Below are 922,746 nucleotides of genomic sequence, written 5' to 3' on the forward strand. Positions count from 1 at the left end.
AAAAAGAAAGATGTTAAAGTAAAGGGTATTTACAATCCATACATTAATATGTTTAAAAAACAAGGTTTAGGCACTACAGCTTATAGAGATGCTTGGAGTTTATTTGATCAAATTATGGTTACAAAGCCTTTAATTGAAGAAGATTTCTCTTCTTTTAGGTATTATAAAGCTGGTATTTATAATAAAAACTACCTAACTAATAAGAGAGGTCGTTATAAAGGATATCCTTTAAGAAGTTTCGCCGATGGTGGATTTACAGATGGTTTTAGTGACCACTTTCCTGTTTATATTTACTTAATTAAAGAAGTAAATTAAAAAAAGAATATTTAAAAAAAAGAGCGATTTCTAATTAAGAAATCGCTCTTTTTTTTGATTAACGTTTAGCTAAACCACTGTTGCCATGGCAGCTTTATAATTACCAAAATTAGTGCTATTGTATAAAATATAGCTAAAGGCTTAAGTTTTCCTGCTGAAGTTAGCTTCTTTTTATGTTTAGAATAACCTATAGTAATTAATGCTACAGCAATTAACATAGTTAATGGGTGTTCTACTGCGTTAGAACGTAAGGCAGAATTTCCCATAACTTCTTTTACTGTATTTTCTCCAAAATAATCTGACACAAACCAAAGCACAATACCTATTAATAACTGAATATGAGATACTATTAGAGTGAATAAAGCGATTCTAAAATCTTTAGCTTCATACTCTTTTTTACCAAAATGTTTTATTAAGGCATTTGCGGTTGCTATAATCATCATTACAAAGACTAAATAAGCCCAGTAAGAGTGTAAGAATTTAACTGTTGACAGCATAGTTTATATTTTAATTGTTGTTTGGCAAATGTAATAATTATTGCGCATAAAAAAACCGCTTCTATATAAGAAGCGGTTTTTAATATATAATAGATTAGGGATTTATTTACTCTTCAGTATTTAATACCCATTCTCCGTCTAATTTAATTAGAGACATTTCTTCTTCTCCACTTGCACCATCGTAAATAGCATACTTTAAAACATACTTTTGCTCGTTTTCAGCATTTGGCGCTAATTCATTTGAAAGTAAATCTGCAAAAACAGTTAATAACATTTCATTACTCCAATATGCTGGTTCTGATGGGCGTCTATCGAAGTTAGAATATTGAACCATACTAGAAACTGGATCTTCAAAACCTGAAACAGTTCCAAAAGCACTTTCAATGTAACCAAATTCGGCAGCACCCAAAGTTAATCTAATAGTATTATCTGGTACCCAAACTCCATTGTCAAAACCAAATTTTAAAGAAGTTTCGATTGTAGACTCATGAGCATTCCACATACCATTTGTATATGTGTAAAGGTTACCTCTTATTTGCGCTCCTGTAGAACTAGAGTAGTAATCGTAGATTACAAATAACTCTTCTTCTTCTTGACCGTAAGGGAAGTTTAACTCTAAGAATGTTGGTAAGTAGTTGTTTGGTGAAACAGAGGTACTAAAGTTATCGTATTGACCTGGTTGTCCAGATCCTGTTCCCATAGAATCAAAATCTGCAGAACTTAAGTAGTAAATATCTTCTACTGCTTCCCAGTTACCAGCTGTATACATAAAATACTCTCCTTTAGAGTTTGTATCTCCTGTAGCTCCAAGTGTTTTAATTGCTAAATCTTGAATTCTCCAACGTCCAGCGTCACCTTCATCGTCTGGAGTTGCAGGATCGTCTCCTATAGAAGTGTACTTAAAAGCAATATTAATTTCTTGTCCGTCGTAAGCTGAAAAGTCATAATCTTCAGACGAAGCCATATTTCCTGTTGCTGGGTTAGCTAAAGTGATTTCATCCCAGGTAGCAGTTGCTACATCTCCAGTATAATCTGTAGAAACTAAAATTTTAATTAAAGATGTATCTCCAGCAAAGTCTAATTCTTGAGTTATTTGAAACTTTAAGTTGTCTTCTCCAGCTAAGTCTACTGTTGGAGAAACTAACCATTCTACATTAGAAAATTGGTCTCCAAAATATCCATTACCTTGTACATACCCAGTTTCTGAAGTCCAAACAGCATCTACTCCAGACTCTTCAACAGATGTCCATCCTTCTAAGCTTCCTGCAAAGTTATACTCTATAATATTTGCTAAACCTACTTCTGGAGTTTCTGTATATTGCTTGTATTTTGCTAAAACAATTTGTCCTTCCGTTGGCGCAGCAATTTGCGTTAATAATATATCTTGAATTTCTGGAGTTGCATTAACATCTGGATAAAAACCAAAAGCGTCACTTCCTGCAGATGCATAATCTGAATTTGTTAAACTATAGATATCTGCATTTGTATAATCGCTTACACCTTCTGCACTACCAATGTATAAATTGTAGTTTACTAAAACTGAAGATCCTTGACCATATAATGGGTATAAATCTGCTAATAAGTTTGGAATTGAATCTTTAGCTTGATCTTCTGAATCAAAACTACCAAAACCTAAATCGAAAGCATCATAATCATCTTCTGTTAGTGTATAAACAAATTCACCTACGTTAGGCTCTCCTGGCATTGCATCAATTTCATTATTGATGTCTTCTAGTGGCTCACAACCTGTAAAGATTGCTGCCGCAAGTACTAATAAATAAATTACTTTTTTCATTTTCTTTTTTTTTAAAAATTAAGTTTCATTCCAACACTAAATGTTCTTCCGAAACCGTAATATACTCTTGCTGTTCTAAAAGTAGAATCACCACCATCTTGAGCATCAGCAATATATTCTGTATCAAATACATTATTAATTCTTCCTGTTATAGTAGCATCAAAGCTTCCAAAAGAAAAACCATGTCTTATCGCTGTGTCAAAAATACCATAAGCTGGTACTTTCCATGCATCTGGACCTGCTTCTCCTCTATCACTAGGATCAAATTGAGCGTATAAGTCATCAAAATAGTTGTAATCTATTGTAAATGTAGTTTCAGGTGTTAATTTATAATTTGTACCTAAAGCTAATGTTGTTTGGGCTGCATCACCTACATGTAGATCTTCTATAATAATATCTACAGTTTGAACAACTGTATTTGTCTCATCAAGAATTTCTACTCCTTCTATATTGTTATCCCATCTCCAATCTCCAAGAGATGCCATACCTGTAATAGTTAAATTATCTGTAGCTTTATATTTTAAATCTACCTCAACACCTTTATGTAAAGCGTTTACACCTAAAATATTAGCAAATGCTCTTGTACCATCTTGTAATTGGAAACTAGCAACTTCTGTTCTATCATTCCATTTAGTGTGGTATACATTAATATTAGCAGATAATTTCTCACCTCTAAAACCGTAACCTAATTCAAAACTAGTAATTTTTTGATTTTCTGCATCTTCATTAACATCTACATTGTTTCTACTAGCGAATACAGAGTTAAAATATGGTGCTTTTTCAAAATACCCTAAATTTACAAAAACATTATGATTTTCGTTAATATTATAATTAACACCACCTTTTGCTCCATATCCAAAAAAGTTATAAGCATCTGTTTCTTGTAATGGATCGGTATCTAAATATAAGAAACGATCTACTCTTTTATAAGCAGTGTTTGAAGCTGATAAAGATACAAACGCTGATAATTTATCTTTTGAATATTCTGCTTGAGCAAATGCTCCAAACCAGTTTACTTTACCATCGTTATCATAAAAGATTTTATCACCAACTTGTGCTTGGTTATTTGGGTTATTAACATTACTGTTATCTAATGCATATTGACCTCCTAATAAATCTGTAACTTCTGTAAAGTGAATACCTTTATAGTTTCTATAATCTAAACCTCCTAATAATACAATTTCATCTGTAAGGTCTGTTTTTAATGTAGATAATACACCAAACCAGTTATGGTCGTTCCTTGAAGCTCTTAAAAAAGATTCTGAACCATTTACTCCTGCAGCTTCATTTTCTGCAACAATTCTATCAAAATCAATTGTACCTAATTCTCCAATTCTATAGTCTGAGTTTGAAAGAGCGAATTTAGTACCGTCTCCTCCAGTTCCACCACCACCACCAGAACCAAACGAAACGTAGGCTGCTGTTGATAAAGATGTTTTGTCTGAAATATCCCAATAGTGATTTAATGAGATTTGTGGTTTGTGGTAAAAGTTATCTTCTGCATGAGTAACTTGTCCATTTTTGTAACCCCAGTCTGAATTGAATTTAATTCCACTTTCACTATCTCTGTAAGTATCTATAGTGTGACTAGTTTGTCTCTGACCGTGACGTTGCTTAGCACCAAAAGCTGTAAACGATAATTTGTGGTCTTCACCTAATTGTTTAGATAAGTTTAAAAAGTAAGATACAGCACTAAACTCTGTACCATCTACATAACCGTCACCGTCTGTTTTTGCTGCTGAAACTGTTGCTGCAAAACCATTATCCATTAAGCCTGTTGAGTAAGTTACTCCATATTTTTCGTAACCATCGTTTCCTAAAGTTGCATAAACATTACCACCTTCTTCTACATCTGTAGTTTTAGAAATGATATTAATTGTACCTCCTACAGATGGAACAGCTACTTTAGAAGCTCCAAGACCTCTTTGCACTTGCATAGAACTTGTTACATCTCCTAATCCTGCCCAGTTAGACCAGTACACTCTACCATTTTCCATATCGTTAACTGGCACACCATTAATCATTACCGCAACATTTTCTGAGTCGAAACCACGTAAATTAATACGTCCATCTCCATATCCACCACCTGCTTTAGTAGCATAAACTCCTGGTGTTGACTTTAAAACTTCTGGAAATTCCTGAGTACCTAACTTTAGAGAAATTTCGTTTGCTCTAATTGTAGATACTGCTACAGGTGTTTTTCTGTCTACAGCTACAGAAGCAATAATATTAACCTCATCTAAACCAAACTCACTTGGAGCTAAAGTTATTTCACCTAAATTTGTATCTCCAGAGATTTCAAATTCTTGTGATAAGTAACCTACAAAAGAGATAGATAATTTAGTATCGCTTGACTTAGTTGTTAAGTTAAAATTTCCATCAAAATCTGTAGAAATACCATTGCTAGTTCCTACTTCGATAACATTTACACCTGGCATTGGTGCATTAGTTTCTGGATCTAGTACAGTACCTGTTACCACACTTTGAGCCAATGTAATTGCTGAACATAATAATGTTACTGCAAAAAACAAAAATTTAAAATTGTTCTTCATTTTGTTGAATTGAATTGTTTGTTTAATTTTTGACAAAATTACGCATATATGCGGGTGGTATATTAACTCAATGTTAACGTTTGATGAAGTTTTTTTAACATCTGTTTAACTTACAAGGATTTTTACATAAAAAATTGTAAGTTTATATGTACTAATTAAATTTTTTAAAGAAATTTAAAAGGTTTTGAGTTGAGTTGTCATGGTTTTTATAACTCCCTGTCTTTATATCTCCTAGGATATTACTTGCTAATTGTTTACCTAGCTCTACTCCAAATTGGTCGTAGCTATAAATATTCCATATTATACCTTGTACTAGTATTTTATGCTCATACAAAGCTATAAGTTTACCTAAGCTTTCTGGTGTAAGCTTTTTAATAAATATAGAATTAGTTGGTTTATTGCCTTTAAATACCTTATAAGGTAATAGCTCCTGAATTTCTTCTTGTGATAAGTTTGAGTTTTCTAACTCTTGAAGTACTTCTGCTTTTGTTTTACCGTTTAATAATGCTTCGGTTTGAGCAATATAATTTGCTATTAGTTTATTTTGATGGTCTTGATTGCCGTGAAGGCTTTGCGCAAAACCAATAAAATCTGCAGGAATTAATTTTGTTCCTTGATGAATTAATTGAAAAAAAGCATGTTGAGAATTTGTACCAGGTTCTCCCCAAATTAATGTACCCGTTTGGTAATTTACTCTTTTTCCATTTCTATCAATGCTTTTTCCATTGCTTTCCATAATACCTTGCTGCAAATATGTTGCAAATTGATTAAGATATTGTGAATAAGCTATTACAGCTTCACTTTCTGCATTAAAAAAGTTATTATACCAAATTGTTAGCATTGATAAAACTACAGGTATATTTGTCTCGAAGGCTTCATTTTTAAAATGAATATCCATTTTATTTGCACCTTCTAATAGTTGATTAAAATTATTATAACCAACAGCTAAACTAATAGTTAAACCTACTGCACTCCATAAAGAAAAACGACCGCCAACCCAATTCCACATTGGAAATACATTGTTTTCATCTATACCAAACTGTTTTACTTTTTCAATATTTGTAGAAACTGCAACAAAGTGTTTGGCTACATCTTTGTTATTAGTGTGTTTTAAAAACCAATTTTTAATTGTTGTTGCATTAGATAGTGTTTCTTGTGTTGTGAATGTTTTAGATACAATTACAAACAATGTTGTTTCTGGATCTAATTTTTTAAGCACTTCATTAACATGATCTCCATCTACATTACTTACAAAGTGGGTTGCTAAATGGTTTTTATAATATTGTAAAGCATCTACAACCATTGCAGGACCTAAATCACTACCGCCAATCCCAATGTTTACAATTGTTTTAAAAGCTTTACCTGTATAACCTTTTAATTCGCCATTAATTATTTGATTACTAAATTTTTCAATTTTAGCTTTTACTTCAAATACTTCTGGCATTACATTTTTACCTTCTACAAGGACTGTATCTAATTTCTTTCCGCGAAGCGCTGTATGTAAAACAGCTCTTTTCTCGGTTTTGTTTATTACTTCTCCTTCAAAATATGCAGATATTGCTTCTTTAAGTTTTACTTCTTTTGCTAAATCTAATAATAGGCTTAGTGTTTTTTCTGTAATTCTATTTTTAGAAAAATCCACATAAAAATCTTCCCAATTTAAAGACAAATTGTTAGCTCTATCTTCATTTTTTTCAAACAAATCTTTCATTTTTAAATCTTTTACAGATTCAAAATGATTTTGCAATGCTTTCCATGCTTTTGTTGTGGTTGGATTAATAGATGGTAAGGCCATTATTTTATTTGAGTTATTAGGTTATCTTGAGATATTAATAAACTATCCATTTCTATTTCATCAACAGGTTCTATTGGATAATCTATATTATCTAATTGAAGTTTTAAAGGTTTTATATATTCTAAAAACTCAGTTTTTAAGCTGTCTGAAATTGGTTTTGCTTCTGGTAATTTTTGTTTAAATGGGTCTACTTGTTTTCCATTTTTCCAAAAACGATAACAAACGTGAGGTCCTGAGGTATTACCCGTCATGCCAACATAGCCTATTACTTCGCCTTGTTTTACAAAGTCTCCAACTTTGGCTTTACGTTTAGACATATGTAAGTATTGTGTAGTATATGTTGCATTATGTTTTACTTTTACATAATTACCATTACCGCCACGTCTTGCAGACTCTATAACGGTTCCGTTTGCTGTAGACATAATTGGAGTTCCTACTTTTGCCGCAAAATCTGTACCTTTATGTGGTCTTACACGATTTCCATATAAAGCAATACGTCTTTTTAAATTATATCTAGATGAAATGCGACTAAAACTAACTGGAGATTTTAAAAATGCGCGACGTAAATTTTTTGCTTCTTCACTAAAATAATCTCTAATACCTAAAACGGTATCTGTTTCAAATTCGAAAGCATAAAAAGGCTCTTTGTTATGTTCAAAGTATGCTGCTTTTATTTCATGTATTCCTGCATAAATAGAGTCGTCTATATACTTTTCTGTATAAACAACTTTAAATTTATCGTTTTTTTGAAGTCTTGAAAAATCTATTGTCCACGCATAAATATCACTCATTCTCAAAGCTAACATAAAGGGTTTGCCTTGCTCGTCTAGTGCGTTAGATATGTTTGAATTTATAACGCCTGAAACTGTTTTTTCAACGTACTTAATTGGTTTCGTACTTGTATAAGCTTTAATAGAGTCTTGAAAATCTACAACAGCATAACGTTCTTTTGTTGGTTGATATATAAAGCATTTAGGTGTCTGTAACGAATCGTTAGCACATAATATGGTATATGGCTTCCCTACCTGAAGTTTTCTTACATCAAAGCTATCTTTTGATGCTTCTGCTATTTCAAAAATTTTTGGGTAACTTATATTATTACGCTCTAAGATTACACCAAACGTATCTCCTCTTTTAATGGTATCTCTTTTTACAACAAAGTCTTTTAAATTAAACCCAAACTCATATAATTCTTCGGGTTCAATTACAGATACAACTTCTAAATCTTGTTTGTTTTCTTCATCTTCTTTACAACTATTTATAGTTATAAAAAGTAGAAATACTATTATAAGTTTTTTCCCCAATCTTCCAGTTCTTGTGTACTCCATAGGTCTGGAAAAAATATTCGTCTTTGATATTTTGGATGCATGTATTTTACCCATTCGCTTCCTCCTGTTGCTTCTGCTGTTTTTCCACCAATGTTTAAATAGTGGTTTGCGGTGTTATAATGTGCCATTACCCATGTTATGTTTACTGTGTAATCATAATGGCGCATGGCTTTAATTAAATCTTGATCTTCTTTAACTTCTTGTGGTAACCCTTTAAAAATGGTCCACAAATTATGTGTATTATAGAACTCTGCAAATCTAATAAATTCGTCTTTGTATTTCTCTTCGAAAACTGTTAATGTATAAGATTTTTTTCCTGTTTTATAGTCTTTTCCTGCTGCTTGCCAATATAAATGCTCAAAAGCATGTTCAAAAGACGTATTACGATCTATTGTTTCTCTAAAACGGTTATCTATTAAATTTATTAGCTCTGTTGAGGCAAATTCTATTTTTCGGTATTGCGCACTTTGAAAACCGCTTGCTGGTGTTAGTGTGTTTCTAAATTTATTATACTGCTCTACATCCATACCATCTTTCATTACTGTAAAAGATGATGTTAACACATCGAAATAGCGACTTATACGCATGATTTTTGTTTCGAAAAATGCTGCGGTAATATTTTCTTTTTTTGCGACTTGGTCTATTTCCCAAAGAATCATTTTAAATAATAACTCATTGACTTGATGATACATTAAAAATACCATTTCATCTGGCAATGTTGTACGTTGCACCTGAAGGTTTAACAATGCATCGGTTTGTATATAATCCCAATAATCTATTGGTTTACTATGTAGCAAACCATCAAGATGCGTGTTTACATTTTGACCTAAGTTTTTATATTTATCTATTAATTGATCGGTTGTATTTTGGTCTATACTCATTAGTTTTCTACAATAATTTTGAATGGATGTTTTAATCCTTTCCAAGCCACTAAGTCTGCTCTTAAAGAACCTACCGCTAAATCTGCTTTTATACGTAAAGGTAATTTATTTTTATCTTTAGTTACCCATAGCGTTAAACTTTCTTCTTCTTTAAATACTCGTCCTGCCATCACATATGGTCTAAATATTAATGACTCTACTTTATTTCCGTTATTCATTTTTATAGTTTCTTCTCCTAAATATTTTAATTTGAAACCATAGCTTTCTTCATCAAAAAACATATCTAAAGAGACTTCGTCTCCTATTTTTAAAGCTGACACGTCTATATTATCTCTTAAATAATAAAACGTTGAAACCATGTCTTGTACATTTGTTTTGGTCTCAATTGTTTTTTTAGTATTGTATTTTTTATTGTGAATAAAGGCTTTCTTCTCTTCTTGATTAAATTTTATCTCTATATCTTTTGTGTGACCTCCTTCGTCTATTTTTCTAATAAATTTATAAGGTAGTATTGTGCTTTTATCGAAATAGCTTTCGTATTGATCTTCTACTTTAAAAAACCATTTAATTGCTCCTGTTGTCCAACCTTTACCAACTACATGATATACCGGTTTTCCATCTAGCGTTTTTTCTTTTACAGAGAGTGTTGCGTTACCGGCTTTTAAAAAACCACTGTAACTCATTTTAAACTTAAACCACTCACCACTTTTAAATGAGCTTTCTTGAGAAAAACCCAAATTATATATGAGTATTGCTAGTAATATAAATGTAAATTTTTTCATAGTTTTTGTCTTATTATAAACAACTTAGAAGCTATTTATTTATTGCTCTACAAGGTTAGGTTACAATTACTATTCCAAAAATATAAATAAAAAAACACCACTAAAGCATTAGTGATGTTTTTTATTTGTTATTTAAACTATAGCTTTTATAGTGTTCCGCGTTTTGCTTGTTCTCTTTCTATAGACTCGAACAAAGCTTTAAAATTTCCTGCTCCAAAACCTTTTGCTCCCATACGTTGAATGATTTCGAAAAAGAGTGTTGGCCTATCTTCTACTGGTTTTGTAAAAATTTGAAGTAAGTAACCTTCTTCATCGGCATCTATCATGATACCTAAACCTTTTAGTTTTTCGATATCTTCTTTTAACTCATGGCTAAATTCTTCTAAACGGCCAGGTACAGATTTATAATATTCGTCTGGTGGTGTTGATAAAAACTCCACACCATTTGCACGTAATTGCGATACTGTTTTTAAAATATCGTCTGTGGCTACTGCTATGTGTTGTACTCCTGCGCCTTCGTAAAAATCTAAGTATTCTTCTATTTGTGAGCGTTTTTTACCTTCGGCTGGTTCGTTGATTGGGAATTTTATTCTTCCGTTCCCGTTAGACATTACTTTACTCATTAATGCTGAGTATTCTGTATGTATTTGCTTATCGTCAAAAGATAAAAAGTTTTCAAAACCCATAACGTCTTCATACCATTTTACCCATACATCCATTTGGTTCCAGCCTACATTACCAACCATGTGATCTATGTATTTTAAGCCTGCTGTTGGTGGATTATAATCTGACTCCCATTTTTGGAATCCTGGTAAAAATGCACCGTTATAATTTTTACGTTCTACAAACATGTGTACTGTTTCGCCATAGGTGTAAATTCCTGCTCTTACTACTTCGCCATGCTCGTCTTTTTCTACTGTTGGCTCCATATAAGATTTTGCTCCTCTTGAAGTTGTTTCTTCGTAAGCTTTTCTTGCATCTTCAACCCATAGTGCTACTATTTTAACACCATCGCCATGTTTTACAATATGGTCGTTTATTGGTGATTTACTGTTTAATGGTGTTGTTAGCATTAACTTAATTTTGTCTTGTGTTAAGACGTAACTTACAGAGTCTGTTGAGCCTGTTTCTAAGCCTTTGTATGCGTGCGATTGAAAACCGAATGCTGTTTTGTAAAAGTGTGCTGCTTGTTTGGCATTACCTACATAAAACTCTACGTAGTCTGTTCCTAAAAGTGGAAGGAAATCTTGTGCGCCTTCGAATATTTTTTCTAAACCGTAGTTTACTGATTCTATTTCTTTTTTACTCATGATGTTTATATTTTTTCTTCTTGTTTTAAGAAGTACTCAATTTTATTGATTGAGCGTGTACTTTTTGATTTTACTATTACTTAGCTAATATTTTAGCCCTGATTGATGCGGCATCCTTTTTTTATTTTTCTTAAAAAAAGATATAGCGGAAAGCAGGAAATAGCTTCTAATTATTTTAATGTTCTAACCAAGATTTGTAATAATCTTCGTCTGCTATTTTCATAGCTTCTTCTGTTACCATTAATGGTTTAAAGGTGTCTACCATTACTGCGAGTTCTTCGGTTTTGATTTTGCCTATACTTTTTTCGGTTGTTCCTGGATGTGGACCATGTGGTATTCCTGCTGGATGCAGCGAAATGTGACCTTGATCTATATCGTTACGGCTCATAAAATCGCCATCTACGTAATACAACACTTCGTCACTGTCTATGTTACTGTGGTTGTATGGTGCTGGTATGCTTTGCGGATGATAGTCGTACAAACGTGGTACGAAACTACAAATAACGAAGGCGTCTGTCTCGAAGGTTTGATGTACTGGTGGCGGTTGGTGTACGCGACCAGTAATTGGCTCGAAATCGTGAATTGAAAATGCGTATGGATAATTATAACCGTCGTAACCTACAACATCGAATGGATGTGATGCGTAAACCATATCGAAAATTTCGTCTTGTTTTTTAACTTTCATTAAAAAGTCTCCAGATTCGTTATTGGTTTCTAACTCGTAAGGTCTGCGTAAATCGCGCTCGCAATATGGCGAATGTTCTAATAATTGTCCAAACCAATTACGGTAACGTTTTGGTGTGTAAATTGGCCTGCGAGACTCGACTATAAATAGTCTATTATCTTCTGTATCGAAGTCTATTTTGTAAATTACACCTCTTGGTATTATTAAATAGTCGCCGTATTTAAAGTCTAAGTTACCTAGGTGTGTACGTAATTTTCCTGAGCCTTTATGGATGAAAATCATCTCGTCTGCATCTGAGTTTTTATAAAAATAATCTGTTGTAGATTGTTTTGGTGCAGATAGTATAATTGTACAATCGCTATTTGTTAAAACGGCTTTGCGGCTTTTTAAATAATCGTTTTCTGGTTTTACTTGAAACCCTCTAAAACGATAGGATTGTATGTGGTTTTTTTTGGCAATTTTTGGTGCAACACTGTATTGTCCTTTTATTTCTTTTACTTGTGTTGGTCTTTGTTCGTGATAGGAGTTTGTACTCATACCGTCGAAACCTATGGTGCCAAAAAGTTGCTCGTAATATAAAGACCCATCTTTTTTTCTAAATTGTGTGTGTCTTTTATGTGGGATGTTTCCTAATTTATGATAGAATGGCATTTTTTTAGTTTTTATGAATTAAAAATTAAAGTAGAAAGCAGCACTTTTACTTTACTAAATGCGAAATAGGGAACAGGCAAATCACTCAGGATTTCTTTTTATAAGAAATTTTAAGAAGGTTAGTAAGTCTTGCCAATGTGATTCCATACAAAAACAAATATCGTGAATATTATGCATTTAATAAAATGTATGTTTTTTTAATTTTAAAAAAGCCTAGAACCAAAAGCCTAAATTAAAAAACCAAAAACTTTCTCTAGATTCTGGTGAGTATGAAAACCTACCTTCTAAGGGACCTAAAAAAGTTTCTATACCATAACCTAAAGCATAGCCCGAATAATCTGGTAAAGAAAACCAGTCTACAGTACTAAATAAATTATTTTTTGCATTGGCAAAATTTGCTGCAGCCAAAATATGTTGCTTTTTAAATATCTCGTAATCTAAATTTATTGTGCCTTTTAAAACACTATTAGATTGAATTGATAAATAATCGTAACCATAAAATGATTTAAAGTTATTTATAAAATTGTTTGCATAACCACCAAGTGTAAAATTAAGATATGGGTTATTTTTTGCGTTTAATTTTGCTCCTGCTTCTGCTAATATATTTACCGAAAATTTTGAAGAAAAACTATATGCATAACCCAAGTCTGCTTTTACAATTGAAAATTCTGAAAAGTTATTATTAAAATCTGAAGAATAGAAGTAGAAATTAAAATCGCCATTAAAATAAAGTCCTTCGTTAGGATAGTATTTATTATCGAATGAATCGTACTTGAAATTAGCATATCCAGAAAGGTAATCACTATTATCAAAAGTTGTTTCGGTTTGGTTTGCTGAAGATAAAACAGTTTCGGTTGTAATTTTATAATGCTTGTGCTCAAGTCCTAGAGTAAGCGCTAAATCGTTTTTATATTGTGTTTGTACAAATACTCTATTGGTTAAATCTGTTAATTTAAGTCCTAATTTATTTACTCCAACAGCAGATAACTGCGTTGGTGTTAAAAATGCAGATGCTAATACACTTTTATTAAATTCATTATATCTAGATTTAACTCCAAAACTCCAGTATATACCTTTATCTACATAATATTCAAAATTATACCTTACATTATCTCCTGCTATTAAATCTAGAGATAATACATCACTTTTAAAAAGCAGTTGTTTTCTTGTAAGGTTTGCTAATAATGCACTTTTGTACAGCCCATCATAATGTAAACCAAATTTTAATGTTGTTGTTTTTTCTGTTTCAAAAACTTCTGTATTTAAGTTATAACCTTCTACTCCATTTTTAGTTGTAGATGCCAGTTTGTATGTAAAACTATCAAAGTTATTTGTAGCCACTAAATTATTGGTACCACTTATAAACTTGCCATAGCTTACTTTTTGGTCTGGCCTTAATTTTAGTTTCCCTATTACGTAAGATCTTGTGTAGTTTTCTAGTCCTTTAATATTTATATCTAGAATTTGTAAACTATCTGGCGCCCGATGGTTTGTTATTTCTATTGGTTTTTTAATTTGATTATCTGCTAATTTTTGTAATTGTGACAGTTTTAATTTAGCTGCACTAATACCGTTTTTAATTATTTGTGGTCCATCATCAAAGGAAACAACCGTAAATTTAGAAATATCTGGTTTTATATAAATATCTGTTTTTGGCGCTTTAACTTTCATATCGTTTATTGTACGAAAATTATTTATTTGAAATAAAATTTCTGGTGCCGAAGACAAATCAGTTCTATTAGCTAACCCATCTTGAACATCTACTCCTATTATAACATCCATTCCTTTCGCTCTTAACTCGTCTATTGGATAGTTGTTTGTAACACCACCATCTATTAAAAGCTTATCACCTATTAATACTGGTTGAAATAACGATGGAAATGCTCCACTAGCTTTAATAGCTTGTGGTAAATTACCTTTATCTAATATTACTGGTTGGCCATTTTCTATATTTGTAGCTATACAGAAAAAAGGAATTGGGAGTTTACTAAAATCCTCTATATCATTTACATGCATTGTTAGCTTAGACAAAAGATTAAATGTGTTTTGCCCACGCGATAAGGCTGAAGGTAATTTAATTTCAAAATCATTAAATGGTAAAATAACAGCATATTTTTCGTTATTTTCTCTTTCATAAAATGTTTTTGCTGCTCTAGGTATATTATCGTTAATAATTTTATCGAAATCTACAGATCTAAATATTGAATCTAGTTGTTTACCAGAATATCCTGAGGCATATAGAGAACCTACAATAGCTCCCATGCTAGTTCCTGCAACATAGTCTACTCTAATTCCTAAACTGTCTATTACTTTTAATGCTCCAATGTGTGCAAGTCCCTTTGCTCCACCACCACTTAAAACCAGCCCTACTTTAGGCTCTTTAGCTTCACTGTTTTGAGCAGACAAATTAGCTTTAAAAGCTAATAATAGTAATATTACGATAATATATCTTTTCATTTAATCTATGTCGTTTTTATGAAAATAATTATATATTTTTTCTGCTCTAGAGACACCAACTACATTTTCTAGCTCGTCTAATTTTGCATTTGCAATGCGTTTTGCAGATTTAAATACTTTTAATAAATCTACAATTGTTTTTTCTCCTATTCCAGGAATCGATTGCATTTCGGTATTTAAAGCTTGTTTGCTTCTTTTATTTCTATGATGTTCTATCCCAAAACGGTGTGCTTCATTTCTTAATTGTTGTATAATTTTTAATGTTTCGCTTTTTTTATCTAAATATAATGGAATTGGATCGTTTGGGTAAAATAATTCTTCTAAACGTTTAGCGATACCTATTATTGCTATTTTTCCTCTTAAACCTAAAACGTCTAAACTTTTTAAGGCAGATGATAATTGCCCTTTTCCTCCATCTATAATTATTAATTGAGGTAAAGGCTCTTCTTCTTCCAATAAACGTTTATATCTTCTATAAACAACTTCTTCCATAGAAGCAAAATCATCTGGACCTACAACTGTTTTTATATTAAAGTGACGATAATCTTTTTTGCTTGGTTTTCCGTTTTTAAAAACTACACATGCTGCAACAGGATTTGTACCTTGTATATTAGAATTATCAAAACATTCTATATGCCTTGGCTCTTCGCTTAATCGTAAATCTTTTTGCATTTGAGCCATAATACGTTTTACATGACGATCTGGATCTGTAATTTTAACTTGCTTAAAACGCTCCATTCTATAATATTTTGCATTTCTAATAGACAAGTCTAAAATGCGCCTTTTATCTCCTAATTGTGGTAATGAAACTTTAATGTCCTGACCAACATTTACTTTAAATGGCACATAAATTTCTTTAGATTTAGAATTAAAACGCTCTCTAATTTCAATTATAGCTAACTCTAATAATTCTTTATCTGTTTCATCAAGTTTCTTTTTAATTTCTAAAGTATGAGAACGAATTATTGAACCGTAAGATATTTGAAGAAAATTTATATATCCATAGCTTTCATCACTAACTATAGAAAACACATCTACATTACTAATTTTTGGATTTATAATTGTAGATTTTGCTTGGTAGTTTTCTAAAACCTCAATTTTTTCTTTTATTTTTTGAGCGTCTTCAAACTGCATATTTTCTGCAAAAATTTGCATTTGCTCTTTAAATTGCTCTAAGGAGTCTTTAAAGTTCCCTTTTAATATCTCTCTAATTGCAGTGATGTTTTCTTGATAACTTGCTTCGGTCTCAAGGCCTTCACAAGGTCCTTTGCAATTTCCTAAATGATATTCTAGACATACTTTAAATTTTCCTGAAGCTATATTTTCATGAGATAACTTATAATTACACGTTCTTAGCTTATAAAGACCTTTAATTAAATCCAGTAGTGTTTTCACTGTTTTCATACTGGTGTAAGGCCCAAAGTATTCGCTACCATCTTTAATTACTCGTCTCGTAGGAAATACTCTAGGGAAACGTTCTTTTTTTATACAAATCCAAGGATAAGATTTATCGTCTTTTAGTAAAACATTATACCTTGGTTTATGTTTTTTTATTAAGTTATTCTCTAAAAGTAAGGCATCGGTTTCGGTTTTAACAACAATATGTTTAATGTCTGCTATTTTTTTTACTAAAACTCTTGTTTTACCATTATCATGGGTTTTTGTAAAATACGATGTTACTCTTTTTCTTAAATTTTTTGCTTTACCTACATAAATAATAGTACCTTCAGCATTATAATATTGGTACACTCCCGGAGATGTAGGTAGTGTTTTTAATAATATATCTAGTGGTGAATTTTGCATTTATCCAAAGGTAATTATTTTAATGGGTTAGTTACAATTAAGAAAGTGCTTTAATCATTAAAATAATAAAATTTTTAGATTAATTATTTATTAATTTCGGCATTAATTAAAATAGTAAAATGAATAAAAAAATAATTGGTAGAGTTGATAAAATTGACTTTCCTAAATTAAATTTATTTGGTGTGGATGCCAAGATAGATACAGGTGCTTATACCTCTGCCATACATTGCTCAAAAATTGTAGAAGAAAATAATATTTTAAAATGCACTTTTTACAGTGAAGGTCACCCTAATTTTAGCGGCAAACAAGTAGATTTTGAAGATTACACACATACTGATGTAAAAAGCAGCAACGGTTTTGTAGAAAATAGATATAAAATTAAATCTGAAGTTGTTTTTTTTGGTAAAACCTACAAGATTAATTTAACTTTAAGCACTCGAGAAGAAATGCGCTTTCCTGTTCTTATTGGCAGGCAATTTTTAAACCAAAAATTTCTTGTTGATGTCGATTTACAAAACCTTTCATATAACCAAACAAAACAATGAACATAGTTATACTTTCAAGAAATGCAAATCTTTACTCAACAGACAGATTAGTTGAAGAAGGTGAAAAACGCGGACACAAAATTGAAGTTATTGACCCGCTAAAATGCGACATTATAATAGAAAAAGAAAAACCGTCTATTTACTATAAAGATAGATATTTAGATTATGTAGATGCTGTTATCCCTAGAATTGGAGCCTCTGTAACCTTTTATGGCTGTGCTGTTGTAAGGCAGTTTGAAATGATGAATGTATTTACTACTGTTACAAGCGATGCTATACTACGCTCTCGAGATAAATTAAAAAGCTTACAACGCTTAAGTAAAGCTGGTATTGGTATGCCTAAAACAGTTTTTACAAACTATTCTAGAGATGCCCGTGAAGTAATTGCTCATGTAGGTGGCGCGCCAGTAATTATTAAACTATTAGAAGGCACTCAAGGTCTTGGTGTTGTTTTAGCCGAAACAAAAAGTGCAGCAGAATCTGTACTAGAAGCTTTTAACGGTTTACAAGCTAGAGTTATAGTACAAGAATTTATAAAAGAAGCTAAAGGCGCAGATTTAAGAGCTTTAATAGTTGATGGGCAAGTTGTTGGCGCCATGAAACGTCAAGGTAACGAAGGTGAATTTCGCTCTAATTTACATCGCGGTGGTACTGCACAAATTATTAAATTAAGTCATGAAGAATTAAAAGTTGCCCTTAACGCATCTAAAGCATTAAAACTACCTGTTTGTGGTGTAGACATGCTACAATCTGCTCGCGGACCATTGTTGTTAGAGGTAAACTCTACTCCTGGATTAGAAGGTATAGAAGGTGCAACAGGAAGAAACATAGCTAAAAGTATTATTGCTTTTATAGAAAAAAGTACAAAATAAATGCTAACAAAAAACGAAAATGACTTACATATTTTAGGCGAAGTTATTAAACTAGGTGAAAGCAAAGAAGTTAGTTTTAATTTAGCCAAGTTACACACAAGAACACCAGTAGATGTTCCTGTAATTATAGAACGCTCTAAAAAACCTGGACCGACAATTTTAATTACCGCAGGCATACATGGAGACGAAGTTAATGGCGTAGAAATTGTAAGACAAATTATAGCCAAAGAGATTAATAAACCAAAAAAAGGGACTGTAATATGTATTCCTGTTCTTAATGTATTTGGTTTTATTAATATGGAACGTGAGTTTCCAGATGGTCGTGATTTAAACCGTGTGTTTCCAGGAAGCAAAAGCGGCTCTTTGGCTAGTAGGGTTGCTTTTCAAGTTGTAAGTGAAATTTTACCTCATGCTGATTTTGTTTTAGATTTTCACACCGGTGGAGCTTTACGTTTTAATGCTCCACAAGTTAGAATTGCTAGTGGAAATGAAGATTTTAATATAGCTGCCGAAATTTTTGGAGCACCGTTTGTTTTGTATTCTAAAAACTTAAATAAATCTTTTAGAAACACCTGTAACCGTATGAACAAACCTATTTTGTTATATGAAGGTGGTAAATCATTTCATATAGATGATTCTGTTACAAATACCGGAGTAAATGGTGCCAAACGTATTTTAAACCATTATGGGATGCTTAGATCTAAATTTAAAGTTTCAGAACCTAAAAAAGCCTGTATATTTATTACAGAAAGTAGATGGATACGCGCTAACTATTCAGGTATGTTTAAAGCCTCTATAGATATTAGTACACATGTAAAAAAAGGAGATACTATAGGGAATATAACAGATCCTTATGGAAAATTCAACCATTTTGTAAAAGCTGGTAATGATGGTTTTATAATAAATGTAAACCATTCTCCAATTGTATATCAAGGTGATGCTTTATTTCATATCTCTACAAAATTAGCAGAATAAGTTAATTATGACCAAAACTCAATTAAGAGAAAAATACACTAAACTTCGTCAAGAATTAAGTACAGAAGAAACCGACAGTAAAAGTATGGACATTGCTAACAATCTATTAAAACTAGATATTTGGAATCATAACTTTTATCATCTTTTTTTAACTATTGAAAACAAAAAGGAAGTTAATACAGACTATATTTTAAATATATTATCTGGTAAAGATAAAAACATTGTTATTTCTAAAAGTAATTTTAAAAACAATACAATGGACAACTTTTTGCTTACAGACAATACATTAATTAAGGCTAATAAATATGGGATTCCAGAGCCTACGGATGGGATTCCTATAGATAATTCTAAAATACAGGTTGTATTTATTCCATTATTAGCATACGATAAAAAAGGTAATCGAGTAGGTTATGGCAAAGGCTTCTACGATACTTTTTTAAAAAGCTGTACTGTAAATACTATAAAAATTGGGCTTTCATTTTTTGAACCCGAGACAGAAATTAAAGATGTCTATATTCACGATATCGCAATGGATTACTGTATAACACCTAAGAAAATTCATATATTTAACACGCATTTAATCGATTAAACACGTATTTAAGCGTTAAATTGTTGTTTTTTTATATATTTGTTTGCAATCCCAAATCTTGCTATTATATAAAATGACAAACAATGGCCTAACAAAAAATATAATTGAAGATAGTAATATTAGCTATTGGGAATTATATAACAATACCAGTAACTGGTCTACAGCTTTTTTAAGTAAACTTGGTTATAGTGTTGAAGATGTAGAAATTAACCTAGATTTCTTTTTAAATAACCTAATACATCCAGACCAACGTGATGACTTTAGAGATAATTTTTTTAATCTCGTTAGGCATTATTTAGATTTTAAACAATTAATCGCCATAAAGTGTAAAAATGGTATTTACAAAGAATTTGTTTGTTTAACCAACGACAATCTACAAGTTAATAGTAACGTAAACTCTAAAGTAATTATCTTTAATGAAAAGAAATTTAAAACAAACGATAAACTAATAAAAGACACTTTTTACTATCGTGAAAGTGCCGAAATGACCTCAACCGGCAGTTGGTATGTAGATTTTAAAAAACAAAAAAGTTACTGGGATTACCAAACCAAGAATATTTTAGATTACCCGCAGGATTATGTACCATCTTTAAAAGAATCTGCACAATATTACCCAAAAGAGTACGTACAAAAAGCAGCTGATATTTTTTTTAATTGTGCCATATCTGGTAAACCTTTCGATTCTGAAATTAAGATGTTTACTGGTAAAGGCGAGATATTATAGATACGAGCCATTGGTAAAGCTGTTTACAATGATAATAATGAAATTATTGGAGTACGTGGCGTATTTCAAGATATTAATGATGAAAAATCTAAGGTTGAAACGCTTCAAAAAAATTCAGAGATTATTGCCTCACAAAATTCAAGACTATTCAATTTTGCACATATTGTGTCACATAATTTAAGATCACATACAAGCAACCTTTCATTAATTGTTCAATTAATTGATAATGTAGATACAGTTGAAGAAAAACTAGAAATGATTGACAACATAAAAGATATTTCTGAAAGTTTAAATTCTACAATAGAACATTTAAACGAGGTTGTAACCATACAAACACAAACCCACGACAATAAAGTAGATGTTAAGTTTAACAACATTATTGGCTTAGTAAAAAAAGCCATAAATAGAATAATTAGAGAAACAAATAGTACTATAATTACAGATTTTTCTCAAGTAAGCTCAATTCCATACATACCTGCTTATATGGAAAGTATTCTACTAAATTTAATAACTAATGCCATTAAGTATAAACATCCAGATCGAGCCCCAATAATTAACGTTAAAACGTATAGTCAAGACAATAACACCTTTTTAGAAGTTAGTGATAATGGTATTGGAATAGACTTAGATAAGTTTGGCAACAAATTATTTGGCATGTACAAAACGTTTCATTACAATAAAGATGCGGTTGGCATTGGCTTGTTTATAACAAAAAATCAAATTGAATCTCTAAATGGTCAAATATCTGTTGAAAGCACAGTAAACAAAGGCACCACATTTAAAATTCAGTTTTAAAACTAATTAATAAATCCCTCAAAATATGAATTCTCCAGTTGTAGAATTAGCTTGCATTATAGATGATGATAATGTTTATGTAAATCTTGTAAAAAAAATAATTGAAACAAAAAAGCTTTGCGAAAATCTAATTGTTTTTAGTGATGGTAAACAAAGTATAGACTACTTTGAAGCACTGCTACAAAACTTAGACCCAACTAATATTCCAGAAATTATATTTCTAGACCTAAACATGCCTATAATGGATGGTTGGGAATTTTTAGAACGTTTTACAAAAATAAAAAACAGGCTGGATAAAGCTATTACTTTATATGTTGTAAGTTCTTCTATAAATCCGTTAGATGTAAATCGAGCAAAAGCACTATCTAGCGTAAAAGATTATTTAATAAAACCAGTAAATATAGATGAGTTAGAAAATATATTTAGCGCAAAAGTATAATACACTAGGCGTTTTCTATTGTTGTTTTAGGAAACGCTTTTTTGTTAAAAAATATTAGCAATGCAAAACCTATACTAATGGCTACATCTGCAATATTAAAAACGGGTTCAAAAAAAATAAAGTTTTTACCACCAACAAAAGGAATCCATTCTGGTAAATTACCTTGCCACATTGGCAAATATAACATATCAACAACATTACCAAAAAACACTTTATCATAACCACCTTCTATAGGCATAAAAGATGCTACTTGGCTAAAGCTATCATTGAATACAACACCATATAAAACAGAGTCTATTATATTACCCATAGCACCTGCAAAAATAAATACAAGTGCTAAAACAAGTACTTTTGATACTTGCTTTTTAATTGAAATTAATAACCAATACCCTATTCCTAATATAGCTATAAGTCTAAATATTGTAAGGCTTAACTTTGCTGTACGGTCGCTTATATAAGGAATAAAGTCACTTAATTTAGTTCCCCAAGCCATACCATCATTCTCTACAAAATAAATTTTTAACCAACTAAAAACCTCGAAAGACTCATGCAATTGAAAGTGTGTTTTTATATACACTTTGCTTATTTGGTCTACTAACAAAATAAGAATAATAAATAATGTGGCTTTTTTTAAAGTCATGTTTAATATTTAGGCTATAATTTAAATACCTCAATAGCCCAAAATTGCAGTAATTTAAATACGTTTTTTGTAAACAAAAATAGAACTATTTTTTAGTTTTTGTAACGTTTATGTTACCGCTAATAGTATTTATTTGAATAGTATAAACTCCAGAAGTTAATTTCTCTCTTGTTACAACCCCATTTTTAGAGTGTGCTGTTACATTTGCAAAATTTGTATTTAAATTAATATGTCCTGTTGTTGTAAATATTTTGGCATTGCTTTTAAAATGAAATAAATTAGCATTGCCTTGCTCTAATTCTAATAAAACATCTTTAAATACTCCCGAAATATCAACAGTGGCAATTTCACTTTTTATATCTAGATTAAGATGCTCTGGCAAATATAATTCTATATCAACAGAAAAAACTTTGTGAGCACTAAGTTTATCGTTATCTAGTTTTAAAAATGGCTGCTGCGCAGTAGATATAGAAAGAGATTCTTCATTGTTTTTAATTATTACCTGAGAAAATTTACTAAGTTCTCCTTCGGTTTTAGATTTCACAACAATGGTTTTTCTGTTAGAAGCCACTACTTTTATATTAAACATTTTACTACCAGAAATCACTACGTTTTTAATTTCAGGATTATTAAATGTAGAGATATTATTAGTTTGAGCTTTTGTATTGAAAGCTACAAGTAATAAAAGTATGAGAAGTAAATGTTTCATTATAAAATAAAAAAGCACTCCAATAAAAATTGAAGCGCTTTTTAGTAAAATTATATTTTAATAATAATGCTTATTGCATATTTTTTGCTTCAATACTAAGTGTAGCATGAGGCACTAATTCTAGACGTTTGGCATTTATTAATTTTCCCGTTACACGGCAAATACCATAAGTTTTATTTTCAACTCTAATTAAAGCATTTTTAAGATCGCGAATAAATTTTTCTTGCCTTATCGCTAATTGAGAGTTAGACTCTTTACTCATTACCGCACTACCTTCATCAAAGGCTTTAAATTGTGGAGAGGTATCTTCTGTACCATTATTATGGTCGTTTACATACGCACTTTTAATAAGTTCTAAATCGTGTTTAGCATGCTCAATTTTTTCTAAAATTATAGCTTTAAATTGTGCTAATTCTTTATCTGAATATCTTACTGTATTTTCTGTTGCCATAGTATCATTTTTTTGTGATAAATAACTTTGTATTTATATTATCGAATGCAATATCTATACCATTATCTACCTGTTCTACAACATCAAGACTATCTGTTAATGTTTCTGCCTTGATGTATTCTAAATTTGTTTTTACAGCTTGCGCAATTTGTTTATCGTCTTGCAATTGTACAGAAATTCTATCTGTTACTTCAAATCCTGAATCTTTACGTAAATTTTGAATACGGTTTACGAGCTCACGTGCAATACCTTCTTCGCGTAATTCATTAGAAATTGTAACATCTAGAGCTACTGTTATTGCTCCTTCATTTGCTACAAGCCAGCCTTCTATATCTTGCGATGTAATCTCTACATCACTTAGTTCCAAATTAATGATTTTTCCATTACAATCGACATCAAGACTACCATTTTGTTCTATTTTTTTTATGTCTTCTGATGTCATTTTACGTATTTCACTGGCAATCAACTTCATATCTTTACCAAAACGTGGACCTAATGCTTTAAAATTAGGTTTAATTTGTTTTACCAAGATATCTGATGCATCTTCTAAAAGCTCAACTTCTTTAATATTTACTTCGCTTTTTATTAAATCTGCCACTGCTAAAATCTCTTCCTTTTGTTCTTGAGAATCTATAGGAATCATTATTTTTTGCAATGGTTGTCTCACTTTTATTTTTTCTTTAGCTCGTAAAGATAAAACCAAAGATGAAATGGTTTGCGCAGCTTCCATTTTACGTTCTAATGCTTTATCTATAAAGCTACTATCACTCTCTGGGAACTTTGCCAAATGTATACTTTCAAATGATTCTGTATGTGTCGCTTTTGTTAAATCTAAGTAAAGTTTATCCATAAAAAATGGTGCAATTGGAGCTCCAAGTTTAGCTATGGTTAACATACAAGTGTATAACGTTTGGTAAGCCGAAATTTTATCTTGCTGGTAATCGCCTTTCCAGAAACGTCTTCTACTTAAACGCACATACCAATTACTTAAATAATCTTGTGTAAAGTTTGAAATGGCACGCGCTGCTTTTGTAGGCTCATACTCTGCATAATACTCGTCAACTTTTTGAATTAACGTGTGTAATTCTGATAGAATCCAACGGTCTAATTCTGGTCTTTCATTTAAAGCGATATCATCTTCAGCATAAGAAAACTTATCTATGTTTGTATATAAACTAAAGAAAGAATAGGTATTGTAAAGTGTCCCAAAAAACTTACGCTTTACTTCTTCTATACCATCTAAATCAAATTTTAAATTATCCCATGGATTTGCGTTTGCAATCATGTACCAACGTGTGGCATCTGCTCCATAAGTATCTAAAGTCTCGAAAGGATCTGTAGCATTACCTAAACGTTTAGACATTTTTTGTCCGTTTTTATCTAAAACCAATCCGTTAGATACTACATTTTTATAGGCTACAGAATCAAAAACCATAGTTCCAATAGCATGAAGTGTATAAAACCAACCACGTGTTTGGTCTACACCTTCGGCAATAAAATCTGCTGGAAACGATTTATTTTCGTCTATTTTCTCTTTATTCTCAAAAGGATAATGCCATTGTGCATAAGGCATAGAACCAGAATCGAACCAAACATCTATTAAATCGGCTTCACGTTTCATTGGTTGCCCACTTGCTGAAACTAGTACAATATCATCTACAATGTTTTTGTGTAAATCTATTTTTGCATAGTTTTCTTCAGAGTTATTTCCTACTTCAAAATCTTCAAAAATATCTTTTGCTAAAACACCAGCTAAAACTGCTTTTTGCATTTCGGCTTTTAGCTCTTCAACAGAACCAATACAAATTTCTTCTTTACCATCTTCTGTTCTCCATATTGGTAATGGAATTCCCCAATAACGAGATCGCGATAAATTCCAATCGTTTGCATTTGCTATCCAGTTACCAAAACGGCCTTCTCCTGTAGATTTTGGCTTCCAATTAATACCTGTATTAAGCTCGTGCATACGACCTTTTACATCTGTAATTTTAATAAACCAAGAGTCTAATGGATAATACAATATTGGCTTATCTGTACGCCAGCAATGTGGATAGTTGTGCTTATATTTTTCAACCTTAAAGGCTTTATTTTCTTCTTTTAATTTAATGGCAAGCTCAACATCTATAGAACGTTCTGGTGCTTCACCATCTTTATAATATTCGTTTTTAACGTACTTACCACCAAACTCTGCCATTTCTGGTCTAAATTTACCTTGTAAATCTACAAGTGGTACTAAGTTATCGTTTTCATCTTTTACTAAAAGTGGCGGAATTTCTGGTGTTGCTTGTTTTGCAACCAATGCATCATCTGCTCCAAATGTTGGTGCTGTATGTACGATACCTGTTCCATCTTCGGTAGTAACAAAGTCTCCAGAGATTACTCTAAAGGCATCTTGAGGATTATCATTTGGTAAGGCATAAGGTAAAAGCTGTTCGTACTTAATACCAACTAGATCTTTTCCCTTAAATTCTTTTACAACAAAATATGGGATTTTTTTATCGCCATCTTTATAGTCTAAAAGTGCTGCTTTTTCTTCAACTCTTTTAAATTTACCATCAAATTGTTTGTTAACCAATGGTTTTGCCAAAATAACATTCATTGGTTTAAATGTATATTGGTTATATGTTTCTACTAAAACATAATCAATTTTTGGCCCAACAGTTAATGCTGTATTACTTGGTAATGTCCAAGGTGTAGTTGTCCAAGCTATAAAGTGAATATCGCCTTCGTTTTGTAAAAAGTCTGGCAGTGTATTTTCTATGGCTTTAAATTGAGCAACCACGGTAGTGTCTGTTACATCTTGATAAGCTCCTGGTTGGTTAACCTCGTGCGAACTTAAACCTGTTCCTGCTTTTGGTGAATAAGGCTGTATTGTATAGCCTTTATACATTAAGTTTTTAGAGTAAATTTCTTTTAATAACCACCAAACAGACTCCATATATTTTGGTTCGTAGGTAATGTATGGATCGTCCATATCTACCCAATACCCCATTTTTTGAGTTAGATTATTCCAAACATCTGTATAACGCATTACGGCTTTACGACAGGCAGCATTATAATCTTCTACAGATATGGTTTTACCAATATCTTCTTTTGTAATACCCAATTCTTTTTCTACACCAAGTTCTATTGGTAATCCATGCGTATCCCAACCCGCTTTACGCTTAACTTGGTAACCTTTCATGGTTTTGTATCGTGGAAAAATATCTTTAATAGCACGTGCTAAAACGTGGTGTACTCCTGGTAAACCGTTTGCACTTGGTGGACCTTCAAAAAACACATAAGGTTCTGCATTTTCTCTAGTCGTTACACTTTTTTCGAAGATGTTATTCTCTTGCCAATACGTTAAAATTTCTTTTGCTACGTTTGGTAAGTTAAGTCCTTTATATTCAGGAAATCCTGTGCTCATTTCTTATAATTTCAATATGAAAAGCGAAATTAAGGAATTTTAGTAAAAAAGTGTGATTATTCGTTGAAAAAGGAACGATAGATTTATAAATTACAGACTGTTTTAAGATTTTATTTTAAACTATAAAATTTACCAAATCTTCAATTTTTGAAATCAGTTGAATTTTTATTGAAGTATCTTTTAGAGAAATCTTATTATATTTTGAAACGAATATAGCTGAAAACCCTAGTTTTTCGGCCTCAAGAATACGTTGTTCGACACGTTGTACCGGACGTATTTCTCCAGATAAACCAACCTCTGCTGCAAAACAATAGTTTGCTTGTAATGCCTCATCTTCATTTGAAGATAATATTGCTGCTACTACAGCTAAGTCTATTGCTGGGTCGTCTACATTTATACCACCAGTAATGTTTAAAAACACATCTTTTGCACCTAAACGAAAACCTGCTCTTTTCTCTAAAACAGCTAAAAGCATGTTTAGTCTTTTTGCATTAAATCCAGTTGCGCTTCGTTGTGGTGTGCCATAAACAGCCGTACTTACCAAGGCTTGAACTTCTATCATTAAAGGTCGCATACCTTCTAAAGTTGCAGCAATTGCATTTCCAGAAAGTTCTTCGTCTTTTTTAGAGATTAAAATTTCGCTTGGGTTACTTACTTCTCGCAAACCAGAACCTTGCATTTCGTAAATGCCTAATTCGTGGGTAGAACCAAAACGGTTTTTTTGTGCTCTTAAAATTCTAAATACGTGATTGCGATCGCCTTCAAACTGCAATACTGTATCAACCATATGTTCTAGTATTTTAGGTCCAGCGATGTTTCCATCTTTTGTAATATGACCAATTAAAACAACAGGTGTATTAGTTTCTTTAGCAAATTTAATAAGCTCTGTAGTACATTCTTTTATTTGCGAAATGCTTCCGCTTGACGATTCTATATAATCGCTATGCAAAGTTTGAATAGAATCTATTATAACAATATCTGGCTCTAAGGCTTCAATTTGCTTAAATATATTTTGTGTTTTTGTTTCTGTAAGAATGTAACAACTTTCATTATCTGGATTAATACGTTCGGCGCGCATTTTTATTTGTTTCTGGCTTTCTTCTCCAGATACATATAATGTTTTATAGGGTAACTTAAGCGATATTTGAAGCAATAATGTACTTTTTCCTATTCCTGGTTCTCCTCCTAAAAGCGTTAATGAACCTGGTACAATACCACCACCTAAAACACGATTAAACTCTGCATCTAAAGTGTCTAATCTCGCTTCTTTAGATGAATCAATTTCTTTTATTGTTAAAGGCTTTGAAACACGTTTTTGAGTATTTGTTGGTGTTTTCCAATCGTTTTTTTCTGGTTTTTGAATAACCTCTTCTACAATTGTATTCCACTCTTTACAAGCTGTGCATTGTCCTTGCCATTTAGAGTACTGTGTACCGCAACTTTGACAAAAAAAAGTAGTTTTAACTTTTGCCATTAGTACCCAAAGTCTGCTTTAATTTGTTCTGAAAGTTCTAAAACGTGATCTTTTGTAATACCACCAGCTTCTTCTAAAATATATGCAGATTGATATGTTTTCATTGCTTTTTTAGGGTTTCCTGTTTCTTCATAAAAACGTCCTAAATAATAGTTTCCTAAAAGCGTATTTGGGTATTGTTTTCTTGCTAATTTCCCTAAAGACTCAAAGTACTCATACTTTTCGGTTTTTTTAATTGCTGCTGCAATTGCTCTAAAATCGTTAATAAGGATTTGTTTATCTAAACCAAAAAGATCTTCTATTGTTTCATATTTTTCTATTAAATAATCTACTGGCGACCCTTCTAATTTTAAGATTGTGTCTTTATACTCTTGTTTAGATATTGGTCTAAAAACAAAAAAGATATCTTCTAGTGCATTAGGTATAGCATGTGCAGGAAGAGAGTAATGTGTTGGGTCTTCAAAATTATCAAAACTACTTAACACATTTTTATTTTCTACTGTTTTTATGGTGTTGTTTAAGGCTTTAGTTCCTTCTTGTAGTGATTTAACATCATTGTTTGAAGTTGCCAAATAGTAAAATATTTTGCTTTCAATTTTCGAGAACTTTTCAGACAAAAAACTAGTCATGTCTGGAGCTAAATCTGGGCTTATTGCTATATAAGCATTAAACAAAGGCTCTTCTTTTAACAAATAATAGTTTATAAAATTTGCTGTTACACCATGACCAATGGCTACTTTAAATTTTTCGGTTCTATATGTTTTTTCGATGTATGGAATTAACTCCATACTAATAAATTCGAAAAAAGCAGCTCCTGTTTCTATTGGTAGTGAGTTTTGCTCTGAGTATAACATATCGTTATCTCGTTTCCCAAATTGATTAACACCAACAACAATTGCCTCTGGAATATCTTCCCAATATGAGGCATAATCTACATTTCCTGAAACAATTTCAAACATATAATCACCATCTAAAGTTAAAATTATTGGATAACTTTTTTCACCAGTACCATAGCTTTTTGGTAATAAGATTTTAATATCTCTAGCTTCTCCTAATATTTCGGAATTAAAACTCTTAAATGTAGCTTGCGCACTAATATTTTGTACTAAAAGCACAATAACGAAAAGGTAAATAAAACGTTTCATGGTAGGATTTTAAATTATACATGCAATGTACAAATTATTTCTTTCTATTTCTATTATATATAGGCAGGCAAAGTAAAGATATCCCTCCAAATAGAATTACCATTACGGTTTGAGAAGTCCACATTATCCAGCCAAATGCTATGCTTGGATCTTCTGGAATAGAAAAAATTGCAAAAGCCCCATAAACCGCAATAGGATACGAACCTAAGCCTCCATTTGTTGCAGCAACACTAAAACTAGCTGCTATAAAACCTATTAAAACGGCTCCAAAAGGAATAGGCTGCAATCCTGTTATCGCAAAACTTGTAATGTAAAACATAAGAACGTACATACTCCAAATAAAAAAGGTATGGAAAATAAAGGCCCATTTCTTTTTCATTTTAAATATACTTAATGCGCCTTCTATTAAACCAGACACAAATGATTTTACTTTTAACGCTAGTTTAGATTGACTTTTTTTTATGTAAAAAACAAAAAAAAGTCCTAATACGAGTAATAGCAAAAAACTAAAAACTACTTTTATTGGGTTAAATTTTTCGACAAAAAAGTTGAAAATAAAATCGAATTCCAGGAACAGTGTAATAACAATTATTAAGAGCATTACTATAACATCTGCTACTCGTTCAGCAACTATAGTACCAATACCTTTTTCAAACGGCACACCTTCATAATTAGTTAAAATAGAAGCTCTAGCAACTTCTCCTGCTCTGGGAATAGTATAGTTTATTAAATAAGTAGCAAATACAGCCATAAAACTATTACCATATTTTACTTTATAACCTAAAGGTTCTAACTGGAACAACCATCTATAAGCTCTAGACATGTGGCTCAATAAACCCAATACCACACCTATAATGATATATAAATAATTAGCCGATTTAAAATGTGCTATTAATTCGTTTATAGAGATTTTAGATAAAGAATACCATATTAAAAAAACTCCCAATATAATTGGGAGTAAAATTTTTAATGTTTTAATTATGGATTTGCTCAACTTTTATTTTAATAAATTTGTTGCTTCGTCTGGAAAAACCAAAGATGGTTTAAAAACTTTAGCTTCTTCAATATCCATAAAACCATAAGTTATAAGTATTAATACATCGCCAGGAGACACCAATCGTGCAGCAGCACCATTTAATGTTATTTCTCCACTGTTACGTGGTCCAGGAATCGCATAAGTTTCTAATCGAGCGCCATTATTATTATTTACAATTTGAACTTTCTCGCCTTGAATAATATTTGCAGCATCCATTAAATCTTCATCAATAGTAATACTACCAATATAATTAAGGTCTGCGCCTGTTACTTTTACTCTATGAATTTTAGATTTTACTACTTGTATTTGCATGGTGCAAAGGTAATTAATTAAGTGCTATATTGTCTATTAATCTTATGTCATCTGCATAAACAGCAATAAAAGCACGATACGTTTTAGATTTGGATTTTCTTTTAACTGGTTTTAAGGTTTTAGAATCTGCAATCACAAAATATTCTAATTTTAATAAATCATGATTGTTAAATTGCTTTTCAACCCATTCCGTTACTTCTTTAGCACTTTTTGTGCCAAACTGCTCTTTGGCAGTGTTTAATATTTTAAAAATAAAAGGCGCTGCAGCTTTATAATCAGGTTTTAACCTTTCATTTCTAGAGCTATATGCTAAACCGCTTTTCTCTCTATATATTGTACAACCTTCTACTATAACAGGAATATTATGTTTTTCTACTAATTTTTTTATAATTGCCAATTGCTGAAAGTCTTTTTCTCCAAAATAAGCTTTATTAGGTTTAACAATTTCAAACAACCTTTTAACTATAGTACCAACTCCATTAAAGTGGCCGTCGCGAAATTTACCTTCCATTTCATGTTCTAAACCATCAAAAGTAAAATGTTCTGCTACAGCTTTTTGCTCATAGATATCTTCAACAGCTGGAGCATAAACTAATATATTTGGAGATACTGTTTTTAGCAATAAAACATCTTTCTCAAGCGTTCTAGGGTACTTTTTTAAATCTTCAGGATTATCAAACTGCGTAGGATTTACAAAAATACTAACTACACATATGTCGTTTTCCTCTAAAGCTTTATTAACCAAAGATAAATGACCATCATGTAACGCTCCCATTGTAGGCACAAAACCAATAGTAAAATTATCACCTTTTTTATTAGAAATATGGTCTTGAATCTTTGATTTTTTGTTAAAAACAGTCATTATTTAATATAAAATTAACGAGTGCAAACTTAATATTTTAGTCGCAATCTGCATAAATTTTTGTACTTTTGCGTGTTTTTTATTTTCATTTTTTTAATTATTAGCGTTTTTTGTAAGCTTTTAAGTTAAAATTATATAAAAAAGAAGTCAAATAGTTATTGTTTAACTACATTATTAATAAATCGAATAAAGCTAACGTATGAAAGATAAGAGAATATTATATGTGTCGTCTGAAGTGGTACCATATTTACCAGAAACCGAGATTTCATCTATGTCATTTGAGACTCCTAGAATGGTAAACCAACAAGGTGGACAAATTAGAATATTCATGCCTAGATATGGAAATATTAACGAGAGAAGACATCAATTGCATGAAGTAATTAGGCTTTCTGGAATTAATTTAGTGATTAATGATTTAGATATGCCTCTTATAATTAAAGTTGCCTCTATACCAAAAGAGCGTATTCAAGTATATTTTATAGATAATGATGAATATTTTAAAAGAAAAGCAACATTAACAGACGAAGATGGGAAATTATTTCCAGATAATGATGAAAGAGCAATTTTCTTTGCAAAAGGAGTTATAGAAACTGTAAAAAAATTAAACTGGTCTCCAGATATTATACATATTCACGGTTGGTTAGCCTCATTATTACCGTTATACTTAAAACAGTTTTATAAAGACGAACCGTTATTTAATGAAAGTAAAATAGTTACCTCTGTATACAATCAAAGCTTTGATGAAACGTTAAATACAGACCTAATAAATAAAATTGCTTTTGATAATATTGAAAAAGAATCAATTAAAACATTAGAGAAGCCTACTTATAACAATTTAATGAAAGTAGCTATAGACAACTCTGATGCCTTAATTATTGGTTCTCAAGAAATGCCAAAAGAATTAGAAGACTATTTAGAAAATTCAAATAAGCCAGTATTACCTTTTAAAGAAAAAGACGAATTTGCAGAAGCTTATACAGAGTTTTATAATACAAGCGTACTACAATAAATTCTTTTTGAGAATTAAAAAACTATGAAAAATACATTTAATACACTTAAAGCAATAGCTTTATTTTCTATACTTTTTACAACTATTATAGCTTGTGATGAAGATTTTGCAAATATAGAAAGTGACATTCAAGGCGTTAAAAATTTTGAAGGATCAAGTAGAACATTTCCCGTATTAGCTTACACAAAATCTGTAACACCATTTACAGCTTCTGGAGCAGAAGATATGGTAGGTGTACAAACTACTAGTTTATCAAATAATTTACTTGGAGTTTACAAAGATCCAAATGATGTCTTCGGGACAACATCCGCAAACATAATCACTCAAGTTCTTCCTGATTTTTTTGACCCAGATTTTGGAACACAGCCCGAGGTTGAATCTGTAAAAATAACTATTCCTTATTTCTCAACGTTAACTGCCATCGAATCAGACGGCAGTAGTAACTATGAATTAGATTCTATTTTTGGAGATCCTGATGTAGGCTATAAATTATCTATCTATGAAAACAAATATCTACTTAGGGATTTAGATCCAAATACCGGATTTGAAGAAATACAACTTTACTATTCTAATCAAGACAATTTATTCTCTAATCAATTAGGTCAACTTTTGTACGAAAGTAACACATTAACACCCTTCAAACCTAGTAATGAGGAAGTTTTAATCTATGACGAAGGAGAAGTTGACGAACGCTTATCTCCTAGACTGCAATTAGAGCTTTTTGATACGGTAGACTCGAATAATCCAGTTAATACATTTTGGCAAGAATTATTTTTTAGTGAAGAAGGAATAGCAGCATTTAATAGTGCAAATTCTTTTACAAATCACTTTAGAGGTCTCGTTCTTAAAGTAGAAGCCATATCGCCAGAAGGAGGAAGCATGATAATGTTAAATTTCGCTTCAAGTGATACTTCTATAGAAGTCGATTTTACAAACTTCGAAGAAACAAATGCTGAAGAAGGAGAATTTATTAGCGAAACAAGTTTCTCTCTAAATTTTGAAGGAAAAAGAATTAATACTTTTAGTACTACAGAAGTTACCTCTAACTTAAATGGAGATGCTACTACTGGTAGCGAAAATCTACACCTAAAAGGTTTAGATGGCTATATGTCTGTTATAGATTTATTTGGTGATGAAGAAACAGAATTTAGAGAAAAAAAAGGCAAGTGGCTTCTTAATGAAGCAAATTTAATTTTTTATGTAAACGAAGCTTTAGTTGCAGGAGACGAACCTTCTAGAGTAATGTTATTCGATTTAAAAAACAACGTACCAATTGTAGACTACTTTTTAGATGGCACAACAAATAGCACAAGCCCAGATGAATCTAAAATTCAATATGCAGAAGCCTTATCAGACGGCAGATATAAATTCAGACTTACAAATCATATAAATAACATCTTACAAAGAGACTCCACAAATGTTAAACTAGGACTTTATGTAAGCGCAAATGTAAATTTAACTCAAAATTCACAAATACAAGATGCAGAAGTTGATGAAGATGATGAAACACAATTAACTTTAATTCCTACAGGAAGTGTTCTTCAGCCAAAAGCAACTATTTTACATGGTAATTTATCATCTACAGTAGATAAAAGACCCGTATTTGAAATTTTTTATACAGAACCAGAAAACGACTAAAATATATGTGTGGAATTGTAGGTTATATTGGAAAAAGAAAAGCATATCCAATTATACTAGAAGGTTTAAAACGCTTAGAATATCGTGGTTACGATAGTGCAGGAATAGCATTATATGACGGAAACACTATTCAATTATCTAAAACAAAAGGGAAAGTAAAGGATTTAGAAAAAAAGATTTCAAAAGAAATTGATTCTAATGGAACTTTAGGAATAGGTCATACAAGATGGGCAACACACGGTATACCTAATGATGTTAACTCTCATCCTCACTATTCAAACTCTGGAAACTTAGTTATAATACATAATGGTATTATAGAAAATTACGCTTCAATCAAAAAAGAATTAATAACTAGAGGTTATACCTTTACATCAGACACAGATACTGAAGTATTAATTAACTTAATTGAAGACGTAAAGAAAAATGAAAAAGTAAAACTTGGTAAAGCTGTTCAAATAGCACTAAATCAAGTTGTTGGAGCATATGCAATTGCTGTATTTGACAAAAACAAACCGGACGAAATTGTTGTCGCTAAACTAGGTAGCCCATTAGCAATTGGAGTTGGTGAAAATGAATTTTTTATTGCCAGTGATGCTACACCATTTTTAGAATACACAAAAAAAGCAATATATTTAGAAGATGAAGAAATGGCAATTGTTCGTCTTAAAAAAGGAGTAAAAATACGTAAAATCAAAGACGATTCACTAGTAGACCCTTATATACAAGAGCTTCAATTAAATTTAGAGCAAATAGTAAAAGGTGGTTACGATCACTTTATGCTTAAAGAAATTCACGAACAGCCAGAAGCTATTAAAGACACTTATCGCGGTAGACTTCGCGTTAAAGAAGGTTTAATAAAAATGGCAGGTATAGACGATAATTTAGAACGCATTTTAAATGCAAACAGAATAATAGTTATCGCTTGTGGTACATCTTGGCATGCAGGTTTAGTAGCAGAATATATCTTTGAAGACTTAGCACGAATCCCAGTTGAAGTTGAATATGCTTCAGAATTTAGATATAGAAATCCAGTAATAACAGAAAAAGATGTTGTTATAGCAATTTCACAGTCTGGAGAAACGGCTGATACTTTAGCAGCTATAAAATTAGCCAAATCTAAAGGCGCATTTGTTTTTGGTGTATGTAATGTTGTAGGCTCATCAATCGCTAGAGAAACCCATGCTGGTGCTTATACCCATGCTGGTCCAGAAATTGGTGTTGCATCTACAAAAGCATTTACAACTCAAATTACTGTGCTAACTTTAATAGCATTAAAATTAGCCAAAGAAAAAGGAACAATCTCTAAGTCAGATTTTCAACACCACTTACAAGAGTTAGAACTTATACCTAGTAAAGTAGAAAAAGCTTTAAAGCAAGACGAACACATTAAAACAGTTGCTGCAACATATAAAGATGCTAAAAACTGCTTGTATTTAGGTCGAGGCTTTAATTTTCCCGTAGCTCTTGAAGGTGCTTTAAAACTTAAAGAAATTTCATATATACATGCAGAAGGTTATCCTGCTGCAGAAATGAAGCACGGACCTATTGCTTTAATTGATGATCAAATGCCTGTTTTTGTAATTGCAACAAAAAAAGGTCACTACGAAAAAGTAGTGAGTAATATTCAAGAAATAAAATCTAGAAAAGGAAAAATTATTGGTATTGTTACAGAAGGCGATAAAGATGTAAAACAATTAGCAGACCATGTAATTGAAGTTCCAGAAACTTTAGAGTCTCTTACTCCATTATTAACAACCATACCTTTACAGCTATTATCTTATCATATTGCAGTAATGCTAGATAAAAATGTGGATCAACCAAGAAACTTAGCAAAATCTGTTACGGTAGAATAAATAAAAAAAAAACGTGAATTTTAGCTGATTTATCAAATATTGATAAATCAGCTTTTTTTTTACTAAAAATCTTATGCATGCATAATTTTGTTAACTTTTTTTTAAGATATGCTTAAAAAACGTATATTGGCATTTATATAATTAACTAAATCTAAAAAATGAGAACAATCTTATCTATTGTATTATTGTGTTTTTGTGCAGTGACCTTTGCACAAACTACAATAACAGGTACTGTTATGGACAATAACAGCATACCTATTCCAGGTGCAAATATTATTGTAACCGGAACTTCTTCCGGAAATGTTAGTGATTTTGATGGTAAATTCACTTTAACAGTAAGTGACAATCCACCATTTACCGTCCAAGCGAGCAGCATAGGCTACTCTACAGAAACTATGGAGGTAACTACTAACAACCAAGAATTAACTTTTGTTTTAAGTGAAGGTAGTATTCTTGATGAAGTCGTTATTTCTGCTTCTAGAACGCCAGAGAGAATTTTTGAATCTCCAGTAACTGTAGAACGACTGGGCTTAAAAGAAATAAAAAATACTGCGTCTGCAGATTTTTATGACGGTTTAGAAAATTTAAAAGGTGTTGATGTTAATACTAACAGTTTAACTTTTAAATCTGTTAACACTCGTGGTTTTGCTACTTTTGCAAACACACGATTTATGCAATTAGTTGATGGTATGGACAACTCTACTCCAGCATTAAACTTCCCTATTGGAAACCTTGTTGGTATGATAGAGACAGATGTACTTAGTGTAGAACTTTTACCAGGAGCATCATCTGCTTTATATGGAGCAAATGCTTTTAATGGTATTTTATTTATGAGAAGTAAAAATCCTTTTGATCATGAAGGTATTAGTGGTTTTATAAAAAGAGGAATTACCTCTCAAGAAGCTGCAGGAGACAATTCTTATACTGACTTAGGATTTAGAATGGCCCATAAATTTACAGATAAATTTGCAGCTAAAGTAAACTTCGGTTATTTAAAAGGAACAGATTGGGCAGCAACTAGTGAGGTAGATAAAACTACTTTAGGAGGAACTAGAGCAGATACTAACTATGATGGTATTAATGTATATGGTGATGAAGTTTCAACAAACATTAGATCTGCTTCTGGAGGACTTGGTTTTATACCAGATGTTGAAGTAAGTAGAACAGGATATAATGAAAGTGATTTAACAAATTATAATGCCGAAAGCGTAAAAGCAGATTGGGGACTATACTATCGCCCAATTACTGATAACAGTTTAGAATTATCTTATGTTGGTAAAATTGGAACAGGAACAACCATTTATCAAGGTACTAATAGATATAATATTGCTGGATTTACACAACAACAACATAAATTAGAAGTAAAACACGATAACTTTTTTGCTAGAGGTTATGTTGTAGCAGATAAGGCTGGTGATTCTTACGATATGGTTTTTACTGGAATAAATATTAACAGAGCTTGGAAAAGTGATGAAGATTGGTTTGGTGACTACATTAACACCTATGCTGGTATAGAATTATCGGGAAACCCTCAAGGTTTATCAGATCAACAAAAACATGATGCAGCAAGAGCAGCAGCAGATACCGGACGTTTTTTACCAGGTTCAGAAGGCTTTGAAAATGCTTTTAACAGAAGTATTAACGATCCAGATTTATCAACAGGATCTAAATTTCAAGATGCCTCTAAATATTACCATGCAGATGGTAACTATAACTTTAGTCATTTAACAGATTTTGCAGATATTCAAGTAGGTGGCTCTTACAGAAATTACAACTTAAATTCAGGAGGAACGATTTATACAGATAACGATGGAGAAATTAAATATTCTGAATATGGTTTTTACACACAAATTCAAAAAGATTTCGAATTAAATAACGATATGGAATTAAAAGTTACTGGTTCTGCTCGTTATGACAAATCAGAATTTTTTGATGGTTTTGTATCTCCAAGATTATCTTTAGGTCTTACTTTAAATAGAGATCATAATATTAGAGCTTCTGCGCAAACAGGTTTTAGAAACCCAACAACCCAAGATTTATTTATTGGCCTAGATGCAGGTAGAGCAATTTTAATTGGTTCTGCTCCAGACAACTTAGATAGATACTCTAGAACTTTTACAGGTAGCGACGGTAATGCTTATACTCAAACTGGTGCAGTAGCATATAATAATTCTTATACTTCATCATCTGTTCAAGCTTTTGCTCAATCAGGTAATCCTGCTTCTTTAGAAATTTCTAACCCAGATATAGTTAAACCAGAAAGAGTAACATCTGTCGAATTAGGATATAGAGGTAAATTCAATAAAGTTATTGTAGATTTTAGTACTTACTATAACAAATATCAAGATTTCATATCAGCAGAAGTAGTTGTATCTCCATACTACGGTTCTGTTAATGATGGTTCTGCTGTAGCTGCAATTGCAAACAGTGATTTCCAAGCATATAGTACTTATACAAATTCTGAAGCCGATGTAAACTCTTACGGAGCATCTATAGGGTTGTCTACAAAAGTTTTTGGTGATTTTGATTTAGGAGGTAGTTATACTTTTACTAAACAAGATTTTGATAGAGAAGAGTATCCAGATTTCATGACAAACTTTAACACACCAGAACATAAATTTAAAGCTACATTTGGTAATACAGATTTATTTGAAAACTTTGGATTTAATGTCGCTTATAGATTTAGTGATGACTACTTTTGGGAAGCTACATTTGGTAGTGGTATAGTACCAGAATTTCATACTGTTGATGCACAAATCAATTATAGAATTCCAAGTTTAAAAACAGTTATTAAAGCTGGTGGAACAAACCTTACAGGACAAGAATACTTTACTGCATTTGGTACTGGTTTTATTGGTTCTATGTACTACGTAGGATTAACTATTAATAACCTATAAAAAAATAATTATGAAAAATATTAAATATATATGGCTGTTAGCTATTGCCTTAGGTTTTACAGCTTGTAACGATGAAGAAGATTTTGAAGATCAATTAGACAATCCACCACAGGATGCAGTCGTGTTACCTGCTTTAACAGCTGGTTCTGTAGATTTTTCAACTTTTGTTTCTTTAGGCGCATCTTTTACCGCTGGATTTTCAGACAATGCATTGTTTATTTCTAGTCAGGAAAATTCATTTCCAAATACGATGGCTAAACAGTTTGCAAAAATTGGTGGCGGAACATTTTCTCAGCCATTAATGAATGATAATTTTGGAGGTTTAGCTATTGGAGCAACAAGAATTACAGAACCAAGACTTGTTTTTGGTGGTGCAGGACCTGTACCTTTAGAATCTGTAATTGGACCTGTTACCGTTACTACCGATTTATTGAGTCCACCAACTGGACCTTTTAACAATGTTGGTGTGCCAGGAGCAAAAAGTTTTCACATGATTGCACCAGGATATGGAAATTTAGCTAATTTTCCTGCAGCAGCAAATCCATACGCTGTTCGTTTAACTGGCGCTACACCTGATGCTTCAATGTTAGAATTGGCAGTAGCTCAAAACCCAACATTTTTTACACTAAGTGAAGTTGGAGGTAATGATGTATTAGGCTATGCTGTTTCTGGTGGTGACGGATCAGATGTTATAACACCTACAGCAACTTTTGATTTTTCATTAAATACAATGGTAACTGCATTAACTGCTAATGGTGCAAAAGGAGCAATTGGAAATGTACCAAACATTACAAGTTTATCATATTTCACAACAGTACCTTACAATGCATTAGAACCATCTAATCCAGATTTTGGTCCTCAAATACCAACTTTAAATACAATTTTTGGAGCTTTAAACCCTATATTTAATGCTGTTGATCCATCAAGAGCTATTGTATTTTCTGAAACTGAAGCAAGTCCAGTAATTATAAAAGATGAAAATTTAGCAGATATTTCTGCAATAATAACTCAAGCATTAAATGATAGCGATACATTTCCTGCTTTCCTAGCACAGTTTGGTTTGCCTCCACAGGCAGCTCCATTAGTAGCTTCATTATTAGGAAACACCTACGGTCAATCTAGACAAGCAACTGCTGAGGATTTATTAGTTTTACCAAGCTCTTCTATCATAGGAACAGTTAATGCGGAAAATGCACAATTTTTAATGAACCAAGGATTACCAGCAACTTTAGCAGGTCAGTTTTCTGCTGAAGGTGTAAGTTTCCCTTTAGAAGACAAATGGGTATTAACTCCAGAAGAGCAACAAGAAGTTGCAGATGCAACAGCTGCATATAATGCATCAATTTCAAGTGTAGCTACAGCAAACGGTTTAGCACTAGTAGATTTAAACTCTATTTTAGAACAAGCTTCTACAGTTGGTATTCAGTTTGATGATTACGATTTAAATACATCACTAGTATTTGGTGGATTAGTAAGTTTAGATGGTGTACATCTTACAGCTAGAGGTTATGCATTAATGGCTAATTCTTTCTTAGAGGCTATTGATACAACTTATGGTTCTAATTTTGTAGCATCAGGAAATGTTGCTAAAGCTGAAGATTTTAGCGTAACATACTCTCCTCTATTACAATAAATTACCAAAATATTATATAATAATAAAACGCCTTCTATATGAAGGCGTTTTTTATATATAAAAAGCTTGAAAACAGCTTTTATTTTAAATTAAAACTCATATCTTTGCAGCCGAAAACAAATCGTGTTTTCAAACAATTAAACAGCATAATATTAAATAGATAAGTAATGTCAAAAGTTACAGGTAAAGTTGCACAAATAGTAGGTCCAGTTATCGATGTAGAATTCGCTGCTGGTGCTGAACTTCCAAAAATTTACGATTCATTAGAAATTAAAAAAACTGATGGTTCTACATTAGTACTAGAAGTACAATCTCACATTGGTGAAGATACTGTACGTACAATTGCCATGGATTCGTCTGATGGTTTAAGTAGAGGAACAGAAGTTAATGCTACTGGAGCTCCTATTCAAATGCCTATTGGCGATGATGTTTACGGGCGTCTATTTAATGTAATTGGAGATGCAATTGATGGTTTAGGAGATTTACCTAAAGCTGGTGAAGCAGGACTTCCAATCCACAGAAATGCTCCAAAATTTGAAGATTTATCAACTTCTACAGAAGTTTTATTTACAGGTATTAAAGTAATCGATTTAATTGAGCCTTATGCAAAAGGTGGTAAAATTGGATTATTTGGTGGTGCTGGAGTAGGTAAAACTGTATTAATTCAGGAGTTAATTAACAATATTGCAAAAGGACACGGTGGACTTTCTGTATTCGCAGGAGTTGGAGAAAGAACTCGTGAAGGAAACGATTTACTTCGTGAAATGTTAGAGTCTGGAATTATCAAGTATGGTGATGACTTTATGCATTCTATGGAAGAAGGTGGATGGGATTTACAAAAAGTAGATAAATCTGCTATGAAAGATTCTAAAGCAACTTTCGTATTTGGACAAATGAATGAGCCACCTGGAGCTCGTGCTCGTGTAGCACTTTCAGGATTAACAATAGCTGAATATTTCCGTGATGGCGCTGGAGATGGACAAGGAAAAGATGTACTTTTCTTCGTAGATAATATCTTCCGTTTTACACAAGCTGGATCTGAGGTGTCTGCATTATTAGGACGTATGCCTTCTGCCGTAGGTTACCAACCAACGTTAGCAACAGAAATGGGTGCTATGCAAGAGCGTATTACATCAACTAAAAAAGGTTCTATTACATCTGTACAAGCAGTTTATGTACCTGCAGATGATTTAACAGATCCTGCACCAGCAACAACCTTTGCTCACTTAGATGCAACTACAGTATTATCTCGTAAAATTGCCGAGTTAGGTATATATCCTGCCGTAGATCCATTAGATTCTACTTCTAGAATTTTAACTGCAGATATCTTAGGTGATGAGCACTACAACTGTGCGCAAAGAGTAAAAGAATTATTACAACGTTATAAAGAATTACAAGATATTATTGCCATATTAGGTATGGAAGAATTATCTGAAGAAGATAAAATGGCTGTAGGTAGAGCTAGACGTGTTCAACGTTTCTTATCTCAACCATTCCACGTTGCAGAGCAATTTACAGGTATTCCAGGTGTATTAGTAGATATTAAAGAAACTATTAAAGGATTTAACCAAATTATGGATGGTGAATTAGATCACTTACCAGAAGCAGCGTTTAACCTTAAAGGTTCTATTGAAGAAGCTATTGAAGCTGGAGAAAAAATGTTAGCTGAAGCGTAAATTTAGTCCACAGTCCACAGTTCGCACTATGCTGTGACTGATGACTGAAGACTGCAAACTGAAGACTAAAAAATATGTATTTAGAAATTGTATCACCAGAAGCTATTTTATTTAGCGGAGAAGTAACTAGCGTTACTGTTCCTGGAATTAATGGTGATTTTGAAATGTTAAATAATCACGCTCCTGTCGTTTCTATTTTAAAAGAAGGAACAATTAAAATAACAGGAAATATAACTTTAGAAAAAGAGGTTGAAAATCAATTTTCTAAGGGTGACAAAAACACTACTCTATTAAAAATTAATTCTGGCACACTAGAAATGAATAATAATAAAGTTATTGTATTAGCAGATTAATACAAATATCTATATTCACAAAAAAAGTCTAATTATTTAATTAGACTTTTTTTTTATAAAAAAATAAAGTATATTTAAATGTCATCAAAAACAAATATAAAATGAAAAAAATATTAAAATTATTTTTATTAATCATAACTACTAATTTTGCTTATGGTCAAATGGAGTTTTCCGACAATACAGCAGGACAAAAAATAAATTGGGCTTCTTATAATAAATCTTTAGAAAAAACTCTAATTAACGTTAATTATGATGGAAATCCTTACTTATATGATTCATTCATTATAGGGAAAATAAATCCTATCGCTGGTGTTTTTCCTATCAGGTACCAAATTGTTGATGATATAATGCAGGTTCAAACATCAAAAGATAGTGTTCTTTTAATAGATAAAAAAAACACTAACTATAAAATAAATATTAACAATAAAATATTTCAATCATATCAATATAATAATGATTATTTTTATTTTAATGTACTTACAAATAATAAAAAATACAACTTATTAAAAAGAAGTTACAAAAAATTTATTGCCGAAAAAAAACCAGTTAACTCTTATTCTACTTCTAAAAAAGCATATTTTACAGAAACAAAAACTGAGTATTTTTTATATTTAAATGACGAAAAAAAGATAGTTGAATTACCTACTAAAGAAAGAAAATTACTAAAGTTATTTCCTCATCTAAAAGAAAAAATAAAATCTTTTATAGATAACAAAAAAATAGATATAACAAACAATAATGATTTAATTAAATTAATTAATTTTATAGACAAATAATAACATAATTAAAAAATAGCCAATGAAAATATATTGGCTATTTTTTAATTATTTAGTTTACACCTTTTTTATAACATTTGTTACTATTCCCCAAATTAAAAAATTATTCTCTTCGGTGATATTAATAATAGGATAATCGGGGTTTTCTGGTTTTAACCATATTTCGTCTTTAGTTACACGTAAGCGCTTAACCGTAAATTCGCCATCTAAAAAACAAACAGCAATTTTATTGTTTTCTGGTTCTAAACTCCTATCAATTACAAGTAAATCATTATCATCTAATCCTGCACCAATCATAGATTGGCCACTAACTCTTGCATAAAAAGTAGTTTCCTTATTTTTAACAAGCTCTTGATCTAAAGATAAACGCTCTTGACTAAAATCCTCTGTAGGTGAAGGAAAACCTGCTGAAATTCCAGTATCAAATAATTGTGCTGCTGCATCTTTAATTGGTTCTGGAACATACAATGTTAATCCCGTAGATTTATGTAAAATCTTCATATTTAAAACTAGATTTTGTAATTTGTTTAAAGATACGGAAGTTTTACATTTTTTATTTAAAAATAAATAGCTATTTGTACCTTTGATTTGTGATACCTAAAAAACTAAAAATAAAAATAGATAATCGTAATGAAGAAAATGCATTACGAAAGTTAGACAAACCTAGTAAATTAATAGATTTTTCTTCTAATGACTATATAGGATTTTCAAAAAATGAAACTATATTTAAAAACACTTATAACTATTTAAAAAATTATAACATTTCACAAAACGGCGCTACAGGTTCCCGTTTACTATCTGGAAATCATGAATTATATACCATAGTAGAAAAGCAACTTTGCGAAATATACAATAGCGAAGCTACATTAATATTTAACTCTGGTTATAATGCAAATCTTGGGTTCTTCTCTTGTGTACCTCAAAAAGGAGATTATATATTTTATGATGAATATAGTCATGCCTCTATACGAGATGGCATATCTATGAGTCACGCTAAAGCTTATAAGTTTAAACATAATAATTTAAACGATTTAAAAGCAAAATTACTTCGAATAAAACCATCAGATAATAACGAAATTTATATTGTTACAGAATCTGTATTTTCAATGGATGGAGATACACCAGACTTAAAATTATTATCTAAAATTAGCCAAACACATAGTGCCCATTTAATTATAGATGAAGCACATGCTATAGGTATATTAGGAGAAAAAGCTTTAGGCTTAACACAACATATTAATCCTTTTGCTAAAATTATAACCTTTGGCAAAGCAATGGGATGTCATGGAGCTGCTATACTATGCTCTGCAAGTTTAAAAGAGTTTTTAATAAATTTTTCCAGACCATTTATTTACACTACCGCAATGCCACCACATAGTTTAGCAACTATACTATCTGCTTCTACTATACTATTAAAAACAAAAGAAATAGAAAAGTTAAAGCGAAATATAACCTTTTTTAAATCAGAAATTAAAAGGTTAAACCTTAAAAGTAAATTTATAGAAAGTGAATCTGCAATCCATTGTTGTATAATTTCAGGAAATAAAAATGTAAAACTTGTAGCAAAAGCGCTTCAGGAAAAAAACTATAATGTAAAACCTATTTTATCACCTACTGTAAAAAAAGGAGAAGAAAGGCTTCGTTTTTGTATTCATAGTTATAATACTCAAGAAGAGATAACAGAAGTCTTGCAATTGTTAGCTAACTTTGCAACTTAGTTTATACTAAATTAATTCCCACAAATGTGAGAATAAAATGAGCAACAAATTTAAAACCATAGCTAGATTTCAATATTCTACAGAAGCCCAAATAATAAAAGGCAGAATAGAAGCTGAAGGTATTCCCGTTTTTTTAAGTGATAATTTTACTATAGAAACAGATCCATTGGTAAGTAACGCCATTGGTGGTATTAAAATGAAAGTACTAAGTCAAGATGCATTAAAAGCACAACATATTTTAAAGTCTATTAGTAAATACTCCTTAGATGATGAAGGTAACGCTATTAATTGCCCAAATTGCAACAGTGAGAAAATTGAGTTGTTTTCTACTATTACAAACTTCAAATCCTTTTTTGCATTTATCTTTGGCTTTATAATGGGTACTTTACCTTTTCATGCAAAACATAAATATAAGTGTGAAAACTGTAAAACCGAATTTGATTTAAAATAGTCGCTTGTTTTAAAACAATAAAATCATGAAAAATAAAATATACTTTGTAACAGGAATCTCTACCGAGGTTGGAAAAACAATAGCATCTGCAATTATAACCGAAGCATTAGAAGCAGATTACTGGAAGCCTATTCAAGCAGGAGAATTAGATAATAGTGACACAAAAAAAGTAAAAAACTATATCACAAACAAAACATCGCAATTTCACGATAACAGCTATTCTTTAAAGTCTCCAATGAGTCCACATGCAGCAGCTGAAATTGATAATACAACTATAGATTTAAAAAAAATAATTGCTCCCAAAACAAAAAATAATTTAGTAATTGAAGGTGCTGGCGGATTATTAGTACCATTAAATAATACTAGTACTATAGTAAATCTTATAAGACCTAACTATAAAGTAATTGTAGTTTCTAGACATTATTTAGGCAGCATAAACCATACTTTGCTAACCATAAACCTTTTAAAAGAAAAAGGGTTAGATGTTTCTATTTTATTTAGCGGAAACGAACATAAAACGACAGAAGATATTATTACCAAAATGACTAATGTACCAATAATAGGAAGAATAAATGAAGAACCTTATTTTGATAAAAATGTGGTTAAAGAATATGCCGAAACATTAAAACCACAACTATTAAAACTATAGTTAAAATCAACATTAGCAAATTATGAGTATCAAACAAAGAGACAAAAACCACATTTGGCATCCATTAACTCAACACAAATTACATCCAGAAACTATGGCTATTACAAAAGCTAAAGACTGCATGCTATACGATGAAGATGGAAACGAATATATAGACGCTATTGCCTCTTGGTACTCTAGTATGTATGGACATTGTAATGATTTTGTTACCAGTCGCGTTTATAAACAAATGCAGCAATTAGATCACGTTGTATTTGCTGGCTTTACACATGAACCAGCAGTAAAACTATCTGAAGAGTTAATTAAAATTCTACCAGAAAATCAAGAAAAAATATTTTTTGGAGACAATGGTTCTACTAGTGTAGAAATAGGAATTAAAATGGCATTACAATACCATTTTAATAAAGGAAACAAACGCAACACTTTAATTGCTTTTCAAGAAAGTTTTCATGGTGATACCTTTGGTGCTATGAGTGTTTCTGGGTTATCTGTATACAACGGTCCTTTTGAAGATCTCTTTTTAGATGTTAAACGCATTCCAACACCAAATGGAAACAACCACGAACAAATATTAGAAACTCTAAAAGAAATTGTAAAAAACAATGCTGTTGCTGGTTTTATATACGAACCTTTAGTACAAGGTGCTGCTGCAATGAAAATGCATGATCCTAAAGGTCTAGATCAAATTTTAAAGTTCTGTAAAGAAAATAATATTGTAACCGTAGCAGATGAAGTTATGACTGGATTTGGTAAAACAGGTAGCAACTTTGCTTCAGATTTTATGGAAACAAAACCAGATGTAATTTGTATGAGTAAAGCATTAACAGCTGGTTTAGTACCAATGTCTATTACAGCATGTACTCAAAAAATTTACGATGCTTTCTATAGCGATGATATAGGCAAAGGTTTATTTCATTGCCATACTTATTCTGCTAACCCAATTGCATGCGCAGCTGCATTAGCAGGTTTAGAGTTATTACAATCTACTCAAATTCAAAAAAAAATTTCAAGTATAACAGCAAAGCATAAAGCGTTTGGCGAGCATATAAAAAACCATAAAAAAGTAAAATCTATACGTCAACAAGGTATTATTTTTGCTTTAGATCTAAATGTAGAAATGGAACGTTATGGCGATTTACGCTATAAATTATTCAACTTTTTTATGGCAAATGGTGTGTTTTTAAGACCTCTTGGAGAAACAATTTATATTCAAGCACCATACACCATTACTAATGCACAATTAGATAAAATTTATACTGTAATAGAAAATGCTTTAGAAATCGTTTAATATAGGTTCATCATCGTCATCTAGTAAATCTATAATGTCTCTTTCACCATCAATTTTTACATAAATTTCGTAATAAGCCCATTCGTTATTTATTTTTTCGGCTTCAACAATTATTTCACCTTCGTCATTTGGTCCTTTAATTGGTATGGTTAGCTCTGCAGCACTCGTTCCGTTTTTATAACTATAACTTGTGCTTCCTAAACCATTTTTTTCAATTGGTTCGCCTAGTAAAGCAATTACTCTTTCATTGTCTATAGCTTTATTATAAGCGTAAACATAAGGCTCAGAACCTGTTACAGTATCAGAGACTTTATAAATAAGTCCTGCAATACCAATACCAAACAAAATTATTACACCTAAACAACCACCACCAAGCAACCAACCCCAATTTCTTCTTGCCCAACTTTTTTGTCTTATTGTTTCCATAGTGACTTTTAAATTAAATATTAAATTAATGTACTAAATATAGGTATTCAATTTCTATTATTTGTTACACATATTATGCTAAATCAAATAGGAGTTAAAACCGATAAGGCTTATTTTTGCAAGAAAATTAAGTTTTTGTGCTAAAACCAATTTCTATAACTGCAATTTCTTCTTATTCTCCTCTCGGAAAAACCTCTGAAGAAGTCTGGAATAATTATAAAACAAATACCCATTGTATAACTTTACAAGATGGTCATTTAGTCTCTGCTTTATCTAAAAATTTAAAAGCAGAAATATTAGAACTTCGTACTTCAGACCTAAAATACAAGTCATTAGACGATTCTGTTTTATTCGGAATCTTTTCAGCAAGAAAAGCCTCTGAAGCTGCCCAATGGGATAAAAATGATAATTTTGGTATAAACATTGGTTCATCAAGAGGAGCTACCAAATTATTTGAAAATTATCATGAAGATTTTTTAAAGAGAAATAAAACCGAAACCTTAAGTTCTCCAACTACAACCTTAGGAAACATTTCATCTTGGATTGCTCACGATTTACAAACTAAAGGTCCAGAAATATCACATTCTATAACCTGCTCTACCGCTTTACATGCCATGCTAAACGGTGTCGCTTGGTTACAATCTGACTTAACATCTAAGTTTTTAGTTGGTGGTAGCGAAGCTCCTTTAACAGCATTTACAATAGCGCAAATGCAAGCTTTAAAAATCTATGCCAGAAACAATATGGCCTATCCTTGTCAAGCATTAGACTTACAAAAAAAGCAAAACACCATGATTTTGGGCGAAGGTGCAGCAATGGCTTGTTTAGAATCTGGAATTAAAGAAAATGCACTAGCAACAGTTAAAGGTATTGGTTACGCTACAGAGGTTTTAAAACACAACGCATCACTATCTACAAATGCAGATTGTTTTCAAGACTCTATGGCAATGGCTCTAGGCGATTTAAATCCAGATGAAATAGATGTAATCGTTACACACACACCAGGAACAATTAAAGGCGATGCTGCAGAGGTTAATGCAATAAATAAAGTATTTAAAAACAAAGTACCAGCATTAACTAATAATAAATGGAAAATTGGGCATACACTTGGTGCATCTGGGCTATTAAGTCTTGAAATGGCTGTTTTAATGTTAGTAAATCAAGAATTTATTGCTGTTCCATATTTAGACACTCAAAAACCTAAAAGACTCAAAAATGTTTTGGTAAATGCCGTTGGATTTGGAGGTAATGCTGTAAGTATATTAATCTCAAAATAATTATATTTACAATTAATCCATTTTAATTATGCATTCAATTTTAAAATTTCTTTGTGTATCACTTTTCTTTATTACATATTGTAATAATGCTCAACAAGATTCTAAAATATTCGAGAAATTTGAATCTAAGTTTTATAATATTGATGGTTATAAAATTAATGTAGAAACTAAAGGTACTGGTGATCCAATATTCTTTTTACCAGGTGGACCAGGAAACTCGCATGACTATATGCAAGGCAATTTTGGGCATTATTATAAATCTAATACAGTGGTTTTTTTCGATTGGTTGGGCCGTGGAAAAAGTGATAATGCTAAAGACCCTAAAGAATACTCTGTAGAAGCAGATGTAGAATTAATAGAAAAATTAAGAATAGTATTAAAATTCGATAAAATATCTTTAGTAGGACATAGTTATGGTACTGTACCAGCACAAGCCTATGCTATTAAATATAAAGAAAATGTCGAAAAAATGGTTTTAATAAATGGTTTCCATAGCGGCGCTATGTGGCAAGCCAATTGCGACAGTTATAACCACTATGCAAAAACACATTTTCCAGAAAAATGGAAAAAAGTAGACTCTTTACGTGCATTAGGTTATGTTTCAAGTGATCCAGAGTTTATGAAAGTTTACAGTAGCTTTCCTACCAAATATATTTATTATCACAATACAAATTTAAAACAAAACACGCCTAAAACTAAACATAAAAGCTGGGATAACACTGTTTATGTTTCTATAATAGGAAAAGATGGTGATTTTGATGTGTCTGGGAGTATGATTACACAAGACTATAGAAAAGATTTAAAAACCATAAAAGCTAAAACACTAGTTATAGCAGGACGTTACGATGGTGTATCAACTCCAGAATTTGCTATTCAATACAAAAAATTTATGCCACAAGCACAATTTGAAATGTTTGAAAATAGTGGCCACAACCCATATTTAGAAGAACCAAAAAAATTTTACCGCATTTTTGATGCTTTTATAAAATAGAAATAAACTATTTTTGAAACCTGAAACAGATACGATTTTATGAGCGAGATTAAACACAACTGGACAACAGAACAAATATTAGAGATCTATAACAAACCATTAATGGAGTTACTTTACGAAGCTGCAACAGTGCATCGTTTACACCATGATCCAAATACCGTTCAAGTAAGTACTTTATTATCTATAAAAACAGGTGGTTGCCCAGAAGATTGTGGGTATTGCCCACAAGCAGCAAGATATCATACAGATATTGAAGGCAACGATTTAATGTCTGTTCAACAAGTAAAAGCACAAGCATTACGTGCAAAATCATCTGGAAGTTCTCGAGTATGTATGGGAGCTGCATGGCGTAATGTAAAAGATGGCGAAGAGTTTGACCAAGTTTTAGAAATGGTACGTACCATTAACAAACTAGATATGGAAGTTTGTTGCACACTTGGTATGATAACAGAAAACCAAGCACAACGTTTAGCAGAAGCTGGTTTATATGCTTATAACCACAACTTAGATTCGTCTGAAGATTATTATAAAGAAGTAATTTCTACTCGTGGTTTTGAAGACCGTTTAGAAACTATCGATAACGTTCGTAAAACAAATGTAACGGTTTGCTCTGGTGGTATTATTGGAATGGGAGAAGCCATAGAAGATAGAGCAGGAATGTTAGTAGCATTAGCCACGCTAAATCCACAACCAGAATCTGTACCAATTAATGCACTTGTTGCTGTAGAAGGAACGCCTTTAGCAGAAGAAAAACCAGTTTCTATTTGGGACATGATTAGAATGGTAGCAACAACAAGAATTGTTATGCCAGAAACCCAAGTACGTTTAAGTGCTGGTAGAACAGAAATGAGTCGCGAAGGTCAAGCCATGTGTTTCTTTGCTGGAGCAAATTCTATTTTTGCTGGAGACAAACTTTTAACAACTCCAAATCCAGATGTTAATGAAGACATGAAAATGTTTGAAATGTTAGGTTTAAACCCACAAAAACCGTTTATAAAAAAAATGCAGCCTGAAACTGTAGAAGCATCAGATTCTAAATTTGAAGCTTTAGGTGAAAAACCAAAATGGTCAAGACCAGAACATAAAATTGAGCGTAATGAAGAGGCGAAACAAAAAGCAAAAGTTTCAAAATAGTTAAAGTATTCACATAAGATTTTCAATTTAGATACGTTTTCTTAACTTTGACTGACTAATTATTCAGCTTTTTTTGAAACTAAATCTTCAACATATTCCTCGTGTAAAGACAATTACAAAAGAGGATTTCCTAAACCTCTACTATAAACCTCAAAAACCAGTAGTTATTGAGCGTTTTATTGAGGACTGGCCTGCGTTTTCTAAATGGAACTTGGAATACATTAAAGCAGTTGCAGGAGATAAAACTGTACCTTTATACGACGATAGACCTGTAGATTATAAAGATGGATTTAATGAGCCTCACGCAACAATGAAAATGCGTGATTATATTGATTTGCTTAAGCGTGAACCTACAAAATTTAGAATATTTTTATGGAATGTTTTAAAAGAAGTTCCCAAACTTCAAAAAGACTATAAATTTCCAGATTTTGGATTGCGTTTAATGAAAGGGTTGCCAATGCTCTTTTTTGGTGGTACGAACTCTCACACCTTTATGCATTATGATATTGATCTAGCCAATATATTTCATTTTCACTTTGAAGGGAAAAAACAATGTATTCTATTCGATCAAAAACAAAGCAAATATTTATATAAAATCCCGCATTCTTTAATAGTTAGAGAAGACATAGATTTCTCTAATCCAGATTTTAATAAATGGCCTGAACTAAAAAATGCAAAAGGCTGGGAATGTGAACTAAATCATGGAGAAATATTATATATGCCAGAAGGCTACTGGCATTACATGCGCTACATTACACCTGGTTTTTCAATGAGCTTGAGAGCAATAACTAGAAACCCTAAAAATTTAGCTAAAGCGTTATATAATATCACAATAATGCGTAGTTTTGACAACCTAATGAGACGCATAAAAGGTCAAAAATGGATTGACTGGAAAAATAACAAAGCAATTACAAATACAAACAATAAATAAAATGAAAAAAATAATACTTATAATTACTTTATTCTCGACTTTGGCTAGTTTTGGACAAGCTTTTAGTGGTAAAGGAGACCAAAAACTATCTGTAGGTGCAAATTTACAAGACAATGCAACAGGAATTAGTTTAAGTTATGACTATGGGTTAGGCGAAAACATATCTGTAGGTATCGTTACTGCTTATGCTTTAAATACAGATGTAGACTCTGCAAGTTTTGGAGATCGTTATGATATTAAAGCAAGATTTAACGCAAACCTTGGTAACGTTTTAAATATTAGTGACAACTTTGATATTTATCCAGGATTAAGTTTAGGACTTAAAAATTTTGGTGGTCATTTAGGAGCACGTTACTTTTTTACAACAGGATTTGGTGTTTTTGCAGAAGTAGGAACAACATTAGCAAAATATGAAAGTGATACACTTAGACTAGATCAAAAAATTCATAACCAATTTGTTGGAAATATTGGAGCTGTTTTCAATTTATAATTCATAAAATCACACTCTAAAAACGCCCTTAAATTTTTAAAAATTTAAGGGCGTTTTTTATACTATTTAATTAAAGCATTAGCTTTATCATAAACCAAATGTGGCTCCCAACCACGATACAACAAATAGTTTATAAACTTCTTCTTTTTCTTTAAAGTATTGGTCTCTCGAATGGAAAGTGCTGTTTTTTCGGCTAAATCATTGAAAAACTCGACATACTCATCGTCCGAAATTTCTGCAAGCGCAGCATTTATATTAAATTTGGAGATGTCTTTTTTCTTAAGTTCAAGAGTTAATCGACGTCGCCCCCATTTTTTTATATTGAACTTACCTCTAACATATGTTTTGGCAAAACGTTCTTCATTAAGATAGTTGTGCTTTAATAAATGAACAATGATTATATCTGAAGCTTCAGGAATCATATTCATGCTTTTTAGTTTTTGTCTCACTTCGTGATGACACCTTTCTTGATATGCACAGTAATGCTCCAATTTTTTGGTTGCTTCATCCACTGTAAACGTTTTGTTTTTATACATACATCAAAAATAAGCTATTAAACAAATAACCAAAATGCCCTAATATGAAAAATTTTTACTCATTATTAACTCTTTTTTTATTCTTCTTAAATTTAGGGTTTGCACAAACTATAATTTATGACGAAGATTTTACTGGCCAATTAAACAAAGGAGCAACATATAATACAACTACAAATTTAACCGAAGTAGATTTAAGTGGCGTAAACTGGACAATAGATATTTCTTCTGTCACTTTTAATACGGGAGATAGGTTTAAAGTTGTAAACGGAAATAGATTTCTTGAAGCTCGAGATTTAGACGGACAAGCAATATGGTATTCTCCATCAATAAATATTAGTTCTTTTACAGATATTCAGTTTTCTTTAGACGCTACAGAAAGCTCTCCTGCTAACGATAACCTTGAAGATGCAGATACCTTTATTACAGAATTTCGTATAGATGGTGGCGCATGGACACAAGCAGGAAATAATGGTTTTATACAAAATGATTATACTAACACCGTAGTATCTCACAACACATTATTAAATGGTAACACTTTAGAGTTAAGAGTTTTAATTACAAATGATGGAAATGGTGAGCGCATGCGTATTGACAATGTTCTAGTACAAGGTATAGCGCCAATAACTCCAACAATAACTATTAATCCAAATACTAACACTATTCCTGCATTAAGTGTTGTTGAAAACAATGTGTCATTAACCGAGGAAACATTCTCTGTTCAAGGTTCATCTTTAACAAATGATATAATTATTACTGCTCCTGCAGAATTTGTTATTTCAGAAAATGCAAATGGCCCTTATTTAAATACTATTACCTTAACACAAACTGGCGGAACAATAAATCCAACAACTATATATACAAAACTAGCCTTTGGTTTAACTCCAAATACTTATAGTAATACAATTACTGTTTCTAGTACTGGAGCTACAAACGAATTAGTTTCAGGTTCTGGAACTGTAATAGCACATACACCTGCCGCAAACTGTGGAGAATTATTAATTTCTGAATATCATGAAGCTGCAGCTGGAACAGCAAATGAACAATATATAGAATTATACAATCCTACAAATACTGCTATAGATTTATCAAACTATCAAATAGCAAGATTTATAAATGGAAGAGTTAATTATAATCCAGCAATTAGAACAATTCCTGCTGCACAAGGTTTTATTGCTCCATATTCAACATTTTTAATAGCCAGAAACAACTCTGAATTATGTAACAACGGTATTGCTGATTACTGTACAGGAAGCGGTGCATTAAATTTTGATGGAAACGATGTTATCGCGCTTCAAAATAGCAATGGTGTAAATATAGATGTTGTAGGCGTATTAAATGTAAACAACAACTTTGGCCAAAACGTAAATCTAGTAAGAAACTCTAATGTTCAAACACCAACACCAACATATAATAATGCAGACTGGTCTTCAAATCCATCAAACAGTATTACTCTTTTAGGCTCTCATGTAAGTGATTGTGAATGTTCAACAACAGTTACTTGGGATGGTACATCATGGACTCCATTTGCACCAGACAGCAGTACAGCAGTAATTTTAACTGGAGATTATAATGCCAGTATGTTAACACCAGGTTTTACAGCTTGTAGTTTATCTATTAATGCAGGTGTTACTTTAACAGTTGAGAATGATTATACCGTAGAAGTAAAAAATAACGTTACAAATAGCGGAACTATAATTGTTCAAACTAATGGATCATTTGTTCAAAACAATGATTCTGGAGTATTTCAAAACACAGGAGGAACTTCAAGCGTTTCAAAATTAAGCGCGTTTGCTAGTGATTGGTTAGAATATACATATTGGAGTTCACCTGTTTCGGGAGAAACTATTGGCAATGCGCTTTCTCCTTCAAATCCTAACAGAAGATTTAGATTTAGATCAGAAAATTTTGAAGATAATTATGCTGAAACAAACAACGCAAACCCTGTAATTAATATGCAGGACGATGAAGATGATAATGGAAATGTATGGTTATTAATGAGTGCTGCAGATGCTATGACTCCTGGTGTTGGTTATGCTTCAACATTATCTGCAACAGCTTTTTCAACTCCACCTGGTGGTGGCACTGCTCCGCCAGTAAGAGTTAACCATGAGTTTATAGGTGCATTTAATAATGGCATTATACCAGTTACTATTTATAGAAACGATGCCATTAATACAATTTCAAGTGTAAGTGGTGACAAAAACTGGAACTTAATTGGTAATCCTTATGCAAGTGCTGTTTCTATACCAGACTTCTTTGCTGAAAACATGTATAGCTCGACAAATACTTCTGGCACAATTGATGGATTAATATATTATTGGTCTCACGAAAATCCTCCATTAAACACGAATAACGGTAACTCTCAAAATAATTTTAGCCAGTCTGATTATGTTATGGTTAACGAGTTAGGAGGAACTACTGCTGGAGACCATAATGGTGACGGCACTATAGATGCTAATGATATTCCTGACGAATTTATACCTTCTGGACAAGGCTTCTTTGTAACTTATAACGATATGGCTCCAGGAGCTCCATCATCTATAACCTCATTAGATACAGGTGCTGTAATTATGGAAAATCAAGTTACGTTTAGAAACTCTATGCGTGTAAGTGGTAATAATGATTTATTTTATAGAAACGCTAACCAGCCAATTGAAACTAATAAGCTATGGCTTAATTTAACTACAGATACTGGTGTATTTAGCCAATTATTAGTTGGCTATAAACAAGGCGCTACAAATGGTTTAGATGGCGCAAGATTTGATGCTATAAGAAACAGATCTTTTGGAGATCAAACATTTTTTTATTCTATAATTGAAAATAACAACCTTAATTATGCTATTCAAGGTAAAGCGCCAGAAAGCTTAACTATAGATGAAGTTATCCCACTTGGTATCTACACATCTATTACTAATCCTGCAACTTTTACTATTTCTATATCTCAATTTGAAGGTGACTTTTTAAGTAATAATACTATTTACCTTAAAGATAATTATGCAAGTTCAATACATGATTTAAATGCTTCAGATTATAGTTTTACCACAACAAATGGTGAGTTTAGAGATCGTTTTGAAATTGTATTTAATGCAAGTAGTCTTGCTGTTGAAGCGTTTTCTACTAACGAAACTAATTTAACTATTATAGAATTACAAGATGAAAATGTTCAATTCTCTTTAAATGGAAATAATAATTTAAGAATAGAAGCGGTTAGAATTATTGATATTTTAGGTCGTGAACTTTATAATTTCCGCGGAAGCGAAAAAACAGAAATTTACAATTTATCTAAACTAAGTACCAGTACTTATATTGCTCAAGTAACACTATCTAATGGAAAAGTAATTGCTAAAAAAGCAATTAAAAAATAAACCCAGTCTTAAAAAAAGAAAAAACGTGATATTGCTCTTAATAAAGTACTATCACGTTTTTTTTTAGAAATATAAAAATAACGTTTTCATAACAAATATGTATCTTTAAAACTATATGCAATCCTTTAATTTGTAAAGTACTAACTATACTTTTTTTTACCAAAACCCTTAAAATTTTAGTCATGAAAAACGCTAAACTACTCCTAATTTTAATTATTTTTTCACTTTCATATATTGGTTATGGACAGGTTTCTGAAAATTTTGATGGTTGGACCGATAATTCATATGGAGGCATCTCTACATATTCAGGTCCATCTGGAAATTGGGAAACTAATAATTCAATCTGTGCCCCTAATAATGCAAGAACAGGAAATGCAATACGTTTTAATGATAATAGTGGAGAAAATGAATATTTACTGTATAGTGGTTTAGATGGTAATGGAAAAGATAATGGTATTGGAGACATTTCTTTTTGGTACAGACATTGGAGTGGTAATGCTAGCAATGTTCAATTTCAAGTACAATACAGTAACGATGGTACAAATTGGAATAATGCTGGAGGAATAGTTTCTGCAACCTCAACAACATATAATCAATTTACAACTACGGTAAATATAACTGGTGACGATTATTTTATTAGAGTAATTTCTATTGATGATGCAGAAAGGTTAATGATAGATGATTTTTTAATTACAGATTATACCGTTGCACCATCAGATTTAGTAATTTCAGGAACTGAAGATCATGGTTCAAGCTGCATAGGTGTTGCGGCAACAACCATACAATACACAATAACCAATAATGATACTTCTGTAGCTTTAGGTGTAGCTGTTAACTCAAATAATTCAGAATATGTTATTAGTGGTTTATCTTCTACAAATATAATTCCCTCTGGTACTGCTACTTTTAATGTTACCTATACACCTACAACAGTTGGACCAAGTACAGCAACAATTACAGTAAGTAGTTCAACTACAACAAATGCTACTATAGATTTAACTGGATCTGGTGTTTCTGTTCCTACAATAAACACACAGCCAAATAATCAATTAGTTACAGAGCCCGAAACAGCTTCATTCTCTGTTACGGCTACTAATGCTAATTCATATCAATGGCAAGTTTCAACAAATGGTGGTTCTACTTTTACAAATGTAACTACTGGAACTGGTGGAAATACAGCTAATTACACGACAGAAAACACCATTTCAACAATGGATAATTACCAATACCAGTGTGTTGTTACTAATTCTTGTGGGTCTATTACTTCTGGTACTGCTATTTTAGATGTTTTGCCAATTTCAGAAGTTATTTTAAATTCAAATAATCCTGCTACGGCTGCAAGTACAATTGTACAAGCCGAAGACAATCATGTTATATATCAGTTTGATTTAGCTGTAACAGCTGCAACATCTAATGCAGAATTAACAAGTGTAGACTTTACAACCAGCGGAAGTTATGCTGCTTCAAATATTACTAATTTTAAATTATGGTACGATACTACAAGTACCTTTAATGCTTCGACATCAATATTTTTAGAAAATTTAACTACAGGATTAGGCACAGGAACCCATACCTTTTCTGGTCTAAACCAAACAATTAATACAGGATCTACTGGTTATTTTTTTATAACAACAGACATACCATGTACTGCGACTGCTGGAAATACAATTCAAGTAGATGCTTTAACAATAGCAAATCTTACATTTATTAGTGCAAATAAATCTGGAACCGCGTACAGTAGCGAACTACATACTTTTATAAGTGCAACACCAAACAATGTTACTGGCCATTTTTTAAGTGATTGTGAGAATGGAAACACAACAGTGAATTGGACAGATCCTGCAGGATGTAGTGATAATATATTAATATTTGCCACAGACACATCATTCTCTACACTTACACCAACTGGCAACGGAAGCGCATATACAGCAAATACTATTTTTGGCAATGGTACTGCGTTCGATGGTGGTTTTTGTATTTATAAAGGTACAGGGAATACAGAAACAATAACCGGTCTAACAAACGGTACTAATTATACTTATAAAATTTTTACTAGAAACGACTTATTGTGGAGTACAGGTGTGATTATAGATTGTACTCCCAACATTACCTATTGTGATGCTGGACCAACCTCTACTACAGATTCAGAAATTGAAAATGTTATTTTGGTTGGCGAAAATAATTCTATTTCAAATGACACCTCTGGAATATGTACTGGTGCTACTGGTGGAGAGGTTAGTGATTTTACAGCAATGAGTGCAGATTTAGCCGCAGGAAGTTCATATTCTCTTTCTGTAGAGTTTGGAGATTGTAATGATGGTAGTCAATATAGTGGTGCTGGAGGCGTTTGGATAGATTGGAATAATGATGGTGATTTTAATGATACAAACGAAACTATTGGTACTTTAGATGTCGCTGTTAATACTGGAAATATAATTGAAACTTTTTCTATTAATGTTCCAAGTGGTCAAACCATTGGAAATTACAGAATGCGTATTGTTCAAGAAGAAGGCGGAGATTTAAACTCAATTTCACCATGTGGTACATTTAGTTGGGGAGCTGTAGAAGATTACACTATCGAAGTTATTAGTGCATGTATTGCAACACATAGTATAACTAGTATTTATCCATCTTCTGGGCCTGTTAATACAAATGTAACTGTAAATGGTTCAAATTTTTCAAATTTAACTACCGCTACTTTTAATGGGCTAACTGCTACTATTGTTTCTCAAACATCTACAACATTAGTTATAACAATTCCTCCAGGAGCAACCACTGGAAATTTAGAAATTTTTGATGATCTTTCATGTTCTACTGCAACGCCATTTAATATTATTGAGAGTTCTGGAAATTGCAATAGTGCTACTAATTTAATGATTACAGAAGTATTTGATAATAATGGAGGTTCATTAGGTTATATTGAAATTTATAACGGTACAAATACGACTATTGACTTAACTGAATATAGAATCTCTAGATATGGAGATTTAACTAATACAGTACCTACTTACTCTTATAACTTTCCAACTACAGGAGTTGGAAGTAGTATTGCATCAGGTGATGTTTTAGTTGGTAAAATTAGTTCGGATGCTGGTGGAGCAGAAGATTTTAATTTTGGCGGCAATGGTTTTAATGATAATGATAGGTTAGAACTTATACATATTGCAACCTCAACGGTTATTGATGATTTTCATGATTCGATAGTTCAGTCTGTTGGGTATGTATATAGAAGAAATGTAAATATTTCTAATCCAAATCCAAATTATGACTCTGCTGAATGGACAACGGCTACCTCTGGTTCTACTTCAGATTTAGGAAACTTCTCAACAACATCTACAGGTGTAACACCATCAATTACATCGCAGCCAAATGTAACCTCTACGTGTGATAATGCAACCTTTGCCATTACTGCTGCTGCTGGAAACTCTGGAACATTAACTTACCAATGGCTGTATAATGATGGTACAACTACTTCATGGTTTAATGTTACTGATGCTGCATTTTCTTCGGGAGTTGTTACAGGAGAAACAACAAACACTTTATCAATTTCAGGTTTCGATTTAACTAACTATCAATTTTATTGTTTAGTTACAGAAGATGGTGCTTGTGCAATTGCCAGTAATGCTGCAAGGTCTAACCCTATGAGCACAACATGGAATGGAACCTGGAGTAATGGCGTACCAAATATAGCTACCCAAGCAATAATAAATGCCGATTATGACACTGCTACTAATGGTAGTTTTAGTGCCTGCTCATTAATTATAAATAATTCGGGATCTGGTTTTACTGTTACAATAAGTAATAATACATACATAGAAGTAGAAAACAATGTTGTTAATAATGGTGAAATTATAGTACAACATAGTGGTTCTTTTGTACAAAACAATGATCTTTCTACCTTTACAAATACAGCTACAGGATTATCTAGAGTAACAAAATTAAGCGCATTTGCTAACGATTGGTTAGAGTATACATATTGGAGTTCTCCTGTTGTTAATGAAACTATAGGTAATGCATTATCACCTGCAGATCCAAACCGTAGATTTAGATTTAGAGCAGAAAACTTTGAAGATAATTACGCCGAAACGAACAATACAAATCCTGTAATAAATATGCAGGATGACGAAGATGACAACGGTAACGATTGGGTATTGGTTTCTGGAACAGATGTTATGAACCCAGGAACTGGTTACGCAGCAACATTATCTACTACATCTTATAATCCTCCAATGGCTGGAGCTCCTTTAAGGGTTGCACACACCTTTAGTGGTGAATTTAATAATGGAATTATTCCTGTTACTATATATAAAAATGACAATATAGTAAATGACAAAAACTGGAACTTAGTAGGTAATCCTTATGCAAGTGCTATTTCAATTCCAGACTTTTTTGCTGAAAACGTATATAGCACAACCAATACTACTGGAACTATTGATGGCGTTATTTATTATTGGTCACACCAAAACCCACCTTTAAGCACAAACAACGGTAACTCTCAAAATAATTTTAGCCAGTCTGATTATGTTATGATAAATGAAATGGGTGGCACTATTGCAGGAGATCATAATGGTGATGGTACTATTGATGCTAATGACACTCCAGATGAGTTTATACCGTCTGGGCAAGGTTTTTATATTACTTATAACCATGATGCTCCTGGAACAGCTTCAAGTATTAGCTCTCTAGACACTGGTGCTAGCATAGTTGAAAATACCATAGTTTTTAATAACGCTATGCGAGTAACTGGTAATAATAGTTTATTTTACAAAAACGCTAGTCAACCTATTGAAACTAATAAATTATGGCTTAATTTAACTACAGATACTGGTGTATTTAGCCAATTATTAGTTGGTTATAAACAAGGCGCAACAAATGGTTTAGATCCTGCTAGTTTTGATGCCATAAGAAATAGATCTACAGGAAACCAAACCTTCTTTTATTCAATTATAGAAAACAGTAACCTTAATTATGCCATACAAGGTAAAGCGCCAGAGAGTTTAACTATAGATGAAGTTATCCCACTAGGTATTTATACATCTATTACTAATTCTGCAACCTTTACTATTTCTATATCTCATTTTGAAGGTGATTTTTTAAATAATAATACTATTTATTTGAAAGATAATTATGAAGGCGTAATTCATGATTTAAGTGCTTCAAATTATAATTTTACCACAACAAATGGTGAATTTAGAGATCGTTTTGAAGTTGTATTTAATGCAAATAGTCTTGCTGTTGAAGCGTTCTCTACTAACGAAACTAATTTAACTATTGTAGAATTACAAGATGATAACGTTCAATTCTCTTTAAGCGGAAATAGTAATTTAAAAATAGAAGCGGTTAGAATTATTGATGTTTTAGGTCGCGAGCTTTATAATTTCCGCGGAAGCGAAAACACAGAGGTTTACAATTTATCTAAACTAAGTACCAGTACTTATATTGCCCAAATAACACTTTCTAATGGAAAGATAATTGCTAAAAAAGCAATTAAAAAATAACTGTTTTATAGTACAAATTTAATTGATGTGATTAAATTTCTGCCTGGCGCTGCAATACCAGATGAATATGTTTTGTAGCGTTGGTCTGTTATATTTTCTAATCCAATAGTTAGATTTGCAAAACTATTTAATTCGTATTGAGCAGTTAAATTTAGTGTGTACCAAGATGGTGAATAAGGGTTTCCGTTATTGTCTAAAGCATAAATATAGTCTTTACTAACCTCAGATGGCGCTAAATCGTAGTACGATAATTCTCCATTATAGTTTACAGAAGCATCTGCTTTAAACTTATTTTTTGTCCAGGTTAATCGTGTGTTTCCAAAGTTTGGAGCAACGTGTCTTACTGGGTATTCTACTTCATCTGTTTCGTCTGTTCCGCCAACTACATTGTATTGAGAGCTTAGTGCTAAGTTTTTAGAAACGTTTAGTTTTGCGCCAATTTCAAAACCGTAGATATAAGATTTTGATGCGTTTTGTATGGATTGTACATTACTTAATTCGCCATTATAAACAATTTCTGTTTCACCATTTAAATCGCCATCTCTTCGTACTAAGGCATTATCTAAATAAGTGTAATATGTTGCCATATCCAATATTAAGACATCATCAAAATTTAGTAACAATCCTAATTCACCACCATAAGCATATTCTGGTTTTAAATTATTATTAGGCACCACTACAGATCCTGGTTCTGAGTCAAATACTTTACCAATATCATCTATATTTGGAGCTCTAAAAGCAGTTGAAAAATTTAATTTCCATTGTAATGTTTTATTTGGAATCCAACTCATTCCTGCTGTTCCTGTTAAGGCTTCAGAGTTGTTTTTTGCTTCGTCAAAAGGTAAATTTAAATAAACGTTATTAGCCTCGAAATTTGCTTTAGATAGTACTTTATTAAAACGTAATCCACTTTGAAATACAAATTTTGAGTTTGGCTTATATTTTAAGCTTAAATATGCTGCTAAAGATTGCCAAGTTGCATTATCTGGATATCTGGTTACAATATTTGATGTTTCGGTTGTTTCTATATTTTCTTCTTTTGCCTTAGAGTTTACTTTATTATAAATATATTCTAAGCCGTAAGATATTTTTGTTTTAGGGTTCAAGGTTTTTTCTAAATCTAAATTAAAAGAAACTGCATTTACTGCTTCTTCTTTTATACTTTTAAAAACACTTTGGTAATCTCTATCAATACGACTTTCCTGAAAATTTTGATACGCAACTGTAGCTTGTATTTTATCGTACAAATTAGAACTACTACTTAGTTTAGTAATGTTTAAATTACTCATAAACCAGCGTTGTGGTCCATAATACCATTCGGCAGATCTTAACTCTTCTCCTCTGTATCTAATTAACCTATCGTATCTAGGAGTGTTTGATGTAGATGTATAAAATAAACCTAAGTTAAAACTCAAATTATCTTTTGGTTCGTAACGCACTTTTTGCATTACATTTATTTGATTGTAACCTGAGTTTTTTTGCAGCTTTGGTTCGCTGTTACTTACTATTTGATCTTGATTATTTGTAGTAACAACAAACTCTGGCCTTAAATAATCGTTTGGTCCATGACTTCCCATTTTTAAATCATTAAAATCTGAAAAGCTAGCATTAGTTATAAATGCCCATTTTTTAAAGCCATAATTTACACCTAAATGAGCTGTTTTTTCTTGATTAGCTGTTGCATAACGTAATGTTGCAGTAGTTTTATAGTAAGTAGAATCTGTATATGATAGTTGTGGCTTTTGTGTATAAAAACTCATAACGCCACCTATGGCATCGCTACCATATATTACAGAGCCTGCACCTAAAGATACTTCTGTGTTTTGTATTGTAAATGGGTCTATAGAAATTACATTTTGAAGGTTTCCGCCTCTAAATATGGCATTGTTCATTCTAACACCATCTACTGTAATTAATAATCTATTTGTTGAGAAACCTCTAATAATTGGGCTACCGCCACCTAACTGGCTTTTTTGTATAAATACTTGGCCTGTTTTTTCTAATAAATCTGCACTGGTTTGTGGGTTTGTGAATGCAATAGATTTTGCATTAAAATTTACAATCTTATTTGGAACATCTCTTTTATCTTGTTTAAATTTTGAAGCAGAGATAACTATTTCTTCTAAACCTTGCGTTAGTGGTTCAAGATAGATTACATCTCCTTTAATTCTGCTTTTTTCTACTGATAAAACATCGAAAGCAATATGTTTAAAAAACAAAATATCGTCTGGATTAAAAATGTCCAGATTAGCTTTACCATTAAATTTTGTTATAACACTTCGAGATTGGTCTTGATTGTATATAGCTGCACCAACTATTGGTTCTTGCGTTTTTTTATTAGCAATTAATATTTCTTGAGCCTGTAGGCTTAGTACTAAACAAAATGAGAATATAATGTAGAGTATTGGTTTTTTGTATTTAGTTGAAAACGTCATTAAAAACTTGTAGTGATTTTGGTTTTTTAAAGCTGCCCAAATGTAGTTCAAAATACAACAAAATAATGGCTAAAAACGATTGTCTTTGTTTTGAATTCATTTTGACTTCTTCTAACGCATCAAATGTTGTGCCCAAAAGTGTTTTTAAGAGTGTTAAATTTTCGCCCGAAATACAATATTTACTACTACTCATATCTTGAAATTCTCCTGCCTGAAGATTAAAATATGGCAAGTTTATATCTGTAATATCTGGGTAAAACCCTAAGTGTTTTGTTAGGTTTAATAGAAACAATAAATGAAAGTTTGAATAACGATCATTAGTATCTAACCATTGCAAGGTGGTTTCTAAATAATTATATAATGTAGCATTTTGTTCTTCCTCTTGTAAAGTAGTACTTAACACTTCGGCTAAAAATAAAACAATAGCGCTTTTTAATATATTGGTGTGTAAATTGGAGTAAAGGTGATTTATTTTAACTTCTTTTACATACTGCAAGCCTCTTGCCTGCTTATAATCTGTTACAAGATGTAATTGTGTTAACAATTGATAGTAAGCAACTTTAGATCCTTTTTTTTTAGATTTTAAAACACCACGTAATAAATAGCTAACAATACCAAATTCTTGCGTGTAGCATTTTACAATAAGGTCATTGTCTTTGTATTTTAATTTAGAAAGTACAATAGCATTTGTAGTCGCAATCATTACCTTACTATCATTACTTTTAATACTTTAGTTTCTATAGAATCTAAATCTGTTAACATTATTAAATACACTCCTGAAGCAACAGTAACATTTCCTAAATTTTTACCATTCCACAGTGCAGTGCCACCATCTATTTCTAAATTAAAACCTTTAAATTTTCCATTGGTTCTAGATTCTGCTTCTGTAACTAGGTTTCCTTCTATATCTGTAATTTTAATATTAACATTATCTGTAAGACCTTTTATTTTTATTTTATCGTTATTGATATTAAAGCTTGGTCTAACAGGATTAGGAAAAACGTAAGCATCTTCAAGTGTTTCTTCTGGCTTAGAACTTTCTGAGCCAAAAGCAACAAGTCCTTTTTCTGTTGCAAAATATACAAGGCCGTTTTCATCATCTATTGCGATATCTAAAATATCGTTTGATGGTAATGGTGAGTTATCTTTAGTAAAATGAAATATGGTTTCTTGACCATCTGATGATAAATAATACACACCTGTATCTAAAGTACCAATCCATTTATTATTTGAACCATCAACCTCAATATCTGTTATATATTGCTGAAAAAGTAATTCTCTAGGCGTACCATCGTCTAAAACTATAATATCTGAAACTTGAAATGTTGGGTTACTAAAAAACTCACTAGTATTATAAATCACTCTTAAGCCACGATCTGTACCAATCCATATAGTGTTTTGTAAATCTGTTTCTACAGTCCAGGTTTTTTCTGAAGGCATATTAAACTCAACATCTTCAATAAATTTTTTATCGCCGTTGGTATCTACTCCAATTATTCCATAATTTAAACTAGAGATAAATATTTTACCATCATCGGTAAATGTAATATCTGAAAACCCTAAATTACTAGTTCTTGGGTTTATAATATCTTGCATATTTATACCTGTCCATTGACCATTTTCTAATTTATTTAAACTATTATCAACACGTCCATTCATTACCCATAATGCACCATTACTATCAAAATTATTAGCTAAAACTAAATGTATGGCACCAGCAAAAGGAACTAATGAACTATTATCTTGATTAAATATAGAAATGCTTTCGGTATTAATATCTAAAAGTCCTGAGAAATAAGAGCCAACATAAACTTGGTTTGTATTAAATGGGTTAATTGATAAATATGATAAATACCATGGATTTGATACTGCACTTGCTATAGAGTCGTAGCTAATATTATTCCATTCTTCATTTTTTAAATGACTTAAACCAGAGCGCCTTAAACCTCCATTAAAATTATATGTAACAGAGTGACCGCCATGTGTTCCCCAAACCTCTCCTGCTTGTGTTTTTATTTTGAAAAACTTATTTAATAAAGGACTTTCTGGATGTATTTCTTGATATACTGAAGTATCACTTACATTGGTTTGTAATATCCCATAGCCTTCCTGTCCTATTGCAGTTGTATAAATACCTTGAGTACCAATATATATATTATTATTTTGGCTTAATGATACCGCTGTAAATAACATACTAACGTCCTCTATAGTTTGAGCGGTAGCAACAACATTTAAAGACGTCTCTGTATTGTATACGTATGCTTCTTTTTCTGTAGCGATTAAAAGGTTACCTTGCTCTTCTCTTGTATCTACAATTAAATCACTATATACTACCAACTCTGAAATAGCATCGTTTATAACGCTGTATAACCTTCGTGTTGATCGTGAGGCAAATAACTTATCGTTAACACTCGTAATGCCAACCCAGTTTGCAGATACTATTCTTGTCCATTGGTTAAAGTCTATAAGGTTTGGGTTAGAGACTAAAGCTTTGCTAATACCAACATTTGTAGCAGCATAAATTTGATCTTCAAAAATTGTAGTTTGGTTTATTTTTATTTGAGAACCGCCATCACCAATATAATAGGTGTCACCAAATTCAAGGTTATTTATATCGTAAAGTGAAATTCCAAAATCTGTAGAAATATATGCGAAATCATTGTAAATCATAAAATGATTTATACGCTTGTTATTTGGTGGTATTGTGGGTTTATCTATAATATCTACAACGGTTAAAAAATCGTTTTCAGATTCTTTATACACCTGCATTAAACCATTTTCAAAACCAATTAACAACAAACCTTTATTTTGAACATATTCTATGCTAGAAATAGTTTCTCCAGATAAACCGTTTATAGTTGATAATTTTTCTATTTCAAGTGTTTGCTTATCATAAGTAAATATTGCATTTTCTGCAGCACCATAAACTTTAGTTTCTCCTTGAGAAATATCTTTAATATCTAAGTATGAAAAATGGCCCATCCATGAGTCTGTAAAATCTTGTGCAAACACATGATTAGAATTAAAAAGCAAAATAAAAGCAACAATTAGTTTAATACTACGCATTTAGCAGGATTTACAGGTATAAATATTAAAAACCAAAAATACTATAATTTATTGTATTTTCGTTCGAGTAAATTACAAGCAATTTATGCTGTTTAGCAGTCCTATATTTTTATTTCTATTTTTACCAATTACGCTATTTATATATTATATAGCGCCTAAAAAGATAAAGAATTTTGTTTTATTAATTCTTAGTTTAGGGTTCTACACTTGGGGTGAAAAAGAACTTGTTTTATTAATAATACTATCTGCTTTTATTGATTTTACAGCAGGTATTATTATAGATAAAGGTAAGCGTAAACTTGGTTTATATTTATCTATACTATTTAATCTTTGCTTACTTTTTTATTTTAAATATTCTCATTTTATTTTTTCTAATACAACATCAGTTTTAAACCATTTTGGCTTGCCTTTAGAACATGCTAATGCTTTTGCTAATGTTATTTTACCTTTAGGTATTAGCTTCTACACATTTCAAACCATGTCGTACACAATAGATGTTTATCGTGGTCATGTAAAAGCAAATAAAAACTTTATAAACTTTGCCACCTATGTAACACTATTTCCTCAACTTATTGCTGGCCCAATTGTACGTTACTCGCATGTGGAAAGCGAATTAAAATCAAGAAAAACAAGTTTACCATTATTTGCAGAAGGTGTTGAGCGTTTTATAATTGGATTAGCAAAAAAAATGATTATTGCCAACAACTGTGCTTTTTTAGTAGATGGCATTTTTAATTTACCTACAAGTGAATCTTCTGCCTTAATTGCTTGGCTAGGTGTTATAGCCTATAGCTTTCAAATTTATTTTGATTTCTCTGGCTACTCTGATATGGCAATAGGTTTAGGAAAAATGTTTGGTTTTAATTTTCCAGAAAATTTTAATTACCCATACATTTCTAAATCTATACAAGAATTTTGGCGTCGATGGCACATGACATTATCAAGCTGGTTTAAAGATTATTTATATATTTCTTTAGGAGGAAATAGAAAAGGAAATATAAGAACTTACATTAATCTATTTATAGTCTTTTTTATAACTGGTTTATGGCATGGCGCAAGCTGGACCTTTGTAATTTGGGGTATTTGTCATGGCTTATTTATAGTTATTGAAAAGCTTGGATTTAACAAAATACTAAATAAACTTGGTAAAGGTTTTTCTCTATTTTACGCATTTTTTGCAGTAAATATTACATGGCCAATTTTTAGAAGCGACACTATTACACAGGCCTATAACTATATTATTACAATGTTTAATTTTAGTGCTAAAACCAATTTTAATTATTTAAACATTTACCTTTCAAAAGAGGTTATTTTTATCTTGATTATAGCACTAATATTTTCTCTACCATTACATAAAAAAATTAAAAATTACACCTCAACATTAAATCCAGATTCATATAAATATAAAGGAGCTAAAATTTTAAGAGTGACTTCTCTTTTTTGTTTATTAATTATTAGCTACACATACATTGCAACAGATTCTTATAACCCATTTATATATTTTAGATTCTAATGAGCGAGCAAAAAAGTATATATAAAACAACTATAACCATTGGTTTTTTACTTGCCTTAATATTACCTAATATTATTTTGTTTTCTGGAGCAGAAAAAAACCTAACTAATAATGAAAATAGAGCACAAGCTAATGTGCCAAAATTTAACACAAAACAGCCCATACAATCTATAGGAAAGTTTAAAAATTATTACCTACAAAACTTTGGTTTAAAAACAGTTTTAGTTAATAATTATATTAAGCTAAAAACAAATTATCTAAATGAAAACCCAATACCTAATCGAACTTTAAAAGGTAAAGATGGATGGCACTTTTTAGGTAATGAAAATAATAATGTTTTAAACAATAGCTTTGGTAATGATATATTTAAAACTCAAGAGCTTAATAATACTGTTAACTACCTAGTAACAATTAATAATTATTTTAAATCTCAAAACATTGCATTTTACTTTGTTATCGCTCCAGATAAAAACAATATTTATCAAGAGTTTTTGCCATATAAACTTAAACAAAATGCAACTAAACTTGATGTTTTAAAAAAAGAAATAAAAAAGAAAAGTAACCTAACAGTAATAGATCTTACACAACCATTGCTTAACAATAAAAGCTTAAAACAACTTTACTTTAAAACCGATACACATTGGAATTTTGATGGTGCATTTATTGGGTATAATTATACAATAGATGTTATAAATAAAGATTTTAATATTGAAAAAACTAAAATACAAGATTATAAAATTGAACAAGAAAATTATACTGAAGGTGATTTAATAAAAATGATAAATCAGGTTAAAGCAGAAACTTATAATAAATATGCAAAAATTAAAAAAACTCAGGTAAAAGAAATTTATTCTGAAAAAAATAAAATGAGATTTAAAAATGAAACTAAACAATATAAAATGTTACAGTTTAGAGATTCGTTTGCAAATTACTGGTATTCTTTTTTTAATGAAAGTTTTGCTGAAAGCCTATATCTAAAAAAATATACATTTACTAAAGCCGAAATTGAAAGTTTTAAACCAGATATTGTGATTTTAGAAATTGTAGAACGTAATATAAATTTACTAAGCGAATTAAAACCTTTCAAAAACTAAAAAAGCTTCCAAAAATGGAAGCTTTTTTATATAAATAAGTTGTAATTATTAAACTACACCTTGCGCTAACATAGCATCTGCAACTTTTACAAAACCTGCAATATTTGCACCTTTTACATAATCTACATTACCATCTTTATCTGTACCATACTTTACACAAGAAGCATGAATATCATTCATTATTTGGTTTAATTTAGCATCAACCTCTTCTCTCGTCCAGTTATAACGTAACGAGTTTTGACTCATTTCTAGTCCAGAAGTAGCAACACCACCAGCATTAGATGCTTTACCAGGAGAGAATAATACTTTTGCTTTTTGTAATACTTCAATAGCTTCTGGAGTTGTAGGCATATTTGCACCTTCTGCAACAGCTATAACTTTATTACTTACTAAAGCTTCAGCTTCTTCTTTATTTAATTCATTTTGAGTTGCACATGGCATAGCCACATCACAATCAACACTCCAAGGTCTTTCACCTTCATGAAAAGTAGCCGAAGAATATTCATTAACATATTCGCTAATTCTTCCTCTTTTCACATTTTTAAGCTCCATAATAAATGCTAATTTATCTGCATCTATTCCATCTTTATCATGTATATATCCAGAAGAATCAGACATTGTTACAACTTTACCACCAAGCTCTGTTGCTTTTTGGCAAGCATATTGCGCAACATTACCAGATCCAGAAATAACAACTGTTTTTCCTTCAAAAGTATCTCCAATTGTTGCTAACATATTTTTTGCAAAATATACGCAACCATATCCTGTAGCTTCTGGTCTAATTAAAGAACCTCCATAACTTAAACCTTTACCAGTTAATACACCTGTAAATTCGTTTCTAAGTCTTTTATATTGACCAAACATATAACCTATTTCACGGCCACCAACTCCTATATCTCCAGCAGGTACATCTGTATTTGCTCCTATATGGCGAAATAACTCAGACATGAAAGATTGGCAAAAACGCATCACTTCATTATCACTTTTTCCTTTTGGGTTAAAATCACTTCCACCTTTTCCACCACCCATTGGTAATGTTGTTAAAGCATTTTTAAACACTTGCTCGAACCCTAAAAACTTAAGAATACTTAAATTTACAGAAGGATGAAAACGTAAACCTCCTTTATAAGGACCAATTGCAGAGTTAAACTCTACTCTAAAGGCTCTATTAACTTGAGTATTACCTTTATCATCAATCCAAGGTACTCTAAAAATTATTGTACGCTCTGGCTCAACCATGCGCTCTAATAACATTTTATTTTGATATTGTGGATTCTCTTCTATAAATGGGATTACGGTCTCGGCAACCTCATGAACAGCTTGTAAAAATTCTGGTTCATGATTATTTTTTTCTTTTACCAGATCTAAGAATGCTTGAATTTTGCTTTCCATGTATTTAAAATTATGACATTAATATTATATAAATAATTATGAGTACAAATATACGTTATCTTTAAAAATTAAGTACATTTATTTTGAAATTCGCAAAAATAATAATTCGCCTAATCGAAAATTAATTACTGCATTTTATCTGTAATAGTTGCTAGTTTATCGGATTTTTTTATATTTGCTATCATAAAGAAGCCTCTAATATTAAATCATGAATAAGCTTAAAGTTAAACATTTAGCACAGATACTTTTTATTTTAGTTGCTTCGCAAACCGTCGCAGCTCAATTAGGTTTTTCTCATGAAATTGGTGTAATTACTGGTCCTACTGCATTTAAGTCTGATTTTGGTGAACGTTTTGACCTTGAAACCAATGCTGGAAATAGCGGTGTAGGAATAGGTTTAGTTCACTATATAAACTTCGCTTACAGAGCAGATTGTAATTGCTATACTACAGATAATTATTTTAATGACCACTTTAAATTAAGAACCGAAATTTCTTACAACACTGCTAAATTAGAGCACATTGGTGAGTATGTTCAACCTTATAGAACCTCTACTAATGCAGATAAATTAAGAGCACATACTGGAACTGCAAACAATTTAGACATTGGTATGCAAATTGAGTATTTTCCTTTAAGTATTAGATCTTTTCAAGCTTTTGGATATAAATTTGCTCCTTTTGTTAGTTTTGGTGCCCATTACGTATCGTACAACCCTAAAGTAAGTACAGGCTATGCTAATGGAGACACTACTAATATGAGCAATTTTTATGCGCCTTGGTATACTAGCAACCCAAACTTAAGTCCTAATTTTCCAGAACCTATAGATGTTACTTCTGGCACAACGTGGTCTCTAGTTAGTAGTATTGGTGTACGTTATAAACTCTCTCCTTTAGCAGATTTAATGTTAGATCTTAGAGGTCAATATTATTTTAGTGATTGGGTAGATGGTTTAAACCACACATTAGACAGCAACAAGCATAACGATTGGTTAGTTTGGTTAAACTTTGGCTACATTTATTACTTAGATTAAAAACATATTTATACATAAAAAAAAGCTCATGTTTTTAACATGAGCTTTTTTTATAAAATTACCCTAATGCTTGTTTTAAATCATTAATTAAATCTTCTTCATCTTCTATACCAACGCTCAACCTAATTAAAGAATCTACAACACCTGTTTTTTCGCGTTCTTCTTTTGGTATGCTAGCATGCGTCATGCTTGCAGGATGTCCTGCTAAAGACTCTACACCACCAAGAGACTCTGCCAAAGTGAAAATTTTAAGATTTTCTATAAGTTTTATAGACGTATTATAATCATTCCCTTTTGTTGTAAAAGATATCATGCCTCCAAAATCCTTCATTTGTTTTTTTGCTATATCATGATTAGGGTGACTTTCAAATCCTGGCCAATATACATTTTCTACTTTGGGATGTGACGCTAAATACAGTGCTATAGCTTTACCATTTTCACAATGACGTTGCATTCTAACGTGTAGTGTTTTTATTCCGCGAAGCGCTAAAAAAGCATCTTGTGGACCACAAATTGCTCCACTTGCATTTTGTATAAAATACAATCTTTCTGCAAGTGATTTTTCTTTTACTATTAATGCTCCCATAACTAAATCGCTATGTCCTCCAATATATTTTGTTACAGAATGCATAACAATATCTGCTCCAAGATCTAAAGGTTGTTGCAAATATGGTGTTGCAAAGGTATTATCTACCGCCAATAATATATTATGCTTTTTAGCTATTGTAGCTGTAGCTTCAATATCTATAATATTTAACATTGGATTTGTAGGTGTTTCTACCCAAATTAATTTTGTGTCATCGTTAATATAAGCTTCAATGGCATCTGGATTATCCATATTTACAAAATGAAATGTAATGCCAAAGTTTTTAAAAACCGAAGTAAATAGCCTATATGTGCCACCATATAAATCATTATTACAAATTACTTCGTCTCCAGATTTTAATAATTTTAATACCGCATCTATAGCAGCTAATCCAGAACCAAAAGCCAAGCCAAAATCACCATTTTCAATACTTGCAAATGCATTTTCTAAAGCGTCTCGTGTTGGATTTTTAGATCTAGAGTACTCATAACCCTTATGTCCGCCAGGTGTAGATTGTGCATAAGTTGAAGTTTGATATATTGGTGGCATTACAGCACCATATGCTAAATCTGGCTGCTGTTTTCCATGTATGGTTTTTGTATTAAATTTCATTAATGTCTATTTAAATTAATTTAAAAAACAACTTTTGGTTTTTTGATTATACCAAAAATAGCCTTTAATTCGTTGTATTCAAATTGAATTAAAACCTTTAGTTTATGCTTAACACTTCCTTTCTAAAACTAACAAAGCTTTTTGCTGTACTGTTATTTCTTAACATTTGTTTATCGTGTAAAGAAGAAGTGTCTCTAAATTTTTCAGAAATTAGTATTGTTGAAGATACAGATGCCACTATTGAAATTAATATTCCTAAAGCTGAAGGAGCTACAAATGCTGCAAAACAAATTAATAATACTTTAAATCAATTTGTAAACAATGCTTTAGATATTAATAATTTAAAAACCAATGAAACCAATACAACAAATAGCATTGCGGTATTTAAAAAAGCATATTTAGATTTTAAATCTCAAATTGGAAAAACCTTGTATACAGACTTACCTGCTTGGGAAGTTTTAGTTGATGGCGAAATTATTTACAAAAGTGAAACACTGGTTTCTATAGCCATGAACTCTAGTATAAATACGGGTGGCGCTCACAGTAATTTAATATTTAAATTTTTTAATTTTAATATTAAAACGGGAAAAACTTTACAAACTAAAGACTTAATTAATGATATTCCAGCTTTTACAGCATTAGCAAAAAAATATTACGACAAAGAAATACTTTCTGCTACAGACGATCGTATTTCGGCATTTAATAATAATGACTTTAAACTTCCAGAAAACTTAGGTTTTAATGAAGAAGGCGTAATTATTTTTTACGATACGTTTATAACAGGAAGCAATAATGTAATAGAGTTTATTGTACCATATACTCTTGCGAATGATTATTTAAACTTTTAAAGCTCTTAATAACGCCAAAATATATCCTGCATGCATACCTTCGTGTACTAAAGCAAACTGTATTGCCTGTGTAACATTTGTTAACGTGTTACCTGTAGTGGATAATGTATATTCATTAAAAGTGCTAAATACTTGAGAACCAAAATCTGCTTTTGTATGTTCTATTGTAGAAAAAGCCAGTAATTTTAATTCATCTACATCTGCTTGAGTAGCTTTACCATCTGGTTTTGTGCCTTTTTTATATTTTTCAATAAGCGCCTCACTAACATTTGGTTTTAAACCAGATAATTTATAAACTAATATTTGCTCGGTAACAATACTATGCCCAATATTCCATATAATATTATTATTAAAACCATTAGGTATAGCATTAAGTTGTGCTAATGAAAGCTCTTCTAAATAAGCTTTAAAAAAGCCTCTTGTTTTTGCAAAAACGTCAAAAGTAAAATCCATAATTCTTTTTTTTTATAAATATAATAGAATCTAACACAAATGAATTTACTTTGTAATGTTAAAAATTAGCTTTTCGTATTCACGAAAATAAATTCAAATTTTAAAATGATTGATAAAGTATATTATTTAAAATCATGTAGTACGTGTATTCGTATTTTAAAAGAACTTGATTTACCAGAATCTGTAGTGCTTCAAAACATTAAAAATGAAGCTATAACAGAATCTCAAATAGACGAAATGAAAACGCTTTCTGGAAGTTACGAATCTCTTTTTAGTAAAAGAGCAACGCTTTACAAGCAGCGGGATTTAAAAAATAAAAATTTATCAGAAACAGATTTTAGAAATCTTATTTTAGAACATTATACTTTTTTAAGTAGGCCTGTTTTTATTTTAAATAATAAAATTTTTATTGGCAACTCTAAGGGTAATGTAGAAGCTGTTAAAAAAGAATTGAATGAAAACTAGATACTGGGCGCTTATTGCCGCGTTTTTTGTACAACTTTTTTATGGCTTAAACTTTACTTTTGCTAAAGATGTACTTACTGGTGGATTTTTAAAACCATCTGGTTTTATTGTTGTAAGAGTAGCCGGAGCAACAATTTTATTTTGGTTATTTAGTTTTTTAGGTCCTAAAGAAAAAATAGAGAAAAAAGATTATTTAACTTTTTTCTACGCTGCAATATTTGGTGTAGCCCTAAATATGCTTTTGTTTTTTAAAGGCTTATCATTCACATCACCTATACACGCATCTGTGATAATGATTACTGCACCAATTATAGTATTAATACTTTCGGCTGTATATTTAAAAGAGCGCATTACTAATTTAAAGGTTTTTGGTGTAATTTTAGGGTTTCTTGGCGCTGTAGTACTTAGTGTTTACGGTCGTTCTAACTTAGATGGCGACAATATTCTTTTAGGTAATACCTTGGTTTTTATTAACGCTGTATCTTACAGTATTTACATTATTATTATAAAAAAATTAACTGGTAAATATCACCCATTTACGTTTATAAAGTGGTTGTTTTTATTTGGTTTGTTTTTAGTAATACCGTTTGGATATAACGATTTATTAGCCGTAGATATAAGTACATTTACACCATATATTTATTTTTCTATTGCTTTTGTAGTATTGGCAGCAACCTTTGGAACCTACATACTAAACCCATTAGCCCTAAGACACTTAAGAGCATCAACCGTTACAACATTTATATATTTACAACCTGTAATCGCAGGAATATTTGCTATAATTATGGGTAGTGATACTATAACACCTGTAAAACTAATAGCTTCTGCTTTAATATTTGCAGGTGTATATTTAGTAACTAAAAAACCTAAAGCTAAATTATAGCTCTAGGTTTTTTGGTACACGACCATTAGCTCGGGTATCTTCTTTTGTAAGAATCTTATAAGCTTCAGATTTTGGAAACTTATCTGCTAAATCCATTAAAACCTTTGGTAGATTGGTCATTTTTCTAGCTTTTAAATCTATCCAAGCACCAAGCATTTCACAAAAGGCAATATTTTCTCCTTTATGGTTATAAAAGTTATGGTCAAACTTAAAAAAAGTACCATCTTCACTTAAACCAGACACTTCTAAAGAGACTGTTATTGGTTGTCCCATAAACGCTTCTTTAAAATAATGCATATGCTCGTAAAAGACAACTGGCCCAATATTATGCATAGCTAATTCTTTCATGGTAAAACCATGCTCTATTAAAAAAGCCATTCTAGTATGACTCATAAAATTAGTATATGCAGAATTGGCTAAGTGTCTATTTGCATCGACATCACTCCAACGAATTTCAAACTGTTTTTTGTACATTTTCATTATTTTAGATTTCAAAAATACTATTTTATACTAATACTGTTTTTATTAATTATTATAATAAACCGTAATTTAAAACACAAAATATATAGCATAATAAGCCATAACATGGTAAGTATAAGGTTGGTTTTTATTTGCCTACTGTGTTTACAACACTTATTTTTGCTCAACTTTACAATTTAGTTATGATTCACTCAATGACAGGTTACGGTAAGTCTGTTTTACAATTACCTACAAAAAAAATTACAATAGAGTTAAAATCTCTAAATAGCAAAAACCTGGATTTAAATGCCAGGATGCCTTCAATTTATAGAGAAAAAGAGCTTTACTTACGTAAATTAATGGCAAAAGAATTAAATAGAGGTAAAATAGATTTTTCTATTTATGTTGAAGCCACTGCCGAGGATACATCGACTAAAATAAATACACCTGTTGTAAAGCAATACATGCAACAACTTAAAAATGTAGTTGCGGGAGACGAAATAGAGCTTTTAAAAATGGCCGTACGTTTTCCAGACGCTTTAAATACAGAGCGAGAAGAAATTGATGAAAATGAATGGAAACACATTGAAGCCGAAATTAAAACAGCTATTTCTGCCATAAACGACTATAGACTTAACGAAGGTCAAGTACTTGAAACCGATTTTAAAAACCGCGTTGCAACCATAGAAAACTTACTACAACAAGTAATTATTATGGATCCAGAACGTGTTGAAGGCGTTAGAGAAAGACTTAAAAAAGGTGTTGAAGAACTTCGCGAAAAATACGATGAAAATAGATTTGAACAAGAACTTGTTTACTATATAGAAAAGTTTGATATCACCGAAGAAAAAGTACGTTTACAAAACCATTTACAATACTTTATAAAAACCTTAAACTCTAAAGATTCTAATGGAAAAAAATTAGGCTTTATTGGTCAAGAAATGGGTAGAGAAATTAACACTATAGGCTCTAAAAGTAATTATGCACCAATGCAACAACTTGTTGTGCAAATGAAAGATGAGTTAGAAAAAATTAAAGAACAATTACTAAATGTTCTTTAAAAACAATACAAAAACATGCTTAACACAGTTGAAGCACAATTAAAAAAAGGAAATGAAACAAGGTAAACTAATTGTATTTTCAGCACCATCTGGCTCTGGTAAAACAACCATTGTTAGGCATTTATTAAAACAAAAAGAATTAAATCTAGCCTTTTCAATCTCTGCAACATCACGCGAAAAAAGAGGTACAGAAGTTCATGCAGAAGATTACTATTTTATGTCTGCAAAAGAATTTAAACAACACATAAAAGAAGACAATTTTTTAGAGTGGGAAGAAGTTTATAGAGATAATTTTTATGGCACTTTAAAAACCGAAGTAGAACGTCTTTGGGCGTTAGGAAAAAATGTAATTTTCGATATAGATGTTTCTGGAGGTTTGCGTATAAAACGAAAATTCCCAGAACAAACCTTAGCTGTTTTTGTAAAACCACCAAGCATAGACGAACTTAAAATAAGGTTAAAAAACAGAAAAACAGAAAGTGATGAGAAAATAAGTATGCGCGTAGCAAAAGCAAGTGCAGAATTAGCTACAGCACCACTTTTTGATACAATTATAGAAAATGATAATTTAGAAAAAGCACTACATGAAGCTGAAGCTGTAGTTGGTCATTTTTTAATTTCAGAAATAAAAAAAGAATAAGACCTATACCAGTTTAAACTTTATTAAAATATTACAAGTATGAAAATTGGTCTATATTTTGGCTCTTTCAACCCAATACATATTGGTCACTTAATTATTGCTAACCAACTAGTAGAAAATAGTGATTTAGACCAAATTTGGTTTGTAGTTACACCACATAATCCTTTTAAAAAGAAAAGCACTTTACTAGACAACCACCAACGCTTAGAAATGGTTTATCTAGCCACTAAAGATTACGACAAGCTAAAAGAAAGTAATATAGAATTTAACTTACCACAACCTAATTATACCATAAATACGCTTACCTATTTACAAGAAAAATACGAAAATCATGAATTTTCGTTAATAATGGGAGAAGACAATTTAAAAAGTTTTCATAAATGGAAAAACTACGAAGTTATCCTAGAAAACCATAATATTTATGTCTATCCAAGAATTTCGGAAGGTAAAATTGACACGCAATTTAATAATCACAAAAAAATACATCGTGTTGATGCTCCAATAATGGAAATTTCATCTACAATGATTAGAAAGGCTATAAAAGAAGCCAAAAACGTAAAACCCCTAATACCACAAAATGTATGGGAATACTTAGATGAGATGAATTTTTACAAAAAATAAATTAACATATGTTTATATTAAACTAAAATTTAATAAATTTATTTCCTTAAGTAAATTCCTACACAAAATACTATCAATAATACTAGAATGAAAAACAAAAGCCCTAAGTTTCATGTCGTTGGTATTGGAGCGTCTGCTGGTGGTTTAGATGCTATTCAAACATTGTTTGACCACATACCGCCTAATACAGGAATGGCATTTATAATTATACAGCACCTTTCTCCAGATTTTAAAAGCCTAATGCCAGAGCTACTAAGTAAGCATACAGAAATGCCTATTTATACAGCAGAAGACAAACTAAAAATAAAACCAAATTGCGTTTATTTAAACCAACGTAGCAAAAACCTACACATAAAAGGGTCTCAATTATACCTATTAGACAAAGGCCCAAAAAATAATCTAAACTTACCAATAGACATTTTTTTTCATACGCTTGGAGAAGAATTTAAAGAAAAATCTATTGGTGTAATATTATCTGGAACAGGATCTGATGGATCCAGAGGTATAAAAACAATAAAAGAAGGTCGAGGCACAATTATTGTTCAAGACCCAACATCTGCCCAATTTGATGGAATGCCAAACTCTGCAATTTCAACAAATATTGTAGACTACATTTTGAACCCAAAAAAAATAGCAGAAATCATACATAAAAATCCAACAAGCAGGTCTCTAGCTCTTAATGATTTTGAAAAAAATCCATCTAACGAATCCTTGATAAATGACATATTAACTGTTGTTTATAAACACTCTGGCATAGATTTTAGAGAATATAAAAAAAATACACTTTTAAGACGTATAGAAAAAAGAATGAATATAAAAAATATTCAACACCTATACGATTACACTACATTTGTTTCAAGTAATATAGAAGAGCAGCAAGCTCTACAAGAAGATTTTTTAATAGGTGTTACACGCTTTTTTAGAGACAGTGAAGCCTTCAAAAATTTAAAAGAAAAAGTAATTCCAGAGTTATGTAAAAATAAAGACAACTCTGAAATTATAAGGGTTTGGATAGCAGGTTGCTCTACAGGAGAAGAAGTCTATACATTAGCAATATTAATAGACAATTATATAAGATCTCACCAACTAAATCTTGATTTTAAAATATTTGCAACAGATATAGATCCTACAGCATTAAACATTGCTGGTAAAGGCATGTATCATGTAAATATTATAAATGAAATTGATAAAATATACTTAGACCAATATTTTATAAAAACAGGAAATAAAATACAAATTATTAAACGTATTAGAGAAAAAATAGTGTTCTCTTACCATAATTTAATTAAAGACCCTCCATTTATAAGAATGGATCTTATTTCTTGTAGAAATCTACTTATTTATTTTGATAGTAAGATACAGAAAAAAGTAATGATGAATTTTCAGTTTGCCTTAAATAAATATTCTTATTTATTTTTAGGTAATAGCGAATCTTTAGGCGAAGTTTCAAAGTATTTTAAAACAATAGATGTAAAATGGAAAATTTTTCAAAATATATCCTCTACAAAACAAATACCATCACAAAATTCAAGTATAGATAAAATATCGGCAATAGCATACAAGTACCCTGAACGCAAAAACACATACAGCTCTTTAAATATAAAGGAAAGTCCAGAGTTAATTTTTCATAAATATTTAAGTCAAAAATTTAGTCCTGCCTCTATTTTTATTGATAAAGATTTCAATATTCTATTTATTAATGGTGATGCAGGAAAACGCTTATCTCACAATTCAGGAATTTTTCAAAACAACTTATTGCAAATGGTAAGCCCAGACATTTCTGTAGTTATAAGAAGTGGAATAAGAAGACTTGAAGCACAAAAGCAAGATGTTATTATTAAAGGCATTCAAAACAAAACAGAAAAAGAAAATTTCTCTTTCGATTTAAAATTTCACGAACCCAAAAATTTTGATAATTTACAAGACTGTTATTTAATAGAATTTAGTAACGATAAGGTTATAAATTATAACCAACCATTAATTGTTAATAACATTGATATTGATGAGGCATCCGTACAACGCCTTGAGGATTTAGAAAGCGATCTTAAAATAGCAAAAACCGAATTACAAAATGTAGTCGAGGAATTAGAAACCAGTAACGAGGAGTTACAATCTTCTAACGAAGAACTAATGGCTTCTAATGAAGAACTTCAAAGTACAAACGAAGAGCTACAATCTGTAAACGAAGAACTGTATACCGTAAATACAGAAATGCAGGAAAAAAATAAAGAGCTCACAAACTTAAATAACGACATTACAAACCTGCTAGACAACACAGATATAGCAACATTATTTTTAGATACAGATTTAAGAATAAGAAAGTTTACACCAGCGCTTCAAGATGTATTTAATTTACAAGAAATAGATCATGGTAGACCTTTATCTAGTTTTACATCTAACTTTGAAGAGCAAACAAGAAACCTAATAATTAAAGACTCTAAAAACGTATTAGATAAATTAACGGTTATTGAAAAACAAGTAAAAGACAAGGACGATAACTTTTATTTACTACGTATAAGCCCATTTATTACTTCAGATAAGGTTATAAACGGAGTAGTTATTACACTCGATAACATTAATAAGCTTAAAGAAATTGAAAATGAATTAGCAGATACAGATTTAAAATATCACAAATTATTCGAAAATTTAAACGAAGCTTTTATTCATGCTAAAATTGTTAAAGACAAAAACGGCAATCCTACAGATTGGGAATATATAGATGTTAATCCTGCTTACGAAAAATTATTTAATTTAAAAGCTAAAGCTATAATTGGTAAAAAAGCATCTACCGTTTTACCAGTTATAAAAAATGAGTTAACAAATTGGATTAAAAAATATGGCGAAACTGCCATGACAGGCATAGACCAAACTATAGAAGGCTACATAAAATCTTTAGATAAATACTTTTTAGTAAACGTATTCTCACCTAAAAATGGTGAATTTGCAGGAACAATAACAGATTTTACTGAGCTTAAAAGTAAAGAGCAAGCTCTTAAAAAAAGTGAAGCAGAGTTAAATAGAATTCAAGAACTCACAGTTGTTGGCGGCTGGTATTTAGACCTTAAAACAGATAAAGTATACTGGACAGAGCAACTTTTTAAAATGTATGGACTAGACCCTAACTCTACGCCTCCAGACTATTCAAAACAACGAAAATTGTTTACAAAACAAAGCTGGCTAAACCTTAATAAAGCTGTAGAGAAAACCCAAAAATACGGCATACCTTACGTTATAGAATTAAACCTTATAAAAGAAGATGGCGAAAAAGGATGGCTTAGAGCACAAGGAGAAGCTGTAAAGGACGAAAAAGGAAACATTATAGCTTTAAGAGGTGCTGCTCAAGATATTACAAAACAAAAATTAATTGAAGAAGAAATAATAAATGCAAAAAAAGCAGCAGAATCTGCAAACCTGCACAAAAACTATTTCTTAGCAAATATGAGTCATGAAATTAGAACACCAATGAATGGTGTCTTAGGCTTTTCAGAATTATTAAAAAAAGATAGTCTATCTAAAACCGATAGATTAAAATATCTTGAAATTATAGATAGTAACTCCAAACAGCTATTAAATTTAATTGACGACATTATTGATATTGCCAAAATTGAGTCAAACGAATTAAAAATAAATTATACAGAATGTAATGTACCAAAGCTTATTCAAAACTTACAAATTACCTACAACCAATTAAAAATTGTAAAACTTAAAAAGAACATAACATTTACAACTTACATCCCAGAAAACTATAAAGACTTACAAATAATTACAGATGAGCAAAGACTGCAACAAGTCATATCTAACCTTTTAAACAATTCATTAAAATTTTCTGAAAAAGGTAATATCTCATTTGGCTTTACAGTAATTGGAAAATTTCTAAAGTTCTTTGTAAAAGATCAAGGTATAGGAATTAACAAAAACAAGCAACTTGAAATATTTGAAAGATTTAAACAGCTAAACTATAAAAGTAACGCAAAATATGGCGGTACAGGATTAGGGCTTTCTATAAGTAAAGGAATTGTAACACTATTAGGTGGTGATATTACAGTTACATCTCAAGAAAATAAAGGTTCTATGTTTGAGTTTACAATACCTTTAAAAGAAGCAAATACAAAACATAAAAGTATAGAAAAAAACCAAAAGCTTAAAAACAAGTTTTTGCTAAATAAAAATATACTAATTGCAGAAGACGACTCTTTAATTAGACTTTTATTTAAAATTGTACTTAAAGATACAGGTGTAAATGTGCTATTTGCAAAAAATGGAAAAGAAGCTGTAGAGCTATATAAAAGTACGCCTAATATAGATGTTGTGCTTTTAGACATTAGAATGCCAGAAATGAGTGGTATTGAAGCCATGGAAATAATATTAAAATTAAATCCTGAGGCTAAAATTATTATGCAAACAGCTTATGCTATGCAAGATGAAAAAGAAAAATGCTACCATAAAGGTTGTGTAGATTTCCTATCTAAACCTATTGTAAAAGAAGAATTGTTTACAAAGCTAAGTAAATGGATTAATTAAAGTATTACTAAAGGAATTTGTTACCATACAATGGTAATTTTAAAGTAACAAATTCCACAGTGCTACATAAAAATCTTCTACTTCTATAATTATTAAAAAACTAATAATTATTAATCGACTAAAAACGCATTAACAAGATTAAGACTTAAAAATACTGTTGTTTTTTCTTACAAATATCGGTTTTACGGTTTTTCCCGTAAGATGAAATGCACAAATGCACATTTTTTCGATGAAATACACATAAATAAAACAAAAAATTTTGCGAGGTTCTTTTTATTCCAATAATTTTGAAAACAATCAATCAGCAAAAGGAATTTTACTTCCTTTTTGATTAAAACTTTTTACTTAACTATTTCATTATTCTACAAAAATGATATTAAGTAAAATTCTAGATAATAAAGTAGGTCTTATTATACTAGATTGGGTTAATAGCGGAAAAAGCCAACTCGTAAGAGTTGGCTTTTTTATTTTAAAACAATTTTTCTCCTATATTTTTAGTTATGTTTTCTTACAAAAAAAAATTTTACGGTTTTTACCGTAAGCCAAAATGTTAATTATTGGCATTTTTCGACGAAATACATCATTTTCTAAAAAATAAAATTGTGAAACTCTTAACATTGCAATAGTTTTGAAAGAGACAAATCAAACAATAGAGTTATTAGTTCCTTTATTTGATTTAAACCTTTTACTTTAATTAATCATTATTCTACACAATGATATAAAAGTAAAGTTCTAGTTAATAAAGTAGGCCTTATTATACTAGAATTGGTTAATAGCGGAAAAAAAGCCAACTCATATGAGTTGGCTTTTTTTTATTCTATATATTAATATTTACTCTTTTGTAGGAATACGTAATACTTGACCTGGGTAAATTTTATCTGGGTGTTCAAGCATTGGTTTATTAGCTTCAAAAATGGTTGGGTATTCCATAGCATTTCCATAAAACTTCTTTGCGATTTTTCCTAAAGTGTCACCACTTACAACTGTATGAAATTGAGCTTCTGGTTCTTTATGCTCAACCGTCATTTGGTCGTCTACAGTAGCAATACCAATACTGTTTCCTACTACTAAAATTGCTTTCTCTTTTGTTGCTTGGTCTTGAGCCATACCAGAGATTGTAGCGGCATCATCATCAATATGTATGCTTAATCCATCAACTTGTAAGTCTAGATCTCTAATTGTTTCTTCTAGTTTTCTAGCAGCAGCAGCTTCTTCTTTAAGTTCTGCGGCAGCAGCTTCTGCAGCTTCTTCTTTATCTGTTTTTCCTATGCCAAATACTTTAGCGCCTGCATTTTTAATAAATGAAAATAATCCCATAATTGTATTTTATTTTTAGTTGTTAATATTTTAATGTCTTGTAAAGTTGGATAAAAACTATTTCAATTGCAACTTATCACTCTTATTATTCTCTTAAATTTCGATAAATAACATAAAAAAACTGCTCTAATTATACTTTTAAAGCAGTTTTATTATCACTTCATTGTTTTATACCTTGTCTCTAGTATTCTCTCTATTGTTTTCTACTTTTGGTGTACGCTGTACTCGTTTTTTATCACCAGAAGATTTACTTTTATTTACTGTAGTACCTTCTTTTAAATACTCTATATAACCACGTCCAGTAAACTCGTAAACTGTACCAGAATCTGGATGTAGCAACTCTACTCTTTGATCATTAATTACACTTAGTTCAAAATATTCATTATCAAAATAGTCGTAATCTAAAATAAGGTTTTTAAGGTAAAAGTTTCCGCTAATATCCTGTACAGCATAATCTCCTGTAAAATCCCAATATATATTATTAGGGTTCGTAGCTGCTGGGTCTTGTGAGCTTCTAAATGTAGAGTCGTTTCCACCGGCTAAAAACTGTAACCAATTTTCATTATCAAACTCATTTAATGCTCCAAACTCACTAGTATATGTTTTTTCCCATGCTTCGTATTCTTGCAAAAAGTATTGAATATTATCATAAAAAACATAATCGTAATCAAAATTAGAACGTTGGTACCCATTTAAAAAATATGATGTGTCATTAAACGGGTTATACAACTCTATAGTATTATAATCTACTTGGTAAACATCAAAACTATCATAACCATCTATATCATGATCTGTATCTAATATCATATTATAAGCATCATAATAACCAATTGGGATACCAAAGCCATTACCTTGACTACCAATACCAACCAAATTGTTATTAGCATATAAAGTACCATTTCTAAACGATACGGTAAAAGCAATTTGTAAAAATGGTGTTTCGCCTGTACCAATGGTTTCGTTTATATCTACGTACCACAATTCGTAAGAATTAAGTAATTGATTTACGCTTATACCTGGTGCTGGCCCGTTGTTAAAATCGTCTACAACCACTTCTGTTACACAAGAGGTAAATAATGTTGCTATTAAAGCAAAACCTGTGAGTAATTTTAATGTTTTCATAATTGTTGTTTTAAGGATTGATATTAATAAGATTTCAAAAGCTGTGCCAAAATTGGAATTTTCTTATTACAAGCCATTTATCAACTGTTATTAATTATGTATTTTTGAATTATAATTGAAACTAAAATATGTCTAAAAAATTAAAATTTGCTGTCTTTGGTTCTGGAAGTTGGGCTACAGCTATTGTAAAAATGCTGTGCGAAAACGAAGAGAAAGTAGGTTGGTATATGCGAAGCATTTATACTAAAGAGCATTTACTTAAAGAGCAACATAACCCAAGTTATTTAAGTTCGGTAGAATTTCATTTAGAGCAATTAACCATTACTAACGATATTAACGAAATGGTAGAACTTGCAGATGTTTTAATTTTTGTTATACCATCTGCCTTTATAAATGATGAATTAAAAAAACTACAATTACCATTAACCAATAAAATAGTAGTAAGTGCTGTTAAAGGTATAATACCAGAAACAGGTAAATTATTAGGAGAACATTTTCATGATAATTACAATGTCCCTTTTGAAAACATTGGTGTTATTGCCGGCCCATGTCACGCAGAGGAAGTTGCGCTTGAGCGTTTATCGTACCTTACAATATCATGTGTAGACGCTAATAAAGCGCAATTAATTGCAGATGCTTTATCAAGCGACTACATAAAAACTAAAATTAGTGACGATGTTATAGGCACAGAATATGCCGTAATGCTTAAAAACGTGTATGCTGTAGCAGCCGGAATTGCGCATGGTTTAGGTTACGGAGACAATTTCCAGAGTGTTTTAATGAGTAATGCTATACGTGAAATGAAGCGTTTTATTAAAAAAATGCATAAAATGAAACGTAACATTAACAACTCGGCTTATTTGGGAGATTTGCTAGTAACCGGTTATTCTGTATTTTCAAGAAACCGTATGTTTGGAAACATGATAGGTAAAGGTTACACCGTAAAATCTGCACAAATGGAAATGAATATGGTTGCCGAAGGATATTATGCCACAAAAAGCGCCTATTTATTAAACGAGAAAAACAAAAAGAAAACAAGATTACCTATAATAAATGCTGTTCACGCTGTACTTTACGAAGGTAAAGACGCCAAAAAGGTCTTTAAAAAACTAACCGATAAATTAGATTAAAAAAAATCCCTTTAGCTAAAGGGATTTTTTAATTTATATATTTATTTGGGCGTTACCTAAAGGTCGCGCTTTACGTTACAATCTTTTTAATCGTGCCTCATAAAAAGGATTTCTACTGCAATCGCTAACGCACACCAAGTGAGATTAGTTACTTAACCAAAATACCTTTTAATTGCATTAATGGTACACGTTGCAAAGCCTTATCGTTTATCGTATTTTTTCTAAACAAATACGTTTTATCGTACATTGTATTACCTTCAAAAAAAGTAATTTTAAAAGTATTATTTAAAGCTAGCACCTTAGTTTGCAAGTATTCTATTTTAGCATAACTTCTTGCTGGAAGTTTAGCTATTGTATGACGCATTGGTGGTGTCATTTTAGTATCATTATAACCTTGAGACACTATGATTACAGTATCTAAATCTTGATCGCTATTATTTATAATGTAAGCATTCCAATCTAAAGTTTTATATTCTATATGTTCCTCCTGTACAACAGCAACATGTATATCTTTTACCTCAGGAATAGTAATGTCTTTTTTCATGTATTCAAATCTCTTAAAATTTAATTTTGTGCAAATTTACACAATATTAAAGTCTCTTATCCTTAATTAATAATAAAGGTATAATCTATATCATCAACATTTAAAATACTATTAAAAACAGCCTCTTTTTTATTACTAATTAAAGCTTTAAGCTCTGCAACTTCTTGCCTATTAAACATTAAAACTAAATTTTCTTGTAATGTTGGAATAGGAATTTTGCGTCTAACATTAGCATTTGCATACTTTCTTTCCCAAAACTCAGACTCGATTAACAACACGTATTTTTTGAACTGTTTATACTCTACAGGCGTAAACTCAAAATAAATATTATTAAATTCTAAATGAAACTGCTGGCAATTTCTACAAAAATTTAATTCGCCTTTAGATGTTTTATTAATCGCTTCTATTCCTTTACACATAATATTGTTTTATAGGTTAATAACAGTCAGTTAATATTTGATTGTTTTGCTCAAAAACGCTTAACGGTTGTTGTAGTGTTTCAGTTGTTATAGTATTTAAAACCTCTAACACTTGGTTTTGCATAGCAATTGAACCACAAATCATTATTACACCTTTAGTTTTTAAAACTTCAGCTATAATAGTGTGTTGTTTTTCTAGAATATCCTGTACATAAATTTTATCGCTAGTGTCTTGAGATAAAGCCACATTAAAACTAGTTAATGTGTCACTTTTTAAACTACTATCTACAATGTTTTTATAAAGAGATAACGACTGCTGTGTTCTGCCTCCCCAAAACAAATGCTTTGTAATAGGTTTAGAGTGTTGCATCATACCCAAAAACGGTCCTATTCCTGTGCCATTTGCTATAAAAACTGCATTATGTATATTTTTAGGTAAATTAAAGCTTGGGTTATGATTTATAACTGCCTTTATTTGAGTATTACTTTTTAAATTATAAAAATAATTTGAGCACACACCAAATTCATGTTTTTTTACACTTATAACAATATTACCATCTATTTTACCAATAGAATAAAGCCTTTCTATTTTATCCTTTTTAGGAATTACAGATAGTAAATCTCCAGACTTAAATTTAAGTTTTTTATTAGGTTTTAAAGTAATTAAAAACGTGTTATCTATATTAACATCGGTTTTATTTACAACTGTAAAAACCTGTTCTTTTCTTGGCTTATTAGACACTTTTAAATTGGTTACATCTAAACCAGAAGCAACAATATTATTCCATTTTGTAGCCCAATTTTTAAATTCCAATTCTGATTGGTTATGGATTTTAAACAATTCCATATTGGGTTGAAATTGTGAATGCACTTGTAAATTAGCATCTACTAATTGTGCGTATTTGCAGTATTCTGGATATTGTAGCGAGCCAAAACCTACAACTGCATAACGTATTAAACGCTCTTGCTTTACACTTTGTAATAGCGTTAAAAACTTTTTAGCATTTATTGGAGCTTCACCTTCGCCATAAGTTGATGTTAACACAATAAGTTGCGTGGCACTTTTATAACTAGTATAACTGTTTAAATCTGAAATAAAAACACGATTACCTTTATCTAACAAACCTTTAAAAAAGGCTGTTGCCAAATGGTAAGTACTACCAGTTTCTGATCCTACAAGAATTATAATATCTGCATTATCCTTGTTGAATTTATTTTTTGGGATTACCGTTTTTTTACGCCTATCTATAGTCATTTTAAAACCAGAATAGATAAAAAACAAAATGTTTATACAAGCTATTAATAATATAACAGACCAAAGTATACTGCCTTTTCCTGTATGTAAAACTAAACTCCAGTTTGATAAAAAAGTGACTAGCGGGTTTTTAACTTCACTTAAAACTTTTCCAGAATATTGGTGTACAAGAAGTTCTTTATTTTTTAGTTTTAAGATGAAATAATCTTCTTCATCTTCAGAAAACGGAAACTCTAAAGTTTCAACATTATTTAAACTAATGGTTTCAAAAACAGACGTTTCAGGCTTTATTTCTGCTTCAGTTATAGTTTCAAAATTTATATTGTGCTTTTCTTTTTTTTCTTCAATTATGTCAAATTTTAATAACGATAAGTAGACACCTGTAAGCGTTATAATAATTATTGGTATTAAAGATAATCGACCTAATATAACATGCCAGTATTGGGCAAAATCTTCATTTATAACTTTTGAGAAAAACTTTTTAATGCCGCTTTGGCGCTTAATAATTAAAATGGAACCTGTAAATGCAATTAGAAATAATAAAAATGAACCTAAGCCAACAAAAAAACGACCAACGCCTTTTAAAAATAACGAGCGGTGTAAATTGGTTGTAAATTTAAAGAGGTTTGATACTTCGGGTTTTTCGCCTAAAAAAGCAGCGGTTCTAGGGTTAAAATAACCGTTTAAAGATTCGCCGTCTTTTGTTATTACAGAAGCAGATACAAATTGATTTGCATCTACTTCTATTGTAATAATTTCTGGATATTGTTTTTTAAATGTAGCAACGGTTTGCTCTACATTTAACTGCTCTATACCATCTATTTTAAAAGGTTGTATTTGCTCTGAAATTGGCTGAAAAGCGAGTACAATTCCTGTAATTGTGGCTAAAAAGACAAATACAAAAGAAGTTATAGCTAATGCTAAGTGACTATACCTCCAAATAGAAATGATCATAGATACGTGTTTAGTTAGGCATTAAACGTATATAACGAATAAATCCTGTGCCTTCCTTTTTGCTTTTCACACTCTCTGATGTTAGTAAAAACTCTACATCTTTTGTGTAATATTCTTGATCTTCTACAGCGGTTTCAAAACGTATGCTGTAACCAGAATCTATTTTAGAGTCTTCTATTTCTATAACGCTAATGGCACGTTCACCTCCAGAAATTGTTGCGCCTGTTAAAGCATCAATATCTGTACGAACTTTACCTTGAAATTTCCACCATTGTGTAATATCATGATACCATTCTTCATCATCACCTTGTACATAAAGTGTTTTTTCGTACTCACCTTCTGGATTAATTAATGAAATAGCAATGTATGCGCCTTCGCCAGTATAATTGGTCATTTGCACCATACATTTGTATTTAGTTGACGGCGCAATTGTTGAAAAAGAAAACAAGGCCAGACTTAGTATTGCCAGGCTAAAAATTAGTTTAAAATTTTTCATTTGTAATAATTATTTTAAAAAGTTTATTGAAATGTCTTTTTTAGATAAAATTTCATTTTCTGAAGCCAAATCAAAAGCAGTTTCTTCAAAAGTAGTTTTAGCTTCTTTATTGGCACCTATAGCTAATAAATGCTTTAATAATTTAACATCTGTAGCTTTCATTGCTGCTAAGTGTAATGCTGTATAACCATCTTTATTTACTGCATTTACATCTATTTCAAACTGTGCTATTTGTTTTAAAAACTTAGCGTTATTTTTATCTAAAGCTAAATGTATTAATGTGTTACCATTATCTTGAGGTTTAGTAAATTCTAAACCATTGTTTTGTAAAAGTTGTAATTTATTTTCAAAGTCATTTTCATTTCTAGGACTATAAGACTCTATTAAATAATAAGATAAATTATTTCCTTTTGCATCTTTTGCTTTTATGCTAGCTTCCTTAGATAATAATAATTCTACAACTTCTGCACTATTATTTTGTACAGCAAGCATTAAAGCTGTTTCTCCTTTTTTATTGGCTTGTTCAATATTTTCAACTTGGCTTAAAAGGCTTTCTATTACCTCAATCGAGTTACTTTTTACAGCGTTTAAAAATGGTGTGCTTCCGTTTTTATCGGCAGCATTTATATTGTTTCCGTTTTCAATAAAATAGTGAATTACCTTAAGGTCTTTGCTTCTTGAAGCAACATTGTGTAATGGTGTAAGACCTTCATTAGTTTTTACATCTGGATTTAAACCAATATTTTCTAAATATTGATATACATCAATACCGTTTGTGTTACCTCGTGTACCTTGACTTGCAAAAATAAATGCTTGGTCGTTTCCTTTTAAGCCTTTTTCATCTAAGCTTTTTAAAATTTCAATGTTTGCTTTTTTTGCGACGTAATTAAAAATACCGTTACCATTTTTATCTGTACTCTTAATATCTAAGCCTTTATCTTGAAAATACTCAACTAATTCAAAATTACTTGGCGCAGCTAATAATAATGCATTAGCTCCATCGTGATTAACATCATTTTTTAAATCAGCTCCATTTTCTAAACAAATGTTATAAACCTCTGTATTGGCTTGTCCCGCATTTGCAGCAAAATTTAATGCTGTAAAGCCATGGTCATCTAATACATCTGTTTTTGCGCCTTTGCTAATAAGGTATTTCATTATAGTATCGTTACCTGCATAAGCTGCCCAAAAGATATAAGTACGACCATCGTGTGTTAACTTATTTACATCGTTTCCTTCTTGAGATAACATAAACTTTAAAACGTCGTTTGGTGCCGACTGTAATATCGCATATACCATAGGATCAAAGCTATTATTGTTTAATTGCGATGGGTTATTACCTTTTGCAATTGCGTTTTCTACATCTTCAATAGAAACAGTTGGACTCCAAAATTTTCGGTTTAATAATGCGTTGTCTTGTGCTGTAATTTGTATACTTATAAAAAGTATAGCTACTGTGATTAAATTTTTCATTTATTTTACTATAAAGCTTTCAATTAATGGGTTTATTTGTTCTTTTGTTGCGTAATTTTCGTCATCAAATAAGTATTTAAATAATACTTTATTATCTACTTTAGCGTGTAATTCTAGGTTTTGGTTTCTTGCAAAAACCTCATCCCATTTAGTACGAACTTTAGCCCATTTTTCTTGACTATTTTTCCACCAGTCTTGAGATGCTTTACAACGACTATCATCTACTTTAACATAAGTATTGTACCCTTTTTCTTTTGCCAAAACTACATCATCTTTTCCTGTTTCTCTAATAACTTTTTCGTTATCCTGGTCATGTAACCAACCGTATTTAGTAATCTCATGTCTATTACCTCTTACTGTTACATTGTAATCGCTTCTTTTTGTGTACTCACGTCTTGGTAATGGTGCTGTTGTTGTGTTTTCCCAAAAGCTTTTTCCATCTACATGTACCCATGTTGCAGAACCTTCGTAACGCGGACTATCGTCTACTTGATATACTTTTTGTGTCCATTGATTTTTAACTTCTTTTTTAGGCTTAGATTGGTACGTCCATTTATTATCTCCATTAAACATATAAAAGTCTGTATTCTCAAATAACCAATCTTGTCTCCAGTGTTTAACAATATGTGGCGCATCTGGGCTACCAACCTGTAATAAATGCTGAATTGAAATTTTATTATCACTGTCTTCTACTAATTGAGCCCATTCTAAACCAGAAGCTATCTTAGTTTCTGATGGTTTGTATAAAGAGTCTTGGCTATAGTTAAATGTTTCGGTGAAATTAAACGTAACCTCATAACAACCACACATGCTTTTTATCGCTTCTTGGTCTTTTTTCTTTTTGCTTTGAGCTGTTACAGATAGTGAAAACACTATTAATAATAATGGTAAAATTGTTAATCTTTTCATTTTTAAATGTTTGTGATTTTTGTTTTAAAAAATATCATTCTTATTTAGACTGAATTAAAATAAGATATATATTTGCAACAAATTTAATCAAGAATGATTCTAAATAAAAACTATTTAACGGTTTATTTTTCTTTTTTTTTAATTACGAGTTTAATCGCACAAAAAGATAAGATGATTGTTAAAGATTCTACATCTGTAACAGATCTTGACGAAGTAGTTATTACAGGACAGTACAACCCTCAATCTATAAAGAAATCTGTACATAATGTAATTGTTATAGACAGAAAAAAAATTGATCAGCAAGCTGCAAATAATCTAGCAGACTTACTAAACTTTAACCTAAATTTAAACATTATTCCAAGTGCATCTACAGGTCGTTCTACAATTTCATTTTTTGGATTAGATGCTCAATATTTTAATATTTTGGTCGATAATATTCCTTTAGTTAGCGATAACGGATTAGGTAATAATATAGATTTAACACAAATAAATCTTGATGATATTGAGCGTATAGAAATAGTTGAAGGCGCTATGGGAGTAGATTATGGTGCCAATGCTGTATCTGGTGTAATTAATATAATTACCAAAAAAACTATTGACCACGATTGGCAAATACAAACTTTTGTACAAGAAGAAACAGTTAGCGATGAGTATGCCTGGTTTGACGAAGGAAGGCATATACAAGCTTTAAATATTGGTCATAATTTTAACGATAAATGGTCTGCTAAAATTGGTTTTAATCGCAATCAATTTGCTGGTTTTTTTAACGAAAGACAAGGTGAAGATTATTATTTTAATGATGGTTTACGTGGTTACGATTGGTTACCAAAAACACAACTTACAACTAAAGCAAACCTTAACTATAATACAGATAATTTTAAACTTTTTTACAAGTTTGAGTATTTTAATGAAGAGTTAAATTATTATGATGCTGCAGTAAGAGCAAATATTAATGTTTCTAACCAAACCAGTAATCCATCTGCTACAGATAGGGTTTACACTACAAATAGATTTGTAAATAATTTAAGTTTAAATGGTCGTTTAAATTCTGGAGCTAATTATAATGCTTCATTATCATACCAAACACAAAAAAGAGATTTAAACGAGTATAATTATTATATAGTTACCGAAGAAAAATCTGATGAAACCAATGAGGAGTACCAATCTAGTGATGTATTCTTCTCTAAAGGAACTATAAATAATCTTTCTAATAGTGAAAATTTTAACTACCAATTAGGTTACGAAACCAGATTTATATCCGGTTTTGATACGCAAGCATCTGGTGATGTTACACAACAAGACAAAACATTAAAACAGAATAATTTTGCAGCATTCTCTTCTTCTGAAATTAATTTAACTAAAAAATTCTCATTACGTCCAGGTATTAGATATGAGTATAATTCAAAATTCAAATCAAAACTACTAGGTTCATTAAGTGCTAGATATTTATTAAACAAAGGTTATGAGCTTCGTGCAAGTATTGGATCGTCTTACAGAACTCCAAATTTTGAAGAATTATACTACTACTTTGTAGATTCTAATCATGATGTTAGAGGAAATGAAAACTTAAATCCAGAAACAGGTTTTTCAGCATTTTTAAACCTAAAAAAACGCAGTTGGTTTAACAATACATCTATGACCAACAATATAAAATTAAGCTATATCAACTTAGAAGATAAAATTGAATTAGCCATTGTTAATCCAACACCATTACAATACCAATATATAAATATTGATGCCTATAGATTGGTTGGTTTTACTTCTGAAAACGTAATAAAGCAAAACAATTGGACCTTTAATTTAGGTGCTACAGTACAAGGTATTTCTAGAGTGATGAATGATGAAGTTAATGCCGAAAATGACTTTTTATACGCCTTTCAACTTAACACAAGCGCAACCTATTTAATTGAAAAATGGGATACCGCTTTAACTGTACTTTTTAAGCACAACGGAAAACAACAAAATTACATTGCAGAAGGCAGTGATGCTAACGGAAACAGCACCTTTAAAAAATACAATACCGATGCTTATAGCTGGATGGATGCTTCTATAAAAAAATCGTTTTTTAAAAATAAACTTCAAGCTACAGTAGGCGTTAGAAACCTTTTAGATGTTACTAGTGTAGATGTCAATGGCGCTTCTACAACTGGTGTACACAGCACAAATAACAGCAGCCTTTTATTAGGTTACGGACGATCATATTACCTAAAACTATTATATAATTTAAATTTTTAAACAACAATAACATGAAAAACAAACTTTTTACTTTAGCTCTATGTATAACTGCTTTAGTTTTTACTAATTGCAGCAGTGACGATGATAATAACACAACATCACAACCTTTAAATATAGTAATAGAAGGTGCTGCAGTAGCACCAACTGTTGGTGGACCAAATCAACAAAACCAAGTATATGTAGATTTAAGTACAAATACAATAACAAGCGTACAACGTGATTCTTGGGATTTAGCATTCTACTCTGGAACAAATTTTAGAGTTGTTATAAATGGCTCTATTTATATGGCTACAGCACAATTAACAGCTACAGATATTGATGCTGTATCTTCTACAGATCAAGAAGTACAAGATTTACAACCTCAAGTTGCTGTGGGAACATTTGATGCTGCAAACACTGCTTATGTTGATGCGCCAAATGGAGATATTACCACTACTGCAATTGCAGAAATTGATGCGACAAATGCAAACAACCACGTATACTTAGTTAACCTTGGATATGAAGTTGGAACAGAAACTCCAGAAACTGGATCTGTAGATATAACTGGAGACAGCAGAGGTTGGAAAAAAATTAAAGTAACACAAAACAATGGAGATTATGTATTACAATATGCAGATTTAGATGCTACAACACACCAAGAAGTTACTATCTCTAAAAATACAGATTACAATTTTACTTTTTTTAGCTTTGATGCTAACTCAGAAGTAAATATCGAACCAACAAAATCTGAATGGGATTTAAACTTTACTGTTTTTACAAATGAAATACCAGGTTATGGATCGTATGGTTATTCAGATTACGTAGTTAACAATGCAAAACAAGAAGCATCTGCCTATATGATTGATACAGAAGTTGAAACTGAATTAACTTACGACAACTTTACCATAGACGATATTAATAATGATAATTTTGGTACAGATCAACGCGCAATTGGAAGCAGCTGGAGAAATGGTGGCGGACCAGGCGCTTTACCGTCATTAAAAGACAATGTTTTTTATATTATTAACGATACAGATGGAAACTTATATAAATTAAAGTTTTTAGCAATAACAAACGAAGCTGGAGAACGTGGTTACCCAGAGTTTGTATATAGCTTATTACAATAAATAAAATTCTTATAGTCTAAAAAAAGCCTTAACAGTCATGTTAAGGCTTTTTTATTATAAATTTTAATTTAAATATGAATTAGTATAATTATCACTTACTATACCTTTTAAATTGTAAAGTACTAGATGCTTAAACAACTCATCTTTAGTATAAATTTCAAATAAATTATTCTCTTTAAACACAAGATTATCTATTCTAAAAAAATAGATTCTAACTATTAATTCAATATCAATTTCGGGTCTTATATCTCCTTTTAATTGTGCTTCAATAAGTAAATCTTGTATGATTTTATGCGCTAATTCTTCAGAAAAACTATCGAATAATAAACCAGCTTTTGGATAGTATTTGTGTATACCAAAAATAAAAGAGGGTTTAAAATATTTTAAATACTCAAACCCTCTACGGTAAATTAAAATAACACACAAAACAGGATCTTTACCATTGCTATTAACAATCCTATTTATATCGGTTTTATACTCGTTTAATAAACTTTCTAGACTTGATTTCACCAAGTCTTCTTTGTTTTTAAAAAAAGAATAAATTGTTTTTTTAGATATGCCAAGCTCAGTTGCTAAATCGTCTAAAGTAACGTGTTTACTACCAAATCGAGTAAACTTAGTTATAGCACATTGTAACAATTGAGCTTTGGTTATCATTTCATTTCTATTAAATTATTATCTCCATCCACCACCAAGCGCTTCATATAAATCTACAATAGAAACTAATTGTTGTAATTGACTATCTATAATATTAAGTTCGGCATTTAAAGCGCTTTCTCTTGCTGTTAATAAGTCTAAGTAATTAGCGTAACCATTTTTAAGTAACTCGTTAGAATTAGCTTCGGCTGTACGTAACGCTTCCACTTCATTTTTTCTAAATTCAAACTTTTTAGTTTCAGCTTTATATGTATATAACGCATTAGACACTTCACTTCCTGCGACTAACAAAGTCTTTTTAAACTCAAGCAAAGCTTGCTCTTGTTGTGCAAGCGCAACTTCTTTTTGTGTTTTAATTTTTCTTTGATTAAAAATTGGTTGCGTTAATCCGCCAATAATGGTAGCAAATAATGAATTTGCATTTAATAATTTATCCAATTCCAAACTCTGAAATCCGCCTGAAGCTGTTAAAGTTAACGACGGATAAAAATTACTTCTCGCAACATTTGTTAACTCAAATGAATTAATTAAACCATATTCTGCAGCCATAACATCTGGTCTGTTGCTTAATAAAGTAGCAGGAACACCCAATACGATATTTTGATCTATATTTTGAATGTCTAAACTGCTTCTTTCAAACGTTTGTGGTGTTTTACCTAATAAAATGCTTAGCGTATTTTCTGTTTTAAAAATAGCGACTTCAATATCTACCTGTAAAGCTTTAGCACTATTGTACTGTGCGATATTTTGGTCTACAGCAACTTGTGTTACTTGTCCAGCGTCTTTTAAAGCTTTTATTGTAGTAACACTACTATCTCTAGTTATAATAGTTTGTTTGGTTACTTCTAATTGCGCATCTAAAGCTAATAAATTATAGTATGTATTCGCAATGCTAGATACCAGTTGCGTTTTTACTGCTTGATGTCCTGCGACGCTTTGTAAATAAGCAGCTTGTGTTGCACGTTTGTTACTTCTAATTTTTCCCCAAATATCTGCTTCCCAAGATAAGTTTGCTGTAATATCATAGGTATCAATAGCGCCACTAAATAAAGCTCCAAATTGACTGTTTTCTGATAATTCCTGATGCGTTGCATTTGCACCAACGCTTACAGATGGTAAATAACCTGCTTTACCTTGTTTCGCATAAGCTTGTGCTGCTAAAATTTGCTGCAAAGCTATACGTACATCCATATTATTTTGCAAACCTTCTTCTATGTATTGCTGAAGGTATTGGTCTGTAAATAAATTTTTCCAAGAGACATCTGCAATAGAGACGCTATCTGTTGGTAAATTATCGGTTCTGTAAAGTGCTTCTGTTTCAGCATTTACATCTGGTCTCACATAATCTTGAGCTACAAAACAACTTTGTAGTGTTAATGCTACAACTAATATTAATGCGCCTTTACTAAGGTTTCTATGTTTTATTATTGATTTCATTGTTTTAATCTTCAATAGTTTGTACTGCTGGTTTTCCCGAAACTTTTTCTTGTAACCATTGGAATAATATAAATAAGATAGGAATAACAAAGACTCCTAAAATGGTACCAATAAGCATTCCGCCTGCTGCACCAGAACCAATAGAGTTGTTTCCTTCTGACCCAACACCTGAAGCTAATGCTAAAGGCATTAATCCCAAGATAAAGGCAAACGATGTCATTAAAATTGGACGTAAACGTGACTTAGCACCATCTATCGCTGCATCAACAATGCTCTCGCCTTGTTTTCTTCGCTGTAAAGCAAACTCAACTATAAGTATAGCATTTTTAGCCAACAGACCAATAAGCATGATTAAGGCAATCTGGAAATATATATTGTTTTCTAACCCTAAGAATTTAGTACTTATATAGGCACCAAATACACCAAATGGTAATGATAATACTACAGCAAATGGTAGCAAGTAACTTTCGTATTGTGCACTTAATAAAAAGTAAACAAATAAGATACTTAGTATAAATATAAACGTTGTTTGGTTTCCAGCGTTTACCTCTTCACGTGTTAAACCTGAGTAAGCAACTGTATAATTACTTGGTAGTTTTGCTACCTCTTCCTCAATAACTCTAATGGCATCACCTGTACTATAACCATCGTTAGTAGCACCAGAAATCATGGTAGAATTAAAAAGGTTAAAACGTGTTACCGATTGTGGTCCATAAACTCTTTCAAGCGTAACAAACTGTGTAATAGGAGTCATCTCGCCAGAATCTGTACGCACATACATGCTGTTTAAAGCATTCTCGTCTGCTCTATCTTCTGGTAATGCTTGAATATATACTCTATACTGTTTTCCGAATCTAGAAAAATCTGATGCATAAATTCCACCTATATAACCTTGTAATGTTGAAAATATACTATTTACAGAGACACCTTTTTCCTTTGCTAATGGTACATTAACTTCCATTTCATATTGCGGATAATTAGTACTAAAAGAAGATTGTGCATATTTAATTTCTGGATGACTCATTAAAGCCATAGAAAAGTCTTTATTAGCTTGATCTAAATCTGTAAACTCACCACCAAATTTATCTAATAAATTAATTTCGAAACCTGATGAGTTACCAAAACCACGAATACTAGGAGGTGAAAAGAATATAATATTGGCATCTGGTATTCCTGCTGCTACACCAAATAATTTTCCCGTAATAGCTTGCGCTGATAACGACTCGTCTTCACGTTCATCCCAGTTTTTAAGTTTTATAATTCCAAAACCATAATTACTACCTGCGCCACTTATTAAACTTCTACCTTTAATAAAGTTAACAGCTTCAATACCTTCTATGCCTTCAATTTGAGCATATAATTTTCTTGAAACAGCATCTGTTCTATCCAATGATGCTCCTGGAGGTAATTCGATGTTTGCAAAAACAATTCCTCTATCTTCATTAGGTACAAAACCTGTAGGAGTTGTCATTGAAGCCCAATAAATACCAACACCTGCAATAATTAATAGTAATACTGAAACAAATTTTCTTTTGTATAAAAACTGTAATGATTTACCGTATCTATTAATGGTTGCATTAAATCCACGATTGAATAAGGTATAAAAACGTTTTAATGGTCCTTTTCCTTTTAGCTCTTCGTCTTCTTTATGTTCTTTTAATAATAAAGCACATAATGCAGGACTTAAGGTTAATGCATTTACAGCAGAAATTAAAATGGCAATAATTAAAGTAACACCAAATTGCTCATAAAAAACACCTGTTGGTCCAGTAATAAAGGTTACTGGAATAAATACCGCTGCCATTACCAAAGTAATTGAAATTATGGCTCCAGAAATTTCGTTCATAGCGGTTAATGTTGCCTTTTTCGGGTTGTGTTCTCCTTCGTCCATTTTAGCATGAACAGCTTCTACAACAACAATAGCATCATCTACTACAATACCAATAGCAAGTACTAAGGCAAATAATGTTAGTAAGTTAATAGAATAGCCAAAAACATTTAAGAAGAAGAAGGTACCAATAATAGAAACCGGTACTGCAATTGCAGGAATTAATGTAGAACGGAAATCTTGTAAAAAGATAAATACTACTAAGAATACCAGTAAAAAGGCTTCTAATAATGTGCTAATTACTTTTTCTATTGAAGCGTTTAAGAATAAACTGGTATCGTATGGTACAAAAATGTCTAGACCTTCAGGAAGATCTGCTTTTACATCTTCTAAAGTCACTTTAATGTTTTCAATAATTTCTTGTGCGTTAGATCCTTTAGTTTGGAAAATTCCCATAAAAACTGCTGGATTACCCATACTCATGGCATTAGATGAGTATGATTGTGCATCTAACTCTATAGTTGCCACATCTTTTAAGCGTAAAAACTCTCCGTTTCCTAAAGCTTTAATTACAATATCGCTGTATTGCGCTTCGTCTTTAAAACGACCACTATAGGTTAATGTATATGAAAATGATTCACCATTATTTTCACCTAAAGAACCTGCTGCTGCTTCTAAATTTTGCTCTGCTAAAGCTGCAGTAATATCTGAAGGTATTAAGTTATAAGACGCTAATTTTTCTGGATTTAACCAAACACGCATAGCGTAATCTTGTTGTGAAAATACACTAACATCTCCAACACCACTAATACGTTGCATTGCTGGAATAACGTTAATTTTTAAGTAATTCTGAATGAATGTAGCGTCGTAATTTTCACTTTCAGAATACATGGAGATAAACATTAGCGCACTAGTTTCCTGCTTTTGTGTTACAACTCCTGTTTGCGTTACCTCTTGTGGTAATAATGGTGTGGCTCTAGCTACACGATTTTGAACATTAACAGCTGCAATATCGGCATCTGTTTCTTGATCAAAATATACCGTAATTTCAGCAGTACCATTATTTGATGCTGTAGAGGTAATGTACGTCATACCTTCTACACCATTAATTTGCTCCTCGATAGGTACAATAACGCTCTCTAAAACGGTCTCTGCATTTGCACCTGTATAATTTGCAGTTACTTTAATAGTTGGTGGTGCAATATCTGGATATTCCTCTATTGGTAAGGTAGTTATACTAATAACACCTAGCATAACTATGATAATAGAGATTACTGTTGAAAGTACTGGTCTTTCAATAAATGTTTTTAACATGATAAATATGTTTGGTGGTTATCTAATTTCTAAATAATGTTGCAACCGGCTTAATAGCTTCTTCAAATGAAGTTTCTTGAGGCGCAATTGCCATACCGCTTCTTAGTTTTCCAATACCAGATACTACAATCTTGTCGTTTGGTGCTACACCAGACTCTACAACATATAAGTTATCTACAGTACCTTTTACTTTTAAAATAGAAGTCTCTACTTTATTGTTTTCTCCTAATTTGAAAATCATAATATTACCTTGCTGCTCAAAAGTTGCAGTTTGTGGTACAACAATAGCGTCTTTATACTCTATTGGAAATTTAATTTTTCCACTGTTTCCGTTGGTTAAAATTTCGTTTGGATTATCAAAAGCTGCTCTAATTTGAATAGTACCTGTACTTTGGTTAATCTGTCCTGTACTGGTTTGAATACGTCCTTTTTCAGAATACTCCTTACCATTTGCTAAAACTAAAGTTAAGTCTGGCGAATTTTTAATACGCTCTGCTTTGTTTTGACCTTCTGCACGTTGTAAGTGATCAATGTATTGTGCTTCATTAAAACTAAAAAAAGCATAGACTTCGTCTATTTGACTTACAGTTGTGAGTGGTGTTGCATCACTTGGGCTAATTAAAGCACCTTCTCTAAAATTAATGGCTCCAACAAAACCATCAATTGGACTTTTAATGGTAGCGTAACCGATATTTGCAGTTACACCACTATAATTAGCTTTAGCTTGTGCTAAATTTGCTTTTGCAGTTTCTAACTGCACTGGACTAATAATGTTTTTTTCTACTAAAGGAATTAGTTTATCAACCTCAACTTGTGCTACATTTACTTGTGCTTTTGCTGCACCAGCATCTTGACTTAACGATTGTGTTTCTAGTTTAAATAACACTTGTCCTTTGCGTACTTTTTGACCTTCATCTACATATACTTTTTCTACATAGCCAGAAGTTTTTGCTCTAACATCACTATTTACTTTTCCCTCAATAGTTGTTGGATACTCTGTATAACCAGTAACGGTTTTTGTTTGTAATTGTGTAACAGGAAACGGTAAAGCTTGTTGCTGTTTTGCTGCGGCAGCTTGTGCATTTTTATTGTCGGCACAGCTGGCTAAAGCTAGAAAGACACTAGCTATGGTTAATATTGAAATTATTCTATTTGTTTTCATTATTTTAAAGGTTGAATTTGTTTTTTATTAGGTTTTCTTTTAGTTCTTTCATAGATGCCGAAGCACTTGCAATAAATTTGAGATAATTTATATGAAAGGTTAGATCAAATTTTTCTTCTTCATCTGTTGCCTGCTCATTAATAGCTTCTTTATAAGCTTTCATTTCAAGATGAAGCGCCTTAACAGATTCCCATTCTTCAATCATTGTATCTATATGGTTGAATACAGAATCTTTATTTACTACAAAGTATTTTTTTCGGTCACCTGTTTTAGTGAAGTATTCTATTTTTTTTAAATCTTGTAAATGATTTAAATGCGTAGAAATGGTGCTTTTACTTGCGCATAAAACTTCAACCATCTCATCGAAAGTTGTACCTCGTCTTCCTGTTAAAATTACGTAAGCCATTATACGGGCTGCAACAGGTGCTAAATTATTTCTATTTTCTAAATGGACGCCAAGCTTTTCTACAAGTGCCATTTTTTTACTGCATATTTCTTTCGTCATTATTACTTATTTTAATAATTACATGGCAAAAATAGAGTTTAGTTCGGAACAAACCGAACTAAACGAAGTTAAAGTGTTGTTAAATAAAAAAGCCAACTGTTAACAGTTGGCTTTTAATTGTATGTACCTAATATAGAGTTTTATAAAGCAGATTTAAATTGCTCTAAAAATCTAATATTATTTTCACTTAATAATCTAATATCTCCTATTTGGTGTAAAAGCATTGCAATACGATCTATTCCCATACCAAAAGCAAAACCAGAGTATTCTTTAGAATCGATACCACAGTTTTCTAATACATTAGGGTCTACCATACCACAGCCCATTATTTCTAACCAACCTGTGCCTTTAGTAATTTTATAATCTACTTCGGTTTCTAATCCCCAATAAACATCGACCTCTGCACTTGGTTCTGTAAATGGGAAATATGAAGGACGTAAACGTATTTTAGATTTCCCAAAAAGCTCGGTTGTAAAATATTGAAGTGTTTGTTTTAAATCTGCAAAACTTACGTCTTTATCTATATATAATCCTTCTACTTGGTGGAAAAAACAGTGAGAACGTGCTGATATTGCTTCGTTTCTATATACTCTACCTGGTGATATTGTTCGAATTGGTGGTTGGTTATTTTCCATATAACGCACTTGTACAGAACTTGTATGGGTACGTAATAAAATATCTGGATCGGTTTGAATAAAAAAGGTATCCTGCATATCTCTTGCCGGATGATATTCTGGTAAGTTTAGTGCTGTAAAATTATGCCAATCGTCTTCTATTTCTGGTCCTTCGCTTACGTTAAAACCTATTTGAGAAAAGATATTTATAATTTGATTTTTTACTAAAGAAATTGGGTGACGCGCTCCTATTTCTACAGGTGCTCCAGGCTTAGATAAATCGCCATAATCACTTACATCTTGAGTAGTATTCTCTAGCTCACTTTTTAGAGTATTTACTTTTTCTTGAGCTGTAGTTTTTAACTGGTTTATTGCTTGTCCAAATTCCTTTTTCTGGTCATTGGCTACATTTTTAAACTCTGCAAAAAAATCGTTTAATAAGCCTTTTTTTCCTAAATATTGAATTCTAAAAGCTTCTACTTCTTCTATTGTTTGTGCTTTAAAAGCCTCTGCTTCTGCTATGAGCTCTTTTATCTTATCTATCATAATCTTTTATGCTGAATTTATTTCAGTATCTAAATGATTGGCAAATTTATGAATTTTATCGTGATTTGCGTTAGCGATGGAGGCATTTGTTGAAGCTCTTTTATTTGCCTTAAAGCAAATTAAAAGCGACTGCCGAGAGCGCGACCTTTGGGTAACGCCCTAATTTATTGAATATATTCTGTTTCTATAAAGTAATTAACTATAGCTTCTTTCATTAAAACACTTTGTTCTCCTGCTTTTAGGCTTGGTAACTGTTCTTTTACTTTGTAGTGTGGCCAGCCGTCTTTATCTACAAAATCGAATTCATAATAGCCGTAAGGTGTTAATAGTTTGCATATTGCTATATGCATTAAGTCTAATTTATGGTCTTTTTTAAATTTACGGTCTAGTTGCCCTAGTTCTTGCACACCTATAAGATAAATTATAGCGTCTAAATCTAGAGTTTCTCCATCTGCAAATTGGTTAGAGAGTTTTTCTACTACCAGGCTCCATCGTTCTTTTAATTCTTGATCTCTTGACATGTGTAAGTTAAAAGTATAAAGTTTGAAAGTTGCAAAGTTAGTTTATATTTGTTGAAATTGTATTATTATGGCTGTTATTGATATTGTTTTAGGTGCTTTGCTTTTGTTTGGCTTAGTTCGTGGTTTTTTAAAAGGTCTTTTTGTTGAAGTTGCTTCTTTGGTTGCTTTAGTTGCTGGTGTTTATGGTGCCATTCACTTTAGTTATTTTGTTGCTGAATTTCTTGAAGAAGGTACAGAATGGACAGAAAAAACAATTAATATTACTGCTTTTGCTATTACTTTTGTAATTATAATAGTTGTTATTTCTTTAGCTGGAAAAGCCCTTACTAAACTTGCAGATTTTGCTGCTTTAGGTATTTTAAATAAGCTTTTAGGTGGTGTTTTTGGTGCGCTTAAAATTGGGCTAATTTTAAGTATTTTATTAATTGTGTTTAATAAAATGAACAATACAATTACGTTTATAGATGAAGAGCATATTGAGGATTCTATACTTTATGAGCCTGTAAAATCTATTGCTCCTATATTATTCCCTAATATTATTAAGGCTGAAACTGAAGATTCTATAAATGAAGATTTAGAAACTGAAACTGAGGCATAAAAAAACCTGCACCGTTTTTATTAAACAAATGCAGGTTATATTTTTAGTTTAATTTTATTAAAGCATTTCTACTTTTCCAGATTGTAAACTGTAAACACCTCCTACAATTTTAATTTCGCCATTATCTTCCATTTCTTTTAAGATTGGGCTTTTTTCTCTTATGCGGTTTATTGTTAATTGTACATTGTTTTCTACGGTTTTAGCTACAAATGCTTTATTTGATGAGTTTGCTTCACCTTCAACTTCTTCTGCACTTTTATGTACTGCTGGTAAAATGTTGCTTAGTAAGTGTGTAATGTTTCCTAATTCTACACCATCGCAAGCTGCTTTTACTGCTCCACAAGCTTCATGCCCTAAAACTAGTACTAATTTACTTCCTGCTACTTTACATGAGTATTCTAAGCTTCCTAAAATGTCTGTGTTTTCAAAGTTTCCGGCTACTCTAGACACAAATATATCTCCTATTGCTTGGTCTAAAACTGTTTCTACCGGAACACGAGAATCTATACAAGAAAGTACTACTGCTTTTGGGTGCTGACCTCCTGTAGTTTGTGATATTAATGCTGAGTTATCTACTGCTTGAGAATCTCCTGCTGTAAATCTCTTGTTTCCTTCTAATAAATCTTGTAATACGTTATCTGGTGTTAATGTGTCTTGTACTTGTTTTGTTATTGCTGTATTTTTCATTTTAATTAATATTTTTCTTCCGCGAAAGCGAAAAATTGATTTAACTTATTTTTTTTAATATTTATCTTCTACATTGTTTTTAACCCAATGTAAGCAAGAATCAAAATCTTTAAATATATGTTTTGCTGGTACTAAATTTGGTATTATTTCTATTCGCTCCATCATATAGCGTGGTTGTTTTAGTAAATTTACAAAGAGTACATTCATGTTTTGCTTTTTTAAATCTACTATAACATCTTCCATTGCGTATAATCCTGATTGATCCATATACTGCATTCTGCCCAAGCGTATTACTACTGTTTTTGCTGTATTAGGTATTTGTTTAGATAATGCTTGAAACTCGCTTGTTGAGCCAAAAAACAATGGTCCTTTTACGTGTTTTATAAACACTTCTTCTTTTAGCCTTACTGGAAACCCAACTTCGTCTGCCCAAGCTTCTTCTTTAAGAGACTTAACATCGCTTCTTTTAGCTGTTAAATCTCCTATTTTTTTCATAAACAATAAAGATGCAATTACTAAACCAATACCAACGGCGTAAACTAAGTTCCAAAATGTTGATAATACTAATACAACTAGCATTACTAATACTTCTGAGCTTAATTTTATAGGCCCGATTTTCATATCTTTTGGTAAAACAGGTATTGCTTTTAAGCCTTTATAATCCATAACACCAATACCAACTGTTATTAGAATTCCTGCTAATACTGCTGCTGGAATTTTTGATGCTATTGGACCTAGAGCTAATAAAATTACTAATAGCATTACGCCTGCAATCATACCAGATAGTTTTGTTTTACCTCCAGCATTAATGTTTACAACGGTTCTAATAGTTGCTCCTGCTCCTGGAATGCCTCCAAAAATTGCTCCTATACTATTACCAATTCCTTGACCTACCAATTCTTTATTTGGTTTGTGTTTGGTTTTAGTCATATTATCTGCAACTACACTTGTTAAAAGCGAATCTATAGCACCTAATAATGCTAATGTGATTGCTGTAAAAATATATGGTGTAATCGCTCCTAATGAAAAGCTTGTAAATATTTCTAAATTTGGAATTGGTAAACCTGATGGAATTTCTTCTATTGGTCTGTAATCTAATCCGAAACCAAAAGCTATACCAGATACTACAACTAATGCGACCAAAGCACTTGGTATTTTTGTTGTTATACGTTTAAAGCCATACACTATAAAAATGGTTGATAGTGCTAAAATAAGCTCTAACCAGTTAATATTTTGTATTGCTCTTGGTAACGATTTTAGTGTTCCCATAACTCCAGATGTAGCAGATTTTGCAAGTGTTTGAGACTCTTTTGCTATATCTTCTTGAGTTAAGGCTTTTGCTCTTTTTATAGTTTCTTGAAAATCTTCTAACACTAAAATACCTTCTCCAGCTTCTTCTTTAAGTATATTCTCAAGAATAAGTTCTTGGGCTTGTGGTTTGAATTGGCTTACTAGTTCTACATCTTCTTTTGGGTAGTACCCAATAGCAGGTAAAATTTGTGTTACCAATATTATTACACCAATTGCCGTCATGAAACCAGAAACTACAGGATATGGTATGTATTTTATGTATTTACCAAAGCCTAATGCGCCAAGTCCAATTTGTATTAAACCTGCTAATAAAAAAACGGTTAATATTGCTGGTAATGCTTTTTCCACACTACCGTCGTTTGCTGCAATTATTCCTGCAATTACAACCATACTTACCGCCGTCATTGGAGCAGTTGGACCAGATATTTGTGTGTTTGTACCACCAAATAAAGCGGCAAAAAAGCTAATAAAAATAGCACCGTATAAACCTGCACTTGGTCCTAACCCAGAAGAAACTCCAAAGGCTAAAGCTAAAGGCAAGGCAACAATACCTGCTGTAATTCCGCCAAAAGCATCTCCTTTGAGGTTTGAAAAAAAGTTTTTCATTTTTATTTAAGGTTAGGTTTCTAAAGTTACTTTTAATATACTTATTTTAAAAGTATTATCTATTAATATAATATTATTTATTAAAAGTTAACAAAGGCTATTAGGTTTATTTGATCTCTTCCTGATGTTTCAAAAAATTGATTCATATAACCTAATTCTAATTTTAAAGATTTTGAAAATTTATAGCCTAAACCACCATACAATCTATTTCTATCGAAAACAGAAGATTCTGTATTTAAAAAGATTTCGTTATATGCTGAAAGGTATAATGGGTTGTTGCCATCTTCTTTATATTGTAATGGAATATTTATCCCTAAAAAATACCTGAAACGCATTTTAAAATCGTCTTCTACAAAACGTTGTTCAAAACGGTAACGATGGCTTAAACCTACTTTTCCTACTTTTTGTTTGGTTGTAAATTGTTGAAAAATTCTGTGTTCATTTACAGAAACTTTCTCGTTAGTATCACCTACATAATTTTCAGATAAAATATAACCATAGCCCAATAAAATATTGTTGTTATTTTCGGTTAAATTATAACCTAATCCGGTTCTTAATAACAACTGTTCTAAGTCTCCAACAGCATCGTAATTTCTGTATTGTATTTCGTTATGGATATTCCATTTACTATTAAGCTTTTTATTTCCTATATAAATAAGCCAATTACCTAAATTACTATCTTGAGCTGTTGATAAAAATGGCACAAATAGAACAGCTAATAGTACTATGGTTAATTTGTTTTTCATCTATTTTAATTTATTTAATTTCTTGAATCTGCAAATAATAAAGGAACTTCTATTTTATCTATTAGGTTTTTTATGTCCTTTTTTGCTAATACAGTTTTTTCCTTTTTGCTAGTTTGTTCTCTATTGACACAAAATAGATTTATATTATTTTGAACAATATAGTTTGACAAGTTTTTTATAGCGTTTTCGTTTTGATTTAAAACTAATGGTGTACCGTCACTATTAACAAGAGGTTCTGGTTCTATAGAGCCATTACTGTTTTTAATAAACGTAAACGATTTTATTTTTTGTGTTGTATGTTCCTGTAAAATACTTGGGTACAACACATTTTTATTTTCGTTATTAGCATTTAAAACACCTATTGTCAACTCTTTACTAGTCTCTAAAACATTGTTTTTAGGAGCTATCATTACTAAACCTTTAAATGTATTTATAATATGGTTTGTAATTTTATCTCCAATAAAATTTACTGCTTTAGCTTTCCTTTTTCCTAAAACAATTGTGTCTGGTTTAATTTCCTCTATGTGTCTAGTAATCTCATTTTTCACATTTCCATAACTAAAATTATAATTAATAGTAATGTTGTGTTTTTTTGAAATAGACTCGATAGCATTTTTTATTTCAGATTCAACTAAAGTATAATCTTCGTTAATTCCACGAATAGCAGATAATTGGTTATCTACATTTACAACCTCGGTTGGTTTCTTTACATAAAAAAGGGTAATCTCACCTTTTATAATATTAGCTAAAGCTATAGTGCTTTTTAAGGTACTTTCGATGTTTTTTTTAACATCGATAAGTACCAAAATTTTGTTTTTGTTATTTTTCATAACATTTTAGCTTAAACTAATACTAGACTTTGGTCTTAGCTGGAAGAATTCTATAAAACTTGGTGGATTTTCTACAATACCACGTTTAGAAATTAATTTAATATCGATATTTCTTTCTTTTGCTTTAAAAGCAAAATCTTCTAATATTTCTACTATATCGTAATCTAGGTATCTTGTTTTTGTAACATCAAATTCTAAATATGTATCTCTTGGTAAGCTGTCTAATTCTTTTAAAATTGCACCTTTGTTAAAGAATGTTACTTCTTCGGCTAATTCCATTTTTATTCTATTTTTTCCATTGCTTTTGTCCTCAATATGAAGAAAGTGAGAGTTCTGGTAACTTTTTAATAAAATAACCACGATACCAACTGCTAAACCTAAACCAATACCTACTAATAAATCTGTAAAAACAATTCCTGCTACAGTAACAAAAAATGGTACAGATTGTTTCCATCCTAATTTGTACATTTTCATAAATAATGCTGGTTTTGCTAATTTATATCCTACAATTAATAAAATTGCAGCCAATACAGATAAAGGAATTTTATTTAGTAATGTTGGAATTAAGATTACTGATATTAATAATAAAAAACCATGAATAATAGTAGATAATTTACTCTTTCCTCCTGATTGGATATTAGCAGAACTTCTTACAATTACTTGTGTTATTGGAAGTCCACCAACTAATCCAGATAGTATATTACCTGCTCCTTGTGCTAATAACTCTCTATTTGTTGGTGTTACGTTTTTATCTGGATCTAACTTATCTGTCGCTTCTACACATAATAACGTTTCTAAACTTGCTACAAGTGCAATTGTGAATGCTATAACCCAAACTTCTGGATTTGTTATTGCTGAAAAATTAGGGAAGCTAAATTGCCCAATAAAAGAATCTAAACTATCTGGAACAGGTACGCTTACTAAATGAGAATCTGCAATAGCAAGAGTTTCGCTCGATTGTGTGATAACGTAAAAAACAATACCAACTACAACAGCTACTAATGGTCCTTGAATAATCTCAAAAATCTTTCCTTTTTTAACTAATACATTGCTCCATAATAGTAAAATACCTAAGGCTATAAAGCCTACTACCATTGAGCCTATAATTAGGTTATCGAAAATATTAAATAATGCAGAAAATGTATTCTCTCCTGAAGCTTCTACGAAGCTATCTGCTCCTTCTGGTTCTGCATCGTAACCAAAAAAGTGTGGAATTTGCTTTAAAATAATAATAATTCCAATACCGGTAAGCATTCCTTTAATTACTGAAGAGGGAAAATAATACCCAATAATTCCAGCTTTTAATACTCCAAAAAGCAATTGAATTGCTCCTCCTAATACTACAGCAACTAAAAAGTTTTCATAACCACCTAAAGTTCCTATGGCTGTTAATACAATAGCTGCTAAACCTGCTGCAGGTCCGCTAACTCCAATTTTAGAACCACTTAAGGCTCCAACTACAATTCCTCCAATAATTCCTGCTATTAATCCTGAAAAAAGTGGCGCTCCACTTGCTAATGCGATACCTAAACATAAAGGTAAGGCAACGAAAAATACTACGACACTTGCAGGCAAGTCGCTTTTTAATGTTTTAAACATTTTTTTAATTGATTTTTTACTATTGAAAGTATTTCAATAGTGTTTACTAAATAATAATTTTATGGGACTATAAAGTCTAACGAATTAATACTTAGATAAAATCGGGTGGTGGAAATATGAGATTTAAATGTGGTTTAGGATAGTTTTTGTAGTAATACCCTAAGTTTTCATTTTGTAAAGAGTTAAAAAAAGAACTGTTATCTTCATTTGTTTTGGTAAAGATTAACTTAATACAAGCGTGTTCTTCTTCTTCTTCAGAAAGACTATAGAAAACAGAAACATCTGCAGTGTCATCAATAATTGTAATTATTGATGGAGCTGTTATAATTGCTAAAAACAGCACTGTAAAAAATATAGATATATTTATTTTCAAACTTTCTTAAAATTGAAAAGCAAATATAAATCTTGATTCTTAAATAATAGTTAAACTATTAATAAAAAATGTCTAATAATTTTATATCGCTATTTGGAATCCAACCTGTTTTACCATCACTAAGTTTTATTTTTTTCCAATTGTTTACTGTATCAAGTACCTGCACTTTAGTTCCTTCATGCAAAACAAAAGCTTCGTCACTTCTTAAATTAGGCTCGCTTTTTACTTGTGCTTCTTGTGCAAAAACTATTGCAGGATTATTTTGTCTAGTTAAATTGTAATTATAAAAGGTAAAGGCTAATGCTATAAAGGCTAAAAATATACTTAATGTACTACTTATAAAAAGCAAACGTTTTTTTCCTGTTGTATATGTAAAATAGTATGCTAAATACAATAATACAAATAACACTACCAAACCTATAGATACTTTTGCCCAAGCATCAAAAGACATAATATTTGCAAAGTTTTTTACAAATTTAGATAAGCCAACTTCTGGTAAATTATGTATAGCATCTACACGCATGTTGTTAGCAAACGACAAATTATTTTTTATATCCTTGTCGTTTGGTTTTAAAGCTAAAGCTTTTTCATAATAATATACACTTGGTGCTATATGATTTAATTTATAATGCGCATTTGCTATATTAAAATAAAGCTCTGCCGAGTGTTCGTTAGTTTTTAAAATAGCTTGATACCTACTTAAAGCTTCGGCATATTTACCTTGATTATATAATGTATTACCTTGCTCAAAATATTTTTCATTTTGTGCAGATACGCTTCCTAAGAAGAATAAAAATATGTAGAGTAAGTATTTCATTTTTTATTTAAAACTTATCTAATTTGCTTATCTATTAAGTTTATTGTTTTTGCTGCTTTATCGTAATCTTGTTGCATGGTTACGGTTGTAATTGGCGTATATCTTGCTAATTCACAATTTTCTAGAATACTTATAAAATCGTTAATTACGGTTTGTTCTACATTTTTTTCGGTTAGTAGAACACTAATCCTGTCTTTACTTAGCTCGCTTGTTTCTATATTTAATTTTGCTTTTAAATAATTATGAAGTGCTCTTTCTAAAGCTATGTAAAAGGCTTCTTTTTGTCCTAGAGATTTTTTTGCGGCACCTAAATACTTTTTAGCCAAACGGTCTGCTTTTCTAAGTCTGTTTCCTACAACATCACTTGCGCGCTCGTCTCTTTTTCTTCTAAAAACAATAGCTAACGGTATACATAACAGTGGCGCTAATAAGCTTGTCCAGAATGCTGTTGATTTAAAAAACGGCTTTTGAGTTTTAGATATAAAATGAGGCTCGGTTTTAATAAAAGCAAATTGATCATTACTTAAAACCACACGTTGTTTTTCACTACCTTGAGTGACTAAATTATTATCTGAAGCTCCATAAACCGGACCTTCTAAAACGTTTACAATTTGTTCGTTAGTAGAAAGTCTTTTATAACTTTCTGTTTTTGGATCGAAATACGAAAATGAAATTGCCGGAATTGGATATTTGCCTTTGTATTGCGGTACAATAGTGTAACTGTCTGAAATACTACCTTGCATCCCATTAAATGTTGTACGTACGTTCTCGTTGTGTTCTGGCTCGTAAACCTCTAAAGATCCTGGTAAGTTTAACTTAGGAATTTCGAAAAGTTTTAAGTTTCCTTTTCCTTCTACCTCAACTTTAGCTTGTAGAGACTCTGATGCATTTAATGCTGTTTTAGAGGTGCTTAAATTAATAGAAAATTCGCCTACTGCTCCATTAAAATCTTCTGGCTTGTTTTCTTCTGGTAAAGGTTTTACATTTATTGTACGACTTCCTGCTGATACATTTACTAGAACTTTACTCATTAATCGTTGCCCAAAAATATCGCGTCGTCTTGTTGGAACTTCGGCAGTGACTTCTAATTGTAATGGTTCGATTTCTAATTTACCTGTTTTTTGTGGGTATAAAACTGTACGTCTTAATATTACAAACTGGTAATCTTCACCTTTATATTTACCTCGTTCGGCTTTTAAACCTTTAGGATTTATGTTTTGACTCCAAAAATCGTCGAATTCTGGATCTTTAGTTTCTCTCCAGTTACTAACTCCTGTTGATGGTGAAACATAAAGTTTATAAACTACAGTAACTGCTTCGTTTAAATAAGGGTTTGTTTTAGAGACCTCTGCTACCAAATGTATATTTTCACTTGCTACAACACTTGGGCTATTAGGGTCTTTAGGCTTATCTATAGCTTTAGTTACTTTTATAACTATTGGTGAGCTTTTATAGGTTTTGCCTTCAATTTCTATTGTTGCTTCTTCTATCATAAAATCACCCATGCGTTCTGGAGCTAAAAAATAGCTATAGGTTTTCTCGAATGAGCGTTTACCATTAATCCATGAGTTACTTACAGATTGGTTTGGACCACCAACAATATTAAAGCCACTAAACTTTGGAGCTTTAAAATTATCTCCATCTTGATTCATAGAAAAATCTACACGTAATCGTTCGTTTAAACCTAGTGTTTTTTTACTTACTCTAGCTTTAAATTCTACTTGCGCAGTTACAATACTTGTAGAAAGTATTATTAATAAAAATGATATGTATTTTATTAGTTTCATTATTTAAAATAAACATTTTGATATTTCCTGTGTTGCGAAAATAACGAATATGTTAATTACCAATCTTTTTCTGTTTGAACTTTAGCACCTTTTGCTTTTTCGGCATTTATTTTCTCTTGTACTTTTTGTTCTTGATTATTCATAGCTTCTAACAAGTTTTTAATTTGTTGAGGCGATAATTGTCCTGGTTGCTGTTGCGGCTTTTGTTGTTCTTTCTTTTCGTCATCTCCTTTTCCGTCTTTTTCTTTTTCTTCGTCTGGCTTACCTTTATCTTCTTTGTCGTCTCCTTCTTTTTTATCGTCGTCGCCCTGATCTTTTTTGTCGTCTTTATTTTCGCCTTCGTCTTCTTTCTCCTTTTTATCTTTATTTTCTTCGTTTTCTTGGTTATCGTCTTTTTTATCGTCTTCTTCTTGTGGTGGCTCTTGATTTTTAGCACATTCTTTTGCAAGACCTAAATTGTAACGTGTTTCATCATCTGTTGGATCGCTTCGTAATGCATTTTTGTATGCATCAATAGCTTCTCTACATTTTTTATTTTGCATTAATATGTTACCTATATTATGATATGCTCTGTGTTTTTCGGTTTTATTAGTTGCATTTTTTACTGCTTGTTGATTGCGGTAAAGTGCTTCGTCAAAATTTCCTTTTTTGTAATAAGAATGTCCTAAATTATATGCTCCCGCTGTATTTGTTGGTTGTGTAGAAAGTGCTTTTCTATATTCCATTTCTGCTAAAACGAAATCGTCTTCACTCACCAAATCATTAGCATTATAAATTAAATTGTTTGCTGTTTGCTTAATTTTATTAAGCTTTTTAATATTTTCTTCTTCTTGAGCGAAAGAAAATATTGAAACAAATACGAATATGTAGGTTATTAAATTTTTCATTTTTTTCAACTTCTAAATATATAAAAGTGTCTCTTTTATATGTGTTAATGATTTTATAAAAATTAACTCATTAACATTCAGATTGTTTTGCACGCTTCCGCGGAAGCGAAATTTATAGATTTTCGTTAAAGAGATTAAGTTTTTTAAGCCATGCTGTTTTTCTTTCTAATAAGAAAATATCTATAATTAAAAACAAAATGGCTAGACCTAAAAACCATTGAAATTGGTCTTTAAATTCTGCAAATTGTTTTGCTTCAAATTCGGTTTTATCCATTTTATTTAAGATGTCTCTAATCTCATCTACCACTTCACTTGTAACTCTACCGTTTATGTAGGCGCCATTGGCTTCCTCTGCGATATCAACAAGTGTTTGCTCGTTTAATCTTGTAATTACGGTTTCGCCTTGTTTGTCTTTTTTATAATTTAAAACAACACCGTTTCTTTTTATTGGAATTGGACCTCCTTTTGCATCTCCAACGCCTATTGTAAAAATACGAATACCTTCGTTACTGGCTTCTTCGGCAACATTTGCGGCTGCTTCACTATGGTCTTCTCCATCTGATATTATTACAAGTACGCGATTTGTTTGCTGGTCATCGTCATAATATGTTTTGGCTAATTCTATGGCTTCGTTTATTGCTGTACCTTGAGATGACAACATATCTGTATTCATGTTTTGTAAAAACATTTTCGCAGAAGCATAGTCTGTTGTTATTGGTAATTGTGGAAATGCTTTACCGGCGTAAGCTATTATTCCTACGCGGTCACTTGCTAGATTGTTTATAATTTGCGTAACTAACTGTTTTGATTTCTCTAAACGGTTTGGTGCAATATCTTCAGCAAGCATACTTTTTGATACGTCTATTGCAAATACAATATCTACACCTTCACGTTTAATTGTTTCTAGTTTTGAACCCACTTTTGGATTTACTAAAGCAATTGCCAAACTTGCAAATGCTAAACATAAAACGAGAATTTTTAGTATTGGCTTAAATAACGATTTGTTTGGACTTAAGCGTTTTAATATTGCTTGATTTGCAAATTTGTTTTGTGTGTGACGTTTCCAAAACTGAAGCATTAAAAACAGCACTATTATTACTGGAATAACCAATAATGCCCAAAACCATATTTTTTCTTCTAATTGAAACATCTTTTAATGTTTATTCGTTTTTTTAATTATTTTAAAATTTGCTTTTCAACAAAATTCTCTATGCTATTATTTACTTCTTGCGACACTCTTCCTGCTTCTACCCAAGTGTGTAAATGGCCTTTATATTGCATACCTAAATATTTTGCCGAATTGATGAAAGGCATTTCGAAACCATTATAAAAACGGCTATCGTTACTACTACTTACGCTTGCCATTTGCATGTTTCTTAACTGGCGACCGTAATCTTTTTCTAATTTTAAAAAATCTGAAATACGATCGAAAAAAACTTTCATTAACCCACTCATTGTATACCAATATATTGGTGTTACAAACACTATTATTTTATAATTTGTAACTATGTTTTTAAATAACGGGATAAAATCGTCATCTCTATTATTAAACTCATAGTCAAAATGACCAATGTTTTTTGTGTTTAAGTCTACTACATCATAGCCTGTTTTTGCTTTTAAAACTTGTACAATTTTACTTGTATCGCCTTCACTTCTAGAACTGCCTTGTATAATTATTCCTTTATTCAATTGCTTATATAAAACTTCTAAAAATTGTTATTCTTAATAATAATTCAAACAATAATAATATACCTGCAATCCAAACGAACATACGAAACTTCTCTTCGTAATTGTAAAACTTAAATTCTTCTATTTCGGTTTTTTCAAGCTTGTTTATTTCATCATATATTTCGGCTAACTTTTTATTGTTTGTTGCTCTAAAATATTTTCCTCCTGTTACTTGCGCTATTTCTTTTAATAGTGTTTCATCAATTTCTACTTTAACTCTACCATATTGAAATTGCCCATTTTGCTTTATTGCAATTGGCGATAACGCCATGCCATTTGTACCTAAACCAATTGTATAGGTTTTTATACCAAACTCTACTGCTAATTCGCTTGCAATTTTTGGATTAATTGAACCAGAATTGTTTACACCATCTGTTAAAAGTATAATTACTTTGCTTTTTGCCTTACTATCTTTTAACCTATTAACAGCAGTGGCTAAACCCATACCTATTGCGGTTCCTCCTTCTATTATGTTATTATATCTTATTTCTTGAAGCGAGCGTAATACAATACTTTTATCGCTTGTTATTGGTGTTTTTGTATAGCTTTCTCCTGCATATTCTACTAAACCAATACGGTCGTTTGGCCTACCTTTTATAAACTCACTTGCTACATTTTTTAACGCTTCTAAACGATTTGGTTTTAAATCTTTTGCCAACATACTGGCAGAAACATCTATTGCCATAACAATATCTATACCACGAGTTGTTTTTGTTTTTGTAGACACATCTACTGTTCGTGGTCTAGCAATTGCTGTTATTATTAGTGCTAATGCAATAAGTCTTAGTGCAAATAAAAAGTGCTTAAATTTTGGCAACCATGAGCTTGTTACTTTAAAGCCTTTTAAACTAGATATTTTTAGCTCTGCTGTTTGTTGTTTGTTTTTAAATATATACCATACAATTGCTAATGGTAGTAATAGCAACAACCAAAAGAGTTCTTTATTTAAAAATTCTATGCCTTCAAACATTATTCGGTTTTTGGTTTTAATTCTATTGATTCTAGTACTTGTTTTACAACATCGTCTAGATATACATCGTCTTCTTGTGTTATTATAATTTGCTGTAATATATTACCAACAGTAAATAATAATACGTTATATTTTCCTGTTCTTAACGCATCACTTCCTGAAGTTGGCAAGCTAATAGAACCGTAAATTCTTAGTCCTTCTGCTCCATTTGGTGTGGTGAATTTTTCGTTTAACAAAATAATATCTTTAGCACCTTTAGACTCTAAGCTTCTTACAATAGCTTCGCCTGTTTGTTCTAAATCTATATCTGGAGTATTATCTTGTTGTGATTGTTGTTGTCCAGGTTGAGATGGTTGTAAACTTGCTTGGTTTTGTATTGTAACAGTTGCTGTTGCAATGCTTAAAATATCTTCTATCGCTCCATAACTAAAACCTGAAGCTTTAACATTTGGATTTTGTGCGGTTGTTTCTGCTTTTTCTATACGCTTAAGTACTTTTGGTGTGCTAATAGTAATTGGAGGAAAACCATATTCACTTGTTACCCAATTTTCTTCTAGTAGCTGTTTACTTTCTTTTTGTACAATGGTATCTTTTACGTAGTTAAAACCATATTTATAAGCAAAGCCTGCAAAGGTTGCTATTAACAATAAACCTACAATACCTGCTGTTAACAATACTTTTTTACGTTTTTGTTGTTTTTCTATTTCTTCTTTGTATTGCTGGTCTAAAAGTTTTTCTTCTTCGGTTGGTTCTGGCAAGGCTTCTTTTACATGATCTAACTCTAAATCTATTGTGTTTCTATCGATTTCGGCTAAAGCTACATCTGGTTTACCTTTAGCAAATTTTACCAAATCGGCTCTTTTAAGTATCGTTTCAATATTATTTATATCTTCTTTACTTAATTCTATTTTATTACCTTCTTTTAGCAAGTTTAGCCTTGCTACCAACTCATCTGTTGTACTCTCTAATGCACGATCGTAGACTTTCTCGTCTAAATATTTTCTTATTATAAAAGTTAAATCTGAATAGTAATCTTTTAAATTTTCATTTTGAAGATATCCTGTTTCATCTAATTTTTTTAAAGCTAATTTTGCTCTATCGTACGGTGGCAATAATGCTATTTCTTCTTCTTCGGTTAAAGGTTTTACTCTCCATATAAACCACCATAACAGAAATGCTACTAGTGCTAAAGCTACTATTGAAAGCAGAAGATATTTCCACCAATTACCTACACTTTTATCTACTGCTATTATAGGTTTTATATCATACAAACCTTGTTTTGTTGTATCTACAGCGATTTCTCTTACTTCAATTTTAAGAGAATCTGTAAAAACATTTTTGGCTCCAATTATAATTTTTTGCCTTGGTATTGTATAAGCTCCAGAATCGAATTGTGTTAAACCGTATTTTTTAATTAGGTTATACTTAGCGTTGTTTCTTGTAGTATCTATTGTGTAATTCTCTATAACCTCTAGTGCGCCAAACGTTTTACCTTCTGGGAAAATAACAAGTGCTGCTGTGTCTGCCTCAACCTCAACTTTATAGGTAATTTGTTCTCCTATTTTAATAGAATCTACATCTATTGAAGCTTTTACTTGAGCATAAGATAAAAATGAAAAGATTGCAAAGAAAAAAGACAGAACAAGTGTTCTGTTTTGCGTTATTTTCTTTTTAAAAAGTGATTTTGTTTTTTTCATTTACTAAAGGTCTTGACTTCGCTTAACCAAATATTATATTTAATTATCTTCTTTTAAAATAACCTAATAGCTTTTTTACATAGCTTTCATCTACTCTACAATCTATTGTTCCTGCACCTGCTTTAGCAAAACTGTCTTTATAGTAAGCCACTTTTTCATGATAAAACTTACTGTAGTTTGTTCTTACTTTTTTTGATGCTGTGTTTACTAACATAAGTTCGCCAGATTCTTCATCTTGCATTTGCACCATACCTAAATTTGGTATTTCTTCTTCGCGTTTATCGTAAACTCTTATACCTGTAACATCATGCTTTCCTGCTGCTATTTTTAAAGTGTGACTATAGTCGTCTGCAATAAAATCACTCAACACAAAAACAATTGCTTTTTTCTTCATTACATTACGCATAAACTTTAGAGCTTCTGCAACGTTTGTACCTTTACTTTTAGGCTCAAATTCTATTAATTCTCTAATAATTCTAAGTACATGTGAGCGGCCTTTTTTAGGCGGAATGTATAATTCAATTTCATCTGAAAACAATATAAGTCCAATTTTATCATTGTTTTGAGTTGCTGAAAAAGCTAATGTTGCAGAAATTTCGGTTATAATTTCATTTTTAAATTGTTGGTCTGTACCAAACAACTCTGAACCTGAAATATCTACCATTAATAACATGGTTAGCTCACGTTCTTCTTCAAAAACTTTTATATGAGGTTGATTGGTTCTGGCAGTTACATTCCAGTCTATATTTCTTACATCGTCTCCAAATTGATACTGGCGAACTTCAGAAAAAGTCATACCTCGACCTTTAAAAGTCGAATGGTATTCGCCTCCAAAAACATGATCAGACAAACGACGTGTCTTAATCTCTATTTTACGTACTTTTTTTAATAATTCTTTAGTATCCATTATTTTTTAGTATACAGTTTTTAGTTTGCAGTAAGCAGTTCTAAAAATTGCGAAATCGGTATGTGAAAATTAATTTTCGATGTTAAATATTAAATGAGCAGTAAAAAAAATTAGACTACAAGTAGATTAATGCCTACTGAGAACTAATTGACTGCTTACTTTAATTATGGCACCTCAACTACATTTACAATTTTATTTATTATATCTTCACTAGTAACATTTTCTGCTTCTGCTTCGTAAGTAATACCAATTCTATGACGTAATACATCGTGTACCACAGCACGAACATCTTCTGGTATTACATAACCACGACGTTTAATAAAAGCATAACATTTTGCTGCTGTTGCTAAGTTAATACTTCCACGTGGCGAAGCACCAAAAGCAATTAAAGGTTTTAAATCTCCTAATTTATATTGTTCTGGGTAGCGTGTTGCGAAAATTATATCAAGTATATATTTCTCTATCTTCTCATCCATATAAACTTCTCTCACAACTTCTTGAGCTCTTAATATTTGCGCTACAGAAACTACAGGATTTACTTTATCCCAAGAACCTTTTAAATTAGCACGCATAATTAATTGCTCTTCATCTTGTTTAGGGTAATCTATAACCGTTTTTAGCATAAACCTATCAACTTGTGCTTCTGGCAGTGGGTAAGTACCTTCTTGCTCAACTGGGTTTTGTGTTGCCATAACTAAAAATGGCTTATCTAAAACAAAAGTTTCATCTCCAATAGTTACTTGTTTCTCCTGCATTGCTTCTAATAAAGCAGATTGTACTTTTGCTGGCGCTCTGTTAATCTCATCGGCCAAAACAAAATTTGCAAAAATTGGACCTTTTTTAATAGAAAAATCATTCTCCTTCATATTAAAAATTAAAGTACCTACAACATCTGCAGGTAATAAATCTGGAGTAAACTGTATACGGCTAAAACTACCATCAACAGCTTTAGATAAAGTATTAATAGCAAGCGTTTTTGCTAATCCAGGAACACCTTCAAGTAAAATATGACCACGTCCCAAAAGCCCAATTAATAATCGTTCAACCATATGTTTTTGGCCAACAATTACTTTATTCATTTCAAGTGTCAATAAATCGACAAAGGCACTTTCCTTTTCAATTTTTTCGTTAATTGATTTAATATCAATAGTACCTGTTTCTTCCATCTTTATATAGTTTTTATAAGTCGAATTTAATATTGGAAATTAAGAACTGCAAATTGTCACTTTTTTTACATATATCTTGTTAATAATTGGTTAAAAATTCAAGCATTTAAAGCACCTAATAGCAATTAGTTTGGTATTTTTAAAGCATCAAAAAAAAATTAACAATACTGCGTTTTTTAATTTCATCACAAAACGCAAGTTAATTAAACACAAATTGAAAAATTATAATGAATAAAAATAAATATTCAAATATCGTAGCCGGCACAATGACTTGGGGAGCTTGGGGAAACAACCTTAACAAAACCGAAATGCTTGAACGCATACATCACTGCTTAGAAAACAACATAACAACCTTTGATCACGCCGATATTTATGGAGACTACTCCACAGAAAATGATTTTGGGAACGCATTTATAGAAAGTGGCATAGATAGAAACAACGTCCAATTTATAACAAAATGCGGAATTCAATATCTTGGCAAGTCGAGACCAGAACTTAAAGTTAAACACTATAACTATACAAAGGACTATATTATCGCTTCCGCGGAACAATCCCTAAAAAACCTAAAAACAGATTATATAGATTTGTTTCTTCTACACAGACCAAGTCCATTAATGGAACCAGAAGTTATAGCTGAAGCTTTTGAAACACTTCGCAATACAGGTAAAGTAAAACACTTTGGAGTCTCTAACTTTACTGCTTCCCAAATGGAATTAGTAAAACAACATGCCGAAATTTCTACAAACCAAATAGAGTTTTCATTAACACAACATACTGCAATGCATGATGGCACATTAGATTATATGCAAACTAACAATATTGGCACTATGTCATGGTCGCCTTTAGGAAATGTATTTAAAGAAGATACAGAACAAACAAGACGCATACATAAACAGTTAGGTAATTTGATGGACAAATACAATGCCACAGAAGACCAATTACTTTTAGCATGGATTTTAAAACACCCGGCAAATATTCGTCCCGTTATTGGCACAACTAATACTAACAGAATGACTAATGCCGTAAAAGCAACTGCTATTAATCTAGATTTAGAAGATTGGTTTTTAATTTTAGTGGCCTGCCAAGGACACAAAGTGCCTTAATAGTGAATAGTAAAAAATAAATTATGAGTAGAAATAAAACAGCATTAATTACAGGAGCTACAAGTGGTATTGGTCGAGCTACAGCTCACGAATTTGCTAAACACGGCATTAAACTTATAGTTTGCGGCAGACGCCAAGAACGCTTAGAAACCATAAAAAAAGCATTAAGAAAACACACCGAAGTACATATTTTAAACTTTGATGTTCGAGATAAAAAAGCAGTTTTTACAGCAATAGAATCTTTACCAGAAAACTTTAAAAATATAGACATATTAATTAATAATGCTGGTAATGCACATGGCTTAGACCCAATTCACGAAGGCAATATAGACGATTGGGATGCCATGATGGATATTAATGTTAAAGGCTTATTATATGTAAGCAAAGCTATAATACCACAAATGACTGAGCGTAAATCTGGACACATTATAAACATTGGCTCATCAGCAGGAAAAGAAGTTTACCCAAAAGGCAATGTGTATTGCGCAAGTAAACATGCTGTAATAGCAATTACAGAAGGTATGAGAATAGACTTAAATCCATACGGTATTAAAGTTGGCGCCATAAATCCTGGTCTTGTAGAAACCGAATTTTCTCAAGTACGTTTTAAAGGCGAAACACTAGCCGATAATGTTTACAAAGGCTACAAAGCTTTACAACCAGAGGATGTTGCAGATGTAATTTATTTTGCCATTTCAAGACCGCCACATGTTAATATTGCAGATGTTTTAATGTTTTGCACTGCGCAGGCAAGTAGCACTATTGTTAAAAAAGAAATATGAACTAAAAATAAAACTCCTTTAAAACAGGAAAAAAATGATTAACAAGCGTCTTTTAATAAAGAACCTACTCGCACATAACGACGAGAACAGTTTTTATGATAAAAAACGCAAAATAGACATTGGACAAAAAGAAGGAAAAGCTAAATTTTTAAAACACGTTTGCGCTTTATCTAATAGCAACCCAAAAAATAACTCGTATATAGTAATTGGCGTAGAAGATGAGGATAACACTATTGTTGGTGTTGATTTTTTTGACGATTCTAAAATTCAAAATCTTATTAACGCCTACCTTACCAATCCGCCAATAGTACAATACGAAAATATACCTTTTCCTCATCTTCCAGATTATAAAGTTGTTGGTTTAGTAACTATTCGTGCCATAGATGGATTAACATCTTTAAAAAAAAATATTTGGAAATATTATGGCGGTTCTGTGTTTTTTAGAGACGGAAGCATGAGCATGCCGAAGGTTTTTAAAAGTGACATTAAGGATGTAAACTCTAAAATTGTTGAAGCCATAGAAAGTCACTCACACAATAATATTGAATACACTTTAAGTAGTGTTTTTGATTTTATGAACAAAAGAGAAGACTACAACCCACAATACAAAGTTTTTAAAGAATATTTTGTTGTGTGTTGGGCAGGACAAAAAAAACAGGTAAAAAATGAAATATTTTATTCTCGTGTAGATATTGAACTTATTAACGAACAAGTTCGTTTATTTTATTCTGCACTTGATGAAGTTTCTATTTCTTTTGATAATGATAGTTTTAAAATTACTGAGTATGTTTCGTTAGGCCTTCAAAGCAACTACAAATACTACCCATTAGAAGAAACTATAATCAAATTTAATAACAATGCTAATTATACTATTGATTCTACATTAATATTTCAACCTCCACAATTTGACAAAAAAGTTTTACACCATATATACAATGCAAACAATGTCCTACTTGAGAAGCTAAAAAACAATAGCAAGTTAACAACTACCCAGGCTAACGACCTTAATAATTTACCAGCTACATACCTAATTTGCTATTTAAATAATTTTCATGAAGCAATAGATAAATTACATGAAGCTAAACCGTATTTAAAACAATATAATAATACTGTTTACATACGCTACAAAGAGTCTATTAGAATATTAAGAAAGGTTAAGTACAGTTAATCTCCATTTTAACTTACCATTTACACAAAATTAACTACCATTTATACATTAGATAATATGTTGTAAACTAATAATATATAAGTTTGCTATGCTATTAATCAATTCTAAATAAGTCCTAGAATTCCCAACAAAGATTGGCATTATTCTAAGATTTTCTTACAAAAAAACCGTTTCACCTATTACTTTTAGGAGAAACGGTTTTAAAGTTTTAATAAGTGATTTTATTTTCCACCATCAAGTTTATCTTGCCAATCTTTTAATTCCTGCCATTGTCCCAAAGCTGCTAAACTTGCTTGTTTTGGCCAGGTTCCTGGTTTATGAATTTCAAAACGCTTACCACCACTTTTTAAAACTTCTAAACACTTCTCTACAGAACAATCTGCCAATGCCGACCAAGTTGTAACTCCATGATTATGAAACAATTCTTTAATTTTTGGCCCTATACCTTCTACAATAGTTAAATCGTCTTGCTTAATATTTTTTCCAAATACTGCTTTTGCAGCTACTAGATCGAAAACTACAGCTTTAGTTTCTTCTCTTTTACTTGGTTCAGATATTGAATCTCCCGCAAAACTAGATACTGCTCCTAACGAAGAGTTACCTCCGGAATAAGTAGATTTTTTACTTGACTTACAAGCTTCTAAATCTGCTTCAAGTTTAGATATTCTATTTCTATAAACATCTACATTTACTTTAGCACCATCATCACTACCATTACTAAATAAACGTCCTAAAAGATACCCTAAAATTGCGCATATAAGACCTACTAAAATTGGGATTAACCAGCAAGGAATACCACTTATTGCTAATACATTCATAATTTTTATTTTTTATATAATTAATTAATTGTTACTACTAATCTTCTATTTTTTGCTTTACCGGCTTCGGTGCTATTATCTGCAATTGGCTCATCTGGACCCTTAGAAAAAGTATTTATTTTATTAGATGTTATACCATTTTGCACTAAGTATGATTTTGCAAACTCAGCTCTATTTTTTCCTAAACCAATATTAGTTTCACGGTTTCCTGTATTATCTGTATGACCTGTTATTCTAATTTTAGCATTATCAACCTTATCTATATACCTTACAATTTTTGAAACCTTTTCCCTTTGTTGTGTTGTAAGATTTATTGATGCTGCACCAGTATCAAAATAAAGCATTAAAGAATTTGCTTTTATATCTTCTTTTAAAGCCACTAAAGCTTCTTGCTCACTTGTATCATTAGCATCTATTGTTGCTATACTATACTCTGCCGGACCAGAAAAAATAGAATTATTATCTGGCACCAAACTATCATTTAATTCTCCATAAGTATTTATTTTCTTGGTAGAAACTCCTATTGAAACAAAATAGTTTTTAATTGCATTAGCTCTTGCAAGTCCTAAATTTGGAAAAGCAGATTCATTTTTTTCTTCTGCCGTATAGTATCCAGTTACATCTATAGCTTTATCTGGATTATCTTTTAAATAAGCAGCAACTCTCTCTAATTGAGTCTTCAATCCATCCGAGACAGGTTCTAAAATAGCAAAGTTTGATACTTTAAAATTAAAATTATCACTTGCTGTAAATCTTATACTACTTTTTTCGTCTATAGCAGAAAAAGTATTAAAGGTTGGTGTTTTTACTTCGGGTTTTTCTGCTTCAATTGTTTCGGTTTCCACAATTGCATTTTGCGCTTCTAAACAAGGTTTACAACACAAATACCAATACAAAACTGTACCAATAATTATGGTTAGCAAAATACCTAGAAGATAGCTGGTTTTTTTACTCATTATATTGTTGATTTTTAAATTAGTGATTATCAAGTTATTAAAATTTTAGCTAAATTTTAACACTCCCTTAAGCAATTCGATAAAATCTTAATTAAAAATCGATAAAAACAACAAAATAAGCGATTAACTTACATAAAAAAGTAACATATATCTTTTACATAAAAAAAAGCCACATCTTTCGATGTGGCTTCCTAACTAACAAATAGTTATTTTCTTTTCTATAAATCAAACTTAATACCTTGAGCTAAAGGTAACTCGTCTGAATAATTTACTGTATTTGTTTGGCGTCTCATGTAAACTTTCCAAGCATCAGATCCAGACTCGCGTCCGCCACCTGTTTCTTTTTCACCTCCAAAAGCACCTCCAATTTCAGCACCAGATGTTCCAATATTTACATTTGCAATTCCACAATCTGATCCTGCAAACGATAAGAATTTTTCTGCTTCTTTCATTTCATTAGTCATAATAGCAGAAGATAATCCTTGCGCTACTCCATTTTGAGTACCAATTGCATTTTCAACATCTCCAGAGTATTTCATTAAATATAAAATAGGAGCAAAAGTTTCTGTCTGCACAATATCAAAATCATTTTCTGCTTCAATAATCGCTGGTTTTACATAGCAACCAGACTCGTAACCTTCACCTTCTAAAACACCACCTTCAACCAAAACAGTTCCACCTTCAGCTTTTGCTTTTTCAATTGCTGCTAAATAAGTGTCTACAGAATCCTTGTCGATTAATGGACCTATGTGATTTTTTTCATCTAAAGGATTACCAATGGTTAACTGCCCATAAGCACCAACAATAGCGTCACGTACTTTATTGTAAACACTTTCATGAATAATTAATCGTCTTGTAGATGTACAACGTTGTCCACAAGTTCCTACCGCACCAAATACTGCTCCTGGGACTACTACTTTTAAGTCTGCGGTTGGCGTTATAATAATTGCATTATTTCCACCTAATTCTAATAAAGATTTTCCAAAACGTTCTGCCACTGTTTTACCAACAATACGTCCCATTCTAGTAGAACCTGTAGCAGATATTAATGGAATTCTAGAGTCTGTAGTCATCATTTCTCCTACTTTATAGTCTCCATTAATGATACAAGAAATACCTTCTGGCAAATTATTTTCTTTTAAAATTCCTGCAATTATATTTTGGCAAGCTACTGAGCAAAGTGGTGTTTTTTCTGATGCTTTCCAAACACAAACGTCTCCACAAACCCAAGCTAAAGCTGTGTTCCAAGCCCAAACGGCTACTGGAAAGTTAAAAGCTGAAATTATACCTACAACTCCTAATGAATGCCATTGCTCACGCATTACGTGACCTGGACGTTCAGACGGAATTGTTTGCCCGTTTAATTGTCTAGATAAACCTACAGCAAAATCACAAATGTCAATCATTTCTTGCACTTCACCATAACCTTCTTGAAGCGATTTACCCATTTCGTAAGACACTAATTTTCCTAAAGGCTCTTTTAATTCTCTAAGTTTATTACCAAACTGTCTTACAATTTCACCTCTTTGCGGTGCTGGCATAGCTCTAAAAGTTGTAAAAGCAGAAGTAGCTGCCTCCATAACTTTCTCATAATCCTCTTTTGTTGTTGTAGAAACCTTTGCAATTAAAGAACCATCTGTTGGTGAATATGAAGAAATTTCCTCTCCATTTCCAAAGTTATTTGAACCTGTAGAGGTTCCATGGTTTACATCTTTTATGCCTAATTGCTCTAAGGCTTCTTTTATTCCGAAATCAGTTGAAACTGCTTGCATATATCTCTGTTTTTTACGAATTATTAAATTTTGAAGCGAATATACTAATAAATATGCGTTTTTACAGTTATAGCTTTCTTAAAAAACTGTAACTTTAATGCTAATAAAAACCACCAAAAAAATGAAAAAAATTATCTTCTACATCACACTTTGTTTATTAGCATATAGCTGTGGCGAGCTCGTACCAAACCCAGACAAAAATCCCGAAAATATTACAAGAGAAAATCCAAATCCAAAAAGCACTCTTAATAGCAAACCTAATAAGGTAAACGATTTTGCAATTGTTATTCATGGTGGAGCAGGAACAATTTTAAAAAAGAATATGACCGATGAAAAAGAAGCCGAATACAAAGCTAAATTAGAAGAAGCCATTAGAACCGGTTATACTATTTTAAAAAATGGTGGAAGCAGCCTTGATGCGGTTGAAAAAACCATTAATGTTTTAGAAAATTCTCCTCTTTTTAACGCTGGAAAAGGAGCTGTTTTTACAAATGCAGAAACCAATGAGTTAGATGCTTCTATAATGGATGGAAAAACACTAAATGCTGGTGCTTCAGCAGGTACAAAAACAGTTAAAAACCCTATAAATTTAGCAAGAGCAATCATGGAGAAATCACCTCACGTAATGATGGCTGGTGAAGGCGCCGAAACCTTTGCAAAAGAGCAGAATTTAGAACTCGTATCTCCAGAATATTTTAAAACTGAAAATAGATTAAAAACCTTAAAACGTGTTATTAAAAAAGAGCAAGAAAAATCTTTTGAAAATAAATTGGCTTTTTACGATGCAGATATAAAAGACAGCAAGTTTGGAACTGTTGGTTGTGTAGCCTTAGACAAAAACGGCAATTTAGCCGCTGGAACCTCAACCGGAGGCATGACAAATAAACGCTATGGTCGCGTTGGAGATGTGCCAATTATTGGCGCTGGAAATTACGCTAATAATGCAACGTGTGCAGTTTCTGGAACTGGTTGGGGAGAATTTTTTATTCGTGCCACAGTTGCTCATGATATTTCTGCTTTAATGGAATATAAAGGTTTAAGCTTAAAGCTAGCAGCAAAAGAAGTAATACAAAAAAAAGTTCCAGATCTAGGTGGCAATGGAGGCATTATAGCTGTTGACAAAAACGGAAATATGGTTATGGATTTTAATACTGCTGGAATGTATCGCGCCAGTATGAACGATAAAGGCGAATTAATTGTGAAAATTTACTCCAAATAAAACTTTAACAAAAATCTAACAACCAACCATAGACTAAATTTAAACAATTGAGCGTAATTATATTAACAAGAATACTCTTACCAGATTTTTCTTATCACTGTAATTCACTTTTTAAACCAACAACTATGCAAATAAAATCATTTTTTGCCTTGATCCTCTGTATCTTCTTGGCACAGTCTTGTAAGAAAAAATCAACCGAAACAGATAACCTTTTTAAGTTTAGAGATTACATAAGCTACACTACTTCTGGTCGGGTTTCTACTACAAGTAATATTCAAATTAGTTTAGCTAAAGAAGTCGAAGGATGGGAAACTGGCAACGTAATAAACGAGAATTTAATCTCGGTTTCACCAAATGTTTCTGGAAATTTAACCGTAGCGAACAAGCATGCGTTAGTATTCACTCCAAACGAACCTTTAAAAAGTGATACAGAATACTCTGTTACAGTAAAATTAAAGGAAATATACCCAGATATTTCACAGGAGTTTTCAAATTATACGTTTCAATTTAAAACCATAACACCTAATTTTAATATAGTTACTAACGCGTTACAATCGTATAACAAAGAATGGCAATATTTATTAGGCGTAGTAAAATCTGCAGATAATATTACAATAGACCAAGCAAAGCAATTGGTTGAAGCTTCGCAAGGCGGAAAAGATTTAAAAATTGAATGGAATGAAAGCAGACTTCCATCAAGACAATTTGAATTTAAAATAGATAGTATAAACCGAAAAATTGAAGACAGCGAAATTCTTATAAAATGGAACGGAAAAGCAATTAAAGCAGATAATTCTGGTGAAAACACGGTTGTAATTCCTGGAAAAAACAATTTTACTATTACAAAAATTGATGTTGTACAAAACCCAGAACAATACCTTTCTATAAATTTTTCCGATCCTATTAAAAAACAACAAAATTTTGATGGATTGGTAACCATTCAAAATAGCAAAAACCCAAAATATATTGTAGATGGCAATGTGTTAAAAGCTTATCCAGATTCCAAAATCACAGGAAACGTTCAGGTAGATGTATTTCAAGGCATTAAAAATACCGAAGGTTATAAACTTAAAAAACCTTTTTCTGAAACCATTTCTTTCGAGGAAGTAAAGCCTCAGGTTCGCTTAGTTAACAGCGGTGTTATTCTTCCTAATTCTCAAGAATTAAAATTCAATTTTGAAGCGGTAAACCTAAAAAAAGTAGACCTAAAAATTATTAAAATATACGAAGACAATGTACTTCAATTTTTACAAGACAATAATCTTCAAGGAGGCAATGATAATAGTATTAGACAAGTAGGAAGACGCATTGCAAAACAAACCATAACCTTAGTAAATGATGGTATAGAAAATGACGGAAAATGGAAAACCTACAGTGCAGATTTATCTAAATTCTTAACCGTAGATCCTGGCGCTATCTATCGTGTAGAAGTAAGTTTTAAGAAAGAGTATTCACTTTACGATTGTTCTGTAAATAGAAATATTACAAATTCTGAAAACAACGAAGACTATTACGAAGATGAATATTATGAAGACGATTATTACTACGATAATTATAACGAAAGTACCACCGAAGACGAAGACCGAAGAGAAGAAGAATATTGGGACAATGTAACGTACAGATACAGAAATTACAACTATAACTGGAGAGAACGCGACAACCCTTGTCACGATGCATATTACAATCAAGATCGTGAAATTTCACAAAACCTATTGGCTTCAAATCTTGGTGTAATTGTAAAAAAAGGCGCGAATAACAATTACTATTTTGCAGTGACAAACATATTAAATACAAATGTTGAAGCTGCTGCTAAAGTAACGCTATACAATTATCAACAACAAGAAATTTCTAGCACTAGAACAGACCAAGAAGGTTTAGCAAAAATTGAAACAAACAATCACGCTTCTTTTGCAATAGTTAGCAAAGGTAAAAGCAAAACCTATATAAAATTACGAGATGGCCAAGCTTTATCACTAAGTAAATTTGATGTTTCTGGAAACCATTTACAACGTGGTTTAAAAGGCTATATTTATGGAGAACGTGGCGTTTGGCGACCTGGAGACTCACTACATCTTACTTTTATTTTAGACGATAATGGCAATAAACTACCAAAAGGTCATCCAGTAAAAATGGAAGTTACAGATCCTAACGGAAAATTGGCTTACAAGAAAATTACAGCCAAAAACATTAATAACTTTTACTCATTTAAAGTGCCTACTTCAACCGAAAATAAAACAGGAAACTGGAATGCAAAAGTTAGTGTTGGTGGCGCCACTTTTTACAAAGGCTTAAAAATTGAAACTGTAAAACCAAACCGCTTAAAAATAAAAGTAGATTTTAAAAATGAAGTGCTTTCTGGTAGCGAAGCATTAAACGGAACACTAAACGTAAATTGGTTACATGGAGCACCAGCAAAAAATGTAAAAACTGAAATTAAAGCTAAATTTAGTAACGCATACACACCATTTAAAAAATTTAAAAACTATACGTTTAGAGATCCATCACGCTCTTTTTCTCAAGAAGAATTAAATGTTTTTGAAGGCAATGTAAACCAAGACGGTTTTACCGAAATTAAAAACAAATTAAGTGTTGGGCAAAATGCTCCTGGAATGTTAAACGTGCAATTTTTAGTACGTGCTTTCGAAAATGGTGGCGATTTTTCAATGGATGCTTTTACCAAACAATATGCACCTTACAAATCGTTTGTTGGTTTGCGTTCTCCTAAAGGAAAAGCTCATGGTTCGTTTTATACAGACGAGAATCAAACCTTTGATATTGTGGTTGTAGACGACCAAGGAAAACCTATAAAACGAAACGGATTAGAAGTAAAAGTTTATAAGGTTGAATGGCGTTGGTGGTGGAATTCATCGTACGATAATTTATCAAAATACACCTCAAGTTCTTTTCATAAACCATATATGAATAGTAAAATTAATACTAATGCTAAAGGCAAAGCCAGCTTCAATATTAATGTTCCAGAAAAAGATGGTGGACGCTATTTAATTCGTGTTTACGATCCTGAAAGTGGTCACGCCACTGGTCGCACAGCTTATTTCTACAAAAATTGGTGGAAAAAGCAACCAAGCGGAGACAAAGAAGCGGCTAAAATGTTAGTTTTTTCAGCAGATAAAGAAAATTATAATGTTGGTGAAACAGCAAAAATCACGTTTCCTTCTGGTACCGAAGGTCGTGCTTTAATTTCTATAGAAAACGGTACAGAAGTTATCGAGCATAAATGGCTAAAAACAAAAGCTGGTGAAACGGTTGTAGATGTTCCTATTACTAAAGCAATGGCTCCAAATGTGTTTGTAAATATTTCATTATTACAACCGCATGCTACAACTGCTAACGATTTACCGTTAAGACTTTATGGCGTAATTCCAATTTTGGTTGAAGATCCAAACACAAAATTAGAACCTGAAATCAGGATGCCTAGCGTTTTAAAACCTGAAGAAGAATTTACTGTTATTGTTTCAGAAAAAAACAATAAACCTATGACCTATACTGTGGCAATGGTTGAAGAAGGTTTACTAGATTTAACTCGATTTAAAACACCAAATGCCTGGTCTTCATTTTATGCTCGCGAAGCTTTAGGCGTAAAAACTTGGGATGTTTTCGACGATGTCGTTGGTGCTTACTCAGGAAGTATAGATCAAATATTTGCAATTGGTGGAGATGGAAATGCTGCCGAAGGAAAAAATAAAAAAGCAAACCGATTTAAGCCTGTTGTTAAAGTTTTAGGTCCGTTTACATTACAACCTGGCGGAAGAACAGAACATAAAATTAAAATGCCAAATTATATTGGTGCTGTGCGAACTATGGTAGTTGCAGGAAACACAGAGACTGAAGCTTATGGTAGCACAGACAAATCGGTTGAAGTTAAAAAACCACTTATGGTTCTTGCTACTTTACCAAGAAAATTAAGTCCTGGTGAAAAAGTTACACTTCCTGTTACTGTTTTTGCTATGGAACCTAAGGTTAAAAATGTAAATATTAAATTAAAATTAAGCAACGGCATTACAATTATTGGTGAGCAATCTAAAACATTAGCATTCGCAAAACCAGACGAGCAAATGGCTTATTTTGAGTTAGACGTTAGCAAAGCAAATGGTATAAATACAGTAGAAGTTATTGCAACTGGAAATGGTGAAAAATCAATCTACAAAGTAGAACTTGATGTTGAGAATGTAAACCCAATAACCTCTAAAGCGCTAGATCAAACGCTAGAAAAATCGGCTTCAGCTAGTCTCGATTTTACAACTTTTGGTGTAACAAATTCTAATAGCGCAACGGTTGAATTTTCAACAATGCCACCAATGGATTTTTCTAAAAGACTGCAATACCTTGTACAATATCCTCATGGTTGTGTAGAGCAAACGACGTCAGGAGTGTTTCCGCAGTTATATTTAAATGAAATTTTTGATATTCCGTTAAAGAAAAAACAAGAAATTCAAACCAATATAGAAAATGGCATCAAACGTCTTGGAAATTTCCAAAGACCAAACGGTGGTTTAAGTTATTGGATGGGAGAAAACACTGCTAATGATTGGGGAACTAGTTACGCAGGACATTTTATGCTTGAAGCCGAAAAACTAGGATTTGTACTTCCGCTTACATTTAAAAGTAATTGGATTAAATATCAAAAAGAAGCTGCTAGAAGTTGGAGACCAAGCTATAAAACATACAATAGTGATTTAGCACAAGCTTACAGATTGTACACTTTAGCCTTAGCAGGAAGTCCAGATTTAGGCGCTATGAATAGACTAAAAGAGTTTAGTGAAATCTCTAACGAAGCCAAATGGAGATTGGCTGCCGCTTACGCTTTAGCAGGACAAAATGAAGCTAGTAATGCCATTTCTAAAACAGCAAATATAGAATTTAAAGCACCTAAATATAACTATTACACTTATGGTTCTATAGACAGAAATCGCGCAATGGCATTAGAAACAATGGTACTTACCAAAGATTCTAGAATGCAAGAATTAGCAAAAACATTGGCTAAAGATCTATCGAGTAACCGTTGGATGAGTACACAAACAACAGCTTACAGTTTATTAGCAATGGCTAAAATGGTTAAAGCAAATGGTGGAAAATCTCTTGATTTAGAATATACAATTAATGGTAAAACCGAAACCATAAACACCAAAAGCGCCATTGCGCAACGTGAATTAAAAGTTATAGATGGAAAAAACACTTTAAACTTTAAAAACAAACAAGGCAATGTTGTTTACGTTCGTGTTTTAAATTCTGGAAAACTGCCTTTAGGTGAAGAATTAACCGAACAAAGAGGTTTAAGCACAAGTGTAGTTTATAAAGATTTAAAAGGAAATACAATCGATATTAAAAATCTAAAACAAGGTCAAGATTTTGTGGCAACTGTTACAGTGTCTAACCTAAAAAACGAACGTGTTACAGATGTTGCTTTAACACAAATATTTCCATCTGGTTGGGAAATTGTAAATACGCGTTTTACTGCCTTTGGAAGTAATACAACAAGCCAAGCACGCTTTACAGATATTAGAGATGATCGCGTAAACTTTTATTTCGATTTAAATAAAAAAGGAAAATACGGTACTAATACTTTTAATGTTATGCTTAACGCATCGTATTTAGGAACCTATTACCTACCAGGTATTCAAGCAGAAGCCATGTACGATAATGAGTTTTTAGTACGCACAAAAGGACAATGGGTAACCGTAGAAAAATAACTAATTCTTGCGCAAGTAGGAATCTAAAAAACAAAAAAAAGACCACTATGATTTGAAATTGAAGACGATAAAGGACGCTTTATTCAACACGCTTTCAGGTGATAACAAACCAACTAAAATGTTTAACTGTCATATTAATTTAAAAACAAAACATTATGAAAACGACAAAACATTTTATCACAACAATTGTATTATTAATCGTAGCATTTGGTTACAGTCAAAACTATGCTTACGTAACAGCAGATAGCGGATTAACGGTTAGAGAGCTTCCAGATATTGGCGCTTCAAAACTAGGTAAACTTATGTATAATGAAGCCGTTGAGGTTGTTGAGAAAACTGATAAAAAACTGGTAATTCTAGACCAAGGCAAAAAAGTTGAAGGCGAATGGGTGAAAATAAAAATGAATGGCTACCAAGACCTAAAAGGTTATGTTTTTAACGGCTTTTTATCTAAAAATAAAATGGCTAAAATTGTAAATATTAAACTCACCGAAGCAGATATTCATATTAAAAATTTAGCTATTTATAACGATGATGAATTACAGGATTTAACAACAAAAAATAATCTTAATATTGGAATTCATGTTAAAAACACACCTGGCAAAAAAACTATTGAAGTTAAAAACAACAATTATAAAAGTGTAAAGATTTTACAGCGTTATCAAAACACAATACATATTTTAGACGAACAAACACTTTGTGATTTAAGCGAATGGAAACAATTTCAATCGGACTGGAAACCAATTAAAAAAATAAACAAAACAAGGTTTGAAACATTAACTTATACTGATGCAGATACAAAACAATTTGTTCCTTTTGCTATTGAAGATTTAAAAACTATAGTTTCAGAAAAATGTGGAGAAAGTTGGATGAAAAACATCGAAAATATAAGTAACACGAATCAGTTTCCTATTAATGTTTCAACAAACCAAGTGTTTTTAAAATTTGTACTTACAGATTTTGAAGATAATGTTTCAGAAAAAACAATAACATTTACAGTACCGAAACACGAAAATTAATTAAAAAAGATTTCCGCTTTCTCGGAAACTAAAGATGAAAAACTTTAAACCATACTACGCAGTGATTTTTACTTCTACCAGGACCGAAGGCGACAACGGCTACCTTGAAATGGCAGAATTAATGGAAACTTTAGCTAAAAAACAAAATGGCTTTATTAGCATAGATTCTGCAAGAAACGAAGTAGGAATCACTGTTAGTTATTGGGAAAACTTAGAAGCAATACAACTTTGGAAACAGCAAACAGATCATGTAATTGCACAACAAAAAGGTATTAAAGATTGGTATTCGTGGTATAATGTAAAAATTTGTAAAGTGGAACGCGAATATACTTTTCAGCGAATGCAAGAATAAAAATGAATAAAGCATTTGCCTACATAAAAAAGCACAAAATCAAGTCGGTAAGTATCGTTATCGTTTTGCTTGCCTATTATTTTTGTTTACCAAAACAACTTTTTAAAGATCCAACAGCAACTGTAATTACAAGTAGCAACAACACATTATTAGGCGCACAAATTGCAAAAGATGGACAATGGCGATTTCCTAAAAACGATAGTGTTCCAGAAAAATTTAAAACCTGTATTATTAATTTTGAAGATGAATATTTTTATAAGCATCCTGGTTTTAATCCTATTTCAATATTTAAAGCACTAAAACAAAATATTAATTCCGGAGCAATAAAACGAGGCGGAAGCACATTAACACAGCAAGTTATTCGTTTATCGCGAAAAGGACAACCGCGAACATATTTAGAAAAAATTAAAGAAATTATTCTTGCTACGCGTTTAGAAATTCGCGAAAGCAAAGATGAGATTTTAGCATACTATTCCAGTTACGCTCCTTTTGGTGGTAATGTGGTTGGTATTGATGCTGCATCTTGGCGCTATTTTAATAGAAACCCACACGAATTATCGTGGGCAGAAAGCGCAACATTAGCTGTTTTACCCAATGCACCAAGCTTAATATATCCTGGAAAAAATCAAACTAAATTATTAAAAAAAAGAGATCGATTACTAAAAAAACTACTTCAAAATAAAATAATAGACTCACTAACTTATAATTTATCTATAGCAGAAGGTTTACCACAAAAACCGTATCCACTACCTCAAATCGCACCACATTTACTACAAAAAGTAGTTAAATCTAATCCTGGAGAACGTGTTAAAACAACAGTAAATTACAAATTACAGCAACAAGCAAACACTGTTGTTTACAACCATTATAACTTATTAAAACAGAATGAAATTCATAATATTTCAGTTCTAGTTTTAGATGTAAAAACACGTGAAGTTTTAACTTATATTGGCAACGCACCTACAAATAATAAAAACCAAAAAGATGTTGATGTCATTAATAAACCAAGAAGTACAGGTAGCATTTTAAAACCATTTCTTTATGCTGCCATGCTAGATGCAGGCGATTTATTACCAAACACGCTTGTGGCAGATGTTCCTACTCAATTTGGAAATTATGTGCCAGAAAACTATAATAAAGAATTTGATGGCGCAGTTCCTGCAAGTCGCGCATTGTCTCGCTCATTAAATGTTCCTGCCGTTAGAATGCTTAAAGATTTTGGACTAGATAGATTTCATCATTATTTAAAAGATTTAAAACTGAAAGACATAAAATACAATGCAAACCACTACGGTTTATCTTTAATTTTAGGTGGAGCTGAAAGTAATTTATGGGATTTATGTAAAAGTTATGCTAGTTTTTCTTCAACTTTAAATCATTTTAACGAAACATCAAGCGAGTATTTTTCAAATGAATTTTGCGAACCCACTTTTTTAGCTTCAGAAAAAATTGACTTCGGAAAAAAATCAACAGAAAAAACACTATTTGATGCAGCCTCAATATATCTTACCTACGAAAGTTTAAAACAAGTAAACAGACCAGAAGGTAATGAAAACTGGGAGTTTTTTGATGATTCAAAGCAAATTGCATGGAAAACCGGAACCAGTTTTGGTTTTCGTGATGCTTGGGCTATTGGCACCACAAAAGATTATGTTGTTGGTGTTTGGGTTGGTAATGCAGATGGAGAAGGTAGACCTGGCTTAGTTGGTGTAGAAGCCGCAGCTCCTATTTTATTTGATGTATTTGATTTATTACCAAATAGCGAATGGTTTGCTAAGCCTTTTGATGAAATGAGCGAAATTAATGTATGTAAAGAAAGTGGTTTTAGAGCAGGACAATATTGCAATCACAGTTTAAAAACTTTTGTTCAAAAAAGCGGACTTAAAACAAAACCTTGTCCTTACCATAAATTAGTACATTTGGATAATTCTGGAAACTTTCAAGTAAACACATCCTGCGAAGCAATAAGTAATATTAAAAATACGTCTTGGTTCGTGCTTCCCCCTTTAATGGAATACTATTACAAAAGTAAAAACCCATTTTATAAATCACTTCCTACATATAGAAATGATTGTATAGGAAATGAAGATGAAAAAATGCAATTTATCTACCCAAAAAACAATGCAAAAATTTTCCTTCCTAAAGATTTTAACGAAGAGACCAATGAGCTTATTTTAAAGATTGCACATTCGAAAAAAATGAGTGCTATTTTTTGGTATATCGACAACAAATACATAGGAAAAACCACTGAAATTCACGATTTAGCAATTAAACCACTCGAAGGCGTTCATATCCTTATAGCAGTAGACGAATTTGGCAATGAACTCAAGAAAACCATAGAAATTTCTAGATAATTTTGTTAAAATAGTTAGAATACATCTTCAATAATAAAATAATCATCCACTTCATCGAAAAAGGGTGCATTACGTCTATATGTCGCAATTTAGTAATTCAATTAACATATATTTAAGATTCAATTTTTGTAAACATAACATTCTAACACTAATCATAAAATGAAAAAGACTACTTTATTATTGGTTTTACTTCTAATAAGTTTATCCATAAGTGCACAAACTTATTTGAGTGAAAATTTCGACACAAACATACCTGCAACATGGACAGTTGATGATGCAGGAGCAGCTACTGGAGATTCATGGATTTCTGGACAAGTTGGAGGTGTTAACAATCTTGATGGCACTAATGCTGCTTTTGTAGATAGTGATGCTAACGGAAATGGAACATTACTTATTGAAACCCTTACCTCTCCTACTTTTGATACTACCGGAGCAACCGCAATATTTCTTGATTTTGATCAATACTATAGAAATATTGGAGCAGACACAGCCGTTGTTGAAGTTTGGGATGGTACTGCATGGGTTCCTGTTTTAACTCAAACAACAACAGCAGGAGCATTTAGTAATCCAGATCAACAACATATAGATCTTACAGCATATTCTAATAATGCAATGCAAATTCGCTTTGTTTACGACGATGCAGATTCTTGGGCTTGGTATTGGTTAGTAGATAATGTTATTGTTTACAATGCAACTTGTCCAAATCCAGATAGTTTCACTTTTTTAAGTGCAACATCAACAACAGCAGATATTTCATGGACAGCCGGAGGAACTGAAACAGCTTGGGAGGTTGCAATACAAACTCCTGGAACTGGAATGCCAACAGGTTCTGGTACAGCAACTACTTCTAATAATCCTTATGTTGCAACAGGATTAACACCTGCAACTAATTATGAAGCTTATGTTCGTGCAGATTGTGGTGGTGATTTTAGTATTTGGGTTGGACCAATAAATTTTGCTACAGAGTGCACAACGTTTGTAGCGCCATATACAGAAGGTTTTGAAAATGGTGGAGATATTCCATTATGTTGGACAATGGATGGTGGTGAAGATTGGCAGTTTGATAATGACCCTGGTTTTAATCACATTGGAGACAATGGTACAATTACTGGAACAACAGCAACTAACGATTACTTTGCATGGGTAGACTCTTCAGGAGATGATGGGCCAACAACTTTAACCACGCCATTAGTTGACGTATCTACATTAGCAACACCAGCTTTATCTTTTTATGAATTAAGTGATAACGAAGATAATGACAACTCTCAATTAGATGTTGAGGTTTGGGATGGTGCTGCATGGAATTTAATGGCTACTTATAACACCAATACAAATGGTTGGGAAGAAAAAACAATAAACTTAAGTACACTAACAATAACTGGAGACGTTCAAGCACGATTTATTTTCTCTGAAACATCAACAGGATTCTATGATGATATCGCAATAGACGATGTTACTTTTGATGAGTTACCATCATGTGTAAACCCAGGAAATTTAGCTGTTGATAGTGCAACAGATACTACAGCTACTTTATCTTGGATGGTAAATGGAACAGAAACAGCATGGGAAGTTGCAGTACAGGCACCAGGAACAGGAATTCCTACTGGAGCAGGAATGGCTGCAACAACTAATCCATACACAGCAACAGGTTTAACTGCTGCTACAACTTATGAATATTATGTAAGAGCAAATTGTGGTACAGAATTTAGTGATTGGATTGGTCCCTTAGTATTCGATACAGAATGTGCCGTATTTATCGCTCCTTATACTGAAGGATTTGAAAACGGAGGAATTATACCATTATGCTGGACGATGGATGGTGGAGAAGATTGGGAATTTGCTAATGATCCTGGATTTGATCACATTGGAAACAATGGTGTAATTACAGGCACAACTGCTACTAATGATTATTTTGCCTGGGTAGACTCTTCTGGAACTGATGCTCCAGCAACATTAACAACGCCTCTTATAGACGTATCTGGTTTAGCCGTACCTGCATTATCATTTTATGAATTAAGTGATAATGAAGGAAATGACAACTCACAATTAGATGTAGAAGTTTGGGATGGTGCTGCTTGGAATTTAATGGCAACTTACAATACAAACACTAATGGTTGGGAAGAAAAAACAATAAACTTAAGTACACTTACAATTACAGGAAATGTACAAGCGAGATTTATTTTTTCAGAAGTAATTACACCAGGAGACTTTTATGATGATATCGCAATAGACGATGTGACTTTCGATGAATTACCAAGTTGTGTAAACCCAGCTAATTTAGGTGTTGACAGTACAACAGACACTACTGCTACTTTATCTTGGATGGTAAATGGAACAGAAACAGCGTGGGAAGTTGTTGTTCAATCTCCAGGAACAGGAATGCCTACTGGAGCTGGAGATCCTGCAGCAACTAATCCATACACAGCAACAGGTTTAACAGCTATTACAGACTATGAATATTTTGTAAGAGCAGACTGTGGGAATGGTGATTTTAGTGATTGGGTTGGACCATTTACTTTTACAACAGAATGTTCAACATTTGCAGCTCCTTACACAGAAGGCTTTGAAAATGGCGGAACAATACCAGATTGTTGGACCATGAATGGTGGTGGAATTTGGGAATTTGCTAATGACCCTGGATTCGACCATATTGGTAACAATGGTACTATAACAGGAAACACTGCTACAAACGATTATTTTGCTTGGGTAGATTCTTCAGGAGACAATGGACCTACATCATTATTTTCTCCCTTAATAGATACAACTCCTTTAGCAGAGCCAGCACTATCATTCTACTTATTAAGTGATAATGAAGGAAATGCAAATTCTCAGTTAGACGTTGAAGTTTGGGATGGTGCGGCATGGAATCCAGTTGGAACATATAATACAAATACTGGCGGATGGGAATATATTATTATTAATATAAGTACATTAAATATAACTGGACCTGTACAAGTTCAATTTATATTCTCTGAAGTTATTGACCCAAGTGATTTCTATGACGATATTGCAATTGATGATGTTACTATAGATGAGTTACCTCCTTGTTTATTCCCTAACACAATTACAACATCGAATACCACAGAAACTTCTGTAGACATTTCATGGATACCAGGAGCATCTGAAACAGCTTGGGAATATGTTGTACAGCCAGTAGGAACTGGAACACCAACAACAAACGGAACACCAGCAACAAATACAACTGTTACAGAAACAATGTTATCTCCTGGAACAGCATACGAAATATATGTAAGGTCTGATTGTAACTCTACAGGAGACGGGTTTAGTGATTGGACAGGACCTGTAATATTTTACACATTACCAGAAAATGATGACTGCGAAGGCGCTATAAACTTCCTTGCTAATGCAGATGGTAACTGTACTAATTTTACTAGCGGATCTCTTTCTGGTGCAACACAATCACCACAAGCAAACCCTTGTAGTGGAACTCCTAACGATGATGTTTGGTTTTCATTTACTGCTGTATCTACAGATCACGCCATAAGCCTTAGTAATATTGTAGGATCTACAACATTTTTATCTCATGGATTATATGAAGGTCCAGATTGCAACAACTTAACAAATTTAACTTGTAGTACTGCAGATAATAGTACAGCAAATGGTCTTACCATAGGTAACACCTATTATATTAGAGTATTTTCAAATGGCTCAACACCAGCAACCACTACCTTTGATTTATGTGTGTTTTCTATTCCTCCACCAATTACTACAGATATAACACAATACACTGTTCCAGAATTAGTCGAAGACATTTTAGTAAACTCACCATGTTCTACTATATCTAATGTTACATCATCAACAGGAACAAATTTTGGATCTGATAATGGAATTGGATATTTTGAAGCTAATGGTTCAGGATTTCCTTTTGAAAGTGGAATAATAATGACAACAGGAAACGCTGTAAATGCACCAGGACCTGAAACCGGAACTTTAAGTGATGGTGGTGGAGCTGGATGGCCTGGAGATCCTGATTTAGAAGCGGAAATAATGGAAGGCCCAACAAACAATGCTTCAATTATTGAATTTGACTTTGTCCCTTTTATAGAAGACATGTCTTTTGAGTTCATTTTTGCTGCTGAAGAATATGGAACTTTCCAATGTGGATTCTCAGATGCTTTTGCTTTCCTTCTTACAGATACCGTTACAGGTGTAACTACTAATATTGCTGTTATTCCTGGAACAACAACTCCAGTATCTGTATTTACTATTAGGGATATGGCATTTAATGGTAGTTGCCCTTCTTCAAATGCAGCATTATTTGATGCATACTATGGTCCAGGTGGTCAACCTGCATTAACAAACCCAACAAACTTTATTGGTAGAACTGTACCTTTAACAGCATCATCAACAGTAGTTCCAAATAGAACATACCATATTAAATTAGTTATTGCCGATGATGGAGATACAGCTTATGATTCTGCCGTATTCTTAAAAGCTGGTAGTTTTGAGATTGGTGAAGTAGATTTAGGTGAAGACATTTTACTTTCAAGCGGAAATGCAAACTGTGAAGGAGATGAAGTTATATTAGATATTGGTGTTCCTGTAGGAGATAATGCTACTATTACATGGTATACTATTAATGATAACATTCAAGAAGCAATTCTTGATGAAAATGGAGCACCAGAAAGCGGCACTACTTTAGCTGTTACAGAAACAAATAATTACATAGTAGAAATTGTACTTAACGCTAACGCTTCTTGTTTTGTTATAGATGATATTTTAGTAGAGTTTTTCCCTAATCCGGTTTTACCAGATAATTTACCTGATATTCTGGGTTGTGATGTAGATAATACTAATCAAGCTATTTTTGATTTAACAGAAAATGAAAACCTTATTACAGGTACACAAACTGGTTTAATAATTACTTATTATTTAACTGAACAAGACGCTATAGACCAAACAAATGCTATAACTAATACAACAACATATAGTTCTACACCAACAACTATTTATTATAATGCTGCAGATGGAACAACAAGTTGTGATGCTGTAGGTTCTTTTAATATAGCTCTAGCTCCAAAACCACAATTAGCTCAAGCAGATAATATATTAGGTTGTGATGATGACGAAGACGGTATTTCAAATTATGATTTAACATCAAACGAAACTGTTATTGCAAATGGAAACACTGGACTTACATTTAGCTACCATAATAATTTAGCAGATGCTGAAGCGAGTACAAACGCAATAGCAGTGCCAACAGATTACGATGGAGGTACACAAACAATTTATGTAAGAGCAGAAAGTAACGATGGTTGTTTTGAAACAGCTACATTTGATTTAGACTTTGGTATTTCACCAAGTATAAGTTTCGATACAGATGTATTATATGAAGTATGTCCAAATGCTACATCCCCAATTTCGGTAACAGCAATAGGAGATAATTTTGTTGAGAGTGATGTAACAATCACTTGGTATAACGAAGGCGTATTAGTACCAGGTCAAACAAGTTTAACTATTAATAATGTATTAACATCAGGTACTTACACGATAGAGGTTATGTTTAACCAAAGTGGTTGTACATCTAGCGAAAGTATATTTGTAGATGAGTTAGAAACTTGTGTTATACCACAAGGAATCTCACCAGATGGCGATGGTTTAAATGATAATTTTGATTTAAGCAGTTTCGATGTTCAAAGTTTACAAATATTTAATAGAAATGGTCGTATGGTTTACGAGAAGACAAACTATAAAGATGAATGGCACGGTCAATCTTTAGATGGCGATGAGCTACCAGTAGGAACCTATTATTACGTAATGAACTACCAAGGCAATAAAACAAAAGCCGCATGGGTATATATTAATAGAGCAAACTAATAAAAAAACCAACAATTAAATCCAATGAAGAAATTAGTATATATCGTACTACTTATTGTAATAGGAGTACAAGCACAACAAGATCCACAGTACACACAGTACATGTATAACATGAACGTGGTCAATCCAGCTTATGCTGGGTCGACCGAGAGTGTATCTATAGGCGCACTTTACCGTAGCCAATGGGTCGGTTTAGAAGGCGCACCAAGCACAGGAACCTTATCTATACATTCACCAGTAGGTAATCGTGTAGGATTAGGGTTATCGCTTATAAGTGATGAAGTAGGACCAGTAAGCGAGACTAACGCTTATGTAGATTTCTCTTACTCATTACCAGTAGGAAATGTAACAAAGTTAGCCTTCGGTTTAAAAGCCGGAGGTACTTTTCATGACATTGGTACAGGAAGCGTAACAACATTAGATGCAGGAGATCCATTTTTCTCACAAGATGTAAATACAACAACCTTTAATGTAGGAGCGGGATTATACTTATACCAACCAAATAAGTATTACATTTCAGCCTCAATGCCAAACATATTAAATGGAACACATTTAGATTTTGATGGTAGAAAAATAGGCTCAGAAACAGAGCATATTTTTGCAGCAGCAGGTTATGTATTCGATCTTTCAGAGAACTTTAAGTTAAAGCCACACGCTTTATTAAAATTTGCTTTTGATGCACCATTGAGTTACGATTTAAACCTAAACCTATTTATGTACGATGTAGTAGAAGTAGGAGCAGGTTACCGTATAGACGATTCTTTTAGTGGTATGGTAAACTTTAGAGTTTCACCAGCATTAAGAATAGGTTATGCTTACGACGCAATACAATCAGAGTTGGATGTTGTAACCAATGCCTCACATGAGATTTTTGTTAATTTCGATATTAATCTACCAAGAAAAGTCTCACGTTCACCACGTTATTTCTAATCACATAAGCCAAAAGACACCAAAGATGAAACACATAAAACTAATAATAACACTAGTCATCCTAAGTTGCTTTAGTGTGACAGCACAAACCAAGGCAACCAAATCAGCCGACAAGCATTTTTCAAAATTAGAATTCGTAGAAGCCATAGAAGACTACGAAAAACTAATAGAAAAAGGCGAAGGTGATGCATACATTTATGGACAATTAGCCATTGCTAATTATAACATATTTAATACTGTTGAAGCCGAGAAATGGTTTGCAAAAGCATTAGAAACCAATCAGGAACCAGAAATGGTTTTCAAGTATTCTGAAATGCTAAAAGCTAACGGTAAGTACGAAGCCTCAAATGCACAAATGAAAACATTTGCCTCTATGCGTCCAGGAGACGATAGATCTGTAATGTTTATGGCTAACCCAGATTACCTTCCAAAGATTTTAGACAGAGGTAAGAAATTTAATGTTCAAAACATGGATATTAACTCTGCTGTATCAGATTTTGGAGGTACTATGCAAGACGGTAAACTATACATTACAACAGCAAGAAATGGAGCTAGAAAAAAGTATGGTTGGAACGAGCAACCATTTTTAGATATTTACGAATTTACTTTAGCCGAAGATGGTACTTACCAAGGTGAGACTATGGTAGAAGATAAAATTAACACTAAATATCACGAAGGCGTTGTTTCTTTTTCGCCAAACGGAAAAACAATGTATTTTTCAAGAGAAAGTTTCTTTGAAAACATTTACGAAAAAGACTCACTATCAAACACAAAATACAGTGTATTACACTTATTTAAAGCCACAAAAGGAAGTGATGGATTCTCTAACATAGAAGCCTTACCAATAAACAGCCGTAACTACTCAATAAAAAACCCAAGTGTAAGTCCAGACGGAAGTACAATATACTTTGCCAGCGATATGCCAGGAGGATTTGGAAAGTTTGATATCTATAAAGCAAGTATAGATGAAAACGGTCAAGTAGGAGCTCCAGTAAATATGGGACAAAAAGTAAACACAGAAGGACATGAAATGTTCCCGTTTATTAGTGATAACAACACACTTTACTTCTCTTCAATAGGACACTTAGGACTTGGAGGAATGGATGTATTTTACACCAAAGAAATAGACGGTAAAATGGCACCAGTACGTAATGTAGGTATACCAGTAAACTCAAATGGAGATGATTTTGCTTTCCACATTAACGAAGAAACAGGAGAAGGTTTTGTCTCTTCAAACAGAGAAGGCGGAAAAGGAGATGATGACATCTACCAAATTAAAAAAATACAACCATTATGTGATGTATTAATAGTAGCAACAATAGTAGACAACAAAACCAAAGCACCAATAGCAGGAGCAAGCGCAAGCTTAGTAGATAGTAAGGGCAATGTATTATCTACAAAAACTACAAATGCCGAAGGTAAAGTAGAATACATTGTAGAATGTGATACAGATACAGAGCTACAAGTAACAATGCAAGACTACGAAAGTAATAAATTAGCCATTGCTGGAGACGATGTAGAAGAAGTAGCAGTAGAATTAGCTTTAGACCCAATAGAGAAAATAATAGAAGTAGAAGAAGTAGTATTACGCCCAATTTACTTTGATTACGATAAATCTAACATCACAGCAAAAGCAGCATTTGAATTAGATAACTTAGTACAGGTAATGAATAAATATCCAGATATGGTTATTTACGCGACATCTCACACAGATATAAGAGCATCAAACAAATATAATGATGCATTATCAGACCGAAGAGCTAAAACAACAGTACAATACATTATATCAAAAGGTATAGACGCTACAAGAATCTCTGGAGCAGGAAAAGGAGAAAGAGAATTAGCAGTAGACTGTGGTACTAATTGTACAGAAGAGCAACACCAATTAAACCGTAGAAGTGAGTTTAAAATTTTAAGTGGTGGACCTAAAAAATAACAATATAAACCACTAGAAAAAACATGCAATAACTAACTAAACTTGCAATAATTACCTAGTAAAAACAAAAAAGCCGCAACTTACGTTGCGGCTTTTTTAATATATAAACTAACACATAATATAGTAACTTAGCAATATGAATTTATCGTACTGGGAAATAAAAACATGGTTAACTAACATAGATTACACAATAGTTGGAAGTGGAATTGTAGGTATAAACTGTGCTTTACAATTAAGAAACCGTTTTCCAAAAGCTAAAATTTTAATTTTAGAAAAAGGCATTTTACCACAAGGAGCAAGTACAAAAAATGCTGGATTTGCTTGTTTTGGAAGTTTAAGCGAAATTATAGACGACCTTAACTCTCATACTAAAATTGAAGTAATAAATTTAATAAAGAAAAGAATTAAAGGTCTTAATTTATTAAGGGAGACACTTAGTGACAAAGCTATTGACTATCAAAACAATGGTGGCTTTGAATTGTTTAGTAAGCAAGACAATAAATTATTACAAGATTGCTTGGATAGAAGAAATGAAATAAACACACTATTAAACCCAATATTTAATCAAGACATATTTAAAATTCAAAAAAATAGTTTTGGTTTTAAAAATATTGAAGAGCATTATATTTTCAATGCTTTTGAAGGTCAAATAGATACTGGTAAAATGATGAATGCTTTGTTAAAAAAAGCACAGATAAACGATATTAAAATTTTAAATAATATTCAAATTGAAGAATATGTGACAGCCAATTCTTCAGTTAAAATAAAAACAAACCAAGTAGACTTTAATACTTCAAAACTATTGATAGCTACAAACGGTTTTGCTTCAAGACTAATTAATGAGAAAGTTGAGCCAGCAAGAGCACAAGTTTTAATTACAAAACCAATAAAGAATTTAAAAATAAAAGGTACTTTTCATTTAGATAAAGGATATTATTATTTTAGAAATATAGAAAACAGAATACTATTTGGCGGCGGAAGAAATTTAGATTTTAAAACTGAAAACACAAGTGTATTTGGACAAACAGAAGTTATTCAAAACAAACTAGAAACACTTTTAAAAACTACTATTCTACCAAATACACCTTTCGAAATAGCACATCGCTGGAGTGGTATAATGGGTATTGGCAAACAAAAAAAACCCATTGTAAAGCAAATAGAGAATAATGTTTACTGTGGCATAAGATTAGGAGGCATGGGAGTTGCAATAGGTAGCTTGGTTGGTAAAGAATTAGCAGATTTAGTTTAAATGAAAATAAAAGAACAGCTCTATAAACAATGTAAAAGTTTTATTGAAAACCGCTTAAAAACAGTACAAGAAACTATAGCCAGTATTCAAGAATCACTACTATCTGAAACTAAAAGTAGTGCAGGAGACAAACATGAAACTGGTAGAGCAATGCTACAATTAGAGCGTGAAAAAGCGGGTCAGCAATTAGCCCAAATTCAAAAAACAAATTTAATTTTAAGTAAAATAGATTACCAAAAAAGCGCTAATAAAGTTAGCCTAGGTAGCATAATTTACACAAATAAAGTAAACTATTTTATAGCAATTAGTGCCGGTGTTATTGAGTATAATAATGAGAGCTTTTATGCCATATCTGCAAATACACCAATTGCACAACTCTTAATGTCTAAAGTTGAAGGTGACACTGTTGCTTTTAGAGATAATACTTTTACAATCACCAAAGTACTATAGTTTATTTACTCTGTTTTTAAGCAAACCTCCTTTTGAATTTCAAGTGCTGTATCATGTTCAAAAAAAATAGTTTCATCATTTAAAACAGCTTCAATTAAATAGTGATTTCCTTTAAAATAGTTTTTTAAAACCAAAGCTCTAATGTTTGAAACCTCAACAACTTTTATTTGGTGCGCATAAATAATTTTTTTATTTATAACATTAAACTCTCCAAAAAATGAAGCTATTAAAGGTGTTTTAGGGTTTTCAAATAAAGCTTTTGGTGTACTATTTTCTTCAATGCTTTTATTGTTTAACACTAGCAACCTATCTGCAAAACCAAGCACATCTTCTTTATCGTGAGTTGCCATAACACAAGCTATATTATTTTCTTTTAAATATTTAAAAACATTACGCCTAAGACTTTGCTTTTTAAAGTTATCTATATGACTAAAAGGCTCATCTAACAAAAGTATTTCTGGCTTTTTAGCTAATGCTCTAGCTAAAGCCACACGTTGTTTTTGCCCGCCACTTAATAGTTTTACTTTAGTATTTGCAAACGCATTTAACTCTACAACATTTATTAACTGGTCAACCCTTTCTTTTTTTTCCTTTTTATAAAAATTAGAAAGGTGTTTACCTATATTTTCTGCAACAGAAATAAATGGCATTAACTCAAACTCTTGAGCAACATATTTTATAAAATCGTAACCAATTACAAGATTAAATTTTGGACCTAAAATTTGAGTGTTGTTCCAAAATATTTCACCATTATTTAAATCGTATTCTCCACGAAGTGTTTTTAGTAAAGTACTTTTACCAGAACCACTTTCTCCAATAACAGCAATACACTCTCCAGCATTAACTGTGAATGAGAGATTATTTAAAACAGTGTTTTTATTATATGAAAAAGAAAGGTTTTTTACGTCTAGCATATTGTAAATATAACAAGACCTCACAGGTAATAAAACTTGTGAGGCCTAAATATAATATTAAGTGTTTTTAATCTTTAAATTCTTCTTTCATTTTACTAGGTAGTACATCAAATCCCATATTATATAATGTAAAGCCATAAATATCTGCATATTGTTCTATGGTTTTACTAACAGGAGTTCCTGCACCATGTCCTGCATCTGTTTCTATGCGAATAAGTGTTGGATTATTTCCTGCTTGTTTGCTTTGTAATTCTGCCGCAAATTTAAAACTATGTGCTGGCACTACTCTATCGTCATGATCACCTGTAGTTACAAGTGTTGCTGGATATTGAATACCTTCTTTTATGTTGTGCAACGGCGAATATCCTTTTAAATAATCAAACATTCCTTTGTTGTCTTCTGCAGTGCCATAATCGTACGCCCAACCTGCTCCAGCTGTAAATGTGTGGTAACGTAACATGTCTAACACACCAACTGCTGGCAATGCTACTTTCATTAAATCTGGACGTTGTGTCATTGTCGCTCCAACTAATAAACCACCGTTAGAACCACCACGAATTGCTAAATAATTAGATGATGTATAATTGTTATCGATTAGGTATTCCGCGGCAGCGATAAAATCATCAAATACATTTTGCTTTTTTAATTGTGTACCTGCATCATGCCATTCTTTTCCATATTCTCCACCACCACGAAGATTAGGAACAGCATAAACACCACCTTGCTCCATCCAAACAGCATTTGTAATACTAAAGCTTGGTGTTAAGCTTATGTTGAAACCTCCATAACCATATAAAATTGTTGGGTTCTTTCCGTTTAATTCTAATCCTTTTTTATGTGTTATAATCATAGGTACTTTTGTTCCATCTTTAGATGTATAAAATACTTGATTACTTTCATAATCTTCTGGATTAAAGTCTATTGTTGGTTTTCTAAACAACTCTGATGTTCCTGCTTCTATATTATATTTATATATACTTCCAGGTGTAACATAGTTTGTAAAAGAATAGTATAGTTCTTTTTCTTCTTTTTTAGCACCAAAGCCTCCTGCACTACCAACGCCTGGTAATTTTACTTCTCTTACTATTTTACCGTTATAATCGTATTGCATAACTTTTGAAACAGCATCTACCATGTATTCTGCAAAAAAGTAACCACCAGCAGTAGATGGGCTTAAAACATTTTCTGTTTCTGGAATAAAATCTTTCCAGTTTTCTGGTGTTGGGTTTGCAGCGTCTACAGTAACTATTTTTTTATTTGGTGCATTTAAATTAGTTACTAGAAACAACTTACTGCCTTCGTTTTCTATTAAATAGGTATCGCTATTTGTATTTCCTAAAATTTCCACTAATGGCTTATTTGGGTTTTCTAAATCTTTTATATAAAGTTTATTTCCAGATGTTGATGTTTTTGGACTTATTAATAAATAACGGTCGTCTTCTGTTACGCCTCCGTAAACGTATCTATGTTTTTCTTCTGGTGTATTACCAAAAACTAATTTATCTTCTTTTTGAGGCGTCCCTAACTTATGGTAATACATTTTATGTTGGTCTGTTTTTGCAGACAATTCACTACCTTTTGGTTTATCGTAACTTGAGTAATAAAACCCTTCGTTTTTATACCAAGACATACCGCTAAACTTAACATCTACTATAGTGTCTTCTATTATTTCTTTTGTTTCGGTATTCATTACCAAAATTTTTCTCCAGTCGCTTCCTCCTTCAGAAATAGCGTAAGCCAAAATTTTCCCGTTCTTAGAGAAACTTGTACCTCCTAAAGAAATAGTACCATCGTCTTTAAATGTATTTGGATCTAAAAATACAGTTGCAGTTTTTGGGTCTTCACCAGTTTTATAACGGTAAATTACATATTGGTTTTGCAGGCCGTTATTTTTATAAAAATAAGTGTAATCACCTTCTTTAAATGGTGCTCCAACTTTTTCGTAGTTCCATAGTTTTTCTAGTCGTGATTTTAATTCTTCACGAAAAGGTATATTATCTAAGTAACCAAATGTAGCTTTGTTTTGACTTTGTACCCATGATTTTGTTTCTTCACTTCTGTCGTCTTCTAGCCAGCGGTATGGATCTTTTACCTCTGTGCCAAAGTAATTATTTACAGTATCTACTGTTTTTGTTTCTGGATAGTTTACAGTAATTTCTTTTCTAGATTTTTCTTCTTCTTTACAAGACATTATTACTAATAGTATTATTAAGCTAAATGCTACTTTTTTCATAGGTATTTGTTTTTATATTCTATAAAAATAAACAAAAAAGCGTTTACTTATATAGTAAACGCTTTTTGTATGCATAAGCTTTAAGATTAAAAGCTATATAAGATTATTTTTTACTAAGTATTCTGCAATTTGTACTGTGTTTGTTGCAGCTCCTTTTCTTAAATTATCACTAACAACCCACATATTTAATGTGTTTGGCAATGATCCATCACGACGCAAACGTCCAACAAAAACATCATCTTTCCCGTTTGCATATAATGGCATTGGGTAGGTATTAACATCTACATTATCTTGTAATGTTACACCATCTGTAGCATTTAATATTTCTCTTACCTCGGTTAAATTAAAATCGTTTTCAAACTCTACATTTATAGCTTCACTATGTCCACCAGAAGTTGGAATTCTTACTGCTGTAGCTGTTACAGCTATTGATTTATCGTCAAGAATTTTTTGTGTTTCACGCACTAGTTTCATTTCTTCTTTTGTGTACCCATTTTCTTCGAAAACATCACAATGTGGAATTGCATTTTTATGAATTGGATAAGGATAGGCCATTTCACCTTTAACTCCTGCCATTTCATTTTCTAATTGTTTAACAGCTTTAACTCCTGTTCCTGAAATAGATTGGTATGTAGAAACAACAATACGTTTTATTTTATATTTTTTATGAAGCGGCGCTAATGCCATTACCATTTGTATAGTAGAGCAATTAGGGTTTGCTATAATTTTATCGGTTTCTGAAAGGTTTGTAGCATTTATTTCTGGTACTACTAATTTTTTATCTTGATCCATTCTCCATGCTGAAGAATTATCTATAACTGTTGTACCTACAGCTGCAAACTTTGGCGCCCATTCTAGAGATGTGTTTCCGCCTGCTGAAAATAAAGCTACATCTGGTTTTTTTGCTACAGCGTCTTCCATACTAATAATAGTATGTTCTTGATTTTTAAAAGTGATTTTTTTACCTACAGATCTTTCTGATGCTACAGGTATAAACTCTGTAATTTCAAAATTGCGTTCTTCCAGAACTTTACGCATCACTTCTCCTACCATTCCAGTGACTCCTACTACGGCTAATTTCATAAAAATTTAATTTTTTCAATTTCTGTTGACTCAGAAATTCTTACTTATTATTATTTACAAAGCTATTGTATTTCTTATTGTTAGTGTTGAAAATTGCATTAATTTTTTCATAAAAAAGAGCATAAAAAAAATCGATTTTGATAGTCAAAACCGATTTTTAGAATAATTTTTTTAAAAAAAGTAGATTACTTCTTTAAAGCGTCTCTAATTTCTTTTAATATATCTAACTCTGATGGTCCTGCAGGTGCAGCAGGTGCTGGAGGAGTTTTTGTTTTATTGTATGCTTTAACAATCATGAATAACACAAAACCAACTATTATTAAATTTATTATTGAGTTAATCCATTTACCATACATTATAGCGTTTTCTGGTTTTGTAACTGCTCCATCTGCTCCTACAGTAGCTGGAGATAATACATATTTTAAATCGGCAAAATCTACACCACCGGCAAAGTTACCAATTATTGGCATCATAATATCAGATACAAAGCCATTTACTACCATTCCTACTGCTCCAGCAAGAATAACTGCTACAGCTAAATCTATGACATTTCCTGTCATAATAAAATCCTTAAATTCTTTAAGCATAATTTTTCAAATTTTTAAGTTAGTTGAAATTAATTTGTTTCAAGGTAGCTAAAATTTTAACACCTTTTAACAAGAGTTGTAGGCTAAAAAACGTAATTATCGATAAAAAGCTCTTTTTATTCGTTGAGATACCGCTGTAAGTAATTCGTAAGGTATGGTATCAACTGTTTTAGTAAGGCTGTTAATTTTATGTTTTGGACCAAAAATTATGACTTCGTCACCTTCTTTACAGTCAATATCTGTAACGTCTACCATAATCATGTCCATACAAACATTTCCTACAATGTATGCTTTTTGTTCATTTACGTAAACAAATCCTTTTCCGTTTCCATATTGCCTTCCAATACCATCGGCATGACCTATTGGTAAAGTTGCTGTTTTTGTAATTTTACTTGCTTTAAACGCACGGTTATAACCTAAACTTTCTCCTACATTTAACGTGTGTATTTGAGAAATTATAGTTTTTAAGGTTGCAATAGGTATTAAATTTTTATTGTATGCATTATCATTAGCAAAACCATAGAGACCAATACCACATCTAACCATACTAAAATGTGCTTCGGGATAATTTAAAATCCCAGAGGTATTGCTTTGGTGTAATAATACTTTATAATTTAATGCTTTGGTTAAAGTATTGGCAAAGGTTTTAAAGTTATGTATTTGATTTAAAGTAAACTCTCTTTCATTAAGATCTTCGCTTGCTGCTAAATGTGAAAAAAGTGATTTTACTTTTATAGCAGCTGTTTGTTTTAATGTTTTGTTTATTGCTTCAATGTCGTTAACATTAAAACCAAGCCTGTTTAACCCACTATTGTATTTTATATGTATTGGGTAATTGTTTTGTTTTAAATTTTCCGCTACAGCGATAAAACTTTTTAATACTCTTTGAGAATAAATATTAGGTTCTAAACAACGCTCTATAATAGTTTTAAAGTTTTCTGGCTGTGGATGTAAAACTAAAATTGGCGTCTCTATTCCTGCATCTCTTAAAGCAACACCTTCATTTGTGTAAGCGACTGCAAAATAATCTACATTTAAATTTTCTAAATATTTTGCGATTTCTAAAGCATCACTACCGTATGCAAAAGCTTTTATTACAGCTAAAAATTTAGTGTCTTTAGAAAGTTTAGATTTTATATAGCCTACATTATGTTTTAATGCTTTTAAATCTATTTCTAGTGTAGTTTCGTGCGCTTTAGGCATTAGGTTTATCTTGATTTTCTTTAAGTTCTTCTGCATCATTCACCTTCAATGTTTTTATTTTTTCTCTTAATGTAGCTTTATAATAAGCTGCACGACTTAAAGGTTCGTATTCTTCTGTTTCACCAAGTAAAACAAGGTCTTCGCTTTTATTTTTTCTATAACTAAATTGCGCAAGGTTTCCTGTACGTGTACAAACAGCATGTACTTTTGTTACATACTCTGCTGTTGCCATTAGGTTAGGCATTGGTCCAAATGGGTTGCCTTTAAAATCCATATCTAAACCTGCAACAATTACTCGTATGCCTTTATTTGCAAGATCGTTACAAACACGTACAATCTCGTCATCAAAAAACTGAGCTTCGTCTATACCTACTACATCACAACCATCGGCTAAAATTGGAATATTTGCAGCTGCAGGAACTGGAGTTGAGCGTATTTCGTTAGAGTCATGAGAAACCACCATTTCATCATCATATCTTACATCTATTGCTGGTTTAAAAATTTCAACTTTTTGCTTTGCAAATTGGGCACGTTTAAGTCTGCGAATTAATTCTTCGGTTTTACCAGAGAACATAGATCCACATATAACTTCAATCCAACCAAATTGTTCTTTTTGATTTACTGTATTTTCGAGAAACATTTTGTAATTTTAACACACTAACGAAAATTATATTCGTTAACTATAAAGGTGGCGTAAATTTAATTAAAAACAAAAGCCTAAATTGCATTAAATTCAAAAAAAAATAAAAAACATTGAGTCATGAAGAAGAAGTTAGAATCAGAATTAATGAGCATTGCCCACAAGATTCTTAAACTTAAAGGTAAAGATGATGTAAATAAAATGCATGCAGAAGTTGCTGCACTTTACGAGAAACTTACAGTTTTAAAATTTGCACAAGAAAATTTTGAAGACAGTTTACCAACCATTGGAAATGACTCTTCTTTTTTTGATATGCTGGATGTGGCTTTTAACAACAGAATAAGCGATAATATAGAAGTAGATAACAAAACCTATGTTAATGTTGATGAGCGAGAAGATGATGGTATTATGGAGCCTGTAATGGAAAAAATTAAAAACATTGTTGCACAAATGCCTGAAGAAACACAGGATGTAGATGCAATTTTTAATAAAGTTAACACCCAAAATAAATACCAGAAAAACGACTTAGAAGATATTACTGCCGACTATAATAACATTCCTGTTTTTGATAAAGTTAGCGACATTAAAGCCAATGAAAAAAAATCTTTAAATGACAAACTAAAATCTGGCGGATTTAATATTGGATTAAATGATAAAATTGCTTTTATAAAACACCTTTTTAATGGTGAAGCCGAAGATTACAACCGTGTAATTTCTCAATTAAACACTATAACAAGCTATGACGAAGCAACCCTTTTAATAGAAAACCAAGTAAAACCAGATTATAATTTTTGGGTAAATAAAGAAGAGTATGCTGAAAGATTTATGCAAATAATTGAAGCTAAATACAACTAAACTACATGAGAATTCAAAAAACAATTTATTGGGTTGCAACAATTCTATTATGCATAATAATGCTCTACTCTGCATCAATGTATTTTACTAAACCCGAAATGATAAAAGGTTTTTTTGAGCATTTTAATTATCCAACATATTTAGTATACCCATTAGCTACTTTAAAAATTCTTGGTGTAATCATGGTTTTATGGCGTAAAAGCATGTGGCTTACAGAGTGGGCTTACGCCGGTTTCTTTTTTGATGTTATTTTAGCCTTTTTTGCTCATTATTTTGCAGGAGACTCTACTATTTTAACTTTAAGTGCATTAAACCTAATTTTATTATCTTATTTCTTTGGCAAAGTTGTAAGAAACGCCCAATAGCTTAATATAAAACTTCAAAACATTGTAAATTTGTAATAAATTTTACTTTAATGGGAAAACTCTATATCGTTCCAACTCCTATTGGAAATCTCGAAGACATGACGTTTAGAGCTATTTCTGTGTTAGAATCTGCAGATTATATTTTAGCTGAAGACACTAGAACTTCAGGAAAACTACTTAAACATTTTAAAATTACTACACCTATGCAAAGCCACCATATGCACAATGAGCATAAAATGGTTGACCGTTTGGTAGAACGTATTAAAAATGGAGAAACCATAGCACTTATTAGCGATGCTGGAACTCCTGCAATTAGCGACCCTGGTTTTTTATTAACCAGAGCCTGTGTAGAAAACAATATTAATGTAGACTGTTTACCAGGAGCAACAGCTTTTGTTCCTGCCTTAGTAAATTCTGGTTTACCCAACGACAAATTTATTTTTGAGGGCTTTTTACCTGTTAAGAAAGGAAGACAAACACGTTTAAAACTTTTAGCCGAAGATACCAGAACACTTATTTTTTACGAAAGTCCTCACAAGCTAATTAAAACACTTGGTCATTTTTGCGAATACTTTGGCGAAGATAGACCTGTATCTGTTTCTAGAGAGCTTACTAAACTTTACGAAGAAACCATTCGTGGTACAGCAAAACAAGTTTTAGAACACTATACTAATAAGCCTCCAAAAGGAGAAATAGTTATAGTTGTTGGTGGTAAAGCAAAATAATTTCACGACAAAACTTTAAGCTTTAATTAATAAAAAACAAGGTTTACTTTTTTAACTTCAGTTTTAAAACTAAAGCTATGAAAGTTAAACATTATAATGTTTTTATTATAGGTTCTGGAATCGCTGGACAAACCGTTGCAGAAATTTGTGCCAAAAACAAATTAAAAGTAGCAATTGCAGATAATAGAGAATATGGAGGCACTTGTGCCAATAGAGGTTGTGACCCTAAAAAAATTCTTGTTCAGTTTTCTTCTTTACTTCAACGCTGTAAACAGCTAGAACATTCTGGTATTATTAAACCGCCAAAAATTAGCTGGAGCGATGTGCAAAAATTTAAAAATAAATTTGTTCAAAGTATCCCAATCGAAACCGAAAAAGATCTTCAGAATTTAGATGTAGATTTATATCACCAATCTCCAGAATTTATTAGTGAAAATAAAGTTTTAGTAGAAGGTAAAACCATCTCTGCAGACTATTTTGTAATTGCCACAGGTAGAGTACCCAGAAAATTAAAGATAAAAGGAAACAAGCATATTGAGACTAGTGACTCAATTTTAAACTTAACTAAAATTCCTAAAACTGCAAGTTTTATTGGATCTGGATATGTAGGAATGGAGTTTGCCACTATGCTTGCTATTTTAGGCTCTAAAGTAACTGTTTTTGAACACGGCTCGACTGCCTTAAAAAATTTCGATCCATTTTTAGTTGAAGCTTTAATAAGTAAAATGAAAACCTTAGGTGTTACATTTGTTTTTAATGCTAAAATTGAAAAAATAGAAGCCTTAAATAAAAACAAACGTATAAATTATACATTAAAAGGAAAAAAGAAAAAACTCAAATCTAGAAAAGTATTTAATACTGCCGGCCGTGTACCATCTATAACAAATTTAAAACTTGAAAATGCTAATGTAGAAGCAAACTGTAGTGGTGTTTTAGTTAACGATTATCTTCAAAGTAAAACCAACTCTAAAGTTTATGCCTGTGGTGATGTTTCTAGTTTATCACTACCCTTAACACCTCTATCTGGTTTACAAGGTTATATTACTGGAGAAAATATATTAAATAATAATGCAAATAAATTTCAATTTCCTTTAGTACCATCTACAGTTTTTACACAACCTAATTTATCTATGGTAGGTTTACAAGAAGAAGAAGCAAAAAAACGATATAAACATATTAATGTGTATAAAGGAAAAATTCCTGGTTGGTTTAATGCTAAAAAAGCAAATGAAGATACTTATGCCTTTAAAATTATTTCAAATAAAAGAACAGATATAATTGTTGGTGCTCACCTTTTAAGTGAAAAGGCAAATGAAAATATTAATATCTTTACAATGGCTATAAGTAAAGGCATGACAGTTTCAGAGTTTAAAAAACTAATTTTCACTTACCCATCTTATACTAACGATTTAAAATCTATGCTTGCAGACAGCAACTAATTTTGGAATTACTTTTAAAAAACATAAAACAGTGTGACATATGTAAAAGTCATTTACCTTTAGGACCAAGACCTGTAGTAACCGCTAATAAAAGTTCTAAAATTGTAATTATTGGTCAAGCTCCAGGTACTAAAGTTCATGCTTCTGGTATTCCATGGGATGACCAAAGTGGCAAAAAACTTAGACAATGGTTAAATGTAAGTAATAAAGAGTTTTACAATACTAAAAACTTTGCTATTGTACCAATGGGTTTTTGTTATCCTGGAAAAGGTAAAACTGGAGACTTACCACCAAGACCAGAATGTGCTAAACAATGGCATGAAAAAATATTAGAGACTATGCCAAATGTAAAATTAATAATACTTATAGGTGCATATGCACAAAAATATTATTTAAAAGATAAGGCAAAAAAAACACTTACAGATACTGTAAGTGATTATAAAAATTACTTACCCAAATACTTCCCTATTCCACATCCATCACCAACAAATAGATTTTGGAGAAGTAAAAACCCATGGTTTGAAGATACAATTGTTCCAGAATTACAAGATTATATTAAAATTATTATTAAATAATAAAGCCAGTGCTGGCAGCACTGGCTTATAAGTAAAAAACCTACTAAAATTAATTACTTAGAAATATGTCTTTAAAATTATCACTCTCGTACTACTAGTTTCTCTACATCACTATAAAACTACAGCAGCAAGTGCAATTTGTTTAAAAAAATTTATTAGTGCAAAATTAAATTATTAACATCCAAATTGTGTTAATTATATTATAACCTCATCAAGGTTTTACATTATTACTCCAGTATTTTTTTTACACTTAGCCATAAGTGTCTATAAACAACTTTTATTAATTTTTTATTGATATTATGCTTTGCAAAAAAAAGTTGCAAAAGTAATAACAAATACTATAAATATTATGGATTTTTAAGAATAAATAAAATTATTTGGGCAGTACAAAAATAGAGCAGTATGTGTGTTAACAGAAAAATTTTAGATTATTTTCTGTAATAAATCGTTTAAAGGTAATTTTAAAGTTAAATAGTAATTTTAATGCGACAAAATACGTTTGTACAATTTACTAAAATCCTGAAATAAAGACTTTAAAATAAAAAAGCCTCATCTTTTCTTTTAGATGAGGCTTTTTTTATAAATGTTAAAAGTATTAAATATGTTTTCCTACTTCAAAACCATGTTTCCCTAAAAATTGATTTCCGCTTTCAATAGCATCACCTTCAAGTGTTGTACCCATAGAGTCATTCCATCGGTTTAGGTAACCAAATAAAGAAATAACACCAAGCATTTCTACAATTTCTCCTTCATTCCAATGCTCGTGCAATCTTACTTTAATAGTTTCATCAACAGCATTAGGAACCTGAGAAGCTGCTAAAGAAAAATCTAATGCTGCACGTTCAGCTTCACTAAAAGCTTCATGCGTTCTATATTCCCAAATATTATCTAACTGTTCTTGTTCTGCACCATATCTTTCGGCAGCACGAATAGCGTGAGCTTGACAATAACGGCAACCAGTAGCATTACTACTTACCCAAGCAATCATTCGTTTTAAAGCAGAAGTTACTCGACCTTCATTTGCCATTACAGCTTTATTTAAATTAATAAATGCTTTACTAATTGCTGGTCGTCTTTGCATGGTTAGTACCGAGTTTGGGCAAAACCCAAGTGTTTCATTAAAAAACTCGGCAAGTTTTTTTGTTTCTAAATCGTGTTCTGCTTCTAAAGGCGTAACTAAAGGCATATGTTTGTTTTTTTAATAGTATTTTTGATTCTAACAATTAACGAAAAAATCCTTAAAATGTCTCACAAAATAACAACTGTTTGGAAAGAAAATTTAATTTTCGAAAGTGATAATCCTAACGGCTATTCTTTTAATTTAGGTCAGTCTCAAGATAACAACAACCCTTACAAACCAATGGGACCAAAAGCGGTGATGTTATCATCTTTAGCCGCTTGTTCTGGTTTAGATGTTGTTTCAGTAGTAGAAAAAATGAAAACTTCTTTTTCCGATTTTAAAATTGAAGTTGAAGGCCAACTTACAGAAGAACACCCAAGAACATACCATACTGTAAACGTAGATTACCATTTTTACGGTAACAATTTAGACGAGAAAAAAATAAAAAAGGCTGTAGATTTATCTATTGAAAAATATTGTGGCGTTATGGAAATGTTTAGACAATTTGCAACAGTAAATACTAAAATTCATTACCATTCAATATAATAAATAGTTTATTACTAAAACACTACACTTTTAATGCGTTGGACTTTAAAACCTAAACCAAATCTAGAAACCGTACAATTTTTACAACATGCTTTACAAGTAGAAGAGCCTGTTGCAACACTTTTAGCACAACGCGGTATTGAAACCTACGAGCAAGCAAAAGACTTTTTTAGACCAAATTTAAAACATTTGCACGATCCTTTTTTAATGAAGGATATGCTAAAAGCAGTAAAACGAATTGAGGTAGCAATAGCAAACAACGAAAATATTTTAGTGTATGGCGATTACGATGTAGATGGCACAACTGCCGTATCGTTAATGTCATCGTATTTAAAAAGTGAATATCCAAACGTTGCCACTTACATTCCAGACCGTTATGGAGAAGGTTACGGCATCTCTTTTCAGGGTATTGATTTTGCCGAAGACAATAATTTTACACTAATTATTGCATTAGATTGTGGTATAAAAGCTATTGATAAAATCGCTTACGCGGAAGAAAAAAACATCGATTTTATAATTTGCGACCACCACAGACCTGGAGACAAAGTCCCAAATGCAGTAGCCGTTTTAGACCCAAAACAAAGTGATTGTAATTACCCTTATAAAGAATTATGTGGTTGTGGTGTAGGTTTTAAATTAATACAAGCTTTAGCTTCAAAAAAAGGAAAAACCGTTGAAGATTTGCAAGAATATCTAGACTTGGTGGCTACAGCAATTGGAGCAGATATTGTTCCAATAACTGGAGAAAATAGAATATTAGCTTATTTTGGTTTACAAGTAATAAATAGTGCGCCAAGAGCAGGATTTAAGGCGATAATAAATCAAATTAAAAAAGAAACACTTACCATTACAGATGTTGTGTTTGTTATTGCACCAAGAATAAATGCCGCAGGTAGAATGAAACACGGCCAATATGCCGTAGATTTATTAACCGAAACTAATGTGCAAACGGCTCAAGTTTACGCTCAAGAAATTGAAAATTTTAATACAGATAGACGTGAAGCCGATAAACAAATTACTATAGAAGCTTTACAACAAATTGAAAATAATAACGAAAAAGACCGCTTAACCTCAGTCGTTTATCAACAAGATTGGCATAAAGGCGTTATTGGCATTGTAGCAAGTAGATTAATAGAAACCTATTATAGACCAACATTAGTATTTACAAAAAGTGGAAATAAGTTAGCAGCTTCGGCACGCTCTGTAAAAGGTTTCGATGTTTATAATGCTTTAGAAGCTTGTGCTGAACACATAGAGCAATTTGGTGGCCATAAATATGCTGCTGGCTTAACACTTAAAGAAGAAAACTACGAAGCTTTTAAACAAAAGTTTGAAGAAGTAGTACAAGCTACAATAGATAAAAAACTACTAACTCCAGAAATTACAATAGATAGGCAAATAGAACTTAATGATATTTCAGATAAATTCTACAGAATATTAAGCCAATTTGCACCATTTGGTCCAGGAAATATGTCTCCTGTTTTTATGACTAACAATTTACAAGATACTGGTTATGGTAAATGCGTAGGTGAAGACGATAAACATTTACGAATAACAGTAAAACAACCTGGTAGTAATGCAATTGTTTGCATTGGTTTTGGACTTGGCGATAAGCTTAACTTAATTAAAAATAACAAGCGTTTTAAAGCCGTTTATTCTATAGATGAAAATGAATGGCAAGGCAATGTGTCTTTACAACTAAAGTTAAGAGATTTAAAAGAATAATTAATGTGTTATTTCGTTTTAACACATATGAAATTAAAAATTACAACGCTTTTATTTTTTGCCTTTGGACACAGTATTGCTCAAAACCTAGTATTAAATTCTAGTTTTGAAGCATTTAAAAACTGTCCTAAAAACAAAGGAGCTTTTCATGAAAATGTTATTAATTGGTCTTGCTCAAATTATGGTTCTACAGACTATTTTAATAATTGCAGTAAAGATTTAGGCTTTGAAAATTATGTTGGGTTTCAAGAACCAAAAACAGGTAATGCTTACTCTGGTATTTACACCTTTGCTCCTGCAAGTTACAGAGAATACATACAAACCAAATTAGTTTCACAACTTGCAAAAGGAACAAAATATTTAATTACATTTCAAATCAGTCTTTCAGACTGTTCTTCTCATAGCAATAACAATTTTGGAGTGCTATTTACTTCAGAAGAATTAGATAGTAAAAGCAAAAATTTTATTCATTTTAAATACTTAAAAAAAGATAATATAAAATACAAATATTCGAAAATTGAGAATAAAAGCTTTTATTCTAACACTCAAGAATGGACTAAAGTTACATTAGAATATACTGCAAATGGTTTTGAAAAATTTATGACTATTGGAAATTTTGAAACAAATAGAGTAATTAAAATACAGGAGGTTTGGAGTACAGCAGAAAGACAATTTACTTATTACTATATAGATGATGTAAGTGTAACAACTCTTAAACTATCAAAAAAAACGTTAAGTAAAGTTGATAAAGCAAAACCCTTAGAAACAAAAACCATTTATACTTTTAAAAATATATTATTCGAATTCGATAAAGCCATATTAGTAAACACTTCTATAGAAGAATTAGATAAATTAAACCTTCATTTAAAAGAAAATAAAAACCTTAATATTGAAATATATGGACACACAGATAATATTGGTTTAGCTAAAAGAAACCAGGAATTATCTTTACAACGTGCAAAATCTGTTTCAGAATATTTAATCTCAAAAGGCTTAAAAAAAGAAAGAATACAGTGGTTTGGTTTTGGTAGTTCTAAACCATTAGTAAAAAATTCTTCTGAAGATAACAGAGCAAAAAACAGACGCGTTGAGTTTAAACTAATTGATAAAAATTAAAATATAAACCTGCGTTACTTTACTTTTGTGTTTCTATAAAATTATAACGTTTAATGTCTAAAAACGACCCATACGCAGCACTACGGTTTAAAGAATTTAATCTTTTTTTAATCATGCGATTTTTACTGGTTTTTGCCTGGTCTATGCAATTTATTGTTATAGAATGGCAAGTTTATGCTTTAACAAAAGATCCTCTATCGCTTGGTATTATAGGCTTAATGGAAATTATACCTGCTTTTACTATGGCTTTGTTTGCGGGACATATAGTAGACCAACGCGAAAAACGAAACTTACTTGCTATATGTTTAGCAGCATTTTCTATTATTAGTTTTGCTTTATTCTGGTTAACATCAGATAGTGTTTCTCAAACTTGGTCTAAAGACAGTTTATTGTATTCTATTTACGCTTTAGTGTTTTTTGGTGGTTTTTTACGTTCCTTTTTTGGGCCAACTATTTTTTCTTTAGTAGCTTTAATAGTACCAAAAAAAATCTATCCTAATGCCGCGACATGGAATAGTTCTACTTGGCAAATGTCTCGTGTTTTAGGTGTTGCTTTCGCTGGTTTTTCTATAGGTTGGATTGGTGTTCATTTTTCATTATGTATTGTTTTTGCTTTAGTAATGGCAGCACTATTTATGGTGTTTCAAATTTCTAAAAAACCAATACTTAATCCTAAAATTGGAGAACCTGTAATGCAAAGTTTAAAAGAAGGCGTAAGTTTTGTGTTTAAAACAAAGGCCATTTTAGGCGCTATAACATTAGATATGGTTTCGGTTTTATTTGGTGGTGCTGTAGCACTTTTAGCTGTTTTTGCCGAAGATATTTTAAAAGTTGGCCCGCAAGGTTTTGGGATTTTAGTTGCAGCTCCATCGGTTGGTGCTTTTTTAACCATGTTAGTTACTGCGTATATTCCTATAAGTAAAAATGCAGGAATGAAATTACTTATTGCTATTTTTGGTTTTGGAGTTTGTATTGTCGTTTTTGGTCTATCTTCAACGTTTTGGATATCTGTAGTCGCACTCTTTTTTAGTGGTGTTACAGATGGTGTTTCTATGGTTATAAGGCAAACTATTCTTCAGCTTAAAACACCAGATAATATGCGTGGTCGTGTATCATCTGTAAATTCAATGTTTGTTGGTAGCTCTAACGAGTTAGGTGCTTTTGAAAGCGGATTAACCGCAAAACTTATGGGCACAGCAACAGCTGTTGTTTTTGGTGGAAGTATGACATTAATTACTGTTATTACAACAGCTATTGTATCTCCAAGTTTTAGAAAATTAGATTTAACTAAAGATTTTGAAGTGAATAATAACACTTAATTACTTCTAGCATTTTTAGCTAAAAAATCGAAAATAAAACCGTTTATTTTTTCGGGTTTCTCTTCTTGAAGAAAATGTTTCGCATCAATTAAATGAATATTATTATCGTATAGGTTTAAATCGTTAATAATACGTTCCTTTTGTGGTTCCCATAGTAAAAGTTCATCTTTTTCACCCCAAATAACTAAAACTGGAATATCTACAGAAAGCAGAGTGCTTTCATAATCTGGCAATGTATTGCTTGTTTTAGTAAAAAAGTAATACATACCGTTTGTTTTACCTTCTTTTAGTGGCCTTTTATAACCTTCAACATCTGCTTTATTTAAATTATTATTGTTTAAACCAGAATTAAAAAGTGTTTTTAGTATGCTGTTTGTAGCTATTCCATTTTTATATGACCACATTGTTGTTTTTGCTTTAAATCCATCCTGAAGCTCAATTATTGGCTTATAACCTTCTTGGTATACTATAGCATTTAACATTACTAAACTTGATATTCTATTGGGTTGTTTTTTTATAAGTTCCCATGTCCATAATGCTCCTGCATCATGCATTACATGTGTCCAATTTTCTACTTCTAATTCATCCATTAAACCCAAAAGCCTATCGGCATGTTTTTCTTCAGTATATAAATTTAAATCTTTAGGAGATTCGCTACTACCAAACCCAAGCATATCTGGCACAATTACACGGTAGTTTTGCGAAAGTTCATCTATCATTTTTCTATAAATCCAACCAGATGTTGGTATACCATGTAAGAGAACTATAACATCACCATAACCTTTATCTATATATTTTAAAGCTCCGTCGTTAGAAAAAAATGTTTTCTGTCTTTCTCTGTAAATATGATAAGTCATTTGGTTATCTCTAATAACCGTAGATTGGTATGGTTTACATGAATAAAAAGTAACTACTAGAAATAGAAAAATAAACAGTTTCTTCATTATAAAAAATTTTAATTAAAGGTAGCTAATTAATATGGATTAGTTAAAAGACAAATTTGATTTATATTTGCCAACAAGCTATTTACAAAATCTTTTATGAAAAAAATTCTCATTTTTATTACCATACTTATAGTATTACTTTTCTCTTATTCACAATATAAAGACTACCAAAGGTTTACACCTCTAAATGCAGATATTAAGCCAGATAATACTATAGATATAAACTACCATAATCCTGCTGTTTTATACAATTATTATGATGCTTTAGAAAAAGCAAATAGTTATATGCATTTACAATGGAGTGCAAATAATATAGATGTAAGAAATCCTGAAAATGAAGACAGAGAAACAGTTTTAGCTGTTAATAATTATGCCGAAAAATTAGCAAAAGTAAATTACTTTGAGGCGATATTAAAACAGTCTAAAAAACTAAAAAACGAAGGACTTACAAATAAAGCTATTAAAGATCTAGAAAATAAAGGCATATCTATTAAAGAACATAACAAAAGAGAAAAAACTGAAAAGCACAAACAATTATTAGTAAGCATGCTACCTCAAAAAGCGCTATATTTTGGTGAAAAAAGTGCTTTTATATTTGAAATGCAAAAATTACTATTAGCAAAAGGGTATAATATACCTGTTGATGGTGTTTACGAGAAAAAAACATCTAATGCACTACAAGCTTTTGAAACAAAAAATAATCTTTATCCAGATGGAAAAATAGATAAAATGAGTTTAAATTTATTACTCCAATAAGTTAATTTCTATTTTTGGGTTTTAAGTTGTAACTTTATAAGGCCCAATTTTATAAAAACTATTTACACTGTTAACCAAAAAAGTTTTAAACCTAGTCACACTATTTCTTGCTCTTTTTAGTGTATTTATTTCTATAACTTCTTATAGTTTTTTAGAGTTTTACACTAAACCTCTTTTTCATGCTATTATATTAATTAGCTACAGTATTTACGCTAAAAATATAAAACCGCTCTTTTATGTTTTTTATTTGAGTGCAATGGCTGTAGAGTTTATGGACAGCTCTAAAACCTATTATTTTAGCTTTATATGGGTTTTACTAGGTTATACGTCTTGTTTTGCTAGTGGTATTTTATTATTGCAGCCTTTATTAAAAAAAGGAAGAATTAAACTTATAGGTATAAATTTGTTATTTGTTTTAATTGTTATTTGTGCTTTAGGCTATATTATTTTTTCGCTTTATTTAACTTTTTTAAGCGAGTTAAATTTAAATTGGCGTTTATATTTTACAATTTCTACACTACTTTTTTCTGCTTTTATCTTTTCTTGCTTTTATGCAACCTCTGTAAATAACCATCCAAAAATTATATTTTTATTTTTAACAGCCATTGGTTATTTATTAACTTGTACAGTAGGATTAGTGGTATATTTATTTCAAATAAAAAATGTAATACTTGCTTTAACGGTAAATTTTAGTGAAACTTTAGTACAGTTTTGTTTTGCCTTTTTTATGATGCATTTTTATGAAGTTATGAATACAGAAAATAATATTGACGAGCTAGAAGTTTAATACTCTTTAAGCTCTAATGTTTCACCATTAAAAACACCGTAAGTATAATATTTAATCCAATCTCCTAGATTAATATATTTAGAATTACCATTTAAATCTATGTTTAAAGGCAAATGTCTATGCCCAAAAACAAAATAATCGCGATGTTTATCTTCAAGTTTTCGTTTGCAGTACTGCACTAGCCACTCCTCATTTTCCCCCAAAAACTTGGCGTCATCGTCTCCCGAAATTAATTTATTTTTTACTGATAGGTATTGTGCCAATCGCACACCTAAATCTGGATGTAACCATCTAAAAAACCATTTTGCAACTGGATTAGTAAATACTTTTTTCATGCGCTTATAACCTTTATCTCCTGGGCCTAAACCATCGCCATGACCAATTAAAAATGTTTTATTATTAAAAGTAAATTCTTGAGGTTTATGGTAAACCGGTATGTTAAGTTCTTCTTCAAAATAGCCATTCATCCATAAATCATGATTACCTACAAAGTAATAAACCGGAATACCAGAATCGCTAATTTCTGCTAATTTTCCTAATGTTCGAGTAAATCCCTTAGGAACAACAGTTTTATATTCTGCCCAAAAGTCGAATAAATCACCCAACAAAAATATTGCAGCAGCATCTTCTTTAATCTCATCTAGCCAGGCAACAAACTTTTTTTCTCTTGGAAAAGAGTGTTTTTGGGTTGGTGCTCCTAAATGATTATCTGAAGCAAAGTATATTTTCTTTCCTTTTGGAATTTGCATGCTTAATTATTTTCGGTTGCGTACCATTCTGCATACGAACTTTCTGTTTCCTGAAGTTTTAAAGAATGTAACTGGATATTATCTGGCAATCGTTTTTTAATTTTTTTAGCAAAATCTACTACCATCATCTCGCTTGTTGGCTGGTAATCTACCAGTAATACGTTATGACCTCTATCGCTAAGTTCTTTAGCTAACTCTACATGTGGTGTGTTTTTATTAAAAACGGTTGCATGATCAAACACATCAACAACTTCTTCTTTCACAATTTTTTTTAAATCTGAAAAATCTATAACCATTCCAAATTTTACATTTGCTGTATCTGTTATAGGTTGTCCAAAAACGGTTACAGAAAGTTTGTAACTGTGTCCATGCACGTTTTTACATTTACCATCGTAACCATAAAGTGCGTGCCCAGTTTCGAAAGAAAAAAGTTTAGTAATACGAATATTTGCCATTATCTACGGTTTCTGTATCTATTAAAGACATAGATAATAATGATTACTAAGGCTAAAATGGCAAAAAAACCACTACCGCCTAAAAAGTTTAATATTTCCATTTTTCTTAAGTTTCTGTTTAGTAATTTAAAAAGGATATTTTTTTCAAAGTTAATCCTTTTGTGATAGTGGTAAAAATTCTTGTCTAAATTTTATAATTAAAGGTATACCACGAGCTATAATCCATAGCGTAAAAGCTATAAAAACACCTGTTAATTTTAAGTTGTATTTATCTAAAATATATAAAGAAGGAATAAATATTAAAAAGGTCGCTATTAGTAATAGGTTTCTAAGGTCTTTCATTTTTCCCAACCCTTTAAACATCCCATCAAAAATAAATGCTAATGCACATAATGGCTGCATTGCTAAAACTAGCCAGAACACGTTATAAAATTCTTTTAAAACTTTTGGCTCTTTAGTAAAAATCTGACCTATTGAAAAATAAAACAAACTGCCTAAACATGCCATAATTACGCCTACAATTATTCCGTATTTAATTAATATATTGCTTAAATTTATTAGTTTTCCAAACTCTCTTCCGCCTAATAATTTTCCAGATAAAATATTTCCAGCACTTGCATAACCATCTATTAAAAAAGCACCTAAAAACCATAAATTTATTGCAATTGTATATGCTGCAATGTATTCTTTACCATAGTTTGTAGCATAACTGGTCGCTAAGTATAATGTGACATTTAAAGCTATTGTTCTAACAATTAAATTACCAATCATAATTAAAAATCTTTTAATTTCTTTATTAAAAGGAAACGTTACAAATAGCGGAATACTTGTTTTTTTTAATAAGTAAAAAGCCGATAATACTGCCATTAAAAACTGTGATGCAACGCTCGCAAAAGCAGCGCCTTTTATATGCATTGCAGGAATTAAATTTGCCATACCATAAACTAAAACATAATCTAATATAATATTTGTTATAGCACCAATAATTGCAATAACCATAGGATAATAAGTGTTTTGTAAACCTCTAAAAGCACCAAACACAGCAATAGTAAATAATGTAAACGGAAAACCAAATACTCTAATTTTATAATAGTCTATAGCATAATCTAAAATTAGATTCTTGGCATTATACAGTTTAAAAATTGATTCGGCAAAAGGGTATGTTACTATAATTATTAAAATGCTTAACGAAGTAATAATAACTATTGCTTGTGCAGGCAAGTTTTTAATTTCGTCAAGTTTATTAGCGCCCAAATATTGGGACACGATTGATGATAATGCGCTTCTAGTTTGCCCAAACACCCAAATAAGCATAGATAAAAATGTAGATACAATACCTACTGCTGCTAAAGCTTCTGTTGCATTTAAATTAACATTTCCAATTATTGCAGCATCTGTTAAAGACAAAATAGGCTCAGCAACTCCTGCTATTAATGCTGGTATAGCTAGTTTGTTTATATGTTTTAGACTAATGTTTGTAATCAAAATTTTTAATCTTTAATAAGAACAGCTAAGGTCGTTAGTTTTTATATTTAATAATATTTTTAATGCAAAAAAGTGTTTTCAAGTATATATTAATTAGCCTAAAAAACCACAAAAAGTGCTTTAAAAATAATTTTAACATACTGAAAAACAGATAAAATTATTATAAAAACCTTTTTTTACTATATTGCGTAGGTAGAATATCCAGCTATTAATCCCTCTACATATAGTTGTATTTGATTTTTTTTAAATAAAAACCCAAATCAACCAAAAAGTGCGCTACTTAATTTTATTTCTATTTTGTGTTTTACACAGTGTTTTATTTTCTCAAAATACAGCATATAACCCTATAAAAAGTAAAGGAAAACTTTATGAGTATGCCGAATTTGCAAAAGCATCAAATTCTAATTTATCTATAAATGATATCCTTAATGGAGAAAGCAACCTTGATTTTAACCCATTAACCTCTGAAAACCAAAGCTTAGGTTTTACCAGCGATAATTATTGGCTAAATTTTAAATTAGAAAACACAACAAATCAAGCCCAGACTTACTACCTACAAACCGCTAGACCAATAACAGATATTGCTAATTTATATCAAATATCTAATAACAATTACATAGAATATAATAGTGGAGATGCTATAGCTTTTAACGACAGACAGGTACAGCACCGTAAAACAGTATTTAAATTAGAATTACCTAAAAATAGTGTTCAAAAATTCTATATACATTTAAAAAGTGATGGCGAAACTTTAAACCTGCCTTTACTAATTCAAACTGAAAATGAATTTTGGAAATCTAATTATAATGAACATCTATTTTTAGGGTTCTTTTATGGCTTATTATTTTTAGCCGCTATAGTATATTTATTTTTCTTCACCAGCTTATCTAATAAAACATTCTTGTACTATAGTATTTATGTATTATCTATAGCTTTACTACAATCTGCGTTAGATGGTATAATATTTCAATACATTTTACCATCTGGTGGTTATTTAAATAATAGAACTGTTTTAATTACTGCGCTATTTTCAAATTTCTTTTTATTAAAATATTGCGAAAGATTTTTAAAAGTTTCTCAAAGAGCAAAACATATTAGTATAGCATTTAAAGTACTTTATATTACTATAATTATATTAGGTGTTTTATTATTTGTAAATGAAAAAACAAAAGAATTTGTTTATCCAATTAGCAACGTAAATGGCCTTTTAAGTTTAATATTAATTTTAGTAACATTATTTTACCTACGCTATAAAAGTTATAAAATTGATGTATTCTTTTCGGTTGGTATTTTCTTTTTAGTTATTGGTTTATTAGGTTTTGTAATGAATAATTTAAGTCTATTACCAAATAACTTTATAACACTTAATAGTGCCAAATTTGGGATTACTTTCGAGGTTATATTTCTATCGCTTTCTATGTCTAATTTAATTAGAGATTTACGTTTAGAAAAAGAAAAATCTCAAATTATAGCTTTAAATAAATCTGAAGAAATTAGTGAACTTAAAAGTTATTTTATGTCTAACATTAGCCATGAATTAAGAACACCAATAAATGCTATAATGGGTATTGCAGATGATGAGTTGAGCAAAAACCCTAAAGGTGAAATGCTAAAAAACTTTGAAGTAATAAAGCACGCCTCGTTAAATTTACTTAGTAATATTAATGATATTTTAGATTTTGAGAAAATTGAAAAAGGAGAATTAAAATTAAGAACAGAGCATTTTAACCCTAAAACGGCGGTCATTCAAATAAGTGATAATTGGAAACGAATGGCAGAAAAAAAAGATTTAAAATACAGTTTTGAAATTGATTCTACTGTTCCAGAAGTTCTAGAAGGTGATCCAGAACGTTTTACACAAATTATAAATAATGTACTTAGTAATGCAGTAAAGTTTACACACTTTGGTAAGATAGATTGCAATATAAAAAGTACTACGCTAGAAAATAATATTGCAGAAATAGCTATTATTATAAAAGATACTGGAATAGGTATAAAAGACTCTCAAATAAATAATTTATTTAATAGTTTTGGGCAAATGCGCTTAAATGATAAGCGTAGCTTTGGAGGTGTTGGTTTAGGTTTAAGTATAACTAAGCACCTTATAGATTTATTTAAAGGCTCTATAGAAATTGATAGTGAAGAAAACAGAGGAACATCTGTTACTGTAAGCTTACCTTTAAAGGTTATACAACAAAATAAAATAGAAGTAGAAAATCCAGATATTTCTAAAGCCGAAATTAAAGTTTTAGTTGTTGAGGATAATACTATGAATCAATTAATAATGAAAAAGATTCTTAAAACATTATCAATTAATAATTTTCAAATAGCTTCAAATGGTGTTGAAGCTATAAAACTATTAGAAAACAATACATTTGATGTTATTTTAATGGATTTACAAATGCCAGAAATGGATGGTTATGAAACGACCACAATAATTAGAAATGATATTACAATGCATAGTATAAAAAACATTCCTATTATTGCTGTTACTGCAGATGCTACAGATACTGCACGAGAAAAAGTAATAGATGTAGGAATGAATGATTACATAACAAAACCTGTTAATAGAGACTTACTTTATAGAAAAATATTAACTCACAGAAAAAATGAATTAAAAATAGCTTAATTACTTTTCTATAAACAAAATACTTTTTTCTACAACTATTTTTAGTGCATTAGGCATATAACTATATAGCCATGGCTGTTTTGCTCCAAACACATGATCGCTATCCTTTATTGAAATTAGTTCACTATTTTTATTCCAAAGATGAAGTGACTTTGCTTCGTTATATTTTACTGATGGATCATCTTTAGCATGAATAATTAAAAAAGGTATTTTAATTTTTTTTGCTGCTTTTTTAATATTTAACCGGTTTTCATTAGCCTTAAAATCTTCATAAAACTGAAAGTTATGAGGCATTTTTTGGTTTGTTCTTCCATTTAAAACATATTTTACACCAGTTTTTCTCCAGTTTTCTAAATCTCCTATGGTTGACGTTCTTTTTGAAAAATCGCATACGCTAGCCCAAGTAATAAGTTTTTTTATTCTTGAATCTTCTCCTGCTTTAATTATAGAAATACCTCCACCGCGAGAATGACCTATTACTATAATATTATTTGTGTTTATCTCATTTTTATATTTAAAATCTACAGCAGTTAAATGAGAAATAACTGCATCTAAATCATCAAGCTCTTTAGTATAATTATTTTCGGCAAAAGCTTCTAAATTTGGAAAATCTATTGGATTTGAAACTGTGCCTCCATTATGCGAAAAATTAAATTTCACAAAAAACATATTAGCCTCCATAAAGGCATTTGCAACTAAATTCCAGCTTCCCCAATCTTTAAAACCTTTATAGCCATGACAGAAGACAACTATTGGTTTTTGTATTGCGTTCTCTTTAAAAAAAAAATCAAATAGTATTGGTTTTTTGTTAGCTTGGTTTAAAATGTTATTTCTAGCAATCATTACACTTCCTTTTCAATAAAATTAATATCAGGATTACAAATTTCAATTATTAGTTTCTTTAGTTCTTCAAAAAAACTATTTAAGGTTTCTATTGTAATTAAAGTGTCTTTAACTTTAGCTCTTATTGTTTCTTTTTTTGCAAATTTAATAAAGCCACCATTCAAATTTTTAAAAGATATAATTCCTGCTTCTATTGGAAAATTTAAAGGCTTTTCTTTGTTCATCATATAGGCATATGCTAATATTTGAAAGCTTTTACTATATTTTTTATAATCGGTAGTTAAATCTTCCCAATCTATAACAGCAACTTGATTACTCTCTACTTTTCCTGTTTTATAATCTATTATTCTGGTTAAGCCATTATATTCATCTACACGATCTACTGTACCTCTTAACTGTACTTTAAAGTTTAATTCTGGTATGTTTAAAGCAATTTCGCTACGGTTTTCTAAAGCAAGTATTTTTATAGTATTTCCTTTCTTTAAATCTTTTATCTCAAGGCTTAAAAAATTTTCAACATAGCGTTTTGCTATTTCAAAAATAATTAAGTTTTTACCTTTAGTCATATCTCCATCTGCATAAATACGTGAAAAATTATGCGTAATAGTAACATCAACTAATGGTTTCATTCTCTCAATATCTTCAACTTTTATATATTTTTCTAAAAAAGGTTTATATAAAGTCTCTAAAGTATCATGAACTACTGTTCCCATTGTGTTTGCTGCAACAGTCTCTTCTACATCCTCTAACTCCTTAACTCCTAATAAACTTTGATAATAAAAATCTATAGGGTTACGTATATAATTTGTTAGTGATGATGGCGAAAAACCCCTATTAGCAACTGTTTTTATTTGGTTTAATACAGCTTGTGTTTTCTCAATTTCTTTTAATTTAGAATTAATTTTAGGTACTTTAGGAGCAATAATATTATGTTTTATTTGGTGTATATTTTCTAATTCTAATTGATTTATAAATCTACTTTTCTCTCCTCCAGTTAAAATATCTGCTTCTGTATTGTATAATATATATATGTTTTTAGCACGCTGTAATAAGCGATAAAAGTGGTACGTATAAACAGCATCTTTTTCTTTATAAGTTGGCAAATTGTTTTCTAATTTAACATCAAAAGGTATAAAAGAGTTATTAGTTTTACCTGATGGTAAAACACCTTCGTTAACACTAGAAATGATAACATTTTCAAAATCTAAAACTCTAGATTCTAACATTCCCATAACTTGTAAACCTTGTAAGGGTTCACCTTGAAAATCTAAAGTCTCAGAAGATAATAATTCATTATAAATGCTAAATAATGCAGAAATATCATTTACATGACTATATGTGCCATTAAGTCTATAAAGCTCATTAAACAAGCTATTAAACCTGTACAAGTACTCTAATGATATTAAGTTACTGTCTTTATTTAAAGATAGAAAGTCTTTAATTTTATTAATAATTTTAAAAACTATTTCTATAGCAATAGTTGCTTTGTTATCCCAATTAGAAAATAATAAATCAAGAACATCATGTACTTGTGTGTTATCTTTTTTTAAATCTGAAAGAGAAAGGTAAACCAGGTTGTTTTTCTTTATTTTTTCGATAAGATCTAAAGCATAATTAACCTCATTTATTACAAATAAAGAACTAATAAATTGATGTGATAATAAACTAATTACATCTTTATAATAAAATTTTTCGGTATGTTTTTTATGAATAGAAAATAACTGTTCAAAAAGGGAAGCTAAAGGAATAGACTTTAAAGGAAATCCCATTGTTACATTAAGCTTATCTACTGCTATAGGAATTGAGTTTAGTACTGGTACTAATAAGTTTTCATCACCAAGCACTACGGCAGTACTTTTAAAAGAAGGATTATTAACTGCTATTTCGCTTAAAATATTCCCTATAGCTTTAGCTTGGCCTATATTTTTTGGAACACCATAAACTTCAATGTTTTTTGGAATGGAATAAGATGTGGACACCCAATTAAATGGATTATTTGCGAAATATTTCCATGAATTTTTGTGTTGTCTAGTAAACAAACCGGCATCATGTATTTTATTTTCTATAAATACTTTATCTATATCCCAATATATAGATGCTAAATCATTTTTTAATAATTCTTGAATAATAGTTTCTTCGGCAGTGTTTAATGCATTAAAACCTAAAAAAACGTGCTTATTAGACGTTGTATTACTATAATGCTGTATATTCTCTACTGCTTCACGATATATAAGGCCTTGATATCCTATTTTTTGTTTAATTAAAGATGTTGAGTAATCTTTATAATATAGTTTTAATTTATCCCAAAATTTTAAATAGTTTTTTACAACATCTGTTTTATTATCATCTAAAGACCAATGGTCTAAAGTTTTAATAGCACTTAAATAATCGAATATTTTATCTTGTGGAATAAGGTACCTGTCAATTTCATTAAAATCTTGAAGTAAAATTTGTGCCCATTTTGAAAAACTTTCAAACTGTTCTTGTTCCTTTTTTGGTGTGAGTTGTAAATATGTATTATAAAACTCAAAAAGCAACTCTGTATTTGTTACAGATTTTAGCTGTGCTAAATCTTCAACAAACTCCTCTATACTTAATATATAGGGTGAAAATATTGTTTTGTTAACTACACGAGATAATTCTTGTCTTAAAAAAACTCCTGCTCGTTTACTTGGTAAAATAAAGTGAATATTTGATAGATCTTCTTCTTTATTTTTTAAATCAATTAATACATCGAAAATAAAACTCTTCATTGTATAAAAATAAAAAACGCTTCGGTAAACCGAAGCGTTTTTTTTAAAACTTATTTAAAAGTATTGAGAAACTTATTTTTTAAGTTTAATCTCAGTACGTCTGTTGTTTTTTCTACCGTTTCTAGTAGCATTAGAATCTACTGGGTAATCTTCACCAAATCCGTAAGCAGATAATCTTGAAGCGCTAATACCATTAGCAATTAAGTAATCTCTTACTGCGTTAGCTCTTCTTTCAGATAATTTTTGGTTAGAAGATTTAGAACCTACACTATCAGTATGACCTTCAATTGTGAAGTTAGAATCTGGGTATTCTTTTAAAATAGCTGTAATATTCTTTAATACTTCTTTAGTTTGCTCTTTGAAAGATGATTTTCCTGTATCAAATAATATTGTTCTAGCGTAGCTGTTTAATTGATCAATAACTTCTTGAGTTGGTTGAGCAACTACTTCAGGACAACCATTGTTTGCAACAGTTCCAACTTCGTTAGGACATTTATCATCTTTATCTACAACACCATCACCATCTGTATCTGGCCAAGGACATCCACTGTTAGCAGCTGGTCCAGCTTCGTTAGGACAGTTATCTTTATCATCAGCAACACCATCACCATCAGCATCTGGGCAACCGTTTAAAGCCTTAAGACCTTTTACTGTAGGACAGTCATCTTTACCATCTACAACACCATCACCATCTGTATCAGGACATCCATTGTATTCAGCTAAACCTGCAACATTTGGACAATCATCTTTAGCATCTTCGATACCATCACCATCGCTATCTGGACAACCGTTGAAAGCTTCTAAACCTGCAACTTCTGGACAAGCATCGTTTTTATCGTAGATACCATCACCATCTGTATCTTTACCACCAAACTTAACAGCAATACCTGCAGAATGTTGGAAATGTTTAGTTAAGTAATCTTCGAAAGAGTGCTTGTATTTAGACTCTACAAATAAACCTACATTTTCTGTAAACCAGTAAGTAAGACCTAAAGATCCATTTAATGTAGCAGAACCAATGTTATTGTTTCCTCCTTGGTTGTTGTTGTTATATAAACCTTCTTCGATCCATGTGTAACCACCACCAACACCAATCATTGGCTCAAATTTTTTGCTACCAATAAGGTTAGCTAAACTATATCTTACGTTTGCATCTACTGCATAGTAACTTAAATCTGCAACTCTTACACTTGGCGTAGCAGGAGCTAATTCTCCCCACTTAGTAATTCTGTTAATAGAACCTCCAAGTTGTACGTTAAAGTTTTCTCCTACATATTTAGATACAGAAACTGTAGATAAAGATGGAAGAATATTCCAGTGATCTTTAACATTAAAGTATTCATCAAAGTAATCTCCTTGTGGTGCGTTTTCTCCTACTGGATAAACGTCAACCGCGTTTACACCAAAGTTAACAGCCCATGGGTTGTCTTGGTCTTGTGCATTCGCAGTATTGAAACTTACAATAAGTACTAATGCGAATAATAATCTGCTAAGATTTTTCATATTCAAAAATTTTAATTTTTAAGTGTTAATTAGAAGCAAAAATAAGTTGTTAAATAATATTAACAAAGACAAATATATAAAAATATTGGTTATTGCTACAAAATGATAAAATTTAAAGTGTTTATTTAATGACTTCTAGCGCCTTTCCAACTTTTACAAAGCCTTTAACAGCTTTATCTAAGTGTTCTTTTTTATGAGCCGCAGAAAGCTGAACTCTTATTCTCGCTTTTTCTTTTGGCACTACTGGAAAAAAGAACCCTATAACGTATATTCCTTCTTTTAATAGCATATTTGCCATTTTTTGAGATAATTTTGCATCATATAACATTACTGGTACAATTGCAGAATCTCCATCTATAATATCGAATCCTGCTGCTTTCATCTCTTTTTTAAAGTAATTAGTATTACTTTCTAATTTATCTCTTAAAGTTGTATCGTTTTTTAACATATCGAAAACTTTAATTGAAGCACCTACAATTGCAGGTGCCAATGAGTTAGAAAATAAATAGGGTCTTGAACGCTGGCGTAAAAGATCTATAATTTCTTTTTTTGCGGTAGTATATCCTCCCATAGCACCACCCATGGCTTTACCTAATGTTCCTGTTATAATATCTATTCTTCCTAATACGCCTTTTTCTTCTAAGGTACCAATTCCTGTTTCACCAATAAAACCTGTGGCATGACACTCATCTATCATTACAAGTGCATCATATTTATCTGCTAAGTCACAAATCTCGTCTAAAGGAGCAACTAAGCCATCCATTGAAAACACGCCATCTGTTACTATAATTTTATGTCTTGCTCCGTTTTCGTTTGCTGCTATAAGTTGTTTTTCTAAATCTGCCATATCATTATTTTGGTAACGATAACGTGCGGCTTTACATAATCTCACACCATCAATTATTGAGGCATGGTTTAAAGAATCTGAAATTATAGCGTCTTCTTTTCCTAATAATGGCTCAAAAACACCTCCATTTGCATCAAATGCCGCAGCATATAATATTGTGTCTTCTGTACCGTAAAAGTCTGCTATTTTTTGTTCAAGTTCTTTGTGTATGTCTTGTGTTCCACAAATGAAACGAACAGAACTCATGCCAAATCCATGAGTATCCATAGCGTCTTTTGCTGCTTGAATTACTTCTGGATGAGATGATAAGCCTAAATAGTTGTTTGCACAAAAGTTTAATACTTTCTCTCCTGTATTTAATGTTATTTCTGCTCCCTGTGGAGAGGTTATTATACGCTCTTCTTTATAGAGTCCGTTTTCTTTTATCTCTTGTATTTCTTGTTGTAAGTGTTGTTTAATTTTACCGTACATACTTTTGTTTTGATTTATAATGCAAATTTAAAAACAATTAATTATAACTTGTAATTGTAATTTCTTTATTAATATATATTAGTATCTTTTTTAATATTTTAAAATTCATTTCTTCTAAAATATCTTGATAATCCTGGAGTTGATGTTGGTATTTGGGATTATGTAATCCTGTTTTATAATCTATAATTACAACTTCATTTTTTTCGTTAATTACTAAACGATCTGGCCTATATAGTTTTCCTGTTTTAGAAATAATATCTCGTTCATTATATATTGTATAGTTTGAGGTAAAATAATCTAAAAGCTCTTTGTGGTTAACAATTTCTAATATTGTGTTTTTTAAAACTGCGGCCTGAGTACTATTTATAATACCATTAGACTCAAAATCTTTTACTGCGAAATCTATATCACTTTCGGTTTTAATATGTTCCATTAAGTCGTGAACCAGGTTCCCTTTTTCTAAGGCGTTTTCTTGTTTTGTATCCCATAAATAGCCAGAGTTTGTTATTACTTTAATATCATGGTCTTCTTTTGCTGTTGATATAAACTCTTCTTGTTTTAGCGTTTGAATTTTTTGTTGCTTGGGTTCACTTTTTGGTTTTTCTGCTTTGCCAAAACTGTAAGTTGTTTTTTCATTATCCCAAATAGAAATACTCATTAAATAGTTAATTAATAAACCCGAATATGATTTTAAATTTACATCTCCTTTTTTATTAATATCTCTTTTTCCTATTACGTGCAACTGCTCTACTGGCCTTGTTAAAGCAACGTATAATAAATTTAAACTATCAAGCTCTAACGCTCCTTGATGCTTAATATGTATTTGATTTCCTTGTTCTCCATATGTTTCGAATGCTTTACTATAATTTAGCAATGCGTAATTAAATCCGTTAAATTGTTCTGGATTTAAATTAAACCATTCTTTAGGTTCTATGTCTTCGTATATATTTATTTCGGCATAAGGAAAAATTACAACAGGAAACTCTAAACCTTTTGATTTATGAATTGTCATTATTTGAATGGCATCTTGCTCTTGTGGTGAAACAATACTAAGCTTCTCTTTTTTTGAATTAAAATAATCTAAAAATGCAGATAAGTCTGAAATATTTTTTTGTGAATATTCTAAAACAACATCAAGATAATATTGAATATATGCGTTTGATACGTTTACCAAGTTAAATCGCCTTACTATTGTTTCGGCCAAATCAAACAAGCCTAACTGTATTAAATTATTTGGATTTACATAAATATTAAATCGCTCAAAACTTTGAAAATAGGCTTCAAGTGACAAATTCATATTGGTTATAAAATATGTGTGTTTATCTTCTATATTATACTTTTCTGCTATAAAATTTAAGATATCTACTTTACATTCTATATTATTTGGGTTGAGCAAAAGCGTGAGTATATTATTAATAAAGCGTACTTCGGGAGCACTATTAATTAACATTGTCTCACTAGATGTAATTTGTATACCTTTACTATTTAAATATTCTGCAATTGCAATACCATGTTTCTTTTTTCTTACTAAAATTGATATGTCTTTTAAATTGTACCCTTGCTCTTGACAGCTAATTATAGTATTTAAAACATGTTCTGTATAAACTTTATCTTTATCTTCTTCCTCATCAAAATCTATAAAGTTTAAACTCACAAAACCAGTTGTATTATTTGAAGGTTTTTGATGAGATTGCTGGTATAAGTTGCTATAGTCTTCATTTATAAACGCCATAGAGGCAACATGTTTAAAAAATGAATTATTAAAATTTACAATAGTTTCTAAACTTCTAAAATTTGACTCTAAGTTTTTTACTTCTTGGTCTATAAAAAACGGTGAGTTTTGTTTATTAAAAAGCGCCATAAATTGCTCTGCTTTTCCACCACGCCATCTGTATATTGCTTGTTTGGCATCACCAACAATCATTGCAGAACCTTTTTCGGCTTTCATGTTTTCACCAGATAATGTATTATCTATTAATGGTATTAAGTTTTCCCATTGCATTTGCGAGGTATCCTGAAACTCGTCTATAAAATAATGCTTAAACTTTTCTCCCATTCGTTCATAGATAAAAGGTGTTGGCTGCCCTTTTATTTCTTTACTAATTATAGCATTAAATTCACTTATTAGCATTTTACTTTCTTCTGCCTTAATTGCTAAAAGTTCTTTGTTTATTGCAGATAAAACAGATAATGGTGTGAGATTTTTATAAATTGCTTTTGGTAATAAGTAACGTTCTGGCAAAAGTTTTGAAGCATAAAAAAGTGTCTTCAATTCATCTATAATATTATCTATACTCTGCTTAGTTTCTTTAGTAGCTTTACCACCATAGTAACTTTCCTTTTCTAGGTTTTTTACCAATCTACCCTCAAAAAGCAAATCTTTAATTTTAAGATTTTTCATTTTTATAAAATGATTTGGTAAATCAGTATTATTAAAATGGTTATGAGGTATATTATTAGTTTCAATCAAATTAAGAGCTTTTTCTGCAATAGCTAAACAATTGTCTTCTACCTCTTGAATGATTTTCTTTAAGTTAAACTTTAAAGCCTTAAAATCTTCTAATGTTTTATTTTCTAAACTCTTTACAAATTCTAAGTCACTTTCTTTAATAAGAAGTTTCGCAATTTTGTTAAAATCTAATGCGACATCCCAACTTTTATCATCATCTGCCTTTTCAATCGCAAAATCAACCAATACTTTAGTAAGCGCTTTATTGGCTCCTGCTTTAGCAATTAAACGGTCTACAGCTTCACTTAAAATAGAATCTGTATCTAATTCTACTTCAAAATTTAGAGGTAATTTTAAATCATGAGCAAAGGTTCTAATTAACCTGTGATTAAAACCATCTATAGTAGAAATATCGAAAGCAGCATAATTATGCATTATGGTTTGTAAAATTATCTCTGCTTTTTTTTGAAGCGCCTTGTGCTCCATTTCTAATTCTTGTGCAATATCAAAAAACATTGCGTGCGGCTCGTTTAAATTATGTGTAGATGAAAAAACATTTAGCATCTCTAAAATTCTAGCTTTCATTTCTCCAACAGCCTTATTGGTAAAAGTAATTGCCAAAATATTTTTAAACTGATAATTGCTTGAGGTTGAGAATAAAATTTTAAGATACTCTTTAACTAATGTATAGGTTTTTCCACTACCAGCAGATGCATTATAAACTTGAAAAGAAGACTTGTAAGACATTAATTAAATTTTAGTACAAGATAAAAACAAATCACGTGACAAAAGTCTATTTTGAAATTTTTAAATCGAAAATTAAAACATTTCAATATCACGATGTTAAAGTATTATTAAAAGGAAAAACTTAGCCCGATTATAATTTTTAATTGAAATGTTAAAGTATTAAATTTACGTTCAAAGAATTATTAACCAAAAAACATAAAAAATTATGGCTTTCGAATTACCGAAATTAAAATATGCATACGACGCATTAGAACCAAATATTGATGCGCGTACAATGGAAATACATCATACTAAACACCACAATGGTTATACAACAAAATTAAATAACGCTATTGAGGGTACAGAGTTAGAAGGAAAAACTATAGAGAATATTCTTTTAAACTTGGACATGGAAAACAAAGCTGTTAGAAATAATGGTGGTGGTTTTTATAATCACTCTTTATTTTGGGATGTAATGAATCCTGAAGATAAAGGACGTTTATCTGGCGAATTAAAAGATGCTATTGAAGCAGAGTTTGAATCTGTAGATGCTTTTAAAGATGCTTTTAGTAAAGCTGCAGCAACACAGTTTGGTTCTGGTTGGGCTTGGTTGTGCGTGCACAAAGGAGGAAAAGTAGAAGTTTGTTCTACACCAAACCAAGATAACCCATTAATGCCTGGCGTAACTTGTGGAGGAACACCAATTTTAGGTTTAGATGTTTGGGAACATGCCTACTATTTAAATTACCAAAACAGAAGACCAGATTATATTGATGCTTTTTTTAAAGTAATTAACTGGAACGAAGTTGAAAGACGCTACGCAGAAGCTAAATAATTTATTTCAACAAAATCAAAAAAAGCAGATTCTAATAATTAGAATCTGCTTTTTTTATACTTATAATTCTCTTTTATACTCAGTTTATAAAATAAAAAAGCCGGACGAGAGTCCAGCTTTTTTGCCCCAAATCTACCATGAACTTAACCTACTTATGTTATGGTAAGCTCAAATATAACGAGAACAAATTTGATTTATTGTTTTTTTTAGATAAATGGTAAAAATATCTGATAAAGTGCATTTTATCGATGCTACTGAATGTATTAATTTTCAATTAGTTAAAGTGTTGCGTATATACTATCACTTATAAAAAATTAACTATAAAGCAATAAAAAAGCTGGACGAGAGTCCAGCTTTTTTGCCCCAAATCTACCATGAACTTAACCTACTTATGTTATGGTATATTTAAATGTATGGCTATTTTAGATTATGCAAAAATGTTTTAGATTAAAATCATTATTCATGGTTTAAGTGATTAACATTGGTTAATATGCACGCTCTTTATTTCCTTCAAAAAAGTTAATAAATGCTCGGTTTACAACTCTATTTCCTCCAACGGTTGGATAATTTCCTGTAAAGTACCAATCGCCTAAATTTTTAGGACAAGCTTTATGTAAATTTTCTACTGGTTGGAATATTATTTCTACTTCTGCATTTACAGTTTCATCACTTAACAATTGTGAGATTTTAGCCGAAATTTCTTCGGTTGTAAATTGATCGTAAATTTCATTTACAAAGTTCTTTACATCTTTATCTTCTAAATGTTCTTGAGCTTTACATTTATGGTATACAGTTTCTACTAAATCATATTTTCCCGCTTCTTTTAACAATTCTAAAGCAGCATTAAAAGCTACTAATGTTTCTAAATTTGCCATATCAATACCATAGCAATCAGGAAAACGAATTTGTGGAGCAGATGATACAACTACTATTTTTTTAGGATGTAGCCTATCCATCATTTTAATAATACTCTTTTTTAGTGTTGTGCCACGAACAATACTATCGTCAATAATTACTAAATTATCTGTAGGTTTAATTACACCGTATGTAACATCATAAACGTGAGCAACCAAATCATCTCGGCTACTATCTTCAGTAATAAACGTTCTTAATTTTACGTCTTTTATTGCTATTTTTTCTATACGAGGTCTTTCTTCTAAAATATCTATAACCTGTTGTTTGCTTAATTTACCGTCACCATCTAAAATAGCTTGAGTTTTACGTTCATTTAAATGCTCTTCTACAGTTTCTATCATACCATAAAAAGAGGTTTCGGCTGTATTTGGAATGTAAGAAAAAACAGAGTTTGCTGTATCGTTATTAATAGCTTTTAAAACTTTTGGCATTAAAAGTCTACCTAACATTTTACGTTCTTGATAAATTTCAGCATCACTACCTCTAGAAAAATAAATACGTTCAAACGAGCATGCTTTACGTTCTAAAGGCTCTAGAATTTCTTCAATAGATACTTCTCCAGATTTTTTAGTAATAATAGCGTGACCTGGATCTAACTCTTTAACATCGTTAAAATCTACATTAAAAACAGTTTGTATCACTGGTCTTTCTGATGCTACAACAACGACTTCATCATCTTTATAATAATATGCTGGACGAATTCCTGCCGGATCTCTTAATACAAAAGAATCTCCATGACCAAGCAATCCTGCCATTGCATAACCACCATCCCAATTTTTAGCAGCTCTACGTAATATTTTTGCTACGTTTAAACGCTCTGCTATTAATGGTGAGCATTCATTTTTTTTATATCCTTCTTTTTTTAATTTTTTGTAAATTTTACTAACAGCATCATCAAGAAAATGTCCAATTTTCTCCATTATAGTAATGGTGTCTGTATATTCTTTTGGGTGTTGACCAAGCTCTACTAGATTAGCAAATAATTCTTTAACATTAGTCATATTAAAGTTACCTGCTAAAATTAGGTTTCTATGCTGCCAATTATTTTGGCGTAAAAAAGGATGTACACTTTCTACACTATTTTTACCAAATGTACCATAACGCACATGACCTAAAAGTACTTCTCCTATATATGGTATTTTACTTTTTTGCAGTGCTACACTTTCATTATACTCTGGATGTGCAACAAGTTCATTATTTATACGCTCATTAATTTGGGCAAAAATATCTTGAATAGGTTGCTGTTGTATAGATCTAACGCGACTTATATAACGTTCTCCTGGTTTAGTGTCTAATTTTATACTAGCAAATCCTGCACCATCCTGACCTCGATTATGCTGCTTTTCCATCATTAAATACATTTTATTTACTCCGTAAAATGCACTTCCATATTTTTCTTTATAGAATTCTAATGGTTTTAAAAGTCTAATATGTGCAATACCGCACTCGTGTTTTAAAGCATCACTCATTGTTGTTGTGTTGTGAGTTGTTGTTAATTATAGCTATAAAATTTAGTCGCTAAATTTATTTATTAATTTCTAAATTATAATTCTGGTGAAATAAAAAACGCGCTCAATATCGAGCGCGTAAATTTATTTTAATTCTATTTCGAATTGTGTTAAATCCTTGAATTGTTGTAGACGCTCAAATATTTCTTCGTCTGTTAGCGTTAGCATACGCTCGGTTCCAAATTTCTCGACACAAAACGATGCTAATGCAGACCCATAAATAACTGCATTTTTCATGTTTTCAAAAGAGATATTTCTTGTTTTTGCTATATATCCGGCAAAACCTCCTGCAAATGTGTCTCCTGCTCCAGTTGGATCAAAAACTTCTGCTAATGGTAAAGCTGGTGCATAAAACATATTACCATCGTTAAAAAGTAATGCGCCATGTTCTCCTTTTTTAATTACAACGTATTGTGGTCCCATTTCATGAATTTTCTTAGCCGCATTGACTAAAGAATATTCTCCAGATAACTGGCGAGCTTCCTCATCGTTAATTGTAATAACATCTACATTTTTTAATACTGCTTTTAAATCATCCATAGCAATATCCATCCAGAAATTCATGGTGTCTAAAATTGCTAGTTTTGGTTTTTTAGACATTTGGTCTAAAACACTTTGCTGCGTAAGTGGATGTAGATTTCCAAGCATCACAATTTCTGCATCCTTATAACTTTCTGGAACTACAGGTGTAAAATGTTCTAATACGTTTAACTCTGTTGCCAAAGTGTCCCTAGAATTCATATCGTTATGATATTTTCCACTCCAAAAGAAAGTTTTTCCATCTTTTACAATTTCTACTCCTTCTATATCAATATTTCTATTTGTTAATAGATCTAAATATTCCTGCGGAAAATCGCCTCCAACTACAGATACTGCTGCTGCATCTACATTATTAAAATTTGAAGCAGATAAACCTATATAAGTTGCTGCTCCTCCAAGAATTTTATCGGTTTTACCAAAAGGTGTTTCTATAGCGTCAAAAGCTACCGTACCTACTATTACTAATTTGCTCATAAAAGCGTTTTAATTTAAGCGGCAAATATACGATTTTTATACAGTTTTAAATTATTTAATATAATTCTTATTTTCTCCCAAAATCTGCAGGTATTTCTCCCCAAGCTTTAGTCTCCCATTTTACAATGGTTGTTTTATAATCGTTTTCTTTTAGCCATTTAACTGCACGGTCTACCAAATCGTAAACTGGTTTGTTTTTTGCATTACGTTCTAACTTGCTATTACATGTTTTTTTACGCACCCAACTCATAGCTGTTCTAGAGTCTGTATATATAATACGATCACTATTATGTTTTTTTAAAAAACTTAAACCATGAACTAATGCTAAAAATTCTCCTAAATTATTTGTGCCTTGAGCAAAAGGTCCTTGTATAAAAAGTTGTTGTTTTGTTTTAGTGTCTACTCCACGATATTCCATGATTCCAGGATTTCCACTAGAAGCAGCGTCTACAGAAATAGAATTATAGTTTGGTTGTCCTATTTTTTTTAGTTGCTCTAGAGACAATTCACTTTTAAAACTTTTATTTTTTCCTATATAATCGAAATAATTTCCCTTTAGAGCTTCTTTTGCTGCATCAAACGTTGCAAAAGACTTGTACTGGGCACCTTCATAATCTTTAATTAAAGATTTACAAGTATTCCAAGAATCGAAAACTCCAGTTTTATGTCCTTTCCAAACGGTATAATATTTTTTCTTTTTTTTACTCATAGTAACTTTCCGTGCAACGGAAATCTATTTTATTTCGAATTTAAAATATTTTCTACCACTACCGGAAAATGTTTCATTTCTAATTCATGAATTTTTGCTGCAACATCTTGAGCAGAATCTGACGTTTTCACCTCACATTTTGCTTGAAAAATGATGGCTCCTTCGTCATAATTTTCATTTACATAGTGAATTGTTATACCTGTTTCGGTTTCTTTTTTGTTAATAACCGCTTCATGCACATGTATACCATACATGCCTTTTCCTCCAAATTTTGGCAATAAAGCGGGATGTACATTTATTACTTTATTAGGGAAGTGTTTTAATATGTTTTCTGGAAATTTCCATAAAAAGCCAGCCAATACTATTAGATCTGGATTATTACTTTTTAAAATATTAAGTACATGATCTGTCTCTGTAAAAGCAATTTTATTAAAAGACAAAGCACTAATCTTCAGTTTTTTACAACGATCCAACACTTTGGCATGCGGATTGTTAGTTAATACTTGAATTACAGACGCATTGTCCCTATTTTGAAAAAACCTTATTAAATTTTCAGCATTACTTCCGCTACCGGACGCAAAAATTACTACACGTTTCATTTTATAGTTTTCAGTGTTAAATCTTCAAACAAAAAAAAGAATAATTATTAACAATTACGGGCTAAAACAGAATTTCTTCAATTTAAATTATTAACTTTCGAAGTCTTTTTTAATAGAAAGATGTGTTTTAAAATAAAGTTTTTTATTTTTGCCTCTTAATTAAAACTAAAAAAATTAAAATTATGTCAGACATTGCATCAAGAGTAAAAGCGATAATCGTAGACAAATTAGGTGTTGATGAAAACGAAGTTGTAACTGAAGCTAGCTTCACAAACGACCTAGGAGCAGATTCATTAGACACTGTAGAATTAATCATGGAATTCGAAAAAGAATTCGATATCCAAATTCCAGATGACCAAGCAGAAAACATTGCAACAGTAGGTCAAGCTGTATCATACATTGAAGCTGCAAAATAAGCACTAATATTTATGGAACTTAAGCGAGTTGTAGTTACGGGTCTAGGAGCACTTACACCAATTGGAAATACCAAAGATGAATATTGGGATGCCCTAATTAACGGTAAAAGTGGTGCTGCGCCTATTACGTATTTTGATACTGAAAAGTTTAAAACAAAATTCGCGTGTGAGTTAAAAAACTTTGTCGCAACCGATTTTCTAGATAGAAAAGAGGCGCGAAAAATGGACAGGTTTACGCAGTACGCAATGGTCGCATCTGATGAGGCTATTGCGGACGCGAACCTAAATTTAGATACCGTTAACAAACTTAGAGTTGGCGTTATCTGGGGAGCAGGAATTGGAGGTCTAGAAACTTTTCAAAACGAGGTTTTAAACTTTGCGCAAGGTGATGGTTCACCTAGATTTAATCCTTTCTTTATCCCTAAAATGATTGCAGATATTGCTCCAGGAAACATATCCATTAAAAATGGTTTTATGGGTCCTAATTACACAACTGTATCTGCGTGTGCTTCTTCTGCAAATGCTATGATAGATGCATTAAACTATATTCGTTTAGGACATTGCGATGTTATTGTTACTGGTGGCAGTGAAGCCGCTGTAACCATTGCAGGAATGGGCGGATTTAATGCAATGCATGCTTTATCAACCAGAAACGAAAGTCCAGAGACAGCTTCAAGACCGTTTGATGCTTCTAGAGATGGTTTTGTTTTAGGCGAAGGCGCTGGAGCGATTATTCTTGAAGAATATGAGCACGCTAAAGCTAGAGGTGCAAAAATTTATGCTGAAGTTGTTGGTGGTGGCATGTCTAGTGACGCACACCATATGACAGCTCCACATCCAGATGGAATAGGTGTTATTGCAGTTATGAAAAATTGTCTAGAAAATGCAGGTTTAAAACCTGAAGATGTAGACCATATAAATACTCATGGTACCTCAACGCCATTAGGAGATGTTGCAGAACTTAAAGCAATATCTAAAGTTTTTGGAGACCATGCTAAAAATATTAATATAAATTCTACTAAGTCAATGACTGGTCATTTACTTGGTGCCGCAGGTGCTGTAGAATCTATTGCTTCTATATTAGCAATGGAGCATGGCGTTGTACCACCAACTATTAACCATGAAAATGTAGACGAAAACATAGATCCTAATTTAAACTTAACGCTAAACAAACCTCAAAAACGTGATATAAAGGTTGCAATGAGTAATACCTTTGGTTTTGGCGGACATAATGCTTGTGTATTATTTAAAAAGTTAGATTAGAATTTTTGATGAAAAGATTTCGAAACATATTCTCAAAATCTAAAGAAGAAAAAGGAGAATTTTTCATCACAGTTTCACAAATTATAGGTTATAAACCTAAAACTATTAAACACTTTAAAACAGCGTTTACTCACCGTTCTATGAATATTAGAAACAGTAAGGGTAATATTGTAAACTATGAGCGTTTAGAGTTTTTAGGCGATGCTATGTTGAGTGCAGTAATAGCACACCACTTATATGAAGAGGTTCCTAGTGGAGACGAAGGTTACCTAACAAAAATGCGCTCTAAAGTAGTTAGTAGAGAGCATTTAAATGAGCTTGGAAGAGACTTAAAACTAATAAATCTAGTAGAAAGTAAAATACCAAAAGGACAATTTGGTGATAATATACACGGGAATTTATTTGAGTCTTTAGTAGGTGCTATCTATTTAGATGGTGGTTTTAAAGCCTGCGAAAAATTTATTTACAAGCGTGTTATCACACCTTTTGTAGATATCGAACAATTAGAAGGTAAGGTAATTAGCTATAAGAGTTTACTTATAGAATGGTGCCAAAAAGAAAAGAAAACCTTCGATTATAATGTATATGAAGATACTGGAAATGATAATATTCGTCATTTCTCTGTAAAATTATCCATTGACAATAAAATTGTTTCAAAAGGACGAGCAACTTCCAAGAAAAAAGCCGAAGAAAAAGCATCTAAAAGAGCATTTTTTGTGTTTCAAAATCAAATTTCAAAAACTTTATCATAGAATTTCACCTTATTTTATTTAAAAAAAGGCAAATTCACTATAACGTTTTCGTGGCTAATTCTTGTTAAGATTCATCAAAAGCGAACCAAATAAACTATTTTTAATGCTATATTTACAATTAATTCTTATGTGAATATGGCAATTAAAAAACTCGTTTTAAATGATTTTTTTGAAGAAGAAAATTTCTCCTTAATTGGTATTCATTGTACAATTGAAGATTATCGCTTAGCCTTTCTACTTAACCAAGCCTTAAATCTAAAATTAACCAGACAAGATAAAGACATCGACAACAACAATCAAGAAACAAACTTTTCGTTTTTTGAATGGGTAGACGACACGCAGTATACAACCTGGAATTTAGTTTCAAATACCTGTAAAGTAACATCTAATGAAATTAACAACAAAATAGGCTCTCTCTTTTCTAACAGTGAATCGTTTACAAAAACACACCACTTAGTATCAGAGTATAGTAAGGCTAATTATTTACTTAAAATAAATAATGAGTTTCAAGCTAAAAAAGAAAAAATTATATTAGAAAAAATACTAAAAATTAAACAAGTTATTACAGCTTATAGTATTGACTCTAACACATTAAAATCTAAAGACCAACTAATATTTAACTAATGCTGAAAAGAAAAAAAACTAAAATTGTTGCAACCTTAGGTCCTGCAACTGCAAATAAAGAAACATTAAAAGCAATGCTTGACGAAGGCGCAAACGTGTTTAGAATTAACTTTTCTCACGCAGCCTATGATGATGTTAAAGAACGTGTAAAAATGATTAGAGAACTAAACGATGAGTTTGGTTATAACGCTTCTATTCTAGCAGATTTACAAGGTCCTAAACTTCGTGTTGGTGTTATGCAAGGAGAAGTATTTGTGCATCCAGGAGACGAAATTATTTTTGCTACCGGAAAACGTTTTACTGGTACAAAAGAACGCGTTTATATGACGTACGATAATTTTCCTCAAGACGCTAAAAAAGGAGAACGCATATTATTAGACGACGGTAAATTAATATTTGAAGTTGTTTCTACAGATAAAAAATCAGAAGTTAAAGCCAAAGTAATTCAAGGTGGTCCATTACGCTCTAAAAAAGGAGTAAATTTACCAAACACAAACATATCACAACCAGCGCTAACAGAAAAAGATATTGAAGATGCAAAATTTGCCTGCGAGTTAAAAGTAGACTGGATGGCATTATCATTTGTGCGTCATGCAGAAGATTTAATGGTTTTACAAGAACTTATTAAAAAACATAGCGATCACAAAATACCAATTATAGCAAAAATTGAAAAACCAGAAGGCGTAGCAAACATAGACAAAATTGTAGCCTATTGCGATGGTTTAATGGTAGCGCGTGGAGATTTAGGTGTAGAAATACCTGCCGAAGAAGTACCATTAGTACAAAAACAATTAGTACTTAGAGCTAAAAAAGCAAGAATACCAGTAATTATTGCAACGCAAATGATGGAAACTATGATAGATAGTTTAACACCAACGCGTGCAGAAGTTAACGATGTTGCCAACTCTGTAATGGATGGTGCAGATGCTGTAATGCTATCTGGAGAAACAAGTGTTGGTAAATATCCAGTGCAAGTAATCAAGCAAATGGCAAGTATAATAAAAAGCGTAGAAGACAGTGATTTAATTTCTGTACCTCACGAGCCACCAACAATACGTACAAAAAGATACATAACAAAATCTATATGTTATCATGCTGCACATATGGCAAACGAGATAGATGCAAAAGGGATTTCCACACTAACAAATAGTGGTTATACAGCCTTCCAAATATCTGCGTGGCGACCAAAAGCACACATATTAGTTTTTACCTCAAACCATCGTATTCTAACACAGCTAAACCTTCTTTGGGGAGTAAAAGCATTCTTCTACGATAAATTTGTAAGTACAGACGAGACTATAGAAGATGTAAATAAAATGGCCCAAGATATGGGTTATTTAGAAAAAGGAGATATGTTAGTAAGCCTTGCAGCCATGCCAATTCAAGAAAAAGGAATGGTAAATACACTTAGAGTTACAGAAATATAGTTGTTTTTTGGGCGTTACCTAAAGGTCGCGCTATTCACTATATCTTTTGTAAAACAAAAGGATGCCGTTACTATCGCTAACGCAAACTAAGGCAAGTAATAAACTAAAAAAACCAGCTACAAACCGTAGTTGGTTTTTTTATTTAAAAGCCAAATTTTAATTGTACAGTAACACTTTTAGGCTCAACCTTTTTTACTTTCTTTTCTGTATTTAAATTAGATAACGAGATCCCAAGTAAACGTACAGAGTTATTCATTTTTTCTTGATAAAGTAACTCTTTAGCTGTTTCTAAAACCACACTTTTATCACTTATAAAATAAGGCAAAGTTTTACTTCTTGTTTGCAATGTAAAATCGCTATACTTTATTTTTAGAGTAACAGTTTTACCAGCAACTTTACTTCTTATTAAACGTTTAGAAACCTCTTCGGCAATATGCTCAAGCTTTTCAAGCATAAATATTTCAGACGATAGGTTTTCGCTAAACGTACGTTCTGCAGCAAGGCTTTTTCTAATTCTATTTGGCTTTACTTCACTATTATGTATACCTCTAACAATATAATAATAGTAGCTACCAGATTTACCAAAATTTTGCTCTAAAAACTCTAAAGATTTAGACTTTAAATCTGTACCAGTAAAAATACCTTTTTGGTACATTTTTTCTGCAGTAACTTTACCAATGCCATAAAATTTTCTAATATCTAAAGCCTCTAAAAAGCCTAAAACCTCCTCAGGATTAACTGTTTTTTGTCCGTTAGGCTTATTATAATCACTAGCAACTTTAGCAATAAATTTATTAATTGAAATACCCGCAGAAGCTGTTAAACCAACCTCATTAAAAATTCGAGTTCTAATCTCTTCAGCAATTAACGAAGCACTAGGATTTCCTTTTTTATTTTCAGTAACATCTAAATATGCTTCATCAAGCGATAAAGGTTCAACCAAATCTGTATAATCATAAAAAATAGCTCGAATTTTAGAAGAAATTTCTTTATACCTATCAAATCTAGGCTTAACAAATATTAAATCCGGACACAAACGTCTAGCTTTAACACCACTAATAGCACTTCGCACACCAAATTTTCTAGCCTCATAACTTGCTGCACTTACAACGCCACGGTTACCGCCACCGCCAACGGCAATGGCTTTGCCTTTTAATTCTGGATTATCCATTGCCTCAACAGATGCATAAAAGGCATCCATATCAACATGAATAATTTTTCTTAACGCAAAATCTAAAGACATAGTGCAAATTTATTAATTCCTCTCCAAGCAGAAATCTCTATTTTTGTAATTTAGAACAAAATTAATAACAATATCTTGGTAAATAACCATAAACATGATTGAAATAGAACGCAAATTTCTAGTAAATTCTAATAATTTTAAAACACAATCTTACAATAGTTTTAAAATTAAACAAGGCTTTTTAAATACTCATAAAGAAAGAACTGTACGTGTAAGGTTAAAAGACGATATAGGGTATATTACTGTTAAAGGCGCATCATCAAAAAACGGATTATCTAGATTTGAATGGGAAAAAGAAATAACAACAAATGAAGCCAATTCACTATTAAAACTATGTGAAAATGGAGTTATAGATAAAACCAGATACGAAGTAAAAACCGGAAATCATATTTTTGAAATTGATGAATTCTACGGCGAAAATGCTGGTTTAATAATCGCAGAAATAGAGCTAACATCAGAAAATGAAAGTTTTGAAAAACCTAATTGGTTAGGAAAAGAAGTAACAGGAGAAATAAAATATTATAATTCGCAATTAAGTATAATACCTTTTAACAAATGGTAAACAATTTATATATGAAAAAAATACTATTATTAGCATTATTTGTATTAACGGCATGTAATCAAACAGAAAAATCTGATAATAAAAATATAGAAGTTTCTAGCAGTCTTAAAAAAAGTTTAGAACAAAAACCTTTACTAACTTCAAAACAACAATTAGAAGCCTTAAAAAATGATGGTTTTAAGGTTATGGACTATGTTGACGAGAAAACAAAAGACACTGTAATTATGCAACAGTATTTTATGGCGTTTTTAAAATCTGGTCCAATTAGAAATCAAAATGAAGAAGAAGCGACACGGTTACAAAAAGAACATTTAGCGCATTTGGGCAAAATGTACGATTTAGGTTATGCAGATATTTCTGGCCCTTTTGGAGACAATGGCGATTTAAGAGGTATTACAATTTATAATGTACCTAACCTAAAAATGGCAGATAGTTTAGCAAATGCAGACCCAATGGTTAAAGCAGGAAGATTAGAAATAGAAATACATCCTTGGTGGGCAGCCAAAGGTTACAGTTTACGTTAATAAAAAAGCCACAACAAATTGTTGTGGCTTTTTTATTTAAACTTGATTTAAAATCATTCTACAATAATCTTTTTAGTAACTACTTTAGAACCATCACTTATATTAAGTAAATACATTCCTGATTCTACATTACCAAGGCTTATTGCCTTGTTAAACTCTGCAGAAGTATTATTATAAGTTTTACTAATTATTGAGCGTCCACGAACATCAAATACATCTATACCAATATTACTTGAAGTTGTATTAAACTTTACATTAAACTCTCCATTATTAGGATTTGGATATACACTTAAATTACTTAATGAGAATTCATCAACACTTAAAGGGTTTAATACATTTACAGAATAATCTTCCACTTGCCCAAAAAATCCTGTTTCACAAGGATCATAATCATTATTAACACTATCTGTATTTTTCATACCTACTCTCATTGTAGTCGTTCCTAAAACAGCATCGTTTGGAACTGTAATTGCTAATGGAGAGTTAGAACTAGGTTGATCCACCATATTAACTATGGTTCCTAAATCGTATTCTTCTCCTGGGTCTAAGAAACTACAGTTTTGATTCCAATCTATCCATACTTTTACAACATAGAAAAAGTTTCCATTAGTATCTAAATTAACCGTCATATCATGAGTAGAGTTTCTTTCCACATCTGTAGAAATTGAAGTAAAATCTTCGTATGGCGCTGTACTAACAGTAGCATCTAAATTATTAATTGTATTATAAATAACACCAGTAATTCTATCTGAATCTGTTGCTTCAGCTGCAGATTGGCACACACTATCTGTTGTTGTAAGCGCTGCCGTTTCAGTTTTAGTTATAGATGGCGATGTAGCAGTAACTGTAATTGTATAATTACCAGGTGTACCAGTAGATAAACCTGTTATATCCATAGTAAAAGTACCATCTGTATTTAAAGATGTTGGAGAAAAAGTAATATTCGCTCCAGATCCTGCCGGTGAAATTGTGGCAGAAAATGTTGTCGTTTCAGAAAAACCATTTGAAGTTACATAAGAAAAATCATAACTAACATTATCTATATTACATACAGATTGTGCACCTGTAGTATTACTTATACTAAAATCCTGAGCACTTGATAAAGAAAAAACATCTGATATTGCATAAAAAACATTATCTGCTGCTTCGACTAAAATTCTTGAATTATTATTAGTTGCTATATTAGGAACTGTTATTGTAGCAGAACCATTATTAGGGACTCCAGAGGCTAAAGTTGTATTAAAATTTAATCCACCATCTGATGAAAATAAAATATTAACCGTCTGGCAATTTATAGTTGCATTATTAGTTTGACCAACAACCCAATTAACTACTTGAGTACTTCCTGGAGCCCAAGTTGGAGGTGTTGAAACAGTAAATGGTGTTACATTTTCTACAGTAACTACCATTTCGTCAGACTGTGTATTACCTGCAACAGGAGCATTATCTCTTACTGTTAATAAAAAACTCATAGTTCTTGCTACAGATGGCACAACCTCCCAAGTAGAAGCTAAAGAACCCGATAAAACAGTATTAAAGTCTGGAAAGTATCTAACTGGTGTTGTTTTTGGGTCTAGTGACCTAAATGTTGGTCCAGCTGTATTTGTTGATTGTGGAGGCATAGGTGCTGGAGTTGTATCGTTTTGCTCCCAAGAATAAGTTAATGAGTTACCGTCTGGATCTGTACCAACTCCTGTTAGTTTAAATGCTGTTGATGGTGGAATAGAGTAATCTACTCCTGCATTTGCAGTTGGTGCAGTATTTCCACTAGAAACAGATGTGCCACAAGTACTACTATTTCCTCCAGAGATATTTAACCACATTTCTTTAATGTTTTCACCATTAAAATAATCATCGCTATTATTTTGAATATTTGGCGCGCATATTCCAGCATATCCCATTATTGTAGAAGCACTTCCTGGTTCTACAGAAACAGAAGAACGTTGACAATTGTTATTTTGAGTATGGTTACCTCCAAACTGGTGACCTATTTCGTGTGCTACGTAATCTATATCAAAAGCATCTCCCATAGGAACTGGAGAACCAGTAACACCTTGTGCTTTAAAGCCTGTACAAGGAGAGTTTAATGAGGCTATACCTCCACCACCAGTACTAAATACATGTCCAATATCATAATTTGGTGAGCCTATATTATTATCACATGTTGTTTGGTTTTGACTAAGCATTGCTCCTCCATTATTATTTGTGTAAGGATCTGAATCTACATTTGGGCCTAAAAAAATTATACTTGTATTATCAACCATTGTCATGGTAAGACCTAAATCACGTACATATACACCATTGACGCGATTCATGGTTATAGTCATAGCGGCCATAACACTACTCATGGTTCCGCCATGAAATTGCGCATACTCTACAGTACAAGCTAAAGCTATACGATACGTTCTTAGTTGTCCATCGTCTGCATTTTTTAATGCCAAATATTCTTCATTAGAAATGCCACTTTTTTCGAATACTGACTCTGTCTCACAGACAAAATTATCTGTATTTGTATCACCTTCAGAATTAACAAAAACAATATATGTTTTTAAATCACTAGAATAAGGCTCTATAAAAACAGTTTTCTTTTCTGAAAAAATTGTTCCGCTTAATCCTTTTTCTGGAGTTATAGTTAAACGAAGCATTGCTGCTGGATTTTCTATACCAACGCCTACATATGTTTTTATATTAGGAAACTTTGCTGCCAAATCTGGTTCCATAATTGAAACTTCACTTATTCTAAAAGACTCAAATTTTCCTTCAGCATTAGGCATCTGGACGATAACGTTAGATGTTTTATCGTAACTTATACTTTTTGGAACATTATTTAAAGTTTGTGATAAATTATTTAAATCTACATTAAACAGTGTGGATTTTAAAGGAGTCGCTTTATAAAATTTATTTTCTATACTATTAGCTTTTTGTGTGCTAATTTGTGACCATATAACAGATTTCTTTTGAGCATGTATACTGATGGATAACAGTATTAACAGAAAAAGAAAAAATATATTTTTAAAGTAATTTTTTTTCATAATATATTGTTTTTTAAAAGTTTAAATATAATTTGATAATTATAGAAAGCCAAAGCTTATGTGTTAAAAAAACAACTATTAAATAAAAAAAGGAGGTAGGTTTTAAATAAAATGCAAATATGCCCTCCTTTTGCTAATAATTTTAATTGTATTCATAAAAAAAAGCGACTTATATAAGTCGCTTTTTTTTTATTCTTCAATTTCCTCTTGCATTACAAAATCTTCCATAAATTTTGTAGTATAATTTCCTGACAGATAATCTGGATGATCCATTAATTGTCTATGGAACGGGATTGTTGTTTTAATACCTTCTATAACAAACTCATCTAAGGCACGTTTCATTTTATTTATTGCTTCTTCTCTTGTTTGCGCAGTTGTAATTAACTTAGCAATCATAGAATCGTAATTTGGAGGTATTGAATAACCTGCATATACGTGAGTATCTAAACGTACTCCATGTCCTCCAGGCGCATGTAACGTTGTAATTCTACCTGGTGAAGGTCTAAAATCGTTAAATGGATCTTCCGCATTAATTCTACATTCTATAGAGTGTAATTGTGGTAAATAGTTTTTACCAGAAATAGGCACTCCTGCTGCTACAAGGATTTGTTCTCGTATTAAGTCGAAATCAATTACTTGCTCGGTAATTGGGTGCTCTACTTGAATACGTGTATTCATTTCCATAAAGTAGAAGTTTCTATGTTTATCTACTAAAAACTCTACTGTTCCAGCTCCTTCATACTTAATATATTCTGCTGCTTTTACAGCTGCTTCACCCATTTTTTTACGTAAAGCTGGAGTCATAAAAGGAGAAGGTACTTCTTCAGTTAATTTTTGGTGACGACGTTGTACAGAGCAATCTCTTTCTGATAAATGACATGCTTTACCATTAGAGTCTCCTACTATTTGAATTTCAATATGGCGAGGCTCTTCAATAAGCTTTTCCATATACATGTCATCATTTCCAAAAGCTGCTTTAGATTCTTGTCTTGCAGATTCCCATGCTTCTTGTAAGTCTTCTGGTTTCCATACAGCACGCATTCCTTTTCCTCCACCACCGGCAGAAGCTTTTAACATAACTGGGTAACCTGTTTCTTTTGCTATTTTTTTACAGTCTTCAAATGTTTCTATAACACCTTCACTTCCTGGTACACATGGTACGCCTGCAGCAATCATTGTAGATTTTGCATTGGCTTTATCTCCCATTTTATCAATCATATCTGGAGATGCTCCAATAAACTTGATATCGTGTTCTGCACAAATTTTTGAGAATTTAGCATTCTCTGATAGAAATCCGTATCCTGGGTGTATTGCATCTGCATTTGTAATTTCTGCAGCTGCAATAATATTAGACATTTTTAAGTAAGACTCACTACTTGGTGCTGGCCCAATGCAAACTGCTTCATCTGCAAATTTTACATGTAGACTTTCGGCATCTGCTGTAGAATATACTGCTACAGTTTTTATGCCCATTTCTTTACAGGTTCTAATAACACGTAGTGCTATTTCTCCTCTATTGGCAATTAATACTTTTTTAAACATAACGTTCTAAAAAATTTAAAATTCAAATTCCAAATTCCAACAAATTGGGATTTGTGTTTTGGAATTTTAAAATTGGGTTATGATGGGTCTACTAAAAATAATGGTTGATCAAATTCTACCGGAGAGGCATCATCAACTAATATTTTAACAATTTTACCTGAAACTTCAGATTCTATTTCATTAAATAGTTTCATTGCTTCAATAATACAAAGTACATCTCCTTCTGCGATTGATTGTCCTACTTCAACAAATAATGGTTTATCTGGTGATGGTTTTCTATAAAATGTTCCAATAATTGGAGATTTTACAGTTATATATTTTGAATCTTCTTTTTCTGGTGCTGCTGGAGTTGCAGGTGCTGCCGCTGCTGCTGGAGCAGGTGCCGCTTGTTGCATTTGCATTTGTGGCATTTGAGCCATTGGCATTTGCTGAACAATTGTAGTTTCAGAATCTGATCCTGTTCTTATTGTTATCTTAACGTCATCTGTTTCTAATTTAACCTCACTCGCTCCAGATTTGGCTACAAATTTGATTAAGTTTTGAATGTCTTTTAAATCCATAATTACAGTTATTAAGTTTTTTTATAGTTAGTTTATTTTCCGTTGTAGGCCCATTTAAAATAAATAGATCCCCAAGTAAAGCCACCTCCAAAAGCGGCAAAAATTAAATTATCTCCTTTTTTTAATTGTGATTCGTAATCATTTAATAATAACGGCAAAGTAGCAGATGTTGTATTACCGTACTTTTCTATATTCATCATTACTTTATCTGATTCTAAATCAATTCTATTAGCTGTTGCATCAATAATTCTTTTATTTGCTTGGTGTGCAACAAGCCAAGCGATATCATCTTTTGTAAGGTTATTTCGTTCTAATATTTTTACTGCTACATCTGCCATATTAAAAACTGCGTTTTTAAAGACTGTTTTACCGTCTTGAAACACAAAGTTTTCTCTTTTAGCAATACGCTCTGCTGTTACAGGATATGATGAGCCACTAGATTTTACTTGTAAAAATTCTCTTCCCGCTCCATTACTTCTAAGATACTCGTCTTGCAGTCCTAATCCTTCTTCATTTGGTTCAAATAAAACTGCACCTGCTCCATCTCCAAAGATTATACATGTTGCTCTGTCTTGATAATCTATCATAGAAGAGTTTTTATCTGCTCCTATTAGTAGTACTTTTTTGTATCTACCAGATTCTATATATCTAGATGCTGTAGACATACCAAATAGGAAACTAGAACAAGCGGCTTCTAAATCGAAAGAAAAGGCATTTACTGCTCCAATTTGCGTTGCAGTGTATGCAGATGTTGACGCTGCCTGCATGTCTGGTGTTGCAGTAGATACAATTACAAGATCAATTTCTTCTGGATTTATACCTGTTTTATTAATAAGGTCTTGGGCGGCTTTAATGGCCATGTAGGAAGTACCTTTGCCTTCACCTTTAAGAATGCGACGTTCTTTAATACCAGTTCTGGTAGTTATCCATTCGTCGTTTGTATCAACCATCGTTTCGAGAATCTCGTTGGTTAATATATAGTCTGGCACATATGCGCCCACAGCCGTGATTGCTGCTGAGATTTTACTCATACTTTTTAAGTTAATTTGACCAAAACGGTTCAAAAATCGTCCAAAAATGGCAAAATTTTAATGAATTTAATCATTTATTGCCAATAATAATGCAAATTAAGTTCTTTTTAACGTATAGAAAAATATATCATAAAAAAAACGCCCACAAGTGAGCGTTTTCTGTATGCATGCATAGTAAATTATGCTATATTTTCTTCTGCTACAGCGTTGTCAATTAATACTTGACCTCTGTAATAAAGTTTACCTTCAAACCAGTGTGCTCTGTGATATAAGTGAGGCTCACCTGTTGTTGGGCAAGTTGCAACTTGTGGCGCAGTTGCTTTATAATGTGTTCTTCTCTTATCTCTTCTTGTTTTAGAGATTTTTCTTTTAGGATGTGCCATTTTATTTTTTTATTTATCCGTTAATAGTTTCTTTAATGTATTCCAACGCGGGTCTATTTCCTCTTGGTCTTCTTTTATGTCCTTTTGTTTAGGGCTTAATTCTTCTAATTTTTCAAGTATGTCTGAATCTAATGTTCCATCTTCAACTCCTGGATGAACTCTTTTTCTTGGCATTGCAAGTACAATTAACTCATATACGTATTGTTGTATATTAATTTCATACTCTCCATGAGGAATGATTAAAATATCTATATTCTCATCATTATATTCCTCACCAAACTTAACTACTAAATCAAACTCATTGTTTAAAGGTTGATTATAAGGTTCATTTGTAACGTCACAGTTAATATTAACTGTTCCTGACACTTCAAAATGCAGTTCTAAAAGTGTTGTTTTCTTTTCTAATTCAACATCTACTTTTAAATTACTACTATTAAAGTCATCATACTCAAAATATTCAAAGAACTTACTGTCAATTTCGTAATCAAAATGATGTTTTCCTACTTTTAGTCCTACAAATGGTATTGTAAACTGTTTCAATGGCTTCATTATCACATCTCTTTTGAGCCCGCAAATATACAAATCTTTTTTAAACTAAAAGACTTATCAACAATTTTTTGTTGACTTCTTTTTTTTATTTTCTATTATCGAAACGCTTACGCTTACTTATAGCGAGTGGGTTTTTGTTTAATTCTGTATATTCGTTACGATTGTTAAATATTTTAATTGCTGCAAATAAGGCTTCTTTAAAAGAGCTTATGTCTGCAATTCCTTTTCCTGCGATTTCATATGCTGTACCATGATCTGGTGAAGTCCTTACTCTATTTAATCCTGCTGTATAATTAACACCTTGACCAAAAGAAAGTGTTTTAAATGGTATTAATCCTTGATCGTGATAAGATGCAATTATAGCATCAAAACTTTTATAATTATTGCTTCCAAAAAAACTATCGGCAGCATAAGGACCAAATACTAATTTTCCAGAATCTTTAATTTTTTTTATGGTTGGGCGCATTACCGCATCATCTTCACTGCCAATTACACCATTATCTCCAGTATGAGGGTTTATACCTAAAACTGCTATTTTAGGTTTGTTAATTCCAAAATCCTGTTTTAATGAATTGTAAACCGTTTCAATTTTTTTGGTAATTAGCTCAGGTGTTATATGGCTAGAAATATCTTTCACCGGAACATGATCTGTAAGCAAACCAACCCTAAGCGAGTTTGTTACCATAAACATTAAACTTTCTCCTTCAAGTTCTTTTGCCAAATAATCTGTGTGTCCAGGAAAATTAAATGTTTTTGATTGTATATTACTTTTATTAATTGGCGCAGTTACCAAAACATCAACCTCTTCGCTTTTTAAAGCTTTAGTTGCTGCCGATAAAGATTTTACTGCATATTCACCAATTTTTAAATTTTCTTCACCAAAACTAATATGAACATCTTCTTTCCAGCAATTAAATACATTTACCTTTTTATTTGAAACTTGATTTAAATGTTGAATACTATTTAAATGAACATTTAACTTAAAATGATTTTTAACAAAGTTCATGGTTTTAACTGAAGCAAATATTATAGGTGTACAAAACTCTAACATTCTTTGGTCTTCAAATGCTTTTAGTATAATTTCTGGTCCTATTCCATTTAAATCTCCTATTGAGATACCAACTTTTATATTTTCTTCTCTACTCATTAAATTTGATAACTATTGTTTGTAAATTTACAGTCACAAATTTAATTAAATAATACTCGATAAAGTATGTTTACCGGAATTATTGAAACCTTAGGTGTTGTAAAAACCTTAAATAGAGAGCAAGATAATTTACATATTACAATAAATAGTAGCCTTGCTAATGAACTTAAAATAGACCAAAGTGTCTCTCACAATGGTATTTGTTTAACTGTTGTAAATATTGGAGATGAAGAATATACTGTTACCGCAATTAAGGAAACTATAGAAAAAACCAATATTGGAGATTTAAAGGTAAATGACATTGTTAATATTGAACGTGCAATGAAACTTGGTGATAGGCTTGATGGACATATTGTGCAAGGTCATGTTGATGAAATAGCAGAATGTATTGAAGCTAAAGAAACTAATGGTAGCTGGTTATTTACTTTTAAATATAGTAACAACTCTATAAACCTTACAATAGAAAAAGGTTCTATTACTGTTAACGGTGTAAGTTTAACAGTTGTGAACTCTAAGAAAAATGAATTTAGTGTAGCAATAATTCCTTACACTTTTGAGCACACAAATTTTAATACCTTTTCTAAAGGTTCTATAGTAAATTTAGAGTTTGATGTTATTGGTAAATACGTAAGTAAATTAAATACTGTAAGAAATTAAGCTAATTTTCTAGTTTTTTTATAAGCAACAAAAGCACCATACAATATTCCTAAAATTAAGAGCACTAGTATACCTCCGTCAATTGGCGTACCTGGTGGACCAGGCGGCTGCGGTGGTGGTGGTGGATCAAATGGACCTTGAGCCGAACACACAAAACTTATTAATATAAATAAGAATGAGGCAAATGTCTTTTTATATTGTTTCATAACTTGGTGGTAAATGTATAAAAAAAACTGTCTTATCAAAACTTTTCAACAGTTTTTTCGACAAAAAAATCCTATGAACGGTATTTTTTTTCGACAAAATACCTAAAAGTCGTCAAAAATAGCATATTTGAAAATTTGATATATTTCTATTCGGCTACTAAATTGTTAATAAATAGTAAAATTCAAAATTCTATTTAATAAAGATAAATTTTTGTAAAAAATACAGCATAAAAAAAAAGACTTTAGAAAACTAAAGTCTTTTTTAATACTAGTGGTCCCACTTGGGCTCGAACCAAGGACCACCTGATTATGAGTCAGGTGCTCTAACCAACTGAGCTATGGGACCAAAATTGGTCTGCAAATCTACTATTATTTTTAAAACGCTACAAGAAATTATTTCTTTATTTCACAATTTATTTCTTGGCACAGTTCAATTAAAACTCCATTTGATGATTTTGGGTGCAAAAAAGCAACTAATTTATTATCGGCACCTTTCTTGGGTGTTTCGTTTATAACTTTAAATCCCTCAGACTTTAAGCGTTTTATTTCAGCTTCAATATCTGTTACATCAAATGCAATATGGTGGATACCTTCGCCTTTTTTTTCTATAAATTTTGCTATTGCACTATCTTCTTTTGTTGCTTCTAATAATTCAATTTTATTTTCTCCAACTTTAAAAAAGGAAGTATTTACTCCTTCAGATGCTACTTCTTCAATTTTATAATGTGGTTCTCCAAATAATTTACTAAATAATGTATTTGATTCTTTTAGGTTTTTTACTGCTATTCCAATGTGTTCAATTTTATTCATATATAATATTGTAAAATGGTATAATTTATAGTTTATAAATTAATTATTAAGGTACAAATTTTGCTTTCAAAAATAGTATAATATTTAAAAAGCGTATTTTTGCAGTCCATTCTTTACTGTTAAAGTATTGAAAGCAATAAAAATAAATGAAAACAGAAGAAAGTCAAAGACAAAAAAAAATAGGATCGGTTTTACAACGCGATCTAGTAGACATATTACAAACTGCTGCAACACAAGGTGGCATGCGCGGTGTTATAATCTCAGTATCTAAAGTTTCGGTTACTGTAGATTTATCTGTCGCTAAAGTATATTTAAGTATTTTTCCTAATGATAAAGCAAAGGAATTGGTTGAAGGTATAAAATCTAACCAACCTTTTATTCGTCATGAATTAGCTAAGCGCACAAAAAATCAACTACGAAGAATGCCACAACTTTACTTTTTTGTGGATGATTCTTTAGAGCATATAGATAAAATTGAACAATCTTTAAAAAGAGAAGATAACCCAATTAAAAATCAAGATTTATTGGGGAAACGCAAAAAATCTTAACTATTGAGTTTTTCGTATTACATTGCTAAACGTTATTTGCGCTCTAAAAGCAGTAATAATGCTATAAACTTTATCACTTACATAGCTATTGGCGGTATTATTTTAGGTGCTGCTTCTTTATTTATAGTACTTTCTGGATTTTCTGGTTTACGTGATTTTACTTTGCAATTTACCACTGTTATAGATCCAGATTTAAAGGCTGAAACTACTATTGGAAAATCATTTTTATTAACCACTTCTAATGAAGATAAATTAAACAGTATTGATGGTGTTGTTTCTTATTCTAAAATAGTAGAAGAGCGCGTAATAGGTTCTTTTGATGGTGCTAAACAAGCATTTTATATAAAAGGTGTAGATGAGAATTTTAGCACTATTAACACCTTAGACTCTATTATACCATACGGGAGTTGGTTAACACCAAAAACCAACCAAGTTGTTGTTGGTTATGGCGTGTCTAACAATTTAAATCTTGGTGTTTTAAATTATGGAAAACGCCTTTATTTAGGTGTGCCAAAACCAGGAAAAGGACAAATAAGTTCTATAAACGAAGCTTTTAATCAAGTTGAAACAGTTTGCGTAGGTATTTTTACAGTGAATGAAAAACTAGATGCTAGCCATATTTTTTCTTCTATAGAATTAGCGCAGGAACTTTTAGGTTATAAAGAAAACCAAATATCAAGTATAGAGTTTAAACTTAAAGATGATGCAGATGAAAACATTGTTAGCTCTAAAATTCAAGATGTTTTAGGAAAATCTATAACTATTAAAAATAAAGCACAGCTTAACGACTCGTTAAATAAAATGCTAAACACAGAAAATTTGGCTGTTTACTTAATTTTTACTTTAATATTAATTATTGCTTTTTTTAATGTTGTTGGGTCTTTAATTATGATGATGCTAGATAAGAAAAAAAGCTTAATAACTTTATTTAATATTGGCGCTACGGTAAAAGATATTAGAAAAATTTTCTTTTTACAAGGTACTTTAATGAGTATTGTAGGTGGTTTAATAGGCTTAATTGTAAGTACGCTTTTGATTTTATTTCAGCGTTACGGACCTGAAAATATGAAAGTAATGATTACTGAAAATTTAGCCTATCCTGTTACTTTTAATGTTGTAAACTTATTTATTGTATTTGTAACAATTACTGTTTTAGGTATAATAGCATCAAAAATTGCTTCGGTTAGAATTACAAAAGCAATGGTAAAAACCATTTAGTAATTGCTTACTCTGTAAATTGAAAATCACCAAATTTTTCTAAAACCTCATCAAAGGCAGCAAATACGTCTTTTGAGTCGTCACTTGTTACCATTTTCATGCGATATTCTTTAAAATGCGGAATACCTTTAAAATAGTTAGTATAATGTCTTCTGGTTTCAAAAACGCCAAGTACTTCACCTTTCCAATCTATAGACATTTGTAAATGTCTTCTAGCTGCTTCTACGCGTTCCTGCATAGTAATTGGTCTATAATGTTCTCCTGTTTCAAAAAAGTGTTTTACTTGCTTAAAAAACCAAGGGTTTCCAATTGTAGCTCTACCTATCATGCAACCATCTAAACCATAATCGTCACGCATTTCCATAGCACGTTCTGGAGAAGTAACATCTCCATTGCCAAATACAGGAATATGCATTCTCGGGTTATTTTTTACTTGAGCTATAGGTTTCCAATCGGCTTCACCTTTATACATTTGTGCTCTGGTTCTACCGTGAATAGCAATAGCTTTACAGCCAACATCTTGCAACCTTTCGGCAACCTCAACAATTTTTATAGAATCATGATCCCAACCTAAACGTGTTTTTACTGTAATTGGAATATTGGTACGTTTAACCATTTCGGCAGTAAGTTGCTCCATTAAACAGATATCTTTTAAAATACCAGCACCAGCGCCTTTACTTACAACTTTTTTTACTGGACAACCAAAATTAATATCTATAATATCTGGGTTAGATGCAGAAACAATATCAATAGTTTCTAGCATACTGTCCATATTGGCTCCAAAAATTTGGATACCAACTGGTCTTTCTTTTTCGTAAATATCAAGTTTCATAACGCTTTTAGCGGCATTACGTATTAAACCTTCACTACTTACAAACTCGGTATAAACAACGTCTGCACCTTGTTCTTTGCATAATGCTCGAAATGGTGGATCGCTTACATCTTCCATAGGTGCTAAAAGCAATGGAAAATCAGGTAGTTCTATGTTGTCTATTTTTACCAAAATGATTTCTTTTTTGCAAAATTAATGTTTTTTGGGTAATTATAAATGAATGCTATAAATTAGTGACTATGAAAAAAATTATAATACTCTCGTTTATTATTTTTTGTAGTTGTGCTTCAAAAAAAAACACATCCAAATTAAAAACCATTAGTAACAACCATTTTGAAATTACTTATCCAAAAAGTTGGGTGAAATTTGGAGCTATGGGATATGTATATTTAACTCCAAAAACATTAAGAAAAGCAAATCCAGAAGATGAATTAAATAACATATCTGTAAGTAGAAATGTATTAAATGTCGAAAAATTTATAGGCCTAGAAAACACTTTAAAAGAACACGCAAACACGCTAAGAAGAAACGAAAGCAATAAAGAATCTAAAATTATAAAAATGGAAGAAAATTCAAAGTTTGTTTATAAAATTGAATCTTTAGTGGAATATAAATCTGAAAAAAATAAATATAAGAGGTTAGAGTTTTTCTATATTAAAAATAACAGACTCGATTTTATTCGCTTTCAAATGAAGGAACATTATTTTGGTATGTATTATAATGAAGCTTTGGCTATTGTAAATTCATTTATACCCAAATAGCAACGTGATAATTCCTTTCGAACCTGAAGTTTTAGGGTACTACATAAACATACATCTTGTTTTAGAGTACTTAGCCTTTTTTATTGCCTTTCGATATTATGTTTATTTAAGAAAACATAGTATTGATGTTATTTCTGGAGGTAATAGATTGTCTATAATATTAGGTGCTGCTATTGGTGCTTTAATTGGTTCTCGATTAGTTGGTTTATTAGAAAACCCGTTTGTAGAATGGACTCAAGCAAATATTTTAAATATTCTAAACACTAAAACCATAATGGGTGGATTGTTTGGAGGATTACTTGGTGTAGAGTTAGCTAAAAAAAGTATTGGCGAAACACACTCTTCGGGAGATTTGTTTGTTTTCCCTATTATTTTAGGCATCTTTATTGGTCGTATTGGGTGCTTTCTTTCTGGTGTAAAGGAGTTTACTTACGGTAAAGAAACCACATCTATTTTCGGGATGGATTTAGGCGATGGTATACTTCGCCATCCAACAGCTTTATATGAGTTGTTTTTTTTACTAATCTTATTTTTTAGCTTAAATTACTTTCAAAACAAGGCAACATTAAAAAATGGAGAACTTTTTAAAATATTTATGCTTTCTTACTTTGGCTTCCGTTTTTATATTGAGTTTTTAAAACCAAATGTGTTTTATGTGTTGGGACTAAGTACCATTCAAATATTATGTGTAATTTGTTGGTTATACTATTACCGTTTCATTTTAAAAATCATAAAAAATGCCCGTTAGAAAATATACGTATTACGATTTTACATTAAGTTTATGTCCTGAATGTTTGCGACGTGTTGATGCTAAAATAGTGTTTGAAAATGATAAGGTTTATATGCTTAAACGTTGTAACGAGCATGGTAATAGTAAGGTGCTTATAGCAGATGATATTGAGTATTACAAAAACATAAGAAACTATAACAAACCTAGTGAAACACCATACAAGTTTAATACTAAAACACACTATGGTTGGCCTTATGATTGCGGGCTTTGCCCAGACCACGAACAACATTCATGCTTAACCGTTGTAGAAGTTACAGACCGTTGTAATTTAACTTGCCCAACCTGCTATGCTGGATCTTCACCAACCTATGGAAGACATAGGACTCTAGAAGAAATTAAAACAATGCTGGATACTATTGTAGCTAATGAAAAAGAACCAGATGTTGTACAAATTTCTGGAGGAGAACCAACAATACATCCACAGTTTTGGGAAATTATGGACTATGCAAAGTCACTACCTATTAGGCATTTAATGCTAAATACAAACGGAATAAAAATTGCTAAAAATCTCGCTTTCGCAGAAAGACTAAAAACCTACGCTCCAGATTTTGAAATTTATTTACAATTTGATTCGTTTGAAAACCATGTACTACGTGAATTAAGAGGAGCAGATTTAAACGATATACGTAAACAAGCAATTAAAAATTTAAACACAGTAAATCTATCAACAACTTTAGTTGTAACGCTTCAAAAAGAATTAAATGATAACGAAATTGGAAAAATTATTGATTATGCTTTAAAACAAAAGTCTGTACGTGGTGTAACCTTACAACCAACACAAATTGCAGGAAGATTAGATAATTTTAATCCCGAGACAGATAGGATGACACTTACTGAGGTTAGAAGAAAGATAATGGAACAAACTTCAATTTTTAATAGTGACGACCTTATACCTGTACCATGCAATCCCGATGCTTTAGTTATGGGTTATGCGCTTAAATTAGAAGAAGAGGTATTTCCTTTAACGCGCTATATAAACCCTACAGATTTATTAGATAATAGTAAAAACACTATTATTTATGAGCAGGATGAACAGCTTCAAGATAAGATGATTGAGCTCTTTAGTACTGGAAATTCTGTAGAAGTTGCCGAAGAAAATTTAAAATCTATTATGTGTTGTCTTCCAAATATTGATGCACCAAACTTAGGTTATGACAACTTATTTAGAGTTATTATTATGCAGTTTATAGATGCTTATAATTTTGATGTTCGAGCTATAAAAAAATCGTGTGTTCACATTGTTGATAAAGACAATAAAATTATTCCGTTTGAGACTATGAATTTATTTTATCGTGATGATAAAAAAGAACGATTAGAAGAACTTAGAAATGAAATATAAAATACAGTTACTAATCTTTATTTAATTGTAAACTATATCACTTTTAGAATATAAAATTAAAAAATATGTTTTTAGCACCAAATATGAATTTAGATGGGTTTATTGCAATCATTATACTTATAATGGTTGGTCCTGCAATCTTATTTTTTATAATAGCCTCAATTTTAACAGTAAAAAAGAAAAAGAAAGTTTCTAAAGTTTTTTGGATTTTAGGAGTGGTTTATTTAATTATAAGCTTTGGAGTTTGCGGCGCATTAATTGCTAGCAATTAAATACTTTAAAATAAACTTTGTTTTAATCTCTATTTTGAATTCTATTTCGCTCTTTATTATAACTATTTTTTTCGTTAGAACTTAATGTTCTATTTCCAAATTTATAACTAAAACCCAGTTTTATATAACGGTTATCTAAGTTAGTAATTTGAGAATTTCGTTGATTAAAATAGTTTGTAACAGTATTATAATCGGCTTTATTAAATAAATCTGAGGCTATTAAAGACACCGTTCCTTTTTTGTTCCAAATGGTTTTTGAAATTGCAATGTCTGAAAAAAGTTGCCCTTTAGAAATTATAAGTCCTTGCAAGTTTTTACTAGAATATGTTAGAGAAAATGATGTTGATAAGCTATTGTCTTTTAAAAAACTAATATCTCCTATTAAATAGGTGTAATTAGACCATTGGTCTAGCTTTATGGCTTGATTTTCAATTTGTGTTTTTTCTATAGTATTATAAACTTCTGTACCAAAATATAACGATAACTTATCGAAAACTGTAAAATAGCTTTCGTAACTAAAACCTAAAGCTGTTGTTTTTCCAATATTTGCTGGTGTATAAGTAATAATATTTGTCTCGTTATTTTGAATTGGTAACTCGTTAATATTATTTTCTGTACTCGTTAAAGTAATATATACTTGATGCCTATCATTTATTATGGTACCAACATCCCATTTGTTATTAAATGATGGTTGTAAATTTGGATTACCAGAAACTATTACATTATCATTTAAATAAAACTCAAAAGGATTTAGAGATTGATAACTAGGTCTTGATATAGTTCTTTTATATTTAGCATAAATAGAAATAGATTCTGTGGTTTGATAGTTTAATAAAACTGTTGGAAAAAGCTTTAAATAATCTTGAGAGTTTATATTCCCTAGAGATTCTCCTTCAATATTGGTTTGCTCTAAACGTAAACCCGTTGTTATATTAAAATCACCAAAACTTTGGTCTAGGCTAGCATAGGCTGCAAAAACATTTTCAGAATAATCAAATATATTAGCGCTATTTAATTCTTCTTGATTGTTTATAACATCTAATCTGGTTATGTCACTATTTGTATTTACAAACGAACCTTTTACACCAACAGATAAAGAAGTTTCTTCATTAAATGGAATACTATAATCTATTTTAGACGAAACAATATCAATATCTTGATTAGAATTTGTGTTAAAAGCTGTTACAAAATCAAGATCACCAGTATTTGTATAATATTGGCTATTTACATTTTGTGCTCTAGTATAGTCGTAATTAGTATAATGTGCATTTACTGAAAGTTTACTGCTATTTTTAAATGTACTAACATAGTCTGCATCAAAGCCTAAATTATGCTTATCATCTCTAGATAATGTATTTGCTACAAAACTTGATAATAAACTAGTATTATCATCTGTAATTCTAGTTTGGTTTTTAGTTCTATATTTAAAATATGGTGTTATTGAGATGTTAGAAGATAAACTAAAGGTGTTGTTATCATTAATAAAATAATCGAAATTTATATTAGTATTATGGTTTTCAGACCATGTATTTCTATTGAGTTTTGATTTCCATAGCTCATCAAGATTATTTTGATTGTCTAAATAATTTATCTCACCATCATTAAATCTATTAATTTTATTTTTCGAATAACTATAATTAGCAGATAAACTAACTTTATTTTTTTTAAAAAAATTAGAAACACCTCCGTTATAACTAGGAAAAACACCTTGCTTATAACTACCAAAAACACGACCTCTATATCCAGTAATTAAGTTTTTGTCCATTACAATATTTAATACCGTTCCACTTGAGGCATCGTATCTTGCTCCTGGAGAAGTAATTGCTTCTATAGACTTTACACTATTTGCAGGTGAGTTTTCTAAAAGCTGAATAATCTCTGCTCCAGATAAATTTACCTTTTTATCGTTAATATAAATTGTTGGAGACGATCGCTTTATAGTTATATTTTCTCCAGAAACCATAACAGAAGGTGTATTACGTAAAACATCAAGTAAATTCCCTTCAGTTAAAGCGGTGTCTTTTACATCAAAAATTAAACGGTCTGGTTCTATTTGTACAGTAGGTTTTTTATAATTAACAGTAATCTCACCAAGTGATTCCTGAGACATTTTTAAAACTATAGTTCCTATATTTAAATCTTTTGATACACTTATTTTTTTAGATATAGACTCGTAACCAATAAAAGAGAGTTTTAAAATAAAGTCACCAAAACTTATGTTTTCAATAATAAAATTTCCCGCTTCATTGGTGGTTGATCCTGTAATAATATCTGTCTCGTTTGCATTATAAATAACGGTGTTAACATAAGCAACGGCTTCATTATTCTCATCAACAACATTACCTGTTATATTAAATTCTTGTGCATTACCTAAAGAGGTGATTAAAAATAGCGTATAAAAAAAACCTTTCATTTGTAAGTCAATATAGTTTGCCAAGATAATAATAGTTTTTTACTTTTTAGTACGGGAAAAACCGTAAATCTCAACACTTTGTATTCCTAATAAAAACTTAAAAATCGCTAATATTTGCACTATATTTGCACTCTCTTTCATTTTTAAGAGTATTTTAGACTATGAAGAATATTAGAAATTTTTGCATTATTGCACATATTGACCACGGTAAAAGTACACTTGCAGACCGTTTACTTGACGTAACTGGATCTGTAACAGCGCGCGAGCAACAAGCGCAGCTTTTAGACAGTATGGATTTAGAACGTGAACGTGGTATTACTATTAAATCTCATGCCATACAAATGGATTATACATTAAATGGCGAACAATATGTTTTAAACTTAATTGACACTCCTGGTCACGTAGATTTTTCTTACGAAGTCTCTAGATCTATTGCGGCCTGCGAAGGCGCTTTATTAATTGTAGATGCTGCACAAAGTATACAAGCACAAACAATATCTAACTTATATTTAGCACTAGAAAATGATCTAGAAATTATTCCTGTACTTAATAAGGTAGATTTACCAAGTGCTAATCCAGAAGAAGTAACAGATGATATTGTAGACCTTTTAGGTTGTGATCCAGAAGAAGTTATTCATGCCAGTGGAAAAACTGGTTTTGGTGTAGAAAATATTTTAAAAGCGATTATTGAGCGTGTTCCTGCTCCAAAAGGAGATCCAGAAGCGCCTTTACAAGCCTTAATTTTCGACTCTGTTTATAATACTTTTAGAGGTATAGAAACTTACTTTAGAGTGTTTAATGGTGAAATTAAAAAAGGACAAAAAATTAAATTTGTCGCTACAGATAAAGAATATTTTGCAGACGAAGTTGGTACTTTAAAACTTAACCAAGTTGCAAAACAAAGTGTAAAAACTGGAGATGTTGGATACTTAATAACCGGTATTAAAGCAGCTAAAGAAGTAAAAGTAGGAGATACTATTACAGATTTTGCAAACCCAACAACAAATATAATTGAAGGTTTTGAAGATGTAAAACCAATGGTTTTTGCTGGTATTTATCCAGTAGACACAGAAGATTACGAGGAGCTAAGAAACTCTATGGAAAAGCTACAACTTAATGATGCATCATTAGTATTCGCTCCAGAAAGTTCTGCGGCTTTAGGGTTTGGTTTCCGTTGTGGATTTTTAGGAATGTTACACATGGAAATTATACAAGAACGTTTAGAACGTGAGTTTGACATGACAGTAATAACTACTGTACCAAACGTATCTTACTATGCTTATACAAACAAAGAACCAGATGTTCCTTTTATTGTAAATAACCCTAGTGATTTACCAGAACCAACCATGATAAATCGTGTTGAAGAGCCTTTTATTAAAGCTACAATAATTACAAAGTCAGATTTTGTTGGTAATGTAATGAGCTTGTGTATAGAAAAACGTGGTATGATTACTAATCAAACCTATTTAACACCAGAACGTGTTGAACTAACTTTCGATATGCCTTTAGCAGAAATTGTTTTCGATTTTTACGATAGATTAAAAACTGTTTCTAAAGGTTATGCTTCTTTCGATTATTCTCCAATAGGTATGAAAACATCAAAATTAGTACGTTTAGATGTGTTACTAAATGCACAACCTGTAGATGCGCTTTCTGCATTAATTCACGCAGATAATGCACATACAATTGGTAAAAAAATGACAGAGAAGTTGAAGGAATTAATACCTCGTCAACAATTCGATATTCCAATTCAAGCTGCTATTGGAGCAAAAATTATTGCTCGTGAAACTGTTAAAGCATTACGTAAAGATGTAACTGCAAAATGTTATGGTGGTGATATTTCACGTAAACGTAAGCTACTTGAAAAGCAGAAAAAAGGTAAAAAACGTATGCGCCAAGTTGGTAATGTAGAAATACCTCAACAAGCATTTATGGCTGTTTTAAAGCTTAATGATTAATTTGAGTTTATAGTATAAAAAAACCTTCAGTTTTCACTGAAGGTTTTTTTATTTTAAAGACATTAAATTATCTTTTAAACTTCTTCGTTTGCTACAACTTCAACATCAAATGGTTTACCTAAATAAACCAATTGCGATTCATTATCTAAATTATCTATATTTTTATTGTACGATGAGATTATACTTAATTCTCCATCTCCATTTTTAATAAATAACGGAATTATTTCTTTATCATTATTAGAAATTTCAATTAAACTATCGTAATGTTCTTTATCCTTTAATTCAATTTCTTGAATGCTTGGGTATTTTCTAGTTACATTACTAAGCGTATTATAATCGTCTGTGTGGCTAAAAAGTCCTTCTTTTGGGTTGTTAGATACATCTTTCATTTCATCTGTAGTCACTAACCTAAAAGACCCATTTTCACCAAATTGTTTACTAAATTTATTTATTGCATATTTATTAATGTCTGAGCTTCCTGTTAAAGCCATTAAATAGCCAACATCATTTAATTCAATATTATCTAATAATGTATCTGAATAAATGTTAGTAGAAATAGCTTCCAACCCTAAATCTTTAGCTTTAGCAATATTACTTTGATTGCTATCTATTAAAACAACATGTCTTCCATTAGACTCTAAATAGTGACCAAGTAATCGAGACACTTTAGAGGCTCCAACAATTAAAATACCATTAGACTGTGTTAAAAATACGCCTACAATTTTAGCAAATAATCTAGCAGTGGTTGCGTTTAACAAAACAGTTCCTAGAACAATCATAAATACTAATGGTGTAATATATTCTGCACCACTAATTCCCTCTTTAGCCAACTTTAAACCAAATAATGAAGCAATACCTGCCGCTACAATACCTCTTGGGCCAACCCAACTTATAAAAAGCTTTTCGTTAAATTTTAAACTAGAGCCATAAGTGCTTAAAAACACCCCTAACGGCCTAACAACAAATACAATTATGGCAAATAAAATAGCTGTATTCCAACTATAAATTAAGTATAATTCCTCCATATTAATATTTGCTGCTAACAGTATAAATAAAATAGAAATTAATAAAACACTTAATGATTCTTTAAAGTATAAAATATCTTTAAGGTGTGGCGATTTTGAGTTTCCTAAAACCATACCCATAACTACAACCGCTAATAATCCAGATTCGTGTGCAAAAACATCTGACAATACAAAAACACCTAATACTGTAGCCAAAGTAAATACATTCATTAAATAATGAGGAACCAATTTTTTGTTTAAAATAAAATTAAGTCCATGAGCAAATGTAAACCCAAAAGTTGCACCAAAAAGAACAATTTTGCCAAACTCTATAAATGCAGTTTTTGTAAATTCTCCACCAGCATCAACGCTAATAAACTCAAAAACTAAAACGGCAACTAAAGCACCTATTGGATCTATTAAAATACCTTCCCATTTTAATACTGCCGAGACGTCTTTTTTTAACGGGATATTTCTTAAAATTGGTGTTATTACTGTAGGACCAGTAACAATTATTAAAGCAGAAAATAAAAAAGAAATCTTCCAACTTAAATCAAAAATATAATGTGCAGAAGCTCCGGCAGCAAAGAAAGTAACTATAGAACCTATAGAGATTAATTTAGTAATTGCAGGTGCTACATTTTTTATTTCTCCCATTTTTAAAGTCAATCCACCTTCAAAAAGAATAATACTTATAGCCAGCGAAACAAAGTAAAAGAGGCTTTCTCCTGGAAATAAACCTTCTTCTCCATTCCAAATTGGTTCAATCCATTTTGTGCCATCTTCGCTTAAAAACTCTGCAGCAATAGGCCCAACTAAAAGCCCAATAAGTATTAGCGGTAAAATAGCTGGAATTTTAAATTTCCATGCAACCCATTGTGCTAATATTCCTAAAATAATTATTCCTCCTAATTCTACCATATTGTAAACTGTTGGTTTTTTTAAAAATGTTAAAGTTAAATATAATAAAACAATTTTATGGTCAATTAACATTACTACAACGTTTGTGAGATTATTTTAAAACACTATCTTCCCTTTTTTTTTTGAATTAAACCTTACGTGACTAAAAAACCATTTCAAACTATAGGAATAGGCATAGCCTTTTCTCCAAACCTTAAAGCAAATTTATATGAAGCCGCACGACTAGCACTTTATTTTGATTGTAAATTGGTTATTATTCATGTTGGAAATGAATCTGAAGATAAAATAAAAACCCTAAAAAGTATTCTAAACACGTTTAAAAACGACCATTTAGATTATGAGGTAATTTTTAAAACAGGTAATCCTGTTGAAGTTATTTTAAGAGCTTCAATAGAAAAAGAAATAGACCTTCTAGTTATTGGTGCTGCTAAAAAAGAAAAGTTTTTAACTTATTATGTAGGCTCCATAGCTAGAAAAATTACGCGTCAAGCAAAATGTTCCTTATTATTATTAATTAATCCTTCAATAGAAAGATTACCTTGTCAACACATAGTGGTTAATGGTTTAGAAGACCCAAAAACCGAACAAACTATTGCTACAGCTTTTTATGTGGGTTCAAAATTAAATTCTGAAAAAATAACGGTAGTTGAAGAAATTAAACAAAATGAAATTTCTGTAAAGGTTGATGATGATAAAACACTTAGAAAAACTCAAATTGTAAAAGAAAGACTTAGAAACCGTGAGCGATCAAGAATAAACAATATCATTGAAAATATACCAAAAGCCTTTACTAAAAATATTGTAATAAAATCACAACCAATATTTGGTACTCAAGGTTATTCTATTGGGCATTACGCACAAATTGCAAGAGCAGATTTATTGGTGATGAATGCACCAACAAAAATGACCTTTTGGGATCGTTTATTTCCTCATGATATAGAACACATTTTAACCGAATTACCAACCGATGTTTTAATTATTCAATGAGACCAAAAAAGAATAACATAAAAACATTTTTTAAAGCATTACCAAAAAATATATTTTCTGGTTTTGTAGTAAGTTTAATTGCTTTGCCTTTAGGTTTAGGTTTAGCAATGGCTAGTGATGCGCCACCAATTGCAGGTGTTATAGCAGCTGTTATTGGTGGTGTTTTGGTCTCTATTTTAGGAGGAAGCAACGTTACAATTGCTGGACCAGGAAATGGTTTAGTTGGTGTACTTTTAGTTGCTATTACAACCTTGGGTTTAGAAAGTGCTTATGCCGCAATAATTTGTTCTGGAATATTACTTTTAATACTAGGTTTTTTGCGATTAGGAAAACTAGCAGATTTCTTTCCTTCTTCTGCAATACAAGGTATGCTAGCTGCAATTGGGCTAATTATTTTAGGAAAACAGTTTCATATCATGCTTGCACATCGCATTAAACGAGAAGATACAATAGAATACTTATTAGAAATTCCTTTTACTATAAACGATGCTGTACATTATGATAATACAGGACTTATTTACGCTGCCATAGCTGGTATTATAAGCTTTATTATAATGATATTTTATTCAAAAATTAGAAATAAATACCTACAACTTATTCCTGCTCCAATGTGGATTGTTATTCTATCTATCGCCTTTAGTTATTATTTTGAGTTGGTAGCACATGAAAACAATCCTATTGCGATAGAGTATATGATTTCTGGAATTCCAGAGTTTTCTCAAATTATAGAACAATTACCTACAGTAAATTTTAGTAAAATTACAACACTGCCATTTTGGTCTAGTGTTTTAGCACTTACTCTAATTGCTAGCATAGAATCGCTTTTAAGTATAAACGCTGTAGATAAATTAGATCCCGAAAAACGTCGTAGTAACGTAAATAGAGATTTAAAAGCACTTGGCCTAGCAACAATTGGAAGTGGATTTTTAGGCGGTTTAAATGTAGTAACTGTAATTGCAAGAAGCTCTGTAAATGTAAATAATGGTGGTAGTAACCGTTCGTCAAACTTTTTTCATGCTACTTTTTTAATCATTTTTATAGTACTGTTTAGTTCGCAATTACAACGTATTCCTTTACCCGCATTAATGGCTATTTTGGTTTACACAGGTTACAAATTAGCATCTCCAGAGAATATTAGAAAAATTTTTAAAATAGGTAAAGAACAGCTTATTATTTTTTTTGTAACCTTACTTGTAACACTTAAAGTTGGTTTAATTTCTGGTATAGCTTCTGGTGTAATTGTTACGTTTATTATTCACGTAGCTATAAATAAGAGTATTTCTCTTTTTGCTAGAAACCTTATGAAACCAAATGTTTTAATGTTTCAAGAAGAAGGTAACTATTACGTAAGCGTAAAACATTTTTGCAGTTTTTTAAATTTTTATAAGCTAAAAGAAAAACTAGATGCTGTTCCAGAAACACAAGATGTAATTTTAGATTTCTCTTTATGTAAGTTTGTTGATCACACAGTAATGGAAAATTTAAATAATTACCAAGAAGTATTTAAAAAACGTGGTGGACATTTTGAAGTTCTAGGTTTAGATTTACACGATACAGACTCTAAACATCCATTTGCATTAAGGCGATTATTACCAGTACCAAATGTTATTAAAAAAAGTTTAACACGCCGCCAGACAACTATAGAAGAATTTGCTCTAGATTATAAACTAAATTATACATCAATAAAAGAAAGAGAAACGCATTTTTTAGACAACTTTTTGTTTTTTAAAACAAAAAAAATAAACTACATCTATAACCAGTTATCAAATAAAAATGAAACGCTAAATGTTTTTGATATAGAATTTTCTGAAGGTGAGTTTATTGCAAAAGAAGTGTTACGCTCTACAATGCTTCATATTAAATTAGAAAAAAACATTCCAGAATTTACATTAGATCGCGAAGGTTTTTTAGAAAAAATATATGCTTTTGCCGGTTTTAAAGATATTCCTATAGAGAATCACACAGATTTTTCTAATCGTTTTTATCTATTAGGTGAAGATACTCGAGCAATTCAAAACTTTTTTACAGATGAAATTACACATTTTTTTGAAAGTAATCCATACTACCATGTAGAATCTAATGGAAATAATTTACTAATATTTGGTCGAGAACGAATAGCAAGTATTAAAGAAATAAAAGCACTTTACGATTTTGGAAAACGCTTGCAAAAAGTGGTTTCTTAATAAAAACTTAACGTTTACCTTCAATCCTTACATTTTTCATAATTTGCAGCTATGAAATTATATCCTATAAACGCAGGTAATTTTAAACTCGATGGTGGTGCAATGTTTGGCGTTGTACCTAAGTCTTTATGGACAAGAACCAATCCTGCAGATTCCAATAACATGATAGATATTGCTGCGCGATGCCTATTAATTGAAGATGGTAATCGTCTAATATTAATAGACACAGGAATGGGCAACAAACAAAGTGAAAAGTTTTTTGGTTACTATCATCTTTGGGGAAACGATTCTATAGATAAATCTTTAGCAAAATATGGATTTCATCGTGATGATATTACAGATGTTTTTATGACTCATCTACATTTTGATCACTGTGGAGGTTCTATACAATACAATAAAGACAGAACACTTTTAGAACCTGCTTTTAAAAATGCACATTTTTGGAGTAATCAAAATCACTGGCAGTGGGCAACACAACCTAATCGCAGAGAAGTCGCATCGTTTTTAAAAGAAAATATTCTACCAATGGAAGAAAGTGGCCATTTAAAGTTTACTAAACTCCCAGAAAATCAAGAAGATATTTTAAAAAAATCGGCATTAGGATTCGATATTTTTTTTGCTAATGGACATACCGAAAAACAAATGATTCCAATGATTAATTACAAAGGAAAAACCATTTGTTTTATGGCAGATTTATTACCAACAGTTGGTCATTTACCAATACCATTTGTAATGGGTTACGATACTAGACCATTACTTACATTAGATGAAAAAGAAAAATTCCTCAATTTAGCCGCAGATAATAATTATTACTTATTTTTGGAGCACGATGCACATAATGAACTTATTACAGTGCAGCATACAGACAAAGGCGTGCGACTAAAAGAAACTTACACAAGCAACGATATTTTTAACCTATAATAAACAAACTAAATATTTTACAAATGAAATTAATAAATAAAACTGTATTATTCTCAGTATTTTCTGCTGCTATACTTTCTAGTTGTGGCGGTGGCGCTCCAATTATTTCAACGCCAATTGAAAATATAGATACAACACCAATTAAAGAAGCTGCTTTAACAGAAGCCGAAGCTCAAAATTGGGGACACTTAGATCTAGTAAAAGATACTATTCCAGGTATGAGTGTAGATAAAGCTTACGCTGAAATTATAAAAGGTAACAAAGGACAAAAAATAATAGTAGCAGTTATAGATTCTGGTATTGATATTGAGCACGAAGATTTAGATGGTGTACTTTGGACAAATAAAGGAGAAATTGCAGGAAATGGAATTGATGATGACAAAAATGGATATGTAGACGATATTCATGGATGGAACTTTTTAGGGGATGCATACGATGAGCAATTAGAATACATTCGTTTAGTAGCTAGTGGTAACACAACAGCTCCTAGATACGATGAGGCTAAAGCTAAATACGATGCAGATTATAACAATGCACTTTCAGGAAAGGAACGTTACGAAGGTATTTATAATAGAGTAAATACAGCACACCAAACTTTAGTTAAACATTTTAATAAAGAAGATTATACTTCAAAAGAAGTTAATGCTATTACTGTTGAAAATGCAGAGTCAGATTTAGGTAAAGCTGTAGAAACAGCTAAATTTATGTATGCAAACGGAATGTCTTCTTTACAAGCTGGTTTAAAACAAGTAAAAGGAGGAGTTGATTATTTTTCAGATCAAGTAAATTTTAACCTAAATAAAGATTTTAAAGGAAGAACTACAGGAGATAATCCAGACGATTTTAATGACAAACCAGGTTATGGTAATGCTAATGTAATGCCAGTAAAAAAATCTGAAAGTCATGGAACTCACGTTGCTGGAATTATTGCTGCCGAGCGTAATAATGGTTTAGGAGCAAATGGTGTTGCTAATAATGTTGAAATTATGAGTATTCGTGCAGTACCTAATGGTGATGAGTATGATAAAGATGTTGCAAAAGCAATACGCTATGCTGTAGATAATGGTGCAAAAGTAATTAATGGAAGTTTTGGTAAAAGCTTTTCTCCTCATGCTGATTGGGTAAGAGATGCTATTAAATATGCAAGTGATAATAATGTAATATTTGTTCACGCAGCAGGAAACTCAAGTGAAGATGTAGATACAGCTCCTAACTTTCCAGACGATAATGTAGATTATGTAGAAGTTGGTAACACATACATACGTGTTGGTGCATTAGCGCCTAGCTATGGTACAAAAATGGTAGCTAATTTTTCTAATTATGGTAAGAAAAACGTAGATGTTTTTGCTCCAGGTGCAAAAATATACTCTACTACACCAGAAAACGAGTACGATACTAAAGGTGGTACATCTATGGCTGCTCCTGCAGTTGCTGGCGTTGCTGCATTAGTTTGGTCTCAATCTCCAAAATTAACAGCTGCACAAGTAAAACAAATTATTTTAGATTCTGGATTAGCAGTAAATACTAAGGTAATTGTTGGTGGTAACGGTGAAGATATTAGAGATTTTGGTAGTTTAACTAAATCTGGTAAAATGGTTAATGCTTACAATGCATTAATTATGGCAGCTCAGTTGTCTAAGTAATTATACAAACCAAAAAAGCCTCAGTGATTTAAAATTACTGAGGCTTTTTTCTTTAAAATAAATAGTATGAAAAAAGGTTTTTTTTTAAGTGTTGCAACTTCTTTATTTTTAATGGGTTGTGGCACTACAAAAAGTGTTTCTAACACTGCATCCACATCGCAAAACAGTCCAATGGCTGTAACTGCATCTTCAGCAAAATCTACCTATTGGCAACAACATGTAGACTATAAAATGGAAATTGATATGGATGTTAATAATTACCAATATCAAGGTAAACAAACACTAGTATACACAAATAACTCTCCAGATGTATTAAATAAAGTATTCTACCATTTATACTTTAATGCTTTTCAACCAGGAAGTGAAATGGACGCCAGATTACAATCTATTAAAGATCCAGACGGAAGAATGATGGAAGAAGTAAATGGAGAAAAAGTAAGTAGAATAAGCAGTTTAAAACCTAACGAAATTGGTTACATAAAAGTTAATACTCTTAAACAAAACGGAAAAAATGTAAAACATGAAACCGTTGGAACAATTTTAGAAGTTACACTAAACAATCCAATTCAACCAGGAGAAAGTGTAACATTCAATATGGATTTTAACGCACAAGTACCTGTACAAATTCGTCGTTCTGGTAGAAATAATAAAGAAGGTGTTGCATTATCAATGACGCAATGGTACCCAAAACTATCTGAGTATGATTTTGAAGGTTGGCATGCCTACCCATATATAGGAAGAGAATTTCATGGTGTTTGGGGAGATTTTGATTTAAAATTAACCATAGATAAAGATTATGTTGTTGGTGGTACGGGATACCTTCAGCCAAATCCTAAAATAAAAGGAAACAAAAAAACGCTTCACTTTAAAGCTCCAAATGTTCATGATTTTACTTGGGCAGCAGATCCAGACTATATTCATGATACAATGCAAGTCCCTAATGGACCAATGCTTCATTTTTACTATAAAAAAGATTTACCTGCAGAAAACTTACAATTCTGGAAAGATCTTCAGCCTAAAACAGTAGAAATGATGCAATATTTTAGTGAGCATATTGGTAAATATCCTTACGAGCAATACTCTGTTATTCAAGGTGGTGATGGCGGTATGGAATATGCTATGTGTACTTTAATAACAGGTAAACGTAAATTTGGTAGCTTAATGGGTGTAACCGCGCATGAGTTAGCACATACTTGGTTTCAGTTTTTATTAGCTACTAACGAAGGGAAACACGAATGGATGGACGAAGGTTTTACTAGTTACATAAGTGATCATGCAATGGATTATATAAACAAAAAAAATGCAGATAATCCTGCTGCAAGTGCATATAGAGGTTATACTTATTTAGCAACAAAAGAAGGCTTAGAAAAACCACAAACAACACATGCAGATCGTTACGAAACTAACACTGCTTATGGCATTACAGCTTATAATAAAGGTTCGGTTTTCTTATCTCAATTAGGTTATGTTATTGGAGAAAATAATTTAAAACAAACTTTAAAACAGTATTTTAACGATTGGGCTTTTAAACACCCAACACCAAACGATTTTATTCGCGTTGCCGAAAAAGTTTCTGGTTTAGAATTAGAATGGTATTTAACAGACTGGACACAAACAACTAACACAATAGATTATGGTGTAAAATCTGTAAACGGAAACACTGTAACATTAGAACGTATTGGTTTAATGCCAATGCCTATAGACCTTGAAGTAACTTATATAGATGGAAGTACAGAGGCTATTTACATTCCATTAACCAGTATGCGTGGAGAAAAGCCAACAACGGCTACAACAATAAAAGATTGGGCTTGGGCATACCCAACCTATACTTTTGAAACCAAAAAAGCTGTAAAAACTGTACAAATAGATCCAAAAAATCTAATGGCAGATATAGATAAAACTAACAATAAAAACTAAAGTATAGTTTTATATTACATTTAAACGGTGGCCTTGTGCTACCGTTTTTTTTATACTACAATTTATTTTGGGCTTCCCACTACTCTGCTCTATCTTTGCAGTCTTAAACTTAAAAAAATGTCAAAACAAGTTCGTGTGCGTTTTGCACCAAGTCCAACAGGACCTTTACATATAGGTGGTGTTCGTACTGCCCTATTTAATTATCTATTTGCTAAAAAACATAACGGTACTTTTGTACTTAGAATAGAAGATACAGACCAAAACCGTTATGTTGAAGGTGCAGAACAATATATAATTGATGCCTTGAACTGGTGCAATATTCCTTTTGATGAAGGACCAGGTAAAAACGAAAAATTTGGACCTTATAGACAAAGCGAACGCAAACATTTATATAAAGATTATGCCGAGCAACTTATAGCTTCTGGTAATGCATATTATGCTTTTGATACTGCCCAAAGTTTAGATGCACACCGTAAAGATCACGAAGCTAATGGTAAAACATTTATTTACAACTGGCATAACCGTTTAAAATTAGATAATTCTTTAGCGCTTTCTCAAGAAGAAGTACAAGCAAAATTAGATAATAGTGATGATTATGTTATCCGTTTTAAGTCTCCTCAAGACCAAACATTACATTTAAAAGATATTATTCGTGGAGATATAAAAATTGATACTAATATTTTAGATGATAAAGTATTATTTAAAAGCGATGGTATGCCAACCTACCATTTAGCAAATATTGTAGACGACCATTTAATGGAAATCTCTCACGTTATTCGTGGTGAAGAATGGTTACCATCTTTAGCATTACACATGCAATTATATACTGCTTTTGGTTGGGATGCTCCAGAATTTGCGCATTTACCATTAATTTTAAAACCTACTGGTAAAGGAAAATTAAGTAAACGTGATGGCGATAAATTAGGCTTTCCAGTATTTCCTTTAGAGTACACATCGCCAAATGGTGACGTTTCTAAAGGTTATAAAGAAGAAGGATATTTTGCAGATGCTGTTATTAATTTCCTATCCTTTTTAGGTTGGAATCCTGGTACAGAACAAGAAATTTTTAGTTTACAAGAGCTTATTGAAGCTTTCGATTTAGACCGTGTGAATAAAGCAGGAGCGCGTTTTGATCCAGATAAAACAAAATGGTTTAACCACCATTACATGCAAGAACAAAATAACGATGAGTTAGCCGAAGCTTTTAAAAATAATCATGAGGCTTTAAAAGATATCGATGTTAATTACATTGCTATGGTTGTTAATTTAGTTAAAGAACGAGCAACGTTTGTAAACGACTTTTGGGACTTAAGTAGCTTCTTCTTTGTAGCGCCAGAAAGCTTTGATGAAAAAGCATCTAAAAAAGCTTTTAAAGACGAAACCAAAGAACTTATGACAAGGCTTGTTTCAATTGTATCTAATATTGAAGATTTTGAAGTAGAAACACTTCAAAAAGAAATAAAAGGTTGGATTACTAAAAATGAAATTGGTTTTGGTAAAATAATGATGCCTTTACGTTTAGCTCTTGTTGGAGCTTTAAAAGGGCCAGACGTTTTTGATATTATGTATATGATTGGAAAAGCTGAAACAGTAAAACGTATTGAAAAGGTCATTTCGGTTTTATAAAACTAATATATATTAAAACAAAAAGCGAGCTGTTTAGCTCGCTTTTTTATTCTTTATAAGCTGTTTTATTTTTTTATAAATTTTAAAACTTTATCTACTCCAGTTAATTTTATAAAATAAGTACCTGTAAACAATTTTGAAACATTTAATACATTATTAGTAGTATTAATAGTGCCTGTCATTACTTTTTGTCCTAACATATTAATTACACTCACATTATGTAATCCAGTAAGGTTTTTAAAAGATATTAAACCATTTGTAGGGTTTGGATATATTGCAACCGTATTTACATTAAACTCATCTACACTTAAATTACAGTTGTAAGCTGGCATATTATAACCTTGAGCTGTAAACCTATTTGTTATTGCTTGAATATCTTCACAAGTATAACCATGAGCTGTTCCCATATCTATAGCAGCTTGTCTTACTGCTATTGCAGCATTTTGTTGGTTTGTACCACTATTTGTCATGGCTAAACCTTCTAAAAAAGCTTTGTCTGTTTTTTCACGACCTATATCTTCCCAAATTTCCATTAAAGTCGTTGCCCACATTTGTCCGTCTGTATGAATTTGACCAATTAAACCACTTGGATATTGTGCACCATAATTAGTTACTCTACCATTCCAGCAAGTATTATGGCCATCCCAACCAAAAACATAATAGTAAGACGCGTCTGTAGTATTCCATTGCCCTAAACTTCTTTTATAAGAGTTTGCCCAATAATCTCCACAACCTTCACTTAATCCGTTTACTTGAGATAATCCACCGTTTGTTAACCAATCGTGCAAACCATGACCTAATTCGTGTAAAACCACATCTGCATCTTCTGCATCATCTACACAACCTTCTCCAAAAGACAAACTACCAGATCCACCTAAATAATGTGAATTATCACTACCGCTTAATCCAGAAGGATCAACTTTTACGCCAGTAGTATATTGGTACGGCATTAAATTAATACCTAACGTTTCATTTATGTAACGCATACTTTTATCTATGTGGTAATAAACATTTACAGCTTCAAAGCCGTCTTGCTGTCTATTAAAATTAAATGCACTTGATACTTGATTAAATAAACCTTTACTTGGCGATTCGAAATCTACAACCTCAGCATAAGGTCCTTCTAAATAATATTGGCCACCAGTTTGGGTAATATCTAATAAAGTTACATTTGTTCTTGCCGCATCTAATGCTGCATTAGTCGCATCATTATTATCTACATATTGGCCACCATAAACATTATTTGTTGCTGTTAGTGGGTCGGTTTCAAAAACAAAACCACTTCCATTTACTAACATCATCATGTTACTATTTTTTGCTTTTGGTTCTTCCTTTTTCTTGTTCTTGTCTTTATGGTTTAATGCTTTATTTTCAACATTAATAACTGTTCCTGTTTCTGCGTTTACAATTATTTCCCAACTACCTATTGGTGTTTGTTTAGGTTCTATTTTAACCACATAAGCTAGTATTGTAGTTTCTTGCTTATTGTAAATGAAAAGCTCTTCTTTTTTAAAAGCAATTTCTCCTGCATTAATTTCATTTTTAGCAATCTCAAAAGCCTCATTTTGTGTTATTTGTGGTATTGTATTTATTGTTTCTACACTAGCATCATAAGTACTAGCGTAATAAGTAACGACATTGTTATTTGATACATGAATAGTAATTTCTGCATCAAAAACCTGAATACCGTTAAGTATTTGGTAAAACCTAAAGGTTTCTCCAGAAAATCCCGCTTTACTAAAAAGCATTTCGAAAGTATGGTTTTCTTGTATCTCTAACACCTCACGGTTTTGAGTTAACCATGTTTTTGCTATAATTTCCTTATTATATTGAGCTTGTAAATTTTGCGAAATAGCTAAAAAGAATGCAATAATTATAAGCAGGTAATTTTTCATGGTATTGGTATTTAGTTAACTAGCAAAAACCAAATGTACAAATTACAATTTATTTACTGCTTTATTAAAATGTTACTTGTGCAGTAAAAACTAACATGGATTGGTTTCCTTTAAAAGATGTACGACTAATTTCATTAAACGTTTCATCGTTTAATTTATTTAAAGTATTTAAAAATCCATAAACATAATGTGCTTTTAATTTAAAGTGATTAAATCCTGCACTTATACCTACTACTCCATTTACATTAAATCTAGAAATTGGAGTAATATCTTGTGCGGTTAATGTTTCAAAATTATTTATTAAATAATTCTCTTGATTTTCATCTTTTAATTCTAAATCTGCATTGTATTGTAACATTGGTCCAAGATCAAAAGTTACATAGCTTTCAATTAATTTAATATGTAATAAAAAAGAAAGTTGTGCAGTAAGTAGCTTGTATTCTATATCTTCAGTAGTATTAAAAATATTAGATTGCCTACCTTCTACACTAAAATTATTTTCGGCTAACTGCATATTATAACTCACGCCATACCATTTGTGAGGTAATATTACAGAAGCTGTTAATCCAGCTGCCCAACCATTACCTTGTTTTGTATTAAAATTATCTGTAATAATATTGTATTGTGTTAAACCTCCAGAAATACCAATACCGTTTTTTATGTTATAATTTCTATTTTGTGCGTAAGAAAGTGTAACAAAACCAATAGTAATTACTACTAATAGTATGTGTTGAATATTTTTCATCATTAATTTGGGTCTATATGCACAAATATAACTTAAATTAGTAATCATTATCTAACCACAAAAAAATCTATTATCTATTATGGGACAATTTATTCTTATTCCGATTATATTTTTCGGACTTATTATTTTAATATCTGCTTTCTTCGTAGTAAAGCAACAAACCGCTGTTATTGTAGAGCGTTTTGGTAAATTTCATAGCATACGTCAATCTGGTTTACACTTAAAAATACCATTAGTAGACCGTATTGCAGGACGTTTAAGTTTAAAAATACAGCAATTAGATGTTATTATAGAGACAAAAACGTTAGATGATGTGTTTGTACGTTTAAAAGTTTCTGTACAGTATAAAGTAATAAAAGACAAAGTGTATGATGCATTTTATAAACTAGATTACCCACATGATCAAATAACATCTTATGTATTTGATGTTGTACGTGCCGAAGTACCAAAAATGAAATTAGACGATGTTTTTGTTAGAAAAGATGATATTGCCTTAGCTGTAAAAGCAGAATTAAATGATGCTATGATGGATTACGGATTTGATATTATTAAAACCTTAGTTACAGATATCGATCCAGATGCACAGGTAAAAGCTGCCATGAACCGCATTAACGCATCTGAACGTGAAAAAACTGCTGCACAATATGAAGGTGATGCTGCACGTATTTTAATTGTAGAAAAAGCAAAAGCCGAAGCAGAAAGTAAACGTTTACAAGGTCAAGGTATTGCAGACCAACGTCGTGAAATTGCTCGTGGTCTTGAAGAAAGTGTAGAGGTTTTAAATAAAGTTGGTATTAATTCTCAAGAAGCATCTGCTTTAATTGTTGTGACACAGCATTACGATACTTTACAATCTATAGGTCAAGAAACAAACAGTAATTTAATTTTACTACCTAATTCGCCACAAGCGGGAAGTAATATGTTAAACGATATGGTTGCTAGTTTTACTGCTAGTAATCAAATTGGAGAAGCTATGAAAAATGCAAAAAAGAAAAAGGAATTAGAATAACAAATTACTCTCAAATAAATAAAAAAGCCTCTAAAAATTAGAGGCTTTTTTTATGCTATTTTTTATAACGTTCTTTAAGTTCTACTAGCGTATTTCTATAATTCTCTAAAGACTCTTTGTCTAAAGTTGCTTCATCGCCATGAGGTAATGTGTCTCTAGTTTCTTTTAGATATTTTTGTAGTTCTGGATAATTTTCCTCAATATCTCTAGTAATTTGACTAATTTCTGTTAAAATTTGTTGTGCTTCTTTATCCATAATTTCTTGGTTTTACTCTAAAATTAATAGTAAAATTGAAGAAATTAAAATTTTTGATGCTAATTGATTGTTAAAAACCTATTTAAAAGGATGGCGCTCAACCCAATCTCGTGCAGGATTTAAGTACTTAACAATAAATCTTAATAGCATATTTGAAGGAAACGTATTAGTATGTTTCATATAAACATCCATAGCTTTTGCTTTTGCACCTATAGAACTTTTTATTTCCATTGCAGTACGTGCGTATATAATAGTATTAAAATTATTTTCTATACCAAAAACAGCCATATCATAAAGCATATTAAGATACATTTGATGCTTTTTCTGTAAACTATTATTATAGCCTAAAAAGTAAGTTTCTAATTTTCTTTCGTTTATTATTAGACTAAAAAAACCTACTAATTCTTGATTTATAAAATAGCCAAAAACTTTAAAATTATCTTTTAGAGCTGTTTTTAAATCTATAAAATGACAAGAGTTTAATATAAATGAATTTACCCTAGCATTATCTGAAACATTCTTATAAAGCTGAAATATTTGTGGTTTTAATTTAATAAGTTCGTTTAAATCAAGCTCTTTTTTTTCAATTACCTTTCCTTTTTTTAATGCCGATTTATAACGGTCACGATATTTTTTACTTAAAGCACTACTATAATCCTGTTTTGTTTTCCACACTTCTGGAATTGTAAAAACCATATTAGGTTGTACTTGCACTTTATATAGTTTTTCTCTTTTAAAAACATGCCCATATTTGTGTATAGCATCAGCTTTAAAATAATCTTTAAAAGCTATAATTCTAACGTTTTTTTTATTTGTGTTTTTTATTTGTTGTGCAATGCTTTTTAAAGCTTTAAAAACTTCATTTAAAAATTGAGTATACTCAATTTCATGTCTATTAAAATACAAACCATGTTGTCCTGTATGCATTATATTACCTACAATTAAAGCATTACCTCTTACTATTTTTGAAATTACTTGTTTAGATTTTCTAATTAAATAGTTATCGTTTGTATTTCTAAAAATATCATCAAGATACATTTCTACACGTTGAACAATAGCTATTGCTACAAGTTTTTCAGCTTTAAAAACACCAATATAATATGGCGTAACATTATTTGGGCATGAATTTTCTAAGGCTTTAAGAAACTGTTGTTTTAAAAAAATATCATTATGATTTAAACAATCCCAAGATTTTGGGAGCGCGTTTGATGTATGATAAATTTTATAAGTAATCAATGTTTGTAAAAAAAGAAAAAGACTGAAACTATTATAATTTCAGCCTTTGTAAAGTTATGTTTTTAATTAGTTAATTACAAAGCTTTTGCCTCTGTTACTAATAATTGATTTTTATCGTCTAAAGCTTTAGTGATAAATGCATTTATAGCTTCGTTTTTTTCTAATCCATTTTTTAATAAAACACCTAAACTAATCATGGTAATTATTCGCGTTCCACTTTTTTTAACCGATGTGCCAAATAATGGTTCTAGATCTTCGTAAGTGATGCTTTTTGCTAATTCTTGAATCTCTGCTTTCGCTTTTGCTTGCTTATCTTCTGGCATACGATCGTACTTTTTACCATAAGATTTTATTTGCTCTATAGTTGGACGGTTATTTTGTTGTGGTTGTTTTTGTTGGTTGTTATTACTTGCTTTGGGTTTTGCTTTTGCCCAAGAGTCGCGTAATCCAACCGTTTTATTAAAAACTAAATTAGTTGCAGTAGAATCGTTATCTACATTAAAATAACCTAAACGTTGAAACTGGAATTGTTCACCAACTTTAGCATTAGCTAAACTTGGTTCTACAAATGCTTCTATAACTTTTAAAGAATTTGGGTTTATAAACTCCATAAAATCTTTTTCTGCATGGCTATCTGGCGCTTCGTTTGTAAATAATCTATCATATTCTCTAACTTCTGCTTTTAAAGCATGTTTTATAGATACCCAATGTAATGTTCCTTTTACTTTCTTTTCGGTATCTGTAGAATACGTACAATTTATTTGTATAACATTACCATTTGCATCCTTTTCTACATTTTCTGCCTTAATAATGTATGCATTTTTAAGTCTTACTTCTCCTCCTAATTTTAACCTAAAAAACTTGTTTCCAGCTTCTTCTTTAAAATCTTCTTTTTCAATGTATAATTCACGAGAAAATGGTACTTTTCTAAATCCTGCAGTTTTATCTTCTTGGTTATTTTCGGCTTCAAGCCATTCTTCTTTATCTTCAGGATAGTTTGTAATTACAACTTTTACAGGATCTAAAACAGCCATTACTCTATCGGCTTTTTTATTTAAATCTTCACGAATACAAAATTCTAAAAGTGATACATCTATAACATTTTCACGCTTTGCAACACCAACAGTTTCTACAAATTTTCTAATAGATTGTGGTGTATAACCGCGACGACGCAAACCAGAAATAGTTGGCATTCTTGGGTCATCCCAACCGTTTACAATACCTTCTTCTACTAATTTAAGTAACTTACGTTTACTCATAATTGTGTAGCTTAAGTTTAAACGTGCGAATTCTCGCTGTTTAGGCTGCATTGGGTACTTGTCTTTAGCAAAGTTATATACTTGCTCCTTAAACCAATTATAAAGCTCTCTATGTGGTTTAAATTCTAGTGAGCATAATGAATGTGATATTTGCTCTATGTAATCACTTTCACCGTGTGTCCAGTCGTACATTGGGTATATACACCAATTACTACCGGTACGGTGATGATCTTTTTTTAAAACACGATACATAATAGGATCTCGCATAAGCATATTAGGATGCTGCATGTCTATTTTTGCACGTAAAATATGCTCTCCTTCTTTGCAATCTCCAGCTTTCATTTTTGCAAAAAGTTCAAGATTTTCGTCTACAGTTCTATTTCTAAAAGGACCATCTACTCCTGGTTGTGTTGGTGTTCCTTTTTGTTCTGCCATGGCTTCACTAGATTGAGAATCTACGTAAGCTTTACCGCCTTTTATTAGTAAAATTGCCCAATCGTAAAGTTCTTGAAAATAGTCTGATGAGTAACACTCTTCTGCCCATTTATAGCCTAACCAAGATACATCTTCTTTAATAGCGTCTACATATTCCTGCTCTTCTTTAGCAGGATTTGTATCGTCAAAACGTAAGTTAACAGGTGCGTTATATCTTTCTCCTAAACCAAAACTAATACCAATGGCTTTAGTGTGCCCAATGTGTAAATAGCCATTAGGTTCTGGCGGAAAACGAAAGCGTAACTTATTTTTTTCTAATCCGTTTGCTAAATCTTCTTCTATAATATGCTCTAAAAAATTGAGCGATTTTGTTTCTGTAGACATACTTGTATTCTTGATTTTAATTGATTATTTGCTATTAAATCAACTTAAAAATAGTTTGTAAAATTAATGAAAATACGTAACAAAATAACCGTTTATTATACATATACTTTATAACATTAATTAAAACAATAAAACTTATGAGTTATTGCTGCCCAAAATGTAATAATACTACATACGAAACAGGACAAATGCGTGCTACTGGTGGAACATTATCTAAAATTTTTGATGTACAAAACAAAAAATTTACATCTGTAACTTGCAAAAATTGTACTTATACAGAGTTTTATAAAACTAAAACTAGTGCGATAAGTAATGTTTTTGATTTTTTTACAAGCTAAAATAGCTTTGAAAATTTATTTTAAAAATAATAGCTAAACTGAAAAAACTCGCATTACATTTGCGCTATGGGAATAATTAAAGTTGAAAACATACGCGTTTATGCACATCATGGTTGTTTAAAAGAAGAAACAGCAATAGGTAGTGATTATCGTGTAGATTTAAAGGTAAAAGCCGATTTACAAAAAAGTGCAAGTTCTGATGCTTTAAAAGATACTGTAGATTATGTACTTTTAAATAAAATTGTAGTTGAAGAAATGGCTACGCCAAGTGCACTTTTAGAACATGCTGCTAAGCGTATTTTAGATAGAATTTTTGCTGAAGATAAGCTAGTTACAGTTGTAACTGTTGCAGTAAGCAAAATAAATCCTCCAATTGGTGGTGATGTTGAGATGGTTACCATAGAAATAACCGAAAAAAGAAAAACAGGAAGTAAATAGTGTAAAAAGGGAATTATTTTTATATTTGCCTTCTCGTTATAATTAATGAGTCTCCTATTTTTTTAGGAAATTAGGGTGTCGTGGCCGAGTGGCTAGGCAGTGGTCTGCAACACCATCTACAGCGGTTCGAATCCGCTCGACACCTCGAAACAAGCGTTACTTTTTAGTAGCGCTTTTTTTATTATATAGTTTAATAACCATTAATATTTAAATCAAAAGCTTTTTTAGTATCTATATTTATTTTAATGTTCCAAAAACAAGCTCCTCCATCATCTATTATTAAATAATAATTTTTCCAATCAAATAGCTCATCAAAATTATCTTTAGTAGGACTTCCAGGTATTCTACAGAAAGTATTAACTAAAATAATTCGTTCATTATCCTTATTATAATAAGGAACATACTGTTTGTAAAGCTTATTATAATTAGTGATCTTAGGATTTTTAATAAAACTAAATTTAGAGCCTCTTATAGTATTTATAATAACAGAATCTAAAATTTTTAAATCGAATTTTGTTGGTTTCCAACTTCCATTATTTTCTACAATCACTTCGATTTTAGATAAATCTTCAAATATTATAATTCTTTCTTTTTTATTCATTTTACATGAAAACAAAAAAATAAAAATTATAGAAATTATAGTAAATTTCATCTGTTCAAATTTTATAAAAAAATTATTTAATTAAACCAAACGGCGTAACGCTTTTTACGTAACTGTAAAGCTAGTGCTTTTTCCATTTTTAATGCTTCGGCTCTTGTTGCTAATGGTTTTATATGGTTATATAAACTTGGCCTTAAGTAAGATCCATATTTTTCTACAATGTTTGAAGATAACTTATAGCCTTTTGCATTTCTATATCCTGTTTTATGCTGTAGAAAACGCTCTTTTGGTGTCTTACTTGTCATACCTACATATAAACATTCTAAAACGCCGTTAAATTGTGGATTTGCAGCTCTAAACTTAGCGTTTTCTGTAAATACCTTTTTACGTAATTCTATAACGTAAATATGGTATTGTGTTTTAGCCATGTGTATTTAATTGGTTTGGTGTTCTATTTTATCAATTATTTGCTGCGGATTTAATTGATCTTTTGGTAAAAAGCCTTTTACTATTAATACAGTACCACAAACTACTAATATTAAACCTAATAATCGCTTTATTTTTATAATTCTAGTTGGTGTTAGCTTACTTTTAAGTTGCTTGGCAAGTAGTATTTTTATAACATCGGTTACAAAGTAAGCACCAATCATGGCACCAAAAAATATAAAAAACCTATTGGTATCTCCATCTAAATTTGGTCCAACAACTATTATTATTCCTAACCAGAAAACTAAAACACCAATATTTATAAAGTTTAGAAAAAAGCCTTTTGCAAAAAGTGCTAAGTAATTTGTTTTAGGAGAGGCAATTTCGGCAGTGGTTTCTAATCCTTTTTTAGATTTTTTAAAGTAGATTATAAAACCGTATATGGTTAATATTGTACCACCAAAAACATATAATCCAGGATGGTTGCTTAAGTTTTCTAATAATTGAAAACTAGAAAAATAGGCAACAGCAATAAATAAAGCATCTGCTACTATTACACCTAAATCGAAAGCTACTGCTGCACGAAAACCTTTTAAAACACTGGTTTCTAATAATACAAAAAAAACAGGACCAATCATGAAAGCTAAAAAAAAGCCTAGTGGTATCGCTGCCTGAATGTCTTCTATCATATAGTATATTGTGTTTAATACAAAAGTAAAGAAATTATACTATTAAAGTAAAGTAAATGGTTTAAGCATTTTAATAAAAAAAAGCTTTAGCGCAGTTGCTAAAGCTTTTTTAAAAAATAATTTAAAGTGGTTTTAGTTGTTATGTACTTTAATTCTACCACCAAAAGTTTGTTTTTTATTTACAGTATTTGGGTTACCATAAATATCTATATCACCACCAGCAGTAATTCTAGCGTCTACAAGTTCACTTGCATTAACTTCTGCTTCTCCAGCAGCTCTTACTTTTACATTGGTGTTTTTAGTTAAAAATGTTCTGCCGTTATAAATACCACCTGTATTTAAGGTAATATCTTGATTTTTTGCTTTTCCTTTAGTTTCTATAATGCCTCCAGATACGGCTCTAACTTCTAGTTTTTTTACATCTAAACCTATTTTTAAAATAGCACCTTCTTGAGCTCTTAATTCTATATTGTCTTGAACAATAAGTTCGTTTCCTATAATTTTTGCTCCTTCATTACCATCAATTACATCTAAATTTTTATAGTGTACTGCTACAAATGTTTTAGTACCATCAAAAATACGTTCAAATTTCATTTTCACTTTTAATGTTCCGTTTTTACTTATAACTTCTACATCTTGAGCATCTTCACCAGAAATAATAACTTTATTTTCGTTTGCTTTTACTAAGCTAATATGTATTAAATCGAAGACTTTAACGGTTGTAAAATCGTCAACTTTTTGTTCTATTGGGTTTTGAGAAAATAAAGAAATTGATATAAAAAATAAGAATACTGTTGCTAATTTTTTCATTGTAAATAGTGTTTCTTTAAAGAGTACTAAAAAATAAAAGTGTTACAGTTTTACAAATTTATTTTTCTGGAACTACATGTACTGCGGTTCCTATAGCATTTACAAAAAAAGAAGTACCGTTTACTGTTTCTAAATCTATTGATATGCCAACTACTGCATTGGCATTTAGATTTTTAGCATTTTCTTTTAATTTTTGAAAAGCGATTTCATTGGCTTCATCTAAAACATCATTTGTAATGGCTTTACTTTTTTCTACTTTAAAAGAGAATTTTGTTTTATACTCAAAACTACTGCCGGCTACAATGCCTTTATAATCTATTATTTTGAAACCTTCAATAGAGTTTGTTGTTGTTAAAATCATTAGTTATATAGTTTTTAATTGATTGTTATAACCATGAATTATAAAATTTAAGCTTCAGTTTTAGCTTTTCCTATTAATTCAAAATCTAGGTGACGTTTTACTAAATCGGCTTGTTTTACTTTTACAATAACCTCGTCTCCAAGTTGATACATTATTTTTGTTTCGCGACCTATTAATGTAAATTGGTCTTGATCAAACTCATAATAATCGCCTTTTATATCTCTGGTTCTTACCATGCCTTCACATTTATTTGAAATAATTTCTACATAAATTCCCCAATCTGTTACGCCAGAAATTACACCTCTAAATTCTTCATCTTGATGGTCTTGCATGAAACGAATTTGCATGTATTTTATAGAATCTCTTTCGGCTTTTGTTGCTAGATATTCCATAGTACTAGAATGTTTACATTTTTCTTCGTAAACTTCTTCATTTGCCGATTTTTCTCCATCTAAATACCTTTGTAATAAACGGTGTGCCATGACATCTGGATAACGACGTATTGGCGAAGTAAAATGGCTATAATAGTCGAAAGCTAAACCATAATGTCCAATATTATGTGTTGTATACTCTGCTTTAGACATGGTTCTAATTGCTAAAGTATCTACTAAATTTTGCTCTTTTTTACCTTGTACATCAACCAATAATTTATTTAATGATTGCGATACATTGCCTTTATTAAAGTTTAATTTATGACCAAATTTTGCGACAACACCTTGTAATGCTGCTAGTTTACTTTCGTCTGGTTCATCGTGTACACGATATACAAATGTTTTTTCTGGTTTTTGTTTTCCAACAAATTCTGAAACTTTTCTATTTGCTAATAACATAAATTCTTCAATTAATTTATTAGCATCTTTACTGGTTTTAAAAAATACACCTACTGGATTTGCATCTTCGTCTAAATTAAATTTTACTTCAACTTTATCAAAAGAAATAGCTCCAGAACGCATACGTTTACTACGCATAATTTTTGCAAGTTCGTCCATTTTTAAAACAGCATCTGCAATGGCTTGATCTGTTTTATATTCTTTTCCTGTTAAAGAGACATTGGCTGGAATGGTATTGTTTTTATTTTCTATAATGGCTTGTGCTTCTTCGTAAGCAAAACGGGCATCAGAGTAAGTTACTGTTCTACCAAACCATTCGTTTTTAATTTGTGCTTTATTATCTAATTCAAAAACAGCTGAGAATGTATATTTTTCTTCATGCGGACGTAATGAACATGCACCATTACTTAAAATTTCTGGTAACATTGGTACAACTCTATCTACTAAATAAACAGAGGTTGCACGCTCGTAAGCTTCATCGTCTAAAACGGTTCCTTCTTGTAAATAATGTGAAACGTCTGCAATATGTATTCCTATTTCGTAATTTCCGTTTTCTAAAACTGTAAAAGATAAAGCATCATCAAAATCTTTAGCATCTTTAGGGTCTATGGTAAAGGTTAAATCTTTACGCATATCTCGACGCTTTTTAATTTCTTCAGGTTGTATTTTTAAGTCTATATTATTTGCATAATCTTCAACTTCTTTAGGAAACTCGTATGGTAAACCATAATCTGCTAAAATGGCGTGAATTTCGGTATTATGTTCTCCAGCTTTACCTAAAACTTTTAAAACTTTTCCGTTAGGAGAATCGGCTTTTTCTGGCCAATCTTCTAGTGTTACTAATACTTTATCACCATCTTGGGCTTTTAATGTTTTGTTAATAGGTACAAAAATGTCTTTGTTCATTTTATTACCATCAACCACTACAAAAGCATAGTTATTTTTTGGGTGTATTTGTATTATACCAACGTAATCTGTTTTCGCACGCTCAATAATATTTGTTATTTCACCTTCAAGTTTACCGCGTTTTCTTCTTTTGTAAACATATAATTCTACTTCATCGCCGTTTAGCGCTTTGTTTACATTATTTGAAGCTATGTATATATCTTCATCAAAATCATCGCAAATAACGTATCCAGATCCTCTTGAAGAGGCATCAAAAATTCCTGTATGATATTCTGTATTGTTTATAATTTGAAATTTACCGCGATCTATCTCCTTTATTTCTTCTTTAGCTTTAAGTTGTGCTAATTTTTTTATTATCTGGTTACGGCTACTAGCATCGTTAACGCCTAGTTTAGCAGCAATTTGTTTATAATTAAAGGTTTTATTTCTATCTTTTTTTAAAATACTTAGAATTGTATTTGTTAGGTTGGAAATCTTGTTATGACTTGGTTTCCTTTTCTTTTTATTTTTTGTCATTTAATTTGTAATCTATTGAATTTCTAAGTTACGAAGTAAAAGTTTGAAATTCGGTTATTTTTTAACTTAATAGCGAGGAGTGAAGTAATTAAGTTTATACAAAGCTACGTTTTTATTATTAAATGTATGTGTCTTTAAGTTTAAGTTAACTAAAACAGTTATCCACATTTATATTATATACTATTATTCTTTCTTTTAAAATTTAAAAAAAAAATACTGATTATTATTGCTTGTTAATAGCGGTATAACTTTTTTAGTATTTTGTTTGGTATGTTACTTTTCTGTTTCTACTAACAGGTTATAAACAATATAAAGTGTTGGTTTTTATTATATTTATATATTCTATTAACAACTGTTTATAACCAATGTTGACAGCTTATTTTTAATAAGTATTTTTATTTTTTGTGTTGGTATATGAAAATTTAATAGTGATAAATTGGCCAAAAATAAATGCTAACTTTTTTGGTAGTGTAGTTTTAATTCTTGTTTTAAAAATTTATTTAATAATCCTAATAAAAGTTTTCAAAAACTATGAGTAGATATTAACAAGTAGTTATAATTAATTTACCTAGTTGTTAACATCGTATACATTTTTAATTAAAAACAGATTAATTTTAAGTGTAAAGTAGCTTATTAAGTATAGTAAAAATAGGAGCTAAGCTATATTTTTAAATGGGCTAAATTTTAATTTTTTAAATGTAGTTTATTTGAATAAGTTAGTACTTATTACTTATTAATAGTTGCGAGCAATTATTAACTTTACACTTTTAATATACAAACAACTATTTTTCGCTTACGCGGAAATAAAAAACTACTACTATAATGACTATCTCAATTGGAAATGACCACGCTGGAACAGATTATAAATTTGAAATTATTAAACACTTAGAAAATAAAGGTTATACAGTTATAAACCATGGTACCGATACTTTAGAAAGTGTTGATTATCCAGATTTTGTACATCCTGTTGCTAAAGATGTAGAATATAATAAAGCCACATTTGGTATTTTAATATGTGGTAGTGCAAATGGTGTTGCAATGACTGCTAATAAGCATACTCATATTAGAGCAGGAGTTTGCTGGACTAAAGAAATTACAGAGTTAACAAGACAACACAATAATGCTAACGTTATTTGTATTCCAGCACGTTACACTGCAGTACAACAAGCTATAGCGATGGTAGATACCTTTTTAGAAACTAAATTTGAAGGCGGAAGACACCAAAACCGTGTTGATAAAATACCTTGTTAATTGGCAAATGCTAGTTTACATAATCACTCCCACAAGCATAACGACTTAAAAGGCCGTAACCTTTTAATATCTATTTTTTTAAATATTTTAATTACTGCTGCACAGGTGGTTGGTGGATTATTATCTGGAAGTTTAGCTTTATTAAGTGATGCTTTACATAATTTTAGTGATGTTATTTCATTAATAATTAGTTATATAGCTAATAAATTATCTAAAAAAGAGGCATCATTACAAAGAACATTTGGATATAAACGTGCCGAAATTTTAGCTGCTTTTATTAATGCTTCTACCTTAATTATTGTTGCTGTATTATTAATTATTGAAGCTGTAAAACGATTTAAAAAACCAGAAAGTATAGAAAGTAACCTTGTAATATGGCTTTCTATAGTAGCTATATTAGGTAACGGTTTTAGTGTTTTATTATTAAAAAAAGATAGTAATTCTAATATGAATATGCGTAGTGCATATTTACACTTGTTAACAGATTTAATGGCAAGTATTGCTGTTTTAATTGGTGGTTTATTAATGTATTATTACCAGTTTTTTTGGGTTGATAGTGCACTTACTTTTATAATTGCTTTATACTTAATCTGGATGGGTTTCGATTTGTTAAAAAGTTCTACAAAAGTACTTATGCTTTTTACTCCAGATACTATTCCTGTTGAAGAGATTGTAAAAGAAATTAATACCTTTAAAAGTATTAAAAATGTACACCATATTCATGTATGGCAATTAAATGAAGATGAAACACATTTTGAAGCTCATGTAGATTTTGAGCAAAATATTACATTAACCGAATTTGATGTTATTCTTTCTAAAATAGAAAAACTTTTATTCGAAAAATTTAAAATAAATCATGTTAATATCCAGCCAGAATTTGGGAAAGATGATATAAAGGATGTGATTGTACAAGATTAGAGTATGTTAAAAATACAGGTAAAAAAATTTAGTGAACTAAACATAGAAGAATTGTACCAATTATTACAACTACGTAGTGAAGTTTTTGTTGTAGAACAAGATTGTGTATATCAAGATATAGATGGTAAAGATCAAAACGCTTTACATGTAATAGGTTATAAACAAAATAGAGTAGTGGCTTACACTCGTATTTTTAAGCCTGGCGATTATTTTAATTTTGCTAGTATTGGTAGGGTAGTAGTTGCTAAAAACGAAAGGCAATTTAAATATGGTTATGATATAATGAATGCTTCTATAAATGCTATTGAAACTAATTATAACACTACAGAAATTAAAATATCTGCACAGTGTTATTTAAAGCGTTTTTATAATAATTTACAATTTTTTGAAGTAGGAGAAGCGTATTTAGAAGATGGTATACCACATATTGGTATGCTTAGAACAGTTTAATTTTCTTTACCTACATAGGTTACTAAAATTTCTACACGTCTATCGTATTTTGGGTCACCACCAAGTGGAAATTTTCTACGCATTCCAACATATTTCATTCGTCTTTTATCTACGCCTTTTCTGGCAAGATAATCGTAAATATATTTTGCTCTAGATACAGATAAGTTTCGTTTTTTCGTTTTTTTATCTACAGCATCTCTACTGTTTTGTGTACAGCATACATGACCTTGAATAGTGAAATATAAATTATCTTTTTCTACTAGTATTTTTGCTAATTTTTCAAGTGTTTTTTTAGAATCTGATGTTACGTAACTGTAACTGGTTTTAAAATAAATTTTATCTAAACGAATTTTATCTCCTTTTTTTATGCTACCAGATTTTATGTCTTCGGTTGTTTTTTCTTTATCATCGTCTTCTTTTGCAACTATAGCTTCTTTGTCTTTTTTAGTAGTTTTTTTAGTTGCTAATTGCTCGTTTACTATAATTTCGACTTTACGGTTTAAGCCACGAATTTGGTGTACTTCTTCTTCATTTAAAACTTTTAAAAGTATTTCGCCTTTGCCGTTTACATTGGTTATTAAATTAGGATCTACACCATATCCAGAAAATAACTCTTTTATAGTATTTGCTCTGTTTTGAGATAGCTCTAAATTATATTCGTTTGTACCACGATCGTCTGTAAAGCCATAAATTGAAACTTTATTAATATTTATAGAGTCTAGACTTGAAATAAATAGTAGTAATCTATTTTCTTCGGTTAATGGTACGTTGTACTCATCGGTATCAAAATATACGTCGTGAGTAAATGTTTTTTGGGCAAAAAGACTTACAGAAAAGAGGAAAAATATTAGAAAAAATGATTTCATCTTTAGTTTAGGTATTTTCTATATCTTGAAGTATTGTTAAGTATTTCGGTAGCTTTTTTAATTTCGGCATTGTGTATTTTATAATAGTCATATAAACCTTCTCTATACACATAACGTTTAATAATCTCGTCGCTTAAGAGACTCATTAATTGCGATTTATTTTCGTCTATTGCTTTTAATTTTGAATTATTTAAATTTTCAATTAAAGCATTGTAATCTCTTTTTATATCTTCATCTAAATTTTCGGTTTTAGCAATTTCTGCAGCTTTAGCGAAAGATTTTTCGGTTTCGGTTTCAAAAGAAAAACCTGTTTTCTTTAAATAATTTTTAAAGTTTATAAAATCGGCATCGGTTAATTTCCACTTGTTTATATCTTCAATATTTGGATGCATGTAATAGTATTTTGTTGCATAATCAAACACGCTTTGGTTGTTTAAAATTGCAGTTGTAATGGCAGAATTTTTAGAATAATCTAAAGCTTCGTCTGGTACAACGCCACCACCATCAAATACTTTTCTACCATTTCTGGTTTTAAAAGCATTATAATCTTTTTGTTTTACTCGTACAGCATTTCCTTTTTCGTCTTTATTCCAGTAATCTAATGCTTGTATACAGCGTCCAGAAGGTGTATAGTATCTAGATATTGTTACTTTTAATTGTGTACCATATGTTAGTTTTTTTGGGCGTTGTACTAAGCCTTTACCAAAACTTCTTGCTCCTACAATTACACCTCGATCTAAATCTTGTAAAGTTCCAGATACAATTTCACTGGCCGATGCACTACGACCATTTATTAGCACAACAACTGGAATTTCTGTATCTATTGGATCTCTTTTTGTGTAATATGTACGGTTGTATTTTTTTACTTTAGATTTTGTAGTTACTACTAATTGACCTTTTGGTACAAATAAGTTAACAACATTTACGGCTTCACTTAATAAACCACCAGGATTACTACGTAAGTCTAAAATTATACTTTTTGCGCCTTGTGCTTTTAAGTCTTTTAAAGCATAACCAGTTTGTTGTGAGGCTTTTTCGTTAAATTTTTTTAAAACAATATAACCTGTAGTTTCGTTTACCATAGAGAAGTGTGGTACGGCATCTATTTCAATTTCACTTCTTTTTATTGTTGTGCTACTTTTTTTGCCTTGTCTAATATAAGTGACTTTAGTTGATGAGTTTGGTGTGCCTTTTAAAAGGTTTCCGGCATCATCTTTATAATCTGCTACGTTTTGTCCATCTACATTTATAATTTCGTCTCCAGCTTTTAATCCTGCTTTATCTGCAGGATAACCTTTGTAAGGTTCTATAACTAGTAATCTATCTTTAAGTGTTTTTATACTGGCTCCAATACCAGTATAATCTCCAGTACGTTTTATACGTTCTGCCTCAACATCTTGCTCATTATAAAATTGTGTATAAGGATCTAACTCATTTAGCATATTTTTAATGGCATTATCCATTAAATCTGCTGGATTAGTTTCATCTACATAATTCATATTTAACTCTTTAAAAAGCGTAGTAAATATTTCTATTTGCTTAGCAATTTCAAAAAAGTTATTGTTTGCTGTTTTAAAAGCTGTTCCTGTAAATAGTATAGCAATAGCAAATATTGGTATTAATATTTTGCGTTTTAAAATGGTCTTCATCATTCTTTTACTTTAGAATTTTGGTCATTAAATTTAGTAAAAAGCGTTTTAACTTTAGAGTTAATAAGGTTAAAATCTGGCATTTCTTTATTATTATATAATATCATAAACGAAAAACCTTCTATGTTGTTGTCTTTTAAAAACGTTTTGTTTAGCCTGTAAGCTTCACGTAATAAGCGTTTAATTCTTATTCTATCTACTGCAAGTTTAAAATTTCTTTTACTTACAGATACACCTACTTTATTAGTTTTTTCGTTTTTTAAATAGACCAATCGCAAAGGCCATGCCGAAACACTTTTTCCTTTAAGGAAAAGCGCTTCAATCTCTTTTTTACTTTTTAGTTTTTCGGTTTTATTATAAGTAAGCTTCATTAATTTTTATTAGCTTTATTAGTAACCGAAGTTTTTAATTCGTGTAATTGGTTTTCTAAATCTTCTAACCGATTGTGAATATCTACTGGTTCTTGCATTTGTTTAGAGGCATACATAGTTACGTACCAAACCTCCATTATTTCTTCTGTATTTATATTATAATCTGGGTAATTTCCGTCTTTATTATCACTTTTTAAAACCAGTTTATTATCCTGTTTTATTTGTTTTAATATGCGTTTTAAAACTATACCATCATTTTTACTAACTATAACATAAACGTGACCATCTTTAATATCGTTTAGGTTTTCTACGTATTTACCAAAAACCAAATCACCATCATAAAAAGTACGTAACATAGAGTTACCTTGAACTTCAAAACATCTAAAAGTCCCGTTTGTAAGTTGTGGCATGTAGAACGAAGGTAATTTTTCTATATACTCTGTATCGCCATAGCCGTCAAGATATCCGGCTCTTGCTTTTACAGGAACATATATTACATTTTCTTGGTCGTTATTATTAACCGCTATAACTTGTGGTACTCCAGTATATGTTTGAATTTTTGGTGTTTCACTTTTTAGCATAGTATGACTTTTACCAAATAAATAATCTGGATTTATGTCAAACTCGTCTATAATTGCTTTAAGCACATCGTACCCAGGTTTTGTTTTTTTACGTGAACCATCATTTTGCGGTCTGCCGTTAACAATACTATCTATAGTAGTTCCTGTAACACCTATGCGTTTTGAAAAAGCATAATTATTAAGATTAAAATGGTTAATTATAGCTGTTATTTTTTCAGCAATGTCAATCATAAAAATACTTTTGTAGAAAATAATAAGCTAATATATAAATTTAATTAACAATCAAACATTTGTTTTAATAAGAATAGCTTGAAATTAAACACCTTAGCTATTAATCATTATTAACATTTTGCAGTTAACTATAAATAAAATAAAACTGTATTTTAGTGAGTTATAAACGATAAGTAACAATTTATACCATTTTAAACTTTGAATAATTTTAAAACCATACAATCTAAACTCGAACAGTTTATTAGAAAATATTATACTAACGAGCTTATTAAAGGTGCTATTTTATTTTTTAGTATTGGTTTATTATACTTTTTAATAACACTTTTAATAGAACATTTTTTATGGTTAAACTCTACAGCTAGAACCATTTTATTTTGGTTATTTATTGCTGTAGAATTTGGTTTGTTTGTTAAATTTATAGTGCTACCATTAGCTAAATTATTTAAATTACAACAAGGCATTAATTATGAAAAAGCTTCAACTTTAATTGGTAATCATTTTCCAGAAGTAAGTGATAAATTACTTAATGTTTTACAGTTGAATGCGTCACAGTCTAATTCCGAATTACTTCTAGCCAGTATAAACCAAAAATCGCAAGAGCTTACACCAATACCTTTTAAACTTGCTATAAATTTTAAAAAGAATATTAAATATTTAAAATATGCAGCTATACCAATAGCCATAATTGCTTTAGTAGCTATTTCTGGAAAATTAAACTGGTTTAGTGATAGCTACGAGCGCGTTGTAAATTATAAAACAGCTTACGAACCGCCAGCACCATTTCAATTTTTTGTTTTAAACGATAATCTTCAGGCAGTAGAAAATAAAAGTTTTAGATTAATTGTAAAAACCGCTGGAGACATGACTCCAGAAAATGCGCAAATTACTTATAATAACGAAACATACTTTTTACAACAACGTGGTCCAGGAGCTTTTGAGTATGTTTTCGAACAACCAAAAAACAATATAACGTTTAATTTACTAGCAAATAACGTAAACTCTAAACCCTATACTTTAAATGTAGCTCAAGTACCATCATTATTGAGTTTTAATATGGTTTTAGACTATCCTTCTTATACAAAAAAGAAAGACGAAACTTTAAAAAGTACAGGTAATGCAGTTGTGCCAGTTGGTACAAATATTACATGGAAATTAAAAACCAAAGCAACAGAAGAAGTAAAGCTATACGCTAAAGACACTACCATTTTTACAAAACAAAATAATGATAGTTTTTATACAACAAAACGTGTATATAATACATTAGATTATAACATAAGTACCAGCAACACTAAATTGCAAGATTACGAGAATTTAGCTTTTAATATTCAGGTAGTTAGAGATCAATATCCAGAATTAAAAATCCAGAGTAAAGTAGACTCTCTCGACTTACAAACACTATACTTTTTTGGTCAAGCTACAGATGATTATGGTTTAAAAAAATTACAATTAGTATATTATCCTAGCGGAAAAGAAAGCAATAAAAAGATTAAAAATATACCAATTTCTGGAAGTAATTATACCGAGTTTATTACTGCATTCCCTAATGCGTTAGAAATAACCGAAGGTATAAGCTACGATTTGTATTTTGAAGTAATAGATAACGATGCTGTAGCAAAAAATAAAAGCACAAAAAGTAATGTGTTTACTTATAGAAAAAGAACACAAAATGAAGAAGAGCAAAAACAATTACAAGAGCAAAACGAAACCATTCAAGATTTAAACAAATCATTAGATAAGTTTGATGAGCAACAAAAAGAATTAGAAGAACTATCTAAAACCCAAAAAGAAAAATCTCAATTAAATTTTAACGATAAAAAGAAATTTGAAAGTTTTATTAAACGTCAACAGCAGCAAGAAAAAATGATGCAAAAGTTTAATAAAAAACTTCAAGATAATTTAGAAGATTTTCAAAAAGAAAACAAAGAGAAAGATCAATTTAAAGAAGATTTAAAAAAGCGATTAAAACAAAACGAAGAACAACTTAAAAAAGATGAAAAATTACTCGAAGAACTTGAAAAGTTACGAGAGAAAATGAGTAAAGAAGAATTTTCAGAGAAAATAGACAAATTAGCCAAGCAAGCAAAAAGTCAAAAAAGAAGCTTAGAACAAATGTTAGAGCTTACCAAAAGATATTACATTTTTAAAAAAATGGAAAAAATTGGTAATGAGTTAGACAAGCTTGCTAAAAAACAAGACAGCTTAGCAAATAAAAAACCACAAGAAAACACTAAAGAAAAACAAGATGCTTTAAATAAAGACTTCGAAGAAATTTTAAAAGATTTAGAAGCAATTGAAAAAGAAAACAAACAATTAAAGCAACCTTTAAAACTTCCTAGAAACGAAAATAAAGAAGAAAATGTAAAAGAGGATCAAGAAAAAGCATCTGATGAATTAAAGAAAAAAGAAGAAAGTCAATCTCAAGAAGAGAAACAATCACAAAATAGTAAAGCACAAAAAAAGCAAAAAGCTGCAGCTCAAAAAATGAAACAAATGAGCATGCAAATGCAATCACAAATGCAACAATCTGGTCAAGATGCTATGCAAGAAGACATAGAAATGTTGCGTCAAATTCTAGATAATTTAGTTTTATTTTCTTTTGATGAAGAAGCAATAATGAACAAATTTGAAAGTATAGAAGTTAACCACAACGAGTATGCTACTTATTTAAAAAAACAAAAAAACTTACGTACACATTTTGAACATGTAGACGATAGTTTATTTGCATTATCCTTACGTCAACCAAAAATATCTGAAGACGTAAATAAAGAAATCTCCAATGTTTATTTTAGTATAGATAAAGCATTAGCACAATTAGCCGAAAATAATTTATATCAAGGTACAGCCGCACAACAATATACAGTTACCTCTGCAAATAATTTAGCTAATATGTTAAGCGATACCTTAGATAATTTACAAAATGCTATGGCTATGCCATCTCCAGGATCTGGTTCTGGAGAAGGCGGAATGCCACTTCCAGATATAATCATGAGTCAACAAGAACTTAATGAAATGATGAAAAAAGGAACGCAAAAAGGAAAAGATGGTGAGCCACAAAGTGGAGAAGGTAATAAACCAGGAGAAAAGGCTGGAGAAAAACCTGGGCAAGGAAAAAAACCTGGTGAGCAAGGAGAAAACGGAAAAGAAGGAAAAAATGGAAGTAAAGGAGATAAAGGCGGAAAAGGTGGAGAAAATGGTGATAGTGGAGCCAATGGTAATAATGGTAATTCTGGAAAAGGTAGTAAAGAAGGTAAAAATGGAAAAGATGGAGAAAATGGTGATGGAAACGGAAATGGAAAAAACGGGAAAAACGAAGGCTTAAATGGATTTAGTGAAGATGTAAATGGAGAATTATTTAAAATTTACCAACAACAACAGAAATTACGTCAAGCTTTAGAAGATAAATTATTACAAGATAAAATTAGCGGAAAAGGAGAAAGTGCACAAGCAAAGCAACTTGTAAAACAAATGGAAGATGTAGAAGATAATTTAATAAATAAAGGGTTTACAAATGAAACTTTAAATAAAATGATGAATATTCAACATCAATTATTAAAGCTAGAAAAAGCAACATTACAACAAGGGCAAGATAATAAGCGTAAATCTCAAACTAATAAAAAAGAATTTACCAATACTACAAGTAACCAAATACCAACAGCAAAAGAATATTTTAATACAACCGAAATATTGAATAAGCAAGCATTACCTTTGCAACCAGTTTACAAACAAAAAGTACAAGACTATTTTAAGCAAAATAATGATTAGTTTTAATTACGAAAATAACTTTAAGCTTCCTAATGAAGCAAAAATTAGCACGTGGATTTCTTCTGTAATTTTACAAGAAAACTGTATTGAAGAAGAAATAAATTATGTTTTTTGTGATGATGAATATCTTCATAAATTAAATGTAGAATTTTTAAATCACGACACTTTAACAGACATTATTAGCTTTGATTATTCAGTAGGAAAAAACTTACAAGGAGATATATTTATTTCAACGGAAAGAGTAGAGGATAACGCGAAAGATTTTAATGTTTCTTTTGAAACAGAATTACAGCGTGTACTTGTTCATGGTATTTTACACTATTGTGGTTATAAAGATAAATCTGATAGTGAAGCAAAACTAATGCGAGAGAAAGAAAACTTCTACCTTAATCTGCTTAAATAGAATTAACTAATTCGTTGTATATTTGCAAACTGAATTTTTTAAAAGCAATTTGTTCCACGTGGAACAGTATGTTTAATATTGAATAAATTTGTTTTTTATGTGAAATGTTTTTAAATGTTTCACGTGGAACATGTAAAATAATTAATAAAAATCATTTAATCTATTAACTATATTATAGATTAAATTTAATATAAAGTATTTAAAATTATGTTTAACGAAGTATACGATGTTATAGTGGTTGGAGCAGGACATGCAGGAAGTGAAGCTGCTGCTGCTGCTGCAAATATGGGTTCTAAAACCTTGCTTATAACAATGAATTTACAAAACATTGCGCAAATGTCTTGTAATCCTGCTATGGGCGGAATTGCTAAAGGACAAATAGTTCGCGAGATTGATGCGCTTGGTGGGTACTCTGGTATTGTAAGTGATACTTCTGCTATACAATTTAAAATGCTTAACAAATCTAAAGGTCCTGCAATGTGGTCACCAAGAGTACAAAGTGACCGTATGCGTTTTGCAGAAGATTGGAGGTTGCTTTTAGAGCAAACTCAAAATCTTGATTTTTATCAGGAAATGGTATCTGGCTTGGTGGTTGAAAATGGTAAAGTTGTAGGTGTAAAAACTTCTTTAGGAATCACAGTAAAAGCTAAATCTGTAGTATTAACTAATGGTACTTTTTTAAATGGTTTAATACATATTGGAGATAAAAATTTTGGTGGAGGTAGAGCAGGAGAAAGAGCAGCTACAGGAATTACAGAACAACTTATAGAATTAGGATTTGAATCTGGTAGAATGAAAACAGGAACACCACCAAGAGTAGATGGTCGTTCTCTAGATTATTCTAAAATGATTGAACAACCTGGAGATTTAAATCCAGAAAAGTTTTCTTATTTAGATACAACAAAACCATTAGAAAATCAGCGTTCTTGTTTTATGACTTATACAAGCGAAAAAGTTCACGATTTATTACGTGAAGGTTTCGATCGCTCACCAATGTTTAATGGTAGAATTAAAAGTTTAGGACCAAGATATTGTCCTTCGATAGAAGATAAAATTAACCGTTTTGCAGATAAAGATAGACATCAATTATTTGTAGAACCAGAAGGTTGGAATACTGTAGAAATGTATATAAATGGATTTTCAACTTCATTGCCAGAAGATGTTCAATTTAATGCATTACGATCTGTAGCAGGTTTTGAGAATGTAAAATTCTTTAGACCTGGTTATGCGATTGAGTACGATTATTTTCCGCCAACACAATTAAAACATACTCTAGAAACTAAGTTAGTTGATGGCTTATATTTCGCAGGTCAAATTAATGGTACAACTGGTTATGAAGAAGCAGCTTCTCAAGGATTAATGGCTGGTATAAATGCTGCTTTAAAAGTGCAAGAAAAAGATTCATTTATATTACAACGTAATGAAGCTTATATTGGTGTTCTTATAGACGATTTAATTACCAAAGGTACAGAAGAACCTTATAGAATGTTTACTTCTCGTGCAGAATATAGAACACTTTTAAGACAAGATAATGCAGATATTAGATTAACACCAAGAGGTTACGATTTAGGTTTAGCTAGTGAAAAACGTTTAAAAAGAATGGAGGAGAAGCTTAATGCTTCAAATCAATTTGTACAGTTTTTTAAAGACACTAGTGTAACGGCTAATGATGCTAATGTGGTTTTAGAATCTAAAAATTCTGCATCAGTTAAACAGCAAGGTAAGATGTTTAAATTATTTGCAAGACCAAATATTGATATGGATGATATGCGTAAATTTGAAAAAGTTGAAACATATATTCAAGAAAATAATCTTGACAGAGAAGTTTTAGAACAAGCAGAAATTCAAGTTAAATACGCTGGTTATATTTCTAAAGAAAAAAATAATGCTGATAAATTAAACCGACTTGAGAATATTAAAATTCCAGCTAATTTTAATTACTCACAGTTAAAATCTATGAGTTTAGAAGCAAGAGAAAAATTAAATAAAATTCAACCAGTTACTATTTCCCAAGCATCAAGAATTAGTGGTGTATCACCTGCAGATATTTCTGTGCTTTTAGTTTTTATGGGAAGATAAATTTAAGTGTTCCACGTGGAACGTGTTTCAGTTTTTAAATATATTAAAGCGTAAAATCAATTCAATTTTAACTTGTGCAAAATTCAAAAAAAATAAACTTTAAAGTAAAAGATTATTCTGTTTCTGGAGAAACATTTACTTTAATACACAATAATGAATTCGATTATTTAGAAACCTTACCTAAACCGTCTTTAAACAAACTACCTGAATATTATAAAAGCGAAGATTATATTTCTCACACAAATGCTAAACGAAATTTGTTTGAAAAAGTATACCATCAAGTAAGAGTATATTCCTTAAAGAAAAAAGTAAAACTTATAAACTCATTTAATACTGAGAGCAAAAATATTTTAGATTTTGGTTGTGGTACAGGTGCTTTTTTAAATGAAGCACAAAATCAAGGTTGGAATATTACAGGAATAGAACCAGATGAAAAAGCAAGAATTCTAGCCAATACTCAAACTAATAATGCTGTTTTACCTAGTCAAGATTTTAATACTTTACCAGAAAAAAGTTTTGATGTTATTACACTTTGGCATGTATTAGAACATATACCAGATTTACAAGAAAAAATATCTCAATTAAAAAAACTATTAAAAGAAAATGGTACTTTAATTATTGCTGTACCTAATTATAATAGCTTTGATGCAAAACACTATAAATCGTTTTGGGCTGCTTTTGATGTTCCTAGACATTTATGGCATTTTTCAAAAAAATCTATAACTACACTTTTTGCTAGAGAAAAAATGAAAGTTGTAAAAATAAAACCAATGCTATTTGATGCATTTTATGTAAGCTTACTTTCAGAAAAATATAAAACATCAAAAATGAATCCTATTAAATCTTTTTATACAGGATTGCTTTCAAATTTTAAAGCTATACGCTCTGGAGAGTATTCTTCTCTAATTTATGTAATAAAAAACATGTAAAATCTATTTTAGATTATTCTTTTGTGTTTTTATTAGCTGTTATGTAAATATACCTAAGGATTTTGTAAAAGTGTCTTAAAACAGCTTATTTGAAGCTGTTTTTTATAAAAGTCATCTATTTATTCTATAGTTTCTATAAATTTTCTATATACTATGTTTTTTACCATAAAAAATATAAATGCTACATATTTCTTTTTTCTACATTTGCGCTAAATCAAAATTTAAAAAATGAAAAAATTAGTTTTAGTATTTGTAGCAATAATATTTTTATCTGCTTGTGAGCAACAAAAAATTGGATATGTTGATAACGGAAAAGTTATTAATGAAATTCAAGAGAAAAAAGATATAGAATCTAAATACACACTTTTAGATGAATCTTTCAAAAAAAGAGCAGATAGTATTGGAAATGTTTATAGAACAGAATTTCAAGCATTGCAAACTAAATATGCAAGAGCTTCTCAACAAAAGCAGCAAGAGATGATGTTGCCTTTGCAAGCTAAAGCACAACAATTTCAACAGCAAATGCAAAACGAACAAACGCAAATGCAAACTGCTTATCAAACAGAAATTGATTCTGTAATTTCAAAAATGAAATTGTATGTTAAAGATTATGCTAAAAACAACGGTTATAACTATATTTTTGGTACTAATGAGTCTGTAGGAACTGTATTATATGGAGATGAAGGATCAGATATTTCTCAAAATATTATTGATGGATTAAACGATACTTATAAAAAATAATAACTTTTAAAACATTTTTAAAAAGACGCTAAGCATTTTCTTAGCGTCTTTTTTTATTTATCTAATCAATTACTTATCAATGCAATTGAAATAAATTCCTATATTTATAGTCGAAATAATTTACCGCTATTAATTATTCTATTTTATTATGAAAAACCAACTTTTGGTACTTTTCATAGCTATTGCCATTGTTGGAAAAATAAAAGCTCAAGAAGCTATTCCTTTTAAAACTCAAAACGAGTTTTATATCTATGGTGATGCTGTTGTGATTGGTAACAACATTCTTAGCAAAAATGCTATAGAACCGTTTAACGATTTATCTTTTGTTAACGATGATATTGACATGAAATATGTTGATATAGATAACGACGAGTCTACTTTTAGCTCCAGTGCAGCTTATTTAAATCTTCCAGAAAACCACTCTAAAATTAAGTATGCAGCCTTATACTGGTCTGCAACTTATAGTTATGAGCAAGGTTATAGACAAGAGTCTAATGGGCAGTTTTTATTTCAAGGAAAACGCGTTAAAGACCGAAAACCTATAAGTAAAATTAAATTTAAATTACCTAATGACTCTTATAAGAGCATTACAGGTAATGTTATTTTTGATGGCGCTAACGAAACCGCATTTACACTTAATTCACCATACGTTTGTATGGCAGATGTTACAAAACTACTACAATCTACTAAAACGGTTAATGGTAGTTATACTGTTGCAAATATTAACGCAACTAAAGGCTTTGTTTCTGGAGGTAGTGCTGCTGGTTGGTTATTATATGTTATTTACGAAGCTCCAACAAAAAACCCAAAATATATTACTACGTATAATGGCTTTGCACATGTAAGTGGAGAGCCAGTAAAACTTAAATTTTCAAATTTTAAAGCTTTAGAGAAAGGAGATGTAAGTACATCTGTCACTTTCGCTGCTTTAGAAGGCGATATAGCCTTAAATGAAGACGAATGTATACTTGTTAATCAACAAAGCAAAAGAGTGTCTTTATTAAGCACAAATAATAGACCTAGAAACAATTTTTTTAATAGTAAAATTACTATAGATGATGAGTTATTTGCCAAAAGAACACCTAACAGTGAAAATACCTTAGGTTTTGATATTATTTCTAAAAACATATCTAAAGATTCACAACCAATAGTTGATAATAATACAACCGAAATTGAAATGGCTTTTAATACAGAGTCTGATAGATTTTATTTGTTTTTTACAGCTTTTCAAACCGAGATTAGTAAAACTAATTACAATGAAAATAAAACAATAGAAATTTTAGAAGATGAAAGTAAATTTGTTACTAAATCTAAACCTGTTAAGGACAAAAAACCTGAAAAAGAACCTATAAAAACTTCAAATAAAGAAGAAATTGCTTTTACTCCTGCAAAAAGCATTCAAGCAGTAACAAACACTAAAAAAATAAAAACCAAAGTAAGTAAACCCGAAGTTTTTACGCCTAAAAAAGAAGCGCAATTAAAAGTTACAAATACCGATAACACTTATAAACCAAATAGAGAAGAAAAACCACTGCCTTTATGGTTACAAAAAAAAGATGGTATTAATCAAACACCAGTAAATGATAATATTTATAAACCAGAAGGTATAGTACTGCAAGAAAATAGACCAGAAAATGCGTTAGTTTTAAATAGAGAAAACTACAAAAAAGTATTAACTCCAGAAGACTATGTGTATGAAACACAGTCTTTTAAACGTGTTTTAAATCAAGACCCTACTTATATACAAGGTTTAGAAAAAGGCTATTATATTATAGCGTCTTTGAGTACAGACTTAGATGAGTCTATTGCATATCAAAATGAATTAAAAAGCAAAGGTGTTAATTCTAAAATGTTTAAAGATGTACCAAATAGTAAATACTATTTATATCTTTTTAATTCTGAAAATTTTTATGATGTATTTATGCTTAGAAAAGCATTTATTAAAAGTCCTTTTTTAGAAAATGTATGGATACTAAATATAAATATTGATGCTAAAATTATTAAAAAACTATAAGTCTTAGCAGTAAAAGGTAAAAGCATTTTTAATAATTAAAACTGAAATTTTTTCAGCTTTAAAAACCTCTCCATCTGCTTGTATGTTAAGGTTTATAGAGGTTTTGGGTTCAATTACAACACTATTGCTTTTAAAAACATTAACCTTTTTAACAGTGTGTAACTTGCCATTATAAAGTTTAAATATATGCTTAATAATTTCCCATTTACTAACATCGCCAATTATTGAAATATCAAATAAACCATCGTTAGGGTTTGGTGTGTTTGTAAGCCGCATATTATTACCCGAAAACTTACATATGCCAACCAATGTCATAAGTGATTTTGTATTTATAGTTTTTTCTGGTGTAACTAATTTTAGTTTAAAGTTTTTAAAGCGAAACATACCCAATAAAGCCGAAATTAAATACGATAAAGTACCAAACCGTTTTAAATTTTGTGTGTTTTTTGCAACAAACGCATCAAAGCCAATTCCTGCAATATTCACAAAATAGACAGGCGTTTTATTAGAGCTTAAAAAACTAATTTTACCAACATCTTGAATTTTAGTATGTCCTTTTTTAATAGTTTGTATTGCTTGATTAATGTTTGTAGAGATAGCGTAGTTTTTAACCCAATCATTGCCAGTACCAATTGGTATTATACCAATAGATATAGAAGCTGGTTTTGTAATATTTTGACTCATTAAACCATTAACAACATAATGTAATGTGCCATCACCACCAATAGAAATAAACTTAGAAAATCCTTTTTTAATTGCGTTTACAATAACTGTATTATTATGCCTATTTAACTCGCTAAAACTATACTCAAAATCAAAACCTTCTTTTTTTAAAAGCCTTTGTATATCTGGCCATTTTTTTAAGGCTTTACCATTTCCAGCTTTAGGGTTTATAATTACAAACCAGGATTTTAAATCTGGCATTATAAAGATTTTTTGTGAAGTAATCTTGTTAACTTAATAGATAAGTCGGTTAAAATAATTTTAGAGTTTCCGTTTCGTTCAATATGGTAAATTGCGTCCTGTAGCTCGTTAGAAATATCTAAAATATTGTTGTTATGTACAAAAGGAGCGAAATTTTCTAATTTAAATTTTTCGGTTTTAATATCCATATATACTAAAGATTCGGCATTATAATTTAATAATAAAGCTTGTCTAAAAAAGTCTAAGCAAAAGTTTAGAAATTGTTTTTGGGTTTCTCTACCAGTTTTCGCAATTTCTTCACTCCATTTAATTAAATCGTGAATAGCAGCTTTGTTACCTTTTGCTTTAAAAGCTGATCGTACCCAAAGTATAAACCAAGTTTCAAACTGTAAATCTTCACTATCTTGATATATTAAATCGCAGGCTTTATTGTAGTTTCCATTAGCTTGATGTGCTAATTTAGTAGCTACAGCTTCATTTAAATTAAAGTTTTTTATAAGTGCATTTTTTATATCAACTTCGGCTAAAGGAGGAAAATGTAATATTTGGCAACGCGACCTTATGGTATTAATAATACTTTCTTCATCTTCGGTAACTAAAATAAAAACGGTTTTATTTGGTGGTTCTTCAATTAATTTAAGAAGTTTATTTGCAGCTTGAGTATTCATTTTCTCTGCCATCCAAATAAGCATTACCTTATAACCACCTTCGTAAGATTTTAAAGTAAGAGATTTTACTATATCATGAGCTTCATCTACACCTATTTGTCCTTGCTTGTTATCAACACCAAGTAATTTATACCAGTCAAACAAATTACCATAAGGCTGTTTATTTAATAGTTCACGCCATTCTTCTAAAAAATGATTAGAAACAGGATGTCTTTTAACCTTATCGTTTGTAGTTACAGGAAAAGCAAAATGTAAATCGGGATGAGAAAAGTTTTTAAATTTTAAGTTACAAGCTTCATTACCATTATTGTTTTCTGCATCACTATTACTACATAAAATATATTGAGCGTAAGCAATAGCCATGGGTAATGTACCGCTACCTTCTGGTCCTACAAAAAGTTGTGCATGAGGAATGCGACCATAATCTGCACTCTTTGTAAGATGGTTTTTTATATGTTGTTGTCCTATTATATCACTAAAAAGCATAAAGCAAATATAGTTTATAGCAGTTATAGTTTAAATGTAACAAGAGAGAAAAAATATATTGTTTAACTTTTAAGTTATAAAAGCCTTATTTTAATTCGTATTTTATAGATGTTATATTTAAAGGGTATCACTCAATTTGTATATCTTTGATTCTTTAAATAAAGTCGCTATTTTTATTTTTTTACTAACCAATTAATTTAATGAAACAGTTTTTTCAATTTTGTTTTTGCTTATTAGCATTAAGCAGTGTTTCCTCTCAAGAAAAATTAGCTATAAAAGATAGTTTATCTTACGATGGAGCAAATTTTAAATCTGTAAACGAATATTATATTTATGGCGATTCTAAAGCAATTGGTAATACAATTTTAAGCGAACATAAATCTCGCGATTATAACGATTTAAATAGTGTTAATGACGATATAAAAATGAAATATATCGATATTGACGATGATAAATCAACCTTTAGTTCGAGTGCCGCAAAATTAAAGCTTCCAGATAACCTAAAAAAAATAACTTATGCAGGTTTATATTGGTCTGCAACCTATAGCTTAGAAGAAGGAAAGCGCCGTAAAGTAAAAGATAGTTACGAGTATAAAGGCGATTTTAGACAAGAAACAGCTATAGATACCATAAAACTTAAAACGCCAAATGGCGAGTACCAAACTATTAGTGGAGAAATTATTTACGATGGCGCAACAAACCCAACACATGCTATAAACTCTCCATACGTTTGTTATGCAGATGTTACAAATATTTTAAAAAATGCTCCAGAGCAAAATGGGTATTATACTGTTGCAAATGTAAAAGCCTCAAGAGGTTATATTTCTGGCGGTAGTGCAGCAGGATGGATGCTTTATATAATTTACCAATCACCAACAGATAATCCTAAATACATTTCAACCTATAATGGATTTGGTTTAGTAAATAATTTACCTGTAGATATAAACTTTAAAAATTTTAAATCTATAGACCAAGGCGATGTAAAAACATCCCTAACAGTATCTGCTTTAGAGGGTGATATAACATTATTGCAGGATGAGTGCGCTATAGTCACAAAAAACGGGAAATTTCAATCATTAAGTAATGGTGCCAGGTATCAGCAAAACTTTTTTAATAGTAGTATAACATCAAACAGTATCATAAATTCCGATAGAATTCCAGCAAGTAGAAATACCTTAGGTTTTGATATTGCAGAGCTAGAAATACCAAACTATAATAACGAAATTATAGATAATAATACTAGTGAAACAACTCTAAGATTAAAAACAAAATCAGACAGGTTTTATCTTTATTTTGCAGCTTTTCAAACCGAAATAAGCCAGGATTTTTTTAAAGATATAGTAGAAGACCAGCAGCCTGTAAGTAATGTTTCTAAAATAGAGCCAGAGACTATTAGGACTACTGTTGAAGAAGTAAAAAAAACAAAACCAAAATACGTATGGAAACCACCAGGAAAATTAGGGTTTGGTTCACGCGCATATAAATATACAATATCAAAACCATCAACAATAATTACAGATGTTCCATCTGGATATTATGTAATATCAAATGTGTTTTCTGGAAAAAACAGAGCTAGAAAATGGGAACGATATCTAATTAAAAAAGGGTATACACCTTTTACGTTTACAAACCCTAAAAATAATTGGGAATATGTAGCGGTTTTGAAAACAGAAGATTCTAAAAAAGCCTTTATAAAACAACAAGAAATGGTTCAAGAATATCGTTTTAGAGATACTTGGATATTAAAAGTTAACCTAGATTAATAGTAAAAGATTATGAAAACAATTGAAAACTTCAATTTTAAAAATAAAAAAGCACTAATTAGAGTAGATTTTAATGTGCCATTAGATAGTAATTTTAATGTTACAGATGCAACAAGAATTTCTGCAGCAAAACCAACTATTATAAAAGTTTTAGAAGATGGTGGAAGTTGTATTTTAATGTCTCACTTAGGAAGACCAAAAGGAGTACAGGAAGAGTTTTCTTTAAAGCATATAGTAAATAAAGTAGAAGATATAATTGGAGTAGAAACAAAATTTGTATCTACAGCAACAGGAGAAGCAGCAGAGCAAGCAGCTAATAATTTAAAACCAGGAGAAATTTTAATATTAGAAAACTTAAGATTTAACGAAGAAGAAACAAAAGGTGAAAAAGATTTTGCTCAAGCACTTTCAAAGCTTGGCGATATTTATGTAAATGATGCTTTTGGTACAGCACATAGAGCGCACGCATCAACAACAGTAGTTGCAGATTTTTTTCCAGAAAACAAATGCTTTGGTAGCTTATTAGCACAAGAAATTAAAAGTATAGATAAAGTTTTAAAAACAGGAGAAAAGCCTGTGTTAGCAATTTTAGGAGGCGCAAAAGTATCTTCTAAAATTACTATTATAGAAAACATTTTAGACGCCGTAGATCACTTAATAGTTGGAGGAGGAATGGCTTTTACGTTTATTAAAGCACAAGGTGGAAGTATAGGAAACTCGCTTGTGGAAGACGATAAAATGGAGCTAGCATTAAGCATTTTAAAACAAGCTGAAGCTAAAAATGTAACCATTCACTTACCTACAGACTCTGTAATAGCAGACGATTTTAGTAATGATGCAAATACAAAAATTTGTGATATTAAAAACATTCCAGATGGTTGGATGGGATTAGATGCAGGACCAGAATCTAGAAAGCAATTTCATGATGTTGTAATGCAATGTAAAACCATTTTATGGAATGGACCATTAGGTGTTTTTGAAATGGAAAACTTTGCAAACGCAACAATAGCTCTAGGTAATTCTATAGCCGAAGCTACAAAAAAAGGAGCATTTTCTTTAGTTGGTGGAGGAGACTCTGTAGCAGCAGTAAAACAGTTTGGTTTCGAGAAAAAAGTAAGTTATGTAAGTACTGGTGGTGGCGCAATGCTAGAAAGTTTAGAAGGAAAAACGCTACCAGGAATTGCTGCAATACTAGAATAATAAATCGTGTTTAAATACCATACAGTAGTATTAAACGTTAGTTTTAAACACAAATTTTTTTAAATGAAAATTTATTATCAATATTCAATATTATTTGTATTATTCTCTTTCTTAAATGTGAGTAATGCTCAGGATTCTATACAATTAAATAAAAAAAGATTGTCAGAATCTCAATTAGTAGCAGGAGAAAAATATGTAATAGATACCATTATAGATGGCAAAGTATTATTTAAGCAATCTATAGAACCTGTTGAACCTGTAGACTTAACAAAAGAGTTGCAAGATCACGAATTAGCATTAGAGATTGATAAAAAATGGATGGAAGAACTGTATAGTACTTCTTTATTCGATACTATTTATCGAGAAGTAACAAACCTTAAATATGAAGCTGTTTATTACCCAGAACTTACAACAGATACTTTAAAAGCAAGATTAGAGAGGTTAAATGCAAGAACACCATTTAATGTAGAATATAATCCGCAATTAGAAAATATAATAAAACGTTGGCTAAAAACTAGGCATCAATCAATGGAGCGATTAATGGGTTTGAGTAAATATTATTTTCCAATGTTTGAGCGTGAACTAGATAATTACAACATTCCTTTAGAGATGAAATACCTCTCAATAGTAGAATCTGCACTAAAACCAAGAGCAAAATCTAGAGTTGGTGCAACAGGATTGTGGCAATTTATGTTTGCAACCGGGAAGCAATATGGTTTAGATGTTAGTAGTTATGTAGACGAGCGTAGCGACCCAATAAAATCTACAGAATCTGCTGCAAAATACTTAGCAAAATTATATGAGATTTTTGGAGATTGGGATTTAGCATTAGCAGCATATAACTCTGGCCCAGGTAATGTAAGTAAAGCAATAAGACGTTCTGGCGGTTATAAAAATTATTGGAATATCCGTTCTAATTTACCACGTGAAACAGCAGGTTATGTTCCTGCATTTTTAGCAACAATGTATATTTTTGAATACGCAAAAGAACACGGTTTTATACAGCATAAACCAAAGTTTAATTATGTCGAGACAGATACTATTAGGGTAAAGCAAATGATTACTCTAGATCAAGTATCAGAGTTTACAGGTGTAAATATTGAAACGCTTCAGTTTTTAAACCCATCATATAAATTAGATATCATTCCATATATAAAAGGAAAAAACTATACCTTAAGACTTCCTAGAACTATTGTTGGTGCTTTTGTTAATAATGAAGCTCAAATGTATGCTTTTGCAAAAGCTGAATTCGATAAAAGAGAAAAACCATTACCACAACTAATACAATCAGACACTAAAACAAGGTATCGTGTTAAACAAGGAGATTATTTGGGTAAAATAGCAAGAAAGTTTGGAGTAAGGGTAAGCCAAATTAAAAGATGGAATGGTTTAAGAAGTAATAATTTAAAAATAGGACAAAGGCTAACAATATTTCCAAGAAATCCTTCGGCAGTAACAAATAAAGCAATAAAAGCAAACACCTCAAACCTTTCAAATTATACAGGAAAAACTTACAAAGTAAAGAGTGGAGACTCATTATGGAGTATTTCTCAAAAATTTCCAGGAATTTCTGTTGAAAATATTAAAGAATGGAACGATATTAGTGGTACTAAATTAAAACCGGGTATGACCTTGAAAATTTCAAAAGGTTAATTCCAAAAAAACAAAAAATATTATGCGAAAAATTTTGATGTTGGCCTTAGTTTTAATGTCTGTATTATCATGCGACAATAAAAAAGGAGTTAGAATTTTACCAGAGTCTGCAGGACCAATTAATAATATTGCTATTGTAATAGACAATGAATATTGGGCAAATACGACAGGAGAAACTTTAAGAAACATTTTAGCAGCGCCAATAGATGGCTTGCCTCAACAAGAACCATTATTTTCTTTAAGACAAATACCACCAGAAGTTTTTACTGGCTTTGCAAAAGAAAATAGGAACGTTTTAAAAATAGAGCAAGGCGAAGCAGATTTTAAAATAACAAGAGATGTATATGCTAGACCTCAAAAAGTTATTGTAGTAAGCGGAAAGGATATTGCAGAAATTAAATCGCAAATCAATGATAATGCAGATAAAATTATTGCAGGATTTAAAGCCGAAGATATTAGAGAAAAGCAACGCCAATCTAGAAAATCGTTGTATAACGCAACAGAAATTGAAGAAAATTTAGGTTTAAAAATAGAATTTCCTTCGCCATATAAAATTAGTAACACAATAGCTAAACCAGAAGATAAATTTTATTGGATTAAAAAAGATATTCCTACAGGTTATACAAATGTACTTTTGTATGAATTACCATTAAACGCTATTAAAAAAGAAGACAGTTTAATTGCTCAAATAGTAAAAATTAGAGATTCTATTGGTAAAAAGTATATTGGTGGGCCAACAGATGGTAGCTTCATGTCTACAGAAAAAGCCTATGCGCCACACTTGTACGAAACAATTTTAGATAATAAACCAACAATAGAAGTAAAAGGTATTTGGGATGTTGCAGGAGCATTTATGTCTGGACCTTTTATAACGTATTTTATAGAAGATAAAATAAACAACAGATACATTGTAGCAGAAGGTTTTGCTTACGCACCTTCAGTTTCAAAAAGAGATCAAGTTTTTGAATTAGAATCTATTATAAAGTCTATTAAAATTAATTAAGTTTTAAGTAAAATATATAGTAACAAAAAAACCATCACAATTGTGATGGTTTTTTTTATTAATATAGAAACTTAATTTTTTTCTTCAGCTTTATTTTCATCTTCTTTACTAGCGTCTTTAAATTCCTTTATGCCGCTACCAAGACCTTTCATTAATTCAGGAATCTTTTTACCTCCAAAAAGTAATAAAATAGCCAAAACAATTAATCCTATTTGCCATGGGCCAGGCGCTAAAAATATGCTTAGTGATATCATAATAATTCAATTTAGGTTGCAAAGTTAATAATTAAACTTTAATAATAACGTTTAAAACTTAACTTTAGCATATTGTAAAACAGCTAAAGCTATAATTTTATTTACATTTGTTTTAATTAATGTTTCAATGGCAAAGAAGACAAAAAAAACCAAAAAAATATCCAAAAAGTTACTACACAAGTACCGTTTAGTAATTTTAAACGAAGATACTTTTGAAGAGAAGTTGGCATTTAAACTAACACGTTTAAACGTATTTGTATTACTATCTCTATCAACCTTCTTTTTAATTGTATTTACAATATTGTTTATTGCATTTACGCCACTAAAAGAATACATTCCTGGCTATTCTTCTACAGCATTAAAAAAGAAAGCTGTCGAGTTAAATTTTAAAACCGATTCGTTACAACAAGTTATAACACTAAATGATCAATATTACGCTTCTATAAAACAAGTTTTAAAAGGGGAAGTTAACACGTTAGAATTTAATAGAGATTCTATTATAGAGGCTGCAAGTTTAGATCCTAGTGAAGTAGATTTATCTCCTAGTGAAGCAGATTCTATACTTAGAGCAAAAGTAGATAAAGAAGATAAATACAGTTTATTCGAAACAGCAAAATCAAGAACAAATTTTGTGCTTTTTCCTCCAGTAAATGGTGAAATAAGCGAAACATATAACGCAGAAGAAAAACATTACGCAGTAGATGTGGTAGTTGCAAAAGATACACCAGTAAAAGCTACGGCCGATGGTACTGTTATTTTTTCAGAATGGACTTCACAAACAGGTTTTGTTATAATAATAGAGCACAGTTATGGTTTAATTTCTGTATATAAACATAACGCAACACTAACAAAAAGCCAAGGCGAATTAGTAAAATCGGGAGAAGTTATCGCTACCGCAGGTAATACAGGAGAATTAAGTACAGGACCTCATTTGCATTTCGAATTATGGAGTGATGGCTATCCTGTAAATCCAACTAATTTTATAGATTTCAAAAAATAAATGTCAATAAAATCAATTTTAGCAAAACCTTTTGCAGCTTTTGTAAATAGATCGGTTTCTAAATGGGCTAATAACCCTATAGAAACACAAAATAAGGTGTTTCAAAATTTAATAACTCAAGCAGAAAAAACAGAATTTGGTAAAGACCACGATTTTAAAAATATAAAAAACCATCATGATTTTGTAAAGCGTGTTCCAATAAGAGATTACGAAGCTCTAAAACCTTACGTAGAAAAGGTCGTTGCTGGAGAAGAGAATATTTTATGGACAGGCAAGCCGTTATATTTCGCTAAAACCTCTGGTACAACCTCTGGCGCTAAATATATACCAATAACGGCAGAGAGCATGCCTAATCATATAAAAGCAGCTAGAAATGCAATACTGCTTTATATACACGAAACAGGAAATTCGAAGTTTGTAGACGGTAAAATGATTTTTTTACAAGGTAGTCCAATTTTAAAAGAAGAAAACGGTGTCCAATTAGGAAGGCTTTCCGGCATTGTTGCACACTTTGTACCAAAATACCTTCAAAAAAACCGATTACCATCATGGGAAACAAATTGTATTGAAGATTGGGAAACTAAGGTAGATGCTATAGTTAAAGAAACCTTACCAGAAAACATGACTATAATATCTGGAATTCCATCTTGGGTACAAATGTATTTTGAAAAATTACAACAAAAAACAGGAAAACAAGTAGGTGACATTTTTAAAAACTTTAACCTTTTTATATTTGGAGGCGTAAATTACGAACCATATCGTGCTAAATTTGAAAGTCTAATAGGCCGAAAAGTAGATAGTATAGAATTGTATCCTGCAAGTGAAGGTTTTTTTGCATTTCAAGATAAACAAAACGAAAAAGGCATGCTTTTACAGTTAGACTCTGGTATGTTTTACGAATTTGTTTTAGCCGAAGATTTCTTTAAAGAAAACCCAAAACGTATAACCCTAAAAGAAGTAGAATTAGACAAAAATTATGTCATGATAATTTCTACAAATGCTGGATTATGGGCGTATAACTTAGGAGATACAATAATGTTTACAAGCCTAAAACCGTACCGTGTTATTGTTTCAGGAAGAATAAAACACTTTATATCTGCATTTGGTGAACATGTAATAGCAAAAGAAGTAGAACACGCTTTAAAAATGGCAACTAAAACCGAAAACATTAGTATAAACGAGTTTACTGTAGCACCTCAAATAAGTCCAGAATCTGGATTACCATACCACGAATGGTTTATAGAATTTGAGAAAGTACCAGAAAATAAATTGGCTTTAGCACAAAAAATAGATGCAGCAATGCAGCAACAAAACAGTTACTATTTAGATTTAATAGAAGGTAAAGTATTACAGCCACTTAAAATTACAATTGTTCCTAAAAATGGTTTTAAAAACTATATGAAATCTATAGGAAAATTGGGAGGACAAAATAAAATTCCACGTTTAGCAAACGATCGTAAAATAGCAGATGCTTTAAAAAACCAAATTATTGTTAAATAATAGTATCTTTGACCGTTAAAGAGAGCAAATGAGTAAGATAAAAAAACACGAAAGAACTAGAGCCCAAGAGAGTTCTAACGCCATTGAGAGAATGTACATTACCATGAGACATTTATTTAACCGTGGTTTTTATAAACCTATGGGAATATCTGGCGAAACACTTAGAGAAGCTTTATTAGTACTCAGACCAGAAATTTATGGTTCTATTGCAGATGAAAAAGCAGAGCTAGAAGGACTTTTATACGTTATAGACAGATTACCAATAGGTATCGAGCAGTGTCGTTTTATAAATCTAACAAGTGATGAAGGTTATGCAGACTCTCATTTCGAACCAATAATTCCTCCAAAAAGAAGACGTAATTGTTACCGTATTGACGAGGAGCAAATGAATATTGAAATCACACGTGGACGTAGTGAAATTTACGATATTTTAACACACCTAACATTCCTATTTATAGAATCTCACAAAATTGCTAAACGTATTATTATAGACGAAAAAGGAGCAACAACAAGAGATTGGATAAAATTAGAAAACGCTGTTGTAAGTAAAAAGAAACTAACAAAACAAGAAAGAGAAATAGCCATAACGCATACTGCAAACATTCTAGGTAGAACTTTTAAAGAACTGTCTGATGTTTACCCAATATTTGCAACAAAAAAACATCCTGAAAGATTACTGGAAATAGTATATTGGTTAGGTAAATTAGCTGTAGATGAGGTTGTTAATAATAACAAACGTACAGTAACATTTAGTCCAGTGTTACGTGAACGCTTAGGGCATCATATTCATGGTGAACGTTGGGCAAATACAATAAAGGAAACACTTGATAAACATGGCTTATTATCAAGACCAATACATATTTTAAGTGCCAACTTACATAGTGTTATGAATACGCTATATGCACCACAAGCATTAAAAAACAAAAAAGATATATTTGAAGTTTACGAAGCCTTAAGCAGTTCAGAAAATGAAGCCTTACGCAATAAAGTTACTCAAAAAGCTTTACAGCAAGGCATGATTTATATTAAAGATAGTTCTGGCACAAACATAAACGTTCAAATTTTTGATACAGCACAACTAGATTTAAAGCAAACAGATTTAGACATAAAAGAAGCTGGTAAGGATGCTGAAAAACCAGTACTATTTGTAATGGATTATGCATTTGGAGAGCAAGCATACGAGACCATAGACGAGCTTTTAAAACCTTATGGAGAAAAAGGTAATAAAACACATTTAAATATTGAGTCTATATCAGTAATGGGTAAAGCCGGAATTTTAGAAGGAGGAAAAGGAGATATAATGATTCCTTCAGCACATATTTTTGAAGGTACTGCAGATAACTATCCATTTGAAAACGAACTTACAAAAGAAGATTTAGATAATCAAGGTGTTACGGTATTTGAAGGAAGTATGATAACCGTTCTTGGCACATCACTTCAAAATAAAGACATTTTAAAGTTCTTTTACAATTCTACATGGAATGTTATTGGGCTTGAAATGGAAGGAGCACACTATCAAAAAGCAATACAAGCAGCATCAAAAGTTAGAGGCAGTATAAACCCAAACGTTAAAGTAAGATACGCGTATTACGCAAGTGATAATCCACTAGAAACAGGAAGTACTTTAGCTTCTGGAGGATTAGGAACCTCTGGCGTAAAGCCAACATACTTAATAACAAGAAAAATTTTGCAACAAATATTTAATAATACCAATAATTAATAATGAACCAAGATTCACAACCAAATAAAAACACAAACGAAGAAGTTGACTTAATTGTGTTTTTTAACCTTATCGGGAATGCTATAAATAAAGTGTTTTTATTTGTAAAATCTATTTTTATTGGAATATATAGCATATTTATTTCTGTTATAAGAGAAATATTTTTAAACATTAAAATTATAGCTGCGGTTTTAATAGTAGCAGTAATTATTGGTTATGTTCTAGATTCTCAAAAACAAAAAGTATTTTATTCAGAAATGTTTGTTGTACCAAAGTTTGAATCAAAATACGAGCTAATAAATAATATAAGTTATTATAATTCTTTAATAAAGGTTAAAGATATTGACGAGTTATCAAATCAGTTTAATATAAATGAAGTTGAAGCGAAATCACTTGTTGATTTTGAAATAGAAATAGGGCCTGAGTCAAAAAATGAACAATTAGAAAGTTTTAATGGCTTTTTAAAGACATTAGATAGCACTACAAAAACTAAAATTTCTTTTGAAGATTATATCGAAAATAGAAACATTTATACAGCAAGTATATTTTTATTAAGGGCACGTTCATCTAATTATAAGATTTTTAAGAAATTAGAACAAGGGCTTTCAAGTTCTATAAATAATGAATTTTCAGATATTGAAAAGAAAAAAAGAGATTCGGTTTTAATGCTTGAAAAAGAAAATTTAGAACAATCTTTAGTTGAAGTAAGAAAGTTAAAAGATGCATATTTAGATGTTTTACAAAAAGAATCTGAAAAAAATGTAGTGTCTTCAAATTTAGGAAGTTCTTTAGGGTTTCAAGTGGAAAAAACCGAAACAAAAGAAGACCAATTATTAACTAGAGAGATAGATATTTTAAATAAACTAAACGGCATTAAAAAAGAGCTAGTTGTAAATGATCAGGTTTTCGAAAAAATATCGTCTTTTAAAGAAAAAGGGCTTTTATACGATGTTTGGTATAAAAAATACATGTTAATATTTCCAGTATTAGGGTTAATTTTATTAATCTTAATGGGATCTTTTGTTAAATTTTACAAGCATGTGCTTAACTATAAATAAAAACGTTAGAATTATAATATGAGTAACAACAAAAAAGAATCAAATGATGCTAATGAAGAGGTAGATTTAATAGTTTTTTTCAACCTTATAGGAAGAGCTTTAAAAAAAGTTATTGAGTTTTTAATTGCAATACTCAAAGCTGCTTTTTCTGTAATAATTTATACTTTAAAAGTTATTGTTAATAGCTGGAAAATAATAGTAGCTGTAGTAATAATTGCTTTTGTATTAGGTTATGCTTTTGAAAGAACCCGACCAATAACATACAGTTCTGAAATGTTGGTGGAGCCATATTTCGATTCAAAATACCAATTAGTTACAAATATTAAGTATTTTAATGCGCTTATTGCATCGCGTGATTTTGATGCGTTAGATGGTATATTTAATTCAGATTCTTCTACTCTAGATGTAAAGGATTTAAAAGGGTTTAAAGTAGAACCAGGACCAGAAACCGAGAATGATAGGATACTACAATATCAAAATTTCTCTAGACGTTTAGACTCAGTTCGAAAAGAAGATGTGGATTTTGAGCAATACATAGAAAATAGAAGTATATATTCGGGTAATTTATTTTTAATCACAGCCTATTCTAATAAAAGAGATATTTTTAAAAAATTAGAAGGAGGTGTATTGTCTGCTTTTACAAATCAATTTTCAGAAGAAGAGTTTACTAAAAAAGAGCAGCTTCGAGAAGTGCAAAAACAAAATCTTTTAACTCAACTCCAGGAAATAGACAGTTTAAAAACATTTTATCTTAGAGTTAGAGAACAAGAATCTAAAAAAAACAGCAAACAATTATCGCTTGGAAGTATACCATTATCTAGCGATAGTAAATCAACAACTCGAGAGTTTGAGCTTTTAGAAAAAGAAAATGAAATTAGAGATGAGTTAAATGCACTCGAAGAGCAAAAAATTGAACAAGATAAAGTGTTTGATGTTATTTCAAGTTTTCAACGGGTAGGTAATCAAAACATTACAATTTTTGATCGTTATTCTCTTATATTTCCTGTAATAGGCTTTGTTTTACTATGCGCGTTTTATCTAGTAAAAAGAGTTGTTATTTATGTTAAAAACTATGAAGAATAGAACACTATTAATTACTGGTGGTGCTGGTTTTATTGGGTCTAATTTTATACCATATTATTTAGAAACTAACCCGGATGTTCATGTTTTAAATTTAGATAAGTTAACTTATGCAGGAGACATATCTAATTTAAAAGAATTAGAAAATAATGATAGATATACCTTTGTACAAGGCGATATTTGTGACAGAGCTTTAGTAGAAAAATTATTTGAAGCACATAATTTTATTGGAGTTATCCATTTTGCTGCAGAGTCTCATGTAGATAATTCAATAAAAAATCCAAGTGCTTTTATAGACACAAATATTACAGGAACATTTAATTTATTAGATGTTGCAAAAAAACATTGGATGGAAGGTCCTAACCAAGTAAAAGCAGGCTTTGAGAATGCAAGGTTTCACCACATATCAACAGACGAGGTTTATGGCACATTAGGAGTAACTGGCTTATTTACAGAGCAAACACCTTATGCACCAAACAGTCCGTATAGTGCATCAAAAGCCGCTTCAGATTTTATTATACGCAGTTATTTTCATACCTATGGTATGAACGTGGTTACAACAAACTGTTCAAATAATTATGGCCCTAAACAACACGACGAAAAATTAATACCAACAATTATTAGAAAAGCCATTTCTGGAGAAAGTATCCCAATTTATGGCGATGGTAAAAATATTCGTGATTGGTTATATGTTTTAGACCACTGTAAAGGTATTGCCTTAGCGTTTAAAAAAGGTAAAGCCGGTGAAACATATAATATTGGCGGAAGAAATGAACGAGACAATTTGTATATTGTAAATACAATTTGCAAAATTCTAGATAAAATTAAACCATCTAAAACGTCGTATAAAGAACAAATAACATTTGTAAAAGATAGACCAGGTCATGATTTTAGATACGCTATAGATGCTTCTAAAATAGAAAATGAATTAGCTTGGGAAGCTAACGAAAACTTTGAATCTGGAATACAGAAAACCATAGAGTGGTATTTAAATAAATATAAAGCATAAAAAATATGAAAGGTATAATATTGGCAGGTGGATCTGGAACACGTTTACACCCATTAACATTAGCAGTAAGCAAACAGTTAATGCCAATATATGATAAGCCAATGATTTATTATCCCTTATCAACACTAATGTGGTCTGGTATAAAAGATATTTTAATAATTTCTACGCCTAAAGATTTGCCTTTATTTAAATCTCTTTTAGGAGACGGAAAGCAATTTGGCTGTAACTTTCAATACGCTGTACAAGAAGAACCAAACGGCTTAGCCGAAGCATTTATTATAGGCGAAGAATTTATAGGAAAAGATAAAGTCGCATTAATTCTTGGTGATAATATATTTTATGGCACGGGTTTAGAAAAATTACTACAGCAAAATAACAATCCTCAAGGCGGAATAATCTATGCGTACCATGTTCATGACCCAGAACGTTACGGTGTAGCAGAGTTTGATGAGAACGGAATTGTAATTTCTATAGAAGAAAAACCAAAGCAGCCTAAATCTAATTATGCCATACCAGGTATATATTTTTATGATAATGATGTTGTAGAAATTGCTAAAAATATTAAGCCAAGCCATAGAGGAGAATTAGAAATAACCGATGTAAATAAAGCCTATTTAAAAAAAGGGAAATTACAAGTAAGCGTATTAGACAAAGGAACCGCTTGGTTAGATACAGGTACATTTAATTCACTAATGCAAGCCTCTCAATTTGTTCAAGTAATAGAAGAACGTCAAGGTTTAAAAATAGGAGCCATAGAAGAAGTTGCTTATAGAATGGGATATATAACCAAAGCCCAATTAAAAGCACTTGTTAAACCACTTATTAAAAGCGGTTATGGAAAACATTTACTTAGCATATTAGAGCACTAATTCTTAAATAATATACATAATGAAAGTTTTAGAGACTAAATTAAAAGACTGTTTTATTTTAGAACCCAATGTATTTAATGACTCAAGAGGTTATTTTTTCGAAAGTTTCAATGCAAAAACCTTTATAGAACATGTAAACTCTAAAACAGTATTTCTGCAAGATAACGAGTCGTTTTCTACAAAAGGCGTGCTAAGAGGTTTACATTACCAAACAGGAGAATATGCTCAAGCAAAGTTAGTGAGAGTTGTACAAGGTAGTGTATTAGACGTTGCAGTAGATTTGAGGCAAGATTCTAAAACATTTGGGCAACATGTAGCTGTAGAGCTTTCAGCAGAAAATAAAAAACAGTTGTTTGTACCAAGAGGATTTGCTCATGGATTTATAGTTTTAAGTGATACAGCTATTTTTTCTTATAAATGTGATAATTACTACAATAAAGCATCCGAAGCAGGTATAATTTATAATGATAAAGATTTAAAAATCGATTGGAAATTAAATGAAAGTGATTTTTTAGTTTCAGATAAAGATTTAGTGCTTCCAACGTTAAAAAACGCAAAATTATCATGATTACCAATGTATTAGTAACTGGAGCTAATGGCCAGTTAGCACAAACAATAAAAGAACTTTACCAAAAAAATAAAGATAATATTAAGTTTACTTTTGTTGCTAAAAGTGATTTAGAGCTAACAAATCATAATCAAGTTGATAAACTATTTAGCGCTCAAGTTTTTAATTACTGTATAAATTGTGCAGCATATACAAATGTAGAGCAGGCAGAAGATTCTAAAACATTAGCGTTTAATGTAAATGCCGAAGCTGTAAAAAATCTGGCAACTATTTGTAAAGCTAATAGCACAACATTAATTCACATTTCTACAGATTATGTGTTTAATGGCGAAAAAAAACAACCGTATAAAGAAACAGATAATACAAATCCACTAAATAATTACGGTGCTTCAAAACTTAAAGGAGAGGCTTACATACCGCAATTTATAGATTCTTATTTTATTATTAGAACCTCATGGCTGTATTCTAAATTTGGAAAAAACTTCTATAAAACCATAAGTAATAAAATAAAAGAACAAACCAATTTAAAAATAACAACAGCTGAAACTGGTACACCAACAAGCTGTGTAGATTTAGCTAACGCTATTTATTTTTTAATAGCATCTAAAAACAAGAACTACGGCTTGTATCATTTTAGTAATCTAGGTCAAGCAACCTGGTATGAATTTGCTAAAGAAATTGCTCTAGTAATGGGTCATTATAATTTAGATAAAATACAACCAGTAGATTTTTTTAAAACAAAAGCAAAAAGGCCACAATTTAGTGTACTAGATAAAAGTAAAATTAGCACAATATTACCGCAAGAAATTCCACATTGGAAAGAGGCTTTAAACAATTTATTTAAAATAATTTAAAGCAATAATGATCTTAAATTACATGTTTTAAAAACTAATTATTAGTTGATAAAACACATTAAAAGTATAATGTTTTTTTGTTACTCTAAAAACACTACTTTTGCCTACAGTTAATGAAATCTAATTTTATAAGTTATTAGATTTATATTTCATAAATAATGAAAAAAAATATTGCTATAATCGGTTTAGGCTATGTAGGATTACCACTAGCTGTAGAATTTGCTAAAAAATACAATGTTGTAGGTTTCGATATAAACCCAAACAGAGTAGAAGAACTAAATAACGGTCACGACAGTACTTTAGAAGTTAGCGACGAAAATTTAAATGCAGTTTTAAACCTGAAAGAAAATCAAATAGGTTTAAAATTAAGTTGCGATGTAAAAGATATTGCAAACTGTAATGTGTATATAGTTACAGTGCCTACTCCAGTAGATATTAATAACAGACCAGTATTAACACCATTAATTAAAGCCTCAGAAACCATAGGTGGTATTTTAACTAAGGATGATATAGTAATTTATGAATCTACAGTATATCCTGGTGTAACAGAAGACGAGTGTGTTCCTGTTTTAGAAAAAACAAGCGGTTTAAAATTTAATCAAGATTTTTATTGTGGCTACTCTCCAGAGCGTATTAATCCTGGAGATAAACAACATACAGTAGCTAATATTTTAAAAGTGACTTCAGGATCAACTCCAGAAATAGGTGAAGTAGTAAATAACTTATATGCTTCAATAATTACAGCAGGTACACACTTAGCACCAACTATAAAAGTTGCAGAAGCAGCTAAAGTTATAGAAAATGCACAACGTGATATTAATATTGCTTTTGTTAACGAACTAGCAAAGATTTTCAATAAATTAGATATAGACACACATTCGGTATTAGAAGCAGCAGCTACTAAATGGAATTTTTTACCATTTAAACCAGGTTTAGTTGGAGGCCATTGTATTGGTGTAGACCCATACTATTTAGCTCAAAAAGCTCAAGAAGTTGGGTATCATCCAGAAATTATTTTAGCAGGAAGACGTTTAAATGATTCTATGGGTGATTTTGTAGCTACAGAAGTTTTAAAACTTATGGTAACAAAAAATATTGCGGTAAAAAATGCGAAGGTATTAATGTTAGGTATTACGTTTAAAGAAAACTGTCCTGATATTAGAAATACTAAAGCTATAGATGTTTATACAGCACTTACCAATTTTAATATGAATGTAGATGTTTATGATCCGTGGGCAGATCAAGAAGAGGTTAAAGAAGAATATAACATTTCTACAATTCAAACATTAGGAAAAAACTATGATGCAATTGTACACGTAGTATCTCATAAAGAATTTTTAGATTTAGATTTAAATAATTTAAAATCTAATAAAGGAATTGTTTATGATGTTAAAGGAAGTTTGAATATTAATGAGGTTACAAAAAGACTATAAAAAATTATGTTTAAAAAAGTATTTATCTTATTAATTATGTTTTGTGTTTTCTCTTGTAAAGAAAAAAAGGTAAAGACTATAAAGGAAGATATAAAAACTATAGAAATCGAAAAAAAAATATCTCTAGAAACAAAGCAAGACAACAAAATAAGACTAAATTTTAAGGGTGTCTTTTCAGAAGAAGATGTTTTTTTAATATACTATTCAATTGAAGAAAACCAAAAGTATAGTAACAAACATTTTTTTAAAAGGAAAATTAATGGTTCTAATAAAATACAAAATATAGAATTTGAATTCCCTGAAAATATAAAACCATATGATTTAAGAATTGATTTTAGTGATAATAAAGCTCAAAAGCAGGTTGTTTTTGAAGAGCTCAAAATTTCAGATTCATTAAATTCTATTATAATTAATAAAAATAACATTAAAGCCAATTTTAACTTTGATAGTGAAAAAGTAAATTTTGATAAAGAAAATTCAATGTTATCAGGAAATTTATTTGTAACCAAAACAGGAGCTAAAGGTTATAATCCTTTTATTAATTCTAACTTAAATTATAGAAAAGCTCTTAAATCATTTAATGAGTTAAACTCATTAAAACAAAAAAAAGAAGTTTTATTAGATGTTGAAAATACAAACTTAACAGATGGAGAATTTAGAATAGTTGTAGAAGGTACTTTTAAGGAAGATGATGTTTTACTGTTGTTTTATACAGATGATTATGGTAAATCACTTAAGAAAAAAGAACCGCTTAAAATAAATGTAAGAGGAAGTGATTTTCCTCAAACATTAATATTTACTTTACCAAACGAGGATTTTCTCGTAGATTTTAGGTTAGATATAAGTGATAATGTAAATCAGAAAAATATAATAATTGATCGAATATTAATAGCTGAACTAAGCTCCTTAATTACTATTAATAGAGATGATATTTCGGACAGTTTTGTGGGGAATGAATATGTAGTTTTTGGTGATAATGGACATGTTATTTTAAGCGTTTTAGAAGAAGGTAATGTTAAAAAGTACAATCCTTATTTTTTGCCATCCAAAGAATTAAAAGATAAATTAGCAGCTAAATTTTAATAATTATTTTATGACGAAATATCATACAAAAAACTTATCTGATTTCACATTTTTAGTAACAGGAGGAGCTGGGTTTATAGGAAGTAATATAGTAGATTATCTATTGAAAAATGATGCAAAAAGAGTTGTTATACTAGACAATTTTTCGACTGGTCATCATAAAAATATTAATAACCTCATAAAAGATTCTCGTTGTGAATTAATTGAAGGTGATATTAGAGATTTAGAAACTTGCAAAAAAAGTACGATAGATGTAGATTATGTTTTACATCAAGCCGCTTTAGGCTCTGTACCTCGTTCTATAAACGATCCATTAACCTCAAACGAAGTTAATGTTTCTGGTTTTCTTAATATGCTTATAGCTGCTAAGGAATCGAAAAGTGTCAAAAGAATGGTTTATGCTGCATCTTCAAGTACATATGGAGACAGTGAAGGATTACCTAAAGTAGAAGATGTGATTGGAAAACCGTTATCACCTTATGCAGTTACAAAATATGTGAATGAATTATATGCTGATGTTTTTTATAAAACATACGGTTTAGAAACTATAGGTCTTAGATACTTTAATGTATTTGGACCTAAGCAAGATCCAGAAGGTGCTTATGCGGCTGTAATTCCAAAATTTGTTGGACAATTTTTAAATAAAGAAAATATTGTTATAAATGGAGATGGAGAACATTCTAGAGATTTTACTTTTATTGAAAATGTAATTCAAGCTAACATTAAAGCAGCTCTTGCAGAGAAACCTGAGGCTGTAAATCAAGTTTACAATGTAGCATTTGGTGAAAACACAAACTTGAATGAATTGGTTGATGACATAAAATCAGGATTAAAAAATCTGAATGTAGATTATAGCGCAACAATTGTAAAACATGGTCCAGATAGAGTAGGAGATGTAAAACATTCTTTAGCAGATATTACTAAAGCAAAAAAATTAATAGATTATAATCCATTATATTCTTTTAAAGAAGGAATAAAAATAACAACAGAATGGTATTATAATGAATTATAATTTGGGCATTAGATATAAAAAGTTTTTAAATATTTTATTCTTTAGTCTTTTATGTGTCCTTTTTACATACCCAATTTTACCTAATGCTATTCAAAGTTTAGTTATTGGGTTATTAATAATTGTCTCTATAATACTTTACAGAAAAGATTTTAAAAAAAAAATTAAGACTATAGGTTTAAAACCTATAGTCTTATCTTCTTTATGGGTGATACTAATAATTATAAGTCTTACTTATACTCCTAATCAAGAAAAAGGGCTAAAGTTAGTTTTAAGATTAATTAATTTTGCAATATTCCCTTTTTTATTCTTTTATTTAATTCCAAAAATATCAGATAGAAAAAAGAGCTTGTTGTATTTTTTCTATGTTTCTTCTCATTTGTTTCTTATAATTTTTTTGATCGTAAAATTAATGCAAGGTTTAAATACTATAGGTTATATAAATGAACAAGGAATAAGAATAAGAGGACCATTAAATATTGGAGTTTTAGAGCAGTTTAAAATTATATTAAAAATACCATTACATGTTTCTAGATACTACATTAATGAAAACAAAATTTCTACATTCTTTATTCATAAAGCTTATTTAAGTATGGGATTTCTTTGGAGTAGTATACTTATTATTAACAATGTTTTATTTAAGGAAAACAAAAAGATAATAAAGTGTATTGGAGTTGTTTTAATTTTGATCTTTATTTTTGGTGTAGTTTATTTTACGTCTATACCGAACTTAATAAGCTTATTAATTTTACCTCTTTTTGTAATTTGGAAACTAAATTCAAAAAAAAATAAAATCATATTGTTTTCAATTATGGTTTTAGCACCTATATTTATTATATCCCTACCAAGTATTCAAAATAGGATTTTCAATAATGTTAGGCTTAAAACAGATTTTGATGAAGCTAAAAATATGATTACTAATATGTTTTCTAAAACACCTCAAAATAATGCAAACATTAGAGTAAATGTTTGGAGTTGTGCTATACATCAATTTACTAAAAAGCCAATTTTTGGATACGGAATTGGATCTGAGAATGAAATTTTAAAAAAGTGTACTAATCTAAACTTAAATTCGCATAACTATTTTTTATCCCTTTTAATTTCTGGTGGAGTTATAGTATTATTAGCTTTTATATTTTTTTTAGTATCTAGTTTAGGATTAGCATTTATTACTAATAATAAAATCTATGTTGTATTCTTAATTTTATTATGTATAAACCTCATGGCAGAAAGTATGTTTATTAGAATACATGGTATTTTATTTAGCTCTATTTTTGGAAGTCTTCTATATAGAGAATCTTTATATTTAAAAGCTAACAAATAAGGTGGTAAAGTCAGATTTTTTAAAAGGTATAAGCGTACTAGCTGGAGGCACAATGGTTGCACAAGTTGTTACTTTTTTAGCAACAATATATCTTACACAATTATATTTACCAGATAGTTTTGGTTTATTATCACTAGGGACATCTATAATAAGTCTATGTATACCATTTGCAACATTAAGATTTGATAAAGCAATAACAATTGCAGAGAATGATAAAGAAATTTATAACCTTATTGTATTATCTTTTATAAGCAACACATTTGTTTCTGTAGCGATACTAATTATTGGACTTATTATATATTTTTTTAATTTGTTTACCGTAATTCATTACTCTTTAGTATTTATAATTCCTTTTAGTGTTTTTCTTTATGGATTAATAAATGTTTTTCAAATGTATTTTGATAAACGTACAAAATTTAATGTCACTTCCAAGAGCGTTATTATCGATGCTTTATCAAAATCGGGAATACAATTTACTTTGCATAATTTTTTCCCTTTTTTAGGTATGCTTTTAGGTTATGTGGCTGCTCTAATTATCAGTACTTCCTATTATTATTACAACACTGTTTCTTTGGTGAAAAAATGTAAAGAAAATATAAGTAAAAAAAACCTATATACAACAGCAAAAAAATACGACAAGTTTCCTAAATTTTATGCGTTAAGTAATATCTTAAAATCGGCATCTCATAATATATGTTCCTTTACATTTCCTTTACTTTTTTCACTTACTATATTAGGTAATTTTAGTATTGCATTTAAAATTGTAAAATTACCAGCTCAATTGTTATCTATGGCTATAAGGAGAGCTTACTGCCCAAAAGGAGCTAGTTTATATTTAACAGATAAAAAAGCTTTGCTAAGACTATATTTAAAATCTACTAAGGTATTAATTTTTATATCTATAATACCTTTTATAATATTTCAAGTTTTTGCCGATGACTTATTTAAGATGTTCTTTAAGGAGAGTTGGTGGGCAGCAGCAGATTATGCTAAAGTTATTTTGTTATATGTCTTGTTTAATATAATAAATTCTTTAGCTCATGAGAATATGATTATTTTTGGATTACAAAAAAAACTATTATTTATTGAAATTTTATGGTTAATATTAAGTCTAATTCTAATATTTGTTGCCTCTAATTTAAATAGTGCATATTTAGCGGTTGTATTTTATGCTTTAGTTGGTGTTTTTATGGAAATTATTGTATTTACAATTCAATACAAAAAAATAAGAAGTGAGCTTTAATAATTAAGTTATGAAAACTACATTTAAAAGTATAAATTATTTATTTGTATCATGTATTGGAGTACTGTTAACAGGTATTGCATGTTATTTTACGCAATTAAACATTACTGTATTATTTTCATTAATTACTTTAATTTGTAGTTATAATATTTTTAAAATATCTATTAAGCGCTTAAATAGTTTTACTTTTTTCTTTCTTCTTTTTTTTACTTTATATACTTATGCTCCTATAATAACTGTTTTATTTGAAATTGATAACAGAAAATTATTTTTAGATTCAACACCAGACGCCGCATGCTTATATTTATTTATTTCTACGCTTGGTTTGTTTGGTATGTCTATTCCATACATTATTAACATTAAAAATTTTGAAACTAATAGAGCGCTTTATTTAAATAAAGTAAAACAGTTTACATTGTTCACTGTTATATTTGTTTTATTAGCTGCTTTAAGCGAATTTATTAACATATATAGAGCAGGAGGATTTGGTATTTTAAAATATGGTAAAGCCGTATATCAAGCAAAAACAGGAGGACTTTTTATAACATTACCATCTGCTAGTTTATTAAAAATAGGTTTTTTCTTTTTAGGCTTACGTATGTATTTAACATATGGTAATAGTTTTTTTAGGGTGTTTAAAAACAAGTTGTTTTTATTTATAATACTGATATCTTCTCCTATTATTTTAATTTATTTAAGTGTTGGTTTTCGAGGTCATTTATTAGGAGTATTTATTGCTTATTTTGTAGGGTACTGTTATTATTTAAGTATTTATAAAATAAAGAAAAAAGTTTTGTTCTTTATTTTTTTAGGGTATTCTGCAATGGCAATATTATATGGTATTAGAGGTCAATTAAAACATTATTTTACTTCTGGAAATTGGGATAGGTTTGAATACTATGTTTTTGAACAAAAAAGTTATTTAGAATATTATAATCCTGCAAATAATGAGTTTGGTGCTCCTTATATGAATTATATAAAATTCTATAATGATGATGATAACAAATTACTTTATGGTAAAAGCTATTTTGAAGGGTTTTTAATTCCAATTCCAAGGGTGCTATTACCTTTTGAAAAACCAAAACCAATTACTTATATATTTAAAGATAGATATTTTTCTTCTTGGAATACTAGTAGAATATCAGGCTCTGGTTTTTCTTTTGTAATGGAAGCACAATGGAATTTTGGTATTTTAGGTTCGTTTTTTGTTTACTTTTTATTAGGATCATTTTTTTGGTTTTTAGAGTATTTAAGAAATAGAAATAAATTTATTTTATTTCTACCTTTATTCTATGCAATGATGCTGCCTTTAGCACAATCAATACATAGGTCTTCGTTTGGATTTTTAATGGCAAATATTATTGTTATAACTTTGTTAATTTCTGTATTGGTTTTATTAAAGAAAATTATACCAAATAAAATAAGAAAAGAATTTTGAAATTGATTTTAAAAAAAATAAAAAACCTATTTATTCTATATACTAAAGGAGGAGTTGCTTACGCTAAGCATTTAGGAGTAAATGTAGGAAAAAGATGCCGAATATACACATCTAGTTTTGGTAGTGAACCTTTTTTAATTACTATAGGTAATGATGTTACAATAACATCAGGAGTTAAATTAATTACTCATGATGGTTCGACTTGGTTGATGAGAGATGAAAAAGGTAGGAGGTACAAATTTCAAAAAATAGAAATAGGTAATAGTGTTTTTATTGGTGTAAACAGTATAATAATGCCAGGTGTTAGAATAGACAATAATGTAATTGTCGCAGCGGGTTCTGTTGTAACTAAATCTGTTCCATCAGGCTCAATTGTTGCTGGTGTTCCTGCAAAAGTTGTCGGTAATTATTTTACATTAAAAGAACAGATTTTAAATAATTGCATAAGTGATCAGGAAATGGATTATAGTAAAAACTATAAGGATAGAATTTTAGATGTAACAGGCACCACTTTTAAAAAATATTTATAAAAAAGATATATTGAAACAAAAGAAAATTACCATTATTTTACCTTCTTTAAAAGCAGGAGGAGCAGAAAGAGTTATGTCATTTGTTTCTCAAAATTTAAATAGAAACAAGTATAATGTAACGCTTCTAGTACTTGGTTATAAAGCAGATTCTGTTTACAATACCGATGGAGTTAAAACTATGTTTTTAAATAGTTCCAGGTTGTTATATTCTTTATTAGAAATTACTAAGTATATATTTAAAAAAAAACCTAATATTATTATTAGTTCTGTAACACATGTCAATTTATTTATGGCAGTTTTATCCTTTGTATTTTATAAAATAAATTTTGTTGCTAGAGAGGCTAGTGTCATTAGTACAATAAGTGAACATAGTAAATCTATTTTAGCCAATAAATATTTAATTAAGTTTTTATATCCAAGATTTAAAAAAATAATATGCCAATCAGAAGATATGAAGGAAGATTTAAATCTAACGTATAATCTTAAAAAAGAGAAGTTGGTAGTTATTAATAATCCCATAACAAAAATTTATCCTGTTAAACAAAAGAATTTATCTATAAATGATCCTGTTAAATTTATTACGGTTGGTCGCTTGAGTCAGGAAAAAGGACACGAAAGAATACTTAAAAGTTTAATAAATATAAAATATGATTTTAAGTATTGTATTATTGGTTCAGGACCTTTAAAAAACAATTTAAAAGCTTTAGTTGCAGAATTAAACTTAATAGATAAAGTAACTTTTATTGATTACACAAATAAAGTATCAGAAGAACTTAGTAAAGCAGACCTTTTTTTACAAGGTTCATATGTAGAGGGTTTTCCTAATGCGGTACTAGAAAGTTGTGTTGTTGGCACACCTGTTTTAGCATTTAATGCACCTGGCGGAACAAAAGAAATTATAAAGAATAATGTTACTGGGTATATAGTTAATTCTGAACAAGAATGGTTAGATAAAATTGAGGATATTGAACACTTAGTTAATATGGATCCATTTATTGTTAGTGAATTTGTTAAAAATAAATTTAGTGAAATTCATATTTTAAAAAAGTATGAGTTTCTTCTTGAAAACTTAAATTAAAATGAGGTTTGTATTTCTAATAAATAGATTAACCATGGGTGGAGCTGAACGTGTAGTCGTTAACCTAGCAAATAAATTAATAAAAAACAATCATGCTGTAGAAATTATTTGTTTAGAGAAAAGTGATGTAGCATATAATATAGATTCAAAATGTAAAGTACACACTCTAACTAACCACGAAGTAAATAATGGACTTTTAAAGTATTTATTTTTGATATATCAAGCATATAAACTTAAAAGATATATTTCTAAAAATAAAATTAAAGTTGTTCAAAGTCATTTATATAGAGCAAACTATGTCAATGTTTTGTCAAAAAAACTTTTTTTTTCAAAACATATATCGCAAATAATTAATCATAGCTCTTGCTCCAGGTATAAAAATAGTGGGATAAAAGGGAAATTAAATTTATTTTTAATAAAAAATCTTTATTCAAAATCAAACGTTATTGTTGCAATTTCAAAAATGATGAAATTTGAAATTGAAGAGATTACAAAAAGAAATGATGTTTTAGTAATAAATAACCCTCATGAATTAGATGTAATTAAAAAGAAAATGCATGAGGAAGTTCATGAATTTGAATTTCAAGATAATAAAAATTACATAATATGTATTGGTCGTTTGATTCCTTTAAAAAGAAATCAAGATATAATAAATGTAATTCCTAAATTGAATACAAATATAGAATTATTGTTTTTAGGAGATGGTGAAGAGAAAGAAAAGCTTATTAATTTGGCTACTGATTTAAAGGTTAAAAACAGAGTTCATTTTTTAGGTACTGTAAGTAACCCTTTTAAATATATTTGTAAATCAGATTTTGTTGTTAGTTGTTCAGAAACAGAAGGGTTTCCAAATGTTTTAATAGAAGCTATGGTGTGTAAAACAATTGTTATATCCACAGATTGTGTAAGTGGACCAAGAGAAATTATAGCACCAAATACTAATTTTTTAGACACAATAAATTATCCACTTAATTCATTTACAAAACAAGATTATGGTATACTTTATCCTGTTGGAGATTATTTTGCCTTAAAAAATGCAATTGTTGATGTTATTTCAAATAATTATAAAACGGAAATTGAAGAAAAAGCATTTAAACAAGCAAAAAAATATGATATAGAAAACATCATTTTAGATTATAAATCAAAACTATTTAATTTAAATTAAAGAGTAGTTTCTTATTTTTTTTAGCTTTACCTTTCCTTTTTAACATTTTTACTTTTGCTATCTTAAGTTTATATACCTTTTGTAGCTAGATCAAATATTTAAACATATTTAATAAATTATAAATCATGAATGGAAATTTTATTGTTTCTTTAGATTACGAGCTAATGTGGGGAGTTAGAGATAAAAAAACTATCTCTAATTATGGAGAAAATATAAATAATGTTAGTGAAATAATTCATGAGTTATTAATTCTATTTAATAAATATAATATTAATGCAACTTTTTCTACAGTTGGCTTTCTTTTCGCTAAGAATAAAGAAGAGCTAATAAATTACATACCTAAACAACTTCCAAAGTATAAAAATGATAATTTAAGTCCTTATAAGGGTTATATTGACAAAATTGGAGATGACTCTTCAGATTCTTATCATTATGCTTTAAAAGATATCTTAAAGATTAAAGATTGTGAAAATCATGAAATATCTACGCATACATTTTCACATTATTACTGTTTAGAAGAAGGTCAAGAATATAAAGATTTTAAAGAAGATATAAATAGTGCGATAAAAATTGCAGAAAAAGAAGGTATAAAAATAAATACAATTATATTCCCAAGAAATCAATATAATTCTAAATATGATAAAATTTTAATTGAAGTAGGAATAAAAGCCTATCGAGGCAATGAAAACATTTGGTTTTACAAAGAGAAAAATGGAGAAAAGGATTCAATGCTAAGAAGAATGATGAGACTAATAGATACTTACATTAATATATCTGGACATAATTGTTATAACATTCAAAGTAATGATAATAACCTATTAATAAACTTACCATCAAGTAGATTTTTAAGGCCATATAATCCAAAATTAAAATTCTTGGAGACATTTAGACTAAGACGAATTAAAAAAAGTATGACTTATGCAGCTAAAAAAGGTTTAGTTTACCATTTATGGTGGCATCCTCACAATTTTGGTTCCTATAAGGAGCTTAATTTTCAAATGCTTGAAAATATTTTAAAGCATTATAAAAAGTTGAATGAAAACTATGATTTTCAAAGTTCAACGATGTCTAGTTTTTTAAAAGTATAAGTTTATGAAAATATTATTTTTAGCAAAAGATTCTGACTCTTCTAAATATATGATTAATGCAGTTAAAAAAGATTATGCAATATCTAAAATAGTATTAGAATCTGGGGTTAGTAAAACAAAGCTATTAAAAAGAAGAATAAAAAAATTAGGAGTATTTAAAGTTTTAGGACAATTATTATTTCAATTAGTAGTTGTTAAAATACTTAAAATCTCTAGTCGTGCTAGATTAAAAGAAATCATTGAAAGAGCTAATTTTGATAATACAGAATTAGATAGCGATAAAATTATTAAAGTAAATTCAGTAAATAATAAAGAGACTATTAATCTTATAAAACTAGAAAGTCCAGATGTTATAGTAGTAAATGGTACAAGAATTCTTTCTACCAAAGTATTGGAGTCTACTAATGCTATAATATTAAATACTCATGTAGGGATCACACCAAAATATAGAGGTGTGCATGGAGGTTATTGGTCTCTGGTTAATAAGGATATAGAAAACTTTGGTGTTACTGTGCATCTTATAGACAAAGGTATTGATACAGGTGATATTATATATCAGGATAGAGCTTATATATCTTCAAAAGATAATTTTACGACTTATCCACTTATTCAGCTTGATAAAGGTATATCTTTGATGAAAAAAGCACTTTTAGATATTAAAAATAATAATCTACAAGCTTTTAAAAGAGATTTGCCAAGTAAATTGTGGTCTCACCCTACAATTGTTGAATATTTTTATAACCGTATTTTTAAAGATGTAAAATAGATGTTTCTATAACGTTAATTTAAATGTTATTGAAAAGAATATGTATGAAAAAGAAGTAGGAAAATGTAATTTTAAAAAAATTATGCTATTTAAGAGAAAAAATTTTTTAATCTTTAATTAATATTTGTATTTGGATGTTTTTATAACGTTAATAACCAATGCTTTAATAATATTTTTTGGTTATAGAAAATTAAAAAAAGTAAAATCTATTTTAGTTAAATTACTATATATTGCACTTTTTATAATGCATAATTGTGCTTTTATTTTAAACTATTTAAACAATTTAAAAGTCCAAAAAGATTCCTATAATTTTTACCTTAATGCTTTAAACGCATCAAAAATTACAGATTTAAACTTCATTGGTAGTCAGTTTATGTCTGTAATTGTTTTTCCATTTGTAAAATTAGGGATTTCCTATTTCTCAATTTCACTAATCTTTTCAACTCTTAGTCTTTATGCATTTTATAAATATTTTAATCATTTTTATAAAATGTATAAAAATGGAAACTATTACTACTTCTTTTTTCTAATGTTAATTTTTCTATTACCGTCATTGCATTATTGGACTGCAGGATTAACAAAAGAAGCTTTAATTTTTTATCTTATGAGTACTGTTTATTTTCAAATTCTAAAGGAAAACACTAATAATTTAATATTTATAATTGCACTACTTCTAATTCTATTAATTAGGCCATATATTTTTATAATTATTTTAATATCATATATAGCCTTTATTATGATAAATACGGTAAAACAAAATAAATATAAAATTATGTTATTATTATTAAGTGTCTCCTTTAGTATTATCATTTTAAAAAAGTTTTTAAAAATAGATGAATTTAATATTGCCACGATACATAATAGATTTGAACATATTATAGACTATAGTAGTCAAAATGGAGCTTCATCAATTGATTTGAAAAATTCAAATTATATAAGTCGTTTTTTTTTAGTGTTATTTAGGCCTTTGTTTTATGATGCAAAGGATGTATTTCAATTATGGATTTCTTTAGAAAATTTAATTAACTTATTATTAGCTGTAATATTTAGTTATTCTATTTTGTTAAAAAATAAAATAAAGGGTTTTTTTAAAGACAATTTATATGTAGTGTTATCAACAATATTTTTAGTGTTATTTTACTCTATATATCTATATAATCTAGGTTTAGCTTCTAGAATGAGGGTGATGTTTATTCCTTATTTTTACATATTATTTCTTACTTTATTTTTTAATAATAAAAATTATGATGAAGAAAAAATTAATTAGAGTAACAACTATACCTCTATCTCTAGAAAAGCTTTTGGGAGGTCAAATGTCTTTCATGAAAGATTTTTATAAAGTGAAAGCAGTCTCTTCAGATAAAGAAAAGCTTGAAGAAGTCGGTAAGATAGAAGGTGTTGAAACACATTGGATAGATTTAACAAGAAAAATCACACCAATAAAAGACATATTAGCTGTTTGGAAAATGTATAATTTTCTAAAAAAAGAAAAACCGCATTTTATACATTCACATACTCCTAAAGCTGGAATGGTTTCAATGTTAGCAGGTAAGTTAGCAGGCGTTCCAAATCGTCTACATACCGTAGCAGGATTACCATTATTAGAAAGTACTGGTGTAAAAAGAATAGTTTTAAATATTGTAGAAAAAATAACCTATTCTTGCGCTAGTAAAGTTTACCCAAACTCTAATGCACTTAAAAATATTATTATAGCTAATAATTTAGCTAAGCAAAATAAACTTAAAGTTATTGGTCATGGAAGTTCAAATGGTATAAACCTAGATTACTTTAATCCTGAAAATTTTACTGTTCAACAGATTGATACTCTAAAAAAACAGATAGGTATAAAAGCAGGACAATTTGTTTATATATTTGTTGGTAGAATAGTTAAAGACAAAGGTATCAATGAATTAATAGAAAGTTTTATAAAGGTAAATTTAGAGAACCCTAATACCAAACTATTGTTAGTTGGACCATTCGAATCAGATCTAGATCCAATTAAACCAGAGAACGTTATAAAAATAAAAGAAAACAAAAACATTATAGAAGTAGGCTATGTAAATGATGTTAGACCATATTTCTTAATATCTGATTTATTAGTATTTCCAAGCTATAGAGAAGGGTTTCCAAATGTCGTGATGCAAGCAGCTGCTATGGGACTTCCTTGTATTGTAAGTAATATTAATGGATGTAATGAAATAATCCAACAAAATAGCAATGGTTTAATTGTACCTGTTAAAGATGTAGAAAATTTAACTCTTAAAATGAAAGAGTTACTTTTGAATGAAGCTCTATATTTGAAACTTAAAACAAATACTAGAGAGAGTATTAAAGATAGGTATGAACAAAAATTCATTTGGCATGAAATTTTAAATGAATACAAACAATTGGACAATGTATAAAGCTTTATTAAAACCAAGTTTAGATTGTATAGCAGCATTAATAGCTTTGGTAATATTTAGTCCATTATTTATAGTAGTATTAATACTGTTAATTTTTAATAATAACGGTAAGCCATTCTTTTTTCAAAAAAGACCAGGAAAAAACGAAAAAATATTTAAAGTCATTAAGTTTAAAACAATGACAGATAAAAAAGATGCTAATGGAAATTTATTACCCGATGCAAAACGATTAACGCCAGTTGGAAAATTTGTAAGAAAAACATCTTTAGATGAGTTACCACAACTTATAAATGTTCTAAAAGGCGATATGAGTTTAGTAGGGCCAAGACCTTTACTTCCAGAATATTTACCTTTATATAACGACACTCAAAAAAAGAGACATGATGTAAAACCAGGAATAACAGGTTGGGCGCAAGTTAACGGTAGAAATGCCATTACCTGGAACAAGAAATTTGAATTAGATGTTTGGTATGTAAACAACATAAGCCTAATGTTAGATTTAAAAATAATTTTAAAAACTATTGGTAAAGTTATAAAATCTGAAGATATTAATACTGAAAATCAGGCGACTACATTTAAGTTTGATGGTAATAACTAATTTAGTATGAAAAATATAGAAAAAATAGCAATTATTGGAGCTGGCGGTTTTGGTAGAGAAGTAAAGTGTTTAATTGATGATATTAATACTAAAGAAAAACAATATGAAATTATTGGTTTTTTTGATGATAATATTAAAGTTGGAGAATTTGTTAACGGTCTAAAGAATCTAGGACCTATAGCGTCTATTAATGATATTGACTATAATTTAAACGTAGCATTAGGCATAGGTGTTCCCATAATAAAAAAGAAACTAATTTCTAGTATAAATAATAGTAACATTAAATTTCCAAATTTAATTCACCCTAATGTTATTAAATCTAACGACCACGTAGTATTAGGTGAAGGAAATATTATTTGCGCAGGTAATATTATTACTTGCAATATCAATATTCGAGATTTTGTAACACTAAATCTTTCTTGCACAGTTGGTCATGATACAACTATCAAAAATTACAGTTCATTTATGCCAAGTGTAAATATTTCTGGAGAGGTTGTAATTGAAGAAAACGTATATGTTGGCACTGGTGCTAAAATAATTAACAATTTAACAATTGGAGAAAGTACTATAGTGGGTGCTGGAGCTGTAGTTTCAAAAACCTTACCTGGAAATTGTACAGCAGTTGGTATACCAGCAAAACCAATTAAATTTCATAATTAATTATAAATATGAACTCAAAAATATGGCTATCCTCACCACATATGGGAGGCAATGAGCAAACCTATATAAAAGAAGCTTTCGATACTAACTGGATTGCACCCTTAGGTCCAAATGTAAGAGGTTTTGAAAACGATTTAGAATCCTATTTAAAGGAAGATGTAAACGTAGCCGCATTATCTTCTGGAACAGCAGCAATACATTTAGCTTTAGTACAATTAGGAGTTAGTTTAAACGATGAGGTATTATGCCAAAGCATGACATTTTCAGCATCAGCAAATCCAATTGCTTATCAAGGTGCAACACCTGTATTTATAGATAGCGAACCAGAAACATGGAACATGTGTCCTTTTCATTTAGAAACAGCAATAAAAGATAGAATTGCAAAAGGAAAAATACCTAAAGCCATTATTATAGTTCATTTATATGGCATGCCAGCTAAAATGGACGAGTTATTAGCTGTAGCTAATAAATATGAAATTCCAGTAGTAGAGGATGCCGCAGAAGCATTAGGTTCAACCTATAAAGGAAGAAAATGTGGTACGTTTGGAGATTATTCAATATTGTCTTTTAACGGTAACAAAATAATAACAACCTCTGGTGGTGGCGCAATGGTTTGTAATACTTTAAAAAAGAAACAAAATACTATATTTCTTGCCACTCAAGCAAGAGATCAAGCAGCACATTACCAACATTCTCAAATAGGTTATAATTATAGAATGAGTAATATTAGTGCAGGAATTGGTCGTGGGCAAATGGAAGTTTTAGACAAGCATATAGGTTTAAGGCGCAGCATGAATACATTTTATAAAGAGTTGTTTAAGGGTATTGATGGTGTAGTAGTGTTTACAGAACCTAACGAGCAATTGTTTTCAAATCATTGGCTAAGCTGTATTGTTATTAATAATGATGCGCCATTTACAAAAGAAGACTTATTTAATAAAATGCTTGAAGCTAATATTGAAACAAGACCACTGTGGAAACCAATGCATTTACAACCCGTATTTAAAACAGCAGCTTATTACGGAGAAAAGGTAAGTGAAACATTATTTACTAACGGTTTATGTTTGCCTAGTGGCTCTAATCTAACTCAAAAAGAAAGAGATAGAATATCTCAAGTAATCAATAGCTTAAAATAAGCTTTTTTCAAGTACACAGCGTCTAAAACTCAGTTATATTTCTATATTGTAAATATAATTAAGATATTTGTACACTAAATTAAAGCATTTTAAATGTTTAAAAAATTAAAACAAGCAGTAACTCAGGTTTTAGAATCTAGTCGAAAAAAAATAGATTTTAAAAATATAAACTACCTTCCTAGATGGGTTATTTTATGTTTTGATACACTTATACTAGCAATAGCTTTAATTAATACAAAACTTATAGTAGGCCTATTAAAAAATATAGAGTATTACTATTTTATACCTAGCGGTAAAGATTTTATTATAATAGGTATTAATGTATTGTTCTTTATTTTATTTAGAACCTATGCAGGCTTAATAAGGCACTCTACGTTTATAGATGCAGTAAAGTTCTTTCTAGCTTCAGCAGCTACATTAATAACGGCTTTAATTATAAGCTATAGCTACTTACTAATAACTGGAGTGAAAATATTTTCAGTACCAGAAATCCTAGTATATTCAATTACATCTTTTTGTGGTTTGTTTTTGTTTAGAATGCTTGTAAAACAAGTATTTGAGGTATATATAAACTATCAACATTCTGAGAACCAATTAAATGTTCTAGTCTATGGAACAAATGAAAATGCAATAGCAATAGCCAGCGCATTAAAATCTGAAAAACCATCAAGATATAAAGTTTTAGGGTTTGTAGATAAAGACGGAAAGAATAAAAGTAAAGAAATTCTAGGCTTACCAATTATCTATATTCAAAGAAAAATTGCAACAACACTTAGAGCGTATGGAGCACAAGCGTTAATAATTGCCGACAATAATTTAACTAAAGAAGAAAGTATAGCTATTGTTGATAGTTGTTTAGAATATAATTTTAAAGTCTTTCGAGCGCCGTTAATATCAGATATAGAACAAAACACAAGTCTTTCTAATCAAATTGAAAAAATTCAAATTGAAGACATTTTAGAAAGAGATCCAATTAAATTAGACAATAAACTTGTTGCTAAAGAAATTTATAACAAATGCATTTTAGTAACAGGAGGAGCAGGTTCTATAGGAAGTGAAATTGTTAGACAAGTAGCAAATTACAATCCTAAAAAACTACTTATTTTAGACAATGCCGAAACACCGTTATATCAAATTCAACACGAAATAAAATACAATTTCCCAGATATAGATTTTGAGGCAATTATTGCAGATGTTAGAAATAGAGATGTAATTGAAGAAGTCTTTAAAGAACACAAACCAAATGTTGTTTATCATGCAGCAGCCTATAAACATGTACCATTAATGGAAAGGCATCCACAAGAAGCCGTAATGGTAAACGTAATGGGTTCAAAAAACATTGCAGATTTAGCAAACGATTTTAAAGCAGAAAAGTTTGTAATGGTTTCTACAGATAAAGCTGTAAACCCAAGTAATGTTATGGGAGCATCAAAACGAATAGCAGAAATTTACGTTCAGGCGCTACAAAGGAAATTACAAAAAAAGAACAAATCTAAAACCCAATATGTAACCACTAGATTTGGTAATGTATTAGGCTCTAACGGTTCTGTAGTACCATTATTTAAAAAGCAAATTGAAGAAGGTGGACCATTAACAATAACACACCCAGATATTATAAGATATTTCATGACCATACCAGAAGCTTGCCAATTAGTAATAGAAGCAGGAGCAATGGGAAATGGAGGCGAAATATTTATTTTCGATATGGGTGAAGCAGTTAAAATAATAGATTTAGCTAAAAAAATTATTAGGTTAGCAGGCTTTACACCATACAAAGAAATAGACATTAAGGTTATAGGTTTAAGACCAGGAGAGAAACTATATGAAGAGTTACTTAACGATAAATCTGAAACGCTTCCAACTTATAACGAAAAAATAATGATAGCCAAAATAGGAAGTCATGACTACAGCGCTGTAAATAAAATGGTTATAGATTTAGCAGAAACAGCTAAAGAAGGAACCAAAAATGAAATTGTACTAAAAATGAAAGACATCGTTCCAGAATTTTTAAGTATGAACTCTTCTTTTGAAAGGTTAGACAAGAAAATAGTGTAACTTTATACGCTAATAAAAGACCCTTGTTTTAAAAAAAGTCTTATTAAAAGATTCCAAAAAAATTAAATGAAAATATCAGTAATAGGTACAGGATACGTTGGTTTAGTAACCGGAACATGTTTAGCCGAAACAGGAAACGAAGTTCTATGTATAGATATAGATAAAAGTAAAGTAGAACAAATGCAACAAGGTCATGTGCCAATTTATGAGCCACACCTTGACGTATTATTCGAAAGAAATATAAAAGCAAACCGCTTAAAATTTTCAACCAGTTTAGAAGAAGGTTTAGAGCACGGTGAAATAATTTTTCTAGCATTACCAACACCAGAAGACGAAGATGGCTCTGCAGACCTAAAATACATATTAGGAGTAGCAGATAATATAGGTAAACTAATAAAAAACTATAAAGTAATTGTAGATAAAAGTACAGTACCAGTAGGCACATCAGATAAAGTTAAACAAGCCATTGTAAAAAATGCAAAGGTAGATTTTGATGTTGTGTCTAATCCAGAATTTTTGAGAGAAGGTTTTGCTGTAGACGATTTTTTAAAACCAGAACGTATAATTATTGGCTCAAGTAGCGATAAAGCTACTGCCTTAATGGAGAAATTATACAAACCTTACGTGCGTTCAGGAAATCCAATAATTATAATGGACGAAAAATCTGCCGAGTTAACAAAATATGCTTCAAATGCTTTCTTAGCAGCTAAAATTACATTCATGAACGAGATCGCTAACTTTTGCGAAAAAGTTGGAGCAGATGTAGATAAGGTTAGAATTGGTATGGGAACAGACTCTAGAATTGGTAAACGTTTTCTTTTTCCAGGAATAGGCTATGGTGGTTCATGTTTTCCAAAAGATGTAAAAGCATTACACAAGTCTGGAAAAGACAACAACTATAATTTTCAGATTTTAGATGCTGTAATAAATGTAAATGCAAGACAAAAATTAATATTAGTTCCTAAAATTGAAAATTATTTTAATCATAATTTACAGAATAAAAATATAGCCATTTGGGGATTGGCATTTAAGCCAGAAACAGACGATATTCGTGAAGCTCCAGCTTTATATACAATAGATGCATTGCTTAAATTAGGGTGTAAAATTACAGCATTCGATCCAGAAGCAATGCCTAACGTTAAAAGAAAAATTGGAGATAAAATAAAGTATGCAGATTCTATGTACGATGCCTTAGAAAATGCCGATGCTTTAGTTATTTGTACAGAATGGAGTATTTTTAGAACACCAGATTTTGTGCAAATAAAAAGTAAAATGAAAGGTGAAATAATTTTTGATGGTCGTAATTTGTACGACATCAAAGATGTTGAAAACGAAGATTTTAAATACATATCAATAGGTAGATAAGTGAATAAAACAGTTTTAATAACAGGTGCAGCAGGTTTTTTAGGGTCCCATTTATGCGACCGCTTTCTTAAAGAAGGCTATAATGTTATTGGTATGGATAACTTTATAACTGGAGACAAAAAAAACTTAGAGCATTTAAATAGCAATTCTAAATTTAGTTTTATAAAACATGATGTAACAGAGTTTATTAAAATTGATATAGATTTAGACTATATACTTCATTTTGCGTCACCAGCAAGCCCAATAGATTATCTAAAAATTCCTATTCAAACCTTAAAAGTAGGCTCTTTAGGTACACACAACCTATTAGGCTTAGCAAAAGCAAAAAAAGCAAGACTTTTAATCGCTTCAACTTCCGAAATTTATGGAGATCCATTAGTACATCCACAAACCGAAGATTACTATGGTAATGTAAATACTATTGGACCAAGAGGCGTTTATGATGAGGCAAAACGCTTTCAAGAATCTATAACCATGGCATACCACCGTTTTCATGGCTTAGAAACGCGTATCGTTCGCATATTTAATACCTATGGACCAAGAATGAGACTCAATGACGGTCGGGTAATACCAGCGTTTATGGGTCAAGCGTTAAGAGGAGAAGACTTAACAATATTTGGAGACGGTTCACAAACAAGATCATTTTGTTATGTAGACGACCAGGTAGAAGGTATATATAGGTTACTTTTAAGCGATTATGCTTATCCTGTAAATATTGGAAACCCACATGAAATTAGTATTAAAGATTTTGCTGAAGAAATTATAAAACTAACAGGAACAACACAAAAAGTAATATATAAAGATTTACCTGTTAACGATCCAATGCAAAGACAACCAGACATTACATTGGCTAAAAAAATACTAAATTGGGAGCCAAAAGTTAATAGAGAAGAAGGCATGAAAATAACTTTTAATTATTTTAAAAATCTTAGTGAAACAGAGCTTTATAAAAGCGAGCATAAAGATTTTTCAAACTATAATTCTAAGTAGCCAATGGAGTATACAAGAGGTAGGTATTCTTGGTTGTTAAGACCATTTTTAATAATATTTGATTTAGCTGTAGTTAATATTCTTGCATTTTATTATTTCAACTTTAACGATCAAAACCTTTATTTTTTCTCTTCGGCAATATTTAATAACAAACATCTTTTATACATTCTATATTCTATATTTTTATGGATGTTAACAACATCTTTTATAAATTTTTATAGAGTTTATAGGTATACTTCAGCATTAAATATAGCATCGCTTTTAGTAAAACAATTCTTCTTATTTAGCGTTATTGTTTATGCATTTATAGGGCTTTTTAGGAGTATAAATATACAGGCATTTGTAACCTTAAAATACTTACTGTATGTTTTTGCATGTATATCATCTGTAAAACTGTTAAGTTATTATATACTAAAGTCTTATCGTTCTTATTTAAAAGGAAACTTAAGAAATGTAGTAATTATTGGTAGTAATTTTGGAGCCAAAGAATTAGAAACTATTTTTAAAAATAAAAAGCAGCTAGGCTATAATTTATTAGCCACCTTTGAAAGTAAAAAAGGAAAAGATAAAGACTTAAAACAGTGTTTTGAATTTCTTGAAGATCATAAAAACATTGATGAAATATATTGCTCTATAGACGATTTAACTGAAAATCAAGTAAATCAATTTGTAAAATATGCCAATATTAACCACTGTAATATTAAGTTTATTCCAAACACAAAAAAGCTATATACTAATAAATTAAAAACCGATTATTACAATTACCTACCTGTTTTATCTATACCTAAGGTCTCTTTAAACCAGGATGTTAATAAGTTTTTAAAACGCACTTTCGATGTGTTTTTTTCAATATTTATTATCGTATTTGTTTTATCTTGGGTATACTTAATCCTTTTTGTTTTAATAAAATTAGAATCTAAAGGACCTGTAATTTATAAGCACAAGCGTAATGGTATAAATTATAAGGAGTTTTACTGTTATAAATTTAGATCGCTAAAAACATTTAAAGAAGTTCAAGGTACTTATGTTAAGCAAAACGATTCTAGAGTTACAAGAATAGGTAAATTTATACGTAGAACAAGTATAGATGAGTTACCTCAATTTGTAAACGTTTTACTAGGAGAAATGTCTGTTGTTGGCCCAAGACCACACATGTTAAGTTATACAGAGGAATATTCTAAAAAAATAGACAAATACAATTTTATTTTTAGACATAACGTAAAGCCTGGTGTCACAGGTTTGGCTCAAGTTAAAGGCTATCGTGGAGAAATTAAAAATGACGAAGACATAGTTAACCGTGTGAAATTCGATATTTTTTACATTGAAAATTGGTCATTATTTTTAGATATAAAAATTATACTTCAAACCATATCGCATATTGTAAAAGGACAAAAAGAAGCCTATTAATTTGAAACCACTTGTTTCTATAATAACACCAATGTATAACTCTGAAGCTTTTATTTCAGAAACAATTAGCAGTGTTTTAAATCAAACCTATACTAACTGGGAGCTAATATTAATAGATGATTGCTCAACCGATAATACTATAGCCGTAGCAAGTACTTTTCAGTTAAAAAATAAAAATATACACCTTTTAAAAAACACTAAAAACGCTGGCGCTGCAATATCTCGAAACAAAGGAATTAATGTTGCAAATGGCGATTATATAGCTTTTTTAGATGCAGACGATTTGTGGAAACCAATAAAATTAGAAACCCAAATTTGTTTTATGCAAACACATAATTGCGATGTTTGCTATAGTAGCTACGAACAAATTAACGACAAGGGAAAGCCTTTAAATAAATTTGTTAAAGCCTTACCAATACTAAGTTATTCACGACTTTTAAAAAGCAACTATATTGGTAATCTTACAGGAATATACAACACTAAAGTATTAGGTAAAATTAATGCTCCAAACCTTAGAAAACGTCAAGATTGGCTTTTGTGGTTAAAAGCTGTTGAGGTTTCTAGAAAACCAGCTCAAGGCATTCAAGAGTCTTTAGCATATTATAGAGTGAGGAAAAACGCAATGTCTTCTAATAAAATAAATTTGCTAAAGCATAATTATAATGTTTATAGAAAAGGCTTAAGTTTTTCAACGCCAAAATCTATTTACTTTATGTTTCAGTTTTTATTTGAACATTTCTTAGTAAAATCTAAACAAGTTAAAACTATAAATAAGAAGTAAACTGCTTTAGTTTTCCACTTTTAGCTCGTATTAGCTTGTCTTTTTTTTCAAAAATAATAGTTAAGTTTGGTTCTAAATATTTTGAAAAAGCAGCTTTTATTTCAAGTTGTTTCTCTTCTGTAAGCAATTGTTTTGAAACATAAGTTACTTTAAAAGTGTCTTGTTTTTGTTGCTCAATAATAAATTCTTTTACAGCAGAGTTATCTTCAATAATAGTTTTGGTAACATAGTAAAAAGTTAAACCAGCAGCTTTTTTTCCGCTAGGTAAAATAGCGATATCATTGGTGCGTCCTACAAGTTTTTCTAATATAGGCTTTTGTAAGGTGCTATTTTTAGATAGCATTCCAATATCTCCCAAATCGTATCTAATAAATGGGTGTGCTTTGTTATAAAGAGATGTAACGACAACGCGACCTATTTCGCCATAAGGTAAAATATTGTCTTGTTCGTCTAATATTTCTACATACAAATCTTCATTATTTACCTGCCATTCACCATTTGGATTTTGAAAAGCAATTAATCCTAACTCGGCAGAACCATATTCGTTTACAACAGGTATTCCAAATTGGTTTTCAAGTAATTCACGGTCATCTTGAAATAACATTTCAGAAGTAACAATACACACTTTTAAACTTGGGCAAACAGTTTTTAAAACAATATTTTTTTCCTTTAAAAACTTAGCGAATTGGACAATAGAGCTAGTATAGCCATTTAAATAATCAAAAGATGTTTTACTAAATTTATTGAGGTTTTTTTCTAGCTGTTTATAACTCAAATCAAATACAGAAAACCGAAATCTATTGGCTAAAGTATCTTTAAATCGCTCTTTATAATAGCCTTTCCTGTTTAAAGGTATGCCATAAAACCGAGCTTGTTTTGAGGTGTTTAAATTTAAATTATACCAGGAAAAACGGTGTTTAAAAACAGACCAGGTTAAGGCATGAGAAAATTTATCTTTTGCAAAAATAAATGGTGTGCCAGAAGAGCCAGAGGTTTTACTTACATGGCAATTATTTTTTGTATAACCACTAGATAACCTGTTATATAATGGCTCTTGTAAATCTTTTTTTGTTAATACAGGAAGCGCATCCCATTGGTTGGTATTGTAAGTTTTAGTTAACCGTTTATAAAACGCATTATGTTCAAGATGATAACTTACTATAGCTTGTTTTTGTTGCGCTATATAATTTACAATTTCAGTTTCATTTAACTGCTTAATCTCTTTAAAAAGGTGATTAGTTTCCTTAATAGGAAACCTTTTTAATTTTAAACTGAGGTCAAATAAATTCAAAAGAAAAAATTATAAATATGTTTTTGTAAAGTAAATAATTATTTTTGCCAAAACAACTACAACCAATGAACATTTTAGTACTAGGATCTGGCGGAAGAGAACACACAATCGCATGGAAGCTTGCACAAAGCGATAACTGTAGAAATTTATACGTTGCACCAGGAAACTCTGGAACGGCATCTATAGCAACAAATGTGCCTGTAAATGTAACAGACTTTAAAGCGATTAAAGAAATAGTTTTAAACAATAACATTGCAATGGTAGTTGTTGGGCCAGAAGATCCGTTGGTTCAAGGCATTCACGATTTCTTTTTAGAAGACGAAGCGCTAAAAAATGTAGCTGTAATTGGGCCGCAAAAAGCAGCAGCAGAATTAGAAGGCAGTAAAGAGTTTGCAAAAGAATTTTTATACAAACACAATATACCAACAGCTGCTTATAAAAGTTTTAATGCAGAAACCGTGGAAGATGGTTATGCTTTTTTAGAAACTCTAAAACCGCCTTATGTTCTTAAAGCAGATGGTTTAGCAGCAGGAAAAGGAGTAGTAATACTTGAAGATATAAACGAAGCTAAAACCGAGTTAAAAGCAATGTTAGTAGATGCTAAATTTGGAAACGCAAGTACAAAAGTAGTTATCGAAGAGTTTTTAGACGGTATAGAACTAAGTTGTTTTGTTTTAACAGATGGTAAAAACTATAAAATTTTGCCAACAGCTAAAGATTATAAGAGAATTGGTGAAGGCGATACTGGTTTAAATACTGGCGGAATGGGAGCTGTTTCTCCTGTCCCTTTTGCAGATGGTACTTTTATGGCAAAAATAAAAGACCGTATTGTAGAGCCAACAATTAACGGGTTGCAAAAAGATAATCTTCCATATAAAGGGTTTGTTTTTATAGGTTTAATTAAAGTAGGAAACGATCCTTATGTTATAGAATACAATGTACGTTTAGGTGATCCTGAAACCGAAGTTGTTTTACCGCGTTTAAAAAACGATTTGGTAGAAGTATTTCAAGCAATAGCAAACCAAACGTTAGATACTATTACAATTGAAATAGACGAACGTGCAGCTACAACTATTATGTTAGTCTCTGGTGGTTATCCTGAAGCTTATGAGAAAGGAAAAGAAATTTCTGGATTAGATGCTATAGAAGGCTCAATAGTTTTTCATGCAGGAGCACAAGAAAAAGATGGTAAAATTGTAACCTCTGGAGGTCGCGTAATGGCCGTTACAAGTTATGGCGAAACGTATAAAGAGGCCATAAAAAAATCTTATCAAAATATAGAAAAACTACACTTTGATAAGATGAATTATCGAAACGATATTGGTTTCGATTTAAGCTAATTTATTATAAATAAGAGTGAGAAGAGATAGATTTGTCTTCTTCATTGTTATTGTTAAATTTTTGTAATTGTAAAATCCAATACACCATTGCTACAGCTCCAATTAGCATAAAAAACCAGTTTATACCATTAGCTAAAAACCAATTTTCTAATTCTAAAGCTCTTAATCCATCAAGTGGAGCAAAGGCAACATTTACAAAAAAGTCTTGAATGGCGTAGAATATATCTTTCATTTTAATATTTTTAAATTGTAAACCTAGTAAAAACTTGGTTTAGAGTAGTAATTTTATAAAGCAAAAATACAAAAACTGATAATGATTACAAGTATTTTTAGTAAATCTAAACCAATTAATTTTTTAATTGTTTTTTTAGTTTCTCTTTTAGCCATTTTTATTGCTATAAATAAATATGCTGCATTAGAGGTGGTTTCTAATAATTATACTGTTTTAGCAACAACATTGGTATGCTTATTTCTAACAGCATTAGTAATAGATTTTATAGTTACAAAAAACACGCTATCTCAAAAACAAAACTTAGAAACTATTGTTTTTTGTTTATTGTTATTTGCTGTGCCTCAGGTATTTTTAAATTATAAAATTGTTATCGCTAACCTTTTGTTTTTATTAGCATTAAGAAGGTTGTTAAGTCTTAGAACACAAAAAGATGTTGAAAAAAAGCTGTTTGATGCTTCTGTATTAATAGCTTTAGCAAGTATTTTTCATTTTTGGTGCATTTTGTTTTTACCATTAATTTATATCACTATGCTTTTTTATACAATTACAGATATAAAAAAATGGGCAATCCCGTTGTTAGGTGTTTTTTCAGTAGTTATAGTAGCAATTACTTATTCTTTATTAGTAAACAATAATTTCTTTTCGGCGTTATATATAAATCCCGCCGTTAGCATTAATCTTAATGCCTATAACTCAATACAATTTATAGTGGTAATAACCATGTTGTTATCGTTAGGTTTATGGTCTTCGGTTTTCTTTTTAAATACTATTAAAAAAAAGAAAAAAACTTTTAGACCATCTTATAAAGTTGTGTTTGTTAGTTGTTTAATTGCATTACTTATAGCGATTATTACACCTATTAAAACAGGAAATGAATTCTTGTTTTTATTTGCACCATTAAGTATAGTAATTTCTAATTATATTGAAATTATTGAAGAAAAATGGTTTAAAGAAATGTTTTTTATAATACTTGTAGTAGTACCAATTATATTATTGCTGTAATTTTTGGCCAAATGCTAAATCACCAGCATCACCTAAACCAGGCACTATATATCCTTTGTCGTTTAAATTCTCATCTATTGCGGCAATCCATAAATGGGTATTGTTTGGAAAATACTGTGTTGCAAAATCTACACCTTCTTGAGCACCAATTACAGCTGCTAAATGTATTTCCTTTGGAGTTCCAAAAGGTTTTAAAGCTTCAAAAGTGGCAAGTAATGATTGTCCAGTAGCAATCATTGGATCTGCTAAAATAAGTGTCTTACCCTCAAGATCTGGACAAGCCAAATATTCTACAATAATTTCAAAACTTTCTGGGTTTTGTAAATGATGGCGGTAAGCAGATATAAATGCATTTTCTGCAGTATCAAAATAATTTAATAAACCATTATGTAAAGGAACTCCAGCTCTTAAAATAGAACACAAAACAACTTCATTGTTATAAACTTCAACATTAGTTTTTGCTAAAGGTGTTTCTATAGTTTTACTCGTGTAGGTTAAGGACTTACTCATTTCGTATCCTAAAATTTCACCAATACGTTCAATATTTCTTCTAAAGCGCATACTGTCTTTTTGGATATTAACATCTCGAATCTCAGCAATAAAGGTGTTTAAAATAGAATTTTCCTTAGTTAAATTATGTATCTGCATTGTGTTTAAACTATATAATGTAAATGGTAAAGTTAAATATTTATACGTAGTTTTGCCTAAATTAAAATAAACCTTATGTTTTCAAGTAAAGCTAATGCGATTTTTCAAGAAGTAATTGAAAAATATCACGAAATAAATACAGTAAATCAACCATTTGTAAATAAGTATGATGAAAAATCTAACTTATTAGAACATCTTTTATATAGAAAATGCTGGATTGATACTGTGCAATGGCATTATGAAGATATTATACGCGACCCACAAATAGATCCTGTTGCAGCACTAAAATTAAAGCGCCAAATAGATGCTTCTAACCAAGATAGAACAGATATGGTTGAGTATATTGATAGCTATTTTTTAGAAAAATATAAAGACATTACTGCAAAAAGTGATGCAACAATTAATACCGAAAGTCCTGCTTGGGGAGTTGACAGGTTATCTATTTTAGCCTTAAAAGTTTATCATATGGAAGAAGAAGCAACTCGTGAAGATGCTACAGATGCCCATAAAAGTGCTTGCCAGGCCAAATTAAATATTTTACTTGAGCAACGTGTAGATTTATCTACGGCTATAGATACTTTATTAAATGATATTAGTAATGGCGATAAATACATGAAAGTGTATAAGCAAATGAAAATGTATAATGACGATGAACTTAATCCTGTATTAAGAGGGCAAAAATAATTTGCTTTTAGTAGCTTGATAAGTTCGTAATTTTTTTAAATGCCAAAACCTAAGCACATTCTGGTTATTAGACTCTCTGCAATGGGAGATGTAGCAATGGCTGTGCCTGTTTTACGTGCTTTTAGTAAACAATATCCAGACATAAAACTTACCGTTTTAACACGAGCATTTTTTAAACCTTTTTTTAGAGATTTAAAAAATGTAACTGTTTATGAGGCAGATTTAAAAGGAAAGCATAAAGGTGTATTAGGGCTTTATAAACTTTCAAAAGAGTTAAAGGCTTTAAATGTATCTCAAGTAGCAGATTTACACAACGTACTTAGAACACATATTTTAAAGATCTTTTTCTTCGGAAAAACATTTAAACAAATAGATAAAGGCCGAAACGATAAAAAAGCATTAGTAGAAGGGAAAGTTTTTGAACAGCTAAAAACAACTCACGAACGTTATGCAGATGTATTTAGAGGTTTGGGTTATTCATTATCATTAGAAAATCCAGACTTTCCAAAGCAATCTAACTTATCTCAAAACATTCAGGACGTTTTAGGTAGCGATAATAAAAACTGGATTGGTATTGCACCATTTGCGCAATATGAATCTAAAATGTATCCTTTAGATTTAATGGAACGTGTTATTGCTTCATTGTCTAAAAAACACAAAATAATCTTGTTTGGTGGTGGCAAAAAAGAAATTAAAGTTCTTAATGGGTTTCAAAATAAGTATAGTAATGTAGTTAACCTTGCAGGAAAGTTAAACCTTAGTCAAGAACTAGATGTTATTTCTAATCTTGATGTTATGTTGGCAATGGATTCTGGTAATGCTCATATAGCTGCAATGCTAGGTATAAAGGTAATTACAGTATGGAATGTTACACATCCTTATGCAGGTTTTATGCCATATAATCAACCAAAGGAGTATGCTATAACTGCAAATAGAGAACAATTTCCATTAATACCAACTTCTATTTATGGCAACAAGTATCCAGAAAAGTATAAGGACGCAGCAAGGACAATTGCGCCAGAAACAATAGTTAGTAAAATTGAAACAATACTATAATAAAAAAAGCCTCATTAAAAAATGAGGCTTCTGTTTTTTACAACAATTATCGTTATCCCTTAAACTAACAAAATATATATGTTATAAACTATATTCAAATATACTTTGGAGTAAAGTTGTTCATGGTTTTTAAAATTCAAAAAACGAGAAACTTCGACTAAAAGTAAATTAAATCGATTAAAAACAATGTTTGTGTTTAAACATCATCATAATCAACCACAATTTTAGAACTTGTAGGCTGTGCTTGGCAAGTTAAAATTAAACCCTCGGCAACTTCATTGTCTGTTAAAATATTGTTTTGTCTCATAGTTGCTGTACCTTCTGTAACCCTAGCAATACAACTACTGCAAATACCACCTTGACAAGAGTATGGCGCATCTAAGTCTTTTTCTAGAGCAGCTTCTAATATGGTTTGCTTTTGTGACATAACAAAAGATTCTTCTTCGTCATCAACTAAAACTGTAATATTAGTTTCACCAGTATTTATTGTACTAATAATTGGTTCTGGTGTAGCCACCTTAAAAAGTTCAAAAAATATCGAATCTTCGGTAATATTGTTTTCAGCTAAAACATCTTTTACTGTATGTATCATTGCTTCTGGACCACAAAGGTAAAAAGCATCAATAGTAGTATGTTTATATTTATTTTTTACAATAAGGTTTACAGTGCTTTTTTCAATGCGTCCAAATAAGGCATCTGGTTCTTGAGATTGGCTAAAAACAAGCTGCACATCAAAACGTGCTTTATATTCATGATGTAGTTGTAATAATTCGTCTAAAAACATGGTGTCATTAGTCGTTTTATTACCATAAACTAATACAAAAGTACTGTTTGGTTCTTCTTCTAAAACCGTTTTAGCTATACTTAAAACAGGAGTTATACCACTACCAGCTGCAAAAGCTGCAATAGTTCTGGTTTTAGTAGCATCTGGATTAAAAATAAAACGGCCTTGAGGTTCTGCAACCTCTAGTGTATCACCAATTTTTAAATCGTTATTTGCAAATTTTGAAAATGTACCGTTTTCAACCGCTTTAACAGCAACAGTTATTTCGCCACTTTTTGGAGACGAACACAAAGAGTAATCTCTTCGTACTTCGGTACTATTTATTTTCGCCTTTAATGTTATGTACTGTCCAGCAATAAAATTAAATTGTTGTTTTAAGTTCTCTGGTATAGAAAAAGTTAAACTAACAGCATCTTTAGTTAGCTGTTGTATATTTTTTATTGATAATTTATGAAATTGAGCCATCGCTTATTTTTTTTGTAAAAATAGTGAAGCTAAAAGAGTTTATAAATCAATTAAGGAAAAAATAATACATAAGCATTTTATGCATAAGAAATTTATGTATATTTGTTTTATGAGTAATTCTAAATTATATAAAGGTAGTTTAACTACAATTATTTTAAAGCTTTTAAACGAAAATGATAAAATGTATGGTTACGAAATTACCCAAAAGGTAAAAGCGTTAACTAAAGGCCAACTTAAAATTACAGAAGGCGCATTGTATCCTGCTTTGCATAAATTAGAAGCAGAAGGTTTACTAAGTGTTGAGGTGAAAAAAGTAGATAACCGTTTACGTAAATACTACAAAATAACAGAAAGCGGAGAAAAGGAAACTACCAACAAATTAGATGAATTAGCAGAGTATATAAAAACAATGCAAGCTTTGGTGAACCCAAAATTAGCCTAATTACATGCAAAAAATAAACAATGAACAAATTGAAGAATTGTATGCTTTTACAAGAAATCACTTTGTAGAGTATTACGATTTACAAACCGAATTAGTAGACCATTTGGCTAACGATATTGAAGCTATGTGGGAAAAACAACCTGAACTTAATTTTGAAGACGCCAAAAATGCAGCTTTTAAAAAATTTGGAGTGTTTGGTTTTTTAGAGCCTATAGAGCAAAAACAAAAAGCCATGGGTAGACGTTATAGAGGTTTTTTATGGAACGAGTTTAAAGCCTGGTTTACCTTACCAAAAGTGGTGTTTACGCTCTTAATTTTTGTGATTTTTTACACAGCATTTTCTTCTGTTTATGTAAAGTATTTTTCTATTACTTTTTATTTAGGTATAGCTATTTGGAGTATATACAGAACCATACAGTTAAATAGAGTTTTTAGACGCAGAAAAGAAAAGTGTAATAAAAAATGGATGATGGAAGAGATGATATTTAAACAAGCAGGAGGAACACTTTTAGTTTTTATGTCTCAAATACATACATTTTATAACCTATCAGAAAGTTTTACTCTTAATGCATATACCGTTGCTGGTTTAGCCACAGTATTTACTATTCTATTTTTGGTAAGCTATATAAGTTTTCAATTACTACCAGAAAAGGCCGAAGAACTTTTAAATAAAACGTATCCGGAATATTCTTTGTAACAAAAAGGCGTTTAAACATACTTATAGGCTAAACCAAACCAAAAACTATGTTTAAAAAATTTATTAGTCTGGAGTGGAAACAGTTTTTTCGCTCTGCAAATTTTGGAAAAAGTATAGGCATTAAAATATTTATGGGCTTCCTAGCCTTATATTTTATTGTCGTTTTTCTAGTTATGGGCTTTGCTTTGTATCCAGGACTTAAAGAACTCTATCCAGATGGCAATCCATTTATAATAGTAAATAGTTTTATTTTCTTTTGGGTTTTGGCCGATTTAATGATTAGGTTTTTCTTTCAAAAATTACCGGTAATGAGTGTAAAACCATTGTTAACCTTACCAATAAACCGTAGTAAAATTGTAAATTATGTTTTAGGAAAATCGGTAATTTCATTCATGAATTTTCTACCGTTTTTTGCAATAATTCCTTTTAGTATTGTTCTTTTATTTAATGATTATAATTCTGGAGTTGTAGTAACATGGATGTTAATAATGCTATTAATAATACTCATTAATAATTTTTTAAATTTTATTATTGAAAGTTATTCTTCTGAAACCGAACTTTCCTTTCTGCCAATAATTGTTTTAGTTGGTGGTTTATATGCTTTAAATTTTTTCGAGATTATTAATATAGCCGATGCTTTAGGAAATGGCATTTTAGCAATTACCGAAAACCCATTTTTTTTACTTGTATTATTATCTGTCTTAATAGGCTTGTATTTTTTTAATTTTAAAATTCTTAGAAAAAAATTATTTCTGGACGCTTCGTTAAAAACAAATATTAAGGAAGTAAAAACGTCTAATATGGGATGGACAAAACGCTTTGGAGACATTGCACCATTCATGCAATTAGATATTAAATTAATTTTGAGAAATAAACGTTCAAAATCATCGGTATGGATGTTAGTTATGGGACTTTTATATGGTTTATTTTTCTATCCGCAACCAATATATCAAGACATGCCAGTGGTTTTTGGTTTCGTGGGAATATTTGTAACAGGAATCTTTTTAATAAATTTTGGTCAATTTATCCCAGCTTGGGACAGTAGCTATTATAAAATGCTAATGAGCCAAAATTTAAAGTACGAGCAATATTTAAAATCTAAATACACTTTAATGGTTATGAGTGTTTTTATAATGTTTGTATTAAGTATTCCTTATGTATATTTTGGATGGAAAATTTTAGCAGCACATTTTGCAGCAGCCATTTATAATGTAGGTGTAAATTCTTATGTAATTTTAATAGGAGGCTCTTACAACCGTAAAAAAATTAATTTAAATGAGCGCGCAGCATTTAATTTTCAAGGTACAGGCGCAGTACAATGGCTAATTGGTATTCCATTAATGTTATTTCCTGTAGCTATATTTTCAATATTTTATTTCTTTATAAATTTCGAAGCAGGTTTAATTGCTTTAGCAGGATTAGGATTAACAGGTATAATATTTCATCAAAAACTAATGAAATTTATTACCAAAAAATATCTAGCCTCTAAATACGAAATGATAAGCGCTTTCGATCAAGAAAACTAACCAACACCACTAAAATTAAAGATTATGATAACGACATCAAACCTTTCAAAAACATATAATAACAATACCGTTTTAAAAATTGATAATTTAGAAATACCTAAAGGACAAAGTTTTGGTCTTGTAGGTAATAACGGAGCAGGAAAAACAACATATTTTAGTTTGCTACTAGATTTAATAAAACCTACTACAGGACATATTAAAAATAACGATGTGTTAGTAAGTGAAAGTGAAGATTGGAAACCATTTACTTCTGCCTTTATAGACGAAAGCTTTTTAATTGGCTACCTAACTGCCGAAGAGTATTTTTATTTCATAGGAGAACTTCGTGGTCAAAACAAACAAGATGTAGATAATTTGGTTGGTGAATTTAAAGATTTCTTTCATGGCGAAATTCTTCAGCAAAAAAAATACCTTAGAGATTTAAGTAAAGGAAACCAAAAGAAAGCAGGAATTGTTGCAGCTTTAATAGGTAATCCAGAAGTTATAATTCTTGATGAACCTTTTGCAAACCTAGATCCAACAACACAAATTAGGTTAAAAGCTATAATTAAAGATTTAGCCGAAAAACGAGGCGTTACCGTATTAATTTCTAGTCATGATTTATTACATGTAACAGATGTTTGCGAACGTATTGTAGTGTTAGAAAAAGGAGAAGTAGTTAAAGATTTAGCAACAAGTGAAGCGACTTTAAAGGAGTTGGAAGCGCATTTTACTGGAAGTGTTGAGGTGTAAAAAAAAAGGTTTTTGTAGCGATTTATAACGAAAATTTAAGCACCTATTTCTTGATTTTCTCTTGTTTTCTACCAAAAACTCAAAAAGATGCTTATTTTTACGTGCTTATCTAAGTATATAACAATATTCTTAATAGATTATAGTTATGTATTAGACTAAAAATCATGACGTTGAAAATAGCTAAAAAACTCATAGTACTTACAGTATTTACTGCTTTAATAGCAACAAGTTGTTCTAGGAAAAACGACAGCTTTCTAAACAGGAGCTACCACGCTATAGGTACAAAATACAATAAACTTTATAACGGTAACAATGCCTTAGCAAAAGGCCAGCAAACACTTAACGATGGTTACCAAGATAACTATTGGGAGATTTTACCAGTAGAGCGTATGCAAGTTACCGAGGAAATCACTTTACCCGGACAAACAAAAAATGCCGATTTTGAACGTGCCGAAGAAAAAGCAGTAAAAGCCATTCAAAAAAATGGTATGAATATTCAAGGTAAAGAGCGTAACCCACAAATAGATGAGGCTTATTTACTACTAGGAAAAGCACGTTATTTCGACCAACGTTTTATTCCAGCCTTAGAAGCTTTTAATTACATACTATATAAATATCCAGCAAGTAGTAATATAAATCAAGCAAAGGTTTGGCGAGAAAAAACAAACATGCGCTTAGAAAACGATGAATTAGCAATAGTTAATTTAAAACGTTTATTAGAAGAGGAAGAGTTAGAAGGTCAAGATTTGGCAGATGTAACCTCTACATTAGCACAAGCATATATAAATTTAAAATCGCTAGATAGCGCATTAACACAAATAAAAATAGCCTCTCAAGAAACAAAAAAGGCTTTCGAAAAAGGAAGATATAACTTTATAAAAGGTCAATTATATAATGCATTACAAGAAAAAGACAGTGCAAATATGGCTTTTGATGAAGTTATAGATTTAAACCGAAGCATTCCACGTAAATATCTAATTAACGCATACATTGAAAAAACAAAGAATTTTGATTACCAAAACGGTAACAAATTAGAGTTTCAAGAATTATTAACACGTTTAGAAGAAGAAAGAGAAAACAGACCATTTTTAGATAAAATTTATCATCAAATAGGGCAATATCATTTAATTACAAATAACGATTCTTTAGCCACAGTTTACTACAATAAGTCACTACGTACCAATTCGCCAGATAAAATTTTGGTAGCAAAAAACTACGAGACGCTTGGAGATATTAATTTTGATAAAAATAATTACAAAGCTGCAGGTGCTTATTTTGATAGTACTATGGCAAGTATGGTTTTAAATAGTAAACCATATAGAGTTATAAAACGAAAAAGAGAAAATTTAGACGATGTTATTTATTACGAAGACGTAGCGCAAAAAAACGATAGTATATTAAGAATCGTCGCTATGCCAAAAGCAGAACGCTTAGCTTATTTTAACGACTATATAGCAAAACTAAAAGCCGAAGCAGAAGCAGAAAAAGAACGCCTAGCAATAGAAACACAAAAAGCAGGATTAGCAACCAATAATGCTGGAAATACAACTAATAATAACTTTATAAAGCCAGCAAGTAGTTTACCACAAGCCTCATCATTCTATTTTTATAACGACCAAACAGTAGCTTATGGTAAAAACGAGTTTACACGTATTTGGGGAGATCGAGAATTAAAAGATAATTGGCGTTGGTCCAGTAAAAACACTGCAGTAGCAATAGAATCTTCTGCAAACCCATTTCAAGCAGATGTTGCCCAAGACGAAATGTTTGATGTAAAAACCTATTTAGACAAAATACCAAGTGACGATACAGAAATAAGCGATATTGTAAAAGAACGTGATTATGCATACTATCAATTAGGCTTAATTTATAAAGAAAAATTTAAAGAATACGAGCTGTCTAAAGGTAAATTTCAGGCACTTTTAAATAATAAGCCAGAAGAGCGCTTGGTGTTACCTTCTAAATATAATTTATTAAAAATGTATGAGATTTTAGGTAGAGAAGCCGAGGTTAACATACTTAAAAACGAAATAATAACTAATTATCCAGACTCTAGATATGCTAGTATTTTAGCAAATCCAGAGTTAGCTTTAGAAAAAGATAAAAACAGCCCAGAAAGTATATATGAAACAGTATACAGTAAGTTCGAAAATCAAGAATTTAGTCAAGTAATAAAAGAAACAGAAAAAAATATAAAAGCATTCGAAGGTGATGCGATAGTTCCAAAGTTTGCATTATTAAAAGCATCTGCAATAGGTCGATTATATGGTTTTGAGCAATATGAAAAAGAAATAAATAATGTAGCAATAACTTATGCTAATACGACCGAAGGTTTACAAGCACAAATGATTTTAGACAAATCAATAAAAGGACTAAGAAATCCGGAGTTTTTAGATGATACAGCAGCTACAAGTGCAAAAGTAGTATATCAATTTACAAACGCAACACCAGAGCAGCTAAATGCATATAAAGAAATAATAGATAAAGCGGCAGCAAAAATGAATTATAACCGCTTATCAACATCAATAGATATATATAGTCCAGAAAAAACGTTTGTAGTGGTTCATGGTTTGCGAAGCATTGAAAGTGCAAAAGGATTTACTTCTTTGTTTGAAGAAGAAGAACAATCAAAGTTATCTAAACCATTTTTTGGAATATCTTCAGAGAATTACAGGATTCTTCAAATTCACAAAAACTTAGAATCTTATTTAACAAACCAATAAAGAAAAGCATTATGTTTTCTGATAATAAAAAAATGAAAAACGAAAATAACAACACATCAATACAAAACTTAATCGCAAAAGGAACCAAAATAGTTGGATCCTTTGTAAGTGAAGGAGATATTAGAATAGATGGCGTTATAGAAGGTGATGTAAAAACACCAGGAAAAGTAGTAGTAGGTAAAACAGGTGAAATAAAAGGATCTTTAGAAAGTAGTAATGCTTATTTTGAAGGCAAATTCTCCGGTAATTTAAATCTATCAGGAACTTTAACCTTAAAATCTACAGCATTTATAGAAGGTGATGTAGTAACGCAAAAACTAGCTGTAGAACCAGGAGCAACTTTTAATGTTTCATGTGTTATGAAAACAACTGTAAAAGATTTAAAGAGTGGATCGAAAACCCAAAAAACAGCTTAGTCCTTATATTAGGTTTACAACTGTTGCTTTTCAAATGGGTGCCATAATATGGTTAGGCAACTTACTTGGCGAATGGCTAGATACAAAATATCAAACGACGTATTGGGAAAATACAATAACATTACTTGCTGTTTTTTCGGCAATGTATTTAGTTATTAGTCAGGTTTTGAAAATTTCTAAAGACAATGATTAAAAAAATTTTAATTTATTTTTTTTCATTTTTCATTTTATTTGGTCTAGCTTTTACAATTCAAAATCAAATAATTAATAACTTAAATGTAGTACTTGGTTTTTCTGTTTTGGCAATTTATTGCTTTCATAGTATTGTTTCTTTTTTAATTTGCATTGCTATTTTAATACTATCAAAAGCTCCAAAGTGGCAACCACAGTTGGGTTTTGTTTATATTTTTTCTTTTGTACTTAAGTTTTTATTTTTTGCAGCAGTATTTAAAGAGTCTATTTTTAAAGCAGAAAACTTATCAAAAACCGAAAGCTTAAACCTCTTAATTCCACTAGGGATTTTTCTATTTTTAGAGGTGTATTTTATAGCAAAAATTTTAAACCAGAAAGACTAGAAAAAGTTATTCTCGAAAAATTAATTTTATTTTCAAATAATTACCTACCTTTGCACGGAATTTAAAAACACGGTTTTTTTGATTTTTTTAACAATGAAGGTAGCTAAACAAACTTTTAAATTTTTCGTCATTATCACAATGCTCTTTGCAAGTGCATCTGCAATGGCTAAAACACCTGTTACAGAAGGTAATAATAATGGTGGTCAGGTAGATACAAAAACAGAGATAGATGATTATATACTGCATCACCTTCAGGATGCACATGACTTCACATTGTTTTCTTACACGAATGATAATGGAGAGCGTAAGCACTTCGGTTTTCCTTTGCCAGTAATCTTATGGACTTCAAAAGGTCTTGTTACATTTATGTCTTCAGAATTTCACCATAATGATGATGGACATGTAATTGTAGAGAAAAACGGTTTAAAGTTCGCGAAGATTCATTCAAAAATTTACGAATTAGATGGTGCTGCAACTACAGTAGCTTTCGATGAGGAGCATCATGCAACAAATGCACATAAAGTTCTAGACTTATCTATAACTAAAAGTGTACTTGGTGTATTGTTAGTTGGTTTATTAATGTTGTTTGTGTTTTCTAGATTAGGGAAACAATACAAAAACAAACAAATACCAACTGGTTTTGGTAGAGTTTTAGAGCCATTAGTAATATATGTTAGAGACGAGATTGTAAGACCTAACATTGGAGAAAAACACTATAGAAAATTTACAGGTTACTTATTAACAGTGTTCTTTTTTATATGGATATTAAACTTATTAGGTTTAACACCATTAGGATTTAACGTTACAGGACAATTAGCTGTTACAGCATGTTTAGCTATATTTACACTTATAATATATTCTGTAAGTGGAAATAAAGATTACTGGATGCACATTTTCTGGATGCCAGGAGTGCCAATTTTAATTCGTCCAGTATTAGCTGTAATTGAGTTAGCAAGTGCATTAATAATAAAGCCATTTTCATTATTAGTACGTTTATTTGCAAACATCTCTGCGGGTCACATTGTAGTGATGAGTTTAATTGCAATAATGTATAACTTAAGAGAATCGTTTGGTGTAGTTGGTTCTACATCTTTAGCAATATTATTATCGTTTTTTATAACATTAATAGAAGTATTAGTTGCATTCTTACAGGCTTATATATTTACAATGCTTTCAGCATTATTTATAGGTATGGCAGTTGCAGAGCACGACCACGATCATGAACATGATGCAGAAGGTCACGAAATCGCAGACACAGAAGATGTAAGGTCAGATTTCATTTAACAAAGAGTTTTTTTAATTTAACTATATAATTTATTTACTATGTACAATTTAATTGGAGGTGGTTTAATCGTAATCGGAGCAGGTTTAGGTCTTGGTCAAATTGGTGGAAAAGCAATGGAAGGTATTGCACGTCAACCAGAAGCAGCAGGAAAAATTCAAACAGCGATGATTATTGTTGCAGCACTATTAGAAGGTTTAGCATTTGGAGCTTTATTCTTAGCGAAATAAGAAAAAGTATCAAATCAAACTTACAAAAACACTATCCTGTAACGGTTGGTTGCAGGACGTGTTTTTAAAATTAAAACAAAACACTTAATTATTTAATAAGATGGATAAATTATTAAACGATTTTTCACCAGGACTATTTGTAGTACAAACAGTATTACTACTATTATTAATTTTCTTAATGGTGAAGTTTGCATGGAAACCAATTCTTAACTCTCTTAATGAAAGAGAAGAAGGTATTCAAGGTGCTTTAGATGCAGCAGAGAATGCTAAAAAAGAAATGGCTAACTTACAGGCAGATAATCAAAAATTATTACAAGAAGCGCGTTTAGAAAGAGAAACAATGCTTAAAGAAGCGCGTGAACTTAAAAGTAAGATGATTGCAGATGCAGAAGCAGAAGCTCAATCACAAGCTAATAAAATGATTGCACAAGCTCAAGAAGCTATCGCAAGTGAAAAGAAAGCAGCAATGGCAGAGTTAAAAAGTCACGTTGCAGGATTATCTCTTGATATTGCAGAAAAAGTAGTGCGTCAAGAATTATCTAATAAAGACAAGCAATTAGAATTAGTTGAGTCTATGTTAGGTGAAGCAAAACTTAACTAATTATTATATTTATAGTTTTAAACTTAAATATAAAGCAAGTATAATTTAAAAAGATTTCCACTGTAGTGGGCATAAATATGGCAAGAGCAGCAATACGTTACGCAAAAGCAGTATTAAGCATAGCAAATGATCAAAACACGGCAGAAGCTGTAAATAATGACATGACGCTAATTGCTAATACTATTGCCGAAAACAAAGATTTAAGCAACATGCTTTTAAGTCCTGTTATTACTCCTTCAATAAAAAAATCAGCTTTATTAGAGATTTTTAAAGGAATTAATACAGTAACTTCTAATTTAATCAATACACTTATTACAAATAAGCGAATAGATATAATTAGTAATGTGGCATCAAAATATACAGAGTTATATGATGCATCAAAAGGCATTCAAGTAGCAACAGTAACAACAGCTGTAGCTTTAACAGATGATTTAAAAGCTAAAGTATTAAACAAAGCAAAAGAATTAACTGGAAAAGACGTTACAGTAAAGAGTATTATAGATGAAAGCATTTTAGGTGGTTTCATTTTAAGAGTGGGAGATATACAGTATAACGCTAGTATCTCTAATAAACTCGACAAATTAAAAAGAGAATTCACAATAAATTAAAAATGTTAATCGGGCACTTAATTTTAAGTGTACGTTTAATATCTAATATCTAAATAAAGATGGCAGAAGTAAAACCAGCTGAAATATCAGCAATCTTAAAACAACAACTTTCAGGTTTTGAAGCAAGTGCTTCATTAGACGAAGTAGGAACAGTATTAACTGTAGGTGATGGTATTGTACGTGCTTACGGATTAGCAAATGCTCAATACGGAGAATTAGTAGAATTCGATGGTGGTGCAGAAGGAATTGTATTAAACTTAGAAGAAGATAACGTAGGTATCGTACTTTTAGGAGGATCTACAGGTGTTAAAGAAGGTTCAACTGTAAAACGTACTTCTCGTATTGCCTCTGTAAAAGTAGGTGAAGGTATTGTAGGTCGTGTTGTAGATACTTTAGGTAACCCAATAGATGGTAAAGGACCAATTGCCGGAGATACTTACGAGATGCCATTAGAGCGTAAAGCTCCTGGTGTAATTTACAGAGAACCAGTAACAGAACCATTACAAACAGGTATTAAAGCTATTGATGCTATGATTCCAGTTGGTAGAGGACAACGTGAGTTAGTTATTGGTGACCGTCAAACAGGTAAAACTACTGTTTGTATTGATGCTATCTTAAATCAAAAAGAATTTTACGATGCTGGTAATCCAGTATATTGTATATATGTTGCTGTAGGTCAAAAGGCTTCAACAGTAGCAAACATTGCTAAAACTTTAGAAGAAAAAGGAGCTTTAGCTTACACAACAATAGTAGCTGCAAATGCAAGTGATCCTGCTGCAATGCAAGTTTATGCACCAATGACTGGAGCATCTATTGGAGAGTACTTTAGAGATACTGGTAGACCAGCTTTAATTGTATTTGATGATTTATCAAAACAAGCCGTTGCATACCGTGAAGTATCTTTATTATTAAGACGTCCACCAGGACGTGAGGCATATCCTGGAGATGTATTTTACTTACACTCTAGATTATTAGAGCGTTCTGCAAAAATCATTAACGATGATTCTATTGCTAAAGAAATGAACGATTTACCAGAAAGCTTAAAACCAATAGTAAAAGGTGGAGGATCTTTAACAGCTTTACCAATTATTGAAACACAAGCAGGAGACGTTTCGGCATATATACCAACAAACGTAATTTCTATTACAGACGGACAAATTTTCTTAGATGGAGATTTATTTAACTCTGGTGTACGTCCAGCAATTAACGTAGGTATTTCTGTATCTCGTGTTGGTGGTAATGCACAAATTAAATCTATGAAAAAAGTATCTGGTACCTTAAAATTAGACCAGGCACAATTCCGTGAATTAGAAGCTTTCGCTAAGTTTGGATCAGATTTAGATGCTGTTACTTTAAACGTAATTGAAAAAGGAAAACGTAACGTAGAGATTTTAAAGCAAGGACAAAACGATCCTTATACTGTAGAAGATCAAGTTGCAATTATATACGCTGGTTCTAAAAACTTATTAAAAGATGTACCAGTAAATAAAGTAAAAGAATTTGAAAGAGACTTTATCGAATTCTTAAACGCTAAACATAGAGGTGTTTTAGATACTTTAAAAGCAGGAAAATTAACTGATGAAGTTACAGATACTTTAGTAAGTGTATCTAAAGACTTATCAGCTAAATATAGAGCATAAAACAATTAATAATTTAAAGTTATAAGCTTTTAGCTTATAACTTTAAATTTTAATAATTAAATAATTGTCACTCTAGGAGTCAAGCAAAGCGAGAACCAAGAGTCTTTATAATATAGAGAATGGCGAATCTAAAAGAAATACGTAATAGAATATCTTCAGTGTCTTCAACGATGCAGATTACCAGTGCTATGAAAATGGTATCTGCTGCAAAGTTAAAAAAGGCTCAAGACGCTATTACTGCAATGCGTCCTTATTCAGATAAATTAACAGAGCTTTTACAAAGCTTAAGTGCTACTTTAGATGAAGATGCTGGAAGCAAATTTTCAACGCAACGAGAAGTAAATAATGTTTTAATTGTAGCTATAAGTTCTAATAGAGGTCTTGCAGGTGCATTTAACTCTAACATTATTAAGCAAACACAAAATTTGGTTGATAATGTATATGCAGGTAAAAACGTATCGGTTTTAGCAATAGGAAAGAAAATTAATGATGCTTTTTCTAAACAAGGTATTGTTATAGATAACAAAAGCGATATATACGACGACTTATCTTTTAATAATGTGGCAGCTATTGCTGAAACTTTAATGGATAAATTTGTTGATGGTGAGTTTGACAAAATTGAAGTTGTATACAATAAGTTTAAAAATGCCGCTACTCAAATAGTAATGACAGAGCAGTTTTTGCCTATCATGCCTATTGAAGGAAGTGAAGCAAATGTAAATGCAGATTATATATTTGAACCGTCTAAAGTTGAAATAATAGAAGAGTTAATACCTAAATCTTTAAAAACCCAATTATATAAAGGTATTAGAGACTCTTTCGCTTCAGAGCATGGTGCACGTATGACGGCTATGCACAAAGCAACAGATAACGCTACAGAGCTTAGAGACCAGCTTAAATTAACTTATAATAAAGCACGTCAAGCTGCAATTACTAATGAGATACTTGAGATTGTTGGTGGAGCAGAAGCATTAAATAACTAAAAATAGAACTCTAAGTATTATTAAGAGTTTATATTATATATTAAACCTTATTCAATTTTGAATAAGGTTTTTTTATGCATTAAATTTTCATTTTCTATATTTAGAGAATACAATTTATTATGAAATTACTCCAAACAGTTATTATTGCTTTAATAAGTTTAACATTAGTACAGTGTAAAAATTCAAAAGCAACAACCCAAAGAGATAAAAGCGGTAAAACTATTCTAGAACCTAATGCAGAAATAACTGTAACAAAACCATACTTCCAAAAATGGACTGCAGGACAAGAATCTTCAGGTTTTGGTTATACCTTATATTTTCCTAATCTAACAAATAAAAACAATTATAAGCTTGAAAATGTTTACTTTAGAGGTTTAGTAGGTGAAATTAAAATTGGTAAAGCTTTATATTTTTCAAAGTTAAATAGTAAGAAGCCAGACGTTATAATGTCTGGTAATACTAATAAAGAGTACGGTAATACTTTACCCAATAAAACAAAAGTTTTGCCGTTTACTTTAAAAAGTAACGAATGTGTAATTAGTTATAGAGCCAACAAAGAAATAAAATATTTTAAAATAGAAAATTTAATCGAAAAGTCTGGTGAGTTCTTCCCAAGTGCACCATCAAAGCATTAATATATTTAACAATCAACGAAACCATTACCTACTTAATCATGAAAATTTTTAAACCAACATTAACACTATTACTTGCTACTTTATTAAGTTTTAGTTGTTCTTCTTCAAAAAGAGCACATAAATTACCAGTAGAAGCAGAAACAACATTAGCATTTACAAAACCTTATTTTCAAGTTTGGAATGCTGCAATTAAATACGGAAGTCGTGGCGCTAAGTTATATTTGCCAAATTTGCAGAGCAGAACAAACGCTAAAATAGATAAAGTTTATTTTAGAGGTATGTATGGCACTTTAGAAAAAGGACGCTCTTTATTTACAGCAATTGTAACAAAACCGGTTTTAAATGATGGTTCTCCAAACCCAAATGTTGAGCCAATTGAATTTCCATTCGATTTAAGACCAGACGAATGTGTAGTAAGTTATATTGAAGAAGGAAAAACTAAATATTTTTTAATTTCAGGATTAGCAGAAAGAGAAGGTATTTATTATCCAGATGGTCCACCAACTGTAGTAACTAGAGAATAATACTATTTTAGTAATAGAATAGAGTTAATAGCTTTCAAACTTTGTTGGCTGTACTAAAATCAATACATTTAGGGTTATAATAAATTAGTACATTGGGCGGATTTAAATCTCTTTTTAAACAAACATTCATTTATGGCTTAGCAACAGTGTTGCCTAGAATGTTAAGCTTTATTTTAGTACCGCTTTATACAGATCCTACAGTTTTATCTACTGCAGAATATGGTCGAGTTTCTTTTATATTCGCATACTTTGTACTATTTAATGTTATTCTGGCGTATGGTATGGAAACCGCATTTTTTAGGTTTTTTAATAAAAACGATAACCCGGAAAATGTAACAAATACATCCGCAACATCAATAATTTTAAGCTCGTTTAGCTTATTAGGTATAGCCTTTTTATTTAGAAATCAAATAGGTTCACTTGTAAACATTGAGCTTAAATATCTTAATCTAGTTTTTTTAGTCTTACTATTAGATGCTTTAGTAATTATACCGTTTGCATGGTTAAGAGCAACTGCAAAGCCTATGCGATATGCAGTTATAAAAATTTTAAATGTAGCTGTAAACTTAGGTTTAAATGTTTTTCTATTACTCTACTTAAAAGACTTAGCACAAAACAACAATGTATTTAGTAGCATTTATAAGCCCGATTTTGAAATTAGTTATATATTTATTTCTAATGTAATAGCTAGTGGTGTTACACTTTTAATTTTACTGCCATTTTATACTAAAATCAAGTTTCGTATTGATGCCGTTTTATGGAAAAAAATGATGAAATACGCCATGCCCGTTTTAATTGCTGGTATAGCTTATTCTATAAACGAAACTTTTGATCGTATTCTACTTGAACAATTATTACCAGAAAATATAGCCGATGAGCAAATTGGCATGTACTCGGCTTGTTACAAACTAGCTTTGTTTATGACGCTGTTTGCAACAGCATTTAGATTAGGAATAGAACCATACTTTTTTAGCCACTCTAAAACCAAAAACCCTCAAAAAAATTACGCTAAAATTTTAGAGTTTTTTGTAGCATTTGGATCAGTTATTTTTTTAAGCGTTGTAATATTTGCAGATGTTTTAAAACCATACATAATTAGAAGTGAAGATTATTATCAAGCCATGTGGATTGTTCCTTTTATACTTTTAGCCAACTTTTGCTTAGGTATTTATCACAACTTATCTGTTTGGTATAAAATAACAGATCGTACAAAGTATGGTGCTTACATTTCGGTGTTTGGAGCAATAGTCACACTATTATTAAATTACATATTAATTCCTATAATTGGTTATAAAGGCTCTGCTATAGCAACGCTTTCAGCTTATTTAATAATGATGCTACTATCATTTTATTATGGAAAAAAGTACTACCCAATTCCATATAATTTAAAAAAGATTGTACTTTACTTTAGTGTTTCAACATTATTTTCAATGGTTTACTTCTATAATTTTAGAGGTAATTATTTTATAGGAATTGGAGCATTAATTGTATTTTTAGGCATTGTTTTTCAGCTTGAAAAAAAAGAAGTAAAACAAATATTAAAAAGTAAATAAAAGTCTTTTAAGCTTGTAATGAGAGTACTATAAAAAATTTAAGGCTTTAGTTTAACAAACAAATTTTAGAATGCAAATTAAAATAATAAACAAATCAGCTCACGCTTTACCGCACTACGAAACTAATGCATCTGCAGGAATGGATTTAAGAGCAAACTTAAACGAAAGTATTGTTTTAAAACCTATGGAACGTACTATTGTTCCAACAGGCTTGTTTTTAGAGCTGCCAGTTGGTATTGAAGCACAAGTAAGGCCAAGAAGTGGTTTAGCAGCAAAAAAAGGCATTACAGTACTTAATGCACCAGGAACGGTTGATGCAGATTATAGAGGAGAAGTTGGTGTGATTTTAATAAACCTATCAACTCAGGATTTTACAATAGAGAATGGCGAGCGTATTGCTCAATTAGTAATAGCAAAACATGAACGAGTAGAATGGGAACAAGTTGAAATACTTTCACAAACTAAGCGTGGCGAAGGTGGTTTTGGAAGCACAGGAGTAAAATAATAAATTAAGATTTTAGTATAATAATTAAAACATACCTGCTTTAGCAGGCACAAATATGAAAATAATAGTACCAATGGCAGGACGAGGTTCTCGTTTACGCCCACATAGTTTAACAGTGCCAAAACCATTAATTCCGGTTGCAGGTCAACCTATTGTACATCGTTTAGTAAAAGATATAGCAAAGGTTTTAAACCAACCAATAGAAGAAATAGCTTTTGTATTAGGTGATCCAGCATGGTTTGGTGATGATGTTGTAGAAAGTTTAAAAGCATTAGCAGAAAGCTTAGGTGCAAAAGCCTCAATTTATCGTCAAGACCAACCATTAGGAACTGGTCACGCTATAATGTGTGCAAAAGAATCCTTATCTGGACCAGCAGTAATTGCCTATGCAGATACTTTAATTCGTGCAGATTTTAATTTAGATCCAGATGCAGATGCTGTAATTTGGGTAAAACAAGTTGAAAAGCCAGAAGCTTATGGTGTTGTTAAACTAAATGACAAAAAAGAAATTGTAGAATTAGTTGAAAAACCAGAACAATTTGTAAGCGATTTAGCAGTAATTGGCATCTATTATTTTAAAGAAGTATCTGTATTAAAAGCTGAACTTCAAAAAGTACTAGATAATAATATTATTAATGGTGGTGAATACCAAATTAACGATGGTATAAAAGGCATGATGGCTAATGGAAAAGTTTTTAAAACAGGTGAAGTTAGCGAATGGATGGACTGTGGAAATAAAACTGTAACCTTAGAAACTAACCAACGCATGCTTGGCTTTTTACAGGCAGATGGCGAAGAGCAATTAGTGTCATCTACAGTAAAAAAGGATAATGCAACTATTATAGAGCCATGTTATATTGGTGAAAATGTGGTGTTAACCAATACCACAATTGGGCCTAACGTTTCTATAGGGAATAATTGTGTTATTGAAAACTCAACCGTTAAAAATAGTTTAATTCAAAACGAAACCACAATAAAAAATGCTAATTTAGATGAAGCTATGATTGGTAACCACGTAAAATATGATGGTAAATTTACCAAAATTAGTATAGGAGATTATTCTGTTTTGGAATAACTATTGATACCTACTTAGCATGTATATAGTTCTTTATTCATTTGTAATTAAACCCGCAAAAGAACAAAAATTCTTAATTGCTTGGAAAGAATTAACTGCGTTAATTATAAAATACGAAGGCGGTTTAGGATCTAGGTTACATTTAGAAAAACCATTAAATTATATAGCTTACGCACAATGGCCAAATAAAGAAACATTTACAAACGCAGGAGATAATTTACCAGAAACAGCAGAAAAACTGCGAAACATAATGAAGGAATCTTGCGAAACAATTAAAGTTTTAAATAAACTTGAAGTAGTAGAAGATTTACTATTAAAATAACATGACTAACAAACACTTTAAAATATTACTTTTTATCCTCGGAATATATCTATTACCGCAATACAATGCTGCGCAAGTAGATTTTAATAATGTACCGCAAGACGATTTAGGTAATGTAAAGAGTGAATTTCAGGATTTGTTTTACGAAGCATTAAAGCAAAAAGGCATTGAAAATTATGATAAAGCTGTAGTTGCATTACAAAAATGTTTAGAAATCGATGACTCAGAGTCTATATTATATTTTGAATTAGGAAAAAATTACAATAAACTTAAAAATTTTGGTGCAGCAGAAGATGCTTTAAAAAAGGCAGTAAGTAAAGATCCTGATAATGAATGGTATTTAGACGAACTTTATGAAGCTTATGCACAGCAAAAAGACTATGACAAAGCAATAAAAACAGTAAAGCAACTTGTTAAATTTCATCCAGATTATAAAGAAGATTTAGCTTCAATTTATGTTAGAACAAAAGACTATAAAAGCGCTTTAAAAGTACTAGATGAATTAGATGAAGAACTAGGAATTTCAGATTCTAGAGACCGTTTAAGAAATCAAATTTATAATGCTACCGGAAGAAAAAAAGCACAAATTAGAAATCTTGAAGATCGAGTAGATAAAAATCCAGATGCCGAAAAAAACTATTTGGCATTAATTTTCCGCTACAGCGAAAACAACGATAAGGAAAAAGCTTTTGAAACAGCAAAAAAGCTTTTAGAAATAAATCCAGAATCTCAATTAGTGCATTTGGCATTGTACAAATTTTATCTTGATGATAATCAGGCAGAAAAAGCAATAGAATCTATGCGTATTGTGCTTAATAGCAGGCAAATTAATGGAGAACCAAAATTAAAGGTTTTAGCAGATTTTATTCAGTTTGTAAGTAAAAACCCTAAATACGAATCGGATTTAGTAGATATAACATCATCTGTACCAGAAATAACTACAGATGTAAAAACACTAACAGAAGTAGCACAATATTATTTACTAAAAAACGAAAGAAAAAAAGCTTTAGAATATTATAAAAAAGCTCAAAATATAGAGCCTAATAACTTTACAATATTGCGTAATATATTATTACTTCATATAGATTTAAAAGAATATAAATTAGCCGAAGAAAAAAGTGACGAAGCTTTAGAGCGTTATCCATCTCAGCCAGTTTTATATTTATTAAATGGAGTGGCGTTAAATAATTTAAAACAACCTCAAGACGCTATAAATAGTCTAGAAACAGGATTAGATTATATTATAGATAACACTAAAATGGAAGTAGATTTTTATAAGCAACTTGGTAAAGCTTATACCGCTTTAAACAATTTTACAAAAGCAAAAACGTTTAACGATAAAGCAGCAAAGCTAGAACTCGCAAACTAAATGAACATAAAAAATACCGCTTTATATATTTTAATATTAATTACAACATTGTTTTTTAGTTGTAAATCATCTAAAACAGTAACAGCAAATGGCGAATTGAACGCTAATGCTTCAGCTAAAAACATTATTAAAAATATAGATAAAAACGCTTCGTCTTTTAAAACGCTTAACGGCCGTTTAAAAATAGAAAGCATTCAGGAATCAAAATCACAATCTTACACAGTGTCATTACGTATGGAAAAAGACAAGGTGATTTGGTTAAGTAAATTAGGTATTGTTAGAGCAATTATTACTCCAAATAGAGTTGCTTTTTATAATAAATTAGATGGTACTTATTTTGATGGAGACTTTTCGTATTTAAGCAATTTATTAGGTACAGATTTAGACTTTAACAAAGTACAAAACATGATAATTGGTGAGCCAATATTTAAAGTTAATACTAAAGAATATGAAGCTTCGGTTTTTAATAAATCGTATTTATTACAACCAAAGCAACAACAAGATTTATTCGAGTTGTTTTTACTTATAAATCCATCACATTTTAAAATGGATTCTCAACAAATAGCACAACCAAAAGAAGCTCGTGTTTTAGAAATTAATTACGATAACTATCAAGAAGTCGATAAAGAAATTTTACCAGAAAACATTAAAATTATTGCAGTAGAAAATGATGAGCAACTACTTATTAACCTAGAATTGAAAAACTTATCTTTAGATGAAACACTACGTTTTCCTTTTACAATTCCTTCAGGTTATAAAGCTATAGAATTAAAATAATGTTTAAAAAAAACCTTTATATATTTTTAGGACTTTGCTTATTTAGCATCATGTTTTCTTTTGCACAAAGTAGCAAGCAAAAAGAATTAGAAAACCGTAGACTAGAATTAACAAGAGAAATTAATAAAATAAACGAACTGTTAGATTCTAATAAATCTAAGCAAAAATCTCAGATTACTGTTATAGAAGATTTAAACTATAAAGTAAGCGTACGTGAAAACCTTATAAAGGTCACAAACCAACAAGCAAATTTATTAACACGAGAGATTAATAATAACCAAAAAGAAATCTCTGCAAATAGAGAAGAGCTTAAAGTTTTAAAAGACAATTATGCGAGTATGATTAGAAAATCGTACAAAAACAAAAATAAAAGTAGTCGTGTAATGTTTTTGTTATCCTCAAGTAATTTTAAGCAGGCCTACAAACGTATACAGTATTTAAATCAATACGCAGATTACCAGAAAAAGCAAGGAGAAAATATTAGAACAAAAACAGAAGCTTTACAAAAAAGCAATCAAGAATTATTAAAGAAAAAGGAAGCGAAAAATAAACTTATTGCCGAAAATAAAATCGCTCAAAAAGCCTTAGAAAAAGAACGAAAAGAGCATGAGGTAATAATGAGTGCAATAAAAAAAGATTTAAACAAATACGCTTCTCAAATAAAAGAAAAACAACGTGAAGCTAGAAAAATAGATCGAGCAATAGATAAAATAATTAGAGATGCTATTGCAAAATCTAACAAATCTAAAAGTAAAGCAGCAGCATCGTCTAAAGGTTTTGCGCTTACTGCAGAAGCTAAGGCGCTTGCTAAAGACTTTTTAAGCAATAAAGGCAAATTGCCTTGGCCAGTTGAAAAAGGTATTGTAAAGGTGCGTTATGGGCGTCAACCATCGCCAATAGATAGAACTGTAACAATTAATAGTAACGGTGTAAGAATTTCTACCGAAAAAAATGCTAAAGTACGTGCTGTTTTTGCTGGTGAGGTAATGAGTATTATTAAGCAAAAACGAAGCAATCCAACCGTATTAATAAAACACGGTAATTACATTACAGTATATAAGAACTTAGGAAAACTATCTGTTAAACAAGGCGATAAAGTCTCTACAAAACAAGAAATTGGTGAAGTTTTTACAAATCCTGCTACTGGAGAAACGGTATTAAGATTTAGTGTTTATAAAGATAATGCCACCGAAAACCCATCGAGTTGGATTTTTAAGATGTAAAATTATTCGGCAAGACAGGAATTTTATTGTTTTATAAAGTATTCCAAATTAAAGATGGCCTTAAAAGAATATAAAACTGCTTAGATTTAAAACATAATGATGCCCATTATATCACAAATATTATTGGTATAATAGGCACTTTAATATATAAGAAATACTTTAATCTAAGTTTTGAAAGGCGATTACTCAAACAAAGCTTTTAACTCTGTGGCATCATCTGGTTTCATTTTTCCAGCTAATACTAAGCTTAATTGTTTACGTCTTAAAGCTGCTTCAAAACGTTCAATTTCTAATTTGGTTTCAGGTATTAATTCTGGTACACGTACAGGTCTTCCTGTTTCATCTACAGCAACAAAAGTATAAATAGCTTCGTTGGCTTTATCTTTTATTCCAGATTCTCTGTCTTCAATCCAAACGTCTATATAAATTTCCATAGAGCTTTTAAAAGCACGAGAAACTTTGGCATCTACCGTTACAACACTTCCTAAAGGAATAGCACGATTAAAAGCTACGTGATTTACAGATGCTGTTACAACAATTCTACGAGAATGACGACGCGCACTAATTCCTGCCGCACGATCCATTCTTGCTAACAATTCTCCACCAAATAAGTTATTAATTGGGTTGGTTTCACCAGGTAAAACCATATCTGTCATTATTGTTCTAGACTCTTTTGCTGTTTTTGCTTCCATAATAAATCCTATAAGAATAGGAACTGTTTTAATCTATTCGCATTTAAAAATGCAAAGGTAAGCCGATTTAGATTTTTCAGCAGTAAGTTTTAGGAAATATTAAGAATATATTTAGTCTAACTTCTTAACTAATAACCAAGCATCACGATTACTATTCTGGCGAATAGTGTTTAAAGCTTTCATTGCTTCATCTCTATTAGTAAAGCTATTATAAGCCACTTGATGTAAACCGTATTGGTTAACACCTATTTTTCTAGCTTTAAAACCTTCAGCAATTAATTGTTCTACTTTTTTGTCAGAATTTGCTTCAACTCTATAAGCACCAGCAACAAGGTGATAATTTCCGCTTTGCTTAGTAACATTTAATTTTATTGCAGGTAAGGGATTGCTAATAACAAAAGTAGCTTCTTGTACTTCGTTATCTAATGCTAAATTAGCTTCTTCTTGAGCAATTTCATTATGTGCAGCAACACCATCTACATAGTATTTAGAAGCACCAAAACCTGTGATAGTTAAAGCAATTAATGCAATAGCAGCATATTTAAAGTACGGTCTTGCTTTTCGTTTTTCTTGAGAAACGGTAATAGGTACAACGTTTTCAATAGTTTCTACTTCTTCTTTATAAACTTCACGCGAAATTTTTGGAGAAGTATACTGTGCTAAGCCAAAAGCATCTGTTAAATAATTTAAATGATAGCTTGGGCTAAATTCTATTTTGCCTTCAGTATTTAATTTTAAGTCACCAATGTTTTTAAAGGCAAGTGTCTCACCTTGGGTTAAACAAGACTTTAAAGACTTTACACGTTTTTCAATTTTTAACGAAGCGGTTTCAAAAGGAATTTTCTCTACATCTGCTATATAACTTACTAATAAACCATCATTAGTTTGTATCTGCTCATTAAAAGCTAAGCTCTTTTTTGGCGGATAAAACGCATTGGTAGTTTCGTGTACAGTTGCTGGTACGCGTTGCGATAAAAAGGCTCCAAAGTTAGGCACAGTAACGCATTCGTAACGGTATAGTAAATCGCTTATGTAGTGTTCTAATTGCATAAAACAAAGTTATAAATTTTTAGAAACGAACAAAAGCTTGGGTGTATTAGTTATTAACACCAATAAAATTCTTTTCTTGTAGTCTTAAAACCAGCATAATAAAAATGACAGAAAATGAATTGCTCTATGCTTTAGCCTTGCAAAATGTACCAAAAATTGGAGATACTATTGCAAAAAAACTTATTGCGCACTGTGGTTCGCCAGAAGCCGTATTAAAAGAAAAGAAGCAAAACCTATTAAAAATTGATGGTATTGGTCATGTTACAATTAAAGATTTATTTGCCAATAACCATTTAGAAGCGGCAGAAGCCGAATTGCGTTTTATTAAAACCGAAGGCATAAAAGCACATTATTTTACTTCTGAAGCATATCCTGAAAAATTAAAACATTGTATCGATAGCCCAATTTTATTATTTGAAAGCGGAAACATTAACTTAAATAATAGACATATTATTAGTATTGTTGGTGCTAGAAAAATTACAACTTCTGGCATTGCTTTTTGTGAAAAACTAGTTGAAGCTTTAGCGGTTTATAATCCTATTATAGTATCTGGTTATGCTTATGGTACAGATATTACTGCACATAAAGCTGCAATAGATAATAAGTTACAAACTATTGCATGTTTAGCACATGGATTAAACCAAATATACCCTAAAGGACACAAAAAATATATGGCTGCGGTTGAAAATAATGGTGGTTTTTACACAGATTTTTGGAGTACAGATGCTTTTGACCGCAACAATTTTTTAAAACGAAACCGTATAATCGCAGGTATTAGTGAAGCAACAATAGTTATAGAAAGTGCCGAAAAAGGAGGAAGTTTAGTTACTGCAGATATTGCTAATTCTTATAATCGTGATGTTTTTGCAGTTCCTGGCCGTACTACAGATTCTCAAAGTGTTGGTTGTAATAATTTAATAAAGCAGCAAAAAGCACATTTATTATCTACACCATTAGATGTACCATATTTGCTAAATTGGCAATTGGAAGATAAACAAAAACCTGTTGTACAAAAACAATTGTTTGTAGAGCTTGATGCTAACGAAAAAGTAATTTATAATTATTTAAAAGATAACGACAAGCAAATGCTTGACGTTATCGCTTTAAACTGTAACATGCCAATTTATAAACTTGCTGGAATATTATTAAATATGGAGTTAAAAGGTATTGTTAGGCCTTTACCAGGGAAACTGTTTGAAGTTATTTAGTAATTACATAGTGAAATACTAATAACCAACTTTTTTACGAACACGTTTTAAAACAGCATCTGCAACAACTCTAGCTTTTTCAGCACCTTTGGCTAAAGCTTCATCTATTTTATCAAGGTTGTTCATGTAATAGTTGTAACGTTCGCGCTCTGTTTCAAAAGTTTTTAAAATTAGCTCAAATAAAGCTTGTTTGGCATGACCATAACCATAATTACCATTTTCGTAATTAGCTTTCATGGTTTCAATTTCGCTTTCAGAAGCCATTAAACTATAAATTGCAAAACAATTGCAAGAAGCCCAATCTTTAGGTTCTTCTAATGGCGTACTATCTGTTTCAATAGTCATTATTTGTTTTCTTAACTTTTTCTCAGGAAGAAAAATATTAATAGTATTGCCTTTACTTTTACTCATTTTAGCACCATCGGTTCCAGGAATAAGTTTGGTTTGCTCTTGAATTTTAGCTTCAGGTATTACAAAAGTGTCACCCATTTTAGTATGAAAACGAGAAGCAACATCACGTGTCATTTCTATATGTTGCAATTGGTCTTTTCCAACAGGAATAATTTCTGCATCATATAATAATATATCTGCAGCCATTAACATTGGGTAAGTAAATAAACCGGCGTTTACATCGTCTAACCTATCTGCTTTGTCTTTAAAACTATGCGCTAAAGTTAAGCGTTGATACGGAAAAAAACAGCTTAAATACCAGGTTAACTCTGTTGTTTGTGGTATGTCGCTTTGTCTATAAAATACAGTGTTTTCAATATCTAAACCTAAGGCTAGCCAAGTTGCTGCTGTAGAATAGGTGTTATTTCGTAATGTTTCTCCATCTTTTATTTGTGTTAGCGAGTGCATATCTGCAATAAATAAATAAGATTCGTTTGAAGCGTCGTTTGCTAATGCCATTGCAGGTATTAATGCGCCTAAAATGTTTCCTAAATGTGGAGTTCCTGTACTTTGTATTCCTGTAAGTATTCTTGCCATAGTATTTCCCATGAAAATGGGAATCTGTTTAAATTAAACGTAATTTCTAATCTGGAAAAGCAAAGGTATTTTTTTTCAATTAAAATAGCTCAAAACAATTATGTATTTTTGGCCCTTATGATTATTTTTAAATATATTTTTTGGCTTTTATATCGTATTTGGTTCTACATATTAGTAGCGCTGCCAATATTAATACTATTTCCTTTTTTATTACTTTCTATTTTAAAAGAATCATGGTATCCATATTTTTTTAAACTAGCACGTATTTGGGCTAGATTTATATTAATAGGTATGGGTTTTAATACTAAGATTACCCGAGAGCAACATACAAATAAAAGTGATAGTTATATGTTTATTGCTAACCATACTTCTATGGCAGATATTATGTTAATGCTTGTGGTAACTAAAAACCCATTTGTATTTGTTGGTAAAGTCGAGTTGGCAAAAATACCTTTGTTTGGTTTTTTTTACAAGCGTACTTGTATTTTGGTAGATAGAAGTAGCCCGGAAAGTAGAAAGCGTGTGTTTTTAAGAGCTAAAAAGCGATTAAAAGATGGTTTGAGTATTTGTATTTTTCCTGAAGGTTTAGTACCTGAAGAAGATATTTTGTTAACCGATTTTAAAGATGGCGCTTTTAGATTAGCAATTAATCACCAAATACCAATTGTGCCAATTACTTTTGCCGATAATAAAAAACGTTTTTCTTACACCTTTTTTAGCGGTAGCCCAGGAAAAATGAGAGCACACATGCATCAATTTATTGAAACCAAAGGTGCTACCGTTGAAGATACTGTTAGAATTAGAACGCAAGCACGAGATGTTATTTATAATCAATTATTAGCTTTTGGAGCTAAATAAAAAAGCCACTCTTGGCACAGAGCAGCTTTTTTTAATTATTGGGTTTTTAATTTAAAAAAAATACCGGATTTAAGCATAACCAACTAAAAAACTTAAAACTTAAAATTTATAACTAAAACCAGTATAAACACCAATAATGTATGGTTTAAAATTGCCAGAAGTTTCACTAAAGGCATTCATTTGATACTTGAAAGTAGGTTCTAAATTAAATTTAAACGTATTGCTAAATTTGTAATCTATACCTAAACCTATATTTGCACTGTAACTAACATTATTAATATTGTTTGCCTCTCCTAACTTTCGTTTTTGGTTATCAATTTCTGAAACGACTTCATTTTCACTCAAGAAAAAAGCACTTGCGCCACCAATAACATTAACACCTAATTTTTTGTTTACTACGGCATATTCTAACTCTAAAGGAACCTCATAGTAGCTTATGCGTTGACTTAATGCTACATTTAAATTATCATTTACTAGATTACTAACTTGAAGTACATTTAAATTATCTGTACTTAAAACCGAAAACGTTTGGCCTTGATAATCTGGCACAAAGTTTATATTTCTTAAAGCAGTGCTATTTGGAGAGTTTGATACAGCATTATAAACTATAACATTTGCAGTGTCGTAACTTAAATTAAGTTTGTTAATACCAGAACGTACTTTAAGTTTTTGGTTAACATTATAGCCTACTTTTACACCGTAACTTGTATTTACTTCTCCGTTTTTAGGATTGTCTATAAATTGCTCATCTATATGAGAGCCTTTGCCTAAAGTATTATAATAAACAGGCGCAATATTAGCGTTAACACTCCACCTGTTTATTTGGGTTTCTTCTTCTTTTTCAATAAGATTTTCAACCTTTGCAATAGCATCTTCAATTGTATTTGTAGAGTCTTGCTTTTCTGTGGTATCTTCTATGTTGTTTTCTGAATTGTTTACAACAACATCATTTGTGTTTTTTAATGCTTCTAAAGGATTATTTATAACGTCGTTTTTCAATACTTTGTCTTTAGTTGTATAAGCATTACTAGCCTCTTTATTTATGGCGTTTCTATCTGTAATAGTATTATTAGCAACTGTTTCTTTGTTTAAATATTGATTATAAGTGTCTTGTTCTACTTTATTTCCAGATGCTATAAATTGATTAGTGAAATTCTGGTTATTATTTGAAACAACCGTATTATTAGAACTATTTTTTTTAGTATTTCTATTAAAAACAGAACTATTATGTGTTGTACTATTAGCGACTTTATTTCTAAAGTTGTTTGAAGTGTTTGTTGTATTTAAATTGTTTGTTTTTTTATTACTGTTAGTATTTAATAGTTTGTTTTGGGAAGTAGTAGTGGCAACAGTTGTATTGTTTTCTGTTTTAAGTTGCGGTGTGTTATTTGTTGTGCCGTTTTTTGTACCGTTAAGAGTGTTGTTTAAATTAGTGTTTTTTGTTGTAGCTTTATTATTTGTGGTTGTTTTGTTGTTTTCTGTATTTGTGTCTACAACGGTATTAGTTTGTGGTGAGTTGTTATAAATGGTACTTCCAATTGCAAAAAACAACAATAATAAAGCCGCAACACTTGCATAGCGTAACCATAAAGGTACCAAAGTGGTTTTACGTTTAGGTTGTTTAATTTCTCTTTCTATATTGGCCCAAACATTGGCTTTGGGTTTTACTTCAAAGTCTTTAAACTTTTCTTGAAAAAGCCTATCTATATGTTTTTTATCACTCATAATTATAAAGATTGAGACTGTTGTCCCATTTTATAGTCTGTAATTTTTGTTTTTAAAATCTGTCTAGCACGAGCTAAATTAGATTTTGATGTTCCAGTGGTTATATTTAATAATTCTGCCACATCATTATGCGAATAACCATCTAGAACATAAAGGTTAAATACTAGGCGATAACGATCTGGTAATTCTTGAATTATTTTTAACAAATAATCTAAAGAGACATCATCATTATCTTCTATTGCTACGCCTTCGTCTTCAATATTTTCTTCGTTTATAATTTCAAAAACATTTTCATGTCGATAACGCTGTAATGCAGTATTTATAGTTATTCTTTTTAACCAACCTTCAAAAGAACCTTTGTTTTTATATTGATCTATTTTTTTAAATATGGTAACAAATGCGTCTTGTAAATTATCTTCGGCTTCGGCATAGTTACGTGAATACTTTAAGCATAGAGAAAACAGTTTACCCGAAAAGAGTTTATATAGTTCACTTTGTGCTTTAGTATTATTTTTCTTACAGTTATATATGAGTTGATCTAAACTCAAATTTATATCACGTATTAGTTTATTTATTCTACAACAGGTACTTCAATTGTTAAATATTCATCTTGTGCATTTTCATCTGTTCCTTGCCAAAATTTAAAAACATAAGAGCCTAACTCTGTAGGTAAAAAATCGAACGAAACCTCTTCTTCAGTATTTAATTCGCTACAATCATTAGTATCTACAATTGCGCTAATTATTGCTACAGTTCTTTCATTACCGTTTTTTAAATAATATAGTGTTTTAAACGAATGACAAGTTGTAGGTTTTATATAAGTTAAGTTTATTTCGTAGGTTACGCTAACCTGAAATTCTTCTGGTACTATAGCACTTTCTATAGGTAACAGCTCTTGATATGTATTTGGTGTATCGTCGCTAATATCACATGAAAATGCAATTAGGGCGATAAGAAAAATTAGAATTTTTTTAATCATTTATTAAAATATATATACGTGTATTATACACCTTAGATGGTAAAAAGATAAAAAGGTTGCGTATAAAAACAAAAAAATCCCGAATAGATCGGGATTTTATATAATTATAATAAAGATTATAAATCTTCTTTAATAGCTTTTTTAATTTTTTGTTCAAGCTCATCAAACAATTCTGGATTGTCCTTTATAATGGCTTTTACAGCGTCTCTACCTTGACCTAATTTTGTGTCTTCGTAGCTAAACCAAGAACCGCTTTTTTTCACAATTTCTTTTTCTACTGCTACATCTAAAATTTCTCCTACTTTACTAACACCTTCGCCGTACATAATGTCAAACTCTGCTAATTTAAATGGTGGAGCAACTTTGTTTTTAACAACTTTAACTCTGGTTTTATTTCCTCTTACTTCACCATCTGTACTTTTTATTTGTGTAGATCTTCTAATATCTAAACGTACCGAAGCGTAAAATTTTAGAGCATTACCACCAGTTGTAGTTTCTGGGTTTCCAAACATTACGCCAATTTTTTCACGTAATTGGTTAATAAATATTACCGTACAATTAGTTTTACTAATAGAAGCTGTAAGTTTTCTTAGTGCTTGAGACATTAATCGTGCATGAAGTCCCATTTTACTGTCTCCCATTTCACCTTCAATTTCACTTTTAGGTGTTAATGCAGCAACCGAGTCAACTACAACAATATCAATAGCTCCAGAACGAATTAAATTATCTGCAATTTCTAATGCTTGCTCACCATTATCTGGTTGAGAAATAATTAAATTGTCTATATCTACGCCTAACTTTTCTGCATAAAAACGATCAAAAGCATGCTCGGCATCAATAAATGCAGCAATACCTCCAGCTTTTTGAGCTTCGGCAATAGCATGTAATGTTAATGTTGTTTTACCAGATGATTCTGGACCATATATTTCTATTACTCTACCTCTTGGATAACCACCAACACCTAAAGCAATATCTAAACCTAATGAACCAGAAGGAATCGCTTCTACATCTACAACAGCAGCATCACTCATTTTCATTACTGTTCCTTTTCCGTAAGCTTTATCTAGTTTGTCTAAGGTAAGCTTTAATGCCTTTAATTTGGCGTCTTTTTCATTGCTCATAGTCTTCTTTTTTTCTATTCGTCGTGCTAAAATACTACTTTTTTTCACTTTTTTTTATTTTCTCACGCAACCTTTTAAACAAATTGACATCTAAGTAATAAAGAGGGGAAATTTTAGCTATGAAAAAGAAAAATTAAATCCGCTTTTTTATAAATCATGTTCAAATTAAAGTGTTATTAGCATGAGATTTTTAAAAAAAATATTAACATCAAAAGCATTAGGCGTTTCAGTCTCTGTTTTAATAAACAGCAGCTGTAAAGCCGATGGAGGTTAACTCGTTTAGTTTTTTTAGAAATAAAAAAAATTAATAACGAGTTAGTCTATTAAAAGTCCTTTGTAAAGTACAAAGGACTTTTTTTTATATTTATTTTAAAGCAATAAACACTCTAAATGTCTTCAAACTTGTTAAGTTGATATAAAACAATACCTTTGCAAAAAAAAATCTTTAACTTTTTAAAATTAGTATAGCATGCAACTGTACAATAAACTAAGTGCCAAAGAAAGAGCTGCGTTAATAGAAAACGCAGGTAAAGAGCGTTTAACACTATCTTTCTATCAATATGCGAAAATTGGCAATCCGCAAATATTACGAGACCATTTATTTTTAACATGGGATGCATTAGACGTTTTAGGGCGTATTTACATTGCAACCGAAGGTATTAATGCACAATTATCCTTACCAGCCGATAGGTTTAACGAGTTTAAAACGCATTTAGATACTATTGAGTTTTTAAAAGACATTAGGTTAAATGTCGCTGTAGAGCAAGATAACATGTCTTTTTTAAAGCTTAAAATAAAAGTTAGAAACAAAATTGTTGCAGATGGCTTAGAAGATAATTCTTTTGATGTTACAAATAAAGGAACGCATGTAGCAGCACAAAAATTTAACCAACTTATAGAAGACGAAAACACCGTTTTAGTAGATATGAGAAATCACTACGAAAGCGAAATAGGTCATTTTAAAAATGCTGTAACTCCAGATGTTGATACCTTTCGTGAATCTTTAGATATTATTGAAGACGATTTAAAAGAACATAAAGAAGATAAAAACCTAGTAATGTATTGCACTGGTGGTATACGTTGCGAAAAAGCAAGTGCATATTTTAAGCATAAAGGTTTTAAAAATGTATACCAGTTAGAAGGTGGTATTATAGAATATACTAGGCAAGTAAAAGAAGAGCAACTTGAAAATAAATTTTTAGGAAAAAACTTTGTTTTCGATGAGCGTCGTGCCGAAAAAATTAGTGACCATGTTATAGCTAATTGCCACCAATGTGGCAAACCATGCGATACACACGTAAATTGTGCTAATGAAGCTTGTCACTTACTATTTATACAATGTGAAACGTGTAAAACCGAGATGGACAATTGCTGCTCTACAACTTGTAAAGAAATTAATGCCTTACCATACGAAGAGCAAAAAGCACTAAGAAAAGGACAAGGTAATAGTAACGATATATTTAAAAAAGGTAGAGCAGATCACTTACCATATAAAAAAGATTTGCGTAATATATTTGAAACCTTAAAAAAGAAATAATCACACAAAAAAAGCCTAAGAAATTATCTTAGGCTTTTTTATATTTCACAGTCTTCTAAATAATCTTATCTTTACCGTTAGATTTTATTTTTAGCCGAAGCAAAATTTCTTCAATAAAAAAGTAAAACATTATTAATCGTCTTCTGGTGTTTCTAAAGCATTATAGCTACAACATAAAACATTCAGAATCAATATATCTACATATATGGCTTGTGCAAGTTGCTCAACTAAAGACGGCCAACCTAAAGGCTGCAAAAATAACGGTACCTGTGGTACAGACAGTTGTAATAAACTCACTGTCTTCGATTGGCTATCTAACATGTCTGTTCCTAACGGAGAAAAACCTTTCGATTTTGTTGAGGTTCGTTTTAAAAACGGAAGAAAAGACTACTATAAAAACACAGAAAATTTATCGCTTACAATAGGTGAAATTGTTGCAACACAAGCACAATCTGGGCATGATATTGGTATGGTTACACTAACCGGAGAATTGGTTAGAGTGCAAATGAAAAGAAAAAAAATAGCGCCAAAACCAGACGAAGTATTAAAAATTTATAGGAAAGCATCACAAAGAGATATAGATATTTGGAGTGAAGCTCGTGATAAAGAAGAGCCAATGAAGGTTAAAGCAAGACAATTTGCTATAGACCTAAAATTACAAATGAAAATCTCCGATATTGAATTTCAAGGAGACGCAAGCAAAGCAACATTTTATTATACAGCCGAAGAACGTGTAGATTTTAGAGAACTAATTAAAGTATTTGCTCGAGAATTTAGAACAAGAATAGAAATGAAACAAGTTGGGTTTAGGCAAGAAGCCTCAAGACTTGGTGGTATAGGTTCTTGTGGTAGAGAGTTGTGTTGCTCAACTTGGTTAACAGATTTTAGATCGGTAAGTACAAGTGCAGCAAGATACCAACAGCTATCCTTAAATCCGCAAAAACTTGCAGGACAATGTGGTAAGTTAAAATGCTGTTTAAATTATGAACTTGATTCTTATATGGATGCTTTAAAAGCATTTCCAAAAAACGATACCAAGTTATATACAGAAAAAGGTACCGCAGTATGCCAAAAAACCGATATATTTAAAGGTCACATGTGGTATGCATATGAGGGCGAATGGATGAACTGGCATAAAATAACAACAGACCAAGCCAGAGAAATAATAGAGTTAAATAAGAAAAAAGAAAAAGTAGCAAGCTTAGAAGAATATGCTTCAGATTTAATTGAAGAATCTAAAGTAGCCTTCGAGAATGTTGTAGGTCAAGACAGTTTAACGCGTTTCGATAGTCCAAAAGGCAATAAAAAACGTAGAAATAATAAGAGCCGCAATAATAGAAATAAAAATAAGGCTAAAACACAGCCTCAAAATAAAAAACAACCGGCTGCAAATAAACCTCAAAAGAGAAAAAACAGAAAACCAAGACCACAAAACAAAACTAATAATGCAAAGTAAAGTTGCCGTTTTAAGTGTTTTAATAGCAGTAATGTTATTTTCTTGCGATACAAATAGTGTTTTCGATGAGTATAAAGCAGTGCCAAACGTTTGGAATAAAAACGAAGTTGTAAGCTTTAATGTAAAAGTACCAGACTCAACAAAACCTTATAATTTATTTGTAAATCTTAGAAATACAAAAGAATATAAGTACAGTAATTTATTTTTAATTGTAGAAATGAATTTTCCTAAAGGAAAAGTAATTCGTGATACTTTAGAGTATAGAATGGCAAAACCAAATGGAGAGTTGTTAGGTACAGGTTTAACCAGTGTAAAAGAAAATAAACTGTGGTACAAAGAAAACGTAGTGTTTAGTGAAACAGGTACTTATACAGTAAATATAAAACAAGCAATGCGTAATAATGGAGACATTAATGGCGTTACTAATCTAGAAGGTATAACCGATGTAGGTTTTAGAATTGAAGACGTAAAATAACTTTAAATACATTAGTACTTATTTAAATGGCAAAAGCAAAAAGCAAAACCAAACAAACACAAGAACCTCAGAGCTTCGAAAAATACATTCGTTGGTTTTGGATACTCTTTTTATCTGGAATAGCAGCAATAGCACTACTATTTCTATTAGCTTCATGGAGCGTATTTGGTGAAATGCCAGATCACACTCAATTAGAAAACCCTAAAACAAATTTAGCAACAGAAATTATTTCTAGCGATGGTAAAACATTAGCAAAATTCTATTTTAACGACAATAGAACACCTGTTGGTTATAATGAGTTATCTAAACATTTAGTAGATGCTTTAATAGCAACCGAAGATGCACGTTTTCACGAACATTCTGGTATAGACGGCCGAGGCACATTGCGTGCTATTGTAAAATTAGGCTCTGGTGGAGGAGCAAGTACAATATCGCAACAATTAGCAAAACAATTATTTCATGGCGAAGGTTCAAAAAACATAGTAGAAAGAGTTATTCAAAAAGCAAAAGAATGGATTATTGCTATACGTTTAGAACGCCAATACACAAAAGAAGAAATAATAGCACAATATTTCAATATCTACGATTTTGGAAATAATGGAGACGGCATACGTTCTGCTTCAAACATCTATTTTGATAAAGAACCAAAAGATTTAAGCATTAAAGAATCTGCTATGTTAGTAGGTATGTTTAAAAACTCTTCATTTTACAATCCAATTCCATCAAGAAATCCTGTAGGAGTAAAAAACCGAAGAAACGTAGTCTTGTACCAAATGGAAAAATATGGATTTATAGATGAAAAAGTAAAAGACTCATTACAAAAAACCGAGTTAGATTTAAAATTCACACCACAATCTCATACATCTGGAACAGCAACTTACTTTAGAGAATACTTAAGAAGTTGGATGAAAGATTGGACAAAAGATAAAGCCAATAGAAAACCAGACGGAGAAAAATACAATATAAATAGTGATGGTTTAAAAGTGTTTGTAACCTTAGATTCTCGCATGCAAAAGTATGCCGAAGAAGCTGTAGCTAGACACATGCCAAGACTTCAAGCAGAGTTTTTTAATCAAAACACACCAAAAAGAAATCCAACAGCTCCTTTTTTAGATTTAGATAAAGCCGAAATCGATAAACTCATGAAAAACGCAATGCGTCGTGGAGAACGTTGGAGAATTTTAAAAAATCAAGGAAAAAGCAATAAAGAGATAGAAGCATCATTTAATGTACCAACAAAAATGACGGTATTTAAATGGATAGATGGCAAAGCAGGAGAAGTAGATACTATCATGAAACCAATAGATTCTATGCGCTACTATAAATCCTTTTTACATCCAGGAATGATGAGTATGGATCCACAAACAGGTCACGTAAAAGCATGGGTTGGTGGCATGAATTATAGGCACTTTAAATACGATATGGTTAAACAAGGAAAACGCCAAGTAGGTTCTACCTTTAAACCATTTGTATATGCAACAGCAATAGACCAATTGCACATGTCACCGTGTGATAAATTACCATTATCTCAAATAACAATAGAAGCAAATAAATATGGTAATCCAGAACCATGGACACCAAGTAACGATGGAGGTGATTACGGTGGCGAAAAAACATTAAAAGCAGCATTAGCAGGATCTATAAATACTGTAACAGCTAGATTAATGAATAAAGTTGGACCACAACCAGTAGCAAAATTAGCTAGAAATTTAGGGATTACATCAGATATTCCAGAAGTACCATCAATAGCCTTAGGAACACCAGATATTAGTGTGTATGAAATGGTTGGAGCATATTCTGCATTTGCCAATCAAGGTGTATATACAAAACCTGTTATGATTGAGCGTATTGAAGATAAAAATGGTACCGTTTTATATCAATTTACACCAGAAACTAGAGATGTTTTAAGTGCAGAATCTGCTTACGTAACAGTAAATTTAATGGAAGGTGTAACACAATATGGATCTGGAGGAAGATTAAGAGGAAAAGGGCGTGATAAATGGCGTGCAGATTACAGAGAAGTTGTAACTGGTTATCCTTATGAATTTACAAACCCAATAGCAGGAAAAACAGGAACCACACAAAACCAAAGTGATGGTTGGTTTATGGGAATGGTGCCAAATCTAGTAACAGGTGTTTGGGTTGGTGCAGAAGATAGAGCAGCACATTTTAAACGTATTACTTATGGTCAAGGCGCAGCAATGGCATTACCTATTTGGGGAATGTACATGAAAAGTTGTTATCAAGATGAAACATTAAATGTGTCTAAAGGAAACTTTGAAAAACCTAAAGACTTATCTATAGAAGTAGATTGCGATAAATACCAGCAAGATAATCCAGATGGTGATAACGATACGCCAACCGAAGATATTCCAGATGAGTTAGATTTATAAAACTTCACTTTTTATAAAATCTAAAACAAGTAATTAAATAAACAAAAAAGCCATTCATTATTGAGTGGCTTTTTTGTTTCTCTTAATTTTGTAAAGCAAAAAACCAAGCTTTATAACTACATAAAACACTGTTTTTTATTGATTTACGGTTTTTACCGTAATAAAAAGTACACAAAATTGTCTGTTTTCGATGAAATACACAAAAACGCTTATAAAAATTTAAATAGCCCATTTGTTTTTTTTTAGGTTTACACTGTTGACATTAAAAATTTAAATCAAAGCCGATTAAAGGTTTACTAAAAACACCAAGATTAATCTTATAACTAGCGCTAGTTTTTTTAATCTCCCTACTAAGTAATTTAAAATAGTGCTTTTAAGCAATAGCGGCTTTTATTGTTTAAAATACTTCGGCTTAAAACTCGGCTTAATGTTATTAACCAACCAGTTAAAAACTAAAAGTGGTTTAAAATTATTTATTATGCGAAAATTTAAAAACACTTTATTTATTTTAATGTTAATTGGACCGTATGCTTTTGCTGGTTCTAATATTGATAATTCAAATGCTCTATTATTAGATAGTGAAATTTGTCAAAATCAAAATACAACTATACAAAGTTATATAGATAGATTAACATTTGATGAGTGTACTATTACTGTATCAATCTACCAAGACGGAGAGTTAGTAAGTTCTGCTACGTGGACAGACCATGATGGTAACTGTAAATTGGCAAAACCTGGAGTAACAATGATGGCTTATGCATTTTTGAATGAGGATTAATATTATAAATTTTATAAAAGGAGTAATATTTTATTACTCCTTATTTCGTTTTAAAAATAAAGTTATGAGAAAATTTTTATTACCATTAATTTTTTTGTTTTGTCTTTTTAGTTTTGGGCAAACAGCGGGAACTATAGAGTATATTTATACAAAAAAATTGGGTGTAGATTACCAAACCGTAGGAGTATTACAGTTCACTTCAAACTATTCAAGTTTTGTAGAATTAAGTCCAATACAACTACGAAAATTTAATAATAGTGATGAGAAATCTATTGTTGTAAGTACTATAGCTAAGGAAAGGCCAACAGTACTTATTAATAGAGATGTTGATAGCCTATACAGTAGTGTTTCATTATTTAATAAAAAGTACAAGATTAAAGAAGTGTTGCCTAGAATTAATTGGGTAATAAAAAATAAATTTAAAAACTCTAGTATCTATAAATGTCAACTAGCTACAGGAGAATTTAGAGGTAGGCAATATAGTGTATGGTTTACTCAAGATATTCCACTTCCTTATGGACCTTGGAAATTACAAGGATTACCAGGTGTGATTTTAGAAGCTCATGATAGTTTAAATCAAATTATTTTTAAAGCAAAATCCATAAAACTAGATACTAAAATCGATCTTGAAGAAATAAAATACTCTAAAGCATATGAGTTGAAAACCTTTATAGCCTTAAAAAAGAAAATTTACTTAGAAAAAGAAAGAAGTATAAGTTCTAAAATGCCACGAAATGGAAGTATGAAACTTAGTCTACCTTTAAGAAAAACTCAAAAAGAAATAACCTACGAATGGGAAGCAAAAAACACAGAAAATTAACTTTTATTACTAAAATTGTTGTTTTCTTTTTTCTTCAAAACTTTTGTTTTTCTCAAGCAATCATTTTTGGGACTGTTAAAGACAGTACAAGCAATATAGCTTCTGCAAGTGTAATATTAAAAGATAGTTTATCACAATCAATTTTAAGTTTTGCCTACACAGGTAAAAATGGAAATTATAGCTTGACAACAGATAATCTAGGGAAGTTTAATTTAGTTTTTACTTCACTTGGTTACGAAGTTAAAACGGTTCCAATAACAGTAAAAAATTTACAAGAAAATAAGGAGGTTAATGCAACTTTAAAAATTAAACCAATGAGTTTAGACGAAGTTGTTATTAAAAGCGAACGTGCAATATCTATTAAAAAAGACACTATCACATTTAAAACTAAATTTTTTGTAAACGGTACAGAGCAAACAGTAGAAGACTTATTAAAAACAATTCCTGGAATAAATATAGGTACAGATGGTGCAATAAAAATTGGTAATCAAGAAATAGAAAAATTAATGATAGATGGAGACGACCTTTTTGAAAAAGGTTATAAAATTTTATCTAAAAACATGCCTGCTTATCCCATTGAAGAGGTTGAATTATTAAAAAACTATTCAAATAATAGATTGCTAAAAAATATAGAAGAAAGTAATAAAGTTGCTTTAAATTTAAAGCTTAATGAAAAATCTAAAAGTATATGGTTTGGTAATATTAAGGCAGGCTTAGGAAATGAAAATTTCTATGAATTTAAAGGTAATTTAATGAATTTTGGTAAAAAAAATAAATACTATTTTTTCACTAATTTTAATAATATAGGTTACGATGCTACTGGAGATATAAATAACTTAATTAAACCATTTAAAGTTAATGAGCCCTCTAGTGTTGGCGATAATCAAAGCGTTAACACATTAATTAATTTAGTTCCAGATAGACTTAGTTTTAAAAAAAACAGAACTAATTTTAATAACGCAGAACTTACATCTTTAAACGCAATATTTAATCCTTCAAAAAAAATAAAAATAAAAACATTAGGCTTTTTTAATTGGGATGAGAAAGATTTTTTTAAAAACACTATAGAAGTAGTAAATACAAATGATGCCAATTTTACTAATATTGAAAATCATATGTATAGAAGTAAAAGTAAAATAGCTTTTGGTAAAGTAAATGTTATTTATAACCTATCTAAAAATAAAATGCTAGAGGGCATTACTAAATATAACACTGGGAGCTTTAATACAAATACAAATCTATTATTTAATGGTAATTCGACAATAGAGAATTTGCGAAATACAAATAGACTTTTTGATCAAAAAATAAACTTTACAAATAAATTTAAAAAGAATAAAGCGTTTCTAATTACTGGTCGTTTTATAGATGAAAAAGAACCAGAAAATTATACCGTAAATCAATTTTTTTTTCAAGATTTATTTCCAAATAATGACGGGAATAATATTGAGCAACAAAATTTAAACGAAATGCAATTTGTTGGTGTTAATGCTCACTTATTAGATAGAAAAACAAATGGAGACCTATTAGAGATACAGATTGGAAATGAATTTAGGAAAGATAAATTAATATCCAATTTCTCAATAAAACAAAACAATACTTTATTAAGTAGTCCAGTAGGTTATCAAAATAGTACTATTTACCATGTGAATGATTTATATGTAAAAAGTAAATATCTATTAAAAGTTAATAATTTTGGTTTTATAGGGAAATTAAATGCGCATCAACTTTTTAATCGGTTAGAAAATAAAATTACTTTAACTAAACAAAATCCCTTTTATATTAACCCAAGTATAGGAGTAAATTGGAAGATAAATAATAATAATAAAATAACAAGTACCTATTCATATAATACAACAAACACAGGTATTATAGATGTCTATAATAACTATGTTTTAAATGATTTTCGTTCTTTTTCAAAAGGAACTTCTAATATTAATCAATTGATATCTTCAAGTGTTTTTTTAAACTATCAATTGGGTAATTGGAGTGATCGTTTTTTTGCTAACACATTCATTTTATATAGTAAAAACCATGATTTCTTTTCTACTAATTCATTGCTTAATCAAAACGTTACTCAGTCTGAAAGAATAATTATTAAAGATCGAGAATTTTTAAATTTTAATTCAAAATTAGATTTCTATATTAAGCAAATCTCTTCTAATTTAAAGCTAGATTTAGGTTTTACCAAAAATGAATTTAAAAATATTATAAACAATTCAAATTTAAGAAAAGTTACGACTAATAATTATAATTATGGTTTAGAGTTAAGGTCTGGTTTTAAAGGTTTTTTTAATTACCATATAGGAACCAAATGGACAACTTCAAAAGTAAAAACAAATAAAAATAATTCGTTTACAAATAACATGAGTTTTTTAGACTTAACATTTGTATTAAAAAAGAAGTTTGATGCGACATTAAAAACTGAATCTTATTATTTAGGTTCATTGCAGTCAGATAAGGCTTATTATTTTTTAGATTTTAATACGCGATATAAACTTATAAAAGATAAATTAACTTTATCTTTAAATGGAAAGAATATTTTTAACACTAAGTTTTTTAGAAATTTTTCAATTAGTGATATTGGTACTTCAGCAGCAGAATATAGACTTATACCAAGGTATATTTTGTTGAAAATGGAATATAGATTTTAATTAATTTTTTTTGAGTGTTTTACTTTTTACAAAAAGTAACTCAAAATACCATTCGACTCTTTTTATTTCATAAATTTAAGCCACAAAAGAAACAAATAGTTATGATTAATAAAAAAGTAAACGCTGTTAGTGATGCTGTAAAAGGAATAAGCGATAACATGACATTTATGTTAGGTGGTTTTGGCTTATCTGGAATACCAGAAAACGCCATTGCAGCTTTAGTTAAAAGCGGAATTAAAGGCTTAACCTGTATTTCTAATAATGCAGGAGTAGACGATTTTGGCTTAGGCTTATTATTACAACAAAAACAAATAAAAAAAATGGTATCCTCTTACGTTGGTGAGAATGATGAGTTCGAGCGCCAAATGCTATCTGGAGAATTAGACGTAGAACTAATACCACAAGGTACATTAGCCGAGCGTTGTCGTGCAGCACAAGCTGGTTTTCCAGCAATTTATACGCCAGCAGGATACGGAACAGAAGTTGCCGAAGGTAAAGAAACACGTGAGTTTGATGGTAAAATGTATGTTTTAGAACATGCCTTTAAAGCAGATTTTGCTTTTGTAAAAGCTTGGAAAGGTGATGCAGCTGGAAACTTAATATTTAAAGGCACAGCAAGAAACTTTAATCCTGTAATGTGTGGAGCAGCTCAAATAACTGTAGCTGAGGTTGAAGAACTTGTTCCTGTAGGAGAATTAGATCCTAATCAAATTCATATTCCAGGCATATTTGTACAGCGTATTTTTCAAGGTGAAAAGTATGAAAAACGAATAGAGCAAAGAACAGTTCGTACACGAGAATAAATGTATTCTTTTCTTTAATAAGAAAGACATACGCACTATAAATTAATTTTTTAAAATTTCTGCTCCTGCAGAAATAACAATATAGATTATGTTAGACAAAACAGGAATAGCTAAACGTATTGCAAAAGAAGTACAAGATGGCTACTATGTAAATTTAGGAATAGGAATTCCAACCTTAGTTGCAAACTATGTGCGTGACGATATAGAAGTAGAATTTCAAAGTGAAAATGGCGTGCTTGGTATGGGACCATTTCCTTTTGATGGCGAAGAAGATGCCGACATTATTAATGCCGGAAAACAAACCATAACAACTTTGCCCGGAGCTAGTTTTTTTGATAGCGCAACAAGTTTTGCCATGATTCGTGGTCAACATGTGCATTTAACCATTTTAGGCGCTATGGAAGTTGCAGAAAATGGAGATATTGCCAACTGGAAAATACCAGGAAAAATGGTGAAAGGTATGGGTGGCGCTATGGATTTAGTTGCAAGTGCCGAAAATATTATTGTAGCAATGATGCATACAAATAGAGCAGGAGCATCAAAACTACTTAAAAAATGCTCATTACCATTAACGGGTGTTGGTTGTGTAAAAAAAATAGTAACCAATCTCGCTGTTTTAGAAGTAACAGAAAAAGGATTTAAACTTTTAGAACGCGCTCCAGGAGTTACAGTAGAAGAAATTAAACAAGCCACAGAAGGCACTTTAATTGTTGAAGGAGATATTCCAGAAATGAGTTTATAGCCTCTTTTTAAGCAGTATTTCATGCGAATAAGAACATTAACAAATAGCTATGTTAATTATCATTATTTAGAAAATAGAGATTATACAAAAATTAAAGATCGTTTTCTTAGAAACACTACAATAGCTTTAGATTTTTTAGTAAAAACAAGCACCTTAACAATACGTTTTGTAGACAATGGAGTGCCTAAAGTAATTGATATTGTTGATGTGTTAATAGCAGATACAAAGAACAATATTACTATTATTCCAGGTAATAGAAATGCATACAGTCCATCACATAACACGATATTGTTTTATGATACACATGGCGTAATATTTAGAAAAAATCATAAAAAAAAATGGTTTAGAAGTAATAAAGGCTACAATTCTCCAGTAGCCTTATTATCTCATGAGTTAATACATTGCTATAATGAAATTTATGATCCTGAAGATTACCATAAAAGAAAACAAGATTTTAAATCTAAGGGAAAAAAGATAGATGCAGATGGCCATGACCTTTCTTTTCCTAATGCAGAAGAAGTATTTGTTATAAAAATGACAAATCAAGTAGCAAAACGTTTAGGTGAAGATAAACGAAGTAATTACGGCAGAAGCTATTATGCAACAGCATCTGTTTTAAGTACAAAAAGAGCTAAAAAAGGTTAAAATTTACTTAAAATGTTAAAGTTTTGTGTATTTCGTCGAATATTAATGCTTTTAAACCGATAGATTTAAAATCAATTATATATTAGCAGTCCCAAACCTATCAAAAATAATAAACCCAAATGTACCATAGCTTTAACCACTTTGTTATGTTTATCGCACCCAATTTAGTAATAAATACCTAACCAAGTCTATCATAAACTACCTACCTATGAATTCAGATTTATTTTTACTAACCCAGTTTAAAAAAGTTAAACAAACTTTCAAGTTTATTGGAAGCCTAGTGTATTTAACTAAAAAAGTATTTATGCTATAAACCTTTTGGTATAGCATTAATTAGTTTTTTAGTATACGCTTTTTTAGGTGACTTGTAAATAACATCAGCATCATCTAACTCTTCTATTTTTCCTTTATTCATTACCAATAATTGATCACTCATATATTTAACCACAGCTAAATCATGAGAAATAAAGATATAAGTAAATCCAAATTTCTCTTTTAATTCGTTTAGTAAATTTAAAACCTGTGCTTGAACAGAAATATCTAAAGCAGATACAGATTCATCGCATATAATTAATTTGGGTTGTAAGGCAACAGTTCTTGCTATACCAACACGCTGGCGTTGTCCACCAGAAAATTCATGTGGATACCTATTAAAATGTGAATTATCTAAGCCAACCCTGTTTAATATCTCTATGGCTTTTTCTTTTCTTTTACTATATGTGGTAAATAATTTATGAACTTTCATGGGTTCCATTATAGCTTCACCAATAGTTAGTCTTGGATTTAGAGAAGAGTATGGATCTTGAAATATTATTTGTATTTCTTTTCTAAGTGTTTTTACTTCTTTAGTATTTAAAGTTGTAATATCTTTTCCTTTAAATAATATAGATCCGGCAGTTGGCCTGTCTAACAATAAAATAGCATTTCCTAATGTAGATTTTCCGCAACCAGATTCTCCTACTAAACCTAGTGTTTCACCTTCATATAAATTAAAAGTAACATTATTTACTGCCTTAAATATTTCAGCTTTAGAAAATAAACCAGATTTCCCAACATATTCTTTTTCTAGATTTTTAACCTCAAGTAAAGGCTCATTACTGTATATTTTACTATGTTGTTCTGCACGCATACCTGCAGTTATTATTTGGGAATCGACACTATTATTCATAACATCCTTAATAGTAGGTAACGTTTTTAACCTGGTATTTAAAGAAGGTCTAGAATTAATTAAAGCTTTTGTGTATTTATGTTCTGGATTATTAAAAATGTTTGAAACCGTATTCTGCTCAACAATATCTCCCTTATACATTACTAAAACCCGATTTGCAATTTGGGAGATTAATGATAAATCGTGAGTTATAAACAGAATACTCATTTTAGTTTCTTCTTGCAATTCTTTTAGTAAAGCTATTATCTCATTCTGTACAGTAACGTCTAGCGCAGTGGTAGGTTCATCTGCAATTAAAATTTGTGGTTTACAAGCAATAGCCATTGCAATCATTACACGTTGTTTTTGTCCTCCAGAAATTTCATGAGGATAAGCTTTAAACACGCGATCAGGATTTGGCAACTTTACCTTACTAAATAACAAAAGGGTTTGGTTTGTAATCTCTTTTTTTGATAAAGTTGTATGTATATTTAAAATTTCTTCAACCTGTTTGCCACAAGTCATAGAAGGATTTAAAGCACTCATTGGTTCTTGAAAAATCATACCAATTTTTTTTCCTCTTATTTCTTGAAAAGCTTTAGCTGTTATTTTGGTTAAATCTTCACCTTGAAAAATAATACTTCCAGAAGTGATTTTAGAAATCTTTTTAGGTAATAACCCTAATATTGCAGCTGTAGAAACAGATTTTCCAGAACCAGATTCTCCAACAATTCCTAAAATTTCATTAGCATTTAGTTGGTAAGTAATACCATGGATAATTTCATTCTCTTTTTTATTATTAATAAAAGAAATTGAAAGATTATTTACTGTTAGTAGAGTACTCATATTTTGTAAATGTAGGAATTATAGTCCGATATTTTACGGGTTTAACCGTAACCAGAACCGAATGTTTTTATTTTTATTGCATTTCGTCGAAAAATCGATTAAACCGAATACTTGTTCGTGTGGATTTTAATACTTTCATTGCTAATTCCCTAAAAAATTAATTAATATTTTAAACAATTCACATGAAAAAAACAATTACTTTATCATTATTGAGTTTTTTATTTGTCTTTTGTGCCTTCGCGCAAGAAGACAGAAAATGTGCTACAATGGAAAATTTGGAGTATAGAAAACAAAACGACCCTAATCTTGAACAAAGAATGCAAGATATTGAACAGTTCACAAAGCTAAAAGTACAGCAAATGGACAATTCACAAAACAAAATTGTAGGTAATGTAATAACCTTACCTGTTGTTGTACATGTATTATACCGTAATTCTACCGAAAATATAAGTGTAGCTCAAATTCAATCTCAGTTAGACGTATTAAATGAAGACTTTAGGCGTACTAATCCAGATGCAGATAATGCTTGGTCTCAAGCAGCAGATTCTGAAATAGAATTTTGCTTAGCAACTGTAGATCCAAATGGTAATGCAACCACTGGAATTACTAGAAAATCAACAACACGTCGTGATTGGGGAACTAGTGATGATATGAAGCGTTCGTCTACAGGAGGAATTGATCCTTGGAATACTAGTGAGTATTTAAACATGTGGATTGTACCACAAATGTTAAGTAACGGAGGTACAATTTTAGGTTATGCTCAGTTTCCAGGTGGTAATGCAGCAACAGATGGTGTTGTAATGGGTTATAACTATTTTGGTAGAACAGGAGCAGTAACAGCACCGTTTGATGGTGGTAGAACAACAACACACGAAGTTGGTCACTACTTAAATCTTCGTCATATTTGGGGTGATAGTAACTGTGGTAACGATTTTGTGAGTGATACACCTACGCACCAAACCTCTAATGGTGGTTGTCCAGTAGGGCAAACCTCTTGTGGATCTACAGATATGGTACAAAACTATATGGATTACACTAACGATTCTTGTATGAATCTTTTTACACTTGGTCAAAAAAACAGAATGCGAGCAGTATTAGCAGCTGGCGGAGCAAGACGAAGTTTAGCACTATCAGATAAATGTGGAGCAGTAGCACAACCAACATGTACAGATGGTATACAAAATGGAAACGAAACAGGAGTAGACTGTGGCGGTTCTTGTACACCATGTCAAACAGGAACACAATATTGCGCATCTCAAGGTAACAGTGTAAACGATGAGTATATCTCAAGAGTACAAGTAGGAAGTATTAATAATCCTTCTGGAGCACAGTTATATTCAGATTTTACAAACACATCTACAGATTTAAATAAAGGTTCAAGCTACACAATAACAGTAACACCAACTTGGACAGGAACAACGTATAGCGAAGGTTATGCAGCGTGGATAGATTATAACGACGATGGTGATTTTACAGACTCAGGAGAACAAATTTTCTCGCTTGCAGCAACACAATCATCACCAGTTAGTGGCACGTTTACAGTACCTTCAGGAACTGCAAATGGAGATAAGCGTTTACGTGTTTCTATGAAATATAATGGTATACCAACTTCTTGCGAAACATTCTCTTATGGAGAAGTAGAAGATTATACAGTAACAATAAAAACAGGAACAACAACGCCACCACCAACAGGATGTAGTGGAGCAATTTCATCTTTCCCTTATAACGAAGGTTTTGAGTCTAACTTTGGAGGATGGACACAAGGTAGCGGAGACGATTTTAACTGGACAAGGCGCTCTGGTTCTACGCCATCAAGCAACACAGGGCCATCAAGCGCAAGTGCTGGATCTCAATATGCTTATATGGAATCTTCGGCACCAAATTATTCTACAAAAAGAGCATTATTAGTATCGCCATGCTTTAATTTAGCAGGACAAAATCAAGCCACTTTTAGTTTTAAATACCACATGTACGGTGCAGCAGCAATGGGTAACCTAAAAGTAGCAGTAAGTACAAATAGCGGTTCATCATGGACTACCGTTTGGACGCAGTCTGGAAATCAAGGTAACGCTTGGCAAAATGCAAGTATAGATTTATCATCTTATGCAGGAAGCTCAGTTCAATTAAGGTTCGATGGTACAACAGGTACAACATGGCAAGGAGATATGGCAATAGATGCCATTAGTTTAACCAATGGCGCAGCAGATAAATGTGCAGGAGTAGCACCATATAATAGCGGTCAATCTTACGCTGTTGGAGATCAAGTAACCTATAATGGTTCATTATATCAAAGAACATCAAGCGGGTGGACTAATCTTGGTACTTGTGGTACAGCAAGAACAACAAACGAAGGTTTTGTACAGTACCTTGACGTACAAGTATCTGTATATCCAAATCCAGTAAGTGGTAATACACTATTTGTAAAATCTAACATAGAAAAATTACCATTTACAGTAGTAAACATGTTGGGTCAACAAGTAGCAAAAGGAACCTCGACAAATGGTGTTAACGTAGGGAATTTAGAAGCAGGAATGTACATGATTCAATTTAACGTAAACGATAAAATAGAAACCAGAAAGTTTATTAAGCAATAAGTAATTATCCCTTTAAACTAGCTTATTTGCTGAAAAGTCCCAAGTTTAACTTGGGACTTTTTTTTGTTTTAAAATTAAAAATATTTGGGCAAATTTTCGCAAAAAAAGCAAAAACCAGGCTTTTCGGCAGTCGCTCTCTGCGAGGAGCTTCAACAAAGCCTCAATCCTTTTTGCGGGCGTAAGTAATTGTAATAAGTTATAGTTTAAACGTGAATAATTTCTTCATCACTTAAAATACGCTCACCACGAAGTCTCAAGAATATTTGTGCTACAGCAATAGTATCTTTTTCGCAATAAGTTATAATACGGTCAATATCATTTTCTTCGTAATAAACACGATAAACTTCACTGCCATCAATATCATCTTTTGGAGAAGGAACACCTAAAACGTTAGTCATTAATTTAAGAGAAGTATAGGTTTTATAGTCGCCAAACTTCCATAACTCTAATGTGTCGAGATGTGGTACTTCCCAAGGTTTTTTTCCAAAAAGATTAAGCTTGTATGGCAACTCAATACCATTAATAATCATACGTCTCGCTATGTACGGAAAGTCAAATTCCTTACCGTTGTGAGCGCATAATAAATGTTTAGCTTGGCTAAAGTGAGAAATCAATAAATTTTTAAATGCTTTTAAAAGTGTTGGTTCTTCACCATAAAAAGATGTGGTTCTAAACAAACGTGTATCGCCTTGATTTGTAAAATATCCAACCGAAATACAAATTATTTTTCCAAATTCTGCCCAGATTCCTGCACGATCATAAAATTCTTCAGGTGTAAACTCTTCTTTTCTTTGGTAGCGTGATTTTGCTTCCCAAAGCGCTTGTTTGGTTTTATCTAAATCTGAGAAATTATGTGTTTCAGGTACGGTTTCAATATCTAAAAATAAAATATTTTCTAAGTTGAGTTTAGAGATCATAGCATATTATAAAAAACAAATGGTTTAAAAATTAATTTTCATTTTGGTTTAACATTTTATAAGCCTCATCTATATAAAGCGAAATATCCTTTGTATAATGGCCAATGCCTGCATCTGGTGATTTTTGGTGTCCTAAACGAACAATTATAACATTGTCCTCTGGTTGCACAATTACATATTGTCCTAAGTGACCACGCATCATTTTAAAATCTTTGCCATTATAGTTTTTAAGCCACCAACCATAACCGTAAACAGGATCGAATTTAGGAGTTAAAGATTTGGCAACAAAAGCAGAGTCTAAAACTTGTTTGCCATTCCATTTACCGTGGTCTTTATATAGTTTTCCAAAGCGTGCAAAATCTTTTGCATTACTTGCAATACAGCAATATGCTTTAACTAAATCGTGGTTATCACTATCTACTTGCCAAAGTGTTTGGTTTTCGCTACCTAAAGGTTTCCAGAAGCTTTCTTCTAAATATGTATATAATTTTTTTCCTGTAGCTTTTTCTATAACCATTGCTAACATTTGTGTATCACCACTGGCATATTTAAAGGCTTTTCCAGGTTCTTCAACAACCTTTAAGCCATTCATTACTTTTGCTAAGTCATCATCAAAATAAGCACGTGTAGTAATAGATAATGGAGAATAATAAGCTTCGTCCCAATTAGTACCAGAGCTCATTGTAGATAAATCTCCAACAGTCATTTTTGCAGCTAAGCCATCACAAAATTCTGGCAAATAATTACAAACAGGTTCGTCTAGACTTTTTATGTAACCTTCCATTAAAGCTTTGCCTAATAATCCCGAAACGTAGCTTTTTGCCATAGAAAATGAATTTGATTTTGAGTTTTCGTTATAGCCATCAAAATAATTCTCGTACCAAATACTGTCGTTTTTAATAATAACATAAGCTACAGTTCCCCAATCTTTATTTGCTTTTTGTAGGGTTTCAGTTTCTTTGGCAGTATTGTAATTTTTGTGATTTGGCCATGGTTGAGGTGTACCAACATCTATTGTACGATTATCAAATCTTTTATAATCATCTAAGAAAGCAGTTGTGTAACCACGCATATAAATGGTTCTTACCGCTTTTAATAAATAATCTGTGTCTGTAATGTAAAGTATGGCAATTAGTAAGCCAAATAGTACTACAAGTACTTTTAAAAGGTTTTTTAGAAATTTCATTTAGTTAGTTTTATAGAAAATTAAGATACTAATATTATTTTATTGTGCAGTATTTTGTTGTTGTTTTCTTTGTTTCAGTTTTTCTTTATAGTAGGTTTTTGTAGTGGCGTATATTGTTTTTTCAATTTCAGCAAACACTATATTTTCTGCGTTTTTTAAAGTTAATTTTTTGGTGATATTAACTTCGTTTTTAAGGCTTATTTCGTTTTTAATATTTTTAATTTCTTCATCTAAAAAAACAAACTCTGCATAAATAGTTTCTTTTGCAGGACGTTTATATTTTATACTTGCAGCTTTATCCCATACAACAAAATCATCGCCAAGTATTTGTATTAGTTGTATCATGTAAATTGGGTCTGTAGCACTTAGCATAGAGCCTCCAAAAATAGAACCAGCATAATTACGGTTTTTCCAACTGGGTTTTAGTTTTATTTTTACATATTGTAGATTGTCGCTAACCTGTATTAATTTTGCAGTGCTTCGCTTGTACATTGGCGACCAATTAAAGCCATATTTGTAAATAGTAGATGTTTTAAAAAAACGTTTTAAAAAATTGGTTGCAATTCTATACATTAAAATAAGCGTTGTTGTTTATATGGGCTTTCGTGTTCTAAAAGCCACTGTTTACGGTTAATACCACCAGCATAACCTGTTAAGCTTCCATCGCTACCAATAACTCTGTGACATGGAATAATAATCCATAATGGATTTTTACCATTAGCATTTGCAACGGCTCTAATAGCTTTTATATCTCCAAGCTGTTTTGATAACTCTAGATAAGAAATAGTTTTACCGTATGGAATAGTTTGTAGTGTTTTCCATACGCGTTGTTGAAAAGCTGTGCCTATTGGGTTAAGCTTTAAGCTAAATTGCTTTCGATTGCCATTAAAATATTCATTAAGTTGTAATACACAATCTTCTAAAACTTCTGGAATATTATTTGAAATTTTCTCATTAGAATTTAAAATAGAAACAGAGTTTATACCGTTTACATCGCCAATAATTTTGGCAACTCCTAAAGGAGAATTAATGTAACAGCTTTCTTCCATTACTCTGTTTTTTCTCCTTCAATAAGACCCATTTTTTTAGCTCTTGTTTCCCAGTTTCTTCTAGCTTGTAATTGCAGGTCGCTAACATTATCGCTTTCATCCATAATCTCTAAGCCAAGTAAGGTTTCAATAACATCTTCCATGGTTACAATGCCACTTACAGATCCATACTCGTCTACTACTAAAGCCATGTGGTTTCTGGTTTCAACAAGTTGCTCAAAAAGAGTAGGTATTGGTAAATTTCTTTCAACAATTATTATATCTCTTTTTAATTCTCCAAGCTTTTTGGTGCCGTTTCCAAGAGCCATTTCTTTAAAAACTTCATCTTTTAAAACGAGACCTTTAATGTTATCTTCGGTATCTGCATAAACAGGAATTCTTGAAAAACGCACATTCATGTTTCTATTAAAAAAATCTTCAACAGTAGTTGTTATGTTTTCAGATTTCATAACCGTTCGCGGTGTCATTACATTTTTAGCAAAAACTTCTTTAAAAGTTAAAAGGTTTTTAATGATTTTACTTTCGTTACTTTCAAAAACACCTTCTTCATGAGCCATATCTGCCATAACTAGAAAGCCTTCTCGGCTTAATACGCTACCGTGACCTTTACCGCCAATAAGTTTTGTTGTTAGTTGCATTAACCATAATAAACCAGTCCATTTTAATGGAAAAATTAAAATATTAAGTGCTTTGGTTGTAAAATTAGCTAGACTTTTCCAATAGGTTGCTCCAATGGTTTTTGGTATAATTTCTGAAGCGACTAAAATTAAAATAGTCATTACTGCCGAAACAATAAATACACCATAACCATCACCATTACCATAAAGTTGCTCGGCTTGCTTACCAACCAATATAGCACCAACGGTATGTGCAATTGTATTAAGTGTTAAAATAGCAATTAAAGGTCTGTCTACGTCTTTTTTTAAAGCTTCTAATGCTAAAGCATAACTCTTGCCTTCTTGCTTTTTAACATTAATAAAGGTTGGTGTTACACTTAATAGAACTGCTTCTAAAATTGAACATAAAAAAGAGAAAAAGATGGAGATAACTCCGTAAAATATTAGTAATCCCATGGATTGATTTAGTTTTATGCTAAGTTAAAAATTATTTGGTTATTCTGTATAAGAAAGGATATTAGAAATATCTTTATCGCTTAAATGTTTGAATACAAGACAAGAAGTGTTGTAGGTTTTACTTTTTAAACTGGCCTTTTTATCTTTTAAATGATTTTTAAGACTTATAAAATTATATTTTTTACCAAGGTGCCTAAGAGCTGGACCTACCATTTTTTTATCTAATTTATGGCATGCTGCGCAATTAACGTTAAATAACTTTTTGCCATCTACAGCCTGTTGTGAGTTAGTTGTAGCATAATTTATAGTGCCACAAATTAGTTTTGGTGTTGGAGTATTACAACTTGTTTGTGTTGCACTTTGTTTAAGAATAAACAAAAATAAACAAACTCCTATTATTATAATTGTTGTAAATAACAGGAGAATATTTTTCATTTTTTTACGAAATTAATTTAACTACGTCTTTAGCAAAGTAGCTTGCAATTACATCTGCGCCTGCACGTTTAATAGCTGTAACCTGTTCTAGCATAACAGCGTCATGATCTAACCAACCTTTTTCTGCGGCAGCTTTAAGCATTGCATATTCACCAGAAACTTGGTAAACAGCAACAGGAACATCGACTTCGTTTTTAATTTCACGAACAATATCTAAATAGCATAATCCTGGTTTTACCATAACAATATCTGCGCCTTCATCTATATCCATTTCGGTTTCGCGAATGGCTTCAAAGCGATTGGCATAATCCATTTGATATGTTTTTTTATCTTTTGGAATTTCTTGAGCATCAACTGGTGCAGAGTCTAGAGCATCGCGAAATGGGCCATAAAATGCTGAGGCATATTTTGCCGAATAGCTCATAATACCTGTATCTACAAATCCTTCATCTTCTAATGTTTCGCGAATGGCTAAAATACGACCATCCATCATGTCGCTTGGTGCAACAAAATTAGCTCCAGCTTGTGCGTGAGACAAACTCATTTCTGCTAAAACATCAACAGTATTGTCGTTTACAATTTTTCCATTTTCTATAATACCATCATGACCAAATGATGAATATGGGTCTAGAGCAACATCCGTCATTACTAACATGTCTGGACACACATTTTTAACTGTTTTTATAGCACGTTGCATTAATCCATCTGGATTTAAAGCTTCGGTACCTTTATTATCTTTTAAATTATCTGGTACTTTTACAAATAGTAAAACAGATTTTAAGCCCAATTTCCAAAGTTCTTTAACTTCAGCTTCTAATAAATCTAAACTATAGCGATAATAATTTGGCATAGAGGCAATTTCTTCTTTTACTCCTTTGCCTTCAACTATAAAAAGTGGCACTAAAAAATCGTTTGGAGAAATAATAGTTTCTCTAACTAAACTTCTAATGGCTTTGTTGGCTCTTAATCTTCTATTTCTTTTTAGTGGATACATATTATAAATCTTGAATAAACAGTTGTTAAACTGCAATAATTTTTATTTAATTTTTGGCATAACCTAAGTAGTACCAAGTGTTGTTTTCTTTTATAAAAGCAGATTTTTCATGGATGACATCTACTTTTCCGTTTTCAAAAAAATAAGCATTAAAGGTAACTGTACCTTCGGTATTATTTTTTAAACCTTTATTAGATTCTAAAACTTCTAATTTAATCCATTCTACAGATTTTGCCCACTTTACAATGGCTTTCTTTTCTGAAATTGGTCGGGTAGATGCATGATGCGTTTGCATTAAATAATTACCATCTGCCAAGACAAAAGCACTATAACGAGAACGCATTAACTGCTCTGCTGTTTCTGTTTTTCCATTGTTTAAATGAAAAACTTCGCAGCATGTTTTATAGGTTTTATTGTTTCCGCAGTAGCAATTCATTTTATACCCAATTTATTGGGTTTTTTAATACGTTAATGAGTTTTTCTTCGTCACTACCAGGTTCTGGATTATGATCGTAAACCCATTGTACATGCGGTGGTAAACTCATTAAAATACTTTCTATTCTTCCGTTTGTTTTTAAACCGAAAAGCGTGCCTTTATCGTGTACCAAATTAAATTCGACATAACGACCACGACGTATTTCTTGCCAATCGCGTTGTGCTTTAGTATATTCTAAATCTTTTCTTTTTTCTATAATAGGAAGATAGGCCGAGACAAAACTATCGCCAACTTCTGTTACAAAATCGTACCAATTTTGCATAGTCATTTCGTTTGATGCTTTGCAATAATCGAAAAACAAACCACCAACACCACGACCTTCATTTCTATGTGTATTGTAAAAATACTCATCGCAACGCGCTTTGTACTTTGGATAAAATTCTGAATTATGTTTATCGCAAGCTGTTTTACAGGTTTGGTGAAAATGTGTAGCATCTTCATCAAACAAGTAATACGGTGTTAGGTCTTGACCGCCGCCAAACCATTGGTCTACAATGTTTCCAGTTTTATCATACATTTCAAAATAACGCCAATTTGCATGTACAGTTGGTACCATTGGGTTTTTTGGGTGGATAACTAAACTTAGTCCGCAGGCAAAAAAATCGGCGTCTTCTACTCCAAAATAATTTTGCATAGAGTCTGGTAGTTTACCATGTACTCCAGAGATATTTACACCACCTTTTTCTATAACATTTCCGTTTTCAATTACACGTGTTCTTCCGCCGCCGCCTTCAGGACGTTTCCAGATGTCTTCTTGAAATTTAGCTTTGCCATCAATAGCTTCAAAAGCAGCTGTAATTGTGTCTTGTAGTTCGTGTATGTAATTAAAGAACTTGTCTTTTATAGTTGTGTTAAATGTTTTTTCCATAGATTTTAAACCATTGATTTGTTGCAATAAGTTGCTTTTTCAAAATCTCGAATATTTATTGCTATAAAGGTTATGTTTGGGAACAGCTCTTTTAAAACCGAAACAATATTTTTTGAGAGTTTTGCTTTTTGTTCTGTAGTTCTACCTTGCATTATATTTGCAAAAACATGAATAAAAGGTTGCTTTTTGCCGCCAACAATGTAGTTTTCTTTAAAAGGGTTTAGACGTACTTTAATATCTGCCTCGTTAAACAAACCAGAGGCAACAGCTGCATTATGAACTTTTAAAAGTGTGTTTTCTGGAGTGCTTAAGTTTAGTATATTTTCTGAGCAGTCTATTACAAAATGTGGCATAATATGTTTACACTTTTAGTTTTTGGTTTTCTATTTTTAAAAGTTCTACTGTTTTTGTGGTAGCGGCAGTGACCGAAAGTGGTAATACTATTATAATTCCAATTACTGGAATTAATAAAAATAACATAAATACAATGCCGTTACCAATGGCAATACCGCGATTTTTATTTACAAAAGCAATACTTTCTTTGTATTTAAAATGGCGTTCTAGTGTATAATCTATATTACCAAAACCTGCATAATAGGCTTGTACTAAGAAAATAAGTATTGTTGATAGAAATCCAATTATTGGTATAAATCCTAAAAGAATTAATGGGATGGTGAATAAAATTTCTTTAAAAAGGTTTCTTATGTTTATTCTAATTCCTCGCCAAAGTTGCTCTTTAAAAGATGTTATTCTATGTTCGTGTTTATGTTTGCCTGTAAGGTGTGTTTCAATTTTTTCGGACACTGGACTCATAAATGGTGCAGATAAAGCCATTACTATATGCTTGTAAAGTATAAAGCCTAATAGTATTATTACGGCACCACCAATAAAACTTGATATGGTTGTAAAGGTTTCTATGCCTTTTTCCCAAGGCCAAATTTTGGCTATAAATCTGCCAATATTATCTGATAGTTTATAGGCTGAAAGTGCAACTACAGTTGCTGTTATAATACTTATTATGATTGGTACTAAAAAGTATTTCCAAAGGTTTAATTTGGAAATTAATGCGAAAGTTCCTGTATAGGCTTTTATTCCTTTTAGTATATTTTTTATCATAGTTTTCTACGATATTAGAATTCTTTTTTAAACTGTTTATTATTTTATAATACTGTTTTTTATTTGAATCTATATGTTAGTTTGCGTAAGCGGTTGCAGCGGTATCCTTTTTTATTAAATAAACGAAGCTTGTGACGTTTATTTAGTAAAAAAGATATAGCGGAAGACGCGACCTACTTTTTTATAACTATAAGTTGAAATATTGTACTTATTGTTAGATAAAAAAGTAGGTTACGCCCAAAATATTTTACGCTTTGTATTCTTTTACAGCGTCTATAAAGGCTTTGGCATTTTCTAACGGAATGTTTGGTAAAATACCATGACCAAGATTTACTATGTATTTGTCTTTACCAAAATCATTAATCATTTGGTGAACCATTTTTTTAATTTCTGCTGGTGGTGAAAATAATCGTGTTGGGTCAAAATTACCTTGTAATGTAATGTTTCCGCCTGTTAAATAACGTGCGTTTCTTGCAGAGCAAGTCCAGTCTACACCTAATGCCGAAGCTCCAGATTTTGCCATTTCGCCAAGTGCGAACCAACAGCCTTTACCAAAGGCAATTACTGGTGTTTCGTCTTTTAATGCATCTATTATTTGTTGTATATATTTCCAAGAGAATTCTTGATAATCTACTGGTGATAACATGCCGCCCCAAGAATCGAATACTTGTACGGCATTAACACCTGCTTTTACTTTTTCTTTTAAATAAGCAATAGTTGTATCTGTAATTTTTTGTAATAATTGGTGTGCTGCTACTGGATTTTTAAAACAAAACTCTTTGGCTTTATCAAAGTTTTTACTGCCTTGACCTTGCACGCAATAACATAAAATGGTCCATGGTGAACCTGCAAAACCAATTAACGGAATGTCGTTATTTAGTTTTTCTTTAGTCATTTTTATTGCATCGTAAACGTAGCTTAAGCTTTCTTTTACGTCTGGTACTATTACATTATCTACGTCTTTTTGAGTGCGAATTGGGTTTGGTAAATAAGGACCAAAATTAGGTTTCATTTGCACTTCGATATTCATTGCTTGTGGTATTACTAAAATATCGCAAAATAGTATGGCAGCATCCATACCGTAACGACGTATTGGTTGTACGGTAATTTCACTTGCTAATTCTGGTGTTTGGCAACGTGTAAAGAAATCGTATTTAGCTTTAATCTCCATAAATTCTGGAAGATAGCGACCTGCTTGACGCATCATCCAAACTGGTGGACGCTCTACTGTTTCTCCTTTTAAAGCTCTTAAAAATAAATCGTTTTTAATCATAATTTTTGCCGTGAAAACGGTAATGTTTTAATTTAAAATTCCTTTTTTTTAAAAGAAATTATACATAGTGTTTATTCACTAATTCTATAACACTTTCTACTGTTGGTACTTTTGCAACTCTTACATCGTTAAAGTAATGTCTTGCTTCTTTTGCAGTAGTTTCGCCTATACAAAAAGCAATCATGGTATTTGTTACAGTATTTTCTTGTTTAAAACTTTTAACGGTTGATGGGCTGTAAAACATAACTCCTTCAACAGTGTTTGGTATTTCTAAGCTATCAAATTTTGTTTGGTAAGCTTCAATTTGTTTTACGTTTATATTGTTTTCTTCTAAAATGGTAGGTAGGTCGTCTAGCCTTAAGTCACTACAAAAATAAGTTACTTGATTACCATCCATATATTCTACAAGATGTTCTGCTAATTTTTTCGCGTTTTTTTCGCTATGTTTTACTTTACCTATGCGGTTTTCTACTAAACGTTTTGTTCTGCGCCCTACACAATAAATGTTTTTAAATTGTAATTCTATTGCAGAGAAGTTTGTTAGTAATGCTTCTACAGCATTTTTACTTGTAATAACAACGTTTTCAATTTCATTTTTTAGTAGTCTTGGTGCAATACGGTTAAGACTTATTTTAATAAAGTCGCTACTTTGTGCAACTACTTTTTCGTGAAATAATAAACGTTGATCTTCTGTTAGCGATTTTGTAGAGTAAACATTAGTGATTTTAGTAGACTCCTTTATACTATCCATTAGGTGTTTTCCACCTTTGTCTATTACATAATCTGCGCACCAAGTGGCGATATCTGTATGTTCTCCTAATTTTTTTACACGTTGTACGGTTATTTTTTTTGTTCCGTTTGGGCTTAATAAAACACCTTCAAAATTAACTTCTTCGTCTTTTATATAGCATAATGCACCAATTGGAGCAGTACATCCACCTTCTAATTTATTTAAAAACTCACGTTCAATTTGTGTACAAATTTGAGTTTCTTCGTGGTTTATTTCGGCTAAAATAGCTCTTGTTTCTTCGTCTTCTTCTAAAGCGGTAACCATAATTGCACCTTGTGCTGGTGCCGGAATCATCCATTCTAAATTAACTGCTGTTTCTGGACGTAAACCTAAACGGCCAATACCTGCTGCTGCAAAAATAGCAGCATTAAAACGGCTAGTGTTTTTTAGTTTTTCTAATCGTGTGTTTACATTACCACGAATATCTTCTATGGTGTGTGTTGGATAACGGTTTAACCATTGTGCTTTTCTACGTAAACTACTTGTTGCAATTACAGCTTCTCGTGCTCCTAGAAATTCTTCGGTAGTTTTGTAAACTAATGTGTCACGAACATTACCGCGCTTTAAAACTGCTGCTTGTACAATACCTTTTGGTAAAAGTGTTGGTACATCTTTTAAAGAGTGTACGGCAATATCAATATCACCATTAAGCATCGCGATATCTAATGTTCGAGTAAATATTCCTGTAATACCAAGCTCGTAAAGTGGTTTGTCTAAAACAATATCTCCTGTAGATTTTACAGGAACAAGAACAGTTTTGTGTCCTAAGTGTTCTAATTGTGATTTTACGGCATTGGCTTGGTAGAGTGCTAACTCGCTATCACGAGTACCAATTCTTATAGTTTTAGACATTTTTTACTGGTTCTAACTGAAAAACTTTTTGAATAAGTTCCAGGCTATCGTTTGTAGAAACCGCTTCGTCTTTTAAATGGTGAGCAAAGTGGTTAGTTATTTTTTGAATGAGTTTATTGGTAATAAGCTCGGCTTGTTCCTCGTTAAAATTAGCAACTTTTTTTCGCTGTGTGTCTAACTCGGCATTTTTAAAATCTTGTAATTTACTTTTTAAAGCCTTTATTGTTGGTGCAAACTTTCTTGTTTCTAACCAGCTATTAAATTCGGCTTTTACTTCTTCAATTATAGTTTCGGCCAGAGGAATATGTTGTTTTCTGTTTTCTAAAGTTTCATCTGTGATTTGAGATAAATCGTCTAAATGAATAAGCTTAACATTATCTAATTCTTGAACGTTATTATTTACGTTTTTAGGAATTGATAAATCTAGAATTAACAAGTCTTTTTTAGACTGAATAATGTGTTTGTCTATTGTTGGGTTTTGAGCACCTGTTGCAACAATTAAAATATCTGAAGCATTAATTTCTTCTTGAAGATTAGCGTATTCTTTTACAATTAAATTAAATTTTCCTGCAATAGCTTCAGCTTTATCTTTAGTTCTATTAATTAAAGTAATATGTTCGTTTTTGGTATGCTTTACTAGGTTTTCGCAAGTGTTTCTTCCTATTTTTCCTGTTCCAAAAAGTAAAATATTTTTGTTTGAAACGTTTTCTACGTGTTTCATTATATATTGAACCGATGCAAAAGACACAGATGTAGCACCTGTTGAAATATCGGTTTCATTTTTAATACGCTTGCTTGCTTGAATAACGGCATTTATTAAACGCTCTATAAAGTGATTTAATAAATTGTGTTTTTTTGAAATTCTTGCGGCTGTTTTTAATTGGCTAATAATTTCGAAATCACCTAAAATCTGGCTGTCTAATCCAGAGCCAACACGAAACATATGTGAAATAGCATCGTTGTTTTTATATACATATGCAACTTTTTGAAACTCTTCTACCGTACCTTTTGTATTGTCGCAAAGAAGTTTAATAAGTTGAAAAGGATGTTCGGCAAAACCAAAAATCTCGGTTCTGTTACATGTAGATGTTACGATTAGGCTTTCTATACCATTAGTATTAGCTTGATTTAGCAAATTTAATTTTGCTTCTTCACTTAAACTAAAATGACCACGAATTTCGGCATCGGCTTTTTTGTAGCTTAAGCCAATAGCGTAGAAAGTAGAGCCTTTTGAAATGTTATATTGTTTCATAAAAATAGTACGCAACAAAAGTAAGTTGTGTTTTATGTAAAAAGTAACGCTGTAAGAACAATTAATATCGATTCGGGTTTTTTAGCGTGGTTTTTTGACTAAATTGCTTAAAAGTACTATTTTTGTTATACTTTACAGTTGTTTTTAATTTTTAATTTAGAACAAATCTAAATAGTAAAATCATGAATTTAGAAAACAAAATTGAAAAAAGTATCGCTAAAGGTTTTTTTATAGAAACACGTGCAGACGATGGTGTTTTTATTTTAACTCACCAAAATGATACACAGGAAGTTAAGCTTATAGAGCGCGAAATTGATAGCAGTTTTATTCAATTCCATTTTTGCTTAAAAGGTGAGAGCTTATTTTTATTTAATAATGGTAATTATAAATTAAATGTAGCTTCTGAAACTTCTTTGCTACTTTACAACCCGCAAAGAGATTTGCCATTGCATTTAGAAGTACAGCCTAATACATGGTTAGTTTCGGTTTTAATTTCTATTAAAAAATTTCATGGTTTATTTTCTCAAGAAGCAGATTATATTACTTTTTTAAGTGAAGATAATAAGGATAAAAAATACTACAAAGACGGTAATATTTCGCCGTCTATGGCTATCGCTTTAAACCAATTGGTGAATTATAACTTAAATGCTTCTATTAAAAATATTTATTTTAAGGCTAAAGCTTATGAGGTGTTAAGTTTGTATTTTAATAGAAGTGAAGATGCAGATATAGAGCAATGTCCTTTTTTGGTTGATGAGACTAATGTTTTAAAAATTAGAAAAGCTAAAGATATTGTAATCTCTAGAATGGCAGAGCCACCAAGTTTACAAGAATTAGCAGATGAAATTGGCTTGACTCTTAAAAAATTAAAAGAAGGCTTTAAACAAATTTATGGTGATAGTGTTTTTAGTTTTTTGCTTGATTACAAGCTTGAGGTTGCCCGAAAACTTTTAGAATCTGGTGAGCATAACGTTAATGAGGTTGGATTAAAAGTAGGTTATAGTACTTCTAGCCACTTTATAGCGGCTTTTAAAAAGAAATACGGTACAACACCTAAAAAATATGTGCAATCTGTAGGTTAAAATTTTTGTGCGAAATACACAGTTAAAAACAACCAGCCTAAATATAAGCTTGTGTAAGCTAAAGCGTAAGAAAGCGATAAACCTATATTCCCTTTTGTTTTTGGCGCCTTACTAAAAACTAATTTTAATGCTCTAAAAAATAGCCAATATAAAAGCATAATAATTATAAATATTGAAAGCCAAAAGGCAAACTCTAGTAGTATTAAAAAAACAAAAGCTAGTATTGTCATGCCTATCCAGGCAATTATAGATATTACTAAGCCACCAATACCATCACTAGCATCTATAAAAGGTACATTTGGAGCTTCGCCAGATGAATTTATATAACGACCTATTTTAAAATTTTTGAAATCAGGAAAATTGTCTATTAACTTTATGCCATAGTATAGCCCATATGCCATAAAAAGAAATAATGCGCAGCCAATAATTGTTAATGAATAATAGAAATTGGCAGTAACAGTGCGTGCGTGATGCTCTCCATTAATATAAACAGAAATAATTGTAATAAGTATTACAATTAGCGAGACAATAAAAACCGATTTGCCTTTTAAATATGTTTTAAATGGTTTCAGTTATTTTCTATTTATTCGTTTTCTAGTTTTGTGTTTTGCTAATTCTAAAGCTTCTTTTATTAATTCATCTTCTTGCTCTCTTATAAAATTACCGGTATAACCAGATTCGTAATACGCTTTAGTTTGTATATCGTTTGGATTTTTTGGATTTAAAAAAGCGACATAATATAATTTTCTTGAGTCTCCATAATCATTTTTACGATTTAGAATATAAAAATACATTTTTCCTTTTTTTCCATTATCGGTTACAAATGGAATGGTTTCTAAAAAAGCGATAGAGTCTCTTCCTTTTTCAATTTCTACATTAGAGAATAAATATGATTTTGCAAATTGCTGCTGTGAAATTACTTTATTTGAATATTGCTTTTTTAAATTATTATAATACAATTTTGTAATTAACTGTGCTTGATTTTTGTAATCGTTTAGCGTTTTATTTTTCAAACTTTTTGGTATTGGCTCATTATTTTTTTCAAGTAAAACATAGTAAGTGGTTAAAGCTCGGGCATTATCACTATTTAATAATTTATTAAAAAAGTTTTGTGCCATTTTTTCTTTTCTAAATGGGAATATGAGTTTAACATAGTTGTATAGTTTACTTTTTCTAGAAGCATACCCAGAGGTTTCACTTAAGCTGCGTTTTATTTCGGTTTTTCCATCGTTTATAATAACTTTCTTGTATTTTTTATAAAGTTTTGGCTTTACCAAACCGCTGTCTTTTAGCTTTGCTAAAAGTGCGTAAATAGGTTCTTTGTATTCTGGAACAGTTATATATTCTAATAGCTCTGGAAATAGTGTTTTTTTAAGTTTTAGTGAGTCTCTATAGTTTAGGAATAGAGATTTTATAGCATATTTTTCTAGAGGTAAATCTATATTTAATAACTTTAAAAAGTCTTGATACGTTTGCTTTGTTTTTTTATTTAGTAAACCTTTTAAAATTGTTGTTTGAACTTCTGGATTTGAATAAGATTCTTGATATAAAGATTTTAAAAACGGAATGGTTTTAGGGTTATCTAATGCTATTAAGTCTCTAATTAAATCTAATTTTACAAATTTTTTGTTTTCAGGGAAATCGAAATTTTTAATGATACTAATAAGTTTATTAACGTGGCTATTGTTAAATTTTATTAGATCTCGATTGCTCATTACAATACTATCATTAGCTTGTAAAGCAGAAAAGAAAATATCTGTTTTATCTGTTAATACAGGTTTGCCTAATAAGGTGTCTAAAGGAGTAAATGTATTGTAAAATTGTGTAACAAAAGTTGATGGTTTAGCAATGGTATCGACTAAGGTTTTAAGCTGAAATAAAGTTCCTTTTTTTAAAATGTTTTTTACTAAAATAGCTTTAGTACTTAGTGAATCTTTTTGGGTAAAAGTATAGGTGTAAACGTCATTATTATGTTTCTTTTTTCTATTTGTTATTGTAAAAGGTTTGGTGTGGTTTTGGCTTTCTTTTCTATAATTTTCTATTTCATGCCATAAACTGTCTATGTTTTCAAACATTTGTAAATCGTGAAATTTTGTTCGGCTAACAAAAACACGTTCGTTTGCTTTAGAAAAATATGCAGTAGTTTTTGTTTGTGACTCGTAAGGTTTTTTATTTTTTATAGAATACGCTCTGTTATTGGTTACAATAGGTTTTACATTAGTTCTTACCTTAAAATGCAACGCTGTATCTACTGTTGTTTCAAAGTTTTTATAATTTATTTCTTTCAGTTTAAAAGAATTAAAAAAAGTCTTTGCTTTGTTTTTATTTAAACCAGCATAACCTAATAGAAAATAACTACCATCTTTTACTATACTTTTTAAATGTATTTTGGTTTTAGATGAAGCATCTTTTCTTGCAGATGCAACATAACTTTTATAGTTGTCATTATCAAAATAACCTTCCATAGTGTCATCTATTTCAAGTTCTTTAAATAAATTTTCAATACTATATTTTGCTTCAAAAGCATCTTCTTCAATGTAATTAATATCTTGATTTACAGCTTCTTTTAAAAAGTAAAAGTCTGTTCCTGTAGTGCCTTGAATAAGTTTGTTGCCGCTATTAATTAGGTTGTCTGTTATTCTATATTCAGGAAAGTTAACTTCGTATTTATTGTATGGCGAATTAAAAGTCTCTATTGATGTTGTTGGTTTTTTAAAACGAATAGAATTAAAAATCTCTTTTTCAAAATTTAAAACATAATTTTTTGGTCCACCAAACTTAATAATGATAACCTCTAATGGTGTTTTGTAAATATGATACTTTTGGTAGTCGCCTTTTTTTGTTTTGTTTAAAACGCTTAACCCAGGATAAGGACTTTTAATTTTTTCTTTACTTACAATGTCTCCTGGAATGTCTTCAAACAGGAAATTGTCTATGCTGTTTATTGTAATATTTTTTTCGTCATTTGGTAAATAATCAAAAATATTAAATCTACTTATGGTTAAATAAGCACCATTTGTCATATCTGGCGATACAGTAAACTTATAGTTGTTATAGAAAAAAGTTTTTAAGTTAGTAAAGCTTTTTAGTGTTATAAATCCATCTTGGGTGCTTACTTTTTTAAGTTGTGGAGTAGCTATAAAATCTTCAATTTTTTGTTTTGCAGTTTGTGCTTTTTTACTTTGGCTTGAGGTTAGTGCTTTAATTTTATATCCCTTTTTTTTAAGCAGATTTAACATCCCTTTTTCACCAGGTAAGTGTGCTGCGCCAACACCAGAAAATACAGATTTGTTTTGCATTACAGAGTCCAGCACTTTCACCATATTTTCATTACGGATAAAAAGCATATTTTCTCTAAAAAAATTAGTGTTAGATGCTTCGCTAATAGAATCTAATAACGCTAAATTACGTTCTCTGTAGGTGTTTTCTTGGAGTAAATACGGACTTTCTTTTTCGTAAATTTCTGCTAACCAAGGATCTGGTTTTTTTTTATAAGCGTTGCTACTAGCCTTAGAGGTTAAAAACTGTGCTTCATCTAAGTCTTCTAAGCTTATAATTGGTTTGTTTTTTTTCTTACCAGCTTGATAAATAAACATATCGAGGTAGGTTTCTTCTTCAAAATTATCGGTATTTAAATTTTTTCGGTATAAATAGCCATTAATCATTCGGTTGTCAGACCGTATAGCGCTTCTAATTAAAAGCTCTTCTGGCGCTTCAAAATTAAATAGTGATGTGTAAAATCCTTTTCTGTATGCGTAATAAAAATTTTGTGGAGAAATTATAGTGTTTTCATAATTGTGCTCTAACCAGGTGCTTGGATCACTTTCTAATGCGATAGTTTCACTTTTTTCTAAAGCTTCAAAAAAAACATCGTCTAACCTAAACGCTACTTTTTTACTCACATGCATTGTACCATATATGTAAGAGGCTTTTTTTAAACCGTTACCGGAAATTTCCCATAATAAACTCTGTTCTTTTTCTTGCGAAAAACTAAAAAGACTAAAAAAAGAAGCGAATATTATAAGGTACTTTAGCATAGAAAACTTTTAAATAACTATAAATATATTTATTTAGTCTAAACTTTTTAAAAATTTTGCGATTTTAACGCCTTTATAACATATGGAAAGTCAGGAACTAAAGAATAATATTAATTTGTGTTGTATTTTTGCATAAAGGATAAAAGAAGATTTTTTTTTAAAACTATATGAAAGGAGCATTACTTGTAAATTTAGGATCACCAGATAGTCCAGAACCAAAAGATGTAAAAAAATATCTTGGTGAATTTTTAATGGACGAACGTGTAATTGATATTCCATTAGTAGCCAGAACTGCGTTAGTAAAAGGAATTATTTTAAATACTAGACCAAAAGCATCTGCTGCGGCTTATAAGAAAATCTGGTGGGATGAAGGTTCGCCTTTAATTGTATTGTCTGAAAGATTAAAAGATAAAGTACAAGAAGAAACTAGTTTACCAGTAGCTCTAGCTATGCGTTATGGAAGCATGACTATAAAAAAAGGACTACAGGAGTTAAGCGATAAAGGTTGTGATGAGGTGTTTTTAATACCTTTATATCCACAATTTGCAATGGCAACAACCGAGACTATTTTGGTTTTAGCCGAAGAAATAAGACAAGCACATTTTCCTAATTTAAAAATAGAATCTTTTCCTGCATTTTATAATAATCCAGAATATATTGATGTTTTATCAAACTCTATAAAACAATCTCTAGAAGGTAAAGATTTTGAGCATTTACTATTCTCATATCATGGCGTACCAGAACGTCACATTAAAAAAAGCGATATTACAAAATCACATTGTAAAATTGATGGGTCTTGTTGTGCAACACCAAGTAAAGCACATGAGTTTTGTTATAGACACCAATGTTTAGAAGTTACAAGATTAGTAGCCCAAAAACTAAACCTAGAACCAGATACTTTTTCAACATCGTTTCAATCTCGATTAGGTTTCGATCCATGGTTGCAACCGTATACAGATAGAACTATAGAACGTTTAGGAAAAAAAGGAATTAAAACTATGGCAATTGCAACACCTGCATTTGTTAGTGATTGCTTAGAAACTCTTGAAGAAATTGCCATGGAAGGTGAAGAGATTTTTCATGAAATGGGAGGCAAAGAGTTTACTACAGTACCTTGCTTAAACACAGATAAAAATTGGGTTTCCTTATTAGCAAAATGGATTAATGAATGGTCTAATACCAACACAATTGCTTAATATTTAAAAAGCAATTAAGGTTTGTGTAAAAAATATGCAACAAAAAAATTCTGAAGCATTAGGCAAAGAGTCTATTAGTAAATTACTTGTAAAACAAGCTGTGCCAGCATCTATTGGGATATTAGTAATGTCTCTAAATATTCTTGTTGATACTATTTTTGTAGGACAATGGATTGGCTCTATTGCTATTGCGGCAATTAATGTTGTGCTTCCCGTATCCTTTTTTATTGCAGCTTTAGGTATGTCTATTGGTGTTGGTGGTTCGTCAATAATTTCAAGAGCATTAGGTGCTAATAATCATGAAAAAGCACTTAAGGTTTTTGGAAACCAAATTACTTTAACCTTAGTACTTACCATAAGTTTTGTCGCGACAGGACTTTATTTTGTAGATTATTTAATTCCTTTATTTGGAGGAAAAGGAAATATTTTCGATTCGGCTAAAATATACTACAATATTATACTTTACGGTGTTCCTTTTTTAGCCTTAAGCATGATGGGAAATAATGTAATTCGTGCCATTGGGAAACCAAAGTTTGCAATGTATGCAATGTTATTTCCTTCGGTAGGAAATATAATTTTAGACTATATTTTTATCTACATACTAGATTTGGGTATGGCTGGAGCAGCTTGGGCAACTACAGGTTCATATTTACTGTGTTTTTTATTTATTCTTTGGTTTTTCTTTTCAAAACATTCAGAATTAAAAATAGACCTATCTCATTTTGGTTTAGATTTTTTTATTGTAAAAGAAATATCAAGTTTAGGCGCTGTAACTTTAGCAAGGCAAGCCATGGCGAGTGTAAGTTTTCTTTTAATTAATAACGCATTATTTACATTAGGAGGCGAAACCTCTGTTACTGTTTATGCAATAGTTGGTAGAATGTTAATGTTTGCTTTATTTCCAGTATTTGGTATTACACAAGGTTTTTTACCAATAGCAGGTTATAATTATGGCTCAAAGCAATACCAACGTGTAAAAGAAAGTATATTAACAGCTATGAAATATGCTGTTGGTTTAGGGTTTTTGGTATTTGTAGTATTAATGGCTTTTCCAGAAACTATAGCTAAATTATTTACTTTTAACCCAGAAGTTATATCACAAACACCAATGGCAATGCGTTTGGTATTTGCGGCAACACCAATAGTAGCTATTCAATTAATAGGCTCAGCATATTTTCAAGCTATAGGCAAAGCTTTACCAGCATTACTATTAACTTTAACTAGGCAAGGTTTAATATATATTCCTTTACTTTATATATTAATGCCAATTTATGGTGAATTAGGTGTATGGTTAGCATTCCCAATTTCAGATGTGCTATCAACAATTATTACTGCGTATTTTTTAAATCGTGAAGTAAAAACTAATTTAGTTCACGAAAATCTCATTTAGTATGGAATATTATAATTACATAAAATCACTTCACTTAATATTTGTAATTACTTGGTTTGCAGGATTGTTTTATATACCAAGACTATTTGTATATCAAATTGAAGCATTTCACAAACCTTCACCAGAAAAAGAAATTTTAGGCAAACAATTAAAATTAATGGCAAAAAGATTATGGACAATAATCACTTGGCCATCTGCAATATTAGCCGTTTTTTTTGCAATTTGGTTATTAATTTTAATACCAAGTTGGTTAGAGCAATCGTGGATGCATGTAAAATTAGCGTTTGTAGTTTTATTAATTATTTATCACATAAAAACACATATTTTTTATAAACAATTACAACAAGATATAGTAAAAAAGTCTTCTAACTTTATGCGCTTATGGAATGAAGGCGCAACCTTTATTTTGTTTGCAGTAGTATTTTTGGTAATACTAAAAAATGCGTTTAACTGGGTGTTTGGTGTGGTTGGCATTCTTGTTTTAGGTGTGCTATTAATGTTAGGTTTTAAATTATATAAACGCATTCGAAACAAAAATCCAGAAGCATAAATTTTAGATACTGTTTTTGGTTTGATTATTGCTATATTTAGAACATAAAGTTCTAACATGCGATTTTTATTTTTAATTACATTCTTTTTTTTTAATACCATACTGTTTGCTCAAACTATCAACTTGCCTAAAAACCCAAAAGCAGGCGAATGCTACAGCAGAAAGTTTGACTATAATAAACCTTATGTATGGAAAAAAGTTAATTGCGACTCTATAAAACGAAACAAAACAAAACATAATGATTCTATTTTACTAAGTAAAAGAGAATTAGTAAAAAGGCAATTAAAACTAACCAAGTATCAAGAGAAATTAAAAGGTTTAGGATATAAATTAGAAGTAACAGGTATGCTAACAGATCAAACAATTAAAGCACACCATAAATATTTAAAAGCCGTAGCTCGAAAAGAAAAAAAACTAGAACGTAAAAACAGCAAGAAATAATGAAACTAAAAAAACTGTCTTTACGAACCAGGATTTTTATAGCCATGATTCTGTTAGTATTATTATCATCAATATTAATAGGTGTAGTTGTAATCTACCAGTATAACGAAGAAACCCAAGATTACCATAGAGAACGATTAATAAGAAAGGAAAAAGCAATAATTACAAGTCTTGATTATGTAATTAAACAAACATCGTTTGAAGTAATAACAGAAAAAGTACCTCTAATTTTTAAATCGAAAATTTACGAAGTAGCAGAGGTTCATAATATTCAAATAAACTTATATGATTTAGAAGGTTCTTTATTAATTTCATCTAAAAGTGATTTAAAACCCGAAGTAGCAACTAAATGTATAGATGCAGAGATTTTAAATAATTTACTAAATACAGCAGAGCATCGTGTGGTAATAAAAAGAGACGATGAAGATGCAACGTATAGATCGTCCTATAACTACATTACAGATGCGAAATTTAAGCCTTTGGCAATATTAAACCTTCCGTATCTAGAAAATGACGATTTTCTTTCAAAAGAGCTCGATGAGTTTTTAAGGCGTTTAGCATATACATCGCTATTGGTAATGCTTGCAGCAGTAACTCTAGCGTTTTTCTTATCTAAATACATTACCAAATCACTTAAAACCATAAGCGATAAAATGCAGGCGACTAGATTAGAAAAGCGAAATTCTAAAATAGACGTTACAGATAATAGTGAAGAGATAACAGCATTGGTAACCTCGTACAATAACATGATTGACGAGTTAGAAGAAAGTGCAGTAAAATTGGCAACAAGCGAAAGAGAACAAGCTTGGCGTGAAATGGCAAAACAAGTAGCACACGAAATTAAAAATCCATTAACTCCAATGCGATTAAGTGTGCAAAGTTTTCAAAGAAAGTTTGATCCTAAAGACGAGAATATTTTTCAAAAAGTTGAGGAGTATTCAAACACATTAATCCAGCAAATAGATACCATGAGCTCTATAGCTTCAGCTTTTTCAAATTTTGCTAAAATGCCAGCGCAAAAAAAAGAAACATTAAATGTTGTAAAAATTGTAGATCTAGCCTTAGATATTTTTAGCGAAGATTACATAACATTTCAGTCTGAAAAAGATGAAATTATAGCAACTTTAGATAGAACACAGTTAATAAGAGTTGTTACCAATTTAATTAAAAACAGCATTCAGGCAATGCCAGATGGTATATCACCGCAAATAATAGTAACCGTTATAGATGAAGAAAAAATTGTTAAAATTATGGTTTCAGATAACGGAATTGGTATTTCTGAAGAAAATAAATTAAAAATCTTTGAACCAAAATTTACCACAAAATCTAGCGGTATGGGATTAGGTTTAGCCATGGTAAAAAATATTGTGGAAACTTACAAAGGAACAATTACCTTTGTAACACAAAAGAACGAAGGCACTACATTTACAGTAACCTTCCCAAAAAATTAAAATAATAAACAGTATTACTGCAAGTTGAGTAATTACAAACTAAAATATTTTTAAATGACTTACGAGAACATTCTTTCTTCAAACCAAAATGGTATTGCAACAATAACAATTAATAGGCCTTCAAAATTAAATGCTTTAAACAAAGCAACAATAGAAGAGCTTCATAACGCATTTAACCAAGCAAATCAAGATAGTAACATTAAAGTTATTATAGTAACAGGTACTGGCGAAAAAGCTTTTGTAGCAGGAGCAGATATTAGCGAGTTTGCTAATTTTAGTGTAGAAAACGGTGGTAAATTAGCTGCAAAAGGGCAAGAAATGTTATTTGATTTTGTCGAAAATTTAAGCACACCTGTTATTGCAGCTGTAAACGGTTTTGCACTTGGTGGAGGATTAGAGCTAGCAATGGCAGCGCATTTTAGACTAGCAAGTAATAATGCAAAAATGGGATTACCAGAAGTGTCTTTAGGTGTAATACCAGGTTATGGAGGTACGCAACGTTTACCTCAATTAGTTGGAAAAGGTCGCGCAATGGAAATGGTAATGACTGCAGGTATGATTGATGCAAACACAGCAAAAGATTATGGTTTAATTAATCATGTTGTTTCTCAAGAAGAATTATTGCCATTAGCCGAAAAAATTGCAGGTAAAATAATGAGAAACTCATCAGTAGCAATTAGCAAGGCAATTAAAGCCGTAAATGCTAATTATAAAGATGGAGTAAATGGTTTTGAAACCGAAATTAAAGAATTTGGAAACTGTTTTGGAACCGAAGATTTTAAAGAAGGCACAACTGCCTTTCTAGAAAAAAGAAAAGCAGATTTTCCAGGAAAGTAAAATTTGATACACATAAAAAAACCTCATAATAGCTTTTATTGTGAGGTTTTTTTATATTCACACTTTACTACTAGCAAAATGAAAAAACGTGTACTTTTTATGTTATTTATGGTTTTTGTGAGCAAAACAGCTCTATCTCAAACTAAAGATACCTTGCGAAGTAAAAATTACGAAGCACTAAAAACATTAGTATATACGGCTTACGTAAAAGATAAAAACGCGAGTATAGCAGTTAGTGAGTATTATATAAATAAAGCAATAAAAGAAAATAAAGCAAAGGAGCATTTTAATGGTTTAGCCTTATTTATTGATATAAATATCTGGAATAAAAATTATAGTGTTTTTAATGAAAAAGAACAGGAATTAGTAGAATTAGCAAATGCAAATAATGATAGTGAGGCGTTAATGAAAACCTACTTCTCACTTGCAGATTCTTTTTTCTATAATGGTTTATTTGGTAAAGCAATAGAAACGTATTATAAGTCTTTAAGTATAGCAAAAGAACAAAATAATTTAATGTATGAGCATCTTAATTTAAGGCAAATAGGATATTTAAATTATTTTTCTGGTAGTCTTGAAAGTTCTGCAAAACAACAAAAGTTTGCTATAAATCTATTAGATAAACCAAATCAAGAACAAGATACATTAGCTGTTAATTCTAAACGAAGATTAAAACTTGCCGCCTTAGAGCTATTAACGCGAACATATATTTTTGCAGAAAAAACAGACTCTGCTCAAGTTTACAATAATAAAGCATTAAACTTTGGTTTAAAAGAAGCAGATAGCTGTGTTTTAATAAGGTTTAAACTGCAAAAGGCACAAATTAGTATTCAGCAAAAGTCTTATGATAAGGCAACAAAACTTTTGGAAGAATGTAAAACTATTTGTTATACACCAAAATCAATATATGACTTTATTATTGCTTCAGAATATGCTAAAATATATTTAGCACAAAAAAAATACGAAAAGGCAGTTGTAGTATTAAATCAAGGCTTAGAAGCTTTTAGTTTAGATGGGCAAGAAGCTTTTGCTTCAGACTATATTAAACTAATGGCAAAAGCCTATAAACATGCAGGAAACATAGAGATGTCTAACATTTATTTCGAAAAGTTTATAAAGGCTAATGAAGATTTCGGTAAAATAAAAGACACGATTGCAACCAGAATTAAAACCCAAGAAATAAAAGATTTTAAAAAAGAACTTAATGCAATAAATACCCAAAAAAGTGTTTTTAAATATATTGCATTAGTCGCCTGTGTTTTAGTTTTAGGACTTTTATTTTTCTTATTTAAATTTTATAAAACAAAAAAAGAAAACGAAATTAAGTTTGAAGCACTTTTAAATAAAATTGAAAAGGCCCAAAAACCAGAAGAGATTATAAATACAAAAGATAAGGATTTAGAGGAAAAAAACACACCAGATTTACCGTTGGAAACTAAGCAAAATATTTTAAAAGGTCTTAAAAAGCTGGAAGCGCAACAGTATTTTTTAAAACAAGAATGCAGCTCGTATAATGTTGCAAAAAAAATTAACACCAACACCTCTTATTTGTCTAAAGTAATTAACGCACACTACGGTAAAAACTTTAATACATATATAAACGACTTAAGAATAAATTATGCCATAGTGCGTTTAAAAAACGATGTATTTTTTAGGTCGTATTCCATACAATCAATAGCCGAAGAGTTAGGTTATAAAAGTGCAGATTCTTTTACAAAATACTTTAAAAAAGATACTGGTTTAAATCCTTCATTTTATATTAAGAATATAAAAAATATAGATTAAAAAGATGCTTTTAACCCTAAATTTATAAATTTAGGTATGTGTTATTTCTTCTCTTTAAATTTTCTTTTTAACCAGTGTAAACACCTGCTAATCATCACTTTAAATATTTGTCTTGCACCCTAATTTCCTAAAATCAGGGATGCATTTCTTGTAAAACCCTTTTTATTGAGAGTAATTTGATTTCAGAAACAATAATCAATTTAATTCTCAGTAACATGAAAAATTCAAAAACAATATTTTTTACAATCTTTATTGTAGTATTTTCTGTTGGTGTCGCTAAAGGTTTTTATAAAAGTGTTAAAAAAAGTGAGGCAATAACAAAAGAAATTCTTACAGTTTTAAAAGATAATTGCAACTGTAAAGCGGTTGTGAAAACGTCTTATTTAAAAGGTGTACAATACAGTAAAAAAAATGGAGTTACGGCAGAAACCGTTACTTACCAATTAACAGATTGTGACTTTAATAATTTTAATCAGGAAGTAAAATGTATAGATAATACTTTACGTGAAAAAATTAATGGTATCGAGCTACTAGATCTAATTACTTTAAACTTTGTAAACAATAATAAGCGCAAAACAGTTACAATTAAAAACAACTGCTTATGATACCTAACTATAAAAAATCTTCAAATAAAATCAAGCTAATAAAATTTTGTATAGGCTTGGTTGCAGGAGTATCAATATACCTAATACAAGAACTTTTTTTCTAAAAAAATTACCATGATAACCCTTTCAAAATTCTTAATAGAAATAGTAGCAACCATTTTAATTTAAAAATTAATATTCTAAAAACTTATAATTATGAAAAATTTAAAAAAAATTACATTAAGCATATTGTTAACAATAGCAGCAATAATTAGTGTTACAGCACAAAGCAATAAAAAAACAAACCTTTGGAAAATTGAAGGCGATAATATTAAAACATCATACCTTTTTGGAACAATACACATACTCCCAAAAAGTAGTTTTAAAATTAGTGAGAAAGTAAAAAAAGCATTCGATTCTTGCGATAGAGTTACTTTAGAGCTTGATATGGCAGATCCAAGTTTTATGGCAGATGCCATGAAACTCTCTATGTTAGAAAAAGACGAAGAATTATCATCATATATGGATGCAAGCGAGTATAAGTTATTAGATGATTATTTAAAAGAAAACGTAAAAGTTGGGTTAACTGCATTTAATAAACTTAAACCCATAACATTAATGTCTGTAATAATGATGGCGAAATTTAAAGACGAACCACTTGCTAGTTACGAGATGACTTTTATAGAAATGTCTAAAACAGCAAAAAAAGATATGGATGGTTTAGAGACATATCAAGATCAATTAGCAGCAATTGATTCTCAACCTTACGATGAACAAATAGACACTTATATAAAAATGATTTCGGAGGCAGAAGAAACGGATGCTATATATAATAAAATGCTAAAATTATATTTAGCAGAAGATGTAGACGGAATTTACGATTATACAGATGAGTTTATGAATGGAGACATTGAGTCTAAGAAACGCTTTTTAGACGATAGAAATATTAAATGGATTCCTAAAATTGGAGAATTTTCTAGAGAGCATTCTGTTTTTTATGGTGTAGGAGCAGCGCATTTAGGCGGCGAACAAGGTGTTATTAATTTACTTAAAAAAGCAGGTTATAAAGTAACACCGGTATTAAACTAAAAATAATTGCAATTTTTAAAAGCCTCAATTTTTGAGGCTTTTTTTAAAATTTTATTCTAGATAAGGCATATTATATTTTGTAATTTTACAAAAAAATAAAAAATATGTTTAAAAAAGAAGTGTTAAAAGGTCGTGGTGCACAACACAATCCTCACAATAAATTTTTTGAATTATCTCACGAAATTAGAAACGACTTTTTAGAGTTTTGTGAAAAAGAAGGCGAAAAAGCAGATGATAATAAAACACTTTACCTTGAAACCTTTCCAAAAACAATAGTTAATAAAGTAAAAAGCCCAGATATAGGTATGTCGTACTCAATGAATGCCTATCAAGGTTGCGAGCATGGTTGTATTTATTGTTATGCAAGAAATAGTCATGAGTTTTGGGGATTTAGTGCAGGTTTAGATTTCGAGCGGCGCATTTTAGTAAAAAAAAATGCACCAGAATTATTAGAAATACTATTAAAAAAGAAAACGTGGAAAGCACAAACCATCGTGTTATCTGGAAATACAGACTGCTATCAACCAGCAGAAAAACAGTTTGAAATCACAAAAAAATGTTTAGAGCTTTTTTTAAAATACAAACATCCTGTAGCGATAATTACTAAAAATGCACTTATTCTTAGAGATCTTGAGATTTTAAAAAACCTAAATAGATATGGCTTAATTAGTGTAAATATTTCAATTACATCACTTTCAGAACAAACAAGGCGCATTTTAGAGCCAAGAACAGCAACTATAAAAAAACGCATAGAAACTGTAAAGGTTTTGAGTGATAATGGTATTCCTGTAAATGTTATGTTAGCACCAATAATTCCATCTATAAACAGTCATGAAATATTACCATTGGCAAAAGCAGTATCTAATGCAGGCGCTTTAAGTATAGCACATACTATTGTAAGATTAAATGGTTCTATAGGAGAAATTTTTGTAAACTGGTTAAATAAAACCCTACCAGATAGAGCAGATAAAGTATTACATCAAATAGAAAATTGCCATGGAGGAAGTTTAAATGATAGTAGGTTTGGAACCCGTATGCGAGGTGAAGGTAATATTGCGAAGCAAATTAACGATATGGTAAGGCTAGCTAAAATAAAATACTTTAAAAATAAATCAATGCCTATATTAAATAATACACTACATGAGCAATGTAAAAATGGGCAATTAAAATTATTTTAAATTAAAAAAGTGAGCACAAGGCTCACTTTTTACTAACTAACTAAATTAAACTTCGTGTCAAAAGTTTAAAGTTTTATATAATTTGAAAAGGTTCTATTTTCAGTTTTAAATAAGAAAATATATTTTCCTTTTTTAGTAGCGTCTAAAGCAAATGCTTTTTGAATATCCATTGTATCCTTTATTGTTTCATTGTAAATTGTTTCTTTAGAACCAACATTGTCATAAAAAATAGTAATGTTAACAGGAGAAGCATTTAAAGATAGTGCAGTAACGTAAACAGTATTGTTTCTTGTTTCTACATGAGGTTTAAAAATTCTTGTTTTTTTGGTCTTTTTAAAATCAACAATATTATTTATTACACTAAAAGGTATAACCTCAATAACTGTTTCTTTATTAAGTTCAAAAAAGTACTCACCGTCTGGTAAAGAGGTTAAATCAAATCCTTTTTTGTAATCTCCGGATTTAGATATGTTTTCTTTGTATAAAATAATTTGGTTATTATCTTTAATTAACAATTGTTGTCCTTCCTTAACGTTCTCTAAAGTTAAAACGGTTTTCTTGCTGTCATCATCGTTATTTAATGTAGTAATGTTGGCTGCGTAGTTTACCATTGTTACTAATAAAGCAACTAATACTAAATGATTTTTTACTGCTTTTTTCATAATCTTCTTTGTTTAAAATTAACACTACAAAGGTATGTGCAAACACGCATGTATAAAACGCCTATTTTAGCATATTTATATGCTATATTAACCTTTAAACATATTCAAGGCTCTTATAAAGTTAAAATAAGCAACAAAAGGGTTAATTTAGCATAGATTTATATTTTTATATTATTTTAATTTTACAAACAAATAAAAAGCTTTGAATAATAAACCAATATTAGAGAAAATTTCACCTGGTTTCGGGAATTCTATTCTTGCAGTAAATAAACTAAAGAAAAGAAGGAGAGATCAGGCATTTTGGCATTTTCATCCAGAAATAGAATTGGTTTATGTAAACAAGGGAAAAGGAAGAAGGCATATTGGTAATCACATGTCTTACTTTAATAATAGCCAGCTTATTCTTGTAGGTTCAAACTTACCGCATAACGGTTTTGAAAATAGACTAACTGCTAAAGGAAAAGAAACACTAATACAGTTTCATCCAGATTTTTTAGGAAAAGACTTTTTTAGTTTACCTCAAATGAAAAGTATTGCTGCTCTATTAGAAAGAGGAAAAAAAGGAGTTCTTTTTCATACAGATACAAAAAAAAGAGTAGGAGAAAAAATAACCAAATTAACAAAATACGAAGGATTTAAGCGTGTTATTAAGCTACTTGAAATACTGCATATCTTAGCAGAGGCTCAAGATTACGAGTTTTTAAATGCAGATGGCTATGCATTTGAGGCACAACCACAAGACAATGCAAAAATTGATATTATATATAAATATGTATATAGCAACTTTAAAAACCATATAAGTTTAGATACTATTGCAGAGCAGGTAAGTATGACGGTTCCAGCATTTTGTCGTTACTTTAAAAGAGCAACAGGCAAAACATTTACAAAACTAGTAAATGAATATAGAGTAGTGCACGCTACAAAACTACTTGTAGAGAGCCAGTTAAGTATAACAGATGTTTGTTTTGAGTGTGGTTTTAATAACTTCTCACACTTTAATAAGTTATTTAAAGAAATAACAGGTAAAAATGCCTCAAAATATAGAGGTGAGATGAAACAAATTATACAATAAGTTTACTTTTTGCCATTCCACTCAGCATAAAACTGACCAAGAAAACCAAGCATATAATTATGGCGTTCTGTAGCAATTTTCTTGCCGGTTTTAGTGTTCATCTTATCTTTTAGCAGTAAAAGCTTTTCATAAAAATGATTAATAGTTGGCGCATTAGAAGCTTTGTATTCAGCCTTACTTAAATTTAAGTTTGGTTTAATATCTGGATTATAAAGAGACCTGTTTTTAAAACCACCGTAATTAAATGTGCGGGCAATACCAATAGCGCCAATAGCATCTAAACGGTCTGCATCTTGTACAACCTGTAACTCTATAGAATTAAAAGTACTGGTTTTTTCAATGTTAGAGCTGTAAGATATATTTTCAATAATTTTTACAACATGCTCAATTACACTGGAGTCTACGTTGTTTTTAAACAAAAATGTTCGTGCCATTTTAGGTCCAATAGTATCATCTCCATTATGAAATTTGCTATCTGCAATATCATGTAACAAAGCACCAAGAGCAACAACTAAATCATCAACAGGTTCTTGTTTAGCAATAAGTAAACTATTGTTAAATACTCTTTCTATGTGAAACCAGTCGTGGCCGCCTTCAGCATTTTTTAAAGTGTCTTTTACAAATAACTCTGTAGCCTTTATAATTGTATTATAATCCATTAATTATAGTTTTGCAGGGTTTACCCATTTAAACTCAAAAGAATTATCAGGAATAGTCATTCTATCTGCCAAGCGTAGCATTCTCGAAGGTAGTTTCATTAAATAATCTCGAGCTTTTTCTGCGTCATCGGTAAGGTTTGTAATTTTATCAATTTCCCAACGTTTAATAAGTTTTTCAAGAATATCTATATAATCTAAAGAGGTGTAAACACCAATGCGTTGTGCAGTATTAGAGAATTCTTCAAAAGCAGTACTAATTTTATCTCCAGATTCTCTTAAAAAGTGAGCAGGCATTGTTATTTTTTGCTTCATCATATATTGAAAAGCTAACATCATTTGACTTGGGTCAACTTTAAAAATACGTTCTACAAATTCACAATATGCGTGGTGGTGGCGCATCTCATCTCCAGAAATAATTTTACACATTTTTGCTAACTGTTTATTGCCTTTTTGTTTAGCAATTTTTGCAACACGGTTATGAGAAATATAAGTTGCTAATTCTTGAAAGCTAGTATATAAAAAGTTTTTATAAGGATCTCTGTCTGTACCAATATCAAAACCATCTGCAATAAGATGTTGTGTCGTTTTTTCTATTTCTTTCATATTAACACGTCCAGAAAGGTATAGGTACTTATTAAGCACATCTCCATGGCGGTTTTCTTCGGCAGTCCAATGTTTAACCCATTTAGACCATCCGTTTTGTCCTACTTGGTCTACACCTTCAATATCCATTAACCAAGACTCGTATGTTGGTAGCGCTTCTTCGGTAATCATATCACCAACTAAAACTACCCAAAAATCGTAAGGTAATTCTTTAGAGAGTTCACGTATTTCTTTTACTTCCTCAAAAAAATTATTGCCTTCAGAATTTGGTAAAAAATCCGACGGTTGCCAAATTGTTTCTGCAGGAATTAAGTATTTTTTAATTAACGAATCTATGTCTTTTTCTAAAAACGACATCACTTCCAATCTTACATTTTTTAACGACATAGTATCAATTTTTTATATTTTTTTTAATAGTAGTTTCAATATGCTCTAATAACAATTCTTTAGTTTCAAAGTCCAAAGCTTTAACAGGTTTATGTGCCTCGAAGGTTAAGTGATTTCCAATTCCCATAGGAAATTTACCATAACGTAAGTTTTTCCACGAATTATTAATTGTAACAGGAATAATTACAGCATTAGGAATATATTTTATAAGGGTTTCTAGGCCTTGAGTCCTAAAAGGTTTTGGGTTTCCGTCTCTGCTTCTGGTACCTTCTGGAAAAATAACTGCAGCACGATTTGTATTTTTAATATAATTTGCAAAGTTTCGTATAGCAGTAATAGCCTGTCTAGGATTTTTTCTATCAATTAAAGTAGATCCGCCATGGCGTAAGTTATAAGAAACGCTAGGTATACCTTTGCCTAATTCTTTTTTACTTACAAATTTAACATGATGCTTTCTAAAATACCACATTAATGGTGGTATATCTGCCATGCTTTGGTGGTTAGATACAATAATAACTGGTTGCGATGTATCCAAGTCGTGGTCATTATAAAAAGAATGCCAAGAACCTAATAAGTTAATACAGCGCATTAAGCAAAACTGTAAAGCATCAACACTTTTTTTATGCGCTTTATAACCAAAAGTATTAAAACAAACCCACTGTATTGGATGAAAAATAAGTAAAGAAGCTCCAAAAAATAGGAAGTAAATACAAGTAAGTGGATAGGCAAAAATCTTTCTCATTATAAAAATCAGTCTTCAATACCTCAAAATTAAAAAAACCACGTCTATAAAGCGTGGTTTTTTTAATAATACTTAATATTTAAAATTAAACTTCAAACTATTAAGTTGTAATGTTTTCTAACAGTGCTCGTTATAAGCATCCATAAGGTTTTCTGCAATTAACTCTGCAGGACGACCTTCAATATGGTGACGCTCTAGCATGTGTACTAATTCTCCATCTTTAAACAAAGCCATACTTGGCGAGCTTGGAGGAAAAGGTACCATGTGAGCACGAGCTCTATCTGTAGCCTCTTTATCTACACCAGCAAAAACAGTAACGATGTTGCTAGGTTTTTTATCATTATTTAAACTCATTTTAGCACCTGGACGTGCATTTGCTGCCGCACAACCACAAACCGAATTTACAACCACTAAAGTAGTTCCTTCCTTTTTAACTGCTGCATCAACCGCTTCTGCCGTATGTAATGCTTCAAAACCTGCGTTCGTTAAATCTTCGCTCATAGGTTTTACTAATTCTGCTGGATACATATATTTTAAAATTTTATATTATTATTAAGCTCATGCAAAGTTAATCAAAAATAATGCTAAACTAGTTTTGGGCGTTACCTTATGTCACTTTGGTGCCATAAGGTCAGGCTGTTCGCTATATCTTTTTTGTGCATAAGCGCACACAAAAAAAGGATGCCGCTACCATCCTTAACGCACTTGCCTACTAAGAGTCGTAAAAAAACAGCGTTCTTGACAACTAACAAAGTATTATATTTACAGTTCTAAAAAACAAAACAATTACATGAGCGGATTAAAATGGATTGGTGCTACATTAGGTTGGTCTTTTGGCGGACCAATAGGAGCAATAATTGGTTTAGCAATAGGTAGTATTGGTGATGCTTTTGCAGGAAAAGGAGATTTTTTCTTAGGTCAAGGCAATCAAGACCAGTCACAAGGCAGACCACGCCAACCTAATTATAGAACCCAACAACAACGTCGTGCACAAACAACATCGGGAGATTTTGAAGTAAGTTTACTAATACTAGCAACTGTTGTAATCAAGGCAGATGGTAAACAAGACCAACGAGAATTAGACTATGTGCGTGAACAGTTTGTAGGCATGTATGGTAAAGATAGAGCCAACAAAGCATTTCAGTTATTTAAAAAAGTAAGTCAACAATCTGTGCCATTACGTCGTGTTTGTATGCAAATACAACAAATGATGGATCATCCTTCTCGTTTACAACTCATGCACTTTCTATTTGGAATAGCAAAAGCAGATGGAATGGTAACAGAAGACGAAGAAAGTCAGATTTTTACTATAGCAGGTTACTTAGGCATTAATTCGCGAGATTATAATAGTATTAAAGCAATGTTTTATAATAGCAGTGATAATGCCTATAAAATATTAGAAATAACAAAATCTGCAACCAACGACGAGATTAAAAAAGCCTACCGTAAAATGGCTAAAAAATACCATCCAGATAAAGTAGAACACTTAGGCGAAGAACATAAAAAAGGAGCCGAAGATAAATTTAAACAAGTACAAAAAGCTTACGAGCAATTGCAGAAGGAACGTGGGTTCTAGTATTTAGTAGGCAGTCGCAGTATTCAGATTTACTTAGGTTGTTCATTCGAGCGCGTCATTGCGAGTCACTTTTTGCGACGTGGCAATCTCATGAATTTGAACTATAAATAAACAGATTGCCACGCTCTTTATCTGCGCAATGACAAATAATTCTAATAAAACTAGGAGACCTTTTAATAAAATGACCATTAATAAGTAAAGTAGTTATTTATAAACGGAACAAACTAAAAAACATTATGAAAAATTTAAGCCTAGTTATAATTGCAATTATCCTTTTTGGATGCCAAGAACAAATAGAGTTACCCGAAAAATCTTCAGAGGAATTAAAAACCATGGCAATAGAAGGAATAAGTGTTGAATTTATTTTTAATTCAAATAAACCATCATTTGGAGATCTTTATTTAATTACGGGCTCTGAAGACAAAACATTTCCTGCTAAAAACCGTCAATTTGAAAAATTTAAATCATTAGGTGTTTCATTTATTGACCAAGCATACTATGGAATAAGAAACGAAAGTAAAATTGGAGATGGAGTAACAATATGGTTATTTCCATTAAAAAATGGTAAAACAGAATTTGCTGGAATTGATGCTCCATTTGATTCTATTCTTATGGAATATACAGTGTTAACTAATAAGGAAAACTCATCAGATTTAGTAAAAAAAGTATTTTATGCTTTTAAAGATAATTTAGATGTTCAAATAATATTTGAAGGAAAAGAAGTTAACGATTACAAAACAATTGAAAAAAGAATAAAGGAGATTACTGAGCTTTGCAAAAATGAATTAAAACTTGTGCCAGGAAGCGAAGAAGCGATAAAGCGAGTATGGGGAGATACACCAGAATACTATAATCTTAATAATTAATTTTTTAGCTAAACACGTTTTAGATTTTGTCTTTATCAGGGATAGTTAATAAATTTTTTTGAATTGAAAATTGAATAAGATTATGAATGATTATAAAATCTTAAAGTATTTTATAAATGGTGAACGCGAAAAAGCTTTTAAGCAACTCTATAAATTATACCCAAAAATTGAAAGCCTTATTCTTTCAAAAGGAGGTAATAAACATGATGCATCAGATGTATTTCAGGAAGCTTTAATTATTCTGTATCGTAATTTAGAGAAAAATAACTTCACGCTTACTTCATCTTTTTACACCTATTTATATTCTGTTTCACGATTTGTTTGGAGCGACATACAAAAAAAAGAAGCCAAAATAGTTTTTAATTCATTAAATGAAAATGAAGAATCTATTTTAGAAACTATTAAAGAGGAAAAGCGATTTAAATTAGCTGAACAAGCTTTTTCTGAGTTGGGAGAGCGCTGTAGACAACTCTTATTACTGTTTTATCACAAACGCTCGTCCTTTAAAGATATAGCCAAAATGATGCAGTTTTCGTCAGATAAAATTGCTAAAAATCAGAAATATAAATGCTTATCAAAAGCACGTGCCATTTATAAAAATCAAGTAAATAACTTATCCTAAATTTGTAAAAGCATGAACAACTATATAGAAAATATCGTTCTTATAAATCAATATTTAAACAAATCGATTTCAAAAAATGAAACAGAGTTTTTTTTAAAAAAACTAGATTCAGATGTTGCATTTAAAACGTTGTTTACTGAGCAATTAGAGTTGGTCAATGGAATAAAAAGAGAAGGATTAAAAAAAGAAATAATTGTAGCGAAACAATTGTTTATTCAAGCTAAATGGTTGAAAATATTAAGAATGTTAGGATTAGGTGCTACCGTTATAGGTTTTATTTACATGACATTTTTTAAAACAATCATATTTAATAATAAAACAGCTTTAGAAAATAATCAAGTAATATATTCTGATAGTATTAACAACATAGCAGACTTGAAAACTTTACAGACTATAGATGCCATTCAAGATGAAACCATACAAAACAAAAATACTAAAATTGAATACACTGTAACCGAACGGATAGAAAAGTCTATCGTTAAAGACTCTATAAAAGTAATTGTCTCAAAAAAAGAAAAACAACTTAGTAATAACAATTATGAGTCTTATTTAGAATTGCCAGTAAAGAGTTCTCAAAAAGTAAATATAGAAAAGACAAATATAAAATTCTTAGATGATAGAAAAGTCCAAAACATTTTGGGAGATTTTGTAGATGATAATAAAAGTGGAACTTATGTTTATGATTTTAAAGGGTCTAACGGAAATTCAAGGCGCACTTTAATTTTAAGTATTGATGGAACATTTATGTTTCATACTTATGAACCTCATGATGGTGGATTGCCTTCAGAAAGGAATTTTTATGGTAAAGGCACATGGACATCAAATAAAGATTTAGTTTATTTTAGTACTAATCCAAGTGATTTATTTGGTAAGCAATCTCTTGATTTTAATAATACAAAAGCTAGATATAATACAAAGTCACTTAGAGATAGGTCAGATCGTGATATTAAAACGTCCTTACGTTTTTATGAATCAAAAGTTTTTTGGCTTAAAGGCATGCTTCTTCTAAAGCAAGAGTAATTAACCTCTAAACAAAAAGAAATCATCTTTCATATCTTCAATTTGTGCGTCTTCGTTTGTTATAATATAATCGATAGCTTTAGAGGTAAATTTATCACCTTTTTCAGTTAGAGATACAATGTTATTTTCAACAATAATCATATTATTTTTTGTTGCTAATTCTAACACCGTTTTAGCTCTAACTTTTTGCCAATTTATATGTTCGCGTAAGTGGTTAACATGTCTTTCTTCAAATTCATTATGGTTTTTTAAATGCAATAAAAAAGTAAGTAAAGAAACCTCTGTACGTTGTTGTTTTTCACGGTACATTACAGCAATAATACCTTTGTTAGGAGCAAATAGATATACTAATAAAAATATTAGACCCAACATGGTTGTTATAGATCCAGCTATAGAAGCATCTAACCAATGCGCAAACCAATAACCAGAAATTGCACTTAAAACACCAAAACTAATAGCAAGTGCAAGCATTCTTTTTAAATCTGTGGTTAGTAAATAGGCAGTTGCAGCAGGCGCAATCATTAACGCAACAACTAAAATAGCTCCAACAGCATCAAAAGCACCAACAGTTGTAACAGATGCGACACTCATTAACCCATAATGAATAATTGCAGGAGAAAAACCAAGTGATGCGGCTAAACCAGCATCAAAAGTGCTTATTTTTAATTCTTTGAAAAAAGCGATTAATAATGTTACAGTAATTAATAAAATAATGCCAATAATCCATAATGCTTTTGGCCCAACATCAACTCCAGAAATTAATAACCTATCAAAAGGTGCGAAAGCTAATTCACCTAATAAAACCGCATCGACATCTAAATGTACATCGTTTGCATTTTTAGCAATTAAAATTACACCAATACTAAATAAAGCAGGAAACACTAAACCAATGGCAGTATCTTCTTTTACTAAGCCTGTTTTTTGAATATATTCTACCAAAACCACAGTAATTATACCTGTAAAAGCAGCAAATAAAATTAATAAAGGAGAGTTGAGGTTATGTGTTATAAAAAAGCCTATTACAATACCAGGTAAAATAGAGTGGCTAATAGCATCACTTATCATCGCCATTTTTCTAAGTACTAAAAATGTACCAGGTATAGCACAAGCAATTGCTACAAGACTTGCAATAAGTTGTATTTCAATTTGAGCACTATTCATCGTCTGTAGATTGTTTAGTATATAAATTTGCTGCGGTATTAAATCCTGTTTCTGTTAATCTCCACATTTTTCCTTCTAATTTCACATAATCTTTTTCTACCAATTTTTGCAACGTAGATTTTGTATAGCCTTGAAAATTATTTAAAAGTTTAATAGCATGTGGATGTGAGATATTATCGTGCGTTTCTGCAATATGATACATAAAAGACAATGTTTTATGAAGCTCTAAATCACGACGATTTTTTATAACTCTAATTTGTTTGAATAGTAAGCCACGACTTGGTGAAAATACAAACGAGAAAAACACAAAAACCGAAGCTACTAAAACAATTACTGGTCCAGTAGATAAATTCGTTTGGCTGGCACTTATTGCTGTACCAAAAACACCGGAAAAGGCACCAAAAACAGCAGCTAAAAGCACCATAGTAGACAAGCTGTTAGTCCATTGTCTTGCAGCTGCAGCAGGAGCCAAAAGCATAGCGCTCATTAACACAACACCAACGGTTTGTAATCCTAATACAATGGCTAAAACAATAAAACTAGTAATTAAAATATCTATAATTTTAGTATTAAAGCCAAGTGTTTTTGTGTAGTCTGCATCAAAAAGTAGAATTTTAAACTCTTTCCAAAACAATAGTAAAACGAACAAACATAAGCCAGTAACAATTGCCATTAACCAAACATCGCTTTCTACTAAAGTCGCTGCTTGACCAAATAAATATTTATCTAATCCTGCTTGGTTCGCATTGGGTTGCTTTTGTATAAAGGTTAATAATAACATACCAAAACCAAAAAATAACGACAATATTAACCCTAAAGCAGTATCACTTTTTAAATGTGTTTTCTTTACAATACCACGAATCCAAAATGTTCCAATTAACCCACTAACTAAAGCGCCCAAAAGCAAAGTGTTAGAATCTTTTGCACCGGTAATTAAAAAGGCAATTGCAATACCTGGTAAGGCAGCGTGCGAAATAGCATCACCAAGTAGGCTTTGCTTTCTAAGTACAGCAAAACTACCAAGCATGCCTGTTACAGCGCCTAAAATGGCTGTTCCAAGTGTTATTGTGCGTAGTGTATAATCACTAAATACTAATGAAAAATATTCTGTTATGTCCATAATTCCTGCGAAGGCAGAATTTCATCCTGTTTTCGCAATATTTGTTATTTATAATTTCATTTTATGAGATTCCTGTCTTCACAGGAATTGATTACTCTTGTATACTTACTTTATAGTTTATACCGTAAGTTTTGGTTAAATTATCATCATTAAATATATCTTTTACTGGACCTGTGGCAATTTTTTTCACATTTAAAAAAGTTACCCAATCAAAATATTCTGGTACAGTTTGTAAATCGTGATGTACAACAATAACAGTTTTTCCTGCTTTACGTAATTCTTTTAAAATATTAATAATTGCAATTTCGGTTGTTGCATCAACACCTTGAAACGGCTCATCCATAAAATAAATTGAAGCATTTTGCACTAAAGCGCGTGCTAAAAAAATACGCTGTTGTTGTCCTCCAGAAAGCTGGCTAATTTGTCTGCCTTTAAAGGCTAGCATTCCTACTTTTTCTAAAGCTTCCAGCGCGGCTTTTTTTTCTTTTTGTCTTGGCCTTTTTATCCAACCTAAACTGCCGTAAGTTCCCATCATTACAACATCTAGGGCAGTAGTTGGGAAGTCCCAATCTACACTTCCTTTTTGCGGTACATAAGCAACTAGTCTGCGTTGTTTTTCATAAGGTTTACCATAAATAGTAACGCTTCCTGCAATAGGTTTTAATATGCCTAAAATAGACTTTATAAGTGTTGATTTTCCTGCGCCATTTGGTCCAACAATAGCCATTAAAACACCTTCTGGAATTTCTAAATCGATATCCCAAAGTACAGGTTTGTAGTTGTAAGCTACTGTAAGGTCGTCTACTTTTACGGCTATTTTTTTACTCATTATTTTAAAGCGTTAACAATTGTATTTACATTATACTCAAACATACCAATGTACGTACCTTCAACAGTTCCTGCATTTCCAAGTGCATCAGAATATAAAGTGCCTCCAATTACTACATCGTGACCTTTAGATTTCACTGCAGCTTGTAATGCTTCAATGGTACGTTTTGGCACAGAACTTTCAACAAAAATGGCTTTTACTTTATTTTCTATTATAAAAGTAGCTAATTTTTGTACGTCTTGTACACCAGCTTCTGTCGCTGTACTTAAACCTTGTAAACCTACAACATTAAAACCGTAGTTTTTTCCGAAGTAATTAAAGGCATCGTGTGCAGTTACTAATATTCTTTTTTCTTTTGGAAGTGTTTCTATTGTTGAAGAAATCTTTGTTTGTAAATCTTCTAATTGCTGAAGGTATTTTTTTTCATTTTCAGAAAAACGCACAGCATTTTCAGGATCTTTTTCAATTAATACCTGAGTTACTTTTTTAGCAAATTGTTTAAAATAAGAAATATTAAACCATACATGTGGGTCGTAATTTGAAGCAAAATAATCTGAACCAATTAAGCCAGATTTATCTAAACCATCTGCCAAAGCAATTGGTGATTGTGTTTTCATTTTTTCGAAAACTTCTACTAGTTTTCCTTCTAAATGTAAACCGTTATAAAAAATAACATCTGCATTTACTAATTTGGTAACATCACCTTCGCTTGCTTTATATAAATGCGGATCGACTCCAGAACCCATTAAGCCATTTACATTAACTAAATCGCCACCTATATTTTTAACCAAATCTGTAATCATGGTTGTAGTGGTAACAATATTTAGTTTACCATCTTCTTTTTTTGAGTCGTTTTTACAATTAAAAAAAGAGAGTGTGATTGCTAAAAGTAGTATTGTTTTTTTCATTTTTATTGTATTTAAATGCAGTTTGGTAATTTATTATGACTTTGGAATTCTAAAACTAAATCCAGCACTTATTAAAATATCTTGTCCGTCTGTTATACTAGAACCAACAGTAGCATCTAATTGAAAATTATTAGAAATTAAATAAGTTAATCCAGCATCCCAAAGGTGATTTGCTTTATTGTTTTCTGGAAAATCACCATACAATTCTACATAAGCGCCAAGTTTGCTTGTTAAGCTATAACCGTATGCAATTGTATAAAGGTAAGCGGCTTCAGGATTGTCATTTTCCCAAGCAGCTCCTAAATTATAAGATAAACTAGATTTTTCGCTTAAAGTATGTGCAAATGAAAACCTAAAGTCTACTCCAGTATTTTCTGGTCTTAATTCTTTTTTTACTAAAAAAGGCAAGTTTAAATGCCCTAAAAAACCAATTTCTGGCATCCAACCATTTTCTTGTGCAACCGTTGTTTTAAAACCTAACAGCAAAGGAGAAAAACTATTAGTTGAGGCAATTTCATTACCATTAAACTCTACTTTACTATCTGTATAATCGTAACCTAAGCGTAATTCTAAATTATTTAATAAACCATAACGTACTAACATAGTATTGTATGTAAAGTCTTCGGTTTTAATATTGTTTTCTTCAAAACTTTCGTAAAAAGCTCCTGTTTCTACTTGTAGAAATCCTTTTGGTAAAGCTGTAGGAGATTCTGTAGCGTCTGGTCTGTCTGTAATTAATGGTTCTAATGTGTTATTTTCTTGTGCAAAAGAAAATATTGAAATAGAAAACAGACATCCTGCTGTGATTGTTTTTAAGTACTTAGTTAGTATCATTTACGTAAATTATATTAGTGAAATCTTCGTTTAAAAGAATGGTGTTATTATTAATTGAAATTTGTGTCATTTTATTTTTGCTAAACTGTTTTGTAACCAAAATAGAATTACCATATTTAAGTCCATTAAGTGCACAAAAATCAAAGAACTCTTTATCATCACTCATTAATCGTGAAATAATATATTGTTTTCCTTCTTGCGTGTTAGATAAGCTTATTGAGGTGTCTATAGTTGTAATTTCTCCTTTTTCGTTTGGAATTGGATCACCATGCGGATCGAATTTTGGATTACCTAAATAGTCGCTTATTTTATTTGCTAAAAAATCTGACGTTTCATGTTCAAGAAACTCTGCTTCTCTATGTATTTCATGCAATGTCATGTCGAAGGTTTTATGAAGAAACGCTTCCCATAATCTATGTTTTCTAATAACGTTTAATGCCATTTTCTCACCTTTATTAGTGAGTTGTAAGGCTTGGTATTTTTCGTAGTTAAGTATGTCTTTTGCAGCTAATTTTTTTGCCATATCTGTTGCTGCTGCGTTAGATATGCCAAGCTTTTTTGCAATGTTACCAGGTTTAGTATCATTAACATCGTTATTGTTGTTTTTGTAAATAGCTTTTACAAAATTCTCTATTGCTACAGACATTTTTAATTACTTTAATTAATTTTTAAGCTTACTTAAATTTTTTACAAATGTAACTAAAATTTTTAATTATAGTAATTTTGGTATGATTTAAGTTATATTTATTGTCTAAGACGTTTAATGAATATGAAAAAACTACTTCTAATTTTTACACTCGTAATAACGGGTATAGTATCTGCTCAAGATTCTACAGCTGTTAAAGCAGAAACGCCAAAAATTGTATCTAAATTAATGTATGGTAATACCCTTAAAGTTGAAGATTTAGAGTTTAAATTTGTTGCAGTAGAAAGTGATTCGCGCTGTCCAAAAGGTGTGCAATGTGTTTGGGCAGGAGAAGCAATTGTTTTTGTTGATGTTTTTAAAAACGGAAAAAAAACAGAGCAAAAACGATTGGTTTTTTCTCCTACTAGCCAATTGCAAAATGCTTTAGGAAATTTATTTTCTTCGGAAAGTCTAAAGGTTTCCGGTTTAAATATTGCGCCTTATCCAGAAAGTGGTAGCAAAATAAAAATAGAAGATTATTATATACAACTTGCCGTTAAAAACTAAACTTTATGACTGTATTTTTGCGTTAAGGATAGAACGGCATGTTTGAGCTCCTCGCAGAGAGCGAGTAGTGATAGCCTGACCAAAAGAATGCCTTTTAGCATTTTTTGGTAACGCCAAGATTATTTTTTTACTGCGTTTAGTGGCAGCCGCAATCGTCTGTACCACATGCTTTTTTTGCTTTCTTTTTCCAAATGTATTTTTTGAATAAAAAACTTAAAGCAAAAGCTAAAATGGCTAAAACAATTATATTTTGGAGTATAATATGCATTATTTTAAAAATTGAAATGATAATAAAGCTACAATATATGCAATAGCTGTCATGATAACGAATTGGTATGTTGGCCATTTCCAGCTATTGGTTTCTTTTTTTACTATGGCAAGCGTACTCATACATTGCATAGCAAAGGCATAAAATAGTAATAGTGATATACCAGATGCAAAGTTAAATAGTGGACCACCAAGTATTGGGTTTACTTCTCCTGCCATTCGGTTTTTTATAGTTTCCTCGTCGTCACTACCTACGCTGTAAATTGTTGCTAAGGTACCTACAAAAACTTCTCGAGCTGCAAAACTACTTATTATGGCAATACCTATTTTCCAGTCGTAACCTAGTGGTCTAATTGCTGGTTCTATTGCGCGTCCTGTAAGCCCTATAAATGAGTGCTCGAGTTTATGAGAAGCTATTTTTTGTTGTAATTGGTCTTGGCTTAAATTTTGAGCAGCATATTGCTCTGTAATAATAGTTTCGGCATTATTAAATTGTTCTCCTGGACCGTAAGATGCTAATACCCATAGAACAATTGAGATGGCTAATATTATTTTTCCGGCACCAAAAATAAAAGCTTTTGTTTTTTCTAATACGGTAAGTGCAACGTTTTTAAATAATGGCACTTTGTAGTTTGGCATTTCTACTACAAAAAAGGTTTTGCTTTTAATATTTAAAACTTTATTTAAAATCCATGCAGAGCCTACTGCAGCACCAAAACCTATTAAATATAATAGCATTAATGTAAGTGCTTGGTAGCTTAAACCAAGTATTCTGCCTTCTGGGATTACTAAGGAGATAATAATTAAATATACTGGTAAACGCGCAGAACAGGTTGTAAATGGTGTTACTAATATGGTAATTAATCGCTCTTTCCAGCTTTCTATATTTCTGGTTGCCATAATGGCTGGAATTGCACAAGCTGTCCCGGAAATTAATGGTACAATACTTTTGCCGCTTAATCCAAAACGACGCATAATTCTATCCATTAAAAATACGACGCGGCTCATATAGCCACTTTCTTCTAGTACTGCTATAAAAAGGAATAAAAAGGCTATTTGAGGTATAAAAATAACAATACCACCTAAACCGGCAATAATACCTTCGGCAATTAAATCGGTTACTTTTCCGCCGCCAGGAAAAGTATCTTTTATCCAATTACTTAATGAGGCAAATGTAGAGTCAATCCAGTCCATTGGTATGCTAGACCAATCGTAAATGGCTTGAAAAATTAATAAAAGGATGAGAAAAAATATTAAATAGCCCCAAACTTTATGGGTAAGTATACGGTCTAATTTTGTGCGTAAATCTTTGGCTTGAGAAACATCTATGGTTTGGCCCTTTTTTAAAACGTTATTTATAAACTGGTAGCGTTTTATGGTTTCTTTTTGTTGAAGTCTTTTTAAGTCACTTTCAGATTTTGTTTTAAAACTTGCAATAGCATCAATCTCTTTTCTATTGGTTTTTCCAAAGTTTACATCTTGTGTAATTACAAGCCAAAGCTTGTATAATAATTGATTTGGAAATGCTTTACGAAGACTATTAAAATAGTTTGGGTCAATTTCTGATGCATTTAAACATGGTTTAACCGAGAGTTCTTTATAGTTGCTAATTTGTTGTTTTAAATTGGCAATACCTTCGTTTTTACGTGTGCTTATTACGGCAATTTTTGTTTCTAATTGTTGTTCTAAATAACCAACATCTAACGAGATGCCTTTTCTACGCATTCTGTCTGCCATGTTAATTACAAGCAGGCAAGGAATTTCAAGATCTTTAATTTGTGTAAAAAGAAGTAGGTTTCGTTTTAAATTTTCTACATCACTAACCACAACGGCTACGTCTGGAAAATCTTTATCGTTTTTATTTAAAAGCAGTTCTATTACAACATTCTCATCTAGAGATGATGCGTTTAAACTATATGTACCAGGTAAATCTATTATGTGAGCTTTTACGCCACGAGGTAATTTACAAATTCCTTCTTTTTTTTCAACAGTAATACCTGGGTAGTTTCCTACTTGTTGGTTTAAGCCTGTTAAAGCGTTAAAAACTGATGTTTTTCCTGTATTAGGATTTCCTATTAAGGCAACGTTAATTTGCTTACTCATTAATTTTATCTATTAAAATATGAATAGCTGTCTCTTTTCTAATAGCAAGATGGCTTCCGTTAATATTTAAATACATTGGGTCCGAGAACGGAGCGACTTGTACTAATTCAACAAAGTTTCCTGGCAAACATCCCATTTCTAGGAGTTTAAGTGGGATGGAATTTGAAGACACATCTGTTATAATGCCTTTTTCACCGCGTTTTAATTGTGCTAAAGAGTACTTCAAGCTTATTTAGATTGATTTTAAAGAAGCAAAAGTAAGAGAAAAAAATAAGGCTAAAAAATTGTAGTCTAATAAACCGCTATTTTTCCATGCGTTTTAACTTTTCTATGTCTTTAATTAATTTTGAAATGGCTTCAGGATCTGTACCATCATAAAAACCACGAATTTGACGTTTTTTATCTATAAGCATAAAGTTTTCGGTATGTATCATGTCGTATTGGTCACCATTTCCTACAGATTTTACTGCTAAGTAGCTTTTTCTAGCTAACTCATAAATTTGTTTTTTATCGCCTGTTACTAAGTTCCATTTGGCATCATTAACACCTTTTAATTTAGCATATTTTTTTAACTGTGCAACACTGTCTTTTACTGGTGTAACCGAGTGCGATAGTAACATAATATCATCATCGTTAATAATTTCTTTTTGTATGTCTCGCATATGGTCTGTCATTATTGGGCAAATAGTTTGACAGGTTGTAAAGAAAAAATCAGCAACATAAATTTTACCTTTATAATTGTTTTGAGTGATTGTTTTTCCGTTTTGGTTGGTTAAACTAAAATCTGCTATTTTATGGTATTTCTTTACGTGTTGTATTGTACTGTCTACCAAAGTAGCATCAATAGTATCAGGATTGTAAATAGGTAAGGGTTTTTCGACATTTAAAACCGAATAGATAATAGATATTATAATTACTGAAAGTATAAAAAAACCTATGGCAAATTTTTTATAACCTTTAAAAAATGAAAGCATAAAGTAAGATTTGAATCGCTATGGTACAAAAATACAACGCAAAGTATTCATAAACCATTTTTTTGGCTCACAAATTGCTATAAAACAGAAAGCAAACGAATAATAGCTTTTTAAACTAAGTCTAAATACTTACTTTTGGGCGTTATAAAAAAGAACAATTAAATTAAATGGGAATTACTATACAAATATCTCAGTTTTTACTGAGTTTGTCTTTACTAATTATACTTCACGAGCTTGGGCATTTTATACCAGCAAAATTATTTAAAACACGCGTAGAAAAATTTTATCTGTTTTTTGATATTAAATTTTCACTATTTAAAAAGAAAATTGGCGAAACAGTTTATGGTATTGGCTGGTTACCACTTGGTGGTTATGTAAAAATCTCTGGTATGATTGACGAGAGTATGGATACCGATGCTATGGCCGAAGAGCCAAAACCTTGGGAGTTTAGATCTAAACCAGCATGGCAGCGTTTAATTATTATGCTTGGTGGTGTTTTTGTAAACTTTTTATTAGCGTACGTTATATATGTGTTTTTATCTTTTGTTTATGGAGATAGGTTTATTGATGCCTCTACAATTAACGATGGCTATTTAATTGAAAACCCTTTATTAACAGATTTAGGTTTTAAAACAGGAGATAACATTATAAAAGTTGGAGATTATGATGTTGAAAACGTATCAGACATCAAAGGAAATTTTATAGGAGCAAAAACAGTTACTTTTAAACGTAATGGAGCAGAGCAAACTATTACACTTCCAGAAGACTTTTTAGGTCAATTATCTAGTAGTAAAAATAGAGATTTGTTTGAAATGCGATATCCATTTATTGTTGCCGAAGTGCCAGACTCTTCTTTAAACAAATCTGTTAACCTAAAACAAGGTGATGTTTTAACTAAAATAGGAAACGATACAGTTAAGTATTTCGACCAAACAGAATCTATTTTAAAAAGCTATAAAGGGCAACAGGTTGAAGTAGAGATTTTAAGAGAGGATAAAAAATTAACTGAAAGCATAAAAGTAAGTGACGAAGGAAAAATGGAAGTAGTGCCATTTGCTAGAATTGGTAGCATATCAATGGAAAAGTTAGGTTACTATAAAATGAAAACCAAAGAATATACTTTTGGAGAGAGTTTTGGAGCAGGTTACAACAAGTTTACAGGACAAATAGGGAAATACTTTGGGCAGCTTAAAGAAATAGGAAATGTAAAAACAGGAGCTTATAAAGGTGTTGGTGGTTTTTATGCCATATTAAATGTTTTTCCAGATTTTTGGAGCTGGCAAAACTTTTGGAGTATTACAGCATTTTTATCAATTATGTTAGGTGTACTTAATTTATTACCAATTCCTGCTTTAGATGGTGGACATGTTATGTTTTTACTTTACGAAATGATTTCTGGACGTAAGCCTAGCGATAAATTTATGGAGTATGCACAAACAGTTGGATTCTTTATTTTAATAGGTTTAGTACTCTTTGCAAACGGAAATGATATCTTCAAAGCAATTTTTAACTAAAAAAAATTAAAAAATATTTTGCAGTATCTAAAAAACATTTTATATTTGCGCTCGCAACAGCGAAAAACACTCCTCTTTAGCTCAGTTGGTTAGAGCATCTGACTGTTAATCAGAGGGTCCTTAGTTCGAGCCTAAGAAGAGGAGCAAGTTTGAATAAGCCACTAGAAATAGTGGCTTTTTTTATGCACAAAAAAAAGAACCCAAATGCATGATTTGCAATGGGTTCTCTTGGGTTTTAAGACAATAATTAACTGTTATTTATATTAATATTTAGGCTTTAATTGCTTTAGCATTTCTTCGGTTATAGCTTCTAAATCAAAACTATGTTTCCAATTCCAGTGCTTTTGCGCCATTGTATCATCTATACTTTGTGGCCAAGAATTTGCAATTTGCTGTCTAAAATCTGGAGTATAGGAAATTTTAAATTCAGGAATATGTTTTTTAATTGAAGCAGCAATTTCTTCTGGAGTAAAAGATATTCCTGCAAGGTTGTAAGAAGATCTTATTTTTATAGCATCTGCATCTGCACTCATAATATCTACAGTAGCTTTAATGGCGTCGTCCATATAAAGCATTGGTAAAGCAGTGTCTTTAGATAAAAAACAATCGTATTCTTTATTTTTTAAAGCCTCATGATATATTTCTACAGCATAATCTGTGGTACCACCACCAGGTAATGTTTTCCAGCTAATTATACCAGGATATCTAATAGAACGCACATCTACATCATATTTTTCGTTATAATATTCACACCAACGTTCACCAACTTGTTTTGTAATACCGTAAACAGTAGATGGTTCCATGGTTGTATATTGTGGTGTATCTTCCTTTGGTGTTGTTGGGCCAAAAACAGCAATGCTAGAAGGCCAAAACACTTTTTTAATAAACTTAGCCTTTGCAAGATCTAAAACGTGAAATAAAGACGTCATATTTAAGTCCCAGGCTTTCATTGGGTACTTTTCTCCAGTAGCACTTAACATTGCAGCCATTAAATAAACGGTATCTACATTGTGCTTTTCAATACAAACTTTAACAGATTTGTAATCCATAGCGTCAACAATTTCAAAAATACCAGAGTTAACAATATCTAAGTTGTTATAGCTAATATCACTGGCAATAACATTATCATCACCATGAAGTGCTCTAAGTTTATAAGTAAGTTCAGATCCGATTTGGCCACAAGCGCCAATAATTAATATTTTTGAAGACATAAATTTTGTATTAAATAAGGGAATCAAAAATAATTAAGATTTTCAAGATTTATAAGTAAATCCACTACTTTTATGATATAATTATTAAACCAAAATTATTAATACAATATATTTGTGTTTATATAGCTTACTATAACATGAAAACATTATTTCTTACCATTACATTGTTATTTTTTTTATCATCATGTAATAACAATCAAAATAAACAAACAAAAGAGACTGTAGTAAAAAAAGATACCACACTACTAACAAAAAATGATATAGATAAAATTACATATGTAGATTATGGTATAGATAGTAAAGCTAAAAATACATTAGACTCCTGGCAATCATATAACACAATAGCATTAGCTATAGATAATTTAAAAAAAGGAGATTTAAACTTTTTTAAAGAAGATAATACAGTTTTTGTATCAAGTGTAAATGATTTAGAAACAACAATACCAGAAAATATTAATACCGAACCAATTCAAGCCCGTATATTAATATTAAGAACAAAACTTTTAAAATTAGAAGAAGTACTAAATTTAGGAACTTCAAAAAAAAATGAAAAACTTTTAATAATGAAAGAAGTGTTCGAGGCACTATCAAATGTTACTTTACAAATAAATAAAAAGTTTGAAAAGGAAGCTCAAAACATTATAAAACCAAACGAAATATGAAATTAATTAAATATATTTTTCTTTTATCATTATTAGTCTCATGTCATAATTCTTCTAAAAAGGAATCTAAAAAAATAGCTGAAGCACAAATTGTTAAGCCAGAAGAAATAAAAGATTTAATTAACCAATCATTAGATAATTGGCATAAAGCAGCAGCAGAAGCAAATTTTAATGCTTATTTTGATTTAATGACTAAAAAAGGCGTTTTTTTAGGAACCGATGCGACAGAGAATTGGCAAAATGAAGCCTTTAGGACCTTTTCGAAACCCTATTTTGATAATGGTAAAGCATGGAGTTTTACAAGTGTAGAAAGAAATATTTACCTCTATAAGGATAATAAAATAGCTTGGTTTGATGAGTTGTTAGATACTCAAATGAAATTATGTCGAGGCTCTGGAGTTATGAAATTAGAAGATGGAAAATGGAAAATTGCACATTATGTATTGTCTATAGCTATACCTAATGAAAATGTAGAAACAGTTGTCGAATTAAAATCTAAATCTGATAGTCTTTATCTCAAAAAGCTTCAGTTTAAAAGATAAAGTGTTGGTTTTTAACGTTTAAATGCGTTAAAGTTTTCAAAAATTAGAGATTTTTACCTTATTTTAGCGCACCTTAAAAAATTTCCGATGAAAAAAGCACTTTTAATTTTAGGTTTTTTAACCTTTACATTTTCACAGGCACAGTATATAGAAAATGCACCTTGGATGGAAGATATAGATGTAAAATCTAGAGAAGCATCTAAAAACCCAGTTAGATTTCAAGAAGTAGTAAGTGCTTTTAATAGTTATTGGGAAACAAAAAACCCTAATGTAAAAGGTAGTGGTTATAAGCCTTTTAAAAGATGGGAGTCTTATTGGAAAAACTTTGTAAAAGAAGATGGAACGCTACCAACTCGAGAAGAGTTATGGCAATCTTACACAAGTACTAAGAATGCAGTATCTCAAAAAAACTTTTTAACAGATTTGAGTGATTGGCAACCAGTAGGTCCATTTTCACACACAAACACTGGTAGTTGGTCTTCTGGGCAAGGTAGAGTTAATATTATTGTTAAAAATACAGCTATTGCAGGCACTTACTATGCGGGTGCTCCAGCCGGAGGATTTTGGAAATCTGAAGATGATGGTGCGACATGGCAAACCTCAACAGATTTTTTACCACAAATAGGTGTTTCTGGTATTGCTGTAGATTATAACAATCCTGGTACGTTATACATTGCAACTGGAGATGATGACGCAGGAGACTCTATAAGTGTTGGAGTATTAAAATCTACAGATAATGGAGACACATGGAATTTTACAGGTTTAAATGCTAGTAACTCGCCATCATCTATGAATGATATTTATGTGCACCCTACAAACAGTAATATTATTTGGGTAGCTACCAATAATGGTGTTTATAAAACAGTAGATGCAGGAGTAAACTGGATTATATCAAGTGGAACTCAATATGAAAACATTAAGGATATTAAAATAAAACCAGGAGATCCTAATATTATATATGCTGTTTCTTCAAATAGGTTTTATAAGTCTTCAAATATGGGAGATTCATTTGTACCAATATTAACCAATACTCAAGGTTTTCCACTTTCAGATATTTCTAGATTAGTAATAGATGTTACGCCAGCCAATGCAAACGTAGTATATGTTTCTGCAGCCAATAATTCATATGGTTTTAGAGGTATTTATAAATCATCAGATTCTGGTGATAATTTTGTAGCAGTAGCAACGCCAGAAACAGTTGGAGATATTTTTGAGTCTACACAAACATGGTTCGATATGTCTCTTGCAGTATCAGATACTAACGAAAATGAAATTTTTTCAGGTGTTTTAAATGTTTGGAAAGGCGTTATAACTAATAATCAAGCTAGTTTTACTAAAATTAATAACTGGAGTTCGCCATTTAGTTCAACATATACACATGCAGATATACATTATTTACGTTTTTTTAATGGAGAATTGTTAGTAGGTTCAGATGGTGGTTTTTATAAGTCAAGTAATAACGGAGTAAGCTTTTCAGATTTAACAGCAGGAATGCAAATTAGTCAATTTTATAGAATTTCTGTTTCAAAAAAATCTTCAAATAAAATGGTTGGTGGCTTACAAGATAATGGAGGTCATGGTTACAGTAATAGCCAATGGTACAATTATTATGGAGCAGATGGTATGGATACCGCTATAGATCCAAATAATTCTAATTTATATTATGGATTTATACAAAACGGTAGCGGATTATATATTTCTAATGCTTCAGGAGCAAATTTAACAGCAAATATTTCTGGTCCAGAAACAGGAAACTGGATTACACCACTTTCTATAAACAATGAAAGCGAATTGTATGCAGGATATTCTGCCTTATACAAATTAGAAAATCAAGCATTTACTCAGGTATCACAGTCGTTTTCTAATAATATTAGTGTGGTTGAAATAGACAATCTTAATCCAGATAATATTTTTATAGTAACTAATAGTTCTTCGCAAGGTACATTAAGAAAAAGTACAGATAGAGGAGTGACATTTACAACAATGCAAGTTTTAAATTCTACAATAACATCGGTAGAAATTAACGAAGCTAATAGTGATATTATATATATTACCACATCAGGATTAAATGGTCAGGTTCTAAAATCTATTGATGGAGGAGCTACATTTACAGATATTTCTAATGGATTACCAAACGTTACTAAAAACAGTATAAAACATCAAAATTTACATTCCAAAAACCCATTATATTTAGCAACTAGTTTAGGTGTATATAGGTACGATGATGATACTTTAAATTGGGAGCTATTTAATATAGGACTGCCTAATGTTACTGTAAGAGATATAGAAATTAATATTATAGACAATAAAATTACAGCAGCAACCTATGGAAGAGGTATTTGGCAATCTATAATACCAGTAGAACTAGCACAAACAGATGTAAAACTATTATCTATAGAAGGTATAAGTGATAATATAGAATGTAATACAAATTTAGAAGCACAAGTGGTAGTAAGTAATAATGGTTTGTCGACTATTAATTCTTTAGATATCATTTATACATTAGATGGAGTAGAAACATTATACAATTGGACAGGAACCTTAAATTCTGAAGAAACCACTATTATAAGTCTACCTTCTTTAACATTATCAAGAGGTGTGCACACTTTTAAAAGTTTTGTAACCACAACAAATGATACTTATTTGGTAAATAATGAATCTGAAGAAAAAATTATAAACGCCAATACAAACGGAAGTGTAGATGTAGTAAATACCTTCGAAACAAGTGATGATGCTCTATTAGTACAAGATGCTAATGCATCAACACAATACTGGGAAAGAGGTGTGCCTAACGGTTTAGTTTTAAATGATGCCACAAACCCTACGAATCAAGCTTACGGTACAAATTTAAATGGAGAATACGCAAATAACACTAAAAGCTACCTTATAAGTGAGTGTTATGATCTAACAACAATAGTAAACCCAGAAATAAAATTTGATATGGCTTTTGATCTTGAAACAGATTGGGACATATTATATATGGAGTATTCAACAAATCAAGGCGAAAGTTGGGATGTATTAGGTGCAGCCTCTAACCCAAATTGGTATAATAGTAGTACACTACCAAATACTAATTGTTATAATTGTCCAGGAGCACAATGGACAGGTCAAAATACAACCTTAACAGAATATAGTTACGATTTATCTCCTTTATCAAGTGAGTCAAGCATTTTATTTAGGTTTGTTTTTCATACAGATCAAGCTGTAACACAAGAAGGAGTTATAATAGATAATTTTGTAGTTTCAGGAAATGTTTTAAGTGTAGATTCTTTTAATTTAGAAAAATTTAGTGTCTATCCAAACCCATCCCAAGGAATATTTAATATTAAAACAAATCTAAATAGTCCTTTTAACTTTAATGTAATTGATGTTACAGGAAAAGTAATTCTTAAAAAACAAGGCGTTAAACCTATTAATAAAGAGTATCAAATCAATATAGAAGATTATGCTACTGGAGTGTACTTTTTACAAATTGAAAGTGGTAATAATAAAGTAGTCAAAAAGTTAGTAGTTAAATAAAATCAATAAAAATTATTTAAAAATGGTGTTTTTTTATAAAAACACCATTTTTTTTACGAAATTCATACATTAGCAATGTTAATTATTTTTTAAGTAAAAAATAACTCTTTAACTTAGTCGCTTATAACCAAAATAACACCAAACAATGAAAAAAATATCTGCAATAGGTGCTTTTGCTTTATTATGTGTTTTCGCATGTAAAGAAGAAGTGAAAAAAGAAACTGCACAGTTAGATGAAACACCAGGTATAAACCTGGATTACATGGATACCAATGTAAAACCTAACGAAGATTTCTTTAAATACGTAAACGGAAAGTGGCTAGATACCAATAAAATTCCAGATGATCAATCTACTTGGGGAAGCTTTCAAGAACTAAGAAAAAATACAGATGCAGATGCTTTAAGTATTTTAGAAGCAGCCATGTCAGATAATAAAGATTTAGAAAAAATTCAGGTATTGCCAGGTTCAGACCAAGAAAAAGCAGTTCATTATTTCCAAACAATAATGGATACAATTGGTAGAGATAAACAAGGCATCGAGCCTTTAAAACCATATTTAGCAAAAATTGAAGCTATTAAAAATATACAAGACCTTCAAGCTTATATGATAGAAATGGAGCCTCAAGGTGGTGGCGGTTTATACGGTTTTGGCGTACGCCCAGATCCTAAAGACAGTAATAGAAATGTTGCATATTTAGGAGGTGGAAGTACAGGTTTACCAGATAGAGACTACTATATAAAAGACGATGAAGATTCAAAAGAAAAAAGAGCTTTATACGTAGCGCACATTACAAGAATGCTTCAAGAATTAGGAAGTACAGAAGCTGAAGCTAAAGAAGAAGCAAACAAGATTTTAGCATTCGAGACAAAACTTGAAGAGGCTAAAATGGATAAGGTAGATAGGCGAGATGCACGTAAAAGATACAATCCAAGATCAATTAAGCAAGTACAAGAAATGGTACCGGCTGTTAATTGGAAAAACTTTTTCGAAGGTATTGGTGTTAAAGAGTTAGACACAGTAATAGTAGGTGATTTAGGTTACTTTAATAGATTACAAGAAGTTCTAGCTGAAAACAATGTTGAAAACTGGAAATCTTATTTAAAATGGAATACATTTAATAGTGCAGCAGGATATTTAACAACAGATTTAGAAACAGCAAATTGGGAATTTTATGGTAGAGACTTAAACGGTGCTAAAAAACAAAGAGCTAGAGACGAAAGAGCTTTAGGGTCTTTAAATAGAACTATTGGAGAAGCATTAGGAAAACTTTATGTAGATAAAAAATTCCCGCCAGAAGCTAAAGCTAAAGCAGAAAAAATGATTCAAAATGTTATTCTGGCTTTTGAAGGCCGAATTAATAATTTGGATTGGATGAGTGAAGAAACTAAGAAAAAAGCCATCGAAAAATTAAAAGCAACAAAAATCAAGATTGCTTATCCAGACAAATGGAAAGACTATAGTGCTTTAGAAATTAAAAGTGTTGACAATGGAGGTTCTTACCTACAAAACTCTTTAAATGCAAGAGCTTGGAATTTTAAAAAAAATATAGATAAATTAGGTAAGCCAGTAGATAAAAGTGAATGGTTTATGGCGCCACAAATTGTAAACGCATACTTTAATCCAGCATATAACGAAATTGTATTTCCAGCAGCCATATTACAACCACCATTTTATAACTATACTGCAGATGATGCTGTAAATTATGGAGGAATTGGAGCTGTAATTGGTCATGAAATATCTCACAGTTTTGATGATTCTGGTTCTCGTTACGACAAAGATGGAAATTTAAACAATTGGTGGACAGACGAAGATTTAAAACAATTTGAAGATTTAGGAGAAGCTTTAGCTAACCAATACAGCGCAATAGAAGTATTACCAGAAACAAACATTAATGGTAAATTTACTTTAGGAGAAAACATTGGCGATTTAGGAGGTGTTTTAGCAGCTTATGATGCATTACAATTAAGTTATAAAGAAAACGGAAGACCAGAACCTATAGATGGTTTCACACCAGAACAACGTTTCTTTATGAGTTGGGCTACTGTATGGAGAACTAAAATGAGAGATGATGCATTAAAAACAAAAATTAAAACAGATCCTCATTCACCAGGAATGAATAGAGCTGTTCAACCTTTGCTAAATATTGATGCATTTTATAAAGCATTTGATATAAAAGAAGGAGATAAAATGTATATAGCGCCAGAAGATCGTGTAAGAATTTGGTAATAAAATAACCTTATTTATTATAAAAAGAGCAACTTAATAGTTGCTCTTTTTTTTTGTTTATTAAGATAGTATTATGATTTAACTTGCGTTTAGTCGTGTTTTTAGCGCGTTTAAACGAAATAGGTTTGCAAATAATTCAATTTTAAAGGGTTTTTGTTAAATTTTTAACAATATTCAACTTTCAAACTAATATTTCCGACTTCTAACTATTTAAACTAGATTTCATTTTAAGTTAATGCTTATGAAAAAAGTTACACTACCCAATTTTAAAAAAAGTAATCCCTTTTTATTTATAATTACTTTTATTCTATTAATTAGTTTTACAAAAGGTTATTCACAATGTGATATTACTGCTATCTCAACTTCAATGATATCAGCATGTAATAATGGAGGTACAACACCAGACCCTAGTGACGATACTTTTACAGCAGATATAACGGTGTTATTTGATGCCGCACCAGCAACAGGAACATTACAAATTTCTGGAGATAGTGGAGTAGAGTTTGTAGACGTAACAACATTTGCAGCAGGACAAACGTCCTATACTTTTTCTACAATAACAATGAGTGCAGATGGCACTTCAATAGATATTACAGCCGAATTTTTAGGAGATGCAACTTGTACATTTTCGTTTAATGAACCTTCTGCAGGATTAGCACCTGCGTCTTGTAGTCCAGATTGTATTATTTCAGATATTTCAACTTCAAATATTTCAGCCTGTAACAATAATGGAACACCTCAAGATCCATCAGATGATTTTTTTACGGCAGATATAACAGTTACTTACTCAAATCCACCAACATCTGGAACACTTGATGTAACTGGAGACGCTATTATTTCTCAAGGCTTTGGCGGTTTAAACTCAGCAACTTCTCATACATTTCCTTCTGTACAAATGGTTGCAGATGGATCTCCAATAGATTTAACTGCTAATTTCTCAGATAGTTCATGTCCTTTAAATGTTCCAGCTGCAGGAAATGCTCCAGCAAGTTGTAGTATGGATTGTAGTATAGATAATATAGAGTTGGTTGTAGATTCAAATTCAATCTGTAATAATAATGGGACAATAGGAGACGATACAGATGATTTTTTTACGTATGATATTATAGTAACATATACTAATTTACCTCCTACAGGAAATCTAACTTTAACAACTCCAACAGGTAGTATTGATGTTCCTGTTGGTGGCGTAGACTCTTCTACATCTCACACCTTTGTCGGCATTCAAAGTCCAGCAAACGGAAATGACATAGATTTAACAGCAGCTTTTTCTGCCAATGTAGCTTGTACCGTAACAATTCCTTCTGTTTTAACAGCTCCAGGACAATGTAGTACTCCTGTTGGAGATGGAGGTTTAACTTTATCAAAATCACATTGTGATTGGGGTTACACAACAACAGATACTTATATTATTAATTACACAGGTACTCTAGTAAATAATGGAGCAAACCCTGTTTATAATGTAAGTATTACAGATGATTTGGGAGCCGCTTTTGGTAGTGATAGTTATATTATAGGATTTGATTCTAGAACGGTTGGTCCAGCAATAAATGGATGGAGTTTAAACGGTGGGTTTAATGGAACCACAGATGAAGAATTATTAAATGCAGATGTTTTAAATGAATTAGATCCTGGAGAATCAATATCATATTCATTTTGTGTCGAAATTAATGCAGTAGATGCTTTAGATGGTGCAACTATAACAAATACAATTTCTGCAACAGCTAATGATACCGTTTTAGGTGATGCTTATCAAGTTAATGCAACAGATGGAGAGTTATTTCAGCAAAACCTTGCTATATTAAGTGCAGGTTTAGAAGTCAGTGATCCAACACCTACAGTAAATACTGATGGAACAGCAGATTTCTTTTATACAGTTACATTAAGAAATAATGGTTCTGGAATTGCTACAGACGTACAGTATGTAGATGCCTTTGATCATTTGTTTTCAAATGGAATACCTATTAACACGTTAAATGTAGTTACACTATCTGGATCTTTAACAGCTAATGATGATCCTACTTCTGGTTTTGATGGAGGTTCTGGATTAGCAGGAACATCTACTAATTTATTAGATCCAGGTCAAAATATGGCTCCAGGAGAAACTGCAAGTTTTAGAATAGAATTAAACGTCGGGCCTACTTCAAATCAAACAACAAGAAATACTCAAGGTGTTTTTTCTGGAACAGATGCTAGTTTGCAAACAGTTTCTGAAGCTACAAGAAGAAATACAACAGCTAACCATGATGATACTCAATGCTTCTGTGAACAAACACCTGTAAGATTAGTGTTTACTCCAATACCTATAATTACAAAAACAATTACAAACAATGATCCAGCAGGAACGCTGGGAAATAGAGATGTAACTTTTCAAATTGAAATAGAAAATGATGCAGCTTCTCCTGTAGATTTATTTAATCTTCAAATTACAGATAATATAGAAGCTATGTGTCCAGGGAATATTGTAAATGTAAGTTCGCCTGTAATAACCTCTTCAACAGCTTTAGTAGATCCAACTATAGATCCTGCATACACAGGACAAGGTTTAAACGATGTCTTTTTAAATAATACTGGTCAGTTAAGACCTGGAGATAGGGTTATAGTAGAAATAGAGGTGGAAATAACGTTACCATGTACAGGTCAAAATACAGCAACATTTAGTGCTACAGACCCTAACGGAACAGCGGTAACACCTGTGTCTTCATCTGTTCAAATTAATAATCCACCAGAAGCAGAAGATAATACATATAATACTAATGTAGATACACAAATAACAATTGATCCATTAGATAATGATTCAGATCCAGACAGTGATCCAATAATAATTTCTGAAGTAGATGGTATTCCCATAACAGAAGGTGGTGCTCCAGTAGTTTTATCAGATGATACTATTGTAGAGTATATAAATGGAGAATTAATAGTAACACCTCCTTTAGGGAGTAGTTCTCCTATTTCTTTTCCATACGTTGTTCAAGATTCTCTTGGTAATCAGGATACAGCTAACATTTTTATTACTGTTAACACTTGTACTGTAGCTGTAATATCATTAACAAATATTAGTTCATGTGATTCAAATGGTACTTCAGGTGACACATCAGATGATACATTTGTAGCAGATGTAGTTGTAGAGTATACATTTCCTCCAGGATCTGGAAATCTTGATTTAACAGGTGCTGGCATTAATACATTTGTTCCAGTTTCTGGTTTAGATTCTGCTACTCAGCATACGTTTTCAGGGTTAACTTTTTCTGCAGATGGTGCAGATGTAATTCTTACGGCAACTTTCGATAATCCAAGTGGATGTACAGACACTCAAAACGCAGGTACTGCACCAGCATCTTGTAGCGTTGCACAAGCTGATGTAGGTATAACAAAAACATTAAATGAAACAGGACCATTTGCTCCTGGTGATACAGTATCTTGGAATATTGTAGTTAGTAATTTAGGAACAGATTTAGCAACAAATGTATTTGTTACAGATACACCTACAAATGTCACAATCACTAATGTAAATGGAGGTGGTTGTGTAACTTTCCCTTGTAATGTGGGAGATATATTGCCTAATTCACCATTTAGTGATGTGACAATCGTAGTTACAGGAACAATAGATGCACCTGGTTCATTTACAAATATTGCTTCAGTTTCTGCTAATGAGGTGGATTCAAACTCAGCCAATGATACAGATGATGGTACAGACGGAAATAATGATGGCATAGCCGTTGGCGAAGCAGATTTAGTAACAGTAAAAACATTATCAAGCGCAGACACTACTCCAGCTGAAGGTGATACTGTAACATTTACAATTACCGTAACAAATAATGGGCCTGATGACGCAACTAATGTGTCATTAGCAGATACAATTCCAACAGAATTAACAGCAACAACCAATAATGGAAATACAAGTGGAGATCAATCTTCAACTTATTCGGCTCCTAACTGGACAATTCCTTTTATAGGTAGTGGGCAATTTGTAACGCTAACTATTGAAGGTACAGTCAATGCTGGTGAAGACGGAAATGTTATTACAAATACAACTACAGCAGCTACAACTGCAGATCAAACAGATCCCACAACAGCAGGAAATGATTTAACTGAAAGCGTCACTGTTGATGGATGTATAGATACTGATGGTGATGGTGATTGCGATAGTACAGATCCAGATCCTGCAAACCCATGTGTGTTTACAGCTGGTAGTGTTGCAGATACCTCGAATGCTACGTGGCAGACTGCAGACTGTGACGGTGATGGAGATCCAAACGGATCAGATCCAGATCCATTAAATCCTTGTGTTGTGAGTGGAACACCAACTATACCTGCTTCAACAGATCCAAATTATTCAATATGGGCTGCAGAAGATTGTGATGGTGATGGCGTAATTAATGACCAAGAAGTTACAGATACAACAGATCCTTTTGATCCATGTGAATATATTCAAACAAATCAAGATTATACAGTAACAACTACAGAATTCCAAAATACAGATTGTGATGGTGATGGTGTTACAAATGCAAATGAAATAGATCCAGATGGTAATGGTGAAGATGATGGAAACGGAACAGATCCATTAGATCCTTGTGATTATGAGCCTTTATTAGTTACTGAAACACAAACAGGAGCTTGGATTTTAGCAGATTGTGATGGAGATGGCGATCCAAACGGAAGTGACCCTAACCCTGAAGATCCTTGTGATTTTTCATCTGGTACAGCGACACCTTCAAACCCAGGAACACCAGGATCATCAGAGCAAGCAGCATATGATTTGTGGGCAGCAGCGGACTGTGATGGTGATGGAGATCCAAACGGAACCGATCCAGATCCACAAGATCCATGCGTATTCACAGTGGGAAGTACAGCAGATACAAGTAACCCAATATGGCAAGCAGCGGACTGTGATGGTGATGGAGAAACAAACGGAACAGAAAATGATAATGGATCAGATCCAACCGATCCTTGTAGTGTTAGTGGCGCACCAACAATACCAGCAACAAGCGATTCAAACTATTCAGTATGGGCATCTGCAGATTGTGATGGAGATGGTGAGACTAATGGAGAAGAGATCATGAATAATACAGATCCATTCGATCCATGTAGCGTAACAAATACAACAATCCCAACAAATCCTGGAACACCAGGGTCATCAGAGCAAGCTGCATATGATGTTTGGGCGGCCGCAGATTGTGATGGAGATGGTGATTCAAACGGAACCGATCCAGACCCACAAGATCCATGCGTATTCACAGCGGGAAGTACAGCAGATACAAGTAACCCAATATGGCAATCAGCGGACTGTGATGGAGATGGTGATTCAAACGGAACCGATCCAGACCCACAAGATCCATGCGTATTCACAGCGGGAAGTACAGCAGATACAAGTAACCCAATATGGCAATCAGCGGATTGTGATGGAGATGGCGATCCAAACGGAACCGATCCAGATCCACAAGATCCATGCGTATTCACAGTGGGAAGTACAGCAGATACAAGTAACCCAATATGGCAAGCAGCGGACTGTGATGGTGATGGAGAAACAAACGGAACAGAAAATGATAATGGATCAGATCCAACCGATCCTTGTAGTGTTAGTGGCGCACCAACAATACCAGCAACAAGCGATTCAAACTATTCAGTATGGGCATCTGCAGATTGTGATGGAGATGGCGAGACTAATGGAGAAGAGATCATGAATAATACAGATCCATTCGATCCATGTAGCGTAACAAATACAACAATCCCAACAAATCCTGGAACACCAGGGTCATCAGAGCAAGCTGCATATGATGTTTGGGCGGCCGCAGATTGTGATGGAGATGGTGATTCAAACGGAACCGATCCAGACCCACAAGATCCATGCGTATTCACAGCGGGAAGTACAGCAGATACAAGTAACCCAATATGGCAATCAGCGGACTGTGATGGAGATGGTGATTCAAACGGAACCGATCCAGACCCACAAGATCCATGCGTATTCACAGCGGGAAGTACAGCAGATACAAGTAACCCAATATGGCAATCAGCCGATTGTGATGGTGACGGCGATCCAAATGGAACCGATCCAGAACCATTAGATCCATGTGTATTCACAGCAGGAAGTGTAGGAGATACAAGTAACCCAGTATGGGCAGATGCAGATTGTGATGGCGATGGCGAAACAAACGAAACGGATCCAGATCCATATGATCCATGTGTAGGCGGAAACTTAGCAAACGTAGACTTATCGGATATAACTTCGGATTGGTACACAGCAGATTGTGATGGCGATGGCGTAATCAACGGAACAGAAGTAGATCCAGATATGGATGGTACCGCAGGACCTGATGGCACAGACCCAACGGACCCATGTGATTATAACGAATCGGATATAACAGTAACACAAACAGGAGACTGGACAACAGCGGATTGTGATGGTGACGGCGATCCAAACGGAACCGATCCAGAACCATTAGATCCATGTGTATTCACAGCAGGAAGTGTAGGAGATACAAGTAACCCAGTATGGGCAGATGCAGATTGTGATGGCGATGGCGAAACAAACGCAACGGATCCAGATCCATTAGATCCATGTGTAGGCGGAAACTTAGCAAACGTAGACTTATCGGATATAACTTCGGATTGGTATACAGCAGATTGTGATGGCGATGGCGTAATCAACGGAACAGAAGTAGATCCAGATATGGATGGTACCGCAGGACCTGATGGCACAGACCCAACGGACCCATGTGATTATAACGAATCGGATGTTACAGTAACTCCAAGTGGAGACTGGACAACAGCAGATTGCGATGGTGATGGAAATCCAAACGGAACGGATTCAGATCCTTTAGATCCATGTGTTGATGCAGATATTACTATGGTTGATCTTAATGATACGACTTCAGATTGGTATTTAGCAGATTGCGATGGCGATGGCGTAATTAACGGAACAGAAGTTGATCCTGATGGTGATGGTATTGTTGGACCTAATGATACAGACCCGAATGATCCATGTGATTATGATGGTTCTATTCAAGATATTAATAATACAAGTACTACTTGGTTAGGAATAGATTGTGATGGAGACGGTGTTTCAAATGGAACAGAAATTAATGATGGAACAGATCCTTTAGATACATGTAGTTATTTAGAATCTAGTCAAGATATCTCTATTGTTACGGCAGAATGGGAAGATGCAGATTGTGATGGTGATGGCGAACCAAATAGCACAGATACAGATCCATTCGATCCATGTGCAGGAGATACAGATATAACAACAAACCCACAACCAACTGATCCAAACTATGAGGTATGGGCAGCAGCCGATTGTGATGGTGATGGTTCATTAAATGAAAATGATATCTCACCATATGATCCTTGTGTAGGAGGAAATTTAGCTAATGTTGATTTATCTGATAATACTTCAGATTGGTATACAGTGGATTGTGATGGCGACGGAGTTATCAATGGAACAGAAGTAGATCCAGATATGGACGGTATAGCAGGACCAAACGGAACTGATATTAATGATCCATGTGATTACAATGCAGAAGATGTAACTGAAACTCAAACAGGAGATTGGTTATTAGAAGATTGTGATAGCGATGGTAATCCAAATGGAACAGATTCTGATCCACTAGACCCATGTGTAGATGCAGATATTACGATGGTTGACTTAAATGATACAACTAGTGATTGGTACATATCTGATTGTGATGGTGACGGCGTAATTAATGGAACAGAAGTAGATCCTGATGGAGATGGTACTGAAGGACCTAATGATACAGATCCTAATGATCCATGTGACTATGATGCATCTATTCAAGATATTACTAGCACAAGTACAACTTGGTTAGGAATGGATTGTGATGGAGATGGTGTCTCTAATGGAACAGAAATTAATGACGGAACAAATCCTTTAGATTCATGTGATTATTTAGAATCTAGTCAAGATATAACAATAGTCACTACAGAATGGCAAGATGATGATTGTGATGGCGATGGTGTTACTAATGGAACAGAAGTAATTGATGGAACTGATGTATTAGACCCATGTGATTTTAACCCATTAAGTCAAGATGTTACAACAGTTTCTTCAGAATGGGAAAACCTAGATTGTGATGGCGATGGTGTTACTAATGGAACAGAAGTAATTGATGGAACCGATGTATTAGATCCATGTGATTTTATTGTAACAAGTCAAGATACTACACCAACAACAATTTGGGAAAATGCAGATTGTGATGGAGATGGAGTTACTAACGGAGATGAAGTGATTGATGGCACAAGCCCACTAGATCCATGTGAATTTATGTTAGAAAACACAACAGTGCCACAAACACCGGAGTGGGAAGCATTAGATTGTGATGGAGATGGTGTAACAAATGGAACAGAAGTTGTTGATGGTACAGATCCATTAAATGAATGTGATTTAATAGTTTCAAGTCAAGACACTACACCAACACCAGAGTGGGAAGCATTAGATTGTGATGGAGATGGTGTAACAAATGGAGACGAAGTTAATGATGGTACAGATCCAACAGATTCATGTGATTTTGTTTTAAGTAGTCAAACTTTGCCAACCTCAGGAGAATTTATGAATGCAGATTGTGATGGTGATGGTGTTACTAATGGAGATGAAGTATTAGATGGTACAGACCCTAATGATCTTTGTGACTTCATGGTAAGTAGTCAAACCGTTACACCTTCAACAGAATGGAATAACATTGACTGTGACGGAGATGGAGTACTTAACGATCAAGAAATTCTCGATGGTACAGATCCAACAGATCCATGTGATTTTGATCCAGATAGTCAAGACATATCTATAATAACTATGGATTTTGATGATTTAGACTGTGATGGCGATGGCGTTACTAATGGCGATGAGATAGATGATGGTACGAACCCTGATGAACCATGTGATTTTGTTTTAGAAAACCAAACAGAAACACCTTCTGTAGAATGGAATGCACTAGATTGTGATGGAGATGGTGTAACAAATGAAGACGAGATCTTAGATGGTACAGACCCATTAGATAATTGTAGTTTAATTATTACAAGTCAAACAAGTATTGGAGATACAGAATTCAATAATGGAGATTGTGATGGCGATGGCGTTACTAATGGCGATGAAATTTTAGACAACACTAATCCTTTCGATTTATGTGACTTTATATTAGCTAGCCAGACAATAACACCAACATTAGAATGGAGTAATGGAGACTGTGATGGTGATGGTGTAACAAATGAAGACGAAGTATTAGATGGTACAGATCCAAACAATGCATGTGATTTTGATTTTGAAAGTCAAGATATAGATACTGTAAGTGACAATTGGTTAAATGCAGATTGTGATTGTGATGGCGCTGGAGATGGTTTTAGTAATGGCGAAGAATTGTCAGATAATAATAACAATGGCATTCCAGATTATGCTGAGTGTAATAACGGAAATCCAGATGCTGAAGATGGTCTTAATATTTTTGATATCATGACGCCAAATGGTGATGGAGATAATGATGTTTTTGTTATTAGTGGTATTGAAAACTACCCAAATAATACTTTACAAATCTATAATCGTTGGGGAGTTGAAGTGTATAATGTAGATGGATATGGTTCTGGTAACAATTTCTTTAGAGGAGTATCAGAAGGTAGGGTTACCATTAAGAAAGATGAAAACCTTCCTGTAGGAACTTACTATTATGTATTAACTTATGTAAATGATGACGGTAAAACTATTCAAAAAGCAGGACCACTTTACATTAATAGAAAATAAATATATAATACCAGCAGTTTTATAAAGCTGCTGGTTAAAACTTATAAAACAAATGAAAAATTACTTTATAGTTATTTTAGCTTCACTTACATTAGTCCTAATATCTAATAAAAGTCATAGCCAACAAGATGCTCAATACACACAATATATGTACAATACATTAAGTGTAAATCCAGCTTATGCAGGATCAAGAGATGTTTTAAGTTTTGTTGGTTTATATAGAACACAATGGGTAGGTTTAGATGGAGCACCAGACACTTTTACTGCTTCTTTGCATTCTCCAGTTGGAGAGAAAGTAGGATTGGGACTAAATATCACTCAAGATGAAATATTTATTACAAGCGAAACCTATATAGACTTATCATTTAGTTATACTTTAGACTTAAAGGATGATGCAAAATTAGCCTTTGGGATAAAAGGTGGAGGTCATTTTTTAAATATAGATACAAATAAATTAAACACGGGAGCTTTTAATCAAGGAGACTCACAAGCAGAAATTAATGTAGATAATAAATTTTCTCCACAATTAGGTTTAGGTGTGTATTATTATACTAATAAGTTTTATTTAGGACTAAGTGCTCCTAATATTTTAGAAACAGAACATTTTGATGAAAATGCAGCAAATAATAACTCATTTGCTACTGCTAAAGAAAAAATAAACCTTTATGTAATGGCAGGTAAAACATTTGATTTAACAGACGATATTAAGTTTAAACCAGCAACATTATTTAAAATAGTAGAAGGAGCTCCATTGCAATTAGACCTTTCAGCAAATTTTTTACTTAAAGAGAAATTAACCTTAGGAGTAGCATACAGATGGAGTGCTGCATTGAGTGCTATGGCAGGCTTTCAAATATCAGATAAGTTAATGTTAGGTTTAGCATACGATAGAGAAACTACAGAATTAAAACAATTTAATGATGGATCTTATGAGATCTTTTTAAGATTCGAATTGTTTAAAAGAAATAACCGAATGATCTCTCCAAGATTCTTCTAATCAAAAGAAAATTAATTATGAAAAATATAATTACAATTTATTTTAGCTTATTTTTTCTTTCAGTAAATATCTTAATGGCTCAGGAAAAAAACGCAGCCAAAGAAGGTAATAAAGAATTTGAGCAATTAGCATATATAGACGCCAGAGAGTCATATTTAAAAGCAGCTAATAACGGTTTCACATCAGATTTGTTATTAAAAAACCTTGGAGATTCTTATTATTTTAATGCAGATTATAAAAATGCAGCCAAATGGTATGGGCAACTTTTTGAATATTCAACTACTGTTGAGCCAGAATACATTTATCGTTATGCTTTATCTTTAAAAAGTGACGAAAAATATCTTGCTTCAGACCGTATAATGGAAAAATTTTACGAGACCAAAGGCGAAGATTACAGAGCGAATTTATTTATTAATGAAAGAAATTACCTTGAAGAAATAGAATTACAATCAGGAAGATTTGAATTAATAAATGTTAATTTTAATTCAGAACTTTCAGACTTTGCACCTTCTTTTTATAAAGGAAACATTATTTTTTCTTCAAACAGAAATAATAGAGGAGTTACTAAAAGAGTTCACGATTGGAATGAGCAACCTTTTTTAGATCTTTATAAGTTAAACACTTTCGACGAAAAAAACACAAATACCATTAAATTTAATTCAGATATTAATTCTATATATCATGAATCTACAGCAGTATTTACAAATGACGGTTTAACAATGTATTTTACTAGAAACAACTATACTAATGAAGATTACAAAGAAGATAAAGATGGCACAAACAAGCTAAAACTGTATAGAGCAAAAAGAGAGCATACCGAAACAACAAAATGGAATATACAAGAATTACCATTTAATAGCGACGAGTATTCTGTAGCACATCCAGCACTAAGTCCAGACGAGAAAACACTTTATTTTGCCAGTGATATGCCAGGAACAAAAGGACTCTCAGATTTATATAAAGTAGAAATAAAAGACAGCATATTTGGTAAGATAGAAAGTCTAGGTAATAAAATTAATACAGAAGGACGAGAAACATTTCCGTTTATAAGCAAAGACAATAAATTATACTTTGCATCAGATGGTCACATAGGTTTAGGAGGGTTAGATGTTTTTGTATCAAACCTTGAACAAAATAAAATAGGAGAAGTATTTAATCTAGGAAGACCTATAAACGGTCCAAATGATGATTTCACATTTATTATAAATAGTACAACAGGAATAGGCTATTTTGCATCAAACAGATCTGGAGGTATGGGAGATGATGATATTTATAGTTTTAAAAGTATAAAACCATTAATAACTAAATGCGAACAATCTATTAATGGAACTGTTTTAAATGCAATAACCGACCAGCCAATACCAAATTCAACTGTATACTTATTAGATGAAAATAACAATGTTATTAACGAAAAAACAACAGGAGTAAGTGGTAATTTTAATTTTGTTTTAGATTGTTCTAAAACCTATTCTATTAGGTCTACAAAAGAAACCTACTTGCCCGCAGAAAAAGTATTTAATACACCAAATAGAACAGGTGTAGTAGAGCGTACTTTATTCATGAAAAAAGAACAGGAACTTCCTGCTCCGTTAGGAACAGATATAGGACCTTTATTAGGAATAAATATAATATATTTTGATCTAGACAAACATTACATTAGGCAAGATGCCGAAGTAGAATTACGTAAAATAATAGATTTTATGAATGTTTATTCAAATATTAAAATAGATGTTAGGTCACATACAGACAGTCGTAATACAAGTGAATATAACTTAGATTTGTCCAACCGAAGAGCTCAAGCAACTATAGATTATTTGGTAAACGTAGGAGGCATTAATAGAGCTAGATTAACAGGTAAAGGTTACGGCGAGTTACAGTTAAGAAACAGATGCGGTGATGGTGTACCTTGTAGTGAATCTGAACACCAATTAAATAGGCGTAGTGAGTTTATAATAGTAAAATAAAGAAAAAAATTTCAAGAATAAAGCCTTTGATTTTCAAAGGCTTTTTTTGTGAAACTAACTTTATAAATCTATAAATAGATTTTCATTTTAGGATAAGTGCCTTAAAATAAGTAACTTTAGTTTAATATTAAATACTCTTATTATGGGAATAAAAAGTTTTCAAGGTGCAAGAAAAGCCACGCAACAAAACAATAATAACACACAGTCTAACTTTAAAGTAAGTGATTTTATGTCACGCGAATTAATAACATTTAAAGCAACACAATCTGTAGAAGAAGTTGTAAGCGCTTTAATTAAACACAAAATTTCTGGTGGTCCTGTAGTGAACGAACGTAATGAATTAATAGGTATAATCTCTGAAGGAGATTGTATTAAACAAATAAGCGATAGTAGATATTATAATATGCCTATGGAAAATGATTCTATAGAAAAACACATGGTAACTAATGTTGAAACGATAGATGGTAATTTAAATGTTTTTGATGCAGCAAAACAGTTTTTAGATTCTAAAAGAAGGCGTTTTCCAATAGTTGAAGATGGTAAACTGGTAGGTCAAATAAGCCAAAAAGACATATTAAAAGCTGCTATGCAATTAAAACAGCAAAACTGGAAATAGTTTATAATTTACGTTTTGGTTTATGTGCATCAGGAGTATCTGTAATAATAATTTTGCTTTTTGCACTTCCAATTATTGAGGCTATACTAGAATAATTATAATCTGCTATAGGGTTTTCTAAATCCATCCATTTAATATTTCCAGCAACTACAATTCTTTCTCCTACTTCTACAATGGCTTCAGTATATCGAAAGCTTTTTGTAAAACCAAATACGCCTTTAGATTCTATATTATAAGCATTTAAAAGCTCTATAAATTCCGGGCTCGATGTGCCAAAAGTACCAATACGTACCGTTTTATCTGTAATTAAATATTCGTGATAATTCTGTGGTGCTTTTTTAGGAAATACAACTACACGTTCACCATTTTGTTCAATAAAAAAATCTTGAATTTCTTCTTCGTAAACTAAAGTTTTCCAATGTGAAGATTTTCCTCTTTTTACCTTTTTTTCAATTTTCATTTTATAAAAAACACAAGGACGTTTGCTTAGTGGAGCATTTAAAGGAGATTCTATATTTAAAGCTTTTCCTTCAATTTTAGAAAAGCTATGCGTTCTTAAACTACCAACGCGCTGGTATGGTAGTTTTTTTAGCGTCCTTAAAATAATAGTACTAGCGCTATAATAGTAAATTAAATAAATAATTGCAGCTACAATGCTAATACCTATTCCAATCAGTATAAGTTGGTGCATTTGGTTAAGGTTTTATTTATATGTAGTATTTTTTTATAATAAGTTACGCTTACTCTTTTCCTGCTTTTAAAGCGTAAGCAGCAAATGAGGCTAACCAATGTGAGCCAGCATAAGCTCCAGAATCCATTTTATTATAACTTGCATTAAAATGTGTGTTTGCAAGAGCAATCATTTTATTATTATTTAGTGCTTTTCCTATTTCGAATAAACACCAAGCACGGCTAAAATTTAAACCATCAAGATGTGCCATTTTACCATCGGTTTTATCTACAACTTCAACAGGAAATATATGCTGCGAAGGATTTGTAGTGAATCCAGGCATAAATTTACTTAGCCAAATATTATATTCTTCTTCAGGTAAAACTTTTAGCATTAAAGCAGCTTCTTCCAAACAAGGAGATAAAAAGTCAAAACCACCAGGCTCCCAACTTAGCGGGCAATTTTCATCTGTATAATAAAAATCTTTCGCTTTCTTTTTTATAACTGTTTCTAAGGTTTTATTATATTTTTTTGCATAATCTAAAGCAAAAGACATCCCAAATGCTGTATTTGGATGTTCTCCAACTCTTATAGGGTAATTAATTTTTTCTAAAAAAATTATAAATTTATCTTCAATAAGTTTTGTTAATGGCGCTAAATCTTTCGCCATTTTTTTACCGTTTTCAGTTTCATACTCGTTTAAGCTTTCGGCAAGTTTTAATAACCATGCCCAACCATAGGTGCGTTCAAAAGTTTTGTTATGCACATCGTTAAAATAAGCGACTTCTTTTTCAATATTTTGTTTAGTGATATTGGCTGCTAATTTTTTTAATATGGCTTCTTTATGTTCAAATTCGGGAAACTCAATTAATAAGTTTACTAAGGTCCAATGTCCATGAACAGAGGAATGCCAATCAAAACAGCCATAAAAAGCAGGATGTAGCTCTTGTGGTGTTTTTAAATAAGAAGCATCTCCAATTACTTGGTTTAGTTTATTTGGGTATTCTTGGTCAATACAATTATAGGCAAAGTGATAGAGATAATTAGCTTTGTCTTGGTTAAACACTACAGTCTTAGCGAGTACTTTTGTAGTGTCTTGTTTTTTAGTTTCTTTTTTTAATGGTTCTTGTTTTTTGCTATTACAGCTAAAAATTATAAAAGGTAGAATGAAGAGTAATATAAAATTTTTCATGAGTTATTTTCGTTTTACTAAAGCAAAAAAATCGTTTTCTAATGGTAAATAACCTTGATCATAAACAAAGTAATAAACAGTACCAGCTTTGGTAGTATAAATACTTGTAAAGTAATTAAAATCGAACCCTTTTTCTATAAGTTTAGTTTTTGTGGTTTTGGTTTTTTGCTCTGGATTCAAGTTTTCTAATATTCTCCAGTTTTTTCTTAAACGGTTATTAATATTTCTTATTAAGTTTTTTCCATCTTTATTAATTTTATTATTAAATGCATTTCGACAGCCATCACTACAGAATTTTTTATCGATTCTGCCAACAATTTTGTCACCACATTCAGGGCATTTTTTTTGCATAATTGTTTTTATTTAGTTCGTACCAATTAATCATCTCGTTTTCAAAAGGAAATTGCTCAATATAATTTAAGCCTATTTTTTTTAGTATTTTATTAGATGCTATATTTCCTGTTTCTGCAGCACCTACTATGGTGTCTAAATTCATTGTGTTGAATCCATATTCTAATGAGGCGATTGCAGTTTCAAAGGCATAACCTTTGTTCCAGAAACGTTCTATTAATCTATAGCCAACATCGTAAAAGTCTCTTTTATCACCTAATGTTTCTTGCTCTCCTGTATTAAATTTTAATCCAGACCAACCAATAAATTCATTTGAAGCTTTTTCTATAACAGCAAATCTTCCAATACCACGAGTTTGATATTGATTTATAATTTTATTTATATTTTCTTGTGCCTCTGCTTTAGTTTTAATAGGTTTTTTACCTAAGTATACATGTACATTTGGGTTGGAGTCCAACTCAAACATACCATCTAAATCTGTAGCTCTTATTTCTCTTAAAATTAGCCTTTGGGTTTCTATGTGTGTACTCATTTTATTTGTGTTTGTTTAAACAGTGTTTTGAAAATCAGTAGTGTAAGATACTAATTAATCGTTTACAAACGACAACAAACGCTTACAACCGACATTAAATACGTAAATACCGAATAACTTTTTACTTCTACAAGATCTTTGCAGTGTCGAAACATAAGAACTCGATGGTATTAACTGTTTAACACGAAAAATTAAAAATTATGAACACGCTTAAAAACAAAGTACAGTTAATTGGTAACTTAGGTCAAGATCCAGAAATTATCAATTTAGAATCAGGAAAAATGTTAGCTAAATTTTCTATCGCAACAAACGATAGCTATAAGAATGCTAATGGTGAAAAAATCACCGATACGCAATGGCACAATGTTGTTGCTTGGGGAAAAACAGCACAAATTATAGAGAAGTATGTAACAAAAGGAAAAGAAGTTGCTATAGAAGGTAAACTTACAACAAGAAGTTGGGAAGATAAAGATGGTATGAAACGTTATATAACAGAGGTTGTATGTAACGAGTTATTAATGCTTGGAAATAAATAAGCATATAAAACATAACAAAAAAAGGCTCACTTAAGTGAGCCTTTTTTTATTTTTTAGAGAGTATTAAATACACAGGAAAATGGTCACTATAACCACCTTTGTAGCGTTTGCCAACATACGTTCTATAAGGAGAACCTTTATATTTGCTGTCGCGTTCTTTTAAAAAATCTTCATCAAAAATATTAGCATTCACAAATCTTAAGGCATTTTTTTTACGTTCAAAAAAATTGTGAGTAATTAAAACTTGATCAAATAAATTCCATCTTTGGTTATGGCTAGTTGTACCGCGATCTCGAGACAAAAGTGTTCGCATTGGGTTAAACAAACCATGACTAAGCTCTAGAGATTTTATACTTTTACTAGAAGGATCATCGTTAAAATCGCCCATTACAATTATTTTAGCTTCACTGTTTTTTTCTTTTAATTCTGTTATTATTTCGGTTACTTTTTGTGACGCTTTCATACGTTTATATTCAGTTTCCACATCACCAGATCGTCGAGATGGCCAATGGTTAACAAGTACATGTAACTCTAAGCCTTCAAATAAACCACTAACTAATAATATATCTCTTGTTAAATCTACTACACCCAAATCGTCTACTAAATCTAGAGTATAAGATTTAGAATAGGCAACTTTAAACACAGACTCATCGTAAAGTAAAGCAACATCAATACCTCGCTCATCTGGAGAATCATAATGTACAAAATCGTAATTATATGCCTTAAGGTGCTTAGAGTTTACTAAATCTTTTAAAACAGCTTCGTTTTCAATTTCGGCTAAACCAACAATTGCAGGATGTCTATTAACATCTTTTTTTCCAATATTAGAAATAACGTAACCAATTTTTCGTAGTTTATTATTGTAACGTTTTATACTCCATTTTTTTTCAGAATTAGGAGTCATATCACTGTCTCGTGTTAACTCATCATCATAAACATCAAAAAGGTTTTCAATATTATAAAAAGCGATACAGTGTCTTTTTCTTTTAGATTTAAAGAAGTTTAATTTCAATTTTTTAGATTTGATAGAGTTAAAAATAGCAAATTTAATCTGCTTTCAATTGATTAACTTTGTGTTTTAAAATAAATTTATGTTAGAAAAGAAAGATGTAGAATTAGAAAGTGCTGTTCTAATAGGAATTATTACTAAAGATCAGGACGAAGAACGCTCTAAAGAATATTTAGATGAGTTGGAGTTTTTAACTTACACAGCCGGTGGAGATGTAAAAAAACGTTTTACACAAAAAATGGATATGCCTAATCCTAAAACCTTTATTGGTACAGGAAAAATGGAAGATGTTCGCCAGTATATTGAAGCTAATAATATTAGTACTGCAATTTTTGATGATGAGTTGTCTGCTGCTCAAGAACGTAATATCTCTAAAATATTAAACTGTAAAGTATTAGACAGAACAAATTTAATATTAGATATTTTTGCACAACGAGCACAAACCAGTGCGGCAAGAACACAAGTAGAATTAGCACAATTTGAATATTTATTACCGCGACTAAAAGGAATGTGGACACACCTTGAAAGACAAAAAGGTGGTATAGGTATGCGTGGACCTGGAGAAACAGAAATTGAAACAGATAGACGTATAGTTCGTGACCGTATTGCACTATTAAAAGCAAAAATTAAAACAATAGACAAACAAATGTCTGTGCAACGCGGTAATCGAGGTAAAATGGTTCGTGTCGCTTTAGTTGGGTATACCAACGTAGGTAAATCTACCTTAATGAATACCATTAGTAAAAGTAAAGTATTTGCAGAAAACAAGCTTTTTGCAACTTTAGATACTACAGTTAGAAAAGTAGTAATACAAAACCTACCATTTTTATTAAGCGATACAGTAGGTTTTATACGTAAACTACCTACACAATTAGTAGAGAGTTTTAAAAGTACTTTAGATGAGGTTCGTGAGGCAGATTTATTACTACATGTGGTAGATATTTCACATCCTAATTTTGAAGATCATATTGCATCTGTAAACAAAATTCTTGGTGAAATAGATAGTAGCAATAAGCCAACAATAATGGTTTTTAATAAAATTGATGCTTATCAAGCCAAACCATACGATGAAACAGATTTAATTGCTGAAAGAACCGAAGAACATTACAGTCTTGCCGAGTGGAAAAGAACTTGGATGAATCGAGTTGGTGAGGATAATGCATTATTTATTTCCGCATTAAACAAGAAAAATTTAGAAGACTTTAAAAAACGTGTTTACGATGAGGTAAGACAAATACACATTACACGTTTCCCATATAATCATTTTCTATATCCAGATTACGATTATGAAAACATGGGAGAAGAAGAATAAATTAATAAGGGCGTTACCTAAAGGTCAGGCTATACGTTATATCTTTTTTTTGCCATATATGGCAGCAAAAAAAAGGATGCCACTACTATCCTTAACGCAAAAAAAGCACTTCTAATAAACGAAGTGCTTTTTTTAATATAATTAGAACCAACATTATATATAATACCGTATCTAAATAAAGCAAGTTATTTTCACGTTATAAATATTCATGATAAAACAAAAAATAAATTCAGTACTAAAAAATAAATGGGTAAAAAAATGCTTAGCAGCAGGTGTAATAGCCTTAATTTTAGCTATTATTTTTTACCTAAGTATCTATTTTGGAGCCTTTGGAAAATTACCAAATACTGCAGCGCTAACAAATTTAAAACAGGCCGAAGCAACCCAAGTTTTAGATAAAGACAGCACACTTATTGGTAAATATTATATTTACGATAGGCAGCCACTAACATACCAAGAATTCCCTAAACACCTTCTAAATGCCTTAATAGCAACAGAAGATGTAAGATTTTATGAGCATGATGGTGTAGATAATGTTAGTTTATTACGCGTATTTTTTAAAACAATATTATTTCAAGACCAATCCTCAGGTGGCGGTAGTACAATAACTTTACAATTAGCAAAAAATCTATTTGGAAGAGATAATCACTTTGCCTTTAGTACAGTAATTAATAAAATAAAAGAATCTATTGTTGCTAAACGAATAGAGGAAATTTACTCTAAAAAAGAAATACTTACACTGTATCTTAATACTGTTCCATTTCCAGACAACACATATGGAATAGAAAGCGCATCGCGCAAATTTTTTAATGTATCTACAAGTAATTTAACAGTGTCGCAAGCGGCAACATTAGTAGGTAGTTTAAAAGCAAACAGCTATTATAATCCCAGGCGAAATTTAGAAAATAGCCAAAAACGTCGTGATGTAGTACTACATCAAATGTTTAAATACAATTTTTTAAAAGAAGCAGAATTAAACAAAGCAAAGCAAGATTCTTTAATTTTAGACTATCAGTCTTTTAACCACGATTTAGGTTTAGCACCTTATTTTAGAGCACAATTAAAAAAAGAATTAAGCGTAATTTTGGCCAATTATAAAAAGCCAAATGGCGAACCTTACGATTTGTATAACGATGGTTTAATAGTTCACACAACATTAGATCAACAAATGCAAAAGTATGCGGAAGAAGCTATGCAATCTCACTTAACAAAACTGCAAAAAGCTTACGAAGCTTCATACGGTAATAATGCACCTTGGAAAACAAATAAAACAATAATTGAGAGCGCTTTAAAAACGTTGCCAGAATATAAAAAATATGAAGCATTAGGTTTAGAAAAAAATCAAATTATAGACTCGCTTTCTGTAAAACATGAAGTAGAATTATTTAGTTGGGATGGTGTTACAAAAAAACAAGTATCTACAATAGATAGTTTACAACATTATTTAAAATTTTTAAATACAGGTATGATTGCTTTAGATCCTAAAACTGGAGCAGTAAGAACCTATGTTGGTGGTACAGATTATAGATTTTTTAAATACGATCATGTTTCGCAAAGTGAACGTCAAGTAGGTTCAACCTTTAAGCCATTTGTATACACTGCAGCTATAGAAAACGGTATGAAACCGTGTACTTATTTTTCGCCAAAAGCCATTACTTATACAGATTATAAAAACTGGACACCAACCAATTCTGGAAGCAAAGACGAAGATCCACATATTAACTACAACTTAGAAACTGCCTTAAGCCAGTCTATGAATACCATTGCAGTTAAGGTTTTAAATGAAGTAGGAATAGATAATGTTTTGCAGCAAGCTAAAAAATTAAGTATTACAAAAGACTTACCTAAAGAACCATCTTTAGCTTTGGGTGTAGCAGAAATTAATATAAAAGAACTTGCCGGCGCTTATGCCAGTTATGTAAACAATAGTAAACCGGTTAAGCCTTATTTTATTACTAAAATTGAAGATAAAAACGGAGTAGAAATTGTGTCTTTTAAACCAGAAGAAAACACAACAAAAGCTTATAGTGATAACACAAGGCAAGTTATGTTACAAATAATGAAATCTACTGTAAACTCAGGAACAGCGGCAAGACTTCGTTCAACATATAACTTAAAAAATAATATTGCAGGTAAAACAGGAACCACTCAAGATAATAAAGATGGTTGGTTTGTAGGTGTAACACCAAATTTGGTGACTGTAAATTGGGTTGGTAACGATAATTATAATATTGGTTTTAAAACCACAGGATTAGGGCAAGGCGCAAATTCAGCATTGCCAATTTTTGCTAAATTTTATCAGAAATTAAATTTAGATTCAAATTATAATTCAATAACAAAAAGTAATTTTGAAAATCCTTCACCAGATGTTATTGATGCTTTAAACTGTGAAGATGAAAAACGTGATGGTTTCTTAAAACGCTTATTTGGTAAAAAGAAAAACGAACGAAAATTTAATAAAAAAGATTAATTTTATTATTTATAAACTTTATTTCGCTCTTTTATAATAAAAATCTACGGTTATAGGTTCTTTGTCCATTTTACCTTCAATCCAAGCATGTATAGAATCTTTTACAGGATTTGAGTAAGATATTTTTGAAGGAAAATCATGTTTTAAATTCTCGAAAGTAAAAATACCATTATTAGTAGGTTTCAGCCTAAAAGTTACAGGCTTATTATCATTTTGGTTATAAGCTACAACCGTAAAAGCTACAGTACTATCAAGCTGTTGTAATGTTACACGCTCGGCAAAAACGGTATCGTTTTCTACAATAGTATAGCTGTGCGCTTTTAAAGTACTATCGTTTGTTTTATGCCAATTTTCAAAAGATTGTTTTTCTTCAGTAATATTTGTCCAACTACCAACAAGCCATTGTAATTCTTCAATTTTTTCGTAGTTCTTTGTTGTTACTTCTGTTTGTTTTTCTTCTTTTTTACAAGAAATAAAAACTAGAACTAAATATAGTAGCAATACTTTTTTCATTTTTAAATGTCTTAAAAACAGAAAAGTACAAAAAAACGCGTTTCTAAAAAGAAACGCGTTTTATATTTAAGTATTTTGAAAGCTTATAAATTGTAGCTTAAACCAAATACATAATAAGTTTGTAATTTGTTATCAATGTTTCCAAATGTTGGAGCAGGAGTAAGTAGTTGTTCTGTTTCAGTTAAATTATTGTACTCTGAAGTAGCAAAATTTAATGCTTCCTGTTTGTTGCTTCTTAAACCAAAATCAAATCCAACTCCAATTTTATTCCATAAAGTATAAGAGAAAGAGTTTATCCATGTAAAGTTTGATAAGTCTCCGCTTTTATAGCTTTGGAAAGTAGAGAAGTTAGATTTAAAGCTTATTGCTCCAATTTGTGCTGTATAATCTGCAACAATTTTAGCTCCTAAAGAAGAATCGAATATAGTATCGTCTTTAGAAAATACAAAGTTGTAGTTTAATGGGTGAATAACTACAAATAAGTTTTTTGTAGGATTCCAAGTAGCACCAACACCAAGATCTAAATATCCAGGGTCATTAAAGTTGTTTAATATTGTAGTTCTGTATTCTGCTAAACCAGAAACAGCAAATGTTTTAGAAATGTTTCTTCCATATAAAGATGAAATATTAAAAACATCTTGAGCTTCTCTAAATTTGTCGCTATCTGTTGGGTCGTCTTTATCGTCTAGTTTTACCCAAGCAAGATTTATATTAGCAGCATTTCTCCAGAAGAATTTTTCTTGCTTTAAGTTTGCAAAACCATTTACGGTAAAACCTAAGTTAGCCGATGAGTTGTTTGGAGCATCTTGAGTATACCAATTGCTAAACTCTGAATAACTACCACCTATAGTACCAAAAGCACCTGTTCTCCATCCTGGAAGTGCATCTATTTGAGCTTGTAATGCATTTGCTTCAGCTTGAAATTTATCTGCTTCGGCTTGTTTTTCTGCTTTTTGAGCTTTAAGCTCTTCTTTTGTCTGTGCGTTAATTGTAAATGTTCCAATAGATAACGCTAGTAATAATAAAAGTTTTTTCATTTTAAATCTTAAAAATTTTATGTTGTAAAAGTAGTAGAAATAGAAATAATAGCTAAAATTACTGTAGCTATTTAGTATAAAATATAGATTAAGTGTTCTTTTTAAACGATTATTAGCGTTTATAAAGCGGTACAGAAGAACAGGCTTCACCAAATAGTATAGATTTTACTACTGGCTTTAATTTATTACTTAACATAATTAATGCACTATTTGGTACTGGCTTTTTAGAGCATCCTTTTATAATAACAGGTTTATCTTTATAAGTACTAGTATCTAAATTAGCAATTATTTCTTGATATATTTCTGTTTCTAACGCTTCTAAACTCCCTAAAACTGTTTTTTTAGTATATGGTTGAAGCTGTAACGTAATTAACATAAATGCCCAAGCTGGTACAATAGCATCGGTAGAGCAGGTAAGTGCAACGTATTGGTTTTCGTGTTGTGACCAATTGTAATTTTTTACTTGCTCTCTGAAGTCTTTTTCGCGTAAAACGAAACCTTCGTATAACCAGTCTTTAATATCAAAAACAACGCGTTTTCCTTCAGGATAAAAATCCTCAAGATCAAAAACAACTAATTTACTGTTTGCAACGCGATTTATAATTTCTTCTGCCATAATACAAATTTAAATATTTATTGGTATCCTTCTGCCTGTAGTGTAAATAATTCTGCGTACAATAATTTGTTTTGCATTAATTCTTCGTGTGTTCCTATTTCTAAAACACGACCTTCTTCTAAAACTAAAATTCTATCGGCTTGCCTAACGGTACTAAATCTATGAGAAATAATAATACTTGTTTTTCCTTGTGTTAAGCCAATAAAACGGTCAAAAACTTCACTTTCTGCTTTGGCGTCTAATGCTGAGGTTGGCTCATCTAATATCATAACCTTTGCATCTTTCATGTAAGCTCTTGCTAATGCTACTTTTTGCCATTGACCTCCAGAGAGTTCTTGTCCTTTGGCAAAACGTTTTCCTAGCTGTTGGTTATAGCCAAACTTTAAATCTTGTACGACTTCGTTAGCTAAACTTAATTGTGCTGCGTTTTCAATTTTAATTTGGTTATCTATTTCATCAATATCACCAATGGCAATGTTTTCTTTAACGGTAAATTCGTATTTAAAGAAATCTTGAAAAATAACGCCAAAATATTCTTGATAGTCTGCTTTATTAAACCTATTAATATTAATGCCATCTAGTAATATTTCACCAGATGTTGGCTCGTAAAAACGTAATATAAGTTTGGTTAAGGTTGTTTTTCCTGCTCCATTTTGTCCTACAAAAGCAAGTTTTTCGCCAGCTTTCATGGTAAAACTAATGCCTTTTAATATTTCGTTTTCAGAACCTGGATAAGCAAAACGAACGTTTTTAAATTCGAATCCTTTTTTAATGGTTTTAGGAAGTGGCGTGTCTTCCTTATGATTAGGCTTTATAGAGATGTCTAAAAAATTGAAATAATCTTTTAGATATAATGCACTTTCTGTAATTCTGGTAAATTTAGAAAAGAAGTCTTGTAAATTTTTAGTAAGCCTGTTAAACGATCCTGAGAGAAAAGTTAATTCACCTAAGGTAATGACTCCAGAAATTACTCTATAAATTATAAATACATAAGCGCCATAATAGCTTAATGTACCTAAAACATTAAATAGGAAGCCTAAAGCCGATCGTTTTACTGCTAGTTTTTTATTTAAATCATAATACTCATGAGAAAGGTTTTTAAACCTGTTAACCACAAAATCTGTTAGCCCAAAAAGTTTTATTTCTTTTGCTGTTTTATCGTTAGCACCAATAAAACGCAAATAATCGAGTTCTCTGCGCTCTGCAGTCCAACCTCTAGCTAAAGAGTATTGCTGTTGGCTAAACCAAATTTCGTTTATAAACGATGGTATAATGCTTAATACTAAAAGGATAATTAAGTAAGGTTCAAAATAAACTAAACCGGCAACTAAAGTTAGTATAGATATAAGGCTTTGTACTTCTCCTAAAGCGTTAGACATTAATCCAACGCGGCCAGTTGTTTGTGTTCTGGCGCGCTCTAATTTATCGTAAAACTCTGAGTCTTCTAACAGACTTATGTTTATTTGGTTTGTTTTTTTTATGATTCTTACTGAAGAACCTATAGAATAAGAATCGCCTAATAAACCATCTGTTAATGATATGGCTCTACTTATTAAATCTGAAAGTATTATTAACCCAAACTCTATGGCAACATAGGTCCAGAGTTGTGTTAAATCTGAAACATCTGCTTTAGTTTGTAAAATAATTTCATCTATAATTATTTTACCAATCCAAAGTATTACTACAGGTAAAACAGCACCAACAAGTCTACAAAAAGCAGAAAGTAAAAACAGTTTTTTATTGGTTTTCCAAATTTCTTTAAAAAACCTAGGAATGAAAACCAGTGCACTAAAAGACTGTTTTAAACTGGTTTTTTTATTGTCTTTAAGTGATGTTAGTTTACGTCTTGGCATTCAATAGTATTTATAACATACCAAGTTCCAGCTTAGCTTCTTCACTCATTAAGTCTTGAGTCCAAGGCGGATCGAAAGTAATTTCTACTTCGGCATCTTTAACTGCTTTAAGAGATTTTACTTTTTCTTCAACCTCTAAAGGCAATGTTTCGGCTACAGGACAATTAGGAGTTGTTAAAGTCATTAAAATTTTAACGTCGTAGTCTTCATTTACAAAAACGTCGTAAATTAATCCTAATTCATATATATCAACAGGAATTTCTGGATCGTAAATTGTTTTTAATACAGCTACTATTTTTTCGCCTAATTCTGTAGTGTCTATTGTTGTTTCGCTCATGGAAAATATATTTTGTTTTTCTTTTTAAAAAAGAAAGGTATTATTTTAATTGCGTTTGGTAGGCAATAGCATACATTTTAAGTTGCTTAATCATGCTTACTAAACCATTTGCTCTTGTTGGCGATAAATGTTCTTTTAAACCAATTTTGTCTATAAAATCTGTATTAGCATCAATTATATCTTTTGGGTGCTGGTTAGAGAATGCTCTAATTAAAATAGCAATTATGCCTTTTGTAATTATAGCATCACTATCTGCTGTAAAAGCAACTTTGTCGTCGTTCATTTCTGCATGAACCCAAACCTTACTTTGGCAGCCTTTTATAATATTATTATCGGTTTTAAATTGGTCGTCTATAAGCGGTAATTCTTTACCTAAATCTATCATGTATTGATAGCGTTCTTCCCAATCTTCAAACATTGAAAACTCGTCTATTATTTCGTCTTGTATTTCTTGAATACTTTGCATTTTTAATTTTAATTTTCTATTGCAAAATTACGCAAATCTTTAATTCTTTTCTTCACTTTGGTTTGCAATCTTTAATAGTAAAGTGACTAAAGGCTCTATTTCTTTATTTGGTTTTCCAGCATCAAAAACGGGAACATTATATGTGTCTCCATTTTTGGTTACAGAAAAATTTGCCATGGCTGCACCATCGTATTGATGTGCTTTTGTTGGTGGCTGTAAGTTTGAAAGTGCTTTTAAATTTAAATTTTCAATTAATTGTAATGCAGTTTGCCAATCTTTACTAGAATATGCTTTAGTTTTTGCTACAGTATTGTGGCCTTTTTGAATGCTTATTGTTTCATTTTTTAAAACAATAGCATTAAAACTACCTCTAGATTGCGTTTTGTATTCAATTTTTATATCCTCTTGAATTGTTTTTTCTTCTGTTTTTTTAATTGCTGAAAGTAATTCGGTTTCATTAAAATATAAGGTTAATGTATTGTTTTCAATATTAAAACTGTTAACCTTGTTTAAATGATTTAGCAATTGTCTTTCAACTAAATTATTTGCATTATCTGCACACATTTTTTTTGTTGAAGCAATCGTACTAAATTCAATAGCATTATTTATAATACTATAACTTCCTGAAAAATTATTACAACCAGAAAAGCCCGAAACCCTATTGGATTCATTATTAAAATTAATTGTAAGTTTTTGCTCAATATTATTGGCGTCAATAGATAAAACAACAAACTCACCACTTAGTATATTTTGCGGTGCCTTATTATTGTTTGTAAAGTTTGAAGCTGCTTGATTAGCGCCACAAGCGTTTAAAATAATGGTAAAAAAGAGCATTGTAATTGTTTTCATTTTGTAATAGTTGTTTGTTGTGATATAATATTACAAAAAAGAAGCCAAAGTTTTAAGATAACATCATTTTTGCTTTTTTTACGCCTTCAACTAAGGCATCAATTTCTTGTTTTGTATTATAAAATGCAAACGAAGCACGAATTGTTCCTGGAATTTTAAAGTAATCCATAATGGGTTGTGCACAGTGGTGTCCTGTTCTCACGGCAATTCCCATTTTGTCTAACAGCGTACCAACATCGTAAGGGTGTATGCCTTCTAAATTAAAAGAAATAACAGATGTTTTATTTTTGGCAGTACCATAAATTTTTAAACCTTCTATTTCTAATAGTTTTTCTGTACCGTATTTTAATAATTCGTTTTCGTAATTAGCTATAGTTTCAAAACCTACAGTATTCATATAATCTATGGCTGCACCAAAAGCAATACCGCCACAAATATTTGGTGTTCCTGCTTCAAATTTATGAGGTAATCCTGCGTAAGTTGTTTTTTCGAAAGATACTTGATCTATCATTTCGCCACCACCTTGATATGGAGGAAGTTTTTCTAACCATTCTTGTTTTCCATATAACATTCCAACGCCTGTTGGTCCACAAATTTTGTGTGCAGATGTTACATAAAAATCTACGTTTAATGCTTGAACATCTGGTTTTACATGCGGACAAGCTTGTGCGCCATCTATTAATACAGCTGCACCAACATTATGCGCTTGTTTTATAATAGATTCTATAGGGTTTATAGTCCCTAATGCATTTGATATATGGTTTACAAATACCAGTTTTGTTTTATTAGAAAGTAATTGAGCATAAACAACCATATCTAATTCACCTTCTTGGTTCATAGGTATGACTTTTAAAGTAGCTCCTGTTTTTTCACATAACATTTGCCAAGGTACAATGTTACTGTGATGCTCTAATGCAGAAACTATAACCTCATCACTTTCATTTAGTAATGCAGCAAAACCATGTGCTACAAGATTTATACTTTCTGTTGTTCCAGAAGTATATATAATCTCGTAAGCATGTTTTGCGTTAAAATGCTTTTGTATGGTTAGTCTAGCAGCCTCGTATTTATCTGTAGCTTCTTGGCTTAATGCATGAACGCCTCTATGTATATTTGCATTATAATTACTGTAGTAATCTACAATAACATCTATAACCTGTTGTGGTGTTTGCGATGTTGCTGCGTTATCAAAATACACCAAAGGTTTGCCGTTTACTTTGCGGTTAAGTATTGGGAAATCTTTTCTTATGGCTTCTACATTAAACATATATTACAAATCAAAACCAATATTAACGCCTAATTTATTGGCAATTAATTTAGTTATACGTTGTTTAAGTTCTGGAATTTTTACTGAGTCTAATACATTATTACTAAAGGCAAACATTAATAATGCTCTAGCTTCTTTTTCTGGAATACCGCGTTGTTTCATGTAAAACAATGCACTTTCATCTAATTGTCCAATAGTACAACCATGAGAACATTTAACATCGTCTGCGAAAATTTCAAGTTGTGGTTTTGTATTTATAGTAGCTTTATCACTTAATAAAATGTTGTTATTGGCTTGAAATGCATTCGTTTTTTGTGCTTCTTTCTCAACAACTACTTTTCCATTAAATACGCCCGTTGCATTATCACTAAAAATACCTTTATAATCTTGGTGACTTTCACAGTTTGGCTCAATATGGTGCACTAATGTGTTATGGTCTACGTGTTGTTTATCACCAATAATGGTAATGCCTTTCATTGTAGAATCTATACGTTCGCCATTTTGGTAAAAATTTAGATTATTACGTATTAATTTACCTCCAAAGCTAAAAGTATGTACTAAACAATGACTTTGCTCTTTTTGATCTACGTAAGTATTATCTATTAATGAGGCATTTTTATTATCGTTTTGAATTTTATAGTAATCTACTATTGCTCGTTTATTACCGTAAATTTCTGTAACACTATTGGTTAACACAGGATTCTCTGTTAAGCTTTGGTGGCGTTCTATAATTTGAACATGTGAATTCTCATCTACAACAATTAAGTTTCTAGGCTGAAGCATTAATGCTGCTTCATTGCCTGTAGAGAAATGTATAATTTGTATTGGTTTTTCTACCAATTTATTTTTTGGAATGTGTATGTAAGCACCTTCATTAGAAAACGCAGTATTTAAAGCAGATAAACTGTCTTTAGTTGCTATTTTATTAAAATAGTTTTCTATTACTGGTCTATATTTTGGTTTATTTAAAGCCGAAGACATTAAGCAAACATCAATACCATCATGCGTTACATGAGATAAGTGCGATGAATATTTACCATCTATAAAGATAATTTTATAAGTATCTATATCGTGAATAAAATACTTTTTTATGTCTTTATATTCTAGAGCATTTTCTTGTTTAGGGAAAACACTATAATCCTCTTTTAAAATATTTTTTAGCGAAGTATATTTCCAGGCTTCTTCTTTTTTTGAAGGAAATCCTGTAGTTTCAAATGTTTTTATAGCTTCTGTTCTAATATCATGAACAGGAGACTCTACATCGATTGTGTTTTCGAATGCTAAAAAAGATGATACTAATTTTTCTTTTAAATCCATTTTTATAAGTCTTCAGTACTCAGTTTTCAGTTTTTAGTAAACTTTAATGTATACTGTTTCTGTTTTCTGACTACTTTTTTTAATATGAGTAACCAAATAGGAATAACAATTACTTGCTAATTATTGGTTACAGCTTACTATTTTTAAGCGTCTACTTCTTCCTTAATCCAATCGTATCCTTTTTCTTCTAATTCGTGTGCTAATTCTTTACCACCAGATTTAACGATACGACCATTATATAAAACATGTACAAAATCTGGTACGATATAGTCTAATAAGCGTTGGTAATGCGTTATAACAACAACAGCATTATCTTTAGATTTTAATTTATTAACACCGTTTGCTACAATACGTAAGGCATCAATATCTAAACCAGAATCTGTTTCATCTAAGATTGCTAATTTTGGTTCTAACATTGCCATTTGAAAAATTTCATTACGTTTCTTTTCTCCTCCAGAAAATCCTTCGTTTAAAGAACGTGATAAAAACTTACGGTCTATTTCTAATAATTCAGATTTTTCACGAATCATTTTAAGCATGTCTTTAGCAGGCATATCTTCTAAACCTTTAGCTTTACGTGTTTCGTTAATTGCAGTTTTCATGAAATTTGTAACAGAAACACCTGGGATTTCTACAGGATACTGAAACGATAAGAAAATACCTTTATGTGCACGCTCATCGGCAGCTAAATCTTCAAGGTCTTCACCATCTAGTAAAATTTCACCTTTTTCAACTTCGTATTCTTCTTTTCCAGCAATTACTGAAGCTAATGTACTTTTTCCAGAACCATTTGGTCCCATAATAGCATGTACTTCACCTGGTTTTACTTCAAGGTTAATGCCTTTTAAAATCGATTTGTCTTCAACACTTGCGTGCAAATCTTTTATTTGTAACATAGTCTTATTTTCCTATTTTAATCACTTCTTTTTTAGCGTTTTGTTTTTTAACGCTAATAATTTCTTTAATATCTATACTATATGGCCAAGCTTCTTCGCCTTCTTTTTTTGGTATTAACTTACCTCTAACTTGTACTAAAACACCATCGGTTTCTTCCTCCTTAAAAGGTTTACTTATTTTATTTAGCTCGTACACTTTATCATTAAGTACTACACCATAAATAGAGCTATTGCCTACCTGTAATACGGCTGCATCTCCATAAAAAGAAAACTCACCACTTAAAGTTATTAAACCATCTTTTGCTTGAGTTCTATCTACACCATCTACATCTATAGTTATACGCTTGTCTTGTTTTGTTTCTTCTTTACAGTTTGTAAATACTGCAAAACATAAAAGGAGTATAAAAATTTTTTTCATGCTTATAAAATGAACTTTAGTTGTTTTAAACGTTATCCTACAGATCCTTCAAGGCTAATTTCTAAAAGCTTTTGTGCTTCTACTGCAAATTCCATTGGTAATTTATTTAATACTTCTTTACTAAAACCATTTACTATTAATGCAATGGCTTTTTCTGTATCTATACCACGTTGGTTACAGTAAAATATTTGGTCTTCACCAATTTTACTTGTAGTAGCTTCATGTTCTATCATGGCGCTTTTATTTTTTGCTTCTATATATGGAAACGTATGTGCGCCACACTCATTACCCATAAGTAAACTATCACATTGTGAAAAGTTACGTGCATTTTCTGCGCGAGAACTTACTTGTACTAATCCACGGTATGAGTTTTGCGATTTACCTGCAGAAATACCTTTTGATATAATGGTTGATTTAGTATTTTTTCCTAAATGAATCATTTTAGTACCTGTATCTGCTTGTTGGTAATTGTTTGTTACTGCTATAGAGTAAAATTCACCTACAGAGTTATCTCCTTTTAATACGCATGAAGGATATTTCCAGGTTACTGCACTTCCAGTTTCAACTTGAGTCCAAGAAATTTTTGCGTTTTTCTCACATAAACCTCTTTTTGTAACAAAGTTAAAAACACCACCTTTTCCTTCTGCATTTCCAGGATACCAGTTTTGTACTGTACTGTATTTAATTTCTGCATCGTCAAGAGCAATAAGCTCTACAACCGCTGCGTGTAATTGGTTTTCATCACGGCTTGGTGCTGTACAACCTTCTAAATATGATACATAACTACCTTCGTCTGCAACTACAAGTGTTCTTTCAAACTGTCCTGTTCCTGCTTGATTAATTCTAAAGTATGTAGATAGTTCCATTGGGCAACGTACACCTTTAGGTATGTAACAGAAAGAACCGTCACTAAATACTGCAGAGTTTAATGCTGCATAAAAGTTGTCTTTAGTTGGTACAACTGTTCCTAAATGTTTTCTTACAAGTTCTGGATGCTCTTTAATGGCTTCAGAAATACTCATAAAAATTATACCTTTTTCACCTAATGTTTTTTTAAAGGTTGTTGCTACAGAAACTGAGTCTACAACAACATCCATTGCTACATTGGCTAGCTTTTTTTGTTCGTCTATAGAAATTCCAAGCTTTTCAAAAGTTGCTAGTAATTCTGGGTCAACCTCATCTAAACTATCGTATTTAGGTTTACTGTTGGGAGCAGAGTAATAAGAAATTGCTTGAAAATCTGGTTTTTGGTAGTTTACATTAGCCCAATCTGGTTCTTCCATTTCTTTCCAAACCTTGAAGGCTTCTAACCTCCATTCTGTCATCCATTCTGGTTCTTCTTTTTTCTTAGAAATTGCTCTAACAATATCTTCGTTTAAACCAACAGGAAATGTTTCAGATTCTATATCTGTATAAAAACCGTATTCGTATTCTTTGGTTTTAAGTTCTTCTCTTAAATCGTCTTCTGTGTACTTCGACATAATTCGCTCTTTCAATTTTATAATGAGAAACTTTCTCCACAACCGCAAGTTCGGTTTGCGTTAGGGTTATTAAACACAAAACCAGTACCGTTTAATCCACCAGAGTATTCTAGTGTTGTACCAATTAGGTACAAGAAACTTTTTTTATCAACTATGATTTTTACACCATTATCTTCAAAAACTTTATCGTCTTGTTCTTGGGCTTTATCAAACTTTAAATCGTAAGATAAACCAGAGCAGCCACCACTTTTTACGCCAACGCGTACATAGTCTGTGGTTGCATTGTAGCCTTCGTCGCTCATTAGCTCAACGACTTTCTTTTTAGCTGTATCAGAAACTTTTATCATATTCGTATATAGACTTTATCTAAATAGGTTGCAAATATACAATTTAAGTCCCTTTTTACCATATAACCTAACATTATATTAGCATATGGTTTTATAGTAATTTTTTATTGCAGTTTTTTTTAAAAAAAATTAGTCTTGAAAATCTGGGTTGGTAAGAAATGATGGGTCTGAAAGAGACAGTAAAAAAGCTTTTAAATCTGCCTTATCTTGTGTGGTTAAATTTACGCCACCTTGATCAAGTTTTTTCATTAATGGATCTACTGTTGGAGAATCTTGCAAGCCTGTACTGTAAAACTCTATGACCTCATCTAATGTGTTAAATCTACCATCATGCATATAAGGTGCTGTGTAGGCTAAATTTCTTAGAGATGGACTTCTAAATTTACCATTATCATTTGGGTCTCCAGTTACTGCTCCCAAACCAAGGTCTGTAAAGTTAGTATCTAAGCCATTGTTATGGAAAATATTATCTGTCCATAATGGATTATTAGGGTTGCCATGGCAATGAAAACAATCGCCACGGGCTTCGTCCATAAACACATTTAAACCATTTTGTTCTTGAGGTGTAAGTGTTGCTTGATCTAATGAGAATTTATCAAACTTTGAATTGGCAGAAATTAATGTACGTTCAAATTGTGCAATAGCCTTTGTAACAAGTTCTTTTGTAATTGTTGAAGTTTTAAAGGCTAGACGAAAAAGCTCTGGGTAGTCTGGGTCGTTTTGAAGTTTTAAAACAACATCTTCCCAATTAGCATGCATTTCTATTGGGTTTTGTACCGGTTCTAATGCTTGTCTTTCTAAACTTAATGCTTGGCCATCCCAATTGAAACGTTCACCATAATTCCATGCTAAATTAAATAAAGGCATGGCGTTTCTGGTTCCAAAAATACCATCTATACCATCGCTAGTTGCTGTGTTGTCTGTAAATGCGTTTTGTGGTGTGTGACATGAAGCGCAAGACATGGTTTCGTCTCCAGAGAGTTTGTTGTCGAAAAATAATTTTTTACCTAAGGCAACACCTTCAACCGTTTGTGGATTATTGTTGGGTATTATTGGAGAAATAATGTTTTGCTCAAAAATTTCGGGAATATTTAAAGCTAATGGTGTTGGCTCGTAAGCTTCTGTTTCTGGTTTGTTGTCACTAGAACATGCTAACGCCAAAACTAAAACTAAAACTAAAAGCCAGTTTTTCATAGTGTTTATTGTGTTACGCTTTCTAAACTAAACACTGAAGCTCCATTTTCATACATCATTATTTGTGCTGTAGAATTTGGCATTAGCATTTGGTTGTATTGGTTTAAATCCCATAAGTTTGGGCTTTTAAACCATTCGGCAATATTCATTTGGACTTGAAAAGTGGCGTCGTTTGTAATTGTTACTGCACCTAGGTTGACTTCAAAAAAAGTGTCTTGAGGAAATGTTGGGTTCATTCCTGGATTATCTACTGCTCGAATAGCGTGGTAATTAAATCCTTGTTCTGCGTCGCTTGAGTTTATAAACTTACCATCAAATTGCATATAATGATAGCCACCACCAAGCATTTCTGGTACATTAAAATTTTCGGTATTTAAATCTATATAATTTTCGGTGTTATCTTCATTGTCTAAACCAAACGTAAATGAAACATTGGTATACACACCGGTAGGAATATTTTCATCTAAACTTAATGTCGTATTATTATTGTTTGTAACATCTACTAGATTGTGCATATCAAAAACAATATCATCTTGACCATCTCGAGAAAATGTAATGTCTGATATTACGTATCGAAGTCTTTCTATACTTAACATTTCGCCATTTTCATTTGTATATTGAATCGTGTTGAAATCTGCACTTGTAACTTCGGTATCATTCCAGGTGTGCTTAAAACTAAACGTTGTTTGTGCTTCGGTATTTAATGTGATATTATCATCGTTATCATCACTACAAGATGAGAATGTTAAAGCAGCTATTATTGCTAGTAAAGAAAAGATTTTTTTCATTATTTTATTTTAATTAATAGTAGGTCTGAAAACCCTTTGTTTTCTGTAATGTCGCCATCGTCACTTGTTGTGTCTCCAACTGCTACAATTGTTTTGTCGTTTAATTGGGCTACACCATATGAGAAATCTATGTTAGAACCTCCAACGGTTTGTTGCCATTCTATATTGCCTTCACTATCTACTTTTACAACCCAAGCATCATTTTGACCTTGGTTGATAGTAACGTCGCCATCTGAGCTTCGCGAACTTCCAGATAGTAAAAAGCCATTATCTTGAGTTTTTACTATATCTCTAGCAACATCAAAGCTTGTACCTCCTAAGGTTTTTTCCCAAAGTAATTGACCTTCTGGAGAAATTTTGATTAACCATAAATCTGCGGCTCCGTTATTGTTAGTTACATCAATATCACTACTTCTGGTGTCTCCAGCTATAATATAATTACCGTCATTAGATGTTGTTATTGCTCTAGCTTCATCTATTTCGCTGCCTCCAAAAGATTTTTCCCATATTAAATCTCCTGTATTTGAGATTTTAATAACCCAAAAATCATAAGAACCTTTGTTGTTTGAAATGTCTGTGTCATCACTATCTGAACCTCCCGCAATAATATATGCATTGTCATTAGTTTCTACGATTCCTTCTGGAGTGTCTGTAAATAGGCCTCCAAAATATTTGCTCCATTGTAATTCTCCTGAAGCGTTAAGTTTTATTGTCCAGTAATCTCCACCTGCATGTTTGTTATTGTTTCTTGATGTGTTTCCTTCGCCATTAGAGGCTGTTACGTCTAAAACACCAGAAATTAAATAACCGTTGTCGTTTGTTTGAATTAAGGTTATACCTGAGTCTGTTCCAGAAAAACCAAAAGATTTTTGCCAGATTATATTTCCAGAGTTATCAAGTTTTGCTAACCAATAATCTTCTTGACCTGCGTTTTGAGTTACATCTAAATCATTACTAAAGCTAGAGCCTAGTATAGCAAAACCACCATCTTGGGTTTGAATGATACTTTTTCCTCTATCGTCTTGTGAACCACCGTAAGTTTTGTTCCATTGTATTTGGCTTTCGCTATCAAATTTTAATACCCAAAAATCAAAATTATCGTCGGTTTTATCTATAATATCACCATCTATACTTTGTGTATAGCCTAATATTGCATAGCCACCATCTAAGGTGTTAGTAACAGATTGGGCGCTTTCATTTTTAGAACCTCCGTAATTTTTAATAAAATCTATTTCTCCAGTAACGGTATTAGTACTTGTTGAAATTGCATTGTCGTCGTCATTTTTGCAATTAAAAAAAGTGATAGTAAGTACTAATATTGAAAATGTTTTGATGAATTTAAAATTCATAATTAGTTGCTCTTTTTAATAATAAATAAACCTCTGTCAATATCACTAATAAGTATATTGCCACTTTCAAAATATGGATACACATTCCACGCACCATTAAAATTAGCGCTATCACTATCTGGATAAGTATCAAAAAAACCAATTTCTGTCATGGTGTTAGAGCCAATGTTTGTAATATCTATCATACGAACACCAGCTCGATAATTTGCCTGGTAGTAAATATTATCTTTTACATAACCGTTGTGGTCTATGGCTAAAGTTGGACCAAAATATTCCATTTGAAAAGTTGGGTTGTCTAAGTCTGAAAAATCAAATACTAAAGACCTAGTGTTTCCTCCAAAATTTTGTTCATCTAACTCATCTCCTAAAATAAAATATTGCTGATTTTCTGTAAACCAACCTTGATGCGTGTACCCTACGTTATTATAACTTATAGTAGATATTTCTACTGGGTTTGCTTTATCTGTTATATCTACTAAAACAATTTCTGTTTCATTACTGCCAATTAAAATTTCTCTACCTATGTAAGAACTAACACCTGGAATTTCGGCGTTATTATCTGGGCCATTATAAGTAACTACTTGTGCATCGTGCGAATAGCCTCCATTTGCATATCCACCAGCAGCAACTGGATTTGTTGGATTTTGAATATTTACAAAGTGTGGTCCGCCGTTAAATGTTGTTGTACCAACACCATATGCATAACCACTATCTTCGTTAATTACAATGTTGTGTGCACTACCAAAACCAGTATAATGAGCATCTGGTGTAAAAGTTTCTGGAGCGTTAGTTACATTGCGTAAGCGTGTTAAATCAAAAACTTGCATTCCATGATTTGAAGCTTCGCTAACTATAAAAGCATGGTTGTTATAAACTTTAATATCTCTCCAGCTACTATTACTTGTGGCAGTTGGTAATATGCCTACAACTGTTAATTGAGAAGTGTTTGAAATGTCTACAAAAACAGAGCCTGAAGAGGTGCCAACTAAAGCATACTCTTTTCCGTTTAATGGATCTGTCCATCCCCAAGAATCGTTTCCAGAACCTGCAGCTCCCATTTCAGCAATAGAAAGGGTTGCCATTAAATCGTAATCATTACATGGAAACTCTCCTGCCATACCATTAATACATGGAAATAATGGTTGTATATTATCTTCACAAGCGTCACCAATTCCATTATTATTACTATCTAATTGGTCTGGATTAGGCTCGTTTGGGCAATTATCTTCACTATCTATAACACCATCACCATCACGGTCATCACAAACATCACCTATACCATTATCATCACTATCTAGTTGGTTTGGATTACTTGTTTCTGGACAATTGTCTAATGTGTCACTAACTCCATCGCCGTCTTGATCACTAAATGCTTGTGTAGTATTATCATCATCACTTGAACAGCTTGATGCTATAGCTATAAAAAAAGTTATTGCAAAACATAGTATTGCAAGTTTTGAAATGTAATTTATTTGTTTTTTCATAAGTATTAATGAAAGATGATTTTAATAAAATAAATGAGGCTTATTTTACAATAAGTTTTTTTGTTATTCTACCATTTATCTTAATTAAGTAAACTCCAGAGATAAAGTTTTTTACAGGTAGAACGAATGTTTCATTATTAATATTGTTCTTATTAAATACTTTTTGGCCTAGTATATTATAAATTTCTATACTTTTTATTAAATTATCTTTAGATCCTTTAATTGTTGAATTTGAGGTTGTTGGGTTTGGAGATATTGTAAAGTTATTAGTAGGTTGAAAATTTGGAATGCTTAAAGTATTACTTTCTCTAACTACAAAAAGTCCACTTTCTATATCGCTAATAATAATATTTCCGCTTTGAAAATAAGGGTAAATACTCCAAGCGCCATTAAAAGCTGTACTGTTGCTACTTGGGTATGTGTCAAAATACCCAATCTCTGTCATTGAATTATTATTGTCTGCTGGAGTTGATGGGTTTGCATCGTTAGTGTTTGAGATGTTAGTAATATCAAAAACTCTCATGCCTGCACGATAGTTTGCTAAATAAAATTCGTTTCCTTTAACATAGCCATTATGATCTATAGCATCAAACGGAGCGACATAGGTAGAAGATAAAACAGGATTGTCTAAATCTAGCATATCAAAAACAAAAGTAGTTGTATTAGATCCTAATCCAGATTCGTCTAATTCATCTCCCATTATATAATATCTGTGGTCATCTGTAAACCAGCCTTGATGTGCATATCCAGCTTGAGGATACACTACTTCTTGTATAAATTTAGGATCATTTTTATCTGTTACATCTATTAAAACAATTTTATCTGTTCCTCCACCGGTTGCACCGTTTGCTGCAACTAATATTTCTCGACCTACATAGCTGCTTACTCCTGCAATCTCTGCATTAGTATCTTGTCCATTATAAGTAATTACTTGAGCGTCGTGAGTATAACCGCTAGCAGAATAACTTCCTGTAGTTATTGGTGATAGCGGGTTTGAAATATCTATGAAAATTGGTCCGCCATTTGCAGCGCCACAACCTACTAAATATGCAGTAGCAGCAGTTTCATTAATAACAATATTATGGCAACTACCAATGTTTAATCCACCATTATCACCTGTATAGGTTGCTACATTACCATCTAAAGGGTCTGAGGTATAGGTTAAGTCAGGGTTAGGTCCATCACGAAGAATCGTTAAATCAAAAATCTGCATACCGTGATTTCCAACACTATCTGCAACTATAAAAGCAAAATTATTATAAACCTTAACGTCTCTCCAAAAACTACTTGAATTATTTGTAGATTCTATTCTTCCTAAAAAAATTGGATTTACTGGATTTGTTACATCTATAAAGGCTGTACTATTTGTTGTAGCCATTATAGCGTATTCTTTATTTGTTAAAGGATCTGTCCAGCCCCAAATATCGCTACCTTCGGGTGTTCCGTTAGTGCTTGCTAAAACAGAAATGGGAATATTTGACATCAAATCATAATTGTCACATGGATAAATTCCTGCCATACCTGTGGATTCATCACAAGGTGTTTGTGAAAAAAGTATAGTTGAAAAACATAAAAGGAATATAATAGAGGTGTAATTTTTTAACATTCGGGCTGTTTTATTTATTCTATAAAAGCGAAATTACTACAAATAAACGATAAAATGTAGTGTTTTAATGTTAAATAGCATTGTTACTCAATGATATATGTAGCTTGTTTTTTGCGTTTTAAGTTAGTAGATAAAATGATAAATGAATTACTTTTTTATATTTTTGCAATATGATAGAAGACAAAAACCAGCAACTTACACCGTTAAGCGAATTAGGAGAATTTGGTTTAATAAACCATTTAACTAAACAGTTTGAAATAAAACAGGAATCTACAGTAAAAAGTATTGGTGATGATGCCGCTGTTTTAGACTCAAAAGAAAAGCAAATTGTAGTAACAACAGATCTTTTGGTTGAAGGTGTGCATTTTGATTTAAGCTATGTGCCTCTAAAACACTTAGGTTATAAGTCTATTGTTGTAAATTTATCTGATGTTTTTGCTATGAATGCTAAGGCAACACAGGTAACAGTTTCTATTGCGGTTTCTAATAGGTTTCCATTAGAAGCGTTAGAAGAGTTGTATGAAGGTATAGCTTTGGCTTCAAAAATATATAATGTTGATGTTGTTGGTGGAGATACTACGTCTTCAACATCTGGTTTGTTAATTTCTGTTACAGCAATAGGGGAAGTAATAGCAGAAGATGTGGTGTATAGAAGCGGAGCAAAACCAAATGATTTACTAGTGGTTTCTGGAGATTTAGGTGGTGCTTATATGGGACTTCAAATTTTAGAAAGAGAGAAAGAGGTTTTTAAAGTTAACCCAAATAATCAACCAGATTTAGATGCTTATACATATATAATGGAGCGTCAATTAAAACCTGAAGCAAGAAAAGATATTATTAAACTTTTAAAAGATTTAGAGGTTAAACCAACAGCAATGATTGATTTAAGCGATGGTTTATCTTCTGAAATTCTTCATATTTGTAAAGCTAGTAAAGTAGGTTGTGATTTGTATGAAGAAAAAATACCATTAGATCCTCAAGTAATTTCTACTTGCGAAGAATTTAATATAGATAGTACAACCGTTGCCTTAAATGGAGGTGAAGATTATGAACTGTTAATGACGATTTCTCAAGACGATTATCCAAAAATTAAAGCAAACCCTAATTTTACTGTTATTGGTTTTATTACAGAAGAAAACGCAGGTGTAAACCTAGTTACTAGAGCAGAAACTAAAATTCCAATTACAGCTCAAGGCTGGAAAAACTTCGACAGTTAAGAAGGTATTTTATAGGCCGTTAGTAGCTCTTCTCTTCTAATTCTGGCTTGACGCTTGTTGTGTATTCTTGATAAAATAAAATTAATTTCCCTGTACTTAGGTGTTAATTCTATTAAATCACCATTACAACCTGTAGTAAGTTCCTTTTTGCATTTTTTGCATTTGTATTCTTTAACATGGTAAGTAACCTGTTTTGATACTTCAAACTTGTGCCCTAATACACTACATAGAAAATGAGGAAGAATAGTGGTTTTTTTGTTTGTTTGTTTCATCATTTTGTTTTCTGATGTTTAAACTTAAATAAAAAATCCGATATATCCGATAAAAAGCTATATTTTTTCGATAAAAAACATTAATTGTGTTAAGAAATCCTCTTTATTCTCAATATGACTCATGTGTCCTTCTGAAAACACATGATATTCAATATGTTTAACTTCAGCATATTCAATAATTAATTTCACATCTATTATAGCATCTTTTTTTCCTAAAAGAATCATTTTTTTAAAACTTGCTTCAGCAAAAAACCTTGAAAAATCTTTGCGTTGTATCATACCTTCATTTGCAGCCATATAACCTTGAAGAGAAGTTTTTAATGCTACATCTAAAGCTTGGTTATATTTTTTTATGTGAAGCTCTTTGCTTTCTTTACTAAATAAGTTTGCAAAACTCATTTTAATTAAGTTTTTAAAATTCGTTTGTGCCATTTTATTAGCTCGTACTCTTAATAGCTTTCGTTCATTACTGTCACTTTTAAATGTAGAATTTAATAAACAGAGGCCTTTAATGGTATTTGGGTATAAACTAGCAAAAGCTAAAGCTACATAGCCGCCCATAGAGTGTCCAATAAGCGTATATTGTTTTAAATTTAATTTTTTTAAAACAGCATTTACACATAAAGCCATATCTTCCATAGTGTGTATATAGCCTAAGGATTCTGTTTGTCCGTGACCCAATAAATCTATAGTTATTACTCTATTATTTTGTGATAATGGCTTTAAAACCGAATCCCACATAGAGTGGTCTTCAAGAAAACCGTGTAGTAAAACAACAGTAGGACCATTACCAATATCATTATAAAAAACATTAATGCCTTTGTATTCTAATTTCATAATTAACTATATTCGACAAAAATACGTGTTAACTTTTGAATAAAACGAAAGAAATATTAGTTGTTGGTTTTGCCTTGTTCTCAATGTTTTTTGGTGCAGGCAACCTTATTTTGCCTCCTTTTTTAGGAGTGCAAGCAGGAGAGCAGTGGCTACTTGTTGCATTGGGTTTTGTTATTACAGCAGTAATAATTCCAATATTAGGTATACTTGCACATGCAAGATTGCAAGGTACAATGTATGATTTTGGGAAAAAAGTATCTCCGGTTTTTAGTACTGTATACTGTATAATAGTTTACGCAATATCAATTTCTTTGCCAGCGCCGCGTACAGCTTCTGTTGTTCATGAAATGGCGATAGCTCCTTTTTTTAATACCAGTACTTTGCTTACTAGCGGTCTTTATTTTTTGTTGGTATTCCTATTTGTAATTAATCGCTCAAAAGTTATAAATCTATTAGGTAAATTTTTAACACCATTAATAATAATAATTTTACTATCTATTATTGTTGTAGGTGTTGTTTCTGCTCCTTCAGTAGTAAATCCATCATCGTTTAAAACACCAATTATAAGCGGCTTGTTAGAAGGTTACCAAACATTCGATGCTATTGGCGCTGTAGTTATTGGGAGTGTTGTTGTTATTTCTTTAAAATTAAAAGGTTACAGTGCTTTCGAGGCGAAAAAAGAACTTATTAAAAAGTCTGGATTTGTGGCAGGATTAGGTTTATTTATAATATATACAGGACTAATTTTATGCGGCTCACTATATAATACTACATTTGTTGAGGCATCTTCAAGAACACAAATATTGTCTAGTTTAAGCACTCAAACACTGGGTCATGTAGGTACTATATTTTTAAGTGTTTTAGTCTCTTTAGCATGTTTTACTACTGCAATAGGTATTGTAACTGGAACTGCAGATTATGTTAAAAGCTTATTTAAAGAATCTCAAACAGCATATTATATTACAGCCTTTTTAGGTTGTATTCTTGGTGTTATTGTTGGTAAATTTAATGTTGGTTTTATAATTGATATTGCTCTTCCTGCATTAATGTTTATATATCCAATAACTATAATTTTAATTTTATTAAATGTACTACCAGTAAAATATACATCTAAGCTAGTATTTAGAGGTGTTGTTTTGGTAACTTTTTTATTCTCTATACCAGACTTTTTAAAGTTTATTGTATCATCTCCGCAAAAATTAGAACAAATAACAAGTCTAATACCTATGGCGAAATATAGCTTGGGTTGGGTTATGCCTGCAGTAATTATATTTTTAGTGTTAAATATTGAAAATTTTTCGACTAAGTCACTAACTAATTAAAAGTCAAGTGGCATTACAAGATATAGAAACATATACATTTAAAGATATTTTTTCATTAAGTGTGGTCCAGTTTGATAAAGCTTGTGTTGTAAATAAACCAGAACAAGTAGATGTTTATAGTATTTATTGGATAAAAAAAGGAAAAGGACTTTATAATATAGATTTTAAAAGTTTTGAGTTTAGTGAAAATGTACTGTTTTTTCTGTCTCCAGGACAAGTGTTTTCCGTAGAAAACGAAAGTATAAAAGAAGCCTATAAAATTACCTTTATAAAAGATTTTTATTGCATACAAACACATGATAAAGAAGTATCATGTAATGGTGTACTTTTTAACAATGTATATAAGGTGCCTTTTATTAAACCATGTAAAAGCGATACGCAAAAACTAAGTTTTATACTCGATAGTTTAATAGAAGAATTTAAAAACGTTAACACTGCTCAACATGATATGCTGCAAAGCTATTTAAAGCAATTCATTATCCATTCAGTTCGCATACAAAGTGAAAACTATCCAGTAGATAAAAATATAGAAACCAGGCTTTTTAAAGATTTTAGTACAATCTTAGAACAAAATTATAAAACAATACACTCTGTAACAGAATATGCAAAACGCCTAGGAATATCACCAAAATCACTCACCAAAAATTTTCAAAAAATTGGCGCTCAAACACCAAGCGATATTATAAAAAACCGAATAATAATAGAAGCAAAACGTCAATTAATATACACTAAGCAATCTGTAAAAGAAATAGCTTATAGTTTAGGTTTTAACGACTCTGCCTACTTTAGCAGGTACTTTAGTAAAGCCACATCAAAATCACCATTACAATTTAGAAAAGACTATTAATTTATTATGGCGTGTCCAAAATGAGCAGAAGCATCATTTAGGTCAGGCTGTACGTTATATCTTTTTTTGCCATATAGGCAAGCAAAAAAAGGATGCCACTGCCATCCTTCACGCAAAATTACCGATACCAAACTCTAGTAAAACGTAAATAATAATCACTGTCCAAGCATAAGGAACTTTTGTCCATTTTAACAAGCCTGTTTGTGTCGCACCTTTGTAGTGTAACAAAAAACAATGTAAAAATGAAACCACATACATCGCTATTTAGTTTAATAGCAACCTTTACAAAAGCAAAGCAAACCATGTCAAAATTTGTAACAAAAAAAGAACACTGTCAATCTCAACAATTACATGACTTTTACTGTAATACAATTACCAATAACAAATAAATAAATCAATAAAATTATGAGCACATTTAATGTACCCACAAAAAACGAAGTCTCTCAAAAAAATCAGGAGATATTTAATCAATTAGAAAAAGGATTAGGATTTGTACCAAACCTATATGCAACAATGGCGTATAGTGAAAACGCGCTAAGTAATTTCTTGAATTTTTCAAATTCAAAAACATCCTTTTCAGTTAAAGAAAAAGAGGTTATAAATCTTGCAGTTAGTCAAGTAAATCAATGCGAATATTGTCTAGCAGCACATACAGCAATAGGAAAAATGAATGGCTTTTCAGATAGTGAAGTTATAGAACTTCGTCAAGGAAAAGCAAGTTTCGATTCGAAACTAGAAAGTTTAGCAAAACTATCTAAAAACATAGCAGAAAATAGAGGAGCTACAGATACGGTAATTGTAAATTCTTTTTTTAATGCAGGATATACAAAAGAAAATTTAGTAGATGCAATAACATTAGTAGGAGAAATAACAATCACTAATTACTTACATAAAACAACAGAAGTACCAGTGGATTTTCCACAAGCAGAAGCTTTAGTATAAACAAGAAAATTATAAATTAAACCTATAAACAATGAAAAAAGTAGTAGCCATTTTAGTATTTACAATAGTAGCAGCATTTAATGTAAACGCGCAAGATACAAAGAGTAATAAACAAGCAGTAAAAACTGTAAACTTAGAAGAAACTGCGGGAGCATTTACTCAAAAAAGTTTAACCTTAAGTGAAGGAACTTATGTATTTAAAGTAACAAATAATAATGCATCTCCAGAAGTAGGACTGGTTTTAATTCAAGATGGAAAAGATGGTGCAAACCCAGAAAACCATATAAAAGAAGCATATGTATCCCAGTTAGTAAAACATGGTAAAACAGAATCTTCACAGCCAGTAACTTTAACAAAAGGTAAGTATAAATACTTTTGTCCTTATAATAAGACACCACAATATACTTTAGTAGTTGAGTAATTAAACATATATATTTAAGTAAAAAAGCGAGCTCGTAGAGTCTCGCTTTTTTTAAATTTAGGTTTCCATGCATTAATAAGTGCTTGTGTCTCTTCTGCTAATGCATTCAAATTTGCTAATATTTCTATTACACAAGTAATAATAGCTTTAATGTTGTTAATTATTTAACAAATTGTAAAAATGTAGTATATATTTTTCATTTTTATTTTTAATTCATGCTTGCACAGTAGTTTCGTAGTACAAAATAAAGAGAAATGTTAGTATTAAAATTTGGAGGAACATCTGTTGGGTCTATAGAAAACATGATTCATGTAAAAGAAATAATTAATAATAGGCATAAAAAAATAGTAGTATTATCTGCAATGTCTGGTACTACTAATTTATTAGTAAAAATTTCAGAGCATATAAAACACAAAAATATAGATGAGGCTTTAATTGTTGTTAATAATCTTAGGAATAATTACAATACAACTATTAAAAATCTTATAACAAATCAACAGTTTTATAAAACAGTTTTTGTTTATGTAAACGATGTGTTTAATACGTTAGAGGCATTGGTTAATAGTGAATTTACTAATTTGTTATATAATCAAATTGTAGCTCAAGGCGAATTATTGTCTACCTATATATTTAGTAGATATTTAATGCAAGAAGGCATAAAAACAGCATTATTGCCTGCTTTAGATTTTATGAGAATTGATAAAACCAATGAACCAGACAACTTTTATATCCAGCAAAATTTAAATAGAATAATGGGCGAAACTCCAAATGCAGATATTTATATTACGCAAGGATTTATTTGCCGAAACGCTAAAGGTGATATAAGTAACTTACAACGAGGAGGTAGTGATTATACTGCAACAATAATTGGTGCTGTAGTTAATGCAAAAGAAGTGCAAATCTGGACAGATATTGATGGGTTTCATAATAACGATCCGCGATTTGTAGAAAACACAAATGCTATTTCTAATTTATCTTTTGATGAGTCTGCAGAGTTAGCATATTTTGGAGCAAAAATATTACACCCACAAACCGTAATGCCTGTTAGAGCTTTAGATATTCCTGTACGTTTAAAAAATACAATGTCTCCTAAAGCACATGGAACATTAATTACAAATCAAATTCATGGAGAAGGCATAAAAGCAATAGCAGCAAAAGATGGCATTACAGCGATAAAAATAAAATCTGCTAGAATGTTACTAGCGCACGGTTTTTTAAAGAAAGTATTCGAGATCTTTGAGCGCTACGAAACAGCTATAGATATGATTACAACGTCTGAAATAGCTGTGTCTTTAACAGTAGATAATACTACGCATTTATCTGAAATAGTAGAAGAGTTAGACCATTTTGCAACAGTTGAGGTAGACGATTATATGAGTATTGTGTGTTTAGTAGGAAATGCTATTATTTACCATCCAGATACACCAAATTTATTTCAAGTATTACAAGATGTTAACGTGAGAATGATTTCTTATGGAGGTAGTAATAACAATATTTCACTATTAATTAAAACTAGTGATAAAATTGAAACGCTTCAAAAATTACAGCGTTACGTTTTTGAAAGTGAATGTGTTTTAGTTTAAACTCGTATTAAAATAGAAAATGGTGTATAAATTATAAAACCTCATTTACATTTGTATTTGAGGTTTTATATATTTTGTAGCTAATATAAAGCACAAAAAAAACCTCTAAAAAGAGGTTTTTTAAAATGAGTTAGACTTTATTTATTCATAAGCTCTTCAATTTCATCTGCTTCAATTGGGATATTTCTCATCAAATTAAAAGGTTCTCCGCTTTTTTGTACTACAACGTCATCTTCTAATCTAATACCAAAACCTTCATCTGGAATATAGATACCTGGTTCAACAGTAAAAACCATGTTTTCTTGCATAGGCTCTGTTAAAATGCCATAATCATGTGTGTCTAAACCAATGTGGTGACTTGTTCCGTGCATAAAGTATTTTTTATAAGCAGGCCAGTCTGGATTTTCGTTTTTAACATCAGCTTTATCAAGTAAACCTAGGCCTAATAATTCGCTAGTCATTAATTTACCAACTTCAATATGGTATTCTGCCCATAAAGTTCCAGGGACTAGCATTTTAGTTGCGTCATTTTTTACACGATTAACAGCATTATAAACAGCCTTTTGTCTGTCTGTAAATTTTCCTGAAACAGGTATGGTACGTGTCATATCACTAGCGTAATTTGCATATTCTGCGCCAGCATCAATTAAAATTAAATCACCAGCTTTACACTGTTGGTTGTTTTCTATATAATGTAAAACATTAGCGTTATTACCAGAGCCAATTATAGGTGTGTAGGCAAAACCTTTAGATCGATTGTTTAAAAACTCATGCATAAACTCAGCTTCAAGATTATACTCCCAAACATCTGGTTTTACAAAATTTAATATTCTTCTAAAGCCTTTTTCTGTGATATCACAGGCTTGTTGCATTAAATCTAATTCAATTTGATCTTTAATAGAGCGTAAACGCTGTAATATTGGGTTGCTTTTAGCTACGCGGTGTGCAGGATATTTATCTTTAAGCCATTTAGTAAAACGGGCTTCGCGAGTTTCAGTCTCTATATTAGCTCTATAATGTTCGTTTGTATTTATATATACAGTGTCTGCTTGAGACATTATTTCGGCTAAAACTTTATGTAAATCTTGTAGCCAGTAAACAGTTTTTATTCCGCTAGTAGAAAAAGCAGCATCTTTAGTTAGCTTTTCGCCTTCCCAAACAGCAATATGTTCATTTGTTTCTTTTAAAAATAAAATTTCACGATTTTTAGGATTTGGACAATCTGGAAAAATTACTAAAATACTTTCTTCTTGGTCAACGCCACTCAAATAAAAAATATCTCTATGTTGTGCAAAAGGTAAAGTACTATCTGCGCTAATTGGATAAATATCATTGGAGTTAAAAATAGCAAGACTATTAGGCTGCATTTGCTGCGCAAAGTTTTTACGATTTTTAATAAAAAGGCTACTGTCTATTTTGTGGTATTTCATGAAAAAATAGTTTTCATTCCCTTGAAAAGCGGGAATTTAATTAGTGTTTTAATTTTTCTCCGTCAAGCGGAAAAACTAAGAAGCTTGAATTAAGCTTGCCGGAGTGTCAAAAATAACATTTTATTACCGAAAAGAGTTTCGGTTTTGTTCATATTTAACAGAATGATTACCTTCAAGGTCTCAAAAAACATCAATATGAAACTTAAATTATTTTTAACTGTCTTGCTTGCTTTTATTTTAAAAGCTCAAGCGCAACAACCAGCAACAAATTCTAATACTGTAAAACAAGCGCTTGCACAAAAGAAGCTAATGGTAGAATCATCATTAGTTAAAAATGTGGCCTTTAAAAATATTGGACCAACAGTAATGAGTGGTCGTGTTGTAGATATAGATGTTAATCCAAATAATACTTCAGAGTTTTATGTAGGTTATGCTTCTGGAGGTTTGTGGTATACAAAAAATAATGGATCTTCTTTTACTCCTGTTTTAGATAATGCTCAAACTCAAAATGTAGGTGATATTGCTGTAGATTGGCAGTCTGGAACTATTTGGGTTGGTACAGGAGAAAATAATAGCTCGCGCTCATCTTACGCAGGAATAGGTATTTTAAAATCTACAAATAAAGGTGAAACTTGGGAACATGTTGGCTTGCCAGATTCTCACCATATTGGGCGTATTTTAATAAACCCAAATAATATAAATGAAGTTGTGGTTGGTGTAACAGGTCATTTATATTCGTCAAATAAAGAACGCGGCATTTATAAAACAAAAGATGGTGGTAAAACATGGCAGCAAACTTTGTTTGTAGATGAAAATAGTGGAATTATAGATGTGCAACAGTCGCCAAATAACTTTAATATTCTTTATGCTTCATCATGGACACGTGATAGAAAAGCTTGGAATTTTGATGGTAGCGGAAATAATTCAGCAATATTTAAAAGTACAGATGCTGGTGAAACTTGGCAGAAAATATCTACTAAAGAAAGTGGTTTTCCAACAGGAAATGGTGTTGGGCGAATAGGTTTGGCAGTATCAAACGATAATGTATTATATGCTTTTCATGATAGTCAATTTAGAAGAAAAGAAAATAATAAAAAAGAAGAAACTCGCGGACTTAAAAAAGAAGAGTTTAAAACCATGAGTACAGAAACCTTTTTAGCTTTAGATGATAAAAAGTTAAACGGATTTTTAAAAATGAATAATTTTCAGGAAAAATATCGCGCTGAAAATGTAAAGCAAATGGTGCGTAGTGGTAATGTAAAACCTGTAGATTTAGCCAACTATCTTGAAGATGCTAATTCTATGTTGTTTGATACGCCTGTAATTGGAGCCGAAGTTTATAAAAGTACAAATGGTGGAAAAACATGGAGTAAAACACACGACGATTATTTAGACGATGTATACTATTCGTATGGTTACTATTTTGGAGAAATTAGAGTCGATCCTCAAGATGAAAACGGTATCTATATAATGGGAGTTCCAATTTTAAAATCTAAAGATGGCGGGAAATCTTTTACATCTATTAGTAAAGAAAACGTGCATGCAGATCATCAGGCATTATGGGTAAACCCAAAAGTATCTGGGCATTTAATAAACGGTAACGATGGCGGTTTAAACATGTCTTACGATGATGGTGAAACATGGGAAAAACTAAACGTAAATAGTGTTGGGCAGTTTTATGCAATTAATGTAGACAACCAAGAGCCATATCGCGTGTACGGTGGTTTGCAAGATAACGGTGTTTGGGTTGGTGCACACAATGCGCCTCAAAATAGAGCTTGGCATCAAAACGGACAATATCCTTGGGAGTCAATAATGGGTGGCGACGGTATGCAAATAGAAATAGATAACCGTAATGCAAATATTGTTTACACAGGTTATCAATTTGGTAACTATTATAGAATTAATAGAGAAACAGGAGAACAAAAATACATACAACCAAAACATGAGTTGGGCGAAAGTCCTTATAGGTTTAACTGGCAAACACCAATACATTTATCGCGTCATAACCAAGATATATTATATTTAGGTGGTAACAAATTAATGAGGTCTCTAGATAAAGGAGAGCATTGGAAAGCAATTTCTAAAGATTTAACTAATGGTGGTAAAAAAGGAAACGTAGCTTATGGAACATTGACTTCTATTAGCGAATCGCCTTTTGAATTTGGATTAATTTATGTTGGTAGTGATGATGGTTTGGTACATGTTACTAAAAATGGAGGCGGCAGTTGGGAAAATATTTCTGCTAACCTTCCAAAAGATTTGTGGGTAAGTAGGATAGTAGCATCAAAACACAAAAAAGAACGTGTTTACTTAACGTTAAATGGTTACCGTTGGGACGACTTTACAAGCTACGTTTATAAGTCTGAAGATTATGGAAAAACATGGTCGTCTATAGCTTCAAATATTTCAGCTTCTGCAGTAAATGTTATTCGCGAAGATTTTAAAAACGAAAACATATTGTATTTAGGTACAGATAATGGTGCTTATGTATCATTTAATAAAGGAGAAAGTTGGGAAGCATTTTCAAAAAACTTACCAGCAGTAGCAGTACACGATATAGTATTACATGAAAAATCTAATGATTTGTTATTGGGAACTCACGGTAGAAGCATTTACAAAACTAATGTAGAGCCGCTTCAGGAAATGAACGCATCGGTAAAAAAACAGTCATTAGCTATTTTTAATATTGAAAAAATTAGAAGTAGTCGCCGTTGGGGAAATAGCTGGAGTAAATGGATGCAACCTTACGAACCTTCAAATACTATAACGTTTTATTCTAGTGAAGAAGCTAAAAAAACTATCGAAATTAGAAGCGATAAAAATTCAGTATTGCAAACAATAGATGTAGACGTTAATAAAGGTTTTAATTATGTAGAATACGATTTTACTTTAACCGAAAAAGGACGTAAAAAATTATTAAAAGAAAACACAACAATAGATATTGAAAAAGCAAAAAATGGTAAATATTACTTGCCTAAAGGAAAATATATAATTTCAATTGATGGTGTAACTAAAGGTTTTGAAATAGAATAGATACTATTTCTTTTAAAATTGAGTTTTATATATAAACCAATCAATAATGAGAAATTTATCAGTTTTAGTAGTAATAGTTACATTGTTTTATTCTTGTAGCAGTGACAGTAATCAAGAAATAATTAATAATACTACAGAGCCTAATCTTATAATAAAATTTAAATTTAATCCAACTCAAGAACGTTTAAATAACTTTGGAGAACCAGCTGTCATTTCAGCAGGAAATGCTGCGCAATCACCAAATTTTGAAAAAATGAGTGCTAATTATATTGAATTTGCACCAACGGTAAATACACTTTTAGGAGACGGTGAAATTATTTTTACCGGAAACGAAACAACTCAAGGCGGCGAAGTTGCTATAGATTTTAAAAATGCAATATTTGCAGGCGATAATGAGACATTTCTAAGTATTCCTTTAAGTCAAGTTAGCCAAGGTTATTATGAATGGGTTAGAGTATCTTTAGCTTATCAAGAAGGAGCTATAAATTTTTTAGCTGAAAATGGTAATGAGTACCAAGGCACGCTAGCCAGTTTTGTTGGTTATAATAATTATATCTCAAGTTTTAACTTAAACGGAAGTAATATTATAGTAAACGAAAATAAATTACAAGGTTTTTGGGCTTTTGAAACTTTAGGATTAACAATTCAAGGCCAAGCACCAGAAGGAGCAACAACAGTTCCAAACCCACTATTTAATTCTTCGCCAGTTCCTCAAGGTTCATGTGTTGTTACAGGATCTTTTGAAAATGGATTAACGATTACTGGTAGCGAAACAAGTGATATTGTAGTTACGTTTTCATTTTCAACTAACAATAGCTTTGAGTGGACGGAAGTTAATATAGATGGTAAATATGAACCTAGTGCAGGAGAGCAAGTTGTAGATATGGGACTTCGAGGAATTATACCAAGCCTTTCAATAGAGTAAAAAACGTGTATTATAAACGATTTGTTATATAATTTTAGTAATAAAACACTTGTTACTTAAACCCATTCTAAATAGTACAAAAAAGTTTTAAAATTTGTTGCGAAAGCGTTTGCGTTGTATCTTTGTAGTAACTATACTTTAACTACAAATATAATGAGCGGAATTTTAAATTCTTCAATAGGAAGAAAGTTTGCTATGGCACTTTCGGCACTCTTTCTTATGATTTTCTTATTACAACACTTTACCATCAATTTGCTTTCTGTTTTTAGTGAAGATACATTTAATAATGTTTCTCATTTTATGGGAACGTTTTGGTTAATTCAATACGTGTTGCAACCTGTTTTAATTTTAGGAGTGATTTTTCACTTTGTAATGGGTTTTGTGCTAGAAATAAGAAACAGAAATGCTAGACAAATTAGCTACGCTAAAAACAATGGTTCTGCAAATTCATCATGGATGAGTAGAAACATGATTTGGAGTGGGTTAGCAATATTAGCGTTTATAGGTCTTCATTTTTACGATTTTTGGGCTCCAGAAATTAACGTAAAATACTTTAAAGGAGATATGAGTGGACTTATAGATCCAGATAACGTAAATAGCGGTTTTAGATACTGGGAAGAGTTACACCATAAATTTGTAGATATATGGAGAGTTGTTTTATACTGTATCGCATTTATTTTCTTAGCGCTTCACCTTTTACATGGGTTTAGCTCTGCATTCCAATCTACAGGAATGAATAATAAATACACTAAAAGTTTACAAGGTTTTGGAAAAGCATATGCTATCATTATTCCATTAGGATTTGTTTTCATAGCATTATTTCATCACTTTACTCACTAAAAAACACATCTAAATATGGCTTTAGATTCTAAAATACCTCAAGGTCCAATTGCAGACAAATGGACTAATTATAAAAATCATATAGACTTAGTTAACCCTGCTAACAAACGTAACATTGATGTTATTGTTGTTGGTACAGGATTAGCAGGTGGATCTGCTGCTGCTACTTTAGCAGAGCTAGGTTATAACGTAAAAGCGTTTTGCTTCCAAGATTCTCCAAGACGTGCACACTCTATTGCGGCACAAGGAGGAATTAATGCAGCAAAAAACTATCAAGGAGATGGAGATTCAACTTACAGATTGTTTTATGATACTGTAAAAGGTGGAGATTACCGTTCTCGTGAAGCTAACGTATACCGTTTAGCAGAGGTTTCAGCAAATATTATCGACCAATGTGTGGCTCAAGGTGTTCCTTTTGCACGTGAGTATGGTGGATTATTAGATAACCGTTCGTTTGGTGGTGTATTAGTATCTCGTACTTTTTATGCAGCTGGACAAACAGGACAACAATTATTGTTAGGAGCGTATTCTGCTATGAACCGTCAAATTGGTCGTGGTAAAATTAAAATGTACAATCGTCATGAAATGCTTGACGTTGTAAAAGTTGATGGAAAGGCTCGAGGCATTATAACGCGTAACTTAATTACTGGAGAAATTGAAAGACACTCAGCACACGCTGTTGTTTTAGGAACTGGTGGTTATGGAAACGTATTCTTCTTATCAACAAACGCAATGGGAAGTAATGTTACAGCAGCTTGGAAAGCACACAAACGTGGCGCTTACTTTGCAAACCCATGTTATACACAAATTCACCCAACATGTATTCCGGTTTCTGGAGATCACCAATCTAAACTTACGTTAATGTCAGAGTCATTACGTAATGATGGACGTATCTGGGTGCCAAAACACATGAAAGATGTTGAAGCTATTAAAGCAGGAACATTAAAACCAAAAGATTTAGCAGAAGAAGATAGAGATTACTATTTAGAGCGTCGTTATCCAGCTTTTGGTAACTTAGTACCACGTGATGTTGCCTCTCGTGCAGCAAAAGAACGTTGTGATGCTGGTTATGGTGTTAATGCAACAGGTGAAGCTGTATTTTTAGATTTTGCTTCGGCAATAGAGCGTTATGGAAAAGAGCAGGCAACAGTTAGACATTTAGATGTAAATGATGCTGCTTTAGTTAAAAAATTAGGGCAAGAGGTCGTTAAAAATAAATATGGAAACTTATTCCAAATGTATGAGAAAATTGTAGATCAAGATCCATACAATACGCCAATGATGATTTATCCAGCAGTACACTACACCATGGGTGGTGTTTGGGTAGATTATAATTTAATGACAACCGTTCCTGGTTTATACTGTATTGGAGAAGCTAATTTCTCAGATCACGGTGCAAACAGACTTGGAGCTTCTGCGTTAATGCAAGGTTTAGCAGATGGTTATTTTGTGTTACCATATACTATTGGTGATTACTTATCAAACGATATCCGTACTGGCCCAATTTCAACAGACTCAAAAGAATTTGAAGAAGCAGAAAAAGAAGTGCGTGAGAAAATTGAGTTTTTTGTAACTAATAAAGGACAACATTCTGTAGATTATTTCCATAAGAGATTAGGAAAAATCATGTGGAACAAAGTAGGTATGTCTAGAAATGTACAAGGTTTAACTGAAGCTATTTCAGAAATTAAAGCTTTAAGAGCGCAATTCTGGAAAGAAGTTAGTGTACCAGGTTCTAGTGATGAGTTAAACGAAGAATTAGCGAAAGCAGGACGTGTAGCAGATTTCTTAGAATTAGGAGAGTTGTTCGCAAAAGATGCTTTACATAGAGAAGAATCTGCTGGTGGACACTTTAGAGAAGACGCCGTAGAGTTAGATGGTGAGCAAAAAGGCGAAGCAAAAAGAGACGATGAAAACTTTGCTTACGTTGCAGCTTGGGAATATAAAGGAGAGCCTAGTGATGCTATTTTGCATAAAGAGCAGTTAGAGTTCAATGATATAGAATTAAAACAAAGAAGTTATAAATAATAAGGAAGCTATGAATTTAACGTTAAAAATATGGCGTCAAAAAAACGCTAACGATAAAGGGAAAATGGTTGATTATAAAATTAGCGATATTTCTCCAGATATGTCATTCCTTGAAATGTTAGATGTTTTAAACGAACAACTAATTAATAGTGGAGACGAACCAGTAGCTTTCGATCATGATTGTCGCGAAGGTATTTGTGGTATGTGCTCATTATACATTAATGGTGAAGCGCACGGTCCAGATCGTGGTGTTACAACATGCCAGTTACACATGCGTATGTTTAACGATGGTGACACTATTTTTATAGAACCATTTAGAGCAAAAGCTTTTCCAGTAATAAAAGATTTAGTTGTAGATAGAAGTTCTTTCGATCGTATACAACATGCAGGTGGTTTTATTTCTGTAAACACATCAGGAAATACAATTGATGCTAATGCAATACCAGTTAATAAAGAAAATGCAGATGATGCTTTTAGTGCAGCAACATGTATAGGTTGTGGAGCTTGTGTAGCAAGTTGTAAAAATTCTTCTGCCATGTTATTTGTTGGAGCTAAAGTATCACAATTTGCACTATTACCACAAGGTCAGGTAGAAGCAACAGACCGTGTATTAAACATGGTTAAGCAAATGGATGAAGAAGGTTTTGGTAACTGTACAAATACAGGAGCTTGTGAGGTTGAATGTCCAAAAGGGATTTCTTTAGAGAATATTGCACGTATGAATCGTGAGTATTTAGCTGCTAGCTTAAAAGGATAATAAACACCTTATTTAAAAGGATAATTTTTATAAAAAAAACCCAAGCTAATTTGCTTGGGTTTTTTTTATTAATTTTAATTACAATATATTTTTAATGCAAGATTCTATAACATATTATAAAGCACAATTAGTTAAGTATAAAGCCGAGGTTTCTAAAATTTATAAACAATTAACAGCCTTAAGTACAGCGCGTATAGTAGTGTTTTTAGCTACAGCTTTACTTGTGTATTTTACTTTTAATAATTGGCAAATAGCAGTAATTTGCGGTTTATTTGGTGTGATTTTATTTGTTTATTTATTATCTAAACATACAAGCTTAAAGGCAGCTTATAGCTTAAAAAAAGCCATAGTAGATATAAATGAAGAAGAATTAAAAATAGCTTCAGGAGAATTTTATCATCGAAATGACGGTTTAGAATTTCAAGATCCAAACCATAATTATGCTTTAGATATAGACTTATTTGGTCGTGGTTCTTTTTTTCAGTTTATAAATAGAACAGCAACAAAAGTAGGAGCTTTAAGGCTTTCAAATAGCTTGAAAGCTAATGATATTAATAATATTGAAGATAGGCAGTATGCTATTAAAGAATTATCTTCTAAGCCAGAATGGCGCCAGAATTTTGAGGCTACTGCAGGTTTAATTGAAGTAGAAACTAAACCAGAGCAAATAATAAATTGGTTACAAAACCATAAGTCATTTCTTCCAAAAAAAATAAAACAGTTACCGCTACTATTTTCTATACTAACAATAATAATTGTAGGATTAAGTATAGCAAAAATAATTCCTGTAGCATTTGTAGGATATTGGTTGTTATTAGGTTTGGCAATAACAGGTAAGTATTTAAAAAGTATTAATAATTTAGCAGCACAAACAAGTAAAATTCGTGATACTTTTAGGCAATATTCACAATTACTTAATGCAATTGAAACAGAAACTTTTAACGCTTCTTTGCTTAAAAATAAACAACACGCAATTCAATTAGAAGGCAAAAAAGCATCAGTTATTTTAATTGAATTTTCAAAAGCAATGGATAGTTTAGATAATAGAAACAATCTTATATCTGCTATTTTTGGCAATGGCTTTTTTCTTACAGATATAAAAAATAGTTATACAATAGAGCAATGGATTGAAACCTACAAAGCTAAAGTAGGGCAATGGTTTGATGTTGTAACTTTTTTTGATGCGTATAATAGCTTAGGCAATTATGCTTTTAATCATCAAGGTTATGTGTTTCCAAAAATTTTGGAATCTAAAAATACAACAACGGTAATAGATTTAGGGCATCCGTTATTAAAAACGGAAAAACGTGTAGATAACAATTTTAATATAGAAACCGAACAATTTTTTATTATCACTGGTGCTAATATGGCTGGTAAAAGTACTTTTTTACGCACAGTTTCTTTACATATTGTAATGGCAAATTGTGGTTTGCCGGTATGTGCAAAATCTAGCGATTATGTGCCAGTAAAACTTATTACTAGTATGCGAACAAGTGATTCTCTGGCAGATGATAGTTCGTATTTTTTCTCAGAGCTAACAAGACTAAAATATATTGTGGATGCTATTAAAACAGACCGTTACTTTATAATTCTAGACGAAATATTAAAAGGAACAAATAGTACAGATAAAGCTATTGGTTCTAGAAAATTTGTAGAAAAGTTGGTAGCTAGTAATGCTACAGGAATTATAGCAACGCACGATTTAAGTCTTTGTGAAATTGAAAAAGAACTTGAAGAAGTAAAAAACTATTATTTTGATGCACAAATAATCGATGATGAATTATATTTCGATTATACCTTTAAAAAAGGTGTTTGTCAAAATATGAATGCTAGTTTTTTACTAAAGAAAATGGAAATTGTTTAAAAGCATTTTAATATAAAAGTGGTTTGTACACTTAAACACGGTTTTTGTACTCCTTTTTTGATAAATAGGGTATTTCTTCCTAATTTTCTAAAGTGAAACAATCTTTAATAAAAAAACACGGTTCTCAACTATTAGTTCATATACTTTTTTGGCTACTTTTTGTATTGGTTTCCTTGTTTGTTTTTTCTCAATATTATTGGAGAGAAAATCCTTTTTTGCAGTATTTATCTATTTTAGTTGTAATTGTATACACTAATAACTTTTTACTATTACCATATTTTGTTAAGAAAAAATGGTACATACCGTATGTATTTGTTTTTGTAATTATATCATTTTTAGCAACACAATTATATTGCAATGTATTTACAAAATGTGGGTGTTCTATAATGAAATGCCTTAGTGATTACTTATGGCAAACATTAGTTCCATTAATATTTTTCTCTTTTGTATGGGTATTATATCGTTACATAGATAAACAAACAGAAATAGAAAAAATACAAAAAGAACATGCTGAAATGGAGCTCAAATTTTTAAAATCTCAAATCAATCCGCATGTGCTTTTTAATAACCTAAATACCATTTATTCGTATGCTATTGAAAAACCTCAGGAAACACCAGAGCTCATTTTAATGTTGTCTGAAAATCTAAAACATGTTCTGTATGAAAGTAATGCTAAAACCATTTCGTTAGCCAAAGAATTACAGTTTTTAGATAATTATATTAAATTTCAACGTATAAGAACCGAAGGAGTAAAGCAAATATTTTATAGCACTACAATAGAATCCCAAAGTAAAGAGATAGCACCACTGTTGTTTATAACCATAATAGAAAACGCATTTAAACATAGTAGTTTAAATAGTGATATTAACATAACAATAGTCGAAAAAAATGGGGTTTTAGAATGTATATGTAGTAACGATTATAATAAAGAAGAAGTATCAACTATAAGCTTTAAAATAGGTTTACAAAATTTAGAGAAGCGTTTAAACTTAATATATAAAGATAATTATACATTCTCTATTAGTAAATCTCAAAAATTCACAGTCAACTTAAAACTTAATTTAACATGACTTGCATAATAATAGAAGACGAGATTCCGGCTCAAAACATTTTAAAAAACTTTTTAGGTAAGTTACCAAACCTTCAATTAAAAGGGACCTTTCAAGCAGCAATAGAGGCTAATTTGTTTTTAAAAAATGAAAAAGTAGATGTTGTTTTTTTAGATATTAATTTGCCAGATATTTCTGGTATGGACTTTATAAAAACTATAAAAAATCCTCCGGTAATTATTATAACAACAGCCTATCCAGATTATGCAGTAAGTAGTTTTGAGTTAGAAACTATTGCAGATTATCTAGTAAAACCTTTTGCATTTAGCCGCTTTTTAAAAGCTGTAAATAAAGCTGAAAAATTTATTAAAAAAATAGAAGGAACAACAGAAGAAAATAGTAGTGAAACCTTGTTTTTAAATGTAGATAAAACACATCATAAAATTATAGTAAACAAAATAGTTTATGTAGAAAGTGACCGAAACTATGTGACTATAGTAACAAATACACAAAAACTTTCGTTTATAGACTCACTTAAAAACTGGAAAGAAAAATTACCAGAAAATAATTTTATACAAATTCACAAGTCGTTTATAATCAATAAAGAATTTGTAGATAAAATTACAGGAAACGAAATTTATGTTTTGGCAAATAGATTACCTATTGGTAGAACATATAAGCAAAACCTGTTGAAAAGATTAAAGATTGGGTAGAAATAAAAACACGATACAAAACTTATTTTAGTTTTTCTTTTTCAAATAAGTATTGTATCGTGTAATAATAAGCACACTTTAATTTTATTTCTTTTTTGGGTGTACTAATTTCATTTCATCAATTAATCTTGTAGCGCCAGCAAACTTATCTACAATAAATAGTACATAACGAGCATCAACCATAATGTTTCTACAAATTTCTGGATCGTAGTTCATATCACTCATTGTGCCTTCCCAAACACGATCAAAATTTAGTCCAATTAAATTTCCATGAGCATCAATAGCAGGACTTCCAGAGTTTCCTCCTGTTGTATGGTTGGTTCCTAAAAAGCAAACCGGCACTTTTCCATTAGCATCTGCATATTGTCCATAATCTTTTGCTTCGTATAAATCAAGTAGTTTTTTGGGTACATCAAATTCGTAATCTCCAGGCACATATTTTTCTATAACACCATCTAGATAACTTACAGGTTTATAGTAAACAGCATCTCTAGGCGAGTAACCTTTTACTTGGCCATAGGTTACACGTAGTGTACTGTTGGCGTCTGGAAAATAACGCTCATCTGGTAACACTTCCATTAAAGCTGTCATGTACTTAGTTTGTAATGCAGTAATTACTTCGTTTTTTTGTTTAAACTCACTATCTATATTAGTGTAGTAATCTTCTATCATTGGCTTAGCGTATTTGTAAGCAGCATCTTTATTTAGTTTCTTTAAAACATCTTTTGGTTTACCTTCTAATAACTTTAAGGCAGTGTCTAAGTTCGTAAATGCTGTTTCTCCATAAATTAAAGCGTTTACATTTTTGGTATAGTATGGCATTACAGCTTCAAAAACACCTTTGTCTATATTTACATCGTAATTTTTGTGTATACCTTTTAATCTTGTTACTAAAGCTTTTTTTGCACGTTCAAAGTTAGCTTCGTCTGCTTCTGTAGCAGCTTCAAGTTGGTATGCTCTAAAAGTCATTTGCATTAGTTCGTTAGTAACAATAAAAACTTCTATAAAGTTTCTACGCTTAATGTTTACTGCAGAAAAATCTTTATAAAGTGCATCAAACTCTGGTAAAATGTTTCCGTATTTTCCAGTTAAAGCTTTTTGTTTTAAAGCTTCTGTAAATTGAGCTTCAAACTTTCGTCTTTCGGCTACGGCGTTACTTTTTTCGATTCCTAAATTTTCGCCAATCCATTTTTTCCATGCATTTGCAATTCTAGCTTGTTTAGAAGCATATTTTATGCGTACATCATCACTGGCTTTCATTCCTGCATCAATCACTTTTAAAGCGGCTTCACGAATAGCAATATTACTTGGGTTAAATTCTTTTGTAATATGCTCTATAGCTACAGCAGGTAAATATTCATTGGTACGACCAGGAAAACCAAAAACTAATGTAAAATCACCTTCTTCGATACCATCTAAAGAGATTGGTAAAAAATGTTTTGGTTTATATGGCTTATTATTTTTACTATATTTTGCAGGTCTGTTATTTTCATCGGCATAAATACGAAACATAGAAAAATCACCAGTATGTCTTGGGAAAACCCAGTTGTCTGTATCGCTACCAAATTTACCAATACTTGTTGGCGGAGCACCAACTAGACGAATATCTTCAAAACGTTCGGTAATAAATAAAAAGTATTGATTGCCTTTATAAAACGATTTTACTTTTGTGTCTTGCCAATCTTCTTTTACAGTAGCACTTTGTACTGCATTACTATTTTTATCTATTGTAGATTGCTTTTCTTTTTCAGACATAGTCTCTGTTACACCAGCTAAAACTTTAGATGTAACATCTTCAATACTTACAATAAACTCAATGTATAGTCCTTTATTTGGTAATTCGTCTTCTAAATTCATTGCCCAAAAACCATCTTTTAAATAGTCGTTTTCTAAAGAAGAATGTGATTGTATTTGGCTAAATCCACAGTGGTGATTTGTTAATATTAAACCTTGATCACTAATTACTTCACTGGTACAACCGCCATTAAAATGGCCAATAGCATCTTTTAGGCTGGAATTATTAACATCGTAAATGTCTTTTGCAGTTAATTTACTTCCAAGATTGGTCATTTCATCTTCATTCATACCTTCTAAAAGTGAAGGTATCCACATACCTCCTTGTTGGGCAGAAACGTTGATTGTTAGTAATACAATTAAGAGTTTTAAGAATTTCATATAGCAAATTTTTTATGATGGACTAAAATATAAAAATTAGTTAAATGAATAATGAAATTACAATATTTAACTATATTTAATTTATATGAAACACCAATCTAAACTCCCAAATGTAAGCACCACTATTTTCTCTGTAATGAGTGCTTTGGCTAATAAACATGATGCAATAAATTTATCGCAAGGCTTTCCTAATTTTAATAGCGATAATAAATTAAAAGAATTAGTAACAAAAGCAATGCATTCTGGTTATAACCAATACGCACCAATGCCTGGTAATTTAGACTTACGTGAAGCGATAGCAAATAAATTTGATTTATTGTATGGTACAAGTTACAAACCAGATACCGAAATTACAGTCACCGCAGGAGCAACACAGGCGATTTATACTATAATTTCTGCCTTTGTAAAACCAGAAGATGAAGTTATAATATTTCGTCCTGCTTATGATTGTTATGAGCCAGCAATTGAAATTAATGGAGGTAAAACAATATCAATACAACTTGAAGCACCACATTATAGTGTTAATTGGGATACGGTAGAATCTCTATTTACAAACAAAACAAAACTTATAATAATAAATACACCTCAAAATCCAAGCGGTTCTATTTTTTCTGAAAAAGATATGGCGGCATTAGAGCACATAACAAAAAATTCTAACTGTATAATTTTAAGTGACGAAGTATATGAGCATATTATTTTTGATGGTGTACAACACCAAAGTATTTGTAGGTTTCCTAATTTAAAATCTAGAAGTTTTATAACAGCATCTTTTGGTAAAACATTTCACAATACAGGTTGGAAACTTGGATATTGTTGTGGGCCTAAAGTGCTTATGGATGAGTTTAGAAAAGTACATCAATTTAATGTGTTTAGCGTAAACCACCCAATGCAAAAAGCATTAGCAGAATATTTAAAAATACCTAATCGTTATTTAGAACTCTCACAGTTTTATCAAGACAAACGCGATTTGTTTTTAAATTTAATTGCACCATCAAGATTTAAATTTGTTCCTGCAAAAGGGACGTATTTTCAAGTGTTAGATTTTTCTAATATTACTACAGCGTATGATGTAGACTTTGCTAAAAGATTAACAATTGAAAATAAAATAGCATCTATTCCATTATCTGTATTTAACGATAATAACAGAGATGATAAAGTTTTGCGTTTTTGTTTTGCTAAAACCGAAGACACACTAAAACAAGCAGCAGAAATTTTAAATAAAATATAAATTAGTATATTAGAAATAGAATTTTATAACAATTAATTAATGAGAATATTAAAAATCACAGGCTTGTTATTATGCCTTGGAGTTAGTTTTGTAACTGCTCAAGAAGTAGATTATAATAACGAAATTTATACCGTAAAAAACAATAAAGTTTATAAAGCAGGAGAAGAGCAAACCGAGCAGTTAACCAATGCTGCAAAAGAAGAAATTATTACACGTTTTAATAGGCTTAAAGAACAAGAGGAAGCTTTAAAAAAAGCAGAAAGAGAACAAGAAAAAGCTAAACGAAAGCAAAAAATTGCCGAAAAGAAACTTAAAAAGGAAAAGGCAAAAGCAAAAAAAATAGAAAAGGCAAGAACTAACTTAAAAAAAGCCGAAAGTAAATTAGAAAAAGAGCAAAAACGATTTGCTAGTTTACAAAAAAAAGGAAAAATAGAACTTGATGATTTATCTAAGTGGGATGAGAAGCTACTTAAGTTAAAAGAAAAAGTAACCAAAGCGCAAAGACGTTTAAAACGCTTATAATTTATGAGTGCAAATTTAAATGTCGCAATAATACAATCTAATTTAGTATGGGAAAACCCAGTACAAAACCGTATTAATTTTGGTGATAAAATTGAAAATATAAATCATGCCGTAGATGTAATTGTTTTACCAGAAATGTTTACAACTGGTTTTACTATGAATGCTAGTGTAGTTGCCGAGTCTATGCAAGGCGAAACAGTAAGCTGGATGAAAAATTTGGCAGCAAAAACAAACGCAGCTATAACCGGTAGTGTGGTTATTAAAGAAAATAATAATTATTATAATAGATTACTTTTTGCTAAACCTAATGGAGATATAGAATATTATAATAAACGCCATACGTTTACTTTAGCAGGTGAGCATAAAGTATATACTGCAGGACAAAAACAAAAAGTAATAGAATATAAGGGTTGGAAATTAGCCACTTTAATTTGCTATGATTTGCGTTTTCCTGTTTGGGCAAGAAACACTCAAGACTATGATGTTATATTATATGTTGCTAATTGGCCAAAACGTCGTGTAGCTGCTTGGGATGCACTTTTAAAAGCAAGAGCTATAGAAAACATGAGTTATTGTATAGGCGTAAATAGAGTAGGCTTAGACGCTAATAATTACGACTATTCTGGACATTCTGCTGTGTACGATGTTTTAGGTGAAAAAATCACAAGTTTACCTGTTGAAAAAGAAGGCATAGAAATAGTAGAAATTACTAGAAGTCACATTGAAAAAAACCGAAAACATTTAGGGTTTTTAAACGATAAAGATAGTTTTAATCTAATAATGTAAACGTAATAATTTCATCAAACCCAGCAGTACCTTTAATTACATCACTATAATAGCTTACGCGCTCTGGTTGTATACCTTTTAAGTAGTTTCCTGAATCGTAAACACCATTGCTATTAGTATCATAAACAACTCGTAAATAGTACTCCTTAGGGTCTAAAAATAAAAAGTTTAAAGGCTTAGCTTCAGTTAAATATTTAGAGTCTAAAACATCTCCTTCTTTATTTGTTAGTTCAACTATTAATGGAAATTTTCCGTTTTTAATATTTACTTGTGCGTTATAATAACTGTACTTTGTTTTTGTTCTTAGGCTAAAGTTTAAAGTATCGTTAGTGTTTTCAAAAAAGTCTACTAATGCATTTGGCAAAGCTTGAATTTTGTAATTGTTTTCTTCGGTTTTTTCAAATTTAAAACTATAGGTGTTTGAAAGACTATCATAAACAGTGGTGTAAGGAACTAAAGTAGAATCCTGTTGCATGATAGTAATTTTACTTTTATCTATAGATTTAAACGGAATGTTGCCAGAAAGTTTAAAATCTTCATTAAATTTAATACCATTACTAGGTTGCGATTTAACTAAAAGTGAATCTTTTAAATTATCTTTAATTTTTACCGTAAACGTATCTATTGTTTTGTTATTTGTAACCTTAAATATTAGAGAATCTACATCTAGTTTTGGAGAGTAGAAGTAATTTAAAGTATCGGTTTTAGCATCTTTAATAACTCGTGATTTATAATCTTCTGGAACTTGAGAAAGGACTTCGAATTTTACATCTTTATAATCGCCTTCAAAACCAAAAGCTATTTTTTCTCCGGCAACTAATTTTGGTCTTGTTGCTTTGTAGTCTAAAGTTTCTGTAAATAATTCTAATTCATAAAAAGCAGAGTCTGTTGGTACAACTATTGGCTTTTCATAAAAAGCAATTTTATCAAGACCTTGTTGAAACTTATTATCGCTATTACCATCTTTTAAAGCGCGAAGCATATAGGTGCCAGCCTTTACGTTTTCAATAGTAAAGTTTGTTGTGCTATCTAATGTATTTGTAATGTAACTTGGTGACTGTTTGTATATAGTAGAGTCGTTGTATGTAGAATCTTTTTCATATAACATTACAGATACAAATTCGTCAGTTTTTAGCTCTAACGCATTTTTAATATTTCCTTTTACAGAAAGAGAATCTATATAACTTCCAGTAGAAAAAACATAACGATAATAAATAAATGGGTTCTCTTCATTATTGTCCACGATACTGTTTCCAAAATTAAAAGCATAAGTTGTATTAGGCTTTAAAGTATCGAAAATTTTAATGGTAATATATTTACTTGCAGTACCAAGCGGCGTAATTTCTGCAGGAGTAGACATTGGTGGAGAAACAATAAGTTGTTTACTAATGTCTTTCATTTTAACATATTCATCAAAATAAATTTTAATTTCATTACCTGTAAAGTTAGTAGAGTAATTTTCTGGAATAGACTTAGTGATACTTGGTGGCGTAACATCTTTTTCGCCTCCTGTAGGATTTCCTCTATTTGCGCAATTAGCAAATACAGTTAGTATAACAATAAAAAGTAATAAATTTAAAAGTTTGTTATGCATATTTAATATCTATTAATAGGCAAATTAACAACTTATTTATAAACTAACATAAATAGATTTGTGTTAACCTTAAAGGTTTATAAAGAATTTAACGTAAACTAGGCTATTGCCATTGTAGCGATACTTATTTTTATATTGTTAGCTTTATTAAGTTCTGCTATGCAAGCCTCTAAAGTAGCGCCAGTTGTTATAATGTCGTCTACCAGTAAAATGTGTTTATTATTAAGTTTTTGTGTATTGGTAACTGCAAAAAGTTCTGTGTTGTTTTGCCAACGTGCAAAACGTTTTTTGTTAACCTGTGAGCTTGTATTTGTAATTTTTTGTAAAATTTTATCTTGATATTCTGTATTTAGAGCTAGAGCAATCTCTTTTCCAAATTTTTCTACTTGGTTATAGCCTCTACTACCTAATTTGGTTTTGTGAAGTGGTACTGGAATAACCATATCTATAGCGTTGTAATTATTTGTTTCTTTTAATTCTATACCAAGCCATTTACCTAAAAACGTTCCTATTTGTTGTTGCTCTCTATATTTTAAATCATGTAAAAGCTGTTGTACAATACCTTTTTTTTCAAAGCGGAGTAATGCTGTTGCTTGTTCTAATTTTGCTCGGCCATAAAATACTTTTTTTACAAAGTCATCATTTGTTTTATGGTAATTAGTAACAGGTAAATTGTGCCTGCAAGTGGTGCAAATATATTTTTCGTTATCATTTAACAATAGTTTACAAGCGCTACAAACTTTAGGGAAGAAAAGGTTTATAAGAGAATTTATCACAATTAGTTAAAGTTTCAACTTGTTAAAAAGCAAATACATAAGCGATTGTATTTATTATAAAGTTACTTTTTTTAAATTAAATGAAAGTATTAAGACTGTATTTGGCGAAAAATTATTGCTTTATCAATTTTTTTATCTGTTTAACGATTAAAAGAAGAATAAACAAACTTTATTAATAGTTTCGCGTATTAAATTAATAATGTAAGATGATAGTTAACCCTCAACCATTTAGCTACAGATTAATTATTGGTTCATTGATTATAGCAATAGCAGTATTAGGTTCTTTTAGTTACATAAGTTATAAAGACGTAAAAGAAAACCAGGCATTTGTTGAGCAGGAAAACAAACTTGTAGAAAACGAATTGTCTGAAATGATTTCTCAATACGATAAAATTGAAGTAGAAAACGAAGGTTTAAAAATTCAATTTGAGAAAGCAAAAACTAAAATGCAAATCATTTTAGACTCTGTTAAAAATATAAGACCAAGTGGATCTTTAATATCTAAATATAAAAACCAAATTAGAGTTTTAAAATTAGAGAAAGCTAAAATTTTGGCTGTAGTAAATACATTACAAGCCGAAAATAAAGCGCTAAAAGAAATAACCCAAGATTTTGAAACCGTTTTAGCAAACGAAAAAACAGTTGTTAAAGATATTAAACAACAAAATAAGCAGTTAATTAGTGCTAACTTTAATTTAAAAGAAGATTTAGAAAAAGCAAAGCAACTAAGTATAGTAAATTTAGAAGCTCAAGCAATAAAAAGAATAAATTCTAGAAGAAAAGTAGACACTAAATACGCTAGAAAAACAAATAAAATAGATGTTTGTTTTACAATAACAAAAAACGAGTTTATAACAGAAGGAGAAGAGGATTTATACATTCAGATTTTAGATAATAAAATGAATGTAGTAGCAGATAAAGGCTCAACAGTGTTTGGAAAACGTTCATTAATATATTCTTATAAGAAAACCATAAACTTTAAAAATAAAGCGCAAGATGTTTGTGTTTTAATAGAAAAGGAAGAAGAAGAAACATTAGAAAAAGGCCTGTACTTTGTAAATGTTTTTCACAACGGTAAAACATTAGGAAAAACAACCATTGAATTAAAATAAATATAACCCTCAATATTTTTATAAAAACCGTTCCAAATATGGAGCGGTTTTTTATTTTTGTAGCTATGGCAAATCAAGACGATCAATTTAAAAAAGTAATCTCTCACGCAAAAGAATACGGTTACGTATTTCAAAGCAGTGAAATTTACGACGGCCTAAGTGCTGTTTACGATTACGCACAAAACGGAGTAGAGTTAAAAAAGAACATTCGCGACTATTGGTGGAAAGCCATGGTACAAATGCATGATAATATTGTTGGTATAGATGCAGCAATATTTATGCATCCAACCACATGGAAAGCCTCTGGTCACGTAGATGCCTTTAGCGATCCATTAATAGATAATAAAGACTCTAAAAAACGTTACAGAGCAGATGTTTTAGTAGAAGATTATTGCCTTAAAATTGAAAACAAAATAGAAAAGGAAGTAAAAAAAGCAAGCAAACGCTTTGGTGACGCCTTTAATAAAGAAGAGTTTTTAAGCACTAATCCACGTGTTTTAGGGTACCAAGAAAAAATAGATAGTATATTATCCCGTTTAGGAAAATCTTTAGAAAAAGAAGATTTAGCAGATGTTAAGTTGCTAATTGAAGAATTAGAAATTAATTGCCCAGTTAGCGGTAGTAGAAACTGGACAGATGTTAAGCAATTTAATTTAATGTTTGGTACTAAACTTGGAGCCAGCGCAGAAAGTGCAATGGATTTGTATTTAAGACCAGAAACAGCACAAGGTATTTTTGTAAACTTTTTAAACGTACAAAAAACTGGGCGCATGAAAATTCCTTTTGGTATTGCACAAACAGGAAAAGCCTTTAGAAACGAAATTGTAGCAAGACAATTTATTTTTAGAATGCGTGAGTTTGAGCAAATGGAAATGCAATTTTTTATAAAGCCAGGAACTCAAGGCGAATGGTATGAGCACTGGAAAGAAACCAGAATGAAATGGCATTTATCTCTTGGTATGGGAGCAGAAAACTACCGTTTTCATGACCATGAAAAATTAGCACACTATGCAGATGCCGCAGCAGATATTGAGTTTAAATTTCCGTTTGGCTTTAAAGAGTTAGAAGGTATTCACTCACGAACAGATTTCGATTTAAAAGCTCACGAAGAACACTCTGGAAAAAAATTACAATATTTCGATCACGAAGATAATGCAAGTTATACACCGTACGTTTTAGAAACATCTATAGGTTTAGACCGTATGTTTTTAGCAGTATTCTCTAACGCTTTAGTAGAAGAAGAATTAGAAAATAATACAACCAGAACCGTTTTAAAATTACCAGCAGTATTAGCGCCATTTAAAGCAGCTATTTTACCATTAGTAAAAAAGGATGGATTGCCAGATGTCGCTAAAAAAATAGTTGAAGATTTAAAATGGGACTTTAATGTTACTTACGACGAGAAAGATGCCGTAGGAAGACGTTATAGAAGGCAAGATGCCAACGGAACACCGTTTTGTATTACTGTAGATCACGATACTTTAGAAGACAATACTGTAACCATAAGACATAGAGACACAATGGAACAATCTCGTGTTAAAATTGAAGATTTAAAAAGTATTATTAAAAAAGAAGTTGATGTTAAAACGTGGTTAATGAAAATGAAGTAATAAATTCCTGCGTAGGTAGGAAATCTAAGATTCAGCATAGCTAATCTCAAAAAAACAACTCTCAAACATATATTTGTTTGGGAGTTTTTTATTTTCCTAAAAATAAGCTTTCAATTGTACAGTACCAGTATGTATTGTATTACTAGTTTCGGTTTTACGTCCAAAATAATTAAGGTTTAAATCTAGATACTTTGTTATTTTTTGTTGGGCAAGTAAAGTCCAAGTAAGGTTTTTACCAGGTTGTAAACCTTCTAGCATTTGGTAGCCAACAGGTGAGTTAGCGTTACCTTCAAACGTATTAGAAAACACATTAAACTCGCCAGAAATCGCAGATTTTACATTGGCGTTTATAGAAAAAGATAACCCATATTTTTGTTGCTCCAAAGTTTCTAATCCACCAATAGTATTTGCTTTGTTACTGTATTGGTAGAACACATCAAAACGTATTTTATCGTTTAGTAAATAAGAAAGTTTTGGATTAAAGCGCTCTTCGTCTATTTTAAAATTTCTAGACACAAAGTTGTTACTAAACGTTTCATTTGTATCAAAACTACTTAAAAAATTTATTAGCCAGCTTTCAGCAAATTTATGGTTAAAATTAAATTGATGACTTTTTAAAGTATTGGCAACAAAACTTACGTCTTCAGGATTTCCTGTGTTAGAGAGAAAGCTTAAAACGTTTCTAGACTCATTGTTTAAATACGTGTAAGATGTTGTGTAATGCTGTTTTCCGCGGTTAAAAAACAAAACATTTCTAAAATTTAACTGAAGCCCAAGTTGGTTAACTTCATCGTTTTCAAATGGATTAAGATTAAAATTATTACCATCACGTTTTAATTTTCTATCTACTAAATAACTACTCTGGTTATAAAAATGAGACCAGAATTTTTTTGTTTTATTGTCGCTATTTTGCCATTCTCCTGGGTTTATGGTAATAGATTGGCTTAACCTATTTTGATGTGTTTTTATAAAAACTTGATTTGGTAAAAGCACTCTTATGTATTGACCTTGATCTTGAAATTGGGCTATTTCAAATTCTTCAATTTCTTGTATGCCATTATTATTATAATCGTTCCAGGTATAAGCACCTTGACCAGGTTCTACTTCTACGTATGTAAAATCTTGTTGCGGTAAGGTACCAGAATTGGTTTCGAAAACCGTATTCCATTGTACAAAGTTTTTAAACAGTTGTTGATTATAAACCAACCTGGAATTTAAAGATTGTTCGTTTTCTATGCTTTCATCTTTACTATTTAATTTTCTGTAGTTTACAAATAGCGATAAATTGGTTTTTGCATTTTTAATTAAACGAGAATCTAAATAATAAGTGTTTGAGTTGTTAACACGTTTAAGTTCATTATTTCTTATGCTATCGTTTACTCGATATTTATAACCAACTTCTACAAAAACATTGGTGCTATCTCCAATACCTGTAAAGGCTTCGTATGCAGTAAATTTTTGACTTAAATCTGTAAGTTGTTGGGTGGCATTATTGGTTTGTTTATTGTTTTCGGCACTAAACCTTCCACCAATCCATGGTTTGCCAAAACTGTATCTTAAAGTATTGTAAGTTCTAAAAAATGTTGAATTACTCAAAGTAGCTTCAGCTTTTAAAAAGCTTGAATTTGTATTAATCCAAAGCTTTTCATTTAAAAATAAATTAGCATTTATAGAATGTCTATTTCCTGTGAAGTCTTGTGAAAAATTAAGGTGCTCGTACAAATAATTAGCATTTCCTTTTTTGTCATGAAAAGCATTAGTACCAGCAGAGAATAATAATTGATCGCCAAAATTACTATTTAAACCAGTTGTTGTATTGGCATCAATATTCCAATCTCTATTAAATTCTACATTATATAAACCTTCAATGTTTCTAAATTCTTGTTGTATAAAATCTGTATCTACAAAAGCATTTACATTCCAAAGGCTGTCTTGTTTAATAATATTTTGTTTAATATTAAGTTTAGCAGCAAATCCGTCGTTATTATTATCATCTAAATTTGAGAATAAATTTAAATCGTTTTTACTACCGGCAAGTTCAAAATTAAGTTGAGTTTTCTCGGTAGGAGTATACGTTCCGTTTACAACGGCGACTTGTAATTTTACAGGCGCGACTAATTGTACTATAGGTTCAAAATTACCTTGTGGTACACCTAAAACTGGTGCAACATATTCATAAATGGTATTTATGGCATTAATACTACTAATAGTGTAATTACCTTGAGACTCGCCAACATTGGTAAAGCGTACACTAAATAGGGTATCGTCTGGGTTGTTAGAATATTCAAAAACCTCTTCGCCACCAATAATTATTTTTCTGTATAAAATTCGGTTTTCGTTATAAGCTTCTTCTACGCTTGATGGTGCAACCATTTGTGACCTTTCATCACCAGCTTCGCTTAATATTTCTACTTGCTCTGGAGATAGGTTCTGTTGTAATGGGTTGTTTTTAGAATCATTTTCAGAGTAAACCGAAGCTCCAATACTAAATTTCTCGCTAGTATAATTACCACCACCATAAGCCACAATTCTAGAGTAATTACGGTCGCTAAATTGGTAGTCTACAGTAATTCTCATTTCGCTAGTTATTGGAAAAGTAGAATTAAATATAATTTCTCCAGCATTATAATCTATAATATAATCTTCGCTTTCGCCACGTTTTATGGCAATACCATTAACATAAACGGTTTCGCTACCAGAAACAATAAGTACAAATAATTCACCATTGGGACCTTGTAATTTATAAGGACCTTGATTACCTTCTTGCGCAGTAAATTGGCTAGTAGTAAATTGGCCACGAACAATTGCACCAGCAGCAAATAAATTGGTTTGAGATTCTTTGCCTAAATTGGCTTTAAGAGATAGACCTTGAACACGTTTTGAAAAAGCCGAGAAATAAGAATTTGAGTTTTCTAAATCTATATCTCCTGCACGAACATTCCATCTATCGCTAAAAATCTCAACAAAAACTTGGTCAAACTCATCTAGTCTTTGTGAGTAACCACTTTCTTGTAAAGGTATATTAGCATCTTGTATAGAGGCGCGTAGCGAAACGGTTTCACTTAATTTACCAGTAATCTGTAAGTCTAACTCGCTATTTAAAACCGAGTTTTGGTTGTTGCCAATAGTAATACCACGAGAAATACTTCCGCTAGTAGTTAAGCCATCAAAAGGCGTAAACGTGTTAGTAGTATTAGGTTGAGAAATACGGTATATTTTATTTAGTTTATTGTTATTTTCAACAATAACAGCATCATCAAATTGTTTGTACGTTTTTATTAAAAAATCAGGATACTTTAAATAGCTAATATTTATAGAGTCTGCAGCAATAGGTTTTTTAAATTTTAAAAGAGCTTTAGAAAAATCTACACTATAATATGTAGTATCAATAATGGTGCTATCTTTTAAAGTAACTTTAAAATCTTTAGCATTAATACTTACAGAGTCAATTAAAATTTCTTGAGTTACAGCAACTGTTTTTTGTTTATAGTTTCCGTTTGCATTTTGAGCAAAGGCAAAACCTATAAAAAGGAAAGCAAAAAAAGTTAGCGTAAATTTCATACAATAGTTAAACTAAAAACAAGTAAATATATTTTGTTAATAGTTTTTCAATATTTCAATAACTAATAAAGCTGTAAAAGTAATGCATTATATTATTTTAGCTAAAACCTAAAAAAATAATATGAAAATCATTTCTTACAACGTAAACGGTATACGTGCAGCATTAAAAAAAGGATTTATAGAATGGCTAGAAGGAGCCAATCCAGATGTTTTATGTTTGCAAGAAATTAAAGCTATGCAAGACCAAGTAGATGTAGAAGCTTTCGAGGCACTTGGTTATAAATATCATTATTGGTTTAGTGCTAATAAAAAAGGGTATAGTGGTGTGGCAATTTTAAGTAAAATAAAACCAAACCATGTAGAATTTGGAACCGGAATAGAAACAATGGATTTCGAAGGTCGTAATATACGTGCAGATTTTGATGGAGTATCAGTCATGAGCATGTATTTACCATCAGGAACAAATATGGACCGTTTAGAATTCAAGCTAAATTACATGGACGAAATTCAAGACTATGTAAACAAACTTAGAGAAACCATACCAAACCTAGTAATATGTGGCGATTATAACATATGTCACGAAGCCATAGATATACATAACCCAAAAATGAAAAACGTTTCAGGTTTCCTGCCAGTAGAACGCGAATGGATAGGCAACTTTATAGACAGTGGTTTGGTAGATTCTTACCGCTATCTAAATCCAGAAAAAGTAGAATACAGTTGGTGGAGTTACCGTGCCAATGCCAGAGCAAACAATAAAGGCTGGCGATTAGACTATGCCATGGTAACACAACCATTAAAGCAAAAAATAAAAAGAGCAGTAATATTAACACAAGCCGTGCACAGCGATCACTGTCCAATATTATTAGAGCTAGACATGTAATTTTAGGGCGTTACCAAGCCAAGCAAAGCTATGTCTTGGTCGGGCTCTCGCAAGTCGCTCTCTGCGAGGAGCTCCAACAATTGCTCCATCCCTAACGCGGGCATATTAACAAACATTTAAACCAAATTACAAGCAATTTAATTTTTGGTAAATTACTTTAGTAAAGCCTTTTAGTAAAAAGAAATTATAAATTATGAAATACACAACACTACCATCTACAAATATAAAAGTTAGTAAAATTTGTTTAGGCTCAATGACTTGGGGAAACCAAAACACCGAAGCAGAAGGTCACAAACAATTAGATTTCGCAATAGACCAAGGTGTAAATTTTATAGACACAGCAGAACTTTATCCAGTACCAGCCGAAGCAAAAACACAAGGTAGAACAAGTGAAATTATAGGAACATGGCTAAAAAAATCAGGAAAAAGAGATAAAGTAGTAATAGGGTCAAAAATAGCAGGAACAGGAGAATACACAGCGCATATTAGAACCACGGGATTTAGCAAACAAAGTATAAAAGACGCAGTAAATAACGAGTTACAAAGATTACAAACAGATTATATAGACCTTTTTCAATTACATTGGCCAGAAAGAGAAACAAATACATTTGGCAGCAGAGACTACAAGCACAATCCAAATGATGCATGGAATGACAATTTTAAAGAAGTTTTACAAAGCTTAGATGAGGTTGTAAAATCTGGAAAAATAAGACACGTTGGTATATCAAACGAAAAAGCTTGGGGAACTATGCGTTATCTTCAAGAAGCAAAACAAAACAACCTGCCAAGACCAATAACTATACAAAATGCCTATTCATTATTAAATAGGGTATTTGAAGGAGATATGGCAGAGATAGCAATAAGAGAAAATATTGGACTTCTAGCATATTCGCCAATGGCATTTGGAGTGCTTTCTGGTAAATACATAAAAAACCAAGCAACAGAAAATTCAAGACTAAAGCTTTTTCCAAGATTTGCACGTTACAGTAGCGAACAATCAACAAAAGCAACAAAGCAATACTTAGCTTTAGCAGAAAAAAACAATATGTCTTTAGCACAAATGGCATTAGCATTTGTAAATCAACAGCCATTTATAACAAGTAATATTATAGGAGCAACTAGTATAGAGCAACTTAAAGAAAATATTAACAGTATAGAAATTAATTTATCGCCTATAATACTAGAAGAAATTAATAATATACACGCTACAATCCCTAATCCAGCACCATAATTCAAAGCCTTGAATGAGTGTTCATTCGTTGTTATAAAAGAATACTGAATACTTGAATGCTTTTTATTTTAACACAACTCATCAGGTGAAAACTGCATTTAATCTATTAAGCATTTTTTATTGATATTGCCGTAATAATTTTTTTTAGTTTAGATAACTTTAAACTAATGAAAATACCATAATGAAAAAGACTACCTTATTATTGATGTTACTTTTAATAAGTATATCAATAAGTGCACAAACTTATTTGAGTGAAAATTTCGACACAAGCATACCTGCAACATGGACAGTTGATGATGCAGGAGCAGCTACTGGAGATTCATGGATTTCTGGACAAGTTGGAGGTGTTAACAATCTTGATGGCACTAATGCTGCCTTTGTAGATAGTGATGCTAACGGAAATGGAACATTACTTATTGAAACCCTTACCTCTCCTACTTTTGATACTACAGGAGCAACCGCAATATTTCTTGATTTTGATCAATACTATAGAAATATTGGAGCAGATACAGCCGTTGTTGAAGTTTGGGATGGTACTGCATGGGTTCCTGTTTTAACTCAAACAGCAACAGCAGGAGCATTTAGTAATCCAGATCAACAACATATAGATCTTACAGCATATTCTAATAATGCAATGCAAATTCGCTTTGTTTACGACGATGCAGATTCTTGGGCTTGGTATTGGTTAGTAGATAATGTTATTGTTTACAATGCAACTTGTCCAAATCCAGATAGTTTCACTTTTTTAAGTGCAACATCAACAACAGCAGATATTTCATGGACAGCCGGAGGAACTGAAACAGCTTGGGAGGTTGCAATACAAACTCCTGGAACTGGAATGCCAACAGGTTCTGGTACAGCAACTACTTCTAATAATCCTTATGTTGCAACAGGATTAACACCTGCAACTAATTATGAAGCTTATGTTCGTGCAGATTGTGGTGGTGATTTTAGTATTTGGGTTGGACCAATAAATTTTGCTACAGAGTGCACAACGTTTGTAGCACCATATACAGAAGGTTTTGAAAATGGTGGAGATATTCCATTATGTTGGACAATGGATGGTGGAGAAGACTGGCAGTTTGATAATGATCCTGGTTTTAATCACATTGGAGACAATGGTACAATTACAGGAACAACAGCAACTAATGATTACTTTGCATGGGTAGACTCTTCAGGAGATGATGGGCCAACAACTTTAACCACACCATTAGTTGACGTATCTACATTAGCAACACCAGCTTTATCTTTTTATGAATTAAGTGATAACGAAGATAATGACAACTCTCAATTAGATGTTGAGGTTTGGGATGGTGCTGCATGGAATTTAATGGCTACTTATAACACCAATACAAATGGTTGGGAAGAAAAAACAATAAACTTAAGTACACTAACAATAACTGGAGACGTTCAAGCACGATTTATTTTCTCTGAAACATCAACAGGATTCTATGATGATATCGCAATAGACGATGTTACTTTTGATGAGTTACCATCATGTGTAAACCCAGGAAATTTAGCTGTTGATAGTGCAACAGATACTACAGCTACTTTATCTTGGATGGTAAATGGAACAGAAACAGCATGGGAAGTTGCAGTACAGGCACCAGGAACAGGAATTCCTACTGGAGCAGGAATGGCTGCAACAACTAATCCATACACAGCAACAGGTTTAACTGCTGCTACAACTTATGAATATTATGTAAGAGCAAATTGTGGTACAGAATTTAGTGATTGGATTGGTCCTTTAGAATTCGATACAGAGTGTACAACATTTATAGCACCATATACTGAAGGATTTGAAAACGGAGGAATTATACCATTATGCTGGACAATGTCTGGTGGAGAAGATTGGCAGTTTGATAACGATCCTGGTTTTAATCACATTGGAAATGACGGAACAATTACAGGTTCAACAGCTACTAACGATTATTTTGCATGGGTAGACTCATCTGGAGATGATGGTCCAGTAGTTTTAACAACACCATTAATAGATGTGTCGACATTAACAACTCCTGCATTATCGTTTTATGAATTAAGTGATAATGAAGGAAATGACAATTCACAATTAGATGTAGAAGTTTGGGATGGTGCTGCTTGGAACCCAATGGGTACATACAACACAAACACTTCTGGATGGGAATTGAAAATAATAGACATTAGTACATTAACAATAACTGGAGATGTTCAAGCACGTTTTACTTTCTCTGAAACATCAACAGGGTTCTATGATGATATTGCAATAGACGATGTTACTTTCGATGAGTTGCCAGCATGTGTTATTCCAGGAGGAATATCAATAGCAAATATAACAGGAACTACTGCCGACATTAGTTGGATGGCAGGTGGAGGAGAAACTTCATGGGAATATGTAATACAAGTTGCAAATACTGGTGAGCCAACAGGCGCAGGTACAGCCTCTACAACAACAACAGTTAATGCAACAAACTTAAATTTTCAAACAGATTACGAAGTATACGTTCGTTCAAACTGTGGAGTTGATGGATTTAGTGATTGGGCTGGACCAGTAACTTTTTCAACAACAGTACAACTTAACTTTTCAGTTGATTGTACAGTAGGACCAGAAAACTTAAATTATTGTTATGAAAATAATGATACTAATGTGTTTACGTTTACAAGTACAGATGGTTCTCCTTTAAACTTTATTATAAATTCAGGAAATGTAGAATCTTGTTGTGATGAATTAATTGTTTACGATACCGATGGTACTGAATTATTTAACGATACTAATGGTGGTAATTTAGGAGGTTTATCATTTCAGTCTACTGGAGATACAATTTCTTTCACAATAGCTTCAGATGGATCTGTTGATTGCCAAGGAAGTACTACTATAAATCCTTTAGATATTACAGTTGCTTGTGCAACTTGTATTAATCCAACAGCAAACTTTGGAGTTGTAGATGATTGTGCAAACGGAGATCAGTTTTTAGTAAATGTGGATATTACTTCTTTAGGAGATGCAACATCAGTTGAGATTGAAGACAACCAAGGTAATCCACCTGTTTCAGTTTCAGCAACAGGTATAACACAATTTGGTCCTTACCCATTTAATATTGATGTAATTTTCACAGTAAGTAATGAGCAAGATGTTAATTGTGTAATCACAAGTGAAGCAATTCAATTAAATGCTTGTCCGCCAGCGAATGATGATTGTTCTAATGCTACTGTAGCAGTTGTAAATGATAGTTTTTTATGTGAGATGAGTACACCGGGAACTTTGCAAGAAGCTTCTCCTTCAGGTGTTGCAAACCCATCTTGTGGTGGAGATCCAGATGATGATGTATGGTTTCAGTTTGAAGCAACAAGTGAATACCAACTTATAGCTTTAGCTAATATACAAGGTTCACCAACAACAAATATAGACCATGCAGTATACGAAGGGTCTTGTGGAGCATTAACAGAAATTAGTTGTACTTCTGGTTTTACTTTACTATCAAGTGTTACACCTCAATTAACAATTGGAAATACTTATTACATTAGAATATTTACTAATGGAAGTGCGCCTGCAACAACTACTTTCGATTTATGTATAACACCTTATATTGCACCTACAAATATCACTTGTGATACTACAGAAAATTTATGTCCAGGTGGAGATGACTTATATACATATAATACTATAGATGTTATACCAGGTTTAGGTCAAATAGACTGTTTAGGAAGTTCTCCAAATCCAACTTTTAGTATTGTTGAAATAGGATCTTCAGGAGATATTGATATTCAAATGGTTCAAAACACAGCTTTTGATGCAGCAGGAAACCCAATTGGTGACGAATTAGATGTCGATTTTGCACTTTGGGGACCTTTTGCTCCAGGAGATGATTACTGTAGTGGTGGTGATTATCCATCTACACCAGTAACAGCTTGTAGTTATTCTGCAGCTGCTGTAGAGAACTTTACAATTACAAATGCTGTAGCTGGAGATATTTATATTTTATTAATTACAAATTTTGAGAGAGATCCAGGAATTATTCAAATTAATCAAACAAACTTAGATCCAAATGCGCCAGATCCAAACGCAGGAACTTTAAGTGGAGAAATTGATGTAACTTTATTAAGTGATGATGCAATATTCTTAGATGAAGATAGTGATCCATCAACACCAGAGGTTGCTAACTTATGTGGATACGATTCTGTTACTTTAGAAGCAGACTCTCCTTTTGCAGATGTTTTTGAGTGGTCATTTAATAATATTTACGATCCAACTTTAACAGGGTCTACAATTACAGTTACAGAATCTGGATTATACTCTGTAGTTGCATATGATAACCAATGTATGGGTAATGCATCATACGCAGTAGAGCTTAACTTCTATCAAGAACCAGTAGTAAATACTGTTGATTCTGATGATGTTACAATTGTTACTTGTGATGACGAATCTGGAGATGGAATAGAAAGTTTTGATTTAAGTGCTTTATCTAATGTTATTTTAGATTCACCAGGTCAGGATCCTAATGATTTCTTAGTTACTTATCATGAAACGTTAAGTGATGCTCAATCTGGAGTTAATGCAATTACATTCCCTTATTCTGCAACAGACGGAACTGTAATATATGTTAGAGTTGAAGATGTAGACTCTGTAGGTTCAGGTTCTGGTTGTGCAAGTACTAATACAAACTTTACCTTAGTGGTATTAGGAGCTCTTCCAGATATAACTGGTGCTAATGATTTAGAATTATGTGATGATGATTCTGGAGATGGTGTTGAAGATTTTGATTTAGAACTAAATACAGCAGCAGTACTTAATGGTCAAGATCCTACTGTATTTAATGTTTCTTATTATGAAACACAAGCAGATGCAGATGCTGGAACAAATCCACTAACTTCTCCATATACTAATACCTCTAGTCCTCAAACTATTTATGTTAGAGTCGAAAATACAAGTGCATCAGATTGTTACAGAACAAATTCTTTTGATCTTATAGTAAGTGATTTACCAAGTATAAGTTTCGATACAGATGTATTATATGAAGTATGTCCAAATGCTACATCCCCAATTTCGGTAACAGCAATAGGAAATAATTTTGTTGAGAGTGATGTAACAATCACTTGGTATAACGAAGGCGTATTAGTACCAGGTCAAACAAGTTTAACTATTAATAATGTATTAACATCAGGTACTTACACGATAGAGGTTATGTTTAACCAAAGTGGTTGTACATCTAGCGAAAGTATATTTGTAGATGAGTTAGAAACTTGTGTTATACCACAAGGAATCTCACCAGATGGCGATGGTTTAAATGATAATTTTGATTTAAGCAGTTTCGATGTTCAAAGTTTACAAATATTTAATAGAAATGGTCGTATGGTTTACGAGAAGACAAACTATAAAGATGAATGGCACGGTCAATCTTTAGATGGCGATGAGCTACCAGTAGGAACCTATTATTACGTAATGAACTACCAAGGCAATAAAACAAAAGCCGCATGGGTATATATTAATAGAGCAAACTAATAAAAAAACCAACAATTAAATCCAATGAAGAAATTAGTATATATCGTACTACTTATTGTAATAGGAGTACAAGCACAACAAGATCCACAGTACACACAGTACATGTATAACATGAACGTGGTCAATCCAGCTTATGCTGGGTCGACCGAGAGTGTATCTATAGGCGCACTTTACCGTAGCCAATGGGTCGGTTTAGAAGGCGCACCAAGCACAGGAACCTTATCTATACATTCACCAGTAGGTAATCGTGTAGGATTAGGGTTATCGCTTATAAGTGATGAAGTAGGACCAGTAAGCGAGACTAACGCTTATGTAGATTTCTCTTACTCATTACCAGTAGGAAATGTAACAAAGTTAGCCTTCGGTTTAAAAGCCGGAGGTACCTTTCATGACATTGGTACAGGAAGCGTAACAACATTAGATGCAGGAGATCCATTTTTCTCACAAGATGTAAATACAACAACCTTTAATGTAGGAGCGGGATTATACTTATACCAACCAAATAAGTATTACATTTCAGCCTCAATGCCAAACATATTAAATGGAACACATTTAGATTTTGATGGTAGAAAAATAGGCTCAGAAACAGAGCATATTTTTGCAGCAGCAGGTTATGTATTCGATCTTTCAGAGAACTTTAAGTTAAAGCCACACGCTTTATTAAAATTTGCTTTTGATGCACCATTGAGTTACGATTTAAACCTAAACCTATTTATGTACGATGTAGTAGAAGTAGGAGCAGGTTACCGTATAGACGATTCTTTTAGTGGTATGGTAAACTTTAGAGTTTCACCAGCATTAAGAATAGGTTATGCTTACGACGCAATACAATCAGAGTTGGATGTTGTAACCAATGCCTCACATGAGATTTTTGTTAATTTCGATATTAATCTACCAAGAAAAGTCTCACGTTCACCACGTTATTTCTAATCACATAAGCCAAAAGACACCAAAGATGAAACACATAAAACTAATAATAACACTAGTCATCCTAAGTTGCTTTAGTGTGACAGCACAAACCAAGGCAACCAAATCAGCCGACAAGCATTTTTCAAAATTAGAATTCGTAGAAGCCATAGAAGACTACGAAAAACTAATAGAAAAAGGCGAAGGTGATGCATACATTTATGGACAATTAGCCATTGCTAATTATAACATATTTAATACTGTTGAAGCCGAGAAATGGTTTGCAAAAGCATTAGAAACCAATCAGGAACCAGAAATGGTTTTCAAGTATTCTGAAATGCTAAAAGCTAACGGTAAGTACGAAGCCTCAAATGCACAAATGAAAACATTTGCCTCTATGCGTCCCGGAGACGATAGATCTGTAATGTTTATGGCTAACCCAGATTACCTTCCAAAGATTTTAGACAGAGGTAAGAAATTTAATGTTCAAAACATGGATATTAACTCTGCTGTATCAGATTTTGGAGGTACTATGCAAGACGGTAAACTATACATTACAACAGCAAGAAATGGAGCTAGAAAAAAGTATGGTTGGAACGAGCAACCATTTTTAGATATTTACGAATTTACTTTAGCCGAAGATGGTACTTACCAAGGTGAGACTATGGTAGAAGATAAAATTAACACTAAATATCACGAAGGCGTTGTTTCTTTTTCACCAGACGGAAAAACAATGTATTTTTCAAGAGAAAGTTTCTTTGAAAACATTTACGAAAAAGACTCACTATCAAACACAAAATACAGTGTATTACACTTATTTAAAGCCACAAAAGGAAGTGATGGATTCTCTAACATAGAAGCCTTACCAATAAACAGCCGTAACTACTCAATAAAAAACCCAAGTGTAAGTCCAGACGGAAGTACAATATACTTTGCCAGCGATATGCCAGGAGGATTTGGAAAGTTTGATATCTATAAAGCAAGTATAGATGAAAACGGTCAAGTAGGAGCTCCAGTAAATATGGGACAAAAAGTAAACACAGAAGGACATGAAATGTTCCCGTTTATTAGTGATAACAACACACTTTACTTCTCTTCAATAGGACACTTAGGACTTGGAGGAATGGATGTATTTTACACCAAAGAAATAGACGGTAAAATGGCACCAGTACGTAATGTAGGTATACCAGTAAACTCAAATGGAGATGATTTTGCTTTCCACATTAACGAAGAAACAGGAGAAGGTTTTGTCTCTTCAAACAGAGAAGGCGGAAAAGGAGATGATGACATCTACCAAATTAAAAAAATACAACCATTATGTGATGTATTAATAGTAGCAACAATAGTAGACAACAAAACCAAAGCACCAATAGCAGGAGCAAGCGCAAGCTTAGTAGATAGTAAGGGCAATGTATTATCTACAAAAACTACAAATGCCGAAGGTAAAGTAGAATACATTGTAGAATGTGATACAGATACAGAGCTACAAGTAACAATGCAAGACTACGAAAGTAATAAATTAGCCATTGCTGGAGACGATGTAGAAGAAGTAGCAGTAGAATTAGCTTTAGACCCAATAGAGAAAATAATAGAAGTAGAAGAAGTAGTATTACGCCCAATTTACTTTGATTACGATAAATCTAACATCACAGCAAAAGCAGCATTTGAATTAGATAACTTAGTACAAGTAATGAATAAATACCCAGATATGGTTATTTACGCGACATCTCACACAGATATAAGAGCATCAAACAAATATAATGATGCATTATCAGACCGAAGAGCTAAAACAACAGTACAATACATTATATCAAAAGGTATAGACGCTACAAGAATCTCTGGAGCAGGAAAAGGAGAAAGAGAATTAGCAGTAGACTGTGGTACTAATTGTACTGAAGAGCAACACCAATTAAACCGTAGAAGTGAGTTTAAAATTTTAAGTGGTGGACCTAAAAAATAACAATATAAACCACTAGAAAAAACATGCAATAACTAACTAAACTTGCAATAATTACCTAGTAAAAACAAAAAAGCCGCAACTTACGTTGCGGCTTTTTTAATTATTTAATTTCGTTACCATTTTTATCAAAAAAATGATATTCTAAATATGTGTAAGCATCTCTAGGTTGAATTTTGACCCATTTTTTATGTTCAAAAAACCATTTTGAACGAATAGATGGAAAACCTTTTGTTAGAAAGGCTGCTATAAAAGGGTGTGTGTTTAAAGTCACCTTTTTAAAGTCTTTTTTAAATAGTTGTTCAAGTTGTTGAGTAATTTTTTGTACCAATACAATTGGTGCTTCAACCTCTTCGCCACCATTACCATTAGGGTTTTCCTCTCTGGTTTTGATGTTCATTTCTGGCCTTACTCTTTGTCTTGTAATTTGAATCAATCCAAACTTACTTGGCGGTAATATTTTGTGTTTGGCTCTATCATCTTTCATTTCATCACGAAGATGATTGTAGAGTTTTTTTCTATTTTCAGCTTTATTTAAGTCTATAAAATCTACTACTATTATACCTCCCATATCACGGAGTCTTAGTTGTCTAGCGACTTCTGTTGCAGAGATTAAATTTACTTCTAAGGCTGTGTCTTCTTGTGAGTTAGATTTATTAGATCTATTTCCACTGTTTACATCAATAACATGTAGTGCTTCAGTATGTTCTATTACTAAATAGGCACCTTTTGCCATTGAAACCGTTTTGCCAAAAGCGGTTTTTATTTGTCTTTCTACTCCAAATTTTTCAAAAATTGGAACGTTAGACTGATGTAGTTTGACTATTGATTCTTTTTTTGGTGCAATTTCTTGCACGTAATCTTTAATTTGAATGTAAAGCGCTTCGTCATCCACTACTATTCCTGTAAAAGTATCATTAAAAATATCTCTTAATATAGAAGAGGCTTTATTTAATTCTCCTAATACTTTAGTAGGGTGATGTGCTTTATTCAATTTTTTACACATTGCGGTCCAACGACCAAGCAAATTTTGTAAATCTTTGTCTAATTCGGCTACTTTTTTGCCTTCGGCTACCGTGCGTACAATAACTCCAAAACCTTTTGGAGTTATGCTTTTAACCAAACGTTTAAGTCTGTCTTTTTCTGCTCTGTCTTCTATTTTTTGAGAAATAGAAATCCGATCACTAAAAGGAACTAAAACAATATATCTACCGGCAATAGAAAGCTCAGAGCTTATTCTAGGACCTTTGGTAGATATTGGTTCTTTTACAATTTGTACTAGCATCGATTGATTTGATTTTAAGACGTTGTTTATTTTACCGTCTTTATCAATATCTTTTTCAAATGGGAATTCTTTTAAAGAAAAGTCATTTAATTTACCTGTGCTTACACTTTTTGTGAACTTTAAAAGAGAAGATATTTTTGGGCCTAAATCATGATAATGCAAAAAAGCATCTTTTTCATAACCTACATTTACAAATGCAGCATTAAGTCCAGGAACAGCTTTACGTATTTTGGCTATAAACACATCGCCAACAGCAAAGTTGTTACTATCTTCATCCTTATGTAATTCAATTAGTTTTCCATCTTTTAATAAGGCAAAATCAACACCGTCTGAATTAGATCTAATAATCAATTCTTTGTTCATACTGTTAATTTTAATCCATTATTCTATAATAGAATAACAGATGGATTATACTTTTTTTGCCTGATAGATATTACCAGGCAATAATGCCTTAAATATATTAAGGCATTCACAGGATTTTTATAAAAAAAATCCGAAGAACTTAACTAACACTCAAGGTTATAAGTGTTATTTATTAAGTTCGTTTTCAAAGAACATTGTTTTTAATAAACCAAAAAAGTAGTTATATAACTACTTTTTGGAATTATTTTTTCTTTTTGTGACGATTAGCGCGTCTTCTTTTCTTGCGCTTGTGCGTTGCAACCTTGTGTCTTTTTCTTTTTTTACCACTTGGCATAAGATCTTTGGGTTTTAAATTAATAATTCGTTTATGTTATAATTACTTTACGTCAACATTAGTTTTTACACCTTCTACAAATACTTTTGCAGGTTTAAATGCTGGTATATTGTGTGCTGGAATTTTAATAGTTGTATTTTTTGAAATATTTCTACCAGTTTTCTCAGCTCTAGTTTTTATTATGAAGCTACCAAATCCTCTTAGGTAAACATTATCGCCAGCTTCTAAAGATGTTTTTACTTCTTCCATGAATGTCTCAACAGTCGCCTGTACATCTCCTTTTTCGATTCCTAATTTCTCAGAAATTTTTGCTACTAAATCAGCTTTAGTCATTTTCTTTTCTTATTTGCGTTATTAATTCTTTTAAGGGTGCGCAAATATAGGGATTTATTATTCAATATTTCAAACCTAATTCATTAAAATTTAATGCTATAAACATTTACATTTGTAAGCGAATGTTATTATTTAAATGAATTTTACAAAAAAATTAACAGACTGGTACTTAGTTAGTAAACGAGATTTGCCTTGGAGAAATACTACAAATCCTTATTATATTTGGCTTTCAGAAATTATTCTTCAGCAAACACAAGTTAATCAAGGCCTTCCTTATTACAACGCATTTACCTCTACTTTTCCTACTGTTTTTGATTTAGCAAACGCAAATGAAACTCAAGTGTTAAAGTTATGGCAAGGACTTGGTTATTACTCACGGGCTAGAAATTTACATGCTTCTGCAAAGTACATAGTGAATGAGCTAAACGGAGAGTTTCCTAATACGTTTTCAGAAATTATTAAACTTAAAGGAGTAGGTGATTATACCGCAAGTGCAATTGCGTCTATTTGTTTTAATAAAGTTACCGCTGTTGTAGATGGTAATGTATATAGAACATTAGCCAGGCTTTATGATATAGACACACCTATTAATACAGGTAAAGGTTTTAAAGTGTTTAAAGCCTTAGCTCAAGAATTAATAGATAAAAAAAATCCTGCTACCTTTAACCAAGCAATAATGGAATTTGGAGCAAGACAGTGTAAACCTAAAAGTCCAGACTGCACGGTCTGTCCTTTTAATAATAGTTGTCTAGCTTTAAAGAAAAATAAAATTGAACAATTACCTGTAAAGGTAAAAGCCGCTAAAGTCAAGAAAAAGCATTTTAATTTTGTTGTAATTATCTCTAAAGACAATAGAACATTATTAGAGCAGCGTAAAGGGAAAGGTATTTGGCAAAACCTATACCAATTTCCATTAATTGAAACGCCAAAAGAAATAGATATAGAAGGTATAGAGATAGAACTTCAAAACTTTACTAAACTTAAGGAAAAAGTTTATAGTGTAAGTTTGTATAATGAAACGCCCATAGTACATAAATTGTCTCATCAACATTTATTTACAAAGTTCTGGATTGTAACTTTAAATGAAAACTTACCTAAAGGAATAGCAACAAAAGAGATTCACGATTTTCCTGTACCTATATTAATAGGAAATTTTATTGAAAGTTTTAATTTTTAGACTTTTAAAGTGAAATAGTTTTCTTTTTTTATTAAATTTAAGATTATCAATTGCTAAAAATGTAATTTTGTTATTACAATTAAATAAAAAATATGTCAGGAACATTAAATAAAGTTATGCTAATTGGGCATTTGGGAGATGAAGTAAAGATGCATTATTTTGAAGGTGGTGGATGTGTTGGCCGTTTTCCGTTGGCAACAAACGAAACCTATACAAATAAGTCTACTAACGAGCGTGTAACAAATACCGAATGGCATAATATTGTATTAAGAAATAAAGCGGCCGAAATTTGTGAAAAATACTTAAGCAAAGGCGATAAAGTATATATAGAAGGCCGTTTAAAAACTAGAAAGTGGCAAGATGAGTCTGGAAACGATCGTTACAGTACAGAAATTCAAGCTAACGAATTTACTTTTTTAACAACAAAAAAAGAAAGTGAAGCAGCAAGTGCAAATGCACAAGCCAAACCAGAAGTAGCCAAACCAACAACTCCAGGTAAAGCGGCAAGTGATGACGATTTACCTTTTTAATTTAAATTTTAACTAAAACACACACATTTGGATCCGGAACCCACGTCCATAATTATATTATTTACCTCATTCGATTATTCGGTTATACCTAGCTTTATAGCATTATTTGTTTTGCTTTTTTGCTCAGCATTAATCTCTGGAGCAGAAGTTGCACTGTTTTCTTTAACTAGAGCACATTTAGAAACCGAAGAAAATAACACGCCTAAAGCCTTACAAATAATAACTAAGCTTTTAGAAAAACCTAAAAAGCTATTGGCAACTATATTAGTTGCTAATAATTTTATAAATATTGCAATAGTAATTCTCTTTGCATATTTAGGTGATTTTATGTTTGGTAGCGTTACAAACGAAATTTTAAAATTTGTTCTAGAAGTTGTTGTAGTAACTTTTTTAATATTATTATTTGGTGAAATATTACCAAAGGTTTATGCAAGTAGAAATAGCTTAAAATTTGCTTCATTTATGGCATATCCATTAAGTATTTTAGACTTTGTTTTTTCGCCATTAAGTGTACCAATGAGAGCAATAACTTTAGGAATTCACAACAAATTAGGAAAACAAAAATCAAATATAAGTGTAGACCAATTATCACAAGCATTAGAGCTTACAAGTGAAGACGACACAACACAAGAAGAGCAAAAAATATTAAAAGGAATTGTTTCGTTTGGTAATACAGATACTAAACAGGTTATGCGACCACGTTTAGATATTTTTGCGCTTAATATAACGCAAACTTATGCAGAGATTTTACCAGAGTTAATTACCAATGGCTTTTCTAGAATACCAGTTTACGAAGATAATGTAGATAATATTAAAGGTATTTTATATGTAAAAGATTTGTTGCCACATATAGAAAAAGATGATTTTAAATGGACAAGCCTTTTACGAGATCCTTTTTTCGTTCCAGAAAATAAAAAGCTAGACGATTTAATGGCAGAGTTTCAAGAAAAAAAAGTGCATTTGGCAGTTGTAGTAGATGAGTATGGTGGGACTTCTGGCCTAGTATCTTTAGAAGATATTATTGAAGAAATAGTAGGAGATATAAGCGATGAGTTTGATGATGAAGATGTGCATTATTCTAAATTAGATGAAAAAAACTATGTGTTTGAAGGAAAAACAACCTTAAAGGATTTTTATAAAATTTTAAAATTAGACGAAGACACTGTTTTTGAAGATAATAAAGGTGAAGCCGAAACTATAGCAGGATTTATTTTAGAAATATCAGGAAGTTTTCCAAGACAAGGCGGAAAAATAAAATTTGAGAATTATATTTTTACAATTGAAGCACTTGACAAAAAAAGAATAAAACGCGTAAAAATAACGTTACCATAAAATATAATCACACTGAAAAAACAGCGTTCTGTTTTTAAAAATAATTATGAAATTAAACCTCTTTTATATACTATTAATATTAGGAACAATAACAGCCTGTACAGAAGACCCAACACCAAAACCAAAAGGCTTCTTAGCACTAGAGTATCCTAATGCTGTTTATAAAACCGAAGATATTACTAAAATGCCTTTTACTTTTGATCGTAATGCATTAGGTAAAAATATTAGAACAAAAACATTAAAAGGAAAAACTGCTAGTTATGGTGTAAATATAGAATACCCTAATTTAAAAGGTACAATATATTTAACCTATAAAGCTGTAGAGCAAAGCCCAGAACATTTACAAACGTTTCTTCGCGATGCACAAAATTTCACACAAGAACATACGCAAAAAGCTGATGCAATAGAAGAGTTTGTTTACGAGAATCCAGAGCGTAAAGTTTACGGTATGTTTTACGATGTTGGCGGTAATGCAGCGTCACAATCGCAGTTTTATGTGACAGATAGTGTTAATCACTTTTTAACAGGTTCATTATATTTCTATGCTAAACCTAATTACGATTCTATTTTACCTGCAGCGCATTACCTACAAAAAGATATAAGACGTATAATGGAGAGTTTGCAGTGGAAGGAAAGCAACTATTTAAGCAAACCTAAAACAGTAGAAAAAAAATATTAATTAAATAAAAAAGCTTCCTCATATTTGAAGAAGCTTTTTTGCTTTTTATGTTTAGTAAAAGCTATTATTCTTTAGAAAAAGCATCAACAGTTTTCATGTCTTTCACCTTGTAAGTATCTGCAACGTTAGTTACAGTTTCTTCTAAACTTTCTGGGTTTACTTTAGCTTCATCATACTCAACCATTGCTAATTCGCGTTCAAAATCAACTGATGCAAATTTTACACCTTCCATTTTAGCCATTTTCTTTTCAATTGTTTTAGCACAACCCATTGCGCAAGTCATACCTTCAATTTTAAATTCTGCTTTAGCATAAGTTGCATTAGGATCTAAAGCAGCTTTAGTTTCGGTTTTAGTAGTTTCTGTAGCAGTTTCAACCGTCATTACTTCTGGTTGCGCTTCATTTTTACAATTAAATGCTGTTAATGCTATAACCGCAATTAATACTAAGTGTTTTATATTTTTCATTTGGATAAATTATAATTATTAGAATATAGATTACAAAACTAATAATTATATCTATTTATTGCGTTAAAAATTCCATTTTTGCATTTTCAAACTAACTTATTTGTCTATGAAAGCATCAAAATGGACATACCTTATACTTTTGTCTATAATTTGGGGTACAAGCTTTATTTTAATTAAAAAAGCATTAATTGGTTTAACACCGTTTCAATTAGGTGCATTGCGTACTCTTATTACAGGATGTTTTTTATTTATTGTAGGATACAAACGTATTAAAACAATACAAAAAACAGATTGGAAATGGATTGCTGTTTCTGGATTTTTAGGCTCATTTATACCGGCTTTCTTTTTTGCAATTGCAGAAACCGAAATAGATAGTACAGTGGTTTCTGTATTAAATTCATTAGTGCCATTAAATACAGTTTTAATGGGAATGGCGGTTTTTAAAATAACGTCTACTAAACGTCAAATTTTAGGAGTGGTTGTTGGTTTTATAGGTACTGTACTTTTAATTTTAAAAGGTGCCGAGTTAAACCCAGATCAAAATTATTTATTTGCTGGCTTTATAATTGCTTCAACTTTAATGTATGCTGCTAATGTAAATATTATTAAACGGTATTTGCAAGATGTAAAACCGTTAACAATTGCAGTAGGAAATTATGTTGCTATAATTATACCTGCGCTAATAGTTTTAATTTTCACTAATTTTTTTACTACTGAAAATTTTAGCAACCCAACAATAGGTGTTTCGGTTTTTTATGTGAGTTTATTATCTCTTTTTGGTACGGCAATAGCTAAAGTACTATTTAACACTTTGGTTCAAATTTCTACACCTGTTTTCGCTTCTTCAGTTACGTATATTATGCCAATTGTAGCACTTATTTGGGGAACGCTTGATGGCGAAAAATTTACACTTTTACAAGGTGTCGCTACCCTAATAATTTTAGTTGGTGTGTATTTAGCAAACAGAAAAAAGAAAGTTTAAACACAAAAAAACCAACTTAAAATTTAATTTCAAGTTGGTTTAATATTATTTAATTAGTGTGTTTACTAATTAGTCAAAATCTGCATCACTAACACCTTGGTTAACTTTTATGTCTTTAACATTAAAGTCAAATTTACGAGGTCCCATTGTTTGTCCAATTTTGAAAGCAAATTTAACTCCTGCAACTTCTTTATAATCTGAATAAAAAGTAGACTGAGTTCCTGCTGGAGACGTTCTTTCTTCTTTAATTTTTAATCCTGAATCTACAGCATAAAAATTAGATTGCTCGTCTGAAACTTTTACTTTGTAGGCTTTTACACCATCAACCATTTCAATTTTCTCTAAAGTCGCACCACCATTTAACCAGTTAACTTCTGGAAAAGGAGAAGATTCAATTTGAGCTTTTTTAACTTCTTCTGGTGTCATGTCTTTACGTTGTCCAGCTGCAGATGAGTAACCTGTATCACCATCTAAAACCTGTTTTTGAGATTGACCCATAACGTTAATTACTTGAGAGAATTGATTTTTAGTAGTACGCTTCATCTCTAAGTTAATTACAACACCTGGTTGTAACTCAGCTTCAGCAGTCATAAATACCGAGTTTACTTTTGCTAATTCGGCTTTACCTCCAATGGCATCAATATACGCGTTTAGTACTTTTTCTACACTTGCATCTTTTGGCATTTCAATATTTAAAACAGGCTCTTTAGTTTCGCTTGCATAAGTATCGTAATATTTAATTGGAATGTAAGTTTTCTTTAAGTTTGGTATAACTTCACTGCCTTTACCTACAACAACAACTCTTGCTTTTTCACTAGTAAAGTATTTGTTTGCTACACGCTTAACATCTTCTGTATTTACATCGTTAATTTTTGATAGGTATGTTTTATAAAAATCTTTTGGCAAGTTGTTTAACTTAATGTTTAATGCGTAGTTAGCAATTGTTTGTGGGCGTTCTAAAGCTAATACAAAATCACCTACATATTTAGCTTTGGCATTTTTTAAATCTTCGGCAGAAACTGGTTCTGTTTTAATTCTTTTAATCTCTTTTAATGCTTGTACAACAGCACTATCTGTAACAGCGTTTCTTACAGAAGCACCAGCAGTAAAACGAGATGCTCCATAACGATCTGTACCAACACTTGAGCGTGCGCCATAAGTATAACCATGCTCTTCACGTAAATTCATGTTTAGGTACGAGTTAAAACCACCACCTAAAATTTTATTAGCAATTAATACAGCATGGTAATCTTCATCACCCATTTTTAAATCTACATTACTTGTAATAGAAATGTTAGACTGTACTGCGTTAGGCATGTCTATAAAATCAATTTCTGTAGCATTTACATTTTTGTATGGTTCAGGTATTGTTTTAGTTACATCGATACCTTTTTCCCAGTTTTTAAAGTATTTTTTTACTTGTTTTTCTACAGTTCTAAAATCTACATCACCTACTACAACTAAGTAAGCATTATTAGGGTTAAAGTTTGCTTGATAAAAAGCACGAACATTGTCTAATGTAATATTGTTTAAAGTTTCTTCTGTAACAAACTCTCCATAAGGGTGTTTTTTACCGTAAGCTAATGCGCTACCTACACGACTAGCAATAGCATCTACACTTTTAGCACTAGATTTAATGCTTTCAATTGCTTTTTCTTTTTCTTTTTGAAACTCCTCTTCTGTTAATAAAGGATTCATTGCAGCATCTGCCATAAGTTCTAAAATACGCTCTGAGTATTTTGTTAAAGAGCTTGCAAACGCACTAGATGAACCAAAGCCTAATCTAGCACCAAGAAAATCGATTTCTTCGTTAAATTCGTCTTTAGATATTGTAGTGGTTCCGTTTCCAAGCATTGCGCCTAAAATACCAGAAACACCTGCTATTTTTCCTTCTACTACAGGTTTGTTGTCTATTCTTAATGAATAAGAGACACGAGGTAACTTATGGTTTTCAACCACAAGAACTTTTAGTCCGTTTTTTAATTCAAATTCTCCAGGTACTTCCAATGTAATTTTTGGAGCAGGTCCTGGTTTTGGCTGTTTAGATCTATCAATTTGTGCAGTTACAGAAATTGATAATAAAAACAAGGCTATTATCGCTGTTATTTTTGTTTTCATTTGTATTATTTGTTTTTTAAAACTTTTCAATAAGCTTTAAAATAATTTTTTAAGAAAAATTATTTTAAAAAGATAGTGGTCTGTTTTTTATTATTTTTCTTCTTTAACTTCTGGTAAATACTCTAATACTAAACGTTGGTTAGGATTTAAGTATTTTTTAGCAACGGCTTGAATTTCTTCTCTTGTAATAGAACGGTAAATGTCAATTTCGTTGTTAATTAAGTTTACATCATCATATAACATGTAATATCTTGCTAAAGAGTTTGCGATACCAGAAACGCTAGAGTTAGAGTTTACAAAGTTATTTTCAAATTGATTTTGAAGTTTTTGGTAATCTCTTTCAGAAATTAATTCGTTTTGAACTTTTAATAATTCTTCATCAATACCAGCTAATAACTCGTCTAGAGAAACGTCTCCTAATGGTAATCCAAACAATATGTAAGTTCCATAATCTTCTTGGCTTTGGTTAAAGGCACCAACTTGTAATGCTTTTTTCTCATCGTCAACTAATTTTTTATATAGTTTAGAAGTTTTACCATCACTTAAATAACTAGAAAGCATATCTAAAACATAAGCATCTCTTTCTGTCATTGCTGGCGTTCTATAAGCAGCCATGATTGCAGGGATTTGAATGTTTGGATCGTAAGCCTTAGCTCTTATAGTTTCTGTAATAGGATCTTCTTTTGGAAAGTTACGTACAATATCTTCTCCTCTTGGGATTGGGCCAAAGTAATCTTCTACCATTTTTTTAGTAGCAGGAATATCTATATCACCAGCAACTACTAAAACAGCGTTGTTTGGTACATAGAATTTTTTGTTAAATGCTTGAAACTCTTCTAATGATGCAGCATCTAAATGTGCCATTTTTCCAATAGTTGTTCCTTTATAAGGGTGTTTTTTGAACATGTGTAATTTAACATTCTCAATAAAACGACCGTAAGGAGAATTGTCTACTCTTAAACGTTTTTCTTCCTTTACAACTTCGTTTTGAGTATCAACACCTATTTGGTTAATAATTGGGTGCATTAAACGTTCAGACTCCATCCATAAGCCTAATTCTAAGCTATTAGAAGGGAAAATTTCGTAGTAATATGTGCGATCATCTGTAGTGTTTGCATTATTACTACCACCGTTAGAAGTTACAATTTTAAACCATTCGCCACGCTCTATGTTTTTTGTGCCTTCAAATAGAAGGTGTTCAAAAAAGTGAGCCATTCCAGTACGCTCTGGATGTTCATCTTTCGCTCCTACGTGATACATAACCGAAGTTGTTACTACAGGAGCAGTGTTGTCTTGATGTAAAATAACGTGCATACCGTTACTTAAATCGTACTCTTCAAACTTAACCTCTTGTGCGTTAGCGGTTAAACCGGCTAAAAGCAAAGCAGCTAATGAGAATAAATTTTTTTTCATTGTGATGATTGTTTATGTTAATGTAGTATAAGTCTATAATATTTATAAAATGTTACAGCTTTCTAACAAAAATACTATATAGATAAGCTTTGATACTGTAATTGTGTTAAAATTTAACAATGAATTATTAAAATTAGAATGTTTTTTTACGAAATTTATGGGTAAATGAACCAAGAAAATATATTGATTATGAAAAACTTAGCACTTCCAATACGCTTTGGTATTATAATAAGCGTTTTATTAATAGCCTTTTTTTTATTACTCTCATTATTTGGCTTACACACTCATCCTGCTTTTAGTTTAGGTAATGGAATAATTGTAGGTTTTGGTATTTATGAAACGATTAGATATTATAAATTAGAACAAGGCAAGCAGTTTAGTTATAGTAGTGGTTTTACTGTTGGTATTGTTTCTGGATTTTTAGCAACGTTAATATTTACCGTTTTCTTTTTGTTTTATGCTACAGAAATAAATTCAAATTTTATTTCGAACTTATTGGAAGTTTTTAAAAACGATTATAATGTAAGTGTAGGATTAGTAACATTTGTCGTTGCTATCATGGGTTTTGCAACGTCTGTTGTTTTGACTTTAACATGTATGCAATTATTTAAAGATAGTAGAAACATAACCGAATCAACAGAAGAATCTCGATTAAAAAAAGTGTCATAAATTAAATTTAATATTATTCGGTTTTTTATAATTAATTGACTTTCAGATTTTTTTATGCTAAAATATTAGTAATCACTTGTAAAAAACGTTTGTAGATTAATAAATTAGGAGTATATTTGCATCCGCTTTCTGAGAAGAAAGTGTATTTATTTATATAACAAATTAATAAAAACGTTACGCTATGTACGCAATTGTAGAGATAGCAGGGCATCAATTTAAAGTTGAAAAAGACCAAAAAGTTTTTGTTAACCGTTTAGCAACAGAAGAAGGATCGACAGTAGATTTCGATAATGTTCTTTTAATTGGTGATGGTGACAATGTTACTTTAGGCGCCCCAGCTATAGGCGGAGCACTAGTAGGTGCAAAAGTCTTAAGACACCTTCAAGGTGAGAAAGTTATTGTTTTCAAAAAGAAAAGAAGAAAAGGTTACCGTGTTAAAAATGGACACAGACAAGCTTTATCTGAAATCGTAATTGAAAGCATCGTAGCTTCAGGAGCTAAGCCAGCTAAAAAAGCTGCTCCAAAAAAAGAAACTAAAGCTGCTGCTCCAAAAGCAGAAGCTAAACCTGCTGCTAAAAAAGCAACAGGAAAAGCAGATGATTTGAAGAAAGTTGAAGGTATTGGACCTAAAATTGCTTCAACATTAGTAGAAGCAGGAATCTCAACTTTTGCTGAATTAGCAAAAACAGATGCTGCAAAAATTTCTGAAATTATCGCAGATGTTCGTGGAAACCACGTAACAGATACTTGGCCAGCACAAGCTAAATTAGCTGCTGAAGGTAAGTGGGATGAGTTAAAGAAATGGCAAGACGAATTAGATGGTGGTAAAGCTTAATAGCAACCGCTTTAATATTAACAATATAAAACCTTAAGATCATGGCTCACAAAAAAGGAGTTGGTAGTTCGAAGAATGGTAGAGAATCAGAATCAAAACGTTTAGGCGTTAAAATTTTTGGTGGTCAAGCTGCTATTGCTGGTAACATTATCATAAGACAAAGAGGTAATACACATCACCCAGGTGAAAATGTATACCAAGGAAAAGATCATACTTTACATGCTAAAGTTGATGGTCTTGTAAAATTCACAAAGAAAAAAGACAACAAGTCTTACGTTTCTATTGAGCCTTTTGAGGCTTAAGAATTTTTTATCCTAAAAAAATAAACGCCTTTTCTTATTATTTAAGATTAGGCGTTTTTTTATTACTAATAGTCATTAACTCGTTCCATTGCGTTGTGTATCTTGGGCTGCGATGTTCTTTTATTAATGCCCATTCTTTTTCTCTATTGCCTACGGTGGCTAATTTTACTTTGTTTTTGCCGTACTTGCTATTTAAAAGATCTATAACATTAGTTATACTCTTACTTTCTATTTTTTTGTGAGAATTAAATAGGCTCATTTGTATTTCGTTTTCAGGAACAAGCCCTAATAAGTTTACGCCTACTTTTTTATATCTATAGCCTTCTTTGTAAATTTTTTTTAATCCTATTAATGCTTTTTGTGTTAAAGCTATGGTACTACTTGTAGGTTCGTTTAAGGTTAAAACAATTTTATTAGAATATTGTTTATCTGTATTACTGTGGTAATTGGTTTGTAAAAAAACTTCAATGTGTGTTGCTGCAGATTGTTGTTGCCTTAATAAATCTGCTACTTCAGATACGTAGTAACTACAGGCTTCTTCAATAAGACCATAATTAGATAGTTTAAAACCAAAAGATTTTGCTGTACCAATTCCTTTTTTTACTTGAATATTGGTGTTAATTTTCATGCATGGCATATTGTTTAATTCTCTCCATAGGCGTTCACCTATAACAGTAATTTCTTTTCTAACCCAATCTACAGGCATATTAGCAAACTCTAATGCATTTTTTTTACCAGCATTCTCTATTCTAATAGCATGCTTTTTACCGATGCCCCAAATGTCTTTTATTTTGCATTCGTTTAGTAAAAACTGTCTTTTGCTTTCTGTGTCTACAACATATACATTATTGTTTTTAGTTATTTTTTTCGCATATTTATTTGCTATTTTAGATAGTGATTTTGTTTTAGCGATGCCAACACCTACGGGAATTCCGGTGTTTTTATAAACTGTATCTTTTATTTTGTGAGCTATAATTTCTAGTTCTTCAATTTTATAATGCGATAGGTCTACAAAGCTTTCATCAATACTATATTCTTCAACTAATGGAGAAAAGTCTCTAAGTGTATCCATAACTCTTTTTGATAAATCACTATATAGAGTATAATTAGAAGAAAAGCACACAACATTATTTCGGGATAATAAATCTTTTATTTTAAAAACCGGTTGGAACATAGGTATATGTGCTAGTGCTTTAGCTTCTTTGTTGGCTGCTATTATACAGCCATCATTATTACTTAAAACCACTACTGGTTTATTTTGTAAATCTGGCCTAAATACTTGTTCGCAAGAGGCATAAAAACTATTACAATCTACCAATGCTATCATTATTTTACAGCTTTTATAATATATGTAATAACACCCCAAACTTGTAGTGTTTCATTTTGCTTGTTTTCTATTTTTAGTATGGAAAACGCATCATCTTTAATTGCTAATATAAGTTGGTTGTTATTAGGTGTTAAGGATTTGTCTATAATGAGTACGTCATTTTCTTTAATACCATAGTTTACAAATGAATTATCTGCAACTCTAACATAAAAAGTTGCCGAAGGATTACTTACTAATGCTTCATTTAAATCTATTCTTGGCTCTGTATAATGTGTCGCCGGACTTGAAAATCCTGTTTGTGATGGTCTTGTTACTCTATGGTTTTTAGACGACCTCTTTATGTAATATGTTTTATTTTCTGTCATATTTTGTAAAATTACAAAATATGAATTTTAAATTTGTCTGTAAGCAAAAAATAATTTGTTTAAAAACAAAAAATCCTAAACGTTTAAGGTTTAGGATTTTTTTTATAATGAGATTTTTAATCTTAATATCTGTAGTGCTCAGGCTTATATGGTCCTTCTACGGTTACACCAATATAATCTGCTTGGTAATCTTTAAGTTCTGTTAACTCAACACCAATTTTTTCTAAGTGTAATTTTGCTACTTTCTCATCTAAATGTTTTGGTAACATATAAACGTCATTTTCATAATTATCACTGTTTTTCCAAAGCTCAATTTGTGCTAAAGTTTGATTTGTAAAAGAGTTACTCATTACAAAACTAGGGTGACCAGTTGCACAACCTAAGTTTACTAAACGACCTTCGGCTAAAATAATAATATCTTTACCATCAATAGTATACTTATCTACTTGAGGCTTGATAGTATTTTTAGTGTTTCCGTAGTTTTCGTTTAACCAAGCCATTTGTATTTCATTGTCAAAATGTCCAATGTTACATACTATGGTTTTGTCTTTCATTGCTTTAAAGTGCTCTGCACGAACAATGTCTTTATTCCCAGTTGTAGTAATTACAATGTCACTATTTCCAACGACAGTTTCTAATTTTTTAACTTCAAAACCATCCATTGCAGCTTGTAAAGCACAAATTGGATCAATTTCTGTAACGGTAACAATACTTCCTGCTCCTTTAAAAGACGCAGCAGTACCTTTACCAACATCGCCATAACCACATACAGTTACACGCTTACCAGCAAGCATAACATCTGTTGCACGACGTATAGCATCTACAGCACTTTCTTTACAACCATATTTATTATCGAATTTAGACTTGGTTACAGAGTCGTTTACGTTAATTGCTGGCATTGGTAAAGTTCCATTTTTTACACGTTCGTAAAGTCTGTGAACACCTGTTGTCGTTTCTTCACTTAAACCTTTAATTCCTTCAGCTAATTCTGGATATTTATCTAATACCATATTTGTTAAATCTCCACCATCATCAAGAATCATGTTTAATGGTTGTCTGTCTTCACCAAAAAATAAAGTTTGTTCTATACACCAATCAAACTCTTCTTCTGTCATGTCTTTCCATGCATAAACAGCGGTTCCTGCATCTGCAATTGCAGCAGCAGCTTGATCTTGTGTAGAGAAAATGTTACAAGAACTCCAAGTAACTTCTGCGCCTAAAGCTTGTAAAGTTTCAATTAAAACAGCAGTTTGAATAGTCATGTGTAAACATCCTGCAATTCTAGCGCCTTTTAATGGTTGCTCGTTTTTATACTCTTCGCGTAAACTCATTAAACCAGGCATTTCTGCTTCGGCTAATTCTATTTCTTTTCTTCCCCAAGCGGCAAGAGACATATCTTTTACCTTATTAGGTACGTAAGGAATTGTTTTAGTGCTCATATTTTTTTCTTAATTTTTATAAAATGATTAGCCTTTGGGATTTAGGACTTAAAATGGTTAAATTCGCCATAGAAAGTGATAAAAAGCCTTAGACGCTGCAAAGATAATCAATAGAATTTAGAATATTAAATGCCTCTTTATAAAACCATTAGTGTAAACTCACAAACTACTGTTAAAATCTGGAAGATAGAAGAGTCTTTTAGTGAATTAATGGATCCAATTTCTTTAAAAGATGACAGCCTTACTCGTGTTGGTAAGATGAAAAGCGAACTACACCAGCGTGGCTTTTTAAGTGTTAGGCATCTACTTGCTGCATTTGGCTATACAGACCACGATTTATATTATGATAATAATGGAAAGCCACATTTAAAAGATGGTAAAGAAATTTCTATTACGCACTCGTTTACATTTTCGGGTGTTATAATTAGTGATACTAAAATAGGAATTGATATAGAAAAGCAAAGAGAAAAAATTGTAAAAATAGCTGGTAAGTTTGTAGATTATGAGTTTGATTATCTAGACAAAAAATGTGCAGAATACGTTAAAAAACTTACTGTAATTTGGTGTATAAAAGAATCTTTATACAAATTATATGCAACTCCAGGATTAAGTTTTTTACAAAACACTTTGGTGATTCCTTTTGAGTTACAAGATAAAAAAACAATATCTTGGATAGATTATAATAACAAAAAAACGCGTTATAATGTTGAGTTTTTAGAGTTTGAGGGATTCACATGTGCTTATGCTTTACTTTAAATGAAAGAGATTTTAAATAATATAATACTGTCATCTAAATTAAAGAAACCATTGTTGGCTATTTTAATAGATCCAGATAAATTTAATATAAATAATACATCGCAATTTATAGATAAAGCTCATAAATCTAGGGCAACACATATATTTGTTGGAGGCAGTACAGTAAAAAAAAACGAAACTCAAGAGTTAGTTTTAGTTTTAAAAAAACACACACAGTTACCAGTAGTTTTATTTCCAGGAGATGTTAGCCAGCTTGCAAAAACTGCCGATGCTCTTTTGTATTTGGTTTTAGTTTCTGGCAGAAACCCAGAATATTTAATAGAGCAACAAATAAAATCTGTTCCATTTTTAAGGAGCACAGCGTTAGAAGTTATCCCAACCGGTTATATTTTAATTGATGGAAAAAAGCATACAGCAACACAAAAAGTAACAAACACAAAACCTTTAGATAGTGTTTCAGAAATTGTAGATACAGCAAAAGCTTCAGAGTATTTAGGCTATAAGTTAATATACTTAGAGGCAGGAAGTGGTGCAAAACAAGAAGTTTCAGCTAATATTATTAAAGCAGTAAAAAAAGATGTAAACTTACCATTAATAGTTGGTGGCGGAATAAGAAATAAAAAACAACTTGAAACTGCTTATAATGCAGGAGCAGATGTTGTGGTAATTGGTACTGCTTTTGAAGAAGACGAATCGTTTTTTAATGATTTAAGTAAAAATTTAGTTTAAAAATATAAGTATGAAAATTTCGGTAGAGTTAACTTTAACGCCATTACAAGATGATTTTGAGCCAGTAATAATTAAATTTATAAAAAAACTAAGAGCTTCTAACTTGAAAGTTTTAGAAAACCCTTTAAGTACACAGGTTTATGGTGATTATGATGAAGTGATGAGGTTGTTGACAACAGAAATAAAAGAATCGTTTCAGCTTATAGAAAATGGATTGATTTATATAAAAATTGTAAAATCAGATCGTCACGACTATGAACCAAATTTCTAACTTCTTTTTTGAAACTTACCAAAATAGAGAAACCTATTTAATAATTTTAGAAGCCATAGCTTTTGTTTTTGGTATTGCCAGTGTAGTTTTTGCAAAAAGAGAGAACATTCTTGTTTATCCAACAGGTTTAGTAGCAACAATTATTACAGTTTACATATTTCTACATGATGAATTAATGGGTGATATGATGCTGAATTTCTATTACTCTGTAATGAGCATTTACGGTTGGTGGAATTGGTCCAGGAAAAAAGAAGATAAATACGTTGTTCCAATTTCAAGAACAAATAATAAGGAAAAAGCGATAGGTTTTTTAATGTTTTTAATCACAATGGTAGTTACTTATTTTGTTTATAAAGCTTATGGTACAACAATAGACTCGTCTAATTATATAGATATTTTTACATCTGGAGTGTTTTTTACAGCAATGTGGTTTATGGCAAATAAAAAACTAGAAAACTGGACACTTTGGATTTTTGCCGATTTAATAACAGTCCCATTATATGCTTATAGAGGTTGGGGAATGTTTTCTCTACAGTATTTAATATTTACCATATTAGCAATACAAGGATATTTAACATGGAAAAAAAGCTTGAACAAACAAAAAGTGACTGCTTAAAAATAGCTTTATTTGGTCCAGAATCTACTGGGAAAACCACTTTAGCGAAAGCATTAGCAGCACATTATAAAACCAATTGGGTACCTGAGTTTGCACGTGATTATTTACAAAAAAAATGGAACGAAGAAGCAAAAATATGTGAGTTAGAAGATATTTTACCAATTGGTATTGGGCAAATGGAACTTGAAAATAAATTAACAAAAGAAGCAAATAAACTATTGTTTTGTGACACTAATCTTTTAGAGACTCAAGTCTATTCAGAAGTTTATTACTCAGGAGCTTGCCCAAACGAAATTAAAAAATATGCATTTAAAAACACTTACGATTTATACTTTTTAACGTATATTGATACGCCTTGGGAAGCAGACGATTTGCGAGATAAACCCAATGAAAGAGAAAAAATGTTTGATGCATTTCAAGATGCCTTAGAAAATAATAATATACCATACATTATTTTAAAAGGAACAAAACAAAAGCGTCTTGAAACAGCAATACAATATATAGACCAATTAATTAAAAGTAAGCCGTGAAATTTACTCAACAACAAATAGAGCAAATAGAAAAAAAAGGATTAACTCTAGAGCAAGTTTTTAAACAAATAGATATTTTTAAAACAGGATTGCCTTTCGTTAATTTAGAATCTGCAGCATCACTAGAACATGGTATAAATAAGCTAAGTGAAGCTCAGGAAAACTTTTATTTAAGCTATTATCAAGAAGAGAAAGATAATTTAGAAATTGTAAAATTTGTACCAGCTTCTGGTGCAGCAACACGAATGTTTAAATTTTTATTTGAGTTTTTGTCTAATTACAATAAAAACAAACAAACAATAAACTCTTACATTAATAAAAATAAGGCGACAGAGTTATCTCTTTTTGGTGTAGGTTTAGAAAAATTTCCATTTTATAAATATGTTTTAAATGAAGTCGAAAAATATGTTCCAAAATTTAAATCTCTATCTGTAGACGATAAAGCGCTTGAGTTTATAAAAACAATTTTAAATGAAGATAGATTAAACTTTGGTTTTTCTCCAAAAGGTTTATTACCTTTTCATAAGTATAAAGATCATATTGCTACAGCATTCGAGGAACATTTATTTGAAGCAGCTTTGTATGTTAAATCCAAAGGTGTTGCTAAAATTCATTTTACTATTTCAGAAATATATAAAAATAGATTTGACAAAGAGTTTGCTCGAATTCAAAAAATTGTTGAGCAAAAAACCAATACAAAATTCGAAATTTCATTTTCTTATCAAAAAAGTGCTACAGATACTATAGCGGTAAATTTAGAAAACGAACCATTTGTAGAAAGTGATGGAAGCTTATATTTTAGACCATCTGGTCATGGTGCATTATTATCTAATTTAAACGATTTTGAAGCTGATATTATTTTTATAAAAAATATAGATAATGTAGTCGTGTATAAATATGAAAAAGAAGTTGCCAAGCATAAAAAAATATTGGCAGGTATTTTAATTGAAACTCAAAAACAAGCTTTTAAATATTTAAAAACATTAGAAAAAAACACACTTACAGAAGAAAAACTACTTGAAATAGCTAAGTTTTTAAGAAGTAAAATGAATGTAATTATCTCTTTAGAATTTGAAAAATACTCTCTAAAATATCAAAAAGAATACCTAGTAAATAAATTAAACAGGCCCATTCGTGTTTGTGGTATGGTAAAAAATGAAGGAGAACCTGGTGGCGGACCATTTTGGGTAAAAGACCAAGCAAATAACATATCCTTACAAATTGTAGAATCTGTACAAATAGATAAAAAAAATAAGCACCAAAAAAGCATATTAAAACGCGCAACACACTTTAACCCAGTAGATTTAGTTTGCGGTATAAGAAATTATAAAGGTGAAGCATTCGATTTGTCTCAATTTGTAGATGAAAAAACCGCATTTATAACCATGAAAACAAAAACAGGAAAAGAAATAAAAGCTTTAGAACTTCCTGGCTTGTGGAATGGAAGTATGGCAAATTGGAATACTATTTTTGTGGAAGTACCGTTAGTAACATTTAATCCCGTAAAAACAGTAAACGATTTGCTAAAACCTACACATCAAATTTCATAATGTTTAATGAAGAGTTACTTATAAAAGAGTTTAATTTTAAAGCAATAAGAAGTTCTGGAGCTGGAGGACAGCATGTAAATAAAGTATCAACAAAAGTTGAGTTGTCTTTTGCTATTTTAGAATCTAACGTACTCAATGAAGAGCAAAAACAAAAAATTTTAAAAAAACTCGCAAACCGAATCTCAAAAGATGGTGCTTTTATTTTACAATGCGGAGAAAGTAGAAGTCAATACCGAAACAAAAATATTGCAATTTTTAAAACAATAGAACTACTAAAATCTGCTTTACGTACTAATAAAAAAAGAATATCTACAAAAGTTCCAAAAGCAGTAAAACTAAAAAGATTAAAAAATAAACGCCTAAACTCTAATAAAAAAACAAATAGAAAAAAGCCAGATTTAAATTAAAATAATACTTTTTTAAGAATTATAAACTAATAAAAAAGTAAGTGTAATTTATATTATTTAAAAAAATGTAGATTACCTTTGCAGCGTTCTCAAAAAAGGGGTGCCAATAAACGGCTGAGATCATACCCATTGAACCTAGAACAGGTAATGCTGTTTAGGAAATTTAAACAAAACAACTTTAGCATAAGTGAGAGTTTTTTGTTGTACAATAATTATTAAACAGAATAATTGCCTCTTTTTATTCGTAATTTAAATGAATTTCGAATGAAATCGATATTAAAAAATGCCATTTTAAGTTTAGCAGTCTTGCTAGCAACAACACATTTACTTGCACAAGAGATAAAGCAAGACACAACAAAAGTCGAAGCACTTAGTGAGGTTTTATTATCATCTACTCGGGCAAAAGACAAAACACCATTAGCTTTTACAAATATAAAAAAAGAGGAGTTAGAGTCTTTAAATTTAGGTCAAGATTTACCTATACTTTTAGATCAATTACCATCTGTTGTTACCACAAGTGATGCCGGTGCAGGAGTTGGTTACACTGGTATAAGAGTTCGTGGTAGTGACGCTACAAGAGTAAATGTTACTATTAATGGAATCCCTTATAACGATGCAGAAAGTCAAGGAACGTTTTGGGTAAATATGCCAGATTTTGTGTCGTCTGTAGAAGATATTCAATTACAACGTGGTGTAGGAACATCGGCAAATGGTTCTGGTGCTTTTGGAGCAAGTTTAAATTTAAAAACCTTAAATCCTTCGCAAACAGGATATGCTTCTACAACAAACGCTGTAGGATCTTATGGTACAAGAAAACACAATATAAGCTTTGGGTCTGGTTTAAATAACAACTTTTATGCTGAAGGACGATTGTCTAAAATTAAAAGTGATGGTTATATAGATAGAGCATCATCAGACTTATCTTCTTATTATACCGAAGCTGGATTTTTAAATGAAAACACCTCTATTAAAGCCATTGTTTTTGGTGGAAAAGAAATTACTTACCAGTCATGGTATGGAACTCCTGAGGCTGTAGTAAATAACGACAGAGAAGGTATTCAAGCATTTATAGATAGAAATTTCCCGTCTGATGCAGAAGCAGAAAACCTTTTAAACTCTGGTAGAACTTATAATTTTTATACTTACGACAATCAAGTAGATAATTACGAACAAACACATTACCAATTACATGTTTCTCACCGTTTTAATCAAAATTTTTCGGCTAATCTTTCAGGTAATTTTACAAGAGGAAAAGGCTTTTTTGAGCAATTTAAAGATAATGAAGAGTTAGGTGACTATTTTCCAGAAAATCCTAATGCGGCAGAAGAAGGTGATGTAGTTAGAAGACGTTGGTTAGATAATAAGTTTACTGCAATTGTATATTCTTTAAATTATAAAAAGAACAAACTTAACCTTTATTTAGGTGGTGGTTTTAACTCTTATAATGGAGATCACTTTGGAGAGTTAATTTGGGATTCTTTTGCTACAGAGGTGCCTATTAGAAGTGAATACTATTTTTCAGTTGGTGAAAAACGTGATTTTAGTACTTACATAAAAGGCGAATATGATATTAATAGTAACCTTTTTGCTTTTGTAGATGTGCAGTATAGAAAGGTTAATTATAAGTCTTTTGGTACAAGTTCAGATTTATTAAATATTGATGTTGATAAGGATTACGATTTTTTTAATCCTAAATTGGGTTTAACCTACAAGATTAATAATTTTAATAGTGTTTATGGGTCTTTTGCAGTGGCAAATAGAGAGCCAAATCGTGATGATTTAACTAAAAACCCTATAACACCAAAAGCAGAGCGTTTAAACGATTTTGAGTTTGGTTACAGACTTAAAAAACCTAATTATTATGCTACTGCTAATTTATATTATATGAATTATAAGGATCAATTAGTTTTAACTGGGGATTTAGATGATGTTGGCGATCCAATTAGACAAAATGTTGCAGAAAGTTTTAGAGCAGGAATTGAGTTACAGGCAGGTTATAAGTTTTCTAATAAATTAAGAATTGATGCTAATGCTACTTTTAGTAAAAATGAGATTAAAGAGTTTAATTATGTTGTGTTTGATACACAATATGACCCAAATACTTTCGATACTGTTTCTTATGAGCCTATAGTTACCAATTTAACTAATACAGATATTTCGTTTTCACCCAATGTTATTGCTGGAGGAACTTTAACGTATTCACCTATTAAAAACTTAAATCTTGGTTTTATTTCTAAATATGTTGGTAAACAATTTTTAGATAATACGTCTAGCGACTCTAAGAGTATTGACTCTTACTTTGTTAATAATTTTAACGCTTCGTTTAAATTACAACCAGAATGGATTAAAGAAATTTCATTTAATTTATTAGTAAACAATGTGTTTAATAGCGAGTATGTTTCTAATGGTTATACTTATAGTTATTTTTATAGACCAGAGAATTCTAATGATGATGCTGTGACAGAGAATTTTTACTATCCGCAGGCAAAAAGAAACTTTTTACTTGGGATGACATTAAAGTTTTAATTACAAATCTACTTATATAAAAAAAAGCGGCTCGATGCCGCTTTTTTTTATTGCGAAAAGGATAGTAGTGACATCCTTTTTATGACTTTAGGAATAAAAAGATATAACGTATAGCCTGGTTTTTAATGCTTTTTTTGCATTAAAAATTTGCTCTAATTATTATAGACTCTAATTACGTTACCGTTAACTTCTACTTGATATGGTACTAGTGTATATTGTCCTGTAGTACCGCTTTCTGGTAATCCATTGGCAATAAAATAAGAGTTGTCATCGTCACAACTACAGCTCGCAACTATGCCATTTACTGTTAGTGTTGAGCAATTGCTTATTTGGTGGTTTGGGTCGCTTAATTCCCAGGCTAAGTATGATGAGCCTGTATAGTAAACAACAATGCCGTTTATACCTATGTTTCCTCCTGTTACAATAACATGTTGCGATGGTATTAAAAGGTTGTTATATTGTGGTAAACCGGTGTCTATAAGGTTTTGAGTATCGAAAACGGCATTAGGAATATTTGGATTTTGGTTTTGATTATTTATATCGTCATCTTTTTTACAAGAATTTGTAAATGTGACCAATAGTAATAGTAATGTGGCAATTTTTTTCATTTTATAATTTTCTTTTCAAGCAGTGCAATTTACAATATTTCGTAATTGCGAATTAAATATTTTGTATATTTGTTGTACAATCTCGTGTATGCGGGATTTTTTCGTTAAGTCCCGAACTTGTTTCGGGATATTTTGAATATAGAAATTAACGAGTTTAGATTTTAAACGTAAAAATTATGAGTAAAGTATCATATTATACAGCTGAAGGCTTAAAAAAACTTAGGGAAGAGCTTAAGCATTTAAAAGATGTAGAGCGTGTTAAGGCTAGTAATGCCATTGCAGAGGCACGCGATAAAGGAGATTTAAGTGAAAATGCCGAGTACGATGCCGCTAAAGAGGCACAAGGTATGCTTGAAATGCGTATTTCTAAATTAGAAGACCAATTGGCTGGTGCTAGAATTATTGATGAAAGCCAAATGGATACCTCTAAAATTTTAGTGCTTTCTAAAGTGAAAATTAAAAACCAAACTAACGGTATGGAAATGAACTATACTTTAGTGGCTGATGGTGAAGCAGATTTAGCTTCTGGAAAAATTTCTGTTAATTCTCCAATAGGAAAAGGTTTATTAGGAAAAAGCGTAGGTGATGTTGCAGAGATTAGTGTACCTAGCGGTATTATGAAATTTGATATTATCGAAATTTCTAGATAATATTTGTAAAAAAAATAAAAAAACACAGTTTTTGTGTTTATATAATATTATTCCTGTTTTTACTAAAGAAACATTTAGTAAAGCAGGAATCTTTTTTTATCTTTAATTTTATAATACCAATATATTTTATGGCATCAATATTTACAAAAATAATTAATGGAGAAATACCTAGTTATAAAGTGGCAGAAACCGATGAGTTTTTAGCTTTTTTAGACGTAAACCCAAATGCAAAAGGCCATACATTGTGCATACCTAAAAAGGAGACTGATAAAATTTTTGATTTAGATAGAGTAGAATATGCTGGTTTAATGGAGTTTTCTAGGTTGGTAGCTAAGGCTATTGAAAAAACAATACCTTGTAAACGCGTTGGTATGTCTGTAATTGGTTTAGAGGTGCCACATGTTCATGTGCATTTAATACCTTTAAACTCTATGGAAGATGCTCGTTTTATAAATAAAGTAAGTTTAGATAAAGAGGCTTTTGAAGCTTTGGCTAAAGCAATACAAGCTAATTTATAAGTAATAAAATAGTTGCAGTAATTATTATTGCAAGTACTACACTTACTATAATCCAAAATAAAGGTTTTAACTTTTTAGATGCTTTTTTTGGATTAAAAGCTTTCATTTGGTAATTAAATACACGCTCTATATCTTCTGTCCATTGTACAGGAAATATTTGTGTATTACATACATTACACTCCATTTCTGTAGTAATATTTTCTGTAATAGATTTAGCAAACTTTGTGTCTACATATTCTTGCTTAAAAGTAAGTTCTAAACCTTCTTTACTAAAGCACTCTGGGCAATTATTATTAAACGCTACTGTTTTAACAGTAATCCATTTTTGAGCCATAATTAAATAGTTTTAAAGGTTATTTGCATTGTAGTACCTTTTTCAATAATAGATTGTGCAACTTTAATTTTACCACCATGAAAATCTTCAACAATTCTTCTTGCAAGAGATAAGCCTAATCCCCAACCACGTTTTTTTGTAGTATAACCAGGTTCGAAAATAGAGTTAAATTGTTTTTTTGTTAAACCTTTACCAGTATCTGTAACCATAATAAGTACTTTATTTTCAAGGTTAGATATTTTTATAGTTAAACTGCCTTTACCTTTCATGGCATCAATAGCATTTTTAACCAAATTCTCAATTGTCCAACTATATAATTGAGGGTTCAAATTTACAAAAACAGGTTGGTTAGGCGTTATAATTTTAAAATTTATAAGCTTTGAAGATCGCGTTTTTAAGTATTCGTAAGTTTTTTGGGTTTCTATTACAATATCTGCTTTTTCTAAGGTTGGTAGTGATCCTATTTTACTAAAACGTTCTGTAATAGTTTGTAATCTATCTATATCTTTTTCAATTTCAACTATGTATTCTGGGTTTACTTCTTCGGTTTTTAAAATCTCTGTCCAACCTATTAATGAGGACAAAGGAGTGCCAATTTGGTGAGCTGTTTCTTTTGCCATACCAGACCATAATTTATTTTGTGTTGCTATTTTAGAACTACGATAAAAAAAGTAAACTACAGCAGCAAACAGTATAATTATTAATAATAAAGCTAGTGGATAGTATTTTAATTTGTTTAAAGTATTTGAGTTTCCGTAGTAAATTTTGCCATAATAGTTTTCTTTATACTTAACATCTATAGGCTTGTTTTCTTTTTCAAATTGAAGTTTTATTTTCTTTAAATAAACATTGGTGTTTGAAATATTAGAGGTATCTATATTTTTTATAATGCTAATTTTATTGTCTGCATCAACCATTATCATAGGTGTTACAGATGTTGTGTCTGTAATAATTTTTTCTACTACAGCATTTACATCACTATCTAGATCATTAAAACTGTTTGAAAAATCACTTTGTGCTGCAGACCAAATTTCCATTTTAGCGCGTTCTTCGTCTTTAAACTTTTGGAAAAAAACATAGGTGTTCCAAAGTATAAGTGAGATAATAGCAAACGACGCTATAATTATAATCCAACGTAAAATTTGTCTGTTTTTTGTAAAAAACATGAGGTCTTTTTTTTATGGTAATATACTTAAAAAGTATATAATGTAGTATTGTTAATAATATTGTACAATCGCAGGATAATCTTTTTTTAGTTCGTTTACTAATTAAGTACCTTTGTGCAAACAAAAGTAACTATGACTTCTTTTGAACCTAAAGATTTAACGACAGCAAAGCTTCATGGGTATTTACTTAGTGCAGTAGCACCAAGGCCAATTGCTTTTGCAAGTACAATAGATGCTAATGGTAATGCAAATTTATCGCCATTTAGTTTTTTTAATGTGTTTAGCGCAAATCCGCCAATAATGATATTTTCTCCAGCACGACGTGTAAGAGATAATACCACAAAACACACATTAGAAAATGCAGAGGCAACTAAAGAGGTTGTTATAAATGTTGTGAATTATAATATTGTGCAGCAAATGTCTTTAAGTAGTACAGAGTACGGAAAAGGCATAAACGAGTTTGATAAAGCTGGATTAACCATGGTTAAAAGCGATATTGTAAAACCTTTTAGAGTTGCAGAGTCACCAGTACAGTTTGAGTGTAAAGTAAACGAGATTGTAAAATTAGGAACCGAAGGTGGCGCAGGAAATTTAATTATTTGTGAAGTTGTTAAACTACACATTAATGATGCTGTGTTAAATGAAAAAGGAAGCATAGACCAAGAGAAATTAGATTTAGTATCTCGTGCTGGCGGAAGCTATTATAGTAGAGCGAAATCTGGTTTTTTTGAAATACCTAAACCTTTAACAACATTAGGAATTGGTGTAGATATGTTACCAGTAGCTATAAAAAATAGTAAAATATTAACAGGTAACGATTTAGGTTTGTTAGCAAATGTTGAAGCATTGCCAACTCAAGAAAGTATTGAGGCTTTTGTAAAAGAACATGACATAACTTCACTTACCGAAGTAGAAAAGCATAAAAAGGCACAAAATTTGCTTAGTTATGGTGATGTTGAAAAGGCATGGAAAGTATTATTATCGTAGTAATACGATTTAAATTAGACGAATATTTAATAATTATATAGACAATGGAAGTACAAGGAAAAGTAAAATTAATTGGAGAGACGCAATCTTTTGGAAGCAACGGATTTAGAAAAAGAGAATTAGTTGTAACAACAGAAGAGCAGTATCCACAACACATAATGATAGAGTTTGTTCAAGATAAAGTAGATTTATTAAACAACTATCAAGTAGGTCAAGATGTGAAAGTAAACATTAATTTACGTGGTAGAGAATGGACTAATCCTCAAGGAGAAGTAAAGTATTTTAACTCTATTCAAGGATGGAGAATAGAAGGTGTTCAAGCAAATGCACCAGCAGGAGCTCCAGAAGTACCGCCAGCGGCTGCTTTTGAGCCAGCAACTAATTTAAAAGAAGAAGATCACGACGATTTACCATTTTAAGGTAAGCTTCTATCTATTCGCACATAATGCGAAACTTATAAAAAACGGTAATAGCATTAATTGTTATTACCGTTTTTATATTTTTAATAAAATTTACAAATGCATATATTAAATCAACATATAAATTTTCCTCAAATTACAGAAGCAGACCATGAAGGTTTATTAGCTATTGGTGGTGATTTATCTGTAGAGCGTTTGGTTTTAGCTTACAAAAGCGGCATTTTTCCATGGTTTAATGAAGACGAAGTCATTTTATGGTGGTCGCCAGACCCAAGATTTGTTTTATATCCAGAGGATTTAAAAGTGTCTAAAAGCATGAGGCAGTTTTTAAGAAATTGCAATTTTGAAGTTACTATAAATAAAGACTTTAAAGCTGTGATTACTAATTGTGCTAAGGTAAAACGTGTTGGGCAAAGTGGCACTTGGATTACCAACAGTATGATTAATGCTTATTGTAAATTACACAAATTAGGTTATGCAAAATCTGTTGAGGTTTGGGATAATAATGAGCTTGTTGGCGGTTTTTATGGTGTAGATTTAAATAATGGTGTGTTTTGTGGAGAAAGTATGTTTGCAAATAAAAGTAATGCTAGTAAAGCAGCATTTATAACTTTTATTCAAAATACCAATTATAGTCTTATAGATTGTCAAGTTTATACAGCACATTTAGAGCGTTTAGGTGCAAAAGAAATATCTAGAACTAAATTTTTAAGCTATTTAAATTTTAATAACTCCAGAGGTTAATACATGTAGTTTCTGGTTTTTTTCAATATTAAAACCTTCAAATCTATATTCTAATCCAAATTGTAACTTTAAGTTTTTAGAGTATAGCCAACCTAGTTGTGTAGTAATTCTATAATCCAGCTCTGGTTTTGTTGCTCTTGCAACACTATATAAAGCTTCGTTGGTAGCAACAATATAAGCTTCTCCAATATTTAATTGTTCACCATTTAATGGAAAATCTACAGCAAATCTATATCTAAATCTATGCGTTGTTTTTGGGTTTGTTATTCTTTGTTCGGCTCTAAATCTATGCCCAAACCTTAAAGCGCGTAGTCTTGTTATTGTATTAAATTGCTGCGTGATTCTTATTTCATTATTAGGGTGTTCAAACCAATCTCTATTTCTATACTGTAAACCAAGGCTAATACTATTATCTAAACTTAAACTATAAGTTGAAAAATGTTTAAAATCTAATTGTCTTATATGTGCATTAGTTGCTTCGTTATTATAAATATAATGGCGTGTAGAAACACTAAAGTTGTATTTGTAAATACCAGAAACTTTATGATTAATACTTAAATTATGCTCGCCTAATGCCGAAAAATAATTTTGAGCCATAAGACTAGAACTATAAAACATAGCAATAAACAGCACTATTTTTAGCTTAGTATAAAACGTGACCATAAGAAGTTGTAGATACTGTTTTTGTTGAAATATGTATGCCTTCACTATTAAATAAAAACTCTTTTAAAAGGTAGTTGTTGCCTGTTTTTATTTCTGCAATTATTTCTAAGTTTGGATTTTGTTTAAAATCACCATTTAAAGTGGCTTTTATAAATTCTTCTTGGCTTTGTTTGTGTTTAAAAACATACTGCTTTTGTGTTTTTTTTAGTTTATGCTTTGAGTAATTTTTCTCTAAAAACCTATTAATTTTATTAAGTATTCGCCTATCAATTTTTTTGTTTTTAACCGTAATTTCTATGTCTTCTAATGTACCTTCTTTAGAAAACTCTATGCTGTATTTTTGTTTTTTATATTTAAATTTTGCTTCATAGCTTACTTTATTACTATCTGTTTCTTTGTAAAGTTTTATTTTTTTTTCAAACTGTTTTATTATGTTTAAAGATGGTGTTGCTGTTTTAGGAAACTGTTGTTGTTCTATTTTTTCTTCTTTTTCATTTTTAGTTTGAGCATAACAACAAGAAAAAAAACAGATAAAAAGGATTATTAAAATTTTATACTTCTTCATATCTAAAACAATTTACTTCGTGGTCATTTACTAAACCTGTGGCTTGTAAAAAAGCATACACAACTGTTGAGCCAACAAATTTATAACCTCTTTTTTTTAAAGCTTTACTAATAGTGTCGCTTAGCTTGGTGTTTGCTGGTGCATTTTTATAATTTTTAACATTGTTTTTAATTGGTGTATGGTTTACAAAACTCCATATATAATTGCTAAAACTACCAAATTCCTCTTGAGTTTTAATAAATGCCTGAGCATTTGTAACGGCTGCATTTACTTTTAATTTATTTCTAATTATACCTTCGTTATTTAATAACTCTTCAATTTTATCTTGTTTATAATTTGCGATTTTTAAGTAGTTAAAACTATCGAAAGCTTGTTTAAAATTCTCACGTTTTCGCAAAATTGTAATCCAACTTAATCCAGCTTGAAACGTTTCTAAAATTAAAAATTCAAAAAAAACATTGTCATCATGAACAGGTACAGCCCATTCTGTGTCGTGGTACTTTTCATAAAGTTCATCACCAGTACACCAGCCACATTTGTGTTTTTTCATATTTGTAAGGAATTTTAAAAATTACTACTAATGTAAGAACTGTAATTTAGAAAACTTAGAAATTACAGTATTTTTACACTATGGAAACACTACAAAATACAGATTTAAAACGCATTATAGATCAAAGTTTAAATAAAGCAATTTCTTACCAAGCTTATAGAGATTTGGTTGAAGAATTAGTGGAAACAAAATTGAATACAGGAAACGATATCACCGAAGCTTTAGTAAATTACACTATGCTTAACGATAGAAGAATGAAACGCTGGGATAAAACGGTAAAAGTATCTGAAGTTGTAAAACAAGAAGTTTCAAACTTAAAGATTAATCAAACTTGGTTAGTAATTACAGAGAGTTGGTGTGGTGATGCAGCTCATGTTATGCCCGTGATGAATAAGGTTGCAGAATTAAATAGTGGGATAGACTTTAAAGTTGTACTTCGTGATGAAAACGACGACTTGATGAATAGGTTTTTAACCAATGGAGGAAAATCTATACCTAAATTAATAATTATAGATAACGATAGTAATGAGGTTTTAGATTCTTACGGTCCAAGACCAAGTACAGCAACAAAATTAGTTACAGATTATAAGGCTAAACATGGTAGTTTAACACCGGAATTTAAAGAAGATTTACAACGTTGGTATAATAAAGATAAAGGTCAAACAGCAATTAAGGATTTGGTTAATATTTTAAAAGCCAGTTAATTAAAGCTTATTTGCCTTTAAAATAAAATGTAATAGTTCCTATTTGAGATTTTTTAGACGAAGGATTAAAATGCGCATTTTTAGCATAATCTAAGGCATAGTCTTGCAGGCAAGAATTAGTTGAGTTTGAAGCGTTATTAATAGCTGTTTTAATAACTTTTCCTGTATTAGAAACTGTTATGTTTACTACTATTTTTCCGCTAGATTCACATAAATAAACAGGTACAGGTAAAAAAGTATCTGTTCTACCTTTTAAAGAATATAGTATAGAACTGTTTTTATTAGCAGAGGCTTCAGTACTACTATTTGCAGAGGCATTAGCACGTTTTTTTAAAATAGAATTTACACCATTAAAAGAGGTTAATTCTTGTTTGTTTACCGTGTTTTTAGCTTTGGTTTTAGTAGCTTTATTTATTTTAAAATCATTATGTTCTCTATTTTCTAATCGAGGATCTATAAAGTCTTCAGGTGGAGCTATAGGTTTATAAGCTTGAGCAAAATGCTTATATTTTTTTGTCTCATTATAAGCTTTATTTGTGCTTTTGCTATTTTGTAACTCGTTTTGTTTTTGCTTTTCTGTTGTTTCAACAACTTCTACAGGTGTTATGTCTATTAGAGTTTCAGAAACCTGTACATTGTATTTAAACATATCTAAACTCAATATACCAAGTACTAAAGTTCCTGCAATTAAAAAAGTTATGGCTAATGCCTTATGTGAGTTTTTAAATTTCAAAATTAAATTTATAATAGATTGGGTTTCTTATGTTATATATACGTATAAACCGCTTTTTGAAGATGTTATTGCAAAAGTTATTCCGTTTTTTTAGGTAATGCAGTAATAAAACTTTCAATAGAAAGTGCATTTTCAACATTAAAATCTCCAATTTTCGTTCGGCGTAAAACAGAAAGGTGTCCACCAGAATTTAGTGCTTTTCCAAAATCGTTTGCTAAAGAACGTATGTAGGTACCTTTGCTGCAAACTACTCTAAAATCTACAGTGTTTTCTTTAATATTTGTGATCTCGAAAGCGTTTATAGTAATTTTTCTAGATTTTATTTCAACATCTTCACCAGCACGTGCAAATTCATACAGTCTTTTTCCATCTTTTTTTAATGCTGAAAAAACAGGTGGAAATTGGTCTATTTCACCAATAAACTGTTTGGTTGTTTGGTGTATTAAATAGTTAGTGATATGGCTTGTAGAAAATGTTTTGTTTATTTCGGTTTCTAAATCAAAAGATGGAGTTGTACTACCTAAAACAATTGTACCTGTGTATTCTTTTATTTGACCTTGAAATGTATTTATTTGCTTGGTCATTTTTCCTGTGCAAATAACTAGTAATCCTGTGGCTAAAGGATCTAGAGTACCAGCATGACCAACTTTAATTTTTTTTATTTTAAAGGCTTGTTTAATCTCCCAACGTAATTTATTTACAACTTGAAATGACGTCCAATTTAACGGCTTGTCTATTAGCAAAACTTGTCCTGCTTGGTAATCTTCAAGAGTCATAAATTAATTAGTTTAAAATTGAAAAAATTATGGCAATTATACCTACAATTACACAGTATAAAGCAAAGTAAGAAAGTTTGCTTTTTTTAACTAAAGCAATCATCCAGGTACAGGCTACTAATCCAGATATAAAAGCTGCAATAAAACCAGCAATAATGGCAACAGAATTTTGACTGTTAAAATTTAGGTCGCCACTTAAAACATCTTTAGCAATTTTACCAAATATTAAAGGAACAACCATTAAAAAAGAAAATCTTGCGGCTTTGGTTTTATCGTTACCTAATAGTACAGAGGTAGAAATTGTTGCGCCGCTTCTTGAAATACCAGGAAGCATAGCTATTGCTTGAGAAACACCAATAATTAAAGCATCTTTAAAGCCTACTTTTTTGTGTGTGTTTTTAGCTTTATCTGCTAAAAATAGTAGTGCCGCGGTAACTAATAACATACAACCTACTAACATAATATTACTACCAAATAGTTGCTCTAATTGTTCTTCAAAAAAAACACCTACAATAACTGCAGGTATCATAGAAATTATAATTTTTATAGCAAAACGATGATCACTATTAACGGCAGGTTTAAATAAACCTTTAATAATTTCAAAAATATCTTTTCTAAAAACTACAATAGTACTTAATGCTGTAGCAAAATGCAGTACTACTGTAAATAAGAGGCTTTCTTCTGGTATGGAGTTGTCGCCAAGAATGGCTTTGCCAAGTTCTAGATGGCCACTAGAGGATACAGGTAAAAATTCTGTTAAACCTTGTATAATTCCTAAAATAATTGAGTCTATAATGTCCATAGCGTAAGTAATGGAAATTAAATTTTATCGGTTAAAACTTTTGGTAAAAGTCTTTCTAAAAATGCTTTTTGATTTTTTTCTACAACTATAAAATTCCAGTTGTCTTTGCCGTTTGGCGATATAGCATATGCTTGTTTTTCGGCATAAATTTCAAAAAACTGTGTCTTTTCATCATACTTTACATTGTTTTCGCCAAAGGTTTGTTGTAAAGCCATTTTAGTTAAACTTAGTTGTAATTCTTGAGATTCTGCTTTTTCTTCTTCAGTTTCATCTTCGTTTTCATCATCTTGAGCATTTATTTTCATAAACATGACATTAGAATATTGAAGCATAGCATAAAACTTGCCTTCAATTTTTTCAGCATCGTTAACCTCGTGTATTTTAGCGTCTTCTAATTTAAATTCAATTCCTGGAGTATTAAAAGTTTGTTCCATAACCCTAACCATTTGGTCTCTTGGTATAATTTTAAACAAGTCTTCGCTTACATAATCCATAGATTTATTAAAATCCATACTTGTAATGGCATCTAAATAATCGTTGAATTGAGTTTTTATTTCGCTTTTATAATCTTGAGAATAACTTACTACACTAATACAAAGAAGACATAGTGTAACGAGTTGTTTTTTTAATAGCGTCATGTTTAGTTAGTGTCTTTAGATCGTGTAAGAATAGCATAAATTTGAACTCCAAATCCTGCCAGAATTAATGTTGGCGCTAAGTGAATGCGTCTCCAGTTAAATATGTCTTCATTAAAAACATTTGGGTCGTCGCTGCCTCCACCAGACATTAAAATAAATCCTATGACAATAAGTGCTAAACCAATAAACATAAATTTATAGTTGCGTTTTCCAAATATAAATTCGCTTTTATGCTCTTCGGTATCTTTACGTTTTTGTTCTCCCACGGTATATTACTTAAGTTCTGAAAAAATAATTTCGTCACCAACAGTTATTTGTACGATGTGCCCAGATGTTGCTAAACCGCCAAGAACTTTTGGTAAGTGCAAAGTAACGGTTTTATTTAAAACTTTTACACGTAATGAATCTAAATTTAGTCCGCGTTCTAATCCTCTACTTATATAGTATAGATCTCCATTTCTGTTTTCTAAAACAATATTATTTGTAACGTCTCTTTGAATGTCTGTAATTTTTCCAGTTTCAACGCTACAAAATTTTGCTTTTGTTCTTGGTTGTTTAATGCTTGTAAATAACTGGTAACTTAAAAAAACAAGCCAACCAATAGCAATTATAATTATTACTATTAAAGTGTTTTTCATATTTAAAAAGAATTTAGTTTTAATCGTAAATTCCTCTTAAATGATTGTTATTAGTGTCTACCTTATCTATTTTAACATATTTGGTAGAAAATTCGTTTGTTTCTTTATGTGATAAAAGTACTATTGAAGTAATCGCAACGATACCTATAAATACAAATGTTACTCGTTTCATAATTTGAAATTTTAATGATGAATAAAAAGTATTGGTATAGTCAGATATATAAATTTTGGTTAAGTAAAGATAACCGGATATGTGTTTAAATATTGTTAATAGGTAAGTTAAACATTGTTAAACTTATTAATATAACTTATCTGTATTTAAGTTTAAAAAACGCTGTGTAGCGAAAAAAGTAGAAATCCATGTAATAAAAATACCTAATAGAAAAACGACTGCAAATAAAGCTATTATAAATACAGGTTTGCTTAATAATGTTAATTCAGGAAACATTTTATCTACATAATAAAGTACAATGGCCATACCAATTAAAGCTAAAACAGCACCAACAATACCAAGTTTTACACTTCTCCATATAAAAGGTTTTCTAATAAAACGCTTAGTAGCACCAACCATTTGCATGGTTTTAATTGTAAAACGTTTAGAGTATACTGCTAACCTTATAGAGCTATTAATTAATAAAACAGCAATTAGTGTAAATAAAGCGCTTAAAAGTAATACCCAAAAACTAATTTTTTTAACGTTGTCGTTCATTAAATTAACTAAGTCATTATCATAACTAACTTCGTCTACAAAGTTTTTTGTTAAAGCTTCGTCTGCAATTGTTTGTAATTTTGCCGAGGTTACAAAATCTGCTTTCAAATTTACATCTATAGAGTTTTTTAACGGGTTACTACCTAAAAAATCCATAAAATCTTCACCGCTTTCTTCTTTCATAAACTCTGCCGCTTGATCTTTAGAAACAAAAGCAGTAGACTTAACATAATCTGCCATTGCTAAACTTTTTTCAAGCTGTTTAATTTCAACCTCTTTTGCTGTATCCTTTAAAAATATAGTAACGGTAACTTGCTCTTTAAAATGATCTGCCACTTTTTTTGCATTTAATACCAAAAGACCTAATAAACCCAGTAAAAATAAAACTAAGCCAATACTTAACACAACAGAGAAGTATGATGAAATTAAACGACGTTTTTGGAATTTATCAAAAGATGAGCTCATAAATAGAGTTTAGATTTAACGGTAAAAATAATAAAGAAAAAGAAAACTATCTTGAAAAGATAAAAGTCTTTTATTTTCAAAAAAAATTAATTTATAATTACAATAACAACGCTTAAACTTTCAACACTATTATAGAAAGTTTAAATTTGCCGTTTTATAAGCAGAAAATCAAGACAATGCAATACGATTTTAATAGAATAGAACAAGACTGGCAAAAATACTGGGCAGAAAATCAAACTTTTAAAGCCTCAAACAATAGCGATAAACCAAAATATTACGTACTAGATATGTTTCCTTATCCATCTGGAGCAGGATTACACGTTGGGCATCCTTTAGGATATATTGCTAGTGATATTTATGCACGTTACAAACGCCATAAAGGTTTTAATGTATTACATCCTCAAGGTTATGATAGCTTTGGTTTACCTGCAGAGCAATACGCTATTCAAACTGGGCAGCATCCAGCAGTAACTACAGAAACAAATATAAAAACCTACCGTAGGCAATTAGACCAAATTGGTTTTAGTTTCGATTGGAGTAGAGAAGTGCGTACAAGTAATCCAGAATATTATAAATGGACACAATGGATATTTATTCAATTATTCGAATCGTATTATTGCAATAATGATAATAAAGCCAAGGATATAAAGGAGTTGGTGTCTATTTTTTCTTCAGAAGGAAATAGTAATGTAAATGTTGCTTGTGATGATGATGTAGAAGAATTTACAGCCGAAGAATGGAATAGCTTTTCAGCAGAAAAACAACAAGAAATACTATTAAAATACAGACTAACGTATTTGGCTGAAACCGAAGTAAACTGGTGTCCTGTTTTAGGAACCGTTTTAGCTAACGATGAAATTGTAAACGGCGTTTCAGAACGTGGCGGACATCCAGTTGTTCGTAAAAAAATGACGCAATGGAGTATGCGTATTTCTGCCTATGCCGAAAGACTTTTACAAGGCTTAGAAGATATAGATTGGACAGATTCATTAAAAGAAACACAACGTAACTGGATAGGAAAATCTGTTGGAGCAAGTGTAACATTTAATGTAAAAGAGCACCAAGAAACAATTGAGGTTTTCACCACAAGACCAGATACTATTTTTGGAGTTAGTTTCATGACATTAGCGCCAGAGCACGAACTGGTATCACAAATTACAACGCCAGAACAAAAAGCAGAAGTAGAAGCCTACATAGAAAAAACAGCCAAACGCAGTGAACGTGATCGTATGGCAGATGTAAAAACAATTTCTGGAGTGTTTACAGGAGCTTATGCTCAGCATCCATTTACAAAAGAACCAATTCCAATCTGGATTGGCGATTACGTATTAGCAAGTTACGGTACAGGAGCAGTAATGGCAGTACCATGTGGAGACCAAAGAGATTACGATTTTGCTAAACATTTTAATATAAATATTCCTAATATTTTTGATGGAGTAGATATTAGCCAAGAAGCTTTTGCAGGAAAAGATGGTGTTAAAATTGCAAACAGCGATTTTTTAAATGGCATGAATTATAAAAAAGCAAGCAAGCGTGCTATTTATGAGTTAGAACAATTAGGACAAGGCGAAGGCAAAACTAACTATAGATTACGTGATGCTGTATTCTCAAGACAACGTTATTGGGGAGAACCATTTCCAGTATATTATGTAAATGGTATGCCACAAATGATTGATAAAGCACATTTGCCAGTAACACTTCCAGAGGTAGAAAAATATTTACCAACCGAAGAAGGCGAGCCACCATTAGGTCGTGCAGATGTTTGGGCTTGGGATACAAGTGCAAACCAAGTAGTTTCTAACGATAAAATAGATAATAAAACCGTTTTCCCACTAGAACTCAATACGATGCCAGGTTGGGCAGGAAGCTCGTGGTACTTTTTCCGTTATATGGAAGAAGCCGCAAATAGAGGCGATGTTTTTGCAAGTGAAAACGCACTAAAATATTGGGAAAATGTAGATTTATACATTGGCGGAGCAGAACACGCAACAGGCCATTTATTATACTCTCGTTTTTGGGTAAAATTACTTAAAGATCGTGGCTTTGTAAATGTTGAAGAACCTTTTAAAAAGCTAATAAACCAAGGTATGATTCTTGGTACTAGTGCTTTTGTTTATAAAATTGGAGCAGTCTCTTTAAGGAATCTCAAAGGGAAAACTGAAAAAAGTTATAAAATTTCTGGTTCTCCAGAGTTTTATCAAAAAACAAATTTATTAATTTCTAAGAATTTATTTTTTGAAAGTTTAGGGTATAATCAAAAAGCACCTAGCTCTAATGTTAAAGGAGATGGTTTTCATGATATTTCAATAAAAAATAAATTATTTGATTTTATCTGTAAAGAATTTAAATTTACTACAGAGCAAATTGATAAAATTGAGAGTGAAGAGCTTATAATAACTTATCATTTTTCTTTTACTAGATCTTTTGTTGGTTATGTAGATTCGTCTGATAATTTGATGATTGATGATTTTTTAAATGATAATATGAACAACGATCTTCTAGACGCAAAAATCATAAAAGAAGAAGATAGCACATTTAAAGTTGGTCGTGAAGTAGAAAAAATGTCCAAATCTAAATACAATGTTGTAAATCCAGACGATATTGTAAGAGATTATGGAGCAGACAGTTTACGTCTATACGAAATGTTTCTTGGACCTTTAGAGCAATACAAGCCTTGGAACACAGCAGGAATTACAGGAGTTCATGGGTTCTTAAAAAAACTATGGAAACTTTATGTCGATGAAAATGGTTTAAAAGTAAACAATGCAGAACCAACAAAAGACAACTTAAAAACCTTACATAAAACCATTAAAAAAGTAGAAGAAGATATAGAGAATTTTTCTTTCAATACATCGGTTTCTACGTTTATGATAGCTGTAAACGAGCTTGGAGCTCAAAAATGTACAAGTAAAGAAATATTAGAACCATTATTAGTTTTAGTATCACCTTACGCACCACACATAGCTGAAGAATTGTATAAAATGCTTGGTAATAGCGGCTCTATTTCTACTGTTACGTTTCCTAAATTTGAAGCTAGCCATTTAGTAGAAAGTAGTAAAAATTATCCAATTTCTTTTAACGGTAAAATGCGTTTTACTTTAGAGTTGCCAATGGATATGAGTAAAGATGATATTGAAAAAACAGTAATGGCTCACGAAAAAACAATTGCACAATTAGATGGTCGTACACCTAAAAAAGTAATTGTAGTTCCTGGAAAAATTGTAAATATAGTTGGATAATGAATGAGGTTTAAGTTTGGTAAAACAGATAGAATTGGGCTTATGTTGTTTACCGCTGTGGTACTAACAACAACATTAATATATCAATTTGAAGAACGTTTTACCAAAGAAAATTGGGAGCGAAATAGATCTACCCGATATAAAATGGCCGATGATATTATTGAGCGCCAAGTACTCTTAGGAAAAACCAAACAAGAAATTATTAACTTATTAGGTTATGCTGTTTTTACAACCAAAAACGGAAAAGAAATTTTACAGTATAAACTTGGCAAATCACCAAATTTTGAAACCGTAAAAAGAGAGACGCTTATTATTTATTTTGAAAATGAAAAAGTAACGCTTGTAGTTAGAGGTCAAGAATAACTGACACATTTTCTTTTAACAACATTGGCTCACTTTTTGTTATATTTATAATCAAGAAACTTAAAATTTAAAAATCAATATGATAGGAACAGGATATATGGGTTACTACATACTAATTGGGGCCATCTCAATAGTAAGCTGGTTAGTAAGTAATCAATTAAAGAGAAAATTTGAGAAATACTCAAAAGTACACTTAAGAAATGGCATGAGTGGAGCAGAAATAGCTCAAAAAATGTTAGCAGATAATGGTATTAGAGATGTTGAGGTAATATCAACTCCAGGTCGTTTAACAGACCATTATAACCCAGCAAATAAAACAGTAAACTTAAGTGAAGCTGTGTATAACCAACGTAACGCAGCAGCAGCAGCAGTTGCCGCGCATGAGGTTGGTCATGCAGTGCAGCATGCAACTGCATACCAGTGGTTAACTATGCGTTCTAAATTAGTACCTGTTGTACAAGTAACATCAAGCTTGTCTCAATGGGTTGTTTTTGGTGGTATTGCATTAATGGCATCAAATGCAATTGGTGTTGCTGGACAATATATTGCTATAGCAGGATTAGTAATGATGGCGTTTGCAACATTATTTAGTGTTATTACATTACCTGTAGAGTACGATGCTAGTAACCGTGCTTTGGCTTGGTTAAAAAATAAAAATATGGTTACTCCAGACGAATATAAAGGTTCTGAAGATGCTTTAAAATGGGCAGCAAGAACCTATTTAGTTGCCGCAATTGGTGCTATTGCATCATTATTATATTGGGCGCTTCAGGTTTTTGGTGGTAGAGATTAAACTCTTTTATAATTTATAGAAAAAAAGCTCCTAAAGTAATTTAGGAGCTTTTTTTTCTATAAAAGTATGTTCCTTTTTAAGGATTACGAATAAATACCTGTTTTATAATTCTAGTAAATTCACGCTCAAAAAGGACAGTTTATATGTGAAACTTTGTTTACGTATTAATTCATTAAAACATTAAAATTATGAAAACCACACAAGAACAAAGAAACACGATTATTGCTCACGATTTTATTACTAAAAACACTGGTGTTTTAGATCAAAATAAAATTGATAATGCAGTAAAAACAATTACAGCTAAAACACAGTCTTACCCAGCTAAAGGAAGTGTTGCAAGTTTTATTTTTTACTTGAAATTTCAAGTTAATATTACTGGTGGAAAATCTTTTAACGGTAATGCTGGAGGAGCTTCTACTCCTGGAGGAGGCGCTTTAATTGGAGATGTGTATACTAGTGATATAAATCGCTTATATAGTGACACTGTAAGTTTTCAATTTACTGCGACACCAGTTTATACAAGTATTATATTTTTTGATAAATCAAGTAATGCTTTAGGCACTTTTCAATGTGGAGCTGTTAGTACGGTTGCTGGTGTTGGTGGTGGTTCAGGTAAGTGGTAAAATTCTTATTAATTTAATTACTAAAACAAAAGTTTCTAAATAATTTTAGGAGCTTTTGTTTTTTTAATCAAACGAATCCTTTTCTAAAGAAACTAGTTTGTTTTTTAATCCATAAATAACCAAACCAGCAACATTTTTAGATTCTGTTTTTAATAAAAGATTATTACGGTGACCTTCTACGGTTCTTGGACTTATAAAAAGTTTTTCTGCTATGTCATTAGTTGTAGATTGTTGACAAATAAGTTCTAAAACTTCAATTTCTCGCTTGGTAAAATAAGAGGTATCAAAATTTGACTTTACTTTTTTATCATTAGGATTTGTAAGATTTTCGTGTATAAATTGTATTACTTCTTGACCATAATAAAAGCCTTTATTGGCAACTTCTTCTATAGTTTTAATCATTAAATTTGGAGTGCTATTTTTTGCCAAATAAGCAACAGCTCCAATAGATATCATGTTTAGTATAAAAGGTTTGCTAAAATAACTTGTTAAGGCAATGACTTTTATATCTGGAAATTCTTTTCTAATTAATTTTGTGACTTCAACACCATTTAGTTTTGGCATTTTTAGATCTGTAATTACAATTTCAGGTAATTCATTAGCTTGCCGTAAAAGCATAATTAGCTCTTCTCCATTTTCGGCATCAAAAACAACTTCTATATTTTTATTGTTTTCTAAAATGGCTTTCAATCCTTGTCTAAACAATTGCTCGTCATCTGCTAACACAATTTTTATATTATTTTTCATAATTACAACGTATAATAAATTGACTTCCACTATTAATTGTGCTATCGATTAATAATGTCCCGTTTAAAATTTTAACTCTACTTTTAATATTTTGTAATCCAATTCCTGATTTTCCTTTAATATCATTCACTGTAAAGCCTTTGCCATTATCTTGATATCTTAAAACAAAACCTATATTACTCTTTTCCATATAGACCGCTAATTCATTGGCTTTGCCATGCCTAATAGAGTTGTTTATAAGTTCTTGTACAATTCTAAAGACATGTAATTGGTTGGTTTTAGATAGTTTAGGTAATTCTTCTATGTTGCTCTCTATATCTAAATTTGTACTTGTAGAGCATTCTTCAAACAACTCTTCTAAAGCAGCTTTTAGCCCAAATTCATTTAGAATAGGAGGTAATAAATCATGAGCAATTTTACGTGAACTTTCTAATGTTGTAGAAGTTATTTCTAGTATTTGTTGTAGCGATGCTTTTTGATTTGTTGAAAGACTTATATCTGTTAATAAAACATTTGTAGATAGGCTTACAATATTAAGTTTCGAGCTAATGGCATCATGTAAATCTTGTGCAATTCTTTTGCGTTCAGCTTCTTGAATTGAGATAGAAGTTTGTAATATTTTTTGTTGGTTTTCAAGTTTAAGGGCGGCTTTTTCAAGTTCTTTTTGTATAAGTTTTTGTCTTGAATAGTGAAAAAACAAAATTATTCCAGTAGTAATTAATACTAAAAATATAATACTATAAACTAAGGCTTGTATAATTAATCTTTCGTTTTCCATAAGCTCATTTTCCACTCAAATAATATTAATAAAAGATAACCTACATAAAATACTTTATTTAAAAACCAGACATTATTTGCTAAAGATTTATCTATAGAATTAATTACGTTTCCTAGTATAAAAATAAGTGTACTAACAGATAAATAAATTAATATTGCTGAATTTATATACATGTATTTTCCAGGTTTTCCTAAAGAATTATACAAATGGGTAATTGAATAAATAACTAAAGGTAGTGAGGTAATAAGAATTTCTAATAAATTAAACTTAGTAAATAACGATGTGTCTTGATAATATTGAATAGCTAATATTACGGCTACAATACCAAAAAGAAAATTAACCCACTTTTTTTGTGTTTTGGTAAAATGTACTTTATAAAAAAGAGATAAAAAGACAAATTGAAAAATAAAGTAAAAGTGGGATAAAAATAAATTATTAGTTTTATTAAAGTATTTAATAATAACTATACTTAAGCTCAAAACTAGAAATGTAAGGACTAGGTAAATTGAAAAAGGTACAAGTGCTTTCTCCTTATTCTTTTTAAAACTGCTATAAGAATATAATATAACATTTATAAATAATAGAATTAGGCCCAAATTTTCAAATACTTCATCAAATATTTTCTTCAAAGTTTATGGGTTGTATAAAGGGCTGTTTTCATCACACTCACTTGGACATGGTGCTGTAAAATCGTAAACACCACTTCCTTTTAACTTAGAAAATGCAGTTTCTATATTTTCATCATTAAATCTTGAAGGTGCTTCTCCTTCAATAATATCTCTATGCTTACCTTCACGATCTACTTTCGTACCAACAATTAATAGTTTTTCTGTTTCTGGACTTGCAGGCGTTTCCTCAGGTCTTTTAATTGCCATATAAGCACGTACTCCAGAATTTGCTACATTCTTAAGAGAATAGTTTCCGTCACCATCATTAATCAATACTTCCATTTCTTCTAAACAAGCAATAAGATCGTTTGCAGGAATTAAAAATGCTTTGGCATGTGTGCTATTTTCGTGTTGCCATTTCCTAGCATACGTTTTTGCTTTATTAATATCAATTGATCTTGAATTCATAATATTAAGTTTTTTGTTGATTAATAGAATTTAAAGTTACTGAATTATACCTTATAAAAGTGCTGGATATAAAAATAGGGTGTTTCTACGTGCTTTTTATTTTGAGTAATTCTCCTCTGTTTTAAAGTTTTGATTATCAATACATTTGAGTTTGTTATAAATCAATAAAACTTAAAAATTATGGAACAGTACATTGGACAAATCATAATGTTTGCTGGAAATTTTGCACCTAGAGATTGGGCGCTTTGCGATGGGCAAATATTACCAATTTCTCAATATCAAGCACTATTTTCTATTCTAGGAACCAATTATGGAGGAGATGGTAGAACAACATTTGGATTACCAGATCTTAGAGGTAGAATTCCTGTCCATGCTGGAGTAGGTCCAGGTTTACCTACTTTTTCTTTAGGACAAAAAGGAGGTGCTACGACAAATAAATTGTCTGTAAATCAACTTCCAGAGCATGATCATACGGGAGCAATACAAGCTGTTAGTCCAATTCCAAGAGGAGGTACAACAGTAAAAAGTCCTATAAACACCTATATTGCCGAAGGCGGTACTTTTGCTATGGGTAAAAATGCTTCAATGGCTGTAGATAGTGTATCTATTGGAAAAACTGGAGGAAATCAAGCAGTAAATAATATGCAACCTTATCAATGCGTAAATTACATAATTGCTTTACAAGGTATGTTTCCTTCAAGATCTTAAATAATAATTATAGGCATGAGATGTTGTTTTTCTTGCCTTTAATAGTTTATAAGTGTTTAACTTTTAATAAATATATATGATGAAAAATTACTTTTTTAAAACAAAAATGTTGCTCAAATCAACATTTAGCTTTTTTTTAATAATCTCCTATATAAATAGCAATGCTCAAATTTTAAATTTTACAATTGATACTGCTATAGATAATGGTACGTCTATTACCGAAACATTAGTTGATGGTTCTGATACGTATATATTAACAGCTGATATAGCTGGTTCTGGTGCTGAAACTTTGGATGATTTAGGTGGAGGCGATTTAATTTTTTATTTTGGAAGTGGAGGTTCTAGTAATACGTTTATTATAACGCTAACTAAAAATAGTAACCCAGTAGTTTTTACATTAAACGGCATAGATTACGATACATTAGAAGATGGATTTATATCTGTTGTTAATCAAGATGATGCAGAAATTTCAGCAAATCAAGAATATTTATTTGGTGGAGGAGCAATTAATATTACCAACACAACAAATGCTACAAATATTTCTGAGTTTAAAATTTTACAACCTGATATTGGTGATAATACCGATTTTGGTTTTCATAATATTAATGTAACCGTTGAAGAAACATTGAGTGTGGATACATCTACAATGTTAGAAGATGAAATTGCTGTTTTTCCAAATCCATCTAACGGAAATATTACAATTAAAAACTCTGGAATATCTTTAGAAAAAGTAACAGTTATAGATCTTAACGGTCGTATAATTACGTCTCAAAATTTAAATGGAATAACCACTAATCTAAACTTAGATTTAAGTTCAAAATTATCTGCTGGCTTATATTTTATTGACATTTCTACGGAAAATGCCTCGACAATTAAGAAGCTAATTATTGAATAAAATTAAGATAAAAATAATTTTAAAAGAGCTTCAAAATTTTTTTGAAGCTCTTATTTATATTTTAATTTGTCTTTCAATCTGTTGGTCTAAAGAGATAAAAGTCTCTGTTCTAGAAACACCAGGTATAGATTGAATATCACTATTTAATAAATGCATTAAATGCTCATTATCTTTACAGAGTATTTTAATAAATATACTCCAGTTACCTGTAGTGTAATGGCACTCTAAAACTTCGGGTATTTTTTTTAATTGTTTAACAGCGTCTGGATTGCTAACGGCTTTATCTAAATACACACCTACAAAAGCCATTGTAGTATAACCTAAAACTTTAGGATTAATTATAAATTTTGAACCAGCAATTAAACCAGATTTTTCTAATTTTCTTAAACGTTGATGAATTGCAGCACCAGAAATACCAACTTGTCTAGCAATTTCTAAAACCGATGTTCTGGCATCTGCCATTAAAGCACGAAGTATCTTTTTATCGATACCATCAATATGTATATTTTGATTTTTAATTTTCATGTTTAAACGTGTAGCAGAAATAAATGTTTGAGATTAAAACATAAAAATACAAAATGATATTAAATTGAAAGCTTTTAGGTTCGTTTTCTAAATATTTAATGGGTTGTAACCTAAATAATCTACATCCTTTTCTTTAAATACAACTCCAAACGCTTCTAATTCTTTTAAAATAGGGTCATAAACCTCTTTGCTAATTGGTCTTAAAATTCCTGGAGTAGTAATTTTTTTATTTAGTATAGCCAATGCAGCTATTGCAACAGGAAGACCAACTGTTTTAGACATAGCTGTATAGGTTTGGTCCTCTCCAAGAGCTACCATTGTAGAGTCTATTTGGTGTTTCTTTCCGTTTAGTTCGTAGCCAAATTTATGATACATAACAATCATATCTTTATCTTGAGGATCAAGAGTCCAGCTATCCAATAGTATTTTTTGTAAAATTTGAGCAGGAGTTGCTCTATCTAGCTCAACCATTTTTGTTGCGCTAAAAATATCTAATTCAACAAATTTATCCCAGATAATATCATCTTGATCAATTTTTAAAGCATGTCTAAACTTTAATTCTACAGAGTCTGTTGGGCTATACGGTAAAAATGAGTTTACAAAATCACGATAACTCATGTTTTTACTATCATCAATAGTATAACTATCATCAGTCATGCCAAGAGCAACAAACACATTCCAGGCACGACTAAAACCAACCCGACGTATAGTGCCTCGATATAAAGTTTTAACTTCTTCTAAGCCATAAATGTTTTGATATTTTAAAGAGTCTCTATTAGCATAAGCTTCAAAACGACCAAAACCATCAACATCTAAAAACTCAGTTCTTCTAAACAGTCTGTTATAAGGTATGTATTTATAAGTGCCTTCTTGTAAAAACTTAGCAGCACTACCTTGACCAGCAACAACTACGTTTCTTGGGTTCCAAGTAAATTTATAGTTCCATAAATTAGTATCACTTTCTGGAGCGACTAATCCACCTGTAAAAGACTCAAATAAAAGCATTTTACCACCTTTATCTTCAATACGGTCTATAACTTGCATAGCACTCATGTGGTCAATACCAGGATCTACACCAATTTCATTCATAAAAATGAGGCCTTTTTCTTTAGCTTCATTATCTAAAGCTTGCATTTCATCACTAACATAAGATGCCGTAACCATATTTTTATTATAAGTAATACAATCTTTAGCCACTTCAATATGAAATCTGGCAGGCAACATAGAAATTACAATATCTGCTGCCTTTACAGCTTCAACTCTGGATTTTTCATTAAAAACATCTAACTGTATTGCTGTTGCATTATTATGGTTGTTAGTAAGTTTAGAAGCGTTTTCAATTTGTAAATCTCCAACGGTTATGTGAAGGTTTTCGGTTGTAGATTTTTCTAACAAGTATTTTATTAAGTACGATGTAGATTTTCCAGAACCAATAACTAAAATGTTTCTCATATTTAAATAGATATTACCTAATTTTGTTTCAACGAATGTACTAAAATGCAAACGTTATAAAAATTATAAGCTCTATTTATATGAATAAAAAAATGTTAATTTTAGGAGCCGTTTATGGGCTTTTAGCTGTAATAATTGGTGCCTTTGCCGCTCATGGTTTAAAACCAAAAATTTCTGCCGAAGCGATACAATCTTTCGAAACAGGAGTGCGTTATCAAATGTATCATGCACTGTTGCTGTTATTTGTTGGGAATTTAGAGATTATTTCGGCAAAGTCAAAAAAAATAATATTCTACTTAGTATTAATAGGAGTAATTTTTTTCTCAGGTTCAATATTTCTTTTAGCAACTAACACATTAACCGCTTTTAACTTTAAAGTTATTGGTTTTATTACACCTATAGGAGGTTTATTACTAATTATATCTTGGGTTGTAATGTTAATAAACTTTTTAAAAATTGGTAAGAATTAACGCATAAATATTTATAGATGTTATAATAATGTGTAGTTTTGTAGCTTAAACAACATACTAAATTATGGTAAACCATACACAATCTACGAAAACGATTTCGTTAGAAAAATACGGTATTAAAAACGCTAATGTTAGATACCAACTAGCTCCTGAAGCTTTACACGATATTACAATTGAGAAAAATCAAGGTGTAGAAACATCATCTGGAGCACTCGCTGTTAATACAGGTGAGTTTACAGGCCGTTCTCCAATGGATCGTTTTATTGTTAAAGACGATATTACAAAGGATCGCGTTTGGTGGGGAAATATAAACATCCCGTTTGAGGCCGATAAGTTTGACAAATTATACGATAAAGTAGTTGATTATTTATCTGAAAAAGAAGTGTTTGTTAGAGATAGCTATGCTTGTGCAGATGAAGATTATAAACTTAATATTCGTGTAATAAACGAATATCCTTGGAGTAACATGTTTGCTTCTAATATGTTTTTGCGTCCAACAGAAGAAGAGTTAAAAGACTTTTCTCCAGAGTGGACCATTGTTAATGCACCTGGCTTTATGGCTAATGCAGAAGAAGATGGAACACGCCAACATAATTTTGCAATCTTAAATTTTGAAAAGAAAATTGCACTTATTGGAGGAACTGGTTATACAGGTGAAATTAAAAAAGGTATTTTTTCTGCCTTAAACTTTATACTTCCAGTATTTAAAAACACATTACCAATGCACTGTAGTGCTAATGTTGGTAAAGAAGGTGATACAGCTATTTTCTTTGGATTATCTGGTACAGGAAAAACAACATTGTCTACAGACCCAGACAGAAGTTTAATTGGTGACGATGAGCACGGTTGGACTGCAGAAAACACTGTTTTTAATTTTGAAGGTGGTTGTTACGCTAAAGTAATTAACTTATCTCAAGAGCAGGAACCAGAAATTTACAATGCCATTAAAAAAGGCGCCATTCTTGAAAATGTAAAATTAAATGATAAAGGAGAAGTAAATTTTGAAGATACTTCTATTACTCAAAACACAAGAGTAAGTTACCCAATTCATCATATTGAAAATATAAAAACACCATCTATTGGTAAAAACCCAAAAAACATATTCTTTTTAACCGCAGATGCTTTTGGTGTATTACCTCCAATCTCTAAATTAACACCTGCACAAGCAGCTTACCATTTTATTTCTGGATATACTGCAAAAGTAGCAGGAACAGAAGCAGGAGTAAAAGAACCACAACCTTCTTTTTCTGCTTGTTTTGGAGCACCATTTATGCCATTACACCCAACAGAATATGCAGAGATGTTAAGCAAAAAAATGCTTGATGCTAATGTAAATGTTTGGTTAATAAACACGGGTTGGTCTGGTGGATCTTATGGTGTTGGAACTAGAATGAAATTAAAGTACACTCGTGCTATGATTAATGCAGTTTTAAACGGTGATTTAGGATTGTATAATTACGACGATTACCATATTCACTCTGTATTTGGTGTGGCACAACCAAGGTCTTGTCCTGGTGTTCCAACCGAAGTATTGAGCCCAAGAGCAACTTGGAATGATGATAAAGCATATTACGATACGGCATTTAAATTAGCCAATGCTTTTAGAAAAAACTTTGAACAATTTGAAGAACACGCTAGCGAAGAAGTTAGACGTGGTGGACCGCAACGCTACGGTTACTAAAATATAATTATCTGCTAAACTAAAAAAGGCTTCTCAAATTAATTGAGAAGCCTTTTTTTAATCTATATGTTTTCTAGATTATTACTTTTTGTTAGCCGCAGCAATATACTTTTTTAAAGCCATAGTCATAGAAGGTGTTTCTGGTGTTGGAGCAGCAATATCTACTCTTAAACCTTTAGCTTCTACAGCTTTTATTGTCGTGTTTCCAAATACAGCTATACGTGTGTCGTTTTGTTTAAAATCTGGAAAATTATGAAATAAAGATTCTATACCACTTGGGCTAAAGAATACTAAAATATCATAAGTTACATTTTCTAAATCAGATAAATCACTAATTACTGTTTTGTAAAACACAGCTTCTTTCCATTTTACGCCTAAACCATTTAATACTTCTGGTACTTCAGGCTTCAGTTTATCGGCAGCCGGAAGCAAGAAGTTTTCATCTTTATATTTTTTAATTAAAGGAGAAAGTTCTGTAAAGGTTCTTTTACCAACATAAATTTTACGCTTTCTATAGACTACATATTTTTGCAGATAATAGGCAACAGCTTCAGACTGGCAAAAATATTTCATAGCGTCTGGCACTTTAAATCGCATTTCTTCAGCAACTCGAAAAAAATGATCAACAGCATTTCTACTTGTTAAAATAATAGCAGAGAACTTACTTAAATCAATTTTTTGTTGTCTTATTTCTTTTGAAGGAACGCCTTCAACGTGAATAAATGGTCTGAAGTCGATTTTAACTTTCTGTTTTTCAGATAGATCGAAATACGGCGAATTTTCTATTTTAGGTTCTGGTTGCGAGACTAAAATTGTTTTCACTTTCATATTTAATAGCTTTGTTAATTACCTTACAATGTTGTAAATGACTTGTACAAAATCACATAAGGTGAAATTTCAAGTGTGCAAAGATACAAAATAAAATAAAACATATGTTTCTTTATTAAACTAAGATTCTTTTTAAAAAAGAAAATAATGCCTATAAACTGTATTAAAACCAATGCTAAACCTAGTATAATTAGTATTGTTTTGGTAGGAGAAATGCTATATAACAGCACTGCATTTATTGGTATAAGTAGTAAGCCTAAAAAGTTTTTATAACTTATTTTCTCGAACAGATAATTTTTTAAAATAAAATCTAAGTTAAAAATACTGCTAATTAAACGTTCAATTAAAACTTTGATTAACATAAATATACTAATGCCAAGTGCTATTTTTAATAGTAATAGCGAAACATTTTGCGTGTTTAAAATAAAAAAGGTCTTATAGCTTAATAAGCTAAATATTGATAAACCAATAATAAGATTTGCAAAAAGTAAACCTTCAAAAACATCTAAAAATTTTTGGTCTCTACCATAAACTTTTAAATATCTAAAATTAAATACTATAGCCGTAAAATCATGAAACCTTTTAGGGAAAATAAGTTTAGCAACGGCAAGTATTACCAAGCAAGCTACTAATAAAATGGTGTAAATTTCTAAAAAATTTGTAGTTCTTAACATAGTTGTAAAATTATTATAAAAATTTATAGCTATAGAGCAATTTATTAATAAATATTTACAAAAGAGTAAGTTTCAAAATATGTACATTTGTCTCAAAATTAAGAGACGTAATGAGGGACGCTATTGTCATTATCCCAACATATAATGAGATAGAAAATATTGAAACGATAATTAGAGCTGTTTTTGCTCAACAAAAAGCGTTCGATATTTTAGTAGTAGATGATAATTCACCAGATTTAACTGCCGATTGTGTAAAGGAACTTCAGCAAGAATTTCCAGACCGCTTATTTTTAAGTGTAAGAAAAGAAAAATCTGGTTTAGGTACAGCTTACATTCATGGTTTTAAATGGTGTTTAAATAAACACTACGATTATATTTTTGAAATGGATGCCGATTTCTCTCATAACCCTAAAGATCTTGAACGTTTATACCATGCCTGTGCTAATAAAGGTGCAGATTTAGCCATTGGTTCACGTTATAAAAAAGGAGTTAATGTGGTAAATTGGCCACTAGGCAGAATTATTTTATCTTATGGAGCATCATTATATGTTAAACTTATAACAGGAATGCGTATTCAAGATGCAACCGCAGGTTTTATTTGTTATAAAAGAAAAGTTTTAGAAACTATTAATTTAAACGATATTAAATTTATTGGTTACGCTTTTCAAATTGAAATGAAGTTTAAGGCCTATTTAAAGCAATTTAAAATTGTTGAAATACCTGTGATTTTTACAGACAGAACAAAAGGAAAATCTAAATTAAGTACAAGTATAATTTCCGAAGCTATATTTGGAGTAATAGCTATGAAATTTAAAAGTCTATTTAATACAAAATAATATGAACGAGAGAATTACATTAATTAAAAATGCCAAAATTGTAAATGAAGGCAAAATTTTTGAAGGTGATATTTTAATAGAAGGCGCGTTTATTACTAAAATAGCTAGCTCAATTAGTCCAAAATCTGCCGATGTAAATATCTTTGATGCCGAAGGAAAATATGTTATTCCTGGAGCAATAGACGATCAAGTGCATTTTCGCGAACCTGGTTTAACGCACAAAGCAAATATAGAAACCGAATCTCGTGCAGCTGTAGCTGGTGGTATTACCTCTTTTATAGAAATGCCAAATACAAACCCACAAACCACCACAATAGAAAAATTAAACGATAAATTTAATATAGCAAAAGAAAGCTCTTATGCTAATTACTCGTTTATGTTTGGTGGTACTAATGATAATTTAGAAGAAATTTTAAAAGTAGACCCAAAACAAGTTGCTGGTTTAAAATTATTTTTAGGTTCATCTACAGGAAATATGCTAGTAGATAACCCAGAAGTAATAGAAAAAATATTTTCAAGCACAGATTTGTTAATCTCTGTACATTGTGAAGACGAAGCTACAATTAGAAAAAACACAGAAATATACAAAGAACGATATGGCGATGATATTCCTGTAAACCTACATCCTATTATTAGAAGTGAAGAAGCTTGTTATCTATCATCATCTAAAGCAATAGAATTAGCTAAAAAAACAGGAGCACGATTACACGTTTTTCACCTATCTACAGCTAAAGAAACAGCGCTTTTTGATAATAAGACACCATTAAAAGATAAAAAAATTACAGCAGAAGTTTGTATACATCACCTTTGGTTTAGCGATAAAGATTATGATGAAAAAGGAACATTAATTAAATGGAATCCAGCAGTAAAAACCGAAAATGATAAAGAGCAACTGCTAAAAGCATTATTAGATGATAAAATAGATGTAATTGCAACAGATCATGCACCACATACTATAGAAGAAAAAAATAACGTTTATACAAAAGCACCAAGTGGTGGACCATTGGTGCAACATGCATTGCCAGCGTTATTAGAGATGCATCATCGTGGACAAATTTCTATTGAAAAAATAGTAGAAAAAATGTGCCATAATCCAGCAATTCTATTTCAGGTAGAAAAAAGAGGATACATTAAAGAAGGCTATTATGCAGATCTAGTAATTGTAGATTTAAATAATCCTTGGACAGTAAAAAAAGATAATATTTTATATAAATGTGGTTGGTCTCCTTTTGAAGGGACAACCTTTAAATCACGTATTTCTCACACTTTTATAAATGGAGGTTTAGCGTATAAAAACTTTAAGTTTTATGAAACTAAATATGGGAAACAATTAACTTTCGATAGATAATTATGAAATGTAAATTAGTCGCAATAGCACTAGGGTTTTTAATTTTCACTTCTTGTTATAATGTAGATAAGCCAGAGAAACCAGAAAATTTACTAACAGAAAGTGAAATGGTAGCTGTATTAACAGATATGGCAATCATGTCTTCGGCTAAAGGTATCAATAAAAAGAAAATTGAAGAAAATGGTATCACTCCAAATGCATTTATTTTTAAAAAACATAAAATAGACAGTACCATTTTTAGCCAAAGTAATAACTACTATGCTTTTAATATTAAAACATATAATGAAATATATGATAAAGTAAAAGATAGTTTAAAAGAGCTAAGAGAGATATACAAAAAAATAGAAGTAGAAGAAAAAAAAGAAAAAGCTAAGAAAGATTCTCTAAGAAAAACTCAAAAGGTAAAAATAGATACTGTAGTTAAATTGAAGAAAAGTGTAAAGTCACTTTCAAAATAAACTATTTATTTTTTAAAAAATATTTAGAAATATTTTTAATTGTTTTTTCAATGCTCTCAAATTCAAAATTGAGAGCATTTTTAATTTTAGCATGACTATAAAAATCTTGAGATAATGCAGAGTCTGCATTATGTTTACTTATAAGTCTTCTTTTTCCCGTAAGTTTATGCTTAAGCCAGTCTAACCTCCAGAATAATTGCAACTGCCATTTCTTAACTTCTTTTTTAGGAGGTTTTACATTTAAGTATTTAGCCACAGTTTTAGTAAATGCTTCAAAAGATAAATTTTCTGCAACTAAAATAAAACGTTCATTTTTTATGTTAGACTGCATAAGTGAAACCATAGCACTAACAACATCGTTTACACCAACATAGCCAGTAATTCCCTTTGAGTAAAAAGGAAGTCCACGATATACTTTTGTAATTAAGCTACCACTACCATACTTCCATATTCCAGGACCAATAATAATTCCAGGATTTACAATTACAGCATCTAAACCTTCTTGAGTGCCACGCCAAACTTCCATTTCTGCACCATATTTAGTAATGGCGTAAACACTATTGTCTTTTTCAGTTTGCCACTCTGTCTCTTCTGTAATTGGCTTATTGTTAATAGTAGAGCCAATAGCAGCAATAGAGCTTACATAACAAAGCTTTTTAATAGTATGTGATAAACATAAATTAACAATGTTTGCGGTACCTTCGATATTTGTTTTTTTTAATAACTTAAATTTGTCTGGCTCAAAAGAAACAAAAGCAGCACAATGGTAAACCTCGGTTATACCCTTAAAAGCATCATTAAGGGCAGGAATGTTATTTAAATTCGCTTCATGCCATTCAATACTATTAAATAAGGCTTCGGTGTTAGTTGTGTAATAAGAAAAAATACGTTTAACAGTGTCAAATTTTTTCTTGTTTCGGTAAATAGCGCGCACCTTTTTGTTTTCATTTACTAATTTATAAAGTAAATGAGCGCCAACTAAGCCTGTTCCTCCTGTAACTAAAATCATAAATTCGAAGGTAATAAATATTCATTATTGTATAGTATTTCTGCATTGATTTATATCTTTGCTACTGTAAATTAACAAAGCAATAAAAATGGCAAATAAATTTGTAGAAGAATTACGTTGGAGAGGAATGGTACATGATATCATGCCTGGAACCGAAGAGCAATTAAGTAAAGAAATGACCACAGCTTATATTGGTTTCGACCCTACTAGTGACTCTTTACACATAGGAAGTTTAGTACCTATAATTTTATTAGTGCATTTAGAAAAAGCAGGACACAAACCAGTAGCTTTAGTTGGTGGAGCAACAGGAATGATTGGTGATCCATCTGGAAAAAGCGACGAGCGTAATTTACTTGATGAAAAAGCATTAGCACACAATGTTCAAGGTATAAAAAATGTTTTGTCTCGTTTTTTAGACTTTAACTCTACCAAAAAAAATGCTCCAGTATTAGTAAATAACTACGACTGGATGAAAAACTTTAGCTTTATAGACTTTGCTCGTGATGTTGGAAAACGTTTAACCGTAAATTACATGATGGCTAAAGACTCTGTTAAAAAACGTTTGTCTGGCGAAGAAGGAAGCGTTGGTATGAGTTTTACAGAGTTTACTTACCAGTTAATTCAAGGTTACGATTTTTACTACTTGCATAAAGAAATGGACTGCAAACTCCAAATGGGAGGAAGCGACCAATGGGGAAACATTACTACAGGAACAGAGCTAGTAAGACGTATGAATGTTGGTGATGAGACTGCTAAGGCCTACGCCATGACGTGTCCATTAATAACAAAAGCAGATGGTTCTAAATTTGGAAAAAGCGAAGGTGGTAATGTTTGGTTAGATACAGATAAAACTTCGGTTTATAAATTTTACCAGTTTTGGTTAAATACTACAGATGAAGATGCCGAAAAGTATATTAAAATATTTACTTTTTTAGATAAAGAAACTATTGAAAATCTTGTAGCAGAACATAAAGAAACACCACACTTACGTTTACTACAAAAACAATTAGCTAAAGAAGTAACAACATTTGTACATAGCGAAGCAGATTTTTTAAACGCAGAAAAAGCATCGGGTATATTATTTAGCAAGACTTTTAATGAAGATATAAGAACATTAGACGAAAAATTATTTTTAGATGTTTTTGAAGGTGTACCACAAGCCGAACTGCCTAAAGCAGATTTAGATAACGGTATAGATATGATTGCTGCTCTTGCTGCTAAAACCAATTTTTTAAACAGTAATGGTGAAGCTAGACGTGCACTAAAAGAAAACGCGGTTTCTGTAAATAAAGAAAAAGTAAAAGAAGACTATTTAATTACCAATAAAGATTTAATTAATGGTAAGTATGTAGTATTAAATAAAGGAAAGAAAAACACGTATATAATTAAAGTAGTATAATTATTAAAAGCTACGTTTTATAAAATAAAAAACCGCATTACTTATTTTTAGTAATGCGGTTTTTTTATACTTTAAAATGCTTAAAAAGAAGAAGCCCGAAAGCAAAACTGCAATCGGACTTCTAAAAATTAGTTAACCAACTAAAACTAATTTTTCTTTCACATAACACTTAATTAATCTTTTTGACTAATTAATCTCCAACTTTGGTCGGCTTTTTTTATCAAACCTTTCACATCGTTTTCTAACCAAGAATCTAATGTGTTATTTCCCCAAGAATTGTAGAATAAATAGAGTTTTCCATTACGTATTTCAAACGTTTCAGGATTTATAGATACTTTCTTTCCTTTTTCTGCTATAGCATAAGCACAATAACCGCCATATTGTGGAATATATTGTTTAGGGTTAGTGTTAAATTTTTCTAAATGTGCTTTAGTGCTAAATTTATACTTAGCACCATCAAAAGTTGCAGTGTAATTTTTATTTCCTTTTTCAGCCTTATTATTAAAATAAGAAACCACATCATAGCCTTCAGCTATAAAACCTTTTTTGGTATTATAATCTGTTTGCGCTTGTGCTGCAATAATGCCAAATAAAAAAATATATACTATAACTTTCATATCTTCTTTGTCGCAATAGATACGTAAAATTTACAGTAAAGGTTTTAAAACTCTAATTTATAATACCATAAGGTTGCAACCTCTAATATCGCTGGTATCAAAACGGCCAATAATTTCAAAAGAACCATCGTGTTTTACTTTACCTAAATCTTGAGTTGCAATAAAAGAGCAGGAGTTAATATTTGCTAAGTCTATTATATTAATGCCACCAGTTTTACCTGTTTTTAATATGGTAAGTGCATCTTCTGTATCGCGTGTGTAAATTTGCATCCATGGCGGACAGTTAAATACGCCATGACCTTTAGAGTATGCTTGGCTTAAAAGCTCTGTCATACCATATTCGCTATGTATTTGCTTAACTCCAAAACCAGCTTTTAAAATATTATGTAAATCTTGACGAATAAGCTCTTTACGTCTGCCTTTCATACCACCGGTTTCCATTATAATGGTGTTTTTTAAATTGAAAGTTTCAAACTCTACAAGATCTAGTAGCGCGAAGGATACACCTAATAATAATACCTTTTTACCATTGGAATCTAGTTTTTTTAAAATAGTACTTAATGCTGAAAGATTATCTAAATAAAAACCGCTTTCGTTAAATTTAGAATCTTTTATTAAACTATCTGCCATATAAATTAGCGATGAGCCTTCACGCTCTAAATAACTAGGGAGTAAAGCTAACACCACATAATCTTCTATATTACCATAAAAGTGCTTAAAAGCTGTTTTAAAACTGTTTTCGTATACCGTTAAATCTGTAACCAAATGCTTACTAGTTAAGCTACCAGTTGTGCCGCTGCTTGTAAATGTTTTTACAACAGGATTTGTATTGCTTAATACTTGGTGCGATTTAAAAAACTGAATGGGTAAAAAAGGAATGTCTTCTACTTTTTTTACATCACTTGGGTGTTTGTAAAGTAAATCGCAAAACGAACGATAAACCAAATTATTTTCAAACTGAAATTTAAAAACAGACAAAGCCAATGCATTAAATTGGTCTTTGGTTTTAATATTAAAAAATTGGTTTTGGTCTATCATTTTACAAAGGCAAAAATAAACAGCAAAAATAAACAAAAAGAGCGTTACCATTGGCAACGCTCTTTTAAAAATGTATAAGTATAGAGATTACTTAATTACTAATTTTTTAGTAGTAGTCGCTCCATTTTGGTTTAAGTTTAAAATATAAACACCACTTTTAAGTGTAGATACATTTAAACGGTTGTTTATTGTTTGAGATAACACTTTTTTACCTAAAACATCAAAAACACTTACGTTAATAGCTTCGTTAGATGCTGTTGTAATGTTTACAAAACCGTTAGATGCTGGATTTGGATACACAGAAAATTCTGTAGTCTCAAAGTTTTCAGTTGAAAGTGTTGGATCTGTAACTAGTAAGTTGTCTACGTATATTACTGAAGAACCATCAAAGCCTGAAACATCGTAAAAACGAAGACCAACTTCTATAGTACCGCTTGTAGTAGGTGTAAATGTTGTAGTTAAAGTTTGCCAAGAATCTGTTGTTGTTGGGTCAGAGTAATTTTCGTAACCGTCAATGTATAATCTTGCTCTAGCATCGTTATCACCAGCTGGGTGGTAAATATCTACTGAATAAGTGTATTCTACACCTGCGACTACATCTATATCTTGTCTAAAATCAGTACTTCCTTGAGTTGCAGTGTTTACTGTTATTTTTAAAGACTTTGTACCTTCATTTATTATAGTTGTTTCTTCTTCTGTTGAAATTCCAGAATCAATTAGAGTCCAACCATCAGGAGTGTTTCCTGTAAAAGATTCAAATCCTCCGTTTACAGCAATACTTTGGCTAATGCCAAAGAAAGGGATTAATGTTAAAGCTAAAAAGTAAAATTTTTTCATATTGTGTTGTTTTAAATTTGAGGGATAAAAGTAAATAAAAAAAAATAGGCTAGTAAAAAATACCAGCCTATTTAACAATAACTTAATATTGGTTTTATTCTATAACTAACTTTTTAGTAGTAGTTGCTCCGTTTTGAGAGATTTTTACTAAGTAAACACCTGTGTTTAAGCTAGAAACATTTAACGTGTTGTTTGTTAATGTTTGTGTAATAACTTGTTTTCCTAAAATATCGAAAACAGCAACATTGGCTTCACCATTTGTAGTGGTTTTAATAGTTACATTACCTGTGTTTGTTGGGTTTGGATATATTGAGAAATTTGCTTCTTGCTCAAAAGTTTCTGTACTTAAAGTAACATCATCTAAATCACGAGCAGTAACTTGTGGAGCACCACCAAATTCTGCGACTAAAACAACTATGTCGCCTTCCGTTGTAGGAATTGGTTGCCCAATATAATTAGCTTCAGCAAAACTAGTTCTAAAAACCATAGACGATGGCATTACGTTAGACGCATCATTTATAGTGTAATTTGTTGAGGCTGCAAAAGTACCTGTTTCAGTAAACGTTACATCGTTTATTTGTACTAATTCAGACTGGTAATCTGCAAAGTTTGTTAATAAAGTAGCAATGGTTACAACCTCTGGTGTTACTGGAGTACTTGGTGCAACAGCAGCATCTGCATTTGGGTTAAATTGTAAAACACCATTAAAAAACGAAACACCACCAGTTAATCCACTCATACCATCACCAATAGCAAAAGTAGTTGCTATATTTCCAGGAACATCATCAATTAATATTCCGGCAGATGCATCTTGAATGTATTTTTGGTTTCTTGAAGTTCTTGTATAAGTTACCGTTGGTACACTTTGTAATTGGTATACACCATCTGTTCCGTTAGCGTCAACATCTGCACGAAGAGCTGCAATATCTGCAACAACTGTTAATGCATTTACACTAAAAGAAGTCATTTGAGTATCTATAGTTCCGCCTTGATTAACTAAATCTACAGTTACATCGTACATGCCACCATCTACAGTAGCAATAGAAAATGGACTAGTTACATTTTGAGTAGTAGTACCATTAACAGTAATGTTTACAATTTCATCAGTAGTATTTGCAGTTGTAAAAACAACATCAACATTAGTTGTTCCAGGATCAAAAACAGAAGCATTTGAAGGTGATATAATAGATACAGATGGGTTTGTAGGCGCAGCAAAAACAACAACATCGTCAAAAGATTGACCAATCATTAAATTATCTACTCTTACTGTTTCATTTTCTGATGAGTCCGACTGGCGTAAATCAAAAGAAGTAATAGTTACAGGTCCGCCATCGGCATTACCTGAAATTGAAGTATCTGCTGCAGTTGTTGGGTTTATCCAAAGTGTTGGTGTAGCTGTATCTAGGTTGTAACCAACAACAACTCTATAGGTTTGACCATAAGTTAAATCTGTAGCCCAAGTTGCATCAGCCGTACCAGCAGAAGTTGCAATACCAACTGTAAAGTCACCACCTGCAGAAGGTTCTACAATATCAACACGAGCATCAAAACCTAAGTGTGCAAAATATTCAGAGTCCGTTCCAGAAAAAGGAGCGCCTAAATCATCTACAGAAAAATCTAATGCAAAAAATAAATCTCCTGTTACTGCGTTAAAACTTATTTTAACATCTTCACTTGGCATACCGTGTTCTACAATAGCTTGTCCAGATGCAACAACAAAGTCTCCAGCTGTACCACCATTGTTAGTCCAGGCAGAGTTGCTAACCAAACTTCCATCAGGATACGAAAAATCTTCAGCAAGTATAACTTGACCGTAAGAAGCGGTAGTTAATAAAATCGTTAAAAATAAAAAGTAAATTTTCTTCATAATATTTTATATAAAATTAGAAACCAAATATACAAAGATTTAAAAATTATTTTGTGCGGTATAACTGTTGTATATTGTTTTTTAACGATATAATAACATTGAAACCCTTAAGTAATAGAGGTTTTATATAATATTTTGATTGTTAATAAGTTGTAGTGCTTAAAGACGAAATTGTGTTACTATAATGTTATTAATTATTTAAATATAGAAAATTGAGGTAATAATTTTATCTTTACGCTAACTATTAAGGAATTATATTATAATGAACAACCAAGACATTAAAATTTTACTGGTAGATGACGAACCAGATATTTTAGAAATTGTAGGCTATAATTTATCAAAAGAAGGATACCAAGTTAGTACAGCATCAAATGGCGTTGAAGGTGTTAAAAAAGCCAAAAAAGAAAAACCTCATTTAATTATTTTAGATGTAATGATGCCAGAAATGGACGGTATTGAAGCTTGCGAACAAATTAGAAAAGTCCCAGAATTAAAAAATACAATCATTACCTTTTTAACTGCTAGAGGAGAAGATTATTCTCAAGTTGCAGGATTTGATGCAGGAGCAGATGATTATATTACAAAACCTATTAAACCAAAATTACTATTAAGCAAGGTAAAAGCTTTATTGCGCCGCTTAAAAGCCGAAGAAGGAAATGCTACTATAGTTAAAGTTGGAAATCTAACCATTAATAAAGAAGAGTATAAAATTATTTTAGATGGTAAAGAAATACTTTTACCTAAAAAAGAATTTGAATTATTATCTTTATTAGCATCAAAACCAGGAAAAGTTTTTAAAAGAGAAAATATTTTAGAACGCATTTGGGGTAACGAAGTTGTTGTTGGTGGTAGAACAATAGATGTTCACATTAGAAAAATTAGAGACAAAATTGGAGATAAATCTATAAAAACAATAAAAGGTGTTGGTTATAAGTTTATAGAATAATGCAATTACGAAAAACATATAAATTTGCCTTTAAAACATCATTGTTACTAACAATAGTTTTAACACTCGTAGTGAGTGTTTTTTTATTTATATTTTATTCTATAAAGCCCTTAGCACTATTAGTATTTATAATTTTATGTTTCTCAACAGCTTTTGCTGTAATACAATACAGAGCTCAAAATTTTATTTACAAACGCGTTAAGCAAATCTATGACGACTTAACCTTACTAGAGTCTGCAACCTTTAGAAAAAAAGGAATAACCACAGATATGTCTACTTTAAAAGAAGAGATTGATAGGTATGCAAAAGACAAAAAAGTAGAAATAGAAACACTTAATATTAGAGAAGAATATAGAAAAGAGTTTTTAGGTAATGTATCTCACGAGTTAAAAACACCACTATTTACTGTGCAAGGTTATCTAGAAACCTTAATTGATGGTGCAGCAAAAGATAAAAAAATTAGAGATAAATATTTAGATCGTGCTAACAAAGGAGTAGAACGTTTAATTTACATTGTTAGAGATTTAGATATGATTACTAAATTAGAAGTTGGTGATATTAGGCTAGATTATGAAACTTTTGATATAGTAGCTCTAATAGAAAGTGTATTTGAGTTGTTTGAAATGAAAGCGGCAAAAAAAAATATTACTTTAATGTTCGATAGAACGTATGATAGTGAAATATATGTACATGCAGATAGAGAAAAAATCCAACAAGTACTTACAAACTTAGTAGTAAATTCTATTAAATATGGAAGAAAAAAAGGAACAACAGAAGTAAGTATAGAAAACTTAATAAAAAACAAAGTTATAGTTCGTGTAACAGATAATGGAGAAGGTATTAGTGAAGACCATATACCAAGATTATTTGAGCGTTTTTATAGAGTAGATAAAAGTGGTTCTAGAAAAGAAGGAGGTTCTGGTTTAGGACTATCTATTGTAAAACACATAATAGAAGGTCATGACGAAAAAATCTATATAGAAAGTGAACTTGATGTAGGTAGTGAATTTTCTTTTACTTTAGAAAAGGCCAAACAAAGCCTCTAAATCTGGATTAGTATATTCCATGTTTAATCCGCTATAAGTAGTAATAGTTTCAAGTTTGTTTAATGTAAATTGATCTTGAGAACATGTGGGAGCAAGTTTTAAAGTATTAAAATAATCTGCCAAATACTCTTGCTCAAATTGTCCAGGAGTAGGAATAAAAAAGGCCTTTTTACCTAATTTTGTTAAATCCATAACAGTAGTATAACCAGATCTGCAAATTATTACTTTACTACTATTTATAGCGTGTTCTAAAGCTTTAGATGTCATAAAATTATAAACAGTAAAGTTGCCATTAACTTCACAAGTTTGTTTTGGTTCTATTACACCTTTTATAAAAATAATTTTTCCGTTATAGTTTTTTAATTCTGTAAATAATTTTTTAATTAAAAGCGAGCGTTGAGGTTCTGGTCCAGAAATTAAAACCATAATATCATAAATTTCCTTAGTTGTAGTTTTGTTTAATCTACTTAAAGGACCTAAATAAAATAGTTTAGAATTATTAGTTTCATTAGTATGTCCAAGTTTACCACTTAAACTGGGTTCGTTTTTAAAATCTGGAACCCAAATAGCATCAAACTTTGTCATTAAACCTTGATGCAGTTTAGAGCTAAGTTGCGAAGTATTGCCACTAAGTACATTTAATTGGTGCGTAATAAATACCGAAGGTACTTTTTTGTGCCTAACACCAAATCTATTGTCAGAAATTATACCCGAAAGATTATATTTTTCTACTAAAGTAGCAGTAATCTTTTTTTCGGCTTTTTTTGCTTTTAAAACTTTGGGTGTTTGTGCAATTAATTTCCATTTAAGGTTGTTTCCTTTTTTAGTATACTCTATATCGTAACTAGGTAATGTTTCGTATTTAAGTTTGGGAAATTCTTTTTTTAATAAGTTTAAAGCATCACCATCACTGGCAATAATAGGTTCAAAATTATAATCAATTAACCAATTAATTATTGGTATGCATCTAGTAGCATGGCCAATTCCCCAATTTAAAGGAGCAACTAAAATTTTTTTCTTCATATAAATATCAAAGGTAAACATATTACTGCTCTCGTATATTTCCGTAATTTTACCAAAAATTTAAATTTACAAAGTGGGAAGTAAAAATAAACTTAAGCGATTTAACGAAAACGAAACCTTTGCTAATGTATTTCAGCCTAAGCGAGAAGACTTGGTTGATGCAGTTTATAAAATGAAAGGTAACTGGAATAAAGATTATTTTAAAAACTCTAATCCTTTAATTTTAGAATTGGGTTGTGGTAAAGGCGAATACTCTGTTAACCTTGCTAAAAAATATCCAAACAAAAATTTTATAGGTATCGATATTAAGGGTGCCCGTTTTTGGCGTGGAGCTAAAACCGCTATAGAAGAGCATTTGCCAAATGTTGCTTTTTTAAGAACGCAAATAGAATTAATAGATAAAGCTTTTGCAGAGCATGAAGTAGATGAGATTTGGATTACTTTCCCAGACCCACAAATTAAATACAAACGTACAAAACACAGAATGACAAATTCTGAATTTTTAAAGCGCTATAAAAAAGTATTAAAACCAGATGGTGTAATGAATTTAAAAACCGATAGTGAATTTATGCATGGCTATACATTAGGTTTGTTACACGGTGAAGGTCATGAAGTTTTATATGCAAACCATAATGTATATAAACAAGAAGGAAGTCCAGAAGAAGTAACAAGTATACAAACGCATTACGAAAGTATATATTTAGAACAAGACAAAGCAATTACTTATATTAGGTTCAAAATTAAGTAGTATTGGAAATTACAATCACATTTGCATTAGGTTTAATTATTGCTTTGGTAGGTGTCATTCCTCCAGGTTTGTTGAATATGACAGCTGCAAAAATTAGCATAAAAGATGGCTACACAAGAGGCTTAATGTTCTCTATTGGTGTTTGTATAGTGGTTGTAATACAAACACTTATAGCTTTGCTTTTTGCAAGTTATTTAAGCAGTCATCCAAATATTACTAATATATTACAACGTGTAGCTTTTGTAATATTTGTATTACTAACTATTTATTTTTTGGTATTAGCAAATAAAGAAGAAAAGCCTAAAATTAAACCTATAATTAAAAGTAAAAAAGGGCGCTTTTTTGAGGGTATGCTACTTTCAGCTTTAAATGTTTTTCCAATACCATATCAAGCCTATATGGGTACTACGCTGGCAACAGCAGGATTAATGACCTTAAATAAAACAAGTATAGCATCTTATGTCTCTGGTGCAGCAACAGGAACATTTGTAATGCTCTACGTTTATATATTCTTTTTTAAAAGAATAAAAAGCAAAAAAGTTAAATCGCAAAAAACAATAAACTACACAATTGGTATAATAACAGGAATAATTTCTATTGTTACTTTTATTAATATAATTAGAGAATGGTAGTGTTTTAAAACTTTGAAAATGAAACAAGAAACACTAAATTTTTTCGAAAAAGTTTACAAGGTTGCAAAACAAATCCCTTACGGTAGAGTAACCAGTTATGGTGCAATAGGTAATTATCTTGGCGCACCAAGAAGCGCAAGAATGGTTGGCTACGCCATGAATGGGTCTGTAGAAAAAGAGGTGCCAGCACATCGTGTAGTTAATAAAAAAGGCCTGTTAACAGGAAAACATCATTTTAATGGTACAAACCTCATGCAACAACTTTTAGAAAGTGAAGGTGTAGAAGTTAAAAACAATCAAATTCAAAACCTAGAAAGTGTTTATTGGGATCCATCAAAAGAACTATAAGGTTTATTAATTGTCCAATAGAAAATCTTCAAACTAACCACTTTATACTTCAATCTTTATATAGTATCTTTGCGTTTAGAAGCAATCTAGATAAGATTAAGAATTTTAATTAAGATTTAAGAAACTGTATTTCATTCTTTATTCTTTTTTATTATTAAAAATAAAATATGAAAATCACAAAACAAGATATATTAAAAGTACTGGAAACCATTACAGTACCTGGCGAAGGACAAAACATGGTAGAAAGTGGAGCTGTAAAAAATGTAGTTACTTTTGCAGATGAAGTTATTGTAGATATTACAATTACAAATCCAGCTTTACAAGCACGTAAAAAAACCGAAGTAGAAATACTAAAAGCTATTCATGAAAAAGTATATGAAAAAGCACAAGTAAAAGTAAACTTAAAAGTAGAAGCGCCAGTAAAGCCTGCAGCAAACGAGATTAAAGGCAAAAGTATACCTGGAATAAAAAATATAGTTGCAGTAGCATCAGGAAAAGGTGGTGTTGGTAAATCTACAGTTACAGCAAATTTAGCAGTAACATTAGCAAAAATGGGCTTTAAAGTAGGTGTTTTAGATGCCGATATTTATGGGCCATCAATGCCAATAATGCTAGATGTAGAAATGGAAAGACCACTATCTGTAACCGTAGATGGAAAATCTAAAATGAAGCCCGTAGAAAATTACGGCGTAAAAATACTATCAATAGGCTTTTTTACAAAGCCAGATCAAGCAGTAGTATGGCGTGGACCAATGGCAGCAAAAGCCTTAAATCAAATGATTTTTGACGCTGCTTGGGGAGAACTTGATTTCTTATTATTAGACCTGCCGCCAGGAACAGGAGACATACATTTAAGTATCATGCAATCCTTACCAATAACAGGCGCAGTAGTAGTAAGTACACCGCAAAACGTAGCATTAGCAGACGCTAAAAAAGGAGTAGCAATGTTCCAGCAAGACAGTATAAATGTACCCGTTTTAGGTATTATAGAAAACATGGCATACTTTACACCAGAAGAGTTGCCAGATAATAAATACTATATCTTTGGAAAAGAAGGCGCAAAAAATTTAGCTCAAGATTTAAGTGTACCACTTTTAGGCGAAATTCCTTTAGTACAAAGTATTCGTGAAGCAGGAGATGTTGGTAGGCCAGCAGCATTGCAAACAGCAACACCACTAGAAAAAGCATTCGAGAAATTAACGCAAAACGTAGTACAAGAAGTCGTTAATAGAAACGAGAATTTGCCAGAAACCGAAGCAATAAAAATTACAACAATGGCTGGATGTTCGGCCGTTAAATAATAGCAAATGACAACAGAAGAACTAAGACTAAATGTAGAAAAAGCACTAGAAGAAATTCGTCCTTTTTTACAAAGTGATGGTGGTGATATAACGTTACTATCAATAGAAGATGATAAGCTGGTTAAAGTCCAGTTACAAGGCGCTTGTGTTGGCTGTAGTGTAAACCAGATGACGCTAAAATCTGGAGTCGAAATGACAATAAAAAAGTATGCTCCACAAATAGAAAAAGTAATAAATATAGAGAGTTAATTTTGGGCGTGACCTAAAGGTCAGGCTTGCGGCAGTCGCTATTAAAAATGAGCTCCAACAAAGCCTTAATCCTTCACGCACATACCCAAGAGTATTTACATAAATCATATAACAGTAAGGCTTTTATAACCTTGCCAGTTTTATAATAAAAAAAGAATAGTAGAAATGTAAAATTCCTACTATCGCAAGAATAAAATGATTAAAACAGATATCCTAATAATTGGAGCAGGTCCAACAGGACTATTTGCCGTTTTCGAAGCAGGTTTATTAAAACTAAAATGCCATTTAATAGATGCATTACCACAACCTGGTGGGCAATGTTCAGAAATATACCCAAAAAAACCTATTTACGATATACCAGCCTATCCCGAAATTCTTGCGGGCGATTTAACGCACAAATTAATGGAGCAATGTAAGCAATTCGAGCCAGGTTTTACCTTAGGAGAACGTGCAGACACCATAGAAAAACAAGAAGATGGAAGTTTTATAGTAACAACAAATAAAGGCACAAAACACCAAGCACCAGTTGTTGCAATTGCAGGAGGTTTAGGAAGTTTTGAGCCTAGAAAACCATTAATTCATAACATTGCAAGTTTTGAAGATAAAGGCGTAGAATATATTATTAAAGACCCAGAAGTCTATAGAGATAAAAAGGTAGTAATTGCTGGTGGAGGAGACTCTGCTTTAGACTGGAGTATATTTTTAAGCGATGTCGCAAAAGAAGTAACTTTAATTCACAGACGTAACGAATTTCGTGGTCATTTAGATTCTGTAGAAAAAGTTCAGGAACTTAAAAACGCAGGTAAAATAAACCTAGTAACTCCAGCCGAGGTTGTAGGTATACTTGGAGCTAAAGAAGTTTCAGGAGTTGTTGTAAAACAAGCCGAACATATAGAAAAAGAATTCGAAATAGAATGCGATCATTTTATACCACTATTTGGTTTATCTCCCAAATTAGGTCCAATAGCTAATTGGGGATTAGAAATAGAGAAAAACGCAATTAAGGTAGATAACAGTTTAGATTATCAAACCAATATTCCTGGTGTGTTTGCTATAGGAGATGTAAATACATATCCAGGTAAACTAAAGTTAATACTTTGTGGTTTTCATGAAGCAACACTAATGTGCCAGTCTGCATACAAAATTATAAACCCAGGAAAACGCTATGTTATGAAGTATACAACAGTAGCAGGAGTAGATGGTTTTGATGGTACACGAAAAGAAGCACCAAAGGCTGTTGTAAAAAAAATAGAATAATACTATATTAATTAGTAGATAATATATAAAGCATTGGAACAGGATATAAACATAAAAATTACAGACCGAGAAGGAAAAACTCATAAGGTTCAAGCACCAACAGATATGGCTATGAATTTAATGGAAGTAGTACGTTCTTTCGAGCTTGCCGAAGAAGGTACAATTGGTGTTTGTGGAGGTATGGCTATGTGTGCATCATGCCAATGCTATGTGTTAAGTGATACCCAATTGCCTGAAATGCAAGATGACGAAGAAGCAATGTTATCTGAGGCATTTTATGTTAAAGATAATTCTAGACTAGGCTGTCAAATTCATATTACTCCAGAATTAGAAGGATTAGAAGTAGAATTAGCTCCAGAAAGTTAAAAATAAAAAACCAAAACACTTTTTTGTACGTAAATACCTATTGTAAGAGATTTAGTTATTTATGGCGGTTTATGAAATCTATATACCTAAACGTGGAGAGTTTAGAGTATTACTAAAAATTAATAGTGAAATTACATTTGTAAGTCAGGCATATGCTTCTAAAGTAGAAAGTTTGGAGGCAATAAGACAACTTAGAAATTATAGTGATGATGTTGCTGCTTACAAGAAGAAAAAACTAAAATGTGGTAGTTGGTGTTTTGAGGTTTTAAAACCATTTAATAAAGCTTTTTTAGGTAGAAGTTCTACTTACATAGATGAAGCTAGTGTTTCTAAAAAAATTATAGAAATGAAAACTTTAGCACCTAAAGCAAAATTAAAAAGCGAAGCATTAGTTCTTAGTTAGTTTTATATTTCTCTAGAGCAATAGGTCCTTCTAGCAATACTCTCACAATTTGTAACGTTCCATTATCTGTAGTAGAAATTTGCCATTTAATTAAAGAAATAGCTCCATTTTCAATTTCTAAACCAGTAATACTTCTTGGATGTACACAACTACCATCATTAAAAAAAGCAATATCACCAGGTTCTGGAAAACGTGGCCTGTGCGTATGGCCAACAACAGTAATTAAATTATTGTTTTCTATAATCCATTTTTTAGTACGGCGTTCTACTTTAATAAGTTCCTTGTAGTTTTTAGCAGGACTTGTTGGATCTGCAATACCCATAACGTTTAAAGGTTTCCAAAGCACTCTAACCATAAAACGGCTCCATTTCCAAAACAGAAAATTCCACCAATCGGCTTGATGACCATGCGTTAAAAAGAGTTCTTGTCCTGTTTGGCAATGCTTTAAAACAATAGCTTCTTCATATTTAATGTCGCCAAATAACTCAACATCTTGTCCTATTACCTTATCAAAATATGTAGCTAAATTTTTCTTTACATAATCAGGATTTCTATAAACCATATCGTGGTTTCCCCAAATCATATGTAAACGATTACGTTTATGAAATTCTTTTAGTAAAAGAAAAACGTTTTTATGCGCATGTAATATAGAATCGAAAGATAGGTTTTCCCAAAGTTCATCGCCATCGCCTAGCTCACAATAGGTAAAACCTTCAGCGTAATAATGCTTTAAGGCATGAAAGTAAATGTTTCTGTTGTTTGCAAAATCGTCTGCAAAACTATTATCACCACGGTGGCAATCGCTAAATAGTACTATTTTACTATCGTTGTCAAAATCAACAATTTTAGCTTTTTTATAAGCACGATCTAATCTCTTTTTAGCTGAGAACATAAAATAGACATTTAAACGAAATTAAATAAAATTCTTTACTTACACTATTTAAGCCTCAATGTTTGTTGAAGCTATTTCAGCTTCAATACTATTCCATAAATTAATTCGTACAGTTAAAGCTTCTTTAGAAATAGCAATAACTTCTTCCCATTTTTTAGAGTCTTCACCACACAGTTCTTCTATCATTTTCATAGCCATTGGTCCGTGTTCATCTTCATCTAATTCAATGTGTCTTTTAAAATAATAGATAAGTTCTTCTAAATTTGTTTCAGGAAAATTAAGTTGCAATTTGCCTAAAATTTCGGTAAACATATTTGGTATTAATTCTTCTCTCCCAAAGGTGAAAGCTGCTGCGATTTCATGAGCTTCTTTTTGGTTAATAGTTTTAAAAGTAAAACTTAAAAAGGCTTTTAATGCAGGATTTAAATTACTGTTTTTAATTGCGATATTTACGTTTTTAGATTCAATTACATCTAATAAAAAGGTGTCTATTTCTGTTGTAGCCGTGTTGCTTTCTTGCATGGCATCTAAGTACATTTCAAAATGACTTTTACGTTCGCCTTTTAAAGTAATATCGGTTTCTTCGGCTAAAACAATTTCATTTATTAAATAACGAGTTTCTGGATTACCAGTTGGCATCCACGGCGTCGTAGTACATGTTAATTTTTGCTGTAAAGCTTTTAATAATGACATAAAATCCCAAACTGCAAAAACATGAGATTTTAAAAAAAACGATAAATCTTCAGTCGTTTCAATTTTTTTATACAAACTATGGTTAATTAGCTGTTGTCTTAGTGTAGAGAGTTCTTTATTTACTTGATCTATGTTCATTAATTTCTTTTTTACAAAAATAAAAAATGCGCTTCTATATAGAAACGCACTTTAATACTTTTTGGTTTTTTAACTATTACAAATATCTATTTCGTAAAAGTAAAATAATTAAATAACCTTATTTTATTTGAAGGCATTAAGGCCTGTAACATCTAAGCCTGTGATTAGTAAATGAATATCGTGTGTGCCTTCGTAAGTAATAACACTTTCAAGATTCATAGAATGACGCATGATTGAGTACTCGCCGCTAATTCCCATACCACCAAGCATTTGCCTAGCTTCTCTAGCAATATTTATAGCCATCTCTACATTATTACGTTTGGCCATAGAAATTTGAGCAGATGTTGCAGTACCATTTTCACGCATAACGCCAAGACGCCATGCTAATAATTGTGCTTTGGTGATTTCGGTAATCATCTCGGCTAATTTTTTTTGTTGTAATTGAAACTGGCCAATAGGTTTACCAAACTGCATGCGTTCTTTGCTATAGCGTAAAGCAGTATCATAACAATCCATTGCAGCACCTATTGCTCCCCAAGCAATACCAAAACGAGCAGAATCTAAGCAGCCTAATGGCGCGCCTAAACCAGATTTGTTTGGCAATAAGTTTTCTTTAGGGACTTTTACATTATCAAAAATAAGTTCACCAGTAGCACTTGCTCTTAGTGACCATTTGTTATGTGTTTCTGGCGTTGTAAAACCTTCCATACCACGTTCTACAATAAGACCGTGAATTCTACCTTCTTCATTTTTAGCCCAAACAACGGCTACATTACAAAACGGTGCATTACTAATCCACATTTTTGCACCATTTAAAAGATAATGATCTCCCATATCTTTAAAATTAGTAACCATTCCTCCAGGATTACTTCCATGATCTGGTTCTGTTAAACCAAAACTACCAATCCATTCGCCACTAGCTAATTTTGGTAAGTACTTATTGCGTTGCTCCTCGTTACCATATTTCCAAATAGGATACATTACTAGTGAGCTTTGTACAGAGGCTGTACTTCGTACACCAGAGTCTCCACGCTCAATTTCCTGCATAATTAAACCATAAGAAATCTGGTCTAAACCAGCACCACCATATTCTTCTGGAATGTAAGGTCCAAAAGCACCAATTTCTGCCAATCCATTAATTATAGATTTTGGGAATTCTGCTTTTTGTGCAGCTTCTTCAATAATAGGAGAGACATCGCGTTTAACCCATTCTCTGGCAGCATCGCGAACTAGTTTATGTTCATCTGTTAAAAGTTCATCAAGATTGTAATAATCTGGAGCTTCAAATAAATCTGGTTTCATAAAATGAAATTTTAAATTTGGTTTACAAAAATAACGAAAACGTTTTCATGTCACAATTTAAAACTAATAAAGAAAGGTTTTTAAAATTAATTTAGAAATCTTTACTCGGATTTTTTAAATAAATAAGCATAAGGCTCCATGTTTTTGGTGTGGTCAAAAATAACTTTTAAAACTCCAATTATTGGTAAGGATATAATTGCACCTACAACTCCCCAAAGTGCTGAAAATAATATAATACCAAAAATTGTTATAAAAGGATTTAAGTTAATTTCGTCTCCTATTATCCAAGGTGTAAGCACATAGTTTTCTACAAGCTGGGTAGCAGACACAACACTAATTACAATTAATGCTGGTGTAGAACCTGCATATAAGTAGGATAAAATTACCGCTACACCACCTCCAATTACATTTCCAACATAAGGAATTATGGAAAACAATGCGGCAAATAAGGCTAAAAATAAAGCATAAGGTACAGAGCCAATAAGAAACCCAATATAATATATAACAAACAAAAACAGCATAATCTTACCTTTACCCACGAAATAGTTTCTAGTAATCTTTGCCGAATTTTTTAAAAGTGAATGTATGGCGGTTTGATTTGTAAATAGTTTTTTGAAAAAATTAATAAATTGGAGTTTTTGCATTAAAAAGAGAATAATGTAAACGAAAATAATAAGTGATTGAGAAAGCAAACTCATTAATGAAGATAAAAATGAACTGGCTAAACTTTCCGCTTTTTGGACTAATTTCTTATTATTTTCTATGTAATCTTTGTAGTCCCAATTTAAACTGTTATTTGCCCATTGTGAAAAAGCATTTAATTTTTCTGTCGCTTTTTCTTTAATAACAGACCAATCTTGAGCCATATTATTAATTTGAGAACTCAAAAGCCAAAAAAGCAGCGAGAATATCAAAACCATTAGTAAAACCGATAGTGTTATGGAAAGCCAAGAAGGTAACCCTAAATTTTTAAGTTTTTGTACCGGAATATCGAGCAATATGGCTATTATGGCAGCAACAAGCAAAGGCATGATGAGATTTTTACCAAAATATAATAAGGTAAAAACACTTCCTGTAAGTAAAAGGATTTTTGTTAAATTAAGTGCTGAAATGTCAATTTTTTCTGATGACAAGAGATTTGTTTTTAAAAATTAATCCTTATAAAAGTAAACAAAAAATGACATACTAAAGCTATTTTAAGATATAAGCTTAAAATGTAAATGGTACGAACAAAAAAATGCTTTTGGCAAGTAAAAAAATTAAAATGGGTTACATTTTTAAATAAAAACTTTTGGTTAAGTTTTTATAATCTTCTGTATAATCGTGTCGAGCATTTTCTATAATAAGTTCATTAATTTCAATAGCGCTTTCGCGGAAAGACATCTCAATTAAAGAACGTTTAATTTCAGAATTTAGTGTACCTCGAACACGAGTAATTTTGTTAGGCATTAAGTTTACGGCTGAAGCTAAGTCAATAAATTTATCTTCTTCCTTAAAAGGAATAACAGTACAAAAAGTACCGTCTTCCATTAATAATTTAGAAACACTATCTACCAAATGCTCAAAAGGCATAGCATCTTGAAAACGTGCTAAATCGCGTTGTGTGTTTTCTGTTTTATAATCTTCACTATAAAATGGAGGATTACAGATAATTAAATCGTATTTATCTTCAATCTCCTCGGTAAATTCAGCTAAATCTGCATGATAGCAAAATAATCTATCGCTCCAAGGTGAGGCTTCAAAATTTTCAACACATTGTTCGTAGGCACTTTCATCTATTTCTAATGCATCTATAACTTCTGCATGACTACGTTGTGCTAACATTAAAGATAAAACTCCTGTTCCGGCACCAATATCTAGTGTTGCAAGAGGTTGTTTGGTAAGGGTTGCCCAAGCACCAAGTAAAACACCATCGGTGCCAATTTTCATGGCGCATTGGTCTTGTTTTACTGTAAACTGTTTAAAATCAAAAGGTTTACTCATTATTCTTCAAGGTACAAATCAATTAATCCTTCGGGAGTATTAACAAAAATGGTTTTGTTTTGTTTATCTACTTTAGAAATAAATTCATCATTCATAGGTATTAGTATTTCAATACCATTTCTGTCTATTTCAAATAAAGATTGAGCAGTACTATCATTAACACCTTTAATGGTGCCTACAGTTCCAAAGTTTTTGTCTTCTACGGTAAAGCCAATAATTTCATGAAAGTAAAACTTGTCGTCGTCTAGTTCTGGTAATGTAGAAAGCGGCAAATAGCATTCACTTTTTATTAAAGCATCAGCATCTGCTTCTGTATCTACGTCTTCAAATTTTACACGAAGTAATTCGCTTTTATGCAATTGAGAACTTTCAGTAAAAAAAGGTATTAAATTACCTCTAACATCTACAAATACGGCATCTAAGTTTTCGTATAAATCAGGTTCATCTGTATCCAGTTTTATTAATAACTCACCTTTAAAACTGTATTTTTTTACAATTTTACCAAGAAAAAAACATTCGTCTTTAGTCATCGAAAAATTTTTGTTTCGTTTCCACTATTGCGGAAATATATTAATAATTACTTAGGTATTGTTTGTGTTTAACCTAATAATAAATTTTAGTTTTTTTGTAATAAAAAACTCCGATAAAAAAAAATTATCGGAGTTTAAAAGTATAAAAAATTAATTTTCTATTCTTCTTCGTTTGTTGCTTCTGCTTCTTCAGCTGGAGCTTCTTCTTCAACAACTGGAGCGTTAGCTGCAATTCTTGCTTCGTTAGCTGCTTTTTCAGCTTCAAATGCTTTGGCTTTAGCTTCAGCTTCCGCTTTAGATAAACCTTCTTTTTTAGCATCTACCTTTCCAGTTTTTTCTTCTAACCAAGCAGCGAATTTCTTCTCAGCTTGCTCTTCAGTTAAAGCACCTTTACGAACTCCACCAGCAAGGTGATTTTTCAATAAAGCACCTTTGTAAGATAATAATGCTTTGGCAGTATCAGTTGGTTGTGCACCATTCTGTAGCCATTTTACTGCTCCATCAACGTCTAATTCAATAGTTGCTGGATTAGTGTTTGGATTGTAAGCACCTATTTTTTCTAGGTATTTACCATCTCTTTTCGCGCGAGCATCTGCTGCTACGATCCAGTAATAAGGTTTTCCTTTTTTACCGTGTCTTTGTAATCTGATTTTTACAGGCATAAAAATTAATTTGTGAGGTACGCGACCTCGATTATTAATAAGTGTGCAAAGATACAATATTTATTTATATATCAAGTTTTTATATTAAAACTATTACATTGTGATTTTTTATTTTATTTTTGGTTTCTTGAAATACTAAATACTATGAAAAAAATTATCGTTTTATTCCTTATAACTTTTGCTTTTTTTAGATGTGGCGAAGAAGTTGAATTTAATACTCCTTCTTTTAGTGCGAAAAAAGATGGTAATATATGGGAAGCAGTTTCATATACTGCAAATTTAGACAACAGTGGTGTTTTAACTATTGTTGCGTTTAATAATTTTGAAACGATAACTTTAGTAGCTTTTCCTTCAGATGCTAGTTTGTGTACGGGAGTTTTTCAAGATAATGTAGGTAGTTGTTATGAAGTTGTAGAAAATGCATCTTTTGCTACTTTATTAGATGTTGATGAGGTATTCTACTCTACAAGTAATGAGCCAGACGAAACAGTGCAAGTTTACCCTCCAGCAGGAGTAATAAATCTTAGAGATATTAACTTAGAAGAAGGTGTTGTATCTGGAGAGTTTTATTTCAATGCTTTTTCTAATTCAGGTTTATCTGCTGTTAATTTTAATGAAGGTTTTTTTCATAACGTACCATTAATTGGAGCAGTTGCAGTTGGAGGAAGTACAAACATATCTTGCGACAGTGCAGAAAACTCTGTTAACGCTACATCTATTACTTATAATGCAACTCCAACAAATGATCCTCAATATGAAGACATTTGTAATGCTTATAGAACAGCTTTATTAAATAAAATCTCATCTTGTGGCGATCCAGGAGGTACTATTCAAGATATGGTTGATGCTTTAGATTGTACAGCAACAACTACTTTAACTACAAGTATAGAAGTAGAGGTAGATGGCACAGACAGAGTTTTTAATGCTAATGAGAGTGTAACATTAATTGGTACAACAAAAACGGTTATAGTTGAAGATGCAGCAAATACAGACTACGTTCAGTTTGATATAGAAGAAGGACAAACAGGAACAGACATTGTAAGTAATTTTGTAATAAATATAAACGGTGTCAACCATGAGCCTATACCGGGAAATATGACTTTAGGTGAATTTACTACCACAATTACAACAAATTCAAACACGGCTATTCAAGGTACATTTTCAGGCGCTGTTAACGATTATAATGGAGGACAAGATGTAGGATTATCTATGGGAGTTATAGATATTAACTATTAAAATAAGATTTAATACGCAATAATTAGAGCGCAGTCGTAAGGTTGCGCTTTTTTTTGGTTTTTGTTAAAGACTCTTAAAAAGGTTGAAATCACTCATAAAGTGTGTTAAACAACTTGACATCGCATCTAATATCTACTATCTTTAAATTGTTGATGTGAAACAATACGCATCATAAAAAAAAGTATTGGAATTTAAAATGATAAAAGATATTATGAAGTATACTGAAGAAATTTCAAACAAATTAAACGAACTACTTGTAAAAAACTATGATGCCGAAAAAGGATACATAGATGCCTACCAAAATGTAGAAAGTAACGATTTAAAAATGTTCTTTAAACGAAGAGCATCAGAAAGAAGTGAATTTGCAAAAGAATTAAGAACCGAAATCTTACAATACGGACAAATTCCTGAAGATTCTGGAACGTTTAAAGGCACAATGCATAGAAATTGGATGAATTTAAAAAATACGTTTTCATCTAACAATGAAGAAGCAATTTTAGAAGAAGCAATTAGAGGTGAGGAATCAAGTCTTGAAGAATACAATACTATGATTACAGAAAAAAACTTGCCGCCAACAATTGATAACTTGATTGCAAAACATAGAGACGCAATACAGTCTGCAATTAATACAGAAAAAGCCAAATTAGAATTGGTAAGCTAAAATTTTTTATGAAAAAGAAATTTGCTGAAAAAGTCAACTCGAAAGAGTTGACTTTTTGCTGTTTAAAAGCTTTTATTCTCGTAAAAATAGGGTCTTTATAACTCTTGATAACTTTAACTTTTTAAACTCTCATTTTTATGTATTTTTATAGGCCAATAATTTCTCACAGCTTTTTTAGCAAAACACCTTAATAACAGCTATTTATGTATTTAATATTTGATACAGAAACAACCGGTTTACCAAAACGTTGGGATGCACCAATTACAGATACAGATAATTGGCCAAGATGTATCCAGATTGCATGGCAGTTACATGATGCTATGGGAAACTGTATTGAGAGTGAAGATTATTTAGTAAAACCAGAAGGTTTTAATATACCTTATGATGCCGAAAAAATTCATGGTATTTCTACAGAGTTAGCCCAAGAACAAGGAGTTGAGCTAATAGAGGTTTTAGAGAAGTTTAATATAGCTTTAAATAAAACAAAATTTGTTGTAGGTCAAAATGTAAAGTTCGATCTCAATATAATGGGAGCAGAGTTTGTACGCGAAGACATTGCAAATCAATTACAAGAACTACCGGTTTTAGACACTTGTACAGAGCACACAGCAAGTTTGTGCCAAATTCCTGGTGGTCGTGGCGGTAGATTTAAGCTACCAACTTTAACAGAGTTACATCAATATTTGTTTAATCAACCATTTGCTGAAGCGCACAACGCAACTGCCGATGTTGAAGCAACAACACGTTGTTTTTTAGAATTAATAAGAAGGCAACAATACACCAAAGAACAACTTGATGTACAGCCAGATTATTTCGAGAATTTCTCTGAAGCCAATCCGCAACCTATTCAGTTAATTGGCTTAAAGCACATTAATTTAAAAAAGGAAAGTGCTAAAATTAATGCCAGACTACAAAAGGAACAATCAAGCGGTATTTCTTCTGAAGAAATAAAGGAAAATATTGCCGATTTACAAGCTGTAGATTTTGTGCATTTACACAACCACTCTCAGTTTTCGGTATTGCAGTCAACAATGAGTGTTGCAGATATTGTAGCTGTTGCAGCAGAGCATAATATGCCTGCAGTAGCACTAACAGATCATGCAAACATGATGGGAGCATTTCACTTTGTTAATGCAGTAAACAAACATAACAAAGCAGTTGAAGGTAAAACAACAGATGCAAAAAAAATAAAACCAATTGTAGGATGTGAGTTTTTTGTGTGTGAAAACCATTTAGATAAATCTAGAAAAGATAATGGTTACCAAATTGTATTAATTGCAAAAAATAAAAACGGTTACCATAACCTTGCTAAACTTTCGTCGCATGCATTTACAGATGGATTTTATTATGTGCCTAGAATAGATAAAAAACTAATTGAGCAGTATAAAGAAGACTTAATTTGTTTAACAGGGAACCTTTACGGCGAAGTGCCAAGTAAAGTTTTAAATGTAGGAGAAAATCAAGCCGAAGAAGCTTTAATTTGGTGGAAAGAAACTTTTCAGGACGACTTGTATGTAGAGCTTATGCGCCACAATCAAGAAGATGAAAATCGTGTAAATCCAACCTTAATAAGTTTAGCAAAAAAGCATGATGTAAAGCTTGTTGCAACAAATAATACCTATTACGCAAAGCAAGAAGATGCTAATGCGCACGATATTTTATTGTGTGTAAAAGATGGTGAAAAACAAGCAACACCAATAGGTCGTGGTCGTGGCTATCGTTACGGTTTACCTAACCAAGAATATTATTTCAAGTCGGCAGAAGCCATGAAAAACATCTTTAAAGATGTGCCAGACGCAATTATTAATATTCAAGAAGTAGTAGATAAAATTGAAGGATTTCAATTAGCTCGTGATGTATTATTACCAGCCTTCGATATTCCTGAGGAATTTCAGCATAAAGAAGATTTAGAAGATGGCGGCAAACGTGGAGAAAATGCATTTTTAAGGCATTTAACTTACGAAGGAGCTAAAAAAAGATATGGCGAAGAACTATCAGAAGAAGTAGTAGAGCGTTTAGATTTTGAGTTAAGCGTTATTGAAAAAACAGGATATCCTGGTTATTTCTTAATTGTAGAAGATTTTATTCGTGAAGCCCGAAATATGGATGTTTCTGTTGGTCCAGGTCGTGGATCTGCAGCAGGTTCTGTAGTGGCTTATTGCCTTTGGATTACCAATATAGACCCAATGAAGTATAATTTACTTTTTGAGCGTTTTTTAAATCCAGATCGTGTAAGTATGCCAGATATTGATATTGATTTTGACGATGAAGGTCGAAGTCGTGTCATGGATTATGTAATAGAAAAATACGGTAGTAATCAAGTAGCGCAAATTATTACTTATGGTACAATGGCAGCAAAATCTTCAATTAGAGATACTGCCAGAGTTTTAGATTTACCGTTATTTGATGCCGATAGGATAGCGAAGCTTATTCCAACAATGTCTAAATTAGGTAAGATATTTGGACTATCGGAAAAAGAATTAGGAAGCAAATTTAGAGCTGAAGATTTAGAGAAAATAAACGAGCTTTTAAATATCTCTGAAGGAGAAGATTTGCAAGCCGAAACCGTAAACATTGCAAGATCACTTGAAGGCTCTGTAAGAAATACAGGTATTCACGCTTGTGGTGTAATTATTACGCCAGACGATATTACAAAATTCGTTCCTGTTTCTGTTGCTAAAGATTCAGATTTATATGTTACCCAATTTGATAACTCTGTAGTAGAAGATGCAGGTTTATTAAAAATGGATTTCTTAGGATTAAAAACCTTAACCTTAATTAAAGATACGGTTAAGATTGTAAAAGCAAAACATGGCATCACGCTTGATCCAGAAAACTTTCCTTTAGATGATGAAGAAACTTATGCTTTATTCCAACGAGGAGAAACTGTTGGTGTATTCCAGTATGAATCTCCTGGAATGCAAAAACACCTTAAAGACTTAAAACCAACGGTTTTTGACGATTTAATTGCCATGAATGCACTATATCGACCAGGACCAATGGAATACATTCCAAGTTTTGTTCGTAGAAAACATGGTGATGAAGATATAGAGTACGATTTACCAGCAATGGAAGAGTACTTAAAAGAAACATACGGTATTACAGTTTACCAAGAGCAAGTAATGTTGCTTTCACAAAAACTAGCAGATTTTACTAAAGGTGAAGCCGATGTTTTACGTAAAGCAATGGGTAAAAAGCAGATTGCGGTACTAGATAAAATGAAACCAAAATTTATCGAGCAAGCAAGTGCTAAAGGTCACGATGCTAAAAAACTTGAGAAAATTTGGAAGGATTGGGAAGCTTTTGCAAGTTATGCTTTTAATAAATCGCACTCTACATGCTATGCTTGGATTGCTTACCAAACCGCTTATTTAAAAGCACATTATCCTGCAGAATATATGGCAGCAGTACTGTCTAATAACATGAACGATATTAAGCAGGTTACATTTTTCATGGAAGAGTGTAAACGTATGAAATTGCCTGTACTTGGTCCAGATGTTAACGAGAGTTATTATAAATTCTCTGTAAATAAAGACAATGCAGTGCGTTTTGGAATGGGAGCAATAAAAGGTGTTGGTCATGGTGCGGTAATGACTATTGTAGATAACCGTAAAAAAGATGGACCATATAAATCTATTTTTGATATTGCAAAACGAATAGATTTGCGTGCAGCCAATAAAAAAGCTTTCGAGAATTTAGCCTTAGCTGGTGGTTTTGATTGTTTTACAGATACGCATCGTGCACAGTATTTTCATAAAGAAGGTAGCGATTTAACTTTTCTGGAAAAAGCAATTAAATATGGCGCGAAACATCAAGAAAATGAAAATTCTGCACAAGTAAGTTTATTTGGTGGAGGAAGTGATGTGCAAATAGCCGAACCAGAAGTACCGCCATGTGAAACTTGGGGAACTATGGAGAAGTTAGCGCAAGAACGAGAGGTTGTTGGTGTTTATATTTCTGGTCACCCATTAGATGATTTTAGAACCGAAATGAAAAACTTCTGTACGGGAACCATTGCTTATTTTAATGATTTGCATGAACATGTTAATAAAGATATAACCTTTGGAGGTGTTGTTACAGATGTGCAACATCGTGTAAGTAAACAAGGTAAAGGTTGGGCATTATTTACTATTGAAGATTATACAGATTCTTTTGAATTTAGAATTTTTGGAGAAGACTATTTAAAACATCGTCCATTTTTACTAAAAAACACTTTTGTACACGTAAAAACTTTTGTACGTGAAGGTTGGGTGAATAGAGATACTGGTAAAAAAAGTGACCCACGATTACAATTTAATAGTTTCCAATTGTTGCATGATGTTATGGATAAATACGTACGTAAATTATCTATACAATTAAATATTAAAGAATTAGAATCAGAAAAAATTCAGAATTTAAAATCTTTAATTTCCATGCATCCAGGAAGCCATATGCTTGATTTTGTTATTTACGATAATAGGGAGCAAATAAAACTAGAAATGCCTAGTCGAAGACAAAAAGTAAAAGTTACTCAAGAGTTGTTAAATGCCTTAGAAGAAGACCAAATTTATTATAAGTTGAATTAATATGAAGTTTAAAAATGGTAGGCATAAGATTTTTTATGATTTTATAAATTCAAAAGAATTAAGAAAAGGTGTAAAGATGATTGTAGAATCTTCATATCCGATTATTTGTTAGACAGTTTTTTTTAAAATTGAAATATGGATTAAGGTTAGATAATATGAATAATAAGTTTTCACAATTTCCTTTTTTCGTGAAGTTGAAATAATACCTCAGAATGACGAGCTATAATTATAATGCATACTAAAATTAAAAATAGAACCGTCATTCAGAGCTTTTTCAATAGAAAAAAAGCGTAGGAATCTTATGTGGCCATCGCGTTGCTCTCACAAAGGATTGATGCGGCATCCTTTTTTGCCATTAAGAGCAAAAAAGATATAGCGGAAAGCCTGGTCCCGATTTTTATCGGGATGTGCCCAATAAAATAAGCCAAATCGATGCTGCCATAAGTTAAACAAATTATAAGTTTGTAAGCTTTGGAGAAAATTTTGACTAAGTTTGTATATTAACAAGAAGTAAAATTCATTTAAAAAAAAATAAATATCATGGCATTAGAAATCACAGATGCAAATTTTGAAGAAAAAGTATTAAACAGCGATAAGCCAGTAATGGTAGATTTTTGGGCTGCTTGGTGTGGACCTTGTAGAATGGTTGGGCCGATTATAGACCAAATTAGCGAAGAGTACGAAGGTAAAGCCGTAGTTGGGAAAGTAGATGTTGATGCTAATCAAGAATTTGCAGCTAAATATGGTGTAAGAAATATACCTACAGTGTTAGTGTTTCAAAACGGTGAGGTTGTTGGTAGACAAGTAGGAGTTGCACCTAAAAATGCATACTCTGAAGCTATTGATGCTTTATTATAGAAATATATTTTCATAAAGAATTGATAAAGGTTTGCTGTAATGGCAAACCTTTTTTTTATTTTAGTAAAAAAGTAAATTACAATGAGTAAGACAACAAAAGCGCAAGACGCAATAGATAGTAAATTATTAGATGAAAGAAAGGTGTTTCTTTGGGGAATGGTAGACGATAAAAGTGCTAAGCATGTTATAGATAGGCTTCTTTATTTAGATAGCTTAGAGACTAAAGATATTACATTGTATATTAACAGTCCTGGAGGTTACGTAACATCTGGTTTTGCAATGTACGATACTATAAAATCATTAAAAAGTGATGTTTCTACAGTCTGTACCGGTTTAGCTGCTTCTATGGGTTCTATTTTATTATCTGTAGGAACTAAAGGAAAACGTTTTATACAACCTCATGCACGTGTTATGATACATCAGCCTAGCGGTGGTGCACGTGGTCAAGCTAGTGATATAGAAATTACAGCTCAGGAAATTTTAAAAACAAAAGAGCTTAGTGCTAAGATTTTGGCAGAAAACTGTGGTCAGGATTTCGAGAAAGTAATGAAAGATTTTAATCGTGACCATTGGATGGGAGCAGAAGAGTCTAAAGATTATGGGATTGTGGATGGTATTTTAGATTAAAAATAATAGTAGAGAAAAGAGATTAGAGTTTTAGCTCTATTCTCTTTTTTTATGTAAAATATTTAAAAGAAATTCTTGCCTTTACAGGTGCAAAATGAATTTACAAGACGAATTAAATAAAGCTGGCGGATTTAAAAATTTAGAACACTTAGCAAAACAAGTGGTTGAAGGTTTTATTTCTGGTATGCATAAAAGTCCGTTTCATGGATTTTCGGCAGAGTTTGCCGAACATAAAATTTATAATCCTGGTGAGAGTACACGACATATAGATTGGAAACTTTTTGCAAAAACCGATAAGCTTTATACTAAGCGTTATGATGACGAAACGAATTTGCGTTGCCACATTATATTAGATAATAGTAGCTCTATGCATTATCCCGATATGTCTAATTTTGGGATAGATAATTTAAATAAAATTGCATTTTCTGCTTTGGCATCTGCTTCTTTAATACACATTTTAAAAAAACAACGAGATGCTGTGGGATTAAGTATCTATAGTGATGCTTATGATTTTTATGCAAGTGAAAAAGGAAGTGAACGTCATCACCAAATGCTTTTAGCGCAATTGAGTAATACGGTTTTAAGTAAGCCTAAAAACAAACAAACGGAAACTTACCAGTATCTGCATCAAATTGCCGAGAAAATTCATAGACGTTCGCTAATTTTTGTATTTACAGACATGTTTCAAACGTCTACAGATGAGGTTAAGCTTTTTGAAGCGCTTCGCCATTTAAAACATAATAAACATGAAGTGGTGTTGTTTCATGTATTTGATAAGAGTAAAGAATTAGCTTTTGATTTTAATAATAAGCCAAAACGATTTGTAGATGTAGAAACTGGAGAACATATTAATTTATATAGTGAACAGGTAAAAGATAATTATGAGGCTTTAGTTAGTGATTATTTTAAAGATTTGCGTGTAAAATGTGGTCAAAACCGAATAAAGTACGTTGAAGCAGATATAAATAATAATTTTGACACGATCCTAACTAGCTATATGTTAGAGCGTCAAAAATTTATTTAAAGTTTTTTTGAAAAAAAATAGCAAAAAGGTTTGCAGTATTAAAATAGCGGTGTATATTTGCCCTCGCAATATGCAACGGTCTGGTAGTTCAGTTGGTTAGAATGTCGCCCTGTCACGGCGAAGGTCGCGGGTTCGAGTCCCGTCCAGACCGCAAAATTGCTAAAAGCTTCAACTTTGTTGAAGCTTTTTTTGGCAAAAAATTTAGTTGTGTTGTTTTGATGGGTGTAGTAGTCCATCAAACTGGTAGAAAGCTAGTTGTATAGCTAAAACCAATGGAAAGCTTTCCTTTTTTCACTTGAATTTTCAAGATAGAAAATTGGGATGCTTTTTTATTTTAATCTGTATTTTTTAAATTTTAACTTCTTTTTTGGTAAAAATTAACATTAGTTAAGTCGTTTAACTCCCTAAAACCGCATTTCGTCGATTTTTTTCCGTAAATTGTTATTGTTTCCAATATATTAGCCGCTCTTACTGAGTCCCTTAGCATGTTTATGCTCTTAGTGAGAAAACTCCATTGAATAGACATTCAGTCTATGAATTATTTTATGTTTTTAGTACTACGAAAGATGGTAGCATTACCTGTATTCGTGATTTTGCATTTAAATTAAAGCAACCCTTATAAACATAAATTATGAAAACCCTTAAAATTACCTTAGTAGCAATCTTTTCAATAGGATTATTAACAGCAGTATTACCCTCTACAGAAGCAAAACCAAATCTTGTAATAGAAACACCAAATCACGAAGTCAACAAGCCAATAATAAATGCCACAGTTTTTGGTGATAAAAAGAAAAAAGTAATCCCACAAAACGGATAAACCTTTACTTATAAAATACTTCACATTATAATTATTAATAGCAAAACAACATCTCATGAAATCTCTTAAAATTACTTTAGTAGCAATCTTTTCAATAGGATTATTAACAGCAGTATTACCTTCTACAGAAGCAAAACCAAATCTTGTAATAGAAACACCAAATCACGAAGTCAACAAGCCAATAATAAATGCCACAGTTTTTGGTGATAAAAAGAAAAAAGTAATCCCGCAAAACGGATAAATTTTAAAAAAAGACTCAAATCCATATTATAATGTCTTTTTTATGTGTTGTAAGTGTGTTTTTTTTATTTTAAATTATACATTTATGAGATAATGATTTTATATTGAAATTTTTAGAAAAACTAACACCACTTTTAATTTTATTTTTTTGCTGTTTTTTACAAGCGCAAAATGATAGTTTATATAATAATATTTACAAGTATAGAACGCTTGCTAAAGATCAATCTCTTACATTTCAAGAACGCTACAATTATGCTAGCCAGGCAATAAAACTTTCTAAAAAGACACGTCAAGATACTACGCTTTTAGCTAGTAATAGAGTGTTGTCTTATATCTATTTAGTAGAAGGAGAAAGTGATTCGATTTATAAAATAAATAAAGAAAATTTAAAGCTATCTAAAAAACTTGATGATACTTTAAAAATGGCTTATGCAGCAAATAATATTGCATATAGTTTTGAGCTTTCTAATAAACTAGATAGCGCATATTACTACTATTTTCAAGCTGAAAAATACTATAAAAAATCTGATAAAAAATTAAATCAAATAGAAGTTTTGTATGCAATGGCGAGTATACAGGAAACAGAACGTGATTTTATTGGTTCGGAAATTAATGCTATTGAAGCCATAAGAATTTTAAATGATTTAGATAAAGACGAAGATATTGTTAACGAGTGGCAGTGGAATATAAATAATCTACTAGCTATAATTTCAAGTCGTATACAATTGTACGATGAAGCAATTATATATCACAATAAAGCCTTGTCGTATACTAAAAACCGAAATGCAAATCCATATAATGCATTGTTTTCAAGAATTAATATAGCAATTCTTCAAAGGCGTAAACAAGATTATGATAAATCTATAGATCTTTTTGAGTCCCTATTGGCAGATGGTAAGTTAAAAACAGTAGATCCGCTATCTTACGTTACGGTAATTTCAAATATTGCTTATGTGAAGTTTTTAAAAGGAGAAGAGGATTTTAAAACTATAAAATCTAACTTAAAAGAAGCATTAAATATAGCAAAAAGAGAAGATGATGAAATTGAAATTTCTGGAATAAGTAAATTTCTTTCCGAAGTATATTTAAAAGAAAACAAAAAGGACTCAGCATTATATTTTGCTAATTTATCCTTAAAAACAGCAAAAACAATAAACGCTAATCAAACAATATTAGACGCATTGTTTTTAAAATCTAAAATTGAAATAGGTGAAAAGTCAAAATCTAATTTATTTAAATATATAAAGTTAAGTGATAGTTTAGTACTAGCAGAGCGATCAATTAGTAATAAATTTGCCAGAATTTATCATGAAACCGATGTAATAAAAAAAGAAAATGAAGTCGTCTCAAGGCAAAACATGTGGCTTTTAATAACATCTGCAGGACTATCTTTATTGGTTTTACTTATTTATATAATAAAAACACAACGCGAAAAAAACAAAGAGCTGCAGTTAGCAAGACAAAGACAACAAGCTAATGAAGAAATATATAACCTCATGCTTTTACAACAAGACAAAATGGACGAAGCTAGAGCGTTAGAGAAAAAAAGAATATCTCAAGAAATACACGATGGTATATTAGGAAGGTTATTTGGTGCTAGATTAAGTTTAGATAGTTTAAATATGCTAAAAACAGACGAAGCAGCAATAAATAGAGAAAGTTATATAAAGGAGTTAAAAGATATAGAGCAAGATATTAGAAAGGTATCTCACGACTTAAATACAGATTTTATTGCAAACGCAAGTTTTGAAAGTTTAATAACAACCTTAGTAGAAACGCAATGTTTAGCATATAGTTTAAAATATAATTTAACGTTCGACCATGAATTAAATTGGGATGCTGTAAGCAATAAAACTAAAATACATTTATATAGAATAATACAAGAATCACTTCAAAATATATACAAACACGCTAAAGCAAAACAAGTTAAAATCGCTATTAAACAAAAAAAGAAATTTATATCTTTAACAATAAATGATAATGGTGTAGGTTTTGATCTAGCCAGAAATAAAGATGGTATAGGTTTAAAAAACATGAAATCTCGTGTTAATGAAATTAACGGTGTGTTTACTGTTAATACAGAAAAAAATAAAGGAACTAACATTAAAATAAAAGTCCCAGTTTAAATAAATAAAAACGTTTTAAATGTTACCAAGAACAATAAGAATTTTAATGACAGATGATCACCCAATGATTTTAGAAGGGTATCAAATAACTTTAAAAGCCACAAAAAAAGAGAATCAAACTCTAATTATAGATACTGCAAATGATTGTGAAGAATCTATTACAGCTATAAAAAAATCTATTGACACAGGAGTACCTTACGATGTTTATTTTTTTGATATAAGCATACCAGCATCTAAAAACGGAAAATATAAATCTGGTTTAGATTTAGCAAATTATGTCTACCAACATTCGCCAAGCTCCAAAATTATTATTTTAACAATGTTTGATGAATCTTTTAGGATACACAAAATTATAAACGAAATAAACCCAGAAGGCTTTTTAATAAAAAGTGATTTAACATCCAGTGAGCTCTCAAGTGCTTTTCAGCGTATTTTAAATCACGAAGTATTTTATAGTGGTACAGTAAACAGTATACTTAGCAAAACTTTACCAAGCCGGTTAGATATAGATGGAATAAACCACGAAATTTTATATTTACTTTCTAAGGGCACGAAAACCAAAGACTTAGTAAAACATTTTGATTTGTCTTTAAGTAGTGTAGAAAAGAGAAAAAAAACCTTAAAACGTTTGTTTTTAGTTGAAGATTTAAATGATGATGCATTAATAAATGCAGCAAGAGAAAAGGGATTTATTAATTAAAAGAAACTAAAAAAAGCTCTAAAATGTTAAATATTAAGAGTTTTTTATTTTTTTTTGAAAAGATAAACCCTTGTTATGATTGAAAATTACGGTTTTTCCCGTAATTCAATTACGGTTTTTCCCGTAACACACAAAAAGCACTTTGCTATATTTGTTATATCAACAATCATTGACTTGATTCATTTCATTTTATGAAGGAATTTAGTTGGTAATAGCACATTTACACAAACCCTATAGTTGTCATATGGCTATAGGGTTTCTTCTTTTTAAAAAATTGAAGCTTTATACTCCCAAAATACTTTAATATAAAAGCCAAAATAAATTATAGCAACAACAAACTTTATAAAAGTTCCTGTAATAAAACCTAAAAACGAACCAAAAGCAGCTTTAATAGCTGTTTTAGAATCTGCTTTATTAATTAATTCTCCAATTAATGCTCCAAAAAATGGACCTATAATTATACCAAATGGAATAGGAGAAAATAAACCCACAATTAATCCAATAGTGGTGCCAACCATTCCGGCTTTAGAGCCACCAAATTTTTTAGTACCAATAGCAGGTATTATATAGTCTAAAGCAAAGACAAAAAGCGCAATTACTAAGGTAATTATTAAAAACTGAGTGTTTGTTGGTACAGCACTGGTTAAGTACAAAAATAGAAGTCCCAACCAACTCAATGGTGGACCAGGAAGTACAGGTAAAACACTACCAATTAAGCCTAAACATATAAATAATAAGCCTAGAAACGTAAGAAAGATATCCATTATTTTTTTATCTATTAGACTCTATTTTATAAATAATGTTACAAGTTTTAAACTAAAAAAATAGTTTAAACTAAAAAAATAGTTATATTTGAACTAAACATTTAGTTTTAAAAGATATTGATATGAAACAACTTACAAAGGCAGAAGAAGATATAATGCAAGTTTTATGGCAATTAGAGAAAGCCAATGTAAAGCAAATAATTGAGCAGTTACCACAGCCAAAACCAGCATATAACACAGTATCTACAATAGTTAGAATATTAGAAAGCAAAGGCTTTGTAGATTATGAAAAAAAAGGAAAAGGACATATTTATTTTCCTTTATTAAAAAAACAAGAGTATAGTAACCAGTCACTAAATAAATTGGTAGACAACTATTTTCAAGGATCGTTTAAAAGTATGGTCTCATTTTTTGTTAAAAAAAATGACATAAATCTAAATGAATTGGAGTCTGTTTTAGAAGAAATTGAAAAACAAAATAAACAATAAAAGATGTTGCATTATATTTTACAAACCGTTGTTTTTCAGTTATTATTTTTAATGCTGTATGATGTTTTTTTAAGAAATGAAACATTTTTTAATTGTAATAGAATTTACTTATTGTTTACTGCAGTTCTATCGTTAATTTTACCTTTTTTACAAATAAATAGCTTCAATAAAATAATACCGCAAGACTATATTTTTAAGCTTCCCGAAGTAATAATAGGTCAAAAAGAAATTGTTGCAGAAACTATTACAAAAACAGACTTAACAAAAGTGTCTTCTGGTTTTACATTCCATTGGGAACATGTAATATATTTAGGTAGTGTAATAACATTAATACTATTTGTTTTTAAGCTATCTAAACTTATAATTCTAGTTTTTAAAAGCCCTAAAACTAAATTTAAACAAGCTTTTTTAATTCAGATTATAAATAGTAAAACAGCCTATTCTTTTTTCAATTATATATTTATTGGAGATAAAATTTATCCAGAAGAAAAACAAACAATCATAGCGCACGAGCTAGAACATGTAAAAGAAAAACATAGTATAGATTTGTTGTTTTTCGAAATTTTAAAAATCATTTTTTGGTTTAATCCTCTAATTTATTTGTATCAAAATAGAATAGCCAATTTACATGAATTTATAGCAGATTTTAAAGCTGTTAAGTCAAGTAATAAAACTTTTTATTATCAAAATTTGCTATCTCAGGTTTTCGATACTAAAAAAGTATCATTTATCAATCCATTTTTTAAACAATCATTAATCAAAAAACGAATCATTATGTTAAGTAAACAAAAATCAAAACAAAAAAACGTATTAAAGTATCTTTTATTAGTTCCAGTAATTTTTGGAATGTTATTATATACTTCTTGTGCTAATGAAGAAAAAACTACAAATGATGAATTATTAGATTCAAACTCTAAAAATGCTGTAGACGAAATAGTTGAAGAAGAAATTTTAGAAATAGAAGAGGTTGCCTCATTTTATGAAATAGACGAAGTGCCAAAATATCCAGGATGTGAAACTTTGACTACTAATGACGAATTGAGAAAATGTTTTTCAAATAATTTAAATAAAATTATTGCTAAAAATTTTAACTCTTCTCTTGGTAAAACACTAGGTCTAGTTGGTTTACAAAAAATAGATGTTTCATTTACAATAAACAAATTAGGCAAAATAGAAAAAGTAAATGTAAAAGCACCGCACCCAGAATTAAAAGAAGAAGCAAAGCGTTTAATAGGTTTAATACCAGATGTTATTCCTGGAAAACAAAATGGTAAAGTGGTTAACGTCGCATTCTTTCTGCCTATACAATTTGTAGTTAAAGAATAAAAAAGATGATTTTTATAATTTAAAACCGAAGCATAGTCTTCGGTTTTTATTTTTAAAATAATTAATTGTACTTTTCAACTTTGTTTATAGATATGCAAAGAGTACTTGTTTTATTATTAATTATTTGCGCCACGTCGTGTGAATATTTCAATGCAAAAAAAATTGCTTCAGAAGATATTTTAAAAGAAGAACTAAAAACCTTTAATTGGAACGATGTTGATACCTATCCAACTTTTGTTTCATGCGATACTTTAAATACTAAAGACACAAAAAAAAACTGTTTTATAAATACACTCTCGCAGCATATTACTTCGAGTTTGCAAGAAGAAACAATTATAGTTTCAAAAGATATAAATGAAACGGTTGTTTTGGCGTTTCAAATCTCAGAAACTGGCCAATTAAATATAAAAGATATAAGTATAAACGATTCTATTTTAGTGCAAATACCAGAACTGGAAAACATGCTTTTTAAAAGTTTAAATACTTTACCAAAAATTTATCCAGCAATTAAACGCAATCAACCAGTAAAAACAGAGTTTAAGTTACCAATAATTATAGAAGCTAATTAAAAACGTATGGCGAGCTTTTTCATTAAACGTAAAATTTCTACATAAAGCCAAATTATAGTTACTAATAAACCATAGCATGCAAGCCATTCTTTATACTTTGGTGCTTTGTTTTTATAACGTTCTATAAAATCGAAATCTAATAAAAATGATAAAGCAGCAAAGGTTACTGCAACAATATTAAAGCCAATAGCAATCCAGCTGGTTCCCCAAATAAAAGAACGAATACCAAAAAAACTTAAAATCCATGAGATTAAATACACTAAAAATATTGCCGAACATACTGTAATAATTACGCTTCTAACCTTTTTTGTTACTACAATTATTCGGGTTTGGTATAAAAATAAAATAGTAAAAAAAGTAATTATAGTAACACCAATAGCTTGATATGGCATTTCGGGATAATGTACTTTTACAAAAGCGGTAAAGCCACCAAGAAAAAAACCTTTAGCAACAGCGTATAATGGCACTAAAAAATGTGCCCAATGTTGGCGTACAGATAAAACAATACTAATAACAATTGCAGCTATCATGCCACCAGTGCCAAACCATTTTATATTGGTGCCACTAGTATGTAGTTTCCAAACACCTACTACAATAGTTGTAGTGATAGTTAGCATTAAAAAAGTTTTAATTAAAATGCCAGAAACAGTCATTTTTGCATTGGCCGTTTTGCGGTCGTTCCAAAAATAATTTGAAAATATAGGATTAGATGTATTGTTTAATAAACGCACTATAAATTAAATTTGTAACCTAAGGCAAAGTCTAAAGGAAATTGGTCTTCATTATCAATAAGTAAAGCAAATAACGAGTCGTAAACAAAGGTTAAGTAACCGTTTCCTAGCTTAACATCTGTACCAATACCAAATATAAAAGGAACATCAAAAGAGGTTCCAGAATTTTCAATTATTATAACATTAGAAGCATCATTAGGATCTTGAATTGTACTATTTGTTTTCGAGCTTGTTAAAGTTGCAAATTTTGTTTGTGCATAAATACTAAACTTAGAGGTGTTTATAATTTTAAATCTATAACCTAAAGCCAATTGAAAAGCAGCATAATCAAAATCATCACTACTAGTACTATAACGCATATTTAAAAAACCAGAATGTCTTGAAGGTTTGTTAGCTGCAACTTCTAATTCTGCACCAAAAAAGGGAACAGTTTCATTATCTTTATTACTAATAAAGTTTGGGTTTTTTACAAAAGGATTATTAGTTAAACCACCAAAAACACCTAAACGTAATTTTAGCTTAGCTGCATCATTATTTACAATGTAATTTTCATCTTTAGCAGCGTTATATTGGTTTATAAAGTTTTTAAGACTATATGTAGTTAATTTGGTTTTTGAAGCATCCATAAGTGTTAAATCGCTTAATACCTGCTTATATTCCTCTTTGTATTTTTTATTATCGCCTTTAGTATTTTTTAGTTCTATAAGCGTATTGTCTTCGGTTTTTACAAAATATCTGTATTTACCGTTAAAAGTATTCCAAAGCAAATCTAAAGTACCATTAGCTTCAGTTTTAAGCGTTAGGTTTTCACTTTCAAACATATAGGTTTGTTGAGCAAACGTTATAATGCTAATTAAAAAAAGACTTAGAAATGAGATTGTTTTTTTCATAATGTAGTAGGTTATTCTATGTAAATGTATAAATTTTAAGTGAACTTGTACTTACTTTTTAAAAGTTCTGCCTTTCCATTTGTATTTAGAAAACATAGAAATTAAAGCAATGTAAACAGTAAAAAAAGGATAGATAAATGCTGATAATATATAGCCAGATAAATGCTTTTTTTGGCTGAAAAAATCTGCAGATTTATAAATTAAGAGAAAATCTATAATACTCTTAAGGACGAAAATAAAAATTAATGCTCTTACAAATAACAACTGAAGCATGCTTAACACGAGGCTAATAACTATAGTAGCATTCATTAGTAAAACAATTAGTCCAACTACTTTACCAAATATAGAATTATAACTCGAGGTTTTTGCAGCCCAACGTTTGCGTTGAGAAACTAATGTTGATACTGTTGGTTGCGCTTTGGTTTTTACAATTGCATTTTTAGATTTTAAATAATTAACAGCCGTTTTGTCTTTTTCAATTGCCTTTTGAAGCAAAAAAATATCATCACCACTTGCAATATTTTCATTTCCACTAAAACCCTTTAAATCTAGAAACCATGATTTTAAATAAGCAAAATTAGCACCATTACATAAAAATGGTTTGTTTATACCAAAGCCTCCAATGGTTGCTCCCATTAAACTTAAAAAATCTATTAATTGAAATTGTTGTATAAATGTGTTTGTATTATGGTAGGCAACTGGAGCAATAACCATTTTGCTTTTTGTTTTTAAAATAAAAGCGTTAAAAGTGTCTAGCCATAAAACAGGTAGTTTGCAATCGGCATCTGTAGTAATAATCCAATCGTTTTTTGCATTATTTATGGCAGAAGTTATAGCGTCTTTTTTGGGAGAATTAGAATTCCTGTTGTTTTTAATTATTTTAAAATTTATCTCTTGGTTTTTAAAATGCTTAGTTATAATAGTAACAGAATTGTCTGTAGAATCATCATCAACAAAAAGAATCTCAAAGTGTGTTTTTAAATATTGTAATTTTACGATAGAATCTAATAAAATCTTAAGGTTTTTGGCTTCATTTCTAAACGGGACAATTATAGAAAAAGTGGTTTTATTTTTAGTTCTTTCAGTATTAAAAATATTAATTCTGTGAAAGCCATAAAGTAACGCACCAATAAAGCACAAGTAAATACTTGTAATAATAATAGCCAGAATTATCATGGTTTTAGCTGCTTTTTATAGTTAAAAGTGAGTACAAAATAACAACCTGCCACACTTGGTATCACAAAGTTTAAAATCCACATCGTTGTAATTACAGATAATATTGTAAGCGTACTTATGCTAGTAAAAGAAAAAAGGAAAACAGCAACGCTACCTTTAACAACAACATCAAAAATAAAGAGTGTTGGTATAATAGATGTTAATAAATACATAGTAGTTATTATAATCATAGCATCAAGGTAATGCATATTTACACCAAAAAGTAAGAGTAAATAATAAAATTGAAATGAAAATAATACATAACGAAATATTGAAAATACAGTGACTAAAAAACTAACTTTTACAGGAAGATTTTTTAAAAAAATAAAGATCTTATTAAGGGAGAAACCTTTAATAGTATATTTAGTTTGCTTAACACCTAAAATAAAAAAAAATATAAAAACAACACCTAAAGTTAATATTCGTAAAATACGATAAACATCTATATTTATTGAGTAAATACTTGTAAATAGTAATAAGCCAATAGACCCAAAAACTACTGTAACAACCATTTGTAAAGTATTGCCAACAAGGTTTAAAAGCATGATTTTTTTTCTATAACTATTAACAAAATATATAGCCTTTGCACCATATTCTCCTATACGATTTGGTGTAAATAAAGAAGCAGTTAAAGAACCTAAGGTTTGTTTTGTTGCTTCAAAAAACGATATTTTTTTAATAGTTGAAACTAATTGTTTCCATTTTAAAATTTCTAAAAACCAATTAAATAAACTTAAAACCAACAGAAAAAATAGGTTTTTAGCCGAAAAAAAAGCGTTTTCGTTTAAAAAAGTGAAGAAAGCATTAAATTTTAAATTCCCATTATTAGTCAATTTGTTATAAATAAAATAGAAAGCACCAACTACTATACTCAATTTAATGAGTGCAAAAAAGAATTGCTTAGTTTTGTAGGGTAAAGAGTAATTCATTTTTTTTCTGAAGTTGATTCAGGATTCTATAGAATGAATCTTATTTTTTTAGACTACAAATTAAATCAATTATTACCCAATGAAGACTTCATTTAAATACTATTGTACATTTATAATGTTATTTTGTTTCATTAACTATGGCTTTTCTCAAAAAGAAACAGCTAAATGGAAAGCCTTAATTGCTTTAGGATTAAACAGTCCGTCACAAGGTGGTTTTGTTGAAGGTTTTGAAGGTAATACAGTAAACTTCCCGACTATAAATTTGGGAGTACAGCGAATGTTTACTCCAAAATATGGTGTTAAGCTAGATTTAGGCTACAATCGTTTTGGTGTTGAAAATGAGTTGTTTGAAAATAAAATTAATTACACGCGTGTTAATGCGCAGTTGGTTTACGATACGTCTCAGGTTTTTTATTTTTTACCACAAAACTTAACTTTAGTTGGGCATATAGGTCCAGGATATTCTATGGTAAAACCTTTAGGTGATTTTAAAGACAATGAAGTGTCTTATTTAAATGCAATGGCAGGAATAGAAATACATCATTACGTATCTAGAACTGTAAATGTTTTTGCCGATGTTTCTTATATCTATGGTTTTAGCAGTGATTTTGAAAATGTAGAATCTGGTTTAGGTTCTTTTAACGGTAATGTTGCAACGCTTACTTTTGGTGTAGCAATATCTTTAAGCGGTTGTGTAACCTGTAATTAAATGGCAGAAGAAAAAATTATATTAGGTATCGATCCTGGAACCACAATTATGGGTTTTGGACTTATAAAAGTAGTAAATAAAAAAATGCATTTTTTACAACTTAATGAGCTAGACTTAAAAAAATACGACGATCATTATTTAAAGCTAAAACTAATTTTTGAACGTACTATAGAATTAATAGATACACATCATCCAGACGAAATTGCTATAGAAGCACCTTTTTTCGGGAAAAATGTACAAAGTATGCTTAAGCTTGGTCGTGCACAAGGCGTCGCAATGGCTGCCGGTTTGTCTCGGGAAATACCAGTAACAGAATACGCTCCAAAAAAAATTAAAATGGCAATAACAGGAAATGGAAATGCAAGTAAAGAACAGGTAGCAAAAATGCTACAAGGTATGCTTGGTATAAAAAAACTTCCTAAAAACTTGGATGCTATGGATGGTTTAGGAGCTGCTGTTTGTCATTTTTACAACCAAGGACGTGTTGAAATTGGCAAAAGTTATTCTGGTTGGAGTGCTTTTGTTAAGCAAAATGAAAAGCGCGTGAAAAAGTAAAAATAAATGTCTGGAATTTACATTCACATACCATTTTGCAAGCAAGCTTGCCACTACTGCGATTTTCATTTTTCTACCTCAATGAAGAAGAAAGATGAGCTAATTAATGCTTTAATTAAAGAATTAGAAATAAGAAAAACCGAGTTTAATAATATAACTGTAGAAACCATTTATTTTGGAGGTGGAACACCATCGCTTTTATCTACTTTAGAAATTAACAACATTATTGATGCGGTTTATAGTAATTATAAAGTTATACATAATCCTGAAATAACCTTAGAAGCTAATCCAGACGATTTAAACAACCAGCAAATAATTAAGCTATCACATTCACCAATTAATAGGTTGTCTATAGGTATTCAATCTTTTCATGAAAAAGATTTAAAACTCATGAATAGAGCTCATAATTCAAGTGAAGCTAAATCCTGTTTAGTAGAAGCGACAAAGTATTTTAATAATATTTCTTTAGATTTAATTTACGGTATTCCTGGAACAACAAATGCAGAATGGGAAGAGAATATTGCTATTGCATTAAGTTTTGGAATAAACCATATATCCAGCTATGCTTTGACTGTAGAACCTAAAACAGCATTAGCATCGTTTATAAAAAAAGGAATAATTGATAATGTAGACGATGCATTAGCCCAAGAGCAATTTCATATTTTAATAGAAAAATTAGCTCAAAATAACTTTATACACTATGAGCTTTCTAATTTCGGAAAAGAAGGCTTTTTTAGTAAAAACAACTCTGCTTATTGGCAAGGTAAACCGTATATTGGTATAGGTCCATCGGCACATTCTTTTAATGGTAAACAACGTGGCTGGAATGTTAGAAATAATACCAAATACATAAAATCTATAGAGAATAATACCTTACCAATAGAAATTGAAACGCTAACAATAACAGATCAATATAACGAGTATGTAATGACTGGTTTACGTACTGTTTGGGGAGTTTCAATACAAAAAATAGATTCAGATTTTGGTGAACATTTTAAAATTTATTTATTAAAACAAGCTCAAAAATTTATTAAAGAGCAATTACTTTATATTGAAAACAATAAACTTCTTGTAACCAAAAAAGGAAAGTTTTTAAGTGATGGTATTGCTAGCGATTTATTTATGTTAAATTAAATTTCGTATTTTAAAATAGAAACCATCTAGGGATTTTTAAATTTATAAGCTTGAAAATTTCTTTTTTAATTAATTTAGCAACAACCAAAACGTCTACAAAAAAAGTTTAAAAAACAATGATAGCGACAATACAAATAAATTCAAAAAAAATAAAAATAGATTTATCAAAACCACTAGATATTTCTATGCCATTACGCGCTTCAGAAAAAAATGTAAACGCATGGTATGTTAATGCTCCAAAAATAGAACCGGTTAAAGTAGATGAGTGGATTGCAAGCGTGGCAAAAGGAGCAGATATTAATTTTAATAATATAAGTTTTAATCCTCATGCACATGGAACGCACACAGAAAGTGTTGGGCATATTACTAAAGAGGTTTATAACGTAAATAAATGCTTTAAGCGTTTTATGTTTACTGCAGAGTTAATAAGTGTTGCACCAGAAGTTGTTGGTGAAGATGAAGTGATATCAAAAAAACAAATTCAGTTTTTATTAAAAAGAAAAAAGCCAGAAGCCATCATTATTAGAAGTATGCCAAATACAAAAGATAAAAAGTCTAGGCAGTATTCGCATACCAATTGGCCGTACTTAACAGAGGAAGCAGCTGTATTTTTAAGAGAAAAAGGAATTAAACATTTACTTATAGATTTACCAAGTGTAGACAAAGAAAAGGATAATGGGCAATTACTGGCACATAAAGCTTTTTGGAATGTAAATGGTGAAATAAGAAAAAAATCTACCATTACAGAGCTTATTTATGTGCCTAACAAGGTAAAAGATGGTAGTTATATTATAAACTTTCAAATAGCACCTTTTGTAAACGATGCTACACCAAGTAAACCTATATTATACAAAATAGAATAATGGATATTATTTTTTCAATCATATTTGGAGTTATAGCTGCATTAGGAGTAAACACATATATAAAACACATACAAAGCAAAAAACTAGCACAGTCACAATCGGTTATTTTATTAGATAAAATAAAAAAGGTGTGTAAGTTTATAACAGTTGAAGGTGACTTTGCAGAAATTTACCATTATGAAGATGTAAAAGAGCGTTTTTTAAAACTTGTTTCAAGTAGAAAAAAAGCCTTAGTAGTTATTGATGCAAAAGCATATGTAGGTTTCGATTTATCTAAAATAGATATGGATGCAAATCCAGAAACAAAAAAAGTAACACTTAAACATTTCCCAGAACCAGAGGTATTATCTATAGAAACCAATTTAAAATATTACGACAAAAAAGACGGTATTTTTAATAAATTTCAAGCAAACGATTTAACAGCATTACATAACGAAGCAAAGTTGCATATTAGGGATAAAGTTCCAGAAAGTGGTTTGTTTCAAATAGCAAAAAAAGAAGCTTTAGAATCTGTTTTATTAATAGAAGGTATCGTACAAACTATAGGTTGGAAATTAGACTACTCAGCATTAGAAATTGAAAATAAAATTGTAAAAGAATTAGATAGTAAATAATATAATTCATGAAGCAAATATGCATTTAATCTTATTTTTTGTACATTTGAACGAGTAATCCGAATTTCAAGTATGAAAAAAAGAGATTAACTTGTTTATGTTATAGATTTATTGTGTAATCAATTTTGCTGTTATGAAAAGATTTTTAATTTACGTTAACGATGTATTAGAGAGTTTAGACATTTATACAAATGTAAACTCAAAACCAAAATCTCCAAAATCACCATCAAAGCCTTTAAATAAAGATAAATTTATAGAAAACAAATAGCTTTTCGCTCCATTTATTTTTATGAATATTGAACAAATTCGAGACTACTGTCTTGAAAAACCTCATACCGAAGAAGCCTTTCCTTTTGATAAAAACACCTTAGTATTTAAAGTAGCAGGCAAAATGTTTGCACTAATGCCTTTAGATAAATGGGAGCAAGGTTTAGCATCAATAAATTTAAAAGCAAAACCAGAATATTCGGTAGAATTAAGAGAAGAATATAAAAGTATTATTCCAGGTTTCCATATGAATAAAAAACATTGGAATACCATTTATGTGCATGAAAATGAGTTAGAGTCAAAAATGCTTTTAAGTCTTATAGACCACTCATACAGTATGGTTGTAAGCGGTTTATCAAAAAAAAGAAGGCAAGAATTAAGTTTGTAAAAATTATCTATCGACAGAAAACGGTAATTTATCGATGCAAAAAGTGTAATCATAGAATAGTTTTAAAAACTATGAGACTGTAAGTTTACTTTTGAGGTAATTAATACGCAGAAAAAATGAAATTCCCTCAAATCTCAAATCTATTTAATGGGTTTAAAACATCTAAAGTTTATAAACAAAACCCAGAACCAACTACTACCTTATTAAATAAAAATTTTAAAAGTAAAGAAGTTTTACATTCAAGCTTAAAACAACTAGAATTTATAACTTTTTTAGAATTTCACTTAAGTAAAAGAAATTTAGATGAATATTCTCTAAAATTTTTAATAGAACTTGATAATCTTAAGATTAAAGCTAAAAAAAATACAATTAAATCTCTGCACTATTATAGAGAATAAAACAGCAAATTTCCATTCGTCGACACTTAAACGTTATTCGTCATTGTTATAACAGGTATAAACGAAAACAAAATTTAATATCGCAGAATAATATTAATTTTGAACAGAAATAATTTTTAAATACCCTCACAATGTCCAAAAAACTTAAAATTCTTTTAATAGAAGACGATATCATTGAAAAAATGAAATTAAATCGTACGACTTCAGCTTTAAATTTAGAGCACGATATAATGGAGGCTAATAATGGTGAAGAAGCACTAGAGCTTTTAAAGAATAAAGATAATTTGCCAGACATAATATTATTAGATTTAAATATGCCAAAAATTAATGGTATAGAATTTTTAGGAATATTAAAAGCAGATCCAGTTTTAAAATATATTCCAACAATAATTTTAACGACATCAAATAATCAAAAAGATTTATTAGAGTGTTATAGAATTGGTGTTGCAGGTTATGTTATAAAGCCTTTAAAATATGATGATTATGTTAGCAAAATAGAAAAATTATTAGCATATTGGAGTGTTAATGAATTAATCGTAGTCTAAACGTAATGAAAGGAATTGTTTTTACAGAATTTTTAGAACTAGTTGAAGATAAATTTGGTCTAGAAATGGTAGATAATATTATCTCCAGTTCTAACCTTGAGTCTGGAGGTGCATACACAGCAGTAGGCACTTATAGTTTTTCTGAAATGTTACAGCTTTTACAACACCTAAGTAGTAATACCGGTATATCAATAGATAATTTGCTCCTTGTATATGCAGAGCATTTTTTTAGTGTAATAGAACACAGTTATCCAGGTTTATTAGCAACGTATAACGATCCTATAGAATTAATTTCTTCTATAGAAAATCACATTCATGTTGAGGTTAGAAAAATCTATCCAGATGCAGAATTACCAACGTTTTTAATAGAAGAAAAATCAAGTGATTCTTTAAGAATAATTTATAAGTCTAGCAGAGCAATGCACCATTTTGGACTAGGCTTAATGAATAAAACTTTTGAGCATTTTAATACTACTGCCAAAATAGAATTACAAAAAATAAAAGAAGACGGAACTGAAGTTAGATTTATTATTAATAAAAACTAATGAGTCAAAATCAAGTCGAATTACTGCAACGCGCTTTGCAAAGAGAAAAAGCAGCTAGAAAAGCAGCCGAAAGTATACTTGAAGATAAATCAAGAGAACTTTACGAAGCAAACCAGAAACTAAAAGAAATAAATAGCGACCTAGAAACATCGCTAACTAAAGCAGACTCTCAATTACAAGGCGTTTTTGAGAACATAGTAGATGCTTATGTAATTACAGATTTATGGGGGAATATTCTAAAAATGAATGATTCTGCTGTAAATCTTTTAGGTTTTAAAAATGCTAAAGAAGATTTCAATTTACTTGAAATGTTAGATGTTAACGAAAAAGATAAAGTTCAATCTTGGTTTAAAAGCTTATTAAGAAGTGGCGCATCAACAGATTTTCATGTAAATATCACAACAAGAACAAATCAACAAAAATTAGTACACATTAATTCTAGCTTAATATACGATAACGATGTAGCTGTAGCTGTACAAGGTATTGTTAGAGATGTAACTATACAAAATAAATACAAAAAAAGTATAGAAGCCGAACGTTTAAAGTATAGTAATATTATTGCTAATATGAACTTAGGGCTAATAGAAATAAGTAAAGAAGGAGAAATTTTGATGATGAATCAAAGTTTTTCAGATATTTCTGGATACAACGAAGCAGAACTTTTAGGAACCGTAGCAAAAGATATTTTTGCGGTAAATGATGCAGGAGCAGAGTTAATAGACAATGAAAAAAGAAAACGAGTAGAAGGAGAATCTAACTCCTACGAGCTCGAAGTAAAAACAAAAACAGGAGAACATAGGCACTGGCTAGTAAGTGGTGCTCCAAACTATAATTTAGAAGGAGAACAAGTTGGCTCAATAGCAGTAACTTTAGATATTACAGACTTAAAAAACCTCCAAAATCAAAAAGAAAAACTCCTTAGTAAGTTAGAAAAAAGTAATGATGAATTACAAGAATATGCACACATTGTTTCTCACGATTTAAAATCACCATTACGAAGTATAAACGCCTTAGTAAGCTGGTTAAAAGAAGACAACCAAGGTAAGTTAGACGAAGTAAGCCTTCAAAATATCGCACATATTGAGACTACTCTAGAGAAAATGGAACAACTTATAACAGATGTTTTAAATTACTCAAGTGTAGGAGCTCAAGTATCTGCATTGGCAGATGTAAACATACATAATTTAGTATCAGACTTATGTAAAATATTATATGTTCCAGAACATATAGAAATTAAAATTGTAAATCAATTACCAGTTATAAAAGGCGATAAAACTAAGTTACAACAACTGTTTCAAAACCTAATAAGTAATGCGGTAAAGTTTATTGATAAAGAAAAAGGCTTAATAGAAATTAAAGTTTTAGAATTATCAACACATTTTGAGTTTTCTGTAAAAGACAACGGAATGGGAATTGAAAAACAATTCCATGATAAGATTTTTAAAATATTTCATGCCTTAAATAAAAGTAAAGAATCTACAGGAATAGGTTTATCTATTGTTAAAAAAATAGTAGACTTACATGAAGGAGAAGTATGGTTAGAAAGTGAGCCAAAAGTAGGAACAACCTTTTACTTTACACTAAAAAAGTAATCCATGAAAACAGTACAATTAGTAAAGCACAAAAATAAAGACTGGCAATATGTAGTAGAGCATCAAGAACTAAAAGAGCCATTGGTATTAGTATTTGGTAATAGGTTTATGCTAGAAGACAAAAATATATACCAAGAAGTAAAAGATTTGTTTCCAGATGGACATATAATCTTTGCCTCATCATCTGCAGAGATTTCTTCAAATACAGTAAACCTTGATAGTATTACAATTACTGCAATAGAGTTTGAAAAAAGTAGCTTTAAAATTAAAACAAGTAATGTTTTAAATACAGATTTAGATAGTTTTAAAACAGGAGGAGATTTAATAAATCAATTACCACAAGACGATTTAAAGTACGTTTTAGTAATATCTGAAGGTAGTTTTATAAACGGCAGTCAACTTACTAAAGGAATGAACAATGCAACACAAAGCAACCTGTTAATTACAGGTGGATTATGTGGTGATGACGCTCGTTTTGAAAAAACATTGGCATCTTACAATGAAAACCCAAAAGAAGGAGAACTTGTAGCTATTGGATTTTATGGAGATAGTTTAGAAATTTCATTTTCAATTCATGGTGGTTGGACTCCATTTGGTCCACAGCGTATAGTAACAAAATCTAAAGACAACATACTATACGAACTTGATGGTCAACCAGCTTTAGATTTATATAAAAAATATTTAGGAGAAAAAGCAAAAGATCTACCAGGAGCAGCTTTATTATATCCATTAAATGTAACATCAGAAGAAGAAAACCAATCTATAGTTAGAACTATTTTAAATATAGACGAAGAAAATAATGCTGTAATTTTAGCAGGAGATATAAAAGAAAACTCTAAAGTACAACTCATGATGACAAATGTAGATAACATTGCAAATGCATCAGAAAAAGCAGCAAGCCAAGCTTTAGAAATAAGAAAAAATAAACCAGAATTAGCCTTGCTAGTAAGTTGTATAGGAAGAAAATTAGTATTAGACCAACGTGTAGAAGAAGAAATAGAAGAAGTTATTGAAGTTATAGGAGATGATGTTGTTATTAGTGGTTTCTATTCCTATGGAGAAATAGCACCTTTTCATGGAGAAGTGTCCTGCCAACTACACAATCAAACCATGACCATAACACTAATAAGTGAATAATGAATTCACTATTAAAAAGACAAATACGTAAATATCTAAGTGAAGACCTAAAAAACAACGAGGGACTCACTCAGTTTTTTAATGCCATAGATAGCTCTTATAATAATTTTGACGAACAATCAATAATGATTCAACGGGCAATGTCTATAAGCTCAGACGAGCTGTACGCTGCCAATCGTAAATTACAAGACGAAGCAAAAGAGCAAAACGAAGTTATAGAAAAACTTAAAAGCGTAATTAATACACTTAAGTTTTACAATCTTAAAGCAGATGAAACCAAAGAAGATGTTGAGTTAACAGGATCAAATTTGGTAGATTTTATAGATAACCAAACAAAAGAAATTGTAGAAATAAACAAACAAAAACAAGAACTTTTAAACGAGTTATCTCACCAAAATCAGGAACTAAGTGACTATGCACATATGGTATCTCATGATTTAAAGTCACCATTAAGAAGTATAAATACATTAGTAACATGGTTAGCAGAAGATTATAAAGATGCTTTTGATGTTAATGGAAAAAATTCATTAAACCTCATTAAAAGTAATGTGGTTAAAATGGAAAACCTTATTAGTGGTATTTTAGAATATTCTACTATAGGAAAAAATAAAATTGAGAATTACGATGTAAACCTAAATAAGTTGTTAGATAGTGTTTTAGAGATAATAGAAATTCCAGAACATATTAAAATAACCAGAACACATTTACCTGTAATTAAAGGAGATAAATACAGATTGCAGCAATTGTTTCAAAATTTAATAAGCAATGCCATAAAATATAACGATAAAGAAGAAGGTACTATTGATATAGGTTTTGAAGATAAAAACCAATATTGGCAATTTTATATAGAAGATAATGGAAAAGGTATAAAAGAAGCCTATTTCGAAAAAATCTTTAAAACCTTCGAGAAGCTTGACAATAATCCAGATTCATCAGGAATAGGGTTGTCAATTGTAAAAAAAATTATCGAGCTTTATGGAGGTAAAATATGGTTAGAATCTAAATTAAATATTGGTACAACCTTTTATTTCACTATAAAAAAATAAGCATATGGAACAGCCAAATCAATCCTATATAGATAGTTTATCTGGAGGAGATCAAGCCTTTAAGCAGCAACTAATAGATGTTATAAAACTAGAATATCCACAAGAAAAACAAGAATATCTAGACAATATTAATTCTCAACAATTAAAATTAGTAGCAGATAATGTACATAAACTTAAACATAAAATTAGTATTTTAGGGCTTGAAAAGAGTTATGATGTTGCTGTAGACTACGAAAACAACTTACTTAAAGGTAATACAGACCAAAGAGAAGCATTTGAAGCTATATTAAACACCATAACAAAATACCTTAAGACGCTTTAAATATTAAATATGAAATGTATTGTTATTGACGATGAGGCAACTGCCAGAATAATTATTGCTCAATTATGTTCAAATGTAGCAAGCCTTAATGTTTTAGAAGAGTTTCCTAATGCAATGCAAGCAATAAAATACTTAAATCAAAATCAAGTAGATTTAATATTTTTAGATATACATATGCCAGATTTTACAGGTTTCGACTTTATTGAAACCGTAAAAAATCCTCCAAAAATTGTTTTAACAACTTCAGATCCTCAATTTGCAATTCAAGCTTTCGAATATGATTGTATTGTAGATTATTTAGTAAAACCAATAACTCAAGAGCGTTTTAATAAAGCGATAGAAAAAGCTAAAGCAAAGCAAACAACCATCCCTATAGAGCAGTCCGTTTCAACTAGAAAAAACACAGAAAAAGTAGAAACATCTTCAGGTAACGATTTATATGTGAATATAGATAGGCGCTTAATCAAAATAGATATTCCAAGTATTTATTTAGTAGAAGCAAAAGGCGATTATATACAAGTTAAAACCGAAGATAAAAACTATACAGTACATTCTACATTAAAAAAAATTGAAGAAAAATTACCAGACAGTTTATTCTTAAAAGTACATCGTTCTTATATAATTAATATAAAAAAAATTATAGATATAGAAGATAATAGTGTGCTAATTAAAAAAGATGTAATTCCTGTAAGCCGTTCTAACAGGCCAGAGTTAATGAAGCGTTTAAACCTATTGTAATTTTTTTAAACTTTAAAATAGCAGCTTGTTAAGTCTATTTTTATACAAACCTTCAAATAAAATTATATTTTTAAGTATCGTTCAACTGTTTTATTTTGCCATTCAACTACACTTAAAAATGTGCTAATCGAAAATCTATAGTTTCGACATATATTAATTTTAGTTTTATCATCTAATTAACCCAACTTACAGATGAAAAAATTATTATTAATCCCATTAGTACTTTGTGCTTTTCTAATGTCTTGTTCCTCACAAGACGAGTTTGAAACCGAAGACTCTCACGACAAAAATTTGAATGTAACCTACAACTCAATAGATTATGAAGTTGTAGAATTAATTAATGCACATAGAATTTCATTAGGTTTAAATACCTTAAATATTTTAGATGATGTTTCTGCAGCTGCAATATCACATACTCAATATATGGTTGGTCAAGGTAAAGCCAGTCATGATAACTTTTATTCTAGATCTCAACACTTGAAAGCTAAAATAAATGCAAAAATAGTATCAGAAAACGTAGCATATGGTTTTACTAATGCAGAAGCATTGGTAAATGCATGGCTAAATAGTGATGATCATAGAGAAAATATTGAAAATGCCGAATTAACAGAATTAGGTGTAGCCTGTAAGAAAAACAATTCTGGCAAATATTTTTTTACTAATATTTTTGTAAAAATATAGTAATAAAAAAACTTATCTATAGATAATTACCATTCGTCTACACTAGCAAAGCACTAATCGAAAAATCGAAAAATAAACAACAACCTATTATAAATTTGTTTTATAATTAAAACCCAATATCATGACAAGAACTTTACCTACTTTTAAACAAAAAATAATAGCATTAGCTATATTGCTTTTAAGTTATTCTGTTTTTGCTCAAAACATTCCGTTTAACTGTGATTACAGTGCTTACTTATTTCAGTATAACGATGTTTATGCAATTGATTTAGCTTCAGGAAATTCATTTTTAGCAGCTACAGATGTTACACCAGGTAATATAAATGCCGCAGCTTATAATCCTGCAGATGGTTTTATTTGGGGTTACTTAAGTTCGCCATCAAAAACAATTGTTAGAATAGGTAAAGATTTTCAAACAACATCGTTTACTATTCCAGAATTAACAACAGGAAATAAATACGTTGGAGACATTAGTCCAAATGGCGTTTATTATTTTAAAGCTGGAGGCGCAACATATTATAAAGTAGATTTAAACCCAAACTCTCCTACTTATACTCAGTACCTATCTACAGAAAATTTATCTCAAAGTTTAAATATTCATGATTGGGCATTTAATGCAGTAGATGGTAAATTATATGCAGTAGAAAAGACTACAAATATTTTATATAGAATTGATCCTGAAACAAACGTTGTTCAAAATTTAGGTATTGTACCAATATTATCAGGTTTAAATTACACTTATGGCGCAGTTTATTTTGATGCAGATGGACGTTTTTATGTGTCAGCAAATCAAACAGGAACCATATACGTAATACAAAGCGTTCAAGATTTAGACGGTATAAACGTTATAAATTCTAACTTATTTGCTTTTGGGCCTTCAAGTGCAAGTAATGATGGTGCACGTTGTCCAACAGCTCCAGTAGTGCAAGAGATTTGTGATAATGGAATTGATGATGATGGTGATGGACTAAAAGATTGTGATGATCCTTCTTGCTCTGGATTTGGAAACTGTGAAGTAATTACGCCGCCAACTTCTGCTAATAATGGAGGTTTAGAAAGTAATGGAAGATTATCTGAAGTTATTAATAAACGTAACTTTAACCGTGCAAGAAACAGTTATAAATTTGACCAAAGTACAGCGCCGCGAGTAACAGCTAGTAGTATTGCAGCACAAAGAAGCTCTTTTACAGGATTTCAATTACAAGATTTCGTACCATTAACAACAATTAATGAAGACTATGCAGTAGACTCAACACCTCAAGATTTATTAAATATTACAAATGCAACAGAAGTATACTCAGTAGATTATATCCAAAACAATGCATCAATAGCATCAATTTTAGCTTTAAAAACAGAAAATGGTGTATACGAGCACACAAAATATATATGTGATAGATTATTAGGAGCAGAGTTAATATCTGTATCAACTATAGATATAAACGGAGAATCATTTATAAAATCTATTATAAAAAATGCTGATGGGAGCTTTGAATATGTATTAAGTTTATCTGCAAAAGTAGTAAATAATGATGCTAATTTTAAAGTAGAAAGTCACTGGAATTTAGATTTATATGAAGAAAATGTAACATTTTATAATTTCCAAATTTGGTCAGACTCAATTGATGATTTATACCTTCTGTCAGAAGAAGTATTAAACTTATTAAATACCGAAAAACCAATTTCTGGATACCAATTATCTACACCACCAACAGTATTTGTTAGAAAAGGAAAATATATAAATGGAAATTTAGACCTTGAAATTATAAATACTAACGGAACAGGAAACGTTGGGTTCGATTCGGGATTTAGAACAACAGAAACTAGTGAATTTAGTTACTCAACAACGTCAATAGATTTAAACCAGAATTATATTACAGAAATAGCAGTACCTACAGGAAACCTATTCGATATAGGGTTTAGAATTGGAGACGGCATTAACACACCAGACGATCTATTTATGTCTGATGGTCCTTGGGGAGTTGATGACTCTCAAGCAACAACAACGGTGAATAATTACCAAGTAACTCAAAATAATAATACAGTTGAAGAAAATGAGTTTCCTATTGAAAGAAATATACTTTTAAATGCAACTACAAGTACATATTTTGCAGCTTATAGAGCATTAACGCCAAGATTTCAAGCGGTAGACTTAACAGATTATAGCTCTTTAGAATTTGACGCTAAAGGCACAGGTAATGTAGAAGTAACTTTAGTAAAAGGCAGTGTTTCAAATTGGAATGAGCAATACAAAACAACAATAGCATTGACAGATAGTACTCAAAGTTTTGTAATTCCATTCACACAATTCTCTTCTACTTTAAATACAAGTTTTGAAGCTAACGATATTGTAACTATAGTTTTTACAATGGTGAGTGAAGATGGTTCTTTGCAAACAAAAGAAATGAAAATAGAAGATGTGTTATTCTCTAGAGTATCACTATTATCTGTAGACGAATTTGAAGCAGAAGATAACACTATGGTAGCTTATCCAAATCCTATGCATGAAACTTCTAGTATTTTATTTAAAGCGAAACATAATGAAACAATGCAGTTAGTAGTTTATAACCAATTAGGAAAAGTTGTTTATAATACAGCAATAAACGCACAAGTTGGGAAAAATGAAATAACGATTAATAAGCAAAATTTAAGTTCAGGATTATACATCTGTAAATTATCTGGACAACAAACTCATTATAATCCCTTAAAGTTATTAGTAAAGTAATAATTTCATTTAATGTATTATTGATTGATTGATAAGTAGAAACCTAAGACCTAATAGCAAACACAAAGCTGTTTCTACAAAAGGCAAAAGAGAAATCTTTTGCCTTTTTTATTTAAAAAAAGTTTTAGAAATTTATTTTATTAGTACTGTATGCTATGTCTAAATTAAAATAAGCCAATAGGTAAGTGAAAAAGTTTATTTGTAACCATTTTTAGACAAGGTTAAATACAGCTTGTTTTTGCAGTATATTAGTAAAATATAAGAATGCTAGGCGTTTAAATAAAATAGGTAACTATAATTTGGTAAATTATATTTAAAGCTATTTAAAACTTTATTATTTACCATTATAGTTAATATAAATTGTAGGCTTACTTTAGTAGCTTTTATATAGCACTTTTATTAAATTGTAGATGATGATAACTATTAAATAAAGTGTTTACTTTTAAATATGCGATACACTTAACTTATTTTCTAAATACAGGTTTATCAAATAATAACCATTTAAAACGTATTCCAATTTCGTTAAAAGTAAATCCTGCAGCAGTGGCAGAGGCAATATTACTTCGTGTGCCAAATAAATTTGCTAAACAGCGGTCTGAAAATTTATAACCTAATTTACCTTGTATTCTGTATGTACTTTGGCTTTCGTCGTCGTTAATAAATTGTAATCCTGTGGCAGCAGTAAGCTCATAAAACCATTCTTTTGGTTTTGCTATATTTTCATCTTTAATAAGGTTTACAAAAACCTCGGCAGCATTAAAGGTCTCTGGCGAAAAGTAAATGCTTGGTACTTGGTCTTTAAAAGTAATGTACTGGTAGTTTAAACCTGCTTTAAGCGATGGTTTTGGTAAAATGTTATAATACAAAGAAGTAAACAATAAGTTTCTGGCATTATTATCACTTTGTTTAGTATAAAAATATTGTGTAAACCATCCTAAATTAAAATTAGTATTTAAGCTATAATTAGCATAGTAGTTATTTTGTACAATTTCACGATCTAGTAGCTCGGCATTAAAACTTTGTACCTCACGTTTATAACCAACGGTTAAATCTTGCAGCTTAAAGGGTTTTATGTTAAATGAAATATCTGCTAATACTTGAGTGTAATTATTTGTTGTAGCTTTAGCAGAAGTTAATCCAGCAGTGCCTTTTAAGGTTAAATTAGGAAGTAATTGATATGAAACACCAAAGCTAAAGTCATTTGATGTGGCGTCATTATTAGTAACAGGATTAGTTGTACTACGATAATTGTAACTCCCTAAAATTTTAAATTTTGTTGAAAACGGAAACTCTAAAGTATTATTAAAAGCAAAAGCTTCATTGTCTCCATTATCAAAACTATAAGAAACTTTACCTTCGTAAAAAGGTGTAAATGTTGTATTTAAATTTTTAATAAAGTTAGTTGCATCTTTTTGGTTATTGTAAAAGGTTAATGTGTTTTCAGCAGATTTGTAAGCATCTTCATATTTCCCTAATGCTTTTAATGCATTTGCGTTACCTAAGTTTCCATCAAATGATGTGCTGTCATTTACCAAAATTTGATTGTAATCTGTAACACTTTTTTTAAAATCGCTTTTATAAATATTAAGTGTTGCCCGTAAAGCTAAAACCCAATTGTCATTAGGTTTAGTTTCAATTAAATTCGTGATAAGCGTATTTGCAGCTTTATATTTTTTATTCCAAATTAAGGCTTGTGCATAACGCTCTGTAGTTTGTTGCTTTAGAGTAGCGTTTGTAGTTTTATTTAAAGCTTCATAAGCTTGTGTGCTTAAGTCAATCGCATCTTTTTCTTTTCCTTTTAAGTGAGATACTAATGCTAAACCATTTAAAGCTGTTATTTTATTTTCTGGATTTTTAGCTAAAATGGTATAGGTTTCTTTAGCATCGTCATACCTATTTGCTATTAAATATAAATTGGCTAGGTTTAATAAAGTGTCTTTGTCATTTTTAAAAAGCGCTAAACTTTTTTTAAGTAATATTTCAGCTTCATCATACTGTTGTGCTTGCTGTTTTTGGTAGGCATAACCTAAATACATGTATTTTTTAGACGTTAATGCATTTGGGTTTCCAGGAGAAACCTCTAAAGCTTTGTCAACATATTTTAAAGCATTTTCATATTCTTTTAAATTGGAAAGTGTGTTTGCATAACTTAATAATGCAGCAAAACTTTTTGGGTCTTCATTTATTAAGGTTTTAAAATAGGTTTTAGCTTTAGGAAAATTACTAGTCCATAATAAAGATTCTCCATAATTTAGTTTTACCTCAAAATCATTTGGGTAATCTGCTAAAAGCTTTGTAAATAAATTGTTGGCTTCATCAGGTTTTCCGTTTAGTCCAATAGCACGACCATAGCAAAGTCTAGCAGTTTTATTGTCTGGATACTGTTTTAAAATATTCTCAAAAAACTGTTCTGCTTTAGCGTACTTACCAGTTTCTAAATAGGTAAAACCTTCTTGCATATCTTGTGCAAGCCCAAGAAAAGCTGTAAATAATAAGGTGAGTAGGATTATAAATTTGAGTTTCATCTTCAAGTTTTAATTCATTTGCAAGTTAAGCATTCATTTCCATTCATTCATCTACAGCAATTGTCTACTCGTCGAAATTCAACTGAATTTGAGATGATTACAATGCATCTTTGTTACTGTAATCAAGAATATAATAATTATGACTTTACAGATTTTAGAAAACAACGGTGTATTTTATTTAGAAGGAGATTTAATTGCAAATACAACAAGGTCCTTTATTATTTATTTTGAATATAAAATAAAAACAATGGAAGCTGTAACAGTTAATATTGAAAAATTAAATCTCATTGATAAAAATGGTGTTGCAGCACTTACAACTTTGCTAGCAAATGCATTAAGAGAAGAAAATAAATTTGTTGTTACAGGAATTGGTTGTAAAGATATTTACGAAGATTTTAATTATCAAAATGTAGCTTAAACAATAACTATTAAAATATATATTATGGCACTTACAATTACTCAACAAGATAATACCATTTTTTTAGAAGGTACATTAAATAACTCTACAATTAAAAATTTTAAAACTCATTTTGGTTTTGTTTTAAACGCACACGCTGGTGTGACTTTAAATATTGAAAAAGTTACTGAAATTGATAATTCATCAATGATTACTTTAAAAGAAATATATAGAAATGCTGTTTTAAATAATAATTTATTTTTTGTAGCAGGACCAAGAAGTGAAGAGATTTATGAAGATTTTCAATTTATGAATATCGCTTAATCTATAACGCATAACTCTATAATTAAAATGCAAGCTTTAACCTTAACACGAAAAATATCTCCAGAACAACTATTTATGCTAAGTGTATTAGCTGTAAATGGAGGCAACTATTTGTACAACCTTATTTTAGGTCGTGTATTAGGGCCAGCGCAATTTGCAGATGCAGCAGTTTTAATAACGTTTTTGTTAGTGCTATCTTTTGTAGCTATGACATTCCAGTTAGTTACTGCAAAGTTTTCGGTAATTTTTGAAAATGAAACTTTTGCCAATTTTGTGGCAAAAATATATAAACATGCCACAATTGTAGGACTTGGTTTTGGAGCTTTAATAATAGTATTTGCAAAACAATTACAAATAGTTTTTAACACCTCTTCTTCAAGTATGTTTACCATATTTGGAATAGGCGTGCCTCTTTATTTTCTAATGAGTGTTAATAGAGGTGTATTTCAAGGTAAAAAAGAATTTAAGTTTTTATCAATCACTTATCAAGCAGAAATGCTAAGCAGGTTGGTAATTACCTTAGGTTTAATTTTTTTATTTAACATACAATCATCTGTAGTAATTGCTATAGGTATTTTAATATCATTTGGTTTTGGGTTAATTCCTTTTAAATTTAAAAATATAAAGTTTAAAAATATATTGGCAATTGATGCAGCTGAATCTAAACAAGTTCGTAGCTTTTTTATAATCACTGCATTTTATGAACTAACACAAATAATAATTAACAATAGTGATATTCTTTTAGTTAAACATTACTTTGACTCTTATGATGCAGGATTATACGCGTCATTAGCCTTAATTGGTCGTATTGTTTACTTTATAGCCTGGATGTTTGTTATGTTATTATTACCAACAGTTGTGCAGTTAAAAAAAGAAGGTAAAGCAACAGCACCAATATTGTTTAAGTACGTTGGTTATATAGCAGGAATTGCAACAGCAATTATTATTGGTTGTGCATTATTTCCAAAAACAGCAATTACCATTTTATTTGGAGACAGTTATTTGGCAATGGCGCCATTGTTATGGAAGTACGCCTTGGCAACCGGCTTGTTTGCTATATCAAACATATTTGCATACTACTATTTATCCTTAGACAGGTACATACCTGTTGTAATATCTGGAGTATTTGGAATGCTTCAAATGGGTTTAGTAATATTTTTTCATGACAGTTTAGAGCAAGTAGTACACATGCAAATTATAGCCATGTCGTTATTACTTGTAATACAAATTAGTTTTTTTGCTTTCGACTCAAAGTTGAAACAATAAAATTGAGTGTTTTTTTAGTTTATTTTGGTTGGAGGCTGTAGTTTTTTGCTACAGCCTTTTTTTTCGTGTATTGTGTAAGTGCTTGGTAAATAACTAAATCTACAGTTTTTTACCATTCGTCTATACGAAAATGCATTCCGTCTAAGGCTAATAGAATAACCCTTTTTTAATGCGCAAATTTGTAATGTAATCAAGAAATAAGAAATTAAGAAAACTATAAATTGAGATATTATGAAACTAGCAATTGTAACAGCATATCCACCAAGTAAAGTCACACTAAACGAGTATGCTTACCATTTGGTAAAGCATTTTAGACAAAAAGAAAATGTAACCGAAATAGTGTTACTTACAGATAAAACTGAAGGAGAAAAAGATATCGCGTTTACTGAAGCTGGATGTGAAATTACAGTAAAAGAATGTTGGGCGTTTAATAGTTATACTAACATAGTCAACGTTACCAAAGCTATTAATGCAACCAAACCAGATGCTGTATTATTTAATTTGCAGTTCATGAAATTTGGTGATAAAAAAATAGCTGCAGCATTAGGTTTAATGTTGCCATTAGTTTGTAAGTTAAAAAACATACCAAACATAGTTTTATTACATAATATCCTTGAAGAAGTAGATTTAGGATCTGCAGGATTTACAAGTAACAAATTAATGCAAAAAGTATATGGTTTTATAGGTACTAGCTTAACTAAATTAATTTTACAAGCAGATACAGTTGCAGTAACCATGCAAAAATATGTTGACATTTTAGAGAAAAAATATAAAGTAAACAATGTAAATTTAATTCCGCATGGAACTTTTGAAGTTACAGAAGTACAACCTGATTATAAATTACCAAAAGGACCTTTACAAGTGATGACTTTTGGGAAATTTGGTACTTACAAAAAAGTAGAAGGTATGATTGAAGCTGTAGAAAAAGTGAGAGCATCTACAGGATTAGATTTAGAAGTTGTAATAGCAGGAACAGACAACCCAAATGTACCAGGTTATTTAGCAAAAGTACAAGAAGATTATAAACATGTGCCTCAATTACGCTTTACAGGTTATGTAGAAGAAGTAGAAGTACCAGTATTATTTAATGAAAGTGCAGTGGTAGTATTTCCATACACATCAACTACAGGAAGCTCAGGAGTTTTACACCAAGCAGGTAGCTATGGTAAAGCAGTAGTAATGCCAGATTTAGGAGATCTTGCTTTGTTGGTTAAAGATGAAGGTTATCAAGGTGAGTTTTTTGAGCCAACATCTATTGATAGTTTAGCTAAAGCAATTGAAGCTATTGTAACTAATGATGATTATAGAATTGAATTAGGGAAAACAAATTATAAAGCTGCAACTGCTTATCCAATGGAAAAAATTGCAAGTATGTATTTAAATAGTTTTGATAAAATAATTGAAAATAAAAAACCAGCTAAATCTAGAAAAAATCAAGCAATAGATATACAACCTACAACTATTGATTAATAATGGTTTTTTTGTTCTTGACTGTTAGTGCGTAATATATTTAAACGAAGCCTTTTTTGTCCCATTTTTATCAATAAACCCAAAATGTTTTTGAACATTTTTACGCCAAGGTAACCTACCTACTACATCATTAGGAACAGAAGTAAAGTCATATAAAGTCCAAGACATAAATTGTAAATTATTTGCTGCAATTTGTTCTTGGATTTTTTTATGGTAATTAGCTTGATCTTTATCTGAAGATCCAAAAGGTTTCCAAAAACCAGAATAAGAAGACATTCCAAACTCTTGCAAGACTAAGGGTTTGTTTGGTATTTCTTTTTTCATAGTTGTAATGGCTTCATCTAGTTTTTCTAGATCTTCATAGTAATGAAACGAAATAAAATCTACTTTATCTTTTAAAATAGTTGCACTTTCTGTATTAGACCAACCTATGGTTACAGGATGCACAGTATCTATTCCTTTTACCAAATCAATCATGTTATCTAACCATGCAATAACGTTGTCTTTTCCTCTAGATTCAAAATCTAAATTAGGTTCGTTTTTAATGTCCCAAGCCAATAATGCCTTGTGGTTTTTAACCGCATTTACAATGCCTTCTGCATGCCTTTGGTTTAAGGTCCAACTCATCACATCATAATCGCCATAAAAATCAAAAAGCGTTAAAACCACTTTTAAATTATTAGTTGCTGCAAGATCTAAAGTTTGTTTTAATTTGTCTACTTTTTTATAATCTATAGCAGCTTTACCAAAATCTTCATACTGCACAAATAATCTTACCGAATTTAAACCAGCATCTTTAATTATTTTAAAATCTTTAGCAATAGTATCTGTAGAAAAAGCATTGCCAAACATGTCCCAAGGATTGGCTTGCGGGTAGTAATTTATACCTTTAATGTTTAAACTATCAACAGCAATTTGTTTTGGTTGCTGCTTATAAATATCAGTTTCTTCTTTAACCAAATGTCTAATACGCCAAAAACCATCTTCAAGTAAAAACACCATTTGGTAAGTTGAGGTTTCGGTAGTTTCTAAAACCAACGCATTGGCTTTAAATACACGCTTATACTCTATAACATTGCGGTCTGTAATGACTGCCATTTGTCCATCTTCACTAAAAAACTCTAATGTTGGGTTGTGTTTTAAAGTTGTGGCTTCTATAGTAATGTCTTGCTTTTTGTTTAAGTCTATAAATGCAAATAAATTTTCTCTTGCACTATCTGTATAGTAGTCTTTTATTCCGGCAGTTTTATTGGTTTTATAGGCTATTTGCTTAACATACCAAGCGTCTAAATAATCGTTTTGTAAGGCATTTAGGTTTTCGTTATCCATTGGTCGTCCTTCGTTTTGTAAAGGTTCCCAATCTATTCTTGGTAAATATTGTTCTACTTTTTTAATTTCGGTATGCAGCATCGTACTTCGGTCTGCTCCTGTATTTAGGTAACTAAATAATGCACTAACTCCAGAAATAATTAAGGCTACAAGCATAATATACGAGGCTATTAATATGGTGCGCATAATATTTTTATTAATACTTACCATAGTTTGATTGTTTTAAATTGTTTTACTAATCCTGCAGTTTCTACACTAAAATCATAATTTCCATGAGTGTAAATAGCAGGTTTTAATGTAAACGTAGCGTAGCCATTAAATGATGTTTTAGTTAATGTTTCTACTAATGTATTGTCTTTATATATTTTAAGTTTAATGTGTAGTCCATCCGGAATCATTTGTTGCATAAAACTTTGTAAAGGTCCAACGGTAACTAATCGATTCTTTTCAGAAAAAGTAACCTCAAAATCTTCAATAACTTGTTTGTAGCTTAAGGTAATGTTATTACTTTCAGACATACCATCAACATACGCTTTTATACTCCAAGTATCTGCATAATCTGGATGAATCATTTTTGATGTTGCAATACCATCAATGGTTGTGCCAGTTGTTTTTAAAACATACTGTTCTTGATTGGTAATAAAAAAGGTTACAAAAGTACCGTCACTCACTACATTATTGTGTTCATCTTTTATAATAGAGGTTGTAAATGTAGTAATTTGATTTCCATCGGAATAGTTATGCGGTCTTCTGGCACTTATAGTAAATCCAGTAGGAATTGCTGGCATAACATTAATGGTGAATTCTTTAGAATTGATGCCTAAACTTTCTGACGAAACCAACATACGACCACTTTCTTTTTTCGAATAAATATTTCTGAAAGCAATAAGTTTATCTGTAAAAATATCATGCGTTTCTTCCTGAGTTAAAAACTGATGCTTCTCGTTTACTAAAGTGTTTTTTGGTACAGGATTATCTAGAGAGTCTGTTGGAATAACAACCAACATGGTGTAATCTGTTCCACCAGCTTCAATGCTTGGAGGACCAATATAGGTTTCCATGGTTGCAACTTCAGCTTTAGGAAGTATGTTTAATGTTCCAGAAAGCGATTTGTTTGCATCTAAAATAGTCCAATTGATGACGCCAATTTTTTTGGTAATGTTTTCTGGAATGACATATTCTAGTGTATTGTTTTTTATTGTGGAAGTAATTAAAGTAGAACCATAACTATTAGAACAATACAATAGTGGTTTTTCTGCTTCTTGTGTATTTGAAAATTGTAAAACAGCGGTATTTCCAACTTCAAACTCGGTTTGTTTCGATAATAATTTAATGGCAACTGAAGCTTCGTTTTGTTGCGCAACTGCAAAGGATGACAATAAAATCAATCCTAAAAAAAACAGATATGTACGTTGTATTTGCATTAATTTGGACTACCTATATACGTGTTAATTTCTATTTTAATATAACTAAAATCTTTATGGTTAATTGGTTGTAATTCGCCATTGGTATGATTTAGAATTCGGTTTGGTACTATTTTATCAGAAATGGCCTCGTTTGGTAAGCCATTTACAAAAATGTTTTTCATACTATCATTAATAATTTCTACATAACCATCTTGTAAAATAGGATACTCAAAATGTTGCTTACGTTGTTGTCTAACTCCTGCTTTAACAAATAAATGATCTACCCAAACCATGTTTTTGTTAGCATCATAATAGGAAATTAAAAGTTGCGGTATGGTAATTTCTTGAATACCACTATTAAAAAGGTTTCCGTTTAGTATACTATCTTTAATTTGTACTTCACTTAAAACTACATTTTTATATAAGTCAGATCCTGATACATTTCCAGCAATTTGTAAGTTGAATTTTGTGGGTTGTTCTTCAAACTCAACAGGTGTAAATTCGTCTGGATTAAACGTGTCAGGAATAGAATCTTGTGTTTTTGACCAGGCAATACCTTCAAAATTAATTCTAAAACTACTAGATTCTTTAGGCATTAATTTATGCTTGACATGGTATTTAGCGTTGTAGGTTGCCAGTTGTTTGTTATCATCATTATATAATGTTCCTTTTAAAATAACATCTGCAGGAACATTATCTATGTTTTGCACTTCTCCAATAATAGCATAGCTACAATCATAATGCACAAGTTTGGCAGAAACAACTTCTAAAACGGGTTGTTTTAAAATATCTTCATGATGCGTTGCTTCTGTAGTAATGCGTCGTCTTCCTTGGTTAAAATACTTCGTAACATTGTCTGAGTATAATTGATCAGGAGGTAAGTCGTTATTTAAATCATCTGGTTGTAAAAACCATTTTCCTTTAATTTTAGATAGTGATTTATAATCTACTTTTTCAATTTTTTCTAAAGGTGTAATCCATTGGCTAGTTACTTTTGCAGAAACCGTACTATCATTTAGTGCTGTAATTTCGGTTTCAATAGCATCCATTTTTGCATAACTGCTTAATAGCCCATCCGTAACTGAAATCTCTAACATATATTGTGCAATTGGAATGTTGCTATTAGGATCAATTAAACTATGTGCTTTTTCAAATTCTTTAAAATCTAAAGCATCGTAATAGGCGATAATGGCGTTTTCTGGACTAAGTTGCGATTCGTTTTTTAAGTAGAAGAGATAAACTCCATAAGACACAACACCTGCTAAAACTAGAGACCAAAGGTGTGTGATGCGTAATACATTTCTATTAAATTTATTATAAGCAGTTGGGAACTTTAAAAAATCAGGAAGTGGTTTTTCTTTGGTTTTTAAAGCAATAACAAATAGCATTTGTATGTTTAAAACAAACGCAATTAAAACGGTTAAAAAAGGCATGATTCCCCAATGAATCTTCAGCCATTTAGCAACATCTTCTTTAGGTAAAATAGCAGAAACTGGCGGAATGTTTAAGCGTTCCCAAACCATAATACCATTTTCTAATTGCCGTAAACGTTGCCAACCACAGAAATAGAGAATTGGGTCGTAAAACTTATCGTTAGAAAAAATATACTTTAGGTTATACTTTTCTGGAGTAGTTAAAAATTGTTGTAAAGAGCCAATACCAGCAACACCTTTAAATTTAGAGTTTTCTAAGCGCTCAATAGGTCTTGTGGTTAATTCTGGTAATCTTCTAGCAGAATGGTAATTTCCATCAACAGTCATGGCATTCGTTTGTGCACTCAACCAAGCCATTTGGTCTCCAAAACCAAGCGTTAAAAATCGCCATTTATCATGATCATCTTGATTTAAGAAATTCACAATCGGTAGCATTTTAATTTTTTGTGGTTGTGATGGTCTAAAGTAATTTAAACTCATAGTAAATACTACCATAAAGACAAATAAACCCGCTAAGATTCCACCAATAATGCGATGGTAAACAGCGCCAAATTTAGATTGAATTAATGCTTTTAAATCGCCTTGAACAAAGCGATAGGCAAATTCACCCATTAAAGGAATGGATAAAATAGAAGCCCAAAGTGTAAAACGATCTAAGGTTAAAATATTAAAAGCAGTTTCTCCTAACATTTTTAGTGGTACAGGAGTTGTTCCTCCAGTTCCTAAGATGGTACAAATGGTAACCGATAATCCAAAAAACAAGTAACGTTTGCTATAGTATCTATAAAAAATATACGGTAATAATACGAGTAGAATTCCCCAAGGAATTAAAAAGAAAACCAATCCTGAAGACGTAATTTCTAAAAAATTATCTCGAGAACCATGTGGAATTGGCACTTGCGTAATTGGGTTGGCTTTTGAGTTTAGCCAATACGGAAAAATACAACCTACAATTAACACTAAAGACAGCATGCCAAAGCTTACAATACGTTTAAAAAGCTTAAAAAAGCTATTCAAAAATATTTTGAAAGTAACTTCTTTCATGCTATTTACTTGCTCTCTAGAAACATCCATTAAAACCATACCTATTAAAGGAAAAATAAAGAATACCATTCCAAAAATAGGTGTTACATGATGTGAGGTAACAGTAACTGCTATAAGCGATAAGCTAGTGGCTAAGTACCATTTCCTACCTGTTTTTAACCATAAATAAATTTCAGGTAAAGCATGCATTAAAACCGAAACACCAACAATACTAGGCAATTGTCCAAAAATATGAAGCGTTTCTACAAACGAAGATGAGAAAACCGCCAAAACACAAGCATAACCAGCTACGGTTTTATTGGAAGTCATTAACAGTGAAAAACGATACGTACCAGTAACAAATAGCACAATAGCAATAAGTGCAACGCTAAACATACCAAATTTTAAGCCACCAACTAAAGATAATAATCCAATAGATTGGTGTACTAAAGGTGGATAACTTTGTACTGTAAAACCAGTGTACCACTCGTAGTTCCATGGTTCAAACCAACTATTAGCATAGTGATCTGCAAAAAATAAATGGATTAATGCATCATAAGTAGTTTCCAAAGTAAAAAATATGGAACTACCATGAAAAGACAATCCTAAAAGGAGCGCAGCAATTAAAAATTTATTTGAGGTTTCTTTCAATTATTAGGCTTCGTTATTTTTTATTAAATAAAGTTATAACATAATGGTAAAGATAAATAAATAAAATACGGCTTCCATTTTTAATTATCTATAGTAATCTACCATTCGTCGACACATAGTTATTGATTAATCTAAATTAGAAATGTAATTGTCTATTCTACAGTACTTTTGAGGTGTCCCAAAACAAAAAAACCACTTATATATGAAAGTTTTAGCAATAGATGATCAACAACTAGTTTTATTACCCTTACAAAAAAGATTAACCGAATTAGGTTATGAAGTTAAAATTGAAACTGATGGAAATAAAGGATTAGAAATTTATGATACTTTTAAACCAGATCTAGTTATTGTAGACATAAATATGCCTGGAATGTGTGGGTTAGAAGTCGTAAAACATATAAGAGTTACTAAAAACTCACAAACACCAATAATGGTATTATCTGGAGATAATAAAGACGAAACAATTACAGCAGGCTTTGATTTAGGTATTAGTGATTACATGAAAAAGCCATTAAGTTTAAATGAAATTAGCGCACGAGTTAAACGATTAATTGGAGCTCCAGATGTAGAAAATACTATTGCAGCTAGTAATGTTATGATTCAAGAACGTTGTGTTGGTGTAGTAATACCTTGTTATAATGAAGAAGAACGATTATTAAGTGAAGAGTTTATAAGTTATATAGATCAACACACAGGTTATCACCTATGTTTTGTAAACGATGGAAGTAAAGATAAAACATTAGAGGTTTTACATAATTTACAAAATGGAAGAGAAGATTTTATTACTGTTTACGATTGTGAGAAAAATGGAGGTAAAGCTGAAGCTGTACGCTTAGGTATGTTGCATATGGCTAAAAAAGATGATTTAGATTATATTGGCTTTCTTGATGCAGATTTATCTACAGATTTAGCAGATTTTGATGATTTGGTAAAAACTATTGAAACTTCAGATTTTAAAATAGTTAGTGGGTCGCGTATTTCAAGAATGGGTGCAGATATCACCAAAGAATCTGCCAGAAAAATAATAAGTTTAACCATAAACTTTATTATTAGAAAAATTTTAAAAATGGACTTTAAAGACACGCAATGCGGTGCTAAAATCTTTAGTAAAGATGTTATCCAGATAGCATTTGGTAAAAAGTTTGTGACACAATGGATTTTTGATGTTGAAATTTTTAAACGAATGAGTATTCACTTTGGAATAAAAAAAGCAAAAGCAATGCTTTGCGAACAGCCATTAAAAAGATGGATTCATGCAGATGGTTCAAAGCTTTCTATGAAAGATTCAGTAAAAATTATTTTTCAATTAGCTCAAATTGCTTGGGTTTATAGAGGTAAAAAAAGTTCTAACAAAGCAAAATCTACATCAGAATTAAAAGTAGCCTAATTTTTAAAATCCCAAATAATGAAAATAGGCGTAATTATAATTTTTCATAATAATGAAGAGCAAATAGATCCTGCTTTTTTTATACAACAAATAAATCAAGCAAATAACTTAGAGCTGTGTTTAGTTAATAATCACAGTAAAGATAGAACTTACAAACTTTTAAATGATATTAAAGAACAATGCAGTAATGTATCTGTAGTTAATATCAAGAAGTTTAAATCTGATGTTTCTGCAGTAAAAGCAGGAGCAAGATTTATGTTTAATCAATTTAATCTAGAACATTTAGGTTATGCAACTACTAATTTGTTAAAAACAAAAAGAGAAGGTTTAAATGGTTTAATAAAAGCAATTACAGAAAATCAACAAGTGATTGTAGAATATAACACACAGCAGTTAGACACTCAAACTATAAAGCTAACCTTGTATCAAAAACTATTTTCGGTTATGGATTATTTAAAAAAATTACAAGTCGATAATCAGTTTGTAAAACTTCAATATTAAAAAACCTACTCGTTATGAAAGCATATCCAATAAAATTCAACCCAATTTTAAAAGAAAAAATTTGGGGAGGAAATAAGCTAGGTCACATTTTAGGAAAACAAACCTCTCAAAATAATATAGGTGAAAGCTGGGAAATATCTGATGTAAACGGAAACATCTCGGTAGTAAATAATGGCGCTTACAAAGGCACTAACTTGAAAGATTTAATTGCTACTCATAAAGCTGAACTTTTAGGTGCAGAAAATTTCGCTAATTTCGGCTATAATTTTCCATTATTAATAAAGTTTTTAGATGCAAAAACAGACTTGTCTGTACAAGTACACCCAGATGATGTTATGGCAAAAAAATATCACAATAGTTTTGGCAAAACCGAAATGTGGTACATTATGGATAGCGATACTAATGCAGATATTGTTTTAGGATTAAAAGATAAAAACACAAATCCAGAACTACTAAACCACATAACAGCTAAAAATGTAGAGGCTATTTTTAATAGAGAGCAAGTAAAAAAAGGCGATAGTTATTTTATTCCAGCAGGAAAAATACACGCTATTGGAGCAGGAGTATTAGCTGCTGAAATACAGCAAACATCAGATGTTACTTATCGTGTATACGATTGGGATAGAACAGATGATGCTGGACAAAAAAGAGAATTACATACTAAATTAGCCGAGCAAGCTACAAAACATTTTAAATCTAATGGTAAAGCTAATTATAGCTTAAAAGAAAATACAAGCAGCAATCTTGTAAGTTGTGATTTCTTTACTACCAATATTTTAGATGTTACTAAAAAACAAATTAAAGATTATTCACAATTAGATTCATTTGTAATTTTTATGTGTGTTGAAGGAGAAACAACTATTACAGTTGAAAATAATACAGAAACTATGAGAATGGGAGAAACAGTTTTAGTGCCAGCAAATGCAGGTAAAGTTGTTTTTAAAGCGCAAAATGCTAAAATATTAGAAGTATTTATTAGCAGTAAAATAAAGCATGTTTTACAACAAGCATCTTAAAACAATCTTTTAATAATAAAACGCAAACCAATTACTATATTTGTGCGCATTAAAACAATTTTTTATGAGCGTGCTACAAATGTTACAAAACCGAAGTAATACTACTTGCGAGTTGTGTACATCTACTACAAACCTAAGCCAATATATTATTCCGCCATCACTAAACGAAAGTGTAGACACCTGTGTATTAGTGTGTTCAGATTGTCGTGATCAAATAGAAGGAAATATAGAAATGGATCCTAATCACTGGCGTTGTTTAAACGATAGTATGTGGAGCGAGCATATAGCAGTGCAAATTATGGCTTGGCGTATGTTACAAAGACTGCGTGCAGAAGGTTGGCCAAAAGATTTGTTAGATATGATGTATCTTGATGATGATGCATTGGCTTTAGCAAGAGCAACAGGAGAAGATAAAGACGAAAGCGAAAAAATTATACATAGAGATGTAAATGGCGTTATATTAGAAAATGGCGACTCGGTTGTTTTAATAAAAGATTTAAAAGTAAAAGGCTCTAGCATGGTTGCAAAACAAGGAACTGCTGTTAGAAACATTAGACTTGATCGTGATAATGCAAATTACATAGAGGGAAAAGTAGAAAAACAACAAATAGTTATTATTACAGAGTACGTTAAAAAACTATAATAGCTTTTTTTGCCCGTTGTAAAAAGCATCAGCTTGTAATTGCATGAGTTCTCTTGCTTTTTTACGTTTATACTCATATAATTCGTCTTCTTCACTAATAGCGCTATAAACTTTGTTGTTTATTTCAAAATCTGCCTTTAAAGCCAGTTTCCTTTCATATACTTTTTGCTCTACTAAACTTTTTATTGCTGTTTCTTGGTCTTCTAATTTAAAGTCATATTCACCTTTTTGAGCTAATAATTTTGCAAATATTGGAGACGTTTCAATGGCTAAAAACAATAAGAAAATAAAAAACGAAGGTAACCATGGTAATGTGTTTAAGGCAGAGACTCGAGCCATTAAGCCATCAAAACCATCAATAATTGGTTGTGTGGTTTCAATTTGTGAATTATAATCTGTTTCAAGCTTTGCTATAGCAGTTTCTAGTGCTGTAATTTTTTCGTTATTTGTTTCTTTTAGTTGGTTTAAGGCTGTAAGCGCAGCATCATGTTTTTCTCGTTTTTCTTTGTAAACAGGACCTTTTCCCAAAAGGTTTGTGCCGGCAGTGCCTTCGGCTTCATTTATATAAATATCGTAAAGTGCATTTACTTGAGCTTCTTTTGTAATAATCTCGTTTTGTAAAGCAGCTATCTCTTGTTTTAAAGCTTGGGTTTTAGGGTTAAATTGAAGTGCTATTTGGTCTTTATTAGCCAGTGTTAAATCATTTTTTTGTTCTAGTAAAACTTGATTAATTTCTTTTTCAAAAATCTTCAATTCTAATGGTTTAGAAATAACAACAGCAATAATTACTGCTAAAAGTAATCTTGGTGAGGCTTGTATTATTTCATCTATAATATTGTCTCTTTTTTTTATTGTAGACACAATAAAACGATCAAGATTAAAAATTAGCAATCCCCAAACAAGTCCAAAACCAATAGCGGCGTATAAATTATCGAACACAGTATAGAGTGCATAGCTGGAAGCTATAAATGCCATTAATGCTGTAAAAAATACAGTAGCACCAATACCTGCATATTTATTTTGTTCGCCTATGGCACTATCTTTAAGAATATCTGTATCTGCGCCAGAGCAGATAATGAAGAATTGTTTTAGCATGATCTAGTGATTAATTTTTTTTGATTTGATTGATGATTAGGTTATTAGAACGCTAAAAGTTGCATTTTGTTACAAAATTTAACAATAAAAAAGCCTCTTACACAAGAGGCTTTTTTTGTAAAACGTTTATTCCTATTTTTTTAATTTTCTGTTTTAACCAATTTCCCATTTACTGTTTTAATGCCTTTTTTAGACAGGTGTACAGTAGATTTGCCATTATTGTTATGCATTGAAACGTTTAGCTTTGGGTTGTCTGTTATAAGTTCTATAGCTTTGGCTTCAGTAATTTTTTCACCCTCATAAAAAAATGCTCCACCATTAGCTTCCATGCCTTTAAATTGTTGAGCTAATGGTCTTGATTGTCTGGCTTCTCGTGCAGCTAATAATTGTTGTCTTTTTGCAGTAGCTTTTTGCCTTAAAGCTTTGCGTTTTTCACGCATAGCATTTTTTCTTTCTTCGGTTAATGCTCTTCTTTTTGCAATGGTTTTATCTCTGTTTTTTTGGCTGTCGCTTATTTTTTTACCATTTACTATTGTTATTGGTTTGGTAGATAAATGCACTGTAGATTCACCATTGTTTGTTTGGGTTGATATGTTAATTTTATTATTGTTTTCAACAAGTTCTAAAGCTTTTTCTTTTGTAACTGCCTCACCATTATAGAAAAAACTAGCGTCCTTTGAAGCCATATTTTTAATGTGTTCTTTTGGAGAAATTGGTTTAGGTGGTTTTGGAGGTTCTGGAACACTAAAATTTTCATCGTCTTTCCAAGTTTTTTTAAATTCGGCAACAATGTTTCCTTTTTGGTATACTTTAGTTATTTTTTGTCCAGGTATTACTTTGCTTCCATCGACTTGAGATTTAGATAATACTTTACCATTACTATCTACTAAATACCCATTACGGTTATAATATTTTATGTCTCCGTTTATGTCTACTTTAAATAACGTAGTACCATTAACATTTACAAAAGCAGTATTTCTTTCAAGTTCTCTACCTATTGGTGGCGCTGGTGGCGCTGGTGGTGGTAACGTTGAAACTTCTCCTTTTTTTATAATTGGAGAACGAGAATAATTTTTGTCGTTTTTATCTACAAGGGTTATTAAAAATGGTTTTAATTTAGTTTTATTATTTGTTTTAATATCGAAAATTTGAATTATTGAGCCTAGTGTTTGTTGGTTTAAATAAGAAATGGCTTTAGAGTTTAGCGTATTTCCTATAATACTTTCGGTTGGTTTGCCTTTAAATTTAATTTTAAATGAAGCTATAGGCTCTTGATTTTTAGTGTCTAATATTATTTGCTCGATACCACTTTTCGATAGGTTTAGTTGGCATTTATTACACTCTATGCCATTAACTGTTAAAGTTGGATTTTGAGTTTTATTGTCTTCTTGGTTATAAGTTAGCTTTGTTTCAATTTTCCAAGGAGAGTTTTTTGAATTAGTAACATTGGTTTCAAATTCTTTATAATCTGGATCTGTTGATAATATTATATCATTTTTTTTATTTCTTAGTACATATCCTTTTTTTGTAATTTGAATAGTACTGTTAGAGTTTTTTGATTTTAACCATTCTTTGTATTTATTTACTTTATTTAGGTAGATTTTTTTATCCGCTTCATTTAGATTTTCCATTGATATGGTTGGTATATCTGGAGTTGATTTGTCTAAATATTTTTTGTTGTATTCTGTATCTACATTAGAGGTAGAAAAGCTCCAAATATTATTACTTATTAGTGCTTCACTAATTTTTTGAATTAAAAGTTTGGATGTTTTTTCATGATGAAATATTTTGCCATGCACAAATTTTTGTTTTTGCTCATCAGTAAGGTTGCTATTGTATTTGTTTATTTCAACTTTTAAATTAGTGAGTTTTACCTGTTTTTCGTTTAATGTGATTTTATCGTTTTTGTCGATTACTATTGTTATGTCTTCAGCTATTACGATGTCATTTTGAGAATTGGTATTAATATAATTTATTTTATAATTGCCTAATTTTTGTAATTCTGTTTTTACATCTTTTAAAGGTTTGTTTTGTTGGTTTTCTATTTCTTTAGGAAAAACCATAGCAGGAACAACTTCTTTTTCTACTTGTTCTCTTCCGCTAAAGCTAAATAGTAATCCAGCTAAAAGCGGAAGTAGTAAAAAACTTCTAAGCCATACAGCTTTTTTTGAGGTTTGTGTTTTCATAATTGTAAATCGTTTTTTGATTAATGAATAATTGATGGCATGTGCCAATGGAATTTCGTTTGCAGTAGATGAGAATTGAAGCAGTGTTTCTTGGTAAGTTGATGAGTCTATACCTTGCTTTAAAACGGCTTCGTCTGCCAGAAATTCATGATTAAGTTTTATGTCTTTTTTTAATAAATAGAGTAGTGGGTTAAACCAAAATACAACTTGTAATAATTCTATAAATAAAATATCTAGAGTGTGTTTTTGCTTGGCATGTGTTTGTTCGTGTAATAATACTTCCTGCGGAATTGCTTTTGCTTCAAACCTTGTTTTGTTTAAAAAAATGTAACTAAAAAAGGTGTGTGGCACTATAAAATCGTGTAATAAAACTGAAATGTAATTACCAGATTTTTGCTTTTCGTTTCTTTTAATTTTTGATACAATACCAAATAGATTTATGCAAAATTTGGTTAAAAATAATAAAACTCCTAAACCGTAAATACTCCATAAAATAAAAGGTAAGTAGTTAGTAGGTTCTGTAATAATTGGTTGCTCTACTGGTAATAAATTAATAGTTGCAGAATGGTCTACTTCAAAGTATGGAACATTAAATTGCGGTTCTATATACTCTATAAAAGTTATAAAAGGTATTATTATAGAAATTAATACTGCGCCTAATAAGTAGAAGCGTTTAAAGGTGTGTATGTTTAAACGCTCTAAAAATAATTTGTAGAATGCTAATAAAATAGCCAAACATGCTGTCGATTTTAATATTAGTATTTCCATGGTTACTTATTTTTAATTTCGGTATCGATTATAGCTCGTAATTCTTGTAATTCTTGTTTGGACAAATTGGTTTCTTTTGTAAAAAAGGAAGCAAACTGAGAACTGCTATCGTTAAAAAAGTTTTTTATTAATCCGTTTACATGTTTAGAGAAATAATCTTTTTTCTTTACTAATGGATAGTATTCTCTCGACTTACCAAATAGGTTATATGCTATAAATCCTTTATCTGTCATGCGTTTTAAAAGTGTTGCCACTGTAGTGTTTGCAGGTTTAGGTTCTGGATAGGCTTCAAGTAAGTCTTTCATAAAAGCTTTTTCAAGTTTCCAGAGGTAATTCATTAAATCTTCTTCGGTTTTTGTAAGCTGCATGTTCTACATTTTAAATTGTTCTCTACAAACGTAGAACAAATATTTTAATTCTACAAATGTAGAGCAATAATTATTTTTGTAAGTTGTTGGTTTTAAGTGTTAAGGATGGAGGCTTTGTTGGAGCTCCTCGCAGAGAGCGACTGCCGAGAGCCTGACCAAGATGAAGCTTTTTTGCTCATATTGGGAACACCATAAAAAAAAATCCGCTCTAATTAAAGAACGGATTTTTTAAATTTATTTAGATAGTTCTACAAAATGTTTGTAGAATCCTGGTATTGTTTCTATACCTTTTAGGTAGTTCCAAACACCAAAATGTTCGTTTGGTGAGTGTATGGCGTCGCTATCTAAGCCAAAGCCCATAAGTATGGTTTTGCTTTTTAGTTCTTCTTCAAATAAAGATACTATTGGTATGCTTCCGCCGCTACGTTGTGGTATTGGTGTTTTTCCAAAAGTGTCTTCATAGGCTTTGCTTGCTGCTTGGTAGCCAATACTGTCTATTGGTGTAACATAACCTTGACCGCCATGGTGTGGGTTTACTTTTACTTTTACGCCTTTTGGTGCAATGCTTTCAAAGTGCTTTTTAAATAAATTGGTTATATTTTGCCAATCTTGATTTGGTACTAATCGCATAGAGATTTTAGCATAAGCTTTGCTTGCAATTACTGTTTTTGCGCCTTCGCCTGTATAACCTCCCCAAATACCATTAACATCTAAAGTTGGGCGGATAGAGTTACGCTCGTTAGTGGTGTAACCTTCTTCTCCATAAACGGCATCAATATCTAAAGCTTTTTTATAATTTTCTAAAGAAAATGGAGCTTTTGCCATTTGTGCGCGTTCATCTTTAGATAGTTCTTCTACGTTATCGTAAAAACCAGGTATTGTAATGTGGTTATTTTCGTCGTGTAAAGAGGCGATCATTTTGGTTAAAATATTAATTGGGTTTGCTACTGCACCTCCATATAAACCAGAATGTAAATCGCGATTTGGTCCTGTAACTTCTACTTCTACATAACTTAAACCACGAAGTCCTGTTGTAATAGATGGTGTGTCTTTAGCTATCATACCAGTGTCACTAATTAAAATAACATCGTTGCTAAGTTTTTCTTGATTTTCTTTTACGTATTTAGATAGGTTTACACTACCTACTTCTTCTTCACCTTCTATCATGAATTTAACATTACATGGTAGTTGGTCTTGAGTTGTCATAAATTCCATTGCCTTTACATGTATATACATTTGGCCTTTGTCGTCGCAAGCACCACGTGCAAAAATGGCACCTTCTGGATGTAGTTCTGTTGGTTTTATAACAGGCTCAAATGGAGGAGAATCCCAAAGCTCAACAGGATCTGGTGGTTGCACATCGTAGTGACCGTATACTAATACTGTTGGTAAATTTTTATCTATAATTTTTTCGGCATAAATAATAGGGTAGCCATCAGTTTCGCATAACTCTACTGTGTCGCAACCCGCTTTTTTTAAGCTAGACATTACAACTTCTGCAGTTTTAATGGTGTCTTTTTTATAAGCAGAGTCTGCACTAATTGACGGGATTTTTAGTAAATCTATCAATTCGGATAGGAATCTATCTTTGTTATTTTCAATGTAAGATTGAATGTTTTGCATAGTATTTTATTGAATTTTAGTAAAAGTACAAAAAGAGATAAACATTTTATGCAAAAGTTTTGTTTGAATATTGAAACTATTTGTATATTTGCACTCACTTTTGCGGGCGTGGTGGAATTGGTAGACACGCTAGACTTAGGATCTAGTGCCGCGAGGTGTGAGAGTTCGAGTCTCTCCGCCCGTACTAAACAAAAGTATAAACCTCTAACATTTAATTTGTTAGAGGTTTTTTTGTGTCTTAATATTTGTGGTGAAATTAAAATTTAAGAGTAAAAAAGCTTTTAAATTTTAAAAGTGATTACTGGTCTTTTAGCATGATTAACAAGGTCTTCACTCAGGCTTCCGTTTAAAAAGTGCGCTATACCTTGGCGTCCATGTGTGCTAATTCCTATTAAATCGGCATTAATTATATGAGAAAAATTTAAAATACCTTTCTCAGCTGTTTCATCATTATAAATGTTAATAGTATAATTCGAAAAAGTGGTTCCTTTTATAAAATCTTGAATTTTTACTTTTGCAGAAGCTGTTGTTTTAAAGTTAGAAACAGTATTTACCATTAGCAAATGTATTTTAGCATTAAACATTTTGGCTAGTTTTACAGCTTGCTTGAATGTTTCCTTGTTATCGTTTTCAAAATCTGATGCAAAAACAAACTCTTCAATATTAAAGTTTTCATGTTCGTTTTTAATTACCAATACAGGTATATCGCTTGTTCTAACAAGCTTTTCGGCATTACTACCAATAAACATTTCTTTTAAACCGGTAGCGCCATGAGATCCCATAATTATTAAATCTATATCATGCTCTTTACTAACTTCTTTAATTCCAGTGTTTATATCATGAAAATCAACCATTTCTGTTACAGTAACATTTTGTAAAAACGGTTGATTCATAATTTCTTCAAACTGTTTGTGAGCTAATTTCATAAAATAAAGCGCTTCAGGTAAATCTGCAGGAGAACTGCCTGCATTTAACTGTACAAGAGGTAAATCAAGCATGTGTAAAAGAATAAGTTCACAACTATGTTTTTCGGCTAATTGAGCAGCAACTTTTATTGCGTTTTCGGCTTCTTTTGAAAAGTCTGTTGGTACAAGAATTTTTTTCATTATGAGTTAAATTTAAGAGTACTATAAATTTAACTAAAAAATTGGACTTTATAAAATTATGAAAATCAATAAAATTGTGTATATTTGCAGCGTTGTAAGAATACAATAAAAATGTGAGCGGACGAAAAGTCCGCTCTTTTTATACTTAAAAATGTTTAACACTACAGTAAAAAACCTCATTAACGAGGCACTTGAAGAAAGAGCCGATTTGTTTTTAATAGATTTAACAATTGGCGGCGATAATGCCATAAATGTAATTATTGATGGTGATAATGGCGTAACTGTAGAAGATTGTATTTTAATTAGCCGTGCTGTAGAGCATAACTTAGATAGAGAAGAACAAGATTTTTCTATAGAAGTTGCCTCGGCAGGAGCAGCAGCTTCTTTAACGCTACCAAGACAATTTAAAAAAAATATTGGTAGAACATTAGAGGTTAAAACACAAACAGAAACTTTTGAAGCTAATTTAGTAAGTGCAGATGAGAACGGTATAAGCCTCGAGTGGAAAGCTAGAGAGCCAAAACCTGTAGGAAAAGGTAAAGTTACTGTACAAAAACAAACTAATATTGCTTACAACGATATTGTAGAAGCAAAAGTGAAGATAAAATTTTAATTCAATAGAGTTATGGAAAATTTAGCCTTAATAGATTCTTTCTCAGAATTTAAAGACGACAAGTTAATTGATCGTGTTACATTAATGGCCATATTAGAAGATGTATTTAGAAGTGCATTAAAAAAGAAGTTTGGAGATGATGATAACTTCGATATTATCATTAACCCAGATAAAGGCGATTTAGAAATTTGGAGAAATAGAATTGTTGTGGCAGATGGTGAGGTTGAAGAGCCAAACCAAGAAATTTCTTTAACTGCAGCTCGAAAAATTGAGCCAGATTTTGAAGTAGGAGAAGATGTTTCTGAAGAAGTAAAACTTATAGATTTAGGTCGTCGTGCTATTTTAGCCTTACGCCAAAACCTTATTTCTAAAATTCATGAGCATGATAATACTAATATCTTTAAGCAATTTAAAGAATTAGAAGGTGATTTATATACTGCTGAAGTGCACCATATTCGTCACAGAGCAGTTATTTTATTAGATGATGAAGGAAACGAAATTATCTTACCAAAAGACAAACAGATACCCTCAGATTTTTTCCGTAAAGGTGATAATGTTAGAGGTATTATAGATAGCGTAGAATTAAAAGGAAACAAACCGGCAATTATAATGTCTAGAACGTCTCCTAAATTTTTAGAAAAACTATTTGAATCTGAAATTCCAGAAGTATTTGATGGCTTAATCACCATTAAAAATGTAGTGAGAATTCCAGGAGAAAAAGCAAAAGTAGCAGTAGATTCTTATGATGATAGAATTGATCCTGTTGGAGCTTGTGTAGGTATGAAAGGATCTCGTATTCATGGCATAGTTCGTGAGTTAGGAAACGAAAATATAGATGTAATTAATTACACAAACAACCTACAATTATACATAACAAGAGCTTTAAGTCCTGCGCGTGTAACATCAATTAAAATTGATGAAGAAAACAAAAGAGCAGAAGCAATATTAAAGCCAGAAGAAGTAAGTAAAGCAATTGGTCGTGGAGGTCATAATATACGCTTAGCAGGCCAATTAACAGGTTATGATATAGACGTATTTAGAGAAGGAGCAGAAGAAGATGTTGAGTTAAGAGAATTCTCTGATGAAATCGAAGATTGGATTATTGCAGAATTTAGCAAAGCAGGATTAGATACTGCGAAAAGTATTCTTGAACAAGATGTTGAAGATTTAGTAAAAAGAACAGACCTAGAAGAGGAAACAATTCTAGATGTTATTAGAATTCTTAAAGAAGAATTCGAAGATTAATATATATTTGAAGTAAATTAAAAGAGTAAGGCAACATTTATGGCTGAAACTATTAGATTAAATAAAGTACTACGTGAGCTTAATATCTCTCTAGATCGTGCTGTAGAATTCTTGGATTCTAAAGGTGTCGAAATAGAGAAGCGCCCGACTACAAAAATTTCTGAAGCAACCTATAAGATTCTTTCAGATGAGTTTGAGACGGATGCTAGTAAGAAAATGAAATCACAAGCAGTAAGTGAAGCCAAGCTCAAAGAAAAAGAAGACTTGCGTCTTCAGCGTGAAAAAGAGATAGAAGAAAAGCAAAAAGCCGAAGAAGCTAAAGCTGCTGCAATAGCTAAAGAAAAAGAATTAGCTAGAGAAAAGGAGCTAGAAAAAGCAAAAGAAAAAGAAAAAGAAGCAGTTGTTAAAGCAACTAAAACTTTAGCTGGGCCAAAGCAAGTAGGTAAAATTGATTTAGAAGATAAAAGAAAGTCTTCAAAGCCAAAGCCAGTAAAAAAGGAAGAGGTGAAAAAATCACAACCAACGACTTCTAAAAAAGAAGAGCCTAAAAAAGAAGATAAAAAACCACTGCAAACAAAAAAGCCAGAAGCTAAACCGGTTAAAAAAGAAGCTGATAAACCAGCAGAAAAAGCTAAACCAGAAGCTAATGAGCCAGGGACTGTAGAAACCCAATATCAAAAACTATCAGGGCCAAAAATTGCAGGAGAAAAAATTGATTTATCTCAATTTAATAAACCTAAAAAGAAAAAAGAAGACCCTAAAAAGTCAGACGATAACAATAAAAGAAAACGTCGTCGTATCTCTAAACCAGGAGATAATAAATCTAATTCTGGAGGAAACAATAGAGGAGGAAACGATAGACACCGTGGTAAAAAAGGTGGCGGACGTAGAAATATTGTAAAAGAAGAGCCTAGTGAAGAAGATGTAAAAAAACAAGTAAGAGAAACGCTTGAAAAATTACAAGGTAAATCTAACAAAGGAAAAGGCGCTAAATATAGAAGAGATAAAAGAGATCAACACAGAGAACAAACTGAAATTGATCAACAAATTGAAGCAGCAGAAAGTAAAATACTTAAAGTGACAGAGTTTGTTACAGCAAGTGAAGTTGCAACCATGATGGATGTTAGTGTAACGCAAATTATCTCAGCATGTATGTCTTTAGGTATGATGGTTACAATGAACCAGCGTTTAGATGCCGAAACACTTTCTATAGTTGCTGAAGAGTTTGGTTATAAAGTAGAGTTTGTTACTGCAGATATTGAAGAGTCAATAACAGAAGTTGAAGATAATCCAGAAGATTTAATTGAACGTGCTCCTATTGTTACAGTAATGGGTCACGTAGATCACGGTAAAACATCTTTACTAGATTATATACGTAAAGAAAATGTAATTGCAGGAGAATCTGGAGGTATAACACAGCATATTGGTGCTTATGGAGTACAATTAGATAACGGACAAAAAATTGCATTTTTAGATACACCAGGTCACGAAGCCTTTACAGCCATGCGTGCACGTGGTGCTCAAGTAACAGATATAGCAATTATTGTTGCAGCAGCAGATGATGATATCATGCCGCAAACAAAAGAAGCAATTTCTCACGCACAAGCTGCAGGAGTACCAATTGTTTTTGCTATAAATAAAATAGATAAGCCAGATGCTAACCCAGAAAAAATAAAAGAAGGATTAGCAAACATGAACTTATTAGTTGAAGATTGGGGTGGTAAAATACAATCGCACGATATATCAGCAAAAATGGGAACTGGTGTAAAAGATTTATTAGAGAAAGTATTGCTTGAAGCAGAATTATTAGAACTTAAAGCAAACCCTAATAAACCAGCTGTTGGTACAGTAGTAGAAGCATTCTTAGATAAAGGTCGTGGATATGTCTCTACAATATTAGTACAAGCAGGAACATTAAAAATAGGAGATTACGTACTCGCAGGAAAAAATAGTGGTAAAATTAAAGCCATGCATGATGAACGTGGAAACGATGTAGCCGAAGCAGGACCATCAACACCAGTTTCAATATTAGGTTTAGATGGCGCGCCACAAGCAGGAGATAAATTTAATGTCTTTGCAGATGAGCGTGAAGCCAAGCAAATTGCAACTAAAAGAGCACAATTACAACGTGAGCAATCTGTTAGAACACAACGTCATATTACATTAGATGAAATTGGTCGTCGTATTGCATTAGGAGATTTCCAAGAGCTTAATATTATATTAAAAGGTGATGTTGATGGTTCGGTAGAAGCGTTAACAGACTCTTTCCAAAAATTATCTACTGAAGAAATTCATGTAAATATTATTCATAAAGGCGTTGGAGCAATTACAGAAAGTGATGTATTGTTAGCAACAGCATCAGATGCTATTATTATAGGATTTAATGTACGTCCAGTTGGAAACGCGAGACAAGTTGCAGATACCGAAGAAATCGATATCAGAACATACTCTATAATCTACGATGCTATTAACGATCTTAAAGACGCTATGGAAGGTATGTTATCTCCAGAAGTTAAAGAAGAAGTTACTGGGACAGCAGAGATTAGAGAAATGTTTAAAGTCTCTAAGGTTGGTACAATTGCTGGTTGTATGGTAATGAATGGTAAAATTTACCGTAACTCTAAAATACGCTTAATACGTGATGGTGTGGTAGTTTATACTGGAGAATTAGCATCATTAAAACGTTTTAAAGATGATGTTAAAGAAGTTGGTAAAGGTTACGATTGTGGTATGCAAATTAAAAACTATAACGACATTAAGGAAGGTGATGTTATAGAAGCATTCCATGAAGTAGAAGTAAAAAAGAAGTTAAAATAAAGTGATTAAAATATAGTTTTAAAAACTTATTAATATAAAAAAGCCGTTTTCAAATCAATTGAAAACGGCTTTTTAATTTTAATTTTTTGTTCTAAATTAATCCTTCTTTTTAGGTTTAAATATAAAAGAACCAGTAGGGAATTTCTTTTTAATTTTCATTAAAGCACGATCTGCTTCTAAGCGTGTTCTAAAATTTCCAACCCATACTTTATAATTAGGTGTTTCATAAACCAAACTTGATGGCCAAGAGTTAAAAGAGCTGTCAAAACTGTTTTCCATGCTTTCAGCACGTTCTCGACTGCCAGAAAATATTTGAATTTTATAACGGTTTGTATCGTTATCTTCTGTGTTTATTTCCTTTTTTAATTTTAATAAATTAGAAATTTCTTCATCTTGAGAAATGTCTAAAGAGCCATTTTGCGCGTTGCTAACAGAATAAATGCCAGCAGTTAAAAGTAAAAACAAGCTAATTTTTTTAGTCGAAATAATCTTCATTTTTTTAGTTCTATTTATTACAAATGTAAAAGTTATAAACGAAATCAAATACTTTTTCTTATTTAGAATTTCTCTAAATTAGGAATTAAGACTTCTTTAAGATTTCTAAAATGGACTTTAAGTATTACTTTTGCCTAAGTTTTTTATAACTGTATTTTTAAAGTATAGATGAAAAAATCATACCAAAGTTTAGAAGTAAATTCAATCAACAATATGAAACAGGTGATTCACCGCAAATTAGGCGTTAATATTCTTCAGTTAAGCTTAATTTTTATACTAGCGTTTTCTACTTCCCTTTCAGCTCAAGATGGCGATGCTGCTGCTGGAAAGGCGTTATTTAATGCAAATTGTGCTTCATGCCACAAATTAGATAAGAAAATGACAGGTCCTGCATTAAGAAATGTAGAGGCTCGATTAGAAGAAGAGCAAGGTTTAGATAGAGCATGGCTTTATGCTTGGATAAAAAACAGTGCAGGAATGATTAAGTCTGGTGATGCTTATGCTAACAAGATTTATAAAGAGTACAACGGTACTGCAATGACTGCTTTTCCTCAATTATCAGATTCAGATATTGACAATATATTAGCTTACACAGCTGAAGAAAAAGCGGCTCCGGCGGTTACACCTGGTGTAGTTGGAGGTGTTGACTCAAACCCTTCAAACGATGGTGCTTCAAATACTTTAATTTTAGGTGCTTTAGCATTATTGTTCGCTTTATTAGCAATAGCGTTAGTTTTAGTTAATAAAACGTTACGCCGTTTTGCAAATGAAAAAGGTGTGGAGTTGGAAACTAAGTCTTCAAGAAAACCACTTTGGAAAGCTTTTGTTGAAAATCAATTTTTGGTTTTAGTTACAGCGATTTTCTTTTTGTTAGCTGCAGGTTATTTTGTGTATGGTTACTTTATGCAGGTTGGTGTAAATCAAGGTTACGAGCCAGTACAAGAAATACACTATTCGCATAGAATTCACGCAGGTGATAATGGTATCGATTGTAAATACTGTCACTCATCGGCTAGAGTTAGTAAAACTTCAGGGATTCCGTCTTTAAATGTTTGTATGAACTGTCATAAGTCTATTTATGAAGTCGCTGAATCTACAGCTACAGAAGAGTATAGCAAAGCGTTTTATGATGGCGAAATCAAAAAATTATATGCGGCAGTTGGTTGGGATGATGCAAATCAAAAATATACAGGTGAAACCAAACCGGTAAAATGGACGAGAATTCACAATTTGCCAGATTTCGCATATTTTAATCACTCACAACACGTTTCTGTAGCAGGCGTTGAATGTCAAACATGTCACGGTCCAGTTGAAGAAATGGAAATTATGTACCAATATGCTCCATTAACAATGGGTTGGTGTATTAATTGTCACAGAGAAACAAACGTAAAAGTTAAAGATAACGAGTACTATACTAAAATTCACGAGCAATTATCTAAAAAATACGGTGTTGAAGAATTAACAGCAGCGCAAATGGGTGGTTTAGAATGTGGAAAATGTCATTATTAAAAGCATAGTATTTTAATAATTCCTATAACACTGGGACTCTCGATTAAGAGAGAATAGATGTTACACATAGCGAAGCAATGTGTTTAAACGAAATAAGAAATAAATTAAGAAGTAATTCAATTATATAATATGTCATCAAACAAGAAATACTGGAAAAGTGTTGAGGAGCTAAAAGATAGCTCTATTGTTGAGACGCTAAAACAAAACGAATTTGTAAATGAAATTCCTACTGATGAGTTTCTTGGAGACAAGGAAACATTAGAGTCTTCATCTACAACGCGTCGTGATTTCTTAAAATATGTTGGTTTTAGTACAGCTGCAGCTTCTTTAGCTGCTTGTGAAGGACCAGTAATTAAATCAATCCCTTATGTAGTACAGCCAGACTCTATAATCCCTGGTGTTGCTAATTATTATGCAACTACAATTGCAGATGGTTTTGATTTTGCAAGTGTTTTAGTTAAAACTCGAGAAGGTCGTCCAATTAAAATTGAAAACAATAATCTTGGAGCTACAGATGGTGGCGCAAATGCAAGAGTTAATGCATCAGTTTTAGGATTGTATGATAGTTTAAGAGTAAAGAACCCTATGAAAGGCGATGCAGCTATTTCTTGGTCTACTTTTACTTCTGAAACAACTCAAAAATTAAACGCTTTAAGAGATAGTGGAAAACAAATAGTATTATTAACACAAACTTTTGCAAGTCCATCAACGTCTAAGTTGATTTCTGAATTTAAAGAAAAATATGGAAATGTAAATCATGTGATTTATGATGCAGTTTCAGAATCTGCTGCTTTAGATGCGTTTCAAGCAAAATATAATGAAAGAGGCTTAGCTGATTATGATTTTTCTTTAGCATCAACAATTGTTGGTTTTGGAGCAGATTTCCTAGGAGATTGGCAAGGTGGAGGTTTTGATACAGGATACTCTCAAGGACGTGTTCCTAAAAAAGGAAAAATGTCTCGTCATATTCAGTTCGAATCTAACATGTCTCTTGCAGGAGCAAACGCAGATAAGCGTATTCCTTTAACACCAAATCAACAAAAACTTGCTTTAGCTAAATTACATAGCTTAATAGTTTCAGGTAGTACTTTTTCAGGAAGTTTACCTGCTCATATTGAAAAAGCAGTTGTAAATGCAGCAAATGAATTAAGAGTTGCAGAGAGTGCTGGTGTTGTTATTACTGGATTACAGGATATAAACGCACAAACAGTAGTTTTAGAGATTAACGAAGCTCTTAGTAGTAAGGCTTTTAATCCTAAAAAACCAATTAAAACAAGACAAGGAAATGATAAAGAAGTAATGACTTTAGTTGCCAATATGAAAGCAGGTAAAGTAGGAGCTATTATCATGAGTGGTGTAAACCCATTATATACATTACCAAACGCTTCAGATTTTGCTAAAGGATTGAAAAATACAGAGCTATCTGTTGCCTTTTCAATGAAAGCAGATGAGACAGCTTTAGTGTCACAATATATCGCTGCTGCACCTCACTATTTAGAAAGTTGGGGAGATGTAGAATTAAAGAAAGGTCATTTTGGTTTAATACAACCAACTATTCGTCCTTTATTTGATACTAAACAATTTCAAGAGGCATTATTATTATGGAATGGAAATACTGAAAAGTATAGCGATTACGTAAAAAATGTATGGAATACTTCTATTTTAGGTGGAGCTTCATTTAATCAAGCATTACACGATGGGTCTTTTATTTCTAAAACATCTGGAGATGTAGTAGAAGAAACTTCTGAAGTTTCTGAAGACAATATGGAGATACCAGCTGGAAATGCAGCTAGAGCTTTAGCAGCTAGCGCAACATCTAAAGGCATGGAGTTGACATTGTATACCAAAACAGGTATGGGTGATGGTCAACAAGCAAATAATCCATGGTTACAAGAGTTTCCAGATCCTATTACTAGAACATCTTGGGATAACTATTTAACAATTTCTGCAAAAGATGCTCAAAGACTAGAAATAGTTAATGAAAATGATGCAACAGGAGCATTAAATGGAAGTTATGCCGAAGTTACTGTTAATGGAACCAAGTTAACAGTGCCAGTAATTATTCAACCAGGTCAAGCTGCAGGTTCTGTAGGTTTAGCATTTGGTTATGGTAGAACGGCCGGTTTAAAAGAAGAAATGCAAACTGGTAAAAATGCTTACGCATTATATCAGAACTTTAAAAACATTCAGGAAGTTACAGTTAAAAAAGCAGCAGGTATGCATGAATTTGCATGTGTGCAGTTGCAAAACACTTTAATGGGTCGTGGAGACATTATTAAAGAAACTACTTTAGAGATTTTTAATACTAAGGACAAAAGCGCTTGGAATGCTGTTCCAATGGTATCTTTAAATCATGAAGAAACTCCAGTAACTTCACCAGATGTAGATTTATGGGATGAGTTTGATCGTTCAGTAGGACATCACTTTAACCTTTCTATAGACTTAAATGCTTGTACAGGTTGTGGAGCATGTGTAATAGCATGTCACGCAGAAAACAACGTACCGGTAGTTGGTAAAGAAGAAATTCGTCGTAGCCGTGATATGCACTGGTTACGTATTGATAGATACTATTCTTCAGAAGAAACTTTCGAGCAAGACGATGCTAAAAAAGAAGGATTTTCAGGATTATTTGGAGATAATGGTTCTTTAGGAGGATTTGGTGAACTTGAAGCAGCATCAGATAATCCACAAGTAGCATTCCAACCAGTAATGTGTCAGCATTGTAATCATGCACCTTGTGAAACTGTATGTCCTGTAGCGGCTACATCACATGGCCGTCAAGGTCAAAACCACATGGCATATAACCGTTGTGTAGGTACTAGATATTGTGCAAATAACTGTCCTTATAAAGTACGTAGATTCAACTGGTTCTTATACAATGGTAATGATGAGTTTGATTACTTTATGAATGATGACCTTGGAAGAATGGTTATTAACCCAGATGTAACAGTACGTTCTCGTGGTGTCATGGAAAAATGTTCTATGTGTATACAATTGACACAGAAAACTATACTTGATGCTAAACGTGAAGGACGTGAGATTAGAGATGGTGAATTCAAAACAGCTTGTTCTGCAGCTTGTACTAGTGGAGCAATGGTATTTGGAGATATTAACGATAAAAATAGTAAAGTTGCAAAACTTTTAAAAGACGATCGTATGTATCACTTATTAGAAAGTGTTGGTACTAAACCTAATGTTCAGTATCATACTAAAGTGAGAAACACGAAAGCATAAAAAGAATTAATTAACGAACAATTATAAAAGGATTATGGCGTCTCATTACGAAGCACCTATTAGAAGACCTTTAGTTACAGGCGAAAAATCGTATCACGATGTAACTGTCGATATCGCAGCTCCTGTTGAAGGGAAAGCAAATAAACAATGGTGGATTGTTTTTTCAATCGCATTAGTAGCTTTTCTTTGGGGAATTGGTTGTATTATTTATACAGTATCAACAGGTATTGGAACTTGGGGATTAAACAAGACCGTTGGATGGGCTTGGGATATTACTAACTTTGTTTGGTGGGTTGGTATTGGTCACGCAGGAACATTAATTTCTGCAGTACTTTTACTTTTCCGTCAAAAATGGAGAATGGCAATTAACCGTTCTGCAGAGGCAATGACAATTTTCTCAGTAGTTCAAGCTGGATTATTCCCAATTATTCACATGGGTCGTCCATGGTTAGCATATTGGGTTCTACCTATACCAAACCAATTTGGTTCATTATGGGTAAACTTTAACTCTCCGCTACTTTGGGATGTATTTGCAATTTCAACATATTTATCTGTATCATTAGTATTCTGGTGGACAGGTTTATTGCCAGATTTTGCAATGCTTAGAGATAGAGCAATTAAACCATTTCAAAAGAAAATTTATTCATTATTAAGTTTTGGTTGGACAGGTCGTGCTAAAGATTGGCAACGTTTTGAAGAAGTATCATTAGTATTAGCAGGTTTAGCAACACCATTAGTACTTTCTGTACATACCATTGTATCTTTTGACTTCGCAACATCTGTAATACCAGGATGGCATACTACAATTTTCCCACCTTACTTCGTAGCAGGTGCTATTTTCTCTGGTTTTGCCATGGTAAATACACTCTTAATTATAATGAGAAAGGTATGTAATCTTGAAGATTACATTACAGTTCAGCATATAGAATTAATGAATATTGTAATCATGATTACCGGTTCTATAGTTGGTGTAGCATATATTACTGAGTTATTTGTAGCTTGGTACTCTGGTGTAGAATTCGAGCAATATGCATTCTTAAATAGAGCAACAGGACCTTATTGGTGGGCATATTGGGCAATGATGTCTTGTAACGTGTTTTCACCTCAATTTATGTGGTTCAAAAAATTACGAACAAGTATTATGTTCTCTTTTATAATTTCTATTGTTGTAAATATAGGAATGTGGTTTGAACGTTTTGTAATTATTGTAACATCATTACATAGAGATTATTTACCATCATCATGGACAATGTTCTCTCCAACGTTTGTAGATATTGGTATATTTATAGGAACAATAGGATTTTTCTTTGTATTATTCTTATTATATTCTAGAACATTCCCTGTAATTGCACAAGCCGAAGTAAAAACAATCTTAAAATCTTCTGGACAACGTTATAAAAACATTAGAGAAAGAGGAGATAGTTTAATGGGAACAGGTTCAGACGAAAGAACTTCTGTATATGCATTAAAAGAAGATACAACACTTACTCCAACATTCGCGAAAGATGATACTAAAGTAAATAATTTACTTGAAGGTATTGGAACATTTGATCCAGCAACTCAAACGGCAGATGACTTAAAAGTAATTAATGGTATTGGTCCAAAAATGGAAGAAACATTAAATAGTATCGGTATTTTTACTTTTGCACAAGTAAGTAAAATGACAAATAGAGAATATACATTGTTAGATGAAATTACAGGTTCTTTTCCAGGTAGAGCAGAACGTGATGATTGGTCTGGACAAGCTAAAAAATTAATAAACTAAAAGTAGCATATGGAAACTTCAAAAGTAATTCACGCTATTTATAACGATGATGATGTTTTAATGGCAGCTGTAAAATCAGTAAAAGCAAAAAAACATCACATTGAAGAAATATATACGCCTTTTCCTGTTCACGGGCTAGACAAGGCTATGGGATTAGCGCCAACAAGAATAGCAATCGCATCATTTTTATACGGTTGTGTAGGTATAACAGTTGCCACTGTAATGATGAATTTTATCATGATTGAAGACTGGCCACAAAACATTGGTGGAAAACCAAGTTTTAGTTACTTAGAAAATATGCCTGCATTCGTTCCTATTATGTTCGAATTAACAGTATTCTTTGCAGCTCACTTAATGGTAATTACGTTTTACTTACGTAGTAGAATGTGGCCATTTAAAAAAGCCGAAAATCCAGATCCAAGAACAACAGATGATCATTTCTTAATGGAAATACCGGTTCACGGAAACGAAAAAGAATTGCACGATTTATTATCACAAACTGGTGCAGTGGAAATTAATATAATAGATAACGCGCATTAATTTTATACAATGAAGAGCATTATTAAAATATCAATATTAGCATTAGTAGTAGTGTCTATTGTAGCTTGTAAAAAAGATTCAAGACCTAATTACGAATACATGCCTAATATGTACGAGTCATTAGCTTACGAAACATATCAAGAATCTGATGCTTTTGCAAATGGTGTTGAAGCACAATTGCCAGCAGAAGGAACCATATCAAGAGGTTATACACCTTTTGATATAGAGAATACAACAGAAGGTTATAACCTAGCCAAAGATTCATTACAAATGAAACTTGATTCTACAAAAGTAGATTACGAAAAAGGAGGACCTTTATATGCAGTATACTGTGCAATTTGCCATGGTAATAAAGGTAACGGTCAAGGTAAACTTGTAAAAAGAGAAAAAATTCTTGGAGTACCTAGTTATGATGATGCTGGTAGAGCAATAACTGCAGGATCAGTTTATCATACAATATACTACGGTAAAAATACAATGGGTTCTTATGCAAACCAACTTAACGAAGAAGAGCGTTGGCAAGTTGTTGCGTATGTATTGAAATTGAAAGCAGAATTAGAAAAATAAGATTTAGTTAAAGATTATATAATGGAATACAAAATTTCAAATAGACTAAGATTAACTGCAATCATACTAATGGTCGTTGGAGCATTAGGTGTAGGTTATAGTTTTCTATCATCTCACGTAACATTTGAGGAAGTTGAAACAATGTTAGCAAACGAATCTCATCACGGAGATGGACATGGTGAAACTACTACAGATCATACTGTAAAAGAAACTCATGATATTGCAGAAGGAACTCACGATACTCATAAAACTGAAGCACATTCAGATAGTCATGATAGCGTAGATGAACACACAAAACATGTAAATCACGTAATGCATGCAATGCACAATAGACCATGGTCTGCATTTTATATTGCTGCATTTTTCTTTATGATGATATCATTAGGTGTATTAGCTTTTTATGCAATACAATATGCTGCACAAGCAGGTTGGTCTCCTTTATTATTAAGAGTAATGGAAGGTATTACAGCTTATCTACTTCCAGGAGCACTAATTGTATTATTAATAGCTGTTGCTTCTGGTACAATTGGACATTATAATATTTTCGTCTGGATGGATCCAGATGTTGTAGCTCATGATAAATTAATTCAAGGAAAAACAGGTTGGTTAAATACTTGGGGATTTGCAATTAGAGGTTTAGTATTTATTGCTGGATGGTCTCTATATAGATACTTTTCTAGAAAATTCTCTATCGCACAAGACAAAGCAAACGATAACAAGAACTTTAAAAAGACTTTTCGTATTTCAGCTGCATTTTTAGTATTCTTTATTTATACTGAATCAATGATGTCTTGGGATTGGATTATGAGTGTAGACCCACACTGGTTCTCTACATTATTCGGATGGTATGTATTTGCAGGTATGATGGTTTGCGGTGTTACTACTATAGCTTTAATAACACTTTACTTAAAAGGAAAAGGATTATTGCCAAAAGTTAATGATAGCCATTTACATGATTTAGCAAAATTCATGTTTGGATTTAGTATCTTCTGGACATATTTATGGTTCTCTCAATTTATGTTAATTTGGTATTCAAATATTCCAGAAGAAGTTACATATTTTGTAACCAGAATCGAAGATTATAAATTACCTTTCTTTGGAATGATTGCTATGAATTTCTTATTCCCATTATTACTATTAATGAACAGTGATTATAAGCGTATACCATGGTTTGTTGTAATGACAGGTGTAATGATATTAGCAGGTCATTATATAGATGTATTTAACATGATTATGCCAGCTACAGTTGGTGACCAATGGTATATTGGTATTCCAGAAATTTGTTCAATGTTATTCTTTGCAGGATTATTTATTTTTATTGTCTTTACAGCACTTACCAAAGCGCCATTAGAGCCAACAAGAAATCCTTTTGTAAAAGAAAGCGAACATTTCCATTATTAATAACACATTCAATAAAGAAGAACGACAACAATGACGGCTTTATTATCAATTTTAGTTTTAGTATTCATACTAGTTGCAATCTGGCAAATGGTTAAAATATTTGATTTAACTCAAACAGTTTCAGCTGGTGGAAATAATCAAATAGCAAACGATAAAGACAATAGAATTAATGGTTACTTAATGTTAGGTTTTTTAATCTTCATTTATGTAATTACTATTATGTGTTTTGCTATGTATGGAGATTTACCATTAATGTCCAACTCTGCTTCAGCTCATGGACCAGATATAGATAGCTTAATGATTATCTCTATGATAGTTATCTTTTTTGTACAAACTATAACACAGTTTTTACTTCACTACTTTGCATTTAAATACAAAGGAGAGAAAGGAAAAAAAGCTCTTTTTTATGCAGATAACAATAAATTAGAAGCAATTTGGACTATAATTCCTGTTATTGTATTAGCAGGATTAATTATAAAAGGTTTATTTACTTGGACTACAATAATGAATGTAAGTACAGAAAATGATCCTCTAGTAATAGAACTTTATGCTCAACAATTTAATTGGAAAGCACGTTATGCTGGTGAAGATAATGCTTTAGGTAAAGCTAATGTTAGATTAATTGATATTGACCGAGCTAATATATTAGGTGTAGATGAATCTGATCCTTACGCTCAAGATGATATTATTACAACTGAACTTCACTTGCCAGTTGGACGCCCAGTATTATTTAAAATGCGTTCTCAAGATGTTTTACACTCTGCGTATATGCCACATTTTAGAGCACAAATGAACTGTGTTCCTGGTATGATAACTCAATTTGGTTTCACACCTACTGTAACAACTGCAGATATGCGTGAAACACCAGAAATGATTGATAAAGTTTCAAACATTAATAAAATAAGAATTGAAAAAAGTAAAGCTTTAGTTGCCAAAGGAGAAGAAGGTTTAGAGCGTTACGAATTTGATTACCTATTATTATGTAACAAGATTTGTGGTACATCACACTACAACATGCAAATGAAAATAATAGTAGAAACTCAAGAAGAATATGATGCCTGGTTAAAAACCCAAAAAGTATTCAAAGATTCTCTAGTTGAAAATAATTAATTAAAAGGTTATAAAAGATATTTAGATTATGTCAGCACACGCAGATACTCACGACGCTCACGACGATCACCACCATAAAGAAACGTTTATTACTAAATATATATTTAGTCAGGATCATAAAATGATTGCCAAACAGTACCTTATTACAGGTACTATAATGGGAGTTATTGGTGTAATGATGTCTTTAATGATGCGTATGCAAATTGCATGGCCAGAAGAGCCAAATGTAATTTTTAAAGCATTATTAGGTAAATGGGCACCAGAAGGTGTTATGGATGCAGATATTTATTTGGCATTAGTAACTATCCATGGTACTATAATGGTCTTTTTTGTACTTACTGCAGGATTAAGTGGTACATTTAGTAATTTATTAATACCGTTGCAAATTGGAGCGCGTGATATGGCTTCAGGATTTTTAAATATGGTATCATACTGGTTATTCTTTATTTCTAGTGTAATAATGGTATTATCTTTCTTTGTCGAAGCAGGACCAGCCGCTGCAGGTTGGACAATATACCCACCGCTAAGTGCATTACCATTAGCTCAAGGAGGCTCTGGTGCAGGTATGACAATGTGGTTAGTTTCTATGGCTATATTTATTGCGTCATCTTTATTAGGATCTTTAAATTATGTAGTAACAGTAATAAATTTACGTACAAAAGGTATGTCTATGACTAGGTTACCTTTAACAATTTGGGCATTCTTTGTAACTGCTATAATTGGTATAATATCATTTCCAGTTTTATTATCTGCTGCATTATTACTAATTATGGATAGAAGTTTTGGTACATCATTCTTCTTGTCAGATATATTTATTCAAGGTGAAGTATTACATTACCAAGGTGGATCTCCAGTATTATTTGAACATTTATTTTGGTTTTTAGGACACCCAGAAGTTTATATTGTTTTATTACCAGCATTAGGTATAACTTCAGAAATTATAGCAACCAACTCACGTAAACCTATTTTTGGGTATCGTGCCATGGTAGCTTCAATTTTAGCAATTGCATTTTTATCTACAATTGTTTGGGGTCACCACATGTTTATTTCAGGTATGAATCCATTTTTAGGTTCAGTATTTACCTTTACAACATTACTTATTGCAATACCATCTGCTGTAAAAGCATTTAATTACATAACAACACTCTGGAAAGGAAACCTTCAAATGAATCCGGCAATGCTGTTTTCTATTGGTTTAGTTTCTACTTTCATTACAGGTGGATTAACAGGAATTATTTTAGGAGATAGTGCTTTAGATATTAATGTTCACGATACTTACTTCGTAGTAGCACACTTTCACTTAGTAATGGGTATCTCAGCACTTTACGGTATGTTTGCAGGTATTTATCATTGGTTCCCAAAAATGTTTGGGCGTATGTTAAATAAAAATTTAGGATATGTACACTTTTGGGTAACTGCAGTTTGTGCTTATGGTGTTTTCTTCCCAATGCACTTCATTGGTATGGCAGGTTTACCAAGAAGATACTATACAAATAGTAATTTTCCATTATTTGATGATTTACAAGATGTAAATGTTGTAATTACACTTTTCGCTTTAATTGGAGGAGTATTTCAAATAGTGTTTTTATATAACTTCTTTAGTAGTATGTTTTATGGAAAGAAGGCAACACAAAATCCATGGAGGTCAAATACTATGGAATGGACTACACCAGTAGAGCATATTCATGGTAACTGGCCAGGAGAAATCCCAGAAGTACACCGTTGGGCTTACGATTATAGTAAACCAGGTCACGATGTTGATTTTGTTTCTCAAATTGTTCCTCTTAAAGAAGGAGAAGAAGAGTTACAACACTAATAATAATTAAAATAAAATTTATATAAAAGCTTGTTCATTTTAACCGAACAAGCTTTTTTTACATCTAATAATTAAGTGATTTTTATTATTTTAAGTCCATTTTTTACTTAATATATTTTCAATCGCTTTTTCTTTATATTTGTTTTAGTTGATATTTCTTCCATTAATTAAGAAATATAATCTTTATATATACTTATGAACGAGAACTTAAATCCATCTAACGAAAACTTTTCACCCGAAGAATTTGATATCGAAAAAACATTGAGACCATTATCTTTTGATGATTTTACGGGTCAAGATAATGTTTTAGAAAACTTACAAGTTTTTGTTCAGGCAGCAAACCAAAGAGACGAAGCATTAGACCATACATTATTTCATGGACCTCCAGGTTTAGGTAAAACTACATTAGCTAATATATTAGCTAATGAACTTAATGTTGGTATTAAAATCACTTCCGGCCCAGTTTTAGATAAGCCAGGAGATTTAGCAGGACTGTTAACTAATCTAGACGATAGAGACGTTTTATTTATAGATGAAATTCATAGGTTAAGTCCTATTGTAGAAGAATATTTGTATTCTGCAATGGAAGACTTTAAAATAGATATCATGATAGAGTCTGGTCCTAACGCAAGAACAGTTCAAATAAATTTAAATCCCTTTACTTTAGTTGGAGCAACAACACGATCAGGTTTATTAACAGCGCCAATGCGTGCACGTTTTGGTATACAAAGTCGCCTACAATATTATTCAACCGATTTATTAAGTACCATTATACAACGAAGTGCACAAATTTTGAATGTACCAATATCTATGGAAGCAGCTATAGAAATAGCAGGTAGAAGTAGAGGAACACCAAGAATAGCAAATGCACTGTTAAGACGAGTGCGAGATTTTGCACAAATAAAAGGAAACGGAAGTATTGATATTGCAATAGCAAAATTTAGCTTAGAAGCATTAAATGTAGATGCTTATGGTTTAGATGAAATGGATAATAAAATACTTTCTACAATAATAGATAAATTTAAAGGAGGACCTGTTGGAATTACTACTATAGCAACCGCAGTTAGTGAAAGTACCGAAACAGTAGAAGAAGTTTACGAACCTTTTTTAATACAACAAGGCTTTATTATGCGAACACCTCGAGGAAGAGAAGTTACAGCATTAGCCTATGAGCATTTGGGTAAAATTAAAGGACCAACTCAAGGAGGTTTATTTTAACTTATAACAAAGCAAAAATCTTTAATGATAAACAATAAAGCTAAATACACAAACCTTATTAAAACCGAAGCCAAACGCCTCGGTTTTTTATCTTGTGGTATTAGCAAAGCCGAATTTTTAGAAGCAGAAGCACCACGTTTAGAAAACTGGCTAAATAATAATATGAATGGTGAAATGCGTTATATGGAAAACCATTTTGATAAACGCTTAGACCCAACAAAATTAGTAGAAGATTCTAAAAGTGTTATTTCTCTTTTACTAAATTACTACCCTGAAGAAACCCAAAAAGATTCTGAAGCTCCCAAGCTTTCAAAATATGCTTATGGTAACGATTATCATCATGTAATAAAATCTAAATTAAAAACACTTACACATTATATACAAGAAGAAATTGGGGAAGTAAGTGGTAGAGCTTTTGTAGACTCTGCACCAGTGTTAGATAAAGCTTGGGCAGCAAAATCTGGATTAGGCTGGATTGGTAAACATAGTAATTTATTAACCCAACAAGTAGGTTCTTTTTATTTTATAGCAGAACTAATAATAGATTTAGATTTAGAATACGATACTATAGTTTCAGACCATTGTGGAACTTGCACTGCATGCATAGACGCCTGTCCAACTCAAGCAATTGTAGAACCTTATGTGGTAGACGGTAGTAAATGTATAAGTTACTTTACAATAGAACTTAAAGACCAATTACCTAATGAGATGAAAGGTAAGTTTGATAGTTGGATGTTTGGTTGCGATGTTTGCCAGGATGTATGTCCTTGGAATAAATTTTCAAAAGCACATAATGAACCATTATTCAATCCGCATCCAGAACTGTTAGACATGACTAAAAAAGACTGGGAAGAAATTACAGAAGATGTATTTAAAAAAGTGTTTCAAAAGTCGGCAGTAAAACGAACTAAATTTTCTGGATTAACTCGAAACATTAAATTTTTAAATGAGTAGATTTATGAAACAATTAATGTTTGTTCTGGTTTTTATTATTGTTAGTTGTGCTTCCCAAAAGGATGAAGTTTATGTTGAAAAGATTTCTAAAGAGTTTATTAATAATGAATTTAAATATGATATTGATAACAAGGTTTACCTAGTAAATAAGAAGTTTTTATATAGTTACTCACTCATCCATAATGATAAATTAGTTGATTTAGATTTAAAGGCAATCAGGTTGACAATACAAGGTACAACTCTACCATTTTCTAAATTTGATCCAGACTATAATCAAACTGTAATAAAGTATGAATACTTAGATGAAAAAGGTAAGTTAATGTTTAGTGAAAGAACGGGATTAATAGAAAATAATAATAATATATGGATTCATCCGCCAAGACAAGGCGATGCAGGCATTTTACAGTTATCTGCATTTCCATACATTAAATTGAATAATAAAAAAAATGGATATGGAAATTAGATGCTGGATATCAGGATAATAAAAATATTCACTTAACACACACCTATAAGAAATTAAAATTAATTGATTATGAAACAGAATATGGAATATTAAAATGCACTCCTATTTTCGCAACATCAAATAGTAACATGGGAATTACAACTTCAAAATTTCTGTATAATGAGAAGTTAGGTTTTGTAAGATTAGAGTTTAATAATATTGATGGGACAACAATTATTTTGAATATTATAAATACAAACTAGCATTACAAAATGCAACAGTAAAAATTTTCTGGATTAACTCGAAACATGAATTTTTAAAATTAATATTTAGTTCCTTCAAACTTTTAAACTAAATCATTCAAAAAATTGTGAGTTTAAACGATTGAGTATTCTTAAATTTGCATGTTCTATAAAAACTAAATTATGAGCAAACAAAGCAAAAGAAGAGAAGCCTTAGTATATCATGCAAAGCCTACTCCAGGAAAGATAAAAGTTGTTCCTACAAAAAAATATGCATCGCAAAGAGATTTAGCTTTAGCCTATTCTCCAGGTGTTGCAGAGCCTTGTTTAGAAATTAAAAAAGACGTAAATAACGTATATAAATATACAGCTAAAGGCAATTTAGTTGCTGTAATATCTAATGGTACAGCCGTTTTAGGATTAGGAAATATTGGTCCAGAAGCCTCTAAGCCAGTTATGGAAGGTAAAGGTTTACTGTTTAAAATTTTTGCAGATATAGATGTTTTCGATATTGAAGTAGATACAGAAGATGTTGACGCTTTTATAGAAACTGTAAAAAATATAGCACCAACATTTGGAGGTATAAACCTTGAAGATATTAAAGCACCAGAAGCTTTTGAAATTGAAAAGCGTTTAAAAGAAGAGCTTGATATTCCTGTAATGCATGACGACCAGCATGGTACAGCCATAATCTCATCGGCTGCATTATTAAATGCTTTAGAAATAGCAGAAAAAGATATAAAAACAGTAAAAGTTGTAGTATCTGGAGCAGGGTCTGCTGCAATGGCTTGTGTAAATTTATATGTTGCTTTAGGTGTTAAACCAGAAAACATAACAATGTTTGATAGTGAAGGCGTATTACATAAAGACAGGACAGATTTACTTGATAGCCAAATAAAATATGCAACAACTATTAAATACAATAGTTTAGCAGAAGCAATGGTAAATAGCGATGTGTTTTTAGGACTTTCTGTTGGTAATTTGGTGTCTCAAGACATGTTAAAAACCATGGCAAAAAATCCTATTGTTTTTGCAATGGCAAATCCAGATCCAGAAATTAGTTACGAACTAGCAATAGATACTAGGGATGATATAATTATGGCCACTGGCCGAAGCGATCACCCTAACCAAGTAAATAATGTATTAGGATTTCCGTTTATATTTCGTGGAGCATTAGATGTACGTGCCACAAAAATTAACGAAGAAATGAAAATGGCGGCAGTAAAAGCATTAGCTAAATTAGCTAAAGAATCTGTGCCAGAACAAGTAAATATTGCTTATAACGAAACAAGGTTAACTTTTGGTAAAGACTATATTATACCAAAACCTTTTGATCCAAGATTAATTGCCGAAGTTCCTCCTGCAGTAGCGAAAGCAGCTATGGATAGTGGTGTTGCAAAAGAACCAATTGTAGATTGGGATAAGTATAGAGATTCTTTATTAGAACGTTTAGGGTCAGACAATAAAATTGTAAGGTTATTATTAAATAGAGCAAGAACAAATCCAAAACGTGTTGTTTATGCAGAAGCAGACCATATAGATGTTTTAAAAGCAGCGCAAATTGTTCATGATGAAGGTATTGCAATTCCTATTTTATTAGGAAGAAAAGAGCAAATTGAAAAGCTAAAAGAAGAAATTGAATTTTTTGCAGATGTTCCTATAATAGACCCAAAATCAGATGAGCAAGTAGAGCAAAAAAATAAATATGCACAAGTATATTGGGAGCAAAGAAAACGTCGTGGAGTTACATTATTAGAAGCTCAAAAATTAATGCGTGAACGTAACTACTTTGCTGCAATGATGGTAAATGAAGGTGATGCCGATGCTTTAATATCTGGTTACTCACGTAGTTATCCACAAGTTGTAAAACCAATGTTAGAGCTTATTGGGCTTGCACCAGGATCTACAAGAATTGCAACAACAAACGTTATGATGACCGAGCGTGGACCAATGTTTTTAAGTGATACTTCAATAAATATTAATCCTTCGGCTAAGGATTTAATTAAAATTGCACAAATGACTTCTGGTGTTGTAAAAATGTTTGGTATGACGCCAGTTATGGCAATGACAAGCTATTCAAATTTTGGTTCATCTAAAGATCAAACTGCAACAAAAGTGCGTGAAGCTGTTTCTTATTTACATAGAAGACATCCAGATTTACTGGTTGATGGAGAATTACAAACAGATTTTGCATTAAATAGTAAGATGCTTCAAGACATTTTTCCGTTTTCAAAATTATCTGGGCACAAAGTGAATACATTAATATTTCCAAACTTAGAATCTGCAAATATTACTTATAAGCTTTTAAAAGAATTAAATAAAGCAGAATCTATAGGTCCAATAATGATGGGATTACGTAAACCAGTCCATATTCTTCAACTTGATGCAAGTGTAGACGAGATTGTAAACATGACTGCTATTGCTGTAATTGACGCCCAACACAAAGGAAAACAATCTTAAATTCCCCCTTTTTTTAACACAATTTTAAGTCCAATAATTTTCTTACATTTGAATGCTTAAGAAGAAATTGTAGATGATCACACATATAAAGGGAAAAATGGTGGAAAAAAATCCAACAGATGTTGTAATAGACTGCAACGGTGTTGGATATTTATTAAATATTTCATTAAATACTTTTTCCCAAATCCCAGACCAAGAAAGCATTCATTTATTTACTCATTTGCAGGTTAAAGAAGACGCCCATAGTCTATATGGCTTCTTTACAAAAGGCGAACGTGAGGTTTTTAGATTACTAATTTCGGTTAGTGGTATTGGTACAAATACTGCTAGAACCATGCTGTCTTCATTAACACCTAAGCAAATTCGAGAAGGTATTGCTACTGCAGATGTTGCTTTAATACAATCTATTAAAGGTATTGGAGCAAAAACTGCCCAACGTGTTATTTTAGATTTAAAAGACAAAATTCTTAAAATTTACGATATAGACGAAGTTTCTGTTAATAGAAACAATACCAACAAAGATGAAGCGTTATCTGCTTTAGAAGTTCTTGGTTTTGCCAAGAAACAAGCAGAACGAGTGGTCGACAAAATTGTTGTAGCTCAGCCAGAAGCTTCGGTAGAAGCCATAATTAAACTAGCTTTAAAAAATTTATAGTAGATTTTGAATACAACTAACCTATACTTTCACAAATCGATTAAACATAATATAGTTTTAATATTAGCAATGCTGATATCGGTATTTGCTTTTGCGCAAGATCCAGATCCTACTGTAGCTTCAGATTCTACTAAAACTGGATTTAGTATGGGTAATATTGTAATGCCAAATCCAAGCAGTGTTGAATCTAAATATACTTACGACCCAATTACAGATCGTTATGTTTATACAGAGAAAGTTGGAAGTTTTGATATTAAATACCCGTTAATTCTAACTCCTAAAGAGTACCAAGATTTAGTTTTTGCTGAAAATTTAAAAAGTTACTATAAAGACAAAATAGATGCTTTAGATCCTAATAAAGAAACCAGCGAAGACCAAAAAAAGAATTTGTTGCCAGAGTTCTACGTAAATTCAGGTTTTTTTGAAAGTATCTTTGGAGGTAATACTATAGAAGTAGTACCACAAGGTTCTTTAGAAATGGATTTAGGTGTGTTGTACACAAAACAAGAAAACCCATCTTTTTCGCCTAGAAACCAAAGTAATTTCACGTTTGATTTTGACCAGCGTATAAGCCTAAGTTTATTAGGTAAGGTAGGAACAAGGTTACAAGTAACAGCAAATTATGATACCGAAGCAACTTTCGATTTTCAGCAATTAGTAAAGCTAGAATACACACCAACCGAAGATGATATTATTCAAAAAATAGAAGTTGGTAATGTAAGTATGCCACTTAATAGCTCTTTAATTTCAGGAGCACAAAGTTTATTTGGGGTTAAAACTCAACTTCAGTTTGGTAAAACCACAATTACAGGAGTGTTTTCAGAACAAAAATCAGATACAAGATCTGTTGTAGCGCAAGGTGGAGGAACTTTAGATGAATTCGATTTCTTTATTCGTGATTACGACGAAAACCGTCACTTTTTCTTGGCACAATATTTTAGAGATACGTATAACAAAGCCTTAGAGCGTTATCCATTTATAGATAATCGTGGTTTACAAATTACAAGAGCCGAAGTTTGGATAACAAACAGAAGTAACCGTACAGAAAATGTAAGAAATATAGTAGCATTACAAGATTTAGGAGAATCTGGAACTATAGGTAATCCTGGTGTAGCAGTAACTGCTGGACCAGATGCGTTTCCAAGCAATCAAAACAACCGTTTAGACCCAACAAATATTGGCGGTGCTGGTTCGCAACTAACACAAGCAATTAGAGAAACAGCAACAGTAGAGCAAGGTATTTTAGTGCCAAATTTTAATGAAGGTTTCGATTATGCTAAACTTGAAAATACACGAAAATTAATTGAAGGTCAGGAATATGTAATAAACACACAATTAGGTTATATATCTTTAAATCAAAGATTGAATAATGATGAAGTATTAGCAGTAGCCTTTCAATATACAGTAGGTGGTCAAGTATACCAAGTTGGTGAATTTGCAAATGACGGTTTAGAAGCAACAGATATACAAAACGGAACAAACGCCCAAGGAGAACAAACAACTGTAGTAACAAACAATAACCTCGTATTAAAATTATTAAAAAGTAGTATTACCAGTGTTTCTCAACCTATATGGGATTTAATGATGAAAAACATTTATGATACAGGAGCATACCAATTATCGCAAGAAGATTTTAAATTAAATATATTTTATAACGAAGCAACACCATTAAACTATATAAATCCTGTTGAAGGCGAACCGTTTCCTTTATTTGATATTGAAAATACTCCGACAAACACAAATGACGATGTAGTAATTAACGAAACAACACTATTACGTTTATTTAATTTAGATAGACTGAATTTTAATAACGATCCTCAAACTAACGGAGATGGTTTTTTCGATTTTGTTTCAGGAGTAACGGTCATTCCAGAAAACGGAAAAGTTGTATTTACAAAAGTTGAACCATTTGGACGTTATTTATTTGATGTTTTAGATAATGATGGTAACGATGCTAATAACGATTTAGATTATGAAGCAGATACGTATAACAATGCTAACCAAGAAAAATACGTTTACGATTTATTATATAAAGCAACTAAAACTGCAGCTCTAGATGAAATACAGAAAAATAAATTTCAAATAAAAGGACGTTATAAATCTCAAGGAGGCGAAGGTATACCAATAGGAGGTTTTAATATTCCGCAAGGTTCTGTAAAGGTAACTGCTGGAGGTCGTGTTTTAGTGGAAGGTGTAGATTATACAGTAAACTATCAACTAGGACGTGTACAAATTTTAGATGAAGCTTTAAAAGCATCAAACACACCAATACAAGTAACAACCGAGAATAATTCTATATTCGGCCAGCAAACAAAACGTTTTACAGGATTAAACGTACAACATCAATTTAACGAGAACTTTGTAATTGGCGGTACTTTTGTTAATTTAAATGAAAGACCTATCACCCAAAAAGCAAATTATAATAATGAGCCAATTAATAATACGATACTTGGTTTTAATGGTAACTATTCTACCGAAGTGCCATTCTTTACAAGATTAGTTAATAAATTACCAAACATAGATACAGATGCACCGTCAAATCTTTCTGTAAGAGGTGAATTTGCTTATTTATTACCAGGAGCACCAAAAGGCACTGACTTTAATGGAGAAGCAACAGCATATATAGACGATTTTGAAGGTACCCAGAATGGAATAGATTTAAAATCTCCTCAAGCTTGGCGCATTTCAAGTAGACCGTTAAACCTTGGTAGAAGTTACCCTCAAACTGGCCGAGATGAAGATGCAAAAGGACTCCAAAATAGTTATGATAGAGCTTTATTAAACTGGTACACTATAGACCCTATTTTTTACAGCGGACAACGACCAAGCGAAATAAATGATGATGACGTATCGGGATTATATACATCAAGAGTTTTTGTACAAGAGTTATTTCCGCAGCAGGATATAGCACAAGGTCAAACAACAGTATTAAATACATTAGATTTAACATATTACCCAGAAGAGCGTGGACCATATAATTTTAATGGCGAAAACTTAGAACCAGATGGCAATACTATTACCAATCCAGAGCAAAGCTGGGCTGGTATTACAAGACAAATAACGTCTACAGATTTTGAACAGGCTAATGTAGAATATATAGAATTTTGGTTACAAGATCCATTTCAGGAAAACCCATTAAATCCAGGAGGTACATTAGTATTTAACCTAGGAAGCATATCAGAAGATGTTTTAAAAGATGGAAAAAAACAGTATGAAAATGGTTTGCCAGAAGATGGAAACGTCTCTATGATTACAAATCCAGACATCACACCATATGCAGTACCACAAAATCAGGCATTAATTTATGCTTTCGATACTCAAGGTCAAGAACGCACAAACCAAGATGTTGGTTATGATGGTTATGATGATATAGAAGAAGCAAATATTGTAGATGAAACAGTTTCTGGAGCACAACCTATAGCAATTCCTGGTTTTGTTGCAGCTTTACCAGATCCATCGGCAGATAACTACTCATATTATTTAAGTGAAGAAGGAAACCTTTTAGAGCGTTACAAAAAATATAACGGTGTAGATGGTAACTCTCCAGATACATTTAGCGACACAAATCGTGGTTCAACAACACAACCAGACGTTGAAGATATTAACCGTGATAATACTATGAATACTATAGATAGTTATTTCCAGTATAATCTAGATTTAACTCGTGCTAATTTACCAGAAAATAGCTTAGATGAAATAACACCTACAAATCCAATAGGAGAGTTTATTGTAGATCTAAAAAATGTACAGCGTGTTTTACCAAATGGAGAAACAGCAAGTGTACGTTGGTATCAGTTTAGAGTACCTGTTAATGTGCCACTAGCAACGTTCGATGATCCTACAATACCACAATATAGTAGAGAAAATGAAATTACAGATTTTAGATCTATACGTTTTACACGTATGTTTTTAGAAGGTTTTGAGGAGCAAACAACCTTACGTTTTGGAACCTTAGAGTTAGTACGTAGTGATTGGAGGCGCTATCAATTAGCCTTAGATGGAGGACCAACACCACCAACATTTGGTGATACAGATTTTACGGTAGGAGCAGTGAGTACACAAGAAAACGATGGCAGTTATGCGTCACCTCCGGGAATAGAACCAGAACGTTTAAATAATAATAACTCCATTATTGACCAAAATGAGCAAGCATTAGTTGTAAATGTTTGCGATTTACCAGCTAAAGAGTCTAGAGCAGTTTATAAAAATATAAGTGTAGACATGCGTCAATACGAACGTATTAGAATGTTTATGCATGCAGAAGAAGGCGATATACCAGGGCTTGCAGATGAAGATTTAGTAGGTTTTATTCGTTTAGGAAACGATTTAACACAAAACTACTATCAAATAGAAGTGCCATTACAGGTGTCTACTGGTTTAACATCAGAAGCTTTATGGCCTGCAGCTAATGAGATAAATTTAAATTTAGAAGTCCTTCAAAAAATAAAATCACTAGGTATATCTAATATGTCGCTTTCCAACACATCTGCTACATATTACGATGTAGTAAATGGAGAACCAGTTGCGTTACCATCTGGAGTTTCAGAATTTGAAGGCTATGTAACAGGTCAACACCGTGTGGCAATTAAAGGTAACCCTAATTTTGGTGCAGTAAGAACATTAATGGTAGGTATAAAAAATGCTAGAGGATTTGACGTTTGTGGAGAAGTTTGGTTTAATGAGCTACGTTTATCCGGTTTAGATAACGAAGGTGGTTGGGCTGCAATTATGAGTGTAGATACTAATCTGGCCGATTTTATGAATGTTAGTGCAACAGGAAGAATGAGTACTGCAGGATTTGGTTCTGTAGATCAAGGTCCACAAGAAAGAAGCCGTGAAGATGTAAAACAATATGATGTTGTGACCAATGTAAATGTTGGTCAATTATTACCTAAAAAATGGGGATTACAAATTCCTTTTAATTATGGGCAATCTGAAGAGTTAATTACACCAGAGTACGACCAACAATACAAAGATATTAAGCTTCAAACACGTTTAGATGCAGCCGAGACTAATGAAGAAAGAGAAACCATTAAAGAACAATCTGAAGATTTTACTAAACGACAAAGTATTAATTTTATTGGTGTTAGAAAGGTTAGGACAGGAGATTCTAAACCAAGATTTTACGATGTAGAAAACCTAACACTTAACTATTCTTTTAACAAAGTAGATCATAGAGATTTTGAAATAGAAAGATCTGTCGATAAATTAGTAAGAACAGGTGTTAACTATGCTTATAATTTCGAACCTAAAGTTATAGAACCATTTAAAGCTAATGATTCTTTATTTACAAATAAATATTGGAAAATCTTAAAAGATTTTAATATTAACCTATTGCCTACTAGCTTAACGGTAAATACCGATTATAATAGGCAGTTTAATAGACAGCGATTTAGAGAAGTAGAGTTAGGAGGAGATAATATAGGTCTAGAAGAATTATTTAGAAGGAACTATACATTCGATTTTCAAACAAATATTAATTGGAGTTTAACCAAAGCATTATCATTTAATTTTGCATTAGCAAATAATAATATTGTTAGAAATTATTTTAAAGATAATATTATAAATGGAGAGCAAGACGGAACATTGGACGTTTGGGATGGGTTTTTTGATATAGGAGATCCAAATAGACGTTCTCAATTAATTGGAGTTAACTATGAAATTCCTTTAAATAAAATACCAGCTTTAAGCTTCTTAAAAGCATCATACGCATACTCAGGTCAATTTCAATGGCAAAAAGGTTCAGACTTATATGGAAATCTACCTATAGACACTTATGATGATCAAGGTAATGTTATCGCTACAAATACATACGATCTAGGAAATACCATTTCTAATGGTAATTCTCATAACATAAATTCAACATTAGACATGAATAAGCTATACAAATATTTAGGTATAGCTAAAAAAAGAAATACAAGGTCTAATGGTAAAGTAAGTAGAGTAAAACGAGGTACACCACCAGGATCAAATAATAATAAATCTGCGCAACAACCAAAAAAGAAAAGAAACGGTTTAGCAAATTTTGGTATAGGAATTCTAACGAGTGTTAAGAGAATTCAAGCTAATTATTCAGAAAATAACGGAACTTATTTGCCTGGATATTTAGATACACCAGGATTTATTGGTACATCTAAACCAACATTAGGTTACACCTTTGGTAGTCAAAGCGATGTTAGACAAAGAGCAGCAAGAAATGGATGGTTAACGGCATTCCCAGATTTTAACGAACAATACACCAAAACACAAACAAGACAATTAGATTTATCGGCAAACCTAGAACCAATTAATGATTTAAAAATAGATTTAGTAGGGTTTAGAACCTATGCAGAAAATTATGCCGAAAACTATAGAGTTGAAAATAACGAGTACATTTCTTTAACTCCAAATACGTTTGGAAATTTTAGAATTTCATCTTTTACATTACCAACAGCATTTGGAAAAAGTGATGAAAATCAATCTCAGGCTTTTGATGATTTTAGAGAAAACAGACTTGTAATAGCTCAGCGTTTGGCACAAGAAAGAGGTATAGATATTAATGACCCTAATAATTTAGATGCAGAAGGTTACCCATTAGGATTTAGTAAAACAAGCCAAGCAGTATTGTTGCCAGCCTTTGTAAGCGCATATACAGGACAACAAGCAAACAAAACAAAATTAGGAGCTTTACGTAATATACCAATACCAAACTGGGATATTAAATATACAGGATTAATGAAGTTAGGTTGGTTTAAAAAACGCTTTAAACGTTTCTCTTTATCTCATGGCTACAGGTCAGACTATAGTGTAGGTCAGTTTAGAACTAATTTAGATTATAATGATATAGATTATAATTTAGCCTACCAGTCACAGCCTACCGAATCTTTAGATCAAGCAGGAAATTACAAAAATGAAGAAATATACAGTAACGTAAATTTAACCGAGTTATTTAGCCCGTTAATTAGAGTTGATATGGAGATGAAAAACTCTGTAAAAATTTTAGCCGAAATTAGAAAAGACAGATTATTATCTTTAAGTTTCGATAATAATTTGATGACAGAAATACAAGGTAAAGAGTACACCTTAGGTTTGGGATATAGATTTAAAGATGTAAGAATAAAATCAAAGTTAGCAGGCCCAAAACAATCTATAGTTAGTGACTTGGTAATGGAAGCAAATCTATCCCTAAGAGATAATAAAACAATAATTAGATATTTAGATTTAGAGAATAACCAAATAACCAATGGTCAAACCATTTATGGTTTAAAATACAATGCTAACTATTCTTTTAGTAAAAACCTAACAGGTATTTTTTACTTCGATTATACATTTTCAGAATATGCAATTTCAACAGCATTCCCACAAACAACAATACGTTCAGGAATTACTTTAAGATATAATTTTGGTAACTAAAATTTCTGTTTGAAAACCCATACCTTTTAAATACATTTGTAAAAAATAAAAAACAACACAATGAATATTCCAGCAGAATTAAAATATACAAAAGATCACGAATGGGTAAAAATTGATGGCGACATTGTAACCGTTGGTATTACAGATTTCGCGCAAAGCGAATTAGGAGATATTGTATATGTAGAAGTAGAAACATTAGATGAAACTTTAGATGTAGAAGAAGTTTTTGGAACTGTTGAAGCAGTAAAAACAGTTTCAGATTTATTTTTACCTGTATCTGGTGAAATTATAGAGTTTAACGAGTTGTTAGAAGACGAACCAGAAAAAGTAAATTCAGATCCTTACGGAGAAGGTTGGATGGTTAAAATTAAATGTACAAACACATCAGAGTTTGATAATCTTTTATCAGCAGACGATTACAAAGCTATTATTGGTGCTTAAAAAGTATAGCCTAATAATAAGTATAGTTTACAGTTTATTATTAGCAGCTTTAAGCCTATTAAAAATTAATGCAGCCACTGCAGAGCTACCAACAAATTCAGATAAAATATTCCATACAATAGCATATTTTATTTTTACTGTATTATGGTATTTTGCACTTAGAACACACGGCATATTAAAAGCAAAGTCAATAATCTTTGCTTTTTTAAGCTCTGCGTTGTTTGGTATACTAATAGAAATATTACAAGGAACATTAACAGAAAATAGACAAAGTGATGTTAACGACATCATTGCGAATATAATAGGCACGCTTATTGCAGTCATTTTAATAATGAGTAAAAAAAGTAAAATTAAAAAACAATAATACTTTGCTTTTTTGAGAAATAAATAGTTATTTTAGCAGTCAGGACAAACAATTTTTAAATATATGGAACCTAAAAAGAACCCAAAATCAAACGTAGGGAGAAATAGTTCTCTTTATTTTGCAGTTGGTATGGTGCTTATGTTATCGTTAACATATTTCGCTATCAACTACAAAACGTATGATGACAGAGTTGTAGAGCAAACCGCACTAGATGTGGATGAAGAATTGGATGAAGAAATTCCAATTACAAATCAAGCGCCGCCACCGCCGCCACCGCCGCCGCCACCGCCACCAGCACCAGAAGTTATTGATGTTGTTGAAGATGAAGTGGAAATAGAAGAAACAGTAATTGAATCTACAGAAACAACTCAAGAAGAAGAAATTGTTGAAGTTGAAGAAGTAGAAGTAGAAGAAATAGAAGAAGATGTAGAAGTTTCTTTCGCAGTTATTGAAAACGTTCCAATTTTTCCTGGATGTGAAAAAGGAAGTAACGCAGAAAAGAAAAAATGTATGTCTACTAAAATCAACAAATTAGTTGGTAGAAAATTTGATACCGAGTTAGGTAGTGAATTAGGATTAAGTGGAAGACAAAAAATTAATGTGTTCTTTACTATTGATAAAACAGGAAACATTACTAATGTAAGAACTCGTGCGCCACACCCACAATTAGAAAAAGAAGCTAAGCGTGTAGTTGGTTTAATACCACAAATGAAACCAGGTAAGCAAAGAGGAAAGCCAGTAAAAGTAACATTCTTTTTACCAATAACATTTAACGTTCAAGACTAAAAAAACAGTCCTTTTTAAAGTATATATAAAATCCCGTTACAATTAAGTAACGGGATTTTTGTTTTTGGTACGCTTATTGTGATTTTATCAAAACATTAACATATAAACTTTAATTATTATGAACAAATTAAACAAGAGTCAAAAAATCGTTCGCCAAAACGATAAGACTTTAAAAAAATCTCAAAAGCATGAAGTAAACCTTCAAAAAAACTCTACGCTTTATTTTCAAATTGGTTTAATACTATGCTTGTTAGCAAGCTATGCAGCTTTAGAAGCTAATTTTGCTATAACAAATGAAAGCTATGTATATAATGAACCGTTAGATGATGAGTTGTACGATATGGTTCCTGAAAGTTTTGTAATTGAGAAAAAAGTAGAAGAAAAAAAACAACCAGTATTTAAAAAACCAAAAGAACCAAGACAATTTGAAGTTGTTGATAACGATACAAAAATTGAAAAAGCTGTTGAAGAGATTGTAACTATAGAGCAACCTACTAAACCAACAAAAGTAATTGATCCGGATAGTTTAAAACCAGATGATGATCCTAGAGAAGACGAAACTTATTCTATTTTAGCTGTTCAAAAAGTACCTGTTTACCCAGGTTGTGAAAGAGCAAAAAACAATACAGAACGAAGAGCATGTATGTCTCAAAAATTAGGTAAACTAATACAAAGAAAATTTGATACAGGACTAGGAAGTGATTTAGGCCTTAACGGAAGACAAAAAATTTATGTGAATTTCAAAATTAATAAGCAAGGTAACGTAGAGATTCAAAAAATTAGAAGTCCACATCAAAAATTAGATAAAGAAGCAAAAAGGGTAGTAAGTAAAATACCAAAAATGCAACCTGGAAAAAATAATGATAGAGCAGTTGAGGTATCATATAATCTTCCAATTATTTTTGATGTTAAAAATTAATATTTAAATATAAAATATTAAAATCCCACTCTATAGTGGGATTTTTTATTTCTAGCTTCTTCAAAAGGAGAAAAATAAAAAACTGTATCTTTCGAAAAAAAATTAACCTTTATTAATGTCATGAAGCATTGCTTTTACATTTTATTTTTCTGTATATCAAATCTTCTTATAGCACAAGACATCACAAATGAAATGCCACCTGTTTTTGCTGAATGTGAATCTAAAACTTTTGAGAGTTTGCAAAAGTGTTTTGATAATGAAGTATTTAATATATTATATAGTAATTATAAAGTACCAGAAAGTTTAGTTAAAGATGGTTATAAGGGAGAAGTAGTAATTCTTTTTGAAGTTGATACATCAGGTGTATTTAGAGTTATGTATGTTGATGCTATAAATAAAGCACTTAAAACCGAAGCAAAGCGAGTAGTAAAATTGTTTCCAAAAATTAAACCCGCAACGTATAATGGTAATCCTACTTATAAGCAATACTCAATAGCTTTAAAAGTACCTTTAAAAAATCAAACTATAACAACTCAAGATTTAGCTAATAAAGAAAATGTTAATGAGCTAACAGCATTAGAGCTAAAAGCAAAAGCAGAGTTTGATAGTGTAAAAGCTACTATAGTACCATATACCAATAAAGCATTTAAAAGTCAATTAAATATACCGTTTACACATGCAGATTATTCACGGTTTGATAGAGCAATAAATTTAATAGGAACAAATAGTCATACAGCAGCAAAACCTTTTGTTTATAACGATGTGTCAAATTACCATGATTTTGAAGCTGAAAAAATTGCACTATTAAAAGAAAAAACCTCTTGGACAGGAAGAAAATTATGGAACGAACATTTGGCAAGAGTACAAAGCGAAGATTATTGGTTTGTTATAGATCCAATATTTGATTTAGAATTAGGAAAAGATACCGATGCAGATTTTGGAACCACTTATAATAATACACGAGGAGTGAATATACAAGGAGGTTTGGGAGATAACTTTAGTTTCTCTGCACAAGTTTACGAAAGTCAAGGTCGTTTTCCTCAATATTATAATAATTATGCAGAGAGTTTAGCACCAGCAGATAACTCTCCAGCTGTAATCCCTGGACGAGGTATAGCTAAAAGATTTAAAACAGATGCTTACGATTATCCAGTAGCTGAAGCATATTTAAGTTATACACCAGCAAAATTTATAAATATCCAGTTGGGTCATGGTAAAAATTTTATTGGAGACGGTTACCGTTCTTTATTACAAAGTGATGTAGCAAGTCCTTATCCTTTTTTTAAATTAAATACTAAATTTTGGAAAATAAAATACACTAATACCTATACCTTTTTAAAAGATGTTAGACCAGAAGTTTTAGGAGAAGATGGTGCTTTTTTATCTAAATACATTGCAAATCATTATTTAAGCTGGAATGTAAACAAACGATTAAATATTGGTTTTTTTGAGTCTGTAATATGGGCTAATACAAACGATAGAGGATTTGATTTTAGTTATTTAAACCCTATAATTTTTTATCGTTCAATAGAGTTTTCAACTGGTCAAGATGCAGGAAATGCTATAATTGGTTTTTCAGGTAAATATAAATGGAGTGATAATTTTAATATGTATAGCCAATTTATAATAGATGAATTTTCTTTAAGTGATGTTAAAGCCGGAAACAAAAGTTGGAAAAATAAATTTGGATATCAAATTGGTGCTAAATATTACAATGCTTTTAAAGTTAAAAATTTAAATCTACAATTAGAATATAATCAAGTTAGGCCATATGTGTACTCACATAATACAATTAGATTAAATTATGCACATAATAACCAACCTATGGCGCATCTTTGGGGATCAAACTTTAGAGAGTTAGTAGCAATAGGGCGATATAGAAAAGGGAGATGGTTTGGAGAAGCGAAATTTATAATTGGAGAGCGCGGTTTTGATTTTAATAATGATACCAATAACTTTAATTATGGAGGAGATATATTTAGAGATGAGCGCGATCGACCTTTTGATACAGGAGTAGAAATAGGTCAAGGATTAAATATAACTTCAATAAATGCAAGTATTCAAGGTGGTTATTTAGTGAATCCAGCTTCAAATCTAAAATTATTTGCAAACATAAATTATAGAAATTTTAATCCGGAGGCAACCGGAGAAGAATCATTAAAAAACAGTTCGGTATGGTTTAATTTAGGATTACGAACAGATTTGTTTAATTGGTATTTTGATTATTAAAAAATATAAGTGACTTTTTAATTCTAATTGCAAATAAAAACCTTAATGTTTATTACAATAAATCTACTTTTACAACGTATCTTTGCCAAAGCAAAAAAAACAGCTTAAACTTTAATATAGTTTTGAGTAAAACTTCAGCAAAAGTAATAGAACATACTTGGGTTTCAGATTTCAAAGAAATCACTAAAATGCGTTTAGCATTAAGTGTTGTGTTTTCTTCAATTGCTGGTTATTTACTAGGTGTAGAAACTGTAAATTTCACAACATTATTTTTGTTAGCTTTTGGTGGGTATTTTATGGTAGGTGCATCTAATGCTTTTAACCAAATTATAGAAAAAGATCTTGATGCTTTGATGGATCGAACTAAAAACCGACCTATACCTGCAGGTCGAATGACAGTGAAGACAGCGTTTATTATTGCTACTATTTTTACAATTTTAGGTATTACAATATTATATACAATAAACCCACAAACAGCAATGTTTGGGGCTATATCTATATTTTTATATACTTGTGTTTATACACCACTTAAAACCAAAACACCTTTAGCCGTTTTTGTAGGTGCTATACCAGGAGCGATTCCTTTTATGTTAGGTTGGGTAGCTGCAACTAACGATTTTGGTATTGAGCCAGGAGTATTATTTGCTCTCCAGTTTTTTTGGCAATTCCCACATTTTTGGGCAATAGGATGGTTTTTATATAACGATTATAAAAAAGGAGGTTTCTTTATGTTGCCAACTGGTAAACAAGATAGAGGTACAGCAGTACAAACTATAACATATACAATTTGGACTATTTTGGTTTCTATTGTGCCGGTTTTTGGAGTAACTGGCCAATTAAAATTATCAATAGTTTCTGCCGTAATTGTATTTGGAGCAGGAGTATTTATGCTGTATTATGCAATTTTATTATTTAAAAAAATGACAGAAAAAGCAGCAAAACAATTAATGCTGGCTAGTGTTTCATATATAACATTTATTCAAATAGTATACGTTTTAGATAAATTTATTAGATAATTATGGATTTAACCCAAGGCTCTTTAGAAGAGAAAAATGAACGTGCAAAAAAAATGATGCTATGGTTTGGCCTTATTTCTTTATTCATGTCATTTGCAGGATTAACAAGTGCCGTTATAATTAGTAGAACTAGACCAGATTGGTCTGATGGTTTACAATTACCAATCATTTTTTTATATAGTGTTTTTGTAATAGTTGCTAGTAGTATAACCTTTATTATAGCAAAACGTGCATTAAAAAGTAATAACAGGAAAAATGCATCTGTATTTTTAATAATTACTTTTATACTAGGAGTAGTGTTTATAATTATGCAGTTTGAAGGCTTTAAAGCCTTAATAAATTCTGGTTATTATTTAACGGGAGAAACAAGTAATCCAAAAGCGTCTTTTATATTTTTAATAGCTTTTGTACACCTTTTACACGTTGCTGTAGGCCTTATTTGTCTATTGGTAGTAATTTATAATCATTTTAAACAAAAGTATACAGCTAATAAAATGTTAGGCTTTACACTAGCAGGTACATTTTGGCATTTTATTGATATACTTTGGGTATTTCTATATTTATTGCTCTATTTTGTGGCTTAAAAACTATTTAGAAACAAGTTCACTTAAACTATATTTAATTAATCATATAATACTAGGCTCAAAAATTACACTTTAACATTTCTTTAGAAGAAGAAAATGATTATTTTTGTGCCATATTAAAAAAAACGAATCCAACTATATGAACACTACAGTTGCTACTACTGGAACAGAAACTAAAACTTGGGGAGGCGGAAATAAGCCACTTAAAGCAAGTTATGGTAAAATGATGATGTGGTTTTTTATCTTATCAGATGCTTTAACTTTCTCAGGATTTTTAGCTGCGTACGGTTTTTCAAGATTTAAATTTATTGGCTCTTGGCCAATTGCCGATGAGGTTTTTACTCACATACCATTTTTTCACGGTAATTATCCAATGATTTATGTAGCGTTTATGACGTTTGTTTTAATTATGTCTTCAGTAACTATGGTTTTAGCTGTAGATGCAGGACATCATTTAAGACAAAAGGCAGTAACATGGTACATGTTTTTAACTATTATTGGAGGTATAATATTTGTTGGTTCTCAAGCTTGGGAATGGGGAACATTTATTAAAGGAGATTTTGGTGCAGTACAAACTAAAGGTGGTAACATTTTACAATTTGGACATTACGAAACAATTGATGGAGAACAGATTTTTGTTCGTGATGCAGTAAAAAGTTTTGCTACAGCAACAACAACAGAAAGAACACAACACGAAAGTAAAAATGGTTTATGGTTTATTGGTGAGGATACTTTACCAGAATATACTGTAAATGATGTATACAATGGCTTAACAGCACATTCTAATATTTTAGTAAGAACTCAGGATATTAATGAGCATGGAGAGAAAACAGTATTAACTCGTGAAGAATCTTTAAAACAAATTAAAAACAACGGTAAGCAAGTAGTACATGGTGCTAACCTTCAGGTTAACGAATATGGATCACCTTTATTTGGAGATTTCTTCTTCTTCATTACAGGATTTCACGGTTTTCACGTATTCTCAGGAGTTGTAATTAACATAATTATTTTCTTTAATGTTATTTTAGGAACTTACGAAAGACGTAAAAACTACGAAATGGTAGAGAAAGTTGGTTTATATTGGCACTTTGTAGATTTAGTATGGGTATTCGTATTCACATTCTTCTACTTAGTTTAATCAATTAAAATAGTTACTTCTTTTAAAAAAGAATTTTAAAAATATTAAAATGGCACACGAACATAAATTAGAAATATTTAGAGGGTTATGGAAATTTAAGTCTAATACTCAAAAAATTTGGGGAGTATTAGCATTCTTAACTTTTGTAACTGCAATAGAAGTTATTTTAGGTATCTATAAACCTGAAATTTTAATGAAACAAGTATTAGGAATGAAAGGTCTTAACTGGATTTTTATTATACTAACCATTGTTAAAGCATATTATATTACTTGGGACTTTATGCACATGCGTGATGAAACAAAAGCATTACGTAGAGCAGTAGTTTGGACTGGAGTATTTTTAATTTGCTACTTAATTTTCATTTTACTTCAAGAAGGCGGATATATAGAAAGTGTATATTCAAATGGTTTTATTAAAAGAGATTTTTAATAAAAATTAAACATAGCTTATTTAAGCGTTAAAAGACAGGAAAAGGTGGTTTATTTAAACCACCTTTTTTATTTTTGCATTATTAAATAATTAGCAAATAAATGAATAGCAAAAGCATAAAAAAGTATGGTATTTTAGTAGTATTGTTTTTCTTGCCTGTTGCTTTCTTACTCATGCTATATCCATCTACAAATAATTACAATCGCTTAGATATTGTTAAAGAAAATGTATTGGATATAACGAACTTATCATCTGTTACAAATTCAAGCATTCAATTAAAAGACCATATTACGGTACTAGGTTTTTTAGGTAACGATCCAGAATCTAAAATTGTAGAAGCTTCTAATCTTAAAGAATTAGTATACAATAAATTTAAAGGTTTTAAAAAATTCCAAATCGTTATATTGGTTTCTCAAGAAGCAAGAGCACAAACTAAAAGACTAATTCAAGAACTTAATAAATACAGTGAGCATAAATATTGGCATTTTGTATATGCAAGCGATAATGACATGAATAAACTATTTAATAGTCTACGCTCTAGTTTACGTCTAGATAGTAATTTAGCAACTCGCGGTTTTTTTGTTATAGATAAAGAATTGAACCAGCGTGGCAGGCTAGATGATCGTACAAAAAAAGAGATAGAAAGAGGCGATAAGGTTAGACCATTAACAGCTTATAATGCATCAGAGGTTTCAATTATAAAAAATAAATTAGCTGCCGAAGATATGCGTGTATTATTAGAAGAATATAGAAAATCTGGTAGAAATAAAGTAGATTCATCTAACCGTAGAGCTCAGGATTTAAATCCAAATAAAAAAGTAGAAGATAATTAGTCACCAATAACTAAGCTAAAGAAAAGTATAATATAGTGTTATGAAAAAAAAGAATTACTCTTACATAGGAATTGCATTTATAATTCTAGTATTTGGTATCATATTTATTCCAAGAATAGTAAATAGAATAAAAGACAATAAAATAGTAGATAACAACAAAAGTAGAAGTGTTGGTATTGCTAACCCGTCAGATGAAGAAAAAAAGGCTTTAGCATTATCTTTTATCGAAATTAATGGCAAACCTAAAAAAGTACCTAATTTTAGTTTTACAAACCAGGATGGAGAAACTATTACGCAAGACGATTACTTAGGTAAAGTGTATGTAGTAGAATTTTTCTTTACCACTTGCCCAACTATTTGTCCTAGAATGAATAGAAATTTAATTGAAATTCAAAACGCATTTAAAAATGAAGATGGTTTTGGTATAGCTTCATTTTCAATAATGCCAGAAGTAGATACACCAGAAGTTTTAAAAGCATATGCTCAAGATTATGGTGTAACAAACCCAAACTGGAATTTAATGACAGGAGAAGAAAAAGCAATATTTGATTTAGCAAATATTGGCTTTAATATTTTTGTTGGTAAAGTAGCAGATGATGAAATGGGATTTGAGCACTCTGGAGATTTTGCTTTAATAGATAAAAATGGTTTTATAAGATCTAGAAAAGATGCATTTGGAAATCCTAAAATTTTCTATAAAGGAGTTATTAGTGAGCAAGAAAAAATGGATGAAGATGGAAATGAGCAAGAAATATCAATGTTAAAAGAAGATATTAAAAAGCTTTTAAATGAGTAATAATATATTACTTCAATAAAAAAATTATAGCTGGAAATATTATGGAAGCACAAGAAAATATAGAAAACGAAAAGAAATATAATAAATGGATTGTTGCTTTGTCAATAATCATACCTGTTGCGGTGGCAGCTTTATTTGGTATTAAACTTAAGGATTTTGGTGTAGATATAGAACCACTAACATTTTTACCGCCAATTTATGCCACAATTAATGGATTAACAGCTATTGTACTAATAATTTCAGTAAATGCAATTAAAAAAGGAAATAGAAAGCTTCATGAAAAATTAAATAAATTCGCAATAGCATTATCTGTATCTTTTTTGTTAATGTATATCGCTTATCACATGACAAGTAATTCTACAACTTTTGGAGGCGAAGGCATTATTAAATATGTGTACTACTTTATATTAATTACACATATTATATTATCTATAGCAGTAATACCATTTGTATTAATAACTTATGTTAGAGCTATATCAAATAACTTTTTAAGGCATAAAAAAATAGCAAGAATAACATATCCATTATGGTTATATGTAGCAATTACAGGAGTAATTGTGTATTTAATGATAGCACCATATTACGCTTAAAAACTACTTAAAATGAAAACTAAGTTCATATTATTATTTCTTGCTTTTATATCTTTTTTAAATACCAATGCGCAATGTGCCATGTGCCGTGCTGTTTTAGAAAGCGAAGAAGGTATGGGCACGGCAAAAAGTATTAACGATGGTATTATTTACTTAGCTGCAATACCATATATTTTAGTTTTTGGCATTGGATATTACATTTACAGAAGGTATTTTAGAGTCAAATAATACCAATGCTTCCGTCGTTTATTTAATATTTTAACATTTTATTAGTAAAATACTTGTAACAAATAAAGTCTTTTGTAGTCTAATGGATATGATGTAACTAACATCAACAAAAAAACTAACCATTATGCTAAAAATAAGCAAACTACATAAGTCTTATCCTATAGGAGACTCTAGCTTACATGTTTTAAAAGGAATTGATCTTTCAGTAGAAAGTGGAGAGATGGTTGCCATTATGGGATCATCAGGATCAGGAAAATCTACACTATTAAATATAATTGGTATGTTAGATGAAGCAGACGAAGGAGAATATATTTTAGACAATGTTCCAATTAAAAACCTTACAGAGAAAAAAGCAGCTATTTACCGTAATAAGTTTTTGGGTTTCATTTTTCAATCTTTTAATTTAATAAATTATAAAAACGCATTAGATAATGTTGCTTTGCCATTATACTATCAAGGTTTAAAACGTAAAGAGCGTATTGAAAAAGGGCTTTTTCACCTAGAAAAAGTAGGTTTAAAAGATTGGGCAGAGCATTTGCCAAACGAGCTTTCTGGTGGACAAAAACAACGTGTAGCCATAGCTAGAGCATTAGCTGCAAATCCCAAATTATTATTGGCAGATGAGCCAACAGGAGCTTTAGATACAAAGACGTCTCACGAAATAATGGACTTTATACAAACTTTAAATGACGAAGGAAAAACCATTTTAATGGTAACCCATGAAGAAGACATAGCAAGTATGTGTAAACGTATTGTGAGGTTAAAAGACGGTGTAATAATGGAAGACGCTTTTGTAGAACAAGTAAGAGCATCACAATATGTTTGATAGAGATCTCTGGAGAGAAATTTTCCAAAGTATTAATATGAATAAAACCAGAACCTTATTATCTGGTTTCACAGTAGCTTTTGCAATATTATTGTTTGCCTTGTTATTTGGTATAACCAATGGGCTTTTAAACACATTTGATACCGCATTTGTAGATGATGCAAAAAACTCAATATTCATAAATTCTGGTAGAACTTCAAAAGCAAGTAATGGTTTACAAGCAGGTAGGCAAATTCAATTTGAAAATGCAGATCAAGAATGGATAAAGAAAGAATTTGGAGATAAGGTACAATACATTACTTCACGAATTTATTTAAACGTTACTGCATCTTTTAGAAACGAAAAAAACAATTATAGTATTCGTGCAGTAAACCCAGACCATCAATATCTAGAGAATACAAAAGTAAATTATGGTAGATATATAAATGAATCTGATATTAAAAATAAAACCAAAGTTGTTGTAATTGGCCGTTTGGTAGAAGAAGATTTATTTTTAAAAACAACAGCCATAGGAAAGTACTTAAACTTAAACGGAATTCAGTACAAGGTTGTAGGCGTTTTTAGTGATGATGGTGGTGATAATGAAGAGCGTTTAATTTATATGCCAGTATCTACAGCACAACAAATTTATGGAAATAACGACCACATAGACCAAATTAATTTAACCTATAATCCAGACATGAATTTTGATGCAGCTATAGGTTTTAGTAACATGTTAACCAGAAAACTTAAAGAACGCTTTTTAGTTTCTCAAAACGACCAACGCGCCATACGAGTAAGAAACTTAGCAAATGAGTCTAAAGCAGTAGACCAAATGACGTTTATATTAGGAATCCTTGTTTTAGTAATTGGTTTTGGAACCTTAATAGCAGGAATTGTAGGTATAAGTAATATTATGATTTTTATTGTAAAAGAACGTACTAAAGAAATTGGAATTAGAAAAGCCTTAGGAGCGGCACCTAGATCTATAGTTTTAATTATACTATTAGAATCTATTTTAATAACAATAATAGCAGGTTTTGTTGGACTATTATTAGGTATGGGAATTTTAGAACTTGTAGGTCCAAGTCTTGAAAAATATTTTATAAAGGATCCTTTTGTAAGCTTAAACTTAGTTATTGGAGCAACAATAACATTAATTATAGCTGGAGGTTTAGCAGGATATGTACCAGCAAAAAAAGCATCAAGAATTAAACCTATTGTAGCACTAAGAGACGATTAATTATGCGATTTTTATTAGAAAGAGATACATGGCAAGAAGTCTTCGATAGTTTAGGTAAAAATAAACTTAGAACAGGACTAACAATGGTTGGTGTTTGGTGGGGAATTTTACTACTTATCGCACTATTAGGATCAGCACGTGGTATAGAAAATTCATTTAATAGACTATTTGGTAGTTTTGCAACAAACAGCGTATTTGTTTGGGCGCAAAGTACAAGTAAACCTTTTAAAGGTTTTCAAGAAGGAAGACAAGTGCAGCTAAAAATTAGTGATGCTAAAAAAATAGAAGAAAATGTAGAAGGTATAGAGTTTGTTGTACCAAGAAATCAAAGTCAAGCTTTAGTAGTACGTAATTTTTTATCAGGAACTTTTGGCGTAAATGGTGATTATCCATTATTAGATCAAGTTCAAAAAAAGAAAATGATTCGTGGGCGTTTTATTAATCAAACAGATATTGATGATAATAGAAAAGTAGTCGTTATTTCAGAAGAAATTTACAAACAGCTTTTTGAAAAAGATGCCGAAATGATTGGAGAATACATTCAGTTAAACGGTATGAATTTTAAAGTTGTTGGTATGTTTGAAACTGGTAATGCAAACATGGGACCAAGTAGCGATATGCATATTCCATTTACCACATTTCAGCAAATTTATAATATGGGAGAAAATATTGGTTGGATGATGATTACTGGAAAACCAGAATACAATATTTCACAAATTGAAACCGATGCTAAACTTATACTAAGAAACCTAAATAAAGTACACCCAAAAGATAACCGAGCTTTTGGTAGTTTTAACTTAGGAAAAGAATTTGCTAAAATTACAGGCTTTTTAACAGGAATGCAATTTTTAACATGGTTTGTAGGTATTGCTACGCTTTTTGCAGGCGTATTTGCAATTGGTAATATTCTATTAATTACAGTAAAAGAAAGAACAAAAGAAATAGGCGTACGCCGTGCCTTAGGAGCAACACCATTTGAAATAAAACGTCAAGTAATATTAGAAGCCATATTTATAACATTAATTGCTGGATTACTTGGTATTATAACAGGTGGATCTCTATTAATACTGGTAGATAAACTAGCAGGCCAAGGTCCAGATGCTATATTAGTAAACGCATCAGTACCAATTTCTGTAGTATTAATTTCATTAGTAATACTTGTAGTTTTAGGAACCTTAATAGGCTTAATACCCGCATTTAAAGCTACAAGCATAAAGCCTATAGAAGCATTAAGAGAAGAATAATAAATTAAAAATAAAACCGAAAGTCAATCGCTTTCAAACCAACTGAAGTAAATTATAATAAAATGAAAAAAGTATTTAAAATCATTGGAATATTAGTGCTAGTTATTGCTTTAATATGGGTGTTAAAGTATTTTAAAGATTCTAATTCAAAATCTGTAGAAGACTTTAAAACAGCAACACCATTCTATACATCAATAAACACTAAAACTGTAGCAACAGGAAAGCTAAATCCAGAAGAAGAAATCGAATTAAAGCCTCAAATAGCAGGAATTATTGATGAAATTCTTGTAGAAGAAGGAGATATTGTTGCAAAGGGAGATTTAATTGCTAGAATTAGAGTTGTACCAAACGAGCAAAGTTTAGTTGGCGCAAGCGGTCAAATATCATCAGCTAAAATTTCTTACAATAATGCCAAAACATTATACGATAGAAATAAAGCATTATTTGATAAAGGTGTAATATCTCGTCAAGATTTTGAAAACAGCCAATTGTCTTTAAACCAAGCAAACGAAGCATTACGTCAAGCTCAAAATAATTACCAAATAATAAAAAGAGGATCACTTTCTGGTGGAGGTTCTGCAAACACAAGTATCACAGCTCAAATACCAGGAACAGTACTAGAAATTCCTGTAAGAGAAGGAGATCAGGTAATAGAAAGTAATAGCTTTAATGCAGGTACAACTATCGCTACTATTGCAGATATGAGTAAAATGATTTTTGAAGGAAAAGTAGATGAAGCCGAAGTAGGAAAACTTGAAGAAGGAAAAGATATTAAAGTAATACTTGGTGCTATTAACGAAAAAGAATTTCCAGCAAAATTAACTTTTGTTGCTCCAAAAGGAAATGAAGAAAATGGAGCTGTACAATTTACAATAAAGGCAGATGTTGAAGTAGAGCAGTCTACAAAAATTAGAGCAGGATACAGTGCAAATGCCGAAATTGAAATGGAAAGCAAGGATAGCGTGTTAGTTATTAAAGAATCTCTTTTACAGTTTAATAGAATAACTGAAAAGCCTTTTGTTGAAATTGAAAAAGAAGCTGGTAAGTTTGAAAAGAAAAACGTAGAGTTAGGACTTTCTGATGGAATTAATGTTGAAATTACCGAAGGTGTAGAAGAAGGAGATAAAATAAAAGTGTGGAATAAAGCATCAAAAGAAGATAATGAAGATGAAGACTAAACATATTATTAAATTTACGTTAGCATTATTAATTAGTCTTTCTGCGACAGCACAAGAAAAAAAGTGGTCGTTAAAAGAAAGTGTTGATTATGCTTTACAAAACAACATAACAGTAAGACAATCATTATTAGACCAAAAATTAGCAGAGCAAGATTTAATATCAGCTAAAGGTAATTTTTTACCAACTGTAAATGCTAGTGCTTCTCAAAACTGGAATTTTGGTTCTTTTATAGATCAAAACGGAAGTAGAATTTCTAGAGATTCGCGTGGAAATGGTTTTGGTGTTAATGCAGGTGTAACATTATTTAATGGTTTCAGGAATACTAATTTGCAAAAACAGGCAGAGCTAGGTATAGAAAGTAGTAAAATACAACTTGAAGTTTTAAAAAATAACATTTCTTTAAATGTTGTAAATGCTTACTTAAATATTTTATTTAATAGAGAAGCAGTAAAACAAGCCGAAGAGCAAGTAGCTATAAGTCAAAGAAGTTTAGATCAGGTTCAGGAACTTGTAGATGCAGGAGCAAGAGCAAGAGCAGATTTGTTAGTATCTAAATCTCAATTAGCATCAGATAACGAACGTTTAGTAAATGCTGTAAACAGTGTAGATTTATCACTATTAAATTTATCGCAACTTTTACAGTTACCAGCAAACGAAAATTTTGATATTCAAGATGTAAATATAGATTTAACCGAAGCTGTATTGGCATATAAAAACTCTAATGAGATTTTATCTTATGCTTTAGAGAATAGACCAGAAATTAAAGGCGCACAATTAAATATTGATAATGCCGAGCTTAATTATGAAATAGCTAGAAGTGCTTACTATCCAACATTAAGTTTAGGAGCAGGAGCAAGTACAAGTTACCAACATTTGCAAGGGCAAAAAGATGTATTACAAATTGTAACAGGATTTGATGCTACTACAGGAGAACCAATTGTAGAGTTTCAAAAAAATGGGTTTGTAGAACAAATTGAAAACAACTTAGGTTATAATGTTGGTTTTAGTTTAAGTATTCCAATTTTTAATGGATTTAAAACAAAAGCAAGTGTTAAGCGTGCAGAAATTAGTAAAGAGCGTATTACTTTAGCATTAGAACAAGAAAAACAAACATTACGAGCTAATATTGAACAAGCCTATGCAGACGCAAAAGCATCATTATTACAATACGAATCGTCTAAAGTATCTTTAGAATCTCAAGAATTAGCGTTTCAAAACGAACAAGATAAATACGATTTAGGTGTAAGTACATCGTTTCAATTAGAACAAGTTAGAAATAGATTAATAAATGCACAATCATCATTTTTAAATGCAAAATATAACTATGTATTTAAAACAAAAGTGTTAGATTTTTATCTTGATAAGCCTATAACTCAATAATATATCGTGACTATAATATTAAGCATAGAAACAGCAACAACAAATTGCTCGGTCTCACTATCTAAAAATGGTGAGACTTTGCATTTAAAAGAAGATTTTAATAATGATTTTTCTCATGCAGAGCGTTTGCATTTTCTTATAGAAGAGGTTTTAAAAGAAGCCAAAATAAAAAAAGAAGAATTAAGTGCAATAGCAGTAAGTAAAGGACCTGGTTCTTACACAGGTTTGCGTATAGGAGTATCTGCAGCAAAAGGCTTGTGTTTTGCATTAGACATTCCGTTAATTTCTATTTCTACTTTAGAATCTTTAGCGCATCAGGTAAATACAAATGAAGGTATTATAGTGCCTATGATTGATGCTAGACGTATGGAAGTATATTCAGCTATATTAACATCAAATTTTGAAGTTTTAAGAGCTGTCGAAGCGCAAGAATTAGATGCTACATCTTTTAGCGCTGAGTTAGCTAAAGGAAAAGTACATTTTGTGGGCAATGGAGTAGAAAAAACAAAAGCAATTATAGATAATAGCAATGCTGTTTTTGTAGAAGGTAAATTACCATCTGCAAACGAGATGAGTGCTTTGGCATATGCAAAGTATAAAAAAAGCGACACCGAAGATGTCGCTTATTTTGAGCCTTATTATTTAAAAGATTTTGTGGCTTTAAAACCTAAACCTAAAAAATAATTAGCCTTCTTTTTGTATTTCTACACTGTGAGGATATGGTATATCTATTCCTGCAGCATCTAGTGCTTCTTTAGTTTGTTCAATTAAATAAAAATGAACTTCCCAGAAGTCTTCTTTTTTTACCCAAACTCTTGTAAAAAAGTTTATAGAACTATCTGCTAGTTCTGAAACATTAATAGCTGGAGCTGGTTCTTGTAGTATTAAATTATTTCTTTTAATAACACTAAGTATAACTTCTTTTGTTCTTTTAATATCAGAATCATAACCAACACCAAATGTTAAATCTACACGTCTAGTATCTTCTGTAGAGAAGTTAGTAATATTACCATTACTTAAACTGCCATTAGGTATAATAATTTCTTTATTATCTGGAGTAGTAAGTTTTGTTGTAAATATATCTATTTCTTTAACTGTTCCAGCTTCACCTTGAGCTTCAATATAATCTCCTACTTTAAAAGGTTTAAATATCATAATTAAAACACCTCCTGCAAAATTAGCTAAAGACCCTTGTAATGCAAGACCAATTGCTAAACCTGCGGCAGCTATAATTGCTGCAAAAGAAGTTGTTTCTATACCAACGGTACCAAGCACAACTATTATTAATACGATTTTTAAAATCCAACTTATTAAATCTAGTAAAAACTTTCTAAGGCTTATATCGTAATTAGCCTTGTCCATTGCTTTAGCAATACCTTTTAAAAGGTATTTAATTATAAATGTACCAACAATCCATATAACTATAGCCATTAATACTTTTGGCGCATAGTCAATGACGAGTTGGTAACCTTTGTCAATCCACTTTTGTAATTCCATTATGCTTTTATATTAAATTAATAGTACGAAATTAATAACTTTAAAAAAGCTTTACGTTAATGCTTTGTTATTTTTAATAATTAGAATAAAGTTTAGTTTATTAATATAATTATTAATGTAATTATTGCAGGAATAGATTGTATGTAAAATAATTTTATTTTTCCTGTAGAGTAAGCGCCATACAAACCGGCAATAATAATGCAGGTTATAAAAAATATTAGTGTACTACTATTTTTAGATAGTATTGCAAAAACAATTCCGGAAGCCATGAAACCATTATAAAGCCCTTGGTTAGCAGCAAGCACTTTAGTGTCTTTGGCAAAGGCTTCGTTTTTTAATCCAAAGGCTTTTATTGTTCTTGGCTTGGTCCATAAAAACATTTCAAGTGCTAAAAAATAATAATGCAAAAAAGCGACAAGAAGAGAGAAGATTATTATTAGTATATTCATTTTAATTTGTTTTTAATTGGTTAATGGCTTCGTTTGTATTTATAACTGGTAATTTACAAGTGTTATTAACACATACATAAATAAGTGTTTTATTTTCTACGTACCTGTTATGTAATAAAGGTAAGTTATTATTTCTTTCACTACATGCTACTATTTTGTTAGGTAAATACTCTTTATTTAAATCTTTCACTTTAATATTAGCTTTATCTCCTGTAATGGCTACTTCGTAAAAGGGCTCTGTAAAGTTTAGCATTAAACTCATCCAATTAGAAAAAGCCGAACCGTATTGATGTATTTCTGGTTTAATGTTATTTAGCATGTTTTTAGATGTCTTTAAATAGTAGTTGTTATTGTAGAAATGCGATAACATATAAAGGCAGTTTGCCATAATTGAATTACTAGCAGGAATTACATTGTCTCTATATTCTATTGTTTGTACAATTAGTTTTTTGTCTTGATTAGAGGTAAAGAAAAAGAGTTGACTTTCGGTATCAAAAAAAGTATCAAAACAATAATCTGTAAGTGCCTTAGCATTGTCTAACCATTTAATTGTTGAGGTAACTTGGTATAAAGCTAAAAAAGCATCAATAGTTGTTGCATAATCTTCTAAAAAACCATTTATACTAGATGCTCCGTTTTTATAATTATGGTAAAGCGAACCGTCTTCTTTTAATTGATTGTTTAATATAAATTCGGCATTTTTTATGGCGCAATCTAAATAGTTTTCATCTTGTAAAACGCGATAAGCATCTACATAACCTTTAAGCATTAAAGCATTCCAAGATGTTAATGTTTTATCATCTAATCTTGGTAGGTTCCTTTTTTCTCTTTCTTTAAGTAAAATAGATTTCCAGCGTTTCTTTTTTTCTTTTAATTTTTCTAATGTTATATTCTCTTGGTTAGTGAATTTTAGATCATTTTTATCTCTAATAAGTACATAGTTTTTATGTTCCCAATAGCCATAATTATTTACATTATAATAGGTGGAAAATAATTTAAAATCGTCTTTTAAAAGTGTTTGTAATTCTTCTTTCTTCCATACATAATAGGCGCCTTCTTCTAAAACATTATCTTCAGTTAAGCTATCTGCATCTAATGACGAATAAAATATACCGTTTGTTCCTGTTAATTCTCTTTTTATAAACTCTAGTGTTTCAATTACTACATTTTCGTATAATTCGTTTTTGGTTAAAGCAAACGCTTCTGCATATAGGCTTACTAGTTGTGCATTATCGTATAACATTTTTTCAAAATGAGGTACATGCCATTTGTCGTCTACAGAATATCTAGAAAAACCACCACCAATTTGGTCGTAAATTCCTCCATAAGCCATTTTTGTTAGTGTAGTATTTACAAAATCTAGAATCTTCTTATCTTGTTTTTGATAACCATATCGTAATAAAAATTGATAATTATTTGGCATCATAAACTTTGGTTCCTTTCCTATTCCTCCTTTATTGGTATCAAAATATACAGACCAATCTGCTATTATTTCTTTTAAAAATGTGGTATCAAATTTTGGTTCATTAGTATTAGGTTTTATTAAATCCATAGCTTTAATGCCTTTCGCTAATTTGGTAGCATACTCATAAAGTTTGTCAGGATTTTTTTTATATAAATCTGAAATTTGATTTAAGGCATTAACCCATTGTTCTTTTTTAAAATATGTTCCGCCCCAAACAGGCCTTCCATCGGGCAGGGCAACTACATTCATTGGCCATCCACCACTACCTGTCATTAATTGAACAGCATTCATATATACTTGGTCTATGTCTGGTCGTTCTTCTCTATCAATTTTAATATTAATAAAATTTGAATTCATTACTATAGCGACATCTTCGTTTTCAAAACTCTCATGCTCCATAACGTGACACCAATGGCAAGCAGCATAACCAACGCTTATAATTATAAGTTTATTTTCTTTTTTAGCAAGCTCTAATGTGTTAGAATTCCAAGCTTTCCAATGTATAGGATTATGTGCATGCTGAAGCAAATATGGACTTGTTTCGTTAATAAGGTCATTAGTATATTTGTGTATCATGGATTAATGAATTAACGCTAAAGGTGTATTAGAAATTAAAATTTAATGAAGATATATTATTTCACAAATCAAAGTTAATCATTACAAGTTTTAATAGCTTACAGATAAAACAAAGTTTAAAAAAAGTAATTTATTGGGTAGGATTTTTAACAGTAAAAGTGTTATATAACTATAGCTAAATTTATTAACTATAAAGGTTTAACAGTTTAAGGGCTGTCAATACTATAAAAAGTTAGTATTTATTAGTATTATTGTATACTTTTTAGACCAAAATAAACATATATATAATGAGGAACTTTACGCTAATCATCTTTTTATTATTTATTTCCATTCCAGTATTTGCACAAGATATATTGATGCAAAACGGGACGTTTAACCAATGTTCAGGGACTTTATATGACTCAGGTGGGCCATCAGCAAATTATTCAAGTGATGAAAATTTTGTACTTACAATATGTCCAGATGGACCAGACCAGTTTATACAATTAGACTTTACTACTTTTGGAACACAAGGAGGAAGTGATATTCTTACAATTTATGATGGTGATGATACTACTGCTCCAGTAATTGGATCTTTTGATGGTGGTGGAGTTACAAGTGATCCAGGAACAATTATGGCATCCATTACAAGTGCAACTGGGTGTTTAACTTTAGAATTTGTAAGTAATGCTACTGGAAATACTATTGGTTGGGCAGCAGATATTGATTGTTTTACAGATTGTCAAACTATAACACCTTCAATAGATTCTACAAATCCAGCAGTAAATGGAACAGGAGTAGTTCAAGTGTTAGTTGGTACTACTGTAGACTTTACAGGAAGTGCTGTGTTTTCTGAAGACGGCACAGGAGCAACTTATAATTGGAATTTTGGAGATGGTTCGCCTTTTGGAACCGGAGAAATGGTCTCTAATCAATTTGATACTATTGGTACATACACTACAACACTAACAGTTACAGACACAAATCCTTTAGGATGCTCTGAAACAGCAACAGTAACTGTTCAGGTTTTAGGACCTTATATTGATGTAGACCAAACAACATATACAGTGCCTCAATTAGTAGAAGATGTTTTAATTAACAGTCCTTGTGCAACGGTATCCAATATTAACTGGAGTACAGGAACTAATTTTGGAGACGTAAATGGTATAGGCTATTTTAGTGCACTTCCAGGAGCATTTGGTTTTGATGCAGGAATAGTTTTAAATTCTGGAGACGCTATGGAGGCCGAAGGACCAGAGTCTGGAATACAAAGTAGTGGTGGCGGTGCTTGGCCAGGAGATGCTGATTTAGAGGCCGAAATTAATACCGATTTAGATAATACTCCAGGTGACGATTTACCTGCTGGAAATTCAAGAAATGCTTCGTTTATAGAATTTGATTTTGTACCATTAGCCGATACTATTACATTCAATTTCTTATTTGCATCAGATGAGTATGGAGCGTTTCAATGTTCTTTCTCAGATGCATTTGCATTTTTACTTACAGATTTATCTACAAATACAACAACTAATTTAGCATTAGTTCCTGGAACAACAGATGTTGTATCTGTTTTTACTGTTCGAGATAATGCTTTTGCAGGAGGATGTTCTTCAGAAAACCCAACATATTTTGATTCTTATCATGGCGCTGGTGGAGAACCTGCAGCAAATGCTCCAATAGATTATTTAGGGTATACAGTACCAATGGCGGCAATTGCTAATGTAACACCTAATAATAATTATAGAATAAAACTTGTAGTTGCAGATGCTAGAGATACATCATATAATTCAGCAGTATTTTTAGAAGCTGGTTCTTTTAGTTTAGGAGGTGATTTAGGAGACGATATTACTATAAATGCTGGTACAGCAGAGTGCCAAGGTACACCAGTAGTTTTAGACACTCAATTACCTACTGCAACTCATACTTGGTATTTAGATGGTGTTGTAATTCCTGGAGAAACAAATTCAACCCTTAATGCTACTCAAGATGGAGAATATACTGTAGATATTACTTTTTCTGCTACATGTATGGCGTCAGATTCTATTATTATAGAATTTATTCCTGGCCCAACAATACAAGCAGTTAATACTATTACAGAGTGTGATGATGGTAGTGGAGCTGTTGTTTTTGATCTTACAGAAAACGATGCACCTGCTTTTGGAGCTCAAGATCAAACAGCAAATAGCTTGTCTTACCATAATTCTAATGCAGATGCCATGAATGGAGTAAATCCTATTGGAGATCCTGTAAATTATAATGGTACCGATGGAGAAATAATTTATATAAGAATTGAAGATAATACAGGAACATGTGCAGATATAGACATGTTTACTTTAGAATATTTAACAGTAGCTTTAAATGATGCTCCAGACATTGTGGTTTGTGATGATCTTTCTAATGATGGTCAAGAAGAGTTCGATTTAACAAACCAAGATGCAGCAGTTCTTGGAGCTCAAGCAGCCTCAGATTTTATTGTAACCTATCATTCATCTATAGCAGATGCAGATACAGGAGCAAATCCTTTAACAAGTCCATACACAAGTTCTGGTGAAATTATATATGTTAGAATTGAAAGTGTAGCGAGTAGTGTTTGTTATATTTCTTCTCAAAATGATGCTGAAGGATTTACAATTACTATTAATCCTATTGCTGAAGCTGCACAGCCTTCAAACCTAGAACTATGCGACGATTCTTCAAACGATGGCGTAGAAATATTCGATTTAACAACCGAGGAAGCAGTTATTTTAAACGGTCAAGATCCGGCAAATTACACGGTAAGTTATTACGAGCAACCAGGTGATGTAGCAACAAGTACCAATGCAATAGCAACACCAGGAGCTTACCCAAATATGTCAAGCCCACAAACCATATATGTTCGTGTAGACGATAACTCTAATCCAGCATGTTTTGGCGAAACAAGTTTTACAATAACGGTTAATCCAGAAGACGATTCGACCTTTACCATGCAACCAACCTGTGATGGAGCTACTGTAGATACAGTAGCCACACCAGGCGGCACCTATGTATTAAATCCAGATCCTGCAGATGGCTCAGTAATAGATGCAACAACAGGAACAATAACCGACGGATTATCAGGCGCGAGTTACACTGTAGATTATACAACAAATGGCACCTGTCCATCAACAAGTTCATTTACAGTAACAGTAGATATAACCAATGATGCTTCATTTACTATGAATGCTACCTGTGATGGTGGAATAGTAACAAGCGAAGCCACACCAGGCGGTACCTATGCATTTAATCCAATACCAACAGATGCTGCTAGTATAGACCCAGTAACAGGAACAGTAACAGGAGCCACATCTGCCACTGTTTATATGGTAGAATATAGCTTAGGAGGCGCTTGTCCGTCATCAACAATAGAAACGCTAACCGTTTTAACTACCGATGATGCTAGTGTAACCTACACACCAACCTGTGATGGTGGCGTTGTAGATTCAGAAGCCACACCAGGCGGAAGCTATGCATTTAATACTGTGCCAACAGATGGTGCGATTTTAGATACCACTACAGGCGCTATAACCGGAGGCACACCAGGAGCAAGTTACACCGTAGATTATACAACAAATGGTAGCTGTCCAGCAACAAGTACAACAACTGTAACAGCCAACCCACTACCAACAGTAGTAACACCAACACCTTTAGAAGTATGTGATGATGCGACACCAGATGGAATAACAGCAATAGATTTAACATTAAAAAATCAAGAGATATCAGGCGGAAATCCAGCCTATACAGTAAGCTATTATTTTACACCATTAGACGCAATAAATGCGACCAATCCATTAGCCATACCTTATACCAACCAAACACCAAATATGCAAACGGTATATGTTCGAGTAGAAGATGCAAACACGGGATGTTTTGATACAACGAGTTTAGAATTAGTAGTTGAGCAAGCACCAGTAGCCTTTACACCAGCAGCTTTAGAATACTGTGATCCAGACAGTGATGGGTTTGGAGAGTTTATGCTATCAGATACCGAAGCAGAAATCACAGCAGGCGCACCAGGACTAACAGTCACTTACCATGAAACGATGGCCGATGCTATGAATAATGTTAATGCCTTATCAAGTCCTTACAATAACATTGTAGCAAACATGCAAACAATTTATGTACGAGTAGAAAGCTCTACCATAGCAACAGACTGTGCGAGTTTTGTAGAACTTGTATTAATAGTCAACCCAACACCACAAATAACCGATCCAACAGCGTTAGAAGTTTGTGATGATGATGCCGATGGTTTTGCTACATTTAATTTACCAAGTAAAGATGCCGAGATTCTAAATTTATTAGATACCGATCCAACAAACGATTTAGATCCAACGCAATACACAGTAACATATTATATAACACCAGGCGATGCTATGGCAGGTACAAACCCAATAGCAACACCAAACGCTTATGTTAATACTAGTAACCCGCAAATAGTACATGTACGAGTAGAAGACACAGCTAATGATTGTTTTACAAACACGACATTAGAGCTTATAGTTAACCCATTACCAGTACTTGTGCAACCAGATCCTTTAGCCTTGTGTGATGTTAATAATCCAGGAGATGAAGTAGAAGCCTTCACTTTAGAAGATGCAAATGCACAAATACTAAACGGTCAAACGGGTATAACACTAACATACTTTGATACACAAGCAGGAGCCGATACTAATGATGCAGCCGCACAAATATTCAGTCCATATACCAATACGGTAAACCCACAAACAGTATATGTACGAGCAGAAAATGATAACACAGGCTGTGTAAGCACGATCACATTAGACCTTCGTGTCAATCCATTACCATCACCAGTTGCAATGCCAGCAGCTATTGAAGAATGTGATGATGATAATGATGGTTTTGCAAGTTTCGATTTAGACGCCCAAAGTGCTATAATCACCAATGGAGAGCCAGATATCACTATTAGTTACTATGAGACGCAAGATGATGCTATGAATATGGTAAACCCATTAGTGAGTCCATACAATAATATTGTAGCCAATATGCAAACCATTTATGTTTTAGCAGAAAATGATAACACAGGCTGTTTTACAATAGTCGAAATGCCATTAATTGTACAACCAGCACCAGTAGTACCATTAGATATCGAGGACTATATTATTTGTGATGACGATGATGATGGATTCAATCAATTTGATTTTGATGCAGTAATTACACCACAAATCTTTACAGCAGGACAAACAGTGGCAGATTTCACACTAACGTATCACACAACACAAGCTAATGCCGATTCAGGAAACAACCCAATTATTAATACCAGTAACTATACAAATAACTCTAACCCACAAACCATTTACATTCGATTAGAGAGTAATACTAATGGATGTGTTACTACAGGAGAATTTATAATACGTGTAGAGTTTCCACCAGTATTAGATCCAAACTACGATAATGAGTTAGCACAATGTGATGATTTAGACGCTAACTATATGGAAGCCAATGACGGTTTCACTTCTTTTGATTTAACAGTAGAAGATTCAGAAATAGTAAATGGCAACAACAGTTGGGTTGTAACCTATTATGAAACAATGGCAGATGCTCAAGGCGATGTAAATGCAATAGCAGACCCAACCAACTATACCAATACCATGAATGGTCCACAAACACTTTATGTACGTGTGACCGATAACGATACAGGGTGTTTTTCATTTACAACAGTGACATTACGAGTACTTCCAAACCCATCACCAACACCAGATCCAGAAGATTTGATAGTGTGTGATGATACCAACGCAGGTGATTTAATAGAAGTTTTCGATTTAACACAAAATGAAATAGCAATTATTAATGGAGAATTAAATGTAACGGCAAGTTACTACACCAGTCAAGACGATGCCATTACAGGAAACAATGCAATAGCAGACCCAACAATGCATACTAATGAAGATCCAAACAATCCAGGAACAGGTATAACACCACAAACCATTTATGTACGTCTAACCAATGGCGATGATAACACAGGATTAAACGGTACAGGATGTTACAGTTTAGTAAGTTTTGATGTTATTGTAAACCCATTACCAACAGTAACACCAGTAGACGATTATATTATTTGTGAGCTGTTTAATGATGGTATGGCCGATTTTGATTTAGACGGCACGATGACAGCAGCAATATTAAACGGTCAAGACCCGTCAATATTCACTGTAAGTTATCATGAAACACAGGCAGAAGCAGATGCAGCCATCAATGGATTAAACAGTCCGTATACCAATATTACCAATCCACAAACCATATATGTAAACATCACCAATACTATTACAGGCTGTGATGTAGCGACACTAAACTTTAATATAGAAGTACAAGAAGCAGCACAAGCCAATCCAGATGGAGTAGCAATAGTATATGAGCAATGTGATGACAATATGGAGTTTGATGGCGACCCAAGTAACGATACAGTACAGTTTAATTTAGAAACACAAAACCCATTTGTTTTAGATGGACAAGACGCTAATAACTACACTGTAAGTTACTATGAAAATCAAGCAGATGCAGATGCAGGTACAAACCCATTACCATTTTTATACGAAAACACTAGTAATCCACAAGTAATTATTGTTCGTGTAGATAATGATACCATGATAGTAACACCAATAAGTTTAGACCTAAGCAGTTTAACAACAGGATTAGATGTTGATAGTGATGGAAATATAGATACAATAGATACCAATGGCGATGGCGTGTTCGATATAGTAGATATCAATGGCGATGGCATAGCAGAAGGATTTGATAGTGATGCCGATGGTATTATAGATTATATAGATTTAGATGGCGATGGCAATGGTGATTTAGTAGACCTAAATAACGATGGCGTTGTAGATAATGGTCAAGACAGTTCAATATGTTATGAAACCGCTGAAGTTACTCTACAAGTCAACCCGTTACCAGCCTTTGATTTAGACGATAGTTACCTACTATGTATCAATACTAATGGTACAGAAGTAGTAAACTCACCACTAGTAGATACAGGTTTAGATGCTTCATTATATAGTTTTGAATGGAGCTATGAAGGCAATGTTATGGCAGGAGAAACAGGACCATCAATCATGCCAACCGAAGGCGGAAACTATAGTGTAATAGTAACAGATACCTCTACAAGTGCAAATACAATGTGTATGAGTAGTGATAGTACAGTAGTAGATGTAAGCGAACCACCAGTAATTAGTTACGAGCTATTAACAGCAGCCTTTGCAGACCAACACGATGTGCAAGTAACAGCAAGTGGAAGCACAGCAACTTCAATAGCCGTGTATGAATTTAGTTTAAACGGTGGTGCTTGGCAATTAGGAACAGCAAATGCAGATGGAAGTTACAGTCACACCTTTACCAACATACCAGCAGGCGGTATAGTTGTAACCGCAAGAGATGTTAATGGTTGTGGAGAAGTAAGTGAAGAAATCATGGTACTAGACTACCCAGTTTACTTTACACCAAATGGCGATGGTTATAACGAAACATGGAATATATATAGCATCTCAAATTACCCAGATGCTAAGATTTACATCTTTGATCGTTTTGGAAAACTATTAAAACAAATAAGTCCATTAGGCGATGGTTGGAACGGAACTTACAATGGTAACCCAATGCCAACAAGTGACTACTGGTTTACAGTAGAATATACAGACACAGCAACAAATACTAAAAAGCACTTTAGAGCACACTTTACATTAAAGCGTTAAAACTAAAGTAAAACACATAGTAAATAGTAAACACAAAAAAACCTGAACGACGAATCGTTCAGGTTTTTTTTATTATGTAATAATTAATAAGGTTTAATAGCTTAAAGAATAATTAACCATTTATAGCTTCAACTGTGTTAACCTTTCCTTTTAGCATTTCCTTTAGCATGTTTTCAATACCATTTTTTAAAGTAAAAGTAGATGAAGGACAACCGCTACAAGCTCCTTGAAGTATTACTTTTACAGTTTTAGTATCTGCATTGTATGATTCAAATTGAATATTTCCACCATCACTGGCTACAGCTGGCTTTACATATTCTTCAAGAATATTTACTATTTCTTTAGACGTATCATCTAAAGTTTCAAAATGAGCATCAACATTTTTAGTAGACTTCTCAATGGCTTCTGGTGCATTTGCCGAAATTATTTCTTTTCCATCTTCAATATAAGAACGAATAAACTCTCTTAGTTCATTTGTTATTTCTTGCCATTCTGCTACATCGTATTTTGTAACTGAAACATAATTTTCATCTATAAAAACACTTTTTACAAATGGTAAGTGAAATAATTCTGTAGCTAAAGGAGATGGTTTTGCGTCATCAATTGTTACAAACTCGTAAGCAGCATTAGCTATTTTTTTATTAGCTACAAATTTAATTACAGAAGGATTAGGAGTGCTTTCTGCATATACGGTAACAGGCACTTTTTTAGAAGTTGCATTTTCTGTAATAACTATTCCGCCTTTATTTAAATAGGCTTTTATTTGTTCTGAAACTTCGTCTTGTACATCTTTCCACTCAACAATATTAAAGCGTTCAATAGCAATAAAATTACTAGTTATATAAACTTTTTTCACAAATGGTAAATAGAAAAGCTCTTGTGCTAAAGGAGATTCTTTAGCTTCATCTATATTATTAAATTCAAAACTTTGATGTTGTGTTATAAACTGATTTAATTCAAATTTTATAATTGAATTATTTGATGTTTCTTGTATAGTTACTTGAAAAGGAGTCATTAGGCAATTATTTTTATGCAAAAGTACTAAATCTAACATTGAAGCATCAATATATTTAACTAATAATAGCGCTTTTGAATTAATGAAAAGTTTAGTTTATTTGATAAATCCTTTTTATATTGGTAGCTTTAACTTTTGTAAGCTAAATTATAAGAAGTAAATCTTTATATTTGGCAAGAATATAATTTATTAGTTAAAAAAGAGTTAATAATAGCATTAGCTAGAATTTTTCAACCAACATCTACTTTGAAAAAAGATATTATGAGATTAAAAAAGTTATTTATATTAGCGGTTTCAGTGTTCTTTACTTGCCAAATTGCTGAAGCACAAGAAGGTCTTCCAATATATTCAGACTATCTTACAGATAATTATTACTTAATACACCCATCTATGGCTGGAGCAGCTAATTGCTCTAAAGTTAGGGTTACAGGTCGCCAACAATGGTTTGGTGATGATGATGCACCTGCATTATTAACAGCAAGTGTTAACGGTAGAATTGGAGAAAGCAATTCTGGTATTGGTGCTATAGCATATTCAGATAAAAATGGATTTCATTCTCAAAACGGTGTTTATTTAACTTATGCTTATCACATTTTATTTTCAAGAAGTACTGTAGATTTAAATCAATTATCTTTTGGTCTTAGCGCAGGAGCTCTACAATATAAATTAGATGAGTCTACGTTTTTGCAAGATGGAAATGGTGATCCTTTAATTTCTGGAATAGAGCAATCTGCCACAGAGTTTAATGTTGATTTTGGCTTTTCTTATAATTTGTATGATTTTTACGCTCATGCAACCGTTAAAAATTTACTTAATAATGATGGAGTAAATTTTAACAATAATGCTAATGGGCTTAACTTTAATAATCTTAGAACATATTTATTTTCTGTAGGTAATACATTTAGTAAATTTAATAGTGATTGGAGTTTTGAACCTTCAGTTATGTTTATGTATAGAGAAGCTACAGAAGAAGCGTCTTTCGATTTTAACGTTAAAGCCTATAAAACTATGGACTTTGGTAAAATTTGGGGAGGTATTTCATATAGAAGAAGTTTAGATGGAGCAGAGTTTCAACAAGGTTCTGGTGTGAGTAGCCAAAAATTACAATATATAACACCTTTATTAGGCGTTAATGTTAACGACTTTATGTTTGCATATACTTATAGTTACCAATCTAACTCGGTAGTATTTAATAATGGTGGTTTTCACCAAATTACTTTAGGGTATAACTTTGGTTGTGCAAAAGAGCGTTACCACTGTAACTGTCCTGCAATTAACTAAACTGTTTAAAATATATAATAAAACGCCATTGCTTTGCAGTGGCGTTTTTGTTTTAAGCACATTTTTTAAAATAAAAAGGTAATTGAGTGTTTATTACGTACTAATGAGTGAATAGGCTTTTAAAATGAGTAAAAAAGGCAAATTAGTACCTTGTGTAACCTTATTTTAAAATTTATAGTTTTATTATGCGATTAAAAGTGTGTAAGTTTATGTTTTACAATCTCAAATGATAAAATATATACAAGGCATTGTTTTTTTGTTAAGCTTAATTTTAAGCCCGTTTGCTGTTGCCCAAACTAAAAGCAGTGATGCTTTTACAAATAAAAGTCAACAGTTTACTATAAGAGGTACCGTTAAAGAAAGTGATACAAAACGTCCTATTAAAAATGTAAGTATTCAAGTTAATGGAGGTAAATATACTTTTACAAATACAGAAGGCGCATTTAGGGTAGAAGCAAAAATTGGTGATGAACTTATAGTAAATCATAAAGATTTTCATACCATATATTATACAATTGAGAGAGACGAAAATATAGATGTAGAAGTAGAGCCTAACATTAATAGTGTTCAGTCTAAAAAATACAGAAAGAACACAACGTTTGGAAGTCTTATAGATTCAGCTAAATTTTATAAAAGAAAATCTGCCGAAAAAAGTATTCAGTTTGTAAGTGAAAGTATAAAAAATAGCACATCGGCAAAAGAAAACGCCGAAGCTTTTGAAACACTTGGTGATATAAATATGTACTGGAAGCAGTATGATTTAGCTATTTCAAATTATAAAATAAGCTTAAATAGTGATCAAAACAATGGCGTAAAACTAAAGCTTGCAAATGCATATAAGGCAAATAAAGAATACCAAAATAGTTTATTGGTTATACAAGGTTTAAAATTAAGTGACTTATCTAATTATCAAACTGTAGCATATTACGAAGCTTTAGGAGATACAAATAGAGCATTAAAAAAATACAATAGCTCTATAGAGTTCTATAAAACAGGATTAGAAGTAGCAAAACAGTATTTAATAAGCTCGAAAATAACAGATTTAAATTCAAAACTTGCACAAACATATAATGATAATGGAGCAAAAACAGAAGCAAAATCTTACTACCAGAATGCATTGTCTCTTGCGGCTAAAGAAAATAAATCTCGAGCTATAAAAGAAAAAATTAAAGTAGCAGATTTTAATAACTCTAATGCAGAATATGAGGAAGAGATTGTTTTAAGAAAAGAAGCTATACCACAAATAGAAGCTATAGAAACCGATTCTTTAATAGAAAATGAAAGCGATATTACAGTACAAAAACAAAATTATAAAATAGGAACTGCCTATTACCTTCAAAAAGACTATAATAAAGCCATTCCTTTTTTAGAAAAAAGTGTAGAAGAAGCCAGCAAAAGAAAAGATTTAGTAGTAGAAAAAGACGGAAACCGAAAGCTTTACGAAGTTTATAAAAGCGCAGGTGATTTTGAAAAAGCCCGAATTGCTTTTGATGAGTATGCAAAATCTTTAGAAAAACTATACATAGAAAAAGAACAGCAAATAACACAAATAGCGCGTTTTAACAAAAATATAGCCGAAAAACAAAACCGTATTATATCTTTAGAAAACGATAGAGAATTATCGCAAAGCAAATACCAATTAACAACAGAGCGAAATAAAAATCAAAAAATTATAATTTACTCACTAGTAGGTGGTTTGCTATTATTATCACTTGTAGCATACTTAATGTATAAATCTATAAAACAGCAAAAACTAGCAAATAATTTATTAGCATTAAAATCCTTACGAAGTCAAATGAATCCGCATTTTATATTCAATGCGTTAAACTCGGTAAATGGTTTTATAGCAATAAACGATGAGCGTACAGCAAACAAATATTTAAGTGATTTTTCTAAATTAATGCGTGCAGTATTAGAAAATAGCGAAGAAGATTTTATACCACTACAAAAAGAAATAGAACTTATAGAATTATATACAAAATTAGAACACTCTAGGTTTAAAAATAAATTTGACTATAATATAACAGTAGACAAAGCCATAAACTTAGACCACTATAAAATACCACCAATGCTGCTTCAGCCCTATATAGAAAATGCTGTATGGCATGGTTTACGTTATAAAGAAACAAAAGGTGTATTAGATATATCTATAACAAAAACGGGAGCAAATCAAATTACTATTTCAATAATAGATAATGGTATAGGGCGTGAAAAATCAAAAGCCTTAAAAACAGCGAATCAAAAAAAGCAAAATTCAAAAGGTATGGGTAACATAAAAAAAAGAGTTTTTATATTAAACAATATGTATAAAGATAAAGTAGATGTTTTTATAGATAATTTTAAAAATACTGGCGATACAGGAACTAAAGTTGTTGTTACTTTAAAACGCGATTGATTTGAGAATATTTGTAATTATATTAATCACGATTTTTTTATTTTCATGTAAAGTTCACAAAAGGACTCCTGAGAATAAACACAGTCTAAAAGAAAGGTATAATTTCCTTCTTAAACGTGAAGAAATAGGAGAAAACCCTTTAGTAATAGTTAATGATTCATTTACTAGCTATAGTTCGATAGATTTATTAAAATACAGAAACATTAATTTTAAAGAGATAAGGTCTTTAAAAAAAGGTTCAAATTTTTATATAATGAAATTTGGAACCCAAGCTAAAGATGGAGTATTGGTAATTAACAATTCATCTTTTTTAGATTTAGACTCTGAAACGTTTTATTTAATAAATGGAAATGTAGTTGATAGTTTTAATAGAAAAAGTTTTAATACAAAGAGAATAAAAAGTTTACAAAGAGTTGGACCAATTAAAGATCTCAATAATAAGTATATTATTCTGTATACTATGATTTTAAAGGACAAATAAAGATGAAGCTTGTTAAAATAATTTCTTTTAGTTATGTAACTACAGACAAATAAAAATTTTTAATTTAAACCATGAAACTAACCTCAATAATAGTAGAAGACGAAGAAACCAGCAGAGAAATTTTAAAAAACTATCTCAGTAAGTACTGTCCAAATGTTCAAGTCGTTGGCGAGGCATCAAATATTAATGATGGTTTGTCACTTATAAGAAACCATACCTTAGACCTAGTATTTTTAGATGTCGAAATGCCTTACGGTAATGCGTTCGATTTATTAGACAAAGTAGGCAATCGCCAATTCGAGACCATATTTGTAACAGCATACAACCATTATGCAATAGATGCATTAAATGCACATGCCTCTTACTATTTAATGAAACCCATAGCAATAGACGATTTAATAAAAGCAGTAGATTACGTTACAAAAATAAAAACCAAAGAAAACGCCTTACAAGATCAAGTTTTAGTACCCAAGGCACCAAAAAACATAGAAGGTAAAATAACACTACCACAACAAGACGGTTTCGAAATTATAAACACAAAAGATATACTATATTGTAAGGCAGACGATAATTATACAGAAATTTACCTAACCAACAATAAACGTAAAATAGTAAGTAAAACACTAAAATACATAGAAGAAGCCTTAGGCGATATAAACTTTGCGAGAGTACATAAAAGCTACTTAGTAAATGTAAACGAAATTATAAAATACGTAAAAGGAAAAGGTGGAAGCCTTATATTAACCAACGGAAAAGAAATTATAGTATCACCATCAAAAAAAGCACAATTACTCTCTTATTTTAAATAATATGCCAATAATAAAACCCGTAAACAACAAAGCACCACAATTACCAGACGATTGTTACATAGCAGAAAATGCAACAATTGTGGGAGATGTAACCGTAGGCAAACAATGCAGTATATGGTTTAATGCCGTACTTCGAGGCGATGTACATTATATAAAAATAGGAAATAAAGTAAACATTCAAGATGGAGCAGTAGTACACTGCACCTATCAAAAACACCCAACAAACATAGGCAACAACGTGTCAATAGGCCACAATGCAATAGTACACGGTTGTACAATTCATGACAATGTATTAATAGGCATGGGAAGCATAGTAATGGATAATTGTATAATAGAAAGCAATAGTATAGTAGCCGCAGGAGCAGTAGTTACACAAAACACCGTAGTAGAATCAGGAAGTATTTACGCAGGAGTACCAGCAAAAAAGGTAAAAGATATAAGTAAAGCCTTAATAAACGGAGAGATAAACCGTATTGCAGAAAACTATGTAAAATATTCCTCATGGTTTAAATAACCTTTGGGCATTCCTTTTTACAATAAAAAAATTGTAAAAAGTCGGGCTATCCACTATATCTTTTTGCAAAAAAAAGCAAAAAGGATGCCGTTACTATCCCTAATGCGGGCAAACCAATGTATATTAATTGTAGTTAAAAACAGGAGTTATTACAACACAGTAACAACAAACTTTAAAAATCTAGATGTTTAACATTAAAATTGCCACCTAAAAGCGATTGCATAACAGCCGTATTTTTAATGTTAATGTAAAAATCATTGTTAGGTTTTTTACCAATCGAGTTTAATAAATTATATTGTTCTAAAACGGACTTAGTTTGTTTAGCCACAGCCAACCCAGAATCTATAATTTTCACATGTTTAGGTAAAAGGTTTAAAAGTATAGGCATTAAATAAGGATAATGAGTACAACCCAAAACTAAATAATCAATATTTTCAGCAAGCATAGGTTGTAAATACTTTTTAAGTAAAAACTCCATTTTAGGCGTATGTAAATCACCATTTTCAATTAGTTGTACAATACCTTCTCCAACTTGTTCAATAACCTTAATGCCATTAGTATATAAATCTGTAGTTTTATGAAATAAAGCACTTGAAAGCGTGCCTTTAGTAGCAAGAATACCAATAGCTTTAGTTTGCGTTTGTAAGGCAGCAGGTTTTATAGCAGGTTCAATACCAATAAACGGAATTTTATAAGTATTCCTTAAAATGTCTATAGCGTTAGTAGTAGCAGTATTACAAGCAATAACAATAATTTTACAATTATTGTCTATTAAAAATTCTGTGTTTTTTATAGACAAATCAATAATCTCGTTTTTAGTTTTAGAGCCATAAGGAGCATATTTACTATCAGCTAAATAAATAGTACTCTCATTTGGTAACAGCGCATGTATTTCTTTAAAAATAGAAGTACCGCCAACACCAGAATCAAATATGCCAATAGAGTTTTTTTGCATTGTAAAATTATATCAATAAAAATACAAAAGCCGCCTTAAAAAGGCGGCTTTTGTTATAATAATATTTTGTAAAAATTAGATACCTAATTCTTTCTTTACATCTGCAAGTAAATCTTTACCATTAGCTGTAATTAAAGTAGCCCTATCTAAAACATATTCAAAACCTTGAGCTTTCGCTACTTTATTAATAGCCTCAATAGCTTTCTTTTGTATAGGCTCTAATAAAGCAATTTCCTTTTTTTGTAATTCTTGTTGTGCATTAGCAGCAAACTGTTGGATACTTTGTTGGTCTGTTTGTACTTCAATTAAACGCTTTTCGTTTTCTTCTTGCGTTTTCCCAGTAGCTTCAGATTCGTATCTTTTCATTTTACTAGTATACTCTTTACGCATAGCAGCTAAATCTGCTTCATAAGTTTTTCCTACTTTTTCCATTTCTGCTTGAGCAGTTTTCATTTCTGGCATTAATGAGATTAACTCGTTTACATTAATATGCGCAACTTTAGATTGAGCATTAGTAAAACTTGTTGCTCCAATAAATAATGCTGCTGCAATAAGTAGTGTTTTAAATTGTTTCATTTTTAAAATAGTATTTGTGTGTTATAGTTATTAATTGTTTTCGTCTTGATTTTCGTCGTCTGTGGCACTTTCTTTTTCTTCTTTTGCTTTCTTACGATCCTCTAAGATTTTCTTTCTTTTTTCTTCTAATTCTTTTTTCCTAGCAGCTCTATCTGCTAATTTTTTTTGTCTGCGCTCTTCTAAAATTTGTTCTCTAGTTTTAGGCTCTTCTTCTTGAGTGCTTTTATTTAATTCACCTTCATTAGGCGTTTCTTCTTCAGTATTTTTAGCTTTGTTGTTTCTTTCGTCTAATTTTGCTTGTCTTGCAGCCTCTCTTTCTGCTAATATTTTAGCTCTTTTTTCTGCTGCTGCTGCTTTACGTTCTTCAACTAATTTTTTTCTTGCTGCTTTTTTCTCATCAAGTAAACGTTGTCTTTCGTCTTTACCTTCATTAATTTCTACAACAACATCTTCATCTTTTGCTTCTTTTTTGTCTTTTCTAGACTTTAGTTGCTTACGTTTAGATGCTCTGGTTATAGTTCTTAAAACTTGTTCACTCATATCAAAACGTTCTGCAGAGTACAACATAACAACATCTGCAGATTTATCAAAAACAAAATCGTATTTTTTTGCTTTTGCAATATCTTGTACCGCTTGAAAAATTTGATCTTGTACAGGTTGCATTAATTGTCTTTTTTGGATCATTAAATCTCCATTTGGACCAAAACGTTTTTGCTGGTAATCTAATATTTCTTTTTCTTCAAAAGTTATGTCTTCTTCGCGTTCTTCAATTAGTTCTTTTGTTAGTAAGGCTTTTTCTGTATTTAGTGCTTCACGTTTGTCTTTTATAGTATTTAATCTTCCATCTATTTCAGATTTCCATTTTTGTACTTTAGTTTCTAATTGCGAAGTTGCCTCGGCATATTCTGGAACATTTTGCAAAATATATTCTGTATCTATATAACCAATTCTAACACCACGTTGTGCATTAGCATTCCATGCGGTTACAGATAGTATTGTCAATAAAAAAAGAACTTTAAATTTCATCTGTTTAGTTTTTACATTCATAACTTATAAACTCAAAAAATGACAGATGATTGTCTTGATTCTGTCTTATATTTTGAATTTATAGTTTCAAAATAACGAATTTTAATTTTAAAAATTTTAATTCTTGAATCAAATTCACAATCATCACATTGAAAATATCGTGCCAAAAATAAAAATTTAAAAGAATTCTATATACTAAATAGCCTTTAATTCTAGAATTAAAGGCTATTATTTTTAAAATTGTTGCCCAATTATAAAGTGGGTTTCCCAACCATTTTTTTGTGTTTGTCCTGGTAAAGGATCAAATCCATGACCAAAATCTATACCTAATAATCCAAAGGCTGGCATAAATATTCTAACTCCTAAACCTGCAGATCTTTTAAGGTTAAATGGATTGTAGTCTCTAAAATTATCATAAGATGCTCCTGTATCTAAAAAGCCTAATGCATATATTTTAGCACTTTGTTTTAATGTTATTGGGTATCTTAACTCTAATGAGAACTTGTTATAAATTGTACCACCATCACCAGATGATAATGCTTGGTTTGGGTAACCTCTTAAAGCAACTGCTTCTCTACCATCAAGACTGTAACTTCCTAAACCATCACCTCCTAAAAAGAAGCGTTCAAAAGGAATAATTCCTCTGTCTTGATTGTATGCACCTAAGAAACCAAATTCTATATTAGATTTAAATACAAACTTGTCTATTAACTTAGTGTACCATTCACCTTTAAACTTTATTTTATAGAATTCAAGCCATTTAAAACGTTCTTGGTCTATTTCAGAAATTCTATCATTTGCAACTGCTACTTGTCCTGTTGTGCTTGTTTCGTCTGTAAGTATGTCTAATTTAGCATCACGTTCTTCACTTAAAGCTTCATAATCTTCTCCATTAAATAATGAATATGGAAGAGAGAATTTGGCTGTAATATTAAAGTTAGATCCTCCAGTTGGGAAAATAGGGTCGTTAAATGTGTTATTTCTGCTTAAACCTACTGTATAAGATAGGTTATTAGAGTAACCATCACCAAATGTAAATAAACCTGTGTTATAATTTTTTAAGTTATAATGTTGGAAACTTAAAGCTTGAGATAGTGTAAAGTAATCATCTGGTACAGATAGTCTTTTTGCTAAACCAAATGTTATACCTGTAATGTTAAAACGTCTGTCTTTATCTGCATTTCCTGTTGTTGCATCATAAAGAAATTGTTTAGTATGTGATAAAGATGTTGAAAACTGTACTGGTTTTTTACCTCCTAACCAAGGTTCTGAAAAAGAGAAACTATAAGTTTGATAAAACCTACTAGCTTGTAATCTTAATGCTAATTTTTGTCCATCTCCAGTTGGTATTGGTTTATAGGCATCACCATTAAATAAATCTTTAATAGAAAAGTTGTTAAAAGACAATCCTAAGGTACCAATAAAGCCTCCACCACCATAACCACCTTGTAACTCAATTTGGCTTGAACCGGCTTCAACTACAGAGTATTCCATATCTATAGTACCATCTTCTGGGTTTGGATTGTTAAAATTTGGTGTTATTTGTTCTGCATCAAAAAATCCTAGTTGACTAAGTTCACGAACAGTTCGTACAACATTTGCTTTACTGTATAATTCACCTGGTCTTGTTCTAATTTCTCTATAGACAACGTGATCGTTAGTTTTTTCGTTTCCAACTACACTTACTTTATCAAAGTAAACTGGTTTACCTTCGGTAATTCTAATTTCCATATCGATAACGTTATTTTCTGCACTTATTTCTACTGGATTAATTGTAGAAAATAAATAACCGTTATCTTGATATAGGTTAGTAATATCATTACCATCTGGTTTTGTTTCATCAGCAATACGTTTTGCTAATTCTACACCGTTATAAGTATCTCCTTTTTCTATTCTAAGAACTCTTTTTAAATACTCGTCAGAATATACTGTGTTACCAACAAATGTAATATCTCCAAAACTGTATTTTTCGCCTTCTTCAATTTTAATATTTAAGGCTACATTTTTTTTGTCAATTACAGACATTGTATCTGCAACTATTCTTGCATCTCTATATCCTACAGATTTATATTTGTTTATTATGCTTTCTAAATCTTCTTTATAATCTGCTTCAATAAATTTTGATCTTTTTAAAACACGAAGAAAGTTTTTTTGTTTCGTATTTTTCATGGCTTTTCTAAGCTTTTTGTCGCTTATAACCGTATTACCTTCAAATGATATATCTTTAACTTTTACCTTTTCGCCACGGTCTACATATAGTAGCATGTTAACTCTAGCTTTCTCTATAGAGTCTTGAACTTCAACTGTGTTTATAGACACTTTTGTGTTTAAAAAACCAGCTTTACGGTTTTTGTTTTGTATGTAGTTTTTTGTTGTTGTTATAAGGTTTTCTGTGACTTTTACACCTTTTTGTAGATTGTTTTCTTTAATTAAAGCTTCTTTTTTACTGTTTTTTACACCTTCAATTTTTAAGGTGTTTAGTTCTGGTAAGTCAGATAGTCTTATTTCTAGGTAAGCAGCACCATCTTCAACTTTTATTAAGTAAACTTCTATATCACTAAATAGGTTTGAAGTCCATAGTTTTTTTACAGCATTACTAATTTCCTCTCCAGGAATTGAAATATCTGCTCCTTTTCGTAAGCCAGAATATGTAACAATAGTTTGTTCACTAAAACTAGTGTTTCCTTTTACTGTAATATCTGCAATTGTATAGGTTTTACTATTTGCGTAAGATAGGTCTTGTGCTTGTGTAAAAAAACTAGCCATAAAAAAGGCTATAATCAAGGTGTACTGTAGAATTGTTTTCAATTGTAATTGTTTAGCTAATTTGTTCACTTGTTTTTCCAAAGCGTCTTTCTCTTTTTTGATATTCTATGATAGCATCACACAAGTGTTGCTTTGTAAAGTCTGGCCATAGTGAATTAGTAAAATATAATTCGGCATAGGCTATTTGCCATAACAAAAAATTACTTATACGTTGTTCTCCGCTAGTTCTAATTAGCAAGTCTACATCTGGTAAATTTTGCGTGTAAAGATGCTCATTAATAATCGATTCGTCAATATTTTCGGCAGAAATTATATTATTTTTAACTTTAAGACTTATTTCTTTAATGGCATTTAGCATTTCGGCACGTGAGCCATAGCTTAAAGCAAGAGTTAAAGTCATGCGAGTATTGTTTTTTGTTTTCTCTATAACTTCTTTTAACTCTTTTAAAACTTTTTTTGGTAAGTTGTGTAAGTCACCAATTGCATTTAGTGTTATATTGTTTTCTTGTAATGTGCTTATTTCTTTTTTTAAAGAAGAAACTAAAAGCTTCATTAAAGTGTCTACTTCTAATTTAGGACGGTTCCAGTTTTCTGTAGAAAAGGCATAAAGTGTTAAGTTTTCTATACCAATTTCTGTGGCTGCTTCTACAGTTTCTCTTACAGATTTAGTGCCATTTTCATGGCCAATAGCTCTAATGAGTCCTTTTTGTTTTGCCCAACGACCATTACCATCCATAATTATGGCAATGTGTTTGGGTAATTTTTTTGTATTTATTTTTGATGTATCCACTTTATTCTGGGCAAAAGCATGGGTTACGGCCAAAGGTATACGTTAAAGTAATACCAGTAAACATATACCAGTCATTATTATTAACATTACCAAAGCTTACTGATGAGTCTTCGTCTCCATAATCTGGAACGCTACCATCTAGTTCGTCTGAAAATGTATATCTAGCGCCAATTTCTAAGGCTAATATAAAATTTGTTGAAACAGATGCTTTATAACCTAGTGCCATTGGAATGCCAAAAGCAAAGCTAGAGGTGTCTTCTGGTGTTAATTCTCCTTGGTTATTAAAAAAGAAATTATCATGTTTAGCAACACTTACTCCAGTATAAAGGTATGGCGTTGAAACAAAACCTCCGCTATGTAAATCGAAAGGGAGAAAGGTATATTCCATACCTAAAGACAGTTCTATTATATCGTTAGTAAATTCTAAACCTCTAATTTGTCTGCTTGGATCGTCAGAATCTGTGTCGATTCCCTCAAGCTCTGTGTACATTAAGGAGATTCTATAAGAATGTCTTGGACTCCTGTTCCATTTATATAAAGCTCCAATAGCAGGTTTTTTTGGTGCGATATAGTTTGTAGCACCAACATCACCAATAAAATTACTGCCACCAATAAAAATACCAAACTCGTTAATTTGAGCAGTACTAATTTGTGTGCTAAAAAAGACTATTATTAAAAGTGTTAAATACCTCATGAACCTTCAAAGTTTGCAAATATAATAAATAAGATTAGCCTACAATAATTTAGGCTAATTTGTTACAGTTTAAAACAGTAATTACTTTGAAATATTGTAAAAAACTTTATTTCTCTTTGAGATTAATGTTAATTTTAGGTATTAATTTCTTTTGTCTTCTCCCCAAAGTAGTTTTTTACGAAGTGTAGTTAAAAAGCTTTCGGTATTTAACTCTATCATATTAATGGTAAATGGCGATTTTTTAATTGTTATTATAGTATCGTTAGATAACGTTGCAATTCTAGAATCTAATGATACTAAATAGTTGTCTTCACGGCCGCTTACTTTTAATTCTATTACTGTAGAGTCTTCTATAACTAAAGGTCTTGCACTTAAATTATGAGGTGCTATAGGTGTGAGTACAAAACTTGTTGTGTCTGGCGTTATAACAGGACCAGCGCAACTTAAAGAATAGCCTGTAGAACCTGTAGGTGTAGAGATTATTAATCCATCGCTCCAATAAGATGTTAAAAACTCACCGTTTAATTTAGTGTCTACAGTAATCATTGAAGTCGTATTTTTTCGACTAATTGCAATTTCATTAAGAGCAAAATTTACATTTTTTATTTCGTTATTTTCGGGTGTAGTTTCAATTGAAAGTAAAGTGCGTTTACTAAGTGTGTATGCTTTATTTTTTATTTGCTGTATTGCTTCTTTAATATTTTCGGGTTGTATTGTTGCCAAGAAACCAAGGCGTCCAGTGTTTATACCTATTACGGGTATGTTTAAGTCTTTTATATATGTAACAGCTCTTAAAATGGTTCCATCTCCACCAATACTTACAAAAAGGTCAAAACTTTTGTCTAACTTATTAAAAGTTTTGTAGGCATCAGGATTTAGAAGTTTGTTTTTTATATTGTTAAAAAATTCAATTTCTAAAAAAAGTGTTGCCTCAAGTTTTAAAAGTTCGGTAGTTAAAATTTCTAAAGAATCTTTAGATTGTTTTTTTGGGTATTGACTATAGATTGCTACTTTCATGCAATTACATATTTAAATATTTGTTTAAATAATCTGATCGTTCTTTTAAGCCAATTAAATATTTATCGTCTTCATAATTAGATAAAACATTATAACTGTAGCGTCTAAAAGATTGCATGATTTCATTTAAATCTGCATCACCAACTTTTATGGTTATTTGAGCAACATCATTTTCGATTTTAGAAATAAAAGCACCTAAAAGTTTTCCGTTATTAGACTCTACAATTTGGCTTACTTCGCTAAACGAATAATCTTGTAAACTTTTCTCTATTATAAGTATAGAGCCAGGTTCAGAGAAAAAAGGTGTTTCGTTAAAAAGACCAATTACATCATTTAATTCATAATAACCTAAATAAACATTTTTATTACTAAGTACAGGCATTATGTTAGTAGAGTTTTGTGCAAAGGCTTCTAAAATGTCAAGCCAATTGGTGTCTTCTCTAACAAAAAAACCTTCAGCAGAATAACTATAATCTTTAATTAGTTTTTCACTTTCAAAACAGTGAGCATCATTTTCAGACATGCATCCTAAGTAAATATTGTCTTCATTTTTAATAGGAATATGAGAGTAAGTTAGTTGGTTAAATAGCAATTGAATTTCGCTAACTTTATCTGTTATAGAAAGAGGTTTTATGTCGTTAATTATATAATTTAAAAGATTCATTCTTCTTATTTCAATTTTATGCAAAATAATTAAAAAATAGTTCAAAACCGCAGTTCTACTTCGTATTTTTGTTTTTTAAAAGTCTAGAAAACATGACAAAATTAAGTGTAAATATTAATAAAATAGCCACTTTAAGAAACGCTCGTGGTGGAGATACTCCTAATCTGCTTCAGTTTGCTAAAGATGTGCAGCGATTTGGTGCACAAGGTGTAACCATACATCCAAGGCCAGACGAGAGACATATTCGTTACCAAGATGCAAGAGATTTAAAATCTATTGTTAATACAGAGTATAATATAGAAGGAAACCCTAATTCTAAATTTATTGATTTAGTTTTAGAGGTTAAGCCAACGCAGGTAACATTGGTTCCAGATGCAGTAGATGCTATAACAAGTGATGCTGGTTGGGATACAATTAAGCATAAAATTTTTTTAACTGAAGTTATAAGCGAATTTAAAAGTAATGGAATAAGAACATCTATTTTTGTAGATCCTGTTCTTGCTCAAATTGAAGGCGCAAAAGCTACTGGAACCGATAGAGTTGAGTTGTATACTGAAGCATTTGCACACCAATTTGGTCTTGGTAATACTAATGCCGTTAAACCTTATACAGATTGTGCAGTTTTAGCAAATACTTTAGATTTAGGTGTAAATGCTGGTCATGACTTATCTCTAGACAATATTAAATTTTTTAAAGAAAATATTCCAAATTTATTAGAGGTTTCTATTGGTCATGCATTAGTGTCAGAAAGCTTATATTTAGGTGTAGAAAACGTAGTAAATATGTATTTAAATAAATTAAAATAATGCAATTACACGCTAACATTTTAGGAGATCAAGGCAAAACATTTGTTATTCTTCATGGGTTTTTAGGCATGAGTGACAATTGGAAAACCTTAGGAAAACAATTTAGTGCTAATGGTTTTAAAGTGTATTTAGTAGACCAAAGAAATCATGGTAGAAGCTTTCATAGCGGAACTTTTAATTATGATGTTTTAGCTCAAGATTTAAAATCGTATTGTGACGATAATGACCTTAAAAACATAGTGCTTTTAGGTCATTCTATGGGAGGAAAAACAGCAATGTTATTTGCTACACAGTACCCAGAATATGTTTCAAAATTAATTATTGCAGATATTTCTCCAAGATTTTACCCTATACATCATGATGCTATTCTTGAAGGTTTAGGCCGTTTAGATTTTAAAACCTTAAAAAGTAGGAGCGAAGCAGATGAGCAATTGTCTAATTACGTTAATGATTTTGGTACGCGACAGTTTTTACTTAAAAATTTATATTGGGTAAAAAAAGGAACACTAGGTTTACGAATAAATTTAGAAGTATTAACCCAAAATGTAAGTGAAGTTGGTGAAGCTTTACCATTACATGCCACTTTTGAAAAAGACACACTTTTTTTAAGAGGAGACAAAAGTGAGTATATTGCTGCGCAAGACGAAAGCCTAATAAAGTCTCATTTTATAAATTCAAAAATTGAAACAATAGCAAATGCAGGCCATTGGTTGCATGCCGAAAATCCAAAAGATTTTTATAAAGCTGTAATAGATTTTGTAAATTTATAGTACTAAAACTTTAAACTTATGAATCTTATTATAAAACTCCTATTAAATGCTATAGCAGTATTTGTATTAGCACATGTTTTAAATGGAGTTAATGTAGATGGTTATATATCTGCAATAATTGTAGCAATAGTATTATCTATACTCAACCTATTAGTAAAACCAATTTTGGTAATATTTACCCTACCAATAACAATATTAACATTAGGTCTATTTTTACTAGTAATAAACGCATTATTAATATTATTAGCAGATAAACTAATAGATGGGTTTGAAGTAATAAATATATGGTGGGCAATTTTATTTAGCGTTCTATTATCAATATTACAATCGCTATTACATTCATTTTTAAAAAAGGATAAAAATAAAGCGTAATAAAGACTGAAATTCAATACATTAAAAACTTTGATGGAGTGTAAAAAAGTAGTACTTTTGCACTCCATTTTTGGTTACATTAAATAGATTATTCAAAATGAATATTACAAGAGAAAATAAAGACGCATTAAATGCTGTAGTAACAGTAGCGATTGAGAAAGACGATTACGCTTCTAAAGTAGAAAAAATCTTAACAGATTATAGAAAAACTGCAAACATTCCTGGTTTTAGAAAAGGTCACGTACCAATGGGAATGGTAAAAAAGCAATACGGTAAAGCAGTATTAATCGATGAGGTAAATAAACTTATACAAGAAGGTTTAAATAAATATTTAACAGAAGAAAAGTTAGACGTTTTAGGGCAACCTTTACCAAAACCACAAGATGATATCAATTGGGATGAAGATAATTTTTCATTTGAATTTGAATTAGGTTTAGCACCAGAATTTGATGTAGAGTTAAAAGCTAAAAAAGCAATAACGCAATACAATATTGTTGCAGACGATAAAATGATTGATGACCAAGTTGTAAATATCCAAAAACAATACGGTAAATTAATCGCACAAGATAAAGTAGCTAAAGACAGCGAAATTACAGGAACTTACACTAACGAAGAAGAAGGAATTGAAAACAAAGTAACGCTAACTTTAGATAAGTTTAAAGGGAAAGCTACCGAAAAGCAATTTATTGGAGCCAAAGTTGGAGATGTAATTACATTAAAAACTAAAGGTTTATATAGTGATGATCATGAGTTAATGCACGCATTAAAAGTAGAGCACGACAAAGCACACGGTTTAGATATAGAAGTTAACTTTGAAATTTCTGAAATAAATAGTAGAGAATTAGCAGAATTAGACCAAGAGCTTTTTGATAAGTTATTTGGTAAAGATGTTGTAAAATCTGTTACAGAATTAAAAGAGAAAATAAAAGAAGACGCAGAGAAGCAATTCGTTCAGCAGTCAGACCAAAAACTTTTAAACGATGTTACAGAATATTTAGTTGATGCTACTAAATTTGATTTACCAGCAGAATTTTTAACAAAATGGATGCAGGCATCGGGTGAAAAGCCAATGGATGAAGCAACTGCTAAAGAAGAATATGAAAAGTCTGAAAAAAGCTTACGTTACCAGTTAATTGAAGCTAAAATTATGGAAGCTAACGAACTTAAAGTTGACTTTGAAGATGTAAAAGAAAGCGCTAAAAACATGATTAAAGTTCAAATGGCGCAATTTGGGCAAATGAATCCTAGTGATAAAGAATTAGAGGATATTGCAGCAAGAGTATTATCTAACCAAGATGAAGTAAGACGTTTAAGCGAGCAAGTTGTTAGCCAGAAATTATTAAACCTTTACAAAGAAAAGGCAAATATTAAAACTAAAGAATTAACGTACGAGAAGTTTGTAAAAGAAGTTTACGGCGACAAATAAACATAGGCGTTCTTTTAAAGAATAATCATTATATTTAGGCGTTGAATTAATATACATTCAACGCCTATTTTATTAGCGTTAAATTCAGCTTAAAAAGTTTGAAAACAACGTGTTTAACAATATATTGATGACATTCTAAATTTTTAAAGAATGTAGTTTAAATTATAAAATTCAAAATATATGGATTACGGAAAAGAATTCGAAAAATTTGCAATAAAAGACCAAGGTATAAACAGCAACTACTACAGTAAAATTATTAGTAGTATGTATCCTCAAAGCATGACGCCTTACGTAATAGAAGAGCGTCAATTAAACATTTCTCAATTAGATGTGTTTTCTCGATTAATGATGGATCGTATCCTTTTTTTAGGAACAGGAATTAATGACAATATCGCAAATATTATACAAGCACAATTGTTATTTTTAGCAAGTACAGATAATACTAAAGATATCCAAATGTATATAAACTCTCCAGGAGGAAGTGTTTATGCAGGATTAGGTATTTACGATACTATGCAATTTATTGGTCCAGATGTAGCAACCATTTGCACAGGAATGGCCGCATCAATGGGAGCAGTATTATTATGTGCTGGAGAAAAAGGAAAACGTAGTGGTTTAGAACATTCGCGAGTAATGATTCATCAACCATTAGGAGGAGCTCAAGGTCAGGCAAGTGATATAGAAATTACAGCAAGAGAAATACTTACACTTAAAAAAGAATTATACGAAATTATTAGTAAGCATTCAGGACAAGATTACGACACAATTTATAATGATAGTGATCGTGATTACTGGATGAAAGCAGATAGAGCTAAAGAATACGGTATGATTGATGAAGTCTTAAAAAGAGACTAAATAAATTAAATTAATAATAGTAAAAGCGTTAAGAATAAAATGATAAACTTTTCGTTTTTACTTTTTACTAAGAAACAATGGCAAAGGAAGAATTAGAATGTTCATTTTGTGGTAGGAAAAAGCCAGAAACAAGCTTGTTAATAGCAGGATTAGATGCGCATATATGTGATAGATGTATTGAGCAAGCTCACGGTATTGTTCTAGAAGAATCTAAACAAACAGATAATAGTGAGTTATCTGCAGAGTTAATGTTGCGTAAACCGCAACAAATAAAAGCCTTTTTAGACGAATACATTATTGGTCAAGAACACACCAAAAAAGTAATGTCTGTAGCAGTATACAATCATTATAAGCGTTTATTACAACAACCAACTAATGATGATATAGAAATTCAAAAATCTAATATCATTATGGTTGGAGAAACCGGTACAGGAAAAACATTAATGGCAAAAACCATTTCAAAAATGTTAAATGTACCTTTATCAATAGTAGATGCCACGGTGTTAACAGAAGCAGGATACGTTGGTGAAGATGTAGAAAGTATTTTAACACGTTTATTACAAGCAGCAGACTATAACTTAGAAAAAGCCGAAAAAGGAATTGTTTTTATTGACGAAATAGATAAAATTGCACGTAAAAGTGATAATCCATCAATAACAAGAGATGTTTCTGGAGAAGGTGTACAACAAGCACTACTTAAGCTTTTAGAAGGAACAGTAGTTAACGTACCACCAAAAGGAGGACGTAAACATCCAGACCAAAAATTTATTGAAGTAAATACAGAAAATATTTTATTTATAGCTGGTGGAGCTTTTGATGGTATCGAGCGTGTAATATCTAAACGCTTAAATATGCAGGCTTTAGGTTATAGCGCAGCAATGAGTGAAGATACTGTAGATAAAAATAATATACTACAATACATTATTCCAAAAGATTTAAAAGACTTTGGTTTAATACCAGAAATTATAGGAAGATTACCTGTGTTAACACATATGAATCCTTTAGATGCTAACACGCTTAGAGCTATTTTAACAGAGCCTAAAAATGCAATTATAAAGCAGTATAAAAAGCTGTTTTCTATGGATGAAATAGAGCTTTCTATTACAGATGGCGCATTAGAATATATTGTAGGTAAAGCAATTGAATATAAATTAGGAGCCAGAGGTTTACGTTCGCTATGTGAAGAAATTTTAACAGATGCAATGTTCGAGTTACCAGGTAGTGATACTAAAAAACTAAGTGTAACTAAAGCATATGCAGAGCAAAAGCTTTCTAAAACTACACTTAAAAAATTAAAAGCAGTATCTTAATTAATTGATATTTAAAATTTTAAAGCCTATATTTATTTAAGTATAGGCTTTTTTTATTTTAAAATGAAATTCACCACAACCAAAAACTTAGAAACCAATAGGCTCTATTTAAATAAAATTGAACAACATCAAGTTGAAATTATATTCAAATTAAGATCAAACAGTATTGTATGCAAATACATTGCTAGACCATTGTATAAAAAACGTACCGAAGCTAGAATACATCTTGATAAAGTAATAAATGAGTTAAAGCAAAATAGCGCTATTACTTGGGTTATAAGCTTAAAGACCGATAATACTCCAATTGGTACAATATGTCTTTGGAATTTTTCAGACGATAGAAAAACAGCCGAAGTTGGTTACGATTTACTGCCAGAATACTTTAAAAAAGGCATCATGAGTGAAGCTCTAGATGCTGTTGTAGATTTTGGTTTTAATACAATACATTTAAATGCAATTGAAGCATTTACTCAATTTGAAAACTTAGCCTCAATAAGCCTATTAGAAAAAAAAGGATTTAAATTTCAAAAAGACAGAGAAGATAAGGATTATCCTAAAAATAGAATTTTTGTATTAAGTAAGCTCTAAAAGTTTCAAGTTGTTTAAACTGCCTAATTTAACTTTAAAAGCGCATCAATATAATCTCTAGTATTAGAGAGTCTTGGGACTTTATGTTGTCCGCCAAGTTTATCATTCTCTTTTAGCCAATCATAAAATAACTGCTGTCTTGCTACATTAATTTTTGGCTTGTTTAATGTCATGTTATTATAACGCTTAGCTTCATAATCAGAGTTTAAAGACTTTAAAGCATTATCAAAAAGTTCATTAAAGTAATTAATATCTTTTGGCGGTGTTTTAAATTCTATTAGCCATTCGTGTGCGCCTTTTTCTTTACCTTCCATAAAAATGGGAGCAGCCGTATAGTCTACAATTTCACTTTGTGTTTTTTTGCAAACTTTTTTTAAGGCATCTTCAGCGTTTTCAATAATTAACTCTTCACCAAAAACATTAATATGGTGTTTTGTTCTACCAGAAACTTTTATGCGATATGGAGAAATAGAGGTAAACCTAACTGTGTCGCCTATTTTATAACGCCATAAACCTGCATTTGTCGTAATTATTACAGCATAGTTTTTGTTTTTTTCTACTTCGCTTAAAGGAATAATTTTCTCATTGGGAGTTCCATAAGTATCCATTGGTATAAACTCATAAAAAATGCCATAGTCAAGCATTAATAATAACTCACTAGAGTGGTTTTTATCTTGAATGGCAAAGAAACCTTCAGAAGCATTATAAATTTCATAATACTTAAAATCTTTTTTAGGTAAAATGTTGCGATACTGTTCTAAATAAGGGTTAAAGCTTACACCGCCGTGAAAATAAACTTCTAAATTTGGCCAAATATCAAACAATGAGTTTTTATCGGTTTTTTCTAATACATTATTTAAAAGCACGAGCATCCATGAAGGTACACCAGCTAAACTGGTAACATTTTCATTAATAGTTTCATTTACAATTGCAGCCATTTTAGTTTCCCATTCGCTCATTAAGGAAACACGGTTACTAGGTGTGCTACTGTATTCTGCCCAAAAAGGCATATTGTCTATAAGTATGGCGCTTAAATCTCCAAAAGCAGTACCATTTTCTCTGTACAATTCCTTACTTCCACCTAAGCGTAAGCTTTTACCAGTAAATAATTGAGAGTTTTCATTATTGTTTAAATACAAACACAATAAATCTTTACTTGCAGCATAATGGCAATCTTCTAAAGACTCAGAGCTTACAGGAATAAATTTGCTTTTTCCACTTGTAGTACCACTAGATTTTGCAAACCATTTTATTGGTTTAGGCCAAAAAATATTATGTTCGCCTTGCCTTGAGCGTTCTATAAGTTCATGATATTCTTCATAATTAGAAATAGGAACACGAGAAGAAAAGTCTGTATATGTTTTTATTGAGCTAAAACCGTGTTGCTTACCAAACTCGGTGTCTTTTGCTGTTTCTATTAAACCTAAAAGTAGTTCTTCTTGAACTTCATTTGGGTATTTTAAAAAAAGATCTATTTGATGGAATCGTTTTTTTAAAAACCATGAGGCAATAGAATTTACTAAAGGTATTGGCATTTTTTTAATGTATATTTAGACTTTAAAAGTAAGATATTTTTTTATGACCTACCAAGGTGTTTTAACAAAAATGACGACAGAGCTCGGCAGTCCAATACAATATTATTTAATATTTGAGAATGATTTTATAAACATGAATCAATTGCTCAATAAAGAATTAAAGCTTCAATTTATTAAACATCAATGTTTAAACTGTAAAAATGATAGGCCTATTTATAGGCAAGGGTTTTGTAAAACTTGTTTTTTCGATATTCCTCAAGCTGCAGATTGGATTATGAGACCAGAGCTTAGTAAAGCTCATTTAGATCAAGAAGATCGTGATTTAGTGTACGAAAAGAAAGTGCAGCTGCAACCACATATAGTTTATTTAGCGAATTCAAGTAATATAAAAGTTGGAGTAACGCGTAAAACGCAAGTTCCTACACGATGGATAGATCAAGGCGCACATGAGGCTATAGAAATCGTTGAGGTGCCTAATCGTTATTTAGCTGGTATTACAGAAGTTGCTTTAAAAGATCATGTTGGTGATAAAACCAATTGGAGAACAATGCTAAAAAATGATATAGTTGATGAAAACTTAGTAGATTGGCGCAACAATTTAAAGCAATATATTCCAGATGAAGCTTTAGAGTATTTTATTGAAAATAATACAGAAACCAATTTAGAGTTTCCTGTGTTGCAATATCCTAAAAAACCAAAAAGCTTAAAAATAGAAAAAGCGCAAAGTTATACTGGTGTTTTAAAAGGAATAAAGGGACAGTATCTAATTTTTGAAGATGATACAGTTTGTAATATTAGAGGTAATGAAGGAAGTTATATTTCTTTAGAAATATAACGAAGCAAAAAAACCTCGCATTTTGAAAAATGCGAGGTTTGTATATATTGAAAAAATTCTACGTATTAATTATACGTTTTCAGCGTCTCTTAATCCTTGGATGTAAGATGCTTTTTGAATTTGACGACGACGAACAACAGAAGGCTTAGTAAAGAATTGGTTCTCTCTTAAGTTTTGCATTACTTTAATGTTACGGTGCTTTCTTTTGTAACGTTTTAACGCTCTTTCTATATTTTCTCCGTCTTTAATTTCTATTCTTAACATATCTATAAATTATGTGTATTCTTAAAATTCAGGTTGCAAATGTACGTCTAAGTTTTAAGTTATACAATAGACTTATTATTTTTTTGCAAATTATTTTATTTAATAGTATCTTTTTGTTTCTTTTTCTTGCCAAATAGGCCAATAATATTTTTTACCGTATTGCTCGTAGACTTTGTTGTGTCTGCTGTTGTAGACTCGGTGCTATTAGAATTGTTACCTAAAATAACATCTTTAATAATATCTTTTACAGGTGCATTTGTTTCTGTAGTTGTTGAGTCTTTATTGGTTTGGCTACCACCTAAACCACCTAAAAGATCTTTTATTTTGTCTTTTCCGTCGTTTACTAACTTTTGTTTCTGTATTTCAATAAGTTGTGCTGTTAGATTTTTTACACCACTTGTTAAGTCTGTACTTACTTTTGGGCTATCAAAATTCCCAGTTAAACTTGCAGTAATTGGTACCGAAATATTATTTACTTCGCTGTCATTTATTTGGCCTATTAAACGGTTTACATCGCTACCTAAATATTTGGCAGGAACATTAAAAACCAAATTATAGTCCATAGATTGGTCAAAGCCATGAGATCCTCCAATGCTAATGCCAATATCTTTATAATTTAAGTTAAAAGGTGTAATGTTTACTTTTCCATCATCAAACTGTAATGCTGTTTTTAAATCTTTTAAATCAAGTTTGTCAAAATCTATAAAATTTAATTTACTATTTAGAGCATTTAAAAGTTTTGCATTTTCTGGTTTAACATTTGTTGTTAAAAGCTCTGCTAAAGCACCACCAGAAATAGAGTTTAGTACAGGAGTAAAATCCTCTCCTAAATTTCCTTTTAAGTTTATTGCACTATTTAGTTTACCATCAAGCACTTTGGCAATAGGCGCTAAAGCTTTTAAAACATCAAGGTCTTTAAAAGATTGAGAGATATCAAAATTTTCAATACCTAAATCCATATTAAAATTAGGTATTTCGGTTTTAGTATCCACAATTCCGCTTAATGCTAAATTACCACCAAAAATACTTGAAGTTACTTTTCTTAAATCGGCTTTTTCATCTTGTATTACTAAAGTACCTTTTACATTTTTAAGTGTTAAATTATCATATAAAACGGTAGTTGCATTTGCATTAATTGTGCAGTCTAAAAAAGCTGGAATTTTTAAAGCATCATCTGGCTCTGTACTTTGGTTAATAGGTTTGTCGCTTCCGCCTTCAACCATAAAATCACTAATTAAAAATGTATTAGAGTTAACAGTAAAATCTCCTTTTAGTTTTTTATCACTTAATAAAAACCCAAGCACATTGTTTAAAGTTCCTTTGGCATCTAAATCTGTTTTTCCTGTGGTTGCTTTAAAATTTTCTAGAGTCGTTACATTAGGATTAAAACTTACGTTAGCTTCAGATATTTTTATTGGGTTTACAATATCTGCCGATGAGAATTCAAAGTTATTCACACTTACATTTCCATTATTTTTAATACGTTCGTAAGCATTAGTCTCAATAGCATTCATATCAAAACTTGTATTTAATTTAGCTTTTACAATACCTTGTAATTTATTTTCAAGTTCAATAGGATATGCCTGAGTAATATTTGCTAAATTTAATACACCATCAATATTTGCATTTATGTTTTGATTGCTGGTAAGGTTTTTAATAATTGCTGAAGATTTAAATTCGTCTTCATCTATTTTAAAATTAAGGGTTTTAATATCTAGAAAAGTGTCATCAACATTGCCTGTGGTGTTTTTAACTGAAGCATTAATACTTATGTTTTTAACAGTTTTTGGTAAATCTGGATATTTAAATGATGCGTTATTTGAGGCTATATTTATATCTAATTTTGGTATAGTTTCGTTAGAAACTATACCTTTAATTAGACCTTTAATTTTAAAGTTTCCAGAGGTTTGAACATTGCTAATGTTTTTAGAGTAGGTTTCTGGAATTACAGCAAGAAAATCTTTAAAGTCTGATCCTGGATTTTCAAAAGTGATATCTATATTTTGACCGTTTTCTATATTCTGAACAAAGCCATTAAACTCTAATGGTAAGTTATTTATATAACCTGTATTTTTTTTAAAGGTATATTTGTTTTCTTCTAAATTTAAATCAATTAATGCCGAAAGTTTAATTTTATTATTACTCAAGTACTCTGTGCTGTCAAGGCTAAATGTAACATTTGCTTCGGTTTCTGTATCAAGTTCAGATAAGGTTTCAGAAAATGTACCTTTACCAGAATGATTTAATTCTGTAATATAAATTTGGGTATTGCCAGCTTCATCTAAATAGGTTAATGCGCTATTTTTTAAAGTGTAATCTTGAATGTCTAGCGTAAAACCTTCAGTGTTTGTGTTTGTTGCTTCTGTTTTACTTTCTTTAGCAATGTCCCAATTAGAATCTCCTAATTTGTTTGTTTTTAAGGTAACTAATGCTTCATTTATATCTATACCGTTAACAATAATTGGTCCTTCGCTAGCACTTTTAAAAAGTTCTTTTACAGACATGTCGAATGAAAAAGATTTTACACTCGCTAATGTTTCATCTTTAAAAGGTTCAAAGTTTGTTATTTTTAATTCGTCTACAGTAACATTTGCTTGAGGGAAGCTGCTTATAAAGCTTAGGCTAACATCGGCAAATTCTACATTTGCATTCACATTTTGATTTATAAAATTGCGAACCATGTCTTTTATTTGAGATTGAAAAACAAATGGAGCAAGAATTAATAATATAATTACTATAAGTAAAGTAATGCCTGTTATTTTTAGTATTTTTTTCATCTTTAGTTCCGCGAAAGCGGTAATAGTTTTAAAGGTTTTAAAAACAGAAATTTTCTGGTTAAGTATTGGTTACAAATAATATACGCAAAAATGTTAAAATTTGATCATAAAGGCTTTTGTTTTAAGAGAACTTTATAATATTTCAATTTCTTGATTTGTTTTTAGATTGAAGCGTTTTTTAAATAAATAAACACCTAAATAAAGTAGTGGTGTGTCTAGTGCAGCAATTAATACTTTAAATAAAAAACCACTTATAAGTAGGCCTTTAAAATTCTCCCATGGAATTATACCAAAAGAAGATAGTAGTATTAATATGGTAAACGTGTCTACAAATTGAGAAAACCATGTAGAAAAATTATTGCGTAACCATAATTTTTTGCCTTTAGTGTAGCGTTTCCAAAAATGATAAATTTGAATATCTATTAATTGTGCTAATAAATAGGTTACCATACTTGCAAATACAGCTATTGTAGAGTTGCCAAAAACAGTGTTAAATAAATTGTCATTAACGTAAGACCATGATGTTGCTGGCGCAACGTTAGCTACTAAAATAATAAATAACGAGAAAACCGAAGCAAAAATACCTGCAACTACAATGTCGTTAGCTTTTTTCTTTCCGTAAATTTCACTTATTAAATCGGTAATTAAAAATGTTATGGGATATGGTAGTATGCCAACAGAGATTTCAAAAAGTTTGCTTCCAAATATTTCAATATCTAGAGGATACCAATAAAAAAATTTCTGAAAAATTAAATTAGAAACCACTAAACTTGTTATAAATAAGCTGCCTAAAAATAGATAAATGCGTTGCGCAAAAAGTTTGTCTTTTGGGTCTAATGCATTTCTTTTTGTTACACTTGTCACAGTCAAAGAGTTTTATGTAGTTTGTAATTAAATTCGTTAATAAATTCTTTGTGTAAATATAAAGGAAACCATTTACTTTTAGTTATTTTGCCTTTCGACAATTTATAATGCATTCACAACAAATACACATATCTTTAGGAAGTAATAAAGGCGACAAATTCAAGAATTTGCAGTTGGCCATTAATGCTATTTATATAAAAATTGGACCAGTAAAAAACATATCTAAAGTATACAAAACACCTGCTTTAGGTTTTGAGGGTGATGATTTTTTTAATGCTTGTATTGCGGTAGAAAGCGATTTAAAACCAAGTAAGGTTTTAAAAGAGTTGTTGCTTATAGAAAAAAGCTTAGGTCGTGTAAGAAATAAAACTCAAGGCTACCAATCTAGAACCATAGATTTAGATATATTATTTGTAGAGCAACAAATAATAGATGTAAAAACGCTAAAAGTACCACATCCAGAATTGCAAAACCGAAAGTTTGTTTTACAGCCTTTACATAATATTGCGCCTAATTTTAAACATCCGGTTTTAGAAAAAGATATTTCTGTTTTAATAGAAGAGTGTGAAGATAAAAGTACTTTAGAGACTGTAAATATTTGGCTTAAAAACCCAAGTAAACAACATGATTTTTCTAAGTATAATTATATAGCTATAGAAGGAAATATTGGAGCTGGAAAAACAAGTCTAGCTACTAAAATGGCAAACGATTATAATGCGAAACTAATACTAGAGCGTTTTGCAGATAATCCTTTTTTGCCAAAGTTTTATAAAGATGCACAGCGCTATGCTTTTACTTTAGAAATGTCTTTTCTAGCAGATAGATACCAGCAAATTAATGACGATTTATCTCAATTAGACCTGTTTAAAGATTTTATAGTTAGTGATTACGATATTTTTAAGTCTTTAATTTTTTCAAAAATAACACTACATCAAGACGAGTTTAAGTTATATCGTAAACTTTTTTACTTAATGTATAAAGATATTGCAAAGCCAGAATTGTATGTGTATCTCTACCAAAATACAAAAAGGCTAAAAGAAAACATTAAAAAGCGTGGTAGAAAATATGAGCAAGATATAGATAACGAATATCTTGAAAAAATTAATGCTGGATATTTAAATTTTTTAAAAAATCAAACCGATTTAAATGTTAAAATTATAGATATATCAGATAAAGATTTTGTAAAAAACCGAGAGGATTATTTATTTGTATTAGATGCTATTTGTGAAGCTTAATATATTAAGCTTTTAATTTTGAGAACAAATCCCAAACAACAACACCGCAGCTAACAGAAATATTTAAAGAATGTTTAGTGCCAAATTGAGGGATTTCAATAACACTATCGCTGGCATTTACAATATTTTGGTCTACACCTTTAACTTCATTACCAAAAACTAAAGCATAAGTAGTATTTTTTTCTACAGTAAAATCGTTTAGCATGGTTGCATTTTCTGCCTGTTCAATGCTACAAATTTTCACGTCTTTAATTTTAAGTTTTTCAATAACTTCCATAGTGGTTTTTGCATATTCCCACGAAACAGCATCTGTACTTCCCAATGCGGTTTTGTTTATATCTTTATGTGGTGGCGTTGCAGTTATGCCACACAAATAAATTTTTTCAACTAAAAAAGCATCACTAGTTCTAAAAACAGAACCTATATTATTTAGACTTCTAATATTGTCTAAAACTATAATAATGGGTGTTTTACTAGCTTGTTTAAAGTCGTCAACACTCAATCTATCAAGTTCGCTGTTTTTTAGTTTTCTCATTGAAATTATTATTAATTAAAGTTATAAATAAAGTTAATATTCTTATTAATGCTATTTAAAATAAAACAGAAGCAAATTTGTGAATAATTATCAATAACTTAAAGAGATTAGATTTTAAAAAAAATCAATATTTAGTTACATTGCAAAGCTATATTAAATAATACTTAAAACAGAATACCTTTGGCAAAAAAGACTAAAAAAGTAACGCCTTTAATGAAGCAGTATAATGCGATAAAGGCTAAATATCCAGATGCTTTATTGTTATTTCGAGTGGGTGATTTTTACGAAACCTTTGGTAGCGATGCTGTAAAAGCAGCTGGAATTTTGGGTATTATACTAACCAAGCGTGGTGCAGGAAGCGAAACAGAAACTGAGCTTGCAGGTTTTCCTCATCATTCTCTAAATACGTATTTACCAAAACTTGTAAAAGCAGGAGAACGTGTTGCCATATGCGATCAGTTAGAAGATCCTAAACAAACAAAAACAATTGTAAAACGTGGTGTTACAGAGTTGGTTACGCCTGGAGTGGCATTGAACGATGAGGTTTTACAATCTAAAACAAATAACTTTTTATGTTCTGTTTATTTTGGAAAAAATACCATAGGTATAGCATTTTTAGATATATCTACAGGAGAGTTTTTAACATCTCAAGGAAACCAAGAATATATTGATAAGTTGTTACAAAACTTTAGTCCAAGTGAAATATTAGTATCTAAACAAAAACGACTTCAGTTTGCAGAAAATTTTGGTGAAGATTTTCACACCTTTAATTTAGAAGATTGGGTTTACCAGTCAGACTATTCAAACGAAACACTTTTAAAGCATTTTAACACCAAATCTTTAAAAGGTTTTGGAGTTGAAAACCTTACTGAAGGTATTATCGCTTCGGGTTCAATTTTACATTATTTATCAGAAACACAACATAATAAATTAGAGCATATTACATCTGTGTCTAGAATAGCTGAAGATGAATATGTTTGGATGGACCGCTTTACAATTAGAAATTTAGAGTTGTATAACTCAACAAATAATAATGCAGTAACATTATTAAACGTTATTGATAAAACAATTTCGCCTATGGGCGGAAGACTTTTAAAACGTTGGTTAGCTTTACCATTAAAAAATGTAGAAAGAATAAAACAACGTCACGAGGTTGTTTCATTTTTAAAAGCAGAAAAAACGATACATCAAAAAATTCAAAATCATATAAAAAGTATAGGAGATGTAGAACGCTTAATATCTAAGGTTGCTACAGGAAAAGTAAGTCCAAGAGAAGTAATTCAGCTTAAAAATTCTTTAGAGTCTATTATACCTATAAAAGCATTATCATCTAATTGCGATAATGAATCTTTAAAAATTATTGGAGATACTTTACAAGGCTGTGATATATTAAGAGATAAAATAAAACAAACGTTAGACGAAGAAGCTCCAGTAAATATATTAAAAGGAAAAACAATTGCAACAGGCTTTTCTAATGAGCTAGATGAACTTAGAGAACTTTCTGCTTCCGGTAAAAGTTATTTAGATAATATGCTAAAACGAGAAAGTGAACGTACAGGTATTACTTCACTTAAAATAGCATCTAATAATGTGTTTGGTTATTATATAGAGGTTAGAAATACGCATAAAGATAAAGTGCCAGAAGAGTGGATTAGAAAACAAACACTTGTTAATGCAGAGCGTTATATAACCGAAGAGTTGAAAGAATACGAAGCCAAAATCTTAGGAGCAGAAGAGCGTATAACTACTATCGAACAAAAATTATTTGCAGAACTTGTGTTATGGATGAATCAATACATAAAACCTGTACAGCAAAATGCTTTTTTAATAGCAAAATTAGACTGTTTGTGTGGTTTCTCTCAATTAGCTAATGAGAATAATTATGTATATCCAGAAATAGACAACTCTTACGATTTAGAGATAATAGAAGGAAGGCATCCTGTAATAGAAAAACAATTACCAATAGGAGAACAGTACATTGCTAATAACGTTTTTTTAGATCGAGATACACAACAAATAATAATGATTACCGGACCAAACATGTCTGGTAAATCTGCAATACTACGTCAAACAGCATTAATTGTATTATTAGCGCAAATAGGAAGTTTTGTGCCAGCAGAAAAAGCAAGAATAGGTTTGGTAGATAAAATATTTACAAGAGTAGGAGCAAGTGATAATATATCAATGGGAGAATCTACTTTTATGGTAGAGATGAATGAAACAGCCTCTATCTTAAATAATATGTCCGATAGAAGCCTAGTCTTACTAGATGAAATAGGAAGAGGAACAAGTACGTATGATGGTATATCTATAGCTTGGGCAATTAGTGAATACCTTCATGAGCACCCAGCAAAAGCAAAAACGCTTTTTGCAACGCATTATCATGAGTTAAATGAAATGACCGAAACTTTTCCAAGAATAAAAAACTTTAATGTATCTGTCAAAGAGTTAAAAGACAATGTACTTTTTTTAAGAAAACTAGTTGAAGGAGGAAGTGAACATAGTTTTGGTATACATGTTGCTAAATTAGCGGGAATGCCACAACAAGTTTTGCGTAGAGCTAATAAAATTTTGAAAAAATTAGAGCAATCACATTCCAGCGAAGAACTAACAGATAAGGTGAAATCTATTAAAGATGAAATGCAATTAAGCTTTTTTAACCTAGACGATCCGTTGTTAGAACAAATTAAAGAAGAAATTTTATTAACAGATATTAATACGTTAACACCAGTTGAAGCATTAATGAAGCTAAACGAAATAAAACGTATGTTAGTGAAGACCAGCGAGGTAAAAAATAATTAAATTATTTTCAAAAAAAACCTTTGTAATTAGAAGAAAAGTTTTAAATTTGCATCCGCAATAGCAATGTTGCTCGTTCATAAAAAACTGCGAAAGTAGCTCAGGGGTAGAGCATCACCTTGCCAAGGTGGAGGTCGTGGGTTCAAATCCCATCTTTCGCTCTGAGATTTACTTTAAAATATACCAAAGATGTTTATACATCTATGCCTGCTGAAGTGGTGGAATTGGTAGACACGTTGGACTTAAAATCCAATGTCCATTAGGACGTACGGGTTCAAGTCCCGTCTTCAGTACAGATGAAAAGCCGAAACGAAAGTTTCGGCTTTTTTTATTTTAATTATTATATAAAAAAAGCCTCACTATCTGTGAGGCTTTTTAATTTTTATTAAATGAGATTATTGCTTATCATCTGCAATTTTATTTAGTTTTTTAATCTCTTCATTATATTCTTCCTTTGCATCTTCCATTTCTCCATCTTTAGCTTCTTCGTTATACTCTTCGATGGCGTTACGGTTAATTTTTACATACATATCAAAAGTTTCATTTATCTCTTCAACTAAATCAGCATAAGCTTCATTTACCTCTTCAATATTTTCATTTACTTCTTTTTCTTTACCATTTCTTTCTTCTACAAACTCATTATATTCTTTTTGTAGATCTTCAACATCTTCTCTAATTTCCTCAGTCATCATCCAGTCTGGCCTATTTGTATTAAGTGCCGCTATTGTGCTACTAATATTAGGAAGTGTAGTTTTCATTTTAGCAAAGTCTGCACCTTCTAGTTTTTTCATTTCTATTGATAGATCATTAAAAGAATTCCATCCACTAATTTGCATAGCTTTTACATCGTTATTCATAGATCTTTCAACAGTAATGCCGTCTTTCGATACAACTTTGTTGTTTGATGCCATCATTTCTCCTTTTTCACTTAAAGTGATGTTTGTATTTGTTTCGGTATTTAATTCCGTATTCATTTCCATATTATCAGCATCTTTAGATTTTTTGTCATCCATACAAGAAGTAAAAGCTAATCCTGATATTGCTATTGCTGCTACTGTTATCTTTAAATTTTTCATAATAATTTAATTTGATTTTTGGTTCACTACAAAGTTATATTGTTGATGTGTGTTCGTAAAATCGTCGTTAATAAATTATTCTTAAATTTTTTTGATTATTTAACAGAAAATGATATCAAATTAACATTTATGTGCCTTTTGTTTAATAATGCTTAAAATTTTTAACTAAATAATGAATTGTATTTTTACGAAAATTAAAATGGTATTAGAATATGTATTAGAGCAGCATATTTAAATAATAGATTATCTTTAAGCTTAAAATTGAATTATTAGTGTCTAACGATAAAAATCTTAAAGCTTCAATTAAAAATGAAGCCATGCTAAAAGACGGCCTTGAAGGATTAGAAACCAGTCCAGAAAGGGCAATACAATCTTTTTATATGATTTCTTTAAAAAATCATATTAAGTTAAGTGCTATTGCAGATACTAAAGCTAATATTTTATTATCTGTAAATGCTATTATTATTTCTTTGGTATTAACTAATTTAATTGCAAAATTAGGAGAGCCAAATAATAAACATCTTACTATACCTGTAATTATAATTTTAATGTCTAGTTTGCTTTGTGTGGTTATTTCAATACTAATTACTAGGCCTAATGTTACTAAAGGTAAGTTTACTCAGGAAGATATAGATAATAATAAAGTTAATTTAGCCTTTTTTGGTAATTTTCATAGTATGGAATATAAGGAATATGAAGCGGCTATAAAGGATATGCACAATAATAACAATTATATATATGGTGCTTTAACTAAAGATTTATATTTTTTAGGTGATGTGATGAGTTTAAAATATAAGTGGTTACGTATTGTTTATACCATTTTTTTAATTGGTTTAATTGTTTCTGCTTTAGCATTTGGTATAGCAATTAAGTTTTTTGGTCCACATTTACATTAAAAAATTAATATGCGATAAAAAAAAGCCTTTTCTAATTTGAAAAGGCTTTTTTATAGTGTATTTGCGTAGTTTATTTTAAATTTTCTAAACTACTTTTTAATGTTTCAATTTTGGCTAAAGCATCTGCTTCTTTCTTTTTCTCTGCGGCTACTACTTGTTCTGGTGCTCCTGCAACAAAACGCTCGTTAGATAGTTTCTTTTGTACAGATTTTAAGAAACCTTCTGTGTAGTTTAATTCTTCGGTTAATTTTTTAATTTCTGCCTCAATATCTATTGCGCCTTCCATTGGTATGAAGTATTCGTTAGATTTTACTCTAAATGTTAATGCGCCTTCCACAGGCTCTTTAACATAGTCTATAGCTTCTAAATTTCCAAGCTTTGATATTACTGCATCGAAATCTGAATTAGAATTTTCGTTGTTTATAACTGAAAAACTTATGGCGTCTTTAAAGGCTATATTTTTTTCTTTTCTAATGTTTCTAATACCAGAAATTACTTCTGAAGCAAATTCAAATTGAGAAATAATCTCTTTATTTACAGGTTTAGCTTCTGGCCATTTTGCAATTATTAATGCTTCTTCTGGAGTACGTTCTGCAATGTATTGCCAGATTTCTTCTGTTAAGAAAGGCATAAACGGATGTAGTATTTTAAGGTTATCCTCAAAAATAGACATTACCTTATTATATGTTGCGACATCAATTGGTTGTTGGTAAGCTGGTTTTACAATTTCTAACAACCAACCACAAAAATCATCGTAAATTAATTTATAAATTGCCATTAAAGCATCACTTAACCTGTATTTGCTAAAGTGATCTTCAATTTCTAAAAGTGCTTCGCTAAATTTTGCTTCATACCAGTTTAAAGCAATTTTACTTGATTCTGGTTGTGCTATATTATCACTTACTTCCCATAAGTTAGTAAGGTTAAAGGCGTTCCAAATTTTATTTCCGAATCCCTTTCCTTGTTGGCATAATGCTTCGTCAAACATTAAATCATTTCCTGCTGCGCTACTTAAAAGTAATCCAACACGAACGCCATCTGCACTGTAATCTTCAATTAGCTTTAAAGCATCTGGAGAGTTTCCTAAAGATTTTGACATTTTACGACGTTGCTTGTCACGAACTAAACCTGTTAAATATACATTGTTAAATGGTTTTTGGTCTTTATATTCGTAACCTGCAATAATCATACGTGCTACCCAAAAGAATAAAATATCTGGTCCAGTTACTAAATCGTTAGTTGGATAGTAGTATTTTATTTCTTCGTTTTCTGGATTACGTATACCATCAAAAACAGACATTGGCCATAACCATGAGCTAAACCAAGTATCTAATGCATCTGTATCTTGTTTTAAATCTTTGGCTTTTAAATCTTGATTATTTGTTTTTACAATAGCTTTTTTAAGTGCTTCCTCGATAGTTTCTGCAACTACAAAATCTTCTTTTCCGTCGCCATAGAAATACGCAGGAATTTGTTGTCCCCAAAGTAATTGACGAGATATATTCCAATCGCGAATATTCTCCATCCAGTGGCGATAGGTGTTTTCAAATTTCTTCGGGAATAATTTAATTTCAGAATCTTCACCTAAAACTGCCTCAATTGCTGGTTTTACCAACTCTTCCATTTTTAAGAACCACTGGTCGCTTAATCTAGGCTCGATAACAGCTTTAGTACGTTCAGATGTTCCTACTTTATTAATATGTGTTTCAGTTTTTATTAAAACACCTAAAGTTTCTAATGCTTTTGCTACATTTTTTCTTGCTACAAAACGATCTTGACCTTCAAATTGTAAGCCATAGCTATTTAATGTAGCATCTTCATTAAAAATATCTATCACCTCAAGTTTGTGTTTATCGCCAAGGTTTTTATCGTTTTCATCATGTGCAGGTGTTACTTTTAAACAACCTGTACCAAATTCAAGGTCTACATATTCATCTTGAATAATAGGTATTACACGATTGCTAATTGGTACTATGGCTTTTTTTCCACGTAAGTGTGCAAAACGTTCATCTTCTGGATTAATACAAATTGCTGTATCGCCAAATATTGTTTCAGGACGTGTTGTTGCAATGGTTAAGGCATCATCGCTTCCTTCTATTTTATAATTTATGTAATATAAGTTTCCTTGTCTTTCTTCGTGTATTACTTCTTCATCAGACAAAGTTGTCTTTGCTTCTGGATCCCAATTTACCATTCGGTATCCTCTATAAATCAATCCTTTTTCGTGTAAATCGACAAAAACTTTAATTACAGCTTCAGACATATCGTCATCCATTGTAAATTTAGTACGGTCCCAATCGCAAGAACACCCTAATTTTTTAAGTTGCTCAAGTATTACACCTCCATATTCTTCTGTCCATTCCCAGGCGTGTGCTAAAAACTCATCTCTTGTTAGGTCATTTTTGTCAATACCTTGTTCTTTTAATTTAGCAACAACTTTAGCTTCGGTTGCAATAGAGGCGTGATCTGTACCAGGGACCCAACAGGCGTTTTTACCTTGTAAACGCGCGTGACGAATTAATACATCTTGTATAGTATTATTAAGCATGTGTCCCATGTGTAAGACTCCTGTTACATTTGGTGGAGGAATTACTATGGTATATGGTTCTCTTTCGTCTGGAGTAGAATGAAAATAGTTATTCTTCGTCCAGTAATCGTACCACTTGTTTTCTGCTTCAATAGCATTATATTTTGATGGAATTTGCATACTTTGGAATAGTTTTTGAAATATATCTTGCAAAAGTACTTATATTTCTTTTTCTGCGAAAAATTAACGAGTATTAATGTATAGTTAAATATGTATAATGTACTTGTGAGATTGCATTACATCTAATATTTTTGCAGAACAAAGAGAAAGTATATACATTTACAAAACATATAAAACAATAAATGATGAAAAATTTAATAGTAGTAATGTTTGTCGGTTTAATGACATTTTCTGTTAACGCTCAAGAGAAAGTTGCAAAAATTGAATTTAAAGAAACAACCATAGATTATGGTACAATTGAAAAAGGAGCTAATGGAATTAGAACTTTTGAATTTACAAACACAGGAGATGCTCCATTAATTATATCTAAAGCAAGTTCTACATGTGGTTGTACGGTTCCTAAAAAACCAAAAGATCCTATTATGCCAGGAAAAACAGGAGAGATAGAGGTTAAGTATGATACTAAAAGAGTTATGCCTATTAGAAAAACAATAACTGTTTTATCTAATGCAGATACGCCAAGTGTAGCTTTAAAAATTAAAGGAGAGGTAATAGATCCTTCTAAAACTAGTGTGTTAAACGCTAAGAAAAAGAGCGTAATGGAGCAATAATACTTTGTTAACATAAATTAAAAAAAGCCGGAAACATTAGTTTCTGGCTTTTTTTATTTTAAAGGTGATTTTAGTAGAAACTTATATTTTAAAAGCTGTCCATTTCTATCTACGGTTAGAGTGATTTTTTTTCCTTCTTCTTTAAAAAACTTAGCTGTTAGTTGTTGTAAACTGTAATTTTTAGTATCGACATTGTTAATCCTCAAAACAACGTCACCTTTTTTTAAACCGGCAACAAAAGCAGGAGAGTTGTCTCTAATTTCCCAAATTACAAATGCAGGTTTTATATCAAACTTTGTGTTTAATGAATAGGTGTTGTTTGAAGAGTTTTCATTTTGCGAAGCGTATGTAAATACATTGCTATTATCAATTTCCTCGACAAGTCTTATGCCTTCTTTTATAATAGTTATACCGCTTTTATTATAACTAAAAATAGTATTGAAATTTTTATTTTTTTTAAATTTAATTATAGAATCTTTATAATTAATAGTAAGATTAAATCGTTTTAAAATTTCGCCTCCAATACTACCGTTTCTACCATCTATTTGTTTTACTAAGGTTAAGTATTCTTCATCAGGAAAAGACACTTTAGGTTTATTTAAATTATATGAATTTATTGTTATGGTTTCAATAATAGAACGCGTACCATGAATGCTTCCGCTTAAACCAAAACCTAAAAAATCACTAAACCTCTTATTGGTATTTACAATGCCTAAACTATCATCTTTAAAAAGCCATAAAGAATCACTACTTCCAGTATCTATCAATAATTTTAACGGTACTTGTTTATTGTTAATCTTAGCTTTTAAATTTATATATGGTTTGTTTTTATGAAATTGCAATTTAAAATACTCACATTTCTTGCATTTTTTAGGTTTGTAATTTTTATGGTTAGATAGTTTTAGTTGTTTTTTAGTGTAATTTATATCAACAATTAAATTTTTAAAAATATCATAGCCAATTATGCCATGAATAGGTACACCAAGGTAAGGTGCGAAATTTATAGAGGAGTCCAAAACTATATAAAAATCTTGATTGTAGCTTGTGGTGTTTCCAATTACAAAAGTGTTGTTTTTAGATTTTAAAGCTTGAGTTAAGCCGCCGTTACCTAAACCTTTAAGGTATATTTTTTCAGAATATTTGTTATTTAAAGAGTCTGTTACATTTAAAAAGTTAAAAACAATAGGTTTGTTAACTCCAGAATCTAATAGAAAAGAAAGCTCTACGCCATTTACAGTTATGGGAACAATTATAATGTTATTAATAAGTTTAAAATTAATTTTATCAACACCTTTTTTGTTATTAATAGCAAATCCATTTTGTGCAAAATTAAAATTAAGAAAGCACAAAAATAAAATGAAACTACAAGCAATATTTTTTAAAAACATAACATAGTAAGTTAAGCATTTTATTAACATAGATTAGACTTTTTTTTTGCAACTTTGTTTTTTAAAATTAATTCTATGCCAACGATTTCAAAAAAAGGGCAATTAATGCCACAATCGCCAATAAGAAAGTTAGTTCCTTATGCAGAAAAAGCATATAAAGCAGGGAAAACCGTTTACCACTTAAATATTGGGCAACCAGACATAAAAACACCTCAAGTAGCATTAGATGCAGTAAAAGTGCACTCGTTAGATATTTTAGCATATACACGATCTGAAGGTTCTGAAGGTTACAGAAGAAAAATAGCAGATTACTATGCTAAAAATGAAATTAATGTAAAACATGATGATATAATTGTAACTACAGGAGGAAGTGAAGCATTACTGTTTGCATTTGGTAGTATAATGGATGTTGAAGATGAAATCATAATTCCAGAACCTTTTTATGCAAATTATAACGGGTTTTCAACAGCATCAGGAGTGAAAGTTGTTCCTGTTATATCTAAAATTGAAGATAATTTTGCATTACCACAAATAGAGGAGTTTGAAAAACTAATAACTCCAAATACAAAAGCGATATTAATTTGTAACCCAGGAAATCCAACAGGTTATTTATATTCTAAAGAAGAAATAAAAAAACTAGCTGCTATAGTTGAAAAGCATGATTTATTTTTAATTGCAGATGAGGTTTATAGAGAGTTTGCTTACGATGGAGCAACACATTATTCAATTTTACAAGAAGAAAGTTTAGAAGATTATGCTATAGTAATAGATTCTGTGTCTAAGCGTTATAGCATGTGTGGTGCTAGAATAGGATGCTTAGTTTCAAAAAATAAAGAAGTTATACAAACAGCATTAAAATTTGCTCAAGCAAGACTAAGCCCACCAACATTAGCACAAATTGCTAGTGAAGCAGCATTACAAACTCCACAAAGCTATTTTGATGAAGTTATAGAAGAGTATGTAGAAAGACGAAACACTTTAATTAAAGAATTAAACAAAATTGAAGGTGTACAAGTCGCAAATCCAAAAGGTGCGTTTTATTGTATAGCACAATTACCTATAAAAAACAGCGATGCCTTTGCGCAATGGTTATTAGAGGAATTTGATGTTGATGGAGAAACTGTAATGGTAGCACCTGCAGCAGGATTCTATTCAACACCTGGTGTTGGACTAAACCAAATAAGAATTGCTTATGTTTTAAATAATGAAAGTTTAGTAAAAGCTGTAAATATTTTAAAAGAAGCACTAAAAATATATAAAGATTAGTGCGAGTACAACACAACATATCTCTTAAAAAATATAATACCTTTGGTTTGGATGTGGCAGCAAAACACTTTGTGTCTGTTGCTACTGTAGACCAGTTGTTAGATGTTTTAAAACTTGACAACTATCAAGATAAATTTATACTTGGTGGAGGTAGTAATATGCTTTTAACAAAAGATATTGATGCGCTAGTAATACATATAAATTTAAAAGGTATAAGTATAGAAAAAGAAACAGATACTCATGTATATGTAAAAGCTAATGCAGGAGAAAACTGGCATGAATTTGTACTGTGGACATTAAATAATAATTTTGGAGGCTTAGAAAACATGTCTCTAATTCCAGGCAATGTAGGGACATCTCCAATACAAAACATTGGAGCTTATGGTGTAGAATTAAAAGATAATTTTGTGTCTTGCGAAGCTTTAAATTTAAGCACTTTAAAGTTAGATAGTTTTAATAAAGAAGCTTGCGAATTTGGATACCGAAATTCTATTTTTAAAAATCAAGCTAAAGGAAAATATATTATTACAAGTGTAGTTTTTAAACTAACAAAAAAGAAACATAACCTTCAAACAAATTATGGAGCAATACAATCTCAATTAGAAATAATGGGAGTTGTGCACCCAACAATAAAAGAAGTTTCGAAAGCAGTAATTGCAATAAGACAAAGTAAATTACCAAACCCAAAAGAGATTGGTAATAGTGGAAGCTTTTTTAAAAATCCAATAATTTCTTTAGAAGAGTTTGAAAAATTAAAAGAAAATTTTCCAACTATACCAAGTTATAAAGTATCAGGAAAAAAAATAAAAATACCAGCAGGTTGGTTAATAGAAACAGCAGGATTTAAAGGTAAAACTTTTGGAAATTATGGAGTACATAAAAATCAAGCTTTAGTTTTAGTTAATTATGGTGGTGCAAAAGGTGAAGATATTGTAAATCTTTCAAAATTGATACAAAAAACAATTTATCGTATATTTAAAATCTCTATAGAAGCAGAAGTAAATATTATATAGTTGTAAAACGACAATATTTTAGATTATTAACTGTTAACTAACAAACAAATAACCAACATTGAGTAATACTTTAGAAAATACTATAATAACGTTACTTAAAAACAACGATAAAAAAGCGATATCCTTATTATATGAAAATTACTCTGGAGCTCTTTTAGGAGTTATAAAAAAAGTTATAAAAGACGATGATACAGCTCAAGATGTATTACAAGAGAGTTTTGTAAAAGTTTGGAAAAAAGGGAAAAGTTATGACCCAGAAAAAGCAAAATTGTTTACATGGTTATACCGTATAGCATATAACTCTGCAATAGATAAAGTACGTTCTTTAAACAATAAAATGACTAAAGAAGTCCAAATTGAAGAATCAAACGTATATAAATTGACGACCAGTAGTTTAAATCAAGACACTTTAGATATAAAAAAGCACATGAGTAGTTTAGATTTTAAATATCAGGTAGTGCTAAACGCGCTTTTTTTTGAAGGCATGACACAACAAGAAGCGAGCGACGAATTAGAAATTCCGTTAGGAACAATAAAATCAAGATTAAAAATAGGATTACGTGAATTGAAGAAGATTTACAACCCTTAATTGTAAGAAAATGACTGTTGATACTAAAACATTTTTGAAATCTGGCTTATTAGAAAAGTATTTAATTGGCCAAACAACAACTCAAGAAACTCTTGAGGTTGAGACGCACATAGAATCCTCGATAGAGGTGAAAACTGCATACAATAAATTACAGGATAATTTAGAATTAGTTGCATTGGCTAACGCCAAAGAAGCTCCAGTACATATATTAGGTGATATATTAAATGAGTTAGACGAAAAACCTGTAGTAACTATGGCAGAAAAACCTAAAAAATCATTTTTTGCTTTTGGAATAGCAGCAAGTGTTGCCGCATTAATATTTGCAGGTACCTCGTTGTTTTTCTACAACATGAATGTAGGTTTAATGGAAGAAAACCAGAAAATTGTTGATGAGGTTTTTGATTTAAGAGACGATATTTTAGGAAATAATTTAAAATTAGAAGCGCTCTCAAGTCAAATTGCTCAACTTAACGATCCAGAAACCGAAAAGTATATACTAAAAGGAGACCGAAGAGCAAAAAATCTTAAAACGGTAGCTTATATAAATCCTAAAAAAAAGAAAGCCATGATAGATGTTGTGTCTTTACCAATTTTGCCAGCGAATAAGGAATACCAAATGTGGGTAGAAATTCAAGATAAAATGGTAAATATGGGAGCTTTAACTGTTACAGAGAGAAGATTGCAGGAAGTGCCATTTACAAAAGATGCATTGGGTTTAAGTATAACTATAGAAGAAAAAGGAAAAAATGTTTTAAAATCATCTGAAACACCTGTTGCAGAAATTTCTTTAAAACTTGATGAATAACTTTAGTTACCATTTATTTTTATAAAAAAAAGCCTCACAAATAGTGAGGCTTTTTTTGTTTTATGTCCAAACTCTAGAATTAGTCTTTACTAAAAAACGCTTTATGTATAAAACCAGCAACAATTGCTCCAGCAATTGGCGCTAGCCAAAACAGCCATAATTGACCAAGATAATCACCACCTTGAGCAAAAAGTGCTTGACTTGTTGATCTAGCAGGATTTACAGATGTATTGGTTATAGGTATGCTAATTAAATGAATTAAAGTCAAAGCTAAGCCAATAGCAATGCCAGCGAATCCTTTTGGAGCTTTAGGATAAGTGCTTCCTAATATAATTAATAGAAAAAACATAGTTAATAAAAACTCAGCTAGCAAAGCTGAAGTCATAGAATAACCACCAGGAGATAAAGCATCATAACCGTTAGCAGCAAAACCTCCAACATCTGTAAAGCCAGATTTACCAGAAACAATAAATAATAATGCAGTTGCTGCAGTTATAGCACCAATTAATTGAGCAATAATATAACCAGGAAGCTCTTTAGCAGGAAACTTACCTCCAGCCCAAAGCCCAATTGATACAGCCGGATTGAAATGTGCTCCAGAAACATGACCAACAGCATAAGCCATAGTTAGTACAGTTAAACCAAAAGCTAATGATACACCAACAAATCCAATACCTAACTCTGGAAATCCAGCAGCAAAAATTGCACTACCACAACCACCAAAAACCAACCAAAAAGTTCCAAAAAACTCTGCAAATAATTTTTTCATAATTTAAAATGTTAAAAGTTAAAGTATCAAATTATAAAATAATCAACCAATTGGCTCTTAGGTTTTTTTATAAATAACTTTTTCGTTAAAAAACTAATTTTAATGTTTAAATGAATTTTCAAAAAACTATTCAAATTATAAATATGAGCTTGTTTTTCTAAAAAACCGTATCTTTGTAGTTCTAAAAAAAAGCAATTATTTTGAAACTTTTACTACTAACATTAGCATTATTAGGTATAGCTGTTGCAGGAATTGCAATAAAAATTTGGGCAAAAAAAGACGGTAAATTTGCAGGAACTTGTGCTAGCCAAAACCCAATGATAAATACAGAAGGTGAAGCCTGTGGCTTTTGTGGAAAAACTCCAGATCAATTTGAAAATTGTAGCGAACCACAACATTCATAAAATTGCATGGGTCTATTAGACTTTGTTTTCTATAGCTTTGTAGCTATAGTATGTGTTCAAATTGTTTTTTATGGAATCCTTTTTGGTAAATTCGCTTTTAAAAAGCAGGAACTTGAAACCAAAAAAGAAGTTTCAATGCCAATTTCTGTTTTAGTTTGTGCAAAAAACGAAGCTCAAAATTTACAAGAGTTCTTACCTTTAATATTAACTCAGGACTATACTAAGTACGAAGTTGTTTTAATTAACGATGCTTCACATGATGATACATTAGATGTCATGGAAGCATTTGCAGCAAAACATAACAATATTAAAATTGTAAATGTAAAAAATACCGAAGCTTTTTGGGCAAATAAAAAATACGCTTTAACACTTGGTATAAAAGCAGCAACACACGACCATTTATTATTTACAGATGCAGATTGTAAACCAGTATCAAAACATTGGATTACTCAAATGGCATCTCATTTTGTAGAAAATAAAACTATAGTTTTAGGCTATGGTGCTTACCATAAAATAAAAAAATCTTTTTTAAATAAATTAATACGTTACGAAACGCTTTTAACTGCAATACAATATTTTTCTTTTGCACAATTAGGGACACCTTATATGGGAGTTGGCAGAAATTTAGCCTACCATAGAAAAGAGTTTTTTAAAACAAATGGATTTATAAAGCATATTAAAATACGTTCTGGTGATGATGATTTATTTATAAATGAAGCTGCAAATGCAAAAAACACAAGCGTTTGTTATAATAATAACAGTTTTACAACATCAAATCCAAAAACCACTTTTAATAGCTGGTTTAGGCAAAAAAGGCGTCACGTTTCTACAGCCAAATTATATAAATTTAAACATAAAGCATTATTGGCGCTATTTTACACTTCGCAAATATTGTTTTGGGTATTATTAACACTACTATTAATCACTTTATTTAACTGGCAATTAGTACTAATTTTAACGTGTTTTAGGTTGTTAATACAATATTTAGTTATTGGCTTTTCGGCAAAAAAATTAAATGAGATAGATGTGCTTTTTGTATTACCTTTTCTCGAAGTTTTTTTAATTGGATTTCAATTAACTATATTTATAACCAATCTTATCTCAAAACCTAACTATTGGAAATAGAACAAGCCATTGCTAAGGCAAAAGAAAATAATCAAAAGGCATTTAATTTTTTGTTAGATGAGTTTTGGGATTACGTTTACGGTTTTCAGTTAAAACGCATAGAAAATGAAAATGATGCTGAAGATATAACCATTCAAACATTTTCAAAAGCTTTCGATAAAATAAATACTTATAACGAAAAATATACATTTAAAACTTGGTTAATAACCATTTCTAGAAATATTCATATCGATTTACTTCGAAAAGAAAAAAGCTCCATTCACTCCAAAATAACAGATCAAGACCAAGAAAAAATATATCGTGTTATGGATGATGCACCATCGCCAGAAGACAAATTAATTACCGAACAAAATCTGGCAAAACTACTCCGCGATATAAAAAAACTTAAACCACACTACCAAGAGGTAATAAACTTAAGGTATTTTCAAGAGTTAAGTTATTCAGAAATTAGTGACCAACTTAACGAGCCAATAAATAATGTTAAAGTTAAATTACTTCGAGCAAAAAAGCTTTTAGCAGCAATTATTAAAAAATAGGCAAGACAGCTTTTAGTATTTACTAGCAGCCTATTTTATAGAATACTTCGTATCTTTGTATCTGGATATTTTTATATATGAGTACAGAAACAATATTAAAACCAAAACAAACCGAAAGACAGCCAAAACCTAAATGGTTACGTGTAAAATTACCAACAGGTAAAAAATACACAGAGCTTCGTGGTTTAGTAGATAAATATAAGTTAAATACTATTTGTACATCTGGTAGTTGTCCTAATATGGGAGAATGTTGGGGAGAAGGAACTGCTACATTTATGATATTAGGAAACGTATGTACACGTTCATGTGGTTTTTGTGGTGTAAAAACAGGAAGGCCAGAAACTGTAGATTGGGATGAGCCAGAAAAAGTAGCACGCTCTATAAAAATAATGAATATTAAACATGCGGTTTTAACTAGTGTTGATAGAGACGATTTAAAAGATATGGGAAGCATTATGTGGGCAGAAACTGTAAAATCTGTTCGACGTATGAATCCGCAAACCACAATGGAAACACTTATTCCAGATTTTCAAGGTTTAGAAAAACATATAGATCGTATTATAGAAGTTGCTCCAGAAGTAGTATCTCATAATATAGAAACTGTAAAACGTTTAACACGTGAAGTTAGAATACAAGCAAAATACGAACGTAGCTTAGGTGTTTTAAAATACTTAAAACAACAAGGGCAACGCCGCACAAAATCTGGTATTATGTTAGGTTTGGGTGAAACTAGAGAAGAAGTTATAGAAACGCTACATGACCTTAAAGCAAATGATGTAGATGTAGTAACTATTGGGCAGTATTTGCAGCCAAGTAAAAAGCATTTGCCTGTAAAACAATTTATCACGCCAGAGCAATTTAAAGAATACGAAACTATAGGTTTAGATTTAGGATTTAGACACGTAGAAAGTAGTGCTTTAGTACGTTCATCGTATAAAGCACAAAAACACATTAATTAAAAAATGATTACTGTTGCCATTAATGGCTTTGGCCGTATAGGTCGTCGTGTTTTTAGATTATTACAAGATTATAATAATATAAAAGTAGTCGCAATAAATGATTTGGCAGATGCTAAAACATTGAGTCATTTGTTTAAATACGATAGTATTCACGGTGTGTTTAAAGGTAATGTTTCTTCAGGAAGGAATAGTATTATAGTTAACGAAGAAGAAGTGCCACTATATAATTTTAAGCATCCACAAGAAATAGATTGGAGTGTTTTAAAACCAGACTTTGTAATTGAAGCTACAGGAAAATTTAAAACAACCGAAACATTAAACTACCATATTAAAAACGGTGCAAAAAAAGTAATTTTAAGTGTTCCTCCAGTAGATGATGATATAAAAACTATAGTGCTAGGTACAAACGAGCATATTTTAAATGGTAATGAAACCATTATTAGTAATGCTTCATGTACAACAAATAATGCAGCACCAATGATTGCTATAATTAACGATTTGTGCGGCATTAATCAAGCTTATATTACAACAATTCATTCCTATACTACAGATCAAAGTTTGCATGATCAACCACATCGCGATTTACGTAGAGCAAGAGCAGCAGGACAATCTATTGTGCCAACAACAACAGGAGCAGCAAAAGCACTAACTAAAATTTTTCCAGAATTAGAAGAGGTTATTGGTGGTTGTGGAATTCGTGTTCCAGTAGCTAATGGTTCGTTAACAGATATTACTTTTAATGTAAAACAAACGGTTTCTATAGATATTATAAACCAGGCATTTAAAAAAGCCTCAATGACTAAATATAAAGGAATTGTTGAGTATACAGAAGATCCAATTGTTTCTATTGATATTGTTGGGAATCCACACTCTTGTATTTTTGATTCGCAAATGACTTCTGTAATTGGAAATATGGTAAAAATTATTGGTTGGTATGACAATGAAACAGGATATTCTAACCGAGTTATTGAACTAATGCTCAATTTGTCGTCAAAAAACGTGCTTTTATCGATATAATAATTATATTTGAACCAATTAAAGATTAACCAATGTCCCTCTGTAATAAGATATTAAGTGCTTTTTTATTATTATTAAGTGTTTCTGTTCATTCTCAAAATTTTAGTGAACAAGAAATAGAGTCTTTGCAAGTTGTTGTAGATAACTCATTAAATAAAGCGCAAACAAGTATTAATACACATCAATACTTTAAAGCGCAACAAGATTTAAATAAAGCATTAGAAAACGCTACAACTATAGACAATAAAAAAAGTCTTGGTTTAATCTACTCTAAAATGGGTAAGGTTAATTATGCGTTAGAAGCACCTAATGACGCGGTAAAAAACCTTATTAAAGCCAGTGAACTACAGCGTTTTAGTAAAGATTATATAAATCTTGCAGAAACCTATAAAACGTTAGGTGATGTATATAGTTTTACAAAAGATTTCGATAAAGCATTAGACTATTATAAGTCTGCAGAAACATACTTTAATCAAGAAAGCTTACATAATTATGAAACCGAAGCTATTTTAAAAAAAGGAAATGTTTTATTGGCTTTAGGTAATAAAAATAAAGCAATAAAGGCATTCCAAAAAGCAAACCAATTAGCAAACCAATATCAAGTTAAAAATATTGCAAGTGCGGCACTTTTTTCTTTAGCAAAAGCACAGCAAGACGATAATTTAAAAGACGCTATTAAAAAAGCAACGCAAGCCTTTGTAATAGCAAAAGAGAATGGTTATGCAAACATTTTAAACGATGGTTACTTAACATTAAGTAGTTTATACGAAAAAGATAATAATCTAGAGTTAGCTAATTTATATTTAAAAGCACACTTAAAATTATCAGACTCATTATTACAAGTAAAACGATCTCAGGCAGCTTTAGATAAGGCGCAGCTTTTAACAATAAATAAAACCGAATTTCAAAACCAAAAAGAAGCAGATTTACAAAAAGAATCTGAGTTTAGTACATTCGACCAATTAACAACAATACTTAGTATAGCGTTAATTACAATTTTATCTTTATTAACATTATCGCTTTATAAAAATAATAATATAAGACTAAAGTCTAATAATATACTTCACAAAAAAAATAGTGAATTAATAGTCGCTATGGAAAAAGCAGAATTAGCATCTAGAACAAAAGCTAATTTTTTATCTACAGTAACACATGAGTTACGTACGCCATTATATGCTGTTACGGGTTTAACAAATATGCTTTTAGATGAAGATCCAAAACCAGAACAAGTCCAGCATTTAAAATCATTAAAATTTTCAGGAGACTACTTACTTACATTTATTAATGATATTCTTCAAATTAATAAAATTGAAGCTAATAAAGTAGATATTGAAGCAGAGGTTTTTAATCTTAAAAAGAAAATGTCTAATGTAATTTCAGCATTAAACAATTCAGCTTTAGATAATAATATTAAAATCCACTTAGAGTATGATGAGAGTTTACCACTTAATTATAACTCCGACCAATTAAAAATTTCTCAAATATTAATTAACCTAATAGGTAACTCTATAAAATTCACAAAAGATGGAGATATTTGGGTAAGAGCGAAAAAAATTAGTGAAAAAAACGGACTTTACAATGTTTTGTTTGAAATTGAAGATAACGGTATAGGTATTAGCAAAGAAAAACAAGAACACATGTTCGAGAGCTTCTCTCAAGGCTCAATTCAAATTAACAGAAAATACGGTGGAACAGGTTTAGGACTATCTATTGTTAAAGGATTAATAGATATTTTAAAAGGAAAAATTTACTTAAAAAGTGAATTAGGAAAAGGATCTACTTTTTATTTCGAACTACCAATGCAATATACAGAGCAAGTAGTTAAAGAAAAGGAAGTAAATTACTTTAAAGATGTTGAAGAAGTAAAGCTAGATAATGTTAAAATCTTAGTAGTTGAAGATAATAAAATCAACCAAATGATTACTAAAAAGATTTTAAATAAAATGAAGCTTAATTGCGATGTTGTAGACAATGGTGAAGTAGCAGTAGATAAAGTACAAAATGGTAATTACGATGTAGTTTTAATGGATATTCATATGCCAGGAATTAGCGGTATAGAAGCTACAAAACTTATTAGAGCTTTTGATAAAGACTTAACCATTTTTGCACTTACAGCTGTAACCATAGAAGATAAAATGCAGGAATTTGACGAAGCTGGATTTACAGATATAATCTCTAAGCCATTTAAACAAGAAGATTTCGAGAAAAAATTATACGAAGCCTTAATTGTAAAACAAAACTAAAAACGGTTTATAAAATTTAAAATAGAGGCATTAAAACCCTTACTATTATCAATAGAAACTGTAATAGGTAAGTAATATAAGTTGTCACTTAACTCACTATGGTCTTTAAGTCTAACAAAATCTTTTTCGGTAGTAATTATTAATGTTTCTTTAGCAAAACGCTCTATATCTAAAGCAGAAAAATTATAATGATCTTTAAATTCTAGATGATTAAATTTAAGTTGTTTTTTATTTAAAAAAGAAACTAAAGGCTTAGCGTTTGCAATACCAGTAACTAATGTAAAACTTTGCACATCTTGTAACGCAATTTTTTTAGAGTTAGAAATAACAAACTCACTATAACTAATAGAGCTAAAAAAAACTTTTTGGTAAGGCTTAGGCTTTATTTTACTTATAATAATATCTTTTTCAAGCTTGTTAATAGTTTCTGGGCATTTAGTTACAACAATAACTTGTGCTCTTTTCGCGCCGTTTTTAGGTTCTCTTAAATCACCAGTAGGCAAAACAAAATCACTGTAAAAAGGCTTATTATAAGTTGTTAGTAAAATATTAAATCCGGCTTTTACTTTTCTATGCTGAAATGCATCGTCTAATACTACAACTTCAGGCTTGTTTTTTAATGCTCTAAGTATTTCAATACCATGTTGTCTATTCTCATCAACAGAAACTAAAATATCATCTTTAAATTTATGATAAAACTGAAACGGTTCGTCTCCAATTTCTAATGCTGTAGTAGTTGTATTTGCTAATCTAAAACCTTTCGTCTTTCGGCCATAACCACGACTTAATGTAGCTATTTTATAGTCTTCTTTTAAAAGCTTTATTAAATATTCAACCATTGGCGTTTTACCAGTGCCACCAGCACTTAAATTCCCAACACATAATACAGGAAATGTATAAGATTTAGACGATTTGTAGCCCAAATCATAAAACAAATTTCTAAACCATGTAATTGCAAAATATATGGGTACAATAGGTAATAATAAAAGTCTAATTAATTTCATTAACTGTGTTTAAGCATAACGAAAGTAAAAATTTTATATTTGTTAAGTATTATTTCAACAAAACAATTACAAATCACATGATAATTCAAGACGTTATAAACCATTTAGAAGACTATGCACCATTAGCTTATGCCGAAGCGTTTGATAATGTAGGATTATTAGTTGGCGATAAACAAAATGAAGTCACAGGAATTTTAGTCACACTAGACACGCTTGAGGCAGTTGTGGACGAAGCAATTGAGAAAAATTGCAACCTAATTGTAAGTTTTCATCCTATAATATTTAAAGGTTTAAAAAAACTCACGGGTAAAAATTATGTAGAACGTACTGTGTTAAAAGCCATAAAAAATGATATTGCAATTTACGCCATACATACAGCTTTAGATAACCATATAAATGGAGTAAACGATATTATTTGCGCCCAGTTAAAATTAAACAACCGTAAAATATTAATACCACAAGCACAAACAATAAAAAAGCTAACAACTTATGTACCTAAAAACGAAGCAGAAAACTTACGAAATGCTATTTTTAAAGTTGGAGCAGGAGCAATAGGTAATTATAACCACTGTAGTTTTAATGTAGAAGGCGTGGGTACTTTTAATGGAAACGAAAATTCAAATCCAACAATTGGAGAAAAAGGAAACACCCATTTTGAAAACGAAACACAAGTTTCAATAACATTTTCAAAACATCTAGAATCCAAAGTAATTAAAGCTTTGCATAAAAATCATACATATGAAGAAGTAGCGTATGAGATAACGACTTTAGAAAACAAAAATCAAAATATAGGAATAGGCAAGATAGGTGAGTTGCAAACTGCTATGGAAGAAACAGAGTTTTTTACCTATTTAAAACAAAACATGAATGTAAATGTTGTTCGTCATTCTAATTTATTAAATAAATCCATAAAAAAAGTTGCCGTGTTAGGAGGTTCTGGAAGTTTTGCAATTAGTGCAGCAAAAGCAATGGGAGCAGATGTTTTTATTACTGCAGATTTAAAATATCATGACTTTTTTCAAGCAGAAAACAATATAATCTTGGCAGATATTGGGCATTATGAAAGCGAACAATACACAAAAAACGGAATAGTAGCACATCTTACAAAAAAAATTAGTAATTTTGCAATCATTTTATCAAATATAAATACCAATCCTGTTCAATATTTTTAAGTATGGCAAAGAGTAAAGAAGTAACTGTAGAAGAACGATTAAGATCTTTATACGACTTACAATTAATCGATTCTAGAATCGACGAAATAAGAAACGTTCGTGGAGAACTGCCTTTAGAAGTTAGTGATCTAGAAGATGAAGTTGCTGGTTTAAACATAAGACTTGAAAAACTTAGTGATAGTTTAGCACTAATAGATTCTCAAATTAGTGATAAGAAAAATTTAATTGAAGAGGCAAAAACTTTAATTAAAAAATACAGCGAGCAGCAAAAAAATGTTAGAAATAACAGAGAATTTAACTCTTTAACTAAAGAAGTTGAGTACCAAGAGCTTGAAATTGAATTAGCAGAAAAACACATTAGAGAGTTTAAAGCTCAAATAGAGCAAAAAAACGAAGTTATTGCTAAAACAAAAGAATTAACTAAAGAAAGAGAAAAGCACTTAAAGCACAAAAAAGGTGAGTTAGATGCCATTCTTAGCGAAACAGCAAAAGAAGAAGAAGCTTTACTTAAAAAATCTGAAGATTATAAAAAGAAAATCGAAGAGCGCTTAGTAAAAGCATATAGCCGTATTCGTGCAAACGTAAAAAATGGTTTAGCAGTTGTGCCTATCGAAAGAGGAGCATCTGGAGGTTCTTACTTTACAATTCCACCACAAGTACAAATGGAAATAGGTTCGCGTAAAAAAATTATTACAGATGAGCATTCTGGACGTATTCTTGTAGACGAATTATTAGCTGCAGAACAAAAAGAAAAAATGGAAAAAATGTTTAAAAAACTATAGTTCCATTACAAACTTAAAAAAGCCTTCAATACGTTGAAGGCTTTTTTTTTGCATAATTTTAAAACAATTTAAATTAAGTTTTAATAGCTTTATTCGACTAACAACAAAAATTAAATATGAAAAAGATACTATTATTACTAACAGTTAGTTTGTTTTTTAGCTGTAAAAATACCGCTCAAAACACAAATAAAACAGCAGAAAAACAAGATGTTAAAAGTGCTACACCTGTTCAAGTACCTTTAGAAAATGGAAAAGCAAAAGCCTACTTTGCAAGTGGCTGTTTTTGGTGTGTAGAAGCAGTATACGAAAGTGTAAAAGGAGTAGAAGAGTCTATTAGCGGTTATGCTGGAGGTCATACTAAAAACCCAACTTATGAATCAAGCAACACAGGCAGAACAGGTCATGCCGAAGCTGTTGAGGTTATTTATAATCCAGATGTAGTAAGTTTTGCAACTTTAGTAGATGTTTATTTTGCTTCGCAAAACCCAACCCAAGTTAACGGTCAAGGTCCAGATAGAGGTTCACAATACCGCTCTATAATATTCTATCAAAATAATGAACAAAAAGAAATTATAGAGCGTAAAAAAGAAGCATTGGCAAAAAAAATAGGTAAACCAATCGCAGCAGAAGTGTATCCGTTTCAAAAATTTTGGATAGCAGAAGATTATCATCAGGATTACGAAAAACTACATCCTAATAATCCTTATATAAAAAATGTTTCAGTACCTAGATTAAAGCGCTTTCAATCTAAAATGCCAGAAGTATTAAAGAAAAATGCACATTAAATTTTAGTCGCTTTAAGTTCAAAAATAAGAGGATATAATTTATCCTTTGTTACATAATTACCCGATTTAGTTTGCTCTAGGTCGGGCAAAACATTATAAGGGCTTTCGTTATGCTCATTTAAATATTCAATTTTTAAACCAGCTTCAGTTAGAGCATTAATAACTTCGCTTAAACCATGGTTCCAGCCATATTCTTTACTAGTAATATTAGCGTTTTCATTAGCATAAGTGCCTTCATATTCTTCATAAATTACTTCGTCTTGCATATAGCCATATTTCATTACTGGTTTGCCATCTAAATAATCAAACATCCAAACTATTGGGTGAAATTCAGCCATATAAAATGTGCCTCCAGTCTTTAATTTTTCAGCAATCATTTTTCCCCAAGGTTTTAAATCTGGTAGCCAGCCAATAACACCGTAACTTGTAAATACAATGTCAAAAGAGTTCCTAACGTGTTTAGTTGTATCTAATACATTGCAGCACACAAATTCTGCATCTAAATTTAATTCATTATTTAAATCTTTAGCAAGTTTTATACCTGCATCGCTTAAATCTACACCAGTACATTTTGCTCCCAATCTACTCCAGCTTAATGTGTCTTGGCCAAAATGACATTGTAAATGTAATAGTGATTTTCCTGTAACATCACCCAAAGCATTTAGCTCATAAGGCATTAGTGAATTTTTTCCTTTTTTAAATGCATCCATGGCATACATCTCACTTTCAGCATGTACTTTTACTTTGTTATTCCATGTTATTTTGTTAGTACTAAAGTATTGAGAATTATCGGTCATATCTTAAGCGGTATTTTACCAAAACTAATTATAATTTCTTAGCTTTGAAAGAAAACCAAAAACCATGTATCGATTACTCTTTATTTGCCTGTTTGTTGTGCTTTCTTGTAAAGAAGAAAAACCCGAAAAACAATACACTCTTGCCGAAAAAATAGCAAATGCTCATGGCTTTAAAAACTGGGATAGCGTAACAGAATTTCAATTTACTTTTAATGTAGATACAGATAGTACAAACTTTGGACGCTCTTGGATTTGGAAACCAAAGGCGAATAAAGTAACCATGCTTACAGCAAAAGATACCATAGTGTATAATACATTTAAAGTAGAACAAGAAAGTTTAAATGCAGATCGTGCATTTATAAACGATAAATATTGGGCACTACTGCCATTTCAATTAATTTGGGATACAAGTGCAACATTAAGTGAGCCAATAAAATCTCAAGCACCAATTAGTAAAAAGCAACTTAATAAAGTAACACTAACATATCCAGTAAAAGGTGGTTATACGCCAGGTGATGCTTATGATATTTTTTATAATGACGATTTTATTATTCAAGAATGGGTGTTTAGAGAGGCTAATGCAAAAGAAGCCTCTATGATAAATACTTTTGAAAACTATAAAGAATTTAATGGTATTAAAATAGCACAAGATCATAAAAAAGAAACCGGAAGCTGGAACCTTAACTTTACAGATATAAAAATAATTACTCAATAAAAAAATACAACCAAGTGTCAAACTATACATTAGGTCGCGATTTTGCACAACAATTAGACAAAGAAGACCAACTAGCACATTATAGAAATCAATTTCATATTCCAAAAGATAAAAATGGAGACGATTTAATATACCTCTGCGGAAACTCTTTAGGCTTACAACCAAAAGTAACAAAAGATTATATTAATCAAGAATTAGAAGATTGGGCAAACTTAGGAGTAGAAGGGCATACCGAAGGTAAAAACCCATGGCTACCATATCATGAGTTTTTAACAGAAAGTATGGCAAAAGTTGTAGGAGCTAAACCTATAGAAGTTGTAGTTATGAATACTTTAACTGCAAACCTTCACTTTATGATGGTTAGTTTTTATAAACCTACCAAAAAACGATATAAAATTTTAATCGAGGCAGATGCTTTTCCAAGTGATAAATATGCAGTAGAATCACAATTACGTCATCATGGCTTTGACGACAAAGAAGGTTTAGTATTATGGAAAGCACGAGAAGGTGAAGAATTAGCCAATTATGAAGACTTAGAAGCTATACTAGAAGCGCAAGGCGATGAAATAGCTTTAATCATGATTGGAGGCGTAAACTACTATACTGGTCAGTTTTTCGATTTTAAACGCATAGCAGCTTTAGGTCATAAAAATGGCTGTATGGTTGGTTTTGATTGTGCACATGGAGCAGGAAACGTAAATTTAGATTTGCATAATTCTGGAGCAGACTTTGCTGTGTGGTGTACTTATAAGTATATGAATGCAGGACCAGGTAGCTTATCTGGCTGTTTTGTACACGAACGTCATGCTCATAATAAAGATTTAAATCGTTTTACAGGTTGGTGGAGCCACAATAAGGAAACCCGTTTTAATATGCGTGGAGAGTTTGACCAATTGCCAGGAGCAGAAGGTTGGCAATTATCTAACCCACCAATTTTATCTATGGCAGCAATAAAAGCTTCAGCAGATATTTTTGCAGAAGTTGGTATGGAGAAACTTACTCAAAAATCTAAAAAATTAACAGGCTATTTTGAGTTTTTACTAAACGAATTAAATAATTCAGATATTAAAATAATTACACCAAGTAACCCAAACGAGCGTGGCTGTCAATTATCAATACAAGTTAAAAATGCAGATAAAGCATTACACCATAAACTTACAGAAAGTGGTGTAATTAGCGACTGGAGAGAGCCAGATGTTATACGTTGCGCACCAGTACCACTGTATAATTCTTTTGAAGATGTTTATAATATGGTAGAGCGTTTAAAGGCTTGTTTATAATATATTTTGAATTCATTTTATAAAATTATAAAGGGTGAGGAAACCTTATTTAAGATTAAAAAGAAAAGTGAAATAGGTTTTTGGCAATATCAAATTCTAGGTCTATTTAGTTATTTTGTAAATAAATCTTCAGATTATTTAATTATTACAGATAGAAGAATTTTAATAGTAATTAAAGATGAAATTGTAAACAATATAGAATATAAAGATTTTCCCAAAATAAAGTATAATTCGATTAGTGGTATTTTAAGTTTTCAGAATACATTAAATAAAACTAAAAACTTATCATTAAAAAACTAAGATTAACTTATGAAGAAATTCAATTACTTAAAAAGAAGTTAGATGTCTAGCAAACAAAACATACTAATAGTTGGCGCAGGATTATGTGGTTCACTTTTGGCTTTAAGATTAGGGCAAAGAGGTTATAATGTAACTGTAATGGAAATGCGTCCAGATTTACGAAAAGTAGATATTTCTGCAGGACGTTCAATAAACTTAGCTTTTTCAGATCGTGGAAATAAAGCTATGAAACTCTGCGGTATAGAAGATAAAGTAAAAGCACTTTGTATACCAATGCATGGTCGTATGCTTCATGATATAGAGGGCAATACAATTATGGCTAATTATAGTGGTCGTGAGCATGAATATATCAATTCAATATCAAGAGGAGAATTAAATGCATTATTACTTGATGAAGCAGAGAAACATGAGAATGTAACCATTCATTTTAATAAAAAATGTAAGTCTGTAGATTTCGAAAATACTACAGCACTTTTTAAAGACTATAATACAAAAGAAGAATTTGTAGAAGATGCCGATGCTATAATAGCAACAGATGGAGCAGGCTCTGCAATGCGTAAAAGTTATTATCTAGGTAAAAAATTTCTATTTAGCTTTTCTCAAGATTATTTAACACATGGTTATAAAGAGTTAAGTATTTTGCCTGCAAAAGATGGCGGTTATAAAACCTATAAAAATGCACTACATATTTGGGGTAGAGGCGACTTTATGGTAATAGCCTTGCCAAATTTAGACGGAAGTTTTACAGTAACATTATTTTTAAGTTATAACGAAGGTGAATATAATTTTAATAATCTAACAACAAAAGAACGTGTGTTAGAATTCTTTAATAAGTATTTTAAAGACGCTCTAGCATTAATGCCAAACCTTGTAGATGATTTTTTCGAAAACCCAACAGCTCCACTAGGTACAGTAAAATGTTCACCTTGGCATTATAAAGGTAATACTTTATTAATGGGAGATGCTGCACATGCTATAGTTCCATTTTATGGGCAAGGTATGAATGCATCTTTTGAAGATGTTGTAGAGTTCGATAAAATTTTAGACCAAGATCATGATAACTGGGAAAGCATTTTTAAAGCATACCAAACCGCAAGAAAACCAGATACAGATGCTATTGCAGATTTAGCAATCGATAATTTTCATGAAATGAAAGGTCACGTTAATAATGCAAACTTTAGAGAAAAACGTACTTTAGAAATGGCATTAGAAAAAGAATTTCCTACACAATATTCCTCAAAATATTCATTAGTAACATTTAATGAAAATATTGGATATCGCGAAGCAATGTTAAGAGGAAGAGCCCAAGATAAAGCCATATTAAATATGTTGGCAGAAGGAACTTTAGATATAAAAGACGATTTAAAAAGTAATTTAGAAAAGGTTTTAACCGAAACTAAAAATATTTTAGAAGAAGATAAAATAGCAGGATTACATTAGAAACTAAAAATATGAGTGAAAAAAATCAAACTTCCGAAGGAACAAAAGTAACACCAAGAGGTGCTTATCCTCATGTAAAGCGTGTAGGTGATTTTATTTTTGTTTCTGGCACAAGTTCACGTAGAGCAGATAATAGTATAGCAGGAGTAGATATTATAGACGAAATGGGTACAAAACGCTTAGATGCAGAAGTACAAACCAGAGAAGTTTTAAAAAATATAGACACAAACCTTAAAAAAGTTGGAGCAAGTATTAAAGATGTAGTAGATGTAACATCATTTTTAGTAAATATGAATGACTTTGCAGGTTACAATAAAGCATACGCAGAGTTTTTTGAAAAAGAAACAGGACCAACCCGTACAACCGTTGCAGTACACCAATTGCCACATCCAGATTTGGTTGTAGAAATTAAGGTTATGGCCTATAAAAAACAATAAAAAAAATAGAATCTCGCAGCTATCTACCATATAATTATAATGGAAAACATTAAAAACTACATAAACGGAACGTTCTCATCACCAGTTAATAATAATTGGATGGATAATTATAATCCTTCTAATGGCGAAGTGTATGGGAAAATTCCAGAGTCATCAAAAGAAGATGTAGATTTGGCATACAAAGCAGCAAAATCTGCATTTAAACAATGGTCACAAACCACATTAGAAGAACGTAGTAGAATACTCATTAAAATTTCAGAATTACTAGAAGCAAACTTGCAACGCTTTGCAGAAGCAGAAAGTAAAGATAATGGGAAACCTGTAAGTTTAGCAAAAGCGGTAGATATACCAAGAGCAGCAAGTAATTTTCGTTTTTTTGGTAATGCAATTACTCAATTTGCAAGCGAAAGTCATGAAAGCATTGGGCAACAAGCAGTAAATTATACTTTAAGACAACCCATAGGCGTTGTTGCTTGTATTTCACCTTGGAACTTGCCATTATATTTATTCACCTGGAAAATTGCTCCAGCAATAGCAGCAGGAAATTGTGTAGTAGCAAAACCAAGTGAAGTCACACCAATGACTGCTTATTTATTAGGTGAAATTTGTAATGAAGCTGGTTTACCTAAAGGTGTTTTAAATATTATTCATGGTTTAGGCGGTACAACAGGTCAGGCAATTATTGAACATCAAGATATTAAAGCAATATCATTTACAGGAGGTACAGCAACAGGAGCACATATAGCAAGAGTAGCAGCACCAATGTTTAAAAAACTCTCTTTAGAATTAGGCGGAAAAAACCCAAATATCATTTTTGCAGATTGTGATTACCAAGAGATGTTAAATACAACCGTACGCTCTTCATTCGCAAACCAAGGACAAATTTGTTTGTGCGGAAGTCGCATTTTTGTAGAAGAAAAAATATACCAACAGTTTAAAACCGATTTTGTAACAAAAGTAAAAGCGCTAAAAGTTGGTCATCCAGCAAAACAAGCAACAAATATTGGAGCTTTAGTTTCAAAACCACATCTTGAAAAAGTTAAAGAGTATATTGAAATCGCTAAAACTGAAAACGGAACAATACTTTGCGGAGGCAATGAAGTTAAAGTTGAAGGTTATGAAAACGGCTATTATTTAGAACCAACAGTAATAGAAGTACCAAATGATGAATGTCGCGTAAACCAAGAAGAAATTTTTGGACCAGTAGTTACAATAATGCCATTTAAAACCGAAGATGAAGTATTATTAATGGCAAACAAAGTAAAATACGGTTTATCTGCTACACTTTGGACAAATAATTTAAAACGTACTATGCGAATGAGTAACCAATTACAAGCAGGAATTGTTTGGGTAAATACCTGGATGATGCGAGATTTACGCACACCTTTTGGTGGAATAAAAGCTTCTGGTGTAGGTCGTGAAGGTGGCTTTGAAGCACTTCGCTTTTTTACTGAAGCTAAGAATGTTTGTATTAAGTATTAAATTGATGTTGCCTCGAGCGCAGCCGAGAGGTTAATTATGAAAACGTATTATGTTTACATATTGAAATGTTCAGATGGGTTAACTTATACTGGAATAAAAAATAACATATCTAGACGATTTGAAGAACACCAAAATGGATTAAACAAAACCTGTTTTACATATAAAAAAAGGCCTTTAATATTGATATTTCAACAAGAGTTTAACAATGTAGAACAAGCAATATATTTTGAAAAGAAAATAAAAAAATGGAGTGCAAAAAAGAAATTTGCTTTAGCTAATGGAGATTATAATTTGTTGCAAATTTTAGCCGAATGTAGAAATGCAACACATTCTAATTTTAAACCGAAAAGTTAAGTAGGTCTCGACTGCGCTCGACCAGACAAAAATTATGAATCTAAACTTAAATAACAAATACGCACTAGTTTGCGGTAGTACAGCAGGAATAGGAAAAGCAACAGCAATTGCTCTAGCAGAAGAAGGTGTTCAAGTAACACTTATTGCTAGAAATGAAGATAAATTAAAAAAGACTTTATCTGAGTTACCAACACATAGAAATCACAACTACATAGTTGCAGACTTTTCAAATCCTATGGAATTGAAAACAAAAGTAACAGAGTATATTTCTAATAATCATGGCTTTCATATTTTGGTGAATAATACTGGCGGACCAAAAGGCGGACCTGTTTTTTCGGCAGAAGTAGACGAATTTGAAAATGCATTTACACAACACTTAAAATGTAACCATGTACTAGCTCAAAGTGTTGTCCCTTTTATGAAACAGGAAGAATATGGCAGAATTGTAAATGTAATTTCAACATCTGTAAAACAACCACTAGATGGTTTAGGAGTAAGTAATACTATTCGTGGAGCAGTTGCAAACTGGAGTAAAACGTTAGCAAATGAGCTTGGACAATTTGGTATCACTGTTAATAACGTATTACCAGGTGCAACAGGAACAGATCGTTTAGCAGAAATTATAAAAAATAAATCAACAAAATCTGGAAAAACAGAAGAAGAATCTGCAAATGCAATGAAGAGTGCTGTACCAGCAAAACGCTTTGCTAAACCAGAAGAATTAGCAGATGCCATTACATTTTTAGCAAGTGAAAGAGCTGGTTATATTAATGGAATAAATCTTCCAGTAGATGGAGGAAGAACCAAAAGTCTTTAATATCAAACACAAGGCAATCACGCATAAATTGAAAAGTAATTACTAACTTTATATCAATTTGAAATCTTGAAATTTTCAAGAAACCCTTAAAACATATCGTAAACTTTACGAAGTAAAAAAATAAAATATCATGAGTAATATAGTATCTCCAATAAATTTTAAAGCATGGATAGAAGAAAACCGTCACCTTTTAAAGCCGCCAGTTGGTAATAAAGTAGTATGGAAAGATGGTGATTTTATAGTCATGGTTGTTGGTGGGCCTAATAGTAGAAAAGATTACCATTATAACGAAACACCAGAGTTTTTTTATCAAGTAGAAGGTGATATAGTTTTAAAAATTATAGATAATGGCACACCAAAAGATGTGCATATAAAAGAAGGTGATATTTATTTATTGCCACCTAAAGTACCACATTCTCCGCAGCGAGGTGCAAATACAGTAGGATTAGTTATAGAGTATAAACGTCCAGAAGGTATGCGTGATGCTTTACTTTGGTTTTGCGAAAATTGTACAACAAAACTTTATGAGGAAGATTTTACTGTTGAAAATATTGAAACAGATATGCCTAAAATTTTCGATGAATATTATGGAGATAAACAAAAACGAAGTTGCCCTAACTGTGGCGAGGTAATGCAACCACCAAGTAAAGTTAAAATAGAATAAGTTTTTGGTTTAGATATTTAAACGAAAACATTTTAAAAATCACAAAAACTTAGGAATAATAAAATGGGAAACAAAAGAAAACTTAGAATAAACGGTCACTCACATTTATTGCCATATCCAGAACAAATTCCACAATTTATGCAGGATAAAGGTATATTTTGGGTAGATAAAGACCGTAAATTCATGCTTCAAAAAGATTGGAGTCGTCCTGTAACAGATTCTAGTTTTTTCTTAGACGAAAAACTAGCATGGATGGAGCGCAATAAGTTAGACCATGCCGTAGTACTTAATTTATCGCAATTATACGGTAATGGTTTGCGAGTAGAAGAAATGAAACAAGCCTTACGTTTTCAAAACGATTTTAATGCTAATGTACAGCACGAAAACCCAAGTAAATTTACTTGTGGTTTTGTAGTCCACCCAGGTTTTGTGCGTGGTGCATGTTGGGAAATTGAACGTTGTGTAGAAGAGTTAGGCATGCAATTATTATGCTTACCAACACATTATATGGATACTATTGGTACCTGGCGTTGCATTTTTGATGAGGAAAACGAACCTATTTTCGAGCTAGCTAATAAGTATAATCTTGCAGTAGAAATCCATCCATATGATGGAGAAAAATTTATAAAATTAGAAAACACCTCTTGGCGTTTTCATTTAATCTGGATGTTAGCACAATGTGCAGATGCTTATCACTTTTTAACCTTAAATGGGTATCAAGATAAATATCCAAATATGAGAACTTGTTTTGCTCACGGTGGGCAATTAGCACAAATAAACCTAGGTAGAAGAATTCAAGGTTTTGATGGAAGGCCAGATTTATTTGAAGGTAAAAGCCATCCAAGAAAAGCAGTAGGACATAAAAATATATTTTTCGATACTTTAGTTCATGATACTGGCGGATTAGAATTGTTAATTAAAAATCAAGGCTCAAAACAAGTATTAATGGGACTCGATGATCCTTACCCATTAGGAGAAATGGAAAGTGAAAAACAAAGCTCTTACCCAGGAAAAATTCTAGATTTAGCAATGGAGCGTAAAATTATTACAGAAGTAGAACGTGATAATATTTGGGAAGATAATGTACTAAGATGGCTTTGTGGTGAAGATGAAGCAGCCAAGCAAAAATTAGTAAATAGAATATTAAGTTAAATAAGTGAATCCGTTTTATTAAGTATTGTCTTTAGTTTTTTAATGTTCTTAAAATGTATAGAAACTAAATACTATTTTTCTAAAGAAAAGAAGAAGAAGGATTTCAAACTTATTATAAAACGATTATTGACATAGAATTTTGGAAATAATAAAATGCATTTTATACCAGAAAAATTAGACGATTATGTAGTAGCACATTCTCAAAATGAGCCAGAGCTATTACAACAATTAACACGCGAAACTTTTCAAAAAATATTACAACCACGCATGTCTAGTGGTCCGTACCAAGGTCGTGTGTTAAGTATGATTTCAAAATTAATACAACCAGAAAATATTTTAGAAATAGGTACATTCACAGGATATTCAACATTATGTCTGGCTGAAGGTTTAAAACCTAATGGTAGTATAGACACCATAGATATTAATGAAGAACTTTTTGATTTTCAGCGTAATTTTTTTGATAAATCTACTTATGGAAACCAAATAAATCAACATTTAGGTAATGCTTTAGAAGTAATACCAGAATTAAATAAAACCTTCGATTTAGTTTTTATTGACGCAGACAAGGATAATTATATAAACTATTTTAATTTAATAGTAGATAAATTAAAACCGGGAGCAATTATATTATCAGACAATGTATTATGGAGCGGTAAGGTTATAGAAAAACTAGACCCAAAAGATAAAATGACAAAAGCAGTGTTAGATTATAATGCACTTTTAAAAACCGATGCTAGAGTAGAAACAGTTGTATTACCTATTCGAGACGGATTAACAATAAGCCGAAAGCTATAGAATTAAATGAGCACACTAGAAATTAGAACTGTAGATGTCGTTAAGTATGTAACGCCGTTGCGTGAAGGTGGATCGCTACCAGCTATTGTAAAGGGTAGTGATGACTTTTTGTATGTGCTTAAGTTTAGAGGTGCAGGACAAGGCACAAAAGCATTAGTTGCAGAGTTTATTGGTGGAGAATTAGCTCGAGCTATTGGTTTAAAAGTACCAGAATTGGTGTTTATGAACTTAGACGACTCGTTTAGTAAAACCGAACCAGATGAAGAAATTCAAGATTTATTAAAGTTTAGTGTAGGTTTAAACTTAGGTTTACATTACTTAAGTGGTTCTATAACATACGATCCATTAGCATCTGTAGCAGACGCTCTAACAGCTTCTAAAGTAGTGCTGCTAGATAGTATTATAAGTAATATTGACAGAACAGCAAAAAACCCAAACATATTAAACTGGAATAAAGAACTTTGGGTAATAGATAATGGTGCCAGTTTTTATTTTCATCATAATTGGGATACTTGGAGAAATCACCTAACAAGAACATTTCCATTAATAAAAGATCATGTATTGTTAGATCGCGCTCAACATTTAAAGGAAGCAGCTAGTGAAATAGTTAAAACCTTAGATTTTAAAACAATTGAGAGAATAATTAATAAAATTCCTGAAGATTGGTTAGAAAATGAAGGCGATACAATGTCTCCTAACGAAATTAAATTAGCTTATATAGAATATTTAGAAGCTAAATTGTCAATGATTGATTTATTAGTAAAAGAAGCTGAAGATGCAAGATAAAGTTACTTTTGAATACGCTATAATACGCTTGGTGCCTAGAGTAGAACGTGAAGAGTTTTTTAATATAGGAGTGATTTTATTCTCGAAAAGAAAAAAATTTTTGAGCGTAAAATATAATATTAACGAAGCCAAACTAGCTGCTTTTTCTTGTGATTTGCAGTTAGAAGATTTAAATAATTATTTAAAATCTTGGGACTTAATTTGCAAAGGTGATAAATCTAGCGGTAAAATAGGTGCGTTTGAATTAGCCGATAGGTTTAGGTGGTTAGCTGCATCAAGAAGTACTGTAATACAAAGCTCTAAAACACATTCTGGCTTAACAAATAACCCACAAAAAGAATTAGAAGCTATTTTTAGGCAATATGTTTTATGTGATAATAAAGAGAAGTTATTTTAATTTTTATTACGTATTACATTTGCAAGGTAGCTGGCATCTTTTGATACACCACCTAAAGTCGCAGATCCTCGTGTAAACATCCATGGTAAGCCAATAAAATAAAGACCATCTATATTGCTAACACCACGATAGTTTTTTGGGTAGCTGTCTGCATCTAATTCTAAACCATTAATCCATTTAAAATTAGGGCGATAACCGGTTGACCAAATCACGTTTTTTATAGTTGAAACCTTGGTAGATTCAAAAATAATTTCTTGATTTAAAGCATCTTTAGTTCTTCCTACAGAAATTACATTTTCTCTAGATAAAATTTCTTTTACATCTGTACCAATAACTGGTTGAGTAGAAGAGTTTATTTTTTTTCCAATCCAACTATACTTATTATAACTTAAAAAACCAATTTTAGTAAACCACCACCATAAGGTTTTACCTAAAAACTGTTGAGGTAAAGATTTTACTTTTGTATCTCCAGAAAAATAAACAGTTCTTGCTTTGTCTTTAGATATTTCATTTAATATTTGGTATCCAGAATCTCCACCACCAACAACTAAGGCATCACCATCTTGCAATTGTTTAACATTTTTATAGTAGTTACTATGCATTTGTAAAACACTTTTGTCAATTTTTGTATGGCAAGGTGGCGTATATGGTATATGAAAAGGTCCAGTGGCAACAATAACATTGTTAGCAATCAATTGTTCGTTATTGTATGAGATTTCAAAACCTTTTTCGGTTTTATTTATTTTAGTTACAAGAGTATTTAACTGTACAGGAATATTAAAAGTGTCTACGTATTTTTTAAAATAATTAGCAACTTCAACCTTAGAAGGATAATGACCTTTTGGAGCGTTAAATGGTAAACCAGGTAAATGATTGTATTCTGTTGGTGTAAATAATTTTAAAGAATCCCATCTGTTTAGCCAAGAGGCACCAATTTCAGATTCGCCATCAAGAACTATAAACTTTTTATTCATTTTTTTTAAATGATAAGCTATAGCTAATCCTGCTTGTGCACCACCAATAATCACATAATCAATCATTAAATCCTTGTTTTTTATCTTTTGCAAAAGTAGAAACAATTTATTGATTAGCGTAAGTTTCTTAATGTTAGATTTTTATTTATACAGTAAAGCAACCATTATAAATTTTATTACGTCTATAATAATATAATAACCAACGTAATATATTTATTTTAATGAAATCTAAACTTAAATTTTGGAGCCAGTTTTTTCTATTTGTTTTAATTCTTTTAATATTATTATTTACAAGAGCATTTTTTTGGCATCAGTTAATAAGACTTAAAATTGATTCCTACAATTATCATACATTAATAAGTATTATTACCAATTTAATTTTAATTATAGTTTCATATTTATTTATAAAACGAAACAACCTTTTTGTCATTGCAGGTTTAAAACAAGTGAAATTAAAACGTGCTTATTTACTATTATTTCCTGTACTTTATTTGTGTGCTCTTAATGGTATTTTTATGGATGATTTAAATGCTAATATTTCATTTACTAATATCTTAATTTTTTCACTTTATGTTATTACAATTGGTTTTGCCGAAGAATTAAGTATTAGAGGTTTTTTACAATCTCATTTTATAAACCATTTAGGAAACTCTAAAAAAGGCGTTATAATTTCGGTTTTTTTAGCCTCACTTTTTTTTGGGTTAATACATATTATTAATTTTGATAAAGGTATTTATGGAGAGCTGTCCCAAATAGGATTTGCAACATTTATTGGTGTTATGTTTGGGTTTTTATTGATTGTAACAAAAAGAATCTACCCGTTAGTTATTATTCATGCAATAATTGATTTTGTAGGAGATCTTGATGAAGTAGGTGCAAAAATTACTACAAAAATTGTTGAACCAGTTTCTTTGGAGAATAGTATTTTTATTACGCTTCTTACGCTACCATGTTTACTTTATGGTTTGTTTTTAATGAAAAAGTATATTTTAAAAGCAGAGTAAAATAATTTATAAAAAAAAAGCCTCCTTAATAAGGAAGCTTTAATTTTTTTAAAAGATATTTTATTGCACAGCTTGTAGTGCATTAATATTACCATAACCAAAACTTGAATTTTTGTTAGGGTAAAATTCTGATGATTGTTTTAATTTATTTAAAACTTGAGCTCTGCTCCAGCTTGGGTGTCTAGACCAAACTAATGCAGCAATACCTGCTGTTGTTGCTGTTGCTACAGAAGAGCCACCAGTATAACGTCTTTGGTTATTATAAAAACCTAAAACTGGAGGTGCTTTACTTGTGTTATTGTCACCTTCCATAATAATTGTAAAATCAATTTTGCTACCACTATGGCAAGTGTCACAACGTTCGTAATTAGACCCATCGTTTACACCAGTAACAGCTACAGTTTCACTCATTGTAGCAGGAAAAATTACACCATAACCATTTGTAAAACTAGTAGAAGTACCACCAGCTGCAAATATTAATTTACCTTTACTATAAGCATATTTTACAGCATCTTTAATATTACCAATAGACCAAACATAACCAATAGACATAGAGATTATTTTAACATCGCTTCTGTTAGCTAATTCTGTTAATGCTTTAGATACACCTTTACGTTCATGATAATCGTTTAGTAATACATCTTCAGTAGCTCTATAGGCTACTAAATTTGAATTATAGGCAACACCTACAGGCATGCCATTATCGTTTCTTGGTGCAGCCATTGTAGAAGCCATTGCTGTACCGTGACCACATTTATCATGTGGTCCATCATAATTACTTGACCACCACCAATTAGAGTCTATAAACGTACCGTATTTTTGTACAAATCTTGAGTTTGATGAGTAACCATCTTTAAAGCCATTACCATTTAATAAAGATTGTGATTGTGATACTCCAGTATCTATTAAGCCTATAGTAATGCCAGAACCTGTACTATAATTCCATGCTTGTGGTATATTATGCTCATTAAAATGCCAGCTTACCTGCGCATTATTAGGTGCAATTGTAGAGTAGTGTGCGCTATTAATAGATTCACCATCTTTACTACAGCCAGAACTAGAACGCATAGCATTGTTGGCTCCATAGTGGTTGTAACCATTTGGTTCTAGATAACGAATACCATTTGTTTTTCTTAAACGGATAATAGATTCTAGGTTTTCAATTTTTACATCGATAACATTAATAATTTCATGTTCTACAACAGTTTCTTTACTGCGAGTGTAGTTTTCTGTAGCTTCAATAGTTTTTAGAATATTTTCTTTTTTATCAAGTAATTCTTTAGATCTATTTTCGCTGAAATTTTCGTTTTCATTACCGTAGCCTATGGTAAGAATGTTATTTCCGTGTACAACTGCACTCCATAAAAAATGATCGGTTTCATTTTTCCATTCAAATGTTTCGCCATTATTAAGTTGCATCTCAATTCTGGCATTAATTTCATCTATTGTAAGAGGTTTAGATTGGTCAAGAAGTTGTTGTTCTTGTTCTTTAATATCAATTGTGGTGTCTTTAGTACAAGATGAAAAGATTACTAATACTACTAAAAGTAGTTTAATGGGAGTTGTTTTCATATTTAATAATTAAAGGTTAGACCTTCAAGATATTAAATATTTCGTAAAATATATATTACGATATTATGAAAATTTAAAATTAAGATTTTAAAATTGAGAATTACATTTTACGACTTATTGAACCTGTAAAGTCTTCAAGATCGTCCTTTACTTTTTTAAGTTCTTCTTGTACATCTTTTGTTATGCTGGTATCAATACCGTTTTGCTCGGCGCTTTTAGTTATTTCGCCTTTAATATCATTTGATGCATCTTTTAGCATACGCATGCCTTTGCCAAGACCTCTGGCAATTTCGGGTATGTTTTTAGCACCAAATATCATGACTACTGCAAGAATAATTAAAATTGCTTCTTGACCGCCAATAAATAAGAATGTTGTAAGTTTTATCACGGTGCAAATATAATAATAAAAAAGCCTTTCAAAAATACTTTGAAAGGCTTTTAACTATTTTAATATAATAAGATTATATTGTAAAGTTACCATTGGTTTTATGTTCGCTATTTTCGTAGCGCTCAACGCATTTATTAAGAATCTCGTAAGCTTCTTTTGCATCTCCCCAACCACCAACATCTACTTTTTTCTTTTCTAAATCTTTATAAACCTGGAAAAAGTGTGTAATTTCTTTAATACGGTGAGGATTTAAATCATCAATATCATTGTAGCTATTCCAAATAGGATCTGTAACAGGAACACAAATTAATTTCTCGTCAGGACCTTTTTCGTCTGCCATATGAAAAACACCAATTGGTTTAACTTCTACAACGCACATAGGAAAAGTAGGTTCTGTACCCATTACTAATACATCTAATGGATCTCCATCTAATGCTAATGTTTCTGGTATAAAACCGTAATCTCCTGGATACATCATTGATGAAAATAACATACGATCGAAACGAATTTTATTTAATTCGAAATCGTATTCATACTTGTTTCTACTACCTTTTGGTATTTCTATTAAAACATCAAATGTTAATTTTCCTTCTGGACTCATGAAATATTATTTGTTTATTCCCGAAAATGGGATGCTAATTATTGTTTTTAAACGAAAAACTAAGGTTTTTCGGGCAGCAAAAATACATATTCATTTGAGTTTTAACAAGTATTATATAAAATCTTATTATTAAGTTTAATTTAAAAGTCGAAACCTAATGTAAACTGCCAAACTCTGTTTTTAGGTTTTCCTTCGTCGTAAATATCACCAAGTCCTAAATGGTAGCGAACACCAAGGCTTACACCAGAGTTAGTTTTTATACCTGCTCCAAAGTTTACACCATAGTCAAATTTGTTAGGTTCAAATTCTTCTTCATTATCGAACAGGTTAAATTCGCTATCAAATTCTTCTTTGTGAGAAATAGCTAAACCAGCTTGTGGACCTGCTTCTAAATAAAAATTTTGTGTTGGATAAATTTTTAATAGTAATGGTACATTTATATAATTTACTTTTTGAGTGAAAGTAGAATTATCATTTTTAATTTCGTAGCCTTGTTGAGAATACTGTACTTCTAATTGTATTGCAACAGCATTATTAACAAATGATTCGCCATAAAAACCAATAATAAAGCCACTGCGTTGTCCTGTTTCTCCATCGCCATCGAAGCTTACAGAGGCAAGGTTATAGCCACCTTTAATACCTGCGTGAGATTTGTTTTTAATTTCTTGGTCTTGCGCATTTAATGTTATCGCTGTTATTAATATAAGTGCGAATGATAAGATTTGTTTTTTCATTTTTATTATTATTAAATTTTATTTTCCTCCGTTTGCCTGCAAGTCTGCAATACATTGAGCATCGAGTTGTGGTACTTGTTCTCCAGAAACCATATCCATTACACCATTAGCTGTTTCGGTTTTCCAGAACATAAGGCAGTTGGTTTCGTTACAATGTTTTGGGTGGTCTTCATCTTCATGATTTGATTGTAATGGCGCACCTAAATTTGTTAAGCCAAATATGTGTCCAATTTCATGAAGTGTTACTGTTGTTTCTAATATACTTCTATTTGGTTCAAAGGTTTCATCGCTTAAACCGTGTATGCTTTCTTCATATATAACAAAGGATGTATTTCTATAAGCGGTACCTAAAACAGAACTGTTTTGAGAGTTACTAGCAGATAGTCCGTCGATATATAACGCCCAAACTGCCAGCTGATTTTCTGTGTTAAAAATGGTTCTGTTATTGTCTTCAATAGTTCTAATTTCGTTAGTAGTATATGGTGATAAACCTGGAGAGGCAATGCTTCTTTTTTGTACCGTTATACCATTAGGTTTATAGGTTCTTTCTTCAAAAAAAGAAACTAAATTATCTATAGTTTGTTGTGTAGGTTCAAAACCTTCTACATATACTAGTTCTATAATTAGACTAGTAAATTGCTCATCTGAAAGTAGGTCGTTAGATGAGGTGCCAACTGTTTGCAGGTGATATTCTACAGTGTTTTTGGTAACATTATTTTCGTCGTCTTTAGAACATGAAAAACTAATAAGAGATAATAAAATAATAAATAAATAGGTTTGCTTTTTCATATATAAATATACTTTTATAAAAGCTGCTATTTAAGTTTTAAATAGCAGCTTTATTTAACAATCATCTTATTACCTACGATAAATTTGGGTTAATAGGTTTTGTTTAGGGATTAAATTTGTTCTAAAACTAAGGTTACGGCTGCATTAGTTGTACTTTGTAAAGATATAGTTGTATTGTTAAAACTTGTTACTTCCCAGTTTTGGTTAAGTAAACTAAAGCTAGCATTACTTGTAAAATTTAAGTTTAAAAACACTTGAGTTTGTGAAGTTACTTGGTATGTGCCTTGTATATCTTGAACGGTTGTGTTAACTGTGTTTTCTGCTACTAGAGATAAATCGTTAGCAAAATCAATTGTATACTCTACATAATCGTTTGCGGTATCTATTCCAGAGTTAATAAAAGTTTCTACTTGAAAAATACCATCTACTAATATTTCTTCTAAGTTTTCGGCATTTTCTTCTGCTTCTTCAATAGAATCTTCTTCATCAATACAGTCTTCTACGCTTGATTGTAAATCTGCATCACTAGATATTGTAATACTACTTCCTCCAGCACCAGTAACAGTAATTGGGTAGTTTACAGAAAATAACTCGTCTTCACCAAAATTATTAATGTAGTTAAAAAGTTGTTCCTCGCTTTCTATAACAACACTTCCTGTTTGGTCTAAATTTAAATTATAGGTTAAAATAGTAATAGGGAAATTTATATCTACACAAGTTAGTGCGTTTTGAGCTGTAGCTTCTGCTTCTTCACACGCATCTATAATAGCATCGTATTCAGCTTGGTTTGTTACTACTACTTCGGTGTAATTACTTAAAGCAATAGTAAACGGAAACTGTAATACAACTGTATCGTCGTCTGTATTAAATTCTCCAAGAATATTTAGTACTTGCTGGTAATCTGCTTGGCTAATTATAGTAATTTCGGTATTGTTTACTGTAGCAGTTACAGGTAATAAAATAGAAGAGCATGAAACGCCATCTAAAAAATCATCAAAAGAACCATCATACATCGATGAGCGTTCTAAATTGTTTGCTGTTTGAGAATTTGCTGCGTTTGTATTAGTGTTTGGGTTTTCGCCTGTTTCATTATCTATTTCATCTTGACAAGATGTTAAGGTTAATAAAGCGGTTAAAAATACTGTTGTAATTAGTTTTAAATTTTTCATTGTTTTTAGTTTAAATTTTTCTTTTTTCTTTTTAGCGATTTTCGCCCATCTATAAGTAAGACAATTGTAAATTTATTTACCCTACTTTTAATTTATTTGATTTATTAAAATAATAGCATAGCCTAATAAAAAGACTAATATAAATGCTAAAATAATTTCTATGGCTTCTATAATTTTAATTGGTATCATCGTCAATGGTTTTAATGTTATAATAGTTAGACAATGAGAAATTGTTTTACCCTACTTTTAAGATCACTTTTTTTTTAACTAACTTGTTTTTACTTTATTTGCAAGAGATGAAGGAACAAAAAAAACTTTGCGAAGAAACTTACTTTAATAGCTTTTATTTAAAGCATGTCCAGCATGCAAGTAACTTTGCGTATTATAAATGTGGAGATAAGGATAATGCGTTAGATCTTGTACAAGATGCTTTTTCTAAAATCTGGGAGAATTGTTCTAAAATTGATTTTAGTAAAGCTAAAAGCTATTTATTTACTACAGTTAATAATCTTTTTCTAAATAAAATAAAACATGAAAAGGTTGTTATGGAATATGCAAAAGCAGCGCCTTATATAGATGTTAATAATGAAAGCCCAGAATATATTTTAGAAGAAGAACAGTTTAAAAAAAAATTACAGCACGCCATTGCCTTGTTAACAGATAAACAGCGAGAAGTTTTTTTATTAAACAGAATTGAAGGAAAAAAATATAGAGAAATAGCCGAAATACTAGGTGTTTCTCAAAAAGCTGTAGAAAAACGAATGTCTCTAGCATTAACTGTTCTTAGAGAAAAAATAGAAATTTTATAAAAAAAGTAGGGTAAATATAAAATTAACTGTCTTAGAGGTGAAGCACTTATAAAATGAAAGATGAAAATAAAATACTAAAATGGTTAAATAATGAGCTTTCTCATGAAGAAATTGACGATTTAAAAAAATCAGGAAATTTTAAAGATTTAGAGAAAATAGCACATTACTCAACACAACTAGAAGCTCCAAAAGTAGATGCAGAAGCTGCATTACATGCTTTTCGATTAAAGCAAAAGCAAAAACCAAAAGTTCGCACTTTAAACTTTAGACCTTATTTAAAATATGCTGCTATTTTAGTTATTATGCTTAGTGTGGCTTTTTTAACTTTTTTTAATAACAATAAAAGTTATAATACTACCATTGCAGAAACCGAAACCATTACATTGCCAGATAACTCTCAAGTAATGCTTAGTGCAGTTTCTAGCCTTAGTTACAATAATAAAAAATGGAAAAACGATAGGGATTTAGAACTTGATGGTGAAGCCTTTTTTAAAGTAAGTAAAGGAAAGAAGTTTACTGTAAAAACAAGCGTTGGAGAGATACAAGTTTTAGGAACCCAATTTAATGTAAAAGAACGCGATAACTATTTTGAAGTACAATGTTACGAAGGTTTGGTAGCAGTTACTTACAATAAAAAAACTGTAAAGTTATCTAAAGGAAAATCGTTTAGAGTAGTAGATAACACAATAGAGTTAGTAGACGATTTTTCAAGTGCACAACCTTCTTGGTTAAGCCAAGAGTCAACCTTCGATAAAGTTCCACTAAAACATGTAATAGCAGATTTAGAGAATTATTACAACATTAAAGTAGAAACAAAAGCAATTGATATCGAACAGCTTTTTACAGGAACTTTCACACACAATAATAAAAATATCGCACTACAAACTATAACAATACCTTTAAAATTAAGTTATAAAATTCAAGGCGATACCGTTACTTTCTATAAATATGAAAATTAAAAACAGGATTGTATTTTTTTTTATTTGTCTAACCACTATTTGTTTTAGCCAGCAAGAAAATCAAGATATTTCATTAGCGAAATTTTTAGAAATAACACAAGAAAAATATAATGTCAAATTCTCTTATGCTTTTGAAGATGTTTCTAATATTACCATAAAAACTCCAAAAAACAATTTAAGTTTAGCAGATACACTAAACTATTTAAATGCTAACACGTTATTAAATTTCAAGACTTTAGATGACCGTTATATTACCGTATCTGTATTAGAAAAAAACATTACTATTTGTGGGTTTATTGTAGACGAAAATAATGAACCGTTAATAGGTGCAACAATAAAAAGAATAAACACAACAAAAGGAGTGATTAGTAATACTAGAGGGAAATTTATATTAGAAAATGTACCTCTAGATGCTTTAATAGAAATATCTTATTTAGGTTTTAATACAATAAATGGTAAAGCAAATACTTTTTTTATAGCTAATAATATTTGTAAAACTATTGTTTTAGCTGAAGCTGAAATTAGCTTAAATCAAGTGTATGTTACAAAGTTTTTAACCACAGGATTACAAAAAAGTTTCGACGGAAGCACAATTTTAAATACTAAAAAATTTGGCATTCTTCCAGGATTAATAGATCCAGATATATTGCAATCTATACAAGCACTTCCAGGTGTAGAAAGTAAAAACGAAAGCATAGCAAACATAAATGTTAGAGGTGGTTCTAACGACGAAAATTTAATGCTTTGGGATGATATTAAAATGTACCACTCAGGACACTTTTTTGGTTTAATTTCTGCTTACAATCCATATTTAACTAATAAAGTCGTAGTAAGTAAAAACGGTACAAGTAGTCAATATAGTGATGGTGTTTCTAGTACTGTAAATATGCTTACCAAAAATAAAATTACAAATACATTTTCTGGTGGAGCAGGAATAAACCTTATTAGTGGTGATGCTTTTTTAGAAATCCCTTTAGCTAAAAATTTAGAGTTACATGTATCTGGAAGACGATCTTTTACAGATGTGTTTTTAACTCCAACGTATAATAATTACTTCGATAAAAGTTTTCAAGACAGTGATTTAAATAATAATGAAACTATTTTTAATGGAGAGTCTAATTCCAATTTTTCATTTTATGATTATAGTGCAAAACTTTTGTTTGATTTAGGTGATAAACATGAATTTAGAAGTAATATTATAATAATTGATAATAATCTTGATTATGCCGAAACAACCATAAATAACCGTGAAACAATAACAAAATCCAGTAATCTAAATCAAAGAAATATTGGATTTGGAGGGCATTGGAAAGCAAATTGGAACAATCGCTTTTCTACCAAATTAATTGGTTATTATTCTAAATACAATGTTGATGCTTCAGATTTACGAGTTGAAACCAATCAATTATTATTTCAGTCTAACGAAGTTTTAGAAACAGGCGTAAAGCTAAATGCTAATTATAAATTAAATTCAAAATTATCACTTTTAGCAGGCTATCAATTTAATGAAACCGGAATATTAAACGAGACTAATGTTTCTATTCCTGCATTTAACCGTACTAAAAAAGATGTATTATTAAATCATGCCTTTTATACAGAAGCAGAATTTAAAAATGCCAACACCTATTTAAGAGCAGGAGCTAGACTTAATTATTTTCAAAAATTTAGTAAACTATTAGTAGAGCCAAGAATTAATATAAAACAAAAAATTTCAAGACAGTTTGCTTTAAACTTAAAAGGAGAATTTAAAAACCAAACTGCAACACAAAAAATAGATTTTCAAGACGATTTTTTAGGTGTGGAAAATAGACGTTGGGTTTTGGCTAATGAAAAAGATATACCTATTACAACTAGTAAACAAGCGTCGTTTGGTATAGATTATAAGCAAAACAATTTAAATATAGAAGCAACCGCTTTTTATAAATTAGTAAATGGTATTACAGCCAGCAATCAAGGGTTTTATAACAACTTTCAGTTTTTAAGTGCAACAGGAGATTACACTGCTAGAGGTGTAGAGTTTTTAATAAATAAATCTTCTAGTAACTATAGCGCGTGGTTGAGTTACACATATAGTATTAATGATTATGATTTTGAAAGTTTTACGCCTTCAGTTTTTCCTAATAATTTAGATATTAGGCATTCTATATCATTAGCTTTTAATTATAATATATTAGAAAATTTAAAAGCATCTCTAGGAGGAGTTTGGCGTTCTGGTGTTCCTTATACAAAACCAGTAGAAGGTAACGAAACAGTACAAGATGGAAATGTAACGTTTGTGAATTATGATTTACCTAATAACGAAACCTTAGATTCGTTTTTTAGGCTTGATGCATCTTTAGCTTATAATTTTAGTTTTTTAAATACTACTAAAGCAACTATAAATTTAGGTGTTAGAAACGTAACTAATCAAAATAATACAATTAGTCGTTATTATGAGGTTGATACAAATAATCAAGAACAAACTATAGAAATTGATAACAAATCGCTAAAGTTAACTCCAAATGTGAGTTTTAGAGTTCAATTTTAAATTAGAAATAAAACCCAAAACTACCTGTTACACCAAATTTTCTAGCATCTGGATTAAAACTTGGATCTAAATAATTACCTCTAAAGTTAAAATCTATTCTAAACACTTTAAAAATATTGCCAACGCCTATACTGTATTCGTAGTAAGCTTCTTTATTTGGAGCAACATAAACAAATGGCGTTCCGTCTGGATTAAACGATGCATTTATATCTCTATTTTCTTGAGAGACATCTCCCATAACACCTCTAAAACCAACAATAGCTCTAAGGTTTAGTTTTTTAAGTAATGGAATTCTAGAAAATAATCTCCCATTAAAATTATGCTCTACGTGTAATGTTGCGTATTCATCGGTTACAAACTCATAAAAATCTAACTGTGAAAAGGTGTTATAAATTGAAAAATATGATTGGTTTCCAGGAACAACACTCATTAAGGCTAATGGTATTTGCCCGTATGTTTTACCAACTTCTATAGACGTAGTTAAGCGACCAAAGCCACCAACTGCTATGGGTTGTATATACGAAAACTGAAGCTTTGTGTAATCAAAATCACTATCAAAAACACCTTTGTCTCCGCGAGTTACTTGAGCGAATAACTGTGCAAAATCACTGTTTTTTACACGACGTTCTACACCAAAACCTGTCATTTCTCGTTTTGGCATATAGCGAACAGAAAAAGCAGATTCATATTGCTTTATTTCTGATGCTGTAGTTGTTTGTGTAGCATCTGTATAATAATCTAAGCTAAAGGTTGGTGAGGCAGACTCTAAGGTTTTGTAAGTACCACTAACTCGTGTTACTAAATTTCTAACAAGTTCTGCTTCAATAGCAATTGTGCTTAGGTTTATATTGGTAAGCTTATCGTTAGTTCCTGTGCCAACTATAGAAGACGAAGCTAAACTTCTTCCTAAAACATCTGTAGATGAGGTTAAACTGGCTCCAATTTGTTCTACATCACGCCTGTTACCACCAGAAATTATAAACCTGTTTTTTTTGTCTAATAACCATTTTCCAGAAATACCGTATTTAAACTTATTGTCTTTAAAACCGTAGGCTGTAAAACCTTCTAACCTCCAAAGGTCATTTTGTCCAAAATAGGTACGACCACCAGCACGTAAACGTAAACCTTCTACTTCGTTAAAACCAAAGGTTGAAAATACGCTACCATAGTCTAGGTTTAGTTCATCAAATTCAATATATCCAGATGCTAATATGCTTCCTATATTATAAAGACGTTTAAATTTTTTGGTTTTCTTTAAAGAGTCTAACATGACGTAAACACCTTTTTCGTCTTTACTAAGCTTTTCCATTCTGTTTTCTTCCCAGAAAGCATCGTCTTGATTGTATAAATCTTCATCAAAACTATAGACTTTTTCTTTGTAAAATTTCGGGTCTTTTTCAATATCAAACTTGTAATTATTATAGAGTGAAGTACGTTTACCATAAATACCTTGGGACTTTTCCTTTTTATTAAAAGCAAAATCCGACATAAAATAATCACGTTTAATTAAAAATACAGAATCATTAAGTACCTCATATTCCTGTTCAATATATATTTCTTTTACCCAGTTTATATTTGCACTTTTAGAGGCTTGCATATTTATATCTTTAATAGCAAAAGTGGTATCTGCAACCCAAAAGTCTCCTTTAAAGGTTAACTCGTTTTTACGTCGTGGGTAATAAATAATATTGTAACACCATTTGTTGTCTATATATGCGCTATCTGCTAGCACATAATTGTACACATTAATACCTGTTCTTGAAATAGGACTTGTAAAGCTTTTATCAAAAAACTTCAAATAGTTATCATAAACATCAAAATCGCTGTATAAGTCGTCAACAAAATCTATGATAATCTGGTTGTTACTAAAACCAGAGTTTTTATTACCTTTTAGTATTTCGCGTTTTTCGTTAATTATATTATCGCCATAAACTTCGCTAGACGATTCGTTAATAAACATTGGTAAATAGGTTTTACCTGTTACGTTAGAGGTGTCTACCTGCTCAAAAACAAACTCCATACCTTTAAACAGTTTGCTTTTCATTGTTGCGCTGTCAATAGTATTTAAATCAAACTCTACTTTTTCGTAGCGATCGTATTGGTATTGGTTGTATTGCTTTAAACCATTACTTCTTTTGTTGGCCCATATTTTTCGTAAAATATCTATTGCTGGATTGTTTTTTTTAGGTTGCTTGCCAGAAACAATAAGTACTTCGTCTAGAGCTGCAACATCTTCTTTTAAAACAATATCAAAATCGTAAGTTACCTTTTGTTTTAAAGGTACAGTTTGCGTGACGTAACTAATAAATGAAAAAACTACAGTGTCGTGATTGCCATCATCTTCTAGATAGTACGTTCCGTTTTCGTCTGTAATAGTTCCAATGCTTGTACCTTGAAAATAGACGTTTGCATAGGCTATAGGTTCATTACTTTCATCGTAAATGTGACCGCTAATTTTTGTTTGAGCTAAAACTGTAACACTAGCTAATAAAAACAAAAAGGATAATATTCTATATTTCATCTATTAGTTTTAAATAAAAAAACTTCATCAACAATCATGCTAATGAAGTTTTTATAAAGGTAATTTTTTTTTAATTACTTGTACATAACTTTTTTAACAGCTTTAATTACAGACTCATGGTTAGGTAACCACTCTTCTAATAAAACTGGAGAATAAGGTGCAGGAGTATCTGCTGTGTTAATTTTTACAACAGGAGCATCTAAATAATCAAAAGCTTCAGACTGTATAATATATGTTAGCTCAGTAGAAACGTTACCAAATGGCCAAGCTTCTTCTAAAACTACTAAACGGTTTGTTTTCTTAACAGATTCTAAAACGGCTTTTTTGTCTAATGGACGTACAGTTCTTAAATCAATTATTTCACAAGAAATACCATCTTTTGCTAATTCATCTGCTGCTTTGTAAGCTTCTTTAATAATCTTTCCAAAAGAAACAATAGTTACATCTGTTCCTTCTCTTTTAATATCGGCAACACCTAATGGTATAGTATATTCTCCTTCTGGTACTTCACCTTTATCACCATACATTTGCTCACTTTCCATAAAAATAACAGGATCGTCGTCACGTATTGCAGATTTTAATAAACCTTTTGCATCGTAAGGGTTAGATGGTACAACAACTTTTAAACCAGGCGTGTTTGCAAACCAACTCTCGAAAGCTTGAGAGTGTGTAGCAGCTAATTGTCCTGCAGAAGCGGTTGGCCCACGAAAAACGATAGGACATTTAAATTGCCCACCAGACATTTGTCTAATTTTTGCAGCGTTGTTAATAATTTGGTCAATTCCTACTAAAGAGAAATTAAATGTCATATATTCTACAATAGGTCTGTTTCCTGTCATGGTAGAACCTATAGCTATACCAGCAAATCCAAGCTCGGCAATTGGTGTGTCTATAACACGTTTAGCACCAAATTCGTCTAACATACCTTTAGATGCTTTGTAAGCACCATTATATTCTGCTACTTCTTCACCCATTAAATAAATGCTCTCATCACGGCGCATTTCTTCGCTCATGGCTTCACAAATAGCTTCTCTAAATTGAATTGTCTTCATAAAATTTGTAAAATTGAATAGCAAAAATAACAATTACTGTAAACTAATACTGAACAATTTATTTAAAATTTATTATGCATGCATAGTATATTTTTGAAATAAATGAATTATCTTCGTATCCTGAAAAAGAGAAGTATTAGATGAATGTCTTACGATAACGTTATAGTTCTAAGCTTCCAAGAAAATAATCAAAAATTTAATAATAAAAATATGAAGATTTTAGTGTGTATTAGTCACGTGCCAGACACAACGTCAAAAATTAATTTTACAGACGGAGATTCTAAATTCGACACAAATGGTGTGCAATTTGTTATCAATCCAAACGATGAGTTTGGTTTAACACGTGCAATGTGGTTTAAAGAAAAGCAAGGAGCAAGTGTAGATGTTGTAAATGTAGGTGGTGCAGAAACAGAACCAACATTACGTAAAGCATTAGCAATTGGCGCAGACAATGCAATTAGAGTAAATGCAGAAGCTAAAGATGGTTTTCAGGTTGCTAAAGAATTAGCTAAAGTAGTACAAGATGGAGGTTACGATTTAGTAATTGCAGGTCGTGAGTCTATAGATTATAATGGAGGTATGGTACCAGGAATGTTATCTGAATTAATAGGAGCAAACTTTGTAACAAACTGTATTAACTTAGAAATAGATGGAACTAACGCTACCGCTACAAGAGAAATAGATGGTGGTAAAGAAACCGTAACAACAGCTTTACCATTAGTTATTGCTGGTCAAAAAGGATTAGTAGAGGAAAGCGATTTACGTATTCCTAATATGAGAGGAATCATGATGGCTAGAAAAAAACCTTTAAATGTTGTAGAAGCTGCTAATGCTGAAACTGAAACAACTTCGGTTAAATTTGAAAAGCCAGCACCAAAAGGAGCTGTAACTTTAGTAGATGCAGATAACTTAGACGAGTTAGTAAACTTACTTCATAACGAAGCAAAGGTGATTTAATAATAAGTTAAATCATTCCGAACTTGTTTCGGAATCTTTTGAAATTAAAGTAAAGATTAACGAGTTCCTGGTATAAAGTCAGGATTTCAAAAAAGAAAAAATTATGTCAGTTTTAGTATATACAGAATCAGAAAACGGAAAATTTAAAAAAACAGCTCTAGAAGTAGCATCTTACGCTAAAGCCGTAGCAGACCAATTAGGAACAACGGTAACAGCAGTAGCAGTAAATGCAGATGACACTAGCGAGTTAGGAAAATATGGAGTAGATAAAGTTTTAAATGTATCAAATTCAGGATTAGATAAATTTAATGCGAAATCTTACGCTTCAGTAATTAAACAAGCAGTAGAAAAAGAAGATGCAAAAGTGGTAGTTGTTAGCCAAACAGCAGATAGTAAATATTTAGCACCAGTTTTAGCAGTAGGTTTAAATGCAGGTTACGCATCTAACGTAGTAGAGGCGCCATCAAACACAGCGCCATTTACAGTAAAACGTACAGCATTTACAAATAAAGCTTTTAATGTAACAGCAATTAATACAGATGTAAAAGTTGTAGGTGTTTCAAATAACGCTTTTGGTTTAGTTGAAAATACAGCAAGTGCAACAGCAGAAGATTTTTCTCCAACAGTTGAAGATTCTGGAGTAACAGTACAATCTGTAGATAAAGCAACAGATAAAGTAACTATTGCAGATGCAGAAATAGTAGTATCTGCAGGACGTGGATTAAAAGGTCCAGAAAATTGGGGAATGGTAGAAGAATTAGCAGAAGTTCTTGGAGCAGCAACAGCTTGTTCTAAGCCAGTTTCAGATTTAGGATGGAGACCACACAGTGAACACGTTGGGCAAACTGGTAAGCCTGTAGCTTCAAACCTATATATTGCAATAGGTATTTCTGGAGCAATACAGCACTTAGCAGGAATCAACGCTTCTAAAGTAAAAGTTGTAGTAAATACAGATCCAGAAGCACCTTTCTTTAAGGCTGCAGATTATGGAGTTGTAGGAGACGCTTTTGAGGTTGTTCCAGCTCTAATTGAAAAATTAAAAGCATTTAAAGCGGCAAACGCTTAATTTTTTATAAATTGTGCTCGTAAAGAAGCGGTTTAAATTCCTATTTACAATTTAAACCGCTTTTTCGATTTTTTTATACTTATGAGTTTAGTTCGACTAAAAATAAAAGGAATATCTTATAGCCAAACGCAAAATGGCGCCTATGCTTTAATTTTAAATGAAGTAGATGGTGAACGTAAATTACCTATAGTTATTGGTGCTTTTGAAGCGCAGTCTATAGCCATTGCACTTGAAAAAGAAATTAGACCACCAAGGCCATTAACTCACGATTTGTTTAAAAATTTTGCAGATAGGTTTGATATTGTTGTAAAACAAGTAATAATACATAAACTTGTTGATGGTGTTTTTTATTCAAGTTTAATTTGTGAAAGAGATAAAATAGAAGAAATAATTGATGCCAGAACAAGTGATGCTATAGCATTAGCTTTACGTTTTCAAGCACCAATTTTTACTTATAAAAATATTTTAGATAAAGCAGGAATTTATCTAAAAGTCGATCCAAGTAAAGACGAAGACGAAATAGAAGAAACCAACGATAATATATTTGTTGAAGATATTGTAAATGAAGAGCTTGAAATAACTTTGTCTCAAGATGATTATCAATCTCATACTTTAAAAGAGTTAAATAGCATGCTCGACGAAGCTGTTGCAAATGAAGATTACGAAAAAGCAGCAAAAATTCGAGACGAGATTTCTAAACGCTAACTTATGATTAAAAATATACTCATAGCTGTTGCAGCTATTTTTTTTGCAACAACTTCTGTGTTTGCTCAAGACCTTGAAAAAACATGGCAAATTCAAAAAATTGAATCTCAAAACAATATTACTGTAGAAGCTAATAAATTATCTTACGATAAGTTAGTTTTAAACAAAGGAGAATTTAAACTACTTACATCTCAAGACAATGTAAGTGATAATGGAGATTATATATACCAAAATAACTTATTGGTATTTTATTATAACGATTCTTTAAACACAACAGTTAGATATAAAATATCTAAACTAACAGACTCTATTTTAGTCTTTAAAGATAAAAATTTAGTTTATAATCTTAAAAGCGAAAAACACACTAAAGAAGCGCTTGTTGCAACCAATGATGTTGTGAAAAACGATATTATACCTAGCCAAGGTTTCTCAATCGGTAGCTTATGGCGAGGCGCTTTAGGTATGGTTTCACTTATATTTATAGCCTTTTTATTTAGTTCTAATAGAAAGAATATTAATTGGAAAACAGTAGGTTTAGGTTTAGCATTGCAATTAGTAATTGCTATAGGTGTATTAAAAATAGGATTTGTAAAAACAGTTTTCGAGTTTATAGGATTAGGCTTTATTAAAATCCTAGGTTTTACACAAGCTGGTAGTGAGTTTCTATTTGGAGGCATGTTAGATGTTACATCTTTCGGATTTATTTTTGCATTTCAAGTATTACCCACTATTATATTCTTTTCGGCATTAACCTCAGTATTATTTTATTTAGGTTTAATTCAAAAATTAGTAAAACTAATGGGATTATTGTTAACTAAAATATTAGGAATTTCTGGAGCCGAAAGTCTAAGTGTTGCAGGTAATATATTTCTAGGTCAAACGGAAGCACCTCTTTTAATTAAGGCTTATTTAGAAAAGATGAATAAATCTGAAATTCTTCTAGTTATGATTGGTGGTATGGCTACTGTAGCAGGAGCAGTATTAGCTGCATATATTGGTTTTTTAGGAGGTGAAGACGAAGCTTTAAAATTATTTTATGCTAAACATTTACTAGCTGCATCTGTAATGGCAGCGCCAGGAGCAATTGTGATTTCAAAAATATTATTTCCTCAAACCGAAGAAATTAATACCAATGTAGAAGTTTCTCAAGAAAAAATAGGCTCTAACATACTAGAAGCTATAGCAAACGGAACAACAGAAGGTTTAAGGTTAGCTGTAAATGTAGGAGCAATGTTATTAGTATTTGTAGCTTTTATAGCTATGATAAATGGTATACTTGGCGGTATTGCAAGTTTTGATGGTATTGTAATAGATGCATTAAATATTAAATGGCAGTTTACATCTTTAAATGAGGTTATTGCAGAAAATACACCATACGATGGTTTATCTCTAGAATTTGTTTTAGGTTATATTTTTGCGCCATTAATGTGGTTAATAGGTGTGGCAAAAGAAGATATGGCACTAATGGGCCAATTATTAGGCATCAAGCTAGCAGCAAGTGAGTTTATTGGCTATATACAATTAGCAGAACTTAAAAATGTAGCAAATGCAACGCATTTAAAATTCGAGAAATCTATAATCATGGCAACTTACATGTTATGTGGTTTTGCAAATTTTGCTTCTATAGGAATACAAATTGGAGGTATTGGATCTTTAGCACCAGGACAGCGTGCTCAACTATCAAGATTTGGAATGAAAGCTTTAATTGGAGGTACAATTGCATCATTAATATCTGCAACTATTGCTGGTATGATAATAGGGTAAACATTCCTGCCTTCGCAGGAATCTCTTAACATAAGAGAAATAAAACATAAATAATAAAAGGCTCTTAATATTTTATTAAGAGCCTTCTTTTTTTTGAATATATTTTTTAATCAAAAATGAAGTTATAAACTCACTTCTAAGTAAATTTGTTTTAGTTATTTTTGTTTAAATTACAACATTATTATTAATAATTAAGAGATTCCTGCGAAGGCAGGAATGTGTGCACTATGAAACAATACCACGAATTAGTAAAACATGTTTTAGAAAACGGAAACGAAAAAGGAGACAGAACGGGAACAGGTACAAAAAGTGTATTTGGTTATCAAATGAGATTCGATTTAAGTGAAGGTTTTCCTATGGTTACTACTAAAAAACTTCATCTAAAATCAATTATATATGAGTTGCTTTGGTTTTTAAAAGGCGATACCAATATTAATTATTTAACAGAGAATGGTGTTAAAATTTGGAATTCTTGGGCAGATGAAAAAGGAGATTTAGGTCCAGTTTATGGTCACCAATGGCGTAATTGGAATAGCGATGAGGTTGACCAAATTACAGAGGTAATAGAAACTCTAAAAAACAATCCAAATAGTCGTAGAATGTTGGTTTCTGCATGGAATCCTTCAGTACTTCCAGATACATCAAAATCGTTTAGTGAAAATGTAGCAAATGGAAAAGCAGCATTGCCTCCATGTCATGCTTTTTTTCAGTTTTATGTGGCAGATGGTAAATTATCTTGCCAGTTGTACCAACGTAGTGCAGATATCTTTTTAGGTGTACCATTTAATATTGCTTCATACGCATTATTTACAATGATGATAGCTCAGGTATGCGGTTATCAAGCAGGTGAATTTATACATACATTTGGCGATGCACATATTTATAATAACCATGTAGAGCAATTAGAGTTGCAAATGACACGGGATTGTAGACCTTTACCAAAAATGAAACTTAATCCAGAAGTAAAAGATATTTTCGAGTTTAAATTTGAAGATTTTACTTTAGAAGATTATAATCCGCATCCACATATTAAAGGAGCAGTTGCTGTATAAAATAAAATTAAAAAAGTTTTCTTAGGAAAACTTTTTTAATTTATACATTTATTACACAATTTTCGTCTGCAGCGTAATCATTCCAGGCAAAAGCATCAGCTTCTTCTTCATTTTTCCATTGTCCATCTACTAAATATCTAAACTCATAAGATTTATCTTTTTCTAAATTAACAGTACCTTTAAAGGTTCCGTTTTTTAATTTTTTTAAAGCAGTTGCTTCAGTATTCCACTCGTTAAAATTTCCTACAACTTTAACTTCGTTTGCATTTTCAGCAGGAACAGTAAAGGTTACTTTGCAAACAGGTTTCGATTTTAAAAATTGTTTTGTAATAGCCATTTTTTTATTGTTTTGTAATTCAAATTTAAATAACAATTTTATGCTAACAAACTGTTTAATAAATATTTAAAACAAAATTGTTGTTTTAGTAAAATACAATATTGTTATTTTATAATTTTATAAAAACCAGTTGCCTTTTTTATTAAATTAACACTCGCTACTGTTGTTAATAGATTGTAAATCAAATCAAAAAGATTTCGTTTAAAATTAAAAAAAGAAATTCATATTAAAACTTTAACTTTACATTCTTAATTAAGATTATGTTTAAAAAAAAGAAACAACAACCTCAAATAGATCCAGACCAGTTAGCATTAATTGAAAATGCACAACGTCGTGTAAAACAAAAAAAGCACTTATATGCTCACTTTGTAATATTCTTAATTGGAGCTGTTTTTTTAATTATAGCAAATGTAGGTTTAGGTATAGGAGAAGAGTTTCAAAAATTTGATCTTCCTTGGTTTGTTTTTGCTATATTAATATGGTTATTTTTCTTCTTATACCATTTATTTAATGTATTTATAACGCATAAGTTTATGGGAAAAGATTGGGAAAAAGCCCAAATAGAAAAACTAGTAGCAAAACAAAAAGCTAAAATTGAAAAGTTAGAAGCAAACTTACCAAAATCTAAAACAGATAGTAATTTAAAATCAAGTTCAACTACGCAGATACCGCATAAAAATCTAACAATGATTGTTGCTGCTGGAGAAAATAATGAAATAGGAAAAGATAACGATTTAATCTGGCACTTAAAAGATGATTTAAAACGTTTTAAATCTTTAACCTCAGGACATCATATTATTATGGGTCGTAAAACTTTTGAAAGTTTCCCTAAACCATTACCAAATAGAACACATGTTGTAATTTCAAGACAAAAAGATTATCAAGTGCCTGTTGGTGTTTTAGTAGTGCATTCTTTAGAAGATGCTATAGACGCGGCAAAAGGAGATACTCAGCCATTTATAATTGGAGGCGGCGAAATTTATAGACAAGCTATGCCTTTAGCGGCTAAAATTGAAATAACAAGAGTACATTCTACTTTTAATGCAGATACTTTTTTTCCGGAGATAGACACCACAGTTTGGAAAGAAACCAATAGTGTTGTTCATCCTCAAGACGAAGACCATAAATATGCATTTTCTTTTATAACTTATGAAAGAAAATAATTTTGAAACCAAAAATGATAGATTTTAAAGCGGATATTCTTGAATTTTCAGATACAAATTATCCAGCATTTACTGAAAACGATTTTCCTTTAGATTGGTCTATGACTCGTAACGAACGTTATGGGTTTCTTTATTTACTTCAAAAAATAAAACCTAAAGTCGCTATAGAAATTGGTACATTTAATGGTGGTAGTTTACAGGTTATTAGTAAATATGCAGATAAAGTTTATGCCATTGACACAGATAAAACTATCGTTGAGCGTTTAGGAAATCAATTTTCAAACGTCGAGTTTTTAATTGGAGATTCTAAAGAAATACTACCTAAACTTATTAAGCAAATTCAAGACAATGGAGAACAGCTAGAGTTTGCTTTAATAGATGGTGATCACAGTACAAAAGGTGTTGCTACAGATATTAAAAACTTAATAAAATACAAACCACAAAGTAACTTTAGTATTGTATTACACGATAGCTTTAATCCTAATTGCCGAAAAGGTATGAAGTTGGTAGATTATAACGCCAATAAACACGTTCATTACGTAGAACTAGATTTTATTTCTGGTGTGTTTGCTCCAGATAATTTAAGGCATGAAATGTGGGGAGGTTTAGCACATATTATCTTGTTGTTAGAAGAAAGAATAGATGAATTGATAATAAACGAAAGTCAAAAAAAACTTTTCAATATCGCTTATTACCGTTCAATACATTTTGTAAAAGATACTTTGTTTTTTTTAAAACCAATAAAACGTTTATTTAAAAAATAGCATTTTATTTTCCATAACTTCGCAGCATGGTAGAAAAACTTCAATTAAGAGTTACTTTAAAAGAAGAGGAATTTCAAGATATTTTGTTGGTAAAAGCAGCAAAGTGGTTAAATATTCCTAAAGAAGAAATTACGAGTATTAAAATACTTCGTAAATCTATAGATGCAAGAAAACCAAAAATAATTTTTAATTATAAAGTTGAAGTTTATATACGTGAAGTTGCGCCAAAAACGTCAGCATATCAATTTGAATATAAAGATGTATCTAAAGCCAAACCAGTTCACATTATTGGTTTTGGTCCAGCAGGTATGTATGCAGCATTACGTTGTATAGAGTTAGGCTTTAAGCCTATTGTTTTAGAGCGTGGTGCAAACGTAAAAGACAGACGTCGCGATTTAAAAGCAATAAACCAAGATCATCATGTAAATGAAGACTCTAATTACTGTTTTGGTGAAGGTGGCGCAGGAACTTATAGTGATGGTAAATTATACACAAGAAGTTTAAAGCGCGGTGATGTAAAACGTATTTTTGAAAACTTAGTTTTTCATGGCGCTACAGACCAAATTTTAGTAGACGCACACCCACATATAGGTACAAATAAACTGCCAAAAGTAGTTCAAAATATTAGAGAAACTATTTTAAATTATGGTGGCGAAGTACATTTTAATACACGAGTTACAGACTTTTCAATAAAAAATAATAAAATTAAAGCCATTCAATTGCAAAATGGAGATGAACTTATTACAGAAAAAGTAATATTAGCAACAGGTCATTCTGCAAGAGATATTTTTAATTTGTTACATAATAAAGATATTGCAATAGAAGCAAAATCTTTTGCAATGGGTGTACGTGCAGAACATCCTCAACATATTATAGACTCTATTCAATACCATTGCGAAGGTCCAAGACCAGAATTATTACCCGCAGCATCCTATAGTTTAGTGCAGCAGGTAAACGGTCGTGGTGTTTATAGTTTTTGTATGTGTCCTGGAGGTTTTATTGTGCCTGCAGCTACAGCAAATGGAGAAGTGGTTGTAAATGGTATGTCACCATCAAGACGAAATAATAAATTTGCAAACTCTGGAATAGTTGTAGAAATTAATGCTGAAAGAGATTTAAAAAAATACGAAAAATTTGGACCATTAAAAGCTTTAGAGTTTCAAAAAGATTTAGAACGCTTAGCTTTTACAGCTGGTGGAAGAAGTCAAGTTGCACCTGCACAACGTATGACGGATTTTGTAGAAGGCATTTTATCTAACACTTTAAATGAAACCTCTTATCAACCCGGTTTAAAAAGCGCACCTTTGCATAGTTTATTTCCAAAATTAATAGGAAGTTCTTTGAGAAAAGGATTTAAAGCATTTGGAGATAAAATGAAAGGGTATTATACAGAAGAAGCTAATATTATTGGAGTAGAATCCAGAACATCATCACCAGTAAGTATACCAAGAACCGATACTTTAGAGCATCCAGAAATAACAAATTTATATCCATGTGGTGAAGGTGGTGGTTATGCTGGCGGAATTATAAGTGCAGCAATGGATGGCGAACGTTGTGCTGAGGCTGCTACAGCTACTTTGTAATATACAGGAAGATAACGCCATACTTTTTAAAGAATTTATTCCTATTTTTGCCTTTCAAAATGAAACAGATGAAAGCATATATATTTCCAGGTCAAGGCGCTCAATTCTCAGGAATGGGTTTAGATTTATACGAAAACTCTCCAGAAGCACAACATTTATTTGAAGATGCTAATAGTATTTTAGGTTTTAATATTACAGATGTAATGTTTGAAGGTACTGCTGAAGCTTTAAAACAAACCAAAGTAACACAACCAGCAATATTTTTACACTCAGTAATTTTAGCAAAAACATTAGGAGAGAATTTTAAGCCAGATATGGTTGCAGGTCACTCTTTAGGTGAATTCTCTGCATTAGTAGCTAACGGAGCTTTAACATTTCAAGATGGTTTACGTTTAGTGTCACAACGTGCTTTAGCAATGCAAAAAGCTTGTGAGATACAGCCAAGTACAATGGCGGCAGTTTTAGGTTTAGAAGATAGCGTGGTTGAAAATATTTGTGCAGAAACTGAAGGCGTTGTAGTAGCGGCAAACTATAATTGTCCAGGACAACTAGTTATTTCTGGTGAAATTGAAGCTATAAATAAAGCATGTGAAAGCATGAAGGCAGCAGGAGCAAGGCGTGGATTAGTATTGCCAGTTGGTGGCGCTTTTCACTCACCAATGATGGAGCCTGCTCGCGAAGAATTAGCAGCAGCTATAGAAAACACAACATTTAGTAAGCCTAATTGCCCAATATACCAAAACGTAACAGCAAACGCTGTTATTAATGAATCTGAAATTAAGGCTAATTTAATTTCGCAATTAACAGCTCCTGTGCGTTGGACACAATCTGTAGAACAAATGATTACAGACGGTGCAACTTTATTTACAGAAGTTGGTCCAGGAAAAGTATTACAAGGTTTAGTAAAGAAAATTAATAGAGCATCTGAAACGGCTTCTGCAACCTTTGAAAGCGCTTCATAATTATGAAAAACAATAGAACGCTTTTTATTACAATTTTAATTGTTGTTAACATTGCTTTAGATCAAATTTCTAAATTTTGGGTGAGAGCTAATATTCCTGCGGGTAGTAGATCTGAGATTTTAGGTGAGTATTTTACACTTCATAATGTTGAAAATACAGGAGCCTTTTTAGGTTTAGGGAGTGATTTTAATCCTGTTTTAAAAATAATTTTACTCAACGTACTTCCTGTTGTGGTGCTAACATTAGTACTCTTTCATATATTTAGAGACAAAACCTTAGATAAATTTTCGTTAATTGGTTTTTGCTGTATAATTGGTGGTGGTATAGCTAATTTATACGACAGAATTCTTTATGGACAAGTAACCGACTTTTGGCATATAGATTTAGGAGGTGTATTTAGAACCGGTATTTTTAATATTGCAGATGTTTCTGTAATGGTTGGAATGGGACTACTAATTCTTGGAAATTTTAAAAAGAAGAAAGCATAAAAAAACCGCGATATAATTATCGCGGTTTTTTTATTTATTTGGCTAAAATACAGTCTTCACAGTCTTTTATTTCGCCGTAATATGTTTCTCTATATTTGTGAATTGTTTTAATGGGAATGCCGAAAAAATGTTTCTTTACATAGGTTACATTGGCTTTTAATTCTCCCATTTTGGGTGCAAATCTGTTCTCTAATTTTGTTTTTCTTCTTACGCTAATCAGTTTCATAATATCTATTTCATTAAGTACAAAGTAATGAAGATATTAAACCAATCGCAAAATATAAATGTTAAGTATTTATTAATCAGCTATTTAATTTAAATATGATATTTATAAGTACATATTTTTAAGAATATGCCAATTAGAGTGGGCTTAGATTATCAAATCAATAACTAGTTTTTGTAAATTTTTCCTTCTTTCATTACAAAAACAACTGTTTCCATAGTGTTTATGTTTTCTACAGGATTATCATTAGTAGCAACAATATCTGCAATAAATCCTGCTTTAAGTTGTCCTAATTGGTTTTCCATTTTTAATATCATAGCGTTTGTTATAGTTGCACTTTGTATAGCTTCTATTGCAGGCATTCCTGCTTCTACCATATAGCCAAACTCTTTTGCATTATCACCATGATAAAAAACAGCAGCATCTGTGCCAAAGGCAATGCCTACACCAGCTTTGTAAGCGCGACCAAACATGTCTTGTATTTTTGGGCCAATATCTAAAGCTTTAGGTACTATAATTTCTGGATAATAATTTTTAATTTTTGCTTTATCTGAAACAAATTTACCAGCTGTAATAGTAGGCACTAAATAAACATCATGTTTTTTCATAAGTTCCATAGTCTCCTTACTCATTAAAGTACCGTGCTCTATAGTTTTAACGCCTCCTAAAACGGCACGTTGTATGCCTTCATCACCATGTGCGTGTGCAGCAACATGAAAGCCATAGTCTTTAGCGGTTTCACAAATAGCCTTGATTTCTTCTATGGTAAATTGTGGATTAGAGCCATTCTTAGCAACACTTAATACGCCACCTGTAGCGGTTATTTTTATTAAATCGGCACCATTTTTATAACGTTGTCGTACTGCTTTTTTTGCATCTTCAACACTATTTACTACGCCTTCTTTTGGTCCAGGATTTCCTGCTAAATCTCTACGGTAACCATTTGTTGGATCTGCGTGGCCACCAGTTGTAGCTAAAGATTTTTCAGCAGTAAAAATTCTTGGTCCAACAATTTTCCCTGATGCTATTGCTTTTTTTAAAGCTACATTTACACCAGAGCCACCTAAATCTCTTACGGTTGTAAAACCACTCATTAATGATGTTTTAGCGTAATTGGTTGATGTAAATGCTACATCTGCTTCATTTTGAGTAAAAACTTCTAGGTATTTTTTTGGGTTTGTTTCAGACTCTATGTGCACATGCATATCTATTAAGCCAGGCATTACCGTTTTAGTTTTTAAATCTATTATGGTATCGTTTGTATTTTCAGTTTTAATATAACCATCTACTATTGCTTTTATTTTTTGGCCAGATACAATTATAGTTTTTTGGGTTAAAACTTTTCCAGATTTAGTGTCTATTATTTTTCCGCAATGTAAATAGGTGTCTTGTGCAAAAGTTAAAGTAGAAAATAATAATGTAAAAATTAAAGCTAGTGTTTTCATAATTTATAGAGTTTGTTCCCATTTCCAGGCAGAAAGCATAGCATCATCTAATGACAGTTTAGCTTTCCATCCTAAAACGGTATTTGCTTTTGTTGTATTGGCATAGGCTTCGACAACATCACCGTCACGCCTGTCTACGATTTTGTAATTTAATTTTTGGTTAGATACACGCTCGAAGGATTGTATGACTTCTAATACTGAACTTCCTTTACCAGTTCCTAAGTTAAAAATTTCAAAATTAGTATCGTTTTTATTTTCTAGTAGTCGCTGCAATGCAATTACATGTGCTTTTGCTAAGTCTACTACATGTATGTAATCTCTTATACAAGTTCCATCTGGTGTTGGATAATTGTCTCCAAATACCGAAAGTTGTTCTCGTTTTCCTGCTGCTGTTTGTGTAATGTAAGGTACTAAATTTAAAGGAACACCTATTGGTAACTCGCCAATTTTAGAGCTTTGGTGGGCGCCAATTGGATTAAAATAACGTAAGGCAATGGCTTTAAAATTAGCATTGGATTTTGTTAAATCTTCTATAATAGCTTCGCCTATTTTTTTTGTATTACCATATGGTGATTCTGCAGGTTTTGTAGGTGCTAATTCTGTAATTGGCATACTATCTGCTTGACCGTAAACCGTGCATGAAGAGCTAAATATAAAATGAGATACTGCTTTTTTATTTAATTCTTGTAAAACGTAAACTAAACTATTAACATTGTTTTCGTAATAGGTTAATGGGCTTTTTACACTTTCTCCAACAGCTTTATATGCCGCAAAATGTATTACACCTACTATGTCTTGATGTTTTTTAAAAAAAGTTTTTGTTTGTTCTTTATTTTTTAAATCTAAATTTTCAAATTCTGGTGTGATACTAGTAATAGCAGTTATACCATTTAAAACATTTTCTGTAGCGTTAGATAAATTATCTATAATTATAACTTTGAATCCTGCATTTTGAAGTTCTACTACTGTATGTGAACCAATAAACCCTAATCCTCCGGTTACTAATATTTTTGACATGTTTTAAATTAAATCTTTGAATTAAATTAAATGTTTTGAGTTTGCGAGAAGGATGGAAACGGCATCCTTTTTTTAGCACTATTTTTTATGAAAAAATAGTGCTAAAAAAAGATATAGTGTACAGCCTGACTTTTGGCCGCTAAAAGCCAAAAGACTCGCCCTAATTATTATCTAAAAAATCGATAATTGTTTTAGTTATAAATGCTATTTGATCTGGCTCTAACTCTGTATGCATTGGTAACGAGATTACTTCTTTTACCAATTGGTTTGTTACTGTAAAATTTGCTTCATTATACCTTGAATCTAAATATGCTTTTTGTTTGTGCAATGGTATTGGATAGTAGACACCGCAAGGTATATTTTTGTTTTGTAAATGCTGTACTAAAGCGTCTCTGTCTGCATTTTTTATTTTTAATGTATACTGGTGAAAGACATGGCAGTCGCAAGTATCACAAACATAGTCGCAATTATTTACTGTTTTTGGTGTTATAATATTTGGGTGGTTTTGTAATGCTTTTGTGTATGCTCTGGCAGCGTCACGGCGTTTGTTGTTATAAATGTCTAAATGCGGTAGTTTTGCATTTAAGACTGCTGCTTGTATAGAGTCTAGTCTAGAGTTTACTCCAACGACATCATGGTGGTAACGTTTGTACATACCATGATTTACAATGCCTCGAATAATATGTGCTAGATCGTCGTTATTAGTAAAAATAGCGCCACCATCACCATAACAACCTAAGTTTTTTGATGGAAAAAATGAAGTTGAAGCAACATCTCCAATAGTTCCAGACATTACTTTCTCACCTTTAGAGTTTGTGTATTTTGCTCCAATGGCTTGAGCATTATCTTCTATTACATAGAGATTATGCTCTTTTGCAATTTGCATTATAGCTTCCATATTTGCACATTGCCCAAATAAATGTACTGGTACAATTGCTTTAGTTTTAGGAGTAATTGCTTTTTTTATTGCTTCTATATCTATATTAAAATTGTCTGGATCTACATCAACAAGAACTGGTGTTAAATTTAATAATGCAATAACTTCTACTGTTGCGGCAAATGTGAAATCTGCAGTTATAACTTCGTCACCAGGTTTTAAACCTAAACCCATCATGGCTATTTGTAAAGCATCTGTACCATTTGCACATGGTATTACATGTTTTACACCTAAATATTTTTCTAAATTTTCTTGAAATTCATGAACCTTTGGTCCATTTACAAAGGCAGTTGTTTCTAAAACTTCTTGAATAGAATCGTTAACCTCTTTTTTTATTTCTGCGTATTGACCTTTTAAGTCAACCATCTGTATTTTCTTCATAAAACGAATTTACAAAATTAGCTAATGCTATACAATGAATTATGTATTTTAGCACAAAGCATTTTTAAGTTGAATTTATTTTATACAATACTAATATACTTAGCCGATTTTGCACTAAAAGTTATAGCCTTTTTTAATAAAAAAATTAAACTAGGTATTGTTGGCCGTAAAGAAACGTTTAAATTATTAAAACATAATATTAAAGATACAGATGGAACTTTATGGTTTCATTGCGCGTCTTTAGGTGAATACGAACAAGGTTTGCCAATTTTTACTGAGCTAAGAAAAAACTATCCAAAGCATAAAATTGTGCTTTCGTTTTTTTCTCCGTCTGGCTATGAAATTAGAAAAAATGCACCTTTTGCAGATGTTGTAGTGTATTTACCTCTAGATACTATAAGTAATGCAAAACGTTTTTTAAATATTGTAAATCCAGAGTTAACTGTTTTTGTTAAGTATGAGATTTGGCCAAATTTTTTAAATGAACTTAAAAGAAGAAATCATAGAGCAATTTTAATTTCGGCTGTATTTAGAGAAAATCAGTCGTTTTTTAAATGGTATGGTAAGCATACAAGAAAGGCTTTATTTGCTTTTGAGCATATTTTTACTCAAAACGAAAAGTCTAAAAAACTTTTAGAATTAATTAATTATAATACTGTAACGGTTTCTGGAGATACACGTTTTGATCGGGTGTTTAACCAACTAGAGCAAGATAATATTGTAGATTTTGTTTCTAAATTTAAAGGAGATAATTTATGTGTGGTTGTAGGTAGTTCGTGGCCTGAGGATGAAAAACTTTTGGTTGATTATATAAATAATCATGCTAATAAAAGTACAAAGTTTATTATTGCACCACATAATATTAAAACAACACAAATTGAAAGTTTAAAACAAAGCATTACCAAAAGTTGTGTGTTGTTTACAGAGAAAAAAGACAATACTATAGAAAATTACCAAGTGCTAATTTTAAATACCATTGGTTTACTAACAAAAATATATAGTTATGCAGATATTGCATATGTAGGTGGAGCAATGGGTACAACAGGTTTGCATAATACATTAGAAGCCGCAGTTTTTGGTGTGCCAATTATTATTGGAAAAAATCATGAAAAGTTTCCAGAAGCTCAAGCCATGATTAATATAGAAGGTCTTGTGTCTATAACAGATAAAGAAAGTTTAAAGTATTATTTAAATCTTTTTATTAAAAATGAAACAAAACGTAGGCAATATGGAGATAACAATAAGGATTTTATAAAAAATAATAAAGGAGCCGTAGTCCAAATATTAGATTATTTACGTATTTAAACTAAAACATAAAAGTCGAAAATAAATTTAAAATGTTAATTTTTTTTATTTTATATGAATCAAAATGTTAAATTTGTTTCGATTAATAACTTAAACTTAAAAAACCAATGAAAAAATTAGTATTAAGCTCAGCTTTATTATTAGCATTAGCAGTTTCTTTTACATCTTGTAGAGAAGAAAATAAAAATGATGCAGAAGATGCAATGGAAAATGCAGAACAAACAATTGAAAATGCAGCTGAAGAAACAGAAGAAGCAGTAGAAGATGGATTTGAAGCAGCAGGAGAAGCTATTGATAATGCAGTAGAAGAAACTGAAGAAGCAGGAGAAGCTGTTGAAGAGGCTGTTGAAGAAGCAACTGATGATGACAACAACTAATTAGAATTTTCTAATAGATTTAAAAAGCCCAATCAAGAGATTGGGCTTTTTTATTTATATTGACATTTTAAATATGTCTAAAAAAACAACATACTCCATTTTAACAGCATTAATTTTAATTGCTGTTTACTCATTTAATTTATATTCTGAGAAACAAGCACAACAAGAAGTTGTAAACACAGGTAAAAAAGTAAAATCGAATACTAATGAATATTTTTTGCCAACAAGTACAACAGGACAAGTGGTGCATCATGATGGGTATTCATTATCTTATAGTGAGCTTCACGAACAGGCTGAATGGGTTGCTTACGAATTAAAAAAATCACATTTAAGTAACACAAATTTTAAACGTCCTTATTTTGAAATAGATAATGCTGTAAAAACAAAAGCAGCACATTGGAGAAATTATAAAAAATCGGGTTACGACCGCGGACACCTTTGTCCTGCTGGTGATAGAAAATATAGTAAAGCTGCACATGATGAAACATTTTTAACAAGTAATATTTCACCACAAAAGCATAATTTTAATGCAGGTGTTTGGAATAGGCTAGAACAAAAAGTACGTTATTGGGCGAGTAAATATAATGGAGTATTTGTGGTCTCTGGAGGAATTTTAAAAGGAAAAATGAAAACTATTGGAGATGAAAAAGTTGCGGTGCCTAATCAATTTTATAAAATAGTTATCGATAATAATAATGGTAAAACAAAAATGTTGGCGTTTTTAATGAATCATGAAGCTTCAAATTTACCATTGTATAAATTTGTTGTTCCTGTTGATACTATAGAAAAATTAACTGGTATAGATTTTTTTGCAGAATTAGACGATAATATAGAAAATAGTCTGGAAGCTTCAGGTAGTTTTAAAAACTGGAGTTTTAAATAATTTAAACTTATAGTCCTAGTTTGTTTTTTACACCATTCCAACGTAAGTTTCTTATAAATACGCCTTGATCTTCTGTAACCAAAGGTTGTGTGTTATTCTGTTTAGCTTTTAAATATCCTAAAACTGTATTTTTAAAATAAGAAAAACTACGTTTGCTAATGGCACTTTTTAAGGCAGAAAGTATGGTTAATGCAATTCCAAAACGCATTTTGTATAATGCTTCACCTTGCAAATATTTACTGCTTTTGTGGTAGGTTTTTCCAGTAGGTTTTAAATGTTTTACGTGTAGAGATTTATCTGTTTTAATAGTCCATCCATAATATTGAGCTAGCAAAACATCCATTGTGTCCCAACCAATACTTTGTTTTAAGCCACCAATAGCATTAAAGCAAGCTTTTTTATAAGCTTTAAAAGGACCACGAACGTGGTTTTTAGACGCGATAGTCTCGTATACCCATTGATTATTTTTTTCTATATATGCTAGTCCACCAGCAATACCAACCTTACTATTAGATTTAAAAAGAGAAATTATAGATTCTAAATAGTTCTCTGGTAAAATAATATCTGCATCAAACTTGCAAACAACATCGTAAGCATCATCTAATGTTTCTAAACCTTTGTAAAATGCATTTATTACTTTGCTTCCTGGGATATGTTGACTTGAAGATTTAATTTTAATAGATTGAATCCATTTGTTTTGTGCTGAAAAATCATCAATTATTTCATCTGTTTTGTCTGTAGAATTATCATTTACTACCACGACCTTTTCAGGTAAAACAGTTTGATTAACTAAAGAGTTAAGCATTAAGCCAATGCAATCTTCTTCGTTATGTGCAGGTATTACAATGTAAATTTTCATTTGATTTTAAATCACAAATTTCTCTATTAAATTTACTTTTGAAGGCGGAACAAAAAAGCAATTTCTAATGCCATTATCTTTTGTTCTTTTAATTGAGTTAACTTTTATCAATCCCTTTTTACTATGGTTGTAAAATGAATAATTTAAACTTGAAAATAAATTATTTAATTCAGTTTCGGTTGTGTTAAAAAGTGTTTCGCAAATAATTATGGGTTGATGTTTTTTTATGCTGTCTAAACCAGATTTTAAAATATCTGTCTCTGTACCTTCGGTATCTAGTTTAATTAAATCTACAGTGTTTAAATGTTTTAACTTAATAAAGTTGTCTAAAGTATCTGCAGAAACACTGTTTTTTATAAAGTTTCGTGATGTTTTTTTTGTGCCTGCATTGCCTTCTCCAGCTAGATTATATTTTAAATATTTGTATTTCAAGCTCTCAACTTCATAAAAATCAATATTACCTTTTGTATTGGATAATGCTAAATCTACTGCAGAGATTTGATTTTTAAAATTATTAATTTTAATATTTTTATTTAAATAAAACTTTGGGCCATAAGCTGGCTCAAAAGCATAAACATTAATTTTTGGGTTTACTTTTGCTGCTAATAAAGAGTAAAAACCAATGTTTGCACCAATGTCTAAAAAACTATTAGTTTCTTTTGCTAAGGTTTCAAATATTTGAGCATATTCAAAATTTTTATAACCATTCCAATAAAGTAATTGTGTTATAAAACTGGTTTGATTTGTTGCTAATTTTAATTTTCCAGCTGTTGTGTTTAAAGTAATTATTCCGCTTGGAGGTATTTTAATTTTAGATTTAAAAATGGTATTAAAAGCATAATTAAAATTTCTTAAAATATAATTTATGCCACTGTTATAAATTGTTTTGTAAATAATTTGTGCTAACGTCATTACTTGAAATTACTTTATAACTATAGTGACTCTAAAATTAATACTTATAAATTATGCAATTAATATGCATGCCGCTACCAACACTAGCTAGAATTATAATGTCACCTTTTTCTATTTTCTGATTTTCTAATTTATTATTTCTAATTAAATCTAGAAGTGTAGGTACAGTTGCTACAGAGCTGTTGCCAAGTTTATGAATACTCATTGGCATTACACCTTTTGGAACAGGTGTTTTGTATAGTCTATAAAAACGGTTTATAATGGCTTCATCCATTTTTTCATTAGCTTGATGTATTAATATTTTCTTTACATCTTTTATGTTTATACCGCTTTTGTCTAAGCAGTTTTTCATTGCGTTAGGAACATTAGTTAAGGCAAATTCGTAAATTTTTCGACCTAACATTTTTATATAACGCGTGTCTTTATCTAGTTCTTGATTGTTAGATTTTCCAAAGAATAAATAATATGCTTCGTCGTAAGTGTAGCTTGCTGTTTCATGAGCTAAAATACCGCCGTTATCATCAGTGCTTTCTATAATTGTAGCTCCAGCACCATCGCTATAAATCATAGAATCTCGATCGTGTTTATCCACTACTCTAGAAAGTGTTTCGCTTCCTATTACTAAACATTTTTTAGCAATTCCAGATTTTATAAAAGCATTAGCTTGTATAACGCCTTCAATCCATCCTGGGCACCCAAATAAAATATCGTAAGCGACACATTTTGGGTTTTTAATACGTAAACTGTGTTTTACTCTTGAGGCTAAACATGGTAAAACATCGGTTTGAATAGTGTCATGTTTTACGTCTCCAAAATTATGAGCAACAATAATATAGTCTAAAGTTTCTGGATCTATATTGGCATCTGCAATTGCTTTTTGAGCAGCTAAAAAAGCCAAATCTGAAGAGTCTAGATTAGGCTCTGCATATCGTCTTTCGGCAATACCAGTAATAGCTTTAAATTTTTCGACTATAACCTCGTTTGGATGCTCTATAATTGAGCCATCTACATTTAAAAATGTATGTTGATGAAAATTTTCGTTTTTTTCTATAGTATCAGGAATATAACTTCCTGTTCCTGTAATTTTTATTGCCATGATAGGTTGCTATTTATCAATATCTGTTGCTAAACTAATTAATTATAGAGTAGAGTAGTGTTTGATTTTGATATAATTGTGTTTTTTTAGTCGTTTTTCTTTAAAAAAGGCTCTAAATTTAACTAAAAATAAAAAAGTCTTTACCAAAATAACGATAAAGACTTTTTTTAAGTATACTATTTTTTAATATATATTACATATAATCTTCAATAGGAGCACAAGTGCAAATTAAATTTCTATCACCATAAGCATCGTCTACACGACGAACGCTAGGCCAAAATTTAGAATCTTTAACGTATTCTAACGGAAAAGCCGCTGCTTCTCTTGAGTATGGTAAACTCCACTCATCACTTGTTACCATAGCCATTGTATGTGGCGCATTTTTTAAAATATTGTTAGGCTCATCTTTATCTGCGGCATCAATTTCTTTTCTAATAGAAATCATGGCATCACAAAAACGATCCATTTCTGCTTTGCTTTCACTTTCTGTAGGCTCAATCATCATGGTTCCTGCAACTGGAAATGAAACTGTTGGTGCGTGAAAGCCATAGTCCATTAAACGTTTTGCAATATCTACAACCTCAATGCCTTTAGCTTTAAAGTCACGACAATCAATAATCATTTCGTGAGCAGCTCTACCTTTTTCTCCAGAATATAAAGTAGAATATGACCCTTTTAAACGCTCTTTAATATAGTTTGCGTTTAAAATAGCTACTTCTGTTGCTTTTTTAAGTCCTTTAGATCCTAGCATTTTAATGTAGCCATAAGAAATTAAGCAAGCTAAAGCAGAACCATAAGGTGCAGCAGATATAGCCGAAATGGCTTGGTGTCCTCCAGTTTTTATTATTGGACTTCCAGGTAAAAAAGGTACTAATTGCTCTGCAACGCAAATTGGTCCAACTCCTGGTCCGCCACCGCCATGAGGAATAGCGAATGTTTTATGTAAGTTTAAATGGCAAACATCTGCTCCAATATTTCCAGGGTTAGTTAAGCCAACCTGAGCATTCATATTTGCTCCATCCATATAAACTTGGCCACCATTATCATGTATAATTTTTGTGATGTCTTTTATTGCAGATTCATAAACACCATGAGTAGATGGATATGTTACCATTAAGGCAGATAAATTATCTTTATGTAATTCTGCTTTTTTTCTTAAATCATCAACATCAATATTTCCATTTTCTGAAGCTTTAGTAACTACAACCTTCATTCCTGCCATTACAGCACTCGCAGGATTTGTACCGTGAGCAGATGATGGTATTAAACAAATGTTTCTATGGTGATCTCCTCGAGATTCATGATATGCTTTTATTACCATTAATCCTGCAAATTCTCCTTGAGCACCAGAGTTTGGTTGTAATGATGTTGCTGCAAAACCAGTAATTTCTGTAAGTTGATTTTCAAGAGCGTTTAACATCAATTTGTAGCCTCTAGGTTGATTTTGTGGTACAAATGGATGAATACTTCCCCAATTTGTTGAACTTAATGGAAGCATTTCGGCAGCAGCATTAAGTTTCATTGTACAAGAACCTAAAGAAATCATAGAGTGATTTAATGCTAAATCTTTGCGTTCTAAATTTTTAATGTAACGCATTAATTCAGTTTCAGAATGGTAGGTGTTAAAAACATCTACTTTTAAGAAATCTGATTCTCTTTTTAAGTGATTAGGAATGGTTTTATTAGATTCTAAAACTTCAATTTTATCTGTTGTATTTTCTGTAACCGTTTCAAAAATTGAAATAATTTCATTTAAATCTGAAATTGAAGTAGTTTCATTTATAGAAATAGTGACAGTGTTAGTATCCGGGTAATGGAAATTTACTTCTTTCTTTTCAGCTTCAAATTTAATTTTAACAGCATCAGCTTTTATTTGAATTGTATCAAAATAATGCGTGTTTGTTTGTTCTAAGCCTAAATTTTCTAATGCTTTTGCTAAAGTAGACGCTGCATTTTTAATTTTATCTGCAATAAAAGTTAAGCCTTTTGGGCCATGATATACAGCATACATACCAGCCATAACAGCTAAAAGTACTTGAGCAGTACAAATGTTAGATGTAGCTTTGTCACGTTTAATATGTTGCTCGCGTGTTTGTAATGCCATACGTAAAGCTCTGTTACCGTTAACATCTTTAGTCACACCAATAATACGACCAGGGACATCACGCTTATAAGCTTCTTTAGTTGCAAAATAAGCCGCATGTGGTCCACCAAATCCCATTGGTATTCCAAAACGTTGTGTTGTACCAACTACAACATCTGCACCAAATTTTCCTGGAGCTTCAAGTTTTGCTAAGCTTAAAATATCTGCAGCAACTGCCACTTTTATATTTTTTTCGTTTGCTTTTTCTATAAAAGATTTAATATCTGTTATTTGTCCGTTTTTACCAGGGTATTGAAGTAAAGCACCAAAATATTCATTAGATAAATTGTAATCTGCTTCATTACCAATTGTTAATTCTATTCCAATTGGGTTGGCTCTAGTTTCTAATAAATCTATAGTTTGTGGTAATACTAAATCTGAAACAAAAAACTTATTAACTTTAGCTTTCTTTTGTTCGCGGCTTCTAAGTGCAAATAGCATTCCCATAGCTTCTGCAGCAGCAGTACTTTCGTCTAATAAAGATGCGTTTGCAATTTCCATACCTGTTAAATCAATAACCATGGTCTGGAAATTTAATAAAGCTTCTAAGCGACCTTGAGCAATTTCTGCTTGATATGGAGTGTAAGCTGTATACCAACCTGGATTTTCTAGTATGTTACGTTGTATAACAGCAGGTAAAATAGTTGGGTGATACCCTAAACCTATGTAGGTTTTATATATTTTATTTAGTTTAGATAACTCGTTTATATGAGAAGAATATTCAAACTCGCTCATAGCAGCATCTAAATCTAAGTCATTTTTTAATCGAATATCATCTGGAACAGTCTCGTTTATAAGTTGCTCTATAGAATCTACACCAATAGTTTTTAGCATTTGGTTTTGATCGTTTTCTCTTGGCCCAATATGGCGCAATGCAAAAGAGGTTGTATTCATGTATAAATTAGTTGTGTTTATTTTTGCAAAAATACTGAAAACTTAAAGTATAATTATTTAAAAAAATGAAAGTTTTTAACCAAATTATATGGTTATGAACAGTTTGCTTAACTTTGTTTAATGCGAATAATTAAACAGCTTTTTGATTTTTACTTAAACAGTAGTATTCACGTGGCTTTAGCTGTTTGTGCTTTAAGTTGGATTAGCTTGATAGAGTTCAACATTATTTATGATGAAACTATACTACATTTTAACTTTTTTGCTACAATAACAGGTTACAATTTTGTAAAGTATTTTGGTGTTGCTAAATTTCACCATAGAAGTTTAACTAAAGCATTAAAAAAAATTCAAATTTTTTCGTTTTTAAGCTTTGTAATGTTATGCTTTTTTGCTGTAAAATTACCTTTAAAAACACTTGTCTATATTTTAATATTTGGTGTTATTACCTTTTTATATGCTATACCGTTTATACCTAAAAATCTATATTTAGATAGCCAGCAAAACTTAAGAGATATTAGCGGTGTAAAAGTTTATATAATTGCTATGGTGTGGGTTGGTGTAACTGTTTTTATTCCGTTTTTAAATAACGAAGTTAATTTAACCACAGATGTTTATATAGGTGCTGTACAGCGTTTTTTATTTGTTGTAGTTTTAATGTTGCCGTTTGAAATTAGAGACTTAAAGTTTGATAGTTTAAGGTTGGCAACTATACCACAAAAAATAGGAGTGAAGTATACTAAAATACTTGGTTTGTTTCTTTTATTGTTATTTTTTATTTTAAATTATTTTAAAGATTTTATAGATGTAAAATCTTTGTTTATTTATGGAGTTGTAAGTATTTTGACTTTGTTTTTTTTAATAGCCTCTAATAAAAAAAGGAGCTATTATTTTAGCTCCTTTTGGGTTGAAAGTATACCGATAATTTGGTTACTAATTATTTTGTTTAGCTAATTCTTTTTCGAAAGTAGCTTGTATTTTTGATTTTTCTGATGCTTGTAACTTTACATTTTTCTTTTTAAATAATTTTGTGAGTTTAGCATTTTTTTTAGTGTATTTTCTACATGCTGCACAAAAAATTAAATGGAGGTTTAATTTAATTTTATCTAAAAAAGTAGCTTCTTTATACTGCGATTTGTCGCAAGTATGGTTTGCCTCTTCACAACTTAAAAATAATTTATTACTCATTTTAAAACCAATTTTTTTCAAGACAACCAGCCATAGCAGTTCGTGCTCTGTGAATGATTACCCATAGGTTAGACGCAGTAATATTCAATTCATTACAAATAGCTTCGGTGTCATAATTTAATATAGTTTTCATTTCGAAAACCTGAGCTTGTTTTGCTGGCAATTTTTCTAAACAGTTATTTATAGCAATGCCTAATTCTGAGTTTTCTATAGAGTCTTCAGCTGTTTTATCAAAAGGATCTGCTACACGTTCTTCTAGCCAATCACCTTCAGTTTCTGTATCGTTATTGTAAGTCATTCTAACTTCGGCTTTGCCTTTATTAGAATTAATTTTTCGATAGTAATCTATAATTTTTCGTTTTAAAATTGAAATTAGCCACGTACGTTCGCTAGCTTCACCTTTAAAGTTTTTCATAGATTTTAATCCTGCTAAAAACGTTTCGGACACTAAATCTTGTGCCATATCTCTATCGCTTACTCGAGAAACTGTATAGTTAAATAAGTAATCACTGTATAAAGTAATCCATTGATTTGGATCTATTTTGTGATTTGGCATTAGTTAGAATTTTTTTCAAAAGTAAATAAAATTATTTTTAATTAACTATTTAAAGAATATCATTAAAAATATTGTACTAAAGTAAAGCCATACAAAAGAGAAGAATATATGTACTATTGTTTCAAACATTTTGCCTTTCCATAGTTTTACTGAATAAACAAAAAATTGCATGAATGCTCTAATACTCCAAAAAACACCTAATCCTAACGCTAATTTGTTTCCTAGTTTGGTTTCAATTATTTCTACTCCAGAGGTAAGGCATAGTAAACCCATTAAAAAAACGGTTAATGCAATAAAAAATGTATGCACGGTTACCATTTGTCTATTTATTAAACTCAAAGGCTTTAATTCTACTTTCCAATTAAAATATCTTGGAAATATTATATGGACTAATGCAAGTGCAATTAAAATTAAACCGATTATTTTTAAATGTAGTAACATAATATTTAGTTTTTAAATGAAAAAATCGACATAAATGGTGTGAACTTATCTTCTAATACATTATTAAATCCAGCTTTTTTAAAAACGTTAACCCATGTTTTTTTGGAGAAAAAATGTGTGAAACCAATTGAGAAAGCGAAAAAGTTTGGTATATCTCTTAAGTGCTCAACTAAAATTACTTTTCCGTTTGTTTTACAAACACGATGGCACTCTTTTAAAAATTGAATTTTTTCTGAATTTTTTCTAATTTCATGAGCTGCTGAGAGTAAAAAAATAATATCAACACAATTGTCTTTTAATGGAATTTTAGAGGTAACTATTTGTTTTGTATTTGGGAATTGGTTGGTAACCTTTCTTGCTCTAACAATTGCAGGTTCTGTGTGTTTTATTGGATTGTAAAAATCGTATACCTGAAATTTTGAAAGTGGAAATTTTTCTTTTAAAGAAAAACTCGTTTCATCAAAACCTGCATTAATATTTAGTATTAGTTGGTTTTCTTTGTCTTTTAAATTTTTATTTTTTAGCCAATTAAAGTTATAGTATCCTGCATAATCATATACGTAAGCAGATATTATAAGAGGTATTAATAATCCATAAGAAAAAGCTAGTACTATAAGCTTAAGCATTAATAATGACCATTGAAAGTATATAAATAAAGTAATTATTAGCACTAAAACTAATAAACCATAAATGTAAAAGTGCCTGTTAAAACTTAAAATATTTAATACACCTTGAAATTTTTTTCTTTTTAATTCCATAATTCTATCTCTCCTTTTTTCCAATAATATGGTATGTTTTCTATAATAAATGCGTTTGCTAATACGTGATTTTTTAATTGTAATTTTTTAAAAAAATCAACACTGTAGTGTTCTATTTCAATTGGTTTTGGTTTCCAATATTGTCTTACTCCTTGAATTATTAACATTTCTTTCTTTTTGTTGTTATATGTAAAAGTAAAAGGTAATGGTCCTGCAAAACGTCTGGCTTCTTTCCAGTTTAAAAATGGAGAGTTGTTTGGTAAATTAATAGCGTTTTTACTGTTATTAATTGTAATACTAAAGTTTGATTGTTTAGATGCTATTTCGGTTTTGTTTTTTGTAATAGTTTGTTTTACATCTGTTGACGTGTAGTTGTAATGTGTAAAAGTATTACCCAATATTGCCATTTTCTTTTTATCGGTTTCAGATTTTATTATATATAAACCACGCAAACGTTTTCCTTTTTTATTGGTGTAGCGCACAAATATGCGATAACCGATTAAGAAAAAATCATTTCCTAAAAATTTGGGAAAACCTTTTGGTCTTAAATCCTTAGTCTGAACCATTGCAACAGCAACAAATGCCCATTTATCTTTGAAAGTGTCTAATGTTAAACAATCTGGAATTAGGGTTTGCAGTTGCTCTTTTGGTACAGCAAAAGTTAATACTGTTGAGTTTTTAAAAAAAGCTTCAACTGCAAAAGGATGATTTTTAAGTGATATAAACATGGTCTTTTTTTAAATTAAAATGATAGCTGTTTAAGTAGATTAATATGCAAAATAAAAAGGCAAAAATGATATTGTATTTATGCCATAATAGTAAGTTTGAAGCCATTATAAATTCTATACAGTTCATTAATAATATTATTATAATCTGTAATACTGCATTGCATTTTTGTTTGTAGTGGCTAAGTATCCATATAGCCATACATATTTCTAAGAAACCTATTATTATAATTAATAGTCTTGAGTGTGCTGTGTTTATTATTTGTGCAACAATAGCTTCATGTCTTGGTACCTGGTTTAGTATTTTGCAGTACAAACCATTTACAAGCCAAACTAGAGCAATAATAATTGTAATTATTCTATTTAAAAATATATTTTTCATACATATTAAACTTTCAGAAAAAATTGAAAGTAGTGTTTAAATTTTTTTATTTAAAGAATTTTAAAACAGACTTTGTAATCCAGTTTTGTTTCTGGTTAACTAATTTATTTATAACAGCATCCATGGTTTCTGTTAGTTCATGTAATGCTTTTGTTTGTTTTATAAGTTCTTTTGTTTTTTCACTACCGTCGTCTTTAATAGATGAGACTTCATCAAGAATTTTTATTACTGGCTGTATTTCACGTCTGCTTCTTTCTTTAGCTACAATTCTAGCTAATTCTTGCACATCTTTTTCGGTAGTAAAAAACTCTTTTCTTTCTCCTGCGATTATTGTTTTGCTTACAATTCCCCAATCTATTAATTGGCGTAAATTCATAGATGTATTTCCACGAGAGATTTTAAGTTCGTCCATAATCTCTTCCATAGATAATGGTTTTGTAGAAATAAAAAGTAAGGCTTGAATTTGTGCCATTGCTTTGTTAATTCCCCAAAGAGAGCCTAAACTTCCCCAAGTACTAATAAATTTATCTTTTGCTTCTTGATATTGCATGATTCAAATATATAATAATTTTTAAACTTTCAATAATTATTGAAAGTTTATTTTTTAAAAAAAGACCAACTGCGCTAGCTGGTCTTTTTTGTGAAAAGTTATTTTATTAAGCCTGCTCTTTTTAATAAGGCTTCTGGTTTAGGTTCTTGACCTCTAAAGCGTTTATATAAAGTCATTGGATTTTCAGTACCTCCTTGAGATAATACATTGTCTTTAAATTTGTTTGCAATTTCCTTGTTAAAAATACCGTTTTGTTTAAAATAATCGAAAGCATCTGCATCTAATACTTCTGCCCATTTGTAACTGTAATAACCAGAACTGTAACCGCCTTGGAATATGTGAGCAAAAGCTGTGCTCATACAGTTTTCTTCTACATCTGGATATAGTTTTGTGTCTTGAAAAGCTTTGTTTTCAAAGGTTTTTACATTTTTAATAGATTCTGGAGATTCGCCGCCATGCCATGACATGTCTAGTAGTCCAAAACTAATTTGCCTTAAGGTTTGCATGCCTTCATGAAATGTTGCAGACTCTTTAATTTTGTTTATTAAATCCATTGGTATTACTTCACCTGTTTCATAATGTTTTGCAAACAGTTCTAAAGCTTCTTTTTCGTAACACCAGTTTTCCATAACTTGACTTGGTAATTCTACAAAATCCCAATATACGCTAGTTCCAGATAAACTTGGGTAAATTGTATTTGCAAGCATACCGTGTAATGCATGACCAAATTCATGAAATAGAGTAGTAACTTCGTTAAACGTTAATAATGATGGTTTGCTTTTTGTTGGCTTAGTAAAATTACAAACTATAGACACGTGAGGTCTTTCTTGGTTGCCATCTTTTACAAATTGAGGTTTGTAACTTGTCATCCAGGCACCGTTTCTTTTGCCTTTTCTAGGAAAGAAATCTGCATAGAATATGGAGATTAATTCACCATTGGTATTTGTTACTTTGTAGGTTAAAACATCTTCATGATATTTATCGATGTCATTTATTATTTCAAAATGAAGTCCAAATAATTTTTTAGCTATTGTAAATGCACCATCAATTACATTTTCTAATTTAAAATATGGTTTTAATTGCTCATCGTCTAAATTAAATAGTTTTTGTTTTAGCTTTTCGGCATAGTAAGCAGAGTCCCATTTTTGTAATTGGTCTATATTATCTAATTCTTTAGCAAAGTTTTCTAAAGTTTTAAATTCATTTTTTGCAGCAGGTTTAGCTTTAGAAAGTAAATCGTTTAAAAAAGTAAGTACTTTTTCTGGTGTTTGTGCCATGCGCTCTTCTAAAACAAAATTAGCATGTGTTTTATAACCTAAAATGTTTGCGCGTTTATAGCGTAGGTTTGCAATTTCTAAAACAATATTTTGGTTGTCTAAATCATCTCCTTTAAAAGCTTTGCTTCCAGCTGCTTTAGATAATTCTTCTCTAAGTTCTCGATTATCTGCATAAGTCATAAACGGTATATAGCTTGGGTAGTCAAGCGTAATAATGTAGCCGTCTTTGTTTTTACTTTCTGCAAGTTGTTTTGCTGCTTCTTTGGCGCCATCTGGCAATCCAGAGACATCACTTTCTTTTGTTAAGTGTAATTCGTATTTATTAGTTTCTGCTAAAACATTTTCTCCAAATTTAAGTTTTAACTGTGCTAGTTTTTTGTCTATGTCACGCAGTTTAGCTTTGTTTTCTTCGTTTAAATTAGCACCGTTTCTAGAAAAGCTTTTGTATTTTTTATCTAATAACGTTTTTTGCTCTGTTGTTAAATCTAAAGCTTCTTTTTGCTCGTAAACTGCTTTTACTCGTTTAAATAAATTTTCGTTTAAGGTAATATCATTTCCAAATTCTGTAAGTAAAGGAGAAATTTCTTGTGCTATTTTTTGAATTTCATCATTTGTTTCGGCAGAGTTTAAATTAAAAAATATACTGGTAACGCGATCTAGTTGTTGACCAGAAAACTCTAAAGCTTCTATAGTGTTTTTAAAAGTTGGAGTATCGGTATTATCTGTTATTACTTCAATTTCTTTTTTAGCTTTTTCAATTAAAGTTGAAATAGCAGGCTTATAGTCACTGTTTTTAATAATATTAAATGGTGCAGTAGTATATTTTGTAGAAAATTTTTGTTCTAATATGTTCATTTTTAGCTATTTAATTGTTTTTTTGAATAAAAGTTATAAAAATACTTGTAAAAAATCGAAACATGTAGTTAATTTGTCCAGATTTTTTCTCGAGAGTTGGTTACTCTCTTAAAAATTATTGATTAATAGCGATGAAAAGCCTCAAATTTATTTGGGGCTTTTTTTTATGCCTAACATTTTTAAAAAAATTAACAAAAATCAGCTTTTAATCGGGTTTTTATAGCACTTAATCTAAAAAAGGTTAAAAATAAATTTCAATTCTTTGATTTGTAATGATTTATTGACTTTTGCTATAAGTTTTTTTGATGATGAGTAATACACTCATAATATAGAAAGATTAATAGCGAAAGAAAGCCTGGGTAACCAGGCTTTTTTATGTTTTAACTATTTTATGTTTTTTGAAGCAGTTTCTACTTTAAGTTTTAGCTCCTCTTTATAAGTTATTATTTTATTAAGTATGCTTTGGTCGCTGGCACCAATAATTTGTGCAGCTAAAATTCCAGCATTTTTTGCTCCGTTTAAAGCTACGGTAGCCACAGGAACACCACCAGGCATTTGTAAAATAGATAAAATAGAATCCCATCCATCTATAGAGTTTCTGCTTTTTACAGGAACACCAATAACAGGTAAAGGTGATAATGAAGCTACCATTCCTGGTAAATGCGCAGCACCACCAGCTCCTGCTATAATAACTTTAATATTCCTTGTGTGTGCGTTTTTACTGTAATCAAATAACTTTTCGGGTGTTCTGTGTGCAGAAACGATATCTACTTCAACATCAATTTTAAAAGCTTTTAATATATCTATTGCTTCTTGCATAACAGGAAGATCACTATCGCTTCCCATAATAACGCCTACTTTACTCATAATTATTTACTTATTACTTTAATTGTGTTTTTTACTTTTTCAGCAACTTGTCTTGCAACATTTAAATCTTTATTTACAATAGTTACATGTCCCATTTTACGAAATGGTCGCGTTTGTTTTTTACCATAAATATGTGGTGTTACGCCGTCCATTTCCATGATGTCTGCAATGTTTTTATAAACAACGTCACCTGTGTAATTTTCGGCTCCAACTAAATTTACCATAATACCACCAAGTTTACTGTCTGTATTTCCTAATGGTAGATTTAATATGGCGCGAATATGCTGTTCAAATTGAGAGGTGTAACTAGCCTCAATAGTTTGGTGACCAGAATTGTGAGGTCTTGGAGCCACTTCGTTTATTAATATATTATCGTCTTTAGTTAAAAACATTTCGACAGCTAATAAACCAACATGATTATAAGCTTTAGAAACTTTTAAAGCAACTTCTTGTGCTTTTTTAGCAATATCTATTGGTATTCTTGCTGGACAAATTACGTATTCTACCTGGTTAGCTTCTGGATGAAACTCCATTTCTACAACAGGATAAGTTTTAATATCACCATCTGGATTTCTGGCAACAATTACAGCTAATTCATTTTTAAAATCAATAAGTTCTTCTGTAATACATTCACCTTTAGGTAAATCTTTTAAATCCTCTAAACTGCGTACAACTTTTACGCCAGTGCCATCATACCCAAATTGAGCACTTTTCCATACAAAAGGAAACTTTAAACCACCGTTTAAAATAGCATCTTCTATTTCTGATGCATATGCAAATCGCGAAAATTGAGATGTAGGTAAATTATGATCTAAATAAAATAATTTTTGCTTAGCTTTATTTTGAATAGTTCTTAGATTTTTAGAGCTTGGATATACTTTTACACCTTCATTTTCAAGCTTTTCAAGCGCATCTACATTAACATTTTCTATTTCAAAAGTTAAAATATCTACTTGTTTTCCAAAATTATAAACGGTATCAAAATCCATTAAATCTCCTTGAGTAAAAGCATTGCATGCTAATTTACAAGGTGCTTGATCGCTAGGATCTAAAACAAAGGTTGTAATGTCAAATTTTCTTGTGTCGTAAAGCATCATTTTGCCCAATTGTCCGCCACCAAGAATACCTAATTTAAAATTTGAAGAAAAGTAATTCATTTTATTGCCAAAAATTTTACACAAAAATACAGTTTATAATGAAAAGATAACCAATAAAACCGTGTCAAAATGGTATAACGATTAACAAAATTGTATCTTTGCCTCTTTCTTAAAATTAAGACAATGATAAAGTTACATGACAAATATTTTAAGCCATACATTTCAGCAGAAGAAATTGACGATGCTGTTACTAAAATGGCACAAGATATTGCAGACGATTTAGGCGACGAAGTACCAGTTTTTATTGGCATTTTAAACGGTTCGTTTATGTTAGTAAGTGATTTTGTAAAAAAATACCCAAAAGCTTGCGAAGTAACATTTATTAAATTGGCCTCTTATGAAGGTGTTAAATCTACCGAAGACATACAGCGTCTTATTGGTTTAACACAAGATTTAACAGGAAGAACAGTTGTAATTCTTGAAGATATTATAGATACAGGTAATACGCTTCACGAAGTACATAGAATTTTTAATAACGAAGGCGTAAAGCAACTACTAATTGCTACACTGTTTTACAAGCCAGAAGCATATAAAAAAGATTTTAAAATTCATTATATAGGTAAAGATATCCCTAATAAATTTATAGTTGGTTACGGCTTAGATTATGATGGGTTAGGAAGAGATTTACCTCAAGTATATCAATTAAAAACAACACAACACATGACTAATCTAGTATTATTTGGTCCTCCGGGAGCAGGTAAAGGTACACAAGCTAACTTTTTAAAAGAAAAATATAATTTAGTACACATTTCTACAGGAGATGTATTTAGATATAATATTAAAAACGAAACTGCTTTAGGGAATTTAGCAAAATCGTATATAGATAAAGGCGCATTGGTACCAGATCAAGTAACTATTGATATGCTGGAAGCCGAAGTTGAAAAAAATGCAGATGCAAAAGGTTTTATTTTTGATGGTTTTCCAAGAAATGTAACACAAGCAGAAGCTTTAGATAAAATTTTAGAAAACAAAGACTCTAAAGTAAATGCTATGGTAGCTTTAGAAGTTGAAGATGAAGTTTTAGTAAAACGCCTATTAGAACGAGGGAAAACTAGCGGAAGAAAAGACGACTCAGACGAGAGTATAATTAGAAACCGTATTAAAGTATACTATAACGAAACCGCCATTTTAAAAGATTATTACTCTGCACAAGACAAATATTTTGGTGTTGATGGAGTTGGTAATATTGAAGATATTACAGAACGTTTGTGCAATACAATAGATAAATTGTAAATTATACATTTACAATAAACCAGGATTTCAATTAAAATTATTAGCTAGAAAAGTATAAAAGAATAACTTTTAATTTTCAAGCTACACTTATAACTTAGACAATGACAGAAGGAAATTTCGTTGATTACGTAAAAATGCATGTAACCTCAGGAAAAGGAGGAAAAGGATCTACACACTTACACCGTGAAAAATATATCGCAAAAGGTGGACCAGATGGTGGTGATGGCGGTCGTGGAGGTCATATAATTTTAAAAGGAAACTCTAATCTTTGGACCTTATTACACTTAAAATTTAAACGTCATATTCGTGCAGGACATGGCGAACATGGTAGTAGTGGCAGAAGCACAGGAGCAGATGGTGAAGATATGTATGTTGAAGTGCCATTGGGAACTGTAGTTCGTGATACCGAAACAAATGAAATTCTTTTTGAAATAACAAAAGATGGTGAAGAACGTATAGTTGCTGAAGGTGGAAAAGGTGGTCGCGGAAACTGGCACTTTAAAAGTTCTACAAACCAAACACCACGTTATGCGCAACCTGGTATTCCTCAAGAGGAAAAAGACATTACTTTAGAGTTAAAAGTATTGGCAGATGTAGGATTGGTTGGTTTTCCAAATGCAGGAAAATCTACACTATTATCTGTAGTAACCTCTGCAAAACCAAAAATTGCAGACTACGAGTTTACAACACTTAAACCCAATTTAGGTATTGTAAAATATCGTGATTACCAAACATTTGTAATGGCAGATATACCAGGAATTATTGAAGGTGCTGCCGAAGGTAAAGGTCTTGGTTATTACTTTTTACGCCATATAGAACGTAATTCTATTTTATTATTTTTAATACCTGCAGATGCACCAGATATTAAAAAACAATACGATGTTTTGTTAGACGAGTTACGCCGTTATAATCCAGAAATGTTAGACAAAGAAAGACTAATTGCAATTTCTAAAAGTGATATGTTGGATGACGAGTTAAAAGCAGAAATGAAAGTAGAATTGGATAACGAATTACCAATTCCTTATTTATTTATCTCATCGGTAGCACAACAAGGTTTAACAGAGCTAAAAGATATGCTTTGGAAATCTTTAAACTAGTTTAGGAATAATTTTTGCTTACATTTAAATAAAATTGAAGCAATGAAATATCTTAAAATTCTACTCTTATTATTGTGTGTCGCTTCTTGCGCACCAATTTATGTAAATCACGATTACGAAAAATCTGTTGATTTCTCAGAGTATAAAACCTATAACTTTTTTACAGATATAAATTCTGGCTTAAGTGTATTAGACGAACAACGTTTAATAGCTGCTTTAGATGCTAAACTAACGGCTATGGGTTTTCAAAAAACCGAAAACGCAAGTTTTTTAATAGACATTAAAAGTGATGAGTTTCAGGAGAATTCTAGAAACACTGTTGGTGTAGGTCTTGGTGGTGGTAATCGAGGTATTGGCGGAGGCATATCTATTGGTATTCCAATTGGTCAAGCCAACGTTAATAAAAGAATTGTTGTTGAATTTGTAGATGATTCTAAAATGGGATTGTTTTGGCAAGCAACTAGCGAAAGCGGTTTTAAGCCTAACGAGAAACCTGAAAAAAGAGAAGCTAAGTTTGCTGCAATTGTAGAGAAAATGCTTGAAAATTTTCCGCCAGAAACTAATAAATAAATATGGAGTGATTAATAAATATAAAGACCTGATATAAAATATCAGGTCTTTTCTTTTTTATAATTTGTTATTCTACATTTATACGAGAGCCTTCACTATGGCTATTAAATTCTGGTGCATACATACTTTGTATGGTTGTAATTCCATTACTCATGTTTCCAGCATTGCTTACCCGTAAATCGTATTCAAATACGTAAACACCTTTTGGTAAATAGTCGAAAAAGAAATTAGTTGAAGCATCTTTGGTTGCTTCATAATAACCTAAACCATCTTGGTATTTGTATTGTGACAATACATTAATAGGTTCTAGTCCTGCAGCGCGCATATCTTTCATGTGTACAAACTCCATGGCACGATCACTTCGTAATTCTATTCTAACACTTACTAAATCACCAACTTCTAATTTGGTGTTTTTAGTAATATCTGTAAGCACTTCACCTTTATCTGTATTTGTTTTTTTGAAGAGTTTTTTCTTCAATTTTAAAGGTGTTTCAGCTGAGGTTATTTTATCTAAATCTTCAAAATATTGCCAGTACATACTTCCCCAAGCAATACCATTTCCTTTTTTAGAAATTTTTACTTCGGCCATTTCTGGCTTAATTTCATTACCAGACCAACTGGTTTTATAATAACCGGTTCCTGCTTCTACTTTAACTGCTTCTAATTTTGATGGCGATATAGGTTGGTTTCCTACAATAACCTCTACCATATCTGTTACGCTTAACCAATTGTTGCCTTGTAATAATAATGCATAAACAGCTTCAGTAGTTGCTTTAGTGGTTTTCCAACGGTTAGTTTGTTTGTTTTTAAGTAACCAAATTTTAAGTTCGTCTATGGTAGCAATATTTTCAGCTTCGGTTTGAATTGTTGTTCCTGCTTCAGAGAATGCTTCAATCATTAAAGCTTGTGTTTCAATAGGTGCTTGATACCAATGCCATGAACTAGTATTTGCTTTCCAATACATGCCTAATTCTTCCGAAGTTATACTTGTTTCTTTTAATGAGTTTAAAATCTTTTTAGAGGTTACTTCATCTTTATTTCTGTGTGTTACTAAAGCCATCATTCCTTTTGCATACAATGGTCTTTTTAGCCAATAGTTTTTAATTTGAGAATGATAATAGTCCATAATCTCACTAACTTCTTTATTTGGTTTATTATTTGGAAAGAAGCTTCGCATATATAGGTAATGTAATTGTGTGTAGCTTAATCTATCTATATTTAAATCGGCATCCTTATCGTATTTTCTAATGTCTTTATATTCTTGTATAAATTCTGCATCAAGGTAGTTTAAAGCCTTATCAATCATTTTAGACGTCTCGACTGCGCTCGACGAGACATCGAGTTTTTTAAGATGTCCAAAACCTGCAATTATATGTTGGGTGATGTAACGATTTGCACGATAATCTCCAAACCAAGACCAGGCACCATTAGACATTTGGTTTTGCTCAAGTTTTCTTTTGGTTCGAGATAATTCGTTATTCATTTTATTTAAATCGAATAGCAAAGCAATGCGTTTTTTCTGTTCGGTTTCGCTTTGCGCATCTCGTAACCAAGGTGTTTCTTGAATTAAAATAGATTTTAATTCTTGATTCTTTTCTAAGTTACTTAATAAAGCATCTGTATTTTTCCATTGGTTAAATACCTCTTGAATTCTTGGGTTTGAATTTGCAATATGGCTTGCCAATGCGTTAGCATAATATCTTGAGAATGTTTGCTCGTTACACTCGTAAGGATATTCCATTAAATAAGGTAACGCTTGTACTGCATACCAAGCAGGATTACTAGTCATTTCTAGAGTTAACTTATGGTTTTTAAGTGTTGTTGAGGTGTTGTTTTTAAGCTTATCTAAAGTGAATGTTTTTGTTTGGTTACTACGAATCCACATAGGTAAACTTTCTGTTACTAACATTCTATTGGTTAAAACAGGTAATGCATTTTGTTCGCCATCACTATAATCACCAGATTTTGCTATTATTTTATATTGAATGGCTTGCACATTATCTGTTATATTTAAATTCCAAGTCACACTTGTATTGCCTTTTGCATCGACTGTAAAGTTTTTATTGTTATTTACATTAGATAATTCTGAATCTATAGATTTTCCTGTTAAAGCATCAAACAATTGAAGCACTGTAATACCATTTAAATCTTTATTTGTAAGATTAGAAATTTTAGTAGAAATACTAATTTTATCACCTTGACGTAAAAAACGTGGCACATTAGGTAATACCATTAATTCTTTTTGAGTAACAGTTGCTAGTGATGTTGTAGCGTGTTCTAATGTTTTAGTATGTGCTAATAATTGTAATTTCCATTTGGTTAAAGCTTCAGGAGTGGTAAAGCTAAAAGACACTTCACCTTTTTCATTTGTTTGTAATTGCGGAAAAAAGAATGCTGTTTCTTTTAGGTTTTTACGTATTTGCACCTTATCAAAATTAGCATTAGGATTGTTTTTGGTAGTAATAATTACAACACCGTTTTTTCCTCTATTTCCATAGGCTGCAGTAGCTTCATCACCTTTTATTACATTTATAGAAAGAATGTCTTTTGGATTTAAAGCTCTAAAATTTTCTTCATCCACAGGAACACCATCTATAATAAATAAGGGTTCGATATTTGCAATTAAAGAAGAAACACCTCTTAAGTTAATTTCAGTTTCTGCTCCTGGTTGTCCACTTCCGGTACTAATATTTAGTCCTGAAACTTGACCTTGTAATGTTTGAACAAAATCTGCATTTACTTCAGCTTCAGCTGGAGCAGACATCTCTAAAATATCTTCATTATATATATTGTTTTTTAATGAGCGTCTCAAGTACCTACTATTTCCAAAATAAAACCCAAACCAGTTTAATTGGTCGAAATTTTGGTAAGTATAACTATACTTAAAATTAGTATCTCTATTAACATTAAAATTAGTATTACCAAAACTTCTGTGTGCATTTACTCTAAATCTTGAGTGGTACATACTACGATAAATAGGGTTAAAACTCCAATTATGAGTTTTAAACTCGTCTAAAGAAGCATCATACATACTTGCTAAAAGTTCTGCAGAAACTTTATCGCCTTTTGGGCCTTTAATTTTAAATTTCCAAGTTTCATCTGTTCCAGGTTGCAGTTTATCTCTAAAAGTTAAAGTTTCAATTTCTAAATCTGTTTTTGGATATGGAACATTTATAGTTAGAGAACCACTTTTAAATTCATTAAAAGCAGCAAAGCTATAGTGTACAGCAAAGCCACCAATATCTTTAGAAGATACAGGAACTTCTATCGTTTTTTTATTTTGGTTTAAAGCAACAATATATGTATTTGTAATTTTTTGGTTTTTTTCAATTTCTACGGTAACTAAAATATTTTTAGCCGCAGTAGCAAGCGTTATTTCTGCTGTATCGTTAATAGCATATTGTTCTTTATTTGTAGTTATTTGAAACAATTGATTATCTTCTAGAACTTTATCTTTTTCGCTAAAAACACGTGTTTTAGCTTCGTCTTTAACGGCTTGACCAAATTTATCTTTAGTTTCTAAAACAATACTATATTGTCCAGATTCCCATTTTTTAATGTTTTTTAAAGTGATAGTTTTAGACTTTTCTGTATCAAACGTTTCATTAAAAACAAGTTCGTCTTTTTTCCAGTGTTCCGGATTATGTTCCTTTTTATAAGCCTCATGAGGGAATAAGGTTTTAAATTCCTCTTTTGTGAAATTTTGATAGTCTGGTGCTTGCCAAGGTCGTGTTCTTAAAACATGTTCTGGAGCTTTTAATTTGTAAATTTTAAGTGTGCCTTGCGCAGCAACAAACTCGCCATTTAAATTTTTTGTATCTATTATAATTTCATGATTTTTTTTAGCTTTATCTAAATCACTATTTATACTTATTGATGCTGTTAATGCATGATACCCAACATTAACTGTTGTGGTGGTGCTTCGTGTTTCTCCATTTATATCTGTAACGTCTGCAGTCACTTCATATTTAAAAATAGGTAGTCCTTTTTTATCTACGCTTTCGTCTGGTATGGCTTTAAAAACAACTTTGTAGTTTCCGTCACTATCGGTTGTAGTTTCACCATGTGTGATTTCTTGGCCTTGGTCTTGAAACATTGGACGACTCCAAGCGTACCAACGTGGGTACTGTACGTTACGTTTAACGCGATAAACAACTTTAGCGTTACTAATTTTAGAGCCTGCAAAGGCTAATGCTTCACCGTTTACGGTAACACTGTCGTTAACCTTTATTGTTTCGGTTATTGGTTTAAAGTTAGTTTCAAATTTTGGTCGCTTATATTCTTCAACCGAAAAATTAGTATGACCTCGTAAGTTGTTTTTTCCGTTTATTTCAATTTCAAAATCACCTGTTAGTCCATTATTTGGTAAAATAAATTCTCCTGAAACAGAGCCAAATTCATTTGTTTTTAAATGTAATGTTTTTACTGTTTCACCATTAACATTATGCAAAGTTAGATCTACAGGACTTTTTTCTAAAACAGAAGATTTTTCATCTTTCGTTTTCATAGCAATAGCTTTAAAATAGACTGTTTGTCCAGGTCTGTAAATACTCCTATCTGTAAATAAAAATGCGTTATACCTTGTAGTATTTTTATTATTATTAGAACTGTAATAACTATTTATGTAAAGGTTGTTGAAATAAGCAACATCTCCAGAATTAGTTATTTTTATATTAGCATTATTACGTTTGTTTCGAGCTTTATTAATTGTTATTTTTCCAAACTCATTGGTAGTTTTTGTAGTAGATTCTGTTAATTTATTTCTATAATAATATTCTATTTCAACTTTAGCATTAGTAATAGGTTTACCATTATTTCTGTCTATAAATTGTATGTGTTTTTTTTGAGAATCGTCATACTCTGTAATAGCAATGTATGTAACTAGAATAGTAGTATGTGCAGTGAAATTTTCGTTTAACTCATTAGATTTAGCATAAATTAAATAGCGACCATTATTAAGTTTGGGTATTAAAACCTCGGTAGTATGTGTTTGGTAATCTTGTTCGTTTTTAAGTGTTACTTCCCAGTTTTTTGTAGCTTTTAGTTTAGCTATAAAGTCTTCTTTTTCGTTTTGTCTATAAATTTTAGAAAACGTTTTGTGCTGTTTTTCGGTTAGCTTAAATATTGAAAATTCTAAATTATTTAGGTCTTTGTAAGTAACTAATATGCGAGTGTTTGTATTAATAGGTAAAAAGCCTTCAGTAGTTAACTGTAAGCTTGGGTTTTCTATTTGTTGTTTTAAAACTTGGCACATTTGGGCACCTTTGCTATTTGGGAATTTAGCAATTGTAGAATCACAAATTGCAATAGCATCTTTGATTTTCCATCTTACTTTAGTATTAGTTTCAGGATTATATTCATTACCCTGAGCATTATATATAGAAGCTAAGTTATAATTGTATAAAGCAGAAACTTCGTGAGTTTTGTTTTTTTTAATTTCAGTTTTAAGTGTATTAATGTAAATAGAATCCTTATCTATAAAAGTGGCATGATTATGTGCAAAATTTAAACGGTCAATATTTACATTGGTCAAAGCAAAAGGTTCTGTATCTTTTAAATGAAATTTTATAAGTTCTTGATATAGTTTTAATGCATTTAGAGTAAGTGAACTTGAGTCTTTAGAGGTTATGTTTAAATTCGCAAATGTATTTGCTGGAGCTAAATAATTAGTGTCATCAACAATAAATTTGTAAGCAGGTTTGGCAATGCTGTTTTCTTGATGCTTATAAAAATCTAGGGCATTGTGTGCTAATAAATCAAATACAGTAGGTCTGTAAATTTTAGAGTCTTTTTGTTTAGTTAAAATAACATCAAAATCTTTTAAATCTGTTTGCTGTAATATTAAACCATTAGCCAGTGAGTTTTTGTAGTGTAAATTAATTTCTTGAAATAAAGTTTCTAAATCCCAGGTTCTAAAATCTTCGGTTTCAACTTTTTCGTTGGTTTTTGTACGGTTATAAAACTTCCAACGGTTTTGTTTAAAATACTGCCAGTACAAAGTGGCTAATATATTTTCTAGTACATTTTTAGTGGGAACCTTACTTGTTTTTATTTCGGTTTTAAAATTGTTAATAATGTTAAGTTGGGCTTCTTCTTCAAGCACTAACATAAACTTACTTTTAAAAAGTAGCGTTTTAATTACCTGTGGCGAATTGCTTTCTGCCTTAGCTTTACTTTCAATAGTTTCAACAACTTTTAATGCCGATTTTGGTAAACCTTCAATCTCTAACTTTTCTACATCTTTCCATAGTTTGGAATAGGTATCACTCTGTGAAAAAGAAGTGTTAGCAAAAAGTATAACCATTATTAAAGTGATGATTTTGTTCATATTATAATTTTTTCAAGCAATATAATTGTATCGTTCAAGCAATAAAACACTAAATGTGTCACATAGGCGTTTTAATGAGTAAACTGTATTAATTTAAAAGTAAAGCTTTTATTTTTCAAAAGAAAATCAAAAACAATACCATAGATTATTATTTTTGCTCTAAGTTATAAAAACATGAAACGCCTCCTATTCCTTTTAATATTATTTCCATTTTTTACAATTGCACAATCACTTGTTAGCAAGGCAGAGTTGATGATAGATAACAAGCAATTTACTAAAGCCGAAACGACCTTAATACCATTTGTAAAACAAAATCCAGAAAATTTAAAGGCTATAGAGTTGCTAGGAGACGCACTAGGTCATCAAAAAAAATGGGATGATGCTGCGGCCCAATTTAAAAAATTAATAGAGCAAAAACCAAATACAGCAAATTACCATTATAAATACGGCGGCGCATTAGGTATGAAAGCCTTAACAGTTAGTAAAATTTCTGCCTTAATGATTATTGGCGATATAAAATCTTCATTTTTAAAAGCAGTACAATTAGACCCAAAACATATAGATGCACATTGGGCATTAGTGGAATTATATATACAATTACCAGGAATAGTTGGAGGCAGCAAAAGCAAAAGTTTAAAGTATGCAAATGCATTACAAAATATTTCTAAAGTCGATGGTTATTTAGCAAAAGGCTATATTTATGAGTACGATAACGAACCAGAGTTAGCCGAGGAGTTTTACAAAAAAGCAATACAAACCGGAGGCTCTGTAACTTGTTACGATAAGCTTACAAAGCTTTACGAAAAAGAAGGAAAAACAAACCTGGCAATATCTAATTTAGAAGCTGCAAACCTTAAACATAAACGCAACGCTATGCATTATCAAATAGGCAAGGTATGCGCAGATTATAACGTGCAACTCGAAAAGGGAGAATTTTGTTTAAAAATATATTTAAAAAATTATAGTGCTAAAGATGGTGTCCCAAAAGCTTGGGCTTACTATAGGTTGGCTCAAATTTACAAGCATAAAAATAATAAAACCGAAGCTTTAAAATGGATAGATAAAGCCATTGTAAATTTACCTAAAATAGAAGTTTTTAAAACCGAAAAACAAAAAATAAATATGCTTTAAATCTTGGGCGTTACCTAAAGGTCGCGCTCGCGCAAGTCGCTATCAAAGATGAGCTCCAACAATTGCTTGATCCCTAACGCATAAATCTTAAATCCATATAAAAAATAGTATTACAATTACTATCTTTGACTACTTCAAAAAAAAACCATGAACGTACATTTTATAGCTATTGGCGGTAGTGCAATGCATAATCTAGCATTAGCCTTACACAATAAAGGATATCAAGTAACAGGAAGCGACGACACTATTTTCGAACCTTCAAAATCAAGATTGAAAGCAAAAGGATTACTACCAGAAAACTTTGGTTGGTTTCCAGAAAAAGTAACTTCAAACTTAGATGCAATTGTTTTAGGCATGCATGCTAAAGCAGACAATCCAGAGTTATTAAAAGCACAAGAGTTAGGTTTAAAAATATACAGTTATCCAGAGTTTTTATTCGAGCAATCTAAACACAAAACAAGAGTTGTAATAGGAGGAAGTCATGGTAAAACAACAATAACCTCTATGATTTTGCATGTTATGCATTACCATGATCGTGATGTCGATTACATGGTTGGCGCTCAACTAGAAGGTTTTGATGTTATGGTAAAACTAACCGAAGACAATGACTTTATTGTTTTAGAAGGCGATGAGTATTTAAGCTCACCAATAGATCGCAGGCCAAAGTTTCATTTATACAAGCCAAATATTGCGTTATTAAGTGGTATTGCTTGGGATCATATAAATGTGTTTCCAACCTACGAGAATTATGTAGAACAGTTTAAAATATTTGTAGATTCTATAGTTCAAGGCGGAAGTATTAACTATAACGAAGAAGATGCCGAAGTAAAAAAAGTAGTAGAAGCAAGCGAAAACCCTATAAGAAAAATTGCATACCAAACACCAGAATATACTGTAGAAAATGGTGAAACCTTATTAGAAACACCAGAAGGACCTTTGCCAATAGAAATTTTTGGGCAACATAATCTTAATAACTTAGCAGGAGCAAAGTGGATTTGTCAACATATGGGAATCGATGAGGATGATTTTTACGAAGCCATTTCAAGTTTTAACGGCGCAAGTAAAAGACTTGAAAAAATTGCAGAAAGTAATAACAGTGTAGCTTATAAAGATTTTGCACATTCACCAAGTAAAGTAGAAGCTACAACAAAAGCAGTAAAAGAACAGTATAGTAACAAAACTTTAGTAGCCTGCTTAGAGTTGCATACTTATAGTAGTTTAAATGCCGAATTTTTAAAAGAATATAAAGGCGCTTTAGATGCAGCAGATGTTGCCGTTGTATTTTATTCTCCACATGCTGTAGAAATTAAAAAACTTGATGCCGTTTCGCATGAGCAAATAGCTAACGCTTTTGAGAGAGATGATTTAATTATTTATACCAATCCAGAGGAGTTTAAAAACTTTTTATTCTCACAAAAATTTAATGATAAAGCATTACTATTAATGAGTTCTGGAAATTATGGAGGTTTAGATTTCGATGAGGTTAAAAAGTTAATTCATTAAATTTTCTGTTTCTAATTTAGGTTTTAGATTATACAATAAAAATTTTAGTGTAACGTTTTAAGGTTGAGTAACTTTAAAGCTTATTTTTTTTGTAAAAAATTACGTTCTATTAATCAATTAAAACCAATTTTTATGAAACGTATTATTTTTTCATTATGCATTGTTGCATTCTTATTTTCTTGTGCTTCAGACGATAACACTCAACAAGCAACACAACAACCACCAGTTTCTAATTTTTATGCATTAACCGTAGGTAATACTTGGGTGTATAAAAGTTTTGAGTATAACAGTAATACAATGGAGTATGAAGATTCGGGTATTGTAGATACAGTGACAATTATTGATACAGAAATGCTTAATGGAGAAACGTATTTTAAATTTAAAACAGTAACAACTGGTAACGACTCACAAAACCCTCATTTTAATCAAAATGGAGAACAATTTAGTTTATATCGTGAAACAGAAGGCGATTTAGTTAATGATACAGGAGATACAGTGTATACAAATAATAACTATCAAGAACGGTTAGTTGCTACAAATACTTGGGGAAACATTTACGATAAACTTAAAGAAAACACAACAACTATTACTGTTAATGCAGGTGTTTTTACATGTTTAGACATGGAACGTTATGCAAAATCGCCAGATAACTCAGAGGTTTTTCCAGGTTTAGACCATATTTATTATTCAGATGGAATAGGTTTAATATCAGAATCAATATCGTTTGTATCTCAAAATTATCCAATAGGAATAAGACAATTAGAATCTTATAACTTACAATAACTAAAAAAAGCTTCTATTAATTTAGGAGCTTTTTTTAATTAAACACTAACTACCATTCATTAATTCTATTACTATCTAGCTTTATAAATATAAACAGTAAAATAGTAAATCCCCAAAGCCCAGAACCACCATAACTAAAAAAGGGTAATGGTATTCCAATAGTGGGAATTAAACCCATAACCATACCAATATTAATCATGAAATGAAAAAAGAATATAGCAGCTACGCTATAACCATATACACGACTAAATTGTGATTTTTGAAGTTCGGCAAGATGTAGAATTCGTATAATTAAAATTACAAATACAAGAACAACTGCAAAACTTCCTAAAAATCCCCATTCTTCACCAACAGTTGTAAAAATATAATCGGTGTCTTGTTCTGGTACAAATTTCCCAGTTGTTCTGGTGCCTTCCAAAAACCCTTTTCCTTTTAATCCGCCAGAACTAATTGCTTTTTCAGACTCATTAAGGTTATAGGCGAATGTTTTTTTCATTCGTTCTAATTTTTCAGGATCTTTTTCTAAGCGTAACCAAAGGCTAATACGATCTTGTTGGTGTGGTTGTAAAATATTATTATAAAAGAATTTTACACTAAAAGACAATGCTAAACAAAGTAATAATAAACCAATAGGTAGCGATATTTTAACCTTTTTTCGCTTAAAAAAGTAAAACCCAAATAGTAAAATAGTGACTACTAATATTGTTGGTAATACATTAAATTTTAATGCTGAAATAGATACAACAGCAATAAATATAATAATCCATAAATAGTACTTAGGTAAACCTTCTCGATATAAAACAAAGAAAAATGCACCATAAACTAACATACTTCCAGTGTCATTTTGTAATAAAATTAATAGGGCAGGAATAGCTATTATTAGTATGGTTCTAAGTTGGTCTTTAAGTTTTGCAATATCTGTATTTAAATCACTTATATATTTAGCTACGGCAAGTGCTGTTGCAGCTTTTACAAATTCACTGGGTTGCAACGTCATTGGTCCAATAGCATACCAAGATGTTGCACCATTAATTGTTTTACCAAAAAGTAAAACACCAACTAATAATGCCAATCCTATAATGTATATTATACTGGAAAAACGTTCGTAAAATTTAGAATCAATTGCTAAAATTAATAAAATAAGTAGGCAGGTTAACCCAATAAAAACTAATTGCTTTCCGTAGGAAGTTGTAAAGTTTAGTATTGTAATTTCGTCACCGTTTTGAGATGCAGAAAGTATATTTAACCATCCAAAACCAACTAATAAAAAAAATAGAAATATAGTAAGCCAGTCAAATTTAAAATGTCTATCAGTTTGTCTCATTTAAATTTTACTTTGGAGTAGCATTATCTGGTAGTGGTTTTACCTCTTCCATTGGAATTATTTGATATTGTGTTTCTCTATTTATTTTAAAAGGTTCTCCAGAGTATGGTTTAGCATATTCATTTTCAAGACTGTGTGTTAACAACCATTTTTCTAAATCTTTACGTGTAATTTTGTTATTAACGTATTTTTCAATCATTAAACTGGCAATTTTTCCGGCAAACCTACTTCCAAAGTAACCATTTTCTACAAAAACCGCTAAAGCAATTTTAGGATTATCTTTAGGTGCGAAAGCAACAAAAATGGAGTGATCTGTTAATTGTGTTTTTACACTATCTATTATTGCAAAGTTTTCTACAGTACCAGTTTTTCCGCATATTTCAAGTCCTTTAACTTGTAAACCACTAGCAGTTCCTTTTTTATAAACATTTAGCATGCCTTCAATAACAGGTTCAAAGTGTTTTTTATCTATGGTTGTATATTTAGGTGTTGTAAATTTTTTAGGTAAAGTTTCACCTTCTATAGCTTTTACAATATGTGGCGTATAATAATAACCTCTATTTGCAATTGCTGCAACCATATTAGCAAGTTGTATTGGTGTTGTTGCAACTTCACCTTGACCAATAGCATTAGAAATAGTATATGTAGAATAAAAACGCTCTGGATATGCTTTTTGGTAGTATGCTTTATCTGGAATACGCCCTTTTTGGCCAACATATAAATCGTTATTTAAAAAGTTGCCTAAGCCAAAGCTTTTAGCATGATTACTCCATAACTCAATTCCATCTCTCGCATTTCCTGGTTTTTCTAAAATTCTACGATATGTAGTAGCAAAATATGCATTACAAGATTCTTGAATACCTCTACTAACATCGTTTCTTGCACCATAATGGCAGTGACATTTCATAAACCTATTTCCGTATTTATAGCCTGAATAACAGGTTATTTTTTCATCAGTGGTAATTACATTTTCTTGTAAACCAATTAAAGCATTCATTAATTTAAAAGGAGATCCAGGCTCATAGACACCTTGTAAACTTCTATTAAATAAAGGTTTTGCTATAGAGTCGTTAAATAGTTTTGTGTAGTTTTTAGAGCGCTTCCTACCTACTAAATCGTTAGGATTATATGTTGGTGCGGCAATCATAGCTAAAATCTCTCCAGAACTTGGCTCTATGGCAATTACGCCGCCACGTTTATTTTGCATTAACCATTCGCCATAAGCCTGAAGCTCATAATCTATTGTAATTTTTATATCCTTACCAGATTTAGGTAACGTGTCTAAAGTTCCATCTTTGTATGGACCAATGTTTCTATTAAATCTATCTTTTTGAATAAATTTAATGCCTTTTCTACCACGTAAGGTGTTCTCGTAAGAAGCTTCAACACCAGCTTTACCAATTAAATCACCGCGTTTGTAATAAGCGTCACTTTCAATATTACGATTGTTTACTTCACCAATATCTCCTAAAACATTGGCTCCAATTGTGGTTTCGTATTTTCTTAAAGAACGCTTTTGTATGTAGAAACCATCATATTTTCGCATTTTTTCCTGAAGAATAGCATAATCTTCTTTAGATAAACTGGATACCATTACAGATGGTAATCGCCAAGAGTAATTTTTTGCTTTTTCAATTTGTTTTATAAAGCGTGTTTTATCTATTTTTAAAAGATTGCAAAATTCTAAAGTGTCTAAAGGTTCAATTTCACGAGGTATAACCATAACATCGTAAGATGGTTGGTTGGCAACTAAAAGTTTTCCATTCCTATCGTAAACAAAACCACGTTTTGGGTAGTCGTATACTTTTCTAATAGCATTATCTTCAAAAATACTATCGTTATTAGATTTGTAAACTTGTAAATAAAAAAGCCTCGCAGTAAATACGATACCTACTATTATAACAGAAATAAAGAGTAGAAATTGTCTCATTTTTTTTCGTTTCGACTAAAAATAATGGTTACTAAAACACATAAGATAATTGTAAAAATACTCGAGTATAACGTGTTTTTTAGTATTAAAATTATCTTCGAAAAGTTAAAAAAGTCTAATAAAAATAAAACAAAGTGATGTATAATTGTTAAAATGGTAAAATAGCTAAGTCTTTGCCCAAAATCTGTATTACTAAACTTAACGGCTTGATGCTCATAAATGGCACCAAAACTAAATTTTAATGCTGCAGGACGTATAAAAGCTATAGTTACTGCTGCAGCTGCATGCATACCACCAGAATCTAAAAACATATCTATAAATAAACCAAGTAAAAAACTTATTAGAATAAAAAGCATTCTATTGTTTTTAATAGGATACAAAGCAATAAATAAAATATATAAATAAGGATTTATGTAACCCATAAAATTAACATGACTCAACACCAATACTTGTAAAAGTAAAAGTAAAATAAACCTAACAGTATGTATTGAAAAAAGACTAGTCATTAGTAGTGTTTAATAATGTATTAATAGCTTCACTGTCTTTATTTTCAATTATATATACATGTTCAATATTTGTCATGTCGTTAAAAAGCTTCACATTTATCTCGTAATAATTCTCAGCATTATCCAATTTAAAATTTGAAACTACACCAATAGGAACACCTTTAGGAAATATTGCCGATCTTCCCGATGTAATAATTGTATCTCCTTTTTGCACAGGAGCTATTTTAGGTATTTCTGTTAATTGTATTTCACTTGGTGAAGCTGTATTCCAACTTAATGATCCAAAATGATCAGTTTTTTTAAGTTGCGCACTAATACGACTTGTTGTATTTAAAATAGATAATACCGTTGCGTATTTAGAGCTTGTGCTTTCAATAATTCCTAAAATACCTTTAGAGGTTATAACACCAAAATCTTGTTTAATACTGTCCTTTTTACCTCTATTAACAAGCAGGATATTGTTAGAAGTAGCATATGTGTTTCTAATAACTTTTGCAGGAGTAAACTTGTATTTTTTAGAAAACGTAGTGGTATCTATATAGGCATTGTTTAATTTGTTATTGGTATTAAAAAGTATAGATTTTAATATATTGTTTTCTTCTTGCAATAAATTATTTTGCTCTTTTAAACCAAAATAAGAACCAACAGAGTTAGAGGTATTATAAAAACCACCACTTAAAAAATTAGCCGAACTTATAAATCTACTTCTATGGTAACTATGCGACTGTACAGTAAGCATTACAGAAATAAACAATAGCAACGCAAACAGTAGAAACGTTTTGTTTCTAAGTATAAAATTTACTATTTGTTGCATTTAGGCTTTGTTTATTTAATCAATACACTTTTGTATTTAGGTAAGTTTTTAAGGGTAATACCTGTACCACGAACTACAGCACGTAACGGATCTTCAGCAATGTAAACAGGTAAATCTGTTTTTTGAGATAAACGTTTATCTAAACCACGTAGCATAGAACCTCCACCGGCTAAATAAATACCAGTGTTATAAATATCGGCAGCTAATTCTGGAGGTGTTTGAGACAATGTTTCCATAACAGCATCTTCAACACGTAAAATAGATTTATCTAAAGCTTTTGCAATTTCACGGTAAGAGATTTGAACTTGCTTTGGTTTACCGGTTAATAAATCACGTCCTTGAACACTCATGTCTTCTGGTGGTAAATCTAAATCCTCTGTAGCAGCACCAATTTGAATTTTAATTTTTTCGGCAGTACGTTCTCCAACATATAAGTTGTGCTGTGTACGCATGTAATAAATAATATCGTTTGTAAAAACATCACCAGCAATTTTAACAGATTTGTCGCAAACAATACCACCAAGAGCAATTACAGCAATCTCGGTTGTTCCTCCACCTATATCTACAATCATGTTTCCTTTAGGTTGCATAATATCTACACCAATACCAATTGCAGCAGCCATAGGTTCGTGAATTAAGTAAACCTCTTTACCGTTAACACGCTCGGCACTTTCTTTTACTGCTCGCATTTCTACTTCTGTAATTCCAGAAGGAATACAAATAACCATACGTAGCGCAGGAGTAAATAACTTCTTTTTTAAAGCAGGTATATTTTTAATAAACATACTAATCATTTGCTCAGACGCATCAAAATCTGCAATTACACCATCTTTAAGAGGTCTAATAGTTTTAATATTTTCGTGAGTTTTACCTTGCATCATGTTGGCTTCTTGACCAACTGCAATTATTTTTCCCGAAATACGATCTCTCGCAACAATGGAAGGAGCATCTACAACAACCTTGTCGTTATGAATAATTAATGTGTTTGCAGTTCCTAAATCTATTGCGATTTCTTCTGTTAGGAAGTCAAAAAATCCCATGCGTTAAGTAGTAATTTATGAAGTTATTATTGAATTGCCGTAAAAGTAATAAAACTAAGCAAAATAACAGCGTTTATTATAGATTGTTGTAATATAAATTTTTAGTGCTTAATGTTTTATAAAACTTCTAAAAAAAGATATACGCATGAAGTCTAATTTTAGACGTTTATTCTTTTTTAGTTTTTCGCTGTCGCGGAAAGGCTTTGTAGGTTATTTTTTACTTCTGCTTCTAACATGATTACGCTTAAGTAATTAGCCTTTTTTTAATTTTGGTTTATATTGAAACTACCCATAAAAAAAACCAGCAACATTAAAAATGCTACTGGTTTATATTAAAGCTATTCCTTAGAAAGAATGCTGTTTAATGTTTAAAATGACGTGTTCCTGTAAATACCATGGCAACATCATTAGCATTACAATAATCGATACTTAATTGGTCTTTTATAGAACCTCCAGGTTGAATAACGGCAGAAATACCTGCTTTATCTGCAATTTCTACACAGTCTGGAAATGGAAAAAAAGCATCACTAGCCATTACACTTCCTTTTAAATTAAAATTAAAAGATTGTGCTTTGTGTATTGCTTGGTTTAAAGCATCTACACGACTGGTTTGTCCTGTTCCACTAGCGCATAATTGTTTGTCTCTTACTAAAACAATAGTGTTAGATTTTGTGTGCTTACATATTTTAGAAGCAAAAATTAAATCGTCTAACTCGGCAGTTGTTGGTGCTTTTGTAGTTGCGTTTTTAACGTCTTCTTTTTTATCTGTTACGTTATTTCTGTCTTGAACTAACACACCGTTTAAACACGTTCTAACAGTGGTTTGTGCAAGTTCTGCATCTTTTAACACTAAAAGAATACGGTTTTTCTTCCCTTTTAATATTGTTTCAGCTTCAGCAGAAAAAGAAGGTGCAATTACAACTTCGCAAAAAAGTTTATGTATTTCTTCTGCAGTTGCTGTGTCTATTTCGGTATTAGAAATTAATACACCGCCAAAAGCAGAAACTGGATCTCCAGCTAAAGCATCTGTATAAGCTTGGTGTAAAGTATCGCGTTGTGCTAAACCGCAAGCATTATTATGTTTTAAAATGGCAAAAGTTGGTGCATCGTTTTTAAACTCGTCCATTAAATTCACGGCAGCATCAACATCTAAAAGGTTGTTATAGCTTAATTCTTTACCGTGAAGTTGAGTGAATATATCGTCAAAATTTCCAAAGAAAAAACCACGTTGGTGTGGGTTTTCACCGTAGCGTAAAACTTTCCCGTTAGTTTCAGACATTTTTAAAGCAGCAATATTATGGTCTGCATTAAAGTAATTAAATATTGCCGAATCGTAGTGAGAAGATACATTAAAGGCTTTAGCAGCAAAAGCTTTTCTATCATCTTCAGATAGGTTTCCTTTTTTATCTGTAATTAAATCTAAGAACTCTGCATAATCATTAACTGAAGATACACAAATAACATCTGCATAATTCTTTGCAGCGGCACGAATTAGAGAAATGCCTCCAATATCAATTTTTTCAATTATATCTTGATTTGAAGCTCCAGATGCTACTGTTTTTTCAAAAGGATATAAATCTACTATAACAACATCTATTTGTGGAATGTCAAAGTCTTTCATTTCTTTAACATCACCATCGTGATTTTGTCTGTTTAAAATACCGCCAAATACTTTTGGGTGTAATGTTTTAACGCGGCCTCCAAGAATTGAAGGATACGATGTTATATCCTCAACAGGTACCACTTTAATACCTAAGTCATTAATAAATTTTTCTGTACCACCAGTAGAATAAATGGTAACACCTTGGTTGTCTAGTTCTTTAACAATAGGTTCTAAACCTTCTTTGCTAAATACCGAGATTAATGCAGATTTAATTGTTTTGTTGTTGCTCATTAGTAGTTGTGTTAATAAGCATGCAAATTTACGAAAAAACGAGTTTACTTTAAGCTAAAAAAAACGAGTCTTTTTTTAACTAAATTAAAGTAGTTGTTAACAACTAAAGTATTTTTGCAACTTTAGCACAAACAAATTCTAAAAAGCGTTCGTCTTCTTCTGTAAAAGGATCTGGTGTATTAGAGTCTATGTCTATTTGCCCAACATTTTCTCCATTTACAAAAATAGGAATTACAATTTCGGCCTTAACCGTAATACTACATGCTATGTAATTATCTTGTGCAGCAACATCTGGCACCACAAAATTTTCATTACTTACAGCAACTTGACCACAAATGCCTTTGCCAAATGGAATTATAGTATGGTCTGTTGGTTCGCCAACGTAAGGTCCAAGTTTTAATTCATTTTTATCTCCGTTTTTAAAATAAAAACCCACCCAATTATAATATTCTATATTGGCTTCAAGTACTTCGCAAATGTTTAATAATTGCTCATCTTTAGATTTGTTATTATCTAAAAGTATAGTTTCAATTTCTGTTTTTAATTTTTCAAAAATCATAGTAAGATAAAAATTTTGGTAAAAGTATTTAAAAAGACGTAATTTCAGCCTTTTAAAAACCATAAATTTTTCTAAAATTAAGTTGAAATCGCTTTTTGTAAAATATAAGTCTGTTATAAAATTTATCCTTACATTTTTGTTGGTTTATATTGCGCTTTCCTATGCTTATAAATTATATTTAGATAATTCTAATAGTCCCGTTTATTATCCAGATTATGTAACACATCAAGTCGCTAAACAAACCAATGATTTGGTAAGTTTTTTTGGTTACGATTCTCAAGTTGTTAAGCACCCAAACGAACCATCTATGAAAATGATTATTAACGGTAATTACTTAGCGCGAGTAATAGAAGGTTGTAATGCATTAAGCGTGATTATTTTATTTGTTGCATTTATAGTTGCATTTAAAGGCAAATTAAAAACAACAGTTTTATATATACTTTTTGGTATTCTAATAATCTATATAACTAATATTATTAGAATAGCTTTATTGTCTATTGGTATTTATCACTATCCAGAATATACAACAATATTACATTCTGTTATTTTTCCAACTATAATTTATGGTTTGGTATTTTTACTTTGGATGCTTTGGGTAAACAAATTTTCTAATATTGGTAAAAATAATGGCTAAGCAGAGTAAATATATAGTGTTGTTTTTCCTTTTTGGACTTTTGGTACTAATACGCTTGTTTGAAAATGAAATTTTCTACGATCCTTACTTGCAATTTTTTAACAATGATTACTTGTATATTGATTCACCTCGATTTGAATTACTAAAACTTACAGCATCAACAAGTATTAGATTTTTACTAAATACACTTATTTCTTTAGCTATTTTATATGTGTTTTTTAAAGATAAAAGTATCGTTAAATTCGCTTCAATAATTTATGTTTTAAGTTACTTTATATTATTACTACTATTTTTATATTTTGTAATTAACCCAAAACAAGAAGATTATTTGGTGTTTTTTAATATTAGACGTTTTTTAATTCAGCCCATTCTTTTATTACTCTTACTTCCAGCTTTTTATTACCAAAGAAAAGGAGCAAAGTAAAACGTTAAAATAGTAATAACACATATAGAGACCTGCTTAAATTTTGTAACTTTGCATTGTGAAAACAAATTTTTTACATATTATCTTTGCTCCACTAATGTCACTTTTGGTGTTGTTTTCAACATTGTCTTTTACTGTTGAATCTCATTATTGTGGTGATTTTTTAATAGATACAGCTATTTTTACCGAAGCTCAAGGATGCGGTATGAATGCTAAAGAAGAAGCAAAAATTAAAAAGAATTGCTGTAAAGATGAAGTTGTTATAATTCAAGGTCAAGATGAATTAAAGTTTAGCGCTTTTGATGATTTAGATTTTAATGCTCAATTTGTTTTAACGGCTTATGCATATTCTTATAATGCATTATTTAAAGCCTTACCTAAACAAATAATTCCTCATAAGGATTATACTCCTCCCAAACTCATTTATGACATACAAGTAATAAATGATACTTTTTTAATTTGATTTAATTTTTTATGCTCTTTAAAGCTGTTAAATAATAGTTTTAAGAAGTAAACTAAAAGAATTATACATCAAATATATTACAATGAAACATACTTATATGGTTACAGGTATGACCTGTAATGGCTGTAAAGCATCTGTTGAAAAACATTTAAATGCTTTGCCAGAAATTAGCAATGCAATAGTAAATCTTGATAAAAAAGAAGTTGTTGTAGAAATGTCTCAACACCTGCCAACTAATGCGTTACAAGAAGTACTACCAGGAAAATTTTTAATTAAAGAAAAAACAGAAACTAATGTTTTTTCGGCTTCTACAAAAGAAGAAAATAAAAGTATTTTAAAGCAATTATATCCTTTGTTTTTAATATTTCTATTTATCACTGGTGCAGCAGTTTTATTAAATTTTAAATCAAAAAATTTAACTGGTTTCATGTTAGATTTTATGGGTTTGTTTTATATAGTGTTTAGCTTTTTTAAGTTTTTAGATTTAAAAGGCTTTTCAAATTCATTTAAAATGTACGATCCATTAGCTGGTAAAATTTCAGTATATGGATTAGTTTATCCTTTTATAGAGTTAGCATTAGGTTTATTTTTTTTAATGAGATTTCAAATACCTATAGCTCTAGTAATAACAATTATAATTCTTGGTATAACAACTATTGGTGTAACACAAACACTAATAAATAAAAAATCAATTCAATGTGCTTGTCTAGGTTCGGTTTTAAAACTACCAATGACTAAAGCCACGTTTATTGAAAATTCTGTAATGATTATTATGGCAATAATCATGTTAATATCAAATTAAAATTAATGAAAAAAATTATATATATATTAATGCTTTTACCTGTTTTTACAATAGCACAATCTCAACTAGAAGGTGTTGTTTTTGAAAACGGTAATAGTAAAACACCTCTTGCAGGTGCCAATGTACATTGGGCAAATACAAAAGTTGGAACAGTAACCAATTTTGATGGCGAATTTACAGTGCCATATAAACAGGAATATTCGCAATTAGTAATAAGTTATGTGGGTTTTAAAACCGATACAATTACTGTAAAAAACCTAAACAGAATAGAACATTCTTTAAAAGCTACAAGTGATTTAGAAGAAGTTAATATTTCTTCTAGAAAAGCAGCCACTTCAAAGTCCTATTTACAGTCACAAAATATTATAACAGTAAACAGTGATGAGTTATTAAAGGCAGCGTGTTGTAATTTATCTGAAAGTTTTGAAACCAACCCATCTATAGATGTAAATTTTGCAGATGCCGTAACAGGAACTAGGCAAATTAAAATGTTAGGCCTAACAAGCCCGTATTTACTAATAGCAACAGAAAATATACCATCAATTCGAGGTGCATCTCAAGCGTTTGGTTTAAGCTTTATTCCTGGTACTTGGGTAGAAAGTATACAAATAACAAAAGGAGCAGGTAGTGTAGTTAATGGTTTTGAGAGTATTGCTGGGCAAATAAATGCCGAACTTGTAAAACCAACTACAGATGATAAATTGTTTGTAAACCTATATGGAGCAAGTAATACACGTTTAGAGCTAAATACACACTTTAATACTAAAGTGAGCGATAAATGGGATACAGGTATTTATTTACACGGTAATACTCATCAAAAAAAACACGATGTAAACCACGATGGTTTTCTAGATATGCCTTTATATAAACAATTTAATGTTATGAATCGCTGGCAATATACTAATCCAGAAAAAGGCTTTGTGAGTTTTATTAATTTAAAATATTTAACAGATGAAAAGCAAGCAGGAGAATTAGATTTTAATCAAGATACCGATAAATTAACAACAAACAATTGGGGTAGTGAAATAGATACAGAGCGTTATGAGGTTTCTGCCAAATTGGGTTATGTAAACCCAGAAATTCCTTGGCAAAGCCTTGGTGTTCAAGCAGCATTTAGTGGCCATAAACAGGATTCTTATTTTGGTTTAAACCTTTATAATATAGAACATAATAGTTTATACTCTAATTTAGTTTACAATTCTATTATTAGTGATTCTAGACATAAAATAAAAACAGGAATAAGTTATACACATGATAGCTACAATGAGCTTGTAAATAGTACCAATTTTAATAGAGTAGAAAATTCTGTTGGTGGTTTTTTTGAGTATAATTATGATAGCTTAGATAAATTAAACTTAACAGCAGGATTAAGAGTAGATCATCATAACTTATTAGGTACATTTGTTACACCTCGCTTGCATATGCGCTATACAGCCTGGGAAAAAGGTGTTTTTAGAGCATCGGTAGGTAGAGGAAAACGAAGTGCTAATATTTTTGCCGAAAACCAAAAACTATTTTCAACCTCTAGAGTGATAAATATTCAAAATAACAATGGAGAAATTTATGGTTTAGATCCAGAAATTGCATGGAATTATGGCGTGTCGTTTTTACAAGGCTTTAGGTTATTTGGGCAAAAAGGAGATATCACTTTAGATTATTATATCACTAATTTTGAAAATCAAATTGTTGTAGATTATGAAAATCCTCAAGAAGTTAATTTTTATAATTTAAATGGAGATAGTTACGCAAATAGTTTTCAAATTGAAGTAAATTATGAGCCTTTTAATCAATTTAATATGCGTTTAGCTTACAAAAATTACGATGTTAAAACGCAATATAATTCAGGGAAATTAGAAAAACCTCTAACTCCAAAACATAGATTTTTTGCAAATGCTTCATATGAAACAGAGGTGAAAAATAATTCTAAATGGAAATTTGATGCAACATATAATTGGTTAGGTGAGCAGCGTTATTCATCTACATTAAATAATCCTATAGCTTATCAATTACCAGAGTACTCACCAGCTTTAAGTACGTTAAACGCACAAATTACAAAAGTGTTTTCTCCTAGGTTTGAAGTATATTTAGGTGCAGAGAATATATTAAATACTAGACAAGACAATCCAATTGTATCTGCAAACGATCCTTTTGGTTCGAGTTTTGATACTACATTTGTTTATGGCCCAATATTTGGAGCTAATTATTATACAGGATTAAGATTTAAAATTAAATAAATTATAAAAAAATGAAAAAAATATTAACCGTAGTCATTGTAATGTTTTTAAGTTTCACGGCATTTGCACAAAATAAAAACGCTAGAGCATCCTTAGATGTAGATGGAGTTTGCATGATGTGTAAAAAAAGAATTGAAAAAGCAAGTTTAAATACAAAAGGTGTAAAATCTGCAATTTGGAATGTAGAAACTCATGAGTTGAAGTTGATTTTTGATGAACGTAAAACAAATATTAATACTATAGCAGAAAATATTGCAGATGTAGGCCATGATAATAAAAAACTTAAAGCTACAGATGAGGCTTATAATTCTGTACATCCATGTTGTAAGTATAGAGATGAAGACGTACAGGATGATCATAAGGAGTAAATTATACTCAAAATAATTTAGTGATATAAGTTTTTATCATAAAAAAAGCCTCAACATTTTGTTGAGGCTTTTTGTTTTTAAGACGTGATATTTTATTACATCATTCCTGGCATTCCGCCACCCATTGGAGGCATTCCGCCAGCAGGTTCGTCTTCTTTAATATCAATTAAAGCACACTCTGTGGTTAAAATCATTCCAGCAACAGATGCAGCGTTTTCTAAAGCTATTCTAGTTACTTTTTTAGGATCTATAATTCCAGCTTTAAGCATATCTACATAAGATTCAGATTTAGCATCATAACCAAAGTCTTTTTCACCTTCAGAAACTTTGTTTACAACAACACTGCCTTCTCCACCAGCATTCTCTACAATAGTTCTTAGTGGCGCTTCAATAGCTCTTGCTACAATTTGTATTCCTGTAGTTTCGTCTAAATTTTCTGTTGTAATTTTTTCTAAAACAGATTTTGCTCTTACTAATGCAACTCCACCACCGGCAACAATACCTTCTTCTACAGCGGCTCTTGTAGCATGTAAAGCATCATCAACACGATCTTTCTTTTCTTTCATTTCTACTTCACTTGCAGCACCAACGTAAAGTACAGCGACTCCACCAGCTAATTTAGCAAGACGTTCTTGTAGTTTTTCTTTATCGTAATCACTAGTAGTAGACTCTATTTGAGATTTTATTTGGTTAACACGGTTTTTAATCATGTCTTTATCTCCAGCACCATTTACAATTGTAGAGTTGTCTTTATCAATTGTAATACGCTCTGCCGTACCTAACATTTCTAAAGTAGCATTCTCTAAAGTAAAACCTCTCTCTTCAGATATTACTGTTCCTCCAGTTAAAATAGCAATATCTTCTAGCATTGCTTTACGTCTGTCTCCAAATCCTGGAGCTTTTACCGCTGCAATTTTTAAAGAACCTCTTAGTTTATTAACAACTAAAGTTGCTAAAGCTTCTCCGTCTACATCTTCTGCAATAATTAATAAAGGTTTTCCCGTTTGTGCTACTGGTTCTAAAACAGGTAACAAATCCTTCATTGTAGAGACTTTTTTATCGTATAATAATACGTAAGGATTCTCTAAATCTGTAATCATTTTTTCGCTGTCTGTAACAAAGTAAGGCGATAAGTAACCTCTGTCAAATTGCATACCTTCAACAACGTCTACATAAGTATCTGTTCCTTTTGCCTCTTCAACAGTTATTACACCTTCTTTTCCTACTTTACCAAATGCATTTGCAATTAACTCACCAATAACTTCATCGTTATTTGCAGATATTGATGCAACTTGTTTTATTTTATCTGAAGAGTTTTTTACTTCTTTTGATTGCTTTCCTAAATCTTCAACTAAGGCAGTAACAGCTTTGTCAATACCGCGTTTTAAATCCATTGGGTTTGCACCTGCAGCAACATTTTTTAAACCTTCTTTCACAATTGCTTGTGCTAAAACTGTCGCAGTAGTTGTACCATCACCAGCTAAATCGTTGGTTTTAGATGCAACTTCTTTTACCATTTGAGCGCCCATATTTTCTAATGGGTTTTCTAACTCAATTTCTTTTGCAACACTTACACCATCTTTAGTTACAACTGGTGCGCCAAATGAACGGCTAATAATTACATTTCTACCTTTTGGTCCTAAAGTTACTTTAACTGCATTAGCTAATGCATCTACACCGCGTTTTAAGCCATCGCGGGCTTCTATATCAAATTTTATATCTTTTGCCATCGTTAAATTATTTTAATTTTAGCATTTTTGTAAAAACGAAATGCTATTTTTATTTTATTCTCAAAAAATTGAGAATGTGTGTGTTTTGTTTTTATAAATTTCGCATTACATACGAAATGACATTATTTATTAAATAATTGCCATGATGTCTTCTTCACGCATCATTAAAAAATCTTGACCATCTAATTTAATTTCAGATCCAGAATATTTTCCATAAAGTACAGTGTCTCCAACTTTAACGGTAAGCGGTTCATCTTTTTTACCGTTTCCAACAGCGACTACAGTTCCTTTGTGTTGTTTTTCTTGAGCGCTATCTGGAATGTATAATCCAGAAGCGGTTTGTGTTTCAGCAGGAAGTGCTTCTACCAATACACGATCTGCTAATGGTTTAATGTTTACTTTACTCATTTTATTGTTGTTTAGTGCTATCTAAAAAGATAGACGGTTATATAATAATTTTTATGATTAAGATTAAGCTAAAAATGTGCCATTGCAGTAGGACTGACAAAGTTTCAGAAACAAAAAATGCCAACTAAAAAGTTGGCATTTAAATATTATTTAAGGAATATGATTAATTTCCTGTTGAGTCTGTTGCTTGCGTATTGTTTTCTACACTTGGTGCCGGTGTTGCAGGAGCTGCAGGTGTAGTAATTGCGTCTGGATCTAATGCTCTAGAATCTACAGCTGTATTTGTGTCTCTAAACGAAAAATTAGATAGTAAAATTAAAGCAATTAATATTGCTCCTAAAGTCCAAGTACTCTTGTCTAAAAAGTCTGTTGTTTTTTTAACACCTCCTAATTGTTGTGTTCCACCACCGCCAAAAGAAGAAGATAATCCACCACCTTTTGGGTTTTGTACCATAATTACTACTATTAGTAAAAATGCTACAACTACAATTAAGATTAAAAATATAGTAAACGTATTCATTATTCTTTATGGTTTTGTTCTTGTAATTGTTTTATTGCTTTAATTTGGTCTGCAAAGAAACCACTTTTTTCTGGATATTTCAAAATTAAAATGTTGTAAGATTGAATTGCCTTCTTGTAATTTTTTTGTTCTAAATAAATACGCGCTAAAGTCTCTGTCATCAAGGCTTCTGGCTTTATCATTTGAGCTTTTGCAATATTGTGATTCGAGCTTTTTGTTTTTTTTGCTTCTAATTTTGGGCTCTTTTCAATAAATTTTTCAATTAATTCAAACTTTTTTGCTCTTGAAAGAGAGTTTTCTAATTGATTATCAATTGGCTTGTTTTTAGAAGCCTGTGTTTTTTTAATTTCCGTATTTCTATTAATTGGATTAAACTTTGTAAGGCTTAACCATTCTCCAAAGGAATGTGTTTCAGTTTTATTAAATTCTAAAGGTTTTCCTATTTCTAGTATAGTTTCAGGAGATTTGTTTTCTTTTGAAATTTTATTATTTGATTCAGTAGTAAATGTTTTAACTGAAGCTTCAATATGTGCAATTTTATCTTTTTGAACTTTAGGTTGAAAAAGTTCTGGATCTAAAATGTTTGTAGTACTATCAATATGTTCTTTTAATGCATTGTCAATACTTTGGCTTTTATTAACCGAAATGTCTTCAGAAACAACATCTATGGCATTTATGTTTGCTGTATTTTGTTTTATTTGTTGCGAAATTTCATTTTGAGTAAAATTTTCTGAAGTTATAAAATCAAATAGAATACTGCGGTCTGTTGTATAGGCAGCTGTTTTTTTTAAAGCTTGATTGTATTGAAAACTACCACTGTTTTTTAATCCTTTTAAATGCATGGCGCGAGCCGATTGAAAATACGGGAACGTTTTTACAATATCTTGTAAAGCACTTGTTTGGTCTTTAGAGATTGCTTGTGGTTTTTGTAATATGCTTGTAAATTCAATTTTATTCATTACCAATCTGCTAGTGAAGCATTAAATATGTCTTGTGTTAATCTTTCAAATATCTCTTCAAAAGCGGTTGCTTTTATAGCTGTACTAGGTAGAGAGCTTCCTGCATAATCATAAAAGAAAGAGAATCTTTTTTCAAAATCTGCATCTTCTTTTGTTTTATTAAAAAACCTAACATTTACGCTTATGGTAAGCCTATTTTGTGCTGCGGTATTATTTGCAGTTGCTGTGGTAGGAGAGATGCGGTATTCTGTAATTTCGCCTTCGTATACTAAATCTCCATTAGAGTTTACAAGCTCTAAATTGGTTTGATCTTGAATTAAATCTTGCAATGCTATAGTGAAATCTCTTTCTAAACCTGGTTCTATTAATTGCGCATTATTTTGAAAATAATTTACTTGAAATGTTTTTGCTTCACCAACATCTCCACCTGTAAATGAGTATGCACCACAGGCTAATAAGGTTGTTGTGATTGCTAAAATTATTATGTGTTTTAAATATTTCATATTAACTAAAAAGTTGAACTTAGGTGTATTAACGGATTTTTATAAATCAAATTGTTTAATTTTTCTATATAAAGTGCGTTCGCTAATTCCAAGTTCTTCAGCAGCGAGTTTGCGTTTTCCGTTATGGCGTTCTAGAGATTTTTTAATAAGTTCTAGTTCTTTATCGTGTAAAGATAAAGTTTCTTCTTCTTCAATTTCTTCGGCGAAATGATATTTGTCTTCAGCATCTGTTTTAAACTGTTCTGGAGCATCTGCGTCTTGTGGTATAGCTAATACTTGTAAATCGTCTATTTGCTCTTCGTAGTCATGATTGTCGTCGCCGTAAATTTTTTCAATTAAACCTTCGTTATTTTTTTGAACGTCTTTTGCATTACCGTTTTTCATGAGTTCCATGGTAAGCTTTTTTAAATCGTTTAAATCGGCTTTCATATCAAAAAGTACTTTGTATAAAATTTCACGTTCGCTACTAAAGTCGCTTTCAGATTTTGTGGTTTTTATTACTGCTGGTAAGTTATTGCTACCAGAAGGTAGGTAGCCATTTAGTGTTTGTGCAGTGATGGTTCTATTTTGTTCTAATACCGAAATTTGCTCAGCCACATTTCGAAGTTGTCTAATGTTTCCGCTCCATCTAAATTTTAATAATATTTGTATAGCATCATCACTTAGTTTTATGGTTGGCATTTTGTATTTTAAAGCAAAATCACTGGCAAATTTTCTAAATAATAAATGGATGTCTTCTTGTCTGTCTCTAAGTGGTGGTAAATTAATATCTACAGTACTTAGCCTGTAATATAAATCTTCACGAAATTTTTCTTTTTTAATAGCATCAAACATATTTACGTTTGTTGCAGCTACAATTCTAACGTTTGTTTTTTGAACTTTGCTAGAACCTACTTTTATAAACTCACCGTTTTCAAGAACACGAAGTAATCGCACTTGCGTTGTTAAAGGTAGTTCTCCAACTTCATCTAAAAAAATGGTGCCACCATCGGCAACTTCAAAATAACCACTTCTTGTGGATGTTGCTCCTGTAAAAGCTCCTTTTTCGTGACCAAAAAGTTCACTGTCAATAGTACCTTCTGGTATTGCACCACAGTTTACTGCAATATATTTATTGTGTTTTCTATGTGAGAGTTGGTGTATAATTTTAGGAATACTTTCTTTACCAACACCACTTTCTCCTGTAACCAAAACAGAAATATCTGTTGGTGATACTTGTATGGCTTTTTCTATAGCGCGGTTAAGGCCAGCACTATTTCCTATTATGCCAAAACGTTGTTTTGTTGCTTGTATTGATTCCATAACTTGTCCTGCAAAGGCAGGAATCTATTTTAGTTAATATTTTATTCTGCTTCTCCAACAGCTTCACCTATAAGTGTTGCTTTTGTACAATCTGTTACTTTTACATTTACAAAATCACCTATTTTATAATTTCCTTTAGGAAAAACGGCAACTAAGTTTTTTTCTGTGCGTCCAGACCATTGCTCTTTAGATTTTTTAGATTCACGCTCAATTAGTACTTCTACAGTTTTACCAAGGTGTTCTCTTGTTCTAAGCTCGCTATGTTTTAATTGTAGCTCAATAATTTCTTTTAGTCTTCGGCTTTTTACAGCTTCTGGAATATCATCATCAAGTTTACGCTCGGCAAGTGTTCCTGGTCTTTCAGAATAAGTAAACATATAACCAAAATTATATTTTACATATTCCATTAAGCTTAAAGTGTCTTGGTGATCTTCTTCTGTTTCTGTTGGGAAACCGGCAATCATGTCTTGACTAATTGCGCAGTCTGGAATAATAGTTTTTATATTATCTATTAAAGTAAAATATTCTTTACGTGTGTGCAGACGATTCATGGCTTTTAAAATGCGATCGCTTCCACTTTGTACAGGTAAATGTATGTGGTTACATATGTTTTTATATTTAGCCATTGTTTTTATTACCTCTAAACTCATGTCTTGTGGGTTTGAAGTAGAAAAACGAATACGCATTTTTGGTTGTGCCTCTGCGCAAATTTGTAATAATTTTGAAAAGTCTACTGCTGTAGCTTTTTGAATATCTGATGCTTTTGAGAAATCTTTTTTAAGTCCGCCGCCATACCAAAGGTAGCTGTCTACGTTTTGACCTAATAAAGTGATTTCTTTATAGCCTTTGCTCCATAAATCGTTTATTTCTTCAATAATACTTTGTGGATCGCGACTACGTTCTCTACCACGTGTAAATGGTACTACACAAAACGTACACATATTATCACAACCACGTGTTATAGAAACAAAAGCAGTAACGCCGTTGCTGTTTAATCTTACTGGTGAAACATCACCATAAGTTTCATCTTTAGAAAGTACAACGTTAATAGCGTCATGACCTTCTTCAACTTCGGCTAAAAGATTAGGTAGATCTTTGTAAGCATCTGGGCCAACAACGAGATCGACAATTTTTTCTTCTTCTAAAAATTTACTTTTTAAGCGTTCTGCCATGCATCCTAAAACACCAACTTTCATTTTTGGATTAGTACGTTTTACAGCATTGTATTTTTCTAAACGCTTTCTTACAGTTTGTTCTGCTTTGTCTCTAATCGAGCATGTGTTTACTAAAACTAAATCTGCATCTTCTAGTTTGCTTGTGGTGTTATAACCTTGCTCATCTAAAATTGAAGCTACAATTTCACTGTCGCTAAAATTCATAGCACACCCATAACTTTCTATAAAAAGTTTTTTGGTGTTTTTATCGTTTTGGTCTAAAACAAGAGTGTTTCCTTGTTTTTTTTCGTCAATTGTTTTTTCCATAAATCCTACTCAAAAACAGTAACGGTCAAGATTTGTGCCTCATTACTATTAAGTAGCTACAAAGATAGTTTATTTTCTAAATTGTGACAATATGACAGTGTGTTAATTTTATAATAAGAGTTGTTTGTATATTAAGGAAAGAAAGTTTTTGTGTTAATTTCTTTGATTTTAGAGACTGAAATGTGATAGAATTTAATATTAATTATGCTCATATGTATTTTTTCATATACATTTGTAACCTCAAAAATGATATGAATGGCTAAGAATTTAGTAATAGTTGAGTCACCAGCTAAGGCGAAAACGATAGAGAAATTTCTAGGAAAAGATTTTAAAGTAGAATCAAGTTATGGGCATATTTCAGATTTGCCTTCAAAGGAATTGGGTGTAGATGTAGAAGGTGATTTTGATCCAAAATATCAAGTATCCACAGATAAAAAAGCAGTTGTTAAAAAACTAAAAGATTTAGCAAAAAAAGCAGAGATTGTTTGGTTGGCGAGTGATGAGGATCGCGAGGGTGAGGCTATAGCTTGGCACTTAGCAGAATCTCTTGGCTTAGATAAAGAGAAAACTAAACGAATTGTTTTTCATGAAATTACAAAAGCAGCCATTCAAAAAGCTGTAGAAAACCCAAGACAAATAGATTACGATTTAGTAGATGCGCAACAAGCAAGACGTGTTTTAGATAGAATTGTAGGTTATGAGTTGTCTCCAGTGCTTTGGAGAAAAGTAAAAGGAGGACTTTCAGCAGGTAGAGTGCAATCTGTATCTGTAAGATTAATTGTTGAACGTGAGAGAGAAATTCAAGCTTTTAATGCAGAAGCGTCTTATAGAATAGATGCTGAATTTTCTAATGAAGAAGGACAATCGTTTAAGGCTAAATTGCCAAAAACCATAAAAACAAAAGCCGAAGCCTTAAAGTTTTTAGAAAAAAATGCCAAAACAACATTTAAGGTTTCAGATTTAGAAAAAAAACCAGCTAAAAAAGCTCCAGCAGCACCATTTACAACGTCTACATTACAACAAGAGGCATCACGAAAGTTATATTTTTCAGTAAGTAAAACCATGACAATGGCGCAACGCCTTTATGAAGCGGGTTTAATTACTTATATGAGAACAGATAGTGTAAATCTATCTAAAGAAGCAAAGCAAGGAGCAGCAAAAGAAATTATAGAAGCTTACGGTAAAGAATATGCTAAAGAGCGTAATTATAAAGGAAAATCTAAAGGAGCGCAAGAAGCTCACGAAGCTATTAGACCAACAGATTTTTCTGCGCATTCCGCAGGTTTAGACAATGATCAAGTTAGATTATATGAGTTAATTTGGAAACGAGCCATTGCATCACAAATGAGTGAAGCAAAATTAGAACGTACAAATGTAAAAATTAAAGCAGCAGATCATAAAGAAGTATTCTCTGCAAATGGAGAAGTAATAACATTTGATGGTTTCTTAAAAGTATATCTTGAAGGAACAGATGATGAGGATTTAGAACAGCAAGAAGGTATGTTGCCTGCAATGAAAGTTGGAGAAACATTATTAAATAATAGTATAACAGCAACAGAACGTTACACTAGAGCGCCATATAGATATACCGAAGCTTCATTAGTTAAAAAACTTGAAGAGTTAGGTATTGGTAGGCCATCTACATACGCACCAACTATTTCTACAATTCAAAATAGAAATTATGTAGAAAAAGGAACAGTAGAAGGAACAGAGCGTAATTATACGCAATTAGTACTAAAAAATGGAGATGTAAAAGATAACCTGTTAACAGAGAAAGTAGGTTCAGATAAAGGTAAATTAGTGCCCACAGATATTGGTATAATTGTAACCGATTTTTTAGTAAATCATTTTGAAAGTATATTAGATTATAGTTTTACAGCAAATGTAGAAGATCAATTTGATGACATTGCCGACGGTAAAGCAGATTGGAAAAAAGTAATGAAAAGCTTTTATAAAGATTTTCATCCAAGAGTTATAGACGTTCAGGAAAATGCTGAAAGAGAATCTGGAGAACGTATTTTAGGAGAAGACCCTAAAACAGGAAAGCGTGTGAGTGTCCGTTTAGGAAAGTTTGGGCCAATGGTACAAATGGGTACGGTAGATGATGAAGAAAAACCAACTTTTGCAAGCTTAAGTCCTGATCAGCAATTAGGAAGTATTACTTTTGAAGAAGCAATGGATTTGTTTAAATTGCCTAAAAAATTAGGAGAATATAAAGACGAATCTGTTGAGGTTAATAATGGACGTTTTGGACCATATGTTAAATTTGGAAAAGCTTATGTGTCATTACCAAAAGGAACAGATCCTTTAAGTGTAGAGTATGATTATGCTGTAGAGCTTATAAAAGAGAAAGAAAAAGCAGATGCGCCAATTTATACATATAAAGATTTACCTGTACAAAAAGGAAAAGGACGTTTTGGGCCATACATAAAATGGAACAATATGTTTATTAATGTTAACAAAAAGTACGATTGGGATAATTTGTCTGAAGATGATATAATAGAACTTATTGAAGTAAAAATCCAAAAGGAAATTGATAAGGTTGTACATAATTGGGAAGATGAAGGAATACGTGTAGAAAAAGCACGTTGGGGAAGGCATAATGTAATTCAAGGAAAAGTAAAAATTGAATTACCAAAAACAGTAGATGCGGCAGCATTAACCTTAGAGGAAGTAAAAGGTATAATTGAAAAAAACGCACCTAAGAAAAAAGTAACAAAAAGAAAAACTGCTGCAAAGAAAAAAACAACAACTAGGAAAAAAACCACAGCTAAAAAGAAATAATACTTTATGAATTTTAATTTTTTGTCTCCTGTATCAGATTCGGTTTTAGCTCATAATGAGCTTTTATCTATGCAAGCTCTAGGACGAAAATTAAAAATCCATTCTGCACAAAATGGAATTCCAGATTTAGAAAATGTATCAATAGCGATAATTGGAGTTCTTGAAAACAGAAACGATGTTAATTATATAGGTGAAGAATTTCAGCTTAATGAGGTTAGAAAAGCTTTTTATGCATTATATCCAGGAAGTTGGAGTGCAGTTGTTGCAGATTTAGGAGACATAAATAAAGGAGAAACAGTAGAAGATACATACTTTGCCTTAAAAACTACTGTCTCTATATTAATACAAAAAAAAATAATTCCTATTATTTTAGGCGGAAGTCAAGACTTAACTTACGCCATATATCGTGCTTATGACAATTTAAAACCTATGGTCAACATTGTAAATGTTGATTCACGTTTTGATTTAGGAGATTCAACAAAACCAATAAAAAATAATAGTTTTATTGGTAAAATTATTTTGGACGAACCATATAATTTATTTAATTACGCCGCATTAGGTTATCAAACCTATTTCAATTCCCAAGAAGAAATAGACTTAATGGAGCGTTTGTATTTTGAAGCTTATCGTCTTGGCGAAGTTTCTAACGATATAACTATTGTAGAGCCAGCAATGAGAGATGCGAATATTGTAAGTGTTGACTTGGGAGCCGTAAAAGCATCAGAAGTAAGCCTAAAACAACGCCTGTCACCAAATGGGCTAGATGGAAAAGAAATTTGTGCCATAGCCAGATATGCAGGAATTAGTAACAAAGTGACATCATTCGGTATCTTCGAGTATAAGCCTTCTTATGACGACGAAGTGACGTCTATGTTAATTTCACAAATGTTATGGTATTTTATTGAAGGATATAATTGTCGTGTAATTGATGATGAATTTGTTAACGATAATAACCATCAAAAATTTACAGCATTAACAAGTTCAGAAGAGTTAGTTTTCTACAAAAGCACTAAAACAGGACGTTGGTGGATAGAAATTCCTTTTTTGGCAAATGTTAATAATAAATTAAAAAAGCATACGTTATTATCTTGCACGCATAAAGACTATCTTGATGCCTGTAATGATAAGATACCTGAAAGATGGTATAAAGCGTATCAAAAAAATAGCGTCTAAAAAAATGAAAATTGTTCAGTTTTAACACTTTCTTAATCGTTTAAATGTGAAATTTGTACGATGAAATGTAATTTTTTTTAGTTAAAAAGTTGTTTTTTAAAAAATATATAAATATGTTTACGCTCTTAAAAAATTTAAGAGATTAATTAACCTCGAGTTTTTATCATGAATATGAAGAAGTTTGTATTATTAACAGCGGTTTTAGCGCTTTTAGCAAGTTGTGGGTCAAAAGACAAAGGACAACTTGTTGGTGTTAAAGGAAAAAAGTGGCATCCAGAAAAACCTTATGGAATGACATTAGTGCCTGGAGGCGCATTTATTATGGGTAAAGCTGATGACGATTTGGCTGGAATCCAGGATGCACCTGCAAAAACAGTTACAGTAAGAGCCTTTTATATGGACGAAACTGAAATTACTAACAGTGAATATCGCCAATTCGTAGAATGGGTAAGAGATTCTACTATTAGAACTAAATTAGCAATCTTAGCCGATGAAGTAGGAGAAACTGGAGACAGTGGAGAACCTGGAATTGGGCAATTTGCTTTTAAAGATGCAGATCCAGACGATTTGACTCCTTACGAACAATATATGTTAGATAACTATAGTGGTTTAGGAGAAACAGGTTATGAAGGTAGAAAATTAAACCATGATGTGGATTTAATTTTTGATACTGCAGAATATCCAGACGAATACTATGTAGAAGTAATGGATACAATGTACCTTCCTATAGAAGAGTCTTATAATGGACAACGAACTTGGGATGTTACAAAATTTAAATTTCAATATTCATATATGGATATTGCAAAAGCTGCAAAAAACAAAAACTTACGTCGTAAAGATGTTATTATAAAAGAAGAGGTGGAAATCTATCCAGATACAACAGCATGGATTCGTGATTTTGCTTATTCTTATAATGAGCCAATGCATAACGACTACTTCTGGCATGACGCTTATAGTGATTACCCAGTAGTTGGAGTTTCTTGGAAACAAGCAAAAGCCTTCTGTCAATGGAGAACTTTAAAGCATAATGCTTACCGTAAAGAAAGAAAAAGACATTATGTAAATTCTTACCGCTTACCTAGTGAAGCAGAATGGGAATATGCAGCAAGAGGTGGATTACAAGCCGCTACTTTCCCTTGGGGTGGACCATATGCTAAAAACGACAGAGGTTGTTTTATGGCAAACTTTAAACCTTTACGTGGAGATTATGCCGCAGATCAAGCATTATATACTGTAGAAGCAGATGCATACGAGCCTAACGATTTTAACTTATATAATATGGCTGGAAACGTGTCAGAATGGGTAAATGCATCATACGATCCTGCATCATATGAGTACGCATCTACAATTAACCCAAGTGTAAACGACGCTAACAACCAACGTAAAGTTGTAAGAGGTGGTTCTTGGAAAGATGTTGCTTACTTTTTACAAGTAAGTTCAAGAGATTACGAATATGCAGATTCTGCAAGAAGTTATATAGGGTTTAGAACCGTACAAGATTATATGGGAACTGAAGTAACAGCAAACTCTAGAAGATAATAATAAAAAACCTACTAAATTAAATTAACTACTAAAACAAAAAAAACTTAGAAATTATGGCACAAAAAGGCAAAATCACAATCACAAACATGATCTACGGATTAGGAGCAGCAATCGTAATCGTAGGAGCATTATTTAAAATACAACACTGGCCTTATGGATCAGAAATTTTAACATTAGGTATGATTGTAGAGGCATTAGTATTTACTTACTCTGCATTCGAGAGACAATCAGCAGACTTAGATTGGTCTTTAGTTTATCCAGAACTAGCTGGAGGAGCAGTAACTAAAAGAGCTAAAAAATTAGAAGAACCAAAAGATGCAGAAGGATTATTATCTAAAAAATTAGATAACTTATTAAAAGATGCAAAAATCGATGGTGAATTAATGGCTAGTTTAGGAAACAGTATTAAAAACTTTGAAGGAGCTGCAAAAGGAATTTCTCCTACAGTAGACGCTATGGCTGCACAAAAGAAGTATGGAGAAGAAATGTCTCTTGCTGCTGCACAAATGGAATCTTTAAACAGCTTATACAAAGTACAAATGGAAGCTGCAAGCCGTCAAGCTTCAATTAATGAAGAGTCTGTAGAAAATGCTGCTAAATTAAAAGAGCAAATGCAATCATTAGCATCTAACTTATCTTCTTTAAATGGAGTATATGGTGGTATGTTAACTGCAATGAACAAAAACTAATTAGTAATTAGTATAATTAATATTAATAAATTAAAAACTAATTAGACATGGCAGGAGGAAAAGCATCTGCAAGGCAGAAAATGATTAACTTGATGTATTTAGTATTCATCGCGATGATGGCTATGAATATGTCAAAAGAAGTACTATCGGCATTTGGATTAATGGACGCTAAGTTTGAAGAATCTAATGAAGTTGCTACAGAAAAAAATAGCGCTTTATTAGCAGATTTAGAAACAAAAGCTGAAGAGAAAAAAGAAGAATTTGCAGTACCTTTTAACAAAGCAACTCAAGTAAACGCAGTTTCAGATAAATTTTTTAAATATATTGGTTCATTAAAGGCAGATATACTTAGAGAAGGAAATTATTCTGTAGATCCAGAAACTGGAAAATTACCTTTCGAAGCAATGGATAAAACAGATATCCTTGATGAAATGTGGTTTACAGGAGATCGTGAAACTAAAAAAGGTCAAGAAGTTATTGCTAAGATTGAGCAATACAAAGCAGATATCAAAAACATTCTTGGAACAGACGTAAAATATCAAAAAGCTATTGAGCGTTTAGAAAAGCGTTTTTCTACGGAAGAGGTTAAAACTAAAGAAGGCGTAACAAAAAGTTGGTTAAATTATAACTTTCAAGGTTTCCCAGCTATTGCATCTTTTACAAAGTTAACAGCTATGCAAAACGATGTAAAGATGACAGAGGCTAACATGTTCAACCTATTTTTAGGAAACAGTTTAGATGAAGCAGTATCTTTAAAAAAGTATCAAGCAATTGTATTAGCAGATAAATCTGCATTCTTTGCAGGAGAAAAATTTCAAGGTAAAGTTGTATTAGGTAAATATGCTAATGTAACTCCAACTAAATTAACTGTTCAAGGTAAAGAAATTAACGTTGCAGAAGCTGTAGATTCTACAGGAGCAGCTAAATTAGACTTCACTGTTGGAAATGTTGGTGAGCAGGAAATTAAAGGTACTTTTACTTTTTTAGAAGATGGTAAACCTTTAGAAATTCCTATCGTTGGAAACTATGTAGTTGTACCAAGACCAAACTCTGCTACAATATCTGCAGATAAAATGAATGTTGTTTATCGTGGTGTATCTAACCCAATGACTATTTCTTTTGCTGGTGTTCCAGATAATAAAGTAAATGCAAGTGGTGCTGGATTATCTAAGGCAGGAAAAGCAGGTAAATACAAAATGGTTCCAACAACAGGAAAAGAAGTTACAATTAATGTTTCTGCTACTTTAGACGATGGTTCTAGAGCTTCAGATAAAAAGACATTTAGAATTAAAGATATTCCTAAGCCTTCTGGTCAAATTGCAGGTCAAACAGGTACAGCTAAATTACCAAGAAATAACGTAGAGATTGGTAAAATTGGGGCGGTATTAGAAGATTTCGATTTCGATTTACCATTAACAGTTACAGGATTTAAAATTAAAGTAGAAGGTCAGCCAAGTATTTCTGTTTCAGGTAGCAGAATGAATGGTCAAGCTAAAGCGGCAATTCGTAAAGCAAAAAGAGGATCTTCAATTCAAGTATTCGATATAAAATCAAAGTCAAGTGGGCCTAGAATTAAGCCAGCTTCACCATTAGTTATAGAGTTAACTAACTAATCAACTTTATAATTAAATAAAATTTAAAATTAATAATATGAACTATAAATCTTTATTAGCAATCGTATGTGGTGTATTAATCACTTCTAATGCTTTTGCTCAAGCTAATATCTTAAATGCTAAATCTCCAGATGAGATTGGTGTTAGAACTGAAGAACAAAAGGCTTTAGATAACGATAAGCCGTTAGAATACGGTTATGTTGATGATAGAGATATCATGTTCGCTAAAATGACTTGGGAAAAAGTAATTTTAGACGAGCGTGTAAACTTCCCATTATACTATCCTGTAGATACTAATAATATTGGAAGTAACAGACGTTCATTATACGATGTATTAACTAAGGCTATTGTAGATGGTGAAATTGAAACTGTTTATAATGATTCATACTTTACTGGAAAACGTACCCAAAAAGAATTGGCAGATATTACTACTAAAATAGATACTTTAGATATAGGATACGACCAATTCAATGCAGAAGGTAGAGTTGATGCAGAATACATTACAACAAGACAAATATCTTCTTTTGATATTAGTGCATACTTAATTAAAGGTTTATGGTATTTTGATAAGCGTCAAGGTGAATTAAAATATAGATTATTAGGTATTGCTCCGGCAGCACCAGATGTAAACTTTATTGATTCAGACGATGAAGCTAATAAAGAACCAAATCCTTTATTTTGGATATTTTATCCAGATGCTAGAAATGTATTGCATGAAGCAAAATCGTTTAACTCTAAAAACAGTGCGATTCCTTTTTCTTTCGATCATATATTAAACGCTCGTCGTTTTAATAGTGTAATCACCAGAGAAGAAAATGTATATGGAGACCGTAAAGTTGAAGAGTATATTCCAGAAAATGCTTTAATGCAATTACTAGAATCTGATCGAATTAAAGATAAAATTAGAAACTTTGAATTAGACATGTGGTCTTACTAATTTTAAATAAATAAAATATTAAAACGCTCACTTTTTTAAGTGAGCGTTTTTGTTTTATAAAATAATATATTCGCATTATGAAAGTAGATTATATAATTGTTGGTTGTGGGTTGGCAGGCATTGCTTTTTGCGAGCAATTAATAGCAAATAAAAAATCATTTGTTGTTTTCGATAATAGTTCACAACAATCTTCAACTGTTGCTGGTGGTTTGTATAATCCGGTTACTTTAAAACGTTTTACACCTGTTTGGGAAAGTAAAGCGCAATTAGCTTTAGCTATTCCTATGTATAATGAAATTGAAAAACGATTAAATAAAAAATTCGACTATAAAATTTCAGTAAGAAGAAGGTTTACTTCCTTAGAAGAACAAAATAATTGGTTTGCGAGATCAGATAGAGAAGACCTAACGGCTTATATGTCTACAACCATTCATAAAAATACTAACAAAAATATAGATGCTAATTTTGGCTTTGGTGAAGTTTTAGAAACAGGAAGAATAGATACTAAGTATTTAATCTTAGAGTATAAAAATTTCTTGAAATCTAAAAATATACTTAAAGAAATGGAGTTTGATTATAGTCTTTTAAAAGAAGAGGAAACAGTTATTAATTATAACTCTATAGAAGCTCAACACGTTGTTTTTGCAGAAGGTTATGGCTTAAAGCAAAACCCTTATTTCAACCAATTACCGCTAATAGGAAGTAAAGGAGAACTTGTAACAATTAAGGCGCCAGAGTTAAATTTAGATTTTGTTTTAAAATCTAGTGTTTTTATAATCCCTTTAGGTGAAAATATTTACCGCATAGGTTCAACATATGAGAGAGATAATAAAGATAATACAGTTACAGAGAAAGCTAAAACAGAACTTTTAACAAAGCTCAAAACTATTATTAATTGTGAGTTTGAAGTTATAAATCAAGTAGCAGGAGTAAGACCAACAGTAAAAGATAGAAGGCCATTAGTAGGTACTCATAAAACATTTAAAAGGTTACATGTTTTAAATGGTTTAGGTACACGTGGAGTAATGATAGGGCCTTACGTTGCAAAGCAGCTTTTTCAAGCTATAGAATTTAAAAAAGATTTAGATCCGGTTATAAATATTAATCGTTTTGCTTAGTTGTATTTTTATTAGCAAGCGTTTTATCATAACTCATAAAAATATTAATCCAGATGTTACGAGATAATCTTACAATAATTGGATATAATAGTATTTGAGAAGTTACAATTGCAATTAAAGCAACATTTAAAGAGCTACTTAAAAAAACATAACTTATTACAAACGCAGCAACAGCAAAAGCAATACCAACACCGTAACTAACATACATAGAGCCATAAAAAAATGATGGTTCTATTTTATATTTTGTATTACAGTGGCTGCATCTCTCGTGCATTTCAAACAATTGCATTACAGCATAAGGGTTTTTATTTTTGTACATTGACTCTTCGTGACATTTTGGGCACGTACCAGTAAAAATTCCATAAAGTTTAGACCCTTTTTTAAACATATAATTTATGTACTTTTGCAATCAATTAAACAATAACACAAAGTTAAACTATAGTAATTAATTTTGTGTAACAAAGGTTACAATTCCATGCTTAATATCCATAATTTATCTATTTCATTTCAAGGCGAATACTTATTCGAAGACATTACTTTTAAATTAGGTAATGGTGATCGCGTGGGCTTAATAGGTAAAAATGGAGCAGGAAAATCTACAATGCTTAAAATATTATCTAAAGAGCTAGAACCAGACTCTGGGCAAATAGCCGCAGATAAAGAGCTAAAAATTGGATTTTTAAAACAAGATATAGACTTTGTATTTGGTAGAACTGTTTTAGAGGAATCTTACGAAGCTTTTACAGAAATTAAAGCATTAGAAGCTAAAATGGAAACTATAAACCAGCAACTAGCAGAGCGTACAGATTACGAAAGTGAAAGTTATAATCAATTAATGATTGATTTAAACGAAGTACAACACCAGTACGAAATTATAGGAGGTTATAATTATCAAGGTGATACAGAAAAAATACTTCAAGGTTTAGGTTTTAAGCGTGAAGATTTTAATAAACTTACAGATACTTTTTCTGGAGGATGGCGAATGCGAATAGAATTAGCAAAGTTACTACTTCAAAATAATGATGTTTTATTGCTGGATGAGCCAACAAACCATTTAGATATAGAATCTATAATCTGGTTAGAAGGCTTCTTAAAAAGTTATACTGGAGCAGTCGCTATTGTAAGCCACGATAAAATGTTTTTAGATAACGTTACAAATCGTACTATAGAAATATCTCTTGGACGTATTTACGATTACCCAAAACCTTACACAAAGTACTTGGTATTAAGAGAAGAGATTAGGACACAACAACTAGCATCTCAAAAAAACCAGCAAAAACAAATAGAGCAAACCGAAAAACTAATTGAAAAGTTTAGAGCAAAGGCTTCTAAAGCAACAATGGCTCAATCGCTTATTAAAAAATTAGATAAAATAGATAGAATTGAGGTAGATGAAGATGATAATAGCGTTATGACCTTAAATTTTCCTGTATCAATAACACCAGGAAAAGTTGTAGTAGAGGCAAACAATATATCTAAAAGTTATGGTAAAAAACAAGTGCTATCAAGTGTAAGTTTAATGATTGAGCGAGATGCTAAAACAGCTTTTGTTGGTCAAAACGGACAAGGAAAAAGTACACTAGCTAAAATATTAGTTGGCGATTTAGAGCATGAGGGCAATTTAAAACTTGGACATAACGTTCAAATTGGATATTTCGCACAAAATCAAGCCGAATATCTTGATGGTAATAAAACCGTTTTAGATACCATGATAGATGCGGCAAATGAAACTAACAGAAGTAAAGTTAGAGACATTTTAGGATCATTTTTATTTAGAGGTGAAGAGGCAGAAAAATACGTTCGTGTACTTTCTGGTGGTGAGCGTAATCGTTTAGCGTTAGCAAAATTAATGCTACAGCCATTTAATGTGTTAATTATGGATGAGCCTACAAATCACTTAGATATAAAATCTAAAAATGTTTTAAAAGAAGCACTTCAGCGTTTCGAAGGAACATTAATATTAGTATCTCACGATCGTGATTTTCTTCAAGGTTTAACCTCTACAGTCTATGAATTTAAAGATGAAAAACTAAAAAAATATCTTGGAGATATAGATTATTATCTGGAAAAACGAAAAGTAGATAGTTTACGCGAAGTAGAAAAGCGAACTGTAGTTAAAGAACAACCAAAAGAAACTAAAAAGCAAAGCTACGAGGAGCAGAAAAAACTAAAATCTTTAAATAATAAACTAAGCAATACAGAGTCTAAAATAAACCAGCTTGAAAAAGAGATAAAAGAAATAGATGTAGAGTTAGCTACTAATTATGACGAAACCGTAGCAAAACCAAACTTTTTTGATAAATATCAAGCTAAAAAAGATGAACTAGCTAAGTTAATGGATGCTTGGGAAGCTATAACCATAGAACTAGAAGAGTACGCATAAGCTTTTTAAGATTTTTTTAAGATTGTTAGACTAAACTATAGGCTAGATTTGTAGTCTAAGTATTTTAACCGTCAACCAAATGCGTAAAATTATTCTTATTATAATTGGTATTGCACTAATTATTGTTTCATTTTTCATTGCTAAAAGTTTAATAGCAAACAAAAACAAACCAAAACCTGTAGTTCCTAAAGTTGTTAAAACAGTATTAATAGACACTGTTAAAAACACTACAGTACCAATTGTAATTTCTGCCAACGGAAACCTTACCGCAAAGCAAAGAGTAGAATTATATTCTGAAGTTCAAGGCATATTTAAATCTGGTAGAAAACTTTTTAAACCTGGTCAAGAGTATAATAGAGGAGAAACTTTAATAAGTCTTGATGCCGCAGAATATTACGCGAGTGTACAATCTGCAAAAAGCAATTTATATAATAGTATTGCAGCAATAATGCCAGATTTAAGATTAGATTTTAAAGATGTTTACCAAAAATGGCAAACCTATTTAAATAATTTCGATTTAAATAAAACCACTCCAAAATTACCAGAAGTATCAAACGAGAAAGAAAATTATTTTATAACAGGTCGCGGTATTATAAGTGCTTATTATAATGTAAAAAACTTAGAACAGCGTTTAGCTAAATATAGAATTACAGCACCATTTTCTGGAATATTAACCGAAGCTTTAGTGACTGAAGGTACACTGGTGCGAAACGGTCAAAAACTAGGAGAGTTTATAAATCCATCTGTTTACGAAATGGAAGTTGCTATTAGCAAATCTTTTGCAGATGTTTTAAAAGTAGGAGAAAATGTAAGTTTAAATAACTTAGATAAAACAAAAACCTACTCAGGAAAAGTCTCAAGAATTAATGGAAGTATAGATGCTACAACACAAACTATAACTGTTTATATAGAAGTTAAAGATAAAGACTTAAAAGAAGGCATGTACTTAGAAGCTAATTTAGATGCAGAAAAAGTAGAAAATGCAATAGAAATTGATAGAAACCTATTATTAGATAGTCAAGAAGTGTATGTAATAAATGATAGTTTGCTAGATGTGATAAAAGTAAAACCTGTCCATTTTTCTAACGAAAAAGTGATTTTAAAAAATATTCCAAATGGCACTATTTTATTAAAAAAGCCAGTGCCAGGAGCTTATGCAGGTATGCGAGTGTCTCCAGCAAACAGTAATACAACTGCTAACGAAACCGTTCAATAATGAAAAAAATAATTGAATACTTTATTAGGTATCACGTTGCAGTAAACGTTATCATTCTTGCTTTTTTTGTATTTGGAGTAATAGGTGCATTATCTTTAAAATCATCTTTCTTTCCTTTAACAGAATCAAAAATAATTAATGTTTCAATTACATATCCTGGAGCTTCACCATTAGAGATAGAAGAAGGAATTGTACTTCAAATAGAAGATAATTTAAAAGGATTAAAAGGTGTAGATCGTGTTACCTCTGTATCTAGAGAAAATAGCGGAAGCATAACTGTAGAAATTGAAAAAGGAGAAAGCTTAGATTTTATGCTGCTTGAAGTTAAAAATGCAGTAGATAGAGTGCCTTCTTTTCCAACAGGTATGGAACCTTTAGTAGTTTCTAAACAAGAAGCTGTTAGAGAAACTATTTCTTTTGCGCTAAGTGGTAAAGACATTCCTTTAGTAACATTAAAACAGTTAGCACGACAAGTTGAAACAGATTTACGAACGTTAGATGGTATTTCACAAATTGAAATCTCTGGATTTCCAGATGAAGAAATAGAAATTGCAGTTAATGAAAACAGTCTTTTAGCTTATAACATTACATTTAGTGATGTTTCTCAAGCGGTTGCAAATGCAAATATTTTGGTAACTGGTGGTAATGTTAAAACTGAAGCCGAAGAATATTTAATTAGAGCAAATAACAAACAATATTTTGGTAGCGAATTATCAAATATAATTGTAAAAGCAACTACAGATGGTAAAGTTGTTAGACTAAAAGACGTTGCAACAATTAGAGATCGTTTTTCCGAAACGCCGAATGCAACATATTTTAATCAAGAATTAGCTGTAAATATTTCTATAACAAGTACTAATAATGAAGACCTTATTTCTTCAGCAGATAAAGTAAAAGAATACATAGAAAGTTATAACCAAAAGTATGACAATGTAAGACTAGATGTTGTTAGAGATTTATCTATAACCTTAAACCAACGTACTCAATTATTAGCAGAAAATGCAATAGTTGGTATGTTATTGGTATTAATTTTTTTATCTATTTTCTTAAACACACGTTTGGCACTTTGGGTGGCATTTGGTTTGCCAGTATCGTTTTTAGGAATGTTTGTATTTGCAGGACAGTTTGATGTGACAATAAATGTATTATCCCTTTTCGGGATGATTATAGTTATTGGTATTCTTGTAGATGACGGTATTGTAATTGCCGAAAACATTTATCAGCATTACGAAAAAGGAAAAAGTCCAGTTCAAGCTGCAATAGATGGAACTTTAGAAGTTATTCCACCAGTAGTTTCAGCAATAATCACAACCTTATTAGCCTTTTCGTTATTTTTCTTTTTAGATAGTAGAATAGGCGAGTTTTTTAGCGAGGTTTCTGTAATTGTAATATTAACACTAGTAGTATCTTTAATAGAGGCATTAATAATTTTACCTGCGCATTTAGCACACTCAAAAGCACTACGTATTAAAAAGGAAGAATTAAATGCTAAAAAATCTAAAGGCTTTTTCTCTATAATGCGAAATATAAATAAAGCCGGAGATAAGTTCATGAATTACCTTAGAGATAAGGTATATACACCGGTTTTAAATTTTGTACTAAGTTTTAAAATTTTATCATTAGGTATTTTTGTATCACTACTTATTTTAACATTTGGTTCCATTGGTGGTGGTATTATAGGTACTGCATTTTTTCCGCGTATAGCTAGTGATTCTGCAAATATAGAATTGGTTATGCCAGCAGGAACAAATGTGAAAATTACAGATTCTATAATATCTATGATAGAAGAGAAATCTTTTATTGTAAACCAAGAACTTACAGATAAATATTTAAAAGGAACAGGAAAACAATTATTCGAGAATACAATTGTAAATATTAGTAGTAGTTCAAGTGCCTCATTACGCATAAACTTGTTACCTGGAGAAGAACGTCCAGATGCTATTCAGGCATTTTTAATTACTAATAGACTAGAAGAATTAGTTGGTCCAGTAATTGGTCCAGAACGTTTAATTTATGGTTCAGGAGGTAATTTTGGTGGAAGTCCAGTTTCTGTATCACTTTTAAGTAATAATATAGAAGAATTAAAAGCCTCTAAAGCCGATTTAAAAAAACACTTAGAATCTAATCCTTTATTAAAAGATATTGGAGATAACGATCCAGTAGGAATTAAAGAAATAAGACTAGAACTTAAAGAAAGTGCATACCTATTAGGGTTAGACTTGAGAACAGTAATGGCACAAGTACGTTCTGGTTTCTTTGGTGCTCAAGCACAACGTTTTCAACGTGGTCAAGACGAAATTAGAGTTTGGGTACGTTATGATAAAAACAACCGTAGTTCTATAAACGATTTAGATGCTATGCGTATTTTAACACCAACAGGTGAGCGCGTAACACTTAAAGATATCGCAAATTATAGCATAGTTAGAGGAGATGTTGCTATAAATCACTTAGAAGGTAAACGTGAAATTCAAGTATATGCAGATTTAAAAGATCCAAGTACTAGTAATACCGATATTTTAGATGATATAAAAACTAATTTCATACCGCAATTAAAATCTAAATACCCAACAATTAATGCATCATTCGAAGGTCAAAATAGAGAATTCAACAAACTTTCAAGTTCTTTAGGAGTTGCAGGACCAATAATTTTATTGCTCATTTATATTACAATAGCATTTACTTTTAGAAGCTATTCGCAACCGCTTTTACTAATACTATTAATACCATTTAGTATTACAGCAGTAGCTTGGGGACATTGGATTTCTGGATTTCCTTTAAATATTTTATCACTTTTAGGAATTATTGCTTTAATAGGAATAATGGTAAACGATGGTTTAGTTTTAATAGGGAAGTTTAATAGTAATTTACGTGAAGGTATGACGTTTGATATGGCAATATCTGAAGCTGGAAAGTCAAGATTTAGAGCCATATTTTTAACCTCTCTAACTACCATTGCTGGTCTTGCACCATTATTATTAGAAAAAAGCCGACAAGCACAATTTTTAAAGCCAATGGCAATTTCAATATCTTACGGTATTGGTTATGCCACAGTGTTAACCTTATTAGTACTTCCGTTATTTTTATCATTTAGTAATAGTTTTAAAAAGAATAGTAAATGGTTAGTAACAGGAAAAGACGTTACTAGAGAAGAAGTTGAAAGAGCAATTATAGAACAAAAAGAAGAAAATGAACACTAAATTTCAATTTTTATTAGCCATAAGTTTTTTGTTTTGTGTTAGTAGTTTTTCACAAGAATTACTAACTAAAACCGAAGCAATAGCTAAAGCTTTAGATAATAATTACGGTGTAAAAGTTGTTAAAAACGATGTGGAAGTAGCTCAAAATAATGCGAGTATATTAAACTCTGGTTATCTACCAACATTAACAGCAAATGCAGGAGCAACTTATAATATAGATAATACCGAAGCAGAATTTTCAGACGGTTCAACAACAACATTAAATGGGGCCGAAAGTTCTCGCTATAACGCAGGATTAACTTTAAACTATACATTATTTGATGGATTTGGACGTAGCTATAATTATAAACGCTTAAAAGAGCAACATCAATTAACAGAGTTACAAGCAAGAGAAACTATTGAAAATACAATAATTCAAATGTTTTCTGTATACTACAATGTAGCGCAATTATCACTAAATTTAGAAGCTTTACAAGAAACTTTAAACATAACTAAAGACCGTTTAACACGTTCCAAATATCAATTTGAATATGGGCAAAACACCAAGTTAGAAGTTTTAAATGCAGAAGTAGATATTAATAACGATAGTATTAATATTATAAATGCGAAGCAGGAATTAAAAAACGCAAAACGTGATTTAAAAGTTGTTTTAGGTGAATCATACATAGATAATTTTAATGTAGAAACCGAAGTAGATTTCACCTTAAAGTTTCAAAGAGATAGTTTGTTTAAAAAAGCTAAAGAACGAAATGTAGCATTACTTCAAACCAATAAAAATATAGCAATAAGTGAGTTGGATATAAGTTCAGGAAAATCTGCTTATTTGCCAACATTAGGTTTAGTAGGTACATATGGTTGGAATAGGAGTAATAATAATGCAGCTTCCTTTGTTGCTGTTTCGACAAATACAGGTTTGTCCGGAGGTTTAAATTTAAGCTGGAATTTGTTTGAAGGTGGCTCAAGAATAACACGAGTAAAAAACGCTAAAATAAATTTAGAAACTCAAAAACTGCTTAAAGAAGATATATTATTATCAATAGAACGTGATTTTAATAATGCCTGGGATAACTTTATAAATAAGCTAGAGATATATAATATTCAAGAAAAAAATATTATTACCGCCCAAAATAATTTCGACAGAACACGTGAAAAATTTAAAGTAGGCCAAATAAACTCTATAGAATTTAGGCAAGCACAACTTAATTTATTAAACACAGAGTTAAGTAGAAACCAAGCTAAATTTTCTGCAAAGCTTTCAGAATTACAGTTATTACAACTAAGTGGAGAATTGCTAAACACCACATTTTAAATTTAGTAAAACAAAACGTTTTATCGGTTAATTTTACTTTTTACAGTAATTTTTTTAAATAGCTGAGTCTTAATTGTGTAGTTCGTCGAAAAAAATTGCTTTAAACGGAGGATTATTATATATTTACTTCATAATTAGTCCCAAAAACTAAACCATTATGAAAACTCTTAATCTTACATTAATCTGCTTATTTGCATCTTTACTAAGTTTTGCAAATATTTCTCAAACAGAAAAAAATGCATTATTAGCACTTCATGCTTCAACAAATGGAGAGCAATGGACTAAAAAATGGGATTTAAACACAGATGTTTCAAATTGGTTTGGAGTAACTGTAGAAAATAATAAAGTTGTAGCGCTTAATCTTCCGTTTAATAATCTTAAAGGTAATTTACCAGAAGAATTAGGAAACTTAAGAGCATTAACTAAAATTAACTTTGGATTTAATAAAATATCAGGAACAATTCCATCAAGTTTTTCTAAATTAAATAATTTAAAATCTTTAGAGTTATTTTTAAATAAATTAGAAGGTGAGATTCCTTCATTTTTAGGAACATTAACTAATTTAGAAGTTTTAGCACTGTATAGTAATAGTTTTTCAGGAGATATACCTTTGGAGTTAGCAAACCTTAAAAACTTAAAAGAATTACAATTAGGAAGTAATTTTTTAACAGGAGTTATACCATCAGAATTAGGTGCATTAACCAAGCTTGAAAAATTAAGCTTAATAGATAATAAATTAAAAGGTGAAATACCATTAGAATTAACAGACTTAAAAAATTTAGAAGAATTAATTCTTTCTGAAAATAAGTTAACAGGTAATTTACCATTACAATTTAGCCAATTAAACAGTCTTAGTACATTAATGGTAAGTGACAATAATATGGATGTAGAATATGCAACTGTAGTAGAAGATAGAGCAAGTGTTAGAAGTTCTATAGTTACTTATAATGATACTTATGTTGTAGAAAGAGATTAAATTAGTCTTTAAATATATTGAAAAGAGCCGGTTATTTTAACTGGCTCTTTTTATTTTTACAAAAATAGAATCCATTATGTACGAACATTTTTTTCAATGTCCATATTGTTGGGAAACTATCTCAATGCTTTTAGATAGTAGTGTTAGAGAACAAACTTATGTAGAAGATTGCGAAGTTTGCTGTAACCCAATACAAATAAAACCTCATTTTGAAGACTTGCAACTTGTTGGTTTTGAAGCATTAAATATTGAGCAATAAAATTTATTAAATAAATGCTTGTTATATCTAAAAATGATTGTATATTTGCAGTCCTAAATAATTGGTCGGCATTATGAACCGAAAGTTAAAAGCTAAGTAAATTATTTAAGAGATTAAATCGCGGGATAGAGCAGTAGGTAGCTCGTCGGGCTCATAACCCGAAGGTCACTGGTTCGAGTCCAGTTCCCGCTACTAAGCTTCAAGCTAATAAAATCAACGGATTGTGTCTCACAATCCGTTTTTTTATGTCTTCAATTTTCTTACATTTACAAAAAGTACACGATTTAGTACACGATTTCCCAATGAAGCTTAACTATTCTAAACCTAAAATTTATACAGGTGGTGTAGATATACATCAGTGGTCTAAACTGTCCAAAAAAGAACAAAAAGATGCGTTGTCTAAATATTGGTATGTTTATTATTCTTATAGAAATCCAAAATCTGGCAAGCTCGTAAGGCAGTCTAATATAAAAGGAGGTGCTAATCAATATAAAGATAAGCAAAGTAGGTACCATGTGCTTAAAATGCTAAAGAAAGGATTAGAAATTGTACTACAAGATGGTTTTAGTCCATATAATATAAATGTATCACTAGAAGAATATATTCAGCAAAAATTTCAAAACAAATCAAACAGTAAAAATAAAAGTACAACTAGATTAGAATCTATTCAAGACAGTAATGAAACTGAAGAAAATACTGTTGTATTAAATATTGAGGATGCTTTTAAACTTGGGCTAGACACTAAAAATAAGGTGTTAAATGAAAATTCTTATCCTAAATTTAAAAGCCGAATAAATAGGTTTAAAAAGTGGTTGCTTGAGAGTAATTTTGAAATGCAAAAATGTATTACAACAATTACTAAAAAGCATGTTATAGAATACCTTAATACTGTATTACAAAATTCAAGCCCTAGAAATAGAAATAATACAAGAACAGATTTATCTTCTCTTTTTCAAGTTTTAGAAGATAACGATGTAATACAAGAAAATTTTATAAAAAAAATTAATGTATTAAAAGCTATTCCAGAAAGAAACAAAACCTATAAGACAAGTCAATTAAAAGAAATACATGATTATTTAGATAAAGAAGATCCGATTTTAAGCTTGTTTGTCAAATTCATAGCCTTTAATACCTTGAGACCAATAGAGGTTTGTAGATTAAAAATAGGAGATTTAGATTTAGTTGATAAAAAATTATATGTTAGAGCTAAAAATAAGCCTGTAAAGGTTAAAATAATACCTGATATTCTGTTGAGTGAATTAGAAATTTTACATGGTAAAAAAACAGACTTATTGCTTTTTACACCAAATAATATTGGAGGTGAATGGGATACGAATGAAAGTAATAGACGTGATTATTTTACTAAAAAATTTAAAAAAGTAAAAGACCATTTTGGTTTAGGTAAGAATTATGGTTTGTATAGTTTTAGGCATACCTATATTACAATTATGTATCAAAACTTAGCCAAAACATTTACTCCTCACGAAGTAAAAAGTAAATTAATGTTAATAACCGGTCATGCAACAATGAATGCTTTAGAACAGTATTTAAGAGATATAGATGCTGTTTTACCAGATGACTACTCAAAACTTTTAAAATAAATGAAGCTTAAATATTTTGGTTTCTTAGACGAAGCACAAATAAAAAATCTTGATGAAGATTCTATAGTAAACTTATTAAAAGAAAAGAAGCTAATAACTTTTAGTGCTTCTATAGTTTCTAATGATTCAGTAAAAAGAGGTATATCTAAACTCTTCTATAAAAAGAAACACAAATTAAAAACAACTAATTATAATTACTCTAAGCATGTAGCTAAAGATTATATGTGTTTTTTATTACAACACTATTCTAGGCTTATTGAGAGTGATGTTTATAAGTATAAAAAAGACTTTGTTTTGCAAACAAACCTCTTAACAGATAAGAAAATTAAAACGTTCGCTTCTAAAGACTTTAAAAACATCTTCGAAACAATTGTAGATGTAAAATATATTCCTTTAATGAAAAATCGTCATGGAGAAATTGGCATAAATAGGTTTGAACTAATAGATAGGGAAAGAGAATACAAATATATTGATAGGTTAAGAAACCAAAAAGAATCCATATATCATTATTTAGTTGGTAATACAGAATTTTTTGATATTACTTTTTTTGATGAAAATCCATGGTTACAAGAAATTATAGATTTTGAAATAGGTTCAAGAATATTAAAATACTTGAATGATAAGTTTCTGTTTGAAGTTAAGGATTCATCAAAAAATAATGAAAAGGCAAAAATTATATACGGACAATATAAAAGCGAATTTGAATCACTGGAGCTAATAAAATTTATCGTGACTCAAATTGAAAGTCAAGAAAATACGAATAGAGCATTTTATATTTCTTTATTTTACTTTTTTAAAAAAGATCTTAATTTGCAAATGCCGAATGCTGACTTATTTACTCAGATAATTAATAATAATTTTAATGAAGACATAGGTACAATTAAGGAACCAAGTTCTTCATCGAAAAAACACATAGAAAGAAAAGAAACTCTAAAAAAAGAGTGGCAGAAATTCAATTCTAGAATGTAGAAATTATAAAATTCCCCAAAAATCAAAAATTTCCCCTAAAAATAAGTGGATTTCCCCAAAATTTCCCCTTTTTTTTCCCTTTTTTAGAGTTGAGATGTTTCACAATTTGCAACTAGTTAAATCTTATTAGCTAGTGCTAAATGATATATACTTTTTAATAAGCATTTAACTATTAAATGATTAATTAATATAAGTATAAATGAAAACAACAATCAATTTTAGAGTAACGTGTGACGTTAAAGAACAGCTTGAAATTTTATCAGAAGAATATGACGAATCCATTTCAAAAGTCATAAGGGATATAATTATTCATAATTTAAGAAGGCGAGGCTTATTAGAAGAAGAGGAGCGAGAAGTGTTCTATATCAATTTAAGTGATTTAGATCTTTCTGAGGCTGTTACTAATAAAAATTTTAAGAACGATGAATGATTCAGCAATTCAAAAGATTGCTGATGATATTCAGAGTAACGAAAGTAAATTAGAACTTTCAGCAGCTACTCAAGGTTGTCTTATTATAAAAAAGACAAAAAAATGGATAGAAGAGGCAAAGAAACGACCAATACCAAATATGCTATTTAGTGAATTCTGGTATGAAAATGAACTATGTATATTATTTGCAGATACCAATTTAGGTAAATCAATATTAGCAGTACAAATAGCTGATAGCTTGAGTAAGGGTAAGCCAATTTATGGTTTTAAATTAGAAGCTAAACCCAAAAAAGTACTTTATCTTGATTTTGAGCTATCAGATAAACAATTAGAAAATCGCTACTCTCTAGATTATACTAAGCACTATTCTTTTAGTGATAATTTTTTACGTGCAGAGTTAAATTCAGAATTAACACTTCCTAAAGGTTGTAATACAATTGAAGATTATATATGTGATACTTTAGAACAAACTGTCGATCATAACGACGTTGAAGTATTGATTATAGATAATTTAACGTATTTGAATAATGATAATGAGAAAGCTAAATATGCTTTGCATTTAATGAAGGTTTTGAAAAAGCTAACTAAAAGTGCATCCATTTCAATTCTAGTACTATCTCACACTCCAAAGCGTGATAATTCAAAACCATTAACAAAAAATGATTTGGCAGGGAGTAAAATGTTGATGAATTTTTGTGACAGTTCATTTGCAATTGGTGAAAGTTCTCAAACTCATAACTACAGATATTTAAAACAAATTAAACAACGTAATACAGAGCAATTATATCATTCTAGTAATGTAATTGTGTGTAGTATAGAGAAAAATATCAATTTCCTAACATTCAATTTTATTGAATTTGATGAGGAAAAGTCTCATTTAAAATCACCTGTTTTAGGCAGTCTTGAGGATAGAGACGATAAAATGATTAAACTAATTAAAGATGGGTTAAGCAATGTTAAAATTGGGGAAGAATTAGGCATTAGTGAAAGTACTGTAAGAAAACGTCGCAAAAAATTAAACCTATAGTTTAATGCAGGCTACCGACGTATATAATATTGCTAAAGCACTTCCAAAAAAAGAGCTTAATAAGCTATATAAATTACTAGGTAGTTTACCAGAGATTAAAGAAAGTTCACCAATAACAAAAAGCAAACGTAAGAAGGTGCCAGATTTTACAGTAGATGATGCTATTGAATTTTTAATCGAAAATCATTTCAATAAAATAAAATAAGAAAAACTCGTACCATTCGTACTCCTGTAATAGTACGAGTGGTACGAACATAAAAAAGTGTATGAATTTTAAATATCAACTTGACAAATCAAGTAAAAAATATTATTGTCCAAATTGTAATAAGAAAACTTTTGTAAGATACGTTGATACTCAAAATCAACATTATATAAATGCAGTTGATGGTAGATGTGATAGGGAAAGTAAATGCGGTTATTTTAAGAAACCTAATAACAATAAATGTGTAACTTCTGTAATTTCTGGTAATACATTTATTAATAAACCAACGTATCACAAAGCAAGTTCTGTTTTACAAACTATAAATAATTGTAATACAAATAATTTTATAAACTATTTACGTCAACATTTTGTACCCATAGACATAAAACGAGTAAGTGAATTATACAAAATAGGTAATACAAACTATTGGAGAGGAGATACGGTGTTCTGGCAAATAGATGATCATAGAAAAGTTAGAGCTGGCAAAATAATGCTGTATGATTGTAATACAGGCAAAAGGATTAAAAAACCGTATAATCATGTTAATTGGATGCATAAAAAACTAAATCTAAATGATTTTGTATTACAACAGTGTTTATTTGGATTACACTGCATTACAAAACAAGAAAGCTACAAAACAATTTGTATTGTAGAAAGTGAAAAAACTGCAATAATAATGAGTATTATATTTCCTTCTAATATATGGATGGCAACAGGAAGTAAATTTAATTTTAAAGAGTCATTATTGTTGCCAATTAAAAATAGGCAAATTATAGCTTATCCTGATAAATCTGAATATAAAGCATGGTTAAATGTTTGTAGTCAATTAAATACTAAAGGATTTAAAATTATATGCAGTAAGCTCGTAGAATCATCTAATATTAATGATGGTGATGATTTAGTTGATATTTGTCTAGAAAACTTAACTAAATAAAATATTGATGCAATATGAACTAGGTATATCTATTAACAACCTATTTATATAGAATGTTTTTTTGTACAACCGTAATAGGAATTTATTAGGTTGATAATATGTCTTTTAAAAAACTAAAAAGTTGCGATAACCTGCCAAAAATAAAATATATACAAACTTTAATAAAAGTTGGTATATACCGCCAAATTTGTTTGCTAACCGGTACAAAAATGATTATGTTTGGTATATATAATAGTTACCATACATTATGAAAAACCTCATATTCGCTTTTATACTAATTGGACAATTCTCATTTACGTTTAGTCAGAATAAATTTGAAAATGCAATAAATTCACTTGATAAAAAACTTGGTTTTAATAACACGTCCGAATCATACTCAATCGGAACAAAACCAAAAGAGGATTTTGTGAATCAATTAAATAAATGCGGAGAAAAAGAAGAATTAAAGAAACTGTTGAAACTGAATTTTATATCTATCAACTTTGCAACATCTGCTGAATTATCTACCAACAAATGGAATGAAAAATATGTGATTGAATTTAAGGAATGGCAATTTGAAAATAAGAAAGAAGCTTCAAAGTTTTGTAGAATTTTAAACCGTTTAAATCATTCACGAATCCAAAGTTGTATAAATGAAAAAGGAATAATGTGGTGGAAAAATAAAAACAGAATATATATTTTGATCAGTCAAGATAAAACTATACATCAAAACGAAATTAAACAAGTCATAATTAACGGACTGAAAAAATAACGTATGGTAACACCGTATATAATTTATTGCTAGTTCTTGCCTACTTACGAAAATCCTCGCGGATTTTTTATTCGGTTTTTATTTGCTAAATTAAGTGCTTAACCACGCAACAAACCATATACAAACACGTTGTGTGTAATTTAAACCTTAATATGTTAAAACAAATATTGTCATCACTTCTGCTTTTTACAATCTTAATTTCATGTTCGGATAATATTAAAGATGATAAGTACAGAAATTCCAATTATCTTTTTTATAAGGAAGATGGGAAAAAAGGATATTGGCAAAAAATAAGTCCAAACTCAAACTTTAAATATAAAAAAGGAAATCTCACTTATTTTTATGATAATAGCAATGTGTTTAGTGAGATTGAAATTATTGATTCATTTCCTAATAGAACGGTAAAATATTATGACAAAAATGAAGAACTCATTAAAAATCATTGGGTTAAAAAAGACTCATTAATAAAAGAGCATTTAGAAAATGGATACTTCAAACATAATTATTCACCTAATGGACCTGTAATACAAGAAGGATTAGTTGAAGATAATTTAAGACAAGGTATTTGGAAGTTCTACAGAAGTGAAGATGGTTCTTTAATCAGAATAACTGAAATGAAAGACAACTTCGCTCATGGTAAAAGTGAAAATTATTGGAAAAATGGAAATAGGAGAAATATTGCATATTGGGACATGGGTGAAGAGTCTGGGCAAGGAATAATTTACCATGAAAATGGAAAAATTGACGAAAAGCATTTTATTAAGGATGGCAAAATTCATGGAAGAATTGAACAATTTTATCCTAATGGCTCTAAAAGATTCTGGGCGAATTCATGGTATGGAATAGTAAAAGACACTTCAATGTATTTTTATGAAAATGGTACTTTAGAAAAAATGACTCTTGTATCATTGGATACTATTTCAAAAATATCAAATGGTAAAGAGTTTACTTATTACTCAAACGGCAAACTCAAAACAGAGAGTGAAGTTAAAAATGATAAACTCAATGGGGTTTCTATTACATATTATGAAAACGAAAATATGAAAGAGTGGATGCAATTAAAGAACAATGTGCTTGATGGAAAATATATTAAGTATTATGAAACAGGAGAAAAAAAACAAGAATTAAAAGCTAAAAATAAATACTTAACTGATAATATTTATTTTTTTGATAAAAAAGGAAGAGTTCTTAAAACATTAGTAGCTGAAAGAGGAGTAATAGTTGATTCTATTATAAAATAAAACTACACACAACAAAGAACTGAGTTAAAAAACAAGCAATTTTAAGCTAATTTTGAAACAAAGTTTTCATCGTAAGGCAACCCACTTTTTGCAATAGCAAAGGCTTGTTTTAATAGCTTATTTGCTACAGCTATTAACGCTAGTTTTTTACTCTTTCCTTTGGCTACTATTCTGTCAAATAATGCTTTACAAGATTTGTTGTATTTATAGGCTGAAAAGGCTGCTAAAAACAATAAATTTCTAAGTTTTTTATTACCCACTTTACTTATGCGACTCCGTCCTCGCACACTACTTCCTGATTCCCGAATCGTAGGTGTAATACCTACATAACTACAAAGCTGTGATGCGCTTTCAAACTTTTTAAATCCATCGGTTACTACTATTAAAAATAAAGCTGTTTTCATACCTATTCCTGGTATACTTTGTAATAAAGTCAATTGGTGTTGTTGGTCTTGTTTCACCAATTCTAACAATCTATCTTCTAAGAGTTTTATCTCTTTTTTTAAATGACTTAAGTTTCTTTTTAAAGAACGATAAACTGTTTTTGATGGAGTGCCTAAAACATCTTCTCCGTGTATTTTATTTTTAGTTGCGGTGCTCTTTTTTACGTAACTATCCAGTAATCTAAACAGTTGTAAGCATTCTGCCTGAACATCACTTAATGCATTATATAAGGGTACATTATTAAATGTACCATACTCACATATTGCTTTTGCATCGCTTTTATCTGTCTTTACTTTAGCTAATTTCATTTGGATAAAGCGTTTTACTGATAAAGGATTTACTACAGAAACTAATACTCCATTTTTATTTAAAAACTGTGCTAATCTGTAATGATAATAGCCTGTTGCTTCCATAATTACCAATGCTTCTTTTGGTAAGCTTGTTAAAAGCTTTTTAAATCCAGATTCATCATTTTTTAATTGAACGTGACCTTTTGCTTTACTGTATATATCAAATACAGATTTGCTAATGTCGATACCATAAATTTTTCTATCTTTAGTCATAAGAACTGAATTTTGGAAAGAACAAATGCTACTCACATTTCAACAACTTGAAAACGAGATCTAGGTCTCACAGAACTGAACGAAGTTTAAGTAGTAAAAGAGAGCGGATTATCAATGTTGTCGAAGTCTAAAGCTTCACCGTGTATAGTAACCTTAATGCTCTCTTTTGTTCTTTCTAATTAATATTTAAATTTAGTGAATTACAAACTTAAGACGTGTATAATTCATTGCTAGTACACGCCTACTTACGAAAATCCTCGCGGATTTTCTATTCGGTTTGTATTTGCTAAATTAGTTGCTGAAACACGCAACGAAATCATACACAAACACGTTACCCAACATTTGACAAAAATCACGGAAATCGAACCGAAAACAATATTGGAACATAAATAAATGAATATAAGTTTTGACCTTGACAGCACATTAATTCCGAACGGAAAGGAATTTGAAACTGAAAACAGAAACGGAATTGCAAAACTGTTCGGAATTGAGGAAATACGAAAAGGCACTCGTGAATTGATTGCTGATTTACAAAACCAAGGTCACGAAATTCATATTTATACAACATCATTTAGAACTAAAAGCAAAATACGATTGACTTTAAAATATTACGGAATAAAAGTCAGCCGAATTGTAAACGAAAAAGAAAATCGAAAAGTTTTAAAATCTCGGAATATTAACTCATCCAAGTTTCCACCAGCATTTGATTTTGACTTACATATTGACGATTTAAAAGGTGTTGGAATCGAGAGTAAAAGATTAAATTTTAAAGCAATTATTGTTGAACCGACTGAAAAAAATTGGATTGAAAAAATAAAAAACGGAATAAAAAACGTTGGGTAACACCGTATATAAAAAATTGCTATTTTGTGCTTAATTCTATGGTCGTTGCACGTTTGCTACGTCTGAATTTCCTTCGGAAATTCCTCGCACGCAAACACGCAACTTTCCATATACAAAACCGTTGGCAACAATTATGAGAAACCTAATCCTTATAATATTATTTTTTGGAATTTTAGCTTGTAAAGAAAACAAGCCGAAAGAAAATTTGGTAACTAAAATTGAATCTTCAGAAAAAATAGAAATTAAAAAAGCAGACACCTTACTCAAAACTGAATTGTCCAATTTACTAAATGAATCTTACGAAAAAAGAAGTTTCGATTCTCTAAACCTATTCTTTCGTAAATGGAAAACGGAATCTGAGAAAATTGAACCCGAAATAAATGATTCATTGACTTCAAATCTATATCAGATATTTTACGAAATATATCATCCATTTGAATTGGAAAAATATGGTTGGATGAAAAGGAAACATTTTAAAGAATATAAATATGCAATTCCACCTTCGAGTTTACCTTATACTTTTGGAACAAAAATTGACACGTTAAAAGAATTCTACCCAAAAAATAATTTTTCAAATGCAAGTGTTTTAAACTCAATATCAGAATTTGAAATTGCATTAACTGAATTCATCTCGAAAGACAAATTTGAACGTGGTGATTTTTTAAGTAAAGTTTTACTTATGCCAATGACATATGGAGAAGCTGATTTTAAAACATCACCTGAAATAAATTTCATTTCAATAAACAAGGAAATGAATAAGGCAAAAGCAGAAATTCGATTAATAAGCACAGGATTGGAATTAAACCTGTCTAAAACTAAAAGAAAATGGAAATTAGATGGAATCAAAGAACTTTGGATAGAATAAATAACAGTTGCCAACACCGTATATAATTTATTGCTAGTTCTCGCCTACTTACGAAAATCCTCGCGGATTTTCTATTCGGTTTGTATTTGCTAAATTAGGTGCTTAAAACACGCAACAAACCATATACAAACACGTTGTAGGTAATTTAACACCCAAGTGAAAAATCATTATTTAATTTCATTTATTCTAATTCTACTGATTGCCTCGTGCAAAGAGAAAAAAAATGATTTTGTTAAAAAAAATCGACTATTAAAAGATTCAACCTACGTGAGAGAAAAATTAATAGTTAATTTGAACGACTTTCGACAAGAAGAGATTGAAATTTATATATCAAAAAATAACGATACTATTACCAACCAGTACAAGGTTATTGAAAATGGTGTAATCGATTCTCTAAATTCACTATTCTATATATTAAAAATCAAAAAATCTAATAAAGAAGGTTATTACAATGCCAATATTTCACTTCATTCTGAATACGAAAAGTTGGAATTGGATGAAGAGAACAAAAGAACTTTGAGCTTTTATTATCTCGAGCAAAAAGCAGACAGATTATATGACAGTATATCAAGTATAACAACAACGGTTGACAATGCTCTGGAATTTGAATTCGAAAATCAGTATGATGATATACTTATTGGACTTTTAGCGCAAGAAGTAATTAGAGACACAGTCGTGAATGGAGAAGAAATGCTAAACTATAGAATGACTTATTTATTAGTCGATAATCATACTATAACCGATAATATATTTCTTGAATCTCACGAATTAGATAAAGAAAAAAAATTTAACCCTGACGGAATAAAACTCGAAATAAGAGAATAAAAACTACCTACAACAACGGCTATAATTCATTGCGGCTGAATTCCTAATCGGAATTCACCGCAATTTTGCTATCTTTCGGCTACGTCGGAAAAGATCCTGCGGATTTTTCCGCAACGAAACCATAGCCAAATCCGTTATTGTTAATGCTGCGCTACGCTTGCATTAACAATAACCCGACGAGGGCTTCGCCCGAGTTATTGCTCACCGCAGTAGCTTCGCTACGCACTGAACAATAACTCTGGTTATAAGTTATTTTAAACTTACAGATATTTGCAATATCTTACAGTTCAAAACAACTCATAACCCTCGTCGGGTTGGCGGTAATTAAAGCAACGCATTAAAAACTGAAATTTGAGAATAAGTAAATTAGAATACAAACAGAGAATAAAATCAATTAAAGAAAGATTAGAGAAAAGCGAACTTGACACCTTAATCATTTCGGAAGAAGAAGATATTTACTATTTAACTGGATTAACTTACAAAAGCCTTGAAAGATTATTTCTACTAATAATTACAGAAAGCGAAGTCAGTTTTATTGTTCCAAAAATGGAACTTGCTCATTTAAAAAAAGTTGATAATGTCGATAAAATAAAAAATTATTGGGAATATCCTGCTCAAAAACCGGAACGTTGGAATGATATACTTCTTGAAATAGTAAAAGACAGTAAACTTATTGGAATTGGAGCTAAAACACCTTTCGAAATTTCAGCTTTTTTGAATTCAGTTAATCTTAATGTTGTAGAAAATTCAATGTTGGAAGAACAGAGATGGGTAAAAAGTAATGCAGAAATTGAGTTAATAAAACAAGCATCGAGATATTGTGATATTAGTATTGAGAAATTAAATAAAAATGCGTATTTCGGAATGTCGGAACTTGAAGTTTTTTCAATTGGACGTTCTATTCAACAAAAAGTAATTAAAGAAACACCTTTTGACTATTTAGCCACAAATATTTTAGTTGCGGCTTGGCCTAGTAGAATTTCTTATCAACCTCACGGAATACCAAAAGTATCAGATATATTAGTTGAAGGCTCACATATTAGCTTAGCTTTTTTACGAGTAAATGGATATTCGGCTGAATTAGAAAGAACATTTTTCACAAGTAAACCAACCAAAGAACAAGAAGAAGCATTTGAATTAATGATGGAAGCTAGGAGAAGAAGTTATGCTGTATTAAAAGCTGGTGTTATTGCAGAAGATGTAGATTTAGCTGCGAAACAATTTTTAATTGACCAAGGATTAAAAGAAAACTTAATGCATAGAACAGGTCACGGAATAGGTTTAGGAAATCACGAAGGTCCTTATTTAGCAGAAGGAGACAAGACAGTTCTAAAGGAAAATATGGTTGTTAGTATTGAACCAGGAATTTATATCGAAGGCGTTGGAGGTTTTAGACACTCTGACACAGTATTAATAACTAAAAATGGTTATGAAATATTAACGAACTGTCCTGATGACATAAAAAGTTTAACTTTTACAAACTTAAAACCAATACAAAAATTAAAAGGAAATATTATCAAGAAAATGTACGGAATATAAATAACTACCGCCAACCACGTGTATAATTAATTGCTTGGTTCTAGCCTACTTACGAATATTCCTGCGGAATATTCTATTCGGTTTTTATTTGCTAAATTACGTGCTTAACCACGCAACTAACCATACACAAAACCGTTGTGCGTCATATAACCAAAAACCTGTGAAAATCGAGAATGGCAAGAAAATCAAAATATTCATACCTACTTGAAAAGTCAGTTAATGCAGCAATTTCTGCAATTGAAATTTACAATAAACCTGACTTTAAATATAGAGAGGAAAGTTTTTCTATTTTAATGGTCAATGCTTGGGAAACACTTTTAAAAGCTAAAATTGTATTTGACAACAAAAATGATTTAAAATCAATTAATTTAATTGATACTTCTGCAAGGAAAAAAAATGGAGAGCCATTTAAACGTCCAAAATATAAAGTTAATCGTTCTGGAAATTATATGACGATTGATATTTTCTCAGCCATCAAAAAACTTAAACTACAAACAAGGTTAGCAGAAAACATTGAACTTTTAGTTGAAATTAGAGATAATGCAATTCACTTTTTTAATGAAAGTAAATTATTTGAAAAAAAGGTTTTAGAGATTGGAACTGCTAGCTTGAAAAGTTATGTTCAATGCGCAAACGAATGGTTTTCATATGACTTGACTCAATACAATTTTTATTTAATGCCTATTTCCTTTTTTCATTCCTATGAAATGGAAAGCTTTTCTATCGCAAATGAAGATGACCAACACAAAAACTTACTGAAATATATAGAGAAAAAAGAATCTGACTTTCCTTCTGAGTTAAAACAAAAGCATAACATTAGTTTAGTATTAGAAACAAAATTCGTTCGCTCAAAATCAATCGAAAGTATGGCAGTTCGTTATGACAATGACGACCCAAATGCAATAACAGTAAAAGTTTCTGCTGAAGAGCAATTTGCAGCAAAATATAAATGGTCATTTAAAGACGACCTTGTTCCTAAATTAAAAGCAACATATCAGGACATAAAATTTGGAAAGGAATTTCGAGAAATTATGAGAGAAATTGAAAAAGACGATAAACTATGTGGAAAAAGGTATATGGATTTTAGAATGAAAACGGGAACACCGAGAAAATTTTATAGTCCAAACATTATGAAAGAATTTGACAAACATTATAAGAGAAAATAAATACGAACGCACAACACCGTATATAATTTATTGCTAGTTCTAGCTTACTTACGAAAATCCTCGCGGATTTTCTATTCGGTTTTTATTTGCTAAATTAGGTACTTAAACCACGCAACAAACCATATACAAACACGTTGGGCACAATAAAAACCAAACCAATAAAAACATTACAAATGAGTGAACTTTTTGATTTTTTAAAGCCTGGATTAAGGGAAATTAGAAAAAGTATAAATGATATTGAAGATAGTTACAACAATGACTGGGACATTCTTGCAGAACTTTGTCAAAACTCTGTAGATGCTATTAGAAAAAAGAATCCGCCTAAAGGTTTAATTAGTTTGGAAATTGATTCTATTAATCGAAGTATCATAATACAAGATAATGGAATAGGTATAAATCCTGAGCGACTTCCAATTTTATTAGCACCATTTTCGACAGATAAAGAAAATGATGAGACAAGTATTGGAGAAAAAGGTGTTGGTTTAACCTTTGTTTTATTCTCTTGTAACGATTTTAAAATTACGAGTGGAACTGATATTGGATCGAAAACTGCTTTAATTAACGATGCTCACAGTTGGAAAAACAGCACTTCGAATAATAGTCTACAATTAACATTAAAAGATCCAGACACTTCACTTGATGGTACAAGAGTTGAGCTTAAAAAAATAAAAGAGTGTCCAATATTTAAACTTTCATTTGAACAACTACAATACGTGCTTAGAACAAAAACTGCGTTAGGAAATGCAAATCATTTGTGGGATGATAATGAACTGCAAATTGAGATAATGTTAAAACACAAAAACTTGAATGGCCAAGAAAATAATTGTGTGTTAAGTAATAAGTATTGGATGGTTTATGAATCTTTAGATAAACACTCTAAAATTGATTTGGACGATTTTATTGAATTTGCTAATGATGCCAACCGAACTGATCAAGATAAGAGAAGAAAGCTAAAAGATAAAGTAATATATAAAAAGGGAGAATTCAATCACTCTGGTAGAACTATCAAATACATAACTTGTTTTGTTCCTAAGCGAAAGGTTTGGGATGATTTGTCAATGGAATTTAATTTATGTACACAAGAGAATTTAGATGATGGTGATTGGATGGATGAACTTGGGTATGCAAAATTCTCTTCAGGAATATTTACTTCCGTCAAAGGAATGCCAACTGGAATTTCTATCGAACACCCAACAACAGGATATGCTGGTTATTGGTCAAACATATTTATACTTTTCGAGGATCAACATTTAAAGTTTGATATTGGCAGAAAATCTATCCACGGGATGATAAGTCGAATTTATAAGCAATATTCAAAAGAAATATTTAATGAATATTTAAAATATATAACGAAATATGTCTCTGGCGAAGTAACTAATAATAGTGAATGGGACAAAGAAGAAATATTTGCGGAAATTGACAAGTTGATAGATTTAAAAAATTCAAAATCAGAGTTTATTAAATCACCAAGAGATCAAGAAGCGAGTGTATCAGGAATATTCTATGAGTGTATAGGTAATGGAATTATTAAAGATATAAAACCATTGGTTTCTGGCTACAGAAATAAGTATGATCTATATGCAAAATGGGGAAACAAAAAATTAGTCATAGAAATTAAAGCAAGATTGAAAAACATCCTCAGAGATTTTAATGATGAACAGAAACTTTTTGATGAAATCGATGTTATAGTTTGTTGGAATGTAGGTGAAGAAGATGAGCAAGCTATGGCAAATAAAGGAATTAACTTAGAAGTAATCTCAAAGTCTTCTTTATCATCGACTAACAATAAACAAATTCCAAATTCGACACACGAGTTAATTTTATCAGGATTCACCAAGCCAATTTATGTCATTGATATGAAAATGATATTAGATGAATAATTACTGTGCCCAACAATGTTTATAAAACATAGCTACTATAGGTTTTACCAAAGGTTTTTGTGTATTTGCGAAGACCGCCAAATTTTTAAATTTGGTTTTTAGCAAAATAAAGATAAAAAGAAAAATTTAAAAATTCGGCTCGTGTATAATCCGAAACGAAAGTGTCTTTTTACACGCTACGTTTCATATACGGAGAAGTTAGCAACAATTTGAGAATGAACCTACGAAAACTATTCGGAATTAAACCAAAAGAGAAAAAACCATATGAGTTTGCTGACGTATTGCATTTGTGGGAAGATGACCATTTAATGATTGAATTACTACCAAAAGACAATTTAGAATTCATCAAAAAGGAGTCAAATAGAGTCAACGAATTTGGTAAAGAACATTTTGACGGTTACGGATTTACGGACATTACCGAAATTGGTGAAATACCGATAAAGACTATTGACAAAAAAATTGACTTTAAATCTGTTGCGGAAATCTTTGAGAAGAATGGAATGGAAAGAATTAAAGAAGTTGTTCATCAGAATGTTGGACATTTGACTGGAGAAAAAGTTCCGTTTGGTTTTGGCTCAAATAAGTTTGCTCTTTTACTGGACGAAGACAATGGAAAACTAAAATATATTTGGACGACTGGAAGAATAGAAAACGAAGAATTGGAAAAGAAGTTTAAAAATGGACTTTCTGAATTTGTAAAGACTTATGACTTTCTTGCTATAGACTGGTACAAATCCGAATCTTTTGACTTGCATTCTGAAAACGGAATTGAAGAATTTATAAAAAACAGTTGCTAACACCGTGTATAATTAATTGCTAGGTCACTGCCGACTTACGAAAATTCCGCTGGAATTTTCTATCTGTGATTAGTTTGCTAACTTAGTAGCTTAACCACGCAACTAACCATACACAAATACGTTACCTGCAATTTGAAAAAAACAATCTACATATCAATTTTACTGACTTTAGGAATTTGGAATTTTTCATTTTCCCAAAAAACTGAAGTGGAAAAATATTATGTAAGAGTTGACACATCTTTCGTTTCTGAATTGAAATTGGCTTATGAAACTTCAACCGAGGAATTAATAAAAACTCTGGAAGTTAAAAACGACAAACGTGAGGATTTAGGATTTGGATACCAATTAAAACAAAGCGGAAAAGGTCTTGGAAGTATGACCATTAATTATGAGATTTTGTACTATAAAAACGAAATTGTTTCCTATCGACTTACAACACGCATTCCTAATAAATCAAAGAGGCTAAAAAAACTTTACAAAGAAAAACTTTCTACTCTATTCAAAGTTGATGAAGATTATAAAGTGGAACCAATATATTTCGGAATTGAAAATGCTAATGAACCTTTAGCTGGAATTGAAAAACGGAATAGAGGCAATCTAAATGAAATAATGAGTCCTTTCTCTTCCATAATTTTCGGAACTTATTGTGGAGAAAGTATGACTTTAATGAATAACAGAAAGCTATTTGACAAAATCATCTCAATTGATAATTGCGAATATTTGCTTTACAGTAAAAATCCGGCAACTCGATTAATGGCAGTTGAATTTTATTATTGTAATCTGACTGAATTTAGTGACGTTCAGAAAAAATCGATTGACACTCGAATTGAGGAATTGAAACGAAAACCAATGCTTACAAGAACTTGTTCTGGCTGTATAATTGGCGTAAATATGACAGAAAAAATAATAACGGAATTAAAAAACTGCAGGTAACAACGTATATAATTTATTGCTAGTTCTAGCCTACTTACGAAAATCCTCGCGGATTTTCTATTCGGTTTTTATTTGCTAAATTACGTGCTAAACCACGCAACAAACCATATACAAACACGTTGTGCATAATTTAACCAAACAAAACCGTGAAAAAAATATTCATCTTGACTTTACTCTCATTTTTCGGTTGTAAAAACGAACCGATTTGCACTGTGAATGAAAATAACGCTGGAAAACAAATATATGATTTGGACGAAGCGACTTGTTTCATTGCATTGAAACTGAATAAGAAAAAATCGGACTTGAATTTGATTCGTAGTGCGCTAATTGCGGAAGAAAACTATATGAATAAAGTCGGACTGATTTCTGAAAATCCGAATCCAGAAAGCGAACCGGAATCTAATGCAGAAATGGATTTTAATGAAATGGTGGAATATGCTCTGAATGAGGAGAAAGTTGAATTAACAAAAGAAGAATTAATGGAAATCTATGATACCGAAGTAGAATATTTAATGTTTATCGGAGTCGTGGAATAAAAAACTATGCACAACACTGGCTATAATTCATTGCGGCGGAATTTCCTATCGGAAATTCCTATCTTACAGCAAAGTTTTGGTTTACGGCGGAATAATTCTGCCGAATCATTCCGCAACGAAACCATAGCCTAAACCGTTGTGCATAATACCGAAATGACGAACCACGAATTGACATTTAGTAAAATAAAAGAGCTTTTGGAATCTCATTTTCCTGATAGGATTTCAGAATTTGAAGACGGAACTCATCTCGCTCTGAATTCGGAAAACGAAGAAGAATCGTCAATTTGGATTGAATTTGATGAAGGCGGAATGTTGACAGTTGGATTCGGAATCGCACACAAACATTTTTATCCGAAAATTGATAATTTAAACGTAGGATTTGAGAAGTTTTTGCGATTTCTGACCTGTAAAAAAAGGAGAATAGATTATTACAAAGGAGAATTCCCATTTAAAAACGAGTATGAATTTGAGAATGAAAACGGAACTTGGGAAAAATATGGAACTTCCTTAACTTGGGCTTTTCCTTTTTGGAAAAAAACGATTAAAAAAACAACCAATCAAAACGGATTTATAGACTTTACGGAAATTGAATCTGAAATTGAAAAAATAAAAAGTACTATGCACAACACCGTATAAAAATAATTGCGGTTTAGTGCTAAAACAAAGGTTGTTGCGTGTTTGTAACGTCTGATTTTCCTTCGGAAAATCCTCGCACGCAAACCCGCAACTATTCTTATACAATCACGTTAGGCAACATTATGACAAACCTCCGTCAAATTTTCATAATTCTTTTTACAGTGCTATTTGCAAACTGTTCTGTAAAAAATAGCAGATACACTGACCTGCAAAAGATGAATTTAAATGGCAATGTTGAATCGATAAAATTTAGCCAGTTTCAAGCTGTGAAAAAAAATGGTCAAATTGAAAAACAACCTTTGCCAAAATTAGACTACATGGCATATGTTGATAATGAATACCATTTTAACAAAAAAGGTATGATAGAAGACCATATCCAATATATTTCTAACAGAATGACACATAAATACGTTTATGAATATGACAAAAATCTTTGTACGATATCAAAAAAATATTACAACCATTCTGGCGAATTAGTAAACGAATCATATTTCAAAAATGTGCTAAACGAAGAAGGTGAGATAGTCGAAGAGAAAGAATTTATGACTGGAAAGAACGTGGATAGCAATGTTATTCTGTCAACTTTCGTAAATAAAAACAAGGTCGAAAAAATAGATTATGTTGACGATATTATATTCGGAAAACAGAAATACAAATACAACGCGAATAATAACGTTATTGAAGAAAATGACCTATCAGAAGACGACCAAATTTTCTTTAAGGTTAAAACTTTTTATAACGATAAAGGAAATATCATCAAAACAGTAACAGTCGATGAGAAAGGAGATACTATTTCAATAGAAAACTATAAATATTTAAAATTTGATCATAAAGGTAATTGGACCGAAATGCTTTCAATAGGTAACGATAGTACGGAAATATTAATTGAAAGTAAAATAGTGTACCGAAAATAACGTTGCCTAACACTGGCTATACGCAATTGCTTAATTCTTACTCATCCGAAAATTTCTGCGAAATTTTCTAAGGTTTGGGTATATTTGAGAAGACAAGGCTGAGAAACGCAACTGACGCATAGCCTAAACCGTTGTGTATAATGCGGAAAAACCGTCTTGAATGAGAAAAATAATACTTCTTTTATTGTTTACGAATTCCATTTATGGACAGGATTCGGAATTAATTTCTGACGGAGAATTATGTAGACAAATTCAATCGGCAATGGAATATATTAAAGCTGACAACGAATTAAAAACTCGGAATTTTAGATTCGACTCTAAAATTGGCAACGGATGGAATTACGGAATGTATTTTTCGACAGAATATGTCGCTTTTCAACTTGACATAGAAAAAGAAAAAGTATTTGAGTTTGACAAAACGAAAACTTATCCGATTTATAAAAAACTAGAAAGCACCAAGCGCAAAAAAACGGAATTAAAATTAGATTGCGTGAAAAAAAAGAGGAAACCGAATGTTGAACTATCTAAACTCGATAAGGACAACCTATTGATTGATATTACAACAGATAGAGTTGGAAAAGAAGGTTCAAGCGGAACAGCATATTTATTCTTTTTTGACAATGGAAAAATCGCGAAAGTATTTAAAGAATATTGGATTGAATAAAAGCACTATACACAACAACGGCTATAGTTCATTGCGGCGGAATTTCCTCTCGGAAATTCCTGCGTATTTGCTAACTTTGGTTTACGGCGGAATAGTTCTGCCGAACCATTCCGCAACGAAACCATAGCCAAAACCGTTGCCACACATTTAAGAAAACACCGATATTGAAAGAATATAATTTAGAAAAATGGACTTGGACAGATGCTGATTTTGGAGAAATGGGTTGGCACGATTGCCCGATTTATGCTCTTAAATTTGATGACAAAGTAGTTCTTGATTTAGATTATATTTTAAAGTGGAACGAACCAAAAGTAAAAGGAATGTCTTATACGTTTTGGATTTCGCCAGCAACTCTGATTTTTGAAGATGTGAGTTTATTCAAAATGAATTTAATGACAGAATTTGTAAACGGAATGGAAATTCACGGAATTACAAAATCGAATGTTAAAAATTCAACGGAATGGATAATTGAAACGCAAGAAGGCGATATAACAATTCATTCAAAATCGTTTAAGCAGATTATAAGAAGAAAGCCAACACTTGAATTTGGTCAATATATTCCTGAAAATGAACGTGGAAATGAACATTTCTCAGAATTATCAGATAAAAATTATAGACATCCAAAAGAGATTTCAGACGAAAGAAAAGCTAAATTCAAACTATATGAATTAGCGAATGAAAGAGCTACATTAAAAATTGAACTTGAAAAGTTAAATCGTGACAAATACGAAACAAAGGAGTTTTTAATTATCAAAAGAGAGATTAATAGCAGAATAGAACAACTGAATGAAAAGCTAAACGGAACTTGGTTCGAAAGAATATAAAAAAACGTGTGGCAACAACGTGTATAACCAATTGCTTGGTTCTAGCCTACTTGGAAATTCCTAACGGAATTTCCTCTGGTTCGTTTTCTTTTGTTAACTTAGTTCCAGACAACGCAACTAGCCATACACAAAACCGTTGTACACCATATGAAAAACGCATTCGTAATCATATTAATCTTAATTGGATTTTTAGCATTTGGACAAGAAAAAAACCTTGACCGAATTGATAACGAAGTGAAATCTATAGAATCGGACTCAACTCTTGTGGAAAAGGAATTTGATTGGGTGGAACTGACTGGAATTACTACAGATGGTGGCGGAATTTTAAAAGTATGGCGGAATGAAAAACAGATTTGCAAAATAATTGAGGAAATCGGACTTTCTTACGGTCGAATAAGGACAGTTATTTACCTGAATAATGGAATACCAATTAAAATAATAGAAACGGAGGAAAACTTTGGTCACGATAATGGAGAGCTGAATTTCAAAGTACTGAACGAAGTTTTCAGAGCAACTATTTACGTGTTTGATTGGGAAAATGACGAGAGTAAAATAGAACGGACAGGAAAGAGAGTTTTAAGTGAAGGTTCGTGTTCAACATTTGATTATGAACCGACAATTGAACGTGCTAAAAAAGCAACAACGGAATGAAAAAAATACGGTGTACAACAATGTATAACCGCAATTACGGCGGATTCGACTACATCCGAATCCACTCGGAATTGCTAACGTTAGTGCTAAACCGAAAATAATCGCTAATTTAACCCGTAACTGACGGTTATACGAGACCGTTATTGTTAATGCTGCGCTACGCTTGCATTAACAATAACCCGACGAGGGCTTCGCCCGAGTTATTGCTCACCGCAGTAGCTTCGCTACGCACTGAACAATAACTCTGGTTATAAGTTATTTTAAACTTACAGATATTTCCAATATCTTACAGTTCAAAACAACTCATAACCCTCGTCGGGTTGTAGTGCATTTGACAAACAAAAACCGAATGAAAAAAATTCTGATTTTAATTTTAGTTGTTAGTGTCTTTAGTTGTAAAAACAAAAGTCGGAAATATGAATCAAACGAATCATACTATTCGACTTATGATTATGAGGAAGATGGTTATACGGACGGAACATATTGCGCTGAAATCGAATATTACTACTACAAAACAGGAACTCGTTCAACTTATACCTTAGAAGTGGAAATTGAGGATAATGAATTAACTGTTATTCATTGGCCTAATGGCGGATGGTTGGACGATAGCCATTTCTATCCGCCAGATATAAGTGACGGATATGCGGAATTTGAAAGTGACAGAGGAGTTGAATATACTGTGGAAATTATCGGAGAGGAAGGAGATTGTTATATATCAAATTATGCACCAAGCGAAAGTTCTTTTGTAAACGAAGAGGAAAACCAAATTTGTCCAAGGTGTGGAGACTCTAAATATTCATACGATGATTATTGCGATAGTTGTACTGATGAATTAGAAAACACTTGTTCAAATTGTGGTGCGTACGAATATGGAGTTTATGGTGGACTTTGTTCAAGTTGTCAAGAAGATAATGATTGGTAAAAAACGCACTACAACAATGTATAACCGCAATTACGGCGGATTCGACTACGTCCGAATCCACTCGGAATTGCGAAAGCCTGTGCTAAATCGAAAATTAACGCATATTAACCCGTAACTGACGGTTATACGATACCGTTGGCAAACATTTGAAAATAAATTATGGAGAAACCAGTATTTGACCTTTTAGTAAAAATTAGCAAAGACAGATACTTTGATTATGAGGACAAATCAAGAACAAATAATAGAGACAAAGCAATTGAACGAAGTGAAAAATATAGACAGTTAGAGTATTTGCAAAGTCAAGGTTTTATTTCCAGAACAAAAGACATTTTTATAATTACAGAATACGGATACGTTGTAGCACAATATGAAAGTTGGTCTGAATATATAAATCATCAAAAAGAATTATTAGACCGAAAAGTAAAAAAGGAAAATCTTGATTTAAAAATATCTGATTTTCAAGTTCGGACTAAATACTTGCCTTATATAATTTCATTAATAAGTATTGTATTATCAATTATCGCTCTTTCAAATCAATTCAAAAAGGAGAATAAAACAGAAGAACAAGTCTCAAACTCAACTTTATTGACTTCCGAAAAACAAGTCAAAAATTCAATTAATAATGGAATATGGATTAGTACAAAAGATTCATTATCATCTGTTGAAATAAATGGAAATAATTGGACTTTTAAATATGTAAATGAAAAAACGGATTTAGATGACCATTATGAATATTTGATTACTGAAAGTGTTTTAAACAAACAAAATGAAATAATTGATGGTAGTTTAGTTTTAACAAACAAATCTGACACACTCAAATACGGAATTGACTATATCTCTGAAAAAAATATGACTCTGATATTTTTACCAAGAGGTAATTTTCATTATTATGAGAGGAAAGAATAAAAAACGATTTGCCAACAAAGAACTGAGTTAAAAAAACTAAGCAGAATTTTAATCGGAATAAGAAATAAAAAAAAATATATTTAAGTTTAAAGCGCTTATTTTCAAGTGAATAATAAGAGGGGAAGCTAAACGTGACCTCTAAAAAAACTAACGCACAACAATATCTGTATTTTATTTCTAGTTTCGATTTTGTTTACTAATATTTCTGCAGAATATTTTCTTCTGTTTTAATGGATAAATTGGATATTTGAAACGCAATAAACAATATGCCAATGTTGGTGATAATTAAGTGTTTCTTGGATCCTTTATAACACCCATTTTCCTGCTTCTAATTACACTCATGCTACAAAAATCAAACCTATTCGTTATTTTTCCAAAACAGGCATAAACTCCTAGACCATTTATTGGAAATTTATCTACTACACTACTAAAATGCACTGCATCAAAATAATTACCTTCTTTATCTATAAATGTGCTTAAACGCATTAGCTCACCTTTTGATGTGTTGTTATAACGAGTAGTTACTAAACTACCATATATTAAAACATTTTTGCCTACATAGTTTTTCATTTTAAGAGCAAGAATTCCATTATCTGTATTTTCATTTACTAAATTAAAGTAATCACATAATGGAAATCCTAATAACTCCATTTCATCATATGCGTTTTCAATCCAACTTACATTTAACTTAGGTAAATTAAATTTTTTGTGTTCTGATATAAAAAGTTTTGATTGTGAGTTATAATCGCGCTTTGCATTTAATTTAAATATTGAATGCCATAACAATTCTACTTTAGATTTACCAGTAAACTTAAATGCGTCAATTCTAATTAAAATAGTTAGTTGCTCGATAGTAATTGTTAATCTGTCAATAAAGTTATCTAAAGATGTAAAGTCGCCATTTAATTGTCTCTCTGATAGTATACGCTTAATAGTGAATAGTTCTAAATTTTTTAAATATCCAAATCCTAAATAAATGGTCTTTCCTATTAATTTATTTGGATGATCACTTTTATTAATACATGGAGCACAAATTTTAGCACCTTGTTTTCTAGCTTCATGGAAATAATGTTCTGCACTATAAAATCCGCCACCATTATTTAATACGGCAGTCATAAACTCTAATGGGTAATAACATTTTAAATAAAGGCTTTGATAACTTTCTACTGCATAAGAAGCAGAATGTCCTTTTGCAAAAGCATAACCAGCAAAACTTTTAATTTGATTCCAAACATCAGTTATTAGTTTTTCATCAAAACCTTTATTTCTACAATTTTTATAAAATTTCTCTTCTACAGCCTCAAATTCTTTTTTAGACCTATACTTACCACTCATTCCTCTTCTTAAAACATCTGCTTCTCCTAGTGTTAAACCGGCAAATTGATTTGCTACTTTCAATACATCTTCTTGATATACCATTACACCATAAGTTTCTGGCATAATTTTATACAATATTGGATGTGCTTCTTTTCTTTTTTCTGGATATCTATGTCGTTTTATAAACTCTTCTTTCATTCCTGAGCCTGAAACTCCTGGTCTAATTATAGAGCTTGCTGCGACTAATTCAATATAATTTTGAGTTTGCAATTGTTGCATTAATCCACGCATAGCTGGTGACTCTACATAATAAGCACCTATTGCGCCTCCCGATTTTAATAAATTATTAATTTTTGGATCTTTTTTAAAAGCTTCAATATTTGTTATATCAATTGGAGGAGAATCTGGTCTGTTCTCTGAAATAATTTCTAAAGCATCTTTTATTTTAGCTAATCCTCTTTGACCTAATATATCAAACTTGAAAATTCCAACATCTTCTGCAATATTCATGTCAAATTGTAGAGTTGGAAAGCCTTTAGGAGGTAAATTTGTAGCTGAATAATTGTGAATTGGCTTATCTAAAATTAATATTCCTGCCGAATGAACGCTTATATAATTTGGAAAACCTTCTATAAGTTTAGCGTATTTTATTACTAATTTTGAAAATTCATCTAATTTATAATAGTTGAAATTGTTTTTGCAAAGCTTATCTATTTCTTCTTTTGGCAAGCCAAACACTTTACCAATCTCTCTTACTGCTGCTCGATATTTAAATGTATTATATGTTGCTAACAATGCTGTATGTTTAAATCTTTTGAAAATATAAGCTGTAACATCATCACGGTCTTTCCAAGAAAAATCAATATCGAAATCAGGTGGTGAAGCTCTAAACGGATTTATAAATCTTTCAAAATATAAATCTAATTCAATGGGATCTACATCTGTAATTCCAATTATATAGGCAACAATACTATTTGCACCACTTCCTCTACCAATATGAAAATACCCTTTACTTTTTGCATACGATATAATATCATAATTTATTAGAAAAAAAGAAACAAACCGCATTGACTTGATAGTCTCTAATTCTTTATATAATCTCTCTTTTACCTTTTTACTTGGTGCCACATATCGTGTTGATATTTTTTCTTTACATAAACGCTCTAATAATTTAAAATCGTTTTCAAAAGAATCTGTATAAACCTTTAAATTCTGAGATTTACGCTCATTTCCAAAACCAAAATTAATGCTACACTGGTTTAATATGTTTTTTGTGTTTTGTAAAATAAAAGGAAATTCAACAAAAGCTTTTTCTAGTTCAACACTCGACAACATTTTATGTTGAATACTACATTCTTCAGTTTTTTCAAGTTTACTTAACAAAATATTGTTGTCAATTGCTCTTAAAAGCCTATGAGCATTAAAATCACCTTTATCTCTTATGGTAACTTGTTGAAGAAACACAAGATGTTGACTATGTTTTTTTAGTTGTGAAAACCTGAGTTTTTTTAAATCGTTTATGGAAACACCTATAAATTCATAAGGCTCAAAACATTTTTTGTTGAGTTGTAATACTTTTTCAAAAGGATAAATAATAAAAACATTCTCAAAATTAGGTGCTAAATCAGGTATCAACATTTTATGTTGAGAATGTTGAGACATAAAATCATTAAGTTCTTTAAATCCAACATTGTTTTTTGCTATGCCAACAAATTTTTGTTCTGCTCCGTTTCTAAAATCGATACCTACAACAGGTTTAATGTTTCTTAAATTAGCTTGATGAATAAAATTTAAACATGCAGATGTATTGTTAATATCAGAAAGGACAATAGAGTCGTAATTATTTTCTTTAGCTAAATCTAACAGGTCTAACTCAGAAAACGTTCCATATCTTAATGAGTAATATGTGTGACAGTTTAAATACATTATTGATTTCTATGTGCTAATAAAATTGGAGGTTCACCATTAAAAGGATTATTAAATCTACCAATGGTTTTTGCTCCCATTCCAGAAGCTCTCATTACACTTAATTCTCCATACTTATTTCTAATATTGTCCATAGCGTTGTACAGACTTAGCATTTCTTCTGTATCATCAAATAAGTTTATTTGATAATGACCTGTTACTATATCGCTTATCTTAACTCCAATTAACCTAATCAATAGTCTACGTTGATATAATTTCTCAAAAAGTTCAATTACTTTAGGTATTATAACATGGTCTGCACTAGAGTATGGTATCTTAACTTGTTTTGTGTATGTATTAAAATCTGAATATCTAATTTTTACACTTATAGTTCCTGCTAATTTATCTCCTTTTCTTAATTGAAAAGCTAGATTTTCAGCCATAGCAAATAGGGTAGTGCGAAGCTTTACAACATCTATAGTATCTTTCCCAAAAGTTCGTTCGGTTGATAATGATTTGCGCTCATAAAAAGGAACCAATGGCGGATTGTCAATTCCGTTTGCTCGCTTCCATATTGTTCTACCATTTTTACCTAATGCACTCGTCATCATTTCTAATGGCATTTGTTGTACAACCTTAATTTTATCTACACCTAATCCTCTTAAAGTTTGATATGTTTTTTCTCCAACAGAAGGTATTTTTCTAATAGATAACGGAGCTAAAAAATCTTTTTCGTAACCAGAATCTATTTGTAATTGATTATTTGGTTTAGCTTCACCTGTAGCTACTTTTGAAACAATTTTATTAGCCGAAAGTCCAAACGAAATGGGTAATCCTGTATTTTTTATAATTTGTTGTCTTAGCTCTGAAGCATATTTATAACAACCATAAAATTTATCCATACCAGATAAATCGACATAAAACTCATCTACACTAGCTTTTTCAAAAACTGGAGATTTTTCTTTAATTATTTCTGTGACTAAATGAGAATACTTGGTGTAAATTGATGCATTGCCTTTAATTACAATAGCTTCAGGACATAAGCGTCTAGCAACTTTCATAGACATTCCAGAATGCACTCCAAAAGTTCTAGTTTCATAACTACAAGCAGCAACAACGCCTCTGTCTCCTGTGCCACCAACCAATAGTGGTCTGTTTTTTAAACGACTATCAATTAAACGTTCACATGAGACAAAAAATGTATCTAAATCTAGGTGTAAAATATTTTTTTGCATGCTACAAAACTAGCTACATATTTTAGTAATTATTGCTTACATTTGTAGTATTATGAATTATATATCTAAAAACATAAAACACTTAAGAAATCTCAAAAAGCTATCTCAGGAAGGTTTAGCTGAAGAGTTAAATGTTACTAGGTCTAGAATTGGATCATACGAAGAGAATCGTTCATCACCTACAATTGAATTTTTAATTGCGTTTTCTGATTATTTTAAAATACCTATTGATATTTTATTACGTAATGACCTTACAAAAGCTAAAGACTTTTCATTTATAGAATTAAATAATCAACGTGTTTTATTTCCAATAACAGTTGATGATGCTAATGAAAATTTAATTGAAGTTGTTCCTGTTAAGGCTTCTGCTGGATATTTAGCAGGGTATGATGACCCTGAATATATTGAACAGCTTCAAAAAATAAAATTACCTTTTTTACCTACTGGAAAACATCGTGCATTTCCAATTAAAGGAGATTCTATGTTACCAATGAAAGATGGTTCGTTTGTAATTGGTCGTTTTATTGAAGATAGGAGTGAGATTACCACAGGAAAAACATACATTTTAGTTACTGCTAATGATGGTATGGTATATAAAAGAGTATTTAATAATATAGATTTAAACAACTCTTTGTTGCTAATGTCTGATAATAAGAAGTATCATGATTATAGTGTTCCTATAGAAGAGGTTTTAGAGATTTGGGAATTTACTTGTAGTATTAATACTCAGGAATACACACAAGAAGAATTAAAAATTAGTAGTATTCTTGAAATGTTTAATGAGTTGGGTGTTGAGTTGAAAGCTTTAGAAGGTTTAAAATTAGACTAATATTTATTGTTCTACAGGTGTTAATTTATATTTGAGTGTAAAATTCTTTTTATTCAATTCTGCTTACTCTTTTACAATAGCATTTTAATTTGTAATACCTATCTATAAATATGTAATACAAGTTAAAATTTTATGTAAATTTGAATAGAAAATAATTATAAATCAGAGTACACAATTTAGTACACGATTTTATTAAAATATAGCAAAATAGGAGGGTGAATAATGTTTTTTTTTAAACTCATAACCCGAAGGTCACTGGTTCGAGTCCAGTTCCCGCTACTAAGTAAAGATTCATAGGAATATGAAGCTTTTTTATTTTATAACATTTTTGATACTATTTAATTTCTACAAATAAACTTCAATTAATTTTCCAGAAGTAGCTTCTAAATTTATACTATTTATACAAGCCGGAATAATTATTGTTTGTCCAATGGTTAAATTGTATTCTTCGTTATTTTCTGCTGTTTTAAGTAGTGTATTTCCTTCAACACACATATATATTACAAACGAGTCGTAAATAGATAAATCTCTGTTTAAAAGACCTTCAATGTTTAGTATGTTGGTTTTAAAATATGGTGAATTTACTAATGGTTTTGGAATGTTTGTTTCTGTTTTATATTCTGCTTTATAATTTATATAAAAATTGTAATCTATTGCATCTAAAGCCAAATCTGTATGTAGCTCTCTTTTTTCACCCGTTTTTTTATCTACTCTATCATAATCATAAATACGATATGTTATATTAGAGGTTTGTTGTATTTCGGCTAATAAAACACCAGCGCCAATAGCATGAACTCTTCCGGTAGGAATATAAAAGGTATCTCCAGATTTTACTTTTTCAATATTTAAAATTTCTTTTAAAGTATTGTTTTTAAGGTGCTGTTTGTATTGCTCTTGTTTAATTTCTTTATTAAAACCAACTATTAGCTCTGCATCTTTTTCTGCTTGCATTACATACCACATTTCATTTTTCCCAAAGGAATTATGTCTTGCGTTTGCTAATTCATTACTTGGGTGTACTTGTATAGATAATGGTGTTTTGGCATCTATAAATTTAATTAGTAGCGGAAAATCATTACCAAAAGTGTTGTATACTTTTTCACCAACAAAGTCTGCTTTAAAAGTATTAATTAACTCTTTTAAAGTCTTTCCTTTTAAATTGCCATTACTTACTAGGGTTTCATTATCCTTAACATCTGATATTTCCCAAGACTCACCAATACTTTCTTGAGAATATTTTTTGTTTAAAACAGTTTTTAGTTTGTCTCCACCCCAAATTCTATAGCTATATACTGGATTAAATATTAAAGGATATAATTTCATTTTTAAGCAATTTACTTTATTTGTTTAATGAAGTGTTTTGTAATTGTATTTAAATGAGTGTTTGCATTATTTATAGCATCATCTAAATTTTTTGCTTCATCAATAATTTGGGATGCATAACTAATTCCCATTGTGTTTAGGTCTCTTTCGGTTATATCTATGGCGCCACAAAAAGCAGCAACTTTAATGTTTTTTTTAACTGAAGCGTCTAAAATACCTTGAATAGTTTTGCCAGAAAGTGTCTGGTAATCTAATTTTCCTTCACCAGTAATAATCCAATCTGCATCTAAAATTTGATTGTCAAAATTAGATAATTTTTTAATTAATTTATTACCGCTTTCAAGATTTCCTTTTAAAAATATTTTTGATGCAATTCCCATGCCTCCAGCAGCACCAGCGCCAGAAACACTTTGTGGATTAATATTAAATACCTTTGTTATTAATTTTGAAAAATCTTTAAGGCCTTGATCTAATAATAAAATATCAGTTTGGTTTGCACCTTTTTGTGCAGCGTAAACATGTGCGGCTCCATTTTCTCCATGTAAAGGATTGGTAACATCGCAAGCAATTTGAAATTCAACATCAAATATTTTAGTGTTTACTTTGCTAATATCTATTGATTTAATTTTAGATAAATTAGCACCAATGGGATTTACTGTTTTGTTTTTATTATCTAAAAATCTATAGCCTAAAGCAGTAGCCATACCAATACCGCAGTCGTTAGTAGCGCTACCTCCAATGCCTAAAATAATTTTTTTTGCGCCTTTATTTATAGCATCTAAAATAAGTTCTCCTGTACCAAAAGAAGTAGCGTTTTTGCAATCTATTTCGGCTGGTTTTAATAATTTTAAACCAGAAGCTTCTGCCATTTCTATAAATGCGGTTTGAGAATTTACAGCATATAAGTAAGATGCTTTTGTAGCAGCGAATAATGGATTACAGACAGTTACAAAAATTTTTATACCATGTAAATAATAATTAATAATATCTATTGTACCATCGCCACCATCTGCTAAAGGGAGTTTTACAATATTGGTTGCCGGTAAATTTAATTTTATTTGTTTTTCAACTATATCGCAAAACTCTAAACTTGTTAGAGAATTTTTAAATTTATCTGGAGCAATTACAATTTTCATATTTCTAATTTAATTTAAAGCTTCACCAATAAAAATGGCAAATATTACTATTAATAAAAAATAAGATAATAATATAGCAACTTCTTTTTTACCAGCTTTATAAATAGAAATATTTAATCCTGGTTTTAATTCTTTTTTTACAACACGGCTAACTACTAATGCTATAATAATAGTAATTAAACAACCAATAACATTCCACCAAAACCAAAAAATACTAGGGACATAAAGCCATAAATATATATTAAACAATACACCGGCAACAATACCTAAGTTAGCACCTAATGCATGTGTTTTTTTAGTTAAAATAGCTAATATAAAAGCTGCTAATATTGGGCCATAAAATACAGAGCTAACTTTGTTTATTACCTCTATAACTGTGCCTTCTATACTACCTGCAAAAAAGGCAAAAAATAAGCATACTAATCCCCAAAAAACAGAAAGAAGTCTTGAGTATTTTACATATTTTTTATCTGGTAAATCTGGTTTAAAACGTTTAATAAAATCTTCTAAAGTTACTGCAGATAGCGAGTTAACTGTAGAACTTAAAGATGACATTGCTGCAGACATAATTGCTACAATTAAAATACCAATAACACCATTAGGTAAATATTTTATTATAAAAACAGGTACCATTAAATCGGCTTTTTTTCCTTCTAAACTAGTAATGTTAGATTGGTAAACCGAATTTAAAAGCTCTTGGAAACTAGCATCCTGAAGTATTAAAGTTCCTAACACTAAGCCCATTATACAGTAGGTTAATGTTATTGGAAACCTAAACAAACCATTTGCTAATAGCAGTTTTTTAATTGTGGGTAATCCTTTAGCAGATAATAAGCGCTGTGATTGTGTTTGGTCTGTACCATAATAAGAAGCATATAAAAAGAAACCGCCAATAACCATTGGCCAAAAGCCAAACTCATCGTTTTTATCGGCATTATTAAATCCCCATTTTGAAAAATCTACAGCTGTTAATCTGTCTTTATCAACAAGGTTTATAAAATTATCATAACCACCTAATTCACTTAAACCGTAAAATAGACAAATAACTATACCAAAAAACAGTATGCACATTTGTATTACATCTCCCCAAATTACAGCTTTCATACCACCTTGAAATGAATATATCATGGTAATAACTCCAATAATTAATATTGAAATCCAAAATTCTATACCAATTGTAGCTTGTAAAATTAAAGCCATTGTGTAAACCATTACACCAGTTGCAACAGAACGACTTATTTGAAACACAAAGCTTATTAATAATCTTGATGACGCATCGAAACGGCGTTCTAAAAACTCGTAAACACTTACAATTCCAGACTTATATAAAGTAGGAATTATAGCAATTAATAGAAAAGCCATAGCTAATGGCACACCAAACTCATAAGTTAACCACTGTAATCCTCCACCATCTTTTAGTCCTACAAATGCTGGAGCTGAAATAAAACTTATGGCAGAAAGTTGTGTTGCCATAGTTGATAAGCTTAATGGAAACCAACCCATAGACTGACCACCTAAAAAATAATCTTTAGAGTTCTTATTTTCTTTAAAAAAGTAACCGATCCCTAAAAAACCTATTAGGTATAAAATTATAATGATATAGTCTATGTAATTCATTTGTAGTTGGTTGTTTATTTAGTCGTTTAATAAATCTATTAATAATGCAGCACTCCATGAAAAGTTATGACCACCATAACCAGCTTTTCCATTATTATGTTCTTCTTTTCTCGAATCAAAATACTCATAAAAACCATTTTTTTCTATAATTTCTATAGTGTCTTTTTTCATTCGTTTTGCTAAATCGTTAAAACCATTTTGTTTTAAACCATGGTATAGCATCCAGTTTAAATTAACCCAAACTGGACCTCTCCAATATTTTTTAGGGTTGAACCTTTCACTTGTAGGATCAAAAGAAGCACAAAGATATTGGTCTGGATTGCCAAATTTTTCCATCATAACATCAACCATTTTATTTGCAACCTCTTTACTAGGTAAATTTGCAAAAAGAGGAGAGAAAGAAGAAGATGATACGTGCTTTAATAATTTTTCATTTCTTAAATCGTAATGCACGTAAACACCTAATTCTGAATCGTAAAGTTTGCTATTAATTGATTCTGTACCTTTTTTCTGCCATTTTTGAAGTTGCTTAATTTTATCTTCATTATTGCCAATTATACTATATAAATCTATTAAACTTTGATTAGATTTTAATAGCACAGCATTAAATAATGGGTCTTGAACTAAAAATGGAGAAAGTTCGGCTATTTTTTGATCGTTATAATTGTTTTGTTTTGCAATTTCTATAATATGTAAATAGTGGTCGTATTCTCTTTTAGAAGGTCTTTGAGCAGCATCAACATGTGTTGTGTCTCGTCTTTCAAAAGTATATTCTGGTGGATTCATGGTGTCCCAAATGTCATCCCAAATAGGAGAGTTGTCTGTACCAGACTCCCAATTATGGTAGATGTAAACTAAACCTTCATTTTGAGGATCGCGCTGGCTGTAAAAGTATTCGTGGTTTTTGTAAACTTTATCTATTACGCTTTCAATAAATTTAAGTGTAGCTTTTTTGTCTTTACTAATACGGTATAAATCCTGTAATACAAATCCTGTTACAGGTGGCTGAGTCATTCCTGTAGATTTATATTTTTTTGATGATTGCGGATGTAAATCTGAACGGTGAAAATCTGGTCCAGGAAAATACGAATCACTTTCTGTATGAAAAATAATATGAGGTATAAAGCCATTGCTCCATTGCGCATCAAGTAATGTTTCTATTTCTTTTTCTGCTTTAGGCATATCAAAATGTGCAAACCCAATTGCAATTAATCCTGAGTCCCAAAACCATTGAAATGGATATAGCTTTTCGCATGGTATGCTAAATTTATCTTTCCAGTTATTGTTTAATACTGTAATAGCGTTTTTTTGTAAATCCTTCATATAATAAAGATTGTTTTTTTTTTGAAAAAATAACCCATCACTTTACTTAGCTAAAAGTGATGAGTTATATGACTAATTGAATATTGAATTATAAAAATTAAAAGTTGAAAGTAGCTGTTAAAAATAAACGTCTTGGTAAAATTGGACGTCCAACAAAAAAGTCTCCATCTGCAGACTGTCCTGCAATTCCAGCTCTTGGATTACCTTCTGTAATTCCAGAACTATCAAATAAATTAAAGACAGATACACCAAAACGTAAAGCTGTTTCTTCGTTTGTTTTAAATGTGTAACCAGCACCTAATCTTGCAATTGTAATAGCATCTAATTCTACATTATTTGTATCGTCTGTAAACTTTTTACCTGTATGATTTACAGAGAAGTTTGCATCAAATACTTTGTTGTCAAAATTAATTCCTAGGTTCCCTAATACATTAGGTTGTCTAGCTATTTCATTACCTTCATTAATAGTACTTGTAGTGCCATTAACTAAATCTTCGGTTTGATTAGTTGTAATCTCATGATTTTGATATGTTAAAGTAGCAGTAGCATTTAAATAGTCTGTAAATTTATATTTAGCAGTTGCCTCAAGACCTAAAGTTTGTGTAGATTGTTCGCTCCTAGCTTGGTCAACTAACTGTCCTCCAGAAATGGCTTGGTCTATTCTAATACGATCACTTAATCCTACATAGTATGCTGCAACAGATCCAGAGAATTTTGAGGTTCCAAATTTGGCACCAATTTCACCTTGTATAATTGTTTCGGCTTCATAATTAGTGTCTCTTATTCCTGGTGTTGGACTAAAGCCACGTTGTTGTGGGAAAAAGTATCCTTTAGAGAAGTTTGCGTATAGGTTTGTAGCGTCTGTTAATTTATATAATCCGGCCAGAGATATTGCCCAATCTGTATCTTTTATTTCACCTGTTGTAAAAGTGCCATCGGCAAATTGTACGTTTTGTAAGCTAGTTGTTAACTCGGTATCCTCATAAACCTGAGACTCTTCAATATTACCTCTTCTAAATGTACCTGTTGTAGATTCTATACGAAAACCCACATCAAAACGCCATCTATCAAAAACCATTTCATCTGTAAAATAAAAGGCAGTCCTGCTTTGTGTTAGGTAGTTATTTGCTGTCATACCTATTCTGTTGTATAAACCTCCTTCAGAATATATAACATTATTTCCACCAGCATCTGTATAACTTAAGTTTACAAGTTGTGGATTATTATTGAATTCTGAAAGTACTCTGTATTGGTAGTTAACATCTTCGGCTTCTGTTCTTGCTAAAAAAGTTCCGGCAGTATAAGTGTGAATGCCGTTATCTGATTTTAAAATGAAACTTGCTTCACCAGAATAATCTGTCATAGGTCTCAACCTATCTACATGTAAATTTTCTATAACTAAATCGTTACCGTTAATTTGGTTGCCTGCGCCACCTTGATATGTTGCATTGAATGCAGTATTGTTTGGCGCTACTGCAGCAACATAGTCATTAAGAGTAATTGGGTTGCCGTAATCACCACTACCACCAACGTACAGTGCAAAATTGTGCTGGTAGCTGGCATATTTAACTTTAGATTTAAATCTTAAATTGTCGTTTAAATTATAATTAAAATCTGCTAAAACATAACCACCTTTTGTGTAAACACCATCTTCAATTGGGCTTTCGTAAACGCCACCAGGAGTTAAAAATGAAGTGTTTGCTAATTCTCCAGATAATAATTGATTTACTTCTTCACCATCATTACCATTTAGTCTTTCTCTTGAATTTCCATCAAGCGGTAATGGTAAATAAAATTGTGCCTTATCATTAATATATTGACCATGAACTGTAAAGGATCCATTCTCAAATTTTTGTTTTATGTTTCCTCTAAATTGTGCTCCTTTAGTTGTTAAACCTGTTTCTATTGGTCCATCATCTTTTCTTACAAAACCTGTAAATGCATAGTATGTATTAGAGTCTTCACTACCTAATTGACCACCGGTATAGAAATCGGTTTTTAGTCTTCCATTATTTCCCCATTCAACATTTATTAAATTTTCGTCGTTAGAATCTCCTGTTTTACTTGTGTAGTTAATAATACCAGCAACAGATCCGGCTCCATATAATACAGCAGATCCGCCACGTACAAATTCTACACCTTTAAATCCAACGTCTGGTCTTGCATAAACATCATGAGCAGATGAGTTTAAACCAAACGTACTCATAAGTGGCATACCGTCGTATTGTAAAGGATTAAATACATACTGTCCACCAGATGGTAAACCTCTTACAAAAAGATTGGTTGCCGTTTCACCACCACCACCTTCGGCAGTAATACCAGGAACATCTCTTAAAATATCTGCTTGGCTATTAGCAGAAAGTCTAGTGATTTCTTTAATACCTTTAGAGCTAATAGATAAAGGAGCTTCTTTTTGTGACCTAAATGTAGAAGATGCTGTAAGTACAATCTCTTCTAAATTGTTTCCTTCTTGCAAAACTATATTAAGTGTAATTGGAGTTCCTGTTAATTCAATATTTTGAGTATAGGTTGTGTACCCAATATAAGATACTTGTAATTGTTGTGTTCCTGTTAGATTTGTAGTAAAAGTGAAATTTCCATCAAAATCTGATGAAGCTCCAGAATTACTGTCTAAAATAATAACATTCGCTCCAGGAATAACAAACCCAGCATTATCTTTAACTGTACCAGAAATTTCGGTTTGCGAAAATGTTGCGGATAAGCTAAAAAGACATAAAATTAAGATAGTTAGTTTTCTCATATTATTTTTAATTAGTTAATTTTTAGCTAATATAATTGCATTATATGCATTTTAATATGTAAAAAAGTACGATATTTGTACGCAATCGTTTGCGGGAACGATTGTTTTTTTAAGCATTTATAAATATGAAAAAAGAAGTTACAACCTTAAAAAAATTAGCGTTAGAGCTAAACCTATCTACCTCAACAGTTTCCAGAGCTTTAAATGACCATCCTGATATAAGTTTACAAACCAAGAAGCGTGTTAAAAACTTAGCACAATCTTTAAACTATGTGCCTAACATTTTTGCTAAAGGTTTTAGAAATCACAAAACAAATATTATAGGTGTTATAGTACCAAACATAACGCATTACTTCACTACTACTATGGTAAGAGGTATATTAAAAGAAGCTGAAGCAAAAGGTTATAGAGTTATTATATCTGAATCGAATAATGATGAAAACAAACAAAAAGAAATGTTTAACACTATGCTGCAGTTTGGAGTAGATGGTATTTTAGCCTCACTAACAAAGCGAACTAGAGAAGTAGAACAAATTTTATCTACATTAAATAATTTACCAATTGTTTTATTTGATAAAGTTTCTAACAAAATACCATGTACACAAATAACGATTAACGATGAAGAAGCCGCTTATAATGTTGTAGAACATTTAATTAACATTGGAAAAAAACGAATAGCTATTATAAAGGAAGGCGATTATTCTTATAACTCTGAAAAACGTTATTTAGGTTACAAAAAAGCCTTACTAGATAATAATATTGAATTAAATGAGAAACTAGTGCTTAGTGTTGAAGATATTTCTTTAAAAGAAGGTAAAAGAATGGCAAATATATTACTTAGTGCAAAAAAACGTCCTGATGCCATTTTTGCAATAACTGATGCTGCAGCAATTGGAGTTATGCAAGCATTAAAAAAATTTAATGTAGAAATACCTAGAGATATTGCTGTGGTTGGTTTTAGTAACTCATCTCACTCAACAATAGTAGAGCCAAAACTCACAACGGTTGATCAATCTGGAGAGAAAATGGGAAAAGTAGCTGTTAAATATTTAATAGATGAAATTGAAGCGGAAACAGAAAGTGTTTCTAGCAAATTAGTAGAAATAAAGAGTAGTATTATTATAAGAGAATCGTCTTTTAAAGCTTAGTAAATATTAAAAATAAAAAACCTCGCAAAATGCGAGGTTTTTAATATTTGTGGTTGTTGTATTATTACAGGTTCTTCGATTTAAAAGACTTGTTTACAACTTTGTTTAATTTTGTATCATAATATTCAATTACAAAATTCTTGTTATTGTCAAAATATCCAACACCATTATATCCTTTAGAATCAAATAAATAAAATTGACCGTTTGATGATTTTCTTGCAGTACCATACACCACATCTTTAGTTCCATTGTTTGTGGTCATTACAAATCCATTTTTTCCACTCTTAAAACTATATTTTACATCCTCGTATGTGTAATATGAAATAGTGTTCATAGTCTCATAACGGTTATCGCTATTATTGTCTATAGATACTGTTTTGGTTGTTTTGGTTGGTGCCATCACTTGGTCTGCATCTCTTAAGTGAGATTGTCTAGGATCTGTCATTACTTCTTGTTCTTTTTTAGTAACAACTTTTACCTTTGTTTGTTTTAATTCACCATTTGTTTTTACACCTTCAGTTTTTACTTTGGTGGTTTCCATATGGTCTACAGGATTATCGCTGTCTTGAGCAAATGCTGTTCCAGCTATTAATAATGCAAATGTGTATAATAAAGTTTTCATTTTTAAATAATTTTTTGGTTAATAATTGATAAACAAAACTAATGTTTCGTTTAATTCTTTACCAAAACTAAAGGCATTTGGGAGTGCTTTTTTGTTCATTTAAAATGTGGCTTGACTCATTTGCTAAAACATAATTAAGTTTAGCAGTTTTTAACAACTTATAATTTTGAGTTATGATAAATTAACATAACAAACACTTGTTTATCAGTGTTTTATTTTTGTAATATAAATATTAAGCAACTTCTCTAAGCTTATTTTTTAAAAAAGCACTCGGACTAATATTGTATTTTTTCTTGAAGATTTTAGAAAAATAACTACGGCTGCTAAAACCTATAGAGTAAACAATTTCAGAAATATTTAAATTAGTTGTACTCATTAAATCTCTAGCTTTTTCTAAGCGTACATGTCTTATATATTCTATTACAGTTCTGGCATATAAAAATTTAAATCCTTCCTGAAGTTTTGCTTGTGGTAATCCAGAGATGTTTGAAAGTTCTGCAACTGTATAGTTTGTAGATACGTTTTTTAAAATTTGCTTAGAAAGTTCTCGTATTTGTTTTAACTCTGTTTTAGAGAGTGAAGTTTTTTTCTTTTTAATGGCAACATCTTTTTTGTGTTGCTCCATATGTAAAGCTAAAATTTGGTAGACTTGTCCTTCTATTAACAATAAACGCATCATACCTTTATTTTTAATTTTTCTTAGCGCACTAATTTTATCGGCAAGTTTTAAATTGTATGTTCCAAAGTATGAAAATACATTTTCGTGATCTGTATCACAAAATACATTGTATAGGTTTTGATTTAGTAATGAAGCATCATTTAACCTTTTGTTTATAAATTTTACACGGTTTATTTGAATGACGTTTATTTCTAATTTTATGTCTTTAGGAAAATACCCATAATTAAAACCTCCGTTTTTTGATGAGATTATTACAGATTGAAATTGCTCTAAGCGTTTTCTTTGTTTTTGAGAATCGAACTTATGCTCGCAATACCCATTTAAGCAATAAGTAAAATGAATTGGGTTGTATTTAGAGGTGTCCATTTTAAGTTCTACTTCTTCAAAAAAAGTAATATTATACTCTAATAAACTTCCACCCCAATCAAAGGTTATAAATCTTATATCTCCTTTAGCAATATCATTATCCACTTGAAGTGTATATTCTCCCCAACGCTCAACTATAACACCTCCAATAATTAATTGAATTTGTTTTACAGTTTCGGCAGTACTTTCTGCAGTGATATTAATATGCTTCATTCTAGAAATTACAGTTTTAGTAAAGATAAAAGTAAATATTTTAAATCCTAAATAAAAAAAGCACTTTTGAGATCTCAAAAGTGCTTTATTAAATTTACTTTGTGTTAAAGTAAATTATTAGTAGTTATTTAATTGAAATTGGAAATTCTGCAATACTTTTATCCCAACCAATTTTTAGGTGTACTGTGTTTTTTGAAGCCTCGTATAAAGCAATAGAAAGGTTTTCAATTTCTTTACTACTTTTAGCTACAGGCGCTGTAATACTAGCAATATCTTTGCTGGCATCATAGCCATAATTTCCCCAACCGTCTAAACCGGTATTTAATTTTAATGTCCACTCTGTAGCAGTAGGAATAATAATTAATGAATAACGACCAGCTTTTATGTTTTTACCACCAAAATTAACATCGTTTACAAATAAAATTTCTGTAGATTCATTTGCTCCAATTCTCCAGGCTTCTCCAAATTTTAATAATCCACCAAAGACATCTCTTCCTTTTTTCGCAGGTCTAGAATATGTAACTCTTATTTGTGGTTCTAAAGCCATTTTTTCTGCGGCATCTTTTTTAAAGGCTCTATGTGGTGCTCCAGCAGGAAAGTAAGCGCGATCCATTGGGCTTTTGTCCATTTTAGCAAATTCCTGAGCGTTAACTGTTGTTGCTGTAATAGCAATTGCGATAATAAATAATAGTTTTTTCATTTTTTAGTGTTTGTTTAAGTTAATTATATTTTCGGTTTGTATTCTAGAAACTTCTTTAAGCTTGCCAGCTTCAAAAAGTTTAGGTAAATCTTTTAAGTGCGTTCCTGTTTCAGCTTTATAATTTATATAATCTTGAAATGTTACACCATCTATTACTCTAGGGTTATAGGCACTTCTAAATCTTACGCCACCTTTATTTACGTTATAACTGTAAGCTAAATAGTCTATTTTATTTGTGTTTGTATTTATCCAATAATAAAACTCATCGTCAAAATCTTCACCGCCACCATTTTTATTAAATGTAACTTCTATAACATTGTATTGTTTGTCTTTAATAGTTGTGGTTTCAATAAATTTTGAATTAACAGCACTATCACTTAATTTATAAGGTAATGTGGCAAAATATATTACAGAGTTTATTCCTGAAGAAGCGCTTTTAGTAAGCTTATTAGAAAGTGAAATTTCTTGATTGTTTATTGTTCTTGAAAAAGTACCATTTTTCAAAGCATCTGTAATAGAAAACTCATCTTTAGTGTATATTTTTTTATATTCAAAATTGTTTCCGTTGTTTTTAAAGTGATAAGTATTTCCTCTAAAAACAAAAGAAAAGTGAGCAGTGTTATATAATGTACCACCATGTGCAGCTATAGTTTCTGCTATTATTTTTTGAGATTTGCTAAGTTTTTTAGTTACAATTGTATCTTGAGTTGTGGTAATAGTTTTGTTTACAGTGTTTTCTTTGTCGTCTTTACATGAGATGAAAACAGAAGCGGTAATAATAACCAGAAATAATTTACGTAGTGACATTTTTTAATTTTGGATAAATCTACAAGTTTTGTCGTTTTAAACTTGAGACCTTTCAGTTAATTAATAAAACTTTAAGAAAGTACTTTGTTAAAATACAAGAGTATAAAAAGTATAAAAATTTTACTTTTGTAAAATGGTAGATAATTTTGAAAATGAATATTTCGGAATAGGAATACAAAACGGAAAAACGCCCGAAAACTTAGGTGTACTTTGGCGAACCGCACAAAATCTAGGAGCAAGTTATATTTTTACAATAGGTAATCGTTATGCAAAGCAAGCTTGTGATACGCATAATGCGGTAAAATCTATGCCTTATTTTCATTATAAAACGTTCGAAGATTTTTATAAAAATATTCCTAAAGGCGCAAGATTAGTTGGTGTGGAGTTAGATGATAGTGCTGTAGCGCTAGAAACCTTTCATCATCCAAGACGTTGCGTATACCTTTTAGGAGCAGAAGATCATGGTTTATCTAAGCAAGCTATAGAAAAAAGCCATTTTTTAGTTAAATTTAAATCGCAATTAAGTTTAAATGTAGCAGTCGCAGGAAGTATTGTTATGTATGATAGAGGAATAAACAAACCAAGGTCGTAACTTTGCAACCTATTAAAACAAAAAAGAGTATGAGTCATAAAGCAGGCTTTGTAAATATTATTGGAAATCCTAATGTTGGGAAATCTACACTAATGAATGCCTTTGTAGGTGAAAAATTATCTATAATAACCTCTAAGGCGCAAACAACACGACACCGTATTTTAGGTATTGTAAATGGAGAAAATTTTCAAGTTGTATTAAGTGATACACCTGGAATTATTAAACCTGCTTACGAGTTACAAGCCTCTATGATGGATTTTGTAAAATCTGCTTTTGATGATGCCGATTTACTTATCTACATGGTAGAAATAGGTGAAAAAGAATTAAAAGATGAAGCTTTTTTTAATAAAATAACCAATGCAAAAATTCCTGTTTTATTATTATTAAATAAAATAGATAAATCTAATCAAGTACAATTAGAAGAACAAGTGCAATTATGGGCTACAAAAGTACCTAATGCCGAAATTATTGCAATATCTGCTTTAGAAGGTTTTAATGTAAAAGAAGTTTTTGATCGTATTATAGAGTTATTACCAGAATCACCACCGTTTTACCCAAAAGATCAACTTACAGATAAGCCAGAACGTTTTTTTATAAACGAAACTATTCGCGAAAAAATCTTGATGCATTATAAAAAGGAAATACCTTATGCAGTAGAGATTGATACCGAAGAGTTTTTTGAAGAAGAAGAAATTATTAGAGTACGATCTGTAATAATGGTTGAGCGCGAAACACAAAAAGGAATTATTATAGGTCACAAAGGTAGTGCCTTAAAACGTGTTGGAGTAGAAGCTAGAAAAGATTTAGAAACATTTTTTGGTAAACAAATTCACTTAGAATTATACGTAAAAGTTAATAAAAACTGGAGGAGTAATCAACGCCAGTTAAAACGCTTTGGTTACAATCAGTAAATAATAACGTTACATTCATTTAAAAAACAACTTACTTTTGGATTAAAAAACTAAGGATTTGTTGTGGTTGGCATAACATTTAAGTTAAGCTATTATTTCAATTTTATGGTTAAACAATAAACCAAAATAATGAAATACTTTAAACCAACCACATTAGCTTTAATAGCATTACTTTCTTTTAGTTGTCAAGATGATGATGACACAACTATTGTAACAGAACCTGTTAATACAGAAGTTAATTTTCAATACAAAACAACAATTAATGTTGGAGGAGAAGCTTCAGCCGAAATTTCAGCATTCGATTCTTCTACAAATAAGTTATTTGTTACAAATGTAGAATCCAACGAAATTTCAATTTATAATATTTCAGATTTAGATACACCTGTACAAGAAACATCAATTAGTTTAAATGCTTTTGGAGTTCCAAATAGTGTTTCAGTATCTAACGGGAAATTAGCTATTGCAGTAGAAGCAAACGTTAAACAAAATCCTGGAAAAATATTAGTTTACAATACAACAGATGCTACATTAATTAATGAATATACTGTTGGAGCATTACCAGACATGGTAACATTTTCTAATAATGGAAATTTAATCGTATCTGCTAACGAGGGAGAACCAAATGCAGATTATACTGTTGATCCAATGGGAACAATTAGTATTATTGATTTAAACGACGATTCTATAACAACATTAGATTTTACATCATTTAATACACAGGAAGAAACTTTAAAATCTCAAAACTTTAGAGTTTTTGGACCTAATGCTAGTTTAGCACAAGATGTAGAACCAGAATATATTACAATATCAGACGATTCTCAAACGGCTTGGGTATCATTACAAGAAAACAACGGTATTGCAAAAGTAAATTTAGTAACAAAAACTATTGAAACTATATATCCATTAGGGTATAAGGACCATATGTTACCTCAAAACAGTTTAGATGCTAGTAATGACGATGGAGAAACAGTTTTAAAAAATTGGCCAGTTCGTGGTTTATACCAACCAGATGCAATTACTTACGTAAATATTTTAGGTACAGATTATATTATTTCTGCTAACGAAGGTGATGCAAGAGAATATGATGGTTCACCAGGTTATATAGGAGAAGAGCGTATTAAAGATTTAAATTTAGACCCAACAGCTTTTCCTGCTATAGAGAATTTTCAGGATGATGCTAATTTAGGTCGTTTAAAAGCTATGATTTCTGAAGGTGATACAGATAACGATGGCGATTACGATGTGTTATACTCTTATGGCGCACGTTCTTTTACAATTTGGAATGGAAATGGAGCTAAGGTTTACGATAGTGGTAATAGTATAGCAACAGAAACACTAGCAGCAACACCAGCTAATTTTAATGATGGTGATGGTAGAAGTGATGATAAAGGAGCAGAGCCAGAAAGTGTAGAGGTTTTAAACTTGGGTAACCAACGTTATATTCTTTTTGTAGGCTTAGAAAGAACAGATCAAATTATGGTTTACGATATTACAAATCCTGCTGCTCCAGTATTTTTAACTATCTTATCTCATAGTGGAGATGAAGCACCAGAAGGATTATTAATTGTGCCAGCAATAAACAGTCCAAATGAGAGAGACTTGCTAATAGTCTCAAATGAAGATAGTGGTACTGTAACTATTTACGAAAACCAACAGTAAAATTAATAATCAAAATAATAAAATGCTTTGTCTTAAATATTTAGGCAAAGCATTTTTTGATTTAAATACTTATAAAGATTAAAAAAATGTGTATTTTATCTTAAACTAAACATTACCTTTGCAGCCGCTTACAGGATATGTAATGCAGACTAAAACATAAATTATGAGTAATATAGTAGCTATAGTAGGAAGACCAAATGTTGGAAAATCAACATTCTTTAACCGTTTAATACAACGTCGTGAGGCGATTGTAGATGCCGTTAGTGGAGTGACTAGAGATCGCCATTATGGTAAAAGTGATTGGAATGGAAAAGAATTCTCCTTAATAGATACTGGAGGTTATGTTAAAGGAAGTGACGATATTTTTGAAGCCGAAATAGATAAACAAGTAGAGTTAGCTATTGAAGAAGCAGATGCTATAATTTTTATGGTAGATGTAGAAGCTGGAGTTACAGGAATGGATGAAGATGTTGCTAGACTATTACGAAAAGTAACAAAACCAGTTTTTTTAGTTGTAAATAAAGTCGATAACGGAAAAAGAGCAGAAGATGCAGTAGAGTTTTATAGTCTTGGTTTAGGAGATTATTTTACAATAGCAAGTATAAACGGAAGCGGTACAGGAGATTTACTAGACGCATTAGTTGAAGCCTTACCAGAACAGGAAGAAGAAGAAGAAAAAGACGAGTTGCCACGATTTGCTGTAGTTGGTCGTCCTAATGCAGGTAAATCATCATTTATTAATGCTTTAATAGGAGAAGATAGATATATTGTTACAGATATTGCAGGAACCACTCGTGATGCTATAGATACAAAGTATAACCGCTTTGGTTTCGATTTTAATTTAGTTGATACTGCAGGAATTAGAAAAAAATCTAAAGTAAAAGAAGATCTAGAATTTTACTCTGTTATGCGTAGTGTTAGAGCTATAGAACATAGTGATGTATGCTTATTAGTTGTAGATGCAAATAGAGGTTTCGATGGGCAAGTACAAAACATTTTTTGGTTAGCCGAAAGAAATAGAAAAGGTATTGTAATACTAGTTAATAAATGGGATTTAGTAGAAAAAGACAATAAAACTACTAACGAATTTGAAAAATATATTCGTTCTCAAATCGAACCATTTACAGATGTGCCAATTGTATTTATCTCTGCGCTTACAAAGCAACGTATTTATAAAGCAATAGAAACAGCTGTTGAGGTTTATAAAAACCGAAGTAAAAAAATTAAAACAAGTGTTTTAAATGATACTTTACTACCAATAATAGAAAATTATCCACCACCAGCATATAAAGGTAAGTTTGTAAAAATTAAATACATAATGCAACTACCTACACCACAACCACAATTTGCATTTTTCTGTAATTTACCGCAATACGTTAGAGAACCTTACAAGCGTTTTTTAGAAAATAAATTACGTGATTTATTTGATTTTGAAGGTGTTCCGGTAAGTGTATATATGCGTAAAAAATAAATAAAAGGGTTAGGTTAAGTAACAAAAAGAATTAAAGAACTAACAGGTTATGCATTCAAAAGTAAAAAACTTGTTTACTTTTACGTTTCATGTTATTTAAAAATAAAACAGTATTACTAACAGCATTAGCATTAGTTGCTATTTGTATGTCTTGGGCTCAAAATAATCCGCCAGAAATTATAGCTGCGGGAAATATAAATTATTGTCCAGGATCAAATGTACCTATAGTTTCTAATGTGTCTATAACCGATCCAGACGCCGGAGATACAACTTTAGATGTAGTCGTTATTCAAATTTCTCAAGGTTACAGTCAAGGAGAAGATGTTTTAATGTTAAGTAACTTACAACCAAATATTATAGCAACTTGGTCTGCTATTCAAGGAGAGCTTACACTATCAGGAACCGCATCATTTTCAGAATACGAGACAGCAATTTTAGCTGTGGTTTTTCAAACATCTCAAACCAGTTTTAATGAAGATAAAACCATATCCATTAACTTAGGTAACGCTAATTATTTACCTTCAACAGGACATTATTATTTTTATGTTTCTAATGAAGGAATTCGTTGGGACGATGCTAAAACTGCTGCCGAAAATCAAACTTTTTTTGGTTTACAAGGGTATTTAGCAACAATAACAACTGCTGAAGAATCTCAACTTGCAGGAGAGCAAAGTCCAGGTACAGGCTGGATAGGTGCTAACGATGTAGATAATGAGGGCGAATGGAAATGGGTTACTGGTCCAGAAGCTGGTACTGTGTTTTGGATTGGTAATTTTAATGGTTCTACACAAAACAATGCGTTTAGTTTTTGGAATAATGCAGAACCTAACAATTTTGGAGGTAACGAGCATTACGCACATATTACAGATCCCAGTATTGGTAATCCTGGCTCTTGGAACGATTTACCAATTGCTGGAGATGTAGTAGGAAGTCCTTATCATCCTCAAGGTTATTTAGTAGAATTTGGTGGTATGCCAGGCGATGCACAAGTAAACTTATCTGCAAGCACAACTATTGTTACACCTAAAATACTTGGAATAAGTACTCTTGATTTTTGTGAAAACACTCCAGTTTCTTTAACACTACAAACTAATACAGATACTGTTTTATGGTTTGACTCGGCAACATCTACAACTCCTATTTTTAATGGTTTAACATTTAATCCTTCAATTTCTACAACAACAAATTATTGGGTTAGTCCTATGTTTTCTGGCTGTAACACACCTGCAAAAACTCAAATTACAGCAACAATAAATCAACAACCTATAGCAAATTCAATAACAATTTTCGAGTGTAATGATAATTTCACGACTAACGGTATAGCAACTTTTGTATTAAATAATAGCGCAAATGATATTTCTGGAGCAATACCAAATACAACAGTTGAGTTTTTTGAAGATTCAAATTTAAGTAATAGCATTAATGGAGAAGCTTTTGTAAATACAACAAATCCTCAAACTATATACGCTAGAGTAACAAATACAAATACAGGTTGTAGTCGTCATACAGCAATTGTTTTAGAAGTAGGAACAAACGTTTTAAATAATGCTACACTTATTAGTTGTGAAGATTTAGGTAGCGATGGAATAACAACATTTAACCTTTTAGATGCAAGTGCACAATTAGTGCAAGGTTTACCACCTGGAATTAATTTGGAGTTTTATGAGACACTACAAGATGTGGAGTTGCAAACAAATGCTTTAAATACAACATACACTAATACGGTTCCATTTTTGCAAACACTTTACGTTATGGGAAATGAAAACGGAAATTGTTATGGTGTTTCAGAACTTAGTTTACAAGTTGAAAATTTACCAGAAACAATTGGAGACTCTCAAAAATATTATTGTTTAAATAATTATCCAGGAACTATAAATATTTCAAGCGGTGTTGTTTTAGATAATTCAAATTATACATATAGTTGGTCTACAGGAGACACTCAAGAAACCATTCAAATTAATGAAATAGGAATTTATAGTGTAACTATTACAAACTCACAAACACAATGTGAAACAACAAGAATTATAGACGTGTTGCCATCTAATATAGCAACTTTTGTAGATGTAAATGTTGAAGATATAGTTGAGAATAATTCCATTTTTGTTTTAGTATCTGGAGAAGGCGAATATGAATTTGCTTTAGACAATAGTTTGGGTCCATATCAGGTTTCCAATAACTTTATAGGTGTAAGTCCAGGAAACCATACTGTTTATGTAAAAGATGTTTTAAATAATTGCGGTACTGTTTCTACTAATGTCAATGTTATTGGTTATCCTTACTTTTTTACACCTAATGGAGACAATAAAAATGAAACTTGGAGTATAGATGGCTTAAATACTAACGAAATCTTTCAGGTTTTAATTTTTAATCGTTTTGGTAAACATCTACAAACATTAAACAATCTTAATCCTAAATGGGATGGAAGATACAAGGGAGCTTTGCTTCCAACTTCAGATTATTGGTTTTCTGCCACTCTACAAAACGGGAAAAATTTTACAGGCCATTTTACGCTTAAGCGATAAATTCTAAAAAAAACAGTCTATTTAAGTAAATTTTATAATTCCTTTAAGAAAATCATAACATTACTGTGGTATTTTCGTTCTTGATATTACGCTATAAATATCATCAATCAAAAAACCAATCAAAAAAATATGCGAAAGCTACTTCTAATTGTTTCAATTTTATTTGTCTCAATTTCATTCTCACAAACAAAAGATTTTTTAGTAACAGGAAAATTAATTGGCTCAGACGACCAGTTACCACTTGAGGCAGCCACAGTTTACTTGCAAAGAGTAAAAGACAGCTCTTTGGTTGCTTATACTATTTCCGACAGAAACGGAAACTTTAAATTAGAAGATGAAACAGGAGATAGTAACCTTAATTTATTCATTTCTTATGTAGGTTATAAAACCTATTTTAAAGAGCTGAAAATGGATAAAAAAGAATTTAATTTAGGAACAGTTTCTCTAGAAATAAGTTCTAATACTTTAGATGAAGTTGTAATAAAATCTGTCGCTCCGGTAACCATTAAAAAAGATACTTTAGAGTTTAACGTAAAATCTTTCAAAACTAAAAAAGACGCTAACGTAGAGGACTTGCTAAAACAATTACCAGGAGTTGAGGTAGATGAAGAAGGAAAAATAAAAGTAAACGGAAAGGAAGTAAATAAAATTCTTGTAAACGGCAAACCGTTTTTTGGTGACGACCCAACCATTACAACTAAAAACTTAACAAAAGATATTATAGAGAAAATTCAGATTGTAGATACCAAAACAAAATCTGAAGCCTTTACAGGAGAAGCTGGAGATAAAGAGAATAAAACCATTAACTTAACCATAAAAGAAGAAAACAATAAAGGTGTATTTGGGCGTGTTTCTGCTGGTGGAGGAACAGATGAAAGGTATGAACTTGCCGGTATGGTTAATGTGTTTGATAATGATAGAAGAATAAGCGTTTTAGCAGGTGGTAATAATACTAATTCACCAGGTTTTAGCTTTGGTGAAATTTCTAAAATGTTTGGTCGTGGCGGCGGCATGACATTTAATAGTAATGGTTCTTTTTCTATTGGAGGAAGATCTTTTGGTGGTGGACAAGGTATTACAACCTCACAAAATATAGGTGCTAATTACGCCGATAAAATTGGTGAGAAAATTGAAGCTAATGGCGATTATTTTTATGCATCTAGTAGTTCTTTTAATGAGAGTTCTTCGCAAAGAGAAACCATTCTATCAGACTCTCGATTTTTTACAAATTCAAATTCTAGATCAGATAATGACACAGACAGTCACACTGTAAATCTAGAATTTGAAATAGAAACAGATTCAACGTTTCAAATTAATATTGAGCCTTCATTTTCTTATTCAAAAAACAATACAAGATACAGTAATAACGACGAGACTTTAAATAGCGACCGTGTTTTAACCAACCAATCTTCTACAAACTCTAATGTAGAAAGTTTTGCAAAACAATTTAAAAACGATTTAAGTGTAACTAAACGTTTAGGAAGTAAAGGCGCTTTTTTAAAGTTTGAATTAGAAAATACTATAGGAAGAAACGAAAGCGACGATTTCTTAAATTCTAATACCGAAATATTTGGTACAAACCCAGAAACAATAGTTAGAAACCAATACACAATAGGTGATAATGAAAGTAACGGTGTAACTGGAGAATTTACTTATAGATTACCGTTAATTGCTAAAAAATTATTTTTAAATTTTGAGTACGAATACTCTCGAGATAGAGATGAAAACACACAAAGTACTTTCGATTTTGATGAAGTAAGCCAGACTTATTCAGAATTTAATACAGATTTAAGTACAGACTTTAATTATACAGATTCTAGAAGTATTCCAGGAATAGGAATAACCTATAGAGGTGAAAAATGGTCTACAAGATTTAATGCCAGTTATAACTTTAGAACACTTAAAAATGAAGATCTTCTACGTCCACAATTTAATGTAGAAAGAAAATTTAAAAATTTAGAATTAAGTTATAGCACAGATTATAGATTTAGTGAAAAAGCATCATTGTATTTTAATTATAGATTACGAAATAATCCACCACAATTAAGACAATTACAAGCATTTACAGATGTATCAAACCCATTAAATACCATAATAGGTAATCCAAATTTAGGACCTGCAAATAATCATAATTTCTATTTAGGTTTTAATAACTACGATTGGCAAAAACGTACAGGACTTTATTTTAACTTAAACGGAAGCATAGACAATAACCAAGTCGTATCAAAAACAATTGTAGATCCAGAAAGTTTAGAGCGTGTAACAACATACGAAAACGTAGATGGTAATTATAGATTTGGAGCCTCTGGAAGTTATAGTAAACGCATAAAAATAGATTCGGTTAAAAGTGTAAGATTACGTGGTGGCGCTTGGGCTAATTTTAATAGAAATATTAATTTTAATAATGATGTAAAATACTCAAGTAACGTAAGTAGTATTACACCAAATTTTGGTGTAGATTTTGTTTGGACTAAAGTATTAGAGTTTAAACCATACTATCGTATAACTTTTACAAATAATGCTTACGATATTGAAGCTTTTGAAGATAGAGAGTTTACAAGGCATTCTGCAGGATTAAGAACAGCAACATTTTTACCAAAAAAATTAGAATGGCGTAACGATATAAGTTATAATTATAATCCAGATGTGGCAGATGGTTTTCAAAAAAGTGCTTGGTTCTGGAATTCTACTTTAGCATATTCTATTTTAAAAGATAAAGCAGCAATAACTTTAAAAGTTTACGATTTGCTTAACCAAAACACCAACGCTAGGCGTACAGCAACTCAAGATTATATAGAAGATTCACAAAGTACAGTCCTGCAGCAGTTTTTTATGGTAAGCTTTAGTTGGAAGTTTAATAGTTTAGGACCAAAAGGAAAAACAGGAGGAAATGATGTGTTTTTCTTCGATTAATTCCATTTAACAAAAATAGAATCTAATGCTATTGAAACACCTTTATAAAATTCCTGGTTTTTAAAATTAGGTACAATTGTATTTTCAATAATTGTATAAGCAACTGTATCTGTAATTTGTTTCTCTGTTCCTATACCCGTAGCAATCGCAATGGCTCGATCGTATCTAGAAATTAATAATAAAAGACCATTATTTTTTTCTTTTAACCCAACACCAAGTTGTGTGGCAAGTAACGTAGCATGATTTAATGCCGTTACATTTTTAGGTAAAGAGTCTATAGTATAAATACAAATTTGATTACTGGTTTTAAATTGGTGATTTTTAATTTTTTCTAAAAGAAATTTCGCTTCAGTGGTAGAAAATAAATTGGTGTAATCTTGAATAAAATTTTCATTTTTTTCAAGGTTAGAAACGTCTTGTTTACAAGAAATTGTAAATATGAAACATAAAAACAGTATGAAGTTTTTCATATTATAACTTCTGTTTTAAAAGTTAATTGTAATACTAATTTACCAACCACCAGAAGCGCCACCACCGCCAAAACCGCCGCCGCCAAAGCCACCGCCAAAACCGCCACCAGAGCTACCTCCAAAACCGCCGCCAAAACCACCAGAACCACTTCTATAGCCACCACGACCAGAATTACTAAGTATAATAGCTTCGAGTATGTCTCGTGTAGTGTTTCGGCTATCGTAACCACTGCCATTGTTACCGCCACCATTTCTGTTTTTTACAATTGAAATAATTAGAATAATAAATACAATAAGTAAAAAGAAAGCAACTCCAGCCGGAAAAGTACCACTATCATTTTGTCTTGTACCTTGGTATTCACCATTCATAACTTCAAAAATGGCATCGGCTCCACGATTTAAACCTCCATAATAATCGTTACGTTTAAAGTATGGGATAATGTCTCGCTCTATTATACGACGCGACATAGCATCTGTCATTAAATGCTCTGTGCCATATCCTGTGCTAATGCCTATTTTTCTGTCATCACGAGCTAATAAAATAAAGATACCATTATCTTTTTCTTGATCTCCAATTCCCCATTTTTGTGCCCATTGCGTGCCAAGATAGTTTATGTATTCTCCTTGAGTTGAAGAGATAATTGCTACAACAATTTGTGTTGAAGTTGTATCAGAATATTTAACAAGTTTATGCTCTAAGTTGGTTTTTTGTCCAGGTTGCAATAAGTCTATATAATCATAAACACTGGTTTGGCCACCATTTTTTTTTGATGGTTTAGGTGGAATTTCAAATTGGGCAAAAGCAATTTGACCTATAAAAAATAGAGACATTACTAAAATTACTTTTTTTAGTATGCTTTTTTTTAAGCTTGTTTTATAAACGAGATGCTGCTTTGTTCTTTTCATCCTTTAGAAATAGTGTTGCTTAACTCGTTTGTGTCATTTTCTAATCTTGGGAAATAAGATTTTAACTGGTTTCCAGCTAAAAGAATACCGTCTACCAAGCCTTGTTTGTAATTTCCGTTTTTAAAATGGATTTGTATTGTGTTTTTAGTATCGTCCCAAAATGTTTTTGATACAACACTATTAATACCTTTATCTCCATAAATAGCAAAAGCCTTATCGTTTACCGCTACATAAATTAAAACACCATTATGTAATTCTGTATTGTGCATTTTTAAAATAGAGAATACTTCTAAAGCTCGCGCTTCAATATTACCTTTTGCAGAGGTTTCAATATGCACACGTATTTCTCCAGAAGTTTGTAATTCTGCCTCACGTATTGCGGCAACAATTTCTTGTTCTTCAATGGTGGTTAAAAAGGCTTCAACAGGATTTTGCATGTATAATCTATTCGAAATTAAATTCTACATCTGGAACTTTTTCAGAACCTGGATCTGCTTTATATCTAGCCATTTCTTTAAAGCCAAACATGCCTGCAAGTATTTTATTTGGAAATTTTGTAGTATAAATATCGTATTTATTTACAGCATCATTATATCTGTCTCTTGCAACATTAATACGGTTTTCTGTTCCTTCTTGTTGCGAAATAAATTCTTTAAACTGCTCTGTTGTTCTTAATTCTGGATAACGCTCAAATGATGCAATAAGTCTACTAAACGAACCGCTTAACTGGCTTTGCGCTTGTTGAAATTTAGCTACATTTTCTGGTGTTAAATTATTAGCATCAATATTTACAGAGGTAGCTTTAGATCTTGCTTCTATAACTTCGTTTAAAGTTTTTCTTTCAAAATCTGCCGACCCTTGTACTGTTTTTATAACACTACTATATAAATCGCTTCTTCTTTGGTAGCTACTTTCTACGTTAGACCATGCTGTCTTTGCATTGGCTTCAAGCTCTACTGCTGTATTATTTATGCCAACTCCCCAAGAGTAAATAGCAAAAATAATAAGGCCAATAACTATAAGTGGTATAAGAAATTTTTTCATGGTGTTTGGTTTTTTAGTTGAGTTTTCTGGTAGTGCTTTATAATTCATTTTTTAATTTTATTAACTGTGCCTTGATTCCTTCTAATTTACTAATAATTTCAAAATTAGTTAGGCTTTTTTGTTTTTCTTCTTTTAAATGCGTTTTTGCACCTTCTAAAGTAAAACCTCGCTCTTTAACTAGGTGATATATAAATTTAAGATTCTTTATATCTTCTGGCGTAAATTTACGATTGCCTTTAGCTGTTTTTTTAGGTTTTAATAAATCGAATTCTTTTTCCCAAAATCTAATTAAAGACGTGTTTACGTTAAAAGCTTTAGCAACTTCACCAATAGAATAATAACGTTTTTCTGGAAGGTTAATTTGCATTAATCTAGAGATTGATTTTCTAATGATGCACGCTCTAGTAACTTATTAAACTCTTCGGCTGTTAAGCTACCATAGTAAAAGTTTATTGGGTTTATGCGTTGGTCGTCTTTAAAAATTTCGTAGTGTAAGTGCGGTGCTTCACTTCGGCCTGTACTTCCCACAAAACCTATTAAATCTCCACGTTTTACTTTTTGGTTTTTACCTACGTTATATTTGTATAAATGTGCATATAAGGATACATAACCATAGCCATGATCTATACGTATATGCTTACCGTAACCAGAAGAGTTACTATCTGCTCTTGTTACAACACCATCGCCAGAAGCATATACAGGTGTGCCGCGAGGAGCTGTAAAATCCATTCCCCAATGCATTTTTCGGGCTTTTGTAAATGGGTCTGTTCGCATACCGAAACCGGATGCCATTCGGGTTAAATCTTCATTGTTCACCGGTTGTATTGCAGGAATAGTTGCTAGGAATTTTTCTTTTTCTTCTGCTAAAATGGCAATTTCATCTAAAGATTTAGATTGTACAACAATACGTTTTTGTAGTATATCTATACGTTTATTACTTTCTTTTATAAGTTTAGAGTTGTCAAAGCCTTCAAAAACTTTATACCTGTTAACACCGCCAAAGCCAGCTTTACGTTGTTCTTCTGGTATTGGGTTTGCTTCAAAATACAATCTATAAATGTTGTTGTCTCTATCTTCTATGCTTGCTAAAACAGCATCAGCTTCATCCATTTTTTTGTTAAGCAATTCAAACTGCAGTTGCATATTGCTTAATTCACGTTTAAGTGCTTTTTCTTTTGGAGATTCTAAAAACTGGCTCGCAAGAAGCACAGTTAAAATTCCAAATACTGCTGCCGAAAATAAAAACGCTACTGCATACTTAAAAGTACGCCTTTTTTTTCGTGTAATTTTACGATACGATAACGTATCTGCATCATAATAATATTTTACCTTACTCATTATCTAATTTATGCTATTTTTGCACTGAAACTTTGCTCAAAAGCGAGCAGCTTTCATAAAAACGCAAAACAAATATATAAATTGTTTTCTAACGTTCGCGATTAGTTAAAGCAAGATTATTAACAATACTAATTGAAATAAGCCATTGGCATTAGGTTTTATAAAGCTTAAGTCGTAAAGTGAGTTTCATTTATTAATATAAAAGCAAGAAATAAACAGATGAAATCTCAAGATATTCGCTCTACATTTTTAAATTTTTTCGAAAAAAAGAAACACAGTATTGTGCCTTCTGCACCTATGGTTTTAAAGGATGATCCAACGTTAATGTTTGTAAATGCTGGAATGGTTCCTTTTAAAGAGTATTTTTTGGGAAATTCTGAACCTAAAAATACGCGTTTAACAGATTCTCAAAAATGTTTACGTGTTTCTGGTAAACATAACGATTTAGAAGAAGTTGGTTACGATACTTACCACCATACTTTATTCGAAATGTTAGGAAACTGGTCTTTTGGAGATTACTTTAAAAAAGAAGCTATTGCTTGGGCTTGGGAGTTGTTAACCGAAGTTTATAAAATAGATAAAGATATTTTATATGTTACTGTTTTTGAAGGTAGCGAAGATAGCGATAAGCTTGATATGGATACAGAAGCTTATGATATTTGGAAACAATACATTAGCGAAGACCGCATTTTAAAAGGTAATAAAAAAGATAATTTCTGGGAAATGGGAGAACAAGGACCTTGCGGACCTTGTAGTGAGATACATGTAGATATACGTTCGGCTGAAGAAAAAGCAAAAGTAAACGGTAAAGATTTAGTAAATATGGATCACCCACAAGTGGTCGAAATCTGGAACCTTGTATTTATGCAATATAACCGTAAAGCAAATGGTTCGCTTGAAGGTTTGCCAAATAAGCATATAGATACAGGCATGGGATTTGAGCGTTTATGTATGGTGTTGCAAAATGTACAATCTAATTACGATACAGATGTTTTTACACCAATTATTCGTGAAATTGAAACCATAACAGATAAAGAATACAATAAAAACGAAAAAACAGATATTGCTATTCGAGTAATATCAGACCACGTACGTGCAGTAGCATTCTCAATTGCCGATGGACAATTGCCTAGTAATACAGGTGCTGGATATGTAATACGTAGAATTTTACGTCGCGCAGTACGTTATGGTTTTACATTTTTAGACAAAAAAGAACCTTTTATTTACCGTTTAGTAGATGTTTTAAGTGATAAAATGGGAGAAGCATTCCCAGAATTAAAAACACAAAAACAACTTATTGAAAATGTAATTAAAGAAGAAGAAACCTCTTTTTTAAGAACATTAGATCAAGGTTTATTATTACTAGACCGTATTATAGAAACTACAAAAGGAAAAGAAGTTTTAGGCGCTAAGGTATTTGAGTTAAAAGATACTTATGGTTTTCCTGAAGATTTAACCGATTTAATTCTACGTGAAAAAGGCTACACATATAATGTAGAAGAATTTAATGCAGAGCTTGAAAAACAAAAAAGTCGTGGTAGAGAATCATCAGCTTTAAAATCTGACGATTGGACAACGCTAGTTGAAGATGCTGAGCAAGAATTTATTGGTTATGATGCTTTAGAAGCTAATGTGAAAATTACACGATATAGAAAAGTAACCTCTAAAAAAGATGGTGAAATGTATCAACTTGTATTTAATTTAACACCGTTTTATGCTGAAGGTGGCGGACAAGTTGGTGATAAAGGATATTTAGAAGATGCTCACGGAGATGTTGTTTATATTTTAGATACCAAAAAGGAAAATAACGTAATCATTCATTTTGCTAAAAATCTTCCAAAGCATTTAAATGAAACCTTTAAAGCTGTTGTAGATGCAAAACAACGTTATAGAACAGAGTGTAACCATACAGCAACACATTTATTACATCAAGGATTACGTGAGGTTTTAGGAACACACGTTGAGCAGAAAGGTAGTGCAGTGCACTCAAAATACTTACGTTTTGATTTTTCTCATTTTTCTAAAGTTACAAACGAACAATTACAAGAGGTTGAAGACTTTGTAAACCGAAGAATTGACGGTAAATTGGAGTTAGAAGAAAATAGAAATGTACCAATGGACCAAGCGATTGAAGATGGCGCAATGGCTTTATTTGGTGAAAAATATGGAGACACTGTAAGAACAATTCGTTTTGGGCAATCTATAGAATTATGTGGTGGTACGCATGTAAAAAATACTAGCGATATCTGGCATTTTAAAATAGTATCAGAAGGCGCAGTTGCCTCTGGAATAAGAAGAATTGAAGCAATTACAAGTGATGCTGTTAAAGATTTTTATGCTGAAAATAGCAAGGTGTTTTCTGAAATGAAATCATTATTAAACAATGCAAAAGATCCTAAAGAAGCTTTAGTGAAACTGCAAACTGAAAATAATGACTTAAAAAAGCAAATTGAAAGTTTACTTAAAGACAAAGCCAAAAATTTAAAAGCTGAATTAGAAAATAATTTAACCGAAATTAATGGTGTGCAATTTTTAGCCGAAAAAGTAGATTTAGACGCTTCTGGAATTAAAGATGTAGCTTTCGATTTAGGACAAAAGCATAAAAATTTATTCCTAATATTTGGTGCAGATACTGGCGGAAAAGCATTATTAACATGTTATATTTCTAAAGAATTAGTAGCCGAAAAAGGATTAAATGCAGGAACTGTTGTTAGAGAATTAGGGAAATTAATTCAAGGCGGCGGCGGCGGACAACCATTTTTTGCAACCGCAGGCGGAAAAAATCCTGAAGGGATTCAAGAGGCTTTAAACGAAGCGAAAAAATACATTCAATAATGCTGCTTTAATTAAAAAGCTAAGCTTATAAATGAAACTACAAACAAACATAAAACTTAAAAAGCAAGAGCATAATCTTATCGATTATAATTCAAAACTCTTGCTTTTAGGTTCTTGTTTTTCAGAGAATATAGGTAGTGAGTTGGATTATTTCAAATTTCAATCGGTTTCAAATCCTTTTGGTATATTATTTCATCCTAAAGCTATAGAAACAGTAGTTTTAAAAGCACTTCAGCAAAAAAAATATACAGACAGCGATGTCTTTTTTCATAATGAACAATGGCATAGTTTTGATGCGCATTCGGTGTTAAGTAATACTTCAAAAGAAGGTTTGCTTAAAAATTTAAATGCACAATTACTTTTACTTGAAAAAAGTATTTTAGAATCAACACATATTATAATTACCTTAGGTACAGCTTGGATTTATAATTTAATAGAAGAAAATAAAATTGTAGCTAATTGCCATAAAGTGCCTCAAAAAGCATTTAAAAAAACACTACTGTCTATTAAAGGCATAGAGGATAGTCTTCAAAATTGTTTAGAAAATATAAAAAAGCTAAATAAACATGCTACAGTAGTTTTTACAGTGTCTCCAGTAAGGCATATTAAAGATGGCTTTGTAGAAAATATGCAAAGCAAGTCACATCTAATATCTGCTATACATCAAGTTGTAAATAAAAATGCGCTTTATTTTCCATCTTACGAGATTATGATGGATGAGCTTCGCGATTATCGTTTTTATAAGAGCGATATGTTGCATCCTAATGATACAGCTATAAAATATATATGGCATAAATTTCAAGACGTTTGGATGAGTATAGAAACTCAAAAAATAATGGATGAGGTAAATGTTGTGCAAAGAGGACTTCAGCATAAACCATTTAATAGAGAGTCTCAAGCTCACCAAAAGTTTTTGTTTAAACTAAATGTTAAAAAGGAATCATTAATATCTCAATTTCCACATATTATATTTTAAATAGAATGTAAAATTATGTAACATTTTTTGTGATGTTGATATTTTTTTAATAATTTATCTATTAATTATACATTTAAACAGTTTTTTGGTGATTTTATCGAATAAAAAAAGAACTTAGAATAATTAAACTTAAATTGTTTTTGCTATTAATCAACTCTATTCCCAAACATCAGTATTCAAGTACGAGAAACTTGTATACTGATGTTTTTTTTTGTTTAAAATTTTACAGTTAGTTACTTTAATTTAATCGTAAAGCTAAAACATAATGTAATGTAAACATTGCAAATTTGCTTTTTTCATTGGTCTAATTTAGACATCATTTTAACGATTTTTTGCTGCTCTTAAAGTTCTTGTTTTTATATTTACTATGCTATTAATCATCTATTTAATTAAAACATCAATTACTTAATTAAGTTATTTTATTTAAAAGTTTTTGGTGTTTTTTTAGGTTTAATTTATTACTTGTAAATTAATCTTTCACTATATTAGATGTATGAGAAAGATACTTTTTGGAGTCATTATAACCTTAATAATACTCTTTGGCTTTAAATACTGTAGTGATAAAAAAGAAGACAAAATTACGCTTCAAGAAAACTCTGCTTTAATTCAAGAATCACTTAAAAATGTTGGTAAACTTGTGGTTACCGAAGGTCATTTTAGTCAAGTATTTAATTATAATAATTCAAAAGATTTATTTGGAAGTTTAATTTCTGTAGAAAAAAAAGCGTTGGTAGTTGTAAATGCAGATGTTACTGTGGCTTACGATTTAAGTAAAATTGAATATAAAATTAACGAAGAAACAAAAACGCTAACTATTTTAAATATTCCAAAGGAAGAAATAAAAATTAATCCCGATTTTGAGTACTACGATGTACAAGCCGATTTTTTAAACCCATTTGAGGCAAAAGATTATAATGCCATTAAAAAAACGGTAAACCAGCAATTTATGAAAAAAATCGAAGCTTCAGATTTAAAATCTAATGCACAAAATAGATTAATTAGTGAGTTAGCTAAATTTTATATTCTTACTAATTCTCTAGGATGGACACTGCAATACAATCAAAATACCATACAAGCAGTGGAAGAATTAAACGGTTTAAAATTATAATTTCTTTTTTAAACCAATCCAACCACCACCATTTATAGCGCTAATATTATTTAAGTTTAAAAATTTTGCTGCTTTGGCAGAACGTACACCACTTTCGCAACAAGCTATAATAGGTTTGTTTAAAGCTTTAACTTCATCAACACGATTGTTTAATTCGTCTATTGGTATGTGTACAGCATTTTCAATATGGCCTTTATCCCATTCGCGTTGACTTCTTACGTCTAAAATCACTGCGCCATTATTTAAATATGTTTCAACTTGTCGTTTTTTAGCACCAAAAATAAAATCTAAAAATCCCATAATTTTAATTTGTTAATTCAAGACCATTTGTAATTAGATGAGCAACTTCTGGTCTTTTATGTTTTATATCATCTAAATGTGTTAATAGTAATTCACTTAAATTTTGATCGCTCTTATTTGTAATTTCATACAGTTCTAAAAGTAATAACCAATCCTCTGGATGGTCACTTTTTAAACTTTGTACAATCAAAGTTACGCTTTCTTTAGAATATTCTAAACTTCTTAAATCTCTAACATTTTTATATAAACGTTCTAACGCTAATGTTTTTTCGCTTTTAATATTTTGTTCTGTATTTGTTTCAGAAACATGATACAAATTATTAAAAGATCTAAAATCTGCTGCACCTGCAAAAGCAGAAACTATAGATGAGCCAACTGCAAGTTTAAAAGAGCCTTGATTTGGAGAAAATAATATTCTGTCTTTATGTTTAACAGTGCAATCTTCAAATTCAATTAAAATTAATTTACCATAAATATTTCTTATTCCAGTTACGTTTAAGCCTTCTACGGTAATACCGCTATCGTATTCTATAAATAAACGTTTGCCATCGTAAAAGTTGTAAGCTTTAAGATCGCGTGGTCCCATATCTTCAATAGCAAGATTGATGCCTTTTAATTTTCCAATAGGCGAACAAAAACCATTTATATTTTCATGTTGTCCGTGCCCAATTAATTCTTTTTCTCTATTAGCTAAAGCTGTAGGACCTTCTGTTTTAAAAAATACAACATTGTTGTCTTCATCGGTTATCATTTCAGTAAATACGCCAGAAATTTGTAAACCAGTATTAAGTTCAATACTTCCTATTTTTTTAGAATCTATTAATTTTTGCATACCTCTAAAACCGCCTTTTCTTAAAGCCATAGTACTAGAAAATTCTTCAAGAACTTCCATAAGATAAGCAAAATCTGGAGTAACAAAAAGTTGAGGCTGTGGTTTTGTAATATCAAATTCTACTTCGGCAGCATCAATGCTGTATGGTTTTTTAATTACAGCATCTGTCATGCACCATTCACTTTCACCAATGGAAGATAGTAATCCAGCACCATAAATTTTTGGGCTTTTAATAGAGCCTATTAGTCCGTATTCTACAGTCCACCAATGTAAATTTCTGATTTTTGCCATTTCAGAAAGTGGTACTTTTTTATTTTGTAAAGTATTTACATGTTCTTCGGCTTTGGCAATTTCTTCGATAGTTGATGTTGAAGCTTCTTTTAAAATAGATAAAGTACGAACAGCTTCGTACATGTCATTATCATGTGAAGATAAAATAGCTTTCGACCCTATTTCTCCAAAACGTCTTAAGTACTCAGCATAATCTGGGTTTGCAATAATTGGAGCGTGTCCTGCGGCTTCATGTATAATATCTGGAGCAGGTGTATATTCTATATTTTCTAATTGCCTAATATCTGAAGCTATAACTAAAACTTTATAAGCTTGAAACTCCATAAAAGCATTAGGAGGAATAAAACCATCTACAGCAACAGCAGCCCAACCAATATTTTTTAATATACGGTTCATGCCATACATGCTTGGGATGGATTCTATGGAAATACCTGTTAAATCAAGCCCTTTTAAATAAGAATGGTGAGCAACTTTACTTAAATAAAAAACATTTCTTCTCATAATATAACGCCAAACAGCTTGATTAATTGGGCTGTAATCATCATAATTTTGCGGCTTTATAAATTGTTTTAAATGAGGAGGAAGTCTGTCTATAAGTGGATTTGTCTCAATGTTCTGGTTCATTCTAAAAATTAAAATAATATAAATTAGAGATTTACAAAGTTATGAATAATAAAACCGCATTTATAAGGTAATTTTTTTAATCTTTTAATTTCTGTTGAATATGTATATTAGTGGCGATGAAACAAGAAACACGTAAAGAAGAAATAATAAGAGTAGCAGCTAAACTTTTTAAAGAAAAAGGATACAGTGCGGTTACTATGCGAGATTTGGCAACAGCTATGGGAATAAAAGCAGCCAGTCTTTACAACCATATAAATTCTAAACAAGATATTTTAAATACTATAATAATTTCAATTGCCGAAGAATTTACACAAGGCATGAAGCTGGTACAAGACTCAAAACTATCTTGTATAGATAAGCTAAAGCAAATTGTTGCTTTGCATGTAAAAATAGCAAGTGAAAATATATATGGAATGGCATCCTTAAATAACGATTGGATGCATTTAGAAACACAATTAAACTATTATTTAAGTTTAAGAGATAATTACGAAAAAGATTTTCTTTCCATCATACAACAAGGTATTGAATCGTCAGAACTTAAAAATGTAAATCCAGAAATTGTAATGTTTTCAATGCTTACCACATTACGATCACTATATATATGGATACCTAAAAAAGAAGAACTCAACGCAAACGATTTAGCAAATAATTTAAATAAAGTACTCATTCACGGAATTAACATTTAGGTATCAAATTATTTCTTAACTTTGTATCACTAACTAACAAGTGTTAGTTTAAGGATTAAGAAATAATAATGGCACAATTCTATAAACTAAAAATACAAGATATATATAAGGAGACAGACGATACTTCGGTTGTTTCTTTCGCTGTTCCAGATAATTTAAAAAACGAATTCAAATTTCGTCAAGGTCAGCATTTAACGCTAAAAGCAGATATTAATGGCGAAGATGTTCGTCGTTCATATTCACTATGTTCTGGCCCAAACGATAACGAGTGGAAAGTTGCAGTAAAACAAATTTCCGGAGGTAAGTTTTCAAGTTATATAAATAATAATTTAAAAGCAGGAGACGAGCTAGAAGTTATGGTGCCAAGTGGAACATTTGGTGTCGAGGTACAGCCAGAAGCATCAAAAAATTATCTGTTTTTTGCAGCAGGAAGTGGTATCACGCCAGTGCTTTCAATGTTAAAAGCACATTTATCGGCAGAGCCTAACGCAACTTGCAAATTGTTTTACGTTAATAAAACAGCAAAATCAATAATCTTTAAAGAAGCCTTAGAGCAACTTCGAAACACATACTTTGGTAGATTAGAAATCTATTATTTTTTAACCAAAGAACGTCGTGATATCGAGTTGTTTAACGGACGTTTTGACGATGAAAAGATGCAAGTTTTAACCAAAACGTTTATAGATATCCCAGACACAAGCGAGGTTTTCCTTTGCGGACCAGAAAAAATGGTACACTTCGTAAGTGACTATTTAGTAAACGCAGGTTTACCTAAAGAACTCGTGCATTTCGAGTTATTCGTAACAGGTTTATCAGACGAAGATATTAAAAGAGCCGAGCGTCTAGCACAACAAAATGTAGAAGGAACAGAAGTAACCATAGTCGATGGCGGAAAAGAATTCGCCTTCACCATGACCAAAGAGTACGATAACATTCTCGATGCAGCCTTAGGTGCAGGAGCCGATTTGCCATTCGCCTGCAAAGGTGGCGTTTGTAGCACCTGCAAATGCGAGGTCATAGAAGGAAACGTAGAAATGAAAATAAATTATGCGCTAGACGATAAAGAAGTCGCGCAAAACCTGGTGCTAAGCTGTCAAGCAGTACCAACAACAGATAAAGTAATCGTCGATTTTGATGTGTGAGCCAAAGGCGAGCATTCCCATGAAAATGGGAATCTTATCTATATGTAATAATAATTTTAGCGTTACCCAAAAGGGTCAGGCTTTCGGCAGTCGCTTTTTTTGAGAAAAACAAAAAAGAGCTTCAACAAAGCCTCAATCCTTAACGCGCCAACAGCAAAAGGCCAACAGCCAACAGCTAATAAAAAAGAAGTTCAACAAGCTAAAAGCCAAAAGCTAGTAGCTAAAAGCTTAAGATTATGAGTGAAGAACAAGTAAAAAATTTAGAAGAACAATTCGAAGCACGTATCGCAAGAGACGAGAAAATCGAACCAAAAGATTGGATGCCAGAAAAATATCGTAAAACGCATATTAGGCAAATGTCGCAACACGCACATTCCGAAATTGTAGGTATGCTTCCAGAAGGTAACTGGATTACAAGAGCACCTTCTTTAAGACGTAAAGTAGCATTGCTTGCAAAAGTTCAAGACGAAGCTGGACATGGATTATATCTATATTCAGCAACCGAAACTTTAGGTATTTCTAGAGAAGAAATGTACGAGCAGTTACATACAGGTAAAGCAAAATATTCATCTATTTTTAACTATCCAACAATAACTTGGGCAGATATGGGAGCCATTGGCTGGTTAGTTGATGGTGCAGCAATTATTAATCAAGTGCCATTATGTAACACGTCTTATGGACCATACGCAAGAGCAATGATTCGTGTGTGTAAAGAAGAAAGTTTCCACCAACGTCAAGGGTATGAAATCATGATAAAATTGGCAAACGGAACACCAGAACAAAAGGAAATGGCACAAGATGCTTTAAATCGTTGGTGGTGGCCAAGTTTAATGATGCTTGGACCAACAGATGCAGAGTCAATCCATACAGCACAATCTATGAAATGGAAACTAAAACGTAAGTCTAACGACGATTTACGTCAGCAGTTCATAGATCAAACCGTTCCGCAAGCAGAATTAATTGGTTTAACCATTCCAGATCCAGATTTAAAATGGAATGAAGAACGCCAAAGTTATGACTTTGGAGAAATCGATTGGGACGAGTTTTGGCAAGTGGTAAAAGGTCATGGACCAATGAATAAGGAACGCATGAAAGCAAGAGTAAATGCATGGGAAGAAGGTGAATGGGTTAGAGACGCAGCAATGGCTCATGCGGAGAAGAAACAAGAAAGAAAAGAGAAGAAAGCGGTTTAATAAAGTTAAATAGTCAATGACTTTTGATTTAAAAATCAGTTAGCAAATAATCACCACGTTGAAATGCAGAATAATAAAATGAAATCGTTAAGAATTTTTGAAGCCTTGGAAAAAATTTAGATTTTATTTTGAGGTTTTAAAACTCTAAAAGAAGTTTTAAAAATTCCTCATTTCAACTTGAACTTTTGGTTCGTTTTGTTTCAAGACAAAATGAACATTAAGAAAAAAGAAAACATAAATATAATTAACAAGATACCTGTTCTCACAGGCATTAGAAATTATGTCAACAAAAAATTGGCCCTTATGGGAAGTCTTCGTAAGAAGTAAAAACGGATTAGAACATCGTCACTGCGGAAGTTTACACGCAGCAGATGAGGAAATGGCATTAGAAAACGCAAGAGATGTCTACACTAGAAGAAGCGAAGGTGTAAGTATTTGGGTGGTAGAATCTAAGCATATTACAGCATCCAATCCTGAGAATAATGGTGAAATGTTTGAACCTGCTCAAGATAAAGTATATCGTCATCCAACATTTTACGATTTACCAGACGAAGTAAAGCATATGTGATAAATCTTTGATTTGTCATCCTGAACTTGTTTCAGGATCTTATCAAATGAAACAATTAAAATGAAAAACGAAAACTTATACAAATACATACTTGGTATAGCAGACAATTCACTTATTCTTGGACAAAGACTAGGAGAGTTAACAGGTCACGGACCAAGCTTAGAAACAGATATTGCCTGTACTAATATTTCACTAGATTTATTTGGTCAAGTACGCAGCTATTACCAATATGCAGCAAAAATAGCTGGTGATAATAGAACCGAAGATGATATTGCAATGCTTCGTAAAGAAAGAGAATATGTAAATGTGTTATTGGTAGAACAACCAAATACCAATTTTGCATATACTATTGCACGTCAGTTTTTGTTCGATGTGTATCACTTTCTCTTTTTAACTCAATTGGAAAAAAGTAAGGATTTAACGCTTTCAGCAATTGCAACAAAGTCGCTAAAAGAAGTAAGCTATCATCAACGTTTTTCTACCGATTGGTTAAAACGATTGGGAGATGGAACAGCTGAAAGTAAAGAAAAAATGCAAGAAGCCATAGATGGTTTATGGACCTACACAGATGAGCTTTTTCATCAAACCGAAGCAGATATAGCTATGGTTTCAGAAGGTGTTGGTGTAGATGTAACCAAACTAAAGGAAGCATATTACGAGAAAGTAGAAGCGGTTTTAAAAGAAGCAACTTTAACTGTTCCGGAATCTAAGTGGTTTCAAAAAGGAGGGAAACAAGGTATTCATACAGAACATTTAGGATATTTATTAAGCGATTTACAATACATGCAGCGTACCTATCCAAATATGGAATGGTAACAAATCATTGATTTGTCATCCTGAACTTGATTCAGGATCTCATAAAAAATAATATGACAACAACAGAGCAAAACATAGAATCAATATTAATTCCAATTCTGGAAAAAGTGTCTGATCCTGAAATTCCAGTATTATCCATTATGGATATGGGAGTTGTCCGTTCTGCTGTCATCGAAAATAATAAAGTGAAAGTTCAAATCACACCAACCTATAGTGGTTGTCCAGCAATGGACGTGATTGGTGACGATATAAAAGCAGCTTTAAAAACCGCAGGATATGATTCTGAAATAGAATTAATCCTTGCACCAGCTTGGACAACCGATTGGATTACACCAAGAGGACGAAAAGCGCTAGAAGATTACGGTATTGCAGCACCTTTAAATGCAGAAGCAGATAAAGACGTGTTGCTAAATGGAAAACGATTGGTGAAATGTACTAATTGTGGTTCCACAAATACAAGATTAGTAAGTCAGTTTGGTTCTACAGCATGCAAAGCACAATTTCAGTGCGACGATTGCCAAGAGCCTTTCGATTATTTTAAATGTTTGAAATGACAACATATTGTCATTCTGAACTTGATTCAGGATCTCATCAAAAAAATAGAACTGAAATTTTTAAATAAAACGATTTGTCATTCCGCATTTGATGCAGAATTCAAAATAAAAAACATATGAGTAAAAGCATTCTTTTAAAAATAGAAAATAAAATAGCTTACATCACGCTAAACAGACCAGAAGTATTTAATAGTATTAATCGCGAAATGGCATTTCTATTTCAAGATACTTTAGATACTTGCGAAGCAAATGCAGACGTTAGAGCCATTGTAATCACTGGAGCAGGAAAAGCGTTTGGTGCTGGTCAAGATTTAAAGGAAGTTACAGATCCAGACTTAAATCCTGGTTTCAAAAAAATATTAGACGAGCACTATAATCCAATAATAATGAAAATTCGTGCTATAAAAAAGCCAATTATCGCAGCAGTAAATGGTGTTGCAGCTGGAGCAGCAGCCAATATTGCTTTAGCTTGTGATATTGTTGTAGCACATGAAAAAGTGAATTTTATTCAAGCATTTAGTTTAATAGGCTTAATTCCAGATAGTGCAGGAACGTATTTTTTACCTCGATTAATCGGTTTTCAAAAAGCGCAAGCATTAGCTATGTTAGGTGATAAGATTGGAGCTGAAGAAGCAGAAAAAATGGGAATGATTTACAAAATGATTCCATTAGAAAATTTTGAAGAAGACGTTAATAAACTCGCTTTAAAATTAGCAAACATGCCAACCTTAGCTCTAGGTAAAATTAAAGAAGCATTTAATGCATCATTAACCAATACTTTAGAGCAACAACTGGCTTTAGAATCTAAATTACAAATAGAAGCAGCAAGTAGTAATGATTATGCCGAAGGTGTTGCTGCATTTATTGAAAAACGTAAACCAAATTTCAAAGGCAATTAAATAACAGTTTTGTCATTCTGCACGTGATGCGGAATCCATAAAAAAGAAATAAATGAACGTAGGAATAATAGGATCTGGCACAATGGGAAGCGGCATAGCACAAGTTGCTGCAACTGCTGGTTGTAAAGTAAAATTATACGATACCAATCAAGCGGCTTTAGATAAAGCTAAAGCGAGTTTGGAGAAAATTTTAAATCGTTTAATTGAAAAAGGACGAATAAATACAGAAGAAAAAAACAGAATTCAATCTAACATTTCTTATGTAGATAGTCTTAAAGATTTAGCAGATGCTAACTTAACGATCGAAGCTATTATTGAAAACCTAGACATTAAGAAAAAAGTCTTTTCAGAATTAGAAAGTTATGTTGCATACGATTGCATCATAGCATCAAACACATCAAGTTTATCCATAGCATCCATTGCAGCTTCACTACAAAAACCAGAACGCTGTGTCGGAATTCATTTTTTCAATCCAGCACCTTTAATGAAATTGGTGGAGGTTATTCCTGCTATTCAAACCTCAAAAGAAGTGCTTGAAAAAGCCATTCAAACGATTTCCAATTGGAAAAAAGTTGTGGCTGTTGCTAAAGACACACCAGGTTTTATTGTAAACAGAGTCGCAAGACCTTTTTATGGCGAAGCATTAAGAATATATGAAGAAGGATTGGCAGATTTTACAACCATAGATTACAGTTTAAAAAGTTTAGGTGGTTTCAGAATGGGACCATTTGAGTTGATGGATTTTATAGGAAATGATGTTAATTATACAGTAACCGAAACCGTATTTACAGCATTTTATTTCGATCCAAGATATAAACCAGCATTCACACAAAAGCGTTTTGCAGAAGCAGGATATTTAGGACGTAAATCAGGAAAAGGTTATTATGATTATTCTGAAGGAGCTGTAAAACCAGAACCAAAAGAAGATAATGATGTAGCAGAACAAATATGCAACAGAGTTTTAGTCATGTTAATCAATGAAGCAGCAGACGCACTATTCTTAAATATTGCTTCAGCAGAAGATATAGATAATGCTATGACCAAAGGTGTCAACTATCCAAAAGGGTTATTGGCTTGGGCAGATGAAAAAGGCATCGATTGGTGTGTTAATAAAATGGATGAATTATATAACGAGTACCACGAAGATAGATACCGTTGCAGTCCATTATTACGTAAAATGAATAGAGAAAACAAAACGTTTTTTTAATTAGAGAGGAATTAGGGATTAGGAAATAGGCATTAGTATGAAAAGTAATTACCATTTTAAATTTGAGGATTTAATAGTATATCAAAAAGCTATGGACTTTGGAGAAGTGGTTGATGAACAAGTAAAACAATTTCCTAATCACGAATTATATGCTTTGTCTTCGCAATTTAGAAGAGCAGCAGATTCTATTGCTTTAAACCTTGCAGAAGGATATCCTGGTTCAGATGCTCAATTTGTTAAGCATATTAATCATGCTATTCATAGTGCTAATGAATGTGTAAGTTGTAGTACCAAAGCTAAAAGAAGAAAGTATGTTAGTTTTGAACAGAATGAAAATAATAGAAAATTAATTTCTGAATTAACTAAAATGATGTCATCATTAAGAAATAAAATTATTGAACGAAATAAGACTAATCCCTAATACCAAATCCCTAATGCCTTTAACTGGAGACCAAATCCCACATAAAATGTTATCCCAAGATGCCTACAGCACGTGGCTAGGAATCGAAATCCTAGAATGCGAAATAGGTCGCTGTAAAGTAGCAATGACTGTAAGAAAAGAAATGCTAAATAGCATGGGTAAAGCACATGGCGGAATCAGTTATTCCTTAGCTGATACAGCTTTTGGCTTTGCAGCAAATACACATGGTAAATATGCAGTGTCTATAGAAACAAGCATTAATCATATTGAAGCATTGGAAGAAGGCGATTATTTAACAGCAGAATCTGTAATAGAAAACGTAAAAAATAAATTAGGTTTCAATATTATTGAAGTAAAAAGAGGAGAAGAATTAGTTGCACTTTTTAAAGGTGTGGTTTATAGAACAAGTAAATCTTGGGAAGAATAGTATAGAATTAAAGCACTAACAAAATTAAAAAGTCAAGTCCCTATTTCAATTCATAGAATTGAACATTGAAATGCAGAAATAATGAATGAAGGAATGTAGATGCAAAGCGAAGCTTTAAGCACGTAATTCCGAAAGAGAATGTTGCTTTAGCAATTTCCTCATTTCAATATGATTTTTTGGTTCGTTTTGTATCAAGACAAAATGAATAGAAGAAAAAAGAAATAACAATATAAAAGCTCCTGTCTAAGCAGGCATTAATTATGAAAGAAGCATACATAATAGACGGAATTAGAACACCAATAGGAAACTACAAAGGCACTTTATCTGCTGTTCGTACAGACGATTTAGGCGCTTTAGTAATTTCAGAAGTTGTAAAACGTAATCCAAACATCCCAAAAGAAGCATACGACGATGTTATTATGGGTTGTGCCAACCAAGCAGGAGAAGACAATCGTAATGTTGCACGTATGTCTTCACTCTTAGCAGGATTACCATATACCGTTCCTGGCGAAACCGTTAACCGACTTTGTAGTTCAGGATTATCAGCAATTATTCATGCTAATCGTGCCATAAAAACAGGCGATGGAGATGTTTTTATTTCTGGTGGAGTAGAAAACATGACACGCGGACCATACGTTATGGCAAAACCATCATCAGCATTTGGAGGCGATTCAAAAATGTATGATTCTACTTTCGGATGGCGATTTGTAAATCCGAAAATGCACGAAATGTATGGCACAGATGGCATGGGAATGACTGCAGAAAACTTAGTAGAAAAATATAATATATCTCGCGAAGACCAAGATAAATTCGCACTTTGGAGTCAGCAAAAGGCAACCAAAGCACAAGAAAACGGACGACTAGCAAAAGAAATAGTTACTGTCGAAATTCCGCAACGTAAAAAAGACCCAATTCAATTTTCAAAAGATGAGTTTGTAAAACCAACAACATCTCTTGAGGTTTTAGGAAAACTAAGAGCAGCCTTTAAAAAAGAAGGCGGAAGCGTAACTGCAGGAAATTCTTCAGGATTAAACGATGGAGCAGCAGCAACCATTATTGCGAGTGAAGATGCGGTGAAAAAGTATAATTTAAAACCATTAGCAAGAATAGTGAGTTCTGCAGTGGTTGGTGTCGAGCCAAGAATCATGGGTATTGGTCCAGTGCAAGCGTCTAATAAAGCATTAGAAAAAGCAGGTTTAACCATGGACGATATGGATATCATCGAGCTTAACGAAGCCTTTGCGGCACAAGCTTTGGCCTGCATTCGCGCTTGGGGATTAGAAGATAACGACCCAAGAATTAATCCAAATGGAGGTGCCATTGCCATTGGTCATCCACTTGGCGTTACAGGAGCAAGAGTGGCCTATTCTGCGGCTTTAGAGTTGCAGGAGCAGAACAAGAAATATGCGTTGATTACCATGTGTATAGGCGTTGGACAAGGTTACGCGGCAATAATTGAAAATGTAAATATGTAATATAGTTTGGGCGTTACCACAAGGGTCGCGCTTTCACTACTCGCTCTTTTTTAGAAAAACAAAAAGGAGCTCAAACAAACCGTTCAATCGCTAACGCAGCAATCCGCTAAGATTAGTGATTAATTAAAGTTTTGTCATTCTTGCGTAGGCAGGAATCTCTTAGTAAAAAGGAAATAAATTTTGACTAAGAAAGAACATAGCAAGTAAGTGCGTTAGGGATAGAGGCATTTGTTGAAGCTCTTTTTTGTTTTTCACAAAAAAAGCGACTGCCGAAAGCCCGACCTTTAGGTAACGCCAAAAAAGAATAGAAGTCTAATTTAATAGATACCCATTTTCGTGGGCATTAAGATGGAAAAGATAAAACATTACGTTCAAGGTTCTTGGACAACAGGAAAAGAAGAAGGAACACCAATCTTAGATGCAGTAACTGGCGAAGCATTCACTAGCGTTGCAATAGAAGGATTAGACGTTCCTGAAATTTTAAACTACGGACGAACAAAAGGAGGAGAAGTACTTCGTAAAATGACCTTTCAAGAGCGTGGAAACATGCTTAAAAAACTAGCATTATATCTTACCAAAAGAAAAGATGCTTTTTACGATTTAAGTTATAGAACAGGAGCAACCAAAGTAGATAGTTGGATAGATATTGAAGGTGGTTTTGGTAACCTGTTTGCAAACGCGTCGTTACGAAAATTGTTTCCTAATCAACCCTATCACGTAGAAGGCGATGCTATCGATTTGTCTCGTGGTGGACGCTTTATGGCGCATCATATTATGGTGCCTAAAAAAGGAGTTGCAGTGCATATTAATGCTTTTAACTTCCCAGTTTGGGGCATGTTAGAAAAATGTGCGGTAAACTGGATGGCTGGAGTTCCTGCGGTAGTGTTACCTGCACCTTCATCATCTTATTTAGCAGAAGCAGTTGCAAGAACCATTATAGATTCTGGAATTTTGCCAGAAGGCGCATTACAAATCATAAACGGAACGGTTAAAAATATTCTAGACACTGTAGAATCCCAAGATGTAGTTACCTTTACAGGTTCTGCACAAACCGGACGCTTATTAAAAGCGCATCCAAGATTAATTCAAGAATCTGTACCTTTTACTATGGAAGCCGATTCTTTAAATGCTTCTATTTTAGGAGAAGATGCGGTTCCTGGAACACCAGAATTCGACTTGTTTATTAAAGAAGTTAGAAAGGAAATGACGGTTAAAGCAGGTCAAAAATGTACTGCCATTAGACGCATCATTGTTCCTGAGAAATTAGTAGACGATGTAGAAACTGCATTAGCAAAACAACTAGATAAAGTAACTATTGGAGACCCAAGATTAAAAGAGGTGAGAATGGGTTCTTTAGTTAGTCATCAACAAGTACAAGCAGTTCGAGATTCAGTAAATGATTTGTCAAAAGAAGCACAAATTGTATACGGTAATTTAAACGAAATTAATACCATTGGAGCAGATGCCAAAAAAGGCGCATTTATTAGTCCGATTTTATTACGAGCAGATAACCCATTTCAAAATACAGTCATTCACGAACGTGAAGCATTTGGACCAGTAAGTACCATCATGCCTTATAAAAACCTAGACGAAGCCATTACTTTGGCGCAAATGGGAAAAGGATCGTTAGTGTCTTCTATTGCTACCAATGATGATAAAATCGCTAAAGAGTATGTGATAAATGCAGCATCTCATCATGGTAGAATTTTAGTTTTAAATAGAGAAAGTGCGAAGCAAAGTACAGGTCATGGTTCGCCATTACCATATTTAGTTCATGGCGGTCCAGGACGTGCTGGTGGAGGTGAAGAAATGGGAGGCATGCGAGGTATTAAACATTATTTACAACGTACAGCCATTCAAGGTTCGCCTACAACGATAACGGAAATTACAGGAATTTACCAGCAAAATGCAAAATACAAGGAAGCAGAACAGCATCCGTTTCAATACCATTGGGAAGACATCCAACCAGGAATGTCATTAAAAACCCATAAGCGTACATTAACTGATAATGATATTCAAAATTTTGCCAATTTAACTTGGGATCATTTTTATGCACATACTGATATTACATCTTTAGATGGAAGTATTTTCGAAAAGAGAACAGCGCATGGTTATTTCATTATTTCAGCAGCAGCAGGATTATTTGTGTATCCAAATAAAGGACCAGTTGCAGCCAATTATGGTTTAGATAGTATTCGTTTTTTAAGACCATTATATCATAACGATACTATTTATGTACGTTTAACCTGCAAGGAAAAAGTAGATAGAGATGTTGCTTCTGCAGAACACCCAAGTGGTATTGTAAAATGGCACGTTGAGGTATTTGATGCTAATTTTGAAAACCGTCCCGAAAGTCAGAAAACAGAAAAAGATAGTCCGTTAGTAGCTGTCGCAACCATATTAACGATGGTGGAGAAAAAGCAAGAAACCTTTGTGGAGATGACTTCGGAAAAAATTGACGAATGTCTTTCTAATTTAAAAGCAGATGCTAAACCTAAATGGGGAATTATGACGCCACAACACATGATTGAGCATTTAGAATATACCTATAAAATTGCTTCAGGTGAAATTCAAGATTTTGATGTCAATACACCAGAAAAGATTTTAGAAAAAGTACATCATAGTTTATATAACTACGATAAATTCCCGAAGAACAGTCAATTTCCACATTTAGAAAAAGACACATTAGATGATTTAAAGCATGCTGATTTAGAAACAGCAATTGAAAAATTTAAAGAACAACGCGAAAAATATATTGAATTTCATAAAGAGAATCCAGATGTTAAATTGAAGAATTTAGTCTTCGGTGAATTAAATAAATACGAAGCGTATTTATTAGAAAGAAAACATTTGAATCATCACTTTGAGCAATTTAATTTGCTTTAACAAATTGAATTGCTCAAAGCACCCGAGAAATCGGGTGTCTTGAAACTAAAAGCAGTAAGTTGAAATATTGCAGTTTTCAAAGCAAATAACTATGAAACATTACATCTATATAATAACAAATAAAAAGGATGGTGTTTTGTATATTGGAGAGACAAAAAATTTAAAAAAAAGAATTTATCAGCATAAAAATAAAGTCCATCCAACTACATTTTCTGCAAGGTATAATTTAGATAAACTTGTTTACTCAGAAGAGTTTGAGACAAAAGAAGAAGCTAAATTAAGAGAAAAGCAAATGAAAAAATGGAATAGAGCTTGGAAAATAGAATTGATAGAAGAACAAAATGCAAAGTGGTTGGATTTGTATAATAAAATTAAGTAGAACTAAAATTAATAAGATTCCCGTTTTCACGGGAACACTATCGTGATGACAGAACCATACGTAAAACAAACCATAAAAAACGAAGTAGGATACATAGAATTTTTTCATCCTGCTCACAATTCTTTGCCAGGTAATATTCTGGCAGAATTAGCACAAACTATAACAGATGCAGGAACTAACGATGCTATTAAAGTTATCGTGCTTAAAAGTGGAAAAGACAGAACCTTTTGCGCAGGAGCCAGCTTTAAAGAATTAATAAATATTAATGATGCAGCAACAGGGAAAGTATTCTTTTCTGGCTTTGCTAATGTGATTAACGCTATGCGTAAATGTCCAAAATTTATAATTGGTCGCATACAAGGTAAAACTGTTGGCGGTGGAGTAGGATTAGCAGCTTCAACCGATTATTGTATGGCTTCAAAATATGCAGCTATAAAATTAAGCGAGCTAAATATTGGAATTGGACCATTTGTTGTTGGGCCAGCAATAGAGCGTAAAATTGGTTTAAGCGGTATGTCGCAAATCGCAATAGATGCTAATAGTTTTTATCCTGCAGAATGGGCAAAACAAAAAGGATTATTTACACATGTTTTCGAAAGTAATGAAGAACTAGATGAAGCTGTTAAAGCAACAGCAGAACATTTATGTACTTATAATCCAGATGCCATGCAAGAAATGAAAAAAGTCTTTTGGCAAGGTACAGATCATTGGGATGATTTACTTGCTGAGCGTGCTGCAACCAGTGGAAAACTTGTGCTTTCAGAATTTACAAAAGAGAAACTAAAAGGGTTTAAATAAACTTTTAGTTATTCAATGTAAATAATACTGTGCTTAGGTATGGTGATGCCTTGTTTTAAAACAACAAAGTTAGAAGTTACAGCCCAGATAGTAGTATTTACACTTATTAATTTGTTGGTGCTGTCTCTAAAGTAAATTTTTACTTTAGTTTTTAATAAGTTACCTAATTGAGAAGCGCGTTCTAAATAATGAGATCTAAGTTTTCTCTTTTTTGAACTTAGTAAAGTTTCTGTTTTAGAAAATTTTATTTGAGGTATCTCTTCTTTTTGTATAGTTAAAGATGATGTTGGGTAATTCATAAATTAAAGTTTTGTTAGGGAATAGTATGCTTAAATATACAAAACCTTACATTTTATTGTCATTTTTATAGGTATTTAACATTTTTTAAAAATTTTGTATTACTATGGTTTATAGTTTTAATGGGTTTATTCCAGTTGTTCACGAGTCAAGTTTCGTGCATCCTTTGGCTGCAGTCACCGGAAATGTTATTATTGGTAAAAACTGTTACATTGGTCCGGGAGCAGCTATTCGTGGAGATTGGGGACAAATTATTTTAGAAGATGGTGTTAATGTACAAGAAAATTGTACAGTGCATATGTTTCCAGGTAAATCTATCACATTAAAAGAAAGTGCTCATGTTGGTCATGGAGCCATAATTCATGGTGCAAATTTAGGACGTAATTGTCTAATTGGAATGAACACTGTAATCATGGACGATGCCGAAATTGGAGATGAAAGTATTGTTGGAGCGATGGCATTTGTAAAAGCCGAAACTATAATTCCAAATCGTAGCTTGGTCGTTGGTAATCCTGCAAAAGTAATAAAGCAAGTAAGTGATGAAATGATTGCATGGAAAACAAAAGGCACGGAATTATATCAACAATTACCAGGAGATTGTCATGAAACACTTAAAGCAGTTGAGCCACTTCGAGAAGTTCCAGAAAACATGAAAGTTCAAGATGATGTTTATAAAACGCTTAGGGAAACGTTTAAAAAATAGATTAAATAGTTACATTACTATTAGCAAGTTTATTTTTTTTATAAGTCATGGGAGATATACCTTTTATTTTTTTAAACGATTTGTAGAAATGTTCGTAAGTATTAAAACCACTTTGGAAAGCAACACTTTGTAAACTATCGATACTTTTAATTATTTTTAATGAATATTTAATACGTTCTTCCATTATATAATTTACAGGAGTAACTCCAAAAGTCTCTTTAAATCTGCTGAAGAGTTTTGTTTTTCCAAAACCAGAAATACGCACCAAATCATTTATAGTAATTTTATTTCTTAAATTCGTTTTTATATAGCTTATTGTTTTTTCTAAATTCCTATCTTTTATTTTATTCCTCACATTTTCTACCAACAGTGATCCAGCTTCAGTTTGTAGCACTCTCAAAATTAACTCTCGTAAAATAACATTGTTAATTCTAGAACTAAGTCCAGTATTGCCTAATTTTAAATATTTGTAAAAGCGTTCGAAGCTTTCAATAGTGTTAGAATCATTAGAAATAAAATGAGAATGTTTTTCATTTAAAGTATAATCAAAATTTGTTTTCCAAGCTTCGTCTTCCATTAATTCTAGTACTAGATTTTCAATAAATTTAGGTTCAACATCAAGCACTAGGCATTTTGTTGGGTTAGAAAAACTAGCGTTACTTATTTCTACAGTTTGAGTTATGTTAATTTCTGGAATAAATACCATGCCTGGAAAAAACTCAACCTTAACATTTTTAGAAACAACTGTTTTGTGTCCCGAAAGCATTATAGTAATCATGTATTTATCAAAAGTAAATAGAATGTCCTTGCAAGGAGAGTTTGTTTCGTAAATGGTTAATAGTCCATTATCAAACTTATATTCTGTGCTTTTCTCAATAAAAATTTTTCTCTCAATTTTCATATTATGAATTATAGTTAATAAAAGAGGTGTATAATTCAAATATACGTAATTTTAATAGTTAAAAATTGTTAAATGTGTTATAGTTTGAGTAATGCGTATAATAATTCAATAATTTTTTCTTTTTGAATGGTAATTTGGTGCAAAGTTGTTTTAACTCATAAAATAATAACTAAATAAATAATTTCTAAACCTTATCATGAAAACGTACAATACAATAATAGGAGGAAAACAAATAACGGCAAAAAACACCTTTGAAGTTAAAAATCCTGCTACCGAAGAACTTATCGGTCACGCACCAATTTCTACCAAAACAGAAGTAGAACAAGCAGTTAATGCTGCAAAAAAAGCACAGCCAAGTTGGGCTGCTTTAGAAGATGATGTGAGAAAAGACTATATAATGAAAGTTGCAGATGTACTTTCTAATAATACAGAAATATTAGCAAGATGGATAACAAAAGAACAAGGGAAACCTTTGGCTGGGCCTGGTTCTATGTTTGAAATGGAAGCGTGTGTTGGTTGGACTCAAGTTCCAGCATCTTTAGATTTGCCTGTTGAGGTTGTTTTTGAAGATGACACTAGGCGAGACGAATTACATAGAAAACCAATAGGTGTTGTAGCAGCAATAGCACCTTGGAATTGGCCTTTAATGATTGCTATTTGGCAAATAATTCCAGCAATTAGAGCAGGAAATACGGTTGTTTTAAAACCTTCGGAATATACTACAATTGGTACTCTAGAAATGGTAAGATTAATTAATGAAGTGTTGCCTGCTGGAGTTTTAAATACGGTAAGTGGTCCAGGAGAAATTGGAGCAGAGTTAGTTGCTAATAAAGATGTTGGTAAAGTAATGTTCACTGGATCTAACAGTACTGGTGAAAAAATTATTAAGGCTACTGCTGGGAATATGACGCGTTTAACTTTAGAATTAGGAGGTAACGATGCTGCAATTATAATGGAAGATATAAATGCTGAAGCTATAGCTGAAGGTTTATTTTGGGGGTCGTTTTTAAATATGGGACAAACATGTGCTTGTGCCAAACGATTGTATGTTCATGAGAGTAAATATGAAGAAGTAATTAGTGTTCTTAGTGATTTGGCTCAAAAAATGCCTATGGGAAATGGTTTAGACGAAGGTGTTGTTTTAGGACCAATTCAAAATAAAATGCAGTATGATAAAGTGGTGGACTTGGTAGAAGATGCTAAAGCAAATAACGCTCGAATAGTTTGTGGAGGATCTGCCAAAGAAGGGAAAGGTTTTTTCTATCCAATTACAATTATAGCAGATGTTACAGATGGAACAAGAATAGTAGACGAAGAGCAATTTGGACCTGTTTTACCAATTATTAAATATTCGAATATTGAAGAAGCTATAAAAAGTGCTAATAGGTTAGAAGCTGGTTTGGGAGCTTCAGTTTGGTCTTCAAATATAGACGAAGCTAAAAAAGTGGCAGCAAGAGTAGAAGCAGGAACCGTTTGGATAAATCAACATGGAGCAATACATCCAATGGTTCCTTTTGGAGGAATTAAAGGATCTGGTTATGGAGTAGAGTTTGGAGTAGATGGACTAAAATCTGTAACTCAGCCACAAGTAATTAGTATTAATAAAGCTTAATTTTTAATATGATTTACAATAAAAAAATAGAAACGTTACCATTAGAAGAACTTAGAAAACTTCAAAACCAACGTTTAGCAACCATGCTTAATCGTATTTATACAAAAGTGCCTTTTTATAAAAACAAATTCGATGAGTTAGGTATAAGACCAAGTGATATTAAAGGTGTTCAAGATTTGCATTTGTTACCATTTACAAAAAAAACAGACTTAAGAGATCATTATCCTTTTGGGTTGTTTACTTGTGGAGTAGACCAATTAAGTAGAATTCATTGTTCTAGTGGTACAACAGGAAAGCCAACAGTGGTTGGTTATACTAAAAACGATTTAGATGTTTTCGATGAAGTTGTAGCAAGGTCGTTAGCTTGTGCAGGAGCAACACCAGAAATGCGTTTACATAATGCATATGGTTATGGTTTGTTTACAGGAGGTTTAGGTTTACATAGTGGAGCAACAAAAATGGGAATGACAGTAATTCCAGTTTCTGGCGGAATGACAGATAGGCAACTTCAACTTTTAGAAGATTTTCAGTCAGAGGTTATTTGTTGTACGCCTTCGTATGCGCAAACTATTGCTAATGAATGTGAAAAAAGAGGAATAGATCCATCAAGATTCAATTTAAAATATGCCATTCTAGGAGCAGAACCTTGGACAGATGCGATTAGAGATGAAATTGAGCAAAAGTTAAATGTAAAAGCAACTAATATTTACGGGTTAAGTGAAATTATTGGGCCTGGAGTTTCTCAAGAAGATTTTGAAGAGCAAGGTACTGGTAGTTATATATGGGAAGATCATTTTTATCCAGAAATAGTAGATAAAGATACTGGAGAACCTTTGCCTTATGGAGAAGAAGGTGTTTTGGTTTTAACAACATTAACTAAAGAAGCTTTTCCTGTTTTAAGATATTGGACTAATGATATTTGTAGTCTTTCTTACGATAATAGTATAAAACGAACGCATGTAAAAATGAGTCCTATAAAAGGAAGATCAGACGATATGCTAATAATAAGAGGTGTTAATCTTTTTCATACTCAAGTGGAAGATGTAATATCAAATATTGAAGAGTTAT

822 protein-coding genes, 8 tRNA genes, 1 pseudogene and 1 riboswitch (2 of these 832 only partly in view) are annotated in these 922,746 nt (G+C 31.0%); of the genes and pseudogenes, 493 read left to right on the forward strand and 338 right to left on the reverse strand.

Annotated features, from left to right (window positions below; genetic code table 11):
* Window positions 1-315, forward strand: the 3' portion of a protein-coding gene (locus tag LACAL_RS04055) for an endonuclease (protein ID WP_013869433.1). It extends 771 nt beyond the left edge of the window; 315 of the gene's 1,086 nt are visible here — the last part of the coding sequence; its start codon lies beyond the left edge, outside the window; its stop codon occupies window positions 313-315.
* A gap of 65 nt (window positions 316-380) precedes the next feature.
* Here the strand turns inward: LACAL_RS04055 and LACAL_RS04060 are convergent, their stop codons facing one another.
* From LACAL_RS04060 to uvrC, 11 genes are all read right to left on the reverse strand, one after another.
* A complete protein-coding gene (locus LACAL_RS04060) occupies window positions 381-812 on the reverse strand; it encodes a hypothetical protein (RefSeq protein ID WP_013869434.1) in 432 nt (143 codons plus the stop codon).
* A gap of 106 nt (window positions 813-918) precedes the next feature.
* Window positions 919-2,607: a choice-of-anchor J domain-containing protein gene (locus LACAL_RS04065; RefSeq protein ID WP_013869435.1), complete on the reverse strand. Its 1,689-nt coding sequence runs from the start codon at window positions 2,605-2,607 to the stop codon at window positions 919-921.
* A gap of 11 nt (window positions 2,608-2,618) precedes the next feature.
* Window positions 2,619-5,159, reverse strand: coding sequence for a TonB-dependent receptor domain-containing protein (locus LACAL_RS04070; protein WP_013869436.1), 2,541 nt, complete (start codon window positions 5,157-5,159; stop codon window positions 2,619-2,621).
* A 151-nt stretch (window positions 5,160-5,310) separates the two neighbouring features.
* Complete coding sequence (gene pgi / locus LACAL_RS04075; RefSeq protein WP_013869437.1) at window positions 5,311-6,954, reverse strand: glucose-6-phosphate isomerase; 1,644 nt, start codon at window positions 6,952-6,954, stop codon at window positions 5,311-5,313.
* Window positions 6,954-8,282 carry a peptidoglycan DD-metalloendopeptidase family protein gene (locus LACAL_RS04080; protein WP_013869438.1) on the reverse strand — a complete coding sequence of 443 codons (1,329 nt, stop codon included), beginning with the start codon at window positions 8,280-8,282 and terminating at the stop codon, window positions 6,954-6,956. The genes pgi and LACAL_RS04080 overlap by 1 nt, the downstream gene beginning before the upstream one ends.
* Window positions 8,240-9,163 (reverse strand): tryptophan 2,3-dioxygenase family protein, encoded by a 924-nt coding sequence (locus LACAL_RS04085; RefSeq protein ID WP_013869439.1) that lies wholly within the window; start codon window positions 9,161-9,163, stop codon window positions 8,240-8,242. The genes LACAL_RS04080 and LACAL_RS04085 overlap by 43 nt, the downstream gene beginning before the upstream one ends.
* The gene (locus LACAL_RS04090; protein ID WP_013869440.1) at window positions 9,163-9,945 is read right to left on the reverse strand and encodes a DUF3108 domain-containing protein; all 783 of its coding nucleotides are present in this window, start codon (window positions 9,943-9,945) and stop codon (window positions 9,163-9,165) included. The genes LACAL_RS04085 and LACAL_RS04090 overlap by 1 nt, the downstream gene beginning before the upstream one ends.
* A 146-nt stretch (window positions 9,946-10,091) precedes the next feature.
* Complete coding sequence (gene hppD / locus LACAL_RS04095) at window positions 10,092-11,255, reverse strand: 4-hydroxyphenylpyruvate dioxygenase (protein ID WP_013869441.1); 1,164 nt, start codon at window positions 11,253-11,255, stop codon at window positions 10,092-10,094.
* A 175-nt stretch (window positions 11,256-11,430) separates the two neighbouring features.
* Window positions 11,431-12,591: a homogentisate 1,2-dioxygenase gene (locus LACAL_RS04100; RefSeq protein WP_013869442.1), complete on the reverse strand. Its 1,161-nt coding sequence runs from the start codon at window positions 12,589-12,591 to the stop codon at window positions 11,431-11,433.
* Between the two features lie 213 nt (window positions 12,592-12,804).
* Window positions 12,805-15,048: a patatin-like phospholipase family protein gene (locus LACAL_RS04105; RefSeq protein WP_013869443.1), complete on the reverse strand. Its 2,244-nt coding sequence runs from the start codon at window positions 15,046-15,048 to the stop codon at window positions 12,805-12,807.
* On the reverse strand, window positions 15,049-16,851 hold the full coding sequence (uvrC, locus tag LACAL_RS04110) for an excinuclease ABC subunit UvrC (RefSeq protein WP_013869444.1): 1,803 nt from the start codon (window positions 16,849-16,851) through the stop codon (window positions 15,049-15,051). It lies immediately after the preceding gene.
* Window positions 16,852-16,970: 119 nt separating this feature from the next.
* On the opposite strand from uvrC, the gene LACAL_RS04115 reads away from it, so the two are divergent.
* The 7 genes from LACAL_RS04115 (at window position 16,971) to LACAL_RS04140 (ending at window position 21,790) form a co-directional block, all read left to right on the forward strand.
* Window positions 16,971-17,396: a RimK/LysX family protein gene (locus LACAL_RS04115; RefSeq protein ID WP_013869445.1), complete on the forward strand. Its 426-nt coding sequence runs from the start codon at window positions 16,971-16,973 to the stop codon at window positions 17,394-17,396.
* Window positions 17,393-18,268 carry a 30S ribosomal protein S6--L-glutamate ligase gene (rimK, locus tag LACAL_RS04120; protein ID WP_013869446.1) on the forward strand — a complete coding sequence of 292 codons (876 nt, stop codon included), beginning with the start codon at window positions 17,393-17,395 and terminating at the stop codon, window positions 18,266-18,268. The genes LACAL_RS04115 and rimK overlap by 4 nt, the downstream gene beginning before the upstream one ends.
* Entirely contained in the window at window positions 18,269-19,243 is a 975-nt protein-coding gene (locus tag LACAL_RS04125) for a succinylglutamate desuccinylase/aspartoacylase family protein (protein ID WP_013869447.1), read from the forward strand.
* A 7-nt stretch (window positions 19,244-19,250) separates the two neighbouring features.
* A complete protein-coding gene (locus LACAL_RS04130; RefSeq protein ID WP_013869448.1) occupies window positions 19,251-19,832 on the forward strand; it encodes a 5-formyltetrahydrofolate cyclo-ligase in 582 nt (193 codons plus the stop codon).
* Between the two features lie 73 nt (window positions 19,833-19,905).
* The gene (locus LACAL_RS15530) at window positions 19,906-20,556 is read left to right on the forward strand and encodes a hypothetical protein (protein ID WP_237701003.1); all 651 of its coding nucleotides are present in this window, start codon (window positions 19,906-19,908) and stop codon (window positions 20,554-20,556) included.
* A 165-nt stretch (window positions 20,557-20,721) separates the two neighbouring features.
* Window positions 20,722-21,351, forward strand: a complete 630-nt coding sequence (locus tag LACAL_RS15535; protein ID WP_237701004.1) for an ATP-binding protein — start codon at window positions 20,722-20,724, stop codon at window positions 21,349-21,351.
* 25 nt (window positions 21,352-21,376) lie between these two features.
* Window positions 21,377-21,790, forward strand: coding sequence for a response regulator (locus LACAL_RS04140; RefSeq protein ID WP_013869449.1), 414 nt, complete (start codon window positions 21,377-21,379; stop codon window positions 21,788-21,790).
* A 4-nt stretch (window positions 21,791-21,794) separates the two neighbouring features.
* Here the strand turns inward: LACAL_RS04140 and LACAL_RS04145 are convergent, their stop codons facing one another.
* The 9 genes from LACAL_RS04145 to panC form a co-directional block, all read right to left on the reverse strand.
* Entirely contained in the window at window positions 21,795-22,430 is a 636-nt protein-coding gene (locus LACAL_RS04145) for a lipoprotein signal peptidase (RefSeq protein WP_013869450.1), read from the reverse strand.
* 85 nt (window positions 22,431-22,515) lie between these two features.
* The gene (locus tag LACAL_RS04150; protein ID WP_013869451.1) at window positions 22,516-23,139 is read right to left on the reverse strand and encodes a hypothetical protein; all 624 of its coding nucleotides are present in this window, start codon (window positions 23,137-23,139) and stop codon (window positions 22,516-22,518) included.
* 70 nt (window positions 23,140-23,209) lie between these two features.
* The gene (locus LACAL_RS04155; protein WP_013869452.1) at window positions 23,210-23,590 is read right to left on the reverse strand and encodes a TraR/DksA C4-type zinc finger protein; all 381 of its coding nucleotides are present in this window, start codon (window positions 23,588-23,590) and stop codon (window positions 23,210-23,212) included.
* A 4-nt stretch (window positions 23,591-23,594) separates the two neighbouring features.
* Window positions 23,595-26,999 carry an isoleucine--tRNA ligase gene (gene ileS / locus LACAL_RS04160; RefSeq protein WP_013869453.1) on the reverse strand — a complete coding sequence of 1,135 codons (3,405 nt, stop codon included), beginning with the start codon at window positions 26,997-26,999 and terminating at the stop codon, window positions 23,595-23,597.
* A gap of 115 nt (window positions 27,000-27,114) precedes the next feature.
* Window positions 27,115-28,473 carry a DNA repair protein RadA gene (gene radA, locus LACAL_RS04165; protein ID WP_013869454.1) on the reverse strand — a complete coding sequence of 453 codons (1,359 nt, stop codon included), beginning with the start codon at window positions 28,471-28,473 and terminating at the stop codon, window positions 27,115-27,117.
* On the reverse strand, window positions 28,473-29,618 hold the full coding sequence (locus LACAL_RS04170) for an alpha/beta hydrolase (RefSeq protein ID WP_013869455.1): 1,146 nt from the start codon (window positions 29,616-29,618) through the stop codon (window positions 28,473-28,475). Before LACAL_RS04170 ends, radA begins: the two co-directional genes overlap by 1 nt.
* Window positions 29,619-29,652: 34 nt before the next feature.
* Complete coding sequence (locus LACAL_RS04175; protein ID WP_013869456.1) at window positions 29,653-30,612, reverse strand: lysylphosphatidylglycerol synthase transmembrane domain-containing protein; 960 nt, start codon at window positions 30,610-30,612, stop codon at window positions 29,653-29,655.
* Window positions 30,613-30,615: 3 nt separating this feature from the next.
* A complete protein-coding gene (gene panD / locus LACAL_RS04180) occupies window positions 30,616-30,966 on the reverse strand; it encodes an aspartate 1-decarboxylase (protein ID WP_013869457.1) in 351 nt (116 codons plus the stop codon).
* A 13-nt stretch (window positions 30,967-30,979) separates the two neighbouring features.
* A complete protein-coding gene (gene panC / locus LACAL_RS04185) occupies window positions 30,980-31,828 on the reverse strand; it encodes a pantoate--beta-alanine ligase (protein WP_013869458.1) in 849 nt (282 codons plus the stop codon).
* A gap of 199 nt (window positions 31,829-32,027) precedes the next feature.
* Between panC and LACAL_RS04190 the strand changes: the two genes are divergently transcribed.
* The 8 genes from LACAL_RS04190 (at window position 32,028) to LACAL_RS04225 (ending at window position 43,663) form a co-directional block, all read left to right on the forward strand.
* Window positions 32,028-32,837: a glycogen/starch synthase gene (locus tag LACAL_RS04190; protein WP_013869459.1), complete on the forward strand. Its 810-nt coding sequence runs from the start codon at window positions 32,028-32,030 to the stop codon at window positions 32,835-32,837.
* A 24-nt stretch (window positions 32,838-32,861) separates the two neighbouring features.
* The gene (locus tag LACAL_RS04195; protein ID WP_013869460.1) at window positions 32,862-34,475 is read left to right on the forward strand and encodes a DUF4270 domain-containing protein; all 1,614 of its coding nucleotides are present in this window, start codon (window positions 32,862-32,864) and stop codon (window positions 34,473-34,475) included.
* A gap of 5 nt (window positions 34,476-34,480) precedes the next feature.
* Entirely contained in the window at window positions 34,481-36,328 is a 1,848-nt protein-coding gene (gene glmS / locus LACAL_RS04200) for a glutamine--fructose-6-phosphate transaminase (isomerizing) (RefSeq protein ID WP_013869461.1), read from the forward strand.
* A 158-nt stretch (window positions 36,329-36,486) separates the two neighbouring features.
* A complete protein-coding gene (locus LACAL_RS04205) occupies window positions 36,487-39,225 on the forward strand; it encodes a TonB-dependent receptor domain-containing protein (protein ID WP_013869462.1) in 2,739 nt (912 codons plus the stop codon).
* A gap of 10 nt (window positions 39,226-39,235) precedes the next feature.
* On the forward strand, window positions 39,236-40,858 hold the full coding sequence (locus LACAL_RS04210) for a lipase (protein ID WP_013869463.1): 1,623 nt from the start codon (window positions 39,236-39,238) through the stop codon (window positions 40,856-40,858).
* A gap of 167 nt (window positions 40,859-41,025) precedes the next feature.
* Window positions 41,026-42,534, forward strand: coding sequence for a F0F1 ATP synthase subunit beta (gene atpD / locus LACAL_RS04215; protein WP_013869464.1), 1,509 nt, complete (start codon window positions 41,026-41,028; stop codon window positions 42,532-42,534).
* Window positions 42,535-42,608: 74 nt separating this feature from the next.
* Window positions 42,609-42,887 (forward strand): F0F1 ATP synthase subunit epsilon, encoded by a 279-nt coding sequence (locus LACAL_RS04220; RefSeq protein ID WP_013869465.1) that lies wholly within the window; start codon window positions 42,609-42,611, stop codon window positions 42,885-42,887.
* Between the two features lie 101 nt (window positions 42,888-42,988).
* Window positions 42,989-43,663: a hypothetical protein gene (locus LACAL_RS04225; RefSeq protein ID WP_013869466.1), complete on the forward strand. Its 675-nt coding sequence runs from the start codon at window positions 42,989-42,991 to the stop codon at window positions 43,661-43,663.
* A 57-nt stretch (window positions 43,664-43,720) separates the two neighbouring features.
* Here the strand turns inward: LACAL_RS04225 and LACAL_RS04230 are convergent, their stop codons facing one another.
* The gene (locus LACAL_RS04230) at window positions 43,721-44,164 is read right to left on the reverse strand and encodes a LexA family transcriptional regulator (RefSeq protein ID WP_013869467.1); all 444 of its coding nucleotides are present in this window, start codon (window positions 44,162-44,164) and stop codon (window positions 43,721-43,723) included.
* A gap of 89 nt (window positions 44,165-44,253) precedes the next feature.
* Here LACAL_RS04230 and LACAL_RS04235 point away from each other — a divergent pair, with 89 nt between their 5' ends.
* The 4 genes from LACAL_RS04235 to bioA are packed head-to-tail and all read left to right on the forward strand — an operon-like array spanning window position 44,254 to window position 47,769.
* A complete protein-coding gene (locus tag LACAL_RS04235) occupies window positions 44,254-45,381 on the forward strand; it encodes a pyridoxal phosphate-dependent aminotransferase family protein (protein ID WP_013869468.1) in 1,128 nt (375 codons plus the stop codon).
* Window positions 45,382-45,418: 37 nt separating this feature from the next.
* Window positions 45,419-45,832: a DUF2007 domain-containing protein gene (locus LACAL_RS04240; protein WP_013869469.1), complete on the forward strand. Its 414-nt coding sequence runs from the start codon at window positions 45,419-45,421 to the stop codon at window positions 45,830-45,832.
* Between the two features lie 25 nt (window positions 45,833-45,857).
* Window positions 45,858-46,481 (forward strand): dethiobiotin synthase, encoded by a 624-nt coding sequence (gene bioD / locus LACAL_RS04245; RefSeq protein ID WP_013869470.1) that lies wholly within the window; start codon window positions 45,858-45,860, stop codon window positions 46,479-46,481.
* A 22-nt stretch (window positions 46,482-46,503) separates the two neighbouring features.
* On the forward strand, window positions 46,504-47,769 hold the full coding sequence (gene bioA, locus LACAL_RS04250) for an adenosylmethionine--8-amino-7-oxononanoate transaminase (protein ID WP_013869471.1): 1,266 nt from the start codon (window positions 46,504-46,506) through the stop codon (window positions 47,767-47,769).
* Here the strand turns inward: bioA and LACAL_RS04255 are convergent.
* On the reverse strand, window positions 47,755-48,195 hold the full coding sequence (locus tag LACAL_RS04255; RefSeq protein ID WP_013869472.1) for a cytochrome c oxidase assembly factor Coa1 family protein: 441 nt from the start codon (window positions 48,193-48,195) through the stop codon (window positions 47,755-47,757). The genes bioA and LACAL_RS04255 overlap by 15 nt on opposite strands.
* A gap of 137 nt (window positions 48,196-48,332) precedes the next feature.
* Between LACAL_RS04255 and LACAL_RS04260 the strand changes: the two genes are divergently transcribed.
* From LACAL_RS04260 to LACAL_RS04280, 5 genes are all read left to right on the forward strand, one after another.
* Window positions 48,333-49,472, forward strand: a complete 1,140-nt coding sequence (locus LACAL_RS04260; protein ID WP_013869473.1) for a beta-ketoacyl synthase N-terminal-like domain-containing protein — start codon at window positions 48,333-48,335, stop codon at window positions 49,470-49,472.
* A gap of 28 nt (window positions 49,473-49,500) precedes the next feature.
* Window positions 49,501-50,463, forward strand: coding sequence for an alpha/beta fold hydrolase (locus LACAL_RS04265; RefSeq protein ID WP_013869474.1), 963 nt, complete (start codon window positions 49,501-49,503; stop codon window positions 50,461-50,463).
* A gap of 39 nt (window positions 50,464-50,502) precedes the next feature.
* Window positions 50,503-51,597 carry a biotin synthase BioB gene (gene bioB / locus LACAL_RS04270; RefSeq protein ID WP_013869475.1) on the forward strand — a complete coding sequence of 365 codons (1,095 nt, stop codon included), beginning with the start codon at window positions 50,503-50,505 and terminating at the stop codon, window positions 51,595-51,597.
* Window positions 51,598-51,670: 73 nt separating this feature from the next.
* Window positions 51,671-52,528, forward strand: a complete 858-nt coding sequence (locus LACAL_RS04275) for a cupin-like domain-containing protein (protein ID WP_013869476.1) — start codon at window positions 51,671-51,673, stop codon at window positions 52,526-52,528.
* 1 nt (window position 52,529) lies between these two features.
* Window positions 52,530-53,018, forward strand: coding sequence for a DUF6646 family protein (locus LACAL_RS04280; protein ID WP_013869477.1), 489 nt, complete (start codon window positions 52,530-52,532; stop codon window positions 53,016-53,018).
* A 62-nt stretch (window positions 53,019-53,080) separates the two neighbouring features.
* Here LACAL_RS04280 and LACAL_RS04285 read toward each other — a convergent pair whose 3' ends face one another.
* Window positions 53,081-53,554 (reverse strand): regulatory protein RecX, encoded by a 474-nt coding sequence (locus tag LACAL_RS04285; protein WP_013869478.1) that lies wholly within the window; start codon window positions 53,552-53,554, stop codon window positions 53,081-53,083.
* A 352-nt stretch (window positions 53,555-53,906) separates the two neighbouring features.
* Window positions 53,907-54,032 (reverse strand): hypothetical protein, encoded by a 126-nt coding sequence (locus LACAL_RS15620; protein WP_371200060.1) that lies wholly within the window; start codon window positions 54,030-54,032, stop codon window positions 53,907-53,909.
* 103 nt (window positions 54,033-54,135) lie between these two features.
* On the opposite strand from LACAL_RS15620, the gene LACAL_RS04290 reads away from it, so the two are divergent.
* Both LACAL_RS04290 and LACAL_RS04295 read left to right on the forward strand, forming a co-directional pair.
* Window positions 54,136-56,919 carry a lamin tail domain-containing protein gene (locus LACAL_RS04290; protein WP_371200061.1) on the forward strand — a complete coding sequence of 928 codons (2,784 nt, stop codon included), beginning with the start codon at window positions 54,136-54,138 and terminating at the stop codon, window positions 56,917-56,919.
* Between the two features lie 182 nt (window positions 56,920-57,101).
* Window positions 57,102-62,417, forward strand: coding sequence for a GEVED domain-containing protein (locus LACAL_RS04295; RefSeq protein WP_013869480.1), 5,316 nt, complete (start codon window positions 57,102-57,104; stop codon window positions 62,415-62,417).
* 5 nt (window positions 62,418-62,422) lie between these two features.
* On the opposite strand, the gene LACAL_RS04300 is transcribed toward LACAL_RS04295, so the two are convergent.
* The 3 genes from LACAL_RS04300 to LACAL_RS04310 are packed head-to-tail and all read right to left on the reverse strand — an operon-like array spanning window position 62,423 to window position 67,918.
* Complete coding sequence (locus tag LACAL_RS04300) at window positions 62,423-64,852, reverse strand: TonB-dependent siderophore receptor (protein ID WP_013869481.1); 2,430 nt, start codon at window positions 64,850-64,852, stop codon at window positions 62,423-62,425.
* Entirely contained in the window at window positions 64,836-65,555 is a 720-nt protein-coding gene (gene recO / locus LACAL_RS04305) for a DNA repair protein RecO (RefSeq protein WP_013869482.1), read from the reverse strand. The genes LACAL_RS04300 and recO overlap by 17 nt, the downstream gene beginning before the upstream one ends.
* The gene (locus LACAL_RS04310; protein ID WP_013869483.1) at window positions 65,555-67,918 is read right to left on the reverse strand and encodes a hypothetical protein; all 2,364 of its coding nucleotides are present in this window, start codon (window positions 67,916-67,918) and stop codon (window positions 65,555-65,557) included. The genes recO and LACAL_RS04310 overlap by 1 nt, the downstream gene beginning before the upstream one ends.
* Before the next feature lie 85 nt (window positions 67,919-68,003).
* Here LACAL_RS04310 and LACAL_RS04315 point away from each other — a divergent pair, with 85 nt between their 5' ends.
* Together LACAL_RS04315 and LACAL_RS04320 are read left to right on the forward strand one after the other, a co-directional pair.
* Entirely contained in the window at window positions 68,004-69,431 is a 1,428-nt protein-coding gene (locus LACAL_RS04315; RefSeq protein ID WP_013869484.1) for an MBOAT family protein, read from the forward strand.
* Window positions 69,431-70,525: a hypothetical protein gene (locus LACAL_RS04320; protein ID WP_013869485.1), complete on the forward strand. Its 1,095-nt coding sequence runs from the start codon at window positions 69,431-69,433 to the stop codon at window positions 70,523-70,525. Before LACAL_RS04315 ends, LACAL_RS04320 begins: the two co-directional genes overlap by 1 nt.
* Before the next feature lie 48 nt (window positions 70,526-70,573).
* On the opposite strand, the gene gdhA is transcribed toward LACAL_RS04320, so the two are convergent.
* Window positions 70,574-71,917, reverse strand: a complete 1,344-nt coding sequence (gene gdhA / locus LACAL_RS04325) for an NADP-specific glutamate dehydrogenase (protein ID WP_013869486.1) — start codon at window positions 71,915-71,917, stop codon at window positions 70,574-70,576.
* Between the two features lie 208 nt (window positions 71,918-72,125).
* Between gdhA and LACAL_RS04330 the strand changes: the two genes are divergently transcribed.
* Window positions 72,126-72,947, forward strand: a complete 822-nt coding sequence (locus LACAL_RS04330; RefSeq protein WP_013869487.1) for a hypothetical protein — start codon at window positions 72,126-72,128, stop codon at window positions 72,945-72,947.
* A 58-nt stretch (window positions 72,948-73,005) separates the two neighbouring features.
* Here LACAL_RS04330 and LACAL_RS04335 read toward each other — a convergent pair whose 3' ends face one another.
* On the reverse strand, window positions 73,006-74,145 hold the full coding sequence (locus LACAL_RS04335; protein ID WP_013869488.1) for a cystathionine gamma-synthase: 1,140 nt from the start codon (window positions 74,143-74,145) through the stop codon (window positions 73,006-73,008).
* 104 nt (window positions 74,146-74,249) lie between these two features.
* Here LACAL_RS04335 and LACAL_RS04340 point away from each other — a divergent pair, with 104 nt between their 5' ends.
* On the forward strand, window positions 74,250-74,993 hold the full coding sequence (locus LACAL_RS04340; protein ID WP_013869489.1) for a DUF4163 domain-containing protein: 744 nt from the start codon (window positions 74,250-74,252) through the stop codon (window positions 74,991-74,993).
* Here LACAL_RS04340 and LACAL_RS04345 read toward each other — a convergent pair.
* Window positions 74,982-75,446 carry a DinB family protein gene (locus tag LACAL_RS04345; protein WP_013869490.1) on the reverse strand — a complete coding sequence of 155 codons (465 nt, stop codon included), beginning with the start codon at window positions 75,444-75,446 and terminating at the stop codon, window positions 74,982-74,984. The two genes, LACAL_RS04340 and LACAL_RS04345, sit on opposite strands and share 12 nt — an antisense overlap.
* Before the next feature lie 108 nt (window positions 75,447-75,554).
* On the opposite strand from LACAL_RS04345, the gene LACAL_RS04350 reads away from it, so the two are divergent.
* Complete coding sequence (locus LACAL_RS04350; protein ID WP_041301701.1) at window positions 75,555-75,911, forward strand: arsenate reductase family protein; 357 nt, start codon at window positions 75,555-75,557, stop codon at window positions 75,909-75,911.
* The gene (locus tag LACAL_RS04355; protein ID WP_013869492.1) at window positions 75,901-76,794 is read left to right on the forward strand and encodes a DMT family transporter; all 894 of its coding nucleotides are present in this window, start codon (window positions 75,901-75,903) and stop codon (window positions 76,792-76,794) included. The genes LACAL_RS04350 and LACAL_RS04355 overlap by 11 nt, the downstream gene beginning before the upstream one ends.
* Here LACAL_RS04355 and LACAL_RS04360 read toward each other — a convergent pair.
* Complete coding sequence (locus LACAL_RS04360; RefSeq protein ID WP_013869493.1) at window positions 76,789-77,268, reverse strand: thioesterase family protein; 480 nt, start codon at window positions 77,266-77,268, stop codon at window positions 76,789-76,791. The genes LACAL_RS04355 and LACAL_RS04360 overlap by 6 nt on opposite strands.
* 188 nt (window positions 77,269-77,456) lie before the next feature.
* Between LACAL_RS04360 and LACAL_RS04365 the strand changes: the two genes are divergently transcribed.
* From LACAL_RS04365 to LACAL_RS04380, 4 genes are all read left to right on the forward strand, one after another.
* Window positions 77,457-78,314: a YicC/YloC family endoribonuclease gene (locus LACAL_RS04365; protein ID WP_013869494.1), complete on the forward strand. Its 858-nt coding sequence runs from the start codon at window positions 77,457-77,459 to the stop codon at window positions 78,312-78,314.
* Window positions 78,315-78,366: 52 nt separating this feature from the next.
* The gene (gene gmk / locus LACAL_RS04370) at window positions 78,367-78,954 is read left to right on the forward strand and encodes a guanylate kinase (RefSeq protein ID WP_013869495.1); all 588 of its coding nucleotides are present in this window, start codon (window positions 78,367-78,369) and stop codon (window positions 78,952-78,954) included.
* Window positions 78,955-78,993: 39 nt separating this feature from the next.
* A complete protein-coding gene (nadD, locus tag LACAL_RS04375; protein ID WP_013869496.1) occupies window positions 78,994-79,575 on the forward strand; it encodes a nicotinate (nicotinamide) nucleotide adenylyltransferase in 582 nt (193 codons plus the stop codon).
* 87 nt (window positions 79,576-79,662) lie between these two features.
* Window positions 79,663-84,096 carry a CheR family methyltransferase gene (locus tag LACAL_RS04380; RefSeq protein WP_013869497.1) on the forward strand — a complete coding sequence of 1,478 codons (4,434 nt, stop codon included), beginning with the start codon at window positions 79,663-79,665 and terminating at the stop codon, window positions 84,094-84,096.
* A gap of 831 nt (window positions 84,097-84,927) precedes the next feature.
* Here the strand turns inward: LACAL_RS04380 and lysM are convergent.
* The gene (gene lysM, locus LACAL_RS04385; RefSeq protein ID WP_013869498.1) at window positions 84,928-85,413 is read right to left on the reverse strand and encodes a peptidoglycan-binding protein LysM; all 486 of its coding nucleotides are present in this window, start codon (window positions 85,411-85,413) and stop codon (window positions 84,928-84,930) included.
* A gap of 168 nt (window positions 85,414-85,581) precedes the next feature.
* Window positions 85,582-86,535, reverse strand: a complete 954-nt coding sequence (locus LACAL_RS04390) for a hypothetical protein (protein ID WP_013869499.1) — start codon at window positions 86,533-86,535, stop codon at window positions 85,582-85,584.
* Window positions 86,536-86,663: 128 nt separating this feature from the next.
* On the opposite strand from LACAL_RS04390, the gene LACAL_RS04395 reads away from it, so the two are divergent.
* Window positions 86,664-87,665, forward strand: a complete 1,002-nt coding sequence (locus LACAL_RS04395) for an NAD(P)H-dependent glycerol-3-phosphate dehydrogenase (protein ID WP_013869500.1) — start codon at window positions 86,664-86,666, stop codon at window positions 87,663-87,665.
* Window positions 87,666-87,813: 148 nt separating this feature from the next.
* Here the strand turns inward: LACAL_RS04395 and LACAL_RS04400 are convergent, their stop codons facing one another.
* From LACAL_RS04400 to LACAL_RS04425, 6 genes are all read right to left on the reverse strand, one after another.
* Window positions 87,814-88,209 carry a phenylalanyl-tRNA synthetase subunit alpha gene (locus LACAL_RS04400; protein WP_013869501.1) on the reverse strand — a complete coding sequence of 132 codons (396 nt, stop codon included), beginning with the start codon at window positions 88,207-88,209 and terminating at the stop codon, window positions 87,814-87,816.
* Between the two features lie 62 nt (window positions 88,210-88,271).
* Window positions 88,272-88,628: a DUF6686 family protein gene (locus LACAL_RS04405; protein WP_013869502.1), complete on the reverse strand. Its 357-nt coding sequence runs from the start codon at window positions 88,626-88,628 to the stop codon at window positions 88,272-88,274.
* Window positions 88,629-88,644: 16 nt separating this feature from the next.
* Complete coding sequence (locus tag LACAL_RS04410) at window positions 88,645-90,837, reverse strand: PepSY domain-containing protein (protein WP_013869503.1); 2,193 nt, start codon at window positions 90,835-90,837, stop codon at window positions 88,645-88,647.
* A gap of 10 nt (window positions 90,838-90,847) precedes the next feature.
* Complete coding sequence (locus LACAL_RS04415) at window positions 90,848-91,333, reverse strand: DUF2271 domain-containing protein (RefSeq protein ID WP_013869504.1); 486 nt, start codon at window positions 91,331-91,333, stop codon at window positions 90,848-90,850.
* A gap of 9 nt (window positions 91,334-91,342) precedes the next feature.
* Window positions 91,343-92,806 carry an ankyrin repeat domain-containing protein gene (locus tag LACAL_RS04420; RefSeq protein ID WP_013869505.1) on the reverse strand — a complete coding sequence of 488 codons (1,464 nt, stop codon included), beginning with the start codon at window positions 92,804-92,806 and terminating at the stop codon, window positions 91,343-91,345.
* Window positions 92,807-93,715, reverse strand: a complete 909-nt coding sequence (locus LACAL_RS04425) for a DUF6607 family protein (RefSeq protein ID WP_013869506.1) — start codon at window positions 93,713-93,715, stop codon at window positions 92,807-92,809. It abuts the gene before it with no gap.
* Window positions 93,716-93,886: 171 nt separating this feature from the next.
* On the opposite strand from LACAL_RS04425, the gene LACAL_RS04430 reads away from it, so the two are divergent.
* Together LACAL_RS04430 and LACAL_RS04435 are read left to right on the forward strand one after the other, a co-directional pair.
* Window positions 93,887-95,950, forward strand: a complete 2,064-nt coding sequence (locus LACAL_RS04430) for a TonB-dependent siderophore receptor (protein WP_237701006.1) — start codon at window positions 93,887-93,889, stop codon at window positions 95,948-95,950.
* 11 nt (window positions 95,951-95,961) lie between these two features.
* On the forward strand, window positions 95,962-97,056 hold the full coding sequence (locus LACAL_RS04435; RefSeq protein WP_013869508.1) for an HmuY family protein: 1,095 nt from the start codon (window positions 95,962-95,964) through the stop codon (window positions 97,054-97,056).
* A gap of 63 nt (window positions 97,057-97,119) precedes the next feature.
* On the opposite strand, the gene LACAL_RS04440 is transcribed toward LACAL_RS04435, so the two are convergent.
* The 7 genes from LACAL_RS04440 to LACAL_RS04470 form a co-directional block, all read right to left on the reverse strand.
* Window positions 97,120-97,713 (reverse strand): TetR/AcrR family transcriptional regulator, encoded by a 594-nt coding sequence (locus LACAL_RS04440; protein ID WP_013869509.1) that lies wholly within the window; start codon window positions 97,711-97,713, stop codon window positions 97,120-97,122.
* Window positions 97,714-97,731: 18 nt separating this feature from the next.
* Window positions 97,732-99,150 (reverse strand): efflux transporter outer membrane subunit, encoded by a 1,419-nt coding sequence (locus LACAL_RS04445; RefSeq protein ID WP_013869510.1) that lies wholly within the window; start codon window positions 99,148-99,150, stop codon window positions 97,732-97,734.
* A 4-nt stretch (window positions 99,151-99,154) separates the two neighbouring features.
* Window positions 99,155-102,292: an efflux RND transporter permease subunit gene (locus tag LACAL_RS04450; protein ID WP_013869511.1), complete on the reverse strand. Its 3,138-nt coding sequence runs from the start codon at window positions 102,290-102,292 to the stop codon at window positions 99,155-99,157.
* Window positions 102,293-102,314: 22 nt separating this feature from the next.
* Entirely contained in the window at window positions 102,315-103,454 is a 1,140-nt protein-coding gene (locus LACAL_RS04455; protein ID WP_013869512.1) for an efflux RND transporter periplasmic adaptor subunit, read from the reverse strand.
* Between the two features lie 4 nt (window positions 103,455-103,458).
* A complete protein-coding gene (locus LACAL_RS04460) occupies window positions 103,459-103,959 on the reverse strand; it encodes a GbsR/MarR family transcriptional regulator (protein WP_013869513.1) in 501 nt (166 codons plus the stop codon).
* A 140-nt stretch (window positions 103,960-104,099) separates the two neighbouring features.
* Complete coding sequence (gene pheS, locus LACAL_RS04465) at window positions 104,100-105,119, reverse strand: phenylalanine--tRNA ligase subunit alpha (protein WP_013869514.1); 1,020 nt, start codon at window positions 105,117-105,119, stop codon at window positions 104,100-104,102.
* A gap of 164 nt (window positions 105,120-105,283) precedes the next feature.
* Window positions 105,284-105,640: a hypothetical protein gene (locus LACAL_RS04470; protein WP_013869515.1), complete on the reverse strand. Its 357-nt coding sequence runs from the start codon at window positions 105,638-105,640 to the stop codon at window positions 105,284-105,286.
* Between the two features lie 67 nt (window positions 105,641-105,707).
* On the opposite strand from LACAL_RS04470, the gene LACAL_RS04475 reads away from it, so the two are divergent.
* A complete protein-coding gene (locus LACAL_RS04475) occupies window positions 105,708-106,238 on the forward strand; it encodes a CvpA family protein (protein WP_013869516.1) in 531 nt (176 codons plus the stop codon).
* A gap of 57 nt (window positions 106,239-106,295) precedes the next feature.
* Here the strand turns inward: LACAL_RS04475 and LACAL_RS04480 are convergent, their stop codons facing one another.
* The 15 genes from LACAL_RS04480 to LACAL_RS04550 form a co-directional block, all read right to left on the reverse strand.
* Window positions 106,296-106,925 (reverse strand): carbonic anhydrase family protein, encoded by a 630-nt coding sequence (locus LACAL_RS04480; protein ID WP_013869517.1) that lies wholly within the window; start codon window positions 106,923-106,925, stop codon window positions 106,296-106,298.
* 54 nt (window positions 106,926-106,979) lie between these two features.
* The gene (locus LACAL_RS04485) at window positions 106,980-108,842 is read right to left on the reverse strand and encodes a SulP family inorganic anion transporter (protein ID WP_013869518.1); all 1,863 of its coding nucleotides are present in this window, start codon (window positions 108,840-108,842) and stop codon (window positions 106,980-106,982) included.
* An 80-nt stretch (window positions 108,843-108,922) separates the two neighbouring features.
* Entirely contained in the window at window positions 108,923-109,588 is a 666-nt protein-coding gene (locus tag LACAL_RS04490) for a DUF2490 domain-containing protein (protein ID WP_013869519.1), read from the reverse strand.
* A gap of 14 nt (window positions 109,589-109,602) precedes the next feature.
* Entirely contained in the window at window positions 109,603-110,418 is an 816-nt protein-coding gene (locus LACAL_RS04495; protein WP_013869520.1) for a universal stress protein, read from the reverse strand.
* 6 nt (window positions 110,419-110,424) lie between these two features.
* Window positions 110,425-112,017, reverse strand: coding sequence for a SulP family inorganic anion transporter (locus LACAL_RS04500; RefSeq protein ID WP_013869521.1), 1,593 nt, complete (start codon window positions 112,015-112,017; stop codon window positions 110,425-110,427).
* 91 nt (window positions 112,018-112,108) lie between these two features.
* A complete protein-coding gene (locus LACAL_RS04505) occupies window positions 112,109-112,390 on the reverse strand; it encodes a hypothetical protein (protein ID WP_148256121.1) in 282 nt (93 codons plus the stop codon).
* A 58-nt stretch (window positions 112,391-112,448) separates the two neighbouring features.
* On the reverse strand, window positions 112,449-113,207 hold the full coding sequence (locus LACAL_RS04510; protein ID WP_013869523.1) for an SH3 domain-containing protein: 759 nt from the start codon (window positions 113,205-113,207) through the stop codon (window positions 112,449-112,451).
* A 14-nt stretch (window positions 113,208-113,221) separates the two neighbouring features.
* Window positions 113,222-114,994: a BatD family protein gene (locus LACAL_RS04515; RefSeq protein ID WP_013869524.1), complete on the reverse strand. Its 1,773-nt coding sequence runs from the start codon at window positions 114,992-114,994 to the stop codon at window positions 113,222-113,224.
* A gap of 56 nt (window positions 114,995-115,050) precedes the next feature.
* A complete protein-coding gene (locus LACAL_RS04520) occupies window positions 115,051-115,881 on the reverse strand; it encodes a tetratricopeptide repeat protein (RefSeq protein WP_013869525.1) in 831 nt (276 codons plus the stop codon).
* Window positions 115,882-115,993: 112 nt separating this feature from the next.
* Window positions 115,994-117,031 (reverse strand): VWA domain-containing protein, encoded by a 1,038-nt coding sequence (locus LACAL_RS04525; protein ID WP_013869526.1) that lies wholly within the window; start codon window positions 117,029-117,031, stop codon window positions 115,994-115,996.
* 26 nt (window positions 117,032-117,057) lie between these two features.
* Window positions 117,058-117,570, reverse strand: coding sequence for a flavodoxin family protein (locus tag LACAL_RS04530; RefSeq protein WP_013869527.1), 513 nt, complete (start codon window positions 117,568-117,570; stop codon window positions 117,058-117,060).
* A 4-nt stretch (window positions 117,571-117,574) separates the two neighbouring features.
* Window positions 117,575-118,579: a VWA domain-containing protein gene (locus tag LACAL_RS04535; RefSeq protein ID WP_013869528.1), complete on the reverse strand. Its 1,005-nt coding sequence runs from the start codon at window positions 118,577-118,579 to the stop codon at window positions 117,575-117,577.
* On the reverse strand, window positions 118,579-120,276 hold the full coding sequence (locus LACAL_RS04540; protein ID WP_013869529.1) for a hypothetical protein: 1,698 nt from the start codon (window positions 120,274-120,276) through the stop codon (window positions 118,579-118,581). Before LACAL_RS04540 ends, LACAL_RS04535 begins: the two co-directional genes overlap by 1 nt.
* A gap of 43 nt (window positions 120,277-120,319) precedes the next feature.
* Window positions 120,320-121,183 (reverse strand): DUF58 domain-containing protein, encoded by an 864-nt coding sequence (locus tag LACAL_RS04545; protein WP_013869530.1) that lies wholly within the window; start codon window positions 121,181-121,183, stop codon window positions 120,320-120,322.
* A gap of 164 nt (window positions 121,184-121,347) precedes the next feature.
* Window positions 121,348-122,349: a MoxR family ATPase gene (locus LACAL_RS04550; protein WP_013869531.1), complete on the reverse strand. Its 1,002-nt coding sequence runs from the start codon at window positions 122,347-122,349 to the stop codon at window positions 121,348-121,350.
* A gap of 227 nt (window positions 122,350-122,576) precedes the next feature.
* Between LACAL_RS04550 and LACAL_RS04555 the strand changes: the two genes are divergently transcribed.
* From LACAL_RS04555 to LACAL_RS04565, 3 genes are read left to right on the forward strand one after another with little or no spacing between them, the layout of a single operon-like run.
* The gene (locus tag LACAL_RS04555) at window positions 122,577-123,452 is read left to right on the forward strand and encodes an aldo/keto reductase family oxidoreductase (RefSeq protein WP_013869532.1); all 876 of its coding nucleotides are present in this window, start codon (window positions 122,577-122,579) and stop codon (window positions 123,450-123,452) included.
* A 23-nt stretch (window positions 123,453-123,475) separates the two neighbouring features.
* Window positions 123,476-124,234 carry an SDR family NAD(P)-dependent oxidoreductase gene (locus tag LACAL_RS04560; RefSeq protein WP_013869533.1) on the forward strand — a complete coding sequence of 253 codons (759 nt, stop codon included), beginning with the start codon at window positions 123,476-123,478 and terminating at the stop codon, window positions 124,232-124,234.
* Window positions 124,235-124,268: 34 nt separating this feature from the next.
* On the forward strand, window positions 124,269-125,402 hold the full coding sequence (locus tag LACAL_RS04565) for an ATP-binding protein (protein ID WP_013869534.1): 1,134 nt from the start codon (window positions 124,269-124,271) through the stop codon (window positions 125,400-125,402).
* A 221-nt stretch (window positions 125,403-125,623) separates the two neighbouring features.
* On the opposite strand, the gene LACAL_RS04570 is transcribed toward LACAL_RS04565, so the two are convergent.
* The 3 genes from LACAL_RS04570 to LACAL_RS04580 form a co-directional block, all read right to left on the reverse strand.
* Window positions 125,624-126,220 carry a hypothetical protein gene (locus tag LACAL_RS04570; protein WP_013869535.1) on the reverse strand — a complete coding sequence of 199 codons (597 nt, stop codon included), beginning with the start codon at window positions 126,218-126,220 and terminating at the stop codon, window positions 125,624-125,626.
* Between the two features lie 20 nt (window positions 126,221-126,240).
* Window positions 126,241-127,176 carry an OmpA family protein gene (locus tag LACAL_RS04575; protein WP_013869536.1) on the reverse strand — a complete coding sequence of 312 codons (936 nt, stop codon included), beginning with the start codon at window positions 127,174-127,176 and terminating at the stop codon, window positions 126,241-126,243.
* A gap of 218 nt (window positions 127,177-127,394) precedes the next feature.
* Window positions 127,395-128,948 carry an aldehyde dehydrogenase family protein gene (locus tag LACAL_RS04580; protein ID WP_013869537.1) on the reverse strand — a complete coding sequence of 518 codons (1,554 nt, stop codon included), beginning with the start codon at window positions 128,946-128,948 and terminating at the stop codon, window positions 127,395-127,397.
* Window positions 128,949-129,069: 121 nt separating this feature from the next.
* Here LACAL_RS04580 and LACAL_RS04585 point away from each other — a divergent pair, with 121 nt between their 5' ends.
* The 10 genes from LACAL_RS04585 (at window position 129,070) to LACAL_RS04630 (ending at window position 150,003) form a co-directional block, all read left to right on the forward strand.
* A complete protein-coding gene (locus tag LACAL_RS04585) occupies window positions 129,070-130,167 on the forward strand; it encodes an isoaspartyl peptidase/L-asparaginase family protein (protein ID WP_013869538.1) in 1,098 nt (365 codons plus the stop codon).
* Window positions 130,168-130,292: 125 nt separating this feature from the next.
* Complete coding sequence (locus LACAL_RS04590; protein ID WP_013869539.1) at window positions 130,293-135,875, forward strand: Ig-like domain-containing alpha-2-macroglobulin family protein; 5,583 nt, start codon at window positions 130,293-130,295, stop codon at window positions 135,873-135,875.
* Window positions 135,876-136,030: 155 nt separating this feature from the next.
* Window positions 136,031-136,894: an SH3 domain-containing protein gene (locus LACAL_RS04595; protein ID WP_013869540.1), complete on the forward strand. Its 864-nt coding sequence runs from the start codon at window positions 136,031-136,033 to the stop codon at window positions 136,892-136,894.
* A gap of 34 nt (window positions 136,895-136,928) precedes the next feature.
* A complete protein-coding gene (locus LACAL_RS04600) occupies window positions 136,929-137,246 on the forward strand; it encodes an antibiotic biosynthesis monooxygenase (protein WP_013869541.1) in 318 nt (105 codons plus the stop codon).
* A gap of 2 nt (window positions 137,247-137,248) precedes the next feature.
* Window positions 137,249-139,600 (forward strand): penicillin-binding protein 1C, encoded by a 2,352-nt coding sequence (gene pbpC / locus LACAL_RS04605; RefSeq protein WP_013869542.1) that lies wholly within the window; start codon window positions 137,249-137,251, stop codon window positions 139,598-139,600.
* Window positions 139,601-139,759: 159 nt separating this feature from the next.
* Entirely contained in the window at window positions 139,760-145,438 is a 5,679-nt protein-coding gene (locus LACAL_RS15540; protein WP_013869543.1) for a choice-of-anchor L domain-containing protein, read from the forward strand.
* A 24-nt stretch (window positions 145,439-145,462) separates the two neighbouring features.
* Window positions 145,463-146,368, forward strand: a complete 906-nt coding sequence (locus LACAL_RS04615; protein WP_013869544.1) for a type IX secretion system membrane protein PorP/SprF — start codon at window positions 145,463-145,465, stop codon at window positions 146,366-146,368.
* Between the two features lie 76 nt (window positions 146,369-146,444).
* The gene (locus tag LACAL_RS04620; RefSeq protein WP_237701007.1) at window positions 146,445-148,304 is read left to right on the forward strand and encodes an OmpA family protein; all 1,860 of its coding nucleotides are present in this window, start codon (window positions 146,445-146,447) and stop codon (window positions 148,302-148,304) included.
* Window positions 148,305-148,440: 136 nt separating this feature from the next.
* Window positions 148,441-149,553 carry an FAD-binding oxidoreductase gene (locus LACAL_RS04625; protein WP_013869546.1) on the forward strand — a complete coding sequence of 371 codons (1,113 nt, stop codon included), beginning with the start codon at window positions 148,441-148,443 and terminating at the stop codon, window positions 149,551-149,553.
* Window positions 149,554-150,003 (forward strand): hypothetical protein, encoded by a 450-nt coding sequence (locus tag LACAL_RS04630; RefSeq protein WP_013869547.1) that lies wholly within the window; start codon window positions 149,554-149,556, stop codon window positions 150,001-150,003.
* A 5-nt stretch (window positions 150,004-150,008) separates the two neighbouring features.
* Here the strand turns inward: LACAL_RS04630 and LACAL_RS04635 are convergent, their stop codons facing one another.
* The 6 genes from LACAL_RS04635 to LACAL_RS04660 all read right to left on the reverse strand — a co-directional run bounded on the left by LACAL_RS04635 (window position 150,009) and on the right by LACAL_RS04660 (window position 156,663).
* Window positions 150,009-150,917 carry an ABC transporter ATP-binding protein gene (locus tag LACAL_RS04635; RefSeq protein WP_013869548.1) on the reverse strand — a complete coding sequence of 303 codons (909 nt, stop codon included), beginning with the start codon at window positions 150,915-150,917 and terminating at the stop codon, window positions 150,009-150,011.
* Window positions 150,918-150,984: 67 nt separating this feature from the next.
* Complete coding sequence (locus LACAL_RS04640; protein WP_013869549.1) at window positions 150,985-153,150, reverse strand: prolyl oligopeptidase family protein; 2,166 nt, start codon at window positions 153,148-153,150, stop codon at window positions 150,985-150,987.
* A gap of 93 nt (window positions 153,151-153,243) precedes the next feature.
* A complete protein-coding gene (locus LACAL_RS04645) occupies window positions 153,244-154,233 on the reverse strand; it encodes an aspartate-semialdehyde dehydrogenase (RefSeq protein WP_013869550.1) in 990 nt (329 codons plus the stop codon).
* A 185-nt stretch (window positions 154,234-154,418) separates the two neighbouring features.
* Window positions 154,419-154,820, reverse strand: a complete 402-nt coding sequence (mscL, locus tag LACAL_RS04650) for a large conductance mechanosensitive channel protein MscL (RefSeq protein WP_013869551.1) — start codon at window positions 154,818-154,820, stop codon at window positions 154,419-154,421.
* 96 nt (window positions 154,821-154,916) lie between these two features.
* Window positions 154,917-156,023 (reverse strand): alanine racemase, encoded by a 1,107-nt coding sequence (gene alr / locus LACAL_RS04655; protein WP_013869552.1) that lies wholly within the window; start codon window positions 156,021-156,023, stop codon window positions 154,917-154,919.
* Window positions 156,016-156,663 (reverse strand): thymidine kinase, encoded by a 648-nt coding sequence (locus tag LACAL_RS04660; RefSeq protein WP_013869553.1) that lies wholly within the window; start codon window positions 156,661-156,663, stop codon window positions 156,016-156,018. The genes alr and LACAL_RS04660 overlap by 8 nt, the downstream gene beginning before the upstream one ends.
* Window positions 156,664-156,783: 120 nt before the next feature.
* Between LACAL_RS04660 and LACAL_RS04665 the strand changes: the two genes are divergently transcribed.
* From LACAL_RS04665 to LACAL_RS04685, 5 genes are all read left to right on the forward strand, one after another.
* Window positions 156,784-157,518, forward strand: a complete 735-nt coding sequence (locus tag LACAL_RS04665; protein ID WP_013869554.1) for a hypothetical protein — start codon at window positions 156,784-156,786, stop codon at window positions 157,516-157,518.
* Window positions 157,519-157,523: 5 nt separating this feature from the next.
* Window positions 157,524-157,883, forward strand: a complete 360-nt coding sequence (locus LACAL_RS04670) for a DoxX family protein (RefSeq protein ID WP_013869555.1) — start codon at window positions 157,524-157,526, stop codon at window positions 157,881-157,883.
* 50 nt (window positions 157,884-157,933) lie between these two features.
* Window positions 157,934-158,608: a 16S rRNA (cytidine(1402)-2'-O)-methyltransferase gene (gene rsmI, locus LACAL_RS04675; RefSeq protein ID WP_013869556.1), complete on the forward strand. Its 675-nt coding sequence runs from the start codon at window positions 157,934-157,936 to the stop codon at window positions 158,606-158,608.
* 77 nt (window positions 158,609-158,685) lie between these two features.
* Window positions 158,686-160,047 carry an NAD(P)/FAD-dependent oxidoreductase gene (locus tag LACAL_RS04680; RefSeq protein WP_013869557.1) on the forward strand — a complete coding sequence of 454 codons (1,362 nt, stop codon included), beginning with the start codon at window positions 158,686-158,688 and terminating at the stop codon, window positions 160,045-160,047.
* Window positions 160,048-160,049: 2 nt separating this feature from the next.
* Window positions 160,050-160,622, forward strand: coding sequence for a uracil-DNA glycosylase family protein (locus tag LACAL_RS04685; protein ID WP_013869558.1), 573 nt, complete (start codon window positions 160,050-160,052; stop codon window positions 160,620-160,622).
* Window positions 160,623-161,217: 595 nt separating this feature from the next.
* On the opposite strand, the gene LACAL_RS04690 is transcribed toward LACAL_RS04685, so the two are convergent.
* Window positions 161,218-161,808: a carboxymuconolactone decarboxylase family protein gene (locus LACAL_RS04690; RefSeq protein ID WP_013869559.1), complete on the reverse strand. Its 591-nt coding sequence runs from the start codon at window positions 161,806-161,808 to the stop codon at window positions 161,218-161,220.
* A 57-nt stretch (window positions 161,809-161,865) separates the two neighbouring features.
* Here LACAL_RS04690 and LACAL_RS04695 point away from each other — a divergent pair, with 57 nt between their 5' ends.
* Genes LACAL_RS04695 through LACAL_RS04710 form a run of 4 tightly spaced genes read left to right on the forward strand, consistent with a single transcriptional unit; the run spans window position 161,866 to window position 166,448 of the window.
* Window positions 161,866-162,288 (forward strand): OsmC family protein, encoded by a 423-nt coding sequence (locus LACAL_RS04695; protein WP_013869560.1) that lies wholly within the window; start codon window positions 161,866-161,868, stop codon window positions 162,286-162,288.
* Between the two features lie 33 nt (window positions 162,289-162,321).
* Window positions 162,322-164,013, forward strand: a complete 1,692-nt coding sequence (recJ, locus tag LACAL_RS04700; protein ID WP_013869561.1) for a single-stranded-DNA-specific exonuclease RecJ — start codon at window positions 162,322-162,324, stop codon at window positions 164,011-164,013.
* A gap of 27 nt (window positions 164,014-164,040) precedes the next feature.
* Entirely contained in the window at window positions 164,041-165,129 is a 1,089-nt protein-coding gene (locus LACAL_RS04705) for an OmpA family protein (protein ID WP_158306391.1), read from the forward strand.
* A gap of 53 nt (window positions 165,130-165,182) precedes the next feature.
* Window positions 165,183-166,448, forward strand: a complete 1,266-nt coding sequence (locus LACAL_RS04710; protein WP_013869563.1) for an MFS transporter — start codon at window positions 165,183-165,185, stop codon at window positions 166,446-166,448.
* On the opposite strand, the gene LACAL_RS04715 is transcribed toward LACAL_RS04710, so the two are convergent.
* Entirely contained in the window at window positions 166,445-167,392 is a 948-nt protein-coding gene (locus LACAL_RS04715) for an alpha/beta fold hydrolase (RefSeq protein ID WP_013869564.1), read from the reverse strand. The genes LACAL_RS04710 and LACAL_RS04715 overlap by 4 nt on opposite strands.
* A gap of 96 nt (window positions 167,393-167,488) precedes the next feature.
* Between LACAL_RS04715 and LACAL_RS04720 the strand changes: the two genes are divergently transcribed.
* Together LACAL_RS04720 and LACAL_RS04725 are read left to right on the forward strand one after the other, a co-directional pair.
* Window positions 167,489-168,148 carry a peptidoglycan-binding protein gene (locus LACAL_RS04720; protein ID WP_013869565.1) on the forward strand — a complete coding sequence of 220 codons (660 nt, stop codon included), beginning with the start codon at window positions 167,489-167,491 and terminating at the stop codon, window positions 168,146-168,148.
* Between the two features lie 256 nt (window positions 168,149-168,404).
* A complete protein-coding gene (locus tag LACAL_RS04725) occupies window positions 168,405-168,935 on the forward strand; it encodes a hypothetical protein (protein WP_013869566.1) in 531 nt (176 codons plus the stop codon).
* Here LACAL_RS04725 and LACAL_RS04730 read toward each other — a convergent pair.
* The 3 genes from LACAL_RS04730 to LACAL_RS04740 form a co-directional block, all read right to left on the reverse strand.
* Window positions 168,932-169,684: a UDP-2,3-diacylglucosamine diphosphatase gene (locus LACAL_RS04730; protein ID WP_013869567.1), complete on the reverse strand. Its 753-nt coding sequence runs from the start codon at window positions 169,682-169,684 to the stop codon at window positions 168,932-168,934. The two genes, LACAL_RS04725 and LACAL_RS04730, sit on opposite strands and share 4 nt — an antisense overlap.
* A gap of 2 nt (window positions 169,685-169,686) precedes the next feature.
* Window positions 169,687-170,139 (reverse strand): 6-carboxytetrahydropterin synthase, encoded by a 453-nt coding sequence (locus tag LACAL_RS04735; protein WP_013869568.1) that lies wholly within the window; start codon window positions 170,137-170,139, stop codon window positions 169,687-169,689.
* A gap of 150 nt (window positions 170,140-170,289) precedes the next feature.
* The gene (locus LACAL_RS04740) at window positions 170,290-171,624 is read right to left on the reverse strand and encodes an MATE family efflux transporter (RefSeq protein WP_013869569.1); all 1,335 of its coding nucleotides are present in this window, start codon (window positions 171,622-171,624) and stop codon (window positions 170,290-170,292) included.
* Between the two features lie 271 nt (window positions 171,625-171,895).
* Between LACAL_RS04740 and LACAL_RS04745 the strand changes: the two genes are divergently transcribed.
* Window positions 171,896-174,253, forward strand: a complete 2,358-nt coding sequence (locus LACAL_RS04745) for a hybrid sensor histidine kinase/response regulator (RefSeq protein ID WP_013869570.1) — start codon at window positions 171,896-171,898, stop codon at window positions 174,251-174,253.
* Here the strand turns inward: LACAL_RS04745 and LACAL_RS04750 are convergent, their stop codons facing one another.
* The 5 genes from LACAL_RS04750 to LACAL_RS04770 form a co-directional block, all read right to left on the reverse strand.
* Window positions 174,254-175,096 (reverse strand): S9 family peptidase, encoded by an 843-nt coding sequence (locus LACAL_RS04750; protein WP_013869571.1) that lies wholly within the window; start codon window positions 175,094-175,096, stop codon window positions 174,254-174,256.
* Window positions 175,096-177,849, reverse strand: a complete 2,754-nt coding sequence (locus LACAL_RS04755; protein WP_013869572.1) for a PD-(D/E)XK nuclease family protein — start codon at window positions 177,847-177,849, stop codon at window positions 175,096-175,098. Before LACAL_RS04755 ends, LACAL_RS04750 begins: the two co-directional genes overlap by 1 nt.
* Before the next feature lie 72 nt (window positions 177,850-177,921).
* On the reverse strand, window positions 177,922-179,352 hold the full coding sequence (locus tag LACAL_RS04760; RefSeq protein ID WP_013869573.1) for an OmpA family protein: 1,431 nt from the start codon (window positions 179,350-179,352) through the stop codon (window positions 177,922-177,924).
* A gap of 121 nt (window positions 179,353-179,473) precedes the next feature.
* A complete protein-coding gene (gene kbl / locus LACAL_RS04765) occupies window positions 179,474-180,670 on the reverse strand; it encodes a glycine C-acetyltransferase (protein ID WP_013869574.1) in 1,197 nt (398 codons plus the stop codon).
* A gap of 37 nt (window positions 180,671-180,707) precedes the next feature.
* On the reverse strand, window positions 180,708-183,866 hold the full coding sequence (locus LACAL_RS04770; protein ID WP_013869575.1) for an exodeoxyribonuclease V subunit beta: 3,159 nt from the start codon (window positions 183,864-183,866) through the stop codon (window positions 180,708-180,710).
* 205 nt (window positions 183,867-184,071) lie between these two features.
* Between LACAL_RS04770 and LACAL_RS04775 the strand changes: the two genes are divergently transcribed.
* The gene (locus LACAL_RS04775; protein WP_013869576.1) at window positions 184,072-184,680 is read left to right on the forward strand and encodes a superoxide dismutase; all 609 of its coding nucleotides are present in this window, start codon (window positions 184,072-184,074) and stop codon (window positions 184,678-184,680) included.
* A gap of 485 nt (window positions 184,681-185,165) precedes the next feature.
* Here LACAL_RS04775 and LACAL_RS04780 read toward each other — a convergent pair whose 3' ends face one another.
* The 4 genes from LACAL_RS04780 to LACAL_RS04795 all read right to left on the reverse strand — a co-directional run bounded on the left by LACAL_RS04780 (window position 185,166) and on the right by LACAL_RS04795 (window position 189,425).
* Window positions 185,166-187,064 carry an amidophosphoribosyltransferase gene (locus tag LACAL_RS04780; RefSeq protein ID WP_013869577.1) on the reverse strand — a complete coding sequence of 633 codons (1,899 nt, stop codon included), beginning with the start codon at window positions 187,062-187,064 and terminating at the stop codon, window positions 185,166-185,168.
* Between the two features lie 123 nt (window positions 187,065-187,187).
* Complete coding sequence (locus tag LACAL_RS04785; protein WP_013869578.1) at window positions 187,188-188,117, reverse strand: PfkB family carbohydrate kinase; 930 nt, start codon at window positions 188,115-188,117, stop codon at window positions 187,188-187,190.
* Window positions 188,118-188,184: 67 nt separating this feature from the next.
* Window positions 188,185-188,826 carry a viroplasmin family protein gene (locus tag LACAL_RS04790; RefSeq protein WP_013869579.1) on the reverse strand — a complete coding sequence of 214 codons (642 nt, stop codon included), beginning with the start codon at window positions 188,824-188,826 and terminating at the stop codon, window positions 188,185-188,187.
* Window positions 188,827-188,855: 29 nt separating this feature from the next.
* Complete coding sequence (locus LACAL_RS04795) at window positions 188,856-189,425, reverse strand: phosphoribosylglycinamide formyltransferase (protein WP_013869580.1); 570 nt, start codon at window positions 189,423-189,425, stop codon at window positions 188,856-188,858.
* A gap of 182 nt (window positions 189,426-189,607) precedes the next feature.
* On the opposite strand from LACAL_RS04795, the gene LACAL_RS04800 reads away from it, so the two are divergent.
* The 5 genes from LACAL_RS04800 to pyk all read left to right on the forward strand — a co-directional run bounded on the left by LACAL_RS04800 (window position 189,608) and on the right by pyk (window position 193,907).
* A complete protein-coding gene (locus LACAL_RS04800; protein ID WP_013869581.1) occupies window positions 189,608-189,841 on the forward strand; it encodes an acyl carrier protein in 234 nt (77 codons plus the stop codon).
* Window positions 189,842-189,853: 12 nt separating this feature from the next.
* Window positions 189,854-191,104 (forward strand): beta-ketoacyl-ACP synthase II, encoded by a 1,251-nt coding sequence (fabF, locus tag LACAL_RS04805; protein WP_013869582.1) that lies wholly within the window; start codon window positions 189,854-189,856, stop codon window positions 191,102-191,104.
* An 8-nt stretch (window positions 191,105-191,112) separates the two neighbouring features.
* Complete coding sequence (gene rnc / locus LACAL_RS04810) at window positions 191,113-191,856, forward strand: ribonuclease III (protein ID WP_013869583.1); 744 nt, start codon at window positions 191,113-191,115, stop codon at window positions 191,854-191,856.
* Window positions 191,857-191,991: 135 nt separating this feature from the next.
* Window positions 191,992-192,480 (forward strand): IPExxxVDY family protein, encoded by a 489-nt coding sequence (locus tag LACAL_RS04815; protein ID WP_013869584.1) that lies wholly within the window; start codon window positions 191,992-191,994, stop codon window positions 192,478-192,480.
* Complete coding sequence (gene pyk / locus LACAL_RS04820; protein WP_013869585.1) at window positions 192,480-193,907, forward strand: pyruvate kinase; 1,428 nt, start codon at window positions 192,480-192,482, stop codon at window positions 193,905-193,907. Before LACAL_RS04815 ends, pyk begins: the two co-directional genes overlap by 1 nt.
* A gap of 142 nt (window positions 193,908-194,049) precedes the next feature.
* On the opposite strand, the gene dinB (LACAL_RS04825) is transcribed toward pyk, so the two are convergent.
* On the reverse strand, window positions 194,050-195,150 hold the full coding sequence (dinB, locus tag LACAL_RS04825) for a DNA polymerase IV (RefSeq protein WP_013869586.1): 1,101 nt from the start codon (window positions 195,148-195,150) through the stop codon (window positions 194,050-194,052).
* A 94-nt stretch (window positions 195,151-195,244) separates the two neighbouring features.
* Here dinB (LACAL_RS04825) and LACAL_RS04830 point away from each other — a divergent pair, with 94 nt between their 5' ends.
* Both LACAL_RS04830 and LACAL_RS04835 read left to right on the forward strand, forming a co-directional pair.
* Window positions 195,245-195,712 carry a CYTH domain-containing protein gene (locus LACAL_RS04830; RefSeq protein WP_013869587.1) on the forward strand — a complete coding sequence of 156 codons (468 nt, stop codon included), beginning with the start codon at window positions 195,245-195,247 and terminating at the stop codon, window positions 195,710-195,712.
* Window positions 195,713-195,723: 11 nt separating this feature from the next.
* Window positions 195,724-196,236 carry a YciI family protein gene (locus LACAL_RS04835; protein ID WP_013869588.1) on the forward strand — a complete coding sequence of 171 codons (513 nt, stop codon included), beginning with the start codon at window positions 195,724-195,726 and terminating at the stop codon, window positions 196,234-196,236.
* A 53-nt stretch (window positions 196,237-196,289) separates the two neighbouring features.
* Here LACAL_RS04835 and LACAL_RS04840 read toward each other — a convergent pair whose 3' ends face one another.
* The 7 genes from LACAL_RS04840 to pdxA form a co-directional block, all read right to left on the reverse strand.
* Window positions 196,290-199,268 (reverse strand): reprolysin-like metallopeptidase, encoded by a 2,979-nt coding sequence (locus LACAL_RS04840; RefSeq protein ID WP_013869589.1) that lies wholly within the window; start codon window positions 199,266-199,268, stop codon window positions 196,290-196,292.
* A gap of 189 nt (window positions 199,269-199,457) precedes the next feature.
* On the reverse strand, window positions 199,458-200,810 hold the full coding sequence (gene accC / locus LACAL_RS04845) for an acetyl-CoA carboxylase biotin carboxylase subunit (RefSeq protein ID WP_013869590.1): 1,353 nt from the start codon (window positions 200,808-200,810) through the stop codon (window positions 199,458-199,460).
* Window positions 200,811-200,887: 77 nt separating this feature from the next.
* A complete protein-coding gene (accB, locus tag LACAL_RS04850) occupies window positions 200,888-201,370 on the reverse strand; it encodes an acetyl-CoA carboxylase biotin carboxyl carrier protein (protein WP_013869591.1) in 483 nt (160 codons plus the stop codon).
* A gap of 32 nt (window positions 201,371-201,402) precedes the next feature.
* Window positions 201,403-202,401 (reverse strand): beta-ketoacyl-ACP synthase III, encoded by a 999-nt coding sequence (locus LACAL_RS04855; RefSeq protein WP_013869592.1) that lies wholly within the window; start codon window positions 202,399-202,401, stop codon window positions 201,403-201,405.
* A 179-nt stretch (window positions 202,402-202,580) separates the two neighbouring features.
* Window positions 202,581-202,784, reverse strand: a complete 204-nt coding sequence (rpmF, locus tag LACAL_RS04860; RefSeq protein WP_013869593.1) for a 50S ribosomal protein L32 — start codon at window positions 202,782-202,784, stop codon at window positions 202,581-202,583.
* Between the two features lie 9 nt (window positions 202,785-202,793).
* A complete protein-coding gene (locus tag LACAL_RS04865; RefSeq protein WP_013869594.1) occupies window positions 202,794-203,333 on the reverse strand; it encodes a DUF177 domain-containing protein in 540 nt (179 codons plus the stop codon).
* Between the two features lie 85 nt (window positions 203,334-203,418).
* A complete protein-coding gene (gene pdxA / locus LACAL_RS04870; RefSeq protein WP_013869595.1) occupies window positions 203,419-204,480 on the reverse strand; it encodes a 4-hydroxythreonine-4-phosphate dehydrogenase PdxA in 1,062 nt (353 codons plus the stop codon).
* 66 nt (window positions 204,481-204,546) lie between these two features.
* Here pdxA and LACAL_RS04875 point away from each other — a divergent pair, with 66 nt between their 5' ends.
* Window positions 204,547-205,137 (forward strand): riboflavin synthase, encoded by a 591-nt coding sequence (locus tag LACAL_RS04875; RefSeq protein ID WP_013869596.1) that lies wholly within the window; start codon window positions 204,547-204,549, stop codon window positions 205,135-205,137.
* On the opposite strand, the gene LACAL_RS04880 is transcribed toward LACAL_RS04875, so the two are convergent.
* The 3 genes from LACAL_RS04880 to mce form a co-directional block, all read right to left on the reverse strand.
* Window positions 205,134-205,343: a hypothetical protein gene (locus tag LACAL_RS04880; protein WP_013869597.1), complete on the reverse strand. Its 210-nt coding sequence runs from the start codon at window positions 205,341-205,343 to the stop codon at window positions 205,134-205,136. The two genes, LACAL_RS04875 and LACAL_RS04880, sit on opposite strands and share 4 nt — an antisense overlap.
* A gap of 272 nt (window positions 205,344-205,615) precedes the next feature.
* A tRNA-Ile gene (locus tag LACAL_RS04885) sits at window positions 205,616-205,689 on the reverse strand.
* Window positions 205,690-205,736: 47 nt separating this feature from the next.
* Window positions 205,737-206,153 carry a methylmalonyl-CoA epimerase gene (gene mce, locus LACAL_RS04890; protein ID WP_013869598.1) on the reverse strand — a complete coding sequence of 139 codons (417 nt, stop codon included), beginning with the start codon at window positions 206,151-206,153 and terminating at the stop codon, window positions 205,737-205,739.
* Window positions 206,154-206,299: 146 nt separating this feature from the next.
* Between mce and rbfA the strand changes: the two genes are divergently transcribed.
* Entirely contained in the window at window positions 206,300-206,701 is a 402-nt protein-coding gene (gene rbfA / locus LACAL_RS04895) for a 30S ribosome-binding factor RbfA (protein ID WP_013869599.1), read from the forward strand.
* 3 nt (window positions 206,702-206,704) lie between these two features.
* Window positions 206,705-207,919 carry an ABC transporter permease gene (locus tag LACAL_RS04900; protein WP_013869600.1) on the forward strand — a complete coding sequence of 405 codons (1,215 nt, stop codon included), beginning with the start codon at window positions 206,705-206,707 and terminating at the stop codon, window positions 207,917-207,919.
* A gap of 7 nt (window positions 207,920-207,926) precedes the next feature.
* On the opposite strand, the gene dusB is transcribed toward LACAL_RS04900, so the two are convergent.
* Window positions 207,927-208,922, reverse strand: a complete 996-nt coding sequence (dusB, locus tag LACAL_RS04905; protein WP_013869601.1) for a tRNA dihydrouridine synthase DusB — start codon at window positions 208,920-208,922, stop codon at window positions 207,927-207,929.
* A gap of 68 nt (window positions 208,923-208,990) precedes the next feature.
* Here dusB and LACAL_RS04910 point away from each other — a divergent pair, with 68 nt between their 5' ends.
* The 4 genes from LACAL_RS04910 (at window position 208,991) to LACAL_RS04925 (ending at window position 211,913) form a co-directional block, all read left to right on the forward strand.
* Window positions 208,991-209,512 (forward strand): PsbP-related protein, encoded by a 522-nt coding sequence (locus tag LACAL_RS04910; protein WP_013869602.1) that lies wholly within the window; start codon window positions 208,991-208,993, stop codon window positions 209,510-209,512.
* Window positions 209,513-209,516: 4 nt separating this feature from the next.
* On the forward strand, window positions 209,517-210,260 hold the full coding sequence (locus tag LACAL_RS04915) for a prolipoprotein diacylglyceryl transferase family protein (protein WP_013869603.1): 744 nt from the start codon (window positions 209,517-209,519) through the stop codon (window positions 210,258-210,260).
* Window positions 210,250-211,641 (forward strand): radical SAM protein, encoded by a 1,392-nt coding sequence (locus LACAL_RS04920; protein WP_013869604.1) that lies wholly within the window; start codon window positions 210,250-210,252, stop codon window positions 211,639-211,641. Before LACAL_RS04915 ends, LACAL_RS04920 begins: the two co-directional genes overlap by 11 nt.
* A gap of 65 nt (window positions 211,642-211,706) precedes the next feature.
* Complete coding sequence (locus LACAL_RS04925) at window positions 211,707-211,913, forward strand: hypothetical protein (protein WP_013869605.1); 207 nt, start codon at window positions 211,707-211,709, stop codon at window positions 211,911-211,913.
* Window positions 211,914-211,935: 22 nt separating this feature from the next.
* Here the strand turns inward: LACAL_RS04925 and LACAL_RS04930 are convergent, their stop codons facing one another.
* Entirely contained in the window at window positions 211,936-214,350 is a 2,415-nt protein-coding gene (locus tag LACAL_RS04930; protein ID WP_013869606.1) for a TonB-dependent receptor domain-containing protein, read from the reverse strand.
* A gap of 137 nt (window positions 214,351-214,487) precedes the next feature.
* On the opposite strand from LACAL_RS04930, the gene lepA reads away from it, so the two are divergent.
* Entirely contained in the window at window positions 214,488-216,284 is a 1,797-nt protein-coding gene (lepA, locus tag LACAL_RS04935) for a translation elongation factor 4 (RefSeq protein WP_013869607.1), read from the forward strand.
* A 74-nt stretch (window positions 216,285-216,358) separates the two neighbouring features.
* Here the strand turns inward: lepA and LACAL_RS04940 are convergent, their stop codons facing one another.
* Window positions 216,359-218,209 (reverse strand): sodium:proton antiporter, encoded by a 1,851-nt coding sequence (locus LACAL_RS04940; RefSeq protein WP_041301710.1) that lies wholly within the window; start codon window positions 218,207-218,209, stop codon window positions 216,359-216,361.
* Window positions 218,210-218,347: 138 nt separating this feature from the next.
* Here LACAL_RS04940 and LACAL_RS04945 point away from each other — a divergent pair, with 138 nt between their 5' ends.
* The 6 genes from LACAL_RS04945 to gltX all read left to right on the forward strand — a co-directional run bounded on the left by LACAL_RS04945 (window position 218,348) and on the right by gltX (window position 227,486).
* Window positions 218,348-219,196: a universal stress protein gene (locus LACAL_RS04945; RefSeq protein WP_013869609.1), complete on the forward strand. Its 849-nt coding sequence runs from the start codon at window positions 218,348-218,350 to the stop codon at window positions 219,194-219,196.
* Window positions 219,193-221,379 (forward strand): SulP family inorganic anion transporter, encoded by a 2,187-nt coding sequence (locus tag LACAL_RS04950; RefSeq protein WP_013869610.1) that lies wholly within the window; start codon window positions 219,193-219,195, stop codon window positions 221,377-221,379. The genes LACAL_RS04945 and LACAL_RS04950 overlap by 4 nt, the downstream gene beginning before the upstream one ends.
* Before the next feature lie 51 nt (window positions 221,380-221,430).
* Window positions 221,431-222,300 (forward strand): MBL fold metallo-hydrolase, encoded by an 870-nt coding sequence (locus tag LACAL_RS04955; RefSeq protein ID WP_013869611.1) that lies wholly within the window; start codon window positions 221,431-221,433, stop codon window positions 222,298-222,300.
* A 23-nt stretch (window positions 222,301-222,323) separates the two neighbouring features.
* A complete protein-coding gene (locus tag LACAL_RS04960) occupies window positions 222,324-223,943 on the forward strand; it encodes a S8 family peptidase (RefSeq protein WP_013869612.1) in 1,620 nt (539 codons plus the stop codon).
* A gap of 66 nt (window positions 223,944-224,009) precedes the next feature.
* Window positions 224,010-225,860: a M1 family metallopeptidase gene (locus tag LACAL_RS04965; RefSeq protein ID WP_013869613.1), complete on the forward strand. Its 1,851-nt coding sequence runs from the start codon at window positions 224,010-224,012 to the stop codon at window positions 225,858-225,860.
* Between the two features lie 117 nt (window positions 225,861-225,977).
* Complete coding sequence (gene gltX / locus LACAL_RS04970) at window positions 225,978-227,486, forward strand: glutamate--tRNA ligase (protein WP_013869614.1); 1,509 nt, start codon at window positions 225,978-225,980, stop codon at window positions 227,484-227,486.
* A gap of 65 nt (window positions 227,487-227,551) precedes the next feature.
* Here gltX and LACAL_RS14975 read toward each other — a convergent pair whose 3' ends face one another.
* Both LACAL_RS14975 and LACAL_RS04980 read right to left on the reverse strand, forming a co-directional pair.
* A complete protein-coding gene (locus LACAL_RS14975; RefSeq protein WP_013869615.1) occupies window positions 227,552-229,381 on the reverse strand; it encodes a T9SS type A sorting domain-containing protein in 1,830 nt (609 codons plus the stop codon).
* Between the two features lie 64 nt (window positions 229,382-229,445).
* Window positions 229,446-230,129, reverse strand: coding sequence for a PorT family protein (locus LACAL_RS04980; protein WP_237701008.1), 684 nt, complete (start codon window positions 230,127-230,129; stop codon window positions 229,446-229,448).
* Window positions 230,130-230,205: 76 nt separating this feature from the next.
* Between LACAL_RS04980 and LACAL_RS04985 the strand changes: the two genes are divergently transcribed.
* Window positions 230,206-231,135: an SPFH domain-containing protein gene (locus LACAL_RS04985; protein WP_013869617.1), complete on the forward strand. Its 930-nt coding sequence runs from the start codon at window positions 230,206-230,208 to the stop codon at window positions 231,133-231,135.
* A gap of 55 nt (window positions 231,136-231,190) precedes the next feature.
* Here LACAL_RS04985 and LACAL_RS04990 read toward each other — a convergent pair whose 3' ends face one another.
* The 3 genes from LACAL_RS04990 to LACAL_RS05000 all read right to left on the reverse strand — a co-directional run bounded on the left by LACAL_RS04990 (window position 231,191) and on the right by LACAL_RS05000 (window position 234,705).
* Entirely contained in the window at window positions 231,191-231,391 is a 201-nt protein-coding gene (locus tag LACAL_RS04990; RefSeq protein WP_013869618.1) for a hypothetical protein, read from the reverse strand.
* A 78-nt stretch (window positions 231,392-231,469) separates the two neighbouring features.
* Window positions 231,470-232,627, reverse strand: a complete 1,158-nt coding sequence (locus LACAL_RS04995; protein ID WP_013869619.1) for a hypothetical protein — start codon at window positions 232,625-232,627, stop codon at window positions 231,470-231,472.
* 74 nt (window positions 232,628-232,701) lie between these two features.
* Window positions 232,702-234,705, reverse strand: a complete 2,004-nt coding sequence (locus LACAL_RS05000; protein WP_013869620.1) for a glutamine--tRNA ligase/YqeY domain fusion protein — start codon at window positions 234,703-234,705, stop codon at window positions 232,702-232,704.
* 137 nt (window positions 234,706-234,842) lie between these two features.
* Here LACAL_RS05000 and LACAL_RS05005 point away from each other — a divergent pair, with 137 nt between their 5' ends.
* From LACAL_RS05005 to LACAL_RS05015, 3 genes are all read left to right on the forward strand, one after another.
* On the forward strand, window positions 234,843-235,043 hold the full coding sequence (locus LACAL_RS05005; protein WP_013869621.1) for a zinc ribbon domain-containing protein: 201 nt from the start codon (window positions 234,843-234,845) through the stop codon (window positions 235,041-235,043).
* 66 nt (window positions 235,044-235,109) lie between these two features.
* On the forward strand, window positions 235,110-235,481 hold the full coding sequence (folB, locus tag LACAL_RS05010; RefSeq protein WP_013869622.1) for a dihydroneopterin aldolase: 372 nt from the start codon (window positions 235,110-235,112) through the stop codon (window positions 235,479-235,481).
* Between the two features lie 74 nt (window positions 235,482-235,555).
* Window positions 235,556-235,626, forward strand: a tRNA-Cys gene (locus LACAL_RS05015).
* A 45-nt stretch (window positions 235,627-235,671) separates the two neighbouring features.
* Here the strand turns inward: LACAL_RS05015 and LACAL_RS05020 are convergent.
* The 6 genes from LACAL_RS05020 to rnr all read right to left on the reverse strand — a co-directional run bounded on the left by LACAL_RS05020 (window position 235,672) and on the right by rnr (window position 240,620).
* A complete protein-coding gene (locus LACAL_RS05020; RefSeq protein ID WP_041301288.1) occupies window positions 235,672-236,082 on the reverse strand; it encodes a hypothetical protein in 411 nt (136 codons plus the stop codon).
* A 77-nt stretch (window positions 236,083-236,159) separates the two neighbouring features.
* Window positions 236,160-236,510, reverse strand: a complete 351-nt coding sequence (locus LACAL_RS05025) for a hypothetical protein (protein ID WP_013869624.1) — start codon at window positions 236,508-236,510, stop codon at window positions 236,160-236,162.
* Window positions 236,511-236,516: 6 nt separating this feature from the next.
* Complete coding sequence (locus LACAL_RS05030; protein WP_013869625.1) at window positions 236,517-237,197, reverse strand: LysE family translocator; 681 nt, start codon at window positions 237,195-237,197, stop codon at window positions 236,517-236,519.
* A gap of 132 nt (window positions 237,198-237,329) precedes the next feature.
* On the reverse strand, window positions 237,330-238,007 hold the full coding sequence (locus tag LACAL_RS05035) for a head GIN domain-containing protein (protein WP_013869626.1): 678 nt from the start codon (window positions 238,005-238,007) through the stop codon (window positions 237,330-237,332).
* Between the two features lie 58 nt (window positions 238,008-238,065).
* The gene (locus LACAL_RS05040; protein ID WP_013869627.1) at window positions 238,066-238,368 is read right to left on the reverse strand and encodes a YbjQ family protein; all 303 of its coding nucleotides are present in this window, start codon (window positions 238,366-238,368) and stop codon (window positions 238,066-238,068) included.
* A 47-nt stretch (window positions 238,369-238,415) separates the two neighbouring features.
* Entirely contained in the window at window positions 238,416-240,620 is a 2,205-nt protein-coding gene (gene rnr / locus LACAL_RS05045) for a ribonuclease R (RefSeq protein ID WP_013869628.1), read from the reverse strand.
* An 822-nt stretch (window positions 240,621-241,442) separates the two neighbouring features.
* Here rnr and rpiB point away from each other — a divergent pair.
* The 3 genes from rpiB to LACAL_RS05060 are packed head-to-tail and all read left to right on the forward strand — an operon-like array spanning window position 241,443 to window position 243,239.
* Complete coding sequence (rpiB, locus tag LACAL_RS05050; protein WP_013869629.1) at window positions 241,443-241,871, forward strand: ribose 5-phosphate isomerase B; 429 nt, start codon at window positions 241,443-241,445, stop codon at window positions 241,869-241,871.
* Entirely contained in the window at window positions 241,872-242,789 is a 918-nt protein-coding gene (locus LACAL_RS05055) for a cation diffusion facilitator family transporter (RefSeq protein ID WP_013869630.1), read from the forward strand.
* Window positions 242,790-242,792: 3 nt separating this feature from the next.
* Window positions 242,793-243,239, forward strand: coding sequence for a GNAT family N-acetyltransferase (locus LACAL_RS05060; RefSeq protein WP_013869631.1), 447 nt, complete (start codon window positions 242,793-242,795; stop codon window positions 243,237-243,239).
* Here LACAL_RS05060 and LACAL_RS05065 read toward each other — a convergent pair.
* Genes LACAL_RS05065 through LACAL_RS05080 form a run of 4 tightly spaced genes read right to left on the reverse strand, consistent with a single transcriptional unit; the run spans window position 243,236 to window position 246,937 of the window.
* Window positions 243,236-244,105: an OmpA family protein gene (locus LACAL_RS05065; RefSeq protein WP_013869632.1), complete on the reverse strand. Its 870-nt coding sequence runs from the start codon at window positions 244,103-244,105 to the stop codon at window positions 243,236-243,238. The genes LACAL_RS05060 and LACAL_RS05065 overlap by 4 nt on opposite strands.
* A gap of 2 nt (window positions 244,106-244,107) precedes the next feature.
* On the reverse strand, window positions 244,108-245,754 hold the full coding sequence (locus LACAL_RS05070; protein ID WP_013869633.1) for a S41 family peptidase: 1,647 nt from the start codon (window positions 245,752-245,754) through the stop codon (window positions 244,108-244,110).
* Window positions 245,754-246,125: a ribonuclease P protein component gene (rnpA, locus tag LACAL_RS05075; protein WP_013869634.1), complete on the reverse strand. Its 372-nt coding sequence runs from the start codon at window positions 246,123-246,125 to the stop codon at window positions 245,754-245,756. The genes LACAL_RS05070 and rnpA overlap by 1 nt, the downstream gene beginning before the upstream one ends.
* Window positions 246,125-246,937, reverse strand: a complete 813-nt coding sequence (locus LACAL_RS05080) for a LexA family transcriptional regulator (RefSeq protein WP_013869635.1) — start codon at window positions 246,935-246,937, stop codon at window positions 246,125-246,127. Before LACAL_RS05080 ends, rnpA begins: the two co-directional genes overlap by 1 nt.
* Before the next feature lie 198 nt (window positions 246,938-247,135).
* On the opposite strand from LACAL_RS05080, the gene LACAL_RS05085 reads away from it, so the two are divergent.
* The 6 genes from LACAL_RS05085 (at window position 247,136) to LACAL_RS14980 (ending at window position 256,865) form a co-directional block, all read left to right on the forward strand.
* Window positions 247,136-250,699, forward strand: coding sequence for a DUF4175 family protein (locus LACAL_RS05085; RefSeq protein ID WP_013869636.1), 3,564 nt, complete (start codon window positions 247,136-247,138; stop codon window positions 250,697-250,699).
* The gene (gene ybeY, locus LACAL_RS05090) at window positions 250,692-251,102 is read left to right on the forward strand and encodes an rRNA maturation RNase YbeY (protein WP_013869637.1); all 411 of its coding nucleotides are present in this window, start codon (window positions 250,692-250,694) and stop codon (window positions 251,100-251,102) included. Before LACAL_RS05085 ends, ybeY begins: the two co-directional genes overlap by 8 nt.
* 207 nt (window positions 251,103-251,309) lie before the next feature.
* Window positions 251,310-253,181 (forward strand): tRNA uridine-5-carboxymethylaminomethyl(34) synthesis enzyme MnmG, encoded by a 1,872-nt coding sequence (gene mnmG, locus LACAL_RS05095; protein ID WP_013869638.1) that lies wholly within the window; start codon window positions 251,310-251,312, stop codon window positions 253,179-253,181.
* A gap of 74 nt (window positions 253,182-253,255) precedes the next feature.
* Entirely contained in the window at window positions 253,256-254,110 is an 855-nt protein-coding gene (locus tag LACAL_RS05100) for a class I SAM-dependent methyltransferase (protein ID WP_013869639.1), read from the forward strand.
* A gap of 228 nt (window positions 254,111-254,338) precedes the next feature.
* The gene (locus LACAL_RS05105) at window positions 254,339-254,851 is read left to right on the forward strand and encodes an OmpH family outer membrane protein (protein WP_013869640.1); all 513 of its coding nucleotides are present in this window, start codon (window positions 254,339-254,341) and stop codon (window positions 254,849-254,851) included.
* Window positions 254,852-254,999: 148 nt separating this feature from the next.
* On the forward strand, window positions 255,000-256,865 hold the full coding sequence (locus tag LACAL_RS14980) for a hypothetical protein (RefSeq protein WP_013869641.1): 1,866 nt from the start codon (window positions 255,000-255,002) through the stop codon (window positions 256,863-256,865).
* 3 nt (window positions 256,866-256,868) lie between these two features.
* On the opposite strand, the gene LACAL_RS05115 is transcribed toward LACAL_RS14980, so the two are convergent.
* Window positions 256,869-257,789 (reverse strand): diacylglycerol kinase family protein, encoded by a 921-nt coding sequence (locus tag LACAL_RS05115; protein ID WP_013869642.1) that lies wholly within the window; start codon window positions 257,787-257,789, stop codon window positions 256,869-256,871.
* Window positions 257,789-258,943, reverse strand: coding sequence for a DNA polymerase III subunit delta' (locus LACAL_RS05120; RefSeq protein WP_013869643.1), 1,155 nt, complete (start codon window positions 258,941-258,943; stop codon window positions 257,789-257,791). The genes LACAL_RS05115 and LACAL_RS05120 overlap by 1 nt, the downstream gene beginning before the upstream one ends.
* 200 nt (window positions 258,944-259,143) lie before the next feature.
* Here LACAL_RS05120 and LACAL_RS05125 point away from each other — a divergent pair, with 200 nt between their 5' ends.
* The 4 genes from LACAL_RS05125 (at window position 259,144) to LACAL_RS05140 (ending at window position 264,562) form a co-directional block, all read left to right on the forward strand.
* The gene (locus tag LACAL_RS05125; RefSeq protein WP_013869644.1) at window positions 259,144-260,706 is read left to right on the forward strand and encodes a hypothetical protein; all 1,563 of its coding nucleotides are present in this window, start codon (window positions 259,144-259,146) and stop codon (window positions 260,704-260,706) included.
* A 12-nt stretch (window positions 260,707-260,718) separates the two neighbouring features.
* Complete coding sequence (gene pgk, locus LACAL_RS05130) at window positions 260,719-261,906, forward strand: phosphoglycerate kinase (RefSeq protein ID WP_013869645.1); 1,188 nt, start codon at window positions 260,719-260,721, stop codon at window positions 261,904-261,906.
* 63 nt (window positions 261,907-261,969) lie between these two features.
* The gene (locus tag LACAL_RS05135) at window positions 261,970-263,559 is read left to right on the forward strand and encodes a lytic transglycosylase domain-containing protein (protein WP_013869646.1); all 1,590 of its coding nucleotides are present in this window, start codon (window positions 261,970-261,972) and stop codon (window positions 263,557-263,559) included.
* Window positions 263,560-263,581: 22 nt separating this feature from the next.
* Window positions 263,582-264,562 carry a DUF4837 family protein gene (locus tag LACAL_RS05140; protein WP_013869647.1) on the forward strand — a complete coding sequence of 327 codons (981 nt, stop codon included), beginning with the start codon at window positions 263,582-263,584 and terminating at the stop codon, window positions 264,560-264,562.
* Between the two features lie 71 nt (window positions 264,563-264,633).
* On the opposite strand, the gene LACAL_RS05145 is transcribed toward LACAL_RS05140, so the two are convergent.
* Window positions 264,634-264,816: a twin-arginine translocase TatA/TatE family subunit gene (locus LACAL_RS05145; protein ID WP_013869648.1), complete on the reverse strand. Its 183-nt coding sequence runs from the start codon at window positions 264,814-264,816 to the stop codon at window positions 264,634-264,636.
* Window positions 264,817-264,943: 127 nt separating this feature from the next.
* On the opposite strand from LACAL_RS05145, the gene LACAL_RS05150 reads away from it, so the two are divergent.
* The 30 genes from LACAL_RS05150 to LACAL_RS05295 all read left to right on the forward strand — a co-directional run bounded on the left by LACAL_RS05150 (window position 264,944) and on the right by LACAL_RS05295 (window position 298,025).
* The gene (locus tag LACAL_RS05150; RefSeq protein WP_013869649.1) at window positions 264,944-265,816 is read left to right on the forward strand and encodes a M23 family metallopeptidase; all 873 of its coding nucleotides are present in this window, start codon (window positions 264,944-264,946) and stop codon (window positions 265,814-265,816) included.
* Entirely contained in the window at window positions 265,817-267,316 is a 1,500-nt protein-coding gene (locus LACAL_RS05155; RefSeq protein ID WP_013869650.1) for a GH3 auxin-responsive promoter family protein, read from the forward strand.
* A gap of 28 nt (window positions 267,317-267,344) precedes the next feature.
* Complete coding sequence (locus LACAL_RS05160) at window positions 267,345-269,036, forward strand: hypothetical protein (RefSeq protein WP_013869651.1); 1,692 nt, start codon at window positions 267,345-267,347, stop codon at window positions 269,034-269,036.
* Window positions 269,037-269,038: 2 nt separating this feature from the next.
* Complete coding sequence (locus LACAL_RS05165) at window positions 269,039-270,094, forward strand: hypothetical protein (RefSeq protein WP_013869652.1); 1,056 nt, start codon at window positions 269,039-269,041, stop codon at window positions 270,092-270,094.
* A gap of 18 nt (window positions 270,095-270,112) precedes the next feature.
* Window positions 270,113-271,177 (forward strand): hypothetical protein, encoded by a 1,065-nt coding sequence (locus tag LACAL_RS05170; protein ID WP_013869653.1) that lies wholly within the window; start codon window positions 270,113-270,115, stop codon window positions 271,175-271,177.
* Complete coding sequence (gene rfbB, locus LACAL_RS05175) at window positions 271,167-272,183, forward strand: dTDP-glucose 4,6-dehydratase (RefSeq protein ID WP_041301719.1); 1,017 nt, start codon at window positions 271,167-271,169, stop codon at window positions 272,181-272,183. The genes LACAL_RS05170 and rfbB overlap by 11 nt, the downstream gene beginning before the upstream one ends.
* 5 nt (window positions 272,184-272,188) lie before the next feature.
* On the forward strand, window positions 272,189-273,052 hold the full coding sequence (gene rfbA / locus LACAL_RS05180; RefSeq protein ID WP_013869655.1) for a glucose-1-phosphate thymidylyltransferase RfbA: 864 nt from the start codon (window positions 272,189-272,191) through the stop codon (window positions 273,050-273,052).
* A gap of 19 nt (window positions 273,053-273,071) precedes the next feature.
* The gene (gene rfbC / locus LACAL_RS05185; RefSeq protein ID WP_013869656.1) at window positions 273,072-273,620 is read left to right on the forward strand and encodes a dTDP-4-dehydrorhamnose 3,5-epimerase; all 549 of its coding nucleotides are present in this window, start codon (window positions 273,072-273,074) and stop codon (window positions 273,618-273,620) included.
* On the forward strand, window positions 273,617-274,474 hold the full coding sequence (gene rfbD, locus LACAL_RS05190; RefSeq protein ID WP_013869657.1) for a dTDP-4-dehydrorhamnose reductase: 858 nt from the start codon (window positions 273,617-273,619) through the stop codon (window positions 274,472-274,474). Before rfbC ends, rfbD begins: the two co-directional genes overlap by 4 nt.
* A 158-nt stretch (window positions 274,475-274,632) precedes the next feature.
* A complete protein-coding gene (locus LACAL_RS05195) occupies window positions 274,633-275,907 on the forward strand; it encodes a nucleotide sugar dehydrogenase (RefSeq protein WP_013869658.1) in 1,275 nt (424 codons plus the stop codon).
* Window positions 275,908-275,913: 6 nt separating this feature from the next.
* Window positions 275,914-276,990 carry a hypothetical protein gene (locus LACAL_RS05200; RefSeq protein WP_013869659.1) on the forward strand — a complete coding sequence of 359 codons (1,077 nt, stop codon included), beginning with the start codon at window positions 275,914-275,916 and terminating at the stop codon, window positions 276,988-276,990.
* 10 nt (window positions 276,991-277,000) lie between these two features.
* Window positions 277,001-278,002 carry an SDR family oxidoreductase gene (locus LACAL_RS05205; RefSeq protein ID WP_013869660.1) on the forward strand — a complete coding sequence of 334 codons (1,002 nt, stop codon included), beginning with the start codon at window positions 277,001-277,003 and terminating at the stop codon, window positions 278,000-278,002.
* A 409-nt stretch (window positions 278,003-278,411) separates the two neighbouring features.
* Window positions 278,412-279,323, forward strand: a complete 912-nt coding sequence (locus tag LACAL_RS05210; RefSeq protein WP_158306392.1) for an O-antigen ligase — start codon at window positions 278,412-278,414, stop codon at window positions 279,321-279,323.
* 1 nt (window position 279,324) lies between these two features.
* A complete protein-coding gene (locus tag LACAL_RS05215; protein WP_013869662.1) occupies window positions 279,325-280,566 on the forward strand; it encodes an oligosaccharide flippase family protein in 1,242 nt (413 codons plus the stop codon).
* Window positions 280,567-280,576: 10 nt separating this feature from the next.
* Window positions 280,577-282,004: an O-antigen polymerase gene (locus tag LACAL_RS05220; RefSeq protein ID WP_013869663.1), complete on the forward strand. Its 1,428-nt coding sequence runs from the start codon at window positions 280,577-280,579 to the stop codon at window positions 282,002-282,004.
* On the forward strand, window positions 282,001-282,534 hold the full coding sequence (locus tag LACAL_RS05225; RefSeq protein WP_013869664.1) for a DapH/DapD/GlmU-related protein: 534 nt from the start codon (window positions 282,001-282,003) through the stop codon (window positions 282,532-282,534). The genes LACAL_RS05220 and LACAL_RS05225 overlap by 4 nt, the downstream gene beginning before the upstream one ends.
* A 10-nt stretch (window positions 282,535-282,544) precedes the next feature.
* Complete coding sequence (locus LACAL_RS05230) at window positions 282,545-283,612, forward strand: glycosyltransferase (protein WP_013869665.1); 1,068 nt, start codon at window positions 282,545-282,547, stop codon at window positions 283,610-283,612.
* A gap of 1 nt (window position 283,613) precedes the next feature.
* Window positions 283,614-284,777, forward strand: a complete 1,164-nt coding sequence (locus LACAL_RS05235) for a glycosyltransferase (RefSeq protein WP_013869666.1) — start codon at window positions 283,614-283,616, stop codon at window positions 284,775-284,777.
* A gap of 125 nt (window positions 284,778-284,902) precedes the next feature.
* Window positions 284,903-285,865, forward strand: coding sequence for a polysaccharide deacetylase family protein (locus LACAL_RS05240; protein ID WP_013869667.1), 963 nt, complete (start codon window positions 284,903-284,905; stop codon window positions 285,863-285,865).
* A gap of 4 nt (window positions 285,866-285,869) precedes the next feature.
* Window positions 285,870-286,631 (forward strand): formyl transferase, encoded by a 762-nt coding sequence (locus LACAL_RS05245; RefSeq protein ID WP_013869668.1) that lies wholly within the window; start codon window positions 285,870-285,872, stop codon window positions 286,629-286,631.
* A 736-nt stretch (window positions 286,632-287,367) separates the two neighbouring features.
* Window positions 287,368-287,898, forward strand: a complete 531-nt coding sequence (locus tag LACAL_RS15285; RefSeq protein ID WP_148256123.1) for a hypothetical protein — start codon at window positions 287,368-287,370, stop codon at window positions 287,896-287,898.
* Window positions 287,879-289,033 (forward strand): glycosyltransferase family 4 protein, encoded by a 1,155-nt coding sequence (locus tag LACAL_RS05255; RefSeq protein WP_013869670.1) that lies wholly within the window; start codon window positions 287,879-287,881, stop codon window positions 289,031-289,033. The genes LACAL_RS15285 and LACAL_RS05255 overlap by 20 nt, the downstream gene beginning before the upstream one ends.
* Window positions 289,026-289,631 carry a sugar transferase gene (locus LACAL_RS05260; RefSeq protein WP_041301724.1) on the forward strand — a complete coding sequence of 202 codons (606 nt, stop codon included), beginning with the start codon at window positions 289,026-289,028 and terminating at the stop codon, window positions 289,629-289,631. The genes LACAL_RS05255 and LACAL_RS05260 overlap by 8 nt, the downstream gene beginning before the upstream one ends.
* A gap of 6 nt (window positions 289,632-289,637) precedes the next feature.
* A complete protein-coding gene (locus LACAL_RS05265; RefSeq protein WP_013869672.1) occupies window positions 289,638-290,291 on the forward strand; it encodes an acetyltransferase in 654 nt (217 codons plus the stop codon).
* Window positions 290,292-290,299: 8 nt separating this feature from the next.
* Entirely contained in the window at window positions 290,300-291,427 is a 1,128-nt protein-coding gene (locus tag LACAL_RS05270) for a DegT/DnrJ/EryC1/StrS aminotransferase family protein (RefSeq protein WP_013869673.1), read from the forward strand.
* Window positions 291,428-291,520: 93 nt separating this feature from the next.
* Window positions 291,521-293,482: a nucleoside-diphosphate sugar epimerase/dehydratase gene (locus tag LACAL_RS05275; RefSeq protein WP_013869674.1), complete on the forward strand. Its 1,962-nt coding sequence runs from the start codon at window positions 291,521-291,523 to the stop codon at window positions 293,480-293,482.
* 66 nt (window positions 293,483-293,548) lie between these two features.
* Entirely contained in the window at window positions 293,549-294,847 is a 1,299-nt protein-coding gene (locus LACAL_RS05280) for a UDP-glucose/GDP-mannose dehydrogenase family protein (protein ID WP_013869675.1), read from the forward strand.
* Window positions 294,848-295,837 carry a UDP-glucuronic acid decarboxylase family protein gene (locus LACAL_RS05285; protein WP_013869676.1) on the forward strand — a complete coding sequence of 330 codons (990 nt, stop codon included), beginning with the start codon at window positions 294,848-294,850 and terminating at the stop codon, window positions 295,835-295,837.
* A gap of 3 nt (window positions 295,838-295,840) precedes the next feature.
* A complete protein-coding gene (locus tag LACAL_RS05290) occupies window positions 295,841-297,244 on the forward strand; it encodes an exopolysaccharide biosynthesis polyprenyl glycosylphosphotransferase (RefSeq protein WP_013869677.1) in 1,404 nt (467 codons plus the stop codon).
* 1 nt (window position 297,245) lies between these two features.
* A complete protein-coding gene (locus LACAL_RS05295) occupies window positions 297,246-298,025 on the forward strand; it encodes a glycosyltransferase family 2 protein (protein ID WP_013869678.1) in 780 nt (259 codons plus the stop codon).
* Here the strand turns inward: LACAL_RS05295 and LACAL_RS05300 are convergent.
* A complete protein-coding gene (locus tag LACAL_RS05300; RefSeq protein WP_013869679.1) occupies window positions 298,009-299,316 on the reverse strand; it encodes a phenylacetate--CoA ligase family protein in 1,308 nt (435 codons plus the stop codon). The two genes, LACAL_RS05295 and LACAL_RS05300, sit on opposite strands and share 17 nt — an antisense overlap.
* Window positions 299,317-299,381: 65 nt before the next feature.
* Here LACAL_RS05300 and purD point away from each other — a divergent pair, with 65 nt between their 5' ends.
* Window positions 299,382-300,656 carry a phosphoribosylamine--glycine ligase gene (gene purD / locus LACAL_RS05305; protein WP_041301725.1) on the forward strand — a complete coding sequence of 425 codons (1,275 nt, stop codon included), beginning with the start codon at window positions 299,382-299,384 and terminating at the stop codon, window positions 300,654-300,656.
* A 4-nt stretch (window positions 300,657-300,660) separates the two neighbouring features.
* On the opposite strand, the gene LACAL_RS05310 is transcribed toward purD, so the two are convergent.
* Window positions 300,661-300,888 carry a hypothetical protein gene (locus LACAL_RS05310; RefSeq protein WP_013869681.1) on the reverse strand — a complete coding sequence of 76 codons (228 nt, stop codon included), beginning with the start codon at window positions 300,886-300,888 and terminating at the stop codon, window positions 300,661-300,663.
* A gap of 81 nt (window positions 300,889-300,969) precedes the next feature.
* Here LACAL_RS05310 and LACAL_RS05315 point away from each other — a divergent pair, with 81 nt between their 5' ends.
* Window positions 300,970-301,890 carry a DUF6427 family protein gene (locus LACAL_RS05315; protein WP_013869682.1) on the forward strand — a complete coding sequence of 307 codons (921 nt, stop codon included), beginning with the start codon at window positions 300,970-300,972 and terminating at the stop codon, window positions 301,888-301,890.
* Here LACAL_RS05315 and upp read toward each other — a convergent pair.
* Window positions 301,879-302,538 carry a uracil phosphoribosyltransferase gene (gene upp, locus LACAL_RS05320; RefSeq protein WP_013869683.1) on the reverse strand — a complete coding sequence of 220 codons (660 nt, stop codon included), beginning with the start codon at window positions 302,536-302,538 and terminating at the stop codon, window positions 301,879-301,881. The two genes, LACAL_RS05315 and upp, sit on opposite strands and share 12 nt — an antisense overlap.
* 75 nt (window positions 302,539-302,613) lie before the next feature.
* On the opposite strand from upp, the gene LACAL_RS05325 reads away from it, so the two are divergent.
* Window positions 302,614-303,222: a DUF4254 domain-containing protein gene (locus LACAL_RS05325; protein WP_013869684.1), complete on the forward strand. Its 609-nt coding sequence runs from the start codon at window positions 302,614-302,616 to the stop codon at window positions 303,220-303,222.
* A 39-nt stretch (window positions 303,223-303,261) separates the two neighbouring features.
* Complete coding sequence (locus LACAL_RS05330; RefSeq protein WP_013869685.1) at window positions 303,262-304,278, forward strand: glycosyltransferase family 9 protein; 1,017 nt, start codon at window positions 303,262-303,264, stop codon at window positions 304,276-304,278.
* Between the two features lie 196 nt (window positions 304,279-304,474).
* Here the strand turns inward: LACAL_RS05330 and LACAL_RS05335 are convergent, their stop codons facing one another.
* Window positions 304,475-305,527 carry a ferredoxin--NADP reductase gene (locus LACAL_RS05335; protein ID WP_013869686.1) on the reverse strand — a complete coding sequence of 351 codons (1,053 nt, stop codon included), beginning with the start codon at window positions 305,525-305,527 and terminating at the stop codon, window positions 304,475-304,477.
* A 109-nt stretch (window positions 305,528-305,636) separates the two neighbouring features.
* Between LACAL_RS05335 and LACAL_RS05340 the strand changes: the two genes are divergently transcribed.
* The 23 genes from LACAL_RS05340 to LACAL_RS05450 all read left to right on the forward strand — a co-directional run bounded on the left by LACAL_RS05340 (window position 305,637) and on the right by LACAL_RS05450 (window position 325,965).
* On the forward strand, window positions 305,637-305,969 hold the full coding sequence (locus LACAL_RS05340; protein WP_041301299.1) for a PadR family transcriptional regulator: 333 nt from the start codon (window positions 305,637-305,639) through the stop codon (window positions 305,967-305,969).
* Window positions 305,970-305,973: 4 nt separating this feature from the next.
* A complete protein-coding gene (locus LACAL_RS05345) occupies window positions 305,974-306,666 on the forward strand; it encodes a hypothetical protein (protein ID WP_013869688.1) in 693 nt (230 codons plus the stop codon).
* A gap of 47 nt (window positions 306,667-306,713) precedes the next feature.
* Window positions 306,714-308,192, forward strand: coding sequence for a DUF5687 family protein (locus tag LACAL_RS05350; RefSeq protein ID WP_013869689.1), 1,479 nt, complete (start codon window positions 306,714-306,716; stop codon window positions 308,190-308,192).
* Between the two features lie 24 nt (window positions 308,193-308,216).
* Window positions 308,217-308,924, forward strand: coding sequence for an ABC transporter ATP-binding protein (locus LACAL_RS05355; RefSeq protein ID WP_013869690.1), 708 nt, complete (start codon window positions 308,217-308,219; stop codon window positions 308,922-308,924).
* 164 nt (window positions 308,925-309,088) lie between these two features.
* The gene (locus tag LACAL_RS05360; protein WP_013869691.1) at window positions 309,089-311,647 is read left to right on the forward strand and encodes a tol-pal system YbgF family protein; all 2,559 of its coding nucleotides are present in this window, start codon (window positions 309,089-309,091) and stop codon (window positions 311,645-311,647) included.
* Between the two features lie 11 nt (window positions 311,648-311,658).
* Entirely contained in the window at window positions 311,659-312,063 is a 405-nt protein-coding gene (locus LACAL_RS05365) for a polymer-forming cytoskeletal protein (RefSeq protein WP_013869692.1), read from the forward strand.
* Window positions 312,035-312,256, forward strand: a complete 222-nt coding sequence (locus LACAL_RS05370) for an AtpZ/AtpI family protein (RefSeq protein ID WP_013869693.1) — start codon at window positions 312,035-312,037, stop codon at window positions 312,254-312,256. The genes LACAL_RS05365 and LACAL_RS05370 overlap by 29 nt, the downstream gene beginning before the upstream one ends.
* Window positions 312,249-312,638: a DUF6168 family protein gene (locus LACAL_RS15625; protein WP_013869694.1), complete on the forward strand. Its 390-nt coding sequence runs from the start codon at window positions 312,249-312,251 to the stop codon at window positions 312,636-312,638. The genes LACAL_RS05370 and LACAL_RS15625 overlap by 8 nt, the downstream gene beginning before the upstream one ends.
* Before the next feature lie 138 nt (window positions 312,639-312,776).
* The gene (gene atpB, locus LACAL_RS05380) at window positions 312,777-313,922 is read left to right on the forward strand and encodes a F0F1 ATP synthase subunit A (protein WP_013869695.1); all 1,146 of its coding nucleotides are present in this window, start codon (window positions 312,777-312,779) and stop codon (window positions 313,920-313,922) included.
* Between the two features lie 39 nt (window positions 313,923-313,961).
* Complete coding sequence (gene atpE / locus LACAL_RS05385) at window positions 313,962-314,150, forward strand: ATP synthase F0 subunit C (protein ID WP_013869696.1); 189 nt, start codon at window positions 313,962-313,964, stop codon at window positions 314,148-314,150.
* A gap of 100 nt (window positions 314,151-314,250) precedes the next feature.
* Window positions 314,251-314,751 carry a F0F1 ATP synthase subunit B gene (locus LACAL_RS05390; RefSeq protein WP_013869697.1) on the forward strand — a complete coding sequence of 167 codons (501 nt, stop codon included), beginning with the start codon at window positions 314,251-314,253 and terminating at the stop codon, window positions 314,749-314,751.
* A gap of 77 nt (window positions 314,752-314,828) precedes the next feature.
* A complete protein-coding gene (gene atpH / locus LACAL_RS05395) occupies window positions 314,829-315,359 on the forward strand; it encodes an ATP synthase F1 subunit delta (RefSeq protein WP_013869698.1) in 531 nt (176 codons plus the stop codon).
* Window positions 315,360-315,418: 59 nt separating this feature from the next.
* A complete protein-coding gene (atpA, locus tag LACAL_RS05400) occupies window positions 315,419-316,999 on the forward strand; it encodes a F0F1 ATP synthase subunit alpha (RefSeq protein WP_013869699.1) in 1,581 nt (526 codons plus the stop codon).
* Between the two features lie 119 nt (window positions 317,000-317,118).
* Entirely contained in the window at window positions 317,119-317,982 is an 864-nt protein-coding gene (gene atpG, locus LACAL_RS05405; protein ID WP_041301300.1) for an ATP synthase F1 subunit gamma, read from the forward strand.
* A 119-nt stretch (window positions 317,983-318,101) separates the two neighbouring features.
* The gene (locus tag LACAL_RS05410; protein WP_013869701.1) at window positions 318,102-318,617 is read left to right on the forward strand and encodes a hypothetical protein; all 516 of its coding nucleotides are present in this window, start codon (window positions 318,102-318,104) and stop codon (window positions 318,615-318,617) included.
* A gap of 38 nt (window positions 318,618-318,655) precedes the next feature.
* On the forward strand, window positions 318,656-319,141 hold the full coding sequence (locus LACAL_RS05415) for a hypothetical protein (RefSeq protein ID WP_013869702.1): 486 nt from the start codon (window positions 318,656-318,658) through the stop codon (window positions 319,139-319,141).
* 92 nt (window positions 319,142-319,233) lie between these two features.
* Complete coding sequence (locus LACAL_RS05420; protein ID WP_013869703.1) at window positions 319,234-320,694, forward strand: oligosaccharide flippase family protein; 1,461 nt, start codon at window positions 319,234-319,236, stop codon at window positions 320,692-320,694.
* 70 nt (window positions 320,695-320,764) lie between these two features.
* The gene (dut, locus tag LACAL_RS05425; protein WP_013869704.1) at window positions 320,765-321,199 is read left to right on the forward strand and encodes a dUTP diphosphatase; all 435 of its coding nucleotides are present in this window, start codon (window positions 320,765-320,767) and stop codon (window positions 321,197-321,199) included.
* Window positions 321,200-321,254: 55 nt separating this feature from the next.
* Complete coding sequence (locus LACAL_RS05430; RefSeq protein WP_013869705.1) at window positions 321,255-322,274, forward strand: sugar phosphate nucleotidyltransferase; 1,020 nt, start codon at window positions 321,255-321,257, stop codon at window positions 322,272-322,274.
* Window positions 322,275-322,293: 19 nt separating this feature from the next.
* Window positions 322,294-322,596 (forward strand): antibiotic biosynthesis monooxygenase, encoded by a 303-nt coding sequence (locus tag LACAL_RS05435; protein ID WP_013869706.1) that lies wholly within the window; start codon window positions 322,294-322,296, stop codon window positions 322,594-322,596.
* A gap of 1 nt (window position 322,597) precedes the next feature.
* Window positions 322,598-323,965 (forward strand): lipopolysaccharide assembly protein LapB, encoded by a 1,368-nt coding sequence (locus tag LACAL_RS05440; RefSeq protein WP_013869707.1) that lies wholly within the window; start codon window positions 322,598-322,600, stop codon window positions 323,963-323,965.
* Entirely contained in the window at window positions 323,966-324,742 is a 777-nt protein-coding gene (locus LACAL_RS05445) for a DUF4292 domain-containing protein (RefSeq protein ID WP_013869708.1), read from the forward strand.
* The gene (locus LACAL_RS05450; protein ID WP_013869709.1) at window positions 324,742-325,965 is read left to right on the forward strand and encodes a murein hydrolase activator EnvC; all 1,224 of its coding nucleotides are present in this window, start codon (window positions 324,742-324,744) and stop codon (window positions 325,963-325,965) included. Before LACAL_RS05445 ends, LACAL_RS05450 begins: the two co-directional genes overlap by 1 nt.
* A gap of 182 nt (window positions 325,966-326,147) precedes the next feature.
* Here the strand turns inward: LACAL_RS05450 and LACAL_RS05455 are convergent, their stop codons facing one another.
* Window positions 326,148-326,657 (reverse strand): acyl-CoA thioesterase, encoded by a 510-nt coding sequence (locus LACAL_RS05455; RefSeq protein ID WP_013869710.1) that lies wholly within the window; start codon window positions 326,655-326,657, stop codon window positions 326,148-326,150.
* 111 nt (window positions 326,658-326,768) lie between these two features.
* Window positions 326,769-327,707 carry an SPOR domain-containing protein gene (locus tag LACAL_RS05460; RefSeq protein WP_013869711.1) on the reverse strand — a complete coding sequence of 313 codons (939 nt, stop codon included), beginning with the start codon at window positions 327,705-327,707 and terminating at the stop codon, window positions 326,769-326,771.
* A 104-nt stretch (window positions 327,708-327,811) separates the two neighbouring features.
* Here LACAL_RS05460 and dprA point away from each other — a divergent pair, with 104 nt between their 5' ends.
* Window positions 327,812-328,915 carry a DNA-processing protein DprA gene (dprA, locus tag LACAL_RS05465; protein ID WP_013869712.1) on the forward strand — a complete coding sequence of 368 codons (1,104 nt, stop codon included), beginning with the start codon at window positions 327,812-327,814 and terminating at the stop codon, window positions 328,913-328,915.
* Between the two features lie 18 nt (window positions 328,916-328,933).
* Here the strand turns inward: dprA and trpS are convergent, their stop codons facing one another.
* Window positions 328,934-329,902, reverse strand: coding sequence for a tryptophan--tRNA ligase (gene trpS, locus LACAL_RS05470; RefSeq protein ID WP_041301731.1), 969 nt, complete (start codon window positions 329,900-329,902; stop codon window positions 328,934-328,936).
* A gap of 117 nt (window positions 329,903-330,019) precedes the next feature.
* On the opposite strand from trpS, the gene LACAL_RS05475 reads away from it, so the two are divergent.
* Complete coding sequence (locus LACAL_RS05475; RefSeq protein ID WP_013869714.1) at window positions 330,020-330,760, forward strand: 1-acyl-sn-glycerol-3-phosphate acyltransferase; 741 nt, start codon at window positions 330,020-330,022, stop codon at window positions 330,758-330,760.
* Window positions 330,761-330,859: 99 nt separating this feature from the next.
* Here LACAL_RS05475 and LACAL_RS14985 read toward each other — a convergent pair whose 3' ends face one another.
* The 4 genes from LACAL_RS14985 to recA all read right to left on the reverse strand — a co-directional run bounded on the left by LACAL_RS14985 (window position 330,860) and on the right by recA (window position 334,585).
* Window positions 330,860-332,485: a hypothetical protein gene (locus LACAL_RS14985; protein ID WP_013869715.1), complete on the reverse strand. Its 1,626-nt coding sequence runs from the start codon at window positions 332,483-332,485 to the stop codon at window positions 330,860-330,862.
* Between the two features lie 2 nt (window positions 332,486-332,487).
* Window positions 332,488-333,033: an RNA polymerase sigma factor gene (locus tag LACAL_RS05485; RefSeq protein ID WP_013869716.1), complete on the reverse strand. Its 546-nt coding sequence runs from the start codon at window positions 333,031-333,033 to the stop codon at window positions 332,488-332,490.
* Between the two features lie 23 nt (window positions 333,034-333,056).
* Window positions 333,057-333,464 (reverse strand): hypothetical protein, encoded by a 408-nt coding sequence (locus LACAL_RS05490; protein WP_013869717.1) that lies wholly within the window; start codon window positions 333,462-333,464, stop codon window positions 333,057-333,059.
* A 116-nt stretch (window positions 333,465-333,580) separates the two neighbouring features.
* Window positions 333,581-334,585 (reverse strand): recombinase RecA, encoded by a 1,005-nt coding sequence (gene recA / locus LACAL_RS05495; RefSeq protein WP_013869718.1) that lies wholly within the window; start codon window positions 334,583-334,585, stop codon window positions 333,581-333,583.
* Between the two features lie 469 nt (window positions 334,586-335,054).
* Between recA and LACAL_RS05500 the strand changes: the two genes are divergently transcribed.
* The gene (locus LACAL_RS05500; RefSeq protein WP_013869719.1) at window positions 335,055-336,122 is read left to right on the forward strand and encodes a rhodanese-related sulfurtransferase; all 1,068 of its coding nucleotides are present in this window, start codon (window positions 335,055-335,057) and stop codon (window positions 336,120-336,122) included.
* Between the two features lie 132 nt (window positions 336,123-336,254).
* Here the strand turns inward: LACAL_RS05500 and LACAL_RS15545 are convergent, their stop codons facing one another.
* Window positions 336,255-336,419, reverse strand: a complete 165-nt coding sequence (locus tag LACAL_RS15545) for a hypothetical protein (protein WP_237701009.1) — start codon at window positions 336,417-336,419, stop codon at window positions 336,255-336,257.
* 22 nt (window positions 336,420-336,441) lie between these two features.
* On the opposite strand from LACAL_RS15545, the gene LACAL_RS05505 reads away from it, so the two are divergent.
* The 9 genes from LACAL_RS05505 to LACAL_RS05545 all read left to right on the forward strand — a co-directional run bounded on the left by LACAL_RS05505 (window position 336,442) and on the right by LACAL_RS05545 (window position 346,885).
* Window positions 336,442-337,578: a regulatory iron-sulfur-containing complex subunit RicT gene (locus LACAL_RS05505; RefSeq protein ID WP_237701010.1), complete on the forward strand. Its 1,137-nt coding sequence runs from the start codon at window positions 336,442-336,444 to the stop codon at window positions 337,576-337,578.
* The gene (locus tag LACAL_RS05510) at window positions 337,568-338,053 is read left to right on the forward strand and encodes a gliding motility lipoprotein GldH (RefSeq protein WP_013869721.1); all 486 of its coding nucleotides are present in this window, start codon (window positions 337,568-337,570) and stop codon (window positions 338,051-338,053) included. The genes LACAL_RS05505 and LACAL_RS05510 overlap by 11 nt, the downstream gene beginning before the upstream one ends.
* A 26-nt stretch (window positions 338,054-338,079) precedes the next feature.
* Window positions 338,080-340,446 carry a transglycosylase domain-containing protein gene (locus tag LACAL_RS05515; protein ID WP_013869722.1) on the forward strand — a complete coding sequence of 789 codons (2,367 nt, stop codon included), beginning with the start codon at window positions 338,080-338,082 and terminating at the stop codon, window positions 340,444-340,446.
* Between the two features lie 478 nt (window positions 340,447-340,924).
* Window positions 340,925-341,224, forward strand: a complete 300-nt coding sequence (locus LACAL_RS05520) for a hypothetical protein (protein WP_148256125.1) — start codon at window positions 340,925-340,927, stop codon at window positions 341,222-341,224.
* Between the two features lie 64 nt (window positions 341,225-341,288).
* A complete protein-coding gene (locus LACAL_RS14990; protein WP_013869724.1) occupies window positions 341,289-342,044 on the forward strand; it encodes a GLPGLI family protein in 756 nt (251 codons plus the stop codon).
* The gene (locus LACAL_RS05530) at window positions 342,017-344,695 is read left to right on the forward strand and encodes a carboxypeptidase-like regulatory domain-containing protein (RefSeq protein ID WP_013869725.1); all 2,679 of its coding nucleotides are present in this window, start codon (window positions 342,017-342,019) and stop codon (window positions 344,693-344,695) included. Before LACAL_RS14990 ends, LACAL_RS05530 begins: the two co-directional genes overlap by 28 nt.
* 101 nt (window positions 344,696-344,796) lie before the next feature.
* Window positions 344,797-345,498, forward strand: a complete 702-nt coding sequence (locus tag LACAL_RS05535) for a CoA transferase subunit A (RefSeq protein ID WP_013869726.1) — start codon at window positions 344,797-344,799, stop codon at window positions 345,496-345,498.
* 88 nt (window positions 345,499-345,586) lie between these two features.
* Window positions 345,587-346,240 (forward strand): CoA transferase subunit B, encoded by a 654-nt coding sequence (locus tag LACAL_RS05540; RefSeq protein ID WP_013869727.1) that lies wholly within the window; start codon window positions 345,587-345,589, stop codon window positions 346,238-346,240.
* A gap of 21 nt (window positions 346,241-346,261) precedes the next feature.
* Window positions 346,262-346,885, forward strand: a complete 624-nt coding sequence (locus LACAL_RS05545; protein WP_013869728.1) for a hypothetical protein — start codon at window positions 346,262-346,264, stop codon at window positions 346,883-346,885.
* 307 nt (window positions 346,886-347,192) lie between these two features.
* Here the strand turns inward: LACAL_RS05545 and LACAL_RS05550 are convergent, their stop codons facing one another.
* Window positions 347,193-348,878 (reverse strand): ABC transporter ATP-binding protein, encoded by a 1,686-nt coding sequence (locus tag LACAL_RS05550; protein ID WP_013869729.1) that lies wholly within the window; start codon window positions 348,876-348,878, stop codon window positions 347,193-347,195.
* 182 nt (window positions 348,879-349,060) lie between these two features.
* Here LACAL_RS05550 and LACAL_RS05555 point away from each other — a divergent pair, with 182 nt between their 5' ends.
* The gene (locus tag LACAL_RS05555) at window positions 349,061-351,472 is read left to right on the forward strand and encodes a GEVED domain-containing protein (protein ID WP_013869730.1); all 2,412 of its coding nucleotides are present in this window, start codon (window positions 349,061-349,063) and stop codon (window positions 351,470-351,472) included.
* A gap of 203 nt (window positions 351,473-351,675) precedes the next feature.
* On the opposite strand, the gene LACAL_RS05560 is transcribed toward LACAL_RS05555, so the two are convergent.
* The 14 genes and pseudogenes from LACAL_RS05560 to hemA all read right to left on the reverse strand — a co-directional run bounded on the left by LACAL_RS05560 (window position 351,676) and on the right by hemA (window position 363,773).
* Window positions 351,676-352,389, reverse strand: a complete 714-nt coding sequence (locus LACAL_RS05560) for a 3'-5' exonuclease (protein WP_013869731.1) — start codon at window positions 352,387-352,389, stop codon at window positions 351,676-351,678.
* Window positions 352,390-352,420: 31 nt separating this feature from the next.
* Window positions 352,421-353,575, reverse strand: coding sequence for a serine hydrolase (locus LACAL_RS05565; RefSeq protein ID WP_013869732.1), 1,155 nt, complete (start codon window positions 353,573-353,575; stop codon window positions 352,421-352,423).
* A 39-nt stretch (window positions 353,576-353,614) separates the two neighbouring features.
* Entirely contained in the window at window positions 353,615-354,148 is a 534-nt protein-coding gene (locus tag LACAL_RS05570) for a DUF4442 domain-containing protein (protein ID WP_013869733.1), read from the reverse strand.
* Window positions 354,148-354,624: a methylated-DNA--[protein]-cysteine S-methyltransferase gene (locus LACAL_RS05575; protein WP_013869734.1), complete on the reverse strand. Its 477-nt coding sequence runs from the start codon at window positions 354,622-354,624 to the stop codon at window positions 354,148-354,150. Before LACAL_RS05575 ends, LACAL_RS05570 begins: the two co-directional genes overlap by 1 nt.
* Window positions 354,624-355,697 carry a CNNM domain-containing protein gene (locus LACAL_RS05580; RefSeq protein WP_013869735.1) on the reverse strand — a complete coding sequence of 358 codons (1,074 nt, stop codon included), beginning with the start codon at window positions 355,695-355,697 and terminating at the stop codon, window positions 354,624-354,626. Before LACAL_RS05580 ends, LACAL_RS05575 begins: the two co-directional genes overlap by 1 nt.
* Window positions 355,698-355,736: 39 nt before the next feature.
* Window positions 355,737-355,970: pseudogene (locus tag LACAL_RS15630) on the reverse strand (cytochrome c); the annotation flags it as partial.
* A 166-nt stretch (window positions 355,971-356,136) separates the two neighbouring features.
* On the reverse strand, window positions 356,137-357,126 hold the full coding sequence (gene hemB, locus LACAL_RS05590) for a porphobilinogen synthase (RefSeq protein ID WP_013869737.1): 990 nt from the start codon (window positions 357,124-357,126) through the stop codon (window positions 356,137-356,139).
* Between the two features lie 46 nt (window positions 357,127-357,172).
* Window positions 357,173-357,562 (reverse strand): YchJ family protein, encoded by a 390-nt coding sequence (locus tag LACAL_RS05595; protein WP_013869738.1) that lies wholly within the window; start codon window positions 357,560-357,562, stop codon window positions 357,173-357,175.
* A gap of 1 nt (window position 357,563) precedes the next feature.
* Window positions 357,564-358,466, reverse strand: coding sequence for an oxygen-dependent coproporphyrinogen oxidase (hemF, locus tag LACAL_RS05600; protein ID WP_041301740.1), 903 nt, complete (start codon window positions 358,464-358,466; stop codon window positions 357,564-357,566).
* A gap of 29 nt (window positions 358,467-358,495) precedes the next feature.
* Entirely contained in the window at window positions 358,496-358,843 is a 348-nt protein-coding gene (locus tag LACAL_RS05605) for a 5-carboxymethyl-2-hydroxymuconate Delta-isomerase (RefSeq protein WP_013869740.1), read from the reverse strand.
* Between the two features lie 7 nt (window positions 358,844-358,850).
* Window positions 358,851-359,606, reverse strand: a complete 756-nt coding sequence (locus tag LACAL_RS05610; protein WP_013869741.1) for an EI24 domain-containing protein — start codon at window positions 359,604-359,606, stop codon at window positions 358,851-358,853.
* A 247-nt stretch (window positions 359,607-359,853) separates the two neighbouring features.
* Window positions 359,854-360,879 (reverse strand): uroporphyrinogen decarboxylase, encoded by a 1,026-nt coding sequence (gene hemE / locus LACAL_RS05615; RefSeq protein ID WP_013869742.1) that lies wholly within the window; start codon window positions 360,877-360,879, stop codon window positions 359,854-359,856.
* A 58-nt stretch (window positions 360,880-360,937) separates the two neighbouring features.
* The gene (hemC, locus tag LACAL_RS05620; protein WP_013869743.1) at window positions 360,938-362,521 is read right to left on the reverse strand and encodes a hydroxymethylbilane synthase; all 1,584 of its coding nucleotides are present in this window, start codon (window positions 362,519-362,521) and stop codon (window positions 360,938-360,940) included.
* Window positions 362,514-363,773, reverse strand: a complete 1,260-nt coding sequence (gene hemA, locus LACAL_RS05625) for a glutamyl-tRNA reductase (RefSeq protein WP_041301304.1) — start codon at window positions 363,771-363,773, stop codon at window positions 362,514-362,516. The genes hemC and hemA overlap by 8 nt, the downstream gene beginning before the upstream one ends.
* 182 nt (window positions 363,774-363,955) lie before the next feature.
* Between hemA and LACAL_RS05630 the strand changes: the two genes are divergently transcribed.
* Entirely contained in the window at window positions 363,956-364,855 is a 900-nt protein-coding gene (locus tag LACAL_RS05630) for a helix-turn-helix transcriptional regulator (protein WP_013869745.1), read from the forward strand.
* Here the strand turns inward: LACAL_RS05630 and LACAL_RS05635 are convergent.
* Together LACAL_RS05635 and LACAL_RS05640 are read right to left on the reverse strand one after the other, a co-directional pair.
* Window positions 364,852-365,256 carry a hypothetical protein gene (locus LACAL_RS05635; protein ID WP_237701011.1) on the reverse strand — a complete coding sequence of 135 codons (405 nt, stop codon included), beginning with the start codon at window positions 365,254-365,256 and terminating at the stop codon, window positions 364,852-364,854. The genes LACAL_RS05630 and LACAL_RS05635 overlap by 4 nt on opposite strands.
* A gap of 171 nt (window positions 365,257-365,427) precedes the next feature.
* Window positions 365,428-368,892, reverse strand: coding sequence for a TraB/GumN family protein (locus LACAL_RS05640; RefSeq protein WP_013869747.1), 3,465 nt, complete (start codon window positions 368,890-368,892; stop codon window positions 365,428-365,430).
* A gap of 167 nt (window positions 368,893-369,059) precedes the next feature.
* Between LACAL_RS05640 and hemH the strand changes: the two genes are divergently transcribed.
* The 10 genes from hemH (at window position 369,060) to LACAL_RS05690 (ending at window position 379,393) form a co-directional block, all read left to right on the forward strand.
* On the forward strand, window positions 369,060-370,088 hold the full coding sequence (gene hemH / locus LACAL_RS05645) for a ferrochelatase (RefSeq protein WP_013869748.1): 1,029 nt from the start codon (window positions 369,060-369,062) through the stop codon (window positions 370,086-370,088).
* A 34-nt stretch (window positions 370,089-370,122) separates the two neighbouring features.
* Window positions 370,123-371,478, forward strand: coding sequence for an MATE family efflux transporter (locus tag LACAL_RS05650; protein ID WP_013869749.1), 1,356 nt, complete (start codon window positions 370,123-370,125; stop codon window positions 371,476-371,478).
* A gap of 1 nt (window position 371,479) precedes the next feature.
* Window positions 371,480-372,028, forward strand: coding sequence for a CopD family protein (locus LACAL_RS05655; RefSeq protein ID WP_013869750.1), 549 nt, complete (start codon window positions 371,480-371,482; stop codon window positions 372,026-372,028).
* A 57-nt stretch (window positions 372,029-372,085) separates the two neighbouring features.
* Window positions 372,086-372,469: a hypothetical protein gene (locus tag LACAL_RS05660; RefSeq protein ID WP_013869751.1), complete on the forward strand. Its 384-nt coding sequence runs from the start codon at window positions 372,086-372,088 to the stop codon at window positions 372,467-372,469.
* Window positions 372,469-373,920: a PAS domain-containing sensor histidine kinase gene (locus LACAL_RS05665; protein WP_013869752.1), complete on the forward strand. Its 1,452-nt coding sequence runs from the start codon at window positions 372,469-372,471 to the stop codon at window positions 373,918-373,920. The genes LACAL_RS05660 and LACAL_RS05665 overlap by 1 nt, the downstream gene beginning before the upstream one ends.
* A 54-nt stretch (window positions 373,921-373,974) precedes the next feature.
* Complete coding sequence (locus LACAL_RS05670) at window positions 373,975-374,757, forward strand: enoyl-CoA hydratase/isomerase family protein (protein ID WP_013869753.1); 783 nt, start codon at window positions 373,975-373,977, stop codon at window positions 374,755-374,757.
* A gap of 78 nt (window positions 374,758-374,835) precedes the next feature.
* Window positions 374,836-376,542, forward strand: coding sequence for a helix-turn-helix domain-containing protein (locus LACAL_RS05675; protein ID WP_041301310.1), 1,707 nt, complete (start codon window positions 374,836-374,838; stop codon window positions 376,540-376,542).
* Between the two features lie 215 nt (window positions 376,543-376,757).
* Window positions 376,758-377,147, forward strand: a complete 390-nt coding sequence (locus tag LACAL_RS05680) for a hypothetical protein (RefSeq protein ID WP_013869755.1) — start codon at window positions 376,758-376,760, stop codon at window positions 377,145-377,147.
* A gap of 195 nt (window positions 377,148-377,342) precedes the next feature.
* Window positions 377,343-378,215, forward strand: a complete 873-nt coding sequence (locus tag LACAL_RS05685; protein WP_013869756.1) for a TraB/GumN family protein — start codon at window positions 377,343-377,345, stop codon at window positions 378,213-378,215.
* Between the two features lie 104 nt (window positions 378,216-378,319).
* On the forward strand, window positions 378,320-379,393 hold the full coding sequence (locus tag LACAL_RS05690) for a PA0069 family radical SAM protein (RefSeq protein ID WP_013869757.1): 1,074 nt from the start codon (window positions 378,320-378,322) through the stop codon (window positions 379,391-379,393).
* A 65-nt stretch (window positions 379,394-379,458) separates the two neighbouring features.
* Here LACAL_RS05690 and LACAL_RS14995 read toward each other — a convergent pair whose 3' ends face one another.
* The gene (locus LACAL_RS14995) at window positions 379,459-380,055 is read right to left on the reverse strand and encodes a hypothetical protein (RefSeq protein ID WP_013869758.1); all 597 of its coding nucleotides are present in this window, start codon (window positions 380,053-380,055) and stop codon (window positions 379,459-379,461) included.
* A gap of 202 nt (window positions 380,056-380,257) precedes the next feature.
* Between LACAL_RS14995 and LACAL_RS05700 the strand changes: the two genes are divergently transcribed.
* Window positions 380,258-381,127, forward strand: a complete 870-nt coding sequence (locus LACAL_RS05700; protein ID WP_013869759.1) for an AraC family transcriptional regulator — start codon at window positions 380,258-380,260, stop codon at window positions 381,125-381,127.
* A gap of 2 nt (window positions 381,128-381,129) precedes the next feature.
* Here the strand turns inward: LACAL_RS05700 and LACAL_RS05705 are convergent, their stop codons facing one another.
* From LACAL_RS05705 to LACAL_RS05720, 4 genes are all read right to left on the reverse strand, one after another.
* A complete protein-coding gene (locus tag LACAL_RS05705; RefSeq protein WP_013869760.1) occupies window positions 381,130-381,786 on the reverse strand; it encodes an HD domain-containing protein in 657 nt (218 codons plus the stop codon).
* Window positions 381,787-381,789: 3 nt separating this feature from the next.
* On the reverse strand, window positions 381,790-382,776 hold the full coding sequence (locus tag LACAL_RS05710) for an acyl-ACP desaturase (RefSeq protein WP_013869761.1): 987 nt from the start codon (window positions 382,774-382,776) through the stop codon (window positions 381,790-381,792).
* A gap of 4 nt (window positions 382,777-382,780) precedes the next feature.
* Window positions 382,781-383,518, reverse strand: a complete 738-nt coding sequence (locus LACAL_RS05715) for a 1-acyl-sn-glycerol-3-phosphate acyltransferase (RefSeq protein ID WP_013869762.1) — start codon at window positions 383,516-383,518, stop codon at window positions 382,781-382,783.
* A 117-nt stretch (window positions 383,519-383,635) separates the two neighbouring features.
* Window positions 383,636-384,046, reverse strand: coding sequence for a BrxA/BrxB family bacilliredoxin (locus tag LACAL_RS05720; protein WP_013869763.1), 411 nt, complete (start codon window positions 384,044-384,046; stop codon window positions 383,636-383,638).
* Between the two features lie 262 nt (window positions 384,047-384,308).
* On the opposite strand from LACAL_RS05720, the gene LACAL_RS05725 reads away from it, so the two are divergent.
* The 4 genes from LACAL_RS05725 (at window position 384,309) to LACAL_RS05740 (ending at window position 387,602) form a co-directional block, all read left to right on the forward strand.
* On the forward strand, window positions 384,309-385,094 hold the full coding sequence (locus LACAL_RS05725; RefSeq protein ID WP_013869764.1) for a TerB family tellurite resistance protein: 786 nt from the start codon (window positions 384,309-384,311) through the stop codon (window positions 385,092-385,094).
* A gap of 236 nt (window positions 385,095-385,330) precedes the next feature.
* A complete protein-coding gene (locus LACAL_RS05730; protein ID WP_013869765.1) occupies window positions 385,331-385,960 on the forward strand; it encodes a hypothetical protein in 630 nt (209 codons plus the stop codon).
* 82 nt (window positions 385,961-386,042) lie between these two features.
* Entirely contained in the window at window positions 386,043-386,582 is a 540-nt protein-coding gene (locus tag LACAL_RS05735; RefSeq protein WP_013869766.1) for an RNA polymerase sigma factor, read from the forward strand.
* A gap of 12 nt (window positions 386,583-386,594) precedes the next feature.
* Window positions 386,595-387,602, forward strand: coding sequence for a hypothetical protein (locus LACAL_RS05740; protein ID WP_013869767.1), 1,008 nt, complete (start codon window positions 386,595-386,597; stop codon window positions 387,600-387,602).
* On the opposite strand, the gene LACAL_RS05745 is transcribed toward LACAL_RS05740, so the two are convergent.
* The 6 genes from LACAL_RS05745 to LACAL_RS05770 form a co-directional block, all read right to left on the reverse strand.
* A complete protein-coding gene (locus LACAL_RS05745; protein ID WP_013869768.1) occupies window positions 387,603-388,763 on the reverse strand; it encodes a metal ABC transporter permease in 1,161 nt (386 codons plus the stop codon).
* Entirely contained in the window at window positions 388,756-389,883 is a 1,128-nt protein-coding gene (locus tag LACAL_RS05750; protein ID WP_013869769.1) for a metal ABC transporter permease, read from the reverse strand. The genes LACAL_RS05745 and LACAL_RS05750 overlap by 8 nt, the downstream gene beginning before the upstream one ends.
* A 91-nt stretch (window positions 389,884-389,974) precedes the next feature.
* Window positions 389,975-390,712: a metal ABC transporter ATP-binding protein gene (locus tag LACAL_RS05755; protein WP_013869770.1), complete on the reverse strand. Its 738-nt coding sequence runs from the start codon at window positions 390,710-390,712 to the stop codon at window positions 389,975-389,977.
* Window positions 390,712-391,620, reverse strand: a complete 909-nt coding sequence (locus tag LACAL_RS05760; RefSeq protein ID WP_013869771.1) for a metal ABC transporter solute-binding protein, Zn/Mn family — start codon at window positions 391,618-391,620, stop codon at window positions 390,712-390,714. The genes LACAL_RS05755 and LACAL_RS05760 overlap by 1 nt, the downstream gene beginning before the upstream one ends.
* Window positions 391,621-391,653: 33 nt before the next feature.
* Window positions 391,654-392,454: a transporter gene (locus LACAL_RS05765; RefSeq protein ID WP_013869772.1), complete on the reverse strand. Its 801-nt coding sequence runs from the start codon at window positions 392,452-392,454 to the stop codon at window positions 391,654-391,656.
* Window positions 392,441-393,100, reverse strand: coding sequence for a metal-dependent transcriptional regulator (locus tag LACAL_RS05770; protein WP_013869773.1), 660 nt, complete (start codon window positions 393,098-393,100; stop codon window positions 392,441-392,443). The genes LACAL_RS05765 and LACAL_RS05770 overlap by 14 nt, the downstream gene beginning before the upstream one ends.
* A gap of 123 nt (window positions 393,101-393,223) precedes the next feature.
* Between LACAL_RS05770 and LACAL_RS05775 the strand changes: the two genes are divergently transcribed.
* Window positions 393,224-393,646 carry a hypothetical protein gene (locus tag LACAL_RS05775; protein WP_041301314.1) on the forward strand — a complete coding sequence of 141 codons (423 nt, stop codon included), beginning with the start codon at window positions 393,224-393,226 and terminating at the stop codon, window positions 393,644-393,646.
* 136 nt (window positions 393,647-393,782) lie between these two features.
* Here LACAL_RS05775 and LACAL_RS15635 read toward each other — a convergent pair whose 3' ends face one another.
* The 4 genes from LACAL_RS15635 to LACAL_RS05790 form a co-directional block, all read right to left on the reverse strand.
* The gene (locus LACAL_RS15635; RefSeq protein ID WP_371200059.1) at window positions 393,783-393,992 is read right to left on the reverse strand and encodes a FeoB-associated Cys-rich membrane protein; all 210 of its coding nucleotides are present in this window, start codon (window positions 393,990-393,992) and stop codon (window positions 393,783-393,785) included.
* Window positions 393,914-396,016 (reverse strand): ferrous iron transport protein B, encoded by a 2,103-nt coding sequence (gene feoB / locus LACAL_RS05780; protein WP_013869776.1) that lies wholly within the window; start codon window positions 396,014-396,016, stop codon window positions 393,914-393,916. Before feoB ends, LACAL_RS15635 begins: the two co-directional genes overlap by 79 nt.
* Window positions 396,009-396,242: a FeoA family protein gene (locus LACAL_RS05785; RefSeq protein WP_013869777.1), complete on the reverse strand. Its 234-nt coding sequence runs from the start codon at window positions 396,240-396,242 to the stop codon at window positions 396,009-396,011. The genes feoB and LACAL_RS05785 overlap by 8 nt, the downstream gene beginning before the upstream one ends.
* A 76-nt stretch (window positions 396,243-396,318) precedes the next feature.
* Window positions 396,319-396,990, reverse strand: coding sequence for an SCO family protein (locus LACAL_RS05790; protein ID WP_013869778.1), 672 nt, complete (start codon window positions 396,988-396,990; stop codon window positions 396,319-396,321).
* A gap of 167 nt (window positions 396,991-397,157) precedes the next feature.
* On the opposite strand from LACAL_RS05790, the gene rseP reads away from it, so the two are divergent.
* Both rseP and LACAL_RS05800 read left to right on the forward strand, forming a co-directional pair.
* A complete protein-coding gene (gene rseP / locus LACAL_RS05795; protein ID WP_013869779.1) occupies window positions 397,158-398,504 on the forward strand; it encodes an RIP metalloprotease RseP in 1,347 nt (448 codons plus the stop codon).
* 70 nt (window positions 398,505-398,574) lie between these two features.
* Window positions 398,575-398,648 (forward strand) — tRNA-Asn (locus LACAL_RS05800).
* Window positions 398,649-398,767: 119 nt separating this feature from the next.
* On the opposite strand, the gene LACAL_RS05805 is transcribed toward LACAL_RS05800, so the two are convergent.
* The gene (locus LACAL_RS05805; protein WP_013869780.1) at window positions 398,768-399,715 is read right to left on the reverse strand and encodes an NAD-dependent epimerase/dehydratase family protein; all 948 of its coding nucleotides are present in this window, start codon (window positions 399,713-399,715) and stop codon (window positions 398,768-398,770) included.
* A gap of 137 nt (window positions 399,716-399,852) precedes the next feature.
* Here LACAL_RS05805 and LACAL_RS05810 point away from each other — a divergent pair, with 137 nt between their 5' ends.
* From LACAL_RS05810 to LACAL_RS05845, 8 genes are all read left to right on the forward strand, one after another.
* The gene (locus LACAL_RS05810) at window positions 399,853-400,377 is read left to right on the forward strand and encodes a hypothetical protein (RefSeq protein ID WP_013869781.1); all 525 of its coding nucleotides are present in this window, start codon (window positions 399,853-399,855) and stop codon (window positions 400,375-400,377) included.
* Window positions 400,374-400,919, forward strand: coding sequence for a nuclear transport factor 2 family protein (locus LACAL_RS05815; protein WP_013869782.1), 546 nt, complete (start codon window positions 400,374-400,376; stop codon window positions 400,917-400,919). Before LACAL_RS05810 ends, LACAL_RS05815 begins: the two co-directional genes overlap by 4 nt.
* An 87-nt stretch (window positions 400,920-401,006) precedes the next feature.
* Entirely contained in the window at window positions 401,007-404,438 is a 3,432-nt protein-coding gene (locus LACAL_RS05820) for a T9SS type A sorting domain-containing protein (RefSeq protein ID WP_013869783.1), read from the forward strand.
* A gap of 145 nt (window positions 404,439-404,583) precedes the next feature.
* The gene (locus LACAL_RS05825; protein WP_013869784.1) at window positions 404,584-406,665 is read left to right on the forward strand and encodes a M13 family metallopeptidase; all 2,082 of its coding nucleotides are present in this window, start codon (window positions 404,584-404,586) and stop codon (window positions 406,663-406,665) included.
* A 241-nt stretch (window positions 406,666-406,906) separates the two neighbouring features.
* A complete protein-coding gene (locus tag LACAL_RS05830; RefSeq protein WP_013869785.1) occupies window positions 406,907-416,410 on the forward strand; it encodes a gliding motility-associated C-terminal domain-containing protein in 9,504 nt (3,167 codons plus the stop codon).
* 52 nt (window positions 416,411-416,462) lie between these two features.
* A complete protein-coding gene (locus LACAL_RS05835) occupies window positions 416,463-417,407 on the forward strand; it encodes a type IX secretion system membrane protein PorP/SprF (protein WP_013869786.1) in 945 nt (314 codons plus the stop codon).
* Window positions 417,408-417,424: 17 nt separating this feature from the next.
* Window positions 417,425-419,371: an OmpA family protein gene (locus LACAL_RS05840; protein WP_013869787.1), complete on the forward strand. Its 1,947-nt coding sequence runs from the start codon at window positions 417,425-417,427 to the stop codon at window positions 419,369-419,371.
* 142 nt (window positions 419,372-419,513) lie between these two features.
* Window positions 419,514-419,987: a CBS domain-containing protein gene (locus tag LACAL_RS05845; protein WP_013869788.1), complete on the forward strand. Its 474-nt coding sequence runs from the start codon at window positions 419,514-419,516 to the stop codon at window positions 419,985-419,987.
* Between the two features lies 1 nt (window position 419,988).
* Here the strand turns inward: LACAL_RS05845 and LACAL_RS05850 are convergent, their stop codons facing one another.
* Genes LACAL_RS05850 through LACAL_RS05865 form a run of 4 tightly spaced genes read right to left on the reverse strand, consistent with a single transcriptional unit; the run spans window position 419,989 to window position 422,732 of the window.
* A complete protein-coding gene (locus LACAL_RS05850) occupies window positions 419,989-420,678 on the reverse strand; it encodes a GIDE domain-containing protein (RefSeq protein ID WP_013869789.1) in 690 nt (229 codons plus the stop codon).
* 49 nt (window positions 420,679-420,727) lie between these two features.
* The gene (locus LACAL_RS05855) at window positions 420,728-421,849 is read right to left on the reverse strand and encodes a DUF2891 domain-containing protein (protein WP_013869790.1); all 1,122 of its coding nucleotides are present in this window, start codon (window positions 421,847-421,849) and stop codon (window positions 420,728-420,730) included.
* Between the two features lie 3 nt (window positions 421,850-421,852).
* Window positions 421,853-422,200: a hypothetical protein gene (locus LACAL_RS05860; protein WP_013869791.1), complete on the reverse strand. Its 348-nt coding sequence runs from the start codon at window positions 422,198-422,200 to the stop codon at window positions 421,853-421,855.
* Window positions 422,181-422,732 (reverse strand): GNAT family N-acetyltransferase, encoded by a 552-nt coding sequence (locus tag LACAL_RS05865; RefSeq protein ID WP_013869792.1) that lies wholly within the window; start codon window positions 422,730-422,732, stop codon window positions 422,181-422,183. The genes LACAL_RS05860 and LACAL_RS05865 overlap by 20 nt, the downstream gene beginning before the upstream one ends.
* 200 nt (window positions 422,733-422,932) lie before the next feature.
* On the opposite strand from LACAL_RS05865, the gene LACAL_RS05870 reads away from it, so the two are divergent.
* Window positions 422,933-423,268, forward strand: a complete 336-nt coding sequence (locus LACAL_RS05870) for a single-stranded DNA-binding protein (RefSeq protein WP_013869793.1) — start codon at window positions 422,933-422,935, stop codon at window positions 423,266-423,268.
* Between the two features lie 46 nt (window positions 423,269-423,314).
* Here the strand turns inward: LACAL_RS05870 and LACAL_RS05875 are convergent, their stop codons facing one another.
* On the reverse strand, window positions 423,315-424,280 hold the full coding sequence (locus tag LACAL_RS05875; RefSeq protein ID WP_013869794.1) for an endonuclease/exonuclease/phosphatase family protein: 966 nt from the start codon (window positions 424,278-424,280) through the stop codon (window positions 423,315-423,317).
* A gap of 79 nt (window positions 424,281-424,359) precedes the next feature.
* On the opposite strand from LACAL_RS05875, the gene hflX reads away from it, so the two are divergent.
* On the forward strand, window positions 424,360-425,589 hold the full coding sequence (gene hflX / locus LACAL_RS05880; RefSeq protein ID WP_013869795.1) for a GTPase HflX: 1,230 nt from the start codon (window positions 424,360-424,362) through the stop codon (window positions 425,587-425,589).
* A 208-nt stretch (window positions 425,590-425,797) separates the two neighbouring features.
* On the forward strand, window positions 425,798-428,059 hold the full coding sequence (locus tag LACAL_RS05885; protein WP_013869796.1) for a transglycosylase domain-containing protein: 2,262 nt from the start codon (window positions 425,798-425,800) through the stop codon (window positions 428,057-428,059).
* An 18-nt stretch (window positions 428,060-428,077) separates the two neighbouring features.
* Here the strand turns inward: LACAL_RS05885 and LACAL_RS05890 are convergent, their stop codons facing one another.
* The 18 genes from LACAL_RS05890 to LACAL_RS05975 all read right to left on the reverse strand — a co-directional run bounded on the left by LACAL_RS05890 (window position 428,078) and on the right by LACAL_RS05975 (window position 445,877).
* Entirely contained in the window at window positions 428,078-428,572 is a 495-nt protein-coding gene (locus tag LACAL_RS05890) for a DUF6265 family protein (RefSeq protein WP_013869797.1), read from the reverse strand.
* Between the two features lie 83 nt (window positions 428,573-428,655).
* Window positions 428,656-429,609, reverse strand: a complete 954-nt coding sequence (locus tag LACAL_RS05895) for a DUF3078 domain-containing protein (protein ID WP_013869798.1) — start codon at window positions 429,607-429,609, stop codon at window positions 428,656-428,658.
* Window positions 429,610-429,721: 112 nt separating this feature from the next.
* On the reverse strand, window positions 429,722-430,225 hold the full coding sequence (locus LACAL_RS05900) for a DUF2480 family protein (protein ID WP_013869799.1): 504 nt from the start codon (window positions 430,223-430,225) through the stop codon (window positions 429,722-429,724).
* A gap of 17 nt (window positions 430,226-430,242) precedes the next feature.
* The gene (locus LACAL_RS05905; protein WP_013869800.1) at window positions 430,243-432,078 is read right to left on the reverse strand and encodes an ABC transporter ATP-binding protein; all 1,836 of its coding nucleotides are present in this window, start codon (window positions 432,076-432,078) and stop codon (window positions 430,243-430,245) included.
* Window positions 432,079-432,088: 10 nt separating this feature from the next.
* The gene (locus LACAL_RS05910; protein WP_013869801.1) at window positions 432,089-432,415 is read right to left on the reverse strand and encodes an SUF system Fe-S cluster assembly protein; all 327 of its coding nucleotides are present in this window, start codon (window positions 432,413-432,415) and stop codon (window positions 432,089-432,091) included.
* Between the two features lie 40 nt (window positions 432,416-432,455).
* Window positions 432,456-432,881 carry a SufE family protein gene (locus LACAL_RS05915; protein WP_013869802.1) on the reverse strand — a complete coding sequence of 142 codons (426 nt, stop codon included), beginning with the start codon at window positions 432,879-432,881 and terminating at the stop codon, window positions 432,456-432,458.
* 39 nt (window positions 432,882-432,920) lie between these two features.
* On the reverse strand, window positions 432,921-433,730 hold the full coding sequence (locus LACAL_RS15000) for an META domain-containing protein (RefSeq protein WP_013869803.1): 810 nt from the start codon (window positions 433,728-433,730) through the stop codon (window positions 432,921-432,923).
* 52 nt (window positions 433,731-433,782) lie between these two features.
* Window positions 433,783-434,997: an aminotransferase class V-fold PLP-dependent enzyme gene (locus LACAL_RS05925; RefSeq protein WP_013869804.1), complete on the reverse strand. Its 1,215-nt coding sequence runs from the start codon at window positions 434,995-434,997 to the stop codon at window positions 433,783-433,785.
* Window positions 434,998-435,000: 3 nt separating this feature from the next.
* Window positions 435,001-436,314: a Fe-S cluster assembly protein SufD gene (sufD, locus tag LACAL_RS05930; protein ID WP_013869805.1), complete on the reverse strand. Its 1,314-nt coding sequence runs from the start codon at window positions 436,312-436,314 to the stop codon at window positions 435,001-435,003.
* 143 nt (window positions 436,315-436,457) lie between these two features.
* Window positions 436,458-437,210, reverse strand: coding sequence for a Fe-S cluster assembly ATPase SufC (gene sufC, locus LACAL_RS05935; protein WP_013869806.1), 753 nt, complete (start codon window positions 437,208-437,210; stop codon window positions 436,458-436,460).
* A 4-nt stretch (window positions 437,211-437,214) separates the two neighbouring features.
* Window positions 437,215-437,628 carry a hypothetical protein gene (locus LACAL_RS05940; RefSeq protein ID WP_013869807.1) on the reverse strand — a complete coding sequence of 138 codons (414 nt, stop codon included), beginning with the start codon at window positions 437,626-437,628 and terminating at the stop codon, window positions 437,215-437,217.
* A 32-nt stretch (window positions 437,629-437,660) separates the two neighbouring features.
* Window positions 437,661-439,109: a Fe-S cluster assembly protein SufB gene (gene sufB, locus LACAL_RS05945; protein WP_013869808.1), complete on the reverse strand. Its 1,449-nt coding sequence runs from the start codon at window positions 439,107-439,109 to the stop codon at window positions 437,661-437,663.
* Between the two features lie 17 nt (window positions 439,110-439,126).
* Complete coding sequence (locus LACAL_RS05950) at window positions 439,127-439,456, reverse strand: iron-sulfur cluster assembly accessory protein (protein ID WP_013869809.1); 330 nt, start codon at window positions 439,454-439,456, stop codon at window positions 439,127-439,129.
* Between the two features lie 129 nt (window positions 439,457-439,585).
* Complete coding sequence (locus LACAL_RS05955; RefSeq protein ID WP_013869810.1) at window positions 439,586-440,650, reverse strand: cytochrome-c peroxidase; 1,065 nt, start codon at window positions 440,648-440,650, stop codon at window positions 439,586-439,588.
* A 5-nt stretch (window positions 440,651-440,655) separates the two neighbouring features.
* The gene (locus tag LACAL_RS05960) at window positions 440,656-441,438 is read right to left on the reverse strand and encodes an MbnP family protein (protein ID WP_013869811.1); all 783 of its coding nucleotides are present in this window, start codon (window positions 441,436-441,438) and stop codon (window positions 440,656-440,658) included.
* Window positions 441,438-442,787, reverse strand: coding sequence for a hypothetical protein (locus LACAL_RS05965; RefSeq protein ID WP_013869812.1), 1,350 nt, complete (start codon window positions 442,785-442,787; stop codon window positions 441,438-441,440). The genes LACAL_RS05960 and LACAL_RS05965 overlap by 1 nt, the downstream gene beginning before the upstream one ends.
* A 2-nt stretch (window positions 442,788-442,789) precedes the next feature.
* Window positions 442,790-444,271: a choice-of-anchor B family protein gene (locus LACAL_RS05970; RefSeq protein ID WP_013869813.1), complete on the reverse strand. Its 1,482-nt coding sequence runs from the start codon at window positions 444,269-444,271 to the stop codon at window positions 442,790-442,792.
* A 40-nt stretch (window positions 444,272-444,311) separates the two neighbouring features.
* The gene (locus LACAL_RS05975) at window positions 444,312-445,877 is read right to left on the reverse strand and encodes a choice-of-anchor B family protein (protein WP_013869814.1); all 1,566 of its coding nucleotides are present in this window, start codon (window positions 445,875-445,877) and stop codon (window positions 444,312-444,314) included.
* 170 nt (window positions 445,878-446,047) lie between these two features.
* Between LACAL_RS05975 and thiL the strand changes: the two genes are divergently transcribed.
* Entirely contained in the window at window positions 446,048-447,094 is a 1,047-nt protein-coding gene (gene thiL, locus LACAL_RS05980; RefSeq protein WP_013869815.1) for a thiamine-phosphate kinase, read from the forward strand.
* Here the strand turns inward: thiL and LACAL_RS05985 are convergent.
* Complete coding sequence (locus tag LACAL_RS05985) at window positions 447,091-447,369, reverse strand: hypothetical protein (protein ID WP_237701012.1); 279 nt, start codon at window positions 447,367-447,369, stop codon at window positions 447,091-447,093. The genes thiL and LACAL_RS05985 overlap by 4 nt on opposite strands.
* Before the next feature lie 54 nt (window positions 447,370-447,423).
* A complete protein-coding gene (locus tag LACAL_RS05990; RefSeq protein WP_013869817.1) occupies window positions 447,424-448,203 on the reverse strand; it encodes an alpha/beta fold hydrolase in 780 nt (259 codons plus the stop codon).
* A gap of 35 nt (window positions 448,204-448,238) precedes the next feature.
* Between LACAL_RS05990 and brnQ the strand changes: the two genes are divergently transcribed.
* The 6 genes from brnQ to LACAL_RS06015 all read left to right on the forward strand — a co-directional run bounded on the left by brnQ (window position 448,239) and on the right by LACAL_RS06015 (window position 453,318).
* Entirely contained in the window at window positions 448,239-449,525 is a 1,287-nt protein-coding gene (gene brnQ, locus LACAL_RS05995; RefSeq protein WP_013869818.1) for a branched-chain amino acid transport system II carrier protein, read from the forward strand.
* Window positions 449,526-449,532: 7 nt separating this feature from the next.
* Window positions 449,533-450,372 carry an AraC family transcriptional regulator gene (locus LACAL_RS06000; protein ID WP_013869819.1) on the forward strand — a complete coding sequence of 280 codons (840 nt, stop codon included), beginning with the start codon at window positions 449,533-449,535 and terminating at the stop codon, window positions 450,370-450,372.
* 242 nt (window positions 450,373-450,614) lie between these two features.
* The gene (locus tag LACAL_RS15375) at window positions 450,615-450,761 is read left to right on the forward strand and encodes a hypothetical protein (RefSeq protein ID WP_013869820.1); all 147 of its coding nucleotides are present in this window, start codon (window positions 450,615-450,617) and stop codon (window positions 450,759-450,761) included.
* Between the two features lie 16 nt (window positions 450,762-450,777).
* Window positions 450,778-451,314 (forward strand): carboxymuconolactone decarboxylase family protein, encoded by a 537-nt coding sequence (locus LACAL_RS06005; RefSeq protein WP_013869821.1) that lies wholly within the window; start codon window positions 450,778-450,780, stop codon window positions 451,312-451,314.
* A gap of 31 nt (window positions 451,315-451,345) precedes the next feature.
* The gene (locus LACAL_RS06010; RefSeq protein WP_013869822.1) at window positions 451,346-451,735 is read left to right on the forward strand and encodes a cupredoxin domain-containing protein; all 390 of its coding nucleotides are present in this window, start codon (window positions 451,346-451,348) and stop codon (window positions 451,733-451,735) included.
* 254 nt (window positions 451,736-451,989) lie between these two features.
* Window positions 451,990-453,318: an aspartate kinase gene (locus LACAL_RS06015; protein ID WP_013869823.1), complete on the forward strand. Its 1,329-nt coding sequence runs from the start codon at window positions 451,990-451,992 to the stop codon at window positions 453,316-453,318.
* A gap of 137 nt (window positions 453,319-453,455) precedes the next feature.
* On the opposite strand, the gene LACAL_RS06020 is transcribed toward LACAL_RS06015, so the two are convergent.
* Window positions 453,456-454,748 (reverse strand): aminopeptidase P family protein, encoded by a 1,293-nt coding sequence (locus LACAL_RS06020; RefSeq protein ID WP_013869824.1) that lies wholly within the window; start codon window positions 454,746-454,748, stop codon window positions 453,456-453,458.
* A 195-nt stretch (window positions 454,749-454,943) separates the two neighbouring features.
* Between LACAL_RS06020 and LACAL_RS06025 the strand changes: the two genes are divergently transcribed.
* The 8 genes from LACAL_RS06025 to LACAL_RS06060 all read left to right on the forward strand — a co-directional run bounded on the left by LACAL_RS06025 (window position 454,944) and on the right by LACAL_RS06060 (window position 465,960).
* Entirely contained in the window at window positions 454,944-457,784 is a 2,841-nt protein-coding gene (locus tag LACAL_RS06025; protein WP_013869825.1) for an exo-alpha-sialidase, read from the forward strand.
* A 46-nt stretch (window positions 457,785-457,830) separates the two neighbouring features.
* On the forward strand, window positions 457,831-458,709 hold the full coding sequence (locus LACAL_RS06030) for a hypothetical protein (protein ID WP_013869826.1): 879 nt from the start codon (window positions 457,831-457,833) through the stop codon (window positions 458,707-458,709).
* A 153-nt stretch (window positions 458,710-458,862) separates the two neighbouring features.
* Window positions 458,863-459,549 (forward strand): succinate dehydrogenase cytochrome b subunit, encoded by a 687-nt coding sequence (locus tag LACAL_RS06035; protein ID WP_013869827.1) that lies wholly within the window; start codon window positions 458,863-458,865, stop codon window positions 459,547-459,549.
* Between the two features lie 15 nt (window positions 459,550-459,564).
* Complete coding sequence (locus tag LACAL_RS06040) at window positions 459,565-461,577, forward strand: fumarate reductase/succinate dehydrogenase flavoprotein subunit (RefSeq protein WP_013869828.1); 2,013 nt, start codon at window positions 459,565-459,567, stop codon at window positions 461,575-461,577.
* Between the two features lie 10 nt (window positions 461,578-461,587).
* Complete coding sequence (locus LACAL_RS06045) at window positions 461,588-462,334, forward strand: succinate dehydrogenase/fumarate reductase iron-sulfur subunit (protein ID WP_013869829.1); 747 nt, start codon at window positions 461,588-461,590, stop codon at window positions 462,332-462,334.
* Between the two features lie 94 nt (window positions 462,335-462,428).
* On the forward strand, window positions 462,429-464,198 hold the full coding sequence (locus LACAL_RS06050) for a DNA mismatch repair protein MutS (protein WP_013869830.1): 1,770 nt from the start codon (window positions 462,429-462,431) through the stop codon (window positions 464,196-464,198).
* A 386-nt stretch (window positions 464,199-464,584) separates the two neighbouring features.
* Window positions 464,585-465,268, forward strand: coding sequence for a sensor histidine kinase (locus LACAL_RS06055; RefSeq protein ID WP_237701013.1), 684 nt, complete (start codon window positions 464,585-464,587; stop codon window positions 465,266-465,268).
* Window positions 465,265-465,960 (forward strand): LytTR family DNA-binding domain-containing protein, encoded by a 696-nt coding sequence (locus tag LACAL_RS06060; protein WP_013869832.1) that lies wholly within the window; start codon window positions 465,265-465,267, stop codon window positions 465,958-465,960. The genes LACAL_RS06055 and LACAL_RS06060 overlap by 4 nt, the downstream gene beginning before the upstream one ends.
* Window positions 465,961-466,044: 84 nt before the next feature.
* Here LACAL_RS06060 and LACAL_RS06065 read toward each other — a convergent pair whose 3' ends face one another.
* A complete protein-coding gene (locus LACAL_RS06065) occupies window positions 466,045-468,135 on the reverse strand; it encodes a S46 family peptidase (RefSeq protein WP_013869833.1) in 2,091 nt (696 codons plus the stop codon).
* An 85-nt stretch (window positions 468,136-468,220) separates the two neighbouring features.
* On the opposite strand from LACAL_RS06065, the gene LACAL_RS06070 reads away from it, so the two are divergent.
* Genes LACAL_RS06070 through LACAL_RS06080 form a run of 3 tightly spaced genes read left to right on the forward strand, consistent with a single transcriptional unit; the run spans window position 468,221 to window position 470,671 of the window.
* Complete coding sequence (locus tag LACAL_RS06070; protein ID WP_013869834.1) at window positions 468,221-469,363, forward strand: methionine aminotransferase; 1,143 nt, start codon at window positions 468,221-468,223, stop codon at window positions 469,361-469,363.
* 39 nt (window positions 469,364-469,402) lie between these two features.
* Window positions 469,403-469,885, forward strand: a complete 483-nt coding sequence (locus LACAL_RS06075; RefSeq protein ID WP_013869835.1) for a hypothetical protein — start codon at window positions 469,403-469,405, stop codon at window positions 469,883-469,885.
* Between the two features lie 3 nt (window positions 469,886-469,888).
* Window positions 469,889-470,671, forward strand: coding sequence for an amidohydrolase (locus LACAL_RS06080; RefSeq protein ID WP_013869836.1), 783 nt, complete (start codon window positions 469,889-469,891; stop codon window positions 470,669-470,671).
* Here LACAL_RS06080 and LACAL_RS06085 read toward each other — a convergent pair.
* Window positions 470,655-472,265 carry an Ig-like domain-containing domain gene (locus tag LACAL_RS06085; protein WP_013869837.1) on the reverse strand — a complete coding sequence of 537 codons (1,611 nt, stop codon included), beginning with the start codon at window positions 472,263-472,265 and terminating at the stop codon, window positions 470,655-470,657. The two genes, LACAL_RS06080 and LACAL_RS06085, sit on opposite strands and share 17 nt — an antisense overlap.
* A gap of 98 nt (window positions 472,266-472,363) precedes the next feature.
* Complete coding sequence (locus LACAL_RS06090; protein ID WP_041301328.1) at window positions 472,364-473,041, reverse strand: ComF family protein; 678 nt, start codon at window positions 473,039-473,041, stop codon at window positions 472,364-472,366.
* 206 nt (window positions 473,042-473,247) lie between these two features.
* On the opposite strand from LACAL_RS06090, the gene LACAL_RS06095 reads away from it, so the two are divergent.
* Both LACAL_RS06095 and LACAL_RS06100 read left to right on the forward strand, forming a co-directional pair.
* Window positions 473,248-474,153, forward strand: coding sequence for a hypothetical protein (locus LACAL_RS06095; RefSeq protein WP_013869839.1), 906 nt, complete (start codon window positions 473,248-473,250; stop codon window positions 474,151-474,153).
* 65 nt (window positions 474,154-474,218) lie between these two features.
* Window positions 474,219-475,763, forward strand: a complete 1,545-nt coding sequence (locus LACAL_RS06100) for a glycine--tRNA ligase (RefSeq protein WP_041301752.1) — start codon at window positions 474,219-474,221, stop codon at window positions 475,761-475,763.
* Window positions 475,764-475,859: 96 nt separating this feature from the next.
* Here LACAL_RS06100 and LACAL_RS06105 read toward each other — a convergent pair whose 3' ends face one another.
* On the reverse strand, window positions 475,860-479,324 hold the full coding sequence (locus LACAL_RS06105; RefSeq protein ID WP_013869841.1) for a hypothetical protein: 3,465 nt from the start codon (window positions 479,322-479,324) through the stop codon (window positions 475,860-475,862).
* Window positions 479,325-479,445: 121 nt separating this feature from the next.
* Between LACAL_RS06105 and LACAL_RS06110 the strand changes: the two genes are divergently transcribed.
* From LACAL_RS06110 to LACAL_RS06130, 5 genes are all read left to right on the forward strand, one after another.
* A complete protein-coding gene (locus tag LACAL_RS06110; protein ID WP_013869842.1) occupies window positions 479,446-480,207 on the forward strand; it encodes an exodeoxyribonuclease III in 762 nt (253 codons plus the stop codon).
* 193 nt (window positions 480,208-480,400) lie between these two features.
* Complete coding sequence (locus LACAL_RS06115) at window positions 480,401-481,438, forward strand: aldo/keto reductase (protein ID WP_013869843.1); 1,038 nt, start codon at window positions 480,401-480,403, stop codon at window positions 481,436-481,438.
* A 181-nt stretch (window positions 481,439-481,619) separates the two neighbouring features.
* Window positions 481,620-486,914, forward strand: coding sequence for a fibronectin type III domain-containing protein (locus LACAL_RS15550; protein WP_013869844.1), 5,295 nt, complete (start codon window positions 481,620-481,622; stop codon window positions 486,912-486,914).
* Window positions 486,915-486,938: 24 nt separating this feature from the next.
* Window positions 486,939-487,844, forward strand: coding sequence for a type IX secretion system membrane protein PorP/SprF (locus tag LACAL_RS06125; protein WP_013869544.1), 906 nt, complete (start codon window positions 486,939-486,941; stop codon window positions 487,842-487,844).
* A gap of 76 nt (window positions 487,845-487,920) precedes the next feature.
* Window positions 487,921-489,780 carry an OmpA family protein gene (locus tag LACAL_RS06130; RefSeq protein WP_237701014.1) on the forward strand — a complete coding sequence of 620 codons (1,860 nt, stop codon included), beginning with the start codon at window positions 487,921-487,923 and terminating at the stop codon, window positions 489,778-489,780.
* Window positions 489,781-489,880: 100 nt separating this feature from the next.
* Here LACAL_RS06130 and LACAL_RS06135 read toward each other — a convergent pair whose 3' ends face one another.
* Both LACAL_RS06135 and LACAL_RS06140 read right to left on the reverse strand, forming a co-directional pair.
* Window positions 489,881-491,425, reverse strand: coding sequence for a ribonuclease E/G (locus LACAL_RS06135; protein WP_013869846.1), 1,545 nt, complete (start codon window positions 491,423-491,425; stop codon window positions 489,881-489,883).
* A 376-nt stretch (window positions 491,426-491,801) separates the two neighbouring features.
* Window positions 491,802-492,092, reverse strand: a complete 291-nt coding sequence (locus tag LACAL_RS06140) for an HU family DNA-binding protein (RefSeq protein WP_013869848.1) — start codon at window positions 492,090-492,092, stop codon at window positions 491,802-491,804.
* Window positions 492,093-492,228: 136 nt separating this feature from the next.
* Between LACAL_RS06140 and mutY the strand changes: the two genes are divergently transcribed.
* From mutY to gldD, 4 genes are all read left to right on the forward strand, one after another.
* Window positions 492,229-493,269, forward strand: a complete 1,041-nt coding sequence (mutY, locus tag LACAL_RS06145) for an A/G-specific adenine glycosylase (protein WP_013869849.1) — start codon at window positions 492,229-492,231, stop codon at window positions 493,267-493,269.
* Window positions 493,270-493,361: 92 nt separating this feature from the next.
* Window positions 493,362-493,799, forward strand: a complete 438-nt coding sequence (locus LACAL_RS06150; RefSeq protein ID WP_013869850.1) for a single-stranded DNA-binding protein — start codon at window positions 493,362-493,364, stop codon at window positions 493,797-493,799.
* Between the two features lie 27 nt (window positions 493,800-493,826).
* The gene (locus LACAL_RS06155) at window positions 493,827-495,131 is read left to right on the forward strand and encodes a gliding motility-associated protein GldE (RefSeq protein WP_013869851.1); all 1,305 of its coding nucleotides are present in this window, start codon (window positions 493,827-493,829) and stop codon (window positions 495,129-495,131) included.
* Between the two features lie 46 nt (window positions 495,132-495,177).
* Window positions 495,178-495,810 (forward strand): gliding motility lipoprotein GldD, encoded by a 633-nt coding sequence (gene gldD / locus LACAL_RS06160; protein ID WP_013869852.1) that lies wholly within the window; start codon window positions 495,178-495,180, stop codon window positions 495,808-495,810.
* Between the two features lie 64 nt (window positions 495,811-495,874).
* On the opposite strand, the gene LACAL_RS06165 is transcribed toward gldD, so the two are convergent.
* Window positions 495,875-496,276, reverse strand: a complete 402-nt coding sequence (locus tag LACAL_RS06165) for a heavy-metal-associated domain-containing protein (RefSeq protein ID WP_013869853.1) — start codon at window positions 496,274-496,276, stop codon at window positions 495,875-495,877.
* Window positions 496,277-496,382: 106 nt separating this feature from the next.
* Here LACAL_RS06165 and LACAL_RS06170 point away from each other — a divergent pair, with 106 nt between their 5' ends.
* On the forward strand, window positions 496,383-497,258 hold the full coding sequence (locus LACAL_RS06170; protein WP_013869854.1) for a DMT family transporter: 876 nt from the start codon (window positions 496,383-496,385) through the stop codon (window positions 497,256-497,258).
* Window positions 497,259-497,327: 69 nt separating this feature from the next.
* Here the strand turns inward: LACAL_RS06170 and LACAL_RS06175 are convergent, their stop codons facing one another.
* Window positions 497,328-499,376, reverse strand: a complete 2,049-nt coding sequence (locus LACAL_RS06175; RefSeq protein WP_013869855.1) for a pitrilysin family protein — start codon at window positions 499,374-499,376, stop codon at window positions 497,328-497,330.
* Between the two features lie 90 nt (window positions 499,377-499,466).
* Window positions 499,467-500,789, reverse strand: a complete 1,323-nt coding sequence (locus tag LACAL_RS06180) for a pitrilysin family protein (protein ID WP_013869856.1) — start codon at window positions 500,787-500,789, stop codon at window positions 499,467-499,469.
* A gap of 189 nt (window positions 500,790-500,978) precedes the next feature.
* On the opposite strand from LACAL_RS06180, the gene LACAL_RS06185 reads away from it, so the two are divergent.
* From LACAL_RS06185 to rpmA, 3 genes are all read left to right on the forward strand, one after another.
* On the forward strand, window positions 500,979-501,458 hold the full coding sequence (locus tag LACAL_RS06185; protein ID WP_041301758.1) for a DUF4199 domain-containing protein: 480 nt from the start codon (window positions 500,979-500,981) through the stop codon (window positions 501,456-501,458).
* A gap of 181 nt (window positions 501,459-501,639) precedes the next feature.
* A complete protein-coding gene (rplU, locus tag LACAL_RS06190; RefSeq protein WP_013869858.1) occupies window positions 501,640-502,293 on the forward strand; it encodes a 50S ribosomal protein L21 in 654 nt (217 codons plus the stop codon).
* Window positions 502,294-502,334: 41 nt separating this feature from the next.
* The gene (rpmA, locus tag LACAL_RS06195) at window positions 502,335-502,595 is read left to right on the forward strand and encodes a 50S ribosomal protein L27 (protein WP_013869859.1); all 261 of its coding nucleotides are present in this window, start codon (window positions 502,335-502,337) and stop codon (window positions 502,593-502,595) included.
* 37 nt (window positions 502,596-502,632) lie between these two features.
* On the opposite strand, the gene LACAL_RS06200 is transcribed toward rpmA, so the two are convergent.
* The 3 genes from LACAL_RS06200 to ahcY all read right to left on the reverse strand — a co-directional run bounded on the left by LACAL_RS06200 (window position 502,633) and on the right by ahcY (window position 505,726).
* On the reverse strand, window positions 502,633-503,922 hold the full coding sequence (locus tag LACAL_RS06200) for a Y-family DNA polymerase (protein ID WP_013869860.1): 1,290 nt from the start codon (window positions 503,920-503,922) through the stop codon (window positions 502,633-502,635).
* The gene (locus LACAL_RS06205; RefSeq protein ID WP_013869861.1) at window positions 503,922-504,287 is read right to left on the reverse strand and encodes a S24 family peptidase; all 366 of its coding nucleotides are present in this window, start codon (window positions 504,285-504,287) and stop codon (window positions 503,922-503,924) included. The genes LACAL_RS06200 and LACAL_RS06205 overlap by 1 nt, the downstream gene beginning before the upstream one ends.
* Window positions 504,288-504,409: 122 nt before the next feature.
* Window positions 504,410-505,726: an adenosylhomocysteinase gene (ahcY, locus tag LACAL_RS06210; RefSeq protein WP_013869862.1), complete on the reverse strand. Its 1,317-nt coding sequence runs from the start codon at window positions 505,724-505,726 to the stop codon at window positions 504,410-504,412.
* A 129-nt stretch (window positions 505,727-505,855) separates the two neighbouring features.
* Here ahcY and LACAL_RS06215 point away from each other — a divergent pair, with 129 nt between their 5' ends.
* From LACAL_RS06215 to LACAL_RS06250, 8 genes are all read left to right on the forward strand, one after another.
* Complete coding sequence (locus tag LACAL_RS06215; protein WP_013869863.1) at window positions 505,856-506,482, forward strand: 4'-phosphopantetheinyl transferase superfamily protein; 627 nt, start codon at window positions 505,856-505,858, stop codon at window positions 506,480-506,482.
* The gene (locus LACAL_RS06220) at window positions 506,483-507,211 is read left to right on the forward strand and encodes a geranylgeranylglyceryl/heptaprenylglyceryl phosphate synthase (protein ID WP_013869864.1); all 729 of its coding nucleotides are present in this window, start codon (window positions 506,483-506,485) and stop codon (window positions 507,209-507,211) included.
* A 10-nt stretch (window positions 507,212-507,221) separates the two neighbouring features.
* On the forward strand, window positions 507,222-507,482 hold the full coding sequence (locus tag LACAL_RS06225) for a thiamine-binding protein (protein ID WP_013869865.1): 261 nt from the start codon (window positions 507,222-507,224) through the stop codon (window positions 507,480-507,482).
* Complete coding sequence (gene pnuC / locus LACAL_RS06230) at window positions 507,466-508,098, forward strand: nicotinamide riboside transporter PnuC (RefSeq protein WP_013869866.1); 633 nt, start codon at window positions 507,466-507,468, stop codon at window positions 508,096-508,098. Before LACAL_RS06225 ends, pnuC begins: the two co-directional genes overlap by 17 nt.
* A complete protein-coding gene (locus LACAL_RS06235) occupies window positions 508,059-508,628 on the forward strand; it encodes an AAA family ATPase (RefSeq protein ID WP_013869867.1) in 570 nt (189 codons plus the stop codon). Before pnuC ends, LACAL_RS06235 begins: the two co-directional genes overlap by 40 nt.
* Window positions 508,625-510,178 carry a DUF4301 family protein gene (locus LACAL_RS06240; RefSeq protein ID WP_013869868.1) on the forward strand — a complete coding sequence of 518 codons (1,554 nt, stop codon included), beginning with the start codon at window positions 508,625-508,627 and terminating at the stop codon, window positions 510,176-510,178. The genes LACAL_RS06235 and LACAL_RS06240 overlap by 4 nt, the downstream gene beginning before the upstream one ends.
* Window positions 510,178-510,585 (forward strand): alternative ribosome rescue aminoacyl-tRNA hydrolase ArfB, encoded by a 408-nt coding sequence (arfB, locus tag LACAL_RS06245; RefSeq protein WP_013869869.1) that lies wholly within the window; start codon window positions 510,178-510,180, stop codon window positions 510,583-510,585. The genes LACAL_RS06240 and arfB overlap by 1 nt, the downstream gene beginning before the upstream one ends.
* 86 nt (window positions 510,586-510,671) lie before the next feature.
* A riboswitch (TPP riboswitch) is annotated at window positions 510,672-510,763 on the forward strand.
* Window positions 510,764-510,849: 86 nt separating this feature from the next.
* Window positions 510,850-513,111 (forward strand): TonB-dependent receptor, encoded by a 2,262-nt coding sequence (locus LACAL_RS06250; protein ID WP_013869870.1) that lies wholly within the window; start codon window positions 510,850-510,852, stop codon window positions 513,109-513,111.
* 152 nt (window positions 513,112-513,263) lie between these two features.
* Here the strand turns inward: LACAL_RS06250 and LACAL_RS06255 are convergent, their stop codons facing one another.
* A complete protein-coding gene (locus tag LACAL_RS06255) occupies window positions 513,264-513,719 on the reverse strand; it encodes a hypothetical protein (protein ID WP_013869871.1) in 456 nt (151 codons plus the stop codon).
* A gap of 176 nt (window positions 513,720-513,895) precedes the next feature.
* Between LACAL_RS06255 and greA the strand changes: the two genes are divergently transcribed.
* On the forward strand, window positions 513,896-514,369 hold the full coding sequence (gene greA, locus LACAL_RS06260; protein ID WP_013869872.1) for a transcription elongation factor GreA: 474 nt from the start codon (window positions 513,896-513,898) through the stop codon (window positions 514,367-514,369).
* Between the two features lie 128 nt (window positions 514,370-514,497).
* On the forward strand, window positions 514,498-514,887 hold the full coding sequence (locus tag LACAL_RS06265; protein WP_013869873.1) for an HIT family protein: 390 nt from the start codon (window positions 514,498-514,500) through the stop codon (window positions 514,885-514,887).
* On the opposite strand, the gene LACAL_RS06270 is transcribed toward LACAL_RS06265, so the two are convergent.
* Both LACAL_RS06270 and LACAL_RS06275 read right to left on the reverse strand, forming a co-directional pair.
* The gene (locus LACAL_RS06270) at window positions 514,877-515,221 is read right to left on the reverse strand and encodes a hypothetical protein (protein ID WP_013869874.1); all 345 of its coding nucleotides are present in this window, start codon (window positions 515,219-515,221) and stop codon (window positions 514,877-514,879) included. The genes LACAL_RS06265 and LACAL_RS06270 overlap by 11 nt on opposite strands.
* A gap of 2 nt (window positions 515,222-515,223) precedes the next feature.
* Window positions 515,224-516,387: a PAS domain-containing sensor histidine kinase gene (locus LACAL_RS06275; RefSeq protein ID WP_013869875.1), complete on the reverse strand. Its 1,164-nt coding sequence runs from the start codon at window positions 516,385-516,387 to the stop codon at window positions 515,224-515,226.
* Window positions 516,388-516,519: 132 nt separating this feature from the next.
* Between LACAL_RS06275 and LACAL_RS06280 the strand changes: the two genes are divergently transcribed.
* The 3 genes from LACAL_RS06280 (at window position 516,520) to aat (ending at window position 518,537) form a co-directional block, all read left to right on the forward strand.
* The gene (locus tag LACAL_RS06280; RefSeq protein ID WP_013869876.1) at window positions 516,520-517,374 is read left to right on the forward strand and encodes a flavin reductase family protein; all 855 of its coding nucleotides are present in this window, start codon (window positions 516,520-516,522) and stop codon (window positions 517,372-517,374) included.
* Between the two features lie 44 nt (window positions 517,375-517,418).
* A complete protein-coding gene (locus tag LACAL_RS06285) occupies window positions 517,419-517,793 on the forward strand; it encodes a DUF3127 domain-containing protein (RefSeq protein ID WP_013869877.1) in 375 nt (124 codons plus the stop codon).
* A gap of 99 nt (window positions 517,794-517,892) precedes the next feature.
* Window positions 517,893-518,537, forward strand: a complete 645-nt coding sequence (gene aat / locus LACAL_RS06290) for a leucyl/phenylalanyl-tRNA--protein transferase (protein WP_013869878.1) — start codon at window positions 517,893-517,895, stop codon at window positions 518,535-518,537.
* Here the strand turns inward: aat and LACAL_RS06295 are convergent.
* Genes LACAL_RS06295 through LACAL_RS06305 form a run of 3 tightly spaced genes read right to left on the reverse strand, consistent with a single transcriptional unit; the run spans window position 518,511 to window position 520,315 of the window.
* Window positions 518,511-519,134 carry a DUF2490 domain-containing protein gene (locus LACAL_RS06295; RefSeq protein WP_237701015.1) on the reverse strand — a complete coding sequence of 208 codons (624 nt, stop codon included), beginning with the start codon at window positions 519,132-519,134 and terminating at the stop codon, window positions 518,511-518,513. The two genes, aat and LACAL_RS06295, sit on opposite strands and share 27 nt — an antisense overlap.
* Before the next feature lie 46 nt (window positions 519,135-519,180).
* The gene (locus LACAL_RS06300) at window positions 519,181-519,765 is read right to left on the reverse strand and encodes a hypothetical protein (protein WP_013869880.1); all 585 of its coding nucleotides are present in this window, start codon (window positions 519,763-519,765) and stop codon (window positions 519,181-519,183) included.
* A complete protein-coding gene (locus tag LACAL_RS06305) occupies window positions 519,752-520,315 on the reverse strand; it encodes a DNA-3-methyladenine glycosylase I (RefSeq protein ID WP_013869881.1) in 564 nt (187 codons plus the stop codon). Before LACAL_RS06305 ends, LACAL_RS06300 begins: the two co-directional genes overlap by 14 nt.
* Before the next feature lie 80 nt (window positions 520,316-520,395).
* Between LACAL_RS06305 and LACAL_RS06310 the strand changes: the two genes are divergently transcribed.
* On the forward strand, window positions 520,396-521,019 hold the full coding sequence (locus LACAL_RS06310) for a thioredoxin family protein (RefSeq protein ID WP_013869882.1): 624 nt from the start codon (window positions 520,396-520,398) through the stop codon (window positions 521,017-521,019).
* 7 nt (window positions 521,020-521,026) lie between these two features.
* Here the strand turns inward: LACAL_RS06310 and LACAL_RS06315 are convergent, their stop codons facing one another.
* The 8 genes from LACAL_RS06315 to LACAL_RS06345 form a co-directional block, all read right to left on the reverse strand.
* Window positions 521,027-521,752 (reverse strand): TonB family protein, encoded by a 726-nt coding sequence (locus LACAL_RS06315; protein ID WP_013869883.1) that lies wholly within the window; start codon window positions 521,750-521,752, stop codon window positions 521,027-521,029.
* Between the two features lie 77 nt (window positions 521,753-521,829).
* Window positions 521,830-522,528 carry a tRNA pseudouridine(55) synthase TruB gene (truB, locus tag LACAL_RS06320; RefSeq protein WP_013869884.1) on the reverse strand — a complete coding sequence of 233 codons (699 nt, stop codon included), beginning with the start codon at window positions 522,526-522,528 and terminating at the stop codon, window positions 521,830-521,832.
* Window positions 522,529-522,535: 7 nt separating this feature from the next.
* On the reverse strand, window positions 522,536-523,330 hold the full coding sequence (locus tag LACAL_RS06325) for an undecaprenyl-diphosphate phosphatase (RefSeq protein ID WP_013869885.1): 795 nt from the start codon (window positions 523,328-523,330) through the stop codon (window positions 522,536-522,538).
* Between the two features lie 17 nt (window positions 523,331-523,347).
* Window positions 523,348-523,968: a hypothetical protein gene (locus LACAL_RS06330; protein ID WP_013869886.1), complete on the reverse strand. Its 621-nt coding sequence runs from the start codon at window positions 523,966-523,968 to the stop codon at window positions 523,348-523,350.
* A 2-nt stretch (window positions 523,969-523,970) separates the two neighbouring features.
* Entirely contained in the window at window positions 523,971-524,234 is a 264-nt protein-coding gene (locus tag LACAL_RS06335; protein ID WP_013869887.1) for a DUF3098 domain-containing protein, read from the reverse strand.
* A gap of 6 nt (window positions 524,235-524,240) precedes the next feature.
* On the reverse strand, window positions 524,241-524,606 hold the full coding sequence (locus LACAL_RS06340; protein WP_013869888.1) for a hypothetical protein: 366 nt from the start codon (window positions 524,604-524,606) through the stop codon (window positions 524,241-524,243).
* Between the two features lie 19 nt (window positions 524,607-524,625).
* Window positions 524,626-524,778 (reverse strand): hypothetical protein, encoded by a 153-nt coding sequence (locus LACAL_RS15380; RefSeq protein ID WP_013869889.1) that lies wholly within the window; start codon window positions 524,776-524,778, stop codon window positions 524,626-524,628.
* A gap of 126 nt (window positions 524,779-524,904) precedes the next feature.
* A complete protein-coding gene (locus LACAL_RS06345; protein ID WP_013869890.1) occupies window positions 524,905-525,780 on the reverse strand; it encodes an ABC transporter permease in 876 nt (291 codons plus the stop codon).
* 176 nt (window positions 525,781-525,956) lie between these two features.
* Between LACAL_RS06345 and LACAL_RS06350 the strand changes: the two genes are divergently transcribed.
* From LACAL_RS06350 to LACAL_RS06365, 4 genes are all read left to right on the forward strand, one after another.
* Window positions 525,957-529,019 (forward strand): leucine--tRNA ligase, encoded by a 3,063-nt coding sequence (locus LACAL_RS06350; protein ID WP_013869891.1) that lies wholly within the window; start codon window positions 525,957-525,959, stop codon window positions 529,017-529,019.
* 3 nt (window positions 529,020-529,022) lie between these two features.
* Window positions 529,023-529,382, forward strand: a complete 360-nt coding sequence (locus tag LACAL_RS06355) for a hypothetical protein (protein WP_013869892.1) — start codon at window positions 529,023-529,025, stop codon at window positions 529,380-529,382.
* Between the two features lie 79 nt (window positions 529,383-529,461).
* Complete coding sequence (locus LACAL_RS06360; protein ID WP_013869893.1) at window positions 529,462-530,175, forward strand: zinc metallopeptidase; 714 nt, start codon at window positions 529,462-529,464, stop codon at window positions 530,173-530,175.
* 188 nt (window positions 530,176-530,363) lie between these two features.
* A complete protein-coding gene (locus LACAL_RS06365) occupies window positions 530,364-530,798 on the forward strand; it encodes a VapA/VapB family virulence-associated protein (protein ID WP_013869894.1) in 435 nt (144 codons plus the stop codon).
* A 63-nt stretch (window positions 530,799-530,861) separates the two neighbouring features.
* Here the strand turns inward: LACAL_RS06365 and LACAL_RS06370 are convergent, their stop codons facing one another.
* From LACAL_RS06370 to LACAL_RS06385, 4 genes are read right to left on the reverse strand one after another with little or no spacing between them, the layout of a single operon-like run.
* Complete coding sequence (locus tag LACAL_RS06370; protein ID WP_013869895.1) at window positions 530,862-531,545, reverse strand: response regulator transcription factor; 684 nt, start codon at window positions 531,543-531,545, stop codon at window positions 530,862-530,864.
* Window positions 531,535-532,323, reverse strand: a complete 789-nt coding sequence (locus LACAL_RS06375) for a sensor histidine kinase (protein ID WP_013869896.1) — start codon at window positions 532,321-532,323, stop codon at window positions 531,535-531,537. Before LACAL_RS06375 ends, LACAL_RS06370 begins: the two co-directional genes overlap by 11 nt.
* On the reverse strand, window positions 532,305-532,952 hold the full coding sequence (locus LACAL_RS06380) for a hypothetical protein (RefSeq protein WP_013869897.1): 648 nt from the start codon (window positions 532,950-532,952) through the stop codon (window positions 532,305-532,307). The genes LACAL_RS06375 and LACAL_RS06380 overlap by 19 nt, the downstream gene beginning before the upstream one ends.
* 3 nt (window positions 532,953-532,955) lie before the next feature.
* Window positions 532,956-533,399: a hypothetical protein gene (locus tag LACAL_RS06385; protein WP_013869898.1), complete on the reverse strand. Its 444-nt coding sequence runs from the start codon at window positions 533,397-533,399 to the stop codon at window positions 532,956-532,958.
* A 180-nt stretch (window positions 533,400-533,579) separates the two neighbouring features.
* On the opposite strand from LACAL_RS06385, the gene LACAL_RS06390 reads away from it, so the two are divergent.
* Both LACAL_RS06390 and LACAL_RS06395 read left to right on the forward strand, forming a co-directional pair.
* Window positions 533,580-534,107 carry a phage tail protein gene (locus LACAL_RS06390; RefSeq protein ID WP_013869899.1) on the forward strand — a complete coding sequence of 176 codons (528 nt, stop codon included), beginning with the start codon at window positions 533,580-533,582 and terminating at the stop codon, window positions 534,105-534,107.
* A 106-nt stretch (window positions 534,108-534,213) separates the two neighbouring features.
* Window positions 534,214-535,002 carry a T9SS type A sorting domain-containing protein gene (locus LACAL_RS06395; protein ID WP_158306393.1) on the forward strand — a complete coding sequence of 263 codons (789 nt, stop codon included), beginning with the start codon at window positions 534,214-534,216 and terminating at the stop codon, window positions 535,000-535,002.
* Between the two features lie 54 nt (window positions 535,003-535,056).
* Here LACAL_RS06395 and LACAL_RS06400 read toward each other — a convergent pair whose 3' ends face one another.
* Complete coding sequence (locus LACAL_RS06400; protein ID WP_013869901.1) at window positions 535,057-535,527, reverse strand: Lrp/AsnC family transcriptional regulator; 471 nt, start codon at window positions 535,525-535,527, stop codon at window positions 535,057-535,059.
* Between the two features lie 87 nt (window positions 535,528-535,614).
* The gene (locus LACAL_RS06405) at window positions 535,615-536,979 is read right to left on the reverse strand and encodes a saccharopine dehydrogenase family protein (RefSeq protein ID WP_013869902.1); all 1,365 of its coding nucleotides are present in this window, start codon (window positions 536,977-536,979) and stop codon (window positions 535,615-535,617) included.
* Between the two features lie 80 nt (window positions 536,980-537,059).
* Between LACAL_RS06405 and LACAL_RS06410 the strand changes: the two genes are divergently transcribed.
* Both LACAL_RS06410 and pckA read left to right on the forward strand, forming a co-directional pair.
* On the forward strand, window positions 537,060-537,449 hold the full coding sequence (locus tag LACAL_RS06410; protein WP_041301336.1) for a DUF423 domain-containing protein: 390 nt from the start codon (window positions 537,060-537,062) through the stop codon (window positions 537,447-537,449).
* 64 nt (window positions 537,450-537,513) lie between these two features.
* The gene (pckA, locus tag LACAL_RS06415) at window positions 537,514-539,130 is read left to right on the forward strand and encodes a phosphoenolpyruvate carboxykinase (ATP) (protein WP_013869904.1); all 1,617 of its coding nucleotides are present in this window, start codon (window positions 537,514-537,516) and stop codon (window positions 539,128-539,130) included.
* Window positions 539,131-539,211: 81 nt separating this feature from the next.
* Here pckA and LACAL_RS06420 read toward each other — a convergent pair whose 3' ends face one another.
* Both LACAL_RS06420 and LACAL_RS06425 read right to left on the reverse strand, forming a co-directional pair.
* Window positions 539,212-539,958, reverse strand: coding sequence for a uroporphyrinogen-III synthase (locus tag LACAL_RS06420; protein WP_013869905.1), 747 nt, complete (start codon window positions 539,956-539,958; stop codon window positions 539,212-539,214).
* A 23-nt stretch (window positions 539,959-539,981) separates the two neighbouring features.
* Complete coding sequence (locus LACAL_RS06425) at window positions 539,982-540,632, reverse strand: DUF4271 domain-containing protein (RefSeq protein ID WP_013869906.1); 651 nt, start codon at window positions 540,630-540,632, stop codon at window positions 539,982-539,984.
* Window positions 540,633-540,742: 110 nt separating this feature from the next.
* Here LACAL_RS06425 and LACAL_RS06430 point away from each other — a divergent pair, with 110 nt between their 5' ends.
* From LACAL_RS06430 to LACAL_RS06440, 3 genes are read left to right on the forward strand one after another with little or no spacing between them, the layout of a single operon-like run.
* Entirely contained in the window at window positions 540,743-541,468 is a 726-nt protein-coding gene (locus LACAL_RS06430) for a polyprenol monophosphomannose synthase (RefSeq protein ID WP_013869907.1), read from the forward strand.
* 1 nt (window position 541,469) lies between these two features.
* On the forward strand, window positions 541,470-542,816 hold the full coding sequence (locus LACAL_RS06435) for a dihydroorotase (protein WP_013869908.1): 1,347 nt from the start codon (window positions 541,470-541,472) through the stop codon (window positions 542,814-542,816).
* Window positions 542,817-542,818: 2 nt separating this feature from the next.
* Window positions 542,819-543,274, forward strand: a complete 456-nt coding sequence (locus LACAL_RS06440) for a DUF4296 domain-containing protein (RefSeq protein WP_013869909.1) — start codon at window positions 542,819-542,821, stop codon at window positions 543,272-543,274.
* A gap of 1 nt (window position 543,275) precedes the next feature.
* On the opposite strand, the gene LACAL_RS06445 is transcribed toward LACAL_RS06440, so the two are convergent.
* On the reverse strand, window positions 543,276-544,283 hold the full coding sequence (locus LACAL_RS06445; protein WP_013869910.1) for an NAD-dependent epimerase/dehydratase family protein: 1,008 nt from the start codon (window positions 544,281-544,283) through the stop codon (window positions 543,276-543,278).
* An 88-nt stretch (window positions 544,284-544,371) separates the two neighbouring features.
* On the opposite strand from LACAL_RS06445, the gene tyrS reads away from it, so the two are divergent.
* Window positions 544,372-545,682 carry a tyrosine--tRNA ligase gene (gene tyrS / locus LACAL_RS06450; RefSeq protein WP_013869911.1) on the forward strand — a complete coding sequence of 437 codons (1,311 nt, stop codon included), beginning with the start codon at window positions 544,372-544,374 and terminating at the stop codon, window positions 545,680-545,682.
* Window positions 545,683-545,855: 173 nt separating this feature from the next.
* On the opposite strand, the gene LACAL_RS06455 is transcribed toward tyrS, so the two are convergent.
* From LACAL_RS06455 to LACAL_RS15005, 4 genes are all read right to left on the reverse strand, one after another.
* A complete protein-coding gene (locus LACAL_RS06455) occupies window positions 545,856-546,299 on the reverse strand; it encodes a YHS domain-containing (seleno)protein (protein WP_013869912.1) in 444 nt (147 codons plus the stop codon).
* Between the two features lie 57 nt (window positions 546,300-546,356).
* Window positions 546,357-547,337, reverse strand: a complete 981-nt coding sequence (locus LACAL_RS06460; protein ID WP_041301339.1) for an acyltransferase — start codon at window positions 547,335-547,337, stop codon at window positions 546,357-546,359.
* A gap of 87 nt (window positions 547,338-547,424) precedes the next feature.
* Window positions 547,425-548,174 carry a T9SS type A sorting domain-containing protein gene (locus LACAL_RS06465; RefSeq protein ID WP_013869914.1) on the reverse strand — a complete coding sequence of 250 codons (750 nt, stop codon included), beginning with the start codon at window positions 548,172-548,174 and terminating at the stop codon, window positions 547,425-547,427.
* 94 nt (window positions 548,175-548,268) lie between these two features.
* On the reverse strand, window positions 548,269-550,041 hold the full coding sequence (locus LACAL_RS15005) for a T9SS type A sorting domain-containing protein (RefSeq protein ID WP_013869915.1): 1,773 nt from the start codon (window positions 550,039-550,041) through the stop codon (window positions 548,269-548,271).
* Window positions 550,042-550,303: 262 nt separating this feature from the next.
* Here LACAL_RS15005 and LACAL_RS06475 point away from each other — a divergent pair, with 262 nt between their 5' ends.
* Both LACAL_RS06475 and LACAL_RS06480 read left to right on the forward strand, forming a co-directional pair.
* The gene (locus LACAL_RS06475; protein WP_013869916.1) at window positions 550,304-550,987 is read left to right on the forward strand and encodes a response regulator transcription factor; all 684 of its coding nucleotides are present in this window, start codon (window positions 550,304-550,306) and stop codon (window positions 550,985-550,987) included.
* On the forward strand, window positions 550,987-552,033 hold the full coding sequence (locus LACAL_RS06480; RefSeq protein WP_013869917.1) for a cell wall metabolism sensor histidine kinase WalK: 1,047 nt from the start codon (window positions 550,987-550,989) through the stop codon (window positions 552,031-552,033). Before LACAL_RS06475 ends, LACAL_RS06480 begins: the two co-directional genes overlap by 1 nt.
* Here LACAL_RS06480 and LACAL_RS06485 read toward each other — a convergent pair.
* Window positions 552,007-553,056, reverse strand: coding sequence for a glycosyltransferase (locus tag LACAL_RS06485; RefSeq protein WP_041301774.1), 1,050 nt, complete (start codon window positions 553,054-553,056; stop codon window positions 552,007-552,009). The genes LACAL_RS06480 and LACAL_RS06485 overlap by 27 nt on opposite strands.
* A gap of 73 nt (window positions 553,057-553,129) precedes the next feature.
* On the opposite strand from LACAL_RS06485, the gene trmB reads away from it, so the two are divergent.
* The 8 genes from trmB (at window position 553,130) to LACAL_RS06525 (ending at window position 558,360) form a co-directional block, all read left to right on the forward strand.
* Window positions 553,130-553,804, forward strand: a complete 675-nt coding sequence (gene trmB / locus LACAL_RS06490) for a tRNA (guanosine(46)-N7)-methyltransferase TrmB (RefSeq protein ID WP_013869919.1) — start codon at window positions 553,130-553,132, stop codon at window positions 553,802-553,804.
* 2 nt (window positions 553,805-553,806) lie between these two features.
* The gene (locus tag LACAL_RS06495; RefSeq protein WP_013869920.1) at window positions 553,807-554,436 is read left to right on the forward strand and encodes a LysE family transporter; all 630 of its coding nucleotides are present in this window, start codon (window positions 553,807-553,809) and stop codon (window positions 554,434-554,436) included.
* A gap of 18 nt (window positions 554,437-554,454) precedes the next feature.
* Window positions 554,455-554,784: an MGMT family protein gene (locus tag LACAL_RS06500; protein WP_013869921.1), complete on the forward strand. Its 330-nt coding sequence runs from the start codon at window positions 554,455-554,457 to the stop codon at window positions 554,782-554,784.
* A 167-nt stretch (window positions 554,785-554,951) separates the two neighbouring features.
* Window positions 554,952-556,085, forward strand: a complete 1,134-nt coding sequence (locus LACAL_RS06505; protein ID WP_013869922.1) for an Mrp/NBP35 family ATP-binding protein — start codon at window positions 554,952-554,954, stop codon at window positions 556,083-556,085.
* Window positions 556,086-556,091: 6 nt separating this feature from the next.
* Window positions 556,092-556,334 carry a NifU family protein gene (locus LACAL_RS06510; protein WP_013869923.1) on the forward strand — a complete coding sequence of 81 codons (243 nt, stop codon included), beginning with the start codon at window positions 556,092-556,094 and terminating at the stop codon, window positions 556,332-556,334.
* A gap of 195 nt (window positions 556,335-556,529) precedes the next feature.
* Window positions 556,530-557,591, forward strand: a complete 1,062-nt coding sequence (locus LACAL_RS06515; protein WP_013869924.1) for an NAD(P)/FAD-dependent oxidoreductase — start codon at window positions 556,530-556,532, stop codon at window positions 557,589-557,591.
* Between the two features lie 33 nt (window positions 557,592-557,624).
* The gene (locus tag LACAL_RS06520) at window positions 557,625-557,957 is read left to right on the forward strand and encodes a 2Fe-2S iron-sulfur cluster-binding protein (protein ID WP_013869925.1); all 333 of its coding nucleotides are present in this window, start codon (window positions 557,625-557,627) and stop codon (window positions 557,955-557,957) included.
* 61 nt (window positions 557,958-558,018) lie between these two features.
* On the forward strand, window positions 558,019-558,360 hold the full coding sequence (locus LACAL_RS06525) for a hypothetical protein (RefSeq protein WP_013869926.1): 342 nt from the start codon (window positions 558,019-558,021) through the stop codon (window positions 558,358-558,360).
* On the opposite strand, the gene LACAL_RS06530 is transcribed toward LACAL_RS06525, so the two are convergent.
* The 4 genes from LACAL_RS06530 to LACAL_RS06545 all read right to left on the reverse strand — a co-directional run bounded on the left by LACAL_RS06530 (window position 558,353) and on the right by LACAL_RS06545 (window position 562,416).
* On the reverse strand, window positions 558,353-559,252 hold the full coding sequence (locus LACAL_RS06530) for a metallophosphoesterase family protein (RefSeq protein ID WP_013869927.1): 900 nt from the start codon (window positions 559,250-559,252) through the stop codon (window positions 558,353-558,355). The two genes, LACAL_RS06525 and LACAL_RS06530, sit on opposite strands and share 8 nt — an antisense overlap.
* Window positions 559,253-559,300: 48 nt before the next feature.
* Entirely contained in the window at window positions 559,301-560,083 is a 783-nt protein-coding gene (locus tag LACAL_RS06535) for a DUF3050 domain-containing protein (protein WP_013869928.1), read from the reverse strand.
* A 123-nt stretch (window positions 560,084-560,206) separates the two neighbouring features.
* Window positions 560,207-561,385 carry an acyl-CoA dehydrogenase family protein gene (locus LACAL_RS06540; protein ID WP_013869929.1) on the reverse strand — a complete coding sequence of 393 codons (1,179 nt, stop codon included), beginning with the start codon at window positions 561,383-561,385 and terminating at the stop codon, window positions 560,207-560,209.
* Window positions 561,386-561,486: 101 nt separating this feature from the next.
* Window positions 561,487-562,416 (reverse strand): AI-2E family transporter, encoded by a 930-nt coding sequence (locus LACAL_RS06545; protein WP_237701024.1) that lies wholly within the window; start codon window positions 562,414-562,416, stop codon window positions 561,487-561,489.
* On the opposite strand from LACAL_RS06545, the gene LACAL_RS15555 reads away from it, so the two are divergent.
* Window positions 562,325-562,540 carry a hypothetical protein gene (locus LACAL_RS15555; RefSeq protein ID WP_237701032.1) on the forward strand — a complete coding sequence of 72 codons (216 nt, stop codon included), beginning with the start codon at window positions 562,325-562,327 and terminating at the stop codon, window positions 562,538-562,540. The two genes, LACAL_RS06545 and LACAL_RS15555, sit on opposite strands and share 92 nt — an antisense overlap.
* Window positions 562,541-562,654: 114 nt before the next feature.
* On the opposite strand, the gene LACAL_RS06550 is transcribed toward LACAL_RS15555, so the two are convergent.
* The 3 genes from LACAL_RS06550 to LACAL_RS06560 all read right to left on the reverse strand — a co-directional run bounded on the left by LACAL_RS06550 (window position 562,655) and on the right by LACAL_RS06560 (window position 564,560).
* On the reverse strand, window positions 562,655-563,368 hold the full coding sequence (locus LACAL_RS06550) for a tRNA1(Val) (adenine(37)-N6)-methyltransferase (RefSeq protein ID WP_013869931.1): 714 nt from the start codon (window positions 563,366-563,368) through the stop codon (window positions 562,655-562,657).
* Window positions 563,368-563,898, reverse strand: a complete 531-nt coding sequence (gene rimM / locus LACAL_RS06555) for a ribosome maturation factor RimM (RefSeq protein ID WP_013869932.1) — start codon at window positions 563,896-563,898, stop codon at window positions 563,368-563,370. The genes LACAL_RS06550 and rimM overlap by 1 nt, the downstream gene beginning before the upstream one ends.
* 158 nt (window positions 563,899-564,056) lie before the next feature.
* The gene (locus LACAL_RS06560; RefSeq protein ID WP_041301344.1) at window positions 564,057-564,560 is read right to left on the reverse strand and encodes a 30S ribosomal protein S16; all 504 of its coding nucleotides are present in this window, start codon (window positions 564,558-564,560) and stop codon (window positions 564,057-564,059) included.
* Window positions 564,561-564,704: 144 nt separating this feature from the next.
* Between LACAL_RS06560 and LACAL_RS15010 the strand changes: the two genes are divergently transcribed.
* The 11 genes from LACAL_RS15010 to LACAL_RS06615 all read left to right on the forward strand — a co-directional run bounded on the left by LACAL_RS15010 (window position 564,705) and on the right by LACAL_RS06615 (window position 577,414).
* Window positions 564,705-565,796 (forward strand): DUF6252 family protein, encoded by a 1,092-nt coding sequence (locus LACAL_RS15010; RefSeq protein ID WP_013869934.1) that lies wholly within the window; start codon window positions 564,705-564,707, stop codon window positions 565,794-565,796.
* Between the two features lie 211 nt (window positions 565,797-566,007).
* Complete coding sequence (locus LACAL_RS06570) at window positions 566,008-566,457, forward strand: PA2169 family four-helix-bundle protein (RefSeq protein WP_013869935.1); 450 nt, start codon at window positions 566,008-566,010, stop codon at window positions 566,455-566,457.
* Between the two features lie 203 nt (window positions 566,458-566,660).
* Entirely contained in the window at window positions 566,661-571,022 is a 4,362-nt protein-coding gene (gene dnaE / locus LACAL_RS06575; RefSeq protein ID WP_013869936.1) for a DNA polymerase III subunit alpha, read from the forward strand.
* Between the two features lie 540 nt (window positions 571,023-571,562).
* Entirely contained in the window at window positions 571,563-571,880 is a 318-nt protein-coding gene (gene trxA, locus LACAL_RS06580; protein ID WP_013869937.1) for a thioredoxin, read from the forward strand.
* 81 nt (window positions 571,881-571,961) lie between these two features.
* Window positions 571,962-572,507, forward strand: a complete 546-nt coding sequence (locus LACAL_RS06585; RefSeq protein WP_013869938.1) for a ClpP family protease — start codon at window positions 571,962-571,964, stop codon at window positions 572,505-572,507.
* 94 nt (window positions 572,508-572,601) lie between these two features.
* Window positions 572,602-573,531, forward strand: a complete 930-nt coding sequence (locus LACAL_RS06590) for a DUF58 domain-containing protein (RefSeq protein ID WP_013869939.1) — start codon at window positions 572,602-572,604, stop codon at window positions 573,529-573,531.
* A 77-nt stretch (window positions 573,532-573,608) separates the two neighbouring features.
* Window positions 573,609-573,682: transfer RNA gene (locus LACAL_RS06595), tRNA-Asp, on the forward strand.
* A 480-nt stretch (window positions 573,683-574,162) separates the two neighbouring features.
* Window positions 574,163-574,348, forward strand: a complete 186-nt coding sequence (locus tag LACAL_RS06600) for a hypothetical protein (RefSeq protein ID WP_013869940.1) — start codon at window positions 574,163-574,165, stop codon at window positions 574,346-574,348.
* A gap of 55 nt (window positions 574,349-574,403) precedes the next feature.
* Window positions 574,404-574,589: a hypothetical protein gene (locus tag LACAL_RS06605; protein WP_013869941.1), complete on the forward strand. Its 186-nt coding sequence runs from the start codon at window positions 574,404-574,406 to the stop codon at window positions 574,587-574,589.
* A 103-nt stretch (window positions 574,590-574,692) separates the two neighbouring features.
* A complete protein-coding gene (locus LACAL_RS06610) occupies window positions 574,693-576,714 on the forward strand; it encodes a sensor histidine kinase (protein WP_013869942.1) in 2,022 nt (673 codons plus the stop codon).
* Between the two features lie 19 nt (window positions 576,715-576,733).
* Window positions 576,734-577,414 (forward strand): response regulator, encoded by a 681-nt coding sequence (locus LACAL_RS06615; RefSeq protein WP_013869943.1) that lies wholly within the window; start codon window positions 576,734-576,736, stop codon window positions 577,412-577,414.
* Window positions 577,415-577,680: 266 nt separating this feature from the next.
* Here the strand turns inward: LACAL_RS06615 and LACAL_RS06620 are convergent, their stop codons facing one another.
* Entirely contained in the window at window positions 577,681-578,178 is a 498-nt protein-coding gene (locus LACAL_RS06620; RefSeq protein WP_013869944.1) for a DUF456 domain-containing protein, read from the reverse strand.
* A 122-nt stretch (window positions 578,179-578,300) separates the two neighbouring features.
* Here LACAL_RS06620 and LACAL_RS06625 point away from each other — a divergent pair, with 122 nt between their 5' ends.
* From LACAL_RS06625 to LACAL_RS06635, 3 genes are all read left to right on the forward strand, one after another.
* The gene (locus LACAL_RS06625; RefSeq protein WP_013869945.1) at window positions 578,301-578,666 is read left to right on the forward strand and encodes a BlaI/MecI/CopY family transcriptional regulator; all 366 of its coding nucleotides are present in this window, start codon (window positions 578,301-578,303) and stop codon (window positions 578,664-578,666) included.
* Window positions 578,667-578,669: 3 nt separating this feature from the next.
* Window positions 578,670-579,992 (forward strand): M56 family metallopeptidase, encoded by a 1,323-nt coding sequence (locus LACAL_RS06630; RefSeq protein ID WP_013869946.1) that lies wholly within the window; start codon window positions 578,670-578,672, stop codon window positions 579,990-579,992.
* Between the two features lie 92 nt (window positions 579,993-580,084).
* On the forward strand, window positions 580,085-580,561 hold the full coding sequence (locus tag LACAL_RS06635; protein WP_013869947.1) for a hypothetical protein: 477 nt from the start codon (window positions 580,085-580,087) through the stop codon (window positions 580,559-580,561).
* Here LACAL_RS06635 and LACAL_RS06640 read toward each other — a convergent pair.
* From LACAL_RS06640 to LACAL_RS06655, 4 genes are read right to left on the reverse strand one after another with little or no spacing between them, the layout of a single operon-like run.
* Window positions 580,558-581,292, reverse strand: coding sequence for a Bax inhibitor-1/YccA family protein (locus tag LACAL_RS06640; RefSeq protein WP_013869948.1), 735 nt, complete (start codon window positions 581,290-581,292; stop codon window positions 580,558-580,560). The two genes, LACAL_RS06635 and LACAL_RS06640, sit on opposite strands and share 4 nt — an antisense overlap.
* A complete protein-coding gene (locus LACAL_RS06645; protein ID WP_013869949.1) occupies window positions 581,292-582,182 on the reverse strand; it encodes a hypothetical protein in 891 nt (296 codons plus the stop codon). The genes LACAL_RS06640 and LACAL_RS06645 overlap by 1 nt, the downstream gene beginning before the upstream one ends.
* A gap of 51 nt (window positions 582,183-582,233) precedes the next feature.
* Window positions 582,234-583,358, reverse strand: a complete 1,125-nt coding sequence (locus LACAL_RS06650; protein ID WP_013869950.1) for a glycosyltransferase — start codon at window positions 583,356-583,358, stop codon at window positions 582,234-582,236.
* A complete protein-coding gene (locus LACAL_RS06655) occupies window positions 583,355-584,272 on the reverse strand; it encodes a hypothetical protein (protein WP_237701017.1) in 918 nt (305 codons plus the stop codon). The genes LACAL_RS06650 and LACAL_RS06655 overlap by 4 nt, the downstream gene beginning before the upstream one ends.
* Window positions 584,273-584,405: 133 nt before the next feature.
* On the opposite strand from LACAL_RS06655, the gene LACAL_RS06660 reads away from it, so the two are divergent.
* The 17 genes from LACAL_RS06660 to LACAL_RS06735 all read left to right on the forward strand — a co-directional run bounded on the left by LACAL_RS06660 (window position 584,406) and on the right by LACAL_RS06735 (window position 598,582).
* Window positions 584,406-585,035, forward strand: coding sequence for a hypothetical protein (locus LACAL_RS06660; protein WP_013869952.1), 630 nt, complete (start codon window positions 584,406-584,408; stop codon window positions 585,033-585,035).
* A complete protein-coding gene (gene ruvC / locus LACAL_RS06665) occupies window positions 585,036-585,590 on the forward strand; it encodes a crossover junction endodeoxyribonuclease RuvC (protein ID WP_013869953.1) in 555 nt (184 codons plus the stop codon).
* Between the two features lie 6 nt (window positions 585,591-585,596).
* Window positions 585,597-586,724 carry a radical SAM family heme chaperone HemW gene (gene hemW, locus LACAL_RS06670; protein ID WP_013869954.1) on the forward strand — a complete coding sequence of 376 codons (1,128 nt, stop codon included), beginning with the start codon at window positions 585,597-585,599 and terminating at the stop codon, window positions 586,722-586,724.
* Window positions 586,725-586,840: 116 nt separating this feature from the next.
* The gene (locus LACAL_RS06675; RefSeq protein WP_013869955.1) at window positions 586,841-587,587 is read left to right on the forward strand and encodes a cyclase family protein; all 747 of its coding nucleotides are present in this window, start codon (window positions 586,841-586,843) and stop codon (window positions 587,585-587,587) included.
* Window positions 587,587-588,201 carry a DUF4230 domain-containing protein gene (locus LACAL_RS06680; protein WP_013869956.1) on the forward strand — a complete coding sequence of 205 codons (615 nt, stop codon included), beginning with the start codon at window positions 587,587-587,589 and terminating at the stop codon, window positions 588,199-588,201. Before LACAL_RS06675 ends, LACAL_RS06680 begins: the two co-directional genes overlap by 1 nt.
* Before the next feature lie 133 nt (window positions 588,202-588,334).
* On the forward strand, window positions 588,335-588,469 hold the full coding sequence (locus tag LACAL_RS15590) for a hypothetical protein (protein ID WP_013869957.1): 135 nt from the start codon (window positions 588,335-588,337) through the stop codon (window positions 588,467-588,469).
* A 21-nt stretch (window positions 588,470-588,490) separates the two neighbouring features.
* Window positions 588,491-588,856, forward strand: a complete 366-nt coding sequence (locus LACAL_RS06685; protein ID WP_013869958.1) for an MmcQ/YjbR family DNA-binding protein — start codon at window positions 588,491-588,493, stop codon at window positions 588,854-588,856.
* Between the two features lie 116 nt (window positions 588,857-588,972).
* The gene (locus LACAL_RS06690; protein ID WP_013869959.1) at window positions 588,973-589,254 is read left to right on the forward strand and encodes a hypothetical protein; all 282 of its coding nucleotides are present in this window, start codon (window positions 588,973-588,975) and stop codon (window positions 589,252-589,254) included.
* A 131-nt stretch (window positions 589,255-589,385) separates the two neighbouring features.
* The gene (locus LACAL_RS06695) at window positions 589,386-589,799 is read left to right on the forward strand and encodes a response regulator (RefSeq protein ID WP_013869960.1); all 414 of its coding nucleotides are present in this window, start codon (window positions 589,386-589,388) and stop codon (window positions 589,797-589,799) included.
* Between the two features lie 5 nt (window positions 589,800-589,804).
* On the forward strand, window positions 589,805-590,344 hold the full coding sequence (locus LACAL_RS06700) for a heme NO-binding domain-containing protein (protein ID WP_013869961.1): 540 nt from the start codon (window positions 589,805-589,807) through the stop codon (window positions 590,342-590,344).
* Complete coding sequence (locus LACAL_RS06705) at window positions 590,344-591,936, forward strand: PAS domain-containing sensor histidine kinase (protein ID WP_013869962.1); 1,593 nt, start codon at window positions 590,344-590,346, stop codon at window positions 591,934-591,936. The genes LACAL_RS06700 and LACAL_RS06705 overlap by 1 nt, the downstream gene beginning before the upstream one ends.
* A gap of 3 nt (window positions 591,937-591,939) precedes the next feature.
* The gene (locus LACAL_RS06710) at window positions 591,940-593,073 is read left to right on the forward strand and encodes an FIST signal transduction protein (RefSeq protein WP_013869963.1); all 1,134 of its coding nucleotides are present in this window, start codon (window positions 591,940-591,942) and stop codon (window positions 593,071-593,073) included.
* On the forward strand, window positions 593,073-594,119 hold the full coding sequence (locus LACAL_RS06715) for an ATP-binding protein (RefSeq protein ID WP_013869964.1): 1,047 nt from the start codon (window positions 593,073-593,075) through the stop codon (window positions 594,117-594,119). Before LACAL_RS06710 ends, LACAL_RS06715 begins: the two co-directional genes overlap by 1 nt.
* Window positions 594,120-594,123: 4 nt before the next feature.
* Window positions 594,124-594,441 carry a hypothetical protein gene (locus LACAL_RS06720; RefSeq protein WP_013869965.1) on the forward strand — a complete coding sequence of 106 codons (318 nt, stop codon included), beginning with the start codon at window positions 594,124-594,126 and terminating at the stop codon, window positions 594,439-594,441.
* A 9-nt stretch (window positions 594,442-594,450) separates the two neighbouring features.
* Window positions 594,451-595,179 carry a LytTR family DNA-binding domain-containing protein gene (locus LACAL_RS06725; protein WP_013869966.1) on the forward strand — a complete coding sequence of 243 codons (729 nt, stop codon included), beginning with the start codon at window positions 594,451-594,453 and terminating at the stop codon, window positions 595,177-595,179.
* Window positions 595,180-595,371: 192 nt separating this feature from the next.
* Entirely contained in the window at window positions 595,372-595,860 is a 489-nt protein-coding gene (locus LACAL_RS06730) for a CAP domain-containing protein (RefSeq protein ID WP_013869967.1), read from the forward strand.
* A gap of 121 nt (window positions 595,861-595,981) precedes the next feature.
* The gene (locus LACAL_RS06735) at window positions 595,982-598,582 is read left to right on the forward strand and encodes a T9SS type A sorting domain-containing protein (RefSeq protein ID WP_013869968.1); all 2,601 of its coding nucleotides are present in this window, start codon (window positions 595,982-595,984) and stop codon (window positions 598,580-598,582) included.
* 464 nt (window positions 598,583-599,046) lie between these two features.
* On the opposite strand, the gene LACAL_RS06740 is transcribed toward LACAL_RS06735, so the two are convergent.
* Window positions 599,047-601,107 carry a tetratricopeptide repeat protein gene (locus LACAL_RS06740; protein ID WP_013869969.1) on the reverse strand — a complete coding sequence of 687 codons (2,061 nt, stop codon included), beginning with the start codon at window positions 601,105-601,107 and terminating at the stop codon, window positions 599,047-599,049.
* A 139-nt stretch (window positions 601,108-601,246) separates the two neighbouring features.
* Here LACAL_RS06740 and LACAL_RS06745 point away from each other — a divergent pair, with 139 nt between their 5' ends.
* The 4 genes from LACAL_RS06745 (at window position 601,247) to LACAL_RS06760 (ending at window position 604,564) form a co-directional block, all read left to right on the forward strand.
* Window positions 601,247-601,525, forward strand: a complete 279-nt coding sequence (locus LACAL_RS06745) for a hypothetical protein (protein ID WP_013869970.1) — start codon at window positions 601,247-601,249, stop codon at window positions 601,523-601,525.
* Window positions 601,526-601,549: 24 nt separating this feature from the next.
* On the forward strand, window positions 601,550-601,828 hold the full coding sequence (locus LACAL_RS06750; RefSeq protein WP_013869971.1) for a hypothetical protein: 279 nt from the start codon (window positions 601,550-601,552) through the stop codon (window positions 601,826-601,828).
* 27 nt (window positions 601,829-601,855) lie between these two features.
* Window positions 601,856-603,094: an oligosaccharide flippase family protein gene (locus LACAL_RS06755; protein WP_013869972.1), complete on the forward strand. Its 1,239-nt coding sequence runs from the start codon at window positions 601,856-601,858 to the stop codon at window positions 603,092-603,094.
* A gap of 231 nt (window positions 603,095-603,325) precedes the next feature.
* On the forward strand, window positions 603,326-604,564 hold the full coding sequence (locus LACAL_RS06760; protein WP_013869973.1) for a glycosyltransferase: 1,239 nt from the start codon (window positions 603,326-603,328) through the stop codon (window positions 604,562-604,564).
* Window positions 604,565-604,588: 24 nt separating this feature from the next.
* Here LACAL_RS06760 and LACAL_RS06765 read toward each other — a convergent pair whose 3' ends face one another.
* Genes LACAL_RS06765 through LACAL_RS06775 form a run of 3 tightly spaced genes read right to left on the reverse strand, consistent with a single transcriptional unit; the run spans window position 604,589 to window position 610,406 of the window.
* Entirely contained in the window at window positions 604,589-606,103 is a 1,515-nt protein-coding gene (locus LACAL_RS06765) for a cellulase family glycosylhydrolase (RefSeq protein ID WP_013869974.1), read from the reverse strand.
* Window positions 606,097-607,317, reverse strand: coding sequence for a hypothetical protein (locus tag LACAL_RS06770; protein ID WP_013869975.1), 1,221 nt, complete (start codon window positions 607,315-607,317; stop codon window positions 606,097-606,099). Before LACAL_RS06770 ends, LACAL_RS06765 begins: the two co-directional genes overlap by 7 nt.
* A complete protein-coding gene (locus LACAL_RS06775; RefSeq protein WP_013869976.1) occupies window positions 607,317-610,406 on the reverse strand; it encodes a membrane protein in 3,090 nt (1,029 codons plus the stop codon). The genes LACAL_RS06770 and LACAL_RS06775 overlap by 1 nt, the downstream gene beginning before the upstream one ends.
* A 202-nt stretch (window positions 610,407-610,608) precedes the next feature.
* Here LACAL_RS06775 and LACAL_RS06780 point away from each other — a divergent pair, with 202 nt between their 5' ends.
* The 4 genes from LACAL_RS06780 (at window position 610,609) to LACAL_RS06795 (ending at window position 613,953) form a co-directional block, all read left to right on the forward strand.
* Window positions 610,609-611,793 (forward strand): response regulator, encoded by a 1,185-nt coding sequence (locus LACAL_RS06780; RefSeq protein WP_013869977.1) that lies wholly within the window; start codon window positions 610,609-610,611, stop codon window positions 611,791-611,793.
* An 18-nt stretch (window positions 611,794-611,811) separates the two neighbouring features.
* Window positions 611,812-612,294, forward strand: a complete 483-nt coding sequence (locus tag LACAL_RS06785) for a glycosyltransferase (RefSeq protein ID WP_013869978.1) — start codon at window positions 611,812-611,814, stop codon at window positions 612,292-612,294.
* Window positions 612,295-612,308: 14 nt separating this feature from the next.
* A complete protein-coding gene (locus LACAL_RS06790; RefSeq protein ID WP_013869979.1) occupies window positions 612,309-613,310 on the forward strand; it encodes a type I phosphomannose isomerase catalytic subunit in 1,002 nt (333 codons plus the stop codon).
* A 64-nt stretch (window positions 613,311-613,374) separates the two neighbouring features.
* Entirely contained in the window at window positions 613,375-613,953 is a 579-nt protein-coding gene (locus LACAL_RS06795; protein WP_013869980.1) for an alkylphosphonate utilization protein, read from the forward strand.
* Here LACAL_RS06795 and LACAL_RS06800 read toward each other — a convergent pair.
* The 4 genes from LACAL_RS06800 to LACAL_RS06815 form a co-directional block, all read right to left on the reverse strand.
* Entirely contained in the window at window positions 613,948-615,048 is a 1,101-nt protein-coding gene (locus LACAL_RS06800) for a DUF4407 domain-containing protein (protein ID WP_013869981.1), read from the reverse strand. The genes LACAL_RS06795 and LACAL_RS06800 overlap by 6 nt on opposite strands.
* A 140-nt stretch (window positions 615,049-615,188) precedes the next feature.
* The gene (locus LACAL_RS15015) at window positions 615,189-618,002 is read right to left on the reverse strand and encodes a M56 family metallopeptidase (protein ID WP_013869982.1); all 2,814 of its coding nucleotides are present in this window, start codon (window positions 618,000-618,002) and stop codon (window positions 615,189-615,191) included.
* Window positions 618,003-618,004: 2 nt separating this feature from the next.
* Complete coding sequence (locus LACAL_RS06810; RefSeq protein WP_013869983.1) at window positions 618,005-618,370, reverse strand: BlaI/MecI/CopY family transcriptional regulator; 366 nt, start codon at window positions 618,368-618,370, stop codon at window positions 618,005-618,007.
* Between the two features lie 234 nt (window positions 618,371-618,604).
* Window positions 618,605-619,993, reverse strand: a complete 1,389-nt coding sequence (locus tag LACAL_RS06815; protein ID WP_013869984.1) for a dipeptidase — start codon at window positions 619,991-619,993, stop codon at window positions 618,605-618,607.
* 102 nt (window positions 619,994-620,095) lie between these two features.
* On the opposite strand from LACAL_RS06815, the gene LACAL_RS06820 reads away from it, so the two are divergent.
* Window positions 620,096-620,177: transfer RNA gene (locus LACAL_RS06820), tRNA-Leu, on the forward strand.
* Between the two features lie 97 nt (window positions 620,178-620,274).
* Here the strand turns inward: LACAL_RS06820 and LACAL_RS06825 are convergent.
* A complete protein-coding gene (locus LACAL_RS06825; protein ID WP_013869985.1) occupies window positions 620,275-621,099 on the reverse strand; it encodes a universal stress protein in 825 nt (274 codons plus the stop codon).
* 151 nt (window positions 621,100-621,250) lie between these two features.
* Between LACAL_RS06825 and rimP the strand changes: the two genes are divergently transcribed.
* Genes rimP through infB form a run of 3 tightly spaced genes read left to right on the forward strand, consistent with a single transcriptional unit; the run spans window position 621,251 to window position 625,774 of the window.
* The gene (rimP, locus tag LACAL_RS06830; protein WP_013869986.1) at window positions 621,251-621,712 is read left to right on the forward strand and encodes a ribosome assembly cofactor RimP; all 462 of its coding nucleotides are present in this window, start codon (window positions 621,251-621,253) and stop codon (window positions 621,710-621,712) included.
* Between the two features lie 12 nt (window positions 621,713-621,724).
* The gene (nusA, locus tag LACAL_RS06835) at window positions 621,725-622,957 is read left to right on the forward strand and encodes a transcription termination factor NusA (protein WP_013869987.1); all 1,233 of its coding nucleotides are present in this window, start codon (window positions 621,725-621,727) and stop codon (window positions 622,955-622,957) included.
* A gap of 39 nt (window positions 622,958-622,996) precedes the next feature.
* Window positions 622,997-625,774: a translation initiation factor IF-2 gene (gene infB, locus LACAL_RS06840; RefSeq protein ID WP_013869988.1), complete on the forward strand. Its 2,778-nt coding sequence runs from the start codon at window positions 622,997-622,999 to the stop codon at window positions 625,772-625,774.
* Window positions 625,775-625,870: 96 nt separating this feature from the next.
* Here infB and LACAL_RS06845 read toward each other — a convergent pair whose 3' ends face one another.
* Window positions 625,871-626,269: an SPOR domain-containing protein gene (locus LACAL_RS06845; protein ID WP_013869989.1), complete on the reverse strand. Its 399-nt coding sequence runs from the start codon at window positions 626,267-626,269 to the stop codon at window positions 625,871-625,873.
* Window positions 626,270-626,437: 168 nt separating this feature from the next.
* Here LACAL_RS06845 and LACAL_RS06850 point away from each other — a divergent pair, with 168 nt between their 5' ends.
* The 33 genes from LACAL_RS06850 (at window position 626,438) to tsaB (ending at window position 668,463) form a co-directional block, all read left to right on the forward strand.
* Entirely contained in the window at window positions 626,438-627,778 is a 1,341-nt protein-coding gene (locus LACAL_RS06850) for a c-type cytochrome (protein WP_013869990.1), read from the forward strand.
* A gap of 129 nt (window positions 627,779-627,907) precedes the next feature.
* On the forward strand, window positions 627,908-631,012 hold the full coding sequence (locus LACAL_RS06855) for a TAT-variant-translocated molybdopterin oxidoreductase (protein ID WP_013869991.1): 3,105 nt from the start codon (window positions 627,908-627,910) through the stop codon (window positions 631,010-631,012).
* Between the two features lie 34 nt (window positions 631,013-631,046).
* Complete coding sequence (gene nrfD, locus LACAL_RS06860; RefSeq protein WP_013869992.1) at window positions 631,047-632,777, forward strand: NrfD/PsrC family molybdoenzyme membrane anchor subunit; 1,731 nt, start codon at window positions 631,047-631,049, stop codon at window positions 632,775-632,777.
* Window positions 632,778-632,786: 9 nt separating this feature from the next.
* Window positions 632,787-633,317, forward strand: a complete 531-nt coding sequence (locus tag LACAL_RS06865; RefSeq protein WP_013869993.1) for a DUF3341 domain-containing protein — start codon at window positions 632,787-632,789, stop codon at window positions 633,315-633,317.
* Window positions 633,318-633,326: 9 nt separating this feature from the next.
* On the forward strand, window positions 633,327-633,884 hold the full coding sequence (locus LACAL_RS06870) for a cytochrome c (protein ID WP_013869994.1): 558 nt from the start codon (window positions 633,327-633,329) through the stop codon (window positions 633,882-633,884).
* Window positions 633,885-633,905: 21 nt separating this feature from the next.
* Window positions 633,906-635,285 carry a hypothetical protein gene (locus LACAL_RS06875; RefSeq protein ID WP_013869995.1) on the forward strand — a complete coding sequence of 460 codons (1,380 nt, stop codon included), beginning with the start codon at window positions 633,906-633,908 and terminating at the stop codon, window positions 635,283-635,285.
* Window positions 635,286-635,315: 30 nt separating this feature from the next.
* Complete coding sequence (locus LACAL_RS06880) at window positions 635,316-636,395, forward strand: cytochrome c oxidase subunit II (protein WP_013869996.1); 1,080 nt, start codon at window positions 635,316-635,318, stop codon at window positions 636,393-636,395.
* A 28-nt stretch (window positions 636,396-636,423) separates the two neighbouring features.
* Window positions 636,424-638,211, forward strand: coding sequence for a cbb3-type cytochrome c oxidase subunit I (locus tag LACAL_RS06885; RefSeq protein WP_013869997.1), 1,788 nt, complete (start codon window positions 636,424-636,426; stop codon window positions 638,209-638,211).
* Window positions 638,212-638,406: 195 nt separating this feature from the next.
* Window positions 638,407-639,429: a Holliday junction branch migration DNA helicase RuvB gene (ruvB, locus tag LACAL_RS06890; protein WP_013869998.1), complete on the forward strand. Its 1,023-nt coding sequence runs from the start codon at window positions 638,407-638,409 to the stop codon at window positions 639,427-639,429.
* A gap of 24 nt (window positions 639,430-639,453) precedes the next feature.
* On the forward strand, window positions 639,454-640,383 hold the full coding sequence (gene queG, locus LACAL_RS06895) for a tRNA epoxyqueuosine(34) reductase QueG (RefSeq protein ID WP_013869999.1): 930 nt from the start codon (window positions 639,454-639,456) through the stop codon (window positions 640,381-640,383).
* Window positions 640,384-640,387: 4 nt separating this feature from the next.
* Window positions 640,388-640,846 carry a hypothetical protein gene (locus LACAL_RS06900; protein ID WP_148256127.1) on the forward strand — a complete coding sequence of 153 codons (459 nt, stop codon included), beginning with the start codon at window positions 640,388-640,390 and terminating at the stop codon, window positions 640,844-640,846.
* Window positions 640,847-641,250: 404 nt separating this feature from the next.
* Window positions 641,251-643,527, forward strand: coding sequence for an NADP-dependent malic enzyme (locus LACAL_RS06905; RefSeq protein ID WP_013870002.1), 2,277 nt, complete (start codon window positions 641,251-641,253; stop codon window positions 643,525-643,527).
* 73 nt (window positions 643,528-643,600) lie between these two features.
* Window positions 643,601-644,182: a Holliday junction branch migration protein RuvA gene (gene ruvA, locus LACAL_RS06910; protein ID WP_013870003.1), complete on the forward strand. Its 582-nt coding sequence runs from the start codon at window positions 643,601-643,603 to the stop codon at window positions 644,180-644,182.
* Window positions 644,183-644,188: 6 nt separating this feature from the next.
* Complete coding sequence (gene sprA, locus LACAL_RS06915; protein WP_013870004.1) at window positions 644,189-651,574, forward strand: cell surface protein SprA; 7,386 nt, start codon at window positions 644,189-644,191, stop codon at window positions 651,572-651,574.
* A 60-nt stretch (window positions 651,575-651,634) separates the two neighbouring features.
* Window positions 651,635-652,015: a glycine cleavage system protein GcvH gene (gene gcvH, locus LACAL_RS06920; RefSeq protein WP_013870005.1), complete on the forward strand. Its 381-nt coding sequence runs from the start codon at window positions 651,635-651,637 to the stop codon at window positions 652,013-652,015.
* Window positions 652,008-652,379 carry a VanZ family protein gene (locus LACAL_RS06925; protein ID WP_013870006.1) on the forward strand — a complete coding sequence of 124 codons (372 nt, stop codon included), beginning with the start codon at window positions 652,008-652,010 and terminating at the stop codon, window positions 652,377-652,379. The genes gcvH and LACAL_RS06925 overlap by 8 nt, the downstream gene beginning before the upstream one ends.
* 63 nt (window positions 652,380-652,442) lie before the next feature.
* Complete coding sequence (locus tag LACAL_RS06930) at window positions 652,443-653,165, forward strand: energy transducer TonB (RefSeq protein WP_013870007.1); 723 nt, start codon at window positions 652,443-652,445, stop codon at window positions 653,163-653,165.
* 118 nt (window positions 653,166-653,283) lie between these two features.
* Window positions 653,284-654,084, forward strand: coding sequence for an energy transducer TonB (locus LACAL_RS06935; protein WP_013870008.1), 801 nt, complete (start codon window positions 653,284-653,286; stop codon window positions 654,082-654,084).
* 120 nt (window positions 654,085-654,204) lie between these two features.
* A complete protein-coding gene (locus tag LACAL_RS06940) occupies window positions 654,205-656,313 on the forward strand; it encodes an energy transducer TonB (RefSeq protein ID WP_013870009.1) in 2,109 nt (702 codons plus the stop codon).
* A gap of 122 nt (window positions 656,314-656,435) precedes the next feature.
* A complete protein-coding gene (gene cyoE / locus LACAL_RS06945) occupies window positions 656,436-657,329 on the forward strand; it encodes a heme o synthase (protein WP_013870010.1) in 894 nt (297 codons plus the stop codon).
* A gap of 2 nt (window positions 657,330-657,331) precedes the next feature.
* Window positions 657,332-657,913 (forward strand): cytochrome c oxidase subunit 3, encoded by a 582-nt coding sequence (locus LACAL_RS06950; RefSeq protein WP_013870011.1) that lies wholly within the window; start codon window positions 657,332-657,334, stop codon window positions 657,911-657,913.
* Between the two features lie 139 nt (window positions 657,914-658,052).
* The gene (locus LACAL_RS06955) at window positions 658,053-659,051 is read left to right on the forward strand and encodes a cytochrome c oxidase subunit 3 (RefSeq protein WP_013870012.1); all 999 of its coding nucleotides are present in this window, start codon (window positions 658,053-658,055) and stop codon (window positions 659,049-659,051) included.
* 49 nt (window positions 659,052-659,100) lie between these two features.
* Window positions 659,101-659,481 carry a cytochrome C oxidase subunit IV family protein gene (locus LACAL_RS06960; protein WP_013870013.1) on the forward strand — a complete coding sequence of 127 codons (381 nt, stop codon included), beginning with the start codon at window positions 659,101-659,103 and terminating at the stop codon, window positions 659,479-659,481.
* Window positions 659,482-659,582: 101 nt separating this feature from the next.
* Window positions 659,583-660,314, forward strand: a complete 732-nt coding sequence (locus LACAL_RS06965) for a hypothetical protein (protein ID WP_013870014.1) — start codon at window positions 659,583-659,585, stop codon at window positions 660,312-660,314.
* 40 nt (window positions 660,315-660,354) lie between these two features.
* Entirely contained in the window at window positions 660,355-661,110 is a 756-nt protein-coding gene (locus LACAL_RS06970) for an SCO family protein (RefSeq protein ID WP_013870015.1), read from the forward strand.
* A 41-nt stretch (window positions 661,111-661,151) separates the two neighbouring features.
* Window positions 661,152-661,700, forward strand: coding sequence for a DUF420 domain-containing protein (locus tag LACAL_RS06975; protein ID WP_013870016.1), 549 nt, complete (start codon window positions 661,152-661,154; stop codon window positions 661,698-661,700).
* 12 nt (window positions 661,701-661,712) lie between these two features.
* Entirely contained in the window at window positions 661,713-661,928 is a 216-nt protein-coding gene (locus LACAL_RS06980; RefSeq protein WP_013870017.1) for a hypothetical protein, read from the forward strand.
* A gap of 124 nt (window positions 661,929-662,052) precedes the next feature.
* Window positions 662,053-662,754 carry an ABC transporter ATP-binding protein gene (locus tag LACAL_RS06985; protein WP_013870018.1) on the forward strand — a complete coding sequence of 234 codons (702 nt, stop codon included), beginning with the start codon at window positions 662,053-662,055 and terminating at the stop codon, window positions 662,752-662,754.
* Window positions 662,747-663,976: an ABC transporter permease gene (locus LACAL_RS06990; RefSeq protein WP_013870019.1), complete on the forward strand. Its 1,230-nt coding sequence runs from the start codon at window positions 662,747-662,749 to the stop codon at window positions 663,974-663,976. Before LACAL_RS06985 ends, LACAL_RS06990 begins: the two co-directional genes overlap by 8 nt.
* Before the next feature lie 2 nt (window positions 663,977-663,978).
* Window positions 663,979-665,220: an ABC transporter permease gene (locus LACAL_RS06995; RefSeq protein WP_013870020.1), complete on the forward strand. Its 1,242-nt coding sequence runs from the start codon at window positions 663,979-663,981 to the stop codon at window positions 665,218-665,220.
* Window positions 665,221-665,282: 62 nt separating this feature from the next.
* Window positions 665,283-666,398: an efflux RND transporter periplasmic adaptor subunit gene (locus LACAL_RS07000; RefSeq protein WP_013870021.1), complete on the forward strand. Its 1,116-nt coding sequence runs from the start codon at window positions 665,283-665,285 to the stop codon at window positions 666,396-666,398.
* Window positions 666,382-667,779: a TolC family protein gene (locus LACAL_RS07005; protein WP_013870022.1), complete on the forward strand. Its 1,398-nt coding sequence runs from the start codon at window positions 666,382-666,384 to the stop codon at window positions 667,777-667,779. Before LACAL_RS07000 ends, LACAL_RS07005 begins: the two co-directional genes overlap by 17 nt.
* Before the next feature lie 6 nt (window positions 667,780-667,785).
* Window positions 667,786-668,463, forward strand: a complete 678-nt coding sequence (tsaB, locus tag LACAL_RS07010) for a tRNA (adenosine(37)-N6)-threonylcarbamoyltransferase complex dimerization subunit type 1 TsaB (protein ID WP_013870023.1) — start codon at window positions 667,786-667,788, stop codon at window positions 668,461-668,463.
* Here the strand turns inward: tsaB and LACAL_RS07015 are convergent, their stop codons facing one another.
* From LACAL_RS07015 to LACAL_RS07025, 3 genes are all read right to left on the reverse strand, one after another.
* Entirely contained in the window at window positions 668,464-669,276 is an 813-nt protein-coding gene (locus LACAL_RS07015) for a mechanosensitive ion channel family protein (protein WP_013870024.1), read from the reverse strand.
* A gap of 92 nt (window positions 669,277-669,368) precedes the next feature.
* On the reverse strand, window positions 669,369-669,725 hold the full coding sequence (locus LACAL_RS07020) for a DUF1304 domain-containing protein (protein ID WP_013870025.1): 357 nt from the start codon (window positions 669,723-669,725) through the stop codon (window positions 669,369-669,371).
* Window position 669,726: 1 nt separating this feature from the next.
* A complete protein-coding gene (locus LACAL_RS07025) occupies window positions 669,727-671,766 on the reverse strand; it encodes a thioredoxin domain-containing protein (RefSeq protein ID WP_013870026.1) in 2,040 nt (679 codons plus the stop codon).
* Window positions 671,767-672,053: 287 nt separating this feature from the next.
* Here LACAL_RS07025 and LACAL_RS07030 point away from each other — a divergent pair, with 287 nt between their 5' ends.
* Entirely contained in the window at window positions 672,054-679,460 is a 7,407-nt protein-coding gene (locus LACAL_RS07030) for a choice-of-anchor L domain-containing protein (protein ID WP_013870027.1), read from the forward strand.
* Between the two features lie 112 nt (window positions 679,461-679,572).
* Here the strand turns inward: LACAL_RS07030 and LACAL_RS07035 are convergent, their stop codons facing one another.
* Entirely contained in the window at window positions 679,573-680,475 is a 903-nt protein-coding gene (locus tag LACAL_RS07035) for a NifU family protein (protein ID WP_013870028.1), read from the reverse strand.
* Window positions 680,476-680,736: 261 nt separating this feature from the next.
* Between LACAL_RS07035 and LACAL_RS07040 the strand changes: the two genes are divergently transcribed.
* From LACAL_RS07040 to LACAL_RS07060, 5 genes are all read left to right on the forward strand, one after another.
* Complete coding sequence (locus tag LACAL_RS07040) at window positions 680,737-681,756, forward strand: type IX secretion system membrane protein PorP/SprF (RefSeq protein ID WP_013870029.1); 1,020 nt, start codon at window positions 680,737-680,739, stop codon at window positions 681,754-681,756.
* Window positions 681,757-681,982: 226 nt separating this feature from the next.
* Window positions 681,983-684,151, forward strand: coding sequence for a histidine kinase (locus tag LACAL_RS07045; protein WP_013870030.1), 2,169 nt, complete (start codon window positions 681,983-681,985; stop codon window positions 684,149-684,151).
* Window positions 684,152-684,404: 253 nt separating this feature from the next.
* Window positions 684,405-684,632 (forward strand): hypothetical protein, encoded by a 228-nt coding sequence (locus tag LACAL_RS15300; protein ID WP_148256129.1) that lies wholly within the window; start codon window positions 684,405-684,407, stop codon window positions 684,630-684,632.
* A 71-nt stretch (window positions 684,633-684,703) separates the two neighbouring features.
* Window positions 684,704-685,441: a LytTR family DNA-binding domain-containing protein gene (locus LACAL_RS07055; protein WP_013870032.1), complete on the forward strand. Its 738-nt coding sequence runs from the start codon at window positions 684,704-684,706 to the stop codon at window positions 685,439-685,441.
* 1 nt (window position 685,442) lies between these two features.
* Window positions 685,443-685,955 (forward strand): gamma carbonic anhydrase family protein, encoded by a 513-nt coding sequence (locus LACAL_RS07060; protein ID WP_013870033.1) that lies wholly within the window; start codon window positions 685,443-685,445, stop codon window positions 685,953-685,955.
* Window positions 685,956-686,127: 172 nt separating this feature from the next.
* Here the strand turns inward: LACAL_RS07060 and murI are convergent, their stop codons facing one another.
* The 8 genes from murI to LACAL_RS07100 all read right to left on the reverse strand — a co-directional run bounded on the left by murI (window position 686,128) and on the right by LACAL_RS07100 (window position 694,443).
* Complete coding sequence (gene murI, locus LACAL_RS07065) at window positions 686,128-686,910, reverse strand: glutamate racemase (protein ID WP_013870034.1); 783 nt, start codon at window positions 686,908-686,910, stop codon at window positions 686,128-686,130.
* A 75-nt stretch (window positions 686,911-686,985) separates the two neighbouring features.
* Entirely contained in the window at window positions 686,986-687,486 is a 501-nt protein-coding gene (locus tag LACAL_RS07070; RefSeq protein WP_013870035.1) for an OmpH family outer membrane protein, read from the reverse strand.
* 30 nt (window positions 687,487-687,516) lie between these two features.
* Complete coding sequence (locus tag LACAL_RS07075) at window positions 687,517-688,512, reverse strand: OmpH family outer membrane protein (RefSeq protein ID WP_013870036.1); 996 nt, start codon at window positions 688,510-688,512, stop codon at window positions 687,517-687,519.
* Between the two features lie 234 nt (window positions 688,513-688,746).
* The gene (locus LACAL_RS07080; protein ID WP_013870037.1) at window positions 688,747-691,359 is read right to left on the reverse strand and encodes an outer membrane protein assembly factor; all 2,613 of its coding nucleotides are present in this window, start codon (window positions 691,357-691,359) and stop codon (window positions 688,747-688,749) included.
* Entirely contained in the window at window positions 691,331-692,014 is a 684-nt protein-coding gene (locus LACAL_RS07085) for an isoprenyl transferase (RefSeq protein WP_049791546.1), read from the reverse strand. Before LACAL_RS07085 ends, LACAL_RS07080 begins: the two co-directional genes overlap by 29 nt.
* A gap of 55 nt (window positions 692,015-692,069) precedes the next feature.
* Window positions 692,070-692,762: a DUF6089 family protein gene (locus LACAL_RS07090; RefSeq protein WP_013870039.1), complete on the reverse strand. Its 693-nt coding sequence runs from the start codon at window positions 692,760-692,762 to the stop codon at window positions 692,070-692,072.
* 141 nt (window positions 692,763-692,903) lie between these two features.
* Window positions 692,904-693,779, reverse strand: coding sequence for an NAD kinase (locus LACAL_RS07095; RefSeq protein ID WP_013870040.1), 876 nt, complete (start codon window positions 693,777-693,779; stop codon window positions 692,904-692,906).
* Window positions 693,780-693,783: 4 nt separating this feature from the next.
* Window positions 693,784-694,443: a CBS domain-containing protein gene (locus LACAL_RS07100; protein WP_013870041.1), complete on the reverse strand. Its 660-nt coding sequence runs from the start codon at window positions 694,441-694,443 to the stop codon at window positions 693,784-693,786.
* A gap of 92 nt (window positions 694,444-694,535) precedes the next feature.
* On the opposite strand from LACAL_RS07100, the gene LACAL_RS07105 reads away from it, so the two are divergent.
* From LACAL_RS07105 to LACAL_RS07135, 7 genes are all read left to right on the forward strand, one after another.
* Window positions 694,536-695,249 (forward strand): pyridoxine 5'-phosphate synthase, encoded by a 714-nt coding sequence (locus LACAL_RS07105; RefSeq protein ID WP_013870042.1) that lies wholly within the window; start codon window positions 694,536-694,538, stop codon window positions 695,247-695,249.
* The gene (locus LACAL_RS07110; protein WP_013870043.1) at window positions 695,249-696,019 is read left to right on the forward strand and encodes an alpha/beta fold hydrolase; all 771 of its coding nucleotides are present in this window, start codon (window positions 695,249-695,251) and stop codon (window positions 696,017-696,019) included. The genes LACAL_RS07105 and LACAL_RS07110 overlap by 1 nt, the downstream gene beginning before the upstream one ends.
* Window positions 696,020-696,037: 18 nt before the next feature.
* Entirely contained in the window at window positions 696,038-696,391 is a 354-nt protein-coding gene (locus LACAL_RS07115; RefSeq protein WP_013870044.1) for a phage holin family protein, read from the forward strand.
* Window positions 696,392-696,488: 97 nt separating this feature from the next.
* Window positions 696,489-697,817, forward strand: coding sequence for a trigger factor (gene tig, locus LACAL_RS07120; protein ID WP_013870045.1), 1,329 nt, complete (start codon window positions 696,489-696,491; stop codon window positions 697,815-697,817).
* Window positions 697,818-697,997: 180 nt separating this feature from the next.
* Window positions 697,998-698,672 (forward strand): ATP-dependent Clp endopeptidase proteolytic subunit ClpP, encoded by a 675-nt coding sequence (clpP, locus tag LACAL_RS07125; protein WP_013870046.1) that lies wholly within the window; start codon window positions 697,998-698,000, stop codon window positions 698,670-698,672.
* A 77-nt stretch (window positions 698,673-698,749) separates the two neighbouring features.
* The gene (clpX, locus tag LACAL_RS07130) at window positions 698,750-699,982 is read left to right on the forward strand and encodes an ATP-dependent Clp protease ATP-binding subunit ClpX (RefSeq protein ID WP_013870047.1); all 1,233 of its coding nucleotides are present in this window, start codon (window positions 698,750-698,752) and stop codon (window positions 699,980-699,982) included.
* Window positions 699,983-700,045: 63 nt separating this feature from the next.
* The gene (locus tag LACAL_RS07135) at window positions 700,046-700,570 is read left to right on the forward strand and encodes a GNAT family N-acetyltransferase (protein ID WP_013870048.1); all 525 of its coding nucleotides are present in this window, start codon (window positions 700,046-700,048) and stop codon (window positions 700,568-700,570) included.
* A 23-nt stretch (window positions 700,571-700,593) separates the two neighbouring features.
* On the opposite strand, the gene LACAL_RS07140 is transcribed toward LACAL_RS07135, so the two are convergent.
* Window positions 700,594-702,105 (reverse strand): GH3 auxin-responsive promoter family protein, encoded by a 1,512-nt coding sequence (locus LACAL_RS07140; protein ID WP_013870049.1) that lies wholly within the window; start codon window positions 702,103-702,105, stop codon window positions 700,594-700,596.
* A gap of 43 nt (window positions 702,106-702,148) precedes the next feature.
* Between LACAL_RS07140 and LACAL_RS07145 the strand changes: the two genes are divergently transcribed.
* Window positions 702,149-702,940, forward strand: coding sequence for a DUF2797 domain-containing protein (locus LACAL_RS07145; protein ID WP_013870050.1), 792 nt, complete (start codon window positions 702,149-702,151; stop codon window positions 702,938-702,940).
* Between the two features lie 69 nt (window positions 702,941-703,009).
* Here the strand turns inward: LACAL_RS07145 and rpsU are convergent, their stop codons facing one another.
* The 3 genes from rpsU to LACAL_RS07160 form a co-directional block, all read right to left on the reverse strand.
* Complete coding sequence (rpsU, locus tag LACAL_RS07150) at window positions 703,010-703,204, reverse strand: 30S ribosomal protein S21 (RefSeq protein ID WP_013870051.1); 195 nt, start codon at window positions 703,202-703,204, stop codon at window positions 703,010-703,012.
* Between the two features lie 95 nt (window positions 703,205-703,299).
* Entirely contained in the window at window positions 703,300-705,981 is a 2,682-nt protein-coding gene (locus tag LACAL_RS07155) for an AsmA-like C-terminal region-containing protein (protein WP_013870052.1), read from the reverse strand.
* A 132-nt stretch (window positions 705,982-706,113) separates the two neighbouring features.
* A complete protein-coding gene (locus tag LACAL_RS07160) occupies window positions 706,114-706,845 on the reverse strand; it encodes a queuosine precursor transporter (RefSeq protein ID WP_013870053.1) in 732 nt (243 codons plus the stop codon).
* Between the two features lie 107 nt (window positions 706,846-706,952).
* Here LACAL_RS07160 and folK point away from each other — a divergent pair, with 107 nt between their 5' ends.
* The gene (gene folK, locus LACAL_RS07165; RefSeq protein ID WP_013870054.1) at window positions 706,953-708,080 is read left to right on the forward strand and encodes a 2-amino-4-hydroxy-6-hydroxymethyldihydropteridine diphosphokinase; all 1,128 of its coding nucleotides are present in this window, start codon (window positions 706,953-706,955) and stop codon (window positions 708,078-708,080) included.
* A 4-nt stretch (window positions 708,081-708,084) separates the two neighbouring features.
* Here the strand turns inward: folK and LACAL_RS07170 are convergent, their stop codons facing one another.
* Window positions 708,085-708,615, reverse strand: a complete 531-nt coding sequence (locus LACAL_RS07170; RefSeq protein WP_013870055.1) for an RNA methyltransferase — start codon at window positions 708,613-708,615, stop codon at window positions 708,085-708,087.
* 180 nt (window positions 708,616-708,795) lie between these two features.
* Here LACAL_RS07170 and mutS point away from each other — a divergent pair, with 180 nt between their 5' ends.
* From mutS to LACAL_RS07185, 3 genes are all read left to right on the forward strand, one after another.
* Window positions 708,796-711,417, forward strand: a complete 2,622-nt coding sequence (gene mutS / locus LACAL_RS07175; RefSeq protein ID WP_013870056.1) for a DNA mismatch repair protein MutS — start codon at window positions 708,796-708,798, stop codon at window positions 711,415-711,417.
* 86 nt (window positions 711,418-711,503) lie between these two features.
* Window positions 711,504-711,575: transfer RNA gene (locus LACAL_RS07180), tRNA-Gly, on the forward strand.
* A gap of 48 nt (window positions 711,576-711,623) precedes the next feature.
* Window positions 711,624-711,707 (forward strand) — tRNA-Leu (locus LACAL_RS07185).
* Window positions 711,708-711,809: 102 nt separating this feature from the next.
* On the opposite strand, the gene LACAL_RS07190 is transcribed toward LACAL_RS07185, so the two are convergent.
* Entirely contained in the window at window positions 711,810-712,490 is a 681-nt protein-coding gene (locus LACAL_RS07190) for a hypothetical protein (RefSeq protein WP_013870057.1), read from the reverse strand.
* Between the two features lie 272 nt (window positions 712,491-712,762).
* Here LACAL_RS07190 and LACAL_RS07195 point away from each other — a divergent pair, with 272 nt between their 5' ends.
* Window positions 712,763-713,386, forward strand: coding sequence for a Pycsar system effector family protein (locus LACAL_RS07195; protein WP_013870058.1), 624 nt, complete (start codon window positions 712,763-712,765; stop codon window positions 713,384-713,386).
* Between the two features lie 70 nt (window positions 713,387-713,456).
* On the opposite strand, the gene LACAL_RS07200 is transcribed toward LACAL_RS07195, so the two are convergent.
* On the reverse strand, window positions 713,457-716,093 hold the full coding sequence (locus LACAL_RS07200; protein WP_013870059.1) for a valine--tRNA ligase: 2,637 nt from the start codon (window positions 716,091-716,093) through the stop codon (window positions 713,457-713,459).
* 185 nt (window positions 716,094-716,278) lie between these two features.
* Between LACAL_RS07200 and LACAL_RS07205 the strand changes: the two genes are divergently transcribed.
* Window positions 716,279-716,704 carry a DUF1573 domain-containing protein gene (locus LACAL_RS07205; RefSeq protein ID WP_013870060.1) on the forward strand — a complete coding sequence of 142 codons (426 nt, stop codon included), beginning with the start codon at window positions 716,279-716,281 and terminating at the stop codon, window positions 716,702-716,704.
* Window positions 716,705-716,757: 53 nt separating this feature from the next.
* Here LACAL_RS07205 and LACAL_RS07210 read toward each other — a convergent pair whose 3' ends face one another.
* Entirely contained in the window at window positions 716,758-718,092 is a 1,335-nt protein-coding gene (locus LACAL_RS07210; RefSeq protein ID WP_041301797.1) for a pepsin/retropepsin-like aspartic protease family protein, read from the reverse strand.
* Between the two features lie 75 nt (window positions 718,093-718,167).
* On the opposite strand from LACAL_RS07210, the gene LACAL_RS07215 reads away from it, so the two are divergent.
* Genes LACAL_RS07215 through LACAL_RS07230 form a run of 4 tightly spaced genes read left to right on the forward strand, consistent with a single transcriptional unit; the run spans window position 718,168 to window position 721,765 of the window.
* On the forward strand, window positions 718,168-719,358 hold the full coding sequence (locus LACAL_RS07215; RefSeq protein WP_013870062.1) for a pyridoxal phosphate-dependent aminotransferase: 1,191 nt from the start codon (window positions 718,168-718,170) through the stop codon (window positions 719,356-719,358).
* Window positions 719,358-720,371 carry a UDP-N-acetylmuramate dehydrogenase gene (gene murB / locus LACAL_RS07220; RefSeq protein ID WP_013870063.1) on the forward strand — a complete coding sequence of 338 codons (1,014 nt, stop codon included), beginning with the start codon at window positions 719,358-719,360 and terminating at the stop codon, window positions 720,369-720,371. The genes LACAL_RS07215 and murB overlap by 1 nt, the downstream gene beginning before the upstream one ends.
* A gap of 58 nt (window positions 720,372-720,429) precedes the next feature.
* A complete protein-coding gene (locus LACAL_RS07225) occupies window positions 720,430-720,960 on the forward strand; it encodes an RNA polymerase sigma factor (protein WP_013870064.1) in 531 nt (176 codons plus the stop codon).
* A gap of 10 nt (window positions 720,961-720,970) precedes the next feature.
* Complete coding sequence (locus LACAL_RS07230) at window positions 720,971-721,765, forward strand: anti-sigma factor domain-containing protein (protein WP_013870065.1); 795 nt, start codon at window positions 720,971-720,973, stop codon at window positions 721,763-721,765.
* Between the two features lie 79 nt (window positions 721,766-721,844).
* Here LACAL_RS07230 and aqpZ read toward each other — a convergent pair whose 3' ends face one another.
* Window positions 721,845-722,534, reverse strand: coding sequence for an aquaporin Z (gene aqpZ, locus LACAL_RS07235; RefSeq protein ID WP_013870066.1), 690 nt, complete (start codon window positions 722,532-722,534; stop codon window positions 721,845-721,847).
* Between the two features lie 200 nt (window positions 722,535-722,734).
* Here aqpZ and LACAL_RS07240 point away from each other — a divergent pair, with 200 nt between their 5' ends.
* The 6 genes from LACAL_RS07240 (at window position 722,735) to LACAL_RS07265 (ending at window position 728,818) form a co-directional block, all read left to right on the forward strand.
* Window positions 722,735-722,938 (forward strand): hypothetical protein, encoded by a 204-nt coding sequence (locus tag LACAL_RS07240; protein WP_013870067.1) that lies wholly within the window; start codon window positions 722,735-722,737, stop codon window positions 722,936-722,938.
* A 6-nt stretch (window positions 722,939-722,944) separates the two neighbouring features.
* Window positions 722,945-724,063: a glycosyltransferase gene (locus LACAL_RS07245; protein ID WP_013870068.1), complete on the forward strand. Its 1,119-nt coding sequence runs from the start codon at window positions 722,945-722,947 to the stop codon at window positions 724,061-724,063.
* Window positions 724,054-724,599: an RNA polymerase sigma factor gene (locus tag LACAL_RS07250; protein WP_013870069.1), complete on the forward strand. Its 546-nt coding sequence runs from the start codon at window positions 724,054-724,056 to the stop codon at window positions 724,597-724,599. Before LACAL_RS07245 ends, LACAL_RS07250 begins: the two co-directional genes overlap by 10 nt.
* A 77-nt stretch (window positions 724,600-724,676) precedes the next feature.
* On the forward strand, window positions 724,677-725,558 hold the full coding sequence (lipA, locus tag LACAL_RS07255; protein ID WP_013870070.1) for a lipoyl synthase: 882 nt from the start codon (window positions 724,677-724,679) through the stop codon (window positions 725,556-725,558).
* Window positions 725,559-725,561: 3 nt separating this feature from the next.
* Window positions 725,562-726,575 (forward strand): type I glyceraldehyde-3-phosphate dehydrogenase, encoded by a 1,014-nt coding sequence (gap, locus tag LACAL_RS07260; RefSeq protein ID WP_013870071.1) that lies wholly within the window; start codon window positions 725,562-725,564, stop codon window positions 726,573-726,575.
* Between the two features lie 32 nt (window positions 726,576-726,607).
* The gene (locus LACAL_RS07265; protein ID WP_013870072.1) at window positions 726,608-728,818 is read left to right on the forward strand and encodes an ATP-binding protein; all 2,211 of its coding nucleotides are present in this window, start codon (window positions 726,608-726,610) and stop codon (window positions 728,816-728,818) included.
* On the opposite strand, the gene lpxK is transcribed toward LACAL_RS07265, so the two are convergent.
* The gene (gene lpxK / locus LACAL_RS07270) at window positions 728,815-729,822 is read right to left on the reverse strand and encodes a tetraacyldisaccharide 4'-kinase (RefSeq protein ID WP_013870073.1); all 1,008 of its coding nucleotides are present in this window, start codon (window positions 729,820-729,822) and stop codon (window positions 728,815-728,817) included. The genes LACAL_RS07265 and lpxK overlap by 4 nt on opposite strands.
* A gap of 77 nt (window positions 729,823-729,899) precedes the next feature.
* Between lpxK and LACAL_RS07275 the strand changes: the two genes are divergently transcribed.
* From LACAL_RS07275 to msrA, 3 genes are all read left to right on the forward strand, one after another.
* Window positions 729,900-730,994, forward strand: coding sequence for a Nif3-like dinuclear metal center hexameric protein (locus LACAL_RS07275; RefSeq protein ID WP_013870074.1), 1,095 nt, complete (start codon window positions 729,900-729,902; stop codon window positions 730,992-730,994).
* 2 nt (window positions 730,995-730,996) lie between these two features.
* Window positions 730,997-731,776, forward strand: coding sequence for a zinc ribbon domain-containing protein (locus tag LACAL_RS07280; protein ID WP_013870075.1), 780 nt, complete (start codon window positions 730,997-730,999; stop codon window positions 731,774-731,776).
* Between the two features lie 116 nt (window positions 731,777-731,892).
* On the forward strand, window positions 731,893-732,561 hold the full coding sequence (msrA, locus tag LACAL_RS07285; protein ID WP_013870076.1) for a peptide-methionine (S)-S-oxide reductase MsrA: 669 nt from the start codon (window positions 731,893-731,895) through the stop codon (window positions 732,559-732,561).
* Here the strand turns inward: msrA and LACAL_RS07290 are convergent.
* Entirely contained in the window at window positions 732,558-733,358 is an 801-nt protein-coding gene (locus LACAL_RS07290) for a bifunctional 2-polyprenyl-6-hydroxyphenol methylase/3-demethylubiquinol 3-O-methyltransferase UbiG (RefSeq protein WP_013870077.1), read from the reverse strand. The two genes, msrA and LACAL_RS07290, sit on opposite strands and share 4 nt — an antisense overlap.
* Before the next feature lie 64 nt (window positions 733,359-733,422).
* On the opposite strand from LACAL_RS07290, the gene LACAL_RS07295 reads away from it, so the two are divergent.
* The 13 genes from LACAL_RS07295 (at window position 733,423) to LACAL_RS07355 (ending at window position 743,977) form a co-directional block, all read left to right on the forward strand.
* Complete coding sequence (locus LACAL_RS07295; RefSeq protein ID WP_013870078.1) at window positions 733,423-734,073, forward strand: hypothetical protein; 651 nt, start codon at window positions 733,423-733,425, stop codon at window positions 734,071-734,073.
* Window positions 734,074-734,087: 14 nt separating this feature from the next.
* Window positions 734,088-735,353 carry a kynureninase gene (gene kynU, locus LACAL_RS07300; protein WP_013870079.1) on the forward strand — a complete coding sequence of 422 codons (1,266 nt, stop codon included), beginning with the start codon at window positions 734,088-734,090 and terminating at the stop codon, window positions 735,351-735,353.
* Window positions 735,354-735,359: 6 nt separating this feature from the next.
* Window positions 735,360-735,653, forward strand: coding sequence for a hypothetical protein (locus tag LACAL_RS07305; protein WP_013870080.1), 294 nt, complete (start codon window positions 735,360-735,362; stop codon window positions 735,651-735,653).
* 42 nt (window positions 735,654-735,695) lie between these two features.
* Complete coding sequence (locus LACAL_RS07310; protein WP_013870081.1) at window positions 735,696-737,093, forward strand: NAD(P)/FAD-dependent oxidoreductase; 1,398 nt, start codon at window positions 735,696-735,698, stop codon at window positions 737,091-737,093.
* An 11-nt stretch (window positions 737,094-737,104) separates the two neighbouring features.
* The gene (locus LACAL_RS07315) at window positions 737,105-737,530 is read left to right on the forward strand and encodes a RidA family protein (RefSeq protein WP_013870082.1); all 426 of its coding nucleotides are present in this window, start codon (window positions 737,105-737,107) and stop codon (window positions 737,528-737,530) included.
* Between the two features lie 39 nt (window positions 737,531-737,569).
* The gene (locus tag LACAL_RS07320; protein ID WP_013870083.1) at window positions 737,570-739,012 is read left to right on the forward strand and encodes an aldehyde dehydrogenase; all 1,443 of its coding nucleotides are present in this window, start codon (window positions 737,570-737,572) and stop codon (window positions 739,010-739,012) included.
* Between the two features lie 36 nt (window positions 739,013-739,048).
* On the forward strand, window positions 739,049-739,366 hold the full coding sequence (locus LACAL_RS07325) for a GIY-YIG nuclease family protein (RefSeq protein WP_013870084.1): 318 nt from the start codon (window positions 739,049-739,051) through the stop codon (window positions 739,364-739,366).
* Window positions 739,367-739,400: 34 nt separating this feature from the next.
* Window positions 739,401-740,183: an SDR family oxidoreductase gene (locus tag LACAL_RS07330; RefSeq protein ID WP_013870085.1), complete on the forward strand. Its 783-nt coding sequence runs from the start codon at window positions 739,401-739,403 to the stop codon at window positions 740,181-740,183.
* A gap of 130 nt (window positions 740,184-740,313) precedes the next feature.
* Window positions 740,314-740,847, forward strand: a complete 534-nt coding sequence (locus LACAL_RS07335; RefSeq protein WP_013870086.1) for a 3-hydroxyanthranilate 3,4-dioxygenase — start codon at window positions 740,314-740,316, stop codon at window positions 740,845-740,847.
* A gap of 63 nt (window positions 740,848-740,910) precedes the next feature.
* Window positions 740,911-741,999 (forward strand): amidohydrolase family protein, encoded by a 1,089-nt coding sequence (locus LACAL_RS07340; RefSeq protein WP_013870087.1) that lies wholly within the window; start codon window positions 740,911-740,913, stop codon window positions 741,997-741,999.
* Window positions 742,000-742,152: 153 nt separating this feature from the next.
* Window positions 742,153-742,794: an O-methyltransferase gene (locus tag LACAL_RS07345; RefSeq protein WP_013870088.1), complete on the forward strand. Its 642-nt coding sequence runs from the start codon at window positions 742,153-742,155 to the stop codon at window positions 742,792-742,794.
* Window positions 742,795-742,800: 6 nt separating this feature from the next.
* Entirely contained in the window at window positions 742,801-743,580 is a 780-nt protein-coding gene (locus LACAL_RS07350) for a HipA family kinase (RefSeq protein WP_013870089.1), read from the forward strand.
* Window positions 743,570-743,977 carry a DUF3037 domain-containing protein gene (locus LACAL_RS07355; protein WP_013870090.1) on the forward strand — a complete coding sequence of 136 codons (408 nt, stop codon included), beginning with the start codon at window positions 743,570-743,572 and terminating at the stop codon, window positions 743,975-743,977. The genes LACAL_RS07350 and LACAL_RS07355 overlap by 11 nt, the downstream gene beginning before the upstream one ends.
* Here LACAL_RS07355 and LACAL_RS07360 read toward each other — a convergent pair.
* On the reverse strand, window positions 743,974-745,017 hold the full coding sequence (locus LACAL_RS07360; protein WP_013870091.1) for an NAD(P)/FAD-dependent oxidoreductase: 1,044 nt from the start codon (window positions 745,015-745,017) through the stop codon (window positions 743,974-743,976). The two genes, LACAL_RS07355 and LACAL_RS07360, sit on opposite strands and share 4 nt — an antisense overlap.
* 155 nt (window positions 745,018-745,172) lie before the next feature.
* On the opposite strand from LACAL_RS07360, the gene LACAL_RS07365 reads away from it, so the two are divergent.
* Window positions 745,173-745,955 (forward strand): CPBP family intramembrane glutamic endopeptidase, encoded by a 783-nt coding sequence (locus LACAL_RS07365; RefSeq protein WP_013870092.1) that lies wholly within the window; start codon window positions 745,173-745,175, stop codon window positions 745,953-745,955.
* Window positions 745,956-746,015: 60 nt separating this feature from the next.
* On the opposite strand, the gene LACAL_RS07370 is transcribed toward LACAL_RS07365, so the two are convergent.
* From LACAL_RS07370 to LACAL_RS07395, 6 genes are all read right to left on the reverse strand, one after another.
* A complete protein-coding gene (locus tag LACAL_RS07370; RefSeq protein WP_013870093.1) occupies window positions 746,016-747,527 on the reverse strand; it encodes a S8 family serine peptidase in 1,512 nt (503 codons plus the stop codon).
* Window positions 747,528-747,627: 100 nt separating this feature from the next.
* Window positions 747,628-747,915, reverse strand: a complete 288-nt coding sequence (locus LACAL_RS07375) for a twin-arginine translocase TatA/TatE family subunit (protein ID WP_013870094.1) — start codon at window positions 747,913-747,915, stop codon at window positions 747,628-747,630.
* 73 nt (window positions 747,916-747,988) lie between these two features.
* Window positions 747,989-748,516 carry an inorganic diphosphatase gene (locus tag LACAL_RS07380; RefSeq protein WP_013870095.1) on the reverse strand — a complete coding sequence of 176 codons (528 nt, stop codon included), beginning with the start codon at window positions 748,514-748,516 and terminating at the stop codon, window positions 747,989-747,991.
* 140 nt (window positions 748,517-748,656) lie between these two features.
* Window positions 748,657-749,250: a porin family protein gene (locus LACAL_RS07385; RefSeq protein WP_013870096.1), complete on the reverse strand. Its 594-nt coding sequence runs from the start codon at window positions 749,248-749,250 to the stop codon at window positions 748,657-748,659.
* Window positions 749,251-749,268: 18 nt separating this feature from the next.
* Complete coding sequence (locus LACAL_RS07390; RefSeq protein WP_013870097.1) at window positions 749,269-750,039, reverse strand: hypothetical protein; 771 nt, start codon at window positions 750,037-750,039, stop codon at window positions 749,269-749,271.
* 110 nt (window positions 750,040-750,149) lie between these two features.
* Entirely contained in the window at window positions 750,150-751,208 is a 1,059-nt protein-coding gene (locus tag LACAL_RS07395; protein ID WP_013870098.1) for a hypothetical protein, read from the reverse strand.
* A 296-nt stretch (window positions 751,209-751,504) separates the two neighbouring features.
* Between LACAL_RS07395 and LACAL_RS07400 the strand changes: the two genes are divergently transcribed.
* Genes LACAL_RS07400 through LACAL_RS07410 form a run of 3 tightly spaced genes read left to right on the forward strand, consistent with a single transcriptional unit; the run spans window position 751,505 to window position 755,503 of the window.
* A complete protein-coding gene (locus tag LACAL_RS07400; protein ID WP_013870100.1) occupies window positions 751,505-752,017 on the forward strand; it encodes an RNA polymerase sigma factor in 513 nt (170 codons plus the stop codon).
* Window positions 752,018-752,070: 53 nt separating this feature from the next.
* Entirely contained in the window at window positions 752,071-752,976 is a 906-nt protein-coding gene (locus LACAL_RS07405; protein WP_013870101.1) for a FecR family protein, read from the forward strand.
* The gene (locus tag LACAL_RS07410; RefSeq protein WP_013870102.1) at window positions 752,966-755,503 is read left to right on the forward strand and encodes a TonB-dependent siderophore receptor; all 2,538 of its coding nucleotides are present in this window, start codon (window positions 752,966-752,968) and stop codon (window positions 755,501-755,503) included. The genes LACAL_RS07405 and LACAL_RS07410 overlap by 11 nt, the downstream gene beginning before the upstream one ends.
* Before the next feature lies 1 nt (window position 755,504).
* On the opposite strand, the gene LACAL_RS07415 is transcribed toward LACAL_RS07410, so the two are convergent.
* A complete protein-coding gene (locus tag LACAL_RS07415; protein ID WP_013870103.1) occupies window positions 755,505-758,024 on the reverse strand; it encodes a DUF5686 and carboxypeptidase-like regulatory domain-containing protein in 2,520 nt (839 codons plus the stop codon).
* A gap of 74 nt (window positions 758,025-758,098) precedes the next feature.
* Window positions 758,099-759,076 (reverse strand): pyruvate dehydrogenase complex E1 component subunit beta, encoded by a 978-nt coding sequence (locus tag LACAL_RS07420; RefSeq protein WP_013870104.1) that lies wholly within the window; start codon window positions 759,074-759,076, stop codon window positions 758,099-758,101.
* Window positions 759,077-759,286: 210 nt separating this feature from the next.
* Between LACAL_RS07420 and LACAL_RS07425 the strand changes: the two genes are divergently transcribed.
* From LACAL_RS07425 to LACAL_RS07445, 5 genes are all read left to right on the forward strand, one after another.
* Window positions 759,287-760,033, forward strand: a complete 747-nt coding sequence (locus LACAL_RS07425; RefSeq protein ID WP_041301799.1) for an electron transfer flavoprotein subunit beta/FixA family protein — start codon at window positions 759,287-759,289, stop codon at window positions 760,031-760,033.
* A gap of 103 nt (window positions 760,034-760,136) precedes the next feature.
* Window positions 760,137-761,099, forward strand: a complete 963-nt coding sequence (locus LACAL_RS07430; protein WP_013870106.1) for an electron transfer flavoprotein subunit alpha/FixB family protein — start codon at window positions 760,137-760,139, stop codon at window positions 761,097-761,099.
* Window positions 761,100-761,180: 81 nt separating this feature from the next.
* Window positions 761,181-761,804, forward strand: coding sequence for a bifunctional nuclease family protein (locus tag LACAL_RS07435; protein ID WP_013870107.1), 624 nt, complete (start codon window positions 761,181-761,183; stop codon window positions 761,802-761,804).
* Between the two features lie 3 nt (window positions 761,805-761,807).
* Entirely contained in the window at window positions 761,808-763,568 is a 1,761-nt protein-coding gene (locus LACAL_RS07440) for a nucleoside transporter C-terminal domain-containing protein (protein WP_013870108.1), read from the forward strand.
* Window positions 763,569-763,795: 227 nt separating this feature from the next.
* The gene (locus tag LACAL_RS07445) at window positions 763,796-764,620 is read left to right on the forward strand and encodes a thymidylate synthase (protein ID WP_013870109.1); all 825 of its coding nucleotides are present in this window, start codon (window positions 763,796-763,798) and stop codon (window positions 764,618-764,620) included.
* 40 nt (window positions 764,621-764,660) lie between these two features.
* Here LACAL_RS07445 and LACAL_RS07450 read toward each other — a convergent pair whose 3' ends face one another.
* The gene (locus LACAL_RS07450) at window positions 764,661-764,957 is read right to left on the reverse strand and encodes an isoamylase early set domain-containing protein (protein ID WP_013870110.1); all 297 of its coding nucleotides are present in this window, start codon (window positions 764,955-764,957) and stop codon (window positions 764,661-764,663) included.
* Window positions 764,958-765,217: 260 nt separating this feature from the next.
* Between LACAL_RS07450 and LACAL_RS07455 the strand changes: the two genes are divergently transcribed.
* The 5 genes from LACAL_RS07455 to lspA all read left to right on the forward strand — a co-directional run bounded on the left by LACAL_RS07455 (window position 765,218) and on the right by lspA (window position 769,917).
* A complete protein-coding gene (locus LACAL_RS07455) occupies window positions 765,218-766,120 on the forward strand; it encodes a dihydrofolate reductase (RefSeq protein ID WP_013870111.1) in 903 nt (300 codons plus the stop codon).
* 14 nt (window positions 766,121-766,134) lie between these two features.
* Window positions 766,135-766,884 (forward strand): class I SAM-dependent methyltransferase, encoded by a 750-nt coding sequence (locus LACAL_RS07460; RefSeq protein ID WP_013870112.1) that lies wholly within the window; start codon window positions 766,135-766,137, stop codon window positions 766,882-766,884.
* 26 nt (window positions 766,885-766,910) lie between these two features.
* On the forward strand, window positions 766,911-768,467 hold the full coding sequence (locus tag LACAL_RS07465) for an NAD(P)/FAD-dependent oxidoreductase (RefSeq protein WP_013870113.1): 1,557 nt from the start codon (window positions 766,911-766,913) through the stop codon (window positions 768,465-768,467).
* 68 nt (window positions 768,468-768,535) lie between these two features.
* Entirely contained in the window at window positions 768,536-769,429 is an 894-nt protein-coding gene (gene fabD, locus LACAL_RS07470) for an ACP S-malonyltransferase (protein ID WP_013870114.1), read from the forward strand.
* A gap of 2 nt (window positions 769,430-769,431) precedes the next feature.
* On the forward strand, window positions 769,432-769,917 hold the full coding sequence (gene lspA / locus LACAL_RS07475) for a signal peptidase II (RefSeq protein ID WP_013870115.1): 486 nt from the start codon (window positions 769,432-769,434) through the stop codon (window positions 769,915-769,917).
* Window positions 769,918-769,951: 34 nt separating this feature from the next.
* On the opposite strand, the gene LACAL_RS07480 is transcribed toward lspA, so the two are convergent.
* The 4 genes from LACAL_RS07480 to LACAL_RS07495 all read right to left on the reverse strand — a co-directional run bounded on the left by LACAL_RS07480 (window position 769,952) and on the right by LACAL_RS07495 (window position 773,920).
* On the reverse strand, window positions 769,952-770,143 hold the full coding sequence (locus LACAL_RS07480; RefSeq protein ID WP_013870116.1) for a hypothetical protein: 192 nt from the start codon (window positions 770,141-770,143) through the stop codon (window positions 769,952-769,954).
* A gap of 164 nt (window positions 770,144-770,307) precedes the next feature.
* Window positions 770,308-771,585, reverse strand: a complete 1,278-nt coding sequence (locus tag LACAL_RS07485; protein ID WP_013870117.1) for an amidohydrolase family protein — start codon at window positions 771,583-771,585, stop codon at window positions 770,308-770,310.
* 3 nt (window positions 771,586-771,588) lie between these two features.
* Entirely contained in the window at window positions 771,589-772,602 is a 1,014-nt protein-coding gene (gene galE, locus LACAL_RS07490) for a UDP-glucose 4-epimerase GalE (protein ID WP_013870118.1), read from the reverse strand.
* A 160-nt stretch (window positions 772,603-772,762) separates the two neighbouring features.
* Entirely contained in the window at window positions 772,763-773,920 is a 1,158-nt protein-coding gene (locus LACAL_RS07495) for a DegT/DnrJ/EryC1/StrS aminotransferase family protein (protein ID WP_041301370.1), read from the reverse strand.
* Window positions 773,921-773,989: 69 nt separating this feature from the next.
* Here LACAL_RS07495 and LACAL_RS07500 point away from each other — a divergent pair, with 69 nt between their 5' ends.
* The 3 genes from LACAL_RS07500 to LACAL_RS07510 all read left to right on the forward strand — a co-directional run bounded on the left by LACAL_RS07500 (window position 773,990) and on the right by LACAL_RS07510 (window position 776,485).
* Entirely contained in the window at window positions 773,990-775,225 is a 1,236-nt protein-coding gene (locus LACAL_RS07500) for a 3-deoxy-D-manno-octulosonic acid transferase (RefSeq protein WP_041301801.1), read from the forward strand.
* Between the two features lie 107 nt (window positions 775,226-775,332).
* Window positions 775,333-775,602 (forward strand): hypothetical protein, encoded by a 270-nt coding sequence (locus LACAL_RS07505; protein ID WP_013870121.1) that lies wholly within the window; start codon window positions 775,333-775,335, stop codon window positions 775,600-775,602.
* Between the two features lie 73 nt (window positions 775,603-775,675).
* Window positions 775,676-776,485, forward strand: a complete 810-nt coding sequence (locus LACAL_RS07510) for a DNA/RNA non-specific endonuclease (RefSeq protein ID WP_041301373.1) — start codon at window positions 775,676-775,678, stop codon at window positions 776,483-776,485.
* A 7-nt stretch (window positions 776,486-776,492) separates the two neighbouring features.
* Here the strand turns inward: LACAL_RS07510 and LACAL_RS07515 are convergent, their stop codons facing one another.
* From LACAL_RS07515 to gcvP, 4 genes are all read right to left on the reverse strand, one after another.
* Window positions 776,493-777,344 carry a glycosyltransferase family 2 protein gene (locus tag LACAL_RS07515; RefSeq protein ID WP_013870123.1) on the reverse strand — a complete coding sequence of 284 codons (852 nt, stop codon included), beginning with the start codon at window positions 777,342-777,344 and terminating at the stop codon, window positions 776,493-776,495.
* A 6-nt stretch (window positions 777,345-777,350) separates the two neighbouring features.
* Window positions 777,351-778,256 carry an FkbM family methyltransferase gene (locus LACAL_RS07520; RefSeq protein ID WP_013870124.1) on the reverse strand — a complete coding sequence of 302 codons (906 nt, stop codon included), beginning with the start codon at window positions 778,254-778,256 and terminating at the stop codon, window positions 777,351-777,353.
* 37 nt (window positions 778,257-778,293) lie between these two features.
* Window positions 778,294-779,352 carry a 3-oxoacyl-ACP synthase III family protein gene (locus LACAL_RS07525; RefSeq protein WP_013870125.1) on the reverse strand — a complete coding sequence of 353 codons (1,059 nt, stop codon included), beginning with the start codon at window positions 779,350-779,352 and terminating at the stop codon, window positions 778,294-778,296.
* A 193-nt stretch (window positions 779,353-779,545) separates the two neighbouring features.
* Window positions 779,546-782,389 carry an aminomethyl-transferring glycine dehydrogenase gene (gene gcvP, locus LACAL_RS07530; protein ID WP_013870126.1) on the reverse strand — a complete coding sequence of 948 codons (2,844 nt, stop codon included), beginning with the start codon at window positions 782,387-782,389 and terminating at the stop codon, window positions 779,546-779,548.
* Window positions 782,390-782,509: 120 nt separating this feature from the next.
* Between gcvP and LACAL_RS07535 the strand changes: the two genes are divergently transcribed.
* Window positions 782,510-783,340: a membrane protein gene (locus tag LACAL_RS07535; RefSeq protein WP_013870127.1), complete on the forward strand. Its 831-nt coding sequence runs from the start codon at window positions 782,510-782,512 to the stop codon at window positions 783,338-783,340.
* Here the strand turns inward: LACAL_RS07535 and LACAL_RS07540 are convergent.
* From LACAL_RS07540 to LACAL_RS07585, 10 genes are all read right to left on the reverse strand, one after another.
* Window positions 783,320-783,574 carry a hypothetical protein gene (locus LACAL_RS07540; RefSeq protein ID WP_013870128.1) on the reverse strand — a complete coding sequence of 85 codons (255 nt, stop codon included), beginning with the start codon at window positions 783,572-783,574 and terminating at the stop codon, window positions 783,320-783,322. The two genes, LACAL_RS07535 and LACAL_RS07540, sit on opposite strands and share 21 nt — an antisense overlap.
* Window position 783,575: 1 nt before the next feature.
* Window positions 783,576-784,130, reverse strand: a complete 555-nt coding sequence (locus LACAL_RS07545) for a sigma-70 family RNA polymerase sigma factor (RefSeq protein ID WP_013870129.1) — start codon at window positions 784,128-784,130, stop codon at window positions 783,576-783,578.
* A 45-nt stretch (window positions 784,131-784,175) separates the two neighbouring features.
* Window positions 784,176-784,571 carry a hypothetical protein gene (locus tag LACAL_RS07550; protein ID WP_013870130.1) on the reverse strand — a complete coding sequence of 132 codons (396 nt, stop codon included), beginning with the start codon at window positions 784,569-784,571 and terminating at the stop codon, window positions 784,176-784,178.
* Window positions 784,572-784,576: 5 nt separating this feature from the next.
* Window positions 784,577-785,329: a class I SAM-dependent methyltransferase gene (locus LACAL_RS07555; RefSeq protein WP_013870131.1), complete on the reverse strand. Its 753-nt coding sequence runs from the start codon at window positions 785,327-785,329 to the stop codon at window positions 784,577-784,579.
* A complete protein-coding gene (locus LACAL_RS07560) occupies window positions 785,320-786,057 on the reverse strand; it encodes a DUF2071 domain-containing protein (RefSeq protein WP_013870132.1) in 738 nt (245 codons plus the stop codon). The genes LACAL_RS07555 and LACAL_RS07560 overlap by 10 nt, the downstream gene beginning before the upstream one ends.
* On the reverse strand, window positions 786,041-786,436 hold the full coding sequence (locus tag LACAL_RS07565) for a DoxX-like family protein (protein ID WP_013870133.1): 396 nt from the start codon (window positions 786,434-786,436) through the stop codon (window positions 786,041-786,043). The genes LACAL_RS07560 and LACAL_RS07565 overlap by 17 nt, the downstream gene beginning before the upstream one ends.
* A 46-nt stretch (window positions 786,437-786,482) precedes the next feature.
* Window positions 786,483-786,986, reverse strand: a complete 504-nt coding sequence (locus LACAL_RS07570; RefSeq protein ID WP_013870134.1) for a GbsR/MarR family transcriptional regulator — start codon at window positions 786,984-786,986, stop codon at window positions 786,483-786,485.
* A gap of 98 nt (window positions 786,987-787,084) precedes the next feature.
* Window positions 787,085-789,118 carry a M3 family metallopeptidase gene (locus LACAL_RS07575; RefSeq protein WP_013870135.1) on the reverse strand — a complete coding sequence of 678 codons (2,034 nt, stop codon included), beginning with the start codon at window positions 789,116-789,118 and terminating at the stop codon, window positions 787,085-787,087.
* A gap of 384 nt (window positions 789,119-789,502) precedes the next feature.
* Entirely contained in the window at window positions 789,503-789,985 is a 483-nt protein-coding gene (purE, locus tag LACAL_RS07580) for a 5-(carboxyamino)imidazole ribonucleotide mutase (RefSeq protein WP_013870136.1), read from the reverse strand.
* 2 nt (window positions 789,986-789,987) lie between these two features.
* Window positions 789,988-791,142, reverse strand: a complete 1,155-nt coding sequence (locus LACAL_RS07585) for a 5-(carboxyamino)imidazole ribonucleotide synthase (protein ID WP_013870137.1) — start codon at window positions 791,140-791,142, stop codon at window positions 789,988-789,990.
* Window positions 791,143-791,265: 123 nt separating this feature from the next.
* Between LACAL_RS07585 and LACAL_RS15175 the strand changes: the two genes are divergently transcribed.
* The 3 genes from LACAL_RS15175 to LACAL_RS07600 all read left to right on the forward strand — a co-directional run bounded on the left by LACAL_RS15175 (window position 791,266) and on the right by LACAL_RS07600 (window position 794,042).
* The gene (locus tag LACAL_RS15175; RefSeq protein WP_013870138.1) at window positions 791,266-792,375 is read left to right on the forward strand and encodes an adenylate kinase; all 1,110 of its coding nucleotides are present in this window, start codon (window positions 791,266-791,268) and stop codon (window positions 792,373-792,375) included.
* A gap of 101 nt (window positions 792,376-792,476) precedes the next feature.
* A complete protein-coding gene (gene obgE, locus LACAL_RS07595; RefSeq protein ID WP_013870139.1) occupies window positions 792,477-793,472 on the forward strand; it encodes a GTPase ObgE in 996 nt (331 codons plus the stop codon).
* 42 nt (window positions 793,473-793,514) lie between these two features.
* Window positions 793,515-794,042: a DUF4136 domain-containing protein gene (locus LACAL_RS07600; protein ID WP_013870140.1), complete on the forward strand. Its 528-nt coding sequence runs from the start codon at window positions 793,515-793,517 to the stop codon at window positions 794,040-794,042.
* 67 nt (window positions 794,043-794,109) lie between these two features.
* Here LACAL_RS07600 and LACAL_RS07605 read toward each other — a convergent pair whose 3' ends face one another.
* On the reverse strand, window positions 794,110-800,370 hold the full coding sequence (locus LACAL_RS07605; RefSeq protein ID WP_013870141.1) for an alpha-2-macroglobulin: 6,261 nt from the start codon (window positions 800,368-800,370) through the stop codon (window positions 794,110-794,112).
* A 174-nt stretch (window positions 800,371-800,544) separates the two neighbouring features.
* Here LACAL_RS07605 and LACAL_RS07610 point away from each other — a divergent pair, with 174 nt between their 5' ends.
* From LACAL_RS07610 to LACAL_RS07620, 3 genes are all read left to right on the forward strand, one after another.
* On the forward strand, window positions 800,545-801,501 hold the full coding sequence (locus LACAL_RS07610) for a lipopolysaccharide assembly protein LapB (protein WP_013870142.1): 957 nt from the start codon (window positions 800,545-800,547) through the stop codon (window positions 801,499-801,501).
* 147 nt (window positions 801,502-801,648) lie between these two features.
* Entirely contained in the window at window positions 801,649-803,004 is a 1,356-nt protein-coding gene (murC, locus tag LACAL_RS07615) for a UDP-N-acetylmuramate--L-alanine ligase (RefSeq protein WP_013870143.1), read from the forward strand.
* A gap of 132 nt (window positions 803,005-803,136) precedes the next feature.
* Window positions 803,137-803,787 carry a hypothetical protein gene (locus tag LACAL_RS07620; RefSeq protein WP_013870144.1) on the forward strand — a complete coding sequence of 217 codons (651 nt, stop codon included), beginning with the start codon at window positions 803,137-803,139 and terminating at the stop codon, window positions 803,785-803,787.
* 49 nt (window positions 803,788-803,836) lie between these two features.
* On the opposite strand, the gene rodA is transcribed toward LACAL_RS07620, so the two are convergent.
* The 7 genes from rodA to LACAL_RS07655 all read right to left on the reverse strand — a co-directional run bounded on the left by rodA (window position 803,837) and on the right by LACAL_RS07655 (window position 811,854).
* Window positions 803,837-805,111, reverse strand: a complete 1,275-nt coding sequence (gene rodA / locus LACAL_RS07625; RefSeq protein WP_013870145.1) for a rod shape-determining protein RodA — start codon at window positions 805,109-805,111, stop codon at window positions 803,837-803,839.
* Between the two features lie 7 nt (window positions 805,112-805,118).
* Entirely contained in the window at window positions 805,119-807,041 is a 1,923-nt protein-coding gene (gene mrdA / locus LACAL_RS07630; protein ID WP_013870146.1) for a penicillin-binding protein 2, read from the reverse strand.
* Window positions 807,038-807,547, reverse strand: coding sequence for a rod shape-determining protein MreD (mreD, locus tag LACAL_RS07635; RefSeq protein ID WP_013870147.1), 510 nt, complete (start codon window positions 807,545-807,547; stop codon window positions 807,038-807,040). The genes mrdA and mreD overlap by 4 nt, the downstream gene beginning before the upstream one ends.
* A complete protein-coding gene (gene mreC, locus LACAL_RS07640; RefSeq protein WP_013870148.1) occupies window positions 807,540-808,361 on the reverse strand; it encodes a rod shape-determining protein MreC in 822 nt (273 codons plus the stop codon). The genes mreD and mreC overlap by 8 nt, the downstream gene beginning before the upstream one ends.
* 11 nt (window positions 808,362-808,372) lie before the next feature.
* Entirely contained in the window at window positions 808,373-809,401 is a 1,029-nt protein-coding gene (locus LACAL_RS07645) for a rod shape-determining protein (RefSeq protein WP_013870149.1), read from the reverse strand.
* Between the two features lie 361 nt (window positions 809,402-809,762).
* Window positions 809,763-811,295 (reverse strand): bifunctional phosphoribosylaminoimidazolecarboxamide formyltransferase/IMP cyclohydrolase, encoded by a 1,533-nt coding sequence (purH, locus tag LACAL_RS07650; protein WP_013870150.1) that lies wholly within the window; start codon window positions 811,293-811,295, stop codon window positions 809,763-809,765.
* 103 nt (window positions 811,296-811,398) lie between these two features.
* Window positions 811,399-811,854 carry a GAF domain-containing protein gene (locus LACAL_RS07655; RefSeq protein ID WP_013870151.1) on the reverse strand — a complete coding sequence of 152 codons (456 nt, stop codon included), beginning with the start codon at window positions 811,852-811,854 and terminating at the stop codon, window positions 811,399-811,401.
* Between the two features lie 82 nt (window positions 811,855-811,936).
* Here LACAL_RS07655 and xrtF point away from each other — a divergent pair, with 82 nt between their 5' ends.
* From xrtF to LACAL_RS07685, 6 genes are all read left to right on the forward strand, one after another.
* Window positions 811,937-812,488: an exosortase family protein XrtF gene (gene xrtF / locus LACAL_RS07660; RefSeq protein WP_083817718.1), complete on the forward strand. Its 552-nt coding sequence runs from the start codon at window positions 811,937-811,939 to the stop codon at window positions 812,486-812,488.
* Window positions 812,481-812,912 carry an exosortase F system-associated protein gene (locus tag LACAL_RS07665; RefSeq protein WP_013870153.1) on the forward strand — a complete coding sequence of 144 codons (432 nt, stop codon included), beginning with the start codon at window positions 812,481-812,483 and terminating at the stop codon, window positions 812,910-812,912. Before xrtF ends, LACAL_RS07665 begins: the two co-directional genes overlap by 8 nt.
* 58 nt (window positions 812,913-812,970) lie before the next feature.
* On the forward strand, window positions 812,971-813,375 hold the full coding sequence (locus LACAL_RS07670; protein WP_371200051.1) for a hypothetical protein: 405 nt from the start codon (window positions 812,971-812,973) through the stop codon (window positions 813,373-813,375).
* A gap of 82 nt (window positions 813,376-813,457) precedes the next feature.
* Window positions 813,458-814,177 (forward strand): heavy-metal-associated domain-containing protein, encoded by a 720-nt coding sequence (locus LACAL_RS07675; RefSeq protein ID WP_013870155.1) that lies wholly within the window; start codon window positions 813,458-813,460, stop codon window positions 814,175-814,177.
* A gap of 5 nt (window positions 814,178-814,182) precedes the next feature.
* Window positions 814,183-816,411 carry a TonB-dependent receptor gene (locus tag LACAL_RS07680; protein WP_013870156.1) on the forward strand — a complete coding sequence of 743 codons (2,229 nt, stop codon included), beginning with the start codon at window positions 814,183-814,185 and terminating at the stop codon, window positions 816,409-816,411.
* A gap of 11 nt (window positions 816,412-816,422) precedes the next feature.
* The gene (locus tag LACAL_RS07685) at window positions 816,423-816,779 is read left to right on the forward strand and encodes a heavy-metal-associated domain-containing protein (protein ID WP_013870157.1); all 357 of its coding nucleotides are present in this window, start codon (window positions 816,423-816,425) and stop codon (window positions 816,777-816,779) included.
* A 95-nt stretch (window positions 816,780-816,874) separates the two neighbouring features.
* On the opposite strand, the gene groL is transcribed toward LACAL_RS07685, so the two are convergent.
* From groL to miaB, 7 genes are all read right to left on the reverse strand, one after another.
* On the reverse strand, window positions 816,875-818,509 hold the full coding sequence (groL, locus tag LACAL_RS07690; RefSeq protein ID WP_013870158.1) for a chaperonin GroEL: 1,635 nt from the start codon (window positions 818,507-818,509) through the stop codon (window positions 816,875-816,877).
* 129 nt (window positions 818,510-818,638) lie between these two features.
* Entirely contained in the window at window positions 818,639-818,917 is a 279-nt protein-coding gene (locus LACAL_RS07695) for a co-chaperone GroES (protein ID WP_013870159.1), read from the reverse strand.
* Window positions 818,918-819,080: 163 nt separating this feature from the next.
* Window positions 819,081-819,437: a preprotein translocase subunit SecG gene (secG, locus tag LACAL_RS07700; RefSeq protein WP_013870160.1), complete on the reverse strand. Its 357-nt coding sequence runs from the start codon at window positions 819,435-819,437 to the stop codon at window positions 819,081-819,083.
* A complete protein-coding gene (locus LACAL_RS07705; protein WP_013870161.1) occupies window positions 819,437-820,396 on the reverse strand; it encodes a tetratricopeptide repeat protein in 960 nt (319 codons plus the stop codon). The genes secG and LACAL_RS07705 overlap by 1 nt, the downstream gene beginning before the upstream one ends.
* A complete protein-coding gene (locus tag LACAL_RS07710; RefSeq protein ID WP_013870162.1) occupies window positions 820,396-820,899 on the reverse strand; it encodes an LptE family protein in 504 nt (167 codons plus the stop codon). Before LACAL_RS07710 ends, LACAL_RS07705 begins: the two co-directional genes overlap by 1 nt.
* Before the next feature lie 39 nt (window positions 820,900-820,938).
* Window positions 820,939-822,201 (reverse strand): sigma-54-dependent Fis family transcriptional regulator, encoded by a 1,263-nt coding sequence (locus LACAL_RS07715; protein WP_013870163.1) that lies wholly within the window; start codon window positions 822,199-822,201, stop codon window positions 820,939-820,941.
* A 41-nt stretch (window positions 822,202-822,242) separates the two neighbouring features.
* A complete protein-coding gene (miaB, locus tag LACAL_RS07720; RefSeq protein WP_013870164.1) occupies window positions 822,243-823,682 on the reverse strand; it encodes a tRNA (N6-isopentenyl adenosine(37)-C2)-methylthiotransferase MiaB in 1,440 nt (479 codons plus the stop codon).
* Window positions 823,683-823,937: 255 nt separating this feature from the next.
* Between miaB and topA the strand changes: the two genes are divergently transcribed.
* From topA to LACAL_RS07755, 7 genes are all read left to right on the forward strand, one after another.
* The gene (topA, locus tag LACAL_RS07725; RefSeq protein ID WP_013870165.1) at window positions 823,938-826,466 is read left to right on the forward strand and encodes a type I DNA topoisomerase; all 2,529 of its coding nucleotides are present in this window, start codon (window positions 823,938-823,940) and stop codon (window positions 826,464-826,466) included.
* Window positions 826,467-826,472: 6 nt separating this feature from the next.
* On the forward strand, window positions 826,473-827,639 hold the full coding sequence (locus tag LACAL_RS07730; RefSeq protein ID WP_013870166.1) for a formimidoylglutamase: 1,167 nt from the start codon (window positions 826,473-826,475) through the stop codon (window positions 827,637-827,639).
* Between the two features lie 165 nt (window positions 827,640-827,804).
* On the forward strand, window positions 827,805-829,178 hold the full coding sequence (gene gldK / locus LACAL_RS07735) for a gliding motility lipoprotein GldK (RefSeq protein WP_013870167.1): 1,374 nt from the start codon (window positions 827,805-827,807) through the stop codon (window positions 829,176-829,178).
* A gap of 56 nt (window positions 829,179-829,234) precedes the next feature.
* Complete coding sequence (gldL, locus tag LACAL_RS07740; protein WP_013870168.1) at window positions 829,235-829,870, forward strand: gliding motility protein GldL; 636 nt, start codon at window positions 829,235-829,237, stop codon at window positions 829,868-829,870.
* A 47-nt stretch (window positions 829,871-829,917) separates the two neighbouring features.
* Window positions 829,918-831,483, forward strand: coding sequence for a gliding motility protein GldM (gene gldM, locus LACAL_RS07745; protein WP_013870169.1), 1,566 nt, complete (start codon window positions 829,918-829,920; stop codon window positions 831,481-831,483).
* Window positions 831,484-831,520: 37 nt separating this feature from the next.
* Entirely contained in the window at window positions 831,521-832,420 is a 900-nt protein-coding gene (gldN, locus tag LACAL_RS07750; protein WP_013870170.1) for a gliding motility protein GldN, read from the forward strand.
* Window positions 832,421-832,497: 77 nt separating this feature from the next.
* Window positions 832,498-833,538 carry an FAD-binding oxidoreductase gene (locus LACAL_RS07755; protein WP_013870171.1) on the forward strand — a complete coding sequence of 347 codons (1,041 nt, stop codon included), beginning with the start codon at window positions 832,498-832,500 and terminating at the stop codon, window positions 833,536-833,538.
* Here LACAL_RS07755 and LACAL_RS07760 read toward each other — a convergent pair.
* Window positions 833,522-833,926: a DUF983 domain-containing protein gene (locus LACAL_RS07760; RefSeq protein WP_013870172.1), complete on the reverse strand. Its 405-nt coding sequence runs from the start codon at window positions 833,924-833,926 to the stop codon at window positions 833,522-833,524. The genes LACAL_RS07755 and LACAL_RS07760 overlap by 17 nt on opposite strands.
* A gap of 87 nt (window positions 833,927-834,013) precedes the next feature.
* On the opposite strand from LACAL_RS07760, the gene LACAL_RS07765 reads away from it, so the two are divergent.
* The 15 genes from LACAL_RS07765 to LACAL_RS07835 all read left to right on the forward strand — a co-directional run bounded on the left by LACAL_RS07765 (window position 834,014) and on the right by LACAL_RS07835 (window position 850,033).
* Window positions 834,014-835,921 carry an ABC-F family ATP-binding cassette domain-containing protein gene (locus LACAL_RS07765; protein ID WP_013870173.1) on the forward strand — a complete coding sequence of 636 codons (1,908 nt, stop codon included), beginning with the start codon at window positions 834,014-834,016 and terminating at the stop codon, window positions 835,919-835,921.
* Window positions 835,922-836,000: 79 nt separating this feature from the next.
* Entirely contained in the window at window positions 836,001-837,137 is a 1,137-nt protein-coding gene (locus LACAL_RS07770) for an efflux RND transporter periplasmic adaptor subunit (RefSeq protein WP_013870174.1), read from the forward strand.
* Window positions 837,137-840,334: an efflux RND transporter permease subunit gene (locus tag LACAL_RS07775; protein ID WP_013870175.1), complete on the forward strand. Its 3,198-nt coding sequence runs from the start codon at window positions 837,137-837,139 to the stop codon at window positions 840,332-840,334. Before LACAL_RS07770 ends, LACAL_RS07775 begins: the two co-directional genes overlap by 1 nt.
* On the forward strand, window positions 840,324-841,643 hold the full coding sequence (locus LACAL_RS07780) for a TolC family protein (protein WP_013870176.1): 1,320 nt from the start codon (window positions 840,324-840,326) through the stop codon (window positions 841,641-841,643). Before LACAL_RS07775 ends, LACAL_RS07780 begins: the two co-directional genes overlap by 11 nt.
* Window positions 841,644-841,800: 157 nt before the next feature.
* Window positions 841,801-842,619 carry a hypothetical protein gene (locus tag LACAL_RS07785; RefSeq protein WP_013870177.1) on the forward strand — a complete coding sequence of 273 codons (819 nt, stop codon included), beginning with the start codon at window positions 841,801-841,803 and terminating at the stop codon, window positions 842,617-842,619.
* A 76-nt stretch (window positions 842,620-842,695) separates the two neighbouring features.
* Window positions 842,696-842,878, forward strand: a complete 183-nt coding sequence (locus LACAL_RS07790; protein WP_013870178.1) for a CPXCG motif-containing cysteine-rich protein — start codon at window positions 842,696-842,698, stop codon at window positions 842,876-842,878.
* A 119-nt stretch (window positions 842,879-842,997) separates the two neighbouring features.
* Window positions 842,998-843,070, forward strand: a tRNA-Met gene (locus tag LACAL_RS07795).
* A gap of 53 nt (window positions 843,071-843,123) precedes the next feature.
* Window positions 843,124-844,479 carry a site-specific integrase gene (locus tag LACAL_RS07800; RefSeq protein ID WP_013870179.1) on the forward strand — a complete coding sequence of 452 codons (1,356 nt, stop codon included), beginning with the start codon at window positions 843,124-843,126 and terminating at the stop codon, window positions 844,477-844,479.
* Window positions 844,480-845,448, forward strand: a complete 969-nt coding sequence (locus LACAL_RS07805; RefSeq protein WP_013870180.1) for a hypothetical protein — start codon at window positions 844,480-844,482, stop codon at window positions 845,446-845,448.
* A gap of 199 nt (window positions 845,449-845,647) precedes the next feature.
* A complete protein-coding gene (locus LACAL_RS07810) occupies window positions 845,648-845,878 on the forward strand; it encodes a hypothetical protein (RefSeq protein WP_013870181.1) in 231 nt (76 codons plus the stop codon).
* Window positions 845,871-846,905: an AAA family ATPase gene (locus LACAL_RS07815; RefSeq protein ID WP_013870182.1), complete on the forward strand. Its 1,035-nt coding sequence runs from the start codon at window positions 845,871-845,873 to the stop codon at window positions 846,903-846,905. The genes LACAL_RS07810 and LACAL_RS07815 overlap by 8 nt, the downstream gene beginning before the upstream one ends.
* Window positions 846,906-846,909: 4 nt before the next feature.
* Window positions 846,910-847,110 carry a hypothetical protein gene (locus LACAL_RS07820; RefSeq protein WP_013870183.1) on the forward strand — a complete coding sequence of 67 codons (201 nt, stop codon included), beginning with the start codon at window positions 846,910-846,912 and terminating at the stop codon, window positions 847,108-847,110.
* A gap of 61 nt (window positions 847,111-847,171) precedes the next feature.
* Window positions 847,172-848,041, forward strand: a complete 870-nt coding sequence (locus LACAL_RS07825; protein ID WP_013870184.1) for a DUF6371 domain-containing protein — start codon at window positions 847,172-847,174, stop codon at window positions 848,039-848,041.
* A gap of 247 nt (window positions 848,042-848,288) precedes the next feature.
* Window positions 848,289-848,792 (forward strand): hypothetical protein, encoded by a 504-nt coding sequence (locus tag LACAL_RS07830; protein ID WP_013870185.1) that lies wholly within the window; start codon window positions 848,289-848,291, stop codon window positions 848,790-848,792.
* A 152-nt stretch (window positions 848,793-848,944) separates the two neighbouring features.
* Window positions 848,945-850,033: a toxin-antitoxin system YwqK family antitoxin gene (locus LACAL_RS07835; RefSeq protein ID WP_013870186.1), complete on the forward strand. Its 1,089-nt coding sequence runs from the start codon at window positions 848,945-848,947 to the stop codon at window positions 850,031-850,033.
* Window positions 850,034-850,074: 41 nt separating this feature from the next.
* Here LACAL_RS07835 and LACAL_RS07840 read toward each other — a convergent pair whose 3' ends face one another.
* On the reverse strand, window positions 850,075-851,040 hold the full coding sequence (locus LACAL_RS07840; RefSeq protein ID WP_013870187.1) for an IS110 family transposase: 966 nt from the start codon (window positions 851,038-851,040) through the stop codon (window positions 850,075-850,077).
* 393 nt (window positions 851,041-851,433) lie between these two features.
* Between LACAL_RS07840 and LACAL_RS07845 the strand changes: the two genes are divergently transcribed.
* The 16 genes from LACAL_RS07845 to LACAL_RS07920 all read left to right on the forward strand — a co-directional run bounded on the left by LACAL_RS07845 (window position 851,434) and on the right by LACAL_RS07920 (window position 865,941).
* Window positions 851,434-851,883, forward strand: coding sequence for a hypothetical protein (locus LACAL_RS07845; RefSeq protein WP_013870188.1), 450 nt, complete (start codon window positions 851,434-851,436; stop codon window positions 851,881-851,883).
* 133 nt (window positions 851,884-852,016) lie between these two features.
* On the forward strand, window positions 852,017-852,748 hold the full coding sequence (locus tag LACAL_RS15385) for a hypothetical protein (protein ID WP_013870189.1): 732 nt from the start codon (window positions 852,017-852,019) through the stop codon (window positions 852,746-852,748).
* Window positions 852,749-853,015: 267 nt separating this feature from the next.
* Complete coding sequence (locus LACAL_RS07855; RefSeq protein ID WP_013870190.1) at window positions 853,016-853,573, forward strand: hypothetical protein; 558 nt, start codon at window positions 853,016-853,018, stop codon at window positions 853,571-853,573.
* 351 nt (window positions 853,574-853,924) lie between these two features.
* Window positions 853,925-855,112 (forward strand): Xaa-Pro peptidase family protein, encoded by a 1,188-nt coding sequence (locus LACAL_RS07860; protein ID WP_013870191.1) that lies wholly within the window; start codon window positions 853,925-853,927, stop codon window positions 855,110-855,112.
* 173 nt (window positions 855,113-855,285) lie between these two features.
* Window positions 855,286-856,278 (forward strand): DUF3644 domain-containing protein, encoded by a 993-nt coding sequence (locus LACAL_RS07865; protein ID WP_013870192.1) that lies wholly within the window; start codon window positions 855,286-855,288, stop codon window positions 856,276-856,278.
* Window positions 856,279-856,451: 173 nt separating this feature from the next.
* Entirely contained in the window at window positions 856,452-858,158 is a 1,707-nt protein-coding gene (locus LACAL_RS07870) for an ATP-binding protein (RefSeq protein WP_013870193.1), read from the forward strand.
* Window positions 858,159-858,373: 215 nt separating this feature from the next.
* Window positions 858,374-858,955, forward strand: a complete 582-nt coding sequence (locus LACAL_RS07875) for a hypothetical protein (protein ID WP_013870194.1) — start codon at window positions 858,374-858,376, stop codon at window positions 858,953-858,955.
* A gap of 132 nt (window positions 858,956-859,087) precedes the next feature.
* On the forward strand, window positions 859,088-859,888 hold the full coding sequence (locus tag LACAL_RS07880; RefSeq protein ID WP_237700979.1) for a hypothetical protein: 801 nt from the start codon (window positions 859,088-859,090) through the stop codon (window positions 859,886-859,888).
* Window positions 859,889-860,052: 164 nt separating this feature from the next.
* Window positions 860,053-860,424 (forward strand): hypothetical protein, encoded by a 372-nt coding sequence (locus LACAL_RS07885; RefSeq protein WP_237700980.1) that lies wholly within the window; start codon window positions 860,053-860,055, stop codon window positions 860,422-860,424.
* Between the two features lie 153 nt (window positions 860,425-860,577).
* Window positions 860,578-861,060, forward strand: coding sequence for a hypothetical protein (locus tag LACAL_RS07890; protein WP_013870197.1), 483 nt, complete (start codon window positions 860,578-860,580; stop codon window positions 861,058-861,060).
* A 215-nt stretch (window positions 861,061-861,275) separates the two neighbouring features.
* Window positions 861,276-861,974 carry a hypothetical protein gene (locus LACAL_RS07895; protein WP_013870198.1) on the forward strand — a complete coding sequence of 233 codons (699 nt, stop codon included), beginning with the start codon at window positions 861,276-861,278 and terminating at the stop codon, window positions 861,972-861,974.
* Window positions 861,975-862,134: 160 nt separating this feature from the next.
* On the forward strand, window positions 862,135-862,638 hold the full coding sequence (locus tag LACAL_RS07900; RefSeq protein ID WP_041301390.1) for a hypothetical protein: 504 nt from the start codon (window positions 862,135-862,137) through the stop codon (window positions 862,636-862,638).
* 164 nt (window positions 862,639-862,802) lie between these two features.
* Window positions 862,803-863,462: a hypothetical protein gene (locus tag LACAL_RS15020; RefSeq protein ID WP_013870200.1), complete on the forward strand. Its 660-nt coding sequence runs from the start codon at window positions 862,803-862,805 to the stop codon at window positions 863,460-863,462.
* 147 nt (window positions 863,463-863,609) lie between these two features.
* Entirely contained in the window at window positions 863,610-864,113 is a 504-nt protein-coding gene (locus LACAL_RS07910) for a hypothetical protein (protein ID WP_013870201.1), read from the forward strand.
* A gap of 349 nt (window positions 864,114-864,462) precedes the next feature.
* A complete protein-coding gene (locus LACAL_RS15560) occupies window positions 864,463-865,035 on the forward strand; it encodes a hypothetical protein (RefSeq protein ID WP_013870202.1) in 573 nt (190 codons plus the stop codon).
* Window positions 865,036-865,194: 159 nt separating this feature from the next.
* Window positions 865,195-865,941: a hypothetical protein gene (locus LACAL_RS07920; RefSeq protein ID WP_013870203.1), complete on the forward strand. Its 747-nt coding sequence runs from the start codon at window positions 865,195-865,197 to the stop codon at window positions 865,939-865,941.
* A 285-nt stretch (window positions 865,942-866,226) separates the two neighbouring features.
* Here LACAL_RS07920 and LACAL_RS07925 read toward each other — a convergent pair whose 3' ends face one another.
* Together LACAL_RS07925 and dinB (LACAL_RS07930) are read right to left on the reverse strand one after the other, a co-directional pair.
* On the reverse strand, window positions 866,227-869,184 hold the full coding sequence (locus LACAL_RS07925) for a DNA polymerase III subunit alpha (protein WP_013870204.1): 2,958 nt from the start codon (window positions 869,182-869,184) through the stop codon (window positions 866,227-866,229).
* Window positions 869,184-870,398 (reverse strand): DNA polymerase IV, encoded by a 1,215-nt coding sequence (gene dinB, locus LACAL_RS07930; RefSeq protein ID WP_013870205.1) that lies wholly within the window; start codon window positions 870,396-870,398, stop codon window positions 869,184-869,186. The genes LACAL_RS07925 and dinB (LACAL_RS07930) overlap by 1 nt, the downstream gene beginning before the upstream one ends.
* A gap of 52 nt (window positions 870,399-870,450) precedes the next feature.
* Between dinB (LACAL_RS07930) and LACAL_RS07935 the strand changes: the two genes are divergently transcribed.
* Window positions 870,451-871,227 carry a LexA family transcriptional regulator gene (locus tag LACAL_RS07935; protein ID WP_013870206.1) on the forward strand — a complete coding sequence of 259 codons (777 nt, stop codon included), beginning with the start codon at window positions 870,451-870,453 and terminating at the stop codon, window positions 871,225-871,227.
* A 345-nt stretch (window positions 871,228-871,572) separates the two neighbouring features.
* Here the strand turns inward: LACAL_RS07935 and LACAL_RS07940 are convergent, their stop codons facing one another.
* The 5 genes from LACAL_RS07940 to LACAL_RS07960 all read right to left on the reverse strand — a co-directional run bounded on the left by LACAL_RS07940 (window position 871,573) and on the right by LACAL_RS07960 (window position 879,387).
* Window positions 871,573-872,550, reverse strand: a complete 978-nt coding sequence (locus LACAL_RS07940) for a type I phosphomannose isomerase catalytic subunit (RefSeq protein WP_013870207.1) — start codon at window positions 872,548-872,550, stop codon at window positions 871,573-871,575.
* A gap of 11 nt (window positions 872,551-872,561) precedes the next feature.
* Window positions 872,562-873,686 (reverse strand): glycerate kinase, encoded by a 1,125-nt coding sequence (locus tag LACAL_RS07945; protein WP_013870208.1) that lies wholly within the window; start codon window positions 873,684-873,686, stop codon window positions 872,562-872,564.
* Between the two features lie 9 nt (window positions 873,687-873,695).
* Window positions 873,696-875,303 (reverse strand): sodium:solute symporter, encoded by a 1,608-nt coding sequence (locus tag LACAL_RS07950; RefSeq protein ID WP_013870209.1) that lies wholly within the window; start codon window positions 875,301-875,303, stop codon window positions 873,696-873,698.
* An 18-nt stretch (window positions 875,304-875,321) separates the two neighbouring features.
* Window positions 875,322-876,626 carry a trehalase family glycosidase gene (locus LACAL_RS07955; RefSeq protein ID WP_013870210.1) on the reverse strand — a complete coding sequence of 435 codons (1,305 nt, stop codon included), beginning with the start codon at window positions 876,624-876,626 and terminating at the stop codon, window positions 875,322-875,324.
* Between the two features lie 97 nt (window positions 876,627-876,723).
* Window positions 876,724-879,387 (reverse strand): TonB-dependent receptor, encoded by a 2,664-nt coding sequence (locus LACAL_RS07960; protein WP_013870211.1) that lies wholly within the window; start codon window positions 879,385-879,387, stop codon window positions 876,724-876,726.
* 125 nt (window positions 879,388-879,512) lie between these two features.
* On the opposite strand from LACAL_RS07960, the gene LACAL_RS07965 reads away from it, so the two are divergent.
* Complete coding sequence (locus LACAL_RS07965) at window positions 879,513-880,535, forward strand: LacI family DNA-binding transcriptional regulator (RefSeq protein ID WP_013870212.1); 1,023 nt, start codon at window positions 879,513-879,515, stop codon at window positions 880,533-880,535.
* A gap of 64 nt (window positions 880,536-880,599) precedes the next feature.
* Here LACAL_RS07965 and LACAL_RS07970 read toward each other — a convergent pair whose 3' ends face one another.
* The 4 genes from LACAL_RS07970 to LACAL_RS07985 form a co-directional block, all read right to left on the reverse strand.
* The gene (locus LACAL_RS07970; RefSeq protein ID WP_013870213.1) at window positions 880,600-881,157 is read right to left on the reverse strand and encodes a hypothetical protein; all 558 of its coding nucleotides are present in this window, start codon (window positions 881,155-881,157) and stop codon (window positions 880,600-880,602) included.
* Window positions 881,158-881,389: 232 nt separating this feature from the next.
* The gene (locus LACAL_RS07975; protein WP_041301393.1) at window positions 881,390-882,415 is read right to left on the reverse strand and encodes an AraC family transcriptional regulator; all 1,026 of its coding nucleotides are present in this window, start codon (window positions 882,413-882,415) and stop codon (window positions 881,390-881,392) included.
* Between the two features lie 124 nt (window positions 882,416-882,539).
* Window positions 882,540-883,115, reverse strand: a complete 576-nt coding sequence (locus LACAL_RS07980; protein ID WP_013870215.1) for a DUF2911 domain-containing protein — start codon at window positions 883,113-883,115, stop codon at window positions 882,540-882,542.
* Between the two features lie 3 nt (window positions 883,116-883,118).
* A complete protein-coding gene (locus LACAL_RS07985) occupies window positions 883,119-883,922 on the reverse strand; it encodes a DUF6503 family protein (RefSeq protein WP_013870216.1) in 804 nt (267 codons plus the stop codon).
* Window positions 883,923-884,055: 133 nt separating this feature from the next.
* On the opposite strand from LACAL_RS07985, the gene LACAL_RS07990 reads away from it, so the two are divergent.
* The 6 genes from LACAL_RS07990 (at window position 884,056) to LACAL_RS08015 (ending at window position 893,990) form a co-directional block, all read left to right on the forward strand.
* Entirely contained in the window at window positions 884,056-884,514 is a 459-nt protein-coding gene (locus LACAL_RS07990; protein ID WP_013870217.1) for an RNA methyltransferase, read from the forward strand.
* Window positions 884,515-884,543: 29 nt separating this feature from the next.
* Window positions 884,544-885,425, forward strand: coding sequence for a GTPase Era (gene era / locus LACAL_RS07995; RefSeq protein ID WP_013870218.1), 882 nt, complete (start codon window positions 884,544-884,546; stop codon window positions 885,423-885,425).
* Window positions 885,426-885,554: 129 nt separating this feature from the next.
* On the forward strand, window positions 885,555-887,084 hold the full coding sequence (locus LACAL_RS08000) for a choice-of-anchor I family protein (RefSeq protein ID WP_013870219.1): 1,530 nt from the start codon (window positions 885,555-885,557) through the stop codon (window positions 887,082-887,084).
* Between the two features lie 163 nt (window positions 887,085-887,247).
* The gene (der, locus tag LACAL_RS08005; protein ID WP_013870220.1) at window positions 887,248-888,555 is read left to right on the forward strand and encodes a ribosome biogenesis GTPase Der; all 1,308 of its coding nucleotides are present in this window, start codon (window positions 887,248-887,250) and stop codon (window positions 888,553-888,555) included.
* 89 nt (window positions 888,556-888,644) lie between these two features.
* A complete protein-coding gene (locus LACAL_RS08010) occupies window positions 888,645-891,077 on the forward strand; it encodes a T9SS type B sorting domain-containing protein (RefSeq protein WP_013870221.1) in 2,433 nt (810 codons plus the stop codon).
* A 129-nt stretch (window positions 891,078-891,206) separates the two neighbouring features.
* Window positions 891,207-893,990 carry an outer membrane beta-barrel protein gene (locus tag LACAL_RS08015; protein WP_013870222.1) on the forward strand — a complete coding sequence of 928 codons (2,784 nt, stop codon included), beginning with the start codon at window positions 891,207-891,209 and terminating at the stop codon, window positions 893,988-893,990.
* On the opposite strand, the gene LACAL_RS08020 is transcribed toward LACAL_RS08015, so the two are convergent.
* From LACAL_RS08020 to LACAL_RS08045, 6 genes are all read right to left on the reverse strand, one after another.
* On the reverse strand, window positions 893,987-894,460 hold the full coding sequence (locus tag LACAL_RS08020) for a YgcG family protein (RefSeq protein WP_013870223.1): 474 nt from the start codon (window positions 894,458-894,460) through the stop codon (window positions 893,987-893,989). The genes LACAL_RS08015 and LACAL_RS08020 overlap by 4 nt on opposite strands.
* 39 nt (window positions 894,461-894,499) lie before the next feature.
* Window positions 894,500-895,291 (reverse strand): YgcG family protein, encoded by a 792-nt coding sequence (locus LACAL_RS08025; RefSeq protein ID WP_041301824.1) that lies wholly within the window; start codon window positions 895,289-895,291, stop codon window positions 894,500-894,502.
* A gap of 71 nt (window positions 895,292-895,362) precedes the next feature.
* Entirely contained in the window at window positions 895,363-895,803 is a 441-nt protein-coding gene (locus LACAL_RS08030; RefSeq protein WP_013870225.1) for a TPM domain-containing protein, read from the reverse strand.
* A gap of 7 nt (window positions 895,804-895,810) precedes the next feature.
* Complete coding sequence (locus LACAL_RS08035) at window positions 895,811-896,410, reverse strand: LemA family protein (RefSeq protein WP_041301826.1); 600 nt, start codon at window positions 896,408-896,410, stop codon at window positions 895,811-895,813.
* Window positions 896,411-896,447: 37 nt separating this feature from the next.
* Entirely contained in the window at window positions 896,448-896,777 is a 330-nt protein-coding gene (locus LACAL_RS08040; protein WP_013870227.1) for a MerR family transcriptional regulator, read from the reverse strand.
* Window positions 896,777-897,748, reverse strand: a complete 972-nt coding sequence (locus LACAL_RS08045) for a M23 family metallopeptidase (protein WP_013870228.1) — start codon at window positions 897,746-897,748, stop codon at window positions 896,777-896,779. Before LACAL_RS08045 ends, LACAL_RS08040 begins: the two co-directional genes overlap by 1 nt.
* A 219-nt stretch (window positions 897,749-897,967) precedes the next feature.
* Between LACAL_RS08045 and alaS the strand changes: the two genes are divergently transcribed.
* The 3 genes from alaS to LACAL_RS08060 all read left to right on the forward strand — a co-directional run bounded on the left by alaS (window position 897,968) and on the right by LACAL_RS08060 (window position 902,667).
* Window positions 897,968-900,583 carry an alanine--tRNA ligase gene (gene alaS / locus LACAL_RS08050; protein ID WP_013870229.1) on the forward strand — a complete coding sequence of 872 codons (2,616 nt, stop codon included), beginning with the start codon at window positions 897,968-897,970 and terminating at the stop codon, window positions 900,581-900,583.
* 31 nt (window positions 900,584-900,614) lie between these two features.
* Complete coding sequence (locus LACAL_RS08055) at window positions 900,615-901,559, forward strand: GSCFA domain-containing protein (protein ID WP_013870230.1); 945 nt, start codon at window positions 900,615-900,617, stop codon at window positions 901,557-901,559.
* 493 nt (window positions 901,560-902,052) lie between these two features.
* The gene (locus LACAL_RS08060) at window positions 902,053-902,667 is read left to right on the forward strand and encodes a DUF4230 domain-containing protein (RefSeq protein ID WP_013870231.1); all 615 of its coding nucleotides are present in this window, start codon (window positions 902,053-902,055) and stop codon (window positions 902,665-902,667) included.
* On the opposite strand, the gene LACAL_RS08065 is transcribed toward LACAL_RS08060, so the two are convergent.
* Both LACAL_RS08065 and LACAL_RS08070 read right to left on the reverse strand, forming a co-directional pair.
* Window positions 902,662-902,967: a rhodanese-like domain-containing protein gene (locus LACAL_RS08065; RefSeq protein ID WP_013870232.1), complete on the reverse strand. Its 306-nt coding sequence runs from the start codon at window positions 902,965-902,967 to the stop codon at window positions 902,662-902,664. The genes LACAL_RS08060 and LACAL_RS08065 overlap by 6 nt on opposite strands.
* A gap of 4 nt (window positions 902,968-902,971) precedes the next feature.
* Entirely contained in the window at window positions 902,972-904,714 is a 1,743-nt protein-coding gene (locus LACAL_RS08070) for an aromatic amino acid hydroxylase (RefSeq protein ID WP_013870233.1), read from the reverse strand.
* Window positions 904,715-904,830: 116 nt separating this feature from the next.
* Here LACAL_RS08070 and LACAL_RS08075 point away from each other — a divergent pair, with 116 nt between their 5' ends.
* The 14 genes from LACAL_RS08075 (at window position 904,831) to LACAL_RS08140 (ending at window position 918,165) form a co-directional block, all read left to right on the forward strand.
* Window positions 904,831-905,400 carry a TetR/AcrR family transcriptional regulator gene (locus LACAL_RS08075; RefSeq protein WP_013870234.1) on the forward strand — a complete coding sequence of 190 codons (570 nt, stop codon included), beginning with the start codon at window positions 904,831-904,833 and terminating at the stop codon, window positions 905,398-905,400.
* A gap of 68 nt (window positions 905,401-905,468) precedes the next feature.
* Complete coding sequence (locus LACAL_RS08080; protein WP_013870235.1) at window positions 905,469-906,542, forward strand: 2Fe-2S iron-sulfur cluster-binding protein; 1,074 nt, start codon at window positions 905,469-905,471, stop codon at window positions 906,540-906,542.
* 236 nt (window positions 906,543-906,778) lie between these two features.
* A complete protein-coding gene (gene paaA / locus LACAL_RS08085) occupies window positions 906,779-907,735 on the forward strand; it encodes a 1,2-phenylacetyl-CoA epoxidase subunit PaaA (RefSeq protein WP_013870236.1) in 957 nt (318 codons plus the stop codon).
* A 280-nt stretch (window positions 907,736-908,015) separates the two neighbouring features.
* A complete protein-coding gene (paaB, locus tag LACAL_RS08090; protein WP_013870237.1) occupies window positions 908,016-908,303 on the forward strand; it encodes a 1,2-phenylacetyl-CoA epoxidase subunit PaaB in 288 nt (95 codons plus the stop codon).
* Between the two features lie 60 nt (window positions 908,304-908,363).
* Entirely contained in the window at window positions 908,364-909,119 is a 756-nt protein-coding gene (paaC, locus tag LACAL_RS08095; protein ID WP_013870238.1) for a 1,2-phenylacetyl-CoA epoxidase subunit PaaC, read from the forward strand.
* A gap of 53 nt (window positions 909,120-909,172) precedes the next feature.
* On the forward strand, window positions 909,173-909,673 hold the full coding sequence (paaD, locus tag LACAL_RS08100; RefSeq protein WP_013870239.1) for a 1,2-phenylacetyl-CoA epoxidase subunit PaaD: 501 nt from the start codon (window positions 909,173-909,175) through the stop codon (window positions 909,671-909,673).
* 116 nt (window positions 909,674-909,789) lie between these two features.
* Complete coding sequence (locus LACAL_RS08105) at window positions 909,790-910,572, forward strand: enoyl-CoA hydratase-related protein (RefSeq protein WP_013870240.1); 783 nt, start codon at window positions 909,790-909,792, stop codon at window positions 910,570-910,572.
* A 52-nt stretch (window positions 910,573-910,624) separates the two neighbouring features.
* Window positions 910,625-911,779 (forward strand): 3-hydroxyacyl-CoA dehydrogenase NAD-binding domain-containing protein, encoded by a 1,155-nt coding sequence (locus LACAL_RS08110; RefSeq protein ID WP_013870241.1) that lies wholly within the window; start codon window positions 910,625-910,627, stop codon window positions 911,777-911,779.
* 37 nt (window positions 911,780-911,816) lie between these two features.
* Window positions 911,817-912,200: a four helix bundle protein gene (locus LACAL_RS08115; RefSeq protein WP_013870242.1), complete on the forward strand. Its 384-nt coding sequence runs from the start codon at window positions 911,817-911,819 to the stop codon at window positions 912,198-912,200.
* A gap of 13 nt (window positions 912,201-912,213) precedes the next feature.
* Entirely contained in the window at window positions 912,214-912,627 is a 414-nt protein-coding gene (locus tag LACAL_RS08120; protein WP_013870243.1) for a PaaI family thioesterase, read from the forward strand.
* A 260-nt stretch (window positions 912,628-912,887) separates the two neighbouring features.
* Window positions 912,888-914,102: a 3-oxoadipyl-CoA thiolase gene (gene pcaF / locus LACAL_RS08125; protein ID WP_013870244.1), complete on the forward strand. Its 1,215-nt coding sequence runs from the start codon at window positions 912,888-912,890 to the stop codon at window positions 914,100-914,102.
* 348 nt (window positions 914,103-914,450) lie between these two features.
* Window positions 914,451-916,988: a phenylacetic acid degradation bifunctional protein PaaZ gene (paaZ, locus tag LACAL_RS08130; RefSeq protein WP_013870245.1), complete on the forward strand. Its 2,538-nt coding sequence runs from the start codon at window positions 914,451-914,453 to the stop codon at window positions 916,986-916,988.
* A 91-nt stretch (window positions 916,989-917,079) separates the two neighbouring features.
* The gene (locus tag LACAL_RS08135) at window positions 917,080-917,367 is read left to right on the forward strand and encodes a GIY-YIG nuclease family protein (RefSeq protein ID WP_013870246.1); all 288 of its coding nucleotides are present in this window, start codon (window positions 917,080-917,082) and stop codon (window positions 917,365-917,367) included.
* A gap of 45 nt (window positions 917,368-917,412) precedes the next feature.
* Complete coding sequence (locus LACAL_RS08140; protein WP_013870247.1) at window positions 917,413-918,165, forward strand: enoyl-CoA hydratase/isomerase family protein; 753 nt, start codon at window positions 917,413-917,415, stop codon at window positions 918,163-918,165.
* A gap of 8 nt (window positions 918,166-918,173) precedes the next feature.
* On the opposite strand, the gene LACAL_RS08145 is transcribed toward LACAL_RS08140, so the two are convergent.
* Complete coding sequence (locus tag LACAL_RS08145; protein WP_013870248.1) at window positions 918,174-918,464, reverse strand: hypothetical protein; 291 nt, start codon at window positions 918,462-918,464, stop codon at window positions 918,174-918,176.
* A gap of 104 nt (window positions 918,465-918,568) precedes the next feature.
* Here LACAL_RS08145 and LACAL_RS08150 point away from each other — a divergent pair, with 104 nt between their 5' ends.
* Window positions 918,569-919,165 carry a transferase hexapeptide repeat family protein gene (locus LACAL_RS08150; RefSeq protein ID WP_013870249.1) on the forward strand — a complete coding sequence of 199 codons (597 nt, stop codon included), beginning with the start codon at window positions 918,569-918,571 and terminating at the stop codon, window positions 919,163-919,165.
* A 1-nt stretch (window position 919,166) separates the two neighbouring features.
* On the opposite strand, the gene LACAL_RS08155 is transcribed toward LACAL_RS08150, so the two are convergent.
* Window positions 919,167-920,066, reverse strand: coding sequence for an AraC family transcriptional regulator (locus LACAL_RS08155; RefSeq protein ID WP_041301399.1), 900 nt, complete (start codon window positions 920,064-920,066; stop codon window positions 919,167-919,169).
* Window positions 920,067-920,262: 196 nt separating this feature from the next.
* On the opposite strand from LACAL_RS08155, the gene LACAL_RS08160 reads away from it, so the two are divergent.
* On the forward strand, window positions 920,263-921,678 hold the full coding sequence (locus tag LACAL_RS08160) for an aldehyde dehydrogenase family protein (RefSeq protein WP_013870251.1): 1,416 nt from the start codon (window positions 920,263-920,265) through the stop codon (window positions 921,676-921,678).
* Between the two features lie 8 nt (window positions 921,679-921,686).
* Window positions 921,687-922,746: the 5' portion of a phenylacetate--CoA ligase family protein gene (locus tag LACAL_RS08165; RefSeq protein ID WP_013870252.1), read on the forward strand. The gene runs 227 nt beyond the window's last position; 1,060 of the gene's 1,287 nt are visible here — the first part of the coding sequence; the start codon lies at window positions 921,687-921,689; its stop codon lies off the right edge, out of view.

The organism is Lacinutrix sp. 5H-3-7-4, assembly GCF_000211855.2.
GTDB lineage: Bacteria > Bacteroidota > Bacteroidia > Flavobacteriales > Flavobacteriaceae > Lacinutrix.

Coding starts and splice junctions, on each gene's coding strand:
- LACAL_RS05535 (WP_013869726.1), top strand. CDS start 344,797: ATGATTAATAAAAAAGTAAACGCTGTTAGTGATGCTGTAAAAGGAATA.
- LACAL_RS15175 (WP_013870138.1), top strand. CDS start 791,266: ATGATAAAGTTACATGACAAATATTTTAAGCCATACATTTCAGCAGAA.
- LACAL_RS04705 (WP_158306391.1), top strand. CDS start 164,041: ATGAAATTAAAAATTACAACGCTTTTATTTTTTGCCTTTGGACACAGT.
- rnpA (WP_013869634.1), bottom strand. CDS start 246,125: ATGAAGCTTACTTATAATAAAACCGAAAAACTAAAAAGTAAAAAAGAG.
- LACAL_RS07350 (WP_013870089.1), top strand. CDS start 742,801: ATGAGCACACTAGAAATTAGAACTGTAGATGTCGTTAAGTATGTAACG.
- LACAL_RS07310 (WP_013870081.1), top strand. CDS start 735,696: ATGTCTAGCAAACAAAACATACTAATAGTTGGCGCAGGATTATGTGGT.
- rseP (WP_013869779.1), top strand. CDS start 397,158: ATGGGAATTACTATACAAATATCTCAGTTTTTACTGAGTTTGTCTTTA.
- LACAL_RS06940 (WP_013870009.1), top strand. CDS start 654,205: ATGAAGCATTGCTTTTACATTTTATTTTTCTGTATATCAAATCTTCTT.
- LACAL_RS04065 (WP_013869435.1), bottom strand. CDS start 2,607: ATGAAAAAAGTAATTTATTTATTAGTACTTGCGGCAGCAATCTTTACA.
- hemC (WP_013869743.1), bottom strand. CDS start 362,521: ATGTCTAAAACTATAAGAATTGGTACTCGTGATAGCGAGTTAGCACTC.
- LACAL_RS06770 (WP_013869975.1), bottom strand. CDS start 607,317: ATGCAAATACAACGTACATATCTGTTTTTTTTAGGATTGATTTTATTG.
- LACAL_RS06045 (WP_013869829.1), top strand. CDS start 461,588: ATGAATTTAACGTTAAAAATATGGCGTCAAAAAAACGCTAACGATAAA.
- LACAL_RS15530 (WP_237701003.1), top strand. CDS start 19,906: ATGACAAACAATGGCCTAACAAAAAATATAATTGAAGATAGTAATATT.
- LACAL_RS04555 (WP_013869532.1), top strand. CDS start 122,577: ATGAATAAAAATAAATATTCAAATATCGTAGCCGGCACAATGACTTGG.
- LACAL_RS05510 (WP_013869721.1), top strand. CDS start 337,568: ATGCAAAGTAAAGTTGCCGTTTTAAGTGTTTTAATAGCAGTAATGTTA.
- LACAL_RS04595 (WP_013869540.1), top strand. CDS start 136,031: ATGAAAACGACAAAACATTTTATCACAACAATTGTATTATTAATCGTA.
- LACAL_RS07955 (WP_013870210.1), bottom strand. CDS start 876,626: ATGAAGGATTTACAAAAAAACGCTATTACAGTATTAAACAATAACTGG.
- LACAL_RS07540 (WP_013870128.1), bottom strand. CDS start 783,574: ATGAGTAATAAATTATTTTTAAGTTGTGAAGAGGCAAACCATACTTGC.
- LACAL_RS05630 (WP_013869745.1), top strand. CDS start 363,956: ATGAATTTAGAAAACAAAATTGAAAAAAGTATCGCTAAAGGTTTTTTT.
- LACAL_RS04920 (WP_013869604.1), top strand. CDS start 210,250: ATGCCCGTTAGAAAATATACGTATTACGATTTTACATTAAGTTTATGT.
- LACAL_RS06970 (WP_013870015.1), top strand. CDS start 660,355: ATGAAAAAAAAGAATTACTCTTACATAGGAATTGCATTTATAATTCTA.
- pdxA (WP_013869595.1), bottom strand. CDS start 204,480: ATGAGTAGAGAAGAAAATATAAAAGTTGGTATCTCAATAGGAGATTTA.
- LACAL_RS08140 (WP_013870247.1), top strand. CDS start 917,413: ATGACAGAACCATACGTAAAACAAACCATAAAAAACGAAGTAGGATAC.
- LACAL_RS06515 (WP_013869924.1), top strand. CDS start 556,530: ATGATTAAAACAGATATCCTAATAATTGGAGCAGGTCCAACAGGACTA.
- LACAL_RS04485 (WP_013869518.1), bottom strand. CDS start 108,842: ATGAAAAACTTTTTTTCAAACCTCAAAGGAGATGCTTTTGGCGGAATT.
- LACAL_RS07280 (WP_013870075.1), top strand. CDS start 730,997: ATGGCAAAGAGTAAAGAAGTAACTGTAGAAGAACGATTAAGATCTTTA.
- accB (WP_013869591.1), bottom strand. CDS start 201,370: ATGGATTTAAAAGACATTCAAAACTTAATCAAATTTGTAGCCAAATCT.
- LACAL_RS06420 (WP_013869905.1), bottom strand. CDS start 539,958: ATGAAAGTGAAAACAATTTTAGTCTCGCAACCAGAACCTAAAATAGAA.
- LACAL_RS07940 (WP_013870207.1), bottom strand. CDS start 872,550: ATGAAATTATATCCTTTAATATTTAATCCAGTATATAGCTATAGAATT.
- LACAL_RS07780 (WP_013870176.1), top strand. CDS start 840,324: ATGAACACTAAATTTCAATTTTTATTAGCCATAAGTTTTTTGTTTTGT.
- LACAL_RS05910 (WP_013869801.1), bottom strand. CDS start 432,415: ATGAGCGAAACAACAATAGACACTACAGAATTAGGCGAAAAAATAGTA.
- LACAL_RS06735 (WP_013869968.1), top strand. CDS start 595,982: ATGACAAGAACTTTACCTACTTTTAAACAAAAAATAATAGCATTAGCT.
- LACAL_RS07450 (WP_013870110.1), bottom strand. CDS start 764,957: ATGGCTATTACAAAACAATTTTTAAAATCGAAACCTGTTTGCAAAGTA.
- dnaE (WP_013869936.1), top strand. CDS start 566,661: ATGTATTTAATATTTGATACAGAAACAACCGGTTTACCAAAACGTTGG.
- LACAL_RS06710 (WP_013869963.1), top strand. CDS start 591,940: ATGAAAACAGTACAATTAGTAAAGCACAAAAATAAAGACTGGCAATAT.
- LACAL_RS05940 (WP_013869807.1), bottom strand. CDS start 437,628: ATGAAAAAAATTTTTATACTCCTTTTATGTTTTGCAGTATTTACAAAC.
- LACAL_RS04660 (WP_013869553.1), bottom strand. CDS start 156,663: ATGTTTCTCGAAAATACAGTAAATCAAAAAGAACAATTTGGTTGGATT.
- LACAL_RS05150 (WP_013869649.1), top strand. CDS start 264,944: ATGGCAAAGAAGACAAAAAAAACCAAAAAAATATCCAAAAAGTTACTA.
- nusA (WP_013869987.1), top strand. CDS start 621,725: ATGGAAAATTTAGCCTTAATAGATTCTTTCTCAGAATTTAAAGACGAC.
- LACAL_RS05505 (WP_237701010.1), top strand. CDS start 336,442: ATGTCTGTTCCTAACGGAGAAAAACCTTTCGATTTTGTTGAGGTTCGT.
- LACAL_RS05080 (WP_013869635.1), bottom strand. CDS start 246,937: ATGATTGACATTGCTGAAAAAATAACAGCTATAATTAACCATTTTAAT.
- LACAL_RS07680 (WP_013870156.1), top strand. CDS start 814,183: ATGAAAAAAATTATATATATATTAATGCTTTTACCTGTTTTTACAATA.
- pbpC (WP_013869542.1), top strand. CDS start 137,249: ATGAATAAAGCATTTGCCTACATAAAAAAGCACAAAATCAAGTCGGTA.
- LACAL_RS06295 (WP_237701015.1), bottom strand. CDS start 519,134: ATGGCTCAAAATTATTTTTCGGCATTAGGCGAGCATAATTTAAGTATT.
- LACAL_RS05315 (WP_013869682.1), top strand. CDS start 300,970: ATGATTACAAGTATTTTTAGTAAATCTAAACCAATTAATTTTTTAATT.
- LACAL_RS07425 (WP_041301799.1), top strand. CDS start 759,287: ATGAAGATTTTAGTGTGTATTAGTCACGTGCCAGACACAACGTCAAAA.
- LACAL_RS07805 (WP_013870180.1), top strand. CDS start 844,480: ATGAAGCTTAAATATTTTGGTTTCTTAGACGAAGCACAAATAAAAAAT.
- LACAL_RS04360 (WP_013869493.1), bottom strand. CDS start 77,268: ATGTACAAAAAACAGTTTGAAATTCGTTGGAGTGATGTCGATGCAAAT.
- LACAL_RS07560 (WP_013870132.1), bottom strand. CDS start 786,057: ATGTTTATATCACTTAAAAATCATCCTTTTGCAGTTGAAGCTTTTTTT.
- galE (WP_013870118.1), bottom strand. CDS start 772,602: ATGTCAAAAATATTAGTAACCGGAGGATTAGGGTTTATTGGTTCACAT.
- LACAL_RS07055 (WP_013870032.1), top strand. CDS start 684,704: ATGAAACTAACCTCAATAATAGTAGAAGACGAAGAAACCAGCAGAGAA.
- LACAL_RS05705 (WP_013869760.1), bottom strand. CDS start 381,786: ATGGATTATAATACAATTATAAAGGCTACAGAGTTATTTGTAAAAGAC.
- LACAL_RS04390 (WP_013869499.1), bottom strand. CDS start 86,535: ATGAAAACATTAAAATTACTCACAGGTTTTGCTTTAATAGCAACATTA.
- mreD (WP_013870147.1), bottom strand. CDS start 807,547: ATGACTAGTCTTTTTTCAATACATACTGTTAGGTTTATTTTACTTTTA.
- LACAL_RS06235 (WP_013869867.1), top strand. CDS start 508,059: ATGGAAAAAAAGCTTGAACAAACAAAAAGTGACTGCTTAAAAATAGCT.
- LACAL_RS07565 (WP_013870133.1), bottom strand. CDS start 786,436: ATGAAAAATATATTTTTAAATAGAATAATTACAATTATTATTGCTCTA.
- LACAL_RS15010 (WP_013869934.1), top strand. CDS start 564,705: ATGAAAAAAATTATCGTTTTATTCCTTATAACTTTTGCTTTTTTTAGA.
- LACAL_RS04630 (WP_013869547.1), top strand. CDS start 149,554: ATGAAAATAAAAGAACAGCTCTATAAACAATGTAAAAGTTTTATTGAA.
- LACAL_RS07990 (WP_013870217.1), top strand. CDS start 884,056: ATGGTAGATAATTTTGAAAATGAATATTTCGGAATAGGAATACAAAAC.
- LACAL_RS06850 (WP_013869990.1), top strand. CDS start 626,438: ATGAAAAAATCATACCAAAGTTTAGAAGTAAATTCAATCAACAATATG.
- LACAL_RS07445 (WP_013870109.1), top strand. CDS start 763,796: ATGAAACAATACCACGAATTAGTAAAACATGTTTTAGAAAACGGAAAC.
- LACAL_RS07875 (WP_013870194.1), top strand. CDS start 858,374: ATGAACCTACGAAAACTATTCGGAATTAAACCAAAAGAGAAAAAACCA.
- LACAL_RS05475 (WP_013869714.1), top strand. CDS start 330,020: ATGATTATTTTTAAATATATTTTTTGGCTTTTATATCGTATTTGGTTC.
- LACAL_RS06685 (WP_013869958.1), top strand. CDS start 588,491: ATGAATATTGAACAAATTCGAGACTACTGTCTTGAAAAACCTCATACC.
- LACAL_RS04880 (WP_013869597.1), bottom strand. CDS start 205,343: ATGAAACAATATAAAAAGACATTTGCCTCATTCTTATTTATATTAATA.
- LACAL_RS06570 (WP_013869935.1), top strand. CDS start 566,008: ATGAAGTATACTGAAGAAATTTCAAACAAATTAAACGAACTACTTGTA.
- paaZ (WP_013870245.1), top strand. CDS start 914,451: ATGGAAAAGATAAAACATTACGTTCAAGGTTCTTGGACAACAGGAAAA.
- tyrS (WP_013869911.1), top strand. CDS start 544,372: ATGGCAAATAAATTTGTAGAAGAATTACGTTGGAGAGGAATGGTACAT.
- LACAL_RS06675 (WP_013869955.1), top strand. CDS start 586,841: ATGATAGCGACAATACAAATAAATTCAAAAAAAATAAAAATAGATTTA.
- LACAL_RS07090 (WP_013870039.1), bottom strand. CDS start 692,762: ATGAGGTATTTAACACTTTTAATAATAGTCTTTTTTAGCACACAAATT.
- gap (WP_013870071.1), top strand. CDS start 725,562: ATGATTACTGTTGCCATTAATGGCTTTGGCCGTATAGGTCGTCGTGTT.
- LACAL_RS06865 (WP_013869993.1), top strand. CDS start 632,787: ATGGAAACTTCAAAAGTAATTCACGCTATTTATAACGATGATGATGTT.
- LACAL_RS04980 (WP_237701008.1), bottom strand. CDS start 230,129: ATGATGAAAAATATTCAACACATACTATTAGTAGTAATTACTATTGGT.
- LACAL_RS07920 (WP_013870203.1), top strand. CDS start 865,195: ATGGAGAAACCAGTATTTGACCTTTTAGTAAAAATTAGCAAAGACAGA.
- LACAL_RS04600 (WP_013869541.1), top strand. CDS start 136,929: ATGAAAAACTTTAAACCATACTACGCAGTGATTTTTACTTCTACCAGG.
- LACAL_RS05270 (WP_013869673.1), top strand. CDS start 290,300: ATGAACTCAAAAATATGGCTATCCTCACCACATATGGGAGGCAATGAG.
- truB (WP_013869884.1), bottom strand. CDS start 522,528: ATGACTCTTGAAGATTACCAAGCAGGACAAGTTTTGCTAATAGACAAG.
- LACAL_RS06980 (WP_013870017.1), top strand. CDS start 661,713: ATGAAAACTAAGTTCATATTATTATTTCTTGCTTTTATATCTTTTTTA.
- LACAL_RS06965 (WP_013870014.1), top strand. CDS start 659,583: ATGAATAGCAAAAGCATAAAAAAGTATGGTATTTTAGTAGTATTGTTT.
- LACAL_RS06720 (WP_013869965.1), top strand. CDS start 594,124: ATGGAACAGCCAAATCAATCCTATATAGATAGTTTATCTGGAGGAGAT.
- LACAL_RS06975 (WP_013870016.1), top strand. CDS start 661,152: ATGGAAGCACAAGAAAATATAGAAAACGAAAAGAAATATAATAAATGG.
- pgk (WP_013869645.1), top strand. CDS start 260,719: ATGAAAACAATTGAAAACTTCAATTTTAAAAATAAAAAAGCACTAATT.
- LACAL_RS05340 (WP_041301299.1), top strand. CDS start 305,637: ATGAGTAATTCTAAATTATATAAAGGTAGTTTAACTACAATTATTTTA.
- LACAL_RS07465 (WP_013870113.1), top strand. CDS start 766,911: ATGGTAGAAAAACTTCAATTAAGAGTTACTTTAAAAGAAGAGGAATTT.
- LACAL_RS04210 (WP_013869463.1), top strand. CDS start 39,236: ATGAAAAATATTAAATATATATGGCTGTTAGCTATTGCCTTAGGTTTT.
- LACAL_RS06255 (WP_013869871.1), bottom strand. CDS start 513,719: ATGAAAAAAATTGCCACATTACTATTACTATTGGTCACATTTACAAAT.
- LACAL_RS05855 (WP_013869790.1), bottom strand. CDS start 421,849: ATGAAAAATTTTATATTACTCTTCATTCTACCTTTTATAATTTTTAGC.
- LACAL_RS06620 (WP_013869944.1), bottom strand. CDS start 578,178: ATGGATATCTTTCTTACGTTTCTAGGCTTATTATTTATATGTTTAGGC.
- LACAL_RS04520 (WP_013869525.1), bottom strand. CDS start 115,881: ATGAAAAATTTAATAACCTACATATTCGTATTTGTTTCAATATTTTCT.
- LACAL_RS04355 (WP_013869492.1), top strand. CDS start 75,901: ATGAAAACTAGATACTGGGCGCTTATTGCCGCGTTTTTTGTACAACTT.
- LACAL_RS07435 (WP_013870107.1), top strand. CDS start 761,181: ATGAGTTTAGTTCGACTAAAAATAAAAGGAATATCTTATAGCCAAACG.
- LACAL_RS15560 (WP_013870202.1), top strand. CDS start 864,463: ATGAAAAAAATTCTGATTTTAATTTTAGTTGTTAGTGTCTTTAGTTGT.
- LACAL_RS06375 (WP_013869896.1), bottom strand. CDS start 532,323: ATGGAAAACGAAAGATTAATTATACAAGCCTTAGTTTATAGTATTATA.
- LACAL_RS05890 (WP_013869797.1), bottom strand. CDS start 428,572: ATGAAAAAAGTATTGCTACTATATTTAGTTCTAGTTTTTATTTCTTGT.
- LACAL_RS06065 (WP_013869833.1), bottom strand. CDS start 468,135: ATGAAATTCTTAAAACTCTTAATTGTATTACTAACAATCAACGTTTCT.
- LACAL_RS06175 (WP_013869855.1), bottom strand. CDS start 499,376: ATGAAAACAAAAATAACAGCGATAATAGCCTTGTTTTTATTATCAATT.
- LACAL_RS06265 (WP_013869873.1), top strand. CDS start 514,498: ATGGCATCAATATTTACAAAAATAATTAATGGAGAAATACCTAGTTAT.
- gldN (WP_013870170.1), top strand. CDS start 831,521: ATGAACTATAAATCTTTATTAGCAATCGTATGTGGTGTATTAATCACT.
- LACAL_RS05825 (WP_013869784.1), top strand. CDS start 404,584: ATGAAAAAAATATCTGCAATAGGTGCTTTTGCTTTATTATGTGTTTTC.
- pnuC (WP_013869866.1), top strand. CDS start 507,466: ATGAACCAAATTTCTAACTTCTTTTTTGAAACTTACCAAAATAGAGAA.
- dinB (WP_013869586.1), bottom strand. CDS start 195,150: ATGTCTTTAGATTTTGCGTTAAGAAAAATTATTCATGTTGATATGGAT.
- LACAL_RS05670 (WP_013869753.1), top strand. CDS start 373,975: ATGACTTACGAGAACATTCTTTCTTCAAACCAAAATGGTATTGCAACA.
- LACAL_RS05200 (WP_013869659.1), top strand. CDS start 275,914: ATGTTTAAAAAAGTATTTATCTTATTAATTATGTTTTGTGTTTTCTCT.
- LACAL_RS05040 (WP_013869627.1), bottom strand. CDS start 238,368: ATGATTTTAACAACAACAAACTCTATTGAAGGTTTCAAAATAATAGAT.
- LACAL_RS05860 (WP_013869791.1), bottom strand. CDS start 422,200: ATGCAAAAAAAATGCCCTGAATGTGGTGACAAAATTGTTGGCAGAATC.
- LACAL_RS07480 (WP_013870116.1), bottom strand. CDS start 770,143: ATGAAACTGATTAGCGTAAGAAGAAAAACAAAATTAGAGAACAGATTT.
- LACAL_RS06545 (WP_237701024.1), bottom strand. CDS start 562,416: ATGCCTTTGCTTGTTGCTGCCATAATAGCCATATTGCTCGATATTCCG.
- radA (WP_013869454.1), bottom strand. CDS start 28,473: ATGGCAAAAGTTAAAACTACTTTTTTTTGTCAAAGTTGCGGTACACAG.
- LACAL_RS06780 (WP_013869977.1), top strand. CDS start 610,609: ATGAAAGTTTTAGCAATAGATGATCAACAACTAGTTTTATTACCCTTA.
- aat (WP_013869878.1), top strand. CDS start 517,893: ATGCATATATTAAATCAACATATAAATTTTCCTCAAATTACAGAAGCA.
- paaC (WP_013870238.1), top strand. CDS start 908,364: ATGAAAAACGAAAACTTATACAAATACATACTTGGTATAGCAGACAAT.
- LACAL_RS07695 (WP_013870159.1), bottom strand. CDS start 818,917: ATGAGTAAAGTAAACATTAAACCATTAGCAGATCGTGTATTGGTAGAA.
- LACAL_RS05845 (WP_013869788.1), top strand. CDS start 419,514: ATGGGAATAAAAAGTTTTCAAGGTGCAAGAAAAGCCACGCAACAAAAC.
- LACAL_RS05955 (WP_013869810.1), bottom strand. CDS start 440,650: ATGAAAAACTGGCTTTTAGTTTTAGTTTTAGTTTTGGCGTTAGCATGT.
- LACAL_RS06635 (WP_013869947.1), top strand. CDS start 580,085: ATGCAAAGAGTACTTGTTTTATTATTAATTATTTGCGCCACGTCGTGT.
- LACAL_RS07420 (WP_013870104.1), bottom strand. CDS start 759,076: ATGAAGACAATTCAATTTAGAGAAGCTATTTGTGAAGCCATGAGCGAA.
- LACAL_RS07455 (WP_013870111.1), top strand. CDS start 765,218: ATGTTTAAAAAAAAGAAACAACAACCTCAAATAGATCCAGACCAGTTA.
- LACAL_RS07135 (WP_013870048.1), top strand. CDS start 700,046: ATGAAATTCACCACAACCAAAAACTTAGAAACCAATAGGCTCTATTTA.
- LACAL_RS07985 (WP_013870216.1), bottom strand. CDS start 883,922: ATGTCACTACGTAAATTATTTCTGGTTATTATTACCGCTTCTGTTTTC.
- LACAL_RS05640 (WP_013869747.1), bottom strand. CDS start 368,892: ATGCTAAAGTACCTTATAATATTCGCTTCTTTTTTTAGTCTTTTTAGT.
- rnc (WP_013869583.1), top strand. CDS start 191,113: ATGAAAAGATTTCGAAACATATTCTCAAAATCTAAAGAAGAAAAAGGA.
- alaS (WP_013870229.1), top strand. CDS start 897,968: ATGAAATCTCAAGATATTCGCTCTACATTTTTAAATTTTTTCGAAAAA.
- LACAL_RS06540 (WP_013869929.1), bottom strand. CDS start 561,385: ATGAAACCAGATTTATTTGAAGCTCCAGATTATTACAATCTTGATGAA.
- LACAL_RS04295 (WP_013869480.1), top strand. CDS start 57,102: ATGAAAAACGCTAAACTACTCCTAATTTTAATTATTTTTTCACTTTCA.
- LACAL_RS15285 (WP_148256123.1), top strand. CDS start 287,368: ATGATAAATACGGTAAAACAAAATAAATATAAAATTATGTTATTATTA.
- LACAL_RS07110 (WP_013870043.1), top strand. CDS start 695,249: ATGCAATTACACGCTAACATTTTAGGAGATCAAGGCAAAACATTTGTT.
- LACAL_RS07600 (WP_013870140.1), top strand. CDS start 793,515: ATGAAATATCTTAAAATTCTACTCTTATTATTGTGTGTCGCTTCTTGC.
- LACAL_RS07390 (WP_013870097.1), bottom strand. CDS start 750,039: ATGAAAAAGCAAACCTATTTATTTATTATTTTATTATCTCTTATTAGT.
- LACAL_RS07095 (WP_013870040.1), bottom strand. CDS start 693,779: ATGAAAGTAGCAATCTATAGTCAATACCCAAAAAAACAATCTAAAGAT.
- LACAL_RS08030 (WP_013870225.1), bottom strand. CDS start 895,803: ATGCAAAATCCTGTTGAAGCCTTTTTAACCACCATTGAAGAACAAGAA.
- LACAL_RS08020 (WP_013870223.1), bottom strand. CDS start 894,460: ATGAAAAACTTCATACTGTTTTTATGTTTCATATTTACAATTTCTTGT.
- hemH (WP_013869748.1), top strand. CDS start 369,060: ATGAAAGGAGCATTACTTGTAAATTTAGGATCACCAGATAGTCCAGAA.
- LACAL_RS07265 (WP_013870072.1), top strand. CDS start 726,608: ATGTCCCTCTGTAATAAGATATTAAGTGCTTTTTTATTATTATTAAGT.
- LACAL_RS06115 (WP_013869843.1), top strand. CDS start 480,401: ATGAAATACACAACACTACCATCTACAAATATAAAAGTTAGTAAAATT.
- LACAL_RS15540 (WP_013869543.1), top strand. CDS start 139,760: ATGAAAAAGACTACTTTATTATTGGTTTTACTTCTAATAAGTTTATCC.
- LACAL_RS06880 (WP_013869996.1), top strand. CDS start 635,316: ATGACGGCTTTATTATCAATTTTAGTTTTAGTATTCATACTAGTTGCA.
- dinB (WP_013870205.1), bottom strand. CDS start 870,398: ATGCAAAAAAATATTTTACACCTAGATTTAGATACATTTTTTGTCTCA.
- rnr (WP_013869628.1), bottom strand. CDS start 240,620: ATGACAAAAAATAAAAAGAAAAGGAAACCAAGTCATAACAAGATTTCC.
- der (WP_013870220.1), top strand. CDS start 887,248: ATGAGTAATATAGTAGCTATAGTAGGAAGACCAAATGTTGGAAAATCA.
- LACAL_RS14995 (WP_013869758.1), bottom strand. CDS start 380,055: ATGAAAAAAGCAGTAAAAAATCATTTAGTATTAGTTGCTTTATTAGTA.
- lspA (WP_013870115.1), top strand. CDS start 769,432: ATGAAAAACAATAGAACGCTTTTTATTACAATTTTAATTGTTGTTAAC.
- rsmI (WP_013869556.1), top strand. CDS start 157,934: ATGGGAAAACTCTATATCGTTCCAACTCCTATTGGAAATCTCGAAGAC.
- LACAL_RS05540 (WP_013869727.1), top strand. CDS start 345,587: ATGTTAGACAAAACAGGAATAGCTAAACGTATTGCAAAAGAAGTACAA.
- alr (WP_013869552.1), bottom strand. CDS start 156,023: ATGCCTAAAGCGCACGAAACTACACTAGAAATAGATTTAAAAGCATTA.
- LACAL_RS04230 (WP_013869467.1), bottom strand. CDS start 44,164: ATGAAGATTTTACATAAATCTACGGGATTAACATTGTATGTTCCAGAA.
- LACAL_RS07945 (WP_013870208.1), bottom strand. CDS start 873,686: ATGAAAATTGTAATTGCTCCAGATAAATTTAAAAATTCTCTAACAAGT.
- LACAL_RS07020 (WP_013870025.1), bottom strand. CDS start 669,725: ATGAATATACTAATAATAATCTTCTCTCTTCTTGTCGCTTTTTTGCAT.
- LACAL_RS06740 (WP_013869969.1), bottom strand. CDS start 601,107: ATGAAACTCAAATTTATAATCCTACTCACCTTATTATTTACAGCTTTT.
- LACAL_RS08065 (WP_013870232.1), bottom strand. CDS start 902,967: ATGGGATTTTTAGATTTTATTTTTGGTGCTAAAAAACGACAAGTTGAA.
- LACAL_RS05140 (WP_013869647.1), top strand. CDS start 263,582: ATGCGAAAAATTTTGATGTTGGCCTTAGTTTTAATGTCTGTATTATCA.
- LACAL_RS06180 (WP_013869856.1), bottom strand. CDS start 500,789: ATGAAAAAAAATTTATTCTCATTAGCTGCTTTGCTTTTAGCCGGTTTA.
- sufB (WP_013869808.1), bottom strand. CDS start 439,109: ATGTCGAAGTACACAGAAGACGATTTAAGAGAAGAACTTAAAACCAAA.
- LACAL_RS07890 (WP_013870197.1), top strand. CDS start 860,578: ATGACGAACCACGAATTGACATTTAGTAAAATAAAAGAGCTTTTGGAA.
- LACAL_RS07045 (WP_013870030.1), top strand. CDS start 681,983: ATGATAAAATATATACAAGGCATTGTTTTTTTGTTAAGCTTAATTTTA.
- LACAL_RS07835 (WP_013870186.1), top strand. CDS start 848,945: ATGTTAAAACAAATATTGTCATCACTTCTGCTTTTTACAATCTTAATT.
- panC (WP_013869458.1), bottom strand. CDS start 31,828: ATGACTGTTTTTAACAAAAAATCAAAGATTCAAGACCATATTTCTAAT.
- LACAL_RS07840 (WP_013870187.1), bottom strand. CDS start 851,040: ATGACTAAAGATAGAAAAATTTATGGTATCGACATTAGCAAATCTGTA.
- LACAL_RS06330 (WP_013869886.1), bottom strand. CDS start 523,968: ATGACGCTATTAAAAAAACAACTCGTTACACTATGTCTTCTTTGTATT.
- LACAL_RS05145 (WP_013869648.1), bottom strand. CDS start 264,816: ATGATATCACTAAGCATATTTTTAGCGCCTGGCCCATGGCAAATAGGA.
- LACAL_RS04440 (WP_013869509.1), bottom strand. CDS start 97,713: ATGATAACCAAAGCTCAATTGTTACAATGTGCTATAACTAAGTTTACT.
- rfbA (WP_013869655.1), top strand. CDS start 272,189: ATGAAAGGTATAATATTGGCAGGTGGATCTGGAACACGTTTACACCCA.
- LACAL_RS06990 (WP_013870019.1), top strand. CDS start 662,747: ATGTTTGATAGAGATCTCTGGAGAGAAATTTTCCAAAGTATTAATATG.
- LACAL_RS08155 (WP_041301399.1), bottom strand. CDS start 920,066: ATGAAAATTGAGAGAAAAATTTTTATTGAGAAAAGCACAGAATATAAG.
- LACAL_RS05060 (WP_013869631.1), top strand. CDS start 242,793: ATGTTAAAAATACAGGTAAAAAAATTTAGTGAACTAAACATAGAAGAA.
- LACAL_RS05245 (WP_013869668.1), top strand. CDS start 285,870: ATGAAAATATTATTTTTAGCAAAAGATTCTGACTCTTCTAAATATATG.
- LACAL_RS07115 (WP_013870044.1), top strand. CDS start 696,038: ATGAATCTTATTATAAAACTCCTATTAAATGCTATAGCAGTATTTGTA.
- LACAL_RS06020 (WP_013869824.1), bottom strand. CDS start 454,748: ATGAAATACCACAAAATAGACAGTAGCCTTTTTATTAAAAATCGTAAA.
- hemA (WP_041301304.1), bottom strand. CDS start 363,773: ATGAAACAATATAACATTTCAAAAGGCTCTACTTTCTACGCTATTGGC.
- LACAL_RS06405 (WP_013869902.1), bottom strand. CDS start 536,979: ATGAGAAACATTTTAGTTATTGGTTCTGGAAAATCTACATCGTACTTA.
- LACAL_RS04690 (WP_013869559.1), bottom strand. CDS start 161,808: ATGCCTTTAGTTACGCCTTTAGAAGCAGAACACGATTTAGAAACAAAA.
- LACAL_RS05745 (WP_013869768.1), bottom strand. CDS start 388,763: ATGAATAGTGCTCAAATTGAAATACAACTTATTGCAAGTCTTGTAGCA.
- LACAL_RS07570 (WP_013870134.1), bottom strand. CDS start 786,986: ATGCAATATCAAGAAGCAAAAGATAAATTTATTAGTACTTGGGGAAGT.
- LACAL_RS04755 (WP_013869572.1), bottom strand. CDS start 177,849: ATGAAGAGTTTTATTTTCGATGTATTAATTGATTTAAAAAATAAAGAA.
- LACAL_RS06935 (WP_013870008.1), top strand. CDS start 653,284: ATGAACAAATTAAACAAGAGTCAAAAAATCGTTCGCCAAAACGATAAG.
- LACAL_RS04950 (WP_013869610.1), top strand. CDS start 219,193: ATGAGACCAAAAAAGAATAACATAAAAACATTTTTTAAAGCATTACCA.
- LACAL_RS04495 (WP_013869520.1), bottom strand. CDS start 110,418: ATGAAAAATAACAAAAACAAAATTTTGGTACTTATCGATGTTAAAAAA.
- LACAL_RS07410 (WP_013870102.1), top strand. CDS start 752,966: ATGAAAATTAAAAACAGGATTGTATTTTTTTTTATTTGTCTAACCACT.
- LACAL_RS15625 (WP_013869694.1), top strand. CDS start 312,249: ATGATTAAAAAAATTTTAATTTATTTTTTTTCATTTTTCATTTTATTT.
- LACAL_RS07005 (WP_013870022.1), top strand. CDS start 666,382: ATGAAGATGAAGACTAAACATATTATTAAATTTACGTTAGCATTATTA.
- LACAL_RS07900 (WP_041301390.1), top strand. CDS start 862,135: ATGAGAAAAATAATACTTCTTTTATTGTTTACGAATTCCATTTATGGA.
- LACAL_RS06745 (WP_013869970.1), top strand. CDS start 601,247: ATGACTTTACAGATTTTAGAAAACAACGGTGTATTTTATTTAGAAGGA.
- LACAL_RS07355 (WP_013870090.1), top strand. CDS start 743,570: ATGCAAGATAAAGTTACTTTTGAATACGCTATAATACGCTTGGTGCCT.
- gcvP (WP_013870126.1), bottom strand. CDS start 782,389: ATGAATACAACCTCTTTTGCATTGCGCCATATTGGGCCAAGAGAAAAC.
- LACAL_RS04450 (WP_013869511.1), bottom strand. CDS start 102,292: ATGTTAAAAACATTTATTGAAAGACCAGTACTTTCAACAGTAATCTCT.
- LACAL_RS07025 (WP_013870026.1), bottom strand. CDS start 671,766: ATGATACACAAATATACTAATGACCTTATTAACGAAACAAGTCCATAT.
- LACAL_RS04735 (WP_013869568.1), bottom strand. CDS start 170,139: ATGGCAAATATTCGTATTACTAAACTTTTTTCTTTCGAAACTGGGCAC.
- LACAL_RS06305 (WP_013869881.1), bottom strand. CDS start 520,315: ATGAAAAAACACAAATGTGGCTGGTGTACTGGTGATGAACTTTATGAA.
- LACAL_RS06995 (WP_013870020.1), top strand. CDS start 663,979: ATGCGATTTTTATTAGAAAGAGATACATGGCAAGAAGTCTTCGATAGT.
- lepA (WP_013869607.1), top strand. CDS start 214,488: ATGAAGAATATTAGAAATTTTTGCATTATTGCACATATTGACCACGGT.
- folK (WP_013870054.1), top strand. CDS start 706,953: ATGCATTCACAACAAATACACATATCTTTAGGAAGTAATAAAGGCGAC.
- LACAL_RS05275 (WP_013869674.1), top strand. CDS start 291,521: ATGTTTAAAAAATTAAAACAAGCAGTAACTCAGGTTTTAGAATCTAGT.
- LACAL_RS06950 (WP_013870011.1), top strand. CDS start 657,332: ATGGATTTAACCCAAGGCTCTTTAGAAGAGAAAAATGAACGTGCAAAA.
- paaD (WP_013870239.1), top strand. CDS start 909,173: ATGACAACAACAGAGCAAAACATAGAATCAATATTAATTCCAATTCTG.
- LACAL_RS05770 (WP_013869773.1), bottom strand. CDS start 393,100: ATGTCTGTAGCAATAGAGAATTTTGTAAAAGCTATTTACAAAAACAAC.
- LACAL_RS06510 (WP_013869923.1), top strand. CDS start 556,092: ATGACAACAGAAGAACTAAGACTAAATGTAGAAAAAGCACTAGAAGAA.
- msrA (WP_013870076.1), top strand. CDS start 731,893: ATGAAAAAGATACTATTATTACTAACAGTTAGTTTGTTTTTTAGCTGT.
- LACAL_RS06715 (WP_013869964.1), top strand. CDS start 593,073: ATGAATTCACTATTAAAAAGACAAATACGTAAATATCTAAGTGAAGAC.
- LACAL_RS04560 (WP_013869533.1), top strand. CDS start 123,476: ATGAGTAGAAATAAAACAGCATTAATTACAGGAGCTACAAGTGGTATT.
- LACAL_RS06750 (WP_013869971.1), top strand. CDS start 601,550: ATGGCACTTACAATTACTCAACAAGATAATACCATTTTTTTAGAAGGT.
- LACAL_RS04405 (WP_013869502.1), bottom strand. CDS start 88,628: ATGTGTAAAGGAATAGAAGCGATTAATAAAACATCTAAAGGCGAATTA.
- LACAL_RS06900 (WP_148256127.1), top strand. CDS start 640,388: ATGAAACAATTAATGTTTGTTCTGGTTTTTATTATTGTTAGTTGTGCT.
- LACAL_RS07315 (WP_013870082.1), top strand. CDS start 737,105: ATGAGTGAAAAAAATCAAACTTCCGAAGGAACAAAAGTAACACCAAGA.
- hemE (WP_013869742.1), bottom strand. CDS start 360,879: ATGATTAAAAACGATTTATTTTTAAGAGCTTTAAAAGGAGAAACAGTA.
- recJ (WP_013869561.1), top strand. CDS start 162,322: ATGCGTTGGACTTTAAAACCTAAACCAAATCTAGAAACCGTACAATTT.
- LACAL_RS05790 (WP_013869778.1), bottom strand. CDS start 396,990: ATGCTTTCATTTTTTAAAGGTTATAAAAAATTTGCCATAGGTTTTTTT.
- LACAL_RS06100 (WP_041301752.1), top strand. CDS start 474,219: ATGGCAAATCAAGACGATCAATTTAAAAAAGTAATCTCTCACGCAAAA.
- LACAL_RS07215 (WP_013870062.1), top strand. CDS start 718,168: ATGCCAACGATTTCAAAAAAAGGGCAATTAATGCCACAATCGCCAATA.
- LACAL_RS06275 (WP_013869875.1), bottom strand. CDS start 516,387: ATGTTTTTTACAAAAAACAGACAAATTTTACGTTGGATTATAATTATA.
- LACAL_RS05415 (WP_013869702.1), top strand. CDS start 318,656: ATGAAAATTTTTAAACCAACATTAACACTATTACTTGCTACTTTATTA.
- LACAL_RS07405 (WP_013870101.1), top strand. CDS start 752,071: ATGAAAGATGAAAATAAAATACTAAAATGGTTAAATAATGAGCTTTCT.
- LACAL_RS06615 (WP_013869943.1), top strand. CDS start 576,734: ATGTTACCAAGAACAATAAGAATTTTAATGACAGATGATCACCCAATG.
- gldL (WP_013870168.1), top strand. CDS start 829,235: ATGGCACAAAAAGGCAAAATCACAATCACAAACATGATCTACGGATTA.
- LACAL_RS05065 (WP_013869632.1), bottom strand. CDS start 244,105: ATGAAATCATTTTTTCTAATATTTTTCCTCTTTTCTGTAAGTCTTTTT.
- rplU (WP_013869858.1), top strand. CDS start 501,640: ATGTACGCAATTGTAGAGATAGCAGGGCATCAATTTAAAGTTGAAAAA.
- LACAL_RS07585 (WP_013870137.1), bottom strand. CDS start 791,142: ATGAATTACTTTTCTTCAAATTTTAAATTAGGTATTCTTGGTGGCGGA.
- LACAL_RS06075 (WP_013869835.1), top strand. CDS start 469,403: ATGAGAATATTAAAAATCACAGGCTTGTTATTATGCCTTGGAGTTAGT.
- LACAL_RS06505 (WP_013869922.1), top strand. CDS start 554,952: ATGAAAATCACAAAACAAGATATATTAAAAGTACTGGAAACCATTACA.
- LACAL_RS04565 (WP_013869534.1), top strand. CDS start 124,269: ATGATTAACAAGCGTCTTTTAATAAAGAACCTACTCGCACATAACGAC.
- LACAL_RS07275 (WP_013870074.1), top strand. CDS start 729,900: ATGATAATTCAAGACGTTATAAACCATTTAGAAGACTATGCACCATTA.
- LACAL_RS05220 (WP_013869663.1), top strand. CDS start 280,577: ATGAAAACTACATTTAAAAGTATAAATTATTTATTTGTATCATGTATT.
- LACAL_RS15000 (WP_013869803.1), bottom strand. CDS start 433,730: ATGAAAACAATTACAATGCTCTTTTTTACCATTATTTTAAACGCTTGT.
- LACAL_RS07340 (WP_013870087.1), top strand. CDS start 740,911: ATGGGAAACAAAAGAAAACTTAGAATAAACGGTCACTCACATTTATTG.
- LACAL_RS05885 (WP_013869796.1), top strand. CDS start 425,798: ATGATAAAACAAAAAATAAATTCAGTACTAAAAAATAAATGGGTAAAA.
- mreC (WP_013870148.1), bottom strand. CDS start 808,361: ATGCAACAAATAGTAAATTTTATACTTAGAAACAAAACGTTTCTACTG.
- bioB (WP_013869475.1), top strand. CDS start 50,503: ATGAGCGAGATTAAACACAACTGGACAACAGAACAAATATTAGAGATC.
- LACAL_RS04315 (WP_013869484.1), top strand. CDS start 68,004: ATGCTGTTTAGCAGTCCTATATTTTTATTTCTATTTTTACCAATTACG.
- panD (WP_013869457.1), bottom strand. CDS start 30,966: ATGCAAATACAAGTAGTAAAATCTAAAATTCATAGAGTAAAAGTAACA.
- LACAL_RS08060 (WP_013870231.1), top strand. CDS start 902,053: ATGAGAAAGATACTTTTTGGAGTCATTATAACCTTAATAATACTCTTT.
- LACAL_RS07575 (WP_013870135.1), bottom strand. CDS start 789,118: ATGAACATATTAGAACAAAAATTTTCTACAAAATATACTACTGCACCA.
- tig (WP_013870045.1), top strand. CDS start 696,489: ATGAATATTACAAGAGAAAATAAAGACGCATTAAATGCTGTAGTAACA.
- LACAL_RS05925 (WP_013869804.1), bottom strand. CDS start 434,997: ATGTTTAATGTAGAAGCCATAAGAAAAGATTTCCCAATACTTAACCGC.
- LACAL_RS06785 (WP_013869978.1), top strand. CDS start 611,812: ATGAAAATAGGCGTAATTATAATTTTTCATAATAATGAAGAGCAAATA.
- LACAL_RS05515 (WP_013869722.1), top strand. CDS start 338,080: ATGGCAAAAGCAAAAAGCAAAACCAAACAAACACAAGAACCTCAGAGC.
- LACAL_RS06165 (WP_013869853.1), bottom strand. CDS start 496,276: ATGAAAAATATAAAACACTTAGTATTAATTGCGGTTATAGCATTAACA.
- LACAL_RS07170 (WP_013870055.1), bottom strand. CDS start 708,615: ATGAGAAAACTAAAAAACAGCGAACTTGATAGATTGAGTGTTGACGAC.
- LACAL_RS05850 (WP_013869789.1), bottom strand. CDS start 420,678: ATGCACCAACTTATACTGATTGGAATAGGTATTAGCATTGTAGCTGCA.
- LACAL_RS15385 (WP_013870189.1), top strand. CDS start 852,017: ATGAGAAACCTAATCCTTATAATATTATTTTTTGGAATTTTAGCTTGT.
- LACAL_RS05240 (WP_013869667.1), top strand. CDS start 284,903: ATGAATGGAAATTTTATTGTTTCTTTAGATTACGAGCTAATGTGGGGA.
- LACAL_RS05155 (WP_013869650.1), top strand. CDS start 265,817: ATGTCAATAAAATCAATTTTAGCAAAACCTTTTGCAGCTTTTGTAAAT.
- LACAL_RS04280 (WP_013869477.1), top strand. CDS start 52,530: ATGAAAAAAATAATACTTATAATTACTTTATTCTCGACTTTGGCTAGT.
- ybeY (WP_013869637.1), top strand. CDS start 250,692: ATGATTAGTTTTAATTACGAAAATAACTTTAAGCTTCCTAATGAAGCA.
- LACAL_RS04420 (WP_013869505.1), bottom strand. CDS start 92,806: ATGAAAAATTTAATCACAGTAGCTATACTTTTTATAAGTATACAAATT.
- LACAL_RS04790 (WP_013869579.1), bottom strand. CDS start 188,826: ATGAGTAAAAAAAAGAAAAAATATTATACCGTTTGGAAAGGACATAAA.
- LACAL_RS07505 (WP_013870121.1), top strand. CDS start 775,333: ATGAAAAAATTAGTATTAAGCTCAGCTTTATTATTAGCATTAGCAGTT.
- LACAL_RS04540 (WP_013869529.1), bottom strand. CDS start 120,276: ATGAAAAAAACAAAATCACTTTTTAAAAAGAAAATAACGCAAAACAGA.
- LACAL_RS08070 (WP_013870233.1), bottom strand. CDS start 904,714: ATGAACCAGAACATTGAGACAAATCCACTTATAGACAGACTTCCTCCT.
- LACAL_RS04265 (WP_013869474.1), top strand. CDS start 49,501: ATGCATTCAATTTTAAAATTTCTTTGTGTATCACTTTTCTTTATTACA.
- LACAL_RS05610 (WP_013869741.1), bottom strand. CDS start 359,606: ATGATAAAAAATATACTAAAAGGAATAAAAGCCTATACAGGAACTTTC.
- LACAL_RS04770 (WP_013869575.1), bottom strand. CDS start 183,866: ATGTCTTACAAGTCTTCTTTTCAAGTTTATAATGCATCTGCTGGTAGT.
- mnmG (WP_013869638.1), top strand. CDS start 251,310: ATGTTTAACGAAGTATACGATGTTATAGTGGTTGGAGCAGGACATGCA.
- LACAL_RS14985 (WP_013869715.1), bottom strand. CDS start 332,485: ATGAGTGATAAAAAACATATAGATAGGCTTTTTCAAGAAAAGTTTAAA.
- LACAL_RS04415 (WP_013869504.1), bottom strand. CDS start 91,333: ATGAAAAATTTTAAACTAATTTTTAGCCTGGCAATACTAAGTCTGGCC.
- LACAL_RS07960 (WP_013870211.1), bottom strand. CDS start 879,387: ATGAGAAAACTAACTATCTTAATTTTATGTCTTTTTAGCTTATCCGCA.
- miaB (WP_013870164.1), bottom strand. CDS start 823,682: ATGGAAAAAACAATTGACGAAAAAAAACAAGGAAACACTCTTGTTTTA.
- LACAL_RS06800 (WP_013869981.1), bottom strand. CDS start 615,048: ATGCTAAAACAATTCTTCATTATCTGCTCTGGCGCAGATACAGATATT.
- LACAL_RS04400 (WP_013869501.1), bottom strand. CDS start 88,209: ATGAAAAAAGACATTACTATTCCTGAGGTAAAAGATATACATGTTGCT.
- LACAL_RS06285 (WP_013869877.1), top strand. CDS start 517,419: ATGGAAGTACAAGGAAAAGTAAAATTAATTGGAGAGACGCAATCTTTT.
- LACAL_RS06680 (WP_013869956.1), top strand. CDS start 587,587: ATGGATATTATTTTTTCAATCATATTTGGAGTTATAGCTGCATTAGGA.
- LACAL_RS07815 (WP_013870182.1), top strand. CDS start 845,871: ATGAATGATTCAGCAATTCAAAAGATTGCTGATGATATTCAGAGTAAC.
- folB (WP_013869622.1), top strand. CDS start 235,110: ATGGGAATAATTAAAGTTGAAAACATACGCGTTTATGCACATCATGGT.
- LACAL_RS06630 (WP_013869946.1), top strand. CDS start 578,670: ATGTTGCATTATATTTTACAAACCGTTGTTTTTCAGTTATTATTTTTA.
- dut (WP_013869704.1), top strand. CDS start 320,765: ATGCAAATTAAAATAATAAACAAATCAGCTCACGCTTTACCGCACTAC.
- LACAL_RS08120 (WP_013870243.1), top strand. CDS start 912,214: ATGCCTTTAACTGGAGACCAAATCCCACATAAAATGTTATCCCAAGAT.
- LACAL_RS06690 (WP_013869959.1), top strand. CDS start 588,973: ATGAAATTCCCTCAAATCTCAAATCTATTTAATGGGTTTAAAACATCT.
- LACAL_RS06810 (WP_013869983.1), bottom strand. CDS start 618,370: ATGCAGCTTACAAAAACCGAAGAAGATTTAATGAATTACCTCTGGAAA.
- LACAL_RS04575 (WP_013869536.1), bottom strand. CDS start 127,176: ATGAGTAAAAAAACCAGCTATCTTCTAGGTATTTTGCTAACCATAATT.
- LACAL_RS04645 (WP_013869550.1), bottom strand. CDS start 154,233: ATGAAATTAGCCGTAGTAGGAGTCACTGGAATGGTAGGAGAAGTGATG.
- LACAL_RS04510 (WP_013869523.1), bottom strand. CDS start 113,207: ATGAAATACTTACTCTACATATTTTTATTCTTCTTAGGAAGCGTATCT.
- LACAL_RS06885 (WP_013869997.1), top strand. CDS start 636,424: ATGTCAGCACACGCAGATACTCACGACGCTCACGACGATCACCACCAT.
- LACAL_RS07535 (WP_013870127.1), top strand. CDS start 782,510: ATGCGAATAATTAAACAGCTTTTTGATTTTTACTTAAACAGTAGTATT.
- LACAL_RS06125 (WP_013869544.1), top strand. CDS start 486,939: ATGAAGAAATTAGTATATATCGTACTACTTATTGTAATAGGAGTACAA.
- LACAL_RS08025 (WP_041301824.1), bottom strand. CDS start 895,291: ATGTCTCTATTTTTTATAGGTCAAATTGCTTTTGCCCAATTTGAAATT.
- LACAL_RS06365 (WP_013869894.1), top strand. CDS start 530,364: ATGAAAACCACACAAGAACAAAGAAACACGATTATTGCTCACGATTTT.
- LACAL_RS06460 (WP_041301339.1), bottom strand. CDS start 547,337: ATGATAGACCAAAACCAATTTTTTAATATTAAAACCAAAGACCAATTT.
- sufD (WP_013869805.1), bottom strand. CDS start 436,314: ATGGATTTAAAAGAAAAATTAGTATCATCTTTTTTAGCATTCGAAAAC.
- gdhA (WP_013869486.1), bottom strand. CDS start 71,917: ATGGAAAGCAAAATTCAAGCATTCTTAGATCTGGTAAAAGAAAAAAAT.
- LACAL_RS04695 (WP_013869560.1), top strand. CDS start 161,866: ATGTCTCACAAAATAACAACTGTTTGGAAAGAAAATTTAATTTTCGAA.
- LACAL_RS04640 (WP_013869549.1), bottom strand. CDS start 153,150: ATGAAAAAAGTAGCATTTAGCTTAATAATACTATTAGTAATAATGTCT.
- LACAL_RS06395 (WP_158306393.1), top strand. CDS start 534,214: ATGTTGCTCAAATCAACATTTAGCTTTTTTTTAATAATCTCCTATATA.
- LACAL_RS07325 (WP_013870084.1), top strand. CDS start 739,049: ATGAAAACGTATTATGTTTACATATTGAAATGTTCAGATGGGTTAACT.
- LACAL_RS07550 (WP_013870130.1), bottom strand. CDS start 784,571: ATGTTACTACATTTAAAAATAATCGGTTTAATTTTAATTGCACTTGCA.
- pheS (WP_013869514.1), bottom strand. CDS start 105,119: ATGATAGATAAGATAAAAGAGCTCATAGCAGAAGCAGAGGCTTTTAAA.
- LACAL_RS06500 (WP_013869921.1), top strand. CDS start 554,455: ATGAAACAAGAAACACTAAATTTTTTCGAAAAAGTTTACAAGGTTGCA.
- LACAL_RS04240 (WP_013869469.1), top strand. CDS start 45,419: ATGAGCAACAAATTTAAAACCATAGCTAGATTTCAATATTCTACAGAA.
- LACAL_RS04080 (WP_013869438.1), bottom strand. CDS start 8,282: ATGGAGTACACAAGAACTGGAAGATTGGGGAAAAAACTTATAATAGTA.
- LACAL_RS07030 (WP_013870027.1), top strand. CDS start 672,054: ATGAGGAACTTTACGCTAATCATCTTTTTATTATTTATTTCCATTCCA.
- LACAL_RS07520 (WP_013870124.1), bottom strand. CDS start 778,256: ATGACGTTAGCACAAATTATTTACAAAACAATTTATAACAGTGGCATA.
- LACAL_RS05390 (WP_013869697.1), top strand. CDS start 314,251: ATGGATAAATTATTAAACGATTTTTCACCAGGACTATTTGTAGTACAA.
- LACAL_RS04090 (WP_013869440.1), bottom strand. CDS start 9,945: ATGAAAAAATTTACATTTATATTACTAGCAATACTCATATATAATTTG.
- glmS (WP_013869461.1), top strand. CDS start 34,481: ATGTGTGGAATTGTAGGTTATATTGGAAAAAGAAAAGCATATCCAATT.
- LACAL_RS05985 (WP_237701012.1), bottom strand. CDS start 447,369: ATGATGAAACAAACAAACAAAAAAACCACTATTCTTCCTCATTTTCTA.
- LACAL_RS06465 (WP_013869914.1), bottom strand. CDS start 548,174: ATGAAAAAATTTTACTTTTTAGCTTTAACATTAATCCCTTTCTTTGGC.
- LACAL_RS06410 (WP_041301336.1), top strand. CDS start 537,060: ATGAATAAAAAAATGTTAATTTTAGGAGCCGTTTATGGGCTTTTAGCT.
- era (WP_013870218.1), top strand. CDS start 884,544: ATGAGTCATAAAGCAGGCTTTGTAAATATTATTGGAAATCCTAATGTT.
- LACAL_RS07330 (WP_013870085.1), top strand. CDS start 739,401: ATGAATCTAAACTTAAATAACAAATACGCACTAGTTTGCGGTAGTACA.
- LACAL_RS07230 (WP_013870065.1), top strand. CDS start 720,971: ATGACTGTTGATACTAAAACATTTTTGAAATCTGGCTTATTAGAAAAG.
- LACAL_RS05900 (WP_013869799.1), bottom strand. CDS start 430,225: ATGGCAGAAGAAATTATAAATCGCGTTGCAAACAGTAAATTAGTTGTT.
- rpmA (WP_013869859.1), top strand. CDS start 502,335: ATGGCTCACAAAAAAGGAGTTGGTAGTTCGAAGAATGGTAGAGAATCA.
- LACAL_RS08000 (WP_013870219.1), top strand. CDS start 885,555: ATGAAATACTTTAAACCAACCACATTAGCTTTAATAGCATTACTTTCT.
- LACAL_RS06135 (WP_013869846.1), bottom strand. CDS start 491,425: ATGAACAAAGAATTGATTATTAGATCTAATTCAGACGGTGTTGATTTT.
- LACAL_RS05650 (WP_013869749.1), top strand. CDS start 370,123: ATGCAACAAAAAAATTCTGAAGCATTAGGCAAAGAGTCTATTAGTAAA.
- LACAL_RS07070 (WP_013870035.1), bottom strand. CDS start 687,486: ATGAAACAATTTAAAACACTACTTATTGCAGCAGCATTATTTATTGGA.
- atpA (WP_013869699.1), top strand. CDS start 315,419: ATGGCAGAAGTAAAACCAGCTGAAATATCAGCAATCTTAAAACAACAA.
- arfB (WP_013869869.1), top strand. CDS start 510,178: ATGTTTAATGAAGAGTTACTTATAAAAGAGTTTAATTTTAAAGCAATA.
- LACAL_RS05895 (WP_013869798.1), bottom strand. CDS start 429,609: ATGAAAAAACTTTTATTATTACTAGCGTTATCTATTGGAACATTTACA.
- LACAL_RS04985 (WP_013869617.1), top strand. CDS start 230,206: ATGGGACAATTTATTCTTATTCCGATTATATTTTTCGGACTTATTATT.
- LACAL_RS04070 (WP_013869436.1), bottom strand. CDS start 5,159: ATGAAGAACAATTTTAAATTTTTGTTTTTTGCAGTAACATTATTATGT.
- LACAL_RS07975 (WP_041301393.1), bottom strand. CDS start 882,415: ATGAAGCATATTAATATCACTGCAGAAAGTACTGCCGAAACTGTAAAA.
- LACAL_RS04535 (WP_013869528.1), bottom strand. CDS start 118,579: ATGTTTGAAGGCATAGAATTTTTAAATAAAGAACTCTTTTGGTTGTTG.
- LACAL_RS04800 (WP_013869581.1), top strand. CDS start 189,608: ATGTCAGACATTGCATCAAGAGTAAAAGCGATAATCGTAGACAAATTA.
- LACAL_RS07210 (WP_041301797.1), bottom strand. CDS start 718,092: ATGTTTTTAAAAAATATTGCTTGTAGTTTCATTTTATTTTTGTGCTTT.
- LACAL_RS04195 (WP_013869460.1), top strand. CDS start 32,862: ATGAAAAATACATTTAATACACTTAAAGCAATAGCTTTATTTTCTATA.
- LACAL_RS05310 (WP_013869681.1), bottom strand. CDS start 300,888: ATGAAAGATATATTCTACGCCATTCAAGACTTTTTTGTAAATGTTGCC.
- hflX (WP_013869795.1), top strand. CDS start 424,360: ATGTTAGAAAAGAAAGATGTAGAATTAGAAAGTGCTGTTCTAATAGGA.
- LACAL_RS05195 (WP_013869658.1), top strand. CDS start 274,633: ATGAAAAAAAATATTGCTATAATCGGTTTAGGCTATGTAGGATTACCA.
- LACAL_RS15555 (WP_237701032.1), top strand. CDS start 562,325: ATGGAAAGCCAAGAAGGTAACCCTAAATTTTTAAGTTTTTGTACCGGA.
- LACAL_RS04145 (WP_013869450.1), bottom strand. CDS start 22,430: ATGACTTTAAAAAAAGCCACATTATTTATTATTCTTATTTTGTTAGTA.
- LACAL_RS04865 (WP_013869594.1), bottom strand. CDS start 203,333: ATGAAGCCATTGAAACAGTTTACAATACCATTTGTAGGACTAAAAGTA.
- LACAL_RS07525 (WP_013870125.1), bottom strand. CDS start 779,352: ATGGCAATAAAAATTACAGGAACAGGAAGTTATATTCCTGATACTATA.
- LACAL_RS05160 (WP_013869651.1), top strand. CDS start 267,345: ATGAGTAAGATAAAAAAACACGAAAGAACTAGAGCCCAAGAGAGTTCT.
- topA (WP_013870165.1), top strand. CDS start 823,938: ATGGCTAAGAATTTAGTAATAGTTGAGTCACCAGCTAAGGCGAAAACG.
- LACAL_RS07555 (WP_013870131.1), bottom strand. CDS start 785,329: ATGGAATTAAAAAGAAAAAAATTTCAAGGTGTATTAAATATTTTAAGT.
- LACAL_RS07345 (WP_013870088.1), top strand. CDS start 742,153: ATGCATTTTATACCAGAAAAATTAGACGATTATGTAGTAGCACATTCT.
- LACAL_RS05105 (WP_013869640.1), top strand. CDS start 254,339: ATGAAAAAATTAGTTTTAGTATTTGTAGCAATAATATTTTTATCTGCT.
- LACAL_RS04445 (WP_013869510.1), bottom strand. CDS start 99,150: ATGAAATCAATAATAAAACATAGAAACCTTAGTAAAGGCGCATTAATA.
- LACAL_RS04380 (WP_013869497.1), top strand. CDS start 79,663: ATGAAAAACAAAAGCCCTAAGTTTCATGTCGTTGGTATTGGAGCGTCT.
- LACAL_RS07820 (WP_013870183.1), top strand. CDS start 846,910: ATGCAGGCTACCGACGTATATAATATTGCTAAAGCACTTCCAAAAAAA.
- LACAL_RS07040 (WP_013870029.1), top strand. CDS start 680,737: ATGAGATTAAAAAAGTTATTTATATTAGCGGTTTCAGTGTTCTTTACT.
- LACAL_RS05725 (WP_013869764.1), top strand. CDS start 384,309: ATGAGCGGATTAAAATGGATTGGTGCTACATTAGGTTGGTCTTTTGGC.
- LACAL_RS06985 (WP_013870018.1), top strand. CDS start 662,053: ATGCTAAAAATAAGCAAACTACATAAGTCTTATCCTATAGGAGACTCT.
- LACAL_RS05635 (WP_237701011.1), bottom strand. CDS start 365,256: ATGGCATATGGGCTATACTATGGCATAAAGTTAATAGACAATTTTCCT.
- LACAL_RS06185 (WP_041301758.1), top strand. CDS start 500,979: ATGAAAAACTTAGCACTTCCAATACGCTTTGGTATTATAATAAGCGTT.
- LACAL_RS06010 (WP_013869822.1), top strand. CDS start 451,346: ATGAAAAAAGTAGTAGCCATTTTAGTATTTACAATAGTAGCAGCATTT.
- trxA (WP_013869937.1), top strand. CDS start 571,563: ATGGCATTAGAAATCACAGATGCAAATTTTGAAGAAAAAGTATTAAAC.
- LACAL_RS04910 (WP_013869602.1), top strand. CDS start 208,991: ATGAAAAAAATTATAATACTCTCGTTTATTATTTTTTGTAGTTGTGCT.
- sufC (WP_013869806.1), bottom strand. CDS start 437,210: ATGTTACAAATAAAAGATTTGCACGCAAGTGTTGAAGACAAATCGATT.
- ruvC (WP_013869953.1), top strand. CDS start 585,036: ATGGCAGAAGAAAAAATTATATTAGGTATCGATCCTGGAACCACAATT.
- LACAL_RS06695 (WP_013869960.1), top strand. CDS start 589,386: ATGTCCAAAAAACTTAAAATTCTTTTAATAGAAGACGATATCATTGAA.
- LACAL_RS07665 (WP_013870153.1), top strand. CDS start 812,481: ATGGCTAAGCAGAGTAAATATATAGTGTTGTTTTTCCTTTTTGGACTT.
- atpD (WP_013869464.1), top strand. CDS start 41,026: ATGTCAAAAGTTACAGGTAAAGTTGCACAAATAGTAGGTCCAGTTATC.
- LACAL_RS05660 (WP_013869751.1), top strand. CDS start 372,086: ATGCGATTTTTATTTTTAATTACATTCTTTTTTTTTAATACCATACTG.
- LACAL_RS05870 (WP_013869793.1), top strand. CDS start 422,933: ATGAACACGCTTAAAAACAAAGTACAGTTAATTGGTAACTTAGGTCAA.
- LACAL_RS05865 (WP_013869792.1), bottom strand. CDS start 422,732: ATGAGTACACACATAGAAACCCAAAGGCTAATTTTAAGAGAAATAAGA.
- LACAL_RS07610 (WP_013870142.1), top strand. CDS start 800,545: ATGAAACGCCTCCTATTCCTTTTAATATTATTTCCATTTTTTACAATT.
- LACAL_RS06590 (WP_013869939.1), top strand. CDS start 572,602: ATGAATTTACAAGACGAATTAAATAAAGCTGGCGGATTTAAAAATTTA.
- LACAL_RS05365 (WP_013869692.1), top strand. CDS start 311,659: ATGTTTTCTGATAATAAAAAAATGAAAAACGAAAATAACAACACATCA.
- LACAL_RS04310 (WP_013869483.1), bottom strand. CDS start 67,918: ATGCGTAGTATTAAACTAATTGTTGCTTTTATTTTGCTTTTTAATTCT.
- LACAL_RS07370 (WP_013870093.1), bottom strand. CDS start 747,527: ATGAAAACAACTCCCATTAAACTACTTTTAGTAGTATTAGTAATCTTT.
- LACAL_RS05760 (WP_013869771.1), bottom strand. CDS start 391,620: ATGAAAAAAACAATACTACTTTTAGCAATCACACTCTCTTTTTTTAAT.
- LACAL_RS06905 (WP_013870002.1), top strand. CDS start 641,251: ATGAGCAAACAAAGCAAAAGAAGAGAAGCCTTAGTATATCATGCAAAG.
- LACAL_RS06585 (WP_013869938.1), top strand. CDS start 571,962: ATGAGTAAGACAACAAAAGCGCAAGACGCAATAGATAGTAAATTATTA.
- LACAL_RS05990 (WP_013869817.1), bottom strand. CDS start 448,203: ATGAAATTAGAATACAAAGGCATTAATGTTTTTTATAATGATATTGGT.
- LACAL_RS06250 (WP_013869870.1), top strand. CDS start 510,850: ATGAAATCGATATTAAAAAATGCCATTTTAAGTTTAGCAGTCTTGCTA.
- LACAL_RS04470 (WP_013869515.1), bottom strand. CDS start 105,640: ATGTCAAGAGATCAAGAATTAAAAGAACGATGGAGCCTGGTAGTAGAA.
- LACAL_RS04955 (WP_013869611.1), top strand. CDS start 221,431: ATGAAATTATATCCTATAAACGCAGGTAATTTTAAACTCGATGGTGGT.
- LACAL_RS07685 (WP_013870157.1), top strand. CDS start 816,423: ATGAAAAAAATATTAACCGTAGTCATTGTAATGTTTTTAAGTTTCACG.
- LACAL_RS04300 (WP_013869481.1), bottom strand. CDS start 64,852: ATGACGTTTTCAACTAAATACAAAAAACCAATACTCTACATTATATTC.
- LACAL_RS06760 (WP_013869973.1), top strand. CDS start 603,326: ATGAAACTAGCAATTGTAACAGCATATCCACCAAGTAAAGTCACACTA.
- LACAL_RS05530 (WP_013869725.1), top strand. CDS start 342,017: ATGGGAAGCAAAAAACACAGAAAATTAACTTTTATTACTAAAATTGTT.
- dprA (WP_013869712.1), top strand. CDS start 327,812: ATGACAGAAAATGAATTGCTCTATGCTTTAGCCTTGCAAAATGTACCA.
- LACAL_RS08110 (WP_013870241.1), top strand. CDS start 910,625: ATGAACGTAGGAATAATAGGATCTGGCACAATGGGAAGCGGCATAGCA.
- atpE (WP_013869696.1), top strand. CDS start 313,962: ATGTACAATTTAATTGGAGGTGGTTTAATCGTAATCGGAGCAGGTTTA.
- rfbB (WP_041301719.1), top strand. CDS start 271,167: ATGAAGAATAGAACACTATTAATTACTGGTGGTGCTGGTTTTATTGGG.
- mscL (WP_013869551.1), bottom strand. CDS start 154,820: ATGCTTAAAGAATTTAAGGATTTTATTATGACAGGAAATGTCATAGAT.
- LACAL_RS05325 (WP_013869684.1), top strand. CDS start 302,614: ATGTTTTCAAGTAAAGCTAATGCGATTTTTCAAGAAGTAATTGAAAAA.
- rimM (WP_013869932.1), bottom strand. CDS start 563,898: ATGACTAAAGACGAATGTTTTTTTCTTGGTAAAATTGTAAAAAAATAC.
- LACAL_RS07430 (WP_013870106.1), top strand. CDS start 760,137: ATGTCAGTTTTAGTATATACAGAATCAGAAAACGGAAAATTTAAAAAA.
- LACAL_RS07140 (WP_013870049.1), bottom strand. CDS start 702,105: ATGCCAATACCTTTAGTAAATTCTATTGCCTCATGGTTTTTAAAAAAA.
- LACAL_RS05720 (WP_013869763.1), bottom strand. CDS start 384,046: ATGTATCCAGCAGAATTAGTAAAACCTATGAGCGAAGATTTAACGAAC.
- LACAL_RS06085 (WP_013869837.1), bottom strand. CDS start 472,265: ATGCATAACAAACTTTTAAATTTATTACTTTTTATTGTTATACTAACT.
- rpsU (WP_013870051.1), bottom strand. CDS start 703,204: ATGTTAAGAATAGAAATTAAAGACGGAGAAAATATAGAAAGAGCGTTA.
- LACAL_RS05975 (WP_013869814.1), bottom strand. CDS start 445,877: ATGTTAAAAAATTACACCTCTATTATATTCCTTTTATGTTTTTCAACT.
- LACAL_RS07950 (WP_013870209.1), bottom strand. CDS start 875,303: ATGAATTACATAGACTATATCATTATAATTTTATACCTAATAGGTTTT.
- rimK (WP_013869446.1), top strand. CDS start 17,393: ATGAACATAGTTATACTTTCAAGAAATGCAAATCTTTACTCAACAGAC.
- LACAL_RS06825 (WP_013869985.1), bottom strand. CDS start 621,099: ATGAAAAAAATTCTTGTACCAACAGACTTTTCAAAAGAAGCCGAAAAC.
- LACAL_RS04455 (WP_013869512.1), bottom strand. CDS start 103,454: ATGAAAACAAATAGAATAATTTCAATATTAACCATAGCTAGTGTCTTT.
- LACAL_RS06340 (WP_013869888.1), bottom strand. CDS start 524,606: ATGAAAAACACTTTAATAGTAATAATTATAATTGCTATTGGTTGGCTT.
- LACAL_RS05260 (WP_041301724.1), top strand. CDS start 289,026: ATGTATAAAGCTTTATTAAAACCAAGTTTAGATTGTATAGCAGCATTA.
- LACAL_RS07460 (WP_013870112.1), top strand. CDS start 766,135: ATGATAGATTTTAAAGCGGATATTCTTGAATTTTCAGATACAAATTAT.
- trpS (WP_041301731.1), bottom strand. CDS start 329,902: ATGGCAAGAATACTTACAGGAATACAAAGTACAGGAACTCCACATTTA.
- LACAL_RS06030 (WP_013869826.1), top strand. CDS start 457,831: ATGAGAAATTTATCAGTTTTAGTAGTAATAGTTACATTGTTTTATTCT.
- LACAL_RS05815 (WP_013869782.1), top strand. CDS start 400,374: ATGAAATTAATTAAATATATTTTTCTTTTATCATTATTAGTCTCATGT.
- LACAL_RS06475 (WP_013869916.1), top strand. CDS start 550,304: ATGAACAACCAAGACATTAAAATTTTACTGGTAGATGACGAACCAGAT.
- LACAL_RS08055 (WP_013870230.1), top strand. CDS start 900,615: ATGAAACTACAAACAAACATAAAACTTAAAAAGCAAGAGCATAATCTT.
- LACAL_RS06390 (WP_013869899.1), top strand. CDS start 533,580: ATGGAACAGTACATTGGACAAATCATAATGTTTGCTGGAAATTTTGCA.
- LACAL_RS06200 (WP_013869860.1), bottom strand. CDS start 503,922: ATGATAGCATTGGTAGATTGTAATAGTTTTTATGCCTCTTGCGAACAA.
- LACAL_RS05655 (WP_013869750.1), top strand. CDS start 371,480: ATGGAATATTATAATTACATAAAATCACTTCACTTAATATTTGTAATT.
- LACAL_RS06730 (WP_013869967.1), top strand. CDS start 595,372: ATGAAAAAATTATTATTAATCCCATTAGTACTTTGTGCTTTTCTAATG.
- LACAL_RS04670 (WP_013869555.1), top strand. CDS start 157,524: ATGAGAATTCAAAAAACAATTTATTGGGTTGCAACAATTCTATTATGC.
- LACAL_RS15375 (WP_013869820.1), top strand. CDS start 450,615: ATGAAACCACATACATCGCTATTTAGTTTAATAGCAACCTTTACAAAA.
- LACAL_RS07705 (WP_013870161.1), bottom strand. CDS start 820,396: ATGAATAAAATTGAATTTACAAGCATATTACAAAAACCACAAGCAATC.
- LACAL_RS05730 (WP_013869765.1), top strand. CDS start 385,331: ATGAAAAATTTAAGCCTAGTTATAATTGCAATTATCCTTTTTGGATGC.
- LACAL_RS07385 (WP_013870096.1), bottom strand. CDS start 749,250: ATGAAAAAACAAATCTTATCATTCGCACTTATATTAATAACAGCGATA.
- LACAL_RS06385 (WP_013869898.1), bottom strand. CDS start 533,399: ATGAATTCAAGATCAATTGATATTAATAAAGCAAAAACGTATGCTAGG.
- LACAL_RS04340 (WP_013869489.1), top strand. CDS start 74,250: ATGCTTAACACTTCCTTTCTAAAACTAACAAAGCTTTTTGCTGTACTG.
- recO (WP_013869482.1), bottom strand. CDS start 65,555: ATGATTGCGACTACAAATGCTATTGTACTTTCTAAATTAAAATACAAA.
- LACAL_RS06700 (WP_013869961.1), top strand. CDS start 589,805: ATGAAAGGAATTGTTTTTACAGAATTTTTAGAACTAGTTGAAGATAAA.
- LACAL_RS06220 (WP_013869864.1), top strand. CDS start 506,483: ATGAAAGAGATTTTAAATAATATAATACTGTCATCTAAATTAAAGAAA.
- LACAL_RS05125 (WP_013869644.1), top strand. CDS start 259,144: ATGAAACAGTTTTTTCAATTTTGTTTTTGCTTATTAGCATTAAGCAGT.
- LACAL_RS05345 (WP_013869688.1), top strand. CDS start 305,974: ATGCAAAAAATAAACAATGAACAAATTGAAGAATTGTATGCTTTTACA.
- LACAL_RS08045 (WP_013870228.1), bottom strand. CDS start 897,748: ATGAGTAAGGTAAAATATTATTATGATGCAGATACGTTATCGTATCGT.
- LACAL_RS07810 (WP_013870181.1), top strand. CDS start 845,648: ATGAAAACAACAATCAATTTTAGAGTAACGTGTGACGTTAAAGAACAG.
- LACAL_RS15300 (WP_148256129.1), top strand. CDS start 684,405: ATGAAATTTGGAACCCAAGCTAAAGATGGAGTATTGGTAATTAACAAT.
- LACAL_RS07925 (WP_013870204.1), bottom strand. CDS start 869,184: ATGTATTTAAACTGTCACACATATTACTCATTAAGATATGGAACGTTT.
- LACAL_RS06625 (WP_013869945.1), top strand. CDS start 578,301: ATGAAACAACTTACAAAGGCAGAAGAAGATATAATGCAAGTTTTATGG.
- LACAL_RS06270 (WP_013869874.1), bottom strand. CDS start 515,221: ATGGCTCAAAAATGGATTACTGTTAAAACAGTAGCGTTTAATAATAAT.
- rfbC (WP_013869656.1), top strand. CDS start 273,072: ATGAAAGTTTTAGAGACTAAATTAAAAGACTGTTTTATTTTAGAACCC.
- ileS (WP_013869453.1), bottom strand. CDS start 26,999: ATGAGCACAGGATTTCCTGAATATAAAGGACTTAACTTACCAAACGTA.
- LACAL_RS06845 (WP_013869989.1), bottom strand. CDS start 626,269: ATGAAGATTATTTCGACTAAAAAAATTAGCTTGTTTTTACTTTTAACT.
- atpH (WP_013869698.1), top strand. CDS start 314,829: ATGGCAAGAGCAGCAATACGTTACGCAAAAGCAGTATTAAGCATAGCA.
- LACAL_RS05665 (WP_013869752.1), top strand. CDS start 372,469: ATGAAACTAAAAAAACTGTCTTTACGAACCAGGATTTTTATAGCCATG.
- LACAL_RS07845 (WP_013870188.1), top strand. CDS start 851,434: ATGAATATAAGTTTTGACCTTGACAGCACATTAATTCCGAACGGAAAG.
- LACAL_RS06605 (WP_013869941.1), top strand. CDS start 574,404: ATGAAATCTCTTAAAATTACTTTAGTAGCAATCTTTTCAATAGGATTA.
- LACAL_RS07105 (WP_013870042.1), top strand. CDS start 694,536: ATGACAAAATTAAGTGTAAATATTAATAAAATAGCCACTTTAAGAAAC.
- LACAL_RS04425 (WP_013869506.1), bottom strand. CDS start 93,715: ATGAAAAGATTAACAATTTTACCATTATTATTAATAGTGTTTTCACTA.
- LACAL_RS04990 (WP_013869618.1), bottom strand. CDS start 231,391: ATGGATAAAGAAGCACAACAAATTTTAACAGAAATTAGTCAAATTACT.
- LACAL_RS07980 (WP_013870215.1), bottom strand. CDS start 883,115: ATGAAAAAACTATTATTTATTATCGCAATTGCTATTACAGCAACAACA.
- LACAL_RS05970 (WP_013869813.1), bottom strand. CDS start 444,271: ATGAAAAAACAAATAAATTACATTTCAAAACTTGCAATACTATGTTTT.
- rpmF (WP_013869593.1), bottom strand. CDS start 202,784: ATGGCACATCCTAAAAGAAAAATCTCTAAAACAAGAAGAGATAAGAGA.
- LACAL_RS05005 (WP_013869621.1), top strand. CDS start 234,843: ATGAGTTATTGCTGCCCAAAATGTAATAATACTACATACGAAACAGGA.
- atpB (WP_013869695.1), top strand. CDS start 312,777: ATGCTCTTTGCAAGTGCATCTGCAATGGCTAAAACACCTGTTACAGAA.
- paaA (WP_013870236.1), top strand. CDS start 906,779: ATGAGTGAAGAACAAGTAAAAAATTTAGAAGAACAATTCGAAGCACGT.
- LACAL_RS06480 (WP_013869917.1), top strand. CDS start 550,987: ATGCAATTACGAAAAACATATAAATTTGCCTTTAAAACATCATTGTTA.
- LACAL_RS04115 (WP_013869445.1), top strand. CDS start 16,971: ATGAATAAAAAAATAATTGGTAGAGTTGATAAAATTGACTTTCCTAAA.
- LACAL_RS04125 (WP_013869447.1), top strand. CDS start 18,269: ATGCTAACAAAAAACGAAAATGACTTACATATTTTAGGCGAAGTTATT.
- LACAL_RS07365 (WP_013870092.1), top strand. CDS start 745,173: ATGAAATCTAAACTTAAATTTTGGAGCCAGTTTTTTCTATTTGTTTTA.
- purD (WP_041301725.1), top strand. CDS start 299,382: ATGAACATTTTAGTACTAGGATCTGGCGGAAGAGAACACACAATCGCA.
- LACAL_RS07870 (WP_013870193.1), top strand. CDS start 856,452: ATGAGTGAACTTTTTGATTTTTTAAAGCCTGGATTAAGGGAAATTAGA.
- LACAL_RS08105 (WP_013870240.1), top strand. CDS start 909,790: ATGAGTAAAAGCATTCTTTTAAAAATAGAAAATAAAATAGCTTACATC.
- LACAL_RS06370 (WP_013869895.1), bottom strand. CDS start 531,545: ATGAAAAATAATATAAAAATTGTGTTAGCAGATGACGAGCAATTGTTT.
- LACAL_RS06530 (WP_013869927.1), bottom strand. CDS start 559,252: ATGTTCTCAGCTAAAAAGAGATTAGATCGTGCTTATAAAAAAGCTAAA.
- LACAL_RS05135 (WP_013869646.1), top strand. CDS start 261,970: ATGAAAATTTATTATCAATATTCAATATTATTTGTATTATTCTCTTTC.
- LACAL_RS14980 (WP_013869641.1), top strand. CDS start 255,000: ATGAAAAACCAACTTTTGGTACTTTTCATAGCTATTGCCATTGTTGGA.
- LACAL_RS06440 (WP_013869909.1), top strand. CDS start 542,819: ATGAAATGTAAATTAGTCGCAATAGCACTAGGGTTTTTAATTTTCACT.
- LACAL_RS04335 (WP_013869488.1), bottom strand. CDS start 74,145: ATGAAATTTAATACAAAAACCATACATGGAAAACAGCAGCCAGATTTA.
- LACAL_RS06755 (WP_013869972.1), top strand. CDS start 601,856: ATGCAAGCTTTAACCTTAACACGAAAAATATCTCCAGAACAACTATTT.
- LACAL_RS05410 (WP_013869701.1), top strand. CDS start 318,102: ATGAAATTACTCCAAACAGTTATTATTGCTTTAATAAGTTTAACATTA.
- LACAL_RS04750 (WP_013869571.1), bottom strand. CDS start 175,096: ATGATTGCTAGAAATAACATTTTAAACCAAGCTAACAAAAAACCAATA.
- LACAL_RS04710 (WP_013869563.1), top strand. CDS start 165,183: ATGTCTAAAAACGACCCATACGCAGCACTACGGTTTAAAGAATTTAAT.
- LACAL_RS06660 (WP_013869952.1), top strand. CDS start 584,406: ATGAAGACTTCATTTAAATACTATTGTACATTTATAATGTTATTTTGT.
- LACAL_RS05565 (WP_013869732.1), bottom strand. CDS start 353,575: ATGAAATTTCTAAAAAACCTTTTAAAAGTACTTGTAGTACTATTTGGC.
- LACAL_RS06055 (WP_237701013.1), top strand. CDS start 464,585: ATGAAATGCCTTAGTGATTACTTATGGCAAACATTAGTTCCATTAATA.
- LACAL_RS14990 (WP_013869724.1), top strand. CDS start 341,289: ATGAGAAAATTTTTATTACCATTAATTTTTTTGTTTTGTCTTTTTAGT.
- LACAL_RS04365 (WP_013869494.1), top strand. CDS start 77,457: ATGATTCACTCAATGACAGGTTACGGTAAGTCTGTTTTACAATTACCT.
- LACAL_RS05500 (WP_013869719.1), top strand. CDS start 335,055: ATGCAACTGTACAATAAACTAAGTGCCAAAGAAAGAGCTGCGTTAATA.
- clpP (WP_013870046.1), top strand. CDS start 697,998: ATGGATTACGGAAAAGAATTCGAAAAATTTGCAATAAAAGACCAAGGT.
- LACAL_RS07655 (WP_013870151.1), bottom strand. CDS start 811,854: ATGATTTTTGAAAAATTAAAAACAGAAATTGAAACTATACTTTTAGAT.
- LACAL_RS04225 (WP_013869466.1), top strand. CDS start 42,989: ATGAAAAAAATATTAAAATTATTTTTATTAATCATAACTACTAATTTT.
- mutY (WP_013869849.1), top strand. CDS start 492,229: ATGAATTTTACAAAAAAATTAACAGACTGGTACTTAGTTAGTAAACGA.
- LACAL_RS04475 (WP_013869516.1), top strand. CDS start 105,708: ATGGCTGTTATTGATATTGTTTTAGGTGCTTTGCTTTTGTTTGGCTTA.
- LACAL_RS04580 (WP_013869537.1), bottom strand. CDS start 128,948: ATGCAAGCAGTTTCAACTGATTTCGGAATAAAAGAAGCCTTAGAGCAA.
- LACAL_RS06535 (WP_013869928.1), bottom strand. CDS start 560,083: ATGAACATAGATCAAGTAAATAAAGAACTCTCTACACTAAGACAACAG.
- LACAL_RS05000 (WP_013869620.1), bottom strand. CDS start 234,705: ATGTCTACAGAAACAAAATCGCTCAATTTTTTAGAGCATATTATAGAA.
- LACAL_RS05965 (WP_013869812.1), bottom strand. CDS start 442,787: ATGAATTTTAAATTCATCAAAACATTTTCAATATTAGTACTTACTATC.
- LACAL_RS06400 (WP_013869901.1), bottom strand. CDS start 535,527: ATGAAAATTAAAAATCAAAATATACATATTGATGGTATCGATAAAAAG.
- LACAL_RS05205 (WP_013869660.1), top strand. CDS start 277,001: ATGACGAAATATCATACAAAAAACTTATCTGATTTCACATTTTTAGTA.
- LACAL_RS05550 (WP_013869729.1), bottom strand. CDS start 348,878: ATGAGTACTCTACTAACAGTAAATAATCTTTCAATTTCTTTTATTAAT.
- LACAL_RS04720 (WP_013869565.1), top strand. CDS start 167,489: ATGAAAAAAATTCTCATTTTTATTACCATACTTATAGTATTACTTTTC.
- LACAL_RS06215 (WP_013869863.1), top strand. CDS start 505,856: ATGCCTCTTTATAAAACCATTAGTGTAAACTCACAAACTACTGTTAAA.
- hemW (WP_013869954.1), top strand. CDS start 585,597: ATGTCTGGAATTTACATTCACATACCATTTTGCAAGCAAGCTTGCCAC.
- LACAL_RS05360 (WP_013869691.1), top strand. CDS start 309,089: ATGACGTTGAAAATAGCTAAAAAACTCATAGTACTTACAGTATTTACT.
- LACAL_RS04875 (WP_013869596.1), top strand. CDS start 204,547: ATGTTTACCGGAATTATTGAAACCTTAGGTGTTGTAAAAACCTTAAAT.
- upp (WP_013869683.1), bottom strand. CDS start 302,538: ATGCAGATACATAATTTAACTAAGGAAAATTCTATTTTAAACACCTTT.
- LACAL_RS05070 (WP_013869633.1), bottom strand. CDS start 245,754: ATGAAGACCATTTTAAAACGCAAAATATTAATACCAATATTTGCTATT.
- LACAL_RS04615 (WP_013869544.1), top strand. CDS start 145,463: ATGAAGAAATTAGTATATATCGTACTACTTATTGTAATAGGAGTACAA.
- LACAL_RS05555 (WP_013869730.1), top strand. CDS start 349,061: ATGAAAAAAACAATTACTTTATCATTATTGAGTTTTTTATTTGTCTTT.
- LACAL_RS06645 (WP_013869949.1), bottom strand. CDS start 582,182: ATGAAAAAAACAATCTCATTTCTAAGTCTTTTTTTAATTAGCATTATA.
- LACAL_RS07205 (WP_013870060.1), top strand. CDS start 716,279: ATGAAAAATTTAATAGTAGTAATGTTTGTCGGTTTAATGACATTTTCT.
- LACAL_RS07800 (WP_013870179.1), top strand. CDS start 843,124: ATGTCTTCAATTTTCTTACATTTACAAAAAGTACACGATTTAGTACAC.
- LACAL_RS04460 (WP_013869513.1), bottom strand. CDS start 103,959: ATGACGAAAGAAATATGCAGTAAAAAAATGGCACTTGTAGAAAAGCTT.
- ahcY (WP_013869862.1), bottom strand. CDS start 505,726: ATGAGCACTAAAACAATTCCTTACGTACCTAATAAGGTAAAAGATATG.
- LACAL_RS04855 (WP_013869592.1), bottom strand. CDS start 202,401: ATGAGTAAAATCTCAGCAGCAATCACGGCTGTGGGCGCATATGTGCCA.
- LACAL_RS04570 (WP_013869535.1), bottom strand. CDS start 126,220: ATGAATGTATTAGCAATAAGTGGTATTCCTTGCTGGTTAATCCCAATT.
- LACAL_RS06280 (WP_013869876.1), top strand. CDS start 516,520: ATGACTTCTTTTGAACCTAAAGATTTAACGACAGCAAAGCTTCATGGG.
- clpX (WP_013870047.1), top strand. CDS start 698,750: ATGGCAAAGGAAGAATTAGAATGTTCATTTTGTGGTAGGAAAAAGCCA.
- LACAL_RS06550 (WP_013869931.1), bottom strand. CDS start 563,368: ATGAGTAAACCTTTTGATTTTAAACAGTTTACAGTAAAACAAGACCAA.
- LACAL_RS04780 (WP_013869577.1), bottom strand. CDS start 187,064: ATGAGTGATGCTTTAAAACACGAGTGCGGTATTGCACATATTAGACTT.
- LACAL_RS04940 (WP_041301710.1), bottom strand. CDS start 218,209: ATGGTAGAATTAGGAGGAATAATTATTTTAGGAATATTAGCACAATGG.
- LACAL_RS05020 (WP_041301288.1), bottom strand. CDS start 236,082: ATGAATAAAAAAGAAAGAATTATAATATTTGAAGATTTATCTAAAATC.
- LACAL_RS04500 (WP_013869521.1), bottom strand. CDS start 112,017: ATGTTTAAAACATTAAAAAGCGACTTGCCTGCAAGTGTCGTAGTATTT.
- LACAL_RS04665 (WP_013869554.1), top strand. CDS start 156,784: ATGAAGAAGAAGTTAGAATCAGAATTAATGAGCATTGCCCACAAGATT.
- atpG (WP_041301300.1), top strand. CDS start 317,119: ATGGCGAATCTAAAAGAAATACGTAATAGAATATCTTCAGTGTCTTCA.
- LACAL_RS06815 (WP_013869984.1), bottom strand. CDS start 619,993: ATGCAAAACATTCAATCTTACATTGAAAATAACAAAGATAGATTCCTA.
- LACAL_RS05750 (WP_013869769.1), bottom strand. CDS start 389,883: ATGGACATAACAGAATATTTTTCATTAGTATTTAGTGATTATACACTA.
- LACAL_RS04150 (WP_013869451.1), bottom strand. CDS start 23,139: ATGAAACATTTACTTCTCATACTTTTATTACTTGTAGCTTTCAATACA.
- LACAL_RS07200 (WP_013870059.1), bottom strand. CDS start 716,093: ATGCAAATTCCATCAAAATATAATGCTATTGAAGCAGAAAACAAGTGG.
- LACAL_RS08160 (WP_013870251.1), top strand. CDS start 920,263: ATGAAAACGTACAATACAATAATAGGAGGAAAACAAATAACGGCAAAA.
- pcaF (WP_013870244.1), top strand. CDS start 912,888: ATGAAAGAAGCATACATAATAGACGGAATTAGAACACCAATAGGAAAC.
- LACAL_RS05440 (WP_013869707.1), top strand. CDS start 322,598: ATGACTAACAAACACTTTAAAATATTACTTTTTATCCTCGGAATATAT.
- LACAL_RS07075 (WP_013870036.1), bottom strand. CDS start 688,512: ATGAAATTTAAAGTTCTTTTTTTATTGACAATACTATCTGTAACCGCA.
- LACAL_RS05820 (WP_013869783.1), top strand. CDS start 401,007: ATGAAAAAAGCACTTTTAATTTTAGGTTTTTTAACCTTTACATTTTCA.
- LACAL_RS06930 (WP_013870007.1), top strand. CDS start 652,443: ATGGAACCTAAAAAGAACCCAAAATCAAACGTAGGGAGAAATAGTTCT.
- LACAL_RS04830 (WP_013869587.1), top strand. CDS start 195,245: ATGATTGAAATAGAACGCAAATTTCTAGTAAATTCTAATAATTTTAAA.
- ruvA (WP_013870003.1), top strand. CDS start 643,601: ATGATCACACATATAAAGGGAAAAATGGTGGAAAAAAATCCAACAGAT.
- LACAL_RS07145 (WP_013870050.1), top strand. CDS start 702,149: ATGACCTACCAAGGTGTTTTAACAAAAATGACGACAGAGCTCGGCAGT.
- LACAL_RS06870 (WP_013869994.1), top strand. CDS start 633,327: ATGAAGAGCATTATTAAAATATCAATATTAGCATTAGTAGTAGTGTCT.
- groL (WP_013870158.1), bottom strand. CDS start 818,509: ATGGCAAAAGATATAAAATTTGATATAGAAGCCCGCGATGGCTTAAAA.
- LACAL_RS07545 (WP_013870129.1), bottom strand. CDS start 784,130: ATGCCAAATCACAAAATAGATCCAAATCAATGGATTACTTTATACAGT.
- LACAL_RS07515 (WP_013870123.1), bottom strand. CDS start 777,344: ATGAAAATTTACATTGTAATACCTGCACATAACGAAGAAGATTGCATT.
- LACAL_RS05545 (WP_013869728.1), top strand. CDS start 346,262: ATGCGAATAAGAACATTAACAAATAGCTATGTTAATTATCATTATTTA.
- mrdA (WP_013870146.1), bottom strand. CDS start 807,041: ATGAGACAATTTCTACTCTTTATTTCTGTTATAATAGTAGGTATCGTA.
- LACAL_RS05445 (WP_013869708.1), top strand. CDS start 323,966: ATGAACATAAAAAATACCGCTTTATATATTTTAATATTAATTACAACA.
- LACAL_RS06080 (WP_013869836.1), top strand. CDS start 469,889: ATGAGTGCAAATTTAAATGTCGCAATAATACAATCTAATTTAGTATGG.
- LACAL_RS07295 (WP_013870078.1), top strand. CDS start 733,423: ATGTATCGATTACTCTTTATTTGCCTGTTTGTTGTGCTTTCTTGTAAA.
- LACAL_RS05170 (WP_013869653.1), top strand. CDS start 270,113: ATGAGTAACAACAAAAAAGAATCAAATGATGCTAATGAAGAGGTAGAT.
- LACAL_RS07190 (WP_013870057.1), bottom strand. CDS start 712,490: ATGAAAAATTTAAAGATAACAGTAGCAGCAATAGCAATATCAGGATTA.
- LACAL_RS06960 (WP_013870013.1), top strand. CDS start 659,101: ATGGCACACGAACATAAATTAGAAATATTTAGAGGGTTATGGAAATTT.
- LACAL_RS05735 (WP_013869766.1), top strand. CDS start 386,043: ATGAATGATTATAAAATCTTAAAGTATTTTATAAATGGTGAACGCGAA.
- LACAL_RS08010 (WP_013870221.1), top strand. CDS start 888,645: ATGTTATTTAAAAATAAAACAGTATTACTAACAGCATTAGCATTAGTT.
- LACAL_RS07760 (WP_013870172.1), bottom strand. CDS start 833,926: ATGTTTAAAAAAGGGTCTAAACTTTATGGAATTTTTACTGGTACGTGC.
- LACAL_RS07790 (WP_013870178.1), top strand. CDS start 842,696: ATGTACGAACATTTTTTTCAATGTCCATATTGTTGGGAAACTATCTCA.
- LACAL_RS07380 (WP_013870095.1), bottom strand. CDS start 748,516: ATGAGTCCAGAAGGAAAATTAACATTTGATGTTTTAATAGAAATACCA.
- LACAL_RS04290 (WP_371200061.1), top strand. CDS start 54,136: ATGCGTATTGACAATGTTCTAGTACAAGGTATAGCGCCAATAACTCCA.
- LACAL_RS06170 (WP_013869854.1), top strand. CDS start 496,383: ATGAAAGCATCAAAATGGACATACCTTATACTTTTGTCTATAATTTGG.
- LACAL_RS06300 (WP_013869880.1), bottom strand. CDS start 519,765: ATGAAGAAGTATAAAATTTTAATAATCCTTTTTATCTGTTTTTTTTCT.
- murC (WP_013870143.1), top strand. CDS start 801,649: ATGAACGTACATTTTATAGCTATTGGCGGTAGTGCAATGCATAATCTA.
- gldK (WP_013870167.1), top strand. CDS start 827,805: ATGAATATGAAGAAGTTTGTATTATTAACAGCGGTTTTAGCGCTTTTA.
- LACAL_RS05210 (WP_158306392.1), top strand. CDS start 278,412: ATGCAAGGTTTAAATACTATAGGTTATATAAATGAACAAGGAATAAGA.
- LACAL_RS07060 (WP_013870033.1), top strand. CDS start 685,443: ATGCCAATAATAAAACCCGTAAACAACAAAGCACCACAATTACCAGAC.
- LACAL_RS04760 (WP_013869573.1), bottom strand. CDS start 179,352: ATGAAAAATCTTAGCAGATTATTATTCGCATTAGTACTTATTGTAAGT.
- LACAL_RS07775 (WP_013870175.1), top strand. CDS start 837,137: ATGAAAAAAATAATTGAATACTTTATTAGGTATCACGTTGCAGTAAAC.
- LACAL_RS05355 (WP_013869690.1), top strand. CDS start 308,217: ATGATAACGACATCAAACCTTTCAAAAACATATAATAACAATACCGTT.
- LACAL_RS05680 (WP_013869755.1), top strand. CDS start 376,758: ATGAAAAATTCAAAAACAATATTTTTTACAATCTTTATTGTAGTATTT.
- LACAL_RS06015 (WP_013869823.1), top strand. CDS start 451,990: ATGTTAGTATTAAAATTTGGAGGAACATCTGTTGGGTCTATAGAAAAC.
- LACAL_RS07015 (WP_013870024.1), bottom strand. CDS start 669,276: ATGGAATTACAAAAGTGGATTGACAAAGGTTACCAACTCGTCATTGAC.
- fabF (WP_013869582.1), top strand. CDS start 189,854: ATGGAACTTAAGCGAGTTGTAGTTACGGGTCTAGGAGCACTTACACCA.
- LACAL_RS07395 (WP_013870098.1), bottom strand. CDS start 751,208: ATGAAAAATTTAAAACTAATTACAACAGTATTTTTAACCGCTTTATTA.
- LACAL_RS04815 (WP_013869584.1), top strand. CDS start 191,992: ATGGCAATTAAAAAACTCGTTTTAAATGATTTTTTTGAAGAAGAAAAT.
- LACAL_RS05810 (WP_013869781.1), top strand. CDS start 399,853: ATGAAAACATTATTTCTTACCATTACATTGTTATTTTTTTTATCATCA.
- nrfD (WP_013869992.1), top strand. CDS start 631,047: ATGGCGTCTCATTACGAAGCACCTATTAGAAGACCTTTAGTTACAGGC.
- LACAL_RS07485 (WP_013870117.1), bottom strand. CDS start 771,585: ATGAAAACACTAGCTTTAATTTTTACATTATTATTTTCTACTTTAACT.
- LACAL_RS06025 (WP_013869825.1), top strand. CDS start 454,944: ATGAAACTTAAATTATTTTTAACTGTCTTGCTTGCTTTTATTTTAAAA.
- LACAL_RS06105 (WP_013869841.1), bottom strand. CDS start 479,324: ATGAAATTTACGCTAACTTTTTTTGCTTTCCTTTTTATAGGTTTTGCC.
- LACAL_RS07965 (WP_013870212.1), top strand. CDS start 879,513: ATGAAAAAAGAAGTTACAACCTTAAAAAAATTAGCGTTAGAGCTAAAC.
- LACAL_RS06600 (WP_013869940.1), top strand. CDS start 574,163: ATGAAAACCCTTAAAATTACCTTAGTAGCAATCTTTTCAATAGGATTA.
- LACAL_RS05710 (WP_013869761.1), bottom strand. CDS start 382,776: ATGTCGTTAAAAAATGTAAGATTGGAAGTGATGTCGTTTTTAGAAAAA.
- purE (WP_013870136.1), bottom strand. CDS start 789,985: ATGAGTAAAGTAGGCGTTATTATGGGAAGCGATAGTGATCTTCCTGTT.
- LACAL_RS07085 (WP_049791546.1), bottom strand. CDS start 692,014: ATGGATGGTAATGGTCGTTGGGCAAAACAAAAAGGACTCATTAGAGCT.
- LACAL_RS05350 (WP_013869689.1), top strand. CDS start 306,714: ATGTTTAAAAAATTTATTAGTCTGGAGTGGAAACAGTTTTTTCGCTCT.
- LACAL_RS05455 (WP_013869710.1), bottom strand. CDS start 326,657: ATGGAAGCAAAAACAGCAAAAGAGTCTAGAACAATAATGACAGATATG.
- LACAL_RS07730 (WP_013870166.1), top strand. CDS start 826,473: ATGAATTTTAATTTTTTGTCTCCTGTATCAGATTCGGTTTTAGCTCAT.
- LACAL_RS07710 (WP_013870162.1), bottom strand. CDS start 820,899: ATGAAATATTTAAAACACATAATAATTTTAGCAATCACAACAACCTTA.
- LACAL_RS07035 (WP_013870028.1), bottom strand. CDS start 680,475: ATGACTCCTTTTCAAGTAACTATACAAGAAACATCAAATAATTCAATT.
- LACAL_RS06050 (WP_013869830.1), top strand. CDS start 462,429: ATGCAAGATTCTATAACATATTATAAAGCACAATTAGTTAAGTATAAA.
- LACAL_RS07335 (WP_013870086.1), top strand. CDS start 740,314: ATGAGTAATATAGTATCTCCAATAAATTTTAAAGCATGGATAGAAGAA.
- LACAL_RS07000 (WP_013870021.1), top strand. CDS start 665,283: ATGAAAAAAGTATTTAAAATCATTGGAATATTAGTGCTAGTTATTGCT.
- LACAL_RS04835 (WP_013869588.1), top strand. CDS start 195,724: ATGAAAAAAATACTATTATTAGCATTATTTGTATTAACGGCATGTAAT.
- LACAL_RS05775 (WP_041301314.1), top strand. CDS start 393,224: ATGAAAAAACTACTTCTAATTTTTACACTCGTAATAACGGGTATAGTA.
- LACAL_RS05715 (WP_013869762.1), bottom strand. CDS start 383,518: ATGAGAAAGATTTTTGCCTATCCACTTACTTGTATTTACTTCCTATTT.
- aqpZ (WP_013870066.1), bottom strand. CDS start 722,534: ATGAAAAAATTATTTGCAGAGTTTTTTGGAACTTTTTGGTTGGTTTTT.
- LACAL_RS06425 (WP_013869906.1), bottom strand. CDS start 540,632: ATGTTAAGAACTACAAATTTTTTAGAAATTTACACCATTTTATTAGTA.
- LACAL_RS07100 (WP_013870041.1), bottom strand. CDS start 694,443: ATGAATCTTTTAAATTATATAATTAACGACATAAAACCTCTTTCTATA.
- LACAL_RS05490 (WP_013869717.1), bottom strand. CDS start 333,464: ATGATTAAAAAAATTCTAATTTTTCTTATCGCCCTAATTGCATTTTCA.
- bioA (WP_013869471.1), top strand. CDS start 46,504: ATGAGTATCAAACAAAGAGACAAAAACCACATTTGGCATCCATTAACT.
- LACAL_RS06150 (WP_013869850.1), top strand. CDS start 493,362: ATGTCAGGAACATTAAATAAAGTTATGCTAATTGGGCATTTGGGAGAT.
- LACAL_RS04320 (WP_013869485.1), top strand. CDS start 69,431: ATGAGCGAGCAAAAAAGTATATATAAAACAACTATAACCATTGGTTTT.
- LACAL_RS05235 (WP_013869666.1), top strand. CDS start 283,614: ATGAGGTTTGTATTTCTAATAAATAGATTAACCATGGGTGGAGCTGAA.
- recA (WP_013869718.1), bottom strand. CDS start 334,585: ATGAGCAATGAAAAAGACGCCAAATTAAAGGCATTAAAGCTTACCTTA.
- LACAL_RS15015 (WP_013869982.1), bottom strand. CDS start 618,002: ATGGAAATACTAATATTAAAATCGACAGCATGTTTGGCTATTTTATTA.
- LACAL_RS07830 (WP_013870185.1), top strand. CDS start 848,289: ATGAAAAACCTCATATTCGCTTTTATACTAATTGGACAATTCTCATTT.
- thiL (WP_013869815.1), top strand. CDS start 446,048: ATGATAGAAGACAAAAACCAGCAACTTACACCGTTAAGCGAATTAGGA.
- LACAL_RS06455 (WP_013869912.1), bottom strand. CDS start 546,299: ATGAAAGTTATAGTATATATTTTTTTATTTGGCATTATTGCAGCACAA.
- LACAL_RS07765 (WP_013870173.1), top strand. CDS start 834,014: ATGCTTAATATCCATAATTTATCTATTTCATTTCAAGGCGAATACTTA.
- LACAL_RS06110 (WP_013869842.1), top strand. CDS start 479,446: ATGAAAATCATTTCTTACAACGTAAACGGTATACGTGCAGCATTAAAA.
- LACAL_RS06485 (WP_041301774.1), bottom strand. CDS start 553,056: ATGAAGAAAAAAATTTTAGTTGCTCCTTTAAATTGGGGAATTGGCCAT.
- LACAL_RS04680 (WP_013869557.1), top strand. CDS start 158,686: ATGAAAGTTAAACATTATAATGTTTTTATTATAGGTTCTGGAATCGCT.
- LACAL_RS04840 (WP_013869589.1), bottom strand. CDS start 199,268: ATGAAAAAAAATTACTTTAAAAATATATTTTTTCTTTTTCTGTTAATA.
- LACAL_RS05035 (WP_013869626.1), bottom strand. CDS start 238,007: ATGAAAAAATTAGCAACAGTATTCTTATTTTTTATATCAATTTCTTTA.
- LACAL_RS06855 (WP_013869991.1), top strand. CDS start 627,908: ATGTCATCAAACAAGAAATACTGGAAAAGTGTTGAGGAGCTAAAAGAT.
- hemB (WP_013869737.1), bottom strand. CDS start 357,126: ATGTATCCACTAAAAAGAAATAGAAGATTAAGAGCCAACAAAGCCATT.
- bioD (WP_013869470.1), top strand. CDS start 45,858: ATGAAAAATAAAATATACTTTGTAACAGGAATCTCTACCGAGGTTGGA.
- LACAL_RS05915 (WP_013869802.1), bottom strand. CDS start 432,881: ATGCAAAGTATTCAAGAAATACAAGACGAAATAATAGACGAGTTTTCA.
- LACAL_RS06795 (WP_013869980.1), top strand. CDS start 613,375: ATGAGCGTGCTACAAATGTTACAAAACCGAAGTAATACTACTTGCGAG.
- LACAL_RS04330 (WP_013869487.1), top strand. CDS start 72,126: ATGAATAAGCTTAAAGTTAAACATTTAGCACAGATACTTTTTATTTTA.
- LACAL_RS04715 (WP_013869564.1), bottom strand. CDS start 167,392: ATGAAGAAACTGTTTATTTTTCTATTTCTAGTAGTTACTTTTTATTCA.
- gldD (WP_013869852.1), top strand. CDS start 495,178: ATGAAATTAAACCTCTTTTATATACTATTAATATTAGGAACAATAACA.
- LACAL_RS04190 (WP_013869459.1), top strand. CDS start 32,028: ATGAAAGATAAGAGAATATTATATGTGTCGTCTGAAGTGGTACCATAT.
- LACAL_RS04965 (WP_013869613.1), top strand. CDS start 224,010: ATGAAAAAAGGTTTTTTTTTAAGTGTTGCAACTTCTTTATTTTTAATG.
- murI (WP_013870034.1), bottom strand. CDS start 686,910: ATGCAAAAAAACTCTATTGGCATATTTGATTCTGGTGTTGGCGGTACT.
- LACAL_RS05685 (WP_013869756.1), top strand. CDS start 377,343: ATGAAAAATTTAAAAAAAATTACATTAAGCATATTGTTAACAATAGCA.
- LACAL_RS04285 (WP_013869478.1), bottom strand. CDS start 53,554: ATGTATAAAAACAAAACGTTTACAGTGGATGAAGCAACCAAAAAATTG.
- lysM (WP_013869498.1), bottom strand. CDS start 85,413: ATGGGATTATTTTCATTTATTAAAAATGCAGGCGCTAAAGTATTTGGC.
- LACAL_RS06310 (WP_013869882.1), top strand. CDS start 520,396: ATGGAAACACTACAAAATACAGATTTAAAACGCATTATAGATCAAAGT.
- LACAL_RS06350 (WP_013869891.1), top strand. CDS start 525,957: ATGCAATACGATTTTAATAGAATAGAACAAGACTGGCAAAAATACTGG.
- LACAL_RS07935 (WP_013870206.1), top strand. CDS start 870,451: ATGAATTATATATCTAAAAACATAAAACACTTAAGAAATCTCAAAAAG.
- LACAL_RS07910 (WP_013870201.1), top strand. CDS start 863,610: ATGAAAAACGCATTCGTAATCATATTAATCTTAATTGGATTTTTAGCA.
- LACAL_RS04550 (WP_013869531.1), bottom strand. CDS start 122,349: ATGGAAGAAACAGGTACTATTGATATTAAATCAATTAACGAAAAAATT.
- LACAL_RS05560 (WP_013869731.1), bottom strand. CDS start 352,389: ATGATCTCTAAACTCAACTTAGAAAATATTTTATTTTTAGATATTGAA.
- rfbD (WP_013869657.1), top strand. CDS start 273,617: ATGATTACCAATGTATTAGTAACTGGAGCTAATGGCCAGTTAGCACAA.
- LACAL_RS05580 (WP_013869735.1), bottom strand. CDS start 355,697: ATGGGATTACTAATATTTTACGGAGTTATCTCCATCTTTTTCTCTTTT.
- LACAL_RS04515 (WP_013869524.1), bottom strand. CDS start 114,994: ATGAAACTAATAAAATACATATCATTTTTATTAATAATACTTTCTACA.
- gcvH (WP_013870005.1), top strand. CDS start 651,635: ATGAATATTCCAGCAGAATTAAAATATACAAAAGATCACGAATGGGTA.
- LACAL_RS05740 (WP_013869767.1), top strand. CDS start 386,595: ATGAACAACTATATAGAAAATATCGTTCTTATAAATCAATATTTAAAC.
- LACAL_RS04480 (WP_013869517.1), bottom strand. CDS start 106,925: ATGAAAAATACAGCAATAACAAAACAAGTACAAGACACATTAACACCA.
- lpxK (WP_013870073.1), bottom strand. CDS start 729,822: ATGAAATTAATTAGACTTTTATTATTACCTATTGTACCCATATATTTT.
- LACAL_RS04410 (WP_013869503.1), bottom strand. CDS start 90,837: ATGATCATTTCTATTTGGAGGTATAGTCACTTAGCATTAGCTATAACT.
- LACAL_RS08075 (WP_013870234.1), top strand. CDS start 904,831: ATGAAACAAGAAACACGTAAAGAAGAAATAATAAGAGTAGCAGCTAAA.
- LACAL_RS04430 (WP_237701006.1), top strand. CDS start 93,887: ATGATTGTTAAAGATTCTACATCTGTAACAGATCTTGACGAAGTAGTT.
- LACAL_RS05595 (WP_013869738.1), bottom strand. CDS start 357,562: ATGAATTGCTACTGCGGAAACAATAAAACCTATAAAACATGCTGCGAA.
- LACAL_RS06035 (WP_013869827.1), top strand. CDS start 458,863: ATGAGCGGAATTTTAAATTCTTCAATAGGAAGAAAGTTTGCTATGGCA.
- LACAL_RS05165 (WP_013869652.1), top strand. CDS start 269,039: ATGAACCAAGATTCACAACCAAATAAAAACACAAACGAAGAAGTTGAC.
- LACAL_RS05255 (WP_013869670.1), top strand. CDS start 287,879: ATGAAGAAAAAATTAATTAGAGTAACAACTATACCTCTATCTCTAGAA.
- LACAL_RS14975 (WP_013869615.1), bottom strand. CDS start 229,381: ATGAAAAATTACCTGCTTATAATTATTGCATTCTTTTTAGCTATTTCG.
- LACAL_RS06060 (WP_013869832.1), top strand. CDS start 465,265: ATGACTTGCATAATAATAGAAGACGAGATTCCGGCTCAAAACATTTTA.
- LACAL_RS07415 (WP_013870103.1), bottom strand. CDS start 758,024: ATGAAATATAGAATATTATCCTTTTTGTTTTTATTAGCTAGTGTTACA.
- LACAL_RS05755 (WP_013869770.1), bottom strand. CDS start 390,712: ATGAGTAAAAAAATAGCCGTAAAAGTAGACGACCTTACAGTAGCTTAC.
- LACAL_RS04960 (WP_013869612.1), top strand. CDS start 222,324: ATGAAATTAATAAATAAAACTGTATTATTCTCAGTATTTTCTGCTGCT.
- LACAL_RS05835 (WP_013869786.1), top strand. CDS start 416,463: ATGAAAAATTACTTTATAGTTATTTTAGCTTCACTTACATTAGTCCTA.
- pyk (WP_013869585.1), top strand. CDS start 192,480: ATGCTGAAAAGAAAAAAAACTAAAATTGTTGCAACCTTAGGTCCTGCA.
- LACAL_RS07400 (WP_013870100.1), top strand. CDS start 751,505: ATGAAGGAACAAAAAAAACTTTGCGAAGAAACTTACTTTAATAGCTTT.
- LACAL_RS04730 (WP_013869567.1), bottom strand. CDS start 169,684: ATGCAAATTCCAAAAGGAAAGAAAATATACTTTGCTTCAGATAATCAT.
- LACAL_RS04220 (WP_013869465.1), top strand. CDS start 42,609: ATGTATTTAGAAATTGTATCACCAGAAGCTATTTTATTTAGCGGAGAA.
- LACAL_RS06790 (WP_013869979.1), top strand. CDS start 612,309: ATGAAAGCATATCCAATAAAATTCAACCCAATTTTAAAAGAAAAAATT.
- secG (WP_013870160.1), bottom strand. CDS start 819,437: ATGAATACGTTTACTATATTTTTAATCTTAATTGTAGTTGTAGCATTT.
- LACAL_RS04085 (WP_013869439.1), bottom strand. CDS start 9,163: ATGAGTATAGACCAAAATACAACCGATCAATTAATAGATAAATATAAA.
- LACAL_RS05605 (WP_013869740.1), bottom strand. CDS start 358,843: ATGCCACATTTTGTAATAGACTGCTCAGAAAATATACTAAACTTAAGC.
- LACAL_RS06955 (WP_013870012.1), top strand. CDS start 658,053: ATGAACACTACAGTTGCTACTACTGGAACAGAAACTAAAACTTGGGGA.
- LACAL_RS06430 (WP_013869907.1), top strand. CDS start 540,743: ATGAGGGACGCTATTGTCATTATCCCAACATATAATGAGATAGAAAAT.
- LACAL_RS07290 (WP_013870077.1), bottom strand. CDS start 733,358: ATGACCGATAATTCTCAATACTTTAGTACTAACAAAATAACATGGAAT.
- LACAL_RS05765 (WP_013869772.1), bottom strand. CDS start 392,454: ATGATACTAACTAAGTACTTAAAAACAATCACAGCAGGATGTCTGTTT.
- LACAL_RS06225 (WP_013869865.1), top strand. CDS start 507,222: ATGAAAATTTCGGTAGAGTTAACTTTAACGCCATTACAAGATGATTTT.
- LACAL_RS07770 (WP_013870174.1), top strand. CDS start 836,001: ATGCGTAAAATTATTCTTATTATAATTGGTATTGCACTAATTATTGTT.
- LACAL_RS04060 (WP_013869434.1), bottom strand. CDS start 812: ATGCTGTCAACAGTTAAATTCTTACACTCTTACTGGGCTTATTTAGTC.
- LACAL_RS07645 (WP_013870149.1), bottom strand. CDS start 809,401: ATGGGATTTTTTGACTTCCTAACAGAAGAAATCGCAATAGATTTAGGA.
- LACAL_RS05905 (WP_013869800.1), bottom strand. CDS start 432,078: ATGCCAAGACGTAAACTAACATCACTTAAAGACAATAAAAAAACCAGT.
- gmk (WP_013869495.1), top strand. CDS start 78,367: ATGAAACAAGGTAAACTAATTGTATTTTCAGCACCATCTGGCTCTGGT.
- LACAL_RS15550 (WP_013869844.1), top strand. CDS start 481,620: ATGAAAAAGACTACCTTATTATTGATGTTACTTTTAATAAGTATATCA.
- LACAL_RS08080 (WP_013870235.1), top strand. CDS start 905,469: ATGGCACAATTCTATAAACTAAAAATACAAGATATATATAAGGAGACA.
- LACAL_RS04205 (WP_013869462.1), top strand. CDS start 36,487: ATGAGAACAATCTTATCTATTGTATTATTGTGTTTTTGTGCAGTGACC.
- obgE (WP_013870139.1), top strand. CDS start 792,477: ATGACAGAAGGAAATTTCGTTGATTACGTAAAAATGCATGTAACCTCA.
- LACAL_RS06140 (WP_013869848.1), bottom strand. CDS start 492,092: ATGACTAAAGCTGATTTAGTAGCAAAAATTTCTGAGAAATTAGGAATC.
- LACAL_RS06875 (WP_013869995.1), top strand. CDS start 633,906: ATGGAATACAAAATTTCAAATAGACTAAGATTAACTGCAATCATACTA.
- LACAL_RS04590 (WP_013869539.1), top strand. CDS start 130,293: ATGCAAATAAAATCATTTTTTGCCTTGATCCTCTGTATCTTCTTGGCA.
- LACAL_RS15635 (WP_371200059.1), bottom strand. CDS start 393,992: ATGGCCAACATACCAATTCGTTATCATGACAGCTATTGCATATATTGT.
- purH (WP_013870150.1), bottom strand. CDS start 811,295: ATGAGCAACAACAAAACAATTAAATCTGCATTAATCTCGGTATTTAGC.
- LACAL_RS07895 (WP_013870198.1), top strand. CDS start 861,276: ATGAATTTAAATGGCAATGTTGAATCGATAAAATTTAGCCAGTTTCAA.
- LACAL_RS06525 (WP_013869926.1), top strand. CDS start 558,019: ATGGCGGTTTATGAAATCTATATACCTAAACGTGGAGAGTTTAGAGTA.
- LACAL_RS05950 (WP_013869809.1), bottom strand. CDS start 439,456: ATGATAAAAGTTTCTGATACAGCTAAAAAGAAAGTCGTTGAGCTAATG.
- LACAL_RS05290 (WP_013869677.1), top strand. CDS start 295,841: ATGGAGTATACAAGAGGTAGGTATTCTTGGTTGTTAAGACCATTTTTA.
- gltX (WP_013869614.1), top strand. CDS start 225,978: ATGTCAAAACAAGTTCGTGTGCGTTTTGCACCAAGTCCAACAGGACCT.
- LACAL_RS07970 (WP_013870213.1), bottom strand. CDS start 881,157: ATGAAAACTTTATTATACACATTTGCATTATTAATAGCTGGAACAGCA.
- LACAL_RS06325 (WP_013869885.1), bottom strand. CDS start 523,330: ATGGACATTATAGACTCAATTATTTTAGGAATTATACAAGGTTTAACA.
- rimP (WP_013869986.1), top strand. CDS start 621,251: ATGTTTAACACTACAGTAAAAAACCTCATTAACGAGGCACTTGAAGAA.
- LACAL_RS07755 (WP_013870171.1), top strand. CDS start 832,498: ATGAAAGTAGATTATATAATTGTTGGTTGTGGGTTGGCAGGCATTGCT.
- rodA (WP_013870145.1), bottom strand. CDS start 805,111: ATGAGACAAACTGATAGACATTTTAAATTTGACTGGCTTACTATATTT.
- LACAL_RS06445 (WP_013869910.1), bottom strand. CDS start 544,283: ATGATTTTAGTTACAGGAGGAACAGGCTTAGTTGGCGCTCATTTACTT.
- LACAL_RS04140 (WP_013869449.1), top strand. CDS start 21,377: ATGAATTCTCCAGTTGTAGAATTAGCTTGCATTATAGATGATGATAAT.
- LACAL_RS04105 (WP_013869443.1), bottom strand. CDS start 15,048: ATGAAAAGATATATTATCGTAATATTACTATTATTAGCTTTTAAAGCT.
- LACAL_RS05280 (WP_013869675.1), top strand. CDS start 293,549: ATGAAAATATCAGTAATAGGTACAGGATACGTTGGTTTAGTAACCGGA.
- LACAL_RS05805 (WP_013869780.1), bottom strand. CDS start 399,715: ATGTCTTCAAAAATATTAATTATTGGCGCTTGTGGCCAAATCGGATCT.
- LACAL_RS05460 (WP_013869711.1), bottom strand. CDS start 327,707: ATGCAATTAGAACACTACATAAGCGATTTACTATACCGTTACGAATGC.
- ruvB (WP_013869998.1), top strand. CDS start 638,407: ATGAACGAGAACTTAAATCCATCTAACGAAAACTTTTCACCCGAAGAA.
- LACAL_RS06205 (WP_013869861.1), bottom strand. CDS start 504,287: ATGACAGAAAATAAAACATATTACATAAAGAGGTCGTCTAAAAACCAT.
- pckA (WP_013869904.1), top strand. CDS start 537,514: ATGGTAAACCATACACAATCTACGAAAACGATTTCGTTAGAAAAATAC.
- LACAL_RS05450 (WP_013869709.1), top strand. CDS start 324,742: ATGTTTAAAAAAAACCTTTATATATTTTTAGGACTTTGCTTATTTAGC.
- pgi (WP_013869437.1), bottom strand. CDS start 6,954: ATGGCCTTACCATCTATTAATCCAACCACAACAAAAGCATGGAAAGCA.
- LACAL_RS06705 (WP_013869962.1), top strand. CDS start 590,344: ATGAGTCAAAATCAAGTCGAATTACTGCAACGCGCTTTGCAAAGAGAA.
- LACAL_RS07440 (WP_013870108.1), top strand. CDS start 761,808: ATGATTAAAAATATACTCATAGCTGTTGCAGCTATTTTTTTTGCAACA.
- LACAL_RS08115 (WP_013870242.1), top strand. CDS start 911,817: ATGAAAAGTAATTACCATTTTAAATTTGAGGATTTAATAGTATATCAA.
- LACAL_RS05335 (WP_013869686.1), bottom strand. CDS start 305,527: ATGGCTCAATTTCATAAATTATCAATAAAAAATATACAACAGCTAACT.
- LACAL_RS05430 (WP_013869705.1), top strand. CDS start 321,255: ATGAAAATAATAGTACCAATGGCAGGACGAGGTTCTCGTTTACGCCCA.
- LACAL_RS04635 (WP_013869548.1), bottom strand. CDS start 150,917: ATGCTAGACGTAAAAAACCTTTCTTTTTCATATAATAAAAACACTGTT.
- LACAL_RS07675 (WP_013870155.1), top strand. CDS start 813,458: ATGAAACATACTTATATGGTTACAGGTATGACCTGTAATGGCTGTAAA.
- kbl (WP_013869574.1), bottom strand. CDS start 180,670: ATGTACGGTAAAATTAAACAACACTTACAACAAGAAATACAAGAGATA.
- LACAL_RS04625 (WP_013869546.1), top strand. CDS start 148,441: ATGAATTTATCGTACTGGGAAATAAAAACATGGTTAACTAACATAGAT.
- LACAL_RS07510 (WP_041301373.1), top strand. CDS start 775,676: ATGTCTAAAAAAACAACATACTCCATTTTAACAGCATTAATTTTAATT.
- LACAL_RS04725 (WP_013869566.1), top strand. CDS start 168,405: ATGGCTGTAGAGTTTATGGACAGCTCTAAAACCTATTATTTTAGCTTT.
- LACAL_RS05025 (WP_013869624.1), bottom strand. CDS start 236,510: ATGGCTAAAACACAATACCATATTTACGTTATAGAATTACGTAAAAAG.
- LACAL_RS07605 (WP_013870141.1), bottom strand. CDS start 800,370: ATGAACAAAATCATCACTTTAATAATGGTTATACTTTTTGCTAACACT.
- LACAL_RS07495 (WP_041301370.1), bottom strand. CDS start 773,920: ATGAAGAAAATACAGATGGTTGACTTAAAAGGTCAATACGCAGAAATA.
- LACAL_RS07865 (WP_013870192.1), top strand. CDS start 855,286: ATGGCAAGAAAATCAAAATATTCATACCTACTTGAAAAGTCAGTTAAT.
- LACAL_RS07155 (WP_013870052.1), bottom strand. CDS start 705,981: ATGAAAAAAATACTAAAAATAACAGGCATTACTTTACTTATAGTAATT.
- greA (WP_013869872.1), top strand. CDS start 513,896: ATGAGTAAAGTATCATATTATACAGCTGAAGGCTTAAAAAAACTTAGG.
- LACAL_RS08015 (WP_013870222.1), top strand. CDS start 891,207: ATGCGAAAGCTACTTCTAATTGTTTCAATTTTATTTGTCTCAATTTCA.
- LACAL_RS05435 (WP_013869706.1), top strand. CDS start 322,294: ATGTATATAGTTCTTTATTCATTTGTAATTAAACCCGCAAAAGAACAA.
- LACAL_RS04435 (WP_013869508.1), top strand. CDS start 95,962: ATGAAAAACAAACTTTTTACTTTAGCTCTATGTATAACTGCTTTAGTT.
- accC (WP_013869590.1), bottom strand. CDS start 200,810: ATGTTTAAAAAAGTATTAATTGCCAATAGAGGAGAAATAGCACTACGT.
- LACAL_RS06560 (WP_041301344.1), bottom strand. CDS start 564,560: ATGCCTGTAAAAATCAGATTACAAAGACACGGTAAAAAAGGAAAACCT.
- LACAL_RS08035 (WP_041301826.1), bottom strand. CDS start 896,410: ATGAAAAAATTTCTTATACCACTTATAGTTATTGGCCTTATTATTTTT.
- LACAL_RS08040 (WP_013870227.1), bottom strand. CDS start 896,777: ATGCAAATTAACCTTCCAGAAAAACGTTATTATTCTATTGGTGAAGTT.
- mce (WP_013869598.1), bottom strand. CDS start 206,153: ATGAATAAAATTGAACACATTGGAATAGCAGTAAAAAACCTAAAAGAA.
- LACAL_RS04585 (WP_013869538.1), top strand. CDS start 129,070: ATGAAAAAAATTATCTTCTACATCACACTTTGTTTATTAGCATATAGC.
- LACAL_RS06345 (WP_013869890.1), bottom strand. CDS start 525,780: ATGAGCTCATCTTTTGATAAATTCCAAAAACGTCGTTTAATTTCATCA.
- LACAL_RS15005 (WP_013869915.1), bottom strand. CDS start 550,041: ATGAAGAAAATTTACTTTTTATTTTTAACGATTTTATTAACTACCGCT.
- LACAL_RS04795 (WP_013869580.1), bottom strand. CDS start 189,425: ATGAAACGTGTAGTAATTTTTGCGTCCGGTAGCGGAAGTAATGCTGAA.
- infB (WP_013869988.1), top strand. CDS start 622,997: ATGGCTGAAACTATTAGATTAAATAAAGTACTACGTGAGCTTAATATC.
- LACAL_RS06355 (WP_013869892.1), top strand. CDS start 529,023: ATGAGGTTTAAGTTTGGTAAAACAGATAGAATTGGGCTTATGTTGTTT.
- LACAL_RS08145 (WP_013870248.1), bottom strand. CDS start 918,464: ATGAATTACCCAACATCATCTTTAACTATACAAAAAGAAGAGATACCT.
- LACAL_RS05115 (WP_013869642.1), bottom strand. CDS start 257,789: ATGCCAGATTTAAAATCCTGGTTTGTAATTATAAACCCTAAAGCTGGA.
- rpiB (WP_013869629.1), top strand. CDS start 241,443: ATGACTATCTCAATTGGAAATGACCACGCTGGAACAGATTATAAATTT.
- fabD (WP_013870114.1), top strand. CDS start 768,536: ATGAAAGCATATATATTTCCAGGTCAAGGCGCTCAATTCTCAGGAATG.
- LACAL_RS07620 (WP_013870144.1), top strand. CDS start 803,137: ATGAAACGTATTATTTTTTCATTATGCATTGTTGCATTCTTATTTTCT.
- LACAL_RS05690 (WP_013869757.1), top strand. CDS start 378,320: ATGTTTAAAAAAGAAGTGTTAAAAGGTCGTGGTGCACAACACAATCCT.
- LACAL_RS04170 (WP_013869455.1), bottom strand. CDS start 29,618: ATGAAACGTTTTATTTACCTTTTCGTTATTGTGCTTTTAGTACAAAAT.
- LACAL_RS05330 (WP_013869685.1), top strand. CDS start 303,262: ATGCCAAAACCTAAGCACATTCTGGTTATTAGACTCTCTGCAATGGGA.
- LACAL_RS06360 (WP_013869893.1), top strand. CDS start 529,462: ATGATAGGAACAGGATATATGGGTTACTACATACTAATTGGGGCCATC.
- LACAL_RS04395 (WP_013869500.1), top strand. CDS start 86,664: ATGTCTAAAAAATTAAAATTTGCTGTCTTTGGTTCTGGAAGTTGGGCT.
- LACAL_RS06040 (WP_013869828.1), top strand. CDS start 459,565: ATGGCTTTAGATTCTAAAATACCTCAAGGTCCAATTGCAGACAAATGG.
- LACAL_RS07785 (WP_013870177.1), top strand. CDS start 841,801: ATGAAAACTCTTAATCTTACATTAATCTGCTTATTTGCATCTTTACTA.
- hppD (WP_013869441.1), bottom strand. CDS start 11,255: ATGAGTAAAAAAGAAATAGAATCAGTAAACTACGGTTTAGAAAAAATA.
- LACAL_RS06435 (WP_013869908.1), top strand. CDS start 541,470: ATGAACGAGAGAATTACATTAATTAAAAATGCCAAAATTGTAAATGAA.
- LACAL_RS05675 (WP_041301310.1), top strand. CDS start 374,836: ATGAAAAAACGTGTACTTTTTATGTTATTTATGGTTTTTGTGAGCAAA.
- LACAL_RS04255 (WP_013869472.1), bottom strand. CDS start 48,195: ATGGAAACAATAAGACAAAAAAGTTGGGCAAGAAGAAATTGGGGTTGG.
- LACAL_RS04155 (WP_013869452.1), bottom strand. CDS start 23,590: ATGGCAACAGAAAATACAGTAAGATATTCAGATAAAGAATTAGCACAA.
- LACAL_RS07715 (WP_013870163.1), bottom strand. CDS start 822,201: ATGGAATCAATACAAGCAACAAAACAACGTTTTGGCATAATAGGAAAT.
- LACAL_RS06650 (WP_013869950.1), bottom strand. CDS start 583,358: ATGATAATTCTGGCTATTATTATTACAAGTATTTACTTGTGCTTTATT.
- nadD (WP_013869496.1), top strand. CDS start 78,994: ATGAAAATTGGTCTATATTTTGGCTCTTTCAACCCAATACATATTGGT.
- LACAL_RS05120 (WP_013869643.1), bottom strand. CDS start 258,943: ATGCTTTTTAGTGATATAATAGGACAACAACATATAAAAAACCATCTT.
- LACAL_RS05960 (WP_013869811.1), bottom strand. CDS start 441,438: ATGAAAAAAATCTTTTCTTTACTAGCAATAATAGCTGCTTTAACATTC.
- LACAL_RS05030 (WP_013869625.1), bottom strand. CDS start 237,197: ATGATAGAAGACATTCAGGCAGCGATACCACTAGGCTTTTTTTTAGCT.
- LACAL_RS04785 (WP_013869578.1), bottom strand. CDS start 188,117: ATGAGCAAATTAGTAATAGTAGGTACGGTAGCTTTTGACGCTATAGAA.
- LACAL_RS04130 (WP_013869448.1), top strand. CDS start 19,251: ATGACCAAAACTCAATTAAGAGAAAAATACACTAAACTTCGTCAAGAA.
- LACAL_RS06725 (WP_013869966.1), top strand. CDS start 594,451: ATGAAATGTATTGTTATTGACGATGAGGCAACTGCCAGAATAATTATT.
- LACAL_RS15380 (WP_013869889.1), bottom strand. CDS start 524,778: ATGAAACGAGTAACATTTGTATTTATAGGTATCGTTGCGATTACTTCA.
- LACAL_RS07320 (WP_013870083.1), top strand. CDS start 737,570: ATGGAAAACATTAAAAACTACATAAACGGAACGTTCTCATCACCAGTT.
- LACAL_RS05520 (WP_148256125.1), top strand. CDS start 340,925: ATGCGAAAATTTAAAAACACTTTATTTATTTTAATGTTAATTGGACCG.
- LACAL_RS05840 (WP_013869787.1), top strand. CDS start 417,425: ATGAAAAATATAATTACAATTTATTTTAGCTTATTTTTTCTTTCAGTA.
- LACAL_RS05570 (WP_013869733.1), bottom strand. CDS start 354,148: ATGTATAGAATTGCAACCAATTTTTTAAAACGTTTTTTTAAAACATCT.
- LACAL_RS08150 (WP_013870249.1), top strand. CDS start 918,569: ATGGTTTATAGTTTTAATGGGTTTATTCCAGTTGTTCACGAGTCAAGT.
- paaB (WP_013870237.1), top strand. CDS start 908,016: ATGTCAACAAAAAATTGGCCCTTATGGGAAGTCTTCGTAAGAAGTAAA.
- LACAL_RS04775 (WP_013869576.1), top strand. CDS start 184,072: ATGGCTTTCGAATTACCGAAATTAAAATATGCATACGACGCATTAGAA.
- LACAL_RS07360 (WP_013870091.1), bottom strand. CDS start 745,017: ATGATTGATTATGTGATTATTGGTGGTGCACAAGCAGGATTAGCTATA.
- LACAL_RS04545 (WP_013869530.1), bottom strand. CDS start 121,183: ATGGATACTAAAGAATTATTAAAAAAAGTACGTAAAATAGAGATTAAG.
- rbfA (WP_013869599.1), top strand. CDS start 206,300: ATGAAAACAGAAGAAAGTCAAAGACAAAAAAAAATAGGATCGGTTTTA.
- LACAL_RS08135 (WP_013870246.1), top strand. CDS start 917,080: ATGAAACATTACATCTATATAATAACAAATAAAAAGGATGGTGTTTTG.
- LACAL_RS06070 (WP_013869834.1), top strand. CDS start 468,221: ATGAAACACCAATCTAAACTCCCAAATGTAAGCACCACTATTTTCTCT.
- LACAL_RS06765 (WP_013869974.1), bottom strand. CDS start 606,103: ATGGTAAGTATTAATAAAAATATTATGCGCACCATATTAATAGCCTCG.
- LACAL_RS07825 (WP_013870184.1), top strand. CDS start 847,172: ATGAATTTTAAATATCAACTTGACAAATCAAGTAAAAAATATTATTGT.
- gldM (WP_013870169.1), top strand. CDS start 829,918: ATGGCAGGAGGAAAAGCATCTGCAAGGCAGAAAATGATTAACTTGATG.
- LACAL_RS15590 (WP_013869957.1), top strand. CDS start 588,335: ATGAAAAGATTTTTAATTTACGTTAACGATGTATTAGAGAGTTTAGAC.
- LACAL_RS05265 (WP_013869672.1), top strand. CDS start 289,638: ATGAAAAATATAGAAAAAATAGCAATTATTGGAGCTGGCGGTTTTGGT.
- queG (WP_013869999.1), top strand. CDS start 639,454: ATGATAAACAATAAAGCTAAATACACAAACCTTATTAAAACCGAAGCC.
- LACAL_RS05830 (WP_013869785.1), top strand. CDS start 406,907: ATGAAAAAAGTTACACTACCCAATTTTAAAAAAAGTAATCCCTTTTTA.
- LACAL_RS07245 (WP_013870068.1), top strand. CDS start 722,945: ATGGGTCTATTAGACTTTGTTTTCTATAGCTTTGTAGCTATAGTATGT.
- LACAL_RS04525 (WP_013869526.1), bottom strand. CDS start 117,031: ATGTTTCAATTAGAAGAAAAAATATGGTTTTGGGCATTATTGGTTATT.
- LACAL_RS04490 (WP_013869519.1), bottom strand. CDS start 109,588: ATGAAAAACAAATTAACCATAGTACTATTAGCTGTTCTATTTGTGCCA.
- uvrC (WP_013869444.1), bottom strand. CDS start 16,851: ATGCAAAATTCACCACTAGATATATTATTAAAAACACTACCTACATCT.
- LACAL_RS06005 (WP_013869821.1), top strand. CDS start 450,778: ATGAGCACATTTAATGTACCCACAAAAAACGAAGTCTCTCAAAAAAAT.
- LACAL_RS05575 (WP_013869734.1), bottom strand. CDS start 354,624: ATGGAAGAAAGCTGTTACATTAATTCTCCTTTAGGAGTTGCCAAAATT.
- lipA (WP_013870070.1), top strand. CDS start 724,677: ATGAGTACAGAAACAATATTAAAACCAAAACAAACCGAAAGACAGCCA.
- LACAL_RS04100 (WP_013869442.1), bottom strand. CDS start 12,591: ATGCCATTCTATCATAAATTAGGAAACATCCCACATAAAAGACACACA.
- feoB (WP_013869776.1), bottom strand. CDS start 396,016: ATGAGTAAGCAAATTAACGTTGCCTTAATAGGAAATCCTAATACAGGA.
- LACAL_RS06095 (WP_013869839.1), top strand. CDS start 473,248: ATGATAGTTAACCCTCAACCATTTAGCTACAGATTAATTATTGGTTCA.
- LACAL_RS04345 (WP_013869490.1), bottom strand. CDS start 75,446: ATGGATTTTACTTTTGACGTTTTTGCAAAAACAAGAGGCTTTTTTAAA.
- LACAL_RS04925 (WP_013869605.1), top strand. CDS start 211,707: ATGTTTTTAGCACCAAATATGAATTTAGATGGGTTTATTGCAATCATT.